General features: G+C 64.2%; 834 protein-coding genes, 9 tRNA genes, 1 other RNA gene and 11 pseudogenes (1 of these 855 running past the window's edge). 407 read left to right on the top strand and 448 right to left on the bottom strand.

Annotated features, from left to right (window positions below; genetic code table 11):
* Positions 1-393 precede the first annotated feature (393 nt).
* From LDB29_RS05065 to aguB, 3 genes are read left to right on the top strand one after another with little or no spacing between them, the layout of a single operon-like run.
* Positions 394-1377: an agmatine deiminase family protein gene (locus LDB29_RS05065; RefSeq protein WP_099185796.1), complete on the top strand. Its 984-nt coding sequence runs from the start codon at positions 394-396 to the stop codon at positions 1375-1377.
* Positions 1378-1731, top strand: coding sequence for a DUF3147 family protein (locus tag LDB29_RS05060; protein ID WP_037484474.1), 354 nt, complete (start codon positions 1378-1380; stop codon positions 1729-1731).
* Between the two features lie 10 nt (positions 1732-1741).
* Positions 1742-2590, top strand: a complete 849-nt coding sequence (aguB, locus tag LDB29_RS05055) for an N-carbamoylputrescine amidase (protein WP_044662074.1) — start codon at positions 1742-1744, stop codon at positions 2588-2590.
* Between the two features lie 84 nt (positions 2591-2674).
* On the opposite strand, the gene LDB29_RS05050 is transcribed toward aguB, so the two are convergent.
* On the bottom strand, positions 2675-3331 hold the full coding sequence (locus tag LDB29_RS05050) for a uracil-DNA glycosylase (RefSeq protein ID WP_257556352.1): 657 nt from the start codon (positions 3329-3331) through the stop codon (positions 2675-2677).
* Between the two features lie 23 nt (positions 3332-3354).
* Between LDB29_RS05050 and folK the strand changes: the two genes are divergently transcribed.
* Positions 3355-3855, top strand: a complete 501-nt coding sequence (folK, locus tag LDB29_RS05045) for a 2-amino-4-hydroxy-6-hydroxymethyldihydropteridine diphosphokinase (RefSeq protein ID WP_137709777.1) — start codon at positions 3355-3357, stop codon at positions 3853-3855.
* 45 nt (positions 3856-3900) lie between these two features.
* Positions 3901-3976 (top strand) — tRNA-Lys (locus LDB29_RS05040).
* A 319-nt stretch (positions 3977-4295) separates the two neighbouring features.
* On the opposite strand, the gene LDB29_RS05035 is transcribed toward LDB29_RS05040, so the two are convergent.
* From LDB29_RS05035 to LDB29_RS05020, 4 genes are read right to left on the bottom strand one after another with little or no spacing between them, the layout of a single operon-like run.
* The gene (locus LDB29_RS05035; protein WP_257556351.1) at positions 4296-5468 is read right to left on the bottom strand and encodes an acetyl-CoA C-acetyltransferase; all 1173 of its coding nucleotides are present in this window, start codon (positions 5466-5468) and stop codon (positions 4296-4298) included.
* Positions 5469-5481: 13 nt separating this feature from the next.
* Positions 5482-6147 carry an NADPH-dependent F420 reductase gene (npdG, locus tag LDB29_RS05030; RefSeq protein WP_025548126.1) on the bottom strand — a complete coding sequence of 222 codons (666 nt, stop codon included), beginning with the start codon at positions 6145-6147 and terminating at the stop codon, positions 5482-5484.
* Entirely contained in the window at positions 6137-8530 is a 2394-nt protein-coding gene (gene cofH, locus LDB29_RS05025) for a 5-amino-6-(D-ribitylamino)uracil--L-tyrosine 4-hydroxyphenyl transferase CofH (protein ID WP_244968681.1), read from the bottom strand. Before cofH ends, npdG begins: the two co-directional genes overlap by 11 nt.
* Before the next feature lie 33 nt (positions 8531-8563).
* Entirely contained in the window at positions 8564-9283 is a 720-nt protein-coding gene (locus LDB29_RS05020) for a TetR/AcrR family transcriptional regulator (protein WP_025548123.1), read from the bottom strand.
* A gap of 109 nt (positions 9284-9392) precedes the next feature.
* Here LDB29_RS05020 and LDB29_RS05015 point away from each other — a divergent pair, with 109 nt between their 5' ends.
* The 10 genes from LDB29_RS05015 to LDB29_RS04970 all read left to right on the top strand — a co-directional run bounded on the left by LDB29_RS05015 (position 9393) and on the right by LDB29_RS04970 (position 22249).
* Positions 9393-10427 carry a phosphotransferase family protein gene (locus LDB29_RS05015; RefSeq protein WP_025548121.1) on the top strand — a complete coding sequence of 345 codons (1035 nt, stop codon included), beginning with the start codon at positions 9393-9395 and terminating at the stop codon, positions 10425-10427.
* A 22-nt stretch (positions 10428-10449) separates the two neighbouring features.
* Positions 10450-11190, top strand: a complete 741-nt coding sequence (locus LDB29_RS05010; protein WP_025548120.1) for an SDR family NAD(P)-dependent oxidoreductase — start codon at positions 10450-10452, stop codon at positions 11188-11190.
* Positions 11191-11213: 23 nt separating this feature from the next.
* On the top strand, positions 11214-12440 hold the full coding sequence (locus LDB29_RS05005; protein ID WP_025548118.1) for an acyl-CoA dehydrogenase family protein: 1227 nt from the start codon (positions 11214-11216) through the stop codon (positions 12438-12440).
* 32 nt (positions 12441-12472) lie between these two features.
* A complete protein-coding gene (locus LDB29_RS05000) occupies positions 12473-13804 on the top strand; it encodes an MFS transporter (protein WP_099185986.1) in 1332 nt (443 codons plus the stop codon).
* Positions 13804-15339: an AMP-binding protein gene (locus tag LDB29_RS04995; RefSeq protein ID WP_099185798.1), complete on the top strand. Its 1536-nt coding sequence runs from the start codon at positions 13804-13806 to the stop codon at positions 15337-15339. Before LDB29_RS05000 ends, LDB29_RS04995 begins: the two co-directional genes overlap by 1 nt.
* Before the next feature lie 5 nt (positions 15340-15344).
* Positions 15345-17423, top strand: a complete 2079-nt coding sequence (locus tag LDB29_RS04990) for a PQQ-dependent dehydrogenase, methanol/ethanol family (protein WP_099185799.1) — start codon at positions 15345-15347, stop codon at positions 17421-17423.
* Positions 17410-19485 (top strand): 3-hydroxyacyl-CoA dehydrogenase NAD-binding domain-containing protein, encoded by a 2076-nt coding sequence (locus LDB29_RS04985; RefSeq protein ID WP_099185800.1) that lies wholly within the window; start codon positions 17410-17412, stop codon positions 19483-19485. The genes LDB29_RS04990 and LDB29_RS04985 overlap by 14 nt, the downstream gene beginning before the upstream one ends.
* Positions 19482-20648: a thiolase family protein gene (locus LDB29_RS04980; RefSeq protein WP_025548110.1), complete on the top strand. Its 1167-nt coding sequence runs from the start codon at positions 19482-19484 to the stop codon at positions 20646-20648. Before LDB29_RS04985 ends, LDB29_RS04980 begins: the two co-directional genes overlap by 4 nt.
* 3 nt (positions 20649-20651) lie before the next feature.
* Positions 20652-21080: a Zn-ribbon domain-containing OB-fold protein gene (locus tag LDB29_RS04975; protein WP_025548108.1), complete on the top strand. Its 429-nt coding sequence runs from the start codon at positions 20652-20654 to the stop codon at positions 21078-21080.
* Between the two features lie 155 nt (positions 21081-21235).
* Positions 21236-22249 carry an SMP-30/gluconolactonase/LRE family protein gene (locus LDB29_RS04970; RefSeq protein ID WP_257556349.1) on the top strand — a complete coding sequence of 338 codons (1014 nt, stop codon included), beginning with the start codon at positions 21236-21238 and terminating at the stop codon, positions 22247-22249.
* Positions 22250-22297: 48 nt separating this feature from the next.
* On the opposite strand, the gene LDB29_RS04965 is transcribed toward LDB29_RS04970, so the two are convergent.
* The 8 genes from LDB29_RS04965 to LDB29_RS04930 form a co-directional block, all read right to left on the bottom strand.
* Positions 22298-23278, bottom strand: coding sequence for an NADPH:quinone oxidoreductase family protein (locus LDB29_RS04965; RefSeq protein ID WP_025548105.1), 981 nt, complete (start codon positions 23276-23278; stop codon positions 22298-22300).
* A 3-nt stretch (positions 23279-23281) separates the two neighbouring features.
* Positions 23282-23923, bottom strand: coding sequence for a nuclear transport factor 2 family protein (locus LDB29_RS04960; protein ID WP_025548103.1), 642 nt, complete (start codon positions 23921-23923; stop codon positions 23282-23284).
* Between the two features lie 2 nt (positions 23924-23925).
* Entirely contained in the window at positions 23926-24933 is a 1008-nt protein-coding gene (locus LDB29_RS04955) for an LLM class flavin-dependent oxidoreductase (RefSeq protein WP_025548101.1), read from the bottom strand.
* 25 nt (positions 24934-24958) lie between these two features.
* Positions 24959-27355: a CoA transferase gene (locus tag LDB29_RS04950; RefSeq protein WP_257556348.1), complete on the bottom strand. Its 2397-nt coding sequence runs from the start codon at positions 27353-27355 to the stop codon at positions 24959-24961.
* Between the two features lie 152 nt (positions 27356-27507).
* On the bottom strand, positions 27508-28158 hold the full coding sequence (locus LDB29_RS04945) for a flavin reductase family protein (protein WP_257556347.1): 651 nt from the start codon (positions 28156-28158) through the stop codon (positions 27508-27510).
* A 15-nt stretch (positions 28159-28173) separates the two neighbouring features.
* Positions 28174-28983: an enoyl-CoA hydratase/isomerase family protein gene (locus LDB29_RS04940; protein WP_099185801.1), complete on the bottom strand. Its 810-nt coding sequence runs from the start codon at positions 28981-28983 to the stop codon at positions 28174-28176.
* 96 nt (positions 28984-29079) lie between these two features.
* Positions 29080-29811: a TetR/AcrR family transcriptional regulator gene (locus LDB29_RS04935; RefSeq protein WP_025548094.1), complete on the bottom strand. Its 732-nt coding sequence runs from the start codon at positions 29809-29811 to the stop codon at positions 29080-29082.
* A gap of 163 nt (positions 29812-29974) precedes the next feature.
* Positions 29975-32026 (bottom strand): PQQ-dependent dehydrogenase, methanol/ethanol family, encoded by a 2052-nt coding sequence (locus LDB29_RS04930; protein ID WP_373886313.1) that lies wholly within the window; start codon positions 32024-32026, stop codon positions 29975-29977.
* 169 nt (positions 32027-32195) lie between these two features.
* On the opposite strand from LDB29_RS04930, the gene LDB29_RS04925 reads away from it, so the two are divergent.
* From LDB29_RS04925 to LDB29_RS04915, 3 genes are read left to right on the top strand one after another with little or no spacing between them, the layout of a single operon-like run.
* Positions 32196-32966 (top strand): enoyl-CoA hydratase/isomerase family protein, encoded by a 771-nt coding sequence (locus tag LDB29_RS04925; RefSeq protein WP_025548093.1) that lies wholly within the window; start codon positions 32196-32198, stop codon positions 32964-32966.
* 5 nt (positions 32967-32971) lie between these two features.
* The gene (locus LDB29_RS04920; RefSeq protein ID WP_193666787.1) at positions 32972-33397 is read left to right on the top strand and encodes a Zn-ribbon domain-containing OB-fold protein; all 426 of its coding nucleotides are present in this window, start codon (positions 32972-32974) and stop codon (positions 33395-33397) included.
* Between the two features lie 2 nt (positions 33398-33399).
* On the top strand, positions 33400-34587 hold the full coding sequence (locus LDB29_RS04915; RefSeq protein WP_193666786.1) for a thiolase family protein: 1188 nt from the start codon (positions 33400-33402) through the stop codon (positions 34585-34587).
* On the opposite strand, the gene glgX is transcribed toward LDB29_RS04915, so the two are convergent.
* From glgX to LDB29_RS04885, 6 genes are all read right to left on the bottom strand, one after another.
* Positions 34567-36435, bottom strand: coding sequence for a glycogen debranching protein GlgX (glgX, locus tag LDB29_RS04910; RefSeq protein WP_025548090.1), 1869 nt, complete (start codon positions 36433-36435; stop codon positions 34567-34569). The two genes, LDB29_RS04915 and glgX, sit on opposite strands and share 21 nt — an antisense overlap.
* Positions 36432-37880 (bottom strand): glycogen synthase GlgA, encoded by a 1449-nt coding sequence (gene glgA, locus LDB29_RS04905; RefSeq protein WP_025548088.1) that lies wholly within the window; start codon positions 37878-37880, stop codon positions 36432-36434. The genes glgX and glgA overlap by 4 nt, the downstream gene beginning before the upstream one ends.
* A gap of 15 nt (positions 37881-37895) precedes the next feature.
* Positions 37896-39155, bottom strand: a complete 1260-nt coding sequence (gene glgC / locus LDB29_RS04900) for a glucose-1-phosphate adenylyltransferase (protein WP_025548086.1) — start codon at positions 39153-39155, stop codon at positions 37896-37898.
* A 50-nt stretch (positions 39156-39205) separates the two neighbouring features.
* Complete coding sequence (gene glgB, locus LDB29_RS04895; RefSeq protein WP_025548085.1) at positions 39206-41368, bottom strand: 1,4-alpha-glucan branching protein GlgB; 2163 nt, start codon at positions 41366-41368, stop codon at positions 39206-39208.
* A gap of 18 nt (positions 41369-41386) precedes the next feature.
* On the bottom strand, positions 41387-43855 hold the full coding sequence (locus LDB29_RS04890) for a glycogen/starch/alpha-glucan phosphorylase (RefSeq protein ID WP_025548083.1): 2469 nt from the start codon (positions 43853-43855) through the stop codon (positions 41387-41389).
* A gap of 88 nt (positions 43856-43943) precedes the next feature.
* Positions 43944-45149, bottom strand: a complete 1206-nt coding sequence (locus LDB29_RS04885) for a serine hydrolase (protein ID WP_025548081.1) — start codon at positions 45147-45149, stop codon at positions 43944-43946.
* Between the two features lie 236 nt (positions 45150-45385).
* Here LDB29_RS04885 and LDB29_RS04880 point away from each other — a divergent pair, with 236 nt between their 5' ends.
* The 4 genes from LDB29_RS04880 (at position 45386) to LDB29_RS04865 (ending at position 52629) form a co-directional block, all read left to right on the top strand.
* Positions 45386-45898, top strand: coding sequence for an RNA polymerase sigma factor (locus LDB29_RS04880; RefSeq protein WP_025548079.1), 513 nt, complete (start codon positions 45386-45388; stop codon positions 45896-45898).
* A gap of 55 nt (positions 45899-45953) precedes the next feature.
* Entirely contained in the window at positions 45954-46886 is a 933-nt protein-coding gene (locus LDB29_RS04875; RefSeq protein ID WP_025548077.1) for a FecR domain-containing protein, read from the top strand.
* Positions 46870-49317 (top strand): TonB-dependent receptor, encoded by a 2448-nt coding sequence (locus tag LDB29_RS04870; RefSeq protein WP_099185806.1) that lies wholly within the window; start codon positions 46870-46872, stop codon positions 49315-49317. Before LDB29_RS04875 ends, LDB29_RS04870 begins: the two co-directional genes overlap by 17 nt.
* 102 nt (positions 49318-49419) lie before the next feature.
* Positions 49420-52629 (top strand): autotransporter domain-containing protein, encoded by a 3210-nt coding sequence (locus LDB29_RS04865; protein ID WP_099185807.1) that lies wholly within the window; start codon positions 49420-49422, stop codon positions 52627-52629.
* Positions 52630-52778: 149 nt separating this feature from the next.
* Here the strand turns inward: LDB29_RS04865 and LDB29_RS04860 are convergent, their stop codons facing one another.
* The 6 genes from LDB29_RS04860 to gatC all read right to left on the bottom strand — a co-directional run bounded on the left by LDB29_RS04860 (position 52779) and on the right by gatC (position 58942).
* Entirely contained in the window at positions 52779-53399 is a 621-nt protein-coding gene (locus tag LDB29_RS04860; protein ID WP_025548074.1) for a hypothetical protein, read from the bottom strand.
* Positions 53400-53408: 9 nt separating this feature from the next.
* Entirely contained in the window at positions 53409-54578 is a 1170-nt protein-coding gene (locus LDB29_RS04855; protein ID WP_025548073.1) for a M48 family metallopeptidase, read from the bottom strand.
* Positions 54575-55318 (bottom strand): hypothetical protein, encoded by a 744-nt coding sequence (locus LDB29_RS04850; RefSeq protein ID WP_025548071.1) that lies wholly within the window; start codon positions 55316-55318, stop codon positions 54575-54577. The genes LDB29_RS04855 and LDB29_RS04850 overlap by 4 nt, the downstream gene beginning before the upstream one ends.
* Positions 55319-55449: 131 nt before the next feature.
* Positions 55450-56946, bottom strand: a complete 1497-nt coding sequence (gene gatB, locus LDB29_RS04845) for an Asp-tRNA(Asn)/Glu-tRNA(Gln) amidotransferase subunit GatB (RefSeq protein WP_099185808.1) — start codon at positions 56944-56946, stop codon at positions 55450-55452.
* Positions 56947-57066: 120 nt separating this feature from the next.
* Positions 57067-58551, bottom strand: a complete 1485-nt coding sequence (gene gatA / locus LDB29_RS04840; RefSeq protein WP_025548069.1) for an Asp-tRNA(Asn)/Glu-tRNA(Gln) amidotransferase subunit GatA — start codon at positions 58549-58551, stop codon at positions 57067-57069.
* Positions 58552-58654: 103 nt separating this feature from the next.
* Entirely contained in the window at positions 58655-58942 is a 288-nt protein-coding gene (gatC, locus tag LDB29_RS04835; RefSeq protein WP_025548067.1) for an Asp-tRNA(Asn)/Glu-tRNA(Gln) amidotransferase subunit GatC, read from the bottom strand.
* 114 nt (positions 58943-59056) lie between these two features.
* Between gatC and LDB29_RS04830 the strand changes: the two genes are divergently transcribed.
* Together LDB29_RS04830 and ruvX are read left to right on the top strand one after the other, a co-directional pair.
* A complete protein-coding gene (locus LDB29_RS04830; RefSeq protein WP_025548065.1) occupies positions 59057-60175 on the top strand; it encodes a DUF3089 domain-containing protein in 1119 nt (372 codons plus the stop codon).
* Positions 60176-60177: 2 nt separating this feature from the next.
* Positions 60178-60648 carry a Holliday junction resolvase RuvX gene (gene ruvX / locus LDB29_RS04825; protein WP_025548063.1) on the top strand — a complete coding sequence of 157 codons (471 nt, stop codon included), beginning with the start codon at positions 60178-60180 and terminating at the stop codon, positions 60646-60648.
* A gap of 8 nt (positions 60649-60656) precedes the next feature.
* Here ruvX and LDB29_RS04820 read toward each other — a convergent pair whose 3' ends face one another.
* Positions 60657-61058, bottom strand: a complete 402-nt coding sequence (locus LDB29_RS04820) for a MerR family DNA-binding protein (protein ID WP_025548061.1) — start codon at positions 61056-61058, stop codon at positions 60657-60659.
* 70 nt (positions 61059-61128) lie between these two features.
* Between LDB29_RS04820 and LDB29_RS04815 the strand changes: the two genes are divergently transcribed.
* Positions 61129-61890 carry a MauE/DoxX family redox-associated membrane protein gene (locus LDB29_RS04815; protein ID WP_037481868.1) on the top strand — a complete coding sequence of 254 codons (762 nt, stop codon included), beginning with the start codon at positions 61129-61131 and terminating at the stop codon, positions 61888-61890.
* Positions 61891-62098: 208 nt separating this feature from the next.
* A protein-coding gene (locus LDB29_RS04810; RefSeq protein ID WP_193666785.1) for an IS5 family transposase occupies positions 62099-62859 on the top strand; the annotation gives its coding sequence in 2 pieces (ribosomal slippage) (positions 62099-62423 and positions 62423-62859; 762 coding nt in all).
* 18 nt (positions 62860-62877) lie between these two features.
* Here the strand turns inward: LDB29_RS04810 and LDB29_RS04805 are convergent.
* The 3 genes from LDB29_RS04805 to serB form a co-directional block, all read right to left on the bottom strand.
* Positions 62878-64374 carry a murein L,D-transpeptidase gene (locus LDB29_RS04805; RefSeq protein WP_099185810.1) on the bottom strand — a complete coding sequence of 499 codons (1497 nt, stop codon included), beginning with the start codon at positions 64372-64374 and terminating at the stop codon, positions 62878-62880.
* A 56-nt stretch (positions 64375-64430) separates the two neighbouring features.
* Entirely contained in the window at positions 64431-64691 is a 261-nt protein-coding gene (locus tag LDB29_RS04800; protein WP_025552117.1) for a hypothetical protein, read from the bottom strand.
* A gap of 281 nt (positions 64692-64972) precedes the next feature.
* On the bottom strand, positions 64973-65851 hold the full coding sequence (gene serB / locus LDB29_RS04795) for a phosphoserine phosphatase SerB (RefSeq protein WP_099185811.1): 879 nt from the start codon (positions 65849-65851) through the stop codon (positions 64973-64975).
* On the opposite strand from serB, the gene miaA reads away from it, so the two are divergent.
* From miaA to leuA, 7 genes are all read left to right on the top strand, one after another.
* Positions 65850-66794: a tRNA (adenosine(37)-N6)-dimethylallyltransferase MiaA gene (gene miaA, locus LDB29_RS04790; protein ID WP_025552118.1), complete on the top strand. Its 945-nt coding sequence runs from the start codon at positions 65850-65852 to the stop codon at positions 66792-66794. The genes serB and miaA overlap by 2 nt on opposite strands.
* A 100-nt stretch (positions 66795-66894) precedes the next feature.
* Entirely contained in the window at positions 66895-68643 is a 1749-nt protein-coding gene (locus LDB29_RS04785) for an acetolactate synthase 3 large subunit (protein ID WP_025552120.1), read from the top strand.
* Between the two features lie 10 nt (positions 68644-68653).
* A complete protein-coding gene (locus LDB29_RS04780) occupies positions 68654-68998 on the top strand; it encodes a hypothetical protein (protein ID WP_025552122.1) in 345 nt (114 codons plus the stop codon).
* A complete protein-coding gene (gene ilvN / locus LDB29_RS04775; protein WP_025552124.1) occupies positions 68998-69513 on the top strand; it encodes an acetolactate synthase small subunit in 516 nt (171 codons plus the stop codon). Before LDB29_RS04780 ends, ilvN begins: the two co-directional genes overlap by 1 nt.
* A 107-nt stretch (positions 69514-69620) precedes the next feature.
* Positions 69621-70706, top strand: a complete 1086-nt coding sequence (ilvC, locus tag LDB29_RS04770; RefSeq protein WP_255308861.1) for a ketol-acid reductoisomerase — start codon at positions 69621-69623, stop codon at positions 70704-70706.
* A 138-nt stretch (positions 70707-70844) separates the two neighbouring features.
* Complete coding sequence (locus LDB29_RS04765) at positions 70845-71468, top strand: YceI family protein (protein ID WP_044662032.1); 624 nt, start codon at positions 70845-70847, stop codon at positions 71466-71468.
* Positions 71469-71850: 382 nt separating this feature from the next.
* On the top strand, positions 71851-73524 hold the full coding sequence (leuA, locus tag LDB29_RS04760; protein WP_025549081.1) for a 2-isopropylmalate synthase: 1674 nt from the start codon (positions 71851-71853) through the stop codon (positions 73522-73524).
* Between the two features lie 54 nt (positions 73525-73578).
* On the opposite strand, the gene LDB29_RS04755 is transcribed toward leuA, so the two are convergent.
* On the bottom strand, positions 73579-74904 hold the full coding sequence (locus LDB29_RS04755) for a M20/M25/M40 family metallo-hydrolase (protein ID WP_052816690.1): 1326 nt from the start codon (positions 74902-74904) through the stop codon (positions 73579-73581).
* A gap of 237 nt (positions 74905-75141) precedes the next feature.
* On the opposite strand from LDB29_RS04755, the gene LDB29_RS04750 reads away from it, so the two are divergent.
* Positions 75142-76461, top strand: a complete 1320-nt coding sequence (locus LDB29_RS04750; RefSeq protein WP_025549078.1) for a dicarboxylate/amino acid:cation symporter — start codon at positions 75142-75144, stop codon at positions 76459-76461.
* Here the strand turns inward: LDB29_RS04750 and LDB29_RS04745 are convergent.
* Positions 76413-76835 (bottom strand): VOC family protein, encoded by a 423-nt coding sequence (locus LDB29_RS04745; protein ID WP_044662029.1) that lies wholly within the window; start codon positions 76833-76835, stop codon positions 76413-76415. The two genes, LDB29_RS04750 and LDB29_RS04745, sit on opposite strands and share 49 nt — an antisense overlap.
* A gap of 62 nt (positions 76836-76897) precedes the next feature.
* Here LDB29_RS04745 and trmFO point away from each other — a divergent pair, with 62 nt between their 5' ends.
* Positions 76898-78250, top strand: coding sequence for a methylenetetrahydrofolate--tRNA-(uracil(54)-C(5))-methyltransferase (FADH(2)-oxidizing) TrmFO (trmFO, locus tag LDB29_RS04740; RefSeq protein ID WP_173676445.1), 1353 nt, complete (start codon positions 76898-76900; stop codon positions 78248-78250).
* A gap of 4 nt (positions 78251-78254) precedes the next feature.
* Here the strand turns inward: trmFO and LDB29_RS04735 are convergent, their stop codons facing one another.
* Complete coding sequence (locus LDB29_RS04735) at positions 78255-78719, bottom strand: EF-hand domain-containing protein (protein ID WP_025549075.1); 465 nt, start codon at positions 78717-78719, stop codon at positions 78255-78257.
* 10 nt (positions 78720-78729) lie between these two features.
* Positions 78730-79371 (bottom strand): hypothetical protein, encoded by a 642-nt coding sequence (locus LDB29_RS04730; protein ID WP_025549074.1) that lies wholly within the window; start codon positions 79369-79371, stop codon positions 78730-78732.
* A 147-nt stretch (positions 79372-79518) separates the two neighbouring features.
* Here LDB29_RS04730 and LDB29_RS04725 point away from each other — a divergent pair, with 147 nt between their 5' ends.
* Genes LDB29_RS04725 through LDB29_RS04715 form a run of 3 tightly spaced genes read left to right on the top strand, consistent with a single transcriptional unit; the run spans position 79519 to position 82861 of the window.
* On the top strand, positions 79519-81570 hold the full coding sequence (locus LDB29_RS04725) for a Tad domain-containing protein (RefSeq protein ID WP_025549073.1): 2052 nt from the start codon (positions 79519-79521) through the stop codon (positions 81568-81570).
* Positions 81465-82181, top strand: coding sequence for a TadE/TadG family type IV pilus assembly protein (locus LDB29_RS04720; protein ID WP_244968666.1), 717 nt, complete (start codon positions 81465-81467; stop codon positions 82179-82181). The genes LDB29_RS04725 and LDB29_RS04720 overlap by 106 nt, the downstream gene beginning before the upstream one ends.
* On the top strand, positions 82178-82861 hold the full coding sequence (locus LDB29_RS04715; protein WP_025549070.1) for a TadE/TadG family type IV pilus assembly protein: 684 nt from the start codon (positions 82178-82180) through the stop codon (positions 82859-82861). The genes LDB29_RS04720 and LDB29_RS04715 overlap by 4 nt, the downstream gene beginning before the upstream one ends.
* A gap of 34 nt (positions 82862-82895) precedes the next feature.
* Here the strand turns inward: LDB29_RS04715 and LDB29_RS04710 are convergent, their stop codons facing one another.
* The 4 genes from LDB29_RS04710 to eno form a co-directional block, all read right to left on the bottom strand.
* A complete protein-coding gene (locus LDB29_RS04710; RefSeq protein ID WP_025549069.1) occupies positions 82896-84287 on the bottom strand; it encodes a pyruvate dehydrogenase complex E1 component subunit beta in 1392 nt (463 codons plus the stop codon).
* The gene (pdhA, locus tag LDB29_RS04705) at positions 84287-85363 is read right to left on the bottom strand and encodes a pyruvate dehydrogenase (acetyl-transferring) E1 component subunit alpha (protein ID WP_025549067.1); all 1077 of its coding nucleotides are present in this window, start codon (positions 85361-85363) and stop codon (positions 84287-84289) included. Before pdhA ends, LDB29_RS04710 begins: the two co-directional genes overlap by 1 nt.
* Before the next feature lie 126 nt (positions 85364-85489).
* Positions 85490-85801 (bottom strand): septum formation initiator family protein, encoded by a 312-nt coding sequence (locus LDB29_RS04700; RefSeq protein WP_025549066.1) that lies wholly within the window; start codon positions 85799-85801, stop codon positions 85490-85492.
* A gap of 77 nt (positions 85802-85878) precedes the next feature.
* The gene (gene eno, locus LDB29_RS04695; protein WP_025549065.1) at positions 85879-87153 is read right to left on the bottom strand and encodes a phosphopyruvate hydratase; all 1275 of its coding nucleotides are present in this window, start codon (positions 87151-87153) and stop codon (positions 85879-85881) included.
* A gap of 223 nt (positions 87154-87376) precedes the next feature.
* On the opposite strand from eno, the gene LDB29_RS04690 reads away from it, so the two are divergent.
* The 5 genes from LDB29_RS04690 (at position 87377) to LDB29_RS04670 (ending at position 89636) form a co-directional block, all read left to right on the top strand.
* Complete coding sequence (locus LDB29_RS04690; RefSeq protein WP_025549063.1) at positions 87377-87997, top strand: hypothetical protein; 621 nt, start codon at positions 87377-87379, stop codon at positions 87995-87997.
* 97 nt (positions 87998-88094) lie between these two features.
* Positions 88095-88409, top strand: coding sequence for a phage holin family protein (locus tag LDB29_RS04685; RefSeq protein WP_099185812.1), 315 nt, complete (start codon positions 88095-88097; stop codon positions 88407-88409).
* Complete coding sequence (locus LDB29_RS04680; protein WP_025549060.1) at positions 88406-88729, top strand: hypothetical protein; 324 nt, start codon at positions 88406-88408, stop codon at positions 88727-88729. Before LDB29_RS04685 ends, LDB29_RS04680 begins: the two co-directional genes overlap by 4 nt.
* Positions 88722-89309: a DUF883 family protein gene (locus LDB29_RS04675; RefSeq protein WP_099185813.1), complete on the top strand. Its 588-nt coding sequence runs from the start codon at positions 88722-88724 to the stop codon at positions 89307-89309. The genes LDB29_RS04680 and LDB29_RS04675 overlap by 8 nt, the downstream gene beginning before the upstream one ends.
* Before the next feature lie 105 nt (positions 89310-89414).
* Positions 89415-89636 (top strand): DUF4170 domain-containing protein, encoded by a 222-nt coding sequence (locus tag LDB29_RS04670; RefSeq protein WP_025549059.1) that lies wholly within the window; start codon positions 89415-89417, stop codon positions 89634-89636.
* 19 nt (positions 89637-89655) lie between these two features.
* Here LDB29_RS04670 and LDB29_RS04665 read toward each other — a convergent pair whose 3' ends face one another.
* From LDB29_RS04665 to carA, 4 genes are all read right to left on the bottom strand, one after another.
* Positions 89656-90294, bottom strand: a complete 639-nt coding sequence (locus LDB29_RS04665; protein ID WP_037482410.1) for a rhomboid family intramembrane serine protease — start codon at positions 90292-90294, stop codon at positions 89656-89658.
* A gap of 28 nt (positions 90295-90322) precedes the next feature.
* Positions 90323-90799, bottom strand: coding sequence for a transcription elongation factor GreA (gene greA / locus LDB29_RS04660; protein ID WP_025549056.1), 477 nt, complete (start codon positions 90797-90799; stop codon positions 90323-90325).
* An 81-nt stretch (positions 90800-90880) separates the two neighbouring features.
* A complete protein-coding gene (gene carB / locus LDB29_RS04655) occupies positions 90881-94216 on the bottom strand; it encodes a carbamoyl-phosphate synthase large subunit (RefSeq protein WP_099185814.1) in 3336 nt (1111 codons plus the stop codon).
* Between the two features lie 255 nt (positions 94217-94471).
* Positions 94472-95644: a glutamine-hydrolyzing carbamoyl-phosphate synthase small subunit gene (gene carA / locus LDB29_RS04650; protein WP_099185815.1), complete on the bottom strand. Its 1173-nt coding sequence runs from the start codon at positions 95642-95644 to the stop codon at positions 94472-94474.
* Positions 95645-95797: 153 nt separating this feature from the next.
* Here carA and LDB29_RS04645 point away from each other — a divergent pair, with 153 nt between their 5' ends.
* The 8 genes from LDB29_RS04645 (at position 95798) to LDB29_RS04610 (ending at position 104021) form a co-directional block, all read left to right on the top strand.
* Positions 95798-96250: a GatB/YqeY domain-containing protein gene (locus LDB29_RS04645; RefSeq protein ID WP_025549052.1), complete on the top strand. Its 453-nt coding sequence runs from the start codon at positions 95798-95800 to the stop codon at positions 96248-96250.
* 69 nt (positions 96251-96319) lie between these two features.
* Positions 96320-96679 (top strand): GIY-YIG nuclease family protein, encoded by a 360-nt coding sequence (locus LDB29_RS04640; protein ID WP_306303084.1) that lies wholly within the window; start codon positions 96320-96322, stop codon positions 96677-96679.
* Positions 96676-98577 carry a DNA primase gene (dnaG, locus tag LDB29_RS04635; RefSeq protein ID WP_193666784.1) on the top strand — a complete coding sequence of 634 codons (1902 nt, stop codon included), beginning with the start codon at positions 96676-96678 and terminating at the stop codon, positions 98575-98577. Before LDB29_RS04640 ends, dnaG begins: the two co-directional genes overlap by 4 nt.
* 45 nt (positions 98578-98622) lie before the next feature.
* Positions 98623-100656 (top strand): RNA polymerase sigma factor RpoD, encoded by a 2034-nt coding sequence (gene rpoD / locus LDB29_RS04630; protein ID WP_257556334.1) that lies wholly within the window; start codon positions 98623-98625, stop codon positions 100654-100656.
* A 185-nt stretch (positions 100657-100841) separates the two neighbouring features.
* On the top strand, positions 100842-101540 hold the full coding sequence (locus tag LDB29_RS04625; protein ID WP_025549047.1) for a hypothetical protein: 699 nt from the start codon (positions 100842-100844) through the stop codon (positions 101538-101540).
* A gap of 66 nt (positions 101541-101606) precedes the next feature.
* On the top strand, positions 101607-102452 hold the full coding sequence (locus LDB29_RS04620) for a MoxR family ATPase (protein WP_099185817.1): 846 nt from the start codon (positions 101607-101609) through the stop codon (positions 102450-102452).
* 38 nt (positions 102453-102490) lie between these two features.
* Positions 102491-102904, top strand: a complete 414-nt coding sequence (locus LDB29_RS04615) for a GFA family protein (RefSeq protein ID WP_025549045.1) — start codon at positions 102491-102493, stop codon at positions 102902-102904.
* A 94-nt stretch (positions 102905-102998) separates the two neighbouring features.
* Positions 102999-104021 carry a hypothetical protein gene (locus tag LDB29_RS04610; protein WP_025549043.1) on the top strand — a complete coding sequence of 341 codons (1023 nt, stop codon included), beginning with the start codon at positions 102999-103001 and terminating at the stop codon, positions 104019-104021.
* A 9-nt stretch (positions 104022-104030) separates the two neighbouring features.
* On the opposite strand, the gene LDB29_RS04605 is transcribed toward LDB29_RS04610, so the two are convergent.
* Positions 104031-105395, bottom strand: a complete 1365-nt coding sequence (locus tag LDB29_RS04605; protein ID WP_025549042.1) for a methyl-accepting chemotaxis protein — start codon at positions 105393-105395, stop codon at positions 104031-104033.
* A 137-nt stretch (positions 105396-105532) separates the two neighbouring features.
* On the opposite strand from LDB29_RS04605, the gene LDB29_RS04600 reads away from it, so the two are divergent.
* Positions 105533-106708: a VWA domain-containing protein gene (locus tag LDB29_RS04600; protein ID WP_025549040.1), complete on the top strand. Its 1176-nt coding sequence runs from the start codon at positions 105533-105535 to the stop codon at positions 106706-106708.
* A 57-nt stretch (positions 106709-106765) separates the two neighbouring features.
* On the opposite strand, the gene LDB29_RS04595 is transcribed toward LDB29_RS04600, so the two are convergent.
* Positions 106766-107854: an anhydro-N-acetylmuramic acid kinase gene (locus tag LDB29_RS04595; protein ID WP_025549039.1), complete on the bottom strand. Its 1089-nt coding sequence runs from the start codon at positions 107852-107854 to the stop codon at positions 106766-106768.
* 53 nt (positions 107855-107907) lie between these two features.
* Here LDB29_RS04595 and tyrS point away from each other — a divergent pair, with 53 nt between their 5' ends.
* The gene (gene tyrS, locus LDB29_RS04590) at positions 107908-109125 is read left to right on the top strand and encodes a tyrosine--tRNA ligase (protein ID WP_099185818.1); all 1218 of its coding nucleotides are present in this window, start codon (positions 107908-107910) and stop codon (positions 109123-109125) included.
* 76 nt (positions 109126-109201) lie between these two features.
* The gene (locus tag LDB29_RS04585; protein WP_025549037.1) at positions 109202-109555 is read left to right on the top strand and encodes a PilZ domain-containing protein; all 354 of its coding nucleotides are present in this window, start codon (positions 109202-109204) and stop codon (positions 109553-109555) included.
* Here the strand turns inward: LDB29_RS04585 and LDB29_RS04580 are convergent.
* Together LDB29_RS04580 and recG are read right to left on the bottom strand one after the other, a co-directional pair.
* The gene (locus tag LDB29_RS04580) at positions 109527-110618 is read right to left on the bottom strand and encodes a mechanosensitive ion channel family protein (RefSeq protein ID WP_025549036.1); all 1092 of its coding nucleotides are present in this window, start codon (positions 110616-110618) and stop codon (positions 109527-109529) included. The two genes, LDB29_RS04585 and LDB29_RS04580, sit on opposite strands and share 29 nt — an antisense overlap.
* A gap of 148 nt (positions 110619-110766) precedes the next feature.
* Positions 110767-112830: an ATP-dependent DNA helicase RecG gene (gene recG / locus LDB29_RS04575; protein ID WP_099185990.1), complete on the bottom strand. Its 2064-nt coding sequence runs from the start codon at positions 112828-112830 to the stop codon at positions 110767-110769.
* Positions 112831-112915: 85 nt separating this feature from the next.
* Here recG and LDB29_RS04570 point away from each other — a divergent pair, with 85 nt between their 5' ends.
* The 4 genes from LDB29_RS04570 to LDB29_RS04555 all read left to right on the top strand — a co-directional run bounded on the left by LDB29_RS04570 (position 112916) and on the right by LDB29_RS04555 (position 118011).
* Positions 112916-113185 carry a succinate dehydrogenase assembly factor 2 gene (locus LDB29_RS04570; RefSeq protein ID WP_025549034.1) on the top strand — a complete coding sequence of 90 codons (270 nt, stop codon included), beginning with the start codon at positions 112916-112918 and terminating at the stop codon, positions 113183-113185.
* A gap of 109 nt (positions 113186-113294) precedes the next feature.
* Positions 113295-116759, top strand: coding sequence for a transcription-repair coupling factor (gene mfd, locus LDB29_RS04565; RefSeq protein ID WP_025549033.1), 3465 nt, complete (start codon positions 113295-113297; stop codon positions 116757-116759).
* A 108-nt stretch (positions 116760-116867) separates the two neighbouring features.
* Positions 116868-117278: a hypothetical protein gene (locus tag LDB29_RS04560; RefSeq protein WP_257556325.1), complete on the top strand. Its 411-nt coding sequence runs from the start codon at positions 116868-116870 to the stop codon at positions 117276-117278.
* Positions 117265-118011 carry a TorF family putative porin gene (locus LDB29_RS04555; protein WP_025549030.1) on the top strand — a complete coding sequence of 249 codons (747 nt, stop codon included), beginning with the start codon at positions 117265-117267 and terminating at the stop codon, positions 118009-118011. Before LDB29_RS04560 ends, LDB29_RS04555 begins: the two co-directional genes overlap by 14 nt.
* Here the strand turns inward: LDB29_RS04555 and LDB29_RS04550 are convergent.
* Positions 118000-120036: a putative bifunctional diguanylate cyclase/phosphodiesterase gene (locus LDB29_RS04550; protein ID WP_373886310.1), complete on the bottom strand. Its 2037-nt coding sequence runs from the start codon at positions 120034-120036 to the stop codon at positions 118000-118002. The genes LDB29_RS04555 and LDB29_RS04550 overlap by 12 nt on opposite strands.
* A 94-nt stretch (positions 120037-120130) precedes the next feature.
* Here LDB29_RS04550 and moaA point away from each other — a divergent pair, with 94 nt between their 5' ends.
* The 4 genes from moaA (at position 120131) to LDB29_RS04530 (ending at position 122324) form a co-directional block, all read left to right on the top strand.
* The gene (gene moaA, locus LDB29_RS04545; protein WP_025550950.1) at positions 120131-121141 is read left to right on the top strand and encodes a GTP 3',8-cyclase MoaA; all 1011 of its coding nucleotides are present in this window, start codon (positions 120131-120133) and stop codon (positions 121139-121141) included.
* Positions 121138-121914, top strand: a complete 777-nt coding sequence (locus LDB29_RS04540) for an NAD kinase (protein ID WP_025550952.1) — start codon at positions 121138-121140, stop codon at positions 121912-121914. Before moaA ends, LDB29_RS04540 begins: the two co-directional genes overlap by 4 nt.
* Positions 121915-121992: 78 nt before the next feature.
* Positions 121993-122067: transfer RNA gene (locus LDB29_RS04535), tRNA-Asn, on the top strand.
* Between the two features lie 182 nt (positions 122068-122249).
* Positions 122250-122324 (top strand) — tRNA-Asn (locus LDB29_RS04530).
* Between the two features lie 100 nt (positions 122325-122424).
* Here the strand turns inward: LDB29_RS04530 and LDB29_RS04525 are convergent.
* Complete coding sequence (locus LDB29_RS04525; RefSeq protein WP_257556320.1) at positions 122425-124629, bottom strand: PQQ-dependent dehydrogenase, methanol/ethanol family; 2205 nt, start codon at positions 124627-124629, stop codon at positions 122425-122427.
* Positions 124630-124779: 150 nt separating this feature from the next.
* Here LDB29_RS04525 and LDB29_RS04520 point away from each other — a divergent pair, with 150 nt between their 5' ends.
* Positions 124780-126585 carry an IlvD/Edd family dehydratase gene (locus LDB29_RS04520; protein WP_025550954.1) on the top strand — a complete coding sequence of 602 codons (1806 nt, stop codon included), beginning with the start codon at positions 124780-124782 and terminating at the stop codon, positions 126583-126585.
* A 17-nt stretch (positions 126586-126602) separates the two neighbouring features.
* Here LDB29_RS04520 and LDB29_RS04515 read toward each other — a convergent pair whose 3' ends face one another.
* The 7 genes from LDB29_RS04515 to LDB29_RS04485 all read right to left on the bottom strand — a co-directional run bounded on the left by LDB29_RS04515 (position 126603) and on the right by LDB29_RS04485 (position 134778).
* Positions 126603-126977, bottom strand: coding sequence for a hypothetical protein (locus LDB29_RS04515; RefSeq protein WP_025550956.1), 375 nt, complete (start codon positions 126975-126977; stop codon positions 126603-126605).
* A gap of 89 nt (positions 126978-127066) precedes the next feature.
* The gene (locus LDB29_RS04510; RefSeq protein ID WP_025550958.1) at positions 127067-128074 is read right to left on the bottom strand and encodes an ABC transporter substrate-binding protein; all 1008 of its coding nucleotides are present in this window, start codon (positions 128072-128074) and stop codon (positions 127067-127069) included.
* 2 nt (positions 128075-128076) lie between these two features.
* Positions 128077-129399: an LLM class flavin-dependent oxidoreductase gene (locus LDB29_RS04505; RefSeq protein ID WP_037483682.1), complete on the bottom strand. Its 1323-nt coding sequence runs from the start codon at positions 129397-129399 to the stop codon at positions 128077-128079.
* A gap of 85 nt (positions 129400-129484) precedes the next feature.
* Entirely contained in the window at positions 129485-131908 is a 2424-nt protein-coding gene (locus LDB29_RS04500; protein WP_257556316.1) for a TonB-dependent receptor, read from the bottom strand.
* Between the two features lie 276 nt (positions 131909-132184).
* On the bottom strand, positions 132185-133492 hold the full coding sequence (locus tag LDB29_RS04495; RefSeq protein ID WP_099185824.1) for an SPOR domain-containing protein: 1308 nt from the start codon (positions 133490-133492) through the stop codon (positions 132185-132187).
* A gap of 14 nt (positions 133493-133506) precedes the next feature.
* Positions 133507-134043, bottom strand: a complete 537-nt coding sequence (locus LDB29_RS04490; RefSeq protein ID WP_025550962.1) for a hypothetical protein — start codon at positions 134041-134043, stop codon at positions 133507-133509.
* 15 nt (positions 134044-134058) lie between these two features.
* Complete coding sequence (locus tag LDB29_RS04485; RefSeq protein WP_044661996.1) at positions 134059-134778, bottom strand: ParA family protein; 720 nt, start codon at positions 134776-134778, stop codon at positions 134059-134061.
* Positions 134779-134944: 166 nt separating this feature from the next.
* Here LDB29_RS04485 and LDB29_RS04480 point away from each other — a divergent pair, with 166 nt between their 5' ends.
* The 3 genes from LDB29_RS04480 (at position 134945) to purU (ending at position 137992) form a co-directional block, all read left to right on the top strand.
* A complete protein-coding gene (locus LDB29_RS04480) occupies positions 134945-135970 on the top strand; it encodes an SPOR domain-containing protein (protein ID WP_099185825.1) in 1026 nt (341 codons plus the stop codon).
* Positions 135971-136035: 65 nt separating this feature from the next.
* On the top strand, positions 136036-137064 hold the full coding sequence (locus LDB29_RS04475; protein ID WP_025552273.1) for a 2-oxoadipate dioxygenase/decarboxylase family protein: 1029 nt from the start codon (positions 136036-136038) through the stop codon (positions 137062-137064).
* An 88-nt stretch (positions 137065-137152) separates the two neighbouring features.
* Positions 137153-137992: a formyltetrahydrofolate deformylase gene (gene purU / locus LDB29_RS04470; protein WP_371873091.1), complete on the top strand. Its 840-nt coding sequence runs from the start codon at positions 137153-137155 to the stop codon at positions 137990-137992.
* Positions 137993-138030: 38 nt separating this feature from the next.
* On the opposite strand, the gene LDB29_RS04465 is transcribed toward purU, so the two are convergent.
* Positions 138031-138681, bottom strand: a complete 651-nt coding sequence (locus LDB29_RS04465) for an MOSC domain-containing protein (RefSeq protein ID WP_193666783.1) — start codon at positions 138679-138681, stop codon at positions 138031-138033.
* Between the two features lie 57 nt (positions 138682-138738).
* A complete protein-coding gene (locus LDB29_RS04460; protein ID WP_025551239.1) occupies positions 138739-138957 on the bottom strand; it encodes a DUF2945 domain-containing protein in 219 nt (72 codons plus the stop codon).
* A 123-nt stretch (positions 138958-139080) separates the two neighbouring features.
* On the opposite strand from LDB29_RS04460, the gene LDB29_RS04455 reads away from it, so the two are divergent.
* The 5 genes from LDB29_RS04455 to LDB29_RS04435 all read left to right on the top strand — a co-directional run bounded on the left by LDB29_RS04455 (position 139081) and on the right by LDB29_RS04435 (position 143081).
* Positions 139081-140259, top strand: a complete 1179-nt coding sequence (locus LDB29_RS04455; RefSeq protein WP_044661992.1) for a glycosyltransferase family 1 protein — start codon at positions 139081-139083, stop codon at positions 140257-140259.
* 28 nt (positions 140260-140287) lie between these two features.
* The gene (locus LDB29_RS04450; protein WP_257556308.1) at positions 140288-141598 is read left to right on the top strand and encodes a replication-associated recombination protein A; all 1311 of its coding nucleotides are present in this window, start codon (positions 140288-140290) and stop codon (positions 141596-141598) included.
* Complete coding sequence (locus tag LDB29_RS04445) at positions 141595-142455, top strand: hypothetical protein (protein WP_025551243.1); 861 nt, start codon at positions 141595-141597, stop codon at positions 142453-142455. Before LDB29_RS04450 ends, LDB29_RS04445 begins: the two co-directional genes overlap by 4 nt.
* 31 nt (positions 142456-142486) lie before the next feature.
* Positions 142487-142561 (top strand) — tRNA-Thr (locus tag LDB29_RS04440).
* A gap of 127 nt (positions 142562-142688) precedes the next feature.
* Positions 142689-143081 (top strand): YkvA family protein, encoded by a 393-nt coding sequence (locus tag LDB29_RS04435; protein WP_025551244.1) that lies wholly within the window; start codon positions 142689-142691, stop codon positions 143079-143081.
* Between the two features lie 515 nt (positions 143082-143596).
* On the opposite strand, the gene LDB29_RS04430 is transcribed toward LDB29_RS04435, so the two are convergent.
* Positions 143597-144037 carry a cupin domain-containing protein gene (locus tag LDB29_RS04430; RefSeq protein ID WP_025551245.1) on the bottom strand — a complete coding sequence of 147 codons (441 nt, stop codon included), beginning with the start codon at positions 144035-144037 and terminating at the stop codon, positions 143597-143599.
* Between the two features lie 121 nt (positions 144038-144158).
* On the opposite strand from LDB29_RS04430, the gene LDB29_RS04425 reads away from it, so the two are divergent.
* Positions 144159-144461 (top strand): glycine zipper 2TM domain-containing protein, encoded by a 303-nt coding sequence (locus LDB29_RS04425; protein WP_025551246.1) that lies wholly within the window; start codon positions 144159-144161, stop codon positions 144459-144461.
* 68 nt (positions 144462-144529) lie between these two features.
* Here LDB29_RS04425 and LDB29_RS04420 read toward each other — a convergent pair whose 3' ends face one another.
* Positions 144530-144808, bottom strand: a complete 279-nt coding sequence (locus tag LDB29_RS04420; protein ID WP_025551248.1) for a hypothetical protein — start codon at positions 144806-144808, stop codon at positions 144530-144532.
* A gap of 140 nt (positions 144809-144948) precedes the next feature.
* Positions 144949-145356: an EVE domain-containing protein gene (locus tag LDB29_RS04415; protein WP_099185827.1), complete on the bottom strand. Its 408-nt coding sequence runs from the start codon at positions 145354-145356 to the stop codon at positions 144949-144951.
* Positions 145357-145462: 106 nt separating this feature from the next.
* On the opposite strand from LDB29_RS04415, the gene LDB29_RS04410 reads away from it, so the two are divergent.
* A complete protein-coding gene (locus LDB29_RS04410) occupies positions 145463-146407 on the top strand; it encodes an isopenicillin N synthase family oxygenase (protein WP_257556304.1) in 945 nt (314 codons plus the stop codon).
* A 45-nt stretch (positions 146408-146452) separates the two neighbouring features.
* Here the strand turns inward: LDB29_RS04410 and LDB29_RS04405 are convergent, their stop codons facing one another.
* Positions 146453-146836: a dihydroneopterin aldolase gene (locus tag LDB29_RS04405; protein WP_025551250.1), complete on the bottom strand. Its 384-nt coding sequence runs from the start codon at positions 146834-146836 to the stop codon at positions 146453-146455.
* 127 nt (positions 146837-146963) lie between these two features.
* Between LDB29_RS04405 and LDB29_RS04400 the strand changes: the two genes are divergently transcribed.
* Genes LDB29_RS04400 through LDB29_RS04385 form a run of 4 tightly spaced genes read left to right on the top strand, consistent with a single transcriptional unit; the run spans position 146964 to position 149894 of the window.
* A complete protein-coding gene (locus LDB29_RS04400) occupies positions 146964-147482 on the top strand; it encodes a GNAT family N-acetyltransferase (protein ID WP_037483800.1) in 519 nt (172 codons plus the stop codon).
* A 45-nt stretch (positions 147483-147527) separates the two neighbouring features.
* Positions 147528-148094 (top strand): DUF1285 domain-containing protein, encoded by a 567-nt coding sequence (locus LDB29_RS04395; protein WP_025551253.1) that lies wholly within the window; start codon positions 147528-147530, stop codon positions 148092-148094.
* The gene (locus LDB29_RS04390; protein ID WP_099185828.1) at positions 148091-148702 is read left to right on the top strand and encodes a CoA pyrophosphatase; all 612 of its coding nucleotides are present in this window, start codon (positions 148091-148093) and stop codon (positions 148700-148702) included. Before LDB29_RS04395 ends, LDB29_RS04390 begins: the two co-directional genes overlap by 4 nt.
* Positions 148683-149894, top strand: a complete 1212-nt coding sequence (locus LDB29_RS04385; protein ID WP_099185829.1) for a CCA tRNA nucleotidyltransferase — start codon at positions 148683-148685, stop codon at positions 149892-149894. Before LDB29_RS04390 ends, LDB29_RS04385 begins: the two co-directional genes overlap by 20 nt.
* Here LDB29_RS04385 and LDB29_RS04380 read toward each other — a convergent pair.
* The 3 genes from LDB29_RS04380 to LDB29_RS04370 form a co-directional block, all read right to left on the bottom strand.
* Entirely contained in the window at positions 149858-151600 is a 1743-nt protein-coding gene (locus LDB29_RS04380; RefSeq protein ID WP_373278261.1) for a putative bifunctional diguanylate cyclase/phosphodiesterase, read from the bottom strand. The two genes, LDB29_RS04385 and LDB29_RS04380, sit on opposite strands and share 37 nt — an antisense overlap.
* Before the next feature lie 93 nt (positions 151601-151693).
* On the bottom strand, positions 151694-153982 hold the full coding sequence (gene parC, locus LDB29_RS04375; protein ID WP_025551256.1) for a DNA topoisomerase IV subunit A: 2289 nt from the start codon (positions 153980-153982) through the stop codon (positions 151694-151696).
* 416 nt (positions 153983-154398) lie between these two features.
* Positions 154399-155319 carry a LysR substrate-binding domain-containing protein gene (locus LDB29_RS04370; RefSeq protein ID WP_025551056.1) on the bottom strand — a complete coding sequence of 307 codons (921 nt, stop codon included), beginning with the start codon at positions 155317-155319 and terminating at the stop codon, positions 154399-154401.
* A 130-nt stretch (positions 155320-155449) separates the two neighbouring features.
* On the opposite strand from LDB29_RS04370, the gene LDB29_RS04365 reads away from it, so the two are divergent.
* The 6 genes from LDB29_RS04365 (at position 155450) to purC (ending at position 160824) form a co-directional block, all read left to right on the top strand.
* Positions 155450-155596, top strand: coding sequence for a hypothetical protein (locus tag LDB29_RS04365; protein WP_172451907.1), 147 nt, complete (start codon positions 155450-155452; stop codon positions 155594-155596).
* Between the two features lie 70 nt (positions 155597-155666).
* Positions 155667-156431 (top strand): trehalose-phosphatase, encoded by a 765-nt coding sequence (gene otsB, locus LDB29_RS04360; protein ID WP_025551060.1) that lies wholly within the window; start codon positions 155667-155669, stop codon positions 156429-156431.
* 99 nt (positions 156432-156530) lie between these two features.
* A complete protein-coding gene (locus tag LDB29_RS04355) occupies positions 156531-158309 on the top strand; it encodes a glycoside hydrolase family 15 protein (RefSeq protein ID WP_255308893.1) in 1779 nt (592 codons plus the stop codon).
* Between the two features lie 25 nt (positions 158310-158334).
* A complete protein-coding gene (gene otsA / locus LDB29_RS04350; RefSeq protein WP_082166324.1) occupies positions 158335-159738 on the top strand; it encodes an alpha,alpha-trehalose-phosphate synthase (UDP-forming) in 1404 nt (467 codons plus the stop codon).
* A gap of 31 nt (positions 159739-159769) precedes the next feature.
* Positions 159770-159898: a hypothetical protein gene (locus LDB29_RS04345; protein ID WP_255308864.1), complete on the top strand. Its 129-nt coding sequence runs from the start codon at positions 159770-159772 to the stop codon at positions 159896-159898.
* Between the two features lie 143 nt (positions 159899-160041).
* Positions 160042-160824: a phosphoribosylaminoimidazolesuccinocarboxamide synthase gene (gene purC, locus LDB29_RS04340; RefSeq protein ID WP_025551063.1), complete on the top strand. Its 783-nt coding sequence runs from the start codon at positions 160042-160044 to the stop codon at positions 160822-160824.
* 20 nt (positions 160825-160844) lie between these two features.
* Here purC and LDB29_RS04335 read toward each other — a convergent pair whose 3' ends face one another.
* Positions 160845-161597 carry a sulfite exporter TauE/SafE family protein gene (locus tag LDB29_RS04335; RefSeq protein ID WP_025551065.1) on the bottom strand — a complete coding sequence of 251 codons (753 nt, stop codon included), beginning with the start codon at positions 161595-161597 and terminating at the stop codon, positions 160845-160847.
* 68 nt (positions 161598-161665) lie between these two features.
* A complete protein-coding gene (locus tag LDB29_RS04330; protein ID WP_165363364.1) occupies positions 161666-161815 on the bottom strand; it encodes a hypothetical protein in 150 nt (49 codons plus the stop codon).
* A 199-nt stretch (positions 161816-162014) separates the two neighbouring features.
* On the opposite strand from LDB29_RS04330, the gene purS reads away from it, so the two are divergent.
* Both purS and purQ read left to right on the top strand, forming a co-directional pair.
* Positions 162015-162245, top strand: a complete 231-nt coding sequence (purS, locus tag LDB29_RS04325) for a phosphoribosylformylglycinamidine synthase subunit PurS (RefSeq protein ID WP_007682101.1) — start codon at positions 162015-162017, stop codon at positions 162243-162245.
* 3 nt (positions 162246-162248) lie between these two features.
* Positions 162249-162923 carry a phosphoribosylformylglycinamidine synthase subunit PurQ gene (gene purQ / locus LDB29_RS04320; protein WP_025551069.1) on the top strand — a complete coding sequence of 225 codons (675 nt, stop codon included), beginning with the start codon at positions 162249-162251 and terminating at the stop codon, positions 162921-162923.
* 158 nt (positions 162924-163081) lie between these two features.
* Here the strand turns inward: purQ and LDB29_RS04315 are convergent, their stop codons facing one another.
* The 4 genes from LDB29_RS04315 to wecB form a co-directional block, all read right to left on the bottom strand.
* Entirely contained in the window at positions 163082-165223 is a 2142-nt protein-coding gene (locus tag LDB29_RS04315) for a polysaccharide biosynthesis tyrosine autokinase (RefSeq protein WP_025551071.1), read from the bottom strand.
* Complete coding sequence (locus LDB29_RS04310) at positions 165223-165933, bottom strand: polysaccharide biosynthesis/export family protein (RefSeq protein ID WP_025551073.1); 711 nt, start codon at positions 165931-165933, stop codon at positions 165223-165225. The genes LDB29_RS04315 and LDB29_RS04310 overlap by 1 nt, the downstream gene beginning before the upstream one ends.
* 121 nt (positions 165934-166054) lie before the next feature.
* Positions 166055-167365: a UDP-N-acetyl-D-mannosamine dehydrogenase gene (gene wecC / locus LDB29_RS04305; protein ID WP_025551075.1), complete on the bottom strand. Its 1311-nt coding sequence runs from the start codon at positions 167363-167365 to the stop codon at positions 166055-166057.
* A gap of 89 nt (positions 167366-167454) precedes the next feature.
* On the bottom strand, positions 167455-168597 hold the full coding sequence (gene wecB / locus LDB29_RS04300) for a non-hydrolyzing UDP-N-acetylglucosamine 2-epimerase (RefSeq protein ID WP_099185831.1): 1143 nt from the start codon (positions 168595-168597) through the stop codon (positions 167455-167457).
* Positions 168598-168771: 174 nt separating this feature from the next.
* Here wecB and LDB29_RS04295 point away from each other — a divergent pair, with 174 nt between their 5' ends.
* Both LDB29_RS04295 and LDB29_RS04290 read left to right on the top strand, forming a co-directional pair.
* Entirely contained in the window at positions 168772-170091 is a 1320-nt protein-coding gene (locus tag LDB29_RS04295; RefSeq protein ID WP_025551077.1) for a UDP-glucose/GDP-mannose dehydrogenase family protein, read from the top strand.
* Positions 170091-170216, top strand: a complete 126-nt coding sequence (locus tag LDB29_RS04290; protein ID WP_255308867.1) for a hypothetical protein — start codon at positions 170091-170093, stop codon at positions 170214-170216. Before LDB29_RS04295 ends, LDB29_RS04290 begins: the two co-directional genes overlap by 1 nt.
* Before the next feature lie 45 nt (positions 170217-170261).
* Here the strand turns inward: LDB29_RS04290 and LDB29_RS04285 are convergent, their stop codons facing one another.
* A complete protein-coding gene (locus tag LDB29_RS04285; RefSeq protein ID WP_061940604.1) occupies positions 170262-171110 on the bottom strand; it encodes an ABC transporter permease in 849 nt (282 codons plus the stop codon).
* A 117-nt stretch (positions 171111-171227) separates the two neighbouring features.
* Between LDB29_RS04285 and LDB29_RS04280 the strand changes: the two genes are divergently transcribed.
* Entirely contained in the window at positions 171228-171908 is a 681-nt protein-coding gene (locus LDB29_RS04280; protein WP_044661971.1) for a GcrA family cell cycle regulator, read from the top strand.
* Positions 171909-171980: 72 nt separating this feature from the next.
* Here the strand turns inward: LDB29_RS04280 and LDB29_RS04275 are convergent, their stop codons facing one another.
* Positions 171981-172406: an organic hydroperoxide resistance protein gene (locus tag LDB29_RS04275; protein WP_025546570.1), complete on the bottom strand. Its 426-nt coding sequence runs from the start codon at positions 172404-172406 to the stop codon at positions 171981-171983.
* Positions 172407-172542: 136 nt separating this feature from the next.
* On the opposite strand from LDB29_RS04275, the gene LDB29_RS04270 reads away from it, so the two are divergent.
* The 3 genes from LDB29_RS04270 (at position 172543) to LDB29_RS04260 (ending at position 176216) form a co-directional block, all read left to right on the top strand.
* Positions 172543-172980 (top strand): MarR family winged helix-turn-helix transcriptional regulator, encoded by a 438-nt coding sequence (locus tag LDB29_RS04270; protein WP_025546568.1) that lies wholly within the window; start codon positions 172543-172545, stop codon positions 172978-172980.
* A gap of 47 nt (positions 172981-173027) precedes the next feature.
* Complete coding sequence (parE, locus tag LDB29_RS04265; RefSeq protein WP_025546567.1) at positions 173028-175004, top strand: DNA topoisomerase IV subunit B; 1977 nt, start codon at positions 173028-173030, stop codon at positions 175002-175004.
* 150 nt (positions 175005-175154) lie between these two features.
* Positions 175155-176216 (top strand): transglutaminase-like cysteine peptidase, encoded by a 1062-nt coding sequence (locus LDB29_RS04260; RefSeq protein WP_025546566.1) that lies wholly within the window; start codon positions 175155-175157, stop codon positions 176214-176216.
* A 45-nt stretch (positions 176217-176261) separates the two neighbouring features.
* On the opposite strand, the gene LDB29_RS04255 is transcribed toward LDB29_RS04260, so the two are convergent.
* The 12 genes from LDB29_RS04255 to recO form a co-directional block, all read right to left on the bottom strand.
* Complete coding sequence (locus tag LDB29_RS04255) at positions 176262-177536, bottom strand: HlyD family type I secretion periplasmic adaptor subunit (protein ID WP_025546564.1); 1275 nt, start codon at positions 177534-177536, stop codon at positions 176262-176264.
* Positions 177533-178459: a cell wall hydrolase gene (locus LDB29_RS04250; RefSeq protein ID WP_025546562.1), complete on the bottom strand. Its 927-nt coding sequence runs from the start codon at positions 178457-178459 to the stop codon at positions 177533-177535. Before LDB29_RS04250 ends, LDB29_RS04255 begins: the two co-directional genes overlap by 4 nt.
* A gap of 77 nt (positions 178460-178536) precedes the next feature.
* The gene (locus LDB29_RS04245) at positions 178537-180696 is read right to left on the bottom strand and encodes a type I secretion system permease/ATPase (protein WP_099185832.1); all 2160 of its coding nucleotides are present in this window, start codon (positions 180694-180696) and stop codon (positions 178537-178539) included.
* A gap of 53 nt (positions 180697-180749) precedes the next feature.
* Positions 180750-182144 carry a TolC family protein gene (locus LDB29_RS04240; protein ID WP_025546560.1) on the bottom strand — a complete coding sequence of 465 codons (1395 nt, stop codon included), beginning with the start codon at positions 182142-182144 and terminating at the stop codon, positions 180750-180752.
* Positions 182145-182156: 12 nt separating this feature from the next.
* Positions 182157-182864, bottom strand: a complete 708-nt coding sequence (locus LDB29_RS04235) for an OmpA family protein (protein ID WP_170825642.1) — start codon at positions 182862-182864, stop codon at positions 182157-182159.
* A gap of 40 nt (positions 182865-182904) precedes the next feature.
* Positions 182905-192618 carry an Ig-like domain-containing protein gene (locus LDB29_RS04230; RefSeq protein WP_257556271.1) on the bottom strand — a complete coding sequence of 3238 codons (9714 nt, stop codon included), beginning with the start codon at positions 192616-192618 and terminating at the stop codon, positions 182905-182907.
* A 757-nt stretch (positions 192619-193375) separates the two neighbouring features.
* Positions 193376-194083 carry a tetratricopeptide repeat protein gene (locus tag LDB29_RS04225; RefSeq protein WP_025546556.1) on the bottom strand — a complete coding sequence of 236 codons (708 nt, stop codon included), beginning with the start codon at positions 194081-194083 and terminating at the stop codon, positions 193376-193378.
* Between the two features lie 143 nt (positions 194084-194226).
* Complete coding sequence (locus LDB29_RS04220; RefSeq protein ID WP_025546554.1) at positions 194227-195018, bottom strand: LysR family transcriptional regulator; 792 nt, start codon at positions 195016-195018, stop codon at positions 194227-194229.
* Positions 195015-195413 (bottom strand): Co2+/Mg2+ efflux protein ApaG, encoded by a 399-nt coding sequence (gene apaG / locus LDB29_RS04215; protein ID WP_025546552.1) that lies wholly within the window; start codon positions 195411-195413, stop codon positions 195015-195017. The genes LDB29_RS04220 and apaG overlap by 4 nt, the downstream gene beginning before the upstream one ends.
* 33 nt (positions 195414-195446) lie before the next feature.
* Positions 195447-196655 (bottom strand): O-succinylhomoserine sulfhydrylase, encoded by a 1209-nt coding sequence (gene metZ / locus LDB29_RS04210; RefSeq protein ID WP_025546551.1) that lies wholly within the window; start codon positions 196653-196655, stop codon positions 195447-195449.
* Between the two features lie 10 nt (positions 196656-196665).
* Complete coding sequence (leuB, locus tag LDB29_RS04205) at positions 196666-197712, bottom strand: 3-isopropylmalate dehydrogenase (protein ID WP_025546550.1); 1047 nt, start codon at positions 197710-197712, stop codon at positions 196666-196668.
* Positions 197713-197822: 110 nt separating this feature from the next.
* Positions 197823-198557, bottom strand: coding sequence for a DNA repair protein RecO (recO, locus tag LDB29_RS04200; RefSeq protein WP_025546548.1), 735 nt, complete (start codon positions 198555-198557; stop codon positions 197823-197825).
* Positions 198558-198767: 210 nt separating this feature from the next.
* On the opposite strand from recO, the gene LDB29_RS04195 reads away from it, so the two are divergent.
* Both LDB29_RS04195 and LDB29_RS04190 read left to right on the top strand, forming a co-directional pair.
* A complete protein-coding gene (locus LDB29_RS04195; protein ID WP_226870019.1) occupies positions 198768-200453 on the top strand; it encodes a sensor histidine kinase in 1686 nt (561 codons plus the stop codon).
* Complete coding sequence (locus LDB29_RS04190; protein WP_099185835.1) at positions 200450-201109, top strand: response regulator transcription factor; 660 nt, start codon at positions 200450-200452, stop codon at positions 201107-201109. The genes LDB29_RS04195 and LDB29_RS04190 overlap by 4 nt, the downstream gene beginning before the upstream one ends.
* A 305-nt stretch (positions 201110-201414) precedes the next feature.
* On the opposite strand, the gene LDB29_RS04185 is transcribed toward LDB29_RS04190, so the two are convergent.
* From LDB29_RS04185 to uvrC, 18 genes are all read right to left on the bottom strand, one after another.
* Entirely contained in the window at positions 201415-201936 is a 522-nt protein-coding gene (locus LDB29_RS04185; RefSeq protein ID WP_229742625.1) for a prepilin peptidase, read from the bottom strand.
* Positions 201936-202748, bottom strand: a complete 813-nt coding sequence (locus LDB29_RS04180; RefSeq protein ID WP_257556263.1) for a tetratricopeptide repeat protein — start codon at positions 202746-202748, stop codon at positions 201936-201938. The genes LDB29_RS04185 and LDB29_RS04180 overlap by 1 nt, the downstream gene beginning before the upstream one ends.
* A complete protein-coding gene (locus LDB29_RS04175) occupies positions 202745-203506 on the bottom strand; it encodes a tetratricopeptide repeat protein (RefSeq protein WP_244968664.1) in 762 nt (253 codons plus the stop codon). The genes LDB29_RS04180 and LDB29_RS04175 overlap by 4 nt, the downstream gene beginning before the upstream one ends.
* A 36-nt stretch (positions 203507-203542) precedes the next feature.
* Complete coding sequence (locus LDB29_RS04170; protein WP_025546536.1) at positions 203543-204511, bottom strand: type II secretion system F family protein; 969 nt, start codon at positions 204509-204511, stop codon at positions 203543-203545.
* Between the two features lie 4 nt (positions 204512-204515).
* Entirely contained in the window at positions 204516-205517 is a 1002-nt protein-coding gene (locus tag LDB29_RS04165; RefSeq protein WP_025546534.1) for a type II secretion system F family protein, read from the bottom strand.
* Positions 205517-206872 carry a CpaF family protein gene (locus LDB29_RS04160; RefSeq protein WP_025546532.1) on the bottom strand — a complete coding sequence of 452 codons (1356 nt, stop codon included), beginning with the start codon at positions 206870-206872 and terminating at the stop codon, positions 205517-205519. Before LDB29_RS04160 ends, LDB29_RS04165 begins: the two co-directional genes overlap by 1 nt.
* Positions 206872-208107 carry a pilus assembly protein CpaE gene (locus LDB29_RS04155; RefSeq protein ID WP_025546530.1) on the bottom strand — a complete coding sequence of 412 codons (1236 nt, stop codon included), beginning with the start codon at positions 208105-208107 and terminating at the stop codon, positions 206872-206874. The genes LDB29_RS04160 and LDB29_RS04155 overlap by 1 nt, the downstream gene beginning before the upstream one ends.
* The gene (locus LDB29_RS04150) at positions 208104-208721 is read right to left on the bottom strand and encodes a TadE/TadG family type IV pilus assembly protein (RefSeq protein ID WP_025546528.1); all 618 of its coding nucleotides are present in this window, start codon (positions 208719-208721) and stop codon (positions 208104-208106) included. Before LDB29_RS04150 ends, LDB29_RS04155 begins: the two co-directional genes overlap by 4 nt.
* A complete protein-coding gene (locus tag LDB29_RS04145; protein WP_025546526.1) occupies positions 208718-209245 on the bottom strand; it encodes a TadE/TadG family type IV pilus assembly protein in 528 nt (175 codons plus the stop codon). The genes LDB29_RS04150 and LDB29_RS04145 overlap by 4 nt, the downstream gene beginning before the upstream one ends.
* A 9-nt stretch (positions 209246-209254) precedes the next feature.
* The gene (locus LDB29_RS04140; RefSeq protein ID WP_158230022.1) at positions 209255-210832 is read right to left on the bottom strand and encodes a pilus assembly protein TadG-related protein; all 1578 of its coding nucleotides are present in this window, start codon (positions 210830-210832) and stop codon (positions 209255-209257) included.
* A 21-nt stretch (positions 210833-210853) separates the two neighbouring features.
* A complete protein-coding gene (locus tag LDB29_RS04135; protein WP_025546523.1) occupies positions 210854-211135 on the bottom strand; it encodes a hypothetical protein in 282 nt (93 codons plus the stop codon).
* Positions 211136-211149: 14 nt separating this feature from the next.
* Positions 211150-212631 (bottom strand): type II and III secretion system protein family protein, encoded by a 1482-nt coding sequence (locus LDB29_RS04130; protein ID WP_373886333.1) that lies wholly within the window; start codon positions 212629-212631, stop codon positions 211150-211152.
* Positions 212632-212641: 10 nt separating this feature from the next.
* The gene (cpaB, locus tag LDB29_RS04125) at positions 212642-213568 is read right to left on the bottom strand and encodes a Flp pilus assembly protein CpaB (protein ID WP_173676446.1); all 927 of its coding nucleotides are present in this window, start codon (positions 213566-213568) and stop codon (positions 212642-212644) included.
* 66 nt (positions 213569-213634) lie between these two features.
* Positions 213635-213832: a Flp family type IVb pilin gene (locus tag LDB29_RS04120; protein WP_025546518.1), complete on the bottom strand. Its 198-nt coding sequence runs from the start codon at positions 213830-213832 to the stop codon at positions 213635-213637.
* A gap of 22 nt (positions 213833-213854) precedes the next feature.
* Positions 213855-214046 (bottom strand): Flp family type IVb pilin, encoded by a 192-nt coding sequence (locus LDB29_RS04115; protein WP_025546516.1) that lies wholly within the window; start codon positions 214044-214046, stop codon positions 213855-213857.
* A gap of 655 nt (positions 214047-214701) precedes the next feature.
* Entirely contained in the window at positions 214702-215487 is a 786-nt protein-coding gene (locus tag LDB29_RS04110) for a hypothetical protein (RefSeq protein ID WP_037481179.1), read from the bottom strand.
* A gap of 145 nt (positions 215488-215632) precedes the next feature.
* The gene (locus tag LDB29_RS04105) at positions 215633-217300 is read right to left on the bottom strand and encodes a histidine kinase (RefSeq protein WP_244968662.1); all 1668 of its coding nucleotides are present in this window, start codon (positions 217298-217300) and stop codon (positions 215633-215635) included.
* A 165-nt stretch (positions 217301-217465) separates the two neighbouring features.
* Positions 217466-219379: an excinuclease ABC subunit UvrC gene (gene uvrC / locus LDB29_RS04100; protein WP_257556248.1), complete on the bottom strand. Its 1914-nt coding sequence runs from the start codon at positions 219377-219379 to the stop codon at positions 217466-217468.
* A gap of 178 nt (positions 219380-219557) precedes the next feature.
* Here uvrC and LDB29_RS04095 point away from each other — a divergent pair, with 178 nt between their 5' ends.
* Positions 219558-220613 (top strand): NAD(P)-dependent alcohol dehydrogenase, encoded by a 1056-nt coding sequence (locus LDB29_RS04095; RefSeq protein ID WP_099185993.1) that lies wholly within the window; start codon positions 219558-219560, stop codon positions 220611-220613.
* Between the two features lie 446 nt (positions 220614-221059).
* On the opposite strand, the gene LDB29_RS04090 is transcribed toward LDB29_RS04095, so the two are convergent.
* From LDB29_RS04090 to LDB29_RS04055, 8 genes are all read right to left on the bottom strand, one after another.
* Positions 221060-221674, bottom strand: a complete 615-nt coding sequence (locus LDB29_RS04090) for a F0F1 ATP synthase subunit B (RefSeq protein WP_099185837.1) — start codon at positions 221672-221674, stop codon at positions 221060-221062.
* Positions 221667-222161, bottom strand: a complete 495-nt coding sequence (locus LDB29_RS04085; RefSeq protein ID WP_061938759.1) for an ATPase — start codon at positions 222159-222161, stop codon at positions 221667-221669. The genes LDB29_RS04090 and LDB29_RS04085 overlap by 8 nt, the downstream gene beginning before the upstream one ends.
* Positions 222162-222250: 89 nt before the next feature.
* A complete protein-coding gene (locus LDB29_RS04080; RefSeq protein WP_004207392.1) occupies positions 222251-222478 on the bottom strand; it encodes a F0F1 ATP synthase subunit C in 228 nt (75 codons plus the stop codon).
* Between the two features lie 53 nt (positions 222479-222531).
* Complete coding sequence (locus LDB29_RS04075; protein ID WP_025546508.1) at positions 222532-223317, bottom strand: F0F1 ATP synthase subunit A; 786 nt, start codon at positions 223315-223317, stop codon at positions 222532-222534.
* Between the two features lie 48 nt (positions 223318-223365).
* Positions 223366-223689 (bottom strand): AtpZ/AtpI family protein, encoded by a 324-nt coding sequence (locus tag LDB29_RS04070; RefSeq protein ID WP_025546506.1) that lies wholly within the window; start codon positions 223687-223689, stop codon positions 223366-223368.
* 192 nt (positions 223690-223881) lie between these two features.
* The gene (locus LDB29_RS04065; RefSeq protein ID WP_025546504.1) at positions 223882-224283 is read right to left on the bottom strand and encodes a YdbL family protein; all 402 of its coding nucleotides are present in this window, start codon (positions 224281-224283) and stop codon (positions 223882-223884) included.
* Positions 224280-224468, bottom strand: coding sequence for a YnbE family lipoprotein (locus LDB29_RS04060; protein ID WP_007685342.1), 189 nt, complete (start codon positions 224466-224468; stop codon positions 224280-224282). Before LDB29_RS04060 ends, LDB29_RS04065 begins: the two co-directional genes overlap by 4 nt.
* Positions 224465-227698 (bottom strand): YdbH domain-containing protein, encoded by a 3234-nt coding sequence (locus tag LDB29_RS04055; RefSeq protein WP_257556231.1) that lies wholly within the window; start codon positions 227696-227698, stop codon positions 224465-224467. The genes LDB29_RS04060 and LDB29_RS04055 overlap by 4 nt, the downstream gene beginning before the upstream one ends.
* A gap of 128 nt (positions 227699-227826) precedes the next feature.
* Here LDB29_RS04055 and radC point away from each other — a divergent pair, with 128 nt between their 5' ends.
* Positions 227827-228522: a DNA repair protein RadC gene (radC, locus tag LDB29_RS04050; RefSeq protein ID WP_025546499.1), complete on the top strand. Its 696-nt coding sequence runs from the start codon at positions 227827-227829 to the stop codon at positions 228520-228522.
* Positions 228523-228598: 76 nt separating this feature from the next.
* Here radC and LDB29_RS04045 read toward each other — a convergent pair whose 3' ends face one another.
* Both LDB29_RS04045 and LDB29_RS04040 read right to left on the bottom strand, forming a co-directional pair.
* Complete coding sequence (locus LDB29_RS04045) at positions 228599-229948, bottom strand: DEAD/DEAH box helicase (RefSeq protein ID WP_044661939.1); 1350 nt, start codon at positions 229946-229948, stop codon at positions 228599-228601.
* Between the two features lie 110 nt (positions 229949-230058).
* On the bottom strand, positions 230059-230493 hold the full coding sequence (locus LDB29_RS04040; protein ID WP_025546496.1) for a hypothetical protein: 435 nt from the start codon (positions 230491-230493) through the stop codon (positions 230059-230061).
* Between the two features lie 78 nt (positions 230494-230571).
* On the opposite strand from LDB29_RS04040, the gene LDB29_RS04035 reads away from it, so the two are divergent.
* The 3 genes from LDB29_RS04035 to LDB29_RS04025 all read left to right on the top strand — a co-directional run bounded on the left by LDB29_RS04035 (position 230572) and on the right by LDB29_RS04025 (position 233306).
* Positions 230572-232011 (top strand): FAD-binding oxidoreductase, encoded by a 1440-nt coding sequence (locus LDB29_RS04035; RefSeq protein WP_025546495.1) that lies wholly within the window; start codon positions 230572-230574, stop codon positions 232009-232011.
* 140 nt (positions 232012-232151) lie between these two features.
* On the top strand, positions 232152-232949 hold the full coding sequence (locus tag LDB29_RS04030; RefSeq protein ID WP_025546494.1) for a SapC family protein: 798 nt from the start codon (positions 232152-232154) through the stop codon (positions 232947-232949).
* Positions 232950-233231: 282 nt separating this feature from the next.
* Positions 233232-233306 (top strand) — tRNA-Glu (locus tag LDB29_RS04025).
* A gap of 208 nt (positions 233307-233514) precedes the next feature.
* Here LDB29_RS04025 and LDB29_RS04020 read toward each other — a convergent pair.
* From LDB29_RS04020 to LDB29_RS04005, 4 genes are all read right to left on the bottom strand, one after another.
* Positions 233515-234651: an Arm DNA-binding domain-containing protein gene (locus LDB29_RS04020; RefSeq protein WP_021246312.1), complete on the bottom strand. Its 1137-nt coding sequence runs from the start codon at positions 234649-234651 to the stop codon at positions 233515-233517.
* Positions 234612-234815, bottom strand: a complete 204-nt coding sequence (locus LDB29_RS04015; RefSeq protein ID WP_021246311.1) for an excisionase — start codon at positions 234813-234815, stop codon at positions 234612-234614. Before LDB29_RS04015 ends, LDB29_RS04020 begins: the two co-directional genes overlap by 40 nt.
* A 756-nt stretch (positions 234816-235571) precedes the next feature.
* Positions 235572-236240 carry a MobA/MobL family protein gene (locus LDB29_RS04010; protein WP_021690788.1) on the bottom strand — a complete coding sequence of 223 codons (669 nt, stop codon included), beginning with the start codon at positions 236238-236240 and terminating at the stop codon, positions 235572-235574.
* Between the two features lie 73 nt (positions 236241-236313).
* The gene (locus tag LDB29_RS04005; RefSeq protein WP_021246309.1) at positions 236314-236703 is read right to left on the bottom strand and encodes a helix-turn-helix domain-containing protein; all 390 of its coding nucleotides are present in this window, start codon (positions 236701-236703) and stop codon (positions 236314-236316) included.
* A 449-nt stretch (positions 236704-237152) separates the two neighbouring features.
* Here LDB29_RS04005 and LDB29_RS04000 point away from each other — a divergent pair, with 449 nt between their 5' ends.
* The 23 genes from LDB29_RS04000 to LDB29_RS03890 all read left to right on the top strand — a co-directional run bounded on the left by LDB29_RS04000 (position 237153) and on the right by LDB29_RS03890 (position 259632).
* A complete protein-coding gene (locus LDB29_RS04000; RefSeq protein ID WP_037484342.1) occupies positions 237153-237458 on the top strand; it encodes a hypothetical protein in 306 nt (101 codons plus the stop codon).
* Positions 237445-238227: a DsbC family protein gene (locus LDB29_RS03995; RefSeq protein ID WP_021246307.1), complete on the top strand. Its 783-nt coding sequence runs from the start codon at positions 237445-237447 to the stop codon at positions 238225-238227. The genes LDB29_RS04000 and LDB29_RS03995 overlap by 14 nt, the downstream gene beginning before the upstream one ends.
* Positions 238228-238408: 181 nt before the next feature.
* On the top strand, positions 238409-238726 hold the full coding sequence (locus tag LDB29_RS03990; protein WP_013846818.1) for a hypothetical protein: 318 nt from the start codon (positions 238409-238411) through the stop codon (positions 238724-238726).
* Positions 238727-238862: 136 nt separating this feature from the next.
* Positions 238863-239129, top strand: coding sequence for a type IV conjugative transfer system protein TraL (locus LDB29_RS03985; RefSeq protein WP_013846819.1), 267 nt, complete (start codon positions 238863-238865; stop codon positions 239127-239129).
* An 8-nt stretch (positions 239130-239137) separates the two neighbouring features.
* Positions 239138-239776 carry a TraE/TraK family type IV conjugative transfer system protein gene (locus LDB29_RS03980; RefSeq protein WP_021246306.1) on the top strand — a complete coding sequence of 213 codons (639 nt, stop codon included), beginning with the start codon at positions 239138-239140 and terminating at the stop codon, positions 239774-239776.
* Positions 239760-240527 carry a type-F conjugative transfer system secretin TraK gene (locus LDB29_RS03975; protein ID WP_021246305.1) on the top strand — a complete coding sequence of 256 codons (768 nt, stop codon included), beginning with the start codon at positions 239760-239762 and terminating at the stop codon, positions 240525-240527. The genes LDB29_RS03980 and LDB29_RS03975 overlap by 17 nt, the downstream gene beginning before the upstream one ends.
* Entirely contained in the window at positions 240524-241837 is a 1314-nt protein-coding gene (locus tag LDB29_RS03970; RefSeq protein WP_021246304.1) for a TraB/VirB10 family protein, read from the top strand. The genes LDB29_RS03975 and LDB29_RS03970 overlap by 4 nt, the downstream gene beginning before the upstream one ends.
* Positions 241838-241872: 35 nt before the next feature.
* Entirely contained in the window at positions 241873-242460 is a 588-nt protein-coding gene (locus LDB29_RS03965; RefSeq protein ID WP_031291881.1) for a TraV family lipoprotein, read from the top strand.
* Positions 242457-244973 carry a TraC family protein gene (locus LDB29_RS03960; protein ID WP_257556220.1) on the top strand — a complete coding sequence of 839 codons (2517 nt, stop codon included), beginning with the start codon at positions 242457-242459 and terminating at the stop codon, positions 244971-244973. Before LDB29_RS03965 ends, LDB29_RS03960 begins: the two co-directional genes overlap by 4 nt.
* A complete protein-coding gene (locus tag LDB29_RS03955) occupies positions 244970-245296 on the top strand; it encodes a hypothetical protein (RefSeq protein WP_013846825.1) in 327 nt (108 codons plus the stop codon). The genes LDB29_RS03960 and LDB29_RS03955 overlap by 4 nt, the downstream gene beginning before the upstream one ends.
* Positions 245293-245706 carry a hypothetical protein gene (locus LDB29_RS03950; RefSeq protein WP_021246300.1) on the top strand — a complete coding sequence of 138 codons (414 nt, stop codon included), beginning with the start codon at positions 245293-245295 and terminating at the stop codon, positions 245704-245706. The genes LDB29_RS03955 and LDB29_RS03950 overlap by 4 nt, the downstream gene beginning before the upstream one ends.
* On the top strand, positions 245703-246212 hold the full coding sequence (locus LDB29_RS03945) for a hypothetical protein (RefSeq protein ID WP_037484338.1): 510 nt from the start codon (positions 245703-245705) through the stop codon (positions 246210-246212). The genes LDB29_RS03950 and LDB29_RS03945 overlap by 4 nt, the downstream gene beginning before the upstream one ends.
* Positions 246209-246445, top strand: coding sequence for a hypothetical protein (locus tag LDB29_RS03940; RefSeq protein WP_021246298.1), 237 nt, complete (start codon positions 246209-246211; stop codon positions 246443-246445). The genes LDB29_RS03945 and LDB29_RS03940 overlap by 4 nt, the downstream gene beginning before the upstream one ends.
* Complete coding sequence (locus LDB29_RS03935) at positions 246435-247100, top strand: conjugal transfer protein TraW (protein WP_021246297.1); 666 nt, start codon at positions 246435-246437, stop codon at positions 247098-247100. The genes LDB29_RS03940 and LDB29_RS03935 overlap by 11 nt, the downstream gene beginning before the upstream one ends.
* Positions 247097-248113: a TraU family protein gene (locus LDB29_RS03930; protein ID WP_021246296.1), complete on the top strand. Its 1017-nt coding sequence runs from the start codon at positions 247097-247099 to the stop codon at positions 248111-248113. Before LDB29_RS03935 ends, LDB29_RS03930 begins: the two co-directional genes overlap by 4 nt.
* Before the next feature lie 319 nt (positions 248114-248432).
* The gene (locus LDB29_RS03925; protein WP_257556214.1) at positions 248433-250376 is read left to right on the top strand and encodes a hypothetical protein; all 1944 of its coding nucleotides are present in this window, start codon (positions 248433-248435) and stop codon (positions 250374-250376) included.
* Complete coding sequence (traN, locus tag LDB29_RS03920) at positions 250373-251491, top strand: conjugal transfer protein TraN (protein ID WP_021246295.1); 1119 nt, start codon at positions 250373-250375, stop codon at positions 251489-251491. The genes LDB29_RS03925 and traN (LDB29_RS03920) overlap by 4 nt, the downstream gene beginning before the upstream one ends.
* Positions 251463-252344, top strand: a complete 882-nt coding sequence (locus tag LDB29_RS03915; protein ID WP_021246294.1) for a type-F conjugative transfer system pilin assembly protein TrbC — start codon at positions 251463-251465, stop codon at positions 252342-252344. The genes traN (LDB29_RS03920) and LDB29_RS03915 overlap by 29 nt, the downstream gene beginning before the upstream one ends.
* A complete protein-coding gene (locus tag LDB29_RS03910; RefSeq protein WP_021246293.1) occupies positions 252316-252927 on the top strand; it encodes a S26 family signal peptidase in 612 nt (203 codons plus the stop codon). The genes LDB29_RS03915 and LDB29_RS03910 overlap by 29 nt, the downstream gene beginning before the upstream one ends.
* The gene (locus LDB29_RS03905) at positions 252924-253796 is read left to right on the top strand and encodes a conjugal transfer protein TraF (protein ID WP_021246292.1); all 873 of its coding nucleotides are present in this window, start codon (positions 252924-252926) and stop codon (positions 253794-253796) included. Before LDB29_RS03910 ends, LDB29_RS03905 begins: the two co-directional genes overlap by 4 nt.
* Complete coding sequence (locus tag LDB29_RS03900) at positions 253793-254377, top strand: hypothetical protein (protein WP_021246291.1); 585 nt, start codon at positions 253793-253795, stop codon at positions 254375-254377. Before LDB29_RS03905 ends, LDB29_RS03900 begins: the two co-directional genes overlap by 4 nt.
* 45 nt (positions 254378-254422) lie before the next feature.
* Positions 254423-255847 carry a conjugal transfer protein TraH gene (locus tag LDB29_RS03895; RefSeq protein ID WP_021246290.1) on the top strand — a complete coding sequence of 475 codons (1425 nt, stop codon included), beginning with the start codon at positions 254423-254425 and terminating at the stop codon, positions 255845-255847.
* Positions 255848-255861: 14 nt separating this feature from the next.
* A complete protein-coding gene (locus tag LDB29_RS03890; protein ID WP_021690792.1) occupies positions 255862-259632 on the top strand; it encodes a conjugal transfer protein TraG N-terminal domain-containing protein in 3771 nt (1256 codons plus the stop codon).
* On the opposite strand, the gene LDB29_RS03885 is transcribed toward LDB29_RS03890, so the two are convergent.
* Positions 259629-260087, bottom strand: a complete 459-nt coding sequence (locus LDB29_RS03885) for a hypothetical protein (protein WP_021246288.1) — start codon at positions 260085-260087, stop codon at positions 259629-259631. The genes LDB29_RS03890 and LDB29_RS03885 overlap by 4 nt on opposite strands.
* 597 nt (positions 260088-260684) lie before the next feature.
* On the opposite strand from LDB29_RS03885, the gene LDB29_RS03880 reads away from it, so the two are divergent.
* A complete protein-coding gene (locus LDB29_RS03880) occupies positions 260685-261038 on the top strand; it encodes a hypothetical protein (protein WP_013846840.1) in 354 nt (117 codons plus the stop codon).
* Between the two features lie 213 nt (positions 261039-261251).
* On the opposite strand, the gene LDB29_RS03875 is transcribed toward LDB29_RS03880, so the two are convergent.
* The 7 genes from LDB29_RS03875 to LDB29_RS03845 form a co-directional block, all read right to left on the bottom strand.
* The gene (locus LDB29_RS03875; protein ID WP_013846841.1) at positions 261252-262172 is read right to left on the bottom strand and encodes a nucleotidyl transferase AbiEii/AbiGii toxin family protein; all 921 of its coding nucleotides are present in this window, start codon (positions 262170-262172) and stop codon (positions 261252-261254) included.
* A gap of 4 nt (positions 262173-262176) precedes the next feature.
* Positions 262177-262962, bottom strand: coding sequence for a type IV toxin-antitoxin system AbiEi family antitoxin (locus LDB29_RS03870; protein WP_021690794.1), 786 nt, complete (start codon positions 262960-262962; stop codon positions 262177-262179).
* Between the two features lie 193 nt (positions 262963-263155).
* On the bottom strand, positions 263156-263947 hold the full coding sequence (locus LDB29_RS03865) for an autoinducer binding domain-containing protein (protein ID WP_021246285.1): 792 nt from the start codon (positions 263945-263947) through the stop codon (positions 263156-263158).
* 294 nt (positions 263948-264241) lie between these two features.
* The gene (locus tag LDB29_RS03860) at positions 264242-265366 is read right to left on the bottom strand and encodes an ABC transporter permease (RefSeq protein ID WP_021246284.1); all 1125 of its coding nucleotides are present in this window, start codon (positions 265364-265366) and stop codon (positions 264242-264244) included.
* 1 nt (position 265367) lies between these two features.
* A complete protein-coding gene (rbbA, locus tag LDB29_RS03855; RefSeq protein WP_021246283.1) occupies positions 265368-268118 on the bottom strand; it encodes a ribosome-associated ATPase/putative transporter RbbA in 2751 nt (916 codons plus the stop codon).
* Positions 268115-269188, bottom strand: coding sequence for an HlyD family secretion protein (locus LDB29_RS03850; RefSeq protein ID WP_021246282.1), 1074 nt, complete (start codon positions 269186-269188; stop codon positions 268115-268117). Before LDB29_RS03850 ends, rbbA begins: the two co-directional genes overlap by 4 nt.
* The gene (locus tag LDB29_RS03845; RefSeq protein WP_037484510.1) at positions 269185-270594 is read right to left on the bottom strand and encodes an efflux transporter outer membrane subunit; all 1410 of its coding nucleotides are present in this window, start codon (positions 270592-270594) and stop codon (positions 269185-269187) included. Before LDB29_RS03845 ends, LDB29_RS03850 begins: the two co-directional genes overlap by 4 nt.
* A 100-nt stretch (positions 270595-270694) precedes the next feature.
* Here LDB29_RS03845 and LDB29_RS03840 point away from each other — a divergent pair, with 100 nt between their 5' ends.
* Positions 270695-271519, top strand: a complete 825-nt coding sequence (locus LDB29_RS03840; RefSeq protein WP_021690795.1) for a TetR/AcrR family transcriptional regulator — start codon at positions 270695-270697, stop codon at positions 271517-271519.
* Here the strand turns inward: LDB29_RS03840 and lptB are convergent.
* Positions 271509-272432 carry an LPS export ABC transporter ATP-binding protein gene (gene lptB / locus LDB29_RS03835; RefSeq protein WP_062066091.1) on the bottom strand — a complete coding sequence of 308 codons (924 nt, stop codon included), beginning with the start codon at positions 272430-272432 and terminating at the stop codon, positions 271509-271511. The genes LDB29_RS03840 and lptB overlap by 11 nt on opposite strands.
* A gap of 341 nt (positions 272433-272773) precedes the next feature.
* Between lptB and LDB29_RS03830 the strand changes: the two genes are divergently transcribed.
* From LDB29_RS03830 to LDB29_RS03800, 7 genes are all read left to right on the top strand, one after another.
* Complete coding sequence (locus LDB29_RS03830; RefSeq protein WP_021246278.1) at positions 272774-274528, top strand: alpha/beta hydrolase; 1755 nt, start codon at positions 272774-272776, stop codon at positions 274526-274528.
* A 3-nt stretch (positions 274529-274531) separates the two neighbouring features.
* Positions 274532-275953 (top strand): bifunctional enoyl-CoA hydratase/phosphate acetyltransferase, encoded by a 1422-nt coding sequence (locus LDB29_RS03825; RefSeq protein WP_257556196.1) that lies wholly within the window; start codon positions 274532-274534, stop codon positions 275951-275953.
* Positions 275950-277143: an acetate/propionate family kinase gene (locus LDB29_RS03820; protein ID WP_030090400.1), complete on the top strand. Its 1194-nt coding sequence runs from the start codon at positions 275950-275952 to the stop codon at positions 277141-277143. Before LDB29_RS03825 ends, LDB29_RS03820 begins: the two co-directional genes overlap by 4 nt.
* Positions 277140-278363 (top strand): phospholipase A, encoded by a 1224-nt coding sequence (locus tag LDB29_RS03815; protein WP_257556192.1) that lies wholly within the window; start codon positions 277140-277142, stop codon positions 278361-278363. Before LDB29_RS03820 ends, LDB29_RS03815 begins: the two co-directional genes overlap by 4 nt.
* A gap of 140 nt (positions 278364-278503) precedes the next feature.
* Entirely contained in the window at positions 278504-279076 is a 573-nt protein-coding gene (locus LDB29_RS03810) for an HdeD family acid-resistance protein (RefSeq protein ID WP_021246274.1), read from the top strand.
* A 50-nt stretch (positions 279077-279126) separates the two neighbouring features.
* Positions 279127-279537 (top strand): DUF2147 domain-containing protein, encoded by a 411-nt coding sequence (locus LDB29_RS03805; protein WP_021246273.1) that lies wholly within the window; start codon positions 279127-279129, stop codon positions 279535-279537.
* Between the two features lie 81 nt (positions 279538-279618).
* Entirely contained in the window at positions 279619-280203 is a 585-nt protein-coding gene (locus tag LDB29_RS03800; protein WP_021246272.1) for a hypothetical protein, read from the top strand.
* 84 nt (positions 280204-280287) lie between these two features.
* Here the strand turns inward: LDB29_RS03800 and LDB29_RS03795 are convergent, their stop codons facing one another.
* Complete coding sequence (locus LDB29_RS03795) at positions 280288-281790, bottom strand: phospholipase D family protein (protein WP_257556188.1); 1503 nt, start codon at positions 281788-281790, stop codon at positions 280288-280290.
* A gap of 44 nt (positions 281791-281834) precedes the next feature.
* Entirely contained in the window at positions 281835-282692 is an 858-nt protein-coding gene (locus tag LDB29_RS03790) for a universal stress protein (protein WP_021690797.1), read from the bottom strand.
* A 49-nt stretch (positions 282693-282741) separates the two neighbouring features.
* Here LDB29_RS03790 and LDB29_RS03785 point away from each other — a divergent pair, with 49 nt between their 5' ends.
* The 14 genes from LDB29_RS03785 (at position 282742) to LDB29_RS03720 (ending at position 298123) form a co-directional block, all read left to right on the top strand.
* Positions 282742-283914, top strand: a complete 1173-nt coding sequence (locus tag LDB29_RS03785) for a L,D-transpeptidase (RefSeq protein WP_231923325.1) — start codon at positions 282742-282744, stop codon at positions 283912-283914.
* Between the two features lie 121 nt (positions 283915-284035).
* Complete coding sequence (locus tag LDB29_RS03780; protein WP_021246268.1) at positions 284036-284686, top strand: hypothetical protein; 651 nt, start codon at positions 284036-284038, stop codon at positions 284684-284686.
* Positions 284687-285180: 494 nt separating this feature from the next.
* Positions 285181-285432 carry a hypothetical protein gene (locus LDB29_RS03775; RefSeq protein WP_021246267.1) on the top strand — a complete coding sequence of 84 codons (252 nt, stop codon included), beginning with the start codon at positions 285181-285183 and terminating at the stop codon, positions 285430-285432.
* A gap of 193 nt (positions 285433-285625) precedes the next feature.
* On the top strand, positions 285626-286327 hold the full coding sequence (locus tag LDB29_RS03770; RefSeq protein ID WP_021246266.1) for a VIT family protein: 702 nt from the start codon (positions 285626-285628) through the stop codon (positions 286325-286327).
* 72 nt (positions 286328-286399) lie between these two features.
* Entirely contained in the window at positions 286400-287089 is a 690-nt protein-coding gene (locus LDB29_RS03765) for a cytochrome b/b6 domain-containing protein (RefSeq protein WP_021246265.1), read from the top strand.
* 78 nt (positions 287090-287167) lie between these two features.
* On the top strand, positions 287168-287845 hold the full coding sequence (locus tag LDB29_RS03760) for a response regulator transcription factor (protein WP_021246264.1): 678 nt from the start codon (positions 287168-287170) through the stop codon (positions 287843-287845).
* Positions 287842-288858: a HAMP domain-containing sensor histidine kinase gene (locus LDB29_RS03755; protein WP_021246263.1), complete on the top strand. Its 1017-nt coding sequence runs from the start codon at positions 287842-287844 to the stop codon at positions 288856-288858. The genes LDB29_RS03760 and LDB29_RS03755 overlap by 4 nt, the downstream gene beginning before the upstream one ends.
* A 57-nt stretch (positions 288859-288915) precedes the next feature.
* Entirely contained in the window at positions 288916-290028 is a 1113-nt protein-coding gene (locus LDB29_RS03750) for an efflux RND transporter periplasmic adaptor subunit (protein WP_021246262.1), read from the top strand.
* Between the two features lie 9 nt (positions 290029-290037).
* On the top strand, positions 290038-293109 hold the full coding sequence (locus LDB29_RS03745; protein ID WP_257556179.1) for an efflux RND transporter permease subunit: 3072 nt from the start codon (positions 290038-290040) through the stop codon (positions 293107-293109).
* Positions 293102-293401 (top strand): DUF3240 family protein, encoded by a 300-nt coding sequence (locus LDB29_RS03740; RefSeq protein WP_021246260.1) that lies wholly within the window; start codon positions 293102-293104, stop codon positions 293399-293401. Before LDB29_RS03745 ends, LDB29_RS03740 begins: the two co-directional genes overlap by 8 nt.
* The gene (locus LDB29_RS03735; RefSeq protein WP_021246259.1) at positions 293401-294639 is read left to right on the top strand and encodes a TolC family protein; all 1239 of its coding nucleotides are present in this window, start codon (positions 293401-293403) and stop codon (positions 294637-294639) included. Before LDB29_RS03740 ends, LDB29_RS03735 begins: the two co-directional genes overlap by 1 nt.
* Before the next feature lie 60 nt (positions 294640-294699).
* Entirely contained in the window at positions 294700-295098 is a 399-nt protein-coding gene (locus LDB29_RS03730; RefSeq protein WP_021246258.1) for a DUF2946 family protein, read from the top strand.
* A 109-nt stretch (positions 295099-295207) separates the two neighbouring features.
* On the top strand, positions 295208-297400 hold the full coding sequence (locus LDB29_RS03725; protein ID WP_096362195.1) for a TonB-dependent receptor: 2193 nt from the start codon (positions 295208-295210) through the stop codon (positions 297398-297400).
* 6 nt (positions 297401-297406) lie between these two features.
* Positions 297407-298123 carry an energy transducer TonB gene (locus LDB29_RS03720; RefSeq protein ID WP_021690801.1) on the top strand — a complete coding sequence of 239 codons (717 nt, stop codon included), beginning with the start codon at positions 297407-297409 and terminating at the stop codon, positions 298121-298123.
* Here LDB29_RS03720 and LDB29_RS03715 read toward each other — a convergent pair.
* The 6 genes from LDB29_RS03715 to trxC form a co-directional block, all read right to left on the bottom strand.
* Complete coding sequence (locus tag LDB29_RS03715) at positions 298117-298368, bottom strand: hypothetical protein (RefSeq protein WP_021246255.1); 252 nt, start codon at positions 298366-298368, stop codon at positions 298117-298119. The genes LDB29_RS03720 and LDB29_RS03715 overlap by 7 nt on opposite strands.
* A 25-nt stretch (positions 298369-298393) precedes the next feature.
* The gene (locus LDB29_RS03710; protein WP_021246254.1) at positions 298394-299254 is read right to left on the bottom strand and encodes a class I SAM-dependent methyltransferase; all 861 of its coding nucleotides are present in this window, start codon (positions 299252-299254) and stop codon (positions 298394-298396) included.
* 28 nt (positions 299255-299282) lie between these two features.
* A complete protein-coding gene (locus LDB29_RS03705) occupies positions 299283-300071 on the bottom strand; it encodes a sulfite exporter TauE/SafE family protein (RefSeq protein ID WP_021246253.1) in 789 nt (262 codons plus the stop codon).
* Positions 300072-300075: 4 nt separating this feature from the next.
* Positions 300076-300996: an MBL fold metallo-hydrolase gene (locus tag LDB29_RS03700; RefSeq protein WP_021246252.1), complete on the bottom strand. Its 921-nt coding sequence runs from the start codon at positions 300994-300996 to the stop codon at positions 300076-300078.
* A 71-nt stretch (positions 300997-301067) separates the two neighbouring features.
* Positions 301068-301712, bottom strand: coding sequence for a peroxiredoxin (locus LDB29_RS03695; RefSeq protein WP_021690804.1), 645 nt, complete (start codon positions 301710-301712; stop codon positions 301068-301070).
* Positions 301713-301921: 209 nt separating this feature from the next.
* Positions 301922-302365, bottom strand: a complete 444-nt coding sequence (gene trxC, locus LDB29_RS03690; protein WP_021246250.1) for a thioredoxin TrxC — start codon at positions 302363-302365, stop codon at positions 301922-301924.
* Between the two features lie 106 nt (positions 302366-302471).
* On the opposite strand from trxC, the gene LDB29_RS03685 reads away from it, so the two are divergent.
* Positions 302472-303137, top strand: coding sequence for a peroxiredoxin (locus LDB29_RS03685; RefSeq protein WP_030091404.1), 666 nt, complete (start codon positions 302472-302474; stop codon positions 303135-303137).
* Positions 303134-303508, top strand: a complete 375-nt coding sequence (locus LDB29_RS03680; protein WP_030091403.1) for a helix-turn-helix transcriptional regulator — start codon at positions 303134-303136, stop codon at positions 303506-303508. Before LDB29_RS03685 ends, LDB29_RS03680 begins: the two co-directional genes overlap by 4 nt.
* Here LDB29_RS03680 and LDB29_RS03675 read toward each other — a convergent pair.
* Positions 303486-303713, bottom strand: a complete 228-nt coding sequence (locus LDB29_RS03675) for a hypothetical protein (protein WP_030091402.1) — start codon at positions 303711-303713, stop codon at positions 303486-303488. The two genes, LDB29_RS03680 and LDB29_RS03675, sit on opposite strands and share 23 nt — an antisense overlap.
* 216 nt (positions 303714-303929) lie before the next feature.
* Between LDB29_RS03675 and LDB29_RS03670 the strand changes: the two genes are divergently transcribed.
* Both LDB29_RS03670 and LDB29_RS03665 read left to right on the top strand, forming a co-directional pair.
* Positions 303930-305531: an MBL fold metallo-hydrolase gene (locus LDB29_RS03670; RefSeq protein WP_030091401.1), complete on the top strand. Its 1602-nt coding sequence runs from the start codon at positions 303930-303932 to the stop codon at positions 305529-305531.
* 91 nt (positions 305532-305622) lie between these two features.
* Entirely contained in the window at positions 305623-305865 is a 243-nt protein-coding gene (locus tag LDB29_RS03665) for a YdcH family protein (RefSeq protein WP_030091400.1), read from the top strand.
* A 162-nt stretch (positions 305866-306027) separates the two neighbouring features.
* Here the strand turns inward: LDB29_RS03665 and LDB29_RS03660 are convergent, their stop codons facing one another.
* The 6 genes from LDB29_RS03660 to cydD all read right to left on the bottom strand — a co-directional run bounded on the left by LDB29_RS03660 (position 306028) and on the right by cydD (position 313142).
* A complete protein-coding gene (locus LDB29_RS03660; RefSeq protein ID WP_210766563.1) occupies positions 306028-307290 on the bottom strand; it encodes an MgtC/SapB family protein in 1263 nt (420 codons plus the stop codon).
* Positions 307291-307437: 147 nt separating this feature from the next.
* Positions 307438-308226, bottom strand: coding sequence for an ATP-binding cassette domain-containing protein (locus LDB29_RS03655; protein WP_257556993.1), 789 nt, complete (start codon positions 308224-308226; stop codon positions 307438-307440).
* Between the two features lie 126 nt (positions 308227-308352).
* Positions 308353-309120, bottom strand: coding sequence for an IS21-like element helper ATPase IstB (gene istB / locus LDB29_RS03650; protein WP_054944222.1), 768 nt, complete (start codon positions 309118-309120; stop codon positions 308353-308355).
* On the bottom strand, positions 309117-310613 hold the full coding sequence (gene istA, locus LDB29_RS03645; RefSeq protein ID WP_082430708.1) for an IS21 family transposase: 1497 nt from the start codon (positions 310611-310613) through the stop codon (positions 309117-309119). The genes istB (LDB29_RS03650) and istA (LDB29_RS03645) overlap by 4 nt, the downstream gene beginning before the upstream one ends.
* Before the next feature lie 55 nt (positions 310614-310668).
* Entirely contained in the window at positions 310669-311565 is an 897-nt protein-coding gene (locus LDB29_RS03640; protein ID WP_257556159.1) for a hypothetical protein, read from the bottom strand.
* Positions 311562-313142 (bottom strand): thiol reductant ABC exporter subunit CydD, encoded by a 1581-nt coding sequence (gene cydD / locus LDB29_RS03635; protein ID WP_021246242.1) that lies wholly within the window; start codon positions 313140-313142, stop codon positions 311562-311564. Before cydD ends, LDB29_RS03640 begins: the two co-directional genes overlap by 4 nt.
* Positions 313143-313232: 90 nt before the next feature.
* On the opposite strand from cydD, the gene LDB29_RS03630 reads away from it, so the two are divergent.
* The 10 genes and pseudogenes from LDB29_RS03630 to LDB29_RS03585 all read left to right on the top strand — a co-directional run bounded on the left by LDB29_RS03630 (position 313233) and on the right by LDB29_RS03585 (position 321028).
* A complete protein-coding gene (locus tag LDB29_RS03630; RefSeq protein ID WP_070157483.1) occupies positions 313233-314819 on the top strand; it encodes a cytochrome ubiquinol oxidase subunit I in 1587 nt (528 codons plus the stop codon).
* A gap of 12 nt (positions 314820-314831) precedes the next feature.
* The gene (cydB, locus tag LDB29_RS03625) at positions 314832-315980 is read left to right on the top strand and encodes a cytochrome d ubiquinol oxidase subunit II (RefSeq protein ID WP_021246240.1); all 1149 of its coding nucleotides are present in this window, start codon (positions 314832-314834) and stop codon (positions 315978-315980) included.
* A 12-nt stretch (positions 315981-315992) separates the two neighbouring features.
* Positions 315993-316103, top strand: a complete 111-nt coding sequence (gene cydX, locus LDB29_RS03620) for a cytochrome bd-I oxidase subunit CydX (RefSeq protein WP_021246239.1) — start codon at positions 315993-315995, stop codon at positions 316101-316103.
* A 42-nt stretch (positions 316104-316145) separates the two neighbouring features.
* Positions 316146-316904: a TlpA disulfide reductase family protein gene (locus LDB29_RS03615; RefSeq protein WP_257556154.1), complete on the top strand. Its 759-nt coding sequence runs from the start codon at positions 316146-316148 to the stop codon at positions 316902-316904.
* A 22-nt stretch (positions 316905-316926) separates the two neighbouring features.
* Complete coding sequence (locus LDB29_RS03610; RefSeq protein ID WP_021246237.1) at positions 316927-317406, top strand: Dps family protein; 480 nt, start codon at positions 316927-316929, stop codon at positions 317404-317406.
* Positions 317407-317491: 85 nt separating this feature from the next.
* Positions 317492-317908 (top strand): DUF2202 domain-containing protein, encoded by a 417-nt coding sequence (locus LDB29_RS03605; protein WP_021246236.1) that lies wholly within the window; start codon positions 317492-317494, stop codon positions 317906-317908.
* Between the two features lie 173 nt (positions 317909-318081).
* Positions 318082-318426, top strand: a pseudogene (locus LDB29_RS03600) (transposase); the annotation flags it as partial.
* A gap of 57 nt (positions 318427-318483) precedes the next feature.
* Positions 318484-319707: an IS256 family transposase gene (locus LDB29_RS03595; protein ID WP_070157484.1), complete on the top strand. Its 1224-nt coding sequence runs from the start codon at positions 318484-318486 to the stop codon at positions 319705-319707.
* A gap of 36 nt (positions 319708-319743) precedes the next feature.
* Positions 319744-320468 (top strand): annotated as a pseudogene (locus tag LDB29_RS03590) (IS630 family transposase); the annotation flags it as partial.
* Between the two features lie 158 nt (positions 320469-320626).
* Positions 320627-321028: a hypothetical protein gene (locus LDB29_RS03585; protein WP_021246231.1), complete on the top strand. Its 402-nt coding sequence runs from the start codon at positions 320627-320629 to the stop codon at positions 321026-321028.
* 14 nt (positions 321029-321042) lie between these two features.
* Here LDB29_RS03585 and LDB29_RS03580 read toward each other — a convergent pair whose 3' ends face one another.
* The 5 genes from LDB29_RS03580 to LDB29_RS03560 all read right to left on the bottom strand — a co-directional run bounded on the left by LDB29_RS03580 (position 321043) and on the right by LDB29_RS03560 (position 326570).
* Complete coding sequence (locus LDB29_RS03580) at positions 321043-321447, bottom strand: hypothetical protein (protein WP_021246230.1); 405 nt, start codon at positions 321445-321447, stop codon at positions 321043-321045.
* A gap of 172 nt (positions 321448-321619) precedes the next feature.
* Positions 321620-321943 carry a metalloregulator ArsR/SmtB family transcription factor gene (locus LDB29_RS03575; protein ID WP_021246229.1) on the bottom strand — a complete coding sequence of 108 codons (324 nt, stop codon included), beginning with the start codon at positions 321941-321943 and terminating at the stop codon, positions 321620-321622.
* Positions 321940-325146 carry an efflux RND transporter permease subunit gene (locus tag LDB29_RS03570; protein WP_070157485.1) on the bottom strand — a complete coding sequence of 1069 codons (3207 nt, stop codon included), beginning with the start codon at positions 325144-325146 and terminating at the stop codon, positions 321940-321942. Before LDB29_RS03570 ends, LDB29_RS03575 begins: the two co-directional genes overlap by 4 nt.
* Complete coding sequence (locus LDB29_RS03565; RefSeq protein WP_021246227.1) at positions 325143-326192, bottom strand: efflux RND transporter periplasmic adaptor subunit; 1050 nt, start codon at positions 326190-326192, stop codon at positions 325143-325145. Before LDB29_RS03565 ends, LDB29_RS03570 begins: the two co-directional genes overlap by 4 nt.
* A 39-nt stretch (positions 326193-326231) precedes the next feature.
* Positions 326232-326570 (bottom strand): rhodanese-like domain-containing protein, encoded by a 339-nt coding sequence (locus LDB29_RS03560; protein ID WP_021246226.1) that lies wholly within the window; start codon positions 326568-326570, stop codon positions 326232-326234.
* A gap of 83 nt (positions 326571-326653) precedes the next feature.
* On the opposite strand from LDB29_RS03560, the gene LDB29_RS03555 reads away from it, so the two are divergent.
* The 6 genes from LDB29_RS03555 (at position 326654) to LDB29_RS03530 (ending at position 331589) form a co-directional block, all read left to right on the top strand.
* Positions 326654-327934 carry an NAD(P)/FAD-dependent oxidoreductase gene (locus tag LDB29_RS03555; RefSeq protein ID WP_031291854.1) on the top strand — a complete coding sequence of 427 codons (1281 nt, stop codon included), beginning with the start codon at positions 326654-326656 and terminating at the stop codon, positions 327932-327934.
* Positions 327935-327974: 40 nt separating this feature from the next.
* On the top strand, positions 327975-328178 hold the full coding sequence (locus LDB29_RS03550; protein WP_021246224.1) for a DUF2892 domain-containing protein: 204 nt from the start codon (positions 327975-327977) through the stop codon (positions 328176-328178).
* Positions 328175-328390 carry a hypothetical protein gene (locus tag LDB29_RS03545; protein ID WP_257556145.1) on the top strand — a complete coding sequence of 72 codons (216 nt, stop codon included), beginning with the start codon at positions 328175-328177 and terminating at the stop codon, positions 328388-328390. The genes LDB29_RS03550 and LDB29_RS03545 overlap by 4 nt, the downstream gene beginning before the upstream one ends.
* Positions 328391-328486: 96 nt before the next feature.
* A complete protein-coding gene (istA, locus tag LDB29_RS03540; RefSeq protein WP_082430708.1) occupies positions 328487-329983 on the top strand; it encodes an IS21 family transposase in 1497 nt (498 codons plus the stop codon).
* Entirely contained in the window at positions 329980-330747 is a 768-nt protein-coding gene (gene istB / locus LDB29_RS03535) for an IS21-like element helper ATPase IstB (RefSeq protein WP_054944222.1), read from the top strand. The genes istA (LDB29_RS03540) and istB (LDB29_RS03535) overlap by 4 nt, the downstream gene beginning before the upstream one ends.
* 98 nt (positions 330748-330845) lie before the next feature.
* Positions 330846-331589, top strand: a complete 744-nt coding sequence (locus LDB29_RS03530) for a hypothetical protein (RefSeq protein ID WP_257556143.1) — start codon at positions 330846-330848, stop codon at positions 331587-331589.
* Positions 331590-331857: 268 nt separating this feature from the next.
* Here LDB29_RS03530 and LDB29_RS03525 read toward each other — a convergent pair whose 3' ends face one another.
* The 6 genes from LDB29_RS03525 to LDB29_RS03500 form a co-directional block, all read right to left on the bottom strand.
* Complete coding sequence (locus LDB29_RS03525; protein WP_025552332.1) at positions 331858-332682, bottom strand: IS5 family transposase; 825 nt, start codon at positions 332680-332682, stop codon at positions 331858-331860.
* 92 nt (positions 332683-332774) lie between these two features.
* Entirely contained in the window at positions 332775-334184 is a 1410-nt protein-coding gene (locus LDB29_RS03520) for a porin (protein WP_025549236.1), read from the bottom strand.
* Positions 334185-334417: 233 nt separating this feature from the next.
* Positions 334418-335620, bottom strand: coding sequence for an HlyD family type I secretion periplasmic adaptor subunit (locus LDB29_RS03515; protein WP_037482550.1), 1203 nt, complete (start codon positions 335618-335620; stop codon positions 334418-334420).
* Complete coding sequence (locus LDB29_RS03510) at positions 335617-337776, bottom strand: type I secretion system permease/ATPase (RefSeq protein WP_025549239.1); 2160 nt, start codon at positions 337774-337776, stop codon at positions 335617-335619. Before LDB29_RS03510 ends, LDB29_RS03515 begins: the two co-directional genes overlap by 4 nt.
* Complete coding sequence (locus LDB29_RS03505; RefSeq protein WP_257556139.1) at positions 337769-339091, bottom strand: TolC family protein; 1323 nt, start codon at positions 339089-339091, stop codon at positions 337769-337771. Before LDB29_RS03505 ends, LDB29_RS03510 begins: the two co-directional genes overlap by 8 nt.
* A gap of 91 nt (positions 339092-339182) precedes the next feature.
* Positions 339183-344741 carry an Ig-like domain-containing protein gene (locus LDB29_RS03500; protein WP_257556138.1) on the bottom strand — a complete coding sequence of 1853 codons (5559 nt, stop codon included), beginning with the start codon at positions 344739-344741 and terminating at the stop codon, positions 339183-339185.
* Between the two features lie 613 nt (positions 344742-345354).
* On the opposite strand from LDB29_RS03500, the gene LDB29_RS03495 reads away from it, so the two are divergent.
* On the top strand, positions 345355-346119 hold the full coding sequence (locus tag LDB29_RS03495) for a response regulator transcription factor (RefSeq protein WP_025549241.1): 765 nt from the start codon (positions 345355-345357) through the stop codon (positions 346117-346119).
* A 252-nt stretch (positions 346120-346371) separates the two neighbouring features.
* Here the strand turns inward: LDB29_RS03495 and LDB29_RS03490 are convergent, their stop codons facing one another.
* From LDB29_RS03490 to LDB29_RS03480, 3 genes are all read right to left on the bottom strand, one after another.
* Positions 346372-347595: a dipeptidase gene (locus LDB29_RS03490; protein ID WP_025549242.1), complete on the bottom strand. Its 1224-nt coding sequence runs from the start codon at positions 347593-347595 to the stop codon at positions 346372-346374.
* A complete protein-coding gene (locus tag LDB29_RS03485; RefSeq protein ID WP_025549243.1) occupies positions 347595-349964 on the bottom strand; it encodes a TonB-dependent receptor in 2370 nt (789 codons plus the stop codon). Before LDB29_RS03485 ends, LDB29_RS03490 begins: the two co-directional genes overlap by 1 nt.
* Before the next feature lie 264 nt (positions 349965-350228).
* Complete coding sequence (locus LDB29_RS03480) at positions 350229-352526, bottom strand: copper-translocating P-type ATPase (protein WP_373886301.1); 2298 nt, start codon at positions 352524-352526, stop codon at positions 350229-350231.
* 44 nt (positions 352527-352570) lie between these two features.
* Here LDB29_RS03480 and LDB29_RS03475 point away from each other — a divergent pair, with 44 nt between their 5' ends.
* Positions 352571-353572 (top strand): zinc-dependent alcohol dehydrogenase family protein, encoded by a 1002-nt coding sequence (locus LDB29_RS03475; RefSeq protein WP_373278228.1) that lies wholly within the window; start codon positions 352571-352573, stop codon positions 353570-353572.
* Between the two features lie 3 nt (positions 353573-353575).
* Positions 353576-354820: a DUF4010 domain-containing protein gene (locus LDB29_RS03470; protein WP_025549246.1), complete on the top strand. Its 1245-nt coding sequence runs from the start codon at positions 353576-353578 to the stop codon at positions 354818-354820.
* A gap of 67 nt (positions 354821-354887) precedes the next feature.
* Here LDB29_RS03470 and LDB29_RS03465 read toward each other — a convergent pair whose 3' ends face one another.
* On the bottom strand, positions 354888-356237 hold the full coding sequence (locus LDB29_RS03465) for an alginate export family protein (protein ID WP_025549247.1): 1350 nt from the start codon (positions 356235-356237) through the stop codon (positions 354888-354890).
* A 52-nt stretch (positions 356238-356289) separates the two neighbouring features.
* Here LDB29_RS03465 and LDB29_RS03460 point away from each other — a divergent pair, with 52 nt between their 5' ends.
* The 3 genes from LDB29_RS03460 to LDB29_RS03450 all read left to right on the top strand — a co-directional run bounded on the left by LDB29_RS03460 (position 356290) and on the right by LDB29_RS03450 (position 361156).
* A complete protein-coding gene (locus tag LDB29_RS03460) occupies positions 356290-357240 on the top strand; it encodes a chromate resistance protein (RefSeq protein WP_257556135.1) in 951 nt (316 codons plus the stop codon).
* Positions 357237-358625 carry a chromate efflux transporter gene (gene chrA / locus LDB29_RS03455; RefSeq protein WP_025549250.1) on the top strand — a complete coding sequence of 463 codons (1389 nt, stop codon included), beginning with the start codon at positions 357237-357239 and terminating at the stop codon, positions 358623-358625. The genes LDB29_RS03460 and chrA overlap by 4 nt, the downstream gene beginning before the upstream one ends.
* A 266-nt stretch (positions 358626-358891) precedes the next feature.
* Positions 358892-361156, top strand: coding sequence for a TonB-dependent receptor (locus LDB29_RS03450; protein WP_257556133.1), 2265 nt, complete (start codon positions 358892-358894; stop codon positions 361154-361156).
* 126 nt (positions 361157-361282) lie between these two features.
* Here the strand turns inward: LDB29_RS03450 and LDB29_RS03445 are convergent, their stop codons facing one another.
* The 7 genes from LDB29_RS03445 to LDB29_RS03415 are packed head-to-tail and all read right to left on the bottom strand — an operon-like array spanning position 361283 to position 367524.
* Complete coding sequence (locus tag LDB29_RS03445) at positions 361283-362440, bottom strand: LLM class flavin-dependent oxidoreductase (protein WP_025549252.1); 1158 nt, start codon at positions 362438-362440, stop codon at positions 361283-361285.
* Positions 362441-362453: 13 nt separating this feature from the next.
* A complete protein-coding gene (locus LDB29_RS03440) occupies positions 362454-363410 on the bottom strand; it encodes an LLM class flavin-dependent oxidoreductase (RefSeq protein WP_193666761.1) in 957 nt (318 codons plus the stop codon).
* Positions 363407-364015 (bottom strand): nitroreductase family protein, encoded by a 609-nt coding sequence (locus LDB29_RS03435; RefSeq protein WP_099185868.1) that lies wholly within the window; start codon positions 364013-364015, stop codon positions 363407-363409. Before LDB29_RS03435 ends, LDB29_RS03440 begins: the two co-directional genes overlap by 4 nt.
* Positions 364015-364869, bottom strand: coding sequence for an ABC transporter ATP-binding protein (locus LDB29_RS03430; protein WP_193666760.1), 855 nt, complete (start codon positions 364867-364869; stop codon positions 364015-364017). The genes LDB29_RS03435 and LDB29_RS03430 overlap by 1 nt, the downstream gene beginning before the upstream one ends.
* 14 nt (positions 364870-364883) lie before the next feature.
* The gene (locus LDB29_RS03425) at positions 364884-365654 is read right to left on the bottom strand and encodes an ABC transporter permease (RefSeq protein ID WP_025549254.1); all 771 of its coding nucleotides are present in this window, start codon (positions 365652-365654) and stop codon (positions 364884-364886) included.
* Entirely contained in the window at positions 365651-366412 is a 762-nt protein-coding gene (locus LDB29_RS03420) for an ABC transporter permease (RefSeq protein WP_044661920.1), read from the bottom strand. The genes LDB29_RS03425 and LDB29_RS03420 overlap by 4 nt, the downstream gene beginning before the upstream one ends.
* On the bottom strand, positions 366412-367524 hold the full coding sequence (locus tag LDB29_RS03415) for an ABC transporter substrate-binding protein (protein ID WP_025549255.1): 1113 nt from the start codon (positions 367522-367524) through the stop codon (positions 366412-366414). The genes LDB29_RS03420 and LDB29_RS03415 overlap by 1 nt, the downstream gene beginning before the upstream one ends.
* A gap of 270 nt (positions 367525-367794) precedes the next feature.
* On the opposite strand from LDB29_RS03415, the gene LDB29_RS03410 reads away from it, so the two are divergent.
* A complete protein-coding gene (locus tag LDB29_RS03410) occupies positions 367795-368841 on the top strand; it encodes an ABC transporter substrate-binding protein (RefSeq protein WP_044661918.1) in 1047 nt (348 codons plus the stop codon).
* Positions 368842-368928: 87 nt separating this feature from the next.
* Positions 368929-370035 carry a sigma-54-dependent Fis family transcriptional regulator gene (locus tag LDB29_RS03405; RefSeq protein ID WP_128830746.1) on the top strand — a complete coding sequence of 369 codons (1107 nt, stop codon included), beginning with the start codon at positions 368929-368931 and terminating at the stop codon, positions 370033-370035.
* 165 nt (positions 370036-370200) lie between these two features.
* On the opposite strand, the gene groL is transcribed toward LDB29_RS03405, so the two are convergent.
* A complete protein-coding gene (groL, locus tag LDB29_RS03400; protein WP_025549258.1) occupies positions 370201-371847 on the bottom strand; it encodes a chaperonin GroEL in 1647 nt (548 codons plus the stop codon).
* Positions 371848-371948: 101 nt separating this feature from the next.
* Positions 371949-372236, bottom strand: coding sequence for a co-chaperone GroES (groES, locus tag LDB29_RS03395; RefSeq protein WP_025549259.1), 288 nt, complete (start codon positions 372234-372236; stop codon positions 371949-371951).
* A 437-nt stretch (positions 372237-372673) separates the two neighbouring features.
* Between groES and yghU the strand changes: the two genes are divergently transcribed.
* Entirely contained in the window at positions 372674-373543 is an 870-nt protein-coding gene (yghU, locus tag LDB29_RS03390; RefSeq protein WP_025549260.1) for a glutathione-dependent disulfide-bond oxidoreductase, read from the top strand.
* A gap of 268 nt (positions 373544-373811) precedes the next feature.
* Here yghU and ligA read toward each other — a convergent pair whose 3' ends face one another.
* The 15 genes from ligA to rimP all read right to left on the bottom strand — a co-directional run bounded on the left by ligA (position 373812) and on the right by rimP (position 391914).
* Positions 373812-375947, bottom strand: coding sequence for an NAD-dependent DNA ligase LigA (gene ligA / locus LDB29_RS03385; RefSeq protein ID WP_025549262.1), 2136 nt, complete (start codon positions 375945-375947; stop codon positions 373812-373814).
* Between the two features lie 323 nt (positions 375948-376270).
* Complete coding sequence (gene recN / locus LDB29_RS03380) at positions 376271-377935, bottom strand: DNA repair protein RecN (RefSeq protein ID WP_025552297.1); 1665 nt, start codon at positions 377933-377935, stop codon at positions 376271-376273.
* A 146-nt stretch (positions 377936-378081) separates the two neighbouring features.
* Complete coding sequence (locus tag LDB29_RS03375) at positions 378082-378867, bottom strand: outer membrane protein assembly factor BamD (protein ID WP_044661915.1); 786 nt, start codon at positions 378865-378867, stop codon at positions 378082-378084.
* A gap of 59 nt (positions 378868-378926) precedes the next feature.
* A complete protein-coding gene (locus tag LDB29_RS03370; RefSeq protein ID WP_025550407.1) occupies positions 378927-379940 on the bottom strand; it encodes a sensor histidine kinase in 1014 nt (337 codons plus the stop codon).
* Positions 379941-380084: 144 nt separating this feature from the next.
* Complete coding sequence (gene pnp, locus LDB29_RS03365) at positions 380085-382412, bottom strand: polyribonucleotide nucleotidyltransferase (RefSeq protein ID WP_044661913.1); 2328 nt, start codon at positions 382410-382412, stop codon at positions 380085-380087.
* Between the two features lie 273 nt (positions 382413-382685).
* A complete protein-coding gene (gene rpsO, locus LDB29_RS03360; protein ID WP_007689051.1) occupies positions 382686-382955 on the bottom strand; it encodes a 30S ribosomal protein S15 in 270 nt (89 codons plus the stop codon).
* A gap of 17 nt (positions 382956-382972) precedes the next feature.
* Positions 382973-383890, bottom strand: coding sequence for a tRNA pseudouridine(55) synthase TruB (truB, locus tag LDB29_RS03355; RefSeq protein ID WP_025550405.1), 918 nt, complete (start codon positions 383888-383890; stop codon positions 382973-382975).
* Positions 383891-383959: 69 nt separating this feature from the next.
* Positions 383960-384556 carry a thymidine kinase gene (locus LDB29_RS03350; protein ID WP_025550403.1) on the bottom strand — a complete coding sequence of 199 codons (597 nt, stop codon included), beginning with the start codon at positions 384554-384556 and terminating at the stop codon, positions 383960-383962.
* A 3-nt stretch (positions 384557-384559) separates the two neighbouring features.
* The gene (locus tag LDB29_RS03345; RefSeq protein WP_025550401.1) at positions 384560-385456 is read right to left on the bottom strand and encodes a S9 family peptidase; all 897 of its coding nucleotides are present in this window, start codon (positions 385454-385456) and stop codon (positions 384560-384562) included.
* A 121-nt stretch (positions 385457-385577) separates the two neighbouring features.
* Entirely contained in the window at positions 385578-385973 is a 396-nt protein-coding gene (gene rbfA, locus LDB29_RS03340; protein ID WP_025550399.1) for a 30S ribosome-binding factor RbfA, read from the bottom strand.
* A gap of 123 nt (positions 385974-386096) precedes the next feature.
* Positions 386097-388694, bottom strand: a complete 2598-nt coding sequence (infB, locus tag LDB29_RS03335) for a translation initiation factor IF-2 (RefSeq protein ID WP_048577538.1) — start codon at positions 388692-388694, stop codon at positions 386097-386099.
* A 70-nt stretch (positions 388695-388764) separates the two neighbouring features.
* Positions 388765-389421: a DUF448 domain-containing protein gene (locus tag LDB29_RS03330; protein ID WP_025550397.1), complete on the bottom strand. Its 657-nt coding sequence runs from the start codon at positions 389419-389421 to the stop codon at positions 388765-388767.
* A gap of 141 nt (positions 389422-389562) precedes the next feature.
* Positions 389563-389799, bottom strand: a complete 237-nt coding sequence (locus LDB29_RS03325) for a 4-oxalocrotonate tautomerase family protein (protein WP_025550395.1) — start codon at positions 389797-389799, stop codon at positions 389563-389565.
* Positions 389800-389805: 6 nt separating this feature from the next.
* Positions 389806-391377 carry a transcription termination factor NusA gene (gene nusA / locus LDB29_RS03320; RefSeq protein ID WP_025550393.1) on the bottom strand — a complete coding sequence of 524 codons (1572 nt, stop codon included), beginning with the start codon at positions 391375-391377 and terminating at the stop codon, positions 389806-389808.
* 12 nt (positions 391378-391389) lie between these two features.
* Complete coding sequence (rimP, locus tag LDB29_RS03315) at positions 391390-391914, bottom strand: ribosome maturation protein RimP (RefSeq protein WP_025550391.1); 525 nt, start codon at positions 391912-391914, stop codon at positions 391390-391392.
* Between the two features lie 198 nt (positions 391915-392112).
* Here rimP and LDB29_RS03310 point away from each other — a divergent pair, with 198 nt between their 5' ends.
* Complete coding sequence (locus LDB29_RS03310; RefSeq protein WP_257556120.1) at positions 392113-393249, top strand: PQQ-dependent sugar dehydrogenase; 1137 nt, start codon at positions 392113-392115, stop codon at positions 393247-393249.
* 33 nt (positions 393250-393282) lie between these two features.
* Here the strand turns inward: LDB29_RS03310 and LDB29_RS03305 are convergent, their stop codons facing one another.
* The 3 genes from LDB29_RS03305 to tpiA all read right to left on the bottom strand — a co-directional run bounded on the left by LDB29_RS03305 (position 393283) and on the right by tpiA (position 396252).
* Positions 393283-394917: a CTP synthase gene (locus tag LDB29_RS03305; protein ID WP_257556119.1), complete on the bottom strand. Its 1635-nt coding sequence runs from the start codon at positions 394915-394917 to the stop codon at positions 393283-393285.
* A gap of 91 nt (positions 394918-395008) precedes the next feature.
* Positions 395009-395389, bottom strand: coding sequence for a preprotein translocase subunit SecG (secG, locus tag LDB29_RS03300; protein ID WP_025550385.1), 381 nt, complete (start codon positions 395387-395389; stop codon positions 395009-395011).
* Between the two features lie 122 nt (positions 395390-395511).
* Positions 395512-396252 carry a triose-phosphate isomerase gene (gene tpiA / locus LDB29_RS03295; protein WP_193666758.1) on the bottom strand — a complete coding sequence of 247 codons (741 nt, stop codon included), beginning with the start codon at positions 396250-396252 and terminating at the stop codon, positions 395512-395514.
* Between the two features lie 194 nt (positions 396253-396446).
* Here tpiA and LDB29_RS03290 point away from each other — a divergent pair, with 194 nt between their 5' ends.
* A complete protein-coding gene (locus tag LDB29_RS03290) occupies positions 396447-398396 on the top strand; it encodes a peptidylprolyl isomerase (protein WP_193666757.1) in 1950 nt (649 codons plus the stop codon).
* Positions 398397-398421: 25 nt separating this feature from the next.
* Positions 398422-399924, top strand: coding sequence for an anthranilate synthase component I (trpE, locus tag LDB29_RS03285; RefSeq protein ID WP_025550383.1), 1503 nt, complete (start codon positions 398422-398424; stop codon positions 399922-399924).
* Between the two features lie 215 nt (positions 399925-400139).
* On the opposite strand, the gene mltG is transcribed toward trpE, so the two are convergent.
* From mltG to fabD, 6 genes are all read right to left on the bottom strand, one after another.
* A complete protein-coding gene (mltG, locus tag LDB29_RS03280; RefSeq protein WP_025549368.1) occupies positions 400140-401111 on the bottom strand; it encodes an endolytic transglycosylase MltG in 972 nt (323 codons plus the stop codon).
* Between the two features lie 10 nt (positions 401112-401121).
* On the bottom strand, positions 401122-402381 hold the full coding sequence (gene fabF / locus LDB29_RS03275; RefSeq protein WP_025549369.1) for a beta-ketoacyl-ACP synthase II: 1260 nt from the start codon (positions 402379-402381) through the stop codon (positions 401122-401124).
* A gap of 179 nt (positions 402382-402560) precedes the next feature.
* Positions 402561-402794, bottom strand: a complete 234-nt coding sequence (locus tag LDB29_RS03270) for an acyl carrier protein (protein ID WP_007689016.1) — start codon at positions 402792-402794, stop codon at positions 402561-402563.
* A gap of 236 nt (positions 402795-403030) precedes the next feature.
* Positions 403031-403771, bottom strand: coding sequence for a 3-oxoacyl-[acyl-carrier-protein] reductase (gene fabG, locus LDB29_RS03265; RefSeq protein ID WP_025549370.1), 741 nt, complete (start codon positions 403769-403771; stop codon positions 403031-403033).
* 1 nt (position 403772) lies between these two features.
* Positions 403773-404579: a crotonase/enoyl-CoA hydratase family protein gene (locus LDB29_RS03260; protein WP_037482652.1), complete on the bottom strand. Its 807-nt coding sequence runs from the start codon at positions 404577-404579 to the stop codon at positions 403773-403775.
* Positions 404580-404587: 8 nt separating this feature from the next.
* Positions 404588-405523 (bottom strand): ACP S-malonyltransferase, encoded by a 936-nt coding sequence (gene fabD / locus LDB29_RS03255; protein ID WP_025549372.1) that lies wholly within the window; start codon positions 405521-405523, stop codon positions 404588-404590.
* Positions 405524-405651: 128 nt separating this feature from the next.
* Between fabD and LDB29_RS03250 the strand changes: the two genes are divergently transcribed.
* The 6 genes from LDB29_RS03250 to LDB29_RS03225 all read left to right on the top strand — a co-directional run bounded on the left by LDB29_RS03250 (position 405652) and on the right by LDB29_RS03225 (position 411776).
* Positions 405652-407121, top strand: a complete 1470-nt coding sequence (locus tag LDB29_RS03250) for an efflux transporter outer membrane subunit (RefSeq protein ID WP_052816701.1) — start codon at positions 405652-405654, stop codon at positions 407119-407121.
* Complete coding sequence (locus LDB29_RS03245; protein WP_025549374.1) at positions 407118-408686, top strand: efflux RND transporter periplasmic adaptor subunit; 1569 nt, start codon at positions 407118-407120, stop codon at positions 408684-408686. Before LDB29_RS03250 ends, LDB29_RS03245 begins: the two co-directional genes overlap by 4 nt.
* Positions 408687-408691: 5 nt before the next feature.
* A complete protein-coding gene (locus LDB29_RS03240; protein ID WP_025549375.1) occupies positions 408692-409393 on the top strand; it encodes an ABC transporter ATP-binding protein in 702 nt (233 codons plus the stop codon).
* 70 nt (positions 409394-409463) lie between these two features.
* The gene (locus LDB29_RS03235; protein WP_025549376.1) at positions 409464-410669 is read left to right on the top strand and encodes an ABC transporter permease; all 1206 of its coding nucleotides are present in this window, start codon (positions 409464-409466) and stop codon (positions 410667-410669) included.
* A 194-nt stretch (positions 410670-410863) separates the two neighbouring features.
* Positions 410864-411034, top strand: coding sequence for a hypothetical protein (locus tag LDB29_RS03230; RefSeq protein ID WP_193666756.1), 171 nt, complete (start codon positions 410864-410866; stop codon positions 411032-411034).
* A gap of 382 nt (positions 411035-411416) precedes the next feature.
* Positions 411417-411776 carry an RcnB family protein gene (locus LDB29_RS03225; protein ID WP_025549377.1) on the top strand — a complete coding sequence of 120 codons (360 nt, stop codon included), beginning with the start codon at positions 411417-411419 and terminating at the stop codon, positions 411774-411776.
* Between the two features lie 35 nt (positions 411777-411811).
* On the opposite strand, the gene LDB29_RS03220 is transcribed toward LDB29_RS03225, so the two are convergent.
* A complete protein-coding gene (locus tag LDB29_RS03220) occupies positions 411812-413215 on the bottom strand; it encodes a GntP family permease (RefSeq protein ID WP_025549378.1) in 1404 nt (467 codons plus the stop codon).
* Positions 413216-413503: 288 nt separating this feature from the next.
* Between LDB29_RS03220 and rpsF the strand changes: the two genes are divergently transcribed.
* From rpsF to rplI, 3 genes are read left to right on the top strand one after another with little or no spacing between them, the layout of a single operon-like run.
* Positions 413504-413926, top strand: a complete 423-nt coding sequence (rpsF, locus tag LDB29_RS03215) for a 30S ribosomal protein S6 (RefSeq protein WP_025549379.1) — start codon at positions 413504-413506, stop codon at positions 413924-413926.
* A 13-nt stretch (positions 413927-413939) separates the two neighbouring features.
* Complete coding sequence (gene rpsR, locus LDB29_RS03210; protein WP_004212076.1) at positions 413940-414164, top strand: 30S ribosomal protein S18; 225 nt, start codon at positions 413940-413942, stop codon at positions 414162-414164.
* A 13-nt stretch (positions 414165-414177) separates the two neighbouring features.
* Positions 414178-414774, top strand: coding sequence for a 50S ribosomal protein L9 (gene rplI / locus LDB29_RS03205; RefSeq protein WP_025549380.1), 597 nt, complete (start codon positions 414178-414180; stop codon positions 414772-414774).
* Positions 414775-414927: 153 nt separating this feature from the next.
* Here rplI and LDB29_RS03200 read toward each other — a convergent pair whose 3' ends face one another.
* Entirely contained in the window at positions 414928-415800 is an 873-nt protein-coding gene (locus LDB29_RS03200) for a DMT family transporter (RefSeq protein ID WP_025549381.1), read from the bottom strand.
* A gap of 135 nt (positions 415801-415935) precedes the next feature.
* Between LDB29_RS03200 and LDB29_RS03195 the strand changes: the two genes are divergently transcribed.
* The 5 genes from LDB29_RS03195 (at position 415936) to LDB29_RS03175 (ending at position 421041) form a co-directional block, all read left to right on the top strand.
* Entirely contained in the window at positions 415936-416310 is a 375-nt protein-coding gene (locus tag LDB29_RS03195; RefSeq protein WP_025549382.1) for a cytochrome c family protein, read from the top strand.
* A 141-nt stretch (positions 416311-416451) separates the two neighbouring features.
* Positions 416452-417705 carry a CaiB/BaiF CoA-transferase family protein gene (locus LDB29_RS03190; RefSeq protein ID WP_025549383.1) on the top strand — a complete coding sequence of 418 codons (1254 nt, stop codon included), beginning with the start codon at positions 416452-416454 and terminating at the stop codon, positions 417703-417705.
* On the top strand, positions 417702-418484 hold the full coding sequence (locus LDB29_RS03185; protein WP_025549384.1) for an SDR family NAD(P)-dependent oxidoreductase: 783 nt from the start codon (positions 417702-417704) through the stop codon (positions 418482-418484). The genes LDB29_RS03190 and LDB29_RS03185 overlap by 4 nt, the downstream gene beginning before the upstream one ends.
* Before the next feature lie 11 nt (positions 418485-418495).
* A complete protein-coding gene (locus LDB29_RS03180; protein ID WP_257556105.1) occupies positions 418496-419362 on the top strand; it encodes an enoyl-CoA hydratase in 867 nt (288 codons plus the stop codon).
* A complete protein-coding gene (locus tag LDB29_RS03175) occupies positions 419359-421041 on the top strand; it encodes an acyl-CoA dehydrogenase family protein (RefSeq protein WP_025549386.1) in 1683 nt (560 codons plus the stop codon). The genes LDB29_RS03180 and LDB29_RS03175 overlap by 4 nt, the downstream gene beginning before the upstream one ends.
* A gap of 92 nt (positions 421042-421133) precedes the next feature.
* Here the strand turns inward: LDB29_RS03175 and LDB29_RS03170 are convergent, their stop codons facing one another.
* The 5 genes from LDB29_RS03170 to LDB29_RS03150 all read right to left on the bottom strand — a co-directional run bounded on the left by LDB29_RS03170 (position 421134) and on the right by LDB29_RS03150 (position 425595).
* Positions 421134-421289, bottom strand: coding sequence for a hypothetical protein (locus LDB29_RS03170; protein ID WP_193666755.1), 156 nt, complete (start codon positions 421287-421289; stop codon positions 421134-421136).
* A gap of 559 nt (positions 421290-421848) precedes the next feature.
* Positions 421849-422061 carry a DUF2093 domain-containing protein gene (locus tag LDB29_RS03165; protein ID WP_025549387.1) on the bottom strand — a complete coding sequence of 71 codons (213 nt, stop codon included), beginning with the start codon at positions 422059-422061 and terminating at the stop codon, positions 421849-421851.
* Positions 422061-423464 carry a nitronate monooxygenase family protein gene (locus LDB29_RS03160; RefSeq protein WP_025549388.1) on the bottom strand — a complete coding sequence of 468 codons (1404 nt, stop codon included), beginning with the start codon at positions 423462-423464 and terminating at the stop codon, positions 422061-422063. Before LDB29_RS03160 ends, LDB29_RS03165 begins: the two co-directional genes overlap by 1 nt.
* A gap of 94 nt (positions 423465-423558) precedes the next feature.
* On the bottom strand, positions 423559-424710 hold the full coding sequence (locus LDB29_RS03155; protein WP_025549389.1) for a glycosyltransferase family 4 protein: 1152 nt from the start codon (positions 424708-424710) through the stop codon (positions 423559-423561).
* A gap of 15 nt (positions 424711-424725) precedes the next feature.
* Complete coding sequence (locus LDB29_RS03150) at positions 424726-425595, bottom strand: alpha/beta fold hydrolase (protein ID WP_257556100.1); 870 nt, start codon at positions 425593-425595, stop codon at positions 424726-424728.
* A gap of 40 nt (positions 425596-425635) precedes the next feature.
* Between LDB29_RS03150 and LDB29_RS03145 the strand changes: the two genes are divergently transcribed.
* The 8 genes from LDB29_RS03145 to LDB29_RS03110 all read left to right on the top strand — a co-directional run bounded on the left by LDB29_RS03145 (position 425636) and on the right by LDB29_RS03110 (position 433270).
* Positions 425636-427030, top strand: coding sequence for a protein adenylyltransferase SelO (locus tag LDB29_RS03145; RefSeq protein ID WP_025549391.1), 1395 nt, complete (start codon positions 425636-425638; stop codon positions 427028-427030).
* A 145-nt stretch (positions 427031-427175) separates the two neighbouring features.
* Positions 427176-428609, top strand: coding sequence for a succinylglutamate-semialdehyde dehydrogenase (astD, locus tag LDB29_RS03140; RefSeq protein ID WP_025549392.1), 1434 nt, complete (start codon positions 427176-427178; stop codon positions 428607-428609).
* 127 nt (positions 428610-428736) lie between these two features.
* Positions 428737-429525, top strand: a complete 789-nt coding sequence (cobA, locus tag LDB29_RS03135; protein WP_025549393.1) for a uroporphyrinogen-III C-methyltransferase — start codon at positions 428737-428739, stop codon at positions 429523-429525.
* Positions 429522-429818 carry a DUF2849 domain-containing protein gene (locus LDB29_RS03130; RefSeq protein ID WP_025549394.1) on the top strand — a complete coding sequence of 99 codons (297 nt, stop codon included), beginning with the start codon at positions 429522-429524 and terminating at the stop codon, positions 429816-429818. Before cobA ends, LDB29_RS03130 begins: the two co-directional genes overlap by 4 nt.
* A gap of 3 nt (positions 429819-429821) precedes the next feature.
* On the top strand, positions 429822-431453 hold the full coding sequence (locus LDB29_RS03125; protein ID WP_025549395.1) for a nitrite/sulfite reductase: 1632 nt from the start codon (positions 429822-429824) through the stop codon (positions 431451-431453).
* The gene (locus LDB29_RS03120; RefSeq protein ID WP_025549396.1) at positions 431446-431886 is read left to right on the top strand and encodes a DUF934 domain-containing protein; all 441 of its coding nucleotides are present in this window, start codon (positions 431446-431448) and stop codon (positions 431884-431886) included. The genes LDB29_RS03125 and LDB29_RS03120 overlap by 8 nt, the downstream gene beginning before the upstream one ends.
* On the top strand, positions 431879-432670 hold the full coding sequence (locus tag LDB29_RS03115; protein WP_025549397.1) for a phosphoadenylyl-sulfate reductase: 792 nt from the start codon (positions 431879-431881) through the stop codon (positions 432668-432670). The genes LDB29_RS03120 and LDB29_RS03115 overlap by 8 nt, the downstream gene beginning before the upstream one ends.
* Positions 432671-432874: 204 nt before the next feature.
* Positions 432875-433270 carry an MAPEG family protein gene (locus LDB29_RS03110; protein WP_025549398.1) on the top strand — a complete coding sequence of 132 codons (396 nt, stop codon included), beginning with the start codon at positions 432875-432877 and terminating at the stop codon, positions 433268-433270.
* A 104-nt stretch (positions 433271-433374) separates the two neighbouring features.
* Here LDB29_RS03110 and LDB29_RS03105 read toward each other — a convergent pair whose 3' ends face one another.
* On the bottom strand, positions 433375-434856 hold the full coding sequence (locus tag LDB29_RS03105) for a replicative DNA helicase (RefSeq protein WP_025549399.1): 1482 nt from the start codon (positions 434854-434856) through the stop codon (positions 433375-433377).
* 122 nt (positions 434857-434978) lie between these two features.
* Here LDB29_RS03105 and LDB29_RS03100 point away from each other — a divergent pair, with 122 nt between their 5' ends.
* The 6 genes from LDB29_RS03100 (at position 434979) to LDB29_RS03075 (ending at position 440955) form a co-directional block, all read left to right on the top strand.
* Entirely contained in the window at positions 434979-435461 is a 483-nt protein-coding gene (locus tag LDB29_RS03100; RefSeq protein ID WP_025549400.1) for a UPF0262 family protein, read from the top strand.
* Positions 435462-435493: 32 nt separating this feature from the next.
* Positions 435494-436159, top strand: coding sequence for a glycoside hydrolase family 25 protein (locus tag LDB29_RS03095; RefSeq protein WP_025549401.1), 666 nt, complete (start codon positions 435494-435496; stop codon positions 436157-436159).
* The gene (locus LDB29_RS03090; RefSeq protein ID WP_025549402.1) at positions 436156-436614 is read left to right on the top strand and encodes a cytidine deaminase; all 459 of its coding nucleotides are present in this window, start codon (positions 436156-436158) and stop codon (positions 436612-436614) included. Before LDB29_RS03095 ends, LDB29_RS03090 begins: the two co-directional genes overlap by 4 nt.
* A gap of 6 nt (positions 436615-436620) precedes the next feature.
* Entirely contained in the window at positions 436621-437175 is a 555-nt protein-coding gene (dcd, locus tag LDB29_RS03085) for a dCTP deaminase (protein ID WP_025549403.1), read from the top strand.
* Positions 437176-437218: 43 nt separating this feature from the next.
* Positions 437219-437983: a metallophosphoesterase family protein gene (locus LDB29_RS03080; protein ID WP_025549404.1), complete on the top strand. Its 765-nt coding sequence runs from the start codon at positions 437219-437221 to the stop codon at positions 437981-437983.
* Between the two features lie 185 nt (positions 437984-438168).
* Positions 438169-440955, top strand: a complete 2787-nt coding sequence (locus LDB29_RS03075) for a TonB-dependent siderophore receptor (protein WP_193666754.1) — start codon at positions 438169-438171, stop codon at positions 440953-440955.
* Positions 440956-441250: 295 nt separating this feature from the next.
* Here LDB29_RS03075 and LDB29_RS03070 read toward each other — a convergent pair whose 3' ends face one another.
* Both LDB29_RS03070 and LDB29_RS03065 read right to left on the bottom strand, forming a co-directional pair.
* Positions 441251-441946, bottom strand: coding sequence for an anti-sigma factor (locus LDB29_RS03070; protein WP_044661881.1), 696 nt, complete (start codon positions 441944-441946; stop codon positions 441251-441253).
* Positions 441943-442431: an RNA polymerase sigma factor gene (locus LDB29_RS03065; RefSeq protein ID WP_044663090.1), complete on the bottom strand. Its 489-nt coding sequence runs from the start codon at positions 442429-442431 to the stop codon at positions 441943-441945. The genes LDB29_RS03070 and LDB29_RS03065 overlap by 4 nt, the downstream gene beginning before the upstream one ends.
* Before the next feature lie 91 nt (positions 442432-442522).
* Here LDB29_RS03065 and LDB29_RS03060 point away from each other — a divergent pair, with 91 nt between their 5' ends.
* From LDB29_RS03060 to LDB29_RS03050, 3 genes are all read left to right on the top strand, one after another.
* Positions 442523-443845, top strand: coding sequence for a S8 family serine peptidase (locus tag LDB29_RS03060; protein WP_373886300.1), 1323 nt, complete (start codon positions 442523-442525; stop codon positions 443843-443845).
* A gap of 99 nt (positions 443846-443944) precedes the next feature.
* The gene (locus tag LDB29_RS03055; protein WP_099185902.1) at positions 443945-444628 is read left to right on the top strand and encodes a hypothetical protein; all 684 of its coding nucleotides are present in this window, start codon (positions 443945-443947) and stop codon (positions 444626-444628) included.
* A gap of 281 nt (positions 444629-444909) precedes the next feature.
* Positions 444910-445326, top strand: a complete 417-nt coding sequence (locus LDB29_RS03050) for a hypothetical protein (RefSeq protein WP_193666752.1) — start codon at positions 444910-444912, stop codon at positions 445324-445326.
* 108 nt (positions 445327-445434) lie between these two features.
* On the opposite strand, the gene LDB29_RS03045 is transcribed toward LDB29_RS03050, so the two are convergent.
* The 3 genes from LDB29_RS03045 to LDB29_RS03035 form a co-directional block, all read right to left on the bottom strand.
* Positions 445435-446195 (bottom strand): IS5 family transposase gene (locus tag LDB29_RS03045; RefSeq protein ID WP_099185988.1). Its coding sequence is split into 2 segments (ribosomal slippage): positions 445435-445871 and positions 445871-446195, totalling 762 coding nucleotides; the frame shifts between segments, so codons are not numbered across the junction.
* A 265-nt stretch (positions 446196-446460) separates the two neighbouring features.
* Positions 446461-447168: a response regulator transcription factor CtrA gene (gene ctrA, locus LDB29_RS03040; protein ID WP_025549663.1), complete on the bottom strand. Its 708-nt coding sequence runs from the start codon at positions 447166-447168 to the stop codon at positions 446461-446463.
* A 209-nt stretch (positions 447169-447377) separates the two neighbouring features.
* Entirely contained in the window at positions 447378-448271 is an 894-nt protein-coding gene (locus tag LDB29_RS03035; protein ID WP_044661877.1) for a LysR family transcriptional regulator, read from the bottom strand.
* 107 nt (positions 448272-448378) lie between these two features.
* On the opposite strand from LDB29_RS03035, the gene LDB29_RS03030 reads away from it, so the two are divergent.
* Together LDB29_RS03030 and wrbA are read left to right on the top strand one after the other, a co-directional pair.
* The gene (locus LDB29_RS03030; RefSeq protein WP_025549662.1) at positions 448379-449098 is read left to right on the top strand and encodes a pirin family protein; all 720 of its coding nucleotides are present in this window, start codon (positions 448379-448381) and stop codon (positions 449096-449098) included.
* A 124-nt stretch (positions 449099-449222) separates the two neighbouring features.
* Complete coding sequence (gene wrbA / locus LDB29_RS03025; RefSeq protein ID WP_025549661.1) at positions 449223-449822, top strand: NAD(P)H:quinone oxidoreductase; 600 nt, start codon at positions 449223-449225, stop codon at positions 449820-449822.
* A 372-nt stretch (positions 449823-450194) separates the two neighbouring features.
* Here the strand turns inward: wrbA and LDB29_RS03020 are convergent, their stop codons facing one another.
* Entirely contained in the window at positions 450195-451442 is a 1248-nt protein-coding gene (locus LDB29_RS03020) for a threonine ammonia-lyase (RefSeq protein ID WP_025549660.1), read from the bottom strand.
* Between the two features lie 97 nt (positions 451443-451539).
* Between LDB29_RS03020 and LDB29_RS03015 the strand changes: the two genes are divergently transcribed.
* Together LDB29_RS03015 and LDB29_RS03010 are read left to right on the top strand one after the other, a co-directional pair.
* Positions 451540-452409, top strand: a complete 870-nt coding sequence (locus LDB29_RS03015; protein WP_025549659.1) for an NAD(P)-dependent oxidoreductase — start codon at positions 451540-451542, stop codon at positions 452407-452409.
* Positions 452410-452462: 53 nt separating this feature from the next.
* Positions 452463-454190, top strand: coding sequence for an amidohydrolase (locus LDB29_RS03010; protein ID WP_052816714.1), 1728 nt, complete (start codon positions 452463-452465; stop codon positions 454188-454190).
* Between the two features lie 91 nt (positions 454191-454281).
* Here LDB29_RS03010 and LDB29_RS03005 read toward each other — a convergent pair whose 3' ends face one another.
* The 19 genes from LDB29_RS03005 to LDB29_RS02915 all read right to left on the bottom strand — a co-directional run bounded on the left by LDB29_RS03005 (position 454282) and on the right by LDB29_RS02915 (position 478163).
* On the bottom strand, positions 454282-456021 hold the full coding sequence (locus LDB29_RS03005) for an MFS transporter (protein WP_257556084.1): 1740 nt from the start codon (positions 456019-456021) through the stop codon (positions 454282-454284).
* Positions 456021-456773: an FkbM family methyltransferase gene (locus LDB29_RS03000; RefSeq protein ID WP_025549657.1), complete on the bottom strand. Its 753-nt coding sequence runs from the start codon at positions 456771-456773 to the stop codon at positions 456021-456023. Before LDB29_RS03000 ends, LDB29_RS03005 begins: the two co-directional genes overlap by 1 nt.
* On the bottom strand, positions 456770-457909 hold the full coding sequence (locus LDB29_RS02995) for a glycosyltransferase family 4 protein (protein WP_025549656.1): 1140 nt from the start codon (positions 457907-457909) through the stop codon (positions 456770-456772). Before LDB29_RS02995 ends, LDB29_RS03000 begins: the two co-directional genes overlap by 4 nt.
* Entirely contained in the window at positions 457906-459258 is a 1353-nt protein-coding gene (locus LDB29_RS02990) for a hypothetical protein (protein ID WP_244968678.1), read from the bottom strand. Before LDB29_RS02990 ends, LDB29_RS02995 begins: the two co-directional genes overlap by 4 nt.
* 2 nt (positions 459259-459260) lie before the next feature.
* Positions 459261-460013, bottom strand: coding sequence for a bifunctional 2-polyprenyl-6-hydroxyphenol methylase/3-demethylubiquinol 3-O-methyltransferase UbiG (locus tag LDB29_RS02985; RefSeq protein WP_025549655.1), 753 nt, complete (start codon positions 460011-460013; stop codon positions 459261-459263).
* A 110-nt stretch (positions 460014-460123) separates the two neighbouring features.
* Complete coding sequence (locus LDB29_RS02980; RefSeq protein WP_244968650.1) at positions 460124-461260, bottom strand: glycosyltransferase family 2 protein; 1137 nt, start codon at positions 461258-461260, stop codon at positions 460124-460126.
* Positions 461261-461272: 12 nt separating this feature from the next.
* Positions 461273-462562 carry a sugar transferase gene (locus LDB29_RS02975; RefSeq protein ID WP_373278240.1) on the bottom strand — a complete coding sequence of 430 codons (1290 nt, stop codon included), beginning with the start codon at positions 462560-462562 and terminating at the stop codon, positions 461273-461275.
* A 180-nt stretch (positions 462563-462742) separates the two neighbouring features.
* Positions 462743-464638 carry an XrtA/PEP-CTERM system amidotransferase gene (locus LDB29_RS02970; protein ID WP_193666751.1) on the bottom strand — a complete coding sequence of 632 codons (1896 nt, stop codon included), beginning with the start codon at positions 464636-464638 and terminating at the stop codon, positions 462743-462745.
* A gap of 10 nt (positions 464639-464648) precedes the next feature.
* Positions 464649-466169, bottom strand: coding sequence for an exosortase A (gene xrtA / locus LDB29_RS02965; RefSeq protein WP_193666750.1), 1521 nt, complete (start codon positions 466167-466169; stop codon positions 464649-464651).
* Entirely contained in the window at positions 466169-467398 is a 1230-nt protein-coding gene (locus tag LDB29_RS02960) for a TIGR03087 family PEP-CTERM/XrtA system glycosyltransferase (protein ID WP_025549652.1), read from the bottom strand. Before LDB29_RS02960 ends, xrtA begins: the two co-directional genes overlap by 1 nt.
* Complete coding sequence (locus tag LDB29_RS02955; RefSeq protein ID WP_193666749.1) at positions 467395-468456, bottom strand: FemAB family XrtA/PEP-CTERM system-associated protein; 1062 nt, start codon at positions 468454-468456, stop codon at positions 467395-467397. Before LDB29_RS02955 ends, LDB29_RS02960 begins: the two co-directional genes overlap by 4 nt.
* Positions 468453-469298 carry an XrtA system polysaccharide deacetylase gene (locus LDB29_RS02950; RefSeq protein WP_025549651.1) on the bottom strand — a complete coding sequence of 282 codons (846 nt, stop codon included), beginning with the start codon at positions 469296-469298 and terminating at the stop codon, positions 468453-468455. The genes LDB29_RS02955 and LDB29_RS02950 overlap by 4 nt, the downstream gene beginning before the upstream one ends.
* A gap of 7 nt (positions 469299-469305) precedes the next feature.
* Positions 469306-470541 carry an XrtA/PEP-CTERM system-associated ATPase gene (locus tag LDB29_RS02945; RefSeq protein WP_025549650.1) on the bottom strand — a complete coding sequence of 412 codons (1236 nt, stop codon included), beginning with the start codon at positions 470539-470541 and terminating at the stop codon, positions 469306-469308.
* Positions 470542-470571: 30 nt separating this feature from the next.
* Positions 470572-472158: a hypothetical protein gene (locus tag LDB29_RS02940; RefSeq protein ID WP_025549649.1), complete on the bottom strand. Its 1587-nt coding sequence runs from the start codon at positions 472156-472158 to the stop codon at positions 470572-470574.
* Positions 472158-473105: a P-loop NTPase gene (locus tag LDB29_RS02935; protein ID WP_025549648.1), complete on the bottom strand. Its 948-nt coding sequence runs from the start codon at positions 473103-473105 to the stop codon at positions 472158-472160. The genes LDB29_RS02940 and LDB29_RS02935 overlap by 1 nt, the downstream gene beginning before the upstream one ends.
* Positions 473106-473118: 13 nt before the next feature.
* Positions 473119-474630: an XrtA system polysaccharide chain length determinant gene (locus LDB29_RS02930; RefSeq protein ID WP_257556083.1), complete on the bottom strand. Its 1512-nt coding sequence runs from the start codon at positions 474628-474630 to the stop codon at positions 473119-473121.
* Between the two features lies 1 nt (position 474631).
* Entirely contained in the window at positions 474632-475276 is a 645-nt protein-coding gene (locus tag LDB29_RS02925; protein WP_025549646.1) for an XrtA/PEP-CTERM system exopolysaccharide export protein, read from the bottom strand.
* 146 nt (positions 475277-475422) lie between these two features.
* A complete protein-coding gene (locus LDB29_RS02920) occupies positions 475423-476655 on the bottom strand; it encodes a pyridoxal-dependent decarboxylase, exosortase A system-associated (protein WP_025549645.1) in 1233 nt (410 codons plus the stop codon).
* Positions 476652-478163, bottom strand: a complete 1512-nt coding sequence (locus LDB29_RS02915) for an acyl-CoA ligase (AMP-forming), exosortase A system-associated (protein ID WP_257556082.1) — start codon at positions 478161-478163, stop codon at positions 476652-476654. Before LDB29_RS02915 ends, LDB29_RS02920 begins: the two co-directional genes overlap by 4 nt.
* An 88-nt stretch (positions 478164-478251) precedes the next feature.
* On the opposite strand from LDB29_RS02915, the gene LDB29_RS02910 reads away from it, so the two are divergent.
* The 4 genes from LDB29_RS02910 to LDB29_RS02895 all read left to right on the top strand — a co-directional run bounded on the left by LDB29_RS02910 (position 478252) and on the right by LDB29_RS02895 (position 481813).
* The gene (locus tag LDB29_RS02910; protein ID WP_025549643.1) at positions 478252-479259 is read left to right on the top strand and encodes a GNAT family N-acetyltransferase; all 1008 of its coding nucleotides are present in this window, start codon (positions 478252-478254) and stop codon (positions 479257-479259) included.
* 28 nt (positions 479260-479287) lie between these two features.
* Complete coding sequence (locus tag LDB29_RS02905) at positions 479288-479578, top strand: acyl carrier protein (RefSeq protein WP_025549642.1); 291 nt, start codon at positions 479288-479290, stop codon at positions 479576-479578.
* Positions 479579-479853: 275 nt separating this feature from the next.
* Positions 479854-480756, top strand: a complete 903-nt coding sequence (gene lgt / locus LDB29_RS02900) for a prolipoprotein diacylglyceryl transferase (RefSeq protein WP_173664357.1) — start codon at positions 479854-479856, stop codon at positions 480754-480756.
* A complete protein-coding gene (locus tag LDB29_RS02895) occupies positions 480746-481813 on the top strand; it encodes a class I SAM-dependent methyltransferase (protein ID WP_025549640.1) in 1068 nt (355 codons plus the stop codon). Before lgt ends, LDB29_RS02895 begins: the two co-directional genes overlap by 11 nt.
* A gap of 14 nt (positions 481814-481827) precedes the next feature.
* Here the strand turns inward: LDB29_RS02895 and LDB29_RS02890 are convergent, their stop codons facing one another.
* Complete coding sequence (locus LDB29_RS02890) at positions 481828-482769, bottom strand: IS110 family transposase (protein ID WP_099186995.1); 942 nt, start codon at positions 482767-482769, stop codon at positions 481828-481830.
* A 363-nt stretch (positions 482770-483132) separates the two neighbouring features.
* On the opposite strand from LDB29_RS02890, the gene LDB29_RS02885 reads away from it, so the two are divergent.
* A protein-coding gene (locus tag LDB29_RS02885; RefSeq protein ID WP_148564693.1) for an IS5 family transposase occupies positions 483133-483884 on the top strand; the annotation gives its coding sequence in 2 pieces (ribosomal slippage) (positions 483133-483463 and positions 483463-483884; 753 coding nt in all).
* A gap of 201 nt (positions 483885-484085) precedes the next feature.
* On the opposite strand, the gene gmk is transcribed toward LDB29_RS02885, so the two are convergent.
* The 4 genes from gmk to LDB29_RS02865 all read right to left on the bottom strand — a co-directional run bounded on the left by gmk (position 484086) and on the right by LDB29_RS02865 (position 487123).
* Positions 484086-484751 carry a guanylate kinase gene (gene gmk / locus LDB29_RS02880; RefSeq protein WP_257556081.1) on the bottom strand — a complete coding sequence of 222 codons (666 nt, stop codon included), beginning with the start codon at positions 484749-484751 and terminating at the stop codon, positions 484086-484088.
* Positions 484752-484802: 51 nt separating this feature from the next.
* Entirely contained in the window at positions 484803-485144 is a 342-nt protein-coding gene (locus LDB29_RS02875; protein ID WP_257556080.1) for a hypothetical protein, read from the bottom strand.
* A gap of 49 nt (positions 485145-485193) precedes the next feature.
* On the bottom strand, positions 485194-486579 hold the full coding sequence (gene fumC, locus LDB29_RS02870) for a class II fumarate hydratase (protein ID WP_257556986.1): 1386 nt from the start codon (positions 486577-486579) through the stop codon (positions 485194-485196).
* Between the two features lie 67 nt (positions 486580-486646).
* Positions 486647-487123 (bottom strand): SspB family protein, encoded by a 477-nt coding sequence (locus LDB29_RS02865; RefSeq protein WP_044661853.1) that lies wholly within the window; start codon positions 487121-487123, stop codon positions 486647-486649.
* A 98-nt stretch (positions 487124-487221) separates the two neighbouring features.
* Between LDB29_RS02865 and hisB the strand changes: the two genes are divergently transcribed.
* From hisB to LDB29_RS02830, 7 genes are all read left to right on the top strand, one after another.
* The gene (hisB, locus tag LDB29_RS02860; protein WP_025551758.1) at positions 487222-487809 is read left to right on the top strand and encodes an imidazoleglycerol-phosphate dehydratase HisB; all 588 of its coding nucleotides are present in this window, start codon (positions 487222-487224) and stop codon (positions 487807-487809) included.
* The gene (gene hisH / locus LDB29_RS02855) at positions 487806-488423 is read left to right on the top strand and encodes an imidazole glycerol phosphate synthase subunit HisH (protein WP_025551759.1); all 618 of its coding nucleotides are present in this window, start codon (positions 487806-487808) and stop codon (positions 488421-488423) included. Before hisB ends, hisH begins: the two co-directional genes overlap by 4 nt.
* A complete protein-coding gene (gene hisA, locus LDB29_RS02850) occupies positions 488420-489157 on the top strand; it encodes a 1-(5-phosphoribosyl)-5-[(5-phosphoribosylamino)methylideneamino]imidazole-4-carboxamide isomerase (RefSeq protein ID WP_025551761.1) in 738 nt (245 codons plus the stop codon). The genes hisH and hisA overlap by 4 nt, the downstream gene beginning before the upstream one ends.
* Entirely contained in the window at positions 489154-489918 is a 765-nt protein-coding gene (hisF, locus tag LDB29_RS02845; protein WP_044661851.1) for an imidazole glycerol phosphate synthase subunit HisF, read from the top strand. The genes hisA and hisF overlap by 4 nt, the downstream gene beginning before the upstream one ends.
* Positions 489919-490079: 161 nt before the next feature.
* Positions 490080-490316, top strand: coding sequence for a PEP-CTERM sorting domain-containing protein (locus LDB29_RS02840; protein ID WP_025551763.1), 237 nt, complete (start codon positions 490080-490082; stop codon positions 490314-490316).
* 42 nt (positions 490317-490358) lie between these two features.
* Complete coding sequence (locus tag LDB29_RS02835) at positions 490359-490679, top strand: phosphoribosyl-ATP diphosphatase (RefSeq protein WP_025551765.1); 321 nt, start codon at positions 490359-490361, stop codon at positions 490677-490679.
* 77 nt (positions 490680-490756) lie between these two features.
* A complete protein-coding gene (locus tag LDB29_RS02830) occupies positions 490757-491338 on the top strand; it encodes a hypothetical protein (RefSeq protein ID WP_025551767.1) in 582 nt (193 codons plus the stop codon).
* Positions 491339-491461: 123 nt separating this feature from the next.
* Here the strand turns inward: LDB29_RS02830 and LDB29_RS02825 are convergent, their stop codons facing one another.
* On the bottom strand, positions 491462-492367 hold the full coding sequence (locus LDB29_RS02825) for a histone deacetylase (RefSeq protein ID WP_025551769.1): 906 nt from the start codon (positions 492365-492367) through the stop codon (positions 491462-491464).
* Positions 492368-492440: 73 nt separating this feature from the next.
* Here LDB29_RS02825 and LDB29_RS02820 point away from each other — a divergent pair, with 73 nt between their 5' ends.
* From LDB29_RS02820 to LDB29_RS02810, 3 genes are all read left to right on the top strand, one after another.
* Entirely contained in the window at positions 492441-493895 is a 1455-nt protein-coding gene (locus LDB29_RS02820; protein ID WP_025551770.1) for a L,D-transpeptidase family protein, read from the top strand.
* 5 nt (positions 493896-493900) lie between these two features.
* On the top strand, positions 493901-494197 hold the full coding sequence (locus LDB29_RS02815) for a hypothetical protein (protein ID WP_025551772.1): 297 nt from the start codon (positions 493901-493903) through the stop codon (positions 494195-494197).
* Between the two features lie 110 nt (positions 494198-494307).
* Positions 494308-494988 (top strand): murein L,D-transpeptidase catalytic domain family protein, encoded by a 681-nt coding sequence (locus LDB29_RS02810; RefSeq protein WP_025551774.1) that lies wholly within the window; start codon positions 494308-494310, stop codon positions 494986-494988.
* Positions 494989-495199: 211 nt separating this feature from the next.
* On the opposite strand, the gene LDB29_RS02805 is transcribed toward LDB29_RS02810, so the two are convergent.
* From LDB29_RS02805 to crcB, 7 genes are all read right to left on the bottom strand, one after another.
* Positions 495200-495928 carry a hypothetical protein gene (locus tag LDB29_RS02805; RefSeq protein ID WP_025550165.1) on the bottom strand — a complete coding sequence of 243 codons (729 nt, stop codon included), beginning with the start codon at positions 495926-495928 and terminating at the stop codon, positions 495200-495202.
* 92 nt (positions 495929-496020) lie between these two features.
* Entirely contained in the window at positions 496021-496716 is a 696-nt protein-coding gene (locus LDB29_RS02800; protein ID WP_025550166.1) for an ATP12 family chaperone protein, read from the bottom strand.
* Complete coding sequence (locus LDB29_RS02795; protein ID WP_025550167.1) at positions 496713-496970, bottom strand: hypothetical protein; 258 nt, start codon at positions 496968-496970, stop codon at positions 496713-496715. The genes LDB29_RS02800 and LDB29_RS02795 overlap by 4 nt, the downstream gene beginning before the upstream one ends.
* Positions 496967-497656: an HAD-IA family hydrolase gene (locus tag LDB29_RS02790; RefSeq protein ID WP_025550168.1), complete on the bottom strand. Its 690-nt coding sequence runs from the start codon at positions 497654-497656 to the stop codon at positions 496967-496969. The genes LDB29_RS02795 and LDB29_RS02790 overlap by 4 nt, the downstream gene beginning before the upstream one ends.
* Positions 497653-498255, bottom strand: coding sequence for an FMN-binding negative transcriptional regulator (locus LDB29_RS02785; RefSeq protein ID WP_025550169.1), 603 nt, complete (start codon positions 498253-498255; stop codon positions 497653-497655). Before LDB29_RS02785 ends, LDB29_RS02790 begins: the two co-directional genes overlap by 4 nt.
* Positions 498252-499571: an RluA family pseudouridine synthase gene (locus LDB29_RS02780; RefSeq protein WP_193666746.1), complete on the bottom strand. Its 1320-nt coding sequence runs from the start codon at positions 499569-499571 to the stop codon at positions 498252-498254. Before LDB29_RS02780 ends, LDB29_RS02785 begins: the two co-directional genes overlap by 4 nt.
* Positions 499568-499951, bottom strand: a complete 384-nt coding sequence (crcB, locus tag LDB29_RS02775) for a fluoride efflux transporter CrcB (RefSeq protein WP_025550170.1) — start codon at positions 499949-499951, stop codon at positions 499568-499570. Before crcB ends, LDB29_RS02780 begins: the two co-directional genes overlap by 4 nt.
* Before the next feature lie 174 nt (positions 499952-500125).
* Between crcB and LDB29_RS02770 the strand changes: the two genes are divergently transcribed.
* Together LDB29_RS02770 and LDB29_RS02765 are read left to right on the top strand one after the other, a co-directional pair.
* A complete protein-coding gene (locus tag LDB29_RS02770) occupies positions 500126-500581 on the top strand; it encodes a carboxymuconolactone decarboxylase family protein (protein ID WP_025550171.1) in 456 nt (151 codons plus the stop codon).
* On the top strand, positions 500581-501441 hold the full coding sequence (locus LDB29_RS02765; RefSeq protein ID WP_257556079.1) for a sigma-70 family RNA polymerase sigma factor: 861 nt from the start codon (positions 500581-500583) through the stop codon (positions 501439-501441). Before LDB29_RS02770 ends, LDB29_RS02765 begins: the two co-directional genes overlap by 1 nt.
* A 112-nt stretch (positions 501442-501553) precedes the next feature.
* Here LDB29_RS02765 and LDB29_RS02760 read toward each other — a convergent pair whose 3' ends face one another.
* The gene (locus LDB29_RS02760; protein ID WP_257556078.1) at positions 501554-502516 is read right to left on the bottom strand and encodes an acyltransferase family protein; all 963 of its coding nucleotides are present in this window, start codon (positions 502514-502516) and stop codon (positions 501554-501556) included.
* Between the two features lie 68 nt (positions 502517-502584).
* On the opposite strand from LDB29_RS02760, the gene LDB29_RS02755 reads away from it, so the two are divergent.
* The 4 genes from LDB29_RS02755 to LDB29_RS02740 all read left to right on the top strand — a co-directional run bounded on the left by LDB29_RS02755 (position 502585) and on the right by LDB29_RS02740 (position 505197).
* Entirely contained in the window at positions 502585-503262 is a 678-nt protein-coding gene (locus LDB29_RS02755) for an RluA family pseudouridine synthase (RefSeq protein WP_257556077.1), read from the top strand.
* A 5-nt stretch (positions 503263-503267) separates the two neighbouring features.
* Positions 503268-503693, top strand: coding sequence for an alternative ribosome rescue aminoacyl-tRNA hydrolase ArfB (arfB, locus tag LDB29_RS02750; RefSeq protein WP_257556076.1), 426 nt, complete (start codon positions 503268-503270; stop codon positions 503691-503693).
* 41 nt (positions 503694-503734) lie between these two features.
* A complete protein-coding gene (locus LDB29_RS02745) occupies positions 503735-504220 on the top strand; it encodes a GAF domain-containing protein (protein ID WP_257556075.1) in 486 nt (161 codons plus the stop codon).
* 173 nt (positions 504221-504393) lie between these two features.
* Positions 504394-505197 (top strand): RcnB family protein, encoded by an 804-nt coding sequence (locus LDB29_RS02740; protein WP_257556074.1) that lies wholly within the window; start codon positions 504394-504396, stop codon positions 505195-505197.
* Between the two features lie 247 nt (positions 505198-505444).
* On the opposite strand, the gene LDB29_RS02735 is transcribed toward LDB29_RS02740, so the two are convergent.
* From LDB29_RS02735 to LDB29_RS02635, 21 genes are all read right to left on the bottom strand, one after another.
* Positions 505445-507967 carry an EAL domain-containing protein gene (locus LDB29_RS02735; RefSeq protein WP_257556982.1) on the bottom strand — a complete coding sequence of 841 codons (2523 nt, stop codon included), beginning with the start codon at positions 507965-507967 and terminating at the stop codon, positions 505445-505447.
* Positions 507968-508147: 180 nt separating this feature from the next.
* On the bottom strand, positions 508148-508966 hold the full coding sequence (locus tag LDB29_RS02730; RefSeq protein WP_025550179.1) for an arginyltransferase: 819 nt from the start codon (positions 508964-508966) through the stop codon (positions 508148-508150).
* Between the two features lie 192 nt (positions 508967-509158).
* Positions 509159-510121: a thioredoxin-disulfide reductase gene (gene trxB / locus LDB29_RS02725; RefSeq protein ID WP_025550180.1), complete on the bottom strand. Its 963-nt coding sequence runs from the start codon at positions 510119-510121 to the stop codon at positions 509159-509161.
* Between the two features lie 120 nt (positions 510122-510241).
* The gene (locus tag LDB29_RS02720) at positions 510242-510979 is read right to left on the bottom strand and encodes a peptidase (RefSeq protein ID WP_025550181.1); all 738 of its coding nucleotides are present in this window, start codon (positions 510977-510979) and stop codon (positions 510242-510244) included.
* Positions 510980-511003: 24 nt separating this feature from the next.
* The gene (locus tag LDB29_RS02715; protein ID WP_048575373.1) at positions 511004-511873 is read right to left on the bottom strand and encodes a transglutaminase family protein; all 870 of its coding nucleotides are present in this window, start codon (positions 511871-511873) and stop codon (positions 511004-511006) included.
* Positions 511874-511886: 13 nt separating this feature from the next.
* Positions 511887-512819 (bottom strand): alpha-E domain-containing protein, encoded by a 933-nt coding sequence (locus tag LDB29_RS02710; RefSeq protein ID WP_025550183.1) that lies wholly within the window; start codon positions 512817-512819, stop codon positions 511887-511889.
* Between the two features lie 160 nt (positions 512820-512979).
* A complete protein-coding gene (locus LDB29_RS02705; RefSeq protein WP_025550184.1) occupies positions 512980-514389 on the bottom strand; it encodes a circularly permuted type 2 ATP-grasp protein in 1410 nt (469 codons plus the stop codon).
* Between the two features lie 113 nt (positions 514390-514502).
* Positions 514503-514579: transfer RNA gene (locus tag LDB29_RS02700), tRNA-Met, on the bottom strand.
* A gap of 107 nt (positions 514580-514686) precedes the next feature.
* Positions 514687-515448: an A24 family peptidase gene (locus tag LDB29_RS02695; RefSeq protein ID WP_257556073.1), complete on the bottom strand. Its 762-nt coding sequence runs from the start codon at positions 515446-515448 to the stop codon at positions 514687-514689.
* Positions 515445-516167 carry a type II secretion system protein N gene (gspN, locus tag LDB29_RS02690; protein ID WP_025550186.1) on the bottom strand — a complete coding sequence of 241 codons (723 nt, stop codon included), beginning with the start codon at positions 516165-516167 and terminating at the stop codon, positions 515445-515447. The genes LDB29_RS02695 and gspN overlap by 4 nt, the downstream gene beginning before the upstream one ends.
* Positions 516164-516649 (bottom strand): type II secretion system protein GspM, encoded by a 486-nt coding sequence (gspM, locus tag LDB29_RS02685; RefSeq protein WP_025550187.1) that lies wholly within the window; start codon positions 516647-516649, stop codon positions 516164-516166. Before gspM ends, gspN begins: the two co-directional genes overlap by 4 nt.
* Positions 516646-517758 (bottom strand): type II secretion system protein GspL, encoded by a 1113-nt coding sequence (gspL, locus tag LDB29_RS02680; protein WP_193666745.1) that lies wholly within the window; start codon positions 517756-517758, stop codon positions 516646-516648. Before gspL ends, gspM begins: the two co-directional genes overlap by 4 nt.
* The gene (gspK, locus tag LDB29_RS02675) at positions 517755-518744 is read right to left on the bottom strand and encodes a type II secretion system minor pseudopilin GspK (protein ID WP_025550188.1); all 990 of its coding nucleotides are present in this window, start codon (positions 518742-518744) and stop codon (positions 517755-517757) included. Before gspK ends, gspL begins: the two co-directional genes overlap by 4 nt.
* The gene (gene gspJ / locus LDB29_RS02670) at positions 518737-519402 is read right to left on the bottom strand and encodes a type II secretion system minor pseudopilin GspJ (RefSeq protein WP_193666805.1); all 666 of its coding nucleotides are present in this window, start codon (positions 519400-519402) and stop codon (positions 518737-518739) included. Before gspJ ends, gspK begins: the two co-directional genes overlap by 8 nt.
* A 68-nt stretch (positions 519403-519470) precedes the next feature.
* Positions 519471-519854: a type II secretion system minor pseudopilin GspI gene (gene gspI, locus LDB29_RS02665; RefSeq protein WP_083199098.1), complete on the bottom strand. Its 384-nt coding sequence runs from the start codon at positions 519852-519854 to the stop codon at positions 519471-519473.
* 10 nt (positions 519855-519864) lie between these two features.
* Positions 519865-520314, bottom strand: coding sequence for a GspH/FimT family pseudopilin (locus tag LDB29_RS02660; protein ID WP_037484497.1), 450 nt, complete (start codon positions 520312-520314; stop codon positions 519865-519867).
* Between the two features lie 91 nt (positions 520315-520405).
* Entirely contained in the window at positions 520406-520984 is a 579-nt protein-coding gene (gene gspG, locus LDB29_RS02655) for a type II secretion system major pseudopilin GspG (protein ID WP_373886298.1), read from the bottom strand.
* A gap of 93 nt (positions 520985-521077) precedes the next feature.
* The gene (gene gspF / locus LDB29_RS02650) at positions 521078-522295 is read right to left on the bottom strand and encodes a type II secretion system inner membrane protein GspF (protein WP_025551095.1); all 1218 of its coding nucleotides are present in this window, start codon (positions 522293-522295) and stop codon (positions 521078-521080) included.
* Positions 522288-523832 carry a type II secretion system ATPase GspE gene (gspE, locus tag LDB29_RS02645; protein ID WP_272481264.1) on the bottom strand — a complete coding sequence of 515 codons (1545 nt, stop codon included), beginning with the start codon at positions 523830-523832 and terminating at the stop codon, positions 522288-522290. Before gspE ends, gspF begins: the two co-directional genes overlap by 8 nt.
* Before the next feature lie 111 nt (positions 523833-523943).
* On the bottom strand, positions 523944-526130 hold the full coding sequence (gene gspD, locus LDB29_RS02640) for a type II secretion system secretin GspD (protein WP_025551091.1): 2187 nt from the start codon (positions 526128-526130) through the stop codon (positions 523944-523946).
* Positions 526127-526957: a type II secretion system protein N gene (locus LDB29_RS02635; protein ID WP_193666744.1), complete on the bottom strand. Its 831-nt coding sequence runs from the start codon at positions 526955-526957 to the stop codon at positions 526127-526129. The genes gspD and LDB29_RS02635 overlap by 4 nt, the downstream gene beginning before the upstream one ends.
* Before the next feature lie 171 nt (positions 526958-527128).
* On the opposite strand from LDB29_RS02635, the gene LDB29_RS02630 reads away from it, so the two are divergent.
* Positions 527129-527776: a 2OG-Fe(II) oxygenase gene (locus tag LDB29_RS02630; protein WP_171009974.1), complete on the top strand. Its 648-nt coding sequence runs from the start codon at positions 527129-527131 to the stop codon at positions 527774-527776.
* 107 nt (positions 527777-527883) lie between these two features.
* Here LDB29_RS02630 and LDB29_RS02625 read toward each other — a convergent pair whose 3' ends face one another.
* From LDB29_RS02625 to ssrA, 5 genes are all read right to left on the bottom strand, one after another.
* Positions 527884-529332 carry a CYTH and CHAD domain-containing protein gene (locus LDB29_RS02625; protein WP_025551088.1) on the bottom strand — a complete coding sequence of 483 codons (1449 nt, stop codon included), beginning with the start codon at positions 529330-529332 and terminating at the stop codon, positions 527884-527886.
* A gap of 169 nt (positions 529333-529501) precedes the next feature.
* Entirely contained in the window at positions 529502-532183 is a 2682-nt protein-coding gene (locus LDB29_RS02620; protein WP_025551086.1) for a TonB-dependent receptor domain-containing protein, read from the bottom strand.
* Between the two features lie 93 nt (positions 532184-532276).
* A complete protein-coding gene (locus LDB29_RS02615; RefSeq protein WP_193666743.1) occupies positions 532277-533860 on the bottom strand; it encodes a hypothetical protein in 1584 nt (527 codons plus the stop codon).
* A gap of 387 nt (positions 533861-534247) precedes the next feature.
* Positions 534248-534574 (bottom strand): tetratricopeptide repeat protein, encoded by a 327-nt coding sequence (locus tag LDB29_RS02610; RefSeq protein WP_306303107.1) that lies wholly within the window; start codon positions 534572-534574, stop codon positions 534248-534250.
* Between the two features lie 345 nt (positions 534575-534919).
* Positions 534920-535264: a transfer-messenger RNA gene (gene ssrA, locus LDB29_RS02605) on the bottom strand.
* Positions 535265-535288: 24 nt separating this feature from the next.
* Here ssrA and LDB29_RS02600 point away from each other — a divergent pair.
* The 6 genes from LDB29_RS02600 (at position 535289) to glp (ending at position 540603) form a co-directional block, all read left to right on the top strand.
* Positions 535289-536041: an NRDE family protein gene (locus tag LDB29_RS02600; protein ID WP_025551083.1), complete on the top strand. Its 753-nt coding sequence runs from the start codon at positions 535289-535291 to the stop codon at positions 536039-536041.
* A 160-nt stretch (positions 536042-536201) separates the two neighbouring features.
* Complete coding sequence (locus tag LDB29_RS02595; RefSeq protein WP_025551081.1) at positions 536202-536792, top strand: aminodeoxychorismate/anthranilate synthase component II; 591 nt, start codon at positions 536202-536204, stop codon at positions 536790-536792.
* A 370-nt stretch (positions 536793-537162) separates the two neighbouring features.
* Entirely contained in the window at positions 537163-538155 is a 993-nt protein-coding gene (gene trpD, locus LDB29_RS02590) for an anthranilate phosphoribosyltransferase (protein WP_025549264.1), read from the top strand.
* The gene (trpC, locus tag LDB29_RS02585) at positions 538152-538943 is read left to right on the top strand and encodes an indole-3-glycerol phosphate synthase TrpC (protein WP_025549265.1); all 792 of its coding nucleotides are present in this window, start codon (positions 538152-538154) and stop codon (positions 538941-538943) included. Before trpD ends, trpC begins: the two co-directional genes overlap by 4 nt.
* Entirely contained in the window at positions 538940-539425 is a 486-nt protein-coding gene (moaC, locus tag LDB29_RS02580; RefSeq protein WP_025549266.1) for a cyclic pyranopterin monophosphate synthase MoaC, read from the top strand. Before trpC ends, moaC begins: the two co-directional genes overlap by 4 nt.
* On the top strand, positions 539422-540603 hold the full coding sequence (glp, locus tag LDB29_RS02575; protein ID WP_193666742.1) for a gephyrin-like molybdotransferase Glp: 1182 nt from the start codon (positions 539422-539424) through the stop codon (positions 540601-540603). Before moaC ends, glp begins: the two co-directional genes overlap by 4 nt.
* 84 nt (positions 540604-540687) lie before the next feature.
* Here the strand turns inward: glp and LDB29_RS02570 are convergent, their stop codons facing one another.
* Positions 540688-540846, bottom strand: coding sequence for a hypothetical protein (locus tag LDB29_RS02570; protein ID WP_165363390.1), 159 nt, complete (start codon positions 540844-540846; stop codon positions 540688-540690).
* Between the two features lie 153 nt (positions 540847-540999).
* Between LDB29_RS02570 and lexA the strand changes: the two genes are divergently transcribed.
* Entirely contained in the window at positions 541000-541686 is a 687-nt protein-coding gene (gene lexA / locus LDB29_RS02565; RefSeq protein ID WP_025549267.1) for a transcriptional repressor LexA, read from the top strand.
* Here lexA and LDB29_RS02560 read toward each other — a convergent pair.
* Entirely contained in the window at positions 541677-543821 is a 2145-nt protein-coding gene (locus LDB29_RS02560; protein WP_257556056.1) for a ComEC/Rec2 family competence protein, read from the bottom strand. The genes lexA and LDB29_RS02560 overlap by 10 nt on opposite strands.
* Positions 543822-543868: 47 nt before the next feature.
* Here LDB29_RS02560 and gltX point away from each other — a divergent pair, with 47 nt between their 5' ends.
* Positions 543869-545323, top strand: a complete 1455-nt coding sequence (gene gltX / locus LDB29_RS02555) for a glutamate--tRNA ligase (RefSeq protein WP_025549268.1) — start codon at positions 543869-543871, stop codon at positions 545321-545323.
* A gap of 17 nt (positions 545324-545340) precedes the next feature.
* A complete protein-coding gene (locus tag LDB29_RS02550; protein ID WP_025549270.1) occupies positions 545341-546627 on the top strand; it encodes a citrate synthase in 1287 nt (428 codons plus the stop codon).
* Between the two features lie 205 nt (positions 546628-546832).
* Here LDB29_RS02550 and LDB29_RS02545 read toward each other — a convergent pair whose 3' ends face one another.
* The 4 genes from LDB29_RS02545 to LDB29_RS02530 form a co-directional block, all read right to left on the bottom strand.
* Positions 546833-548215 carry a sensor histidine kinase KdpD gene (locus tag LDB29_RS02545; protein WP_257556052.1) on the bottom strand — a complete coding sequence of 461 codons (1383 nt, stop codon included), beginning with the start codon at positions 548213-548215 and terminating at the stop codon, positions 546833-546835.
* The gene (locus tag LDB29_RS02540) at positions 548215-549312 is read right to left on the bottom strand and encodes a DUF2336 domain-containing protein (RefSeq protein ID WP_025549271.1); all 1098 of its coding nucleotides are present in this window, start codon (positions 549310-549312) and stop codon (positions 548215-548217) included. Before LDB29_RS02540 ends, LDB29_RS02545 begins: the two co-directional genes overlap by 1 nt.
* A gap of 46 nt (positions 549313-549358) precedes the next feature.
* Positions 549359-550525: a hypothetical protein gene (locus LDB29_RS02535; protein WP_025549272.1), complete on the bottom strand. Its 1167-nt coding sequence runs from the start codon at positions 550523-550525 to the stop codon at positions 549359-549361.
* 78 nt (positions 550526-550603) lie between these two features.
* Positions 550604-550906 (bottom strand): hypothetical protein, encoded by a 303-nt coding sequence (locus tag LDB29_RS02530; protein WP_025549274.1) that lies wholly within the window; start codon positions 550904-550906, stop codon positions 550604-550606.
* An 80-nt stretch (positions 550907-550986) separates the two neighbouring features.
* Between LDB29_RS02530 and LDB29_RS02525 the strand changes: the two genes are divergently transcribed.
* The gene (locus LDB29_RS02525; protein WP_025549275.1) at positions 550987-553659 is read left to right on the top strand and encodes a hypothetical protein; all 2673 of its coding nucleotides are present in this window, start codon (positions 550987-550989) and stop codon (positions 553657-553659) included.
* 90 nt (positions 553660-553749) lie between these two features.
* Here the strand turns inward: LDB29_RS02525 and LDB29_RS02520 are convergent, their stop codons facing one another.
* From LDB29_RS02520 to LDB29_RS02510, 3 genes are all read right to left on the bottom strand, one after another.
* A complete protein-coding gene (locus LDB29_RS02520) occupies positions 553750-554022 on the bottom strand; it encodes a DUF4242 domain-containing protein (protein ID WP_025549276.1) in 273 nt (90 codons plus the stop codon).
* A 183-nt stretch (positions 554023-554205) separates the two neighbouring features.
* A complete protein-coding gene (locus LDB29_RS02515) occupies positions 554206-554931 on the bottom strand; it encodes an extensin family protein (protein WP_025549277.1) in 726 nt (241 codons plus the stop codon).
* Positions 554932-554934: 3 nt separating this feature from the next.
* The gene (locus tag LDB29_RS02510) at positions 554935-555705 is read right to left on the bottom strand and encodes an NUDIX domain-containing protein (protein WP_025549278.1); all 771 of its coding nucleotides are present in this window, start codon (positions 555703-555705) and stop codon (positions 554935-554937) included.
* Between the two features lie 294 nt (positions 555706-555999).
* On the opposite strand from LDB29_RS02510, the gene LDB29_RS02505 reads away from it, so the two are divergent.
* The 5 genes and pseudogenes from LDB29_RS02505 (at position 556000) to LDB29_RS02490 (ending at position 559881) form a co-directional block, all read left to right on the top strand.
* Positions 556000-557274, top strand: coding sequence for a site-specific integrase (locus LDB29_RS02505; RefSeq protein ID WP_257556047.1), 1275 nt, complete (start codon positions 556000-556002; stop codon positions 557272-557274).
* 254 nt (positions 557275-557528) lie between these two features.
* Positions 557529-557636, top strand: a pseudogene (locus LDB29_RS29365) (NAD(P)-dependent oxidoreductase); the annotation flags it as partial.
* A gap of 64 nt (positions 557637-557700) precedes the next feature.
* Positions 557701-558351, top strand: a complete 651-nt coding sequence (locus LDB29_RS02500) for a DUF4433 domain-containing protein (protein WP_257556045.1) — start codon at positions 557701-557703, stop codon at positions 558349-558351.
* Positions 558352-558364: 13 nt separating this feature from the next.
* Entirely contained in the window at positions 558365-559408 is a 1044-nt protein-coding gene (locus tag LDB29_RS02495; RefSeq protein WP_257556043.1) for a macro domain-containing protein, read from the top strand.
* A 107-nt stretch (positions 559409-559515) separates the two neighbouring features.
* Positions 559516-559881 (top strand): hypothetical protein, encoded by a 366-nt coding sequence (locus LDB29_RS02490; protein WP_257556042.1) that lies wholly within the window; start codon positions 559516-559518, stop codon positions 559879-559881.
* A gap of 71 nt (positions 559882-559952) precedes the next feature.
* Here the strand turns inward: LDB29_RS02490 and istB (LDB29_RS02485) are convergent, their stop codons facing one another.
* Both istB (LDB29_RS02485) and istA (LDB29_RS02480) read right to left on the bottom strand, forming a co-directional pair.
* Positions 559953-560720 (bottom strand): IS21-like element helper ATPase IstB, encoded by a 768-nt coding sequence (istB, locus tag LDB29_RS02485; RefSeq protein WP_054944222.1) that lies wholly within the window; start codon positions 560718-560720, stop codon positions 559953-559955.
* Positions 560717-562213, bottom strand: a complete 1497-nt coding sequence (gene istA, locus LDB29_RS02480; RefSeq protein ID WP_257556041.1) for an IS21 family transposase — start codon at positions 562211-562213, stop codon at positions 560717-560719. The genes istB (LDB29_RS02485) and istA (LDB29_RS02480) overlap by 4 nt, the downstream gene beginning before the upstream one ends.
* 799 nt (positions 562214-563012) lie before the next feature.
* Here istA (LDB29_RS02480) and LDB29_RS02475 point away from each other — a divergent pair.
* On the top strand, positions 563013-563480 hold the full coding sequence (locus LDB29_RS02475) for an SRPBCC domain-containing protein (protein ID WP_257556039.1): 468 nt from the start codon (positions 563013-563015) through the stop codon (positions 563478-563480).
* Positions 563481-563608: 128 nt separating this feature from the next.
* Here LDB29_RS02475 and LDB29_RS02470 read toward each other — a convergent pair whose 3' ends face one another.
* From LDB29_RS02470 to LDB29_RS02460, 3 genes are all read right to left on the bottom strand, one after another.
* On the bottom strand, positions 563609-563977 hold the full coding sequence (locus LDB29_RS02470; RefSeq protein ID WP_257556037.1) for a hypothetical protein: 369 nt from the start codon (positions 563975-563977) through the stop codon (positions 563609-563611).
* A 165-nt stretch (positions 563978-564142) separates the two neighbouring features.
* On the bottom strand, positions 564143-565465 hold the full coding sequence (locus tag LDB29_RS02465) for an MFS transporter (protein ID WP_257556035.1): 1323 nt from the start codon (positions 565463-565465) through the stop codon (positions 564143-564145).
* A complete protein-coding gene (locus LDB29_RS02460) occupies positions 565458-565889 on the bottom strand; it encodes a MarR family winged helix-turn-helix transcriptional regulator (RefSeq protein ID WP_257556033.1) in 432 nt (143 codons plus the stop codon). Before LDB29_RS02460 ends, LDB29_RS02465 begins: the two co-directional genes overlap by 8 nt.
* A gap of 269 nt (positions 565890-566158) precedes the next feature.
* Here LDB29_RS02460 and LDB29_RS02455 point away from each other — a divergent pair, with 269 nt between their 5' ends.
* The 7 genes from LDB29_RS02455 (at position 566159) to LDB29_RS02425 (ending at position 573734) form a co-directional block, all read left to right on the top strand.
* Positions 566159-567451 carry an MFS transporter gene (locus LDB29_RS02455; protein WP_257556032.1) on the top strand — a complete coding sequence of 431 codons (1293 nt, stop codon included), beginning with the start codon at positions 566159-566161 and terminating at the stop codon, positions 567449-567451.
* A 207-nt stretch (positions 567452-567658) separates the two neighbouring features.
* Entirely contained in the window at positions 567659-568117 is a 459-nt protein-coding gene (locus LDB29_RS02450) for a hypothetical protein (RefSeq protein WP_257556030.1), read from the top strand.
* A gap of 51 nt (positions 568118-568168) precedes the next feature.
* Complete coding sequence (locus LDB29_RS02445) at positions 568169-568663, top strand: hypothetical protein (protein WP_257556028.1); 495 nt, start codon at positions 568169-568171, stop codon at positions 568661-568663.
* 59 nt (positions 568664-568722) lie between these two features.
* On the top strand, positions 568723-569865 hold the full coding sequence (locus tag LDB29_RS02440; RefSeq protein WP_257556026.1) for an acyl-CoA dehydrogenase family protein: 1143 nt from the start codon (positions 568723-568725) through the stop codon (positions 569863-569865).
* 253 nt (positions 569866-570118) lie between these two features.
* Positions 570119-571366: a cytochrome P450 gene (locus tag LDB29_RS02435; RefSeq protein WP_257556025.1), complete on the top strand. Its 1248-nt coding sequence runs from the start codon at positions 570119-570121 to the stop codon at positions 571364-571366.
* A gap of 373 nt (positions 571367-571739) precedes the next feature.
* Entirely contained in the window at positions 571740-572927 is a 1188-nt protein-coding gene (locus LDB29_RS02430) for an amidohydrolase family protein (protein ID WP_257556024.1), read from the top strand.
* 156 nt (positions 572928-573083) lie between these two features.
* Entirely contained in the window at positions 573084-573734 is a 651-nt protein-coding gene (locus LDB29_RS02425) for a TetR/AcrR family transcriptional regulator (RefSeq protein ID WP_257556022.1), read from the top strand.
* On the opposite strand, the gene LDB29_RS02420 is transcribed toward LDB29_RS02425, so the two are convergent.
* The 9 genes and pseudogenes from LDB29_RS02420 to LDB29_RS02380 all read right to left on the bottom strand — a co-directional run bounded on the left by LDB29_RS02420 (position 573704) and on the right by LDB29_RS02380 (position 583160).
* Positions 573704-574417, bottom strand: a complete 714-nt coding sequence (locus tag LDB29_RS02420) for a TetR/AcrR family transcriptional regulator (protein WP_257556020.1) — start codon at positions 574415-574417, stop codon at positions 573704-573706. The genes LDB29_RS02425 and LDB29_RS02420 overlap by 31 nt on opposite strands.
* 53 nt (positions 574418-574470) lie before the next feature.
* Positions 574471-576078: a fatty acyl-CoA synthetase gene (locus LDB29_RS02415; RefSeq protein WP_257556018.1), complete on the bottom strand. Its 1608-nt coding sequence runs from the start codon at positions 576076-576078 to the stop codon at positions 574471-574473.
* A gap of 77 nt (positions 576079-576155) precedes the next feature.
* The gene (locus tag LDB29_RS02410; protein WP_257556017.1) at positions 576156-576875 is read right to left on the bottom strand and encodes a dienelactone hydrolase family protein; all 720 of its coding nucleotides are present in this window, start codon (positions 576873-576875) and stop codon (positions 576156-576158) included.
* Positions 576876-576985: 110 nt separating this feature from the next.
* Positions 576986-577267: pseudogene (locus LDB29_RS02405) on the bottom strand (CoA transferase subunit A); the annotation flags it as partial.
* Positions 577264-578106, bottom strand: coding sequence for a CoA ester lyase (locus tag LDB29_RS02400; RefSeq protein ID WP_257556015.1), 843 nt, complete (start codon positions 578104-578106; stop codon positions 577264-577266). The gene LDB29_RS02400 and the pseudogene LDB29_RS02405, both read right to left, overlap by 4 nt.
* Positions 578103-578555, bottom strand: a complete 453-nt coding sequence (locus tag LDB29_RS02395; protein WP_257556013.1) for a MaoC family dehydratase — start codon at positions 578553-578555, stop codon at positions 578103-578105. The genes LDB29_RS02400 and LDB29_RS02395 overlap by 4 nt, the downstream gene beginning before the upstream one ends.
* Positions 578555-580408 (bottom strand): acetyl/propionyl/methylcrotonyl-CoA carboxylase subunit alpha, encoded by a 1854-nt coding sequence (locus LDB29_RS02390; protein WP_257556011.1) that lies wholly within the window; start codon positions 580406-580408, stop codon positions 578555-578557. Before LDB29_RS02390 ends, LDB29_RS02395 begins: the two co-directional genes overlap by 1 nt.
* Positions 580409-580413: 5 nt before the next feature.
* Positions 580414-582015, bottom strand: a complete 1602-nt coding sequence (locus tag LDB29_RS02385; protein WP_257556009.1) for a carboxyl transferase domain-containing protein — start codon at positions 582013-582015, stop codon at positions 580414-580416.
* Positions 582012-583160 carry an isovaleryl-CoA dehydrogenase gene (locus LDB29_RS02380; RefSeq protein WP_257556007.1) on the bottom strand — a complete coding sequence of 383 codons (1149 nt, stop codon included), beginning with the start codon at positions 583158-583160 and terminating at the stop codon, positions 582012-582014. Before LDB29_RS02380 ends, LDB29_RS02385 begins: the two co-directional genes overlap by 4 nt.
* 94 nt (positions 583161-583254) lie before the next feature.
* On the opposite strand from LDB29_RS02380, the gene LDB29_RS02375 reads away from it, so the two are divergent.
* Positions 583255-584130, top strand: coding sequence for a LysR family transcriptional regulator (locus LDB29_RS02375; protein ID WP_257556005.1), 876 nt, complete (start codon positions 583255-583257; stop codon positions 584128-584130).
* Positions 584131-584334: 204 nt separating this feature from the next.
* On the opposite strand, the gene LDB29_RS02370 is transcribed toward LDB29_RS02375, so the two are convergent.
* The 5 genes from LDB29_RS02370 to LDB29_RS02350 all read right to left on the bottom strand — a co-directional run bounded on the left by LDB29_RS02370 (position 584335) and on the right by LDB29_RS02350 (position 589656).
* Complete coding sequence (locus LDB29_RS02370; protein ID WP_257556003.1) at positions 584335-585417, bottom strand: IS5 family transposase; 1083 nt, start codon at positions 585415-585417, stop codon at positions 584335-584337.
* Between the two features lie 77 nt (positions 585418-585494).
* Positions 585495-585983, bottom strand: coding sequence for a flavin reductase family protein (locus LDB29_RS02365; RefSeq protein WP_257556001.1), 489 nt, complete (start codon positions 585981-585983; stop codon positions 585495-585497).
* A gap of 321 nt (positions 585984-586304) precedes the next feature.
* A complete protein-coding gene (gene istB, locus LDB29_RS02360; RefSeq protein WP_054944222.1) occupies positions 586305-587072 on the bottom strand; it encodes an IS21-like element helper ATPase IstB in 768 nt (255 codons plus the stop codon).
* Positions 587069-588565 (bottom strand): IS21 family transposase, encoded by a 1497-nt coding sequence (gene istA / locus LDB29_RS02355; RefSeq protein WP_082430708.1) that lies wholly within the window; start codon positions 588563-588565, stop codon positions 587069-587071. Before istA (LDB29_RS02355) ends, istB (LDB29_RS02360) begins: the two co-directional genes overlap by 4 nt.
* A gap of 182 nt (positions 588566-588747) precedes the next feature.
* Positions 588748-589656, bottom strand: a complete 909-nt coding sequence (locus tag LDB29_RS02350) for a LysR family transcriptional regulator (protein ID WP_257555999.1) — start codon at positions 589654-589656, stop codon at positions 588748-588750.
* Between the two features lie 314 nt (positions 589657-589970).
* Here LDB29_RS02350 and LDB29_RS02345 point away from each other — a divergent pair, with 314 nt between their 5' ends.
* The 3 genes and pseudogenes from LDB29_RS02345 to LDB29_RS02335 all read left to right on the top strand — a co-directional run bounded on the left by LDB29_RS02345 (position 589971) and on the right by LDB29_RS02335 (position 592778).
* A complete protein-coding gene (locus tag LDB29_RS02345; RefSeq protein ID WP_257555997.1) occupies positions 589971-591098 on the top strand; it encodes an acyl-CoA dehydrogenase family protein in 1128 nt (375 codons plus the stop codon).
* A gap of 10 nt (positions 591099-591108) precedes the next feature.
* Positions 591109-592293: an acetyl-CoA C-acyltransferase gene (locus LDB29_RS02340; RefSeq protein WP_257557084.1), complete on the top strand. Its 1185-nt coding sequence runs from the start codon at positions 591109-591111 to the stop codon at positions 592291-592293.
* A gap of 40 nt (positions 592294-592333) precedes the next feature.
* Positions 592334-592778: pseudogene (locus LDB29_RS02335) on the top strand (SDR family NAD(P)-dependent oxidoreductase).
* A 145-nt stretch (positions 592779-592923) separates the two neighbouring features.
* On the opposite strand, the gene LDB29_RS02330 reads toward LDB29_RS02335, so the two are convergent.
* A complete protein-coding gene (locus LDB29_RS02330; RefSeq protein WP_257555995.1) occupies positions 592924-594126 on the bottom strand; it encodes an amidohydrolase family protein in 1203 nt (400 codons plus the stop codon).
* A 141-nt stretch (positions 594127-594267) separates the two neighbouring features.
* The gene (locus LDB29_RS02325; protein WP_257555993.1) at positions 594268-596883 is read right to left on the bottom strand and encodes a TonB-dependent receptor; all 2616 of its coding nucleotides are present in this window, start codon (positions 596881-596883) and stop codon (positions 594268-594270) included.
* 335 nt (positions 596884-597218) lie between these two features.
* Here LDB29_RS02325 and LDB29_RS02320 point away from each other — a divergent pair, with 335 nt between their 5' ends.
* From LDB29_RS02320 to istB (LDB29_RS02310), 3 genes are all read left to right on the top strand, one after another.
* Positions 597219-598061 carry an amidase gene (locus LDB29_RS02320; protein WP_257555991.1) on the top strand — a complete coding sequence of 281 codons (843 nt, stop codon included), beginning with the start codon at positions 597219-597221 and terminating at the stop codon, positions 598059-598061.
* A 96-nt stretch (positions 598062-598157) separates the two neighbouring features.
* Positions 598158-599654 carry an IS21 family transposase gene (gene istA, locus LDB29_RS02315; protein WP_082430708.1) on the top strand — a complete coding sequence of 499 codons (1497 nt, stop codon included), beginning with the start codon at positions 598158-598160 and terminating at the stop codon, positions 599652-599654.
* Positions 599651-600418: an IS21-like element helper ATPase IstB gene (istB, locus tag LDB29_RS02310; RefSeq protein ID WP_257555989.1), complete on the top strand. Its 768-nt coding sequence runs from the start codon at positions 599651-599653 to the stop codon at positions 600416-600418. The genes istA (LDB29_RS02315) and istB (LDB29_RS02310) overlap by 4 nt, the downstream gene beginning before the upstream one ends.
* Positions 600419-600489: 71 nt before the next feature.
* Here istB (LDB29_RS02310) and LDB29_RS02305 read toward each other — a convergent pair whose 3' ends face one another.
* The 8 genes from LDB29_RS02305 to LDB29_RS02270 form a co-directional block, all read right to left on the bottom strand.
* Positions 600490-601362, bottom strand: a complete 873-nt coding sequence (locus LDB29_RS02305) for a MaoC family dehydratase (protein ID WP_257555987.1) — start codon at positions 601360-601362, stop codon at positions 600490-600492.
* Between the two features lie 105 nt (positions 601363-601467).
* Positions 601468-602496, bottom strand: a complete 1029-nt coding sequence (locus tag LDB29_RS02300) for an aldo/keto reductase (RefSeq protein ID WP_257555985.1) — start codon at positions 602494-602496, stop codon at positions 601468-601470.
* 71 nt (positions 602497-602567) lie between these two features.
* Positions 602568-603047: a hypothetical protein gene (locus LDB29_RS02295; RefSeq protein WP_257555983.1), complete on the bottom strand. Its 480-nt coding sequence runs from the start codon at positions 603045-603047 to the stop codon at positions 602568-602570.
* A 298-nt stretch (positions 603048-603345) separates the two neighbouring features.
* A complete protein-coding gene (locus tag LDB29_RS02290) occupies positions 603346-604398 on the bottom strand; it encodes a DUF2332 domain-containing protein (protein ID WP_257555981.1) in 1053 nt (350 codons plus the stop codon).
* A 78-nt stretch (positions 604399-604476) separates the two neighbouring features.
* Positions 604477-605646: an amidohydrolase family protein gene (locus LDB29_RS02285; protein ID WP_257555979.1), complete on the bottom strand. Its 1170-nt coding sequence runs from the start codon at positions 605644-605646 to the stop codon at positions 604477-604479.
* Positions 605647-605953: 307 nt separating this feature from the next.
* Positions 605954-606541: an RNA polymerase sigma factor gene (locus tag LDB29_RS02280; RefSeq protein WP_257555978.1), complete on the bottom strand. Its 588-nt coding sequence runs from the start codon at positions 606539-606541 to the stop codon at positions 605954-605956.
* Between the two features lie 27 nt (positions 606542-606568).
* The gene (locus tag LDB29_RS02275; RefSeq protein ID WP_257555976.1) at positions 606569-607453 is read right to left on the bottom strand and encodes an SMP-30/gluconolactonase/LRE family protein; all 885 of its coding nucleotides are present in this window, start codon (positions 607451-607453) and stop codon (positions 606569-606571) included.
* A 55-nt stretch (positions 607454-607508) separates the two neighbouring features.
* The gene (locus LDB29_RS02270) at positions 607509-607865 is read right to left on the bottom strand and encodes a hypothetical protein (RefSeq protein WP_257555974.1); all 357 of its coding nucleotides are present in this window, start codon (positions 607863-607865) and stop codon (positions 607509-607511) included.
* Positions 607866-608330: 465 nt separating this feature from the next.
* Between LDB29_RS02270 and LDB29_RS02265 the strand changes: the two genes are divergently transcribed.
* From LDB29_RS02265 to LDB29_RS02235, 7 genes are all read left to right on the top strand, one after another.
* Positions 608331-609641, top strand: a complete 1311-nt coding sequence (locus LDB29_RS02265; RefSeq protein ID WP_257555972.1) for an acyl-CoA dehydrogenase family protein — start codon at positions 608331-608333, stop codon at positions 609639-609641.
* Complete coding sequence (locus LDB29_RS02260; protein WP_257555970.1) at positions 609611-610417, top strand: SDR family oxidoreductase; 807 nt, start codon at positions 609611-609613, stop codon at positions 610415-610417. The genes LDB29_RS02265 and LDB29_RS02260 overlap by 31 nt, the downstream gene beginning before the upstream one ends.
* Positions 610418-610434: 17 nt before the next feature.
* Positions 610435-611205, top strand: a complete 771-nt coding sequence (locus tag LDB29_RS02255) for an SDR family NAD(P)-dependent oxidoreductase (RefSeq protein ID WP_257555969.1) — start codon at positions 610435-610437, stop codon at positions 611203-611205.
* A 31-nt stretch (positions 611206-611236) separates the two neighbouring features.
* Positions 611237-612085, top strand: a complete 849-nt coding sequence (locus tag LDB29_RS02250) for a 3-hydroxyacyl-CoA dehydrogenase family protein (protein WP_257555967.1) — start codon at positions 611237-611239, stop codon at positions 612083-612085.
* 66 nt (positions 612086-612151) lie between these two features.
* Positions 612152-613696: an acyl-CoA synthetase gene (locus LDB29_RS02245; RefSeq protein ID WP_257555965.1), complete on the top strand. Its 1545-nt coding sequence runs from the start codon at positions 612152-612154 to the stop codon at positions 613694-613696.
* Between the two features lie 107 nt (positions 613697-613803).
* On the top strand, positions 613804-614247 hold the full coding sequence (locus tag LDB29_RS02240) for a hypothetical protein (RefSeq protein WP_257555963.1): 444 nt from the start codon (positions 613804-613806) through the stop codon (positions 614245-614247).
* Positions 614248-614272: 25 nt separating this feature from the next.
* Positions 614273-615235 (top strand): patatin-like phospholipase family protein, encoded by a 963-nt coding sequence (locus tag LDB29_RS02235; protein ID WP_257555961.1) that lies wholly within the window; start codon positions 614273-614275, stop codon positions 615233-615235.
* An 86-nt stretch (positions 615236-615321) separates the two neighbouring features.
* Here LDB29_RS02235 and LDB29_RS02230 read toward each other — a convergent pair whose 3' ends face one another.
* From LDB29_RS02230 to LDB29_RS02220, 3 genes are read right to left on the bottom strand one after another with little or no spacing between them, the layout of a single operon-like run.
* Positions 615322-616881: an IS66 family transposase gene (locus LDB29_RS02230; protein ID WP_373886356.1), complete on the bottom strand. Its 1560-nt coding sequence runs from the start codon at positions 616879-616881 to the stop codon at positions 615322-615324.
* A 54-nt stretch (positions 616882-616935) separates the two neighbouring features.
* A complete protein-coding gene (gene tnpB / locus LDB29_RS02225) occupies positions 616936-617283 on the bottom strand; it encodes an IS66 family insertion sequence element accessory protein TnpB (protein ID WP_006957496.1) in 348 nt (115 codons plus the stop codon).
* Positions 617280-617663 carry a transposase gene (locus LDB29_RS02220; RefSeq protein ID WP_257555956.1) on the bottom strand — a complete coding sequence of 128 codons (384 nt, stop codon included), beginning with the start codon at positions 617661-617663 and terminating at the stop codon, positions 617280-617282. The genes tnpB (LDB29_RS02225) and LDB29_RS02220 overlap by 4 nt, the downstream gene beginning before the upstream one ends.
* Positions 617664-617907: 244 nt before the next feature.
* Between LDB29_RS02220 and LDB29_RS02215 the strand changes: the two genes are divergently transcribed.
* The 7 genes from LDB29_RS02215 (at position 617908) to LDB29_RS02185 (ending at position 625384) form a co-directional block, all read left to right on the top strand.
* Positions 617908-619137, top strand: coding sequence for an FAD-dependent monooxygenase (locus LDB29_RS02215; protein ID WP_257555954.1), 1230 nt, complete (start codon positions 617908-617910; stop codon positions 619135-619137).
* Between the two features lie 85 nt (positions 619138-619222).
* A complete protein-coding gene (locus tag LDB29_RS02210) occupies positions 619223-619963 on the top strand; it encodes a TetR/AcrR family transcriptional regulator (protein WP_257555952.1) in 741 nt (246 codons plus the stop codon).
* Between the two features lie 473 nt (positions 619964-620436).
* Positions 620437-621084 carry an AMP-binding protein gene (locus LDB29_RS02205; protein WP_257555950.1) on the top strand — a complete coding sequence of 216 codons (648 nt, stop codon included), beginning with the start codon at positions 620437-620439 and terminating at the stop codon, positions 621082-621084.
* A 118-nt stretch (positions 621085-621202) separates the two neighbouring features.
* Complete coding sequence (locus LDB29_RS02200; protein ID WP_011950834.1) at positions 621203-622414, top strand: IS256 family transposase; 1212 nt, start codon at positions 621203-621205, stop codon at positions 622412-622414.
* A 25-nt stretch (positions 622415-622439) separates the two neighbouring features.
* Positions 622440-623570, top strand: a complete 1131-nt coding sequence (locus tag LDB29_RS02195) for an AMP-binding protein (RefSeq protein WP_306812579.1) — start codon at positions 622440-622442, stop codon at positions 623568-623570.
* Positions 623571-623623: 53 nt separating this feature from the next.
* Positions 623624-624583 (top strand): alpha/beta fold hydrolase, encoded by a 960-nt coding sequence (locus LDB29_RS02190; protein ID WP_257555948.1) that lies wholly within the window; start codon positions 623624-623626, stop codon positions 624581-624583.
* A gap of 93 nt (positions 624584-624676) precedes the next feature.
* Positions 624677-625384 (top strand): GntR family transcriptional regulator, encoded by a 708-nt coding sequence (locus LDB29_RS02185; RefSeq protein WP_257555946.1) that lies wholly within the window; start codon positions 624677-624679, stop codon positions 625382-625384.
* Positions 625385-625653: 269 nt separating this feature from the next.
* Here LDB29_RS02185 and istB (LDB29_RS02180) read toward each other — a convergent pair whose 3' ends face one another.
* The 7 genes from istB (LDB29_RS02180) to LDB29_RS02145 all read right to left on the bottom strand — a co-directional run bounded on the left by istB (LDB29_RS02180) (position 625654) and on the right by LDB29_RS02145 (position 635249).
* Positions 625654-626421 carry an IS21-like element helper ATPase IstB gene (istB, locus tag LDB29_RS02180; RefSeq protein WP_054944222.1) on the bottom strand — a complete coding sequence of 256 codons (768 nt, stop codon included), beginning with the start codon at positions 626419-626421 and terminating at the stop codon, positions 625654-625656.
* The gene (istA, locus tag LDB29_RS02175) at positions 626418-627914 is read right to left on the bottom strand and encodes an IS21 family transposase (protein WP_082430708.1); all 1497 of its coding nucleotides are present in this window, start codon (positions 627912-627914) and stop codon (positions 626418-626420) included. Before istA (LDB29_RS02175) ends, istB (LDB29_RS02180) begins: the two co-directional genes overlap by 4 nt.
* A 96-nt stretch (positions 627915-628010) precedes the next feature.
* Positions 628011-628910: a hypothetical protein gene (locus LDB29_RS02170; protein ID WP_257555944.1), complete on the bottom strand. Its 900-nt coding sequence runs from the start codon at positions 628908-628910 to the stop codon at positions 628011-628013.
* Complete coding sequence (locus LDB29_RS29270; protein ID WP_306812487.1) at positions 628907-631192, bottom strand: sensor histidine kinase; 2286 nt, start codon at positions 631190-631192, stop codon at positions 628907-628909. Before LDB29_RS29270 ends, LDB29_RS02170 begins: the two co-directional genes overlap by 4 nt.
* A gap of 32 nt (positions 631193-631224) precedes the next feature.
* The gene (locus tag LDB29_RS02155; RefSeq protein WP_257555942.1) at positions 631225-632913 is read right to left on the bottom strand and encodes an SAM-dependent methyltransferase; all 1689 of its coding nucleotides are present in this window, start codon (positions 632911-632913) and stop codon (positions 631225-631227) included.
* Between the two features lie 530 nt (positions 632914-633443).
* Entirely contained in the window at positions 633444-634643 is a 1200-nt protein-coding gene (locus LDB29_RS02150; RefSeq protein WP_257555940.1) for an IS256 family transposase, read from the bottom strand.
* Positions 634644-634877: 234 nt separating this feature from the next.
* The gene (locus tag LDB29_RS02145) at positions 634878-635249 is read right to left on the bottom strand and encodes a sigma factor-like helix-turn-helix DNA-binding protein (RefSeq protein WP_257555938.1); all 372 of its coding nucleotides are present in this window, start codon (positions 635247-635249) and stop codon (positions 634878-634880) included.
* A gap of 567 nt (positions 635250-635816) precedes the next feature.
* Here LDB29_RS02145 and LDB29_RS02140 point away from each other — a divergent pair.
* The 4 genes from LDB29_RS02140 (at position 635817) to LDB29_RS02125 (ending at position 642194) form a co-directional block, all read left to right on the top strand.
* Positions 635817-636383, top strand: coding sequence for an RNA polymerase sigma factor (locus tag LDB29_RS02140; RefSeq protein ID WP_257555936.1), 567 nt, complete (start codon positions 635817-635819; stop codon positions 636381-636383).
* Positions 636373-637416, top strand: a complete 1044-nt coding sequence (locus tag LDB29_RS02135) for a FecR family protein (RefSeq protein WP_257555934.1) — start codon at positions 636373-636375, stop codon at positions 637414-637416. Before LDB29_RS02140 ends, LDB29_RS02135 begins: the two co-directional genes overlap by 11 nt.
* 213 nt (positions 637417-637629) lie before the next feature.
* The gene (locus tag LDB29_RS02130) at positions 637630-640074 is read left to right on the top strand and encodes a TonB-dependent receptor domain-containing protein (RefSeq protein WP_257555932.1); all 2445 of its coding nucleotides are present in this window, start codon (positions 637630-637632) and stop codon (positions 640072-640074) included.
* 92 nt (positions 640075-640166) lie between these two features.
* A complete protein-coding gene (locus LDB29_RS02125) occupies positions 640167-642194 on the top strand; it encodes an Atxe2 family lasso peptide isopeptidase (RefSeq protein ID WP_257555930.1) in 2028 nt (675 codons plus the stop codon).
* Here the strand turns inward: LDB29_RS02125 and LDB29_RS02120 are convergent.
* Positions 642170-643513: an asparagine synthase C-terminal domain-containing protein gene (locus LDB29_RS02120; RefSeq protein ID WP_257555929.1), complete on the bottom strand. Its 1344-nt coding sequence runs from the start codon at positions 643511-643513 to the stop codon at positions 642170-642172. The genes LDB29_RS02125 and LDB29_RS02120 overlap by 25 nt on opposite strands.
* 96 nt (positions 643514-643609) lie before the next feature.
* Here LDB29_RS02120 and LDB29_RS02115 point away from each other — a divergent pair, with 96 nt between their 5' ends.
* Positions 643610-643885, top strand: coding sequence for a hypothetical protein (locus tag LDB29_RS02115; RefSeq protein ID WP_257555927.1), 276 nt, complete (start codon positions 643610-643612; stop codon positions 643883-643885).
* A 41-nt stretch (positions 643886-643926) separates the two neighbouring features.
* Here the strand turns inward: LDB29_RS02115 and LDB29_RS02110 are convergent, their stop codons facing one another.
* The 5 genes from LDB29_RS02110 to LDB29_RS02090 all read right to left on the bottom strand — a co-directional run bounded on the left by LDB29_RS02110 (position 643927) and on the right by LDB29_RS02090 (position 646694).
* Positions 643927-644583, bottom strand: coding sequence for a lasso peptide biosynthesis B2 protein (locus LDB29_RS02110; protein ID WP_257555924.1), 657 nt, complete (start codon positions 644581-644583; stop codon positions 643927-643929).
* 74 nt (positions 644584-644657) lie between these two features.
* Positions 644658-644792, bottom strand: coding sequence for a benenodin family lasso peptide (locus tag LDB29_RS02105; protein WP_257555921.1), 135 nt, complete (start codon positions 644790-644792; stop codon positions 644658-644660).
* Positions 644793-644944: 152 nt separating this feature from the next.
* Positions 644945-645595: a GntR family transcriptional regulator gene (locus LDB29_RS02100; protein WP_257555919.1), complete on the bottom strand. Its 651-nt coding sequence runs from the start codon at positions 645593-645595 to the stop codon at positions 644945-644947.
* Between the two features lie 9 nt (positions 645596-645604).
* A complete protein-coding gene (locus LDB29_RS02095; RefSeq protein WP_257555917.1) occupies positions 645605-646024 on the bottom strand; it encodes a helix-turn-helix domain-containing protein in 420 nt (139 codons plus the stop codon).
* Between the two features lie 250 nt (positions 646025-646274).
* Positions 646275-646694, bottom strand: a complete 420-nt coding sequence (locus tag LDB29_RS02090) for a hypothetical protein (protein ID WP_257555915.1) — start codon at positions 646692-646694, stop codon at positions 646275-646277.
* A gap of 297 nt (positions 646695-646991) precedes the next feature.
* Here LDB29_RS02090 and LDB29_RS02085 point away from each other — a divergent pair, with 297 nt between their 5' ends.
* The 14 genes from LDB29_RS02085 to traN (LDB29_RS02020) all read left to right on the top strand — a co-directional run bounded on the left by LDB29_RS02085 (position 646992) and on the right by traN (LDB29_RS02020) (position 660488).
* Positions 646992-647267: a hypothetical protein gene (locus LDB29_RS02085; RefSeq protein WP_257555913.1), complete on the top strand. Its 276-nt coding sequence runs from the start codon at positions 646992-646994 to the stop codon at positions 647265-647267.
* Positions 647264-648043 carry a DsbC family protein gene (locus LDB29_RS02080; RefSeq protein WP_257555910.1) on the top strand — a complete coding sequence of 260 codons (780 nt, stop codon included), beginning with the start codon at positions 647264-647266 and terminating at the stop codon, positions 648041-648043. The genes LDB29_RS02085 and LDB29_RS02080 overlap by 4 nt, the downstream gene beginning before the upstream one ends.
* A gap of 187 nt (positions 648044-648230) precedes the next feature.
* On the top strand, positions 648231-648578 hold the full coding sequence (locus tag LDB29_RS02075) for a hypothetical protein (protein ID WP_257555908.1): 348 nt from the start codon (positions 648231-648233) through the stop codon (positions 648576-648578).
* A 116-nt stretch (positions 648579-648694) separates the two neighbouring features.
* Positions 648695-648961, top strand: coding sequence for a type IV conjugative transfer system protein TraL (locus tag LDB29_RS02070; protein ID WP_169576498.1), 267 nt, complete (start codon positions 648695-648697; stop codon positions 648959-648961).
* An 8-nt stretch (positions 648962-648969) separates the two neighbouring features.
* Positions 648970-649605 (top strand): type IV conjugative transfer system protein TraE, encoded by a 636-nt coding sequence (locus tag LDB29_RS02065; RefSeq protein ID WP_257555905.1) that lies wholly within the window; start codon positions 648970-648972, stop codon positions 649603-649605.
* On the top strand, positions 649589-650356 hold the full coding sequence (locus LDB29_RS02060) for a type-F conjugative transfer system secretin TraK (protein WP_257555902.1): 768 nt from the start codon (positions 649589-649591) through the stop codon (positions 650354-650356). The genes LDB29_RS02065 and LDB29_RS02060 overlap by 17 nt, the downstream gene beginning before the upstream one ends.
* Positions 650353-651729: a TraB/VirB10 family protein gene (locus tag LDB29_RS02055; protein WP_257555901.1), complete on the top strand. Its 1377-nt coding sequence runs from the start codon at positions 650353-650355 to the stop codon at positions 651727-651729. The genes LDB29_RS02060 and LDB29_RS02055 overlap by 4 nt, the downstream gene beginning before the upstream one ends.
* Before the next feature lie 128 nt (positions 651730-651857).
* Positions 651858-652367: a TraV family lipoprotein gene (locus LDB29_RS02050; RefSeq protein ID WP_306812486.1), complete on the top strand. Its 510-nt coding sequence runs from the start codon at positions 651858-651860 to the stop codon at positions 652365-652367.
* A complete protein-coding gene (locus tag LDB29_RS02045; RefSeq protein WP_257555897.1) occupies positions 652364-654895 on the top strand; it encodes a TraC family protein in 2532 nt (843 codons plus the stop codon). The genes LDB29_RS02050 and LDB29_RS02045 overlap by 4 nt, the downstream gene beginning before the upstream one ends.
* Positions 654895-655224 (top strand): hypothetical protein, encoded by a 330-nt coding sequence (locus LDB29_RS02040; protein WP_257555895.1) that lies wholly within the window; start codon positions 654895-654897, stop codon positions 655222-655224. The genes LDB29_RS02045 and LDB29_RS02040 overlap by 1 nt, the downstream gene beginning before the upstream one ends.
* Before the next feature lie 225 nt (positions 655225-655449).
* Positions 655450-656079 (top strand): conjugal transfer protein TraW, encoded by a 630-nt coding sequence (locus LDB29_RS02035; protein WP_373886297.1) that lies wholly within the window; start codon positions 655450-655452, stop codon positions 656077-656079.
* Positions 656076-657089 (top strand): TraU family protein, encoded by a 1014-nt coding sequence (locus tag LDB29_RS02030; protein ID WP_373886296.1) that lies wholly within the window; start codon positions 656076-656078, stop codon positions 657087-657089. Before LDB29_RS02035 ends, LDB29_RS02030 begins: the two co-directional genes overlap by 4 nt.
* A gap of 457 nt (positions 657090-657546) precedes the next feature.
* A complete protein-coding gene (locus LDB29_RS02025; RefSeq protein WP_257555893.1) occupies positions 657547-659406 on the top strand; it encodes a hypothetical protein in 1860 nt (619 codons plus the stop codon).
* Positions 659403-660488, top strand: a complete 1086-nt coding sequence (gene traN, locus LDB29_RS02020) for a conjugal transfer protein TraN (protein ID WP_257555891.1) — start codon at positions 659403-659405, stop codon at positions 660486-660488. The genes LDB29_RS02025 and traN (LDB29_RS02020) overlap by 4 nt, the downstream gene beginning before the upstream one ends.
* 495 nt (positions 660489-660983) lie before the next feature.
* Here traN (LDB29_RS02020) and LDB29_RS02015 read toward each other — a convergent pair whose 3' ends face one another.
* Positions 660984-662180: an IS256 family transposase gene (locus tag LDB29_RS02015; protein ID WP_037449607.1), complete on the bottom strand. Its 1197-nt coding sequence runs from the start codon at positions 662178-662180 to the stop codon at positions 660984-660986.
* Between the two features lie 98 nt (positions 662181-662278).
* On the opposite strand from LDB29_RS02015, the pseudogene LDB29_RS02010 reads away from it, so the two are divergent.
* From LDB29_RS02010 to LDB29_RS01960, 11 genes and pseudogenes are all read left to right on the top strand, one after another.
* Positions 662279-662653 (top strand): annotated as a pseudogene (locus LDB29_RS02010) (type-F conjugative transfer system pilin assembly protein TrbC); the annotation flags it as partial.
* Entirely contained in the window at positions 662625-663224 is a 600-nt protein-coding gene (locus LDB29_RS02005; RefSeq protein WP_257555889.1) for a S26 family signal peptidase, read from the top strand. The pseudogene LDB29_RS02010 and the gene LDB29_RS02005, both read left to right, overlap by 29 nt.
* Before the next feature lie 20 nt (positions 663225-663244).
* A pseudogene (gene traF, locus LDB29_RS02000) lies at positions 663245-663658 on the top strand (conjugal transfer protein TraF); the annotation flags it as partial.
* Positions 663659-663752: 94 nt separating this feature from the next.
* Positions 663753-664082 (top strand): transposase, encoded by a 330-nt coding sequence (locus tag LDB29_RS01995; RefSeq protein WP_257555887.1) that lies wholly within the window; start codon positions 663753-663755, stop codon positions 664080-664082.
* Positions 664079-664426 (top strand): IS66 family insertion sequence element accessory protein TnpB, encoded by a 348-nt coding sequence (gene tnpB, locus LDB29_RS01990; RefSeq protein ID WP_037487503.1) that lies wholly within the window; start codon positions 664079-664081, stop codon positions 664424-664426. The genes LDB29_RS01995 and tnpB (LDB29_RS01990) overlap by 4 nt, the downstream gene beginning before the upstream one ends.
* 60 nt (positions 664427-664486) lie before the next feature.
* Positions 664487-666115 (top strand): IS66 family transposase, encoded by a 1629-nt coding sequence (locus LDB29_RS01985; RefSeq protein ID WP_257555886.1) that lies wholly within the window; start codon positions 664487-664489, stop codon positions 666113-666115.
* A complete protein-coding gene (locus LDB29_RS01980) occupies positions 666115-666336 on the top strand; it encodes a hypothetical protein (protein WP_257555885.1) in 222 nt (73 codons plus the stop codon). The genes LDB29_RS01985 and LDB29_RS01980 overlap by 1 nt, the downstream gene beginning before the upstream one ends.
* 26 nt (positions 666337-666362) lie before the next feature.
* Positions 666363-666803, top strand: a pseudogene (gene traF, locus LDB29_RS01975) (conjugal transfer protein TraF); the annotation flags it as partial.
* A gap of 122 nt (positions 666804-666925) precedes the next feature.
* Positions 666926-667387, top strand: a complete 462-nt coding sequence (locus LDB29_RS01970) for a hypothetical protein (protein WP_373886295.1) — start codon at positions 666926-666928, stop codon at positions 667385-667387.
* Positions 667388-667498: 111 nt separating this feature from the next.
* Positions 667499-668902 carry a conjugal transfer protein TraH gene (locus LDB29_RS01965; protein WP_257557078.1) on the top strand — a complete coding sequence of 468 codons (1404 nt, stop codon included), beginning with the start codon at positions 667499-667501 and terminating at the stop codon, positions 668900-668902.
* 12 nt (positions 668903-668914) lie between these two features.
* The gene (locus LDB29_RS01960) at positions 668915-672649 is read left to right on the top strand and encodes a conjugal transfer protein TraG N-terminal domain-containing protein (RefSeq protein ID WP_257555883.1); all 3735 of its coding nucleotides are present in this window, start codon (positions 668915-668917) and stop codon (positions 672647-672649) included.
* Here LDB29_RS01960 and LDB29_RS01955 read toward each other — a convergent pair.
* From LDB29_RS01955 to LDB29_RS01940, 4 genes are all read right to left on the bottom strand, one after another.
* Positions 672633-673073: a hypothetical protein gene (locus tag LDB29_RS01955; protein WP_257555882.1), complete on the bottom strand. Its 441-nt coding sequence runs from the start codon at positions 673071-673073 to the stop codon at positions 672633-672635. The genes LDB29_RS01960 and LDB29_RS01955 overlap by 17 nt on opposite strands.
* 141 nt (positions 673074-673214) lie before the next feature.
* Positions 673215-673694 (bottom strand): RES family NAD+ phosphorylase, encoded by a 480-nt coding sequence (locus LDB29_RS01950; protein WP_257555880.1) that lies wholly within the window; start codon positions 673692-673694, stop codon positions 673215-673217.
* Complete coding sequence (locus tag LDB29_RS01945; RefSeq protein ID WP_257555878.1) at positions 673615-673803, bottom strand: hypothetical protein; 189 nt, start codon at positions 673801-673803, stop codon at positions 673615-673617. Before LDB29_RS01945 ends, LDB29_RS01950 begins: the two co-directional genes overlap by 80 nt.
* On the bottom strand, positions 673800-674618 hold the full coding sequence (locus LDB29_RS01940) for a hypothetical protein (protein ID WP_257555876.1): 819 nt from the start codon (positions 674616-674618) through the stop codon (positions 673800-673802). Before LDB29_RS01940 ends, LDB29_RS01945 begins: the two co-directional genes overlap by 4 nt.
* 171 nt (positions 674619-674789) lie before the next feature.
* On the opposite strand from LDB29_RS01940, the gene LDB29_RS01935 reads away from it, so the two are divergent.
* Both LDB29_RS01935 and LDB29_RS01930 read left to right on the top strand, forming a co-directional pair.
* Complete coding sequence (locus LDB29_RS01935; RefSeq protein ID WP_257555872.1) at positions 674790-675080, top strand: DUF1778 domain-containing protein; 291 nt, start codon at positions 674790-674792, stop codon at positions 675078-675080.
* Positions 675081-675084: 4 nt separating this feature from the next.
* Positions 675085-675588, top strand: a complete 504-nt coding sequence (locus LDB29_RS01930; protein ID WP_257555870.1) for a GNAT family N-acetyltransferase — start codon at positions 675085-675087, stop codon at positions 675586-675588.
* Between the two features lie 379 nt (positions 675589-675967).
* Here the strand turns inward: LDB29_RS01930 and LDB29_RS01925 are convergent.
* A tRNA-Ala gene (locus tag LDB29_RS01925) sits at positions 675968-676043 on the bottom strand.
* 230 nt (positions 676044-676273) lie between these two features.
* Between LDB29_RS01925 and LDB29_RS01920 the strand changes: the two genes are divergently transcribed.
* Complete coding sequence (locus LDB29_RS01920; protein WP_025549286.1) at positions 676274-677221, top strand: DUF2171 domain-containing protein; 948 nt, start codon at positions 676274-676276, stop codon at positions 677219-677221.
* A 37-nt stretch (positions 677222-677258) separates the two neighbouring features.
* Here LDB29_RS01920 and LDB29_RS01915 read toward each other — a convergent pair whose 3' ends face one another.
* The 5 genes from LDB29_RS01915 to LDB29_RS01895 form a co-directional block, all read right to left on the bottom strand.
* Positions 677259-678095, bottom strand: coding sequence for a CoA ester lyase (locus LDB29_RS01915; RefSeq protein WP_025549287.1), 837 nt, complete (start codon positions 678093-678095; stop codon positions 677259-677261).
* Entirely contained in the window at positions 678092-678544 is a 453-nt protein-coding gene (locus tag LDB29_RS01910) for a MaoC family dehydratase (protein WP_025549288.1), read from the bottom strand. Before LDB29_RS01910 ends, LDB29_RS01915 begins: the two co-directional genes overlap by 4 nt.
* On the bottom strand, positions 678544-680442 hold the full coding sequence (locus LDB29_RS01905; RefSeq protein WP_025549289.1) for an acetyl/propionyl/methylcrotonyl-CoA carboxylase subunit alpha: 1899 nt from the start codon (positions 680440-680442) through the stop codon (positions 678544-678546). Before LDB29_RS01905 ends, LDB29_RS01910 begins: the two co-directional genes overlap by 1 nt.
* Entirely contained in the window at positions 680439-680858 is a 420-nt protein-coding gene (locus LDB29_RS01900; RefSeq protein WP_193666737.1) for an endonuclease domain-containing protein, read from the bottom strand. The genes LDB29_RS01905 and LDB29_RS01900 overlap by 4 nt, the downstream gene beginning before the upstream one ends.
* Before the next feature lie 62 nt (positions 680859-680920).
* On the bottom strand, positions 680921-682522 hold the full coding sequence (locus LDB29_RS01895; RefSeq protein ID WP_025549292.1) for a carboxyl transferase domain-containing protein: 1602 nt from the start codon (positions 682520-682522) through the stop codon (positions 680921-680923).
* 45 nt (positions 682523-682567) lie between these two features.
* On the opposite strand from LDB29_RS01895, the gene LDB29_RS01890 reads away from it, so the two are divergent.
* Positions 682568-682906 carry a DMT family protein gene (locus LDB29_RS01890; protein WP_025549293.1) on the top strand — a complete coding sequence of 113 codons (339 nt, stop codon included), beginning with the start codon at positions 682568-682570 and terminating at the stop codon, positions 682904-682906.
* 55 nt (positions 682907-682961) lie between these two features.
* Here the strand turns inward: LDB29_RS01890 and LDB29_RS01885 are convergent, their stop codons facing one another.
* Positions 682962-684107, bottom strand: coding sequence for an isovaleryl-CoA dehydrogenase (locus LDB29_RS01885; RefSeq protein ID WP_025549294.1), 1146 nt, complete (start codon positions 684105-684107; stop codon positions 682962-682964).
* A gap of 86 nt (positions 684108-684193) precedes the next feature.
* On the opposite strand from LDB29_RS01885, the gene LDB29_RS01880 reads away from it, so the two are divergent.
* On the top strand, positions 684194-685069 hold the full coding sequence (locus LDB29_RS01880) for a LysR family transcriptional regulator (RefSeq protein WP_025549295.1): 876 nt from the start codon (positions 684194-684196) through the stop codon (positions 685067-685069).
* 241 nt (positions 685070-685310) lie between these two features.
* The gene (locus tag LDB29_RS01875; RefSeq protein ID WP_193666736.1) at positions 685311-686252 is read left to right on the top strand and encodes an IS110 family transposase; all 942 of its coding nucleotides are present in this window, start codon (positions 685311-685313) and stop codon (positions 686250-686252) included.
* 14 nt (positions 686253-686266) lie between these two features.
* Here the strand turns inward: LDB29_RS01875 and LDB29_RS01870 are convergent, their stop codons facing one another.
* Complete coding sequence (locus LDB29_RS01870) at positions 686267-687034, bottom strand: methyltransferase domain-containing protein (RefSeq protein WP_025547886.1); 768 nt, start codon at positions 687032-687034, stop codon at positions 686267-686269.
* A gap of 61 nt (positions 687035-687095) precedes the next feature.
* Between LDB29_RS01870 and LDB29_RS01865 the strand changes: the two genes are divergently transcribed.
* The 3 genes from LDB29_RS01865 (at position 687096) to bfr (ending at position 689194) form a co-directional block, all read left to right on the top strand.
* On the top strand, positions 687096-688340 hold the full coding sequence (locus LDB29_RS01865; RefSeq protein WP_025547884.1) for a DUF418 domain-containing protein: 1245 nt from the start codon (positions 687096-687098) through the stop codon (positions 688338-688340).
* Between the two features lie 53 nt (positions 688341-688393).
* On the top strand, positions 688394-688564 hold the full coding sequence (locus LDB29_RS01860) for a bacterioferritin-associated ferredoxin (RefSeq protein ID WP_257555864.1): 171 nt from the start codon (positions 688394-688396) through the stop codon (positions 688562-688564).
* 150 nt (positions 688565-688714) lie between these two features.
* On the top strand, positions 688715-689194 hold the full coding sequence (gene bfr, locus LDB29_RS01855) for a bacterioferritin (protein ID WP_025547881.1): 480 nt from the start codon (positions 688715-688717) through the stop codon (positions 689192-689194).
* 117 nt (positions 689195-689311) lie between these two features.
* On the opposite strand, the gene LDB29_RS01850 is transcribed toward bfr, so the two are convergent.
* Positions 689312-689719 (bottom strand): (deoxy)nucleoside triphosphate pyrophosphohydrolase, encoded by a 408-nt coding sequence (locus tag LDB29_RS01850; RefSeq protein WP_025547880.1) that lies wholly within the window; start codon positions 689717-689719, stop codon positions 689312-689314.
* A 78-nt stretch (positions 689720-689797) separates the two neighbouring features.
* Between LDB29_RS01850 and LDB29_RS01845 the strand changes: the two genes are divergently transcribed.
* A complete protein-coding gene (locus LDB29_RS01845; protein WP_007682781.1) occupies positions 689798-689983 on the top strand; it encodes a Flp family type IVb pilin in 186 nt (61 codons plus the stop codon).
* Between the two features lie 138 nt (positions 689984-690121).
* Positions 690122-690283: a Flp family type IVb pilin gene (locus LDB29_RS01840; protein WP_020821044.1), complete on the top strand. Its 162-nt coding sequence runs from the start codon at positions 690122-690124 to the stop codon at positions 690281-690283.
* Between the two features lie 68 nt (positions 690284-690351).
* Here the strand turns inward: LDB29_RS01840 and LDB29_RS01835 are convergent, their stop codons facing one another.
* The 5 genes from LDB29_RS01835 to LDB29_RS01815 form a co-directional block, all read right to left on the bottom strand.
* Entirely contained in the window at positions 690352-691830 is a 1479-nt protein-coding gene (locus tag LDB29_RS01835; RefSeq protein WP_257555857.1) for a M48 family metalloprotease, read from the bottom strand.
* 79 nt (positions 691831-691909) lie between these two features.
* A complete protein-coding gene (locus LDB29_RS01830; protein WP_025547878.1) occupies positions 691910-692854 on the bottom strand; it encodes an acetyl-CoA carboxylase carboxyltransferase subunit alpha in 945 nt (314 codons plus the stop codon).
* 11 nt (positions 692855-692865) lie between these two features.
* Complete coding sequence (locus tag LDB29_RS01825) at positions 692866-693783, bottom strand: tyrosine recombinase (RefSeq protein WP_025547876.1); 918 nt, start codon at positions 693781-693783, stop codon at positions 692866-692868.
* Positions 693783-695597: a hypothetical protein gene (locus LDB29_RS01820; protein ID WP_193666735.1), complete on the bottom strand. Its 1815-nt coding sequence runs from the start codon at positions 695595-695597 to the stop codon at positions 693783-693785. Before LDB29_RS01820 ends, LDB29_RS01825 begins: the two co-directional genes overlap by 1 nt.
* Positions 695598-695602: 5 nt before the next feature.
* A complete protein-coding gene (locus LDB29_RS01815) occupies positions 695603-695791 on the bottom strand; it encodes a hypothetical protein (protein ID WP_025547874.1) in 189 nt (62 codons plus the stop codon).
* 94 nt (positions 695792-695885) lie between these two features.
* Here LDB29_RS01815 and LDB29_RS01810 point away from each other — a divergent pair, with 94 nt between their 5' ends.
* Together LDB29_RS01810 and aroB are read left to right on the top strand one after the other, a co-directional pair.
* On the top strand, positions 695886-696434 hold the full coding sequence (locus LDB29_RS01810) for a shikimate kinase (protein ID WP_025547872.1): 549 nt from the start codon (positions 695886-695888) through the stop codon (positions 696432-696434).
* On the top strand, positions 696425-697537 hold the full coding sequence (gene aroB, locus LDB29_RS01805) for a 3-dehydroquinate synthase (RefSeq protein ID WP_193666734.1): 1113 nt from the start codon (positions 696425-696427) through the stop codon (positions 697535-697537). The genes LDB29_RS01810 and aroB overlap by 10 nt, the downstream gene beginning before the upstream one ends.
* A 253-nt stretch (positions 697538-697790) precedes the next feature.
* On the opposite strand, the gene rpmE is transcribed toward aroB, so the two are convergent.
* The 12 genes from rpmE to rpsB form a co-directional block, all read right to left on the bottom strand.
* The gene (gene rpmE / locus LDB29_RS01800) at positions 697791-698015 is read right to left on the bottom strand and encodes a 50S ribosomal protein L31 (RefSeq protein WP_007687040.1); all 225 of its coding nucleotides are present in this window, start codon (positions 698013-698015) and stop codon (positions 697791-697793) included.
* A 181-nt stretch (positions 698016-698196) separates the two neighbouring features.
* Positions 698197-698679 (bottom strand): 3-hydroxyacyl-ACP dehydratase FabZ, encoded by a 483-nt coding sequence (gene fabZ, locus LDB29_RS01795; protein ID WP_025547869.1) that lies wholly within the window; start codon positions 698677-698679, stop codon positions 698197-698199.
* 7 nt (positions 698680-698686) lie between these two features.
* Complete coding sequence (locus tag LDB29_RS01790; RefSeq protein WP_025547868.1) at positions 698687-699346, bottom strand: OmpH family outer membrane protein; 660 nt, start codon at positions 699344-699346, stop codon at positions 698687-698689.
* Entirely contained in the window at positions 699346-701985 is a 2640-nt protein-coding gene (bamA, locus tag LDB29_RS01785; RefSeq protein WP_025547866.1) for an outer membrane protein assembly factor BamA, read from the bottom strand. Before bamA ends, LDB29_RS01790 begins: the two co-directional genes overlap by 1 nt.
* A gap of 112 nt (positions 701986-702097) precedes the next feature.
* Complete coding sequence (gene rseP / locus LDB29_RS01780) at positions 702098-703231, bottom strand: RIP metalloprotease RseP (RefSeq protein WP_025547864.1); 1134 nt, start codon at positions 703229-703231, stop codon at positions 702098-702100.
* Entirely contained in the window at positions 703228-704385 is a 1158-nt protein-coding gene (locus LDB29_RS01775) for a 1-deoxy-D-xylulose-5-phosphate reductoisomerase (RefSeq protein ID WP_025547862.1), read from the bottom strand. The genes rseP and LDB29_RS01775 overlap by 4 nt, the downstream gene beginning before the upstream one ends.
* Positions 704382-705161, bottom strand: coding sequence for a phosphatidate cytidylyltransferase (locus LDB29_RS01770; protein ID WP_025547861.1), 780 nt, complete (start codon positions 705159-705161; stop codon positions 704382-704384). Before LDB29_RS01770 ends, LDB29_RS01775 begins: the two co-directional genes overlap by 4 nt.
* Positions 705162-705166: 5 nt before the next feature.
* Positions 705167-705943: an isoprenyl transferase gene (locus tag LDB29_RS01765; protein ID WP_025547860.1), complete on the bottom strand. Its 777-nt coding sequence runs from the start codon at positions 705941-705943 to the stop codon at positions 705167-705169.
* Positions 705944-705986: 43 nt separating this feature from the next.
* A complete protein-coding gene (gene frr, locus LDB29_RS01760) occupies positions 705987-706544 on the bottom strand; it encodes a ribosome recycling factor (RefSeq protein ID WP_025547858.1) in 558 nt (185 codons plus the stop codon).
* A gap of 6 nt (positions 706545-706550) precedes the next feature.
* Complete coding sequence (gene pyrH, locus LDB29_RS01755) at positions 706551-707276, bottom strand: UMP kinase (protein WP_020821031.1); 726 nt, start codon at positions 707274-707276, stop codon at positions 706551-706553.
* Positions 707277-707446: 170 nt separating this feature from the next.
* Positions 707447-708373 carry a translation elongation factor Ts gene (tsf, locus tag LDB29_RS01750; RefSeq protein ID WP_044661795.1) on the bottom strand — a complete coding sequence of 309 codons (927 nt, stop codon included), beginning with the start codon at positions 708371-708373 and terminating at the stop codon, positions 707447-707449.
* A 98-nt stretch (positions 708374-708471) separates the two neighbouring features.
* On the bottom strand, positions 708472-709230 hold the full coding sequence (rpsB, locus tag LDB29_RS01745) for a 30S ribosomal protein S2 (protein ID WP_025547855.1): 759 nt from the start codon (positions 709228-709230) through the stop codon (positions 708472-708474).
* A 172-nt stretch (positions 709231-709402) separates the two neighbouring features.
* On the opposite strand from rpsB, the gene LDB29_RS01740 reads away from it, so the two are divergent.
* Complete coding sequence (locus LDB29_RS01740) at positions 709403-709705, top strand: hypothetical protein (protein ID WP_244968647.1); 303 nt, start codon at positions 709403-709405, stop codon at positions 709703-709705.
* Positions 709706-709708: 3 nt separating this feature from the next.
* On the opposite strand, the gene LDB29_RS01735 is transcribed toward LDB29_RS01740, so the two are convergent.
* Positions 709709-710485 carry a phosphatidylcholine/phosphatidylserine synthase gene (locus LDB29_RS01735; protein ID WP_025547851.1) on the bottom strand — a complete coding sequence of 259 codons (777 nt, stop codon included), beginning with the start codon at positions 710483-710485 and terminating at the stop codon, positions 709709-709711.
* Positions 710485-711219 carry a phosphatidylserine decarboxylase gene (locus LDB29_RS01730; protein WP_025547850.1) on the bottom strand — a complete coding sequence of 245 codons (735 nt, stop codon included), beginning with the start codon at positions 711217-711219 and terminating at the stop codon, positions 710485-710487. Before LDB29_RS01730 ends, LDB29_RS01735 begins: the two co-directional genes overlap by 1 nt.
* Positions 711220-711384: 165 nt before the next feature.
* Between LDB29_RS01730 and LDB29_RS01725 the strand changes: the two genes are divergently transcribed.
* Both LDB29_RS01725 and LDB29_RS01720 read left to right on the top strand, forming a co-directional pair.
* A complete protein-coding gene (locus LDB29_RS01725) occupies positions 711385-712605 on the top strand; it encodes an NADP-dependent isocitrate dehydrogenase (protein WP_025547848.1) in 1221 nt (406 codons plus the stop codon).
* Between the two features lie 98 nt (positions 712606-712703).
* Complete coding sequence (locus LDB29_RS01720) at positions 712704-714317, top strand: bifunctional GNAT family N-acetyltransferase/carbon-nitrogen hydrolase family protein (protein WP_025547846.1); 1614 nt, start codon at positions 712704-712706, stop codon at positions 714315-714317.
* Between the two features lie 20 nt (positions 714318-714337).
* Here the strand turns inward: LDB29_RS01720 and LDB29_RS01715 are convergent, their stop codons facing one another.
* Complete coding sequence (locus LDB29_RS01715; RefSeq protein ID WP_257555835.1) at positions 714338-714886, bottom strand: GNAT family N-acetyltransferase; 549 nt, start codon at positions 714884-714886, stop codon at positions 714338-714340.
* Positions 714887-714940: 54 nt separating this feature from the next.
* On the opposite strand from LDB29_RS01715, the gene LDB29_RS01710 reads away from it, so the two are divergent.
* Positions 714941-715135, top strand: a complete 195-nt coding sequence (locus tag LDB29_RS01710; protein ID WP_044661791.1) for a KTSC domain-containing protein — start codon at positions 714941-714943, stop codon at positions 715133-715135.
* 19 nt (positions 715136-715154) lie between these two features.
* Here the strand turns inward: LDB29_RS01710 and glmS are convergent, their stop codons facing one another.
* The 3 genes from glmS to glmU all read right to left on the bottom strand — a co-directional run bounded on the left by glmS (position 715155) and on the right by glmU (position 719208).
* The gene (glmS, locus tag LDB29_RS01705; RefSeq protein ID WP_222885836.1) at positions 715155-716978 is read right to left on the bottom strand and encodes a glutamine--fructose-6-phosphate transaminase (isomerizing); all 1824 of its coding nucleotides are present in this window, start codon (positions 716976-716978) and stop codon (positions 715155-715157) included.
* An 83-nt stretch (positions 716979-717061) separates the two neighbouring features.
* A complete protein-coding gene (locus LDB29_RS01700; protein ID WP_257555830.1) occupies positions 717062-717919 on the bottom strand; it encodes a metallophosphoesterase in 858 nt (285 codons plus the stop codon).
* Positions 717916-719208, bottom strand: a complete 1293-nt coding sequence (glmU, locus tag LDB29_RS01695; RefSeq protein ID WP_257557077.1) for a bifunctional UDP-N-acetylglucosamine diphosphorylase/glucosamine-1-phosphate N-acetyltransferase GlmU — start codon at positions 719206-719208, stop codon at positions 717916-717918. Before glmU ends, LDB29_RS01700 begins: the two co-directional genes overlap by 4 nt.
* Positions 719209-719368: 160 nt before the next feature.
* Here glmU and LDB29_RS01690 point away from each other — a divergent pair, with 160 nt between their 5' ends.
* The 3 genes from LDB29_RS01690 (at position 719369) to LDB29_RS01680 (ending at position 722117) form a co-directional block, all read left to right on the top strand.
* On the top strand, positions 719369-720037 hold the full coding sequence (locus LDB29_RS01690) for an HAD family hydrolase (RefSeq protein WP_257555828.1): 669 nt from the start codon (positions 719369-719371) through the stop codon (positions 720035-720037).
* Entirely contained in the window at positions 720034-720795 is a 762-nt protein-coding gene (locus LDB29_RS01685; protein WP_257555826.1) for an enoyl-CoA hydratase/isomerase family protein, read from the top strand. The genes LDB29_RS01690 and LDB29_RS01685 overlap by 4 nt, the downstream gene beginning before the upstream one ends.
* A gap of 149 nt (positions 720796-720944) precedes the next feature.
* Positions 720945-722117, top strand: coding sequence for a diguanylate cyclase (locus LDB29_RS01680; protein ID WP_025547834.1), 1173 nt, complete (start codon positions 720945-720947; stop codon positions 722115-722117).
* A 171-nt stretch (positions 722118-722288) separates the two neighbouring features.
* Here the strand turns inward: LDB29_RS01680 and lpdA are convergent, their stop codons facing one another.
* From lpdA to LDB29_RS01635, 9 genes and pseudogenes are all read right to left on the bottom strand, one after another.
* The gene (gene lpdA, locus LDB29_RS01675; RefSeq protein WP_025547832.1) at positions 722289-723689 is read right to left on the bottom strand and encodes a dihydrolipoyl dehydrogenase; all 1401 of its coding nucleotides are present in this window, start codon (positions 723687-723689) and stop codon (positions 722289-722291) included.
* 49 nt (positions 723690-723738) lie between these two features.
* Positions 723739-724001: pseudogene (locus LDB29_RS01670) on the bottom strand (GIY-YIG nuclease family protein).
* 75 nt (positions 724002-724076) lie between these two features.
* Positions 724077-725318 (bottom strand): 2-oxoglutarate dehydrogenase complex dihydrolipoyllysine-residue succinyltransferase, encoded by a 1242-nt coding sequence (odhB, locus tag LDB29_RS01665; RefSeq protein ID WP_099186336.1) that lies wholly within the window; start codon positions 725316-725318, stop codon positions 724077-724079.
* 8 nt (positions 725319-725326) lie between these two features.
* Positions 725327-728122, bottom strand: a complete 2796-nt coding sequence (locus tag LDB29_RS01660; RefSeq protein ID WP_044661782.1) for a 2-oxoglutarate dehydrogenase E1 component — start codon at positions 728120-728122, stop codon at positions 725327-725329.
* Between the two features lie 86 nt (positions 728123-728208).
* Entirely contained in the window at positions 728209-729093 is an 885-nt protein-coding gene (gene sucD / locus LDB29_RS01655) for a succinate--CoA ligase subunit alpha (RefSeq protein ID WP_025547828.1), read from the bottom strand.
* Between the two features lie 104 nt (positions 729094-729197).
* Positions 729198-730160, bottom strand: coding sequence for a malate dehydrogenase (mdh, locus tag LDB29_RS01650; RefSeq protein ID WP_044661781.1), 963 nt, complete (start codon positions 730158-730160; stop codon positions 729198-729200).
* A gap of 288 nt (positions 730161-730448) precedes the next feature.
* Positions 730449-731561 (bottom strand): cell division protein ZapE, encoded by a 1113-nt coding sequence (zapE, locus tag LDB29_RS01645; RefSeq protein WP_044661780.1) that lies wholly within the window; start codon positions 731559-731561, stop codon positions 730449-730451.
* Positions 731558-732004: a PaaI family thioesterase gene (locus tag LDB29_RS01640; protein ID WP_044663071.1), complete on the bottom strand. Its 447-nt coding sequence runs from the start codon at positions 732002-732004 to the stop codon at positions 731558-731560. Before LDB29_RS01640 ends, zapE begins: the two co-directional genes overlap by 4 nt.
* 34 nt (positions 732005-732038) lie before the next feature.
* Entirely contained in the window at positions 732039-732827 is a 789-nt protein-coding gene (locus LDB29_RS01635) for a succinate dehydrogenase iron-sulfur subunit (protein ID WP_025547823.1), read from the bottom strand.
* 154 nt (positions 732828-732981) lie between these two features.
* Between LDB29_RS01635 and LDB29_RS01630 the strand changes: the two genes are divergently transcribed.
* From LDB29_RS01630 to LDB29_RS01620, 3 genes are read left to right on the top strand one after another with little or no spacing between them, the layout of a single operon-like run.
* The gene (locus LDB29_RS01630; protein WP_099186337.1) at positions 732982-734073 is read left to right on the top strand and encodes a glycosyl transferase; all 1092 of its coding nucleotides are present in this window, start codon (positions 732982-732984) and stop codon (positions 734071-734073) included.
* A complete protein-coding gene (locus tag LDB29_RS01625; RefSeq protein ID WP_099186338.1) occupies positions 734070-735164 on the top strand; it encodes a CDP-alcohol phosphatidyltransferase family protein in 1095 nt (364 codons plus the stop codon). The genes LDB29_RS01630 and LDB29_RS01625 overlap by 4 nt, the downstream gene beginning before the upstream one ends.
* A complete protein-coding gene (locus LDB29_RS01620; RefSeq protein WP_099186339.1) occupies positions 735161-735589 on the top strand; it encodes an HIT family protein in 429 nt (142 codons plus the stop codon). The genes LDB29_RS01625 and LDB29_RS01620 overlap by 4 nt, the downstream gene beginning before the upstream one ends.
* On the opposite strand, the gene LDB29_RS01615 is transcribed toward LDB29_RS01620, so the two are convergent.
* Positions 735577-736344 carry a sugar phosphate nucleotidyltransferase gene (locus tag LDB29_RS01615; RefSeq protein ID WP_099186340.1) on the bottom strand — a complete coding sequence of 256 codons (768 nt, stop codon included), beginning with the start codon at positions 736342-736344 and terminating at the stop codon, positions 735577-735579. The genes LDB29_RS01620 and LDB29_RS01615 overlap by 13 nt on opposite strands.
* Before the next feature lie 117 nt (positions 736345-736461).
* Here LDB29_RS01615 and LDB29_RS01610 point away from each other — a divergent pair, with 117 nt between their 5' ends.
* The gene (locus tag LDB29_RS01610) at positions 736462-737793 is read left to right on the top strand and encodes a lipopolysaccharide biosynthesis protein (RefSeq protein ID WP_099186341.1); all 1332 of its coding nucleotides are present in this window, start codon (positions 736462-736464) and stop codon (positions 737791-737793) included.
* Position 737794: 1 nt separating this feature from the next.
* Here LDB29_RS01610 and LDB29_RS01605 read toward each other — a convergent pair whose 3' ends face one another.
* Both LDB29_RS01605 and LDB29_RS01600 read right to left on the bottom strand, forming a co-directional pair.
* Positions 737795-738898: an FAD-binding oxidoreductase gene (locus LDB29_RS01605; RefSeq protein ID WP_025547816.1), complete on the bottom strand. Its 1104-nt coding sequence runs from the start codon at positions 738896-738898 to the stop codon at positions 737795-737797.
* Entirely contained in the window at positions 738895-739875 is a 981-nt protein-coding gene (locus tag LDB29_RS01600) for an alpha/beta hydrolase (RefSeq protein ID WP_099186342.1), read from the bottom strand. The genes LDB29_RS01605 and LDB29_RS01600 overlap by 4 nt, the downstream gene beginning before the upstream one ends.
* A 63-nt stretch (positions 739876-739938) precedes the next feature.
* Between LDB29_RS01600 and LDB29_RS01595 the strand changes: the two genes are divergently transcribed.
* The 8 genes from LDB29_RS01595 (at position 739939) to LDB29_RS01560 (ending at position 747612) form a co-directional block, all read left to right on the top strand.
* Positions 739939-740391 (top strand): prepilin peptidase, encoded by a 453-nt coding sequence (locus tag LDB29_RS01595; RefSeq protein WP_082166087.1) that lies wholly within the window; start codon positions 739939-739941, stop codon positions 740389-740391.
* A 52-nt stretch (positions 740392-740443) separates the two neighbouring features.
* Positions 740444-741463: a Flp pilus assembly protein CpaB gene (cpaB, locus tag LDB29_RS01590; protein ID WP_025547811.1), complete on the top strand. Its 1020-nt coding sequence runs from the start codon at positions 740444-740446 to the stop codon at positions 741461-741463.
* A 1-nt stretch (position 741464) separates the two neighbouring features.
* Complete coding sequence (locus LDB29_RS01585; protein ID WP_044661774.1) at positions 741465-742994, top strand: type II and III secretion system protein family protein; 1530 nt, start codon at positions 741465-741467, stop codon at positions 742992-742994.
* A 17-nt stretch (positions 742995-743011) separates the two neighbouring features.
* Positions 743012-743683: a CpaD family pilus assembly protein gene (locus tag LDB29_RS01580; protein WP_025547810.1), complete on the top strand. Its 672-nt coding sequence runs from the start codon at positions 743012-743014 to the stop codon at positions 743681-743683.
* Between the two features lies 1 nt (position 743684).
* A complete protein-coding gene (locus LDB29_RS01575; RefSeq protein ID WP_025547808.1) occupies positions 743685-744971 on the top strand; it encodes a pilus assembly protein CpaE in 1287 nt (428 codons plus the stop codon).
* 71 nt (positions 744972-745042) lie between these two features.
* Positions 745043-746041: a type II secretion system F family protein gene (locus LDB29_RS01570; RefSeq protein WP_099186343.1), complete on the top strand. Its 999-nt coding sequence runs from the start codon at positions 745043-745045 to the stop codon at positions 746039-746041.
* Positions 746042-746054: 13 nt separating this feature from the next.
* Positions 746055-747047 (top strand): type II secretion system F family protein, encoded by a 993-nt coding sequence (locus LDB29_RS01565; protein WP_025547806.1) that lies wholly within the window; start codon positions 746055-746057, stop codon positions 747045-747047.
* 133 nt (positions 747048-747180) lie between these two features.
* On the top strand, positions 747181-747612 hold the full coding sequence (locus LDB29_RS01560; RefSeq protein WP_025547804.1) for a DUF2147 domain-containing protein: 432 nt from the start codon (positions 747181-747183) through the stop codon (positions 747610-747612).
* A 293-nt stretch (positions 747613-747905) separates the two neighbouring features.
* On the opposite strand, the gene def is transcribed toward LDB29_RS01560, so the two are convergent.
* Complete coding sequence (gene def / locus LDB29_RS01555) at positions 747906-748436, bottom strand: peptide deformylase (RefSeq protein WP_025550411.1); 531 nt, start codon at positions 748434-748436, stop codon at positions 747906-747908.
* A 48-nt stretch (positions 748437-748484) separates the two neighbouring features.
* Positions 748485-749081: a recombination mediator RecR gene (gene recR, locus LDB29_RS01550; RefSeq protein ID WP_257555804.1), complete on the bottom strand. Its 597-nt coding sequence runs from the start codon at positions 749079-749081 to the stop codon at positions 748485-748487.
* Between the two features lie 125 nt (positions 749082-749206).
* Between recR and fmt the strand changes: the two genes are divergently transcribed.
* Together fmt and truA are read left to right on the top strand one after the other, a co-directional pair.
* A complete protein-coding gene (gene fmt, locus LDB29_RS01545; protein WP_025550415.1) occupies positions 749207-750115 on the top strand; it encodes a methionyl-tRNA formyltransferase in 909 nt (302 codons plus the stop codon).
* A 4-nt stretch (positions 750116-750119) separates the two neighbouring features.
* On the top strand, positions 750120-750866 hold the full coding sequence (gene truA / locus LDB29_RS01540) for a tRNA pseudouridine(38-40) synthase TruA (RefSeq protein ID WP_025550417.1): 747 nt from the start codon (positions 750120-750122) through the stop codon (positions 750864-750866).
* Between the two features lie 32 nt (positions 750867-750898).
* Here truA and LDB29_RS01535 read toward each other — a convergent pair whose 3' ends face one another.
* On the bottom strand, positions 750899-751618 hold the full coding sequence (locus LDB29_RS01535; protein ID WP_025550419.1) for a queuosine precursor transporter: 720 nt from the start codon (positions 751616-751618) through the stop codon (positions 750899-750901).
* Positions 751619-751704: 86 nt separating this feature from the next.
* On the opposite strand from LDB29_RS01535, the gene LDB29_RS01530 reads away from it, so the two are divergent.
* A tRNA-Arg gene (locus tag LDB29_RS01530) sits at positions 751705-751781 on the top strand.
* Between the two features lie 12 nt (positions 751782-751793).
* Here the strand turns inward: LDB29_RS01530 and LDB29_RS01525 are convergent.
* The 3 genes from LDB29_RS01525 to fsa form a co-directional block, all read right to left on the bottom strand.
* On the bottom strand, positions 751794-753815 hold the full coding sequence (locus LDB29_RS01525) for an acyltransferase family protein (RefSeq protein WP_257555800.1): 2022 nt from the start codon (positions 753813-753815) through the stop codon (positions 751794-751796).
* A 193-nt stretch (positions 753816-754008) separates the two neighbouring features.
* Positions 754009-754353 (bottom strand): antibiotic biosynthesis monooxygenase, encoded by a 345-nt coding sequence (locus LDB29_RS01520; protein ID WP_025550459.1) that lies wholly within the window; start codon positions 754351-754353, stop codon positions 754009-754011.
* A gap of 105 nt (positions 754354-754458) precedes the next feature.
* Complete coding sequence (gene fsa, locus LDB29_RS01515; RefSeq protein ID WP_025550461.1) at positions 754459-755112, bottom strand: fructose-6-phosphate aldolase; 654 nt, start codon at positions 755110-755112, stop codon at positions 754459-754461.
* A 143-nt stretch (positions 755113-755255) separates the two neighbouring features.
* Between fsa and LDB29_RS01510 the strand changes: the two genes are divergently transcribed.
* The 3 genes from LDB29_RS01510 to LDB29_RS29265 are packed head-to-tail and all read left to right on the top strand — an operon-like array spanning position 755256 to position 758311.
* On the top strand, positions 755256-755921 hold the full coding sequence (locus LDB29_RS01510; protein WP_025550463.1) for a DUF2490 domain-containing protein: 666 nt from the start codon (positions 755256-755258) through the stop codon (positions 755919-755921).
* A 48-nt stretch (positions 755922-755969) separates the two neighbouring features.
* The gene (locus LDB29_RS01505; protein WP_099186344.1) at positions 755970-758141 is read left to right on the top strand and encodes a primosomal protein N'; all 2172 of its coding nucleotides are present in this window, start codon (positions 755970-755972) and stop codon (positions 758139-758141) included.
* Entirely contained in the window at positions 758069-758311 is a 243-nt protein-coding gene (locus LDB29_RS29265) for a DUF1289 domain-containing protein (RefSeq protein ID WP_306812478.1), read from the top strand. The genes LDB29_RS01505 and LDB29_RS29265 overlap by 73 nt, the downstream gene beginning before the upstream one ends.
* On the opposite strand, the gene LDB29_RS01495 is transcribed toward LDB29_RS29265, so the two are convergent.
* Complete coding sequence (locus LDB29_RS01495; RefSeq protein ID WP_052816772.1) at positions 758280-759725, bottom strand: M48 family metallopeptidase; 1446 nt, start codon at positions 759723-759725, stop codon at positions 758280-758282. The two genes, LDB29_RS29265 and LDB29_RS01495, sit on opposite strands and share 32 nt — an antisense overlap.
* A 133-nt stretch (positions 759726-759858) precedes the next feature.
* Positions 759859-760920 (bottom strand): bifunctional DNA-binding transcriptional regulator/O6-methylguanine-DNA methyltransferase Ada, encoded by a 1062-nt coding sequence (ada, locus tag LDB29_RS01490; protein ID WP_048576179.1) that lies wholly within the window; start codon positions 760918-760920, stop codon positions 759859-759861.
* A 118-nt stretch (positions 760921-761038) separates the two neighbouring features.
* Here ada and LDB29_RS01485 point away from each other — a divergent pair, with 118 nt between their 5' ends.
* From LDB29_RS01485 to LDB29_RS01450, 8 genes are all read left to right on the top strand, one after another.
* Positions 761039-762589, top strand: a complete 1551-nt coding sequence (locus tag LDB29_RS01485) for a S1C family serine protease (protein ID WP_025551224.1) — start codon at positions 761039-761041, stop codon at positions 762587-762589.
* 215 nt (positions 762590-762804) lie between these two features.
* The gene (locus LDB29_RS01480) at positions 762805-763359 is read left to right on the top strand and encodes a F0F1 ATP synthase subunit delta (RefSeq protein WP_025551226.1); all 555 of its coding nucleotides are present in this window, start codon (positions 762805-762807) and stop codon (positions 763357-763359) included.
* 10 nt (positions 763360-763369) lie between these two features.
* The gene (atpA, locus tag LDB29_RS01475) at positions 763370-764899 is read left to right on the top strand and encodes a F0F1 ATP synthase subunit alpha (protein ID WP_044661763.1); all 1530 of its coding nucleotides are present in this window, start codon (positions 763370-763372) and stop codon (positions 764897-764899) included.
* A gap of 127 nt (positions 764900-765026) precedes the next feature.
* Positions 765027-765653: a LysE family translocator gene (locus LDB29_RS01470; RefSeq protein ID WP_025551227.1), complete on the top strand. Its 627-nt coding sequence runs from the start codon at positions 765027-765029 to the stop codon at positions 765651-765653.
* A 3-nt stretch (positions 765654-765656) separates the two neighbouring features.
* A complete protein-coding gene (locus LDB29_RS01465; protein WP_025551229.1) occupies positions 765657-766541 on the top strand; it encodes a F0F1 ATP synthase subunit gamma in 885 nt (294 codons plus the stop codon).
* A gap of 21 nt (positions 766542-766562) precedes the next feature.
* A complete protein-coding gene (atpD, locus tag LDB29_RS01460) occupies positions 766563-768008 on the top strand; it encodes a F0F1 ATP synthase subunit beta (RefSeq protein WP_025551231.1) in 1446 nt (481 codons plus the stop codon).
* A gap of 5 nt (positions 768009-768013) precedes the next feature.
* Positions 768014-768586 (top strand): hypothetical protein, encoded by a 573-nt coding sequence (locus LDB29_RS01455; RefSeq protein WP_128830856.1) that lies wholly within the window; start codon positions 768014-768016, stop codon positions 768584-768586.
* 4 nt (positions 768587-768590) lie between these two features.
* A complete protein-coding gene (locus LDB29_RS01450; protein ID WP_044661760.1) occupies positions 768591-768845 on the top strand; it encodes an ATP synthase F1 subunit epsilon in 255 nt (84 codons plus the stop codon).
* 439 nt (positions 768846-769284) lie between these two features.
* Here the strand turns inward: LDB29_RS01450 and istB (LDB29_RS01445) are convergent, their stop codons facing one another.
* Together istB (LDB29_RS01445) and istA (LDB29_RS01440) are read right to left on the bottom strand one after the other, a co-directional pair.
* Positions 769285-770052: an IS21-like element helper ATPase IstB gene (istB, locus tag LDB29_RS01445; RefSeq protein ID WP_054944222.1), complete on the bottom strand. Its 768-nt coding sequence runs from the start codon at positions 770050-770052 to the stop codon at positions 769285-769287.
* Entirely contained in the window at positions 770049-771545 is a 1497-nt protein-coding gene (gene istA, locus LDB29_RS01440) for an IS21 family transposase (RefSeq protein WP_082430708.1), read from the bottom strand. The genes istB (LDB29_RS01445) and istA (LDB29_RS01440) overlap by 4 nt, the downstream gene beginning before the upstream one ends.
* A gap of 151 nt (positions 771546-771696) precedes the next feature.
* Here istA (LDB29_RS01440) and LDB29_RS01435 point away from each other — a divergent pair, with 151 nt between their 5' ends.
* The 3 genes from LDB29_RS01435 (at position 771697) to LDB29_RS01425 (ending at position 775460) form a co-directional block, all read left to right on the top strand.
* Entirely contained in the window at positions 771697-773223 is a 1527-nt protein-coding gene (locus tag LDB29_RS01435) for a CpaF family protein (protein ID WP_025551234.1), read from the top strand.
* Between the two features lie 123 nt (positions 773224-773346).
* Complete coding sequence (locus LDB29_RS01430) at positions 773347-774153, top strand: class I SAM-dependent methyltransferase (RefSeq protein ID WP_025551236.1); 807 nt, start codon at positions 773347-773349, stop codon at positions 774151-774153.
* Between the two features lie 401 nt (positions 774154-774554).
* Positions 774555-775460 carry a DMT family transporter gene (locus tag LDB29_RS01425; RefSeq protein ID WP_025549914.1) on the top strand — a complete coding sequence of 302 codons (906 nt, stop codon included), beginning with the start codon at positions 774555-774557 and terminating at the stop codon, positions 775458-775460.
* Here LDB29_RS01425 and LDB29_RS01420 read toward each other — a convergent pair.
* Positions 775452-775883 (bottom strand): OsmC family protein, encoded by a 432-nt coding sequence (locus LDB29_RS01420; protein ID WP_044661757.1) that lies wholly within the window; start codon positions 775881-775883, stop codon positions 775452-775454. The two genes, LDB29_RS01425 and LDB29_RS01420, sit on opposite strands and share 9 nt — an antisense overlap.
* Positions 775884-775985: 102 nt before the next feature.
* Between LDB29_RS01420 and LDB29_RS01415 the strand changes: the two genes are divergently transcribed.
* The 11 genes from LDB29_RS01415 (at position 775986) to LDB29_RS01365 (ending at position 786876) form a co-directional block, all read left to right on the top strand.
* Positions 775986-776351: a PRC-barrel domain-containing protein gene (locus LDB29_RS01415; RefSeq protein WP_099186347.1), complete on the top strand. Its 366-nt coding sequence runs from the start codon at positions 775986-775988 to the stop codon at positions 776349-776351.
* Between the two features lie 172 nt (positions 776352-776523).
* On the top strand, positions 776524-777192 hold the full coding sequence (locus LDB29_RS01410; protein ID WP_025549911.1) for an alpha/beta hydrolase: 669 nt from the start codon (positions 776524-776526) through the stop codon (positions 777190-777192).
* A 156-nt stretch (positions 777193-777348) separates the two neighbouring features.
* Positions 777349-777540 (top strand): YezD family protein, encoded by a 192-nt coding sequence (locus LDB29_RS01405; protein ID WP_025549910.1) that lies wholly within the window; start codon positions 777349-777351, stop codon positions 777538-777540.
* A gap of 174 nt (positions 777541-777714) precedes the next feature.
* Complete coding sequence (locus LDB29_RS01400) at positions 777715-780207, top strand: TonB-dependent receptor (protein ID WP_044661755.1); 2493 nt, start codon at positions 777715-777717, stop codon at positions 780205-780207.
* A gap of 162 nt (positions 780208-780369) precedes the next feature.
* The gene (gene panB, locus LDB29_RS01395) at positions 780370-781242 is read left to right on the top strand and encodes a 3-methyl-2-oxobutanoate hydroxymethyltransferase (protein ID WP_025549909.1); all 873 of its coding nucleotides are present in this window, start codon (positions 780370-780372) and stop codon (positions 781240-781242) included.
* A gap of 74 nt (positions 781243-781316) precedes the next feature.
* Entirely contained in the window at positions 781317-782015 is a 699-nt protein-coding gene (locus LDB29_RS01390; protein WP_025549908.1) for a tetratricopeptide repeat protein, read from the top strand.
* A gap of 14 nt (positions 782016-782029) precedes the next feature.
* Positions 782030-783373, top strand: a complete 1344-nt coding sequence (locus LDB29_RS01385; RefSeq protein WP_371873079.1) for a PQQ-binding-like beta-propeller repeat protein — start codon at positions 782030-782032, stop codon at positions 783371-783373.
* Between the two features lie 117 nt (positions 783374-783490).
* Positions 783491-784858 carry a ribosome biogenesis GTPase Der gene (gene der / locus LDB29_RS01380; protein ID WP_099186348.1) on the top strand — a complete coding sequence of 456 codons (1368 nt, stop codon included), beginning with the start codon at positions 783491-783493 and terminating at the stop codon, positions 784856-784858.
* Entirely contained in the window at positions 784845-785060 is a 216-nt protein-coding gene (locus LDB29_RS01375; protein WP_025549906.1) for a sulfurtransferase TusA family protein, read from the top strand. The genes der and LDB29_RS01375 overlap by 14 nt, the downstream gene beginning before the upstream one ends.
* 199 nt (positions 785061-785259) lie before the next feature.
* Entirely contained in the window at positions 785260-785703 is a 444-nt protein-coding gene (locus LDB29_RS01370; RefSeq protein ID WP_025549905.1) for an Hpt domain-containing protein, read from the top strand.
* 141 nt (positions 785704-785844) lie between these two features.
* Entirely contained in the window at positions 785845-786876 is a 1032-nt protein-coding gene (locus LDB29_RS01365) for an LLM class flavin-dependent oxidoreductase (protein ID WP_025549904.1), read from the top strand.
* Here LDB29_RS01365 and LDB29_RS01360 read toward each other — a convergent pair.
* Complete coding sequence (locus LDB29_RS01360; RefSeq protein ID WP_257555767.1) at positions 786844-787965, bottom strand: acyltransferase; 1122 nt, start codon at positions 787963-787965, stop codon at positions 786844-786846. The genes LDB29_RS01365 and LDB29_RS01360 overlap by 33 nt on opposite strands.
* A 146-nt stretch (positions 787966-788111) precedes the next feature.
* On the opposite strand from LDB29_RS01360, the gene LDB29_RS01355 reads away from it, so the two are divergent.
* Entirely contained in the window at positions 788112-789770 is a 1659-nt protein-coding gene (locus LDB29_RS01355; protein ID WP_099186349.1) for an ATP-binding protein, read from the top strand.
* Positions 789771-789774: 4 nt separating this feature from the next.
* On the opposite strand, the gene LDB29_RS01350 is transcribed toward LDB29_RS01355, so the two are convergent.
* The 6 genes from LDB29_RS01350 to LDB29_RS01325 form a co-directional block, all read right to left on the bottom strand.
* On the bottom strand, positions 789775-791226 hold the full coding sequence (locus LDB29_RS01350; protein WP_099186350.1) for an MATE family efflux transporter: 1452 nt from the start codon (positions 791224-791226) through the stop codon (positions 789775-789777).
* Positions 791227-791332: 106 nt separating this feature from the next.
* Entirely contained in the window at positions 791333-794056 is a 2724-nt protein-coding gene (locus LDB29_RS01345) for a valine--tRNA ligase (protein ID WP_099186351.1), read from the bottom strand.
* 59 nt (positions 794057-794115) lie between these two features.
* Positions 794116-796158, bottom strand: a complete 2043-nt coding sequence (locus LDB29_RS01340) for a S9 family peptidase (protein WP_257555761.1) — start codon at positions 796156-796158, stop codon at positions 794116-794118.
* 217 nt (positions 796159-796375) lie between these two features.
* Positions 796376-796867, bottom strand: coding sequence for a DUF2497 domain-containing protein (locus LDB29_RS01335; RefSeq protein WP_025549900.1), 492 nt, complete (start codon positions 796865-796867; stop codon positions 796376-796378).
* 69 nt (positions 796868-796936) lie between these two features.
* A complete protein-coding gene (locus tag LDB29_RS01330) occupies positions 796937-798409 on the bottom strand; it encodes a TolC family outer membrane protein (protein ID WP_025549899.1) in 1473 nt (490 codons plus the stop codon).
* A gap of 20 nt (positions 798410-798429) precedes the next feature.
* Positions 798430-799062 carry a protein-L-isoaspartate O-methyltransferase gene (locus LDB29_RS01325; RefSeq protein ID WP_044661744.1) on the bottom strand — a complete coding sequence of 211 codons (633 nt, stop codon included), beginning with the start codon at positions 799060-799062 and terminating at the stop codon, positions 798430-798432.
* 200 nt (positions 799063-799262) lie between these two features.
* Here LDB29_RS01325 and LDB29_RS01320 point away from each other — a divergent pair.
* A tRNA-Cys gene (locus LDB29_RS01320) sits at positions 799263-799336 on the top strand.
* A 28-nt stretch (positions 799337-799364) separates the two neighbouring features.
* Here LDB29_RS01320 and LDB29_RS01315 read toward each other — a convergent pair.
* Positions 799365-800567 (bottom strand): site-specific integrase, encoded by a 1203-nt coding sequence (locus LDB29_RS01315; protein WP_257555760.1) that lies wholly within the window; start codon positions 800565-800567, stop codon positions 799365-799367.
* Between the two features lie 183 nt (positions 800568-800750).
* Here LDB29_RS01315 and LDB29_RS29360 point away from each other — a divergent pair, with 183 nt between their 5' ends.
* Both LDB29_RS29360 and LDB29_RS01310 read left to right on the top strand, forming a co-directional pair.
* Complete coding sequence (locus LDB29_RS29360; RefSeq protein WP_373886289.1) at positions 800751-800987, top strand: helix-turn-helix transcriptional regulator; 237 nt, start codon at positions 800751-800753, stop codon at positions 800985-800987.
* The gene (locus LDB29_RS01310) at positions 800984-801277 is read left to right on the top strand and encodes a hypothetical protein (RefSeq protein WP_257555759.1); all 294 of its coding nucleotides are present in this window, start codon (positions 800984-800986) and stop codon (positions 801275-801277) included. Before LDB29_RS29360 ends, LDB29_RS01310 begins: the two co-directional genes overlap by 4 nt.
* 380 nt (positions 801278-801657) lie before the next feature.
* Here LDB29_RS01310 and LDB29_RS01305 read toward each other — a convergent pair whose 3' ends face one another.
* From LDB29_RS01305 to LDB29_RS01295, 3 genes are read right to left on the bottom strand one after another with little or no spacing between them, the layout of a single operon-like run.
* On the bottom strand, positions 801658-803229 hold the full coding sequence (locus LDB29_RS01305; RefSeq protein ID WP_257555757.1) for an IS66 family transposase: 1572 nt from the start codon (positions 803227-803229) through the stop codon (positions 801658-801660).
* Between the two features lie 31 nt (positions 803230-803260).
* The gene (tnpB, locus tag LDB29_RS01300; protein ID WP_257554618.1) at positions 803261-803617 is read right to left on the bottom strand and encodes an IS66 family insertion sequence element accessory protein TnpB; all 357 of its coding nucleotides are present in this window, start codon (positions 803615-803617) and stop codon (positions 803261-803263) included.
* Positions 803614-804069 (bottom strand): transposase, encoded by a 456-nt coding sequence (locus LDB29_RS01295; protein ID WP_257554616.1) that lies wholly within the window; start codon positions 804067-804069, stop codon positions 803614-803616. Before LDB29_RS01295 ends, tnpB (LDB29_RS01300) begins: the two co-directional genes overlap by 4 nt.
* A gap of 124 nt (positions 804070-804193) precedes the next feature.
* On the opposite strand from LDB29_RS01295, the gene LDB29_RS01290 reads away from it, so the two are divergent.
* Entirely contained in the window at positions 804194-805552 is a 1359-nt protein-coding gene (locus LDB29_RS01290) for a hypothetical protein (protein WP_257555756.1), read from the top strand.
* A 457-nt stretch (positions 805553-806009) separates the two neighbouring features.
* Positions 806010-806591: pseudogene (istA, locus tag LDB29_RS01285) on the top strand (IS21 family transposase); the annotation flags it as partial.
* Between the two features lie 122 nt (positions 806592-806713).
* On the opposite strand, the gene istB (LDB29_RS01280) reads toward istA (LDB29_RS01285), so the two are convergent.
* The 3 genes from istB (LDB29_RS01280) to LDB29_RS01270 all read right to left on the bottom strand — a co-directional run bounded on the left by istB (LDB29_RS01280) (position 806714) and on the right by LDB29_RS01270 (position 809622).
* The gene (gene istB, locus LDB29_RS01280) at positions 806714-807481 is read right to left on the bottom strand and encodes an IS21-like element helper ATPase IstB (RefSeq protein ID WP_054944222.1); all 768 of its coding nucleotides are present in this window, start codon (positions 807479-807481) and stop codon (positions 806714-806716) included.
* Positions 807478-808974 carry an IS21 family transposase gene (istA, locus tag LDB29_RS01275; protein WP_082430708.1) on the bottom strand — a complete coding sequence of 499 codons (1497 nt, stop codon included), beginning with the start codon at positions 808972-808974 and terminating at the stop codon, positions 807478-807480. The genes istB (LDB29_RS01280) and istA (LDB29_RS01275) overlap by 4 nt, the downstream gene beginning before the upstream one ends.
* 255 nt (positions 808975-809229) lie before the next feature.
* Positions 809230-809622: a hypothetical protein gene (locus tag LDB29_RS01270; RefSeq protein ID WP_257555754.1), complete on the bottom strand. Its 393-nt coding sequence runs from the start codon at positions 809620-809622 to the stop codon at positions 809230-809232.
* 534 nt (positions 809623-810156) lie between these two features.
* Between LDB29_RS01270 and LDB29_RS29355 the strand changes: the two are divergent.
* Positions 810157-810947: pseudogene (locus LDB29_RS29355) on the top strand (IS5 family transposase).
* Here LDB29_RS29355 and LDB29_RS01255 read toward each other — a convergent pair.
* Positions 810909-811223 (bottom strand): hypothetical protein, encoded by a 315-nt coding sequence (locus LDB29_RS01255; RefSeq protein ID WP_257555751.1) that lies wholly within the window; start codon positions 811221-811223, stop codon positions 810909-810911. The pseudogene LDB29_RS29355 and the gene LDB29_RS01255 overlap by 39 nt on opposite strands.
* A gap of 391 nt (positions 811224-811614) precedes the next feature.
* Between LDB29_RS01255 and LDB29_RS01250 the strand changes: the two genes are divergently transcribed.
* Both LDB29_RS01250 and LDB29_RS01245 read left to right on the top strand, forming a co-directional pair.
* On the top strand, positions 811615-812772 hold the full coding sequence (locus LDB29_RS01250) for an IS4 family transposase (protein WP_087575690.1): 1158 nt from the start codon (positions 811615-811617) through the stop codon (positions 812770-812772).
* Positions 812769-813236, top strand: coding sequence for a hypothetical protein (locus LDB29_RS01245; protein WP_257555750.1), 468 nt, complete (start codon positions 812769-812771; stop codon positions 813234-813236). Before LDB29_RS01250 ends, LDB29_RS01245 begins: the two co-directional genes overlap by 4 nt.
* 335 nt (positions 813237-813571) lie before the next feature.
* Here the strand turns inward: LDB29_RS01245 and LDB29_RS01240 are convergent, their stop codons facing one another.
* From LDB29_RS01240 to LDB29_RS01230, 3 genes are all read right to left on the bottom strand, one after another.
* Positions 813572-814006 carry a hypothetical protein gene (locus LDB29_RS01240; RefSeq protein WP_257555748.1) on the bottom strand — a complete coding sequence of 145 codons (435 nt, stop codon included), beginning with the start codon at positions 814004-814006 and terminating at the stop codon, positions 813572-813574.
* Between the two features lie 893 nt (positions 814007-814899).
* On the bottom strand, positions 814900-815052 hold the full coding sequence (locus LDB29_RS01235; RefSeq protein ID WP_257555746.1) for a hypothetical protein: 153 nt from the start codon (positions 815050-815052) through the stop codon (positions 814900-814902).
* A gap of 119 nt (positions 815053-815171) precedes the next feature.
* The gene (locus LDB29_RS01230) at positions 815172-815624 is read right to left on the bottom strand and encodes an SMI1/KNR4 family protein (protein WP_257555744.1); all 453 of its coding nucleotides are present in this window, start codon (positions 815622-815624) and stop codon (positions 815172-815174) included.
* A 138-nt stretch (positions 815625-815762) separates the two neighbouring features.
* Between LDB29_RS01230 and istA (LDB29_RS01225) the strand changes: the two genes are divergently transcribed.
* Together istA (LDB29_RS01225) and istB (LDB29_RS01220) are read left to right on the top strand one after the other, a co-directional pair.
* Positions 815763-817259, top strand: coding sequence for an IS21 family transposase (istA, locus tag LDB29_RS01225; RefSeq protein ID WP_082430708.1), 1497 nt, complete (start codon positions 815763-815765; stop codon positions 817257-817259).
* A complete protein-coding gene (istB, locus tag LDB29_RS01220) occupies positions 817256-818023 on the top strand; it encodes an IS21-like element helper ATPase IstB (RefSeq protein WP_054944222.1) in 768 nt (255 codons plus the stop codon). The genes istA (LDB29_RS01225) and istB (LDB29_RS01220) overlap by 4 nt, the downstream gene beginning before the upstream one ends.
* Before the next feature lie 149 nt (positions 818024-818172).
* On the opposite strand, the gene LDB29_RS01215 is transcribed toward istB (LDB29_RS01220), so the two are convergent.
* The gene (locus LDB29_RS01215) at positions 818173-819384 is read right to left on the bottom strand and encodes an IS256 family transposase (protein WP_011950834.1); all 1212 of its coding nucleotides are present in this window, start codon (positions 819382-819384) and stop codon (positions 818173-818175) included.
* A 353-nt stretch (positions 819385-819737) separates the two neighbouring features.
* Here LDB29_RS01215 and LDB29_RS01210 point away from each other — a divergent pair, with 353 nt between their 5' ends.
* From LDB29_RS01210 to LDB29_RS01190, 5 genes are all read left to right on the top strand, one after another.
* Positions 819738-820316 carry a recombinase family protein gene (locus LDB29_RS01210; protein ID WP_257555742.1) on the top strand — a complete coding sequence of 193 codons (579 nt, stop codon included), beginning with the start codon at positions 819738-819740 and terminating at the stop codon, positions 820314-820316.
* 352 nt (positions 820317-820668) lie between these two features.
* On the top strand, positions 820669-821493 hold the full coding sequence (locus LDB29_RS01205) for a hypothetical protein (RefSeq protein ID WP_257555740.1): 825 nt from the start codon (positions 820669-820671) through the stop codon (positions 821491-821493).
* On the top strand, positions 821494-822072 hold the full coding sequence (locus LDB29_RS01200; RefSeq protein WP_257555738.1) for a hypothetical protein: 579 nt from the start codon (positions 821494-821496) through the stop codon (positions 822070-822072).
* Between the two features lie 5 nt (positions 822073-822077).
* Positions 822078-823202 (top strand): ImmA/IrrE family metallo-endopeptidase, encoded by a 1125-nt coding sequence (locus LDB29_RS01195; RefSeq protein ID WP_257555736.1) that lies wholly within the window; start codon positions 822078-822080, stop codon positions 823200-823202.
* The gene (locus LDB29_RS01190) at positions 823199-823690 is read left to right on the top strand and encodes a hypothetical protein (RefSeq protein WP_257555734.1); all 492 of its coding nucleotides are present in this window, start codon (positions 823199-823201) and stop codon (positions 823688-823690) included. The genes LDB29_RS01195 and LDB29_RS01190 overlap by 4 nt, the downstream gene beginning before the upstream one ends.
* A 3-nt stretch (positions 823691-823693) precedes the next feature.
* On the opposite strand, the gene LDB29_RS01185 is transcribed toward LDB29_RS01190, so the two are convergent.
* Both LDB29_RS01185 and LDB29_RS01180 read right to left on the bottom strand, forming a co-directional pair.
* Positions 823694-824143: a hypothetical protein gene (locus LDB29_RS01185; RefSeq protein ID WP_257555732.1), complete on the bottom strand. Its 450-nt coding sequence runs from the start codon at positions 824141-824143 to the stop codon at positions 823694-823696.
* A gap of 490 nt (positions 824144-824633) precedes the next feature.
* Positions 824634-825425 carry a sulfite exporter TauE/SafE family protein gene (locus LDB29_RS01180; protein WP_025549126.1) on the bottom strand — a complete coding sequence of 264 codons (792 nt, stop codon included), beginning with the start codon at positions 825423-825425 and terminating at the stop codon, positions 824634-824636.
* A gap of 331 nt (positions 825426-825756) precedes the next feature.
* On the opposite strand from LDB29_RS01180, the gene LDB29_RS01175 reads away from it, so the two are divergent.
* Complete coding sequence (locus LDB29_RS01175; protein WP_025549127.1) at positions 825757-826431, top strand: glutathione S-transferase family protein; 675 nt, start codon at positions 825757-825759, stop codon at positions 826429-826431.
* A 188-nt stretch (positions 826432-826619) separates the two neighbouring features.
* On the opposite strand, the gene rsmA is transcribed toward LDB29_RS01175, so the two are convergent.
* The 4 genes from rsmA to LDB29_RS01155 form a co-directional block, all read right to left on the bottom strand.
* Positions 826620-827477, bottom strand: a complete 858-nt coding sequence (gene rsmA, locus LDB29_RS01170) for a 16S rRNA (adenine(1518)-N(6)/adenine(1519)-N(6))-dimethyltransferase RsmA (protein ID WP_025549696.1) — start codon at positions 827475-827477, stop codon at positions 826620-826622.
* 5 nt (positions 827478-827482) lie between these two features.
* A complete protein-coding gene (gene pdxA / locus LDB29_RS01165; protein ID WP_025549697.1) occupies positions 827483-828508 on the bottom strand; it encodes a 4-hydroxythreonine-4-phosphate dehydrogenase PdxA in 1026 nt (341 codons plus the stop codon).
* Positions 828486-829871: a peptidylprolyl isomerase gene (locus LDB29_RS01160; RefSeq protein WP_048578597.1), complete on the bottom strand. Its 1386-nt coding sequence runs from the start codon at positions 829869-829871 to the stop codon at positions 828486-828488. Before LDB29_RS01160 ends, pdxA begins: the two co-directional genes overlap by 23 nt.
* A gap of 86 nt (positions 829872-829957) precedes the next feature.
* Positions 829958-832222: an LPS-assembly protein LptD gene (locus tag LDB29_RS01155; RefSeq protein ID WP_061936928.1), complete on the bottom strand. Its 2265-nt coding sequence runs from the start codon at positions 832220-832222 to the stop codon at positions 829958-829960.
* Positions 832223-832402: 180 nt separating this feature from the next.
* Here LDB29_RS01155 and LDB29_RS01150 point away from each other — a divergent pair, with 180 nt between their 5' ends.
* From LDB29_RS01150 to ndk, 3 genes are all read left to right on the top strand, one after another.
* Positions 832403-833848, top strand: a complete 1446-nt coding sequence (locus tag LDB29_RS01150; RefSeq protein ID WP_025549698.1) for a leucyl aminopeptidase — start codon at positions 832403-832405, stop codon at positions 833846-833848.
* Between the two features lie 151 nt (positions 833849-833999).
* Positions 834000-834449, top strand: a complete 450-nt coding sequence (locus LDB29_RS01145; RefSeq protein WP_025549699.1) for a DNA polymerase III subunit chi — start codon at positions 834000-834002, stop codon at positions 834447-834449.
* Positions 834450-834542: 93 nt separating this feature from the next.
* On the top strand, positions 834543-834965 hold the full coding sequence (gene ndk, locus LDB29_RS01140) for a nucleoside-diphosphate kinase (protein WP_007684133.1): 423 nt from the start codon (positions 834543-834545) through the stop codon (positions 834963-834965).
* A gap of 370 nt (positions 834966-835335) precedes the next feature.
* Here the strand turns inward: ndk and LDB29_RS01135 are convergent, their stop codons facing one another.
* The 7 genes from LDB29_RS01135 to LDB29_RS01105 form a co-directional block, all read right to left on the bottom strand.
* A complete protein-coding gene (locus tag LDB29_RS01135) occupies positions 835336-835854 on the bottom strand; it encodes a tetratricopeptide repeat protein (RefSeq protein ID WP_044663058.1) in 519 nt (172 codons plus the stop codon).
* Between the two features lie 77 nt (positions 835855-835931).
* Positions 835932-837107: an RsmB/NOP family class I SAM-dependent RNA methyltransferase gene (locus LDB29_RS01130; protein WP_025549700.1), complete on the bottom strand. Its 1176-nt coding sequence runs from the start codon at positions 837105-837107 to the stop codon at positions 835932-835934.
* A gap of 46 nt (positions 837108-837153) precedes the next feature.
* The gene (guaB, locus tag LDB29_RS01125) at positions 837154-838611 is read right to left on the bottom strand and encodes an IMP dehydrogenase (protein ID WP_025549701.1); all 1458 of its coding nucleotides are present in this window, start codon (positions 838609-838611) and stop codon (positions 837154-837156) included.
* Positions 838612-838916: 305 nt separating this feature from the next.
* The gene (locus tag LDB29_RS01120; protein WP_025549702.1) at positions 838917-839609 is read right to left on the bottom strand and encodes an aspartate/glutamate racemase family protein; all 693 of its coding nucleotides are present in this window, start codon (positions 839607-839609) and stop codon (positions 838917-838919) included.
* A gap of 59 nt (positions 839610-839668) precedes the next feature.
* Positions 839669-840478 carry an NAD(P)(+) transhydrogenase (Re/Si-specific) subunit beta gene (locus tag LDB29_RS01115; RefSeq protein ID WP_255309031.1) on the bottom strand — a complete coding sequence of 270 codons (810 nt, stop codon included), beginning with the start codon at positions 840476-840478 and terminating at the stop codon, positions 839669-839671.
* A complete protein-coding gene (locus tag LDB29_RS01110; RefSeq protein ID WP_099186164.1) occupies positions 840478-840747 on the bottom strand; it encodes a proton-translocating transhydrogenase family protein in 270 nt (89 codons plus the stop codon). The genes LDB29_RS01115 and LDB29_RS01110 overlap by 1 nt, the downstream gene beginning before the upstream one ends.
* A gap of 29 nt (positions 840748-840776) precedes the next feature.
* Positions 840777-840884 carry an aa3-type cytochrome c oxidase subunit IV gene (locus LDB29_RS01105; RefSeq protein WP_226869800.1) on the bottom strand — a complete coding sequence of 36 codons (108 nt, stop codon included), beginning with the start codon at positions 840882-840884 and terminating at the stop codon, positions 840777-840779.
* 169 nt (positions 840885-841053) lie between these two features.
* Between LDB29_RS01105 and LDB29_RS01100 the strand changes: the two genes are divergently transcribed.
* Together LDB29_RS01100 and LDB29_RS01095 are read left to right on the top strand one after the other, a co-directional pair.
* On the top strand, positions 841054-842499 hold the full coding sequence (locus LDB29_RS01100; protein WP_044661720.1) for a sigma-54 dependent transcriptional regulator: 1446 nt from the start codon (positions 841054-841056) through the stop codon (positions 842497-842499).
* A 104-nt stretch (positions 842500-842603) separates the two neighbouring features.
* Positions 842604-843230 (top strand): hypothetical protein, encoded by a 627-nt coding sequence (locus LDB29_RS01095; RefSeq protein ID WP_025549706.1) that lies wholly within the window; start codon positions 842604-842606, stop codon positions 843228-843230.
* A 76-nt stretch (positions 843231-843306) separates the two neighbouring features.
* Here the strand turns inward: LDB29_RS01095 and LDB29_RS01090 are convergent, their stop codons facing one another.
* The 9 genes from LDB29_RS01090 to LDB29_RS01050 all read right to left on the bottom strand — a co-directional run bounded on the left by LDB29_RS01090 (position 843307) and on the right by LDB29_RS01050 (position 853241).
* Positions 843307-843810 (bottom strand): asparaginase domain-containing protein, encoded by a 504-nt coding sequence (locus tag LDB29_RS01090; protein WP_025549707.1) that lies wholly within the window; start codon positions 843808-843810, stop codon positions 843307-843309.
* A gap of 70 nt (positions 843811-843880) precedes the next feature.
* The gene (locus LDB29_RS01085; protein ID WP_025549708.1) at positions 843881-844693 is read right to left on the bottom strand and encodes a pyrroline-5-carboxylate reductase; all 813 of its coding nucleotides are present in this window, start codon (positions 844691-844693) and stop codon (positions 843881-843883) included.
* 11 nt (positions 844694-844704) lie between these two features.
* Positions 844705-845211 (bottom strand): YbjN domain-containing protein, encoded by a 507-nt coding sequence (locus tag LDB29_RS01080; protein ID WP_025549709.1) that lies wholly within the window; start codon positions 845209-845211, stop codon positions 844705-844707.
* Between the two features lie 91 nt (positions 845212-845302).
* A complete protein-coding gene (locus LDB29_RS01075) occupies positions 845303-845593 on the bottom strand; it encodes an accessory factor UbiK family protein (RefSeq protein ID WP_007683948.1) in 291 nt (96 codons plus the stop codon).
* 45 nt (positions 845594-845638) lie between these two features.
* On the bottom strand, positions 845639-846187 hold the full coding sequence (locus tag LDB29_RS01070; RefSeq protein WP_025549710.1) for a TspO/MBR family protein: 549 nt from the start codon (positions 846185-846187) through the stop codon (positions 845639-845641).
* Between the two features lie 20 nt (positions 846188-846207).
* Positions 846208-849312: an efflux RND transporter permease subunit gene (locus LDB29_RS01065; RefSeq protein ID WP_025549711.1), complete on the bottom strand. Its 3105-nt coding sequence runs from the start codon at positions 849310-849312 to the stop codon at positions 846208-846210.
* 12 nt (positions 849313-849324) lie between these two features.
* Complete coding sequence (locus LDB29_RS01060) at positions 849325-850383, bottom strand: efflux RND transporter periplasmic adaptor subunit (RefSeq protein ID WP_025549712.1); 1059 nt, start codon at positions 850381-850383, stop codon at positions 849325-849327.
* A gap of 87 nt (positions 850384-850470) precedes the next feature.
* Positions 850471-851208, bottom strand: coding sequence for a TlyA family RNA methyltransferase (locus LDB29_RS01055; RefSeq protein ID WP_025549713.1), 738 nt, complete (start codon positions 851206-851208; stop codon positions 850471-850473).
* Positions 851208-853241, bottom strand: a complete 2034-nt coding sequence (locus tag LDB29_RS01050; protein ID WP_099186165.1) for a protein-disulfide reductase DsbD — start codon at positions 853239-853241, stop codon at positions 851208-851210. The genes LDB29_RS01055 and LDB29_RS01050 overlap by 1 nt, the downstream gene beginning before the upstream one ends.
* 79 nt (positions 853242-853320) lie before the next feature.
* Between LDB29_RS01050 and LDB29_RS01045 the strand changes: the two genes are divergently transcribed.
* The gene (locus LDB29_RS01045; protein WP_025549714.1) at positions 853321-854973 is read left to right on the top strand and encodes an alkaline phosphatase family protein; all 1653 of its coding nucleotides are present in this window, start codon (positions 853321-853323) and stop codon (positions 854971-854973) included.
* 64 nt (positions 854974-855037) lie between these two features.
* Here LDB29_RS01045 and epsC read toward each other — a convergent pair whose 3' ends face one another.
* The 9 genes from epsC to LDB29_RS01000 all read right to left on the bottom strand — a co-directional run bounded on the left by epsC (position 855038) and on the right by LDB29_RS01000 (position 863715).
* Positions 855038-856042, bottom strand: a complete 1005-nt coding sequence (gene epsC / locus LDB29_RS01040) for a serine O-acetyltransferase EpsC (RefSeq protein ID WP_025549715.1) — start codon at positions 856040-856042, stop codon at positions 855038-855040.
* 92 nt (positions 856043-856134) lie between these two features.
* A complete protein-coding gene (locus tag LDB29_RS01035; protein ID WP_025549716.1) occupies positions 856135-857454 on the bottom strand; it encodes an ATP-binding protein in 1320 nt (439 codons plus the stop codon).
* Positions 857451-858161 (bottom strand): response regulator, encoded by a 711-nt coding sequence (locus tag LDB29_RS01030; RefSeq protein ID WP_025549717.1) that lies wholly within the window; start codon positions 858159-858161, stop codon positions 857451-857453. Before LDB29_RS01030 ends, LDB29_RS01035 begins: the two co-directional genes overlap by 4 nt.
* Before the next feature lie 166 nt (positions 858162-858327).
* On the bottom strand, positions 858328-859173 hold the full coding sequence (locus LDB29_RS01025) for a TorF family putative porin (RefSeq protein WP_025549718.1): 846 nt from the start codon (positions 859171-859173) through the stop codon (positions 858328-858330).
* A 297-nt stretch (positions 859174-859470) separates the two neighbouring features.
* Entirely contained in the window at positions 859471-860967 is a 1497-nt protein-coding gene (locus LDB29_RS01020) for a SulP family inorganic anion transporter (protein ID WP_061936878.1), read from the bottom strand.
* Between the two features lie 4 nt (positions 860968-860971).
* Positions 860972-861670, bottom strand: coding sequence for a carbonic anhydrase (locus LDB29_RS01015; protein WP_025550378.1), 699 nt, complete (start codon positions 861668-861670; stop codon positions 860972-860974).
* 206 nt (positions 861671-861876) lie between these two features.
* A complete protein-coding gene (locus LDB29_RS01010) occupies positions 861877-862587 on the bottom strand; it encodes a response regulator transcription factor (protein ID WP_025550376.1) in 711 nt (236 codons plus the stop codon).
* Positions 862584-863036: a hypothetical protein gene (locus tag LDB29_RS01005; RefSeq protein WP_025550374.1), complete on the bottom strand. Its 453-nt coding sequence runs from the start codon at positions 863034-863036 to the stop codon at positions 862584-862586. Before LDB29_RS01005 ends, LDB29_RS01010 begins: the two co-directional genes overlap by 4 nt.
* A gap of 154 nt (positions 863037-863190) precedes the next feature.
* On the bottom strand, positions 863191-863715 hold the full coding sequence (locus LDB29_RS01000; protein ID WP_025550372.1) for a hypothetical protein: 525 nt from the start codon (positions 863713-863715) through the stop codon (positions 863191-863193).
* A gap of 288 nt (positions 863716-864003) precedes the next feature.
* Between LDB29_RS01000 and LDB29_RS00995 the strand changes: the two genes are divergently transcribed.
* The 6 genes from LDB29_RS00995 (at position 864004) to LDB29_RS00970 (ending at position 871155) form a co-directional block, all read left to right on the top strand.
* Positions 864004-865098: a glycosyltransferase family 4 protein gene (locus tag LDB29_RS00995; protein WP_025550370.1), complete on the top strand. Its 1095-nt coding sequence runs from the start codon at positions 864004-864006 to the stop codon at positions 865096-865098.
* Between the two features lie 107 nt (positions 865099-865205).
* On the top strand, positions 865206-867455 hold the full coding sequence (locus LDB29_RS00990; RefSeq protein ID WP_025550369.1) for an amylo-alpha-1,6-glucosidase: 2250 nt from the start codon (positions 865206-865208) through the stop codon (positions 867453-867455).
* Positions 867456-867619: 164 nt separating this feature from the next.
* Complete coding sequence (gene istA / locus LDB29_RS00985) at positions 867620-869116, top strand: IS21 family transposase (protein ID WP_082430708.1); 1497 nt, start codon at positions 867620-867622, stop codon at positions 869114-869116.
* Complete coding sequence (gene istB / locus LDB29_RS00980) at positions 869113-869880, top strand: IS21-like element helper ATPase IstB (RefSeq protein WP_054944222.1); 768 nt, start codon at positions 869113-869115, stop codon at positions 869878-869880. The genes istA (LDB29_RS00985) and istB (LDB29_RS00980) overlap by 4 nt, the downstream gene beginning before the upstream one ends.
* Before the next feature lie 175 nt (positions 869881-870055).
* Positions 870056-870739, top strand: coding sequence for a GntR family transcriptional regulator (locus LDB29_RS00975; protein WP_025550351.1), 684 nt, complete (start codon positions 870056-870058; stop codon positions 870737-870739).
* Positions 870740-870822: 83 nt separating this feature from the next.
* Positions 870823-871155 (top strand): hypothetical protein, encoded by a 333-nt coding sequence (locus LDB29_RS00970; protein WP_257555703.1) that lies wholly within the window; start codon positions 870823-870825, stop codon positions 871153-871155.
* Positions 871156-871388: 233 nt separating this feature from the next.
* On the opposite strand, the gene LDB29_RS00965 is transcribed toward LDB29_RS00970, so the two are convergent.
* Positions 871389-872192: an OmpA family protein gene (locus LDB29_RS00965; protein ID WP_025552263.1), complete on the bottom strand. Its 804-nt coding sequence runs from the start codon at positions 872190-872192 to the stop codon at positions 871389-871391.
* The gene (locus tag LDB29_RS00960; RefSeq protein ID WP_193666726.1) at positions 872167-874056 is read right to left on the bottom strand and encodes a YadA-like family protein; all 1890 of its coding nucleotides are present in this window, start codon (positions 874054-874056) and stop codon (positions 872167-872169) included. Before LDB29_RS00960 ends, LDB29_RS00965 begins: the two co-directional genes overlap by 26 nt.
* Before the next feature lie 194 nt (positions 874057-874250).
* Here LDB29_RS00960 and LDB29_RS00955 point away from each other — a divergent pair, with 194 nt between their 5' ends.
* Both LDB29_RS00955 and LDB29_RS00950 read left to right on the top strand, forming a co-directional pair.
* Entirely contained in the window at positions 874251-875447 is a 1197-nt protein-coding gene (locus LDB29_RS00955; protein ID WP_037449607.1) for an IS256 family transposase, read from the top strand.
* 361 nt (positions 875448-875808) lie between these two features.
* On the top strand, positions 875809-876714 hold the full coding sequence (locus tag LDB29_RS00950) for a PAS domain-containing protein (protein ID WP_025547245.1): 906 nt from the start codon (positions 875809-875811) through the stop codon (positions 876712-876714).
* Here LDB29_RS00950 and LDB29_RS00945 read toward each other — a convergent pair.
* The 9 genes from LDB29_RS00945 to LDB29_RS00905 all read right to left on the bottom strand — a co-directional run bounded on the left by LDB29_RS00945 (position 876704) and on the right by LDB29_RS00905 (position 885743).
* Positions 876704-877177: a spore coat U domain-containing protein gene (locus tag LDB29_RS00945; RefSeq protein WP_025547243.1), complete on the bottom strand. Its 474-nt coding sequence runs from the start codon at positions 877175-877177 to the stop codon at positions 876704-876706. The two genes, LDB29_RS00950 and LDB29_RS00945, sit on opposite strands and share 11 nt — an antisense overlap.
* Entirely contained in the window at positions 877174-879549 is a 2376-nt protein-coding gene (locus tag LDB29_RS00940; protein ID WP_257555701.1) for a fimbria/pilus outer membrane usher protein, read from the bottom strand. Before LDB29_RS00940 ends, LDB29_RS00945 begins: the two co-directional genes overlap by 4 nt.
* A gap of 13 nt (positions 879550-879562) precedes the next feature.
* The gene (locus LDB29_RS00935; RefSeq protein WP_099186179.1) at positions 879563-880300 is read right to left on the bottom strand and encodes a molecular chaperone; all 738 of its coding nucleotides are present in this window, start codon (positions 880298-880300) and stop codon (positions 879563-879565) included.
* A 14-nt stretch (positions 880301-880314) separates the two neighbouring features.
* Positions 880315-880746 (bottom strand): spore coat U domain-containing protein, encoded by a 432-nt coding sequence (locus LDB29_RS00930; RefSeq protein WP_226869815.1) that lies wholly within the window; start codon positions 880744-880746, stop codon positions 880315-880317.
* Between the two features lie 474 nt (positions 880747-881220).
* Positions 881221-882393, bottom strand: a complete 1173-nt coding sequence (locus LDB29_RS00925; protein ID WP_044661698.1) for a glycosyltransferase — start codon at positions 882391-882393, stop codon at positions 881221-881223.
* A 3-nt stretch (positions 882394-882396) separates the two neighbouring features.
* The gene (locus tag LDB29_RS00920) at positions 882397-882897 is read right to left on the bottom strand and encodes a DUF2141 domain-containing protein (RefSeq protein ID WP_099186180.1); all 501 of its coding nucleotides are present in this window, start codon (positions 882895-882897) and stop codon (positions 882397-882399) included.
* Positions 882894-883838, bottom strand: coding sequence for a hypothetical protein (locus tag LDB29_RS00915; protein WP_099186181.1), 945 nt, complete (start codon positions 883836-883838; stop codon positions 882894-882896). Before LDB29_RS00915 ends, LDB29_RS00920 begins: the two co-directional genes overlap by 4 nt.
* Entirely contained in the window at positions 883835-885004 is a 1170-nt protein-coding gene (locus tag LDB29_RS00910) for a glycosyltransferase (RefSeq protein WP_158230054.1), read from the bottom strand. The genes LDB29_RS00915 and LDB29_RS00910 overlap by 4 nt, the downstream gene beginning before the upstream one ends.
* Before the next feature lies 1 nt (position 885005).
* Positions 885006-885743 (bottom strand): DUF2334 domain-containing protein, encoded by a 738-nt coding sequence (locus tag LDB29_RS00905; protein ID WP_025547232.1) that lies wholly within the window; start codon positions 885741-885743, stop codon positions 885006-885008.
* Between the two features lie 248 nt (positions 885744-885991).
* Here LDB29_RS00905 and LDB29_RS00900 point away from each other — a divergent pair, with 248 nt between their 5' ends.
* A complete protein-coding gene (locus LDB29_RS00900; RefSeq protein WP_257555696.1) occupies positions 885992-887002 on the top strand; it encodes an endonuclease/exonuclease/phosphatase family protein in 1011 nt (336 codons plus the stop codon).
* Between the two features lie 131 nt (positions 887003-887133).
* On the opposite strand, the gene LDB29_RS00895 is transcribed toward LDB29_RS00900, so the two are convergent.
* The 3 genes from LDB29_RS00895 to LDB29_RS00885 form a co-directional block, all read right to left on the bottom strand.
* A complete protein-coding gene (locus LDB29_RS00895) occupies positions 887134-889479 on the bottom strand; it encodes a TonB-dependent receptor (RefSeq protein WP_025547229.1) in 2346 nt (781 codons plus the stop codon).
* Positions 889397-890344 carry a FecR domain-containing protein gene (locus LDB29_RS00890; RefSeq protein ID WP_158230055.1) on the bottom strand — a complete coding sequence of 316 codons (948 nt, stop codon included), beginning with the start codon at positions 890342-890344 and terminating at the stop codon, positions 889397-889399. Before LDB29_RS00890 ends, LDB29_RS00895 begins: the two co-directional genes overlap by 83 nt.
* A 106-nt stretch (positions 890345-890450) precedes the next feature.
* On the bottom strand, positions 890451-890969 hold the full coding sequence (locus tag LDB29_RS00885; protein WP_025547227.1) for an RNA polymerase sigma factor: 519 nt from the start codon (positions 890967-890969) through the stop codon (positions 890451-890453).
* A 382-nt stretch (positions 890970-891351) separates the two neighbouring features.
* On the opposite strand from LDB29_RS00885, the gene nhaA reads away from it, so the two are divergent.
* Positions 891352-892539: a Na+/H+ antiporter NhaA gene (gene nhaA, locus LDB29_RS00880; RefSeq protein WP_025547225.1), complete on the top strand. Its 1188-nt coding sequence runs from the start codon at positions 891352-891354 to the stop codon at positions 892537-892539.
* Positions 892540-892614: 75 nt separating this feature from the next.
* The gene (locus LDB29_RS00875) at positions 892615-892959 is read left to right on the top strand and encodes a DUF2332 family protein (RefSeq protein ID WP_099186184.1); all 345 of its coding nucleotides are present in this window, start codon (positions 892615-892617) and stop codon (positions 892957-892959) included.
* A gap of 129 nt (positions 892960-893088) precedes the next feature.
* Here LDB29_RS00875 and LDB29_RS00870 read toward each other — a convergent pair whose 3' ends face one another.
* On the bottom strand, positions 893089-895686 hold the full coding sequence (locus tag LDB29_RS00870) for a PAS domain S-box protein (RefSeq protein ID WP_025547223.1): 2598 nt from the start codon (positions 895684-895686) through the stop codon (positions 893089-893091).
* 167 nt (positions 895687-895853) lie between these two features.
* Here LDB29_RS00870 and LDB29_RS00865 point away from each other — a divergent pair, with 167 nt between their 5' ends.
* The 4 genes from LDB29_RS00865 to LDB29_RS00850 all read left to right on the top strand — a co-directional run bounded on the left by LDB29_RS00865 (position 895854) and on the right by LDB29_RS00850 (position 900937).
* Positions 895854-897572, top strand: a complete 1719-nt coding sequence (locus LDB29_RS00865) for a histidine kinase famiy protein (protein ID WP_037481508.1) — start codon at positions 895854-895856, stop codon at positions 897570-897572.
* Between the two features lie 88 nt (positions 897573-897660).
* Positions 897661-898893: an NAD(P)/FAD-dependent oxidoreductase gene (locus tag LDB29_RS00860; RefSeq protein ID WP_025547221.1), complete on the top strand. Its 1233-nt coding sequence runs from the start codon at positions 897661-897663 to the stop codon at positions 898891-898893.
* Positions 898890-899306, top strand: a complete 417-nt coding sequence (locus tag LDB29_RS00855; RefSeq protein WP_025547219.1) for a thiol-disulfide oxidoreductase DCC family protein — start codon at positions 898890-898892, stop codon at positions 899304-899306. Before LDB29_RS00860 ends, LDB29_RS00855 begins: the two co-directional genes overlap by 4 nt.
* The gene (locus tag LDB29_RS00850) at positions 899303-900937 is read left to right on the top strand and encodes an SDR family oxidoreductase (protein WP_025547217.1); all 1635 of its coding nucleotides are present in this window, start codon (positions 899303-899305) and stop codon (positions 900935-900937) included. Before LDB29_RS00855 ends, LDB29_RS00850 begins: the two co-directional genes overlap by 4 nt.
* A gap of 173 nt (positions 900938-901110) precedes the next feature.
* On the opposite strand, the gene LDB29_RS00845 is transcribed toward LDB29_RS00850, so the two are convergent.
* Positions 901111-901608, bottom strand: coding sequence for a surface lipoprotein assembly modifier (locus tag LDB29_RS00845; RefSeq protein WP_244968642.1), 498 nt, complete (start codon positions 901606-901608; stop codon positions 901111-901113).
* A 78-nt stretch (positions 901609-901686) separates the two neighbouring features.
* Here LDB29_RS00845 and LDB29_RS00840 point away from each other — a divergent pair, with 78 nt between their 5' ends.
* On the top strand, positions 901687-901872 hold the full coding sequence (locus LDB29_RS00840) for a hypothetical protein (RefSeq protein ID WP_244968641.1): 186 nt from the start codon (positions 901687-901689) through the stop codon (positions 901870-901872).
* Between the two features lie 311 nt (positions 901873-902183).
* On the opposite strand, the gene LDB29_RS00835 is transcribed toward LDB29_RS00840, so the two are convergent.
* The 3 genes from LDB29_RS00835 to LDB29_RS00825 are packed head-to-tail and all read right to left on the bottom strand — an operon-like array spanning position 902184 to position 904110.
* Entirely contained in the window at positions 902184-902420 is a 237-nt protein-coding gene (locus LDB29_RS00835) for a hypothetical protein (protein ID WP_025547213.1), read from the bottom strand.
* Entirely contained in the window at positions 902417-903247 is an 831-nt protein-coding gene (locus LDB29_RS00830) for a transferrin-binding protein-like solute binding protein (RefSeq protein ID WP_025547211.1), read from the bottom strand. The genes LDB29_RS00835 and LDB29_RS00830 overlap by 4 nt, the downstream gene beginning before the upstream one ends.
* Positions 903244-904110 carry a hypothetical protein gene (locus LDB29_RS00825; protein ID WP_128830685.1) on the bottom strand — a complete coding sequence of 289 codons (867 nt, stop codon included), beginning with the start codon at positions 904108-904110 and terminating at the stop codon, positions 903244-903246. The genes LDB29_RS00830 and LDB29_RS00825 overlap by 4 nt, the downstream gene beginning before the upstream one ends.
* A 381-nt stretch (positions 904111-904491) precedes the next feature.
* Between LDB29_RS00825 and LDB29_RS00820 the strand changes: the two genes are divergently transcribed.
* Entirely contained in the window at positions 904492-905688 is a 1197-nt protein-coding gene (locus LDB29_RS00820; RefSeq protein WP_037449607.1) for an IS256 family transposase, read from the top strand.
* 776 nt (positions 905689-906464) lie between these two features.
* Here LDB29_RS00820 and LDB29_RS00815 read toward each other — a convergent pair.
* The 5 genes from LDB29_RS00815 to LDB29_RS00795 form a co-directional block, all read right to left on the bottom strand.
* Positions 906465-908072: a long-chain fatty acid--CoA ligase gene (locus LDB29_RS00815; RefSeq protein WP_025547209.1), complete on the bottom strand. Its 1608-nt coding sequence runs from the start codon at positions 908070-908072 to the stop codon at positions 906465-906467.
* Positions 908073-908205: 133 nt separating this feature from the next.
* Positions 908206-909114: a TIGR03620 family F420-dependent LLM class oxidoreductase gene (locus LDB29_RS00810; RefSeq protein ID WP_025547208.1), complete on the bottom strand. Its 909-nt coding sequence runs from the start codon at positions 909112-909114 to the stop codon at positions 908206-908208.
* A gap of 156 nt (positions 909115-909270) precedes the next feature.
* A complete protein-coding gene (locus LDB29_RS00805; protein WP_025547207.1) occupies positions 909271-910059 on the bottom strand; it encodes an SDR family NAD(P)-dependent oxidoreductase in 789 nt (262 codons plus the stop codon).
* 30 nt (positions 910060-910089) lie between these two features.
* Positions 910090-911616, bottom strand: coding sequence for a class I adenylate-forming enzyme family protein (locus tag LDB29_RS00800; RefSeq protein WP_025547205.1), 1527 nt, complete (start codon positions 911614-911616; stop codon positions 910090-910092).
* Positions 911613-913036: the 3' portion of an MFS transporter gene (locus LDB29_RS00795; RefSeq protein ID WP_025547204.1), read on the bottom strand. The gene runs 238 nt beyond the window's last position; the window shows 1424 of its 1662 coding nt (coding positions 239-1662); its start codon lies off the right edge, out of view; its stop codon occupies positions 911613-911615. The genes LDB29_RS00800 and LDB29_RS00795 overlap by 4 nt, the downstream gene beginning before the upstream one ends.

Genomic DNA, 913036 nt, shown 5'->3' with positions numbered 1-913036 from the left:
AGTAGGGGTGAGCGATGGTCCCGGCCTGATCACTGCACGCTTGATGCTCGCGGGCTGCATGATTTTTTACCGGGTGTATTATTTCCAGTTTGGCGCTCGACTTTGACTTTGATCCACCGCCTATAGTGCTTCGGTTGAAATTGGCCAATACAAGACATTCCCCTCCCGTAAACGAGAGGGGTTAGGGGTGGGCGCGGGCGTAGCGAGCTTCTGACTTAGCCGTTGCAAAACAGCGCTGATGTCGCGCCAGCCCACCCCCTAACCCCCTCCCGCCTGCGGGAGGGGGAATGTCCGCCACCCACCCAAATCGGTCAACCGTCATAATGCCTCTGGAATGCGCAACCCGATCCTGTAGAGGGCGCTGAGGACACCCCTCGATCAGGAGCCAAGCCCATGACTTTCCGTATGCCCGCCGAATGGGCGCCGCACGAGTGGACATGGATCGGCTTTCCGACCGCTGCCGAGGAGTGGCCCGGCGCGTTCGAAGATGCGCGGCGGCAGATCGCGCAGTTCGCGAGCGCGCTGCATGCCGGCGGCAAGGGCGAGGAGGTGCGGCTGGTCTGCGCCAGCGAGGGCGATGCGGACGTCGCCCGGGCGCTGGTGGCGCCGGGAGTCACCATCCTCGTGCAGAAGCTGGGCGATGTCTGGCTGCGCGATACGGCGCCGATCGCGGTGATGCGGGGCAGGGAAAGGGCGCTGGTGGATTTCGGCTTCAACGGCTGGGGCGGCAAATATCGGATGCCGGGCGACGAGGACATAGGCGCGCGGCTGGCGGCGACGACGGGACTGCCGACATCGACCCAGAACTGGGTGTTCGAAGGGGGAGCGGTCGACACCGACGGCACCGGCCTGTTCGTGACGACGGAGCAATGCCTGCTCAATCCCAATCGCAACCCCGAACTGGACCGGGGGAAGATCGAAACATTGCTGGCGGGATCGCTGGGGCTTTCCGACATGTTGTGGCTGGGCGATGGCCTGCTCAACGATCATACGGACGGGCATGTCGACAATCTGGCCCGCTTCGTGGCGCCGGGCGTTCTGGCGCTGCCGGAGGCGAGCACGGACGATGATCCCAATGCGGCCGTCTATGCCGACGCGCGGGAGCGGGCCAGGGCGTTCGGGGTCGAGGTCGCGTCCGTCCCCTCCCCCGGCCGCGTGGTCGTGGATGGAGAGGTCATTCCGGCGAGCTACATGAATTTCGCCATCGGGAATGCCGCCGTCATCGTGCCCGTCTATGGCCAGCCCAATGATCAGGCGGCTCTGGATGCGCTCAAGCCCTTCTTCCCCGGCCGGGAGATCGTCGGGCTGCGCAGCGACGCGATCCTGTCTGGCGGCGGCAGCTTCCATTGTTGCAGCCAGCAGATGCCGTCCGCCTGAATGAGCGCGATGCTGGCGTTGCGGGCGCTGATCTCCGGGATCATCATCGCCATCGTGTCGGTGGTGTCGCGGCGGTATCCGGGGCTGGGCGCGCTGATCGCGTCATTGCCGCTGATTTCGGTGCTGGGAATGATCTGGCTGTGGAACGACAGGCCGGATGCGGAGAACATGGCGCGCCATGCGGAGGCGACATTCTATTATGTCATCCCCTCCCTGCCCATGTTCCTGCTGATCCCCATATTGTTGCGCCGTGGGGTTTCCTTCGCGCCGGCGCTGATCGCGGGTTGCGCGGTCACGATCCTGCTCTATCTCCTCACCGTCGCCATTGCCGCCCGCATGGGCATTCGTCTTTAGGGTGTTATCGATGACCAAAGTTACCGTCGCCGCGCTCCAGCTCGCCTTTTCCGACGATCGGGCGGACAATATCGAAATGGTCGCCGGCCATGTGGTGAAGGCGGCGGCGCGCGGCGCGAAGATCGTCCTGCCGCCCGAGCTGTTCGAGGGCCCCTATTTCTGCAAGGTCGAGGAGGAGGAGCTCTTCGCCAACGCCCTGCCCCTGGACGAGCATCCCGCCGTGCAGGAAATGCGCAAGGTGGCGAAGGCCGAGGGCGTCTATATCCCGACCAGCTTCTTCGAGCGCGACGGCCATCATCATTACAACTCGCTCGCCATGATCGACGATGAGGGCGAGATCATGGGCGTCTATCGCAAGAGTCACATTCCCGATGGGCCGGGATATGAGGAGAAATATTATTTCCGCCCCGGCAATAGCGGGTTCAAGGTGTGGAAGACGAAATATGGCACCATCGGCGTTGGCATATGCTGGGACCAATGGTATCCGGAAACGGCGCGGGTGATGGCGCTGATGGGCGCGGAGATGCTCTTCTATCCGACCGCCATCGGGTCCGAGCCCTATGACGCGGACCTCGACACCAGCCGCATGTGGCGCCGGGCGATGATCGGCCATGCCGTCAGCAACTGCATGCCCGTGATCGCCGCCAACCGCATCGGCGAGGAGGACGGCCAGAAATTCTACGGCCACAGCTTCATCACCGATGAGTGGGGCGATTTCGCCGCTGAGGCCGACGGCAAGGACAATGGCGCGCTGGTGGCGACGCTGGATTTGGATCAGGCGAGGATGCACCGGGCGGGCATGGGCTTCTTCCGCGACCGGCGGCCGGAGCTTTATGCACGGATCGCGCAGGACATCTAGAGCGCGCGACCTGCGATTTGGCGCAGCGCGCTTCAGGCTGGTGTTCAGTCCGAAAGCTGCAGGCGCGACCAGCCTGTGCGCCGGCTAAAGCGTCGCCAGTTCCACCGCCCTCTCGAAAACCGCTTCGAACATCCCGGCGGTGAGCCGGCCGGTGTTCTGATTGTAGCGCGAGCAGTGATAGCTATCGATGACGATCTGGCCGCTGGGCATGCGATGCTCCGCCAGATGGGCGAAGCGCGCCTTGGGAAGCTTGCCGCCCAGCACCTTCACCGCCGACTGATGCGCGATCTGGCCCAGCGCGACGAAGACCTGCGCATGGGGCAAGGCGGCGACCGCAGGTTTCAGGAAGGCGCGGCAATTGTGGATCTCCTCCGGCAGCGGCTTGTTCTGCGGCGGCAGGCATTTGACCGCGTTGAGGATGATGACGTTGCGTAGCATGAGCCCGTCGTCGGGCCGCGCCTCATAGACGCCCTGGGTCAGGCCGAATTTGGCGAGCGTGGCGAACAGCAGATCGCCCGCATAATCCCCGGTGAAGGGCCGGCCCGTGCGGTTCGCGCCCGTCTTGCCCGGCGCAAGGCCGACGATCGCGATTCGGCCCAGCTGATCACCGAAAACCGGAACCGGCGCATTCCACCAGCCGGGATGTTCCGTGCGATTCTGCTCACGAAAAGCGGCCAGACGCGGGCAGAGCGGACAATCATGCGGCGCTTCGCTGTGCGGGATAGGACTTTGCAGCGTCATGGCGACGGGATAGGCGCTGTCCGATGGTCAAGACAAGCACCCGTCATGTTTACGCCCTTGCCCTGGGATCGAACCGGCCGCTGTCGGCGCGGATGACCCCGGCATGCCTGTTGAGCGGCGCGGTTCGCATGATCGCGGAACTGGGCCCGGTTCTCAGCGTGGCTCCCGTCATGCAGACCCGGCCTATCGGGCCGTCGCGGCGCATCTTCGTCAATGGCGCGGTGCTGATGGAGAGTTCCCTGCCGCCCGAAGAGATGCTTTCCGGCTTGCAGGCGATAGAGCGCGCTCTGGGCCGCCAGCGGTTCAGGCGCTGGGGGCCGAGGCGGCTGGACATCGACATCATCCTGTGGTCCGGGGGTCGCTGGAACAGCCGCTCGCTGCGCATTCCGCACCCGGCTTTTCGCGAGCGGGACTTCGTACTGACGCCGCTGCTTGCCATTGCTCCGGGCTGGCGCGACCCCGTGTCCCGACTTTCGATCCGCCATTTGCGTTTCCGCCTGCGAAAAGCGGTTTCTGGAGGTTGACCAGCCGCATCGCCGCCTCTAGTGCGTGCGGACCTCAGGACATGAGGGCCCTTAGCTCAGTCGGTAGAGCAACTGACTTTTAATCAGTAGGTCGCTGGTTCGAATCCAGCAGGGCTCACCACCACCTTAGTGGGGATCGCCGCTTCAATCCGGCCTCACTCGACCGCCTTGATCACGAGCGCGGCGAAGCACCATATTTCGATTGAAACCAACAGGCCGAACAAAATGCCGAACATGGCATCAGGCTTCAGAGCGTCGTCCATCTGCCCTCTCCATTTCTTTCTGGAAGATGAACGGCTTAACCGTGCGTCTGGTTCCCGGAGCGTTTCGACGCACAGCCTCGGTTCACCGCATTGGCGATCATCGCCATGCGGGGCCTTTCTCTCGCGGTTCAGCATTTTGGGTGCGGGAGGGCGTCCGCACTCCGTCGTGCCCCCTCGTCAGAGCCTTTCCACTATGGTTACATTGGCCATGCCGCCTGCTTCGCACATGGTTTGCAGCCCATAGCGGGCGCGCCGGTCGTGGAGGGCGCTGACCAGCGTCGCCATCAGCTTGGCGCCCGATCCGCCCAGCGGATGGCCAAGCGCGATCGCGCCGCCATGGACATTGAGCCGGGCGGGATCGGCGTCCAGCACTTGCGTCCAGGCGAGCGGCACCGGGGCGAAGGCTTCGTTGACCTCATAGAGATCGATGTCGGAAAGCTTCATCCCCGCCCGGGCAAGCGCCTTTTCGGTCGCGGGAATGGGCGCTTCCAGCATGATGACGGGATCGTGGCCGAGCACCGTCATCTGGTGCACGCGGGCCAGCGGCGTCAGGCCGTGCGCCTTGAGGCCGCGTTCGTTCACCACCAGCAGCGCGGCGGCGCCGTCGCAGATCTGGCTGGCGCTGGCGGCGGAGATCACGCCGCCTTCGGCCAGCAGCTTGACGCTGGCGATCCTGTCCAGGCTGGCGTCGAAGCGTATGCCTTCATCGACCTTGTGGACGACCGTTTCGCCTTCCGGGGTGACGACTTCGAGGGGAATGATCTCTGCATCGAACTTGCCCGCCTGCGTCGCGGCGGCGGCGCGGCGATGGCTTTCGAACGAATAGGCGTCCAGCACATCGCGGGTCAGGCCATATTTCTTCGCCAGCATCTCCGCGCCGCCGAACTGGCTGAAGGGCTGGTTCGGGTAGCGCGCCTCGATGCCGGGGCTGCGATAGGAGCCGAAGCCATGCTTGGCGGGCAGCGTCCAGGGCAGGCCCATGGGCACGCGGGTCATGCTTTCGACGCCGGCGGCGATCACCACATCCTGCACGCCGGACATCACCGTCGCGGCGGCGAAGTGCAGCGCCTGTTGCGAGGAGCCGCATTGGCGGTCGACATGGGTGCCGGGGACGGATTCGGGCAGGCCTGACGCCAGCACGGCGTTGCGGGCGATGTTCGCGCCCTGCTCGCCGCCGGGGCAGGCGCAGCCCATGATGACATCCTCTACGGCGGAGGGATCGATGCCGGAGCGCTCGACCAGGCCTGCAAGGACTTTGCCCGCGAGATCGGCGGGGTGGACGGCGGCGAGGCGGCCGCCCCGCTTGCCGCCGGCGCTGCGGGCGACGGCGGCGATATAGGCTTCAGCCATATTCTTTCTCCTGTCAGACGCCGGTGATGCGGATGCCGGAGCCGGGGACTTTATATTTGCGGTTGAGGGCGATCAGGACGGAGGTGAGCCCCTCCGCCACGACCGAATTGCAGAGCGGCCCGGCATTCCAGGCGCGCAGGCCGATTTCCTGCGCCAGCGCGACCACCGTGTCGGCGGCTTCGCTGTCGTCGGCGCAGACCAGGACGTCGCATTCGATTTCCTCGTCCAGCCTGGTCAGGTGATGGGCGCTGATATTCTGGAAGGCGGAGACGACGCGGACTCCTTCGCCCAGCATTTTCTGGACGGCTTCGACGGCGGAGCCGCCCTCGGGCAGTTGCACGCGGCTGACTTTCGGCGGGACCAGAGGCACGGTCACGTCGATCAATATCTTGCCCGCCAGCGCCGGTTCGACGTCCTTCACCGTCGATTGCTGCGCAGCATAGGGAACCGCGAGGACGACGATGTCGGCCTGCGCGGCGGCGTCCGGGTTGGCGGCGCCGGTGACGGCGCCCTCGCCCAGAACTTCGTTCATCTGGGCAGCGGCTTCCTGCGCGCGCTCGGCGGTACGGCTGCCGATGATGACCTTGTGGCCCTTATGCGCCCAGCGGAGCGCGAGGCCGCCGCCTTCCTTGCCGGTGCCGCCGAGGACGGCGATGCTCGCCAGAGCTTCATTCTGCATAGGCTATACTCTCCTGTTCTTTTTGACGCCTGCGCGGAGGCGTGAGAATCATGGGCGTGAGTTCCGCGGCATCCATGCCGCGGTCGTGAATATGCTGCGCGACCGCGCCATAGGCGGTGCTGCGCTGGCGCGGGGTGCGGCCGAGCGAGCGGATCAGCGCCTCCATTGCGGCGGGCGGCATTTCCTGGCCATGCTGCGTTCCTGCTGCGCGGGAGATGCTCTCGTTCATCAGCGTGCCGCCCAGATCGTTTGCGCCGGAGGTGAGGCAGGCCTTCACCCCCTCCTCGCCCAGCTTGACCCAGCTTGTCTGGATCGAGCGGATATGCGGGTGCAGCGCGAGGCGGGCGACGGCGTGCATCAGCCGGACTTCGCGGAAGGTCGGGCCGTGGCGCGCCTCGCCGCGCAGGCCCATGGGCGCTTCCATGTGGACGAAGGGCAGCGGCACGAATTCGGTGAAGCCGCCGCTGCGGCGTTGCAGGTCGCGGATGCGGATCAGATGGCGCGCCCAGTGGCGGGGCGTGTCGACATGGCCGAACATGATGGTGGCTGTGGTGCGGAAACCGACTTTGTGCGCGGTTTCGATGACGTCCAGCCATTGATCGGTGTTGAGCTTGTCGGGGCAGATGATGGCGCGGACCTCATCGTCCAATATCTCCGCGGCCGTGCCGGGAAGCGTATCGAGACCCGCTTCCTTGAGGCGGATGAGGAATTGTTCGACCGTCAGGCCCAATGTCGCCGCGCCTTGCGATACCTCCAGAGGCGAGAAGGCGTGGATGTGCATTTCCGGCACGGCGGCGCGGACGGCTTTGGCGAGATTGATGTAGGTCTCGCCGGTATAATGGGGGTGGATGCCGCCTTGCAGGCAGACTTCCGTGCCCCCGCGATCCCATGCCTCCCGTGTGCGGCGGACGACTTCCTCAAGGTCCAGATCATAGGGCTTGCCGCGCAGTTGCTCCGCCTTGTCGCCCTTGGAGAAGGCGCAGAAGCTGCATTTATAAAGGCAGATATTGGTATAGTTGATGTTGCGGTTGACGACATAGGTGACGGCGTCGCCCATCACCTGTTCGCGCAAGGCGTCAGCGCTGTCGCAAATATGTTCGAGATCGGTTTCGCGGGCGGAGAAGAGAGTCGCGATCTCCTCCTCTTCCAGCAGCGCGCCAGTCATGGCGCGGTCGACGATGGCGGCGATCCTGGGATCGACCGGCAGGGTCGAGGGGCGCGTGATGCGGGGCTCCAGCGCTATGCCGGGCGACCATCTGTCCTCGCGAGCGAAGCCCTCCGCATCGGCATGGGCGAGAATATGGCGCACCATCGCCTTGTCCTGCCAGTGCGCATTGTCCTGCGCATAGGCGGGATAGACCGGCAGGCGGGCCACGAGCATCCGCCCCTCCCCTTCGGTCGCCATGCGCAGGCGTTCGACTTCGGGCCAGGGCGCTTCGGGGTTCACATGGTCGGGCGTGACCGGCGAGACCCCGCCCCAATCGTTGATCCCCGCCGACAGCAGGCGCGGGAAATCGGCGGCCGACAGGTTCGGCGGCGCCTGGATGTTCATATCCGGCCCCAGGATCAGGCGGGCGGCGGCGATGGTCCAGAGCAGTTCGTCCATGTCCGGTTCGGGCGCATGGGCCATCACCGTGCGTTCCTTGGCGCGGAAATTCTGGACGATGACTTCCTGGATATGGCCGTAGCGCTGGTGGAGGTCGCGGATCGCGTCCAGCGCTTCGATCCGCTCCGCGCGGGTTTCACCGATGCCGATCAATATGCCGGTGGTGAAGGGAATGTGCAGTTCGCCCGCCAGCCGGATCGTCTCCAGCCGCGCCGCCGGTTCCTTGTCGGGCGAGCGGTAATGCGCGCCGCCTTTCCGGCAGAGGCGGTCGGAAACGGACTCCAGCATCAGGCCTTGCGACACGGATACGCTGCGGAGCGCAGCCATTTCCTCGCGGGTCATCACCCCGGCATTGATATGCGGCAGCAGGCCGGTTTCATCCCGCACCAGCGCGGCCATTTCGATGAGATAGGAAATGGTGGTCGCATGGCCCAGCCGCGCCAGTTCTGCGCGGGCGGCGGCGAAGCGCAACTCCGGCTTGTCGCCCAGCGTGAACAGCGCCTCGGTGCAGCCCGCCGCCTTGCCCGCGCGGGCGACGGCCAGCACTTGATCGCGGGTCATATAGGCGTTCTCGCCGGGCCGGGGCGGCTGCGAGAAGGTGCAATAATGGCAGAGATTGCGGCAAAGCTGGGTCAGCGGAATGAAGACCTTGCGCGACCAGCTCTGCACCCGGCCATGGCCCCAATCGCGCATCGCCGAAGCGGCGGCGAGCAGGTCGGCCAAGGGCATGTCCAGCAATGCCGCCGCCTGTCCGCTCATTCCGTCCCTGCCTGTCATCATCCTCTCCATCATCTTGTCCTTGCGCCCTTCTCAGCCGACCGGCCCCGGCGGCTCCGGGATCGCGGCCCCTGCTCCACCGATCCGTGCCAGCATGTCCTTCGGAAGATCGGCCGGCGCGTCCAGCAGGGCGACCAGCGACTGCATGAAATGTTCGAGGCTGGATTCGCTGCCCCACATGGGATGCGCGCGGCTGCGGTCGGCCAGGGCGCGCTGCCGCGCGGAAAGCACGGCGCTGATATAGGCGCCCATGAAGACGAAGCGCTGATTCTGAAGCGCGGGCGGCAGATGGGGCATCAGTCGGCGCAGATGGTCGAGACAGCGGCCATAGGCGCGGTTCCATGCCGGATCGATCGCGTCCAGCATCATGTCCCTGTGCGTCATGGCGAAGATTACGATGAACTGGACATAATGATCGTCCGACAGGCCCAGCACTGGCTCTATCAGGATGTTCACCACCTGCCGGATGGTGCGGGGGCCGCCCTGCTCCTCCAGCAAGTCCAGCGCAGCATTGCGTTCGCGATCCAGCGCCACCGCGCCGTCCATGACGATGGCGCGGACCAAGGCTTCCTTCGAGCCGAAATAATAGCCGACCGCGCCGTGATTCTTCTGCCCCGCCGCCGCTGCGATCTCCCGCACGGTGACGCCGTCGACACCCCGTTCCGCGAACAGGCGCAACGCGACTTTCTTGATCTGCCCGGCAGCGGCGCTGCGAGCGGCATCATCGGCCCTGGCAAGTTGAAGTCTGACCATGTGTGCATTTTTCTCATTGCCAAGTGCGTTCGTCAAGTGCATTATCCAATTGATCTAATCGACGGTCGAACAGTCGAGAAAAGCGAGGGATGCCCTAGTGAAATCGTCCGTGGAATCAGCATCGGGACCGACGGTCGACATCGAGTCGCTGGCGGCGTGGATGACGGACCGGGGACTTGGCTCCGGCCCGCTGACCGACGTGACGCCGCTCGCGGGAGGGACACAGAATATCCTGCTTCGCTTCAGCCGCGACGGGCGCGACTATGTGTTCCGCCGCCCCCCTGCGCATCCCCGCCCGAACAGCAATGAGACGATGCGGCGGGAGGCGCGGCTGCTGCGCGCTTTGGCCGGGACGAACGTGCCGCATCCGGGGCTGATCGCGGATTGCGGCGATGAGAGCGTGATGGGCGTCGCCTTTTACCTGATGGAGCCGGTGGACGGTTTCAATCCGGTCGGGCAATTGCCGGAACCGCATGCCGGTTCCCCCGCGATGCGCCATGCCATGGGGCTGGCGCTGGTGGACGGCATCGCGGCGCTGGGCGCGCAGGATCATCAGGCGCTGGGATTGAGCGATTTCGGAAAGCCGGAGAATTTCCTCGGGCGGCAGGTGGATCGCTGGCGGTCGCAACTTGCGGGCTATGGCGAGTTTGACGGGTGGACGGGGCCGCAAGCGCTGCCTTCGGTCGGCGCGGTCGGGGACTGGCTGGAGCGGCATAGGCCGGACCGGTTCACGCCCGGCATCATGCATGGCGACTATCATCTGGCCAATGTGATGTATCGCAAGGATGGGCCGGAACTGGCGGCGATCATCGACTGGGAACTGGCGACCATTGGCGATCCGCTGCTGGACCTGGGTTGGGTGCTGGCCACTTGGCCGGACGGGAAGTCGGAAAGCACCGTATCGGTCAGGCCGTGGGACGGTTTTCCGAGCGCCGGGGAACTGGTGACGCGCTATGCCGAAGGGTCGGCGCGCGATCTGTCTGCGGTCGACTGGTATCATGTGCTGGCCTGCTACAAGCTCGGCATATTGCTGGAGGGCACCCATGCCCGCGCCTGCGCCGGGAAGGCGCCACGCGAGACCGGCGACAGGCTGCACGGCCGGGCCATTCATCTTTTCGAACGCGCTGAGGCGCTGATCCGCTGACATGCATGAAAGGGCAATTCCTTTGACCAACGAACTCGACTTCACCGGGAAGACGGTGCTGGTGGTCGGCGGATCGAGCGGCATCGGCAACGGCATGGCGCAGGCCTTCCGCCAGCGGGGCGCGCAGGTCCATGTCTGGGGCACGCGGGCGAGCGCGGCGGACTACGCGGGCGAGGAAGGGTCGGACCTTGAAGGCGTCGGCTATACGCAGGTCGACGTCAGCGATGCGGCGGCGATTGCGGCGACGCCGGTGCCTTTCGACAGGCTGGACGTGCTGATCCATTCGCAGGGCACGGTCCTCTACCGGCGGCAGGAATTTGAGGTCGAGGGCTGGAACAAGGTAATGGCGGTCAATCTCGACTCCATCCTGCATATTTCCAACCTCTGCCGGGAGGCGCTGGCCGCCGCCAAAGGGACGATCATCGTCGTCAGCTCCATCGGCGCGTTCAAGGCGACGTTCGGCAATCCGGCCTATGCGGCGTCGAAGGCGGGCGCGGTCAATCTGGTGCGGGCGCTGGCGATTGCCTGGGCGGGCGACGGCATCCGCGTCAACGGCATCGCGCCCAGCCTGGTCGACACCAAGATGACCAAGGTGACGATGGACAATGACGAGCGGCGGAAGCGCGCCCTGGCCCGGATACCCATGGGCCGCTTTGGATCGGTGGAGGAAATGGCGGGGGTGGCGCTTTTCCTCGCCTCCCCCCTTGCCGGTTATATTTGCGGGCAGACGCTGGTCGTGGACGGCGGCCTCACCCTCACCTGAATTTATCCGAGAAGGATCGAGCGATGGATTTCGAATATTCCGACAAGGTGAAGGCGCTGCGGGAGCGGCTCATCGATTTCATGGACGCCCATGTCTATCCGATCGAGAAGGAGCGCGACCATTTCCACCATGACCCCGCGAACCTCTGGAAGCGCTGGCCGGGGACGGAGGAGATCAAGGCGAAGGCGAAGGAAGCGGGCCTGTGGAACCTGTTCCTGCCGCATGAATATGGCGAATGGAGCCCCGGCCTCACCAATCTGGAATATGCGCCGCTGGCCGAGATCATGGGCCGGGTGATCGGGTCTTCGGAATATTTCAACTGCTCCGCGCCGGACACGGGCAATATGGAGGTGTTGGCGCGCTATGGCACGCCGGAGCAGCAGGAGAAGTGGCTGAAGCCGCTGCTGGATGGCACGATCCGCTCCTCCTATGTGATGACGGAGCCGGAGGTCGCTTCCTCGGATGCCACCAATGTCGCCACCACCATCATCGCGGACGGCGACGATTATGTCATCAATGGCCGCAAATGGTGGATTTCGGGGGCGCTCGATCCCCATACGAAGATATTCATCCTGCTGGGCAAGACGCCCAATGACGGGCCGCGCCACAGGCAGCATTCGCAGATACTGATCCCGGCCGGCACGCCCGGCATAGAGATCGTCCGTCCGCTCGACGTCATGAATGCCGTTCATTCACCGAGCGGCCATGCGGAGATGGTCTTCAAGGATGTGCGCGTGCCCAAGGCCAATCTGATCCTGGGCGAAGGGCGCGGGTTCGAGATCGCGCAGGGTCGCCTGGGGCCGGGGCGCATCCATCATTGCATGCGCCTGATCGGGCAGGCGCAGCGGGCGCTGGAATATATGGCGCGCCGGGTGGAAAACCGCGTCGCCTTCGGGCGGAAGCTGGCCGATCAGGGCAGCATCCGGCAGGACATCGCCCTCTCCTTCTGCGAGATCGAGCAGGCGCGGTTGCTGACGTTGAAGGCCGCCGATGCGATGGACCGCTATGGCAACAAGGTCGCCAAGGACCTGATCGCCGCGATCAAGATCGTCGCGCCGCGCATGACCCAGACGGTGGCGGATCGCGCGATGCAGGTGTTCGGCGGCATCGGCATTTCCAGCGATTTCCCGCCCGCCGCCGCCTTCATGAATGCACGCTACCTGCGCTTCGCGGACGGTCCGGACGAGGTGCATATGGCGCAGCTTGGCAAGCTCAAGATCGCTGAACTGAACGAACTGCCGGTGCGCTGAAGATTTTGAGCGGAAAGGCGAGGATCATGCTGATGAGCGCCCGGAACCAGAATGACAGCCGGACCAATCCGGGCCTTGGCAGCGCCTGGTGGATGGTGGCGGTTCTGTTCGGGCTCTATGTGCTGAGCTGGGTCGACCGGCTGATCGTGTCGATGCTGGTGACGCCGATCAAGGCGCATCTGCTGCTGTCCGATGTGCAGATCAGCATGATCACCTCGACCTCCTTCGCGATCTTCTATGCGATTTTCGGGCTGCCCTTGGGTTGGGCGGCGGATCGGTTTTCGCGGCGCTGGATCATCTTCGGCGGCGTGGCGATATGGGGGGTCGCGACCACGGCCTGCGGCTTTGCGCAAAGCTATGAGGCGCTGCTGATCGGGCGCATCTTCGTCGGGATCGGGGAGGCAGCATTGCTGCCCGCCGCCTATTCGCTGATTGCCGACGCCTTTCCTTCACACCTGTTGACGCGGGCGACGTCGACCTTCCAGACGGCGGGCAAGGTGGGATCGGCCACCGCCTTTGCCTTGGGCGGCGTCGCCATCGCCTTTGCGACGGCGCATAGCGGCATCCATATTCCCTTCCATGGCCCCGCCCAGCCCTGGCAGTTGGTCATGATGATGGTCGGCGTGCCGGGCATATTGCTCGCCCTGCTGCTGTTCACCTTCCCCGATCCGGGCCGCCGCCGAACGCCCGGTGCTGCCGCGAACGGGGAACAGAAGGGGCTGATCAAGGCCTTCGTCACGCAGAACTGGAAGCTGCTGGCGCTGATGCTGGTGGGCACGTCCGCCCTCGCCATGTGCGGCTATTCCATGACCAACTGGGTGCCCGCCTATATCGAGCGGCATTTCGGGTGGAAGCCGGTGCAATATGGCTTTGCGCTGAGCCTGATGAACATCGTGTCCGCCGTGTCGCTGGTGGTGAACGGCTGGATCGTCGACCGGCTGTTCGCGCGGGGGATGAAGGACGCGCATCTGCGCTTCTACGGCTGGCTGATCCTCGGTTTCCTGCCGGTGATCGCCTATATGTTCTTCGCGACGAACCCCTATGTGTTCCTCGCCTGCTATTGCGTGGCGCAGTTCATCACCGTGCCTTTCATGGTCTATGTTTCCTCGGTCATGGGGCTGATCGCGCCGGCGACGATCCGGTCGCGGATGCTGGCGTCCTTCCTGTTCGTCTTCACCATATTGGGCCAGGGCGCGGGCCCCGCCATCGTCGCGGCGCTGACCCAATATGTGTTCCATGACGAGGGCGCGCTGGGCCGGTCGCTGGCGGTCGTGGTCACGGTCAGTTCCATCCTTGCCCTCATCTCCTTCCGCATGGCGCTGAGATACCTCGCGCCGGCCATTGCTTCCCGAAAGGACGTCTGATGTCTTTGACCATCGGCGGGGTCGATCCCGCGCGCCGCGACCAGCTTGCCCTTGCCGACGAGCGGGTGACCTATGACTGGCACCAGTTGGACGGACTGCTCAACCGGGCGGCCAATGCGCTGAACGGGCTGGACCTCACCGAACGGCGGGTGGCGGTGTTCGCGCCCAACAGCGCGGAGACGGTGATCGCCTATGTCGCCTGTCTGGAGGCGGGCATTTCCAGCGTGCCGGTGAGCTTTCACCTGACGCCTTCGGAGGCGGCCTATATTTTGAAGGACAGCGGCGCGGTGGCGCTGCTCGTCGGGCCGGAGACGATGGAGGCGGGACTTGCCGCCGCGGAGGAAGCGGGCGTCGGGACCGTGATCGGCTGGCGCTGCCCGGATCGGGAAGGCGTCATCCATTGGGAGGAGTGGCTGGCGGCGGCTTCGGCGCAAGAGCCGGACCATGATGTGCCGCCGCTGCCGCACCTACACTATACCTCCGGTACGACCGGACGGCCCAAGGCGACCGAGACGCCGCCGCAATATTTCCCTCGGGTCGCGACCGTGAAGGCCCTGGCCGAAGCGATCCGGCCGAAGATCACGCCCTCGCCGGGCATTGCCGTGGGGCCGCTTTATCATACCGGGCCGCTGGGCATGGCGCGCAACGTCTTTGGCGGCATGAGCCTCATCACCGTCGAGCATTTCGATGCGGAAAGGACGCTGGCGCTGATCGAGAAATATAAGGTCAAAGGCTCCGTGATGGTGCCGACCCATTTCCAGCGGATGCTGGCATTGCCCGAAGAAGTGCGGGCGAAATATGACGTGTCGAGCGTCCAGCGGCTTGCCCATACAGGGGCGGCCTGTCCGCGTGCGGTGAAGCAGGCGATGATCGACTGGTTCGGGCCGGTGCTGGTGGAAGCCTATGGCGGGACCGAAGCAGGATCGACCACCTTCATCACCTCGCAGGAATGGCTGGAGCGGCCGGGCTCCGTCGGCAGGGCGCTCGCGCCGTTCGAGACGGTGATCTATGGCGAGGATGGGCGGATACTCGGTCCCAATGAGGTCGGGCAGGTCTATTTCCGCGACACCAGCGGTTACGGCATCGTCTATCGCGGCGACCCCGAGAAAACCGCCGCTGCCCATATCGCTCCGGGCGTCTTCACGCTGGGCGAGATGGGCTATGTCGATGAGGAGGGCTATCTCTTCATCACCGACCGGGTGTCCGACATGATCGTGAGCGGTGGGGTGAATATCTATCCCGCCGAGTCCGAGCATGTGCTGCTGCGCCATCCCAAGGTCGCGGACGTCGCCGTGGTGGCCGCGCCCAATGCCGAAATGGGCGAGGAAGCGCGGGCGCTGGTCATTCCGAAGGATGCGGGCGATCCGCCGACGGCTGAGGAACTCAACGCCTTCTGCCGCGCCAACCTCGCCAGTTACAAATGCCCGCGTGGTTACGAGATGGTCGATGACATCGGCCGCACCGTCATGGGCAAGGTCAACAAGAAGGCGCTGCGCCAGCGCTTCTGGCCTTCCGACCGCACCATCGGGGGTTGAGTTTCATGCGCTTCCTTCTGCCCCTGCTGCTGTTGCTCGCCGCCTGCGCGCCTTCGGGTGAGGCGAGGCGCGATGGGAGCGATTGGCCGGGCTATGGCGGGATCGATGAGAACCACTATAGTCCGCTTGCCGAGATCAACGACGGCAATGTCGGCAAGCTGAAGCTCGCCTGGCATCATGACATTAGCGGCGGCGGGTCGAGCCTTTCCGCGCCCATCGCGGTGGACGGCATTCTCTATTACGCCTCTGGCTATAGCGTCATCCATGCGCTGGATGCCTCGACCGGGCGGGAATTATGGACCTACGACCCGCAAAGCTGGAAGGTCGCCGGGCAGAAGATGCGCGCCGCATGGGGCATTCGCGGCATCGCCTATGATAATGGCATGGTCTTCACCGGGACCATCGACGGGCGGCTGATCGCGATCAACGCCCGCTCCGGCCATCCCGTCTGGACCGCGCAGACCATCGGCAAGGATGACGAGCGTTACGTCACCGGCGCGCCCTGGGTGTTCAAGGGCAAGGTCATCATCGGCCATGGCGGCGCGGATTTCGCGCCGATCCGGGGCTATGTGACCGCTTACGATCAGAAGACGGGGAAGCAGCTCTGGCGCTTCCATACCGTGCCGGGCGATCCGAAGCTGGGGTTCGAGAACAGGGCGATGGCGATGGCCGCCAGGACATGGACCGGCCAGTGGTGGAAATATGGCGGCGGCGGCACGGCATGGAACGCCATGGCCTATGACCCCAAATATAACCGCATCTATATCGGGGTCGGCAATGGTTCTCCGTGGAACCAGAAGATCCGGTCGCCGGGTGGCGGGGATAATCTCTTCCTCTGCTCCATCGTCGCGCTGGACGCGGATACCGGCGAAGATGTCTGGCACTATCAGACCAATCCCGGCGAGACATGGGACTTCAACAGCGCGATGGACATCGAGCTGGCCCGGCTCAGGATCGGCGGGAAAGAGCGCGACGTGCTGATGCACGCGCCGAAGAACGGCTTCTTCTATGTGATCGACCGGGAGACGGGGAAGCTGATCTCCGCCCGCAATATCGTGCCGGTCAATTGGGCGAGCGGCATCGACGTCAAGAGCGGGCGGCCGATCGAGAACCCGGCGGCGCGCTATCCGGGCGGCAAGGCGGCTGTCGTCTACCCCTCCCCCTTCGGCGCGCATAATATCGAGGCGATGTCGTTCAATCCGGGGACGGGGCTGGTCTACATCCCGACCATGGATCAGGGGCGGGTCTATATCGATCCGGCCGAGCCGTTGCAGGGCTGGAAGCATCTGGACGGCCAGCGGATCAGTGTCGGCACGGGCGCGCCGCCTGCAGGCGTGGCGCCGGACCGGCCCGCGACCAGCTTCCTGCTGGCCTGGAATCCGGGAACGCAGAGCGAGGCATGGCGCGTGCCCATGCCCGGCATCAGAGGCGGCGGCGGCACGGCGACCACGGCGGGCAATCTGCTGTTCCAGGGCAATGCGGCGGGCAGGTTCGTCGCCTATGCGGCGAACAGCGGCAGGCCGCTCTGGTCCTTCGACGCGCAGACGGCGGTGATGGCGCAGCCGATCACCTACAGGGCGCGTGGGCGGCAATATGTGACGGTGATCGCGGGTTCCCGCTTCCCCAGCGCCACCGGCATGGGGCGGGAATGGAATTATCGCACGCAGCAATGGCGCGTCCTCACCTTCTCGCTCGATGGCAAGGCCAGCCTGCCGCTCGTCCAGCCCGTGGAAACCCCGGTGATCGACATGCCCGATTTCGCCGTCGATCCCGCCAAGGCCGTCATCGGCGCGGGCGTGTTCGGTCAGCGTTGTTCCATCTGTCATGGCGCCAATGCCGTGTCGGGCGGCGCAGCGCCTGACCTGCTCCAGTCGGGCGTACCTATCGACAAGGCCAGTTTCGAGGAGGTGCTGCACAAGGGCATTTTGCGCGAGCGGGGCATGCCGCGCTTCGAAGAACTGACCGACGCAGAGATCGAAGGTCTTCAACATTATTTCCGCCAACGCGCTCGTGAAGTGCTGGCTGCGCAAGCCGCAGGCAAGCCGGGCGCCCAGACACATAGAGGCTTGAATGAAGGTCAATGACGTCGTCACCTATGAGGTGGACGGTCCCATCGCGGTCATCACGGTCAATTCGCCGCCGGTGAACGCGCTCTCCAACGCCGTGCGGCAGGGCGTCGCGGGCGCGGTGCAGACGGCCATCGGGGATAGCGGCGTGGGCGCCATGGTGCTGATCTGCGAGGGGCGCACCTTCTTCGCCGGGGCGGACATCACCGAATTCGGCAAGCCGCAGGTCGAACCCTCGCTGCGCAACCTGCAACTGATCGTGGAGAATGCGACCAAACCGGTGATCGCCGCGATCCATGGCACGGCGCTGGGCGGCGGGCTGGAACTGGCGCTGGTGGCGCATTATCGCATCGCCGTGCCTTCTGCCAAATGCGGGTTGCCGGAGGTCAATCTGGGCCTGCTGCCCGGTGCTGGCGGCACGCAGCGTCTGCCGCGCATTGTCGGGGTGGAAAAGGCGCTGGACCTCATCACGTCCGGCGCTCCCGTCGGTGCAAAGGCCGCGAAGGAGATGGGGCTGGTCGATGAACTGGCGGCGGAGGGCAGTCTGCGCGCCGACGCCATTAGTTTCGCCCAGCGCATTCTGGACGAGGGGCGCCCGCTGCTCAAGGTTCGGGACCGTAGCGAGAAACTGGACGAAGCGCGCGGCAAGCCGGAAATCTTCGCGGACTTCCGCAAGGCCAATGCGAAGAAATTCCGGGGCTTCAAGGCGCCGGAACATATCATCCGCTGCATCGAGGCCGCGCTGGAGAAGCCCTTTGATCAAGGCATGGCCTATGAGCGCGAACTGTTCAATGAGCTCCAGGCCGACAGCCAGTCCGCCGCCCAGCGCCATGTCTTCTTCGCGGAGCGGCAGGCAGCCAAGATCGTGGGGCTTGCCGCCGACACGCCGACCCTGCCCATCGCCAAGGTGGGGGTGATCGGCGCGGGCACCATGGGCGGCGGCATTGCGATGAACTTCGCCAATGTGGGCATCCCCGTGACCATCGTCGAGGCGAAGCAGGAGGCGCTCGACCGCGGCCTCAAAATCATTCGCGGCAATTATGAAAACACCGCGAAGAAGGGCAAGATGAAGCCCGAGGATGTCGACACCCGCATGGGCCTGCTGACCGGATCGGTGGCGATGGAGGATCTGGCCGACTGCGACCTCATCATCGAGGCGGTGTTCGAGAATCTGGAGGTCAAGCGCGAGGTGTTCGCCAAGCTCGACAGGATTGCCAGGCCCGGCGCGATTCTGGCCACCAACACCAGTTATCTCGACATTGACGACATCGCCGCCGCCACCTCCCGGCCGGAGAGCGTGGTCGGGCTGCACTTCTTCTCGCCCGCCAATGTGATGAAGCTGCTGGAAGTGGTGCGGACCAAGGACACCAGGCCCGAGATCATCGTGACCGCGATGAAGCTCGCCAAGACCATTGGCAAGATCGGCGTGCTGGTGGGCAATGGTTTCGGCTTTGTCGGGAACCGCATCCTTGCGGCGCGGAATGCACAGGCGGACCGACTGGTGCTGGAGGGCGCGACGCCCTGGGCGGTGGACAAGGTGCTGTATGACTTCGGCTTTGCCATGGGGCATTTCCAGATGCGCGATCTGGTGGGGCTGGATGTCGGCTGGAACCGGGAGGCGACCAGCTCCGCCAATGTGCGGGAAATCCTCAACGAGATGGGCCGTCATGGGCAGAAGACGAAGGGCGGCTATTATGACTATGACGAGAACCGCAAGCAGACGCCCTCCACCGTCGCCATGCAGGTCATCGAGGATTTCGCCGCGAAACAGGGCATTGCCCGGCGCGACGTGAGCGACGAGGAAATCCATGACCGCATCCTGTTCGCCATGGTGAATGAGGGGGCGCGGATTCTGGACGAAGGCATCGCATCGCGAGCGTCGGACATCGATATTGTCTGGATCACGGGTTATGGCTGGCCGAAATATCGTGGCGGGCCGATGTTCTGGGCTGATTTGCAGGGTCTGCCGGTCGTTCTCGAAAAGCTGAAGGCGCTGGAGGCCGCGCATGGCGAGGCGTTCAGCCCCTCCCCGCTGATCGAGCGGCTGGTGGCTGAGGGCAAGGGGTTCAAGGACGCATGACACTTCAGAAGGGCCTTGGAGGCAACCGCATCGCCATCACCGGGGTCGGTGAAACCCCCTTCCTGCGCAAGGGCGAGGAGGGCGTCATGAAGATGATGACCCGCGCCAGTCTGGCGGCGATTGCCGATGCGGGCCTGACGCCGAAGGACATAGACGGCTATATCTCCAACAAATATGCGGGGCATGGGTCGGACGAGATCGCCTTTGCCATCGGCGCGGGCGAGAAGCGTTTCTGCGCCACCACCGACAGCGTGGGCGGCACGGCGACGTCGGGGCAGGCGCTGCAACTGGCGCAGATGGCGATCGAGGCGGGTCTGGCCCGGCATGTGCTGGTGCCCTATGCGATCCAGTCGACCAAGCCGGGCGGCGTCTATGGCTTCCATGCGCGCGAACCGCAAAAGGCGGGGATCGAAATGCCGGTCGGCTTCTTCGGCCAGCCCACTTATTTCGCGACCATGGCTAACCGCTATGCCCATGACTATGGCATGACGGAGGAGGAGCAGGCATCCATCCCCATGACCTATCGCGCCTGGGCGGTGCTGACGCCGAGCGCGCAGCGGCGTGACCCGATGGATTTGGAAGCCTATCGCCAGTCGCCCATGATCTCCACGCCTTTGCGGGCGGCGGATTGCTGCCTCACCACCGATGGCGGCGGCGCCTATGTGGTGAGCGCCGTCGAGGAAGCGCGGGACATGCCGCATCCGGTTGTGAGCGTGCAGGGGCTTGGCCTGGGCTTCAACAACTGGCCGCAGGGGGTGCTGTTCACCCAGACGCCCTGCACCTATGACTTCCCCGGCGAGGTTTCCGCGAAGCTCGCTTATGCCATGGCGGGTTGTGATCCCAAGGACTTGGACCTCGCGCAGATTTATGACGGCTTCACCATCTCCGCGCTGGTGCAGACCGAGATGCTGGGCTTGTGCGAGCGGGGCGAAGGGCCACGCTTCTATGCGGCGGGGCATGGGATGCCGGGCGGGCGGATGCCGATCAACACCAGCGGCGGGCATATGTCGGGCGGCTATGTGCCGGGCATGAACCTGCTGATCGAGGCCGTTCGGCAGTTGCGCGGGCAAGAGGGCGAACGGCAGGTGCCGGACGCGAAGCTCTGTGCAGTTGCTGGGCTGGGCGGCAACAATCATTCCACCACCATATTGGCGCGGAGCTGATCCATGGGCATTCCGATACATCCTCCCAAGATCGAAGACCCGCTGTTCCAGGGCTATTATGACGGGCTGGAAGCGGGCGAACTGCGCATAACCACCGATGCCGAAACGGGGGAATGGATATGGTATCCGCCCGAGGTCATCCCCGGAAAGCCCGACGCCGTGCTGGAATGGCGTCCGGTTTCGCCGGAGGGCAGCGCCTATAGCTTCACCACCGTGATACGCAGCCTGCTGCCGGGCGATCATAAGGCGGAGGTGCCGTTCACCGTCGTTCTGTTCGAGCCGGACGATGCGCCGGGCGTGCGCGTGCCGGGGCTGCTGGTTGGCGCTGAGGGCGTGGAACCGCGCTGCGGGATGCGGTTGCGGTTCCAGCCCGTGCAGGCGGGGGATCACAAGATCGCCGGCTTTGCGCCTGTGGGGGTGATGAAGGAATGACGAAACGATTCTCCGACCTCTCCCCCGTTCGCCCTGAGTTTGTCGAAGGGCTTCACTTCTCTTCACGAAACAAAGGGGCTTCGACAGGCTCAGCCCGAACGGGGAGAGGTGGTGATAAATTATCCAAACTCTCTCTGACACGGCGGGAAATTCTATTGGGCGGAGCAAGCATCACTCTCGCCAGTTGCGCGCCATCGACTGGGATAGGACGCGCCACACCGCCAAAGCCCTTCACCCTCACCGATTTCACCCTCGTCCGAGATGGCCTCGATGCTCCCGAAGGCATAGCGAGCAGCCCCGATGGCCGCCTGTTCATCTCCAATGGCGGTGGCGCCATCGGCGTGCTGGAGCGGGATGGCGCATTGCGGCAGATCGGTCAGGCTCTCGCGCCCAATGGCGTGGCGGTCGACCGGGAGGGCTGCGTCATCGTCGCCAATATGGGCCTGCTCAACAAGGGGCCGGGGCCATTGCAGCGGATCGATGTCGCGACGGGAACGGTCGAGACGCTGGTGTCGGAACTGGAGGGGCGGCAGTTGGTCGCCTCCAACGGTCCGGCGACGGCGCGCAATGGCGACATTTACTGCACGCACAGCAGTTGGGGGCCTATCGGGAATATCGGCACGACCACGCCTGCCGGCTTCATCTACAGGGTCGCGCCGGATGGCAGGGCTTCCATCGTCGCGCGCGGTCTGCGCGGCGTGAACGGCCTCTGCCTGGATCGGGAGGAACGCCATGTCTATGCCTCGCTGACGGCCGAAGGGCGTATCCGGCGCTGGCGGAGGCGGGCGGATGGCTCGCTTGCCGATCCACAGGACTATGGGCCGCAACTGAGCGTGGTGATCCCCGATCATCAGGCGAAGGACATTCGCGCTATGGCGGCGGCTGAGCGCGCGGATCTGGGTTATTGCGACGGCATCGCTTTCGATGCGGCGGGCAATCTTTGGGTGACGCTGCCCTTCGCCAATCGGATCGTTGCGATCACGCCGGATGGACGGAAGGTGGATATTGTCCATGATCCCGAAGGCAGGATGCTCTCCAGCCCGACCAATCTTTGCTGGGGCGGGGCGGATTTGCGCGACCTTTACGTCGTCTCGCGGGCAAGCGGCGTGGTGGTGAAGGCGCGGACGGATATTGCGGGCCTGCCGTTGGCGAACTGGCCTGCGGGTTAAAGCGACATACTTCCGCAAAGGCAGGAGCACGTCGCTCTGTCGGGAAGCTCAGCTCGCCAGCTCGATCACGATCTTGCCCTGCACCTTCCGGTCCATCATCCAGCGGATCGCCTCGCGGCTTTCCTCGAAGGAGAAGCGCTTGCTGACTTCGGGGCGCAGGCCGCCCTCCTCATACCAGCGATAGAGCTGCGCCATATTTTCCGCATGGATGTCCGGTTCGACACGGCTGTGCACGCCCCAGGTCACGCCGATGATGGCCGCCGTCTTCACCAGCGGCAGGTTGAGCGGGATTGCCGGGATCGTCCCCGCCGCGAAGCCCACGACCAGATAGCGCCCGTCCCAGCCCATGGTGCGAAAGGCCGGTTCGGACAGCGCGCCGCCGACCGGATCGAAGATCACATCGACGCCGCGTTCGCCCGCCAGGGCCTTCACCGCCTGCTTGAGATCGTTCTGGGCATAGTTGACCGTCTCGTCAGCGCCATGGGCGCGGGCAAGGGCCAGTTTCTCCTCTGTCGAGGCAGCGGCGATCACATGCGCGCCCATCCGCTTGCCGACCTCGACCGCCGCGAGGCCGACGCCGCCCGCAGCGCCCAGCACCAGCAGCGTCTCGCCCCGCTGTAACCGGCCGCGCTGGCGCAAGCCATGGAGCGCCGTCGCATAGACCATGGTGAAGCCCGCCGCCACGTCGAACCCCATCCCCTCCGGGATCACGGCGGTACGGAACGCAGGCGCTATCGCAAATTCCGCGAAGGCGCCTTCGAAGGGGATGGTCGCCACCCTGTCACCGACGCGAACGCCCGTGACGCCTTCACCCAATGCATCGATGATGCCCGCCGCCTCGCTGCCCGGAATGAAGGGCAAGGGCGGCTGCCTCTGGTACAGGTTCTGGATCATCAGCGCGTCGGGGAAATTGACGCTGGCGGCCTTCACCCGGAAGCGGACTTCGCCCGCCTTCGGTTCCGGAACGGGTACATCGGCGAAATGCAGTTCTTCCGGCGGCCCATGATGTTCGCACAGCAGCGCCCGCATCGGTCAGCTCCCCAGGAACTGCTGGCGCATCTTGTAATAATCGTCGCTCGGATATTTCTCGCTATGCTGCCCCGCCGGCCATTGCGCATAGGGGATTTCCGACGGGAAAGCGGGTGACGTATAGTCCGACAGGCCGCGGCGGCGGATGATCTTCCACACGCCGTTGCGCCGTTCCAGATCGTCGAGATAGCGGCCCTGGAAGAAGACGTCCTCCTCCCCCGTGCCATCCTTCCGGTCGCGGCGATGCTGCGCGAAATAATAGCATTCGGAGAAGGCCTTATCCCCCTTCACCTCGACCGAGACGTTCGAGATATGGTGGCAGGCATATTTGAGTCCCGAGATGATCTTGAAGGCGAAGCCCACGAAATCGGAGGATTTGCCTTCGAACTTCCCATGTTTATGCGTCGATTCCGGCCAGAAGAGCGAACGCAGCAAAGCCTCGTCCGCCCGGTCGTTGGATCGGGCATAGGCATGGAGCAATTCGGTGATCGCCTGCCTGGATTCGATCACATCCAGACGCTCGGCCATGCTCATCGGCTTGCCTTTCCCTTTTACGGGCGCGGCCGAAGCCTGACCCACCGCAGCCAGTCCGAAAGGAACGGCCAGCATGGCGGCCAGCGTGCCGCGACGGTTCTGTCCTTCCATGCTCATTCTCCCGGAATTTCCAGCAGGCCCGGCTCGGCCTTGAGCCGGGGCAGCACTTCCTTCTCGAACAGGCGCAGGCTGCGCCAGGAGACTTCGGGGTCCAGGCCGCCCAGCAGCGCGTGGAACGTGACCGCCGTGCCGCGTCCCAGATCCTTGAGATAAGCGAAACATTCGTCCGGCGTCAGCAGCTTGATATTGGGCATGGCCTTCAGCCCTTCGATCGTCTCGGCCGCGCTGTAGCGGGTCTGGCCGGTGCCGCGTTCCTGCGCCCATTGCGCATAGGTGTTGGTCGCATAGGCGACATGTGGCGCCACCAGCGGCCAGTCGCGATCCGGATCGTCCGAGACGTAGAGGAAGCTGGCGGCGGGCTTGCGCAGCTCCTCCGGCGGTCCGAAGCCGGCCTTCGCCCGCTCCTCCTTGTAGAGCGTGAAGAGGTCCGGATGGCCGGGGAAATATTGATAGCCGCCCTTGGCTGCGCGGATCGCGGACTTGTCGGTCGAGCCGCCCATGTAGATTTTCGGGCCGCCCGGCGTGGCGGGCGCGGGCGTCACGCGGACGGTGCGGCCGCGAAATTCGAAGGGCTCACCGGTCCAAGCGTTCTTCAGCGTCGCCATCGCCTCATTCATGATGGCGAGCCGCTTGCCGATGTCGCGGTCGAACATCTCGAACTCATGCGGGCGATAGCCCATGCCTGCCGTCAGCCAGATGCGGCCCGGCGCGATATTGTCGAGCACAGCGAGGTCTTCGGCCAGGCGCAGCGGATCGTGCATCGTCACCACAAGAGCGGAAAGATGGGCGACGATATTCTGTGTAGCGCCAAGGATCGAAGCGGCCTGGATCATGGAGGACGGGCAATAGCCGCCCTCCGCGCCATGATGTTCGGCCAGGAAGACCTGGGTGAAGCCAAGCCCGTCGGCCCATTGCGCCTGCTCGATCGCGGTGCGGTAGAGCAGCGGATGCGGCGCGCCGAAATCCGGGCGGTTCATGTCGTAGCGAAGGTTGAGTTGCACCTTGGCGATTCCTCTCTTTATCGTGTCAGGCGGCGGAGACGCGGGATTGGATGCGGCCCTTCACATCCGCGGCCTGCATCGCCTTGCCGCTGTCGATCAGCGCGTCGATCTCGGCATCCGAATAGCCGATCTCGCCCAATATCTGCCGCGTATGTTCGCCAAGGCGCGGGGCGGAGCCTTTGGCGCTGCCGGGCGTGCGGCTGAAATGCATGAAACTGCCGAACTGGCGGACATGGCCATACATGGAGTCGAAATTCTCGATCACGCGGTTGCTGGCCGTCGCCCAGTCCTGCCAGAGCGCTTCGCGGACCCAGCTTGTTTCGCGGGCGATCTCGCTCGGCGCGCCGGCCGCTTCCAGCAGGGCGTGGGCGTCGGCGCTGCTCTTGTCCGCGAAGAACGGCTTCAGCGCGTCCAGCAGCGCAGCGTCGTTGGCGGAACGGACTCGCGCCGTGGCGAAGCGGGGATCGCTCAGCCAATCCTCATGCCCCACGGCCTTGGCGAGCGCGGCGAAACGTTCGTCCGAACGGCAGGAGATGCAGAGCCAGCCGTCAGCGGTCCGGTAAATCCGGTCGAGCGCGTTGAAGCCCGCTTGTTCCTTGTCCAGCCGGAAGCCGTAGACGACCTTCCTGTCGGCATCGAGGAAATGTTCGGACGTGGTCCACAGGCTGGAATGAAGCTGCGGGATTTCCATATAATCGCCCCGGCCGGTGACGGCGCGATGTTCAAGGCCCATCAAGATGCCCGCCGCGCCGAGGAAGCCGTTATTATAATCCTCATTGCCGAACACGGCGCGGGTCGGCGGATTGCCTTCGCCGCCGCCTTCATAGAGCAGGCCGGTCCAGCCCGACACCAAGGGCGCGAAGCTCTTGAGCAGCGACTTCGGCCCCCGGGAGCCGTAGCCGGGCAGATAGACGTAGAGCAGGCGCGGGTTGAGCTTCGACAGCGCCTCATAGCCGATGCCGAGCTTGTCCGCCTTGCCGGGGCGAAGGTTGTGCGTGACGACATCGGCCGTCGCCACCAGCTTGAGCGCCGCTTCGAGCGCTTCGGGATGCTTGAGGTTGAGCACGATGTCGCGCTTGCCGCGCTGGGCGGCGTCGAAACAGTCGGGCAGCGGGCGCATCTGGTCGCCGCCGGGGGTCTCCACCTTGATGACGTCGGCGCCAAGGTCGGACAACAGGCGGCCGCCATAGCCGACAGCGAAGAAGGAGGAGAAGTCAACCACCTTGATGCCTTCCAGCGGCCGGTCGAGCGGCTTGCCGTCGGCAGCGAGCGCGGTGCGGCGGCGGGCGATGAGGTCCGCCAGCGCTTCATTGTCCGCGCCCACTTCCGGCGCGGGACGGGGCGCGGCGGCGGGGGCATTGGCCATGCGCACGGCGGGCGCGGCCTGGTAGATGGTGCCGAAATCCTTGTCCGCCATCGATATGCGCTGGCCGACAAACTCCACCTGTTCGTCGAGCAGCACTTCGGCGGGCTCCAGCACCGGCAGCGCCGCCACGTCCGCCGCCTGGAACATGGCGATCCATTCGGCGCGCGGCCGGGTCTTGAAGGCGTCAAAAATCTCGACGCGGGCGATATGATATTCCTCATCGGTCAGCGGCACCGACATTTCCGGCGCGGTCACGGTCTGGATACGGTCGCCAAAGCCCAGCACGTCCATCGCCGCCTTGAAGCCGCCCTGCCCGCCGGTATGCATCTGGAGATAAAGGCCGTCCGCGCATTCGAACATGCCCGTCACCAGCCGGGTCTTGCCGAAACGGTCCACCGCGCCGGAATCGCCCGCCTTGATGTAGCTGATCCCCTCTTCCTGCCACCAGTTGTTCATCGGTGACTGGGCCAGCATGGCGTCGAGCAGCGACGCCTCCACCTGCTGCCCCTTGCCGATATGGCGGCGAGCGCGGATGGCCGACAGCGCGCCGATCACGCCGAGGAAGGCCTGCCCATAATGCAGCGCCGGATGGCCGAGATAGACCGGGCCGGGGCGGAAGCTGCTGGAGCGGTCGATCATCGTCCCGAGCAGCGCGGCAGCGAGGGATTCGCCATGGGGCCGATCGGCAAAGGGCGTGTCCGAACCATAAGCGGTGAGCGCGCAGACCACCAGTTCGGGGAAATCGCGTCCCAGGCTTTCACTGTCGAGGCCGAGGGCGGCCGCATCCTTCTCTTCCAGCGCGTGGATGAAGATGTCCGCGCCTTGCAGCAGGCCGCGCAGCGCCTGGAGGCCGCCGGCATCCCGCACGTCCAGTTCGACGCTGCGCTTCGACCGGTCCCAGGCCTTGCGGCTGAAGTCATGGGCAAAGAAGGCGCCGCCTTTCGGCTCCACCTTCAAAACGTCGGCGCCATGGTCCGCCAGCAGCATGGCGGCGATGGCGACAGGCATTTGGTCCGCCAGTTCAATGACGGTCAGATGATCCAGGGGACCGGGCATCTCATCACTCCTATGGCGGGCGCGGCCCGCTGCCTTTTTTGCGGAATTATCTTTATGGCTTCACATTGTCCGACGTATCGAAAAATGATCTTTGATGCAGAAAACACCAGTTCGGCCCCAAGCGCAAGTAATTTTGCACCATGGGTTCAAATTCATTCCGCCGCCCTGTCCTTCGCCATGCGCGACGGGTCGTAGCGGGGCCGGTCCATCTGGAAACTGTCGCCATTGCGGACATACCAGCCGCTGCCATGGGTCCGGCCGATCAGCTTCATCGCGGGCGTGTCGAAATAGACCCGTTCCCGGTCGGTGATGAACTCGTCGCGGATATGGGCCATCAGGATTTCGCCGATGACCACCGTCTGCATCGCGCCGATGTCCATCGCGGCGACCTTGCGGCATTCGAAGCTGACCGGGCTGGTGGCGATGCGCGGCGGCGCGACCAGATCCGACGGCGCGGTCTGGATGCCGGCATAGTCGATCTCGCTGACGTCGGCGGGCGCGTCGACGCTGCAGAGGTTCATCCTTTCGGCGTCCGCCTCGCAGACGAGGTTCACGACGAACTCGCCCGTCGCGATGATGTTCGACGCGGTGTTCTTCAGCCCCCGCGACACCGGTTCCTTCAGCAGCCCCAGCGCAACCAGCGGCGGCTCGGTGCCGACGCAGTTGAAGAAGCTGTAGGGCGCGGCGTTGACGATGCCTTCGGCGGATTGGCTGGTGATCCAGGCGATCGGGCGCGGCGTGATGGTCGAATTGACGATCTTGTACCGCGTGACCATCGGAAGGGCGCGCATGTCGAACTGCATGGGTCGGACCCTCCGTTATTCCGCGGCCCTGGCGGCGGCTTTCGCGGCGGCGCGCGCCTTGAAGCGTTCGCGGGCGCGGGGCACTTCCTCGCCCGCCTGGCAGATGTGGCAATAGGCCAGTTCCAGCGCGTGGGCCGTCGCCAGATCGCCGCTTTCCGCCTGCTGGAGCAGCCGCTTGGTCAGTTCGACGGCATGGCGATTGCCGTCACCGATGGTCCGGCCGAGCGCCAGAGCCTCCTCCACCGCGCTGCCCGGCTTCACCACGCGGCTGACGAGGCCGAGCGACAGCGCCTCCGCCGCATCCAACGTCCGCCCCGAAAAGACGATCTCCGCCGCCCGGGCCCGGCCCAGTTGCCTGGTCAGGAACCAGGCCGCGCCGCCGTCGGGAACGAGGCCGAATTCCAGAAAGGGCGCGCCGAAACGGGCATTGTCCGCCGCGAAGATCATGTCGCAGGCCATGGCGAGGCTCCACGACACGCCGAACGCGCCGCCCTCCACAGCCGCGACCGTTGGAATGGGCAGCGCCCGCACGCGGCCGATGATCCGCTGTCCCATTTCCAGCCGCGCCGCCAGCGCCAGCGCGCCTTCGCCCCTTGCGGGCGGCAGCTTCACGTCGCCGCCATTGCTGAAATAATCCTCCGCCCCGCTGATGATGAGCAAACGCGCGGGCGTCGCATTCTCAAGCGCGTCGAGCGCGGCGGAAAATTGCTCCCACATGGCGAAGGACACGGTGTTCTTCGCGCGGGGTCGGTTGAGGACGATATGCGCGATCCCCTGATCCTCAGACAAGAACAGCAATTCGGGGGTTTCGCTTACCGCGTTCATCTCTCTCGCTCTCCATTCCCGCCCTTTCGCCAGGGGCAGGAACTGACTAGCCGACAGTGCGCGACTCTTCAAGTAAATTTGCATCCATGTGCAAATTCATGCCGCCACCTTGGGACGCTGGGGCATCGGCAGGGCATCCATGCCGCGGTCGGATATGTCCTTGATCAGCGCCTCCACATCCTTCCGGGCCGCGCCCTTCAGCGCGCCCAGCAAGGATGTCAGATAGCTTCCGACCAGCCGCACGATGATCTGGTCGTCGGGAATCCGCCCCTGCGCCCAGTCGTTGATCGTCGCATATTCGAATCGCACCAGATCCTCGACCAGCTTGTCGACCTCCACCCAGGGCTGGAGTTGCTTCTTCGCCTCCAGCACCTCGATCCACTGGCGGTTATGGTGGACCGCGGGCGAATGCATCGCCGCCCAGATGTCATGGTCGACATCGGAACTGAAATAGAGCGCCATGATCGCCTTGATATAATTGCGGATCTTCCGGTTCCGCTGCACGACGGAGATCATGCGCTCCAGATTGTGCTGCATCGTGCCGGGTTCGCTGGAATAGGCGATGCGGCTCACATATTCGTCGAAATATTCCTGAATCGCCGACGCGATCATCCGTTCGCGAGTCTGGAAGGCGTTGTAGAGGGTTCGCTTGGCAACGCCGGCGCGCTGGCCGATCTCATTCATGCTGAGCGCGGCAATGCCCTGTTCAGCGATAACCTTCCGGGTTTCCTCCAAAATCCGGCGGCGGCGCTCGATAATCGCCGGACTGGAATAGGTCTGCGGCCGCTCTCCGCCTTCCTTCAATTCTTCGTTCGCTTTACTCGCCAAGATCGCTCGCCTTCATTGCCCGACACTCATCCCAAGTGCCGGGATCATAGCGGGATTGGATGATGGTGCAAATTCATCGTCTTCATGACGCATGAACCCCGCCCCGCCCGAAGGCGAAGCGGGGCTGCCATGCGCCCGTAAAGCGGGTGGACCTGCATCCGCGTCACTTGCCCTTGGGCGCGGTTTCGCGCGCGCGCTGACGGATATAGTGTCGTAGCCCCTCCAGTTCCGCGTCGCTCAACTGCGCGAAGGACCCCATGCCCCGCGACATCAGGGCGCCGTCATGCACCACCGACCTGAAGGTTTCAGCGTCCAGCGGCACGCCCGACTTGCGCAGGTCCGGCGCCGCGCCGCCCGCGACCATGCCCGAACCATGGCAGATGATGCAGCTGCTGTTGTAGATGCCCGCCCCCACTTTCGCCTTGTCGGCGTCCACCACGAAGGCCGGATCGTCCTGGATCGGTTCGTCCACGGGATCGACCCTGGGCAGCTTCCGGGCCCCGCCGATGGTGAAGGTCAGCAATCGCCGCTGCTGCTGGCGATAATCCCAATTGGGCGAATTGGCGAAGCTGCTGCGGAAGCCGGTGATGACGCTGACATATTGCCGGCCGCCGACCGAATAGCTGATCGGCGCGGAAAGTATGCCGTTCTGCGCCGGCCAGGACCAGAGCTTGCGCCCCGTCGTCGCGGAAAAGGCGTTGAACATGCCGTCATTGGTGCCCTGGAACACCAGATTGCCCGCCGTAGCCAGCGTACCGCCGTTGAACACGCCCGGCTGGGGCACGGACCAGGCGATCCTGTTGTTGGCGACGTCATAGGCGACCAGCTTGCTCGTCGCGGCGGGCGGGACGAGGTTGGCGGGCGGAGCCCCCAGGCCGGTATTCACCATCATGCCGGGCTTGTAGGTCCAGCCCTTCACATTGGCCGGATCGACGAAGACCCGGCCGCCCTCCATCACCGGGATATAGCTGTAGCCGGTCTTCGGGCTGAACGACATGGCCTGTATGCCGTGCGCGCCATTGGGGAAGGGGTACATCATGAACGGCTTACCGTCGGGATATTGCGCCTCCGGGTTGATCTCCGGCCGACCCGTCACGGGATCGATGCGCTTGGCCCAATTCTGCCTGGCGAACTCGCCCGCCTGGATGAACTTGCCGGTTTCGCGGTCGATGGCATAGAAGAAGCCGTTCTTCGGCGCGTGCAGCAGCACGGACCGCATCCGGCCGCCGATCATGACATCGGCCAGTTCGATGTCCATGGCGTCGTTCCAGTCATGGCTGTTTTCAGGATTGACCTGATAGTGCCAGACATATTCGCCGGTCTTCACGTCCAGCGCGACGATGGAGGAGAGGTAGAGATTGTCGCCGCCGCCGGGGCTGCGGATCTTGATGTTCCACGGAAAGCCGTTGCCGGTGCCGATATAGATGCGGTCATATTTCGCGTCATAGGCCATGGCGTGCCAGACGGAGCCGCCCCCGCCCCATTTCCACCATTGCCCGCTCCAGGTCTTGGCGGCTGCCTCCATCGCCTTGTTCTCGAAACCCTTGGCCGGATCGCCGGGCACGACATACCAGCGCCAGGCTTTCTTGCCGGTCTTGATGTCATAGGCGGTGACATAGCCACGCGTCGGACTGTAGTCCGCGCCCCCGAAGCCGATCACCACCTTGTCGCCGGCGACCCATGGCGGGCCGGTGATATAGCCGCCCTCCGCCTCGTCCAGCGTCTTGACCGACCAGCGCGGCTTGCCCGTCCCGGCGTCTATCGCGATCAGGCGGCCTTCGCGGGTGGCGGTGAAGATCGTGCCGTCCTTATAGGCGATGCCCCGCGTGCCCCATCCCGCGCGCATCCGCCATTTGGCTTCCGGCTGACTGGCGACGTCGGGATCATATTGCCATAGCAGCTTGCCGGTTCGCGCATCGACCGCGTGAACGACGCTGAGTCCTACCGCGAAATAGATGACGCCATTGACGGCCAGAGGCTGGGTATAGCTGTCGAAACTGTCGACATCATAGGACCAGGCAAGGCCGAGCTTTCCGACATTCTGCTCCCGGATCTGCGCGAGCGGGCTGTAATGCTGTTCCTTGTCGTCGCCGCCGAAGCTGGACCAGTTGGCCCCGGCCGGAGACGCGCTCTCCGCCGAGCGGGAAACCACCCCCGTGGAGAACGCGAGCAGCGCGGCGCCCGCCGCCATGACCGTAAAACCTGCCTTCCTCATCGATCTCCCATCCTCCGTCCGGGCGCCCAAATGCCGCCTTTTATTGCACCATCGTGCAATATTGTGCCGTTGTCAACGCGACTCAGCGATTGACAGGACGGAATTTCCCCATTTAATATTGCACCAAAGATCATATTTAGGAGAAGGACGTGCGCCGCAGCGCCCCGTCATGACCGTCCGGATCGCAAGCCAGGGCCGCGTCGGCATCGTGACGCTCGATCAGCCCGGACGGGCGAACGCCTTTACCATGGCCATGCGGGAGGAAATCTGGCGCGCCTTCGATGATCTGGCGGAGGATGAGGATGTTCGCGCCGTCATCCTGACGGGCGCGAACGGGCAATATTGCTCCGGCGCGGATACCGGGGACATGGGCCATCAGGGCACGGCCGCATTCCTGCGCCGGATGCGCTGGCTGCACCGGATGGTGAAGGCGGTCGCCGGCATCCGCAAACCGGTGATCGCGGCGGTGGACGGCGCCTGCGTAGGCGCCGGCTGGAGCTTGGCGCTGGCCTGCGACATCGTCATCGCCACGCCGCAAGCGCGCTTCTGCCAGAGCTTTGCGCGGATCGGATATGTGCCGGACGCAGGCGCCGTGTGGCAGCTCAGCCGGTTGGTCGGGCCGATGCGCGCCAAGGAAATCGTCTATTCCGCCCGCATGGTCGACGCGCAGGAGGCCTTGCGGCTGGGGCTGGTGCTGGAACTGGTGGAAAGCGAAGCGCTGATCGCGCGTGCGCTGGAACTGGCGGCATCCCTGGCCGAGGGCCCCACGCTGGCGATCGGCATGGCGAAGCGGCAGTTCGAGGCCGCGCCGGGCCTGTCGCTGGATCAGTATCTGGAACTGGAATTCGCCATGCAGCCGCTGATGGCGACGACGCAGGACCATCGGGAAGGCTTGGCGGCTGCGCGGGAGAAACGGTCGCCGCATTTCGGGGGCTCATGAAACCGATGCCGCAAACCGCCTCCCCGCAACGGCCGCTTCCCCTTCCCGATCCGCTTTCGGAACCCTTCTGGGCTGCGGCGCGGCGGCACGAGCTGCATATGCAGAAATGCGACGCCTGCGGCCGGATGGCCTATCCGCCGGAGGTCGCCTGCCGGAACTGCGGCGGCGCCGGTTTGGGCTTCACGCCGCTATCGGGACGCGCGACGCTGCATAGCTGGACCGTGCTGCACGACCCGCCCTCGCCCGGCTTTCGCGACCGGCTGCCCGTCATCCTGGCGGTGGTCGAACTGGAGGAGCAGGCGCGCCTGTTGATGAGCGGCAACCTTGTGGACATCGCCGCCGATGCGCTGCGCATCGGCCTCCCCCTCGAAGCGCGGTTCGAGGACGTGACCGAGGACTGCACGCTGGTGCAGTTCGGCCCGGCGCGCTGACCATGTGGGACCATCGGGACGAGGTGGCCGTCGCCGGGCTGGGCTATAGCAGGCTGGAACGCCGGTCGGACCGGAGCCTGGCCGCGCTGACGCTGGAGGCGTGCGACGCCGCGCTGGCCGATGCCGGATTGCGGCGCGGCGATCTGGACGGCATCGCCACATCCCCCGCCATGCCGCGCTATGGCGGGCGCAAGGGCGTGGACGAAGGGATCGACGTCGTGACGCCCTGGTATCTGGCGGGATTGCTGGGGGTCGCTCCGGCCATCCGGTGGATCGGCTCCACCAACGGCATGGTGACGCAGAGCGTCATCGACGGCGCGCTCGCCATATCAGGCGGGCTTTGCGACCATGTGCTGGTCTATCGCGCGCTGCATGTGCCCGACGGGCGCTATGTGAATTTCGAATCGGCCCATGCGGTGGGAGGCGACCAGTATCTGGCGCCCTATGGCTTCAGCATGCCGCCGGCCTGGGCCGCCGTGGCGCTGCGCCGCTATTTTGCGCTTCATGGTTATGACCGGGCGGATTTCGCGCCTTATATCGCCCGGAACCGCGCCAATGCGCAACGCAACCCCAATGCCTATTGGCGAGGCAAGACGATCACGGTGGAGGATTATCTCGCCGCCCGGATGATCGCCGATCCCATATCCATCCTCGATTGCGACATTCCGGTCGATGGCTGCTGCGCGATGATCCTGACCTCCACCCAACGGGCGCGGCATTTGCGCCGGCCGCCTGCCTTGCTCACCGGCTTCGCGGCCTCCGCCCATCAGGGCGCGGGAGGCATGCCGATGAACCTTGAGGATATGTGGGACGGCGCGAAGGATGTGGCGCGCCGGCTGTGGGAGGCGACCGGGCTGTCCCCGGCGGATGTGGACAATGCGCAGCTTTATGACGGTTTCAGCGTGCTGGTGCTGACCTGGCTGGAGGGCATGGGTTTCTGCCGCGACGGCGAAGGACTGGCCTTCCTGCGCGAGGGGCATGGCGATCCGGACGGACGCCTGCCGATCAATACCGGCGGCGGAGCCCTGGGCGAAGGGCGGCTGCACGGCATGACCCAGCTTGCCGAGGCGGTCGCGCAGGTCACGGACCGTGCGGGCGAGCGGCAGGTGCCGGGGGCCTCGCGGGCGTTGGCGACGATCTCCAACGGCCTCGCCAAATCGACCGCCTTCCTATTCAGCCGGGATGGGTAGGACCGTTCGGGCGGGAATGTGCACCGCGCCGAAGTCATGCGGCCGGTCGTCGCCATTGATGAAGACGGTGAAGCCCGATCGCCGGAAGCGCATGGCCAGGCAGCGGCGATCCGGGTCTTCCCATTGCACGACGGTCATCGGCTGGCCCCGCTCGTCGAGCCACTCGACATCCGTTTCCGAGAGCCAGCCCGCGTCGCTGAAGTCCGGCGTCGACGCCCGCATGTCGGCAAGCGCGAACGCATGCGCCTCTATGTCCCGGTCGCGGCCCTGCCAGTCGACCCAGCCGATTGCATTATCCTGCGCATAGGCGTTGTTGTTGCCCTGCTGCGTCCGGCCGAACTCGTCGCCTGCGGTAAGCATGATCCCGCCGCGCGAACAGAACAGCGTGCCGAGCAGCGCCTTGATGTCGCGCCGCCGCGCTGCCCGAATGGCCTGATCGGCGGTCGCGCCCTCGATGCCGTTGTTCCAGCTGAAATTTTCGCCATGGCCGTCGCGGTTCTGCTCGCCATTGGCTTCGTTGTGGCGATGGTCATAGGCGGTCACATCCGCCAGCGTGAAGCCGTCATGGGCGGCCAGAAAATTGACGGTGCGCGTTGCCGGATCGGCATGGAAAATGTCGGACGATCCCGCGATGCGGGTCGCAAGCGCGCCGGTCATGCCGCGATCCCCGCGCCAGAAGCGGCGCATGTCGTCGCGATAGCGGTCGTTCCATTCCAGCCAGCGCGCCCCGAAACGGCCGAGCTGATAACCGCCGGGGCCGATGTCCCACGGTTCCGCGATCAGGATGCGGTCGGACAGCAGCGGATCGTCGCGCATGGCCCTCAGCAATGGCGCCTCGCTGTCGAAACCCGTCGGCAGGCGCCCCAGCGCGGGAGCGAGGTCGAAGCGGAAGCCGTCGACTCCCGCTAAGCCGACGAAATGGCGCAGCGATGCCAGGATCAGCCGCTGCGCGACGGGATGGTTGCAGTCGATGCTGTTGCCCGTGCCCGTATCGTTGATCAGGCGGCCATCGGGTTCATGCCGGAAATAGCTGCGCGCATCCAGGCCGCGGAGCGACAGGGTCGGGCCCTCGCGGTCGCTTTCCCCGTCATGATTATAGACCATGTCGAGAATCACGCCGATTCCGGCCGCATGCAGCGCATCCACCGCGCCACGCAGTTCCGCCATGCCGCCCGGCGCCAGCCGGGGATCGAGCGCGAAATAGCTGACCGGATTATAACCCCAGGCATTGCGCAGTCCCAGCGGCGCCAGATGCCGTTCGTCGATCCAGGCGTTGATCGGCATCAGTTCGATGGCGGAGACGTGCAGGCGGCGCAGATGCTCGATCACGGCGGGGTGCCCAAGGGCCGCGATGGTGCCGCGCTGCGCCTCCGGAATGTCGGGATGCAGCATGGTGAAGCCGCGGACCTGAACCTCATAGATCAGCCCGCCGGACCGGAAGATCGGCGGTTCCGGGGGCGCCAAGGGAAACGGCGCGGACACCACCCCCTTGGGCATCAAGCCTGCCGTGTCGCTGCCTTTGCCGCGCGGTGCGGCCAGCATCGGATCATAGGCGAACGGCCGGTCGATGGCCGGCGCATAGGGATCGAGCAGCAGCTTGTCCGGATCGAACCACAGCCCCGCATCCGGATCATGGGGACCGTCGGCGCGCAGGCCATAGCGGGCACCCTCCCCCACGCCGGGCGCATCGACGGACCAGATGTCCTCGCCCTCCCTTGCCATGGGCAGGCGCGTTTCGCGATCCCGGGCATCGAACAGGCACAGCCAGAGCCGGTCCGCATCGGGCGCATGGACCCGGAAACGGGTTCCGCGGCCGTGCATGCCCGGACCCAGCGGCTGCGGGCTCATACGGTGGTCCGGACCAGTGCGCGGAACAGTTCCGCATAGCGCGCCGCGCTGTGGGTCCAGGAGAAATCGGCGCGCATGCCGGCGCGCTGCATCGCCTGCCATGTCGGCCGATGCGCGTGAAGCCGGATGGTGCGCGCAATCGCTCCATGCAGGGCAAGCGGATCGGACGGCGGGAAGACGATGCCGGTCGCCACGCCCGCGCCGATGGCGGCCTCATTGGCGTCGATCACCGTGTCCGCCAGCCCGCCGACCCGCGCCACCACCGGCACGCAGCCATAGCGAAGGCCGTAAAGCTGAGTCAGGCCGCAGGGTTCGAAGCGGGAAGGGATCAATATGGCGTCGGCGCCCGCCTGCATCAGGTGCGACAGCGGCTCGTCATAGCCGATCCGAGCGCCCACCCGCCCGCGATGCCGGTCCGCCGCCGCCAGGAACGCGCCCTCCAGCAGATGGTCGCCCGACCCCAGAAGGGCAAGCTTGCCGCCCAGCCCCACCAGATGGTCGATGGCGTCCATCACCATGTCCATGCCCTTCTGCCAGGTGAGGCGGCTGACGATGATGAAGATCGGCGCGTCGTCGCGGTCGAGGCCGAACTGCGTTTCGAGGACGCGGCGGCTGGCGCCGCGTCCGCCAAGCGCCCGCGCGCTGAAGGGTTTGGCGATCAGGGGATCGGCGGCGGGATCCCATATGGCGGTATCGACGCCGTTCAATATGCCGTGCAGCCTGTCGGACCGGCCGTTGATCAGGCCGTCCAGCCCCATGCCATGCATCGGGGAGCGGATTTCGTCGGCATAGGTGGGGCTGACCGTGGTGATGGCATCGGCCGAGACAAGCCCTGCCTTCAGATAACCCGTGCCGCCATAATATTCGACCCCGTCCACGCCCCAGGCTTCGGGCGGCAGGCCGAGCTGGGGAAAGACATCCGCGCCGAAACGTCCCTGGAAGGCAAGGTTGTGGATCGTCACCACCCTGGGCACGGCGTGAGCCGGCCCGAAGCGCATATAGGCGGCGGTCATTGCCGCCTGCCAGTCATGCGCATGGACCAGGTCGGGCCGCCAGCCCTTCACCCCTTCGGCCGCCATGTCCGCGCCGGCACGCGACAGGGCGGCGAAGCGTTTCCAGTTGTCGGGCCATTCGCCGCCGCCCGCATCGCCATAAGGGCCGCCTTCCCGCGCGAAGAAGTCCGGGGCATCCAGCACCAGCAGGTCGAGGTCGCCCAGCTTCGCCGCCAGCACCGCCGCCGGCGCGCCGAACAGCGCGTCATAACGGCGCAGCAGCTTCGCCTTGCCCAGGCGCGAAAGAACCGCCGGATAGCCCGGCACCAGCGTCCTGACCCCAATGCCATGCCCCGCCAGCGCGCCCGGCAAGGCGCCCGCCACATCGGCCAGCCCCCCGGTCTTCACTAGCGGATAGATTTCGGACGTGACCGAAAGCACCCGCATCGCCATTCCCCCGCCCAAGTTTCAGTCCGCCAGCCGTTCGATCATATATTGGGTGATCAGCGTCACGCCGCTTTCGGTCCGCCGGAAACGCTGCGCGTCATGCTCCGGATGTTCTCCGACGATCAGGCCGGGCGGGATGATCACGCCTGAATCCAGCACGCACTTGTGCAGCCGCGCACCGCGCCCGATCACGCAGTCGGGCATGATGACGCTTTCCGTCACGGACGAGAAGCTGTGCGTGCGCACCCCGGTGAACAACAGGCTGCGGTGGAGCGACGATCCCGACACGATGCACCCGCCCGCGATCAGGGAGGATGTGGCGGAACCGCGCCGTCCCTCCTCATTGTGCACGAATTTCGCCGGCGGGGTGACTTCGGAATAGGTCCAGAGCGGCCAGCTCCGGTCGTAGAGGTCGAGCGAGGGCACCACGTCGGTCAGGTCGATATTCGCCTGCCAATAGGCGTCGATGGTGCCGACGTCGCGCCAATAGGGCACCGGTTCGCTCTCTGCGCGGACGCAACTGCTGGAGAAGCGGTGGGCGACGGCTTTGCCATGCTTGACGATGTGCGGGATGATGTCGCCCCCGAAATCGCGCTTGCTGTCCGGATCGTCCGCATCGCGCCGCAGTTCCTCGATCAAAAGGGCGGTGCGGAAGACGTAGATGCCCATGGACGCCAGCGCCATGCCCGGGCTGCCGGGAATGTGCGGCGGGTTCTTCGGCTTCTCGACAAAGGCGGTGATCACGTCCTGCTCGTCCACATGCATGACGCCGAAGCCGCTGGCTTCCTTCACCGGCACCTCCATGCAGCCGACGGTGACGTCCGCGCCGCTGTCGACATGCTGCTGGAGCATCAGCTCATAGTCCATCTTGTACACATGGTCGCCCGCCAGGATGACCATATATTCCGGCGCATAGCTTTCGATGATGTCGATATTCTGGAACACCGCGTCGGCCGTGCCCTCATACCATTGGCTTTCCGACACGCGCTGGCTGGCGGGCAGGATGTCGAAGCTCTCGTTACGCTCCGTCCGGAAGAAGTTCCAGCCGCGCTGCAGATGCCGGATCAGCGAATGCGCCTTATACTGCGTCGCGACGCCGATGCGCCTGATGCCGCTGTTGAGCGCGTTGGAAAGGGCGAAGTCGATGATCCGCGCCTTGCCCCCGAAATGCACCGCGGGCTTGGCGCGCCGGTCGGTCAACTCGGCCAGGCGACTGCCCCTGCCGCCGGCCAGAACATAGGCCATGGCGTCACGGGCGATCGGCTGGTGTCTTGGCTGCATCGCCCTCTTCTCCTTCATGCTCGCGAGCGCTCGGTTTCCGCCCGTCGGTTTCAATAGTCCAGTTCCAGCATCAACGTTCCAAGCGGCGGAATGGTGACATTGGCCCATCCTTCCTCATCCGCGACGACAATTCCCATATTTCCCGCGCCGCTGCCGCCATAATCCGCCGCATCGCTGTTGATGATCTCGCGCCAGCGGCCGCCGGAGGGCAGGCGCATCCTGTAGCCGTGGCGCAAGGTCGGCGTGAAGTGGCTGATGACGACGATGGGCGATACGCCGGGCGCGCGCCGGACCCAGGCGAAGACCGAATCCGCCGCCGCGTCGACCAGCACCCATTCGAAACCCTCCGGCTCGCAATCGCGGGCATGCAGCGCCGGGCGGGAACGATAGAGGCGGTTGAGGTCGCTCACCAGCAACTGCACGCCCCGATGCGGCGCGTGATCGAGCAGGTGCCAGTCGAGCGCCCGCGCTTCGCTCCATTCGGCCCGCTGCGCGAATTCCTGCCCCATGAACAGCAGCTTCTTGCCCGGATAGCCCCACATCATGGCGTAATAGGCGCGCAGGGTCGCGAATTTCTGCCAGTCGTCGCCCGGCATCTTGTGCAGCAGGGACGCCTTGCCATGCACCACCTCGTCATGGCTGAGCGCCAGCACGAAATTCTCCGTAAAGGCGTAGAGCAGGCCGAAGGTGATGTCGTCATGATGATGGGCGCGGTGCACCGGATCGCGCGCCAGATAACGCAGCGTGTCGTGCATGAAGCCCATATTCCATTTGAAACCGAAGCCCAGGCCCCCTTCATGGACGGGGTGGGACACCTTCGGCCAGCTCGTCGACTCCTCGGCAATGGTCATGACGCCGGCATGGGTGCCGTAGAGCGCCTTGTTCATCTGCCGCAGGAAATCGACCGCCTCCACATTCTCCCGCCCACCCTGGCTGTTGGGAATCCACTCCCCTTCCTTGCGGCTGTAATCGAGGTAGAGCATCGAGGCGACGGCATCGACGCGAAGCCCGTCGACATGGTAGCGCTCCGCCCAGAAGAGGGCGTTGTTGACCAGATATTGCGCCACCTCCCGCCGGCCGAAATTGTAGATCGCCGTGTTCCAGTCGGGATGGAAGCCCTTGCGCGGATCGGCATGCTCATAAAGGGCGGTGCCGTCGAAATGGGCCAGCCCGTGGGCGTCGGTCGGGAAATGGGCGGGCACCCAGTCGAGGATCACGCCCACTCCCGCCCGGTGCGCGCCGTCGACGAAGCGGGCAAAGCCTTCCGGATCGCCAAAGCGCGCGGTCGGCGCGTAAAGGCCCGTGGTCTGATAGCCCCAGCTAGGATCATAGGGAAATTCGCTGATCGGCAGGAATTCGATATGGGTGAAGCCCATGCCGACCACATAGGGGATCAGCCGGTGGGCAAGGTCATCCCAACTCAGGAAATTTCCATCATCGTCGCGCTGCCATGAACCGGCGTGCACCTCATAGACGGAAATGGGTTCGCGGCGCGGATCGGCCCTTTGCCAATAGTCGCGGTGGCGCTCATCGCCCCAGTCATGGTCGGGCACCGCCGCCACGATGGAGGCCGTGGCGGGCCGCAGTTCGGAGCGGAAGGCGAAGGGATCGGCCTTCAGCGGCAGGACCGTCCCGTCAGGCCCGACAATCTCATATTTATAGGCGCTGCCCACCCCCACTTCGGGCAGGAAGATTTCCCATATTCCCGCATCCTGCCGCCGCCGCATCGGCGCCCGGCGCCCGTCCCAGCGGTTGAAGTCGCCCACCACCGACACCCGCTGCGCATTGGGCGCCCAGACCGCGAAATGCGTGCCCCCCACCCCTTCATGGGTGATGAGGTGCGCGCCCATCTTGTCGAACAGCCGGGCATGAGACCCTTCGGCAAAATAATAATCGTCCATCGGCCCCAGCACCGGGCCGAAGCTGTAGGGATCGATCAGCGTATATTCGCCGCCATCGGCATAGGTCGCCCGATAGCGCAGGGGCTGGCGCTTGCGCAGGGCAACCTTGCCGAAGAACAGCCCTGCCGGATGGACCCGGTCCAGCGCGCTTGCGGCCTTGCCGTCCAGCCTATAAGCATCGACCCTCACCGCATCGGGCAGGAAGACGCAGGCGGTGAAGCCCTTTTCCGCCGGATGGACGCCAAGCGTCGCGAACGGATCGTCCTCCCGCCCCTCCAGCAGGCGGGCGATCTGTTCCGGGGTCAAGCCCACGCTAGTTCCGGCCTCGCGTCAAACCGGCACCTTCCAGATGTCCGTCGCATATTCCCTGATCGTGCGGTCGGACGAGAACCAGCCCATGCGCGCGACATTGTGGATCGCCTTGCGCGCCCACAGCGTCTGGTCCTGCCATATCCCGTCAACCCTGCGCTGCGCGGCCGAATAGCTGTCGAAATCGGCCGCGACCATGAACCAGTCATGATCGTAGATGCCCTGCACCAGATCCCTGTACCGTCCCGGATCGTCGGGGGAAAAGACGCCGCTCGCGATCGCATCCAGCGCCTGGCCCAGCTCGCGGCTCTGGCCGATCACCTCGCGCGGGTCGTAGCCATGGGCGCGCCGTTCGTTCACCTGGGCGGCGGTGAGGCCGAAGATCACGATATTCTCCTCCCCCACATGGTCGCGCATCTCCACATTGGCGCCGTCGAGCGTGCCGATGGTGAGCGCGCCGTTGACCGCGAACTTCATGTTGCCGGTGCCCGACGCTTCCATGCCAGCGGTCGAAATCTGTTCGGACAGGTCGGCGGCCGGGATCATCATTTCCGCCAGCGACACATTGTAATTGGGCACGAACTGCACCTTCAACAGGCCCTGCACCGCCGGGTCGTGATTGACCGCCCGCGCCACGTCGCCCGCCAGCTTGATGATCAGCTTGGCATTGTGATAGCTGGGCGCCGCCTTGCCGCCGAACAGCTTGACGCGGGGCACCCAATCCTTTTCCGGATGCGACCTTATCTGGTCGTAGAGCGACACCGCCTCGATGATGTTGAGCAACTGCCGCTTATATTCGTGGATGCGCTTGATCTGGATGTCGAACAGGGCCGAAGGATCGATCCGGGCGTTGACCCGCTGGCGCAGCAGATCGGCCAGAGCGACCTTGTTGGCGCGTTTGACGGCCAGGAATTTTTGCTGGAACGCGCTGTCGTCGGCGAAGCGATCCAGTTCCCGCAAGGCTTCGGGATCGTCCATGAAGCGGTCCCCGATCGCTTCCCTGACCAGTTCGAACAGCCCGTGATTGCACTGCATCAGCCAGCGGCGGAAGGTGACGCCATTGGTCTTGTTGTTGATCCGCGCCGGGTAGAGCCGGTGGAAGTCGGCGAACACCGTTTCCTTCATCAATTCGGTGTGCAGCGCGGACACGCCGTTGACGCTGTGCGATCCGGCAAAGGCCAGATTGCCCATGCGCACCCGCCGCTCTCCCCCCTCGTCGATCAGGGAGATGGTGCCGATGGCCCGGTCGTCGAACTGGCCGGATCGCCGCGCCTCCCCCAGCAGGCGGCTGTTCACCGCATAGACGATCTGCATATGCCGGGGCAGCAGCCGTTCGAACAGCGGCACGGGCCAGCTTTCCAGCGCTTCGGGCAGCAGCGTGTGATTGGTGTAGCTGAACGTCCGGCGGGTGATGTCCCACGCCTCGTCGAAATCGACGCCGTGATTGTCGAGGAGTATCCGCATCAACTCCGCCACGGCGACGGCCGGATGAGTGTCGTTGAGCTGGATCGCCGCCTTTTCCGGCAGGGTGCGGATGTCGCCGAAATACTGGATATGCCGCCGGACGATGTCCTGCAGCGACGCGGAGGAGAAGAAATATTCCTGCCGCAGCCGCAATTCCTGCCCCGCGGGCGAACTGTCGGCGGGGTAAAGGACGCGCGTGAGCGCCTCCGCCCGATTGCTTTCCGTCAGCGCGCCCAGATGGTCGCCGGCATTGAAGCGGTCGAGCAGGATCGGGTCTATCGGCTGCGCTTCCCACAGGCGCAGCGTATTGACGCGCTTCCCGCGCCAACCCGCAATGGGGGTGTCATAAGGCGTGGCGATGACGCGCTCGGCCGGCCGCCAGCGCATCTGGTGCGGGCTGGCGTCCTCATTTTCCGACGGGTCGACCCGGCCGCCAAAGCCGATCTCGTAGCTCGCCTCGCGCCGTTCGAATTCCCAGGGATTGCCGTGAGTCAGCCAGGTTTCGGGCAATTCCACCTGCCAGCCGTCCGAAATCTCCTGCCGGAACATGCCGTTCACATAGCGTATGCCATAGCCATAGGCGGGCACGTCCACCGTCGCCATGCTTTCCATGAAGCAGGCCGCCAGCCGCCCCAGGCCGCCATTGCCCAGCGCGGCATCCGGCTCCAGCGCGGCGATGATGTCGATGTCGACGCCCAGCGAACTCAATGCCGCCTGCATGTCGTCCAGCATCTCCATGTTGGACGCCGCGTCGCGCATCAACCGCCCGATCAGGAACTCCAGGCTCAGATAATAGACCCGCCGTCCCTGCTCCTCATAGGTTTTCTCCGTGGAGGCGATCCATGCATCGATCACCCGGTCGCGAATGGCGAGGATCACCGCATGCAGCCAGTCGTGCGGCTTCGCGGCGGTGGCGTTCTTGCCGATCCGGTAGGTCAGCCGCTCTACGATCTCATGGGCAAGGACCTCCGGATCGACCTGCCGGGGAGCGGGCTTCGGGAGGGTGGGTTGGCCTTTCAGGTTCATAAACGTGCCCCTTTTCGCCTTCGAGTCCGGGCGCGATGATGGCACGCCGTCCCGAGGCTCGCCAACAGCAAATTTTGCAGCGCAGCAATTAATCGGCGCGGCTTTCGATGATGGCATGGCGAACACCCTGCCTCAACTCGCGACGGACCGGATGGATGCTTGAGGGAAAATGCTGGGTCATGAAAATGCCGATCAGCCGCTCCACCGGATCGATGAAGAAGAATGTCGAGAACACGCCGCCCCAATAATATTCCTGCGTCCTGAGATCGGTCGCGAAGCCGAGGCCGAAACCCACGCCCGCATAATCCGCCTCGCTGAACATGGAGGAGGACAGGCCGGCGAGATCGCCCCCGCCCGGCAGATGATTGGCATGCATCGCCGCGACCGTTTCCGGCTTCAGCAGCCGCACGCCGTCCAGTTCGCCGCCGCGCAGCAACATGCGGGCGAAGCGATGATAATCCGCCGTGCAGGAGATGAGGCCCCCGCCGCCCGAACGCAGCTTGAGCGGCCGGCGCCACCCGCTGCGTTCGCCCCGGTCGTAGAGCGACAGCGTGCCGTCCTGCGCCCATTGCCAGGCGTCCGTCATCCGCCCGGCGCGATCCTCCGGCAGTTCGAAGAATGTGTCCGGCATGCCCAGCGGATCGAAGATGCGCTCGCGGAAAAATCGCTCCAGGTCGAGGCCGCTCAGCCGCTCCACCACGACGCCCAGCACATCGGTGGACACCGAATAATTCCACCGCTCACCCGGCGAGAACTCCAGCGGCAGCGCGGCCAGCGCGGCGATGAATTCGTCGGAACTGCGTTTCTGCTGGAACTCGTCGAGGCCGAGTTCACGGTAGCGCGCGTCGATGGCCGTCTGCCGCTGCAAACCATAAGTGAGGCCGGATGTGTGCCGCAGCAGGTCGATCATCAGCATCGGGCGGCGCATCCGACCCGCCCCATCGGCCCCGACGGCCAGATCGGCGAATTCCGGCAATATCTTCGTCACCGGATCGTCCAGCGCCACCAGCCCCTGCTCCACCAGCATCATGAAGGCGACCGAGGTCACCGGCTTGGTCATGGAGGCGATGCGGTAAAGCGCGTCATCCCCAAGCGGCTCGCCGGTTGCGCGTGCGGCACCGCTGCGGACCGAGACGATGGGTCGTTCGTCACGCGAAAGGAGCCATTGCATATGGGGCAGCTTGCCCGGGACGACATAGCGTTCATGAACGAAGGCGGCCTGCGCCTGCAATTTCCCGGCATCCATGCCGGATGCCCGCGCCGCCTCCACATCCACCTGCCCGATAAGCTGCATCGATCCTCCTGCCGGCCTGCCCGCTGCCCCTAGAGCAATTTCACCATGAGGGAAAATGCTCTTGTCTTTCGATGCCGCATTTTCCGAGCCGCCGACCTCAAACGGTCAATCCGGAAATGCTCCCGATCAGGCATGGCCGGAGGTAAATGGCAATATCCCCCGGGCCGCTTGCCCGTTGCAACGCCTTCATCGGCCCATTATGGCAACCGCCTGATCCCACTGGACGCAAGCTCTTCATGGCTACCGGCCTATCCGCCATCTTCCTGAACAACCGGCCCGCCCTGCTGCGGTTCCTGCGCGCGCGCGGCGCGGGCGACGAGTCCGAGGATCTGTTGCAGGACATGTGGATGAAGCTGGAGGAGAAGGATCTGGGGCCGATCGCCGATCCCCTGCCCTATCTCTACCGCATGGCGAACAACCTGATGCTGGACCGCTATCGTTCCGCCACCCGCCGCGAACGGCGCGAGCAGGATTGGGCGGAGGGCGCGGGCGGCGTGATGGCCGACCCGTCGGAGGACATCGCCGTGGACGAACGGCTGATCCTGAACGAACGGCTGGAGGAGGCGCGCGCCGTGCTGCAATCCCTGGGGCCGCGTGTCGAGCTGGTGTTCCGCCGCTTCCGCCTGGAGGGCGTCGGGCAAAGGCTGATCGCGGAGGAACTGGGCGTCAGCCTCACCACCGTGGAGAAGGATCTGCAAAAGGCCTATCGCGCCATGATCGCCCTCAAGCAGAAAATGGGTACGGAATGAGGAAGGCGGCGGCGTCTGGCTCAGATGAGGGGCTGACATGAACAGGGCTGAAGCCATGATGAACGAGGAGGCGCTCGGATGGGTCATCCGCACGCGCGATCCCGAATTTGCCGATTGGGAGGCCTTCACCGCATGGCTGGAGGCCGATCCCGTGCATGCGCCCGCCTATGATGCATTGATGGCGGCAGATGCCGATTTGGCAGAGATCGTTCCGTCGGAGCCCGTGACCATGACGGCTCCAGCCAATGATGCGGGCGAGCGCGGCTGGCGCTGGTCCCGATCGCTGATCGGCGGCGGCGCGGTGGCGGCGGCGCTGGTGGCGGCCATATCGGTCGGCATGTGGAACCGCAGCGACATCTACACCGTCACGACCAGGCCCGGCGAAACCCGCACCGTCGCGCTGGACGAGGGCACACGCGTCGAACTGAACGGCGGCACGACCATGCGCTTCGACCGGCATGACGCGCGCTTCGCGGCGCTCGACAGCGGCGAGGCCGCCTTCACCGTCCGGCATGACGCCGCCAATCCCTTCCGCGTCACCGTGGGCGACGCGCTGTTCGAGGATGCGGGCACCGTCTTCAACATCGTCCGCGCCGGCAATGCGACCCGCATCGGCGTGTCGGAGGGCGAGGTCATCTACAATCCGAAGGCGGAAGCCATCGCCCTGCCCGCCGGCCGCGCTCTGATGGAGGATGAGAACGGCCTGCGCGTCATGGACGTCGCCACCGACGCCGTCGCAAGCTGGCGTCAGGGCCGCCTCACCTATGCGAACGCCCCGGTGACGCAGATCAGCGCCGACATCGCCCGCTCACTGGGCGTCCGGCTCACCGCCACCCCCGGCGCGGGGACGATGCGCTTCACCGGAACGATCCGCCTGCACCGCGACCCGGCGCGCTTCTTTGGCCAGGCAGCGCCGCTGATGGGCCTCAGCGCCGTCAGGCAGGGCGACGGCTGGCTGTTGAGGGAGGGGGATGGCCCGCCACGCTGACGTCCTGTTCGTCACCGCCCTCGCCATGATGGCCGCTTCGCCTGGGCAAGCGGCGGAAAGACAGCAGATCAGCATCGCCCCCGGACGGCTGGGCGAGGCGGTGATAGCGCTCGGCCGCCAGACCGGGGCCAGCATCGGCATGTCGGACCAGTCGCTGGCGGGCGTGGCCACTCCCGCCGTGGAGGGACGCCTGTCGGTGGAAGCGGCACTCAAGCGGCTGGTCAAGGGCAGCGGCGCCAGCATCCGGCGTATCGACGCGACCACCTGGCGGATCGTCCGGACGCCGGTGGTGGTGCGCGAGCAGCCCCGCGCCCGCATCGCCCAACCCGCTCCGCAAGCCGCGCCCGAACCGGCCGAGATCATCGTCACCGCATCCAAGCGCGACACCCCGCTTCCCCGCTATGCCGGGATGGTCGATGTGGTGGGCGACGACGCCTTCACCGCCGGGGAGGCGGCCGGCGGCACCGCCAGCCTGATCTTCCGCGTGGCGAGCCTCAGCTCCACCCATGCGGGCACGGGCCGCAACAAGCTGTTCATCCGCGCCATCGCGGACTCCGGCGTCGCCGGACCGACCCAGGCGACGACGGGACAATATCTGGGCGACATGCGCCTCAACTACGCCGCGCCGGACCCGGACCTCCGGCTCTACGACATGCAGGGCGTGGAGGTGCTGGAAGGGCCGCAAGGCACGCTATATGGCGCGGGATCGCTGGGCGGCATCGTGCGCATGATCCCCAATGCGCCCAACCTGGTGCGCGCCGGCGGGCAGGTCTCCGCCGGGCTCAGCGCGACGCAGCATGGCGATCCGGGCGGCGATCTGGCCGCGACGATCAACCTGCCGGTCGTGACGGAGAAGATCGCGCTGCGCATCGTCGGCTATGGCGTGCAGGACGGCGGCTATATCGACGATGTCCTGCGCGACAGGCATGACGTCAACCGCATCCGCACCTATGGCGGCCGCGCCGCGCTCCGTTTCGCGCCGGACGAGAACTGGACCGTCGACCTCACCGGCGTCTTCCAGCGGATCGAGGGCGACGATGCGCAATATGCCGCGAAGGCGATAGGCGACCTCAAGCGCGCCTCCGCCGTCGCCCAGCCCTATTCGTCCGACTATGCGCTCGCCAATCTGCGGGTGGAGCGGCAATGGGACGATCTGCGCTTCGTCTCCTCCACCGGCTTCGTGCGCAACATATTGACGGAAAGCTATGATGCGACGCCTTATGAGATGGCCGGGGCGGACGCGCCCGCCGCCCTGTTCCGGCAAAGGAACAAGGTCGACATCTTCTCGACCGAAAACCGCATCGTCCGCGACCTGGACAATGGCCTGGGCTGGATATTGGGCGCATCCTATCTGGAAAGCACGTCGGATATTCAGCGTTCGCTGACCTCCTATGGAACGGCCCTGATGCAGCCGCAGGTCATTCCCGGCGTGCCGATGTACGGGCGGGGCATGGCCGCGACCTCGACCGGCGTGCACAACCGCATCCGCGAGGCGACGCTCTTCGGCGAATCGTCGTTCGAACCCATGCGCGGCCTGATCGCCACGGTGGGCGGCCGACTGACCAACAGCCGCCTGACCGGCGAGGTGCTGGACCCCATCGCCCTGTTGTCCCTTGCCGCCATCGCACGCGCGGAGGCGCAGGCGAACCGGAGCGAGACGATCTTCCTCCCATCCTTCTCCCTGCTGACCGACGCCTTGCCCGGGACGACCGTCTATGCCCGGTTCCAGCAGGGTTTCCGTCCCGGGGGGCTGGCTGTCGACGACCAGCATATCCAGCGGTTCCGCAACGACCGCGCCTCCACGGTGGAACTGGGCTTCCGCAGGGGAATTCCGGGCATCGATCCGGTCGCGGTCACGGGCAATGTCGCCTATACCAGATGGCGGGACATCCAGGCCGACGTCACCGACCGGATCGGCATTCCCACCACCGCCAATATCGGGGACGGGCGCATCTATACGGTGGAGGGGCGTGTCGCCGTGCGCCCCGCGTCGCGGCTGACGCTGGACGGCAGCATCATCTACAATGACAGCCGCCTCAGCCGCCCGGCGCAATTCCTGCGCCTGCTCTCCTATGAGGGGCAGTCTTTGAGCCTGCCCAATGTCGCCAATTGGGGCGGCCGCATCGGCTTCGACTATCGGGCGCCGGTGGGAGGGGACATGCGGCTCCAACTCAGCGGATCGGCCCGCTATGTCGGCAAGTCGCGCCTGGGCGTGGGGCCGATATTGGGCCGGGAACAGGGCGACTATGTGGACACGGCGCTCAGCGCGGCGCTGACCCATGGGACGGTGCAATGGTCGCTCTCCCTCACCAACCTGCTCGACAGCAGCGGCAACCGCTTCTCGCTGGGCACGCCCTTCGACCTTAGCGGGGATTATGTGACGCCGCTGCGTCCGCGCACTGTCCGGCTTGGCCTGGATTTTGCCTTCTGATCCTGCATCGCATTATTTTTAACTGACGGGACAGGCGTTCCCGCGCCGTCTTCGCCGCATGCGCGCTCATCGGAAAGAGGCGCGGCACGCAGAGGAGACATCATGCGCAATCTACTGGCCTGCACGGCCATCGCTCCCGTTCTGGCCGCCCTGACGGTGGCCGATGCGGCGGCGGAAACCACCATCGGTTCTTCCACCACCACCGCCGTCCGCACCTCCACCGTCGCCAATGGCGCCGCGGATGACGTCACGGTCAGTTCCGCAGGATCGATCACGCTGACCGGCGGCACCGCCATCACCCAGGACAGCAACAACAAGGTCAGCAATGCCGGCACGCTCAAGATTTCCGGCGCGGACGGCGCGACCGGCATTCGCGCGGCGGCGGGCACCAGCGGCAACATCACCCATAGCGGCACGATCACGCTGGACGAGGACTATACCCCCACCGACGACGACAAGGACGGCGACCTGGACGGCCCCTTCGCCAAGGGTTCGAACCGCAACGGCATCTGGGTCCAGCCGGGCGCGGCGCATATGGGCAATATCGACAGCAGCGGCACCATCACCATCGAAGGCAATCAGTCCGCCGGCATCCGCATCGACGCGTCGCTGACCGGCAATCTGTCGACCAGCGGCTCCACCAGCGTGGTGGGCGACAATGGCTATGGCGTGCTGGCCAATGCGGTCACCGGCAATGTCACCATCCGCGGAACGACAGCCGTCACGGGCGCCAACAGCACCGGCCTTGCCCTGCAAGGGGACGTGACCGGAGCGGTCAAGATCCAGGGCACGATCACCAGCACCGGTTATCGTTATACTTCGCGTCCGAGCGACGCTTCCAAGCTGGATGCGGACGATCTGCTCCAGGGCGGATCGGCCGTGACGATCGCCGGCAATGTCACGGGCGGCGTCATCTTCGACATTCCACCGACGCTGGACAGCACCAAGCCGGATGTCGACAATGACGGGCTGACCGACGCCAGCGAAGGGTCCGCCGCGATCATCACCTATGGCTCCGCCGCTGCCGTGCGGATCGGTTCGGCCACGGCGGCCACGACCATCGGTCCGGTGGCTGCGGACAGTTCGGGCTATGGCCTGATCGTCAAGGGATCGATTGCCGGATATGGCGTCTATGACGGCGTCAGCGCCAGCGGCCTCGCCATTGGCGGGCTGGGCGGCAATGTCACCCTGACCAAGGGCCTGCTGGTGTCGGGATCGGTCGGCGCCACATCCTATGACAGTAATGCGACGGCCATTCGTTTGGGCAGCGGCGCCACGGCCGACACCCTCCAGATCGGCGGGGCGGTGAGCGCGACCGGCTCCAGCGCCGCCGGCACGTCGGCCCGCGCGCTGGTGATCGACGCAGGCGCGACGAGCCGCGCCATCGTGAACAGCGGCGCCATTTCCGCCACGGCGCTCAGCAGCAAGGATGGCGCGGCCATCGCCATCCTCGATTCTTCCGGCACGGTGTCGTCCCTGTCCAACACCGGCACCATCTCTGCGACTGGAGGCAAGAGCGGATCGAACGTCGCCATCGATATGACCGCCAATGGCAGCGGCGTCGCCCTGACCCAGTCGCTTGCCTCCGCCACGGCAAGCGCGCCGAAGATCACGGGCGACGTGCGGCTGGGATCGGGCAATGACGTCGTGACGGTCTCCGCCGGCAGCATTGCGGGCAATGTCGACCTGGGCGGCGGCAGCAATCGCCTGGCGCTGTCCGGCTCCTCCACCCTGACAGGTAATGTGGCGCTGGGCGGGAACGGTTCCAGCCTTGGCCTGGCGGAAAGCGCGCAGATCAATGGCGGCGTGGATTTCGGCGGCGGCGCCTCGACGCTGACCCTTTCCGGCACCGCCACGCTCAACGGCGCGATCAGCAATGCCGGCAATACCGCCGTCGTGATGAATGGCGGCACCCTCAACGCCGGCAACAAGGGCACGGTCGCGCTCGCCTCGCTGTCAGTGGGCGGGTCCTCCGTCATCGGCGTGACGGTCGACACGGCCAATGGCACCAACACGCTCTACAATGTCGCGGGGGCCGCCAGCTTCGCCAGCGGATCGCAGGTCAAGGCGACCCTGACCAGCGTGGCCGGTTCGGAGGGCGATTATGTCATCGTCCGCGCCGGATCGTTGAGCGGCACGCCCGCCCTCTCCAGCACGACGCTGATCCCCTATATGTTCAAGGGCGCCATCGCCAGCAACGCCGCGACGGGGGAAGTGACGCTGTCGATCGCGGCCAAGACCGTATCCGAACTCGGCCTGACCGGGTCGCAGGCGCGGGCCTATGACGCGATCTTCAACGCGCTGGACAAGGACAGCGCCGTTGCGGGCAGCTATCTTGCCATCACCGACGGCGACACGCTGAAGGCCAATCTGCAACAGATGCTGCCCGACCATGCCGGCGGCACGTTCGAGGCGGTGACCGCCGGTTCGCGCGCGACCGCCCGCATCCTTGGCGATCCGGGCGGCATCTACCGCACGGCTGACGGGCGTCTGGGCTTCTGGCTGCAACAGGTGGCGTTCGGCAGTTCCAAGAGCGTGGGCGACACCGCATCCTACGACATCAACGGCTGGGGGGCGAGCTTCGGCGCGGAATATCTGACGGGGATCGGCGCTCTGGGCGCATCCTTCGCCTATATCCATGGCAGCGACTCTTCGGGCAGCACCGACAATGCGGTGGATTCCGACCAGTTCGAACTGGCGGCGCACTGGCGGGGCGATTTCGGCCCGCTCCAGACCTATGCCCGCTTGTCGGCGGCCCATGTGGATTTCCGGGGCAGCCGCCATTTCGAATCCGGCGACGTCGTGCGCACGGCGGATGGCGACTGGTCGGGCAAGCTTTACTCCGCAACGGCGGGCGGCTCCTATGAGATGCGCTTCAACCGCTTCACCCTGCGTCCGGCGGCCAGCATCGATTATTACCGCCTGAAGGAGGACGGCTATGGCGAGACGGGCGGAGGCGCTGCCTTTGACCTGATCGTCGACGGCCGCACCAGCGACGAATTGACCGCCAGCGGCAATGTCACCGTCGGTTACGATTTCGGCAGCCTCAATCGGGAGGATGGCTGGATGCGGTTCGAGCTGGAGGGTGGACGGCGCCAGATCATCGGCGGATCACTGGGCGACACCACCGCCCATTTCGCCGGTGGCGAGGACTTCACCCTGATCTCGGACAAGCGCACCAGCGGGTGGACCGGCCGCGCCCGGCTGATCGGCGGCACCGAAACTTTCCGCGTCGGCGGCGAATTCGGGGCGGAGGAACAACAAAATCATGTCGCCCTCTCCCTCCGGGCGACGGTTAACTTCATCCTGTGACGTCCTAGCAGTGAATTGGCGGGCCACACCCCACAGACCCTCCCGGCCCGCCGATCCGCCATGACATGAGCCGGTTCCCAACGGTGTCATGGCTGTAAAGGAAGGGGCGCTGCCTTCCCCCGGCAGCGCCCCTTTTCGCTATCCCCCCGTCAGCGCCGCGCAAGAGCGGGAGGGGTTTCGAGGCGGGCCGAGGACCATATCTGTCGAAAGGCTGGAACGTCCCGATCGAAATAGAGAATGGCCGGCGCGTCGAACGTCACCAGGTACAGCCTGCCCTTGACGATGGCGCCCACCGCTTCGCCGCTGCGCGACACATCCTCCATCTGCTTTCGGAAACTGTAGGAAAAGCGCACGCCCTTTTCGCCCAGAAATGTCGCAGGCTCGATGGCGGTCATCGAAAAGAGCGTCGTCCCAAGCGCGATGCGATAACTATTTTCCAGCAGCGCAGGAATATCGGTCAGCAACATGGTCGAGGAAAAGCGCGGCAGCGGCCTGGTCTTCCTGCTCACCTCCCGAAACAAGGTCCGCCCGGTTTCGATACTGTAGAAATTGACGCCGTTCAGATCGTCACCGTCCAGCGTCCATGTCTCCGAATTGCGGCCCGGACGGGCGGACAGGCGGTTCCACTCCCGGTCCGGCGTGACGGTCAGGGTCGATTTGGCCACGGCAACGGACGTCCCCGCCGGCATCAGGGCATTGTCAGCCATCAGCGGCTGCGCCATCAGAACCGCGCAGATCACGGCCAGAAAAGATGAAATTCGTTTCGCCATGAGAAAATCCTATTCGCCGGTCATCGTCTGGAGCATGGGAATATCGGCCGCCTGGGGACGCAGCCGGATGTAATTCTTGAGCGCATCCGCGCCTTCGGTCCGCTGATGGTTGCGCATCAGGCACAGTCCCAATCCGCGCCAGCCCTCCGCCAGGCCGGGGTCGGCCGCGAGCGCCGATCGGTAGAAATCGGCCGCCGCCGCCAGATCGCGCGGATTGCCGCGCTGGCGGTACAGTTCGGCCCGCGCGAACAGCAGAGGCGCGGTCCAATGCTCCCCCGCCAGCGACGACAACAGATATTCCGTACCGCCGAAATCGTTGAGCTTCATCTGGTCGGACAGAAAATCCGGCAGCCATTTGGCAAGCGCCGCCGAATAGCTTTCCGCGCCCTCCGGCTTGGCCGCGACATCGGCGGACAGGGCCGCGAGATAGGTCGCGCGATCGAGATTGGTCGGATGGGTGGAGAAGAAGGCGACACGATCATAGCGTTGGCTGCGCTGTTTGCGCCCCAGCGCGGTCGCATCCGCCTCATCCATGAGCCGCTGCCAGACATGCGCCGCCGCCTGCGCCGAATAAGGGGACTGGATCGCATATTTGAGCGAGAGCAGGTCGGCCTGTTTTTCCTGATCGCGGCTGAACTGGAAGAATGAGCCGACCGCCGCCTGCTGCACGGTCGCGCCATATTGACCCAGAAAGGCCGCCCAGGCGGCGATGTCGGTCGCTGAACGTTGCCTCCGGAAGCCTGAAAGGCTGTGTCGCAGCTCGAAATGAGCGAACTCATGGCCGAGTATCGCCGCTAGTTCCGCCTCGCTTCGAACCCGCAGCAGGAGCCCGCTCCAGACCTGCATCGTGCCGTTGGGGGCCATATTGGCGTTGAAGGATGCGACCCGGACCAGATAGATGCGCACGCCCCGACATCGGTCCTGACCCACAGCCCGGCACAGGACGCCAGCCACATAGGCCTGCAGGGCCGGGTCGTCGATGAGGAATTTGGAGTCGCGCAGTTCCCGCTCATCCTCGTCGGCCAGCATCCACAGGCCACGCTCGTCCGTCCCTTGCGGCTGATAGGCCTGGCTGTAGGGCGGAAGATCGGCCGGCCCGGGGGCCGCCACCGCCGCCACCGCCGCTACCGGCAGAGTCAAGGCCAGCAGCGCCATTGCCCGCAACAACGCGCCCGTCATTGGGCGGCAGCGGCAAGGCTGGGGGTGCTGCCGGGGAAATCCTCCAACAACTGCGTTACGCGGCGGCGGGCACCCTCCATGGTCCGGACATCGCCGCCCATCTGCAGGTCCGCATTGAGCCAGAGCAGGTCCCCGCTGGCAAGGTCCACCAGACCTGCAAAGCCCTTATGCTGGCCGGAGGTGATGCCGACGCCGCCCATGGCCGCGAACAGCTGGAAAATCTTCCGCCCGGTCGATCCGAACTGGTCTTCCGTAAAGATGAACAGCCCATAGCGCGCGCCCGAGCGGGCAGCGAGCGCGGATACGCCGGGCCCCAGCGTCCAGTCGAACGCCGCGCCTTCGCGCTTCTTCGTTGGCAATCGATTGCCGGGGAAGAACTGGAATTCGATCACCGATTGCGCGACGATGCCGAAGAGCGACTGATATTCGGCGAGGCTTTCGGCCTGCTGTCCCACAGGATCGGCCGAACCGACAATCTCATTGCCCAGACGCTGCTGCGCTTCCGCCAGGGCCAGATCCAGATTGTCCCGCGCCTGTTGCGTCCAGTCGGCATTGGGTTCGAACATGCCCGCAGTCGACTGGCTCCCAACCGTCACCCTGGGCCTGAACAACAGGATTTTGGTCGAATTCGGATCGAGCAGGAAGCCCTGCCGCACGGCGGACTTTTCCTGCGCCATGACGGCCGGCGACAGGCAGCCGAGCAAAAGGCACAAAATGGCGTGGCCGAACGCAAATCGCATGAATGTTCCCCCTGCACACAGCCAAGTCCCCCGACTCATGGCGGCTGTTGCTCAAGGGCTTAGCAAAGAGAACATCTTAGGTACAGATCGAACGATGCCTGCCGGAACAGACATCGTTCATAATGGACCAATCAGGCCAGCGCCTTCCTGATCAACTCATTCACCACCTGCGGATTGGCCTTGCCCTGCATGGCCTTCATCGTCTGACCGACGAAGAAGCCGAACAGCGCCTCCTTGCCCGCCTTATACTGTTCGACCTTGTCCGCATTGTCGGCCAGCACCTTGGCGACCGCGGCCTCGATGGCGCCGGTGTCGCTGGTCTGCTTCAGCCCCTTTTCCTCAACGATCCTGGGCGCGCTGTCGCCGGTTTCGAGCATGATCTCGAACACCTGCTTGGCGATGGTGCCGCTGATCGTGCCGTCGGCAATGAGGGCCAGCAGTTCCGCGCCCTCTTCCGGGCTGACGGGGCTTTCCTCCAGCGTCTTGCCCAGGCGGTTGAGCGCGCCGTAAAGCTCCGACAGCAGCCAGTTGGCGGACGCCTTGGCGACCTCGCCCTCGCTCTTCTTCTGGATGCGCGCGCCTTTGGCCAGCAGCGCCTCGAACCAGCGCGCGGTGTCGGCGTCAGCGGTCAGCGTCGCGGCATTATAAGCGGAAAGGCCCAGCGCCTGTTCGTAGCGCTGGCGCTTGGCGTCAGGCAATTCAGGCAGCGACTGGCGGCATTCCTCCAGGAAGGCATCGTCCAGTTCCAGCGGCAGCAGGTCGGGATCAGGGAAATAGCGATAGTCATGCGCGTCTTCCTTCGACCGCATGGAGCGCGTTTCATTCTTGTCCGGGTCGTAGAGCCGGGTTTCCTGCACCACCTTGCCGCCGGCCTCCAGCACGTCCACCTGACGGCTGGCCTCATGTTCCACCACGGCCATGACGAAGCGGACGGAATTGACATTCTTCGTTTCGGTGCGAGTGCCGAAGGGTTCGCCCGGCTTGCGGACGGAGACGTTGACGTCCGCGCGCATCGAGCCCTGATCCATATTGCCGTCGCAGGACCCCACATAGCGCAGGATCGTGCGCAGCTTCGACAGATAGGCGCCAGCCTCCGCAGGCGAGCGCATGTCCGGCTTCGACACGATTTCCATCAGCGCCACGCCCGAACGGTTCAGGTCGACATAGGACCGCGTCGGATGCTGGTCGTGCATCAGCTTGCCTGCGTCCTGCTCGACATGGATGCGCTCGATGCCGATCGTCTTGACCTGCGCATCGGGGTTCTTCTCGTCCAGGCTGATCTCGATCGCGCCCTCGCCCACCAGCGGGTGGTAGAGCTGGCTGATCTGGTAGCCCTGCGGCAGGTCCGCGTAGAAATAGTTCTTCCGGTCGAAACGCGACCATTTGTTGATCTGCGCCTTGATCGCCATGCCGGTGCGCACCGCCTGGCGGATGCACTCGCGGTTGGGCACGGGCAGCATGCCGGGCATGGCCGCGTCGACCAGGCTCACCTGCGTGTTCGGCTCCGCGCCGAAAGCGGTGGCCGCGCCGGAAAAGAGCTTCGCCTGGCTCGTCACCTGCGCATGGACTTCCAGGCCGATCACGACCTCCCACTCGCCGGTTGCGCCCTGGATGCGATATTCACTCATGTTTCTTTTTCCGTTCGGGCTGAGCCTGTCGAAGCCCAGTCCTTTCTTGAAGAGAAGTTAGGCCCTTCGACATTGCAAGGAGACAAGCGGCTCCTTTCAACAGGGCGAACGGTGTTTTCTTTACCACCATTTCTCCGGCCGCGCCGCAAAGCCCGCGCGTTCCTCGATCGCGAGGCCCGCGTTCAGCACGGTCTGCTCGTCCAGCGCCTTGCCGATGATCTGAAGCCCCAGCGGCAGCCCTTGCGCGTCCAGCCCGCCCGGCACCGCCATCGCCGGCAGTCCCGCCAGCGAAGCCGGCACGGTGAAGACGTCGTTCAGATACATGGCCAGCGGATCGGCCTGCTTCTCGCCCAGCGCGAAGGAGGCGCTCGGCGCGGTCGGCGTCAGCAGCAGGTCGCATTTCTCGAAGGCCTGGTCGAAATCGCGGGCGATCAGCGCTCGGACCTTCTGCGCCTGCGTATAATAGGCGTCGTAGAAGCCCGCCGACAGCACATAGGTGCCGATCATGATGCGGCGCTTGACCTCCGGCCCGAAACCGGCGGCGCGGGTCGCGGCATACATGTCCTGCAGGCCCGCCCCATCGGGCAGGTCGCGCTGGCCGTAGCGCACGCCGTCATAGCGGGCGAGGTTCGAGGACGCCTCCGCCGGGGCGATGATATAATAGGTCGGCAGCGCGTACTTCGTATGCGGCAACGACACTTCGACAACCTCGGCGCCCGCATCCTTCAGCCATTCGATGCCGCGATCCCACAACGCCGCAATTTCGGCGTTCAGGCCATCGGGGCGATACTCCCTGGGAATGCCGACCTTCTTGCCCCGAAGGTCGCTCGAAAGGCTGGCTTCCCACTGCGGCACGGCCAGATCGAGCGACGTCGAATCCTTGGGATCGAAGCCCGCCATGCTTTCCAGCAGGATCGCATTGTCGCGCACCGTCCGCGCCATCGGCCCGGCCTGATCCAGCGAAGAAGCGAAGGCCACGATGCCCCAGCGGGAGCAGCGGCCATAGGTCGGCTTGATCCCCGAAATGCCGGTGAAGGCGGCGGGCTGGCGGATCGAGCCGCCCGTGTCGGTGCCGGTCGCCGCCGGGCAGAGCCGCGCCGAAATCGCCGCCGAAGAACCGCCCGAGGAACCGCCGGGCGCCAGCGCGGCATTGTCGCCGCCGCCCCGCCGCCAGGGCGAGATCACATTGCCGTAATAGCTGGTCTCGTTGGAAGAGCCCATGGCGAACTGGTCGAGGTTGAGCTTGCCCAGCATGCCCGCGCCCGCGTCCCACAGCTTCTTCGAAACCGTGGATTCATAGGTGGGCTTGAAGCCTTCGAGCATGTGGCTCGCGGCGGTCGTCTGCACGCCTTCGGTGCAGAACAGATCCTTCATGCCGATCGGCACGCCCGAAAGCGGCTTCAACGCCTCGCCCGCAGCCCTCGCCCTGTCGGCGGCGTCGGCGGCTTCCTGCGCCTTTTCCGGCGTTTCCACGATGAAGGCGTTCAGCGCCTTGGCGGCGGCGACATTGGCATTGAACGCCGCCGCCACTTCACGCGCCGAAAAGTCGCCCGCGCGGAAACCGTCGCGGATTTCCGCGACCGTCAGATCAGTAAGGTTGGTCATACCCAAATTTCCGTTCGCCCTGAGCCTGTCGAAGGGCCGCACTTCTCTTCAAGAAAGGACTGGGCTTCGACAAGCTCAGCCCGAACGGGTGAAAGATTCCCACTCATTCGATAACTTTGGGAACCGCGAAGAAGCCATGTTCGGCCTGCGGCGCATTGGCCAGCACCTTGTCGCGAACATTGCCGTCGGTGACGACATCGTCGCGCAGGCGCAGATGATTGGGGATGACAGCGGTCATCGGCTCCACGCCGGTCACGTCCACCTCGCCCAATTGCTCCACCCAGCCCAGGATGTTGTTGAGTTCGGGCACCATCGCCTCCGCTTCGGCGTCAGTCACCGAAATGCGCGAAAGGCTGGCGATCTTTTTCACGGTCTGAAGGTCTATCGACATGGCCCCGCCGCTACCACCCGGCCACGCCCGCTTCAAGTCCCGATCCTCCGAGACCTTGCGCACGCTCGCGGCTTACGCCAGACAGAAACAGTCCATCACTAGGGAGAGCAATCCTTGGCCCGCAAGTTCCTCTATGTCGTAACCGGCCTGATCGTGCTGGTGATCGCGGCATTGCTGGCCTATCGCATCTGGGGGATGCAGATGATCCGCGCGGTCATGGTCCCTCGGGAAGCCTTCGCGCAAATCGAACCGCTCCCCGCCAACGCCTATGACGATCCGAAGATGTGGATCGCCCGGCCCGACATCGTGAAGGACAACCCCGCCCTGTGGACTCCCGAAGGCGTGAAGGACGCACCGTCGGCGGAAAAGGCGACGGTCTTCTTCATTCACCCGACCTCCTACATCACCACGCTGGGCGACGCGCATTGGAACATGCGGCTGGATGACCAGGAATCCCTCGCCACCGCGCGGCGCTTCGTGCAGAACCAGGCGAGCGCCTTCAACGCGGCGGGTTCCGTCTGGGCGCCTCGCTACCGCCAGGCCAATTACGGGGCGTTCCTGACCGACAAGCCGGCTGGCGAGCAATCCCTCGCCGCAGCCTATCGCGATGTTGCGCAAGCCTTTGCCGCATTCCTGAAAGCCAATCCCGAAGGTCCGCTGATCCTCGCGGCCCATAGCCAGGGGTCGCTCCATCTGCTCAAACTGTTGCGGGAGCAGGTCGCCGGCAAGCCGGTCGCCGACCGCATCGCCGCCGTCTATGCCGTGGGCTGGCCGATTTCGGTAGAGGCCGACCTGCCCGCGCTTGGACTTCCCGCCTGCGCGCGGCGGCAGCAGTCGCATTGCATCGTGAGCTGGCAAAGCTATGCCGAACCAGCCGATCCGTCGGCGGTGATCGAAAATTTCGAACGCAAGCCGAGCTTCACCGGCAGGCCGCACAAGGGCACGCACATGCTCTGCACCAATCCCATCACCGGCGCCTTCAACGGGGCCGCGCCCGCCAGCGCCAATCGCGGCACGCTGGATGCGCGGGATGCCGACAAGCCGACCCGGCTGGTTCCCGGCATCGTCCCCGCCCGCTGCGACACTAGCGGCGTGCTGATGATCGGCGAGCCGGTGGACATGGGGCCCTTCACCTTGCCGGGCAATAATTATCACGTCTATGACTATGCGCTGTTCTGGGCCGATGTGCGCGAGGATGCGAAACAGCGGCTGGCCGCCTTTCTGAAGAAATAGACATGTCCATTCTTACCGCCGACCGCGCGGTTTTCCGCGAAGCCCTGCCCCATGGCGGCCGCCTGATCGGGCTGGATGTGGGCAGCAAGACGATCGGCCTTGCGCTGTGCGATGCGGGATGGTCGATCGCCAGCCCGGCCCATACCGTCAGCCGCGGCAAGTTCACCAAGGACAAGGTCGCGCTGGCGGCGTTCATGGAACAGCAATTGGTGAAGGGCGTGGTGATCGGCCTGCCGCTCAACCTGGACGGCAGCGAATCCCCGCGCAGCCAGGCAAGCCGCGCCTTCGCCCGGAACATCGCCGACCTCGGCCTGCCGATCCTGCTGTGGGACGAGCGCTGGTCGACGCAGGCGGTGACGCGGACGCTGCTGGAGGCGGATGCCAGCCGCGCGCGGCGGGGTGAACTGGTGGACAAGCTCGCCGCGAGTTACATCCTGCAGGGCGCTATCGACGGGCTGATGGCCGGCTTCTGAGCCCCCTCCTACTCCTCAAAGGCGGAGATGATCGGGCAAGGGCCCTCCTGCGAGGCATGGCATGCGCTGGCAAGTCGCCGCAGGCTGTCCCGTGCCGTCTCCAGTTCCGCGATCTTCTGGTCCAGCGCCGCCAGCCGCTCCGCCGCCAGTTCACGCGCCCGCGCGCGGTCCTGCCCCGCATCCAGCCGCAGCAACTCCCCGATCTGGTCCAGCGTGAATCCGGCCGCCTGCGCCGAACGGATGAACCTCAGACGCCGTACATCCTCCTCGCCATAGCGACGCACGCCGCCCGCAAGACCGGCGCCTTCCGGCCGGTCGGGTATATCCAGCAGGCCGCGCCGCTGATAGAAGCGTATGGTCTCGACGCCGACGCCGCCCGCGCGCGCCAGACCGGAAATCGTCATCGTCATGCTTGACTCCGGACCGTGGTACGGACCCCATATGGGGTGCGAAGCGAACCTCTCAAGAGAAAGCGATGCGATGACCACAGTGGCCGCCTCCACCCAAATTCCGGGCAAAGCCGTCCTTTACCGCATGGTGATGCCTGGCCACATCTGCCCCTTCGGACTCAAGGCCAGATGGCTGCTGAAGCGCAAGGGTTATGAGGTCGAGGATCACTGGCTTACCAGCCGCGAAGAAACCGACGCCTTCAAGGCCGCGCACAATGTCGGAACGACGCCGCAGATCTTCATCGACGGGCAAAGGATCGGCGGCCATGACGATCTTCGCCGCCTTTTCGGCCTGACGGTCGCCGATCCGCAGGCGAAAAGCTACAGGCCGGTCCTCGCCGTCTTCGCGGTCGCGGCCCTGCTTGCCCTGTCGACCAACTGGCTGACGGAGATGCCGCTCATCGGCATCATGACGGCGGAACGCTTCATCGCGATCTCCATGATGCTGCTCGCCATGCTGAAATTGCAGGATGTGGACCGCTTTGCGACCATGTTCCTGAATTACGACCTGCTCGCCCGCCGTCTTGTCCCTTATGGATATGTCTATCCCTTCCTTGAACTCGGTGCAGGCGTGCTGATGCTGGCGGGTGCGCTCGAATGGCTGTCGATCCCCGTGGCGCTCTTCATCGGCGGGATCGGTGCGGTTTCGGTTTTCAAGGCCGTCTATCTCGAAAAGCGCGAACTCAAATGCGCCTGCGTCGGCGGCAGCGGCAACGTGCCGCTGGGTTTCGTCTCCCTGACGGAGAATGTCATGATGGTCGCCATGGCGCTGTGGATGCTGGCCGCGCATTGACCGAAATCGGCTGGAGCGCGCTGCGTCAGGTCGGACGCCGGTCGCGCGCTCCAGATTTCTGATGCCGCAGCGTTTCAGGCAAAAACCGGTTCCCACCCTTCGACAGATTCAGGACAGGCTTTCCGCACGATGCTCTAGGCCGTAGTGACATTTTAGGGATTCACGACGGTTTGGATTTGTGCTTCAAGGCTGGCTTTTGGAGGCTGGCGTGGAAGGCGAAGTGCTGCGGGATGATCAGTGGGAGCGGCTGCGGGAGTTCGTTCCGGGCGGGCGCAAGGGCAAGCGCGGTCCTCGCAGTGACGGACGGTTGTTTCTTGACGCCTTGCTCTGGCTGGCGCGTTCAGGGGGACGCTGGCGCGATCTACCGGAGAAGTTCGGTCCCTATCAGACCGCCAAGCGGCGTTATTATCGCTGGGTTGAGCAAGGCGTGATCGACCGGATCTTCGAGGCTGTGTCGGATGATCCCGACATCGAATGGCTGGCGATCGATGCGACGGTGATCCGCGCCCAGGCCCAGGCGGCTGGGGCACGGGTAAAAAGGGGGGCGCTCAAGCCCAGGCTCTCGGGCGCTCGCGAGGCGGGTTCGGCACCAAGATCCATGCCGTAGTCGATGCCTTGGGCTTGCCGATCCGCTTCATCCTCGGCCCCGGACAGCAAAACGACATGGCGCCCGCCTGCGATCTGATCCGCGGCATCCCGGCTGGCAAGGTGCTGGCTGATCGTGCCTATGACGCCGACAGTTTGCACGATCTCATCTACGAGCAAGGCGGCGAGCCGGTCATCCCACCTCGCCGACATTGCAAATATCAGCACCACTATGATCGCATCGCCTACAAACAGCGTTGGGGCATCGAGGGCTTCTTCGCCAAGCTCAAGCAGTGGCGCCGTATCGCAACACGCTATGACAAACTCGCTGCAAACTTCCTCGGCTTCGTCAAACTCGCCAGCATCATGCTATGGCTCAAATGATTAAATCGTCACTACTGCCTAGATGCCGTCGCGCCCATAGACGTCGGGCATGAACTGCACCCCGCCCGCGGTGGGCACGGCGGTCAGATAGGTCAGATAGACCGGCACGGGCTGGGGCAGCGGCACATGCTGTTCCGGCTTGTCGCTGTCGGGTTTCAGCGGCTTGCCGAAGAACCAGCGGCCCAGCCTTTGCGCATCCTCCAGCCGCACGCAGCCATTGCTGAACTGCCGCGCCGGCTTCGCCAGAAGGTCGCGCGATGGCGTGTCGTGCAGGTATATGCCAAGATCGTTGGGGAACATGAACTTGACCTTCCCCATGGCGTTGTCGCCGCCGGGAAGCTGACGCACGCGCAATTCGGTGCGCCCGTCGGCCACCGCGCGCCAGTCGATCGCGGCCGGCTCCAGCTTTTGCGCATTGGCGCTCCAGTCGGAAAGCGCTTCATAGCGCAGCTTCGTCAGCGAGGCGCCGTTCAGCATTCGCGGCGCGAGTTTCCGCTCGACCAGGTCGGACGGCACGTTCCAATAGGGATTGAGCGTCGCATAGCGCACCATGCCCGCCATCATCGGCGTCTGGCTTTCCTTCGCGCCGACGACCACCTTCATCGTGCCGTCCTGCACGCCCTTGCTGAAATACCAGAGGCGGGCGGAGGCCGCATCGACCACCACATGCCGCACCTGCGGACCGGGCAGCAGCCGCGTGCGTTCCAGATTGAGCGCGATCAGCCGGTCATAATAGTCATCGCCCCGGTTCAGCGCGGCGATGGTCGCAGCGCCCGCGACACCGTCCGGCTTCAGGCCATGATCGCCCTGAAACGCCTTCACCCTTGCGACAAGCGCCTTGTCATAGGCGGTTCCACCCTCCAACCCCAGGCGGCGGCGCAGCGCCACGGCGCCAGCCTTCATGCCGGGGCGCAGCTTCCCATCGGTCGGCACCGGCACTTGCGGCAGTCCGCCCCAACGCCTTGCGAAAGTCGCCCGGGCGTCGCGCAGCTTCACGTAAAAGGGGCTCATCCAGCCGGACGAACGCACATAGTCGACAAAGGACGGCGCGACTGCGGCGGCGCGCAGAATCTCCTTCGGTTCCTCATCCTTCGGCTCCACCTCCGGATCGAGATAGCGCACCTTCACCTTGCGCGAGGGTTTGCGCATGTCGCTCACCAGCGCGGCGAAGGCCTTGGACAAGGCGATGTCCGCCCGCGCCAGCAGCCGGGGATCGCCGTTCGCATCGGCCTCCTTCATCAGGGCCTTGAGTTCGCGCGGTTCATAATCCCTGGGTTTCAACCCATCCGCATCGGCCCCCTCGATCAATGCGATCAGGGCATCGGCTTGCGGCCCGACCCTGCCCTTTTCGATCCAGAGCGGCCAATAACCGCGCGGGGCGTAGAAATCCCTCAGCTTGCCGCCCACAGACGAGCGGATTTCCGCCGCCACGCTGGTGCGCTGGGAGTCCGCAACCGCGCCGGGCTGCGCAATGGCCTGTCCGGGCCAGGCCGTCAGCAGAAGCGCGGGAAGCAGGGCGGCACGGAGGAAAGGGGCGCGGCAAAGGCGCCGCGCCCGGACAACTGCGTTTATCAGCCGCGTTCTCCGCGACGGGAGGGCGGCGGAGGCGGCGGCGGCGGCGGACAGGGCGGTCCCTGAATCTCATGATACATGCCGTCGGGCGAATAATAGCCATCGACGATGCCGTCGCCATTACGGTCTGCCGCGACAGTGCCGCTGATCGCGCCCGGGCCGACCGGCGGCGCGGGGGCGATGGGTTCGTCCCTCGTCGACGCGCATGCGCTCAATGCGAGCGCCGTGCCGCCGAGAAGTGCCAATAGCCTGATTTTCATACCCTCTCCCTTGGCGCTGCGAGGACCGTGCGCCGGTTAGAATGTGGACGCTGCGGGTTGCAGCGCGAGTGTAACGACCGGCGGTCAGATTCGATTCCATTACCGCTGCGCAATGACGACGAGCCGTGCCCAGGCAACGGTTAACCGAGCCGGGCTGCGATGCTCCCGCCGTCCCGAGCCCGCCATGCTCCTGCAAAGGCAGGAGCCCGGTTCAGGCGGCAGGACGGGCTCGAACCACTCGCCTTACCGGGCCCCTTCAACAAGAGCAGGTCGCGCCAGGATCAAATCCCGACCCACTCCGCCGAAGCAATACCCTGCGCATAGAGCAGCACGGACAAATCGCCATGCACGATCTCCGCCGCCGCCGCTTCGCGCGTCTTGGGCTTGGCGTGATAGGCGACCCCCAGCCCGGCCCCCTGGATCATCGGAATGTCGTTCGCCCCGTCGCCCACGGCCAGGGTCAACGCGCGGTCGATCCCGCCCTCTATCGCTGCCTCCAGTTCCGCCCGCTTGCGCGCCGCATCGACGATCGGCACCGTCACCGTGCCCAGCAAGGCCCCGTCCGCGATCTCCAGCACATTGGCGACGGCGGCATCGAAGCCGATCTCCTCCGCCACCGGTCCGGTGAAGCGCGTGAAGCCGCCCGATACCAGCAGCGTCCTCGCTCCCCTCGCCTTCATCGTGCGCACCAGGGCACGGGCGCCGGGCATGATCTTCACCCGCTCGGCCCTGCACTGGTCGATGGCCGCGTCCGCCAGCCCCTTGAGCAAGGCAACCCGTTCGTGCAGCGCGCCGGCGAAGTCGAGTTCGCCCCGCATCGCCCGCTCGGTGATTTCCGCGATCTGCGCCTTGATCCCGGCATAGTCGGCCAGTTCATCGATGCATTCGACCGTGATCATGGTGGAGTCCATGTCGGCGATCAGCAGCTTCTTCTCCCGCTCCCCCACCGGTTGGACGATCACATCCACGCGGTCGCCAATGCCGGTCAGCGCGGCGCGCGCGGCAATCGGATCAAGCCCAAAGAAAATATCCGCCGCCTTGCCCTCGTCCAGCCACTTGCTATCCACCGGCGTGCAACCCGCCGTGGCGAGCCGGCCGGCAGCCTCGGCAATATTGTCCTGACTCAAGGCGCCACTTGCCACTAAGGTCGCAACGAACATGGAAACTCCTGACACTTCACAGGGCGAATCCCGCCCGCGCGTGGCGCTTATTGCCGGGCCCACCGCCAGCGGCAAGAGCGCGCTTGCGGTTCGCTTGGCCCGCGCGGCGAACGGCATCGTCATCAACGCCGATGCGAGCCAGGTCTATGCCGACCTCCAGATCCTCTCGGCCCGCCCCAGCTTGGAGGAAATGGCCGGTATCCCGCACCGCCTGTTCGGCCATATCGACGGCGCGGAAGCCTGCACCGCCGCCCGCTGGGCCGCCGAAGCCCGCGATGAAATCGGCAAGGCGCATGAGGCCGGACGGCTCCCCATATTGGTCGGCGGCACCGGGCTCTACCTGCGCACCCTGCTGGACGGCATCGCCCCGGTCCCGGACATCGACCCCGCCGTCCGCGCAGCCACCCGCGCCTTGCCAGTGGCGGAGGCCCATGCCGCGCTGGCGAAGGAAGACCCCGCCGCCGCCGCCCGCCTCGCCCCCGCCGACACCAGCCGCGTCGCCCGCGCTCTGGAGGTGGTCCGCTCGACCGGCCAGCCCCTGTCCGAATGGCAGCGGCGCAAAAGCGGGGGCATAGGCCCGCACGTCGCTCTTTCGCCCATGATCCTGCTGCCTCCGCGCGACTGGCTGATCGCGCGCTGCGACCTGCGCTTCGGGCAGATGGTGGACGGCGGCGCCGTAGCGGAAGTCGAGGCGCTGCTCGCCCGCGACCTCTCTCCCGACCTGCCGGTGATGCGCGCCATCGGCGTACCGGAAATCGCCGCCTGGATGGCAGGGCAAATCGACCGGGAGACCATGATGGAACGCGGCCGGATCGCCACCCGCCAATATGCGAAACGGCAATATACCTGGTTTTCGCGCCAGCCTCCGCCCGAATGGCCTCGAGAGGCGCGACAGATTGATGTGGAAATTGTCGATGAATTGGCAATAAAATTACAACGATAACTATTGACTTGCCATTTTATGTCCAATAGACGCAGCCGCCTTGCCATCCTTCCGCTTCTGGAGCAGAGGGCGCAGCAATTATCGAATGGAAGGAGCCATCGTGGCCGAAAAGAGCGGCGCGGACATATTGGTTGAGTGCCTGATCGACCTGGGGGTCGAGGTCGTGTTCGGCTATCCGGGCGGCGCGGTGCTGCCCATTTATGACGCACTCTTCAATCATCCGAAGATCCGCCATGTGCTCGTTCGCCACGAACAGGGCGCGACCCATATGGCGGAAGGCTATGCCCGTTCCACCGGCAAGCCCGGCGTCGTGCTCGTCACGTCCGGCCCCGGCGCGACCAATGCCGTCACCGGCATCACCGACGCGCTGATGGATTCGATCCCGATGGTCGTCATCACCGGGCAGGTTCCGACGCAGCTCATCGGCACGGACGCTTTCCAGGAAGCGGACACGGTCGGCATCACGCGCCACTGCACCAAGCACAACTATCTGGTGAAGTCGCCCGGCAAGCTGGCGAGCGTCGTCCATGAGGCGTTCCACATCGCCACCACCGGCCGCCCCGGCCCGGTCGTCATCGACATTCCGAAGAATGTCCAGATCGCCACCGCGCCCTACAGGAAGCCGGAAAGCTTCGAACATGCCAGCTACCGCCCGCAGACCGAGGCGGACCCGGCCGCCATCGCCAGCGCGGTCGAGATGCTGGCGGCTGCGGAGCGTCCGATCTTCTACACCGGCGGCGGGGTCATCAACTCTGGTCCCGAAGCCTCGACCCTGCTGCGCGAGATCGCCGCGCTGACCGGCGCGCCCGTCACCTCGACGCTGATGGGCCTGGGCGCCTTTCCCGCTTCGTCCGGCCAATGGCTTGGAATGCTGGGCATGCACGGCACCTATGAAGCCAATTGGGCGATGAACAAGGCGGACCTGATCGTCTGCGTCGGCGCCCGTTTCGACGACCGCGTGACGGGCCGTCTGGACGCCTTCGCCCCGCATGCGAAGAAGATCCACATCGACATCGACCGCAGCTCGATCAACAAGACGGTCGAGGTCGACCTGCCGATCATCGCGGACGTCGGCAATGCCCTGGCGGACATGATCGCACTCTGGAAGGATCGCGGGCACAAGGCGGCGGACCTTGGCGAATGGTGGGCGCGGATAGACGGCTGGCGCGCGCGCAACAGCCTCGCCTATCCGGAAAGCCGCGAAGAGATCATGCCGCAGGAGGCGATCGCCCAGCTCTACAAGGCCTCGCGATCGGCCAGTGACGTCATCATCACCACCGAAGTCGGCCAGCACCAGATGTGGGCCGCCCAGCATTTCGGCTTCGACGCGCCCAATAAATGGCTGACCTCCGGCGGCCTCGGCACCATGGGCTACGGTTTCCCGGCCGCCATCGGCGCGCAACTGGGCAATCCGGACAGTCTGGTGGTCTGCGTCGCGGGCGACGCATCGATCCAGATGAACATCCAGGAAATGGGGACGGCCAGCCAGTATCGCCTGCCGGTCAAGATCTTCATCCTCAACAATGAATATATGGGCATGGTCCGCCAATGGCAGGAACTGACCTATGAAAGCCGCTATTCCAACAGCTATTCCGACAGCCTGCCCGATTTCGTGAAGCTGGCGGAGGCCTATGGCTGGACCGGCATCCGCATCGAGGGGCCGCAGGAACTGGAGGCGGGCATCCGCCAGATGATCGACACGCCCGGTCCGGTGATCGTGGACTGCCGCGTGGCGAAGCTTTCCAACTGCTTCCCGATGATCCCGTCGGGCGCGGCGCATACCGACATGCTGCTCGACCCCAGCCAGGTCGAAGGCGTCATGTCGGACGAGGCGAAAGCGCTGGTGTGAGGATGGCGGCGTGACGCAACATCTGAAGCTCCGCATCCATGTGAGCGAACCTTTCGATTTCGAACGGTTGGCCGGCAGGTCCGAACTGACCGGCTGGACGGTGGATCATGCCGATCCGGAGAATGGGGATTGGGAAGTCCATCTGGACGCGGGCTTCGATTTTCACGAACGCCACATCGGCCGCCTGCTGGTCAGCCCGCGCTATGTGGGCGAGCATCTGGCGCGGATGTTCGATGCGATCGCGGGCTTCCCGGTGCGGATCGCCCATCGCGACGACGGCGCATGGCACTACGCCTTCACGGGCATGATTTCAGAGCGCCATGAGCGCGAAGAACCGGACAACGGAAGCATCTGATGCATATTCAGGAAGAGATTAGCGAGCGGCATGTCCTGTCGCTGACGGTTTCGAACGAGGCGGGCATATTGGCGCGCATCGCGGGCCTGTTCACCGCGCGCGGCTATAATATCGACAGCCTGACCGTGGCCGACATCACCCCCGACCATGCGATCAGCCGCATCACCATCGTCACCAGCGGCCCGCCCAAGGTGATCGACCAGATCATCGCCCAGCTCGAACGGCTGGTGCCGGTGCACAAGGTGACCGACCTTACCGACAACGGCCCCTTCGTCGAACGCGAACTGGCTCTGGTCAAGGTCGCGGGTACGGGCGAGGACCGGATCGAGGCGCTTCGCCTGGCCGACGTCTTCCGCGCGAAGGTGGTCGACACGACGATCGAGAGCTTCATCTTCGAGATCACGGGCACCACCGACAAGATCGACAATTTCGTCGGCCTCATGCGGCAGATCGGCCTGGTGGAGGTCGGCCGCACCGGAGTCGTCGGCCTGATCCGCGGCAAGGAGCCGAACTGAAGAAATCACCCCTCTCCCGCCGGGAGAGGGAGGTCGAAAAGAGTCATCTGCCTCTTTTCGACGCCGCAAAGCGATGGGAGGGTGAGGGCGGTCCCCTCGCCGCGCAGGTGGTCCCCCTCACCGCAAATCTCGGCTCCGCAAGGCGCCACCCGAACGGAAAGAAGGAACGTCAAATGAAGGTTTATTACGATCGCGACGCCGACATCGGCCTGATCAAGGGCAAGAAGGTCGCCATTCTGGGCTATGGCAGCCAGGGCCACGCCCATGCGCAGAATCTGCGCGATTCCGGCGTTGCCGAAATCGCCATCGCGCTGCGCTCCGGTTCGCCCAGCGCCAAGAAGGCCGAAGGCGCGGGTTTCAAGGTGCTGCCCAACGCCGAAGCGGCCGCCTGGGCCGACGTGCTCATGATCCTGGCGCCCGACGAGCATCAGGCCGCCGTCTATGCCGCCGACATCCACGCCAATCTGCGCCCCGGCGCCGCACTGGCCTTCGCGCACGGCCTCAACGTGCATTTCGGGCTGATTGAGCCGCGCAAGGACGTCGACGTCATCATGATCGCGCCCAAGGGCCCGGGCCACACCGTCCGCGGCGAATATCTGCGCGGCGGCGGCGTGCCCTGCCTGATCGCCGTTCATCAGGACGCGACCGGCAATGCCCATGACATCGCCCTCTCCTACGCTTCGGGCGTCGGCGGCGGCCGCTCCGGCATCATCGAAACCAACTTCCGCGAGGAATGCGAAACCGATCTGTTCGGTGAGCAGGCCGTGCTGTGCGGCGGCACCACCGCACTGGTCCAGGCCGGTTTCGAAACGCTGGTCGAGGCCGGCTATTCCCCGGAAATGGCCTATTTCGAATGCCTCCACGAACTGAAGCTGATCGTCGACCTGATGTATGAAGGCGGCATCGCCACCATGCGCTATTCGATCTCGAACACCGCCGAATATGGCGACATCAAGACCGGCCCGCGCATCATCACCGAAGAGACGAAGAAGGAAATGAAGCGCGTCCTGGCCGACATCCAGTCGGGCCGCTTCGTCAAGGACTTCGTGCTCGACAACCGCGCCGGCCAGCCGGAACTCAAGGCAAGCCGCATCGCTTCGCAGCGTCACCCGATCGAGGAAACCGGCGCGAAGCTGCGCGCCATGATGCCCTGGATCGGCGCCAACAAGCTGGTCGACAAGGACAAGAACTGAAAGCCGCCCGCCATCCCGGCAACGGGGTGGTAGGTAGCCGATCCGGTAACCCTTTGTTTCCGGTTACGGCTCTGGAACAATCAAGGGACGTCGCTTATCGTAGCGGCGTCCCTTGATCGCTTTCGGAGATTATCCTTCATGCGCAAATATCTGATCCCCGCCGCCGCCCTTGTCGCCCTTGCCGGCGGCAGCGCCGTCATCGCCCAGCAGATGCCGCCCGCCCCCGGCGCGAAGGACGCCACGCGCGTGACCGGCGGCACCTATACGATCGATCCCGGCCACACCCAGATCCTCTTCGCCTATGACCATATGGGCTTCACCAACAATCTGGGCGTCATTTCCGAATCGACCGGCACGCTGACGCTCGATCCGAAAAACCCCTCGGCCGCCAAGGTTTCGGTCGAGGTTCCGGTGACGAACCTCAAGACCGGCATCGCCAAGCTCGACGAACATCTGATGAAGCCGGAATTCTTCGACTCCGCCAAATTCCCCAAGGCGACCTTCGTGTCGACGGGCGTGAAAGCGCAGGGCAACGAGGCGGAAATCACCGGCAACCTGACCATCAAGGGCATTACCAAGCCGGTGACGCTGGACACCGAATTCTACGGCGCGGGCAAGGCGCCGGCGATGATGGGCGGCAAGGAAAATGCCGGCTTCGTCGCCACGACCACGATCAAGCGCAGCGATTTCGGCATGGGCTATGGCGTGCCGATGGTCGGTGACGCCGTGGAACTGAAGATCGTCGTCGCTTTCCAGAAATAAGCCACGGGCACGAATGACAATCCCCCTCCCGCCCGCGGGAGGGGGTTGGGCAGGGCGCGAGCGAAGCGAGCTTCTTCGCTAACCGGTCGACGCGCCGGTGACGCCGCGCCCCTCCCCACTCCTTCCGCAATCGGGAGGAGCGAGGGCCTGTGTCCTCCCCCTTGCGCTTGCCGGTCGATTCGGGCTATGGCGCTCCCATCATGCAGCGCGCGCTTCTTCCCCTGCTACGACTTACACGCCCTTAGGCGTGGTTTTTGTGCTGCTCTTCGCTTGAATGACGCGGCAATCCGCCTAAGGGCATAATCAAGCAGATAGTCGTACCACCGGGCAGGCCGCAATCCTTTGGACAGGCTCGCCCGTATGCAGAGAAGCCATTTTCGTCATGATGCTGACCGATCCCTCGCTGAAATACCGCCCCTTCCCTCAGGTCGACCTGCCGAACCGCCAGTGGCCGTCGAACGTCATCACCGCCCCGCCGCGCTGGCTGTCGACCGACATGCGCGACGGCAACCAGTCGCTGATCGACCCGATGAATGCGGAAAAGAAGCGCCGCTTCTTCGACCTGCTGGTGAAGGTCGGCGTCAAGGAGATCGAGGTCGGGTTCCCAAGTGCTGGCGCGACCGAGTTCGACTTCATCTCCGGCCTGGTGCGCGACGGCGCGATCCCCGACGATGTGTTCCCTCAGGTGCTCACGCAAGCGCGCGAAGACCTGATCGCCACCACCTTCGAATCCCTGCGCGGCGCGAAGAAGGCCATCGTCCACGTCTATAACGCCGTATCCCCCGCCTGGCGCAACATCGTGTTCCAGATGGACCGGCCGCAGATCAGGGACATCGCGATCACCGCCGCGAAGCTGCTGCGCGACAATGCGGCGAAGCAGCCCGACACCGACTGGCATTTCGAATATTCGCCGGAAACCTTTTCCACCGCCGAGCTGGATTTCAGCCTGGAATGCTGCGAAGCGGTGATGGAAATCCTCCAGCCCACGCCGGAGCGTCCGCTGATCCTGAACCTGCCCGCCACGGTAGAGGCGGCGACGCCCAATATCTATGCCGACCAGATCGAATGGATCTGCCGCAACATCAGCAAGCGCGACAGCGTCGTCATCTCGCTGCACACCCATAATGATCGCGGCACCGGCGTGGCGGCGGCGGAACTGGGCCTGATGGCGGGCGCGGATCGCGTCGAAGGCTGCCTGTTCGGCAATGGCGAGCGCACCGGCAATTGCGACCTGGTGACCGTGGCGCTCAACATGTACACGCAGGGCATCAACCCCGGCCTGGATTTCAGCGACATCGATGAAGTCATCCAGACCGTCGAATATTGCAACCAGTTGCCCGTCCACCCGCGCCATCCCTATGCCGGCGAACTGGTGTTCACCGCCTTTTCCGGCAGCCATCAGGACGCCATCAAGAAGGGCTTCGCCGCGCAGGAAGCGCGCAACGACCAGATCTGGGACGTGCCCTATCTGCCGATCGACCCCAAGGATCTGGGCCGCGATTACGAAGCGGTGATCCGGGTGAACAGCCAGTCCGGCAAGGGCGGCGTCGCCTGGGTGCTGCAACAGGACAAGGGGCTGAAGCTGCCCAAGCGCATGCAGGCCGATTTTTCGAAGGTCGTGCAGGCGCTGGCCGACGAAAGCAGCCGCGAACTGAACGCCGCCGACATCTGGACCGCCTTCGAAACCCATTATCGCCTGACGGGCGAACAGCCCTACAGCCTGATCGACTATCATGAGAGCGGCGCGGCGGGCGACCGCATCTTCACCGGCAAGATCACGCACAAGGGTGGCGAACGGAGCATTTCCGGACGCGGCAACGGCCTGATCTCCTCGGTTCTCGCGGCGCTGCGCGATGAACTGGGGGTCGATCTGGAGGTCGCCGACTATAGCGAGCATGCGATCGGCGCGGGTACGGATGTCGCGGCGGCCGCCTATGTCGAATGCCGCACCCCCGATGGCCGGACCATCTTCGGGATCGGCACGGATACGGATGTCGCCACGGCTTCGGTTCAGGCGGTGCTGTCCGCGGCCAACAGCGTCGCCACGCAGCGCTGAACGACCGACCTGCAATGGGCTCCTGCAAAGGCGGGAGCCCATGGGGAAGACGATCTACCCCGCCAGGGCCTTCACCATCCGCTCCCACTGGTCGAGCGCTTGCCGTATCCCCGCCACCGGCACGCGTTCGTTCAGCCCATGGGCAAAGCCGTCCTCGCCGCGCTGGAACAGGCTGGAAACGCCATAGCTCGGCACCCCCAGCGCCCGGAAATAGAGGCTGTCCGTCGCCCCCGCCGACATGGATGGTATGACGGGAATATCCGGATAGCGGGCCGAAACCGCTTCCTTGACCGCTTTCACCACATCCTCACGGAGCGGTGAGGCATCGCTCGCCTGCGGGTCGTCCAGCGTGGTGATCCTTGCGTCAGGATCGTCAATGGCCTGCGCCAGTTCCGCCTTCACGGCATCCACCGCGATGCCGGGAAAGATGCGGCAGTTGACGTCGACCTTCGCGCTTTGCGGCAGCGCGTTGAGCGCGTGGCCCGCCTGCGCCATGGTGGCGACGCAGGTCGTCCGCACCTGCCCCACAAATTCGGGATAGTCCGACAGCAGGTCGGCCGCCTTCCGGTCCCCCGTCTCGGCATAGCGCCGCATCGCCTCACCCACGGCCCCGCCGATCCGCTCCGCCGAAAGGGCCAGCGATGCCCTGGTCAGTTCATTGCGCATCGGCGCGAAGCGATAGGCGGCGATGCGGTCGATCGCCCGCGCCAGCCGATAGATCGGGTTGCCCGGCGTCGGCGCGCTGCTGTGGCCGCCCGCATCGGTGAAGGCGATCTCGAAATCCGCATAGCTTTTCTCGCCAGCCTGCAATTGATAGAGCACCGCCCGTCCGCCCTCGTCCAGCAGCCCGCCACCGCCATCTCCGTTCAGCAGCAGTTCGGCGTCCTTATATTTCTCCGCCAGCGCCCTGCTCGTCCGCATATGGGTTTCCTCGTCGCCCGACAGCAGCAGGGTGACGGTCCGCCGCGGTCGCCAGCCTTCCTTCTTCAGGCCCATCAACGTCGCCACCATGATGGCGACATCATATTTATTGTCCTCCGCGCCGCGCCCGAAAATATAGCCATCCTCCTCGACCGGCAGGAATGGATCGCGCGTCCAGTCCGCCGGATTGGCGGCAACCACATCCATATGGCCGATCAGGAGCAGCGGCCTGAGCTGCGGATCGCTGCCGCGAATGGTCGCGGCCAGGCTCGCCGTCTCACCCATCGGCGTGATCTCCACATCCCCCGCCGCAAATCCCGCCTGCTGCAGCAGCGAGGCATAATAGGCGGCGAGGCGGGGCACCTGCCCCTCTCCCTCCACCGTGCGGAACGCAATGGATCTGACGAGAACGTCCTTGGCCAATGCCGGGTCGCCGGCGGCCTGCGCGGGGTGCGGCAGGAACAGCACCGGAGCGGTCAGGACCGCAAGAACCGCCCGCCATTTCCTCAAATCGCATCTCCTGCTGGACCAAGGACCATTCTGTGGCATAGTGGATTGCGACAGCCAATCCGTTTGCTGTCCCAGTTGCGGAAAGAGGGCGTCCTTATCCGCGTTCACCCCCATAAAGAATTGCTTGCGCGCATTTGACGGCATCGCTCACCATATCGCGCGCCGGTCGCCCGAAGGAATGCACCCATGGCCATCAACTATCGCAGTTTCGGATTTCAGGTTCTGGTCGGCATGGCGGTCGGCCTGTTGCTCGGTCTGGCGGCGCGAGCCATGGGAACCGCGCCGGACGGCGACCTCAACTGGCTGGCGACCGCGCTCAAGACGACGGGGTCAATCTTCGTTTCCCTGCTGAAGGCCGTGGTGCCGCCGCTGGTGTTCGCGGCCATCGTCGCCTCCATCGCCAATCTGCGCGCGCTCGACAATGCGGCGCGGCTGGCGGGGCAGACCCTGCTCTGGTTCGCAATCACGGCGCTGATCGCGGTCGTCATCGGCCTTGCCATCGGCCTGATCGTCCAGCCGGGCTCTGGCCTGCACGGGCAGGCGCTGGCGATCGGCAAGACGGACTCCGTCGGCGGCTGGCTCGATTTCCTGAAGGGGCTGGTTCCCGGCAACAGCTTCGCCCTGTCCGCCAGCACCAAGCTGAACGATGGCGGCGCGACCACCACGCTTTCCTTCAACATCCTGCAATTGCTGGTGATCTCCATCGCCGTCGGCCTCGCCACCTTGAAGGTCGGGGAGAAGGCAGAGCCTTTCCTGGCCTTCGTCCGCTCCCTGCTGGCGGTGGTCCGCGCCATCCTGGGCTGGATCATCCGGCTGACGCCCATCGGTTCCGCCGCCCTGATCGGCAGCGCCATCGCCACCTATGGCTGGAGCGCGCTCGCCCAGCTCGGCGGTTTTGCCGGAGCGGTCTATCTGGGCCTCGCGCTGGTGCTGCTGGTCGTCTATCCGCTGCTGCTGACGGCAAACGGGCTCAGGCCGATGCCCTTCTTCGCCAAGGCGTGGCCGGCGATCCAGCTCGGTTTCGTTTCGCGATCCTCGGTCGGCACCCTGCCCGTCACCGAAGCCGTGACGGAGCGCATGGGCGTGGAAAGGGGCTATGCCGCCTTCGCCATTCCGCTGGCGTCGACCACCAAGATGGACGGCTGCGCCTCCATCTATCCGGCGCTGGCGGCGATCTTCGTGGCGGGCTTCTACGGCATTCCCCTTCATGCGGCGGATTATGCGCTGATCGTCTTCGTTTCCGTCGTCGGATCGGCCGCGACGGCGGGCCTGACCGGCGCGATCGTGATGCTGACGCTGACGCTTTCCACGCTCGGCCTGCCGCTGGAGGGCGCCGGACTGCTGCTGGCCATCGATCCGATCCTCGACATGGGCCGCACCGCCGTCAATGTCGCCGGGCAGGTGCTGGTCGCCACCATCGTCGCCAAGCGGGAGGGGATTTTGGACGAGAGCGCCTATTATGGCGCATCCCCGTCCACCGAAGCGCTCGGCTCCTCCATCGCATAGCATACCGCCTCCACATTGATGCCGTCGGGGTCGAGGATGAAGGCGGCGTAATAGCTCGCGCCATAGCGGGGCCGCAGGCCGGGCGCGCCATTATCCTTGCCCCCGGCGCGCAGCCCCGCCGCGTGAAAGGCGTGGACCATCGCCCGGTTCTCGACCCGGAAGGCGACATGCGTCCCCTCACCCACCGCTTCATTGTCACCGAACCAGAAGAAGGCGTCCTCATCCCGGCCATAGCCATGGGCATCCCCGCCGCTGCCATTTTCCGCCGCAGCGACCGTCCGCAACCGCCTGAGGCCGATCGCGCCCAGCAGTTCATCGTAGAAATCGCGCGATCGTCCGGCATCACTGACCGCAAAGCCGATATGGTCGATCATTTTGCGCTCTCCTTTTTCTCGCTTTTGACCTAAACGCCCCACCACAACGCATGAATTGAAGAATGGGCAAAGTGGCGAAGCATCAGGTTCACATCATCGGCGGCGGCATGGCAGGCACGGAAGCGGCATGGCAATTGGCGCAGGCCGGCGTGAAGGTCCGCCTGTCGGAAATGCGCGGGAGCGGCGACATGACGCCCGCGCATCAGACCGAGGGGCTGGCTGAACTGGTCTGCTCCAACAGCTTCCGCTCCGACGATGCGGACAAGAATGCCGTGGGGCTGCTGCATCAGGAGATGCGGCGGCTGGGCTCCCTCATCATGGCGCAGGCGGAACCGGCCAAGGTTCCCGCCGGGTCGGCCCTGGCCGTCGACCGCCACATCTTTTCCGAAGGCGTCACCCGGGCACTGGCCGGGCATCCCAATGTGGAGATCGTGCGCGAACGCATCGACACGTTGCCGACAGAGGGCATGACCATCGTCGCCACCGGCCCGCTGACCGCCCCCGCTCTGGCCGCCAGCATCGGGCAGGCGGCGGGCATCGACCATCTCGCCTTTTTCGACGCCATCGCGCCGGTCGTGCATTTCGACAGCATCGACATGGACAAATGCTGGATGGCCAATCGCTGGGACAAGATCGGCCCCGGCGGCGGCGAGGGGAAGGACTATATCAACTGCCCCATGAACAGGGAGCAGTATCAGGCCTTCGTCCAGGGCCTGCTCGACGGCGAGAAGAGCGACTTCAAGGAATGGGAAAAGGACACCCCCTATTTCGAGGGCTGCATGCCCATCGAAGTCATGGCGTCGCGTGGCCCGGAAACATTGCGCCACGGACCGATGAAGCCGATGGGCCTGGACGATCCGCGCACCGGCCGCTGGCCCTATGCGGTGGTGCAGCTGCGGCAGGACAATGCGTCGGGCACGCTGTGGAACATGGTCGGTTTCCAGACCAAGCTGAAGCATGGCGCGCAGGTCGAACTGTTCCGCACCATCCCCGGTCTGGAAAAGGCGGAATTCGCCCGGCTGGGCGGGCTCCACCGCAACACCTTCATCCAGAGCCCCAAGCTGCTGGACGGCACCTTGCGCCTGAAAAGCGCCCCGCATATCCGCTTTGCCGGACAGGTCACGGGCTGCGAGGGCTATGTCGAGAGCGCGGCCATAGGCCTGCTCGCCGGGCGCTTTGCCGCGGCGGAGATATTGGGCCGGCCGCTCGCGCCGCTGCCGCCGGAAACCGCGCTCGGCGCGCTGCTGGGCCATGTGACCGGCAATGTCGAGACGGCGGATTACCAGCCGATGAACGTCAATTTCGGCCTCTTCCCCCCGCTCGACGACGTGAAGAAGAAGCAGCGCAAGGAAGCCATGACATCCCGCGCCCGCGCCGCGCTGGGCGCCTGGCTGGGCGAACTTCAGCCGGCCTGACGTTTCAGCATCTGCATTTGGCGGCGGCCGCGCGTTTCGGCGCGGTCGTCGCGAATTCCGCTGGGGTCAGCCTGCCGTCGCCATTGCCGTCCGCCTTGGCAAAGCGATCCGACGTCGTCACCGCCCACTCCTCGAAGGAGAGGAGATTGTCATTGTCGCGGTCCAGCGCTTTGAACGCCTTGACGCGGCTGCCCATCATCTCGACCCGCGTGATGAAGCCGTCGCGATTGCGGTCGTAGCGGCCAAAGCGCTTCTGCTCGCGGCTTTGCGGCGACGCTTCGCCGGGCATGGGCGGCGCATCGCCCGAAGCGTCCGGATCGCCTTCCGGCAGGGCGTCGACAGCGGGCGGCGGGGGCGATCCGATCAGGGGCTGGGGAACGGGTTCATTGTTCGCCCGCCCCTGCCACCAGAACAGCCCACCCGCCGCCAGCAGCAATGCGGCCATCGCGCCCCCCAGAACTCGTTCCACACTATCCCCCTTATCGCCCCAACAATGCGATGCGCACCAATCGCCAATATAGCGCAGCGGTCAATCCCGCCGGCGCACATCGGCCTTCCTCTATGTCGCGGCGCGCGAGCTGATAGGCGATCCGCAACGGGCGCCATTGCTTTGGCCAAGCCGGCCTGCCGCTGGTTATATATCCTCGCGCCAGTTCGATTGCCCTGCCCGCGACTTCCCGGTCCGCACCATGTCCGGACAAATCCCACAACGCCCAGGCCGCCCCCGCGCGGTCGAGCCAGGATGGAATATCCTCCCGCCCCGCCAACGCCCGAAACAGGCCACCGCCTCGTCCCTCCGCATAACCGGAAAGATCGACCTCCCCGATCAGCGCCTCCCAGCCGTCAAGCCATTGCGACAGGCCGCACGGCGGCAGGGCGTCCAGCTTCCGCATCGCATCGATCAACGGCTCGCCGCGCCCTTTGACGCCGCTTTCATCGGTCAGGGCATCGTTCCACCAGGCCAGTCGCATCTGCCCGATGATCGGCTCGCTCGTCGTCGCCACAAGCCGCGAGAATCGGGCATCGAGCGCCCAGATCAACCGATGACGCGGCGCATCAGGGCCGGCATAGGCGCTGAGCAGCGACGGCAATGGGGCGAGATCGTCGCTCACAATATCCATCCGCCTATATCGATGGAAATGGATTTGGCCGAAATTATCAGCTTTTTAACCCCAACCGGCATAGTGATCCTGGCAACTGCCCCTGGATGGGCATGGGGCTGCCCTGCCTGAATTGGGGGTGCGGGGCAAGTAAAGGCAGAGCGGATTATGAGCGACCGGATCAAGCGCGCGCTGTTCATTCTGATGCGGCTTTATCACAATCAGGCGGGGAATACCCTGGCCATGGTGGCGGCTGCTGTCCTTCCGCTTATGGGATTGATCGGCGGCGGTGTCGACATGAGCCGCATCTATCTGACGAAGTCGAGGCTGCAGCAAGCCTGCGACGCCGGCGCACTTGCCGGCCGCAAAACCATGGGCGGCGGCGCATGGGCCGCCAACAACAACCAGGCGCTGAATGCCGCAAACGGGATGTTCGACGCCAATTTCCGGCCAGGCTCCTATGGCAGCGGAACGGTGATGCGATCGTTCAGCGAGTCCGCGGGAAAGGTTACCGGCACGGCGTCTGTGCCGCTGCCGATGGCGATCATGCGGATTTTCGGCATTAATTCCAAAACAATCGAGGTCGCTTGCGACGCCGAAATGCGCCTGCCGAATACCGATGTGATGTTCGTGTTGGACGTGACCGGGTCGATGGGACAGGCGATCTCTGGCGACACCGAAACCAAAATAGTTGGCCTCCGTCGTGCGGTGCGCTGCTTTTACGAGATAGTGGCTCGCCTGGACACTGTTGCCCAATGCGACGGTGACGCGCCCTCTGGCGGTACAAGCGCGGAGACGCAAATACGGTTCGGGTTTGTCCCTTATGATACGAACGTCAACGTCGGCAAACTGCTGCCTTCGAACTGGTTCAAGGACTTCGCAACCTATCAGTCGCGCGAGCGAACAGTTGTGTACGGCAAGGTCGTGTCTACTGAAGACGTTGGCAAGACTGACTGGGCAAACATAAGCTGGACTGACAAGTCTGCCAGGACAGCTACGGAGGCGCTGTGTAAATCGACCTATGTGGAGCCCGGAGAACTGACCGCTTCCACCGCAGCTCTCACCAATGGCATGAATGAGACAAATGGAGGCGTTCAGGGTAACGGCAATTGGCAGGCATCGCAGAAATGGAAGGATGATCAGCGCGAATTCACAAGTTGGGTTTCCGGAAACAACGGATGCAAGTATAGAATTCGTTCTCGATCTTACACGCGCTGGTACACCTATGTCAGCACATTCCAGTTCGATCCCAATGCCGTCACCTTCAATGCGTGGCGATATCATCCGGTGCAAGTCGATCTGCGCGCCCTCAAGAATGGCACGGGCTGGAATTCACCCGCTTCGCTCGTGCTGCCTGTCGGAACAACGGGTCTAGATACGACAGACAAGGTGTCCAGCACCAACTATTCGGACCAGACAATCTCTTGGGATGGGTGCATAGAGGAACGCAGAACCGTAGCGGCGACAAGCTACATGCCTCGTCCTGACGATGCGCTCGACCTAGATCTCGATACTCCGCCGACCAACGACCCTGACACCCAGTGGGCGCCTGCGTTGGGCCAGATCATCTATAAAAGGGGGGCCTCCTTCAGTGATCCAACGACAAGAAACCGGTCTGAAGTAGTTACCTTCTACAACAAGTTCGGCAAAGGATCCTACACCTGCACAACGGCAGCGGCGCATTTGCTCGAGCCGTGGCCCAACGCATCGGCCTTCGACAGCTATGTGGACACCTTAACACCGGGAGGTGCCACCTATCACGATATAGGCCTCATTTGGGGCGGGAGATTGCTATCGCCGACCGGCCTGTTTGCAGCGAATAACGCGACGACTCCGCGCGGCGGTGAAATACAACGTCATTTAATCTTCATGACTGATGGCGAAGCCAATGCCGAAGTCGACACCTACCAAGCCTATGGCATTCCCTATTGGGACCGACGGCAAACCACAGATACCCAGACTGAGGATCTACCAAACCTGGACGCTACCCTGACCCAGCAGATCAATCTGCGTACCCAAGCAGCGTGCGCGGCAATCAAGAACATGCCCAATACCACTGTGTGGGTTGTCTGGTTCGGTACCAAGAACACTACCATCGAAAACATGCTGAAGTCATGCGCCAGCAAGGATCGCTTCTTCTCGGCCCAGAGTTCGGCAGCCCTGCAACAGACTTTCCGCAATATCGCCAATCAGATTTCCCAACTCAGGCTGACAAGCTGATGTCAGTGGCAGCGCTTTTCCGTCGATCCAGCGATCAGCGAGGCACCGCCATCACGGAATTCGGGCTGATCGCGCCCGTGTTCCTGCTGCTGATGCTTGGCGCGCTGGACTTGGCGCATACGCTGTACATGCAGGGCGTGCTTCAGGGCGTGGTGCAAAAGGCGGCGCGGGATTCAACGCTGGAAAGCGGTCAGGAAGAGGCGACGCAGTTGGCCATCAACCAGAAGATCGAAGATCAGGTGAAGCGGCTGGCGGCCAATGCCGAAGTGAGAATCAGCCGTCGCAACTTCTATTCCTACACGAAAGCAGCCCAGGCAGTCGCAGAACCTTATAATGACAATAACGGTAACGGCAAATGCGATGATGGCGAACCGTTTCAGGACAATAATGCCAATGGCGTTCGGGATGCGGACGGGGGCAGCGAAGGTCAGGGCGGCACCCAGGCAGCCGTGGTCATGATCGTGGACGTCCAATATCCCCGCTTCTTCCCTCTGGACAAGATGATCGGCCTACCCGGCAAGGTCCATCTCTCGGCAAAGACCGTGCTGACCAACCAGCCCTATGGCCAGAAACCCGGCGAACCTGTTTCCGTCGTGAGGAATTGCCCATGAGGAGGAACAGCAATATTTTTGCGCGCTGTTCGAACTGGATTTGTGGTCTAAGCCGCGCGCAGAACGGCATCGCGGTGGTCGAATTCGCCCTATGTCTGCCATTCGTCCTGGTGGCTACTCTTACGGCTGCCGAGCTGGCCAACTATACAGTCACCAAAATGCGCGTCAGCCAGTTGGCGTTACGGCTCGCGGATGATGGTTCCCGTATTGGGACAGGCGACCTGTTATCAACCAAACAGATAACGGAAGCACAAATAAATGATCTGATGACCGGTGCCGACCTTCAGGGTTCCGCCCTGGGCCTGTTTTCCAACGGCAAGGTCGTCCTCACCAGCCTTGAACCAGTGGCCAATCCCAACACAACCGATCGCTACCGCATCCGTTGGCAGCGATGCCGGGGCGGCCTGACCTACTCTTCCGGCTTCGGCAAGCAGGGTGACACCAACCTGACAGGCATTTCGGTCAATGGCCAAACCCTCAAGGCTCCAGAGGGGGGCGCTGTCATCCTTGCCGAGGTGGCGTATAGATATCAGCCGCTGATCGGATCGCGCTGGCTCAACTTGTCGAGCATGGTTGAGACCGCAGGGATGTATGTCCGGGACAATCGCGAATATGCAGGACCAACAGGCGGCGTAGGCATCTACAACCCGGAAAATGTGACGGCATCGACCTGTAGTTGATGGGGAGCCGCACGTGCCGCTCCCCATCCGCATTTCACCGATAACAAACCTTCTTCGCCGCAGCGACAACCCGCGCCGCATCGATAAGCGCCGCCTTTTCCAGATTCGCCGCATAGGGCAGCGGCACATCCTCATTGGTCACGCGCAGCACAGGGGCGTCCAGATCGTCGAAACCCTGTTCCATCACCACCGCCGCGATCTCAGACGCGATCGAGCAGACCGGCCAGCCCTCTTCCACCACCACCAGGCGATTGGTCTTCTTCAGACTCTCCAGCACAGTCGCGGTATCGAGCGGGCGTAGCGTGCGCAGGTCGATGACCTCCGCATCGATGCCTTCACCGGCCAAAGCCTCCGCCGCTTCCAGCGCCACGCCAACGCCGATGGAGTAGCTGACCAGCGTCACATCCTTGCCTTCGCGGACGATGCGCGCCTTGCCGATGGGGAGGACATAATCGTCCACCTTGGGCACGTCGAAGCTGCGGCCATAGACCAGTTCGTTCTCAAGGAACACGACCGGATCGTCCGAACGGATCGCCGCCTTGAGCAGGCCCTTGGCGTCGGCCGAGTCATAGGGCGCGATGACGATGAGCCCGGGAACCGACGCATACCAGGGACCGTAATTCTGGCTATGCTGCGCGGCGACGCGGCTGGCCGCGCCATTGGGACCGCGGAACACGATCGGACAGCGCATCTGGCCGCCGGACATGTAATTGGTCTTGGCGGCCGAATTGATGATATGGTCGATCGCCTGCATCGCGAAGTTGAAGGTCATGAACTCGACGATCGGCTTCAATCCGCCCATCGCCGCGCCCGCGCCTATGCCGGCAAAGCCATATTCGGTGATCGGCGTATCGATGACGCGCCTGTCGCCAAATTCCTCCAGCAGGCCCTGTGTGACCTTATAGGCGCCCTGATATTCGGCCACCTCTTCACCCATGACGAAGACGCGCTCGTCCCGCCGCATTTCCTCGGCCATGGCGTCGCGCAGCGCTTCGCGAACGGTGGTCTTGATATATTCGGTACCCTCGGGCAGCGCCGGGTCCTTGACGGTCGCCTTCGCCTCGGTCGCAAGCTTCGACGTGCCGCTTTCGGCCTTCCTGAGTGCCGGAGCGGCTTCAGGCGCGGCGGGAGGCGCACTTTCGGCGGCCTTCGGCGCCTGTGCGGCCTCGCCACCCTCGCCTGCCCCATCTGCCGCCATCGTTGCGATGACGGTGCCGACCTTCACGCCTTCAGTCCCCTCGGCCACCATGATCTGGCCGATCTTGCCTTCATCGACGGCTTCGAATTCCATCGTCGCCTTGTCGGTCTCGATCTCGGCCAATATGTCGCCCGAGCGGACCTCGTCCCCTTCCTTTACCAGCCACTTCGCCAACGTGCCTTCCTCCATCGTCGGGGAAAGCGCCGGCATCTTGATTTCGATACCCATTAATATTGCTCCACCAGCACGTCGGTATAAAGGTCGTGCAGTTCCGGTTCGGGAGAGGTTTCAGCGAAATCCGCCGCGTCACTGACGATCTTGCGGATGTCCTGGTCGATCTTCTTGAGTTCGTCCTCGACGACGCCCATGTCGGCCAGATATTTCTTGACGCCTTCGATCGGGTCGGACTTTTCGCGCATCGACTGCACTTCCTCGCGCGACCGGTATTTGGCCGGGTCGGACATGGAATGGCCGCGATAGCGATAGGTCTTCATTTCCAGCAGGATCGGACCGTTGCCCGCCTGCACCCATTTCAGCGCCTCTTCCGTCGCGCCGCGCACCGCCAGCACGTCCATGCCGTTCACCTGGATGCCGGGAATGCGGAAACTTTCGCCGCGCCGGTAAAGCTGGTCTTCCGCCGAGGAGCGGTTGACGCTGGTGCCCATGGCATATTGATTGTTCTCGATCACGAAGATGATCGGCAGCTTCCACAGCTCGGCCATGTTGAAGCTTTCGTAGACCTGGCCCTGATTGGCGGCGCCATCTCCGAAATAGGCGACGCAGACGCCGCCGTCATTATTATACTTGTGCGCGAAGCCGAGACCGGCGCCAAGCGACACCTGGGCGCCGACGATGCCGTGGCCGCCATAGAATTTATGCTCGACGCTGAACATGTGCATCGAACCGCCCTTGCCGCGCGAAATGCCCGCTTCGCGGCCGGTCAGTTCAGCCATGATGACGTTGGGATCGATGCCATAGGCCAGCATGTGGCCATGGTCGCGATAGCCGGTGATGACGCTGTCCTTGCCGGGCTGGAGCGCCGACTGGATGCCGACGGCAACCGCTTCCTGCCCGATATAGAGGTGGCAGAAGCCGCCGATCAGGCCCAGGCCGTAAAGCTGGCCGGCCTTTTCCTCGAAACGGCGGATCAGGACCATCTGCCGGTAGAATTCCAGCAGCTCTTCCTTGCTGGCCTTATAATCTTTGGGAGTGTCGGGGCGAGGCCGGTTATGGTCCGCGCCGGCGGCGGGTGCAGCCGCCTTTGCCTTTGCGCGTGAAGGACGCGGCGTCGTTGGTTTCGCCAAGGCTCTTATCCTTTTGCGTGGGTGAGGATGGAAGGAAGGCCGGTATAGCGGCAGTCCGCCCCCAAATGCAACGCGGCATGGGGCACAGGAACGCGGCAAAAGCGATCGGCCAGCCGTCGGGAAAGGTCAGTTCAGCGGGACGATCACTTCATCATGATGGACGACGCCCAGCTCCCGCCGGATCAGTTCATCGGAAAGATCGGGATCGACGCGCCGGGGATCGAGCAGGTCCACCCGGTTCTTCAACTCTTGCCGGCTGGCCTGAACCTGCTTCAGTTCAGACTGGGCGTGATGGAGCTGCCGCTTGTAATCGCCCCATGCCAGAACCCCGTTGGAACCCAGCACCACATAGCCTGCGAAGAAGAGAAGAAGAAGCACCGCAATCGCCGGACCGAAGGCCGAAAAAAGCAACATGCGGAGTTTCGCGATATGCGCCATGGACCAGTTGAATCACAGGGACGGGCCGGCCGCAAGCAAAATTTACTGCGCTTGCGACCGGATGTCGAAAATTTGATTTAGCGGAAAATCGAACGCCCGGCGTAAAGCGCGACGTCGCCCAGTTCTTCTTCGATCCGGATGAGCTGGTTATACTTGGCGAGCCGGTCCGAACGGGCGAGCGAACCGGTCTTGATCTGGCCGCAATTGGTGGCGACGGCCAGATCGGCAATCGTCGCGTCCTCGGTCTCGCCGGAACGGTGCGACATAACGGCGGTGTAGCGCGCCCGATGGGCCATGTCGACGGCCGCCAGCGTTTCGGTGAGCGAACCGATCTGGTTCACTTTGACCAGCAGCGAATTGGCGAGGCCCTTGCCGATGCCCATTTCCAGACGCCTGGGATTGGTCACGAAAAGGTCGTCGCCCACCAGCTGGACCTTGCCCCCGATCTTGTCGGTCAGCGCCTTCCAGCCCTCGAAATCATCCTCGCTCATACCGTCCTCGATCGACTTGATCGGATAGTCGGCGCACAGGGCCGCGAGATAATCGGCCATTTCGACCGGGCTGAGCGACAGGCCTTCGCCCGAAATCTCGTACTTGCCGTTCCTGAAGAATTCGGTCGCCGCGCAGTCCAGCGCCAGCACGACGTCATCGCCCGGCTTGTAGCCCGCCTTCTCCACCGACAGCATGATGAAGTCGAGCGCGTCGCGGGTCGAGGCAATGTTGGGCGCGAAACCGCCCTCGTCACCGACCGAGGTCGCCAGACCCTTGTCGTGCAGGCCCTTCTTCAGCGTATGGAAGATTTCCGAACCGATCCGCACGGCGTCGGCAATGCTCTCCGCGCCTACCGGCATGATCATGAATTCCTGGAAGTCGATCGGATTGTCGGCATGTTCGCCGCCGTTGATGATGTTCATCATCGGCACCGGCAGCACATGCGCATTGACGCCGCCGACATAGCGGTAGAGCGGCAGGCCGCGCGCATCGGCGGCCGCCTTCGCCACCGCCAGGCTGACGCCCAGGATCGCGTTGGCGCCCAGGTTCGACTTGTTCTCCGTCCCGTCGAGCGCGATCATCGCAGCATCGACCTCCGCCTGATCCTCGGCATCCAGGCCGATGATCTGCTCGGCAATCTGGTCATTGACGGCGGCGACGGCGGCGAGCACGCCCTTGCCCAGATATTTGGCGGCGTCCCCATCCCGCTTTTCCACCGCTTCATAGGCGCCGGTCGAAGCGCCCGAAGGCACGGCGGCGCGGCCGAAGCTGCCATCCTCCAGCATCACGTCGACTTCGACGGTCGGATTGCCGCGGCTGTCCAGAATCTGGCGGGCATGAATATCGAGAATGGCTGTCATGGTCGCTCCTTGGAGTGGCTCTGGGGACTGGCTCTGGTCGCTTTTCGCGCCCCGCTTAGCCACCGCCTCCCCGCTTGGCAATGCAGGGGCTTGCAAGGACTCGAAAAATGCCGATGCTCAAAATAGTAACGGCAACGGAACTGTGGGCGGTGGCGAAGCATTAGAGGCAGAGCCGCCCGCCCGCACAGCGATTCCACCGTATTTCAAAGGGAGACTTAGGACGATGGCCGACACCCCGGAAACCCCGCCCGCCAAGCGCGCCAGAAAGGCCAGCCCCGCCAAGGCGCCCAAGGCCAAGCCGGCCAAGGCCGCCCTGTCCGGCACGCTGGTGAAGGCCGCGCCCGTCAAGACCACCACCACGCGCAAGGCCGCCGCGCCCGAGACGCCGGGCAACGGCGCCGCCGCCCATGGCTGGACCGCGCAGATCGCGCCGATCAAGGCGCAAGCGGAAAAGGCTGCGAAGGCCGCCGCCGACAAGCTGAACGCCGTGGATTGGAAAGCGCATATCGACCCGCTCAAGGACCAGGCGTCCAAGACCGCAAAATCCGCCGCGGGCGTCGCCAAGGACAAGACCGGATCGGCCATGCAGAGCCTAGCGAAGCTGATTTCCGACACGGCGGGCACCGTCGATGCGAAGCTTGGCCCGCAATATGGCGACTATGCCCGCCAGGCGGCCGAATCGGTGGCCGGCGCCGCGAAGACGCTGGACAGCAAGGATGTCGACCAGTTGATGACCGAAGCGCGGGATTTCGTGCGCAAGAGCCCGGCCGTGGCCATCGGCGCTGCGGCGGTGGTCGGCTTCGTGCTGATGCGTCTTGCCAAGGGGTCGGACGAAGACGCCTGATCGCGTCCTTGCCCATTGACGGACGACAGGGCCCCGGCGCGGGGCGGAGGATATATTGACTCAAGAGCCCCTGCAGACCGAGGCACAGGAAGAGTCCGTGCGGGACGTCTTCACACGCCTGTACAGCGACGGGCGGGCCTATGCGGAAGCGGAAGTCGAACGGCAGAAGCTGCGCGCCGGCATCGTCGGCGCGGGGGTCCGCGATGCGCTGATCTTCGCGACGGCGGGCATCATGCTTGCCTTCGCGGCGATCGTCGCCGGGCTGGTGGGCATCATCTTGGCGTTGTCGCCGCTTGTCGGGCCCGGCTGGGCGACGGGCGCGGTATTCGGCGGCGCGCTGGTCATCGCGCTGCTGCTGCTGCTGGTCGCGAAGGGCCGCATCGACCGGATGAAGAAGGCGGTGAAGCCATGAAGCGCGAAGAAGCCTATCGCGATGCGGTGGCGCGGGCGGATGCGCGCAAGGCCGCGCTCATCTCCAGCGCCCTCGCCGCCAGGGCGCGCCTCACCCCCGCCCGGCTCAAGCAGGACGCGAAGGACAAGGCAACGGAAACGCTGATGGACGGCGCCGCCTATGCGGCTGCCAAGGTCCAGCAACGGCCGGCCGCCACGGCCGCGGCAACGGGCGCGCTCGCGCTCTATTTGCTGCGCCGTCCGCTCGGGGCACTTTTCCGGCAGATATACGTTCGGATAAGCAACCGCACAGAAGAGATTTCGGAGACTGACGATGGCTGACATCCGCACGCAAATCACCCGCGCCCGTGAAGCCGCGAACGACATTGCCGGGACCGCGTCCGGCAAGTTCCGCGATACGGCGGATCGCGCGAGGGAAAGCGCCGGCGACCTGATCCAGACGAGCCGTGAAAAGGCGGGCGATGCCTATGCGGACGCGCGCGACCGGTCGCAACGGATCGCGGCCCGCGCCAATGAAATCGTTCAGGAACACCCCATCGCCGCCGTCGCAGGCGCCGTCGCGGCCGGAGCCGTCATCGCATGGATGTTCCCCAAGAGCCGCGCGGCCATGAAGGCCCTGCCCGGCCTTGCCAGCAGTGCGGGCGCCAAGGTGCTGGAAGCGGCGCTCGCCGCCAGGGCCGTGGCGGCGGAAAATGCGGAAAGCCTGCGGTCGAACGCTGGCGAGGCGCTGCACAATGCGGCCGAGGGGACGAGGGAAGCGGCGGCATCGGCACGCGACAGCGTGGCGTCCGCCGACCTCGGTGCAAAGGCGTCCCGCCTTGCCGACGATGTGGCTGCGCTGGTCGCCGCGAAGGTCGACGCGCTGAGCGAAGCGGTGAAGGCCCGATTGCCAAAAACGTAATCGCGCTGCCGCCAAAAGCATGCTGATCCGGCCGCCTGCCCCCTTGGACGGGTGCGGGCGGCCTGCTACGCTATGGGTTCACCGAGCAGGAGAACATAAGATACCATGAGCAAGCTGCACCTTGTAATGGGCGGTCGCGTCAAAAATCCTCAAACGCTGGAATTCGAAGATCTGAGTTCGATCGAGCTGGTCGGCGTCTATCCCGATTACAGCAGTGCAGAAAATGCCTGGCGCGGCGCTGCTCAGCGGACGGTCGACGATGCGGAGATGCGCTATGTGATCGTGCACCTGCACCGGCTGCTGGAACCCGATCTGCCCAGCGGCTGAAGAGCAGGAAAGCCGGGCGTCAGGAAAGGGGCTGGGGACGTTTGCGGAAACGCCAGCGCAGCAAAGGGCGCGTCAGCACCAGCCCCACCAGAAAGCCGCCGATATGCGCGGCAACAGCAATCTGCCCCAGGTCGCCCAATCCCTGCGCCGTGGCGAAACCGATCATGAGCTGAAGCACGATCCAGCTTGCCGCCAGCCAGAGCAGACGAACCAGATTGGCCGACACCGGTCCAACCCGCCGGACCTTCTGCTGGCTGTAGAGCAGCGCATAGGTCGCGATGACCGCCGATATGGCCCCGCTGGCGCCGACCATGGGATTGGTGGAATGCGGATCGATCGCCCATTGCAGCGCCGTCGCGCCATAGGCTCCGGCAATGTAGAGCAGCAGCGTCGCGCCCTTGTCCAGCACATGCTCCACCTGTCGCCCGCAGAAGACGAACATGAACAGGTTGAAGCCGACATGCAGCCAGTTGGCATGGACCAGCGTGCAACTGATCGGCGTCAGCCACACCGGAACGGCCGCCATGCCGGCCAGCAGGGCGCCATCCTCCACCCGTGCGGGGATGAAGCCGGCCATGATCGCGGCATTATCGACCTGCCCCGTCAGGTAAAGCAGCAGGAAGGCGACGAAGGTGATCGCCGCAATCCCGTTCGTCATGCGACCGGCAGGCAGTTTCACGGATGGATCAGATGAAATCGATCTTGTCGACCAGGTAGAATTTGTCGCCCGATGGCACCGACACCTCGACCTCCTCGCCGATCTGGCGCCCGATCAGCGCGCGGCCCAGGGGGCTGTTATAGCTGATCATGCCAAGCTTGGCGTCAGCTTCGGCCTGCCCCACGATCTGGTACTTGACCGGCTTGTCGTCCTCATCGAGCAGGGTGACGGTCGCGCCGAACACGACCTTGTCGCCCGAAAGCGTCCTGGGATCGATGATCTGGGCACGCGACAGCTTGTCTTCCAGATCGGCAATGGTGGCTTCAACCTGGCCCTGACGCTCCTTGGCGGCGTGATATTCGGCATTTTCCGACAGATCGCCGTGCGCGCGGGCTTCTTCGATGGCGTCCACGATCAACGGCCGCTCGGCCTTCAACTCGCGGAGCTGCTCGTTGAGCTTGTCATAGCCCATCTGCAGCATCGGCATCTTCTCGACGGTCGCCATTCTTGCAAATCCTTCGTCAAAACTTCCCTTTGGCGGCCCCGACCTTGGGGCCACCCGCAGCGTGCTTCCTTGTGCAGGGGATCAGGCTTGCGACACAGGATAATAGGACTGGAGCGAACGCACTTCAAGGGCATGCCCCCGAAGAGCCTCGATCGCATTCGCCGCCGCGACGCTGGCCGCCGCCGTGGTGAAGCTGGCGACCTTGGCGCGCAGCGCGCTGGTGCGGATCGCCTTGCTGTCCTTGAGCGACTGCCAGCCCTCCGTCGTGTTGAAGATCAGGTCGACGTCCCCGTCGGTGATCCTGTCGACGATATGCGGGCGCCCTTCGGCCACCTTGTTGACCGGCTGGACGGCGATGCCCTGCTCCTCCAGATAGCGGGCCGTGCCGCCCGTGGCGATGATGGCGAAGCCCAGCGCCGCCATCTTCTGCACGGCGGGCAGGATCACCGGCTTGTCGCTGTCCTTGACCGACACGAACACCGTGCCGCCCTTGGGCAGGATGGTCCCCGCGCCCAGCTGCGCCTTGGCGAAGGCCGTGGCGAAATCGCTGTCGATGCCCATGACTTCGCCGGTGCTCTTCATTTCCGGCGAGAGCACCGGATCGACGCCGGGGAAGCGGGCGAAGGGGAAGACGGCTTCCTTGACCGCGATATGGTCGATGGCGTTCCGGTCGATCTTCGGCAGATCCTTGAGCTTCTCGCCCGCCATGACGCGGCTGGCGATCTTGGCGATCGGCGTGCCGATGGCCTTGGCGACGAAGGGCACCGTCCGGCTGGCGCGGGGATTGACCTCGATCAGATAGACGACGCCGTCCTTGACCGCGAACTGGATGTTCATGAGCCCGCAGACCGACAGCGCGCGGGCGAGGACATCGGCCTGACGCTCGATCTCCGCGATGATGTCGTCCGACAGGCTGTAGGGCGGCAGCGAGCAGGCGGAGTCGCCGGAATGGACGCCCGCCTCCTCGATATGCTGGAGCACGCCGGCGACCACCACATCGTCGCCGTCGCAGAGCGCGTCCACATCCACCTCGACCGCGTCGCGCAGATACTGGTCGATCAGCACCGGGGAGTCGCCCGACACCTGAACGGCGGTGGCGATATATTCCTCCAGCTGCGCCTGACCGTCGACGATCTCCATGGCGCGGCCGCCAAGGACATAAGACGGGCGCATCAGCACCGGATAGCCGATGCGGTTGGCGACGGCGATCGCCTCCTCGCGGCTGCGCGCGATGCCGTTGGCGGGCTGCTTCAGTTTCAGCCTGTCGATCAGCGCGGCGAACCGCTCGCGGTCCTCCGCCAGGTCGATGGCGTCGGGCGACGTGCCCAGGATCGGCACGCCCGCATTTTCCAGCGCCTGCGCCAGCTTGAGCGGCGTCTGCCCACCGAACTGGACGATCACGCCGGCCAGCGTTCCGTTCGACATCTCGACGCTCAGGATTTCCAGCACGTCCTCCGCCGTCAGCGGCTCGAAATAGAGACGGTCCGACGTGTCATAGTCGGTCGACACCGTTTCCGGGTTGCAGTTGACCATGATCGTCTCATAACCCGCCTCCGCCAGCGCGAAGCAGGCATGGACGCAGCAATAGTCGAACTCGATGCCCTGCCCGATGCGGTTGGGACCGCCGCCCAGGATCACGACCTTCTTCCTGTCGCTGGGCTGCGCCTCATTCTCCGCATCGCCGAAGATCGGCGCTTCGTAGGTCGAGTACATATAGGGCGTCTTCGCCTCGAACTCGGCGGCGCAGGTGTCGATGCGCTTGAACACGGGGCGCACGCCCAGCCTGTGGCGCAGCGCGCGGACCTCATCCTCCGTGACGCCGCCGGTCATGGCCTTGACCGCTTCGTGGATCAGGCCCGACCCGCGCGCGATGCCCCGTTCCATGCCGCGCAGATTGGCCGATTTGAGCGCAAGATAGGCAAGGCGCTTGTCGGAAAAGCCCATCGACTTCAGCCGGCGCATGCCGTCAGCATCCTGCGGCAGGCCGTTGTTCAGAATTTCCGCTTCGGCGTCGATGATCTCCTTGATCCGCTCCAGGAACCAGGGGTCGAACTTCGCGATATTGTGGATTTCAGCGACGGTGAGGCCCTCGCGCAGGGCCTGCGCGGCGACCAGCAGGCGGTCGGGCGTGGGCTGGGCGAGCGCGGCGATGATGTCGTCCTTGGGCGCGCCGACGAGATGGTCGACCTCATTGAAGCCGCAAAGTCCGGTTTCCAGGCCCCGCAGCGCCTTCTGCATCGATTCATGGATGTTGCGGCCGATCGCCATCACCTCGCCCACCGACTTCATCGCGGTACCGAGCAGCGGTTCGCTGCCCTTGAACTTCTCGAAGGCGAAGCGCGGGATCTTGGTCACGACATAGTCGATGGTCGGCTCGAACGACGCGGGGGTGGCGCCGGTGATGTCGTTCTCGATCTCATCCAGCGTGTAGCCGACGGCGAGCTTCGCCGCGACCTTCGCGATGGGGAAGCCCGTCGCCTTGGAAGCCAACGCGGACGAGCGGGAAACCCGCGGGTTCATTTCGATGACGATCAGACGGCCGTCCTTCGGATTGACTGCGAACTGTACGTTCGAACCGCCTGTTTCCACGCCGATTTCACGCAGCACCGCGATGCTCGCGTTGCGCATGATCTGATATTCCTTGTCGGTCAGCGTCAGCGCGGGCGCGACGGTGATGGAATCCCCGGTATGGACCCCCATCGGATCGACATTCTCGATCGAGCAGATGATGATGGCATTGTCGTTCCGGTCCCGGACGACCTCCATCTCATATTCCTTCCAGCCGAGCAGCGATTCCTCGATCAGCACCTCGGTGGTGGGCGACGCGTCAAGGCCCGCGGCCACGATCTGCTTGAACTCGTCCTTGTTATAGGCAACGCCGCCGCCAGTGCCGCCGAGCGTGAAACTGGGGCGGATGATCGAAGGAAGCCCAGTGAATTCAAGGGCTTCCAGCGCTTCTTCCATAGTATGTGCGATGCGTGAGCGGGCGGATTCCAGCCCGATCTTGTCCATCGCGTCGCGGAATTTCAGGCGGTCCTCCGCCTTGTCGATGGCGACCGCATCCGCGCCGATCATCTTGACGCCGAACTTCTCCAGCGTGCCGTCATTGAAGAGAGCGAGCGCCGTGTTGAGCGCCGTCTGCCCGCCCATGGTCGGCAACACCGCGTCGGGGCGTTCCTTCTCGATGATCTTCGCCACGATTTCGGGCGTGATCGGCTCGACATAGGTCGCGTCGGCGAATTCCGGATCGGTCATGATGGTGGCCGGGTTGGAATTCACCAGGATGATGCGATAGCCCTCTTCCTTGAGCGCCTTCACCGCCTGCGTGCCCGAATAGTCGAACTCGCAAGCCTGGCCGATGATGATCGGACCAGCGCCGATGATGAGGATGGAGGAGATGTCGGTGCGTTTGGGCATTATTGCTCACTCATTATGCAACCGCAGTTTGCGGCATGTTCGCCTTGAAAATGCCGCTCTGCATCAGCAACGGCCTCTTCCTCTGATGAGAACGGCCCATGAAACGGGGCCGGAGACTGATCGAAGTCGGCTTCACCCAACTCCTTCCACCACCAATCTCCGTCCTCGGGATCTGTATTGGTCGCAACGGCATGGGTGGTGTGAACGGTCAGATCCTCATGCTTCGTAGATGCTACGATAGTGTGAGATGACATATCAGGAACTCTGCCCCAGACCCTCAACGAACCGCTCGAACAGATAGAAGCTGTCCTGCGGGCCGGGCGAGGCTTCTGGGTGGTACTGGACCGAGAAAGCCTTCTTATCCGTCAGTTCGATGCCGCAATTGCTGCCGTCGAAGAGCGACACATGGGTCGGCTTCACATTGGCGGGCAGCGTATCGGCGTCGACCGCGAAGCCGTGGTTCATCGACGTGATCTCGACCAGACCGTCGGACAGGCGCTTGACCGGATGGTTGGCGCCGCGATGGCCCTGATGCATCTTGACGGTCTTAGCGCCCGCCGCCAGCGCCAGCATCTGGTGGCCAAGGCAGATGCCGAAGACCGGCTTGTCCGCGTCCAGCAGCTTCCGGATCACCGGCACGGCATATTCGCCGGTCGCGGCGGGGTCGCCGGGGCCGTTGGAAAGGAACACGCCGTCGGGATTATGCTCCATCACCTGCTCATAGCTGGCGGTGGCGGGCAGCACGGTGACGCGGGCGCCGGCCTTCACCAGATTGCGGAAGATATTGTTCTTCGCGCCATAATCGATCGCGACGACATGGGGCCGCTCTTCACCGGCTTCATCGAGGCCGTAGCCGAAACCCAGCTTCCACACGCCGTCCTTCCAGAGGCGGCTTTCCTTGGCGGAGACTTCGATGGCAAGGTCCATGCCCTCCAGACCCGGCCAGGCCGCAGCCCTGGCGGCCAGCGCCTCGATGTCAAACCGCCCCTCCGGATCGTGCGCGATCACGACATTGGGCGCGCCCTTGACCCGGATCAGCCTGGTCAGCGCGCGGGTGTCGACGCCGGCAAGGCCAATGCGGCCATTTTCCTTCATCCACTGATCGAAGGGCTCGACATTGCGGAAGTTGCTGGGTTCCGTCACGTCCTGCCGCACGACGCAGCCCAGCGCGTGGGGCAGCTCCGCCTCCACATCGTCCAGGTTCGTGCCGACATTGCCGATATGCGGGAAGGTGAAGGTGACGATCTGCCCCGCATAGCTGGGGTCGGTCATCACTTCCTGATAGCCGGTCATGGCCGTGTTGAAGCACAGTTCGCCCACCGCATCGCCGACAGCGCCGAAGCCGCGACCGAAGACGGCGGAGCCATCGGCGAAAACCAACACCCCTGTCGCTCCTTTGGGCACAATGAGGGTTTTGGCGTCAGCCATGGTCGTATCGTCCTTTATGCTTTTGCGGGAACCCGTCTGAAGCGGGTTAAACGGCCGGTCACCTATGCGCGAGAGGCCGCGGGGTCAACTCCTGTTAAAAATCTCTTTTGGCGTTATATCTGGACCTTTCCGGAAGAGACAGGATTCATTCGCATGATTCGCGACGAGATCAAAAGCGCCCAAATCGCCGCCATGAAGGCGGGAGAGAAGGATCGGCTGGCCGCCGTGCGCCTGATCCTGGCGAAGCTGAAGGATCGCGACATAGAACTGCGCACCGCGTCCAGCGTGCCGGATGACGACACGGTCGTGGTCGAGGTGCTCCAGAAGATGGCGAAGCAGCGCCGCGAATCCATCGACATGTTCAGGAGCGGCGGCCGCGACGAACTGGCCGCGAAGGAACAGGCCGAACTGGACGTGATCGACAGCTTCCTGCCGCAACAGCTCAGCGAGGACGAGACGAAGGCCGCCATAGAGGCGATCAAGGCGGAAGTGGGCGCGGCGAGCGTCAAGGACATGGGCAAGGTCATGGCCGTGCTGAAGGAACGGCACGGATCGGTGATCGACATGAGCAAGGCCAGCGGGCTGGTGAAGGCGGCGCTTTCCTGAGGCAACATCTTCGCAATCTTCCTGCATCCGGCGCGCCCTCGACATTGATGGACGTTCCGGCATAATCGCATGATGGCGTTCTGGACCTATATGCTGCGATGCTCGGATGGGCGCTATCATACGGGTCGCACCGATGACCTCCACCATAGGATTGGACGGCATCGGGCAGGACAGGGCAGCCAATTCACACGCAGGCGCTTGCCGCTCATGCTGGTCTGGAGCGAAGCCTTTTCTTCCCGAATTGAAGCCTTGGAAGCGGAACGGATCGTCGGCGGCTGGTCGCATGCCAAAAAGGAGGCAATGATCGCGGGCAATTGGTCCTTTGTTTCCCTGCTCGCCCGGCCGCCGCGCGAGCGTTTCTCGGCTTCGCTCGAAACGAACGGAGTTCTGGCCGATGCGTTCAGGCGTGCGGATTTGAGCTGGGCATGAGCCTATCCCCGGCCTTCCTCGACGAATTGCGCGCGCGCACCTCTCTTTCCACCCTGATCGGGCGGACGGTGAAGGTGCAGAAGGCAGGCCGCGAATATAAGGCCTGCTGCCCCTTCCATAATGAGAAGACGCCCAGCTTCACGATAAACGACGAAAAGGGCTTCTATCACTGCTTCGGCTGCGGCGCGCATGGCGACGCAATCCGGTGGATGACCGATCATCGCGGCCTTCCCTTCATGGAAGCGGTGAAGGAACTGGCGCAGGCGGCGGGCATGGACGTTCCCGCGCCCGATCCGCGCGCGGCGAAACGGGCGGAACAGGCCAGGGGCCTGCATGACGTCATGGCCGCCGCGCAGGGCTTTTTCGAGGAGCAGCTTGGCGGAATTGAAGGCGCGGAGGCGAGAGCCTATCTCCAGCAGCGCGGCATCGCCGCGGGAACGGCCAGGACCTTCGGCTTCGGCTTCTCGCCTGACGGGCGGGGGCGGCTCAAGACAGCCCTCAAGGAATTTGGCGAACCGCTGCTGATCGAGGCGGGATTGCTCATCGACCCGGATGGCGCCGAGCCGGATAGCGGAAATGCCAGAAAGCGCGACAGCTATGATCGCTTCCGGGGCCGGCTGATGTTGCCGATCCGGGACATCAGAGGCCGGGTGATCGCTTTTGGCGGGCGCATATTGGGCGCGGGCGAACCCAAATATCTGAACTCCCCCGACACGCCGCTCTTCGACAAGGGGCGGACGCTCTACAATATCGACCGGGCCTCCCCCGCCAGCCGGCAGACGGGCCGGATCATCGTCGTGGAGGGCTATATGGACGTGATCGCCCTCGCCCAGGCCGGCTTTGAAGAATCGGTGGCGCCCCTGGGCACGGCGCTTACGGAACATCAGATCGAGCGCCTGTGGAAGATGGCCGATGTGCCGATCCTCTGTTTCGACGGCGATTCGGCGGGGCAGAAGGCCGCGATCCGTGCAGCGACCCGGGCCCTGCCCCTGCTCCGACCGGGCATGAGCCTGGCCTTTGCGACTCTGCCGGCCGGGCAGGACCCGGACGACCTCATCCGCGCGGAGGGGCCTGCGGCGATGGAAGCGGTGCTGGGCGCCGCCGAACCGCTGGTCGAGCGCCTTTGGAAATATGAACAGGCTGCCGCGCCGCTGGATACGCCGGAGCAGCGCGCCGCGCTCAAGCAGCGCCTGTCCGCGATCACCGACGCCATCGCCCATCCCGACGTGCGGGCGCATTATGTCCACGCCTTTCGGGAACGCTATGACGCGCTGTTCTTCGCGCGGGCGGCCTTCCAGCCCCGTCATCAGCGCGGCGGGGGCAGCGCCCGCTCCGGCTGGCAGCGCGACCGGCGCGGCAATTGGAAGCCCCCCCTGCCCCCCGCAGGAAGCGAGGCAAGGGCGATCGGCGCAAGCGGCATGGAGCAGCGGCTTTTGCGCGCCGTCCTCGCCAGCCTGCTTCGGCATCCCGATCAGATTGCGCTGCATCGCGAGATGCTTATCGGGCTTCGCATCGCCGACACCGTGCTGGCGGAACTGCTGAACGCGATGATCGCGGCCTCGTTCAGCAAAGAAACAGTTGAAACCGGTGGCCTCCTTACCATATTGGGGCAAGGTGAAGTGTATAATATGGCGAAGGGAATGCTTCGGGCCGACACGTTCACATTCACCCCCCATGGAAGCAAGGCCGACTCGGATCGCGTGCGGCGCGATCTGAACGAGGCCATTCGGGTGATGGCGCAGGGACCGGAGCTGGAGGCGGCGTTGGCTGAAGCCACCCGGCGGGCGAGAGACGACCTCAACGAGGACAGCTTTGCTGAACAGCAAAGGGTCCGCAAGTTGAAGCTGGATCATGATCGCCGCCTGGCGGAACTGGCGCAGTCCGAAGATATTATATGATATGGATCGTCCCTTTCACGGGGGCGGCGGAATTAAGGCGAATAAATGGCGAGCAAGGCGAACAGCAAGGGTGCGGGCGAGGATACGGATACCGGCGATGCACCGCTGCTGGATCTGAACGAGGCGTCGGTCAAGAAGCTGATCGCCCGCGCCAAGAAGCGCGGCTACATCACCTATGACGAGCTGAACGACGCGCTGCCGCAGGACCAGATGTCCTCCGAGCAGATCGAGGACATCATGTCCGCGCTCAACGAAATGGGCGTGAACATCGTCGAGAATGAGGAAGCCAGCGAGGACGGCGAGGATCAGCGCGACGACGGCGACGACGACAGCGCCGACGACGATGGCTCGCCGCGTCCCGTTACCGAGAAGAAGAAGGAAACGGTCGACCGCACCGACGACCCCGTGCGCATGTACCTGCGCGAGATGGGGGCCGTGGAACTGCTCAGCCGCGAGGGCGAGATCGCCATCGCCAAGCGGATCGAGGCGGGCCGCGACACGATGATCCTGGGGCTGTGCGAAAGCCCGACCACCTTCAACGCGATCATCGAATGGTCGACCGCGCTCAACAATGGCGAGATGCAGCTGCGCGAGATCCTGGATCTCGACGCGATGCTGTCCAAGGATCCCGCTCCGGAAAATCTGGAGGAAGGCGCCGAGGACGACGATGGCGAGATCAGCGAGAAGACCGCCGGACCCAGCTTCAAGGAAGAGGAGGAACCGGAGGAGGAATCAGCCGATTCCGACGAGGATGAGGACGGCCTGACGGAGCGGCGCGCCCGCCGGATGGAGGAGGAGGAAGAGGAGGACAACACCCTCTCCCTCGCCCAGATGGAAGAGACGCTGAAGCCGATGGCGCTGGAGAAATTCGCGACCATCACGGAGATTTTCCGCACCTTCTCCAAGGCGCAGGAATCGCGCATGGCCGCCATGGCCAATGGCGAGACGCTGAGCCAGAAGGCGGAGGACGACTATCAGGAACTGCGCGAGCAGCTCACCGCCGAGGTCGAAAGCGTCCAGTTCCACCAGCAGAAGATCGAATATCTGGTCGACCAGCTTTACGCCTATAACCGGCGCCTGACCGCGCTGGGCGGGCAGATGCTGCGCCTGGCCGAACGGCACAAGGTGAGCCGCAAGGATTTCCTCGACCGCTATGTCAATCATGAGCTGGACGATGGCTGGCTCGACAAGGTGTCCGGTCTGGACAAGAAATGGGCCGCCTTCGCCGCAGCCGAGGGGCGCGCGGTCGAGCGCATCCGCCTTGAGGTGAGCGAGATCGCGCAGGCGACCGGCATGTCGCTGTCCGAATTCCGCCGCATCGTCAACATGGTGCAGAAGGGCGAGCGCGAGGCGCGCATCGCGAAGAAGGAAATGGTCGAGGCGAACCTGCGCCTCGTCATCTCCATCGCTAAAAAATATACGAACCGCGGCCTGCAATTCCTTGATCTTATTCAGGAAGGCAATATCGGCCTGATGAAGGCGGTCGACAAGTTCGAATATCGGCGCGGCTACAAGTTCAGCACCTACGCGACCTGGTGGATCAGGCAGGCGATCACTCGCTCCATCGCGGATCAGGCGCGGACCATCCGCATCCCGGTCCACATGATCGAGACGATCAACAAGCTGGTCCGTACCAGCCGCCAGTTCCTGCACGAGCAGGGCCGCGAACCGACTCCGGAGGAGATGGCCGAGCGGCTGTCCATGCCGCTGGAGAAGGTGCGCAAGGTGATGAAGATCGCCAAGGAGCCGATCTCCCTCGAAACGCCGATCGGCGACGAGGAGGATTCGCATCTGGGCGATTTCATCGAGGACAAGAATGCGATCATACCGGTGGACGCCGCGATCCAGGCGAACCTCAAGGAAACCGTCACCCGCGTGCTTGCCTCGCTGACCCCGCGTGAGGAGCGCGTGCTGCGCATGCGCTTCGGCATCGGCATGAACACCGACCATACGCTGGAGGAGGTCGGCCAGCAGTTCAGCGTGACCCGCGAACGAATCCGCCAGATCGAGGCGAAGGCGCTGCGCAAGCTCAAGCACCCCAGCCGCAGCCGCAAGATGCGCAGCTTCCTCGACCAATAGCGGCGCCTCGGCAGACCGAGGCGGCAACGCGGCGCCTCGGCAGACCGAGGCGGCAACGCGGCGGAATGATCCAAAAGGGCGGCTTCGGGCCGCCCTTTTTTACTGGCGTAAACTCCTCTTTTACCTCGACTCTCTAGGGTCGCCTGCACGAGGCCGCGCCAGCAGCGGGGCTTTAGGGGAAGACGATGAGCGAAGCAGCACCGCGCTATCAATTTGGCGATGTATCGCAGATCCTGGACGCCGTGGTCGCCGCCGACGGCACGGCCGGGCATGGCTATGCCAGTGGCGCGCGGGCCAGCTTCGGCCCCAATGCCACGCTGTCGCTGCCCGATCTGGCCGATGCCGCCTATTATCTTTGCCTTCTGCATGGCCGCCACCCCGGCGTGATCGACCATGCCGCCACGCGGTCGGCGGACAATGCGGCGCGCGCCTGGCTGATCCAGGCGGCCGACGCCTTCGCGCGGGAACGAGCCTATCTGACCCAGGTGACGGTCGCGGTCGGCCCCGCCCCCAGCACGGCGGGGCAGAGCGATTGCGAAACCGTCGTCAGCCAGCAGCGCCACGCCCTCGACATGCTGGCCCAGTCGGACCGGCGCGGCTGCGCGATGGGGGCGGCCATCGCGCTGGTGCTCGACTGGCGGGCCGTGCGGCATGTGCTGGACATCGCCGCGATTCGCGTCGGGCTGGAACCCCATGTCTGCGACCTTCCGGACCGCGCGGCGACGCTGGAGGTCGCCAGGGAAATCGGCGGCGACGATGCCATCGACCGCGCCATCCTGTTCGGAACGCGCCAGTTGCTGAACCAGCATCGCGGGCTGTGGGACGTCCTTCAGGCCCGCGCGAAGATCCGCGCCGGCAAGGACCAGGCCGCAAGCCGCGCATAAAGGCTTTGCGCTCCTCCCCTGCTTTGCCATAGTTGGCCCGACACAGGCAGGATGAGAAGCAGGAACATGCGGTTTGAAGGCACGCGGGATTATGTCGCCACCGATGATCTGAAGGTCGCCGTCGACGCCGCGGTGCTGCTTCGCCGTCCGCTGCTGGTGAAGGGGGAGCCGGGCACCGGCAAGACCGTGCTGGCGCAGGAAATCGCCAAGGCGCTGGACGCTCCGCTGATCGAATGGAACGTCAAGTCGACGACCAAGGCGCATCAGGGACTTTATGAATATGACGCCGTCGCCCGCCTGCGCGACGGCCAGCTGGGCGATCCGCGCGTTCACGACATCGGCAATTACATCCGCAAGGGCAAGCTGTGGGAGGCATTCACCTCCCCCACCCTGCCGGTCCTGCTGATCGATGAGATCGACAAGGCCGACATAGAATTCCCCAACGACCTGTTGCAGGAACTCGATCGCATGGCCTTCCATGTCTATGAAACGGGGGAGACCGTGGCGGCGAAGGAACGGCCCGTGGTCGTCATCACCTCCAATAACGAGAAGGAACTGCCCGACGCCTTCCTGCGCCGCTGCTTCTTCCACTATATCAAATTTCCCGACCGGGAGACGATGCAGGCCATCATCGACGTGCATTTCCCCGGCATCCAGAAGATATTGGTCAACCGCGCTCTCGAAATATTCTACGAAATCCGGGAGGTGCCCGGCCTCAAGAAGAAGCCGTCCACCAGCGAACTGCTCGACTGGCTGAAGCTGATCCTGGCGGAGGACATGCCGCTCGACATATTGCAGGACCGCGATCCCACCAAAGCGATCCCGCCGCTGCACGGCGCGCTGCTCAAGAATGAGCAGGACATCATGATGTTCGAACGGCTCGCCTTCATGGCCCGGCGGCAGGGGCGATAGGGACCACTCCACCCCCGCTCAACGAAAGGCCGCGAACCATGACTCATCAAGCCGGATGCCTGTGCGGACAGGTGCGGATCAGCATCGATGCGGAACCCCTGGCGGCGCGCATGTGCTGGTGCCGGCTCTGCCAATATCTGGGCGGCGGATCGGGCACGGTGAATGTCTGCTTCCCTTCCGACAAGCTGACCGTCACCGGCGACCTGCGCTGGCACCACAGCGTCGCGGACAGCGGCAATGCGATGCGGCGCGGCTTCTGCCCCGAATGCGGCACGCCGCTGTTCAGCCTGGCCGAATCGCGTCCGCACCTGACATTCGTCCGCGCCGGAGCGCTTGACGATCCCGACCTTCTGGCCCCCCAGGCCGTCATCTGGACCGACGCGGCGCCCGCCTGGGCGCATCTGGACCCTGATCTGCCCCATTATCCGGCACAAATGCCCCCCGTAAGCTAAAAGGCCGCTTGCGCTGCCGGTGCATTTCGGCTCAACTTTCCTCCTGACATTCAAAGCCGCGAAAAGACGGCCATGAATTTAGGGAAGGATGCCAATGCCCAAGCGTGCGTTGTCCCTTTTATCGGCGGTGCTGGCCTTGTCAGCGCCTGCGTTCGCGCACGCTGCCGAGGAACGGGAAGCCTGGACACCCACCGCCACCGCCCTGCGCGCCGACGCCGCGGGGATCGGCATGCCGCAAAGCGTGGCCGGCCTGTCGCTCGCCAAGAGCGGGGAGGTTTCCAACGGCGGCAAGGGCATCGACAATTACGCGCAATATCTGTCCGACGACGGCGCGGTCCAGGCGACGCTCTATGTCTATCTGCCCAGCTATGCCGACGCCTCGCTCGCCGCCTATATGACGGACAAGGCCGTGACGGAGCGTTTCGGAGCAAGGACGCGCCGCACCGCTTATTCCAGCGTCGCGGTGGCCGGACATGCCAATGGCGCCATCCGCGCCGTCTATGACGATGCCGCCGACGGCGCGCTCACCACGGCTGCGGCTTTCCTGCACGCCGGGCGATGGCTGGTGAAGCTCCGCGTCACCGGGCCGACGGAACGGCGGAAGGAAGTGCTGGCCGGGCTGGACGGCATGCTGGCGGGTCTTCAGTTCGATGATGCATCCTCGATCCATGCGACCAGGCCCGCTCGACTGGCCGCCTGCCCCGCCAATGAAGGCGGCGACGCCCGCCTCACCGCGCAAACCACGTCCGCGCCCGCCGATATTTCCCTGCCGCGCGAAGGGCAGGAACCGCTCTGCATAAGGGGCAAGGTCGACACCGCCGAGGGCAGCTACGACATTCTCCAGCAGGCCGGCGCCGCAGATGGCGCGATCATCGTGCCGGTGGACGACGCAGGCACCATGGTCGCGTTCGATCCCGCGAAGGACGGCTATCGGCTCTCCATCCATTCCGTGGGTCAGACCGACCTCTACGGCGTCTATGACAAGGTGCCGAGCGCCCGCCAGATCGCCCAGATCCTGGACGGAAAGGACCCTCAGACGGCCCAGGCCGGCGCGACCGCCGACTATGCCGCCAATGGCGAGGTGACGGTGCGGACGGCTGGCGTGAAGCTGCGCTGAGAGGGGCGATCAGATCAGATAGCCGACCTCATAAAGCCCCCAGCGCCGTCCGCTGAACATCAGCGGCACGAACACGCTGCGCAATGCCCGATAACGCCCCTCGCCCAAGTCCTGACGGTAGGTGAACAGGAAGAAATCCCCATCGCCGTCCAGCGCGCGGCGGGTCTGGCTGTCCATGAATATCTGCCGGTTGCGGGCATGTTCCATGTTCCAGCGCGTCTGCCCAGGCCGCTGCGGCTGGCTGCGCGCGCTGATATGCGTCGGCAGATAGCCGTTCATGTCGATCAGGCAGCAGCCGACGATGGCGCTGTCCTGCGCGGTCCGCCGGTCGAGCAAGGGCTGCACGCAGCGGTCGGCAAAGGCGGTGAAGCCATTTTCATATTGCATCGGGTCGGAACCGGGCAGCGGCCGGTAGGCGGTATCGAACAGGCCGCCCATGTCCAGTTCCCCCTCCGCCAGCGCCCGCTCGATCAGCGCCTGAATCTCCTCCGCGCCTTCTTCGGCCAGGGCGATATAGCGGCTGTTGCGCGTGACATGGCCGCTATGCGCCGCCCGGTTGAGCATCGCGTTCGCCATCCCCTCCAGCCCTTCCAGGTGGCCGCGCGCGGTTTCGACGCGGGTCGCACTTTCCGTCGCCGACTGGCTGAAACGGGCAAGTCCCTGACGCAGGGCCGCGACGTCGCCATCGGCCTCGTCCGTGCAGGTGACGATCGTTTCAGACCGATCCCCGAACTGCGTCACCAGCGAAGCGATCTCGGCCATGCTGACCCGCAGCGTATCGATATGCGAACCGACTTCGCGGCCGCGCAGGATATTGGCCTCCACCCCGCCGATCAGTTGCCGGGCATCGCGGTCCAGCTGGCCCAGCTTGTCGCCCACGGACGCGGCGGACTCGCCCGCCTGCCCGGCCAGCCGCCGGATCTCGTCCGCCACCACGGCAAAGCCCTGCGTCGCCTCGCCGCCGCGGGCCGCCTCGATCGCGGCGTTCACGCCCAGAAGGCGGGTCTGGCGGGCGATCGCGCCCAGTTGCCCCGAAATATCGCCGACCGTCTCGATGACGTCCAGGAACTGACGCAGATGCCCTTCCAGTCCGGTCACATTCTCGATCAGTTCCGTGATCTGGCCCAGGGAACGTCCGATCGCCTCATGCCCCTGCGCGATGATCTGCCCCGCCCGACGCGCCGTAAGGCTGAGTTCCTGCGCCGCGAGCACGCTTTCATTCTGGCTGACGGCCAGCGCCTCCATCGTCGACTGCAATTCCCCCAGATGCGCCGAATCCGCCTGGATGCGGCGGGTCAGTTCCCCCAGGAAACCCGCCGTTTCGCTGCATTGCAATGCGATGTCGCCCGATCTTTCCCCCAGGTCGGTCAACAAATCCCCGTTTTCCAATGATCGCCGCCCTATTCCGCCCGATATGGATACTGCCTTGTTAACGATGCATTGCAACACTTAACATTCCGACAACGCCCCGCGCTTGCATGATCGGGCAAGCTGGCGGACAAGGGGCCGTCATGATGCTCAACTTTCTCGACGCGCTGCGCGCTGCCGGCATTCCCGCCGGCATAAAGGAACATCTGCTGCTGCTGGAGGCGCTGGACCGGGACGTCATCGGGCAGCGGCCCGAGGATTTCTATTATCTCGCCCGCGCCACCTATGTGAAGGATGAGGGACTGATCGACCGTTTCGACCAGGTGTTCGCCCGCGTCTTCAAGGGCGTGCTGGGCAGCGAAGGGGTCGAGGCGGACATTCCCGAGGAATGGCTGCGGCTGGTGGCGGAGAAATTCCTCAGTCCGCAGGAGATGGAGAAGATCAGGTCGCTGGGAAGCTGGGACGAGATCATGGAGACGCTGAAGAAGCGGCTGGAGGAGCAGAAGGGGCGTCATCAGGGCGGCAATAAATGGATCGGCACCGGCGGCACCTCGCCCTTCGGCCATGGCGGCTATAATCCGGAGGGGGTGCGGATCGGCGGCGAGAGCCGGCACAAGCGCGCCATCAAGGTGTGGGAAAAGCGCGAATTCGCCAATCTGGACAATCAGAAGGAACTGGGCACCCGCAACATCAAGGTCGCGCTGCGGCGGCTGCGCCGCTTCGCGCGGGAGGGGGCGGCGGACGAGCTGGACCTGGACGAAACGATCCGGGGAACCGCGCGGCAGGGCTGGCTCGACATCCGCATGCGGCCGGAGCGGCACAATGCGGTGAAGCTGCTCCTGTTCCTGGACGTGGGCGGATCGATGGACCCGTTCATCACGCTTTGCGAGGAGCTGTTCTCGGCAGCGACGAGCGAATTCAAGAATATGGAATTCTTCTACTTCCACAACTGCCTTTACGAAGGCGTGTGGAAGGACAACCGCCGCCGCTTTTCGGAGCGAACGCCGACCTGGGACATCCTCCACAAATATGGGCATGACTATAAGGTGATCTTCGTCGGGGACGCGGCGATGAGCCCCTATGAGATCAGCCATCCCGGCGGCTCGGTCGAACATATGAACGAGGAACCGGGCGCAACCTGGCTGAGCCGCGTGCTGCACACCTATCCGGCCGCCGTGTGGCTGAACCCCGCGCAGGAAGCGCATTGGGGCTATAGCCAGTCGACCAGGATGATCCGCGAAATCATGAATGGCCGCATGTATCCCCTGACGATCGAGGGGATTGACGACGCCATGCGAGAACTGACGCGCAAGCGGTGAACCGGGCCGATTCAGCGATATTCCCCCCTCCGCAGGCGGGAGGGTGTCAGGGAAATGTCATGCCGGTTCGAAGAGCACGCCCCCCGTCATCGGCCGCGGCGCGCCGGTCGTGCCGGGGAAACTGATCGGCAGGCCCTTCATATGGCGGACAGCCATATAGGCGAAACCCTGCGCCTCCAGGGCGTCCCCGTCCCATCCGAGGTCGTCCACCGGTCGGACCTCCGCCCCGGTATAATCGCCCAGCATGCGCATCAGCGTCGCATTGTGGCGCCCGCCACCCGCGACATAGATGCGCTTGGGCCGCTCCGCGAGATGCCCGAGCCCGCGCGAGACCGCCGCGGCGGAAAAGGCCGTCAGCGTCGCGGCGCCATCCGCCAGCGGCAGCCCGCGCACGGCATCGATGGTGAAGGCCTCGCGGTCTATGCTCTTGGGCGGAGGGACGGCGAACCAGGGATCGGCCAGCATGTGCGCCAGCCGATCTTCATCCACCCGGCCGCCGGCCGCCGTCGCGCCGTTCTCATCGAAGCTCCGGTCGCCATGGCTCTGCATCCAATTGTCGATGAGGCCGCTCGCCATGCCGGTATCGAAGGCGACGATTTCCCCGTCGGCGGCGATGGCGGTGATGTTGGCGACCCCGCCCAGGTTCAGCACCGCAACGGGTTTCGCCAGATCATGGGCCAGGGCGCAGTGATAGACGGGGAGCAGCGGAGCGCCCTGTCCGCCCGCCGCGACATCGGCGCTGCGCAGGTCCGCGACGACGGGAATGCCGAAGGCCCCCGCCAGGGCGGCGCCGTCCCCGATCTGCCAGGTCCAGCGCCATTCGGGGCGGTGCGCCACGGTATGGCCGTGGAAGCCGATGACGGCGACGTCCTGCGTGACATGGCCGCTGCGGGCCAGCAGGTCCGACACCGCCTCGACATGAAGCTCGGTCAGTTCTTCCTCGACCGCGTGGATGAGCGGTTCGAACCCCGGCCTGTCCATCGCCATGGCGCGCCCGCAGGCTTCGGCCAGGCGAAGGCGGAACCCCTCGCCATAGGGCATGGCATGGAAAGCGATGCCCTTGCTGGCGCCCTCGCCATCGGTCTCGATCAGCGCGGCGTCTATGCCGTCGCGGGATGTGCCCGACATCAGGCCTATTGCGAGCATCGAATGATCCTGCCTCTTTTACGTTATTCCTCTCAATGCTACAGGGCCGCGCCATGAGCAACTACCAGTCCGATCTGCTCCGCCTGCTCGAAGCGCGCGGCTATATCCACCAGTTGACCGATGCGGAGGGTCTGGACGCCCTGGCCGCCAGGCAGGTCGTGCCGGGCTATATCGGCTTCGATCCCACGGCGCCCTCGCTGCATGTGGGCCATCTGGTGTCGATCATGATGCTGCGGCAGTTGCAGAAGGCCGGGCACAAGCCCATCGTCCTGATGGGCGGCGGCACCGGCAAGATCGGCGATCCCAGCTTCAAGGACGAAGCGCGCAAGCTGCTGACCACCGACGCCATCGCGCAGAATGTCGGCAGCATCAAACGCGTGTTCGAACGGTTCCTGACATTCGGCGACGGACCGACCGACGCGATCATGGTCGACAATGCGGATTGGCTGGACCGGCTGGAATATATCCCTTTCCTGCGCGACATCGGCCAGCATTTCTCGGTCAACCGGATGCTGAGCTTCGATTCGGTGAAGCTGCGGCTGGACCGGGAACAGTCGCTGAGCTTCCTGGAATTCAACTATATGATCCTCCAGGCCTATGACTTTCTGGAACTGTCGCGCCGTTCGGCCTGCCGGTTGCAGATGGGCGGATCGGACCAGTGGGGCAATATCGTCAACGGCGTCGAACTGGCGCGACGGGTGGACGGCACGCAGGTGTTCGGGCTGACGACCCCGCTGCTCACCAATGCCGACGGCACCAAGATGGGCAAGACCGTGGGCGGCGCGGTGTGGCTCAACGAGGATCAGCTTTCCAGCTATGATTACTGGCAGTTCTGGCGCAACACGGCCGATGCCGACGTCGCCAGCCGACTGCGGCTGTTCACCGACCTGCCGATGGACGAGGTGGAGCGGCTGGCCGCCCTGCAGGGCGCGGAGATCAACGAGGCGAAGAAGATCCTGGCGAACGAGGCGACGGCGCTCTGCCGCGGCGCCGATGCCGCCGCCGCCGCCGCGGAGACGGCCCGCCGGACTTTCGAGGAGGGCGCCTCCGATGCCAATCTGCCGACCGTCAGCCTTGGCGCGGACGGGCTGAACATCGTGCAGGGCACCGCCGCACTGGGCTTTGCCGCCTCCAACAAGGAAGTGCGGCGGAAGCTGGCGGAAGGCGCCATCCGCGTCAATGGAGAGGTGGTGAACGACCCCGCCCTGCCCCTGAAGGCGGGGGACAAGGTCAGCTTCGGCGCGAAGAAGCACGGGCTGGTAACCGCCTGAAATCGAAAGAGCGTGCAGCGCGCCTTAACCATGGAAGGTAAGGAATAGGCCACCTTCCTTATCTTATCCTGCGGGCATGCCTTCGGTGTTCGCAAGCCTGTCCCATCTGAACCAGTCGCGGGACCCCGCCGCCAACCAGCGACGCGTGCAGCGGGATCTGGTCGATATGGTCAGCCATATCACCGCGCAGGGGCGAACCCATGGCGCGCGGATCATCAACATCTCCGCCCTGGGATTGATGTGCCGGACGGATGCGCCGTTGGCCATGGGTGAACGGGTGACGATATGGCTGCCCGTGGTGAAGGACCATGCCGGGCACGTGCGCTGGTCGGAAGACGGGCGGATCGGCGTCGAGTTCCTGAGGCGGATCGAACCGCATGTCTATGACGCGATGCTGTCCCTCATTCCGCCACGGCAGACGGCCTGGTAAACGCCTTCCCAAGATCATCCCCCGCCTCCAGCCGCTGGCGCGAACGGACCAGCGCCTGCGGCATTTGCGTGCGCAGGAAATTCATCATCGCCTCCCGCACCTCGCAGCGCAGGTCGAAGGCTATGCCGGCGTTGCGGGCGCTCAGCAGGCCGCGCAGCTCCAGCGCATCGGCGCGCTGGTCGGTGACCTGCAATATCGCGACCCGCCCATCCCAGCGGCTGTTGGCCTTGACCGCCTCGATGAATTTCGCCCGGATCGCCTCTATGTCGGCGGCAGGATCGACGTAAAGGAATACGGTGCCGAGCAGGTCGGAGGTTTTCGTCGTCCAGTTCTGGAACGGCTTTTCCAGGAAATAGGAAACAGGCACGATCATCCGCCGGTCGTCCCAGATGCGGATGACGACATAGGTCAGCTTGATGTCCTCGATCCGGCCCCACTCGCCCTCGACGATCACGACATCGTCCAGCCGGATCGGTTCTGAAAAGGCCATCTGGATGCCGGCGATCAGGTTCTTGAGCGCGGGCTGCGCCGCCGCGCCGACGGCCAGCCCGGCCAGCCCCGCCGACGCCATCAGCGTAACCCCGACGCTCCGCACGCCGGGAATGGCGATCAGCATCAGCGAGACGATCAGGAAGCCGACGATGAACTGCGTCACGCGGTAGAGGATGCGGATGCGGGTATGCTGCCGCCGGGCCTTCAGATTATCCTCCACGCTGATGTCGCTGCGGCGCTCCAGGATGATGCGCCCCGCCCGCATCAGGGAAAAGATCAGCCAGCCCATCAGCAGGATGAACAGCATTTTCGACCCGATGGACCAGATCGCCTCCACATTCGGGCTGAAGGTCAGCGGCTGGATGCCCGCCGCCAGCGTCATGAGGACGATCAGCCAGCGGCTGGGGTGATAGAGGGCGGGAAGGATCACCGGCTCTATCCGCATCCGCCGCACGATGCGGGTCGCCAGCCAATAGACCAGCCAATGGAGCAGGAAGGCGACGGCGACCGACAGGCCGATCGAGATCGCCGCCATCGACGTGACATGGTGCAGGCTGATGTCGGATTGCATGGTCCTGCAACGACAGGGCCGCGGGATGGTTTCGCAGGTGCGGCAGGCCGTTGCTTCCAAGATGCGTGCCGACCCTGCGAGGGAAACGCCGCCCGGTCGCACAGCCGCCGGCACCGCGTTCCTGCCTTCGCCAGAACAGGCAGCGATCCTACCCGCTGCGCAGCAGACCCACCGCCGCGTCGCGCTCGAAAAGATAGAGGCAGGTTCTGGCCGCCTGCCCCCGCGCCTCGCTCAGTCCCCCATCGCGGTCGATCAGCAGATGCGCGTCGTCGCGCGCCGGATCGAGCAGGGCGGAGAGATGCTCCGGCGTCGCCAGCTTCAACTGCTGCTCGCCCGACTGGCGCGTGCCCAATATCTCCCCCGCGCCCCGCAGGCGCAGGTCTTCCTCGGCTATGCGGAAACCGTCATTGGTGTCCCGCATCAGGGCCAGCCGCGCCCGGGCGGTCTCGCTCAGCGCATTGCCGCGCAGCAGGATGCAGACCGACTGGTTCTGCCCCCGCCCCACGCGCCCGCGCAACTGGTGAAGCTGCGCCAGGCCGAAGCGGTCGGCCCCTTCGATGATGATGAGGTTGCTGTTGGGAACGTCGACGCCGACCTCGATCACGGTGGTCGCCACCAATATCTTCGCCCGGGCGGAGGCGAAGGCTTCCATCGCGGCGTCCTTCTCCGGCCCCTTCATCCGGCCGTGCACGATCGCGACCCGCTCGCCGAAGCGCATCCGCAGCGTCTCCGCCCGCGCCTCGGCGGCGGCAAGGTCGCTATTCTCGCTTTCCTCGACCAGCGGGCAGACCCAATAGGCCTGCCCCCCGCCCTCCACATGGCGGGCCAGCGCCTCCACCACTTCGTCCAGACGCCCGGAGGACATGACGACGGTCTGGATCGGCTGCCGGCCCGGCGGCATCTCGTCCAGGCGGGACACGTCCATCTCGCCATAATAAGTGAGCGTCAGCGTGCGCGGGATCGGCGTGGCGGTCATCACCAGCAGGTGCGGCGCACGCTCCGCCTTGGCCGCCAGCATCATGCGCTGCGCGACGCCGAAGCGATGCTGCTCGTCGATCACCGCCAGGGCGAGGTTCTTGTATCGCACCGCATCCTGGAAGATGGCGTGGGTGCCGACCAATATGTCGATGCTCCCGTCCGCCAGTCCCATGAGGGTGGATTCGCGCGCCTTACCCTTTTCGCGCCCGGTCAGGATGGCAATATTCACCGGCAGGCCCGACGCCATCCGGCGCAACGTTTCATAATGCTGGCGGGCAAGGATTTCGGTCGGCGCCAGCAGCGCGCCCTGCGCCCCCGCCTCGACCGTGTTGAGCAGCGCCATCAGCGCGACCAGCGTCTTGCCCGACCCCACATCGCCCTGCAACAGGCGCAGCATGGGCACGGGCTGGGCCATGTCGCCCTCTATTTCCATGAAGGCGCGGCTCTGCGCGCCGGTCGGCGCAAAGGGCAGCTTGAGCATGGCGCGCAACCGGCCGTCACCGGCAACGGGCACGCCCCGGCGCCTGCGGGACGACTGGCGCACCAGCATCAGCGCAAGCTGCCCGGCGAATATCTCGTCATAGGCGAGCCGCTCGCGGGCCAGCGCGTCGGTGGGATCGGCATGGATGCGATGCAGGGCCTCCCGCCATCCGGGCCAGCCCTTGCGGGCGAGCAGGCTGGGCTCGATCCATTCGGGCAGTTCGGGGGCGCGGGCCAGCGCCTGCGCCACCAGGTCGCGCAGGCGATTGTTGGTCAACCCTTCGGACAGGCCATAGACCGGCTCCCGCGCGGGAATGGTGGCGGCTTCCTCCGGCGGAAGGACATGGTCGGGATGCACGATCTGCAGATTGTCGCCATAGGCCTCCAGCTTGCCGGAGACGAACTTCGCTTCGCCCAGCGGCAGCAGCTTGCGCGGCCAGGCGCTGTTGCGGCCGAAATAGACCAGCGCGACGCTGTTCCCGTGCCGGTCCTGCGCAATCACGCGGAACGGCGCGCGGGCGCTGCCGGACGCGCGATAATCGGTGGGCGTCAGCGTGATGCCGATGATCCGGCCTGAATCGCCCAGGATCAGCTCGTCCACCATGCGGCGGTCGATGAAGCTGACCGGAAGATGGAAGGCGACGTCGACGGCGCGCGCCAGGCCCAGCCGCTCCAGCGGTTTTGCCAATGTTGGGCCGACGCCTTTCAGCGCTTCGATTTCGGTGAAGAGTGGGTTGAGGATATCGGGTCGCATGGCTATCTGCATGCGTCTAGCCCAGCCGGGACGATGCGCAAACATCCGATCGGCAATTTCGCCATGCTCGCGCAAGGAACAAATTGTGAACGAAGACCCCCGCATCCGCCGCCTGCAATTCCGGGCCTGGCATCGCGGCATCAAGGAAGCGGACCTGGCGGTGGGGGGATATTTCGATCGCTACCATGCCGAATGGGGCGAAGAGGAACTGGATTGGTTCGAACGCTTTATCGAGGAACAGGATGCCGACATCATGGCCTGGGCCCTCGGCACGCTGCCGCTGCCGGAACAATGGCGCGGGCCGATGTGGGACAGGTTCGTGAAGATGGATTTCGTGGAGATCGGGAAGAAATAGACGCCCTACGCCGTCATCCCCGCAAAGGCGGGGATTCATCTCCTGACGGAGCATCCACACGCCGGGCCGGGAAACGCATCCCGCCTTCGCGGGAATGACAAAGCAAGAAATGACCGATCTCCAGAAAATCCTCAAAGCCTCCGCCCCGATGACCCTTTCCGGCGTGCCGGCCGGTTTCCAGCCCTGGCTGCTGGCGGACATCGCGCGCGCCGCCCCGTCCCGCACCCTGTTCGTCGCCCCCGACGAGCAGCTGATGCGCGCCGTGGCGGATACGGCGCATTATTTCGCGCCGGAGATCGAGATCGTCGAAATCCCGGCCTGGGACTGCCTGCCCTATGACCGGGCCAGCCCTTCGCTGCGCACCGCCGCGGCCCGGCTGGCTGGCCTCTACGCCCTGCAAGGCAAGCCGCAGGGACCGCAACTCGTCCTCACCACGCTCAACGCCCTCACCCAGCGCACGCTGACGCCGTTCCGCGTGCGGCAACTGGTGGCGAAACTCGCGCCCAAGGAACGGATCGCCATCTCGCGGCTGGCCGACATGCTGCAGGCCAATGGCTATGTGCGCACCGACACCGTGCATGACCGGGGCGAGTTCGCCATACGCGGCGGCATTGTCGACCTGTTCCCCGGCGGCGAGGAACAGCCGCTCAGGCTCGATTTCTTCGGGGACGAGATAGAGACGGTGCGTCGCTTCGATCCCGCCGACCAGCGGACGAGCGGGAGCGTCGAGGGCTTCACCCTGCTCCCCGCGTCGGAGGCCTTGCTGGACGAGGAGACGATCAAGCGCTTCCGCGGCCGCTATCGCGAAATTTTCGGCGCCACGGCCACCGGCGACCCGCTCTATCAGGCGGTGAGCGACGGGCGCCGCCTGCAGGGCATGGAACATTGGCTGCCGCTGTTCGAGGAACGGCTGGTGCCCCTGACCGACCATCTGGGCGACGACAGCCTGATCCTGCTGGACCATGGCGTCGCGGGCGCGGCGGAGGCGCGGTTCGAGGCGATCAGGGACTATCATGCGAACCGCGCGGCGGCGAAATCCTCCGATCCCGGCGCCTATCGGCCGCTGGAGCCCAGGGCCCTCTATCTGGAGGCGGAGGAATGGGCCGCTTTGGCGCGCGACTGGCCGATGCACGCCACCACCCCCTTCCATGAACCGGAAAGCGCCTCCGTCCTCGACTTCGCGGTGGATGGCCCACGCGACTTCGCGCCGGAGCGGGCGCAGAACGCCAATGTCTATGAGGCGGTGAGCAAACATATCGCCGCGCTCCAGCGGGCGAAGAAGAAGGTGGTCATCGCCAGCTATTCAGGCGGCGCGCGGGAACGGCTGTCCGGATTGCTGGCCGACCATGGGCTGAAGCGGATCGCGGCGGCGGACAGCTGGCAGGAGGCGCTGGGCATCGCGGCCGGGGGCAGCACGGTGCTGACCGTCCTGCCGCTCGACCACGGCTTCACCGCGCCCGACGTGGCGGTGCTGACCGAACAGGACATGCTGGGCGACCGGCTCGTGCGGCGGGCCAAGCGCAAGAAGAGCGCCGACGCTTTCCTGGCCGAACTGGCGACGCTCTCGCCGGGCGATCTGGTCGTGCACATGGACCATGGCATCGGCCGCTATGAAGGGCTGACCCAGATTCCCGTCGCCAAGGCGGCGCATGATTGCGTCGCGCTGGAATATGCGGGCGGCGACAAGCTCTATGTGCCGGTCGAGAATCTGGAGGTTCTCTCCCGCTACGGCTCCGAAAGCGAGGGCGTCAGCCTGGACAGGCTGGGCGGGGAGGCCTGGCAGCGGCGCAAGGCGCGGATGAAGGAACGCATCCGGGAGATTGCGGGCGAACTGCTCAAGACCGCGGCGGAACGCGCCCTGCGGCCCGCGACCGTGGCGGAACCCGACAGCGCGGGCTATCCCGCCTTCGTCGACCGCTTCCCCTATCAGGAAACCGACGATCAGGACCGGGCGATCGGCGACGTGATCGAGGATCTGGGCGCTGGCAGGCCGATGGACCGGCTGGTCTGCGGCGATGTCGGCTTCGGCAAGACGGAGGTCGCGCTGCGCGCCGCCTTCGTCGCGGCGATGGCGGGGATGCAGGTGGTGGTGATCTGCCCGACCACCCTGCTCGCCCGGCAGCATCACATGAATTTCGAGGAGCGTTTCCGGGGTTTCCCGGTGAAGATCGGCCGCCTGTCCCGGCTGGTGCCGGACAAGGAGGCGAAGGCGGTGAAGGCCGGCCTTGCCGACGGAACCGTCGACATCGTGGTGGGCACCCATGCGCTGCTGGCCAAGGGGCTGGAGTTCAAGCGGCTGGGTCTCGTCATCGTGGACGAGGAACAGCGGTTCGGCGTGACCCACAAGGAACGGCTGAAGTCGCTCAAGACCGACGTCCACGTGCTGACGCTGACGGCGACGCCCATCCCGCGCACCTTGCAGATGGCGATGTCGGGCCTGCGCGAACTGTCGGTCATCCAGACGCCGCCGGTGGATCGCCTGGCGGTGCGGACCTACATCATGCCGTGGGACGGGGTCGTGATCCGCGAGGCGCTGCTGCGCGAACATTATCGGGGCGGCCAGAGCTTCTTCGTCGTGCCGCGCATTTCCGACCTGACGGAGATCGAGGAATTTCTCCGCACCGAAGTGCCCGAAGTGCGGCCGGTGGTCGCCCATGGCCAGATGAGCGCGACGGAGGTGGAGGAACGCATGTCGGCCTTCTACGACAAGCGCTACGACGTGCTGCTCTCGACCACCATCGTCGAAAGCGGGCTCGACATTCCGTCCGCCAACACGCTCATCATCCATCGGGCGGACCGCTTCGGCCTGGCGCAGCTCTACCAGCTTCGCGGGCGGGTCGGGCGGGCGAAGACGCGCGCCTATGCCTATTTCACCACGCCCGCCAACCGGGTGATCACCGAAACGGCGGAAAAGCGGCTGAAGGTGCTGTCCGACCTGGATACGCTGGGCGCGGGGTTCCAGCTTGCCAGCCACGACCTCGACATACGCGGCGCGGGCAATCTGGTGGGCGACGAGCAGTCCGGCCATATCAAGGAGGTCGGGTTCGAACTCTACCAGTCGATGCTGGAGGACGCGATACTGGAGGCGAAGGCCGGCGGCGCGGGGCTGGAGAAGGCGCGCGAGAGCTTCTCGCCGCAGATCACCGTGGACGCGCCGATCCTCATTCCGGAGGATTATGTGCCCGACCTCGACCTGCGCATGGGCCTTTACCGCCGCCTCAACGAAGTCGAGGACCGGCAGGGGCTGGAGGCGTTCGCCGCCGAACTCATCGACCGGTTCGGCAAGCTGCCCGCGCCGACGCAGAACCTGTTCAAGATCATCGAGATCAAGCAGAATTGCGTGGCCGCCAATATCGCGAAAATCGATGTCGGACCGAAGGGCGCGCTGGTCAGCTTCTTCGAGGACCGCTTCCCCCGGCCCGAGGGGCTGGTCGCCTATATCCAGCGGCTGAACGGCGTGGCGCGGCTGCGGCCCGACAGCAAGGTGGTGGTGAACCGGGCCTGGGCCGATCCGGCGGCGCGACTCAACGGCGCGCTGCAGCTTTCCAAGGGGCTGGCGAAGGCGGCGGCCTGAACGCCAGCACCCCTTTGTCATCCCTCGGACAACAGCCAGCAACAGTCGCAACCTAAATCCCGCTCTGGCGACCGGACAGCAAAGTCCGGCGCCAAGCAGGAGAATGACATGAGTTTGACCCTTATTGCCCTGGCCGCGGCAGCGGCCACGCACAGCGTGCAGATCGACCATGGCGGAAAGCCTGTCGAGGCGACCTACAGCGTCCGCGCCGAGTTCCGCACCAGAACCATCGGCGCCCGGACCCCGAACCGAACGGACATGCAACGGTGCCAGTGGACCGCCACCATATTGGTCGACCGGGCGCTCAGCCATGGACCGGCGCTCAGCCGCACGGTTTCCAGCGACAGACAGTTTTCCGGCAGCGAGCATGGCGCCTGCACGCCCGGCCGCCAGTCGGGCGAACGCAATCTGGCCCGTTATGAAGGCGCAATCCGCGAACATCTGATCGCGGTTGCACAGGCGGACCACGCGCCGCTACTGGCCGAGCTTGATGCCGTCCGCAATCTTGCCTCCAACTGAAGACAGGGCGGCGCTGGCCTGCGCCATTCTGGCCAGCGCCTTCCTGGCTGGCGTCGGCGCCGGCCCCGCCTTCGCGCAATATGCCGACGGCGTGTCGGCCACGGTCGAGGTCGCAAGCGACGAACGGCGCCGGGGCCTGAGCTGGAGCGAGGGCGACCCGGTGCTGCGGGGTACGCTGTCCGTGCCCGTGGCTGACGGGCTGAGCCTCGACGGCGCCGCCGCCTCGCTATGGGGCAGCGCCCGGCATGGCGGAGCCGATGCCGTCGTCGACCTGGGTGCGGTCTATGCCCGGCAGATCGGCGGATGGCGGCTTTCCGCCGAAGGCCGTTATCACCTTTTCCCCGGGAGTTCCGGACAGGGCTATGGCGAAATCGGCGCTGGCGCGGCTTTCCTGATCGGGCCGGCCAGCATCGACGTCAGCGGCAGCTATGCCCCCAGGCAGTCGTCCATCGGCGGGGACAATCTCTATCTGTCCGCGTCGGCGGCGATGGGGTTGCCGGGCACGCCCCTCACCGTCTCCGCGCGGATCGGCCGGTCTGCGGGCGATGCGCGCGACCCGGCCCGCGCCGCGCGACTGCGCCCGGACGGCGCCTATTGGGACTATGGGATCGGCGTCGATTATATGAAGGGCCGCTGGTTCGCCGGCCTGCGCTATGCCGACAGCGGCATCGCAGGCCCCGAAGGCCGCCATGCGGGGGCAAGCCTGATCGGACGGGTGGGGTTAGGCCTTTAGCGCCAGCGCCACCAGATCGGCGGAGGAAACGCCCGCCGAACGCAGGAAACCCTGATAATAGTCGCAACCTTCACGGGTGAGGAGATCGAGCTGCTGCTCGGTCTCCACCCCTTCGGCAATGACGCGCAGGCCCAGCGACTTCGCCATGTGGATGACGCCCCGCACGATGATCCTGTCGCGGGCGGTCCCCGCAATGTCCTGCGCCAGCCCGCTGTCGATCTTCAGATAATCGAGCGGCAGGCTCTTGAGATAGGCAAGGCTGGAATAGCCGGTGCCGAAATCGTCCACCGCCACCGCCAGCCCTTCGGCCCGCAGCGCCGTCAGCAAGGCGGTGGCATTGTCCACATCCTCGATCAGGCCGCTCTCGGTGATCTCCACCGTCAGGCGCGACCGGGGAAAGCCGCTCATGTCCACCAGGTTCAGGAACTGCGGCATGAAGCCGGGCTGGGCGATGTCCTCCGCCGTGACGTTGATCGACAGGCGCAGGTGCGACAGAGCGCGCGGCCAGGCGGCGGCCTGCCGCAGCGCTTCGGCCTGAATATGCGCCGAAAGCGGCAGCATATAGTCGGAACGCTCCGCCGTGGCGAACAGCATCCCCGCCCCCAGAGCGCCATATTGCGGGTGGTTCCAGCGCGCCAGCGCCTCGACCCCGATCATATGCTCGCCCCCGACCGGATATTGCGGCTGGAACAATATGCCGATCTCCCCGCGATGCAAGGCGAGGCGCAGGTCGGTTTCCAACTGGTCGGCATCCACCTGTCGGCTGCGCTTTTCCGAAGAAAAGATGCGGATGCCCTCCCCTCCCCCGACCCTGGCGTCGGCCAGAGCGGTACCGGCGCGGCGGATCAGCCGGGTTGCGTCGTCGTCCGGACGCGACTGGGCAATGCCGCAACGCGCCGTCAGACGGATCAGATGGTCGCCCGCGCTGAATGGACGGCCGATGGCGCCGATCAGTTGCCGGGCCAGGAAGGTCGCCTTCTCCGCCGTCGCCGCTTCGCCCGTCAGGCCGATCAGGAATTCGGTCCCGGCGATGCGCGCGACCATCGCGCCGACCGCCATGTCGACGGTCATGCGCTCTATGCGGCGGGCGATCCGGCCCAGCAGCGCGTCGCCCACCACCTGGCCATAGGCGGCGTTCATCCGGTCGAACTGGCTGATCGACAGCAGCAGCACCGTCGTCGCCAACCCCTGCCGCCGTTCCAGCCAGTCGAGCGCCGCCTGACGCGAACGCAGCCCGGTCAGGTCGTCGCGGCCGGTCGCATCATGGCCATGCGCGTCGGACAGCCATTCCACATCCGCCGCCACCACCCCGTCGATCAGCCGCAGATGATGGACCAGCCGGTCGCCCGGACGGCCCGGCGCGGCATGGGCGAAGGCCTCCGGACGCCCGGAACGCATCATGCCGCGCAGGGCGGCGATCACCGAACGGCGCTCCGATCGCGGCAGGCGGCGGATGAAGGCGGCCGGATCGACGCTCTGCCGCTCAAGGCCAAGATGGCGCGCAAGATTGTCGCTGAGGCGGATGCGGTCCCCGTCCCTTTCCCAGTACAGCGCATCCCCGCGCCGGATGCGCTGGGCGCGCCGGCTGTGCGTCGTCCCGCCAACGAGCCGGTCGACAAGCCGCTGCGCCGAAGCCAGCGTCGCGCGCAGCTCGACCGGCGTGAAGGGCACGGCAAGGAAATGCGTCGCCCCCGCCTCCAGCAATCCGGGCACGACGGCCATGTCGAGAGCGTCGACCAGCGCGATGAGCGCACCCCCACCCGCATCCACCGCGGGCACCAGCGACGTGATCAGGCCGGCCTCGCCATCGCGCGCGCCGCGCATGTCGACCAGGGCGATCTGGGCATCGCTGTGCAGGAAGCGCTGCGCCGCATCGGTCGCGCGACGGGCGGCGATGGCGCGCCAGCCGGCCGTCCGCACCTGCTGCGACAGTCCGTCGCGGTCCCCCGGCGACAGGATGAAGAGGCTGCGCTGTCCGTCCAGTGCGGTCTCGCCGCTCACATGATGCTCCTCGGGACGGTCCATCGCCCCTTCCTAGACCCCATCGGTTAGCGTCCTGTTTACGCTGCCGCAACCGGTGACGCTTGCACGGGGCAGGTCCATCGCCTAGCTAGCATATATGGAGATGGCCGATCTTGGGCGCACGGTCCTGACCGATGCACTCGGCCGCCGGATCAGCTATTTGCGGATTTCGGTGACGGACCGGTGCGACCTGCGCTGCCGCTATTGCATGGCGGAGCGGATGACCTTCCTTCCCAGGGACCAGGTCCTGACGCTGGAGGAGATCGCGCTGCTGGCCGATCTCTTCATCGCCCGGGGCGTGCGCAGGATCAGGCTGACCGGCGGCGAACCGCTGGTGCGGCGCGACATCGTCGACCTCGTCCGGCGCATCGGCCGACATGTGGGCGCGGGCCTCGACGAACTGACGCTCACCACCAACGGCACGCGGCTCGCGCATCATGCGCAGGCGCTTGCGGATGCGGGCGTCCGGCGCATCAATGTCAGCCTGGACAGCCTTGATCCTGAACGTTTCGCCCATGTCACGCGGAACGGCGACATCCGACCCGTGTTCGAAGGGCTGGAGGCAGCGCGGGCCGCCGGCCTGTCGGTCAAGATCAACATGGTCGCGCTCAGGGGCATCAATGAGGACGAGATCCTGCCGATGCTGCACTGGTGCGATGCGCGGGGGTTCGACCTGACGCTGATCGAGACCATGCCGCTGGGCGAAACCGGGGAAGACCGGACGGATCATTATCTGCCGCTGACGCAGGTGGCCGATTCGATCCGCCGGCATCACGCGCTGACGCCGGTCCCGCATCGCACCGGCGGCCCCGCGCGCTATCATGCGGTCGAGGGGTTGAAGGCGCGGCTGGGACTGATCACGCCGCTCACCCATAATTTCTGCGCCGACTGCAACCGCATGCGCATGACCTGCGAAGGCAAGATCTTCATGTGCCTGGGCCATGAGGATCATGTCGACCTGAAGGCGGCCTTCCGCCAGGGCGGCCTGCCCGCGGTGGAGCCGCTGATCGACCGCGCCCTGCGGCTGAAGCCGGCGGCGCATGATTTCCGCATCGGCGCCGATGCCGCGCCGGCTGTGCGGCGGCATATGAGCGTGACCGGCGGATGACCGACGACGTCCGGCGCGCTCTGGTCGCGTCCCCCAGTCCGGCGGCCAAGGCGGCGGAGGAAAGGCTGCGCGCCGCCTATGATTTCGTGCCCGTGGAGCAGGCGGACATGATCATCGCACTGGGCGGCGACGGCTTCATGCTCCAGACGCTGCACTCCATGCTGGAGGGGCGGCGAATCCTGCCGGTGTTCGGCATGAACCTGGGCACGGTCGGCTTCCTGATGAACGAATGGCGGCTCGAACGGCTGGAACAGCGGATAGAAGCGGCCAAGCCGTTCAAGGTCAATCCGCTGCGCATGGTCGTCGACACCGTGGATGGAGAGCGTTTCTCCATCCCCGCCATCAACGAAGTCTCGCTGCTGCGCGAAACGCGCCAGACCGCCAAGCTGGAGGTGAAGGTCAACGACCGCACCGTCCTGCCCGAACTGGTGTGCGACGGCGTGCTGGTGGCGACGCCGGCCGGATCGACGGCCTATAATCTCTCGGCGCATGGACCGATCCTGCCGCTCGGATCGGCGCTGGTGGCGCTGACGCCGATCAGCCCCTTCCGCCCCCGGCGCTGGCGCGGTGCGATCCTGCCGGAAAATACGGCGATCCAGTTCACGGTGCTCGATCCCGTGAAGCGCCCGGTCAGCGCCGTTGCCGACCAGCGCGAAGTGCGCGACGTCGCACAGGTCGAGGTGAAGATCGACCGCGCGACCCCGCTGACCTTGCTGTTCGACCCCGAACATACGCTGGACGACCGGATCGCGGCCGAACAGTTCATCGCGTGAAAATTCCGTCATTTGGCGCTTGCCATTGCCGGAAATCCGCTGCTATAGGCGCGGCCTGCCCAGCGGAAGCCGGGTCGCTCCCCGATAGCTCAGCGGTAGAGCATTCGACTGTTAATCGAATGGCCGTAGGTTCGAATCCTACTCGGGGAGCCACTTTCCATCCTGCGGCGGCACCGTAAAACCTCCCAAATTCAGGCAGATTGACGCGCCTTGGCTCATGCCCCGCGCGCATCGGGCCATTCAGGCATTTTTTTCGGACTGGCGGCGGTTCCGGCCCTTGCCATTTCGCCAAAGCCGCTGCATATGCGCGGCCTGCCCGGCGCAAGCCGGGCCGCTCCCCGATAGCTCAGCGGTAGAGCATTCGACTGTTAATCGAATGGCCGTAGGTTCGAATCCTACTCGGGGAGCCAGTCTTTCACACCGGATCGGCTTCGCGAAACCAGAGGAACATTCCGCGCCATTCGGGCGTGAAAGCATGTCCCCCGGCCGTTTCCGCCCATCATCATGCCATCAGAATGCGGTTGCCTTCACGGGCGCGTCGTTCGCCTTGCGCTTGCCGAGCGACACGCGCGCTCCTGCCCGGATATAGCTCCACAGCGCGCGCTTGTCCGCATCGGAGAGGGTTTCGAAGCGGGGCATGCCCCGTTCCATGAGCGGCCCTTCCGACAGAAGCTGCGAGAAGGCCTGGTAATCCAGCGCCACGCCCGATTCCCGAAGGTCCGGCCCGGGAACGCCGGTATTGTTGAGACCCGCGCCATGGCAGGCGTGACACATGTTCGCTCCATAGAGCCTGGCGCCGCGCTTGACCGCGGCTTCATCCAGAACCAGCTTCGGATCGTCCACCGCGCGAACCTGAAAATCCGCGGGCGCCGTCTTTGGAAGCCGCGCCTTGCCCCCCAGGGCGAAGGTCAGCAGACGCCGGGGCTGCGCATTATATTTCCAGCCGCGATCCGCATACCGGCCCAGCATCGCCACGCCGCCGCCATAGCCGACCAGCAGCGAGAGATATTGCCTGCCCCCCACTTCATAGGTGATCGGCGGCGCGATGATCCCCAGCCCCGCGTTGAAACGCCACAGTTCCTTGCCGGTGCGGGCATCATATCCGTGCAATATCCCATCGGCATCGCCCTGGAAGACGAGGTTGCCCCGCGTGGTCATCGTGCCGCCGTTCCACAGGCTGTCATACTGGACCTTCCACCGGGCCTTCTGCGCCACGGGGTCCCAGGCGATGAGTTCGCCCTTGCCGTCGCGCGGGTCGTTCGGATCGGCATGGATCGAAAAATGCGTGCCTGCGCCCGAAACGCCGAATATGGGCTCGCCGCCGTTCGCCTTCACCCTCTCCAGAAAGGCCTTGTCTTCCTCATAGACGGCGCCGAGCTGCATAAAGGGTATATAAACTAGCCCCGTATCCGGATTATAGGCCATGGACTGCCAATTATGCGCGCCCTGCGGGCCCGGCCAGATGGTTATCGGCCCTTTTTCATACCGGACATTGGGCACCTCCACAGGCCGGCCGGATTTCACGTCGATCCGCTCGGCCCAGTTGACCTTGCCGATCTTTTCGGCCGAAATCAGCTTCCCGCTGTCGCGGTCGATCACATAGAAGAAGCCGTTGGTCGGCGCCTGCATCAACACGCGCCGCGGCTTCCCGTCGATGGTGAGCCGCGCCAGCGTCATCTGGGCTGCCGCCTTGTAATCCCATGCTTCCTGCGGATTGACCTGATAATGCCAGATATAGCGGCCCGTATCGGCATCCAGCGCGACGATGGAGGCGAGGAAGAGATTGTCGCCGCCGCCGGGCGTGCGCAGGCGCGGATTATAGGGGCCCGAATTGCCTGCGCCGATATAGATGCGGTTCATCTCCGCATCATAGGTGATCCCGTCCCAGACGGTGCCGCCCCCGCCCCATTTCCACCATTGCCCGGTCCAGCTTTTCGCGGCCATCGCCAGCGCCGGCTGCTCGAACGGCTTCGCCGGATCGCCCGGCACGGTGTAGAAACGCCACAATTGCCTGCCGCTGTTCGCGTCATAGGCCGTGACATAGCCTCTGGCCGCCCAGTCCCCGCCGCCATTGCCGATGATCACCTTGCCATTGAACACGCGGGGAGCGCCCGTGATGAACTGAAAGGAATCCTCCGCCACCGTCTGCCGCGACCAGATGGGGCGGCCGGTTCGGCTGTCCAGAGCCACCAGCCGGCCGTCGCGTGTGCCGACATAGACCTTGCCCTGCCAATAGGCGGCGCCTCGGTTGACCGAGAAGATATAGTGCATGGTCTGCGGGCGCAGCGCCCATTCCCGTGAGTCCCAGCGCCAGAGCCGCTTTCCGGTCCGCGCATCGACCGCATAGACCGATGCGTCCTGACCGGTGAAATAGAGCGTGCCGCCGACCGCCAGCGGCGTCGCCTCCAGCTGATGCTCCCCCTCCAGATCGAGCGACCAGGCAAGGCCCAGCGACGCGACATTGCCGTCGTTGATCTCCTCCAGCCGGCTGAAGCGCATCTCGTCCTGCGTCCCGCCATAATGCGCCCAGTCCGCTGAACTGCCGCTGACGGAAGGCTCTGCCGGACCGCGGCAGGCGGCAAGGCCGATCGTCATCGCAGCCACGAGGGAAGGGGCGAGAAGACGCCTGAACAGCCCGGCGGCAATGCCGGTCATGGCAGGCCTGCCGCCTTCCGGGCTCCGCTGGCCTCGATCGACATGATTGGGTCCGCTCATGATCTTCCCCCTCCCACCGGCCGGGTTTTCCCGCCCCGCATCCGCCGGACTCGGCGGCAGTTGTCGCCGACGCGATCATATGCCACATTATCCACCATACAATATTAAATCGACTTTTTTACTGTAAGTCACTTTTTAGGGGGGCGGCAGATGAGCGGCGGCGGAAAGTCCGGGGAGGAACACAGGCTGCGGTCCCGGCAATGGTTCGACAATGCCGAGGATCCGGTGCTCGCCTCGCTGTACACGGAACGCTATCTGAACTTCGGACTGACGCCGGAAGAGCTCCAGAGCGGGCGGCCCATCATCGGCATCGCCCAGACCGGCAGCGACCTTTCGCCCTGCAACAGAAGCCATCTCGAACTCGCGCAGCGGGTGAAGGACGGCATTCGCGAATCAGGCGGCATTCCGCTGGAATTTCCGGTCCATCCCATCCAGGAGACCGGCCGCCGCCCGACCGCGGCGATCGACCGCAACCTCGCCTATGTGGGACTGGTCGAAACGCTGCACGGCTATCCGCTGGACGGCGTCGTGCTGACCACGGGCTGCGACAAGACGACCCCCGCCTGCATCATGGCGGCGGCGACCGCCAACATCCCCGCCATGGTGCTCACCAACGGGCCGATGCTCAATGGCTGGTACAGGGGCGAGCGGGCGGGCGCGGTCAGCATCGCCTGGAAATTGCGCGCCGAACATGCCGCCGGCCGGATCAGCGAGGGCGAGATGAGGAAGGCGATCATGGATGGCGCCACCTCCGCCGGCTATTGCAACACGATGGGCACCGCGTCGACGATGAATGCCCTGGCCGAAGTGCTCGGCCTCTCCCTGCCCGGCAGCGGCACCATTCCGGCCGCCTATCGGGAACGCGGCGCCGCCGCCTATCGCACCGGGCGCAGGATCGTGGAACTGGTGCGGCAGAATATCCGCCCTTCCGACATATTGACGCGCGAAGCTTTCGAAAATGCCGTGGTCGTGAACACCGCGCTCGGGGGATCGAGCAACGCGCCGGTCCACATCATAGCCATAGCCCGCCATGTCGGCGTCGATTTCGGCATCGCGGACTGGGAACGGGGCCATGACGTTCCCCTGCTCGTCAACATGCAGCCCGCCGGCGCCTATCTGGCGGAGGATTTCCACCGGGCGGGCGGCGTTCCGGCGGTCGTCGCGGAACTGATGCGGATGGGCCGCATCCATGAAGGCACGCTGACGGTCAACGGCAGCACGCTGGGCGAGAATTGCCGGAACGCCGTGGCGATCGAAAGCGATGTGATCCGCACCGCCGAAACGGCCCTGCGCCGGAATGCCGGCTTCATCGTGCTGCGCGGCAATCTCTTTGCATCGGCGATCATGAAATTGTCGGTCATCACATCCGAATTCCGGGACCGCTATCTGACCGATCCCGACGATCCGGACGCGTTCGAAGGCACGGCCGTCCTGTTCGAAGGCCCGGAGGATTTCCGGAAAAGGATCGACGATCCGGCAAGCGGGATCGACGAAAGCAGCATATTGGTGATGCGGGGCGCGGGACCGGTCGGCTATCCCGGCGCTCCGGAGGTCGTGAACATGCGCCCGCCGGCCGCCCTGGTGAAGCGGGGAATAAGCGTCCTGCCCTGCATCGGCGACGGCCGGCAATCTGGCACCTCCGCCTCCCCGTCGATCCTCAACGCCTCGCCGGAGGCGGCGAGCGGCGGCAATCTGGCTCTGGTCAGGTCCGGCGACCGGATTCGCATCGATCTGCGCCGCCGCAGGGCGGACCTGCTGGTCGAGCAGGCCGAACTGACGCGGCGGCGGGACGCGCTGGAGGCGGCAGGCGGCTTCCCCATGCCCAGGGCGCAGACGCCGTGGCAGGAAATCCAGCGGGAGCTGGTCGATCAGCTTTCCGACGGCATGGTGATCGGGCGCGCCACCCGCTACCGCAATGTCTCGGCGCTCAGCGATCTGCCACGACATCCGGTGTAGCGCATCGCCCGGCGGCGCTACTCCGGCCCTTCCTCCTCGGCAAACCAGTCCATTGCCTCCTTTTCGGTGGCGACCGGCCTGATCAGGCGGTTTTCTCCGATCCTCTTGACCTGCATCGCATGCAGCGCGCTGTGCGAAACCACCGCCGTCTTGCGGATGATCCTGAAGGCTTCGGATTCGACCAGATCGTTGATCGCCTCCACGGTGCCCTGGGGCATGATGTCCTGCTGTCCGACCGTGATGAGGAGGTTATAGTGCCCCCTCCCCTGCCTGGCGCGCAGCCCGTCAGACAATTCCGTGGTGTAGCGCTGGCCGGTTTCCGCATCCAGAAATTCGAAGAAGGAAACGGAAACCAGCTTGCGCTGATCGTCGAAACCGATCCTGTACTTCATCCTCCACCTCATGACCGATCGTGATTTCGAGGGGGGAACCTAAGCGCAAAGCGATGGCCGCACCACCAGGGATTTTTCAGGGAGGCGGATCACCCTCCGCTGCGCGGGCCTCCCGATCCGTCGACCGCATCGTCGAAGCTGGAATCCAGGCCCGCCGCGCCGTCGCGGTGCGGCGGCGGCAGCTCCGCGGCGAAGATCCGCGCCGTTTCGTGCAGGGCATCGGCCACCCGGCCGTCCACCGGGGCAGGCGTCCAGTGCCAGCGTTCGGCGCTGTAGGCGGCGATGTCGCGCGGAACGCCGGTTTCCCGCGAAGAGATTTCCGACCATTCGCGCGGATGCCCGTTCGCCCAGAGCTGCGCCCGCGCATAGCGGCGCAGGAAATCCTCCAGCAACGCATGTTTCGCCCGCACCGAAGCGTCGCTGCTCACCTGCACCAGATAGTTGGATGTGCCGTTCCAGGCATAGGTCAGCACCCGCGCATGGTGGCTGCGGACAGCGGTCGCCAGATAGGGAAGCCATATCGCAAGCGCGTCGACCTTGCCCGTGGCGAAGGCGGTCATGGCATCGTTCGGGCTCAGGAAGCTGATCGACACGTCGCTGGTCTTCAGATGGGCCTGTTCCAGCGCCTGGAGCAGCGTGATGTGCCCGACCGACCCCCTGGTCGTGGCGATCGACCTGCCGCGAAGGTCGCGCATGTCCCGCGCCGCCGATTTTTCCGGAACGATGACGGCGACCGCCTTCTGCTCCGGTCCTCCGTCCATGGCCTGGATCGCACGCAATTGCGGGTTGCCGTTATAGGCGAAGAGGAAGGAGGCCGCGCCGGCGATCCCCACATCCACCGCATTCGCTGAAATCGCCTCGATCTGCGTCTGGGCGCTCGGGAACTGCGCCCATTCTATCCGGTAGGGCACGTCCTTCAACTCTCCGGCCGCAAGCATCATGCCCCGCGTGCCGCCCCTGTGCGTGCCGACGCGCAGGACTTGACCGTCGCCGTCGGCCGGGCGATCGCACCCGCCAAGCGGAACGAGCAGGACAGCGACCGCCGCGCCGGCCAGCGTCCGCCACAGCGCCTTCATCCGGCGGATCGCCCCGCTCATTCTCATGCCGCCGCGCCCGAATAGCGGTTCTGCGGTATCGGCAGGTCCAGATTCTCGCGGAAGGTCGCGCCCTCATAGCTGGTCCGCAGCAATCCGCGCCGCTGCAGCACCGGCACGACCTGCTCGACAAAGGCCTTCAGCTGGCCCGGCAGCCCCTCCGTCAGCATGAAGCCGTCGATCGCGCCGTCGTCCAGCCAGCTCTGCATCTGGTCCGCAATCTCTTCGGGCGTGCCGTCCAGGCTGTCGATCGGCCTGCCGAAGCGCAGCGCGGTCTGCCGCAGCGTCAGCCCTTCCTCGACCGCCGCGCTGACGATGCGCGTGACCGCCCCCTGGCTGCTGTTGAGCCATTCCTCCGTCACCGCGGGAAAGGGCGCGTCCAGATCATGCCTGGAAAAATCATAGTCGTTGAACGACTGGCCGAGCGACGACAGGGCATTCTCGATCGAATTATAACGATTGCGCTCCTCCACCAGGCGGTCGAGTTCCTCCCGGGTGGAGGCGACCTGCGCGGAAATCGCCCCGAAGACATAGAGCTTGTCGGGATCGCGCCCGGCCTCCGCGGCGCGGCGGCGCAGATCGCTGCGGAAGGCGATCGACTGTTCCTTGCTGCGCGGCACGCTGAAGATCGCATCGGCATAGCTGGCGGCGAAGTTCCGGCCCTCCTCCGACGTGCCGGCCTGGAAGGTCACGGGATAGCCCTGCGGCGTCCTGTCGAGGTTGAGCGGGCCACGAACGCGGAAGAACTCCCCGGCATGATCCAGGGTGTGGAGCTTGCCGGGTTCGAGGAAGACGCCCGCCTCCTTGTCCCCCACCAGCGCGCCGGGTTCGAAACTGTCCCACAGTCCCCGCACCACGTCGACATATTCCGCGGCCAGGCGATAGCGCTCGTCATGGGCGAAATGCCTGTCCTTGCCGAAATTGGCGGCGGTCCCGGCAAGCCAGGACGTGACCACGTTCCAGCCCGCCCGGCCCCGGCTGATCTTGTCGAGCGATGCCAGTTGGCGGGCCAGGTTGAAGGGTTCGGAATAGGATACCGTGAAAGTGCCGACCAGGCCGATATGGCTGGTGACGGTCGCCAGCGCCGAAAGGATCGTCGCCGGTTCGAACCGGCTCAGATAATGGGGCATGGACCTTTCGTCGATCTGAAGGCTGTCGGCCACGAAGACGAAGTCGAACAGGCCCTTTTCGGCCAGTTGCGCCTGCTCGACATAAAGGTCGATATTGGTGCTGCCATCGATGATGGCTTCGGGATGGCGCCAGCTTTGCCATCCCCGGCCCACGCCATGGAGGACAAGGCCCAGCTTCAACCGGTTGGCAATCGTCATCTGCTGTCTCCTGTCTGGGCAAAGCCGCTTCTGGCGGGGATCGTTGGAAGGGTTCGGGCGGCCCGGCGGGCGGCGGCGGCGCGGTTCACAGCTTCATCCTGAGCGTGGCGCCGTAGAAGCGCGGATCGCCAAGCGTCCCGTTGTAGGAATAGGTCGTGACCTGATCGACCGACGCATTGACGAAATATTGTTTGTCGAAGAGGTTGCGGCCCCACAGCCGCAATTCCCAGCGATTGTCGGCGCTCCGGATTCCGGCATAGGCGCTCGCCAGCCCATAGCCCGGCACGCGGGCGAAGGGATCGGTATTGAGCGATCCGTAGAAACCGGTCCGGTGATTATAGTCGCCGCCCAGGAACAGCGTCGCCTCCGTGCCCAATATCGGCCGTGGGGCGAAGGCATATTCGGCGGCGATGGTATAGACGAATTTCGACACGCCCGCGATCTGGCGCCCGGAAATGTCGCAGATCCCGCCATTGGCCGCCGTGACCCAGAGATAGGGGCATTGGGCGTTGGTGTAGGACCGGTATTTGGCGTCGTTATAGGTGGCGGCGCCCGTCAGCGACAGGCCGTTCCATCTCGCCCGGACATCCATTTCGACGCCCTGGGTCCTGACCTTGCCGGCATTGGTGATGAAATAGCGGGCGATGGGCCCGCTGCCCGTCTGCACGATCACCCCCTGATTGGCCTGATAGCCCTTGTCGTCGGACCGGAAGGCGGCAAGGTTGAAGGCGACGGCGTTGTGGAACAGATCGGTCTTCAGGCCGATTTCGAAGGAATCCACGATCTCCGGATCGAAAGTCACCGGAGCCGGCCCGTTGGCGAGCTGCACCGGCGTCACCAGGTTGATCCCCGCCGATTTGAAGCCGCGCGAATAACCGGCATAAAGGTTGATGCCGGGGGCCAGCCGATAAAGCGCGTTGACCGTCCCGGACACGCGCCCGCCCTCGGTCGCCGCATCGTATCGCGCCGTGGGAGCGAAGCCGTTCCGGCGGGACGCGATGGCGGTCAGCTGCTCGGGGGACAGGGTGGAGAAGACCGGGTCGGTCAGCGGCACGCCGCCCACGGCCACGGATTCGAAACGGCCCGAGCGCTTCTCATAGGTGTAGCGGATGCCCCCGGTAAGGTCGAGGCGCTCATCCACATGCCATGTCGCATTGGCGAAGGCAGAATAGCTTTTGGTGTGGAAGAGCTGCAGGCCGGTCTGGCTGAAATTGTTCAGCGCTTCCGAAGGGAAGGCGGCGCCCAGCAGATATTTGGCGGCATCCCTGCCATAGGTGTTGAACGGCACCTCGCGGGTGCGCTGCCAGAAATAATAAAGCCCCGCCGTATAGTCGACCGCGCCCCCGCCGGGGGAGGCGATGCGCAGTTCCTGGCTCCATTGCCGCTGGGCGGTGGGCAGATTGGTCTGGATGTTGATCGCCGCGCCGGTGCCGTCGCTGTCGATTGAGGGATTCCAGTCCCAGAACCGCCATGCGGTGATCGAGGTGAGGCTGTGATCCCCCAGCAGCTTCTTCACCAGGGTAAGCGAAGCGCCGCCGGTCTGCATGTTGATCGTGAACGGCGTATCCACATCGATGCGCCGCGCAAAGGCGTCTATGGGCGGCGGGACATAACCGGCGTCGCGCGCCCGGTCGTAATAGCCCCTTGCGGTCGCGACGCTGCCATCCGCGCGCAGCTTCGGCAGGACGCCGCGCCGGGGCATGGCCGAATAGGAATTCTGGTCGTTATAATCGGCGTTCAGCCGGGCGGTGAAGCTCTCATCCTCATTGCGATAGGCCAGCTCCCCGCGAACGGCCTGGTTATGGTGATCCTGCCAGTCGTCCCTGTAGACGCTGTTATAGACGGTGCCGTTGCGGTCCGCCTTCATGCCCGCGACCCGGACCGCGAAGCCGCTGTCCCCCAATGGCCCCGACGCCGCCAGCTTGATCTGGCCATAGTCGTAATTGCCATAGGAAACCTCCCCCAGCAATTCGGGCTCATAGGATGCGCGCTGGCTGGTGATCTCGATCGCGCCGGCCACCGTGTTCTTGCCGAACAGCGTGCCCTGTGGACCGCGCAGGACATTGACATTGGCCACGTCGAAAGTGTCGAAGACGACCACCGACGGACGCGCATGATAGACGCCGTCCACATAGATGCCGACGCCGGGTTCGGTGCCGCTGTTGGCCGCGCCGCCCGTCGTTCCCAGCCCACGGATCTGGATCGTGATGTTGCGCGGATTGAACCCCAATATCTGAAGGCTCGGCACCTGCCTCTGCATCTGGCGGATGCTGGAATTGCCGGACGCGGCAAGGTCCCGCTCCGTCAGGGCGGTGACGGCGATCGGCACTTCCTGAAGCTTTTCGGCGCGATGGCGCGCGGTGACCGTGATCACCTCCACGCCGGTGTCTCCCGGCCCGGCCTGCGCCGGGGACGGCGCATCGGGCTCCGCGGCCCCGGCGACCCCGCCCGCGCAGAAGGCCATGGCGCTCGTGCCGGCCGCCAGGACCCGCCCGATTTTCGAACTCAACCGCATATATCCCCCAGGCGGCGCTGTCGCGCGCCGCTCCATTCGGCACGACGTCCGGTCGGCCTTCGGGGCGTTGCATTATGAATATAATCTAAGGGAGGCGATTTAGTTCTTCGAATACACCCATTCGAAATGCTGATAGGTGGAGGAGGAGGGCAGATGTCCCGCTCCCCCGCTTCTTCCCCATTTCACCGCCCCGCAGGCAGCAGCGAAAAAGGAAGCGGGCGGCTCCCATGGGGGAGCCGCCCGCAAGACGCCTGTAATGCAAGATTTTTTTCAGCGGCCGGCAAATTGGCGCCCGCGCGTCGCCAGCGCCCAGCGCTGCGGCATCGCGTCCGCCACATTCTCCCGCACGAAGCATTGACCGCGCCGCGCCTGTATGGCCCGGCACAGCGCGACCGCCTCCGCCCGCTCGTCGAAGCCGCCGACCGCCAGACGGGCCAGGGTGGCGCCGTTCACCGCGATCTGGCTGGTGACGACCGGCAAATTCGCCAGCATGCTGTTGCGGCGAGCCATGGAGAACCATTTTTCCTTGGCGATGGCCGCATTGTCATAGGCGCCGAGCTGGACCACCCAGTGGCCGCCGCCCTTCCCACTCGCGCGGAAAGCCGCCGGCTGAAGGCGCGGAGCCCGCTGCATGCGCGCAGCCGCCGCGACACGCGCCGGAGCGGCCTGGCGCGGGGCGGCGACGCGGACGGGGACCGCAATGGCCTGGATCATCGGCGCCGGCGCTTCCGCCATGGCTGGCGGCGGCGCGGGTGCGGGATCGGCGGCGGCAAGCGCGACAGGACCGGCCTCCACGGCCTGCTCGACCGGGGCGGCTTCCGCCATCCGGGCCGGCGACGCCGGCGGCGCCAGGGCAAGAGCCACAGGCTGACCGGCATCGGCGCCGTCGATCGTCACGCCCATCAGCGCAGCGACCCGCTGCTGCGAAAGGCCGGGCGCGGCGTTCTGCGCCCATTGGGTGATGCGCTGGTTGGCGGCAAGCGGATCGAGGTCGAATCCCGCCATCATCCGCGCATCCTTCCACCGGCCCGCCAGCGCATAGGCATAGGCCAGGTTCTGGCGGGTGCGCGCATTGGCCGACGGATCATGGATCATCTCGGACAGGATGCGCACGCCCTCCGGCGCGTCGCCCGCCATCGCCATCGCCAGACCATAGTCGGCCGCCGGAACGATGTCGGCATGGCTGGCGAGCAGGTCGCGCGCCGCGCGATCCTTGCCCAGTCCCACCTGCACCAGCGCAAGGGTGATGATCGTCCGGGCGTCGCGATTGCCCAGCGTCATCGCATCGGTCAGCGCCGTTTCCGCCGATGCGAAGCGACCGCCGGCGACATAGGCGCGGCCCAGCAACTGGCGATAGCCCGCATCCTGCGGCGCCGCCTGCACGGCCGCCTCCGCCAGTTCGACCGCGCGGGCCCCGTCGCGATCCGCCAGCGCCTTCTCGACGCCGGCCGCCAGACGGTCCGGCTTCTGCGGCGCGACGGCGGCGGTGGTGCGGAACGCCGCACCGGTGCATCCCACCATGGTCGTGCCGATCAGCATCGACGCGACCGCTGCTTTGGCGAAGGCCTTGCGCTTCATGGCTTTCCCAACCCTCAATTGTCGCCGCGGGCGCGCGGCAGTTGCTGGGCCAGCCGGTCGACTTCCGGCAGGCTGCCAAGATAGGCGTCCAGCGCCTCGGTCACCATCTGCTGCGCGGAGCGGCCGACGATGGCGCTGGCAAGGCGCAGCTTCAGATGGCGGTCGGCATCCAGCCGCAGGGTGAAGGCGGCCTTGCGCCCCTTCGCCACGGCGGAGGCGCGGGCCTTCTTCCCGGCCTTCCCGACCTTTGCCGGCACGGCCGTTTCGGCGATGCGCTCGGCCAGTTCCTCGCGTTCGGTGACGACGGCGGGCACCGGCGCCACGGCGGGAACCGCGGTCATGGGGGTCAGCCCGGCGACGGAGCGGGCCTCGGACGGCGCCGGTTCCGGCTGCGTCACGTCAAATCCCATGTCGTTCCAGCCCAGATCCTCCTGCAGCGCCGTGGCTCCGGCGGTCAGGCCGAAGACGGGACGGCGCATGGCGGGCGATGCGGCGCCCTTGCGCGCCAGCAGGCCGGACGTCAGCGAAGCGAGAGGTTTCGGTTCGGCCATGATGCTCCCCTTCCCTTATTGCGTGACCCGGCGGCCGAAGCCGCCGCTTGCCGGACGAACCGTGCCGGCCGTGCCGACGGCATTGTGCGGCACGGAAAAGACGGTGCGGCGGAAATTCTTCTCCAGCCGGTCGGACACATAGGTCCAGAGCTGCGTGACCTCCCCTGCGGATCGGCCATTGGGGTCGACTTCCATCACCGTGCGGCCGTCGATCATCGACGCCGCGAAATCCGTGCGGTGGTGCAGCGTGACCGGTGCGACCGTGCCGTGCTGCGACAGGGCGACCGCCGCTTCGGATGTGATGCGCGCCTTGGGCGTGGCGGCGTTGACGACGAAGATCAGCGGCTTGCCCGCGCGCTCGCACAGGTCCACCGTGGCGCCCACGGCGCGCAGGTCGTGCGGGCTGGGACGGGTCGGAACGACGATCAGCTCGGCCACGGAAATGACGCTCTGGATCGCCATGGTGATGGCGGGCGGCGTGTCGATGACGGCCAGCTTGAAGCCCTGCTGGCGAAGTATCTCAAGATCGGCGGCCAGACGGGCGACCGTGGTCTGGGCGAAGGCGGGATATTCGGCCTCGCGCTCGTTCCACCAGTCGGCCAGCGATCCCTGCGGGTCGATGTCGATCAGCACGACCGGACCGGCGCCCGCCATCTGCGCCTGGACGGCCAGATGCCCCGACAGGGTCGTCTTGCCAGATCCCCCCTTTTGCGATGCCAATGCCAATATGCGCACGCAATTTCCCCCAGAAAATCCAATGGAGGGAAGCAGTGCCACAGGCCCGCCTAAGAATTGGTTAATCCGCGCGGAAGCCTGACGCCCGTTAAAAAGGCGATGTTCTTAATGCTAAGTCGCTATTAACCTTGTGACGGCATAGGATCGGGCAGGAACCCTTGGGAGCATGAGCATGAAGCGTATCTGGGGCGTGCTGGCCGCTGGAGCAATGTTGAGCCTGACGCAGGCCGCATCGGCCGATGTGAAGGCCGGGGTCGATGCCTGGCAACAGGGCGATTATGCCAGGGCGGTGGCGGTGTGGCAGCCGCTGGCGCAGTCCGGCGATCCCGATGCGCAGTTCAACATGGGACAGGCCTATAAGCTGGGCCGCGGCGTGAAGGCCGATCCCGCCCTCGCCATCGACTGGTACCGCAAGGCCGCGAAGCAGGGCCATGCCCGGGCCGAGGACAATCTGGGCCTTCTGATGTTCCAGCAGGGCGACCGCGCCGGCGCCTTTCCCTATCTGCAACGCGCCGCCGAACGGGGTGAGCCGCGTGCGCAATATATCGTCGGTACGGCCCTGTTCAATGGAGACCTGACCGCCAAGAACTGGGTGCGCGCCTATGCGCTGATGACGCGGGCGTCGCAGTCCGGACTGGCGCAGGCGACGGCCAGCCTCCGCCAGATGGACAAATATATTCCGCAGGATCAGCGCAACGACGCCATCGCCATGGCCCGCTCGATCGGCCGGCAGGAGGAAGATCCTCGCCTGCCCGCCCCCGTGGTGCGGGAGGCTCCCGCCCCGGTGCGGACGGCGCAGTTGCCGCCCTCGACCCCCAGGCCCAAGGCGCCTGAACCCGCGGCCAAACCCGCGCCCGCAAGGACAGCCGCCGCTAAACCCCTGGAGGCCGGACCCGCCGCCCCGAAGCCCGCCCTCCCCAAGCCTGCCCTCCCCAAGCCTGCCCTCCCCAAGCCAGCCGCCGGCGGCTGGCGCGTGCAGATCGGCGCCTTCAGCGCGGAGGCGCGGGCCCGGACGCTCTGGACCCAGCTCAGCGCCAAGGTCGGCGGTCTGTCCGGCTACCAGCCCTATATATCGACCAGCGGCGGCGTGACCCGACTTCAGGCCGGTCCCCTGGCGAGCGGCGCGGATGCGACCCGGCTGTGCGGCGCGATCAGGGCGGCCGGCGCGGAGTGCATGCCGAAGAAGATGTAAATCTTGCCAAAGCTTGGAATTTTATTTCAACCATGCGATAATGGGACCTCAGCACGGAGCGTCCCATGTCGATCGAAAATCAATCGGTGATCCATGCGTTGGTGGAGGGGCTTCTTGGCCCGGAAGCAGCGGGTGCAGCGCTGGCGGCGCTCGATCTGGACCGCCGCCTGACGGAACAGGGCGGTCCCCATGTCTCCCGCGCCGCCTTCACCATGGCGATGAACGTGGCGCTGTTCCACGACCTGCTGCGGCGGGTGCCGAGCGGAGCGGCCTATGTCGCGGACCGGCTGGCGCATGGGGGCAAGGTGCTGTTCGACCATGGCGCGCTGCGCACCATGAGGCTGGCCGAAGGCGCGACCGGACGCTTGCCCCCGGGGGAGGAGGCCTTCACCCGCATATTGCTGCCGCTGGGCTATGAGATGGCGGCGGTCTATCCGCTCGACCGGCTGCGGATGACGGGCCGCGCCTATCGCCATGCCGACCTGCCCGAAGCGATTCCCCAATTCTTCCTGTCGGAACTGCATGCCGACCGCTTCGACCCGGAATTCGCCGAAACGGCGGCGCGGGTGTTCGGCACATCCCGCGATCCGCTGACGGGGGAGGCGCAGGCCGTGCTCGGGAAATTCGCGGACGGCCAGCCCGTCACGCTGGCGGAGGCGGCCGCCGCCCTGCCGGTGATCGTCGCCGCCTTCGACCGGCAGCATCAGCCGCCGAGCGTCGAGGATTATGAACTGCTGCTCTCCCGATCCCATGAGGCGGGCTGGATCGCGACGGAAGGAAACGCCTTCAACCACGCCACCGACCGGGTGGCGGACGTCGCCGCGCTGGCGGAACGGCTGAAGGCGGAGGACTGGCCGATCAAGGATCGGCTGGAAATCTCCCGCACCGGGCGGGTGCGGCAAACCGCCCTGCGCGCCGACACGGTGGAACGGCTCTTCGCCGGCAACGAACTGCGCCGGGTTCCGGGCTCCTTCTACGAATTCATCAGCCGGGACATCGATCCCGCAACCGGCAGGCTGGACCTGGCCTTCGACACCGGCAATGCGACCGGCATCTTCGCGATGACCAGCACCCAGGGCGAAGGACGCGCATAACGGGTTGATCGGCGCGCGGGCTTGAGGCAACGGGTTCCCGATTTTTGCGGGGAGATGCGCGTTGACTGATCCGGTTGTCCCATCCTGGGTGCTGACCCTGGCCTGCGCCGACCGCGTCGGCATCGTCGCCGCCGTCAGCCAGTTCCTGGCGGAACGCGGCGGCTTCATCACCGACAGCCAGCAATATGCCGACCGGGAAGCAGGCCGCTTCTTCATGCGCGTCGCGTTCGAGGCGACGGACGGCCGCATGGGCGACACCGGCAGGCTGCGCGGCGAATTCGGCGATGTCGGCGCCCGCTTCGCCATGGACTGGCGGTTGACCGCCGCCGATGAAAAGCCGCGCATGCTGATCGCGGTGTCCAAGGGGTCGCACTGCCTGGCGGACCTGCTGCACCGCTGGCAGACGGGCACGCTGGCGGTCGACATCATGGGCGTGGTGTCCAACCATCCCGACATGCGCCGGATCACCGAATGGCACGGCATTCCCTATCACGAGCTTCCGCCCAATGGCGACAAGGCCGCGCAGGAGGAAGCGCTGCTCGGCCTGTTCGAACGGACACGCTCGGAATATCTGATCCTCGCCCGCTATATGCAGGTGCTCTCAGAGGAACTGGTGGAGAAACTCGCCGGCCGCTGCGTCAACATCCACCACAGCTTCCTTCCCGGATTCAAGGGCGCGCGCCCCTATCACCGCGCGCATGAGCGGGGCGTGAAGCTGATCGGCGCCACGGCGCATTTCGTGACTGCCGATCTCGACGAAGGGCCGATCATCGAACAGGCGGTGGAGCGCGTGGACCATCGCGCCACGGCGGAGGACATGATCCGCATCGGACGCGACATCGAAGCGCAGGTGCTCGCCCGCGCCGTCACATGGCTGGCCGACCGCCGGGTCCTGCAAAATGGCGGCAAAACGGTGGTTTTCCGCTAATCGGGCGCTAATCGGGGCGACCGCGACCCCGCCGGCCTTCAGGCCAGCTTGCGCGCCCTGTCCCGCCACGCCTCGGCCAGCACCGGCATGTCCGCCAGCGCCCTCACGGCGTCCGGCTCGCCCTTGTGCCCTCCCCCGATCAGCAGCCGGAACAGCCGCGCGACCGGCCACTCGGGCCATGGCCGCTCCAGCAATTCCATCTGCGTGCCGGCCTCCGCCTCCCCCTCCCGCAAGACCCGAAAATAGATGCCGCATCGCGCGGTCTTCACGATGGCCGCCATCACGTCGCGCGCGCCGAAACGATGGTCGAGCTTCCAGCAGGGCTGCCGTCCATGGCTCACCTCGACCACCGCGCTGCCCAGCGCAAAGCGGTCGCCAAGGCAGATCTCCTCCTCGGTCATCCCGCGCGACGCGATATTCTCGCCAAAGGCGCCCGGCCCTTCCAGCAAGGGATGACCGGGCTTGCGCTCGCGCCACCAGCCATAATGGTCCTGCGGATAGAGGTGGATGGCCTTGTCCCACCCGCCATGATGCACCTTGTCGGCCACCCCGTCGCCTTCAAGGCCCAGCCAGCCGATCCGCACCGCGCCCGTCACCGGCTTCTTCGCGATCGCGCTATAGTCGCCGTCGCGAAAGGGCGCGGGCATCCCGGTCAGCAGCGCGTCGACGGTCATGGAACAAAGGGTCATGCCCTCCCTTGCCATGGAAGCCATGACCGGGAAAAGGCCGCTCGGCAGGAAAATTACTCAGGCGGGGGACAGCTCCGAACCCAGCTTCAGCACTTCGCACCCGCTGTCGGTGGTCACCAGATAGGCGGGATTGCGGCGGGAACCGTTCCGCCTGATGACGGCGCCCTCGATCCGGCGCTCGACCTGCTGCTCGAACCGCTCGGCCACTCTCCCGCGGCCGACGCCCTGCCCCCAATTCCACTTGACCCTCGCTCCTTTGCGAAAGCTTCCGGTCATCAAGCATTCTCTCCTTCGGGGAACAACCGCGCCGGCCGGCCATCATTGCTGCCGCAAGGCAAAAATCCCGAATGCCGTCCTGGTTCCCTTGGGTTTTGCGCCTGCCTGCGTTAAGGGCGGCGGATGGATGTCACGGGGCTTCGCGTCGCGCTCTTCAGCGGCAATTACAATTATGTGCGCGATGGCGCGAACCAGGCGCTCAACCGCTTCGTCGCCTATCTGCTGCGGCAGGGCGCGGCGGTGCGCGTCTATTCGCCCACCACGGACAGCCCGGCCTTCGATCCGGCGGGCGATCTGGTCAGCGCGCCGTCGGTGCCCGTGCCCGGCCGCCGCGAATATCGGATTCCCTACCGCATGTCGGGCGCCGTCCGCCGCGACCTGAAGGCCTTCCGCCCGAACCTCGTCCATGTGTCCAGCCCCGATCCGCTCGGCCATCGCGCCGTGGCCTGGGCGCGCCGCCACGGGCTGCCGGCGGTCGCCTCCGTCCACACGCGCTTCGAAACCTATCCGCGCTATTACGGCCTCGCCTTTCTGGAGCCGGTGATCGAATCGCTGCTCCGCCGCTTCTACCGCCGCTGCGACGCCATCGTCGCCCCGTCCGAATCGATGGCGCAGCTCCTGCGCGAACAGCGGATGAGCTATGATGTCGGCATCTGGACCCGCGGCATAGACCGGGACATCTTCCATCCCGGCCGCCGCGACATGGCGTGGCGCCGGTCGCTCGGCATCGCGGACGACGAACCGGTGATCGGCTTCATCGGCCGCCTGGTGATGGAAAAGGGCCTCGACGTCTTTTCCGACACGATCGATCATCTGGCGGCGAAGAATGTGCGGCACAAGGTGCTGATCGTCGGCGAAGGGCCGGCGCGGGAATGGTTCGCGAACCGCCTGCCCAACGCCGTCTTCACCGGATTCCAGAAGGGCGCGGACCTCGGCCGCGCCGTCGCGGGCATGGACATGCTGTTCAACCCCAGCGTCACGGAAACCTTCGGCAACGTCACGCTGGAGGCGATGGCCTGCGGCCTGCCCACCGTCGCCGCCCGCGCCACCGGCAGCGAGAGCCTTGTCACCGACGGCGTCACCGGCCGCCTGATCCGCCCCGGCGCGATCACCGCCTTTGCCGACGCGCTGACCGTCTATTGCACCGATCCCGCCACGCGCTCCGCCGCCGGCGCGGCCGCCATGGCGCAGGCGGAACATTATGGCTGGGATCAGGTGAACCAGGCGCTGGTCGACACCTATATCCGCATCATCCGCCAGCGCGAACATGGCGCGCTGGTCCGGTCGAGCCCTGTTCCCTGAACGCAAAAGCCTTCCTATATCACAGGCGATGGCCGATCTTTTCGCCCCCGACGATCTCCCCCCTGTCCCAGCCGAAGCGCCGCTGGCCGACAAGCTGCGCCCCCGCGCGCTGGCGGACGTCGTCGGGCAGGATCATCTGACCGGACCGGATGGCGCGATCGGCCGCATGGTCGCCGCCGGCCGGCTCTCCTCGATCATCCTCTGGGGCCCGCCGGGCACGGGCAAGACCACCATCTCCCGCCTGCTGGCGGACGCCGTCGGCATGCGTTTCGAACCGATCTCCGCCGTCTTCTCCGGCGTCGCCGACCTCAAGAAGGTCTTTGCCGCCGCAAGGGACCATGCCCGGCGGGGCGAAAAGACACTGCTCTTCGTGGACGAGATCCATCGCTTCAACCGCGCGCAGCAGGACAGCTTCCTCCCCTTCGTGGAGGATGGCACCGTCACCCTGGTCGGCGCGACCACCGAAAATCCCAGCTTCGAACTCAACGCCGCGCTCCTCTCCCGCGCGCAGGTGCTGATCCTGCGCCGCCTCGACGCAACCGCCCTCGAACAGTTGCTGGAACGCGCCGAATCGCTGATGGAACGCCCCCTGCCGCTCGACGCAGCCGCCCGCGAAGCCCTGCTCGCCAGCGCCGACGGCGACGGACGCTTCCTGCTGAACCAGGTGGAGACCCTCTATTCCATCGGCGTCCCGCAGCCGCTCGATCCGGCGGGCCTTTCCGCCCTGCTCCACCGCCGCGTCGCGGTTTATGACAAGGACCGGGAGGGTCATTACAACCTCATCTCCGCGCTCCACAAAAGCCTGCGCGGTTCCGACCCGCAAGCCGCGCTCTACTATCTCGCCCGCATGCTGACCGCGGGCGAGGAGCCGCTCTACGTGCTGCGCCGCCTCGTCCGCTTCGCCGTGGAGGACATCGGCCTTGCCGACCCGCAGGCGGTCGTCCAGTGCCTCGCCGCCAAGGACAGCTACGACTTTCTCGGCTCCCCCGAAGGCGAACTCGCCATCGTCCAGGCCTGCCTCTATTGCGCCACCGCGCCCAAGTCCAACGCCGCCTACAGCGCCATGAAATCCGCCTGGAGGTCCGCCCGCGAGACCGGCTCGCTCATGCCGCCGCAGAACATCCTGAACGCCTCGACCAAGCTCATGAAGACCATCGGCTATGGCAAGGGCTATCAGTACGACCACGACGCGCAGGACGGCTTTTCCGGCGACAATTACTGGCCCGAGGAAATGCAGCCCCAAAGCTTCTACGCCCCCACCGAGCGCGGCTTCGAAGCGCGCATTGCCGAACGCATGGCCTATTGGGACCGCCTGAGGGCCGAACGCCGCCCGAAATGACCCCCCGCTTTGCCCGCTATGCGGTCATCGACTGGTCCGGCGCAAAGGGATCGCGCCACAAGGGCATAGCCGTCGCCCTGTGCGAAGCCGGCGATGCGGCGCCCCGGCTCCAGCATCCGGACGGCGGCGGCCTCTGGTCGCGCCGCGCCGTCGCTGACTGGCTTGTCCGCACCGCGGCCGAAGCCCCGACCCTGTTCGGCTTCGATTTCAGCTTCGCCCCGCCCTATGTCGCGCGCCGAAGCTACCTCCCCGGCGACGACGTGCCCGCCACCGGCCCGGCCTTCTGGGCCTATGTCGACGGCATTTGCGCGGACGAGGATCTGGGCGCCGCCAGCCTGCTCGAACGCACCCACCGGCGGCATTTCTATTTCGGCAAGGCCGACGGCATCAAGGCGGACTATATGCACAACCGCGCCTGCGAGGCGCATTACAACGCGCAAGGCGGCGGCAAGCCCTCCACCGTCTATGACGCCATCGGCGCGGCGCAGGTCGCCAAGGCCAGTTTTTCAGGGATGCGCCTGCTCCACCATGTCCATCCGCACGTCCCCGTCTGGCCCTTCGACCCGCCGCCGCCGATCGGCTCGCTGATCGTGGAAATCTACACCAGCATCGCCGCGCGCGCCGCCGGACGCCCCAAGGGCCGGGCCAAGATGCGCGACCTCCCGGCGCTGAACGACGCGCTATTCGCCGTCGGGTCACAACCGCATATGGGCCTTCCCCCCGACGACCATGGCGCCGACGCGATCCTGACCGCCGCCTGGCTCCGCCGCGCGGCCCCCCGCCCCAGCCTGTGGAACCCGGCGCCGCTCAACGAAAAAATCGCCGCAACAGAGGGCTGGACGTTCGGCATCATCTGATAGTAAGGCGCTCCCCGTCCGAAACGGATGGGCCGGCTTAGCACAGCGGTAGTGCAGCGGTTTTGTAAACCGAAGGTCGGGGGTTCGATCCCCTCAGCCGGCACCATGACTTCCAGAACCGTCCATGCCGGGGTGAGGCCGGACGAAGCCGAAGTCCCCTGTCGAAACATTCCGCGCAGCCCGAACCGAACCGACAGGTTCTGATTCCACGCCACCTGCCCTATACTCGCCCGATGGCATATCGACGCCTGAAAAACTGGGCCCGCGCGCTGAAGGTCGACATCATGGCCCTGTGGCTCGCCGCCCGCGACAGCCGCACGCCCCCGGCCGCAAAGCTCGTCGCCGCCGCCGTCGCCGCCTTCGCGCTCAGCCCGGTCGACCTGATCCCGGACTTCATCCCGATCCTGGGCTATCTGGACGATCTCATCATCCTGCCGCTCGGCATCGCCCTGGCGATCCGCCTCATTCCCGCGCCGCTGATGGCGCAGTTCCGCACCGAAGCGCAACGCCTGTCGGACCGTCCCAAAAGCCGCACGGCAATGGCGGTCATCCTCCTGATCTGGCTTGCTTCGGGTCTGGCGCTGTCACTGTACGCCGCCCACTGGATCGCCCATCGCGCCCGCTGATCATGTTTCAGAGCGCGACCTGCGCAATCTGACGCAGCGCGCCCTGGCCCCAAAACAAAATGGGGGCCGGCATTTCTGCCGGTCCCCACTTCCGTCGCGTCTCTCGATCCGCTTCTCTTTCAAGATGCGATCATCGGACTCGGCGTGCGATAGGTCCGCCTCAAAGGCTTTGCTATCGTGTCGGCTCCGCTTGCCCGGCCGGTCGGCCGTTCTCCCGCAGCCTGTCCTCTTTATTCGATGCCCGACGTTCACTTTCGCGCGTGCACGGCACCGTCTATTGAGAACCATCGGATTTCCGCATTTTCCTTCCGGTCCATGCTTCTTTCCCGACGCTCGAAAATTCCTTCAAGTCGCTGATTTCTCATCGACTTTGGCATCCAGATCGCTCTGTCTCCCGGTCTTTCCGATAAGAGGATGCTCTCACCAAAAGCGAGTCGCTCAAAGCGGAATCTTGCACCCTGAAGACCGCCTCGCGCTAAAGCTGTGGATAAGTGTGGATAATTTTTCCGCATGGTTCAGCCGCCCGGCGACCAGCCTCGCGGCGCCAGCGTGAAGCCGGAAAATTCAAAGCCCGGCACGACCACGCAACTGACCAGCGTCCATCCGCCCATCGGCCGCGCCGCCTGCCAATGATGGGCCGGGACCAGCCCTTGCGGCTGCTGCCCCGCCAGCACGTCCCCGCCCAGCAGCATGTCCCGTGCAGCCCCTCCTTCATCCGCGATCGAGAGGGTGAGCGGCGCCCCGGCATGCCAGAACCAGTGCTCGACGGCGTCGACCCGGTGCCAGTGCGAAGCCTGGTGCGCCTCCAGCAGGAAATAGATCGCGGTCCCGCCTGCCCGTTCGCCCGCTCCGGCCGGCGCGCGCCAGCTTTCCCGAAACCATCCCCCCTCCGGATGCGGCGCAAGGTCGAGGAGCCGGATCAAAGCCCCCGCTGCCGCTTCATCGCAACCGTCCATCGCCCTGCCTCAAAATTTATGCCCGGAAAAACAACATGATGCGCCGTTGTCGCAGGTTCATGCAACCTCCATCAATATGCGCGGGTTGAACGATCAAAGCACGTCTTTTGGAGGAGAAAAAATGCGTAAAGCCCTTATGGCCATGGCCGCCGTCTCGCTGGCCATTCCCGCTTCGATGGCGATCCCGACGGACGGCGCCAACGCCCGCCGCCATTATCAATATCGCGAATGGCGCGGCCGCGACGGCCGCATGTACTGCCGCAAGTCCAACGGCACCACCGGCCTGATCGTCGGCGGCGTGGGCGGCGCTCTGGTCGGCCGCGCCATCGACACCCGCGGCGACCGCGCGACCGGCACGATCCTGGGCGCCGCCGGCGGCGCGCTGCTCGGCAAGGAAATCGACAGCAAGCGCCGCTGCCGCTGACAGGCGCGAAAAAGGGCGGCTTCCGATGGGAAGCCGCCCTTTTTTCATGTCTTCAAGACATTCAAGGCTTATTCGGCAGCCGCGCCGCGCGCCTCATCGACCTTGAAGGCCACCGACTGACCGCCGGAAACGCCCGACACGCGGCCATTCTTGACCGACAGGTTGAAGGCGACGGCGTCGGGATAGCGACGGCCCGAAATCACCTTGCCGGTCTTGGTGTCCTTGACGTCATACACATAGGTGTAGCCCTCGTGCGTGAACTTCTGCTTGGCAGCGTCTTCGGCATGGGCGGGAGCGTTGGCGGCGCCGGCGGCGAACAGGGCGGAAAGGACAAACTTGGACAGCATTCGCATGGGTAAACTCCTTGTGAATGCCGATCAAACACCTCTGGAATATTCTTTTCTGTTGATGCCGATTTATGGTGCGCCGCGCTAAAACGACAATCGCAAACAAAGGCGAAACAATTGCATTTCCCGCAACCGCCAACTCAACCCTTTGATAAATCAAGAATATGTTTGAATTCCGCCGCCGTCAGCGGGGACACGGAAAGGCGCGATTGGCGTATCATCACCATATTGGCCAGCTTCGGATCGGCCTTCATCGTCTTCAGCGTGACGGGCTTGGCGAACTTTTCCTTCGGCGCCACATGCACGGCCACCCACTTGCCCGTCCCGTCCGTGCTGTCGGGCGCGGCTTCCTCGACGATCTCCATGATGCCGACCGCCTCGACCCCGATATTGCTGTGGTAGAAGATCGAAAGATCGCCCTTGCGCATCGCCTTCATATGGCCTTGCGCGGCATGATTTCGCACCCCGTCCCACTCCGCCTTCCCCTTTGCGGCCAGATCGTCGTAGGAAAAGGCGTCGGGTTCCGATTTCATCAGCCAATAGTTCATGGCTTCTCCTTGCATCAGCCGCGAAGGACGATCAAGGATGCGCGCATGGCCCGGCGGCGCCAGGACGGCGCGCCTGGGCGGGTCCAGTTGAATTTCGGAGAATCACGTGTCGCAATCCCTGCTGGGACAAGTGCCTGTCCTGTCCTTGGGCAATATGGAAAGGGCCGACTTCGCCGCCGCCTTCGGCGGCTCCTTCCAGCGCTTCGGCTTCGCCATGGTGAAGGACCATGGCATGGACCCGGCGCTGATCGACCGGGGCTGGGCGCTCGCCCGCCGGTTCTTCGCCCTGCCGGAGGAGGCAAAGCGCCGCTACGACGCCCGATATAATGGCGGCCAGCGCGGCTACACCGCCTTCGGCGTGGAAATCGCCAAGGGCGCGAGCGAGAACGACCTCAAGGAATTCTGGCATGTCGGCCGCGACCTGCCCGAGGGCGATCCGCTGGCGCAAAGCATGCCGCCCAATGTCTGGCCGGACGAGCTGCCGGAATTTCATGAGACGTTCACGCGCCTCTATGCCGAATTCGACCGCGTCGGCGCCGAACTGCTGTCCGCCATCGCCCTTTATCTGGGGCTGGAGGAGCGCTGGTTCGACAAGCCCATCGAAAACGGCAATTCGATCCTGCGCCTGCTCCATTATCCGCCCGTCTCGCCGGAAGCGCCGGGCATCCGCGCCGGCGCGCATGAGGACATCAACCTCATCACCCTGCTGCTGGGCGCCGAGGAAGGCGGGCTGGAACTCAGGGACCGGGACGGCAACTGGCTGCCCGTGGTTCCGCCGCCGGGCGCGCTCGCCATCAATGTGGGCGACATGCTCCAGCGGCTGACCAACCATCGCCTGCCCTCGACCAGCCACCGCGTCGTCAACCCGCCGCCGGAACGGCGCGGCCATTCGCGCTATTCCATGCCCTTCTTCCTGCACCTGCGGCCGGACTTCCTGATCGACGCCCTGCCCCAATGCGTCGATGCGGCGCATCCCCGCCGCGACCCGCCCATAACCGCGCACGACTATCTGACCGAACGGCTGCGGGAAATCGGCCTGACCAAGGGGTAGCGACGGGAATGACGGGCGATCGGTTCCGATCGCCCGGAAACCGCCCTATCTCCGCCCGCGCCCCATGGTGATCCCGATCTCCTCGCCCTTCTCGCTGAGGGCGAGCTTCACGATCTTCACCTCGACATGGGTCACCTTGTCGTCCTGGAGGAAGATCGTCTCGATGATATGATCGGCCACCGCCTCGATCAGCGTGAAATGCTGTCCTTCCGGCAGGGCCGCGGTCGCGGCATGTTTCAGGTCCATGTAATTTTTGGACCGGGACAGCGGCGTGTCGGGATCGTAATGGTCCGCGATCTTCAGCCGCGCCCTGATCGATATGCGCAGCGGTTGCGGCAGGTGCGTTTCCTCCGAATAGATGCCGGTCAGGACATCCACGTCCAGATTATTCACCTCCAACGTCAGGAAATCGTCAAATCCGCTGTTCATAGCTCGCCACATTCAGGCCGTCCCTGCCGCGGGCCGGCCCCAGTTTAGACTTTTATTTTGCGAGCCACGCGCTAAAGCCCGCCGCTCTCGGCGCGTCCATGCGCCATTGAGGACGGATCGGCAAGACGTGTCTGTGATAGTGCCCCTCAACATGATGTCGCGGAACGCGGTCGAGCAACTGCTTGACGCGGCCTTCGGCCCTGACCGGCACGGTCGCACCGCCTATCTGATTCGCGACGGCATGCCCTGGCTGCCCGAACTCTCCTTCGGCATGCGGGATGGGGAGGGCAGGCTCATCGGCTCCCTGCAAAGCTGGCCCGTCGCGCTCGCCCATGAAGACGGCAGCCGGACGCCGCTCATCATGGTCGGCCCCGTCGCGGTGGACCCCGCGGTGCAGGGCGCCGGCCACGGCCGCGCGCTGATGGACGCCGTCGTCGCGGCCGCCCGCGCGCGGCGAAGCGATCCGCTGATGATGATCGGCGATCCGGAATATTATGGCCGCTTCTGGGGCTTTTCGGCCGAAGGCACCGGCGGCTGGGACTGCCCCGGCCCGTTCGAGCCGCGCCGCCTGCTGGCGCTGTCGGTCGACGGTAGGCCGATAGGCGGCACGGGCATGCTGGGTCCGCGCGCCACCGTCCGCGCCTGAAATTTCCCTTTTGCCTTCGCGCCCAAGCGCCCCTATCTCGGCCCCATGCCGATGGAGCCGCCCCCCGATCTTTCCAACCTGTCCCTCAGCGATGTCGCGCGCCTGCTGGCGGAAAAGCGCCTTCCGCCCGTGGAGAAGTGGAACCCCGACCATTGCGGCGACAGCGACATGCGCATCGCCCGCGACGGCACCTGGTTCCATCAGGGCTCGCCCATCGGCCGCGAAGCCATGGTCCGCCTCTTCTCCACCATCCTGCGCCGCGAACCCGACGGCAGCCACGTCCTGGTCACGCCCGTAGAGAAACTCTCGATCGAGGTGGAGGATGCCCCCTTCATCGCCGTCGAGCTCAAGAGCGAAGGCGAAGGCCGGGCGCGCAACCTCGCCTTCCGGCTCAACACGGGCGACCTGGTCGCCGCCGGCCCGGACAATGCCCTTGTCCTGCGCGAAACGCCGGACGGGCCGCATCCCTATCTCCATGTCCGCGGCGGGCTGGAGGCGCTGATCGCCCGCAGCGTCTATTATGAACTGATGAACCTGGCGCTGGACGAAGGCGCCCAACCCATCGGCCTCTGGAGCAACGGCGCCTTCTTCGCGCTGGACGGATCGGCATGACCCTGGCGGAACGGCTGCGGACCGCCCTCAGGCAGGGGCATGAGCGGGAGGTCGGCCTGATACCCTCCGACACCCGCGACCCCCGGATCGACGGCGACATCCTGCTCTCGCCCGCGGCCGTGCTGGTCGCGATCACCGACCGTCCCGAACCCGGGCTGATCCTGACCCAGCGCTCCGCCGGACTGCGCCAGCATGCCGGACAGGTCGCCTTCCCCGGCGGACGGGTCGACGACGACGACCCCGACGAAATCGCCGGCGCCCTGCGGGAAGCGCAGGAGGAGATCGGCCTCCCTCCCGGCCTTGTCGACATCATCGGCACGTCGGACCGCTATCACACCTTCACCGGCTTCGACATCGTCCCCGTGCTGGGCGTGATCCCGCCCGACCTTCCCCTCTCCCCCCGCGAAGCGGAGGTGGCGGAGCTGTTCGAACTTCCCCTCTCCTTCGCCCTCGATCCCGCCAACCGGATTAGAAAATCGATAGATTATCAGGGTGTTGAAAGGCATTATTACGAAATATTCTGGGAAGGACGCCGCATCTGGGGCATCACCGCCGCGATCCTCGCCAATCTGTCGCGCAGGCTAGGCCATGACCAGCCTGCTGCCTGACGCCGACTGGCGCCATCGCCCCGGCCTGGACGCGCTGCTGAGGGCGCTCGGCGCGGAACAGGGCCTCGCCCGCTTCGTCGGCGGCGCCGTTCGCGACGGCCTTCTGGGCCTGCCGGTCAACGACCTGGACATCGCCACCGTGCTGGAGCCGCAGTCCGTCATCGACCGCCTCAGGGCCGCGGGGATAAAGGCCGTGCCCACCGGCATCGACCATGGCACGATCACGGCGGTGATCAACGGCTGGCCGGTGGAGATCACAACCCTCCGCCGCGACGTCAGCACGGACGGCCGCCGCGCCACCATCGCCTATACCGACGACTGGCGCGAAGACGCCGCCCGGCGCGATTTTACGATCAACGCGCTCTATGCCGACCCCCTCACCCACACCATCACGGACTTCTTCGGCGGCGTCGCCGATCTCCGCGCGCATCGCGTCCGCTTCATCGGAGAGGCAAGCGCCCGCATCGCGGAGGATCATCTCCGCATCCTGCGCTATTTCCGTTTCCTCGCGCGCTTCGGCCATGACGAACCGGATGTGGAGGCCTATGCCGCCTGCCGCGACGCCGCCAACAGCCTGATGGCCCTTTCGCGCGAACGCATTGCGGACGAACTGCTCAAACTGCTCGCCCTGCCCGGGCCGCTCGCCTCGCTCCGGCTCATGGTCGACGGCGGCATATTGCTGCCCGTCCTGCCGGAGGTCGACCATGACGGACTGGCCCGCCTGTCCATGCTGATCGAGCGGGAGGCCGCCTCCGGCATCGCCCCTGCGGCCCTGCGCCGCCTGGCGGCCCTGCTTCCGCCGGACCCGCGCGCCGCCGATCAGGTGGGCGCCCGGCTCAAATTGTCCAACAAGGCCCGCAAGCGCCTGACCGCCGCGCTGGAAGGCGCCGCCACCGGCGCGACCCCCCGCGCCCTCGCCTTCCGGATCGGCGTGGAAGGGGCCATCGACCGTATCCTGATCGATCCCTCGGCTCCGCTCGACGGCCTGAAGATGCTCGCGGACTGGGCCCCGCCGCGCCTGCCGCTGGGCGGCGGCGCCCTGATCGCGCGGGGCCTTCAGCCCGGCCCGGACGTGGCGAAGGCGCTGGCCGAGGTTCAGGACATCTGGGTGGCGGAGGATTTTCCCGACGCAGCCCGCGTCTCGGAAATCGCGGATCAGACCGTTTCGAAATTCCAGCGCGCCCGCCAATAGTCATAGGCATCGCCCTCCGCCATCGGCCGCGCGAAATAATAGCCCTGCCCCTGCCAGCACCCCAGATTCTGCAACGCATGGGCCAGTTGCTGCGTCTCGATCCCTTCGGCCGTGACATGCAGCCCCAGCGATTCGGCCAGCGACAGGATGGTGCGCACCATGATCTCCTTGTCCCGGTCCTCCAGCATGGATGTCACGAAACTGCGGTCGATCTTCAATATGTCGATGGGCAGGCTGTGCAGGCTCGCCAGGTTGGAATAGCCGGTGCCGAAATCGTCCATGGCGATCGGCATGTGCAGGTCCTTGAGCGCGAACAACAGCTTCCGCGCCTTTTCGGGGTCCGCCACGATGGCGCTTTCGGTCAGTTCCGCCGTCAGCCGCTTGCCCGAAATGCCCGCATAGCGCAGCGCTTCCTCGAACATGGATGCGACATCGTCCCGCGCCATCTGGATCGGGGAAAGGTTCACATTGACGCCCACCGGCAGCGCCTGGCCGAATTTCGCGTCCCACCGGCTGAGCGCCTGCGCCGCCTCATAGGCCGCCCAGCGGCCCAGCGGCGTGATCAGCCCGCTTTCCTCCGCCACGGCGATGAACTCGGCGGGCGAAACATGACCCAGTTCTTCATCCTCCCACCGCGCCAGCGCCTCGAAGCCGGTGATTTCACCCGTCTGCAGGTGGATCAGCGGCTGGAAGGCCAGCGTCAGCCCCCCCTGGGCCAGCGCATCGCGCAGGCGGCTCTCGACGGAAAATCGCCGCTGCGCCTCCTTCAGCACGCCATTGCGGTAGATTTCCACCTTGCCGCTGCGCTTGGCGATCTTCACCGCGGCCTGCGCCTTGCGCACCACATCCTCGGGGTCTTCGGTCAGGCTGGTCGACAGGGCGCAGCCGATCGCGCAATCGACCCGGATTTGCAGATCGCTCAGCCTGATCGGATAGCTGAGCGAGTCCCGGATGCGCTGAACGATATGAAGGGCGTCCGACAAACCATTGTTAAGCCTGGCGAAAATCGCAAAGTCGTTGCCGCCGATGCGCGCCAGCACATCGCCCTGCCGCAGGCTGGATTTCAACCGCTTGGCCACCGTGATCAGCAACTCGTCGCCGGCCATCGGGCCCAGGGATTCATTGACCCGGCTGAACCGGCTCAGATCGATGGCGAGGATGCCGAACTGCGCATTGTCCGGCCAGGGCGTGTTGGTCAGCCGGTCCTCGATCTCCTCGCCAAATCCCGTGCGGTTGGGAAGCGCGGTCAGGCCGTCGGACAATAATTCCCGCCGCAGGTTCTTCTCGATGGTCCGGTCGCTCGTCCGGTCGAGGGCGGTGAACAGGAACAGATTGGGTTCGCCATCCGGTTCGGGCAGCCGCCCGACGGTGCAGTAGAAATATTCGGGCCCCAACATGCCGTCGCGGCGCAATTCGAAACCTTCCGAATCGCGCCCGGACAGGACGCTCTGCACGATCCGCCTGCGCCATTCGGCCGCATGGGGCCGTTCGGCTTCGCCCGGGTTGCTGCAGGTGAAGCAGCTTCCGAACGGCGCATTGGTCGCCACCATGGACAACCTATTGTCTTCGAAGGAGAATGCAGCCGCCGGATAAGGCAGCGCAGCCAGCCAGTCCGCTATCGCCACGCGATGGGAAAGATGCGCGTCATCCTGCCCCAGAAGGAGCTGGATGTCCGGCATTTCGGTCGGCCGATCACGCATCGACATGGCTTCCATAGGCCCGGCGATAGGCCCAAAGGGTAAATTTTCGGGAAACGACATTCCCGATTCCAGCGCGATAGTAACGAAAAAATCAGCTTCTCAGAACCGGTTATCGCGCGGGAAGCCCGTGGGCGGCATGCGCCCGGCCGCGCCCCTGGCGACGCGCCATGGCGTCATGTCGGCTTCCGTGCGCACCCGCCCCGTTCCTCCACCCATGGCCCAGCTCAGCCCGTCGGACAGGCGGAAGGCGATGGCATCGGACAGCCCGCCGTCGCGATAGCGCTGCATCTGCACGCCCTGACCGCGCGCCATGCGCGGCATTTCAGTGAGCGAGAAGACCAGCAGCTTGCGGTTTTCGCCCATCACGGCGACGCTGTCCGCCTCCGGCGCGATGGGATGCACGACGCTCAGCTTCGCGCCGGTCCGCACATTGACGACCTGCTTGCCCTTGCGCGTTTCGGCGATCACATCCGCCACCGCCGCCACGAAGCCGCGCCCGTCCGAGGATGCAAGCAGCAGTTCGCCACCCACCCGCGCAGGCAGCAGGGCGACGATATTGCCGGTGCCGTCCATGTCGACCAGCGACCGGACCGGATCGCCAAAGCCGCGCCCGCCCGGCAGCTTGTCCGCGCCCAGCGTGAAGACGCGCCCGGTCTCCGTCGCCAGCAGCAGCTTGTCGGTGGTCTGCGCGTGGAAGGCGATCATCGGACCGTCGCCTTCCTTGAATTTCAGCGTGTCCGCCGAAGCAAGGTCGCGATGCCCGCTCATCGCCCTGATCCAGCCGCGCTCGGACAGGATCACGGTGATCGGCTCCTTCTCGATCATCGCCTCCAGCGGGATTTCCCGCGCCGGCGCCGCCTCCTCGACCAGCGTGCGCCGCCGGCCGAAATCGCCCTCGGGCGAATAGCGCTTGCGAAGGTCCGCCAGGTCCTTCTTCAGCCGCGTCCGCTGCCGCGCCGGGCTTTCCACCAGCTTTGTCAGCTCGTCGCGTTCCTTCAGCAGTTCCGAATGCTCGCGCCGCAGCTCCATCTCCTCCAGCTTGCGCAGGGACCGCAGCCGCATGTTCAGGATCGCCTCGGCCTGCCGGTCGTTCAGGCCGAACTCGGCCATCATCACCTCTTTCGGCTCATCCTCGGTCCGGATAATCTCGATCACCCGGTCAAGGTTCAGATAGGCGATGATATAGCCGTCCAGCAGCTCCAGCCGCGCCGCGATCTTGTCCAGCCGGTGCTGGGCGCGCTTCACCAGCACGTCGATCTGGTGCTTCAGCCATTCGACGAGGACCGTCTTCAGCCCCAGCACCCTTGGCGTGCGCGTCGCGTCCAGCACGTTCAGGTTCAGCGGGAAGCGGTTTTCCAGATCGGTCAGCCGGAACAGGCTGTCCATCAGCACGTCCGGGTCGACGGTGCGGGCGCGGGGTTCGATGACGATGCGGATCTCGGTGTCGCTCTCGTCGCGCACATCGGCCAGGATCGGCAGCTTCCTGTCGTTGATCAACGCCGCGATCTGCTCGATCAGCTTGGACTTCTGCACCTGGAAGGGGATTTGCGTCACCACCGCGACCCATGTGCCCCGCCCGCCATCCTCCTTGTGCCAGCGGGCGCGGGTTCGAAACGATCCCCGCCCCGTCGCATAAGCCTCTGAAATGATGGAAGCGCTGTCCACCAGCACGCCGCCGGTCGGAAAGTCCGGACCGCGCACGATCCGCATCAGATCGGCATGCTCGGCGTCCGGATTGTCGATCAGCAGGCTGGCCGCATCGATCAGTTCGGCGACATTATGCGGCGGGATGCTGGTCGCCATGCCGACCGCGATGCCGGTGGCGCCATTGGCCAGCAGATTGGGGAACAGGCCGGGAAACACCTCCGGCTCCTGATCCTCGCCATTATAGGTGGGGCGGAATTCGACGGTGCCTTCGTCCAGCCCCGCCATCAGGTCGGCGGCGGCCTGCGTCAGCCGCGCCTCGGTATAGCGCATCGCCGCCGCATTATCGCCGTCGATATTGCCGAAATTGCCCTGCCCGTCGACCAGCGGCGTGCGCAGCGAGAAATCCTGCGCCAGACGCACCATGGCGTCATAGACCGACGCGTCGCCATGCGGGTGATATTTGCCGATGACGTCGCCGACGACGCGGGCGCATTTCTTGTACGGCGTGGTGTTGCGCGCCGGATTGGCGACCAGCACGTCGGGCGAAGCCCCGCCCGGCTCCATCCGCAGCAGCCGCATCGCCCAGAGCAGCCGCCGGTGCACCGGCTTCAGCCCGTCGCGCAAATCCGGCAACGACCGCGCCGTGATGGTGGAGAGCGCATAGACGAGGTAGCGCTGGGACAGCGCATCGTCGAACGGGTGATCCTTGATAGCGTCGAACGGGTCGCGAAATTCGGTCATCGCAACGGGGAATAGCAGCGCCGCGACAAAACGGAAACGGGGTTTAATCCCACCGTACTCCTGCGAAGGCACTCGAAGGAAACAAATGGCTCATGAGAACCCAGTTCAGCTGTCGCCCTTTCACGCCAGGCAGCATGGACAAATGCAAGACCCCCCGGATTGAGTGATCCGGGTGGATTGCGGACATTCCCCCTCCCGCAGGCGGGAGGGGGCTAGGGGGTGGGCTGGCGCGACATCAGCGTGAATTTTCAACGGCTAAGTCAGAAGCTCGCTCCGCTCGCGCCCACCCCTAACCCCTCCCGTTTACGGGAGGGGAATGTCCTGAATCGGCCTTTCCCGACATTCCGAACTCGCCCACGCGACCTAGCGCAGAACTGGTTTCCCGCCTCCACAGGAACACGCGACATCAACTCCTATCACCGCGGCAAAAACCGCGCCTCCGGGTCCGCCGCGATCTCCCGCGCGAACTCCGCGCCGATCCAGTCGCGAAAGGCCTTCACCTTAGCGGTGTTGCGGGCATGGGGCGGATAGACCACCCAATAGCTCGCCCGTTCCCGGACATAGGATGGCAGGGCCTCCACCAGCAACCCGGCCTCCACCTCGGTCTTCCACAGGAAGGGATTGACGATGGCCACGCCCTGCCCCGCCATGGCGGCGCGCCCCTCCATCACCTGGGAATCGAGCGCGATCGCGGGCGGCAGCCCCTTGCCGTCCGCTTCCACCCCCATGGCGGCGAACCATTCATGCCACCACATGTCGTCCGGCGACAGGCGCGGCATGGCGTGCAGCGCCCGCGCGTCGGCTATCGGCCCGTTCGCCGCCAGCCATGACGGGCTGCACAGCGGCGCCAGCCGGTTATGGGTCAGCAGCTTCGCCTCCAGCCCCGGCCAATCGCCCCGCCCGCCCCGCACCGCCACGTCCACGCCGTCGCGGGCGAAGTCCACCACCCGGTCGGTCGCGTCGATCCGCACGGCCAGCCCCGGCTGGCGCATCTGGAACGTGCCGATGCGCTGCGCCAGCCAGAGATGCGCGAAACTGTTGGTGCAACTGATCGTCAGGATCGTCGAATGGTCCTGCGTCAGCGCGGCGAACCCTTCCCGCATCTGGTCGAAGGCGCGGGACAGGATCGTGGCGATCTCCCGCCCCTTGTCGGTCAGCGCCACTTTCCGCCCCGCCCTCTGGAACAGGCTGATGCCCAGCCGCTCCTCAAGCAATTTCACCTGATAACTGACGGCCGCCTGGGTCATCCCCAGTTCCTGCGCCGCAACCGTGAAATTCTCCAGCCGCGCGGCGGCCTCGAACACGCGGACGGCGGATAGGGGCGGCAGCTGGCTCATCCGGCATGGATAAGCCAGCCTTATGATTCGCGTCCATCCTTTTGTTGGCCGCCCCACCGGAAAAGAGCGATAGGAATTCCCACGAAACGAAATCCATTCTCCGGATCATTCATGGAAAAGGAGCCTTGCCATGCACTTGTCCAAGGACGCCCGGCCGTCCCCCAACGGCCACGAAGCCGCCCGGAATCGCCCCGGCCTGATCGCCGCCATCATGCAGGCCTTCTGCGCTCTCCACCGCATCGCCTGGTCTGCCCCCTGGATCGAGGAACGGCGATGAAGCCCCTCGAAAATCGCGAACATGGTGCGACGGGGGTTGCACAATCCGCGCCACACGCCAACTTGCGCGCGTGTCCGATTCCCGCCTTTCCCCTGTTCCCGATCTTCCCCCTCCGCCGCCCCGGCTGCTGACAGGGGCCGCGCTGTTCCTCGACTTCGACGGAACGCTGGCCCCGATAGCCGATACGCCCGACGGCGTGGAGGTCGATGACGATCTGCTCGCCCTGCTCGGCCGTCTGCGCGACCGGCTGGATGGGCGGCTTGCCATCGTCAGCGGCCGATCCGTCGCGACGCTGCGCGATTTCGGCTTCGGGCAGTTCCTGCTCGCCGGCACCCATGGGCTGGAACTGGCGGAACCCGGCCGCCCCGTGGAAGCGCCTGCCCGTCTCCCCGCGATCGATGAGGCGGAAGCCGCCTTCCAGACCTTCGCGGCCGGAAAGGCCGGCGTCCTCGTCGAACGCAAGACGATCAGCGTCGGCCTTCATTTCCGCGGCGCCCCGCAATGGGGCCGGGAAGCAGGCGATCTGGCCGCCAGCCTGGCGGATCGGCTCGACCTCGCGCTCCAGCCGGGCAAGATGCTCTACGAACTGCGTCCCGGCGGCGCCGACAAGGGCAGCGCCGTCCGCACACTGATGCGCCGCGCACCTATGGCCGGCGGCACGCCGCTGTTCATCGGGGACGACGTCACCGATGAGGAGGGCTTTGCCGTCGCACGCGATCTGGGCGGCTCCGGCATTCTCGTCGGCGTGCCCAGGGCGACGCTCGCCGCATTCTCTTTGGAACAGGTTGCCGCCGTCAGGCATTATCTTGCCCAGGGGGTCGCTGGCACCGACTGATCCGATGGTCCGGCGCCCCTGTCGTGCACGAACAAGGGGGACGGACCGATAGAAACGCAGAAAAACGACCTTCCGGGCGGGGATGAGCGCACGCTCGACCTGTGGCCCATCGGCAATTGCCAGGCATCGGCGCTGATCGACCGGGCCGGGCGGATGATATGGGCCTGCGTCCCCCGCGTCGACGGTGATCCCGTATTCTCGGCACTGCTGGACGATGCCGCCTGGGACCAACCGGATTCGCGGGGCTTCTGGGCCATAGAGCTGGAGAACTGCGCCCGGATCGAGCAGCATTATATCCGCAACACGCCTGTGCTGGTGACGCGCCAGACCGACGCCCAGGGCAATGCGATAGAGCTTTACGATTTCTGCCCGCGCCACAAGCATCAGGGGCGGATGTACCGCCCCGTCGCGTTCGCCCGCGTCGTCCGGCCCGTATCGGGCAGTCCGCGCATCCGCGTCAGGCTGCGCCCCACCACCTCCTGGCATTCGGAAAAGGTGCCGATCAGCTATGGCTCCAACCATATCCGGCTGGTGCTGTCCTACATGGCGATGCGCATGTCCACCAATGCGCCCATCGGCCTGATTTCCCAGGAAAGCTGGTTCCGGCTGGAACATGACATGCATTTCTTCCTGGGGCCGGATGAGAGCTTTTCGGACGCCCTCCGCCCCGCGGTGGAGCGGATGCTGGACGACACGATCCACGAATGGCAGATCTGGGTGCGAAGCCTGGCCATTCCGGCCGAGTGGCAGGAGGCGGTGATCCGTTCCGCCATCACGCTCAAGCTCTGCCAGCATGAGGAGACCGGCGCCATCGTCGCCGCGCTGACTACCAGTATCCCCGAACATGCCGACAGCGGCCGCAACTGGGACTATCGCTACTGCTGGATCAGGGACGCTTATTATACGGTGGAGGCGCTGAACCGGCTGGGCGCGCTGGACGTTCTGGAAAGCTATCTCGTCTATCTCCGCAACATCGTCGACGGCGCGCGGGGCGGCCATATCCAGCCGCTCTACGACGTGCGCGGCAACGCCACGCTGGAGGAGCGGGAGGCGCAGAACCTGCCCGGCTATCGCGGCATGGGGCCGGTGCGCGTCGGCAATGCCGCCTATTCCCAGGTACAGCACGACGCCTATGGGCAGATCGTCCTCTCCTCCGTTCAGGGCTTCATCGACCAGCGCCTGCTGCGCATGGCGGGGCTGTCGGACTTCGAAGCGCTGGAAGCCGTGGGCGAGCGCGCCTGGCAGGTCTATGACAAGCCCGATGCCGGCCTGTGGGAACTGCGCACCCGCGCCCATGTCCACAGCTACAGCGCGGTGATGTGCTGGGCGGCGTGCGACCGCCTCGCCCATGCGGCAGCCGCCCTTGGGCTGCCGGACCGCGAAGTCCATTGGCGCGAGCGGGCGGAAATCATGAAGGCCCGCATCCTCCAGTCGGCCTGGCGGACGGACAGCAACGCCATCTCCGCCAATTTCGAGGACGATGCGAGGGACGCCTCCCTGCTCCAGCTGATCGACCTGCGCTTCCTGACGACGGACAATCCCATGTTCATCGGAACGCTGAAGGCGCTGGAAAAGGACCTGCGCCGGGGCAACGACATGCTGCGCTACAGCGCGCCGGACGATTTCGGGGAGCCGGTCACCGCCTTCAACGTCTGCACCTTCTGGCTGATAGAGGCCCTGCATCGGACCGGCCGCAGCGAGGAGGCGCGCGCCCTGTTCGAGGAGATGCTGTCCCGCCGCACCGCCGCCGGCCTGCTTTCCGAAGACATCGATCCCGTCACCGGGGAATTGTGGGGGAACTATCCCCAAACCTACTCATTGGTCGGCATCATCAATTGCGCCGTGCTCTTGAGCAAACCGTGGAGCGTGATGCGATGAAGCGCTTGGCATGGAGGCGCTTGGCATGAGCCGCCTGATAGTCATTTCGAACCGGGTCAGCCGCCCAACCAAGAACGGCAACCAGGGCGGCCTGGCCGTCGCGCTTTCCCAGGCGCTGCGCGAAAGCCGCGGCATCTGGGTCGGCTGGTCCGGCGAGATCACGGAGAATTTCACCGGGCAGATCGGCTTTTCGGAGGATGAAGGCGTCAAGACCGCGACCATCGACCTGGAGGAGCAGGATGTCGACGAATATTATAATGGCTATGCCAACAAGACCCTCTGGCCGCTGTTCCACTTCCGGATAGACCTGGCCGAATATGCGCGCGATTTCGAAGGCGGGTATAACCGCGTCAACCAACGCTTCGCGGACACGACCAGCCCGCTGATCGAACCGGAAGACATCATCTGGGTCCAGGATTACCACATGATCCCGCTCGGCCGGATGCTGCGCGACCGGGGCCATGACAATCGCATGGGCTTCTTCCTGCACATCCCATGGCCGCCGACCCGGCTGCTTGTGTCGCTGCCCCACCACAGCAAGCTGGTGCAGGCGCTTTTCGCCTATGATGTCGTGGGGTTCCATACCGAGGAATGGCTGGAATCCTTCCGCCATTATGTCGAACGCGAAATGGGCGGTTCGGTGGACGGCGATTTCGTGACGCTGGGCAAGCGGACGATTCAGGCGATCGCCTGCCCCATCGGCATCAACGCGCAGGAATATGCCAGCGCCGCCGTCAGCGATGCGGCCAAGGACATGTATGAAAAGGTCCGCCGGTCGCTGCAGGATCGCGCGATGATCGTGGGCGTCGACCGTCTGGACTATAGCAAGGGACTGGAGGAACGGTTCAACGGCTACGCCCGCTTCCTGAAGGATCATAGCGAACAGCATCGCAATGTCGTCCTGACGCAGATCGCCCCGCCTTCCCGCGGCGAGGTGGAGAGCTATCAGCAGATCCGCGCAACCCTGGATGCGCTCGCCGGCCGCATCAACGGGGAATATAGCGATGTGGACTGGACCCCGATCCGCTACGTCAATCAGGGCTATCCGCGCGACAAGCTGGCCGGCATCTACCGCGCTGCCAAGATCGGGCTCGTCACGCCGCTGCGCGACGGCATGAACCTGGTCGCCAAGGAATATGTCGCCGCGCAGAATCCGGACGATCCCGGCGTCCTCATCCTGTCGCGCTTCGCCGGCGCCGCCCAGCAGCTCAAGGACGCGCTGCTGATCAATCCCTATAGTCCGGAGGAGATGTCCGACGCCATCACCCGCGCGCTCTCCATGCCGCTGGACGAACGCAAGCGGCGATGGCGCGCCATGATGGACAGTGTCGAAAAGCAGGACATAAGCTGGTGGCGGCAGCGCTTCACGGAGCGGCTGATGGCGGTCCAACGCAATGGCGAGGTGAAACAGGAGGCGCAACCGGCTTAACTTTCCCGCCAGCGCCGCTACAGTCGGGCCGATGGATGATGAGGAAGAAGCGGGCGGCGCCCTGGCCGCCATTCGCGCCAGATCGGGCGTCATATTGGGCGTGATCGGCCTTCTGGCCTGGCTGGCGCTGATCTGGTTCATGTTCGGCGACGTGCTGTAGCAGGCTCCCTCGCCCGAACTCGCCCATTTGCACCCCCGCCCCTTTTGGTCTAAGGGCCAGCCCAAGCAGCCCCGGCACCCGCTGATCCTTCCCGATTCGCGTTTGCCGGGGCACATTCTTTATTGGGAAGACAGGAACCGCATATGGCCCGTCGCCGCCAGATCTACGAAGGCAAGGCAAAGATCCTTTATGAAGGCCCCGAGCCTGGTACGATCATCCAATATTTCAAGGATGACGCGACCGCCTTCAACGCCCAGAAGAAGGGCACGATTTCGGGCAAGGGCGTGCTCAACAACCGGATTTCCGAGCATATCTTCACCCTACTCGGCCAGATCGGCGTTCCTACCCACTTCATCCGCCGCCTTAACATGCGCGAACAACTCGTCCGTCAGGTGGAAATCGTGCCGATCGAGGTGGTCGTGCGCAACGTCGCCGCAGGTTCGCTCAGCAAGAAGCTGGGGATCGAGGAGGGAACGCAGCTTCCCCGCACGCTCATCGAATATTGCTACAAGGACGACGCGCTGGGCGACCCGCTGGTGTCCGAAGAGCATATCGCCTGCTTCGGATGGGCCAGCCAGGACGAAATGCACGACATTGCCGACATGGCGATCCGCATCAACGACTTCATGTGCGGCCTGTTCGCGGGCATCGGCATTCGCCTGATCGACTTCAAGCTGGAATTCGGTCGCCTGTGGGACGGCGACTATAGCCGCATCATCCTTGCGGACGAGATCAGCCCCGACGGTTGCCGACTCTGGGACATGGCGACCGGCGAGAAGCTGGACAAGGACCGTTTCCGCCGCGATCTGGGCGGCGAAGTCGAGGCCTATCAGGAAGTCGCCCGGCGCCTGGGCCTGATGCCGGAGGGCGTGGATACCACCGTCCTCGACCTCGACACCCATCGCAAGAAGCGCGGCAAGGACTGATGGGAATCCGGACGCGCGGCTCAGGCAAGCAGCGCGTCCGCCATCAGCTTGATCCCCAGCAACACCATCAGCACATAGATCAGCGTGTAGAAGCGGGCGGGATCGAAGCGCCGCACCAACGCCACGCCGGCCATGGTCGACACGACGGCAAGCGGGATCAGCATCGCCGTCGCCAGCAGGTTCGCCCTGGTGAACTGCCCCAGGGCGGCATAGGCCGGCACCTTCATCCAGTTCGTCACCGCAAAGGCGATCGCGGTCGTCCCCACCAGAACGTCGCGCGACAGGCGCTTGGGCAGAACCCACATCTGGAAGGGCGGCGCCCCGGCATGCGCGATCTGGCTGGTGAAGCCGCTCGCCACGCCGAGCAGCACGCCCACCCATGAGGGCGAGGTCGACGGCAACACGATCGCGCCGCCCCGCTCGATCCAGAGCCGATGCAGGCCGAACAATGTCGAAATCAGGCCCAGCACGCCCATCACCGCGATTTCGGACACGCGGGCGGCGAAGAAATAGCCCAGCCCTACGCCGGCCGCCATGCCGGGCAGCATGACCTTAAGGACATGCCGGTCCCAGCTATGCCGGAACGACCAGACGCCGACCACATCCTGCAGGATCAGAATGGGCAGCATGATCGCCGCTCCCCGCACGGGATCGACGCCCAGGGCGAGTATCGGCATGGCCAGCGCGCCAACCCCGGCAAATCCGCCCTTGGCAAGGCCCGACAGGATCACCGCGCTTATGGCGCAGGCATAATAGAGATAATCCGGATTCATGGCGCTCCGCCTAAAGCAAGGCGGGCCTTTGGGGGAGCATCTTTTTTGCGGCGTTTGGCGCCTGCGCGTCAGCTATGCGCGCGATAGCCAATCAGGACGCCGAAGGTGAAGGTCGCCAGAAGCGCCAGCTGAACCCGGCCATGGGGATCGTCATAGCCCATGACCTGCTGACCGAAGGCGAAAAGCCCCACGAACATCGCCAAAGCAAGACCGGCCATGCGAAAATCCTTCCCTCTGCGGGATGGATAACGCCATGGCCGCTAACAAAAGCATAATGCCTTGCTTGCCGGGCGCTCCGGGACTAGAGGGCTGGACGATTCAAACGATCGCCAGCCCTCCGGTTTTCACGGCTTGCGCATTCTGCAGGCAGAATGCCCTGGGGGTGCGCGAAAGCCTGTTTTACGGAGTTCCACACTCATGAAAGCCCGCATCTTCGTCACCCTCAAGGGCGGTGTCCTCGACCCGCAGGGCAAGGCGATCCATCACGCGCTGGAAGGCCTTGGCTTCGGCGGCGTCAATGATGTGCGCGCGGGCAAGCTGATCGAACTGGACCTGGCCGACGGCACCAGCGACGAGGACATCGACGCCATGTGCCGCAAGCTGCTGGCGAACACGGTGATCGAAAACTACCGCATCGAAAAGGCCTGAGCCATGAAGAGCGCCGTCATCGTCTTTCCCGGCAGCAATTGCGACCGCGACCTCGCCGTGGCGTTCGAGACGGCGACCGGGACAAAGCCTGCCATGATCTGGCACCGCGACACGGAACTGCCCGACGATCTCGACCTGATCGGCGTGCCGGGCGGCTTTTCCTATGGCGACTATCTGCGTTCCGGCGCGATGGCGGCCCGTTCGCCGGTGATGCAGGCAGTGGCGAAGGCGGCGGATCGCGGGGCCTATGTGCTGGGCATCTGCAACGGTTTCCAGGTGCTGACGGAGAGCGGGCTGTTGCCCGGTGCGCTGCTGCGCAATGCGGGCGGCCATTTCGTCTGCCGCGACGTGGCGCTGACAGTCGAGAATGCGCAGAGCGCCTTCACCAGCCGCTATGAGGCTGGCGAGGCGATCAGCTTTCCGGTGGCGCATCATGACGGCAATTATTTTGCCGATGCGCAAACGCTGGACCGGCTGGAAGGCGAAGGCCGCGTGGCGCTGCGCTATGCGGAGAGCGTCAACGGATCGGCGCGGAACATCGCGGCTATCCTGAACGAGGCCGGCAATGTGCTGGGCATGATGCCGCACCCGGAGCGGGTGATAGAGCCGGCCCATGGTGCGACCGATGGCCGACGGCTGTTCGAAGGACTGGTGGAAGGGCTGCTTGCCCGGGCCTGAAGCCAAGGGATATGGCCCGGCTTGCTGAACCGACTTTCGGCATGCAATTGACGGCGTTGCCAGCCAGAGCGTTCAGCTTTGTGCCGTAACACTCCACGCGCCGCCATTGCATAGCGGGCTAAGCAAATCTTCGCCGAAGTTGCGCCGCGCTACTTGGCTCACCCGCCGCGATGATAGTCATATTCGAAGGCGCGGCCTTCCTGCTTGGTGAGGATCGCGCCAATGATCGCGCCGCCCGCCCGGCGCAAGCGATCGACGGCGACGCGCAGGCCGCCATGATGATTGCGGCCCCATTCTACCACCAGCAACGTCACCTGCGCCTTGCTCGCCAGCAGGCAGGCATCCGACAGGCCGAGAATGGGCGGCGCATCGATCAGCACCGTGTCATAGCGTTCCCGAACGGTCGCCAGCAGGGAATCCATCGCAGGCGTGACCAGCAATTCCGCCGGATTGGGCGGGATCGCCCCGCAGGGCAACAAGGCCACGCCTGGTACGCCGCTATCCACGATGACGTCGTCCATCCTGGCCTGGCCCGTCATCAACTCGCTGATCCCACGAGCGGGCGATATGCCGAACAGGCTGTGCTGCTTGGGCCGCCGCATATCGGCGTCTATCACCAGCACCCGCTTGTCGAGTTTCGCCAGCGCCCTGGCCAGGGCATGGAGGGTGGAGGACTTCCCCTCTCCTTCCTGCGCGCTGGTGACGAGTATGGAACGCGGCAGACCGGCCGCAGAACCCAGAAGCAGCGAAGAAGCCATCGGCGCGAAAATCTCCGCCCCCGGCTTCTCCCCCGCCGGAACCGCGCCGAGCAGCGGCAGGTTCACCCGCTCCGCCAGCGTGTCGGCGGAAGTCACGGCGTCGTCGAAGATATGCCGCCCCGCCACCGCCATCAGCCCGAGGATCAGCCCACCCAGCGAAGCGAACAGCATGGTGACGCCGATATTGGGGGAAGAAGGCCGCGAAGGGACCGCCGCCCGGTCCAGCGGCTGGATGCGGCCTGCCTGGAAGCCTGCCTGCGATGCCATGTCTCGATAACGCTGGAGCAGGCTGTCGTGCAGCAGGCGATAGGTGTCGACCTGCCGCTCCAATATGCTCATCTGCACGCCGCGCCCGCGTTCGGCCCGGGCCTGCCGCTCGACCTTGGCGATTTCGGACTGGATCTGCTTCTCGCCATGCACGGCGACATCGAACTGTTCCTTGAGCGAGGCGCGGATCGTGTTGGCCATGCCCTCCGCCTGATCGTCCAGCGCGGCCAGCCGGGCGCGGGCCTCACGCATTTCGGGGTGAGCATCCTTGCGGAACTGGCGTTCCTGCACGACCTGCGCCCGCGCCTGCGCCCTTTCCGTCATGATCTGCTGCATCGCGCCGTTGTTCAGCACTTCCGGCAGCGTCTCGACACTCGACATGCGGGCGCTTTCCCAGCGCTTCTGCGCGGCGATGCGGTCGGCGGTCGCCTGCGCACGGAAGGCGTTGAGTTGCGCCAGCCGTGTCGCGATCGTGCCCTCGGGAGACGGATCGCCGTCATCCTCCTTCGATCCGGCCTCCTTCGATCCGGCCTCCCTCAATCCGGGCAGCGCCATGGCGCCCGCATTGGCGGCATAGACCGCCAGGTCGCGCTCCGCCCGTTCCAGATCCTTCCGCGCTCCGTCCAGTTCGCCGAGCAGGAATCGCCGCGCCTGAACACCGGATTCGAAGCCTCGCTTCAGATCGGCGCGGATCAGGCTGTCGGCATAGCTGTTGGCGACGCGCGCCGACAGCACCGGATCGGCGCTGGTGAAGCTGATGCGGATGACCCGCGACTTGCCGGGCAGTTCGACATGCAGATTGTCGCGCAGCAGGCCCACAACGGTCTCGGTCTCGACCTGACGCTGGCTGAGCGCGCCCGTCCCCTGCTCCGGCCGGCGCACGTTCATGCCGTCGAAGAAGGTGCGGCTGCCGATCAACGCCAGTTCGCGGGCCACATCTTCCGCCAGGGCGCGGCTGCGCAGCACTTCCAGTTCGGTCTGCATCAACGCTTCATTGTCGGACGGCGTCGCCTGTCGCTGCGCAGCGGCCGCCCCAGCGGCGCCGGCGGGGACATCCTCCACCTCGACGGAGGCGGTGGCGCGATAATCGGGCGTCGACAGCAGGATGAAGACCACGCCTGCCAGCACGCAAAGCGCCATGGTGACGAACAGGATGATGCGATGCCGCCGCACCGCCGTCCACGCCCCGCTCGCCGCCGCGGCGAAGCGCGCTGCACGTCCCTCCATGGAAGTGGACGCGCCGCTATCGTCGATCAGCAGACCTGGCCGCGCCATCAGAGTCCTCCATCCAGCACGACGAATCCGGCGCCGACCGCAGGCAGCGCCAGCAGCGTTCCGCCCAATATCGCCTTGGCGCGCGAGAGGCCGACGATGATGGTGTCGCCCGGCAGGATTTCAGGATCGGGCGCCTCGCCCCTGCGGATCGCCCCCAGGTTGAACATCGCCGCCTTGCGCTCGCCGTCCGATTGCCGGACCACGACGATCTGGCCCAGGCTGGCCAGGCGCGTCGGCCCCTTGGCCATCGCGACCGCCTGCAACAGCCCCAGTCGGCCCTCCACCGGGAAAAGGCCCGGTTCGCGAACCTCCCCATCCACGGTGATGCGGCGACCCACCGCCTTTTTGACGAATACAGTCACTTGCGGGGAAACCAGATAGCGCTCACCCAGCCGCCCGGCGATGACGTCCGATGCTTCGCTGGCGGACAGGCCGGCGACGGAAACATCGCCCACCAGCGGCATGCGAACCATGCCCGCAGCCGTCACCTGCGCGTCCTCCAGCGAAAGGCCCGGTTCATGATAGACCTGGATGCGCAGGACATCGTCGGGGGATATGCGATAGTCCATCCCCACGGCAGGAGCCGCCGGAATGGCGGCATAAGCCGCTTCCCCCTTCGGCGCGTCCTCCACGGTCGAGCAGGCACCGAGCCAGAGGCAGGCCATGATCATGACCAGCGCTTGGCTCCTGCTGTCGGTCGGCCGCTTCATGCCGCTTAAATCCCCCGCAATTCAGTGGGCACGCACAAGGCCTGCCATTGCGGGCGGGGTTAACGGCGCGACAGGAACATGGCAACCATCGGCTGGACGAAGGAGGGCGCGGAGCTCCCGATCAGATGGCGATCCGGGCCTGATCCGGGACAACCTGACCCGCGGTCGGCCGCCGTGGCTGATCCGGCCAGACGCCGCGCGTGTCGTAAACCGCCTTGTCGGCGCGTTCGTCCACCGGAACCGATTTGAACATGTCATGATCGACAAGAATGACGAAAACGCCGCATTGTTCCAGAGCCGTATCGAGATCGATAAGTTCAGCGCCCGTTCCGGCGAACTCCATCGGCAGATCATGGGCATAGGGTTCGACCAGCTTGATGCGGCGACCGTAGCGTTTTGCGAGACGCGCCGCGACCTTCACGGCCGGGCTTTCGCGGAAATCGTCGATATTGGGTTTGAAGGCGAGGCCAAGGCAGGCGACCGCCTCCCCCGGATATTCGTCGATCAGGTCGGAGGCCTTCGCGACCACATGGTCGGTCTTGCCGTCATTGACTTCGCGGGCCGTGCGGATGAGGCGGCTGTTTTGCGGGTCGCCATGGACGATGAACCAGGGGTCGACCGCGATGCAGTGGCCGCCAACGCCGGGGCCGGGCTGAAGTATGTTGACGCGCGGGTGACGGTTGGCGAGGCGGATGACTTCCCACACGTCGATGTCCATGCGTTCCGCGATGACGGACAGTTCGTTGGCGAAGGCGATGTTGACGTCGCGGAAGCTGTTTTCGACCAGCTTCACCATTTCGGCGGCGCGGGCGCTGGTGGTGATGCAGGCGCCGCGTACGAACTGGCGGTAGAAGCCCAGCGCCTTGCGGGCGCAGCGGGGCGTGATGCCGCCGATGCAGCGGTCATTGTCGATCAGTTCGACGAGGATGCGGCCGGGCAGGACGCGTTCGGGGCAATAGGCGATGGCGATGTCGCCCGCCACGCCGGGCTCGGGCATCTTCAGGTCGGGGCGGATCTGGGCGAAAAGATCGCGCATGGCTTCGGTGGTGCCGACCGGCGAGGTGGATTCGAGAATGACGGTATCGCCGGCCTTCAGGACCTCAGCGACGGTGCGGGCGGCCTTGAGGACGTGGCTGATGTCCGGCGCGCGGTCTTCGGCCACCGGAGTCGGCACCGCGATGATGAAGACATCGCTCGGCTCGACATCCAGACTGGCGCGGAGATTGCCGCGGGAGACCACGCCCTGGACGAGGCCGTCGAGATCGACTTCCTCGATATGCACGCGACCGGAGTTGACCGTCTCCACGACATGGGCGCTGACGTCCACGCCGACGACCTGCGCGCCGCCGCGCGCGATCAGGGCGGCGGTCGGCAGGCCGATATAGCCGAGGCCGATGACGGATACCTTCTGCTGGAGCTTGTCGAGGGGCATGGGGGTCCTGTGGAAGCTTTTGAGTTCCGTCGGTTTGTGGCGGGAAATGCTGAAGATTTCGGTAACGGACCGTCAGTTCCCAATCGAGTTTAGGCCGCCTCTTCCATATTCTCAGCCTGCGCGCTCGCGGCTATGATGTCTGCGATGCGCTCCGACGCGTGACCGTCTCCGAAGGGGTTGTGGGCGCGGGACATGGCGGCGTAGGCGGCTTCGTCATCCAGCAGAGCAAAGACCGAGCGGACGATCTTTATTCGATCGGTGCCGACCAGTTTCGCGGTGCCCGCCGTCACCCCTTCGGGGCGCTCCGTAGTCTCGCGCATCACCAGCACGGGCTTGCCGAGCGAAGGCGCCTCCTCCTGCACGCCGCCGCTGTCGGTCAGGACGAGATGGCACAGGTGCAGCAGGCGAACGAAATGCGGGTAATCCAGCGGCTCGATCATCGCGACATTGGGAAGGCTACCCAGCACGGTATCCATGACAGGGCGCACATGTGGATTGGGGTGGACGGGGAAGATCACGGCCACGTCGGGACGCGCGGCGATTTCGGCGATCGATCGGGCAATCGCCTCCATCCCGCCGCCGAAATTCTCACGCCGGTGGCTGGTGACGGCGACGATCCGCTTTCCGGCGAAGCGCTGGGCCAGGCTGTCCAGTCCCGACGCGAGATGGGGTTCGGCCAGCACGCGCTTGCGGGTGGCCAGCAGCGCGTCGATCACCGTGTTGCCGGTTACATATATGGTCGCGGCATCGCGATTTTCCGCCAGCAGCGCGTCGGCGGCTGCCTGGGTCGGCGCGAAATTCATGTCCGCGATGCAGGCGACGACGCGGCGGTTCACCTCCTCCGGCCAGGGGTGGTGGATGTCGCCGCTGCGCAGGCCCGCCTCGACATGGGCGACGGGAATCTTGCGGTAATAGGCGGCAAGGCTGGCGACCATGGTGGTAAGGGTATCGCCATGCACGACCACGCGATCGGGCTTCTCCGCGTCGAAGGCCTTGCCCAGTTCCACGATCAGCTTCGCCGTCAGGCCGTCCAGCGTCTGGTTCGGCGTCATCACGTCCAGGTCGATGTCGGGCGCTATTCCGGCGATCTCCAGCACTTGGTCCAGCAGGCCGCGATGCTGCGCGGTCACGATCACGCGGGTTTCGACATCCTCCCGCGCCCGGAGCGCGTGAATCACTGGAAACAGCTTGATCGCCTCGGGGCGCGTCCCGAACACCAGCGCAACCTTCATTTGCCGTCCTTTGCCATTTTCCCGCCTTTGCAAGCCGTCTTTCGGGTAAGTGTCTGGCAGAAAATGGTAACCATCCCCTGAACATGGGTACCCCCGACGCCCGCTTTCGCATGGGAGAGAAGCTGTGCTAGAGGCCAGCCGAACCATCTACCCAATCGGGGGCTCAGTTATTTTATGAAGATCACGATGATCGGCACGGGCTATGTCGGGCTGGTATCAGGCGCCTGCTTTGCCGATTTCGGCCATGACGTGGTGTGCGTGGACAAGGATGCGGGCAAGATCGCCGCAATCGAATCCGGGCGCATGCCGATTTTCGAGCCGGGGCTCGACCATCTGGTAGGCAGCAATGCAGCGGCCGGAAGGCTGAGCTTCACCACCGATCTGGCGAAGGGGGTGAAGGGCGCGGATGCGATCTTCATCGCCGTTGGCACGCCCTCGCGGCGCGGCGACGGGCATGCGGACCTGAGCTATGTCTATGCGGCGGCCAAGGAAATCGCGGATTCGCTGGATGGGCCGACCGTTATCGTCACCAAGTCCACCGTCCCGGTCGGTACCGGCGACGAGGTCGAGCGGATCGTCCGGGAAGCGCGCCCCGATCTGGACATCCAGGTCGTATCCAATCCCGAATTCCTGCGCGAAGGCGCGGCCATCGGGGATTTCAAGCGGCCGGACCGGGTCGTGGTCGGCACCACCGGCAGCCAGCGGGCCATCGATGTGATGGCGCAGGTCTATCGGCCGCTGAACCTCAACCAGGCGCCGGTGATGTTCACCGGGCGGCGGACGGCCGAGTTGATCAAATATGCAGCCAACGCCTTCCTGGCGACCAAGATCACCTTCATCAACGAAATGGCGGACCTGTGCGAAGCGGTCGGCGCGGAGGTGCAGGACGTGTCGCGGGGGATCGGCCTGGATAACCGCATCGGGTCGAAATTCCTGCATGCCGGCCCGGGCTATGGCGGCTCCTGCTTCCCCAAGGATACGCTGGCGCTGGTGAAGACCGGGCAGGATTACGACACGCCGATCCGCATTGTCGAGACCGTCGTGCAGGTGAACGACCTGCGCAAGCGGGCCATGGGGCGCAAGATCGTGAAGGCGCTGGGCGGCGAGGCGCGGGGCAAGACCGTGGCGCTGCTGGGCCTGACCTTCAAGCCCAATACCGACGACATGCGCGATGCGCCGAGCCTGGCCATCGTGCAGGCGCTGGAGGATGCGGGGGCGAAGATCGTCGCCTATGATCCCGAGGGCATGGAGGTCGCCGCGCCACTAATGCCCAGCGTGACCATGGCGAAGGACGCTTATGAAGCAGCGACCGGGGCGGACGCGCTGGTATTGGTGACGGAGTGGGATGCGTTTCGGGCGCTGGACCTCAAGCGGCTGGCGGCTTCGATGAACGGACCAGTGCTGGTCGACCTGCGCAACATCTACCCGCGCCGGGAAGCCGAGGCGGCTGGCTTTGCGCTGACGCGGGTTGGAGGCAAGGGCGTTTCTGCCTGATGCTGCTGAAGCCAGAGCGAGGGCGCGATGAACGCGGCCTTCCGCGGCTGCATCATTGGGTGGTGGCGGTTCTTGCCTTGCTTGTCCTGACGCTGGTGGTGCCGGTGATAGCCGGGTTGATGTGATAGAATATGCGCTCCTGCCTGCGCAGGAGCACCGTGCCGCTATTTTCAGGCCTTCAGCTTCCACCCGCGCTTGAGCAGCGCGTAGCACAGCATTCCAAGCGCGATATTCAGCCCCAGCAGCACCAGGCTGCCCACCACGACATCGCCGTCCGCCGCCGCGACGAAGCCGTAGCGGAAGCCGGAAATGGCGTAGAAGAAGGGGTTGGCGTGGCTGATCGCGCGGAAGACGGGCGCGAGGCGGTCGATGGAATAGAAAGTCCCCGACAGCAGCGTCATCGGCCCGATTACGAAATTGGTGATGGCTGCGGCATGGTCGAACTTTTCCGCCCAGATGGAGGTCAGCACGCCGATGAAGGCGGTCAACCCCGCACCCATCAGCCCGAACCAGAGGATCGCCCAGGGATGCGCCGGGGTCACATGCACCCCCGGCCACAGCGCCATGGCTCCCCATAGCGCCAGGCCGACGCAGAAGGCGCGCGTCACCGCCGCGCCCACCAGCGCCAGCAGCAATTCGCTGACCGACAGCGGAGGCATCAGATAATCGATCAGCGTCCCCTGCATCTTGCCCGCCAGCAGGGAGAAGCTGCTGTTCGCGAACGCATTGTTCATCATGCCCATGATCATCAGGCCCGGCGCGATGAAGTCCGCGAAGGGCACGCCCAGCACCTGGCGGTTGGCTCCGCCCAGCGCCAGGGTGAAGATGACCAGGAACATCAGCGTCGTAACGGCGGGTGCCCAGATCGTCTGGAGCTGCACCTTCATGAAGCGTCGCACTTCCTTGCGGTACAGCGCGCGGGCTCCGGCCCAGTTGACGTTGCGGATAACCAGCTCGCCCGGCTCATGGAAAGGCGGCTGATGCGACAGGGAAGCAGCAATTTTGGACTGGTCGTTCATGGTCGGATCGACTATCGGCTGAGGGGTTGTGCCGCAAGGGCGTTGTGCACGGGAAATTGAACCCGGGCCGGCGCGCCCCATATAGGGCGCGAATTTGAAATTTTGAGGAGTCATTCATTGTCCTGGACCGACGAGCGTATCGACCAGCTCAAGGCAATGTGGGAACGGGGCCTGACCGCCAGCCAGATCGCGGACGAACTGGGCGGGGTCAGCCGTAACGCCGTGATCGGCAAGGCGCACCGCCTGGGCCTGCAATCGCGCCCATCCCCGGTGAAAGCCAACGAAGTGCCGAAAAAGGCCGCCCCGCCGCTGCGCAAGTCCGCAACGGAGGCCGAAGCGCCAAAGCCGGCCGCGCCGGCGCAGCATGCCGCGCCACCGCCCGCCCGCCCTGCGGCACCGGCAGCGCCTACCCCGGCGCCCGCTGCCGCCGCGCCGGCGGCCGAAGCGCCTGCCGCGCCGCAGCCGCGCATCATCTCCGTGGGCCCCGGCGGCTTCCTGCGTCAGGGTCCGGGCGACCAGCAGGCGCCGATCCCCCCTGCCCCGCCGCGCCGCCTGGTCCCCGCAAAGCCCAGCCCGGAAATCGCCGGCAAGACCACGCTGCTCGACCTGACGGAGCGCATCTGCAAATGGCCGATGGGCCATCCGGGCGAGCCGGACTTCCATTTCTGTGGCGAAGCGGTGAACCCCGGCTTCCCCTATTGCGTCGAACATTGCGGCCGCGCCTATCAGGCGCAGTTGCCGCGTGGCACTCGCCGTCCGCCGCCGCCCCTGCCCTTCGGTGGTCCGCGAGTTCGCTGATCGCCGGAGCAGACCGGGATGAAAAAGGGCCGCTCCATTTGGAAGCGGCCCTTTTCATTGGGCTGTGGCGCGTCAGGCGATGGTCAGCCCGACATCGACATTGTTGCGCGTGGCGTTGGAATAGGGGCAAATCTGGTGCGCCGCGGCGACCAGCCTTTCCGCGTCGGCCCGCTCCACGCCAGGCAGGCTGATCTCCAGATCGGCGGTGATGCCGAACCCGCCCGCCGCGCGCGGACCTATGCCGACGGTCGCGGTGACGGCTACATCCTGCGGCACACGGATCTTCAACTGACCACCTGCAACCTTGAGAGCGCCGATGAAGCAGGCCGAATAGCCCGCGGCGAAAAGCTGCTCGGGATTGCTGCCATCGCCGCCGGGACCGCCCAGTTCCTTCGGGGTCGACAACTTTACGGCGAAGCGGCCGTCTTCCGAACGGGCTTCCCCATCGCGGCCTCCGGTGGCGGTGGCGCGGGTACGATATTTGACATCGACAGACATGGCCTTTTTCCCTTCATATTTCACGATAATCATTATCGCGATAATCTTTAGATAGATATGGCGCGGCCCCTTGTCCAGCATTTTATTTATCACGATATATATTTTCGTGCTATGGAACCTGCAAAGGAGACCGCCCATGCCCGCCGCCCTGCCGCTCGACGATCAACTCTGCTTCTCGCTCTATGCCGCCAGCATGGCGATCGGCCGCGCCTACAAGCCAATGCTCGACCGACTGGGCATCACCTACCCGCAATATCTGGTGCTGCATGCCCTATGGGAACAGGACGGCCGCACCATCGGCCAGATCGCGGAGCGTCTGTCTCTCGAATCCAGCACGGTGACGCCGCTGGTCAAGCGGCTGGAAGCGGCAGGCTTCCTCACGCGCGCCCGCAGCACGGCCGACGAACGGCGCGTCGACGTGCGCCTGACGAAGCGCGGCGCGGCGATGCGGGAGGAATGCGGCTGCCTGGGCGAAACCCTGCTCGAACGGTCCGGCATGGACGGGATGCAACTGGCCGACCTCAATGAGCGGGTGAAGCAGTTGTGGGCCGCGTTGCGCGATCCGCTGCCCTGAACAACGCGCGCTTGCGCCTGCCATCCGCCGGCTTATAGCTTGTGCCCATGTCCGAAGACCTGTTCGCCGCCAATCCCTCCGCCACCCCGCAATATGACGCCTCCGCCATCGAAGTGCTGGAGGGGCTGGAGCCGGTGCGCCGCCGCCCCGGCATGTATATCGGCGGCACGGACGAGCGCGCGCTGCACCATCTTGCCAGCGAAGTGCTGGACAACAGCATGGACGAGGCGGTCGCGGGCCATGCGACGCGGATCGAGGTGCTGCTGGAGCCAGGCAACAGGCTGACCATCACCGACAACGGCCGGGGCATCCCGGTCGACCCCCATCCCAAATTTCCCGGCAAGTCGGCGCTGGAGGTGATCCTGACCACGCTCCATTCGGGCGGCAAGTTCACCGACAAGGCTTATGCGACCTCCGGAGGTCTGCACGGTGTCGGCATCAGCGTGGTCAATGCGCTGTCGGTCGTCACCGTGATTGAAGTGGCGCGCAACAAGGAACTGTTCCGCCAGAGCTTTGCCCAGGGCCTGCCCACCAGTGGGCTGGAGAAGGTCGGCGCGGCGCCCAATCGGCGCGGCACATCGGTCAGCTTCATTCCCGACACGGAGATTTTCGGGGAGCAGAAGTTCAAGCCATCCCGTCTTTATCGCCTTGCACGGTCCAAGGCCTATCTTTTCGCGGGCGTGGAAATCCGCTGGAAATGCGCGCCGGAACTCATCACCGACGATACGCCGGCCGAGGCGGTGTTCCAGTTCCCCGGCGGACTGGCCGATCATCTGAAGGAACAGGTGGGCGACCGTGAATGCGCGACCAGCGCCTTCTTTTCGGGGAGTCAGGATTTTCCGGACTCGGCCGGGCGCGTGGAATGGGCGGTTGCTTGGCCGCTCTGGTCCGATGGTAGCTACTCCTGGTATTGCAACACCATTCCGACGCCCGATGGCGGCACGCATGAGACCGGCCTGCGCGCCGCGTTGGTGAAGGGCATCCGCGCCTTCGGCGAACTGGTGGGGCAGAAGAAGGCGAAGGACATCACTGCCGACGACATCGTGACTTCTTCGGAGATCATGCTGTCGGTCTTCATCCGCGATCCGCAGTTCCAGAGCCAGACCAAGGACAGGCTCACCAGCCCGGAGGCGGCGCGGCTGGTCGAAAATGCAGTGCGCGACCATTTCGACCATTATCTTTCCGACCATATGGAGCGCGGCAAGGCGCTGCTCGCCTATGTGCTCGACCGGATGGACGAGCGCCTGAAACGCAAGCAGGAGAAGGAGGTCAAGCGCAAGACCGCCACCAGCGCGCGCAAGTTGCGGCTGCCGGGCAAGCTGACCGACTGTTCGAACGATGATCCGGAGGGAGCGGAAATCTTCCTGGTCGAGGGCGATTCGGCCGGCGGCTCCGCCAAGCAGGCGCGTGACCGCAAGACGCAGGCGATCCTGCCCCTGCGCGGCAAGATATTGAACGTCGCCTCCGCCAATACCGCCAAGATCCTCGCCAATCAGGAGATTGCCGACATGATCCTGGCGCTGGGCTGCGGCACGCGCAAGGACTGCAATCCCGACAATCTGCGCTACGAACGCATCGTCATCATGACCGACGCCGACGTCGACGGCGCGCATATCGCGACGCTGCTGATGACATTCTTCTTTCAGGAGATGCCGGAACTGGTGCGGCGGGGCCATCTCTATCTGGCGCAGCCGCCGCTTTACCGCCTGACAGCAGGGGGCAAGAGCCTCTATGCCAAGGACGACACCCATCGGGAGCAAATCCTGGCCAAGGAGTTCAAGGGAAAGAAGGTCGACGTCAGCCGCTTCAAGGGCCTGGGCGAGATGAACCCGGCGCAGCTTCGCGAAACGACGATGGACCCCAAGACCCGCAGCCTGATCCGCGTCACTCTGCCCGACGACATAGAGGACCGGCAGCAGGTCCGTGAACTGGTCGACCGGCTGATGGGCACCAATCCGGCTCATCGCTTTGCCTTCATCCAGGAGAATGCGGCAACGGTCGATGAGGAGACAATCGACGCCTGAAAAGCGATTTTCTTTTTGATTGCGGCAAAGCGGATTTTCGCGATTGCCTGAAAATTGCCGGGCAAAAATCTGCCGGCAATTTTTTGCCTACCGCCGCGTTAACCAGCGCGGGGCACCGGATGTTCAATTTTCGGCGGGATACGGGCAAGCATGTCAGGCTTCGTCCCGCCCATTCCCTCATCGGCTCTGCGTCGCTTCGCGCTTCGCGCCAGCGCCACCCTGCTGCTGGCGGCGAGCGGCCATGCTCTGGCGCAGGCGCCGCTGGGGGCTATTCCCGACATCTTCACGCAGAGCCGGCCGGCCTATACGCCCGCCGAACGCGTCGCCGCCAATCTTCTTGCGGGCGGCATGAGCCGTCTGGCAGCGATCAGTGCGCAGCAAGGCGGCACGGCCAGTCCAGCGCCCTGGGTGGGTCAACCGCCTGTCCCGGAAGCGATGATCATCAACGATCGGCGCATCAACGACTTCAGCGGCAAATTGCCCGGTTGGCGGTTGCAGGGGGTCCAGCTTTCCATACTGAGCTATCGCCAGCCGGTGCTGGTGCCCGGCTTCATGCAGGGATTTTTGCCAGAACCAACGGCCGCCGCAATGCCACGGGCCAGCGCGTTCGTCATGCCGGCCCGCCCGGTTCCGGCGCTTTCGGGCCAGATCATGCCGCGCAATGGGCAACCCGATGTTTTCGGATCGGTCGCCATGCCGATTTCCCGGACGCTGCTCGACAGCAAATGGGCTTCCGTTTCGGCGGCGCTGCCCGGCAAGGGGGTCTGGAGCGGTGTCCTGAACGCGGCCCGCGGATCGACGGCGCAGCAGCAGGTCGAGATGATCAATGGCTGGGTCAATCGCCGGCTGCATTTCGTCGATGACCGGCAGGGCGGCGACAACTGGGCTTCGGCGGCGCGGACGCTACAGAGCGGCGCTGGCGATTGCGAGGATTATGCCATCGCCAAGATGAAGCTGCTGGAGGCGGCGGGTTTCGACCGCCGCGCCATGTTCCTGGTCATCGCCCGCGACCTGGTGCGGCAGGCGGACCATGCCGTGCTGGCGGTGCGGATCAGGGACGAGTTGATGATCCTGGACAACATGACCGACCGGGTGCTGCCTTCGTCCAGCGTCAGCGATTATCGGCCGATCATGAGCTTCAATGCCTTTGGGCGCTGGACTCATGGCTATCGGGTGACGCCGCCGCAGCCGGTGCAGTTTGCGGCGCGGTGAGCGCGCCCCCTTGGTGCATCGTTCTTCGCATTGTTGAGGATAGGCTTACCGCTCCCGCAGCGCTTCCGACCGCGCCTTCATGATCGGCTTCAACAGATAGGCCAGCACCGACTTGCGGCCGGTCAGGATTTCCACATCGCACACCATGCCCGGCGTGATCGGCAGCTTGTGCGCGCCTGAACCGAGCCAGGCGCGGTCCGTCTCCACGACCACGGTGAAATAGGCTTCTCGCGTCGCTTCGTCATAGACGCTGTCGGCGGAGACCTGCTGCACCGTGCCCGTCAGCCCGCCATAGATCGAGAAGTCATAGGCCGTCACCTTCACCACGGCCCGGTCGCCGGTCTTGATGAAGGCGATGTCGTTCGGCTTCACCCGCGCCTCGACCAGCAGCTTTTCGCCCACCGGAACGATCTGCATGATCTTCTGACCGGGACTGACGAAACCGCCGATGGTCGTCACCTGCACGTCATTGACCACGCCATCGACGGGCGAGCGGATCTCCGCCCGCTGCGCCCGTCCCCTTGCGCCCCGAAGGGATTCGCTGTTGACGGCGATCTTCGCCTCCAACTGGCTACGCTCATTGAGCGCGTCCTGACGGAACTGGTAATTGGCTTCCGAAAGCTGCGCCTGCGCCTGGCGGATCGCGGCGGACGCACGCGAAGCCTGCTGCTGCGCGGCGTTCAGCCGCCCCTGCGCGTCCACCAGTTCGCGGCGGGCGTCGAGCAATTCGGTCTGGGGAATGATCGATTTCGCCGCGAGCGGTTCCAGCATCGCCACCCGCTGGCGCGCAAGCTGGACGCTGCCGCCCAGGCTGTCGATGGTCGCCTGCGCTTCGCCCAGTTCGCGGCGGCGCTGGTCTACCTGGGCCGCAAGCGCGTCCTGCTTGCTGCGGAGCGCCGATTGGCGGACGGCGGCGAGCGCCTGTTCCTGCTGGCATTCCGGCCCGCCGGTCGTGCAGGCCGCGCCTTCGCCCGTGCCTTCCTTTTCCAGACGCCCGGCGCGCGCGGTCAGCGAGCGGGTCTCCGCCTGCAACTGCCCGAGTTCGGACGCCAGCATCGCGTCGTCGAGCCGCACCAGAAGCTGGCCCTTGCTCACCTTCTGGCCGGATCGGACCAGTATTTCCTCTATGGTGGTCGGTTCGGCGGACTGGATGACCTGCGCCTTGCTGGACGGGATCACCCTGCCCTGTCCATGCGTCACCTCGTCCACCGGCGCCAGGCTGGCCCACATCAGGAAGACCAGCATGCCGCCGCCGCTGTAGAGAATGACCTGCTTGTTGCCCGGTTGTCCCCGCAGCCAGCCTATCCAGCGCGAAATCATGGTTGCACCCCTTGGATATGATGGTCGTCCGCCGCCAGAGTGACCGGCGCGGCTTTCTGTTGGCGGGCGAGCATCTCGCTCAGCGCGCCGCCGCCTGTCGAAGGATCGGGAATGGAGAGTTTCCAGCCCTTGGTCGGGTCCATCCGGCCGCCGACATCATTGACCGCCCGCCGTTCCGGCAGGGCCGCGACGGGCGGATAATCGATGGCCGGTTCGGCCGCTGTGGCGAAGCGCGACGGGTCGAAGGCGGGAATATGCTCCCCGCCCGCATAACGGCCGGTGAACGCCCCCGGCAGGCCCCAGCCGCCCGGCCAGCGGTAGAAGATATGCGCGCCGATCTGCGCCAGCTTCGCCAGATGCGGCGCCCAGCGGGGGAAGACATAATCGGCGTGATAATGGGTCGCGGTGCCGACCTCCTTCTCGACCCGGCCGGTCAGCGCGTCGGCGGCGATCCGCCTGGCCCTGTTCCAGAGGTCAGGCAGCGGACGGCGCGCCAGCGAACCGTCGCAGACGAAGCTGAACTGGCATACCGAGGCGTCGAAACGCTGATAGACGACGCCGCACACCGTCTTGGCGAAGGCGGGGTGGCGGACGCGGTTCAGCACCACCTGCGCGACGGCGCGCTGGCCGCTTTCGGGCTCCCGGGCGGCTTCATAATAGACGGCCTGGGTCAGGCATTGGAGGGCGCGGTCATGGTCCTCGCCCGCCGTGGCGAGGGCGCGGAAGGGCTTGGCGGCGCTGATCGTGCCGGAGAAGCCGAGGCGCTGGTTTTCCTCGCGGGCCTTGTCGCCTTCCGCAGTCGGGTCGGTTTGCCCGGTCATCTGAACCAATGCCAGATATTGGCGGGGGATGGCGGGAGCGGCTTCCACGATCTTGGCTTGCATCGTGGGCTGGGGCTGGTCGTGGTGCCACAGCGGCGCCACGGCGAAGGCTGCCGTCGTAGCAAGTCCCGCACCAAGGATAAAAGCGCTCCGTGTTGAATGGGTAGGCTGTACCGCGCTCATTGCCCTGCCCCCCGCTGGAGCTGGCCGATGATCTCGTCACGCGGGCCGTCCGCCAGCACGACGCCCTGATCGATGACGATCAGCCGGTCTACGATCCGCAGCAGCGCATGGCGGTGGGTCGACACGATCAGCGTCTGGTCCGGCTCCAGCGCCCTTTCCAGATGGTCGATGAACAGATTCTCGGTCTGGTTGTCCATTGCGCCGGTCGGCTCGTCGAGGAAAAGGAGCTTGGCCGGTTCCACCAAGGCGCGCGCCATGACCAGAAAGCTGCGCTGTCCGCCGGAAAGGCGGCTTCCACGCTCCCCGATATGCAAGTCGAACCCCGCCGCATCGCGTCCGAAGAAACGCGCCGCGCCCGAACGTTCCAGCGCCTCCAGCAGCTTTTCGTCGCTGGCTTCCCGCGCCCCCAGCAGCAGATTTTCCCGCACCGAACCGCTGAACAGTTCGGCATCCTGCCCGACATAGCGGAAGGCGGAGCGCAGCTCATGCGGATGATATTGGCGGCTGTCCACCTCATCGATGGTCAGCAGGCCGCCGGTGGGCGGATAAAGGCCGCAGATCACCCGGCCCAGCGTCGACTTGCCCGACGCCACGCGGCCGATCAGGCCGATGCGCTCGCCCGGTTCGATGCGCAGGTCGATGCCTCGCAGGCTGGGCTGGCTGGCGCCGGGATAGGCGAACTCCAGACCCTGCGCGACGATGGCGCCCTTGCGGATCTTGGGGATGATGCCGCGCGCGCCGTCCAGCCGTTCGTCGGGCTGGTCGATCAGCGTTTGCAGGCTGTCCAGCGTCGTCATGGCCTGACGCCCGCGCACGATCACGAAGGCAAGCTGTCCCACCGGAGCGAGCGAGCGCCCGGCCAGCATGACGATGGCGATGATCGCGCCCATCGAGATGTCGCCCGCCGCGAACATGTAGAAGCCGCCGATGACCAGCGCGATGCTCGTCACCTGCTGGCAGAGGGCGGCCAGCGTGACGCTCTTCGAAGAAAGCCGCCGCAGCTTTTCCTGCGTGGCCGCACTCATCCGGGCGTAGCGACGCCAGCGCTCCAGCATCCGTCCTTCGGCGCGGCAGGCCTTCAGCGTCTCGATGCCGCCAATCGCTTCGACCAACGCCGCGCTTTGCAGGCTGGAGTCCGCCTGGGCATCGCGTGACAGGCGGGCCATCGACCGTTGCAGGACCCAGCCTGCGCTCGCCATGATCCCCATCATGACGACCGGTACGATGGCCAGCCAGCCCCCCAGAAGGGCGATGATGCCGACGAAGAAGAAGAGGAAGGCGATGTCCACCACCAGAACCACGGTGGTCGAGGTGAAGAATTCGCGCACGGATTCGAATTCCGTCACCCGCCGCGCCAGCGCCCCGGTGCTGCCCGAACGGCTTGCCAGCGGCGTGTTCAGCACCTTTTCGAACAGGCGTTGCGAAAGGCGCTCATCGATCTCCCGCCCCGCCTCGTCCACCAGTCTCGCGCGGGCGATGCGCAGCGCGAAGTCGAGGCTGAAGGCCAGCATCACGCCGACGCCCAGCACCCAGAGGCTGGAAGCCGCCTTGTTCGGGATGATCCGGTCATAGACGTTCATCGTAAACAGCGGCAGGGCGAAGGCGAGCAGGTTGATGATCGCCGCGGCCAGCATCACATAGCCGAAGCCGCCGCGCGCGCGCCACACTTCGCGCCAAAACCAGTGCTGGCGGGCGCGTTCGTCCCAGGGGCGTTCCTCGGCGCGTTCGCGGCCATGATCGGCCATGACCACCAGCGCCTCGCCGGTGAAATAGCCTTCGAGATCGCTGAGCGGCGCCCAGACGGCTTCGTCCGCATGCGGAAGCTGGACCAGCGCGTCACCGGCCTTGATGTCCAGCAGCAGCAGGAAACGCCCGCCACGCAGCGGCAGAATGGCGGGCAGGTTGCCCGGCCGCCATTTGTCCAGCCGGCCCCGGACATGATCGCTCAAAAGACCGATCTGATCGAGCGCGGATTCCGCCTGGTGAAAGGGCAGACGCCCGGATTCATCGACGGCCAACCCCGCGCGGAGGCTTACGATACCCGGCGACCGGTCGAAATGCCGCGCCGCATGGGCGATGCTCTCCACCAGCTCGTCGCTAGGCGTGCCTTGATGGTCCAGCCATTCGGCCAGACTGAGTGTGCTTCGTTCCAACATTGTTTACCCCGCGCCATCCCGGCTTGCGCCGGGATGACCCCCAATAATGAAACTCAGCCCGGATAGCGCCGCCGCTGCAACTCAGCGGGCGGCAGATCGGGGACATTATAGGTCTTCCGCGCATCGGCCTTGGCGTCCGAAGGCGCGGCGAGGCCCAGCGTATCCAGCAGCGTGTTGGTGGCCGCCAGAATCTGATATTGCGCGAAAATCTCCGAGAAGCGGGCCGTTTCCGTCCGCACCTGCGTATTGAAGCGGGTGTTCTGGCTGTCCAGAACGTCCAGCAGCGAACGCCGGCCGACATTGAACTGCTCGCGATAGGAGACGAGCAGCCCGTCGGAGACCGTGCCCTGACGCGACAGGTCAGTCACGCGCTTCTTTTCCGTGTCCCAACGGTTCCAGGCGGTGCGGACATCCTCCTCCGCCTCGCGCAGCCGCTGGCTCAGGCGGAAGCGCGCCTCGCTCGCCCGGCGGGTCATTTCCTGGACCTTCGCCCGGTTGATGCCGCCGTTGTAAAGCTGCCAGCGCACGACCACCCGGCCCTGAATGTCGTTGGTGCTGCCCCGGAAGCCGTCCACATCCTCACCGACGCGGCCCGTTCCTTCCAGCGAGACCGTCGGCCCAAGCTCCGACTTCGCCTCGTCCACGACGGCGTGCGCCGCCTGGATGTCGGCTTCCGCCTCGCGCACCAGCGGATTGTGGGTGCGGGCGGCGGCGATGGCTTCGTCCAGCGTCGGCGGCACGGCGCTCGTCACCGGATCGGGCATCACCACCTGATCGATGGACAGGCCGGTCAGCGTGCGGAAGGAAATGGCCGCATTGGTCATGTCCTGCTCCGCCTCGCTCTTGCGGACGAGGGCGGCTTGCAGCCTTTCCTCCGCCTGCTGCTGGTCGGCGATGCTGATCGAACCCTTGGAGACACCCTCGCCCAGATCGCCCAGCAGCTTGCGATGGAAGGCGATATTGTCCTCAGCCGCCGCCACGACCCGCTGCTGGAGCATATAGTCGAGATATTGGCGGGTGACGTTCAGCGCCACGAACTGCGAACGCTCCCCGACGCGCAGCGCCGCGCCGTCGGTGCGGGCGGCCTGCCGGCGCTTTTCCGCGCTGCGATAGCCGGAGTCCCAGATGGTCTCTTCGGCCCGCACGCTGGCTTCCAGCGGCCAGAGCGTCTGGTTATCGAGGTTGAGGGCGCGCCGGGTGGCGTTTTCCAGACGGCGGACGCCCGCCGATCCCTCAACGCTGACGCGGGGCAGATAAAGCCCCTGCGCCTGTTCGCGCTCGAATTCGATGGCTTCCTTGTTCTGGATCGCCTGGTTGATTTCCGGATGGCTGTCGATCGCCGCAGCGATGGCGCTCTTGAGATCGGTGGTCTGGGCCCAGCCCGTCGAAACCATGGCCGCCGCACAAAGGGCGATCAGGCTGCCGCATGTCTTGCGCATGATAGTCATGCCTTCCTCCCCTTAATTCGCGCTGGCGGTGATTTCGACCCGACGGTTCATCGGTTCGCGCACACCATCGGCGGTTTCGATCTTGAGCTGGGTCTCGCCCAGGCCATTGACGGTCATGGCGTCCGTCGCGATGCCTCCCTGGCTCAGCAGGCTGGCGACATTCTGCGCGCGGCGCAGCGACAGGCCGTCATTATAGCGGGTCGTGCCCGACGTGTCGGTGTAGCCGGTGACGCCGAAGCGCTTCCAGCCGCACTGCGCCGCCGTCTGCGTCAGCGTGGAGATGGTGCTCACGCCCTCAGGAAGCGGCGTGTCCATGTTCCAGTCGAAGAAGATGGACACCGCCGGTGCCGTACAGTCCAGCGCGGGTGGGGCTGAAGCTGCTGACACCGGCGGCGGTGGCGGCGCCGAGAGGCGTGCCACAAAGTCGTCGCACTTGTTGATGCTCTCCGCATCCTTCGTGCCGGATTTGATGAAACCGATGGCGATGCCACACTGGTTCTTCGCCTCGACCGCGTAGGTCCAGCGGCTGTCCTGGGCCGCGCGCACGCTGGCGTCGCCCACAGCCTTGACCGCCGTGTCGTAACGGCTGGTGAGCGCATCCCGCAATTCGGACTTGCCCAGTTGCAGCAAGGGCGAAGCAGGCGCCGCCCAGGCCGCAGTCGTCGTCAGCATGGCGGTTACCAGCCCGACAGCCGCCGCCCTTCCAACTGCATTTCGCATATTCACTCTCCCCAAAATTCCCCGCGAGAAAATCGAATTGTCAGCCATGGGCGACTGCCATCGCTTCATGCGCGGCCATCGCCGCTTCGAAGATGGCGGTGGCCGCGGCCATGTGCCGTGCGTCCGCCACTTCGACGGCAGCCGGGTTCAGCAAGGCCGGCGCCACCGGATGCTCGCCACCCGGCAGGGCAGCCAGCAGCGCGTCGATATGCGGCGCGTCATGGGTGCCCAGCGCTTCCTTCACGACTTCGGCCGCATTGGCTGCCGGAGTGGCCTGCTGCGCCGCCAGAACCGCCGCCGCGTTGCCGTCGAAGGCAGGCGGCAGATCGATCGACTGGGCCAGCAGGCCCTGATGGCCGCTGAGGTCGGGCTGCGGAGCCTGGGCCGTATCGGCTGTCGCCGCATGCGCTTCGCCGCCGCCGGACAGGGTGGCATGCTCCGGCGCAGCCTCCTCGCTGGCATGGCCGGTGGACGTAGTGGGCTGCTCATGCGTCGCCTGATCGTCCGTCGTGGCGAGCGAAGTCGGCTGGCTCTCCTGCGAAGGCGCCGGTTCGGTCGTGGTCATGGCAGCCGGTGCGGTCTCCGTAACGGGCGGAGCGGTTTCCGCCGGAGCGGGTGCAGGCTGCTGCTCGGTCACATGCTCGGCCGCACCCGCCGCCGCGACCAGGCTGGCGGCTACCAGCGCCTGGTTGAAGCCGCTGGCCGTGCTATCCGTCTTGCTCGTGTCGCTTGCCTTGGCGCCGGTCGCGAACATGACGTCCCCGACCGTCCCCTTGGTGCCGTCGGTGCGGACGAAGCTCGCCTCACCCAGCACGGTGACGTCGCCATTGGCGGCGGTATAGCCCTTGCCGTCCGCGGTCAGATTGATCGCGGCGATGCCCATAGCGGTGAGCGACTTGAACTCGCCCGCGTCGACCACGCCGTTGCCGTTCGCATCCTGCCAGACGCCGAAATCAGCGAAGGCCGCGTCCTTGGCATCGAATACGCCGTCGCCGTTGCTGTCATAGGCAAGGCGCAGGCCCTCCAGGTCGCTCGCGGCGCCGGGCGCATCGTCGGCAAAGACGATGTCGTAACCGCCGCCCGTCGCATGGGCGAGCAGCCCGTCGTCGGAGGAAACCCAGGCGGTCGCAACCGCGCCATGGCCATAGTCGTGGGTGACGCCCGCCGACAGACCGACAAATTCCAGCCCGTCGCCGTCCAGGTCGATGGCGACCGGGGGAACGGCAACCGGGTTCAGCGTGACGCTGACCGAACTGTTGACGCTGTCACCGTCTGCATCCGAGGCGACGATGGCATGGTTGATGTTGATTGGCGTGCCGCTATTCAGCGTCTCAACCGAGAAGACGCCGAGGTCGAACGGATTGTTGACGTGCGGCGATTCCACCAGCACCGCATCGAAGCCCTTGGTGCCGACAATCTCATATTTGTCGTTCACCTGCAGGCCGGTGATGGTGACGCTGCCGGAAGCGAAGGTCACACCGATGCTGCCCTGCGTCCCCGAGCCGGTGAAGCTGTAGATATTCCCGGTGCTCACATCCGTGACGATTACCTTGGCGATCGGGACGAAGCTTTCGCCCGCTTCCGGCGTCACGGAAGAGAAGCCCAGATCCTGGTCGTTGTCGGCATCGATGGCCGTGACCTTGATCGACACGGTGCTGTTGGGATTGCCGCCGACCTGAGCGATATTCTGCTCGAAGCTGATCACGCTCTGGTGATCGGCATAGGAGAAGCCGGTGGTGGTGGCGGGATTGCCGACCAGCGTCTTGATGAGATCGATGCGTACCGCCTCGTCGGGATTGACCGACTGGTTGTCGACGCCGATGGAGTCGCTGTCGGTGTTGACCGATCCCCGGGCGCCCGAAGCGCTGCGGCCGGAAAACAGCACGTCGATGGCATCGGTGGTATCGACGCCCAGGCCGCGATAGTCGGTGTTGCCCGCCTTCGCCGCGCTGAAGCTGCTGATCGAAATCTCGCTGCCGTTGGTGATCGTGCCGTGAAGGTCGAACACATATTTGTCCGTCCCCGGCTGGAGCGTGATGGTGTAGCCGATGTCTCCGTCCGCCGTCTTCGCCGTCAGCACATTCGTGCCGTTGCCGAAGATGAACAGGTCTTCGCCGGCCAGCCGCAGCGTGGCGCCGCTGGTATCCTTGGCGAGCGCGCCGTCGGTGATGGTGAACAGCGCATTACCGACGCCATCGGCGCCCGCCACGCTGGCGAAGTTGAAGTTGAAGGCCGTGGCGGGACTGTCATTGTTCGCCACCGATCCAGCCGCCGGCGTGAAGGCGCTGGGCATATCGTCGTTGAACGAGATGTTGAGCTGCCCGATGGCCGAGGAGGTCGGGTTGGTCGTCGCGTTATAGTCGCTGTCGGTGACGAGGAAATTGAGGCTGACCGAGGCGTCATTCTCATTCCCGCCGGCCGCGTGCAGCACATTGTCGAGCAACGTCACCGTATAGGCGCCGGTCGTCGGATTGACGACGACCTGGAACAGCGGCGTGCCACGGCCGCCGACCGTCGTGATGGTCGCGGTCAGCGTGTTGGTCGTGCCGTTCCAGCTATAGGATACGGTGTCCGTACCAACCGTGCCGGTCGTGCCGTTCAGATTGGCGAAGCTCACGCTGCCGCCGCCGTCGGCGCCGAAGGTGAAGGGCAAGGTGCCGCTGAAGCTGGCCTCGCTGGGCCCAGCCGCGCCGGTGTCGCCCACATTGGCGTCGACGTCGCCGGTCGTGCTGGCCGCGTTGCCGCCGGTCAGGCCGTCGTCATCCAGCTTGGCGGCGGTGTTGTCCGCCGTCGGCTTGTTCGCGTCGCCCTGGAAGGTGAACTTCAGCGTCGCGCTGGCCGTGTCATTGTCGGCGTCGCGCATGACATAAGTGAAGCTGTCGAACGATCCCGAAGGCACCGAAGCCTTGGGCGTGTAGGTATAGCTGCCGTCGGAGAATAGCTGCAACGTGCCATAGGCGCCGACGATCGTCTGGCTGCCGCCCAGGGCGATGGCGTTGCCGCCGACCGATACGACGGCGCCGGGCGTGTCCGCACCGACATGGTCGTTGGTGAGGACATTGCCGGTGGAGGCAGCTGCCTTTTCGATGGTCGTCACATTATCGTCGACGGCGATCGGGCTGTCATCCTCGATCGTGACGGCGATGCTGGTAGCGACCGTGGCGGTGCCGTCGCTGACGTTCACGGGGACCAGGAAGTTCTTCACATCCTCGACATTGATGCCGCTGTGATCGACCGATTGCAGCAGCGTCACCGTATAGGCGCCGCCGTTGGTGATAGTGATCGTGATCACCGGCACCGCGCCGACCGAACCGGTCAGCGTCTGCGTGCCGACGCCGCTCCAGGTGACGGGCAGGCCGTCGGCGGTCAGCACCGCGCCCGGATTGCCCAGCGTCATGCTGATGCTGTCGCCGTCCACGTCGCTCGCGGTGATCGTGCCGGTGGCGACCGTCGCGTTGGTGGTGTCGTTCGGCAGGCCGGGTGCGGTGTCGGCATTGGCGCCGGTCAACCCCTCTTCCGAGACGACCGCGATGCCGCTGCCGACCTGCGGCGCGTCATTGGTGCCCTGGATGGTGATGGTCAGGGTCGCGGTGGTGCTGTCGCCGTCGCCGTCCGTGATCGTATAGGTGAAGCTGTCCGTCAGCGTCTGGCCGTCGTCCAGATGCTGGACCGCCGCCAAGCCATTGGTCAGCGTATAGGTATAGCCGCCCGAAGCATTGAGGACGAGCGTGCCATAGTTGCCGGTCGCGTTGCCGCCGACCGTGCCGCCAGTGACCGCCGTCACCGCGCCGCCCGCCGCCGGACCGTCGGCGCCCAGCGAGTCCGCGCCTGCCGGATTGCCGTCGCTGCCCGCGCCGGTCAGCACATTGCCGCTGGCCGTCAGCGTGACGTCTTCCTTGACGACGTCGGTATCGTCGGCCGCGACCGGCGTGTCATCGTCGACATTGATGGTCAGCGTGCCGGTGGCCGTGTCATTGTCGGCGTCGGTGACGCGATAGCCTATGTCGAAGCTGACGTTATTCTCATCGCCGTCCGCCGGATGGACGATGGCGGCGTTCTGGACCACCGAATAGGTGCCCGCAACCGGATCGGTCAGCGTCACCGTTAGGACGGTCGTACCATTCTGCTTCACCAACAGCACGGTGCCGTTGCTTTCATAGGTGAAGCCAGCGGGGGCCCCGGTGCCGAGCAGGGTGATGCCGCCCGGACCGTCGGCGCGATAGTCATGGCCGAGCGTGCCTGTGGCATTGAGGCTGTTCGCGTCGTCGCCCGTGCCGTTCGGATTGCCGCCCGACAGCGCGTCGTCGTCCAGTTGCACCACCGGATTGGCGCTGACAACCGGCAGGTCGTCGGACACGCTGACCGAAACGGTGCCGGTGGCGGTGTCGCCGTCGGTGTCCTGCGCGATCACCTGCACTGAGCCGAGCGCGACCAGATCGTCCACATTGAGGCCCGGATGGGTGTCATAATTGTCGTTCAGCGTGGCGGTCACGGTCGCGACATTGCCGGTGACCGACAGGTCCAGCGTGACGACCACGCCGCGCTCGTCCGAACCGGTGATCTGCGTGTCGGATACCCGCAGCCAGGTCAGGTCGCCAGTCAGGCCGCCGGTGCCGCCGAACACGATCGAGGTGATGGCGTCCGAACCGGGCGTGAAGGTGATGGTGCCGCTGGCCGAGTCCGGATTGCCGGCGCTGGTGCCGCCCGCCAGATTCTGATCGTCCAGCGCCAGGGTGATCGGGCCGCTTGCGGTGGGGATTGCGCCGTCCGTGACCGTGATCGGCTGCACGGCGGTCGACTGGTCCCCGTCGCCATCGGTGATGACATAGGAGAAGCCCGCGCTGACCCCGTTCGCATTGTTGAGGTTGGTCGAAGGGTTGAAGGTCCACGCCCCCGCCGCCGTGAAGGTGTAGGCGCCGAAGGCCGTGCTGACATTGGTCGTGCCCACGGCGTTGATCGCCGTCGTGACGCCGCCGATCGTGACCGAGGTCAGGGTGGCGCCGTCAGCGCCCAGCGTATCGTTGGTCAGGACATTGCCGCCGATGTCGGCGCCGTCCTCCGCCACGGTGCGGGCGGCGTCATCGGCCGCCGTCGGAACATCGTCCACCACGTCGATGGTGATGGTGCCGTTGGCGATATTGCCGGAGCCGTCGACCGCCTGATAAGTGAAGACCTCTGCACCCCCAAAGGTCTGCGGGCCGTCATTGGCGGTCGGCCCGTCGACCGGCGAGGTCAGCGTGTAGGTGTAGCTGCCGTCGCTGTTGAGCAGGATCTGGCCATGGCTGCCGGTCGCGGAGCTGGTCAGCGTGTAGCTGACCGCGCCCACGACGTTGAGCTGGCCGGTCGCGGTTTCGGTGGGCTCGCCCGGCGTGCTGCCGGTGACGCTGCCCGCCGCGATGTCGTCGCCGGTGATGCCGGTGTCCAGCGCCGCCTCGAAGACCGTCTTCGTCTGATTGTCCGCCGCCAGCGCGACATTGGCGACGTTGATGGTCAGCGTCGTCGTCGCCAGGTCGCCGTCCCCGTCGCGGATCGTGTAGACGAACACATCCTGCTTGTCGGCGGAGATGGCGTTGGGAGTCGCGTCATAGCGGTAGCTGCCGTCGGCAAAGAGCGTCAGCGTGCCGTAATCGCCCGCGACCGCCGTGCCGACCTGGCCGCTGACGGGGCTGGACGGATCACCGCCCTTGGCGACACCGACCACGCCCGGCGCATAGCCGTCCGCGCCCGGCTGATCATTGTTGAGCACGCCGTCGGCCGCCGCCACGATCAGCGAGTCGCCCTCGCTCACCGAACCGCTGTCGGCCGTGGCGACCGGCGCGTCGTCCAGCACGGTCACGTTGATCGTGTCGGCCGGCGAGACATCGCCGTCGCTGTCGGTCACGCGCACCGCGAAGGCGTCGCCCGCCTTGGGGTCGGCCGCGCCGCTGATGCCGTCGCCGTCGCTGGTGACATTGTCCGGATGGGCCGGGTCGTTGACCGCCAGCGTATAGCTGTAGCTGTAATGCCCCGCTCCGTCGGAGGTCACGGTCAGCGCACCCGCCGCGCCCGCGACCACCACCGGCGTTCCCGCCGTCGCCGCGGTCACGTCGACCCAGGCGCCGTTCTTGTCCTGCACCTCGACCCTGGTCAGCGTGTCGCCGCCGGTCGCGATGGTCATGGCGCCGGTCGCCGTCTCGCTGTTCCCCGCCTCCTGCGTGCCGCCGGGCAGGCCGGCTTCGGACACGGTCATGTCGGTCACGCTGACGGTCGGCGTCGAATCCTGGAGCAGATTGATCGTCACCGTGGCGGTCGACTTGTCACCGTCGCCGTCGGTGATGGTGTAGGTGAAGCTGTCGCTACCCTCCGCGCCCGCATTGGGGGTGTAAAGGAAGACGCCATTGCCCTGATAGACCACCGTGCCCTTGGCCGCACCGGTCTCCAGCGCCACGCCGCTGGCGAGGTTGACGCCGTCGGCCCCCGCCACGTCATTGGCGAAGACGTCGATCGTGACCGCCGCATTTTCGGTGAGCTGGCCCGCGACGTCGTCCACCGCAGTCGGCACATCGTCGACCACGCGGATGTCCAGGCTGGCGCTGTCGGTCGACCCATCGGTGTCGGTGACGACGACCGAGAAGCTGTCCGTCAGGCTGCCGTCATTGACGCCGCTGTGCAGCAACGTATTGTCGCCCAGCACATAGCTGTAGCTGACGGTTCCGCCGATCACGTCGCCGTCCGCGCCCACGGTCGGCGTGAAGCCGTTGATGCTGAGCGTGCCATAGGCGTTGGACAGGGTAACGCCGCTGATGAAGCCGTTCGCGCCGAAGATCGCCTGGCCGCCGACCGTGATGGCCGCCACGCCGTCCAGCGCGGACAGGGTGAAGCTGCCCGTCTGGGTCAGCGCCGCCGCATCTTCCGAGCTGCCGCCCGGCAGGTCGTTTTCGAAGACGGTTTCTTCCGCGCCCTCGCCGTCCAGGCCGCTGATGGTCACGCCATCGTCGCTGCCCTGGATGGTGATGGTGATGGTCGCGCTGCTGTGATCGCCGTCGCCGTCGGTCAGCGTGTAGGTGAAGGTCTCCGTCAGGGTCTGGTTCTTGTCCAGGCCCTGGACCACGCCATTTTCATTGTTCAGCGTATAGGCATAGCTGCCGTCCGACTGGATCAGGAGCGATCCGTACAGCCCGGCCAGCGGCGCGCCGACGGTTCCGGCGGTCTCGCCAAAGACAATGGCGCTGACATGCGCGCCGTCGGCGCCCTGCACATCGGCATTGCCGTCGGTCGCGTTGGCGTCCGCGCCGCCCGAACCGGCAATGACGTTGCCGTCGGCCACCAGCGGGCCGTCTTCGCGCACCGAGTCCGCATCGTTCACGGCGGTCGGCACATCGTCGATGATGGTGATGGTCAGCGTGTCGGTCGCCTGGTCGCCGTCCACATCGGTGACGGTGACGACGAAGCTGTCGGTCACATTGTCGCCAGCCGTGTTGGTGGTCAGCGTATAGCTATAGTCGATGCTGCCTTCGCTGAGGCCGGTGATCGTCAAAATGCCCTTGTCGGTGACGATTTCCTGGCCGACGCCGGTGATCGGAATATTGTTGATGGTGACGCTCGCCGGACCGTCCGGCGCGGTATAGGTGATCGTGCCGTCCGTGGTGTCGACGCCGCTGCCCGCATTGGAACCCATCGGATTCGTCAGGCCGGATTCGTCGACGATCGTGCCGTCGCCCACCTTGGGGATCGAAATGATCATGACGTCGCTGTTGGCGATGTCGATCCGCAGCGTCGCGGTGGAGGTGTCGCCGTCGCCGTCGCGCAGCGTGTAGCTGAAGCTGTCGCTCACCCCGCCCGGCGTGCCTGCCGCGCGGACATAGCTGTAGCTGCCATCGGCGTTCAGCGTCAGCGTGCCATAGGCGCCCTCGAACGTGCCGGTGGTCGCCACCACCGCGCCGTCCGCACCCTTGACGTCCGCGCCCGCCGCGCCGGAGACGGTGCCCGCCCCGGTGATGACATTGCCGGTTTCCGGGCCATAGGTGCCGGCGGCGACGCCATCGACATCATTGTGGGCGGTCGGCACGTCGTCGACGATCTGCACGTCGACCGTCGCATTGGCGGTCGACCCGTTGCGGTCAGAGGCGACGACGGCGAAGCTCTGCAGGATGCTGTCCGCGCCCGCCGCGCCATGGCCCAGGCTGTTGTCGGTCAGCACGAAGCTGTAGGTGAAGGTTCCGGCCGTCGGCACGCCGCCCTGCGTGGCGGTCGCGGTGAAGCCGGTGATGGTCAGCGTGCCGACCGGCGTCGTTACCACCTGCCCGGCGACGAAGGCGCCGTTGGCCAGCACCGACACGCCGCCGACCGTGACGCCCGACAGGCCGTCAGCGCCGCTGACGCCGAAGGAGCCGGTCTTGGTGAGGCCCGCCGCGTCGGGCGAACTGCCGTCCGCCAGGTCGTTTTCCAGCAGGACGACTTCCGCGCCCTCGATCCCCGGCGCGCCATTGAGGCCGGTGATGGTGATGCCGTCGTCCGCGCCGTTGATGGTGATGGTCAGCGTCGCCGTGGAGGTGTCGCCATCGGCATCGGTGATCGTGTAGCTGAAGCTGTCGGTCAGCGTCTGGCCGGGGACCAGGAACTGCACCGCCGCATTGCCGTTGGCCAGCGTATAGCTATAAGCGCCCGACGCATTCAGCGTCAGCGTGCCATATGTGCCCTGGAAGGTGCCGACGGTCGACACGACCGCCCCATCCGCGCCCTGGATGTCGGCAACGCCATCGGTGGCGTTCGCGTCGCTGCCGCCGCTGCCGGTCAGGACATTGCCGTCCGCGACCAGCGGGCCGTCTTCGGTCACGCTGTCGGCATCGTTGACGGCGGTCGGCGCATCGTCCGCGATCGAGATGGTGAGCGTGGCGCTCGCCTGGTCGCCGTCGCTGTCGGTTACGACTACGGTGAAGACTTCGGCGGGCGGCGTGCCGACCACATTGTCGCCCAGCACATAGCTGTAGCCGATCGCACCGTCCGCGATGGAAGTGATCGTCAGCACGCCGAGCGGCGTCGTGACCGTCTGCCCGACCGCCGTGATCGCGACGCCGTTGATGGTGACGCCCGCCAGGCCGTCGCTGGCGGTGATCGCGATGGTGCCCGTGGTGCGCTCGCCATCCCCTGCCGCGGCCGAACCGGCCGGCTCGTTGCCGCGCGCGGGAAGCCCAGCCTCGCTCACACCCGCGGTCGCGGCAGTCGCGCCAGCGGGTTGATCGGGGGTGATGATGGTGACTTCCGGCTCCTCATTGGGCGCGATGGGCAGGATCTCGCGCTCCTCGGGCTGGGTAAACAGCAATTCCGTCGGCGGCAGCAGGTCGCCCAGGCCATGCGGATCGCCCACATCGCCGTCGGGGCCGGTGAAATTGCCGCCGGAGCTGCGCGGCGGACCGGCTGCGGGCTGCGGCTCCTCCCCGATCAGCAAGGCCGCCAGGTTGACCGAGGGAATTTCGACATCGCCCACGACCAGGCGCGGCATGACCACCGCGCCGTCCAGGATCACCAGATCGGTGCCGTCCGGCAGGTGGACGATCAGATTGCGTCCGGAAACCTCGATCCCATTGATGTCGGTGCCGGCCGGCAGGACCACGGTGCCGTCGGGATTGGGTTCGACCGTGCGGACAACCTCCGCCCGATGCATCTTGCCGGGATGGACCGCCTTGCCCTTTGCGGCCAGAGCAGCCGCTTCCGGATGAAGGGCCTGCTGATGGTCAGCGGCGTCTTTGCTATCCCAATCGCGCTCGAAATCCATTGTCCATCCCACCTGTCGCCATGGGGGCATGGAAGGAGCGCGCAAGAGGCCTGGCCCAGAATGCACAGTGCATACGGAGCTGACATCTTTTCCCGACATTGCGGCAATCAGCGGATCAGCTATTGCCCCTAGTCAACGTTCTCCCGCCGGCAGGACCCTTTTGCCAAGTCGACCGCCGCCCCGGATTAACCTTCTGCATCTGTATTTTTACTGACCCGATGGCCGATCTTATTCTCCGCCTGCAAAATGAGTCACGAAGATTCCAGTTTTGTTAACCATTTAAACGCGATACGGCGGAAAAAATAACTTATGCTCTATTACGAACGATATAGGCGGAATTTCATACTTATATCCTTCAGCCTATGCTGAACTTGGATTTGGTTAACAAACAAGGCTTACGACATATGCGACTCGGGCGAGTCGATCCTGCTCCATTCGTTCAATGGCTGCCGCGACAGGGCTTCCCGACCGCCCCAATCGGATTGGAAGTTGCAAGGAAGGAATGAAAACGGGCGACCGGCTTGTGCAGCCGGCCGCCCGTCCAAAATGCGACCCATAGACTTATCGTGCGGAGCCGTGCGTTCCTTTCCGCGGCTTCGTCCAGTCGGCCTGTGACTGGCGATAAGCTATGGAAAATCAACCCCCCTCCGACAGGAATCAGGAATAGCGGCTATGGCGGTTTTAACAATTAACCCGATGACTTATATCCAAGGATAATTTCTCAAGACACGATGAAGAAAGACAAGGACATCCGTCCTCAAGGACCGGATTCTCTTGTTGCCTCCAACCCCTCGGACGGAGCTTTTTCCACATCATTTTCATGCGTGGCCGCCGGAGACATTGAGGTTACTGGTCCGTCCGTGCCGTTCATCGCACCGTTTGCGACGATCCCGGACGGTTGCGTGGGCGCGGCGGCGGCGATGGGCGGCGCAGGTCTGGGCATGGCGGCCAGTATCTGTTCCATCCGCCGGCTGCGCGCGCTGCCCGATCCGGTCGTCCGCCGAAAGCTCGTCACCGCATAATCGGCCAATGGCTCCGCCGCATCATAGCGTTTGCGCGCGATGTAGAAATCGACGAGATTTTCCACGGCAAGCTGGGTATTGGGATCGTCCTCTCCCCGCGTTCGCAAATAGCTGTCGAACACGCGCCGGTAGAGGCCTTCCGCCTCGCGATAGCGACCGGTCGCCTCCAGTTGCAGCGCGAGATCGTTGGCGGAGATAAGCGTGCGCGGATCGTCCGCACCGAACAACTCATCGGCGAGCGCCAGCCCCCTGCGCGCGGGATCGACGCCGTCAGCCGGATTGCCGGACGCATAGGCCGCCTGGGATGCGGCCACCAGCTTGCGCCACTCCTTTTCCCGCGCCTCGGTAACATCGGGGACATAGGGGGCCTGCGCATGCAGCGGCGGCGCGAGGCAGAGCAGCAAGGCGCCCCGCAATATCCAGCCCCTGTTGCCGCCGGTCATGGCCATCCTCCCCGCGCTAAGCCTTCCCTATATCAGGCTATGCGCGACAGGATTAAGAAAGTGCAAGCGCGACGTGCAGCCCGCCCGCCTAAGGCGCGAGAAGAAATCTACGCCGAAGCCAGTTCGGCATGACGGATGAGCACTTACCCCGTCAGCGCCTCGACCAAAGCCTTGACCTTCTTCTGCCGCCATTGCGGCAAGGGCGCGATCAGCCAGTAGGCGAGCGGGGACGGCGCAGCGTCGCCCACCTGCCGGATGCGTCCTGCGTCAATATCCGCCTGCGCCAGCAGGAACGGCACGCAGGCATGGCCGAAGCCATGGGCCGCCGCTTCGATCGCCAGCCCCGCATCGGCCACGCGGATCGTCGCGGGCGCGTCCCCCTTCGGGCAGCCGGGCCATTCGATGCGATGGTCAGGGCCGCCTTCCGTCGCTTCCACTGTGACGAAGGCCGCTTCGCCCAGCTTGATGCCTTCATTCTCGCCCGGCCCCTCGGCCAGTCGCAAGGCGAGGTCGAGATTGGCTTCGGTGAAGTCCAGCGTCTCGTCCGCCGCGACCAATGCGAATTTGAGGTCCGGCTGGCTTGCGGCATAGCCCGCAAGGCGCGACTGGAGCCATTTGGCGGTGATGTCGCGCGGCGCGGCGATGGTGAGGGAACTGCTGGACTGGCCAGCCTGCATGGCGCGCACTGCTTCTTCGAACTCCAGGAAACCGGCGCGAAGGGCCGCAAGGCCTGCCTCGGTTTCGGGAGTGAGTTCCAGCCCCTTGGGCGTGCGGCGGAACAGGACGACGCCCAGCAGGTCCTCCAGCGCGCGGATCTGTTGGCCCACGGCCGCAGGCGTCACCGCCAGCTCGTCCGCCGCGCGGGTGAAGGACAGATGCCGCGCCGCCGCATCCAGCACGCGCAGGCCGTTGAGCGGCAAATGGGTACGCTTCATTCAGCCACCGCCGGCGCGATCAGCGCGAAATGCGGGATGGCGATGTCGAACGTCTCGCCGCTCGCGCCGATCATATGATAATGCCCCTTCATCGATCCCGTCGGCGTGTTGAGCGGGCAACCCGACACATAGTCGTAGCTCTTGCCCGGCTGCACCACTGGCTGTTCCCCCACGACGCCGTCTCCATCGACCCGATGCTGCGTGCCCCGTCCATCGGTTATGATCCAGTGACGGGTCAGCAGTTGCACAGGCTGGTCCCCGTCATTCTCTATGCGGATATGATAGGCCCAGAACCAGCGGCCCCGGTCCGGCTCCGACTGTTCGGGCAGGAAGGTGACGGCGACGTGCACGTTGATGTCGCGCGTCGTCGCATGGAAGGGGAAAAGTGCGTTCACGGCTTAAGAAATGCGCCTTTCACCCCTCTTCCGTCAACGCCCTATCGACTTCAGGGCGCGATCCAGATCCTCGATCACATCGTCCGGGTCTTCCAGCCCGACGTTGAGGCGCAGCATATCCTCGGTAATGCCGACCTCCAGCCGCGCCGCTTCCGCCATGCCATAATGGGTGGTGGAGGCCGGATGCGTCATCAGCGAGCGCGAGTCCCCGATATTGTTGCTGATGTCGACCAGTTCGAGGCCGTTGAGCAGGCCGTGCGCCTCCGCCCGGCCGCCGCCGACATAGAGCGAGAAGATGGGGCCGGCCATCGCCATCTGCTTCATGGCCAGGGCATGCTGCGGATGGCTTTCGAGGCCCGGATAGAGCACCTTCGCCACCCGGCCTTCGAGGAATTCAGCAACCTTCAGCGCATTCTCGCTCTGGCGGCGGATGCGCAGGTCCAGCGTCTCCAGACCTTTCAGCACGACCCAGGCGTTGAACGCGCTGAGCGTCGGCCCGGTGTTGCGGTGGAAGGGCAGCAGCGTGTTGAGGATGAAATCCTCCGTGCCGCAGATCGCGCCCGCGAGGACGCGGCCCTGCCCGTCCATCATCTTGGTCGCGCTATAGGCCACCACGTCGGCGCCGAACTCCATCGGCCGCTGGAGCGCGGGCGTGGCGAAGGCGTTGTCGACGACGCTGGTGATGCCGTGCGCCTTCGCGATGCCGCAGATCGCGGCAAGGTCCGCCACGTCCATGGTCGGATTGGCCGGGGTTTCGAAGAAGAAGACCTTGGTGTTGGGCCGCACCGCCGCTTCCCACGCCGCATTGTCGGTCGCGTCGACAGTGGTCGTCTCGATCCCGAATTTCGGCAGCAGCGTATCGGTCAGCCAGCGGCAGGAGCCGAACAGCGCCTTGCCCGCGACGACATGGTCGCCCGCCGACAACTGGCACAGCAGCGCCGCCGTCATCGCCGCCATGCCGGTCGCGGTGGCGCGGCAGGCTTCGGCGCCTTCCAGCAGGGCGATGCGCTGTTCCAGCATCTCCACCGTCGGGTTCTGGAGGCGCGAATAGGTCATGCCCTCCTGTTCCCCGGCGAAGCGCGCCGCGGCGTCCTCCGCCCGGTCGTAGCTGTAGCCGCTGGTCAGGAACAGCGCCTCGGACGTCTCGCCATATTCGGTACGGGCGCTGCCGCCACGCACCGCCAGAGTGGCCGGACGCCAGTTCCGGGTGATTTCGGGATTCTGCCCGCTCTTGCGCTTCATTTTCTTACCCTCAGACCAAAGCCGCGAGCACGGCATCGCCCATTTCGACCGTGCTCATCGTGCCGCCCAGATCGAAGCTGCGGGCGCCATCGGCCAGCGCCTTGGCCACGGCGGCCTCGATGCGGGCGGCCTGTTCCGGCAGGTTCAGCGAGTAGCGCAGCATCATGCCCGCCGACAGGACCGTTGCCAGCGGATTGGCCTTGCCCTGCCCGGCGATGTCGGGCGCGGAACCGTGGATCGGCTCGTACAGGCCCTGGTTGCTGTCGTTGAGCGTGGCCGACGCCAGCATGCCGATCGAACCCACGCACATGCTCGCCTGATCGGACAGGATATCCCCGAACATGTTGCCGGTGACGATGACGTCGAACTGGCCGGGATTGCGCACGAGCTGCATCGCGGCATTGTCCACATACATGTGGCTGAGCGCGACATCGGGATAGTCCGCCGACACCTCTATCACCACGTCGCGCCAGAGCTGGCTCGTCTCCAGCACATTGGCCTTGTCCACCGAGCAGAGCTTGCCCCGGCGGGCGCGCGCCGCCTCGAAGCCCTGATGCGCGATCTTGCGCACCTGTTCCTCATTATAGGACATGATGTCATAACCTTCGCGCAGGCCCTCGGGCGTCTTGCGCATGCCCTTTTCACCGAAATAGACGTCGCCATTGGTCTCGCGCACGATCAGCAGGTCGATGGCGCTCGCCACCTCCTGCTTGAGCGCGGAGGCGTCGGCCAGTTCGGGGAAGACCTTGGCCGGGCGCAGGTTGGAGAAGAGGCCCAGTTCCTTGCGCAGGCCGAGGATTGCCTGTTCCGGGCGCAGGTGACGCTCCAGCGAGTCGCAATCGGGATCGCCCACCGCGCCGAACAGGATCGCGTCGGCGCGCTTGGCCAGTTCCAGCGTCTCGGGCGGCAGCGGATGGCCCACCGCCTTGTAAGCCGCGCCGCCGACCAGCCCTTCCTCATAGGTGATGCCGGGGATCGCCAGCGCGTCCAGCACGCGCTTCGCCTGCGCGACGATCTCGGGACCGATACCGTCTCCGGGGAACAGGGCGATCAACATGGGCAACTCCTTCAAACGCGTGGCTGCCCCTTATGAAGCCGCCGCCGCCAGCGCAAGCATTTAGGCGAGGGGAGAAGGAGGCGCGGCGCAGGAACACCGACCGCCAAAATTCAGGCAACCGCTCTTTTAAGCCTGTCCACCAGGCGCTCCCGCGCCGCGAGGACGTCGACGCGCCAGTCGGTAAGGACGGACCGTTCGAGAAAGAAGCCCGTCAGCCGCAGCCCGTCCAATAAGGCGGGCCAGTCCCCTGCTCCGCCCTCCAGCAGGAAAGCGGGCAAGGGCAACAGCCGGTCCTCATAGCCGACGGCCCCCGCCCGGCTGACCGCGGCCGCGCTGCGAGGGCTGACATAGGCCAGATCCTCATTCCCGCCGGTCGCCGCGCAACGGCTAAGGTCCAGCCCAAAGCCCAATTCCGCCAGCAACAGCAACTCATAGCGGATGAGCGCCACCGCCCAGCCCCGCGCAGCCGGCGCCGCCTCCACGGCGCCCAGCACGCCGTCCAGCGCCTGATGGAGCGCGGGATAGGGCGTCCCTTCCGGCAGGGCCACGGCGGTGAGCGCGCAGACCCAATCGATCGCGGCCGCAGGCAACGGCTCCGCCAGAAGGGGAGCGCGGCTGTGCTCCAGTTCGACGGTCAGCCCGGCCAGTTGCTCCTCCGTCCGGGCGCGGAATTCGGCCTTGACGGCATTGCCCGGCAACAGGACGGGGCGCAACTGGCGCGAACGTCCCCCCCGCACATAGCCGGCCAGCAGGCCATGGCCGGGCGTCAGAAGACGCGCGATCGCCCCATGTTCGCCATGGGGCCGCAACGCGCAGACCAGGGCCGGGGTGATCAGCGTCGCCATGCCCCCTCCATATCGGCCAACGGCCCGGGGCGCCATCCATGACCTTTCGCAGCCCAACTGTCCCGAAATCGAGCAAAATCGTCGCACGGGGCCCTTCTGACTTTTGATATATGTTGCTTTTCGATCAGGTCATGCGCACAATTATCGGCGGGGACTTGTCGGGGGACAAATTTCGCCATGTATCATATGCCCTTGGCGTCATCTTCCGTGATGGACCGCCTGGTGCTTTGGCTGGGACGTTCACCGACGCTGGGTTTCGCCATATCCCGCGTCGCCTTTTCCGCTGCGGCGACGTGGCAGATCGAAGCGATGTTCAGCAACGAGCCGGATTTTGCCCGCACGGCCTTGCTGTTGAAGGCAGCCGTGTGGACGTGGACGGCGATCAGCATCGCGCAGAATTCGCTCACGCCGCCTTTGGGCCTGCTGCTGCGGCCCATCTTCCTGATATTCGACCTGATCGCCTTCCTGACGGTCATCGTGCTGTGCGAACCCTTGCAGATCGCGGCGCTGGGCTGCCTGTTCTTCGTCGCCTGGTCCGCATCCGACCGGTTCGGACGCGGCGCGGTCCTCATCCTGGGGATTTGCCTGATCTTCGCCTTCATCGCGCGGGGATATTATGAAAGCTGGGCCTCGGCCCGCCATGTGCCGGCGGTGGACCGGGCGATCGACAGCCTGACCATCGTCATCGGCTGCGTCATCGCCGCCTCCATGTTGAGCATGAACATATTGGAGCGGCGGCTGATAAGCTGGTCGGAACGGCTACAGGGCGTCGGCCTTTCCTTCCAGAAGTCGCTGGCGCAATTTCTGGTGGAGCAGGTCTCCCAATTGATGAACTCCCGCTATTGCGCGTTCGTGTGGGAGATGATGGACGATACCGCCGTCCATTGCGAACTGTACGATGCCGACGGCGTGCGCCACCTCGCCCTGCCGCAGAAGCAGATCGACGGCCTGTCCAACGTGACGCCGCGGGAGGCGCCCTTCCTCTATTCCACCCAGTCGCCGCGGATGCTGCTGCGCAGCCGCCTCGGCATATTGCGGAACGAGCGCGCGCCGGACCTGATCGACAGCATATCGGACGTGTTCGGCCCCGGCCAGGGCGCGAGCATCCATATCCAGGCGGGGGAACTGCGCGGCCGGCTGTTCATCGGGACCAGCCATGGCTGGTCGCCCGCCGTTCTGCTGCGCTGCCTGCGCATACAGGAGGGGATAGACCTTTTCCTCGAACGCCATTTCTTCTTCCTCGCCTGGCGCCAGCGCACCTTTGCAGAGGCGCGTCAGGCGCTGAGCCGCGATCTGCACGACAGCGTGCTGCAGACATTGGCGGCGCTGCGCGTCAGACTCGCGACGACGATCCACGGCCTGTCGGATGCCGCCGTTCCGGACCAGTTGGCGGAACTCAGGTCGATGGAGGAACTGGTGACGGCGGAACAGGCGCATCTGCGCCGGCTGCTCAGCCAGCAAAGTCCGGTGTCGGCCGAAACCGATGTGGACCTTGGCCGCGAAGTCGAACGCTGCTGCCGCTTCATCGCCCTGCAATGGGCGATCGATTGCCGCCTGAACCTGGCCGAACGCTCCATGACCGTGTCGGCCGAAACGGCGGCGGAGGTCGAATATCTGATACGCGAAGCCGCTGCCAATGCGGTCAAGCACGCCCATGCGCGCCACATCACCGTGTCGATCGCGCAGGTCGACGACGAGATATTGATCGCGCTGAAGGACAATCCCGGACCGCAGGCGGTCGCCCGCGAAAACTATACCGGCGACTTCGAACTCCAGTCGCAATCGATCATGAAGCGGCTGGGCAAGATCGGCGGAACGGCATATTTTCATAATCTGAGCATGAATTCACTGATCTCGATCAGATTACCCTCCTCCTTACCAAGGTCTCCGATATGATGACCCAGATTGCGATAGTCGACGATCACCCGATCTTCCTGGACGGCATGGCGCAGTTCCTGAACTCCCACGGCCATGACATATTGTTCTGCGCCCGCTCGGTCGAAGAAGCGCTGGAGCGGATGCAGGCCGGCGAACCGGACCTGCTGATCCTGGATGTCAGCATGAAGAGTGGCGGCGGCCTTGCGATCCTGTCCGCCATCCGCAACAGCGGCAGCACCGTGCCGGTCATCTTCATGACCGTGCATATCCGCCCTGAACAGACGCTGGAAGCGATCAAGCTGGGCGTCGACGGAGTGGTGCTGAAGGACAGCGATCCCAACGACCTGCTAAGCTGCATCCAGCAGGTCATGAACGGCAACAAGAGCATCGCCCCCTTCGTCATGGAACAGGCGCTGGTGCACAGCATTTCCGCGCCCGCCAGCGAAGCCAATGTGCTTGCGGTGCTGACGGAGCGGGAACTGGAGATCGCCGGCCTGATCCGCGCGGGCCTGCGCAACCGCGAAATAGCGAGCCGGTGCGGCCTCACCGAAGGCACGGTGAAGGTGCACCTGCACAGCATCTTCCAGAAGCTCAACATCAAGTCGCGCTCGGAACTGATCATCATGATGATGTCGATGGACAGTGAAATGCCCGCCGTAGGGATGGAGCATTGAGCGGCTGTTTGGCGGCGAAATAGCAGAAAGCGGATCGTCTGCTTTCCCTTGCGGCGTCGCGTGCTCCCGCACTGGCTGGAATTCAATCCCGCCGCCAGCATGTCATCGCACCGGTTGAACTGAGATTGCACGAGCCACTCGATCAATTCGGGTGCCTCCGCGGGCGCATAATGGCGCCAACCAGCCGAAAGACGAGCCGGAAACGCCATCATGCCTGTATCCGGATCACCCGACACCCCTCGGCCTGAGCTTGCCGAATGGCTCAACCCGTACCCGATACGCGATCCGATTCAACCCACGATGCGCTAACTCAGCCCGTGCACGAAATCCGGCAGACGCGCCACGCCGCTGGGATTGGGTCCGGCCATATACAGCGCCATGATCGTACCCAGCGCAATCGCCACCCCATAGGGAATGGGCCCTTTCTTGCCGAACAGCGCAATGGACGAACCTTCCCGCACGCTCTGCGGCACCAGTCGCCGGCCGGCCATCAGCACCAGCGCCAGCACACCGCCCCCGACGGTGACATAAACGATCCAGGGAATCACCCCCGCCCAGTCGAACCACAGCGCACAGGCCGTCATCAGCTTGACGTCTCCACCGCCCATCGCGCGTATGGCGAACAGGCCGCATCCCACCGCGAACATGCCCAGGAAAACGGTGCCGTTCCGCCAAATGTCATTTTCCCACCCCGCCACAGCGACCCAGACCGCATAAAGCCCGACAACCAGCAGGGGGAAGATATTGGATATGCGCAGCCGGGCCATATCCTCCACCGCCGCCGCGATGAGGACGAGCGAAACGGCAAGCAGCACCAGATCCTTCATCACTTCTCCGTGGTCTTCAAGGTGTCGAGCGCGGCCGCGGCTTCGGGCACGAAACTGTCGGCTTCGGTCACGGCACGGCTGAGATAGGCCTGCGCCTTCGGCAGATCGCCCATCCGCATCGCCACCTGCCCGGCATTATTGAGCCGGCGCGCCCACTCATCGGCGGTGTCGGCAGGCCGGCGGCTGATGTCCTGTCCCGCCATCACATAGGCCGTGTCGCCATTCGCGATCACCCGCGCATCGTCCGGTGCGCTTTCGCGCGCCTTGTCGAAGATCACCGCCGCCTTCTCGGCCTTGCCCTGCTTGAGCAGCGACAGTCCGTAATTGTTGAGGACCTGGGAAGGCTTGTCGGTGAGTTGGAACGCCCGCTCATAAGCCGCATTGCTCAACGCCCAGGACTGCGCCTGGTCATAGGCCACGCCCAGCGCATTCCATGAGCGCCAGCGACCGTCGCAATCGGCCACAGCCAGGCGCAACGGCTCGAGCGCCTCCTGCGACCGGCCTAGGCGCAGCAGGGCGATCCCCCTCCCCTCATCGACGCGGCAGTTGTTGAGGCCACTTCGCTCCAGCGCGGTGAAACGCGCCAGCGCCTCCTCATCCCGCCGCTTTTCGAGCGCCATGCGCGCATCCGCAATCTTTATCGCTTGCAAGTCGCCCGATTGCGCACCAGCCCGCCATTGGCTCAACATCGCATCCGCCTGGATGATCCGCCCGCCATCTATCGCCTCGTCCACCAGCCGGGCATAGTCCAGCGGCGGCGGCACCGCCCCGGCGGATGGCGCCGCAACCGCCAGCAGCAGCGCCCCGATCATCCCCGAGCGCCTTTCCGGTCGGGCCGCACCATGCTCTTCCACAAGCGCTCGAACAGACCGTCATAAGCGGGCTTTGCTTCTTCGCGCGCAGCCAGACTGGGCAAAGCCGCCGCATCCGGCCTGCCGACGGCGATGATGGGGGCCGTCAGTTCGGGCCGAGCCTGCGTTTCGGCCACGGTGACGATCCGGGTCGTCAGTTGCGGGTTGGTGCGTGCCGCCGGTGCCGCTGCCTCCATCGTCCGCAACCGCACCTCGCCCAAGGAAAGGCGTTCCAACTCGACGCCCGCGACCGGCGCCGGGCGCGCGGCCGGAGCAGCCGAAGCCAGTTGAGCCAGCGTCGGACGAGCAACGACGGCCGCACCCGCCTGCGCCGCGCCGGCCTGGGCAAGCAGCGCATCGGCCTCGCCTTTCAGGCCTTGCGCCGACAGGCTCCGCGCGAAGTTGCGCGCGATGCGGGCATCTTCCGGCGCCCGCGACAGGGCCAGTTCGAAAAATTCCCGCGCCAGATCATGCCGCCCCATGGCCGCATAGCTGATCGCCACCCCGTTCAGGCCATGCGCATCGGTCGGATCGTTGCGCACTGCGCGGCGGAAGGCATCCAGCGCCAGCGCATATTCCCCCCGCGAAAACAGCAGGTCTCCCCGCGCCAGCGCATCCTGCGCCGGTCCGGCAGGCTGCTGATTGACGGGCCTTATCGAAAGGACGCCTTTTTGGGTCCCGCTGCACGCCGTCGTCGCCATGATAAGAGCGACTGCCATTATCCCTTTGTTCATGGTCCCCCCTCCCCCCTTATCCTAACGAGTCATGACCGGCAGGATGTCGCGCACCACCCGCACCACCGCCGGCAGCATCAGCACGCCGATCATCACCGGCAGCATGCAGGCGACCAGCGGCACCGACAGCAGGACCGGCAGGCGATGCGCCTTCTCCTCGGCGCGCATACGCCGCTTCTCACGCATCTCCGCTGCATAGACGCGCAAGGTCTGACCCACGCTCGAACCCAGTTGATCGGACTGGATCAGCAGCGTCGCGAAGGAGCGAATTTCGTCCACGTCGACATCGTCCGCCATGCGCCGCAAAGCATCCTGCCGGCTACGCCCCGCGCGCAGTTCCAGAACCACCTTGCCCAGCGCCGCCGATACCAGCGGATGGGACAGGGCCAGTTCGCGGCCCACCCGATCCATCGCCGCCTCCAGGCCCAGGCCCGCCTCGACGCAGACCAGCATCAGGTCCAGCGCATCGGGAAAGCCGTGGACGATTTCTTCCTGCCTGCGCGCTGCCTTGGCCGAAATATAGAGGTTGGGCATGTAAAGCCCCGAGACCGCCAGCAGCGATGCGATCATATAGAGGGTGAGCGGAGCGGGCGGTTCCGGATTGCCGAGCGACGTGATCACGAATATCGCAGGCAGGGCAAAGGTCAGCACAAGACGAAAAAGGGTGAATAGCTTCGGCGCTTCGGGCGACATGTAACCCGCCGCGATCAGGCGCCGGCGCAGGTTCACATTGTTCGTATCGACCAGCGAGATCCCCATCTTCTCGATGCGGTCGACCAGCTTCTTCCACTCGCTGCTGTTGCGTTCACCGCGCAGCGTCTGACTGCCATTCTGGGACGCCCCGCCTTCCCCGACCAGGTCGAGCCGGCTGCGCACCCGCGCGTTGCGCATCACCACTTCCGACAGTCCGAAGACCAGCGCAACGATGGCGATGAACAGCAAGCCCAACAGGAAAGGCCGCAACTGGATGAACAGTGCCGAACTCAACATCGCATCACACCTTCAGGTCGACCATGCGGCGTATCGTGACGAAGCCGATCAGGTAGAGGACGATCAAGCCGACAAAGCCGATGATGAACATGCTGTCCTGCGCGACATCGAGATAGAAGGCAGGATTGACCAGGAACAGGCCGACAAAGGCCAGGATCGGCAAGGCGGTCAGCATCACCGCCGTCATGCGCCCTTCGGAACTGAGGGCCCGGACCTTCATGAACAGGCTCGCCCGCTCGCGGATCACGGTCGACAGATTTTCCAGGATCTCCGCAAGATTGCCCCCCGTCTCGCTCTGCACCGACAGGGAGATGACGAACATATGCATCTCGTTCATATCCCAACGCTCCGCCATGCGCTGCAACGCATCGCGCAGGTCGGCGCCATAGGTGACTTCATCGACGACGATGCCGAATTCGCTGCCGATCGGATCGCGCATCTCCTTGGTCAGCAGGTCCAGCGCAGCGGCAATCGGATGGCCGGCGCGCAGGCCACGGACGAAGGTGTCCAGCGCGACCGGAAACTGCTCCTCCATCTTCTTGCGCCGCCGTTGGGCAAGCCGCGTCAGCACCATCATCGGCAGCGCAATGCCCAGCGCGCCCGCAAAGGCCAGCGCCATCACGAACATGCCCGCCGTCAGGGCGTAACCCGCCGCCATGCCGCCCACCATCACCAGCAGGAACAGCACGCCCGCCGCGATCAGCATCAGCATCAGCACCGTGCGCGCCGGAAAGGTCAGTCCGGCGCCATGCAGCACCCGCATCACCCCCAGCCCCGCCCGTCCGAACAGGGAGGAGCGGTCGAAGCTCACCGCCTCGTCGCTTCGCCGCAGCTTGGAGAGTACCGTGCTGCGCTCGAAACCGGCCGCGATCATCTTCAACCGCCGGTTCACCACGCGATCGGTCGTCGCACGCGCGCGCAGCCAGCCTGCAATGCCCTCGATCGTCAGGATCACCGCCGCGAACAGCAGGACGAGGACGAAGACGCGGATGTAAAGCGGGTTCATCAGTGGATCACCGCATCGGGCCGGAACAATTCGGCCGGCAGGGCGATGCCCCGGTCGGCCAGTTCACCCATGAATTTGGGACGGATGCCGGTCGCCTCGAAATGGCCGCGCACCATGTTGTTCTCGTCGCGGCCCGTCATCTTGAAGCGGAAGATTTCCTGCATGGTGATGACTTCCCCTTCCATGCCTGTGATCTCCGACAGGCTGAGCAGACGGCGGCGGCCATCGGCCAGCCGTCCCACCTGCACGATCACATTCAGCGCCGAAGCGATCTGCGCGCGGGCGGAACGCGGCGAGATGTCGATGCCGCTCATGCCGATCATCTGCTCGACCCGGGACAGCGCATCGCGCGGCGTGTTGGCGTGCACGGTCGTCATCGATCCGTCATGGCCGGTGTTCATGGCCTGAAGCATGTCGAAGGCTTCACCGGCGCGGACCTCGCCCACGATGATGCGGTCGGGCCGCATGCGCAGCGCATTCTTCACCAGGTCGCGCTGCGTGACTTCTCCCTTGCCCTCGATATTGGCGGGACGGGTTTCCAGCCGCGCGACATGGCGCTGCTGCAATTGCAGTTCGGCCGAATCCTCGATGGTGACGATGCGTTCATGTTCATCGATGGCGGCTGACATCGCGTTGAGCAGGGTCGTCTTGCCCGAACCGGTGCCGCCGGAAATCAGCACGTTGCGCCGCGCCTCCACCACAGCGGAGAGGACCTGCGCCATCGGCGCGGGCACGCTGCCCAATTCAGTGAGGCGCGCCATGCTGATCGGCACCTTCGCGAACTTGCGGATGGAAAGCAGCGATCCATCGATGGCCAGCGGCGGAACCACGGCGTTGACGCGGGAGCCATCCGCAAGGCGCGCATCGACAAAGGGGGAGGATTCGTCGATCCGCCGTCCCACCGCCGCCACGATTTTCTGGATGATGCGCAGAAGATGCTTCTCATCCTTGAACCGGGTCGCGGTTTCGACCAGCCGGCCGTTGCGCTCCACGAAGACGATCTTGTGCCCGTTCACCAATATGTCGGTGATGCTATGGTCCTTGAGCAGCGGCTCAAGCGGCCCCAGTCCCAGCAGCTCATCCAATATGTCCGACACCAGCCGGCGGCGCTCTTCCAGATTGAGCGCATGCTTCTGCAGCGCGAGCTGCTCATGGACGATCTCGCCCACTTCGGCTTCCACCTGCGCCCGCGACATGGTTTCCAGCGCGGAAAGATTGATGATGTCGATCAGCTTCTGGTGCAGCGCCACCTTGAGTTCGGTATGCCGGTCCTCCTCCAGATGGGCGGCCTCGGTCTCGATCGGTCCCACCTCGTCCCTAGGGTCGCCGCGTTCGCCTTTTCGGATCTGCCACATCAGCCTTTCTCCGCCTGACCTTCGGCCTCAGCAGCCTGGATGCAGCAATCGACGATGTCCTGCATATCCTTGCAGATTCGGCTGCGCGCCTTCAGTTCCTGGATCAATACGCCCTGGTCCAGCGCCGAGCTGACCAGCGGGAAATCGTTGGCGATGCTGAGCTTCACCGGATGATCCAGCGCCGCCGCCGCATCCTCCAGACCGATGGCGCGGAAGAATTTCTTCTCCACGCGGTTGGCGACGACATGGATGCGCGCGGGATCGATGTCCTGATCGCGGAGCAGCGAAATCTGACGGCGCGCCTGCCGCAGGCTGGCGATGGTGAGTTCGCACACCAGAAACACGACCTGCGAACGCGCCACCAGCGACATCGACCAGTTGGTCCAGTTGCCCGGCAGGTCCAGATAGACCGTATCGAAACTGCGCTGCGCCAGTTCGACGATGCGGAAGACCTGATCGGCGTTTACCGCCTCGATCGGCATGATGTCCGCCGGCGCGGTCACGACCCTGAGGCCGGTCGAAGTTTCCACGGTGACGGTCCGCAACAGCTCATTGTCGACGCGGCTGCCCGCGTTGAGAAGGTCCGCCAGTGTCAGGGGCGAGGAAATCCCCAGGAAGGTGCCGGCATTGCCGAACTGTATGTCGAAGTCGAACAGGCAGACCTCACCGCTGCCCTGCTTTGTCGAGCGTGCGTGCAGACTGGCCGCCTGCGTCGCTATGGTCGTCGCGCCGACGCCGCCAACGCTCTTGATGATGGACACGAGCTGGCCGGTCTTCACATCGTCCTGACGGCTGGCTGCGATGCGGCTCCGCAGATCGTCCAGTATTGCCGCCAGATCATGGGCGCGCAGCGGCAGTTCGATGACGTCGTTGATCCCGCTGCGCAACAGGGCGCGCACGACGGCGATCTGCGCGCCACGCACGGCCGCCACCAGCATCAGCTTCGGATGAGCTGCGCGAAGGCCGGCAAGCCGCACCATGGAGGCTTCATTGTCTGGCTGAACCTCGATGATGATCGCCTTGGCATCGGCCACCAGTTGCGCCGGCACAGCCTCACCCGCGCCCAGCATGGACAGGGTGAGCGACTGGCCCGTCAGGCGATCGCTCAATATGTCGGATGCCTGCACCTCCTGCTCCGACAGGATGAGGTGAAGGCCTTCATCCCCGATATTGAGGGTCCAGCTCTCGACGGGTTCCGTTGCGTTCGTCACGATGCCCACGATCTTGTCCCTCAATTTGATGCCGAGCCCTGGCCGTCTTCCATAGTGAGAGCGGCGCTGAAACTGGGTAATGGAATCGATGCCCTGAAAAGGATGAGCGCTATAGGCCGAAAGGCCATGTTTTTTATTCGTACCGTGACCAGCGGCGCTATATCTGGGCCATTTGGATCACCGGAATAACCGATACCGGAATTATCATATTGAACCTCGACATTGGCCGCACCTAATTCCGGCAGGAATGCCTTCATCCGATTGACAATATTGGTGAAAGCCGCCGAGTTATAGGGTGTTATCAGGGAGTTGCATGCGCTGCCGCTGCATGAACCGCAGGCAGTGGAATTGCATGTCATCGATGAAAAATAAGATGTGCCTATCGATGATCCCTGTGCGATGCTGCTACTCCCGGTCGCGAAGCTGTATGTCGCGATGCCGGTTGCCACCGGATCGGTGGCGACGGCGTAACGGACGCCCATTTGGGTAGCCTTTTCCGCACGGTTCCAGGTCCACATCAACCGCCCGACATCAATGATGCCCAGCAGGAAGATAAGCAGCAGCGGCAAAACTAACGCAAACTCGGCTGCGGAGGAGGCCCGGTTGTCTCTGATCAGGGCGGTGAAGGATTTGCTCATAACCCCATCACCGGCGATTGAGAACTTGCGTTCAGATATAAGGTGCTACTGTCGAATCCCAGCTTATTGAATAACGATTGATATTGAAGCCGGTGAGCATTGTCGGTTGACGTCGCCACCTTCACGACGGGAATGAAATTCATCCCTTCGTAAATACCCGAAGCGCTGACACTTGCCGGATCGACGCAATCATAGGTGACTCTGATCGACTGCGGATCGGTCCATCCGGTGAGACGCGCATTGCCGCCGGTCAGTTGCCCGGTTCGAACCAGATTGCGCGTGTCCGCCTCGACGGTGCCGCCCGGAACATTATCGGTCGACGCCGTGGTGCAACTGAAATTCGAGAAACTCAGCCGGCCGGCATAGCGGGCGCCATCCCTCACCGCCTTGACCACGACATGCTCGCTCAGAAAATAATTGCCGAGTTCGAAAGCGCCGAACATCAGCGCGATGAGCAAGGGCGTCACGAGCGCCATTTCGGCGGCGGACGAACCCGACTGCTCCCTGAAAAGGCGCACAAACATCGCTCCGCCTCACTCTATCAGGCGCGGAGTATCGCGCCGCGTGATCTGCGGGGTGCCGCCACCTTCGCCGGTGCCCGATGAGCCGATGACTTCCACATAAACGTCATTTCTGCTCGTGTAGGAAGCGGAACAGCCAGTCTGGTTGCTCGGAGTGCCCCCACATTTGGTGCGATCCATGCTAGGTTCCACCATGAAGACGTCGATGTAACCCGCCACCGGAATCGTCTTCTTGCCATTCAGTTGCTTGTTCTTATCGGCAAGTTTGCAATTGACCACGGCAGCGGTCAGGCGTCGCCTGTCTATGTTGTTCGTATTGGGCGCCACGCCCGGATAATTGCACTGTCCCGCCTGAGGCGTGCTGTAAGTGGAAAGATTGGGATTACCTGTCGTCGCCCTTGGTGCCAGGCGGGCCGCTGGATCCTCCGCTTCCCAAAGATAGGTTTGATAGCGGGTGACATTGGGCCCCAGACCAGCGGTGTTTTGCCAGTCAACGCTCGGATGATTGGATCGGAAATAGGCGGCCCTGTCCCACACGCCGTTGCCGATGCGCGAGGTATAATTGCTCGCGCCGATGGAATGCATCAGGTCGCGCGGGAAACCCATGATTTCCGGCGTAATGGTAGGACTCAGCACAGCGGCGGTCGTTGGCCGGTAACGTTTGCTCTCATAGTTGGTATTGTCAGCCGGATTTTCCTGCCAGGAACAGGTTGCACCGCGAACCACGTCCTTGCGCACATTAGTTGAAGGTGAGCAGGGAGGATTGGAACATGCGGAACTATTGCCGGGCGGGAAGTCGAACCGCATATTGAGCGAATCCCGCACGGCGTTGAGCAGGTTGCCCGTTTCCATCGTCACATTTTCGGTCGGCGCACAATTGCTATACAAGGCATTAGAAGCAAGAGCCTCTGCTACGCTGCTTGCACCCCTGCCTGCCTGATCGACGAAGCCGAAATTACCGGGCCCCCATTGCGTGCCTCCTTCCGCCATCACGATGCCTGTGCCGGATGGAATTGAAACCGCGTAATGGGAATTGGTGTTGCCATCAGGCTCGTCAGGATTGCAGATGAAGAATGGAACGGCTCCACAGATGGCGGAACCCACACCCGCATAAGCTGTCCCCGAAACAGGGCCGGAAGAAATTGCGGATACTATCGGCGTCAAGGCATAAAAGGCGGATCGCGTGCCAACGGTGACTTCAACGAAATTGGCTGTTGCGTCGTTCGTTGCGGCCTTGGATTTGTCCTTGGTCTCGTAGAAACGGATTGCCCCTGTAGCATCGCAGGCGGGCTCATCCGCAATCGTGATGCGCGGCGTTGAGCCATCATTTGCGAAACGGCTGCTATTGGCAATCAGGTTCCTTGCTGCATTTGCAGCTCTGCTGCACGCGCCAGTCGCACCGTCAAGTTGACTTGCCGCTGCCAGAGCCGCCTGATCCGCCGCGCTCTGCAACTCGCTGTCCATTCCGGCGAGCCGTGCATAATCGAAAGCAATCCCGCCTGCCGCGATCAGCGCGAAAAGCGACAGCGCAACCGTCGGAGCGACCGCACCGCCTGTCGACTGCAGCAAGCTTTTCCGAGCGCGAGACATGGGATCTCTCATCCTCCTCGTTCAGTTGGCTCCACTGCCGGAACCGCCACCACCGCCTCCAGTACCGCTGGTGGTACGGATCGACTGGGGCTTCTTCACCTTGTCGGTGCGATAGCGTTCCACCGCCGCGGCCGAGCGCTGGCCATCACCGCCCTCGACCAACGTACCTTCATAATGCGGGTCGGGATCGATCACCTGCATCGCATAATTGCTGCGCACCGCGCCGCCGAAGGTCGGATCGTTCGCCGTGCAGCCTGCCAGCAGGGGCAGAAGCAGAGCCGGGGCAAGATAAAGTGCACGCATCGTCAACCTCCTGCTCACAGCTCATATCCGCTGGGCGCCTTGCCTGTCGCGGGCGCTTCCTTGGCAGGCGCAGGCGCTTTCTTGGGCGCTTCGGGCGGCATCGCATTGGGATCGAGCGGATTGATCCCCACCGCCTTGTCCGTCCGCCCCATCAGGAACAGGTCGAGTTCGTGCGGGGGCGCGACCCGGTCGGTCGGCAGGCGCACATCCTCTGCCCGCATCGGCTTCACAAGGCGCGGCGTCACGATGATGACAAGCTCGCTCTCGCTCTTCTGGAAACCGCTGGAACGAAACAGTGCGCCGATGATCGGGATGGAACCCAGAATCGGAAACTGCCGCACCGTGTCCTGGAAATCCTTGCGCAGCAGCCCTGCCAGGGCGAAGGACTGCCCATCGCGCAATTCCAGCGTGGTGCTGGCGCGCCGCGTCTGCAGGCCCGGGATGGTGAGACCGTTGATCGTCACCGAAGCGGACGGATCGATGGAACTGACCTCCGGCTCCACCACCAGATTGATGATGCCATCCTCCAGCACTGTCGGCGTGAAACCCAGGCTGACACCGAAGGGCTTGAATTCGATGGTGATGGAATTGCCGCCGTTATTGCCGCTGCCGCCGCTATTGCCGCCCTGCGATACCGGTATCGGGAACTCGCCGCCCGCCAGGAAAGACGCCGTTTCGCCGGACAGCGCGACCAGTGTCGGCTCGGCCAGCGTGGTCACGACGCCCTTGCGCTCCAGCGCGTCCAGTGCAGTGGTGAGGTTGAGGCTGCCCACCGAATAATTCGCCGCCCCGATGCCGAAGCTGTCCAGAATCTTGCTCAGATCCACAATCGGCCGACCATTGGTGTCGGACAGGATGGCGGAAGACTGCGCCGCATTGCCGATGCCGCCCACCACCTTGCCGCTATCGGACAGGAAAGCGGTGTTGATGCCGAACTGCTTCGCCGCGCTGCGGGTCATTTCGGAAAAGCGCACTTCCAGCATCACCTGCTGAGCGGCGCCTACCGACATCATGTTGACGACCTTGTCACCGGCATAGGTCTTGGCGATCTGCACTGCGCGATCGACCGCCGCCGCGCTCGACACGGTGCCGGTCAGCACCACAGCGTCATTGGAAATGCGGGCGCCGATAGGCTGACCGGGCAACAGTTCCGACAATTGCCGCTTCAACGTCCCGACATCGGGGCCTACGGCCACATCGACTACCGCGATCATCATGTTGCGGCTGTCGTAGAGCGTCAGGCTGGTGGTGCCCATCTTCTTGCCCAGCACATAGACCGAACGGTTGGTCATGGGCAGGACGTCAGCGATTTCCGCATTGCCGACCAACGCCTTGGAAAAAGGCCGGTCGACGGTCAGCACTTGGCTCTTGTTGAGGGGCACGTCGAGTTGGCCGGCATGGTTGGCGTTATTGACGTTGAGCGAGGCGACCTGCGCCTGCGCCTGCATGGGCAGCAGCGACGCACCGGCGCCCAGCGCCAGAGACAATGCCAGCATCGGCAAGGACTTAGCGGGAACCATAGCGCTTCACCTCATAGCTGGTGCCGGTCGTGCCGCGCACGATCTCGACCGATGCGGTCGACGGCAGAGCGTTCGTGTTCTTCGGAATCGCGCGGCGTGCGGGACGGAACGCGGAGGCCGGACGCGGCGGCAGATAGGCAAGGTCGGCAACGCGGGCGCGCGGGCCGGCAAAACCGCCCACATAGGCGCCGTCGCGCAAATCCTCTATGCCGACGGTCTGCACGGCGGGATTGGGCTTGTCGGTGATATTGCGCAGGACCAGCGTGAGTTGCCCGACCTGCTGCGCCAGAACCAGCTTCTGCGCGTCGACCTGGTTGACCTCCAGCGTCGCGGTCTTGCCGACGGCCGGGTCCTTGGACGTGTCATTGGCGTTCTGGTCAATGGCGATCACGCGCGTGCCTTGAAGCAGGACGTCGGTGATCTGCTGGCTGCCGCCTGCCGGGTCCTGAAGGGTGCGGGTGACGAAGACATCGACGGTGTCGCCGGGAAGCACGAAGCCGCCCGCGGCGGCTACATCGCTCACGCGTACGGCGACGGCCCTCATTTCTGGAGCCAGGACCGCCGACATCGTGGCCCGCCCGCCTTCACCGGAGAGTTTGGAGGCCAGTATCGGTTCGCCGGGCTCGATTTGCCGAAGGACGACGCGGCCTTTGCCGAGGGAGGTCAATTGGATGGGATCGCGGAAAGCGCCGGGAGGTACGGAATTGGCTGGCCAGTCGACCACGCGGATCTTTTCGGCGGTGACCGCCGATCCGAAAGGCAGCGAGACGGTCGCCACTACGACCTTGGTCATTCCGCCTTCCGGTGGCGGCGCCTTTTCGGCGCGGCTCAGATAGGCGTTGGCGACGAAAACGGCCGCAAGACCCAACAATATTGCGAGGCCTAAGACTATAAGTGATCTGCGCTGCCCCACGACAACTCCCCCCGGAATTGAAGGTATAGGAAGGCCAGTGATGTGACCGGCCTTCCTATTTCATCATTAGCAGTTCGCTGACGGAGAATTACCTGTGCCGACAGTCGAAATGCAATTGGTGGCATAGTTCATCGAGTTCTTGATCGCGCCACCAAGGTTCCAGGCAGCCAACGCAATGCCGGTACCGACAATAGCGAGGATCAAAGCATATTCAGCCGCCGATGCGCCGCTTTGATCAGCATAAAGATTTTTGAAAAAAGTCATGTCCCTCACCCCTATTTACAGTTTAGCAGCTGGGCTGCGTGTTCGTACCGACCGTCTTGACGCAGTTGGTCGCCGCATTCATCGAGTTCTTGATCGCGCCACCAAGATTCCAGGCGGCCAGCGCGATACCCGTCCCCACGATCGCCAGGATCAAAGCATATTCGGCCGCCGACGCACCACTTTGGTCGGCCCACAGGCTCTTCAAAAAGGTCATATCTTTTACCCCTACTCGCTGGGAGCAATTCCCAGTTGCTCTTGCTCAGCTCCACGGTAGGGGCCTGTCCACCTCGCGACCCCGGCGCCGGTATGCTCCGATCACCAGGTAGTTGGCAGTTCCCGTAGAACTTGCTTTCAAATTGGACCAAAGCTGATGCAAGTCAACATGGTAAAAAATATGTATATTTTTCAAAATCTTAAAGCAATTTTTTGTTAACCTTTTCCGTCAACCAGATTCATTACTTTAAGTAAACAATGGTATTTTTCTAATATATCTTTGGATATATGCTTTTAGAAAATTAGAGATTTTCTTTTATATTATTGGGATTTTTATTTTTATCTATTTTAAAATATCATAGTCAAACTGAAATTCAAGGAATATTATCCGAATTTCATTTTGAATAAAATAAAAGTTCTCAGGAACTCAAGCCTGTCTTATTTGAGAGGAATAGTTGGCCGTCCGCCGCTGAATTACCCGGGCGACTAATACCTTCGTTCTAGGCTATTCGGGGCAGACAGGATCGATAACTTGGCCATAGCAGCCGCCGCCACTCGCACCGATCATCGCGAATCAGCCGCGACTCGTCGCACAAAGGCCCGGAAATAAAGCGGTTTGCACCTGTCCCATTCAGGAGCAAATGTTGCCGCTTTCCTTACCTTGCGCTTACCCGATGACGGAAGGTGAGGTTCACCCGATCCGACAGCAGCAGATAGGGCAGCCAGATCGCGGCGCTGATCAGGACCTTCTTCACATTGCCTGTCAGCATGTCCAGCAAAGCGGCGTCGACGCCATGCGGCACATTGTCGATCCCCGCCACCAGATGGGCGATGCCCAACTGCGCCAGCAGGTCGACACCCCAGACCATTACGAGAAAGCGAGGGAAGAGCGGCACGAGGCGCAGGGCCATGGCAAAGGCGAACATGTAAAGGCTGGACAATATCACCACATCCGCCAGCATCACGCCGTAGAGACCGACGAACCAGGGCGGCGAATAGCTGCCCAGCGCGGGAATGGAGCTGAGAAATTCCAGCGTGCGCACCGGCACGTTCACCGCAATTCCCGCCAGCAGAGACGCCATCACGCCATAGAGGCCGAATTGCGACATCTCCCGCGCTCTCAGGCAGTCGACCTTGCGCCAGCGGCCCACCTGCGCCAGTCGAAAGGCGGGCTGGGCATGGATGCGTCCCGCCGGAAACAGCTTCAATCCCAGCAGCAGCGACCCAACAGGCGCGCCAACCACCAGCATATAGGGCAGCAGGCCCGCCCCGCTTCCCCAAGGCGTTCCGCTGTAGGGCGTCGCCGGAAATGCCAGCCGCAGGCCGCAGGCGAAGGCGGCAGCCATGATCCAGATGGCGACGATGCGCTCCAGATTGACCTGCATCGACAGCACGACGGCCACGCTCTTGCGGTAGAGACGGTCCCTGACCATTCGCACCATGGAACCGGACTCCTTTGCACGCCGAACCTTGCCGCGACTATCCGCGATGTTGGTAAACGTCCGGTAAATGCGCAATCGCGGGAAAGGTTCTGCGCGGCCGTCCAGATATGGTGAGCCATTGGAAAAGATAAAGCCCGGCGGCCCGTTACTTGCGCGGAACGGTGATGCGGATCGTCGTCCGCCCGCCGATATTCTGCAGGAACACCTCCCCGCCCAGCATCTGTATCCGCCGCATCAGCGACCGCGAAGGCACCGCCCCGCTCGATCCCAGCCGCGCCATATTGGGCACGCCATCGTCGCTCACCTGAAGGGCGATGCGGTTGCCGTCCGGTTCCAGCGCGAAGTTCACCATGGTCGCGCGCGCATGGCGTACCGCATTGGCGACGATCTCCCGCACGGCGAAGCTCAGTTCCCGGCCGATCATCGCGCTGGTCGCGCAATTGCCGTCCTCCACCTTCAACTCGCAGCCTATGCCCCACTGCTCGCCCAGGGAGCGCACCACCATCGCCAGCGTCTCCGGCAGATAGGCGAAATCCTCCTCATCCACGTCCGGATTGATGATCCAGCGGATCGTGGCGATCTGGTCCTTCGCGATGCGGTCGACATTCTCGATCACGGCGAGCGGCTCGACCTGCCGCCCGGCCAGCAGCGGCGCGATCTGGAAACGGATGCTGGCCAGCGCCTGCAGAACGCTGTCGTGCAATTCCCGCTGCAGCCGCTCCCGCTCCCGCGCACCGGCGATCACATGCGCGAGGTCCAGGCTGTTGCGGACAGTCAGTTCCTCACATGCGCTTTCGAAGACCCGCTGCGCGATGGCGGCCCGATCCTCATGGCAGGGATCGTCCAGACAGGCCGCGCCCACCGCCTCGAAGGTGCCGATGGTCACCCTTACCGTCAGGAGCGTTTCTGCGTCCAGCAGCGCCGTCCATGCCTGACCGCCCGGCGACAACGGTCCCAGCACGGCTATTCCATCCGCCGACAGCGAGATCGACGCATGTCTCGACCGGTCATGCCAACCGGTCTCTACCGTCAGCAAGTTGCCGAAACCCACCGCAGGCATTTCGCGCGCCGCGCTGCTGGCGAAGCGCAGGGGCTCATGGCTGGCAAGGCGGAACAGCACGGCAACCCCATGTCCGCGGGTCGCAAGCCGCAGGGCATGGAGCAGGAACGGGCCATGATCGCTCCCGGCGGGCGGCAGCTCCCCTTCCAGCAACCGCCTGTCCCGCTCGAATTGCAACAGCGTTTCCCGGCGCGGCCCGAGCAGCACGCCGGTAACCAGGATCGCCACCGCCAGATAGCAGGCACGCAGCACGACCCGCTCCGCTTCCGGCTCCGACGGCAGGGAAGCGATCTCGTCAAGCCATGTGACGCCGACCGCAGCCGTGCCCGCCGCCAGGGCAACGAGCAGATGGAACCGCCGCCGCACGATCAGCGCCACTTCCACCGCCACGAAGAAGCTGCCGGAAAAATAAGGGCTGTTGGACGGGTTGGTGACGACCAGCAGGGCCAGGAACAGCAATGTGTCCAGATAGATGACCGGTCGCCTGATCCGCATGTCCGTCACCCAGGAGCGGGACGAGAGCAACACCGCCGAAAACGCCAGCAGCAGCATGAGCAGGATCAGTACATGCTCCGCGCTTTCCGCCCAGTGGCGCGCGCTGGAGAAGCCGAAGCTGACGACGGCATAGATGACGGCCAGCAACAGTCGGGTGAAATCCAGCGTCTGCCACGGACGCAATGCCGACAGCGCCCGCATGTCCCACCAGCTCAAGCGCATAGCGATTTCGCCCGGCCCATTCATCGCGTGACGCATATCCCCCATCCGGCCCGATGCATCATGTCTGTCGAGCCGCTTCTTATGGAAAGGAAATCATGCCCCGGTCAAATGGCGATGGTCAAATGGCGATCCATTCGTCGCAGAGATAATCCGACGGTCCGGGCAATATGGCCGCGGCAATCCGGATCACCCCGCCATCGCTCAGCCGTGGAAATAATCATAGACCTGCTGCGCCACCGCCTTGGATACGCCCGGCGCCTTCAGCAGGTCCTCCAACGCCGCGCTCTTCACGGCCTTGGCGGTTCCGAAATGCATCAGCAGCGCCTTCTTGCGCGAAGGTCCGATGCCCGGCACTTCGTCGAGCGAACTGACGGTGATCGCCTTGCTGCGCTTCTGCCGGTGCGCGCCGATTGCGAAGCGGTGCGCCTCGTCCCGCAGCCGCTGAAGGTAAAAGAGCACGGGATGGTTGAGGGGAAAGGTGATCTCCCGCCCGTCCGGCATGTGGAAGACCTCCCGCCCCTCGCGGCCATGATGCGGCCCCTTGGCGATGCCGATCATGCAGACATCCTCTATGCCCATATCCTCCAATATCGTCCGGGCGGCGGACAATTGTCCCTTGCCGCCGTCGATCAGCACCAGGTCCGGCCATTCGCCGCTGTCGCGATCCGGGTCCTCGCGCGCCGCGCGGCCGAAGCGCCGCTCGAACATCTCCCGCATCATCGCGAAATCGTCGTTCGAGGTTTCCGGGTTCTTCATGTTGAACTTGCGGTAGGCGTTCTTGCGGAAGCCCTCCGGACCCGCGACGACCATCGCCCCCAGGGCATGAGCGCCCTGGATGTGACTGTTGTCGTAGATTTCGATGCGGTCGGGCACCCCGTCCAGCCCGAAAGTCTCGACCATCTCCTCCAGCACCTTCGCCTGCGTCGTGGTTTCCGCCAGCCGCCGGTCGAGCGCCTCCACCGCGTTGCGCTGCGCCTGTTTGATGAGGCGAGTGCGGTCGCCCCGCTGGGGTACCTCGATCCGCACCCTGGAGCCGATGCGCTCGGTCAGCGCCTGCGCCATCAGCTCGCATTCGGCGGGCGCCCGGTCGGCAAGGATCAGCTTGGGCGGCGGCACTTCCTCGTAAAATTGCGCCATGAAGCTGGCCAGCACCTCGTCCTCCGCCACTTCGGCGGTATGGACGGGGAAGAAGCTGCGATGGCCCCAATTCTGCCCGCCGCGGATGAAGAAGGCCTGGATGCACATCGCCCCGCCCTTGGTCGCCAGCGCGAAGATGTCGGCGTCGCCCAGCCCCTCGGCGTTGATCGCCTGGCTGCCCTGGATGAAGGTCAGCGCCTTCAGCCGGTCGCGCAGCACCGCCGCCTGCTCGAAGTCCATGGCGTCGGAAGCCGCCTGCATCGCCTCGCCCAGCTTCTTCTGCACGGCGGTCGATTTGCCGCCGAGGAAATCCTGCGCGTCCTTGACCAGTTCGCCATAGGCGGCATCGTCGATCCGGCCCACGCAAGGGGCGGAACAGCGGCGGATCTGATATAGGAGGCAGGGCCGCGAACGATTGGCAAAGAAGCTGTCGGTGCAGCTTCTCAGCAGGAACAGCTTCTGGAGCGCATTGATTGTTCGCGTCACCGATCCGGCGCTGGCAAAGGGGCCATAATAGCGCCCCTTATATTTGCGCGCGCCGCGATGCTTCTGGACACGGGGAAAGTCATGATCCTCGCGCAGCAGGATGAAGGGGAAGCTTTTATCGTCCCGCAGCAGGACATTATAGGGTGGCCGGAAACGCTTGATCAGCTGCGCCTCCAGCAGCAGGGCTTCCGCCTCGCTGTTGGTGGTGACGATCGTCATCGAGCGGGTCTGGGCGACCATGCGCTGGAGCCGCTTGGGCAGGCGGTCGACCTGGGTATAGTTGGTGACCCGGTTGCGCAGCGCGCGCGCCTTGCCGACATAAAGCACATCGCCCCGCGCATCCTGCATGCGATAGACGCCCGGACGGGTCGGCAGGGTTTTGAGCGTCGTGCGGATCGCCTCCACGCCGGCCTCTATGTCGGGCTGGCTGCCGATGACGGTGAAGGTGGCCTTGTCTTCATGAAAGCGATCGGGGGATTGGGGACGCGACATGAGGGAGAAATAGCGGGATCGTCCCGGATCGCAATGGCATGGGGCTAAATTTCGGCCCGTCCTCGTTGATCCTTGGCTGACCCTTCCTATCTTCCTGCTGCTGCCGGAACTGGTAGCGCTATCCTCCATAATGCGGTCCCTTCAGGGAGGCCGCTCCTCCTTGAAGGAAGAGCCGATCATGATCGTGAAAGCCTATGGCGCCCATGCCGCCGATAAGCCCTTGGAACCCATCGACATCGAACGCCGCCCGGCCGGCGAACATGACGTGCAGATCGCCATCGCCTATTGCGGCGTCTGCCATTCCGATCTTCACCAGGTCCGCTCCGAATGGAGCGGCACGCTTTACCCCTGCGTTCCCGGCCATGAGATCGTCGGCCACGTCACCGCCGTCGGCAACGGCGTCACCCGGTTCAAGGTCGGCGACACGGTCGGCGTCGGCTGCATGGTCGATAGCTGCCAACATTGTTCGGCCTGCGACGAAGGGCTGGAGCAATATTGCGAGAACGGCTTTGTCGGCACCTATAACGGTCCGACGCCGGATGCGCCCGGTCATACGTTCGGCGGCTATTCGCAAAGCATCACCGTCAGCGAGAAGTTCGTCCTGAAGATCAACCACCCGGCGGATCAACTGGCGGCTGTGGCGCCGCTGCTCTGTGCAGGCATCACCACCTATTCGCCGCTGCGCCACTGGAATGCCGGACCCGGCAAGAAGGTCGGTATCGTCGGGATCGGTGGGCTCGGCCATATGGGGGTGAAGCTCGCCCATGCCATGGGCGCCCATGTCGTCGCCTTCACGACTTCGGAAAGCAAGCGGCAGGATGCGCTGGACCTTGGCGCCGATGAAGTCATCATCTCGCGCGATCCGGACCAGATGGCCGCCCATGGTGGAAGTTTCGACTTCATCCTGAACACGGTGGCCGCCAGCCATGATCTCGACGCCTTCACCACCTTGCTGAAGCGCGACGGCACGATGTGCCTGGTGGGCGTACCGGAACATCCGCACCCTTCGCCCAGCGTCGGCGTGCTGATCTTCGGGCGCAAGTCGATTGCCGGTTCACTGATCGGCGGCATTGCCGAAACGCAGGAGATGCTCGATTTCTGCGCGGAAAAGGGCATCACGGCGGACATCGAAATGATCGCGATGCAGGACATCGAAACCGCCTATGACCGGATGCAGAAGAGCGACGTCAAATATCGCTTCGTCATCGATAGCGCGTCGCTGGCGGCAGCCTGATCGACAGATCGGTGGCCGGCCCCGTCGCCGGCCATTGATCGACCGCGCGCCTGCCCTCCCCGAATGCAGATATGCGTTCCTGCGAAGGCGGAAACCCCGTTCCGCCCTCGCCTGCTAAGGATGGTCTGCCCGAAAACTCCAACGCAGAGCGGATTCCGATCCTGTCGTATCCGCTCGGCTTCCCCACCCTTTATTCGCCGCCTTTGACGAGCCAGCAGGTGATCCCACAGGCTTGAACGGCGCTCCAGAGCGCGCTGCGATAAATCGGGCGTGGGTCGCGCGCTCCAGGTTTCTGTAGTCGCATCCTTTTAAGCAGGAACCGGTCCCCATCCTTCGACAGGCTAGGACCGGCTTTTCTGCACGATGATCCAAAACCGCTTCACCGCTCAAAGAAAAAGGCCAGCGCGAAACCGCACTGGCCTTTCAATTCAATCCTCGGCAGTCTGTCAGACGTTCGGGCCAAGCCCCCTGATCGCGTCATCGACCAGGAGCTTATCGGCCTGCGCATCATGGCCCTGAACGATCAGGGCCGCCGCGGCGCCGGTCGCGGCGTTCACCGCCTTGGACCGAATGCCTGCGACCGCCGCGCGCTCAGCCGCGCCGATCTTGTCCTCCGCCATCTTCTGACGACGCGCGACCAGCGCGACGGCATTGGCCCTGGCGTCTTCCAGCAGCGTTGCCGCTTCATGCTCGGCGGACTTGCGCATTGCCTCCGCCTCGGCGGCGGCAGCCGCCAGCCTGGCTTCATATTCGGCCTTGAGCGCTTCGGCTTCGGCGCGAAGCTTGGAGGCTTCCTCCAACTGCGTCTTGATCTGCGCGATCCGGCCATCCAGCGCGCCGCCGATCAGACCGGGCACCTTCTTGATCAACAGGATCAGGATGAACACCGCCATCGCCAGACTGACCCAGGCCGTGGCATCCATGCCGACGGCCTTCGGGTCGGTGTGCGGGGCCACGCCTTCGTGAGCGACGGTGCCGACCGGCTCCATCCCCTCCGAATGGATCGCCTCATTCAGGTGCGGGGCTTCCGTCTCGCTATGCTGTGCTGCTGCCTCAGCCATGGGCCAGTGCCGCCTTTACTGCGTTGCGGGCTGCATCTTCCGACGCGTTCACGCCGGAAATGCGAGCCACCATGTCGCGCGCTGCATCAGCGGCAACGGTTTCAATCTCTGCCATGGCTGCGTCGGTGGCAGCCTTGATACGGGCTTCGGCCGCATTGATCTGGCCTGCAATGTCCGCATCGGCGGCGGCCAGCTTGGCTTCCGAAGCCTTGGCTGCCTCCACCTTCGCCTTGGCCAGGCTGGCCTGGACGGCAGCACGGCTTTCGGCGTCGCGGGCGCGATAGTCGGCCTCCGCCTCATCCGCGCGGGCGAAAGCCGCCTTGGCGGCATCCAGATCGCCGGTGATCTTCGCGTCGCGCGCATCGGCCGTCGCCTGAACCTTTGGCACCATGCCGAGGCCGATGACGAAGAAAACGAAACCGAATGTCAGCAGCAGCCAGAAGATCTGCGATGAATAGGTTTCGGCAATTTGCGCGATTTGAGGCATTTTTTCGGGTCCGTCCGATCAGGGCGCGGTCAATCAGAGGACGGGCATGGCGGCCGACCGGCCATCCCTGCCCGCCCCAAAGCGGCTGTTCAGGCCACGAACACCAGGATCATGGCGATAACGAACGCCAGCAGACCCAGAAGTTCCGCGGCGGCGAAGCCGATGAACAGGCGGCCCTGCTGGCCGTCGGCAGCGCCGGGGTTGCGCAGCGCGCCTTCGAGGAACGAGCTGAAGACGTTGCCCACACCGAGGGCGGCGATGCCCGCACCGATGGCGGCCAGGCCAGCACCGAGCAGCTTTGCGGCTTCTGCGTCCATGTTATAAACTCCTTTTCTAAACTCTATTCGAACGTTGAGGTAATGGCGGAAAATCAGTGCAGGTTCTCGGCATCGTTGATGTAGACCGAGGTCAGCAGCGCGAACACATAGGCCTGGATCACCGCCACCAGCACTTCCAGGGCGCTGATGCCGATCATCAGGATGAAGCTGGCGGCGCCGACGGTCAGGCCAAGCGCAGGGCTGGCATTGGCGCTGTTGATGACGAAACCTGCGAGCACCTTCAAAAGCACGTGCCCGGCGGTCATCGCGACGAACAGTCGCAGGCCAAGGCTGAACGGACGCACCATGAAGGAAACGAGTTCGATGAAGAAGAGCGGCACCACCATCAGCGCCGGGGTGCCGTGCGGCACGAACAGCGAGAAGAAGTGCAGGCCATGCTTGTAGAAGCCCACCGCCAGCACGATCGAGAAGCTCATGATCGCGAGCACGCCGGTCGCGGTGAAATGGCTGGTGAAGGTGAAGGGATGCAGGCCGACCAGACCCAGCGGCAGCAGGCCCAGCAGGTTCGCCAGCAGGATGAACATGAACAGCGAGAAGACGTAAGGAATGTACTTTTTGCCGCCCTCGCCCACATTGGCGATCAGCAGGCTCTTGATGAAACCGGTCATATATTCGACCGCCATCTGCCAGCGGCCGGGAACCAGTTCGCGCTTCATGCCGCCGACGACGAATATCCACAGCACCACGGCGGCCGCCACCATATAGAGCGCGCTGTTGGTGAAAGCGATGTTGAAGCCGCCGATCGACAGATGATCCGTACCGAACAGCGGTTCGATCGCAAACTGGTGCATCGGATCGATTTTGCCGGATTCTGCCACGCTGGACCCCTGTAACGTCTTTGCCTTCGGACTAAGATAAAAGCGTCCCTATCGGTCGGGACGCTTCGTCGTCGTCAATCTGATGATGTTCCTGAACGCCGCCACGATCCCGAGACCGAGGAATGCCAACAGGAGCCATGGGGATGTCCGCAGAAAGTAGTCCAGAGTCCCACCAACCACGGCACCGCCAGCAAGACCGCCGATCAGCTCCGCGAGAACCCTGTTGCCGAGACGCGACCCATCGTCCGCCTGCTGCACCTGTGTCCCCTGTCTGACCTTTTCGGCATGTTCGGCCTGCGCGATCCGCTCCTCCAAAGAAGCGATGCGCGCATCTTCCCCCGCCGGGTCCTGCCCCGGTGCATCCGCCGCCATCCAGCCATCCTTTCCGTAAAGGCTTTAAAAGCCAACGTCAGGCGGCATGGCGCTTGCGGCTGCACCCGTCAAGGCGCGGCCCGTTTAGAAAGGGCTTTCAGGAGTGTCAACCGTCGTTGGGCCAGAGAATTTCCTGTCCGAACGAAGCTGGGTCCAAAGTCCACTAGCCCGGCAAGTCCGGCCTGAGGTAAATCACCCCGCCGTGGCGCAATAGCCCGGCAGCGCGATGGGGCCCGCGCCCTTGGTCTGCCACGCGCCCGCGCCGATCCGATAGACCTGCCCGGGCTTCACCCTGCTGCTGAGCGTCTGGCATCCCGTCGCCGCCGCCACATCCTGCACGGTCACGCCGCGCTTGCCGGCAAGGTCGGTATAGGCGGCCCTGCGCTTGATGTTGATCGATTCGACTTCCTGCCGCACCGCGTCGCTCACCGAACCGGCAATGCCGAGATAGCCGTCGGCCTGCTCGCCCACCGCCCCCGCGCTCATGGCGGCGGCGACCGCGCCCGACTGCGCCCGCGCCGGAGACGTCATGGCCAGGCCGGTCGCCAGCACGACCGCGGCAGAGGCGGCGATCATCAAAAATTTGCGTGTCATTGCGGAAACAACTCCGGGTTATTCTGGATCAAATCTTGCGCATCGCGCTGCAGGCGAACAACGACCTCCTGCTGCACCTTCACGTTGAGGTTGATCTCTATCGGCTTGTCGGGCGCCTTCACCTGGATGCAGCCCCCCAAGGCCAGACCGGCGAAGCCCGCCGCGATGATCGTTCGCTTCTTCATTTCTGCTCCCCATTTCGCATAGTTTCGCTTTCGGCAGGCTGAACTGCAACCCCCTCCTGGCCGATCGTGGCCCGCATCTTCTCCTGCATCTGGTCGCCTATGCTGTTTTGTATGAGCGTTGACGGATCGATGAAGGACTGCGCGGTTCCCAGAAGGCCCCGGAAGGGAGCGGCGATCCGCACGTTGAAGATGAAGGGCAGGCCCGTGAAATTCCGCGCCAGACCCGCCGGCGCCCCACCGATCTGCCCGCGATTGACGCCGTTGAAGACGACGTTCGTCACCATCTCTCCATCCAGCGCGCCGTCCATCAATATGGTGAGGCATTTATACTGGAGATTCTTGAGCGCATCGAAGGCCAGCCGCCCCATCGCGCCCAATTGTTCGTTCGATACCGGCCCCACATAGGAAAGGGTCCCCGACTGGCGCGTCGGATCGCAGGGGATGGTGGGCAGCACGCCTTCGGGCATCATCAGCGGCGGCATGCCTTGCTGCCGCGCGGTCAGCACGCCCCCCGCCACGCGCCCGCCCTGCGCGTTGAAGATCAGAGGCATGATGCCGTCGAACGTACCCGTGGCGGAAATATTCTTGAGGTCCATCGCCTGGATGAAGGCGCCCGCATCCAGACCGATGACGCGGAAGGTCAGATAACGGTCCACATCCGCGCTGAAATCCATCGTCGTCGGCAGCAGGACCAGCTCCCCGCCGGAAAAGGGCCAGCCGCCACCTTCGATCCGCACCTTCTGCCCCGCCTCCAGCCGATAGCGCACAAGGCCGTCGCGAACCTCTACACCCGGATTGACCGACCTGATTCGCACTTCCTGCCCCGGCGCGCTGACGAGACCGAGCAGATCGGTGAAACGCAGTTCGCCGGACAACCCCTCCACCGGGCCGAAAGCCGCCGCCAGGCTGGCATTGTCGGTCCGGAACAGGCCATCGCTGGTCACATGCGTCCCGTTCCAGCGGATATGCCCTTCCCCGCTGACCTGCGCCGTCACATTGGCCACCACGCCAAGGGCGAGGCGGGTCACATCCTCCGGCTGGAGACCAGGACCAAAGGACAGTGCCGGAACCGCCAGATCCGCCTTGCCTCGCCCACTGCTCAGGTCATGCGCGATGACTGCCCGGGCGACCAGCGCATCATTGCGCGGCGTCCGCAACGATCCCGTCGCTGCAATCTTCGAATCCTTCAACGTCAGCGCGAAGTCGGGAACATTCAGCGGTTCGAACCGGCCCGGCGCCTGCGCATCGCGCACCGTCATCCCGGCCGCCAGCTTCAGCGCCCCCCCGGCGAAGCTCCAGTCGCCCGCGCCATTTTCGACGATCAGCGGCACGGACCCGATCCGGCCGCCTGCCCCCGTCAACCTGCCGCCCAAGCCCTGGGCCGTGGCGTTGCCGGTCAGCGTCGCCGCGCTCAACCGAACAGGCGAATCCTGCGGACCGATCGCCAGATCGGGATTGGCAAGTGCAAAACCCTGCTGTCCCAGGGCGAAACGAGCGCTATCGGCGGAAAGGCGCATTGGGCTGTCGCCGCTTTTGCCCGCCAATGCGAGTTTGCGGATTTCAGCGCCGCCACTCACACCGCCCGGCCCGACGGCAAACAGCGCCTGCCCGACGGGGCACAGCGTCTGCCGGGTCCGCCCCAGCGAAAAATTGCCATAGCGCGCCTCGATCAGCGAGATGGACACGCAATGCGGGTTGATCGCCAATAGACCCTTGGCGTTCATTTGCCCTTCAACGGGCGCCACCAGCCCGCGCAGCCTTCCACCGGGAAGCGGCCCGTCGAGCCGCACCTGCGTCGAGAAGCGCGTATCGCCCTTCGGCCCCGCAACGAACCGCACCGGCTCCAGGCTTAACCTGGCATCGCCCGCCGCATAGGGCTCAAGGAACAATTGTCCGCCAAAGCCGCCACCCGGCCTCCGCCCCAGCCGCAGCGCCGCCCTCGGCAATCCGCCGCCCTCCGTCGTGATCGCTCCGTCGAGCGCCCAGTCGATCGCCTGCCCGGCCCTGCCAGGCCAGCCGATGGTCACGCGACCTTCCCCTGCTATGGCGATCCGCGCACCGCTGCGCGCCGAAAAGCGGGTGTCGGTCAAGGCCAGACTGCCCGCCTTCCCTTCCTGAGCGAAGGCCAGGGTGGTTTGCAGGACATTGTCCGCGCCTGCGCGGCGCGCGGCGTCAGCCAGCCGTGCGACCAGCGGCCCAACGGGCGTCCCGGCCGTAGCTTCGCGCGCAGCCGCCAGGGGATCGCGGCCGGCGAACCGCAACTGCCGAACGGACAGCCGCCCCTCAAGACCCATATCGCCCTTGCCGACATGCCAGGCGCCCTGAAAGTCTGCGAGTCCGGCCAATGTGGCGCCGGCCGACAGAGCCACCGCCCCGATTCGCGCTCGCCCGGCGGTCTTGGCAGCCGTTCCGTCGAAATCGATCCGGCCTGAGGGGCGCGCCAGAACCATGCCGCCGGACTTGAGCGCTTCCCCCGTCAGGTCGACGCGGCCGGTCCAGCGATCCAATGCCTTGCCGAGCCAGACATCCACATCCGCAGCCGGTTTTGCCACGGCGATGCCGGCATCGCGACAGGCCAGCGCTGCGCCGCGCAACGGGCCGGAGAGATGTGGGCGTCCGTCCTGCATGGCAACATCCAGCATCGCCCGCAGGTCGGCCAGCCCGCATCCCTCGACGCCTCCATTCGGCATCGCCGCCGCCAGCCTGCCCCGGAAGCCCGATCGCAGATTCCCCTTCCCCTCTATCTGCATGCCGATCGAACCGGCATCGGTGTCCAGCCGCAGTCGCGCATCGCTGAGCGCCAGCAGAATGTCCGGCAGGCTGAAGGGCGCCGTGGATTTCGGGTCGCGGAATTTGTCGACCTCTCCCAGCTTCAGCACGCCATTGTGCAACGACCCCCGCATCCTGACGCCACCGGCCCGCACCGCCGCCACTTGCGGGGTCAGCCCTGTGAAAGCGATGTCGACCTCCACCCAGCGCGCCGTCAAATCGGGACGAGCGGGATCGCCCAGCACGATATTCTCGATCCGCTGGGTGCGAAGGCCTATGTCCGTCAGATCATAGCTGCCCTGCACGCCACGCCGGTTGAGTTCGCGGCTGATGAAATTTTCTGCGATGGGCGCGCGCTGCGTCCATAGCGCGGCAAGGATCAGCGCCAGCGACCCCGTGCCCACTCCAAGCCAGCGGGGCCAGCCCCGGCGAATCTCCTTTTCGCCGTCTTCATCTTCCATGCTTCTGGTCAAACCCGCGTGCTCAAGTCCGTAACGCCTGCATAACGTCCGATCACTCCTAAATATCCTTGCCCGATAAATCCGCAATGAATAGCGTCCCCCTTCGCATGCGGGGGACAAGTAAGACTTTGCCGGATCAGGATTTGAAGGCTACGCACGATGGCGTCGGGCATCGCGCCCGGCTGCGCCGGAAACTGGCGGAGAGCGGCGGCGAAGCGTTGCATGATCATGAACTGATCGAATATCTGCTGGCGCTGGCCATACCCCGTCGCGACACGAAACCACTGGCAAAGGCGCTGCTGCGGGAATTCGATGGCATCGGTGGGCTGATGGCGGCTGACTGGCAGGCGATTGCCCGCGTTCCCGGCATGGGCGACACCAGCATCGCCGCGATCAAGATCGTCCAGGCGACGATGCTGCGGATGCTACGCAACGAGGTGGCGGAGAAGCCGGTGCTGGCCAGCTGGCAGGCACTGCTCGACTATCTGCGCGCCGACATGGCCTTTCTGACGGTGGAGCGGGTGCGGGTGCTGCACCTCAACAGCCGGAACATGCTGATCCGCGACGAGCATATGGGCGACGGTTCGATCGACCAGGCGGCGATTTATACCCGGGAGGTTATTCGACGGGCGATCGACCTTGGCTCGGCAGCGTTGATCCTTGTGCACAATCATCCCAGCGGATCGCCGGAACCCAGCCGTCAGGATATAGAAATCACCCGGCAGATCGCGGAAGCGGGCAAGCGGCTCAACATCGCCGTGCATGACCATATCATCATAGGGACACAGGGGCACAGCAGCCTGCGTGCGAAAGGGCTGATCTAGGGACCGTGCATCGAAGCGGCCGGGAGGGATGTCTCAGGAGGGCCGAAAACAGGCGACGCCTGGCCCGCAACGGCAACTAAGCGCCAAACCCCACCGAAAGAAACTCCGGAACCGGTCCGTTCCAGCCTTCGTCCGGACCATCGTCCACCGGTTCCGGCCGCCGCGGCCGGGCGCCATTGCCTTCCGGCCGCGCCGCACGCGGTTCTTCACGGCGGCGGTCGTCGCGGCGCTTGTCAGACTTGCGGTCGTCCTTCCGATCCCTGCCCGAGCGGCGCGGTTCCTCCTTCGCCTTTTCGGCGGGAGCAGCAGCGACCGGCGCGTCGATGGTCTCGATCTTCTGCTTGATCAGCTTCTGGATATTGTCGATCGCCTCGGCATCGTCCGACGTCACGAAGGTATAGGCTACGCCCTTCGCCCCTGCCCGGCCCGTGCGGCCGATGCGATGGACATAATCGTCGGGATGCCAGGGCGCGTCGAAATTGAACACATGGCTCACGCCCTTGATGTCCAGCCCGCGCGCCGCAACGTCGGACGCCACCAATATGTTCACCGTCCCCGCCCGGAACCGCTCCAGTTCCGCGATGCGCGCCGACTGGTCGATGTCGCCGTGAATCTCGCCCGATTTGAAGCCATGGCGCTGAAGGCTCTTGTTGAGTTCACGCACCGTGGTCTTGCGGTTGCAGAAGATCACCGCGCTCTGCACGTCCTCGGCATCCAGCATCGCGCGCAGGGCCTCCCGCTTCTTGCGCGAATCGACCTTCACCAGACGCTGGGTGATATTGGTCGAGGCCGTGGCGGGCCGCGCCACCTCGATCGACTTGGGATTGCTGAGGAACCGGTCCGCCAGCTTCTTGATCACCGGCGGCATGGTCGCGGAGAACAGCAGCGTCTGCCGCTGGGCGGGCAGCTTGGTGCAAATCTCCTCGATGTCCGGGATGAAGCCCATGTCGAGCATCCGGTCGGCTTCGTCGATCACCAGCATGCTGCAGCCGTTGAGCAATATCTTGCCCCGCTGGAACAGGTCCATCAGCCGCCCCGGCGTCGCGATCAGCACGTCGACGCCTTTTTCCAGGGCTTTGAGCTGGTCGCCCATCTGCACGCCGCCGATCAGCAGCGCCATGTTGAGCTTGTGATACTTCCCGTATTTCTCGAAATTCTCGGCCACCTGGGCAGCGAGTTCACGCGTCGGCTCCAGGATCAGCGATCGCGGCATCAGCGCGCGTGCGCGGCCATGGGCGAGGATGTCGATCATCGGCAGCACGAAGCTGGCGGTCTTGCCCGTTCCCGTCTGCGCGATGCCGATGATGTCCTTCATCATCAGCACGGGCGGGATCGCCTGCGCCTGAATCGGCGTGGGCGTGTCATATCCGGCCTCGGTAACGGCCTTCAATAATTCGTCGGAAAGGCCGAGATCGGCAAAAGTCATTCAGATGTCCGGGACAGGAGGCTCTCCACCGCACGAAAACGCGCGGGGAAATCGGGCGCGCCTTGCGGAAATATCGGCCTCTTGTCAAGAAAATCGCGAAGATGATGCGGTCAATCGTCCGGTTCGGCCTGCTCCAGCCGGCGGAAACCGTCGATCGCGCAACTGGCCCCGCTCCGCGCCTGCAATTCGTCGCGCCCGGAACAGAGCGAGCCGTCCTCATCGGGCTCGACATAGAATCCGGAATAGAAACCCATGCTGTTGCACCCGCGCTCCAGCCTTGCGCGATAGCGGTGATTATCAGCCAGCAGCAGATCTATGGCATTGTCCATCACTATGCTTGCCGACCGAATCGATCGCAGCGCGATGCAGCGCGGCCCCTTCTTCTCCTTCCAGTCATTCCGCGCCTCCGGCGTGGGACGCGCGGGCGCACGCCCCTTCCTTGCCATCGGCACGCGGACGATGACACGCTGCTCGATCGTCAGTTGCGCCCATTGCACGGGCTCGGCGGCTGACGCGGACAACAGCAGCAGGACGGAATGAAACAAGTCGAACCCCTTTTGGGACGCGGACGCTATGGGCCAAAGGTTGAACCGTCGATGAATTCCAAGGCATAGGACAGTCCCATGATAGGACAAGATGTTATCGCCCGATTCACGGCCCTGCTGGGGGAAAAGCGCGTCGTGACCGATGCGGACGACATCGCCCCGTGGGTCAGCGACTGGCGCGGACGCTATCACGGCGCTGCCGCCGCCATTCTTCAGCCGGAATCGACCGGCCAGGTCGCCGCTGCGGTCCGCCTTGCCGCCGATCTTGGCGTGCCGCTGGTGCCGCAGGGTGGCAACACTTCCATGGTGGGCGGCGCCACGCCCCCGGCGGACGGTTCTGCGCTGATCCTGTCGCTCCGCCGGATGAACCATATCCGCAGCCTGTCTCCGCACGACAATCTTGCCGTCTGCGAAGCGGGGGTGATCCTCTCCAACCTCCACGATGCCGCCGCCGCCGTTGGCCGCCGCTTTCCACTGAGCCTTGGGGCCAAGGGTTCGGCCACCATCGGCGGGCTCATCTCCACCAATGCCGGCGGAACCCAGGTGCTGCGCCACGGCACGATGCGCGCGCTGGTCGAGGGGATTGAGGCTGTCCTGCCGGACGGCGGCATCTTCCATGGCCTGGATGCCCTCAAGAAGGACAATCGCGGCTATGACGTCAAGCAATTGCTGATCGGCGCCGAAGGGACTTTGGGAATCGTCACCGCCGCCGCGCTGCGCCTGGTGCCCGCCATTGCGGCTCGCGCCGTCGGCTGGATCGGCGTCTCCTCCCCTGCCGATGCGCTGGCCCTGCTCCGGCTTTGCGAAGCCCATCTGGGCGACAGTGTCGAAGGGTTCGAAGTGATCGCGGACGACGGCCTGGGCCATGTCCTGTCGCATGTTCCCGGCACCCGCTGCCCGATTGCAACGCGCACGCCCTGGCATGTGCTGGTAGAGGTCGACCATGGCGACCCGCGCGATCCGACGCCCGCCGATCGGCTGGAGAGCGCGCTGGCCGATGCGTTGGAACAGGGCCTCGCCGTCGACGCCGCCATCGCCGCCAATGAAGCGCAGGCGGAAGCCTTCTGGCGCATCCGCGAATCGCTCTCCGAATCCGAACGGGCGCAGGGACCGGCGCTGCAATATGACATCAGCGTGCCGGTTGCGCGGATGCCCGCCTTCATGATCGAAGCCGCGGCAGCGGCGGAAAGGGCCTTTCCCGGCACCACCGCCTCCTCCTTCGGTCATCTGGGGGACGGCAACGTCCATTTCCATGTCCGCGCGCCCAGGGGCACGACCGACGGTCCGGCCTGGATCGCGACGGAGGGTCAGGCGATCAACGGCTTCGTCCATGATGCAGTGGTCGCGGCGGGCGGGTCCATCTCCGCCGAACATGGCATCGGCCAGATGAAGCGCGCCGAACTCGGCCGCCTCTCCAGCCCCGCGCGCCTCCACGCCCTGCGCGCGGTCAAGGCTGCATTCGATCCGCAGGGCATCATGAATCCGGACAAGCTGATCCCCCGTCCGGAGGAAGGCTGAAGCCAGCCTCGGCCGCAGCACCGGGCATCGACAAAGCGATTGCCTCCCGCGTCCAAGGGCTTTATCCCCCTCGGCCCAGTATCAGGCTAGCGGCGCAAGGGAAAATGCGCCGCTTTTTGTTGGAAATGGACTAGCACATCATGGCAAGCGCGCCCGCGAACGGCCTTCCCGTCTTCTACAACGATCTCATTCCGCTGAGCAGCGTCGATCACGCCGCCTGGCGGAGCCGCACCGTCGATTCGGCGCCGTTCCTGACGACGCAGCACGCCATTCCGCTGACCGTGGACGAATTCGTCGCCGCCCAGCGCTTCGTGCCGATCATCTTCTCCGCCGGGGACGAGCCCGTTCCCCTGGCGCTGATGGGCCTCAACGAGGGCGTCAACACCTTCCTCGACGATGATGGCAAGCTGCGTGGCCCGGCCTATGTCCCCGCCTATGTCCGCCGCTATCCCTGGATGCTGGCGAAGTTGCGCCCCGACAGCGACGAACTCTCGCTCTGCTTCGATCCGACCAGCGACGCGCTCGGTACGTTCGAAGAGGGCCAGCCGCTGTTCGAAGACGGCAAGCCCAGCGAACTGACGCAGGGCGTGCTCAAATTCTGCGAGGATTTCGAACAGGCAGCGGCGCGTACCGGCCAGTTCATGAAGGATCTGAAGGATCTCGACCTGCTGATGGACGGCGAAGTCGCCATCCAGGTGCCCGGCAATGACCAACCCTTCGTCTATCGCGGCTTCCGCATGGTGAACGAGGAAAAGCTGCGCGACATGCGCGGCGACCAGCTTCGCAAGATCAGCCAGAACGGCATGCTGCCGCTCATTTACGCGCATCTCTTCTCGCTGCAGCTCATGCGGGAACTGTTCGAGGCGCAGGTTTCGCAGGGCAAGGGCCCGATCGCCGTCCCGGCAGCGCCCCAGACAGCGGATGCCCAACCAAATTAAGCATTCATGACAGATATTTAAGGAAAAAGGTTGCGCGGTGCCACTTGAAACTCCGCGCGGCTTTCTCTATTTACTGAACATACGGCGCACCTGCCCCCCTTTCGGGTGTGTCGTATGGGCGCCTCCCCCTTTGGAGGCGTCTCCTCCCTGAACCTTGGCCACCCCATGCGAATCGCATGGGGTGGTTTTTTATTGACTGAAGGAAATGGCGCGGGTTTCCCTTGACGACGCCAACGCGCCCTCCTAAAGGCGGCTCCCTACTTGCCGCCCAGCGCGGCCTGTGGCCCCTTCGTCTAGCGGTCAGGACGCGGCCCTCTCACGGCTGAAACACGGGTTCGATTCCCGTAGGGGTCACCAGCTAAGTAGTTGATATTGTTAGGGGGAATCGCGAAAATGCGGTTTCCGTGGCACTTTCGTGGCACATTTGGCGTTTTTCGAGGCCACCCCAGCCCCCGTTCCAGGCTCTTTTAGATCACCTCAATAGCTGCCCAGTAGACGAGGGATTCGTTCGCGGCAGCCGCCACCGACAGGCAAGCCCTCCCCACAGACCAGCCAGACATCCGCGTCAGGAACCGTAGATCTGATTGAGCTTGGCTGCTTCGCGGCCATAGTCCGCGTGATCGATCCATTTCGAGTAGTGCCGGAACAGCATTGCCGCGCTCTTGTGGCCAAGCTGGCGGGCGATATAGGCCGGGTTCACCCCGCCCATCAGCGCCGTCGTCGCGTAAGTGTGGCGCGTTTGATAGGCATCACGGCTGCGGATGCCGAGCGCACGCAGTGCGGGATGGAAATAGAGCTTCCGCTGATCCTGCACGTCCGGCCACGGCGTGTTTGTGACCGGGTTGATGAAGATCGGCGAATCGAGCCCCCGCATGAAGCTGTGCGCCTTCTGGCGTCTAAGCACGGCCATCATTCGCGGAGTAAGATCGACGTCGCGCACGGTCCTGGTCTTGGTCGATTTCTCCACGGCCCGGACGCGGGCACGCTCGACCCGGATGGACTGGCGCTTCCAGTCGACGTCGCGCCACTGGACGACGATCTGTTCGCTGGGACGCATGCCGGTCCCGAAGGCGAACTCATACCAGTTCCAGACCTGCTCGTCGTAACGCTCGTGCATATAGGTGAGGATGCGTTCGGTCTCTTCCCGGTCGAACGGGTCCGGCTCGCGTTTCTGATGCTTCTGGCTCTTGATCCGTTCCAGCGGCGAGCGGTCGATCAGCTCGTCGTCGAGAGCCATCTCGAAGATGCCGCGCAGCGGAATGACGTTGTTGTTGATCGTCTTGCCGCTGACCTGCTTCGCCCGGTCGGCGATGACCTTCTTGATCTCGCTCGGCTTGATGCTCTTGAGTTGCCGCTCACCGAAAGCCGGCGACCAGACATTATTGATCGCCGACACATAGTCGGACATCGTCGATTTCTCGACTACGAGCGTTGCGAGCCACTCTTTCGCATAAGTCTTGAAGCCCGCGTATTTGTTCCGGTCGGGTTTGGCATCACCCTTGGGAAACGTGCTTTCATAATCGAAGACGCCGAGATCGATTTCCTGATGGACACGGGCCATCAAGCGCTCGGCCGCCTTGATGTTAGCGGATGTGGGTTGGAGCTGGAGCGTTTCGCGATAGAGCCGCCCGTTCCAGCGGAAGCGGACGCGAATGCAGCTTTTCAGCGGCTCGACGCCAGTCCCTGGCCGTTTTCTACCCATTTGTGGAAGCCTTCGAGGTCGATGCAGATGCTGCCATCGGGAGCGCGGCGATATTCGCGGCCCTGAATCCACACGCCGTCGGCGATCTTTCGATAGACCGCTTTCTCGGTGTAGCCGGTCAGCTCGGCGAAGCGCTTGATGCGCACGTAGCGCGCGCCCGTCATGACAGTGCTCCGGTTGAGGAAAGGAAACCACGGACAGCCAACCGTCCGCTGCTTCCTCTCTCCTCCCGCTCCCTTCCCTTCCGGCCGATCTGCGATGACCGCATGGCCGGCCGACCAGGACGGGCAGGCGCTCGCGAACGTGGGTCTGGATAATCCTCGCAGAAATGGCGCATGGATCGCTGGCCTGTTGGGCAGCGCAAGCAGGCCATGACGCGACGTCAGTCTAGCATTTCGATCCTGGTCCTAAAAAGAGGCCAAGATCGCATATTTGGGCAACCCACTGCCTAATCTCGTGCTTTCGCCTGTCAGCCTATTGGCGTTGTCGCGCCTTGGAAGAGACTCGCAGCGTTCCACTCGCCGTTGTTGATGGCCTCGAAGAATGGGACAAATGATCGGGACGCATGGCGGCCTGCCGCGCGCGATCGCGGGCGCGCTGATTGACAGGAGGGGGTGGAGCCTCGATCGTCTCGGCGTCATCGTCAACATGACCGGTCCGCTCGCCGGCATGGCCTCCGCAATGCTCACCGGGTGGCTGGCCAACAGGCTCGGTCGGCGGCGGATACTTCTTGTCGCAGCGGCCGTTCAGCTTCTAGCCGTTTTCGCCGTGGCGGCAGCGGTCATGGCGACGGCAATCCCTGCCGCTGCCGTCGCCGCATGTGCAGTCGGTTATTTTCTCCTCTACACGCCCGCCGCAACCGCCCTCGCCGTCGTCATGATGGACCGCACCGCCGGTGAGGCGCCGGCCACGGACTATTGTCAGGATGTTTGCCGGGCGCGCGCCGCGATACGCTTGCGGGCCATGCCGATATGCTTAACCGGCGGAGCGTCGATGCCGCGTTCTTCGTTGGACCGATGATCGACGCGGACATCATAGCCGAGCGCCGCGAACTTATCGTTCAGCATCATCGCCCAGGCCGCGCGGATTTCGAGCAGCTTCACGCGGCTGTTCCATTCGCGCGGTTTCCGGCCGAACATGCCGTCGACAATCGGACGGGTCGGTATCAGCACATAGCCATGGTGGCGCTTGCCTCTGGGCGTATCGCCCATTTCGATCAGTGTCAGGTCGGCGGCAAAACCCGCGATGCAAAATATCTCGCTGGCGAAACGCTGCAGAACCGCGATCGACGCCGGCAGGTCCAGTTCATCGGGCAGCGCCACGTCGAACTGACGGCCAAGCTGCGCATCCTTGCGGATTTCGGCGGCTTCGAGCGCGTTCCAGAAACACTCGCGATCCTCCCACTGCGCGGGGCCCCCGGACGGCAGTATCAGCGCAGACCAGGCAACCGCCCGCTTGTTCACGAAATTGGAAAACCGGCCGTAGCGCTCATCGTACAGGCGGCAGCTGTTTTGCCATGCCGCGGCCGCGACGATACTGCGTCCGGCGCCGCGGCTGATGATATTCACATGGAAATGAAAGATCGCCATCTTTTCCGCCTGTCCCAGCGTCACGCCCGAACCGGACCGTCAATTTTCATGACTGGTCCTTCCCGCCGTCCCGCTACCATTCGGGTGAGAGGTCCTGTTTCAGCCCGGCGATCACCGCATCCGAGATCGCCTCAATGCATGTGCGTTCGATGCTGGCCAGGTCACCGTGGATCAGTTGCCGCGGGAACCGCATGCGTTGGCCCGCATAGAGGACAGGCAGCGCGATATGCGCGGTCGATGCACCGAGCCGGAGCAGTGCGATCAGATGATCCTCCAGCCTAATCCCCGGATCGCCGGACTCGATCGCGCGATACCAGCGCAGGCTTCCGCCCATTTCGGTGGCGACCTCCAGCTGCGTCAAACCGAGCGCCTTTCGCGCCTGCCTGATCTTCTCGCCGGAGAGCTTCTTGAGTTCCTTGAAGATCGACAGGTCGACGTCGGCGAATTTTCCATCGGATGCCATATGTCCTTCCTCCCCGGTTCGGCCCGTCGGGCTCTGTGGGTAATCCGGCAAAGGTAGGATCGTGGAGTAACCAGCATCAAGAATAGATGCCGATGATTTTAGAGGAATATCTCTGCCCATTTATAGCGGATGCGCGACCATATTTATGTTTCGACGCACAATGAGCAGTTAATTTCCATTTTCCTCCAAATCGGATCATTCAGGAACTTTATTGCCGAACCGGCACCAGATCAGTCCATGTGATCCCGAAAGCGAATTTATAAGGCTAAGTTCGCATATTTACGGCTAATATCGCCATTTCAGGCACCCCACTGCCGGGGCCTGTTGCAATCCTCTTCGTTTCAAATCACTCAGATCGTGTTGCGAGGGTTCAAGTCGAATCGGACCTGATACTTCGGACCATTAAGTATTCATCAACCATGGCGCGGGGCGCCAACATGGAGTCGTGCATGATGCCGATTGCCAAAGCGATGACGGCTGCCCTGGGCACACTGATCGTCACGACGACAGCCTGTGCCGGACCCGGCGGACATGGCCGACAGACAGTTATCGCGCCGGTGGCCGAGCAGCCGCGCATCGTGGTGGCGACGGTCGATGGGTTCGTTCTGCGCGCCGCCGTGACGAACCGGATGGAGTCGATGCCCGCACCCGTCACTGCCGAGCACATCCCGGTGGGGTCGGGCACGCATGTCGATGCGCGCCTGCTCTCCCGCCCTGCCAGCACTCTTCAGGAGAGATCGCATGCACATCCATAAGCCCACCCGCCTGTTTGGTGCGGCAGCCCTCGTCCTCCCCTTGTTGCTCGCTGCTCAAGGCGCAGCGTTCGCGCAAGCCGCCGATCCGCTTACCGCCGCCGCGCGCGATGCCGAAAGCGAGTTGCGGCAGACCTTCGTCAATCTGCAATTCGAGGATTTCGGGCCGGCGCCCGTCAAGGGCCCGATCTATCAGGCGACGGCGGGCGGCCGCATCATCTACTATGCGCCTGACAGCGAACATCTGTTGTTCGCGGAAATCTACGACCGCAACGGCCAGAACCTCACCGCGCTGGCGCAGAACGCCGCTTCAGCGAAGAAACTCGCCGGGATCGACACCGGCATGGCCCTCGCCATCGGTCCGGCGGGCGCGCCCACGGTGATTGAGTTCACCGATCCCGACTGTCCCTACTGCCGGGCGCTCGACCGCTTCTGGGCGGCGAAAGCGGCCGAAGGCAAGCCGGTGCGGCGCCTGATCTTCTTCGTCTCCGGCATCCACGCCGAGGCCGCCGCCAAGGCCGAGCATGTCCTTTGCTCCCCGGACAAGGAAGCGGCGTTCAAGGCGATCTACGCCGGAACCGCGCCCACGCCTTTGCGCACATGCGCGGAAGGCAAGGCCAGGGTCGAGGCGCATGCCGGAATCGTCGGCAAGACCGGCATCACCGGCACGCCGACCCTGATCGCGGACGGACAGATGATTTCCGGTTTCCGGCAGGCCGAGATCGAGGCGTTCCTCGACGGTAAGAAGGCGCTCGCCAATGCCGGCCGCTGATCGCCTTCCGGCTCCTCACATCGCGAACGCGCGGTGCATCGGCTCTGCCGCTGCCGCGCAAATCCCAATGCCGGCGGCGGGACCCGAACCGGGCCGTCCAGCCTCGCCGTCGGCCGACAGCGATCCTCATCGATGCCGGCAAGCAGTCCCCGGAGCGGCCCATCTTCCCTGGAGCAAGTGCATGTTGAAAACACTCGGCAGACAATCCGCCTCAATCGCCAATGTCGGCATTCCCGTAACCCTGCTCGCGCTGCTCGGGGCCGGTGGGGCTCACGCCTTCTCGGCGCCGGCGGCCGGCGACCTCGGCTACGACATCTACGATATCGTGGTCAATCAAGGGGTCAAAGGCCCGCTCGGCTTCGTCGGCGGCGTCGCGGCCTTCCTGTTCGGCGTGAGCAGGCTCTTCTCGAACATCATGATCGGCATCCCGACCATCGTGGCGGCCGTCTGCCTGATCAAGGCGGACTCGATCCTCCAGACATTCGGAATGGTCATCTGACGGATTGGTCCGCCGCCGCGCCTGGGCGCGGTCGGCGGACCTCAACGGGCCAGGGCGCATGAGGCGCACTGGCGGGACAACCCCCGAAGTTCAACCAGCTTCGCAGGGAGGTCACGACGCAAGGAGGAGAAGGCTCGTGGACGAGCGGCTACCCCAATATCTGCACAAACCCGTCCAGATCCTGTGGTTCGGATCGGACGAGTTCGTGCTCGTGATCACGGTGATCTTCGTCGCCGTGATCGTGGGCGGGATGCTCGGTTGGGCGCTCGTCGCGGGTCTTCTCCTTTTCGTTCCCTGGCTCCGCACCAAGCCGCGCGGCTTCATCCCGCACATGGCCTGGCGCTGGGGCCTGGTCCGCTGGTCCAACTATCCGGGTCCGACCCAGACTCGGTTCTACGAATGAGGCGGGCCATGTTCGGACGCAAATCCCCCGGCACACCCCCACGCGATCCGCTGATCGGCAAGCCGGGCAGCTATGGCATCCACCGCTACCTGCAAGGGGCGAGCAACCTGTTCGAGGAGAACCGGCTGTTGAAGCTCGCCGTCATCGGCCTGTTCGGGATCACGGCGGTGCTGGGCACGGTGATCTACACCTCCAACCAGAACACCCGGACGATCATCGTCCCCTACGGCGCGGGCGGCGACCTCTATGTCACGGGCGGCGAGCCGTCCGAGGCCTATCTGCGCTCGATCACGCGCAATGTCGTGTCGCTCTCGGGCACCTACTCCGCCTACTCCGCGGATCGGCAGTTCCAGGAACTGCTGAGCATCACGCACCCCTCGACCTACAACAGCCTGCGCGACAGCCTCAACCGGCTGCTCGACGAACTGGCCAATAATCCGACGCTCTCGATCGCGACCTATATCCGCCCCGACCAGCCCGTCACCTGGACCCGGACCGAGATTCTCGTGCCGGTCGAGAAGGTCCGGGTGATCGGCGGGGTGATCCGCAAGTTCCGGGGCAATCTTCGGATCCGTTACGTGATCGACAATGGCCGCTTCTGGCTGACCGCCCTCAATGAGGAAAATTTCGATGTCCAGCCTCGCTAAGTCCGCGCGGCCGAGCCTGATGCTGCTCGCCCTGTCGCTTGCCGCTCCGGCCGCCGCGCAATCCATCATGGTTCTGCCCGACCAGACCAGCACGATCCGCCTGTCAAACCGCGACATCAACCATGTCATCTGTTCGGGCGGAGAAATCGAGGACGTCAGGTTCAGCGCCGAAAAGGCGATCGCCGTGGAGCGCGCCGGTTCCGACGCCTGGATCAAGTTCCTCGTTCGCGAGATCGACGACGCCGGGATGGTGACGCGCAGCTTCGTCACCGTGCCGTCTGAGTTCTTCATCACCTGCAACGGCGCGGTCTATGCGCTCTATGCCGAGCCGTCGGATATTCCGGCGCAGACGGTGATGCTCCAGCCCGGCGCTCCCCAGCGCGCCCGCGCCAATGAGGAACTGCTAGGACCCCTGGTCGAAGAAGAGCGTGCAGTCTCGATCACGCTCTCGATGCTCCAGGACCGGATCCCGGCGAGCTTCACCAGCGTTGCGCCCCGATCCGGGCCGATCCGGCTCGCGACGCTGCCGGGCGCCACGCTGGAGGAACGACGCCGCATCGAAATCGACGGGTCCGGCCTCTCGGCATCGGAATATCTGGTCTCTGCCGCCGGCGGCGCGCAGCTCGACGAACGCGGTTTTCTCGACGGCGCGCTCGGCGCCAACATCTTCGCGATCACCCTCGACCGGGGCAATATCGAGGCCGGGGAAGCCGCGCGGCTGATCGTCGTTCGCCGGGGAGCCGGGCAATGAGCGGCGGGGACTCTCGCGGCGGTCGCGGGCCCCGCGGGCGCGGTCCTGCCGATCGCGCGGAGGAACTCGACCTCGACGGCTATGAGGCGGACCGCCCTCGTCCTGGCGAGAATACGCGCGGCCCCGCGCTGCTCGATCTCAAGACGCGGTGGCAAACGCTGACCGCACGCCAGCAGCTGCGTTTGAGGCAGCTTGGCGTTGCCGGTGCGATCGGCGTGCTGGGGCTCGGCCTCTACACGGCCAGCGGCGACAAGACCGAGCAGGCCGCGCCATCGCCCAGTTCGAAGCTCGACATGGGCGCGGGGCTTCGCGGCGACAGCCTAGAGGTCAAGCTGCGCGGCGACCTGCAGAAGATTCTTGATGGACAGCAATTGCTCGGCGATCGCGTCTCCGCCATCGAGGAAGGCAAGGTCGCGCCCGGTTCCGGCACGCCGCCCCATGCGCTGGACGGCGATCTTCCTCCGGCGATCCCCGGCTCGGTTCCCGACTTTCCCGAACCGCCCGCGACCGGTGACATCGATCCTTCCGTCGCGAAGCCGCCCGCGCCGCCCGCCGCGCCGCCAGCGCCTCCGGCCCCGCCGGTCGAGAAGACCGTGGGCGCGATCGGCGCCGCGACCAGTCCGGTCGCGGCCGCCGATGGGGCACAGGCCGCTAAAAAAAAGACGCGGACCATCTATTTGCCACCTGGTTTCATGAAGGCGCGGCTGCTGACCGGGATCGATGCGCTGGCGAGCCGGGATGCGACCAACAATCCCGAACCGTTGATCGCGCGGGTGCAAGCCCCCGCCGTCCTGCCCAATGACGTCAAAGCCAACCTCGCCGGCTGCTTCGTCATCGGCAACGCCACCGGCAGCCTCGCGAAGGAACGGGTCGAAGTCCAGTTGGTCAGCCTCTCTTGCGTCGATTTCGACGAACGCTCGGTGGTCGACCAGCCCATCAAGGGCTTCTTCGTCGACGCCGACGGCAAGAAGGGCCTCTCCGGCAAGGTCGTCACCCGCGCCGGCGCGGCCCTTGCCCGCGCGTTCATCGCCGGGACCATCACCGGGGTCGCCGATACGGTCCAGAATACGGTCGGCGACGTCTCGACCTCGGCGCTGGGTTCGGTGCGCACGCTCGATGCGGGCGACGCCGCCAAGGCCGGCATCGCCGGCGGCCTGTCGCGATCGTCCGAGAAGCTCACCGATTTCTATCTCGATCTCGCGCGCCAGGCGGGGCCGATCGTTGAGGTCGGCGCGGCGAAGGACGTCGTGGTCGTGATCCAGGAGGGCGTCACCCTCGATATCAAGCCGACCGCCGGAAGCAAGTTCTGATGCGCCGGCTCCTCATCCAACAGGGAGTATCGCCCATGCGGCCTCTATCGCCCGCGCGCCGATCGCGCGCCCTCTCCCCGCTTCTTCCGGTCTGCGCCGCCTTCATGCTGAGCGGCTGCGCGACGATGGGCTCGATCATGTCGCCCTATAGCGAGAAGTTCAGTTGCAAGAACGACGATCACGGCCAGTGCATCCACCCTGAGAAGGCCTATGCCGATGCCGTTGCGGGCGTCGCGTCGAAGTCCGATCCGGCGGTCACCAGGGACAGGAAGTTGCTCAGGGACGGCAAGGCCGCGCGCGGTTCCACTGGAACAACGTCGGGCGCCTTCGCCGGTTATCGCGATAGCGTCTATCGCGAGCTCCAGGGGCTGATCGAGCAGCCGGTCACGCCGATGCTCAAGCCCCCGCGTTCGGTCCGGACGCTGATCCTGCCCTATGCCGACCGCCAGCGGCCCGACCGGCTCTACATGCCGCGCTATGTCTATTCGCTGGTCGAGCGCCCGCAATGGGTGGTCGGCGACTATCTTGTCGCCCCGGTTTCGCCCGCGTCCCGCGCGAACGTGCTCGAACAGGTCAGGGACCGCCCCGACGATGGCCAGAATGATGCGGGGGCCCGGCCATGACCAGCTATCAATCGGGCATGACGCTGGCGCGGCTGCGCCGCAGCGTCGAGCGCGACAGCTATTCCGATTTTCTTCCGCTCGCCGCCTGGGTCGAGGAAGAACAGGCCTTCCTCACCATCGACGATGGCTGGGGCTATAGCTGGGAGCTGATCCCCTCCCCCTACATGTTCGCCCATGTCCATGAGGCGCTGCTGGGGCTGCTCAACGTCAATTTTCCCGAAGGCACGATCCTCCAGCTCCAGAGTTTCGCCGACCCGCTGATCGACGATGCGCTCGACGCCTTTCTCGACCTCAAGACACGGCCCGATCCGCTCATCCAGGCCTCGGCCCGGCGCACCTTCGACTATCTGCGCGCCGGCACCATGGGCTTGAAGGCCCTGCATGGCATCCCGATCCGCGATTTCCGCGCATTCCTGTCGGTCAAGACGCGCGCGCCGATGGACAGCGACCTGCGCCGCCAGATCGAGGAGCAGCTCGCCAAGCTCGGCATCCGCCCGATGGCGCCGAGCGAGATCATCTCGCTCTACCGGCGCATTTTCCACGGCGATCATGCGCCCGCGCCCGGCGTCTTCACCCAGACCGCCGACGTGCCGCTGCGCCGCCAGATCATCGCTGCCGCGCCGGCGCTCCGCTTCGACGGGCCGGAAGTATATCTGGGCAACCAGGTGGCGCGCTGTCTGACGCCCAAGTCGCCGCCGCGGCGGATCACCGCCGAACGTGCCAATCGTCTCACCGGCGGCATGCGCGGGTCGTCCGAGGACAGCGACCAGATCGGCGGGCCGTTCCTCTATACGCTCAATGTCCTCTTCGATCACTCGGCCTTCGAGATCCACAAGCGCGCGCAGATTCTCTCGGCGCAGAAGGCGGCGGGGTCCTTCGCGGTCGAGGTCGGCAAGCAGATCGAAGAGATCGGGTGGATCCTGGACGAGGCCGGAAACACCCGGTTCGTCTCGGTAATCCCCACCATGTGGGTGTTCGGCCGCGACCGCCATCAGGCCCGCGAGATGGCGGCGCGCGCCAAGCGGCTGTGGGAGAGCGAACCGCTGCCGTGGATGGTCCAGGAGGAATCCTACCTCAACCCGATCCTGCTGGCGGCAAGCCTGCCCTTCGGCCTGTACCCCGAGCGACGCACGATCGGTATGCTGCAGCGCGATTTCCGCGTGCCGGTGCGCGCGGGCGTGCTGATGTCGCCGATCCAAACCGATTTCCGGGGCGGCGGGCGGCCGGCGCTGCTCTACACGGGCCGCAAGGGGCAGCTCATCACGCTCGACCTCTTCGATCCGCGTATCAACAACTACAACTTCATCGTCTCGGCGGAATCGGGCGCGGGCAAGAGCTTCCTGCTCAATAACCTGTGCCAGCAGTATTTCGCGCAGAACGCGCTCATCCGCATCATCGACATCGGCGGCAGCTACAAGAAGCTCTGCACGCTCTGCTCGGGCCGTTACATCGATCTGGGCGAAGAGCATCTCGTCCTCAATCCGTTCGACCTGGGGCTCGCTCTCGACGGCGACGATCGAGAGTCCGCGATCTCGATGGCGGTGTCGATCGTCGCGGAGATGGCCAACGCCGGGACGCGCAAGGGCGTCACCACGTCCGAATGGAACCTGCTCAAGTCCGCCGTGCAATGGGCGATCGAGAGCGGCCGCGCGGAAGCCGGGATCGATGCGGTGCGCGAATGGCTCGGCTCCTATCCGGCCAACACCGTCTCCGATCTCGACCGGGTCGACCACCTCGTGCCCACGGCGCGCGAATTGGCCTTCAACCTGCGTGATTTCGGGTCGGACGGAGCCTACGGCCATTATTTCAACGGTCCCAGCACGTTCGACATCTCGAACGATGAATTCGTGGTGCTCGAACTCGAGCGCCTGAAGGCCATGCCTGACCTGTTCAACGTGGTCGTCATGGTGGTGATCAACGCGGTAACGCAGGAACTCTACCTGTCCGCCCGTGATCGCCCCCGCTTCGTGCTGTGCGATGAAGCCGCGCAGTTCATGACCCGCGAAGAGGGCCAGGACCTGTCGCGCCTCGCCGAGGCGATCAGCCAGGGCTATCGCCGCGCCCGAAAATATCGCGGCAGCTTCGGCATCATTCTCCAGAGCATGAACGATCTGCTGCTGTTCGGCGGCACGGGACAGGTGATCCTGGAAAATGCCGCGACGCGCTTCCTCCTGCAGGGATCGACCTATGACAAGGCGGTCGAAAACAAGATCCTCGACTATTCGGGTTTCGTCCTCGACCTCCTGAAATCGGTCCGCAACAACAAACCGAACTATTCGGAAGTCTTCATCGACAGCCCGCTTGGCCTCGGCATCGCCCGGCTCGTCGTCGATCCGTTCAGCTACTGGATCAACACCTCCGCGCCCGAAGACGTGGCCGCGTTCGAGGCGCTGGTCCGCGCCGGACGCTCGCCGCTCGAAGCGGTGTGCGATCTCGCCGGCGTCGATCCCGCCGGGATAATCGGCACGTCCTTCGATGACGCAGCGCCGCTGAAGCGGAGCGCGCTGTCATGACGCGGCGCTCCCCCTCCCCCGACCAGTTGCCGCTCCGGCTCGTGGAGAGCCCGGATGAGGATATCGAGCGGATCATCGAGGCGCGCGTCGCCGCACGGGCGGAAGCCGACGCATTGCGCTGGCGCTTCCGCCTGGTGGTCATCGAATCCGTGATGATCGCATCGCTCGTGCTCGCGGCCGGGCTGGTGCTCGAACAGCCCGCTGGCATCGTTCTTCGCGGCGCGGCGATCGTTGGCGGCGGCTGTTTCCTGACCGGGCTCATCCTCATCGGCCTGACCGGGGCCGCGGGCCGCTTGCTCGCAAAACTCAGGAGGAAAAGATGATGCTGGACATACTCCCGCCCAGTGGCGGCAATGAGCGCCTGACCCTCGTCGTGCGCAGGCCGGACGAATCCCTTCACGACTACCTGGTCCGCTGCCAGTGGGAACTGGGCGACCGGGTCCGGTTCCTCGCGTCCGTTCGCGATGCGCAATGGACCATCCTAGAAAGCGAGCGCCAGCGCTGGCGGCGGCACGCTCTCCTGCTAACCTTCACCGGGCCGGTCATCACCGCCCTGGCCTATGCCGCTCTTGGCTTGTGCGGGGCCGCGGACAGCGTGCTGCCAGTGCCGCTCATGGCCGGGCTGATCGCCTGTGCCGGAATTGCCGGCGCCGCGCTGGCGATCGGCATCGCCCGCATCATCGACAGCATCCCGAATTGGCTGGTCACGCGGAGGGCACGGAGATGGGCATGAACGGCAGCTTCTCCGGCTCGCCCGACCCGTCGTCGATCCGGCCGCTGATCGGCGACATGATCCGTTGGCTTGCCCGACAGATCGACGGCGGGATCGACGAAATCCCTCCTCGTCCCGGAAAACGGCCGGAGAATCTTTTGATCCGTCCAGGGATGGCCCCGCGCCTGCCGGGCGAGACGCAGGAAGCCTACGTCGAACGCCTGCATCGCTCGAATGAAGCCGTGCTCCTGATCATGACCCGTTCCGCGCTTGCCATGGAATATACGTCCGGTCGGGACGAGAGGATCGCGGCTCTGCGCTTTCGGCAGATCGTGGGCCTCGAAGCGGCGGCGGCCTCGATCATCGTCGGCCTGTTCCTGCTCGTCCCGGAAATGCCCCTGTTCATGCGGGCGGCCATTCTTGTCCTGACGCCGATCGCGCTTGTGCGGGGAGGACTTTGGTTCCTGCACCGCGCGTCGAGGATGGCAAATGCCCTCGCCCGACATGCCGAAAGGTGGGGCCGATGAACGGCATCTTCTCCGGCGCGCCTTGTCCGTCATCCATTCGCCTGCTGGTCGGCACCCATCTGCTGTTGATCCTCCAGTCTTCGCTGGTGCTCTGGTCGGCCCCCGACCTCGGCGGCAGCCAGGCGCTGATCTGGCTCACGCTGTTCCTGGGCGTCACCGCGTTCATCTGCGCGGTCTGCGGCGAGAGTCGTACGCCTGCCGTTCCCTGGAGGGAGCGCCGCCGTGGTCGATAGACGTGTCCCCCAAGGCTGGCATGTCCTCGCCATCCAGTCCGCGCTCATCGCCGGGTGTCTGGCCGGCGCGCTGATCGTCGCGGGGGTGGCCCACGCCGAGACATCGACCATTGGTCGTACATGGCCGATCGCCGAGCCCGACGCGATGGCCGAGATCGAGGCGCGTGCCGCAAAGCAGCCGCCCAATATGGCCGAAAAGTTCGGGCCGCGTTCGGGCTGGAGCGCATTGAAAGGCGCGACGCTCGGTGTCGCGCGCCAGAACCAGGTTCGCAGCGTTGTGCCGTTCTACACGCTCGATCAGGAAATCCGGCTGCCGGACGGCAAGCTGCTCTATCCTGCGGGCTTCACCTTCAACCCGCTGACCTATGTGTCGCTGCCGCAGAAGCTGGTGGTCGTGCATCCCCGCGATCTGGGCTGGGCGCTGAAGACCGCCGCGCTCACCGACTGGATCATCCTCACCGGCGGTGGGGACGCAAAGGACGATGCGCTCTCGCTTGGCGAGAAGCACGGCCGTGCCCTCTTCATTCTCGAGGAGCGCGTGAAGGAGCGGTTGGGCCTCACCGTCGCGCCCGTGATCGTCCGGCAGGTCGGCCAGAAGCTGGAGCTGACAGAGGTGCGCGTCGATCGCGCTCCCGTACGAAAGGCCATCCCATGAGTCGGCTCATCTCGATGCTGCGCACCGGCGCGGCGGCCCTCGCTCTGGCGCTCGTCGCGCCCGCCACGCCTGCGCATGCCTCCAAATGCGAGGCGGGCACCGTGTTCAATCCGATCACCAAGGTGCGCTGGAACTGCATCTTCCCGATCACGATCGGGGGCGTGCGGGTGGGCTCCTACGATAAGCTCGACAAGGAACTGGACGCCCAGTCGGCCTCCAAACCGCTCTGCGCCTGCCGCAAGGGTGCGACCTTCTGGTTAGGGGTCAAGGTTTCGTTCTGGTCACCCAATCGCATGGTTGATGTCGTGACCGAGCCGGGCTGCATGATGGCGCTCGGTGTCGATCTCATGCCGACCGGTGGGAAATTGCAGGGCAGCCAGTCGTCGATCTCGGACGGCACCAACACCCGCAAGATGTTCGCGCAGGCGCATTATTACATCTCGCCGGTCTGGAAGATGCTCGACATGTTCACGGACCTGCCGTGCATCGAGGATGATGGCTTCGACGTCGCGATGATCACCGAGGTGCTGCCGACCTGGCAGTCGGGCACATTGGGCGCTATCATCCAGCCCGAAGGCATCCTGTTCGGCAATCCGGCGGCCGGCCTCGCCTGTATGGCCGACAGCGCCGCCGCAGCTGCTGGCAAGGTCATCGATCCCCTGTTCTGGTGCATGGGCTCCTGGGGCGCGACCTATCCGGTCGCCGGCGACATCCATTTCGGGGACAGCGTCGAGGCCTGGGCGGGTCTCGCCGCGCGCTCGACGTTCATGATGGGCAGGCTGGGCGCTCTCACGATCCACTCGGCGGACGGCTGCTCGTTCAAGCCGCAGCCGATCTGGACCAAGAGCCGCTACAAGATGCAGATCATGGAGCCGGTCAAGGGCGGCAAGTGCGTCAACATCGGCCGTCCCGGCGCGCTCTGGACATCGGGCAAGCACGCGCCGGGCAAGGACAATGCCCAATTCATGTTGTTCGAGAAGGCGATCTGCTGCGCGGGGATTTCCACGCCATGAGCAGATCGCTTCCCCCAAACCGTGCGTCTCGCGCGGGTAGCTGCCCCGCTCGTCACGGAACGCTCCCCACCGTGAGCGGGCGCGCGGAAGGAGCGGCGGTGTGCCTTTCAACCGCCGCTCCCCCCTCGGTCAGCGCGGCCGAAAGCCCCCCGCCGGGGCCGGCAATGCCCCCTCCCGCCGTATCTCCGGTGGCGGCCGCGCTGACCATTTTTGAGGGACAGGCCGTCTTCAGGATACTCTCGCCCGGATCCAGCGCGTTCCGGGCGGGAGACGTGCTGCGCTTCGCCCATGGCTCGCGAACCACCCGCGCGAGGACGCCATGGTGAAGCGCGGCATCCTCCTCCTCGCGGCCAGCGCTCTGGCGCCGGCGCCGCTCTCGGCCCAGACGGTCGAGGACCGCGCCCGCGCCGCCGCCGAAGCATCCCGCGCGAAGACCTCGGACAGCGATGCGATCCAGCAGAATTATCTGACGCCGGGGCTTGCCGGACAACCGATCTCGACAGTCGACAACAGCCGGACGTTCAACCCCAATATAGCGTGCCAGAAGACGGCGACGCTGCTCGAACGGTTCGCGCAGCCGGCGGCGACCGGCGATATCGGCAGGCTGCGGATATCGCGCGACAAGGATCTCGACGGCACGGTCGACCAGACATTGACCCTGCCGGTGCCGGTATCGGGCATTTGCGCCAATGGCGTCGTCTCCTGTCAGCCGGGCACCTGGAACCAGTGCAAGAGCTTCAAATGGGATGTTGCGTCAGGCGGCGATCTCAAGCTCGCGCAAGTCGACCTGACCGATCTCGCCGGTTGCTACTGCATCAACAACAGCTGCGGCAGCAACCTCGTCTGGGGCAATATGGCCTCGGTGCTGAAAGACCTGGGCGGCGGCGTCATCGGCGCGCTCACCACGGCCGATCCGCGCGTCGGCGTCGCGCAGGCGGTGATCGACGGCCCGGCCATCCGTTACACTGGCGCCCAAAGCACGGCCTGCTCGCCCAACCCCGCGCTCCCGCAGACGGCCTATCGCGCCAGTCCCGCCACGATCCAGGGCGATGCCGCGAGCGTCGCCGCATCGAACAGCATCTTCCAGGCGCTCAAGGGCTCGCCCGCCGGCGTCGGCAAGGCCGAGCAGATCCGGTCCTGCACGATCACGCGGGAGGTGTCGTTGAACGCCGTCAAGGCGGACGATGTGATCGCGCATCTCGGCGGCGCCTATGCGATCTATGCGCCCGCACCCGATCAGCTCACATTGCAGATGGGCTCGCCGCGCGACGACAGCCTGCGAGGCGGGAGCTGCCGCATCTTCGAGTTTTCCATGCGGCTGCGGATCGATGATCCCGATCGCCTCGCGCAGTTCCGGCTCTCGCACTATTTCTTCGACGACTGGCTCCAGCTTCGCATCGACGGCGAGCTCGTGCTGTCCAATCCGGCGAACTGGACCGGGACCGGCCTGCCGCCCGGCAAGTGCGAGCGGAAACGGACCTGGCATGCCTATCCCAATCTCGACCTCAAGCCGTGGCTGACCCGCGGCGAGCATGTCATTTCCATGCGCATCGCGGTCGGCGGTGAAGGAGAGGCCTTCGCGCAGTTCGATGCAATGCTCGACCTCAGTTGCAACCCGACCGAGCGGATCGTCGACCTGTGCGCGGGCTATGCCGGCGACGTCAATTGCGCGCTTCATGACGAAAGCGTCGATGGCGTCGAGACGTTCCGCAACGGCGTCGGCACCGGCCTTACACCCCTCCCCCAGGCACGCCTGTTCGAGAGCGGCGCCTGCTCGCTCCGTCTCGCGCGGCCATGGTTCGAGCGTCAGCGCCGTTATCGTTGTACCGTCGATACCGGATCGATGCCGGAACCTGATCTGAGCCGCGGCGCCTATATCATCGACCATTCGACCGAGACCATGCTGGCCGACCGGACGAGGACCTCGGACGGGGGTTATGCCACCGCGTCACGGCCCTTCGCGCTGCCCGATCGCGGCTCGGTTCCGGCCTGCGAGCCGGTCTGCAAGACCCGCGCGCCCGCGCGCAATACGGCGGCTACCCTCGACGGAGTGGTCGGCACGAAACAGAATGCGCCTGTCGGGTGGGACACCTTCTACCATGCCTGCACGGCGGCAGGCGGCGGCGATGTCTGCCCTGTGGGTCCGGGCGAGGAAATCGTCTCGGCCTGCGGCTGCCTCGACGATTTTCCCGAAGCCGTCGTCATGATGCAGACCGTCCGCCTCGGTGGGGCCGACATGGTCTGCACGGGGGAAGTCCGATGATCGGGCGCCTCCTTCCCTGGCGGAAGCGCGCACAGCTGCTTGCGCTCGGCCTGTACGGCTTGCTGCTCGCGGGGCATGTCACGCCAGCGCAAGCGCAAACGCTCCCGGTCTGCGCGGTCGATCTCGATGGCAACGGCGATGCCGGTGATCCTGGCGAGGTCGCGAACTGCACGATCATGGCGGATGAAGAATGGCTCTGCCCGATCCAGCAAGTGATGTGCGTGGCCGATGCCGAGGGCGCGTATAGCTGCCCGCTCGGCAGCCAGCACTCATGCCTGACGCCGGTCGGCGGCGGCACGCCGATGTGCTCGCCCAATGCCTGCACCGGCAGCGACGGCACCGGAATTGAGGACGATCCCATCGTCGACGATCCCGGCGCGCCTGCCGATGGCGAAGTCGATGCCGAAGGGCATTGCCTCGGCAATATCGAGATATTCGCGGGACGCGCGGTGCGCTGCCGCCCAGCGGGTCTCAAGACCACCTTCTCGAACTGCTGCAAGGACAAAGGCAAGATCGTCAAGGACGGGATGGGCTCGTCCATCTCGTCGATCGGCACTAAGATCGCGGTGGCGAAAGGCGTCTTCACCGGCATGAAGGCCGCCTATGGCGCGTTCAAGGCGGGCGCGACCGCCGGCCAGGCCGCGAGCTCCGGCGCGAACGCGATCATCGCCGGGATCGATCCGACCTCGATCGCCATCAGTCTCGCGATCAATTTCATGATGGATTTCCTCCTGTCCGGCTGTGACCAGCAGGACATGGAAGTGGGCATGCTGCGCGGGTCGGGCATGTGCCACGAGGTCGGGACGTATTGCTCCTCGAAGATCCTCGGCATCTGCGTGCAGAAATCCAAGGGCCACTGCTGCTTCAACACCAAGCTTGGCCGCATCATCCAGGAACAGGGTCGCCCGCAGCTCAAGAGCTTCAACGGCCTTGGCTGGGGCACGCCGAAGAACCCCTATTGCCGCGGATTCACCCCCGAGGAATTCCAGGCGCTGGATTTCAGCAAGATGGACCTCTCCGAATATTATTCCGAAATCGAGGCCCGCGCCCAGGCCGACATCCAGATCGACATGAAGGACAAGATCGATGCCTATATGCAGGTCATCGGCCAATAACGCGCGCGTCTCGCTCGCGCTGGCCGGTATCGCTTTCCTCTCCACCTCCGCGCCAGCGCAGGACACCGCTCCGCCGGTAAGCGCGAGGGAGCGCGCGCAAGAGCAAGGCGACACGGCGATGGACCGGCTCGAACGCGCCACCGCCGCGCGCAAGGCCGAAGCGGAAATGCGCGGTCCGACCGCGCTGCCGACGCCATCGGACGAGACCCGCCGCCGCGCTTTCGAGGGGCTGCGCAAGCGCGCTCCGTCGCCGGCGATGGATGCGCGGGCGCGAACCGCGCTCGACAACGGCAAGGAGGCCATGGCCGCCGAGCACGACGCCATGGCCAGACGGCTCGGCCAGGCGCTCGGTCTCGATGCGCCCGACATGCAGGCCGTAGCCGGCATCACCACGCCTCCCGAAACCAAAGGCTGGGTGCCGGTGCTGTTCGTCTCGTCCTCGATGCCGGTGACGACATTGCGCATCTATGCCGGGCAGCTCGAACGGGTCGGCGGCGTGCTGGCCTTTCGCGGGATGCCCGGCGGGCTCACGAAGGTCGCGCCGATGGCGAAACTCTCCGCGGAAATCCTGCGCCATGATCCGGGATGCGAAGGCCCGGCCTGCGCGATGCGCGACGTGCAGTTGATCGTCGATCCGCTCATTTTCCGCCAGCACGGCGTCACCCGCGTCCCCGCACTCGCCATGGTGCCCGGCGATCCGGCGCTGCCCTATTGCGAGCGCGAGGATGATGCCCCGCGCGCCGCGCATGTCATCTACGGCGACGCCGCACTTTCAGGATTGCTCGAAGAATATGCCCGCCTCGGCGGCAAGCAGGAGGTGCGCGATGCTCAGACTCGCCTTCAGGGCCGCTAGATCCGGCTGGGCCGAACTGAAGCTGCTGCCGCTCAAGGCCGCGGTCGCGCTCGGCAGTTCGGGGCTCGGCCAGCCACCCCGACCCGAACAGTTGTGGAAGGCGTTCGGCATCGTCCTGCCGGTGGGCCTGCTGACGTGGTGGGCCATTCCCCAGGCGACGATCGTGATGAGCCCGTCGATCGACGCCTGGCTCGTCCGCAAGGCGCCGGGGCCGATCCATCGCGGCGATTTCGTATCGTTTACCCTGTCGCATCCGCTCGCCGGTCCCAAGCCGGTCGATGTTACCAAGATGGCGCTGTGCCTGCCGGGCGACCGCATCGACTGGATCGAGAAGCCGTCGTCTGCATCTGGCCCCATACATCCCGGCGAATGGGATGGCTGGTACTATTGCAACGGCAAGCTGCTCGGGATCAGCAAGCCTTATGGGCACAATGGGCAGAAGCTCGACCATTGGCGTCCGATGATCGGAACGATCCCGCCGGGCATGATCTATGTCGGCTCGTCGCACGCCAGCGGGTTCGACAGCCGCTACTACGGCCCGGTCGAGATCGAGCGGCTGAAGCGCATGGAGAAGCTGCTGTGATCCGCCTCGCCCTCCTCATCGTGGCGGTGCTCCTGCCGATCCTGCCTGTCCATGCGCAGACCGGCGAGCAACGCACCGGCTACTGGTGGTATCAGGCGCCGCCCAAACCCACGGAAGAGGATGCCGATCCCGACGCTCTCAAAAAGCCGGTGATCCCGCCGATGGTCGAACTGGCCACCTGGACGCCGCCGAAGATCAGGAAGCTGATCGAGGAACAGCGCGACTACGCGGCGACCGTGCTCACCGTCGATGCGGTCGCGGATTTCTGGCGTCTGCAGGACTTCGCCCGGCGCAAGGCCCGAGCCTTCGCCGGTGTCACGCAGATCGCCATGCTGCAAAATCCCGAACTCAACGCCAAGTCCGCCAATCCGATGGTCGGCGAGGCGCGTGACCAACTCTCCGCTCAGAAGGATCAGGTCCGCCGCCAGTATCTGCGTAGCCGCGCCAATGAATTCGCGCTGGTCATGTTCTCGCGTTCGACCTGCGGCTACTGCCGCGTCCAGTGGCCGATCGTCCAGCGCTTCCAGGACGAGATGGGCTGGCAGGTCACACTTCAGGACATCGACCGCAAGCCGGAACTCGCGCAGCGCTTCGGGGTCGAGGTCACGCCCACGACGATGGTGATCCGGCGGGGCAGCCAGCAGCGCATGGTGATCGCCAGCGGGGTCGAGGCCTATCCCAACCTCATCCAGATGGCCTACCAGGCGGTCCGGCTGCTCGCGGGCGATATCCGGCCCGAACAGTTCCTGACCGGCGCGGGCGAGGAAGACGGGTTCTTCGACGCGCTCGCCAACGGCCCGGTCTCCGCCACCGATCCGCGCGTCCTGGGCGGCGATCTGGTGGACGTTCGGATGGGACCCCGGCCATGATCCGCTTTGCCCCCATCCTGCTTACGGCGATGCTCATGGCCAATGGATCCGCGCACGCGCAGGCGCCGACGCACGAACAGGCGATGCGCGCGGCGATCCACCCGGTCGCCACCGACGCGAAGATGCGCCAATGGCTCGCCCGCGTTCCGGTGACGCGCGACTGGCCGCCCGACTTCGCCGAAACCATGAAAGGCCAGGCCCCCGCGTTCATCGTCGAGATGAGCACGGCGCCCGGCTGCATCCCCTGCGCCGATCTCTGGGCGCGGCTCGGCACATTGGGGCAACGCTATGGCTGGAAGGTCCGCACGATCGGCAGCCAGGAAGCGATGCTGCGCTCCGGGCGCCTCGGTCTGCCATGGGTCGGGCATCCGGTCGCCTGGGTCCGCCCTGTCGCCGATTCCAATCGCATCATTCCCGTCGCGATCGGCACCGATCACGCGCCCAACCTCGCGCGCAATCTCTACCTCGCCGCCAAGATGCTGACCGGGGTGAAGCCCGCTGTCGGCGTGCGCGGCATGGCGAAGTTCACCGGAATCGTGGCCGCGCCCACGCCTCCATCCTCCAACCGAGCAAGGAACTGACATGGGGAGCCAGACCCTTGCCCGCGCAAACGAAAGCTGCCCGCCATGGCAAACCCGCGCCGCCGCCTGACCCTGCTCGCCTTGCCCCTGCTGGCTTGCGTTGCCTTCGCCACACCGGCTTGTGCGCAAAGCTGGGCCGAAAGCTGGTTCGACAATGTGACCTATACCAGCCCCGGCTCGTTCGAGGACCAGACCCGCGGCTATATCACCGCGGGCGGCATGTCGGGCCGGATCGATGTCCATAACGACTATCTCATGTCGGTCACGCTGCCCAAGGTCCGCGCGGGCTGCGGGGGAATCGACATGTTTTTGGGCGGCATGTCGTTCCTCGATCCCGACTATCTCGTCCAGAAGCTCGAAAGCATCCTTCAGGCCGCCCCGGCGGTCGCTTTCCAGTACCTGCTGGAAACCCTCGATGAAAAAATGGGCAACATCATCTCGAAGATGGAGGCGGCGACCAACTTCCTCAACTCGATCCAGGTCAACGATTGCCGGCTCGCCAACCGCATGGTCCAGATCGCCCGGGGCGACGACAATATGTCGGGCATCATCGAAGAGATGACCGGCTACAAGAGCGTCCGCGAGGGCTTCTCCAAGAGCTATCAGCAGAGCCGCGAAAAGATTCAGGCGAACCAGGGCAATCCGACCGAGGATCTGCGCGACGCGCTGGAAAACTGCCCGGCCGAGGTCACCGACATCTTCAAGACCGGCTCGCTCCTCGCCCATGCCGCCGCGCGTGTCGGCGCGTCCGACTGGGCCGGCGTCATGCGCGCCCGCGTCGGCGACGTCTATATGCGCTGGGACCCGGCGGACAAGGTACCGCTGTTCACGGCTATCCCCGCCTGCGCGCGGCAGGACACCGAGAGCGTCGATGATTTCCTGACCGGCAAGGTCCAGACCCGCGCGATCGCGGTGCCGCCGACCTCGGCCGACTGCTCGACCGACGGCAGCGGCAAGGGCGCGCTGGTGCTCGCGCGCGGCCGGATGGAGTCGATCGCGATCAAGATCCGCACGCGCGCCGCGCTGACGGCGGAGGAACGCCAGTTCGTCGCCAATGTGCGCACCCTCCCCGTCTATCGTCTTCTGGAATGGGGCGTGCGCCAGGGGCTGGTCGAGAGCGTGATCGGCGATACCGACGAACTGGTCGCGTTGACGCTCGCATACCAGATGCTCAACGACCTCACGCGTAGCATAGATTTTGCCGTGTCCAATGCCGAACGTGGCGTGACCGCCGCCGGCGCGGCCGATGCCGGCAGCGCCCGGATCTGCCAGACCCGCATCCTCGCCAAGGGCATTGAGCAATTGAGCGGGCTACGCGACGAGGTGCTGCGCCAGCGCGCGCAGATGCGCCAGTCCTACATGGCCGCCCTCAACCAGGCGAACCTCTCGGCCAACTATGCCGGGGTCGTGCGCCAGCGCGACCGTGATGCGCGCGACGCCGCCGGCGCCGCCGCCAACCGCAACCGCTGACGGAGGGCCGCGTCATGCACCGCTTAGTTCGCGCGATCTCGGTCCTGATCGCTCTCTTCTCGGCCAGTCCCGCGCTGGCGATCGATGCGAGTTTCCACACCTATGACGGCTTTGCGGAGACGGTGGACGCCTTCCGCCTCGTCTCGATGATCTTCGGGGATTCGCGTTACGAGACATTGGTGCTGATCGTCGCGGTGGTGGGCATCGCGCTCGGCGTCCTGCTCGCCAGCATCCGCGGGCAAGGCATGGGCATCGTCGCCTTCGGGTTCCAGATGCTGATCGGCGTCGGCCTGTTCGTCGGCCTGGTCGCGACGACGGGCACGGTCCATGTCTACGACCGCGTCCGCAACGCCTATCAGCCGGTCGGCGACGTGCCGAACCTCATCGTGCTGGTCGCGGGCATGACCAACATGATGGAGCGCGCGCTCGCGGAAGTGATCGACGACAACACCACCGATCCCCATGCCAAGCTTGAGTTCGGGGCGGGCGGGCACAGTTTCGACCTGTTCCTCAATGCAGCGAGCCCGCGCGGCCCGATGACCGACACGTTCCTTGACGCGACGATCAAGGACTATGTCCGGCAATGCTATCCGGTCGCGCGGGTCTCGCCCGCCTATGGCGTCGACGACGATCAGCTGTTCCGCACGGCGACCGATCTTCCTGCCGCCTTTGCCGCGATGGCGGGGCCGGCGACCTTCAGCACGGTGTTCACGTCCACCGACAAGGGCGGCACGACGGTGAGCTGCAACGAGGCGTGGGAACATATCTCGACACGCCTCTCCGAACCTGCGCTGTTCGACAATTATGTCGCGCAGGTCTGCACCCGCACCGGCTACGACATCGGCAATGCGACCCAGCTTCAGCGCTGCCGCTCCAACATCGGCGAACTTGGCCAGATGATGATGGATACGCCGCTCTCGCTCCAGCAGTTCCTGACCAATGTGATGCTCGGCAGCACGGTGGGCGATGTGCTGTTCGAGGACAGTCCTGCAACGGCGGCGCGTGTCATGGCCAATCGCGCTGTCGTCTCGTCAGGCCTGGCCACCATGTCGACGGCCAACGAGTGGATGCCCACGATCCGGGCGACGGTCTTCGGGATCATGCTCTTCATGATGCCCGTCGCGCTGCTGTTCATCCTCACCCCGATCAATCTGCGCGTGGCTTCCTTCGCCCTCGGCCTGTTCGTCTTCGTGGCGCTCTGGGGCGTGATCGACGCCGGGATCTATCAGCTGACGCTCGGCCGCGCGACCGATGTGCTGGCCGAGATGCGCGCCAACCATGTCGCGGCCAATGCCTGGATGCTGGCGCCGTCGTCCGCGATGAAGGCGCTCGCCATCTTCGGGAGTTTCCGCACCGCGTCCGCGGGTCTTGCGGGGGCGTTCGTCTTCACGGTTTTCCGGTTCTCCGGTAATGTGTTCACCTCGTTCACATCCGGCGCGCTCGGTGTGCAGGGTCAGGGCACGGCAGCCGCCGCACCGCTTGCCACCAGCGAAGGCTATGCCGGCGCGCTCGAGGCGCAGGCGGGAGCAGCGGGCACCATGGCGCGGCGGGGCGCGGCTTCGAACTTCGGGGATTTCGGGGAGCGCTCGGCCTTCGGCGCAACCCGTGCGTTCGGTGCCGCGAGCAGCGTGCTCGGCGAACATGGCGGCGGCGCCAGCGGGACGGCCGCATTCGGCATGGGCAAGCTCGATGCGGCACGCGAACTGGGCGGGCTCTCCCCTGCCCTCACCGGCCGCAGCCTCACCGATCCCGCGACCGTGCGCGCCGTGCGCGACAATGCCGCGACCAGTGCGATCCATAATTTTGCCGAGAAGGATGCGCTCCGCAGCCTTGGCACCGGCTATTTTGGCGAGGGGCAATCCGGGGAACGTTCGTTCGCGGCCTTCACGCAGAAGATGGTCCAGTGGAAGGCGTTCGGGGATACGCGCGCCTATGACATGATGCTGTCCGGAGCCCAGCGGCATTTTGAGAGGAACGGCTACGACCAAAAGGATGCCGCGCTCAAAGCCTCGACGGTGATCGCCCAAGCGTCGGCTGATCCGACCTTCGCCAAACTGATCGCCAATACCTTCGACCAGGAGCAGATGCTGCGCAACGATCTTACCGGCGCGCAGATTCAAGTCGGCGCGATGGAAGGCCGGCGCGATTTTGCTGGCGACAATGTAAGGCGGATCGAGCGCGGCAATGTCGCGACCGAGCAGGCGCATAGGACCGGCAGCAATGAGGGCCAGCGCAACGCCGCCTCCATGCTCGGCCTCTCAGTCCAGGAAACCTCCCGCCGCATCGCCTTTATCAATGCGCTATCCGGAGAGGCTCGGTCGACAGCCATTTCCCAACTCTCCCGCGCAACCGGCCGCAACGAGGCGCAGGTCATGCGGGCGCTCGAAACCTACAATGCCGCCGTGCAGGTCGGCACCGCCGACGGTGCGACCGTCGAGGCCGCGCGCGAGGGCGCCAGCGTCTATGGCCGCACCCGCGAGGCAGCGGGCTTCGATTTTGCGGAGCGGTCGGGCAAGCTCGACGCGCAGCGTGAGGTCGGTCACGACGGTACGCGCTCGGCCGCCCGGATCGGGGAGCAGCGGCGACAGGCCGACAATGCCGGGTTCGCGGAAGGCGCGGCCGCCGCGGGCATGTCGGTGCGCCAGGCCGCACATCTCGACAGCTTCATCCGCACGCTGTCGCAGGGCGCCGGCAATCAGGTCGACATGGCCGAAGGTGGTGCGGCCGGGATCGCTGACCGCGCTCGCAACGAACGGATGACGCGGATCATCGATAATGAGCGCCTGACGCGCATGCAGAAGCTGCTGGCCGATCATGGTGTCGACATGTCGAAGCGGCAGATCGCCATGGCGCAGAATGGCGATCTGAGCCTCAATCTCACCCCGGAGACGGCGGCGCAGATGTGGCGCGGCGGGCTCATCAACGAGAGCCAATTGGGCGCGGTCGCCAATGGCGGGCGGGCAAGGTTCTCGTTCGCCGACAACGATCTTCTCGTCTCCAGCTCGGTCGGGTTCCAGCAATCGGCCCGCAACGATACCTCTACGCGGTTCGAGGCAGGGAAACAGGCCGGGCCCGACACGATCGAGCATTTCCTCAGCAGCGGCGAACAGGGCCAGGCGATGATGCAGAACTGGCTCAAGGGCGGGTTCGAGATGGACCGTCATGGCAACTGGCGTCTGAACCCGCAGGTGGCCGATACGCTTACGCGCGACGTGCAGGCGATCATCGCGCAGACCGGGTGGCAGCGCGGGCTCTCGCGATCCGCGCAGGATAATGTCACGATCGGTACAAGCGTCGGCGCTCAACTCGGAGGCTCGGTTGGGGTCGATGAATCGGAGGCGATAGGCGGTCGCGGGCAGCCTGCAGAGAAAGGCAAGCAAGCGGGCCAAGCGCAGTCGCCACAGAAGACCACGTCGACCTCAGGTCGAGTGGGCGCCAGTCTTGGTTTTGAAAGTCGTGACGTCGGAATCAGCAACGAGACAGCACAGTCGTCGATTGACATCGTCAACTACGACGTGCGCGAAGCGATTGCCGCCGCCGAGCGCGAAGCCGCGCGCTCGAGCGACCCGGCGGCGACCTTCTCGCGTGAACTGTCGGACCGGATTCTTGGCCCGGATGGCATACGCAACCGATATCTCCATGATGCGGATTCCGGCCGGGCAACTTTCGACATTACCGGGCCCCTGACTTCGGTCGAACAGAACTCCGTCCTGAAGAGCGGTAGATTTTCTACGGACGTGGATGGCAGCCCCGGCGATGGCGACAGCAGCTTCAAGAATCGTTAGTGCTTGAAGAACCGACTAGGGTGCTGAAGGCTCAGCGGGTTGCCGATGTAGAGACCTCCCGACCGTGGATCGAATATATCGGTGCCAGCACGAAGGTCTTCCATTCCTCGCTCATGTTCCTCCCACATTCTTTTGGAGGTTCTGGCCACCGCTTCATCGGACACAGGCGTACCCTCGCCCGTCGATGAAAACCCGGCCACCCACTGCTGCACATAGCCGAGTCCAAGCACCATGAGTGCCGTCATCGGAAAGAACAGGAGGTTGAGAAAACCGGCCGCCGCACTGTCGTAGAACGCCTCAAGCGGCGCGATCCTGGTCGATGTAGCCATGCCAATCCACCAGACCGGAATTGCCGACCACCACAGCTTCGCGTACCACGGACGCCAGAGCCAATCGGACGGTTTCAGCCGAGGCGATGCCGGTTCGGGCGCTTGAATATGGGCGGCGTTGTTCATCGCTATATCCTCACTGGAGGACTATAGCAGAATTCTGTCGGTGTTCCATCATTTGTGAATCGGCTCGATCTGGAAACCGATTGGGAACAACGCTTCTAATCTATCGGCATTGACCCATCTTTGCGAACAGGGATCGATGTGGCGGCGTCAATTCCAGAGAGAGGGTATTGGCGCCGCCGCAATAACCGTCACCAATGTCAATGCATGACGGTCGTTCTTGCCAGTTCCGGTAAATGTCGCGGTTGGGACAGCTTTTGCGGTGTCCAACACGGACTGCGTCTCAGCCGCTTCTGCTGGGCATATGACTTACAAGGTCGGCACGAGACCGTGCATTTTCCATATCTCGAGCATCTCCATCCCCGGGCAACCCCATTCTCGGCACCTCCGCTGATGCGAGCGGCGGCGCGACCTGTAAGGCTGGCAGTCATGATGTTTTCAAAATCTGAAGTCCGGCTAACGGCTCGGAAATCATAAAATAGCGCATGGCACCTTCGCGCAAAAAGCCAGCGCACAACAATATCCAAGTTGGGGGTTGTTGTTGATGAAAATCCCGCGATTTCTGTCATGCTCCTCTGCAACTAAGAAGGAGGTGAGAGCATGGGGAGCGGTAACGAGCCGGGCAACGACGAATTGAAAGAACAAGCGCTGGAAATGATGGAGCAGTCCTTGGCGATCCTATACGCCTTGCAGGAACCCGCTGCTGCCGATCTCCACGATGTGATTGAGAGGGTCATGGGGTCGTCGGGCAAGATGGGGGAAGAAGGCGAGGTATGGGATTCTGTTTTTACCGATCTACCGCACCTGACCATGCGGGCCTTGTTCCTTCATCGCAATGACGGCTTTACCGTTGGCCAGATCGCACGCCGCCTCCGCATCAGCGAGGCCGACGCGGCGGAGCGCCTCGACCACGCTGTGCGCTATGTTCGCGCGCCTGCATCACCAAGAATATAGGCAGCGCTAGCGGAAAGACATTGCCCGGCCATTCCGCCAAAATCCATGTCGAACCGTAAGCCTTCAATGTACCTGCTGGTCCCAAACGCGAGCGGCTCCCTCTCCCATCACCTCCACCCTTTCCTCGCTGCTCCCGCACTTCACCTAACCACCACCCTTCCGCGCTGCTCGCCGCAAACAGGCTGACCTGCAGGCGTCGGAGGGGCGCCTGACCTATCCCGGCAGCAATTGCTTCTCCAACGCGGCAACAAGCTCCTGCCTCTTGCCAGGGTCCAACCGGTCCAGGTTACGTTGCTTCCACAAAACCGCGGGCAGTCGCCTCGCCTCATCAATGCCCGCAAGCGCCCAGTCCGGTTCACCACGCTTGAAGCCGACAAGGAATTGCCGATGAGTGTCAGGCATCCCGGCAACCATGCACGCGATGATGTCTTCACGCGCTGATTCCAGTTCCGCCAGAGTGATCGGCTGGTGAGTCATTCCGACGAAACCGCGCTCGAACTCCTCGGCGAGCGGTTTACGGGCGGGAGCGAGAACCTCGGCCATCGGGCGATTATGGCTGGCGAGGTAGACGAGAAATGCACGTCGCAAATCGTCTGTGACGCCTTCGTTCGCCAGCAAGTCGCGGACGTCGAAGAGGTCGCGAGGGTGCTGCCGGTCGAGCGCCGCCACGATTTTTCCCGCATAGAGATCGGCGAAGGACACCACCTGAATCTCAGCAAAACCAAAGGCGTCCTCGACTGCGGGAACGACACCCATAACGACGGGATCATAGACCGTCCCGCGCAACACTGGCGTGACCTCGATCTTGATCTGCACATCATCCGCACGAACGATGAGCTTGGTGACGATTTTTTCGTCAGCGGAACGCGACGCATGAATCCTGGCTCCGACCAGTCCTTCCTCGATGCGTTCCTTGATCCGCAGCATCGCCGCATCGATCGTGGCGAGCGAGGTCGCGCGGTCCTCGATCGGCAGATAGGTGAGGTCGATGTCCACCGAAAGTCGCGGCAGGTCACGCACGAACAGATTGATCGCTGTTCCGCCTTTCAGCGCGAAGATATCCTCCTTCGCGACGTGAGGCATAACACGCAGAAGAAGAGCGACCTGTCTCCGGTAGCCGTCGAGAAACGCCATACAGCTATTCTCCCGCCAGGTCGGAGGGCACGGTGATGTTGTAGCGCCGGTCGAGCTTCCCTCCTTTGACCAGGACGCGTTTGCCCGATCCGAGATCCAGGCGGGAAACATCGAGCTTCGAACGCCAGGCATGGCCATGGCGATCCGCGAAGAAGAGGAAGAGACGCTTCACTTTTACGCTCGCGCACGCCTCAAGAAGTGTCTGAAGGCGACGTGGGCTGAGGTCGCTCATTCCTTCCATCAGCATGTCGACCTGATGGAAGCTCTCATGGGGAAGCTCATCGAGCAGTTCGAGAACGGCGCGTTCCTTGCTCGAACAGCGGATCGGCAAGGTCGTGCCGGCGGTGCTGGACATCCGGGGCGCAGGCTCGGGAGGAATCTCGCCGTCGACTGGAAACAGCCGGAGGCTGTTATGCCAGCGGAACGAGACATCGAGTGGCAGGCTGTCGAGCCATGTCGGCGGCCGGCTTGGCCCATAGAGATGGACTTCGCGCACCGTTATGGAGAGATAATGAGCGTAGCCCTGCTGTTCGAGCGCTGTGCGCCCGCCAACTGTCAAAGGCAGGTCCAACAGGGATTGCAGTGAGATAACGGCCTGTTCCCAGGTGAGCGGTCCACGCGAGCGGCGATAGACGCGCCGGGTCGGGCTATCGAGCCATCCCGCGCGAACATATTGGCTCCGCAGCGATGATGAGTAACCATGGGCTTCCATCCATGCCGCGTCGACCAGCAGGCTCTCTGGGAGATCCCGTTGCAGCCGGTTTAATTTTCCTAATGTTTGCGAAGCCATGCTATGCATTTTGACAGATTGGGAAACTACTGTCGAGTTTATTAATTTCGAAATTGGCTAAGCCTTGCTTGGCATTATCAGAGCTCGGCAAACTGGATCGTGCGACCGTAGGTCAATACACTTATCCGCCCTAGGCATGGCGATTCGCGGGCCAATTGACGGGATGCGCAACACGGCGACACCGACAGGACTGTCAAGGACTGCGCCGTTTCGCCCTGTGGCGCGGGCGGCGGGGTCCAGCCTCAATGATCCCTTGGTCGTTTCGAAGGATCTGCGCGTCGATGAGCGCCCTGGCGACAAGCTCTGAGCGCTTGTAGACGCCGTAACGCTGCTTTGCGTGGGAGACGAAATAGCGCACCGAGGTCTCGCTCAGACCGAGTATCTGGCTGATCTCCCAATCGCTCTTGCCGACGGCGACCAATGCCGTGCATTGAGCTTCGCGGCGCGTGAGCCTGGGTACGTCATGTCCGCGCGAGGCATGATGTAGTCTGAGGCCCGCCTTGAACCCGAAGGCAGCGACGATGTGGAGCGTCGTCAGTAGCGATGGCGAAGCCATGATCGGCTCCGCGCGTGCGAAAGTGCAAGACGCATGGGATTCGCTCGGTATGTGGAGCGGCACGGTGACACCGTGGACGAGACCATGCAGCCGCGCTTCTTCGAACAGGGCTGATTGTGTGCCTGTGAGATCGACATAACCGGGAATCTCGTCCCAGCTGAACGGGCGGTCCAGCAACTGGCTCACCTCATAGACTGGATCGATGACGTACGCGTGGCTCTCGGTGTAGAAACGCACGAACTCCGCCGGATAGTTGGTAATAACCAGCGCCCGTTCGACCAAGCGTGGGAGGCCGCCATGTTGGATCATCGCGACATAGGGGAAGCCCATTTTCGTGGCGGCATCAGCTAAGGCGGCGAGCAGCGCTTCCATTGAAGAAGCGGCATTGAAGCGTGAGAGTGTCTCACGCATTCTGGCATTGACATACATGGCATCCTCCTTGGGTTGTGTTGGCCGTGCACCGGCAAACGTGCCAGAAGAAGCCGTTGTGATACCTATGGGAGATAGGGGGCATTCACAGCCGTCAGCCAGCGCTATGGCTGACGCGTGAGGCTGCTAGGGCAATCGTGGATTCGCTGTTTCGAAAACCTGGCTCAGGATCCGCGACACCGCCGCCGGTATTATTCTCCTGCGAAACCTGCGCGGAACCGTTCGGCAATCGTTAGTCTGAAGCATCGTTACGATGTCCCACGCAATTTGGTGTTCTGACATTCGACTGCCTCCTCACGCCATCGTGCCGATGGTTCGCCGGAACCGCGCCAACGCAATGGCGAAGAAGATCGCGCCGATAGCAATGATAGCCAGGAACTGGGGCCAGACCACGTCAAAGCCCGCGCCCCGGTAAAGGATGGCCTGCGCCATCTTCACGAAATGGGTGGTGGGCGCGGCCAACATGACCGTCTGGACGAACTCCGGCATGCTTTCGCGCGGCGTCGAACCGCCGGACAGCATCTGCAACGGCAGCAGCACCAGCATCAGCAACAAGCCGAACTGCGGCATGGAGCGCGCGATCGTCCCCATGAAGATGCCGATGGAGGTCGTGGCGAACAGGTGCAGCCCCGCTCCGGCGAGGAACAGCGCGATCGACCCTTCGACGGGAACGGACAGTACCCCTTCCACCATCACGAAAAGCGCGAAAGCGCAGGCGACCAGGACAACGAGCCCCATGGCCCAGACCTTGCTGGCCATGATCTCGAACGGCGTCACCGGCATCACTAGCAGGTGTTCGATCGTGCCGTGCTCGCGCTCGCGGATCAGGGCCGCGCCCGTCAGCACGATCGACAGCATGGTGACGCTGTTGATGATTTCCATGACCGCGCCGAACCAGCTTTGCGCCAGCGTAGGATTGAACCGCACGCGCAGCGCCAGCTCGACCGGGACCGGCGTGCTCGCACGCGTGCCTTTCATGAATTCGGCAACTTCGCCCTGCACGATCTGCTGGATGTAGCCGCCGCCCGTGAAAGCCTGGCTCATCCGCGTAGCGTCAACGTTGAGCTGCAAGCCGGGTTGGCGTCCCGCAAGTACGTCTCGCTGAAAATCGGGCGGGATGTCGAGAGCGAACGTATAGCGCCCGGCATCCAGCCCCTTGTCCACTTCGTTCAGTCCCACGATCGAAGGGGGCGTGAAGTGCGGCGGATAAAAGGCGCCGGTTATCCGGCTGGAAAGCTGCGACTGGTCTTCATCGACGATCGCGATAGGCGCCTTGTGCAGCGTTTCCGGCATGGCGGTTGCCGCGACGTAGATCCCCACCGAGAACGAATAGAGGATCAGGAACAGCATCATCGGATCGCGCCACAGGCTGCGCAGTTCCTTGATGCCGAGCCGGTAGATGTTGGCCGCGTGGCGCATATCAGCTCTCCTGCTTACGCAGCAACGCGACACACAGCGCCAGGATGACGGGAAACGTCGCGAACAGCACGAGAAGGTCAGGCCAGAGGTCGGCGAAGCCCAGCCCCTTGGAAAAGACGCCGCGGCAGATGGTGACGAACCAGGTCGCGGGATATATCGATCCGATCACCGCGCCCGCCCCCTCGAGCGAGGACACCGGGTTGATCAGGCCGGAAAACTGCACGGCGGGCAGGATCGTGCCGATGGCGGTGGCGAACATCGCGGCAATCTGGCTGCGCATGAAGATGGAGAACAGCAGGCCGATGGCCGTCGCCGACAGCGTATAGAAGAGAGCGCCCAGCGTCATCGCGAGGAAACTGCCCGTCAACGGCACACCGAACATCGTGACGGCGAGGAACACCAGCAAGACATAGTTCAGCATGGCGAGCGCGACATAGGGAAGCTGCTTGCCCAGCAGGAATTCCACCTTGCTGATCGGCGTCACGTAGAAATTGACGATGGAACCCAGCTCCTTTTCCCGCACCACGCTCAAAGCCGTCAGCATCGCCGGGAACAAGAGCAGCATCATCGGAATCACGGCCGGCGCGATGGCTACAAGGCTTTTCACGTCCGGATTGTAACGATAGCGCAGCTCGATATTGACGAGACCCATCGATGGCCGCGCACCTGTTTCCTGCACGGCCATTTCACTGAGCCAGTGGGCATGCAGGGCCTGGACATAGCCTTGCACGGTCTCGGCCCGCTGCGGCATGGCGCCATCGACCCATACACCGATCTGCACCGGCACGCCCCGGCGCAGGTCGCGCGCGAAATTGGGCGGAATCTCCAGGGCCACGCTCAGTTCGCCCGAGCGCATCCGCCGGTCCAACTGGCTATAGTCGGTGATCGGCGGCCGTTCGATGAAATAGCGCGATCCGGCCAGGTTGAGGACGTAGTTCTCGCTGGTGGTCGTGCCGTCGCGGTCCAGCACGGCGAACGGCAAGTCCTCCACGTCCATGCTGATGCCATAGCCCATGATGAACATCAGGATGACGCTGCCCAGCAGGGCCAGGGTGGCGCGGATGGGATCGCGGCGCAATTCCAGCCCTTCGCGCCGGGCATAGCTCATCATCCGGCGCCGCATGAACCATGGGGAGCGGGCCGGTGCAGCCGAAATGTCCTGATCGGCCGCGGCAGGCGCGCCCGCAGGAACCGGATCGTCCCTCTTTTCTGTCGGCGTCTCGCCGCTCGCATCCTGAAGATAGGCGATGAACGCTTCTTCCAGGTCCGCCGCGCCGCGGTTCTCGACAATGGCGGCGGGGGTGTCGCTGACCAGCACCTTGCCCGCATGCATCAGCGATATGCGGTCGCACCGCTCCGCTTCGTTCATGAAGTGCGTGGAAATGAAGATCGTCACCTTGTCGCGCCGGGACAGGTCGATCATCATCTGCCAGAACTGGTCCCGCGCGATCGGATCGACGCCGGACGTCGGTTCATCCAGGATCAGCATTTCCGGCTTGTGGATCATGGCGACGGCTAGGCTGAGCCGCTGGCGCTGGCCCAGCGGCAAGGCGCCGGGCAACGCATCCATGATGCCATCCAGGCCGAACCGCTGCGCCATTTCCCTCACGCGGGCCGGCACTTCCCCGGCGGGAACATGGAAGAGCTGGGCATGCAGCTCGAGGTTCTGCCGGACCGTCAGTTCCGAGTAGAGCGAGAAGGCCTGGCTCATATAGCCAACGCGCCGGCGCGTCGCCATGTCGTCATTCTCGACCTCGCGGCCGAACAGCCAGGCCTGGCCTTCGCTGGCTTTCAGCAGGCCGGTCAGCATCTTCATGGTGGTCGACTTGCCGCAGCCGTTGGAGCCGAGGAATCCAAAGATCTCGCCGCGCTCGATGCGAAAATCGACATGATCGACTGCCGTGAAATCACCGAAACGCATGGTGAGCCCCTGCGCCTCGATGGCGATCTCGGCCTCGCCGCCGTCGCTGCGCGGCGGAATCTCCACCGGCTTGTGCCCGCGGCGGCGCTCCTCGGGAAGCATCGAGATAAACGCCTGTTCCAGCGACTGTTCGCCGGTGCGTGCATAGAAGTCGGCTGCGGTGCCGGTGGCCAGCACCTTTCCCGCGTCCATCGCGATTAGCCAGTCGAAGCGTTCGGCCTCTTCCATATAGGCCGTGGCGACCAGCACGCTCATGTGCGGGCGGTTCGCGCGGATGCGGTCGATCAGATCCCAGAATTGCGCGCGCGACATGGGATCGACGCCGGTTGTCGGCTCATCCAGCAGCAGGAAATCGGGATCGTGGATGAGCGCGCAGCACAAGCCGAGCTTCTGCTTCATGCCGCCCGAAAGCTTGCCCGCCGGGCGCTTGCGGAACGGCGCGAGGCCCGTGCTTTCGGTGAGGTCGGCAATGCGGCGCTCGCGTTCGGCCGCGTCCTGCCCGAACAACCGCCCGAAGAATTCGAGATTTTCGTCGATGGAGAGCGTAGGATAGAGGTTCTTGCCCAGCCCCTGCGGCATATAGGCGATGCGCGGACACACGGCGTTGCGGTGGCGGGCCTCGGCCATGTCGCCGCCCAGCACCTCGACCCGGCCCTCCTGGATGGCTCGCGCGCCCGCGATCAGGGAAAACAGGCTGGACTTGCCGACGCCGTCCGGGCCGATCATCGCCACCATGCGCCCGGCGGGGATTTCAAGATTCACATCATCGAGCGCCAGCACCTTGCCGTAATGCAGGCTCACGCCCGAAACGCGGGCGACAGCTTCCGTCATTGCGGCACGTTGACGGTCAGTTTCGCGGGCCATTCGGATTTCGGATCGATCCGCACATAGGCCATGCCCGGAAGGCCGGTCTTGACCTGGGTGATATAGCGATCGAGCAACTTGCGATCGATCTGCGCCTTCACGCGGAACATCAGTTTCTGGCGCTCGCTTTGCGTCTCCACCGTCTTGGGCGTGAACTGGGCCACATCGGCAACGAAGCTGACTTTCGCAGGGATCGCACGATCCGGAAGCGCATCGAGCACGATGCGTACATCGCTGCCCAGCGCCACCTTGCCCGCGACCGTTTCCGGCAGGAAGAAGGTCATGTAGACGTCGCCCAGATTGACCAGGTTGAGCACGCGCCCGCCGCCACCCACGACTTCGCCCGGCTGGGCGACGCGATATTGCACGCGGCCGGCCGTCGGCGCCTTGAGGTCGCTGTCGCGGATATCGGCCTCGATCCGCTGGATGGTGGCGCGCACGGCATCGACCTGCGAACGCGCGCCGATCACCTGGTTGCGCGCCGTCGTGATCGCCGCGTCGACGGCCGCGAGTTGGGCGCGAGCGGCCTCCACTGCCGCCGCCGCGCCTTCGACGCGGGCCTGATCGTCATCCCGTTCCTGCACGGCGGTCGCACCTTCTCGCGCCAGCGTTTCCGATCGCGCCAGCCGCTTGCGCGCCGCGTTCAGCTCCGCCTCACGCTGGCGGACGCCGGCGAGAGCCGCCGCCCGGTTGCTCTGCTGCTGCGCGACCTGGCTGGTCGCGATCTGGATGCCGTTCAGCGCCTGCGCCAGTTGCGCTTCGGCTTCGGCCCTCTGGGCACTCAGCACGTCCGTATCCATATGGGCGACGACTTGCCCCGCCTGCACGAACGCGCCTTCGTCGACCAGGATTTCGCGGATGCGGCCGGGCGATTTGGCGGAAACGTCGATTTCAACCGCTTCGATCCGGCCGTTACCGCCGACGATGCCTTCGGGCAAATCGCCGGGCTTGAGCACCTGCCAAAGGAGCAGAGCTACAACGACGAGCGCCGCCGCGATGCCGCCCCTGATGAGCCATGTCTTCCGGGACGCCGTCATCGCCTGTGTTCTCCGCCTTGATCGTTGCTGTCGTGGACGACTTCGGCGGGAAAGCCCCCGCCAAGCGCCGCGTAGAGGGCTATGCCGCTCGCCAGATGAGCGCGGCGCAACTGGATCAGCGCCTGTTCGGTGTCGAAAAGGTCGCGTTGCGCGTCCAGCACTTCCAAATAGGCCGAACGCCCGTTGTCGAACCGCAACCCGGCCAGCCGAGCCCGTTCGCGCAAGGCGTCCAGCGAGCTGCGCGCGGTGTCGATCCGCAACGCCAGTTGCCGGCGCCGGACCAGCGCGTCGGAAACATCACGAAACGCGCCCTGCACGGTCTTTTCATAGCTGGCCACGGCTTCGACCTGCCGCGCTTTCGCCAGATCGAGGTTGCCGGAAAGGCGGCCCGCATTGAACAGCGGCAGGGCGATCGTCGGGGTGAAGCTCCACGCGCGGCTCCCGTCGCCGAACAGCCCGTCGAGATCGGAACTCGCCGTGCCGAAGGCACCCGTCAGGCTGATATTGGGAAAGAACGCCGCCCGCGCCGCGCCGATATCGGCGTTGGCCGCCCGCAATTGATATTCCGCCGCCACGATATCAGGCCGGTTGACCAGAAGGTCGGAGGGCAAGCCCGGCGGAAGGGCGATATCCGGTCCGGTTTCGGCAAGACCGAGGGGCCCAGGCACGATCTCCACGGGCCGCCCGACCAGCAGCGCCAGCGCGTTGCGGTTCACGTCGCGGTCCTGCTCAAGCGCTTGCAGCGCATCCTGCGCCTGCGCCAGCAGCAACTGCGCCTGGGTCATTTCGAGCTTCGAGCCGGACCCGACTTCATAGCGGCGGCGCATGATCCGCAGTGAGTCCTCGCGCGTGACGATCGTCCGCCGGGCAAGCGCGAGGCGTTCCTCATATTCGCGCTCCAGCAGATAGCCATTGGCGACCTGCGCGATCAGGCCGGTGGCAACGGCGCGCTTCGCCTCTTCCGTCGCCAGATAACGATTGCGCGCGGCGTCGTTCAGGTTGCGCAGACGGCCCCAGAAATCGATTTCCCAGCTCGCGCTCACCTGCGCGGTGACCTGCTTGATGTCATAGCTCTGCGTGCCTGCGCCCGGCAGGCTGATGATGGAACGACCCCGCGTGCCGGTGCCGACGGCGTTGAGTTCGGGATAGAGCGCCGATCCCTCGATACGCCAGGCCGCGCGCGCCTGATCGACGCGGGCCGCGGCGATACGGATATCGCGGTTGTTCTCCAGCGCGGCCGCGATCAGCACACGCAGATGCTCTTCCCGGAAGAAATCATGCCAACCGATCCGCGCGATGGACGCGCCCAGCGCGGCTGGCGCGGGATAGTCCTGCGGCACCGGCTGGGCCGGCCGGACATTGGGCGGCGCGAAGGAACAGCCGGACAGGAAAGATGGCACGATCATCGCCGCCATGACGGCCCGGAACCCGCATAAACGGCCAGTAATATGAGCGCTGCGAGCCATCTAGTCCGGTTCCATTCTGGTTCAAACAGGCGGTACGCCTATGGGCAAGCACCTCTCCGGACTATTAGTATCTACACTTAGTGGTTTTGATATTGCCCGGTATCACTTGCCGATCAAGCGCGAAAGCTGGAATGAAGCAGCGATGGGCCGCGAGCGATTCATGAAAGATGACGGCGCCGCATCGGGAACCGGCTCGCGTCTGCCTGCCCGCGATCCCAGGGGAGGAAGGCCGCCACAGGAGGTCGCAGCCCGGCTTGGACATCATATCCTCGAGACGGCGCTTGCCCAATTCATCGCCGGCGGCGTCGAGGGTACGAGTATGGAAGCTATCGCCGCCGCCGCACAGACATCGAAGCGAACGCTCTATTCCCGCTTCGGCTCAAAGCTCGCCCTGCTCGTCGCCGCCATGGAACACAGCCTTGCCCGCTATCTCGATCCGATCGCGGCATCGGTCCCTCGAGGAAGCACCCGCAAAAAAATCGCCTATATCGCTCGCAGGATGCTCGACCTGTCGCTTCAAGGCGATGTCGTGGGCATCGAAGCGCTCATCATCTGGCTGGCAAACCACAATCCGGGCATGATGCGGGCACAGCCCGCGATCGGCACCCAGTTCGGCATCGATCTGATGCAGACGATCCTTGCCGAGGCGAGCGAACCGAACAGCGAGGAAGCAGGCGATCTTCCGTTCCTCGCTGCTTTTCTCTTCGACGCGCTGGTCACCGTGCCGCGCCAGCGCATCCTGCAGCGCCATGATCTGCACAACACCACCCGGACAAAGGCTGCCTATATCGAGCGAGCGCTCGACCTCATGGCAAAGGCCATTCCGTTCCTGAACGAAGGGCGCGGTAACCGCCTCACATCCTGAAGCCCTCGCCAAGATAGCGATGCCGGACTTCGGGGTTGTCGAGTACCGCTTCTGGGCCGCCCTCGAACAGCATCCTGCCCTGATCGATGATATAGGCCCGCTCGACCAGTTCGAGCATCTCATGCACATTGTGGTCGGTCAGAAGGATCGCCACGCCTTCTCGCTTGAGCTTTCGCACCATCGCCTTGACGTCGGCGATCGACATGGGATCGATGCCCGCGAACGGTTCATCGAGCAGGATGACCGAGGGCGCTGCCGCCATGGCCCTGGCGATCTCGCAGCGCCTGCGTTCCCCGCCGGACAACCGCTGTGCGGGAACGTCGCGAATGTGGGCGATATTGAACTCGGCAAGAAGTTCATCGAGCCGCGCGGCAGCTACATCGCGATCGGCGATATGCAGTTCGAGCACGGCCGCGATATTCTCCGCAGCCGTCATGCCGCGGAAGATCGATCCTTCCTGGGGAAGATAGCCGAGGCCCAGCTTCGCTCTTCGATCCATGGGAAGCGCGGTGACATCCTGACCGCCAATCTCGATCCTGCCGGCATCCACGCTCATCAGGCCGGCAATCGCATAGAAGCAGAGCGTCTTGCCGGCCCCGTTTGGCCCCAGAAGCCCCACGATTTCGCCTGCCCGCACTTCGAGCGCGACATCGTCAAGCACCTTCCGCTTGCCAAAGGACTTCTCGATCCCGGCGATCGAAAGAACCGTCGGCGCGCGCTCGACTGCGACCGGTCCGATTGACGCGGGCGCAAGCGGCTCGCTCTCCGAACGCGCGGCCGGCGATACGAGTTGGGCATCATGCCCGAGATTTCCGCCAAGGTCCCTCAAAAGCCGGGTCAGTACGCGTCTCCATCCCGGCCGGCCAGCACCAGCGCAACCGCTGCCATCATGGCGATCTCGCGGATCATCCATTCTCCTTCAATTTCCCGCAAAATTGCCCGGGATGACGACCGCCGTACACTGTATCTCCAGGCAATGCATCGCCATCGTGAACTATACCTAGTGGCTTTACGCTCAATGATTGAGGCTCCTTTTTCTCCAGCAGGCCATGGCCGAATATCCCCGCGCCCGCGGTTGCGACTGGCCGTCAGACAGCCGTCCGGTCGCAACCAAGCTCCGTGCGGCTTGCATTCTATCTTACCTATGCAGTACCGTTCGGCATAAGAAGAACCGGGAGGGGCGGCCCAAACATCTGCTGTGGAATCCTGTCGGAGAGACGAGGCACCTTCCAGCGGAACTCGGAGTATATAGTCATGGCCACGTCCCCTCCGCCTTCCGACGATCCGCTGGACGGAATCAGCGAAACGCTCGACCGCACGGCATCGGCGGCCATCGCGCAGACGACTTTCGGCCTTTCGCCGGCCACGCTCCTGCTTGCCATGGCCGATTGGGGGATTCATCTCGCCACGTCGCCGGGCAAACAAATGCAGCTTGGCGCCAAGGCCATCCGCAAGCATGCCCGGCTTTTCGACTATCTGCAGCGCCGCATGGAAGACAGCGAGGCCGAACCGGCCATCGAACCATTGCCGCAGGACCGGCGCTTCGCCGATCCCGCCTGGAAAGAATTACCTTTCAATCTCGTCGCTCAGGCCTTCCTGCTCAACCAGCAATGGTGGCACGCCGCGACGACAGGCATTGGCGGTGTCTCGAAACATCATGAAGACATGGTGGAATTCGCCGCACGGCAGATGCTGGACATGCTCGCGCCGACCAACTTTCTCGCCACCAATCCCGTTCTCCAACACAAGATCGCGGAAACAGGTGGCCAATGCCTGGTCGACGGCTTCCGGCACCTGGTCGAGGACATGCAGCACATGGCGCGCGGCCTGCCGCCGGTCGGCGCCGAAGCCTTTCGCGTGGGCGAAAACGTCGCCACGGCCAAAGGCAAGGTCGTCTACCGCAACAAGCTGATCGAACTGATCCAGTATGAACCGACCACGGACACCGTGCGGCCCGAGCCAATCCTGATCGTGCCCGCGTGGATCATGAAATACTATATTCTCGACCTGTCGCCCGAGAACTCGCTGGTCCGCTGGCTGACGGCGCAAGGCTTCACCGTGTTCATGATTTCGTGGCACAATCCCGGCAGTGCCGACCGTGACCTCGACATGGACGCCTACCGGCACCTCGGACCGATGGCGGCGCTCGATGCGGTGACGGCGATCACCGGCGCGACGGGCATCCATGCCATGGGCTATTGCCTGGGCGGCACGCTGCTCTCGATCGCGGCCGCGGCCATGGCGCGCGACGGAGATGACAGGCTCGCCAGCGTCACACTGCTGGCCGCACAGACGGAATTCAGCGAGCCGGGGGAATTGGGCCTGTTTATCGACGAAGGCCAGCTCAACCTGCTGGAGAACATGATGTGGAGCCGGGGCTATCTGGACAGCAGCCAGATGGGCGGCGCCTTCCAGATCCTGCGTTCCAACGATCTGGTCTGGTCGCGTGTGCTCGCCACCTACCTGATGGGCGAGCGCGAACCGATGAACGACCTCATGGCCTGGAACGCCGACGGCACACGGATGCCCTATGCCATGCACAGCCAGTATCTGCGCCGCCTGTTCCTCGACGACGACCTGGCCGAAGGAAAATACCGGGTGGATGGGCGAACCATCAACCTTGCCTCCATCCGCAAACCGCTGTTCGTGGTCGGAACCGAGCGCGATCATGTCGCGCCATGGCATTCCGTCCACAAGATCCACCTGCTGACCGGGGCCGAGATCACTTTCGTCCTGACCAGCGGCGGGCACAATGCCGGCATCGTTTCGGAACCGGGCCACAAGGGCCGCCGCTACCGCGTGTTGACCCGCGAGGTCGACGGCACCTCCTACGATCCCGAAGAATGGGCAAGCCGCGCCGAGCAAAAGCAAGGCTCATGGTGGACGGCGTGGGGAGAATGGCTGGCCGCGCGTTCGGGAGAACCTGGTGCGCCGCCGCCCATGGGCGCAGCGGACAAGGGCTATGCGGCGATCGCCGATGCTCCCGGCCATTATGTGCTGGAGCATTGAGCAATGACTGACGGAACCATGATCGAGAACCGCACCTTCGACGAGATAAAAGTGGGCGATACCGCCAGTATCTCGCGCACGCTGACCGAAGAGGACATCCAGCTTTTCGCGCTCGTGTCCGGCGACGTGAACCCGGCGCATATGGACGCCGACTATGCCGCGACCGACATGTTCCGCCGCGTCATCGCGCACGGACTATGGGGCGGCGGTCTCATCTCCGCCGTGCTGGGCACCGAACTGCCCGGCCCTGGCGCGATCTATCTCAGCCAGTCGCTGCAGTTCACGCGGCCGGTAGGCCTTGGCGACACGATCACGGCGTCGGTGACGGTGGCGGAAAAACGCGCGCACCATGATATCCTGTTCGATTGCCGCTGCGTCAACCAGGACGGCGAGGAAGTCATCAGCGGCCAGGCCGAAGTCAAGGCGCCGGCCGAGAAGGTCCGCCGCCCCCGTGCGGCGCTGCCGGAGGTCAGCCTGCGCGACCATGACGGCTACCGCAAGCTGATCGAGATGACCGCCAATGGCGTGCCGGAACCGACGGCGGTGGCTCATCCCTGCAGCGCGGCCGCCATGCTGGCCGCGATTGAAGCCGCCGAAGCCAATCTCATCATGCCGATCCTGGTCGGGCCGGAAGCGAAGATCCGCAAGGCGGCCGAAGACGCCGGCAAGGACATTTCGCCTTTCCGCATCGTATCCGCCGCCCATAGCCACGAAGCGGCGGCAAAGGCCGTGGACCTGGTGCGCGGCGGCGAAGCGAAGCTGTTGATGAAAGGCTCGCTCCATACCGACGAATTGATGGGCGCCATCGTGCGCTCCGCCACGGGCCTGCGAACCGAGCGCCGGATCAGCCATGCCTATGTCATGGACGTCCAGAACCATCCGACACCGCTCATCATCACGGATGCCGCGATCAACATCGCGCCGACACTCGAGGAGAAGGCGGACATCATCCGCAACGCCATCGACCTTGCCCATGTCATCGGCATCGCGGAACCGAAAGTGGCGATCCTTTCCGCCGTGGAGACTGTCAATCCCGCGATGCAATCCACACTCGACGCCGCTGCCCTGTGCAAGATGGCCGATCGCGGTCAGATCACGGGCGGCGTGCTGGACGGACCCCTGGCTTTCGACAATGCGATCAGCGAAGCCGCCGCGAAGGAGAAAGGCATCGTCTCGCCGGTGGCGGGCAAAGCGGAAATTCTCGTCGTGCCAAACCTGGAGGCTGGCAACATGCTGGCCAAGCAACTCACCTTCCTGGGCGGTGCGGACGCGGCAGGCATCGTGCTGGGCGCGCGCGTGCCGATCATCCTCGCCAGCCGGGCCGACAGCCTGCGCACCCGCCTCGCCTCCTGCGCGGTCGCGGTGCTGATGGCGCGCGCCGCCACCAAGGCCGCGCCCGGCCTGCCGGGAGCGGCGAGCGCATGAAAGCCGTCGTCGCCATCAACTCCGGTTCGTCCAGCATCAAGTTCTCGCTGTTCACGCTCGATGGCCGGGACGGGCTGACGCTCTCGGCAGGCGGCAAGATCGAGAAGATCGGCATCGCGCCCAGCCTGCGGGCCCGCTCCGCGACGGGGGAAACGCTCATCGAGCGGGACTGGCCGGACGGCGCCGCGCTCAGCCATGCCGACCTGCTTATGGACCTCTTCGCCTGGGCAGGAGACCATCCGCTGGAAGGGCGGGACGTGATCGCCATCGGCCATCGCGTGGTGCATGGCGGCCTGGACTTCGTCACGCCCCGCCTGGTCGATGCCGACCTGCTGGACAGGCTGGAAACGCTGTGCCCCCTCGCCCCGCTGCATCAGCCGCACAACCTCGCGGCGATCCGCGCGATCGCGAAGCTGAAACCCGACCTGCCGCAGGTCGCCTGCTTCGATACGGCCTTCCACCACGACAAGCCGGACGTCGCCTCGCGCCTGGCCATCCCGCGCAAGTTCCACGATCAGGGCATCCGCCGCTACGGCTTTCACGGCCTGTCCTATGAATATGTCGCAATGCGTCTCGCGGAGATCGACCCGGCGCTGGCCGCGGGCCGCGTGGTCGCGGCGCACCTGGGCAACGGGGCCAGCCTCTGCGCCATGCGGGACTGCAGGAGCGTCGATACGACCATGGGCTTCACTGCGCTCGACGGCCTGGTGATGGGCACGCGCTGCGGCACTATCGATCCCGGCGTGATCCTGCACTTTCAGCTCCGCATGGGCATGAGCGCGGCCGATGTGGAGGACATGCTTTACCGGCAGTCCGGCCTGCTCGGCGTGTCCGGCCTGTCGAGCGACATGCGGGCGCTCGCGGCCAGCGATGCGCCGGAAGCGGAAGAGGCGATGGCGCTGTTCGCCTGGCGCGCCGCGCGCGAGACGGCCGCGCTCGCCTCGTCGATGGGCGGGCTGGACGGCATCGTCTTCACCGCCGGGATCGGAGAGAACGACGCCGCGATGCGCCAGCGTATCTGCGCACGCCTCGCATGGCTGGGCGTGGAACTCGACGAACAGGCGAACGCTGCCGGCGCCCCGCTTGTCAGCACGCCCGGCAGCCATGTCGCGGTGCGCGTCATTCCCACCGACGAGGAACGGATGATCGCGCTCCACACCTTGCACGTGCTGGGGGAGAATCCATCATGAGGCGCGCGATAAGCCTTGCCACCATCGCGCTTGCCGTCCCTGCCGCGGCTCATGCCGCATCGCCCGTCGAAATCCTGATCAGCGATGCCGGGCAGGAGGACGAAACCGGCGCTGTCCTAGTCGATCTGCGCCTGCTCAATGACAGCGGCGATCCGCAGGGCATGGCCCTTCCGGACCGCATCGAAGCGCAGGTGGAGCAGAGCGGCGTCTCTCGCACCGCCTGGCTGGAGCGCATGGCGACGACGCCTCCAAACCCGATCATTCCACCTGGCGGTTTCACGCGCGCGACCTACCGGCTTGCGCGGAGGACCAATCTGTCGCTGGAAGGCGCCGCGATCTCCGTTCCCGCATGGGGCACGCGGCAGATCACGCTGGCATTGCGGCCCGCGGACCGAGGGGCGCAAATAGCCACGAACACCTCCGCGCAATCCGGGCCTCCCAACGCGCCGGGGTTGGAAAACAAGGCTGTGCCGCCTCCCTCGGACCGGTCGGCGGGCAACGCCTTTTTCGCCAACCTGTCGGCCTATGAACCGATCTATGCTGTCTATGGTCCGGGCACCGACAGCGCCGCACGCATCCAGATCAGCTTCAAATATCAGATTTTCGGAACGAGACGCGCCCAGGGCTTGCCACTTTCCTGGCGCGACGGACTGCATTTTGCCTATACCCAGCGCATGTTCTGGGATCTTGGCGCGGATTCCTCGCCGTTTCGTAACATCGACTATCAGCCGGAACTCTTCTACCTGACCCCTTCAGCTACGTTGACACGCGGCATCTCGCTGAGCGCACAGGGCGGCTTTCGCCATGAATCCAACGGTCGCTCCGGTCTCGATTCCCGCAGCCTCAACACGCTCTATGTGGCGCCGATGGCCGCCTTCCCGCTCGGCGGCGGCTATCGCCTGTCGGTAGCTCCGCGCTTCTCCCTCCTTGTCGGCGACAAATCCGACAATCCCGATATCCGCCGCTACAGAGGCAATAGCTCGCTCTTCCTGGAAGTCGGGAAAGATGACGGCCTACGCCTTACGACATCCACGCGGTTCAGCGTCTCCAGCGGCAAAGGCGCACTCGCCGCCGATCTTTCCTATCCGCTCTCGCGGCTATTGGGTGGGGGACCCGACTTCTATCTCTTCGGCCAGAGCTTCATCGGCTATGGCGAGAATCTGCTCGACTATGATCGCCATACGACCCGTTTTCGTCTGGGCGTGGCACTGGTGCGTTGAAACCCGCCTTCATGCACATCACGCACTTGAGCGACGCCTCCTGCGACATCAGCGCTTCCTGCTCGACTTGAGGTTGCACTCTGGCAATAGTCGACACGCTCACAGCAAAAGTTCCGAGTCACCAAGAAGGAGCCCTTCACATGCCGTCACAATCGAGGCGCTATTCCAGCCCCTATGGTATGGCCGACCCGGCATTGGAGACCAGTTGGGGCTGGGTCCTGGCTTATGGGCTGCTCGTGATCCTGATCGGCGTTTTTGCGCTCCTCAACCCAATCGCGACGGGCTTCGCGACAGGTGTTTTCCTTGCCGTGGCGCTCCTCATATACGGAATACTGGCTATCGCGGCCGGGTTGTCCTCGCTCTCCCGGCGCGCACGCTGGATCGAGATCCTCCTCGGCGTGCTGAGCCTCGTCGCGGCCGCCATCACTTTCTTCAATCCCTTCGCCGGGGCCTTGACGCTCGTCGCGCTGATCGGCGCCTGGTTGCTCATCATCGGCGTTTTCGAAATCGTCGGCGCATTCCAGTCTGCGCATGACCGGGGCTGGCGCCTGCTACTCGGCGTTCTCGACACTGTTCTGGGCGGTCTCCTCCTGTTCAGCGATCCCGCGACCGGACTTGCCTTCCTGGCATTGGCGGTCGGCCTGAGCTTCCTGCTGCGAGGAACCTTCCTCATCATCCTCGCCATGGGTCTGCGCCGCATCGGTAAGCTATAGACTTAGTGCGGCAAGGGTGCCCTGCCCCGAACAACAAAGGAAACGCCAGGATGATCGGAGGATACAAACCGCTTTCGGTCTTGCTCATCCTGGCGGCAACGGTCGGAAATGCTCCGGCATCGAGCATTTCCGGGACTATCTGGCGCAACCCTGCAAACAGTGTGCATATCCGCGCGCAACCGTGCGACGACAGGATGTGCGGTGTCGTCGTCTGGGCTAACGACAAGGCGAAAGCCGATGCGCGCAAGGGCAGCCCGGATCCTCTGGTGGGCGCACAGCTGTTTCGTGATTTCGAGCAGGAGCAGCCCGGCGTGTGGCGCGGCCGCGTTTTCGTGCCCGATATCGGCCGGACCTTCACCGGGCGCGTCACGGTACTCGACAGCAACAGGCTCGAGGCGAACGGCTGCCTCGTCGGGCGCATCGGGTGCCGGTCGCAGATCTGGACGCGCGTCGAGAAGTAGACGCATGGATTGACAGGCTGAAAGACATCTCTCCCATCCGGCTCGCTGACCCTGCGCAAATGCGATAACGCCGAAGGCGAAATGACCGCGTGCCTGATTCTCTTCCTGATCGTCCTTGGTATCAACCTGTTGCCCGCGTTCGGTCCCCCGACATGGTCGATCATCGTTCTCTATGGCCTGACGACCGATCTGCCTGTCGCCTTGATCGTGTTCATTGGCGCGCTCGCGGCCGCTCTTGGACGTTTGCTGCTTGCCTGGGGCTTTCGATTTCTCAAGGACTATTTGCCCGCGAAACAAAAGCGCAACCTCGAAGCAGCGAAAAAAGTCGTCGAGGACCGACCGAAAAGCGCGATTTTCGGGCTCGCACTGTTCGCTCTCTCTCCGCTTCCCTCGGCGCAACTGTTCGAAGCGGCCGGCCTTGCGGGTATCAGGCTGGGGAAGTTCACAGCAGCGTTTTTCGTCGGGCGTCTCGTCTCCTATTCGATCTATGCCGCGACAGCAGGCGTGATCCGCAAATCGAGCCTGGGTGACGTCTTTACCGAGCGCCTCACCAGTCCGTGGGGCATCGCGATGCAGATCGGCATGATCATCCTGCTTGCTGCGCTCGCCCAGATCGACTGGAGCAGATTTCTGCGCTCCGACAACGATCCGCGCTCAAGCGCATGATCTCAAGGAAACAGGTCCCCGTCGCAGACGGTCCATTCGTCGGCAACACGCAAAATTGAAGACGGCGCCGAAAGCCTGCTTGGGTCAAAGCTGCGATTCCAGCGGCAGAAGGCCAATGGCCTGTGCGGTTAGTCTGCGCCAGAACGAGGCTTCCGGTTCCCGGTCGTATCGGACGGGCACGCCGTTCCGGCTCCCGGCCCATTCCACGTCGCCATCCGACGTCAGACAGACCTCATAGCTGCGGGAGGGCGCGGTATCGCGCTGCCAGATGGCAGCCATCTTCCGGGCCAGGGCCTCGGACTCGAAGAGGACGCCCATTTCCGTGTTGAGGGAAGCCGAACGAGGATCCAGGTTCATCGAGCCGATGAACCCCATATGCCCGTCGGCAGTGAAAGCCTTGGTGTGCAGGCTTGCCCGGCTCGATCCTCGCAGGGAAAAGTCCCGCTCCTGATGCTCGGGCCGCAATTCCCAGAGCTTGATCCCTGCCTCGAGCAGCGGAACACGGTAGCGCGCATAACCGCCATGGACCGCGGCGACATCGGTTGCCGCAAGAGAATTGGTCAGGACCGAGACCGAAACCCCCTTTGCCGCAATCGCGGCGAGCGCCGCCGTGCCTTCCTCGCCGGGGATGAAATAGGGCGAAGTGATTTCAAGCCTTTCCCGCGCCGCATCGAAGACCGGCAGCAGGTCGTGCATCAGCCAGTTCTTGCCCTCCTTGCCCAGCACTTTGCGCGGCGGATCGGCGATCACGCGGGCGGCGCGAGTCCAGTCGGGCCGCGTGGTCTCGGGATCGAGAAGCGAGAGCCGTTTGGCGATGCGCTCCAGATAGGGGCGCGCGGCAGCCTCATTGGCAGCGTTGCTCAATTCGGCGGCGATCCGCGTCAGCGCCACGCCAGGATCTTTCAAGGGCGAAAGCCTATCGACCGGCAACGCCAGGCCGCTGTTCCAGTAATCGTCGAAGATCTTCTCCGTCTGGGCGACGGCTGGCCCCATCACCAGCACGTCCATGCCGCGGAAATTGGTTTGCGTCGCGGCATCGAAATAGGCGTCGCCGATATTGCGCCCGCCAAGGATGGCGACGCGGCCATCAGCGATCCAGGCCTTGTTGTGCATGCGCCGGGTCACGCTGAAGGCGCGCAGCATCATTTCGATGCCGCGCCGCAAGCCGCCCTGCCGCGCCCGGGTCGGGTTGAAGATACGGATCTCGATATGCGGATGATGCGCCATGGCGATCATCGCATCAGATGTATGGCTGGTGCCGATGTCGTCGATCAGGATCCGCACCCTGACGCCGCGATCGGCCGCGGACAGGGCCTCGGCCAGAAGAAGGCGGCCGGTCAGATCGTCGTGCCAGATGTAATACATCAGATCGAGCGAGCGCTCGACCTTGCGCGCCGACAATCCACGTGCCGCGAAGGCGTCGAGATTCTCGTCCAGCAAAAGCAGGCCGCTCTCACCGGGGTGCGCATCCGTCGTGGCGCCAATACGCTGATCGAGCGGCGTCCGGCCGCGTTCGATCGACAGTGCGTAGGAAGGCTCCCCCTGCGCGCGACTGGCGAACAGGCCGTAGACCCAGGTCGCGAGCATCGACGCCGCGACGAAGCCCAGGCAGGCAAGGATGACGATCCGGATCAGACGGCAGCATCCGCCTGCGGCTGCTGGCGCACGAGCAGGACATCGCAATCGAGACGGCTGAGCAGCGCCCGCGCCGTGCTGCCGAGCACCGCCACCGTCAGGGCCGATCGACCGTGCGTTCCGATCACGGCCAGGTCGGTTTCGCTCAGCTTCACATGATTGCGGACAACCTCGCAAACCTCGCCATAGTCGACATTGATATCCAGCCTGTCGCGTGCGTCGGCGGGCAGATCGGTCCTGTCCAGAAAGGCATCCAGATCATAGGCTATCCTGGCCTGCAGCGCAGCTGCCGGCCCTTCCCGGCCCCGAAGTGCCTCCAGCGGCACGTGATAGGCGTGAACGAGAGTGATCTCGGCAGCGGGGAATGCGGCCATGGCCGTGCGAAGCGCCTGGGCCGAGCAGCCGGAGAAATCGGTTGCGACCAAGACCCGGCGATAGTGGTGCTGAGTCTTTTCCTTCACGATAAGCACCGGCGCATGAGCATGGCGTATCATGCGCTCCACGGTCGTGCCGATCAGGAAATCCCCGATATCGTCATGGCGCGAGATGCCGGTCACGATGAGATCCGCCCCGCATGCGGTTGACGCTTCCAGCACCGCCTGCGAGACGGCGCCGGTGGCGAGGCGTGTCTCGACCGGAATATCCGGGTCCGCCACCTCCGCCCGCAAGCGGGCATGAAGGCGACTCTCGGCAGCCTGCAGTCCGTCGAGCATGTCTGCGGGATCGGGATCCCTCTGAACATGGAGAAGAACCAGATGTGCGCGCCACTCGCTCGCCAGCTGTATCGCGCGGTCGCGGGCTCGGTCGCAGCGACCGCTAAAATCGGTTGGAAACAGAATCGTTCGCGGGGTCATATCGACGCAACATAGCAGCAGTGGTCCGCCAACCAAGGAACGTGTCGCCGTGTATTTGCAGGACGGACAGAAATGTTCTTCGGCAAGGATTCGCTGGCCGTCGCGAAGCAGACCGATATTATGGCCTGATCAGAAGAGGATGGATAAGATCACAACACCAGACATCATATTGCGAACCCCGACGCTCACTGCCGTGGCAACGGCCGGCGCATCCCACGCACCATCGACACGCTTCTCGCGCCGAACGCTTCTTGCCGGCACCATGACTGCCGCGCTCTGCCTGACCGCCGCTCCGATCCGCGCTATGGCGCTTGATCCAGGATCGATCGCGGCGAGCGTGGAAGCGTTACGGCCAGGAGAGTTCCTGTGGGCGCCCGAAACGGCTCCCGATGGTCCGGTGGTCATCATCGTCAGCCTCGCCAGGCAGCGGGCCTATGTCTATCGCAACGGCGTCCTGATCGGCATCTCGACCGTTTCCACCGGCGCAGCCGGCCACGAAACGCCCACCGGGGTTTTCACCATCCTCCAAAAGAAAGTCGCGCACAGATCGAACCTCTACAATGACGCGCCGATGCCCTACATGCAGCGCCTCACCTGGGACGGGATTGCCATGCACGCCGGCAATCTTCCGGGCTATCCCGCCTCGCACGGATGCATCCGGTTTCCCCTGACGTTCGCCGAGCACCTCTATGATGTCACGCAGCTTGGCCTGACGGTCATCATCACGCAGGCAAGCGAGATTCCGCGCTTTGCCCCAGCTCCCCGTATCCTGCAGGATACGGCCCGGCGCTCGTCGTTCGGGAATGCCTTTTTGACGGTCTGGCAGCCAGAGAAAGCACTCACAGGGCCGATCTCCATAATCGTCAGCGCGGCGGACCAGCGCGCCGTGGTGTTGCGAAACGGCATCGAAATCGGTTCGGCGCCTGTCGCCATCCGCGGCAAGATCTCCGGCCTTCAGGCCTTCAACCTCGCCTCCATCGACGAACACGGGACGCATTGGATGTTCCTCCCTGTATTTGGCGGTGCACAGACGGGGGAAGTCTCGCGGCAGGACCGGGAGCGGCTAATCCTTCCCGAGGACTTCAGACGGGGCCTGCTGTCGGTGCTCAAACCGGGAAGCACGCTGATCGTCACGGCCGATACCCTCGAAAGCGGGAGTACAGGCACATCCCTGACCGTGCTCACGGGCGAGGATGCCCAAGCGGATACAAACGAACGATGACGTTGCGCAATCCCGACTTCGCGTCCATCGCAGCGTCTTACCGCCTGATTCCAAACAGCCCCCTGCCATAATTGCGAAGACCGGCCTAATTACGACATACTCACCAGAGGATTTGACTTCGATGTCCCGATCATTGCGCGTTCCAGTTTCCCTTGCCGCCGCCATCCTGCTGGGGCTGTCCTCGGCGGCTCCGTCACTGGCTGAAACCGCGCCCGCTGCGCCACCTTCGGCCGACGCCACGGCAATCGCGGTACCCGACGGATTTGAGTTGGCGCCGGACGGCACAACTCTTGTCCACGTGGCCAGCGGCCTGCGCTTCCCGGAGGAATTCGAGGGCTTTACCCGCCTCAGGGAACGGGCATTCGATCCGGGCGGCGAGTATATCGCCATCGGCTACGACCGGCCACTCGGCACCGGCGACGATCGCATCGTGGTGCGGATGGCGGTGGTCCATATCGACCAGATGCCGCCACGCGACCACTATATGATCATGCGTCAGGCTACGATGTCCCATTTTGCCGCGCCGACCATCGTGTCGGAAGGACCGGCGACGATCCCAACCAATCGCCGCCTCAAGGCCTATCGCGGAACTTTCACCGGCTATCGCGACGGCAAACCATGGCGTTCCAGCCTGACGACAGTCGACTATGGCTATTGGAGCGGACGCATGACGGCCGCCTATCCCGAAAGCGAAGCTGCCGAAGCTGAGAAATATCTTGGCGTGCTGCTGGCGGAAATCCGCGCGCAGCGCCCAAAGGCGCCGAAACGGTAGACTGGGGACGATGCCCGCGCGAAACCGCTCACTTTGACGGAGCAAGCAGCGAGAGGAGGCGCCGCCAATCTTGTTCGATCATCCGCCAGCGAAAAACGGCAAGCATGTGGGTCAGCAATCGGGAAAGATAATTCCTTTCCCGTGATCGGGCTACGATTTCGTGGACCTCCCTTTCGGTCCACGGCTTCCATTGTCCAGCGACGGCGATCATGTTCGAGCGGAAGGCCGTATCACTTCATCTCGCAATATACGCTCGGTTTCCGTTATCCGAATGGGGATTGCCGCAGTTATTGAGCGACGCAGTGCAAGTTATCCTTGCCCAGTTCGGCTCCCGTTCCGCTATTTCCTGGGCTGGAAGCTGATGCGGCTTGTAAGCCCCTCTAACGCGCCTCTCACTCATACGCGACGTTCCGCAGCGATCAAAGCGGCCTGATAGGCCGCATCCTCACCCATAATCGCACGCGCTGTCGCGATTAGTTCAGGACTCGCATTACGTGGACGACCCGTATCGAACGGGGGGCTGGATCATATTCGATCGCGAGTTACGTAATTTTTGCAGTCTCTTCACCCCGAAGTTTCGCAAGAAGACGGATTCCGAAATCGATCCCCGCGGTCATGCGAAGGCCAAAGCTGTGAACATAGCCGTCATGCACGTCGAAACCATATTGGAGGCAGCCGTCGAACCGGATGATCTGGAATTGGCGCTGCCTCTCATGAGCCGCCTGCAGGAGGCCATGATCACATGAACTAGGCCGGGTCTCTCCAATCTCTATGGATTCAAGCGTGACGGCCCCTTCACCGAGTGCCGATTTCAGCGTGGTGCGACAAATGTAGACCGATTCAAGTAGGGATTGCTGAGCTATGCCGGCTACCAATCATCGTCAGGGTTTCGTCAGGAAAGACTGTTGAACTTTTTCACGGCATTTTACGAAGGACACCATGAGCCGACTAAGATCCCATCCCGAACGCCATGCGGTGTCACGCATCGGCTGGCTACGCGCGGCAGTGCTGGGAGCCAATGATGGGATCGTTTCGACCGCGAGCCTCATCGTCGGCGTCGCAGCCTCCGGCGCGGGCAAGGCCAATATCCTGGTCGCAGGGATGGCGGCGCTGGTGGCAGGCGCCATGTCGATGGCCGCCGGCGAATATGTCTCGGTCAGCTCTCAGGCGGACACGGAGAATGCCGACCTCGCCCGGGAAAGAGGTGAACTCGCCGTTCAACCGGTGCTCGAGCATCAGGAACTGGCGGACATCTATGTCAAACGCGGTCTGAATGAGGAACTGGCCCGGCAGGTAGCCGACGAACTAATGGCAAAGGATGCGCTGGCCGCGCATGCCCGCGACGAACTCGGCATTTCCGAAGTCGTGACCGCCCGCCCTATCCAGGCCGCGCTCACATCCGCCGCAACTTTCAGCACAGGCGCCCTCATGCCCCTGATGTTGGTCGCCGTCGTTCCGCATGATAGCCTCGTCGCAATCGAGGTCGCGGCAACCCTGTTGTTTCTCGCACTGCTGGGCGCGCTTGGCGCCTGGGCCGGGGGCGCCCGCCCCATGAAATCAATCCTACGGGTCACATTCTGGGGCGCGCTGGCCCTGGCTGCGACCGCGGGCATCGGGAGGCTGTTCGGAACAGTGGTTTGAACCACGCTGCTCACATCGTCAGGATTCGGTCAGTGAACACCCGTAGCCCTTCCAGCTGGAAAGGCGAACGTGATGACAAATTCTGAATATACAAGGACATTCAAGGTTTGGGACACGCCGCTACGGCTATTCCATTGGCTGCTGGTCCTAGCGATCTCGATCGCGTTTCTCTCTTCCGACGACGATAGTCCGATCGCATCGTGGCATATGGTCGCAGGATGGTCTGCTGCTGCCTTGCTTGCGTTCCGTCTGATCTGGGGCTTCGTCGGAGGCGAGCATGCCCGGTTCGTGAATTTCATTCGGCCAACAGCAATCGCCACCCATGCACGCGACCTTCTAGCTGGCCATCCTCGACGTTCCGTGGGTCATAATCCACTGGGCGCGATCGCAGTCGTGGCGCTGATCGGATTGACCGGAATCGTCATCTGGAGCGGCAGCAGCGTTGCGGCAGGCGGCATGGACAAAGACCTTCATGAAGCCCTCGCCTACAGCCTGCTTGCTTTGATCGGGCTTCATGTCGGCGCCGTGCTGTTGATGTCGCTGCTCACCGGCGAAAACCTTGTTCGCGCGATGATCAGCGGCCGCAAGAAGAACAGCCTCTATCCGAATGTGCGTGAGGCTCGGGGACCAGGCTTGTTTGCGGCTCTACTTGGTGCCGCAGCGATCGTTCTGGCAATCATCGCCATTGTCATGGTGGATCCGACCGCCTTCGCGCCGCAGCAACGCCATTCCCATCACGGTTCGCACGAGGAAAGGGATTGAAAACATCGGTTGATGGTCTGGTAGAAAGCTTCAATCCTTCTTGCCTTTCGTTCCTGGTGGAAAGTCTACATTAAACCCATGCGCCTTCTCATCGTCGAAGATAATGAGCGAATGGCGGCACTGATCGCCGACGGTCTTCAGCGCCGGGGCTTCGTGTGCGATGTTGCCCATGATCTCGCACAAGCCGACGCTGCGATGGGCAGCGCGAGCTATGATGCCATCATACTCGACCTCGGCCTGCCCGACGGCGACGGGATCGACTGGCTCGCGAGCCGCCGAAAATATCAGCAGATGCCGCCTGCCATCATCCAGACCGCGCGTGGGGCGCTGGAGGATCGCGTCACCGGTCTCGATTCCGGCGCAGACGATTATATCGTCAAACCCTTCGAGATCGACGAGCTCGCCGCGCGCATCCGCGCCCTGCTGCGCCGGCCTGGCGTTCGAACCCAGCCCGTCATCGAAGTCGGCATGCTGCGTTTCGACACGGCAAGCCGCTCTGCCAGCATTGGCGATCGCGAGATCGACCTTTCGCGCCGCGAGGCGGACCTTCTGGAACTGCTGATGCGGCGAGCCGGCACGGTGGTCCATCGCGAAGTGATCGAGAACGCGCTCTACAGCTTCAACGATCCGGTGACCCCCAATGCGGTCGAAGCCGCCATTTCGCGTCTGCGCCGCAAGCTCGAAGACACGGGCGTGGCCGGCGCGCTCCATACCGTTCGGGGTGTCGGCTATATGCTGAAGGACGGGAAGGCATGACCGTGCAGCGCTCCATCTCACGGCGCCTCAAACGCGGTTTGGGCCTGATTGGTGTGGCGGGCACCGTTCTGCTGCTGGCGGCGGTCGCCTTCTTCTACAGTGTCACCTTCACACATCTCGATGCACGCGCGGCGATGATCCGCGCGATCAAGGAAATGCTTGAGCATGTCGCTCTGCCGCTTGTCGTCCTGCTCGTTCCCGTCGCGATCATGGTGCTCCGAGTGATCCGCCAGGCCTTCGCACCGCTGGAAGATGCCGCCGCCCGGATCGAGGCTGCACAGGGCCACGAACGAGGGTTCCGCATCGATGCGTCGCAAATGCCCGCCGAGGCGCTACCCTTCGTCTATGCGGTCAACGATCTGTTGGCGCGGCTCGATCAGGCCGCGCGGCGGCAGGAAGCGTTCGCCGCCGACGTCGCGCACGAGTTGCGCACGCCGCTCGCCCTCCTGTCTCTCGAACTCGACCGGCTTGACTATGACGACGCCGCGCGCCTCAAGGAAGACGTGGCGGCCATGCGCCGGCTGATCGACCAACTCATGCTGCTCGCGCAGATCGACGCGGCGGAGGCCGCCCAGACCGCTCCCGAACAGGTGTCACTCGCGGATGTGGCGAGCGAGGTCGTCAGCGCCGTGGCGCCGGGGATCATCGCACAAGGCAAGCTGATCGCGTTCGATACCCGCGGTCAGGCTGCGGTCGTGAACGGCAGGCGCGAAGCGATTGCGGCAGCGCTGCGCAATCTGATCGAGAATGCCGCGCGCGTGACGCCGGCTGGTGGCACGATCCAGGTCTTCGCCGGCCCCCACGCGCTATTGGGCGTGCGGGACGAGGGCCCTGGGCTGGCGCTCGAAAGGTTGCGCGACCTTGTGCAACGCCACCGCCGCGCCGACCATGCGAGCAAGGATGGCGCCGGCCTCGGCCTCGCTATCGTCGACCGGATCATGGCGGCCCATGGCGGCACGCTTGAGACCGATCCGGCCGACCGTGAACTGGTGCTGCGTTTTCCCGCGACCTGATCTTCAATCCTCATATCCCGTCAGGGTTCGGTCAGGAACGCTCCCTAGCCCGAGCGCATGTCCAGACGATACACCCTCATTGCGGGCGCCGCGACGATCGCTTTGATTCTATCAGGCCTGTGGTGGTTCGCCAGTCGACCGGTCGAGACGGGCAACTCCGCGCCGGCAAGCAACGCCCAACCGACAGATGGGATCCTGGCGGTGGATGCGCGCCGCGCCGCGCAGATGGGTATCCGCCTTATGCCCGCGACGGCAGCCGCGGATGCGGCGCTCGCCACCATCCCCGCGATGATCGAGCCTCCCGCCAACGCCCGGGTGGCGGTGGCCGCGACCTTTCCCGGCACCGTGTTGCGGACTCTCGTGGTCGAGGGCGACAGCGTGCGGCGGGGCCAGCCGCTGGCGATCATCGCCAGCCGCGACGTGCTGACGATCGGCGCGGACCTCAGCCGCGCGAACGCGCGGCGTGGCGTAGCCGAGGCCAATGCCGCGCGGCTCTCCCTGCTCAGCCGCGAAGGCATCATCGCAGGCGCGCGCGCTGACGAAGCCAATGCCATCGCAGCCGAGGCTCGCGCCGACGTTTCGGAAAAGTCGCGCATCCTGGCGATGGTGGGCGGTCATGGCGCCAGCGGCTCCTATACGCTGACGGCTCCTATCGCGGGTCGCGTCACCAGCGCCTCCATCCAGACCGGCAATCCGGTGGACGGCACCACCGCGCCCTATGTGATCGACGCGACGGATCGCTATGAAGTGGTCGGCCAATTGCCCGAACGGCTGATCGGGCAAGTGCGCCCCGGCATGAGCGTGCGGCTACTTCCCAACCTCACCGGCCGGATCGTCGCGGTGGGAACGGCCATCGATCCCGCGACCCGTTCGGCCGGCCTCAAGGCGGAGATTCCGGCCGGACCCGGTGTTGTCGCGGGGCGCGCAACCAGCATCGTCATCGTCGGCCCGGCGCCGGCGGGCGCGGTCAGCGTGCCCGATACGGCGGTCACCATGATCGACGGCAAGCCGGTTGTGTTCGTGACCGCGCGCGGCGGCTTTGCCGTGCGCGCCGTGACCGGCGGCGGCGGCAGTGATGGCCGCACGGTGCTGCTCTCCGGGATCAGGCCCGGTGAACAGGTGGTGGTTTCCGGTACGAGCGCGCTCAAGGCGCTCGCCACCGCGCAATAGGCTCTCCCGATGCTGCGTTCGCTTGTCGCCACCGCGCTGTCCTATCGTCTGCTCGTCCTGATCCTTGCCGCCGCCACGGCCGGGCTCGGGGTCTGGGCTTTTGTCAACTTGCCGGTCGATGCCTATCCCAACATCGCGCAGACCCAGGTGAAGCTGATCCTCAAAGCCCCCGGCATGACGCCGGAGGAGGTCGAGAGCCGCGTCATCACGCCGATCGAGACGGAGATGCTCGGCATTCCCAACCAGGCGATCCTGCGCTCGAGCGCCAAATATGCCATCGCCGACATAACCATCGACTTTACCGACGGCACCGACATCTACTGGGCGCGCCAACAGGTCGCCGAACGGCTGGCGGGCGTGACGGGCGATCTGCCTGCTGCCGTGACCGGCGGTCTCGCGCCGATCTCGACGCCCCTGTCCGACGTCTACATGTTCACGATCGAAGGGCCGCTGTCTCTCCAGCAGAAACGCGAACTGCTCGACTGGACGATCCGCCCGGCGCTGCGCACAGTGCCCGGCGTCGCGGACGTGAACGCGCTGGGCGGCTATGTTCGTACCTTCGAGGTCCGGCCTGATCCGGTGGCGCTGGCGAGCGCGAAGCTCTCGATCTCCGATCTGCGCACCGCGATCGAAAGCGGCAATCGCAATGACGGCGCGGGGCGCCTGACCGATGGCGAGGAATCGCTGATCGTCCGAGCCGTGGGCGCGATCCGCAGCGTGGAGGATCTGCAAACGCTGGTCATCGCCAGCCGGGACGGCCGCATCGTCCGCCTGGGCGACGTCGCCACAGTCGGCACCGGCAGCCTCACCCGCTATGGGGCGGTGACGCGCGGCGGCAAGGCCGAGGCGGTGGAGGGCCTGGTGATCGCGCTGCGCGGCGCGGATGCGCGGGCGGTGGTCGATGGCGTGCGGACGCGGCTTGCCGGGCTTCAGCACAGCTTGCCCGCAGGCACGCAGATCCATGTCTTCTACGATCGCTCCGATCTGATCGGGCGCGCGGTCGGCACGGTCGAGGAGGCGCTGCTGGAAGCGACCGTGCTGGTCGTCGTGCTGCTGATCCTGTTCCTCGGCGACTGGCGTGCGGCCACGATCGTCGCGGCGACCCTGCCGATGGCCGCGCTCATCACCTTCCTGTTCATGCGCGGCATGGGGCTGTCCGCGAACCTCATGAGCCTCGGCGGGCTCGCCATCGCGATCGGGATGCTGGTCGACGGCGCGGTGGTGGTGGTCGAGAATGTCGTCGAGCGCCTGAGCCATGCCCAGGGCGAGGACACGCCCCGACTCAACCACGTATTCCGCGCAACCAGCGAGGTGATCGTGCCGGTGTCGGCGGGCATCGTCATCATCGCGCTCGTGTTCCTGCCCCTGCTTTCGCTGCAGGGGCTGGAGGGCAAGCTGTTCGCGCCCGTCGCGCTCACCATCGTCTTCGCGCTCGCGGGCTCCCTGCTGCTCGCCCTGACGCTGGTGCCGGTCCTTGCCTCCTTCAGCCTCAGGAGCGGCCATCATGGTGAGCCATGGATCATGCGGCAGATCGGCCCACGCTACCAGGCGCTGCTCGACGCGGCGTTCGCGCACAAGAAGCTGGTCTATGGTCTCTCCGCCACCGGGCTGGTGCTGGCGGGCCTCGCTTATGGCGCGGCCGGGAAGACCTTCATGCCGACGATGGACGAAGGCTCGGTGATCGTGCAGCTTACCAAGCTGCCCTCGATCAGCCTGGACCAATCGGTGGCCGGCGACATGGCGGTGCAGCGCGCGCTCCGCACCGTGCCGGAGGTGGAGGACGTGATCGCCCGCGTCGGCTCCGACGAGATCGGTCTCGATCCGATGGGACCGAACGAGACCGACAGCTTCGTCCAGTTGAAGCCGCGCTCGCAATGGCGCGGGGACAAGGATTTCGTCGTCGGGGAAATGCGCAAGGCGCTGGACGGCCTGCCCGGTATCCAATCGAGTTTCACCCAGCCGATCGAGATGCGCGTCTCGGAGATGCTCACCGGCGCGCGCGGCGATCTAGCGGTCAAGATTTTCGGGCCTGACACCGCAACGCTCGCCGAGCTCGCGGGTCGGATCCAGGATATCCTGTCCGGCATCCACGGCTCATCGGAGGTCCTGACGGTCGCCAACGACAATGTGGACTATCTCCAACTCGACATCGACCGCGCGGCGGCGGGGCGGTTCGGGATGCCGGTCGACCAGTTCCAGGACGCGCTGCGCGCACAGGTCGAGGGCGTGCGGTCCGGGGTCGTGGCCGAAGGTCAGAAACGCATTCCGATCGTCATTCGCGGTGACGACGGCATCCGGAGCGATCCGGCCCGTTTCGCCGACCTGCAATTGCGCACGCCCGATGGCACGCTGGCGCGTGTCAGCGACATGGCGCGGGTGGAGCGCACGCAGGGACCGGTGAAGCTCGATCACGAGAACGGCTCGCGCTTCGCGCTGGTGCAGGCCTTCGTCTCCGGCCGCGATCTGGTCGGCTATGTCGATGAGGCGAAGGCGCAGGTCACCGCCAAGGTACGGCTACCGGCAGGCTACAGCATCGTCTGGGGCGGTCAGTTCGAGAACCAGCAGCGCGCATCGGCCCGGCTGATGATGGTGGTGCCCGTAGCGCTGGTGTTGATCTTCCTCGTCCTGCTGGCGGCGCTGCGCTCATTGCGCGCCGCGCTGCTGATCCTCTCCAACATCCCCTTCGCGATGGTCGGCGGGCTGATCTCGCTGTGGCTGTCGGGCGAGTATCTCTCGGTCCCGGCGTCGGTGGGGTTCATCGCCCTGCTCGGCATCGCCGTGCTCAATGGGTTGGTGCTGGTGGCCTATTTCCGCCAGTTGCGCGCCGACGGGGTGGGTATGGCCGAGACCGTGCGCCTGGGCGCGCAGCGTCGGCTGCGACCGGTGCTGATGACTGCCGGCATCACGGCCTTCGGCCTCGTCCCCCTGCTGTTCGCCAGCGGGCCGGGGTCCGAGATCCAGCGGCCGCTCGCGATCGTGGTGATCGGCGGCCTCATTACCTCCACTTTGCTGACGCTGGTCCTACTGCCGATCCTGTTCGAGCGCTTCGGGGAAAGCGCCGGGGAGGCCGCTAATGCCTGACCTGCTGTTCACCCTCCATTGCGCCACCCGCGATACCGAGCTTCTCGTGGACGCGATCCGCGCCGTCTCCCCCACGCCAATCCATGTCCGCGGGGAAGCTGTGCGAGGTCGCGATTTTGGCGATGCGGGAACCGCCGAGCGCGTGTCGGGCGAATTGAAGCGTTCGACGCTCGAACTGATCGTGAGCGCAGACGCGGTGCCCGACCTGCTCCGCACCGTAAAAGACGCGCGGCGCGATCTGCCGGTCCGGTGGCGCACGACGCCCCTGCTCGATCATGGAAGGATCGCCTGATGCGGATCGTACTCGCCGCTCTCGGCCTTCTGACGGCCGCGCCTGCCCTGGCCCAGCATACCGATCTGCCGCCTGCCGACAAGGTCAACGAAGCGCTCGACAATCACCCCAGCGTCGCCGCCGCAATTGCGCGCGTCGAAGCCGCACGGGCACGCGGCGATATGCTGCGCAAAGGCCCCCACGAAGTGACGGTGAGCGGCAGCTACATTCGCCGAACCGTCGATCGCGAAGGCGGGTTCGACGAATTCGATACGACAATCAGCCGCCCATTCCGCCTGCCGGGCAAGGCCGCGCTCGACCGCGAAGCCGGTGCGCTCGGCATTGAGGTCGCGGAAAACCAGATGGAGGATGTCCGCCATCAAACCGCGCTGCTGCTGGCCGGCTATTGGCACGACTGGCTCACTGCGGGAAGCCATTATCGCAACGATCTCGACAGCGTCCGCGGGCTGGAGGAGGCAATCGCCGCCATAAAGCGGCGGGTCACGCTGCGAGACGCCGCCCAACTCGACCTCGACCAGGCGCAGGCGGCGCTGGCTCAGGCGCGCGCGCAGGCCGCATCGTCACTCTCGCTGCGCGAACAGGCGCGCGTGACCTTCGCAGCGTCCTTTCCGGAAATCCCGCTCCCCTCCGAACCACCAGAACTGGCCGACCCCATGCTGCCCGCCCAGGGGCTGGAAGCGATGCGCGACCTGGTAATCGAGCGCAGTCACGAGATCCGCGCCGCCGACAAGGAAGCGCAGCGTCTGAACGTGACTTCGCGTCGGGTGCGAGCGGATCGCATCGCAGACCCGAGCTTCGGCGTCCGCCTGTTCAGCGAGCGCGGCGGCGCGGAAGCCGGCGCGGGCGTGGTGGCTTTAATCCCGCTCGGCGGTGGCTATCGCAGAGCCGCAGCCGATCAGGCGTCAGCCGAGGCCAATGCCGCGCGCATGGAACTCGCGGCCGTGCAGCGCAGCATCGAGGCGACCGCCAATGCCGACCTTTCCAACGCGCACACCCGGCTCGATGCCTGGCGCAATGCCGACGCTTCGGCGCGCAGCGCCGGCGACGCCGCCGAAAGGACGGTGCGCGGTTACCAACTCGGGCAGATCGACCTCTCCGATATGCTCTATGCCCGCCGGCAGGCCAATGACGCGCGCCGAATGGAAATCGAGGCGCGCTCCGAAGCCGATCGTGCTCTGCTCAAGATCCAGATCGATTCCCACAGCATCTGGGCACCAGATGAAGCGGGGCACGACTAGCTAACATACGGCAAGCAAACATTCTCGACATGAAACGAGCCTGCACTTAGAGGATGCTGCGTGACCGAAGCTCGCAAATTCCTTGTCCGGCACCATTGGCTGTGCGCGCTCCTGCTAGGCGCTGCGCTGCTCGTGAAGGCGTTGGTGCCGGCGGGTTTCATGCCGGTCGTCTCGAATGGCGTGATCCTGGTCCAGCTGTGCTCGGGGCAAGGGCCTCAGAAGATCGCAATCAAGTTGCCGAGCAAAGGCGGCGAGCAGGACCATGACGAGCACAAGAAGGCGGAAGCGCCTTGCGCCTTTACCGGCCTGTCCTCGCCATCGCTCGCGGCCGTCGATGCGCTGCTCCTAGCCGTCGCCCTCGCCTTCATCCTCGCAACGGTTTTTCGGCGTCCAAACCGCATAGTCCTCCGGCGCGGCACCTATCTGCGCCCGCCGGCGATCGGTCCTCCCACCACCTGATTCCTTCGACATTCCCCGTTGATGGGCGCCCCTCGCCGGGGCGCCGCATGTGAATCAGGATTCCGACATGACGATTATGCTTGATTCCGCGCATTGCGCGGCAACCACCATGCCTGCCTTCGCTCGCTCCACCAGCAAGCAACCAACTTTCAAGGTTCGCCTCGCCGGGAGCTTCGCTTTTCCCGCACTCGTCGCTGTGCTGGCGGGCGCCCCCATCTCGCGAGCCTTCGCCCAGGACGGGACGCCGCTGCCAGAGGTCGACGTTAGCTCGGCGAGCGAGGCGGGGTCGACGGTTTCGGGTGAGCGGCTTTCCCCCTCGCGCCTGCGCGACCTTCAGGTCGGCTCGAGCGATACCGCAGCGATCCTGCAAAGCGTACCCGGCGTCAGCGGCTATGGGGCCGGGGGCTTCTCGACCTTGCCGGTGATCCGGGGCCTTGAAGCGCAGCGCTTGACCGTGCTGGTCGACGGCGTGGCGATTGCCTCGGCCTGTCCGAACGATATGAATCCGCCCCTGTCCTACACCGATCCGCAAACCGTGAGCGCGATCGACGTCATTACCGGCGTTTCGCCAGTCAGCTATGGCGGCGACAGCATCGGCGGGATCATTCGCGTCGAGAGCGCTCCGCCCCGCTTTGCGAAACAGGGCGAAACGCTGCTGACCGGCGAAGCATCGGCCTTCTATCGAAGCAATGGCGACGGGTTCGGCGGCGCGCTGTCCGTGACGGCCGCAAGCGACAGGCTCAGCCTGACCTATAGCGGCTCCTATACCCAGGCCGGCAATTTCAAGGGCGGCGGCTCGCTGGGGGGCGTGCGGTCCAGCGAATATGCCAAGACCGACCACAGCCTCAATCTCGCAGCGCAAGTCAGCAACGGCCTGATCGAGCTGAAAGGCGGCTATCATTTCACGCCCTATGAGGGTTTCCCGAACCAATATATGGACATGACGTCCAACAAATCATGGTTCCTGAACGGCCATTATGCCGGCGTCTTCGATTGGGGCAATCTCGATGTGCGGGCGAGCTGGCGCGACACCGACCACGTCATGAACTTCCTCGCCGACAAGGGCGGGACCGCGACCGGCGGGATGCCGATGAACACGGAGGTCCACAGCGCGAGCTATACCGTCCAGGCGGATATATTGCTCGGCGGCGGCACGCTGCGCCTGGGCAGCGAATTCCAGCATCAATGGCTCAACGACTATTGGCCGCCCGTTGTGGGCAATATGATGATGGGGCCGAATGCGTTCATCAACGTCAACGGGGCCAAGCGCGATCGGCTCGGCACCTTCCTCGAGTGGGAAACGCGCTGGGATAGCGGTTTCTCCCTCATCGCCGGCATCCGTAACGATCAGGTCTGGATGAACACCGGCAAGGTCGCGCCCTATGGCACCGGCATGATGCAGATGGCCGATGTCATGGCGGCAGCGGCGTTCAACAAGGCCGACCGCAAGCGCCACGACAGCAATTGGAGCGGCAGCCTGCTGGTCCGCTACGCGCTTTCGGACGGGGCGGATATCGAGATCGGCTATGCCCGCAAGGTTCGCTCGCCCAATATCTACGAGCGCTATAGCTGGGGCCGGGGCAGCATGGCGAGCCGCATGATCGGGTGGTTCGGCGACGGGAACGGCTATGTCGGCAACCTCGACCTTCGCCCCGAAAAGGCCGATACGCTGAGCGCCGCCCTGGCCATTTCCGGAGGCGGCAAGGATGGCTGGTCGTTCAAGATCGCGCCCTATTACACCCATGTCGACGAATATATCGACGCCGTTAAGCTGGCGGACTTCACCGACATGATGGGCAGTCCGACCGGGTTCGTTCAATTGCAGTTCGCCAACCAGAAGGCAGAGATCTACGGCATCGACATATCGGGCGCCGTGCCGCTATGGTCATCGTCGTCGGCCGGCACCGCGCGTCTGACCGCGCGCGCGAGCTGGCTGCACGGCCAGAATCTGACCGACCACGCACCGCTCTATCACCAGATGCCGTTCAATGCGGCGCTGAGCCTCGAGCATCGGATCGGCGGCCTCGAAACCCGGATTGACCTCGACATCGTGACGGAAAAGGATCGCGCCGATCCGACCCGCAACGAACCGCGGACGGGCAGCTACGCGCTGCTCAATGTCCAGCTCGCCTATCGCATCGACAAGGTTCGCCTGACGCTCGGCGCCGACAATCTGTTCGACAAGGCCTATTATGCTCCGCTTAGCGGCATGTCGCTCGGCGATCTGAAGGCGACCGGCGTGCGCCGCCCGGTTCCGGGCCGGGGGCGATCGGTCAACGCCGGGATCACGATTGCGTTTTGAGCGCCCATGCTCCCGAACTCGCACGACATGAACGAGGAGCCGAGGGCAGGCTATGGCCAGCCCTCGGCCTGGTCGCAGCGCCTGGGCGCGGGCCTTGCCGCCGCGTCATGCTGCCTGCTGGTGCTAGTGGCGCTCAATGCCAATCTATCGGGACGGCTGCGAATGACGCAGCCTGTGCAGGTGAGCCGCTTCCGGTTGTTTACCCCGTCGCCACCGTCACCACCGCCTTCAACGTTGTCGCGATCGCGGACAGACGAGGCCCGCCTATCGCCGGAGCGGCGCCCTGCGCACCCGCCTGAGCTGGCTACGACGGGAGAAAGAGGCGGACCAGCTTCGTCGCCTATACCCGCTGCTCCAGCAATCGCCTCTCCGTTCGCTGTCGCGCCGGTAAGCAGACCGCCCGCGCCGGAACCCGAGGTCGCGCCGCCGCAAGCCCAGGATGATAAGAAACAGTCCGCGCTTGCGGCCTATCAGCGCCAGCTCTGGGCGCGAATAGCCGCGCGCAAGCCCGCGGGGATCCACCTCGACGGGGTCGCAACGGTCCGCTTCATCGTCGGGGCTGACGGCGCGCTGATTGCCGTCGAGCTGGCCGGCAGCAGCGGGAATGCCGCGCTCGATCGCCTGGCGCTCCGCACGGTGCGCAATGCTGCTCCTTTTCCAACACCGCCTATGGGCGTGGAAAGCGAGCAGTTGGTCTTTACGATACCATTCAGCTTTCATTGAGGCCGCATGGCGGACGAGGATGGCTCGATCGTCAATAGGGCGACGCGCACACGTTCCAGAAACAAAACACGGTGATCGTCGCGAGCCTTGATGGGAGCCTGCGCCTCATCGACAAGAGCCTGTCCGGCACGTTGCCCATGCGTCTCGATCAGTGCGAGCGCCGCCGCTATTTCCTCGGAATTGGCAGCGTCACCATCGGATGAACCTTTCCCCGGAAGCCGAAGCGATAGCTTCTTGCGCGCCATATTATCACCCTTTTCTTGAATGCTCTCAGGCCCGTGCGCTCACCAGCCAGGCCTTCGCCCCCATATGAACGCCATTCTCATCGCAATGGCGCTCGAACAGCTCGACAAGATGCTGGTGAATGGCCTTGCGTACCTCTGCCCCGTTCTGTCGAACAAGATCGCCGATCTGCATCCCCTCAAGCACGAAGCGAGCGGCGCTCTCGGGATCACTGCCGGGGCCGCCCACGCGCTGCTCACCTGTCCAGGCATCGAATCTGACCTCGCAGAAACCCGCGCTTTGGAGAAGGTCGATCACATAGTCCTGCTCGCCGAGCGCGAATGGTCCCGGCGCGCGCGACTGCGGCGTCGGCAGGTCCATATGCTCCTTGATGATGCCCATGACACTAAGCTGCCACGGATTGTCAGCGATGGGCGCCCAGACAGCGATGTCGAGCCGCCCGCCATCGCGCAACATCCGGCGCAGATTGGCGAAAGCGGGATAAGGCTCAGCGAAGAACATCGAACCGAAGCGCGAGAACAGCCGATCGAACGGCGCTTCTTTCGGCATCGCAGTGGCGGCATCGCCCTGCTCAAAGCGGATATTGGCAAGGCCCGCGCGCTGTGCCCGTTCCCTGGCCATCCCCACCAGATCGGGTGAGATGTCGAGGCCGAGCACAAATCCGGTGTTGCCGACGGCCGTGGCGATCTGCCGCGTGGTCCAGCCACCGCCGCATCCGACATCGACCACCGTTTCGCCGAAGTTGTATGCGGCCTGGGCAAGCAACGCCCTGCCGATCGGCTCGATCATGCTTTCGAAGCGGTCGAGCTGGGCGAGCCAACGCATGCCCGCCTGGCCGGCCCAATCGTGCGCGGCCAAACCTTCCCTGTTCTCCCCAGCATCGTTCATCGATGTATTCCCATCGTCGTTACAAGAATCAGCCCAGGATCGCGGCGGTGCTTTGCCACAGCATGTAGGCGGCAACCGCAAAGATCAGCAGTGCGAATATCGTATTGAGCACCCCCTTGTGCGCCGACAGCCGCCGAGAGAGCGCCGCGCCCACAAGGCCGCCGATGACGCCGCCGGCGATGAACGCCGCAGCAAGCCCCCAATCAACCAGGCCGGAAAGGGCATAGTTGAGCGCGGCAGTCAGACCAAAAGCGGTGACGGCGACCAGCGACGATCCGACGGCGTTGCGCATCGGCATCCCGGTCGAAGCCATCAGTCCCGGCACGATCAGGAAGCCCCCGCCGATGCCGAAGAACCCGGAAAAGAGACCAGTGGCGGCCCCATAACCGATCACCTTGGGCGCATTCTCGCGCCGGCATTGGACATCGGGATTGCCGGGATCGCCCCGGCTTTTTAGCATCAGCCCGCCAACCAGGACCATCAGCAGAGCGAACAGGAACAGCAGCTTCTGTCCATCGAACGCTTTACCGAGCGTCGATCCGGCATAGGCGCCGGCGACACCAGCGGCGGCGAACATGCCGGCGCAACGCCATTTGATCGTCCGCTGGCGCGCGTGGGGAACGAGATTGGCCCCGGCATTGGCGGCGACCGCCAGCGCGCTGGTGCCGATCGCGACATGCGGCGAGGCGACGCCGACCAGATAGACCATGAGCGGGACGGCGAGGATTGAGCCCCCACCGCCCACCAGCCCCAGCGTGAATCCGACGAGCGAGCCCGATCCGGCACCAAGCAGATATTGGATGGGTTCGAGTGCCATGGCCTTACAGCGCGTTTATCGGCAGCTTGAGGTAGCGCATGCCATTGTCTTCCGGCTCGGGCAGGTGGCCGCCGCGCATGTTGACCTGGATGGACGGCAGAATGAGGCGCGGCATCCCGAGCGTCGCATCGCGCGCCTCGCGCATGGCGACGAACTGGTCCTCGCTCACCCCGTCGCGAACATGGACATTATGCTCTCGCTCCTCGCCGACCGACGTTTCCCAGGCATAGGTATCGCGCCCGGGGGCCTTGTAGTCGTGGCAAAGATGAAGGCCGGTCTGATCGGGGAGCGACAGCAGGCGGCGGATCGACCGATAAAGCGTGCGCGCATCGCCGCCCGGGAAGTCAGCGCGGGCCGTGCCGTAGTCGGGCATGAACAGCGTGTCGCCGATGAACGCCGCATCGCCGATCACATAGGTCATGTCGGCGGGCGTATGGCCCGGCACATGCAGCGCGATCGCCTCGATCGAGCCGACCCTGAAACGGTCGCCGTCATCGAACAGCCGGTCGAACTGCGAGCCGTCGCGAGCAAAGCGCGTTCCCTCGTTGAAGATCTTGCCGAAGACCTCCTGCACGGTGAGAATATGGCGACCGATCGCCAGCGTGCCGCCCAGCTTCTCCTGAAGATAGGGCGCGGCCGACAGATGGTCGGCATGGGCGTGCGTCTCCAGCAGCCATTCGACCTCGAGCCCTTCGCTCCGGATATAGTCGATCACCTTGTCGGCCGACGCGAAGGAGGTGCGCCCCGAAGCCGGATCGAAATCGAGCACGCTATCGATGATCGCGGCCTTGGCCGTGGCGGGATCTGAGATGACGTGGGTCACGGTAAACGTGTCCTCGTCGAAGAAGCTGCGGATGACCGCGGGCCGCGCATTACTCGCGGCCTCGACGATGCGGGTGGCTTCACGGATTTGCGGGTCGGCCATGGGCCTTGTCCTTTCCTGTCTGGCCCGGCGTACCGGCTTCGCACTTGGGACGCGAAGCCGGCCCAGCTGCCTCAGAGGGTCTTCTTGCTGAAATACCAATCGGTGTAGTCGTAACCTTCGTCCTTGCGGGCCCTGGCGGCTTCAGCCGTCGCGGGCGGCAGCACGATCACCGGCTCGCCGGGCTGCCAGTTTTCAGGCGTCGCCACCTTGTTGGCGTCGGACGTCTGGAGCGCGGTGAGCAGGCGGACGAATTCATCGACCGAGCGGCCGTTCGACATCGGATAATAGACCATCGCGCGGACAATGCCTTCGGGGTCGATGATGAAGGTGGCGCGAACGGCCGAGGTGTCCGAGGCACCGGGATGGATCATGCCGAAGGCCTTGGCGACGTTCATCGACAGATCGTCGATAATCGGGAACGGGATCTCGACGCCGAACTTCTCCTCGATGCTGCGCATCCAGGCGATGTGCGAATGCACCGAGTCGATGGAGAGGCCCAGCAGTTCGCAGTTGAGCGCCTTGAAGCGGTCGGCGGCCTTGGCGAAGCCCATGAATTCGGTCGTGCAGACCGGCGTGAAGTCGGCGGGGTGGGAAAAGAGAACGAGCCACTTGCCCTTGTAATCGTCGAGCGAGCGTTCGCCGTGGGTCGTCTTGGCCTTGAAGGCAGGCGCGGGTTCGTTGATCCGCGGCATGGAGGGAGTGACCTGGTCTGTCATTTTATCGTCTCCTATGACTGAGTGAGTGACAGATATTGAATACACATTTCTATTAATCGTGATAACACGATAAATCTAATTCCTTTGATCGGATTTTTCAATCACTTCTGCAATCGGCCGAATTAGGCCGGATTCGCAGCGCACGGGACCAGAGGCGCGAACACGTCAAAGCATCGTTTATGCTAAGTATGGGGTCATCACACCCCGAATCAGGCGGTGACGAGCGCCTGCCTTGTCCAGGCGACGAGTCGCGCACGGTCCATCGCCCCGGCCTGTCGGGCGACCTCGCGGCCACCCCTGAACAGGATCAGCGTCGGAATCGACTGAATGCGGTAGCGCCCGGCAATACCCTGCTCAGCTTCGGTATCGACCTTCAGGAGCCGGACATGCGGCTCCAGCTCCGCAGCGGCCGCCTTGAACGCCGGCGCCATGGCGCGGCAAGGTCCGCACCAGCTCGCCCAGAAATCGACGAGAACCGGCAGGCTTCCGCGACCTACATGCCGATCGAATGCCGCCTGGTCGACATCGACCGGCTGTCCCTGGAAAAGCGGCATTCCGCATTTCCCGCAAATTGGCGCCGCGCCGATCTTCGCTGCAGGAACGCGGTTGATGCTCGCGCAAACCGGGCAGGCTACCAGCGGGACATCGGACATGCGCTTCTCTCCTGTGGAACGCCAATACCGCTTAATCGTTTACCCGCATGATGTAACCGTGTAAGGGAGAGGGTTCAAGACTTGCCTCTCTGCAGGAGTGAGAAAGTTGAACTCGAACGCAGACGACAATGCCGTGTGCTCCCCTATCCAGATCGGCGATCCCGCGCCTGATTTCCGCGCCCGCACGACGATGGGCGACATGACCCTGTCCGGCCATCGCGGCCGCTGGGTACTGCTGTTCTCTCATCCCGCCGATTTTACGCCGGTTTGCACCAGTGAATTCGTCGCCCTCTCGCGCGCCAGCGATCGGTTCAAGGCGCTCGGCTGCGACCTGGTCGCGGTGTCGGTCGACAGCCTCTATTCCCATCTCGGATGGATCAGGGCGATCCGCGAGCATTTCGGCGTGACCATCGCTTTCCCGATCGTCGAAGATCCCTCGATGGTGATCGGCCGCGCCTATGGAATGCTCGCGGACAACGCCCCCGACGCGGCCACGCTGCGCTCGACCTTCTTCATCGACCCCGAAGGCATTGTCCGCGCCAAGCTCTGCTATCCAGCCACCATCGGGCGATCGGTGGAGGAGCTGCTTCGAGTCCTGACCGCGCTGCAACGGGTCGACAACGACAACATAGTGACCCCCGAAGGCTGGCATCCCGGCGATGACGTGCTTCTTCCGCCCTATCAGGACCAGCACGGTGCGCTCGATGCGGCGGGCGATGGCTGCTGGTTCCACCGCACGCAGCCCGACAAGCATGGGAAGACAGGCAAGTGATGACTTTCACCGATACGCAGCTTGAAGAGGCTGCCAGCGTCCTCAAGGCGATCGCCCATGACGTCCGCCTGAAGCTCCTGCGGACGCTCCTCGAACATGGCGAGAAGTCTGTAGGCGAACTCGAAGCCCTCACCGGCATCGGTCAACCGGGCCTGTCCCAACAACTCGCAATTTTGCGCAAGGCGGAACTGGTTCAGACGCGCCGCGATGCGAAACTCGTTTTCTATAGCATCGTATCGGCCAATATGGAGGGAACAGCGAAATTGCTATGCGCTCTAGCGGGAACTCCGATAAATAGAGGAGACACTGCCGCGAAAACAAAGCGACCTTTTCCCCAGGGATCGGTCGCTACCTTCGCCAAGATTTTGTGACGATATTGTCCTGGACGATGTCTTCCAAGAAAGTTCTGAACATCATCGCTGCAACGTTAGAGAGCATTTCGAGGCTTGTGGAATACCATAACTGCAAGCATTCGCCGTAAGCGCCTCGCCTGATCCGCTCCAGCGCCCGGCTCATGGGAGCAATTTCGCGGTCAAGAAGCGAGGTCTGGCCTTCGAGGGCGGCATCGTCCTCCATTTTCCCTGCTTGAGCTCAACCAGTTCGCGGACGTCGCCCACGTCCTTGCAAGAACTCCATGGAATCAATCTCAGCGCCACTATCGATCCGGGCTTCACCGATCAAATTCGGAACCATACGTAAGGACAGACGAAGATCGGCGAGTTTACAGATGATTGGCCTGCGACCCGCGCATAACCAGCCTATTGGACCGCCGGCGAGAGAATGAGAGGACCGATGAGTAGCGTACCCACCATAACCTTCCACGGCGCTGCCGGCACAGTCACTGGTTCCTGCATGGAACTACGCCATGGCGGAAAGACGATCCTCATAGATTGCGGCTTGTTCCAGGGATCCCGGACGCTGGAAACACTCAATCGCGACCCCTTCGCGTTCGACGTGCGCAAGATCGACGCCGTTGTCCTGACGCACGCGCATATCGACCATAGCGGCCTGCTGCCCAGGCTCACGGCGGAAGGGTATCGCGGGCCGATCTTCGCGACACCGCAAACCCGCGACCTTCTGTATTACATGCTGCCCGACGCCGGACGAATTCAGGAGGGCGATGCGGAGCGCCGCAATCGACGGCAGGATCGCCGGGACGAGGAGCCGATCGAACCGATCTATACCGAAGCGGATTCCAAAGCGGCCTATGAACAGGTCGAGACAGTAGCGCTGCACGACTGGTTCGCACCTGCCGCCGGTTTTCGGGCGCGCTTGTGGAATGCGGGCCATATCCTGGGTTCCACATCCGTGGAGATCGAGGTCGGTGGCGTGCACTTGCTCTTCTCCGGCGACCTGGGTCCAGACCACAAGGCCTTTCATGCCGATCCCGAGGGTCCGGCAGGACTCGATCATGTGTTCTGCGAGAGCACCTATGGCGACCGCGTCCGCGAGGACGTGACGATCGAGCAGCGCCGGACTTTGCTGGAAGCCGAGATCAATGCAGCGCTTACGCGCGGCGGCAACCTCGTCATTCCCGTTTTCGCGCTCGAACGCACCCAGGAATTGCTCCTCGATATCGCGACCCTGATCAACACCGGACGCCTGGCGCATCCGCAGGTGTTCATCGATTCGCCACTTGCGACCCGCGCGACAGAGGTGTTCGCCAAACATGCCGGGGAACTCGAAGACATGGGCTCGGGTGAAATCTTCCGTCACCCCTCGTTCCACTACACTGCCAGCACGATGGAATCGATGCGGCTCAACGACATGTCCGGAGCCATCATCATGGCGGCATCCGGCATGTGCGAAGCGGGACGCATCCGTCACCATCTGCGGTACAATCTCGGCCGCCGTGAATCGACGATCCTGTTCGTCGGTTTCCAGGCCGCAGGCACCCTTGGCCGGACAATCCTCGATGGCGCGAACCGCGTGCGCATCTGGGGGCAGGACGTCGCGGTGCGCGCGCAGATCCGGCGGATCGACACTTATTCGGCGCATGCCGACCAGAAGGATCTGCAGCGCTGGATAAGGGCGCGGAAGCCGATCGATGGCAGCCTGTTCCTGGGACACGGCGAAGAGGGCTCGATCGAGACGTTCCGCCGCCTGATGCAGGCGGACGATGCCGCGGCATCGATTGTCACGCCGAAGATCGGGGAAACCTATTCACTGCCGTCACGCGCCCCGTCCAAGCGCCTGAAGACCGGAAAGCCGGAACTACAGGAGGCTGTCGGCCGCGATTGGCAGAATGACTATGCGGATTTTTCGACCCATCTGAAAAAAGAACTGCAGAATATCGAGAGCGCGTCGGGCCGGCGCGAGGCACTCGCCCGCATGGCCGAGATTCTGCATTCCTATCAGGCCTATCGCGAGCATCGTAAGAGCCGATCGAGCTGATCGGCGAAAACAAAGTGACCAGCCCCAGACATAAACGGGTGCGGCCACCCGCGAATTCGCTATATATCATAGTTTCATCAAAGGAGTAATTATGTCGAATACCCCCCACACCCTGAGCGAGGAATTCCCCGGTCAGATGGACAAGATTCACGCCTTGAAGGCTTCGGACTCTCGCTTCGCGCAGCTTCTTCTCGATTATGATGTCGTGAATGACGAAATCCACGTGGCTGAAACCAATATCGAACCGACCTCGCAAGATCACGAGACCGAACTTCGCAAGCGCCGCCTCGCGATCAAGGATCAGATCGCCGAAGCCCTGTCGCAGGCCGCCTGATCTGCCCAAGGGCCGGATGCCGCGCGTTCGGCCCTTACGACAATAGCCGGCCATGGCTCTGCGTCGCCACAAATTCACGGCCAGCAACGAAAGCGCGCATCCCCGCTCAGGAATGGACCTGAACCAGCTTCGAACCAGTCACGAGCTGCCCGCTCATCGCTCCTAGCGAAACACCATGAGCGCGGCGATACCGGCAGCAGATGCCAGAACTGATGCGAAGAGTGGGCCGGACGCCTTCCAGCCTTGCTTTGATGGCCCTGCCAGTACCAGCGTGAGTACAGCCTTCCACATCGTGTTGGCGAGCACGGGCACCGCAAGCACCAGTCCGGCCGTGTCGGGTTTCAGCATATCCTCAGGCAGCCCCGCGAGCGTGAGTACGGCTGCGTCCACATCCCACATGCCCGTAAGGCCAAGCACAACGACAATGCCCTGATCGCCGAACCGCGCGAGCGCCCAACGTGCCGGGACAGCAATCAACGCAACCGCGCCCGCCAGCAGAAGCGCCGGCCCGAAATCCAGCGGATTGCCCAGCTTCACCTCGCTGGCGCCATCACCATCCACCTTGGAGCGTAGCGCCAGAAGGGTTGTCAGACCGCCGACGACGAAAGCCGGAACCATTGCAAGCGCGAGCGATGTGCTGGCGTAGGGGATGAGGGTAAAAGAGAGTATCTGGACGCGCGCGAACATCACGAGCGAGGCGAGCGCAATACCAGCAATCAAGGGGCCTTGCGGACCATCATTGGCGCGCAAACGCCGGGCATAGGCAACAGTGACCGCCGTGGACGATACCAATGCCCCGAACAAAGCGGTTATCATGACCCCCTTGTCCGCGCCGAGCCGACGACTGGCGACATAGCCGGCGAAGGAGAGTCCGAGCACGACGACGACGACCATCCAGATTTGCCGCGGGTTCCAGGCCTCAAAGGGGCCGTAGCTCGCATCCGGCAGCAGCGGCAGGATGACCAACGCGACGATCGCGAACGTGGCGATCGATTCGACCTCCTTGTGGCTCATCCCTTTGAGCATGGCGTGGGATTGCTGCCTGAGCGTCAGGATCAAGGTGGTTACCGCCGCGACGGCCAGCGTCTCGCTCACCAGGCCCTGCCCGGCCATATATCCCAAGGCGAAGGTGATAATGCCGACCAACGTATTGGTGATGGACAGGCTGGCCGTGCGGGCTTGTTCGCTGCGATATCCAAGAACCAGGCTGGCAGTGACCGCCAGCCCGATTACCGCCGCAAGGCTTTCGGGCATATGGCTGGCAAGGCCGCCGGCAAGACCGAGCAGGCCAAAGGTGCGCAAACCGCTGACCCGGCTGCCATCCGCTGCCTCGCGCTGCCGCCAGCCTCGCTCGATACCGATCAGCACGCCTACCGCGAGCGCCGCAGCAAGCGAACGAAGCAGTTCCATATCAAGCGATATCAAATGATCACTCCACGGCAAGGTAATCGATCGGGAACGGTAGTATGAACGCGGCAGATAGGCTCCTCCTTATGCGCGACGTGGATTGAATGGATTTGATTACGCGCGCCAAATCGATCCGCCCCCAGGCCAGCTACAGATATCCCTATATTAGCGGCGATCCTTCAAGTTGATTGTTCGACCCTTGCCGACGAGACTCAAGAAGGTCGGTCGATGACTCACCACCACGACTCCGGTCCCTGTCTCGCGAAGCCACGCGTCGAGGTGGCCCGCAAGCCGCGCCTCCGTCGCCATGTCCAACCCCTCGCTCGGCTCGTCGAGCAGCAGCCACGGCCTGCCGGCAAGCAAGGCGCGGGCGATCGACAACCGCTTGCGCTGGCCGCCCGACAACCGCGCTCCGCCGTCGCCGACCCATTGGTCAAGCCCATGCGGCATCGCGCGAATATCGACAGCGAGGCAGGCGACTTCCAGCGCCGCCCAAAGCCGTTCGTCGCTGAGGCCGGGGCGCGCCACACGCAAATTGTCGCGGATGGTTCCCGACAGGAGCTGGGCATCCTGGGGCGAGAGCGCGAATGCCGCTCGCACGTCCTCGGACGGCAGGGAAGCAAGAAGCTGGTCATCAAGAGCAATGCCACAATGCTCGCCAGCGGGCCGAATACCAGCGAGCGTTTCCAGAAGGCTGGTCTTGCCGCTGCCGGATTTGCCTGAAATCCCCAAGCGCTCGCCCGCCACGATCCGGACATGCAGGCCGTCCCGATCAAAGGCAATGCTCCGCGCGGGCGCCATGGATGCCGTCGCCTTGCGGACAAGCGCAGAGGGTTGACCCGCCATGCCCTCCAATCGCGAGAGGGCGGCCGCGACCAGCGCGCTTCGCGATACGCCGCGCACATAGCCGGAAAGGGCCTCGATCGCACCCGCCGCCGCCAGCACGGCAAGCACTGTCAACGGCGGAGTAAAAGTCGGCCATTGGGCGGCGCAAAATCAGGCCGGGTGATCCGTGTGCTGGCGAGCGCCGCGAGGGCGTAGCCCGAGTGGGGGTCGCCAACACACGGATGGTCTTTTCTGTCAGGGGTTGGAGCGTGCCTTGCGCGCCTGGCTTTGGGCCAGACGATAGCTCTCTCCGTTCATCTCGAGTATGGAGACGTGGTGGGTAAGCCGGTCGAGGAGCGCGCCTGTCAGGCGCTCGGAGCCGAACGTTTCGGTCCACTCGTCGAACGGCAAGTTGCTGGTGATCAGCGTCGAGCCGCGCTCGTAACGCTGCGAGATCAGCTCGAACAGCAGTTCCGCGCCGGTTTTCGAGAGCGGCACGAACCCCAGTTCATCGATGATGAGGAGCTTGTATCCGGCCATTTGCTTGTGGAGGCGCAGAAGGCGGCGTTCGTCGCGTGCCTCCATCATCGCGCTGACCAGCGCGGACGCGGTGGTGAAGCCGACCGTCAGGCCCTTCTGGCAGGCGGCAAGGCCGAGGCCGATCGCCACATGGGTCTTGCCGGTTCCCGAGGGACCAAGGGCTATGACGTTCTCGCGGCGGTTGATCCAGTCGCAGCGTGCCAGTTCCAGCACCTGCATCTTGTTGAGCTTGGGGATCGCGGCAAAGTCGAAGCTGTCGAGGCTCTTGGCGGCCGGGAACTTCGCAGCCTTGATCCGGCGCTCGACCATCCGGCGTTCCCGGTCGATCAGCTCCAGTTCGACAAGCCGGGCAAGGTAGCGGACGTGATCTGCGCCCTCGGCCGCGCATCGCCGGGCCAGCTTGTCATGCTCGCGCAGGAAGGTTGGTAGCTTGAGCGTCTTGAGGTGGCTGGCCAGTAACAGCTCGGGGGACGGACTGCTCATGCCGCATCCTTCGCATCGCCCGAGAGCAACTGCATGTAGGAGCGCGCCGATGTCGTCTCCACCCTGGCTCTGGGCAGATAGGGATAGATCGCCATGTCCAATCGGGGTGGTCGGCGCTCCACCCGGCACAGCAGGAGATGCTTCACGGCATCAAAGCCGATCGCCCCGATATCGAGAGCCTGCTTTACGGCCGCATGCAGATCGGCAAGCGTGAAGCTCTCCAGCAGACGCAGCACCTGCACATACTCGCGCCGACCATGCTTGCCCATACGAGCTTCCATGAGGCGGCGCAGCGTTGCAAACGCTTCGGGCAGGTGCCAGCCTTGCAGGGGCGCTGCCTGATCGAGCGCATTGATCTTCTGTTCGATCAGGGGAAGGTAATGGATGGGATCGAAGATCACGTCCTCGCGCTCGTAGCTGCGCACATGACGGGCAATGACCTCGCCCCGGCAGCCGATCACCACCTCGCCGACATAGCCCCGGATCCATACCTCCTGATGGCCGAAGCGCACCGGCACCGAGTAATCATTGGTCCGGTAACGCACCAGCGCCTGCGACGAGACCTGGCCGCTGGTCTGGTCACAAGCCTCGAACGGGGCAGCCGGCAGTTCCTGCATCGCCGCCAGATCGCGCTTCAGCCTCTCGCCGATCGTCTCGCTCTCGCCCCGCAGCCGGTCGTTCTGACGCTTGCGGCATTGCTCCTCGAGCCACAGGTTGAACGCCTCCCACGTCGCGAACCGGGGGATCGGCACCATGAAGTTGCGGCGAGCATAACCGACCAGCCCTTCAACACTGCCTTTGTCGTTCCCCCTGCCGGGACGGCCGTAACGATCGCGGATCAGGTAATGCGACAGGAAGCCGCTGAACAGCCGGGCGCGCTGCCTCGTGCCGTCGGGCAGGATCTTCGAGACCAGGCAGCGGTCGTTATCGTAGACGATCGACAGCGGCACCGCGCCGAAAAACGCGAAGGCGTGCACGTGGCCGTCCATCCATGCCTCGGCAACGGCAGCGGGATAGGCGCGCACGTAGCAGGCGTCGCTGTGCGGTAGATCGAGCACGAAGAAATGCGCCTTCTGCACAACACCGCCGATCTCGACCATGGCCTCACCAAAATCTGCCTGGGCATGGCCGGGCGCATGCGCCAGCGGCACGAACATCTCCCGGCTGCGCTGCTCGCGCTGTCGGATGTAATCCTTGATGATCGTGTAGCCGCCGGTGAAACCGTGCTCTTCGCGAAGGCGGTCAAATACCCGCTTCGCCGTATGACGCTGCTTGCGCGGAACCTGACGGTCACCATCAAGCCATGCATCGATGATCGGAACGAACGCTTCCAGCTTGGGCCGCCGCACCGCCGCCGTCCGGCGGTAACCGGGGGGCTCCGAATACGACAGCATCTTGCGGACCGTGTCGCGCGATACGTTGAAATGCTTCGCCGCCTCACGCTGGCTCATGCCGCCCGCGCAAGCAAGACGCACCTTCAGGTAAAGATCCACGGTATATATCTCCACGCCCTCCCTGCTCGCGCAAAGAAGGCAAAGTGGACGACTTTTACGCCGCCCGCAGCAGCACTTCGCCGCCGCCACCGTGGTCTAATTTTGCACCGCCGTTCTCAAGCACCGTCAACGGCAGGGAGGCATGGGAGAGGATCAGCATCGCGCCCATGGCGATGCCTCCACCCAACACGAGGCCCGCGTCGATGATTGCTTCGCCGCGCGCAAAACGACGCCGCGCGCTGTCCAGTTCGGCCGTCTCGACCGCGAGGCTTCGCCCGATCGCCGGAGCGAGATCGTAGGCAAGGATTTCGGGCGAGGCGGCGGCATAATCCACCATGCCCGCCTTGAGCCGCGCAAGCGCCGCTGCCATGTCGGTCGCGGCGCTCGCCAACAGGTGGGGGGTCGCCAAATGCGCCCAGAGGACAAGCCCGACAAGCAACGCCAGCAAGACAAGGCTCGCCCAAGGGCTGGCAAGCCATGCAAGGACAAGACCGATCGCAGCCCCGGCGAGCGCAGCAGGCAACGCGGGCCTACGGATCAGCCTGTCCTCCAATGCGCCGATGTCCTGCACGAGCCGCGTCACGGCATCGCCCGCCGAGACCGCCCGCACGTCGCGCTCGGACAGGATGCGATCGAACAGGCGCGCGCGAACCGCGGCGAGCGCCAACAGCGCGCCGCGATGGCCACATAACCGTTCGCCATAGCGTGCCGTGGTGCGAATGATCGCCAGCAGCCGGATCAACGCGCTCGGCACCAGGTAGTTGAAACCCTGCGCGGCCAGCACGCCGGCCAGTCCGGCAAGCGCAGCACCGGTGATGAACCATCCGGACAGGCCCAGCAGCAGGACCGCAGAGATCGTCGCGGCGGCGGCGAGCAGGCCCGCAATCCGGAAAGCCCGGCGCTCCGGGCCGATCGCCTCGGCCAGCAGCCGGTCCATATCCGCGCGGCTCATGAAAGCACCGCTTCGCTGTCGGCGATCGCGGCCAGTTCGGTGCTGTGCGTCACGATCAGGACCGTCCGTCCCTTTGCGGCGGACGCCAGTATCCTGGCGATATCGGCCGCCGATCCCGCGTCGAGATCCGCGGTCGGCTCATCCAGCAACCAGAGCGGCGCGTCCTTTAACAGCACCCGGGCGATGCCGACACGCCGGCGTTCCCCGCCGGATAGACCCGACCCGCGATGATCGAGCGGCAAGGCCAATCCCTGCCCCCGCGCTTCGATCATCGGCCCAAGGCCCGCCCGATGGGCCACGGCTTCGACCGCCGCGTCCTCGGCATCGGGACGCGCAAGACGGATATTGTCGGCCAGCGTGCCCGGGACGAACGCGACCGATTGCCCCGCCCAGCCAACATGACCGGAAAGCGCAACATCGGCCGCATCCCGGCCGTCGATCAAAACCCGCCCCTTGCCGATGGGAGCCAGCCCCAGCAGCGCGTGGAGCAGGCTCGACTTGCCGATCCCCGTGCTGCCGCGAAGGGCAAGGCTGGTGCCCGCGGCAACGTCGAGCGTAAACGGGCCGATAGCCGTCTCGCCATAGTCGATGACCACGCCGTCGAAGCGGAGCGCGGGCGGTCCTTCGATGGCGACTTTCGGCGCGGGCAGCACTGCAGGCGCAAGAGCTTCAAGGCGCTCGACCGCAGCCTCCCCGACCTGCTTGTCGTGATAGGCAGCGGCAAGGCGGCGCATGGGCAGGTAGAATTCAGGCGCGAGGACGAGGACGAACAGGGCCTGGCCCAGCGACAGCTTTTCAGGAGCCGGGAACGGCAGGATACCCAGCAGGTTGAAGCCGCAATAGAGCGCGACCAGCGCCACCGACAGCGCCGCGAAGAACTCGATCACCGCGCTCGACACGAACGCGACCTTCAGCACGTCGATCGTGCGCGCAGCGACCTCGCGCGTCGCGTCGGCAAGGTGGCGGCTGATGCGCTCCTGCGCGCCAAAGCCCACAATCACGGGAAGCGCGCGCACCCGGTCGACGAACAGGCCCGACAGGCGGCTGAGCGCGTCGAGCTGGCGCGCGGCGGCACGCGCAGCCGCCGTCCCGGCAAGCGCCATACCCAGGGCGAAGGGAACCAGCGTCGCGAGCATAATCGCGCTGGCAATCCAGCTTCCCAATGCGGCGGCAATCGCGATGATGAGCGGAGAGAGGACAGCGGCGCGGCGCAGAGGGAGGAAGCGGGAATGGAAGCCGCCCAGGTCCTCGATCCGGTCGACGGCATCGGCCACCGCCTCGCCCAACATCCGGCGATCGCCCGGCGGCGCAACAAGCACATGCGGGAAAACCCGCCGGCGCCAGTTCGTCCTGGTGCGCACTGCGGCGCCTTCACCGGCATGGACCGCACCGATCTGAAGACCGCCGCGAAGCAGGGCCGCGGCGATCAATCCGCCCACGGCAAGCAGAAGATGGCCATGGCCGCCCTGTTCCGCAGATGCCACGGCGCAGGCGAGCGCGGCCGCCATGAGGATCGCCGCGCCGCTGTCCCCGATCCAGAAAAGGACCGGCACCTGCCTATCTAATGCCTTGCTCATATACTCAATTACGAGTAACGGCTAATCATAATTTTTTCAACCGACTCAGGACACCCATGGAAGCCGGGCCGGAACGCAAGGAGTCTTGCCATGGACATGGCCGTGATCGAACTCTCCCGGCTGCAGTTCGCCCTGACCGCGCTATACCATTTCCTGTTCGTCCCCCTGACGCTCGGCCTCTCCTTCATCCTCGTCATCATGGAGAGCATCTATGTGATGACGGGCCGTGAGATCTGGCGCACCGTCACGCGCTTCTGGGGCAAGCTGTTCGGTATCAACTTCGTGCTGGGCGTTGCCACCGGCATCACCATGGAATTCCAGTTCGGCACCAACTGGTCCTACTATTCCCACTATGTCGGCGACATTTTCGGCGCGCCGCTCGCCATCGAAGGGCTGATGGCCTTTTTCCTCGAAGCGACGTTCGTCGGCCTCATGTTCTTCGGATGGGACAAGCTGTCCAGGGTCGGGCATCTGCTGACCACCTTCATGGTCGCGCTCGGGTCCAACCTCTCGGCGCTGTGGATCCTCGTCGCTAATGGCTGGATGCAGAATCCGGTGGGATCGCGCTTCAATCCCGAGACGATGCGCATGGAAGTCTCCGATTTCATGGCGGTGCTGTTCAATCCGGTGGCGCAGGCGAAGTTCGTCCATACGGTGAGCGCCGGCTATGTCTGCGCCTCGGCCTTCGTGCTCGGCGTCTCGGCCTGGTATCTCCTCAAGGGCAAATGGGTCGCGGTCGCGCGGCGCAGCTTCACCGTCGCCGCCGCCTTCGGCCTCGCATCCTCGCTGTCGGTTGTCGTGCTGGGCGACGAGAGCGGCTATGCGCTGACCGACAACCAGAAGATGAAGCTCGCCGCGCTGGAAGCCATGTGGCACACCGAACCGGCTCCGGCGGGTATCGCCGTTGTCGGCTTTCCCAGCGTCACCGACCGCGAAACCTATTTCGAGGTCAAGATTCCCTATGTGCTCGGCCTCATCTCCACGCGCAGCCTGACGGGCGAAGTCTCCGGCATCTTCGAGCTGGTCGCCAGGGCGCAGGACCGCATCGAGAACGGCATCAAAGCCTATGACGCAGTCGAAAAGCTGAAGGTCGACCAGAAGGACATGGTCGCACGCGAGGCATTCGAGCGGAGCAAGGCCGATCTTGGTTATGCCCTGCTGCTGAAACGCTTCGTCGCCGATCCGCGGCAAGCCACGCCCCAGGACATCGAGAAGGCCGCATGGTCGACCGTGCCCAATGTCCCTGTGATGTTCTGGGTGTTCCGCGCGATGGCGGGCCTCGGCTTCTTCTTCATCGCTTTCTTCGGCGCCGCCTTCTGGATGGCCTCGATCCGCAAGCTGAACTGCGACAGCCGCTTCTGCCGCACCTTCCTGCGCGCTGCGGTGTGGGTCATTCCGTTGCCGTGGATCGCCATCGAATTTGGCTGGATCCTGGCCGAGATCGGCCGCCAGCCCTGGGCGATCGACGGCGTTCTGCCGACCTTCCTTGCCGCATCGAGCCTGACCGTCGCGCAACTCTGGACGACGATCATCGGCTTCACGGTAATCTACGGCGCGCTGGCGGTCATCGAAGTACGGCTGATGCTGGCGGCGATCCGCAAGGGACCGGACCAACATCGACCCCCGGCGCCATCCTCCGAAACCCACAGCGGCTACGCGCCCATCCCTGCCGAATAAGGAGAACAGGTCATGGCACCTCCCATCGACTATGAAACGCTCCGGCTGATCTGGTGGCTGCTGATGGGCGTCCTCCTGATCGGCTTCACCCTGACCGACGGCTTCGACCTTGGCACCGCCGCGCTGCTGCCTTTTGTTGCCAGGACCGACGCCGAACGCCGCCTCGTCATCAACTCCATCGGTGCGACGTGGGAGGGGAACCAAGTCTGGTTCATCCTTGGCGGCGGCGCGATCTTCGCGGCATGGCCGTTCGTCTATGCGGTCAGCTTCTCCGGCTTCTATCTGGCCATGTTCCTCGTCCTCGCGGCGCTCATCCTGCGGCCCGTCGGCTTCAAATACCGCTCGAAGAAGCCGGACGCCGCATGGCGCGCGCGCTGGGACTGGGCGCTGTTCGTCGGCGGTTTCGTTCCGGCGCTGGTGTTCGGCGTCGCGGTCGGCAATGTGCTCACCGGTATCCCCTTCCGGCTCGATAGCGATCTGCGCTCCTTCTACGAGGGCAGCCTGCTCGGCCTGTTCCATCCCTTCTCGCTGGTCGCCGGCCTTCTCTCGGTCGCCATGATCGTGCTGCACGGCGCAAGCTGGCTCGCGATCAAGATCGAACGCGGCGCTGTGCATGACCGCGCCCGCGCCTTCGGCCAGGTCGCCGCCGTCGCCTCGATCCTGCTCTTTGCCATCGGCGGCGTGATGGTCGCGACCATGGGCTATGGTTTCCGCCTGACGCACGGCGCCGATCCGCTCGGCCCCTCTAATCCGCTGCTTTCAGGAACGGTCGCAGCGCCGGGGGCCTGGCTCGACAATTATGGCGCCCATCCCTGGATGCTGATCGCCCCCATTCTCGGTTTCGCGGGGCCGCTGCTGGCGTGGATCGGTATCCGCAAGGGCCGCGAGGTTCTGGCCTTTGGCGGCTCATCTCTCGGCGCGATCGGCATCATCGCGACCGTGGGCCTCTCGATGTTCCCGTTCATCCTGCCCAGCTCGATCGACCCGGCCTCGAGCCTGACGGTCTGGAACGCGTCGTCCAGCCATGTGACCCTGTTCATCATGCTCGCGGTGACGGTGATCTTCCTGCCAATCGTGCTGCTCTACACCGCCTGGGTCTACAAGGTCCTGTTCGGCCGCATCACGCTGCGCGACGTCGACACCAACCCCGACTTTTATTGAAGGAAGACCCGGATGTGGTATTTTAGCTGGATTCTGGGTGTCGGCCTGGCCGTCGGCTTCGGCATCCTCAACGGCATGTGGCATGAGTTTCATGCCGATCCCGATGAGGACATGGCGGCCTGATCGCGACGGATCATGATTGCTATCGGCCCTCTCGCGCTCGCGTTGGAACGGCTGTTCGCGATTCTCGGGATCATTGCCTTCATGGCGGCGGGGAACTGGATAGGCCGCCGTCGCGGCGTGGATTGCGATACGGCCGCGTGGCGGGCATTGCTCGCTGGCCTCGTTGCAGCTCGCGCGGGTTTTGTGGCGCAGAACTGGCATGCCTTCGCCATCGAACCCGCAACCATCCTCTATGTCTGGCAAGGAGGTTTCTCGCCGCTCCCCGGTCTGGTGACTGCCGCAATCGTGCTGGGCGTGTCACTACGGCGATCTCGCGCCCTAGCACCTTTGACGCTCGTCTTCGCGGGCTGCGTCGCGGTCACATCCGGCGCCACGGCAGCGGCCCTTGCCTCGGCGCAGCGACCTCTACCGCAAGGAATCGTTCTCCAGTCGCTGGACAGCGGAAAGAGCCTGCTCGACGATCGCCGGGGCAAGCCGTTCGTCGTCAATCTCTGGGCAACCTGGTGCCCGCCGTGCCAGCGTGAAATGCCGATGATGGTCGCAGAAGCGGCGCACTCGGCCGTACCGATCCTGCTTGTCAATCAGGGCGAGGATGCAGACAACGTACGTGCGTGGCTGGACAGCAAGCGCCTTGAAACGGCGCACGTCCATCTCGACCGCGACCTGCGTATAGCTGCCGCGACCGGCTCGGCCGGGCTTCCCGCGACGCTGTTCATCGACAGCAAAGGCGTGATCCGTGCGCTCCATGTCGGTGAAATCTCGCGGGCCGCCCTGCTCGCGGGACTACGCGATCTGAAGTAGAGTTTCGATCAAGGAGAAGACCATGACCAGACAAGTGAATATTGGAATCGGCGAGGAAGATCGGGTTGCGATTTGCGAAGGCCTGAGCCGCCTCCTGGCGGACACCTACACTCTCTATCTGACCTCGCACAACTTTCACTGGAACGTGACCGGGCCGATGTTCAACAGCCTCCATGCCATGTTCATGACGCAATATACCGAGTTGTGGAACGCGATCGACCCGATCGCCGAACGCATCCGCTCGCTCGGACAGCCCGCACCCGGTTCCTACGCGCAGTTCGCTAAATTGAGCTCGCTTCCCGACGCGCCGGAAGTGCCGCCGAAGGCGCTCGACATGGTCGACATCCTCGCCAAGGGGCATGAAGCGGCCGCCCGCACGGCGCGCACGCTGTTCCCTCTGGTCGAGAAGGCGAGCGACGAGCCGACCGCGGACCTGCTCACCCAACGGATCGGCGTGCATGAGCAGGCCGCATGGATGCTGCGCGCCCTGCTCGAAGAGTAAGACACGCTCAACGACTGGCCCCGGCCGCGCAATCTCTGCGAGGCCGGGGCCGTTAGCGAACTGCCGCCATTGAAAGGACGAGACCTTGGCTACGTCAAAGCTGGCAAACATCCTCCTCGATGCGCTCGAAGACGAGCGGAAGGCGGAGGCGACCTATGCCGCCGTGATCGAAAAGTTCGGCCCTGTCCGGCCCTTTTCCAACATCATCGAAGCCGAACAGCGCCACGCTGCCGCGCTTGAGCGCCAGCTTGCCCGACTGGGCATCGACGTGCCGCCCAACGCATGGACAGGAAAAGTCACAGCGCCAGCCTCACTCGCACAAGCGTGCGAAAGCGCGGTCCAGGGCGAGGTCGAAAACATCGCCCTCTATGACCGGCTGATCCCGATGATCGAAGATCCCGCAGCGCGCCAGGTGATGGAAAACCTGCAGGCCGCCTCGCGCGAGCGCCACCTCCCTGCTTTCAAGCGGTGCCTGGAGCGGGAACGCGATCGCCGTTCGTGACGACCTTCCCTTAATCCTCATCGCTCAGACGCCGGCTGCTTTCGGGATCCGCAATCTACGGTGGATCGGGCAAGGATCGTCTCATACCAACCTGCGCGGAGGCTGACTCACGGGGGATTCCCAAGGCGGTGAAAATCTGAATCTATGGGGCTGCGACTTTGGAGGGCGTGTCCATGGGATCAGCGATCGGCTTGCGGGAAGATTTTGACGGGGCAGCGCTGCGACGGTTGTCGCGCACGACGAAGAGCGCGAACCAGGCGCGGCGGCTGTTGGCTTTGGCCGAGATTTACGACGGCGGGAGCCGGAGTGTCGCGGCTCGGATCGGTGGAGTTGGGCTTCAGATCGTGCGGGACTGGGTGATCCGGTTCAATGCCCGGGGGCCCGATGGACTACTGGATGGCAAGGCGCCTGGCCCCCGTTCGCGGCTGAACGATGTGCAGCGCCAGGCACTGGTCGATGTTGTCGAGAGCGGCCCGATCCCGGCAATCCACGGGGTGGTGCGCTGGCGGCTGATCGATCGGGACTATCGAGAATTTTGTGCCTGAGGTGGTAACTTCTTGCAGAGGAGACCACGCATGAGCATCGACAAAGACCTTCTGGACCGGCTGATGGAAGGCCGTTCGCCTGGCGATCTGTTTGGCAAGAGCGGCATCCTTGCGGAGCTGACCAAAGCGCTGGCGGAACGTGCACTGAGCACGGAGATGGACGTCCATCTCAATGAAGAGCGCGCGGAGAGGGCTCCTGCGGGCGGCAACGAGCCGGCCAATCGGAGAAACGGAAGCAGCCAGAAGACGGTGACCACGGACAACGGCAAAGTTGTCCTGGACATTCCCCGGGACCGCAATGGCACATTCGACCCGATGCTGATCGCCAAGTATCAGCGCCGCTTCCCTGAGTTCGACCGTAAGATCATCAGCATGTATGCCCGGGGCATGACGACCCGGGAGATCCAGGGGCATCTTGAGGAAATCTATGGGGTCGAAGCGCCCCCAAGCCTCATTTCCGCGATCACCGAGGCGGTGATGGAAGAGGTCGCTTCCTGGCAGAACCGACCGCTGGAGCCCTGCTATCCGATCGTCTTCATGGACGCGATCCGGGTTAACATCCGCAGCGACGGGGCCGTTGCGAACAAGGCGGTCTTCGTGGCCCTTGCCGTACTGCCGGACGGCACGCGCGATGTTCTGGGGCTGTGGTTCCAGGCCAATGAAGGGGCCAAGTTCTGGGCCAAGGTGCTGAGCGATTTGCGCAACCGGGGTGTCCAGGACATCCTGATCGCGGTCGTGGACGGGCTGAAGGGCTTCCCGCAGGCCATCGAGGCAGCGTTCCCCCAGACCCGGATTCAGACCTGTATCGTCCATCTGCTGCGCCATTCCATGAACTTCGCGAGCTATAAGGACCGCAAGGCCGTCGCCGCGGCGCTCAAGGCGATCTACACGGCCGTAGACGCCGCACAGGCCGAGGCCGCCCTGACACAGTTCGAGGAAAGCAGCCTCGCCAGGCGATATCCGGCGATCACGCCAAGCTGGCGCCGGGCCTGGAACGAGGTCATCCCGTTCCTCGATTATCCGCCCGAGGTCCGCAGGCTGATCTACACCACGAATTCCATAGAGGCGCTGAACTCCAAGATCCGCCGCGCCGTCCGCACCCGCGGCCACTTCCCAAGCGATGAGGCAGCGGCGAAATTGATCTACCTGGCACTCAATGCTACATCCACCGAGTGGAAGCGCTCAGTGCGAGAGTGGCACGCTGTCAGTAGCCAATTCGCTATCATGTTCGAAGATCGCTTCCCCATAACCTGACGAAACACCTCAGGCACAAAATTCTGCACAGTCTCGATCGATCTGGCCCAGTGGCTCCATGACGAATTTGCGGTCTCGCTCGATGAGACCACCATCAGCCGCGAGTTGAAGAAGCTGGGCTACGTGAAGCTCACCGCGCGGCCTCGCCATCATGCCCAGAACGAGCATGCCATGGAGGCATTCAAAAGGGGGGCTTCGCTGCCAAGCTGGCAAAAGTCAGAGCAGCGCTCCCGAAGGGCACGCCCATAGAGATATGGTTCCAGGACGAAGCCCGCGTTGGTCAAAAGAACAAGATCACGCGGCGCTGGGCGAGACGCGGAACCCGGCCTTCGGCACCGAAAGACCAACGGACGAAATCGGCCTACATCTTCGGCGCGATCTGCCCGGAACACGGCAAGGGCGCAGGGCTCGTCCTGCCCTTCTGCAACACCGAAACCATGGGACTGCACCTTGCTGAAATATCGCTCGCCATCGCGCCGGGCGCTCACGCTCTCGTGCTGATGGATCAGGCCGGATGGCACACCACTGGCAAGCTCCAAGTCCCCGGCAACATCACAATTGTCCCGCTTCCGGCCAAATGTCCCGAACTCAACCCGGTCGAGAATATCTGGCAGTTCATGCGCGACAACTGGCTCTCAAACCGCGTCTTCACCTCCTACGACAACATCGTCGACCACTGCTGCGAGGCTTGGAACAAACTCGTCGATCAGCCTTGGCGCATCATGACCATCGGCCGCCGCAAATGGGCGCATGGGTCATGATCAATGCAGGTTGGTATCACCCATGACGTGAACGAATATATCGGGTGACTACTACGGCTGCGCAGCAGAAATCGCGAGTAGCGACGGCCGCGGGTAGGCCGCCGCGCTTGCGCGCGCACAACTATCAATAATGCAGCTCTCCGTGTTAGGTCACCACGATGAACCATAATGCCTGGCCCCAGCGTCTTCTCGCGCTTCCATTCCTGATCCTAGGCGGCTGGTGTCTGGCCACACCACAGATGGTCGAGCGGCTGACGATTAATCCCGCCTATCAGCATCTGAGCCCCACAAGTGCCCTCCTGATCGGCTGTTTCGGCGCGCAGGCCGTGCTTGGCGGGCTGTTCATTGCTTTCAGCCGATGGACGCGGCGGACCTTCGCAATCTATGGCGCAGCACTGCTGCCGTTTTTCTGGTTCAATTATTATTTTGTCTTTGTCGTCCCGGCGCTCACCCGCTGGATGGCGCTCGATTTTGGCGCCAATCTCTTCATGCTTGGAATATGCGCCTGGGGCTGGCGCACGGCACCGTCCGAGTGGGAACCGGTGCTACCGCGCCAGTGACAAGATAATGGCCCTTAATTGCTCCGCACGCGACCTTGATAAATGTAGGGTTGTCCGTGCCCCTGATCGTTGGGGTAGAACGTAAATGCGTAAAAGTCGGGCGTGCAGACAAAGCCGACATAGGAGAATCCTCCCTGTCTGTTCACATCTGCAACGATCTTAGCAACATCGTTCGCCGTAACCTTCTTGCCGTTAACGGCCAAGGCAAGGCTCCTGACACCATCGCGGGAAATCTCCGCATCAAATACCGCGCTGGCCGATCTGCACCGAAACTCTTGGGAGATTTTGACGCTATAGCTTTCCTCCCATGCCTCGCTTCCCGTCGACACGGAAATTGCGTCCTCATCCTGTGACCATGAAGGCCCAGAAGCCCCAAATGTCGCCGCCAGCGCGGCCCCGATTGCTGTCGCGATCTTCACAGCCTCTTCCCCTCAAAACTTCGCTGTCGAGACAAAGCGGCCACCAACGCCCGAAAACCACCTTCCCGCTCCCGGTGCCTGAACACTTCTCAAAATCTATGTCGAAGCGGTCTCGGCCAGTATCTCGGAACGGGCCTGCCTATCCTGCGTCATTCTCGTTGGACCGGATGTCTCAGGATTGTCCAGCGCCGGGTCCGAAGCGATCGCAGAGCATGTCGATCAACTGGCGAACGCCATCATCGGCCAGACTGTAATAGATCGTCGTCGCCTCGCGCCGAGTCTTGACCAGCCCGCCTTCACGCAGCTTGCCAAGATGTTGCGATACGCTGGACTGGGATTGCCCGCACAGTTCCACCATCGCGTTCACGGAGAACTCGCCCTGGGTCAGCCGGCACAAGATCAGCAGGCGCTGTTCATTGGCGAGCAGCTTCAGCACACTCGCCGCATGGGCGGCGTGCTGGGCGAGTTGCGCAAGGGGCGTATCAAGGGGCATCATCTGGTCGCGGGTTTCCCATCATCTCGAAGCACGATGTAAATGGCCGGAATAACCAGCACGGTCAGCAGCGTCGAGGACGCAAGGCCGAACAGCAGCGAGATCGCCAATCCCTGAAAGATCGGATCGGTCAGGATCACGGCCGCGCCAATCATCGCCGCGGCGGCCGTGAGGACGATCGGCTTGAACCGGATCGTGCCGGCTTCCAGCAGCACGTCGCGCAGCGATTTGTCCGGCGTGGCCGAATGGCGGATAAAGTCGACCAGCAGGATCGAGTTGCGCACGATGATGCCGGCAAGCGCGATGAACCCGATCATCGAGGTCGCCGTGAACGGCGCGCGGAACAGCATGTGGCCGATGACGATCCCGACCAGGGTGAGCGGCACGGGTGTCAGGATCACGAGCGGCAGACGGAAGCTTTTGAACTGCGCGACGACGATGATGTAGATGGCCAGCAGCGCGACCATGAAGGCGCCGCCCATGTCACGGAACGTAACCCAGGTGATTTCCCATTCGCCGTCCCAGAGCAGGGACGGCACGCTTTCGTCCCCGGGCTGACCATTGAGACGTATCTCCGGCTTCCGCAGGCCCTTCGCCGCCCAGTCATAGGCATCGACCGCGCGGTTCACTTCGATCATGCCGTAGATCGGCGCTTCATAGGCTCCGGCCAGTTCTGCCGTGACCATGTCGGCATAGCGGCCGTCGCGGCGGAAGATCGCGGGACTGCCCGCCGCGGTGCGGGCTTCGACCACGGCGCCGAGGTCGATAAGCTGACCGCCCGGCGTCTGTGCAACCGGCGTACTCGACAGGGCCTGCGTCCAGCTCCGGTCCTTCTGTTCCAGCGCGATGGTGATCGGGAGTGGGCTGCGGCCATCGCCGCGCGGCGCGTAGCCGACAGTCTGACTCCCCATGAGCATACCGATGCTGTCGGCGACCTGCCGCTGTGAAAGGCCGTAATAATCGAGCCGGTCGCGCTGCACGTCGAGGCGGAGCTTCGGGCGCGCCTCGCCGAAGCTGTTGTCCACGTCGACGATGAAGGGGATGGACCGGAAGATCTTTTCCAGCTCGGTCGCTGTCTTCTGGCGCGTGACTTCGTCGGGGCCATAAACCTCGGCCAGCAGGGTCGCGAGGACGGGCGGGCCTGGAGGCGTCTCGACCACCTTGATAGATGCGCCATTGGGCAAGCGCAGCGCCTTCAGCCGCTGGCGCAGGTCGAGCGCAATCTGATGGCTGGACCGGCTGCGATCCCCCTTGGGCAGCAGCGTCACCATCACATCGCCCTGCTCGGGCTGCGAGCGCAGGAAATAATGGCGGACAAGGCCGTTGAAGTTGAACGGCGCGGACGTGCCGACATAGGCCTCCATTGCCGTCGCTTCGGGCAAGCCCCGCACCACGCCGGCGATATCTTCCAGCACGCGGCCCGTACCTTCGAGCGCGGTGCCTTCGGGCATGTCGACCACGACCTGGACCTCCGACTTGTTGTCGAAGGGCAGCAGCTTCACGGTCACGGCCTTGAAGTAGAACATCGAGCAGGCAACCAGCGTCGCCACGCCCACCGCGATCAGAAAATTGCGGGCGGACTTCTTCGTATCGATCACGCGGTGCGCGACGCGGGCATAGAGCTGCCCCAGCCTGCCGCCGCTTTCATCATGGCCATGCCCCTTTTCGAGCGTCTGCCTAGCGAAACGGATCATCAGCCACGGGGCGATCACGACCGCTACGAAGAAGGAAAAGATCATCGCCGCCGAGGCGTTGACCGGAATCGGGGCCATATAGGGCCCCATCAGACCGGAAACGAACAGCATCGGCAGCAGCGCGGCGACCACGGTCAGCGTCGCCACCACAGTGGGGTTGCCGACCTCGGCCACCGCCTCGATCGCTGCCTGGGTGCGGCTGCGATCATCGTCCATCGCCCAATGCCGGGCGATATTCTCGATCATGACGATCGCGTCGTCGACGAGAATGCCTATCGAGAAGATCAGCGCGAACAGGCTGACGCGGTTGATCGTATAGCCCATGAGGTTCGAGGCGAACATGGTCAGCAGGATCGTCGTCGGAATGACCACGGCGGTCACGCCCGCCTCGCGCCAACCGATCGCGAACCCAATCAGCACGACGATGGAGACGGTCGCCAGCGCGAGGTGGAACAGCAGTTCGTTGGCCTTCTCGTTCGCCGTCTCGCCATAGTTGCGGGTGACGGCGACCGTGACGTCATCGGGGATCAGCTTGCCTTTCAGGCTCTCGACACGCTCGAGGATGGCATCGGAGACGACCACGGCATTGGCCCCGGCGCGCTTGGCGAAGGCGATGCTGACAGCGGGGGCGCTATTCCACTTGCCGTTTTCCTCCTTCGCCCAGCGCCACGCCCGCGCCTGATCCTCGCGCGGCCCCTGCGTTACGCTGGCAACGTCGCGCAGATAGACGGGAGAGCCGGAGGCAGAGCGCACGGTCAGAAGTCCGACCTCCTGCGCCGATGACAGGGTGCGGCCCGCCGTGACGCCGACCGCCTTGCCGTCCTCGCGGATATTACCCAGCGGAAAGGACCGATTGGCCTGGCTCGCGGCCTCGATCACGCTCCCCAGCGGCACGCCATACTGGCGCAGCCTGGCCGGATCGGGCGCAATGCGGATTTCCTCGGGGCGGCCACCGACGAGGAAGCTGATCCCGACATTGTCGACCTTGGCGATCTCGGTGCGCAGCTTCGCGGCGAGTTCGTAGAGGCTGGCATCGTTCCACTGCCCTGCCGCGCCGGGCTTGGGGGCAAGGGTCAGAACGACGGCCGGAACATCATTGATGCCGCGCACCGTCACCTTGGGATCGGGAATGCCGACCGGTTTCCTGTCCCAATTGGCGCGCAGCTTTTCCTCGATGCGGATCGCCGCGTCCTCGGGGTTCGATCCCACGAGGAAGCGCGCCGTCACCATCACGCCATCGTCCTGCGCCTGAGTATAGACATGCTCCACGCCATCGACGCTCTTGACGATGGTTTCGAGGGGAATGCCGACCAGCTCGGTCGCGTCGGCGGCGGAAAGGCCCGGCGCCATCACCTGGATGTCGACCATCGGCACGCTGATCTGCGGCTCTTCCTCCCGAGGGATGGAAAGAAGAGCCAGCAGACCAACGGCAATCGCCGCGAGCAGGAACAGCGGGGTCAGGGGTGAAGCGATAGTGGCCCTGGTGAGGCGACCGGAAACGCCGAGATTCATGGCCGCGGAGCCTTGGCGGGCTTACCGGGGGCGAACAGCGCGTCGCCGGCGGCCGCGCCGCTCAATATCTCGACCAGGGCGGGATCTGCCGTCGGCGCGATCTGGACCGGCACCATGCTGAGCCGCTTGCCCTTCGCGACGATCTGCACCTGATCCATACCATAGCGCGTGGTGACGAATGCGCGCGGCACGACCAGCGCCTTGCGCGTGCCGATCTCGACCGACGCGCTCACGCGGCGGCCGATAAATTGGGTGGAAAGGCCGGACAGAGTAGCATCAACGCGAACCTGGCCTCCGGTGATCGCGGGATAGACCTGCGTCACGCTGCCTTCGCGCTGCCCGGACGGCATATCCGCTTCATTGACGATCACGCGCGCACCGGGATGGACCTGTCCGGCAACCGACTCCGGCAGCATCAACCGCAGCACCGGCGGCCCCGCGGTAACCGTCGCGATCGACATGCCCGGCGCCACCGGCGATCCGGCAGGAATATCGGCGCGAAGCACCCGCCCGCTCGCCGGGGCGATCACCGCCCCCTGCCCCGCGACGCTGACGCTTGCGCCCTGCTGCGCCCGAGCGGCAGCAACCTGCGCATCGGCCGCGCGCGCGGCCGCAACGGCCTGATCCAGGCGCGCCTTGGCATAGACGCCTTGTCCATAGAGATCGCGAATGCGCGCGAGATCGGCATTGGCGCGCGCGGCTTCGGCCTGAGCGGCGGCAACCTGCGCACCATAGGCGCTTGTCTCATAACCGAGCCGCGAATCGACGATCATGCCGATCCGCTGCCCCTTGTGCACCGTGTCTCCGGCACGGACGGAAAGCGACGTGAGGATACCGGGGATGCGGGCGAGCACTTCGGCCTGGTCGCGCGTGGCGATCTCCGCGCCGACCATCTTCATGTCCGGGATTTCGGTTGCGGCGAGCCGCAGGGTTTCCCCGGCGGGTAGCGTCGCCGCCGCCTGTTCCTGCTCCGGCTTGCTCCCGCATGCCGACAGCGCCAGCGCGGCGCCCGCCAACCAGAGCCACTTGCCCCTGCCGCTCATCATGCCGCCGATACCCCTCTTTTTTGGTTCTCTTTCAGGCTCTCAATCACCAACGACCGGGAAGCCGGCGTCTTTCCACGCACCGATCCCGCCAGCAAGGTGGGTGTCGATCGCGCTCTGCGCCGCCGCGCATTGATCGAGCGCCTGGCCCGAGCGCTTTCCGCCCGCGCATTGCAGCACGACAGTCCGGCCCTTGGGATCAGGGATGTTACGAGGTGAAAAGCCCGACAGCGGCATGTTTATTGCGCCCAGTATGTGACCGGCGGCGAACTCGCCTGTCTCGCGCACGTCGATCAGGAGCGCCTTGCCGCCCTTCAGCATGGCGTCCAGCTCGGCGGGGCCGATCTCACGGTGGGCATCACGTTTCTTGAATCCGAACATGGCAGCTTCCTCAACTTTGTTATTTGCATATAACGTGTAATGATGATATTCGTCAATGCCATTGAGACATGGAAGGATCGCAGATGGGCAAGCCTTTGATCGTGGTGCTGGGCGCGGGTCTGGGAGGCACGATCGCCTCCTATGAGATCAAGGCCGCCCTCAAGGACCGCGCCGACGTGATGACGGTATCCGATAGCGACACCTACAGCTTCATCCCGTCCAATCCCTGGGTCGCCGTGCGCTGGCGCGAGCCCGAAGCCATTCAGGTCCACCTCCCTCCCGTGTTCGCCAAAAAGAAGATCGGCTTCACCTCGGTCGGCGCGAAACGGCTGCATGCCGGTGAAAAGCGGCTCGAACTCAATGACGGCTCATCCATCAATTACGATTATCTTGTAATTTCCACCGGCCCGGAACTCGCGTTCGACGAGATCGAGGGGCTGGGTCCGCATGGCGGCCATACCGTCTCCATCTGCCAGACGGCCCACGCCTCAGCCGCCGCCGATGCGTTCGATGCCTTTGCACAAAATCCCGGCCCGATCGTCGTCGGCGCGGTGCAGGGCGCGTCCTGCTACGGCCCGGCCTACGAATTCGCGATGATCCTCGACACCGAACTGCGCAAGCGCAAGATCCGCGACAAGGTGCCGATGATCTATGTGACGCCCGAACCCTATATCGGACACCTTGGGCTCGACGGCGTCGGCGATACCAAGTCGCTGCTCGAAAGCGAGCTGCGAGACCGGCATATCAAGTGGATCACCAATGCGCGCGTGACCAGTGTCGAACCCGGCGTCATGCACGTCGAGGAAGTCGGCGAGGACGGCGCGGTGAAGAAGACGCACGACCTGCCCTTCGGCTTCTCGATGATGCTCCCCGCGTTCCGGGGCGTGCCCGCGGTGAGCAATATCGAAGGGCTGACCAATCCGCGCGGCTTCATCATCGTCGACAAGCACCAGCGCAACCCGGCCTTCCCCGAGATCTTCGCGCTCGGTGTCTGTGTCGCCATCCCGCCGACCGGCCCGACGCCGGTTCCGGTGGGCGTGCCCAAGACCGGTTTCATGATCGAATCCATGGTCACGGCGATCGCCGCCAATCTCTCGCTGATTCTCGACGGCCAGGAGCCGACGGCGGAAGCGACGTGGAACGCGGTGTGTCTCGCCGATTTTGGCGACGGAGGCGTCGCCTTCGTCGCCCAGCCGCAGATCCCGCCGCGCAACGTCAACTGGTCGTCCAGCGGCAAATGGGTCCATCTGGCCAAGGTCGGCTTTGAGAAATATTTCCTGCGCAAGGTCCGCAAGGGCGAGAGCGAGCCCTTCTACGAAAAGCTCGCCATGCACGCGATGGGCATCCGCAAGCTGCGTTTCTGATGCCCCGGCTTCAGGTTTCCCAAGCGAAGGAGTGAGACTGATGACTCTCGATCGTGCCGTGATGGCGTTCGCCGGTTGTGTCGTACTGCTCGGCGTCGTCCTGTCGCTGACCGTGCATCCCTGGTGGATCGCGCTCACCGCCTTTGCCGGCCTCAATATGCTTCAGGCAAGCTTCACTGGTTTCTGCCCGGCTGCGATGGTGTTCAAGGCGTTCGGCGTCCGTCCGGGAACCGCCTTCAAATGACGCTCAGGCGGACGATCCCCCTCCCCCTGCTCGCCGGCCTGCTGGCGAGTGTCGCCATGCCCGCGCAGGCAACGACGCTTGAAGAAGCCATTGCGGCCGCCGTGAACCACGCGCCGGAAATCGAGGCGGCGGGGGCCGATGCCGATGCGGCCGACGCCCGGATCAGGGAAGCGCGCGGCCAGGGTCTGCTGAGAACGGCGGTGCAAAATTAGACCACGGTGGCGGCGGCGAAGTGCTGCTGCGGGCGGCGTAAAAGTCGTCCACTTTGCCTTCTTTGCGCGAGCAGGGAGGGCGTGGAGATATATACCGTGGATCTTTACCTGAAGGTGCGTCTTGCTTGCGCGGGCGGCATGAGCCAGCGTGAGGCGGCGAAGCATTTCAACGTATCGCGCGACACGGTCCGCAAGATGCTGTCGTATTCGGAGCCCCCCGGTTACCGCCGGACGGCGGCGGTGCGGCGGCCCAAGCTGGAAGCGTTCGTTCCGATCATCGATGCATGGCTTGATGGTGACCGTCAGGTTCCGCGCAAGCAGCGTCATACGGCGAAGCGGGTATTTGACCGCCTTCGCGAAGAGCACGGTTTCACCGGCGGCTACACGATCATCAAGGATTACATCCGACAGCGCGAGCAGCGCAGCCGGGAGATGTTCGTGCCGCTGGCGCATGCGCCCGGCCATGCCCAGGCAGATTTTGGTGAGGCCATGGTCGAGATCGGCGGTGTTGTGCAGAAGGCGCATTTCTTCGTGCTCGATCTACCGCACAGCGACGCCTGCTACGTGCGCGCCTATCCCGCTGCCGTTGCCGAGGCATGGATGGACGGCCACGTGCACGCCTTCGCGTTTTTCGGCGCGGTGCCGCTGTCGATCGTCTACGATAACGACCGCTGCCTGGTCTCGAAGATCCTGCCCGACGGCACGAGGCAGCGCGCCCGGCTGTTCAGCGGCTTCCTGTCGCATTACCTGATCCGCGATCGTTACGGCCGTCCCGGCAGGGGGAACGACAAAGGCAGTGTTGAAGGGCTGGTCGGTTATGCTCGCCGCAACTTCATGGTGCCGATCCCCCGGTTCGCGACGTGGGAGGCGTTCAACCTGTGGCTCGAGGAGCAATGCCGCAAGCGTCAGAACGACCGGCTGCGGGGCGAGAGCGAGACGATCGGCGAGAGGCTGAAGCGCGATCTGGCGGCGATGCAGGAACTGCCGGCTGCCCCGTTCGAGGCTTGTGACCAGACCAGCGGCCAGGTCTCGTCGCAGGCGCTGGTGCGTTACCGGACCAATGATTACTCGGTGCCGGTGCGCTTCGGCCATCAGGAGGTATGGATCCGGGGCTATGTCGGCGAGGTGGTGATCGGCTGCCGGGGCGAGGTCATTGCCCGTCATGTGCGCAGCTACGAGCGCGAGGACGTGATCTTCGATCCCATCCATTACCTTCCCCTGATCGAACAGAAGATCAATGCGCTCGATCAGGCAGCGCCCCTGCAAGGCTGGCACCTGCCCGAAGCGTTTGCAACGCTGCGCCGCCTCATGGAAGCTCGTATGGGCAAGCATGGTCGGCGCGAGTATGTGCAGGTGCTGCGTCTGCTGGAGAGCTTCACGCTTGCCGATCTGCATGCGGCCGTAAAGCAGGCTCTCGATATCGGGGCGATCGGCTTTGATGCCGTGAAGCATCTCCTGCTGTGCCGGGTGGAGCGCCGACCACCCCGATTGGACATGGCGATCTATCCCTATCTGCCCAGAGCCAGGGTGGAGACGACATCGGCGCGCTCCTACATGCAGTTGCTCTCGGGCGATGCGAAGGATGCGGCATGAGCAGTCCGTCCCCCGAGCTGTTACTGGCCAGCCACCTCAAGACGCTCAAGCTACCAACCTTCCTGCGCGAGCATGACAAGCTGGCCCGGCGATGCGCGGCCGAGGGCGCAGATCACGTCCGCTACCTTGCCCGGCTTGTCGAACTGGAGCTGATCGACCGGGAACGCCGGATGGTCGAGCGCCGGATCAAGGCTGCGAAGTTCCCGGCCGCCAAGAGCCTCGACAGCTTCGACTTTGCCGCGATCCCCAAGCTCAACAAGATGCAGGTGCTGGAACTGGCACGCTGCGACTGGATCAACCGCCGCGAGAACGTCATAGCCCTTGGTCCCTCGGGAACCGGCAAGACCCATGTGGCGATCGGCCTCGGCCTTGCCGCCTGCCAGAAGGGCCTGACGGTCGGCTTCACCACCGCGTCCGCGCTGGTCAGCGCGATGATGGAGGCACGCGACGAACGCCGCCTTCTGCGCCTCCACAAGCAAATGGCCGGATACAAGCTCCTCATCATCGATGAACTGGGGTTCGTGCCGCTCTCGAAAACCGGCGCGGAACTGCTGTTCGAGCTGATCTCGCAGCGTTACGAGCGCGGCTCGACGCTGATCACCAGCAACTTGCCGTTCGACGAGTGGACCGAAACGTTCGGCTCCGAGCGCCTGACAGGCGCGCTCCTCGACCGGCTTACCCACCACGTCTCCATACTCGAGATGAACGGAGAGAGCTATCGTCTGGCCCAAAGCCAGGCGCGCAAGGCACGCTCCAACCCCTGACAGAAAAGACCATCCGTGTGTTGGCGACCCCCACTCGGGCTACGCCCTCGCGGCGCTCGCCAGCACACGGATCACCCGGCCTGATTTTGCGCCGCCCAATGGCCGACTTTTACTCCGCCGTTGACAGCCGTTGCGTCACCATGAACCGGAGGGGAGAAATCAGCACGATTGAACTTTCCGTCGATTTTCTCCCCAGCTTAGGAAGTCCGAGTGATCAAGGGAGACTGGATAGGCCAGAGGTCATCAAAGCAGCTAAGCGGCAGGATGGCTTCGCTCCACACTCCGTTGCGAAAATTTGCGTGATCCCGGCTCCATCACCAAATGGAGACGAAAAATTCTTCTACTTGCCTGCCGTGGGGAGCTTAACGATCGGGCTAACCGATTTCTCTGAGCCAACCCCGAAGCGGCCAAGGCGAAGTCAAACAGCAGCGACTGCTGAACTCGGGCTCGGTCTTACATTTGATCGCGTCAGATATGATAATCCGACCGACGCGGAGGTTCAGGACGCCATCCGCACATTCATCAAAATGGACCGCACCCATGCATCGCGGCAAACAAGTTACTCAGAGTTGAAGTTGAAAAACACACGTTGGGAAACTCCCGATTTTTGCGAATTGGGGCTGCTTCAGTTATTATCGCAAATCCCCGTCGACAAAGGCTATTTTGGACATGGCGTAGGCATCGACTTGCTGGAGCACGCTTTGGTAGGACCTATGAACCGTGCGAAACAGGTGAAGAAGAGCAAGCAGGCGCTGTCCCGAGCTAAAGCACTGAATCTCTGGTGGTGCGATACGGTCGAAAATCCAGGAAAAAGAAACAAACCTCCGCTCGTAATTTTGTAAAGAAATAATGCCCCATGCTACAGTTTAGCGTGAGGCATCAACTTGTCGTAGCAATGCTTTATACAAAGTATGCCTGCTTTATACAAAGTATGCCTCATCAGCACTTATAGGGTAAATAGGTTCCTTTAGGAATCTACCCACGGAGCCCTATGATCTTCATAGCAAAATATTATGCCAATCGAGAAATCTGTACCGCTCGATCATCGTGCGGCCCCGCGCATCGACAGCCATACTGAGAGTCTGACTCGGAATCGGAATGCAAGTAAAATCAAAGCCTTGCGATTTTGCGAGTGATGAACTGAACGGAAGCAAGGAAGATCCACGCGATCGCGCTCTCAATCGTGCGCTCAAAGTCTTTCGCCAGCCTTCGATTACGATTGAGCCACGCCAATGTTCGTTCGACGACCCAACGGCGTGGCAACACGAGAAAGCCACGGGCGGTGTCTGACCGTTTGACGATCTCGATCGTCCAGTTGCCGGTCTTCATGGCTTTCTTGCTGAATTTCGGCCCGGCATAACCGCCATCGGCAAATATGTGGGACAGCCATGGGAAGCGCCGATGTATTCGCTTCAGGAGCAGCGGCCCGCCATCCCGATCCTGAATGTCAGCGGTGTGGACGATCACGTCGAGCAACAGACCGAGAGTGTCTGTGAGGATATGGCGCTTGCGTCCCTTGATGCGCTTGCCCGCGTCGTAGCCGCGAGGCCCTCCGCTTTCCGTCGTTTTGACCGACTGGCTGTCGATAATACATGCGCTCGGGCTCGCCTCGCGGGCCTCCAGTTCACGCGCTACCATCACCAGCCTGTGGTTGATTGCCCGCCACAATCCCATGTCGCGAAACCGATAAAACCACCGCTGAACGGTTGTGGCGGGCGGAAACAACCCAGGCGGCAACATCCGCCACGGAAGCCCGCCTCGCAGAAGATACAGCATAGCATCAACAAGCTGGCGCCAATCCCATTTGCGACGCCGACCAAGCGGCAGATCGCCAGGCATCATCGGCTCCAGCACACGCCATTCGGCATCGGTCGTGTCACTTGGCAAACGCAGCCCTTTGCGCGCATGCTGCGCGCGGGTGGTATCGGTCCACATGGGATACTCCGTCGGTGTCTCGCAACTCCGACTGAATCACATGTCGCTGATATCGCCCACCTTTCTTTCAGATCCTATTCCGGTTCAGGCTCTCAGTAATTCCATTGCACCTGTGTACGGATAAGATTGCCTTCCGCACGACCTGTACGGCGTTCGTCGGCTTCGGCACGTTTCATTCGGGCGAAGGCAAGGGTGAATTCCAGCGCTTTCCACGGCTGCCATTCGACGCCCAGTTCCAATTCATCGGTTTCCAGACGCGGCGCATTCGTGCCCGCCTTCCACCCGCCGCGATAATATTGCCAGCGGCCATAGGGCATCAGCGTACCGATCGAGTCCGTAGGCATGCGGTACATCATCTGGACATAACCGCCGTTCAGCTTCCTGGTCAGGATGGATTGGCTGGCGCGATCATATTCCGGCCCCTTGCCCCAATTCCATTCTGCCTGGATACCGAAGGGCTGCGGGTAGAGCATGGCGTGGATGCCGAGGCGATCGTCATCATAGGCCACGGAACTGACCGAGCCGCTGCGCAGTTCGGGCTGCACGTCATTCATCATTGCAGAGCCGCCGATTTCGAACACCTGCCCGGCCAAGGCTTCGCCCAGGCCATCCAGTTCGAAAGGCCAGGTGGCGAAGGCGACCTTCATCAGACCCCGATTCTGTTCCGTCCTGTTGGTGCCCTGCCCGTTAAAGGCGCCTATGCCGAATGCGCCGTAATTGCCGAACAGCTTCTGGCCGTCATGCGACAGCCGATCCCAGATCTTCTGCACCGAAGATGGAGTATAATAGCCGACAATGCCAAGGTCTCGCTCGCTGGGTACCGCGCTGTTAATTGCATCGCTGCGATCGAGCGTCAGTCGGTTGGACGAGGACTGCATATTCTCCCAGCCAAAAGGCACCTTCGACTGGCCGAAACGCAGCCGGAAACTCTTCCCCTTGTCAAGGAAGACGTCGGCATAGGCGTCCCGCAATTGAGCGAAGCCCTCCCGCCGCTCGCTCCCCGCCTGGTTGTTCACCGCGGTGGCGAAATCGGATTGAAGATAGAGCGACACGCGATCGGAAATGTCGCCCTGAAGCACCAGCCGCGCACGACGCAGCGAAAAGCTGCCCCGGTCCGAGATCGAACTGTCATGGACCGATCGAAGGCGGGAAACGCCGGCAGGCGCGCTATCGTCGCCCGACAGAAAGGCATTGTAGCGCATCTGGGTATAGCCCCGAAGCGAGAGCCGTTCGTACCACGCCTTCGACCTGGATTCCGGGGCCGATGCGGGCGCGGCGGCCGGCGGCTGGACGGGTGCACTGGCCAGCGCGGCCGATGGCGTAGCGGCAGAGACAGGAACGGCCGCAGCGGGCTCCGCGGCGGCGGGCGCGGACCTGCTGGCGGCGAGCGCGGATGTCAGCGCCTGCACCTGCGCCTTCAGTTCATCGATCTGGCGTTGCAGTTCCGCATTGCTCTGGGCGTGCGCCACCTCCGGCATCAGCGCCAGCAGGCTTACCATCATAACCCTGCTTTTGAACATCTTCACCGGCACCGACTGACTCCCCCTGTATCCACTGGGTGCGGCGGCTATGGCATTTCAGCGACAATGGGATGACAGTAATATTTCATTTTGATGACAGGTGGCCGCACCATTGCCGCGCAGGTCCGGGCAGGCTGCTCCCCGCTTCTCGATAGCAGGGCCAGATGACGGGAAAGTGCATGTGCCGCCGTTTTTTGGAGGACCTTTTTCCGACCCTATCTCTCGCGCATGGCTTCCTTGGCCTTGTTGATCGGCTTCATCAGATAATCGAGCACGGTCTTGCGGCCGGTGCGGATTTCGACCGTCGCGACCATGCCGGGCATGATGGCGTGGTCCTTGCCGTCTTTGGTCCGCAGGCTGGAATGCCGGGTGCGGACATAGACGCGGTAGAAGACCTGATCGCGATTGACCTCATCCTGCAAGGTGTCGGGGGAGATGCGGTCGACCGTGCCGTCCAGCGTACCGTAGATGGACGGATCATAGGCGGTGATCTTGACCGTCGCAGGCAACCCCGGACGAATGAAGGCGATGTCGCGCGGGCTGATGCGCGCTTCGATGAGCAGCTTGTCCTCCAGCGGCACGATCTCCATCAGCGAACCGCCGGGCTGGAGCACACCGCCAATGGTCGTCACCTCCAGATTCTTGACGATCCCCCGCACCGGAGAGGTCAAGATAGTGCGGTTCAACTGATCGCGCCGGCCGCTCATCACCTGATCGACCACTTCCAGTTCGGCCTTGGTCTTCGCATAATCGTCATTGGCCTCGATGATGAACTGGTTGCGCAGGGAATCGAGCTTGGCCTGCAGTTCATTTTCCTGCCGCTGGAGCTGGATGACCTCGACCTTGTTGGCCGCGCCCAATTCGACCAGTGGCGTGGTCATCTGAAGCTGACGGCGGACGAGCGCGAGCGATTCCCGCAGGCTGGCCGTGGCGACCTGAAGATTCTGGCGCCGGGAACGGAGCAGTTCCATCTCCCGCTCGACCAGTCCCGGAGTCTGGCGGACCTCCGCGCCGAACCGGGGCTCTCCGCCGGTGATCTCCGCCTCCAGCCGGGCTGCCGCGGCCTCCAGCGAGCGCGCCTTGGCGACGGACTCGCCCAAGGTGGAACTGAACCGCGCGCGGTCGAGCGTCGCCAGCTTCTGGCGCGGCTGGACGATGTCCCCTTCATGGACGAAGATGCCGTCGACGATGCCGCCTTCCAGGCTCTGGATGACCTGGGAACGCGACGGAGGCGTGACCTTGCCGGGACCGACCGCGACTTCGTCCAGCGTGCCGAACCACGCCCAGACCAGAAAGGCCGTCACGCCCAGGGAAATGATGGGAATGACCCTCAGCTTCTCCGCGAAGGCTAGCCAGTCGCTCTCCTTCCCTGCCGCATCGCGCAGCAGGGGGGACGCCGTCTTCGTTTGCGTCGTCATGCCTGTGCCCCTCCCGTGACGCGGGCGCCGGCCCTGGGCCCGGCCAGCGTGGCGATCACCTTGTCCCTGGGGCCGTCCATGACCACCGCACCGCGCTCTATCACGATGATGCGATCGACCAGCCCGAGCAGTCCCGACCGGTTGGTCGTGACGATCAGCGTGCGGTCCCCCAGCCATTGGCTGAGTTCGCGCACCAGATGCCGCTCGCTATTCTCGTCCAGCGGCGCGGATGGCTCGTCCAGCAGCAGGATATTGCCCTTGCGCAGCAAGGTGCGGGCAAGCAGCAGCGTCTGGCGCTGGCCGCCCGAAAGGCCTGCGCCGCCCTCCTGCAACAGGAGGTCGAGACCCTGAGACTGGTTCTGGACGAGCGGCAGGCCACCCGTGACGGCCAGCGCCGCCACTATATCCTCGTCGCTGGCATGGGGAGCGCCGACCAGCAGGTTCTCGCGTATGGTGCCCAGGAACAGTTGCGCGCCCTGCCCCAGATAGCCGGTTTCCCTGCGAATGTCGGCCGGGTTGATCAGCGCCATGCTCGTGCCGTCGAGCAACAGCTTGCCGGAGGTCGGCCGCGCCAGCCCCGAAAGCTGGCGAAGCAATGTCGACTTGCCCGCGCCGATCTTGCCCAGCAGGGCGATCCGTTCCCCCTGCCGGATCGAGAGCCGGTCGACCCTCAATACCGCCGGCGATTCCGCGTCATAGGCATAGAGGAGATTTTCGATCTCATAATTGCCGCGCAACAGGGTGCGGCGGAGGAGCCCCGCTTCGGGATCATGATCCACGGGCTTTTCCATGATGTCGTTGAGCGCGCCGATGGCGACCTTCGCGCTCTGCCAGCGGGTGAAGACCTGCCCCAGCGGCACGAACAGCACCAGCGCGCGGCTGGTGAGGATGGAACAGGCGATGAGCGCGCCCATGGTCATGTCGCCGTCCATCACCCGATAGGCCCCCGCGACGACCACCGCCGTATAGGCAAGCTGCTGCAGGGTCTGGGACCAGTTGGAAAACAGGGCGGCGAAGAAGCGCTGCTCCGCCCCGACGCGGGCGCCGGTCACGGTGAACCGTTCCCATAGGGACTGGAAGCGCGGCTCGGCCTGCGCGGTCTTGATCTCGTCGATGCGCTCTATGGATTCCACGAGCATGGCGTTGCGCAGCGCGGCTTCCCGCATGCCCTCCTTCGCCAGCCGCCCAAGGGGAATTTGCAGGAGAAGCCCCGGCACGACGATGAGGATGAGCGCCGCCACCAGCACGAAGGTCAGCGGCCCCGCCAGCATGGTGAACAGCGCCAGGAAGAGGATGATGAAGGGCAGGTCGACCAGCGCGGACACGGTGGTGGAGGTCAGCAGTTCCCGGATCTGCTCTATGTCGCGCAACTGGGCGATGAAGGCGCCGGTCGACTTGGGCCGCGCATCGTTGCGGATGTCGAGCGCGCGGGCGAATATCCTGGAGGAGATCGCAAGGTCGGCCCGCCGTCCGATCCGGTCCACCACCACCACCCGGGAGGTGCGCAGCAGCAGTTCGAGCAGCAGCGCCATCAGCGTCCCCAGCGCAAGCACCCAAAGCGTGGGGATCGACCGGGCGGGAATGACGCGGTCCCATACCTGCATGGCGAAGAGCGACGTGCCGAAGGTCAGCAGATTGCCGAAAAGCGAGGCAAGCACGATCTCCCCATAGCCGCGCCGGTCGCTGAGCACCGTGTCCCAGAACCAGGACCGCCTGCTTTTGCGCAGGAAGGCGTCGATACGCGCATCACGCGCCCTGGTCGAAAGCGCCTCCACCAAACCGGCGCGGCCCGTCGCCTTCTCCGCAAATTCGGCGCGCGGGATTTCGAGCATGGTCTGGCCCGACAATCCGGGTACCGAAAACAGGACGCTGTCGGCGCCGCGCCGGTGGAGGACGGCAACCACCCCTTCGCGCATTTCGAACAGGGCCGGCAGCATCATGTCCGGCACCTCGTCAGGCCGGACATCGATCAGGTCGAGCTGGATTCCGGACAGCCGGGCCGCCTGCCGCAATTCGTCGCGCGGGTCGCCCTCATGGCCGGACCATGCCAGCCGGCCGGTCAGCTCCGCCTCCGTCAACCCTATCCCTTTCAGGCCGGCAAGCGCGACGATGGCCGCGATCCAATTGCGTCCTGCGCCGATTTCCCGATCAGCCATCGCCATCGTCCTGTGTCATGCTGGAGGGCAGGCCAAGCGATTGCCGAAGCTGGCCGAAGACATTCTCATATTGGACCCGCGCACCCAATATGTCGTATTCCGCCGCGATCCTGGCGCTCGCCGCGCGGTAGATTTCCAGTTCGGCATTCAGCAGTTCAGTGAGGCTGCGCTTGCCGAGCTTATATTCCTCCAGGAAGATCGCGCTGGCATCGACGGCCTGCTGTTCCTGGCGGCGATAGGCCCGGATGCGCAGATAACCGCCCCTGATCTGCTCCCGCGCGGCGAGGGCCCGGCCGCGGATGTCGAGGATCGTCGACTCCTTCGTCGCCTGCGCTGCGCGACGGTCTTCCTCGGCCGCCTTCACGGCATAACGGTTGGACCGGCGAACCAGGTCGCCGGTCACCGTCACCATGGCGGAAAAGGCGTCGTCCCTGTTGTTGTAGGTATAATTGTTACGGCTGTAGCCAAGCTGGATGCCAAGGCGCGGGAAGCGCTCGGCCCGCGCCTGCCCTACCCGCGCCGATGCCGCCTGTTCGGCCTGTTCGGCGGCGGCCACGGCAGGCAATGTGGCGAAATCAGGCTCCCCGTCATGGGACGCGAACCGTTCGATCGCCTGCGCCGGATCGTCATAGGCCTCCGGCATGACGCCGATCAGATTGGCCAGCGTCACCTTGGCCGCCGTCAGCGACGATCCGGCCTGGATCTGGTCGCCGCGGGCGCTTTCCACCCGCACATCGGCCAGCAACAGGTCGGAACGATCGGAAAGCCCGGCATCCACCCGCAACTGGATCAGCATCTGGAGATGCTCCAGCGACTGGACATGCTTTGCGGTTTCGAGTTCCAGCAGCTCGAACCGCTTCACGTCGAGATAGGCGAGCGCGCCTGTCTCCGCCAACTGGTCGGCCGCCGATTCCAGTTCGAACCGGCGCTGCTTCTCGGTCGAACGGGCATAGCCGATCTCTCCCTTCGTCCGGCCGAAGTCCCAGGCAAGCTGGTTGAGCGTCAGGCTGGGCCCCGCCATATTGTCGTTGAGGCCGGAGCCGCTTTTGCCCGACAGCATATTGGGCCCTAGGTTCGCCTGATAGGAAAGCTGCGGCGTCCACAGGCTGCGCGCCGCCCCCAGATCGGCCCGCCCCCGGGCCAATGTGGCGCGGGCGCGGGCGAGATCGGGATGGCGGGCAAGCGTCAGCCCTACCGCATCGGCAAGGCCGATCCTGCTGCCATGGGCTGGAGGGGGATCGGCGACGGGATCGGCGGGCGCGGCGGAAGCGGCACCGGCATGGAGCGCTTCCGCCAGGGCAAAGCCAAGGAGCATGAGAATCTTCCCGGCCGAGGGCGGGAAAATCCCTTTCCGCTTCCGCATCAGTGGCCCCTCTCCCGCCCCTGCCCTCTGGCAGGTGACGGCATCAAACCACCACCAGCACGGGATCTTCGATGAGCACGGTCGTGGTTCCCAGACTATATTGCTCATAGGCGTGATTATCGACCAGCGCCTGGCCGACATGGACCGCACCGGTCATGGTCACGCTGTCGTTATTCTCGCCCGTGATGATGAGTTGCCGGTTCGCATCCGTCGCCTGGATGATGCCGGCCTCCGTCAAGGTGAGGCTGTGTCCGGTGTCGCCCACGCCCAGGTCGATCCGTTCCATATTGCGGATATTGGTCGCCGCATCGAGGTTCAGCGACACGCTGCTGTCGCCGCGGACGAGCAGCGCATCAGCGCCCGCCCCGCCGTCGATCAGCGTATCGGCCGCGTCGAACAGCAATATGTCGTTCCCGGTGCCGCCGTCCAATGTGTCGGCGCCGGCGCCGCCACGCAATATGTCGTTGCCGCCGCCGCCCTGGAGAATATCGGCGCCGCCATAGCCGTAGAGATGCTCATTGGCGGCGGTGCCGGTCAATATGTTGACGCCGGCCGTGCCCTCCAAAATGGTCGGATCGCTGCTGCCGCCAAGCAGGGTGTTGAGCAGATTGGCGTCGAGCAGACTGGCCGCATTGTCCGTCCGCGACGCGCCGGCCGTATCGGTCGCCGTGATGCTGATGCCTGACAGCAGGTTCACGTTGAGACCAAGCGGTGAATTGAAATGCACCGCCCTCAGCAATTCGTTGATGGCCATATTGTCGATCGGCCCGCCATCCAGCGCCGTTATAGTCATGGTCGAGGAGATGGTGGAGACGGGCGTCCCCAGCACGGTCACGAACTGGTTGTTGACGTTGACCGCAAGGCCGAGTTCGGTCGCCAGATCCTGCGACACGGTGAAGACCTGCGTGCCGACGGTCAGCAGGGGCGTAAAGTCCAGCACGACGCTTTGCAGGCTGTTCTCCGGATCGATCGCCACGAAGGCCTGGCTGCCGATGTCGAGCAGGCCCAGGGCTTCCGCACTGACAAGCCCCAGCAGGCTGCTGTCCGATGCCAGGACGATGGGCGCGTCGTTGACGTTCGTGATGGTGATCGGCTGGGCGGCCGTGGAGCCCACATTACCGACCGCATCCACGACGCGCACGTTCACCACATGGCCGCCGGCGCCGAGCGTGCCGGGACCGTAGGACCAGCTGGTGCCGCTGGTCGCCGCCTGCGTCCAGGTGGCGCCGCCATCCAGGCTGACCTCGACCCGCTCCCCGCCGGCCAGCGGTGCGCTCAGCGTGCCTGTGATGGTCGGGGACGTATCGTCGGTGGCCCAGTCGCCCACCACCTGCGTGTCGTCGCGCAGGGCCGTGATCGCGACCGTGGCGGTCGGGGCGACGGTATCGATGGCTATGGCATAGGGCGCCGACGCCAGGCCCGCATTGCCCACGGCATCCGTCACGACGGCGGTGAAGCTGTGCGGTCCATTGCCCAAGGGCGTTGTCGGCGTAAAATTCCAGTTGCCCGATCCATCCGCCGTTGCGGTGCCCAGCAGCGTGCCGCCATCATAGACGGAAACGTTGGCGTTCGCCTCCGCGCCTGTTCCCGAAATGGTCGGCGTCGTGTCGTCCGTCGCCCCTCCCAGAGCCACCGCGCCCAGCACCGAGCCCACATTGTCGCTGACGCCGGTAATCGTCGGCGCGGCCGGGACGGTGAGGTCTATCGTCAGCGCATAAGGCGTCGAGGCAATGCTGGCATTGCCTGCTGCGTCGACGCCAACGGCGGTGAAGCTGTGCGGCCCCTCGCCCAGCGGAGCGGTGGGCGTGAAATTCCAGTTGCCCGAAACGTCCGCCGTCGCCGTGCCCAGCAGGGTGCTGCCGTCATAGACCGAAACGGTCCCGTTCGCTTCCGCACCGGTTCCGGAAAGGGTCGGCGTCGTGTCGTCGGTCGACCCTCCCGAAATCACGCCGCCTAGGATCGAACCGGCATTGTCGCTGGCCCCGGTGATCGTCGGCACGGGCGGCACGGTCAGGTCTATCGTGACCGCATAGGCCGCCGAAGCGAGGCTGACATTGCCCGCCGCATCGGTCGCCGTGGCGGTGAAGCTGTGCAAGCCCTCGCCCAGCGGCGTGGTCGGCGTGAAGCTCCAATTGCCCGAAGCATCCGCCGTCGCCGTACCCAGCAGGATATTGCCGTCGTAGATCGAGATGCTTGCGTTCGCCTCTGCGCCGGTTCCGGAGAGAGTGGGCGTGGTGTCGTCAGTCGTTCCGCCCGAGATCACGCCGCCAAGGACCGAACCCGCATTGTCGGTCATGCCGGTGATCGTCGGAATGGAGGCGACGGTATCGACGGTCAAGGCATAGGCCGCTGAAGCCGCGCTCTCATTCCCCGCCGCATCCGTGGCCGTGACGGTGAAGCTGTGCGAACCCGCACCCAGCGGCGTGGTCGGCGTGAAGCTCCAATTGCCCAAAGCGTCCGACGTCGCCGTGCCCAGCAGGGTGCTGCCGTCATAGACCGAAATAATGGCATTCGCCTCGACCCCGAGTCCCGACAGGGTAGGCGTCGCATCGTCCGTGATCCCGCCATTGGCGACAGGGCCGAGGATCGACCCGGCATCGTCGGCCACCGCCGCTATCGACGGCACCGCAGGCGGCGTGGTGTCGAGGCCGGTATTGACGGTCACTGCACCGGCAAGCGAGCTATTGCCCGCAGCATCGGTCGCAATCGCGTTGACGACCGTTCCATTCGCCAGCGGGGAAGCCAGGGTGATGCTCCAATCGCCCGAGGCGTCCGCGGTCGTGGTCTCATCGAACACGCCATCGCCATCGGTGTCGAGGTCGATGATCGCGCCGGCTTCCGCGATACCCGATAGCGTGGTTCCGTCGGACGGAGCCAGAATCGGCGCGGCCGGAGCGCTGGTGTCGACGGTCAGCACATAGGCGGCAGACGCCGCGCTGACATTGCCTGCCGCGTCGGTCGCCGTGACGGTGAAGCTGTGCGTCCCCTCGCCCAGCGGCGCGGTGGGCGCGAAGCTCCAGTTGCCCGAACCGTCCGCGCTCGTCGTGCCCAGCAAGGTGCTGCCGTCGTAGACGGAGACAATGGCATTCGCCTCTACGCCCGTTCCCGAGAGGGTCGGAACCGTGTCATCCGTGCTGCCGCCATTGGCGATGGGGCCCAGGATCGCGCCGACATCATCGGCTACGCCGCCAATTCCGGGAATGGCTGGAGGAGTCGTATCCAGACCTGTATCGGCGGTCACCGTATCGGGGGTGGAGCTGTTGCCTGCCGCATCGATAGCGATGGCGGTCACCACCGTTCCATTTGCGAACGGCGATGCCGGCGTAATGCTCCAATCGCCCGATGCGTCCACCGTCGTCGTCTCGTCGGATATGCCGTCACCGTCGGTATCCAGAGCGATGGTCGCTCCAGCCTCCGCAGTGCCCGATATTGTCGTGCCGTCGGTCGGGGCAAGCACAGGCGTTGCCGGAGCACTGGTATCGACGGTCAGGACATAGGCGGCCGATGCCGCGCTGACATTGCCCGCCGCGTCGGTTGCTGTGACGGTCAGGCTATGCGTTCCCTCACCCAGCGGCGCGGTGGGGGTGAAGTTCCAGTTGCCCGAACCGTCCACCGCGGCCGTGCCCAGCAGCGTGCCGCCGTCGTAAACGGAGACGATGGCATTCGCTTCGACGCCGGTTCCCGACAACGTTGGCGTCATGTCATCCGTGCTGCCGCCATTGGCGACAGCGCCAAGGATCGCGCCGACATCGTCGGCTACGGCGCCGATGGTCGGAATGGCGGGGGGCGTAGTGTCGAGTCCGGTATCGACGGTCACCGTATCGGGCGTGGAGCTGTTGCCAGCCGCATCCGTGGCGATGGCGCTGATCACCGTACCGTTCGCCAGCGGCGAAGCCAAGGTGATGCTCCAGTCACCCGATGCGTCCGCGACCGTCGTCGCATCGGACAGGCCGTCGCCATCCGTGTCGAGATCGATGGTCGCCCCGCCCTCCGCCGAGCCCGAAACCGTCGTCCCGTCGGTAGGCGCGAGCAGCGGCGCAGCCGGGGCGCTGGTGTCGACGGTCAGGACATAGGCGGCGGACGCCGCGCTGACATTGCCCGTCCCATCCGTCGCCGTGACGGTGAAGCTGTGCGTCCCTTCCAACAGTGGCGTGGTGGGCGTGAAGTTCCAGTTGCCGGAGGTGTCTGCAACGACTGTCCCAAGCAAGGCGCCGCCGTCATAGACAGAGACGATGGCGTTCGCCTCTACTCCGCTTCCCGACAGCGTCGGCGTCGTATCATCCGTGCTGCCCCCATTGGCGACAGGGCCGGTCGTCGTGCCGACATCGTCGACTACATTGCCCACCACGGGGATCGCAGGCGCAGTGGCGTCGACCACGACCGTCGCAGGGGACGATGTGTTGCCGGACGGATCGGTCGCAACGACCTCCACCGTCGTGCCGTCGGCAATGGGTGTCGCCGGCACATGGCTCCAATTGCCTTGGTCATCGACAGGAACCGTCGTGTCGATAGTGCCGTCGCCATCGCTATCGATGCCGACAGTCGCGCCGGGCTCCGCCGTTCCGGTCAATTCGGTCCCGTTGCTCGGATCGACGAGCGGAGCGGCGGGGGGCACGGCGTCAATGTCGATGCTGGCGGGCGCGGAGCTGTTTCCCACCGCATCGGTCGCAACGGCCGTCACCGTCGTCCCATCTGGAATCGGCGTCGAAGGCGTATAGTTCCAGTTACCGGACGCATCGGCCGTGGTCGTCGCATCGACGTCGCCGTCGCCATCCAGATCCAGCCCGATCGTGGCCCCTGCCTCAGCCGTACCGCCGAGCGCCGTGCCGTTGCTGGGATTGATCACCGGCGCCGGCGGAGCGGCCGCGTCCACCGTCACGCTGGTCGATGGCGACGCATTGCCCGCCGCATCCACTGCCGTAACCCGCACCGTCACACCATCGCCGATGGGCGTGGCCGGCGTATAGCTCCACCGGCCGGCATTGTCAGCGGTAGCCGTCGCATCGACCGAGCCGTCGCCATTGACGTCGATGCGCACCGTCGAACCCGCTTCCGCAGAGCCCGACAAGCTACGGCCATTTGTCGGCGCCACGGTCGGCGCTGCCGGGGGCGTGCTATCCACAGCCGTCCCGCCATCCGACCCACCCCCACCACCACCGCCGCCGCCAGCAGCAGCCGCGACGCCGATGCCGGCGGCCACCGCCCCCAATCCCGCCAGCAGGCCGCCGCTCAGGCCCCCCGCAGCGCCTGCGGGGGCGAAGGAATAGCTCAGGGCTTCGGTGGTCGTGTCGGTGGGCAGATAGCAGGCTTCGCTGCCCAGATCGGTCAGCCACTGCTGCCCATTGCCTGGTTCGAGGAAAATAAGGTCGGCAATGTCTCCCGGCGGACAATTGAAATAACCCTCCAGCCGGACCGCCGTACCGTCGGCAAAATGCAGGATCAGATCATCCCCTTCACGCCGCATCGCCGTCACCTCGCTGCGCGCAGCCGTCACCTTGATCGCTGAGCCGCCCTGGGCCTGGATCACGGCATTTTGTTGCTGAACGACGTGGGTTTGGGTCGCACCCGTCTGACGAACGGTGATGTCGATGCGCTTGTCCATGGACTACCTCCCTTGCAGAGAAGGTCGAATTCCAAAGATAATAGAAAGTTCCACCACAGTTGAGTAAAAACTTTTATGTTACTTAATATTACTTACTGTTATTTTTTATTTACAAAATTGACCATATGTTTATTTTTCAGCATTATATTCAAGATATTGCCTTATACATATTCATTTTTATTTATATAAATTCGATATTGAAATATTATAACAATTTTTCCAATTTATTTACTATAGTTTTAGTGAGATGGTCAGGTAATCAAGATTTTCTCTTACATTTACGGCAAGTTCGGAATGTAGCCGTCGGCAATGTTGCGCTTGAAAACCCGCACACCCGCCATCGCGAGTACCAAACAAAAATGTGGCGGAGCCAGGATCGCACATCTCGCAACAGCTCTGCCAAGGCGGAATGAGGGGCGGTTTTTCCCGTAGGCGAAAGACAAAACTTGCTGTAAAACAATGCAAAATCACAAATCGGACAGACATGCCGGTTTTCCCGTCATGATGCCCAAAAGGAGTTTGGAGGGAGTTTCGCGTGAACAAGCGCTTCGACCATCGCGCGTTCACTCTAGCCAGGGATGAGGCATGCAGCACTCCATCCAGAGAAACGCTCATGAGCGTGGCCAGCTTCACCCAGGACGCGACTTTGGCCGAACTGCTCGGCGAGGAATTGGAGGCGCATTCGATCGCGCTGTCGCATCACATGACCCGCGACCGCATCTTGCCGCAGATGGCGGCGGCCTCCGTAGACGTGGCGATCGTCGACGATCATGACGGCTGGAGCCGGACGCTCTCGCTCATACAATCTCTCCGCGCCGCGACTCCGGTGGGCATCATCCTTCTTTCCGAGCGGACGGCCAGGGACGATCGTCTTCTCGCCCTGTCACTGGGAGCCGATCACGTCCTGGCCAAACCGCTCGACATGGCCGAACTGCTGGCCATCCTCCGCAACATGTCGCGTTTTGCGGCAGCCGGACGGCATCCGCCCCGTGTGGATGAGGAAAATGACAGTTGGACGCTCGACCATGTGCACTGGCGCCTCATCGCGCCCAGTGACGAAGGCATAAACCTGTCGACGTCCGAATTCGCCGTGCTCAGCCGGCTGATGCACAATCCCGGCATCGAGCAGCCCCGCGAACAGCTCGCGCAACATCTTCATGCCCGCAGAAGCGCCGGAAACATGCGGGCGCTGGACGTCCTGATCTCCAAGCTGCGCGCCAAGGTCGAGCGCGAAACCGGACGGTCCCTGCCGCTGCGTTCGGCCCGCGGCATCGGATATGTCTTCGTCGGCGCCGTGACGGCATCCAGGGCAGCCCAGCTTCAGGCCCCTGCCGACAGGACAGCAAACGGCTATGTTCTCCGGACCGACGACAGGTGATCGCAATCTTGCGATCCATCGCTCTGCGCCGGCATGATCGATGCACGACAGGGACGGCCGTCAGAGCCGCCCCTGTTGCGGCAATGCCTTAGAGCCAATCGACATTCAGCCCTGACGGCCTGCAAATGACGCTTTTCCCTGCTTCCGGTGCTCACCTACTTTGAGTAGGCGGCGCTCCGGGTCACGGAAAACCACCATTTTACCTTCGGTGGCCTTCGGCTCGGCTCGTCATCTTCTGAATGTCCATTGGCTCTAGGGCGCCTTGACTGCTTCGGCCGCGGCGAGCACCCTCAGGACATTGCCGGACCAGATCTTCTGGACGTCCGCCTCGCTATAGCCCGCCTTGAGCAGGGCGGCGGTGATCCGGGGCAGGTCGACCACATCCTCCAGCCCGACGACGCCGCCGCCGCCATCCCAGTCCAACCCGATGCCGACATGGTCCGGCCCCACCACCTTCAACGCATGGAGCATGTGCGCCATGAAATCGTCGAAGGTCGCCCGGTCCGTCTCCGGATAGAGCCGGTCGATCTCCTGCCGCTTCGCCAGCAGTTCGGCGCGCTTTTCGGGCGACAGCTTGGCATCCTCGCGCAACTGGCCGAACAGCGCCTTCAGCGCTTCCTGCCGCTGCGGGTTGGGCTTGGATGCGCGCAGATAGGCGCCATAGGCGTTCATCTGGATCACCCCGCCCTTTGCGGCCAGCGCCTTCAGATGTTCATCGTCGATGTTGCGCGGATGGTCGTAAATCGCCTTGCACCCGGAATGGGTCAGCAGCACCGGCGAGGTGGAAAGCGCCAGCAGATCGTCCAGCACCTGATCGCTGCTGTGCGACGCATCCGGGACGATGCCGAGGCGGTTCATCTCCTTCAGCAGTTCCTTGCCCAGCGGGCTGAGGCCGCCATAGCGCGGCTTCTTCGACGGATCGGTCGAACTGTCCGCGAACTGGTTATGCGCGAAATGAGCGAAGCCCGACACGCGAACGCCCATGTCGTAGAAGGTCTTGAGCAGCGACACGTCCTCGCCCAGCGGATAGGCGTTTTCGATGGACATGAAGACGACCCGCTTGCCGGACGCCGCAATAGGCGCGGCATCCTTGGCCTCCAGCGCCAGCGTGAAATTCGCTGGGTCCGCCGCGACCATCTCGCGGATCGAGACCCCGCGCAGCAGCGCGAAGTCGCGCGATTTGCGGAACCCTTCCTCCGTCAACGGCCCCTGCGGCGTGTAGATCGCCCAGAAACCGCCGTCGAGGCCGCCCTTCTTCATGCGCGGCAGGTCGACCTGGGTATAGTCGCTATGAACCCCATGCTCCTCCTCGATCGACCAGCCCGGCAGGTCGAGCGAGGCAGGCGTATCGAGATGACTGTCGAGCGTCAGCATTTTCTGGTGAAGCTGATAGACCTTCTTCGGCACCTCCTGCGCCTGCACCGCAATGGGGAGCAGCGCCACCAGCGCCGCCCCCGCCATCATCCTTTTCCGCATCAAATCTCGCCCGAAATGGTGAACTGGAAGGTGCGTGGGGACAATGGCCGGAAGAAACCGTCGCCCGTCACGGAAGAGGAGATAAAGGACAATCTGTCTTTATCGAAGATATTATCGACGTTGAGCCGTGCCTTGATGCTCTTGAGCGGGCCGAAGCTCCAGCCGTCGCCGATGTCGACATAGGCGTTGAATACGGTGAAGCCCGGTATGCTAGATCCGGCCGCATTGGTAAATGTCGACCAGCGACGAGAGGTATATTTGCCGGATATGTTGGCGACCAACCAGCTTGCCGGCTCAACCGTCACGCCGCCGCTGACGATCCATTTTGCGCTGTCGGGGATATATTTATCAGCGATCAGGATTGGCGTGGCAGCCGGAATGTCATCCTTGAACTTGGCATTGTTGTAGGTGACGTTGAGATTCCCATAGGCAAGACCATCAAGGAAAGCGGGCTTGTAGGTGCCACTGAACTCCAGGCCATATGCACGAACGCGGCCAACATTCTGGAAGAAGGTTTCTGTGGCCGCACCGCCGCTGCCCGGCAGGATCGTGGTGATCGATTGAATGCGGTTCTTGAACTTCGTGTAGAAGCCCGCAAGCGAGGCGTAAAGCTGGCCCTGATTAGTGCGGATGCCGAATTCCATGTTGGTCGAACGTTCCGGAGCGGGCTGCGGGATCAGGGCCCCAAGCGGGCGGATGACGGAATAAATATCGTCCATTCCCTTGGGCAGGGCCATGTTTTCCGCGTAGGATGCGAAGAGCTGCGTGCGCCCATCCAGCTTATAGAGCACACCGGCCATCGGCAGGAACATATCCTTGTAATGGGCATTGTTGTAGCTGACGCCATAGCCTGGGACGAAACGCCCACTGACGGTGCGATAATAATCGTCGAAATCGCGATAGCCACGGTAGCTATAGTCAAGCATCAGCCCCTTGAAGCCCAAGTCGAGCACCAGCGCCTCATCTGCCAGCTTGAGCGTATCCTTCAGGAAGACCTGTAGCGTATCGCGCTGCGACCGATAGTCACGGCGCAGATAGACCAGTTCGTTCAGCAGAGGCGCACCGTCGGGAGCACCGTTGACCGTATTATAACGGGCTTGGGTGCGATGATATTTATCGGTCTCTGCCCAGACGCCAGCCTCGATCGTGTTGACCCCCATTTCCCAATGCAGCTTGGACGTGATGCCGTAGCGGTCGCCGCCTACGCCTGAACGGCCGAACTCGACGCCCCGCGGAGCTACCACAGGCAGGCCGACGGCGGCCTGACCATTATAGCGGCTAAGCGAATTGGCATAGGTATCGGGCGACACGCCATAGCCGCCCTTGTCTTCCCAATAGAGCGTCGATTCCGCCCAGACGCCTTCTGCAATACCGGCATGGAAAGTAGCGCCATAAAGCTTGTCCTTACGCACATTGATGGCAAGGTTGTAAACTTGGGCATAGTTGGAGTTGGAGTAATAGACACCCGGCACTGTCGGCGCAAAGCCGGGGGTCGTATTGGGCACATTTTCGATATAGGCGAAGTCACGACCGCAGGCGCCGACCACGCTCTTCACAGTGCAATTATATTGGCCCCGCGAAATGGTAGGCGAGTCATAGTCGAAGAAGTCGTTCGACACGAATTTGAACCGCGCCCAGCTATCGCCGCCGAGGTCGGCATGGACCTGCGCCTCCCAATGTTCGCGGTCGACCGATCCGGGGCCGCGCCACAGGTCGCTGTCCAGCTTCGTGCGGCTGACATAGGCCTTGAACGGTCCCACCCGTCCAGTGCTCGCGCGGATGAAGGTGCGCTTCATGTCGAAGTCACCGAAGCTTTGGGAAACGAACAGGCCCATCTCGTCCTGCGGCGCGATGCTGTTATATTGGACGACAGGGCCCAATGTCGAATAGCTGGGCAAGCCGACGTCGCCTGCGCCGATGGCGGCTTCCACAACGCCCAGATTCTCATTGTCGACATAGCGGAAAACCGGGCTGCCGCCGAAGGCGTCGCTGCGTCCCGTGGGAATGCCGTCCACCACGAAACCGATCTGATCGAGGTTGAAGGCACGGGTCTGGACGCTGTTGCCGAACTCGTAGAGGCCGAGAGCGCCGTCGGTCTGCACGTTGAAGCCGGGCAGTTGCTCAAGCATCTTCAGGCCCGAAATACCGGAGGGCGCCGACAGCAAGGCCTCACGTGTGACCGCCACCACATTGCTCACCTTATCCTCACCGATCGCTTCCGATGACTGGGAAATGCGGCGGCCGGTGACGGTGATTGTGCCGGCATCGTCTTCCGCATCGGGCTCCTGCGCCCAGGCATGGGGTGAGACAAGACCGACACAACAGGAAAGCAGCAATGCGGCACGACGGACGGACAAGAACTTTTGCATAAATGGCTCCCTTTCGGCCCTTTTCGGGCAGTTATGGGCCGATCAGGCATGCACCGCGCCACAGGGCGCAGTGCGACATCTCTCCACATGACGGACAGGCCGGACGCATCGCTGCGCCCAGCCGATTTCTCAGTTTTCTTGTGAAACGAAATGATGGTGAAAATCCGCCAGGGACAAATGAGTAATTCTCATTCCGCAACGAATTTTCATGCGCCGCTGTCCGTCGCATCCCGCCTTACGCGGGAAGAATGCGTCCAGCCCCTTCTAGAGCCTCACCCCGTTCAGGCGCAGCGCATTGCCGACGACGCTGACCGACGACAGAGCCATAGCCGCAGCCGCGATCACGGGGGACAGCAGGATGCCGAACAGAGGATAGAGCAGACCTGCGGCAATCGGCACGCCAGCGGCGTTGTAGATGAAAGCGAAGAACAGGTTCTGGCGGATGTTCGACATGGTCGCCTGACTGAGCGCCCGTGCGCGGACTATGCCGGTAAGGTCGCCCCGAAGCAGCGTCACTCCGGCGCTTTCGATCGCCACATCGGTGCCCGACCCCATGGCGATCCCGACATCGGCGGCCGCCAGTGCCGGAGCATCGTTCACGCCGTCCCCCGCCATCGCGACGACATGGCCCTCGCTCCTGAGCCGGGCGACCACGGCGCTTTTCTGGTCCGGCAGAACCTCTGCCTCCACCTGGTCGATCCCCAGCCGCCGGGCGACCGCCTGCGCCGTGGTGCGATTATCGCCGGTCAGCATCACGACGGCGACGCCCTTCCCCCGCAGCGCAGCCAGCGCCTCCTCCGTCGTCCGCTTCACCGCATCGGCAATCGCGAAGATGCCCGCGACGGTCCCGTCGACGCCGATGAAAATGGCGGTCGCGCCGTCATGGCGCAGGGCATCGGCCTGCCCGGCCAATGCTTCCGCCGGAACGCCATATTCTTCGAGGAAGCGGGCATTGCCGAGCAATATCCGCTTGCCCTCGACCATGCCGACCGCCCCCTTGCCCGTGGGGGAATCGAACTGTTCCACCTGCGGCGGCGCCAATCCCCGCGCCTCCGCGGCAATGACGATCGCCTGCGCCAGGGGGTGCTCGGACGCCCGCTCCACCCCGGCGGCGAGCCGAAGCAACGCATCCTCTTCAAAGCCCGGAGCTGCGACGACGCCGGTGAGCGACGGCTTTCCCTCCGTAAGTGTGCCGGTCTTGTCGACGACCAGCATGTCGACCTTTTCCATCCGTTCCAACGCTTCGGCATTCTTGATCAGCACGCCAAGCCCCGCGCCGCGACCGATGCCCACCATGATCGACATGGGCGTGGCCAGTCCAAGGGCGCAGGGGCAGGCGATGATCAGCACGGCCACCGCGACGATCAGGCCATGGGCGAAGCGCGGCTCCGGCCCCCATATCGCCCAGGCGACAAAGGCGACCGCAGCGATCAACAGCACGGCAGGGACGAACCATCCTGCCACCTGGTCCGCCAGGCGCTGGATCGGCGCGCGGGATCGCTGTGCATCCGCGACCATCCGCACGATGCGGGCGAGCATGGTGTCCCGACCGACCTTCTCCGCCCGGACGACAAGCTGGCCGCTGCGGTTGAGCGTGCCGCCGATCACATGATCACCGGCAGTCTTGGTGACGGGCATGGATTCGCCGGTCACCATGGATTCATCGATGGCGGAACTGCCTTCCTCGACCAGGGCGTCGACCGGCACCTTCTCACCAGGGCGGATGCGCAGCCGGTCGCCGGGCGTGACCCGATCCACCGCCATCTCCTCGTCGCTGCCGTCCTTGCGCAGACGCCTGGCTGTCTTCGGCGCCAGGTCGAGCAGCGCCCTGATCGCACCGGAAGTACGCTCCCGCGCCCGCAATTCCAGGCATTGGCCAAGCAGCACCAGCACGGTGATCACCGCTGCCGCTTCGAAATAGACCGGAACGGTCCCCTTTTCCCGGAAGGCTTCGGGAAACAGGCCCGGCGCCAGCGCCCCCACCATGCTATAGACCCATGCCACGCCAGTGCCCATCGCGATCAGCGTGAACATGTTGAGCTTGCGCGTCCGCAGCGACCGCCATCCCTTTTCGAAAAAGGGCCGGCCGCCCCACAGCACCACCGGCGTGGCAAGCAGGAGCTGCAACCAGATGGAAAGGCGGTCGGAAACCAGGTGATGGAGCGGCGGAAAGAGGTGCCCGCCCATTTCAAGCACGAACACCGGAATGGCCAGCAGCAGGCTGATGCGGAAACGGCGGGTCATGTCGGTCAGTTCGGCGCCGTCGCCTGCCTGGGCAACGGGAACCTCAGGCTCCAGCGCCATGCCGCAGAGCGGGCAGGCTCCGGGATGGTCCCGCCGCACTTCCGGATGCATGGGACAGGTCCAGACGATGGCCTGCGCGTCCGTTTGCGGCACGATGTTCTTCCGATCCGGTTCGACAGCAGACATCAGATCCCGTTCCCTCGACCTTGCGCGACGATGCCGCGGCCCACGACTGTAGACGCCATGGCTGGATCGGCAGAAATCTCGACGGGCGGCGTCTGCGCGTCCATCAGGATAACTACGGACTCCTTCGGTCATGATATGATCTATGGGTGACGAAGAAGGCGCAAGGGAGGCTTTCCATGCAACAGATGGTCGCGATGCAGATCGATGCCCCAGGCCGACCGCTGCGTAAAATCACCCGCGCCGTGCCCGAACCGGATATTGGGGAACTGCTGGTCGAAGTCACCGCCTGCGGCGTGTGCCGGACCGACCTGCATGTGCTGGACGGCGAGATCCCGGCCCATTATCCGATCATAGCGGGACATGAGATCGTCGGCCGCGTCGCCGTCGTCGGGCCGCAGGTGGACGGCTTCGCCCCTGGCCAGCGGGTGGGCATTCCCTGGCTGGGGCATACATGCGGCCAATGCGCCTATTGTCGGACGGACCGGGAAAATCTCTGCGACGCGCCCCTGTTCACCGGGGCGACCCGGGATGGCGGCTATGCCACCCATGCGATCGCGGATGCCCGCTACTGCTTCGTCCTGCCGGACCGCTTTTCCGATGTGGAGGCTGCCCCACTGCTCTGCGCCGGCTTGATCGGCTGGCGCGCGTTGCGGCTTGCGGGCGATGCGCCGACCATCGGGCTCTATGGCTTCGGCGCGGCGGCGCATATCCTGGCGCAGGTCGCGCAGGCGCAAGGACGCACCGTCCACGCCTTCACCCGGGATGGCGATGAGGAAGGACAGGCTTTCGCGCGATCGCTTGGCTGCGCCTGGGCAGGCGGCTCGTCGCAGGTTCCGCCGGCGCCCCTTGACGCCGCCCTGATCTTCGCACCCGTGGGCGATCTGGTGCCTCTCGCACTGCGGGCCGTTCGCAAGGGCGGCAGGGTGGTGTGCGCGGGCATCCATATGAGCGACATCCCCGCCTTCCCCTATGCGGATCTGTGGGAAGAGAGGATGCTGCTCTCCGTCGCCAATCTGACGCGGGAGGACGGCATCTCCTTCTTCGAAATGGCAGGCCGGACCGACCTGCGCATCGTGACGGAAAGCTTTCCGCTGGACGATGCGGGCGAAGCGCTCCACCGCCTGCGGACCGGCAGGGTGAAAGGCGCGGCGGTGATCGTTCCACCCCGGATCGCCTGACGCATGCCCGACATCGGCCAGCCCTATCTGGCGATGATCGCCTCCATCGCCATCGGATTGCTGGTGGGGCTTGAGCGCGGCTGGACCCAGCGGGAACTCGGCAAGGGCCGCCGGGTAGCGGGATTTCGGACCTTCGGCCTGATCGGCCTGCTGGGCGGAATGGGAGGATTGGCGCCCGACATCGTCGCGGCCACGCTGGGCATGGGAGTCGCGGCCATATTGACCATCGGCTATTCGCGCAGCGCCGATCAGGAGCATCTGTCTGCCACCACAACGCTCGCCGGGCTGCTGACCTTCGGCGCAAGTTTCTGCGCCACGCGGATCGCGCCTGCGCTGGGTTTGGCCATTGGCGCGGCGACCTTCGCGATATTGAGCGCTAGGCAATCGATGCACGCCATGCTGCGCGGCATGGACGAGAGCGAGATAGAAAGCGTCTCGCGCTTCCTGCTGGTCGCGCTCATCATCCTGCCGCTGCTGCCCGATGCCGCCTATGGCCCCTATGACGCCTGGAACCCCCGGAACATCTGGATGGTCGTCGTGTTCGTGATGGGCCTGTCCTTCGCGGGCTATGCGGTGTCGCGCCGCTTCGGCCAAGACCGGGGCATATTGCTGGTGGCGCTGACGGGGGCCATCATCTCCTCCACGGCGGTGACCGCCGACTATGCTCGCCGGCTGCGCGATGAGCCGGGCGCGCGGTCCCTGTTGTCGGCCGGCATAGCGGTGGCGTCCATCGTCATGTTCGTGCGCGTCCAACTGGTGGCACTCGTCCTCATTCCGCGCGCGCTGCCCACGCTGGCCCTGACCATGGCGCCCGCAACGCTTGTCGCCGTGGCTTTCGCGCTGGTGGCCTGGCGTCGGCATGGCGGGACGGGAAACGGCATGGGGCTTTCCAACCCGCTCGGCTTCGGGCCGGCGCTGATGCTGGCGGCGCTGGTGGCGGGATTGTCGCTCGCAGCCCGGTGGGCGCTGGTGCGTTTCGGACAGCAGGGCATGGCGGTCGTGCTGACGCTGACCGGCATATCGGACGTCGACGCGGCGGTCATGACCATGGCCGGGCTGCCACCCGACCTGCTCGACGATCATGTCGCAGGGCTGATCCTGGGCAGTGCCGTCCTTGCCAACACCCTTGCCAAGGCAATGATGACCATGGTCATCGGCTGGGGCCATGGCGGCGTCAGGGCGGCCCTGCCACTCTTCGCCGCGCTGGTGGCGGCCGCGGTCAGCCTGACCGGGCGGGTAATCCTTTAAAAGATGCAACCAGTCCGCGGGAATGGAGGCAAAGCATGCTTCAGCACATGCCGCCAAAGGCCGGAGCCTAAAAACTTGCGGTCAGGTTGAAGGAGGTATAGCGCGTCCACTTCCCTGCCGTCGCATTGGGCGCGTCCCGCAGGAACCGCCCCTTGGCCAGCAGCAGCCCGTCGAATTCGAACCGCAGCCGCGACGGAACGATCCAGTAGCGGACCCGCCCTTCCACCTGATGGCCCGCGAAGCTGCCCGACCGACCGCTGGCGTCCCGCACCCCCGTGGAGGAAAAGGCATCCGTCCGCGACGCCAGCCACAAGGCGCGATAGGTCGCGAACCAGTCCCACCGCTTGTCGGGTGTCGCCTCCAGCCTGATGCCGGGCGTCACGATATTGGTCCGCGCCAGGGCATTGTACAGTCCCGCCGGGGCAAGGTCCGCCCGGCGCATGCCGAACAGCGTGTCGAAGCGGCCCTGGCGCTCTCCCCGCCCGTCTCCGCTCGCCCGGTCGAATTCCAGCGACAGGCGGGGCTTCCAGGGTCCGCTGAAGCTGTAACCGGCATCGACGTGCAGGAAGCTGGCGGCGACGGACTGGCGGGCCGCGCCGGGCGCGAGAGACGCGCTGACGCTGCCCGTCTGGTAAAAGGCCTCGACCTCATAGTCGAACCGTCCCGTTTCCGGTTCGCTGATGATGCGTCCACCGAATGTGTCGAGCGACCTGTCCCGCGTCGGCCGCCCCGGTTCGTCCCGTTCGCCCAGGTGGAAATAGGTGAGTTCCGCCATGGCCGGGCCGATCGCCTTGGCCTTGCTGACGATGCCGCCCCACAGCACCAGATCGAAGCCCTCATGATCGAACCTCACCCGCTTGTTGCGGACACCCTCCGCATCGTCCGGCCGCCGCTGCTGCGGCAGGGTATAGATGAAGACCGCCTTCACCCCGCGCGGCGCGGTCAGGTCGGCCCGCAGGCCGGTATAGCCATTGGTGGTGTTGCGATAATCGTCCGCAGCGACGAGCCGGCGGGAACCCAGGTTCAACATGAATCGCCCGGCCATCAGGCCAAGCTTGCTGCCCTTGCCCAGCGGTTCATCGATGTCCCCCGCGACATAGGCCTGAACGAGCTCCATCGCATTGATTTCATTGGTGGAGATTGGCGTGCCCGCGTCGGCGCCATAGGCCCTGCTGTCAAACAGCTCCGCCCCGGCCCTGAACGCGCCCGAACGGTATTCGGCCATGAGCTGCGTGCGGATGTTGAACAGGCTGTCCTTGCGGTCGAACCCTGCGCGGGCCTGCCCCTCAATCTCCTCGACCCGCAGGCGCACGCTGCCGCTTAAGGCAAGACCGTCATCCTGCGCATGAGCAGGCCGCGCTCCGACGAAGGCGATTGCCGCCGCGCTTGCCATCGCCAAGGGAGAAATCCGGATCATTGATATTCCTGTTTCTTCGAATCATCTTCATTGATACATATGCATCATGACCATGACCGACGCCACCCCATGGCTCGCATTGCTGCATCAACTTCCCGCCAAGCCGCCTTATCTGCGGGTGAAGATCTGGCGCCGCCTGCAAGCCATGGGCGCGGTGCCGCTCAAAAAAGCAGTCCATGTGCTTCCTTGTTCGGGGGAAAGCGCCGCCGCCTTCAACAGCCTTATGGCGGAGATCGTCGACAATGGCGGCGAAGCGACGCTGATCGAAGCGCGATTACTGGCCGGCCTGTCAGACGGCGACGTCCGAGCCCTGTTCGATGCAGCGCGGCGCACGGATTATGAGGAGATCGCCCAGGCCGCCCGCCGCCTGCTGGAAACAGGGCCCGCCAGCGGAACGGACATCGCCCGGCTGCAGAAGCGGCTGGAGGATGTCGGGCGGCTCGACTTCTTCGGCGCGCCGGGGCGGCAGCAGGCCGAAGCTGCGCTCGCGGAACTGGATCGGCAACGCTACCAGCATCCGGACGTCAGCCGCACCGATCCGGCCGCCGCAACCGAAGCGACCGATCTTACCAACCGGATCTGGGTGACGCGCAGCGGCGTCCATGTCGATCGCATCGCCTGCGCATGGCTGATCCGCCGCTTCATCGACCCGGAGGCTCGCTTCAAATTCGTCGACAGCCGCCGTTACGATCCGGCGGAGGGTGAATTGCGCTTCGACATGGCCGACGCCGAATTCACCCATGAAGGCGACCGGTGCAGCTTCGAAACCTTGCTGCTGCGCGCAGGCCTTCTGGACGACCCGGCCCTGGTCGCAATCGGTGAGATCATCCATGACCTCGACATCGCGGACGGCAGGTTCGCACGCCCCGAAACCCCGGGCCTGGGCGCCATATTGTCCGGCGTCTGCGCCTCCACCGACGACGACCTCCAGCGCATCGCCATGGCGAGCGATGCGCTCAACCAGTTCCATGCCTTTTTCAGCAACAGAAGGACGGATCGATGACGGCAAGCGCATCCTCCACCCCTGCGGTCCCGTCTTACGACGGGCATCACGGCATTTCCTTGGGCGAAGCGACGCGCCTGTGGGCGCGGATCGCGGCGCTCAGCTTTGGCGGACCGGCGGGACAGATCGCCGTGATGCACCGGCTATTGGTCGAGGAAAAGCGCTGGATCGGGGAAGAGCGGTTCCTCCATGCGCTCAACTATTGCATGTTGCTTCCGGGGCCGGAGGCGCAGCAGCTCGCCATCTATATCGGCTGGCTCCTGCATAAGACGAAGGGCGGGATGATCGCGGGCATATTGTTCGTGCTGCCGGGTTTTCTCGCCATATTGGGCCTTAGTTACATCTATGTGTTGCTGGGCCATGTGCCGATCATCGAAGGGCTGTTCTTCGGCCTGAAGGCGGCGGTGCTGGCCATCGTGATGCAGGCGGTGGTCCGGGTCGGATCGCGGGCATTGAAGAATGATGCGATGCGCGGGATCGCCGCCGCGGCGTTCGTGGCGATCTTCTTTCTGGGCGCGCCGTTCCCGCTGATCGTGCTGGCGGCGGGCCTCATCGGCTTCATCGGAGGACGCAGCGGTCTGGCGGTGTTTCAGGGCGGGGGCGGTCATGGGCCGGCGGGCGGCCATGTCATCCATGATCGCGACACGGCGCTGGGCGAGCAATTGCCCGACCACGCCCGCCCCCATCTCGGCTGGTCGCTGCGTATCTCGGCGCTGTTTCTGCTGCTGTGGCTGGGGCCGGTGCTGGCCCTGTTCCTGACGCTGGGGCCGGATAATATATTCACCCATATCGCCAGTTTCTTCAGCCAGATGGCGGTCGTCACCTTCGGCGGCGCCTATGCCGTGCTCGCCTATGTCGCGCAGGAGGCGGTGGGCACCTTCGGCTGGCTCCAACCCGGCGAAATGCTGGACGGGCTGGGCATGGCGGAAACGACGCCGGGGCCGCTGATCATGGTGACGCAGTTCGTGGGTTTCCTGGCAGCGTTTCGGGACTCCGGCATGCTGCACCCGCTGGTTGCCGCGACGCTGGGCGCGATCCTCACCACCTGGGTGACGTTCGTTCCCTGCTTCCTGTGGATCTTCGCCGGCGCGCCCTTCATCGAACGTCTGCGCGGCAACCCGGCGCTGTCGGCGGCGCTGACGGCGATCACGGCGGCCGTAGTGGGCGTAATCCTGAACCTCGCCATCTGGTTCGCCATTCATACGCTCTTCCGGCAGGTCCAGCGGATTGGCGGGATCGACCTGCCCGTGCTGTCCAGCTTCAATATTCCCGCCGTGCTGCTGTCGGCGGGCGCGGTGATTGCGGTGTTCCGGTTCAAGATCGGCGTGCTGCCCGTCCTGGGCGCCTGCGCGGGCATAGGGGCCGCCTATATCCTTCTCGTCTGAGCACCGGCCATGCTGTTGCGGAGATAGCAGCATGGCCTGTTCCGCTGCGCGATTTCAACCATCCATTGAACGAGTAAGAAATAATCTCATTTAAATTCATTGCCTTATGAAAGTGGCATAGGCTTTGCTTCGGTCCCCCCGTCCGATCCGCGCAATGCGGACATGTTTCAACCAATGGGGGAATCTCCTTGTCCACAATCAGTCTTTCACCACGGTTCCGCCATGCCCTTGGCGCAAGTGCCCTGGCCTTGCTTGCAGCGGCATATGTGACCGGCGCCCATGCCGAAGAAACGCCCGCCGTCCCGGCCGAAGTGGCGGATGCGGAGGCCGGAGCAGGCATCGTCGTCACCGCCCAGCGCCGCGAGGAACGGTTGCAGGACGTCCCGGTGGCCGTCACCGCCTTCGACAAGGATCTGTTCAGCGTCGGCGGCCTCGGCCGGTCGGCCAATGAGGTGCTGAACTATGTTCCCAACGCCTCCGCCGGCACGCAGCAGCATGGCCGCCCGCGCTGGTGGATTCGCGGCGTCGGCGCGGGCCAGCAGCAGCTCGATCTCGCCAATCCGGTCGGCTTCTATCTGGACGATGTCTATATCAGCAACAGCAGCGCCACCGGCCTGCCGCTGTTCGACCTGGAGCGGGTGGAAGTGCTGCGCGGCCCGCAGGGCACGCTCTGGGGCAAGAACACCACCGGGGGCGCGGTCAACATCATCTCCAAGCGTCCCTCGCTGAACGGCCAGGACGACAATTATGTGAAGCTGGAATATGGCAGCTTCGACAACAAGATCGCGGAAGGCGGCATCGGCACGACTTTGGTCGACGACAAGCTGGCGGCGCGCGTGTCCTTCCGCTTCGACGATCGCGGCGGGCGGTTCGACAATCTCTATACCGGCAACAAGTCGAACGAGATCAAGGACAATGTGATCCGCGGCCAGTTGTTGGCCAAGCCGACCGACAATCTGCAGGCGCTGCTCAGCGTCCATTATCGCGATTACGACACCAACGGCACCTATTGGACGACGGCCAGCTACCTTCCCAGCGGCGTGGTCCGCAACGGCTATGCGCCGTCGACCGACATCAACGACATCAGCACCAACGCGCCCGAATATAGCCGCAACAAGCAGTTCGGCGGGTCGCTGCATGTCGACTGGGACCTGGGCAACGCGGCGCTGACCTGGATCGCGGGCTATGAGCGGTTCACCACGCGCGGCGCGGGCGACACCGACTATACGCCGCTGGAAATCTCGCGCAGCTATACCCAGGCGCGCTCCAGCCAGTGGACGCAGGAATTGCGGCTGGCTTCCTCCGGCGAGGACCGGCTAAGCTGGATCGTCGGCGCCTTCTATTTCAACGAGAAGATCCGGTCGAACGCCTTCTCCGCCACGCTGCCGCAGGGCGCGGTGCCCGCTCAGGCGATCACGCCCACGGGCCCTGCCCTCGCCTTCAGCAACACGGCCTATCGGCACAAGGCCGAAAGCGGCGCGGTGTTCGGCAGCACGACCTTCCGCTTCACCGACGCGCTCAAGCTGACGCTGGGCGGGCGCTGGACGCGGGAGACGAAGACGCTGGACTTCGACCGCCGGGCATCCCCAGCCGCGACGACGCCGGGCGCGGTCTTCACCTGGAGCAACTATGCCCAATGGTGGAACAGCTATACCGGCAGCATCGGCGGCGCGGGCACCTTCAGCAATGATCTCAAGCGCACATGGGACGCCTTCACCTATGATGTGACACCCTCCTGGAACATCGACCGCGACAATCTGGTCTACGCGAAATTCTCGCATGGGGTGAAGTCGGGCGGCTTCAATACCGCCGCGACCCTGCCCGTGGCATTGACGGCGGTGCGGCCGGAGAAACTGGACGCCTATGAGATCGGTTACAAGTCGAGCTGGTTCGACGGGCTGCTGACCTTCAACGCCACCGCCTTCCATTATGACTATAAGGATGTGCAGGTGAATGTCGTCGGCCCCAATCCGGGCGCGGTCGGCGGCGCGACGGTCTCCTACCTCCAGAATGCGGCGAAGGCGAAGGTCGACGGCGCGGAGTTCGAACTGGCGCTGGCGCCGGTCGAGGGGCTGAAGTTCAACGCGGCGCTGGGCCTGCTCGACACCGAATATACGCGCTTCATCGTTCAGAATAGCACGACCAGCCTGGCGGGTGCGCGCTTCGTCCGTTCGCCCAAGGTGACGCTGAATGTCGGCGGCTCCTATCGCTTCCCGCTGGCGGAGCTGGGCACGCTGGAACTGGCGGCGGATGCCCGTTACCAGTCGCGGCAATATTATTATGTGACGCCGCAGGACACGGTGAACCGCTATTATCTGGCGCAGAAGCCCTACACGCTGACCAATATCCGCGCCACCTACACGACGCCGGACGAGAAGCTGAGCGTGACGGGCTTCGTCAACAATCTGTTCGACGTCCGCTATCTGAACCACTCGCTGCCCGCCGCCAATGCGGCGCAGGGCGTGACCGGCGATACGGTTGCCTGGGCCGATCCGCGCACGGCGGGCGTGGCGGCGCTGTTCCGCTTCTGATGGGAGAGAGGCCGGGTGGTCCCCGGCCTTTCGTCAAAAGAAAAGGGCGCCGGGAGGATTTCCCGGCGCCCTTTTTGCTTCCCGAACTCTTGCGAAGGCAGGAGCACGGTGTCTCTATTCCATCGGCTATTCCGCAGCGGCCAGCAAGGCCGGAACCTGGCGGCCAAGCAGCGGCAGCACTTCCTCGCCCACGCGATAGGCTTCCTCCAGATGCGGCGTGCCCGCCAGGATGAAGGCGTCGGTTCCCCGCGCGATCAGCTCGTCCAGACGGGCCGCGCATTGCTCATAGCTGCCGACGATCCCCAATGCGGGGCCGCCGCGCAGCAGATTGAAGCCGCCCCAGAGATTGGGCGCGACGATCAGCTCGTCATAGCGCCGCGCATCAGTCGGGCGGAGCGCGGCCTGACGGGCGGCGCCCACGGAGTCCGTCGCCTGCCCGCGCCAGCGCTGGCGAGTTTCCTCGCTCACATTGTCGAAGCCCTTGGCGATGTCGGCCCAGGCTTCCTCCTCTGTCGCGCGGGCGACCAGATCGACGCGCACCGCGCATTTCTGCTCTCCGCCCAATGCCGCCGTGCGTTCCTTGACGCGGGCGAACTTGTCGCCAAGCTGGTCGAACGGCTCCAGCCAGGACAGATAATAGTCCGCATGGCGCGCCGCGGTCTGGAGCGCCGCGTCGGACGATCCGGAGAACCAGATCTCCGGAAATTCCTCGCCCTGAAGGACCGGCGCGAGCCCGCCGTCGCGCAACTGGTAGAAACGCCCGTCATAGGAGAAGTGGGAGGACTCCCAGACGCCCTTGAAGATGTCGAGAAATTCGCTGGTGCGGCCATAACGGTCGTCATGGGCGAAGCTGTCGCCCCACCAGAGCTGGGCCGGGCCGCCGCCGCCGGTAATGATGTTGAACAGCAGCCGCCCGCCAGTCGCGCGTTGCAGGCTGGCGGCCATGCGCGCCGTGTGGACCGGATTGCCGAAGCCGGGCTGGAAGGCGATCATGAAGCGGAAGCTTTTCGTCTCCCGCGCCAGCAGCGAGGAGATGACCCACGGGTCGTCGGTATTGGGGAAGGACGGGATCAGCCCGCCCTGAAAGCCGACACTCTCCGCCGCCTGCGCGATGGCGGCCAAATGGTCGATATAGGTGAAATCGTCGGCGCTTCCGTTGCGGTCCAGGCCGGGGGCGATATTGCCAGGCCTGAGGGGCGACCAGTCGCCGCGCTCATAACCGCTGGTATGGATGCTGTTGTGGCAGCCATGGGTCGGCAGGCGCCAGTAAAAGTCGATGGACATGGGGACGGTCTCCTCAGGCGGCCTGTTGCGCGACGCCGGTGAGGGCGCGCAGGCCAGGCAGAAGATGCTGGCCAATGCGATAGGCTTCCTCCAGCGAGGGAACTGCCTCCAGCACCAGTTGCGTGATCCCGGCTGCGGCGAAGCCCGCGAGCCGTTCGGCAGCTTCCTCATAGCTGGCGACCAGCGTGCCGGGAGCGAGCGGCAGGCGTTGCGCGTCGCGCTCTGCACTTTCCCTGTCCTCGCGCACCAGCAGCGGCTGGATCAGCCCGGCCTCGACAGGGCGTCCCTTCGCCAGCGCGTTCAGCCGGGCAATATCATTGGCCAGCGTCTCGGCAAAGGCAGGCTGGAACAGATGGACGTCGGCATGGCGAGCGGAAAGCGCCAGCGCCGCCTCCCCCTCGCCTTGCAAGTAGATGCGCGGAAAGGGCACCCGGTTGAGCGGCGCGTCGAAGCCGCCATTCTCGACCTCGAAATGCGCGCCCTTGTAGCTGAACGGGCGCTGCTCGTGCACGCCGCGCGCCACGGTCAGAAATTCCTCCAGCCTTTGCGAAAGGTCGCCATCGTTAACGGAATCCGCTTCGGCCAGACGATCGGTCGCTTCGGCATCGGGCGCGATCGCCCACGCGAGGCGGCCATGCGTTGCACGCTGGAAGGTCGTCGCCTGCTTGGCGGCATAGACCGCCGATCCGACCGAAGCGGGAAATTCTGGCACGACATTCAGGCGCGGCGCGGCACGGGCGACGATGGCGGCGATGATGCGGCTTTCGTCGGCGGCAATGCGGTGACGCACGAACAGCCCGTCAAAGGCCGTCTGCGCGGCGGCCTGCGCAATCTGGACATAATAGTCGAAGCGGTTCTGCGTGCTCGTCCGGCGGTCCCGCGCCAGCGCAGGCAGGGGTCGCCATGCGCCCGGCTCGGAACGTTGCGGATCGGCGGCGGGATCGAGCCGCCAGTGGATGTTGAGCGTCATGCGACGTCCCTTTCCTTGACAAAGGCCGGCTGTTCGAGCGTTCCGGCAAAGACGGTTTCATCGAGCGGGCGGCGGCCATTGGGGGCTTCGGCGCCATGGAATTCGGCGTCCAGCCCTGCCAGATCGCCCTTGCGGCCGAGCGCGATGACGGCTTCGATGGCGAAATCCTGCGGGATGTTCAGCCCTTGCCGCGCCGCTTCCCGGTCGAAGCCGCCAATGCCATGGGTATGCCATCCCAGCAGCAGCGCCTGATGCGCGAAATTGGCCCAGGCCGCGCCCGCGTCGAAACTGTGCGAGCCATTGGCGACCCATTCGCCGCGTCGTTCCAGTTCCCGCGCCGACAGGATCAGCACCAGCGCCGACGCCTTCGCCGCCCAGAGGCGGTTGCGCGGCATCAGGAAGGCGAGATAGGCCTCCCACCATTGGTCGCCCGGTCGCGCGACGAGGAACCGCCAGGGCTGCGCGTTCATCGCGGAGGGCGCCCAGCGAGCCGCTTCGAAGGCGCTGCGCAGCACGGCATCCGGCACCGCTTCTCCGGTGAAGCTGCGCGGTGACCAGCGATCGGTGAAGAGCGGATCGATGGGATGATCGGCGGCGCGGCTCATCAGCGCGCCTCCCGGCTGGGCAAATGGACGAGATTGTCGGCGCTTTCGGCGGCGTCCGCGCCTGAAGTGAGTTCGGCCAATATCTCGTCCTTCAGCCGATGCAGCAGCGGAGCGCGGCGGTCGCGGGGATGGGGCAGGTCGACCTCCACGATGCGGCGGATGCGGCCGGGATTGGGCGACATCACGATCACCCGGTCGCCCAGATAGAGCGCCTCTTCCACATCATGCGTCACCATCACCATGGTCGAGCGCTGCGCCATCCAGATGCGCTGCAATTCATTCTGCACATGGACGCGGGTCAGCGCATCGAGTGCACCCAGAGGCTCGTCGAGCAGCAGCAGCTTGGGCTCCGTCACCAGGGCGCGGGCGATGGCGGCGCGCTGCGCCATGCCGCCGGAAAGCTGGTGGGGATAGGCTTTTTCGAAACCCTTCAGGTTCACCAGCGCGATATGATCCGTCACGATCTGCGCCCGGCGCGATTTCGGCGTATCGGTGTTGAGCAGCGCCAGTTCGACATTCTGCTCCAGCGTCATCCAGGGGAACAGCCGGTGGTCCTGGAACACGATGCCGCGATCCAGGCTGGTCGTGGCGATGCGGTCGCCGTCCAGCCGCAGTTCGCCGCTATAATCGGTGTCGAGGCCCGCAATCAGGCGCAGCAGCGTCGACTTGCCGCAGCCCGACGCGCCGACGATGCTGACGAACTCGCCGGGGCGGACATTCAGGTTGATGCCGTCCAATATCTTGCGGGGCTTGCCGCCGATGTCGAAGCTCTTGTCGAGACCGCTGACGGTCAGCGCGCCCCGGCTGGCGGCCGCTTGGGCAAGGTCTTCGCGGGCATGGGGATGGGGGTTCATGCCGTTTCTCCGGATCATGATTGAGCGGGTTGCCAGCGCAGCAGGGACTGGCGCAGGCGGCGGAACAACTGGTTGATGAGGAAGCCGAGCGCGGCGGTGACGCCGATCACCACGAGCATGATGTCCAGCCGCTGCTGGACCTGGGCGGTCTGCATCGCGACGCCCAGCCCCGACCCCGCGCCCGTCAGCAATTCGGTGCCGATGGTGGAAATCCAGGCAAAGGCCAGCGCCTGGGTGATGCCGGTCAGCACCAGCGGCATGGCGGCAGGCAGCAGGATGAAGCGGATGCGCTGAAGCGTGGTGAAGCGGTAGATGCCGCCGACCTCCAGATAGCGGCGCTCGACCTGCGCGACCCCGGCATGGCTGTTGAGCATGGAGGGGAAGAAGGCCGACATGCTGACGACGATCAGCTCCGTCCCCTCACCCACCCCGAACCAGAGGCCGATCAGGGGCAGCCAACCGATCATCGGCACCTGCCGCAGCGCGTGAAGCAGCGGCCCCAGCAGTCGGTCGACCGGCTTCCATATGCCCATGGCGATGCCCGCCGCCACGCCCAGCGGCGCGCCGATGGCAAGGCCGGTGAAGGCGCGTTGCAGCGTGGCCAGCGTGTCGCGCAGCAGGTCGCCATTGCGCAGCAGTTCAGCCAGCGCGGAGGCGACGGCAACGGGCGGCGCGAAGGTCACCGAATGGGCGCTCGTCTGCCACTGCCACAGGAAGATGAGGAGCAGCGGCGCGACAAGGCCGATGACGAGCCGGACAGGCCAGCGGGCGAGTTGATCCTTCATGCCGTCCTCCAGCGGGTGGCGCGGCTTTCGACCCAACGGGCGCCACGATCGAGCAGGAAACCGATGAGGCCGCTGACGACCACGCCCGCCAGCACGACGTCGATCTGGAAGAGTTGCCGCCCCATCTCCATCATCTGACCGATGCCGCTGTCCGCCGCGAGCAGCTCTGCCGCCACCAGCACGACCCAGGCGCGGGTCAGGGAAATCCGCAGGCCGGTGAGCACGGCGGGCACGGTGGCGGGCAGCAGGATGCGGCGGATCAACTGGAGCAGGCTCAGGCGATAGACTTTCGCGACGTCGAACCAGTTGCGCGGCACGCCTCTGATGCCGTCGAAGGTCGCGAGCGCCATCGGGAAGAAGGCGGCGATGGCGACGACCGCGATCTTGAAGGGCTCATCGATCCCCAGGAACATGACCATCAGCGGCACGAAGGCGATGACAGGCACCTGCCAGAGCGTCAGGAAAAGCGGCGACAGCACGGCTTCGACCAGCCGCGACAGCGCCAGCGCCGCGCCGAAGACCATGCCCGCGCCCGCGCCGATGGCGAAGCCGACCAGCAGCCGATAGAGGCTGTCCCCGACATGCCGCTGCAACTCGCCGGATGCAGCCATGTCGGCCAGCGCCTGGGCGACGACGCTGGGCGGCACCAGCACTTGCGGCGGGAACAGGCCGCTGAGGCAGGCGACCTGCCAGAGCGCCAGCAGCGCGACCGGCGCGGCCCAGGCCGCGGCGACGGCCTTGCCTTGCGGGAAAGCCATCAGCCCTGCCCCCCGCCATCATGCGCCCAGAACTGCTCCAGCTTCAAATCCTTGAGCGCCTTGTCGACGAAACGTTCATCGATCAGCGCATCGGCATCCACTTTCTTGCGGATCAGGCCGCGTTCCAGCGCATAATCCGCGACCGAACGGTAATGCGCCAGCACCGCCGGATTGAAGACCGGCGAGAAGCGCTCCCGCCAGGGGATGCCGCTATTGGCATAATCCTTCGCCACAATATCTTCCGGCAGGGCGCCGCGCGCGGCCTTGCGGATGACTTCGGCCTTGTTCGCTTCGTCGGAGGACCATGCGGCGGCGCGGACGAAGGCGTCCACCACCAATTGGGTCAGCTCCGGATGCGCGTCGACAAAGTCCGCCCGGCCGAACAGTTCGGCGCGCATCTTCCAGTCGGCGGGCGCATCCCTGGTCGACCAGATCACATGACCAATGCCCTTCTGCTCGACCAGCAACCCGTCGGACAGCAGCACGGCGGCGTCGACGCTGCCGGATTCCAGCGCGGCGGGCGTGGCCGAGGGGTTGATGTTGACGATCTTGAAGTCATCCAGCTTCAGGCCGCTGCTGTCGACCAGCTTGGAAAAGGGCAGTTCCCAGGGCCGTCCGCGATGGAGCGCGATCCGCTTGCCCTTGAGGTCGGCCAGGCTTTTCGCCGCCAGCCCCTTGCGCGCGACGATATAGACGTCCTGCCCCTGCCCCACCGGCGCCACGATCTTCAGCGGCACGCCGCCAGCGACGGCGATCGCGGCGGGGAAATCGCCATAGGAGGCGAAGTCGATCCGCTTGCCGGAAAAGCCTTCATTGATGAGCGGCCCGCCCACGGCGGTAGAGACCGGGGTGAAGACCAGCTCGATCCCCTTCTTCGCCAGTTCCTCCTTCAGCCAGCCCTGCTGGATGACGACGCCGTTCAGGCCGTTGAACACCTGCTTGCCCTGATAGGGATAGGCGATGGACGCGATGGTCAGGGTCTTGACCACCTCGCCGTCTCCGCCGCCGGACCCGCCGCAGCCTGCAAGCAGGGCAGAGCCCAGCAGCGCCATGGCGGCGGTCAGCCATTGACGAAGGCGGGAAAGAAAAGACGCGCTATTCTGATTGGCCACTATGCAGGCTCCGTTGAAGGCTCTGCCCCCATCCGATGCACGTCATGTGCCAACCGGATAATCCGGCGGTCCCGTGCGGGCCGGCCAAGGCAGCAGCGATTGCGTGCTGGTGATTTTGCCGCAGCGGCGACCGCGCGATTGCGCGAAATGAAGCGGCGATGAGCCCCGGAACCGTTCCGCATCCGCATCGCGGCTTTTGGCACGAGCCTTGCGACGGATATATTCCTATGTCGGTGTCGGGAAGGCCGGCCTACAGGTGGAGAAACAGGAATGGCAAATAAGGTCGCGCCTCTGGACAGCGTCTGGGTGACGCGCTGCCCGGTACCGGCAGCGTCCGGCGTGGCCTGCGCCAAAGGCTGGATGGCCGAGGCGTTCGCACAGGACGGCATCAGCGTCAGACGGGTTCAGGAACTCGGCCTCAATCTGGTCGCGAGCGATCCGGAAAACCAGGCGCGCCATCTGTTTCGCGAGGGGGGCAATATCCAGGCGCTGGCGGCGCGGGCGTTGGGTGCGCCGACGCGAGTGATCGGGCTGACCTGGATCGACGAACGGCAGGCGATCATGGTCAGGCCCGATGTCGGCGTCATGGACCCTGCCGATCTTGAAGGGCTTCGCTTCGCCCTGCCCGGCTATGGCCGTACCCATGGCGAGAGCATCGCCCGCGGCATGGCGCTGCACGGCATCAAGAGCGCTCTCGCTTTGGGCGGCCTTGCGCTGGAAGACGTGCAGTTGATCGAAATCCCCGCCCCGCCCGTCGAACAGGCCAGCGTCGAAGGGATGCGCCGCCTCTGGCTGGGCCTGGAGTGGCTGGCGGCGGGCCGGGTCGACGCCGTCTATGTGAAGGGCGCGGCCGGCGCCGAAGCCGCGCAGCGCCTGGGGCTCGAGATAGGCATCGATCTCGACGCCTATCCCAGCCGCCTCGCCCGGGTGAACAACGGGACGCCGCGCCCCATCGTCGTCCACCAACATATGATCGATCATCATCCGGCGCTGGTCGAGCGCTTCCTGGAACAGAGCTTGCGTGCCGCCGATTGGGCGGCTGCCCATCCATCCGACCTCAACGCCATCCTTGCCCAGGAAACCTTATCCGGCATGGAGGGCGTAGAGGCGGCCTATCGCAACAATTTCCATCGCGCCCTGCATCCCGACCTGTCGGATGAACGCGTGGAGATGTTGAAGATTCAGGCGCATTTCCTGTGGCTGCATGGATTTCTGGAAGCGCCTGTGGATGTCGATGGCTGGATCTGCGCGGAACCCTTGCGCAGCGTCATGAAGCGGCGCGCGGAACTGGCCACCCCTCTCCGGCCGTCTCACTGAAAGCTCAGCTAGGCTCCAAACTTTATTTTCTACTAATTCAGAAGACAATTACCTGCTATCCTGATGTCTGCCAGGGATGGAGACGCTATGAGGAACAGTTCGCACAGCCGCGCCGCAGACCGGGCCGAAGTCGGTCTGGTATCGGCCAAGAACGACGATGGCCGTCCGCTGCTGGCCTATGATTGCGCTCGGCATCATGCCGTGGGACCTCGCGCCCGGGCGCTGATCTTCAACGATCCACGATCCCGCACCCTGCTGCCGCTGATCGAGCGGGTCGCCCCGAGTGACGCCAATGTTCTCATCATGGGGGAGACCGGCACCGGCAAGGAGCTGGTCGCGCGCTATGTGCACAGCCTCAGCGACCGGGCGCATACGCCTTTCGTTGCGGTCAATTGCGGCGCCTTTTCCGAATCGCTGATCGAAGGCGAATTGTTCGGTTATGAAAAGGGCGCGTTCACCGGCGCCAATGTCGCGCGGGCGGGATGGTTCGAGGCGGCCAATGGCGGGACGTTGTTCCTGGACGAACTGGGTGACCTTTCCCTGCCCTTGCAGGTGAAGCTCTTGCGGGTATTGCAGGAACGGGAAGTCGTTCGGCTGGGCTCGCGCAAGGCCGTGCCGCTCAATGTCCGCGTCATCGCAGCGACCAATGTCGAATTGCAGCAGGCGGTCAGCGAGGGTCGTTTCCGTTCAGATCTTTTCTATCGCCTGCAGGTCGTATCCATCCCCCTTCTGCCACTGCGGGAGCGCAGAGCCGATATTCTTCCCCTGGCGCGCCATTTCCTTGAAATCTATGGCACAAAGGCAGGCGTGAACCGGCTGGAACTGAGCGCGGCGGCCGAGGAGGCGTTGTTCCGCCATGGTTGGCCCGGCAATATTCGCGAGTTGGAAAATGCGATCCATCGTGCCGCTCTGATCTGCGAGGGCGGGCGCATCCAGCCCGCCGACCTCGGTCTTGGCAACCTCAGCGAATTGACCGATCCGACCGCCGACCCCGCGGCGCTGGAAGAGGCGGCAAGGCCCTTCGTCGCTCGGCTGCTGAATGGCGGGCACGATCATCTGCTCGACCGGCTGGTGGCCTTCACGATAACGGAGGCCTTTCATCAATGCCATGGAAATCAGATCAAGACCGCCGAAGCATTGGGCATCACTCGCAATGTGGTGCGCACATATCTGAAGAATCTGAATTTGATCTAAGGCAAGCGCCAGGCAAATGGGGCCGGACGCCCCCGCTTAAGTGAGGAACCTGACGATCGAAGACAGGAAAAGGCCGGTGGATCGCTCCATCGGCCTTTTCCGTTTTTTTTCGGATTTGGACTCCCAACATCGCGGGCGAGCCAAGGACCCGCCCGCAACGCGGTCTTAGAAGTCCATGCCGCCCATGCCGCCCATGCCGCCGCCGGGCATGCCCATCGGCGCCTTGTCGTCGGAAGGCAGTTCAGCAATGGTCGCCTCGGTCGTGATCAGCAGGCCGGCCACCGAAGCGGCGTCCTGCAGCGCGGCGCGAACGACCTTGGTCGGGTCGATCACGCCAGCGGCGACGAGGTTCTCATAGGTGTCGGTCGCGGCGTTGAAGCCCTTGGTCTCGTCATTTTCGCGCAGCAGGTTGCCGGCGACGACAGCGCCGTCGACGCCCGCATTGCTGGCGATCTGGCGCAGCGGCGCTTCGATGGCCTTGCGGATGATGTCGATGCCGCGGGTCTGGTCGTCATTGGCGCCCTTGAGGTCCTTGAGGGCCTTGGTCGCGTACAGCAGGGCCGTGCCGCCGCCGGGGACGATGCCTTCTTCAACGGCTGCGCGGGTCGCGTGCAGCGCGTCGTCGACGCGGTCCTTGCGCTCCTTCACCTCGACTTCGGTCGCGCCGCCGACCTTGATGACGGCCACGCCGCCAGCCAGCTTCGCCAGACGCTCCTGCAGCTTTTCGCGGTCATAGTCGGACGTGGTGGTCTCGATCTGAGCGCGGATCTGCTCGGTGCGGCCCTTGATCGCTTCGCCGTCGCCGGCGCCATCGACGATGGTGGTGTTGTCCTTGTCGATGGTGACGCGCTTGGCGGTGCCGAGCATGCCGAGGGTCACGTTCTCAAGCTTGATGCCGAGGTCTTCGGAGATGACTTCGCCCTTGGTCAGGACGGCGATGTCCTCCAGCATGGCCTTGCGGCGGTCGCCGAAGCCAGGCGCCTTGACCGCAGCGACCTTCAGGCCGCCGCGCAGCTTGTTGACGACCAGGGTCGCCAGCGCTTCGCCTTCGATGTCTTCCGCGATGATGAGGAGCGGACGGCCCGACTGCACCACGGCTTCGAGGATCGGCAGGATCGACTGCAGGTTCGACAGCTTCTTTTCGTGGATCAGGATGTAGGGGTCGGCGAGTTCGACCTGCATCTTTTCCGGATTGGTGATGAAGTAGGGCGACAGGTAGCCGCGGTCGAACTGCATGCCTTCGACGACGTCCAGTTCGAAATCGAGGCCCTTGGCTTCCTCGACGGTGATCACGCCTTCCTTGCCGACGCGGTCCATGGCTTCGGCGATCTTCTCGCCGACTTCACGGTCGCCATTGGCCGAGATGATGCCGACCTGGGCGACTTCGTTCGAACCAGCAACCGGCTTCGAGCGGGCCTTGATGTCCTCGACGACCTTGGCGACCGCGAGGTCGATGCCGCGCTTCAGGTCCATCGGGTTCATGCCGGCGGCCACCGACTTCATGCCTTCGCGAACGATGGCCTGGGCCAGGACGGTCGCGGTGGTGGTGCCGTCACCGGCGATGTCGTTGGTCTTCGAAGCGACTTCGCGGACCATCTGGGCGCCCATATTCTCGAACTTGTCCTTCAGTTCGATTTCCTTGGCGACCGAAACACCGTCCTTGGTGATGCGGGGCGCGCCGAAGCTCTTGTCGATGACGACGTTGCGGCCCTTGGGGCCCAGGGTCACCTTGACCGCGTCGGCCAGGATGTCGACGCCGCGCAGGATGCGCTCACGAGCGTCACGCGAAAACTTTACGTCCTTCGCTGCCATGATCTTCTACCTCTCTTTGAGAATTGCAAATCTTGCGAAGTTCACACCGTTACAGGCACGAAAATCCGCCAAAAATAGGAATGACCGTCAGCTTCGCCGCTTTACGCGACGACGCCGAGAATGTCCGATTCCTTCATGATCAGCAGGTCTTCACCGTCGACCTTGACCTCGGTGCCCGACCACTTGCCGAACAGGATGCGGTCGCCGGCCTTGACGTCCAGCGGAGTGACCTTGCCGTCTTCCGACTTGCTGCCGGTGCCGACGGCGACGATTTCGCCTTCCTGCGGCTTTTCCTTGGCGGTGTCGGGGATGATGATGCCGCCGGCAGTCTTCTCTTCCGCCTCTACGCGGCGAACGAGAACGCGGTCATGCAACGGACGAAATGCCATGTTGATTGCCTTTCCCTCTTTACGACGTTGAATGGGAGGGGGGTGGAATCGCCACGCGACTCCGGCTCCTTCTCCCCGATGAACCCGTATCTGTTAGCACTCCCTGTCGGGGAGTGCCAGCGCCGTTTCATATGGACGGGAAGGCCGGACGATCAAGAGCCCCGTGCAAATTTTTTTTGTCCCGCCGCCCGCGACCGCAGCGCGAAAGACATGATGACGCGGGCGGCTATAGGCCTTTCCTGCCGGCAGAGACAGCCGGGGCAGCGACGAAATGCCTTCCACGTGCAAAAAATGCGACCAATGCAGCCGGGGCCGCCGCACCGCCTTTTTTTGATCATGCGGGGTTTGCACCGGACAGGGTCGATCCTTACCTAGCCCGGAGCGGCGGGTCCCTGCCCGCCCCATCCCCCGTTCCCGCCTTCGAAGGAGACGCCTGCATGACCGACACAGCCTATATTCCGCCGCGCGTCTGGACCTGGGACAAGGAAAGCGGCGGCGCCTTCGCCAATATCAACCGGCCGGTCGCCGGGCCGACCCATGAGAAGGAATTGCCGGTCGGCAAGCACCCGCTCCAGCTCTATTCGCTCGCCACGCCCAATGGGCAGAAGGTGACGATCATGCTGGAGGAGCTGTTGGCGGCGGGCAAGGACGCCGAATATGACGCCTGGCTGATCCGGATCAACGAGGGCGACCAGTTCGGCAGCGGCTTCGTATCGGTCAATCCCAACAGCAAGATCCCGGCGCTGATGGACCATGGCGTCTCTCCGCCCCGGCGGGTGTTCGAATCCGGATCGATCCTGATCTATCTGGCCGAGAAATTCGGCGCTTTCCTGCCGACCGATCCGGCCAGGCGGACCGAGACGCTCAACTGGCTGTTCTGGCAGATGGGCAGCGCGCCGCTGCTGGGCGGAGGTTTCGGCCATTTCTTCGCCTATGCGCCGGAGAAGTTCGAATATGCGATCAACCGCTATACGATGGAGGCGAAGCGGCAGTTGGACGTGCTGGACCGGCAACTGGCGGAGCATGAATATATTGCCGGGGATGAGTATACGATCGCGGACATGGCGATCTGGCCCTGGTATGGCGGGGTCGCGCTGGGCCGGGCCTATGATGCGGCGGAGTTCCTCGATGTGCAGAGCTATGGGAATGTGCTGCGCTGGGCGAAGCAGATCGACGCGCGGCCTGCGGTGAAGCGCGGGCGGATGGTCAACAAGGCGAACGGGCCGCTGGAGGAGCAGCTTCGGGAGCGGCATGAGGCCAGCGACTTCGATACGCGGACGCAGGACAAGCTGGAGGGGGCGGGTTGAGGATGGGAACCGGTCTTCCGATTGAGACGATGCGGTGACAGAAGCCCGGAGCGCGCGACGTGCTCCCGATCAACGCAGCGCGCTCTGAAGGTTTACGGTCATTGGGCCCCTCCCCTTTCAGGTTCGAACCGCGCCTCGTTTGAAGGATCGGGGTGCGGGAGCGTCCAGCAGGCGAAGTTGCGCGTGGGGCAGCCCTCCACCCCTCGGTCCCCTCCCCTGAAGGGGAGGGAAGCGGTCAATGTCCCTGTTGGCCGGTCATCCGCCTGACCTATCCGGCGGCCTTGACGATTTCGGCCCATGCGGCTTCGTCGATCACATCGATACCCAGCGCCGCGGCCTGTTTGAGCTTCGAGCCCGCGCCGGGACCGGCTACCACCAGGTCGGTCCTGGCGCTGACCGAACCGGCAGCCTTGGCGCCCAGTCGTTCGGCCTGCGCCTTGGCCTCGTCGCGGCTCATGGTTTCGAGCTTGCCGGTGAACACCACCGTCTTGCCCGTGACCGCGCTGGCGGTGGTTTCGACCAGATAGTCGGGCGGGGAGACCTCCCGCAGCAGGTCGTTCCAGACGTCCACATTATGCGGCTCGTGGAAGAAATCGGCCAGGGCGTGGCCGACCGCCGATCCCACATTCTCGACCCCGATATATTCGGCTATCGCCTTGTCGAGGCGGTTGCGGAAGCGGGATTCCTCCTCCCCCTCCGCAGGGGCGGCGGCGTCGCGCAGCGCGATGATGCCGGCAGCGAGCGCACTGATCCCCTCCAGCGTCGTATAGCGCCTGAGCAGGTCGCGGGCGGTCACCGCGCCGATATGACGGATGCCCAGGCCGAAAAGCAGGCGGGCGGCATCCGGCTGGCGCTTGGCCTCTATGGCGGCGAGGAGATTGTCGACGGACTTTTCCTTCCACCCCTCCCGGCCGAGCAGGTCGGCGCGATGCGTTTTCAGGCGGAATATGTCGGCCGGCTCCGCGATCCAGCCCAGGTCGAGAAATTCCTGGATGCTCTTTTCGCCCAGCCCTTCGATGTCGAGCGCGGCGCGGCTGACGAAATGACGCAGCCGTTCGAAACGCTGGGCGGGGCAGATGAGGCCGCCGGTGCAGCGAATGTCGACCTCCCCCTCCTCGCGCACGGCTTCCGAATGGCAGACGGGGCAATGATCGGGGAAAGCGAAGGGGGTGCGCGGTTCGTCGCGGGTGAGGTTGTCGACCACCTGCGGGATGACGTCGCCGGCGCGCTGCACGACGATGCGGTCGCCGGGGCGGACGCCCAGCCGCTCGATCTCATCGGCATTGTGGAGGGTGACGTTGGAGACGACGACGCCGCCGACGGTGACGGGCGTCAGGCGGCCGACCGGGGTCAGCTTGCCGGTGCGGCCGACCTGGATGTCGATGGACTCCAGCGTGGTCTGGGCGCGTTCGGCGGGGAATTTATGGGCGATGGCCCAGCGCGGAGCCTTGGCGACGAAGCCGAGGCGTTGCTGCCAGTCGAGCCGGTCGACCTTGTAGACGACGCCATCGATGTCGAAGGGCAGGTCGGCGCGGGCGGCTTCGATGGCGCGGTAGTGGGCGATGAGGGCTTCGAGCGTGTCGACGCAGGTGAGGCGGTCGGAGACGGGCAGCCCCCAGCCTGCTATCGCCTGCATGACGCCGAGCTGGGTTTCGGCGGGGACGGCGCTGACCTCCCCCCAGCCATGGGCGAGGAAGCGCAGGGGGCGGCTGGCGGTGACGGCGGCGTCCTTCTGGCGCAGCGAACCGGCGGCGGCGTTGCGGGGGTTGGCGAACTGGCGGGCCTTTTCCGGGTCGTCGGCTTCGGCGGCGAGGCGCGCGTTGAGGGCGACGAAATCGGCCTTGGCCATATAGACTTCGCCCCGCACCTCGAACAGGTCGGGGACGGCTTGCCCGGTCAGGCGCTGCGGGATGTCGGGGATGGTGCGGACATTGGCGGTGACGTCTTCCCCGGTCGTGCCGTCGCCGCGCGTGGCGGCGAGGACCAGTTCGCCCTTTTCATAGTGGAGCGAGCAGGACAGGCCGTCGATCTTGGGTTCGGCGGTGAGGGCGACGGGGGCGTCTTCGGGGAGCGCGAGGAAACGGCGGACGCGGGCGATGAATTCGGCGATGTCCTCGTCCGCAAAGCCGTTGTCGAGGCTCATCATGCGGACGGCGTGCTGGACCTTCCTGAGCGCGGAGGTGGGCGCGGCGCCGACCTGGGCGTTGGGGGAATCGCTGCGGATGAGGTGCGGGAAGGCGGCCTCCAGCGCGTTATTCTCGCGGACCAGCGCGTCATAGTCCGCGTCCGCGATCTCCGGCTCGTCCTGATCGTGATAGAGCCGGTTATGGCGCGCAATTTCGCGTGCGAGGCGCATCAGGCGGTTGGCGGCTTCGGCTTCGGTCATTTGCGTGGGGTCGGTCATGCGCCTCTCTTTAGCGCCAGCATCGCGATGCGGGTAGCGGTTATGGGCGGCTCGACAGCCGTCAACTCTCTATCGTCATCCCCGCGCCGGCGGCGATCCATCTCCCCACCGCTGTAGTTGAGGCGAGGTCAGGAGATGGGTTCCCGCCTTCGCGGGAATGACGGAGTTGGGTGGGTAGTGGACATTCCCCCTCCCGCAGGCGGGAGGGGGTTAGGGGGGCGGGCTGGCGCGGCATCTGCGCTGTTAAGCTCGCTACGCTCGCGCCCACCCCTAACCCCTCCCGTTTACGGGAGGGGAATGTCTTGGATTGGTCAAAAGCCAGCTTATAGCTTTTCCAACAATCGTTCGGCCTGGGCCCTTGCCTCCGCCGTGATTTCGGCGCCGGAGAGCATGCGGGCGATTTCTTCGCGGCGTTCGCCGTCGCTCAGCGCATGGACGCCGGTGCGGGTGACGGTGCCGTCGCTGGATTTGGCGATCAGCATATGGCCTGCACCGCGCGCCGCGACCTGCGGGCTATGGGTGACGACCAATATCTGGTTGGTTTGCGACAGGCGGGACAGGCGTTCCCCGATGGCCGAGGCGACGGCGCCCCCTACCCCGCGGTCGATCTCGTCGAAGATCAGCGTGTCCGCGCCGCCCTGCTCCGCCAGCGCGACCTTGAGCGCGAGGATGAAGCGGGAGAGTTCGCCGCCCGATGCGATCTTGACCAGCGGGGCGAAGGGCGCGCCGGGGTTGGTGGAGATTTCGAATTCCACCCGGTCCATGCCGTGCGGTCCCCATTGCCCCTCCTCCTGCGGCGCGACGACGGTGCGGAAGCGGGCGGCGTCCAGCTTGAGCGGGGCGAGTTCGGCGGCGACGGCGGCGTCGAGCTTTCCGGCGGCCATTTGGCGTTCGGCGGAGAGGGCCTGGGCGGCGGTGCGATAGGCGGCGGCCCTGCCCTTCACCTCGGCTTCGAGGGCGGCGAGATGGTCTTCCCCGCCCTCGATCGCGGCCAGTTTCGCGGCCATCTCGTCGCGCAGGGCGGCGAGATCGTCGGGCTGGACCTGATGTTTGCGGGCGAGGCCGCGCAGGTCGAACAGGCGGGTCTCTATGGCGTCGAGACGGGCGGGGTCGAAGCTGAGCGCTTCGGCGGCTTCGTTGAGGCGGTCTTCAGCTTCGCTGGCCTCGATGACGGCGCGGTCGAGGGCGGCGAGGACTTCGGCCAGCGGTTCATATTCGCTGACGATGCGGTCGAGGCGGCGGGCGGCCTGCCGCAACTGGGCGAGGCCGCCGTCGGAGCCGGTGAAGCATTCGGTGACGGCGGAAAGGTCGTCGGAGAGGCGCGCGCCCTTCTGCATGGTGGCGCGCTCTTCGGCCAGCGTGGCTTCCTCGCCAGGTTCGGGGGCGAAGCGGGTGAGTTCGTCGACCGCATGGGTCAGGTAATCGCGGTCGCGGGCGGCGCTTTCGACGCTGGCGCGGCTTTCCGCGAGGCGGTCGGCGGCGGCGCGCCAGGCGTGATAGGCGTGGGCGACCGCGCCCGTGTCGCAGCGGCCATAGGCGTCGAGCAGGGCGCGGTGGCCGCGTGGATTGAGCAGGCCGCGATCGTCATGCTGGCCGTGGATTTCGACCAGAGCGCTGCCAAGATCGCGCAGCAGCGCCGCCGAGCAGGCCTGGTCGTTGACGAAGGCGCGGCTGCCGCCGTCGGCCTTGACCGTGCGGCGGACGATGAGCGGTTCGCCCGGTTCGATGTCGATGCCGTTTTCGGCCAGCAGGTTCGTCGCGCGGTGATCGGTGCGGGGCGCATCGAACGTGGCGGTGACGCTGGCCTGCGCCTCTCCCGTCCGGACGAGGCCGCTGTCGGCGCGGGCGCCCAGCGCGAGGCCCAGCGAATCGAGCAGGATCGACTTGCCCGCGCCGGTCTCGCCGGTCAGCACGCCCAAGCCCGACCCGAAATCCAGGTCCAGCGCCTCTATCAGCACGACGTTGCGGATGGACAGGGCAGTCAGCAAAGGCGAGCGACTCCCCCCTCCCGCAGGCGGGAGGGGCCGGGGGTGGGTGCACCGCGCCAGCGGCGCTTCTTTCAACGCTGGGGCGGAACGCTCGCTTCGCTCGCGGCCCACCCCTAACCCCTCCCGTTTGCGGGAGGGGGACCAGATCATGCTTTATTGGGGTGTTCGCGCATCAGCTTGTAGCTGCGCTCATACCATTTCGAACCCGGATAATTCTTGCCCAGCACGGCGGCGGCCTTCTGCGCTTCGGCGGGGATGCCGAGCGAGAGATAGCTTTCCACCAGACGCTCCAGCGCCTCCGGAGTGTGGGTGGTCGTCTGATATTTGTCGATCACCGTGCGGAAGCGCAGCGTGGCGGCGAGCCATTGGCCACGGCGCTGGTAGAAGCGGCCGATCTCCATCTCCTTGCCGGCGAGGTGGTCGTTGACGAGGTCGATCTTCAGCCGGGCGTCGGCGGCATAGCGGGTGTCGGGATAGCGGCGGATCAGCTCGCCCAGCGCATCCAGCGCCTGTTGCGTGATCTTCTGGTCGCGGGTGACGTCGGCAATCTGTTCATAATAGCAGAGCGCGATCAGATAATAAGCGTAGGGCGCGTCCTTGTTGCCGGTGTGGATCGACAGGAAGCGTTGGGCCGCGCCGATCGATTCCGGATAGTCCTGATTCATGTAATAGCTGAACGCGGACATGAGCTGCGCCCGGCGCGCCCAGGGCGAATAGGGATGCTGGCGCTCCACCTCGTCGAACAGGGCGGCGGCGAGCTTGTACTGGCCGCGGTCCAGGCGGTATTTGCCCGCATTGTAGAGCGTCGACACGTCGCGGGCGACATATTGGGTGTCGGCCTTGTTCTTCGACGTCGCGCAGCCCGAGAGCAGGGCGGCAAGCAGAAGCGGTGCGGTAGCCGCGCCGATGCGCGTCATGGTTTTCGTCAGCATGGCCGGGTCATAGCGGAGCGAATGCGCCTCGCCAAGCGGCAGAATGTGCGTGCCGGTCGCTATGCGCGAACAGGCAGGTCGAGCCGTGCGGTCGCGCCGCCCGTCGCCGAGGGCATGAGCGAGAAGCGGCCGTTCAACTGGCCGGCAAGGGCATTGGAAATCCGGAGGCCTAGGCTCTGGCTGAAACCGGGATCGAAATCGGGCGACAATCCCTTTCCGTCATCCGTGACGTTGAGGCTGATCGTGCCGTCGCTGACGTCCAGGCCGACATGGATGCTGCCGCCGCGATGCGGCAGGCCATGTTCGATGGCGTTGTTGATCGCTTCGGTCACGATCAGCGCGATCGACACGGCGATGTCGGGCTCCAGCGTCAGGGCGTCGGGCGCGTCGACGGTCAGGGCGATGTCGTCGCGGCCGCTGGCCTCCAGCACGTCGGCGGTCAATGTCGTCAGGAAGGCGCGGATATTCTGCCCCTCCCCCGACGGATTGTAGAGGGCGCGGCTGATGCGGCCGACCAGCGCCAGCCGGGCGGAGGCATCGTCCAGCGCGCGGCGGGCCAGGTCATGATCGACATGGCGCCGGTGGAGCGAAAGCATGGCGGCGACGACCTGAAGATTGTTGGAGACGCGGTGCTGGAGTTCGTGGAACAGCAATTCGCGGTTTTCCGCCAGCACGCGGCTGCGTTCGCGCTCTATCGCCAGGTTGAAATTCGCCTTCTGCATCAGATGGATCAGCGCGATGTCCACGATCACCACCGCGCTGTAGAAGCCGAGCGCCAGCAGCACGCCCGGATGCAGTGCGAAGCCCATGCGCGGCGGGATGAAGAAATACCAGGACAGCAGCCCGCAAAGCACGCCCGCATAGATGCCCGGCCGCACCCCGAAGAGGAAGGAGGACAGGATGACGGCGGGGAAGAAGGATACGAAGGGGTAGCCGATGGGCATGGCGCTTTCCGCCATGGTGCGAATGGCCAAGGCGGTGAGGCAGAAGATGGTGGCCAGCAAATAGGCATGCCAGGGCCGTCGCAGGACAAGCGGCAGACGCTCCACGAATCTTTCGTTCCTGCGCTGCATAGATCCCCCTGCGCCCTGGTCGTTACCGTAACATAACTTCCACGCCCGCCAATTGATGGAGATCAGGAAACATTCAAATCCTGTCAAAAAAGGGCGCCCGGCAAGCCGGACGCCCCTTCTTTTTCCCGAGTCCGACGAACCGGATCAGTCCTGGGTCAGGAAGTCGGGCAGACCGGCGTTGGAGCCGTCGTCATCGCCGCCCCTGCCTTCGCCGCGCGGACCGCGGTCGCGGCGCGGACCGCGATCGCCGCCGCGGCCGCCACGGTCGCCCCGGTCACCGCCACGATCACGGCGATTGCGGTCGCCACGGCCGCCTTCACGGTCGCCGCCCCGATCCCCCCTGGGTTCGCGGGGCGGACGGGTGTCTTCCAGTTCCTCTCCGGTTTCCTGATCGACGACGCGCATGGACAGGCGAACCTTGCCGCGCGGGTCGATTTCGAGAACCTTAACCTTCACTTCCTGCCCTTCCGACACGACGTCGGTCGGCTTTTCGACGCGCTCATTCTTCATTTCGGAGACGTGGACGAGACCGTCCTTGCCGCCCATGAAGTTCACGAAGGCGCCGAAGTCGACGATGTTGACGACCTTGCCGGTGTAGATCTTGCCGACTTCCGCTTCCTCGACAATGCCGAGAATCCACTTCTTGGCGGCTTCGATCTGGGCGATGTCGGACGAGCTGATCTTGATGATGCCCTCGTCGTCGATGTCGACCTTGGCGCCGGTTTCCGCGACGATCTCACGGATGACCTTGCCGCCGGTGCCGATGACGTCGCGGATCTTCGCCTTGTCGATCTGGATCGTTTCGATGCGCGGAGCATGAGCCGACAGTTCGGTGCGGGTCGAGGACAGGGCCTTGCTCATTTCACCCAGGATATGGGCGCGGCCTTCCTTCGCCTGACGCAGCGCGACTTCGAAGATTTCCTGCGTGATGCCGGCGACCTTGATGTCCATCTGCATGGTGGTGATGCCCGCTTCCGTGCCCGCCACCTTGAAGTCCATGTCGCCAAGGTGATCCTCGTCGCCCAGAATGTCGCTGAGGACAGCGAATTTGGAGCCTTCCAGGATCAGGCCCATGGCGATGCCCGACACCGGACGCTTCAGCGGAACGCCCGCGTCCATCATGGACAGCGAACCACCGCAGACCGTCGCCATCGAGGACGAGCCGTTGGACTCGGTGATGTCGCTCAGCACGCGGATGGTGTAGGGAAACTCTTCCTTGCTGGGCAGGACCGGGTGCAGGGCGCGCCATGCCAGCTTGCCATGGCCGACTTCGCGGCGGCCCGGCGCGCCGAAGCGGCCGACTTCACCGACCGAATAGGGCGGGAAGTTATAGTGCAGCATGAAGCTTTCATAATGAACGCCGGTCAGGCCGTCGATCATCTGCTCCGCATCCTTGGTGCCCAGCGTGGTGGTGCAGATGGACTGCGTTTCCCCACGGGTGAACAGCGCCGAACCATGGGTGCGCGGCAGGAAGCCCACCATCGCCTCGATGGGGCGAATCTGCGTCGTGGTGCGGCCGTCGATACGCTTGCCGTCCTTCAGGATGGCGCCGCGGACGATTTCGGCTTCCAGCTTCTTGGTCAGCTTGATGCCGGCCATGACGGTCTGGGCGTCGAGGCCTTCCTCCGTGAAATAAGCCTTAGCCTTGGCGCGGGCTTCATTGAGCGCGTTGGAGCGGGCCGACTTGTCGGTCAGCTTGTAGGCGGCCGTGATGTCCTTGCCGATCAGCTTCTTGAGCTTCTTCTTGAGGTCATCCAGATCTTCGCCCTTGGCGACGTCCCACGGGTCCTTCGCGGCCTTTTCGGCGAGGTCGATGATCGCGTTGACGACCTTCTTCGACGCTTCATGCGCGAAGAGGACGGCGCCGAGCATGACGTCTTCCGACAGTTCCTTGGCTTCCGATTCGACCATCATCACCGCGTTGCCGGTGGCGGCGACGACCAGGTCGAGTTCGCCGGTCTTCACTTCGTCCAGCGACGGGTTCAGCTGATACTCGCCATCCTTGTAGCCGACGCGGGCGGCGCCGATCGGACCCAGGAAAGGCACGCCCGACAGGGTCAGCGCAGCCGAAGCGGCGATCATCGCCACAATGTCGGGCTCGCTTTCGCCGTCGAAGCTCAGAACCTGAGCGATGACGTTGATTTCATTGTAGAAACCTTCGGGGAAGAGCGGGCGGACCGGGCGGTCGATCAGGCGGGAAACCAGCGTTTCCTTTTCCGTGGCGCCGCGTTCACGCTTGAAGAAGCCGCCCGGGATGCGACCGGCGGCCGAATATTTTTCCTGATAATGGACGGTCAGCGGGAAGAAGTCCTGTCCTTCCTTCACCGACTTGGCGGCGGTCACGGCGCACAGCACCACGGTTTCGCCATAGGTCGCCAGCACGGCGGCGTCGGCCTGACGCGCAATGCGGCCGGTTTCGAGCGTGAGGGTCTTGCCGCCCAGCTCGATTGATACCTTCTTTACATCGAACATTGGTTTTTTCCTTCGCCCGCGCGGCCCTATTGCCGGGCGGGGCCTGTTTCGGACCGGATGGTCCATGGATGGAGAGCCTATCTCTCCTCCGTTCGGGCTGAGCTTGTCGAAGCCCAATCCTTCCCTTCAAAAGAAGGAGTGCCCTTCGACAAGCTCAGGGCGAACGGTGTGGGGGATGTCCCCCGGATCATGACGCCATGCCGGATTGCCCAGCGCCATGTTGTCAGAATCGGAAACGGCCCCGACATGGGGGCCGTTCCTTCTTTAGCAGACTTACTTGCGCAGGCCCAGCTTGGCGATGAGGTCGGTGTACCGGGCCCCATCCTTCTTCTTGAGGTAATCCAGCAGCGAACGGCGCTTGTTGACCAGCATCAGCAGGCCGCGACGGCTGTGGTTATCCTTGTGATGACCCTTGAAATGCTCGGTCAGGTTGGCGATACGCTCCGAGAGGATCGCAACCTGGACTTCCGGCGAACCGGTGTCGCCCTCGGCGCGGGCATGTTCCTTGATCAGCGCTTCCTTGCGCTCTGCAGTGATCGACATCGGCTTCCTTTCTGAGATTAGAGATTAAAGCCGCGCACCACCCGGACCTCCGGGCCACTGGCTTCGACCAGCGCGACGGGCGTTTCGCCCTCCATCGCCAGCATCAGGCCGGTATGCGGTTTCCCCACGAGCACCTTCCCCTGTCGGAGAGCGAGCGCATCGTCGGGAGAGACTGCGAGAGCCGGGATGTCGTCCAGCCCCGCCGTCAACGGCAGCATGAGCTGCGCGATGTCGCCGCCCCTAGCAGCTTCGTCCAATTTGTCCAGCGAAATCGCGGATTGCAGGGTGAAGGGGCCGGCCTTGATGCGGCGCAGCATGGTAACATGACCGACAGTGCCGAGCGCGCGCGCGATGTCGCGGGCGAGGGAACGGATATAGGTGCCCTTCGAAACATGGGCGCGCAGGGTCATTTCGTCGATCTCCGCGCCGCCCTCCCCTTCTCCAGGCTTCGCTGGCCCCTGGGGCGGGGATATGGCGAGGTTGTGGATGGTGATGGCGCGGGTCTTCATCACGACCTCCTCCCCTTTGCGGGCAAGGTCGTAGGCGCGCCGGCCGTCGATCAGGATCGCGCTGTAGGCGGGCGGCGCCTGCTCGATCGGGCCGGTGAAGCGGGGCAGGACCGCCTGCACCTCCGTCAGCGTGGGGCGATGCAGGCTGGTGGCGATTTCCCGGCCCTCAAGGTCCAGCGTGTCGGTCTGGAGGCCGAAACCTATGGTGAAATCGTAGATCTTGTCGCTGTCCAGCATCCGTCCGGCGAGCTTGGTCGCTTCCCCCACCGCTATCGGCAGCACGCCCGTCGCCAGCGGGTCGAGCGTACCGCCATGGCCCACCTTCCACTTGCCCGCGCCACTCTGGCGCAGGGCGCGCTTCACCGCGCTCACCGCCTGGGTGGAGCCTAGCCCCAAGGGCTTGTCGAGGATGATCCAGCCATGCATGGCGGCGCGCTCTAGCCCTCCTCTCGCCTGTTGTCAGCCCTTTCCGGGCCGTTGCGGCATGTGCGGCGGTCAGCAGCCGGAGCGGCGTTCCACGAAATGGCGGCGGCAAAGCGCGACATAGCGGTCATTGCCGCCGATTTCCGTCTGCTCGCCCTCGCGGATGGGGCGCCCCTCAGCATCGACGCGCAGGTTCATGGTCGCCTTCCGCCCGCATTCGCAGATCGTCTTGATCTCCGTCAGCGTGTCGGCCAGGCCGAGCAGCGCGGCGCTGCCCTCGAACAACTTGCCCTGGAAGTCGGTGCGGATGCCGTAGCACAGCACCGGAATGTTCAGCCGGTCGCAGACGGCGGCGACCTGCCAGACCTGTTCCTCGTTCAGAAATTGCGCCTCGTCGATCAGCACGCAGGAGAGCGGCGTCCGTGCCTGTCGGGCGGCGATGGCGGCGAAGAGATCGGTGGCGGGGTCGAACAGATGAGCCTGCGCGTCCAGCCCGATGCGGGAGACGATGCGTCCCTTTCCGTGGCGCCCCTTCCCGTAGCGGTCATCCACCGCGGCAGTCCACAACATGGTTTCCATGCCGCGTTCGCGATAGTTGAAGCTGGATTGGAGCAGGGTCGTCGATTTGCCTGCGTTCATCGAGCTATAGTAGAAATAGAGCTTGGCCATCGGTCAGCGCGCCATGGGGGCGATCTGCTTGAGGAAGCGGACGAGCGCGTCGGCCAGGGCGATGCGCCTGTCGGAAAAGCTGTGGTCGGTCGGCCAGACCGCCAGGCGCGTGTCGGGATTGGCCGATTGCGCGTCTGCCGTCACCTTGCGCGCCATGGCGCCGATGCCGCGTTCCGCGCCGATGATGGTGAGCGGGCGGCGGCCATAGCCCACCAGCTTGCGGCCAAGGTCGAATTTCTCGCTGTTGGTGCGGATTTCGGCGGTGAGGCTGTCATAGGTGGCGCCTTGCAGGGGTGGCAGGTCGCTGGCGACTTCGGCCCTCCAGGCGGCCTCGCCCTGGGGGGTGGAGAGGGTCGGGACGGTTTCGGCCGGGTCCCAGGGGTCGATCAGGAACAGGCCGGCGACATGGGGTTCGGCGGCGGCGACATCGGCAGCCATGAAACCGCCCATGCTGTGGCCCGCGACGACGATGGCGCTGGTGTCGATGCGATATTTGGCGACGGTCGCGGATTGCTGGAGATATTGCAGGGCGTTCCAGGCGTCTTCCGAGGCGTGGGTGAAGGAGAAGCTGCCGGGGCTGCCCCAGGAGCCGCGATAGTGGAGCGTGAGGACATGCCACCCGGCGCGGCGGGCGGCCTGGGCCAGGTCGAGATTTTGCTCATTGCCGGGGAAGCCGTGGAGGAGGAGCAGCGTCGGGTGAAGCCCCGGACCGGCGGCGGTGTAAAGGACGGCGTTGAGCAGGCCGTCCTCCGAGGGGATGGTGAAGGCGCTCATGCCGGCGGGGTAGGCCGCGTCGGGCGCGGGGTCGCTGACGACGGCGGGGTGGACCGGCGCTTCCCTGGCTGCGGCGGGTATGGCCAGGGCCAAAAGCGCGATCGCGACTATGCCGGTTCTTTTCATCTGCCCTGCCCCTTGCCTTGCCTGCGGGAAAGACGCTGTTAGCCGGGCTGCGCCGTCGCGTCGATGGGGGACGATGCCTGGCCGAGTACAGCGTGCTCCTGCGAAGGCCGAAGCATATTGCCTATTCGCCTTCGGGCTGCTCCAGATCGCGGGCGACCTTGGGATCGCGGAGCAGCCTGTCGATATGGGTGCCCTCATCGAAGCTCTCGTCCGCGAGGAATTTGAGCTTCGCCGCATATTTGAGGCGGATACGGGTCGCGACCTCCCGCTGGAGATAGGCGGTGTTGGTGCGCAGCGCCTTCAGCACCGCTTCCTCATCCTGGCCGAGCAGCGACTTGATGAAGACAGTCGCATGGCGCAGGTCAGGGGACATGCGGACTTCGGTGACGCTCACCACATGGCTGGCGAGGACGTCGTCATGCACGTCGCCGCGCTGGAGAATGTCGGACAGGACATGGCGCACCTGTTCGCCCACGCGGAGGAGGCGGACAGAGGAGCCTTCATTGGGAGCGGGCATTATATCCTCCCCTCCCGCAAGCGGGAGGGGCCGGGGGTGGGCTCTCCCCATCGGCCATTGCAGTTCAGGAGAGGGCGAGCCCACCCCCTAGCCCCCTCCCGCCTGCGGGAGGGGGGACATGGATCACAGCGTGCGGGCGCGTTCCTCGACCTCGAACAGTTCCAGCGTGTCGCCGGGCTTGATGTCGTTGGTGTCCTGGAGCACCGCGCCGCATTCCATGCCTGCGCGGACTTCGGAGACGTCGTCCTTGAAGCGGCGGAGCGAGGCGATGTGGGTGCGCGACACGATGACATCGTCGCGGGTGAGGCGCGCGGCCAGACCCTTGCGGATGATGCCGTCGAGGACGAGCAGACCGGCCGCCTTGTCCTTCTTGCCCGCCGGGAAGACCTGAAGCACCTCGGCCCGGCCGACGATGGTTTCGATGCGTTCCGGCGCGAGCTGGCCGGCCATTTCGCCGCGAACTTCCTCCAGCAGGTCGTAGATCACGTCATAATAGCGCAGCGAGATCTTCTCGCGCTCCGCCAACTGGCGCGCCTTGGCATTGGGGCGGACATTGAAGCCGATCAGCGGCGCGCGGCTGGCGGCGGCCAGCGTGACGTCGCTTTCGGTGATCGCGCCGACGCCCGAATGCAGGATGCGGACCTTGATCTCGTCGGTCGAAATGCGGTTCAGCGACGAGACGATCGCTTCCACCGAACCCTGCACGTCGCCCTTCACCACCACCGGATATTCGATGACCTTGGTGTTGAGCGCCGAGAACATATGTTCGAAGCTGGTGGGCGCGGCGGTGGTGCGCTTCTTGGTCGCCTGTTCCTGACGATAGGCGGCGACTTCGCGGGCGCGGGCCTCATTCTCGACGACGGTGAGCTGGTCGCCCGCCATCGGCACGCCGGACAAGCCCAGCACCTCGACCGGGGTCGAGGGGCCGGCGGTCTTCACCTGCTGGCCCTTGTCGTTGATCATCGCGCGGACCTTGCCGCTTTCCGAACCGATGACGAAGGTGTCGCCGATCTTCAGCGTGCCCTTGCGCACCAGCACGGTGGCGACCGCGCCACGGCCCTTGTCGAGCTGCGCCTCGATCACATTGCCTTCGGCGGCGCGATCGGGATTGGCGGTGAGTTCGAGCAGTTCGGCCTGAAGCATGATCTTGTCGAGCAGTTCGTCGAGGCCCGTCTTCTTGAGCGCGGAGACTTCGACATCCTGGGTTTCGCCGCCCATGTCCTCGACGATCACCTCATGCTCCAGCAGGCGCTCTCGCACGCGCTGGGGATTGGCTTCGGGCTTGTCGACCTTGTTGATCGCGACGATCATCGGCACACCAGCGGCCTTGGTGTGGTTGATGGCCTCGATGGTCTGCGGCATCAGGCCGTCGTCCGCCGCCACCACCAGGATGACGATGTCGGTGACATTGGCGCCGCGCGCGCGCATTTCCGAGAAGGCCTCGTGACCCGGCGTGTCAAGGAAGGTGACGAGGTCGCCGCCCTTGGTCCTGATCTGATAGGCGCCGATATGCTGGGTGATGCCGCCGCTTTCGCCCGATACGACATTGGTGCCGCGCAGCGCGTCGAGCAGCGAGGTCTTGCCGTGATCGACATGGCCCATGATGGTCACGACCGGCGGACGGGCCTTGAGCGTTTCGGGCGCGTCGACCTCGCCTTCCATGCCGATCTCGACGTCGGCGTCGGACACGCGCTGGATGCGGTGGCCGAATTCCTCGACCAGCAGTTCGGCCGTATCCTGGTCGATCGCCTGGTTGAGCGTGACGGCGGTGCCCATCTTGAACAGGGCCTTCACCAGGTCCGCGCCCTTTTCGGCCATGCGGTTGGCAAGTTCCTGAACGGTGATGCTTTCGGGCACCACCACGTCGCGCGACTGCTTTTCCCGCTGCTGGGCGCCGCCCGAATAATGGGCGCGCCGTTCCTTCTCGCGGGCGCGCTTGAGCGCGGCGAGGCTGCGGGCGCGGGCGCTGTCGTCATCCGACAAGGCGCGGGTGACGGTAAGCTTGCCGGCCTGGCGGCGATTGTCGTCGCCGCGCTTGGCGCGGTCGGGCTTGGCCGGCTCCGGACGCTTGACGGGCGCGACCGGCGTGAAGCGGCGCGGCGGCGGCACGGTGGCGGAGGTGGCGGGCTTCGGCTCGGCGGCTGCGGGCGCAGCTTCGGCCGGGGCATCGGCGGCGGCCGGCGCAGGCTCCTCGACGGGCGCCCTGGCGGTTTCCTCCGCCGGCCCGGTCTCGACTTCGGTCCGGCGCGCGGCTTCAGCCTCGGCAGCCTCGGCAGCCAGGCGGTTTTCCTCGGCGCGGCGCTTTTCCTCCTCGCTCGCGGCGAGGCGCTGGGCGTCTTCGCGGCGGCGCGCTTCCTCCAGCGCGGTCATGCGGGCTTCCTCCGCCTCGCGCAGCAGCTTCGCCTGCAATTCCTGACGCGACATCAGGCTCTGCGGCGGGGCCGGACGCGCGGGGGCCGGCTGCGGCGCGCGGGCCTGCGGCTGCTGGGGCGCGGGGGCCTGCGGAGCGGCGGCCACGGGCGTGGGATCGGCCTGCGGTTCAGGCGCAGCGTGTCCGGCTTCACCCGGCTTGCCCAGGATGCGGCGCCGCTTCACCTCGACCACGACCGTATTCTTGCGGCCATGGCTGAACTGCTGCTGCACCTGACCGGACTCGACCGTGCGCTTGATCCCCAGCGGCTTGCGGCCCAGAACCGGCTTGTCTTCCTTGCTGTCACTCATACGACTGAACTATACCCTTCACATCAACCCGACCGGCAAGGCCCGTCGGCGCCTTCATTCCAATGCTACCTCAGGCGCCCAGTGCCCCTGCGGAGTCCTGCTCCCCATGCACCGGCGCTCCGTTAGCGCAACCCAGATAGCTTTCCAAGCGGCCTATGGCGCCGCGCAGACGTGACGCCGCACGCGAGTCGGTCACCGCGATATGGACGACATTGTCCCGCCCCATTGCCATAGATAGGGCGTGTCGGTCCACAGGCAAGACGATGCCCGCCAAATCCGTGCCTTCGGCGTCCTGCCCGACGCGGAAGGCCTGGTCGAGCTTGCGGTTGCCGTCGGCCGCCGCGTCGGCGGCGTGGAGCAGCAGCTTCACCTGACCCTTGCGGCAGGCGACATCGATCTTTTCCGAGCCGGTGAGGACCATCGACGCCCTCGCCTCCAGCCCCAGACGGTCGAGCAGGGCCTTGCGCAAGCCCTCCTCGATCAGGGCGGGCAGCGCGTCGGGGATTTGCAGGTCGCCGATCTTGAAGGCGCGGGCAAGCGCGCCCTTGAGCTTGCCCTTTGCCAGCGCCTGTTCGAGTTCGGCGCGTGGCACACCGATCCACGCGCCCCGGCCGGGCGCCTTGGCGCGGATGTCGGGCAGGATTTCGCCATTCGGGCCGCAGGCGAGCCGGACCAGCATGTCCGGGTCGGCGCGGTCGCCCGACAATATGCATTTGCGTTCGGTCATGGGCGCGCCTCCCAATAATGGGCCGCATTCCTGCGCAGGCAGGAATCCAGTTCCACGCTGTCGGGAGCATGCCAGGGCAGAACTGGGCTCCTGCTTTCGCAGGAGCACATCCCTGACGCGGCGATGTTGGGACTCAGCCTCTCATTGGGAAGTGACCGCGGCATGGGCGTCCTCCCCTATGGGCTTGGGCGCGTCGCGGTCGGCGATGAGCTGCCCGCCTGCGCCGTAATTTTCCGTCGGGATTTCGGAAATCACCACCTGCACGGCAGCGGGCGACTTCCCCAGCCGCTCGACGAGCGACCGGGTGACGTCGGCGACGATGGCCGCCTTCTGCTCGCGGGTGGCGTTTCCGGCCAGACGGATGTCGACGAAGGGCATCTGTTCTTACGCTTCCTCGCCTTCGAACCAGTGGGCGCGGGCGGCCATGATGATCTCATTGCCCTGCTCTTCGCTGAGGCCGTATTCGGCGAGAATCCCGCCCTTGTCCTCTTCCTTGTTCTCGCGGCGGCGGCGCTGGTCGACGCGCTTCCGGGCGACCAGTTCGTCGGTGGCGAGGTCGGCCAGATCGTCGAGTGTCTTGATGCCCGCCTTGCCCAAAGTCACCAGCATGGCTTCGGTGAGGTGCGGCATATCGGCCAGCGCATCCTCGACGCCCAGCGCCTGGCGCTCTTCACGCGCGGCGGCTTCGCGGCGATCCAGCGCTTCCTGGGCGCGGCTTTGCAGTTCCTGCGCCAGTTCCTCGTCGAAGCCCTCGATCGCGGCCAGTTCGTCGATGCCGACATAGGCCACTTCCTCCAGTTCGCCGAAGCCTTCGGCCACCAGAAGCTGCGAGAGGGTTTCGTCCACGTCCAGTTCGTTCTGGAACATTTCGGAGCGGGCGACGAATTCCTTCTGGCGCTTCTCCGACGCGTCCGCTTCGGTCATGATGTCGATGGCCTTGCCGGTCAACTGGCTGGCGAGGCGGACATTCTGGCCGCGACGGCCGATGGCGAGCGAAAGCTGATCGTCGGGAACGACGACCTCGATGCGCTCTTCCTCCTCATCGATGACGACGCGGGCGACCTGCGCGGGCTGCAGCGCGTTGACGACGAAGGTCGCGGTATCTTCCGACCAGGGGATGATGTCGATCTTCTCGCCCTGCATTTCCTGCACGACGGCCTGCACGCGGCTGCCCTTCATGCCGACGCAGGCGCCGACCGGGTCGATGCTCGAATCGCGGCTGATGACGCCGATCTTGGCGCGGGAACCCGGATCGCGGGCGGCGGCCTTGATCTCGATCACGCCATCGTAGATTTCGGGCACTTCCTGCGCGAACAGCTTCTTCATGAATTCGGGGTGCGCGCGGCTGAGGAAAATCTGCGGCCCGCGATTTTCGCGGCGCACGTTCAGGATCACCGAGCGGATGCGGTCGCCGACGCGGACGACTTCGCGGGGAATCTGCTGGTCGCGGCGGATGACGCCCTCGGCGCGGCCCAGGTTCACCACGACATGGCCGAATTCGACCGACTTCACCACGCCGGTGATGATTTCGCCCACGCGGTCCTTGAATTCCTCATGCTGGCGCTCCCGCTCGGCATCGCGGACCTTCTGGAAGATCACCTGCTTGGCCGACTGGGCGTCGATGCGGCCGAGGTCGATGGGCGGCAGCGGATCGACGATGAAGTCGCCGATCACAGCGTCCTTCTTGAGCTTGGCCGCCTGCTTCAGGTCCACCTGTTTGAAATAGTCGTCGACCTGCTCGACCACCTCAACGACTCTCCAGAGGCGAAGGTCGCCGGTGTCCGGGTCCAGCTTGGCGCGGATGTCGTTTTCGGCGCCGTAGCGGGCGCGGGCGGCGCGCTGGATCGCGTCTTCCATCGCCTCGATGACGATCGCCTTGTCGATCATCTTTTCGCTGGCGACGCTGTTCGCGATGGCGAGCAGTTCGGCCTTGTTGGCGGAAATGGCGTTGGCCATGGACGTAAACCCTTATTCCTCGGTTTCGAACTCGTCCGCCCCATCGGAGGAGAGCGGCATACTAGCAGCAATCAGCGCGTCGGTCAGTATCAGCTTGGCATCCCCGACCAGCGCGAAAGGGATGACGACATCGCCGGCCTTGGCATCCTGGAACAGGATGTCGTCGTCCTCAATGCCCTTGAGCACGCCCCGGAAGCTCTTGCGCCCGGCCACGGCCTCCGTAGCCTGGATCTTCGCCTCATGCCCGGCCCATTCCAGGAAATCGGCGAGGCGGGTCAGCGGACGGTCGATGCCCGGAGAGCTGACCTCGAGGCGATAGGCCTCCTCTATCGGGTCAGCTTCATCCAGCACGTCCGAGAGGCGGCGCGAGATGGTGGCGCAATCCTCTATGACAAGCTGCTTCGTTTCAGGACGCTCGGCCATGATCTGAAGCGTATGCTCGTCACCCGAGCCGAACAGCCTGATGCGCACGAGGTCGAAGCCCAGGGCCTTCACCTCCGGTTCGATCAGGGCCGTCAGTTCGGCGATGTCCGCCATGGGATCTCCCAAAAAAACAAAATTGCGGCTTCCCGTCGCCGCAGGCGATCCGCCCGCGACCCCGACATGTTTGACGATGTAAGGAAGCAGGGGCGATATAGGCGGGATGCCGCAAAGCTGCAACTCATTTGTCGCGAGGCATTTGATGCGCATTCTGGTAGCGTCATCAATTCCCCGATTCAGCCGAGAGGAGACGATATGCGCCATCTTGCCCTCACCGCCCTGCCGCTGGCCCTGATCGCCTGTTCGGCGGACGATGCCGTGGGGCAGAACAGCGCCGCGTCGGCGGCGAAACCGTTCAGGACTTCCGTGATCGCTGATTTCGATGCGCCCTGGGCCATGACCTTCCTGCCCGATGGCCGGATGCTGGTGACGGAGAAGGCGGGCGAGATGATCCTGTTCGATCCGAAGAACGGGACGAAAATCCCGGTCGCGGGCATTCCGCCGGTCGACAGCGCGGGTCAGGGCGCGCTGATGGACGTGGTGCCGGCACCGGACTTTGCACGGAGCGGGACGGTCTATTTCAGTTTCTCAGAGGCGGGTCAGGGCGGCAAGGGCGTGGCGCTGGCCACGGGGGTTTTCAACCAGGCGAGCGACGGGACGACGAAGCTGGACGGCGTGAAGGTGATCTTCCGCCCCAGCCAATATGTGGATGGCAATGGCCATTATTCGGGACGAATCGCCTTCTCGCCGGACGGGAAATATCTGTTCTTCACCAATGGCGAGCGGCAGAAATTCGATCCGGCGCAGGACCCGAAGTCGACTTTGGGGAAAGTGTTGCGGCTTAATCTGGACGGCACGCCGGCCGCGGGCAATCCGCTGGCGGCGAAGGGGTTCCATCCGGCAGTCTGGTCCTATGGGCATCGCAATCTGCTGGGGATCGCCTTCGACAAGGACGGGCGGCTGTGGGAGCAGGAAATGGGGCCGAAGGGCGGGGACGAGGTGAACCTGATCAAGCCGGGATTGAATTATGGCTATCCCCTCGCCTCCAACGGCAGCCATTATGACGGGCGGGACATTCCCGATCACAGGGCGGGCGACGGGTTTGAGGCGCCTAAAGTCTGGTGGAATCCGGTGATCTCCCCGGCCGGGCTTGTCTATTATTCGGGCGACCTGTTTCCGCAATGGAAGGATTCGCTGTTCATCGGCGGGCTGTCGAGCGAGGCGCTGGCGCGGGTGAAGCTGGAGGGGGAGAAAGCCTCCAAGGCCGACCAGTGGGACATGGGCGCGCGAATCCGGGAGGTGGAGCAAGGGCCGGACGGGGCGCTCTGGCTGCTGGAGGACGGCAAGGACGGGTCGCAGGGGCGGTTGCTGAAGCTGACGCCTGCCGCCTGAACGAAAAACGGGGCCTTTGCGGCCCCGTTCCTCTTACACCAGCCGGCTCTGCTTCACCGCCGCTTCGATGAAGCTGGCGAAGAGCGGGTGCGGGTCGAAGGGTTTGGACTTGAGTTCCGGATGGAACTGCACGCCGACGAACCAGGGGTGGTCGGGACGTTCGACGATTTCCGGCAGCGTGCCGTCCGGCGACATGCCCGAGAAGATCAGGCCGCCCTTTTCCAGCGGCTCGCGATAGCCGGCATTGACCTCATAGCGGTGGCGGTGGCGTTCGCTGATGTCGGTGGCGTTGTAGATGCCCGCGACAACGCTGTTGCCGGTGAGCTTCGCCGGATAGGCGCCCAGCCGCATAGTGCCGCCAAGGTCGGTTTCGGCGGTGCGCTTCTGCAGGCCTTCCTTGCTCATCCATTCGGTTATGAGGCCGACCACCGGCTCGCTGGTTTCGCCGAATTCGGTGGTGGAGGCGTTGGCGATGCCCGCCGTGTTCCGCGCGCCCTCTATGCAGGCCATCTGCATGCCGAGGCAGATGCCGAAAAAGGGCACATTGCGTTCGCGGGCGAATTTGACCGAGGCGATCTTGCCTTCCGACCCGCGCACGCCGAAGCCGCCCGGAACGAGGATGCCGTGCATCGGTTCAAGGCGGGCGGCGATGTCCGCGCCCTCTTCCTCGAACATTTCCGCGTCCAGCCATTTGATGTTGACCTTCACCCGGTTGGCGAAGCCGCCATGGGTCAGCGCTTCATAGAGCGACTTATAGGCATCGGGCAGGCCGACATATTTGCCGACCACGCCGATGGTGACTTCGCCTTCCGGATTCTGCTGCCGGTCCATGATGTCGTGCCAGCGGTCTAGCGTGGGCGCGGGCGCGTTTTCGATGCCGAAGGCGCGCAGCACTTCGTCGTCCAGCCCCTCCGCATGATATTGGGTCGGGACGGCATAGATGCTGCTGGCGTCGAGGGCCGGGATGACCGCTTCGGGGCGGACGTTGCAGAACAGGGCGATCTTGCGCCGCTCGCTTTCCGGCAGCGGATGTTCGCAGCGGCAGAGCAATATGTCGGGCTGGATGCCCAGCGACGTCAGTTCGCGCACGCTGTGCTGGGTCGGCTTGGTCTTCAGCTCGCCCGCCGCCGCGATATAGGGGACCAGCGTCACATGGACGAAGATGGAGCGGTTGCGCCCCAGATCGTTATGGAGCTGGCGGATCGCCTCCATGAAGGGGAGCGATTCGATGTCGCCCACCGTGCCGCCGATCTCGCACAGCACGAAATCGAGGTCGTCGGATTCGGCGAGGGCGAAGGCCTTGATCTCGTCGGTGACGTGCGGGATCACCTGCACCGTCGCGCCCAGATAGTCGCCGCGCCGTTCCCGCTGGATGATGGTCTGATAGACCCGGCCCTGCGTCACATTATCCGACTGCCGCGCCGAAACGCCGGTGAAGCGCTCATAATGACCGAGGTCGAGGTCGGTTTCCGCCCCGTCGTCGGTCACATAGACCTCGCCATGCTGATACGGGCTCATCGTGCCCGGATCGACGTTGAGATAGGGATCGAATTTCCGGATACGCACACAGAAACCTCGCGCCTGCAGCAGTGCTGCGAGCGAAGCGGCCATCAGGCCCTTGCCAAGCGAGGAGACCACGCCGCCGGTGATGAAAATATACCGCGCCATGGGAGGAGAGGCTTAGCCTTTTACAAACGAGTTGGGCAAGCGCGCGAATCATCGCGCGTGCGAAAAAAGCGAAATGGGGAGGTCAGGCCGCCTAGTTGGCGAGCGGGACCGCGCCGTTGGCGGCGTTGCCGCCCGCCGCGCCCGCAGCGCCGGCCAGCGGATCGTTGCCGGTCGCCGGGGCCGGAGCGGATGGGGGAGCCTGGGGGGGCGCCTGCTTCACCAGCGAGGTGTCGATGTCGCTCGGCCGGTGCTGGACCGAGGCGATCACCGCAAGCACGACCGACAGCGTCACGAAGATGCCGGCGAGGACCGTGGTCGACCGGGTCAGGAAATCCGCCGCGCCGCGCGCCGACATGAACCCCGCCGGGCTGCCGCCGACGCCCAGGCCGCCGCCTTCCGACTTCTGCATCAGGATGACGGTGACCAGCAGGGCAGCGACGATGGCCTGCACGACGAGGATGAAGGTGAACATGAGACGAATATCTGTCCGGTAAAGGGTGGGTTGCCGCGCACATAGCGATGATGGGGCGCGGGGGCAACCGCCCCTGTCCTCTCTCCCCCTCCCGCAAGCGGGAGGGGCTTGTTTATTGGCGATCAGGCCGCTGCCGCGATCACCGGGGCGAATTTCGCCGCCGCGAGGCTCGCGCCGCCGATCAGGCCGCCGTCGACATCGGCCAGCGCCAGTAGCTCCGCCGCATTGTCGCCGTTCATCGATCCGCCGTAGAGGATTCGCATCCCCTCCGCCTCGACCCCGATCCGGCTCGCCAGCGCGGCGCGCAGGGCGGCGTGCATCGCGGCGACCGCTTCCATGGTGGGGATCCGGCCCGTGCCGATGGCCCAGATCGGTTCATAGGCGATGGCCAGCCAGTCCGCCGCCGCCCCGTCCGGCAGGGACGCCAGCAACTGGGCCGCCACCACCGCTTCCGCATTGCCGGCATCGCGCACGTCGAGGCTTTCGCCCACGCAGAGGATGACCTTCAGCCCCGCCGCCCGCGCCGCCAGCGCCTTCGCCGCGATGTCCGCGTCGGTTTCGCCCTGGTCCTGCCGCCGCTCGCTATGGCCGACGATGGTCCAGCTCGCCCCGGCTTCCGCCAGCATGGCCGCGGACAGACAGCCGGTATGCGCGCCGCTTTCCTTCATATGGCAGTCCTGCGCGCCGATGAAGGCCGCACCCTTCACGCCGTCCGCCGGCGAAATCAGCGTCGCGGGCAGGCACAGCCCGACTTCCACCGCCGGATAGTCGCGCGCGAGGCCGCCGATCGCCTCCACCTCGCCCAGCTGGGCGCGCAGGCCGTTCATCTTCCAGTTGCCGACAACCAGCTTTCGCCTGCTCATCGATCTTTCCCCTTATGGTTATTGCTGCACGGTCCCCTGCGGCACGGCTCTCCAATCCGCGCCGCCGGGTTGGCCGAGCCGATGAACGGCGTGCGGCCATTTGTCCAGCCTTGGCACCCCAGCGCCCCTTGCCCGCGCGACGATCCGCCCTTAAAGCGGGCCGCCATCAAAGCCGCTTTTACGGACTTTCCTCCATGCTTTCAGTCTTTCGCCGTTTCATCCGCTCCAAATTCGGCGCCTTTGCGGCCCTGATCTTCCTGGGGATCATCGCGGCCGCCTTCATCATGGGGGACATTACGAGCGGCAAGTTCGGATCGTCCCTTGGCGGCGGCGAGACCGCCGCCAAGGCGGGCGGATCGCGCCTCACCATGACCGAATTGCAGGACCGGGTGCAGCGCGTGTTCGAAAATGCGCGCAGGTCCAATCCGGGATTGCAGATCGGCGACTTCCTGGCGCAGGGCGGCGCGGCGCAGGTCTATGACCAGCTTGTCGCGTCGATGACGCTGAAGGAATATGCGAGCGACCAGAAGGTCCACATCTCCAAGCGGCTGGTCGATGCCCAGATCGCGCAGATCCCCGCCTTCCAGGATGCGGCCGGCAATTTCAGCCAGGAGAATTTCCGGCAGTTGCTGCTGCGCGAGCGGATCACCGAACAGGCGCTGCGCGACGACATCAGCCGCGAGATACTGGAGCGGCAGATGCTGGCCCCGCTGGGGCTGGGCGTGAAGCTGACCGACTCCATGGTGCTGCCCTATGCCTCGCTGCTGCTGGAGGCGCGCCAGGGCACCATCGCCCTCGTTCCCGCGACCGCGTTCAAGGACATTGCCGACCCGACCGACGCGCAACTCGGCGATTTCTACAGGAAGAATGCCGCGCGCTATACGATTCCGGAACAGCGCCGCATCCGCTACGCCGTGATCGACGCTGAACGCTTCGCGCAGGCCGCGCAGCCCACCGATGCGGAGATCGCCGGCTATTATAACCAGAACAAGGCCGCCTACGCCGCGAAGGAGAGCCGCAGCTTCGAGCAATTGATCCTGCCGACCGAGGCGGGCGCCAAGGCGATCGCGGATCAGGTGAAGGGCGGCAAGTCGCTCGCCGGCGCAGCGCAATCGGCCGGCCTCTCCGTCTCCGAACTGAAGGACCAGAGCCGGGAGGCGCTGGCCTCCGCCGCGTCCGCCGCCGTCGCCAATGCCGGTTTTGCCGCGAAACAGGGCGAGCTGGTGGGGCCGCTGCGTGGATCGCTGGGCTGGGTGCTGCTGCGGGTCACGGCGGTCAGCACGACCCCGGCCCGCGCGCTGGCGGCGGTGCGGGACGAGATCGTCACCACGCTGCGCGCGCAGAAGGAGAAGCGGCTGCTCAATGACTTCACCGGCAAGATCGAGGATCAGATCGCCAATGGCGGCAGCTTCGAGGAAGTGGTGAAGGACAATGGCCTGAAGCTGGAAACGACGCCGTTCCTCGTCTCCTCCGGCAAGCAGGTGGAGGATGTGGCCTATCAGGTGCCGGCGGATGTGAAGCCGCTGCTCGCCCCTGTCTTCGGCATGAGCCAGGACGACGATGCGCAACTGGTCCCGATCGTTGCCGACAAGCGCTACGCCCTGACCGCGCCCGGCGACATACAGGCCGCCGCGCCGCCGCCGCTCGCCAAGGTGAAGGCGCTGGTCGCGATGCAGTACAAGCTGGCCCAGGGCAATGAGAAGGCCAAGGCATTGGCCGAGCAGATCCGCGCCAAGGTCGCCAAGGGCATGAAGCTGGACGAGGCGGTCGCCGCCGCCGGCGTCGCCCTGCCCAAGCCGCAGGTGGTGGGCGGCCGCCGCGCCGACATCATGCGCGACGGCCAGCGTCCGCCCGCCGAGGTGGCGATGCTGTTCACCATGGCGACCAACAGCGTGAAGACGCTGCCCGCCGGGCAGGATCGCGGCTATTTCGTGGTGCAGTTGAACGGCATCAAGCGCGGCGATGCAGGCAGCGACAAGGCGCTGGTGAATCAGGTCCGCGACCAGCTCAGCGAAGTCGTCGGCCAGGAATATGGCCAGCAGTTCGAGCGCGCCGTCGAGAAGGAGCTGGGCGTCAGGCGGAACGCCAATGCGGTGGCCGGCGTGCAGCGCGCGCTCGCCAACGCCAATAGTGGCGGTCAGTAAGGTGGTTGCGGGGAGACCGGCGGGGATGGACGGCATCGAGAGCGCGCGCAAGGCATTGGCGGCGGGGCAATCCGCGCTGGTGTGGCGGCGCCAGATCGCCGACACGGACACGCCGATTTCCGCCGCGCTGAAATTGTTCGAGCCCGATCGCGGCGATTTCCTGCTGGAATCGGTCGAGGGCGGCGCGGTGCGAGGCCGCCACAGCCTGATCGGGCTCGCCCCCGACCTCGTCTTCCGGGCGCAGGGCCATGCGGCGGAGATCAACCGGCAATGGGCGACCGACCGGGAGGCCTTCGTGCCGGAAGGCGCCGACGCGCTGGACGCGTTGCGGGCGCTGGTGGCGGAGTGCCGGGCTGAGCTCGATCCGGCGCTGCCCGCTGCGCTGGCCTGCCTGGTCGGCTATTTCGGTTATGAGACGGTCGGGCTGGTCGAGAAGCTGCCGCGTCCGCCTGAAAATGCGATTGCGCTGCCCGACATGCTGTTCGTGCGGCCGACGGTGATATTGGTGTTCGACCGGCTGGCCGATGCACTGTTCCTGGTCGCGCCGGTGTGGAAGGGAAGCTTTGCCGATGCCGACCGCGCCGTCGAGCAGGCGCTGGAACGGATCGACGCCGTTGCCGCCCGGCTGGCGGCTCCCCTCCCCGCGCAGGCCGCTCCCGCCGGGATTGCCGAAGTCGCCGTGACGCCGGTGCTGGAGCCGGGCCGCTATGCCGCGATGGTCGAAAAGGCGAAGGACTATATCGTTGCGGGCGACATTTTTCAGGTGGTGCTGGCGCAGCGCTTCACCAGCCCGTTCACGCTGCCGCCGATTGCGCTTTACCGGGCATTGCGGCGGATCAACCCTTCGCCCTTCCTTTATTATCTCGACCTGCCCGGCTTTGCGCTGATCGGGTCGAGTCCGGAAATCCTGGTCCGGGCGCGGGACGGCGAGGTCACGATCAGGCCCATCGCCGGCACCCGGCCGCGCGGCAGGAATGCCGTCGAGGACGCCGCCAACCGCGAAAGCCTGCTGGCCGACCCCAAGGAGCGGGCGGAGCATCTGATGCTTCTGGACCTGGGGCGCAACGATGTGGGGCGGGTCGCGGCGGCCGGCACCGTCACCGTGACGGACAGCTACAGCGTCGAATTCTACAGCCATGTGATGCATATCGTGTCGAACGTGGTGGGACGGCTGGCGCCGGACCGGGACGCGCTGGACGCCTTGTTCGCGGGCTTTCCCGCGGGGACCGTGTCGGGAGCGCCCAAGGTGCGCGCCTGCGAGATCATCGCGGAACTGGAGCCGGAAACGCGCGGGGCCTATGCCGGGGGCGTCGGCTATTTCGGGCCGGACGGCAATATGGATAGCTGCATCGTGCTACGCACCGCCGTGCTCAAGGACGGCGTGATGCATGTGCAGGCGGGCGCGGGCATCGTCGCGGATTCGACGGCGGAATATGAGCAGCGGGAGTGCGAGGCGAAGAGCGGCGCGTTGCTCGCCGCTGCGCGGGAAGCGGTGGCGCTGGCGCGCGAGTCGGGATTTGGGCAGTAGGGTTGTTGCGGTGAGTGGCGGCGGGCTATGGCCATCCCAGGACATTCCCCTCTCGTAAACGGGAGGGGTTAGGGGTGGGCGCGAGCGGAGCGAGCTTCTGACTTGGCCGTTGCAAAACAACGCGGATGTTGCGCCAGCCCACCCCCTAACCCCCTCCGGCTTGCGGGAGGGGGAACATCCGCTCCCCACCCAAGCGCGCCATCGGTCAGCTCACTTCAAAGCTCCCCCCTGGCGCGCCGGATTTCGAACCATTTGCGCACATTGTCATTATGCTCTTGCAGCGTGTCCGCGAAGATATGGCCGCCCTTCCCGTCCGCGACGAAGTAGAGCGCCTTCGTCTCCGCCGGGTGCAGCACCGCGAGGATCGACAGGCGTCCCGGATTGGCGATCGGCCCCTTGGGCAGACCGGTCATCGCATAGGTGTTATAGTCGTTGACCGCGGCGATTTCGGACTTCCTGATCCGCCGGCCCAAGGGCTTGCCCCGGGTGATCGGATAGATGATCGTCGGATCGGCCTGGAGCATCATGCGCGCCTTCAGGCGATTGCCGTAAACCCCGGCGACGGTCGGCCGCTCGGCAGGCACGGCCGTTTCCTTTTCGACGATGCTGGCGAGGATGACGGCTTCCCCGGGCGTTTTTGCGACTGTGTTGGGCGCCCGTTCCGCCCACATCTTCGCCAGCGCCTTGCTCATCGCACCCTGCATGCGCTTCAGCACCGCCGCCCGGCTCTCGCCCTTGTCGAAGGCATAGCTGTCGGGCAGAACGCTGCCTTCCTCCGGCACCGGAATCTCGCCCGTCAGTTCCTCATTCGCCATCAGCCGTTCATGGACCAGGATGGAGGGCATGCCCTCCGGTATGGTGATCAGCCGGGTCAGCGTCCTGCCGCCCTGGAGGATACGGAAAATATCGGAATTGCTGGCGCCCTTGGGAATCAGGAATTCGCCCGCCTTGATCGACTTGCCGCGGCCGAAGACCTTGGCCCGCGTCAGGAAGGCATCGGCGGAGCGCACCGCCCCCTTCTGCTTCAGGAGAATGGCGGTGTCCGCGATGGTCGAGCCTTCGGGCACGACGATGGCGATGTCCTTCGTCGCCGGGCCTGCCTCGGTCCAGCCATAGACGAAGCGGAAAGCGACGAACGCCGCGACGGCCAGGCCGATCAGCACTATGCCCAAGCCAAGCCGTCGCATCGCCGATGTCTCAGACCGCCTTCATGATGAGCGAGGCGTTGGTGCCGCCGAAGCCGAACGAATTGTTCAGCACCGCGCGCACCTTGCGTTCTTTGGCGACATGCGGGACGAGGTCGACGCCCTTGCAGCTTTCGCTCGGCTCGTCGAGGTTCAGCGTCGGCGGCACGATCTGGTCGCGCAGCGCCAGGATGCAGAAGATGCTCTCCACCGCGCCCGCGCCGCCCAGCAGATGGCCGATGGCCGACTTGGTCGAGCTCATCGACATGGTGCCCAGATGTTCCCCGAACAGCCGCTTCACCGCGCCCAGTTCCAGCTCGTCGCCCAAAGGCGTCGAGGTGCCGTGCGCGTTCACATAGTCGATGTCGCCAAGGCCGAGGCCGGATTTCCTGAGCGCCATTTCCATGGAACGATAGGCGCCATTGCCCTCCGGATGGGGGGCGGTGACGTGATAGGCGTCGCCCGACAGGCCATAGCCGACGACTTCGGCGTAGATTTTCGCGCCGCGCGCCTTGGCCCGCTCATATTCCTCCAGCACGACCACGCCCGCGCCTTCGCCCATGACGAAGCCGTCGCGGTTGACGTCATAGGGCCGCGAAGCCTTTTCCGGCGTGTCGTTGAAGGCGGTGGAAAGCGCGCGGGCCTGGGCGAAGCCGGCGATGCCGATCGGGCAGATCGCGCTTTCCGCGCCGCCCGCAAGCATCACGTCGGCATCGTCCAGCGCGATCATGCGGGCAGCGTCGCCGATCGAATGCGCACCGGTCGAGCAGGCTGTCACGACGGCGTGATTGGGGCCCATGAGACCGTATTTGATCGACACCTGGCCGGAGATCAGGTTGATGAGGCGGCCATGGACGAAGTGCGGGCTGACCCGGCCCGGCCCCCGGTTCGCCAGCACCAGCGATTCGCTTTCGATGCCCGGCAGGCCGCCGATGCCCGAACCGATCGAGCAGCCGGCGCGCAGACGATCCTCCTCGCTCATATTGTCGAGACCGGCGTCGCGCAGCGCCTGGCTGGCGGCGGAAATGCCATAGACGATGAACGGGTCGACCTGCCGCTGGATCTTGTGATCCACGTCCAGCCCGGCATCATAGCCATATTCATGATCCGCCGGCTTCACTTCGCAGGCGATGCGGCACTTATATTCGCTGGCGTCGAAGCGCGTGATCGTCGCCGCGCCGGACTTCGACGCGATGATGTTCTTCCAGGTCGTTTCCACATCCCCGCCAAGCGGGCTGACCATGCCAAGGCCGGTGACGACAACACGACGCATATGCTTGCTCCGAAAAATAGTCTTTGGCTCAACGCCGCCCATCTAGCCATTGGAAAGGCGATTGTGAACGGGACCAGATACGAAAAGGCTCCCCAAGACCCGGTTTTGCCGGACAGGAGGAGCCATTCCCTTTTGTAAACGCAGCGGCCACCCGATGCCGGGCAGGCCGCCGAACGCTCTTACTGCTTGCTGTCGATATAATCGATGGCATCCTTGACGGTGGCGATCTTCTCGGCCGCATCGTCGGGGATTTCGACGCCGAATTCTTCCTCGAACGCCATCACCAACTCAACGATGTCCAGGCTGTCAGCGCCCAGATCGTCGATGAAGCTCGCATCCTCGGTCACCTTTTCGGCTTCGACGCCCAGATGCTCGACGACGATTTTCTTTACGCGATCCGCGGTCTCACTCATGAGTGGTCCTTCTTACTGGGTATCGTTGATGGTTCTGAATATTTGTTAAGGCATGCCCTAGAGGCAAGCCCAACGAGAGGCAAGAGGCAAGAAACAATCGGATGGCATCGCCCCACCTGCATTCGACTCCTCAGCCCCGATGGCACAAGGTTGCCCTTTTGCAAATGCCCAAAATTTTCGGCCGCGATGGAATAAAGCCGCAGCGTGGGACTTTGGGACCGACCGATCCTTCCCCCTCAGATCATCGCCATGCCGCCATTGACGTGCAGCGTCTGGCCGGTGACGTAACCCGCTTCCTTGCTGGCGAGATAGACCACGGCCGCGCCGATGTCCTCCCCCGCGCCCAGATCGCCCGCCGGAATCCTGGCGAGGATCGCGCCTTTCTGCGCATCGTTCAGCGCGTCGGTCATGGCGGAGCGGATGAAGCCGGGCGCGACGCAGTTCACGGTGATGCCCCGGCTCGCCAGTTCCTGTCCCAGCGACTTGGACATGCCGATGATGCCGGCCTTGGACGCGGCATAATTGGCCTGTCCCGGATTGCCGGTGACGCCCACGACCGAGGTGATGGACACGATGCGGCCGAAACGCGCCTTCATCATCGGCTTGGCGGCGGCGCGGGCCAGGCGGAAGGCGGCCTCCAGATTGACGGCGATCACGTCCGACCATTCCTCGTCCTTCATGCGCAGGATCAGGTTGTCGCGGGTGATGCCGGCATTGTTGACGAGGATGTCGAGCTTGCCGCCCAGCGCTTCCACCGCTTGGCCCACCAGCGCGTCGACCGCCGCCGGGTCGCCGAGGTTGCAGACGAGCGTCTTGTGATCACCGCCCAGTTCCGCGGCGAAGGCCTTCAGCTTCTCCTCATTGCTGCCCGAAAGGGCGAGCGTGGCGCCCTGCGCGGCGAGGGCCTTCGCAATGGCCGAGCCGATGCCCCCCGAAGCGCCCGTCACCAGCGCGGTCATGCCTGTCAGATCGAACATTCTAATCTCCCTTGAAGTTCGGCGTCCGGCGCTCGAAAAAGGCGTCGATCGCCTCATCATGATCCGCCGTCGCATGGGCCAGCGCCTGCATCGCGCCCGCCATTTCCATGATCTGGTTCAATTCCGCCGTCTGCGCCGCGCGCAGCAGCCGCTTGGTCATCCGCGTGGCATGGGGCGGATTGGCGGCGATCCTGTCGGCCACCCTGCGCGCCGCCGCCAGCAGGTCGGCGTCCGGCACCACCTCGCTCACCAGCCCGATCCGCAGCGCCTCTTCCGCGTCGATGGTCTCACCGGTCAGCGCCAGTTCGGTCGCCTTGGAGAAGCCGACGATGCGCGGCAGCAGCCACGCGCCGCCATCGCCGGAAACGATGCCCAGCTTGACGAAGGATTCCGCGAATTTTGCCGATTGCGCCGCGATCCTGACATCGCACATCAGCGTCAGGTCGCAGCCCGCGCCGATGGCCGGGCCGTTGACTGCCGCGATCACCGGCAGTTCGAGCGCCTGGAACAGCAGCGGCAGCCGCTGGATTCCCGCCCGGTAGTTGCGCCGCGTCTGCGCCGGCAGTCCCGCGCGCAGGCCGCCCGCATCAGGGCGCATCGCATTGAGGTCGCCCCCCGATGAAAAGGCGCTGCCCGCCCCGGTCAGGATCGCCACCCGCACCGACAGGTCGCGATCCGCCTGCTCGAACACCGCGCACAGGGCGTCGACCATCGCCGGATCGGAGATCGGGTTGCGCCGGTCCGGCATGTCGAGCGTGACCGTCAGGACGGCTCCGTCACGGCTGGTCAGGACGGGAGCGCTGCTCATGCCGCCGCTCACAGCGCGCCCAGCGCGGCCTCGATATCGTCCATCGTCACGACGCTGCGCACGGTGGCGTCGGGAGCGATGCGCTTCACCATCGGACCCAGCACCTTGCCGCCCAGTTCGACGAATTCGGTGACGCCCGCGTCCCACATGGCGGCGACGGATTCGCGCCAGCGCACGCGGCCCGTCACCTGCTCGACCAGCCGCAGCCTGATCTCGTCCGGATCGGCGATCGCGCTTGCCAGCACATTGGCATAGACCGGCAGCAGCGGCGTGTTGATCGCCGCCTTGCCCAGGGCATCCTCCATCGCCTCCGCCGCGGGCTGCATCAGCGGGCAGTGGAAGGGCGCGGAAACCGGCAGCAGGACGCCGCGCTTGATGCCATGGTCCTTCACCAGCGCGACGGCGCGCTCGATCGCGCCGCGATGGCCGGAAATCACCACCTGCGTCGGATCATTGTCATTGGCGACGGTGCAGACCTCACCCTCGGCAGCCGCCTCCGCCAATGCCTGCGCCTTTTCGATGTCGGCCCCGAGCAGGGCAGCCATCGCGCCCTCGCCCACCGGCACCGCCGCCTGCATCGCCTGGCCGCGCAGCTTCAGCAGCTTCGCCGTCGTGCCGATGTCGAATGCCTCCGCCGCGCACAGCGCGCTATATTCGCCCAGCGAGTGACCGGCGACATAATCGCCCTTCTCCGCCAGCGAAAAGCCGCCTTCCTTCTGCATCACGCGCAGGGTCGCCAGCGCATTGGCCATGATCGCGGGCTGGGCGTTTTCCGTCAGCGTCAGGTCGCTTTCCGGCCCCTCCACCATGATGCGGAACAAATGCTGCGACAGGGCGTCATCGACCTCCTGAAACAGTTCCCTCGCGGCCGGGCTCGCATCGGCCAGCGCCTTGCCCATGCCGACCGACTGGCTGCCCTGCCCTGGAAAAAGAAATGCCCTCATCATCCACCTTCTGACATGCGCGCCCCTGCAAAAGCGCAATTTTTCAAAGTCGTTACACTTTGAGACACAAATGCCGTTGAGGCGCCCGGCCCATTTCGGCAGTTCTCGTTGGAGGACCGCCTTTAACGATGACGGAGTATAAGGAAAAGGTGCGATATCGCTTTGGATGGATCACGGGAACCGCGCTGGTCCTGTCGGGCTGCGCAGCCGGTCCCGATTATCGCGCCCCTGCCCCCGCAGCGCTCGGCGTGCCGGCGGCCTATAGCCAGGGCGGCGGCGCTCCGCTCGACGAAGCGGAGCTTGGCACCTGGTGGACGCGGCTCGACGATCCGGCGCTGAGCGGCCTGATCGACCGGGCGATCGCCAATAATCTGGACATTGTTCAGGCGCAGGCGCGTCTGCGCCAGGCGCGGGAGTCGCTGCGGCAGGCAAGGGCCGCCTTCCTGCCGCAGGTGAACGGATCGGCCAGCGGCGGGCGCAACTACAGCAGCCGGGATGCGGGCGGCCGGCTGGACCCCAGCGGCAATCCGATCGGCGGCGGCGGCTCCAAGTGGTCGAGCAGCTATTCCGTCGGCGCCAATGCAAGCTGGCAGGTCGACCTGTTCGGTGAACTGTCCCGTTCGGCGGAGGCCGCGCGGGCCGATCTTGCCGCATCCGGCTATGACCTGGCCAATGTGCGGGCGACGATCGTCTCCGAACTCGTCACCAACTATGTGCAGGCGCGTCTGGCGCAGGAGCAGTTGCGCGTCGCGCGGGAGACGCAGGCGATCCAGCAGGACAATTACAACATCGCCAACTGGCGGCTTCAGGCGGGCCTCGTCTCCTCGATCGACGCGGAGCAGGCGCGGGCGCAACTGGCGCAGACCAACGCCACCGTCCCGCAGCTTGAGGCGAGCCTTCGGGGCAGCCTCAACCGTATCGCCGTGCTGACGGGGCAGGCGCCCGGCGAAGCGACCCGGAGCCTTGAAACGCCGGCGCCGATTCCCGCCGCGCCCGCGCAGATCGCCACCGGCATTCCCGCCGACACGCTGCGCCAGCGGCCGGACGTGCGCTCGGCCGAACGGGCGCTGGCCGCCGCGACGGCGCGCATCGGCGTGGCGCAGGCGCAGCTTTATCCTTCCCTTGGCATCAGCGGCAATATCGGCACCACGTCCAACAGTTTCAAAGACCTGTTCAGCCTGGTCACCGGCGGCGTATTCGCCAATGTGGCGCAGGTCATCTTCGACGGCGGACGCCTCGCCTCGCAGGTCCGTTCGCAACGGGCGGCCACCGACGCCGCCTTCGCCGCCTACAAGCAGGCGGTGCTGTCCGCGCTGGAGGATGTGGAGAATGCCATGGCGTCGCTGTCGAGCGCCCGCGCCCGCAAGGCGGAGTTCGCGACCGCCTATGAAGCGTCGAACAATGCCGCGATACTGGCGCGCAGCCAGTACCAGGCGGGCCTGATCGATTTCCAGACGCTTTCCCAGAGCGAGAATTCGCTTTTGAACGCGCGCAACAGCCTTGCCGGCGCGCAATCCGACGAGGTCCTTGGCCTGGCCCAGCTTTACAATGCGCTGGGCGGCGGCTGGCAGAATATGGAAGGCCGTCCCCCCTCATGAGCAAAAAGACGAGCAATGATGTGACCAGCGATCAGGACATCAACGACTTTCTTGGCGCGCGGCCGGAAAAACCGTGGCGCAAATGGGTGGTCCGTGGCGCGGTGGGCGTCGCCCTGCTGATCCTCATCCTGCTGCTTGCGCGCTGCTTTTCGGGCGACGACAAGCCCAATTATGCGACGCGGGAAGTGCGCAAGGGCGACCTTACCGTCTCCGTATCGGCCACCGGCAATCTGAAGCCCATCAATCAGGTCGATGTCGGTTCCGAACAGTCGGGCAAGATCACGGCGGTCTATGTCGATGTGAACGACCGCGTGACCAGGGGGCAGAAGCTGGCCGAACTCGACACCCGGCGGCTGGTGGATACGATCAACCAGAACCGCGCGCAGCTTTCCTCCTCGCAGGCCAGCGTGGCGCAGGCGGAAGCGCAGGCGGCGCTGGCCAGGGCGACGCTCGACCGCCAGCTCAACGTGTTCAAGCTTTCCGGCGGGCGCGTTCCCGCCAGGACGGAACTGGACGCCGCCCGGGCCGACTATAGTTCCGCCCTCGCCAACCTCCGCTCCGCACAGGCGCAGGTTCGCGTTTCCCAGGCGCAGCTTTCCACGGCGCAGACCAATCTTTCCATCGCCCAGATCGTCTCGCCCGTGACCGGCGTCGTCCTGTCCCGCGACATAGAGCCGGGCCAGACCGTCGCCGCCTCGCTCAACGCGCCGGTGCTCTTCACCATTGCGGAAGACCTGACCCAGATGGAGGTGGAGGTTTCCGTCGACGAGGCGGATGTGGGACAGGTGAAGGAGGGCCAGAGCGCCAATTTCTCCGTCGACGCCTTCCCCGGCCGCACCTTTCCGGCGCGGGTGACGCGGGTCAATGTGGGCTCCAACAGCGCCAGCAGCAGCAGCTCCTCCTCCTCGTCGGGCGGCAGCGCGGCCAGCAGCACGACGGGCACCGTCGTCGCCTATACGGCGGTGCTGTCGGTGGACAACAAGGACGAGATATTGCGCCCCGGCATGACCGCGACCGCCGACATCGTGACGCAGGAACTGCATGACGTGCTGCTGGTCCCCAACAGCGCGCTTCGCTTCAAGCCCAGCGCGGGCAACCAGGGCGGCGGCATCACCAGCCAGATCGTCCCCGGCCCCCGCAGGTTCCGGCGCGGCGGCGCGAGCCGGCAGGTCAGTTTCGGCATCGGCAGCAGCCAGACCGTCTATGTCGTGGGCGAGGACGGCAATCCCAAGGCCGTGCAGGTGACCGTCGGCGCCAGCGACGGCGCGCGCACGGTCATCACGGGCGGCGACCTGAAACCGGGCATGCGCGTCATCACCGGGCAGCTTGCGGCCGGCCAGCAGGCGCCGGCGGAGGATCAGGCCGATGGCGGTTCGCAGGGCGGCGGGCCGCGCGACCGCAACCGCCGGACGGAAGGCGGCCGGTCCACCGACGGCAGCCCGGCCACTGTCGGGAAGCTCGGCAATTCGGGCGACGGGAAGGCCGAAACCGCGCCGGTCGCGCCATCGGCGCCGAAGGGCCAGGGCGGCGAGCCGCGCGGCACCGGCCGGCAGAGCGGAACCTGACGCGCATGGCCGCCGATCCGATCATCTCCCTTCGCGGCGTCACCAAGGTCTATGGCTCCGGCCCGACCGCCTTTCAGGCGCTGAAGGGCATCGACCTCGACATTGCGCAAGGCGATTTCGTGGCGGTCATGGGGCCTTCGGGCTCCGGCAAGTCGACGACGATGAACATATTGGGCTGCCTCGACGTGCCCTCCGGCGGGGAGTTCCTGTTCAAGGGCCGTCATGTCGAAACGCTCGACCGCGACCAGCGCGCCCTGCTGCGCCGCCGCTATCTGGGCTTCGTGTTCCAGGGGTTCAACCTGCTGTCCCGCACCACGGCGCTGGAAAATGTCGAACTGCCCCTGCTCTATCGCGGCGAGGACAAGAAGACCCGATATGAGGCGGGCATGGCGGCGCTCGACAAGGTGGGCCTGAAGGACTGGTGGGACCATACGCCCGCCGAACTGTCCGGCGGGCAGCAGCAGCGCGTCGCCATCGCCCGCGCCATCGTGACCCAGCCCGACGTGCTGCTGGCGGACGAGCCGACCGGCAACCTCGATTCCGAAAGATCGGTGGAGATCATGGAACTGCTGACCGACCTCAACCGCAATGGCGGCATCACCGTGCTGATGGTGACGCATGAGCCGGACATGGCGGCCTTCGCGCGGACCATCGTGCATTTCAAGGATGGGTTGGTGGAGCGGGTCGAACAGGGAGTGACGGCGTGATGGCGATATTTTCCCCCGTCATTCCCTCCTTCGCGGGGATGACGGAAATGAACGAAGGCGCGCGCTGAAGATGCTGGGCACCACCGTCATCCTCGCCTTTCGCGCGATCAACCGGCACAAGCTGCGCAGCTTCCTCACCACGCTGGGCATCATCATCGGCGTGGCGGCGGTCGTCACCATGGTCACGCTGGGCAATGGCGCGACCGCCGCCGTGCGCGAACAGATCAGCTCGCTTGGCGCCAATGTGCTGCAACTTCGTCCCGGCCAGGGGTTCGGCCGGGGCGGCGGCGGACCGCGCCCGCCCGACTTCAAGCCCGCCGACCTGACCGCCATCGAGAACCAGCTTACCGGCGTCCGCGCGGTCGCACCGATGGTGCAGTCGAGCGGCACGGCCATCTATGAAGGCAGCAACTGGTCCACCACCGTCTATGGCACCACCGCCGCCTATTTCGAGGTGCAAAGCTGGAAGGCCGACACCGGCCGCCTTTTCATGCCGGAGGAGGAGGAAGCGGGAAAACCCGTCTGCATCATCGGCAATACGGTGCGCACCAACCTGTTCCAGAGCAATGACCCCATCGGCAAGCGCATACGCATCAAGGGCGTATCCTGCCAGGTGATCGGCGCGCTCGCGACACGGGGCCAGGGCGGCTTCGGGGATCAGGACGATGTGGTGGTCATGCCGATCAAGTTCGTCCAGCGCCGCTTCACCGGCGACCGCGACATCAGCCAGATCATGGTCGCGGTGGACGACGCCTATGACACCAGCACGGTCCAGACCAGCCTGGAGGAGCTGATGCGCGAACGCCGCAAGGTGAAGCCGGGCGCGGAAGATAATTTCAACGTCTTCGACACCAAGCAGATCAGCGACACGCTGACCGGCACCACCACTATATTGACGCAGATCGTGGCGGCGGTGGCGGCGATTTCCCTGCTGGTGGGGGGCATCGGCATCATGAACATCATGCTGGTGTCGGTGACGGAGCGCACCCGCGAGATCGGCATCCGCCTCGCCATCGGCGCGGTCGCTCGCGAAGTGCTGATGCAGTTTCTGGTCGAGGCCATCGTGCTGTCCTGCCTGGGCGGGCTGATCGGCCTGTTCCTGGCGCTGATCGCCTCGGTCGCGATCGCTCCGCTGATGCAGGTGCCCTTCATCTTCGATGTGAAGGTGAATCTGATCGCCTTCCTCTTCTCGGCCGCGATCGGTGTCGTCTTCGGCTATTTTCCGGCCCGCCGCGCCGCCGCGCTCAACCCGATAGACGCCCTGCGCCACGAATAGGCGATGGCTTGTTCATGGCGCAGGCAGGGCGCCGGTTCCGGGTCTGGGACCGGGCTCCCGCCTTCGCGGGAAACATTCAATTCCCCCTGCCCGTTACATTTTCTCACAATTTTTTTGGCTGCCGGCACAGTCCTGCGACAAGCGCCGCCTATCGCTCCCCCATGACGCCCGCAGGGCATTGCGAAAGGGAGATCATGATCAAGACCGCCATTCTGGGCCTGTCGGCCTGCGCCCTGCTGTTCGGCCTGGGCGTCGGCCCCTGGGGCGGCGTCCCCGGTCCCCGGCCCGCACCCGTGCTGGAGGGCAAGGACCGTCCGATCCTGCTCCAGCGCATGGTCGTGACGGCAACGCCGCTTTCCGACTGACCTCATCCGCGCCTTCTACCCACCATCGTGCGCCAAAGGGGGCGCCGGCTGGCGATAAAGCAGAGGTGGCGACAGAAACCTGAAGCGTCCGGCCTGCGTCCGATCCACCTGACGCAGCGCGCTCCGGAACGAAGCCCTGAAGCCTTCCATGCCATGGCTCAGGCGGAAAATGGAAATACGCCTTCTTCGAAAAGCTGAACGGACATTCATGCAAATCACTGGAAAAACAGGAATTATGAACCGATATTCAGACTAATTCCGCATCTGTTACAATTTCCGACATTCTTTGCTGACCGATGGCACAAGCCTGCGACAAATGCGTCCTATTTCTGCTTCAACGCCGGACAGCCGGCGGCAAGATCGAAGAAGAAGGAGCAAGTCCATGTTCAGGAAGTTTCTCGCGGCGCTGACCGCCACCACCATGATCGCAAGCCCCATGGTCGTCAGCCAGGCCCAGGCCGCGCCGCAGCGGGAAGTGCATCAGGTGGTGAAGCATGGTCCCCATGGCCGCACCGTCACCAAGACCACGGTGATCCGCAAGGACAATCATCGCCGCTGGGCCAAGGGTCAGCGTTTCGACCGCCGCCATGCGAGCAACTATCGCGTGATCGACAATTATCGCGGCTATCGCCTGCGCACCCCGCCGCGCGGCTATCATTGGGTTCGTTCGGGCAATGACGCGCTGTTGGTCGCCATCGCCAGCGGCATCATCGCATCGGTCGTCACCGGCGCGATCCGTTAAGGCCGAGACGCCCCGGAGCCGCGCTCCGGGGCGTCCTATACCAGCCCCGTCAGATAATAGACCGCGATCACCACGAAGACGGTGAAGGTCTTGATCAACGTCAGAGCGAAAATATCCTTATAGGCCTGCCGGTGCGTCAGGCCCGTCACCGCCAGCAAGGTGATGATCGCGCCATTGTGCGGCAGGCTGTCCATCCCTCCGCTCGCCATGGAGGCCACCCGGTGCAGCACCTCGCGCGGGATGCCCGCCGCATCGCCCGCCGCCGCGAACTGTTCCGCCATGGCGGCAAGCGCGATCGACAGCCCACCCGAAGCCGAGCCGGTGATCCCGGCAAGCGACGTCACGGTAATCGCCTCGTTGACCAGTGGATCGGGCACGGCCTTCAGCGCTTCCTTCACCGCCAGAAAACCCGGCAGCGCGGCGATCACCGCGCCGAAGCCATATTCGACCGCCGTATTCATCCCCGCCAGCAGCGCGCCGCCCACGGCCGCCTTCGACCCATCGGCAAAGCGCCGCGCCACTTGCGGGAAAGCGAAGAGCAGGATCGTCCCTATGCCCAGCAGCAGGGCGCCCTCCACCGCCCAGAGCGCGGCGACCTGAGCCACCTTCACCACGACGGGATCAGTCAGGCCGGCCAGCGACACGGCCACCTCCTCCCCCGCCACAAGGCGCGGGATCAGCATGGTCAGCGCCAGATTGCCCAATCCCACCACCAGCAGCGGCAGCAGGGCGATCAGCGGATGCACGGTCCGATCGCCCCGGTCCGCGGCTTCCGGCTCGTTCACCAGGGTCTCCGGCGCGCCATAGCCCTCCCCCGCCGCCTGCATCGCGCGCCTGCGCCAGCCCAGATAGGTGAGGCCCAGACCCATGATGCAGACCGATCCTGCCAGACCCAGCACCGGCGCCGCCCAGGCGGTCGTGCCGAAGAAGCTGGTCGGGATGATGTTCTGGATCTGCGGCGTTCCCGGCATCGCATCCATGGTGAAGGTGATGGCGCCAAGACCGATGGTCGCGGGTATCAGCCGCTTGGGAATGTCGCCCTGCCGGAACATCTCCGCGGCGAAGGGATAGACGGCGAACACCGCCACGAACACCGAAACGCCGCCATAGGTCAGCAGCGCCGACACCAGCATGATCGCGGGGATCGCCTGGCCTGCCCCCACCAGCCCGATCACGGCGGTCACGATCGCGCGCGAGAAGCCGGAAACCTCTATCAGCTTGCCGAACAGCGCGCCGAGCAGGAATACCGGGAAATAAAGCTTCAGGAAGCTTCCCACCCTTTCCATGAAAACGCCGGAAAAGACCGCTGGCACGGCGGCGGGATCGGTCAGGAACACGGCCAGCATCGCCAGCAGCGGCGCCATCACGATGACGCTCATCCCCCGATAGGCCGCGACCATCAGCAATATCAGCGACAGGGCCGCTATTCCGACCGCCATAAGATACCCCCCTCCGTTCGGGCTGAACCTGTCGAAGCCCGCCCGTCAATCCTTGCAACCGAGATTAAAGAAGAAAAGGGCTTCGACAAGCTCATCCCGAACGGTAAAATTGCGTGCCCCTGCTGCGCCGATCCGCCCTTGCCTTTCCCGCGCATTTCCGTCATAGGCGCCGCTTCGCACGACCCGGGGTGACTCGCGGTCGCGCGAATCAATGCTTGAGACGACAGCCGGAGGGGCGTTCCACATGGGGTGGGCGTCAGCGATCGGCCAACAGATGAGGCAATACCCATGGCTCTTTACGAGCATGTGTTCCTTGCGCGCCAGGATCTGGCACAGGCGCAGGTGGACGCTCTGGCGGAAACCGCCACCAAGATCGTCGAGGATATGCAGGGCAAGGTGACGAAGGTCGAGACCTGGGGCCTGCGCTCGCTGGCCTACAAGATCGCCAAGAACCGCAAGGCGCATTATGTGATGCTGAACATCGACGCCCCGGCCGGCGTCGTCGCGGAACTGGAGCGCCAGACGCAGATCAACGAAGACATCATCCGCTACATGACCATCAAGGTCGATGAGCTGGAGACCGGTCCGTCGGTCATGATGCGCAAGCAGGAACGCGCCGAACGCGGTCCGCGCGGCGATCGTGGCGACCGCAATGATCGTGGGGGCGATCGCGGCCCGCGCCGCGAGCGCGAAGAAGCCGCCGGCGAATAAGGAGATCTGAACCATGGCACGCCCGTTTTTCCGCCGCCGCAAGAGCTGCCCCTTCGCCGCCAAGGATGCGCCGAAGATCGATTACAAGGACGTCCGTCTGCTGCAGGGCTTCGTGTCCGAACGCGGCAAGATCGTCCCCAGCCGCATCACCGCGGTGTCCGCCAAGAAGCAGCGCGAGCTGGCCCAGGCCATCAAGCGCGCCCGTCACCTGGGCCTGCTGCCCTATATCGTGAAGTAAGGGAGAAAGACCCATGGAAATCATTCTCCTTGAACGCATCGAGAAGCTGGGCGCCATCGGCGACGTCGTCACCGTGAAGGACGGTTACGCGCGTAACTACCTGCTGCCCAACAAGAAGGCGCTGCGTTCGAACGCCGCCAACAAGAAGGTCTTCGAAGCGAACCGCGCGAAGATCGAGGCCGACAACGCCGCTCGCCGCTCGGACGCCGAAAAGGCTGCCGAAGGCGTGAACGGCAAGCAGATCGTCCTGATCCGCCAGTCGTCGAACGCCGGCCACCTCTATGGTTCGGTCGCCGTCCGTGACGTCGTCGAAGCGCTGCACGCCGATGGCGTCACCAACGTCACCAAGGCGATGGTGGTTCTGGAGCGCCCGATCAAGACGCTCGGCGTGTTCGACGTCAAGGTCGCGCTGCACCCCGAAGTGGCCGTCACCGTCACGGTGAACGTCGCCCGCTCGCCGGAAGAAGCCGAACTTCAGTCGCAGGGCGTCGATGTGATGGCCGATCTGTTCGAAAAGGACGAAAGCGGCTTCACCGAAGATTACGATCCGAATGCGGAACCCGGCGAAATCGCCGTGGAAGCCGAAGAAGCTCCGGCCGAAGAAGCCTGAGTTTTCCTTTCCGGACGATAACAGGAAAGCCGCCCCTCACCGGGCGGCTTTTTTGTTGTTGCCGGGCATATGCCTCGAATGGGTGAGAGACTTTCCGGTGGGTTGGAAGGTCCGTGGAAACATCGCTTTCCAACCCTATCCGCGACGTGAAGCTCAGCCCCTCGCCTTGCGGTCCGGCGACAGGGCGATGATCGTCACGCCGGCCAGCGCCAGCGTCCCGCCACCGATCATCACGGCGGTGATGGGGGTTCCGAAATAAAGCGAGGCGAACACCGTCGACATCACCGGCGCCGCCAGCATCAATGGCATGATCGTCGAGATCGGATAGCGCTGGAGCAGCCAGGCCAGCGTTCCCTGCCCGATGATCGTCGACCCAAGGCAGCTGAAGGCGAACCAGGCCGCCGGCACCCATCCGACATGCGCCAGGCCCGCGATGGCCGGCCGTTCGAACATCAGCGCGAAGGGAGCGAGGGTCAGGGCGCCCATCAGGCCATTCCAGGCCTGGCCGTTCATCACGCTGACGCCCGCCAGCCTGCGCTGCACCAGCGTGGCGCCGCCCCAGGTCATCGCCGCGCTCGCCATCACCAGCACGGCAGGCACTTCGGTCAGGATGTGCGGATCGAAAACCAGCGCCGCGACTCCGGCAAAGGCCAGCATGACCCCCGCGACCTTGCGCGCGTTGAGCTTTTCCCCCAGCAGCAGCGCGCCCAGCAGCAGGGAGAAAGGCACGCTGAGCTGCCCCGCAATGGCCAGGGCGCCGACATTGGTGGCCATGAACAGCGCGATGTTCAGCAGCAGCAGGAACAAGCCGCCGTTCAGGAACCCGTAGAGCGCCAGCCAGCCCGTCCGCCCGGGCAGCGACCGGATCGCGGGCGCGCACAGCAGGAACACCACCCCCATGCGCAGCGCCACCGACAGCAGCGGCGCGGTGGCGTCCACCACCACCTTCATCGCGATCACGTTGAGCGCGAACATCAGGTTCACCAGCAGGGCCAGGACCATTCCCAGCGGCCCGAAGCGCCGCATGGCCTCTCCACCACCCTCCATCGCATGTCCTTCTTCCGGTCCGATCTTCAATTCCTGTTCAGACTCAGGCTGCTATTTGTTATTTATGCACACTGGTATAGATTCCAGCCGGTCATGAAGGGAAGAGGATAACTGATGATTTCGAAATTCGTCGCGCTTGCCGCTGCCACGCTGATTGCGAGCCCCGCACTCGCCCAGGCGGGCGACGCCGCCAAGGGCAAGGCGGTTTTCGCCCGCTGCATGGCGTGCCACACGGTCGATCCGGGGGTCAACCGGCTGGGCCCTTCGCTGGCCGGCGTGGTGGGCCGGACGTCCGGCACGGTTCCGGGTTTCGCCTATTCGGCGGCGATGAAGAACGCCAAGATCCGTTGGGACGCAAAGTCGCTCGACGCCTTCCTGGCCAAGCCGACGGCGAAGGTGCCGGGCAGCAAGATGATCTTCGCGGGCCTGCCCAACCCCGCGGATCGCGCCAATCTGATCGCCTATCTCGCCACGGCGGGCAAGAAATGATCTGAAAACTATCCTATAGTGCAAAAATCATTGCGCTAGCCGCCCTGTCCCGCTATCTGTTGAGTCAAGCGATGCAGCAGAACTTCAGGGACAGGAGCGGATGCGATTTTCCGACGACAGGATGATGACGGGAGCGCAGGCATGAACGCCCGCGCTCTCGAAGGGGTGAAGGTGCTGGACCTTTCGCGGGTCCTCGCCGGCCCCTGGTCGACGCAGATCCTGGCCGATTTCGGCGCGGATGTGATCAAGATCGAGCTGCCCGGCCATGGCGACGACACCCGCGCCTGGGGGCCGCCCTATCTGACCGGCGCGGATGGCGAGCCGGAGATCGGCACCAGCGCCTATTATCTGTCCTGCAACCGCAACAAGCGTTCCGCCGCGATCAACCTTGCGACGCCGCAGGGCGCGGACCTCATCCGCAAGCTCGCCGCGCAGGCCGACATAGTGGTCGAGAATTTCAAGGTCGGCGGCCTGAAGAAATACGGCCTCGATTATGAGAGCCTTCGTGGCGTGAACCCGCGCCTCGTCTATTGCTCCATCACCGGCTTCGGCCAGACCGGCCCCTATGCCGATCGTGGCGGCTACGACTTCGTGGCGCAGGGCATGGGCGGCTTCATGAGCATCACGGGGGAAGAGGATGGCGGCCCGCTACGCGCCGGCGTCGCCATGGCGGACCTGTCGACCGGCATGTTCGCCACCGTCTCCATCCTGATGGCGCTGCGTCATGCCGAACGAACCGGCGAGGGGCAGCAGATCGACGTGTCGCTGCTCGACACCCAGATCGCGATGCTCGCCAATCAGGGCATGAACTGGCTCGTCGGCAATGTGGTGCCGGGGCGCCTGGGCAACCGCCATCCGACCGTCGTGCCCTACAAGACGTTCGAGGTGGCGGACGGCGTGATGATCATCGCCATTGGCAACGACCGGCAGTTCCGCGCCTTCTGCACGGAAATGGGCCATTCGGAACTCGGCACCGATCCGCGCTTCGCCACCAGCGCCCAGCGGCTGATCAACCGCGAGGAAATCGAGGCGAAGGTGCAGGAGATCGTCCGCCCCTTCCCCCGCGACGCGCTGATGGCGCGCTTCGTCGCGGCGGGCGTGCCCGCCGGGCCGGTCAATACGATCAGGGACGTGTTCGAAGACCCTTTCATCGCGGCGCGGCAGACCGTCCACCGCTTCCGCCGGGAAGAGGATGGGGTGGAGATTCCGACCGTCGCCTATCCGGGCAAGCTGTCCGCCACGCCCGCCGACTACCGATATTGCCCGCCCCGCGTGGGCGAACATAGCCGCGAGATATTGGGCCAGTGGCTCGGCCTCGACGATGCGGCGCTCGATGCGCTGGCCGCCGAAGGTGCGATCGCCCAGCGCCCTGCCCAGGAGGGAACAGAAGCATGAAACTCGACAACAGCGTTGCCGCCATCGTGACGGGCGGCGCATCCGGGCTGGGCGAAGCGACCGCCCGCGCGCTCGCCGCCAGGGGGGTGAAGGTCGCCCTGTTCGACTTCAACGAGGAGACGGGGAACAGGGTCGCAGCCGAAATCGGCGGCACCTTCTGCAAGGTCGACGTCACCGACGAAGCATCGGTCGATGCGGGATTCGAACAGGCCCGCGCCGCCCATGGGCAGGAACGGATCATCGTCAATTGCGCGGGCACCGGCAATGTCGTCAAGACCGCCTCGCGCGACCGCGAAACCGGCGCGATCAGGGCCTTCCCCACCGACCAGTTCGAACGGATCGTCCAGATCAACCTGATCGGCACCTTCCGCTGCTGCGCCAAGTCGGCGGCGGGGATGCTGACGCTGGAGCCGCTGGAGGACAATGCGCGGGGCGTGATCATCAACACATCCAGCGCGGCGGCGGTGGACGGCCAGATCGGCCAGGCGGCCTATAGCGCGTCGAAGGGCGGCATCGTCAGCCTGACGCTCCCCATGGCCCGCGACCTGATGGGCGAGGGCATCCGCGTCAACGCGATCCTGCCCGGCATTTTCGACACGCCGCTGATGGCGCGGGCGAGCGACAAGGTGCGCGACGCGCTGTCGGCCACGGTCCCCTTCCCCAAGCGCTTCGGCAAGCCGGAAGAGTTCGCCGCCATGGCGCTGGCGATGATCGAGAATGACTATTGGAACGGCGAATATGTGCGGCTGGACGGCGGCCTGCGCATGCCGCCGCGCTGAGGAGAGCGACCATGTCCGAGGAAGTGCAGCCTGAATATGTGACCTACAGGGTCGAGGACGGCGTCGCATGGGTGATGCTGAACCGCCCGCAATATAGCAATGCGCAGAATTACCGGCTGCTTGGGCAGCTCGACAATGCGTTCAAGCGCGCGGTCGAGGATGACGAAGTGAAGGTCATCGTGCTGGGCGGCGAAGGCAAGCATTTTTCCGCCGGCCACGACATCGGCACGCCGGAGAAGGACAGCAACATGCCCCGGTTCCGCACGACCCTTTGGTGGGATCACCTCAACAAGGGCGGCGCGGAGCGGCAATATGTGCTGGAGCAAGACGGCTATCTCGGCCTCTGCCGCCGCTGGCAGGAAATTCCCAAGCCGATGATCGCCATGGTGCAGGGCGCCTGCATCGCGGGCGGGCTGATGCTGGCCTGGGTCTGCGACCTGATCGTCGCGTCGGAGGACGCCTTCTTCCAGGACCCGGTGCAGCGCATGGCCCAGCCGGGGGTCGAATATTTCGCCCATGCCTTCGAACTGCCGCCGCGCGTCGCCCGCGAACTGCTGCTACTCGGCCGCCGCATGCCGGCCCAGCGCGCCTATCAGTTCGGCATGGTGAACGAGATTTTCCCGCGCGAGACGCTGCGTGAGGAAGTCGCGAAGATCGCCGCCGAAATCGCCCAGCATGACCGCTTCGGAATGGCGCTTACCAAGCAGGCGTTCAACTTCGTGGAAGACCTGCGCGGCAAGCGGCAGGCGATGGACGGCGTGTTCCACATGCACCACCTGGCCCATGCGCATAACCAGCTGATGACCGGCAATCTCGTCGGCGGGCTGGACGCCACGGCGATGGCGACGGCCAACAAGAAGCAGGCCGGCGAAGGATGAGCGCGGCAGTGGAACTGGAAAAGACGGTGCTGGTCCTTCCCGGCCTTCCCGCGCTGCTTTCGGGCGCGGCGGATGCCGCACAGGCCTTCGTCGCCGCCGTCCAACCGCAGGTGAAGGCGCGCATCGCCAACGACAAGGGACAGGTCGACCGCGTGCTGGCCGATGTGGAGCAGCATGTCGTCCACGGCTTCGGCTGGTTCGCCTCCTATGCGGAGATGATGCGGGAGGTCGCCAACTGGGCCGCCCATCTCGACGCGCAGGGCGCGTTCGGGGAGGTCGAGGCGCTGCTCGCCCAACTCCTGTTCGCGGAATATGGCGCGCAGATGCTGGGCGGCATTTCCATGAACCAGGGCGAGGTGATCCGCGCCACCGACCTGACCGACGACCTGTCGACGCTCGACGCGCCTGCTTTCCGCACCCTTGTCCGTGAGGGCGGCGGGCAGGCGGTGAAATCGGCCATCGCCCGCCACCTCATTGCCCGGCGGGGTCATGCCACGCTGGAAAATTGCGGGCTGGACGAAATGTTCGACATGGTGCGCGAGCAGTTCTTCGCCTTTTCGAACGAGAAGGTCGCGCCCTTCGCCCATGACTGGCATCTGAAGGATGAATTGATCCCCCTGCCCCTGGTCGAGGAACTGGGCGCAATGGGCGTGTTCGGCATGACCATTCCGGAAGCGTTCGGCGGGCTGGGCATGGGCAAGACCGCCATGTGCGTCGTGTCGGAGGAACTGTCGCGCGGATGGATCGGCGTGGGGTCGCTCGCCACCCGATCCGAAATCGCGGCGGAACTGATCCTGACCGGCGGCACCGACGGGCAGAAGGCCCATTGGCTGCCGCAGATCGCCAATGCATCGATCCTGCCGACCGCCGTCTTCACGGAGCCCGACACCGGTTCGGACCTGGGTTCGCTGCGCACTCGCGCGGCGCTGGCCGATGGCGAATATCGGGTGAACGGCAACAAGACGTGGATCACCCACGCCGCCCGCGCGGACGTGATGACGCTGCTGGTCCGCACCGATCCCGGCACGAAGAATTACAGCGGCCTTTCCATGCTGATCGCGCCCAAGCAGCGCGGCACGGTGGCCGATCCCTTCCCCACGCCGGGCATGAGCGGCGGCGAGATCGAGGTGATCGGCTATCGCGGCATGAAGGAATATGAGATCGGCTTCGACGATTTCCGCGTGCCCGCCCAGAACCTGCTGGGGGGCGTTGAGGGGCAGGGCTTCAAGCAGCTCATGGCGACATTCGAATCCGCGCGAATCCAGACGGCCGCCCGCGCCATCGGCGTGGCGCAGGCCGCGCTCGACATCGGCCTTTCCTATGCGCTCGACCGCAAGCAGTTCGGCCGCCCGATCTTCGACTTCCCCCGTGTCGCCAACAAGCTGGCGATGATGGCGGCGGAGATCATGGGCGCGCGCCAGCTCACCTATTTCGCCGCGCGCCGCAAGGATGAGGGGAAGCGCTGCGACCTGGAGGCCGGCATGGCCAAGCTGATCGGCGCCCGCGTCGCCTGGGCGGCGGCCGACAATGCGTTGCAGATTCATGGCGGCAACGGCTTTGCGACCGAATATCAGGTGAGCCGCCTGCTCGCGGATGCGCGCATCCTGAACATCTTCGAGGGCGCGGGGGAAATCCAGGCGCAGGTGATCGCACGGCGGCTGCTGGACGGCGGGAATTGAGAAGGCGGCTCATGGCGAAAGGCGGCGGGGCGCGTAGACTCCCCTGAACCACGGTTCCGGCGGCCCACCCCCCTTTTCGCGAGCGCCTGGGTTTAAAGCCCCAGGCGGCTCCAGAACTCGTCGGGTTTGACCGGCGTCGCGGTTTCGGACCCGCGTTCGGGACGTGTCCAGGAGGAATGGGGGATGTGGATTTGCGGGCTGGAGCCGAAACGGCGTTGCCGGCGGGCACGAGTGGCATTCTGGGTCATCGTCTTCTCCTGTCGAGGAGGAACACGAAACCTTGCGTCGTCGCTTCAGTACCGTGCGCTTTAGCCGTTGGTGACGCGGAGCAAGCTGACATCCTTCAAAAGCCGCGGAGCGTTGCGCTCGGCAATATATCTACTCAATTTGTAGAGAGATGGAAGAAAGCTTTGCTTAAGACGGCGAGACCACAGGTTTCACGATATGGGGGACGCGGAACCGTCCTGCGGGTGGAAGCGAGCCGTCCGGAACGAGGTGGGACGCCCGTCAGAACGCCACATTATAAAGGAACCAGCCCACGATCAGCAGGCTCGTCACAACACAGAGGCGATCACCAAAAATGTCGATCCGCGACATCGCTTACATCCTTCCTCGGTCGAGCGATCTCCGTCGCTTCGTTCATGAAGGATAAACCATCAGCGGGGACAAAGGAATAGGATAAGTGCGGCAGGCGGAGACATAAAAGCGCCGGATGGAAAAAGCAGAGGCTTGAACCGCCGCCGTGCAAAAAGGCCCGGGCGTGGCCGGTCCCGATAAAATTCCAGCAATTCGCCTGAATTCAGACCTTTACCGAAAATCCGCGCCGCGATGGTTCAGGAAGGAACGGGTCGCCTCCTCCGGTCCCTTATAGGCCTCCTGAAACTCAGCGCTCCAATATTTGAGGTCTTCCAGATCGATGCGCGCGCCGGAAACCGCGCAAAGGACGAACTGTCCCGGACGCATGACCTCAAAATGCGGCGTGTCGTAGTGCAGCACCGCCAATCCCTGAATGTCCGCCATCAGTCGCCGGTCAGGATGCGGTCGACAAGTTGCTTCACGGTCGGCACGAACCCGTTCGAATAGAAGGGGTCCTGCTTGAACTTGTAGGCGCCATGGCCCGCGAAGAGCAGATTCTTGTCGAGGTCGCCGCCATGAACGGCCTCCTGCAGCGATTTCTGGATGCAGAAGCTGCGCGGATCGGCCAGGCGGCCGGTCGAATTGGTCTCGCTGTCCATCCAGCTTGAAAAGGCGCACTGGCTGAGGCAGCCCATGCAATCGGTCTGGTCCTTGCGGATTTCGGCCTTTTCCTCCTCCGTCACGAAGACGAGCGTATTGTCCGGCGTCTTGAGCGCGGAGGTGAAGCCCTGCCCCACCCATTCGCGGGCGCGCAGAAGGTCGCCGCGCGTCACCCAGAAATTCTTGCCCTTCACGCCGGCGTCGAGCTGATGCGTATGGTCGCCGGCCTGTTCGGTGCTGAACGGAATCTGCCGTTCCGATCGGGCTTCCAGGGAGCGCAGGAAGGGATTGCGGACGGCCGAACTGTAGAAGCCGGTCGGCGAGAAGCGGTGGAGCAGCACGTCGCCCGGCTCCAGCTGCATCAGCCGTTCCTTCCACGCCTGCGGGATCGGGCTTTCCTGCGTCAGCAGCGGACGGGTGCCGAACTGGAACATGATCGCGCCCAGTTCCGGATTGTCGATCCAGTCGTTCCAGTCCTTGAGCGCCCAGACGCCGCCTGCCATGACGATGGGCACATCGTCGGAAATGCCCCCCTCCCGCATGGTGGCGCGCAGGTCGCGGACGCGGGGATAGGGGTCCTGCGGCACCTTGGGATCTTCGGCGTTGGACAGGCCGTTATGGCCGCCCGCCAGCCACGGGTCCTCATAGACCACCGCCGCCAGCCATTCCGATGCCTTGGAATAGGCGCGCTTCCACAGGGCGCGGAAGGCGCGGCCGGAACTGACGATGGGCAGATAGTTGACGCCGTAGGAGGCGGCGATCTCCGACAGCTTGTAGGGCATGCCCGCGCCGCAGGTCACGCCCGCGACCATTCCCTTCGTCTTTTCCAGGACACCGTGGAGGACGCGCTGCGCACCGCCCATTTCCCAGAGCACGTTGATGTTGATCGCCCCCTTGCCACCGGCGATTTCGAAGGCCCGCTTCACCTGTTCGACCGCGCCGTCTATCGCATAGGCGATCAGTTCCTCATGGCGGTCGCGGCGGGTGCGGCCATGATAGATCTGGGGAATGACGTTGCCGAAGCTGTCATAGCTGTCCGCATTGACCGCCGACACCGTGCCGATGCCGCCGGCCGCCGCCCAGGCGCCGGAACTGGCATGGTTGGAAACGGCTACCCCCTTGCCGCCTTCGACCAATGGCCAGACTTCCCGGCCGCCGTAAACGATGGGCTTCAACCCCTTGAACAACGCAATCTCCCGCGCAAAAATCCCGTGGCCCCCGACCACCTGAACGCCGCCCTATAGCAGCTTTACGGTCGGATGACGAATATTTGGGCGCGCCCTACCGCAAAATATGGGGGCTGGATAGTGCCTGACCGTAAAGGCCGGCATAGGCGTCCACCATGGCGGCTTCGGTGAAATCGCGGCAGGCGCGTTGGCGGTTCGCCTCGCCAAGCCTTTGCCGCAGACCGGGATCGCCGGCGAGCGCGCCCAGCGCCGAGGACAGGGCTGCTTCGTCCGGGACGACGAACGGCCGGTTTTCGGGCGCGACCATGGCAGCGACGTCCCCCACATCGGTCGATGCGACGGGCAGGCCCGCCGCCATCGCTTCCACCAGCGAGATCGGGAACTGCTCGCTGTCGGAAGACAAAGCGAAGATGTCGAACAGGCCCATGAAGCGCCACGGTTCCGGCAGGAATCCGGCCATGCAGATGTCGGCCAGTCCGTGGTCCCTGGCTTCCGCCGCTATGGCGTCGCGTTCCGGCCCCTCCCCCACCACCACCAGTTGCAGCCGGTCGCGATGCGGCGCGACGGCGCGGACGAGGCGGCGGATGTTCTTGACCGGGCGCAGGCCCGCCACCGTCCCCACCAGCAGCTTGCCGGCCGTGCGGTCGAGGGCTGGAATGGCATCCGGCACAGGCGGCAGGGCATAGCGCGCCGTGTCTATGCCGTTGCGGATCAGGTGGACCTTTCGCGGCGGCTGACGCCACACCTCGCGGGCGATGCCGTCGAGCCGGACGGACGGGACGACCAGCGCATGGGCGCGCTGAAGCGCCAGGCGGCGATAGAGGTTGCGCTGCGGCTTGAGGCCGCCCGCCTCATCCGCGTTGAAGCCGTCCTCATGATGGATCAGCGGCGGACCGCCATGGATGCGCCGCGCCATCACCGCATCCATCGCGCCCCAATTATAGCTGAGGATGAGGTCGTAGTCCGACAGGAAGGCCGCAATCGCCCGGAAACGCCCGAGGCCCGGCCTGCCGGCGAGTGGAGGAGGCTGGGGGAAATCGACCGGCGTGGCGGGGTCGATGGCGTCCCGCGCGCTCATCAATTGGGGCGCGGCGCTGACGATGCTGTGACGGGCGCGGTCGCCCCAAAGGTTCATCAGGCGCACGGCCCGCGCCTCCTTCCCGCCAAGCGAGAAGCTGCCGTGGACATGCAGCAGCCGGGGCGGCCCGTCGATCTGCCGAGGCCGGCCCGCGGCGAAACGCTCCATGCCGCTCAAGCCGCTTCAGCCATTCAGGACCCGCGCCAGCAGCCGGTCGATGGCGGCGACGGATTCAGGCTCGTCGAGAACGGGGGCGTGACCGACATTGGAGATGACCGCGCACTCCGCGCCGGGACCGATGTCCTCCACCATGCGGGCGGCGGTGGCCGCGGAGAGCAGGTCGGAGCGCTCGCCGCGCAGCACCAGCGTCGGAATTCCGCGAAAGGCCTGCATGACCGGCCACATGTCGACGCTCGCCTCGCTGCCCGCGACCCGCAGCGGCTCCGCTATGCGCATGTCATAGTCGAGCACGACGCGCCCCGCGCTGTTGAGGCGGTAGAGGCGCTTGGCCATGGCCAGCCATTGGTCGAGGCCATAGCCGGGATAGACGTCGCCGTTGGATTCCTCCAGCGCGCGGGCGGCGTGCACCCAGCTTGGATGCGACTGGCCGATGCCGACATAGGTGCGGATGCGCGCCAGCCCCGCCTCCTCCAGCGTCGGTCCGACATCGTTGAGCAGCGCTCCGGCCAGCCATTCGCGATGGGTCGCCGCGATCAGCATGGTGATGATGCCGCCCAGCGACGTGCCGATGGCGACGAAGCGGGTGATGGCCAGATCCGCCAGCAGGCGGCTGATGTCCTGCAGATAGGTGAGCGGGACATAGGTCATCGGGTCCTTCGCCTGCGCGCTTTCGGCGCGGCCGCGCAAGTCGGGACAGATGAGGCGCCATGGCCCGGCGAGGCGCGCCGCCAGCGGTTCGAAATCGCGGGCGTTGCGGGTCAGGCCCGGCAGGCAGAGCAAGGGAGGGCGGCCATCTTCGCCGCCAGCATAATCGCGACAATGGAGCCTCAGCCCATCGGGGGACCACCAGTATCCGTCGCTATAGCTGCTCAAGCTGCTTGATCCTTCCACCCTGCATCCCCCATATCGCCGCATGCGCCCTGCCCTGCAACCCGCCAAATTCAGCCCCGCGAACGAAATCGCCGTGCTGCAGCCCGATTTTGCCGATCCCGTCGCGGCGGCCGACTTTCCCCGGACCATCCTGCGTTTCCGCAATGACCGCTGGGCGAAAGCCGTGGGCCTGAGCGACCTGAGCGATGAGGAATGGCTGGCGCATTTCGGCCGGTTCCAGCCGCTGGAGGGATCGCTGCCCCAGCCACTGGCGCTGCGCTATCATGGGCATCAGTTCCGCGTGTACAATCCCGACATCGGGGACGGCCGCGGTTTCCTGTTCGCGCAGCTTCGGGACGGGGCCGGCCGGTTGCTCGACCTGGGCACCAAGGGTTCCGGCCGGACGCCCTACAGCCGCTTCGGGGACGGCAGGCTGACGCTGAAGGGCGGCGTGCGGGAGATATTGGCGACGGAGATGCTCGAGGCGCTGGGCGTCAACACCTCCAGGACCTTTTCCATCATCGAGACGGGCGAGGCGCTGGAGCGCAACGACGAACCTTCCCCCACCCGCGCGGCGGTGATGGTGCGGCTCAGCCACTCGCATATCCGCATCGGGTCTTTCCAGCGGGCGGCCTATTTCGACGACAAGGCGCTGCTGGAGCGGCTCGTCGACTATGCGCTGACGAAGCTCTACGGCGAGGCGCCGGGCGACAATCCTCCCGCGCAACTGCTGGGCCGGGTCGTGGAGCGCACGGCCGATCTGGCCGCGAGCTACATGGTGGCGGGCTTCGTCCATGGCGTGCTCAACAGCGACAACATCAATGTGACGGGCGAGAGCTTCGACTATGGGCCCTGGCGGTTCACGCCGCTTTGGGAAGCGGGGTTCACCGCCGCCTATTTCGACCATGCCGGGCTCTATGCCTTCGGACGGCAGGCGGAAGCGATCCACTGGGACGTGGCGCAGCTCGCCGTGTCGCTGCGTCCCCTGGTGGAGGCCGAACCGCTGATCGAGCAGCTGGAGCGCTTTCCGGCGCTCTATGCCGAGGCGATGGCGCGGCGCTTCTGCTGGCGGTTGGGGGTGGCGCCGACGGACGACGCCTCCACCATGATCGAAGCGGCGGTGCGCGGCATGATCGCGACGCAAAGGCCGATCGATCGCTTCTTCCAGGACTGGCGCGGCGGCGATCCTCGCGACGGCGCGCCTTATGCCGGGGAGGAATGGGCGGGATTTCGCGAGGCCATTGCCGGGTTCGAGGCGAGCGGGCCCCAGGATCATGCCTATTGGGCCGATACGGCGCCCTGCTCCATGCATATCGATGAGGTGGAGGCGATCTGGAGCGGGATTGCCGAGCGGGACGACTGGACGCCGCTGCATGCGAAGGTGGCGGCGATCCGGCGCATGGGCGACGCATTGGGCGGTGCCCCTGATGTGCCCTGAATTCTCCTCCGCTGGCGGGGCGGACGGGCTTTCCGTTACGTCGGCTTGCCCTTCCGCTCGCCACGCCCGCTTCCCCCTCCCCGAGGGAGGAGGGAGCGGTTTGCCGCCCCTTCCCTAACGCCCCATTATCCTCCATATCGGTGCCATGTCCGCCACGCTGACTTCGTTCGAACCCGCCACTGGTGCTCTTTTGTGGCAGGGGACTGCCAGCGACGTGGAGGCGGAGGTCGCCCGCGCCTGTGCCGCCTGGCCGAAATGGGCCGCCCAGCCCATCGCCTATCGCATCGAAACGCTGCGCCGCTTCGTCAATGTCGTGCGCGCCAATGAGGAGGCGCTGGCCGACCTGATCGCCCGCGAAACCGGCAAGCCCCTGTGGGATGCGCGGACCGAAGTGACGGCGGTGATGAACAAGGTCGACATTTCCGTCGCCGCCTTTTCCGAACGCACCGGGCAGAGACGGCTTGAAGCGGCGATGGGCGCGCGTCAGTCCGTGCGGCACAAGCCGCATGGCGTCATGGCGGTGCTGGGGCCGTATAATTTCCCGGCGCATCTGCCCAATGGGCATATCGTTCCCGCGCTGCTGGCCGGCAATGCCGTCGTCTTCAAGCCGTCGGAAAAGACGCCGGCCGTGGGCGAGATGCTGGTGCGTTTCTACCATGAGGCGGGCGTGCCGGAGGATGCCGTCCGGCTGGTGCTGGGCGGACCCGACGAGGGCAAGGCGCTGGCCGCCCATCCCGATGTGGGGGGCATTCTCTTCACCGGGTCGGCGCAGACGGGCATCGCGATCAACCGGCAGTTCGCGGCCAATCCCGGCAAGATACTGGCGCTGGAAATGGGCGGGAACAACCCGATCGTCGCCTGGGATACGGCCGACATCGCCAGCGCCGCGACGCTGATCGTCCAGTCGGCCTTCCTGTCGAGCGGGCAGCGCTGCACGGCCGCGAGCCGGCTGATCGTCAGGGAGGAGCTGGCCGACACGCTGGTCGGAGAGGTCAAGAGGCTGGCGGACCGGCTGATCGTCGACCATCCCCATGCGGACCCCGCGCCTTTCATGGGGCCGGTGATCGACAATCAGGCGGCGGATCATCTGACGGAAAGCTTCCTCTATCTGATGAGCAACGGCGGCAAGCCCATCAAGCACATGGTCCGCACGACCAAGGGGCTGCCCTTCGTGACGCCGGCGATCATCGACGTGACCGCCATGGCGGAGCGGCCCGACGTCGAGCTGTTCGGCCCCCTGTTGCAGGTTGTCCGGGTGCCGGATTTCGAATCCGCGATCCGGGAAGCGAACAATACGCGCTATGGCCTTTCCGCCGCGCTGATCGGGGGATCGCCGGAACAATATAACCAGTTCTGGGCCAATATCCGGGCGGGCATCGTCAACTGGAACCGGCCGACCAATGGGGCATCCTCCTCCGCGCCCTTTGGCGGGGTGGGCATTTCCGGCAATCATAGGCCCAGCGCCTATTATGCGGCCGATTATTGCGCCTATCCGGTCGTGTCGGTGGAGATCGAGCAGCCGCGCGCATCCATCGGCATTGGTCTGAAGGACGTCGATACCAGCCTGATGGGCGATTGAGCGGCCGGGTGGTCTGGCAGCAGAGCGACGGGGCGACAGGATCAAATCGATCCTCCCCAAATTTTCCTTCGCCCTGGCCAACGCATTCTGAATTGAAACCGCGGGCTGTTTTCGCCATCTGCCCAACATGGCTGAAACTCCCATTGCCACTGTCACCCTTGTCGGCGCCGGTCCGGGCGACCCGGAACTCCTGACGCTGCGCGCCGCGCGGCTGATCGGCGAGGCCGAGGTGATCGTGCATGATGGGCTGGTTTCCGGCGAGATCCTGGCGCTCGCCTCCCCACGGGCCGAACTGATCTCTGTCGCCAAGCAGCGCAGCCGTCATTCGGTGCCGCAGGACGGGATCAATGCCCTGCTGGTCGAACTGGCGCTCGCCGGGCGCAGGGTCGTGCGGCTGAAGGGCGGCGATCCCTTCATCTTCGGCCGTGGCGGCGAAGAAATGGAAGCCTGCCGCGCCGCCGGGGTGCCGGTGGAGGTCGTGCCGGGGATCAGCGCCGCCATCGGCTGCGCCGCGCAGGCGCAACTTCCCCTCACCCATCGCGATGCGGCAAGCGCGGTCAGCTTCGTGGCCGGGCAATGCAAGGGGCTGACCGATCAGGACTGGTCCGGGCTGGCGGGCGCGGGACGCACGCTCGTCATCTATATGGGCGTGGCGACGGCGACGGACATTGCCGACAAGCTGATGGCCGACGGCGTGTCGCCGGCCATTCCCGTGGCCGTGCTGGAAAACGGCACGCGCGCCGACATGCGGACGCTGCGCACCCTGCTTGCCGATCTGGGCGAGATGGTCGCGCGGGAGAAGGTGAAAAGCCCTGCCCTGATTGTGGTCGGGGAGGTTGCGGCCTATGCGCTGGCGCAGGATGTGCTGGCCGGCTGGGCCGCGCAGGAGACATTTGGGGCGGAGACTGACAAGTGAAGATTTTGACCGGCAATGACCTCGGCACCGGGGACGTGATCTGGTGGGCGGGCGACGGCTGGTCGCGGCAGGTCGGCGATTCCGTCGACGTGGGCGACAAGGGCGAGGATCTGGCCCGGGCGGAGGAAGCCGCGTTGCGGGTCGTGGGCGCCTATGTGATCGATGCGACCGTGACCGAAGAAGGCGTGCGCCCCGCGCATATCAAGGACCGCATCCGCGCCCTGGGGCCGACGGTGCGCCCCGACCTGACGCTGAAACCGAATGACGCCGATGCCGGCAACTGGGTGATCTGAACCATGTATCGTTACGACAGCTACGACCAGTCCATCGTCGACGCCCGCGTCGAGGAGTTTCGCGACCAGACCCAGCGCCGTCTGGCCGGGCAACTGACGGAGGACCAGTTCAAGCCGCTGCGGCTGATGAACGGCCTCTATCTCCAGTTGCACGCCTATATGCTGCGCGTCGCCATTCCCTATGGCACGCTGAGCGGCCGGCAGATGCGCAAGCTGGGCGAGATCGCGGCGAAATACGACAGGGGCTATGGCCACTTCACGACGCGCCAGAACCTGCAATATAACTGGATCAAGCTGGCCGATGCGCCGGACATCCTTGCCGAACTGGCGACGGTCGAGATGCATGCCATCCAGACCAGCGGCAATTGCATCCGCAATATCTCGTCCGACCAATATGCCGGGGTTTCGGCGGACGAAGTGGCCGACCCGCGTCCCTGGGCGGAACTGTTGCGCCAATGGTCGACCTTCCATCCCGAATTCACCTATCTGCCGCGCAAGTTCAAGATCGCGGTGATCGCGAGCGAGGATGACCGTTCCGCCATGCGCCTGCACGACATCGGCCTGAAGCTGGTGTCGCGCGACGGCCGGACAGGCGCGGAAGTCTATGCCGGCGGCGGCATGGGTCGCACGCCCATGGTTGCGCCGCTTATCAGGGACTTCGTGCCCGAAGATGAGATCGTCTCTTATCTGGAGGCGTGCCTGCGCGTCTATAATCGCTATGGCCGGCGCGACAATAAGTACAAGGCGCGGATCAAGATCCTGGTCCATGAACTGGGCGTCGAGGAATATAAGCGGCAGGTCGAGGAGGAGTTCGCCCATATGCGGACGCTGGGCCTCAACCCGCCGACCGAGGAACTGGACCGCATCCGCGCCTATTTCGCCGGCCCCGCCTATGAAACGGGCCTGGAGGACAGCATCGACCGCAGCGATCCGGCCTTCGCCCTTTGGGTGGACCGTCAGGTCGCGGCGCACAAGCAGCCGGGCTATGCCATCGTCAACATCAGCCTGAAGCCGCGCGGCGGCATTCCGGGCGATGCCTCGGCGGAGCAGATCGCGCTGGTTGCGGACCTGGCCGAACAATATTCGCTCGACGAGTTGCGCGTCACCCATGCGCAGAACCTGGTCCTGCCGCATGTGAAGAAGGCGGACCTCCACGCCATCTGGCAGAAGCTGGACGAGGCTGGCCTTGCCGAGGCCAATCTGGACCTGATCACCGACATCATCGCCTGTCCGGGCCTGGATTATTGCAGCCTCGCCAATGCCCGCTCCATCCCGCTGGCGCAGAAGCTGTCGGAACGGTTCGCCGCGGCGGACCGGCAGAAGGAACTGGGCGAGCTGAAGGTCAAGATTTCCGGCTGCATCAATGCCTGCGGCCATCATCATGCCGGCCATATCGGCGTGCTGGGCGTGGACCGGAAGGGCGTGGAGAATTTCCAGCTTTCGCTCGGCGGGTCGGGCGCGGAGGATGCGAGCGTCGGACAGATCACCGGCCCCGGCTTTTCGGAGGACGGCGTGGTCGACGCGATCGAGAAGGTCACCAACCTCTATCTCGAACAGCGGGAGGAGGGCGAACGCTTCCTCGACACCTATCGCCGTCTTGGCATGAAGCCCTTCAAGGAGGCGATCTATGGTTGAGTTCCTGTCCTTCCGCGAAGGCGAAACCGGCCAGGAACCGGCGGTCACGGTCGAATCCTTCACCGGCCAGTCCAATTCGACCGCCGTCCGGATCGAAGCGGGCGAGGATGCTCGCGAGTTGCTGCCCCATCTGGACAGGCTGTCGCTGGTGGAGGTGAACTTCCCGGCTTTCGGCGACGGACGCGGCTATTCGGCGGCGCGGATATTGCGCGAGGCCGGCTATCAGGGCGAACTGCGCGCCGTGGGCGATGTGCTGGTGGACCAGATCGTCGCGATGCGCCGCTGCGGCTTCGACAGCTTCCGGCCCGACAAGGCGCTGGACGATGCCGCCGTGGAGCGCGCGCTCCATCGTTGTGACGACGTCTATCAGAAGACGATCGATGGCCGCCGCCCCATCTGGGCGAAACGGCACCCGGAGACTGTAAATGGCTGAACCTGCCCGCCAGCTCGACGTAATCGACGCCCGCCCCGCCTTTACCCAGGCGGATGCGGATGCGCTCAACGCGCGCTTCGAGGGCGTCGACACGCTGTCGATGCTCAAGACCGTCTTTGCCGAGGGGCTGGCGGGCAATGTCGCCGTCGTCTCCTCCTTCGGTACGGAAAGCGCGGTGCTGCTGTCGCTGGTGGCCAAGGCGGACAGGACCGTGCCGGTGATCTTCGTCGACACGCTCAAGATGTTCCGCGAGACGCTGGATTATCGCGAAACGCTGATCAGCACGCTGGGCTTTACCGACAGCCGGGCGGTCGTGCCCGATGCGGAGGTGCTGGCGAAGAAGGACGAGACTGGGCTGCGCTGGTCCTACGATCCCGACGGCTGCTGCGAAATCCGCAAGGTCGAGCCGATGAACCGCGCCAAGGATGGACTGGATGCGTGGATTTCCGGACGCAAGGCGTTCCAGTCGGTGACGCGCCAGAACCTGCCCCGTTTCGAGGTCGAGGACGGCCGGCTGAAGATCAACCCGCTGGGCGACTGGACGAAGGACGATCTGGAGGCCTGGTTCGAGGCGGAGAAGCTGCCGCGCCATCCGCTGGAGGCGCAGGGCTATCTGTCCATCGGTTGCGAACCGTGCACGTCCAAGGTGCTGCCGGGCGAAGATCCCCGCGCCGGGCGCTGGCGCGGGTGGGACAAGGTCGAGTGCGGCATTCACTCGCCGGTGACGCCGATCCCCTCCCCCGCGGCCGATCCGGACGATCCGGCCAACCAGCCGGTGTTCTGACCGAAAAGGCGGTTGCGTCGAGAATATCCCGACTCGTGGGAATATTGCGCTCTTCCGAATCCTCCCGTTGCGAAAAGAGGGCCTATGGCCCCGATGATGGGCGCCAGCAGCCAATCCGCCGCCTGCGGCAATCGAGACTTATGGCGCGGACCATGCGGGCGCGATATGGTCGGCGGTCATGACAGACTGAGCGGAGGACGAGATATGGCCGTCGAGCTGAAGATATTGGCGTGGAGTTGCGTGCTGCTGCTGGTCCACATCTTCGCGGCGGCGCATATCAAGACGCGGCAATATGGCACCAAATGGAACATGGGCGCGCGGGATGAGGAATTGCCGCCGCTCGATCCCGTCGGCGGGCGGCTGGTGCGGGCGCAGGCGAATTTCCTCGAAACCTATCCGATCGCGATCATCGTGCTTCTGGGCGTGGTGATCGCGGGGAAAACCAGCGGAACGACAGCCCTTGGCGGGTGGCTCTGGCTGGGGGCGCGGGCGGTTTACCTGCCGCTGTACGGCATGGGCATTCCCATGGTGCGGACCATTGCCTATCTCGTCAGCCTGGTGGGGCTGGCGCTGGTGTTCCAGGCTTTTGTTTCGGGCTAGGATGTGTGGGGATGCAGCCAATGGCAGGCTGCAAATGGCGGTTTTCCGAACTTCCGGCGCTCACATATTTTTAGCACGCTGCGGCTTGTGAAAGGCCCCTGGTTCTATTCGTAATCCTCCAGATAGCTGCCCTCCGCCAGGTCGGAGAAGCGGGTGATCTTCGCGTCGAACTTCATGCGGATGCGCCCGGTCGAACCATGGCGCTGCTTGGCCACGATCACCTCGGCCAGGCCGTAGATGCGCTCCATTTCCTGCGCCCATTCCAGATGTTCGGGGCTTTCCTTGTTCCCCGGCTCCTTCGCGGCGACATAATAATCCTCGCGGAAGACGAACCAGACCATGTCCGCGTCCTGTTCGATGGAGCCCGATTCACGAAGGTCCGATAGCTGGGGCCGCTTGTCCTCGCGCTGTTCGACGGCGCGGCTGAGCTGGGACAAGGCCAGAACCGGGCAGTTAAGTTCCTTCGCCAGGGTCTTCAGACCACGGGAAATTTCCGAAATCTCGTTGACGCGATTGTCGCCCTTTCCGGTGCCCTGGAGCAGTTGGAGATAGTCGACCACGACGAAACCAATGTCATGCCGCCGCTTCAACCGGCGGGCGCGGGTGCGCAGCGCGGCGATGGTCAGGCCCGGCGTGTCGTCGATGAACAGCGGCAGTTCCTGCAATTCCCGCGCCGCACGGGAGAGGTTCTGGAAATCGGCGCGGCTGATCTTGCCCATGCGCAGCGCTTCGCCGCTGATGCCCGACTGTTCGGCCAGAACGCGGGTGGCGAGCTGGTCGGCGGACATTTCCAGGCTGAAGAAAGCGGTCTTCGCGCCCATATTCTTTTCCGGCGGAATGCCGTCGGCATTGTCGCGCAGCCAGCGCGAGGCGGCATTATAGGCGATGTTGGTCGCCAGCGACGTCTTGCCCATGCCCGGACGACCCGCGAGGATCATGAGGTCCGAATTGTGCATGCCGCCGATCTTTTCGTTCAGGCTGTTGATGCCCGTGGTGATGCCCGAAACATGCCCGCCGCTGTTGAGCGCGCGCTCCGCGATCTGGACCGCCATGGTGGTGGCCGTGGCGAAGCTCTTGACCGACCCGGTCTCCCCCTCCCCCTCCGACACCTTGTAAAGCGCGACCTCGGCCTGCTCGATCTGTTCGCGGGGGTTTACGTCCTCGCTGGTATCCAGAGCGTTTTCAACGAGTTCGCGGCCGACATGGACAAGCTGTCGCAGCAAGGCAAGGTCGTAGATCTGCGTGGCGAAGTCGCGGGCGCCCAGCAGCGCCGCGCCATTGCCTGTCAGTTGCGCCAGATAGCCGACGCCGCCCAGTTCCTTGAGCGCCGGGTCCTGCTCCAGCATCGGCTTCAGCGTCACCGGGTTGGCGACCATGTCGCGCTCGACCAGCTTCATCACGGATTCGTAGATGCGGCCGTGCAGGGGCTCGAAGAAATGCTCCGGCTTGAGCTTGAGCTGCACATCCTCGGCAATGCGGTTGTCGATCATCAGCGCGCCCAGCAGGGCGGCCTCCGCCTCCACATTGCGGGGGAGTTCGGTGATGCCGGCTTCTGCGGCGGGGGTGATTTGCACGAGTTCGACCATTGTCCCCTCATCGCGCCGAGCAACCGCCCTTGCAAGGCGGAACGTTGAAAGCATTCGGAAAAGCTGTGGACAAGAGTCCCCCTTGCTTTTCGGCGCGTGTCGCCGCACTGACCATAGCGTCCATGGCCGATCCGCGCATCATCGATATCACGCTCGACGAGCGGACGATCCTCTGGCGCAATGCCGATGTGGAGCAGGAACGGCGCATCGCCATCTTCGACCTGCTGGAGGACAATTATTTCGAGCCGCAGCGCAGCCATGAGGACGGCTATGCCGGCCCCTACAAGGTGCACCTGCGTGTCGAGGAAGGTCGGCTGGTCATAGAAATACGTCGGGAAAATGGCGATCCGCTGGAGGCGATCATCCTGAGCCTGGGCCGGTTCCGCCGCCCGATCCGGGACTATTTCGCGATCTGCGACAGCTATTACCAGGCGATCAGCAACGCATCGCCACAGCAGATCGAAACGGTGGACATGGCACGCCGGGGCATCCACAATGCCGCCGCCGAGACGCTGATCGAGCGGCTGGACGGCAAGATCAAGGTCGATTTCGATACGGCCCGTCGCCTGTTCACGCTGATCTGCGTCCTGCACATCAAGGGGTAAGGGGCATCCGTATCATCAGTGCCGGCCATTTCATGGCCCGTTTTTGCTTGTTTCTTGCCGTCTTGGGTCTGATGGCCCTGGGCGGATGGCTCTATGCGCGCGAATGGGCGCCGGATCGGGAGGCGTTTCCGACCCAGGGCGTGTCGGTATCGTCGGACAATGGCTCCATCGACTGGGGCACGCTGGCGGCGCAGGGGGCGGATTTCGCCTATATCCGCGCCTCGCGCGGCGGGCGCTTGCGCGATCCGGCCTTCGAGGCGAATTGGGCAGGCGCGCGGGCGGCGGGGCTGCGCTATGGCGCGGCGCTGGATTTCAGCCTGTGCGCCAGGGCTTCGGAACAGGCGACAGGCTTCATGACCATGGTTCCGCGGGACAATGCCGCGCTGCCGCCGGTGATCAGGCTGGCGTTCGAGCCGGGCTGCCGGGCGCGGCCGGGGCAGGACGCGGTGCTGTCGGAACTGAATACGCTGATCAACCTGATCGAGAGTCATGCGGGCACGCCGGTCCTGCTCAACGTCAGCGACGATTTCGATGCGCAATATGCCATTGCATCGGGGATCAACCGGACCTTATGGCTGGACCGCAATTTCTTCGCGCCCGATCGCGAGAAGCGCAAATGGGTGATGTGGACAGCCAATGATATGCGGCATATCGACGGCATCGACGGACCGGTGCGATGGGATGTGATGGCGCGATGAATGCGACGGAAAAGCTGATCGGGGCGGCGCGGACGGCGATGCGCCATGCGCACGCGCCCTATAGCCGCTTCGCCGTGGGCGCGGCGGTGCGGCTGACCGACGGGCAGATCGTGACCGGCTGCAATTTCGAGAATGCGAGCTACGGCCTGTCGCTCTGCGCCGAAACGGTGGCGCTGGCGGCGGCCAACGCGCAGGGCCGCCTTGCCGATGTGGAAGCGATCGCGGTCGTGGGCGGCGCCATCGGGCCGGACGGCTCCGTATCGGGAGACGCCATCGTCACCCCCTGCGGCCGGTGCCGCCAGATCATGAACGAAGCCGAGCAGATGGCCGGGCGCACGCTTGCCATTTACTGCGCGGCGCCGGAAGGAGACGCGCTGGCCGAACATCGCGTCGCTGAACTCCTGCCCCATGCCTTCGGCCCTGCCGATTTGGGCATCACCCCCAGAAAGAGCTGAACAGCCATGTCGATATTGTCGGATAAGTGGATTCGCGAACAGGCCCAGACCAGCGGCATGATCGAGCCGTTCGTGGAAAGCCAGCGGCGCGACGGCTGCATCAGCTATGGCCTCTCCTCCTACGGCTATGACGCGCGGGTGGCGGACGAGTTCAAGATCTTCACCAATGTCGACAGCGCCGTGGTCGACCCCAAGGATTTCGCCGCCAACAGCTTCGTCGACCGCAAGACCGACGTCTGCATCATCCCGCCCAACAGCTTCGCGCTGGCGCGGACGGTCGAATATTTCCGGGTGCCCCGCGACGTGCTGGTGATCTGCCTTGGCAAGTCCACCTATGCGCGTTGCGGCATCATCGTGAACGTGACGCCGCTGGAGCCGGGCTGGGAAGGGCATGTGACGCTGGAATTTTCCAACACCACGCCGCTGCCCGCCAAGATCTACGCCAATGAGGGCGCGTGCCAGTTCCTGTTCCTTAAAGGCAACGAGCCGTGCGAGACCAGCTATGCCGACCGCGCGGGCAAATATATGGGGCAGCAGGGCGTCACATTGCCGCGCCTGTAACGCTGTGCGACAGTGGCGGCATGATGTGTGAGGCAAGCCCGCCATGCTGATGCCGTTCCGCAGGCGGAAGGCGCGGGACGATGCGCCTTCCCCCAGCGTGGGGGGTGACAGGCGCGTCTATGCCATAGGCGACATTCACGGCCGCGACGACCTTTTCGCCCAATTGCTGGACCGGATCGCTCTGGACGAGGCGGAGCGCGATCCCCTGCCCCGGCTGCTGATCCTGCTGGGCGATCTGGTCGACCGGGGCCCGCAGTCGCGGCAGGTGGTGGAACGGGCGATGGGCCTGGCGCGCTCGACCGGCGACATCCGCTTCCTCAAGGGCAATCATGAGGAGATGTTCATTGCAGCCGCCCGCGGAAAGGCGCAGGCGGCGCGCCTCTTCCGCCGATATGGGGGGGTGGAGACGCTGGCCAGCTACGGCCTGGGGGCGGAGGACAGCGCGCTCATGAGCGACGAGGCGATGGCGCAGTGGATGCTGGCCCATGTCCCCCGCGATCATGTCGATTTCCTGGACGACTTTGCCGATATGCTGCCGCTTGGCGACTATCTCTTCGTCCATGCGGGGGTGCGGCCTCGCGTCGCGCTTGATGCCCAGATTCCTGCCGATCTGCGGTGGATCAGGGGCGATTTCCTGAACCATGGGCGACATTTCGGCAAGATGATCGTCCACGGGCACAGCATCAGCGAGGATGTGGATGTGCAGCCCAACAGGATCGGCATCGACACCGGCGCTTTCCGCAGCGGCCGATTGACCGCGATCGGGTTGGAAAAGGACCGGCGCTGGTTTCTGCAGACCAGCGCCTGATCCGGGCTGAGCGCCATTTGTAATATTATGATAAGATAATCTCATTTCCCGCTGATTTCCCGATCCTTTATCGGTCGCATCCGATCGTTCCTGTCCGCCGCTCCGGAATGGATGGCGGGTCGGGACCTTTTCTTCGTTGGAAGATGTCGGAACGGCAAAAGCCGTCTGCAACAGGGGAACAATCGATGCGCATTCGCCATGCACTGGCGGGGTTCGCCCTCGCCACATGCCTTGTTTTGCCCACGGAGCTGATGGCATCCTCGAAAATGGACGCCACCCTGTCGCAGCGGCACAAGTTCGACATCGCCCCGCAGCCGCTGAGCAGCGCCCTGCGCCAGCTTTCGACCCAGTCGGGCGTGCGCATCCTCTTCCCCTATGACGAGGTCGCATCGATCCGCAGCCGGCGCGTGCAGGGCTGGCTGTCGACCGAAGACGCGCTGGAACGGCTGCTGGCCGGAACCGCGCTCAAGCATAGCGAAGCGGGCGTCGGCGTCATCGCCCTCGCCGTGCCGGCCAACCGCACCGTCGCCCATCGCAGTCCGCTGGCGGTCCAGCTTGCGCAGGTCGGCGTGGCGGGGGCGTCGGCGGCCCCGGTCGCCATGGCGCCCGCCGATGGGGACGATGCCTCGGCCCCGATCATCGTCACGGGAACCCGCCAGACCACGCGCACCGTCGCGGAAAGCCTGGCGCCCATCGACGTGCTGAGCGCCAGGGACCTGGAGGCGAGCGGCAAGCAATCGGTGCGCGACCTGCTGGGCACGCTGGTGCCGTCGATCAACGTGTCGAACAGCGGCGCGGGCGCCAGCTTCGCCGTCAAGACGCTGTCGCTGCGCGGCCTTGCGGGCGACCAGTTGCTGGTGCTGGTGAACGGCAAGCGGCGCCACAATACGGCGACCCTGTTCATCAACGGCACGACCCAGAACGGCCAGTCGCCGCCCGACCTGGACCTTATCCCCTCCTCCGCCATCGAGCGGATCGAGGTGCTGCGCGACGGGGCGTCGGCGCAATATGGGTCCGACGCGATCGCAGGCGTGGTCAACATCCTGCTGAAGAACGATGCCAGCGGCAGCGCGTCCTTCCTGGGCGGGGCCACGGCGGACGGCAGCGGCGAACAGGGCCGGTTCCAGATCAGCAAGGGCTTCGGCATCGGGGACGGTGGCCATGTCCATTTCACGCTGGACGTCTTCCTTCAGGGCCGCACCTATCGCAGCGCGCCCAATCCGGGCCAGTTCTATGCGCGGGTGGGCCAGCTCTATTCATCGGCCACGGGTGCGCTCGACCCGCGTGAGGCGACCGTCGATCGCGACGTAAACCGGGGCGGGCAGCCGCAGGTGTCGGGCATCAACTTCGCCTATGACCTGTCGCTGCCGGTGAGCGATCAGGTCGAACTTTACCTGTTCGGCACGGCGTCGCGCCGGCATAGCGACGCCTGGCTGACCTATCGCTTCCCCGACGCGCCGAACAACATCCCCGAACTGTTCCCCAATGGCTACAGCCCGCATCTCCACATCTATGACGAGGACTTCCAGACCGCGGCGGGGCTGCGCGGCGACCTGTCCGACACATTCCATTACGATCTGTCCAGCAGCTTTTCCCGCAACTGGGTGAAATATCGGGAAAGCTCGGTCATCAACGCCTCGCTCGGTCCGGCCAGCCCGACCGACATGTATATCGGCGCCGTCACGTCGAAGGAGTGGACCACCAATCTCGACCTTCAGAAGACGGTCGATGTAGGGCTGGCCGAACCGTTGCTGGTGGCGCTGGGCGCGGAATATCGCTGGAACGGCTATGCCATCGGTGCGGGCGACCCCGTTTCCTATATCGACGGCGGATACCGGTCGACCACCGGCCCCAATGCCGGTGTGCTGCGGACATCCGGGTCGCAGGGGGTGACGGGTTTTCCCCTCTCCTCCGCCGGGAAATGGAGCCGCGACAATTGGAGCGCCTATCTGAACCTGGAACAGCAGGTCGTGGAGGGGTTCGAGGTCGCGCTGGCCGGGCGGCATGAGGATTATTCCGACTTCGGCACCACCGACACCGGCAAGGCGTCGGTGCGGATCGAGCCGGTGCGCGGCCTGGCGCTGCGCGGCACGGCCAGCACCGGCTTCCGCGCGCCGACCCTGCAACAGCAGCATTATTCCTCCGCCAGCACGATCAATGTCGGCGGCGTGTTGCTGCCCGTATCCGCACTGCCGGTCGATTCCGCCGCGGCCGTCGCGCTTGGCGCTACGGCGCTGAAGCCGGAAAAGTCCAGAAACCTTTCGGCCGGCATCGTCCTCACGCCGACACCGCGCCTCAACATCACGGTCGACGCCTATCAGATCAAGATCAGGGACCGCATCCTGCTGTCCGAAACCCTGCAAGGCCCGCTCGTGCGCAGCGTGCTGGCGGCGGCGGGCATCACATCCTCGGCGGGCGGCTTCTACTTCTCCAACGCCGCCGACACCCGGACGCGGGGGCTGGACGTGGTCAGCACCTGGCGGGCGGGCCTGGGCGACTGGGGCAATGCGCTGTTCAGCCTGTCGGCCAATTTCAACAAGACCGTCTTCACCCATGTCGATGCCGTACCGCCGGTACTGGCCGATTCCCAGCTGGTGCTGATCGGCCGGTCGAAACAGGGCGACTTCACCAAGGGCACGCCGCGCGACAAGTTCATCGCCAACATCCTCTGGACCAAGGGGCCTGCCAGCCTGAACCTGCGCGCAACGCGCTACGGCAAGGTGACGATGGTCCATCCGACCACGCCTTCCCTGGATGCGGAAATCGATCCCAAGGTCATCTTCGACCTGGAACTGGGGATGGAACTGCGCAAGGGCATCAAACTGACGGCCGGGGCGAACAATCTGTTCAACAGCTATCCCGACAAGCTGCCCACTTTGCTACAGGGCAACGGCTTTTCCCTTTACAACCAATATTCGCCCTATGGGACCAGCGGCGGATTTTATTATGGGCGGTTGAATTTCGAGTTTTGAGCGAAGCGGCCATGGGGATGCGTTAGCCTGTTCTTGCGGTGCTATTGGGGCCGGCTTTGGCCCTTTTAAGACCTTCCTCCTCCCTTGAGGAAGAAGGACAGGAAACCTTGGCGAAGAAGGGGGCTGGGTTGATTGGTAAGGGGGAAAGCGGGCCTGCTGCCCGCGCGATCCCCTGGATCGCGACCCCCTCACCCAGCTACGACTAGGCAGCAAGCTGCCAAGTCTGCGCAGCCCTCTCCCTTAAGGGAGAGGGATAAAGCGGGTGTCCGATACCGCCCTTCCTTCAGCCGCTATCCTATTGCCACCGCCTGTCCTTCGCCGCCTTCTCCTGCGCGGCATCGAGGGGGGAGCCGTCCATCAAGGCATCGACAGTCGCCATAAGACGCGCATCGCCCGAGGATGCCTGCCGATAGGCCCCTTCCCGTCCCGCGCCCGGCACGAGCTGCTGCACCTGCCAGCCTTGCCCCTCGCGGCAGGCGACGCCCGACAGGGCCTGCCCTTCGAAGCTGCGGCACCATCCGCCGCCCTTGCGCCGGAAGCTGAGGCCGATGCGGATCGGCGCTTCCTCCTGCGCGGAAGCGAGCTGGGTTTCGAGCGCCGACGCCAACTCGCCCTGTGCGACCATCGTGCCCCGCTCTATTGAAATCGGACCGTCGCTCCCGCCGGAAAAATGCCCGACGCCAAGCCCCAGCAGCAGGCTCGCGGCGATGGCGCCGCCCATGGCCCAGACGCGCCGACGCGCCTGGACCGGACGGGCGAACGGGACGACCTTCGCATCCTCCTGCAACAAGGTCCGCATCGCGGCCGGCACAGGCTCGGCTTCGATGGGCGCATAATGGCCGGCCAACCGCTCCCGCAGGCGAACATGCATGTCGAGCCGCGCGGCCAGCGCCGGGTCTTCCGCCACGGCACGTTCGACGCGCCGCCGGTTCACCTCGTCCAATTCGCCGTCGACAAAGGCGATCAGCATGGCTTCGTCCATGTCCGTCATGCCGCTTCCCCCAGCAGTTCGATCAAAGCGCCGCGCCCGCGCACCAGCCGCGAGGTCAGCGTGCCCATTGGAATGTCCAGCACCTCCGCCGCCTCCCGGTAGGACAGCCCCTCCACCAGCACGAGCGCGATAGCCTCCCGCTGCTCGTCGGGCAGGCTTTGCATCGCGCGGTCGACATCGGACAGCATGACATGCGCCTCCACATCGCGGTCGCCCGCATGGCCGACATGCTCGCCCGCCTCCTCCGGCGCGAAGGTGCGGGCGGCGCGCTGCCGGGAGCGGCCCTCGTCGATCCACAGATTGCGCATGATCCGATACATCCAGCTATCCAGTCTCGTCCCCGGCTGCCATTGATCGCGTGCCCGGAGCGCCTTTTCCAACGCCGCCTGGCAGAGATCGTCCGCATCGGCGCGATCCCGCGACAGGCTGGCGGCGAAGCGCCGCAGCCGGGGCAGGATCGCCAACAGATCGCTTTCGAACGACATCCGGTCTCCATTCAGCTTCCTGAAGGATGAAACGGCTGCCGCCGCACGTTTCATCCCTGAGCATGAATCTTGTATCGGAAATTTTTTCGCAATGAATCATTTTGAGAGCGAAAGGACCGGAAGGCAGTCTGATGGTGGAAGTGCCGGCGGTGGAGAGGTCGAGATGAAATTCGCGCGTCGATGGATCGTTGCCGGCCTGCTTCTGACCGCACCGGGCGCGCAGGCGCAGTTGCTGCCTTCGCCGGGCAGCGCCCTGGGTCAGGTGAGCGGCCAGGCAGGCGGCATCGTGCCGCATGTGATGGATCGGGTGGAAGGAACGCTGGATCAGGCCGGGCTTGACCGGCTGTCGCCTGCCCGGCTGGCCGACCGGCTGTTGGCGGCGCGGGCAGCGCGGATCGACGATCTGGTGTGGCGGCATGCCGATTCGGTGGAACTGGACGACCGGCGCGAACCGGCGCGGCGCGGCGTCATATTGCTGGCCGGGGCGCGGCCGGAAAGCGTCGCCGCGCTGCGTTCCGCCGGCTATGGCGTGGAAGATGCCGCCATAGAGGGGCTGGACCTTGCCGTGACCCGCCTGACCGTGCCGCAGGGCCGCAGCCTGTCGCGTGCGTTGAAGCAGGTGCGATCCCTCGCCCCGGAAGCGCAGGCCAGTGCCGACAATCTCTATTTCCCCAGCGGCGCTTCCATGGGTCTTGCCGCCGCCGCGCTTGCGGAAAACGCGTCGGTGCGGGGCAAGGCGGCGGGGCTGATCGACGGCGGGGTGGCCCGGCACCCCAGCCTGACCGGCCCGGTCGAACAGCGGGGTTTCGCCCGAGGGGCTCCCCGCGCCAGCGCGCACGGGACGGCGGTCGCCTCCCTCATCAGCGGGACGGGCAGCATAAGGGGCGCAGCGCCCGGCGCGCCCTTGCTGGTGGCCGATGTCTATGGCGACGACCCGGCGGGCGGCAGCGCCTTCGCAATGGCGCGGGCGCTTGGCTGGATGGCGGCGCGCGGGGCCGATGTCGTGACGGTGAGCCTGGTGGGCCCGGACAATCCCCTGCTGGCCGGCGCCATCCGTCTGGCGCGGGAACGTGGCGTGTCCGTGGTCGCGGCGGTCGGCAATGACGGGCCGGCCGCGCCGCCCGCCTATCCGGCCTCCTATGCCGGGGTGATCGCCGTCACCGGCATTGACGGGCGGGGCCGCGTCCTGCCCGAGGCGGGGCGAGCCCGTCATGTGGATTTCGCCGCACCGGGGGCGGACATGAATGCGGCCCGGGCCGACGGCGGCAAGGGTAAGGTCCGCGGTACATCCTTCGCTGCGCCGCTGGTGGCGGGACGGCTGTTCGCCAAGGGCAGCGTGGCGGCCCTGCGGGCGGAGGCGAAGCGAGGCTCCGGCCTCAGCATCATTTGCGGCAATTGCAGAAATAATGATTGATTTTCAATGGCTTGAAATTTTTTCCGGCACTTTGGGATTAAACCGGATCGCCGTCCCGTTGTCCTGTCATCGGATCGACAACGAACAAGGAGACGATCGATGAAAGTCAAGTTCCTGATTGCAACCGCCGCTCTTGCCGCCCTGACGGCCGCGCCCGCCTCTGCCCAGTTGCTGGGCGGCGGTGGCGGCGGCATGCTGGGCGGTGGCCTGGGCGGCGCGCTGGGTGGCGCGGGCGGATCGTTGGGCGGCACGCTCGGCGGATCGGGCGGCGTCGGCCTCGACCGCAGCATCGACCTGGAGAATGGCCGTGTCGGCGCCAGCGGTTCGGGCCATGGCAGCGGCAGCGGTTCCGCCTCCGGATCGGTCAGCCGCCATGGCAAGAGCCGCAGCGGCAGCGCTTCGGGCTCCGCCAGCGGATCGGCAGGCGGCAGCCTGACGGCCGACACGCTGGGGACGGGCGATGTGCGCAATGCCGTGGGCGGCCTGCGCGACCAGGCCGGCAACACGGCCGGCGCGGCGCGGGACCGGGCCGCTGGAACCGTCGCCGAAACCAAGGACCGCGCCAGCGCCACCGCAGGAGCAGCGCGGGACCGCGCCGCCAACGCCGTGAACCGGACTCGTTCGGCAGCAGGCAATGCCGCCGGCAGCGCCGCGGGCGCGGCCAACGGTGCGGCGAACGGCGCGAGCGGCCTGGGGTCCGTGGATGCTTCCGGACAGCTTTCGGGCAGCGGACAGGCTTCGGGTTCGGCCAGCTCGGCCGCTTCGGATCAGGCGGCCAACTGACCTCGCCCGGAGGCGACATATCCCCGACCGGCTTTCAGCCGCATTGCCGCCTCACCGCCTGATCGAAGGCCGGCGACCCTCATCGGGCCGCCGGCCTTCCCTCTTTCTGAAGGAAACGCTAAAAGCCTTTGATATAAATGGTTTAAGATGATGGCGCTTTTCATGGCGCGCCTGAATGTCTACACCGTCATTTCATATGGGTCCGGCCGGCAGTGCCGAATGGAGCCAAGGGTCGCCATAGGTGCGTCGCGGCACCAGATATTGAAGAGATACGGGACTGAATGTCCGTTTCGGATTCCGATTTCGCCTCCAAGCGGCTGCATGACCGCCAGCGTCGGCTGCTGAAGGCGCGCATGCGTCATCCGGATTATGGCGAGATCGACATCCTCGTTCGCGACGTGTCGGAAATGGGTCTTGGCGGGCGGTGCGAGTTCGACCTTGCCGTGGGGGAAAGCGTCGTCATCCTCCTGCCCGACTGCCGACCGGCGCAGGGAAAGATCGCATGGCGGAAGGGACAGAGCTTCGGCGTGCATCTGGAGGCGCAGATCAATCCGGAGGTGGTGAAAAGTCGCGCCCCCGCCGATCGCCCGGCTGAGGGGTATCAGGTGCCCGAGGCGTTCCGGCCATCGGCGGAGACGAAGCGGCCCGGATTCCGGACGCGGTTACAGGGGCCGGACACCAACAATAAATGGCGGTGATTTCGCTTCTGCCCTGAGCAGACGATCGGCATTCGGCCGTTTGGATTGCGCGACGTTCATTTGCCCGAAAGCATTGAGCGGCGTTTCTAGGCAGTAGTGACGATTTAATCATTTGAGCCATAGCATGATGCTGGCGAGTTTGACGAAGCCGAGGAAGTTTGCGGCGAGTTTGTCATAGCGTGTTGCGATACGGCGCCACTGCTTGAGCTTGGCGAAGAAGCCCTCGATGCCCCAACGCTGTTTGTAGGCGATGCGATCATAGTGGTGCTGATATTTGCGATGGCGGCGAGGTGGGATGACCGGCTCGCCGCCTTGCTCGTAGATGAGATCGTGCAAACTGTCGGCGTCATAGGCCCGATCAGCCAGAACCTTGCCAGCCGGGATGCCGCGGATCAGATCGCAGGCGGGCGCCATGTCGTTTTGCTGTCCGGGGCCGAGGATGAAGCGGATCGGCAAGCCCAAGGCATCGACTACGGCATGGATCTTGGTGCCGAACCCGCCTCGCGAGCGCCCGAGAGCCTGGGCTTGAGCGCCCCCCTTTTTACCCGAGCCCCAGCCGCCTGGGCCTGGGCGCGGATCACGGTCGCATCGATCGCCAGCCATTCGATGTCGGGATCATCCGACACAGCCTCGAAGATCCGGTCGATCACGCCTTGCTCAACCCAGCGATAATAACGCCGTTTAGCGGTCTGATAGGGACCGAACTTCTCGGGTAGATCGCGCCAGCGTCCTCCTGAACGCGCCAGCCAGAGCAAGGCGTCAAGAAACAACCGTCCGTCACTGCGAGGACCACGCTTGCCCTTGCGCCCGCCCGGAACGAACTCCCGCAGCCGCTCCCACTGATCATCCCGCAGCACTTCGCCTTCCACGCCAGCCTCCAAAAGCCAGCCTTGAATCACAAATCCAAACCGTCGTGAATCCCTAAAATGTCACTACGGCCTAGAGCGGATTCCGATCCGATTGCATCGGCTCGACTGCTCTAAGTTTTTGTTTTGTCGCGTTTTCCGAGTCAGCAGATGATTCCATCTGCCTGGGAAACGCTCCAGGAGCCCGTCCCGTAGAGGCGCAACAATGAAAAAGGCCGCCGATCCTGTCGGGATCGCCAGCCTTTTCTTCCTGTCGCAATGGCTCGGATCAGGCGACTTTGGTCGCGAATTCCTCCGCCTCGTCCGGATCGCGCAGCACATAGCCGCGGCCCCAGACGGTTTCGATGTAATTCTCCCCGCCGCAGGCCAGCGCCAGCTTCTTGCGCAGCTTGCAGATGAAGACATCGATGATCTTGAGTTCGGGCTCGTCCATGCCGCCATAAAGGTGGTTCAGGAACATTTCCTTGGTCAGCGTCGTGCCCTTGCGGAGCGAAAGCAGCTCCAGCATCGCATATTCCTTGCCGGTCAGGTGGACGCGGTTGCCGTCCACCTCCACGGTCTTGGCGTCCAGGTTGACCGCCAGCTTTCCAGTGCGGATGACCGACTGCGAATGGCCCTTGGACCGGCGCACGACCGCATGGATGCGGGCGATCAGTTCCTCTCGGTGGAACGGCTTGGTCACATAATCGTCGGCGCCGAAGCCGAAGGAGCGGACCTTGCTGTCCATTTCCGCCACGCCGGACAGGATCAGCACCGGCGTCTGCACCTTCGCCGCGCGGAGCTTCTTGAGCACGTCATAGCCATGCATGTCCGGCAGGTTCAGGTCCAGGCAGATGATGTCGTAGTCGTAGAGCTTGCCGAGGTCGAGACCCTCTTCGCCAAGGTCGGTCGTATAGACGTTGAACCCCTCCGTCGTGAGCATCAGCTCGATAGCCTTCGCGGTTGTCGGTTCGTCTTCGATTAGCAGCACGCGCATGTGAAGCCCCTTTGCGTAGCAGTCCCGTTCACCCCCAGAGAACGACGGCCGCTCCAATTCATTAACCAAAAAACTTCTGAAGGACAAAGGTTAATTTTTCGCTAACCGGCAGGAATCCGCGAGTCGTGGGATTTTGAATCTGTTTTCGACATTTTGCAGGCGAAATGATTCAGATGGAGTCAAGATGGATTCACCTGTGGAACGAGTCCTCAACAGCCATGATGGCGGGTAAGGAAATCGAGCACGGCGTCCACCCGGGCCGGCCGCAGACGCGATGGCGGCGTGACCAGGTGGATGCCGAATGGCGGCGGCCGCCAGTCGACCAGAATCTCCTCCAGTTCGCCCGATGCAAGCGCGTCCCCGACAATGAAATCGGGCAGCCGGGCAATGCCGACGCCGGTACGCAGCGCGGGCAGCATCGCCTCTCCGCTGTTGACCGTCAGCCGGGCGCGCACCTGCACCACGACATTCTGCTGGCCGGGGCCGGAAAAGCGCCAGACGTCGGGCGTCGGCGTATTGGAATAGCAGAGGCAATCATGGCTGCCGAGGTCGGACGGATGGGTGGGGCGTCCCCTTTCCGCCAGATAGGCGGGCGACGCCACGACATGCAGCTTGACGTCGGCCAGGCGACGGGCGCGGAGCGAGCTGTCCGGCATGTCGGCAATGCGGATGGTCGCATCCAGGCCCATTTCCACCAGATCGATGCGCGCATCGGACAGGTGGAGGTCGATGTCCACCTGCGGGTTCTGCTTCGTGAATTCGGCGACCAGCGGCGCGACGCGAAGCAGGCCGAAGGTCATCGGCGCGCCCAGCCGGACCGTGCCGGAAAGTTCGGCCGTTTCGTCCCTCGCCGCTTCCTCCGCCGCCTGCCCTTCCGACAGGATGCGCGCCGCATGCTCGGCCAGCCGCTTGCCGCTTTCGGTAAGGGCCAGACGGCGGCTGGTGCGGCTGAACAGGCTGGTATCCAGATGCTGCTCCAGCCGCGTCACCGCCTTGGACACGGTGGCCTTGGAAACGCTCAGCGCCTTGGCCGCGTCGGTGAAGCTGCGATGCTCGACCACGGCGGCGAACATCGCCCATGCCTCGAAATCGGGAAGACGCATAAGGAAACAATCCGTTTCAATGCTGCTTATTCAAGAAACGATCCTGATCGCTAGATTGACGGAAAGCAAGCCGGAACCTTCCGGCATCGCAATCGAAAGGCCTGAATATGAGCACGACAGTCGGGAGCCGCATCGAACGCCGCCCCTTCGCGTCCCTCGGTCATGCCGACCATGGCTGGCTGAACGCGCGGCACCATTTTTCCTTTGCGGACTATCATGATCCCGCCCGCATGAACTGGGGCGCGATCCGGGTCTGGAACGATGATGAAATCGGCCCCCGCTCCGGCTTTCCGCCGCATCCGCATGCGGACATGGAGATCATCACCTATGTCCGCAAGGGCGCGATCACCCATCAGGACAGCCTGGGGAACAGGGGCCGGACCGAGGCCGGCGACGTTCAGGTGATGAGCGCGGGCACCGGCATCCGCCATGCCGAATATAATCTGGAAGAAGAGACGACGACGCTCTTTCAGATCTGGGTCACGCCCCGCTGTCGCGGCGGCCAGCCGAGCTGGGGCGCCAAGCCCTTTCCGAAGGGCGACCGGTCCGGCAAGCTGGTGGTCCTGGCAAGCGGCCATGCCGAGGATGTGGAAGCGCTGCGCATCCGCGCCGACGCCCGTCTGCTGGGCGGCACCGTCAGGGCGGGCGAAAGCGTGACCTACGACAGTGCCGAAGGACGTCATCTCTATCTGGTTCCGGCGACCGGGCGGATCGAGATCGACGGCCAGATCTTCGAGGCGCGTGACGGCGCTGCGATCATCGGCGGCGCGCCCATCACCATCAAGGCGATCGAGGACGCCGAAATCGTCCTGGTGGACAGCGAATAAGGTCCGTCCCCTTCCCCCGGACGGGCCGAAAGGCCGCCCGCGCTTCTCCCCCTCCCTCTGCGCGGGCGGCCGATTTTTTCGAAACCTTTTTACGATCAATGCATTAGACGAAATGGAGATACTCATGGCAAAGGTTCTGGTTCTCTACTACTCCTCCTACGGCCACATCGAGACGATGGCGAAGGCCGTGGCGGAAGGCGCGGCAGCTGCCGGCGCGCAGGTCGACATCAAGCGCGTGCCGGAGACGGCGCCGCTGGAAGTGGCGCAAGCCGCTCATTTCAAGCTCGATCAGGAAGCGCCGGTCGCCACTGTCGCGGAGTTGGCGGATTATGATGCGATCATCATCGGCACCGGCACCCGTTTCGGCCGCATGTCGAGCCAGATGGCGGCCTTCCTCGACCAGGCAGGCGGCCTCTGGGCGCGCGGCGCGCTGAACGGCAAGGTGGGCGGTGCTTTCACCTCGACGGCCAGCCAGCATGGCGGGCAGGAGACCACCCTGTTCTCGATCATCACCAACCTGTTGCATTTCGGTCTGGTGATCGTCGGCCTGGACTATGGCTTTGCCGGGCAGATGGGCGTCGACAAGGTCCGCGGCGGATCACCCTATGGCGCCACCACGCTGGCGGATAGCGACGGCAGCCGCCAGCCCGGCGAGGAAGAACTGGCGGGCGCACGCTATCAGGGCCGGCGCGTTGCGGAAACGGCACTGAAACTGCACGGATAACGCATCGCTGCGCCGTCTGTACGGTGCAGTCGTTGAGAGCCTTGGGTCGCAAGGCATCAACGCAAATGGGGGGCCGGCGCATGGGACTGCGCGCCGGCTCCCTTTATTGTCGGGTTTTGCGGGAAGTGGCCAGTGCAAGACCTTCCTTCTCCCTTGAGAAGGACGGGAAGCCCTGGCGGCGAAGGAGTTCAGGCTGATCTGGACGAGGGGGAGCGGGCCTGCGGGCCGTGCGATCCGTTGGATCGCACCTCCCTCACCCAACTACGACTAAGGCAGCAGGCTGCCAAGTCTGCGCAGCCCTCTCCCTCAAGGGAGAGGGATAAAACGGGTGTCCGCTTTCCACCCTTCTGCTCGTTCAGTCTTCTAATCAGGCTAGGCGACCTCGATCGGCGCGACCTCATAGCCCACTGCCCGCAGGGCGGCGATCAGGCGTTCCAGATGGGCGCCGTCCCGCGTCTCGCATTCCACGTCGAGGCTGAGGCCCTTGGCAGGCAGATTGGTGAAGATCCGCTGGTGCGACAGTTCGAGGATGTTGACCGCTTCCTGGTCGAAGATCCGCGCCACATGGAACAGCGCGCCCGGCCGGTCCTGCAGGATGATGCGCAGCCGCGCCAGCCGGCCCGAGCGCGCCAGGTCGCGCAGCAGCACATTGGCCAGCAGCCGCGTATCGATATTGCCGCCGGTCAGGATCAGCCCGACGCTGCGCCCGGCGAACAGTTCCTTGTGCGTCAGCAGCGCCGCGAGGCCGGCGGCGCCCGCACCCTCCACCACCGTCTTCTCGATCTGGAGCAGCAGGCTCACCGCTTCCTCCAGATGGCGCTCGCTGACCAGCAGCACATCGTCCGCCAGCCGCTCGACGAAGCGGCGGGTGAGTTCGCCCGGTTCCCTGACGGCAATGCCCTCCGCCAGCGTATCGCCGTCACAGGGCAGGTTGGCGCCCTTGATATAGTCGTACATCGACGGATAAAGCTCCGCCTGCACACCATAGACCTGGATGTCGGGCTTCATCGCCTTGGCTGCCGTCGCCACCCCCGAAAACAGGCCGCCGCCGCCGATGGGCACGATCAGCGTGTCGATCTCCGGCGCGTCCTCCAGCATTTCCAGCGCCACCGTGCCCTGCCCCGCCATGATGTCGGGTTCGTCGAAGGGATGGACGAAGGTCAGGCCCTGCTCGACCTCCAGCAGCCGCGCATGGGCGTAGGCATCGTCGAACTTCTCGCCGAACTGGACGACCGTGGCGCCATGACCCTGTGTCTGCGTGACCTTTACCGTGGGCGTGGTGTTGGGCATGACGATGGTGACCGGCACGCCCAGCCGCTTGCCGTGATAGGCCAGGCCCTGCGCGTGATTGCCCGCGGAAGCCCCGATCACGCCCTTCCGCTTCGCCTCCTCATCCAGCTGGAGCAGGCGATTGAGCGCGCCGCGTTCCTTATAGGCGGCGGTGAACTGGAGATTTTCGAACTTCAGATACACTTTGCAGCCGAACATGGCCGACAGCGTCTGGCTGACCAGCGTCGGCGTATGCACGACGGAGCCGGAAATTCGCACCCGCGCCGCGAGGATGTCGTCGACGGAAATGGGCAGCGGCACGGCGCTCTCTATCTTGCTCAGCGTGTTCATGGCGCGCCACCTAGCTTAAAATTGCTTCGGAAGGAACTGGCACTGACCGAAAACTCTGCCTATGGCTTGCGGGCGCGCATCCAACTGATCGAGGCATATGGCTAAAATCGCGTTTATCGGCCTGGGCGTCATGGGCGGCCCGATTGCGGGGCATCTGGCGAAGGCGGGGCATGAGCTGACCGTCTACAACCGTTCCATCGGCAAGGCGAAGCGTTGGGCGGAGGCCTATGGCGGCGCGGTCGCGATCAACCCGGCCAAGGCCGCGGAGGATGCGGAGATCGTCATCAGTTGCGTCGGCACCGACGACGATCTGAGCCAGATCACCCTGGGCCGCGACGGCGCCTTTCGCTCGATGAAGCCGGGCGGCCTGTTCATCGACCATACGACGGTGTCGGCGCGGATCGCGCGGCAATTGTTCGTGGAGGGCGAGAGCCGGGGGCTGCATTGCGTCGACGCGCCGGTGACCGGCGGTCAGGCCGGGGCGGAAAAGGGCAGCCTTGCAGTCATGTGCGGGGGCAGCGAGCCCGCGGTGGCAGCCGCCCGGATCGTGATGCAGGCCTATGCGCCGCGCATCGTCCATGTCGGGAAGGCAGGCGCGGGGCAGACCGCCAAGATGGTGAACCAGATCTGCATCGCGGGCGTTGTGCAGGGCCTGGCCGAAGCGCTGCGTTTCGCGCAGGCGGCTGAACTGGACCTCGACACATTGTTCGAGGCGATTTCCGGCGGCGCGGCGCAAAGCTGGCAGATGGACAAGCATTGGAAGACGATGGCGGCGGACAGTTTCGATTTCGGCTTTGCGGTGGATTGGATGCGCAAGGATCTGGGGCTGGCGCTGGAGGAAGCGCGGGCCAATGGCGCCACGCTGCCGGTGACGGCGTTGATCGATCAATTCTATGCCGATGTGCAGGCCATGGGGGGCCACCGGCAGGACACCAGCGCGCTCGTTCGGCGGATCACGCGGGCATGAACAAGGCCGGCATGACCAGCAGCGCCGTCCGCCCCGGGCTTGACCCAAGGACAATGCGCCGCGGCGGCAAGCTCCGCGCGAACGGACGCAGGATTGCCGTCGCCCTTGCCCTGACGCTGCCCGTCCCTGCGCTGGCTTCGGGCATCATCGACAATGTGAACGGCATCGCGCTGGATGCCAATGGCCGCGTGGTGCGTTTCCGGGCGCTCACCATCGACGATGAGGGCAAGGTGGATAAGCTGCTGCCCGACCGCTATCGGGAGCCGGAGCAGCCGCGCCCCCGGAAGCGGAAGAAGAACGAGCCGGAGCAGGCACAGCCCAGCCGCCCCGACTTCAAGCTGGACGCCGGCGGCAAGACGCTGATCCCCGGGCTGATCGACGCCCATGGGCATGTGATGGGCTATGGCCTGTCGCTGATCACGCTGGACCTTTCGGAAACCAAATCGCTGGCGGAGGCGCAGGCGAAGATCAGGGCCTATGCCGCCGCCAATACGGGCCGGAAATGGATCATCGGCAAGGGCTGGAATCAGGAGCTTTGGGGCCTGGGCCGTTTTCCGACGGCGGCTGAGCTGGATGCTGCGGTCAGCGACGTTCCGGTCTGGCTGGAACGGGTCGACGGCCATGCGGGCTGGGCCAATTCGCTGGCGATCAAGGCGGCGGCCGTCACCGCGGCGACCAAGGCGCCACCCGGCGGCCGGATCGAAATGGCGGCGGGAAAGCCTGCGGGCGTGTTCGTCGACAAGGCGATGGATCTGATCACGCGCGTCGTGCCCCCGCCGGCGCCCAAGGATCGCGACATCGCGCTGGAGAAGGCGCAGCAGGCGCTGCTGCGGCAAGGCATTACCGGCATTGCCGACATGGGCACCAGCATCGACGACTGGCAGGCCTTTCGCCGTTCGGCGGACCGCGGCGCGCTGCGGGTGCGGATCATGTCCTATGCCTATGGCCTTGAGAATATGGTGGTGATCGCCGGGCCTGAGCCGACGCCCTGGCTCTATGACGATCATCTGCGCATGGGCGGGGTCAAGCTGATCCTGGATGGCGCGCTTGGATCGCGGGGGGCCTGGCTGAAGGCGGACTATGCCGACGCGCCGGGGCAGCGCGGTCTGGCGATGATCCCGTCCACCCAGCTTCGCAACATCATGAGCCGGGCGGCGATGGACAATTTCCAGATCGCGGTCCACGCCATCGGCGACGCGGCGAACAGCGAAGTGCTGGATGCGGTGCAGGAACTCAGCGAAACCTACAAGGGCGACCGGCGCTGGCGCATCGAGCATGCGCAGATCGTCGATCCGGCGGAACTGCCGCGCTTCGGGCAATATGGCATCGTCGCGTCGATGCAACCGGTGCATCAGACCTCCGACTGGCGCATGGCCACGGCGCGGCTGGGCGAGGCGCGGCTGAAGGGCGCCTATGCGTGGAAGGCGATGCTGGACAATCGCGTGCCGCTGGCCTTCGGGTCGGACGTGCCGGTGGAAAGCCCCAATCCCTTCCCCGGCATCGCCGCCGCCATGACGCGGGAAGATGCATCGGGGCAGCCGGCGGGCGGATGGATGCCAGAACAGCGGGTAAGCTTCGAGGCGGCGCTGGACGGTTTCACCAGGACGGCAGCCTATGCGGGCTTCGCGGAAAAGCGCTTCGGCAGTCTGGCGCCGGGGCAGCGGGCGGATTTCCTGCTGATCGACCGGGATATTTCCACGTCAAGCCCGGTCGAGATTCGCGGGACGCAAGTGCTGGAGACATGGATCGGCGGCAAGCGGGTCTATGTGAAGGGGCAATAGCGGCGACCAACATGGCGTCATCCCGTTCAATGCCGGCCGTTCAATGCCGGCCGCTCGATGCTGGCCGTTCAATGCTGGGACGACGACAGGATCAAAGCACAGCCCCCGCCGCGTTGAACGCTTCTTCCTCCGTCTCCGGCAGCGGCGGCTGGACCGGCTTGTCGCAGCCCTCTTCCTTCATATGCGCCCGCAGCGCGTCCATGCGCCCCAGATTCCATCGCGCCAGCGGTACGCCAAGGGGCCGGAACTCCGCGCGGTCGAACAGCTCCACCACATAATTCCTGCAGAGATTGTCCACCTGCTCGAGCGTCAGCATGCCGAGGTTCATCACCATCGGCTTGCCCGGCACGCCGTTGCGTCCCCGCACCAGGTCCGTCACGTAAAGCCCGCCGCGCGGGTCGACCAGCACGACATCGGCCCTGGAAGCGTCGATCATCCTGTGGCTTGCGGCATAAGGCGCGACGAAGCCATGCGTCCGCCACACGAGAAAGGCGCTGCTGAGCAATGTTATGGCCGCGCCCAGGAACATGGGGCGCATGGCGCCGGTCCGGAAGCGCGCCCAGCCAAGGCCCGCCAGCAGGCAGAAAGGCCCGATGAAGCCATGGGCGTAGCGATAGCCCCAGCCATAGCCCTGCGCCAGGGCGAGGGCGCATCCGGCGAAGCAGCCCAGCGCCAGCGGCAGCGCGATCTCCTGCCCCCGGATCGCCTTGCGCCAGCGCATCGCGAAGACGCCCAGCGTCGCCAGCGGCACCATCAATATATTGTTCCAGGCGGCAAAGCGGCTGAGATTCACCAGCGGCTGCCAGCGGTCACCCAACCGCTCGAACAGGCTGCCCACCTTGTCCGCCACGCCTGCGGAAGGACGCACGTCGGTCGGCTGCCCCAGCACATGCGTCAGGAAGGCCGGCCATAGCTTCGCCCAGACTATGACGATGGCAGCCAGCACGAGGATGTGGAAGATCGCGACCTTCCACCGTTTCCCAAGCAGCATCCAGAGAATGAAGGGCGCGATGAAGATCGGCGGGAAATGCCACTGGTGCAGCCCCGCCGCCGCCAGCGCGACCACCCCGGCGCTCAGATGCCCGATCAGCCCGCCGCGCAGCACCAGCGCCAGCCAGATCATGTTGAGCGCGAAATGCCCGGTCATGGCGTAGGGCGTCATCGCCGTGACCCAGAGCTGTGCCGAAGACAGGCCAAGCAGCATCGTCACCCAGACCGCGTCGGGCCTGTCGGGGAAAAGGTGCAGCGCCACCCGCCACAGCGCGAACAGCCCCGCCATCAGCAGCACCGGCCCGGCCAGATTCGGGTCGCCCAATTGCCAGAACAGCGCCTGGATCGCGCTGTTCACCGGCAGATAGGCCGCGGTCCAATAATCCGCCGCGCCGAAGGGGGAGAAAAATTCGGGCAAGATCGCCCGGCGATAGGCCTCCCACTCCATCGGGATCGGGCGGGCCAGGAAACCCTCCCGCATATAGGCGGCGGCGAAGCGGGCGACCTCCTCGTCGCGGGAGATGGAATAGTCCTGGAACAGCCAGTAATGGCCCGCCCAGGCGATCAGGCCGAACAGCAGCACCAGCGGCACCATTATGCGCGCGCGCGGCGTAGGCAGGCGCCAGCCCAGACCCTCCGCAAAGGGGGCGGCCAGCGTCAGCAGCAGCAATGCGCCCAGAAGCGCCGGAAAATCCTGATCGAGGAACAGGATGACCGCCAGGCTGATGCCCTGCCTGTAGGTCACATGCCAGAGGAAGGTCGCGCCCAGCCAGAGCGTCAGCCCGATCGCGCCCGCAAGGAGCAGACGGGTGGCACTGATGGGGCGCAACCGATTGAACATCAGCCTTCCTGCGGCAGCAGAGCCCGATTGACGAAAATGCCGTCCATCTCGACCAGCAGGGGGAAATGCCCCTTGTTGTTGGCGAAGAAGGCGGAGGGGACGAAGCCATGCTCCGCCAGCCAGTCGATCATCGCGCGATAGCCGGTCCCGCCTTCATAGATCGGCCGGACACCGAGTTCGGTCTGCACCCCCGCCATGTCGTGGAGCGCATCGCCTGCGCCTTCGCAGACGGACAGGTCATGCCCCTGCGTATCCATCTTGAGAAAGGGTCGGGTGAAGCCATGGGCGCGCTTCAGTTCGGGCAGCAGGCTTTCCAACCGGCGGCATTGCATGTCGACCGAGCGCGTCACCCTGTTGCGTTCGGCGAAGATCGCGTCCTGTTCTCCGGACGGCGTCTTCAGCGAACTGAACTGGTCGGCCGCCATGATGTTGAAGCTCGCCATGCCGTCGAAATCCGACAGGGCCATGTTGAACACATGCCATTGACGGTCGGACAAGGCATTCCGTTCCAGTTCGGAGAAGATGTCCGGATTGGGCTCGAAGGACAATATCGTGCCGTCGAAGCCCGCATCCTTGCGCAGCATCGTCGCATATTGGCCCCGGTTGGCGCCGACATCGAACACGCAATCGACCGCGAAGGCGCTCAGGAAACGGCGCAGCGCCTGGATTTCCGGATATTGATGCACCCGCCCCGCCAGCGCCAGCCGCACCGCCAGCGCCCGGTCGCGCAGTTCCCGGACATGGCGGCTCATTTCCCGGTCACGCTGCGGTAGATGGCGATGGTGGCCAGCGCCATGTCCTTCCAATTGCCCATTGAATCTCCATAGGTGCGCGCGCGCGCTCCCAAAGCCTGCCTGATGGCCGCGCTTTCTACGAGGGGCAAGAGGGCTTGCGCAAGCGCGGGTGCATTTCCCGCCGGGGTCCTGACGGCGACTTCCTCCGGCAGGCCGGCGAACATGCCCGCGTCCGACGTGACCATCGCCTTGCCATGGTGCAGGGCCGACAGGAAAGCGCCGCTGCTGTCGATATGCCGATAGGGGAAGACCAATATGTCCGCCTTCGCCATATGGGCGTCGAGCCGTTGTTCGGTCAGGAAAGCGAGATCGGCGATCAGCCGCTCGCCAAAGCCGGCGGCATGGACGCTGTCGAGCAGCGGGGCGATGTCCATGAACGGCTTGCCCGCCAGCACCAGTTCGAAACGATGCCCGGCGCGCCAGAGCGACAGGCAGGCCTGCAGCAGCAGGTCGACGCCCTTATAGGGGCGGATCGTGCCGAAGAAGAGCAGGCGCGGCAGGACAGCGTCGGGCACCTGCGCCAGATCCTCCGTCCCGGCCGTCGCAAGTCGCATCGGCGGATGCGGCGTCACATGGATGCGTTTCGGATCGATGCCCTGCCGCTCCAGCGCGGTCCGCGTCGTCCCGCCATGGACGATCAGCGCGTCGAACATGTCGAGCAGGCCGCGATAGCCCCTGCCCTGCACCCCGGCGTCGGCATGATAGGCATCGGCATTGTGCACGGTATGGACCAGCGCGGTACTGCCCTTCAACCGCCGCAACATGATCCGGTCGGCGGGCGCAAGCGGCAGCCATTGCATGTGCGCCACATCGGCCCTGGCCAGTGGGGCGAGGTCGCCCAGCGCGCAGCTGAAACCATATTCCGCGGCCTTGAGCAGGCGGAAGGCCCGACCTTCGCCGATGCGCTGGCGCAGGGTCTCGCTCCGGCGGAAGAAGCGCGGCTCATAGCGATAGCCCTGCGGCACGATGGCATCCGTCTCCCGCATCGGTCGACCGAGCAGGGTGACGTCCACGCCCTCTGCCGCCATCGCCGCGCAGAGGCTGTCGTCATAGCGGCCGGTGAAGAGCGACGGATCGCACATCGCGACCTTCATGCGCGCTTCCCCATCAACTGGCGCAGGGAAAGGCCGTGGATGAATGCGGCGGCGAACAGGGTCAGCGTGTAGAGGATCAGGAACAGCAGGTCGAACCGCTCCGGCGCGAATATCCGGGCCAGCGGCACGCTGAGCAGCGAACCGGCGAGGAAGGGCAAGGACCGGCCGAGCAGCAGCGTGAACCGTCCCAGCGCGCCCTGCACATAGACGGACACGCAGATCAGGGCGAGCGCCAACAGCGCCCCGCCGATCAGCAGCAGGTCGATCCGGTCGATCGCCGCGCGGCCGTCGAACAGCTTTGCGAACAGCCATTCGCCCAGCAGCAGCAAGGCCGCCGAAGCGGCGAGCGCGAAGAAAAGCGCCGCGCCAAGCGCCCGCACCATCAACTGACGCAGCCTTGCCCCGTCGCCCGCATGAAAAGCGCGGGTGATCCGGGGCAAGGCCGCCTCCACAGTCGCCCTGACGAGCATGGAAAGCGAGCGGGACATCTTGAAGAAAAAGTCGAAGATCAACATCGGCCGCGCGTCATGGGTCGCGGCGGCGATGGTGAAATAGGGCACGTTATAGGCGAGGATTTCGGAAATGGTGAAGGCAGCCGATGCGCCGATGTCCCGCAGATAATGGCGCCTGACATGGCCGCCACCGACCCTGAAGGACAGCCAGTGCCGCGCCTCCATGCCGAGGCGCCGATGCACCAGGGCGATAGCATAGCCGATCACCGCCGCACTCACGCAAAGTTGCAGGGCGACGGAGACGCGCGGGTCCAGCCCTTGCAGGATGAACAGCAGCAGCGCGATGGTCATCACCCGGCGCAGGCAATCCAGCGCTTCCCAGAGGAAATTGCCGTCCACCGCCGCAAGCGCCCTTTTGGCGAGCAGCGCGGGCAGGTTGAGACAGGCGGAGAGGAAGAAGAGCAGGAACAGCAGCGGCATGCCCGTGCGCAATCCGCCCGCCGCCAGTGAAACCGACAGGATCGCCAGGCCGCCGACGATCAGCAGGCCAAGGAACAGGAACAGGACGCCCATTTCCTCCAGCCGGAATCCGCCCGCCCCGTCCTGGCCCGGTCTTGAATTCCCCGGCCCCAAATTCCCCGACCCCACATTCCCCAACCAATGCCGCCGCAGCCGCGCATAGACGATACTCGTCAGGCCGAACTCGGCGGAGATAGTGAAATTGCCGAACGCCACCAGCAGCAGGAAGGACTGGAACTCGCGCAGCGGCAGGGCGCGCACGAACACATAGGTGACGGCAAAGCCCCAGATCAGGGTCAGCCCGACATTGGCGAGCTTGATCAGGGCAAGGATGCGCGCCGACCCCTCCATCCGGGCAAGCGCGCTGCCGGGCGGCATGCTCACCGGGCGCCGGTCGCGAGCGGCTTGCGCGCGCGGAACAGCCTGTCGTCCAGTGCAAAATAATGCCGGGTATCGGCATCGATGGCGCTGGCGTCGATCTCCTCCAGATCGAAGCCGGCGGCCCGGATGCGGTCGGCAAAGTCCGGGCCATATTGGCGCACATGGTCCCATTGGCCGAAACGCCGTTCGCGTTCGCGCGGAGGCATGTCGAAGCTGCCATCCTCGGTCGGCCTGTCCCATAATGGGACGATCAGCCAGGCTTCGCCGCCGGGCTTCAGCGCGCGATGGATGTTGCGCAGCACGGCATGATCGTCCGGCACATGCTCCATCACATGGCTGGCATAGAAAAGGTCGTAGCGGTCGCTGGCATCGAGCGCCATCAGGTCGACGCGCCGCATGTTCGGCACATGGTAGCGGCCGGGATCGAGATCGGCGGGGGTATAGTCGGCGACAGTGGAGAAGCGGCGCACCAGGCTGCCTTCATTGGGCGCCATGTGCAGCACCGCGCCCTGTTCCGGCACGGTCAGCACATGGCCAGCGATCAGATGGTTCATCAACCGTTCGCGCGGGGAAGCGCCGCAGTTCGGACAGCCCCATTCGGCATTGTCGCCATAGCGGAAAAACCCCACCACCGCCTGCCCACAGGCCGGGCAGGCCCGGTTCGCCCGCGCGCCCATGGCCTTGCGCACGGCCAGCATTGTCCGGGTCAGATGCTTGCCGGCGGCTTTCGCCACCCGCTGAAAAGTGATCACGCCTTGGCTCCAAAAAGCAGTTGGCACCGGCCTATACAATATGCCGCCGCTTTGGCGAGCGATTCCGTTGTGCGTGGCCCATCAGGCCCGACATCCCGCAAAGGCGGGAATCAGCGCGACTTGGCGGGGTTCCAGATAGTCACGGTTCGCCCCGTCATCGCCTTGGCCACGCCCTGCAAGGTCGCGAAATAGGCGAGCACGATGTCCACCGCCGCCGCGAAGGGTCCGCCCCTGGACCGCAGCCCGCGCCACAGGATGAATACTCCGGTCAGCCCGCCAACCATGTAGAGCATCGGGGAAATCCGCATCGCCAGCGTCCCCGCCGCGACGATCCCCGTCAGTATGAAGAGACCGCCGAACCATCGCACGATCTTGCGCGAGGCATATTTGAACCTGTCGACCCCGCGCATCCGTCGCAATTGCGGCCGCAAATGGCTGTGCGTATGCCAGGCGCGGGCGGCGATGCGGACCTTGCGCCGATATTCGTCGCCACGCGCCGTCACCAGCCGCTCCCGGGCGATCACGTCCTTCGCCTTCACCAGCCGCTTGCCGGCGAAGACCACCGCCATCGACACCGTCAGATCGTCCAGCACGCTGTCGGGAAAGTCGGGATAGAGCGCCCGCCGGATGGAGAAGATCGACCCGTCGGCCCCCAGCACATTGCCGGTGCGCGATTCCTCGTCCTTCAACCGTTCCTCGATCCGCCAGTAGAGCGACCCGACCGAGGCTGTGGCGCTTTCCCCGTCGCCCATATAATGCAAGGACCCCAGCACGCCCCCGATGTCCGGATCGGCATAGCGCGCCAGCAGATTGTCGATGGCGTCGGGGTCCAGCATCACATTGGCGTCGGTGAAGATCAGCACATCGCCCTGCGCCCGCGCCGCCAGCAGCTTCATGCCATGCGCCTTGCCGCTGCGCCCCGGCCCGCGCAGCAGCGTCACCAGATCGCCCCGCGCTTCGATCAGCGCCGCCGTCTCGTCCGACGAGCCGTCGTCGAAGGCCAGTATTTCCAGCGCCGGATGGCGCGCCTTCAACATCGCCAGATTGGCCAGTTTTTCCGGCATCGCCGCTGCCTCATTATAAGCGCAGAAGAGCAGCGATGCGGATGGCGGCGGCCCAGCGGCCGGCTGCTCCGCCTTTGTCGGCAGCAGGCGCAGGATCAGGGGGTAGAAGAGAAACGGCCAAGCCACCGCCACCAGCGAGAGCAGCAGCGCCAGGGCCGCGATCAGGTCGATGCTGTCCGTCAACAGGCCCATCCCTCAATAGGCCTTGTGGTGCACCAGCACGCCGATGGTCGCGACGATGATGCGCAGGTCGCGCCAGATCGACCATTTGGTGACATATTCCAGGTCCGACTGGAGCCGGTCGATCAGGTCCTGATGATGGTCGGTCGATCCGCGATGGCCGCGCACCTGCGCCAGTCCGGTCATGCCCGGCTTGATGCAATGCCGCTCCCAATAGCGCTCGTCCACTTCCCAATAGAGGCGGTCGCCGGCCTTTGCGGCGGCCGCATGGGGGCGCGGGCCGACGATGCTCATGTCGCCGCGCAGCACGTTGAACAGTTGCGGCAGCTCGTCGATGCTGGTCTTGCGCAGGAAACGGCCCACAGCCGTCACCCGATCGTCATCGCGCGCCGTCAGCTTGTCGGCCTTCCGGTCGCTCGCCTCCGTCCGCATGGAACGGAATTTATAGATGTTGAACGGCCGGGCGTCGCGGCCGATGCGCGGCTGGCGGAAGATGATCGGGCCGGGACTGGTCAGCTTCACCGCCAGCGCCGCCGCGATCAGCGCCGGGGAAAGCGCGATGGTGGCCGCCGTCGCGACGACGATGTCGAAGAATCGCTTGATCAGGCGGTCGCGGAACTGGAACGGCCCGCCCGCGACGATGATCGTCGGCTGACCGTCGAACTCGTCCACCCGCGCCGGGGCGAAGCGCAGCAGTTCCGGCACGACGATCTCGCCCCGCGCCGACAGGGACTTGAGCGCCACCGACCAGTCGTCCATCCGCTCCATCGGGCAGGCGACGATCACCCGTTCCGCCATGCCCACGGCGGCGGCGAGCCGCGCCGCCATGTCCGCGTCATGCCCCTTGGGCTGCAGGCCGGCTGCCCCAGCCTCGATCACATGCATGTGCGGGCCGGTGTCGATGGTCACGCCGTCCATGATGACCACGGTCAGATGCGGCACCTCGCCCAGCAGATGCGCGCCGAGCCGCCCGATGGCGAGTCGGACGGCAGCCACGCCAACTGCCGAAATGCCCAGGCCGACGATGAAGGTCAGACGCGAAAGCTGTTCCGCGATCTTCCCCAGATAGACGATCAGCAGCATCAGCATCGCCGCCTGCGCCAGCGCCATCAACCCCCGGAAAATGCCGCGCCGCAGATCCTCCAGCATATGGATGCCATAGGCGCCCCCCTGCACGCCGAGCAGCACGTAAAGCGGCGCGATCATCGCGAACATGACGATGCCGTGCGGCTTGCCCGGTTCGCCCAGCCATGCGCCCAGCACCAGATAATTGGCGAGCAGAAAGGACAGGAAAAGCCCCGCCATGTCCCCCAGCAGACACAGCAGGTACAGGCGCACCCGCAATATTTCCTTGGAGACTGTCACTTATGGACCCTGATCAGCTTGGCGTGTCCGCTCCGTTGGCACTGGTCGGAGCAGCTTTCAAGAGTTTGAATGGAGGTCAGAGCCGGGTTCCTGCCTTCGCAGGAGCGTGCATCGTCCGGATCAAAGCGCAAACAACCTTCCCAAAGCCTTGTCGAGCATCAGCAACTGCCACAGCAGCCGCCCATGATCGGCCAGCCCGGCCTTGTGGTCCGCCGCGATCTTGCCCAGCATCTTCGCGTCGAACCAGCCGGTCTTCGCCAATGCAGATCCTCCGGCGATCGCCGTAGCCTCGCCCGCCAGCGGTCCACGGAACCAGGCGCTGATCGGGGTCACGAAGCCCATTTTCGGGCGGTAGAGTATGTCCTGCGGCAGGAAAGGCTCCATCGCCTTCTTCATCAGATATTTGCCGCTGTTCCCGCGAATCCGTTGCGCCACGGGGAGCCGCGCGGCGAACTCGACCAGCCGGTGGTCGAGCAGGGGCTCCCGCGCCTCCAGGCTGACCGCCATGCTCATCCGGTCGGTCTTGGTCAGGATGTCGCCCGGCAGCCATATGCGAATGTCGGCATATTGCGCCCGGTCCAGCGGATCGCGCGCGGGCGCCTCCGCCATGGTCCTGATATAGCGATCTTCCGCCCGATAGGCGCCGAGCCGGGTCTTCATGTCCTGGCTGAACATCCGCTGCCGCAGCGCATGGGGCGTCACGCCGACCGATGCGGCATAGGCTTCCCCGCCCTCCCCCGCCAGTTCGAGCAGGGTCGATTTCGCGCGCAGGGGCCGGGGCGCCCAGTCGGCCTTGGGATACCAGCGGCCCAAAGTCCCGAACAGCGGTTGCCGCACCGAAGCCGGGATCAGCGAGCGCAGCCTTTCGCCCTGCATCTGGAACCGATGCCGCCGATAGCCGGCAAAGGCCTCGTCCGCGCCGTCTCCGGAGAGCGCGACCGTCACCTGCTCCCGCGCCAGTTCGCACACCCGATAGGTCGGCAGCGCGGAAGCATCGGCAAAGGGTTCGTCGAAATGGAGCGCCAGCGTATCGATCAGCCCATAATCATCGGGCGATACGATGCGGGTGCGATGGTCGGTGGCGAAGCGCCGCGCCACCCTGTCGGCATAGGCGGTCTCGTCCAGTTCCCTGACGTCGAAGCCGATGGTGCAGGTCTTGACCGCCTGTTTCGACGCCTCCGCCATCAGCGCGACGACGCTGCTGCTGTCCACTCCACCCGACAGGAAGGCGCCCAGCGGCACGTCCGCCACCATCCGGGATCGGACCGCCTGTCGCATCAGCGCGACCAGTTCCTCCTCCAGCGCCTCCGGCCTCGCCCTGCTGCGGTCGGCGAAGCTGACGTCCCAATAGCGCTGCGGCTGCGGCAGGGGCCGCCCGCGCACGATGCGCAGCGTCTCGCCCGCGCCGAGCTTGCGCACGCCCGCGACCAGGCAGGCGTCGTCGGGCACATAGCCGTAAGCGAGATAATCCTCGACCGCCGACAGGTCCGGCGCACGCCGCAAAAGGGGATGGGCGAGCAGGCTCTTCAGTTCCGAGCCGAAGATCAGGCTGCCGTCGGACAGCAGCGCATAATGGAGCGGCTTCACCCCCAGCCGGTCGCGCACCAGCCAGAGCGCCTGCGCCCGCGCGTCGAACAGGGCAAAGGCGAACATGCCGTTGAACTTGTCTACGCAGGCCTCGCCCCATTGGCGATAGCCGTGCAGGATGACCTCCGTATCGCTATGCGTGCGGAAGACGTGGCCCTTGGCCTCCAGTTCCGTGCGGACTTCCCGGAAATTATAGATTTCGCCGTTGAAGACGACGGCCAGGCTGTCATCCTCCGTCAGCATGGGCTGCGCGCCGCTGCCCAGATCGATGATCGAGAGGCGCAGATGGCCCAGCCCGACGCCGGGCGCGGTCCAGATGCCGCTGTCGTCCGGCCCGCGCCACGGCATGGCGTCCAGCATCAGCCCGACCCGCGCCGGATCGACCGGCTTGGCCGTTTCAAGGTGGAAAATGCCCGCAATTCCGCACATTCGAAGGGTCTTAGCGGGTTCGGAGGCTGCGGTCAGCCAAATCCTTCACATCGCCCAGATCATGGAGGAAGGCGGCGATGGCGGCGTCCGAAGGGCGGCCTGCCCGTTCCTCTGCCGAAACCATGATGGCGGCGGCGCGCTGGTCAGTGCCCAACAGGCGCGCCTTCATCGTCTCCAGCTTGACGAGATGGGCGCTGCCGGTGGGCTGGCCCTTGCCGACGGCATAGAAGCTGACGACATGGCGCACCAGCCGGCCGGGGCCGGTGATCTGCTCGCCGCGCGCATTTTCGGGCGCGGCGGCGGGCTGCGACCAGGTCCATCCGCTGTCGGTGCCCGCCGCGCCCTGACCGAAGCCGACCAGTTCGCGCCCCTCATCCTGCCGGTCGAAGGTCGCAATGGCGAGATCGACCACCTGTCCCTCCGCATTGCGGTATCTCGCCATGGCCAGATAATCGGCGCCGTCGAAGCGCGGCCGCCAGAGCGGGAGCGGCGGTTCGTCGCTTCGGACCCAGCCCTTCACCTCCGGCATGGCGGGTGCGCCGGGCAGAGGCTGGCCCACCTCGGCGCTCGCCGCCAGCCAGAGGGGCGCGGCCACGATCATCGCCAGCGCGCCGCCCGCGACGGCGCCCGGCGAAGAATGGCCTTCATGGCGCAGATGTTCGGGATCGAACCAGGGATCGCCGGGCTGCCGGTCGAAAAAGGGCCAGGCCATCGCCATCACCACGATCATGATGACGGCGAAGAACAGCCAGCCATAGACCACATGATCGAAGCCCGCCGCCGCATCGATGGTGGTCACTTCCGCGACGAAGATGGTGGCGAAGGCGCGCACGCCGTTCGCCAATATCGACAGGGAAAGCGCGCCGATCATGAAGGCGACCCGCCGTTTCCAGCTGGTGAAGCAGACATTGCAGACGAGCAGGCCATAGGCCGTCATGGCGATCACGAACTTCGCGCCGGAACAGGCCTCCGCCACCTCGAAATAGCCATTGGGCGTGGTGATGAAGATGCCCTGCATCTGCGCGGGAATGCCGGTCAGGCCGAGCAGGATCATGCTGATATGCGCCGTCACCAACTGGAGGGGGGCGACGATCTCCTCGCCGAAGGGCACCATGAAGAAGGCGTAGAACAGCGGAAAGAGCAGCGCCCGCGCCACGGCCGGTCCCAGCAGCGCGATGACAGAACCCTGCAACATCAGGATCAGCGCGCCATGCCGCAGCACGGCCACGCCCGCCGCCGCGCCCAGCATCCAGGCGAAAGCGCCCAGCCCCAGCCAGACAAGCCCCGGCGCCCAGGCGGATGGCTCCAGCCGGCGCAGGCCGGGCAAACGCTGCTGCACCAGCCAGGCGACAAGAAACGGCACGAACAGACAATGGCCATAGGTCGAGGCGTTCCACCAGATCGCTATCATGCCCAGCAGGTCGCGGTGGAACAGCGCCAGGATCGTGCCGGCGATGATGGCGAACGCCGTCAGATGGCCGCGCCAGCCGGACAGCTTCACCTCCGGCCGCATGGGGAGCGCGCCTTCCATCACGCGGCCCTCATGTCGGCGGCGCCCGGCGATCCGAACAGCATGTCCGGCAGCTTCGCCAGCGTCGCGGACCAGCGGTAGCGCTCCTCCATCCGGGATCGCGCCGCATGGCCAAGGCGCGCGGCGCGGGTTGGATCGGCGAGCAGCGCAAGAAGCGTCTCCGCCTCCTGCCCCGGGTCGGCGGCGATCAGCAGGTGCTCGCCATCGCGGGCGTCGATCCCTTCGGCGGCCTGGGGGGAGGCGACGACGGGCCGCGCCATGGCCATCGCCTCCAGCACCTTGTTCTGGATACCCCGCGCGATCCGCAGCGGCGCCACCACCACGTCCGCCGCCGCCAGCCAGCCGCGGACATCGGGCACGCCGCCGGTCACGATCACGCCGGGCAAAGCCGCCAGCGCCTGCACCGATTTCGTGGGATTGCGGCCGACAATGGCGAAAAGCGCCTGCGGACAGCGGGCACGGATCGCGGGCAGGGTTTCGCGGGCAAAGCTCTCCACCGCCTCGACATTGGGCCGATAGTCCATCTGGCCGGTGAAGACGAGCAGTCGCCCGTCCGGCCGATCCACGGCGGGGAAATCCGCCGAGGGATCGAAAAAGTCCAGCGCGACGCCATTGTCGATGCCAACGATTCTATCGGGGCCCAGCCCGCTTTCGCGCCGGAACAGCGCGGCCTCCGCCTCGCTCACAAAGGCGCAGAGGTCGGCCCGTTCAGCCACCTTCCGCTCGAAGTCCAGCAGCATGCGCCCTTCGCGCCGGTTGATCCAGGCCATGGGGCCGGAGCCCTGCGCGCCATAAGCGGCATATTTGGCCGAATCGAAATCCACGAAATCCATGACGAAGCGCACCCCGTCCGGCAGCATGGGCACGAAATGCGCCATCTGCGCCGAATAGGTGACGACCGCCGCGATGGGCCGTTCCGCCAGCGTCTTCGCGACCCAGCGATGCAGATCGGGATGATCGAACAGCGACACCAGCAGGGGCTGCCCCTTCGCCAGCCCTTTGAGGCCCGCCATGATGCGCGAGCGGTCGCGCATCAGCACGCACTGGCTGACGGTCAGCTTCGCCATGTCTGGGGCAAAGCCCATGTCCCGCGCGTCGTCGGCAAAGCAGCCGACATGGACGGGCGCGACCTCCGCGATCCGCTCCAGCAGATGATAGGACCGGATCTTGTCGCCCCGATCCGGCGGAAAGGGGATGCGATGGCAGAGGAAGAGGATGTCCCCCCTCACCCCAGCCCCCGCGCGATGAGCGGTCCGATGAGGTTCGCAACCGGCAGGGGCAGCTTCTTCCAGAGGTCGATCCGCCGTTGATAGTGCGGGCTGTTGGGATCGATGTCCCGCCGCTCGCCCGTGGCCGACCAGCTATGATAGGAAAGGGGCACGGGGTCGAAGCCGAAGCTCTTCTTCCACGCCGCCTGTCCGCTGCCTGTCTTGGAACGGCCGAAGTCGAAGACGCGCATGCCCCGCGCCCGGCCATGACCCATCAGCCGGAAATACATGAGTTCGTTCGACCGCAGCCGCCGCGCATCCGCAATGCCGCCGCCCCAGAAGGGCATGACCCGCCCCTGATGATAGAGGGTCAGCACCGCCGAAACCGGCCGTTCCCCCTCATAGACCGCCAATATGTCCGCTTCCTCGGCAAAGGCCGCCAGCACTTCGCGGAACAGCCGTGCCGGGAAGACCGGCGTGCCGAGATTGCGCACGCTTTCCGAATAGACGCGGTAATGCGCCTGTCGATGCCGCGCCTCCCGCCCGATCTCGACGCGCAGCGCATCATTGGCCAGCGCCTTGCGCAACTCCGCCCGGTGCTTGCGCGGCACGGCGAGCAGTTCCGCCTCATCATCCGCCGCGATAGGGCGCGCGAAGCCCAGATGGCTGCCCTCATGCAGCGCCCAGCCCCTGCCCGGCGCCGGACCGCCACGGATTTCGACCGAGGCGATGCCGCCGTCCCGCGCCATGCCCTCGCAGGCTGCGGCCAGAGCAGGCACCGCCGCCGGATCGCTGGCGAGAATGCCGCCGTCGACGCCGAAGCCCGACGACACCAGAGCCTGCCCGAACAAGGCGCTTTTCACATGATGCAGCGGCAGCAGCCCGGCCATCTCCCCCGAAGGCGCCACGGCGGCCAGCATGTGCGCCCGATTGCCGGTCCCACGCTCCACGCCCGTCAACCAGGCCGGCCGGTGGAAGGGCGTCCCCGCCGGATGCGCCATCACGAATTTATCCGCCGCGCTCCGCTGCGCCGGATCGTCGAGGTTCAGCGTGGTGACGAGCATTTCCCCCGCCATCATGCCGCCCGCTCCGCTTCCTGCGCCGCCAGCGCATCCACGCGGGTCCATGAAAAGTCCCGCGTCAGACGGCGCAGCTTGGCCGCCATGACCGACAGATTGCTGTAATGCCGCACCCGTGAGCGCAACGGCGCGCCCTCGACGCGCGGCTGGCCGGGGTCGATCTCCCACGGATGGAAATAGATGATCGCCGGCCGCCCATCCCGCTGGTTCACCTGCCGGATCGCCCAGCGCGAAAAACCATAGGGCAGCAGCCGGAAGAAGCCGCCGCCGCCTGCCGCCAGCGTCCGCCCCGCGAACCTCGCGGTGGTCACGGGCAGTTCGACCAGCGGCGATCCCTTGACCGGCCGCCAGGCGAAGCGCGGCGTTTCAGGCCATCCGTAATGATCGTGCCGGATCGGCGCGACGCTGCTGGAATAGGCATAGCCTTCCTCCGCCAGCACCTCATGCGCCCAGGGGTTGCGCCGGTCGATGGAAAAGCTGGGCGCGCGATAGCCCGTCACCGCCTGGCCGGTCGCATCCTCCAGGATCGCCCGCGACCGGCGCAGGTCGGCGCGGAACTGCGCCCCGTCGAAGGTGAAGACCCGCTTATGGTCATAGCCATGGCTGGCGACCTCATGCCCCGCCGCGCTGATGCGCCGCATCAGCGCCGGATAGCGCTCCGCCACCCAGCCAAGCGTGAAGAAGGTCGCGCTGACCCCCGCCTCCTCGAACAGCGCCAGCACCGCATCGGTGTTGCGCTCGACGCGATGGGTCAGGCCCGCCCAATCCTCGCGCCGGATCGTGCGCTCGAAAGCGCCGACCTGGAACCAGTCCTCGACATCGACGGATAGGGCGTTCAGCATGGGTCCGTCAGGCGGCGGCGCTTTGCTGCGTTTCGCCCAGCCTTTCCTCGCGCTCGACCCATTCGACCAGCAGCGTCAGCACCCGGCGCAGCGCCGTGTCCTGCTCCGTCACGCGGAACTCCAGCGTGGAAAGCCGTTCCTCGACAAGGGCGAAGCAGTCCTTCAGCGCTTCGGGATCGACGCTCGGCGCGCTGCGGGCAAAGTCGTTCTCGGCCCGAAGCGTGTCGATCTCCGCCCGCAGGGAAGCGATCTCGTCGAGCAGGTCCGTGGCCGGCCCGGGGCTGGCGGCCCGCAGCGCCTCCACCTCGGCGCGCAAGGACGCAACCTCGTCGGAAACCGCGGGGTCGGCCGCGAACGGCACGGCAGCAGGCATGTCCGCCAGTTCCCCGGCATCGTCCAGCACGCTGCGCGCCATCGGTTCCGGCGTTACGTCCGCGTCCGCGCCCATGTCGTTCACCACCGCATAGACCACTTCGGCATCGATCACCGAAAGCTGGTCGAGCGCGCCCAGCAGCAGCACGCGGCTGACCAGCACGTTGATCCGGCGCGGCACGCCGCCGGTCGCGGCATAGATGGCGGCGAAAGCCTCCGGCGTGAATTGCGGATCGCCCTGCCATCCGGCCAGCGACAGGCGGTGCAGTATATAGGGCTCGACCTCCCGCCGCATCATCGGTTCCAGATGATGGGTGGCGATCACCCGCTGGCGAAGCTGCTCCAGTTCCGGCGATTTCAGCAGGTCGCGAAATTCCGGCTGGCCCAGCAGGAATATCTGCAACAGCGACTGCCCGCCCAACTGGAAGTTGGACAGCATCCGCAATTCCTCGATCGCGGAAATGGGCAGGTTCTGCGCCTCGTCCACGATCAGCAGCGACCGCTTGCCCGCTCGCGCCTGCGCATGGAGCCAGCCCTCGATCTGCTTCAGTATCTGCGCCTTGGGCATGCCGTCGACGCCCAGGCTGAAGCTCTGCGCGGCAAGGCGCAGCATGTCGTCGCCCTCCACCTGCGTCGAGACGATCTTCACGGCCGTCAGGCGCGACGGGTCGATGGTGTTCATGAGGTGCCCGACCAGCGTCGTCTTGCCCGCGCCGATGTCGCCGGTGATGACGATGAAGCCTTCTCCCTGCGCAAGGCCATAGCCCAGATAGGACAGCGCCTTGCGATGGGTCGCGCTCTCGAAATAGAAATGCGGGTCCGGCGTCAGCTGGAACGGGCGTCCCTGCAATCCGTAGAACTGGTCGTACATGACTATCTCTCCACCCGACGGGGCATTGGCTTAAAATGTGTAGCGAAGGCCAAGCTGGCCCATGGCGTTGATGACGGCGTCCAGATTGTCCGCCTTGGCACTGTCGACGCCGACCGAGGCGGACGCCTGCAGATTGCGCGTGACGAGCCGGTAATAGCTGGCGAAGGCGCCCAGGTTCAGCACGTCCAGCCGGTTGCCGCTGGCGTCGAAATAATTGGCATAGACGGCCGTATCGATGCTCGACTGGCTGTCGACGCGATAGGTGAGCGAGGCGTTGCCGTACCAGTTCTGGTCCCGCGTGCCGCGCACCAGCACCGTCTCACCCGAAGGCGTCACGAATTTGCGCTGCGAATAGCCAAGGCCGACACCCATGCCCCAGGGCCCGCGCTCCGCCGCGAACTGGGCCGCCACGCCGCGATAGCGGAAATTGGCCCCTGTGACCCCGGCCAGCGCATCGTTGAAGCACTGCCCGCCCCCGCTGGTGGAAAAGGCGCAGCCGGTGAAATCGCCGGTGAAGGGATTGCGCACGATATTGAGGTCGCTGCCCGAAAGCGCCGCCACATCGGAAGTGATGACGCGCCCGAAGCTGTCGATGCCGTCGAACACGACCAGGGCGAACGACTTGTCCCGGCCCTGCCAGATGAAGCTGCCCGAATAGGTCATGCCGCCATAGCGCTCGCCCACCCGCGCGGTCAGCGAGGTGCGGTGGCTCGGCCGCCAGAGCACGCCGACATCCCAGATGATGTCGTCGAAATCATAGATGAGCTGGCGAGGCGAACTGTCGTCGGTGACGTAGCGGCCGCTGGAGGAGATTACCGGCACGCCATTGCCGTCGAGCAAGGGCGAACGCTGGCTGATCTCGATCTTCTCATAACCGATGCCGCCGATCAGGGCGAGCGTGGGGGATACCGGCAGGGTGGCGTCGAGCCGCGCCCATTTGTCCTCGAACCGCTGGTCGAGCTGGCTTGCATCCTCCCGGCTGTAGCCTGCGCTGGCGACGAGGCCCAGCGGCATCCACACCCCCGGCCCGACGCCGACGGAACCCATCAGGTCATGGGTGGTCGATTCCGCGAAGCCATTGCCCAGAGGCGCACCGGGGAAATCGACATTCACGTCATCCTCGACCCGCGCATAGCCGAGCCGGTAGGAGGCGCTGATGTCCAGATCGCCCAGCCGCGTGACATAGGACGGGCCGACATAGCCTGCATAGACCTGGCTGCTATAGCCGTCATTGCGCACCGACGCGCCCGAGAACCCGTCCGTGCGGACCCGCGTCGCCAGGCCGCCTGCATTCAGCGACAGCCCGCGCGCGAGGCCATATTGGCCACTGACGATCCCGCTGATGATGTCCTGATCGCTGAGGTCATCGCCCCAGCCGAAGCTATGTGCATATTGCAGGTCCGCAGCGGCTTCCAGCCGCCGCGTCTGCACGCTGGCGGTCACGCCCGCGGTGACGTTGGTATAGGTCAGAACGTCGCCGCCGCCCTGGATCGGCGCGACGACGACCTGGTCGATGCCGAGATAGGGCGTGACGTCGACCTTGCGCTGCTCGTCCCGCGCAAGGGCGGGCGAGGCCAGGGCGATCCCCGCGAGAAGAAGGGCTAGGCGAGAGATCATCAGCCCGCATGCTCCCCTTCATGGCCATGCGCATAATAGCTGCCGAAACGCCGTCCGCCGCTGGCGAAGTTCACACCGTTCAGGAGCAGCTTCACCTTGGACGCGCCCTTGAGCAGTCCGGCCGCATCGCGCAGCGCGCCTTCCGTCGTCCTGTCCGCCCGCACCACCAGCAGCGCGACGGCGGCGTGGCCGGCCAGCACAGCCGCAGGAGAAGCGGCCAGCAGGGGCGGCGAATCGAACAGGACGATGCGGTCGGGCCGTCCCTCGGTCAGGCGGCCCAGCAGCATTTCCGTCCGCGCGGAGGCCAGATATTCGGTGTCGTTGTTGCTCCGCTGTCCGGCCGGGAGCACGGAGAGAGAGGGAATGTCGGTGCGCAGCACGCAATCCTCGATGGCAATCGCCGGATCGGCCAGCGCGTCCATCAGGCCCGGCCCTGCGGTCAGCCCCAGCGCCTGCGGGATGCCGGGCTTGCCGAAATCGGCGTCGACCAGCAGGATTTCGCGATCCTTCTCCGCCGCCAGGCTGAGCGCCAGGTTGATCGCGCAGAAGCTCTTGCCCTCCCCGCTATGGGCGGAGCAGACCAGCACCCGGTTGCCCCGCGCATTGCCCGCCAGTTCGGCCAGCAGGTCGCGCTTGAGCAGCCGGAACTCCTCGCTCATCGCGGTGACGGGACCGTCGGGCAGCAGATAGCCCGCCTCGACCAGCGCGATGCGGTCGATCGGCTGTACCGGCCCGGTCCAGTCCGGCGCGCGATAGCCGGGGACCGGCGTTTCGGGGACCGGCGTTTCGACGGCGGCGGGCGCGGGTTGCGCGGTCTCCACCACGGGTTCGCCCACCGGAACTTCGACCGCGGGCGCGGCGCGCCCGCGCAGGGCCGCGCTGAAATCGTAGATTTCGGTCGCCCGCTCGATCAGCGATCCGCCGGAAAGGGACTTGTGCCTGTTCATATCCGGTCCCTCCTCAAGCCAGCCCGCGCTGGACGAATTCGATGACGATCAGCAGCAGGCACAGCGCCGCAAGGCCGCCGCTGGCGCCTGCAAACCACTTCATCCGCTGCCTCTCCATCGCCTGCTGCGCCGCGCTGACGGTCTGGCTGATCGATCCGATCACGGAGACGCCCAGCGCCTTTTCCAGCCGCGCCGCATTGGGAAAGCCGCCCTTGAGCTGCGCCACGGCAAAGGCCGTGCCGATGCCCGCGCCCAGCCCCAGGATCAGCACGCCCAGCAGCAGCAGCGGCCGGTTCGGCGCGGCCGGAGCGGTCGGCAGGCTGGGCGGATTGATGACGCGGAACTGGACCGATCCGGTTTCCGACTTCACATCGCCGCGCAGACGGATTTCCTCGCGGTCCGCCAGCATCTTGTCATATTGGGTCTTGAGTACCTGATAGTCGCGGTCGAGCCGTTCCTGCTCGGCGGCGAGGCCGGGTTCATCCGTCTGGCGCGATGCCATGGCGTTCAGGTCCGCCTGCAACTGCGCCTTGCGGGCGGAAAGCCCCTGCACCGTGGCGGCGCGTTCCGCCTGCATCGACCTGATCGAAAGATAGGCGGGATTGGGCGTGCTGCCGGCGCTGCCGCCGCCCTGCCCGCGCAGCAGGTCCACCTGCCGCTGCGCCGCGATCACGTCGGGATGGCTGCTGGTGAAGCCCCGCGCCCGCATCGACGCAAGGTCCGCCTGCGCCTGGGTCAGCGCCGAAGGCCCGCCCGAAGCGCCGACGCCCGGCAAGGTCTGCGGCGTGCCCGCCAACTGGCCGTTCATCGCCGCCAGCGCGCTTTGCGCCTGCACGAGTTGCGAATCGATGCTGTTGATCTCCGACCGGGCGGCGTCCATGCGCTGGCCGATCGATCCGGCGCCCGGCAGCATGCCCGCATAGCGCTGCTCGAACTCGACGCGGCGCTGTTCGGCGGCGGCAAGCTGCTTGCCCCGCGCCGCCAGTTGCTGGTCGAGGAAGGCAAGGCTCTGCCGCGTCTCCACCTTGTCGGAGGACAGGTTGGTTTCCTGGAAGATGTCGACCAGCTTCTGCACGATCTGTTGCGAAATGCGCGCATTGGCGCCGTCCGACAGGCCGGAATCGGCCCATGTGGCGCTGATGTCGATCATGCTGGGGTCAAGCTGCGCCATCACGGTGATGGTCTCGCGCAATCCGGTGATCTTCGCCGCCAGGTCGCGCGGCCCGTCGACCGTCCGGTTGAGATCGGTCTCCTTCACCACCCGTTCCAGATTGGCCGTGCTGGCCAGGGTCTGGCGCACCCTGTCGAGGTCCTGCTGCGCCTGGACCTGGGTGATGCCCACCTTGTCCTCCAGCAGCGACTGGGTGTTCACATAGACCCGCGCCTTGGATTCATAGCTGTTGGGGATGAGCGCCACGCCCAGCCAGCCAGCCAGGCACACGCCCCAGGCCACGCCCAGCGCCAGCCAGCGGCGGAGCCAGAGGCCATGCAGGATGACCAGCAGTTCGTCGACGAGAGCCGCCATGTCAGAACATGCTTTCGGGAATGATGATGACGTCGCCGGGCGCCAGCATGACGTTCGCCTTGCTGTCGCCGCGCTTCAGCAGGTCGCCGATGCGGACCTGATATTCCTGCTGCTTGCCGGTTTCCTTGTTGAAGCGGACCAGCTTCGCCCTATTGCCCGCCGCATATTCGGAAAGGCCGCCGACCGAGATCATCGCGTCGAGCAGCGTCATATTGGCGCGATAGGGGATGGAGGCGGGCTTTTCGGTCGCGCCGACGATCCGCACCTGCTGGCTGAAGGTGCCGGAGAAATTGTTGACGATCACCGACACCAGCGGATTTTCGATATATTTGCCCAGCGCCACCTTCAGGTCGTCGGCCAGTTGCCGGGGCGTCTTGCCGACCGCCGGCATGTCGGAAATGAGCGGCGTGGTGATGCGCCCATCGGGCCGCACCTGCACCTTCGCGCCGAGATCGGGATTGCGCCAGACGAAGATGGTGAGATCGTCGAGCGGCCCGATCACATATTCCTCGCCCGGCCCCTCCTGCGTCGAAACGAAGGACGCCGGTGGCAGATTGGGCGCGCCCCCGCCCGAAGCGCAGCCCGAAAGAGCCAGAGCCGGCAGGGACATGCCGATCAACGCACGGGAAAGTGACAGGAAACGCATAGATTCACCCCTTTTCGCGGCCGCGCCGACAGCCGCCAAAGGGAGGCGCCGGCAACCGTCAAGCACTCAGCTTCGACGGCCTTCTTGCCCCGAAAGGGTAAAAATAGCGTTAGGAGTTAAGTTATTGGCAAATCAGTTGATTAAAATCAGCCGATCAGCAGTTCCCGAGGCGCCGGATGACCGAGAAAAGCCGCCGGGCTGGCCGAGGCGCCATAGGCCCCCGCCAGGAAGATCGCGATCAGGTCGCCCTCCTCCACCGGCGGCAGCGCGACCTTGTCCCCAAGCCTGTCGATGGGCGTGCAGAGGCAACCCGCGACCGTTACGGCCTCCGCCGCGGGCGCTTCCCCGAAGCGATTGGCGACGGCGATGGGATAGTTGCGGCGCACCACCGTGCCGAAATTGCCGCTCGCCGCGAGCTGGTGATGCAGCCCGCCATCGACGATGACGAAGGTTTCGCCCTGGCTCTTCTTCACATCGACGATGCGGGTGAGGTAAACGCCCGCCTCCCCCACCAGCCAGCGGCCCAGTTCCATGGCGAAGGCGCTGTCCTGCAATATGTCCGCCCGCCCGTCGAGCAGCCGGCCCAGCGCGTCCCCGATGGGCCGGATGTCCAGCCGTTCGTCGCCGGGAAAATAGGGAATGCCAAAGCCGCCGCCCAGATTGACCAGCGGGGGCACCGCGCCGATGCTGTCGGACAGGCGGGTGGCGAGATCGATGGTTGCCGCCTGCGTCTCGATCAGCGCCTGCGTCCCCAGCGCCTGGCTGCCGGCGAAGATATGCCAGCCGCGCCATTGGGCCCCCGCATCGATTACCCAGCGCGCCAGCGCCGCCGCGCGCTCCGCGTCCACGCCGAAGGGCTTGGCGCCGCCGCCCATGCGCATGCCGGACCCCTTCAGGTCGAAATCCGGGTTCACCCGCACCGCCAGCTTCGGCGTCCTGCCCCGCCGCTCCGCAAGGGCGATGGCCCGTCGCGCCTCCCCCTCCGACTCAAGGTTGATCGTCGCGCCGCTGTCTATGGCGACGATCAATTCATCGTCGCGCTTTCCCGGCCCGGCGAAGCTGATATGGGCAGCGTCCATCCCCGCCTCCAGCGCCCGGGCCAGTTCCCCGCCCGACGCCACGTCGAAGCCGTCCACCAGCTTCGCCATGCGCTCCAGCAGGGGCGCATGGGGATTGGCCTTCACCGCATAATGGAGCGACAGCGTCGCTGGCATGGCGTCGCGAAAGGCCCGCGCCTGCTCCTCTACGATGCCCATGTCATAGACGAACAGCGGCGTGTCCCCGGCCTCCTCCACCAGGCTCGCCGCGCCGCAGCCGCCGATCAGCAACATGCCCTCCTCCCCGATGAAGACGGGCGGGATCGGTCCCATCGGCTTCATGCCGCAAATTCCTTCGCCAGCGCCACGCGGTCGATCTTGCCATTGGGATTGCGGGGAAATTCGGAAAGCATGACGATCTCGCGCGGTTGCATGAAATTGGGAAGCTCCTGCCGAAGCCGTGCCTCCACCTGCGCCTTTAGCTCCGGCGAAGCGCCGCGCAACAGCAACAGCACCGCCTGCCCCAGACGATCGTCCCGGACGCCCAGCGCAACCGCTTCGGCAATGCCCTCCACCGCGACGGCCGCTTCCTCGACCTCCGTGGGGCTGATGCGGTTGCCGGCGGACTTGATCATGGCGTCATCGCGTCCGACAAAATAAAGCAGTCCCCGCGCATCCCGGCGCACGGTATCGCCCGACCACACCGCCATGCCGCCATAGCGGGAGGCGACGGGCGCCGGTTTGAACCGTTCCGCCGTGCGCGCCGGATCGCGCCAATAGCCCTGCGCCACCAGCGGCCCGCAATGCACCAGTTCACCCGGCTCATCGTCGCCCGCAATCGAACCGTCCGGGCGAACGACCAGTATCTCCGCATGGGGAATGGCCGATCCCATGCTGTCGGGGCGGCTTTCCACCAGCGCGGGCGGCAAATAGGTCGAGCGGAACGCCTCGGTCAGTCCATACATGGGGTAGAGGTCCGCGCGCGGAAACAGCGCCCGCAACTTCGCCACCAGGGGCCGCGTCAGCGCGCCGCCGCTATTGGTGAGCCGCCTGAGCTTCGCCGCCACATCGGCGGGCCAGTCCAGTTCGGTCAACTGCACCCAGAGCGGGGGCACCCCCGCCAAGGTGGTGATGTCCCACCGATCCACCGCCTTCACCACGTCGCGCGGCGTCAGATAATCGAGCGGACAGGCGCATCCGCCGGCGAACCATGTGGAAAACAACTGATTCTGCCCATAATCGAAGCTGAAGGGGAGCACGCAAAGCGTCCGGTCCTCCGCCGTCAGCTTCAGATATTCCGCCACCGATACAGCGCCCAGCCAGAGATTGGCGTGGCTCAGCATCACGCCCTTGGGCCGCCCGGTCGATCCGCTGGTGTAGAGGATTGCGGCCAGTTCGTCGGGCGCGGCATGGGACGGGGCCAGCGCCTCCCCGCCGCTCATCGCGCAGGCCGCATCATCCTCCCGGTGGAGGTCGCATCGCCCCGGCACGTCGCCCGGCGACAGGGTCGCCAGACGGCTGGCCGTCCCGATCAGCAGCGACGCGCCGCTGTCCGCCAATATGTGCGCGACCTGGGCATGTTTGAGCAGCGGATTGACCGGCACATGAACCAGCCCGGCGCGGGGCGCGGCGAGCGGCATCAGGGCCGCGACCGGGCCCTTTGCGACCCAGCTTGCGACTCGCGCGCCCTTGTCCAGCCCGAATCGGGCAAGCCATGCCGCCAGCCGCCCCAATGTCGCTTCCAGATCCGCATAGCTTTGCGTGCCCGACCGCCCGTCCAGCGCGGGCCGTTCCGCGTCGCCGCGCAGCAGCAGATGGTCGATCGGCCGCACCTGCGCGCCGTCGATCATGGGGTCCGCCATGGGCGCGGGGGAATCGCTTAACTCCATCTCCAGACTTTTTTCCTAAAGGCGATGCTGTCGACGGGGAGATAATGGTTTGCTGGTCGCAAGGGAATATCGCAGCGTCGCCCAAGCGCGTCAGGTGCTGGGTTCAGCGCTCGACCGCGCCGGCACGCCGTCGCTGTTCGACCGCATCGACTGGTTCGAATCGCTCCATGCGCATTGCTTTTCCACGACGGACGTCCGCATCTTCCAGGCGTTGGAGGGGGAGTGTCAGGCATGGCTTTTCCTGCTTTCGTCCGGAGCGGGACGGCTGGGCGCGCTCGCCAACTGGTACAGCTTCGATTGGGGGCCGGTCTTCCTTGGCCCTTTGGACGAGACCGTCCGTCGTCGCCTGATCGAAGTCATCGCCCAGTCTCTGTTGGCGGACAGCGCCCAGATCGACCTCTATCCGGTCACGGCCGCGTCGGACATGCTGCTCGACGCCTTTCGCCGTGCAGGCTGGTTCAGCGTCCGGCGGCCGATGGGGGGGCGGCATATGCTGCACCTGAATGGGCGGACTTTCGAGCAATATTGGGCGCAACGGCCCGGCCGCCTGCGTACGCTGATCGCGCGCAAGAACCGTGCGAGCCGCTTCACCCTCAGCATCGCGGACCAGCTGACCGAGGCGCTGTGGCGCGACTATGCCGCCGTGCAGGAACGAAGCTGGAAGAAGCCGGAGGCCGATCTTGGCTTTCTCCATGCGCTGGCCCAGCGGGAAAGCGCCGCCGGGACGCTCCGGCTGGGCTTTGCGCGGCTGGAGGAGCAGCCGGTGGCGACCCAGCTATGGACGGTGGAGAACGGCACCGCCCTCATTCACAAGCTGGCCCATGATCAGGCGTTCGACGGCGCCTCCCCCGGCAGCCTGCTCAGCCATGCGATGTTCGCGCACGCCATCGATCGCGATCATGTCGCGACGATCGATTATGGAACGGGCGACAATGGCTACAAGACCGACTGGATGGAGGAACGGGAAACGCTCTACCGGCTGGATTTCTTCAACCCCCGACGCGCTTCGGTCTGGCTGCCCGCCGCGCGTGCGGCCATTTCGGCGCTTGTAGGTTAGCGGCGGAACGACTAGGTAGGCGCCCATCATGCGGGCGGACAATGCACAACCGGTCGACCGGGCAATGGATATTGAAACGATGATGCGCGCCTTGCTGCGCGATGTGCTGGCCCTGTCGCAGGACCGGGTCGACGCCTTCGATGCGGATACGCCGCTGTTCGGCGCGCTGCCGGAACTGGACTCCATGGCCGTTGCGGGCCTGCTCACTGAGATGGAGGACCGCTTCGGCATCCTGATCGAGGACGAGGATATAGACGGCGATACGTTCGAGACGTTCGGCTCGCTCGTCGCCTTTGCGCGGGCGAAGATCGGGGGCTGAATTTCGGTTTGCGGCGTGTGGAAACAGGTTTCTCCGCGCTGGCGGATTTTGAAGGGGTGAGGACGGTCGGATGGCGGGGATGCCCGATCCGTCGTTGGGGAAGGCAGGATTGCAAGGTCGGTCCTGACGCATGCCAAGCCCCTGTCTGGTCGAGTGACGCCCTTTCCGTCTCAAGGCCGCCGCAACTCGCCACCACCATGGCCGGGAACGTCGTTCGGACTCCATGAACCGGTCCGGTCAACTTCCTCCCTTTCCTCCGTCCCCCACCTTGCTCTATGGCGGGGGCCGAATTTCCCAAGGGGAACGCCAACTTGATCCTTGACCTTGCCGCCGCCGCTTCGGGGGCCATCCGCTTCGACCAGCTCGGCCTCAGCCCTGTCGCGCTCGACCTCGGCTTCTTCACGCTGAAATGGTACAGCCTCGCCTATCTGGCGGGCATATTGATCGGCTACTGGTATCTGCTGAAGCTGATCGCCCAGCCCGGTTCGCCCATGGCGCGCCGCCATGCCGACGACATGATCTTCTACGCGACGCTGGGCATCATCATCGGCGGGCGGCTGGCCTATGTCTTCTTCTACCAGCCCGAAATCCTCCGCCATCCGCTGGACATCTTCAAGCTGTGGAACGGCGGCATGTCCTTCCATGGCGGGGCCATCGGCGTGTCGCTCGGCATCCTCTACATGGCGCGCAAGGAGAAGCTCTCCTGGCTGCGCATCCATGATTTCGTGGCCTGCTGCGTGCCCTTCGGCCTGTTTTTCGGCCGCCTCGCCAATTTCGTGAACGGGGAGCTGTGGGGCAAGGAAACCGATGTGCCGTGGGCGATTATCTTCCCGACCGGCGGCGCCTTCCCCCGCCATCCGAGCCAGCTTTACGAGGCTTTCCTGGAAGGCATAGTGCTGTTCCTGATCCTCGCCTTCGCCTTCTGGAAGACCCGCGCCCGCTACAAGCCCGGCATGCTGGTGGGCATCTTCCTGCTTGGCTATGGCATCTTCCGCTTCGGCGTCGAATATTTCCGCGAGGCCGACGCGCAGCTCATGGAATTCGCCGCGCGCACCGGCCTGCACATGGGCCAGTGGCTGTGCGTGCCGATGATCCTGGGCGGCCTGTACCTGATCTTCACCGCCAGGAGCCGCCGCGTGCGCGTGGAACCGGTCGCGGGCAGCGCGAGTGTCAGCTGAACCCAGCCTGTCGGAACGCCTGGCGCGCCAGATCGCGTCGGGCGGGCCGATCTCCATCGCCCATTATATGGCGGAGGCGAACCAGCATTATTACGGCACTCGCGACCCGCTGGGCGCCGCCGGCGACTTCACCACCGCGCCGGAGATCAGCCAGATGTTCGGGGAACTGGTCGGACTATGCCTGGCGGACGTCTGGATGCGGTCGGGCAGCCGGCCGGAGATCGGCTATGTCGAACTAGGCCCCGGCCGCGGCACGCTCGCTTCCGATGCCCTCCGGGCCATGGCCGGCCTGTCGCTCGTCCCACGGGTGCATTTCGTGGAGACCAGCCCCAGCCTGCGGGAGCGGCAAAGGACGATCATCCCCAACATCTTCCATCACGACACTGTCTCCAGCCTGCCCGAACAGGGGCCGCTGCTGGTCGTCGCCAACGAATTTTTCGACGCGCTGCCCGTGCGCCAGATCGTGCGCAGCGGAAAGGAATGGCGCGAACGGGTGGTGATCTGCCCCGATCCGGGCGAACCCGATCGTTTCGCGCCCATGGCTGGCTATCGCCGCGTCGAGTCGGGCATCCCCGCCCTCGCCGCCGAAGCGCCGGAAGGCGCGATATTGGAAACGCCGCTGGCCGGGGCCGCGGTCGCGCTGGAACTCGCGCACAGGATCGCCCGGCAGGGCGGCGCCGCGATCATCGTCGACTACGGCTATGAGGGGCCGGCCTTGGGGGACACGTTGCAGGCGGTGCGAGCGCACCGCTTCGCCGACCCCTTTCTGGAGCCGGGCGAAAGCGACCTCACCACCCATGTCGACTTCACCATGATCGGCAATATGGCGCGGCAGGCGGGGCTTCGGGTGATGGGGCCGGTCGGTCAGGGCGCCTTCCTGCGCCGGCTGGGCATCGACGCCCGCGCCGATCAGCTCGCCCGCACGACGCCGGCCCGCGCCGAGGAGGTGGAGGCAGCCCGCCTGCGGCTGACCGCCGGGGATGCCATGGGGACGCTGTTCAAGGCGATGGCCTGGGTGCACCCGGATTGGGCGGAACCGGCGGGGTTTGAGGGTTAGAGTATCCGTGATGATCAAGCTGGAGATTGCGTCCAGCATCGATCGGCTTTGAGCATGGCGTTCGCGGTGACGACGAGCTTTCGCATGACGGCGGTGATGGCGATCTTGGCGGGCTTCCCGGCAGTAACGAGCTGCTGATATTTTGCCTTGAGATCGGGATTGTACCGGGCGGCGACGAGGGCCGGCATATAGAGAGCCTGCCGCACGTTGGCGCGTCCGCCGCGGATGAAGGTCTTGCCTTTCCATTGTCCGGACTGTCGAGCGACGGGGGCGAGACCGGCGAGGGATGCGGCCTGCTTGTTCTCGAGGCTGCCGAGTTCGGGCATGGTGGCGATGAGCTGGTTGGCGGTCAGCGTTCCGACGCCGGCGATGCTGGTGAGGATCTCATGCCGGCGGGCGAGCGCGGCATCGGCGGCGATCAGGTTGGCGATCTCGGTATCGAGCGCCTCGATATGCCGTTCGATCTGCTCGAGCCGCTGCCGGCACTGGCGCTTGAGGAAGGCGATGGTGAGGTTCTTCTCGCGATTCTTGAGCGCGGTGCGATCGCGCACGAGGCCGTCTCGGGCATTGATGAGCTCCGCTATCTGCGCCTGCTGTGCGCTTCGAGCGGGTCTGACCGGCGGCTGCAAGGTGGCCGCCATACGGGCCAGCAACATGGCATCGATGCGATCGGTCTTGGCCAGAATGCCAGTCGCCTGGGCGAAGCGCCGGGCGCGCTCCGGGTTGAGCTTCACGCAGGGCCAGTCGGCCAGAGCCGCCTCCAGCGCCCGATGATAGGTGCCCGTTGCCTCATAGGCGATCCGCTCGACCGGCCATTGTCGCAGCCAGGCGATCAGTGCCTTGTGGCCCTTGGCCGTGTTGGTGAACTGGCGCTCGACGCCGATGGGGTGAGCATAGCAATCGAGGCTCGCTTTGGAGATGTCGATGCCGATCGTCTGTGGTAGATTGTCGCTCATCTTTTCCGCTGTCCCATGCTTGTCATCCGGGTCCAAAACCCCGGTATCCGTTCGGGCCGACACGAAAAGAAAGGGGCGATCCTACTCTAACCCGGTCCCACAACGACCGGCGCTTTCACGATCCGTCCCCTTCCGCCCGGGCCGGGGTGGCCACCCCGGCCCGGGCAATCCAGCATGACCCAAACGGACCGCAATGTCATAAGACAAGCGTTTTCCAAGCAGATGGAATCATCTGCTGACTCGGAAAACGCGACAAAACAAAAACTTAGAGCAGTCGAGCCGATGCAATCGGATCGGAATCTGCTCTAGGGGTTGTGGGGATTTAGGATTCCCATTTGTTGGGAGATGTGATTGACGCTCTGGATGGACCGTTTCGTACTGACCGACGCCCAATGGGCAAAGATGGAGCCACATTGTCTGGGTAAGCCGACTGACCCTGGGCGGAGCGGAAGGGACAACCGGCTATTCATGGAGGCGGTGCTGTGGATTGTTCGCACGGGCAGTCCATGGCGTGATCTGCCCGCCATGTTCGGCAACTGGAGTACGGCGTTCAGGCGGTTTCGCGATTGGCGGGAAGCCGATATTTTCAAGCGTATTTTCGATGTGCTGTCGGAGGAACCCGACATGGAATACGCCATGGTCGATGCGACCATCGTCAAGGTTCACCGGCATGGCCAGGGCGCAAAAGGGGGACTCAGGGCCAGGCCATTGGTCGCTCAAAAGGCGGCATGACGACCAAGATTCTGGCGCTGACCGATGCCTTGGGCAATCTGGTGCGCTTCGAGTTGCTGCCGGGCAACCGCTACGACACCATAGGCGTCGCACCGTTGATCGACGGTATTGAGTTCGGTGCCCTGCTGGGCGACAAGGCCTTCGATTCCAACTGGATTGTACAGGATCTTGATCAGCGTGGGGCGAAGGTTGTCATTTCACAACATCCCGGCCGCGCCCAAAAGCTCAAGATCGACGTCGAGATGTACAAATGGCGTCACCTGATCGAAAACTTCTTCTCCAAACTTAAGGAATTCAAACGCATCGCTATGCGTGCCTGCAAAACCGACCAGAGCTTCTCTGCAATGATCTATCTCGCCGCAGCCATCATCAACTCACGATGAATCCCCACAAACCCTAGAGCGCGTTGCGTTAAATCGGACGCAGGCCGCGCGCTCCAAGCTTTTGTCGTCGCATCCTTTTAAACGCAAAACCGGTTCCCACTTTTGCGCACGATGCTCTGGCGATCATCCCTGGGCATGACCCCGCTGGATTGAAACCTGCCATGTTCCTGCCTTCGCAGGCGCATGGTACGCCCAAATCCCTCAATCTTCCTGATGATAGCGGCTGAGCCTGCGGATGAAGCCGATCAGACCCGTCTGGCGGCTGCGCTTCATGCGTTCGGCGTGCAGGATCGTCTGGACGCGCTGGAAGCAATCCTCCGCATCGACATTGCACAGGACATAATCATAGCCGTCCCAGTGCGCGATCTCTCCCGCCGCGCGGGCCATGCGGCCTTCGATCACCTCATTGCTGTCCGTCGCCCGACCGCGCAGGCGACGCTCCAGTTCCTCCATCGACGGCGGCAGGATGAACACCCGCACCACGTCACCGCCCGCAATCTGGTGGAGTTGCTGCGCGCCCTGCCAATCGATGTCGAACAGAACGTCGCGGCCGGACTTCAGCATCGCCTCCACCGGAGCGCGGGGCGTGCCGTAGCGCTGCCCGAAGACATGCGCCCATTCCAGGAATTCGTGATCGGCGGTCATCCGCCGGAATTCCTCCAGATCGACGAAATGATAATCCTTGCCGTCGACCTCCCCCGGCCGCATCGGCCGCGTGGTCGCGGAAACCGACATGGCAAGATCCGGCTCCGCAGCCAGCAGCTTGCGCGCGATGGTGGATTTACCGGCGCCAGAGGGCGAGGAAAGAACGAACAGGACGCCGCGGCGCTTGAAATCGGGCGTCTCTATGGAGATGCTGTCGGCCATGGCCGCTCTTGGCGTCATGGACGGGATTTGGCAAGGGGGACTGTCGCTCCGTCAGCCCTTGCGGGCCTTGCGCGCTTCCTCGATCAGGATCGGCGGCGGACTGCCGTCCGGCAGGGCCTTGACCTTGCGCTTGCGATCCGCCTCACGCTTCGCCTCATAGACCTTTCCGGCCATATAGGCGCCCGTCACGAACAGCGTGCCCATGGGATGACGCATGATGAGCCGCTTGGCCCCCATGCCGGCCAGCAGGCCGATCACGCCCTTCTTGCCGGTATCGGCGGCCACCCGCGCCGCGACGACGGTCGCACCGACGCGGGCCGCCTTTCTGAGCAGCCCGTCCTTGCGGGGCGGGCGGACGGTGATCAGCGGCTGGTCGGGCGATTTTTTCCTCATGGGACATCAATGTACCGCAGCGCGACCGGTTCCACCATGCCGATGTCGATCAGACCATATTTTCGGGCCGGACAAGCCGGTCGAAGCTTTCCCCATCGACCAACCCCAATTGCAGGCCCGCCTCCTTCAGCGTCAGCCCTTCGGCATGGGCGTGTTTCGCGATCCTGGCGGCATTGTCATAGCCGATTTCGGGCGCGAGCGCGGTGACCAGCATCAGCGACCGGTCGACCAGCTCGGCAATCCGCCTCTCATTCGCCTCCAGCCCGTCGACGCAGCGTTCTGCGAAACTGTCCATGCCGACGCTGAGCAGATGGATAGACCGCAGCACCGCCGCGCCGATCATCGGCTTGAAGACATTGAGTTCCAGATGCCCCTGCAGGCCGCCGACCGTCGCCGCCTGATGATTGCCGATGACCTGCGCGGCGACCATGGTCAGCATCTCGCACTGGGTGGGATTGACCTTGCCGGGCATGATCGAACTGCCCGGTTCATTGGCCGGCAGGTCGAGTTCGCCAAGGCCCGAGCGCGGGCCGCTGCCCAGCAGGCGGATGTCGTTGGCGATCTTGGTCAGCGCCACTGCCAGCGTCGCCAGGGTGGAGGACAGGTGCACCAGCGGATCGTTGGAGGCGAGCGCCTCGAACTTGTTGTCGGCGGTCCGGAACGGCAGGCCGGTCAGCGCCGCGATTTCCTTCGCCACCGCCACGTCGAAGCCCGCCGGCGCGTTGAGGCCGGTGCCGACCGCCGTGCCGCCCTGCGCCAGCGCCATCATGCCGTGCATGACCGCCGGCTCGATCCGCTTGCGGCTGCGGTAGAGTTGATGGGCGTAGCCGGAAAATTCCTGGCCCAGCGTCAGCGGCGTCGCGTCCTGCAGATGGGTGCGGCCGATCTTCACGATGCCCTCCCACGCCTTCGCCCTGGCGTCTAGGGCGGCGTGGAGCCGGTCGAGCGCCGGGAACAGAGCCGCGGTGGCGGCCCGCGCCGCCGCAATGTGCAGGGCGGTCGGGAAGCTGTCATTGGACGACTGGCCCATATTCACATGGTCGTTGGGGTGGACCGGGCTCTTGCCGCCGCGCTTGCCGGTCAGGGCCTCATTGGCGATGCCCGCGATCACCTCATTGACGTTCATGTTGGATTGGGTGCCGCTGCCGGTCTGCCAGATGACGAGCGGGAACTGGTCGTCATGGTTGCCCGCGACGACCTGCGCCGCCGCCGCCTCGATTGCATCCGCCAGGCCCGAATCGAGTCCGTGTGCTCGATTGACCCGCGCCGCCGCCTGTTTCACGATGGCTAGCGCGTGGACGATGCCGATCGGCATGCGTTCTCCGGGGCCGAAGGGGAAATTCTCGATGCTCCGCTGGGTCTGCGCGCCCCAATAGGCGCTGGCGGGCACTTCGATGGCGCCGATGCTGTCGGTTTCGGTGCGGCTGTCGTTCAAGTCGGGCACTCCCATGATGTCGCCGGAGTGCCGTCAATCTGGGGAGCGCCCGCTCCTGTTTCCAGCCTTATTTCTTCTTGCCGAAGTCCACGGTCACGACATTGGAGCCGTCCTCCGTCGTCACCTGCGGCGCGTCATTTTCCGCCTCTTCATGCGGTTCGGGCGCAATGTCGGCCTGCGCCTGGAACTGGAGCGCGAAATTCACCGCCGGATCGACGAAGGCCGTGATCGCCGCGAAGGGAATATGCAGATGCGCCGCCACCTGGTTGAAGGTCAGGCTGACCCCGAAGGCGTCGTCGCTGACCTTCAGGTCCCAGAATTTGTTCTGGAGGACGATGGTCATCTCGTCAGGGAAGCGTTCGACCAGATGGCGCGGAATATCGACTCCAGCCGCCTGCGTCTTGAACGTGATGTAGAAATGATGCGCGCCGGGAAGGCCGCCCGTCCGTTCGATTTCCCCCAGCACGCGGCCGACGACGGCGCGCAGGGCCTCCTGCACGATTTCGTCATAGGGAATCAGGCTGTCGGGCAGGTCGTCGCTCATGCGCCAATGTCCTAACGGCGCGGCGGCGCGGGTCAAGTGCGCGCTATAGGTGCAACGCCACATTGCAACGGCCGTCCACTTCGTTATAGGGCGCTGCCATGCGCACGGCCGACATTCACCGCAACACTGCGGAAACGCAGATCGACGTGACCGTCAACCTGGACGGCACCGGCATCTACACCGTTTCGACGGGCATCGGTTTCCTGGATCACATGATCGAGCAACTGTCGCGTCACTCGCTGATCGACATGGACGTGAAGACCGTCGGCGACCTGCATGTGGACCAGCATCACACGACCGAGGACACGGCCATCGCCATTGGCGAGGCGGTGGCGAAGGCGCTGGGCGACAAGCGCGGCATTTCCCGCTACGGCAGCGTCTATTCCCCGATGGACGAGACGCTGACCCGCGTGTCGCTGGACATTTCGGGACGCCCCTGGCTGGTGTTCAAGGTGGACTTCACCGTGCAGCGCATCGGGGAATGGGACAGCGAGATGGTGGAGCATTTCTTCCACAGCTTCGCCCAGGCCGCCGGGATCACGCTGCACATCGAAAATCTCTACGGCAGCAACAACCATCATATCGTCGAAAGCTGCTTCAAGGGCCTTGCCCGCGCGTTGCGGCAGGCGGTGGAGATCGACCCGCGCAAGGCCGACGCCATTCCTTCGACCAAGGGAATGCTGTGACCGCGCTTGCCCTGATCGACTATGGCGCGGGCAACCTTCATTCGGTGCACAACGCCCTGCGCAAGGCGGGGGCGGACGACGCCGTCATCACCGCCGATCCGGATGTCGTGGCAGGGGCGGACCGCATCGTCCTGCCGGGCGTCGGCGCCTTCCGCGCCTGCCGCGATGCGCTGGTCGCGATTCCCGGCATGGTGGAGGCGATGAACGAGGCCGTCCGCCAGCGCGGCGTCCCCTTTCTGGGCGTGTGCGTGGGCATGCAGTTGCTGGCCGATGCTGGGGAAGAGTTCGGCCGGCACGAGGGGCTGGGCTGGATAGGCGGCACCGTCCGGCTGATCGAGCCGCGCGATCCGGCGATCAAGGTGCCGCACATGGGCTGGAACGACGTGGCCCTGCGCGGCACGCCTCCGCTGCTGGAAGCGGGCGAGGCCTATTTCCTGCACAGCTATCATTTCGAAGCCGCCGACCCGGCGCATGTCGCCGCCGTCACCGATCATGGCGGGCCGCTGGTCGCGGCGGTGGCGCGCGACACCATCATCGGCTGTCAGTTTCACCCGGAAAAGAGCCAGAGCTACGGCCTTTCCTTCCTCTCCCGTTTTCTGGATTGGCGTCCATGAGCCTGATCGTTTTCCCCGCCATCGACCTCAAGGGCGGCCAGGTCGTGCGCCTGGCCGAAGGCGACATGAACCGCGCCACCGTCTATGGCGACAATCCCGCCGCCCAGGCGATATTGTTCGCGGAAGCGGGCGCGCAGCATCTGCATGTGGTCGATCTGGACGGCAGCTTCGCGGGCCATGCGGTCAATGCCGAAGCGGTCGAGGCCATCGTGGCGGCCTTTCCCGGCCATGTGCAGCTGGGCGGGGGCATCCGCAACCGGGAGGCGGTGGAGCGCTGGTTCGACCTGGGCGTGTCGCGCATCGTCATCGGCACGGCGGCCCTGAAGGACCCGGGCTTCGTCAAGGCGGCGGCACAGGACTTCCCCGGCGGGATCGTGGTGGCGGTGGATGCGCGGGACGGCTTCGTCGCGACGGACGGCTGGGCGGAGAAGTCCGACATGCCGGTGGTCGACCTTGCCCGCCGGTTCGAGGATGCGGGCGTCGCCAGCCTGCTGTTCACCGATGTCGGCCGCGACGGCCTGCTCAAGGGCTGCAACATCGATGCGACCGTCGATCTGGCCCGCGCCACGGACATTCCGGTGATCGCCAGCGGCGGCGTCGCGGGGATCGCGGACATCCGGGTGCTGAGCCTGCATGCCGACGAGGGCATTGAAGGCGTGATCACGGGCCGCGCGCTCTATGACGGGCGGCTGGACCTGAAGGCGGCGCTGGCGGTGGCGCAGGCGGCCGCATGACCGTCCGCACCCGCGTCATCCCCTGCCTGGACGTCGCCAATGGCCGCGTGGTCAAGGGCGTGAACTTCATCGATCTGCGCGACGCGGGCGATCCGGTCGAGCAGGCGAAGATTTACGACGCAGCGGGCGCGGATGAACTCTGCTTCCTGGACATCACCGCCACGCATGAGGCGCGCGGCACGATCATCGACGTGGTCCGGCGCACGGCGGAGGTCTGCTTCATGCCGGTGACGGTGGGCGGGGGCGTGCGCAGTCCGGAGGATGCCCGCGCCCTGCTGCTCGCGGGCGCGGACAAGGTCGCGGTGAACAGTGCGGCCGTCACCCGGCCCGAGGTGGTGGCGGACATCGCCGACCGCTTCGGCAGCCAGTGCGTCGTCGGCTCGGTCGATGCGCGGCGGGTGGGCGATGGCCGCTGGGAAATCTTCACCCATGGCGGCCGCAAGCCGACCGGCATCGATGCGCTGGAGCATGCGGTGCGGCTTGCCCAACTGGGCGCGGGCGAACTGCTGGTCACGTCCATGGACGGGGACGGGACCAAGGCGGGCTATGACCTTGCCCTTACCCGCGCCATTGCCGATGCGGTTTCGGTTCCGGTCATCGCCAGCGGCGGCGTCGGGACGCTCGATCATCTGGTCGAAGGCGTGGTGGAGGGGCATGCCAGCGCGGTGCTCGCGGCGTCCATATTTCATTTCGGTCAACATAGCATTGCTGAAGCGCATCAGGCGCTGGCGGCCGCCGGCATTGCGGTCCGGACCGCCTGACCGACCCGATTTCGCCGAAAAGCGTCGGTTGCCTTTACATTAACCGATATCGGCAGACCCATGTTAACCATGATGGCGCCGTTCCGCCTCCATTTAGTGGAACTGGCACGGTGCCTGCACCTCTTCCCGCACCTGACTCAATCAACAGCGGGGTGAAGATGATGAATGTGAACAAGCTGTTTCTGGCCGCTGGCGTGGCCGCTCTGATGGGCGCGGCGGCTCCGGCGGAAGCGACCTGGTGCTGGGGCAAGAAGTGCGGCGGCTCCAGCAGCTCGGGCGGTTCCTCGTCCGGCGGCACGCCGACGCCGGTGCCCGAACCGGAACAGATGGCGCTGTTCGGCCTTGGCGCCGCGGTGCTGGGCGCGCGGGTTTTCGTCGCCCGCCGCAAGCGCAAGTAAGTTTTCGTTTGACGGTTTGCGTGCGTGGCGCTTGATGGCGCCATGCGCGCGACCCTATTTAATCTTGAACGGACCATCCGCCAGCGGCGGCAGGCCGATCCCGATCAGTCCTATGTGGCCAAGCTGACCGCCAGGGGGCGCGGCAAGATCGCCCAGAAGCTGGGCGAAGAAGCCGTGGAGACGGTGATCGCCGCCATGGCGGCGGACCGCGAGGGCGCGATCGGCGAAAGCGCAGACCTGCTGTTCCATCTGCTGGTGCTGCTGGCCGACCTCGACATCGCGCTGGACGATGTGCTGGACGAACTCGACCGGCGCGAGGGCGTGTCGGGGATCGCGGAAAAGGCGTCGCGCAAGGGCGATTGAGCGCCCTTCCCGGAAAGATATTGCCGTTCCGGCGTTTGTCCGTCAGCCTCTCGATCGTTGAGAGGACAGGAGGGCATATGTTCAAGACCCTGTTGGGCGGCCTGATCGGCGGCGTCGCCATGTATCTGATCGGCTTCCTCTTCTGGGGGACGCCGCTGAGCGCGCTCGCCTTTCATCGCGCGGAGTCCGCCGCCGGCAGCAATTTGCAGGCGGCCCTGGCGCAGGCGCTGACGCCGTCGGGCACGGGCGTCTATGTGATTCCCGACCCGGCGACCGCGCAGGGCACCATCCTCTATGGCAAGGGGCCGGTCGCCACGGTCTTCTACAACAATAGCGGATTTCCGGTCACCGATGCCGGGGCGCTGATCGGCGGCCTGATCCTGGCGCTGGTCGTCGGCATCGTCATTGCGCTGATGCTGCGGATCGTGAGCGGCGATCTGGCTGGACGGGCGAGAGCGACGGTCCTGTTCGCGCTGGCGGCCGTGCTGTGGCTGCATATCGGGCAAGCGGTGTTCAACCATGCGCCCTGGGGCTATATCCTTTATCTGGCCTTCAGCGATTTCGCGGCGCTGGTCGCGGCAGGACTGGTCGCGGCTAAAATCATGGAGAGCAGGCAGGCCGCCGGTTCCGACGCCACGGGGAAGGCAACCCTGCATTAAGCGCGGAAGGGGGCTTGCCGACTTTCCGCTTTCCTTGCTGAACAGAGTGCTCCTGCGAAGGCACTCGAATGAGACAAATGGCTCGTGAGAGCCTTCGCAGGAACGCGGCGCGCTCAGCGGCAGCTATCGGCCATCACCCACCTCTTCCGCCAGGCGGATCATGCAATCGGCGTGGCGCCGGGCGATGGCCATTCGGTCTTCGCCATAGCCGCCGCCCATGGTGCTGGCGAGCGGAATGCCCCGGCGGCGCGCGGCGCGCATCACGGCGCGGTCGCGGCGGTCCAGCCCGGCATCGCTCAGCGCCAGACGGCCGAGGCGATCGTCTTCATGCGGGTCGACCCCGGCCTGGTAGAGGATCAGATCAGGCCGGAAATCGTCGAGCACGGGCGGGAGGGCCCTCATCAGCGCCTCCATATAAGCCTCGTCGCCCGTGCCGTCCGGCAGGCCGATGTCGAGCGTCGAGCGGGCCTTGCGCACGGGGAAGTTGCGGTCCGCATGGATGGACAGGGTGAATATGTCCCCTCGCCCGCCGGTCAGCACGGCCGTGCCGTCGCCCTGATGCACGTCGAGGTCGAGGATCAATATCCGGTGCGCATCCCCCTCCGCGATCAGCCGGTTGGCAGCGATGGCAAGGTCGTTGAACACGCAATATCCCGCGCCGCTGCCGGGCAGTGCATGATGGCTGCCGCCCGCCGCATTCGCCGCATAGCCATGGCGCATGGCGAGCCGCGCCGCCAGCCATGTGCCGCCGGGCGACAGCATGGAACGGCGCGCCACCCGCTCCGTCACCGGAAATCCGATCCGTCTTTCCTTTTCCCGCGGCACGGTCTGCGTCGCGACCTGCTCGACATAATCGGGGTCGTGGACCGCCTCTATCCAGACGCGCGGCATGGGGGCGGGTTCATGCACGGTAAAGGGTGCGGCCGCCATGGTCAGCGCCTCCATCACCAGCCCATATTTGTCGAAGCGAAAGGAACTGCCCGCTGTTGCCGGAGAGACATAGGCCGGATGGTGAACGACGTGCAGCATCATCTTTTCCGCTATCTTCGAGTTTGAACGATGCGGGCTTTGCGCTATCTGGTCCAGCATGAACCGTCCTGAAATGATCCGTTTTTCCGTAATTTCCCTGCTGGGCGCCGTCGCGGTGCCGGCGGTGGCGCAACCGCCGGCCGTCGCACCGACCATGCCCGCCCCGTCGGCGCAGCCCCCCGCCCCGCAGGTCATCCTGCCTCCGGCCATGGTGACGCCGCCGCCCGTGCCGCTGCCGCAACCCTCGGCAGCGCAGGAAAAATGGCTGAACGAGTGGCTGAAGGGCGGCGCGGTCCAAGGGTTGATGGCGCGCGCCAGAGCGACCGGAGAACTGAAGGGAGAGGCGCTTCTGTCCGCCGTGCTGGACCGGGCGAAGGCGCTCAGCACCGGGCGCGTGGATACCGCCGACTTCCTGGAGATCTGGGCGTTGCGCCCGGCGCGGTTCGATCCCCGGCCCGGCCTTGCCAAGGCGATCAGCGAGGACAGGCTGCCCCAATGGGCGCTCAGCCTGACGCCGCCCTATGCCGGCTATGACGGGCTGCGCAAGGGGCTCGCCAATTACGAACGCATTCGCGATGCGGGCGGCTGGCCCACCCTCACCGCGCAATCCTCCCCCGATGCCGTGCGGGCGCGCATCGCCATAGAGGACAAGAGCGTCACGCCCGGCGAAAAGCTGGTCGATGTGCTGCAACGGGCGCAGCGGCGCTATGGCCTCAACCCCACCGGCCTGCTGGACGCCCGGACGCTCAGGGAGCTGAACGTGCCGGTGGACGATCGCATCGCCGCGATCATGGCGAATATGGAGCGCTGGCGCTGGATGCCGCGCGAATTGCCTGTCAACCGGGTGCAGGTGAATATCGCCGCCGCCGTGCTGACGGTGTTCGAGGGCGACCAGCCGGTGACGTCGATGCGCGCGGTGACGGGCTCGCCCGACAATGCGACACCGATGCTGTCGTCCAGCATCCATTCGATCGTGGTCAACCCGCCATGGAATGTCCCCTCCTCCATCGCGAAGCGCGAATTGTGGCCAAAGGGGCGCGCGACACTGATCCGGCAAGGGTACAAGATCGTCGGCACGCCGGAAACCGGAGAGCGGATCGTGCAGCCCGCCGGCCCGAACAGCGCGCTTGGCCGGTTGAAGTTCGACTTCAACAATCCCTTCGCCGTCTACCTGCACGACACGCCGTCCCGGGCAAAGTTTTCAAGCTATGACCGGCTGGCTAGCCATGGCTGCATCCGTCTGGAAAAGCCCGTCCCGCTGGCGGAGCTGATGGTGGCGGGCAATCCCGACCTTGCCGGCAAGATCCAGTCGCTGATCGACGCGGGCAAGACCCAGCGGGTGTCGCTGCCCAAGGAAGTGGCGGTGTACCTGCTTTACTGGACCGCCTTCGCCAGCAATAACGGGACGATGAGCTTCCGTTCCGACCCCTATGGCTGGGACAAGCTGCTGGCGGCGAAGATCGAGGCGTCCAGCCGCCGCGTCGATCCGACCGCCGCGCCCGCCACCTCCATCGCATCCAAGGACTGATCTTCATGCGCAAATTCGCCCTTATCGCCCTTGCCGGGACGCTTGCCCTCGCCGCCTGCGGCAAGAAGGAGGAAGAGGCGCCCGCGACCAACAATCTGGTCGAGCCGCCGGTCGAAAATGTGATCGAGGAGGAACCGGTGGCCCCCGCTCCCGAGCCGGGCAACAATGCGGCCGCGCCGGAACCTGCGCCGCCGCCGAGCATTTCCGAACAGCAGCAGATCGAGGACGACGCCGCCGCGACAGGCATGACGGCGCGCCTTGGCCAGGACGGCGCAGACGAAGGCGCGAACGCCACCGAATAGGGGCCCGCGCCATCGGCCGGAGTCTTCCCGCCCCGGAAAGGAGGCGGGACGGCGGCGGCGATCCTGCGCCGCCCTTGGACTGGCGCTGCTCCTTTGCTATATTGCGATTCATGGATCGTCGTAGTTTTACCAAGCTCGCTTTGAGCGGGCTGGCATTTTCGTTTCTTGCCGACAGTGCCGGGCGGGCCGCTCCGCTGGGCGAAACGCAGCCACAGCCGGCAGTTCCTCCCGCACCGCGTCCGGCTTCGCCGGGGCCGCTCGCGACCCAGCCCTATGCGAAACTGCTGGAGCGGGCAAAGGCCGCGCTGGACCAGCATGGGCATATGTTCACCCTGCGGGACCGGGTGGCGCTGGCCGATTTCAATGCGCCGTCGCGCGAATTGCGCTTCCATGTGGTCGACCTGATCGGCGGGCAGGCAAGTTCCTATCTGGTTGCCCATGGCCGCGGTTCCGACCCCGAGCATTCGGGATGGCTCCACAGCTTTTCCAATGAGCCCAATTCACTGGCGAGCAGTTCGGGCGCCTTCAAGACCGGCGAAATCTATGAGGGCCAGCATGGCCGGGCGATGCGCCTGGCCGGGCTCGATCCGCAGAACAACAATGCGGAGATGCGCGCCATCGTCGTGCATGGCGCGGACTATGTCAGCGAGAACCATATCGCGACCTGGGGCAAGATCGGCCGCAGCGAGGGCTGTTTCGCGCTTGCCCGCCATATGCTGCCGCAATTCATCGGCCTGATGGGGCCGGGGCGGCTGCTCTATGCCGACAAGATCATGGGCCAGACGGCTTAGGCACAGAGCGTTACCCTGTCCCGTTCGCACAGGGTCGGGCAGGTTGAAACATGGCGTGCTCCCGCCTTCGCGGGGGCAGGTTCACCGTTGGACAAATAGGGCGTCGTGCGCAAAAGTGGGAACGGGTTTTGCGTTTTAAACGATGCGACAACAAAAGCTTGGAGCGCGCGGCCTGCGTTCGATTTAACGCAGCGCGCTCTAAATAGCGGCGTCAGCCGGCCTTGGCGCCCGTCATCGCCTCGATAGAGGGTTTGTTCATCGCATCGATGGTGCCGTCGCTCAGCATCGCCTTGCCCATTTTCAACGCTTCGGCGGACAGGGCCGGGTCGTTGCCGGTCTGGCTGACCCCGATCAGTGCGGATAGCAGGGTGTTCCGGGAGACCGCATCCCCGGCCTTTTCCGCGACGGACCTGCGCGCGAGGGTCAGCGCCTCCTGATAGAGGGGATCGGCCCCGGTCCTGTCATTGCCGGCGAGCTTCTGATTGCCCATCTGGATCAAGATGCCGGCGAAGATATTGCGGCTGGCGGCATCGGCGGGCTTTGCCTCCACCAGCTTGCGCCAATGGGGCGCGGATTCGGTATAGAGCGCGATCACCCTGTCCATCCTGCCCAGCGCGCCCTGCGCCGCCGCATCGGCGTAAAGCGCGTTGGCGAGGAAATTCACATTTTCGATCCTGGCGGGGTCGAGCTCCACGGCCGTGCGGATAGCGGGCAGTGCGGCTTCATATTTCGCGGCGGCGGCGGCATTGTCGCCGGCCTGCTGCGCGGTCTGTCCCGCGGTGAAATCAGTGACCGCCCGGTTGAAGGCCGCGATCTGTTCCGAACTCATCCGACCGGCGGCGGGAGCCGCCTGCCCCGCCTGCTGGGCAAGCACCGGGGCCGCCAGCGCCAGCGGCGCGGACAGGGCGATCAGGACGAAAAGAGAAAAACGGGGCGGCAAAATGGAGCACTCCTCGGTCTTGCGAAAAAAGCAGGCTTCAGGGCAGCCCGCCTGTCGATATTGAACGAAGACGCTGCGTCATTCCCACCCGGTCAGGCGCGGGCCATCTCGCAAAAGGCTCGGGCCATGGCAAATTCGTTCCTGCGCTGCGCCGACCGGGCGGCGGCTTCCTTGTCCTCGCCCCATTGTTCGACTTCCCAGGCTTCGTCGATTTCGGACGCCGTCCAGATCAGGTCGGCGTCATGGCCCCCCTCCACCACCGCCAGACCGCAGACGAGCGAGCCGGACAGCGTCACCAGCGTGGATAGCCCCGCCAGGGTGAAAGGGTCGAGAACCGCCACGGCAGCCGCCAGCCGCTCCAGCGTTTCGGTCGGCTGGGCCACCGGAACGATGCCCTGCGTCACCCGGAACGCGACGTCGTAGCGGGTCGTCGCCCATTCCAGCAGCGGGTCCCAGGCCGCGGCCTCTCGAGCAATCAGTTCGGCCGGCCCCTCCGCACGATAGCAGAGCAGATCGCTTTCGGCATAGCGGGCGATGCCTGCGGCAAAACTCCCGCTATTGGGTGCGATCTGGTCTATGGCGCCGTTGGCGAGCCCGGTGAACGGCATGGATCGGGGGTCGACCGTGTCGCCCTGCGCGCGCCATTCTTCGGCGATCGCCTCTGCAAGCCCCTGGGTGGGCAGCGCCAGCGGCGCGCGGGCGGGGGTGCGGACCGGGCGGCCGTCGAGGCGGATTTCGAAACCGGATTCAACCGCGACGACGGCGGCATCCTGGTAGAAGCGTTTCATGATTGCGGCGGTTTCCTGAACAGCGCGAGCAGCAGGCGCGGGACGATGACGAACTGGAACAGGCCGACGATGACGAAGATCGCGCCCATCGCCTTCGCCTTGTTCCCCTGCACCCAATGGAAGCGCTGCATCAGCACCAGGAAGCCGAACATCACCAGCAGCGCGCCCGACAGGCGGAACAGGCCGAGCGCGAAGAAACGCTGGCGGGCGACCTTTTCCGGGTCGGTGGGAGGAACGGGCGGCATGTCGGTCATCGGGAGCGGCTGTCGGACGAAGGGACATGGGGGGCGTGGATATGGCCGCGCAGCTCCGCGCTGTCCATGGCGACGCTGTGTGCGCCGGCGTCCATCAGATCCTGCGGCGTGTGATAGCCCCAGCCCACGCCCAGCGCCCGCGTGCCGGCAGACAGCGCCATGTCGATGTCGAAGCTGGTGTCGCCGATCATCACCGTGCTTTCCGGTGTCGCTCCTGCTTCGGCCATGGCCGTCAGCAGCATGGAGGGATGCGGCTTCGACGGATGGCGGTCGGCGGTCTGCAACGTCACGAAATGGGCGTGGATGCCATGATGGGTGAGGCAAAGTTGCAGGCCGCGGTCCGATTTGCCGGTGGCGACGCCCAGCAGCCAGCCATCGGCATCCAGTTCGCGGATCAGTTCGGCAATGCCGGGATAGAGCGGTTCCGACACCGCATTTTCGCGGCGAAGCTGCTGGAAGGCCAGCTTGTAGCTTTCCGACAGATGATCGTGATAATCGGCCTCCGCATCCGGCAGGAGCCGCGCCATGGCGAGCGGGAGCGACAGGCCGACGACCGACAGGATCGTCGCGCGGTCCGGCGCCACCAGCTTCTCGCCCTCGAACGCGCGGACCATGGCCGTGCAGATGCTGTGCTGGCTGTCGACCAGCGTGCCGTCGCAATCGAATACGGCAAGGCGATTGCTCATGGCCGCGTCGCCCGCATGAGGGCGGACATGGCGGCATCGCCTCTGGCCGCGAGAGCGTCCGCCACGGCGATGCGCGCGGATTCCGGCTTGTCCTGTCCCAGCTTCATCGTGCCTTCCATCGCATGCACGGCCATCTCAAAGCCTATCAGGCCCGTCATCACACGCTCGAACAGCCCCTCGCTCATCTTCTCGCGGGTCCAGACCGGTTTGGGCAGGAGGCGGCTTTCCTGATCGTTCGACAGCGCGTCGAGATGGGCGACGGTCTGCTCATGGTCCAGCCTACGCATGACGCCGCGCAATTCCGCCGACTGGTAGTTCCAGGTCGGCACCTTGTCGGGCATGCCGTACCAGTCGGGGCTGATATAATGATGGGCGCCGGTCACGACGATCAGCGCTTCCTGACCGTCCAGGTGGCGGACGATGGGATTGGCGCGGTGGAGGTGAAGGCCGACATGCCGCTCGTCCCTCCAGACGAGCGGCAGATGGACGACATGCTGGCGGTCCGGTGCGGTCACGCAGAGCAGGCCGAAGCCCACCTCCGCCACGAATGCGCGGATCGCGGCTTCGTCCCGCCAGCGATAAGGCGCGCCGGGCGTCATTTCCTGCGCGGCCCTCCACCCGAACCGCGGGCGCGCCGTTCGCCCTTGCGGCCCTTGCGGATCTGCTTGGCATGAGCGCGGGCGGCCTTCTTCTCATCCTCCCGCGTGGGCGCGCGGGCGACCTCCTCGTCGAGCGGCAGGTCGCCGGCGGAGAGGTCGAAGCCCAGCGAGGCAAGGCTGGCGGCGAAATGCTCGGGCAGTTCGGCCCGCACGTCGACCCGGCCGCCATCGGGATGATCGACCCGGATGCGGCGGGCGTGAAGATGCATCTTGCGGCTGATCGTGCCGCTCAGAAAGGCGTCCTTGCCGCCATATTTGCCGTCCCCGACGATGGGATGGCCGATTGCCGCCATATGGACGCGCAACTGGTGGGTCCGGCCGGTATAGGGTTGCAGTTCGACCCAGGCGGCGCGATTGCCCGCGCGTTCGATTACGCGATAGCGCGAGCGGGAAGGAAGCCCTTCCTCCTCATCGACATGCATTTTCTCGCCGCCGGTGCCGGGCTGCTTGGCGATGGGCAGTTCGATCATGCCATCCTCGATGGAGGGCACGCCCATCACGATGGCCCAATAGACCTTGCGCGCCGTGCGGCTGGAGAAGGCCTTGGCGAAGAAGGCGGCCGACCGCGCGGTGCGCGCGACGAGCAGCGCGCCGGACGTGTCCTTGTCCAGCCGGTGGACGAGCTTGGGCCGCTGGTCGAGGTCGAACTCCAGCGCATCGAGCAGGCCGTCGACATGATCGTCCGTCTTGGTGCCGCCCTGCGTGGCGAGGCCGGGCGGTTTGTTGATGACGATGGCTTGCGCGTCGCGATGGATGACGAGCCCCTGGGCGAAGGCCGCCTGATCGTCCGTCAGTTGCGGACGGATGCGTTTGGGCTTCGCGGTTTCAGGGGCCTTGGGCTCGGCGGGGGGCACGCGGATGGTCTGGCCCTCCGCGATGCGGTCGCCCGGCGCGGCGCGGGCGCCATCCACGCGCAACTGGCCGGTGCGCGCCCAGCGCGAGACGGTGTTGAAGCCGATGTCGGGCAGATGCCGCTGGAACCAGCGGTCGAGCCGGATGCCGTCGTCATCCACCGCCACGCGGAATTGCCGCACGTCGAGCGACACGCCCTTCGCCGGAGAGGAGGAGGCGGACCGGGCAGCAGTCTTTGCCGCAGGCGTTTTGGCGGCGGGCGTTTTGACAGGAGGCCGGGCAGCGGGCTTAGGCGCATCCGGCTTGCGGGCGCGAGCCGCCTTGGCCGCGCCGCGCGCCCGCCCCTGGGGCGCTGCGCCGGGCTTGCGGGGGCCGGTGGGTTTGCCGGGAGGACGGCCCTTCATGCGACGCTCCTCATGACGGCCAGACCGCCGGCCAGCGCGCCTACGGCGCCGATGACGGAAAGGACCGCATAGCCCAGCGCCATGCCCGGCTGCCCCCGCTCCATCATCAGCACGGTTTCCAGGCTGAAGGAGGAGAAGGTCGTGAAGCCGCCCAGCAGACCGACGGCAAGCAGCAGCCGGATCGGTTCGCCCCCCGCCATATTGAAGCGGGCCAGCCATCCGGCGAACAGGCCCATGGCGAAACCGCCGATGATATTCGCGCCGAATGTTCCCCAGGGCCACAGGGCGCCAGGGAATATCTGGGCAGCGAGACGCCCGAGCAGGTAGCGCAAGGCCGATCCGACGGCGCCTCCTGCCATGACGAGAAGAATATTGGTCATGCCGCCCGCCCTAGAGCATTTTTGCAAGGCTTGGGAAGCGGTCATTGGCCGGGGGGATGAAGGTGGCGCTGTTCCCCCTTCCAATCGCCGATATGGCATTTTTTTCACGACCCATGTCACGCCAGCCGATCCTGTCTCGTCATGTCGGCATAACTCAGGAAGAAAGGTGCTGACATGACTGCCAAGCTCGACCCCTTTGCCGCCGCGCCCCAGCTTATGAAAAGCTGGTTCGCCACCTCCGCCGCCATCAATGCCAGCCTTGAGCCGAGCCTTATCGAGCTGGTGAAGATCCGCGCGTCGCAGATCAACCAGTGCGCCAACTGCATCAACATGCACACGGTCGAGGCCCGCGCGCAGGGCGAAAGCGAACAGCGCATCTACCTGCTTTCCGCCTGGCGGGAGGCGCCCTGCTATACGGCCCGCGAGCGGGCCGCGCTGGAATGGACGGAGGCCTTGACGCGCCTTTCCGAAGGGCACAGCCATGAAGCGGCCCACAAGGCGCTGGCAGCCGAGTTTTCGGAGGAAGAGCAGGTGAAGCTGACCCTGATGATCAACGTCATCAACGGCTGGAACCGCATCGCGGTGGGCTTCGGCCTCTGGTACGACACGCCGGCCAGGGCGGCTGCGTGATGGCGCAGGGGGCGCATGGGGGCGCGGCGGAGAGCTTCGATCCGCTGCGTCCCAGGCTCATCCGCGTCGCCTATCGCATGCTGGGTTCGGTCGCGGACGCCGAGGATGTGGTGCAGGAAGCCTTTATCCGATGGATGGGCGCCGACCGCGGCGCGGTGCGCGAGCCGGAAGCGTTCCTGCGCCGCACCGTGACGCGGCTGTGCCTCGACCAGCTCAAGTCGGCGCGGCGCAACCGCGAAACCTATATCGGCCCCTGGCTGCCCGATCCGGTGGTGGACGACGCCGGGGAAGAAGAGGATGTGACGCTGCCGCTGATGCTGGCGCTGGAACGGCTGTCGCCGCTGGAGCGGGCGGCTTTCCTGCTGCATGACGTCTTCGGCGTCGGCTTCGAGGAAATCGCCGCCACGGTCGAACGCGATCCGGCGGCCTGCCGTCAACTGGCGGCGCGGGCGCGGGCCCATGTGCGGGAGGCGAGACCCCGCTACCGGGTGGAAAGACAGCACGGGCTGGAGATTGCCGGCGCCTTCTTCGCCGCCTCGCGGAGCGGCGACATGGCGGCGCTGGGCGCGATGCTGGCACGGGATGTCAGCCTGCACAGCGATGGCGGCGGCAAGCGCCCTGCCGCGATCGTTCCGGTGCTGGGCTTCGGCCCGGTCATGCAGATGCACAAGGCGCTGGCCGTGCTGTTCGGCAAATATGGGTCGACGCTGGTGCGCGTGGGATTGATCAACGGCCTTCCCGGCTTCGTCACCCGCGAGGCGGACGGCGAACTCCAGACCACGGCGCTCGACATCGAGGATGGGCGCGTCACCGGCATCTATGTGATGCGCAACCCGGACAAGCTGCGGCATCTGCATTGACGGGGCCGGAAAGCCTGCGCTGGGCCTGTCGAAGGTCGGGAACCGGTCTTCCGATCAAACGACGCCCCAACAAAAGCCTGGAGCGCGCGTCCCGTGTAACGCAGCGCGCCTTTTAGAGGAAAATCCTTTGCGCGCCGGGGACGGCCCGGATCAGATAATAAGCGGCGAGCGGTATCAGAAGCGCCTGCACCAGCAGCCACGGCTTGGCCATATAGGGCGAAAGATAGTGAATGACCGCGACATGGAGATACATGACGACCAGCGATGCGCGCCCGATGGCGGCGATCCATCCGCCAAAGGGCGCGATCCGCACCGAAAGGCGGAACAGCAGGAAGCTGGTGGCCATGGCCGAGGCGATGGACAATAAGGGCCAGCCATAGTCGGCCGCCTTCATGTTGAGCGTCGGCAGCAGCGCCGTCAGCCCCGCCAGCGACAGCGGGACCAGCGGCGCCAGCATCCAGCTTCGCCAGTCCACGCGCTGCCATGCCGCCCCCACCCAGAGCAGGACCAGGGCCATGGGTAGGGTGAGCAGCCCCAGCGGCGACAGGCTGGTGCATTGTGCCGCGCCATAGGCGATCAGCAGCACCGGCAGCATCAGCAACGCCCAGCGCCGGTCGAGCGGGTCGGGCCAGCGGGCCAGCGCCATGTTGAACAGGATGCGCGCCATCATCAGGCAGGGCACGAACCAGAATATGGTGAACGGCCCGCGCAACCAGGAGCCGCCGAGCGCTATCGGCGCCAGATCCCCCGGCCAGTCATGGAAGATCGGCCTGCCGCCCTTCATCGTCTCGACGACCTGATCCGTCAGGATCAGCAGGATCAGGAAAGCCGCATAGGGCCGCATCTGGGACGCGAGCTGGCGGCGGGTGAAGCGTCCCGCCGGCTGCGGACGGGACAGGAGGCCCGACAGCAGGAAGAACAGCGGCATGTGGAAACTGTACATCGCGTCGCGCAGTCCCCCGCGCGTCCACACATGGCCGGCGACCACGGCGACGATCCCGATGCCGCGCGCGACATCGATCCATTCCAGCCGCCCTCCGCCCGGCGGATGCGCCTCATGCCCCCTGTTCTCCATGCCCTCCACGCCCTATAGGAAGCGGCACGCGCGTCAATCGCTGCCCTGCATTTACGGAAGAACGCCTCTTGTCCCTGCTTCATGACCGAGTTCTGTTCATCGATGGCGAGGCCATCATCCTCGACAAGCCGGCGGGCCTGCCCGTCGACGCGCCGCGTGACGGGTCGCTTTCGCTGGAAAACCACCTGTCCTCGCTGACCTTCGGCTTCCAGCGCTGGCCGCTGCCGGTGCACCGGCTGGACCGCGACACCAGCGGCTGCCTGCTGCTCGCCCGCAATCCCAAGGCGCACAAGCGCTTCGCCGCGGCCTTTGAGGCCGGAACGGTCGCGAAGCGCTATGTCGCGGTGGTGGACGGCGTTCCGGCGGAGGACAGCGGCACCATCGGCCTGTCGCTCAAGAAGATCAGCACGCCCACCCAAGGGTGGCGGATGATCCCGGCGAAGGCGGGGAAGGCCGCGTTCACCGACTGGCGCAAGATCGCGGAGAAGGACGGACGCTCGCTGATCGTCTTCACCCCCCGCACCGGACGCACCCACCAGATCCGGACCCATGCGCTGCATGGCCTGGGCTTCGGCATTGCGGGCGATCCGGTCTATGGATCAGGCGAAGGGCCGATGCTGCTGCACAGCCGCTTCCTCAGCATCCCGCGCGGGGAGAAGTCGCCGGCGGAAGCGACCGCCCCCCTGCCCGCGACCTTCGCGGCAGCGGGCTTCGGGCAGGAACTGCTCGAACAGGCCGGGCTTTAGCGCCCTTGCCACGCATCCCCGTCACCCGGTCGATCTCCATCGACAGCGACGAGCTGTCGGAAAGCTTCGTCCGCTCGACCGGGGCTGGCGGCCAGCATGTGAACACCACGGACAGCGCGGTGCAGTTGCGCTTCGACGTGGCGAACAGCCCGTCGCTGCCCGAGGCGGTCAAGCACCGGCTGGTGGCGATCGCCGGACGGCGGATGACGGCGGAGGGCGTGCTGATCCTCCGTTCCGAAGGATCGCGATCGCAGCTCTTGAACCGGCAGGAGGTGCTGGCCCGGCTTGTGGAATTGATCCGGGACGCCACGGTCGTGCCGAAGGCGCGCAAGGCGACCAAGCCGGGCAAGGCCGCCAAGGCGCGGCGCGTCGACGCGAAGAAGGCGCGCAGTTCGGTCAAGGCGGGACGTGGCAAGGTAAGGCTGGATTAACCGGTCTGGCCTGCACCCGCGCCACATCCTATATGCCGGCTATGTTCGATTTCTCTCCCCCGGCCGGTGCCGACAAAGCCACGCTCCATGACGACCTGCTCTCCGCCGCCGATGCGCTGACGGCGGGCGAGCCCGATGCCATCGCCAACATGGCCAATGTCTCCGCGCTGATCTGGCAGTTCCTGCCCGACCTCAATTGGGCGGGCTTTTACCGGATGGTCGGCGGCGAACTGGTCCTTGGCCCCTTTCAGGGCAAGGCCGCCTGCATCCGCATCCCGCTGGGCAAGGGCGTCTCCGGCGCCGCGGCGGCCAGCGGCCACACGCAACTGGTGGAGGACGTCCACGCCTTTCCCGGCCATATCGCCTGCGACGCCGCCAGCGCTTCGGAGATCGTCGTGCCGGTGATCGTCGAAGGCCGGGTCGTCGCCGTGCTGGACCTCGACAGCCCGATCCCGGCGCGCTTCGACAGCGTGGACCGGACCGGACTGGAGGCGCTGGTCGGGCGGATCGCGTCGCGCCTGGCTTAGGTCGTAAACCCATGAATGGCACCTTCAGGGAACCAAAATAGCGAACATATCGGGCCGCAATGCGCGCCGCTGCCTCTTTTCGGGACAGGCATGGAAATGCCGGCGCTTGGATGGCGGCGGCCGATCATGCTAAACAAGCCGTTAACATATCAGCCGAAAACGGGGATTTGAGCATGCATATCCGGAGCTTCATCCTGGCCGGCGTAGGTCTGGCGATCGGGTTGACGGCACCGGTTTCCGCAAATGGGCCGGTCGGGGGTGGAGGAATGGCCGCCCGGCCGGCGATCCATGCGGGAACCACGGTGCACCGCTGGGGTCCGCGCCATCAGGGCCGTTGGCATGCGGGCTGGTACGCGCCGGGCGGCTGGGCGGCTTATCGCAGGCCCGTGGTCGGCTATGTCCTGCCACGCTATTGGGTCAACCCCGCCTATCATATCCGCAACTATGGCGCTTACGGGCTGCCGGCGCCCGTCAGCGGCTATGGCTGGTCGCGCTATTATGACGATGCGATGATGACCGACCGGGATGGCCGCGTGCGCGATTATCGCAGCGGCGTCGCATGGGAGGAAGCAGGCGACACGCCACCGCCGCCGGGCATAGGCTATGATGACGAAGTCACCGCGCGGGATGGCCCGCCGCCGCCGCCGCTGGGCTATGAAGGGCGCTGGAGCGGTACATGGCGCGACAAGGACGGCAAGACCTTCAGCGGCGATTATGAAGGTCGTTTCGAGGGGCAGGTCCGGGGTGGACCGGGCGTCGATTTCGACCCGCCGCCCTATGCCGCCGGGCCGAACCGGACGGAGCGGCGCGCCGGTCCGGGAGAACCCGTCGTCACGACGACGCAAGCGCCGGGCTTCATATCGGACGGCTATTATTATCCCGGCGCCACCACCACGACGGTCGTGGTCCAGCCCGCCGTCACCACCACCCGGACCTATGTGACGGAAGTTCCGGTCCGCAGGCGCAGGGTGCGGTAGCATCGACAGAGTTGTTCCGGTGCGCGCGGGAAGGATTGGAGCGGGAAAACCGGCGTTCGCTCCGATGAATCAGATCGCCGCTCCAGCTTCCTTGTCTTCCGCGATTTCTTGACCAGCGACGGTTACGATCGCTTGGAAATCGCTCTGGAGCAGATTCCGATCCGATTGCATCGACTGGACTGCTCTAAGTTTTTGTTTTATCGCGTTTTCCGAGTCAGCAGACTATTCCATCTGCCTGGAAATCGCTCTAGGCGGCGCGGGATCGTACCGCCGCCCAAGGCCGGGGGCGCCCCATCAGATAACCCTGGCCGATGGTGCAGCCGCGAGCGATCAGCATCTCGACCTGTCCCACCGTTTCGACGCCTTCGGCCACCACCTCCATGCCAAGGCTGCTGCCCAGCTTGACGATGGCGTCGACAATGACGGCGTCGCCCGCATCCTGTTCGATATTGCTGATGAAACTGCGGTCGATCTTCAGCACGTCGACCGGATATTGCTTCAAATGGCTGAGCGATGCGTAGCCGGTGCCGAAATCGTCCAGCGCGATCCGTACGCCCGCCGACGACAGGCGGTGCAACGCCCGCTCCACCTGTTCGGCGCCCCGGCCCAGGAAAACGGTCTCCGTCACCTCGATCTCGAACTGCTGCGGCGGGATGGTGCAGCGCGCGAGATGGGCGAGGACATAGTCGGCAAAATCATGCTGCATGAAATCGGCGGCGGAGGCGTTGATGGCGACCCGGCCCGGATCATGGCCGGCGCGCAGCCATCGGTCGACGTCGCGGACGACCTTCGCCAGCATCTTTTCGGTAAGTTCGACAGCCAGTTCCGCATTGTCGAAAGCCGCCGCGATCGTGTCGGGCGCGTGGACGCCGGTGCGGGGATGCTGCCAGCGCAGCAGCGCCTCATAGCCCAATATCCGTCCGGTCCTCATGTCCGCCTTGGGCTGGTAATAGGGGACGACCAGATCGTCCACGATCGCCTGCCGCGCCATGTGGATCATCGAACTGCGCTGTTGCGCGTCGGCGCGCAATTGCGACTGGAACAGCGTCAGCCGGCCCCGTCCGGTGGACTTGGACGCATAAAGCGCCAGGTCCGCCGCCTTCAGCAATTCCGCCGCATCCTCGCCATGTTCGCCAAAGACCGCGCCGCCCATGCTGATCCCATAATCGAGCGACCGGCCATTATGGACATAGGGCGCGCGCACACCGCCCAGCAATTCGGCGCTCCAGGCCGAAAGCGCCGCGCTGCTGGCGAGCGAGGGCGCGATCATGCCGAACTCGTCGCCGCCCAATCGCCCGATCATGGCATCGGCCGGCGCGCAGGAGGCGAAACGCTGCGCAAAACCGCAGAGCAGCGCATCGCCCGCATCATGGCCCAGCGTGTCGTTGGTCCGCTTCAGGTCGTCGATGTCGACCAGGATCAGGCCGAAACTTTCCCCCGTCCGGCGCGCCTGCTCGGTCATTTCCTCCAATGTCGTCTGCCACAGCGCGCGATTGGGCATATGCGTCATGGGATCGTGCGTGGCGGCCCAGCGTATCCGTTCCTCGCTGTTCCTTTCTTCCGTCACATCCTGGAAGGTCACGATGACGCGCAATGGCTTGCCGGAATCGGAGAAGCTGCTCCAGCCGACGCTCTTGATCCAGCGCAGGGCGCCGGTGTCGGCCCTGTGCACCCTCAGCGTGGCTTCGAAATGCGGCGGCATGCGCCCGTTCGCGACGGCGTCCAACATTCCGGCGAGACGCGACCGATCATCCGGGTGCACCAGCCGCAATGCCAGTTCGCTCGTCGCCGGTTCGGTATCAGACAGGCCCAGCATCGTCCGGAATTCCCGCGACCATGTCCGTGTGCCGGCGACCGCGTCGAAATCCCATATGCCCAGCCGCGCCGACTGCACCGCCAGGCGGAAGCGTTCCTCGCTGTCGGCCAGTTCGCGCTGCGCCAGTTTCTGCGCGTGAACATCCTCCAGCGTTCCGTACCAGCGCACGATCCGGCCCTTCGCGTCGCGGCGCGCCGAGGCGCGCGACCGCATCCAGCGATAGCCGCCGTCGGAGAGGCGCAGCCGGTAGTCGACGTCGACAGGATCGCCTGAATGGAGCTTTTCCGTCCAGATGGCCAGCGTGCGATCGACATCGTCGGGATGCAGCGAATCGATCCACCCCCTGCCCCGCGCACGCGCCGGGGCCATGCCGGTCAGTTCCTGCCAGCGGGGTCCCACCTCCTCGATTTCGCCGCTGACCGATGCCGTCCAGGGGACCTGCGGACTGAGTTCGACCGACCAGCGATAATGCTGCCGGCTTTCCGCCAGGGCATCGGCCAGTGCGCGGCGGTCGCAGTCGTACCGCTCATCGATGTCCTCGATCGTTCCGTACCAGAGCGGCGCCTCATCGGGCTCCACGACCAGCGACATGCGCACGATCCCCGACCTCGTTTCACCGGCAAGGGTGCGCATGCGGACGGGAACGGGATCGGGCCGGGGGGAACGTTTGGCGGCGTCGGCCAGCGCTTTCCAGTCATGCCTGTCCAGCATCGACCGCCAGCCATTTCCGATGATGTCGCAGGAAAAATGACGGGCAAAAAGGTCCGACATGATCTCCCGCGACAATATGCGGCCGCGATAATCAGCGATCCAGCGAATCAGCGGCGGCGAAACGCGCTGGAAGACGGGAGAGAATAATAGTTCGTTGCGATAGTGAAACGCATCCCATTCCAGCCCGTCCCGAGCCAGTTCGGAGGCAAATTCCCCAAATCTGCGATCAGCAAAACGGTCCATCTGCCGGTCCTGATCCAACGCCATTTCTGCAATCCATGGGAAAGCAGTAACGGAAAAAGTTAAATAAGATTTCCAATGCCGTAGTACGTAATCAATCCATAACGGCGTTAAGCCGTTCCATGCCGATCGCTCGAAAGCGCCATCGGCCGTCCTTTGTACGGGCTGGATTTTTCGCCGGCTTTATTTGCGGAAGATCGCCGCCAGTTCGCGCGGCAGCGCCGGCTCGTCACGGCTTTCCGCCTGCTGCACGGCCTGCGCCTGCTCCTGCGGGTCGAAGCGGGTCCAGCCGTTGCGGCTCAGTCGTTCAAGCGGCCGGTAGCGTATCTTGTACTGCATCCGCTGCGATCCCTCGACCCAATAGCCGAGATAGACATAGGGCAACCCCGCCTTCGCCGCGCGCAGGATATGGTCCATGATGATGAAATTGCCCAACCCCTTGCGATGCTCCAGCTCCGTATCGAAGAAGCTGTAGATCATCGACAGGCCATCGCCCTGCCGGTCGGTAAGGCAGGCGCCGATCAGCCTGCCGGGACGGCCATCTTCGCCTGGTTCGCGATATTCGACGACATGGCTTTCCACCGGGGTCTGTTCGACCATGTCGGCAAAGTCCATCTCATCCATTTCGGTCATGCCGCCGCCGGGATGCCGGGCGCGCAGATAGCGCTGGAGCAGTTCGAACTGTTCCTCCGTCGACCAGGGCTTGCAGGCGGTGATGACCAGGTCTTCGTTCCGGCGCAGCAATTTGCGCTGGGTGGCGTTCGGCTCGAACTCCCCCGCGACGACGCGCACGGACACGCAGGCGGAGCAATCCGCGCAACTGGGGCGATAGGCGACATTCTGGCTGCGGCGGAAGCCGATGCGACCGAGCGCGTCGTTCAGTTCCGACGCATTGTCCCCGCTCAGTTCGGTGAACACCTTCCGCTCGCTTTTGCCGGGCAGATAGGGACAGGGACTGGGGTTGGTGACGAAAAAGCGCGGAAAGCGGAACGGTGCACTCACAACCGCATCTCCCCCACAGCGCTGCCCGACCCCTGATTCATGAGTCGACTATGCCGTTCGCGGGCCGCTGTGAAAAGTTTATTTACCACGAAAATTGGTTAAGCGGCAGAGAAGAGGCAGGGACGTTATGAGATAGGCCGGGGATGGCCAGTTGCGGACATTGACGCTACGCAATCCGACCGCTTGACCATTTCATTCGGCGGCGACAGCCTCGAAATCGGCTTCGGCCAGGAACTTCTCCACATCCAGAGCGGCCATGCAGCCCATGCCGGCGGCGGTAACGGCCTGACGATAGACCTTGTCGCTGACGTCGCCCGCCGCGAAAACGCCAGGGATGGCGGTCCGGGTCGTGCCCTTTTCCACCAGCAGATAGCCCTCGTCCATCGGCAGCTTGTCGACGAACAGCTCCGTAGCGGGCTGGTGGCCGATGGCGACGAACGCGCCGTCCGTCTCTATATGCGATTTGTGGCCGGTCACCGTGTCGATCAGGTCGACGCCGACCAGCCCCTCGGGATCGCCGCCGCCCACGAAGCGATCGACCGCCTGGTTCCACAGCACCTTGATGTGCGGATGCGCGAACAGGCGCTGCTGGAGGATCTTCTCCGCCCGGAGCGAGTCGCGGCGGTGGATCAGGGTGACGTCATGGCTGTGGTTGGTGAGGTACAGCGCCTCCTCCACCGCGGTATTGCCGCCGCCGATCACCACCACCTTCTTGCCGCGATAGAAGAAGCCGTCGCAGGTCGCGCAGGCGGAGACGCCCTTGCCCTGCAAAAGCTGTTCGCCCTCCGCGCCCAGCCATTTGGCCTGGGCGCCGGTCGCAATCACCAGGCTGTCGGCATAATAGAGCGTGCCGCTGTCGCCCTTCAGGCGGAAGGGCCGTTCCGACAGGTCGACGTCGATGATCTGGTCGTACATCATCTGCGCGCCGACATGCTCCGCCTGCGCCTGCATCTGTTCCATCAGCCAGGGCCCCTGGATCACGTCGCGGAAACCCGGATAATTTTCGACGTCGGTCGTGATCGTCAACTGGCCGCCCGGCTGCATGCCCTGCACCACGATCGGCGCCAGGCCCGCGCGCGCGCCATAAATGGCGGCGGACAGGCCGGCCGGGCCGGAACCGAGGATCAGCATGCGGGTCGAATGGGTGGCGGTCATGAAAGTCTTTCCGGCTGCGATTCGTCTGTCGGGATGAGATAGGCGAAGCAGGCGGACGCGCAAGCGATGGATTTGCTTGAAGGGTGAGAAGCTGAGCCTTGGGCGGCCGCCTTCGTCCCGTCAATCGAGGACGTTGGGCAAATCCTCGAAGCCCTTGCGCAGCGCGGCGGACCAGCTGTGCGAGAGAAGCTGGAACTCCTCATTGTCCGCCTCGATCCGGGTGCGCACGCGGAAGTCGAAGGCATCCCGTTCTATCACGGTCAGGTCCAGCGGCATCCCCACCGACAGGTTGGACCGCAGCGTCGAATCCATCGACACCAACACTGCCTTGGTCGCATCTTCCAGACTGGTTTCGCGCTTGATGATGCGATCCAGGATCGGCTTGCCATATTTATGCTCGCCGATCTGGAAGAAGGGCGTGTCCTCCGTCGCCTCGATGAAATTGCCGGCCGAATAGATGAGGTAGAGCCGCGGCTTGCCGCCCCTGCGCTGCCCGGCGATCAGGATGGAGGCGTCCGCCGCCGCGCCCTGCATCTCGATCGTGCTGCGATAGCGGCCCTGCATGGTGCACATCGCCTCCCCCACGATCTGTGCGACGCGGTGCATGGTGGGGCAGTTGAGGATCGTCTCCACATCCGGATCGAGCGCCGAATCCTTGATCGCGCGGCCCAGCATCGCCTTCACCCCCTGGGTGATAGACAGATTGCCGGAGCACATCAGGGTGATCGCGCGTTCGCCCGGCACGCTGTAGGTGAAGCTTTTCCGGAAGCGCGCGATATTGTCCATTCCCGCATTGGTGCGGGTGTCGGACAGCATGACCAGCCCCTGGTCGACGCGCACCGCCACACAATAAGTCATGGCCCCAAGGGCTCCTATCGTCGTTCAACCCTGCGTGGTGGTCTGCGCGCCCTGTTGTTGCTGCCGCTGGAGCTGCCGCTCCTCCACCCCATCCTCCGCCTGCGCGATCCGGACGTCCGCGTCAATCCAGATATCGCCCGCCACGGTCACGGAGCCGCGTATCGGCGCCGCCTCATCCGCATCCAGCCCGCAGGCGAGGCGCAGATAGCGCTCCGTCACGCAGACCCGGTTGGAGGGGTCGAATCCCACCCAGCCCAGTTCGGGCACCAGCGCCTCCGCCCAGCCATGAGTCTCATGCAGCACGTCGCCCTCATCGGCCAGCAGATAGCCGGACACATAGCGCGCGGGGATGCCCATGGACCGCGCGCCGGCGATGAACACCTGCGCATGATCCTGACAGACCCCGGCGCCCAGCGCGAAAGCCTCCGCCGCCGTGGTGTTCGTGGTCGTCACGCCTGCGCGATAGGCCACGGCATCGCTGACGGCGGCCGACAGCGCATGCAGCCGGGCCAGCGGCCCGTCTTCGTCGGGGAGGGACAGCGCCATCGCCCGGATTTCCGGCGATGCCCCGGTCAGCCGCGTTTCCCGCAGAAAATAGCGCGGATTCACCGGGCAGCCGAGCCAGCCCACCACGCCATGGCCTTCGCATGTTTCGACCAGTCCTTCCGCGACGATGACGGCATTGTCCAACCGGTCGTGCCGGACCCAGATCGCCTCCATCTCGCCATAGCTGTTGCGGCGAAAGCCGGTCAGCGGATCGCCATTGACGCTGACCTGCCAGTCCAGCACCTTCTGCGTCGGCGTGTCGACGGGCATCAGCTTCAGCCGCATCGCCACCCGCCCGGCCGCAGCCTCATAGCGATAGATGGTCTGGTGGCGAACGAGCAGTTTCATGCGCGTCCTCCCATCAGCCGAAATGATAGGCCTGGGCGATCTCGACGCCCAGGCGGTTGGTGCTCATCAGGCCGTTCTGCACCGTTTCATGCAGGCCGGCCCGGAAGATTTCGCCGCTGTCCAGCTTCTCCAGATCGGTCACCATCTGCCGCACGGTGTCATGGCAGGCCGAACGCGCATCATGCCATCCGGCTAGACGGTTCAGCCGATAGGCAAGCTGGTCGTAGCAATAGGCGACGCTGCGCGGGAACAGGCGGTTCAGCATCAGGAAATCGGTGATCTGCCAGGGCGTGTAGGTGCCGCCATAGACATGGTGGAACGCCCGTGCGCCAGACAGCGCATACAGCACCGACGTCCATTGATAATGGTCGCGATTGCCGCCGACCACTTCCGTTTCCGGCAGCAGCACATAATATTTGACGTCCAGCAGGCGCAGCGTCATCTGCGCCCGCTCCAGCGCGGAGCCGGTGCGCAGGAAATCATGCCCCTCATTGCGGAGCTGCCCCGAATGGGCCGCGCCGCGGAAGGTCATCACCCGCGTCTTCACCCAGTCGATCAGCGCGGGAAGCTGCTGCCGCGCCTCCGCCACGTCATAGCTGTCGAGCTTGCGCCAGCCTTCGTTCAGCGCCTCCCACATGTCCTGCGTCAACATGGTGCGGGCCGATTTGGCGTTTGCGCGGGCTTTCAGCAGGCAGGAACGGATGGAGGAGGGATTGTCGAGGTCCAGCATCAGGAAGGCGATGGCGTCGCTTTCCGTCACCTGCGCGCCTTCGGGGAAATGGTTGAGCGCGCCTGTGGCCCGCACCACCGATCGCCACTCGTCGCGATGATGCGCGCCGGGCAGGATCGCCATGCGCTGGCCCATGGTCAGCAGGCGGGCGGTGGCCTCGGCGCGCTCCATGTAGCGGGCCATCCAGAAGAGATTTTCGGCCGTCCGGCTCAGCATGGGGCCCGCTCCCACTCTTCCGTCATTCCCGCGAAGACGGGAAACGCCAGTACGGCGAAACCAATCCATCTCCCAAGCGTGCCGCCAGGGGTGAGATCAGGAGATGTATTCCCGCCTTCGCGGGAATGACGAAGAAGGGTGATGAAGGTTCTAAACATCATCAATCCTGCAATACCCAGGTGTCCTTCACCCCGCCCCCCTGGCTGGAGTTCACCACCAGCGATCCTTCGGTCAGCGCCACACGCGTCAGCCCGCCGGGCACCAGCCTGATCTGCTTGCCTACCAGACAATAGGGCCGGAAATCCGCATGGCGCCCCACCACCGCCGCCGGTCCCAGCGTGGGCACGGTCGACAGATCCAGCGTCGGCTGGGCGATGAACTCGCCCGGATTGGCGCGGATGCGGTCGGCATAAGCCGCGATCTCGTCCTTGGTCGATTTCGGCCCGATCAGCATGCCGTAGCCGCCCGATCCATGGACTTCCTTCGCGACCAGTTCGTGCAGATTTTCCAGCACATAGGCGCATTCGTCCGGCTTCCCGCATTGCCAGGTCTGGATATTGTCCAGGATCGGCTGCTCGCCCAGATAGAAGCGGATCATTTCCGGCACATAGATGTACACGGCCTTGTCGTCCGCGATCCCCGATCCCGGTGCGGACGCCAGCGTCACACCGCCATTGCGATAGACGTTGAAGATGCCGGGCACGCCCAGCAGGCTGTCCGGCCGAAAGACCAGCGGGTCGATATATTCATCGTCGATGCGCCGGTAGATGACGTCGACCGCCTTCGGCCCCAGCGTGGTCTTCATCCACACCCGGTCATCGTCGACGAACAGGTCCGCCGGCTCCACCAGTTCCACGCCCATCAGGTCGGCAAGGAAGCTGTGCTCATAATAGGCGCTGTTGAGCGAACCGGGCGTCAGCACCACCACCACCGGATCGCCCTTGCAGGCGGGCGGCGCCACTTCCTTCAGGCTTTTCAGCAATTCCGCGGGATAATCGTCGACCGGCGCGACCACGCCCTGCGCGAACAGTTCCGGGAACATGCGGGTCATGATCTCACGATTTTCCAGCATGTAGGACACGCCGGAAGGGGTGCGGCAATTATCCTCCAGCACCTCGAACCGGGTTGGCCCGGTGCGGACGATGTCGATGCCGACGATATGGCTGTACACTTTCCCCGGCGGGGTGAAGTCGGCCATTTCCGCCAGATAGGCGCTGTTCTGATAGATGATGTCCGCGGGCATGACCCCCGCCTTCACAATTTCTCCGCGATGATAGACGTCGTGGAGGAAGGCGTTGAGCGCCCGCGCCCGTTGCCGGATGCCCTTGTCCAGCACGCGCCATTCCTGGGCCATGAAGATGCGGGGCAGCAGGTCGAAGGGGATCAGTCGTTCCGGATCGCCACCCTCCCCATAGACGGCGAAGGTGATGCCGATGCGCCGGAAGATCGCCTCCGCCTCATCCATTCGACGATTGAGCCCGGCAATGCCGGTCCGATCCACCCAATTCTGCACTTCCGCGTAGCAGGGGCGTATCGAACCATCCGGCTCAAACATTTCGTGGAAGGGCAAAGTATCGATCCTCCCTCAGCCGGCCATCGGCTGGTTGTGCATTGCAACATTAGTGCAACAGGAAAGGACGAATGCAAGCGGAAAATCCGCCTGGGCCTGACTGTCTGTAAAGGTGGTAGCGGAGGAGGGACTTGAACCCCCGACACGCGGATTATGATTCCGCTGCTCTAACCAGCTGAGCTACTCCGCCCCATGGGCCGTCCGCCGGGCCATGCCCTGCGGTGAGGCGGCGCTATAAGCAGAGCGGGCTGATGGGTCAACGGGGTTTCACAGCATCGTGAAATTTCTCTGGCCGGGTCATCCACCTGCACTGGCAAGGACGGTTGCAAGCCACCATCCCGGCACCGCGGCCAGGGCGAGGAAAGTCCCCAGCGGCACGCGCGTCGTGCCGTCCACCCTCCCGCCTGTCGCCATGGCCGCGAGGACCGCCAGCAGCCCCACGCTCGCCGCCAGCAGCAGGATGAAGGGCAAGGCCTGCCAGCCGAACCAGGCGCCGAGCGCACCCAGCAGCTTGGCATCGCCCAGCCCCAGCCCGTCGCGCCTCCGGAAGCGCCGATAGCCGAGCGCGACCAGCAGCAGCGTCAGATAGCCGGCCAGCGCGCCGATCGCCCGATCCGCCAGCGTCGCGTCGGTCGTCCAGGGACCAAGGGTGAAGCCCAGGAACGCCAATGGCAGGGTCAACGCGTCGGGCAGCCAGAAATGCCGCCGGTCGAGCACCGCCAGCGTCAGGAGCAGCCAGCCCAGCAGAGCCCATCCCGCCCCGCCCGGATCGGGCGAAAAGCCCAGGGCGAGCGCGCCGATGATCGCGCATCCCGCCTCCACCCGCCCATGCAGCGGATCGATGGGCGCGCCGCAGGTCCGGCACCGCCCTCGGTGCGCCAGCGCGCTTGCCATCGGCACGAGATCGAAGACGCTGAGAATCCGCCCGCAGCCGTCACAGGCCGACCGGCCGCGCAGCACGCTGCGCCCCTGCGGCCAGCGCAGGACGATCGTGGCAAGGAAACTCCCGGCTATGGCTCCGGCTGTCGCGCCCAGCAGGGCGGGGAAGACCTCAATCACAGCGTCCCTTCGATCTTCAGCACCCGCGCGCCCCCGGCATCGGCAAAGCCCGCCTTGGCCAACGCCTCGCCCAGCGTCGCGTCGGCGGTTTCCACCCGCATTTCCGCCTGATAGCGGCCCGATCGCCAGATGCGCAGATTGACCTTTTCCAGCCCCGACTGGCTGACCAGCGGCAACAGCAGCGCTTCGCCGTCGCAACTGGCCACGCCCGAAAGGCCCTGCGACAGGTTCAGTCCCGGAAACTGCCCCGCCATCTGCGCACGGACCCGTCCCTCGGCATGGCCGCAGCGGTCGCCGGAGAACCAGGCCGACACATCGTCCATGACGAAGCTGCTTACCGGCAGCGGCGCGAAGGTCCGGCCCAGCGGCACCGCGCCCGTCACATCGTCGATCCCCATGCGTCCAAAGCCGACCGTCAGCGCGCCGCTCAGATCGTCCGCTGCGCCATTGCGCCGCCAGACGTCGAACCGCGCCCGTCCGACCAGCAGCGACACGGGCGACAGGCCCGCATGGACCGACCCCAGCGACACCGTGCCCAGCATCAGCCGGTCGATCCCGCCGCTCCACACCGTGCCGCGCACCTCCCGCGCCGCCACGCCCAGCCGCTCCAGACCCGCCATGCCGAGCGCGACGCGCATCGGCAGGAAGATGAGGAATCCCAATGCGAACACAGCGATGAGCGCGATGCGCACCCGCCGCGAAAGGCTGAGCCCCATCATTGCCCGCCCCGCACCAGCACCGCCTGCACCGCGACGCTGCCCGCCGTCGCCGCCGGCCGCGCGCTCATCGTTTCGATCCGGATGCCCTCTGCCTCCAGGACGGAGAGCCATGATAACAGCGCAACCGGCCGCACCGAGGCAATGGCCATGTCGACCCGGTCGGCGCCCTGCGCCTGCGCGCGTTCCAGCGTCAGCCCCGCCTCGCCGGCGCTCTGGCCGATGAACTGGTCCAACGGCACGCCCGAGTCGACTGTCGCCGCCGTGCGCGGCAGCGACTTCAGCAGCTTCACCTTGGCGCGGATGGCGGCATTGCGATCGGTCGCCTCCCGCAACCCGTCGCGGGCCGAACGCTGTGCAGCGTCGAGCGGCCGCACCACGCCCAGCCACAGGATCACCACCGCCAGCAGCGCGAACATCACGCCCAGCATCCACTGTTCGCGGGGACTCCGTTCGCCCCATAATGCCTGCAACCGTTCCATCATGACCGCACCGTTATGTCCGCGAGCATCCGCCCGCCGGGGTCCTGCGAAGGCGTCGCCGTGATGGCGAAGCCCGCCGCCTGCAAGGCCAGCAGCACGCTGTTGATGTCATCCCCCTTCGCCGCCGCCAGCGTGGCGCGGATCATCCCGTCCGGATCGCGCGACAAAGCCGTCAGCGACACGCCGGGCACATCCTGCATCGCGCTCAACAGGCCCGAAACCGGCGCGGTGAAGGCATAGCCGCCCGCCCCGCGCGCAGCGAGTTGACGGTCCATCTCCGCCTCCGCCTGGAGGACGTCGGTCGCCCCCGGCACCACCTGCCGCGCCAGGGCCAGGCTTTCCGCGTCCAGCGCGCTCGCCGCGAAATGCTGCTTGGCAAGGCCGACCAGCGCGATGGACAGGCTGACCAGCAGGATCAGCCCGCTCCAGACCGCGATGCGCGCCATCGTCGGTTTATCGAAGGACCGCCGCACCCGCTTGGCGAAGTCGCCCTGCCGCAAGTCGAGCGGCGGCCGGTCCAGCGCGGCAATCGCCCGCGCTTCGATCTGGTCCGCGGGAACGTCGCGCACGGCGGCATCGCCGATCAGTTCCGGCAGGGCCAGGTCGCCCGCCAGCGCCAGGTCGCTCCCGCGCAGCACCGCTTCGCCGCCGACCACAGCGCGCTCGAACCCCTCCTGCGGTTCGGGCAGCAGCAGCGGGGCAGGCACGATGATGTCCGGATCAAGCCCATGATGCTGCGCCCAGAGCAGCCAGTGCTGCATGTCGGCCCTCGCAGCCACGGCGACGCAATGCGGCCGCGCCGGATCGTCATTGTCGTCGGCTGCGGCGAAAAGCTGGTCCGCGGGCACGATCCCGCCCGCCATGGCCGCCAGCCGTGCCGCCGCCCTCCCCTGCCGGGCAGGCAGATCGGGATAGGCGCCCCGGTGCAGCGTCACCAGCGCCGCCGGCGGCACCAGCATCACCGTCATATCCCCGGGCAGCGCCGTGAGGCCGCAAGCCACGAGCCAGTTCGTCCCCGCCCCTTTCTGCACCACGGCACCGTTCGCCACCCGCATCCACAGCGGCTCCGCGCCCGGCCGTTCCGGCAGGGCGACGATCAATCCCTCGCTCACGCGCCGGTCCCCCAATTGCGGCGTATCAGCTTGGCCGGGCTTTGCCGCGCATCGATCAGCGCCCGTTCGACCACCTGCGTTCCCCCGACATCCACCGACACTTCCACTCCGAAAAATCCCGTCGTCAACCTGACCTGCTGTGCCGCCTCTTCCAGCGGGCTGAGCCCCGCCAGCGACGGGGCGCGCCAGAATTCCACCGTACTGCCGTAGCCATCCACCGGCCGCTGCGCCAGCAATTGCCGCGCCTGCGCGACACTCAGCTGCCCCTGCATCAGCATGGCGAAAAGCGGCGCCTGATCGGGCAGCAGCGTATTGATGTTGATGGGCGACAGATCGGCGGTCGGCAGGGCGCAGACCCATGGCCGCACCAGCCCGTAAATGGCCGGCGTTACCCCGTTGACCGCCCGCAATTCGCTGGGATCGACCATGAAACGGTTGGCCGTGCGATAAGGCCGCGGCGCCCGCGCATAGGTCTCGTCCTCCGCGCCGCCGGGCTGCGGCACGCCGTCCGTGTCGATCCAGTCCGCCAGCGACGCCGCCGCCACCTGCGCCTGCCGCGCATCGACGCCCAGCGCCTGCAACAGCGCCTGGAACTGCGATACGCCCACCGGGCGCACCTTCAGATCAGCCTCGGTCTCGCCCGCGACCACGCTGTTGAGGTTGAAGCAATTGCCCCCGTCCGTCACCCGCGCCGTGGCGACCCCGCCCGGCACGGATATGGCCTGCGGCGTTCCCATCCAGTTGCCGGCCAGCGTCGTCTTGCCCGGATTGGCCGCAACCAGATCGCCTATGCGCATCCGGGCGATCTCCGTGCCGGCATCGGCAAAGGCGCGCGCCTGATCGACCGCGCCGCCATTGCCGGTCATCCGCGTGGCCAGCGCCAGCCGCTCCAACGCGGTGGAGGCGACCACCGCCATCACCGCCACCAGCAGCAGCACGGTCAACAGCGCCGCGCCGCGCTCTCCCGGCTTGCGGGGGTCAACCATTGGCTGGCACCCCTTCCTGCTTTTCCGCCGGACCCGGCCCCACCAGGAAACGCAGCGTCACCGGCGGCTCGCCGGTTCGCGTCACCGTCATCTCCACGGCACGGGGCATCAGGTCGGGCTGGGTGGGCACCCATTCGTCGCGCCAGTCGCCGCTGGAGTCGCGGAAGCGCAACGCGACGTCGCCGACCCTGGTGAGCAACGCGGCCGGCTCGTCGCCCGCCGCGCCGTCGACCTGCGCATAGGTGCGCCGTTCCAGCCGCCCCTGCCGCACCCAATATTCGACCTTCTGCAGCGACGGCCGCGGCAGATCGCCCAGATTGTCCCAGCCGCCGCGCACGAACTGGAGGATGGGCTGGCTCTCCCCCTCGCGATGCGACCAGAAGGCGGGCGCCAGCGTGCCTGCCTCCGTGCGGCTGATGCGCGGCACCGCCTGCCCCAGATCGGCCGCCAGCGCCCCGCTCGCCCGCTGCACCGCCGCCATGTCGTCCAGCCGCAGCTTGATCTGCGCCTCTGCCGATACGCTATTGCCCAGCAGCAGCACCCCCGCCGCCGCCAGCATGGCGAAGATCATCAGGGCGACGAGCAGTTCGATCAGCGTGAAGCCGTGTTCGGCGGAACGTCTAGAAGACCTGAAGCCGTGTTCGGCGGAACGTCTCAGAGACCCGAAGCCGTGTTCGGCGGAACGTCTCAGAGACCCGAAGCCGTGTCCGGTGGAACCTGCCTGCCTCATTGCACCACCCGCACGAAGCTCAGCACCACGGGGGAGGAGCCCGCCTGACCGTCGACGGCAAGATCGACTTGCAGCAGACGCTTGTCATCGGTCGCCTTGACCTGCCGTGTCCAGTGCCAGCGCCGCCCGCCATTGTCGACATCGCCTTCTTCACTGCCGAGCGAAGGCGGCGCGGGATCGGTCTGCACCTCCACCATCAGGTTGCGCGCGACGATCTGACCCATCGCCTTGCTGTCGAGGTCGGCGGCGGTGTGCAGAGTCACCCCTTGCAGGCGGACGAGCGCCAGGGCGGCCAGGCTGAAGACCGCGAGCGCGACGAGCATTTCGAGCAGGGTGAAGCCTTGCTCCTCCCCACGCGCCTTGCGGCAGCGTGACCGCATGCGGCGCGTCCTACCCACCGACAACGACCTTTCCGGCCATATCGACCGAAATCGAGACCCGCTCTCCCTCGCGGGCAAGGATTACCGTCATGGGATCGGTCGGAAGTCCCGTGCCGTCGAAGCCGATCTGCTGCCGTCCGTCCTTCCCGACCAGCGCCCGCGTCCCGGCCTTCCAGTTGGCGGTGGCGAAGGGCTTGTCCTCCAGCCCCACCCATTGCCCGCCATCGCGGCGTTGGAAGCCATAGCCCGAGGCCGATACCCATACCCCCATGGGCCGCGCGGTAACGACCGCTTCGTCGCGCGCCGCGGCAAGGCGAGCGGCGAAGCGGTCGGCATCCTCGATCACCCGGCCGCGAGGGTCGGGGATCGCCAACACCACTGCGGCCGAAATGAAGCCGATGATCGTCAGCACGACCATCAGCTCGATCAACGTGAAGCCGTGTTCGGCGGAACGTATCATAGACTCGAAGCCGTGTTCGGCGGAACGTCTAAAAGACCTGAAGCCGTGTTCGGCAGAACGCCTCAAAGATCCGGAGCCTTGCCGCCGGCGATCAAAGCTCGCTGGAATAGATGTCGGCATTTTCATTGTCGCCACCCGGCTGCCCGTCCGCTCCCAGCGAACTGATGTCGAACGCGCCCTTCCGCCCCGGCACCGCATAGTGGTACGGCCGGCCCCAGGGATCGTTCGGCAGCTTCTTGATATACCCCCCGCGCCGGTAACGCTGCGGCTGGGCGAGCGCGGCCGGCGGGTTGATCAGCGCCTGCAACCCATCGGTCGCGGACGGATAGGCCAGATTGTCGAGCCGATATTGTTCCAGCGCCTGTTCGATGGTGGCGATGTCGGCCTTCGCCTTCTCCACCCGCGCGGTATCCGTCGCCGGGATGACGTTGATCGCCACGATGGTGGCAAGCAGGCCGATGATGACGATCACGACCATCAGTTCGACCAGCGTGAAGCCGTGTTCGGCGGAACGCCTCACGGGCGTGAAGCCGTGTTCGGCGGAACGTCTCAAAGACCTGAAGCCGTGTTCGGCGGAGCGGCTCGGAGACCCGAAGCCGTTCTCTCCTTCCCCTCTCCTGACGTCATTCCCGCAAAGGCGGGAAACGCCAGTTCGGCGCAGCCAATCCATCTCCCACAAGAAACGCCAGGGGGAACGTTCAGGCGATGGATTCCCGCCTTCACGGGAATGACGGAAAGAAAGGATCTTGCGCATAAACACTCCTCAGGCCCCGGTAAGGCTCTGCAATTGCAGGATGGGCAGCAGGATGGACAGGATGATGACGGCGACGATGCCGCCCATGGCGATGATGATGACCGGCTCCAGCATGGCGAGCGCGGCAGAGGTGAAGCTGTCGAATTCCCGCTCCAGATAGTCCGCCGCCCTCTCCAGCATGGTGTCCAGCCGCCCCGCGCTCTCCCCGCTGGCCGCCAGATAGACGAGCAAAGGCGGAAACACGCCCGCCCGCCGCAGCGCTGCCGACAGGCTGCCGCCGCCGCGAATGGCCTCCACGATCTCCTCCGAAGCCTGCCGCAGCACCCGGTTGTGCACCGTCTGGGCGGTAAGCGACAAGCCCTCCATCAGCGGCAGGCGGCTCGCCACCATGGTCGACAGGGTGCGCGCCATCCGCGCCGCATGCAGGTCGCGGATCAGCCGCCCCAGCAATGGCAGGCGCAGCAGCATCGCATCGAAGCGATAGCGGAAGCTTTCGACCTTCAGCGCCCGCCAGAAGCCGAAGCCAGCCACCCCCAGCAGGATCGCCAGAAGCCACCAATAGCCCGCCAGAAAGGCGGAAATACCCATCACCATGCGGGTGAGCAGCGGCAGTTGCTGGCCCACCGTATCGAACTGCTCCACCACCTTGGGCACGACGAAGATCATCAGCGCCGCGACCACGCACACCGCAAAGGCGGCAAGCACGGAAGGATAGGCGATGGCGGTCAGCACTTTCGACCGGATCACCGCCTGCCGCTCCATGAGGTCGGACAGGCGCTCCATGATCGTGGGCAGGCTGCCGGAACTCTCGCCCGCTGAAATCATCGCGCGGTAGAGCGGCGGAAAGCTCCTCGGCTCGGCGCCCAGGGCGTCGGCCAGCCGCCGCCCCTCCAGCACGCCCGAATGCACCTTGCCGACAATCGCCTGCACATGCGCCTGCTCGCTCTGCCGCCCGATGGTGCGGAGCGATTCCTCCAGCGGACTGACCTGGATCAGCGTCGACAACTGCCGGGTGAACAGCGTCAGTTCCTTGGCCGAAAGGCGCGGCGCGCCGAACGACAACCCTGCCCGCCTGCGCGCCTTTTCCACCGCGCCCGGCTCGATCCGCACGATGAACAGCTTGCGCGAGTCCAGCTTCGCCCGCGCATCCTCGACCGTTTCAGCCTTGATCGCGCCCTTGCGCTCACGCCCGGCGGGGTCGATGGCGATATAGTCGAACTCAGCCATCGGTGATGGTTTCCACCTCGCCCGCGTCGCGCCGCGACACGCGGATCGCTTCTTCCGCCGTCGTCTGGCCGTCGCGCACCAGCGCACGCGCCGCCGAACCCAGATTGGGCGCGTTCAGGAAAGCATGGCGCGCGATCAGCGATTCATCGCCGCCGTCATTGATCAGCCGCCGGATCGTATCGTCCACCCGGATCGCCTCGAACACGCCGATGCGGCCCTTGTAGCCGGTGCCGTTGCATGACTCGCATCCCCGCGCCCGATAGATGATCGTGCCCGGATCGAAGCCCAGCAGGGCGCTGGCCGACTTGTCCGCCTGCACCGGCTCCCGGCAATGCTGGCAGAGCCGCCGCACCAGCCGCTGCGCGATCACGGCGCGCAGGGTGGAGGCGAGCAGGAACGGTTCCACCCGCATGTCGCGCATCCGCGTGATCGCACCCACCGCGTCATTGGTGTGGACGGTGGACAGCACCAGATGCCCCGTCAGGGACGCCTGCACGGCGATTTCGGCAGTCTCCCGGTCACGGATTTCGCCCACCATCACCACATCGGGGTCCTGACGCAGGATGGCGCGCAGGCCGGCCGCGAAGGTCAGGCCCACCTTCGCATTCACCTGCGTCTGGCCGACGCCCTCGATCGCATATTCGACCGGGTCCTCGACCGTCAGGATGTTGCGCGTGCCGTCGTTGAGCTGCCTGAGGCCCGCATAGAGCGTCGTCGTCTTGCCCGACCCCGTCGGCCCGGTGACGAGGATGATGCCATTGGGTTCCTGCAACCCCTCCCGGAAAATCCGGTCCGCCGCCCCGGCCATGCCCAGCAGGTCGAGGTTCATGCCCGCATTCTCCTTGTCGAGAATGCGCAGCACCACCCGCTCTCCCGCCCGGCTCGGCAGGGTGGAAACGCGCACGTCGAGCAGTTTCCCGCCCAGCGTCAGCCCGATCCGCCCGTCCTGCGGCACGCGCCGCTCGGCTATGTCGAGGCGGGCCATCACCTTGATGCGGCTGACGACGACCGGCGCGACATGGGGCGGCATGCGCAGCGTCTCCCGCAGCACGCCGTCGACGCGCATCCGCACGATCAGCCCGGTCTCATAGGGTTCGATATGGATGTCCGACACGCCCTGCCGCGCCGCTTCGGCAATGATGCCGTTGATGAGGCGGATGGCGGGTGCGTCATCGGCGCTGTCGAGCAGATCGTCGGCGGTCGGAATGTCGGCGGCGAGGATGTCCAGCTCGTCCGCCCCGACATCGAGCGATCCCGCCATGGCGGCGGCGCTGCCCTCCATCGCATAATGATCCGACAGATGCCGGTCGAACTGCGCGGCATCGACGAAACGCACGTCGAAGCTGCGCGCCAGATGCCGCCGCACCTCCAGCAGGACGCGCGGATCGCTGCCTTCGCGAACGGCGATGGTCAGCCGCTCTCCATCCGGCGGCAGCATGACCACGCCGTGCTTTCGCGCGAAGACATAGGGTATGTCGACGGCGCGCGGCGCGATATGCGGGGGGATATCGCCAGAAGCAGAAGCGGCTTCCTGCACCCTAACCTCCGTTCGGACTGAGCTTGTCGAAGCCCAGTCCTTTCCTGAAAGGAAGAAAAGCGAAGGGTTTCAACAAGCTCAGCCCGAACGGAGAGGAAGCCCGCTTCCCGATCATTTCGGTTGCTCGCTTTCCGGGATGTCCACGGGCCGCACCACCCCGCTCGACTGGCGGGCGGTCGGTTCGATGATCTCGGCGGGCGGCTGCACCACGGCGTCGCCCGGCTGCGGCGCGGCGGAGGGCGGGGTCGCGCCCATATAGTCGCGCACCAGCTCGTCAATGCCCGGTTCCTGTTCCGGGTTGCGCTGCAACTGCATGCCGCGGATATAGCCGTAGCGCTGCTGCGTCAGCTTCTGCGCATCTTCCTTCGAACGCAATATGGTGGGGCGGATGAAGACCATGAGGTTGGTCTTGGTCCGGCTCTTGCTGCGCGACTTGAACAATTCGCCAATGCCGGGAATGTCGGACAGCAGCGGAATGCGCTCGATCGTCTTGCGCTCATTGTCGTCCAGCAGGCCGCCCAGCGCCAATATCTCGCCATCGTCGACCGTCACGGTCGTCTCGATCTCGCGCTTGTTGATGATGAGGTCGCTGTTGTTGTTCGACACCGGCCCGGCGACGCTGGACACCTCCTGCTTCAGGAACAGCTTGATCGCGCCGCCAGTGTTGATCTGGGGCTTCACCTCCAGCTTGATGCCGACATCCTGCCGCTGGACGGTGCGGAACTGGTTGTCGAAATTCTGGCTCAGCGCCTCGCCCGTGGTCACCGGCACCTGCTGGCCGACCAGTATCGACGCCTTCTGATTGTCCAGCGTCATCACAGAAGGCGTGGACAGGATGTTGCTGTCGGTATCGGATTTGACAGCATTGATGATCGCGCCGAAAATCCCGTTCCGCCCGAGCGACGTCGCCACCCCGCCGAAGCCGCCGGTCGCGTTCATCAGGCTGTCGACCGCCGCCTGTTGCAGCGTATTGGCAAGGTCGCCATTTTCCCGCGTCCTCGTCTCCGTTCGGGTGCCGTCCGGCGCCACGACGGTCGTCGTCGTCTCGCCCAGCCGATCGGCGGCGATCGCGCCTGCCAACGTCAAGATATTGGGTGAAGCATTGGAATAATTGGTCGCGGCAAAACCCGTCTTGGTGCTGCCGATCAGGAATTGCACGCCCAGCTTCTTGGCGGCGGCGTCGCTGATCTCGACGATGATCGCCTCCACCAGCACCTGTTCGCGCCTTGTGTCGATCTGGCGGATCGTCTCGCCCAGCATCCGCTGCACGTCGCTGTTGGCCGCGACGATGATCGCATTGGCGCCCTCATAGCGGGTCACGATGGCGGGCCCGCGCGACGAAATCCCGTTGCCGCCCGAACCGCCCGGCCCCGCCACCGCGGTTGAAGCGGCGGCTGGCGCCGCGGAGGGCGCGGTTCCCGCCGCAGGGGTGGAGGCGGTCACGGACGAAGCGGTCGCCTGCCCCACCAGTTGCTGCAACACCGGCAGCAGCTTTTCGGCATCGGCATGTTCCAGCCAGTAGACGCGGATCTCGGTCCCGCTCGCGGCCTGCCGGTCGAGGTCGCGCGCCATCTGCGCCAGCCGCGCCACCGTCCCGGCATCGCCCCGGATCGCGACGGCATTGCTGCTGTCGATGGGCACGATGGTTGCGGGCTTCGCCGCCCCTTCCCCGCCCGTCGTCACCAGCGCCTGCAGGGACGTCGCGATCTCCCGCGCCCCGGCATTTTTCAGCACGACCGTGGTGGTCGAGGCCGTATCCCGGTCGATCCGCGCGATCACCTGCCGGATGCGCCCGATATTGTCGGCATAGTCCGCCACGACCACGCTGTTCCCGGCCCGGTTCGCCGTCACGGAGCCATCCTTGCTGACCAGCGGCCGCAGCGTTTCCAGCGCGCTCGCCGCGTCGATGGAGCGCAGGCGGAACACCTCCGTCACGAACTGGTTGCGATTGGCCGCGCGGCCCACGGCGCTGGGCTGGCCCGCCGCACCGTCCGCCGGCTGGATGCGATAGGCGCCGCCCGGCGCCGGCACCGCCACCAGCCCGTTCGCCCGCAGCGTCGACAGGAAAATCTCGAAATATTCGGATCGCGACAGCGGCCGGTCGGTCACGACCGACACTTTCCCCGCCACGCGGTTGTCGATGATGAAGGTCCGCCCGGTCACCCGCGCCGCATCCTGGATGAAGGCGCGGATGTCGGCGTCGCGCACGTTCAGCGTCTGCTGCGCCATGACCGGCGATGCGATGGGAGCCGCCAGCGCGAGGGCCATGGCGGCGGAAAGAAGCAGTTTTCTGGTCATTGGCCTTGCAGTGTCAGGTTGACGGAGGACATGGCCGCGCCGCGCTCCACCGACAGGGAAATGCGCGCGCCGGGCATGATCCTGCCCTGCAGCGCCTGAAGATCGCTCACCGATCCGATGGGCTGGCCGTCGACCTGGGTGACGATGTCGCCGGGCTGGAAGCCGGCCTGTTGGAAGCCGGGGCCCTTGGCCGTCAGGATGAGGCCGGTCACGCGCCCATTCTGCATCCGGGGGGTGTAGCCGACGTCGCGTTTCAGCATGTCGGCGGTCGGATTGTCCGTTCCCGCCACCGGCGAAGGCGGCGAACCGGCGGGCGTTCCGCCATCCGGCATGGCCGTCGGCGCGGGCTGCGACTGGTCGAGAAACACCTGCTCCTCCGCCCCGCCGCGGTCGATGGTGATATGGTCGAAGGCGACCGCCTTCAACACCACGCCGGGCATGATCTCCTCACCCACGGCAAAGCTGTTCTGCACCCCATCCGGCCCCGCCACGATCGCGGAGCCCAGTCCGGACCCTTCGTTCAGGCGGATGCCGTAAACGGTCAGCGCCAGGGAGGTCACGACGCCGCCGCCCGCCTGTTGCGGACCGCCGCGATAAAAGGGATCGAAGCTGGAAAACAGCGCCTGCCGTTCCGCGACGGAAAGGAAGCGGGCCTGCCTCCCTTCCCAGGGGCCGAAACTGCCGACGGGCGTCAGCACCGTCCAGACGAGCGCCGCGCATTGCAGCGCCAGCAGGCCCAGCAACAGCTTCTCGACCGCCGACAACCAGTCGATCGGCCGCAACCGTCCGCCCATGTTCCGGATATTCTCGCTGAAAGCCACACGCATGCGCGTCGTTCATCCCCCTTGATATCGGCGCCTGCTAGAAAATTGGTTTTACTACCGGATGACACTATTGTGACGCTTTGATGACAATCGCAACGGCCGAAGCGACAGCGCTTGCATTTCGCGCGGCCAGCGATAGCAAAAGGCCGGATTTCCGCTTCCTGGACCCTGCCGATGGCCGATAGCCTCCCTCCCGCCGCGCCCGACGCCGATCCTGCCTGGATCGCATCCCACCCCCGCATCCAGCGCGTGCCCAGCCGCGACCTGGTTCTGTTCATCCAGCGCCATTTCCTGTCGGCGGAGGAATGTGCCGGCCTGATCGAACGGATCGACGCCCACCGCCGCCCCTCCACCATCGCGGACGCGAATGGCGACGGATATTTCCGCACCAGCGAGACATGCGACCTGGACGCTTCCGACCCGCTTGTGGCGAGGATCGACGCGAAGCTTGCCGCCTTCGCCGGCATCGATCCCGCCCATGGCGAACCCATTCAGGGACAGCGCTATTCCGTCGGTCAGGAATTCAAGGCGCATACCGACTATTTCGAACCCAAGGGCCCCGATTTCGAACGCTTCTGTGCGGTTTCCGGGAACCGCACATGGACGCTGATGGTCTATCTGAACGAACCGGCGGCGGGCGGAGCGACCCGCTTCGTCAAGATCGGCAAGACGGTACAGCCCGAAACCGGCAAGCTGCTGGCGTGGAACAACCGGCTGGGTCCGGGGGCCTATAATCCCGCCAGCATCCACCACGGCATGAAAGTACGCAGCGGCGTCAAGCATGTGATCACCAAATGGTATCGCGAACGGCCCTGGGGGTGATCGGGGGTGGGTCGCGAATGACCATTGGCAGCCCATCAAGCGCGACATGCTTCATGGAGAGGGCGGCGCTCAGACCATCCGCTCTCCATCCATCGCCGCAAATACCCTCACCGCCAGAAGCGAGGGGCCTCCAGCAAATCCTCATGGGCGCGGGCCGCGGCGCCCAATAATTTCCGTTTCCGCTTCGGGCGCAGCCTGGCTTCCTCTCCCCCCAGCCCATAATGCGCCAGCAACCCCGGCGCGGCGACCAGATCATTCAATGCGCCCAGTTCCGACTGCACCTGTTCCAGCGCGGCGATGAATTTGCCCCGCCGCCGCCGCGCCTTCCCGCCCTCGAACAGCCCGGCGAAGAATTCGGAGGCGTAGCGCAGTTTCTTGGCATCCTTGCGCACCTCGTGGCGCGCTTCGTCGCTCAATCCGGCAAGCCCCCTGCCCTCCTTCGCGATCCGCCTGCGCAGCCGCCGCAAGCGCCGCGCGGCAAAGTCCGCCGCCGGCTCGTCCCGCATCGCCTGCACCTTGCCCCCGCCATGCCCCGCGCCCAGGGTCAGCCATTCGACAAGATCGATCAGCAGCATGCGAACCCGGGCCGAGCGCAGCCATTCCTGCACGCGGCCATGCACCTCGCCCCGAACCGCATCCCATCGCTCGCGCAGTTCCTCCGTCTCGACCCGTTCGGCCAGCACATCCAGATTGCGCGCCTCGCCCAGCATAGCCGCCAGCCATTTGAGCTCGCCCTGGAAGCGCTCCACATCCGCAGGAGCCAGCATGGGCCTGAACAGCGAAAGGGCCGAGCGTAACCGGCGGATCGCCACCCGTGCCTGGTGCAGCGCCCTTGAATCATAATGATCCAGCAGCAGCGCCTCGTTCAGCCGATAGTGCCGCAGGCAGCTTCCCGCGATCCGCGACAATGCCTCCTCCGCCCGCATCGACGGGTCGAGCGCCACCGGTTCCGCCTTGACGAAGGCGGCAAGCCGGTCGCGCAGCCGGTATCCTCGCTCCGCCTTCGTCAGCACGCCGGGACGGACCGGCATTTCGGCGTCGATCCGCCGCGCGAGGAGGAACAGGGCGCCCGGTGAGCCGGATTTCAGTTCCAGTTCGACTTCGCAGATCGCGGCCTGCCGGTCCCCGGCGCTCACATGCCCCCGGTCCAGCACCAGTTCGATCAGGGCATTATCCTGCCGCACGATCCATCTGCGCCGCTCGACTTCGGCATGGAAGACAGGCTGGATGCCATGCACCCCCTGCCCCAGCAGCTCGGCTATCGGCGTCCGGGCATCCAGCACCGGCGCATCGTCCGCAACCGGCATTTCCCATTCCGCCCGCGCGAACAGGCCCGCGCCGCCCTCTCCATCGGCCTTGACCGTCTGCACCCGCTGGCCGTTCGACCGGCGAATACGCAGGCTGATCCCCCGGCCCGCCAGATCCCGCTGCGCCGTGTCGAAATAGATGGACCGCAATGTCGCCACATCGCTGTCCGCCGGGAGCCAGTCCAGTCGCCCGAAAGCATCCGCCGCATCGGGCGCCAGTTCCAGCTTCAGTTCGACTTCCCGCTTCATGCGCCGCCTCCGCGCATCTGCCTGGAGTTCGAACTATCACGAACAGCCCCGTCGCGCCAATCAGCCCGTTAGCAAACGCAATCCTCCCCATGCGGAGACATGAGGAGGATCAGGCAAAGACCGGCGGAGGGTCGAGAGGCGGCATCCCCATCCCCTCGACAACGGGCTTTCAGAAGGTCGTCGAGAGCGAAAAATTGAACGTCCGCCCGATGCGATACGCGTTATAGACGACCATATTGGTCCCGTTCGATTGCGTTTCCCTATAATCCTTATCCAGGATGTTACGGGCCTCGAACTTCACGTCAAACTGGCGACCCGCCACATGCACGCCCTGCCGTGCGACGAAGTCCAGATTGATCGGTGGCCGTTCATAGACATCCGGCTGGTTCTGGTTAGCCAGACCACGGCTGGTCACGCGCTTGCTGGCATAGGACAGGATCAGCGTCTGCTGCGACAGGCTTTCCTGATCTTCGATCCCAAGCTGCAGGTTTACCAGATGATCTGACTGGCCCGTCAGCGGCGCTCCATCGCGGAAGAAGTCGGTCGCGTTGCCCGACGAGGAACCGAACACCGCAACCGGATCATCGGCGCCGACCTTCAGCTTTGACTTGGTATAGGTATAATTGGCGATCGCCACCAAACGCCGCGTTGCGAAAAACGCATCGCTGCCGACGCCCGACAGATCGACATATTTCTGCAATTCGACTTCGCCGCCATACAGGTTCGCCTTGGGCGCATTGGCAAAGCTGGTGATGAACTCGCCTCCCGAGATGAAGGTTTCGATCGGATTCTTGATCCGCTTGTAAAAACCCGACAGCGAGAAGCGCTGGTCTCGGGCAAAATACCATTCGAAACGCGCCTCTCCATTATAAAGCTGGCTGTCCTGAAGGTAGGGATTGCCCTGATAACGGCGGTTCGTATCCGGATCGAAGTAGAATTGATAGATCAACTCGCGGAACTGCGGCCGGGCGATGGTCTTCGACGCATTGACGCGGAACTGCATATCAGGGCGGACCTGCCAGGTCACTGTAGCCGACGGCAGCCAATAATCGTTCTTCAGACTGGTCGCGGCTAGGCTGGCACCGGGCGTGCTGAAAACCTGGATCGGCGACACCGTCTCCTTCGCTTTTTCATAGCGGACGCCGGCATCGATCGACAGTTGCGGAGTGATCTGCCAATTGAACTTGCCATAGCCCGCATGATTGCGCAGCCGCGCTCGGAAAGCCGGATTGCCCTCATTGGTTTCGATGAGGACGATGTCGAAGGTGTCGATTACGCTCGGCCGAAGCAACAGGTCCGGTCGCAGCAGCGCCACCCCTTCAGGGAAAGTGCTGGGCGCCGTGAACTGGAAGTCGCGGCGGGAGCTTGTGCGGCTGGTGTTCAGGAAGGCATAGCCCGCGGTCAGCGACAGTTCGGGTGTCGGCCGATAGCTGAGGTCGATGCCGCTCGACCACAGATCCTCGTTAAGGTCGGAATAGCTGATCGTCGCGTCGCCACCATTGCCATTGTTCAGGCGGTTCACGAAATATTGACCCAAGGGATCGGACGCCGAATTGGTGCGGACATATTCCAGGGTCAGTTCGGCCGGAGCCTCGCGTTGTGAGTTGGCGAAGCCGCCCCGCACGTCCAGGCTCAGTTCCGGCGTCAACTTGAACTCACCGACGACCTGCGTGTCGATCAACTGCCTTTCATACCAGGCGGTATCCTGCTGCATGAAGTCGACGGCCGTTTCCTGCCGATGGCCGACGCCCAGCCGCGTATGCTTCAGCGTGTCGCGTATATAGAGGTTGGTCCAGCGGATCTTGTTGTCCCCGAATTCCAGACCGACACCCAGCAGCCCGTTGACGATGATGCGATTGTCGGTCGTCACCCGCCGGAAATCATTTTCCAGCGTTCCAAGATCAGGCGTCAGCGAGTTTTGTTGCGTCTGGTCACGCGTCACCCAACGGTTGCTGTAGCCCGCCGTCGCGATCAGGCCCAACACCGCCCCGCCCAGATCGAAGGAGGTCCCGCCGGAGATGGTCGCGCTATAGTTGGGCGCCACGTCCTGCACCCGCTGGACCAGTGCATTGTCGAAACTGACGAGCTGGCCGGCGATCGCGCCGGTGTCGACATTGCCCGAGCTGATCCGCTCGCCGCTCCGGAAGAAGGCCTTGAGCGCCGGCGGAATGTCGCGCGAACCGTTGTCGAAGCCGGTCCAGTCGCTGCCGCTGCCATAATAGGTGTAACCCATTTGCGCGGTCGTCTCATCATTGGCGCCGATGCCACCGCTCACCGTGACGAAGCTTTCTGCCGGGATGACGCTGGTCGTGAGATTGATGACCCCGCCGCCGAACTCGCCTGGGTAATTGGCCGAATAGCTCTTCTGCACCAGTGAGGACGAGACGATATTGGTCGGGAACAGGTCGAGCGGCACGACCCGCTTCAGCGGTTCGGGGCTCGGCAGGGGGGAGCCGTTCAGGAGCGCCAGCGAATAGCGGTCGCCAAGGCCGCGCACATAGACATAGCCGCTACCCACCACGCTAAGGCCGGTGACGCGGCCCAGGGCGCCGGCGATGTTGCCGTCGCCTGTCCGGGCAATATCGGCGGACGACAGGATCGACACGACGGCGGGCGCGCTCTTCTGGATATTCGCGCCGCGGCGGCCCGTGACGATGATGTCGCTGCCGGGAATGGAAATGTCGGGCACGGAACCCTGATCCGCTTCCTTTGCGGGCTGGCCCGGCACCGGGGCGGGATCGGTCGGCTGAGAACCGGCGGCCGGTGCGCTGGCGGTTTGCGCGATTGCAGCCGGTGCGACCAGCGCGGATGAAATGAGCAGCAGGCCCGCAAGCTTGAGCGGCGTCGCCATCGAATGTCCCCTAAATATTGGAATTGCGAGATCGGGGCGGGAAACGGCTCGTTTGAAAGCCGCGCCCGCCCCGTTCATGGCTGCGTCGGGCGCTTAGGTGACCGGCAGCGAAGTGCAGGCGCGGTTGGCGTTGCTGGTGGTGTCGAACGCCGCCGTGGCGGAGTTGCAGGTCCAACCCTTGTACCAATTGTCATTCGCGTCCTTGACCGCCCCGACATAGCTGGTCGTGTCGAAATAGGCGTCCAGCGTCTTGGCATCGAACGGAGTCACAGCCGTTTCGCCGGCACCATTGATGAACAGGCTGCTCAGCGAGATGGTGAAAGCGTCGTTATTGCCGTTCGAACCCGAACCGAAGGCTGTCGCGACCTGCGCCGCGGTGATGCTGCCCGTGCCGAGATATTTGGTGGCGTTGCACGCCATCACGACCGAACGGGCTGTCAGCGTCGCCGGAGTGGTGCCGCTGCCGTTCATGCGAAGGCACTCGTTGTTCGGGGAGTTGACGATGCCGTTAACGAGAGTCAGGTCCGCATTGCCGCGCAACAGGATCGAGGCCTGGTCATTGGCGTCGTTATTGGCGCTCGACTGCGCCTGGATCGCGGTGAAGTTGGCAACGATGGTCTTCTGGCGCGGCGTATCGCCTTCAAAGCCGTTGCTGTCGACCTCCATCAGCGCGTCGCCCTGACCAGGGCGCTGCACGATCAGCACATATTGGAAGAAGCCCTGCAAGCCGGTGTCGATGTCGAGGCTGTCGTCATCCGCGCCGGTGGCGATGTAGTGCTTCATCTTGACGGTGCCGCCAAAGAATTCGGCGCCGTCGTCCGAACTGTTGTGGCTCTGGATATATTCCAGCGTGGTGCCGCTGCCGATGCCTTCTGTGGTCAGCGCCTGCAATTCGGTGTTGGCGCCCAGCACATAGCCCGAATAGCGGATCTGCACATATTTCATCGTGCCGCTATTGTCGGTGTCGAGGGTACCGCCATAGATCGCCGGGTCCGCCGCGCCTTCGGTCTGGCGCTCGCAGGTGCCCGCGCCGACCGAGCCGGTGGTGCAGTCGGTGATGCGGGCACGGCCCATCAGCACGACGCCGCCCCACTGACCGATGGAATTGTCGTTCACTGCGCCGTCGATATTGCTCTTGCTGGTGAAGATGATCGGCTTGTCGGCCGTGCCGACGGCATTGATCTTGTTGCCGCGATTGACCGCGAGCCAGGACGTGCCGGTGGCACCATAGACGATAACGCCGGGTTCGATGGTGAGCGTGACGGACGGCAGCGTGCAGCTGGCGGGAATCTGGCTGTCGCTGGGTCCGCGGTCGCAACCGACATCGACGCGGCCGGGGAGCGAATAGAGCAGGCCGGCGAGCTTCGGCAGGGTGATCGACTGGTTGATGCGCGACGGCAGTTCGCAGATGCGCCATACACCGGTCGGTGTCGTGGCGGTGGTGCCCCTATCGACCAGCGGATTGGCGCCAGCCGGAAGGGTCGGACAACCGCCTGCCGGGGTTACCGTCGCCGACGGGGTCGGCGTGGGTGTCGGAGTCGGCGTGGGGGTGGGATAGTTGATGGTGATGTCACCGCCGCTGCCGGGCGAGGCGACGTCATTGGCACCGCATGCGCTGAGCGCGGCACAGGCACAGCCCGCCATCAGGATGGTGTTGAAACGGTTATTCTTGACCATGGAGTCTCCGCCCCGGCGCTCGCCGGCTTCATAAAGGTTGCGGAGCGCAGGGGAGAAACTCGAATCGGACAACGCCCCCTGTCGCCCTGCTGGCGGCAGTTAGGCGCGACAGATGACAGGGTTGTGCCGCTTCTATGACATATCGAGGTCTTTCAAATGACAGTTTGAAGACGCATGTTTCACTTTTGCGACATCGCCCCGATCTTTGCTTTGCTTGCCATGGGATCGGGCCATCCGCAGCGCGCGGCCTGCGTAAGATTGAACGCAGCGCGATCTAGACACCTGATGAAGGCGGAACAGCTTCCAAGCCGCAAGGACAAAGGGGCGCCGTCCCAAAAGGACGACGCCCCCGCTCCCTGCACCCAGGGTGTCCGCCTTTGCGCCTGTTCAGCGCATGGCGTAACTTGTCTGCAGACGGCCGATCGCCTTGCGAGCGATCTCCCGCGATGATCCTTCCTGCCCATCAGCCGTCACCAGCACGGCGTCAGGAGCGAAGCGCGCCGCCTGATATGCATTGCGTGCCGCCTTTGCCTTCCCCATTCCGGCATAGGCATTTCCCAAATTAATGAGTCGAGCCGGATCGTCGGGGAAATCGGACCGTAGCGCCTCCAGCCGGCGAGCAGCGACCTGATAGTCCCCCGCTGCCAGCGCCTTGGAGGCCAGCCCCTTGTCGGACACGCCCACTATGATGGTATCATCGGCAGCGGATGCCACAGCCGGGGCCATCGCCGCCAGAACCAACCCACAAATTGCTGCGGCCTTCCTCATCCAAAACCTCCAAAAAAACCTTCTATAATAGCTGTAAGTATTTCACTTTGATGACATGGGAGCAAGGGCAGGAGCATCCGCTGAAAAGGATTTTTATCGACTTATATTCAACATCTTATATCTTTTTCTTTTAACTGTCATAAAAGTGTAATCGAATGAAGTCGTTCCGGACTTCATCGATTCGCGAGCAGCCGCGCGGGAGCCAGCGATCCCGCGACCAGCCGACTGGAAAAAGTGGAATTGTGAGGGAAGGTCCGGAGGGTTCTGTTGCCCGGCCCCTCCGGCGGCCGCTGAATTCCCTTCTGTTGCCCGGTGGGTTCAACCGCGTTCTTTTTGAGTAATGTCCGGCCGTGAGGCCATCAATTACGCAGCAAGAGCAAGAGCCTCGTTATCGTTGGCACTTGTGAGTTTTGAACCTTTTTACGGCGTACTCAGGCCGGGTGAAGGCATCGCTTTTCAACACACGTCGATCCTAGTTCGGCCCCGTCACGCGCCCCGGAACGACGGGGAATGTGGTGGAGCCGCCGGGTACCGCCCCCGGGTCCGCTGCGCCTATTGCACGATACGATTTATCACCATAGCCGGGCGAACCCGGCACCGGCCTATATGGAGAGGCGCGGACCGTTTATCAAGCCGCTCCCGATCTGGAGGAAAACACGCATGTGCATCATGGCAATGGCTTGGGACGCGCACCCCCGCTGGCGGCTGATCCTCATCGGCAATCGTGACGAACTGCACGCGCGCCCCGCAGCGCCGCTCGCCCGCTGGGAACAGCCGGACCATCTGATCGCAGGCCGGGACCTGCTTTCCGGCGGAACCTGGCTGGGCGTTTCCGAACAGGGGCGCGCCGCAATCGTCACCAACCTGCGCGGCTATGGCGGGCCCGATCCCGATCGCGCGTCCCGCGGCGCGTTGGTGACAGACCTTCTGAGCGGCGACGAGACGGCTCCGCTGGGGGATTTCAATCCGTTCAATCTCATCCTGATCGACCGGGACCGAGCGCTGTTCCTGACCAACCGCCCTCACCTCCTGCGCACGGAACTCACGCCTGGCCTCTATGGCCTTTCCAACGGCACGCTCGATGCGCCTTGGCCGAAGACGCTCGCCCTCAAATCCGCCTTGCTCGACTGGCTGGTCGCCGGAGCCGACGATCCTCTGACGCTGTTCGGTGCCCTCCGCGCGGAAAGCCTGCCCCACGCCGGCATTGCCCCCGATGCGCCCTCCGACATTCCGGCGGAGGCGATGATCTCGCCCATCTTCATCCGCAATCCCGTCTATGGCACGCGATGCAGCACGATCGTCGCAGTCGACGCGCGGGGACAAGGCGTCATTTCGGAGCGCCGCTTCGACCCGGACGGCGTGCAGACCGGTGAAACCCGCTTGGCTTTCAAATGGGACGAGAGGGGCGAATGAAGGGAAATCCATTCGCTACCGCCAGTCGATGCGTGCCACTCCCTTCGCGGAAGCACATACGCTTGGGGTCGACACTCCCTGTCCGGCTTCCCACCCAAATCGCCGCCGCTGCGGAAATGCGGCCCTTCCCCAAGCTTCGATCCCGCGCTAAAGCCGCTGCATGATCCTCGTCATCGACAATTATGACAGCTTCACCTGGAACCTCGTCCATTATCTCATGGAATTGGGAGCGCAGGTGGAGGTTGTCCGCAACGACGCCATTTCCGCCGGCCAGGCCCTTTCCACCGGCGCGCAGGCATTTCTGCTGTCGCCCGGTCCGTGCACGCCCAATGAAGCGGGCGTCAGCCTCGATCTCGTGGCCGCCTGCGCCGATGCGGGTGCGCCGCTGCTGGGTGTGTGCCTGGGCCATCAGTCGATCGGCCAGCATTTCGGCGGCAAGGTGGTGCGCGGCGGCCTGATGCACGGCAAGACCTCTCCCGTCACCCATGACGGCACGGGCCTGTTTCAGGGGCTGCCTTCGCCCTTCACGGCCACCCGCTACCATTCGCTGATCGTCGAGGAGATTCCCGAAACGCTGATCGTCAACGCCACCAGCGAGGACGGCTCGGTCATGGGTTTCCGGCATCGCGACCTGCCGATCCATTCGGTCCAGTTCCACCCGGAAAGCATCGCCACCGAACATGGTCATGACATGCTGGCGAACTTCATGCGGATCGCCGGCATTCCGGTTCGCGAACGCGCGGCGGCCTGAAGCGGCCTCACCTTAGACCAAATTCGGAATTTGGGGGGGAATGGCCAATCCAAGACATTCCCCTCCCGCAGGCGGGAGGGGTTAGGGGTGGGTGCGAGCGCAGCGAGCTTCCAGCTTAGCCGTTGCAAATTCCCGCTGATGTCGCGCTAACCCACCCCCTAGCCCCCTCCCGCCTGCGGGAGGGGGAATGTCCGCAATCCACCCAAATCAGCCAGTCCGGCAAATCACGCGAAGGCGGGACCGCGGCGGCAAACCCGCAAATCTCGCCGCCTGCGACCGCATCGCCTAGCGCACCATATTGCGCTGCCATAACGACTTTCGCGCTTCCCCATCTCGACTCCGGCGCCTTCCCATGATTAAGGCAGCGTCGATGACCCGCCTGCCCGATCCTGCCACCCCACTCGACGCGCAACAGGCCGCAAAGGCTTTCGACCTGCTGTTCGACGGCAACCTGCCGGAAGAGGAGATCGCGGGCTTTCTCATCGCCATGGCCCGGCGTGGCGAGACGGCAACGGAAATTGCCGCCGCCGCCCGCGCCATGCGTAACCGGATGATCCCAGTCACGGCGCCGGCGGGCACGATCGATGTCTGCGGCACGGGCGGCGATGGCCATCATACCCTCAACGTTTCGACCGCCGTGTCGCTGGTGGTCGCGGCGGCGGGCGTGCCCGTGGCCAAGCATGGCAACCGCGCCGCTTCCTCCAAGGCGGGCGCAGCCGATACGCTGGAAGCGCTCGGCCTGGACCTGGACCGCGCCGCCACGACAGCCGAAGCGACGCTGGCCGATCTTGGCATCTGTTTCCTTTTTGCGCAGAATTATCATCCCGCGCTCAAACGGCTTGGCCCCATCCGCAGGGCGATCGGGGAACGCACCATCTTCAACCTGATGGGGCCGCTCGCCAATCCGGCCGGGGTGCGCCGTCAACTGGTCGGCATAGCGCGTCCGGACTATGTCCCCGTCTATGCGGAGGCGCTTGCGGAACTGGGCGTCGATCATGCGATGATCGTTTCCGGCGACGAAGGACTGGACGAACTGTCGCTGGCCGGCGGCAATGCTCTGGCGGAGGTGAAAGGCAGCAGGCTGGTTGCGACGCGCCGCCTGACCGCTGCCGAACTCGGCCTGTCCACCCATCCGGTCGAGGCGATCAGGGGGGGCGACCCCGCCTATAACGCCGCCGCCCTGCGCGCCCTGTTGCAAGGCGAAGCGGGGCCTTATCGTGACGCGGTGTTGCTGAACGCCGCCGCCGCCCTTGTCGTAGCCGACGCCGTGTCCGATTTCCGCGAAGGCGTGGAGGAAGCCGCCGAAACCATCGACCGCGGCCTTGCCAACGCGCTGCTCAATTGCTGGATAGCCTATAAATGACGAACAAGCTGATCGAAATCTGCGATGTAAAGCGGGAGGAAGTCGCCCGGCGCAAGGCCGCCACGCCCATCTCCTCGCTTCACGCCCGCGCCGCCGAACAGACGCCTCCGCGCGGCTTCCGCAAGGCGCTGGACGGTGCCGCCGGCTCCGGATTCGGCCTGATCGCGGAGATCAAGAAGGCCAGCCCGTCCAAGGGCCTGATCCGCCCCGATTTCGATCCGCCCGCCCATGCCCGCGCCTATGCGGCGGGTGGCGCGGCCTGCCTGTCGGTGCTGACCGACGAACCTTATTTCCAGGGGCATGACGATTATCTGGTCGCGGCCCGATCGGCCTGCGCCCTGCCGGTGCTGCGCAAGGATTTCATGGTCGATCCCTGGCAGGTGCTGGAAAGCCGGTCGCTCGGCGCCGACGCGATCCTGATCATCGTCGCCGCGCTGGACGACAATCAGATGGCGGAAATAGAGGACGCCGCCCTTGGCCTGGGCATGGATGCGCTGGTTGAAGTGCATGATGCGCAGGAACTGGAGCGCGCGATGAAGCTCCGCTCGCGCCTGATCGGCGTCAATAATCGCGACCTGCGCGACTTCACGGTCGATTTCGCCCGCACCTACGAACTGGTCGGACAGGCTCCGGAAGGATGCACCTTCGTTGCGGAAAGCGGCATCGGCAGCCATGACGACCTGCTCGCCATGTCGGACCATGGCGTGCGCTGCTTTCTGGTGGGGGAAACCCTGATGAGGCAGGAGGATGTCGAAACCGCCACGCGCAGGCTGCTGACGGGGCGATGAGCAAGCTCACCCATCTGGACGAGGAGGGGTCGGCCCATATGGTCGATGTTTCCGCCAAGGCGACGACCGCGCGCAAGGCTGTCGCGAGCGGCCGCATCAGCATGAGTCCCGATGCAGCAGCAGCGATCGAGCAGGGATTGGTGAAGAAGGGCGATGTGCTGGCCGTGGCCCGCGTGGCGGGCATCATGGCGGCCAAGCGGACCGCCGACCTCATCCCGCTCTGCCACCCGATTCCGCTCAGTTCGGTCAGCATCGACCTCGATCTCGACGGCAGCGGCGTGACCGTGACGGCGACCGCGAAGACCGCCGGTCAGACCGGCGTGGAAATGGAGGCGCTGACCGCCGCGTCGGTCGCGTTGCTGACGGTCTATGACATGGCCAAGGCGCTGGACAAGGGCATGATCATCAGCGACGTGCGCCTGCTGGCCAAGAGCGGCGGCAAGTCCGGCGACTGGACGGCTGGGGACGGGCCGGCGTCATGAGCCTGCTTCCGGTCGCGGAGGCGCAGAGCCGCCTGATGGCGCTGGCAAGGCCGCTGCCGACGGAGCATATGCCCATTCCCGCCTGCGCCGGACGCTGGCTGAAGGAAGATGTCGTTGCGCTGCGTGATCAGCCCTGGGCCGATCTTTCCGCCATGGACGGCTATGCCCTGCGCGCCGCTGAATGGCCCGGGCCATGGCAGGTCGCCGCCGAAAGCGCGGCGGGGGGCCCGCCGCCTCCGCCCCTCGAACCCCGCCAGGCCTGCCGCATCTTCACCGGCGCGCCCTTGCCGCAGGGCGCCGACAGCATCCTGATTCAGGAAAACGCCGCGCGCGAGGGGGACATGCTGCGCGGACTGGAGGAGGCGCTGACGAAGGGCCGCCATGTGCGTCCGGCCGGTTCCGACTTCCGCAAGGACGGCCTTTTGCTGAAGGCCGGCAGCGCATTGGGGGCGGCGCAGATCGCGCTCGCCGTGTTGGGCGGGCATGGGACGCTGCCCGTATCGCGGCGGGCCCGGGTCGCCCTGCTCTCGACAGGCAACGAACTCGTGCCCCCCGGTGCGCCGACGCAGCCCGGCCAGCTTCCCTCCTCCAACGCGCCCATGCTGGCCGCCCTGCTCGCCGGCCTTTCCTGCGATGTCATCGATATGGGGATCGTGCCGGACGATCTCCCCGGCATGATCCAGGCCTTTGCCCACGCCAGCCAGGCGGACATCATCGTTTCGACCGGCGGCGCATCGGTGGGCGATCACGACATCGTCCGCCCGGCTTTCGTCCAGGCCGGGGGCTCGCTCGATTTCTGGAAAATCCGCATGCGTCCGGGCAAGCCGTTGATGGCGGGGACATTGGGTTCCGTCGTCTTCCTGGGCCTGCCGGGCAATCCGGTATCAGCCTTCGTGACGGCGACGCTGTTCCTGTTGCCGCTGGTCCGCAACATGATGGGCGCGGCATCGCCCCTGCCCCGCACCGCGCCGGCGACGCTCGCCGCGCCGCTGCCCGCCACGGGGGAACGCGACGATTACCTTCGCGCCTTCCGCACGGAAGCGGGCATCGTTTCCGTGACATCGCAGGACAGCGCCGCCACCGCGGCCATGGCGATGGCCGACTGCCTCATCCTGCGACCTGCCGGCTCTGCTCCGGCCGCCGCCGGCGATCCCGTCACGGTTCTTCCCCTCGCATAAGGAAAGGGGCCGCCGCGCGACCCCTTCCAATGCAGTCCTGACGGATGGCGGCGATGTCAGCCATGCTGGACCGCCGCCGTTCCTTCAGCGCTGCTGCTTGCCGGGCGACTTGTCCTGACGGCGTTCATCGCCCATCTGGCCCTGCCGGTCTTCCTGCTGCTGCTGGCGTCCACCCTGGCTGGAGCGGTCGCCGCCCTGCTGGTCGCGACGTTGACCGCCGCCCTGGTTGTTCTGGTTGGCCATCTTTCTCTCCTATTCACCTTCTTCGTGGAAGGCAGGCGTTAAACGGCCTGCGGCCTTCCGCGTTCCAGCAAAAGCGCCCAACGGTTAGGCGCTTGACTTGCCCCGTTCCGTTTCCTATGCGTTCTCCATCCGTTCCAAGGAGGGCAAGGCGAGATGTTGACACCCAAGCAACAGGAATTGCTGAGCTTCATTCAGACCCGGCTGGAGGAGGGAGGCGTATCCCCCTCTTTCGAGGAGATGAAGGAAGCGCTGGACCTGCGGTCCAAATCCGGCATCCACCGCCTGATCAATGCGTTGGAGGAACGCGGCTTCATCCGCCGCCTGCCCAATCGCGCCCGCGCACTGGAAGTGCTCAAACTGCCCGATGCCATGCATCGCGCTCCCAAGGTCGTCGTGCCTGCCAAGCCGCCGCTGACGCCCGGTCCAGCGGCCAGCAGGCCCCCGGTCGCCGCCAACGACATATTGGAGATTCCGCTGCACGGCCGGATCGCGGCGGGCGTGCCGATCGAGGCGCTGGAGGGGCAGAACATGCTTTCCGTTCCCGCCGCGCTGCTGGGCACCGGGGATCATTATGCGCTGGAAGTGGCGGGGGATTCAATGGTCGAAGCGGGCATTCTGGACGGCGATTTCGCGCTTATCCAGCGCACCGACGTCGCGCGCGAGGGGCAGATCGTGGTCGCCCTGATCGACGAAAATGAAGCGACGCTGAAATATTTCCGGCGTGAGGGTCCGAAGGTCCGGCTCGATCCCGCCAACAGCGCCTATGAACCGCAGATCTACGACCCTCGGCAGGTCCGCATCCAGGGCAAGCTGGCAGGGTTGCTGCGCCGCTATAACTGATGCTTCCTGTATTCGCGCGGCCGGCTGGAAGGCCGCGCGACCCAGGGGTGCTCATCATGCCACGCCTTCGCGCTGCGCATGGTGCCATGGTCCAGATCGATGGTCAGGCCACCCGTCCTGGCGAGGAAGCGTCGATCCACCTTCAGCCAGCGTGGGCGACAGGCGCCCTGCAGGCGGCGGTCGCTGACGACGATGTCTGAATAGGCGCAATCCCGCGCCAGTATCGCATTATCGATCCTCACGCTGCTTCGCGTCAGCAACAGGTTCCAGTTCCGGCCCCCTCCCTTCAGGCGAACGGCGCATAGATCGGGAGAACAGCGAGCCTGGGGCAGCGCCGTCAATGCCTGCAAGGTACCGTCATAACCCGCGCTTTCCGCCATGACGTCGCGCGCATAGCCGCCGGCGCGAGCCCGCAGCATCGCCATGCCGCCATCGGCAGTGCGCACCGCGACATGCCGGCCGTCCCCGCTTATCAATATGGCGGGCATCGGGCTGGTCAGCACCATCATGACGCCGGTGGTCACGGGCATCAGACCCGCCCAGCGCCACCGGCTTCGCCATAGCAGGCACCACAGCATGCCCAGCAGCATCAGGCCGAACACTACGCCCGACTGGGCGGGCGCCAGAACCACCGCCCAAGGGCTGGATGCCACGCCATGGGCAATCAGCAACAGCAGGTCGATCGATCGCGCGGCAAGCCACCAGAAGGGCGCACCCCACCCGCCTAGGTCCAACAGCAAGGCCGTCGCCTCCAGCGGCATGACCACCAGCGTCGTAAGCGGTATGGCCACCAGATTGGCGATCGATCCCAACATGCCCGCCTTGTGGAAATGGAACAGCGCGATCGGCGCCAGCACCAGCTCCACGACCAGGCCGGTCGCCAGCATGCCCGCAAGATTGCGCCCGATCCGGCGCCATACCCCTTCGTCACGCGGCGCGAGAAAGGCGCGGAAGGCCGGATGCTCGCCTAGCGACACCAGGGCTATCACAGCCGCGAAGCTCATCTGGAAGCTCGGCCCCACCAGTGCTTCTGGCCAGAGGATCAGCACCACCAGCGCCCCCGCCGCCACGAGCCTGAGCGTGATCGCGTCCCGCCCCATCGCCAGTCCGCCCAGCACAAGCAGGGCAGCGACGCAGGATCGCACGGTCGGCACCTCTGCGCCGGTCAGAAGCGTATAGCCGATGCCCGCCAGAGCGCCGCCGCCCGCGGCCAGCAGCATCAGCGGCCAGTCGAGAGCCGCCCGGCGGCTGAGCGCCATCAGCCGCATCAACAGGAAGATCACCGCAGCGATCAGGGCCGTGACATGCAGACCGCTGATCGACAGCAGATGCGCAAGGCCGCTCCGCCGCATCGCCTCCGCATCTGCCTGCGCGATCGCGCCCTGATCGCCGGTGGCCAGGGCAGCGGCGATGCCGGCGCCCTGTCCCGGAACGCGCTCCAGGATATGCTCGAACAGACGCGCCCTCAACCGGGGGCCGGCCGTGGCCGGCCGCAGGACCGTGACCGGCGGCAGCACACGCCCGGTCGCGCCGACGCCCTCGAAATAGGCGCGCCGCGCAAAATCATAGCCGCCCGGCAGGCTGGGCGGCGCAGGCGGCATCAGCCTTGTGCGGAAGGCTATGATGGCTCCCTCCCCGACGCCCGGCGGCATCGACGCATCGTCAAGATTGACGCGCACCAGGGGCGGCAGGGCAGGCACGCCGACAGGCCGGACCAGCACGCGACTCATGTGCTGCGCGGGCAGCCTTTCGACCGACCGGACCTCCCCCTTCAGCGAGATGAAGGCCGGGCGGTCGAGGGGCGGCGATCCGACGATCGTCGCTTTCCCCCAGACCAGCAGGCACCCGGCACAGGCAAGAATGCCACCGACGACGATCGCCTGACGCACCCGGCCACCGGGCGGCAAAAGCAGCGCGGCGCAGGCAACCGCAAGCGTCACGCAGCAAAAGGCCAGCCATTCCAGCCGATTAGGCAGAAGGAACCAGGCCGCGATTCCCGCAGCCAGGGCGACCGGAACCCATAGCGGCAACCGTTCGCGCTCCTCCTCCAGCCACAGCTCCACGCCGCGCCAAATCCGCGCTGCTTTCCCCCGGGCCGAACTGACAACGGAGGTTTGTCGTGGCTCGAAAGCCATGCTAGGGGGCGTCGCGATCATGGATGGGTCGGGTGGTATCCGGGCGAATGGCAGGGAATGAAACGGTGAGTGCTACAGGTTCGAACAAGCAGGTAGTAACCCGTTTTGCGCCGTCGCCTACCGGTTTTCTTCACATCGGCGGCGCGCGCACCGCGCTATTCAACTGGCTGTTCGCGCGTCATCACGGCGGCAAGTTCCTGCTGCGGATCGAGGACACCGACCGGGCCCGCTCCACCGAGGAAGCGGTCGCCGCGATCTTCGACGGGCTGGAATGGCTGGGGCTGGGCGGCGACGAACCGGCGGTTTTCCAGTTCGAGCGCACGCCGCGCCATGCCGAAGTGGCGAACCAGATGCTCGCCTCCGGCCATGCCTATCGCTGCTATGCGACACCCGAGGAACTGGCGGAACTGCGCGAGCGGCAGCGCGCCGCCAAGCAGCCGATGCGCTATGACGGGCGGTGGCGGGACCGCGATCCCTCCGAAGCCCCGGAAGGCGCGCCCTTCGTCATCCGCCTGAAAGCGCCGCGCGAAGGCGAGACGGTGATCGAGGACGCCGTGCAGGGCCGCGTCGTCGTCCAGAATGCGGAGCTGGACGACATGATCCTGCTGCGTTCGGACGGCACGCCCACCTATATGCTGGCGGTGGTGGTCGACGACCATGACATGGGCGTCACCCATGTCATTCGCGGCGACGACCATCTCAACAATGCGTTCCGCCAGCTAGGCATCATAAAGGCGATGAATTGGGAAGAGCCCATCTACGCCCATATCCCGCTGATCCATGGGGCCGACGGCGCGAAGCTGTCCAAGCGGCACGGCGCGCTTGGCGTCGATGCCTATCGCGACGAGTTGGGCATGCTGCCCGAAGCGGTGTTCAACTATCTGCTGCGACTCGGCTGGGGCCATGGCGACGAGGAGATCATCTCCCGCGAGCGTGCGGTGGAACTCTTTGATATTTCAGGTGTCGGCCGCTCACCCTCTCGCTTCGACATCAAGAAGCTGGAGAATCTGAACGGCCATTATCTGCGCGAGGCGGATGACGCACGCCTTGCCGCGCTGGTCGCGCCAAGGGTTGCGGCGAGGTTGAACATCGACCTGCCGGAGGATGGCGAGAAACGGCTTGCAGAGGCCATGCCGTCGCTCAAGCCGCGCGCCAGGACACTTAACGAAATTGCGGAGGGCGCCGAATTCTTGTTCAAAAATTGCCCGCTCGATTTTGACGAGAAGGCGCTTGCTCTGCTAGACGATTCCGCACGCGCGCTGCTGGGACAGACAGCCGACGCTCTTGCACCCGTCCAGTCCTGGACGGTCGAAGCGATCGAAGAAGCCATTCGCCGCGTGGCAGAGGATGCCGGCCTCGGGCTTGGAAAGGTCGCGCAGCCTTTGCGCGCGGCGCTGACCGGTCGCACGGTTTCGCCGGGAATTTTCGACGTCCTTTTCCTTCTGGGGAAGACGGAGAGCTTGGAACGATTGGCCGCTGTGAGGCACGCATCGGCCAATTGAAGTATCAGGAGAATACCATGTCGGATAACAATGCCACTTTGAGCGTCGACGGCAACGCGAAAGACTATGCCATTCTGAACGGCACGGTCGGACCGCAGGTCATCGACGTTCGCAAGCTCTACGCCAACACCGGCATGTTTACCTACGACCCCGGCTTCACTTCGACCGCGAGCTGCGATTCGGGCCTGACCTATATCGACGGCGACGCCGGTGTGCTGCTGCATCGCGGCTATCCGATCGACCAGCTTGCCGAACAGTCGAGCTTCATGGAAGTGTCCTACCTCCTCCTCAACGGCGAACTGCCCTCGAAGAAGGAACTGGAGGATTTCACGCGCACCATCACGCGCCACACCATGGTGCATGAGCAGCTCACCACCTTCTACCGCGGTTTCCGCCGCGATGCCCACCCGATGGCGATCATGTGCGGCGTGGTCGGCGCGCTCTCGGCCTTCTATCACGACTCCACCGACATCAACGATCCGGAACAGCGCAAGATCGCCAGCCACCGCCTGATCGCCAAGATGCCGACGATCGCGGCGATGGCGTATAAATATTCGGTGGGCCAGCCCTTCGTCTATCCGCGCAACGACCTCAGCTACACCGCCAACTTCTTGAACATGACCTTCTCGGTCCCGGCGGAGGAATATGTCATCGATCCGGTCGTCGTCGACGCGATGGACAAGATCTTCACGCTGCACGCCGACCATGAACAGAACGCGTCGACATCGACCGTGCGTCTGGCCGGCTCGTCCGGCGCCAACCCCTTCGCGTGCATCGCGGCGGGCATCGCCTGCCTCTGGGGTCCGGCGCATGGCGGCGCCAACGAAGCCGCGCTCAACATGCTGCGCGAAATCGGCACCGTCGACCGCATTCCGGAATATATCGCCCGCGCCAAGAACAAGGACGATCCGTTCCGCCTGATGGGCTTCGGCCATCGCGTCTACAAGAATTACGATCCGCGCGCGACCGTGATGCAGAAGACCGCGAAGGATGTCCTGGCGAAGCTGGGCGTCGACGATCCGATCTTCGACGTGGCGAAGGAACTGGAGCAGATCGCGCTTCACGATCCTTATTTCATCGAAAAGAAGCTCTATCCGAATGTCGACTTCTATTCGGGCGTGATCCTCTCGGCCATCGGTTTCCCGACCGAGATGTTCACCGTGCTCTTCGCCCTTGCCCGCACCGTCGGCTGGGTCGCGCAGTGGAACGAAATGATCTCCGACCCTGCGCAGAAGATCGGCCGTCCGCGCCAGCTCTACACCGGCCCGGCCCAGCGCGATTATGTCCCCGTCGACAAGCGCTAGTCTGCACTGGCAATAAGGCAGGGAAGCGGCGTCCGTTTGGGCGCCGCTTTTATTTGGCGGGGAGTTGGCCGGTTGCTGACAGGGAGTACCCCATGCTCCCGCACAGGCGGGAACCCGGTCCTCGCTTCAAGGGATCATTGCCCCGTCTGATCCGTGCTCCTCCTTGGCAGGAGCACGGTTTACCCAGACCGAATATCGATGTCCGCTATACGCCCAAAGCCGGAAGCAGCAGCGTGAACCGCGCCCCGCCTTCGGGCGCGTCGTCGATACGGATGTCGCCGCCCATGGCGTGCGCCAGACGCCGCGAAATGTAGAGGCCAAGGCCGCTGCCGCCCGCGTCGCTGCGGCCCAGTCGCTCGAACTTGTCGAAGATGCGCTCCCTGCTGTCGGCGGCTATGCCATCGCCCTGGTCCAGCACCGCGATCCAGGCCTCGCCGTCGGACCGCCCTGTCTCTATCCGAACGGCAGACCCTTCGGGCGCATAGCGCACGGCGTTGCCTACAAGGTTCATCAGGATCTGCAAGGCGCGGCGAAATTCACCGATGGCCGGCTCCGCGACCGTAAGCGCAGGGGCGAGGATGCTGATCCCCCGATCCTGCGCCTTTACGAGGAACAGCCCGGCGGCCCGCCGCCCGACATCGGCCAGATCGATCTCTTCCGCGGTCACGCTGAAATCCGGCCGGTCGATCGCCTGCAGGTCCGCCAGATCGTCGATCAGCGCCATCAGATGACGCCCCGCCGCCGAAATGTCGCTGGCATAGCCCAGATAGTCCGGCCGCAACGGCCCCTCCAGTTGCGCGCCGATCGAATCCGCATTGGCGATGATCCGTCCCAAAGGCCGTCGCAAAGATCGGTCCAGCCTCTTCCCGAACTCGGCGGGATAGAATGGCAGCGGTTCCGGCGTGGCGAGCGGCGCCGTCACCGCGCGGTCGACGGGCAAAGCCTTGCCGCGATAACCCACCAACTGACCCGCGAGATCGAACATCGGAAAGCCCGACAGCATGAAGCGCTGCGCCGGATCGCTCGTCAATCCCGCCACCTGATCGCGAAAGGCGCGCCGCTGCGCGAAGCCGCGCAGGATCGCCAGGTCGCCTTCGGCATCCGGGCGCAATTCGAAATAGCTCGTGAAGCGGCTGCCCGGCAAAGGCGGGGCGGATGGCAATGCGCCCTCGCCGCCCAACCCCTCATGCACCATCTGGAAGCGCAACTGGGTGTCGATCTGCCACGTCCAGCCGTCGGACAGGGCAGCGATGTCGGTCTCTCGCCGCGCCAGATCCAGCGGCGCCGCAACCGCCTGCCGCTCATGCCAGTCGATGATGGAAAGCTGCACCCGTTCGGCCTCGGGCTTGGCACGCACCCACATGTCGATGTCACCACGCTCCGCCGCGGCCACGACCGGGCGGGACAGGGCAATGCCCAGATGCGCCGCCAGCCGCGCCATCGCCGCCAATTGCGGGACCGCCAGCGCGCTGCCGAGATCGCCGCCCGCCTCCTGCTGAAGGGCCAGCACGGGTGCATCCGCACTCAGCAGCCGGCCATCCGCAGCAACCGTCGCCCGGATGATGGCGGGATGCGCGGGCATGTTCATCAACCGGCGATCCGCCGCAGATGATCCAGCTTGACCCGCAGCGCGGCAGGCGCGCGCAGGGCGCCCACCGTCGCGTCAGCCTGCGTTACGCTCAATTCCTGATAGCGCATGGCTTCCCTGACGATGGTCGCATCGGACAAGGAAGGCCGCACCGGCCGCAATGCCAGCAACAATTGCCGGTAGTCGCTGTCCGATCCCCCGAGCGCCCGGCATAGAGCGGCAACCTGCCCCACCGGACCTATGACCAGGATGTCCGCGACCTGCGCGCTCTCCATCCGCAACCGGCGCCCGGCAAGCGCGGCGAACAGCAGGAAATGCCTGTGCTGCAACGCGGCGGCCATCAGTTCGGGCGCATCGGCGCGCTCGCCCAATTGATGGACCAGCCTGTCCGCCGCCGCGATAGGCCCTTGCGCCTCGTCATGCCGGATCAGTTGGCGTTGCGCCGCGGCTTCGACCAGCGGCACCACCGCTTCCGCTTCGATCAGGCCGCTCCGCTGGACGATCGCGGCCAGGCAGGCGGCCGCCGTCCACAGCAGTTCCGCAAAGAAGCCGGCTGGCAGATCGGGCTGCATCGGCTGATCCTCCGCCGCGGTCATCAGCCAGCGCCCTTCCGCCAGCATCAGCGCGGCAAGCGCTTCGCCCAAGGCGGGATCGTCGGCGGGAAAGAGCGACTCCGCCTCCGATTCGCTGCCCGAACCGCCATCGGGCCCGCCGAACTGGCGCAGCATCAGGCTGATCCCGCCCCGCATCTGCATATGGGCGAGCAGCGCCGGCCCCAACAGGGTCGGCTGCGCGCGCAGCGTCGGCCAGCAAACGGGTTGCGGCCATTGCGCCAACGCCGCCGCGATTTCCGGCCTATCCTCCAGCGCCAGACGCAATCCGATCTCCATTGCGGTCAGGCATCCGCCAAGATGCCGCCGGGTCTCCGCCACCAGAGCGTCGTGCCGCTCCCGCCCGTCGTCAGGAAAGAAAAACGCCAGATCAATGGCATGGCCGACAGGCACGGCGGACATGCCCGCCATGACTTGCGCCATCGGCCAGCAGTCCGCCCGGGTCGGTCCGATCAGGGACGAAAAGGCGCTCATGCCGGCCAGCATAATGGCACGTCGTTAAAATGCACTAAACCGTAACGAGCAAAATCGCTCAATTCCGGCGGAGCAGGATCATCGTTCCAAGCGACCCGATGGCGCACAGCGTCGTCAGGTCGAACATCGGCCCCAGCGCCCCGGCCAGCGACGCCAGCAGCAGGGGAATGAGCGCGCCGGCGGGCGTAAAGATCATCCACGGCCGCAACGGCCCGGTTTTCTGCCAGCGATCCGCCATCTGGATGATCGCCAGCATCAGCGCCAGATAGGCCGCCGTCGTTCCTCCGCCCGCGAGCGCGATCCCGCCAAGCGCGAAGGCCGGCGCGATAAAGGCCATCCAGCCCATGGGCAATGGCCGCAGCGCCATCTCGTCCAGCCGATCCGCGGTTTCCGCCAGCAACAGCGACAGCAGCAACAGGCAGAAGCCCGTCCCTGTCCACAGCAGTTCGATCGGCACCAGCGCAATCGCACCCAGCGCCATGGCGGCGATCCGCACCTGCAGCGCCGGAACCTGCATGCGCATCAGCGCCGGGCTGATCAACCGGGCGGCCGGGCCCAGCAGATATTGTTCGGCCGCACCCCTGACGCGCCGAAGCCGCGGCCCGCCGGAAAGCACCGCCTGAGCGGCCAGGTCCGCCTGCTCCTGCGTCTCCACCAGCGCGACGCGCCCTTCCATCAGGTCGTCCTGCGGCACGGTGATCCGGCGTGCGCCGGCCTGCACCGCGCCCCGCACCAGGGTCAGCGCCAGATCCCAGTCCCCGATCATGTCGAGCGTGTTGAACAGCAGGTCCGGACTGACCCGGACCAGGCCGGCCCAGCGCTGTCCGGCATCGATCCGTTCAAACGGCGCGCTAGCCCTGCTGTCGTCCGCCACCAGCAGCGCATCGCCCTGCTGAGCGGCCATCGCCTCGAAATAACCCTGTCCGATGATCGCCCCATCCGCGACGAGCAGCGTGTCCGCGTCGCGGGGCGCATCGCGCACCATCGACACCATGTCGCGGACCAGCGCGACGGCGATGCCGTCCGCCGACAGCCGGTCGACGGCCTGCGACAAGGCGGGCGTGATGACGCTGACCAGGATCATCACCCGGTCGGCGCCCGCGCGCACCGCCTGCCGCGCCTGATATTCGACCAGCGTCTGCCCGGCGAAATGCAGGCTGGCGCGCAGCGACCCGGCCGAATCGCCGCCGGCCCGGCTCGCGCTGAGAATAGCCGCAAAAGTCATGCGTGTTGAAACCGACCCGATCGTTGTTCAGCCCACCTTGTTACAAGGCGGAGGCAATCACGCAAGCAGCCTCACGCCTCAACGCTGCGCAAGATCGTCAAGCGCGGCACGCAAGCGCCGCAATATGCGTGGGTCGCCCGGCGCCGCGTCGGCCGCTTCATCGGCCATCGCCATCAGGCCGGTGAGGCCGAAACTGGCCGCCAGCCCCTTCAGCCGCCAGGCGGCAAGCTGCCAGTTCGCATCGCATCGCGACCGCCCCAGCAGATCGACCTGCCGCTCCGCGCTTTCCATGAAGGCGACGCGCAGATCCTCGATCAACGGTCTGTCGTCACCGACAGCGGCGGCAAGAGCGGCATTCAGGGCGCCTGGATCATAGGACATGGGGTCAACGCTATCTGGCTTGCGTTAAGTTTTGGTAACAGGGCATTTTCGTGCGCGCAAAAGCTGCTAGGATAGGACGCATGAATGGGGGCAGCACAATCGTCGAATTCTGGCGGGACAAGGACGCAGCGACCGATGATACGGCGCAGGCAGACGACGCCTTGCTTTTGAAACAGGCCGTTCTTGACCTGGAGGATGAGGGCGTGCCTGCGGAAAGCGGCGAGCATGGGATGCGCGCCGCGACATGGGCATTTCCCGCCGCCGGCTTTGGCTGGATCGGCTTTGCCGGTTGGGCGACGCTGTCCTCCGGACAATGGCGCGCCGGGCCCGCGGCGTGGCCGGGGCTGGTCGCGACCATCCTGGTCCCGCTCATCCTGCTCGGCGTCTGTTATCTGCTGCTGCTGCGGAACAGCCGCAGCGAAGCCCGCCGCTATCTCGACACCGCCCGCGCGCTCAGGACCGAGGCGGAACTGCTGGAGCTGCGCGTCGCCCGAATCGCCGGCCAGTTGGAAACCGCACGCCAGAGCATGCAGGATCAGGCGGAACTGCTCGACAGCTATGGCGCCGCCGCCAGCAGCAATATGGAGGCGTCGGCCGAACTGATCGCAAGCCGCGCCAACAGCACCGCCGAACGCGCCGAGTCCGCCGAGCGCGCCGGGCTGGCGCTCGTCCAGCGGATGGAAGCGCTGGTCGCCTCCATCCCGGAGCTGGAGGATCGCGCGACGCGCATGTCCGCGCAGATCATCGACAATGGCCACGCCCTGTCGGAACGCATCGACATGTTGGAGGCTCGGCTGCATGCATTGGGCGAATTGTCGGACGATGCCCGCAGCCGCACGCTTTCGGCAACCAAGAGCCTTTCGAGCCAGCTTATCGAGCTTCAGGAAACCACGCGTTCGGCCACGCAGGAAGTGACCGGCATGGCCGATGTCGCTTCGGGCCGGATCGAGGCGACGACCCTGAGCGCGCGCAAGGCGATGGAGGAGAGCTGGCTCGACATCGAGCAGAAGTCGATCGTGCTGACCGGCCTTACCGATCGCACCAAGTCGGAAATAGCGGAGACCACCCAGTCGGTCATCGCCCTGCTGACGCAGGAATTGAACCGCGTCGAGATCGACGTGCTGCACCGTCTGGAAACCACCCATGGGCGCGCGCAGGAAACCATGGCGGCGGTCGACGCCAATCTGACCGCGCAGGCCGCGTCGCTGAAGGCGCTGATCGAGGGTGCGCAGGCCGGCATTGCTGCCACCAGCCAATCCGCCCTCTCCACCCTGGCGCGCGACACCGAAACCGTGGAGGCCGAACTGCGCCGGCGGGTGGAAGCGGCTATTGCGCAGACCCATGAAGGCATCAGGCTGACCGACGACGGCATCGCCCGCCATGGCGCGGCGCTGGAGGCGCTCATCGCCCGGTCGCGCGACAGCATCGCCGCCATCGGGGATGAGACCGTCACCAGTATAGCGGATCATGTGGGCGAGATCGAAAACCGCCTGCACCAGATCAACGATCTGGTCGAAGGCCAGCGCACGCTTGTATCGGGCCTGCAAAGCAGCCTGGACGATGCGGTCGATTCCGCGCAGTCGCGCTTTGCGGCGATGGAACAGTCCGCGCTCGCCCGCAATGAGCGGTTGACCGAAGCGTTGTCGCGCCTGACCGCCGAAACGCAGCGCATCGATGCCGCCCTGGGGGCTGGCGGCCTGACCGCCGAAAAGCTGATCGGCAGTGCGGAGACGCTGATGGTCGCGCTTGATTCCAGCGTGCGCGAACTCGACGAAACCTTTCCTGCCGCGCTCCAGCGCTTCAACGGCCGGATCGAGACCAGCCGCACCCTGCTCGACAGCGCCGCGCCGGAGATCGAACGGCTGGAGGCCATTTCGGAGGCGTTGCTCGGGCGCACGCAGGAGGCCGAGGAATTGCTGCGCGGCCAGGGACGCCGCCTGACCGAATGGCTGGAAAGCACGCAAAGCGGCGTGGATGCCAATCGCGAACTGGTGGAGAAGCTGCGCAGCGCGCTCGACAACGCGCATCAGGACGCGACGCGCATCACCGAAGGCGCGGGACCGCTGCTCGTCACCGCCCTGCTCCGCGTCAAGGATACCGCCGATCAGGCGGCCGAACGCGCCCGCCAGGCGCTCAGCCGCGCCATCCCCGAAGCGGCGGAGGCGCTTGCCGACGCCAGCGAGCAGGCGATGCAGCGCGCCATCGACGAAAAGGTCACGGCCCAGATCGAAATGGTCGCCAGGGTGGCGGAGGAAGCGGTGAAGGCCGCGCATCAGGCATCCGACCGCCTGACCCGCCAGCTCCTGACCATCGCGGACACCAGCGCCAGCGTGGAAGCGCGGATTGAGGAAGCGGAGCGCGCCGCCGAGGACCGCGACCGCGACCATTTCGCCCGACGGTCGGCGCTGATCATCGAATCGCTCAACAGCACGGCGATCGACGTATCGAAGATACTCTCCAACGATGTCACGGATTCTGCCTGGTCAGCCTATCTGAAGGGCGATCGCGGCGTCTTCACCCGCCGCGCGGTCAAGCTGCTGGACGCGGGCGAATCCCGCGAAATCGCCCTGCATTACGACAATGATCCTGAATTTCAGGAGCATGTGAACCGCTACATCCACGATTTCGAATCGATGCTGCGGATCATCCTGTCGGCCCGCGACGGCAATGCGCTGGGCGTTGCGATCCTTTCATCGGACATGGGCAAGCTCTATGTCGCGCTGGCGCAGGCGATCGAAAGACTGCGGCAATAGGTCGTCGAAGCCTGGCGATAATTCTGCCATCGCCCGCTGCCGTCAAAAAGCATGCGCGCCTCGCAGCGGACCCCGTCGCCCCGGACAAATTCAGTCCGCTGTCGTCGGATCGATCGTCGCGCGTATCTGGGCGATGCTGTTGGCCGGGAATCCCGCCATGTCCGCATGCCGGCGGATCAATTCCTCGCTGGGCGCACGATAGACGCAATAGATCTTGTCATCGGTGACATAGCTGTGAACCCATTGAATATCCGGGCCCAGCTGGCGCAGCACATTGCAGGAGCCCTGCGACGCGCCCTTGAGCTGCTCGCCCGATAATTGGCCGACGCCGGGCATGTCCCGTTCGATCACGAATTGCGGCATGATGTCCTCCCCTGTCTGACAGGCGCGTGGATCATAGACCCTTCATGCTCCCTGTTCGAGGGCGATATTGGGCTAGAGCGCGCTGCGTTAAGTCGTGCGCAGGCCACGCGCTCTAAGCTTTTGTTGTCGCATCGTTTTAAACGCAAAACCGGTTCCCACTTTTGCGCACGATGCTCTAGGCCCTCATCGGCAAGCCCGCCCGCCCCAGGCGCCGCGTTCCACCTGATCGAGATGCAGATGATCGCGATGTGCGGCATTATAGTCGGGCGAAAGGACGGTCGAAAACAACCCGCAGGCGCCGTCACGAACCTCATGCAGAAAATCCGCGTCCTTTCCCCCTCCCTTCCAGTCTGCCGCAATGCCGATCCGGTGTCCGTCCGTCAGGATGAAACCGGCCACATCAATGGCGTCGGCCGTGGCATGCTCGCTGAAATCCCCTGCGCTGCGTCCATAGAGGCGGCGGCAGCTATAAGCGCCGAAATGCGTGACCTTCCGAACCGCGCGGCCGAAATGGCGCCGTGCGGCGGGCTGGACCACCTGCCATTCCCAGAGCTTGAGCGCCGCCGCAACCGGACAGGATGGCGCGACCGCCGCCGGTTCCCATGCGATGGCGTCCTTGACCGGAGTCAGCCGCACGGCGTCGGCATGGGCGCACTGGCCCTCGCCCCCCGGCTTCATGCGGGAATAGGCAATGCCCGCCCGATCCAGCAGGGCGCGGCATTGGGCAGGACGGCCGGTCAGCGAGGCAAGCTTGCGGCCGGTGAAGAGGCCGACCGGCTGGGATAGATCAAGCCGAGTCCAGGGGATATTCTGGGGCCGGCGGCTGACATGGGCATAGCCGATCAGGCAAAGGCTCAGAACCGCCGCGACATGGACAAGGCGGCGCAGGAAGAGGTGGATTCGGCGCATGCCTCAAGCACGCCGGACCGTCCCCATTGGTTCCGACGTCACCGGATAACCGAGATGATCGGGAATGCAGAGATGCGGTTCCCCATTTCTCTCCTCGAACCAGGGCGTCACCTTCTCGACCGGGGTCGACAGGGCATGCGCCGCCAGATCATCGAAGCGACCGAATTGGGCGAGCCGCTCCAGATTGCGCCGCGTCGGAAAGATGATCTGCCCCTCGCCCCGGTCGCATCGGGCCAGCGTTTCCGCTGCGCTGCTCCAGAACAGTTGCACATTTTCGGTGGCATCGACGCTCGCGGCCTGTCCTTCCGGCGCCTCAGCGATGTAGAAGCGGGTATCGAACACCCGCTGCGCCTGCTCCAGGCGCGCGGGGTGCCAGCGGGCAAAGGGCAGCAGCCGATCCAGCGCGATTTCCAGCCCATGATCGCTGAGGATGTCGCCAAGCCCGGCCCCTGCCCCCAGCGCCTGCCGCATGGCCGCGATCCGATCGGCCGCCAGCGGCGATGTGAAGGCAATGGCGAGACCGCTTTCCTCCAGCGTCTCCCGAATGGCGGCGATCCGCGCCGCCGCCTCGTCCAGAGGCAGGCCACCAGCGATCTTCGCTGCAAGAGCATGATCGCCCGCATCCACCGCGCCACCGGGAAAGACCAGCGCGCCCGCGGCGAAGACCATGCTGGACGCCCGTTCCATCATCAGGATTTCCGCGGCGGCATCCGGGCGGTCGCGCAGGATGACCACCGTCGCAGCGGCGCGGCCTTCGGAAAGCATATCTGTCATGAAACCGCCATAGGCATCGAAATCGCCGGCGGTAAAGTCCCTTCCGGTCAATCCCGGAAGGGATTGGTGGAGCCGAGGGGGATCGTACCCTGACTTTTCCAGATCAAGGAAATCCGGTTTTCACTTCCAATAAATCCATGTTTTTGCTATGTTTTTCTCATATCCGTTGTTCAGGATTGTTCACTGCCGTCCACATTCATTCACCGATGTTCATGCAGAAATTAGGTGGAAAATTAGGTGGAAATTAGGTGGGTCAGAATGCTCCTCCGACAACGCACCTGACATGAGGAAACGATGGGAAGAGCAATTCATAAACTGAGCCCGAGGCGCCTTGGGGGCCTGAAGAAGCCAGGCTGGTATGGCGACGGAGGAGGCCTCTGGCTGCGGATCGAAGCGGATCTCGCAAAGCGATGGATATTCGTCTGGGTTCGCAACAAGAAGCGCCGCGAGATTGGCCTGGGACCTTTTCGTGATTTCACGCTGGATGATGCCCGAGAAATGGCGTCCGCCGCCAGAAAGATCATCAAAGAGGGTGGCGACCCTCTTAAAATGAGGATGGAAGTCGCCGAGGAGGCGAGAAGGGAAGCCGCGGTCGATCAAGCATCCGAAGCCACTGCCCTAGCCCCTACATTTCTCGCCTGCGCCAAGGACTATATTGCCGCGCATGAGGATGGCTGGAGCAACGCAAAACACCGCTGGCAATGGCTCAATTCGCTCACCAAGCATGTCAAACCCATCCTGGAGAAACCTGTCGACGCGATCACCGAAGACGACCTCGTGGAGGTACTCAAGCCGATATGGAATGTGATTCCTGATACGGCGGGACGTGTGCGCGGCCGGATCGAGACCATCCTTGATGCCGCCAAGGCGAGCAAGCATATCGCCAGCCCATGGGAAAATCCCGCTCGCTGGAAGGGCAATCTGATCCATCGCCTTCCCAAGCGGAGGCGCATGTCGAAGGGACACTACGCCGCCATACCTTATGAAGACATGCCGGCTTTTTTCGCCGCGTTGAATCAGAGACCGGCGCCGGCGGCTCGCGCACTGGAGCTCACCATCCTTTGCGCCACCCGCACGAATGAGACGCTCGGCATGCAATGGAAAGAGGTTGATCTGAAGAACGGAATCTGGACAGTACCGGCGGACCGCATGAAGATGCGCGTTGTGCATCGCATTCCACTCAGCCACGCGGCTTTCGACATCCTCAAGGCAATGGCCCTTGGGAAAACCATCAATCCGGACGATTTCGTCTTCCCGGGCCAAAAGGCGGAAAAGCCGCTATCGCAAATGGCGATGACAATGGTCATGCGACGGATGGATCTGGGTCATTTCACGGTCCACGGCATGCGCAGTTCGTTCCGCGACTATATGGGAGACATGACCGAACACGCCGAAACCGTCATCGAGCATGCCCTTGCCCATCAGGTAGGCGACTCGACGGTTCGGGCCTATCGTCGAAAGGACGCCTTCGACAAACGTAAGGCAGTAATGGCGGATTGGGCCAATTACCTGCTCTCCGCTCAGGTCAAATCCGAAGTACGGGACGAGGATGTGCGGGCAGCCGCGTGAGACACCAAGCATGAACGTTCTCGTCGAATCGGCGATTTTTGGCCGATTGCGGAACGACAGCTTCAAGAGCTGTGACGCAAATTGCTGCCGCTAGGTAACGCGGTTGAGGGGCATGTCGCTGTTCGAACGCTATCTCTCGCTATGGGTGGCGCTATGCATCGTGATCGGGATCGGTCTCGGCCATCTTCCCCGGTGCTTTGGAGCCCATCGCAGTGCTGGAGGTCTCCAACTTCGATCTCGTAGTCGCGGCGATGATAGACGCGGTCGCGTCGGGACAAATCTGGACACCGCTTAACCCATGCGACTGCGCCAGCCCCGAGAAACTCGAGCATTTCGGAGAGAGCACACCGATGGGTCACCCTGCGCATGGGCCCGCGCCAAGCTAGCATCGAACCCCTCTTGCGATTGTACGGATGCAAGCTATCCATGCAGGTGATGGTCACGCCGGCGAACCCGAAAATCTACCATATTGCTCATGTCGATCGACTGGCATCGATCGCGCAACACGGCCTGTTTAGCGACGCGGCATTGCGCGAGGCGCAAGGGCTAGGCACCGTTATTGGCATGGGAACAATCAAGGACCGCCGGCTCCAACTCCCGGTCGCCTGTCATCCCGGGACAGCAGTCGGCGACTATGTGCCGTTCTATTTTTGTTCTAGATCGATCATGCTCTACGTGATACACTGCGCCAGTCATCCTGAGCTGTCCTACCGGGGTGGACAGGGTCCGATCGTCCATCTTGAATCGGACATGCATGAGGTGATCGCATGGGCGAACGGGGCCGGCATCCGGTGGGCGTTCACGTCCGCGAATGCGGGCGCATACTACACGCCCTTTTTCAGTCAGGTCGGCGATCTCGACCGGCTCAATTGGGAGGGGATCGCAGACTCGGACTTTCGGTCGCCGGACGTCAAGGAAGCCAAGCAATCGGAGTTTCTCGTGCACCATAGCTTCCCATGGCAGCTTGTTCGCCGGATCGGGGTGCGGGATCTCGCTGTCGCCAATCAGGTGCATGGCGTGACGGCGGCGCTTCAGCACCGCCCCCCTATCGAAATCCAGCCCGGCTGGTATTACTGACATGGGGGGCAACATGATCCATTTTTGCCAGGGCGACATTCTGAACGCAGACGCAGACGCGCTCGTGAACACGGTCAACTGCGTCGGCGTGATGGGGCGTGGCATAGCGCTGCAATTCAAGAACATGTTCCCTGGGAACTACAAGGACTATGCCAAGGCCTGCGACCGGGGAGAGGTACAGCCTGGTCGCATGTTCATCCATGAGACCGGCGAACTCACAAGCCCGCGCTTCATCGTCAATTTCCCGACCAAGCGCCACTGGCGGGGCAAAAGCAGGATCGAGGATATCGAGAGCGGCCTTGTGGCCCTTCGCGCCGACATCGTCCGGCTTGGTATCCGCTCGATCGCGATCCCCCCGCTCGGATCGGGGCTCGGCGGTTTGAACTGGTCAGACGTTCGTCCCCGCATCTTGGAGGCGCTCGAAGGGTTGAACGACGTTCGGATCGATATCTATGAACCCGCCGGCGCGCCGGCGGCTAATGTGATGGCGCGCTCGCGCGAGGTACCGAAGATGACCCCGGGCCGTGCGGCCCTGATCGTACTGATGCAGCGCTATATCGGCGGCCTGATGGATCCATTCGTGAGCTTGTTGGAGGTCCACAAGCTCCTCTATTTCTTGCAGGAGGCCGGCGAAGGCCTGCGGCTGCGCTATGCAAGGGCGCATTACGGTCCCTATGCCGAGAACCTGACCCACCTACTGCGCGTGGTCGAAGGGCATTTCGTCTCGGGCTATGCCGACGGCGGAGACGCGCCGGACAAACAGCTCGAGATCGTACCGGGTGCACTCGCCGATGCCAGAGCCGCACTCGCTTCGGCCGAGGATACGCGCCGTCGTTTCGATGCGGTGGCAGATCTCGTCGAGGGCTTCGAGACACCCTTCGGGCTCGAACTGCTTTCGACGGTCCATTGGATCGCACGTCATGAGGCGGTCAGCTCGATCGAGGATATCATCGATGCGACCTATGCGTGGAACGAGCGGAAAAAGCGCTTCTCGCACGAGCAACTGCGGCTTGCCCATGATGTTCTGCAACGCAAGGGATGGCTTGCCGCAGCATGACCGAAAGCAGGATCTGACCTGTGGGGTGGCGCGCAAGTCTTTCGGGCCAGGTTCGGCAGACGCATCTGCCGAAATGGAAATCCCTGTTACCCCTCTTCGAGGCAATCATGAACGCCTATCAGGCGATCCAAGAGGCATCGCCCGCGGATCCCAAGATCATCGTCAACATCCACCGCGATGCTGGCCTCGATCTGGGCCTCGCGGACAAGCCGAAGATCGGCGGCTTCACGATCACCGACAATGGCGTTGGATTCCACGATCTCAACATGGATTCGTTCAACACCGCCTATTCTGAATATAAGCTTCACCGCGGCGGCAAGGGCCTCGGACGCCTGACCTGGCTGAAGGCTTTTGCCGAGGCCAATATCGAGAGCACCTTCGAGGATGACCTGTCGGGCAGGTATGTCCACCGCTCGATTGTCAACGGCGGAGTAAAAGTCGGCCATTGGGCGGCGCAAAATCAGGCCGGGTGATCCGTGTGCTGGCGAGCGCCGCGAGGGCGTAGCCCGAGTGGGGGTCGCCAACACACGGATGGTCTTTTCTGTCAGGGGTTGGAGCGTGCCTTGCGCGCCTGGCTTTGGGCCAGACGATAGCTCTCTCCGTTCATCTCGAGTATGGAGACGTGGTGGGTAAGCCGGTCGAGGAGCGCGCCTGTCAGGCGCTCGGAGCCGAACGTTTCGGTCCACTCGTCGAACGGCAAGTTGCTGGTGATCAGCGTCGAGCCGCGCTCGTAACGCTGCGAGATCAGCTCGAACAGCAGTTCCGCGCCGGTTTTCGAGAGCGGCACGAACCCCAGTTCATCGATGATGAGGAGCTTGTATCCGGCCATTTGCTTGTGGAGGCGCAGAAGGCGGCGTTCGTCGCGTGCCTCCATCATCGCGCTGACCAGCGCGGACGCGGTGGTGAAGCCGACCGTCAGGCCCTTCTGGCAGGCGGCAAGGCCGAGGCCGATCGCCACATGGGTCTTGCCGGTTCCCGAGGGACCAAGGGCTATGACGTTCTCGCGGCGGTTGATCCAGTCGCAGCGTGCCAGTTCCAGCACCTGCATCTTGTTGAGCTTGGGGATCGCGGCAAAGTCGAAGCTGTCGAGGCTCTTGGCGGCCGGGAACTTCGCAGCCTTGATCCGGCGCTCGACCATCCGGCGTTCCCGGTCGATCAGCTCCAGTTCGACAAGCCGGGCAAGGTAGCGGACGTGATCTGCGCCCTCGGCCGCGCATCGCCGGGCCAGCTTGTCATGCTCGCGCAGGAAGGTTGGTAGCTTGAGCGTCTTGAGGTGGCTGGCCAGTAACAGCTCGGGGGACGGACTGCTCATGCCGCATCCTTCGCATCGCCCGAGAGCAACTGCATGTAGGAGCGCGCCGATGTCGTCTCCACCCTGGCTCTGGGCAGATAGGGATAGATCGCCATGTCCAATCGGGGTGGTCGGCGCTCCACCCGGCACAGCAGGAGATGCTTCACGGCATCAAAGCCGATCGCCCCGATATCGAGAGCCTGCTTTACGGCCGCATGCAGATCGGCAAGCGTGAAGCTCTCCAGCAGACGCAGCACCTGCACATACTCGCGCCGACCATGCTTGCCCATACGAGCTTCCATGAGGCGGCGCAGCGTTGCAAACGCTTCGGGCAGGTGCCAGCCTTGCAGGGGCGCTGCCTGATCGAGCGCATTGATCTTCTGTTCGATCAGGGGAAGGTAATGGATGGGATCGAAGATCACGTCCTCGCGCTCGTAGCTGCGCACATGACGGGCAATGACCTCGCCCCGGCAGCCGATCACCACCTCGCCGACATAGCCCCGGATCCATACCTCCTGATGGCCGAAGCGCACCGGCACCGAGTAATCATTGGTCCGGTAACGCACCAGCGCCTGCGACGAGACCTGGCCGCTGGTCTGGTCACAAGCCTCGAACGGGGCAGCCGGCAGTTCCTGCATCGCCGCCAGATCGCGCTTCAGCCTCTCGCCGATCGTCTCGCTCTCGCCCCGCAGCCGGTCGTTCTGACGCTTGCGGCATTGCTCCTCGAGCCACAGGTTGAACGCCTCCCACGTCGCGAACCGGGGGATCGGCACCATGAAGTTGCGGCGAGCATAACCGACCAGCCCTTCAACACTGCCTTTGTCGTTCCCCCTGCCGGGACGGCCGGATCGATCGCGGATCAGGTATGGCGACAGGTAGCCGCTGAACAGCCGGGCGCGCTGCCTCGTGCCGTCGGGCAGGATCTTCGAGACCAGGCAGCGGTCGTTATCGTAGACGATCGACAGCGGCACCGCGCCGAAAAACGCGAAGGCGTGCACGTGGCCGTCCATCCATGCCTCGGCAACGGCAGCGGGATAGGCGCGCACGTAGCAGGCGTCGCTGTGCGGTAGATCGAGCACGAAGAAATGCGCCTTCTGCACAACACCGCCGATCTCGACCATGGCCTCACCAAAATCTGCCTGGGCATGGCCGGGCGCATGCGCCAGCGGCACGAACATCTCCCGGCTGCGCTGCTCGCGCTGTCGGATGTAATCCTTGATGATCGTGTAGCCGCCGGTGAAACCGTGCTCTTCGCGAAGGCGGTCAAATACCCGCTTCGCCGTATGACGCTGCTTGCGCGGAACCTGACGGTCACCATCAAGCCATGCATCGATGATCGGAACGAACGCTTCCAGCTTGGGCCGCCGCACCGCCGCCGTCCGGCGGTAACCGGGGGGCTCCGAATACGACAGCATCTTGCGGACCGTGTCGCGCGATACGTTGAAATGCTTCGCCGCCTCACGCTGGCTCATGCCGCCCGCGCAAGCAAGACGCACCTTCAGGTAAAGATCCACGGTATATATCTCCACGCCCTCCCTGCTCGCGCAAAGAAGGCAAAGTGGACGACTTTTACGCCGCCCGCAGCAGCACTTCGCCGCCGCCACCGTGGTCTAATTTTGCACCGCCGTTCTCAGGCCGAATTATATCGGTGGAATCTCGGCCAATGGGAGCCAATAAGATCAACGGTTTCGGCTTGTCCGTGGGTGCGTTCCATATCCGGGTCAGTTGCGCCCTGAGATCATTTTTCAAGGCAACGTCAGACATCTCAAACCTGGTTATGGAAAGCCCGAGCGCCTTGCCCGCCGCTGGCCATGTCGTCAAGCGCGCGGAAAGATCCAACTCGGCTTAACTCGCCGCTCAACCCAACGGGTGTCCGTGGAGGAACCGGTCCAACTGGCATTGGCGCTGGAGTGGATGGAAGGCGGCATGGATTTCGCCGATGCCCTTCATCTGGCGCGATCGGGCCATTACGCCGATTTTTTCTCACCTTCGATCGCGAATTAGCGAAGCACGCCAAGGCTTTAAGCGCAATGCCGGTCGTCATTCCCTATTTCTACATGTGGCGATCGGCATTTTCCCAAGGTTCCGAATGGGACAGGTCCTGCGGGGCAAACCCCATTCTTTAGTCAGCACAGACACCGCATCCTATTGCTCGCCATCCGGAAGTGATCAACGTCCATTTCGACGCCAAGGAAGGAACGCCCGCAGAACTGTACCGCTTCCAGCGTCGATCCCGATCCGCAAAGCAACGTATCACATATCTGCCGTTCCCGCATTGCAGATTGCGGCCCTCGCCCCCTACAGGTCGGCATCATGTCCGACTCGCAGGCCCATAGAGCTTCACGCACCATTCTCGCGCCGCCGCGTGCCATCTACCGCGCATTCCTTGACGCGGAAGCTGTTGTATCCTGGCGCCCGCCCAACGGCATGACGGCTCGCATCGAGCGCTTCGTCCCGAAAATTGGCGGAGGCTATCGCATGGCCTTCATCTATCCACAGGGGAGTGGTGAGCCGGGAAAGAGCGGAGGTGGAGAGGACATTTTCGAGGGCCGCTTCGTCGACCTCATCCCTGACCAGAGGATCGTCGAGGCGGTGACGTTTCAAAGCGATGACCCAGCCTTTGCAGGAACCATGACGATCACCACCACGATCGAGCGGGAAAAAGGAAACAGCAGCAAGGTCACCTTCCTTGCTGAGAATGTGCCTCCGGGCATAACCGAAGCCGATCACCGGGAGGGGATGACGTCCACCTTGCGCAATCTCGCCAACCTCGTCGAGTGATGTCGCAAGGCGAATTCGCCGGGTCGGAACAGACATGGTCTTCCGGCCCCGTGTAGATAAGAGCAATTGGCAAGGAACTCTGGCGCGGCGAAGTGAAATTTACCGCCCGGATCGCTTCCAAATTCGTTTCAATCTCGCTTGCGCCGAGAAGCGCTGCGGTCAGCCTTAGCCAATAAGGCGAGATCATACTCCGGCCTATTCCACCGCGCAGCAGGCCCCAGCGTCAACAAGTCATCAGCACGCATGAGGAAGGTGAAGACCTTGTTCGTCACCTCGATCATCAAGACCTTCATTTCCTCATCGGAAATCCGCGAGAGGTTTGCCCAGGGAATTTCCCCATAGGGCGTTACCACCTTCACATCGCTGTAATCGCCGGTCCCGCTATCGGGCGTGATCCCTGAATGGAGGTCCTCCAACCCAGTATTGCGCGCGCACTGTTCCACCAGGGCGAGCGTGAAGAAGGCCATTGCATCATCAGTCCAAATGTCGTCAGCCATGATCACCTCCGCCCAGCAACTGGTCAGCGTTGCTGCGTGGCCCTTATTCTCTATGCCTCATCCGCGCGCCACCGATCCAGCGCATCGTCATATTTCGCTCGTGCCTTGTCGATCGCCTGAGAGCCAGCTCGCGCGAACCCTATATGACGCGCGGCGCAGCCGCCTTCAGAAATCATCTGCCAATGCACTCTTCGATAGATGCGTTGGGGCGCTTCCCCGGACAAATCGAAATCCGATGGCCGCAACCAAAATGCCAGTCAGGGCCCCTACCAGCAGTGCAAGTCGGGGGCCGGCCGCATTGGCGATCCATCCGACTAGCGGCGCCCCCACCGGCTGCCCACCAAGCGCAACGGTGACAACGATTGCCATCACCCTGCCGCGCATGGGGCGGTCGGTCGACAACTGGATCAACCCCATGATCGATGTGGTCACCGTCTGCGACGCCGCGCCGACGACCATCAACGCGATCCCGAATAGGATGGCATTGGGCATGGCAGCAGACAGGGCATAGCCTGCTCCAAATATGGCCGCGCCGACCGCAATGACGAAGATCGTCGGCTTCTCCCGCCGCGCGGTCAGGAACGCTCCGATCAATGAGCCGACCGCCATGACCGAACTCAGCAGCCCATACCCGCCCGCATCAAGCCGGAATACGCTGGCCGCCATAGTGGAAATGAAAATCGGAAAATTCATTCCGAAGGTACCGAAGACCATCAGCATGAGCAACAGCACCTTCAAGTCGGGTCTCTGCGCTACATAACGGATCCCTTCAGCAAGGCCATTGCCAGTCTTGGCCGGCGGATCGTGACGGTGCAGTTCATTCTTCCGCATGCAGATGAGCGACAGCATAACAGCAATGAACGAGGTCGCATTGATGAGGAAAGCCCAACCGGGTCCCACGGCAGCGATCACCAGCCCAGCGACAGCCGGACCGATCAACCGGGACACATTGACCAGCGTTGCATTGAGCCCGACTGCATTCGACAGGTCCGCATCATCGACGATATCGGAAACGAAAATCTGCCGGACAGGCGCGTCAAATGCCATTACGCATCCCAGCAGGAGTGCGAAAATATAGACGTGCCATGGCCGAGCCACGCCGCCGATGGTCAAAAGTCCAAGGCCGAGCGCCAACAGGCAAGTCGCCACCTGCGTGAGCAATAGCACCTTTCGTCGATCAAAATGGTCGGCGACATGCCCTGTCCAAGGCACAAGCACCAGCTGCGGCCCGAACTGAAGCGCCGTAACGATGCCAACAGCCGCCGCATTATGGTTGGTCAACACTGTAAGGATCAACCAATCCTGCGCGATACGCTGCATCCACGCGCCAACATTGGAAATCGTCGTGCCGGCAGCCCAGATGCGAAAGTTTCGGTTGTGAAGCGAACGGAAGGCTCCGGTCGAGGGCATCACAGACGCGGCCATTTCTTCCGCCGAAGCCTGAGCAAACCCACTCAACGGCTGATCGTCATCGCTATCATCAGGCATTCGCAACGCGTCCCAGCAGCACAAGCGCTTGCGCCAGTAATTTACGATCCGATGCATCCAGTTCGCATTCGATGACGCCAGCGAGCCAATCGAGACGTGCCACCCGGCTCTTCAGAAGCCAATTCCGGCACTCAATATGCAGAGAGAGCAGAAATTGGCGCCGGTCATTCGGGTCGGGCAGCGAAACAACATGTCCCATCGCCTGCAATGCGGCTACCGTCGCCGCCATAGATTGCGGTCGCACCCCTTCCGCGCGACTCAGCGCCGAGAGCGTTGTCGGCCCCTCCCGCTCCAGCCGCGCCAGCGCGCAGACCTGTGCGTAAGTCAAGTCGGCGACATCAGCCTGCTCTCGCATCCTGCGCTTGAGGTGGCCAATGAGCGCTCGAACGTCCGCCGCCAGCTCCACTGCGGATATTTCACTCATGATTGTCATACGACCACGACTACATTATGCACAGGCAAACTGAAAGAAATTTTGATCGCCGTTCCTAATTTTGCCTCGTCAAACTCGTCGAGACCAGGGGCATAAGGCACGATATATTCAGCATAAATCATGAATAATCCGAAGAAATCTCAACACACCCCTATCACGAAATGCATTCCAAGCTTGCGCAAACCCGTATGAAAATGCCATGATCTATCTCTGAATTATCGTCAGACAATGATCTGGGATAAAATTGAGGAGGATGCTCCATGCTGGAGGCAGCAATTCGCAGTTCACCGGCCGAAGAAGTCTTCATTTCTCAAGTCAGCCGGGCGCGCTTTTCCGCCATTGTCGCGGTGACCATGCTGGTCCTGATTCTTGCGGCCGCGGATCGGCATATCTTCGCGGTCGTATTACCTCATATCAAGACGGATCTTGGCCTGTCAGACAGCGCGCTGGGCCTTTTGAGCAGCCTCCCCTTCGCTCTGTGCTTCGGGCTTTTCAGCATCCCGACGGCGTGGCTCGGCGATGCCCGGTTCGGTCGCACCAGGGTCGTCGCCGCATCGCTCGCCATCTGGAGCCTCATGACGGCCTTGTGCGGCGCTGCAGTTGGGCTGTGGAGCCTGTTTGCCCTCCGCATGGGCGTCGGTGCCGGCGAGGCAGGTGGACAACCTAGCTCGCTTTCCATCGTAACCGAGCTAGCGCCCGCCAGTTGGCGCCGGCGCATCATGGCCATCTGCACGCTTGGAATTGCCGCCGGTGGCGCCTTCGGCATCGCGTTCAGCGGTTGGGCGGCGCAAAATTTCGGCTGGCGCATGACCTTTGCGATAATGGGTGCGCCAGGCATCGCTGTAGCCATGCTATATCTCTTCATCGTCCAGGAGCCACGTAAGACGGGTTCGGCACATCCGCCCGCCGGAAATTTCCTCTCCGAGATCAAGGCACTGTTCGCATCCAGGTCTTTTGTGATGTTGTTCATCGGATCGGGTTTCGTCACATGGCTATCAGGCAGTGTTCACGCTTGGCTGCCGACCTATCTGGTGCGCGGCTATGGAGTCAGCCTGACGGAAATTGGCGGAGTTCTCGCGACAATCACCTTGATTTCCGGGCTAGCCGGGCTTCTGACATTCAGTTGGATCGCCGATCGACTTGCGTTACGCGACTCCCGATGGCCCTTCTGGATCTGCGCCATATTATCGACTGGGGCAGTGGCTCTTTTCGTCGGGGTCCTGTTCGCGAGCGACAAATTAACCGTTTACATCCTGACAACCGCAATGCTGTTTCTGAGCAGTGGCAACGCTCCATTGATGGGCGTGGCCGCGCAGGATGCCCTGCCTAGACTTAAGGCAACCGGCCTCGCCGCCATGGCGGTAGGAGCGTCGTTGATCGGCGCGCTTGCCCCATGGGCCATCGGCGCCATCAGCGATCTGTTCAAGGGCTTGGGCGATTACCAGTCCCTGCGCATGGGCCTTCTGACAATCGGACCGATCGCCATTCTGGCGACATTCGCCTTTCTTGATGCCGCTAGGAGTCTCGACCAGCCTGCGGCGACGGCACATTGAACAGAGGCTGGAAAGCAGCCCCGTCGTAGCTGATGCGGTCAACTTTAGGCTTCTACCACTAGGCGTTATCAATGAAGGTTTTACAGGCGATTTCGCTACCAGTTCTTGGCCCCAACGAAACTCAGCGTCCCAGGACACTGGGACGCTGTTGCACAAATACCAAGGCGAGCGGCACGCACAAAATACTGTAAATTGGAGAAATACAGGATGAGTAACAATATGTCCGCACTGGGCGACAATGAAAAATATGAGGCGCTGAGCATCGAATGGGTGGACGCAATGCGCCGCCACGTTACTGAAAAGGCGATCGGCAAACCGCTCGACTTCGAGGTTGTTTTCTCCATCGAATATACTGATCCGCCTCAGCATCTTTTACGCGGGAAGGGAGACGCTTCTGTTGGCTACACGATTCGGGTCAAGAATGGCGTGCTGGAAGTGCTGGACGGCGCCCATCCAGAGGAAGCGGATGTCGGCACCTGTGCCGCCTATGACCCGTTTGCCCTCAGCTATCGTCTACCACTAGATCAATATATGCGTTTTCTCCAGGATGAGCGCCCCAAGTTGGAGGCCGAGGGCAAAGTCAAGCGCTACGGTAACCCCGAACTGATCAAGCCGCTGGTGCCGGTGATCGAGATGCTCGGCTTCTACTCGAAATATACGGCCTGATTCTGCCTGGCGGTTGCGCCACCAGAATTGTCAGCGCGTGGAGTTCGGAGTTTGGATTTCACGCCGTCCAACGCCGATCTGCGCGGCACATCATGGGAGGATATTATTTTGGCCGGAAATCAGAAGTTTGAGCCAGCAAGCACCCCTTGGGTGGACATGTTGCGGCAGTTCCTCACACGCGAATTCACGGCAGAAGATCTGGACGGCGTCTCCGATTCCCTATCGTGGGAAGTCACAAGCCCCCCTCCTCATCTGCTACGGGACGAAGAAGAAACGATCGGCTTTTCCATCCGCCTTATTGATGGACAGGTAGAGGTAAGGGACGCGCTTCTACCTGGAGCGAATATATCGATTGTGATCCCCTATGACGTGCTGATCGAGTCCTTCCACAACAGCAACGAAGAGGAAGTTATTTTCATGAAGCAAGCGGCACCGAAACTGGTGGAGGAAGGCAAGCTCGTGATTGCCGGTTCACCCGGACCGCTTCAGAAGCTCTTCATCAAGCATAATGTGCGCGAGCGTTTCTACAACATTTACACGATTTGAACAGCACTGGGCATGGGCCCGCAGCCCATGCCCAGCCAATTGCAATGGGGAGAGCGAGAATGGATTTCGCCCTGAATCGGACATCAGCCGACGAAAATCTTGTGATGTTTCGCGACACCGTACGGCGCATCGTTGATGAGCAGTTGGTCGCACGCCGCGCAGAAATCGAGCGCAACAATATCGTCCATCGCGAATTCTGGACCGTGGCTGGCGCGGCCGGAATGCTGTGCCCTGGCGTACCCGAAGCCTATGGTGGCTTGGGCCTCGATTTCCGTTTCAACGCGGTCGTCCTGGAGGAACGCGGCTATGTCGGATCCTGGGTCGGCACCGCGATCCATTCGGACATCGTAGCGGACTACATCATTCACTATGGCTCCGAAGTACAAAAGCAGCGCTTCCTGCCTAAAATGATCTCGGGCGAATGGGTCGGAGCCATCGCGATGACCGAGCCGGACACCGGCTCCGACCTCAAGGCTGTACGCACGACTGCTGAGCGTGTAGACAATGGCTATCGCCTTAACGGCGCCAAGACCTTCATAACCAACGGCATCCATGCCGACTTCGTCCTCGTCGTGGCGAAGACCGATCCGGCGATGGGCGCCAAGGGGATTTCCCTGCTGATCGTCGAGCGCGATTTCGCAGGCTTCGAACGTGGGCGCCATCTCGACAAGGTCGGCCTGCACTCCAGCGATACGGCGGAGCTTTTCTTCCGCGATGTTTTTGTGCCGGCCGAAAATCTGATCGGCGAAGAGGGTCAGGGCTTCGCCTACCTGATGAAGCAGTTGCCGCAGGAGCGCCTCTCAATAGCGGTCGAGGGTCAAGCCGCAGCACAGCGCGCCTTTGACGAGGCTGTAGCCTACAGCAAGGAACGCAAGGCTTTCGGCAAGACAGTGTTCGACTTCCAAAATACACGCTTCCAACTCGCGCGCATGGCTACCAAGTTGCAAGTCGGATGGGCCCATCTTGACTGGACAGTCAATCGTCACGTCGCTGGCAAACTGACCGCCGAAGAGGCATCCGCCGCCAAATTGTGGCACAGCGAATTGCAAGGCGAGATCACCGACCAGGCTCTCCAATTCTTCGGTGGAGCGGGTTTCATGAACGAGTATCTCATCGCCCAACTTTACCGAGACGCGCGCGTGACGCGCATCTATGGCGGCACATCGGAAATCATGTGCGAGGTCATAGGTCGATCACTCTGATGTGAAGCTATCGGATAGCAGCGGGCAGGAGCTTCGTGGTCCAGATCCTCATAGCCTGTGCGCCACACAGCGGGGCAGATCATTCCCCAATAGTTTCGAAACTCATTTTCATGAGCATGTCTCAAGATGGCAATGTCGAAGCCTGTCGGTGGCCGAATGGCTCTCTCAACGGCTTGCGGGAGTTCGGAAGTTTAAAATCACTTTAAATTTCCCTCGCCCGGTATAAAAAGGCGATATTCGCAAGGAGCCACTAATGATCGTTCCACAGGAAATCGCTGAAACCGTCGTCGACCCCAAGGCTTATGCCGACGGGCGAATTCATGAGGCATATCGCTGGCTTCGGCGCAATGCCCCCTTCGCCAAGATCGCGCCGGCTGGCTACGATCCGTTCTGGATCGTGACACGCCAGGCGGACATCATGGCAGTCGAGGTTCAGAGCGATCTTTTCTGTAATAGCCAGGGCCTTCCGGCGATCACCTCGAATGAAATGCGCGCGCAGCTTGGCGATCGGCCCGGCGGGTTCCGCACCATCGTATCGATGGACGGCGTTGAACATCAGGCTTATCGGCGCCTGACCCAAGGCGCCCTCATGCCCAAGACCCTACGTATATTGGAAGGTCGAATTCGCGAGATTGCCCGGGTGTTCATAGAAAAGATGGCGCAAACCGGAGGGCGCTGCGACTTCGCCCAGGACGTCGCCTTCCTTTATCCGCTGCGCGTGGTCATGGAAGTGCTTGGCGTGTCGGAAAAGGACGAAGCCTTCTGGCTGACACTTACTCAGGCTGGCAACACGCAAAATTCCAAGGGCACCCATGCGCAAATGGACGACACCGCCCGGGCCGAGGCCATGAAGCAATATCTGACCGGGTTGAACAATTATTTTGTAGACATCATTACAGATCGTCGCGCTAACCCACGCGAAGACATGGCAACCCGGATCGCGAATGGCGAAATCAAGGGTGAATTGATCGGAAACATGGAAGCGATGGGTTATTATATCATTTTCGCCAGCGCCGGTCACGACACGACATCGGCCAGCACGGCGGGAGGGATGGCGGCACTCGCCGGAGACCCCGAACAGTTCAGGAAGCTGAAGGACAACCCTGTCTTGATTCCTGGTTACGTCGAAGAGTCCATCCGCTGGGTGGCGCCCGTGAAACATTTTGCGCGCACAGTAACGGCCGATACCGAATTCAACGGTCAGCAGCTTGCCAAGGGCGAGAGGCTTATGCTCTGCTTTGCGTCCGGCACGCGCGACGAGGATGCGTTCACGGATCCAGATCGCTTCGACATTGAACGCAGCCCCAACCGCCATGTCGGTTTCGGCTATGGACCGCATCTCTGCCTCGGACAGCATCTCGCCAAATTGGAGATGCGGATTTTCTGGGAAGAATTGCTGCCGCGGCTTCAAAATGTCGAACTTGACGGCCCGGTGATCCATCCAGAGACCACCAGCATAGCCGGCCCGCAGTCAGTGCCAATCAAATTCGTGATGAGCTGAAACATTCACGCCTACCACAAGGCCAGGGCACGGCGCGCTCGATTCAAGGCAACATGTGGTTTCGCAGCCCCTGCCCACGGCCGACCACAGCACGCCTAGATCGGCCACAGGTCTGCTCAGCACTCCGCTGATGATATTATATATCAATATATGAACGCTGGAATTCTACACCGATTATGCACTCTCGCAGTTCACCACAGCAAACGTCGAGGCCCATCGTGGAAACATGAACCTATATTGACATTTATGTTTGATTCGGTGATTATCGTCTGGCAGCCGACAGTCAGGAAAGCCCCTGCTGCCGGACCGACCCATCCCCCTCAAGGGGTGAGACGGTCACGCTTTGAAACGCAGTTTCTGAGAGGATTAGATCATGGCACTCACTCTCGAGAGTCTCCATGGCCGCATCGGCGACACCGATGCCCATGAACAGATTCCCGTCCTGCAATATGGCAGAGTTTTTGGCGAACGCGGCCAACGCTTCTACGAAGCCAATCCGGATCTGTGGAAGCGCCTCGCGCGCGCCTTCCCGCTGGAAGAAGAAAGCATGATGGTCGATCGGGAGGATGACCTTGAAATCACGCCCGAGACCGTCTGGACGAAGAAGGGCAGCCTCGCTCCGTCCGCGGCCGACCTTGATCGGCGTCCTGCCACGATGGAAATGATGGGCATCGATCGCCAGCTCATCTTTCCGACAATGGGTCTGATGGCCCTGACATCCGCCCATGGCGGCGGCTATAACGGCGTGCCGAAGGCCACCGAAGAACAGATGGCGATCGGGCAAGATGCGCTCAACGCCTATAATGAATGGGCCGGTCATTATACGAGCAAATATCCCGACAAGCTGCGTGTTGTGGGCGTTCTCGAAACCACCGACGCCGGTCTGACCGTTGAAGCACTGATCAAACGCACCGAAGCCCTGATCGACAGCGGCGTCAAGGCACTCATGCTCCCCACGGGCGAGCCGCCGGCCGGCCTTTCGCCCGCTCATCCTGCGCTGGATGACTTCTATTCACTGCTTGTCGAGCGGGACGTGGCGCTGGTCTTCCATCCGCCTTCGGGCACCGGCTATCGCAAGACGGACGTATGGGGCATCTATCCGGGCTGCCGTGGCGACGTGTCATTCGCCGTGGCGCTGCACCAGGCCGAAGAGAATTTCCTCTGTGTGATGCTGCTGGGCGGGGTTTTCGAGCGCCATCCGCTGCTGCGTGTCGGCGTTATCGAAAATGGCGCATCCTGGCTCGGCCCGCTTGCCGAGAAGCTGGACTTCACCGTCATTGAACGACCGGGCTTGCGCAACCCTGCCGATGCCAAGCTTTCGATGAAGCCATCAGAATATATGGCTCGCCAGTTGCGCGTGTCGGTTCTGGAGCCGGAGCCGGTCGAAGACTGGATCACGCGCTACCCGCACCTGCAGGATTGCTACTGCTATTCGAGCGACTTCCCGCACCTCGAAGGGCAACATTATTCGGCCAAATCCTTCTTCGATCGCCTGAAGCCTCTGGGTGACGACATCGTCGAAAAGTTCTTCGTCAGCAATCCACGCCTGCTGCTGGCCTGATCAGGGGATGGGGCTGCTCCAAGCCTGAGCGGCCCCATTTGCTCCCGCCTCAAAAGCCGCAGAATGAGGTTGCGGGCGCGGTAGAGGGCGAGAGTTGCCTGGCAACCGCCAAGGCTGTAGCGTGAATTCTCAACTGGAAGGGAGCACCGGAACAACATGAACTATGCCATCCGTGAACCCGTACAGCAACGCAGCCGCGAGGTCGTCGCACGCATCCTGCAGGTAACGCGAGATCTGCTGCGACAAATGCCGATCAGCCAGTTGACGATGAATCGCGTCGCGGACGGCGCCGAGATATCCGTTGCTTCCATCTACCGCTATTATGCTAACAAGAGCGATCTGATCCGCGCGGTACAAAATCAATTCCTGACCGATATTGCAGATACGGTCATTGCCGCGATCGACCAGTCCGAGCCCAAGGTGGAGGCGTTGGTCAGCGCTGTGGTTGGTGCCTATGATGAAGCGATTGCCGGGCGAGCCATGGAGTTCGTGGATTTCTTGCTCGATTCAGGTCCTGACCCGGAATTGTGGCGTCGTGGCGGAGAGGTCATGCGCGAGCAATTTGAAGCGTTCGTATCCGGACTGGAAAAGGACCGCGACAGAATAGCGCATCAGGACATTCGCCTGGCGACCGGCATAGCTTTGGAAATCATTCTCGGCCTGTTCCGGAATTATGCGCGACACCATAGTCATCTGTCAGCCGAAGTAGGCTTGCCCCAACGGAGCCGGGCAGATGTCGTGAAGCACGCTCGCTGCGCTGCCTTGAGCTATCTTCTCTATCCGTGTGACGTCTCTTCGACCTCGTGAGCGACGCCTTTATTGGACGCGCCTTCTTCGAAACAGACTTGAATCGAAGAAATTGCGTCCAATCCGCCACAGGCAAAACGGAACAAATGATCGACAATCGCTGCCGGAGCGATCCGACGCAGTTCCCTCCCCAATGTCGGCGAGCCCCTACCCGCGATCAGAAGTGTCGCGCAAGGCGCAGCCACACTCACCAGACAGCATAACAGTCTCGGGTCCTCAACCGGAATGCGGGTGATATCTGCGAGAATCTGAAGCACTATCCCTAGCTTGGGGGGCAACTCCTGCTCGTCGAGTACCGCAAGATGGGGAGACGGTGAAAGCAGCTCTCGCGCGAGCACCTCCGAACTCCAATGCGCTGCACCCGAAAAGCGCCGCGCAATCATTCCGATGAGCATATGCAGCTTTTCACGTGCCGGGATGTTGGATCGATAGATATCGACCAGATCCTCCAAGCCGATGAAGCGTCGGTGCGCTTCCACCACGACGGCCCGGTAGAGGCCATCGCGGCTTCCAAAATAATAGTTGATCGACGCCAGATCCACGCCGGCATGTTCGGCAATCGCCTTATTTTTGGTTTCGGCATAACCCTGCGCACCGTAGAGTTGTCCAGCGCTTTCGAGAATGCGCGCCCGTGTGGCATTGCCGTCCGCCCGAGGGCTGCGGCCGGTCTGACCAGTCTGCATGCTCCCTCCCCTAGATTAAATGGCGCCGAGTTGAAATATAAATTGAAATCAGCCTAGCCAAGGTCGAGAGTCCCCCCTCCCCTTGAGAGCTGTTCGCGCAATTCGCGCTTCAATACCTTTCCACTCGCATTTTTCGGCAATGCATCCAGGAAAAAGAAGCGCTTCGGCCGCTTATACGCCGCTAACCGCTCTCGGCAATAAGCGTCAAGCATCGCATCGTCCACTTCCGCACCACGCTTTCGCACGACGACCGCTACGACCGCCTCGACCCAATAGGGGTCAGGCAATCCGAGAACAGCAACCTCGGCGACCGCCGGATGATGGAAAAGCTCCTCTTCGACCTCGCGACTCGCGACATTCTCACCGCCCGATTTGATCATGTCCTTCTTACGATCGACGATATAGAGGAAACCATCCCCATCCAGCCGGCCAAGGTCGCCGCTATGGAACCAGCCATCACGGAACACCTCCGCAGTCTTTTCCTCGTCATTGAGATAGCCGAGCATCGCATGGGGGCTGCGATGGACAATTTCCCCCACCTCACCGGGCGCCACGTCGGATCCATCATCGTCGACCACACGCGTCTCGACATTGAGACACGGCTTGCCTGCCGAACCGACGCGCGTCATCTGATGTTCGGGTTTCAGCACTGTGGCGAGCGGTGACATTTCGGTCTGTCCGTAAAAGTTCCAGAGCCTCAGGCTGGGGAGCCGCTCCGTCAGTTCCTCAATTATCGCTGTCGGCATGATCGACGCGCCATAATAGCCCTTGGCCAACGTGCTCAGGTCACGCCGGTCGAAATCGGGATGCCGCAACAGCGAAATCCAGACCGTCGGCGGCGCGAAAAATTTGTTGATCCGTTCCGCCTCGATCGTGGCGAGGATGATGGCCGGTTCGGGCGCGCGGAGCAACACACTGGTCGCTCCAAGATAGAGGTCCACGCTCAAAAAACAGTCAAGCTGCGCGCAATGATATAATGGCAAGCAGTGCAGTTCGACATCGCCGGCGCTCATCTCCCCGTCAATGATGCAACTCGCATAATGGGACATCAGCGCACGCGAATTGAGCAGTGCGCCTTTGGGTCGGGACTCAGTCCCGCTGGTATACATAATCTGGACAGGATCACCCTCATCGCGGTCTGGCCGCGGCTCCTCCGCATCAGGGAAGTCGAACAGCTTGTCACCATCGATCCAGCCGGGGGGAGGCGCAACACCGAGATGCCGGAGACATGCCCGTGCGATCCCTTGTCCGCCAATCTGCACCAGCGCTTCCTCCGCGGTCGCGCACAGCGCGTCTTCGGCTAGGATGAAGCGGCTGTCCGAATGGCGGAGTATGTAGCCGACCTCCGATGGGCCGAGCATGAAGTTGACCGGTACGAACACCGCCCCGGCCCGGATGATCGCGAACCGCAGCAGCACATAGGCGCGATTGTTGTGCGAGAAGATCGCTACCTTGTCGCCCGGCCGAATTCCGGCTGCGCGCAAACCGTTCGCCGCTCGGTTGACGAGCACGTTCAGTTCCGCAAATGTGTCGCGTCGGCCTTCGTAGACTAGGGCTAGGCGGTCGGGGTTACGCAGCGCTTGAAGGCGTAGGATGTCGCTCAAAATCCTGCGCCGCGCCGCATCTCCGTGCGAGGATGATCGAACCGCAGGATCGGGCATGAAGGAACCTCCTTGATCTGACCAATCGCGCACGGCTTGTTTTATTCATCCTGCCGATTGGGAACGCCCCTTCGCCTTCAAATCGGCGCAAAGACTTCCGCCAGCAACATCGCCATTTCCTGCCACGACCGGCGATCCGCCTTGGCATCATAGCGCGCAAGTTCCGGCTTGCCGAGTTTAGCGGCATCTTTCTGCGTATAGCTATGTACCACGCCGCCATAGAGCATCATTTGCCAGTCGATCCCCGCCTGAGTTAGCTGTCGTTCGAGCGCAAGCCGTTGTTCAGGTGGCGCTGCGGGGTCGTCCGCGCCGATCAGCGCCATCAACTGAGCATCGTTGGGAAGAGTCTCGGGCGCAATCGTGAATTGCAAGCCGCAATGGAACCCGACCGCCGCCTTCAGCCCCACTCCGTCGAGTGCGAGTTGCAGCGCCATCGTGCCGCCTATGCAAAAGCCTACTGCCGCGACGCGGGCCGGGTCCACATCGGCTTCGTTGACCAGAGCGCGCAGCGGCTCATGAGTCCGTGCGCGAAATCCCCCGGGCGCGCGCAGTGGGGCGAGCACATCGCGACTTTCATCAGACGACAGAATCTTCCGATTGCCATGTAGATCACAAGCAAGAGCCACATAGCCCAGTTCGGACGCAATCCGTTCTGCAAAGTCCATCGCGTGGTCGCCAAGGCCAAAAGCTTCTGGAAATACAAGTACAGCAGGACATTTTTCTTCAGCGGGAGGCCGATAGATACTCCCTCGCATCTCCAACCCGTCTGCTGTGTATCGAAGCTCTTCTGTCCGCATCGAGATCATCCCTGTCAACCTGCCGGTAAGTTCACCGGCAATCTTAACGCCTAACTGCACTTTTCCACGAAATATTACAAGGGATTGGCGAAGATGGATTCCCGCTTGGGGAGCTCGCCCGCCAGATATTGCCGCTCGAACTCCTTGTTCTCGCCGACATAGCTGGAGATCATCTTCTTCACCTGCCGCGTCCGCAGCAATTTCCCCAGCCCCTCGCCGTCGATCCCAGCATTCTTGGAAGCGATCGTCAGATCCTTGACGCCGCTGTCGCGGATCGCGTCGATCAGCCGCTCGGGAATGCCGCATAGGCCGAAGCCGCCCGCGCACAAATGCATCCCGTCAAAAAGCAGCCCTTCGAGCGCGGACGATGCGTCGGAATATAGCTTCTTCATGCGAGAGGTTCCGCCCGTTCCAAAATCTTGCGTGCCTGAAGCAGATGCGGCGCGTCGATCATCCTGCCCTCCAGCGTCAGCACTCCGGCATCCGGTGCTGCCGCGAAAGCTGTGACTATTGCCGTCGCTTCGGCGATTTGCGCGGCGCTGGGAGTGAAAGCCGCGTTGATGATTGGCACCTGCGCCGGATGCAGTGCCATCATTCCTGTAAAGCCATCGCGCGCGCCGCGCTCCGCATAGGCCGAAAGGCCAGCTTCGTCTTTTATCGCAGGATAGACCGTCTCGATAGCTGAAACACGCGCCGCATGAGCTGCAAAAAGAGTCAGCGCCCGCGCGATCTCGTAAGGTTGCGTATACGCGCCATCGGCGAGACGACTAGAAGCCGCTCCAATGGCGGCGGGCAAATCCTCGGCACCCCAGGTTACGCCCGCCAGCCGATCAGCGACCGTACGATAGCTGCCTAACTCGAATAGCGCAGCCGGCGTTTCGGTTGCGATGGGCAGTATAGGCACGACAGGGTCAGCCAGCAGATCAACCAGCGCCGCTATGCTCGCTGCGCCTTCCGCCTTAGGCAGCACAATTCCTTCCGGCATTTCACCGGCGATTGCCGCGAGGTCAGCGACGACATGTTTGCTATCGAGCGGATTGATCCGCACAAAGGTCGTAACCGGCCGCTCGCTCGCAAGCCAATCGGCGACAGCGGTACGCGCGGCATCCTTGCGGTCAAGCGCCACCGAATCTTCCAGATCGAGAATGATTGCGTCCGCGCCGCTGCCTGCAGCTTTGGCGAAACGTTCCGGCCGGTCGCCCGGCACGAACAGCAAGGACCGCAGCCTCACGCGCCGCTGCCCTTAATCAGCGCCATGCGTAGACACTGGCAGACGATCTCGCCTCGTTGATTGAGCAAACGGTGTGCGAAGGTGACGATGCCGGCTCCAGGACGCGATTTGCTAGGTTTAAGCTCTATAATCTCGCTTTCGGCGCGCAGAGTGTCGCCTAGAAAGACGGGTTTGGGCATGACCAGCTTGTCGTAGCCAAGGTTGGCGACCAGCGTGCCAAGCGTTGTATCGCCGACGCTGAGACCGATCATCAGCGCAAAGGTGAAGGTGCCATTGACGAGGATCTGCCCGAACTCGCTGGCTTTGGCCGCCTCGGCGTCGATGTGCAGCGGTTGCGGATTATGGGTCATGGTCGAAAAGAGGAGATTGTCGGTCTCCGTCACGGTACGGCGAATCTCGTGGACCAGAGTCTCGCCGATCTGCCACTGATCAAAGAACTTGCCAGCCATCAACCTCCCTCCACCAGATTTATCTTCGCCAGTAATGCGCCTTCGCTGACCTGCCCGCCCTCGCTGGCATTGAGTTCAGCGATCACACCATCGAATGGCGCGACCAGGCTGTGCTCCATTTTCATCGCTTCAAGCGTCAGCAGCTTCTGGCCTTTGGTCACGCTCTCGCCTGCGCTGACCGATACCGCGATGATGCGACCCGGCATGGGAGAAAGGATGGCGCCGTCCGACGCAGCGCCACCGGTGCCGCCCACCGCGCGAAAGGGCGCGAGCCGCCAAACCTGTCCGCTTTCGGCGACAAGTATGTCGGCCTGGGGGGCATCGCCGCTCTCGCGAGGATCATAGACAATCGAGACCGCTTCGCTGTCCAGCAAGAAGGCGGCCGAAGACTTGACCGGGGCATTGAGGCGGAAGCCGGCCAGACCGCCGCCTCGACTTAGCGCTATGGCCGCGTCCGCCAACGCCGCGTCGCTTGGACGCGTTGGCGGCATCAGCGCATCGCCCTCGCGCGCGATCAGACCGGTGTCGAGCCGGGCGGCGGCGAAGTCGGGATGGGTCAGCGCCTTGACCAGAAAGCCCGCATTGGTCTTCAGTGGCCACACCGCGCTGTCGTTCAGCGCCTCGGCCAGACGTCCGCGTGCAGCATCACGAGTCGGGCCGTGGGCGATGACCTTCGCGATCATCGGGTCGTAGAACGGCGAGATTTCCGCACCTTGCTCGACGCCGGTGTCGATGCGCAGACCCGGCAGGTCGCCGCCCAGTTCAAAGGTGTCAAGCATTCCGATCGAGGGCAGGAAACCTTTGGCGGGATCCTCGGCATAGAGGCGCGTTTCCATCGCCCAGCCGTTGATGCTGAGATCTTCCTGCTTCAATGGGATGGGCTCTCCGCTCGCCACGCGAAGCTGCCATTCGACCAAATCCTGCCCGGTGATCTCTTCCGTCACCGGATGCTCGACCTGGAGGCGCGTGTTCATTTCCATAAACCAGATACGGTCGGCGCGCAGGCCCTCCGATCCGTCGGCGATGAACTCGATCGTGCCGGCGCCGACATAGTCGACCGCTTTCGCCGCGTTGACCGCCGCCTGACAGACGGCGGCGCGGGTCGCTTCGTCCATGCCGGGCGCGGGCGCTTCCTCGATCACCTTCTGGTGGCGGCGCTGGAGCGAGCAGTCGCGTTCGAACAGATGGACGACATTGCCGTGGCTGTCGCCGAACACCTGCACTTCGATATGGCGCGGGTTGGTTACCCATTTTTCTAGCAGCACGACATCGTTGCCGAAGCTTGAGATCGCCTCGCGCTGGCAGGAGAGGAGCGCGTCAGCGAAGTCCGCCGCATCGTCCACCTTGCGCATGCCCTTGCCGCCGCCGCCCGCGACCGCCTTGATGAGAACGGGATAGCCGATCCGGTCGGCCTCAGCCTTGAGGCGCTCAGGCGACTGGTCGTCGCCCAGATAGCCGGGTGTGGTGGGGACGCCGGCGTCGTTCATCAGCTTCTTGGCCGCGTCCTTCAGGCCCATGGCGGTGATGCTGGCGGGGTTGGGGCCGACCCAGATGAGGCCCGCATCCTGCACCGCCTGCGCGAACTCGGCATTTTCAGAGAGGAAGCCATAGCCGGGGTGGATCGCCTCTGCGTCCGTCGTTTTCGCGGCGGCGATGATTTTTTCGCCGACGAGATAGGATTCGCGCACCGGAGACGGCCCGATATGGACGGCTTCGTCGGCGGAGCGGACATGGAGGGCATTCGCGTCTGCATCCGAATAGACGGCGACTGTGCGGATGCCGAGCCGGCGTGCGGTGCGGATGACTCGGCAGGCGATCTCGCCGCGGTTGGCAATGAGGAGAGACTGGATCATCGTCATCACATCCTGAAAATGCCGAACTGCGCCCGATCGGCGATTGGCGCGTTCAACGTCGCGGCGAAGGCGAGACCCAGCACATCCCGCGTCTGCGCCGGATCGATGATGCCGTCGTCCCACAACCGGGCGGTGGCGTAATAGGGATTGCCTTCGTCTTCATATTTCTGGCGGATCGGGGCCTTGAAGCCTTCAGCTTCCTCCGGAGTCCACTTCGCCGCATCGCGGTGCACAGTCGCCAGCACGCTGGCCGCCTGTTCTCCGCCCATCACGGAAATCCGGGCGTTGGGCCATGTGAAGAGGAAACGAGGCTGATAGGCACGGCCGCACATGCCATAATTGCCTGCGCCGAAACTGCCGCCGATCAGGACCGTGATCTTGGGCACCTGTGCCGTGGCGACCGCCGTCACGAGCTTGGCGCCATGCTTGGCGATCCCTTCCGCCTCATATTTCCCGCCGACCATAAAGCCGGAGATATTCTGCAGAAAGAGCAAGGGCACGCGGCGCTGACAGGCGAGTTCGATAAAGTGGGCACCCTTCTGCGCGCTTTCACTGAACAGCACGCCGTTATTCGCCAGGATCGCGACTGGCATGCCCCAGATATGCGCGAAGCCGCAAACGAGCGTGGTGCCATACAGAGCTTTGAACTCATGAAATTCGCTGCCGTCAACGATGCGGGCGATGACCTCGCGCACATCGTAGGGTGCGCGGACATCTTGGGGAATGATGCCGTAGAGGTCTTCTGGGTCGAACTTCGGCGGAAGCGGATCGCGCAAGTTGACGTCAGGTTCAAGGTCAGGCTGCAGAGTCGAAACGATGTCGCGCACGATGGTCAGCGCATGACCGTCACTCTCCGCGACATGATCGACGACGCCCGACTTGCGGCCATGCAGATCGCCACCGCCCAGATCTTCAGCACTGATGACCTCGCCAGTCGCCGCCTGTACCAGCGGCGGGCCGGCGAGGAAAATGGTCCCTTGGTTGCGCACGATGATCGTCTCGTCCGACATTGCTGGAACATAGGCTCCACCCGCTGTGCAGCTGCCCATCACGCAAGCAATTTGCGGGATGCCGCGAGCACTCATGTTTGCCTGGTTATAGAAAATCCGGCCGAAATGTTCGCGGTCCGGGAAGACCTCTGCCTGGTTAGGCAGGTTCGCGCCACCGCTGTCGACAAGATAGATGCAAGGCAGACGGTTCTCCATCGCGATCTCCTGCGCGCGCAGATGCTTCTTGACCGTCATCGGGAAGTAGGTGCCGCCCTTCACCGTGGCGTCGTTGCAGGCGATCATCACCTGCCGGCCCGACACGCGGCCGATACCGGCGATGATACCGGCGCCAGGCACTTCGTCGCCGTAGAGGCTGTTTGCGACAAGCTGGCCGACTTCGAGGAAAGGGGAACCTGGATCGAGCAACCGCTCCACACGGTCACGAGGTAGCAGCTTGCCGCGAGCGACATGCTTGTCGCGCGCACTGGCGGAACCGCCTTGCCCGGCGGCTGCAACTTTCTCCCTCAGTTCTTCAGCGAGAGCACGGTTATGCGCCGTGTTGGCGCGGAAGGTCTCACTGTCCTGCGAGAGTTTCGTGTCGAGAATGGGCGCGCTCATGCTCCAATCAACTCCCGACCAATCAGCATCCTGCGGATCTCATTAGTGCCTGCCCCAATATCGAGCAGCTTTGCGTCTCGCATATAGCGCTCGACTGGCCAGTCTTTGGTATAGCCCGCACCACCCAGCGCCTGCACCGCCTCCAAGGCGACTTTCATCGCATTCTCGCTCGCCAGCAAGATCGCGCCCGCCGCGTCAAAGCGCGTCGTCTTGCCCGCGTCGCACGCACGCGCGACGGCATAAACGTAAGCGCGTGCCGAATTCAGCGCGACGTACATGTCTGCGATTTTCGCCTGCATCAATTGAAATGCGCCAATCGGCTTACCGAACTGCTTTCTCTCGCGGACATAAGGTAGAACCGTGTCGAGACAGGCCTGCATGATGCCAAGCTGGATGCCGGAGAGCACCGTGCGCTCATAATCGAGGCCCGACATCAGTACGGCAACGCCGCCGTTGAGCGGGCCCATGACATTCTCCTCGGGAACCTCGCAATCATCGAAGACCAGCTCGGCCGTAGGGCTGCCACGCATTCCTACCTTGTCGATTTTCTGACCGATGGAAAAACCCTTGAAATCCTTCTCGATCAGGAATGTCGTTATGCCCTTAGACCCCTCGCCGGTCTTGGCGTAGACAACCAGAGTATCCGCATAAGGCGCGTTGGTGATCCAGAATTTCGTGCCGTTGAGGATGTAGCGGTCGCCCTTTTTTTCCGCCTTCAGTTTCATCGAAACGACGTCTGATCCAGCCCCTGCCTCAGACATGGCGAGCGAGCCGACATGCTCGCCTGAAACCAACTTGGGAAGATACTTCGACTTCTGTTCCGGCGTGGCCCATCGGTGGATCTGGTTGACGCAGAGGTTCGAATGCGCACCGTAGGAAAGGCCGATCGAAGCCGATGCCCGCGCAACTTCTTCCTGAGCAACGACATGTTCCAGATAGCCGAGACCCAAGCCGCCAAACTCATCATCGACGGTAATGCCATGCAATCCCAGAGCCCCCATCTCCGGCCACAATTCGCGAGGAAACCAGTCCTTTTCGTCGATCTCAGCAGCCAGCGGGGCGATCCGGTCAGAAGCAAAGCGTGCTGTGCTCTCGCGGATCATGTCGGAGTTTTCGCCGAGCGCGAAATCGAAATCGGGCGTCATTCGCCTCTCCTTGATGCTTTACTGCCGCCGCTCTATCACGCTCATTGCCGTTTGAAAAATTGACTACACCGCAATCATATAATAGATCCTATCTATGATAGAGCGCTATCTGATCCACTATTTTCTCGCCGTCATGGACCAAGGCAATTTCTCGCGCGCGGCCCAACAATGTCGCGTGTCCCAACCTACCCTCTCGGTAGGGATCGCTAAGCTCGAGGGGCTTGTAGGCCACAGCTTGTTTCATCGAACCAACAGGAGAGTTGAGCTCACGAGATTCGGCGTGACGTTCGCCACCCATGCCCGGCGCATCGAAGCAGAATTCGCCATGGCGGCGCAAGCGATGGCGGCTGACAAGAGAAATAGGCTCATCCGAATAGGAGTCATCTCCTCGCTTCCGTCAACCTGGCTGGAGGCTGCCACTCGCGAGGCGTCGCTCGTCGAGGGCGAACGGGTTGAGATCCTGGAAGGTCGCATGCGCGAGTTGGTGCCTCGGCTCGAACGAGGTCGCATCGACGTGATAGTCGGACTGTTGGGAAATGAGGTTCAGGCGCGCGATATTCTGTTCGAAGAAGGTTATGCTCTGGCACTACCGGCTTTCCATCCGCTCGCACATCGCAAGATGCTCGAGCCTGAAGAGGTCGCCGACGCAGAGATGATCGTCCGCAGAAATTGCGAATCCTTGTCCGATGTCAGCCGCTTTTTCACGCAACGGGGTGTGCGCCCCTTTTTTTCCGCTCGCACAACCAATGACGATCGCGCAATCAGCTTCGTGAGGGCCGGGCTTGGCATCACAGTAATGCCACGCTGCTTCGCGCAACCAGGCATCGTCATGCCTGCTCTATCCGGCTTCGATCAAAGGCGTCGGGTCGGTATTGTTATCGACCCCCGAGCGAAGGGCCGCATTGACAGTAGTCAAAGCTTTCAGCGCCTCACCACCACCATACGTAGCACAGCCCTTGCTATAAGTTAAAGCCGGAGCGTTGTAACGCTGAAGAAGCGCAGATTTCCACTCGCGCGGAGAGGCGTTTGTCCAGAACAATTGGACACCTCGAAGAACCGTCTGATTTCGGGATGATGGGGTCGTGAAGGCTCACGAGCGGAGTATGAGCCTTGGCTTCGGTGCTTGATCCGCTGATTTTTGTAGGGGGGGCGCCTGCGCAGGCCGTCTTTGGCGTCACGCGGGCGCAATTCGCCCCTCGAGCCAGGCCAGGCGCTGGAAATTATAGACGAGGTTGGCCATGCCGATCTTGATCCTGGCGCGAGCAATGCCGATGGTGCGGACGACGAGGCCCATGCGGTGCTTTTGCCCGGCAAAGACATGCTCGACCGCAGCACGGACCTTTGACCGCTTGGCATTGGCCCTGGCTATCCGTTCGGGCAGGGGCCGCCTCGGCAGGCGCTTCTGGTGGATATTGCTGGTGAACATGCCCCTGGCGAGGAATGCCTCATTCTTCTTCGATCGATAGGCGGTATCGGCCCAAACGCCCGAGGCGGTGTTCTCCTTGCTGATCAGATCGGGCAGTCGCGCGCCATCATGGGCATTGGCGGCGCTCGCATCCCAGGTGCGGATCAACCCATGGGCCCGATCGATGCCAATATGGTTTTTATACCCAAACATCGGAATGGCCAGATCGACCGGCTTTGCCGCCTTGGGATCGGCGCCTTCCTCGACCTTGGCCTTGGTATATTTGATCGACCAGCGTGCATCGCGGTCTTTCTGCCGGGCCTTGGCTGGCTTCCAGCCCTTGGGGATACGGCCTTCCTTGATCGCCGTCTTCTCCTCCTGGGTGTTGCGCTGCTTGGGGGCGGGCACGACCGTGGCGTCGATGATCTGCCCGCCCATGGCCAGATATCCCCGATCCTTGAGCGCGGCATCGAAGTGGGCAAAGAGCCTGTCGATCGCCCCGGCCTTCACCAGACGCTCCCGGAACAGCCATACGGTCGTCGCATCGGGCACGGTGCCATCCAGGCCAAGCCCCAGAAAGCGCTGGAACGAGAGGCGATCTTTGATCTGGAACTCGGTCGCTTCGTCCGAAAGCGAGTAGAGCGCCTGCAGCACGAGGATCTTGAACATGAGGACCGGGTCAAACGGCGGGCGGCCACCCTTGCCGCGAGGACTACGGCGCAGCGCCGCTACCAGCCGTCCCCGGAAAACCTCGAAGTCCACGACTGCCGCCAGACGCTCCAGCGGGTCACCCGCCGCGCTCAACGCCTCATATCGGTCCGAAAGATCCAAGAAACCCGGCTGCCCTGCCATCATCGCCTCCGCTATCGCGCAAAGGCAGGGAATCACTTCACCCCGTCAAACGCCACGAGTTTTTCGAGGTGTCCAATTTAGAGAGGCATCACCCTTCCATAAGATCCACGATGGAAAAGCAATGGCGTTCCTGGATGATGAACGCCCAGTGCATGCACGTCACCCAACACAATATGATGATCTCCAGCATCATGGACGGCATGAATGCTGCAGTCGATCCAAACTAGAGCCCCATCCACTATTGGAGAACCCAGCGCTGAAAGATGATGCGGAACGCCGTCGAATTTATTCGGGTCCTTAGATGCTAGTATTCTGCATAGCCCCTCTTGTGCGTCGCCCAAAACATTCACGCAAAAGCGACCAACTGCTTTGATCTTAGGCCAGCTTGAGGAGCCTTTATCAGGGAAGAAAGCAACCAGTGGAGGATCGAGCGATACAGAGGTGAAGGATCCCACAATCATCGCTGCAGGCATTCCATTCGACTGCATGGCGGTTATAGCACAGACGCCAGTCGGATAATGACCGAGAATTTTTCGAAAATGTGAAGCATCGATGTCGATTGTCATTTTTGATTATTCTTTCACAATAAGATTTTTATAGTTTCCACAAGCCAAATATCCCAGCCTTCTTGCGAAAATTCTCGCCAGATTTCAGATGATGAAAGCCCCCGCGTTTCAGGGATGAGGGTTCCGGCGCAACTATCCTGACCGCGCGCAACGATAGCGTCCATACCCAACCTTCGTAAGCAATCCCTCATCGCATGTCAACGGCGGAGTAAAAGTCGGCCATTGGGCGGCGCAAAATCAGGCCGGGTGATCCGTGTGCTGGCGAGCGCCGCGAGGGCGTAGCCCGAGTGGGGGTCGCCAACACACGGATGGTCTTTTCTGTCAGGGGTTGGAGCGTGCCTTGCGCGCCTGGCTTTGGGCCAGACGATAGCTCTCTCCGTTCATCTCGAGTATGGAGACGTGGTGGGTAAGCCGGTCGAGGAGCGCGCCTGTCAGGCGCTCGGAGCCGAACGTTTCGGTCCACTCGTCGAACGGCAAGTTGCTGGTGATCAGCGTCGAGCCGCGCTCGTAACGCTGCGAGATCAGCTCGAACAGCAGTTCCGCGCCGGTTTTCGAGAGCGGCACGAACCCCAGTTCATCGATGATGAGGAGCTTGTATCCGGCCATTTGCTTGTGGAGGCGCAGAAGGCGGCGTTCGTCGCGTGCCTCCATCATCGCGCTGACCAGCGCGGACGCGGTGGTGAAGCCGACCGTCAGGCCCTTCTGGCAGGCGGCAAGGCCGAGGCCGATCGCCACATGGGTCTTGCCGGTTCCCGAGGGACCAAGGGCTATGACGTTCTCGCGGCGGTTGATCCAGTCGCAGCGTGCCAGTTCCAGCACCTGCATCTTGTTGAGCTTGGGGATCGCGGCAAAGTCGAAGCTGTCGAGGCTCTTGGCGGCCGGGAACTTCGCAGCCTTGATCCGGCGCTCGACCATCCGGCGTTCCCGGTCGATCAGCTCCAGTTCGACAAGCCGGGCAAGGTAGCGGACGTGATCTGCGCCCTCGGCCGCGCATCGCCGGGCCAGCTTGTCATGCTCGCGCAGGAAGGTTGGTAGCTTGAGCGTCTTGAGGTGGCTGGCCAGTAACAGCTCGGGGGACGGACTGCTCATGCCGCATCCTTCGCATCGCCCGAGAGCAACTGCATGTAGGAGCGCGCCGATGTCGTCTCCACCCTGGCTCTGGGCAGATAGGGATAGATCGCCATGTCCAATCGGGGTGGTCGGCGCTCCACCCGGCACAGCAGGAGATGCTTCACGGCATCAAAGCCGATCGCCCCGATATCGAGAGCCTGCTTTACGGCCGCATGCAGATCGGCAAGCGTGAAGCTCTCCAGCAGACGCAGCACCTGCACATACTCGCGCCGACCATGCTTGCCCATACGAGCTTCCATGAGGCGGCGCAGCGTTGCAAACGCTTCGGGCAGGTGCCAGCCTTGCAGGGGCGCTGCCTGATCGAGCGCATTGATCTTCTGTTCGATCAGGGGAAGGTAATGGATGGGATCGAAGATCACGTCCTCGCGCTCGTAGCTGCGCACATGACGGGCAATGACCTCGCCCCGGCAGCCGATCACCACCTCGCCGACATAGCCCCGGATCCATACCTCCTGATGGCCGAAGCGCACCGGCACCGAGTAATCATTGGTCCGGTAACGCACCAGCGCCTGCGACGAGACCTGGCCGCTGGTCTGGTCACAAGCCTCGAACGGGGCAGCCGGCAGTTCCTGCATCGCCGCCAGATCGCGCTTCAGCCTCTCGCCGATCGTCTCGCTCTCGCCCCGCAGCCGGTCGTTCTGACGCTTGCGGCATTGCTCCTCGAGCCACAGGTTGAACGCCTCCCACGTCGCGAACCGGGGGATCGGCACCATGAAGTTGCGGCGAGCATAACCGACCAGCCCTTCAACACTGCCTTTGTCGTTCCCCCTGCCGGGACGGCCGTAACGATCGCGGATCAGGTAATGCGACAGGAAGCCGCTGAACAGCCGGGCGCGCTGCCTCGTGCCGTCGGGCAGGATCTTCGAGACCAGGCAGCGGTCGTTATCGTAGACGATCGACAGCGGCACCGCGCCGAAAAACGCGAAGGCGTGCACGTGGCCGTCCATCCATGCCTCGGCAACGGCAGCGGGATAGGCGCGCACGTAGCAGGCGTCGCTGTGCGGTAGATCGAGCACGAAGAAATGCGCCTTCTGCACAACACCGCCGATCTCGACCATGGCCTCACCAAAATCTGCCTGGGCATGGCCGGGCGCATGCGCCAGCGGCACGAACATCTCCCGGCTGCGCTGCTCGCGCTGTCGGATGTAATCCTTGATGATCGTGTAGCCGCCGGTGAAACCGTGCTCTTCGCGAAGGCGGTCAAATACCCGCTTCGCCGTATGACGCTGCTTGCGCGGAACCTGACGGTCACCATCAAGCCATGCATCGATGATCGGAACGAACGCTTCCAGCTTGGGCCGCCGCACCGCCGCCGTCCGGCGGTAACCGGGGGGCTCCGAATACGACAGCATCTTGCGGACCGTGTCGCGCGATACGTTGAAATGCTTCGCCGCCTCACGCTGGCTCATGCCGCCCGCGCAAGCAAGACGCACCTTCAGGTAAAGATCCACGGTATATATCTCCACGCCCTCCCTGCTCGCGCAAAGAAGGCAAAGTGGACGACTTTTACGCCGCCCGCAGCAGCACTTCGCCGCCGCCACCGTGGTCTAATTTTGCACCGCCGTTCTCACATTAACCTGTCGGAAGGTCATATCCGACATGGGATCGCGCCCAATATTGCTGTATCGGCACCCTAACCTATTTCGCTATTCTGAGACCACCCTGTGCTGCTCAATGCAGCGGCCCAAAAGGCTTCCCCAATGGGATTGTGCGCACCTCGGCGGCGCAAGAGGGAGAATGGCACATCTCTCGACGCCTTTATTGGAATCCGCATCGCTGAAGGAAGCTCGACGGGACCGCAATCAAAATCGAAGAAGGCAGCAAGTGCATCATCATCATTCATCTCGTTTGGCGGGCCTTCCGCCATCTCCGGCACTTCGACAAGTATAATGCCCTCACATTTCAGCGGCTTGTAGAGGGCATCCCAAAGAGCGGGATTCAGGCTTCTCGTGAACACCTGGATTCGTTTTCCTACCAGATCGGCCGGAACGATAAGATCATGCTTTGCCAGAGCATGTGACCGAGCCACCGTAATGGCGATGCCAAATCGCCTCAACTCGAGCCCTTCAAATTCGCTTTTGTCGAAGTCTCCCATCATGAAGCTCAGGTCGATGATGCCTTGACGCAATTTCTCCAGTAGCACGAGGCTCCAACCGGTTTCCAATTCAATCCGGGCATTCGGCGTTGTTGCAGCAAACTGCTCCAGCGTCGCCCGCCTCTCATCGATCATCTTCGTGTAAGGAGCGGCCCCAACCCGCAGGAGACGCGCCGTTTCCCCCTTCAGACGCAACGCGAGCGCATTGGCCGCCTCCATCGCCGCACCCACCAATTTGGCCGTCCCGAAAAATTCGGAGCCTTTATCCGTCAAGTCGATCCGGCGCGTGGTTCTCACGAAGAGCGGGAAGCCCAGATGCGCCTCGAGCTTGCGAATTCGGGTAGAGAGCCAGGGTTGAGCCATCCGCAGTCGGTTCGCCGCCTTCGCAAAGGATCGTTCTTCGGCGACCGTCGCGAACTCAATGATCAATCGCGGGTCGATCCGCATCAGGCTCCTCCAGACATCACCATGTGGGTTTCACCGGATGTATATATGATTTTCGTCATAATGGCAGTGTGATTTCGGCTTGGATTTTGGCTCGGACAACTGCGATTGTCACCGAGAAGATTTGAGATGACCGCATGCGCTGCGAGAGATACGAATAGAAAATATAAAAACTAATGATTATAAGTAATTTACTCCAATGATCTGAAATGTACAAATTATACTATAATAATTATAAAAATTATCGATGATTATTTTAGATGTCTAGCAAGGACATTTACTACATCCGCGAACTCTGAGTTTATGAAGGTAACTCAATGCCCCTTAATGAAACCCAGTCCTCAATAAGGGACGCCGTAAGACTGTTCGCGCAGGAGATGATCCGCCCCCATAGCGCGCGATTCGAATCGGATCACGGCTTTCCGCCCGCTCTGTTCGAACAGATGGGCGGTCTCGGCCTGTGGGGCATGACCGCGCCGGAGGTCTTTGGCGGTGCAGAGGCGGACTCGCTATCCTATGCTCTGGCCCTCATAGAACTGGCGGCGGCGGACGGCGCTCTCTCGACCATCGTGTCGATCCAGAACAGCATCATCGTTGGCGGCCTGCTGAAAGACGGCAATGATGCGCAGAAGCAACGTTTCCTGCCCGATCTGATCGCCGGCCGCACCATCGGCGCCTTCGCGTTGACAGAAGCCGATGCCGGGTCGGACGCGTCTGCGGTGCGGACGCGGGCGGTGAAGGTCAATTGCGGCTGGCGGTTGAATGGCGCGAAGCAGTTCATCACCTCGGGCAAGATCGCCGGCCTTGCGATGGTGATCGCCGTGACCGATCCCGAAGCCGGGAAGAAGGGGCTGTCGGCCTTCCTCGTTCCCACGGACCGGCCCGGCTATATCGTCGACAAGGTCGAACATAAAATGGGGCAGGGGGCGTCGGATACCTGCGCACTGCGCTTCGACGATCTGTTCGTGGAAGATGATCTGCTGCTCGGCCAGCCGGGTCAGGGCTACCGCATTGCGCTCGCCAATCTGGAAACGGGACGGATCGGCATCGCCGCGCAATGTGTCGGCATGGCGCAGGCGGCGCTGGAGATTGCGGTCGGCTATGCCAAGGATCGCCGCTCCATGGGCAAGGCGATCATCGATCATCAGGCGGTGGGGTTCCGGCTCGCCGATCTTGCCACCCGGCTGGAGGCCGCGCGCCAACTGGTCCTTTCCGCCGCCGCGCTGCGTGATGCGGGTCAGCCCGCGCTGACGCAGGCGTCCATGGCCAAACTCTTCGCCTCCGAAACCGCCGAGGCGGTGGTATCCGGCGCCATGCAGACGCTGGGCGGCTATGGCTATCTGGAAGAATTCGGTATCGCCAAAATCTACCGCGATGTGCGCGTCTGCCAGATTTACGAAGGCACATCAGACATCCAGCGCATGGTCATCGCGCGCAGTCTTTGAAGGAAACAGCATCATGCAGGACCCGATCGTCATTGCGGGCTATGCCCGGACCCCCATGGGTGGTTTTCAGGGCGCCTTGTCGGCGCTGAAGGCGACAGACCTCGGCGCGGCGGCCGTGAAAGCTGCGGTCGAGCGCGCGAAACTTTCTCCCGACGTCATCGACCGCATCTATATGGGGTGCGTCCTGCCGGCCGGGCTGGGGCAGGCGCCCGCGCGGCAGGCGGCGCTTGGCGCGGGCCTTGGCCGCAATACGGAGGCAACGACCGTCAACAAGATGTGCGGGTCGGGCATGCAGGCCGCCATCATGGCCTATGAGGCGCTGGCCGCCGGCACCGCTGATGTGATCGTGGCGGGCGGCATGGAAAGCATGACCAACGCGCCCTATGTCTTGCCCAAGCATCGGTCAGGTGCGCGCATCGGCCATGACCGGATCATCGACACGATGATGATGGACGGGCTGGAGGATGCCTATGAACCCGGCAAGGCGATGGGCGTCTTTGCCGAGGAGGCGGTGCGCGACTATCAATTCTCCCGCGCCGATCAGGACGATTACGCCATCCGGTCCCTGACCCGCGCCAATGAAGCGATCGCGAGCGGCGCCTTCGCCCGCGAGATCGCGCCCGTCACCGTATCGGGCCGGGGCGGCGATACGATCATCGACACCGACGAACAGCCCGGCAAGGCACGCCCGGACAAGATTCCGTCGCTGAAACCCGCCTTCGTCAAGGACGGCACGATCACAGCTGCGAATGCCTCCTCCATTTCGGATGGCGCGGCCGCTTTGGTGATGACCCGTCAGAGCGTTGCGGAAAAGCTGGGTCTGCCGGTCGTGGCCAAGGTGGTCGCCACCGCTGGCCATGCCCATGAGCCGGCCAAATTCGCCACCGCGCCCGTCCCCGCCATGCGCAAGGCGCTAGAGAGGGCCGGCTGGTCCGTGGACGATGTCGACCTGTTCGAAGTCAATGAAGCCTTTGCCGTGGTGGCAATGATCGCGGCGAAGGAACTGGGCATCCCCGCAGAAAAGCTGAACGTCAATGGCGGGGCGACCGCGCTGGGCCACCCCATCGGCGCGTCGGGCGCGCGAATATTGGCCACGCTGATTGCGGCGCTGGAAAATCGCAGCCTCAGCCGCGGCGTCGCGAGCCTTTGCATCGGCGGCGGCGAAGCAACGGCCATGGCGGTCGAACTGGTCTGACAGGGAGAGGGAAGACACCGGTAACAAAGGGGTAGCCGCCATTGTTACGGGCGGTGCATCGGGTCTGGGCAAGGCCACGACGAAGATGCTGGCGGCGGCGGGCGCGAAGATCACGATCTTCGACCTGAACGAAGAAACGGGCAAGGCAGCGGCGGTCGAAATCGGTGGCGCCTTCGTCAGCGTCAATGTGTCGGACGATGCCAGCGTCACCGCCGGTCTGGACGCGGCGGGAAAGGCGCATGGCGTTGCCCGTCGCATGCGATCTTGACCAATGCAGGATGCGCGTGATGATGATCGCGCCGGGCATCCTCCTGCCCCCCATGCTGGAGCCTTTTCCGCAAAGTGTTAAGGATGCACTGGCCACGAAGGTCCCGCCCCCCAGCCGCCTCGGCAAGCCCGCCGAATCTGCGCAGCCGGTCGAGACCATCGTTCGCACCCCGTTGCTGAACGGAGAGCTCATCCGTCAGGGCGCTGCCATTGCATAACGCACAGATGATCTGGGTTGTTTTGTAGCAGCTCTGACCTGGTGAGCCTAGACTATGACGGATTCTACAGCAGCATTACCATCTTCGCTCGAAAACCCAATAGCAAGGCGCGCAAAAGCCCTTCCCGCCTCCGCGCGCGCCTATGTCATGCTGCAGGCAGCAAGAGCTCACCATTCTTCATGAAGAATTTCTTCAGGACCTCGTCGCCCAACGGCGCGACGCGATCATAGAATTTCTGCATCGAGTGGGCCTGCCCCTCGCCGTGCGGATAATCACTGGAATAGCAATACACATCCTGCAGGTGGGGATAACGGACGATCCATTCCTCCACCGGTTCATTCAGCAGCACGCCAACCCGCACGTTACGTGCGATATATTCGGAGGGCTTGAGCGAAAGATCCGTCTTGAAATCGGGGATCGGACGAGGATTGAGCGCCTGCATGCTGTCGAGTGCGGCATCAAGCCGGTCGGCTAGCGGTCCGATCCAGAAGCCACCGGATTCAATCGCTCCAAAGCGCAGGTTGGGATGACGTTCGAACACGCCACCCATGATCATCACGCCGAGCAGATTTTCTTCAGCCCGCTGCAAACCTAGATGAACCGGGAAGTTGCCCGGCAGCCGCGCGCGACCCCACACTTCGCCGGGGCGGAATCCCGCCGCCGATGGCGGATGAACAACAAGCGAAACATTGGAGTCAGCCAAAAGCTGATAAAATGGGTCGAGCAGCGGGTCTGCCGGCGATAGGCCGGCGGGAGGCAGACCGCTCGACATCAGCACCGAGCGAACACCCTTCCGGATAAGCTTTTCGGTGCGCGCTACCAGCCCCTCAGGCGTCAGCCCCGGAACGCCGCTTGCCAGGATGCCCACGATCCGAAGTCGATCAGGATAGCGCGACGTATGATGGCCGGCCCATTCATTGTAGTCGTCGACGGCATCCTGCGCCATTTGCATCTGCTCAGGCGTCGCCTTGGGCATTGCGGCATAGCCACCACCATGTGCCTCGCAAAAGGCGAAGAGGCCGAAACCAGGGAAGATGAGCTGCCGCCTGATGCCCATGACGTCCATCACGTCAGGCCGGCGATCCATGTCGATCGCGCCAGGTGCCGATGGTCCCTTGGTCTCCCACACGACGCCTTGCGTGACCGCCATCACATCCTCGACCTCGACCGCAAGATTGTTGGGGTCATCCTTGTAGCGTTCGGCCGCATCATCCCAAAATGCCTTGAATTCCTTCAGAAGTTTCCCGGCACGTGCTCCAAAAACCTGTTCATAGCGGGTAGTGGGCACCATTTCATGGGAATCAAGATCGAGCACATTACCGCGAATTTCATCCAATGTGATCGTCATGCTCTGCTCCTCCTCTTCTGCATCGGTTCGAGTTTCAGAATTACCAAGGCCGCACGGGCGGCTAGATGAACCAAGAGCTTGTTCCAGCGGCAATCGCCGGCCCGCCACGACCCGAACGGGCCGCGACGGGCCGACTTCCCCCTAAAATTTGAAATCCACGGACAAGCCATACTGACGGAAGGAGTCCGGACTGAACTGCTGAACATAGGACGTGCCGCGACCGAAGGCCGCATCGCCGAGGAGCACAGAGGTGCCGACGAAATAGCGGTAGAGTGGCACATGTTTGTTCGCGAGGTTCCTCACGAACACCGTGACTCCCCAGCGACCACCTTCCGAGCGCGCGCCGGCGCTGAGATTGATGAGCCAGAAGCCGTGCACTGCCGTGTTGGGATCGGCTGCCGTTACGAAATTATACTCGCTGCGATAGGAGGCGTCGGCCTGCCCGAACAGGTTCAAGCGATCCGACACCGGAAATTCATAGCGAGAATTTAGGTTGAACGACCATTTCGGCGAAAAGGCGAGCGGTGCGCCATCCACGTTGGTCACGCCACCGTTGAAGAAGGCTCCCCCTGGCGGGTTGGTCGCGCTGACAGGCAGACCCGGCTTGAAATTGGGATTGAAGCAGATGCCCGGGCCAGGCGTGGTTGAAAAGGCTGTAATCTGCATCGGTTCGCCGGGGTAGCAGCCAACCAGAAGATTCTTATATTTGCTGTCGACATAACTGACCGCGCCGTTGAAGGTCAGCCCCTTAGCCGGCGCCAGCGTCAAGTCGATGTCAAAGCCCTGCGTGGTCAGCTTACCCGCATTTGTCTGCTTGATGGTCTGGTTACCGCTTTTCGGGTCAAGCGCCGGCGCCTGGGTTTGGAAATCGCTATAGTTCGAATGGAAGATCGCCGCGTTCAGGCGCAGGACACGGTCGAAAAGGACGGATTTCAGACCAAGCTCAAAGGTCTTGGATATCTCGGGTTTGATTTCGGCGGCTGTCTGTGTGTCAAACGCCGGTCCCTTATAGCCACGACCGTAACTGCCGTAGATCAATATGTCGTGCGACGCTTGGAAATTCAGACTGCCGCGGTACGAAAAGTCGTTGGCACTGGCCTTGTTGCGAACCTGAAATCCACCTGGGTAAAAGCCGGCGATGGCGTCGGGATAGTTGGTGACGCTGTAGGCGTAACCCATCCGGTCGCGCGTATAGCGCCCGCCCGCCGAAATACTGAACTTTTCCGAGAACCTGTATTGTCCCTCGAAAAAGGCCGCGTAGCTTTTCGAATCGTTAGAAATGTCTGTCTGGGTGTGGGACGGCGCGCCTCCGGGAAAGCCGCCCAGCAAAGCGACTGAGCAAGGCGTACTGGCGCCCGGCACGTTGAACGCACCGAGCAAACAGCCCGCTTGGGTCAAAGTCAGAACTGGCGGCGGTCCCGAAGTCGGCCCTGTCCCGGGCACCTGCATGCCGATATATGAGTGCGCCTCAGCCGCGCTCCTATATTCGAACGACTGGAAGAAAAGACCACCCTGGAAAGTCAGCGCTCGTTGCGCCGGCGAGCTGATCCGCAATTCTTCCGAAAATTGTTCCTGCGTCGAAATCGTACCCTTGCTGTTGGCATTATCGAGAACCGAGATCGGCAGGCCATCTGCGTCACCATAGGTCGTGATTTCAGCCCGGCGATAGCCGAGCACATTAGTCAACGTATAACCGCTCCCAAAGTCCAGTTCTGTCTTTACGGAAACTCCGCCAATATTCGATGTAATACCCATGCGATTGTTGGGTGCAGTGTAAAGATTTCCTTCTCCGGGTGTGATGCCTAGCGCCGTAAGTTGCGCCCGCACAAGACTGCCCACCGGCGCAATGAGGTAGGAAAACACCGCTTCCCCGGTGCCACGGCCGTGCGTGTAGTCGCCCGCAATGGTCACGCGGAAGCCGTCTGTCGGCTCGACCAGTAGTTTAGCGCGGATACCCGCCTGATCTTTGCCCAGATCCTGCTTTGGATTGAACGCGTTCTTCATCAAGGCGTCGTCGTGCGAGAAATAACCCGACACGCGGAGAGCCGCCTCGTTTGACAGCGGAATATTGGCGGCCAGATTGATCTTCTCACGGAAGCCGTTCCCCAGAACGTCCATCTGGCGCAGGTCGATGCGGCCGATGACCTCGCTTTCGCCAAGCCTTGGCGTTCCGGTCACGATATTGATGAGGCCCGCAGTCGCATTCTTGCCGAACAGCATGCCTTGCGGACCACGCAGGGTCTCCACCCGATCCAGATCGAACAATTCGAGAGGATAGAAAGCGGAGCGTGCCATGGGTATGTCATCAACGACCAGACCGACGCTCGATTCGACCTGCGGCCCGGTGATCGCCGTCCCGACGCCACGGATCGCGAAGTTGCTGGCGGCGTATCCCGGGCCGGTCGATGCGACAACCAGACTCGGCGTAGCGGCCTGCAGCGAAATGATATCGGTGACTTGCCGCTGCTGTAAATTTTCACCCGACTGCACGGCCACGGACACAGGCACGCGCTGGATGCTCTCCTCGCGCTTACGGGCTGTGACGATGATATCCTGAATACCAGAGCTGATCGAAGGCTGCTCCTCCCCGGCGACGGCTGCGGAAGCCGCCCGGCCGTGGAGTCCGGTCGACGCGAGAATCGCAGCGATAAAGACTTTCCGACCAAAAGGCTGTACATATCTTGTCATACATTCATCCCCGCCTTGTTCGCCCGATTTCGCGAAAACGACTCGCACCGGGTCTGAAAAACTGATCACAATAATCTCGCATTTTTCACATCACGCAAGCCATTCGGTGGGTTTCTATTGAATAGAATTGTAATACAATGCATATCAGTCAACGGAGCGAAGCCGACAACGGCTCAAAACCGCGGAGAGGATATGGACCTGGTTGGAATCACAAAGGTCGCGCTCGCCATTCCTATAGCCCTGGCCTTGACATGAGCGCTGCCGGCCAAGCCAGTCGCGCCTTCAGAGGCCTATGTGGCCAGGCTGCCATAATTGCGCGGAAACATGCGCGCAGGGCATATTTGCATGGTTCCGACTGAGCCCATCTTCAAACAAACACGACAACCGGAGAGGAGCAGAGCGGCATGAACGCCAAGATCGAAAAGGACGACGAGCTAAGCTGGGCACCCGCCTGGCAGATCGCCGAACTGGTGCAATCCCGGCAGATATCCCCTGTGGAGGTCATCGACCGGACATTGACGAAAATCGAGGCGCTCAATCCCACGTTAAAGGCCTTCGTTCATATCGATGCCGATCATGCGCGCGCCGCGGCGAAGGCCGCGGAAGCAGCCGTCCTGTCAGGCAACCCACTGGGGCCGCTGCATGGCGTGCCGATGGCGGTGAAGAGCCATCTCGATGTCGCAGGGTGGCCCCGGCCGATACGACCGATCGGTATCGGCGGGACGGCACGCCACGACGAAATCTGTGTCGAACGCCTGAGACGGGCGGGCGCGATCATCGTCGGCCTCAATTCCATGCCTACTTTCACGTTGGAAGGCGCACCCGAATTCGACAAGCTGTCGCGCAACCCGTGGGATCTCAGTCGCATCGCTGGCGCGTCGAGTTCGGGCGCGGGCGCTTCGGTCGCCGCAGGGATGATTCCAGCTGCAATCGGCACCGATGGTGGCGGCTCGACCCGGCTTCCATCGGCATTTTGCGGCCTCGTGGGCATGCATCCCACCGAACGATCCGTGCCCAAACGCGTCGATCCTGAGCATTTCGAACTGCATATTGGCTGGACGGCAGGTCCGATAACGCGTGACTCGCGCGACGCGGCGACGATCCTGTCGGTGATCGCTGGTCCGGACGGACGCGATCCGCTGGGTCCCGGCGTGCCCCTCGACAGTCCGCTCGACGGCCTGGATCGTGGAGTCTCGGATATGCGCTTTGCCTGGACTGACGATCTGAGAACGGCGGTGCAAAATTAGACCACGGTGGCGGCGGCGAAGTGCTGCTGCGGGCGGCGTAAAAGTCGTCCACTTTGCCTTCTTTGCGCGAGCAGGGAGGGCGTGGAGATATATACCGTGGATCTTTACCTGAAGGTGCGTCTTGCTTGCGCGGGCGGCATGAGCCAGCGTGAGGCGGCGAAGCATTTCAACGTATCGCGCGACACGGTCCGCAAGATGCTGTCGTATTCGGAGCCCCCCGGTTACCGCCGGACGGCGGCGGTGCGGCGGCCCAAGCTGGAAGCGTTCGTTCCGATCATCGATGCATGGCTTGATGGTGACCGTCAGGTTCCGCGCAAGCAGCGTCATACGGCGAAGCGGGTATTTGACCGCCTTCGCGAAGAGCACGGTTTCACCGGCGGCTACACGATCATCAAGGATTACATCCGACAGCGCGAGCAGCGCAGCCGGGAGATGTTCGTGCCGCTGGCGCATGCGCCCGGCCATGCCCAGGCAGATTTTGGTGAGGCCATGGTCGAGATCGGCGGTGTTGTGCAGAAGGCGCATTTCTTCGTGCTCGATCTACCGCACAGCGACGCCTGCTACGTGCGCGCCTATCCCGCTGCCGTTGCCGAGGCATGGATGGACGGCCACGTGCACGCCTTCGCGTTTTTCGGCGCGGTGCCGCTGTCGATCGTCTACGATAACGACCGCTGCCTGGTCTCGAAGATCCTGCCCGACGGCACGAGGCAGCGCGCCCGGCTGTTCAGCGGCTTCCTGTCGCATTACCTGATCCGCGATCGTTACGGCCGTCCCGGCAGGGGGAACGACAAAGGCAGTGTTGAAGGGCTGGTCGGTTATGCTCGCCGCAACTTCATGGTGCCGATCCCCCGGTTCGCGACGTGGGAGGCGTTCAACCTGTGGCTCGAGGAGCAATGCCGCAAGCGTCAGAACGACCGGCTGCGGGGCGAGAGCGAGACGATCGGCGAGAGGCTGAAGCGCGATCTGGCGGCGATGCAGGAACTGCCGGCTGCCCCGTTCGAGGCTTGTGACCAGACCAGCGGCCAGGTCTCGTCGCAGGCGCTGGTGCGTTACCGGACCAATGATTACTCGGTGCCGGTGCGCTTCGGCCATCAGGAGGTATGGATCCGGGGCTATGTCGGCGAGGTGGTGATCGGCTGCCGGGGCGAGGTCATTGCCCGTCATGTGCGCAGCTACGAGCGCGAGGACGTGATCTTCGATCCCATCCATTACCTTCCCCTGATCGAACAGAAGATCAATGCGCTCGATCAGGCAGCGCCCCTGCAAGGCTGGCACCTGCCCGAAGCGTTTGCAACGCTGCGCCGCCTCATGGAAGCTCGTATGGGCAAGCATGGTCGGCGCGAGTATGTGCAGGTGCTGCGTCTGCTGGAGAGCTTCACGCTTGCCGATCTGCATGCGGCCGTAAAGCAGGCTCTCGATATCGGGGCGATCGGCTTTGATGCCGTGAAGCATCTCCTGCTGTGCCGGGTGGAGCGCCGACCACCCCGATTGGACATGGCGATCTATCCCTATCTGCCCAGAGCCAGGGTGGAGACGACATCGGCGCGCTCCTACATGCAGTTGCTCTCGGGCGATGCGAAGGATGCGGCATGAGCAGTCCGTCCCCCGAGCTGTTACTGGCCAGCCACCTCAAGACGCTCAAGCTACCAACCTTCCTGCGCGAGCATGAAAAGCTGGCCCGGCGATGCGCGGCCGAGGGCGCAGATCACGTCCGCTACCTTGCCCGGCTTGTCGAACTGGAGCTGATCGACCGCGAACGCCGGATGGTCGAGCGCCGGATCAAGGCTGCGAAGTTCCCGGCCGCCAAGAGCCTCGACAGCTTCGACTTTGCCGCGATCCCCAAGCTCAACAAGATGCAGGTGCTGGAACTGGCACGCTGCGACTGGATCAACCGCCGCGAGAACGTCATAGCCCTTGGTCCCTCGGGAACCGGCAAGACCCATGTGGCGATCGGCCTCGGCCTTGCCGCCTGCCAGAAGGGCCTGACGGTCGGCTTCACCACCGCGTCCGCGCTGGTCAGCGCGATGATGGAGGCACGCGACGAACGCCGCCTTCTGCGCCTCCACAAGCAAATGGCCGGATACAAGCTCCTCATCATCGATGAACTGGGGTTCGTGCCGCTCTCGAAAACCGGCGCGGAACTGCTGTTCGAGCTGATCTCGCAGCGTTACGAGCGCGGCTCGACGCTGATCACCAGCAACTTGCCGTTCGACGAGTGGACCGAAACGTTCGGCTCCGAGCGCCTGACAGGCGCGCTCCTCGACCGGCTTACCCACCACGTCTCCATACTCGAGATGAACGGAGAGAGCTATCGTCTGGCCCAAAGCCAGGCGCGCAAGGCACGCTCCAACCCCTGACAGAAAAGACCATCCGTGTGTTGGCGACCCCCACTCGGGCTACGCCCTCGCGGCGCTCGCCAGCACACGGATCACCCGGCCTGATTTTGCGCCGCCCAATGGCCGACTTTTACTCCGCCGTTGACACCAATCTCGTCCTTGATGAGCATCCACTTGTCCGCATAGCCCAGCCCTGCCCCGGCCGAGACGAGGAAGCTAGCAGCATCGAGAACATCGAGCGGCCCCTTGATAACCTTCCCGATAGGATCGCCCGCCTTTACGTCCTCCCAATAGCGCGGCTCGGCGCCACGCCGCAGCTTGCCAGCGATCTCATCGTCATAATGAGCGTAGATCTCTGCCAGCTCGGTTTCGCTGTAACGGTGCCGTTCACGAGCCGGCGCTTCCTGTGGTGCAGGAGCACCGATCCCTTTTCTAGGGGTGGTAGCGAAGACGTTGAGCTTTACCCGACCGACATGCTTGCCATCCTGATCGCGGAAGCGCCGTTCGCCATGGAGCAGGAATGTGCGGTGGGGACGATCAGCCTTGCTATGCTCGGTGATTCCGAGCCACACATCTTCAGCGTCCAGTTCGTCGCCATGCACGAGCGGGCGTTCCATCTCGTAGATTGCGCCTGCTTGCATCAGATACCATTCTGGAACGTCTGGTGGCTGGGGAAGCGATGTGGCAGAGGAGACCGAAACGACCTGCATCGGCGGTGCGATGATGCGACCCCATGGCGACGTCTCGGCATAGGCAGGGTCGCGCCAAAGCGGATTGGTGTCGCCGTTGGAAATCGCAAACTGCCGTATCATGTCGTCGGTGACATGGCGGCTCGATATCGCATAGTCACGATGCGACTTGCGCAGCAGCGGGACCGCCTTCGTTTCACCAATACGCCCGTTCCAATGCGCCACATAATCGTCGATCACCTTGTCCGTATCGATCCCGCAGGTCTCCGCCGTCATTTCCACCGTCTCCAATGCGTTCGCCGTCGGCCTTCCCGGCCGGCCCTGTTTACTTCACCGCCGTCGTGTCCAGTCACACACGGCTCAGCGTTTTTTTTGCGCTACCTATTTTGGTTGCGGACGCCGCACCTTTTCCTGTGGACCCAAGGCCCAGCCCGGATATTCGAAGGGCAGTTCGCTCACCGCGTCGAGCTTTGCCAGATCCTCGGCCGAAAGCTGAACGTCGATCGCAGCGAGATTGTCCTCAAGCTGGTCGATCCGCTTCGCCCCGATGATGATCGAAGTGACAAAGGGTTTGGCCAGGACATAGGCTAGCGCAACGCGCGCCACGCTCACGTCATGGGATTGGGCAACCTCCCGCATCGCATCGATACAGTCCCAGGCGCGATCCTTATGCACCAGGGGGAAGTCCATCGCCGACCGACGCGCGCCCTCCGGTCCGTGCTTGTCTCGCTCGAACTTGCCCGAAAGGAGGCCGCCAGCGAGAGGGCTATACACCATCAGGCCCATTTTTTGGTCGACGAGAGCCGGTACGATTTCCCGCTCGATGTCGCGACTGGCGATGGAATAATAAGCCTGAAGGGTCTGGAATCGGACGAAATTCTTGCGCTCAGCAATGCCTTGCGCCTTCATGAGTTGCCACGCCTGATAATTGGAGGCGCCCACATAGCGCACCAGTCCCCGTGAGACGAGATCGTCGAGCGCGCGCAGCGTTTCCTCGATCGGTGTCATCGAGTCCTGCGCATGCATTTGGTAGAGATCGATATGATCAAGGCCGAGCCGTTCAAGGCTTCGCTCCACACAGTCCATGATATGACCGCGCGACGACCCCATATCGTTCGGACCCTGGCCAATCCGGGCAAAGCATTTGGTCGCTATGAGTACGTCCGAGCGCTTGATACCAATATCCTTGAGGGCCTGACCAACCATCTTCTCCGACAGGCCACCCGAATAGTTGTTCGCCGTGTCGATGATGTTGACCCCGGCTTCCAGCGCACGCGAAACGATCGCAGTCGCTTCACTCTGATCCGAATTACCAAGCGAGTTCCATGTGGACTGACCGCCAAACGTCATCGTGCCAAGACAAAGCTCCGATACGAACAGTCCCGTGGACCCGAGCGGATTGTAACGCATGAATTCACCTCAATAGTCAGGCTACTTTCAAGCGACCGGTTGCCTTTGCGCATCCGACCGCCTCATTCCGCTCAAAGGCTGTTTGCTGTCACTTTTGGCGGGAACCGCGTGAAGGCGCTGAGCGCGTTGTGGGTATTGGGATTTTCCATCGCCGCCGGCAGCTTTGGCGGATCGCCGAAGAATTTGAGCTTGCCCGCCTCAACGATCGTCGAGCGAAAGGCCGGATAGGCTGGATCGCTGCCATCCCACTGACGCAATTGCAGGCTCGCGTCATAATCAGTCAATACGACAGATTGGGCTTCACCGAGAGGAAGCGGCTCGCCGATCACTTCCATTCGCCCATCTTTCAGGCTCAGAGCGTAACCAATTGTTTCACGTCCAGGTTTACGCAAATGCTGAGGAGGATTAGTAAATTCGTAGGTGCGGATAAACTCAAAGCCAAGGAGATCCTTGCTTTCAAAAGCGGTCCGATAATATTCGCGCATCGCGTCCAGCCATTGCGGACTACACAGTTCGTAGCGCTCACCGCCATCCTCATTGCTATGTGCCAAATCAGCCTCCTCTATCCTTCTTTGTTACCGATATGATGATCACCGCATTCCAGCGATAATCGCTTCATCAACGAGGCTCTGCCCATTTCGTGACGCGTACTGCTGATGATCTCCATAAACCAATCCTTTCACCAGCCCAAGGCGCGACCAATGCGACCCCGAAAGTCCCATTCAGGCCAGCATCATCGACTGCCGATCATGAGGCATTCCGAGCGACCGATAGACAGACACTTGTTGCCCTACTCACTTGTGGAAACGACACCTCGCGCCAACCCCTCAACCGACTTTATCGGAAGTTTCAATTCTGCCAGACAAGAGTAGCCTCATCGACAAACCAATGAGCACGGAAATTCCGGTCGCCCCTTTGCCCATCGAAATAATGGCTGATGCTGATCTCTCCATAGGTCGGCCGTTCAACGCCTTCGGGGCGCTCATTCCCGACCCGGAAAATTTCACGCCCGCAGCTCGCCTCCAAGAGCAGATCGTCGAGACAAGCCTTGGCCTCTTCGCTCCAGTAGATCAGGCAGGCGGAGTGGAAAATGCAGAGTGGACCACGACTCTCGGTTAGCAGGCCAGGTAGCAGCTCCAGCGCATCGCCCCGGAAGAAATCAATCGGGATGTTCTGAACGATGTCCATGGCTGCCGTGACTTCGGCCTGCCACTCACGCAGCTCTGGATAGCATTGTGCCTGGATCCACCGCCGCTCGTCGGCCGACTTGAGATCAACCGGCTGCAGGTCAAGGCCGATACGCCGTCCGACCTGCGGAATGTGCGGTTCAGGGCCGCCTTGCAGGTTGAGCGTGACCGTCATCGACGCGTCTGACGCACCCAGGTGACCACGATCCTTGAAATCATAGGCATAGTGATCGAAGGATAACAGCACCCCGGCGCTACAACCGATTTCAATGAGGTCGATCGGCTCGCCCACCAGCTTTGCGACGCGGGAAATGCCAGCCAATATCGGCCCGCAGCGATCAATGGCAGTCATTTGGACGGTTCGGTTGCGCATGAGGTGCAACAGCTCGGCACGGTGCTTTTTGCAGAAGCGCGCAAAATCTGGAAAGGCCTCCTCTGGCGGGGCAGGATCGGCGGTGAGACTCGCGTAGAATCGAGCGAGCGGATCACCTGATTCACGCATCAGCACATAATGGACACAGGTGAAGAACTGGATGGCGGTCGCCCCTGCAAGGCCTTGCGCAACGATCTGGACAAGTTCCGGATCTTCAGGAATATGCTTGCAAAGCTCGCCGTATAACAGTGCCTTGCGCGCCGTCATCGAAGCGGAGGCATTCACCATCGCTGCGGCGACGTGATCGGCCTTTATGCGCGGCAGGCGTTCAATGGCATTCACCTCTGATCCTCCCAAGCCTGAATATCTTATCAACGCCACCGCGTGCGAGGTCGCAACCGGTGGCGTTGATTTGGCTTATCAGGGCAGGACCAGTGCCCCGTTAGTGCAAAAAAATTTCTCGACGATCTTATCGCCTAAAGGCGAGATGTTTTCATAGAATTTTTGGAGTGAATATTGCTGTCCTTCGACATGGGGAAAGTCGCTGGAGTAACAATAACAATCCTGGAGATGGGGGTAGCGATCGAAATAAATCTCCACCGGTTCGAAATTCCAGGGGGTTACCCGAACATTGCGAGCGATATATTCCGATGGCTTTAGCGAATAGGCATAATTGAACTGGGACCCCGCCGTCCGCGGTGCACGGGATTCGTCCGCCCAGAAATCCAGGAATTCGGCGAGTGGACCCAACCAGGACGAACCGCATTCGATTGCCGCGAAGCGGAGCGTCGGATGCCGTTCGAACACGCCGCCCGATACCAGCGAAGCAACGAAATTCTCTTCCGCCATATGCTTGCGCAGACCACTGATCATCCGGGGCTTTTCCCAGGGCTTCGAATAGAAGCCGACACCGCCGGGCGGATGCGTGACGAGCGAGACATTTGCTTCCGCCATCAGCGCATAGAAGGGGTCGAGCGCCGGGTCGCTAGGCGAAAGGCCAGCAGGCGGCAAACCGCTGGGGATGAACATCGCCTTAGCCCCCAGCTTGATGAGGCGGCCGGTTTCTGCGATCAAATCCTCGACAGTGATACCCGGCTTGGCGCTCTTGAGCAGTGTCGCGATCCACAGACGGTCGGGATATTTCGCGGTCAGGCCTGCGGCCCATTCATTGTAGGCGTCAACAGCCTCCCAGGCGACAACCCTCTCTTCTTCCGACGAAATATTGTGCAGTCCGCCAAGCGCCTGCGAGAGAGCAAACAAACCCATGGTCGGAAACACGAGTTGGCGCTGAATGCCCATCATGTCCATTACCGCAGGGCGCCGATCCATGTCGGCATGTGAAGGGGCCGTAACGCCCTTATTCTCCCACACCGTCTTCTCGGTGATCTCGACCGTATCCGGCACGAAATTGTCGTTGCCTTCGTCGGTTCCCTTGCGCTTTTCGGTGGCAAGGCGGAACAGATCGGCACTGGCCTTCAGAAACCGTTCGCCACGGTCACCGAAAACCTCGCCATATTTGACGTGCGAAATCTGCTCATGAGAATCAAGGTCCGAAACCCGTCCCTTGATCGCCTCTAATGTCAGAGCCATGCTGATGCTTCCTCCTCTCACGCGCCTTCCGGTACACTGTCCGCTTCTGGAGCAGGCGATCGACACGCCCTTATTCCCCACGGATCGTTTCCGGCCTCAGCGCCAGCGAGACACACTCAACGGATGAGTCATGTCCCCTTCTTTTGAAAGAACGAGACCTCCGAAGAAGCCCTCAGCAAGTTCCTTCGAAAAATCGGTCGATGGCGGGATCAGCTGACCAATGCTCGCCCCTTCCCGAAGCCGGACTGTGCGGCGCCGATCCAATATGGCCCCAACTTTCACATCCATTCCGGCACGAGGTGTGCCGCTAGGCGGATTTTCGGGTATCTCGTGGATAATCGTCCTGATGGCTTGAAGCGTGGCGGGCACCCAAATGCGCATTGGCCTTGATGATGTGCTTTTCTACCGCGCTGACGGAAATACCGTAGAGTGCCGCAATATCCTGATAGCGCATCTTATCCAGACGTGAGAGGGCAAAGATATATCGCGTTTTCTCGCTCAGTTCGAACATCGCCGACCGGACCTGAGCCAACGTTTCCTTGCCTACCAAAAGGCGTTCGGGTGTAAGCCCGTCAACCAGCTCCCGAGGCCGTGCAAAGCCTGCGTCCACCTTGTCCAAACTGTCTATTTGCCTCGCCCAGGCAGAACTGGCAGATTTTGCCTTATCCCTGAGCAGGTTAGCAGCAATCGTAAAAACATAGGATCGCAACTTGGTCCCATCATGGCGATCGGGATGGGTAGCAAGCCGAATGAATACTTCTTGCGTCAAATCCTCGGCTTCGGCCTGATCGCCTAACCGACGCCTGAAATAGGTAAGCAGTGGAGATCGAAAACGCCGATCCAGAGCCGCAGCCGCGTCTTTCCTCGCGGCGGTTCTGCAACGCCTCTCAGTCATGACAAAGGAGCCATGCGATCGGTGCAATCATGATCCACATTCGCTTCCTGCCTCCCATAATGCACGCAGCGGCACCACGATTAACTGCCCTGTTCGCAAATGGGCAAATTCCGGCGCCGGTGGATGGTCCGTGGCGGTGATCGCAATCCACTCCTGTTCCTCGGCATTGAAGATCACGCAGCTTGTCGCATGAGCCTTGCCCGTCCGCAGGAGAAGGTCCGCCTTTCCATCCTCACCTCGGTGGACGACTGCACCAAGGTGCATGTCTGCATACCAAATTCCACCATCAGCCGCCAGCCCGAAGCCATCGGGTTCGGGCGAAGGGTCATTGACCAAGGGAAGCACGGTGTCGCTTAGAACCTCCCCGTAAGGAGACAGACTGAGCCGGCGAATCTGCTGGGCAAAGGTCTCCATCACCAGCAGAATCGCCCCACCATCGACAAGCATCATGCCGTTGGCGAACATCAGTTCAGGGCCAGTCTCGCGGACATCTCCGTCCGGCGTCACCAAAAGTAGGCGCGCCGCGCGAGGGGCCTCGCCCAGGATGGGATTGAAACCCATGCGTCCCACCAGCATCGAACCACCGGGGAGGCGGACGAACTCGTTTGTGGGCGAGGCGGAGTGCGACGATAAATCCTGTTCGAGCGACACAGTATCACCGGCAATTCGATAAATTCGCCGTTCAAGGGCTCCGCCGACAAGGATGTCATCGCCGGTGATCTGCAAGCCCAGACAGAGTTGCGCCGGGAGGGCTGCAACGATACGCGTCACGCCTGCAAGGCTCGTCGCACGGACCAGCGGACCATCGACATAGATTATTTCCGTCCCCTTGAAGCGCGGACATTCGGGGAAAAATAGCCCCTCTGCAAGAATGCGTGCGCCGCGTGTCGCCGCGAGTTCTAACAGACGCATATCATCTCCCACATTGTCACCGGAATTCTCATCGCAGGCGCCGAGACCATTGCCCTCAGATCGCAAATTCATTGATGGCATTGTGCACATCAGGCAGATTTAACACCGCTGGCATCACAGTCTCCGGACATGATCTTGGCCCAGACTCCGACAAATTGGAGATTGGGCGCATCATATTTGCGCAGCCAGTGTCCGGCTCACAGTCGCCGATAATCTGTACATCGCATGCGGCCTGGAGCAAGGCGCGTCCAGCCACCTCTACGCGTCCGTCAGCGATCCGGTTTAAATCTCCGATGGAGTTCTGCCCCTCATCCAAAAAATATGCCGGTGGATCGGTAAATTCATAGGAAATGACGAAGGTGGCGTCGGCAAGATCATCGCCGGCCAAGGCCTCCTCATAATAGTCCCGCATATATGCGGCCCATTGGGCACCGACTTGTTCGCAATGTGCCGTCGACCGCCTCCGCATCCAATCCTCCTCGGATTATGCTGGACCGCACATCTGACCAAACCAGCGCCGGCCTAGCACGTCCGCGATACCGAGTACGAATAAGCTTGGTAGATACCTTGCCCCCCGCCTCAGTGGTTATGCGCGAACACACCTGCATTGCTTTTGCCAGGTTTTACAGAAATTGCAATCCATTCTTTATCCTCGATTCTATAATTACGTCCTACGAAAATGCGCAAAATTTTTCGTCTTTGCCGCACGACGAAAATTATAAATTTCGAGGCAATTCTTAATTTATATGTTTGTATTATCATAATTTTCTTGAATTTTAGCGCCGTCGATCACCGCCGCATAGCTTAAAGCCATATTGCAAATCATGATAACGGATTGTAGGACCATATAGACAAGTAGGGCATTGCAGGAGATGAGATGCTGAACCCAACGGAGCGGACCGAGCAACTTGCCGAGCGTCTGCGGGCATTCATGTCCGATCATATTTATCCCAGCGAACGCCAATATCTGCTCGAGGCGGAGCGGTTGGGGCCGTGGACGGTGTATCCCACGGTAGAAAGGCTCAAGGTGCTGGCGCGGGACGCCGGCCTTTGGAATCTGTTCCTCCCCGAACACCATTGGGTCGGAGGCCTCACCAACCTCGAATACGCGCCGCTTTGCGAAATCATGGGACGCAGCTTCCTCGCGCCAGAGGTTTTCAACTGCTCGGCGCCCGACACGGGGAATATGGAAACCATCCTGCGCTATGGCTCCGAGGAACAGAAGGAGCGCTGGCTGAAGCCCTTGATGGCGGGCGATATCAGGTCTGCCTTCGGCATGACCGAGCCGGCGCGCGCGTCGTCCGACGCTACGCAAATCGCCAGCGAGATCGTCGCGGACGGGGACGACTATGTCATCAACGGCCGTAAATGGTACACGACCAATGCCACGCACCCAAAATGCGAGGTCATCATCTTCATGGGCCGCGTCTCACCCGAGGTCGAGGACCCCTATCTCCGCCAGTCGATGATCCTTGTGCCCCGCAACACGCCGGGCGTGCGGGTTGTGCGTGCATTGCCTGTTTTCGGCTTCTACGGCGTACCAGACCGGGCGGCCGAGGTCATGTTCGACAATGTCCGCGTCCCCAAATCCAACATCCTGCTCGGTGAAGGGCGTGGTTTCGAAATTGCGCAAGGCCGACTTGGTCCCGGCCGCATCCACCACTGCATGCGGTTGATCGGCCTTTGCGAACGGGTGCTTGAGCGCATGTGCCGGCGCGCGCAGATCCGTGAACCGTTCGGCGCGGCCCTCGCTCAGCAGAGCGTGACCATGGAACGCATCGCCCAGTCGCGCATCATGATCGAGCAGGCCCGGCTGCTGACGCTGAAGGCAGCACATATGATGGACACGGTGGGGAACAAGGCCGCGCGCCAGGAAATTGCAATGATCAAGGTCGTGGCGCCGACCATGGCGCAGCAGATTATCGACTGGGCAATCCAGATGTTCGGCGGCGGCGGCACCAATAACGATCATCTTCTGACACTCGCAGCGGCAAATGCCCGCCTGTTGCGCCTGGCCGACGGGCCGGACGAGGTCCATCGCAACCAGATCGCAAAGCTCGAGATGAAACGCCACAAGGATATCTCGCCGGACAGCACTGGCGGCTGGGCACATGTGCTCACCCCTCAGGAAGCGGACCGAATGGCGAGCGAAGGCCTATGGCCCAAGCCCGCCGATTTCCCGGCATGAAGGGAAGGGTTCAGGGGAAGAAGGCGCTCATCACCGGCGCCGCGCAGGGCATTGGCGCAGCTACCGCACGCCTGCTGGCGATGGAGGGCGCACAAGTCCTCCTCACCGACATCGACGCAGACGCGGTACGTGCCCAGGCCGATGCCATCAATGCCGAAACTGGCGCAACCTGCGCTTTCGCCGCCCGCCTCGACGTCACCAGCGAGGCGGACTGGCTACCCGCGATGACTGCCGCCAACGAGACGATGGGCGGGCTTTCCATCCTTGTGAACAATGCGGGGATCGTGCTGCCAGGCTCGATCGAGGACTTTGATCTCGACCGCTGGCGCCGCGGTATGACGGTCAATGTCGACAGCGTATTCCTGGGATGCAAATATGCCCTCCCATTGCTGCGGGAAAAGCAGCCCGCGTCGATCGTCAACCTCTCTTCCATTGCCGGGCTGATCGCCTCGGGCAACTTTGCCAATTATAATGCTTCAAAGGCTGCGGTTTGGTTGCTCAGCAAATCCATCGCGCTGGATTGCGCGCGCAAAGGGTGGGACATTCGCTGCAATTCGGTGCATCCAACATTCATCAACACGCCGATCCTGAACGACCTGGTAGGTGAAGGCAGAGACCCGGACAGCGTCAAGGTCAAGCTCCTAAGCCAAATTCCCGTCGGCCGTTTCGGCGAGCCGGAAGAGGTTGCGCAGGCGATCCTCTATCTCGCCTCCGACGAAAGTCGTTTCGTGACCGGATCGGAGCTGAAGATCGACGGCGGCATATCTGCGATGTGAGAAGGGCCAAGGAAGCCATGTTCAGCCTGGAAGGCAAAACAGCCCTCATCACTGGCGCTTCACGCGGCATCGGCCGTTGCATTGCGGAAAGCTTCGCTCACTTGGGGGCCACCGTCATCATCTCCTCGCGCAAGCAAATGGCCTGCGACGAAGTTGCCGACACCATCAACGCACGCGGCAGCGGGCGTGCGCTGGCGCTTGCTGCCAATGTGGGCAAAAAGGATGAAGTCAAGGCGCTGCTGCTCACAGCCAAGGAACGGCTTGGGCCGATCGATATTCTCGTCTGTAACGCGGCCGCCAATCCTTTCTATGGCCCGATGTCGGAAATCAACGACGAACAGTTTGAGAAGATTCTGCGAACCAATGTGCTTTCCAGTCACTGGATGGCGCACCTTGTGGCGCCGGGCATGGCGGCACGCGGGGGTGGCAGCATAATCCTAATTTCGTCCATGGGCGGACTGCGTGGATCGGCGACGATCGGCGCGTATAATATTTCGAAGGCGGCCGACTTCCAGCTCGCTCGCAATCTTGCGGTCGAGTATGGACCTCAGAATATCCGCGTGAATTGCATCGCGCCCGGCCTTATCCGGACCGATTTCTCCCGTGCATTGTGGGAGGATCCGGTAACTCTGAGCGAAGCACTGAAATCGACGCCATTGGGCCGCATCGGCGAGCCGGATGATATTGCCGGCGCGACCAGCTTTCTGGCGTCCGACGCAGCGCGTTACGTCACTGGCCAGACGATCGTTGTGGATGGCGGCCTGACCGTGACGATCCCGGGAATTTGACAGTATATATATTTCGGAAAGGATATGAAGGATGGCGAGAAAGGTTGGCGTGATTGGAGCCGGTCTGATGGGAGGCGAAATTGCCCTCGTCTTCGCACTAGCCGGGCATGAAGTGCTTCTGAACGACCGTGACAAGGAGTCGCTGGACCGCGCCCTTGCACGGCTGCGCGCACTGATGGAAAAAGGCGTTTCGCGCGGCTTCTTCAAGGTAGAAGAGATCGATCCGACCCTGTCACGCATCAAGCCCGCACTCGACCTCGCCGCCTTCGCCGACAGGGAATTCGTCACGGAGGCGGTGTTCGAGCAGGAGCAGATCAAGACCGACCTGCTCGGTCGCCTGGCCGCTGTGGTTAGCCAGGATTGCATCATCGCGTCCAACACCTCGACCATCCCGATTTCCACGTTGGCCGGTGCATTGCCCGCCGAACGCCGCAGCCGTTTCATCGGCACCCATTATTTCTCGCCAGTGTCGCGCATGAAGCTGGTTGAGGTCATTCCCGGCTTCGACACTTCCGAGGAAACGATGGATGCCGCGATGGCGATCATGACCGAGATCGGCAAGACGCCGATAAGGGTGAAGGACGTCGCGGGCTTCGCGGTCAACCGGATGCTGCACGCCTTCATGATCGAGGCGGTGAAGCTGGTCGAGGAAGGCGTCGCCTCCCCCGAAGATCTCGACACCGCTTGCCGTCTTGGCCTTGGTCATCCCATCGGCCCGTTCGCGCTCATGGATGCGGTGACGTCCAGCCTGTGCGTGCAGGCGCAGGAGATTATGCAGGAAGCCTATGGCGAGCGTTTCCGCCCGCCGGCTCTGCTTAAACAGCGCGTTCGCGCCGGCTATGGTGGCGGCAAGGGCAAGCCGGGGTGGTTCGCCGCGTGAGGAAGCGAGGCGGCCAGGATGGTCGCCTGCTCCCATGGGTCACAGTCCAAGAGGTCGAACGAAGGCATGCAGACATTCCACCCTCACTGGCACGCTAAAGCCCATCCGGCGAAGCTGGCCTACAAGTTCATTCCCAGCGGCAAATGCGCCACCTATGCAGAGCTTGAGGCGCGGTCCAATCAGGCATCGCAACTCATGCGCGCCTATGGGCTCCAGCGTGGCGACGTCATCGGCATATTCATGGAGAATCTCCCGGAATATTTCGAACTCACCTGGGCGGCGGATCGGGCGGGTATCTATTTCACCGGAATTTCCACGCGCCTGACGGCGGACGAACTGGCTTATATTGTCAAGGATTCCGGGGCTAAGATGCTGTTCAGCTGCGACGCCTTGGCCGATGTGGCGATCGAAGCACTGCGCGGCTGCCAGGACTGTGTCGGCTTCACCGTTGACACCCCTGTTCCCGGACTGCGCAGCTATGTGGCCGAACGGGATACGCGCCGTGCAGTGCCGGTGGATGACCCGAGCCGCGGCATGCCGATGCTCTATTCTTCCGGGACGACCGGCCGTCCCAAGGGCGTCCAATTCCCCTTGCCCGACCTTGCTATGGGCGATCTCGATCCACTCGGCTTGCTGCTGCAGAATGCCTTCGGCTTCGGTGCGGACAGTATCTACCTTTCGCCAGCACCGCTCTACCATGCCGCTCCGCTGCGGTTTAATCTGGGCGTCCATAGGCTAGGCGGAACCTCCATCATCATGGAGAAATATGACGCTGAACTGGCACTTCAGGTGATCGAGGAAGAGGCAGTGACCCATTCCCAATGGGTGCCGACGCATTTCGTGCGGATGCTGAAGTTGCCCGAGGAAGTGCGGACCCGTTATGACCTCACTTCCCATAAGTTTGCGGTCCATGCCGCCGCGCCCTGCCCGGTCGATGTCAAGCGGGACATGCTCGACTGGTGGGGTCCGATAATCTTTGAATATTATTCAGCGACCGAATTCAATGGCATGACGCTCGTCGCCCCCGCCGACTGGAGAAACCATCCCGGCACGGTCGGGCGCGCTGTGCTTGGCAAGCCGCATATCCTGTCCGACGATGGCACCGAGCTGCCGCCGCGCAGCGAGGGACTGGTCTATTTCGAGGATGGCACGTTGTTTGAATATCATAATGATCCAGTCAAGACCGCCGAGGCCTATAATGACAAGGGATGGAGTACGCTGGGTGACATTGGCTGGCTTGATGAGGATGGCTATCTCTACCTCACCGACCGCAAGAGTTACATGATCATTTCCGGCGGCGTGAACATCTATCCGCAGGAAATTGAGGATCGGATCATAACTCATCCCAAGGTCGTGGATGCCGCCGTTATCGGAGCGCCTGACGAGGATTTCGGCGAACGGGTAATTGCGGTGGTGCAGCCGCTTGACTGGAGCGATGCTGGTCCCGCCCTTGTCGAGGATCTCCAACAGCATCTTGCCGCCACACTTAGCAAAATCAAGATCCCGCGTCAGATCGACTTCATGCAGGAATTGCCGCGCCAGCCCAACGGCAAGCTCTACAAGCGCCTCCTCAAGGATAGTTATATTGAAAAGGCAAGAGCCGTGAACTGAGTGGCGCTTACCGTCAGCTAATTCGTATTATCGGAAATAATCGAATTTATCGTATAAATTTGAAATATTGCATAACGACACTGGCGAGATATTATGGGAATTTGCACATGGAAGATGTCAAAACAAAGTATCGAGCGGGAAGCGTTGAATGGGTTGACGCTTTACGGAAATATTTTGTTTCCGTCGTGGAGAAGCAGAAGCCCGATTTCGACCTTGTATTCTCGATTGAGGTGACCAACCCTCCCGAGGAACTGCTGCGCGGCGACGGACGTGACACGATCGGCTATGTCGTGTCCGTTCAGAACGGCTCGATCCATGTGCTCGACGGTCCGCATCACGTCAGTGACGCTGTGATGACCACGATCGACTACGATATCTGGGAACCCTCGTTGCGACAGAAGTCCACCGAGTATCGACGCTGGCTGGCCGAGGCCAAGCCTGGTCATGTGAAGGAAGGGAAATGGAAGTCGGTCGGTGATATCGCCCGCGTCTTGCCGCTCGCACACATGTGTAACATCATCGACGACTTCTATTCCGAGGTCACGCTTTAGCATCTGGCGGGAACTTCCACGGCGATTGGAGCCGGATACGCATCAGAAAGATCCATCGGATGAGAAAGGCGAAGATGTGAAAGGAGCGGTGGTCCTGAGCGGAGGCGCCATGGTGGGGATGGCGTGGCAAACCGGGGTCGTGGCAGGACTTGCGCAGAGCGGCGTCAACCTGCACGATGCGGACATGATCCTGGGGACCGCCGCCGGCGCGTCGCTCGCCTGGCGGCTGGCGGCTGGACAGTCAGCTGCTGATCTGGCCGCGGCGATCGATCATGAGGCGTATCTGCCGCCCGCATCCAATCCCACGTCGCGCACCACGCCGCCGTCTGGAATACCCGATCTGCTGTGGCGACAATTCAAAGCTGAAATGGCGGGGGAAGACACCATTGCGCTGCGACGGCAGATCGGCGCGCTTGCCATGCCCGGGACCGCCGAAGACGAAGCCTCCTTCCTTGAGAAAACCGATCAGTTCATACCGATCGGTCGGGACCAGCCATGGCCCGCCGCGTTCAGTTGCAGCGCCATCGATGCAGAAACTGGCGAGTTGGTCGTCTGGCAAGCGGCTTCTACGATCGCTCTTTCCCAAGGTGTTGCGTCAAGTTGCAGTGTGCCGATATCCAACCCGCCGGTGACGATCGGCGGGCGGAGATTTATTTCGGGAGCCATGCGATCAGTCAGCAATGTCGATCTGGCGACCGGCTACGACAATGTATTGGTGATCGCCATGCGTTCACCCCCTGGCGACGCCCGCATGGCCGAGCGAATGCAGCAGTCGCTCGATTTCGAAGTGAGCCGATTGCGCAAGGACGGAACCACGGTCGATGTCATCCAGCCGGACGAGGCGAGCATGGCGGCCATCGGTCATGAACTCGCTGACGTTCTAGACCTACGCCGACGTCCGGCAGCATGCAAAGCAGGCATAGATCAGGGTAAGTCGCTCGCTGGCTCGATCAAGCCCGGCTGGGGCCAAAGCGACTTTCTGCGTTAGCGCCACGATTCACTGAGGCGGTCGGAGCGCATGAATCTGACCTTTCGCCCCAATGCTCAGTGTAAGCGTGGCCTGAAGGCCGCAGATCAGGCGGCTTCAGCGATCGGTTGCTGATCTGGCCGCCAGTTCCACGGCATGAGTTCATCCCAGCGGGCAGCAGGCCAGTCGCCAGCGATCTTGGCGATGACATCGGCGATATAGGCCTGCGGTTCGAGGCCATTGAGCTTTGCGGTTTCGATGACGGAGTAGATGGCGGCGGCGCGATCGCCGCCCGCCTTTGAGCCGGCGAACAGCCAGTTTTTACGGCCTAGGGCCACGCAGCGCATGGCGCGCTCCGCAATGTTGTTATCGATCTCCAGACGGCCATCGTCGAGGAAGCGCGTCAGCGCGACCCAGCGCTTGCGGCCATAGGCGATCGCCTTGGCCATCTCGGACTTGGGCGAGAGCCGGCGCAGGGCATCGTCGAGTGCCTGGCGCAACTCGTCGATCAATGGCTGGGTGCGGTCCTGCCGACTTCGTCGCCGGATCTCGGGTTGCTGGCCTCGAACCTCTGCTTCAATCTCATAGAGCTCGCCGATGCGTTGCAGCAGGTCGGTGGTGAGCGCCGTCGGCTTGGTGGCGTGGATGTCGAATATCTTCCGCCGGAAATGCGCCCAGCAAGCAACCTCGGTGACCCGGTTCGTGTCGTAGAGCTTGTCATAACCAGCGTAACCATCAGCCTGGAGATAGCCGGCGAAATTGGCCAGCTGCCGCTGGGGATGCGCGCCGGTCCGATCGGTGGTGAACTCATACCAGACCAGCGAGGGGGTCGTAGCGCCGGAGCCGCGATCGTCGACGGCGTAGGCCCAGAGCCTGCCGGTTGCCGTCTTGCCCCGGCCCGGATCAAGCATGGGAACCGGCGTATCGTCGGTATGGATCTTCGAGGCGGCCAGTCCGGCCTCGCGGATACGACTGATGATCGGGTCGAGCAGCACGGATGCCTGGCCGACCCAGCCTGCCAGCGTCGAGCGGTCGATCTCGATCCCCTGCGCCGCCATGATCTCAGCTTGGCGGTACAGCGGCAGATGATGATCGAACTTGGAGACGACGACGTGGGCCAGCGTGCCAAAGGTCGCCTTGCCCCGGGCAATGGCTTTAACCGGCGCGGGCGCCTGCACGATCTTCTCGCAGGACCGGCAGCTATACTTGGGCCGGATGGTCCGCATGACACGCCACTGCACCGGCACGGCATCGAGCATCTCGTCGCTATCCTGTCCCAGCGGCCGCAGCGCTCCGCCGCAGTCGGGACAGGCGCAGCTGCCCTGCTCAGGCTCGATCCGCTGCTCCTCGCGCGGCAGATGGGCGGGCAGCGCCCGAACCGGCGATGGCCGATCGACGGCTACTGGATCGTCCCGCCGCGCGGCAGCGACGATGGCCTCGCCTTCGAGTTCTTCGAGGGCCAGCTCAAGCTGTGCGATCTGGGTATCGAGCTTCTCGGACGACTTGCCGAACTGCATCTGCTTGAGGCGCGCGATCTGCACGCGCAGCGTGTCGATCAGGATGTCGCGGGCAGAAATATCGGCGCGGGCGGCCGCCAATGCTGCTTCGAGCTCGGCGATCCGAGCGTCTTTATCAGCGGTGGAAAGGCCTGCGTCCGACACCGCGATCCTATAGCGAAACAGCCGCCACAATGCCAGCAAAAGCACCGGAAAATGGGAGTTTTAGCCCGCTAATGACGGGGTGAACGTGCGTTCGGGCCGCCGCCAATCTATGCCTTCCAACAGCATGGAAAGCTGAGCCGCCGTCATCACCACCGATCCAGTCTTCGTCGATGGCCACACGAACCGGCCCCGGTCCATCCGCTTGGAGAAAAGGCACATGCCCTGACCGTCATACCAGAGCAGCTTCACTAGATCGCCGCGCTTGCCGCGAAAGGCAAACAGCGCGCCGGAATGGGGACTTTGCTCCAGAACCTGCTGCGTCATCACGGCAAGGCCGTCGAAACCCTTGCGCATGTCCGTCGCCCCGCAGGCCAGGAATATCCGCGTGGAGGGCGGCAGCGGGATCATCGCGTCAGGATACCGATAACACGCGACAGAGCATCGGCGTCGACCGTGGCGTCCACGCTCACCCTGATGCCCGACGGCAGCTCGATGCCGATCACGCCATCGCTGCGCGCCGCGGCCGCCGGCGCGGGCAAGGCTAGCTGCTCGCTGATCTGCACCTCCGCAAATGCAGGCTCTGCCAGCTTGCGCAACCCGGCAAGCTCACCGGACATCGCCTGCCGCCGCCATGTGTAGATCGAACCGCTGCCAACCTCATGGCGCTCACAGGCCGAGCGCACGCACCCCTCAGGGCCGAATGCATCCCGCAGGACGGCCAGCTTCTGCTCCACCGTCCAACGCCGCCGGCCCGATACCCGGCTAACGACCTCTATCCGACTACTCATACGACCGCTCGTATGAGTAGTCGCTGCACAGCTAGCTGAAACCTCGATCTCGTCCGACACCCGCCACTCCGCTCAAAGAGCGACAATCATCCCGGCGACCGGGAGCGGCGCAAGGCGGCCGTCAGACCCCGCTTACTGCTCAGTATGTACGTGCTTCCTGGGCCGTCAGGACGCACGGACGCAAATTTCGGGGTCGCGCAACTGACCATTTGACGATTTTGGTCATATCGTTTATCGAAGGCACATGAGCAAGAATATCGCATCGGCACCTCGTGCCCTCGTCGTCGGTGGCGGTATCGCCGGACCGACCGTAGCCAACGCGCTCTCGAAAGCCGGATGGGCGCCAACCATTGTCGAAAAAGCGCCCGAACGTCGCAAGGGCGGCTATTTCGTCGGAGTGTTCGCATCCGGCCGTCGGACAGCCGAGCGACTGGGCATCCTCAAATATATGACAAATCGGACGCCTACCCCTTCGATCAACTACGAAGGTGACAGGCTAGGCAACCGGAAGCTGGGCATCAGCTTCTCTTCGGTGCCGGGCGGACCCTGGATGACCGTGCGCGGCGATGTCGAGGAAGCGGCCTTCGCTGCGCTCGATCCTGCCATTCCCGTCCACTTTTCTACCACTCCGACAAAGATCGAGCAGATCGGTAAAAAGGTGAGGGTCGAACTACACAACACGGCAACCAACAGCAGGACCGAGGAAGAATATGATCTGGTGATCGGCGCCGACGGCCTGCGTTCGACGGTACGTCAGATGGTCTTCGGGCCGCATTCGAAATACCTGCGTCGCCTCAACGCGATGCTGGTGGCCTACGAACTTCGCAGCGAGATTCCCGGCATTCCGCAGGGAGAAGGTTATATCATCGGCGAGGTTGGGCACACTTTCGCGGTTTACCCCTTCAAGGATCGGCCGCCCACGGTGTTGTGGTCCTACAAGACCAACGATGTCGATGCTGAGTTCACGCAGCCCCTCCCCGACCGGTTGCGTCAAGTCTATGGTCCTGAGCCGCTCGGTCCCATCATGGAGCGCGCACTTGAGGAGCTTCAGAACGCACCGCAATTCGTGTTCGACTCGGTTGAACAGCCCGTCCTCGACACATGGTACAAAGGACGGGTGGTGCTGGTGGGCGACTCCGCCTGGTGCCCTACACTCTATTCCGGTTTGGGCATTTCAGCTGCCTTTGCCGGCGGAGAACTGCTCGCACATGAATTAAAGCGCAGTCCCGGCAACGTCGAACAGGCGCTGCAGACCTGGGAGGCAAAGTTCCGACCCTATGCCGAGTTTTATCAGGAAATGGGGCGCAAGAACCAGTTCGTCCACGCGCCCGCGTCGGAGAAGGAGCTAAAGAAGCGGAACTTCCTCACAAAACTGCGGGCGTCTCCGCTGACCGGCCGCGTGCTGGGCTTCTTGCTCTCTCGCAGCAAGCAGCTCAAAAGGCGTAACCACGACTTCATTACTGGCGATACCTGAAAAGACGACGTCAGTCGGCGAGACTTGTCATCAGGGGGAAAATCCTCTGTAGCCACTCGTGACGATGAGGGCAGGAGGAGCGTCAGTGGGAATTGTCGATCAACGCAAAGGGCAAGGCGCCAAGGTGGAGAGCGAGAGGTCACAACCCGCAACCGCCGCGCGTATCCTGGCCGCTGCCCAGGAATTGGCACTCAAGCGCGGTTTTCGCGGTGTGACCATTTCGGCGATCGCTGAAAAGGCAATGGTAGGCAAGGGAACGGTCTATCTTTACTGGGACACCAAGGAGGATCTCTTCATCAGCCTCCTTGGGCGCAGTTTTCTCGTGATCGTCGACCAACTCATCGAGGGAATCGCTTCGGACAGTGCCTTGGTTCTGCCGCCTCAGCTCTGCCTGTGGCTATTGAAAACGTCCGCCCAGCATCCGTTGGTGCATGCCTTGCAAATGCGGGACGTCGACATATTGGGCGCGCTCGCCGGCGATGAGCGAACCCATTCCCTCGTGCGCAAACATGGAGCAGCGGCGCTTCTCGAGGTGCTGCTGCCGATTTGGCGGAGCCATGGACTTGTTACAACCGCTGAAGATCCGTCTAGGCAAGCCTATGCCCTCCAATTGCTCACTGTGGGATTCGTTGAGACGACGGTGCGTCACTCAGGGCCTGCGGCAACAGACGAGGAATGGCGCGAAGGAGTGATGGCGGATTCGATCACGATTTTGCTGGGCATGGGAAATATATCCTGCTCCGTAGCGCAGGCTACAGCCAAAGTCGTGCTTGAGGCTTTGCTCGCCTTTCGAGCGTCCCTGTCCGCGCGCATCAAGAATTCTTAGCTGCGGGCGCTCCTTCAGATTTCGGCTAGATACAGCCTACCTCACTGAGTAGTGCGGAGCAAATGCCGCAGCGGTCACGACATTTAGCTGCAGCGTCATTCGCATCATCCCAACTGCACCTCACGGAGGACGCCATTCTGCCCTAGCTTGGCAAGCAGTGCCGCAAGATCGTTTTTAACACCGACTCCAGCTCTTCCCGGCGCTGGCCGACCATAAAGCCAGCCACAAGGCACCAAAAATCGTCGGACAATATCATTTACTATACCAGCCATTTCTTCGATCAAGCATCCCAGGTTGATCAACATTTATGCTTATTATATTGGGAAATTCCACATAACGCTGTTAATTCGATCAAATTAATGTAGGACGAAATATTGAAATTATGCCATAAAATCCGTTGAAATTTTCGCCCTGAAGGTTATCAATGTGAGCCGTCGCACTGTGGTCGACAAGGAGCAGGATGGACTATCGGTATGCCGAAACTCATTGACAATGGATCGCCATCAACGGGTTTTCTCGAAGCGCGGAACCAACTTCTGAACCTGCGATTGGACTATCCGAGTGCAGCCGCTCACTTCCGCTGGCCCGAGGTCACGAAGTTCAACTGGGCGCTGGATTGGTTTGACGGGCGATTGGCCGCCGGAGGCTCCGCGAACGAGGTCGCGCTGAGGATCGTGGGCGACAATGCAGCGACGTGCACTTTCGGCGCGTTGTCGCGTCGATCAAACCAAGTGGCGAACGGCTTGCGCGCACTGGGAATCGGGCGCGGTGACCGAATCCTTCTGATGCTAGGCAATTGCGTCCCGCTATGGGAGACGATGCTGGCCGCGATGAAATTGGGCGCCGTCACCATCCCGGCCACAACCCTCCTGACAAGCGAAGACCTGCGCCAGCGCATTGAGCAGGCGGATGTGACAACCGTTGTGACGGATGCGGAATTCGCAAGCCGTTTTGCCGGATGCTCGACAGGCGTGCGACTGATCGCGGTTGGCGAGGCCCCAGACGACTGGATTCCTTTTGCCTCTCTTGACGGCGCCATCGACTTCGAACCGGATGGCGAAACCAATGCCGACGATCCGGTTAGCGTCCGCGCTCGTGGTGTAATTTCTGGTGTAGATTGAGATGATCGCATGGGGTGGGGCATGCCCCACCCCATGCGATTTCGATCTCGGTGGCCACCGGGCTCATCGGTAAGGTGGAGTTACCACACTTCACACGCCCACCGAGGAGTTGATCCCGATGACCGACGACAGACTACCGCTTGCCGAGCTGATGGCGAAGACTGGAGATGGAGATTTCCTGCGCACGATCGCCGAGAGCGTATTACAGATCATCATGGAGGCCGACGTCGATGGCCTGGTCGGCGCTAGCCGACACGAGCGCTCCGGCGACCGGACGACCTGGCGGAACGGCTACCGCGACCGCAGCCTCGATACCCGGCTCGGCACGCTCAACCTGAGGATTCCCAAGCTACGGACCGGCGCCTACTTCCCTGGCTTCCTGGAACCCAGGAAGACCGTCGAGAAGGCGCTGGTCGCGGTGATCCAGGAGGCGTGGATCGCCGGCGTCAGCACCCGGCGTGTCGACGAGCTGGTGCAGGCCATGGGCATGACCGGCATCTCCAAATCCTCGGTGTCCAAGCTGTGCAAGGATATCGACGAACGTGTCCATGCCTTCCTTAAGCGGCCGCTCACCGGCGACTGGCCCTACCTCTGGCTCGATGCTACCTACCTCAAGGTGCGCGAGGGCGGGCGGATCGTCAGTGTCGCCGCGATAATAGCCGTTGCCGTCAACACCGAGGGCAAGCGCGAAATCGTTGGCCTTCACATTGGACCCTCCGAAGCCGAGCCATTCTGGTCGAGCTTCCTCAAGGACCTCGCACGCCGCGGACTGACCGGCGTGAAGCTGGTCATCTCCGATGCCCACGAGGGCCTCAAGGCAGCGATCACTCGCGTGCTCAGCGCCACCTGGCAGCGGTGCCGCGTCCACTTCATGCGCAATGCCCTGGCCTACGTGCCCAAGGGCCAGAACACCGTCGTCGCCGCTGCCATCCGCCAGGTCTTCCTCCAGCCCGACCATGCCGCCGCGACACAGGTCTGGCGCCAGGTCGCCGACCAGTTGCGTACCCGCTGGCCAAAGCTCGGCGCCTGCATGGACGATGCCGAGCACGACGTGCTGGCCTACATGACCTTCCCCGAGCAGCACCGCGTCAAATTACATTCCACCAATCCACTGGAACGCCTGAACAAGGAAGTGAAGCGCCGCGCCGATGTCGTCGGCATCTTCCCGAACGAGGATAGCATCATCCGCCTCGTCGGCGCCGTCCTGCTGGAGCAGAATGACGAATACCAGCTCCAGCACCGCTACATGCAGATCGAGGGCATGGCCGCCCTTGCTACACCAATGATCGAGGAGGCACAGCCGCTACAGATTACACCCAAGGCCGCCTGAAAATGCAGCCCGCTGGCCACACCCAATTCTACACCACATTGACGGACGCGACCACGATCCGATCCTAATCTATTTCACGTCCGGAACGACCGCGCGACCAAAACTCGTCGTCCACAGCCATCGCAGCTACGGCATCGGTGCGCTGTCAACGATGTACTGGCTGGGGCTTCAGCCAGGCGATCTGCATCTCAACATATCTTCGCCCGGCTGGGCAAAGCACGCCTGGAGCTGCTTCTTTACACCGTGGAACGCGGGTGCAGGAGTGTTTATCCTCAACCAAGGACGCTTCAATGCCGCCGGTCTTCTTGCCGCCCTGGTAGAGAATAAGGTTACATCGATCTGCGCGCCGCCGACCGTTTGGCGGATGCTGATCCAAGAGGATCTGAGCCGTTTCCCCGTTTCACTGACATCGGCCTGCAGCGCCGGCGAACCCCTCAACCCTGAAGTGATCGATGAGGTCCAACAGGGCTGGGGCCTTACAATCCGCGACGGCTTTGGTCAGACTGAGACCACAGCGCAGTTGGCAAACAGCCCGGGGCAGCCGATCAAGCCCGGCTCTGTGGGCCGCCCCCTACCCGGCTATGATCTGGTGCTGATTGATCCAGACGGAAACGAGACGAATGAGGGCGAAATCGCTTTGCGACTTTCACCGCGGCCAGCCGGACTCATGGCGGGCTATCTTCAGGAAGATGGAACGCTGAATGCGCCGTCGGGGGATTTCTATCGAACCGGCGACCTTGCAAGTCGCGACGAAAATGGGTTGTTCACCTATGTCGGGCGGGCCGATGATGTGTTCAAGGCTTCCGATTATCGGATCAGCCCTTTCGAACTGGAGAGTGCGCTCATAGAGCATGAGGCCGTGCTGGAAGCAGCTGTGGTGCCTTGCCCCGATCCCATCCGCCTCGCCATTCCAAAGGCTTTTATTACGCTTTCACCCAACTTCGCGCCCACACCGGAGACTGCGCGCGCTATCTTCGTCCATATCCGCACGGCACTGGCACCCTACAAGAGAGTTCGGCGGCTGGAATTTGGCGAGCTCCCGAAAACCATATCAGGCAAGATCCGACGTGTAGAACTGCGACGCCTCGAAATAGAGCGCGCACGCACAGGCGCAGTCGTGGAAAATGAATTCCGTGAAGAACAGTTCAACGACTAGAGAATGGCCAGTAAATCTCCGAGGAGCCGACCCGCTGGCGAGGGGGAAATCCATTGAAGAAGAATGCCAGCTTACGCGCGGAGACCCAATTGACTCCCCCCTCCTCCAAGGAACGGCCGCTCGCGGCGCTGAATGGAGCTCTCCCAACAGCTCCGCCATGGCATGTCAAGGCGATGGGTGTGCCTCGCGTGGAAAGCCGTGTGGAGGTGGAGGGCGCCTCAATTGAAGTGCTGCGCTGGGGCGATTCCTCTCGGCCAGGCGTGCTGCTAATTCATGGCATGAATGCACATGCGCAATGGTGGGGACCAGTAGCTCCCCTCCTTTCTGACAATTATCATATTGTCTCTTTTTCCTATTCCGGCATGGGGCAATCGGACTGGCGGGCATCCTACACCATGGATCAGCTTGCGCGCGAAGCGATCTCGGTCGCAGAGGCAACAGGCATCCTCACGATCGACCACAAGCCATTCGTGATCGCCCACAGCTTTGGAGGCCGCATCGCATCACTGATAGCCCGGGATCATGGTCATCGGCTCGCTGGCATGGTGATCGTAGATTCACTGCTCAGCGCCTATTCCGAACCGCTCGATGCCAATGCCGCCCGCGCGCGCCACTATCCCACGGATACCGAAGCGCTTGCCCGCTTCCGCTTTCTCCCACCGCAAACATCAAAATATTTATCGGTCATCGATGAAATTGCACGCGCGAGCATATGCAGGGAGGGATCAGGCTGGCGCTGGTGTTTCGATCCCAATTTCCGCAACAGGCTCACTCAATCCGACCCGTGGCACAGCATCGCGCTGGCGACCTGCCCTCTTGCATTCCTTCGTGGCGAACTATCCGACCATATCACGGCGGAAGACTTTGCTGCGCACTGCACACAGGCCCCCGTGGGCTCGCTCTTTATGGAAATTCCTGCGGCAGCCCACCATATTATGGCCGATCAGCCGCTTGCATTGGTGACGGCATTGCGTGCCATCATCGGCCACTGGCTATCGGGAAAAGCGGTGTAAGCCCGCTTAACCGGAAAAAATGAACGACAAACCTTGTTCATTTGCGCGCTAACTGGCAACAATCCTTGCGATGATCAGATAGGCGAACAATAAGTGACGATCCGCAACAAGGCCGCCAAAGCGATGGAGGTCCCCTCCCCGCCGCTCCCGACGAATCTGAACCCTAGGGACCGCGTGGTAAATCATGTCATCCGGGGCCTTTACGACGGCCGCTTTGAACCCGGGCAGAGACTGGTAGAATCGCAGTTGGCCGAAGATTGCGGCGTGAGCAGAGGGCCCATTCGCGAGGCATTGAACCGCCTGGCGGTCATGGGGATCATCGATCTGATCCCGCAACGCGGCGCCCAGATTCACATTCTTACCATACAACAAGCGATCGACAATCTGACCGTAGCCCAAACTCTCGTGGGCATCGCGGCGCGGCTGGCGGCCGAGCGGTGCCATGCTTCAAAGCAAGGGGCACAGCGCTTGAAAGATGCTTTGGCCGGGATTGTGCGATTCGACGAAACGTCAAAGACCGCCGGCTATGCTGTTGCTCGCGACAGCTTCTATGCCGCGTTGGTCAGTCTCGCTCATAATGCACCGCTTAGCCGCGTCTTGACGCAGGTCGACATTCATCTGGTGCGGGTTCAGTTCCGGTCGATCCTGCGGAGCTTCGATCGCCGGCGGCATCGCGACTATATCGACATCGCAGAATCCGTGCTCGCCGGAAACGCGAGCCACGCGGAAAAAGCCGCCCGAGCGCATCTCGGCCGGTCCATCACAGCCTTGCAGACCATGCTGGACAAGGAAGCTCAATAATCCGGCGCCAGACAGACCCGCACGCTGCCTGGCAACGGCACTGAGCGAAATTTCGTACATCTCGTTTCTCTTATCAGAGGCTGCTGAACAGCGGACCAGATAGGAGAGATGCATTGAATGCAATTGATCGGCTGCCAAAGATCTGTCAACGGCGGAGTAAAAGTCGGCCATTGGGCGGCGCAAAATCAGGCCGGGTGATCCGTGTGCTGGCGAGCGCCGCGAGGGCGTAGCCCGAGTGGGGGTCGCCAACACACGGATGGTCTTTTCTGTCAGGGGTTGGAGCGTGCCTTGCGCGCCTGGCTTTGGGCCAGACGATAGCTCTCTCCGTTCATCTCGAGTATGGAGACGTGGTGGGTAAGCCGGTCGAGGAGCGCGCCTGTCAGGCGCTCGGAGCCGAACGTTTCGGTCCACTCGTCGAACGGCAAGTTGCTGGTGATCAGCGTCGAGCCGCGCTCGTAACGCTGCGAGATCAGCTCGAACAGCAGTTCCGCGCCGGTTTTCGAGAGCGGCACGAACCCCAGTTCATCGATGATGAGGAGCTTGTATCCGGCCATTTGCTTGTGGAGGCGCAGAAGGCGGCGTTCGTCGCGTGCCTCCATCATCGCGCTGACCAGCGCGGACGCGGTGGTGAAGCCGACCGTCAGGCCCTTCTGGCAGGCGGCAAGGCCGAGGCCGATCGCCACATGGGTCTTGCCGGTTCCCGAGGGACCAAGGGCTATGACGTTCTCGCGGCGGTTGATCCAGTCGCAGCGTGCCAGTTCCAGCACCTGCATCTTGTTGAGCTTGGGGATCGCGGCAAAGTCGAAGCTGTCGAGGCTCTTGGCGGCCGGGAACTTCGCAGCCTTGATCCGGCGCTCGACCATCCGGCGTTCCCGGTCGATCAGCTCCAGTTCGACAAGCCGGGCAAGGTAGCGGACGTGATCTGCGCCCTCGGCCGCGCATCGCCGGGCCAGCTTGTCATGCTCGCGCAGGAAGGTTGGTAGCTTGAGCGTCTTGAGGTGGCTGGCCAGTAACAGCTCGGGGGACGGACTGCTCATGCCGCATCCTTCGCATCGCCCGAGAGCAACTGCATGTAGGAGCGCGCCGATGTCGTCTCCACCCTGGCTCTGGGCAGATAGGGATAGATCGCCATGTCCAATCGGGGTGGTCGGCGCTCCACCCGGCACAGCAGGAGATGCTTCACGGCATCAAAGCCGATCGCCCCGATATCGAGAGCCTGCTTTACGGCCGCATGCAGATCGGCAAGCGTGAAGCTCTCCAGCAGACGCAGCACCTGCACATACTCGCGCCGACCATGCTTGCCCATACGAGCTTCCATGAGGCGGCGCAGCGTTGCAAACGCTTCGGGCAGGTGCCAGCCTTGCAGGGGCGCTGCCTGATCGAGCGCATTGATCTTCTGTTCGATCAGGGGAAGGTAATGGATGGGATCGAAGATCACGTCCTCGCGCTCGTAGCTGCGCACATGACGGGCAATGACCTCGCCCCGGCAGCCGATCACCACCTCGCCGACATAGCCCCGGATCCATACCTCCTGATGGCCGAAGCGCACCGGCACCGAGTAATCATTGGTCCGGTAACGCACCAGCGCCTGCGACGAGACCTGGCCGCTGGTCTGGTCACAAGCCTCGAACGGGGCAGCCGGCAGTTCCTGCATCGCCGCCAGATCGCGCTTCAGCCTCTCGCCGATCGTCTCGCTCTCGCCCCGCAGCCGGTCGTTCTGACGCTTGCGGCATTGCTCCTCGAGCCACAGGTTGAACGCCTCCCACGTCGCGAACCGGGGGATCGGCACCATGAAGTTGCGGCGAGCATAACCGACCAGCCCTTCAACACTGCCTTTGTCGTTCCCCCTGCCGGGACGGCCGTAACGATCGCGGATCAGGTAATGCGACAGGAAGCCGCTGAACAGCCGGGCGCGCTGCCTCGTGCCGTCGGGCAGGATCTTCGAGACCAGGCAGCGGTCGTTATCGTAGACGATCGACAGCGGCACCGCGCCGAAAAACGCGAAGGCGTGCACGTGGCCGTCCATCCATGCCTCGGCAACGGCAGCGGGATAGGCGCGCACGTAGCAGGCGTCGCTGTGCGGTAGATCGAGCACGAAGAAATGCGCCTTCTGCACAACACCGCCGATCTCGACCATGGCCTCACCAAAATCTGCCTGGGCATGGCCGGGCGCATGCGCCAGCGGCACGAACATCTCCCGGCTGCGCTGCTCGCGCTGTCGGATGTAATCCTTGATGATCGTGTAGCCGCCGGTGAAACCGTGCTCTTCGCGAAGGCGGTCAAATACCCGCTTCGCCGTATGACGCTGCTTGCGCGGAACCTGACGGTCACCATCAAGCCATGCATCGATGATCGGAACGAACGCTTCCAGCTTGGGCCGCCGCACCGCCGCCGTCCGGCGGTAACCGGGGGGCTCCGAATACGACAGCATCTTGCGGACCGTGTCGCGCGATACGTTGAAATGCTTCGCCGCCTCACGCTGGCTCATGCCGCCCGCGCAAGCAAGACGCACCTTCAGGTAAAGATCCACGGTATATATCTCCACGCCCTCCCTGCTCGCGCAAAGAAGGCAAAGTGGACGACTTTTACGCCGCCCGCAGCAGCACTTCGCCGCCGCCACCGTGGTCTAATTTTGCACCGCCGTTCTCAACTCATTCGGTGAGTCATTCCAGGGCGACCGCGCCGGTTCAAATTCTTTGCCCGTGCTTTCAGCCAGCATGCGCGCGCGGTCAGCCGCCGGGAGGCCGGTGGCGCGGCGGTTGAATATGCCCTGCGCCCAACTCTCAAGGCGATGAGCCCACCAGCGCGGCCACGCATCACCAAAAACGCCCTCATAAGCGATCCCTGCATCGCGCATGACCTGCGTAACGGTTTGTCCGTCACCAGGCTCTATGCCCAGATAGGCACACGCATATTCCGTGGTTAGCAGTGGACCAGGACGATCGATGAGGCTGAAGAGGATGCGGGCCGCGACATGAGGTGCGGCCGCCTCCGCCAATTTAGTCCGAATTTCCTGGGCATCGACGTGTGGTCGATCATCATCATTTCCGGCCATCAGATCGATGATATCGTACTTGTTGCCGACGGCACGAAGCTTCTCATAGCCTTTGCACAGGCTGACGAGTTCCTGACGGATAGCCGCACGCTGATTATTGATCTCTTCCTTGATATAAACCCGGTCGAAAAGGTCATGCGCGGTCTTATCCGGCCGATAAAGCGTCTTGATCTTGCTCTCAGCGGACACCAGCACCAGCGCAAAATCCTGATCCGGATGTTCTATCGAAGCATCGCGCAGATGCTGCGCCAGGGCACTACCCTTATACGTCTGGTCCGCTTGGAGACCGGCTGGCGCTTCATCAAGGCGATAATCGATGGCAATGATGATCGGGTTTTCGCCTACGATCTTACGCGCCAGTAAGGCGACCTCCTCGACATCCTGCGGCTGAAACTGAAGATGCTCAGGTGTAGATAGCGTCTCCGCGTAAACGAGTTCCTGATCGTCTACGAACATCCCTTTGTACGTCACGCTTCCTCCCCTAAGGACAAAATCCGAAACTCGAAGCGACAACCATATCCCGGCGAAGCTTCTACGACCGACACGCTGCCGCCATAGCTTGAGGCAATATCGCTCACGATCTTAAGTCCAAGACCCGTGCCCGGTCCCGCAACACCATCATCGTCCGCCGCCATGGTGGTGGTGAAAAACGCGTCGAACACCCGATTTCGGTCACTCGCTGCTATACCGGGACCACTATCCTCGAACCCGATAACGACGAAGCGCCCGTCCAGCCTCGCGTCCATTCGAACCTTGCGGTCTTTCACGCGCGCGTTACGCATGGACTTGATCGAATTGGTAAGGAAGTTGAGGAGAACAGAATCCAGTTCACTGCCATGCATCGGCGTGGTTCGCAGCGTCGGCGGGTCAACGTCCACCTCGAATTTGATGTTCTGGCGACCCATATATTCAGTGAACTGCTTTGCAAAGCGCTGCAACGCCCCGCTCACCGATAGGGTACGGAGCTGCCGGCTCTCCGTTGTCGACATCAGGCCTGCAATGTATCCGCCGATATCGAACATGCGGTCGGAGCCAAGTCTCAGTCCGGTAAATTGGCGTTCCAAAGCCGCCTTTTGCCGGTCATCGGGAACAGTTGCGATTGCATCCCCAAGCAGATCGAGCCGCGCGCGCAATGCGTCGCGGGCACCCTTCACTTCATGCCCGAAAACACTGATCGAGAGACCAAGAGACGCAAGCAGCCGGAGCATCTCTTCATATTCGAGTGAGGCCGCGCGCTGTTCTTCGACCCGCTGCTCAAACTCGGAGGCGATGGCTTCTGCCTTCGCTAGGACTCGATCGGTTTGTACGGCATCCGGGCTCGAAGATGGAGAAATCCCCATATTCTCCCGAACTGTTCGAATATATTCAGAAGGGCGGCGGGGCTCAGGTATGAAGTCGCGCTGTCCCGCATCCTGTTTACGGTTACGCGCGGCGGCAACCCGCTTGGCGGCCCATTCGACGGCATCGCGAACAAATTTTTTCAGCTCGGCGTAGGCTTGATTTTCAAGCAGGCCTTCCCGGCTGCTGGTTTCTTCGAAAAGCGGATTGACGTCTGTGGTTAGTTCAACATGTCCGAAAAAGTTTCGATTGTTGAATGGCACGATAACATCACGACGTGACACGTCGATATCGAGTTCGAGCCAGTCATCCGCCGCTTCGCCATAGGGCAGAACGCGAAAGCCATTGCGATAGATTCGGATGCCGCCGAACAACCGGCCCAGTTCCGCTGCCGCAGTCATGTTCATGCCAGACAGTGTCGACGGGCTATAAATGAAGTATGATGCATTCAGCGATACCGGGCCAGTCACGAGGAATTTTTCTTGGAATTCTTGACTGTCATCCAGATTGCTCTTTGGTGAGACGACACGAACCGTGGCGTGGCCATCCTCGTCGATCGACGCCGAAATCGTCGCGAAAGCCTGCGACAGAAAGCTGGTCTCGATGGAATATTCTGAGCGTTTCGCGTCACGACTTACGCCATTGATGTTCACGGCAAAGCCCGGGTCAGCCGACGAAGGCTGCCCCTCAGCCGGTTCAGTGCGAGCGATGGGAAAAGGAGGTTGAAGCAGCAACACCGATCGCCAGACCTTGGCGAGAGCCGTTTCGCTCCACCCATCCCGCAAATCGACGATCCTGAGTGTCGTCCCGCATTCATCGGCCGGCTTCTCGAAACGCTCGATCTGGCTGAAGACCTCATTGAGATCCCGGCCGGGTCGAAATTCTTCATCCCAGCTAAATCTGACGCGGAAACCAGTGGTAGACGCCCTCGGGCGCGTTTCCAGATAGAGCCATTTCCCAAGCCTCTGCACCGAGAAGCGGCCGATGCCTTTCCTTCCGGCTCTGACACGGCGATAAATCGGGGACAGAGGCTGATCGACCTTTGAAGCCGTCGAGATGCGCATCCAGGACGAACGAATAATGTCGTCCTGCATACCCGACCCATCGTCCTCGATCACCAATGTGCCTCCTGGCTGCTGGTAATCGGTAAAGGTCAGCGTCACTTTCGTGGCGTCGGCATCGTACGCATTTTTGATAAGTTCGGACAAAGCAGTGTCCTGCTTGCCCACCAGTTCCGCACCCAGGCGCTGAATATGGCCGGCATCGACAGTGAAGCGAACATTGTCCGGATCGGACTCCACGCGAGCCCGGCTCCATTGTTCTATGCGATGCCAGTCCGGTAAGGCCTTCTTGAGTTCCTCTTCGATCGCAGTCTTGATCTGCTCTGGGTCCAATGTCTCGCCCACCCCGCTCATATGCTCGTCATTCTCTTCGCCTGACGCAAGGCTCAGGCCCCGCGCCGGGGGCGACGGTTCTGCCGAATATGTTCGAGCGCCCCGCTCAATGCCATCGAAACTGCCTCTCGATCGTCAAGCTTGATCGCAGCAAAAACCAGCTTGTCAGCGCGTTTCATCGCGCTCTCTCGATTGCCCGCCCTGAGGTCCCGATCAACGGCGTTGAATGCCTTCTTGATCGCCGCCGGGCCGAGCTTTGGCAACAGGATACGGATTTTTTCGGCTTCGCGTGGCTCATGTTTGAGGACCCCAGAGCCATATCGCCGCCCAACCAGTTCGGCGGACAATTGCGAGAAGCTGGTCAGCAGGGAAATGGCGATCAGTTTGCGCGAAACTTCGTCCAACGCCTCTGGGAAATAGACCCGATGGATCGTGTTCGTGTTCGTGAACCCATAGGGGTTCAGAACAAGCCTCGGCCCCCAGTGGTGCATGACAGGGAAAAAGGCATCTGGCACTCGTCCGTCGTCCGGCTTCGACCAGATTTTTCTTTTCTTGAAGGTGCTGGTCTCCGTGCGCCGTTCGAGCGGGAAAGTTTCAAGATACGCCTGAACGCGGGCATTACCGCATTGCCCGTCACTATCGACAAGATAGCCCCGGCCGCCGCCTGCAAGGAACGACAGGTGGTCGGTCAGCGAAAATGACACACCCGGCGCAGCAATGAATTTCGCGAGGACCGGCGTGCAATCCTCTTCCAGAAGACCAGCCTCCGCCAGCCCTTCGTTACCGAGAACGAAAAACTCATTGGCCCCTGTGACCAGCCCAATCTGAACAGAGGCGACATCGCCGAGCGACTTACAATCGGGCAGGCACTCCATCCGGGCCAGGATATCGCTCTCGCCTTCCGACAGATTCAGCGCAGCGGGGCGCAGGTTGGACTTCTTTCCAGCCCATTTCCCATCGTCCCAGTCCGCCATGAGCTGCCGCAGAGCGTCCAGCGTTTCGACCTGACCCAGTTCGATGTGCCCTGATGGCGAGGCTTGATAGCCATCGGCGAGTAAGATGACCGTTTCTTCATCCGCGCCAACATCGAGGAAAATGCGCTCGCGAATGACGATAGCGGCCACACGGCTGAAGGCGCCGGCCAAGAATGTGCGGATCGGTTTACCATAGTCGGCTTGGAGAAATGCGCCCGGCAATACCCAGGCCATACGCCCGTCCTTCGCAAGGAAGGACAAGGAGTGGGTCAGGAAATAAGCCCAGAGGCTCGCGCGCCCGGCCACGCCATCGATTGGCCATTTGGTTGAACTAAGGGTCTGCCTCCGCTCAGTGCCAAGTTCCTGATACGGGATGTAGGGGGGATTCGCGAGGACCACTGAGAATGACTCCGGCCATTGTCCACCCGGAGAAATTTCGAGAAAGTCGGTTTGCGAGAAGCGACTCAGATCAACCGGGGCCTGGAAGACGTCCGCGAGATAATCGAAGGCGACAGGATCGATATCGCAACCATAGATTTGTTTTCGCGGCTGTCCGCACCCAAGCGCAACAAGGCGAGCCTGTGCGCATTGTAAAAAGCCACATCCGCCGAAACTCGGTTCGAGAACAAAATCGAGAGACGAACGAATAGCCCAGTCAGAGAGTATCTGACTTAATGGCTCAGGAGTATAAAACGCACCGATTTTACGGCGCTCTTCGAGCAGCCGGTCTCGGACCGCATCACCGCCAGTTGCAAGAACCCCGCTCAAGCCATGCCTTTCAAACCCATCCGGAACACCCTTTGCCCTCCAAATCACTTTTCATGCCTTAACCGCAAAACACACTCTTGGGGAGCCTTGAGGTTGAGGGGGGACGTCGTATCAACTCAAAACCGCCGCATTTCCAACCTTCCAGCATGCATCAACCTGCCACCGATAAAAACCGTCAGGTGTGGGCACAGCGGGCGAGGGGCAGATATTGGGACAAGGGGATAGTGGTGACCAACTGGCGCAGATAAGCGGTCTAGGCATCAAGCGCCCTCCGGTTCTGAGGGCATACCGGAAACGATCATAGACCCTTGCGAGCTCCGCCCAAGCGTCTGCCATGGTCTGTTCCGAGAAGTGAACGCGGCATCATGGGCGACCGGATTGGGGCGCTTCGCAGCTCTCTGTTTGTAGACTGTCTATGAGCTTTGAATGGCGGCTTCTCTGGATCGATCTCTCTGAAGCGGATCGTGTCCCAACGCATGGTGTAGGTTCGCCGGCGTAGCCATGGCGATCTCCGGCTAGAGCCGGGTTGATCACGCGGCCATGGGCGGCAGCGTGAAGTACGGATCATCGCCGATTTGGGCGACGCTTTCCAGTGTCATGTAGCGGGCGCGCTGGACCGCCCATTCGTCATTCTGTTCCAGCAGGATAGCCCCCACGAGGCGGGTGATGGCGTCCTCGTTGGGGAAGATGCCGACCACCTCTGTGCGCCGCTTGATTTCGCCATTAAGGCGCTCGAGCGGGTTGGTCGAATGCAACTTCGTGCGATGCTGCGGCGGGAAGGACATGTAAGCCAGCACGTCCTGTTCAGCGTCGTCCATCAGTTTGGCCAGCTTGGGCACCGCCGGTCGAAGCTGATCGGCCACCTTGCGCCACTGGATAGTGGCGGCCTCGGCGGTTTCCTGAGCGTACGCGGTGGCGATCAGCGCGGAGACGACACGGTTCCGGCTCCGCCCGGCATGAGCGATGGCATTGCGGGCAAAATGCACGCGGCAGCGCTGCCAGGTGGCATTGAAGACGCGGGACACCGCCGCCTTGATACCCTCATGGGCGTCGGAGATGACGAGCTTCACACCGCGCAGGCCCCGTCGCGCCAGATTGCGCAGGAAGTCGGTCCAGAAAGTCTCGGCTTCCGATGCACCGATCGCCATGCCCAGCACCTCACGGCGGCCATCGCTGTTGACGCCGACCGCGATGGTGACCGCCACCGAGACGATCCGCCCCGCCTGCCGGACCTTAAGGTAGGTGGCGTCGACCCAGAGATAGGGCCAGTCGCCTTCAATGGGCCGATCGAGGAACGCCTTCACACGCTGGTCGATCTCTTGGCACAGCCGGCTCACTTGGCTCTTGGAGATGCCGCTCATGCCGAGGGCCTTGACCAGATCATCCACCGATCGGGTCGAGATGCCCTGAATATACGCCTCCTGGATCACCGCCGTCAGCGCCTTTTCCGCCAGCCGACGAGGTTCTAGGAAACCGGGGAAATAGCTGCCAGTGCGCAGCTTGGGGATGCGCAGCTCGACCGTACCTGCGCGCGTCTCCCAATCCCGATCGCGGTAGCCGTTGCGCTGGGCCTGCCGCTCCGCGCTCTTCTCGCCATAAGCGGCACCCGTCAGCCCACCGACCTCGAGTTCCATCAGGCGCTGCGCGGCAAAGCCGATCATCTCACGCAGAAAATCGCTGTCGGCGCTCTTCCCCAGCAGCGCCTGAACGTCCATCATCTCCTTGGTCATCGGGATCTCCATGGCTTGAGTCTCGCAACCCAAATCTATCCGAGACCTCCGATGGCCACCCGCGAAACTGACCGGCCGCTACTGCGCTTATTCGATGAGCGCGCGTCCGGTCAGCTTCGCTAACCGCCGAGCTACACCATCACCGGGGGCACGACCCTGAAGCGGACTGACGGGAAGGTCCCAACCCTAGCCGGAAAATGAATCACACCTGCCACGCGGCGCAGTTTTTCAGTATCAGCGATCGGAAGACCCGCAGGGCGACAGGCCCAACCGCCCCTGCTCGGCTACCATCTCTATAGCCAACCTGAAATGTCGACAGACACGCTCTTCGCTCATACCGAAGCGCCGAGAGACCTGCGCCACGCTCATCTTCCGCGCTACGACAAGGATGAGAATGGCTCGTGTCAGCGGCTCCATACCGGCGACGGCTCTGCCAATCAGCAGGTTTTCTTCACAGCACGCCACGGCAGGTCGCCCGTCATCGTCTTGCGCGCTTCGCTCAAGATAACGCTCAATGCGCGCGACACAAATATCGTCCGCCACTTTGTCACGCATCCGCGTAACAAACCTTGCCAAGCGCCTGCTCACATCATGATGATACGCCATTTACGGAAACTCCCGTTTGAGATGCAACAAGCCCATTCGGGGCCCCGCTCTCCATCCCCCTCCCCTCTTTCCGCCTGAATGCCGGTGATCTCGGCAGCGAACCGGATGGGCCGTTTAAGAACCTCCTCAGCGCCCGCGCCGCCGTCAGGGATTTTGTTTAGAAAGCCACGATCACCGCAGCGATCGCCGCCCGACGGGGCCGGGACAGGCGTAGCCGAACCCCGCCCTGTCGGCGGCACGCCGTGCCGGCAAGGGCGCGATGCTCCCGCAGCGGCAGCCGCCCATCGCCTTCTTGGCCTCTCGCCCACTTACCAAAAAACGTCACAAATCCATTCTTTAGGGTTGCGCTCCCCCGTCATTCCGGCAATCTGGTCCAGCTTCCGTTGAAAGCGCGGAAGAGGGGCTTAGTAACCCCGACTAACGGTAGCTCGGTCACGGTTTCACTGGGGCCGGGTGGCATGCGCGCATGTCCAGCCGGCAACGGTAAAGGCGCATGCGCCTGTTCCGTTGGTCAGGTTACTAACATCCGGCTTTGGCCGTCGCCCCGAGAGGACATAGGTGCGACATATGGGCCAGGGCAGACAGGAGGATCGCTTCAGGGATCCTCGTGCAATCAGAGATTCCGGCGACGACGGATTCGCGTTTCCGGAATTTTATCGGGAGGAAAAGCCCCGACTTATGCGGTTTTTCGCGCGAAAACTCGGCAACCAGGCCGATGCGGACGAACTGAGCCAGGAGACGTTCAGCCGCTTCGCGCGTGGTGCCTCAACCCTAACCCTCGCCAGCCCGCGCGCCTATCTCACCCGAATTGCCACAAACCTGTTGCGGGATTTTGTCGAGCGTGGATCAACACTCTTGTCCCAAAGATCCGCAAGCCTGGACGACGGCATGGTCGCTGTCGCACCTGACGATATTCACCGCGACGTTCAATCCCGGCAGGAACTCGCCCGCTGGATGCTGATCCTGCAGCGGTTACAGCCCGACACGCTCGACATCTTCCTCCGCAACCGGGTCGAGGGCCAAAGCTATCGCGAAATCGCCGACGAGCTCGAACTTCCGCTCTGGGTTGTACAGAAGCAGATGCTCAAGGGCATCCGACACGTCGCGGCCCATCGCGAGGCGAATGATGACTGAAGAGCGCGCGGATATCGTGAACCAAGACGAGCAGGAGGCCATGGATTGGGCCGGCCTGATCATGTCCGATCCAAAGGCGATCCCCGATCCCAAGGCACTGGACAGGCTGGGAGAACACCAGGAGGCGTTCTCCGCTTGGGCGGCGGGAAAGCCGGAGCGGAAGATCTACTATCTCCGCATCGTGGAGAGTATGGAGAACGCGAGCAATGCCGCAATGCGAGCCGGGATGCGGGCGCGCAAGCGACAGTCCGCCTCGAAGAGCAGGAAATCTCGCGTCCCAATGCCGCTTGCCGCATCGCTTGCTATCGGCGTCATTGCCGGAACTGGTCTTCTCTGGCGAGCGACAAGCAACCCGCCTGCCCTCATTGCGCAAAGCGAGGCACGCACGCCGCTGGAAACGAAAGTCGGAGAAGTTCGCACCGAACATCTGGCGGATGGTTCCTCCATCCTTCTTGACACCGATACCCTGCTCCTTGTCCATCTCACTACCGATCGTCGCAGCGTCGAACTGAAACGAGGCCGGGCACGGTTCCTCGTCGCCCCTGACAAGAAGCGTCCTTTTGACGTACGGGCGGCGGGCATCACAGTCACCACTCATGGCGGGAGCTTCGACATAGCCAATCGCACTGGCGTGCGCATCAACCCGGTCGAAGGCGAGGCCCAGGTCACAGTCACCCATGCGCCGGCAAACGATAGCGACCAGTTGCTCCGGCTTCGGCCGGGGCAGCTTTTGTCATGGAAACCTAGACAAGACACGGAAATTGCTATCATTCCTGCAAAAAGGTCCGATCAGCAATGGGTGGATGGCGTGAAGAGTTTTGACAATGTGCCGATCAGGGAGGTTATCGCCGAGGCGAACACCTACAGCGCGACCAAGATCGAACTCGCCTCGCCTGCCCTGGGCAACCGTGAGATTTTCGCGGACATAGATATTCGGGACATAGAACGGGTCGCAGAAGCCCTGAGCGGCTTCCTCGACCTGACGATCGATCGTTCGCAGAAGAACAGGCTTCTCCTGACCACGAAAAAATAATTACGAAATCCTGGCTTCAAAATAGTCGAGACCCGTCATTCGGATTGAACCTCGAAAAGAGGCAATGCGGATTAAGGGGCCAGACCTATGGGTTTCGGGAAGATTGCACTATTGAGTGGCGCTGCATTTTGCATGGGCGCCCTCTCCTCTCACGCAGCCGCCCAGGAAGCGCGCAAGTCGTATAACTTACCTTCACAGGATCTTGGTGCGGGATTGCGCGCTGTTGCGCGCGGCAGCGACTATCAGCTTGTTGCAGACCCCAAGACCCTCAAGGGCCGCCGTTCACCATCGCTGTCGGGCGACTACACGGTCGAGGAGGCTGTTGCAGCCCTCCTCGACCAATCTGGACTCACCGCTGAAATCAGGGGGCGAACGATCTACCTGCGGGGGCGAGAGGCGCCGTCGCGCGATGAGGTAGCCGGCGCGGCGGACAATCAGCTTTTCGTCACGGGATCGAGAATTCGCGGTGCACGCCCGACTTCGCCCGTCATTTCCGCTTCCCGAGAAATGATCACCGAACAAGGCTATACCGACCTTGGCACATTCGTTCGCAGCATCCCGCAGAATTTCGCGGGCGGCCAAAACCCTGGCGTCATTTCCAGCGTGCAGACCGGGTCGGAGAACACCACCTCTTCCTCCACCCTCAACCTGCGGGGCCTTGGCCCTGACGCCACGCTCACGCTCCTGAACGGGCATCGCGTGGCCTATGATGCCGTGAGCCAGGGGGTGGATATATCGGCGATTCCGCTGGCCGCCGTCGAACGAATCGAGGTCGTCGCTGACGGGTCATCGGCACTATACGGTTCCGATGCCGTTGGCGGCGTCGCCAATATCCTGCTCCGGCGTGACTATGATGGGCTGCTGACCAGCGCACGCTTTGGCGTCGCGACCGATGGGGGCGATGTCCAGCAGCAATATAGTGCGGTTACCGGCCATCGCTGGGGCAGCGGCGGTTTCATGATCGCAGGCGATTTCAACAAATCGACCGACATCACGGCCTCGCAGCGCTCCTATATGCGATCGCGCCAGCCCAGCATGACCATCCTTCCTTCTCAAAGGCAGGTCAGCGCGGTCATGGCCGGCCATCAGGCGCTCGCGGATGCCGTCGAACTCGAGATTGATGCCCATTATAACAGGCACAAGTCAGTTGCCGCGCTCCCCTTCACCGCCACGGCCGATGTCAGGCAAAGTGGGACTATCAGCCGCCCGGATATCGAGGGCTATTCCATCAGCCCTTCGGTCAAATTTAGGCTTCCTGGCGGTTGGGAAATGGTTGCGCGGGCGACGCGCGCCATCAGTGACAGCAAGATCATTGCGGAGATCTACTCAGGTGGCAGAGCTTCAGCGGAAAACCACATCCGCTACAAAAATGATCTCTGGTCGGCCGAGTTCAGCGGCGAGGGTCCGCTGTTCGCCCTGCCCGGCGGCGATGCGCGACTTGCGGTCGGCGCTGGTCTGCGGTCGAATGGACTGGAGGCATCGATCAAGCGCGTGACCGCCACGGCGACGACCTCGCTCCTCAATTATACCGATGCCCAGACAGCGACCTTCGCCTATGGAGAAATCTTCCTGCCGCTCGTCGCCGATCGCAATGGTGTGCCGTTCATCAAGGCGCTCCAGCTTTCCGGCGCCCTGCGTTATGAGCGCTATGACCGGATCGGCGGGTTGGCCACGCCAAAGGTCGGAATCACCTATCAACCAACCCGCGATCTGACCCTGAAGGGCGCATGGGGCAAATCATTCAAGGCACCGACGCTGAGCCAGCAAAATACCGTCCGACAGGGCGTGCTCCTCTTCCCAGCCTTCTATCTGCCCACACCGCCGACCAATCGAAACGTCCTCCAGATCAGCGGTGGCAGCAAGGAACTTGAACCAGAAAAGGCAACCACTCTTACGCTGACAGCGGAACTCAAGCCCCAGAGCGTTCCGGGCCTTCGGCTCGAAGCGAGCTATTTCAACGTCCGCTACAAGAACCGGGTGGTCAGGCCGATCGCCGACAGCTCGCAGGCATTCAAGACCGAATATGCCGATCTGATCCTCCTTAACCCGACCCTCGAGCAGGTGCTGGCAGCAACCGCCGCTCTCCCTTTAGGCATCCAGAACCAAACTACCGGCGCCTACGATCCTGCCAATCTGGCGGCTATCATCTTCAACCAGCTTCAAAACGCGGCACGCCAGCATATCGAAGGGGTCGATGTTTCCGCCTCCTATGAATTCTCAGGCGGCGGCAACCAGTTCAATCTCGAAGCGAGCGCCAGTTACCTCAAGAGCGATCAGCGCCTGAGCGATGGCCAACCCGCCATCGTCCGGGCGGGCACCATCTTCAACCCGCCCCACTGGCGGGGCCGCGCCAGCGCCGGATGGCGACGCGGAAGCATCGGCGCGACCCTGGCCTATAACTATATCGGTGGGACCGACGACAACCGCTCGACAATGACCTACAAGGTCGCGGGCTTCCACTCCGCCGAAGCCACTGTCAGTTGGCAGCCCGAGGGCAGTGGCCTCTGGGCAGGCTGGTCGTTCCTGCTCTCGGGGCAGAATATTTTGAACGAGAAGCCCTCCACCATCCGCTCCAGCGCGACCAATCCAACCTATGACGCCACCAACTATTCCAGTGTCGGGCGGCTCGTCAGCTTTACCGTCTCCAAGGCCTGGTGATGCTCATTTCCCTTGTCCTGGGCATTGCCGGGGCAGGTGCGGCCGCAGTCCCGGCCGCACCTGCATCGCAAGATTGCGCAAGCACGCTCGAGGTGCATCCTCCTCTCGCGAAACCGCGCGCCATCGTCGACCGAGACCTCATTGAAACGCTCGACCTTGGCCCCAATGCGCCGCTCGAAAATGGCCCCTACTTTACGGTTTCACCGGACAACTCTCGTGTTGCGGTAGGGGTCAGGCGGGCGAGCATCGCGGGCGACAGCTATTGCACCGGCATCTATGTCATTGACCGTGATCGAAACGCCAGGCTCATCGATTCTGGGCCAGGCGTCTCCTTCTTTCGCTTTGACAATTTCTACGGCACCAACGGGTTTCCGAGCGGCGTCACGAAGCTGATCACACCCAGATGGTCCGCAGACGGGACCTTGCTTGCCTTCCTGAAGCTCGTCGACGGCAAGCTCGAACTCCGATTGTGGGATGGGACCAAGACGGTCAAGCCTGTCACCGTGGGCGCCCACGACATCGTTGATTTCCGCTTTGGGGATCATGACCGCAGCATCATCTACAAGGTTCGCGATGAAAGCAGCGGGCGCATGGCCCTGCGAGCAGAATCCCGTTCGGGATACCGATTTGACGATCGATATTTCCCCTTCGCCTCCAACCTTCCCTGGCCGAGCGGCATCCCGACCTACAGATATGAAGCCGTCAGTCTTGGCGATGGCAGCGTCCGGGCGGCAAGCGAAGCCGAAGAGCAGCTGATGACCGCAAAGGAGGTGGAGGCCCATGGCGCGCGCGACGTCCATGCCAGGACGGTCCCGGACGCCAATGGCGTGGGCCACCTTGTCGCAGGGTCAATCGGAAATGAGCGCCCTTGCCCGAGCACCGCTTGCGCCGACGTCGAGGGCGAGCCGTGGATCGCCGCGCCCAATGTGGTGGGTTACGTCCGCCGGGAAGGTTGGGCCCGGAGCGTAATGGCCATTTACGCATGGACGATCGGCAGCGCTGAACCTCGACGGCTCTATTCGACCTCCGACCTTCTGAGCAACTGCACCCCGTTCGGGATTGACCTTCTGTGCGGTCGCGAGGGGTCAACGCGCCCACGCTATCTCGACCGCATCAGTCTGCAGACCGGGAAATCAAAACCTCTCTTCGAACCGAACCCGGACTTTGGAAAGCTGGCGCTCGGCCGGGTCGATCGCCTGCACTGGACAAATAACCGCGGCATCGAATGTTTTGGCGACCTCACCTATCCTCCCGATTATCAGCCCGGGGGCCGCTATCCGCTGATCGTCGTCCAATATGAAAGTCGCGGCTTCCTGCGGGGCGGCACCGGCGATGAATTTCCGGTTCAGCTCTTCGCCCGCGACGGTTATCTCGTCCTGACGGTTCAACGTCCGCGTTCGCCTTTCTTTGGTCAGGGCCTGTCCGCTATCGAGAGGCAGCGGCGCCAGAATGAGGGTTTCACAGAGCGGCGCAGCATCCTGTCCGCGATCGAGACGAAGGTGACGCAGCTCGTAGAGGCTGGCCTGGCCGACCCAGAGCGAATCGGCATCACGGGGCTCAGTGACGGGTCCACAACGGTCCAGTTCGCCGCGCTGCACAGCAAGCTCTTCAAGGCTGCGTCGGTGAGTGGCTGCTGCTGGGAGCCATCCCAGACCTGGCTATCGGGGCCATCCCTCCAGAACTATTATCATGAACTGGGATGGCCCGCCTCACCCGAGGACGATCCGCGCATGTGGTCGGACATCTCGCTGGCTCGCAACGCCTCGCGGGTCGCGTTCCCGATCCTGATCCAGGCGGCCGACGGCGAATATCTCGTTGCACTCGAAGCGATCAGAGCCTTGCGCGCAGCGAACAGCCCGGTCGACCTTTTCGTCTTTCCAGATGAGGTCCACATCAAGCGGCATCCCGCCGCCCGCACCAGCATCTATCGGCGGAACCTTCGATGGTTCGACTTCTGGCTATCGGGCAAGCGCCCAACCAGCGACAGCGGCGATGCGGAGGAAGCGGCAAGATGGGCCGACATGCAGCAGAAATGGCGGGCTGATCACATAGCCTCCGTGTCGCAGAGGCCATTGGAGGCTGGGCGCGCAATCCCTCAGCCTCCCAATGCCCGCCAGTGAGAGATCCATGCTTCCATATCGAGCAGGATCAAAAACCTGACATACATATGTCCGCTGCTTGGTGCTTGCGGAATGACGGCCGCAACCTTTTCGGCATCGACCAGGTGCCGCCGGGCCAGCTCGCCGTCCATGAGGCGCTCGCGGACCTCGGGCGCGTTGCGAAGAAGGACATCCATTGCAAATCCACTGGGGCTTCCCTTACGTCGGCGATCGCGCACGATGGGCGGGATGGCTTGTGCATAGGCCTTGCGAACCACCGCACGGTCCCTTCCCCCTTCGATCATTCGCCATGTCGGGATGCCCAGAGCCAGCTCGACTACGGGCTGCGACATCAACGGATTGATCATGGGCATATCATAGGGGCGCAGATAGCCTTCGAGATGGTTCTGGACCTTGAGCAAATGCGACACATGCCCAACCTTCCCCGGGCGCCCGAGCGGCTGGACGTCGAGCCAGGGATGGCTGGGGGGACGCGACGACATCTGCGTCACCAGATCATCGGTGAGCAACCCGAAATTCTGGCGCCAGACATAGGGGCGTCGCATGGCAGGGATCGACCGGACCACCTCGCGCAGCGCCGCCGTTCGTCCGCTGCGCGTAACCTCGCATATATTGTGGAAGACCGTGATCGCTTGAAAAGCCGGCCCCCTGGATCGCAGATAATCAAATAGCGGGCGGACGGAACTGCTATTGTAGAAGATGCTATCGCCACCATTGCCGGTGAATACCGCCGCTGCCCCCAATGCGCGTGTTCGTCTCATGATCGCGGCATGGAAGGCTGTCTCGTGCAGCGTGCCGATCGGTTTGGGGAAATGCCGCGCGACGGATAGGGCCAGATCGACGTCATCATGATCATAATGGGCTTCGTGAAGTTCTGCGCCCGCATGAGCCGCCATGGCTCGAGCATATTCTCTCTCGTCGCCGAGGCGGTCACCGGCAACCAGCGTCGCGCATTGAAAATCGTGTTTGGCCCGGGCGAGGCCCGCAACCACGACCGAGGAATCGAGGCCCCCGGAGAGGGTTGCCAGGGTCCGATCGCCAGTCGATGCCCATGATGCGACGCAATGATCAACCGTCCGGCGCAATCGCTCGGCCATCGCATCGCCGTCCCACCCATCACATTCGGCCACATGATCCCATGGCGACCAATATTGTCTTGGGGCACTCATCGTCGAACCAAGGGTGACGCAGCTGCCAGCGAGCAGCTCCATCAACCCTTCAATCCCTGTCCGACCGGAAGGCAGATCCTTGGAGGTCAGATAGCGCGGCATCTCCGCCCAATCGATCCTCGGCGAAAGCAGACCCGCCTCGACCAGCATTTCCGCGTCGGAAGAAATGGCCCAGCCGGTCGGAAGCGCCATATAATAGCAGGGCATGGCGCCGCCAGGATCCCGAAACAGGCGCAGTGCGCCAGCATGCCAGTCCAACCCTATATAGCCGCCCCAGAAGCGATCGCGCAGGAGGGTGAGCGGATCGGACGCGTCGAGCTCCTCAAGCCACAGCCTGTCACTGCCCTCGATAGCCTTTGCCGGTCCATGCCTGGGAAAGACGGTGCCTATGATCATTCCGCGCTCGCCCGGCATGGCGAGCAGCTGGCCGGGGTCGTTCGCCAATATGATGCAATCATGATTCGCGAGCCTGGCCTGGCATTGCAGACGGTCCTGCATCCTGGCGGCCACGCGCTCGATTGAAGCCTTGCTCCAATCGATCAGGAGGAGATAGCGGCCCAGCGTCATATCGTCAGAATCGGTTCGAAGTTTCTGATATTTTCCAGCCGGTCATTAAGAACATGACCGTCTGCCTGAACCCAGCAATGCGCCGAGAAGGGAGCAGCACAGACACCCAGCACAAGCTCCGCCTTGAAGCCCAGGGATTGGGCCACGCGCATGAAAGCGATGGAGTTTGTGAGGCAATGACCGCTTCTGGGTCGCAGGGCAGATGAGGAAAAGAAGGCGGATACGAAGGGCTTCCATTCAGGGTCGAGCCCTGCTGTGCGGCCCGGTCCCACGATGCTGGCATGATCTGCGATCGGACGCAGGACATTGGAGAAAGTCCTGGTCCGCAAGGCGATCACGACCTCGATCTGAGCGATGATGAACCTCAGACCCAGGCCAGAAATGGGCCAGACCCGTTCGACGGACATTTCTTTTGTCGCCGGCAAAATCGCGGGGGGACGCGTGATCCCGCCTACCGCGTCATCTTCAACGAGGATGCCCGCATCGATCAGGGACGACAATTCAGGTCCAGCGATGTCATCGGCAACGAGCGCCTGAAAGGCTTGATCCCATCCCGGCTTGATCCCGAAATAGCGATCGGCTTCGACATCGAGGAAGATCGATCTGCCTCCTGTCACGCAGAAGAATAACCCTCTCCTCATCCGGTAGCCCATGATCAAAGCCTTCGATCGGAATGCGCAGCAATTGTAGCGAAGGCGCGCGTCGCATGGACGCGCGCCCCGGAGGATCAGTCGTCGGCAATGCCGTTGTTGCCCAGCTGAAGGCCGATGCTGTCGATGTCGCCCATCACGGTTCCCTGTGTATCGACCGAAGCAACGCCCAGGTCGATCACGCCATCATCATGTTCGTGGATGTTCTGCATGTTCATCTCCATCGAAAATCCGCAACCATTTGCGGTATCTCCGATGCTAAATAACCAAGGCCATATATCCGAACTTATAAGTGGCCATATTGGCACCTTATAAGCTTGGAGAGACAATTGACTCGTCTATTGGGGATACCACCGATCAAAAACTAAAGGCCCTCCGGCATTTCATTGTCGGGCATCCAACGCGCAGCGGCCGCAGAAATCTTGTCCGCCCGCAACAAACGCCGCCGATGATATTGCCCCATGGCGGTGCGCGTTGCATTTTTATTGCCCGAATGGGTGACGTTCCAGAGCGCCAATAGTTCTTCGCTCCGCCTCGTGACCTCGCCTTCATGCAGGCGAAGCACGGCGAGTCGCTCACCGGTGCCGACGATGGTGTCGAGATGTTCGGGGTTTGGCGAACAGCTTGCCAGCGACGAGAAAAGCTCAGCCGTTGCCGCCACAATCGAATGGGGATCAGGGCTGTTGTCCAGCAGGCTTGCGGGAGGCAGGCCAATATTGGCCGGCTCCTCCACGGCCTTTATGACCATGCGCACCTGGTCCGCGTGCAAGGCGTACAGATAATAGGCCCGCCTGTATGTGATCGCGGGCATCACAAAGCCGCCGCCGCCCTGCGTCTCGATCATGCGCTCGCCAACAAGGCGATTGAGCGCGTCCCTTACGGGCGAAATGCTGGTGCCGAACGCATCGGCCATAGCCTGGAGGGCAACCGGCATGCCGGGCGCGAACCGCCCCCGCATGATCAGTGTCTTGATCTCGCGATGCAGGCGGTCAGCGGTCAATGCTTCTGGCGCCATGACACTTCCTTAACCAGAAGCCCCGGAACCGGAAGGTCCAGATCCTCCCCCGGAGGGTTTGAGAAAAGCTCTCAAATTGAGGTTCGAAATGAACTCGATGAAGAGCCGCTCGATTTCGTGCAAGTCTTCGAGAAGGAATTGGCGAGGAAAGTGCATTTTGTGCTCCAGAAACATCATGGGAATACGGAAATGCGCCGAGGAGAGCCCCAGGGCATCAGCGCAAGCGAGATGGTGATCGAAACGAGAACTCGGGTTCCCCGCCTCGATTTCCCTGAGCCACCGCACACTGATCCCGACATCAGCGGCAAGTTGCTCTTGCGTAATGCGATGGCGCCTGCGCCGTTCTTCAATGCGGCGACCTGAGATCGACTTGATCTCGGCCAGTATCGACGCCTTATCGTCGAAGGCGCCGCCTTGAGATGAGATCATCAGATCCTCGCTGATCGCGTCTCAAAGCACCAATGCACATTCCGTCACGCCCAAGGTCATGTGAATCATGCATCAGGTCAAATATTATCGGTACCATTTTGACAGTGGACGCCTCAGCGATCGCCGCAAGGCTTCCCTATTTTTCAATCTGTTGAAGCGCAATGCTTGAGCCCAGACGCCCCCAACCCGCCCCGTTGCAAGCAGCACTGACGCTATTTTCGAGGGAGCGCGGGCGCTGTGCGGCGCGGTGTCAGTTCCGCTGGAAAGCCGTGGGAAGCTGACGGTAGGCCCTGGCCAGGGCGCGGTCCTCGCTGGCCGACATCACAGCGATGGCTGCGACATGGAGTCTCCCGATTGTCGGTCGCGCATCGATTTGGCCAGAATGCTCGATCCGTCCGAGAAGTGCGACAGCAAGGGGGGTGAGCTGCGTCGAGGCGCCCACATAATGCTCATCATTGCCCGCGAGCTGCTTGAGCCATGGCATGGAAAGCTCCGCAACCAGTTCATCGGTATCCATGGTCGAGATGAGCAGCAAGGCGACCGACAGCGTCGCCCCATAGGGGATAAACCTCTTTGCAATGCGCGCCAACCGGTAATGGCACGTCAGGAACAGGTCCGTTCCCTCGCTCGAAAGGTTCAATCTGTAGGTTCTCGATCGATTACCGGCCATGCCTCAACTTCCTTGTGATTCGCGCGACCACCCCAAGCTTCTGACGGAAGAAACTGAATTTGAAGGCGTTTATTGATCAAAACCGGCACTGAAATGCCGATATCGGCACTGTAGTGCCGGTTTCGGCACTACAGTGCCCTCCCACTTGCGCCGCATCGCCGGCTGGGCGCACTCCTTGCCTCGTCCCGACAAGGGGTGACATGGTCCTCTCTCCTGTCCACGAGGCAGGGCGAAAAAGACCGGCACCTTCCGTCGAACCGCCGAGGCAAACGCCCCGCGCACATCAGGGAGAATTTCATGATGTCGGCCATTCGACCGGCGATCGTGGCAGGCTTTGTCACGTCCGCCCTCTTTTTACCCCATGAGGCGTTCGCCCGCCAAAGTGCGGCGCCTGCCTCACCGCCCGACACAGGCCAGTTCACCATCGATGAGGTGAATGGCGAATTTCTCATCCACCCTGCCCGTCCCCCGGCAGCCTCCCCTGCCCCCGCGCTTCGTCTTGGAGCCACGATCCGGATGGACGCGGCGCTGCTGAAAGCCCCCCATTACTACCCTGCGGAGAATGGCCAATGACAAATCGCCCCTGGATGACGGTGCCGCTTTTGAGCTGGGCAGCATTTCTGGCAGCAAGCGGCGCCGCCGCGGCCCAGAATGATCCGTCAGACCCGGAGCTTGCCGCAACGGCCCGCGTAGCCGAGGCGCGGTTGCGGCAGAGTTTCACCAATCTCCAGTTCGAGGATTTCGGTCCCGCGCCAGTGAAGGGCCCCTTGTTCCAGGCGAGCGCCGGCGGCCATATCCTCTATTATGCGCCGGAGAGCGATCATCTCCTCTTCGCCACCATTTACGACAGGAATGGCGTCAATCTGACCGCGCTTGCCCAGGATTCAGGCGCCCGCAAGAAGGTGAAGAATCTCGATCCGGATCAGGCTCTTATCATTGGTCCGCCGGGCGCTCCCACCGTCATCGAGTTCACCGATCCCGACTGCCCCTATTGCCGTGCGCTCGACCGGTTCTGGGCTGCCAAGGCTGCGGAAGGAAAGCCCGTGCGGCGGCAGATCTATTTCGTGAGCGGCATTCATCCCGAGGCCGCATCGAAGGCCGAGCATATCCTTTGCTCGAAAGACCAGGCCCGGGCCTTTCGACAGGCCTATGCAGGGGAGGCGCTGAGGCCCCTTGCCCAGTGCAAGGAAGGTGCAGCACGCGTCACCCACAATGCGATCGCCGTCAAGGCCATGGGCATTTCAGGAACGCCCACGCTGGTCCTTGACGGCAAGATCATATCCGGTTTCCAGCAGGCCGAGATCGAGGAATGGCTGAACGCAAAAGAACGCCCCAAGCCTCCCTCCTGATCCATTCTGCTAAGGCTTGCAAACGACCGTAGGGCCGAAGCCTCCGGTCCGCGCCCAGGCCAAATGAAATGCCCGCGGTGGCGCTCCTCAAGGGGCCGTCCAGTCCCATCGCTGGCCGTCAACGAACGTGCAAGTCGGTGCCGGCAGGCAGACTCGCGGGACGGCTCCCCTTTGCCTGGAGACTATCATGATGAGACCTATCACGCTCAGACCTCTGCCCTCTCTCAACCGGGTCGCCCGCGCCTCTTTTCGATCGGCCGATGCCGTGGGCACCCTCCTTCTTGCCTTCACCCTGGCATCGGCCGCCCATGCCTTCCAGGCGCCGGCCGCCGGCGACCTTGGCTACGACATTTACGACATCGTGGTGAACCAGGGCGTGAAGGGCCCGCTTGGGTTTGTCGGCGGCGTCGCCGCCTTCCTCTTCGGCGTCTCGCGGCTTTTCTCGAACATCATGATCGGCATCCCGACGATCGTGGCCGCGGTCTGCCTTATCCGGGCGGACTCCATCCTCCAGACCTTCGGCCTCATCGTCTGAGGTTCGAGGCAAGAGACTGACGAGGGGTTTTGTACCTTTCCCCCGCGTCGGTTCTGGGAGCGATGGTCGCTCCTAGAAGTCACGTTTGATCGCGTGATGAAGCAAGGGAGAAGGACGTGGACGAAAGACTTCCCCAATTCCTGCACAAGCCGGTCCAGATCCTCTGGTTCGACGCCCAGGAATTCATTGTCGTGGTATCGACCATCTTCGTCGCAGTCATCGTCGGCGGCCTGGTCGGCTGGTCCCTGGTCGGCGTTCTTCTCCTCTTCATTCCCTGGAAGCGCACCAAGCCACGCGGTTTCATCCCGCATCTGGCCTGGCGCTGGGGCCTGCTTCGCCTGCCCCATTATCCAGGGCCCACCCAGACCCGCTTTTGCGAGTGAGATTCCCCATGTTCCGCAGATCATCCGACGGGCAAACGAGCGATCCGCTCCTTGGCAAACCGGCGAGCTTTGGCATCCATCGCTACCTCCAGGGCTCATCCAACCTCTTCGAGGAGAACAGGCTGCTCAAATTCTCGGTTCTCGGACTCTTCGGGATCACGTCCGTCCTGGCGATCGCCCTTTACACGACGAGCCAGAACCAGCGTACGGTGGTTGTCCCCTTCGGCGCCGGCGGCGATCTCTATGTGACCGGCGGCAAGCCATCAGGCGCCTATCTGCGCACCATGACCCGCAACATCGTGGCGCTCTCGGGCACTTATTCCGCCTATTCGGCAGATCGCCAGTTCCAGGAGCTTTTGAGCATCGTCCATCCCACGGCCTATAATGGCCTGCGCGACAGCCTGAACGCCATCCTCGACGAACTCGCCAATAATCCGACGCTCTCGATCGCGACCTATATCCGGCCCGATCAGCCGGTCACATGGACTGATCGCCAGATCCTCGTACCGGTCGAGAAAGTGCGCGTGATCGGCGGGGTCATCCGCAAATTCAGGGGCAATCTGCGCATCCGCTACACGATCGATGCCGGCCGCTTCTGGCTCCTGTCCCTAGCCGAGGAAAATTTCGATGCCGAGCTCCGCTAAGCCTTTCTGCGCAGCCGTCGCCCTGTTGGTGGCCGCGCCCTCCGTCGCGGCGCAAGCCCAGAGCATATCAGCCCTGCCTGACCAGACGAGCACGATCCGCCTCTCCAACCGGGACGTCAATCATCTGGTCTGCCAGGGCGGCGAGATCGAGGATGTCAAATTCTCGGCCGAGAAGGGTCTCGCCGTCGAGAAAGGTGGCGCCGACGCCTGGATCAAATTCCTGGTCAGGGAAAGCGACGACAATGGCCAGGTCACCCGTAGCTATGTGACTACGCCATCGGAATTTTTCGTCACCTGCAATGGCGCGATCTATCCTCTCTACGCCGAGCCCTCGGACATCCCGGCGCAGACCATCACATTGGCGCCGGGCTCCAGGCAGCGCGCACAGGCCAATGACGAACTGCTCGCTCCCCTGGTGGAAGAAGAACGTGCCGTCTCGATCACATTGTCGCTTTTCCAGGACCGAGTGCCGGCGAGCTTCTCGGAGGTCGCCGCCGATGCCCGACCCATCTCGCTCGGAGCCGCCCCAACGCTGCGCATAACCGAGCGCAGGCGCGTGCTCATCGAGGGCGCGGATCTCAATGCGTCTGAATATTGGGTCGAGGCCACCGCCGACGGCGACGTCGATGAGCGGCTGTTCCTCGACGCCAAATTGGGCTCGCGGATTTTCGGCGTCACGCTCGACCGCCTCACGCTCAAGGCGGGTGAGACAGCGCGCCTCATCATCCTGCGCCGGGGAGACACGCTATGACCGGCGCCGACGAGAAGGAAAGCTTCGGGCAAGGCGGCGAGTCCGATCGCGGACAAAGTGGCCGTGGCCGCGCCGGTGCGGCGGGACGCCACTCGCCGCGAACACTGACCCAGAGGGATGACGAGACCCACATCGACGCTGGCAGACCGGATCTTAGCCAACGCGGACCGGCGTTGCTCGACCTCAAGGCGAGATGGGCGATGCTGAGCCCTCGGCAGCAGCTGCGCGCCCGGCAGGCCGGGATCGGACTTGTGATCGCCATGTTCGGCTATGGCCTCTATACCGCGTCCAGCGGCTCGAAGGAGGAAACGCAAACCGCTCCTGCCGCATCACGCCTCGACATGGGAGCGGGCCTTCGCGGTGACAGCCTCGAAACCAAGGTTCGCGGCGACCTCAAGAAGATCCTTGATGGCCAGGCGCTGCTCGGCGATCGCGTCACGGCGATCGAGGAAGGGAAGGTCTTGCCCGGCACGGGTACGCCCGCCGCCGCAGATGGCGATCTTCCAAGCGCCCTTCCCGGCGACATTCCGGCCTTTCCGCCAAGCCCCGCGCGAGGCGAGTTGGAGAGCGCCGACGGCAGCCTCCCCGCGCCACCCCCAATGCCCGCTGCCCCGGCCGCCCCGCCCGCTCCGCCGGTCGAGCGGCAGGTGGGATCGATCGGCGCAGCCACGACCGCGCTTGTTGCAGAAGGCGCAAGCGCGTCACCAAATGGCTCTAAAAAAAAGACCCGGACGATCTATTTGCCGCCTGGTTTCATGAAGGCGCGGCTCCTGACCGGGATCGACGCGCTGGCGAGCCGGGACGCGACCAGCAATCCCGAACCGCTGATCGCCCGCGTCCAGGCGCCGGCCGTGCTTCCCAATGACGTCAAAGCCAATCTCGCCGGCTGCTTCGTCATCGGCAATGCGACAGGCAGCCTCGCCAAGGAAAGGGTCGAGGTCCAGCTCGTCTCGCTCTCCTGTGTCGATTTTGACGAACGGTCAGTGGTCGATCAGCCCATCAAAGGCTTCTTCGTCGATACCGACGGCAAGAAGGGACTCTCAGGCAAGGTCGTCACCCGAGCGGGGGCGGCGCTGGCCCGCAGCTTTATCGCCGGGACCATCAGCGGGGTCAGCCAGACGGTAGAGAATACCTTCGGCGATACCTCGACTTCCGCGCTCGGCACGGTGCGCACCCTCGATGCCGGCGACGCCGCCAAATCCGGCATAGCCGGCGGCCTTTCCAAATCCTCCGACAAGCTCACGGATTTCTATCTCGATCTGGCCCGGCAGGCCGGCCCCATCGTCGAGGTCGGCGCCGCCAAGGATGTGGTGGTCGTGATCCAGGAAGGTGTCGCGCTCGAGATCAAGCCGACCGCTGGAGCCAAATTCTGATGCCCGGTCAAAAGGGAGACAATGTCATGCTCAGCCTCCATGCTTCTGCCACAGGAAGGCCCCCTCGAACGGCCATACTCCTCCTTTCTCTCACGCTCCTCCCAGCCTGCACGGCGATCGGCTCGGCCATGTCGCCCTATTCGGAAAAGTTCAGTTGCAAGAATAGCGACCATGGCCAATGCATTCATCCCGAACGCGCCTATGCCGATGCCGTTTCCGGCCGAACCTCGAAGTCTGATCCCAAGGTCACAAATGGCCGCAAGATAGCGGCGTCGAACACGGCAATCGCTTCCCCCAGGGCCAAGGGCACGAACGCCACGCCTTATCTCGGCTACCGCGCCAGCATCTATCAGGAACTCAAGGGGCTGGTCGAAGCCCCCGTTACCCCGATGCTGAGGCCCGGCCGCACGATCCGCACCCTGATCCTTCCCTATGCGGACCGCGAGCGGCCCGACCGGCTCTATATGCCGCGCTACATCTACTCGATCCTCGACAAGCCCCAATGGGTCGTCGGCGATTATCTCATCACCGCGCAGCCGCCGGCCCAGCGAGTCCCCGTGCTTGAACAGAGCCGGGAAAAACCCAGCCTCGTGCCGGAGAGCGACATCCCTGCTCCGCCGCAGGAGCAGGGACAATGAGGGCGCCGGGCACCCGCCATGGCGGCGGCATGACCTTCGCGCGCCTCCGGCAAAGCGTCGCGCGCGACGCCTATTCCGATTTCCTGCCGATGGTCACCTGGGTCGAGGAGGAGGAAGCATTTCTCTGCATCGACGACGGCTGGGGGCAAGCCTGGGAGCTGATGCCGTCCGCCTATCTCTTTGCCCATGTCCACCAGGCCTTATTGGGACTCCTCAATATCCATTTCGCGACCGGTACCGTGGTCCAGATCCATTGCTTTGCCGATCCGCTGATCCACGAGGCGCTCGATGCCTTTCTCGATCTTAAATCCCGGCCCGATCCTCTGATCCAGGCTTCCGCACGGCGAACCAGCGATTATCTGCGCGCCGGAACCCAGGGACTGGCGGCGCTCCACGGCATCCCGATCCGCAACTTCCGCGTTCTCCTCTCGATCAAGACCAGGCAACCGCTGGGCCCGGACCTGCGCCGCCAGATAGAGGAGCAACTCTCCAAGCTTGGGATCATGCGTCTCGCGCCCGAGGAGCTTGTCAGCTTCTACCGCCGGATCTTCAACGGCGTCTTCGCGCCCGCCCCTGGCGTCTTTGCGCGCGGTGACCAAACCCATCCCGCCCGGCCGGTCCGCAAGCAGATCATCGACGCGGGGCCGGACCTGCTCTTTTCAGGCCCGGAACTGCATATGGGCAACCAGGTCGCCCGCTGCCTGACACCCAAGTCGCCGCCGCGGCGCGTGACCGCGGAGCGGTGCAACCGGCTCTTGGGAGGCATGCGGGGCGCTGCCGAAGACAGCGATCAGATTGGCGGCCCCTTCCTCTTCACGCTCAACATCCTCTTCGACCACTCGACCTTCGAGATCCACAAGCGCGCGCAGATCCTGTCAGCGCAGAAGGCCGCGGGTAGTTTTGCCGTCGAGGTCGGCAAGCAGATCGAGGAAATCGGCTGGGTGCTGGACGAGGCGGGAAACAGCCGCTTCGTCTCGGTGATCCCGACTGTCTGGGTCTTTGGCCGCGACAGCGCCGAGGCACGCGAGATGGCCGCCCGTGCCAAGCGCCTCTGGGAGAGCGAACCCCTTCCCTGGATGATGCAGGAGGAAAGTTATCTCAATCCGATCCTGCTGCCGATGAGCCTTCCCTTCGGCCTCTATCCCGACCGCCGCACCACGCGGATGCTGGAGCGTGACCTTCCGATGCCAGCCAAGGCAGCGGCGCTGCTCGCCCCGGTCCAGACCGATTTTCGTGGCGGTGGGCGCCCTGCCCTTCTTTATGCCGGGCGCAAGGGACAGCTCATCACGCTCGACCTCTTCGATCCGCGCATCAACAATTATAATTTCATCGTCTCGGCCGAGAGCGGCGCGGGAAAAAGCTTCCTCCTCAACAATCTTTGCCAACAATATTATGCGCAAGGCGCGCTCATCCGCATCATCGATATCGGCGGGAGCTACCGAAAGCTCTGCACGCTATGCTCGGGCCGCTATATCGATATCGGGGAGGAGGCACTTGTCCTCAATCCCTTCGACATGGGCTTCGCTCTCGACGGCGACGATCGGCAGTCGGCGATCAGCATGGCGGTCGCCATCGTCGCCGAGATGGCCAATGCCGCAACCCGCAAGGGCGTCTCGACCTCGGAATGGAACCTCATCAAGTCCGCCGTCCAATGGGCCATCGACAGCGGCCGCGCCGAAGCCGGGATCGACGCGGTCCGCGACTGGCTCGGCGCCTATCCCGCGCATGTGGGCGATGATCTCGACAGGGTCGAGCATCTCGTACCCATGGCGCGCGAACTCGCCTTCAACCTGCGCGATTTTGGCAGTTCTGGCGCCTATGGCCATTATTTCAACGGCCCTTCCACCTTCGACATTTCGACCGACGAGTTCGTGGTGTTGGAGCTTGAGCGCCTCAAAGCCATGCCTGACCTCTTCAACGTCATCGTCATGGTGGTGGTGAACGCGGTCAGCCAGGAACTCTACCTTTCCGCCCGCGACCGCCCGCGCTTTGTCCTGTGTGACGAGGCCGCCCAGTTCATGACCCGGACGGATGGCCAGGATCTCTCCCGGCTCGCTGAAGTCTTTGGACAAGGCTATCGCCGTGCCCGCAAATATCAGGGGAGTTTCGGTGTCGTTCTCCAGTCGTTGAACGACCTTCTTCTCTTTGGCGGCACTGGCCAGGTGATCCTTGAAAATGCAGCGACCCGCTTCCTGCTCCAGGGTTCGACCTACTCCCAAGCCGTCGAGAACAAGATCCTAGACTATTCGGGTTTCGTCCTCGATCTCCTGAAGTCGGTACGAAACAACAAGCCGCACTATAGCGAAGTCTTCATCGACTCGCCCCTGGGTCTCGGCATCGCCCGGCTTGTCGTCGACCCCTTCTCCTACTGGATCAACACCAGCGCGCCGCAGGAGGTCGCCGCCTTTGAAGCGCGCCTGCGGGCCGGGCGCTCGCCCCTCGAAGCCGTCTGCGACCTTGCCGGCATTGATGCCGCCGAAATCCTGGGCACCTCGCTGCCCACCCTTTGCCCAGAGGAGATCCGGTGATGGCTCGGCAATCCGCTTCCGGCAGCCAACCGCAGTTCGAATTCGAACCTGATCCTGCGCTGGAAGCCTTTATCGAGGCGCGGGCAGCGCGCATCGCAAAGGCCCAGGCCTTCGCGTGGCGTTTCCGTCTCGTCACGATCGAAACGCTGATGATGGCGACACTGGTCCTCGCAGCCGGACTTGCCCTGCGCCAGCCGACCCTTCTCGTCCTGCGCGCTTCCATCATGGTGGGAGGCGGCTGCTTTGCGAGCGGCATCCTCCTCATCGGCCTGACAGGCGCTGTCGATCGGGCGGTCGCGCACATGCGTGGCTGGTGGCGCGGCAAATGAACGGAATATTGTCCTCCCGTCCCGCGGCAGGGCCGGTGCGCCTCCTGGTCGGAACGCAGTTGATGCTGCTCGTCCAGACGGTTTTGATATTCGAAGCCTCTGCGTCCTTGCCCACGCCGCTCCAAGCCCTGTTGGTCATGAACTGGGTGGTCGGCGTTTCCGCGCTCATCGCTGCTGTGCGTGGCCCCCGGGCCGAGCAATCACCTCCATGGTGGAAGCGCCGTGATGACCATTGACCTGCCGAACCCCCATTTTACCCGGCATGCCCTCATCGGCGCACTGATGCTCGGCCTGTCGACTGCCCAGGCTGATGCAGCCACATCGACGATCGGCAGGACATGGCCTATCGCAGAGCCCGATGCCATGGCCGAGATCGAGGCCCGTGTCGCCAGGGCGCCCGATATGGCAGCGCAGTTCGGACCGCGCTCGACCTGGTCCGCGATGCGCGCCGCCACCCTGGCGCCGGCAAGGGCCACTCGGGTCCGGACCCTCGTGCCTTTCTACACGGTGGAGGAGGAAATCCGCCTTCCCGATGGACGGCTGCTCTACCCCAAGGGCTTCACCTTCAATCCGCTGGACTATGTGTCGCTCCCCCAGCGCCTCGTCATCGTCCATCCGCGCGACCTTGGCTGGGCTCTTGCCAAGGCCCGTTTCACCGACTTCATCCTGCTGACCGCGGGCGACGCAATCGCGCTTTCCGAGAAGACGGGGCGGCCGCTTTTCATTCTCGAGGAGCGCGTGAAGGAACGCCTCGGGCTTACCCTCGCGCCGGTGATCGTTGCCCAGGAGGGAATGAAACTCGTCCTCACCGAATATGCCCCGCCCCTCTCGATGGGCAGGAGCGCCAGGCCGTGAAGCGGCGCCTTCTTCTTCGGGCTGCTGCCCTTTCGCTGGCGCTGGGCATAGGCGGCGCAGCAGCGCCGGCAAAGGCTTCGAAATGCGAGGCCGGGACCATCTTCAATCCCATCACCAAGGTCCGCTGGAATTGTATCTTCCCGATCACCATCGGGGGCGTCCGGGTGGGTTCCTTTGACAAGCTCGACAAGGAACTCGACGCGCAATCCGCATCAAAGCCGCTTTGCGCCTGCCGCAAGGGCGCGACATTCTGGTTCGGCGTCAAGGTCAGTTTCTGGTCGCCCAATCGCATGGTCGATGTCGTGACCGAGCCGGGATGCATGATGGCGCTGGGCGCCGACCTCATGGCGACCGGCGGCAGACTGCAAGGCAGCCAGTCCTCCATCGCTGACGGGACAAACAGTCAGAAAATGTTCGCGCAGATGCACTATTATATCGCGCCGGTCTGGAAGATGCTCGACATGTTCACCGACCTCCCGTGCATCGAGGACAATGGCTTCGACGTCGCGATGATCACGGAAGTCCTGCCGACATGGCAGTCCGGGACGCTGGGCGCGATCATCCAGCCTGAAGCCATTCTCTTCGGCAACCCCGCAGCCGGCCTTGCCTGCATGGCCGACAGTGCCGCCGCCGCTGCGGGCAAGGTCATAGACCCGCTTTTCTGGTGTATGGGAAGCTGGGGCGCCACCTATCCCGTGGCGGGCGACATCCATTTTAGCGACAGCGTCGAAGCCTGGGCAGGCTTGGCAGCCCGCGGGACTTATCTGATGGGGCGCCTTGGCGCACTCACCATCTCCTCAGCCGATGGCTGTTCTTTCAAGGCCCAGCCGATCTGGACCAAGAGCCGCTACAAGCTCCAGATCATGGAGCCGGTCAAGGGCGGCAAATGCGTCAATATCGGCCGCCCGGGCGCCCTCTGGTCAAGCGGCAAACATGCACCAGGCAAGGACAATGCCCAGTTCATGGCTTTTGAGAAGGTGATCTGCTGCGCAGGGGTTTCGACCCCATGAGCCGGTCCCTCCTCTTGTCTCCCGTAGCGGTCGGCGGCTTTACCTCACGGTCTGCCCGCATAGGCCATGAAGGCCCCGCCGATCGCTGCGAGACCGGAGCGGCGCTGTTACCTCCCGGCGCCGCTCCATTCCCCGTTTCCTCCGACGCGGCGCATCTGTGGCACGCAGCGCGCGGGGGGAAGGTCAGCACGGTCGAGCCAACCCCCGGCCGGGACAGGCGGCCCCCACTCCCATCGCCTGTTCCGACATCGGCCGTGCTGACCATAATCAATGGCCGGGCGGCCTTCCAATATCTGGGGCAAAGGGAAACCTCCACTGGCACAGCTTCCTGTTTCCGCCTGCGCAGGCTCCCAGCAGCAGACAAAGGGGAACCTCGATCATGAGGGCTCACCCCCGGCCTCTTCTTTGCGCGTTGGCGGTCACCCTGGCTCTGACCTCGCCCGTAGGCGCACAGGACATGGACGCCCGCGCGCGCGCGGCGGCCGCAGCCTCACGCGCCAAATCCAGCGACAGCGAAGCGATTTCCAAAAATTATCTGACGCCCGGCCTCTCCAACCAGCCGATCAGCACCGTCGATGGAAGTCAGAGCTTTGCGACCAGCCTTGCCTGCCAGCAAAGTGCGACGATGCTGGAGCTTCTCGCCCAGCCAGGCACCAGCGGCGACATCACCCATCTCACCATCACGCGCGACAAGGACCTTGATGGCAGCTTCGACAGCAGCCTTAACCTGCCGGTGATCGTGTCGGGCATTTGTGCCAACGGGATCATCTCCTGCGACGCCGGCACCTGGAACCAGTGCAAATCCTTCAAATGGGATGTCAGCGCATCAGGCGATCTGAAGCTTTCGCAAGTCGACCTGCCCGAGCTCTCCGGCTGCTATTGCGTCAATGCCAGCTGCGGCGCCAATCTGGTCTCGAGCAATCTCTCCTCGCTGCTGACGGACCTGGGCGGCGGGGTCATCGGCGCACTGACCACGGCCGATTCCAGGATCGGCGTCGTGCAGGCGAGCGTCGATGGCCCGGTCATCCGCTATGTCGGCGCGCAGACGACGGCCTGTACCAGCAATCCCAGCGTCTCGGCGACCGCCTATCGCGCGAACCCCACCGCGATCAGCAGCGACGCCTATGCCGCCTCGCAATCCAGTTCGGTGTTCACGGCCCTTGTCGGCTCGTCTGCTGCAAGCGGCAAGGCGGAGGTGACGAGCAGTTGCACGATCGAGCGGGAGATCAACGTCAGGAGCTGGGACTATGACGACATTCTCGCCGTCGGCGGTTCGATCGCATCGGTCACGAGTTGCGGCACCAATTGCCGGCGCTATCAAATCCGGGGGGCCGGGAGTTGCGGCAGCACGCCCCCCATCTACACCGCGACCTTCGATCCCATAGCACCCGATCGGATCGTCTCGGCGCGCATCGTCGAGATGGGCGCGGACGACTGGGTCCAGGCCCGGGTCAATGGCGAGATTGTCGGTTATGCCGGAAAGCGGCAATGGCTGGGTGAAGGCTTGCCGACGGGCGATTGCCGGATCAGCGATGATCCTTGGTACAACCGCAATGCGATCGACATCACGTCCCGGCTCAAGGCTGGCGCTACGATCGTGGGCGCGCGGGTTCGGGGCGGCGGCGGCGGCAATTGGGGCTATGTCACGGTCGAGGTCATCGTCGACACCGCCTGCGAGGTCAGCGAACGGCTGGTCGATCTTTGCGCGGGCTATGCAGGAAACGGCGCCTGCCGCCTCATCGCTGAAGATGTGGACGGGGTTGAAACCGTCCGGAACGGCGTCAATACGGGCTTGAGGCCTCTCGCCCAGACCCGTCTCTTGGGCTCGGGAAGCTGCACCTATCAATATAGCCGCGACTTCTTCCTGCGGACACGGCGCTACAGCTGCGTCACCGACAGCTCTGCCACAAGCGAACCGGATCTCTCGCGCGCCGCCTATATCATCGACCATTCGACCGAGACGATGCTCGCTGACCGCACCAAGGCTGCGGATGGCAGCGTGAGCGAAACGACAAAGTCCTTCTCCATGCCCGATCGCCCGACCGTCTCCTCCTGCGAGTCGATCTGCAAGACCCGGGCGCCCAAGGCGAACAGCGGAGTGGCGCCTTCGGGCACAGTCGCGGAAAAGCAGAATGACCCGACCGGCTGGGACAGCTTCTATCATGTCTGCTCGGCGGATTCGGTCTGTCCGCTCGGCGCGGGCGAAGAAATCGTCACGGACTGCGGCTGCATCGACGATTTCCCCGAGGCGGTCGTCATGATGCAAACCGTCCGGCTGGCCGGCTCCGACCTCGCCTGCACGGCTGCTTCCCAATGAGCCGGCGCATCCGCTTGCTGCTTGGCCTCGCGGCCTTCCTCCTCGCGCCTGAAGGGATTGCCCAGGCAGCAGAGATCTGTGCCGTCGACTTGAACGGCAATGGCGATGCCGCCGATGAGGGCGAAATGGCAGGCTGCGTCGCCATGGCGGCGGGCGCCGTCCAATGCCCGATCCAGCAGACCGCCTGCGTCGCAGATTCCGCTGGCCAATATAGCTGTCCCCTGGGCACGGCTTATCAATGCCTGACGCCCGCCGCCGGAGGTACGCCTAGCTGCTCCCCCAATAGCTGTACCGACACGGACGCCAACCCGATCGAGGAAGAGGCGCCCATCGACGATCCGGGGCCTGCGAACGACGGGGCGGTCGATGCCGACGGCAATTGTCTTGGCACGATCGAAATCTTCGGTGGCCGGGCGCTGCGCTGCCGGCCGCCCGGCGCCAGCGTCACCTTTCAGAATTGCTGCAAGGACAAGGGCAAGATCGTGAAGGACGGGATGGGTGGGTCCTTGTCCTCGATCACCACCAAGATCGCCGTCGCCAAGGGCGTCTTCACGGGCATGAAAGCCGCCTATACCGCCTTCAAGGCGGGAGCGACGGCTTCACAGGCCGCCAGTGCCGGCGCCAACGCCATCATCGTCGGCCTTGATCCCACCTCGATCGCGATCAGCCTTGCCATCAATTTCATGATGGAGGTTCTGCTCCAGGGCTGCGACCAGCAGGATATGGAGACCGGCATGCTGCGCGGCTCTGGCATGTGCCATGAGATCGGCACCTACTGCTCCTCATCGATACTTGGCGTCTGCATCCAGAAGGCCAAGGGCCATTGCTGCTTCAACACCAAGCTCGGGCGGATCATCCAGGAACAAGGTCGGCCGCAGCTCAAATCATTCAACGACTTGGGCTGGGGAACGGCGAAACATCCTTATTGCCGAGGATTTACGGCTGAAGAGTTCCAGTCCCTCGATTTCAGCCGAATGGATCTCTCCGAATATTATGCGGACATTGAAGCCCGCGCCCAATCCGACATCGAGATCGATATGGAGGATAAGGTCGATGCCTATCTCAGCGTCATCAAACCCTGATCATCTGGCTGTCCTAGCCGGGGCCCTGCTGCTGATATCCCATGGCCAGGCAGTGTCAGCCCAGCGCTCCGGTGAACCCGCTGCGCTTGAACGCCTGCGCGCCGCAACCGCGAAAGCCAAAAACAATGACAGCGTCAGTCCGACGTCGCTTCCATCGCCTTCGCCAGAGATGAAGAAGCGCGCCTTCGAAGCCATGCGTCACCGCGATCAAGGGCGAGATATGGAGGAGCGCACAAGGTCAGCTCAGGCCGCCGCCACCCAGGATATAGCCGCCCAGCATGAGGCAATGACTGCCCGGATCTACCAGGCGATCGGTCTTGCTCCGCCTGGCGAACCACAAGCACCACCCGCCCCTGTGTCTCACCCGGCCAGGGCATTTGTCCCCTTGCTGTTTGCCTCCTCTTCCATGCCGGTGGAAACGCTGCGCACCTATGCCTCGAGCCTCGAGAAGAGGTTGTGTGCGTCAAGTTCTGCAAATAGCGGCGGGCATGCTGGCTAGGCGGCTTGACGTAGATCGGCTTTCTTCATCTCCTTAAGGTCGTTCATGTTGAGATAGCGGTTGGCTTCGAGCCAGTTTTCGTGGGTCTCGACAGCAAGCGAGCGTATGAGGCGCAAACAGCTGTCTTCATTGGGGAAGATACGCAGGACGATCGTCCTGCGTTTGATTTCTTCGTTAAAGCGCTCGAGCATATTGGTGCTCTTCATATGTTTATGATGCTGCCGCGGAAGCCGGTAGAAGGTGAACGTCTCCTCGATGGTTTCTTCCGCCCAGCTGGTGAGCTTGGGGTATCGTGGCGACCATTTTCTCAGCCAGGCAGCCAGATCGCTTTTGGCCTCTGATAGTTCGCGACGATCGTAGATCCAACGCAGCTCCTGCAGGCAGTCGTCATCAGCTTTACGCGGCAGATGGTCGAGAGCATTTCTTAAAAAGTGCACGTAACAGCGCTGGAACCAGGCATCTGGCAACACTTCACGAACAGCGGCTCGTAAACCCGCATGGTCATCGGCAACGATATATTCGACACCGTGGAGGCCGCGCTCCTTGAGGCCGACGAGAAAGTCCTTCCACGAAGAGCGGCTCTCGCGGTTGGCGAGCTCTACAGCCAGAATCTGGCGCCGGCCTTCCCAGTCCACACCCAGTGCGACGAGTACGGCGCAGGAGCGCACCACGCCTGCCTGGCGGACTTTCTCATATTTGGCATCGATGATGAGGTAGGCGAACGGCTCGTCCAGCCGACGTCGGGCAAAGGCTGTCAGGCTCTCGTCCAGTCGCTTGTTGATCGCTGAGATGGTCGAGGCGGAGAAGCTGTGGCCGCAAAGCTCTTCGGTGATAGCCTTCACCTTCCGGGTCGACACACCCTGGACGTACATCTCGGCTAACGATGCCACGAGCGCCTGCTCCGAGCGCTGATAGCGCTCAAACAGCTCGGTCGAGAAACGGCCGTCGCGATCCTGCGGCACCCGCAGCTCCAGCTTGCCCACCCGCGTGATCAGCGTCCGATTGTAATGTCCGGATCGATAGCCAACACGGCCGTCAATGCGTTCGCTCTTCGAGGCGCCAAGGACATCGGTCATCTCACCTTCCAGCATCTCCTGCAGCAAATCCTGCACGATCTCCCGCAAGGCGTCGCGGTTCGCGCCCATCAAATCTTTGACGGCCGCTATCGATGGTCTATTCTCATTCCTGGTCATGGTGGGGCTCCATTGGGGTTGGCGACTTTGAACATCACCAGCCTGCCATGGCCGCTCAAATCCTCAATGGATTTTGCAGAACATCCCGCACACTACCCGAGAAGATCGGCGGCGTGATTGCATTTCGCGGAATGCCCGGTGGTCTCACCAAAATAGGGCCGATGGCGGAGCTGACGGCACGGATGCTGCGGATTGATCCGGGCTGCGAAGGACCAGCCTGCGCCATGCGCGCTGTCCAGGTCGTGGTCGATCCGATCCTGTTTCGACAGCATGGCGTTTCCCGGGTTCCCGCCTTCGCCATGGTGCCAGGCGACCCCACCCAGCCCTATTGCGAGCGACAGGATGAGACAGGGCCACGCGCTTCCCACCTCGTCTATGGCGACGCGGCGCTTTCCGGCCTCATCGAGGAATATGGGCGCCTTGGCGGCAAAGAGGAGGTCAGCGATGCTGCGGCTCATCTATCTCGGCGCTAGGAGCCTCTGGCCTCGCCTCAAGGCCTTGCCTCGCGACGCCGCGCTGGCGCTCGGTGGCGCAGTGGGCGAACAGCCGGCCAACCCCCGGCGCCTTGCCCTCAGCATCGCGATCATCGTGCCGATCGCCTGCCTCACCTGGGCGGCCATTCCGGCCGTCACGATCGTCATGAGCCCGTCGATCAATGCCTGGGCGGTCCGCAAGGCCCCCGGCCCAATCCACAAGGGAGATCTTGTGATGTTCAAGCTCTCGCACCCAATCGCTGGCCCTCGCCCTGTCAGCGTGACAAAGCGCGCGCTCTGCATGCCGGGCGAGCGCCTGTACGAGGTCGAGCGTCGATCGGTGCATGACGGGACGGTAACGGGGAGCCTCTATTATTGCGGCGCGCATTATCTGGGTGCGAGCCGTCCCTTCGGGCGGAATGGACAGCGTCTCGATCATTTGCGCTGGGGCGATCATCCTCTTCCCCCAGGCTTTATCTACCTTGGCTCTGATCATCCGGACGGGTTCGACAGCCGCTATTTCGGCCCCGTGCAGGTCAGCCGGCTGACGCGCATGGAGCGCGTGCTGTGAGCGGATCGATCGCATCATATATGCCCTTGGCCATGCCTCTGGCAGCGTTCCTTCTGGCGGGTCCGGCGATGGCGCAGGCCGACTCGGTGAAGCGCGGATTCTGGTGGTATGCCGCGCCGCCTGCACCTCAAGGTGACGTGGAGGATATGGTCCCCAAGGCGCCGGTCATCCCGCCCATGACAGAGCTTGCACGCTGGAGTCCCCCGCGCATCGCCAAGCTCATCACCGAGCAGCGCGACTATGCGGCGACAGTGCTGACGGTGGACGCGGTCGCCGATTTCTGGCGTCTCCAGGACTTTGCCCGGCGCAAGGCGCGCGCCTTCGCCGGCGTGACCCAGCTGGCGCTCCTCACCCATCCCGAACTTAGTGCCCGAAGCGCCTATCCAGTGGTGGGCGATGCGCGCGACGCACAGGGTGCCGAGAAAGATGGTATCGCTCCGGTGAGGGCCACCTTGCGATGATGGGCTGATATTTTGACATGGCACCGGTGCAAGCGCCGGTGTTTGCACCGATACTAAGGACGGTGCGATGAGCCAGATCACAGTAATTTCGGGGCCGGAGCGGCGCCGGGTGTGGAGCGACGAACAGAAGCGGCAGCTGGTTGCGGCAGTTTCGGCGCCCGGCGCGAACGTGGCGGAGATTGCCCGCCGAGCGGACCTTCGGCCGAACCAGATCTACAGGTGGCGGCGGCAGATGGAGCAGACGGCGCAGGGCTTTGCCGAGGTCCAGATGCAGCCAGATCCGGCACCGGCCATGGGTTCGGCGATCACCGTCGAGTTTGAGCGCGCGATCGTGCGCATTCCCGCTGGAACTGCGCCAAGTCTCGTCTCTGCGGTATTGCGGTCGGTCAAGCCGTGATCCCCGTTCCCTCGGGCGTTCGGATATGGATCGCAACGGGGCACACGGACATGCGGCGCGGCATGCGCAGCCTGGCCTTGCAGGTGCAGCAGAGTTTCGGGCGTGACCCCTTCGCCGGCGATCTCTACATTTTCAGGGGTCGCCGTGGCGACCTCTGCAAGGTGATCTGGCACGACGGCGTCGGCATGTCGCTTTATGCCAAGCGACTGGAGCGTGGGAAGTACATCTGGCCCTCAGCCGTGGACGGCGTGATTGCCATTTCCCCCTCGCAGATGGCCTGCATGCTGGAGGCGATCGACTGGCGTAATCCGCAGGCGACATGGCGTCCCACATTGGCCGGATAAAAGGTCAGAGACAGCCTAAAAAGCTAGGGATTCCGGCGCTTTTCTGCTATGCGTTTGGGCATGGGGGACGAGGTGCAAGCAGAGATCGACAGCCTTCGCGAGCGGCTTGCCGCTGCCGAGGCTGTCGCCGCTGAAGTCGCCCGCATCAAGGCGATCAACGCCGACCTGGAAGCCCGCAACGCCCTTCTCCAACTGCAGAACGAGAAGATGCGCCGCACCCTTTTCGGCCAGCGCTCCGAGCGCACGCGCCATCTGCTCGATCAGATGGAACTGACCTTCGAAGAGTGCGAGACCGCTGCCACTGAAGACGAGCTCCTGGCTGTCCTGGCAGCGGCAAAGACCAATGTCGCGCCGTTCGAGCGCAAGCGCCCTGCGCGCAAGCCCTTGCCCGAGCATCTGCCGCGCGAGCGCGTCGTCATCGCCGCGCCCGATGCCTGCCCCTGTTGCGGCTCGGACCGGCTGTGCAAGCTGGGCGAGGATATCACCGAGACGCTTGAGGTCGTGCCGCGCCAGTGGAAGGTGGTCCAGACCGTGCGGGAGAAGTTCTCCTGCCGGGACTGCGAGAAGATCACTCAACCGCCGGCGCCTTTCCATGTCACGCCCCGCGGGCTCTTTGGCCCCAGCTTCCTCGCCATGCTGCTGTTCGAGAAGTTCGGCGCGCATCAACCGCTCAACCGCCAGCGTGACCGTTATGCCCGGGAAGGCGTGGACCTGAGCCTTTCCACCCTGGCCGATCAGGTCGGCGCCTGCACCGCCGCGCTGATGCCGCTTTACCTGCTGATCGAGGCACATGTCCTGGCCGCGGAGCGGCTGCACGGCGACGATACGACGGTGCCGGTGCTGGCCAAGACCAAGACCGACACGGGCCGGATCTGGACCTATGTCCGGGACGACCGACCTTTTGGTGGGCCGGCGCCGCCAGCAGCGATCTTCCATTATTCCCGCGACCGGCGGGGCGAACATCCCGTGGACCATTTACGCAACTGGAGGGGTATCCTCCAGGCCGATGCTTATGCCGGCTACAATGCGTTGTTCCATGCTGACCGCCTGCCGGCGCCGCTGACCCGTGCTCTATGCTGGAGCCACGCGCGCCGTTACTTCTTCGAACTGGCCGATGTCGCCGCGCAGCTCAAGAAGCGCCGCAAAAAGGCGGTCGTCATCTCACCGCTGGCGGTGGAGGCGGTCCGTCGTATCGACGCGATCTTCGACATCGAGCGCGCCATCAACGGCAGACCGGCACAGGAGCGTCTCGCCCTTCGGCAGGAACTCAGCGCAACGCTGGTGACCGATCTGGAAGAATGGATGCGGGACAACCGGTCGAAGCTCTCGAAGAACAGCGATGTGGCCGAGGTCATGGATTATATGCTCAAGGCATGGCCAGCCTTCACCGCCTTCCTCGACGACGGGCGCATCTGCCTCTCGAACAACGCAGCGGAACGGGCGCTCAGGGGCATAGCTTTGGGCAGAAAATCCTGGCTCTTCGCTGGTTCAGACCGCGGCGGTCGGCGCACCGCCTTCATGCTGAGCCTCATCACCACGGCAAAGCTAAACGACATTGATCCGCAGGCCTGGCTCGCTGACGTCCTCACCCGCATCGCCGACTTGCCCCAGAACCAGCTATACAGCCTGCTTCCCTGGAATTGGAAAACCGATCATCGGATTGCTCCGGTAGAGGAACTGGCGGCCTGATGCAGCGGAACAAGGTCTACGCAGTGACAACCCTCGCGAAAGTCGCCCAAGAATGGGAGGAAAGCGAGGACCTGCTCCACGAGCTCACCGAGCAGATGGACACCGAAGACGGCGTTATCTGGGTTTATGGCACCGAAGAGGATGCGGTGCTGGCTCTATCGGGAGATGGCATTGAATGCCTTCGTGACCTTCTCGCAGAGCATCGCCGAAATCATCAGTAAGCCGCGGCCTTCACCGAATGCCTACGAAAGATGCCACGCGGCGCTCCTATCTTCGTTCGAAGGGCAATGAATTCGCACTTGTCATGTTCTCACGGGCCAGCTGCGGCTACTGCCGCGTCCAGTGGCCGCTCATCCAGCGCTTCCAGGACGAGATGGGCTGGCAGGTGAGCCAGATGGATCTCGACCGCCGCCCTGATCTCAAGAACCGGTTCGGTGTTGAGGTAACGCCGACCACCATGATCATCCGCCGGGGGTCGAGCCAGCGCATGGTGATCGCCAATGGCGTCGAGGCTTATCCCAACCTCATCCAGACTGCCTATCAGGCCGTCAAGCTGCTCTCGGGCGATATCCGACCCGAGCAATTCCTGACCGGCGCCGGTGAGGAAGACGGCTTTTTCGATGCACTCGCCAACGGCCCGGTCGCGGCAAGCGATCCAGCGACGCAGCCCAGCGGTCGGCAACCGTGAGAGGCTGGACACTCCTGAGCAGCGTCGCCCTGGCGGTCGGGTCCTCCCCAATTGCCGCAGCCGCCCCTGATCGCATGGATGCAGCGCGCGCGGCGATCCACCCTGTCGGAAATGAGGCCGCGATGCGCCAATGGCTCGGCCGGGTTCCAAAGACGGCGGACTATCCGCCCGATTTCGATGCGACGCTGCGCGGTCAGGGATCGGCCTTTATCATCGAAATGAGCAGCGTGCCCGGCTGCCTCCCTTGCGGCGACCTGTGGGGCAAGCTCGGGAGGATGAGGACCCGCTTCGGATTTTCGGTCCGCACCATCGGCGAGGAAGAAGCGATGGTTCGGTCCGGACGACTCGGCCTCCCCTGGATTGGTCACCCGGTCGCCTGGCTCCGGCCCGCCGGCGATCCCGATCGGCTCATTCCCATCGCGATCGGCACGGACCTTGAAGCCAATCTCGCGCGCAATCTCTATCTTGGCGTCAAGATGCAGACCGGCGTCAGGCCAGCCGTCGGCGTGCGCGCCATGGCGAAATTCACAGGCATCGTCAGCGCGGCCGCATCCCGACCCTCCCATGATCGACGGGGAGGCTGAGCGATGGCGGGCCGTTCCGCGAAATCGCATCCACGACGTCCAAGCCCTCCCCTGGAGTCCTCCATGGTCCCGAACTTCATCATCACCCGCCTGAAGGCTGATGGCCTCAGCATGCGACTGATCGCCGCCCTCATCGCCACGAGTTGCGCCATGATGCCGTTCTCGGCCTGTGCGCAAAGCTGGGCCGAGCATTGGTTCGACAATGTCACCTATACGAGTCCCGGCAGCTTCGAGGACCAGACGCGCGGCTATGTGACGGCGGGCGGCATGTCGGGGCGAGTTGACGTCCATAATGACTATCTGATGAGCCTCACCCTCCCCAAGGTGAAGGCGGGCTGTGGCGGCATCGACATGTTCCTTGGCGGCATGTCCTTCCTCGATCCCGATTATCTCGTCGAAAAGCTCGAAAGCATTCTTCAGGCCGCGCCGGCGGTCGCTTTCCAATATCTCCTCGAGACGCTGGACGAGAAGATGGGAAATATCATTTCAAAGATGGAGGCGGCCACCAATTATCTCAACAGCATCCAGGTGAACGACTGTCGGCTCGCCAATCGCATGGTGCAGATCGCCAAGGGCGATGACAATATGTCGGGCATCATCGAGGAGATGACCGGCTACAAGTCGGTGAAAGCGGGCCTCTCCAAAAGCTATCAGCAGAGCCGTGAGAAGATCCAGTCGAACGGCAATAATCCGACCGAGGATCTGAAGGACGCGCTCGCCAATTGCCCGGCCGACGTCACCGACATCTTCAAGACAGGTTCCCTCCTCGCTCATGCCGCGGCCCGAGTCGGCGCGTCGGACTGGGCGGGCGTGATGCGCGCGCGCGTAGGCGACGTCTACATGCGCTGGGACAACAACGACAAGGTGCCGCTCTTTTCGGCGATCCCCGCCTGCGCCGCTCAGGACAGCGAGTCCTCCGACGATTTCCTGAGCGGCCGGGTGATGCGCCGCGCGCTCAATGTGCCCGCAACCAGCGCCGATTGCACCCAGGATGGCGGAAAGGGTGCGCTCACCCTGACACGCGAGCGGATGACCGGGATCGCGGAGAAGATCAGAACCCGGGCCGCGCTGACGGCCGAGGAACGGCAGTTCGTCGCCAATGTCCGAACCTTGCCCGTCTATCGCATGCTCGAATGGGGCGTGCGACAGGATGTCGTGGACTCGGTGATCGGCGACACCGACGAGCTGGTGGCCCTCACCCTTGCCTATCAGATGCTGAATGATTTGACGCGCAGCATCGATTTCGCGCTCTCCAATGCCGAGCGCGGCACAACAGCTGCCGGCGCGGCCGATAGCAGCAACAACAATATCTGTCAGACGCGGATTCTCACCAAGGGGATGGAGCAACTCCGCGACCTGCGCGAAGAGGTGCTGCGCCAGCGTGCCCAGATGCGTCAGTCCTATCTGGCGGCCCTGTCCCAGACGAACCTCTCGACCAGCTATGCCGGTCTCATCCGCCAGCGCGACAAGGATGCGCGCGATGCCGCGGGCGCTGCCGCCAACCGCAACCGCTGACGCAAGGTCCCCATGCGCAAAGCCCTCCGCCCAGCCTCCCTCCTCGCCGCCATCCTCCCGGCGCTGCTCTCCACCTCACCCGCGCTGGCGATGGAGGCGAGCTTTCACACCTATGACGGCTTTGCAGAGACGGTGGACGCTTTCCGTCTTGTCTCGATGATCTTCGCCGATCCGCGCTACGAGACGTTGGTGGTGATTATAGCCGTCGTCGGCCTCGCGCTGGGGTCAGTGCTCGCCATGATCCGTGGCACTGGGATGGGTCTTGTCGCCTTCGGCCTTCAGATGCTGGTGGCGATCGGCCTCTTTGTCGGCCTCGTAGCGACGACCGGGACGGTCCATGTCTATGACCGTGTCCGCAACGCCTATCAGCCGGTCGGCGACGTTCCCAATCTCATCGTGCTTGTGGCCGGCGTCACCAATATGATGGAGCGTGCGCTTGCCGAGACGATCGACGACAATACGCTCGATCCCCATGCCAAGCTTGAGTTCGGAGCCGGGGGGCATGCCTTCGACCTCTTCCTCAATGCCGTCTCCCCGCGTGGTCCGATGACGGACGCCTTTCTCGATGCGACGATCAAGGATTACGTCCGCCAATGCTATCCGGTTGCCCGCGTATCGCCCGCTTATGGGATCGATGACGATCAGCTCTTCCGGACCAGCACTGATCTTCCCGCCGCTTTCGCCGCGATGGCCGGTCCTGCGACCTTCAGCACCGTCTTCACCGCATCCGACAAGGGCGGCACCACGGTCAGCTGCGACGAAGCCTGGCAGCATATCTCCGAACGCCTGTCCGATGCCTCCCTGTTCGAAAGCTATTCCACCCAGGTCTGCCAGCGGACGGGCTACGACATCGACAAGACGGACCAGCTTGCCCGCTGCCGGTCGAACCTTGCCGAGATGGGCGACATGATGCTGGGAACGCCGCTCACCGCCCAGGCATTCCTCACCAATGTCCTCCTCGGCAACAGCGTGGGCGACGTGCTGTTCGAGGACAGCCCGGCAACCGCCTCCAGGGTCATGGCCAATCGGGCGATGATCTCGAGCGGCCTCGCCACCATGTCCACGGCGAATGAATGGTTCCCCACCATAAGAGCGACCGTCTTCGGGATCATGCTCTTCATGATGCCGATCGCGCTTCTGTTCATCCTGACGCCCATCAACCTCAGGGTCGCGAGCTTTGCGCTGGGCTTGTTCGTGTTCGTGGCGCTTTGGGGCGTGATCGACGCGGGCATCTATCAGCTGACCCTTGGCCGGGCGATGGCGGCGCTTGCGGAGATGCGGTCAAACCATCTGGCGGCGAACGCATGGATGCTTGCCCCTTCCTCGGCGATGAAGGCCCTCGCCATTTTCGGCAGCTTCCGCACCGCCGCCGCCGGGCTCGCGGGCGCCTTCGTCTTCACCGTATTCCGCTTCTCGGGTAATGTCTTCTCGGCCTTCACCAGCGGTTCGCTGGGCGCGCAGGCGCAAGGATCGGCGGCGGCAGCCAATGTATCAACCTCCGAAGGCTATGCCTCAGCCCTGGAAGCGCAGGCCTCCGCCATGGGCACTGGAGCTCGTCGCGCAGCAGCCTCTGGGTTCGGCGACTTTGGTGAACGCTCGACCTTCGGCGCCAATCGCGCCTTTGGCGCGGCTGGCGCCATCGGAGCCGCGCATGGCGACGGCAGCCCGGGCGGTGCCGCCATGGCCCTTGGCGGCATTGACGCGGCACGCGAACTGGGCGGCCTCGCACCCGCGCTTACAGGCCGGGATCTCAGCGATCCTGCCACGGCGAGCGCCGTGCGAGCCGCAGCGGCGACCGGCGCAATCCACAATTTCGCCGAGAAGGATGCCTTGAGAAAGCTTGGCACCGGCTATTTCGGTGCCGGGGAAGCGGGCGAAAAGGCATTTGCCGGCTTCACCCAAAATCTCGTCCAGTGGCGGGCCTTCGGCGACACCCGCGCCTACGGCATGATGATGCAGGGGGCGACTCGCCATTTCGAACGGGCCGGCTATTCGGCTCAGGACGCTGAACTCAAGGCCAGCGGCGTAATCGCAGAGGCCAGCGCCGATCCGACCTTCGCGAAGCTCATCGCCAACAGCTTTGAGCAGGAACAAATGCTGCGCAATGACCTGACGTCGGCGCAGGTCCAGGTCGGCGCGATGGAGGGCCGCCGCGACTATGCGGGCAACCGGGTGGCATCGATTGAGCGAGGCAATGTCGCGACCGAGCAGGCCCATCGTACCGGCGGGAATGAGGGGCAGCGCCAGGCGGCTGCCATGCTCGGACTTCCTGTCGATGAAATGAGCCGCCGCATCTCCTTCATCAACGCCCTCTCCGGCGAAGCGCGGTCCTCCGCCATCACTCAACTCTCCCGCGCAACGGGTCGCAATGAGGCCCAGGTTGCTCGGGCGCTGGAAACGTACAGGGCGTCCACTGATGTTGGAACTGCCGACGGCGCCACCGCCGAGGCGGCACGCGAAGGCACCAGCGTTTATGGCCGCACAAGAGAGGCGGCCGGCTATGATTTTGCGGAACGGTCCGGCAGGCTCGATGCCCAGCGTGAGGTCGGTCATGACGGAACGCGCAGCGCTGCTCGGATCGGTGAGCAACGGCGCCAGTCGGAGAATTTCGGATTCGCGGAGGGCGCAACGGCTGCCGGCGTGTCGACGCGCGAGGCCGCGCGCCTCGACAGTTTCATTCGGACACTGAGCGACACGTCGGGGAATCAGGTCGATATGGCCGAGGGAGGTGCAGAAGGGATCGCCGATCGCGCGCGCAACGCCCGCCTGACTAGCATCGTGGACAAGGAGCGCCTCACCCGGATGCAGTCCCTCCTCCGTGCGAACGGAATCGAAATGAGCAAGCGCCAGATCGCCATGGACCAGAATGGTGACTTCAGCCTCAATCTGACCCCGGCGACCGCCGCCCAGATGTGGCAGGTGGGCCTCCTGAACGAGAGCCAGCTTGGCGCCGTTGCCAATGGCGGGCATGCCCGCTTCAGCCTTGCCCAAAACGATCTCCTCGTCTCCAGCAGCGCGGGCTTCGAGAAATCCGCACGGAACGACACCAGCACGCGGTTTGAGGCCGGCAAACAAGCAGGCCCCGACACGATCGAGCATTTCATGGGCGGCGGAGCGGAAGGCCGTGCGGCCATGGCGAACTGGCTGCGGGGCGGGTTCGAAATGGATCGCAAGGGCAACTGGCGATTGAAACCGCAGGTCGCAGATACCCTGCAACGGGACGTCCAGGCGGTCATGGCCCAGACTGGCTGGGAGCGAAACATCTCGCGATCCGCCCAGGACCAAACGGCCTTCGGTATTGCGGTAAAAGGCGAGATCGGTGGCGGAGCTATGAGCGGCTCAAGCGATGGGACAACTGCTAAACTGGGGCGCGCAATCTCTGGCCGAAGTGGAGGCTCGATAGGTGCTTCATCGCAGGAGAGCAGTATCACGAGCGAGACGGCGAACTCTCAACTTAACGTGGTGAACTACGATGTGCGCCAAGCAATAGCGAATGCCGAGAGGGCAGCGTCGAGATCAATGAATCCAGCAGAGGGGTTTGCTGATCATCTTTCGACCGAGATTCTCGGCGAACAAGGTCTCCGCAATCGCTATCTCGGAGACGCAGATAGCAGGCGTGGAACTGCCGACGTAACTGCTCCCCTGAATTCAATCGAGCAGGCTTCGATCCTCAAAAGCGGCGGCTTTACCAACGACCTCGACAAAGGTCCGACGGATGGCGATCCTTCGTTCAAGACGCGCGATTGATATAACCTGCGTTCAACGGATTGAGGGTATTACCGACCCATAGCGCACCAGAACGCGCATCGAGCGGATCGAATTCGCATGGCATGCCCGAAGGACCAAAACGGTCTGACATGAAACATGAGTCGTCGAAGGCCTGCGATTGCTCACCGCTCTGAGGAATGGCCTCAAGCCATTTCCGTAAAAAGCCGAAGCCAAGGATCAGCGACACGAGCGGCGGGAAGAAAAAGACCGTCAGGAATCCGGCAAGCGCTGAATCGTAGAATTGGGCCAAAAATGAAAAGCGCAAGCTCCCCGCCATTCCCAACCAATAGATCGGGACGGCCGCCCACCAGAGCTTGGCATAGCGCGGGCGCCAGACGAAGTCGCCGATGTTGGGAGCATCGCCGCCGCCCTGCGCCTCATACATATGATCCACATCAGGCATGATCTTCTTTCCTGATCAACAGCTTATCAACTCAGCTGCATCAAGGAAATGCGATTCTCCACCAAATCCACTTCTCAATCAGCCGCGCCGATGACAAACCCCTTCCCTTCTCACGCCAGGTTTCGGGATCGGGATAAGACATCAAATGGCCCTCGTGGCCACGGCCGACACGTTCAGGGAGTTGAGCGCCGGGACAAGCCCTGCAATCCGTACCAGATCCAAAACTGAACAAGCCGGCTCGAGTTTGGCAACCGCACGATCATAGATGGCGACGCATTCGGCGTTGGTGATGCGGGACATATAGACGATTCCGTCAAAATCGGTCGTGTCGTAGAGTTGCTGGCTGAACTTGCGCCCGGCCTGCTGCGCCCGTCCGCGTACTGCGTCGGTTGGCACACCGAGGCGGCTCGCGCCGGCGGTGCGAAAATCGAGCAGCTTGAGCGGTTTGATCGCGACCAAGCTGGCTATCACCAACGCATCAATATCCGCCTCGAGTAACACGCGCTTCGTCTTCCCTTGAAATCGATCGCGGATGACCTTTTCAGCAAGCGCGGTGGGGAGGTCCTGCGCGGTAGAGGACGGTGAAGCTGTCGGTCGGGCTGGAGAAGCGGGACTTCCCATGGCCCATGCCGATCGGCGTGGCGCGATGACGCGCCTCGATGATGCGCAGATAGCCGGTTACGTCGATGCCGACGGCCAGCTCCCGCAATATTGCGGCATCGAAGCTCACGGATATTCGAAGACCGTCCGCGCCGCTTCCACGACCTCATCGCGGCGATCCTGCTTAAGCAGGTCGACCGGCCGCTTGTTACCGAGCAGAGGGCTTTGCTGGACCAGCCACAGCCAGGCGCGGCGCGGATTGCCAACCACCTTGAGTATATCGGCAATGCCCTCGGCGGGTCGGCCATCAACGAACTGCTCAAGCGGGAAGGCGTGCTTGCGCGCGCCTGTGAGGAGCGCCACGACCTGTCCGCGCTTCCGCCATTCATGGAGCGTCGAGCGGGCAATGCCACGATCCTGGAGCGCGCTCGATCCGGCAACTGGCCCGGCCCATTCCTCAAGGGGAATTTGCGTCGCATAGGCGGACAGCCGGCGGCGTCCTTCCTCGATATCGATCAATTCACCAAAGCCGGCACCCTTGCGTGGTTCGATCTCAGCGGGCTCGGCAATCTCGATTTTCGCTGCGGGGGCAGCGTCGCGCGCGAAAGCCGCGATCATGTCGGCGACATCGTTGCTCTTAGCTTTCAACCGCTTCTGCTGTGCGGGCGGCAATGCGACGATCGCGGCCGCCACGGCGGCAACGATCTGCGCGGTATTGGCGGCAGCAGTCTTGGCAAGGCCGGGCTGGCGGGAAAGCACTTCGCTGACCTCGCTCGCCACCAGCCGGCGAACACCGGCGCGGGCATCGGCACTGTGCAGCTGGATCGCCATGTTCATCGCTCCTTCCAAACCGGATATAGCGACGATCATCCGATTTGTCCAGAATGTCCGATTTGTCCAACCGGCGCTCCGTGGGTTACATATCGGATGTCGGTGTTCCATCATTCGTGAACTGGTTCCATCAATACATACTGGCGTTGGCAGATCTCAGGTATCGGATTGGGCATCGTGGTTATGGTCGGTTGCCCCCTGCCCATGACGCACCGTCAATGCCAGACAATGTCGTGACAACGCATCGGCGCTATGCTATGGCGGTTACCATTGGAGGTATGAATCATGGCAGCGACAACCATTCGATCTGAAAAGCTGGACCTGCGCCTGACCGCAGAAGCCAAGCGCACGCTCCATGCCGCCGCCAAGGCCACGCATCGCTCGGTGAGCGAGTTCGTCCTTGAGAGCGCACTGTCCCGTGCGCAGGAAGCCTTGCCTGACAGGCAGCATTTCGGACTAGGCGCGGAGCGCTGGCAAGCCTTTCTTGATGCGCTCGACACTCCATCCCGTCCGTTGCCGCGACTGAAGCGCCTGTTCGAAACACAAAGCGTGTTCGAGCAAGGGCCGTCTTCATAACATCATGACGCTTCACATTGACAAGTTGGGCCGCGATCATCGGGTCGATTCCTTTGATTGCGGCAAGGAACCCCTCAATCGATTTCTCGTGCGTTTCGCCTGGCAGGCGCAGCTCTCGGGCAGTTCACAAACCTATCTCGCCCTCGCGAATGAGGTGGTCGTTGGATACTACACGTTGGTGTTTGGCGACGTCACCTTTGACGACGCACCGGAACGGCTTCGCAAGGGAATGGCGCGCCACCCGGTCCCCTTGATGATCCTGGCAAGGTTGGCGGTATCGTCGGATTGGATCGGAAAAGGCATCGGCTCTGGCCTTCTCAAGGATGCCATGATCCGCACGCTTGCGGCCGCTGATATTGCTGGCCTTCGCGCCTTCGCTGTCCACGCCAAGGATGATGACGCACGTTCCTTCTACCAGCATTTCGATTTCATCGAATCGCCGAGCGATCCGATGCACCTCTTCCTACTCTTGAAGGATGTGCGTCTGCTGTTGAACGCCGGACCATGATCGCATTCGATCCCGAAGCATATATCAACTCCGTTCATGTTGATGGCACATTCGCGGAGCAATCCACAGAGATGGAACAAACACGACGGATTTAATCTATTGTTCTGAAATGATCCCCTCGTCGCACCAATTCACGAAAGAGGGAACACTGACATCGGAAGGAATACCTGAAGCCGGCTGGTTCATTACCACACTGAGCAAGAATCACCGACGGGTGACCCACGGTCTTCACCACGAAAGCACATGGATATGAGTTTCGCGTGTTACAGGAATGTCACAGAAATCCCTGAACGTCAGAAATTTCAACTGACGGAAATTAGGTGGAAAATTAGGTGGAAGCTGAATTCCACCAAAATTTCCCAATGAAATCAAAGGGAAATGGTGGAGCCGAGGGGGATCGAACCCCTGACCTCGTCATTGCGAACGACGCGCTCTCCCAGCTGAGCTACGGCCCCGTAAAGGAGCGCTGCCTATAAGCGAGCGATTGCGCCCATGCAACGGTCTTTTTGCGCAAAATGCGACGGCCGCGAACAGGCCCGGAACCGCGCAGCGCAGCCGCTCTGTCGGGGCCAAGGCGGAACATTACTCCTGCGTAACGCCCGGAACGATGCGGCCGCATGCTCATTGGTGCGGTGACGACGCTTCCGAAAGGACGTCGTGCAAAAAGCAGACAAGGAGACGGACAATGGGTTACCAAGGCGGACGTCGCTATGGTGACGGCGATCGTAACTGGACGGACTGGGACCGCGATTCCGACCGTTACCGTGCGCGGCGCGACTGGCGGGACGACCGCAGCTATCGATATGGCACGCGCGGCCAGTTCGGCGGATCGGGATCGGGATATGGCGGATCGGGCAACCGGCGCCCGCCCGAAGATTATGATCCGGAAGAACGGGGCTTCTTCGACCGCGCGGGCGACGAAATCCGGAGCTGGTTCGGTGACGAAGAGGCGGAGCGTCGCCGCGAATATGACGATTATTACAACCGGCCCTATGGCGATCCGCGGGACCAGAGCAGCCGGATCGGCTATGCCTCTGCCTCCAATTCGGCGCGTTACCTGCCCAATCGCGGCTATGCGCCCTTTGCCGGCGAACGCAGCGGCTTCGGCAGCGAGGATCATGGCTATCGGGTGCGCGCCTATGGCCCCAACCATGATTATGGCGAGCATCACGACGCCAATTACTATGCCTGGCGTCAGCAACGGATCGACGAGCTGGACCGCGACTATGCCGAATATCAGCGGGAGAATCGCGAACGCTTCAACAATGAGTTCGGCAGTTGGCGGAACCGCCGCGGCGAGCAGCGCCAGGCGGTCCAGCAGGTCCGCGAGCATATGGAAGTCGTCGGCAGCGACGGCGAGCATGTCGGCACGGTCGACAAGCTGCGCGGCGACCGCATCATCCTGACCAAGAGCGATCAGGAATCCGGCGGCGTGCATCATTCGATCCCGTCATCCTGGATCAGGTCGGTGGACGCGCAGAAGGTGACGCTGGAAAAGACGGCGGAACAGGCGCAGACCGCATGGCGCACCGAGCGGGAGCAGCAGGCCCTGTTCGGATCGCAGGACGACGATGCGAGCGACAGGTTCAGCGGCGCAAGCGGCTCGACCTCCGAAAAGGGCCGTTACCGGTAAAAAATGGGAGGGCCCGGCCGCGGGCCGGGCCCCTTCTTCATTCGGCGGCGGCCAGCACCCGCTGCGCCTGGACCAGATGCGGACGGTCGATCATCTTGCCGTCCAGTTTCAGCACCCCTGCACCCGGATTAGCGGCGAAGGCCTCGATCACCGCCCTCGCCCGGGCGATTTCGGTCTCGCTGGGGGTAAAGCCATCATTGATGGCGGCGACCTGTACCGGATGGATCGCCATCATGCCGGTGAAGCCATCGCGACGCGCCCTTCCTACATAGGCCTTGAGATCGTCCATCGCCTCAATCCGGGGGAAGACCGTGTCGATGGCTGGCACGCCTGCTGCATGGGCGGCGAACAGCGTGAGGCTGCGCGCCAGTTCGAAGGGCGCGGTGTAGCGGCCGTCCTCCTCGCGGGAGGTCGACGCGCCCACCGAGGCGGGCAGATCCTCCGCCCCCCAGGTCAGGCCAGCGAGCTTTTCGCGAACCTGCCGGAACGTGCCCAGTTCGAAGATGGCAGTGGGCGTTTCGGTCGCGATGGGCAGGATCGGCGGCACATTCGCGCCGTCCGCCAGGGCGATCAGCGCCTGAATGCTGGGGGCGCCTTCCGCCTTGGGCAGCATGATCCCGTCCGGCGCAGCGGGCAGCACGGCGGCCAGATCGGCGCGGGTGTGATCGCCGTCCAGCGGGTTCACCCGGACGAAGGCCACGCAGTCGCGGGGCGAGGCCAGCCATTCCGCAATCGCTTCCCGCCCAAGGGCCTTGCGTTCCGGGGCGACCGAATCCTCCAGGTCCAGGATGATGGCGTCGGCGCCGCTGGCCGCCGCCTTGGCGAAGCGTTCGGGGCGGTCGGCGGGTACGAAAAGCAGCGAACGGAGCTTCATGCGGGCCTCTTCTTCAGCAGCGCCATGCGCAGGCATTGGCAGACGATTTCGTCCCGCTGGTTATAGAGCCGATGGGTGAATGTCACGATCCCCGCTTCGGGGCGGGAACGGCTTTCCTTGAGGTCCGTCACTTCGCTGTCCGCCCGCATCGTGTCACCGATGAAGACGGGCTTGGGCATGACGAGCTTGTCATAGCCCAGATTGGCGACCAGCGTGCCCAGCGTCGTGTCGCCCACCGACAGCCCCACCATCAGCGCGAAGGTGAAGGTGCCGTTGACGAGGATATGGCCGAACTCCGAGGCTTTCGCGGCCTCAGCGTCCAGATGCAGCGGCTGGGGGTTGTGGGTCATGGTCGAGAAGAGGAGATTGTCGGTTTCCGTCACCGTGCGGCGGATGTCATGGGTCATCCGGTCGCCAATCCGCCATTCGTCATAATAGCGGCCCGCCATCAGCCCTCCTCCCGCTCAACCAGCACCAGCAGCGCGCCTTCGCTGACCTGGCCGCCTTCGGACGCGTCCAGTTCCGCCACTACGCCGTCGAAGGGCGCCGTCAGGCTATGCTCCATCTTCATCGCCTCCAGCGTGACCAGCTTCTGGCCCTTGGCGACCTTGTCGCCCTGCGCCACGGCGACGGCGATGATGCGGCCCGGCATGGGGGAGAGGATCGCGCCGTCGGATGCGGCGGCGCCGCCTGCCTTGACGGGCGGGGTCTGGCTGAAGAACCAGCTTTGCCCGGCTTCGGTGACGATGATCGTGCCGTCGCGCTCCATGTCGGAGCAGAGACCGGTGCGCAGGTCGTCCGATTGCGCTTCCACTACGACATGGCGGCTGTCCACGAACAGGTCGACCTTCGTCTTCGACTGTCCGTTGAGGCGGAAACCGAACAAGCCGTCGCGAAAGGACCGATCGTCCCAATCGCTCCGGGCGAGCCAGTCGCTGCGGAATCGCTCACCCGCCGCCGCAAGGACTCGGTCCGAGGGGCCATCGATCCTTGTCAGCGCCTCTCCCTGCCGCTCGATCAGGCCGGTGTCGAGGCGACCCTCGGCAAAATCGGCCATGGAAAGGCAAGCGTGCAAAAACGGCTTGTTGGTGTGCAGCGGCCCGACAAAACTGCTGTCGAGCCAGCGGATCAGGCCGCCCCGCGCTTCCTCCCGATCCTCGCCATGGCAGATGACCTTGGCGATCATCGGGTCGTAGAAGGAACTGACGGTATCGCCTTCCTCCACGCCCGTTTCCACGCGGGCGCGGTTGTCGAACAGCAGCCGGTCGATCTTGCCGGGGCTGGGCAGGAAGCCTTTGGCAGGATCTTCGGCATAGAGCCGCGCCTCGATGGCGTGGCCGTTGATCGACAGCTCCTCCTGCTTTTTCGGCAGCGGTTCGCCGCTCGCCACGCGGAGTTGCCATTCGACCAGATCGACGCCGGTGATCTCTTCCGTCACGGGATGCTCGACCTGGAGGCGCGTGTTCATCTCCATGAACCAGATGCGGTCGGCGCGCAGGCCTTCGCTGGCGTCGGCGATGAACTCGATCGTGCCCGCGCCGACATAGTCCACCGCCTGCGCTGCCCGCACCGCCGCGCCGCAAATGGCTTCGCGGGTGGCCGCGTCCATGCCGGGTGCGGGGGCTTCCTCGATCACCTTCTGGTGGCGGCGCTGGAGCGAGCAGTCGCGTTCGAACAGGTGCACGACCTGGCCGTGGCTGTCCCCGAACACCTGCACTTCGATATGGCGGGGCGAGAGGATATATTTCTCGATCAGCACCTGGTCGTTGCCGAAGGAGGACGCCGCCTCCCGCTGGCAGGAAAGCAGCGCGTCGGCAAAATCCGCCGCGGCTTCGACGCGCCGCATGCCCTTGCCGCCGCCGCCCGCGACCGCCTTGATAAGCACGGGATAGCCGATGGCGTCGGCTTCGGCTTGCAGGCGCTCTGCGCTCTGGTCCTCGCCCAGATGGCCGGGGGTGACGGGCACGCCCGCGTCGGCCATCAGCGTCTTGGCGGCGTCCTTCAGGCCCATGGCGGTGATGCTGGAGGGATTGGGACCGACCCAGATGAGGCCTGCGTCGATGACGGCCTGCGCGAAGGCGGCGTTTTCCGAGAGGAAGCCGTAGCCGGGGTGGATCGCTTCGGCCCCAGTCGCCTGGGCGGCGGCAATGATGCGGTCACCGATCAGATAGGATTCGCGCGCCGGGGATGGACCGATATGCACGGCTTCATCGGCTTCGCGGACGTGGAGCGCTTTCGCATCGGCGTCGGAATAAACCGCAACGGTGCGGATGCCGAGACGCCGGGCGGTGCGGATGATGCGGCAGGCGATCTCGCCGCGATTGGCTATGAGCAGGGATTGGATCATGAGAGACTCCCAAATACCTCCCCAATATGGGGAGGGGGACCGGCCGCAGGCTGGTGGAGGGGCTGGCGCGCAACACAGGCGGCTGTGATCGCCTTGACGACATTGTCCGGATTCTGGAGGACATCGCGGGCGGGAATGCGGAGGGTGTGAAAGCCCAGCCGTTCCAGATGAGCGTCTCTATTCTGATCCAGCCCCGGCTGATCTCCGCGTGAATGGATTTCCCCATCCACCTCGATGACTAATCGCGCCGACAGACAGGCGAAATCCAAGCTGTAACGATTGATAGGATACTGGCGGCGGAATTTGAAACCGCCCGGCCGCATCTTCAATGCACGCCATAAAATGACTTCCGGCAGATTGCCGCTGCGGCGTTCCTTGCGTGCCGTGCGGATGGCTTCAGTCGTTGCCGAGAACACCCCTCCACCAGCCTTTGGCTGGTCCCCCTCCCCGTTCCGGGGAGGTACTTCGTCCCCTCCCCTCACATGCGGAACACCCCGAAGCGGGGCGCCTCCTCGACCGGGGCGTTGAGCGTGGCGGCGAAGGCCAGGCCCAGCACGTCGCGGGTCTGGGCGGGGTCGATCACGCCATCGTCCCACAGACGCGCCGTGGCGTGATAGGGGTTGCCCTCATCCTCATATTTCTGGCGGATCGGGGCCTTGAAGGCTTCGGCTTCTTCCGGCGTCCATCTGGCGGCGTCGCGGTGGACGGTCGCCAGCACGCTCGCCGCCTGCTCGCCGCCCATCACGGAGATGCGGCTGTTGGGCCAGGTGAAGAGGAAGCGAGGACTGTAGGCCCGGCCGCACATGCCGTAATTGCCCGCGCCGAAGCTGCCGCCGATCAGCACGGTGATCTTGGGCACGCTGGCGGTCGCGACCGCGGTCACCAGCTTCGCGCCATGCTTGGCGATCCCCTCCGCCTCATATTTGCCGCCGACCATGAAGCCGGAGATATTCTGAAGGAACAGCAGCGGAATGCGCCGCTGACAGGCCAGTTCGATGAAATGCGCGCCCTTCTGCGCGCTCTCGCTGAACAGCACGCCATTGTTCGCGAGGATCGCGACCGGCATGCCCCAGATATGGGCGAAACCGCAGACGAGCGTGGTGCCGTAGAGCGATTTGAACTCGTGAAATTCGCTGCCGTCGACGATGCGGGCGATCACTTCGCGCACGTCATAGGGGGCGCGGACGTCCTGGGGGATGATGCCGTACAGTTCCGCCGGGTCATATTTCGGCGCTTTCGGCTCGCGCAGGTTGAGGTCGATTTCCGGCGCCGGTTGCAGCGTCGAAACGATGTCCCGCACGATGGTCAGCGCATGCTCGTCATTCTCCGCGACATGATCGACCACGCCGGAGCGGCGGCCATGCACTTCCGCGCCGCCCAGGTCTTCGGCGGAAATGACCTCGCCCGTCGCGGCCTGCACCAGCGGCGGCCCGGCGAGGAAGATCGTGCCCTGGTTGCGCACGATCACCGTCTCGTCCGACATGGCGGGCACATAGGCGCCGCCCGCCGTGCAGCTTCCCATGACGCAGGCGATCTGCGGGATGCCCCGCGCCGACATCTGCGCCTGATTGTAGAAGATGCGCCCGAAATGCTCGCGGTCGGGAAAGACCTCAGCCTGATTGGGCAGGTTCGCGCCGCCGCTGTCGACCAGATAGACGCAGGGGAGCCGATTCTCCATTGCGATCTCCTGCGCGCGGAGATGCTTCTTCACGGTCAGCGGATAATAGGTGCCGCCCTTAACCGTGGCGTCGTTGCAGGCGATCATCACCTGCCGTCCCGACACCCGGCCGATCCCTGCGATAATGCCCGCACCGGGCACCTCGCCATGATACATGTCATTGGCGGTGAGCTGGCCGATCTCCAGAAACGGACTGCCCGGATCGAGCAGCCGCTCCACTCGGTCGCGGGGCAGCAGCTTGCCGCGCGCCACATGCTTGGCCCGCGCCGCTTCGCTGCCGCCGAGCGCGGCCTGCGCGACCTTCGCGTGCAATTCGTCGCGCAGCGCCCGGTTATGCGCCGCGTTGGCGCGGAAAGCATCACTCTCCGCCGAGAGCTTCGTGTCGAGAACAGGCGCACTCATGCTCTTGCGCTCCGCTGCCCTGCGGTTGCATATCCGGGGTCATCCATGCCTACCATCCTGCTCCTCACCATATCCAACCTGTTCATGACCACCGCCTGGTATTGGCACCTGAAAGGCGGGATGAATAAGCCCCTTTTCGCGGTCATCCTGATCAGTTGGGGCATCGCCTTCGTCGAATATTGCTTCGCCGTGCCCGCCAACCGCATCGGCTTTGCCCATGGGTGGAGCGCGGGCCAGCTCAAGATCGCGCAGGAGGCCATTGCGCTGCTGATCTTCGGCGGATTCATGGTGACGGTGCTGGGCGAGCCGCTGCACTGGCGCCATCTGGCCGCTTTCCTCTGCATCATGGCGGCGGTGGGCTTCCTGTTCGTGGGGCGGTCATGAGAGAGTTGCCCGCTCTTGCGGAGGCAGGAGCCCAGTTCGGACGGCAGGGGCACATTCACACGCCGATCAGTTCGCGGCCGATCAGCATGCGGCGGATTTCGTTCGTTCCCGCGCCGATGTCCAGCAGCTTGGCGTCGCGCATGTAGCGCTCGACCGGCCAATCCTTCGTATAGCCCGCGCCGCCCAGCGCCTGCACCGCCTCCAGCGACACCTTCATCGCATTCTCGCTGGCCAGCAGGATCGCGCCCGCCGCGTCGAAGCGGGTTGTCCTGCCCCGGTCGCAGGCCTGCGCCACGGCATAGACATAGGCCCGCGCCGAATTGAGCGCGACATACATGTCCGCGACCTTGGCCTGCATGAGCTGGAACGCGCCGATGGGCTGGCCGAACTGCTTGCGCTCCCGCACATAGGGCAGCACCACGTCGAGACAGGCCTGCATGATGCCGAGCTGGATGCCCGACAGCACCGCCCGCTCATAGTCGAGGCCCGACATCAGCACGCCGACGCCGCCGTTGAGCGGGCCCATGATGTTTTCCTCCGGCACTTCGCAATCGTCGAAGACCAGTTCAGCGGTGGGCGATCCGCGCATGCCCACCTTGTCGATCTTCTGCCCGATGGAGAAGCCCTTGAAATCCTTCTCGATCAGGAAGGCGGTGATGCCGCGCGACCCTTCGCCGGTCTTGGCATAGACGACAAGCGTGTCGGCATAAGTGGCGTTGGTGATCCAGAATTTGGTGCCGTTGAGGACATAGCGGTCGCCGCGCTTCTCCGCGCGCAGCTTCATCGAGACGACGTCCGACCCTGCTCCCGCCTCCGACATGGCGAGCGATCCGACATGCTCGCCGGAGATCAGCTTGGGCAGATAGCGCGCCTTCTGCTCCGGCGTGGCCCAGCGGCGGATCTGGTTGACGCAGAGATTGGAGTGCGCGCCATAGCTGAGGCCTATGGAGGCGGAAGCCCGCGCCACTTCCTCCTGTGCAACCACATGCTCCAGATAGCCGAGGCCAAGGCCGCCATCGGCTTCCTCCACGGTGACGCCGTGCAGGCCCAGCGCGCCCATTTCCGGCCACAGGTCGCGCGGGAACCAATCCCTGGCGTCGATTTCCGCGGCCAGAGGCGCGATGCGGTCGGCGGCGAAACGGGCGGTCGTCTCGCGGATCATCTCCGCATTTTCACCCAGCGCGAAGTCGAAATCAGTCATGGCAAGCTCTCCTTGCCGCGCATCCTATCGTTCAACAACCGCCAAGAAAAATTGAAACGGCGCAGGATAGTGTATAGTTTCTGTCTATGATCGAACGCTATTTGCTCCGCTATTTCCTGGCTGTTGTGGACCATGGCAATTTCTCCCGCGCGGCCGCGCACTGCCTGGTGTCGCAGCCGACTTTGTCCGTGGGCATCTCCAAGCTGGAACAGACGGTGGGCGCTCCGCTTTTCCTGCGCAGCAACCAGCGGGTCGAACTGACCGAAGCCGGAGCCCGCCTGCTGACCCATGCCCGGCGGATCGAGCGCGAATTCAACCTGGCGGAACTGGCGGGGGCAAAGGCGGAGCAGGCCCCGGTGCTGCGCATCGGCGTGCTGCTGAGCATAGCAGGCGAGCTGGTCGCCCGCGCCGTTGCGGACCGCGCCATGGCCAAGGAAGGCAGGATCGAGATCATCCCCGGCAGCGAGCGGGAATTGCTGGGGCGCCTGGACGCGGAGCGGATCGACGTGGCGCTCACCCTGATCAGGCCGGGCGCGGACCGCTTCCTGACGCAATCGGTTATAGAGGAAGGCTATGGCATCGCCATGGCCGCCGGCCATCCGCTGGCCGGGAGAGCCGTGGTGGCTGCCGAAGAACTCGCCTCCGAAACGATGATCGTGCGCCGCCATTGCGAGGCGCTCTCCGCCACCAGCCGCTATTTCGTCGATCGCGGCGTCCGCCCGCATTTCGCCTTGCGCTCGACCAATGACGAGCGCGTGATGCAGATGGTCGCGGCGGGGCTGGGCATAACGGTCATGCCCGAAAGCTACCGCTGGCCGGGCATGGCGCGGGTCGCGCTCAAGGATTTCGGTGAGCGGAGGAATGTCGGACTTCTCTATGGCGCGCGAGCGGCGGGGCTGCGGGAAGCGCCGATGCTCAGGGCGCTGGAGGCGTCCTTGGGGGCGGAAGGCCTCCGTATCTAGGGCAGCAGATGATTCCATCTGCTTGGAAAAACGCTTGTCTTATGACATTGCGGTCCGTTTGGGTCATGCTGGATTGCCCGGGCCGGGGTGGCCACCCCGGCCCGGGCGGAAGGGGACGGATCGTGAAAGCGCCGGTCGTTGTGGGACCGGGTTAGAGTAGGATCGCCCCTTTCTTTTCGTGTCGGCCCGAACGGATACCGGGGTTTTGGACCCGGATGACAAGCATGGGACAGCGGAAAAGATGAGCGACAATCTACCACAGACGATCGGCATCGACATCTCCAAAGCGAGCCTCGATTGCTATGCTCACCCCATCGGCGTCGAGCGCCAGTTCACCAACACGGCCAAGGGCCACAAGGCACTGATCGCCTGGCTGCGACAATGGCCGGTCGAGCGGATCGCCTATGAGGCAACGGGCACCTATCATCGGGCGCTGGAGGCGGCTCTGGCCGACTGGCCCTGCGTGAAGCTCAACCCGGAGCGCGCCCGGCGCTTCGCCCAGGCGACTGGCATTCTGGCCAAGACCGATCGCATCGATGCCATGTTGCTGGCCCGTATGGCGGCCACCTTGCAGCCGCCGGTCAGACCCGCTCGAAGCGCACAGCAGGCGCAGATAGCGGAGCTCATCAATGCCCGAGACGGCCTCGTGCGCGATCGCACCGCGCTCAAGAATCGCGAGAAGAACCTCACCATCGCCTTCCTCAAGCGCCAGTGCCGGCAGCGGCTCGAGCAGATCGAACGGCATATCGAGGCGCTCGATACCGAGATCACCAACCTGATCGCCGCCGATGCCGCGCTCGCCCGCCGGCATGAGATCCTCACCAGCATCGCCGGCGTCGGAACGCTGACCGCCAACCAGCTCATCGCCACCATGCCCGAACTCGGCAGCCTCGAGAACAAGCAGGCCGCATCCCTCGCCGGTCTCGCCCCCGTCGCTCGACAGTCCGGACAATGGAAAGGCAAGAGCTTCATCCGCGGCGGACGCGCCAACGTGCGGCAGGCTCTCTATATGCCGGCCCTCGTCGCCGCCCGGTACAATCCCGATCTCAAGGCAAAATATCAGCAGCTCGTTACTGCCGGCAAGCCCGCCAAGATCGCCATCACCGCCGTCATGCGAAAGCTCGTCGTCACCGCGAACGCCATGCTCAAAGCCGATCGATGCTGGACGCAATCTCCAGCTTGATCATCACGGATACTCTAACCGGCGCGCGTCACCCGGCCGAACAATATCTGATAGACGTCATCGCCGCCGTCCTCTTCGAAGGCCGCCATGACGCGGCGCAGGTCGCGGGGAGGAAGCGGCTTTCTCCCCTCGCTCGGCACCACGGCGCCGATGCCCTTGAGATGGGCGATCAAACCCTTTGCGCCGCCGCATGGCAGGGCATATTCCTCATCGAAGGCGAAGGCGTCCTCATAGGGCGCCAGCATGGACCGCAATGCGGGCAGCGAAGGATAGTCGGGAATGCCCGGCCTCAATCCGGCGGCCTGATGCGCCGAACGCCAGCGGGCGAAGCTGCCCTGCCCCATGGTCGAGAAAAGCAGGCTGCCCCCCGGGCGCAGCAATCCCGCCAACCGTGCGATCGCGCTTTCCAGATCGTCGAACCATTGAAAGGCCAGGCTGGAAAGAATGAGGTCGAACCATTCGCCCTCGAAGATCGGCGCTTCCCCATCCATCGCCAGGAAAGTGCCCGCAACCAGTCCGCCCGTGGCGGCGCGGGCCAGCATGTCCGGCGACAGATCCGTCACCACCAGTTCGGCGCCCGGCCAGCGCGCCTGGATGTCGCGTGTCAGAAAGCCCGTGCCGCAGCCGATCTCCAATATCCGGCCGACCCCGCCGGGCCTCTGCCGCTGCGCAAGATCGGCCACCAGCGCGGCGGCCAGCCGCTGCGGCCCGGCATGATCGTCATAATGCCCCGCAGCCGCGCCGAAAGCGTCGCTTATTCGTTGCTTGCGGTGGCCGTTCATGGCTAGTCGCATTGACAGAGCCGCACTCTCTTTTCCAGTCTTTCAAGGACCGCGCCGACCGATGACCGCCCTTTCCGCCCGGATTCCCGCCATGGACGTTCTGCGCGGCTGCGCGGTCATGGGAATCCTCTGGATGAACATCGCGGCCTTCGCCCTGCCCGAACAGGCCTATTTCAACCCCGCGGCGGCGGGGCCGCTGTCGACAGGAGACATCGCCTTCTGGACCGTCAGCTTCCTGTTGGTGGACGGCAAGATGCGGGCGCTGTTCTCCATGCTGTTCGGCGCGTCGATGCTGCTGCTGATCGACCGGGAGGAAATGGCCGGACGCGACGGACGGCGGGCGCAGATGATCCGGGCCGGCTGGCTGTTCGTCTTCGGCCTTGCCCATTACCTGCTGCTGTGGTGGGGCGACATATTGATGATCTATGCGCTGGTCGGGCTGGCGGCGCTGCCATTCGCGCGCAGGGAGCCGCTGGCGCTCGTCAAATGGGCCTTTTTCTTCTTCCTGGCGCATTTCCTGATCTGTGCAGGCTTCATCGGCACGCTCTATGCCTGGGGCCATGCCGCCGCCGCACCCGATGCTCCCGGCCATGTCAGTGCGGGTTTCGCCGATTTCGTCGCTTCGCTTTCCGATCCGGACCACGCGGCCATCAGCAGCGAATATAGGGTCTATCGCGGCGGCTATGGCGGCGTCCTCCTCCATCATGTCGCCCTGTTCGGCGGACAGTGGCTCACGACCCTGCCATTCGTCGCATTCGATACGCTGGGGTTCATGCTGCTGGGCATGGCGATGTTGAAGGGCGGTTTCCTCACCGGCCGTTGGGAGGCGGAGCAATATTGGCGGACGGCGCGGCACTGCTTCCTGATCGGGCTGATTCCGATGGCGGCGCTGGCGGCGTGGATCGTTTCCAGCCGGTTCGCTCCGCTCACGGCATTGGGATCGGTATTGGCCTGGTCCTTCCCCTTCCGCATCCCGCTTGCTGTCGGGTGGGCGGCCCTGGTCCTGTGGCTGTTCACACGCCACCCTGCCGCATCGTTGACCGGGCGCATCGCGGCCGTCGGCCGACTGGCGCTCAGCAACTATCTGGGCAGCAGCCTCATCATGTGCGGGATCTTCTATGGCTGGGGACTGGGACTGTTCGGCCAGGTTCCGCACCATAGGCTGCCGCTGTTCGTGATCGCGGCATGGGCGACGATGCTGATCTGGTCACCCCTCTGGCAACGCCGATTCGCCCTTGGCCCGGCGGAGTGGCTGTGGCGCAGCCTTGCCCGCGGCCAAACGCAAAAGATTCGCAACAGCGCCTGAATTCCTATTGCGACCTATTATCATCTGCGCTATCTCCCCCTCAGGAGATTTGCATGGTTGTCTGTGTCTGCAATGCCATCCGTGAAAAGGACCTGAAAGAGGTCGCCCGTGAAGGTTGCGCAACCACTTGCAGCGCCTATGCGCGCCTTGGCCGGCGGCCGAAATGCGGCCAGTGCGTGCCCTTCGCCCGCACGATCATCGCGGCGGAGCGCGCCTCCATTTGAAGCCATTGCGAAGCAAGCGCATCGGATTGACGCGAACCTGACGCAATAGCGTAGCAGAAAATGGCGGATTTCCGCGGCTTTGCGGATTAACAAACGCAAGCCGAACGCTTATGATCCCGGCACTTTCCCCTACAGCCGGAGAAGAACGCCATGAAGGGCGACGCCAAGGTTATCGAATATCTGAACGAGGTGCTCAAGAACGAGTTGACCGCGATCAATCAATATTTCCTCCACTATCGCATGCTGAATCATTGGGGCATCGAGAAGCTGGCCAAGTTCGAATATGAAGAATCCATCGATGAGATGAAGCATGCGGACAAGCTGGCGGAGCGCATTCTGTTCCTTGACGGCCTGCCCAACTTCCAGTTGCTCGGCCGGCTGAAGATTGGGGAAACGGTGGAAGAAATCCTGAAAGCCGACCTCGAGTTGGAATATGAAGCCCTGCCGGTGCTGAAGGACGCCATCGCCTATTGCGAATCGATCCGTGACTATGTGAGCCGGGACCTGTTCCAGCATATCCTCGAAAGCGAGGAAGAGCATGTCGACACGCTGGAAACCCAGTTCGAGATGATCGAGCGCATGGGCATCCAGAACTATATCCAGCTGCAGAGCAAGGCTGCGGAAGAATAAGGGATCACGGGCGGGCGGGCCTATCCGGCATGCCTGCCCCGCCACTGACGCTTCGGATCAGCGGTGGGAATGACATTGTGCTCATGCGAAGACGGGAGCAGGCGTCATTCAGCCCATTTAAATCAGCGAATCGAGCAAACCGATCAGCGGCAGGTCGGCCGGCGGCATCTCCAGCGCATACATTTGCGCCGGCCTGACCCATTGCAGCGCGGTCGCATGACGCGCTTCCGCTATTCCTTGCCACTTGCGGCAGACATAGAGCAGCAGCAGCAGATGGCGGTCGCCCAGCGGCTCGCTCGCGAAGGTCGCGGGCGCCAGGCAGCTCGCATGGGTGCGAATGCCCAATTCCTCCTCCAGTTCCCGGATCAGCGCGGTTTCAGGCGCTTCCCCCGGCTCGACCTTGCCACCGGGAAACTCCCAGAGATGCGCCATCGGCTTGCCTGGCGGCCGCTGCTGCAACAGCACGCGGCCATCCGCGTCGACCAGGGCGGCGGCGACCACCAGCAGAGGAGAAATTATCGTCATAATGGTTCCGCTTGAGGGGTTTGTTAACTCTGCCCCTTTTACAAGGGCATCCGGGGCTGTGTGTAAATGGGGTGCGGCATGCGGGCATTATTCAAAAATTTCAGCTTCTGGAAGCTGATCTACTGCCAGCGCGGAGCGACGGCGGTGGAATATGGGTTGATCCTCGCCCTCATCTGCCTGGCCATAGTCAGTGCCCTGTCCAACGTCGCCAACAAGACCATCGGCATGTGGAACAATGTCGCGACGGAAGTCCTAGCGCATTAACCATTTATGTCTGACACCTGCTGCGCTCCATTAAATCTTTATCAACCCGCACTCTCTACACCGTCCCAAGCTGACCTTCATTCCAAGCGGGGGGCGGCCGGGTAGTTAAACGTGAAATTTGACGCAAGGAGACTTCCAATGCAGTTCATCCGCAAGATGATGAAGAATGAAAAGGGTGCGACCGCCATTGAATATGGCCTGATCGCCGCGCTCATCGCCGTCGCCGCCATCGGCGCCATGACCAGCCTGGGCGGCAAGCTCGGCAACACCTTCAACAATGTTTCGGGCAACCTGAAGTAAGCTCGAACCACATTGACGAAAAAAGGGCGACGGAAGCAATTCCGTCGCCCTTTTCATTGCACCCAGCTTCACCAGGTCACGATCTTGACCCGCTGCCCGGGACGCAGCACGCTATTCGCCGTCAGGGCGTTGATCGTCAGGAACCGGTCCAGCGGATAATCCGTATAGGCCATGCGCCTGGCCAGGGACTGGACGGTGTCGCCAGCCTTTACAGTCACGACATCGACCCGGCGAGGCTTGATCGCCGCCGCGTCCTGGGCCGAAAGACGTTGTACCGACTGCACCATGGTGGAAAAGGGACCGATCCCCTGCCCCGCCGCCGTCAGCAGCAGGAAATGATAGGCTTTCCCGCCGCCGAAATCATAAGCGAAAACCGTCGCATCCACCTGGCTGGACTGGGTGCTGGCGCGAACGGTGCGCCAGGCTGCGGGCAGGCCGTTGACGGTGGTGCGCCGCACCTCTCCGGCCCGAACGCCGCCATTGCCGCCGCCCAGCTTCGCGAACACTGAGTCGATATAGGCGGACAGATCGCCCGAATAGGGAGCGGCGCTGAACTGCGCCTGGCCGCCCGACCCCACGACGCTGACGGCGCTCGCGCCATTTTCCATGCCGAAGCCCGATGGCGCGGTGAAGCTGACCCGCAAATCGGGATGGCGGAAGCGGCTGCCCTCGATCACGCCCTGTTTCGGATCGTCGCCATAGAGAACGCCGTTGAGGGCGTTCAGGAACGCGTCCCGGTTGCGGACCGTGCTGGTCGAGCCGCTGCCGGCTGCATTGCGTGACGCGCGGCCAACGCGCGAGGCGGGGTCGGGATGGGTGCTTGCCCATTCCGGCACCGAACGGGAGCTGCCGGCGACCCGGGCATCCAGGCTGCTCTGCGCCGCGAGCGAGGCCAGCATGGATGACAGGGCCTTGGGATCGTAACCGCCCGACGCAAGATAGCGGATACCCAGATCGTCCGCCTCATATTCCTGGCTGCGCGAGAATTTGAGCGTCAGCAACTGGCTGCCTTGTCCGATCCCCTTCTGCAACATGCCGGTGAGCGCCGAATCGCCCAGCAGAGCGCCCGTCAGCACCTGCAACAGGGTGCCGCCAATGGCGTTGCGCTGCGCCGCCTGCTGCCGCCTCTGGCCATGCTGCGCCGCGACATGGCCGATCTCATGACCGAGTACGCCGGCCAGCTCCGCCTCGTCGTTCATCAGCGCCATGAGCTGGCGCGTCACATAGACATAGCCGCCGGGAATGGCGAAGGCGTTGTTTACCGGCGAATTGAGCAGGGTGACGGTGAAATCCCCCTGGGCATTGGACAGGCCGGACTGGACCGCGATGCGTCGACCCACGCCCTCCACATATTTCGCCTGCGGCCCGGCATAGGCGCCGCCAAATTCGTTGAGAAGCTGGGGATGCTGCTTGGCGCCCGCTTCCTTTTCCTGCGGACTGATCGACGAAACCGTACGAATCGCCCGCTGCTGGCCGTCTGCGGACGGCGCGGCTGCCAGGACGATCAGGCCCAGCCCGGCGAGAGCCAGAGATGATGTTCGTTTCACGGCGCCTCCTGCTACCCCTGTTACCTTCGCGTAACGAGCAATAGCAGGCGGATGTTCCCCGAAACAGAGGATCGCGCGGTCAGACGCCTATCGCCAGAAACTTGTCGGCGCGATCGGTACGCAGCGCATCGCCGCCAAGACCCGAGAGCGAATCCAGTTCCTCCCCGATCGCCGCGCCCAGATTGGCGATGGCCTGCACCGGCTCGCGATGGGCGCCGCCGACCGGCTCCGGCACGATCCGGTCGATGACGCCAAGCGCCTTCAGATGCTGCGCCGTCACTTGCATGGCGGTCGCGGCGTCGCTCGCCTTTTCCGCCGTGCGCCAGAGGATGGAGGCGCAACCTTCGGGAGAGATCACCGAATAGACGGCATGTTCGAACATCAGCACGCGATTGGCCGCCGCCAGCGCCACCGCACCGCCGGAGCCGCCCTCACCCACCACGGCGGCCACCATCGGCACGCCCAGCGCCAGGCATTGTTCCGTCGAACGGGCGATCGCCTCCGCCTGACCGCGCTCCTCCGCCTGCACGCCGGGGAAAGCGCCCGACGTATCGACCAGCGTCACCACCGGCAGGCCGAAACGGTCGGCCAGCTGCATCAGGCGGATCGCCTTGCGGTAGCCCTCCGGCTTGGCCATGCCGAAATTATGGCGGACGCGGCTTGCGGTATCGTCCCCCTTCTCATGGCCGATCACCACCACGCGCCGCTCGCCCAGCGTGGCGAAACCGCCGATGATCGCCTGATCGTCGGCAAAGGCGCGGTCGCCGGCCAGGGGCATGAAATTGTCGAACATGCCCGCGACATAATCCTTGAAATGCGGACGGTCGGGATGGCGGGCGACCTGCGTCTTCTGCCAGGGCGACAGCTTCGCATAGGTGTCGACCAGCATTTTGGAGGCGCGCTGCTCCAGCTTGTCGATCTCGCCGCTGATGTCGATGTCGCCCGCATTGGCGGTCGCGCGCAATTCGATGATGCGCGCTTCCAGTTCGGCAATCGGCTTTTCGAATTCGAGAAAACTAACCATGGCGCATGGCGTTAGGGCGCAGACGCTTCGCCGTCAACGCGCCGATGCGTCATGGAAGCCAGCGGATGGCGGCTGTTGACCAGTTCGACCAGCCTGCGGCTGTCGACATGGGTATAGATTTGCGTGGTGCCGATGTCGGCATGACCCAGCATGGATTGCAGCGCGCGCAGGTCCGCCCCGCCTTCCAGCAAATGCGTGGCGAAGGCATGGCGCAGCACATGGGGGCTGACCCGATCTGGCGCGATGCCGGCAGCGGCGGCCAGCGCCTTCACCATCTGATAGAGGCGAATCCGGCTGACATGGCTCTTGCCCGACGGAAAGAGCCAGGGGCTGTCGGCCGGAACATGCGGCAGCCAGGCCGCCACGGCGGCGCGGGCGCGGTCTGAAATCGGCACCAGCCGCTCGCGCCCGCCCTTCCCCCTCAGGATCAGGAAGGGCCGATCGGATGCCAGGGCGCGGCGCGGCAGCGACACCAGTTCCGTCGCCCGCAGCCCCGATCCGTAAAGCAGCTCGATCAGCGCGGACAGCCGCAGGTCCAGCGGCGCGGGATGCTCGACAGCCAGCTTCGCCGCGATCAGGGCGAACAGGGATTCGACCTCGCCCGTCGAAAGGATCTTTGGCAGCGGCCGGCGGGTGACGGGACGCGGCAGGGCAGCGGAAGGATTATCGGCGCGCAGCCCCTCCTCCTCCAGAAAGGCGTAGAAGGCGCGCAGGGCGGAAGACTTGCGGGCGACGGAAGAGGCCGCCAGTTCCGCCCAGGCCGTCGCCAGTTCCGCCAGGCCATCCTTGGTGGCGACCGCCAGGCCGCCGACAAGGTCCGCCGCCCCCTGCAGGTCCGCGCGATAGGCCAGCAGCGTGTTGCGCGAGGCACCCCGTTCGGCCGCCATCATTTCCAGAAAGCGGTCGATAAGCGCGGCATCCTCTCCCATCAGAGCCGCGTCATCGCCTCCGCGGCGATCATCCGGGCTTCGGGGTCCAGCCCGACCCGATGCAGTGCCGCGACGATGTGGTAGAGGTGGAAGGCCGGGAGCCGGTTCCAGTCGGCGGTCTGCATGCCGACCGCCGCCAGCAGCGCGACGCTGCCCTTCTCGCCCCGGCCGGCCGCCGCATCGATGGCGCGCGACCAGCGGCTGGCGGCAGCCAGATCGAAACCATGATCCTGCGCCAGGGCCGCACCGTCCTGCGCATTGAGCCGCGACAGTCCCGCCAGCGCGGCGATCAGCATCTGCGCCTTGTGGGGATCGGCATCCTTGGCGAAGGAGGAAACCCGTCCCGACCCGATCTCCACCACCGCGCTCGGCGCACCGACCGCCAGCAAGGCCCAAAGGTCGGCCGCGCCGTCACCGTCCGCCTGCGCCGCAAGCCGCGACCACTGCGCCGCGCTGCGGTCATAGCCGGCGGTGAACATGGCCGCGACCAGATTGGCGGCATCGCGCGCGCTCATCTCCGAAACCGGCAGCGCCGCGGCTGCCCGCGCCGTCGCGATCAAGCCGACGAAATCCGGCCGCGCCTCATTCTGCCAAACTGTCCGCATCGCCTGGAGCCGCTCGTCCGTCCCCGATCCGGCATAGGCGGTGCGCAGCGCGTCCACCCGGTCGGCCGCATTGGCGGGCACCTCGCCGTCGGATTGCAACTGGCTGTAGAAGCCAACCAGCGCCTGCGAGGAAAAGACGCCGAGCCGAGCCGCCACCTCTGCGCCCGGCAGGCGACGAACGGCGGACAAGGCAGGGGCACGCGCTTCCCAGGCGCGGACATGGGGCCCGGCCGTGGCATAGAGATCATCGGGTATCTCGACATTGAGCGCCGTCGCGAGGCCGAAACGCCAGGCCGTCAGCCGGTCCACCGCGTCCCATTCGATCTTCACCGACCTGCGGGCGTTGAATCCGGTGCCCACGACCTTTTCCGCCAGCCGATAGTCGATGCCGCGCACCACGCCCCGCCGTTGCGCCTGGTTGAGCGCCCCGCTGGCCGAACCCTGATCCCCTGAAAGCGCCGGGCATATGGCGCGCGTCATGTCCCAGCCCGGCTCCTTGCTGAACCGCAGCGCGCCCGCCGACAGCGGACACAGTCCCGCCGGATCGGCCGTCGCCAGATAGGTCTGCATGGCGATGGCATAGAGGCGGGGGGTGAACCGGTCGGAATCGACGCTCTGCACCAGCAGGCGGGCGCTGTCCGCCTCCCCCATGCGCAGCAGCAGCCAGGCGCGTTCGGCGACCCAATCGGCGCCGTCGATGTCGCGGGGCGTATCGGTCGCGGACAAGAGCGCCCGGCGCAGCAGGATCGACGCCCAGCGGGAGGTGATCGGCGCCCGCGTTTCCTTCATCAATGCAGCAAGGAACTGGCCCGACTGCGCGCCAAAGGCATTGGGAGCCAGCCCCCGCTGCTCCGGCGTCAGCGGCCCAACGCGATCGAGTGAGCGATGGGCGTTTTCCGGCAGGTCGTATTTCTGCTTTTCGGCGGCCAGCTCCTCCTCGCTCATCGGTTCCGCCGCATTGTCCCCGGCCTCGTCCGTGATGGCGAAGCTGGGCGGCACGATGGGCGTGGCGGGCGTGGAGCCGACAGGCGGCGCGGGCGTGCCCGGGGCGGGGCGCGGCGGCTGCGTGCCGGGTTGCGGCGTTTCGGGCGCATCGCCGAAGCCGGGCGGCAGGAGCGATTCGGGCGTCTCCTGCGCCACCACCGGCAGCGCCAGAGCGAGCGCAAGCGTGCCCAGCGCCCATTTCGCATTCACCCGCCGTTGCGCCATGCCGTTTACTGGCCCAGCTTTTCGGCGGGAATGACCTTTTCCACGCGGGCCTGCGGCTTTTCGCCGCCGCGCGACCAGAGCAGGGCGATAATCCCCGCCAGCACAAGGACCGCAATGATGGGGATGATCGGCAGGGACGCCTTGCGGCGCCGGGAGCTGCCCTCAAAACTGCTGTAGGAACGGTTGCGCTTCATGAGTCCTGTTCTGGCTGGCTATTCTGGCTGGGTCAAAGCTGAAGGAAAGTTGCGATTTGCCTTGTCGACGCGGGGATGTATAGCCCCGCTCGCCATGCAGCGAAACAGCAAATCCGCCAATGCGCAAGCGAAGCGCGGCCCCATCGTCCTGGTGGGCATGATGGGCGTGGGCAAATCGACCGTCGGGCGTCGGCTGGCGGCGCGGCTCGGCGTGGGCTTCGTCGATGCGGACGAGGAGATCGAAAAGGCCGCGGGCATGACGATCACCGAAATGTTCGAACGCTATGGCGAAGCCTATTTCCGCGATGGCGAACGGCGGGTGATCGCCCGGCTGATGGATGGGGAGCCCAAGGTCATCGCGACCGGCGGGGGCGCCTTCATGCAGGAAGAGACGCGGGCGCTTATCCTGGAGCATGCGCTGGCGATCTGGCTGAACGCCGACATCGACACGCTGGTCGACCGGGTGTCGCGGCGCGAGGGACGGCCGCTGCTGAAGGGCAAGGACCCGCGCGTCGTGCTGACCGAGCTGGCCGCGATCCGCAATCCGGTTTACGCACTCTGCCCCATTCATGTGAAAAGCGCCGCCGCGCCGCATGACGTGGCGGTCGACAGCATCATGGAGCAGCTTTCCCAATGGCCATAGTCCGCGTCGCGCTGGATTCGCGCAGCTACGACATTCTGATCGAACAGGGCGTGCTGGACCGGGCGGCAACGCATCTGGCAGGCTATGCGCGCAAGGGACGGCTGGTGGTCGTGACCGATCGGCATGTCGCCGCCGCGCAACTGCCCCGCCTGGAGACCAGCCTGCGGGCCGCCAATGTGGCGGTCGAAGCGGTGGTACTGCCACCGGGAGAGCAGACCAAGAGCTGGCGCCACCTTGAAGAGCTGCTCGATGCGCTGCTGGCGCTGGAGATAGAGCGCGGCGACCATGTGGTGGCGCTCGGCGGCGGGGTGATCGGCGATCTGGTGGGCTTTGCCGCCTCGATCCTGAAACGCGGCTGCCATTTCATCCAGGTGCCCACGACATTGCTGGCGCAGGTGGACAGTTCCGTCGGCGGAAAGACCGCGATCAATGCGAAGGCCGGCAAGAATCTGGTCGGCAGCTTCTACCAGCCCTCGCTGGTGCTGATCGATCCCTCGACGCTCGACACGCTGCCGGCGCGGGAGACGCGGGCCGGTTATGCCGAAGTGGTGAAATATGGCCTGATCGACGATCCCGCCTTTTTCGCCTGGTGCGAGGCGGAAGGGCACAGGCTGCTGTCCGGCGACGTCCAGGCCCGCGAATATGCCATCGAACGCAGCGTGGCGGCCAAGGCGGCCATTGTTGCCGATGACGAGCGGGAGACATCCGGACGGCGGGCCTTGCTGAACCTTGGCCATACCTTCGGCCATGCGCTGGAGGCGGATACCGGCTTTTCGGATCTTCTGCTCCATGGCGAGGGCGTCGCGGCGGGGATGGCTCTTGCCTTCCGCTATTCGGCGCGGCGCGGCCTGTGCCCGGCGGAGGATGCGGAGCGGGTGACGGCGCATCTGAAGGCCGTCGGCCTGCCGCACGATCTCGCCAGCGCGCATGTGAAGGCGGACGGCGCGGCGCTGGTCGCGCATATGCTGCACGACAAGAAGATGGCGGCAGGCACCCTGCCCTTCCTGCTGGCGCGGGGAATCGGGCAGACCTTCCTGTCGAAGGATGTCGTGCTGGATGATGTCGCCGCGTTCCTGGACGAGGATCGCATGGCGGCGGGATGATGCCCGGATGGCTGATAGGGATGGTCAGCCACCATTAAGCCCCTTCCCTTCAGGTTCAAACGAGGCATGTAACTCGTTTGAAGGATGGGATGGGGGGAGTGCCCATAGGCTGAGACTGCGCGTGAGGCACGCCCCTCTCCCCTGAAGAGGAGGGCAAGCGTCAATGTCCGCTTCTGGCGAAAACCCGCCTCTACCAGCCAAATAAAAGGGCGCCCCAGGAGGCGCCCTTCCCTATCCTTCGCTTGAAGGCCGATTACTTCTTCAGCGTCAGGCCGCCGAAACGCTTGTTGAAGCGTGCCACCTGGCCGCCCTGCTCAAGCTGGCGGGTGCCGCCGGTCCAGGCCGGGTGCGACTTGGGATCGATGTCGAGCGCCAGCGTGTCGCCTTCCTTGCCCCAGGTCGAGCGGGTGCGGAACGTCGTGCCGTCGGTCATCTGGACGGTGATGAAGTGGTAATCGGGATGCGTATCGGCCTTCATGGGTCTGCTCCGTTCAGGGGCCGGTTTCCGACCGGCCATGGATGCGAAAATCTGCGAAGGCGCGCGGTTACATGGGAATGCGCGCAAAAGCAAGGGGAAGAACGGGCGGTTCCCTGTATCAGTCGACCCGTCATTCCGGCTTGGGAGGAAGTGGCGGGAAAGTCGGGATCACCGCCGCGTTTCAGTCCACCGGCGGGTCGGCAATCATCGCGACGAAACTGGCCTCGGCGCAGAGCTTGCCCTCGACCATCGCCTTGCCCGTGAACTTGCAGACGCGGCCGCGAATCTGGACCAGATCGACATGCAGGTCTAGCAGGCAGCCCGGTTCTACCGGATTGCGGAACTTCGCCCCGTCGATGCTCATGAAATAGACGAGCTTGCCCGAACCGCGAAGGTCCATGGTTTCGACCGTCAGCACGCCAGCGGCCTGCGCCATGGCTTCGACGATCAATACGCCGGGCATGATCGGCCGGCCGGGGAAATGCCCCTGGAAGAAATCCTCGTTGATCGACACCGCCTTGACCGCGTGGATCGTGCTGTTCGGCACGAGCGAAATCACGCGGTCGACGAGCAGCATCGGATAACGGTGCGGCAACGCCGCCATCACCCCACGAATATCGATGGGGCCGATGGCGGCGGCAGCATTGTCAGACTGAACCGTCATCAAGCGATCAGCGCGAGGTCGGCTGCTGCGACGGATTGGCGGGAGCAGCGGCCGGAGCGGCAGCGGCCTGGCCCTGACGGCCCGGCTGCCAGCCGGCCGGCGGGGTGATGCCGACGCTGGGCACCAGCGCGTTGAGTTCGGTCACCACCGACTGGGTGATGTCGACGGTCGGCTGATAGGACACGGTCGCGTCGGGCGACAGGATCAGGTCGACCTTCGCCTTGGTCATGGCGGACTTCAGCGCATCCGACAGCTTGGCCGAAATCTGCTCCTCGACATAGGCGTTGGCGAGAGCGATCGGCTGACCCAGGCGCTGCAGTTCGGCCTGGCCGTCCTGACCGGCCTTCTGATAGGCCTCATATTGGGTCTGGATCGCCGGGGTCGGCTTGCCACCGGCTGCCTTCATCGCGGCTTCCAGGGCCGTGCCCTTGGCCTTGAGATCGGCGTCGATCGCATTCTTGCGTGCGGTAAAGCCGTCGATCTGCGCCTTGTAGGTGGTCTGGATCTGCGTGCGCGCGGTCGAATAGGCCGAGCTGGTGGCGACGGCGCGTTGCAGGTCGACGACGGCGATGCCGGTCTTCGACTGGGCAGCGGCCGGGACGCTGGTCAGCGCCATGGCGGTCATCGGCGCGAGAACCAGCGCCGCAGCCTTGAAAATCGTCTTCATCAGAATTGAGTCCCTACGTTGAAGCTAATGAGCTGAGTGTCGTCCCCTGGTTCCTTGAGCAGGGCCTTGGCGATGTCGATGCGGAACGGCCCGAAGGGCGAGTTCCAGTTGACGCCGAAGCCCACGGCGACACGCGGTTTCAGCGTATCGCCCAGATATTCCTCCTCGAACGGTCCGATGATGAGGGTCTGGTTGGTCCCGCACGTGCCGGGAGTCCCCGCCTCGCTGCGCGAACCGGTCGTGTTGTCGGCGCAGATGCCGTTCGAATTCGTCGTGCGGGGATTGCGCAATCCGGCGACCGCGCCGACGTCCGCGAAAATCGAGGGACGCAGGCCCATTTCACGCGCACCCGAGCCCAGCGGAATTTCCATCTCCGCCCGCGCCAGATAATAGACCTTGCCGCCCAGGGCGTCGTCGGAAACATTATTGTTCCCTTCCCCCCGCACATAGGTGGTATTGCCGCTCGAATCGGTCTGCGACTGCAGGTAATAGCGCTTCACGCGCGGGCCGATGCCGCGAATATCGAAGCCGCGAATCTGCGGATTGCCCAGGAAGAAGCGATCCGTCAGGCGAACCTTGTCGACCAGCTCGTTCGAAGCGTCCCGGCGGTCGCCTTCAAGGCTGTGGATATAGCCGCCCTCCGCAGAGACGGAGAAGATGAACCCACCGCCGACAGGCCAATATTTGGAGCCGTTCAACCGCGTGCGCACATATTTGACGCTGCCGCCCAGACCCGCGAAATCCTGGCTGAGAACGACATTATGGCCCCGTGTCGGACGAATGCGGTTGTCGCGGGTATCGTAGATCAGAGAATAGCCCAGCGACGACGTCGTCCGCTTGCCGATGGCGTCGCAAAGATAGCGTCCGGCCAGCAGCGGATCGCACTGAAGTCCCAGCGGACCTGCGCCATCGGGATCGGAGTAGTAGGTATCCTTGTCGAGCGTCACGTCGTCCAGATTCAACGTGTAACGCAGCGCCAGCGACATATATTCCGTGATCGGCACGCCCGCGCGAAGCTGGAAGCCGGTCGTCGTCTGTTCATAGGTCGTGTCGCGGTCGTTATTGTTCAGATAACGGAAGCTGTTGAGGTCGCGGCGATAGATGTCGCCGCCCAGTGCGATATTCTTGTCCATGAAATAGGGCTCGGTGAAGCCCACTTCCACCGACTTGGAATAAGCCGAATAGTTGACGCTGGTGCGCAGTTCCTGGCCCTTGCCGCGGAAGTTGCGCTGGGTGATCGACGCCGCGACGATGAAACGCTCCAGCGAGGAGAAGCCGGCCGAAAGCGACAATTCGCCGGTCGATTTTTCCTGCACATTGGTTTCCAGGACGATGCGGTCCGGCGCGGAACCCGGCTTCTGCTCAATGTCCAGCTTTTCCTGAAAGAAGCCCAGCGAATTGATGCGGTCCTTCGACCGCTTGACCAGGAAGCTGTTGAACGCATCGCCCTCCGCCAGGCGGAATTCGCGGCGCACGACCTTGTCCTGGGTCAGCGTGTTGCCGTTGATGTCGACCCGCTCGACATAGACGCGCGGCGCATTGGCGATGCGGAAGTCGATCCCCATCGTCAGCGTATCCTTGTCGCGCTGGAAGTCCGGCTGGACGTCCGCGAAGGCATAGCCGAACAGGCCCGCCGTTTCGCTCAGCGTGTCGACGGTGTCCTCGACCTGCTTGGCGTTGTACCAGTCGCCCTTCTTCATCGGCAGCATCTTGGTCAGCGAATCGCCGGACAGGTCGCGAATGTCGCTGTTGACCTTCACATCGCCGAATTTGTAGCGCTGCCCTTCCTCGACCACATAGGTGATGATGAAGTCCTGCTTGTCCGGCGTCAGTTCCGCCACGGCGGAGATCACGCGGAAATCGGCATAGCCTTCGGTCAGGTAGAACTGGCGCAGCTTCTGCTGATCATAGGCCAGACGATCCGGATCGTAGCTGGTGCCCGACGAGAAGATGCGGAACCAGCGCGATTGCTTGGTCACCATCTGGCTGCGCAGTTCGCCGTCCTTGAACTTCTCATTGCCGATGATGTTGATCTGGCGGACCTTGGATTTCGGCCCCTCGGAAATTTCGAAGACGATGTCGACGCGGTTCTGGTCAAGCTGCACCATCTTCGGTTCGACCGTGGCGGCGAAGCGGCCCTGCCGGCGATACAGCTCGATGATGCGGGCGACGTCGGCGCGCACTTTCGAGCGGGTGTAGATCTGGCGCGGAGCCAGTTTTATTTCGGGACGTATCTTGTCTTCCTTGAGGCGCTTATTACCTTCAAGGACGATGCGGTTGATGACCGGGTTTTCCTTAACCTCTACGGTCAGCGCGCCATTGTCGTTGCGGATCTGGACGTCGGCGAACAGCTCCGTCTCGTAAAGGTCGCGCAGCGCCTGGTCGAGCGATTCCTGGGTGAAGGGCTGGCCGATCCGCAGCTTGGTGTAGGACAGCACCGTATCCGGCTCCAGGCGCTGCTGGCCAGTGACGGAGATGGTGCGGATGGTTCCGGCCGCTGGCGCGGCTGCCGGAACGGGCGCAGGCGCGGCAGCCGGCGGGGCATTTTGAGCCATCGCCGGGATCGCAGACATGCCCGCGATCATCGTCGTCGCCAACAGGGCCACGACGACCGGGCGCTGCCTGTTGCTGCTCATCATCGCTGTCACCCGCTCCACCTTCTACAAAAAAGCAACATGTCGTTCACGCCGGACCCATTCCGTTCACATCCGGAAAGACGGCGCCAAATCGCGTCCTCCTGCCCGATACGGCTCAGCCGATCAAGCCGGACAGACGATCCCAGAGGCCGAAAGAGGATAAATCGTTGAATGTTACCAGCACCATCATCGCCAGCAGAACCGCCAGGCCCGAGCGATAGGCCCATTCCTGCACCTGCGGACTGACCGGTCGCCGCTGTATCGCCTCCACCCCATAGAACAGCAGATGCCCGCCATCCAGCATCGGGATTGGCAAGAGGTTGATGAACCCCAAGTTAATCGAGATGAGCGCCATGAAGAAGACGAAGCTCTCCACCCCCAGCGTCGCCGCCTGACCGGAAACCTCAGCGATCTTGAGCGGGCCGCCCAGTTCCTTGACCGATCGGCCGCCCCCCACGATCTGGCCCAGCGTCTCCACCATGGTGCGGATGATCTGACCCGTCCGCTCCACGGCGACGACCGGGGCTCGGGCCAGGCTGACGGGCTCGATCACCGGCTCACCCGGCGCGATGCCCAGCCGTCCGATGCGGAACTTGTTGCCGAAGCCGTCATCTTCCTCGACCGCGCCGACCTTGCCCTGCTTCTCGAACAGCTTGCCCCGGCGGTCGATCACGATGGTGACGGGTTCGCCGGGGCGGATCTGCGCGAACAGGCGAATATCGTCGAAGGTCGTCATTTCCCGCCCGTTGAGCGAGACGATGCGGTCGCCCGCGACGATGCCAGCCGCCGCTGCCGCGCTGCCGGGCTGCACCTGCCCGGCGACCGCAGGGGTACGGCTCTCGCCATGGACGAAGGCGAAGGTTGCAAGGATCGCCATGGCGAAGAGGAAGTTGATCGCCGGCCCGGCCGCGACGATGGCCGCCCGCTGCCATAGCGGCTTGGCAGGGAAGCTCTCGGCCCGTTCGGCGGCGGGCATTTCCAGCCAGCGGGGATCGGTCTGGCTCGCCGCGTTCATGTCGCCCTTGAAACGCACATAGCCGCCCAGCGGCAGCGCCCCCAGGCGCCAGCGGGTGCCGCGCCTGTCCACCCAGGCCGCGATTTCCGGGCCGAATCCGATGGAAAAGGCCTCCGCCTTCACCCCGCACCAGCGGCCCACCAGATAATGGCCCAGCTCATGCACGAAGACGAGCGGTCCGATGACCGCCACAAATGCGACTACGGTCAACAGGAAACCGGGATTCTGGATCAAGCGGTCAATCTTTCCATCACTTGTGCAGCCATATTACGCGCCTGCGCATCCGCTTCCAGCACATCGTCGATCTGGCGGGGCACAGGCGCGCTATAGCGGTTCAGGACATCCTCCACAATCATGGCGATATCAAGGAAGCCTATGGCGCCTTTGAGGAAGGCGGCGACGGCGACCTCATTGGCGGCGTTCAATATGGCGGGCGCGGCGCCGCCCGCCTCCGCCGCCTGCCGGGTCAGCCGCAGCGCGGGGAAGCGATGCTCATCCGGCGCCTCGAAATCCAGGCGGCCGATCCGGGCGAGGTCCAGCGGCTGGCAAGGGGTAGCGATCCGATCGGGCCAGGCCAGCGCATGGGCGATGGGGATGCGCATGTCGGGCGAGCCAAGCTGCGCCAGGGTTGAGCGGTCGCGATATTCGACCATGGAGTGGATGACCGATTGCGGATGGACGAGGATCTCGATCCGGTCGAGCCCGACTGGGAAGAGATGCGCCGCCTCTATCAGTTCCAGCCCCTTGTTCATCATCGTCGCGCTGTCGACGCTGATCTTCGCGCCCATGGACCAGTTGGGATGGGCGACGGCCTGCGCGGGGGTGATGCCGCGCATCTCCTCCCGGCTGCGGGTGCGGAAGGGGCCGCCGCTCGCGGTCAGGGTGATCCTTGCGACATCTTCCATGCGACTGCCCGCAAGGCACTGGAATATGGCATTATGTTCGCTGTCGACCGGCAGCAGCGTCGCGCCCGACGCACCGACCGCGTCCATCATCAGCGCACCCGCCGACACCAGCGATTCCTTGTTGGCGAGCGCGACCGTGCCACCCGCCTTCAACGCCGCCATGGTCGGGCGCAGCCCCGCACAACCGACGATGGCGGCCATGCTCCAGTCCGCGCCTGCACCGGCCACATCGACCAACGCGCCTTGGCCGGCCGCCGCCTCCGTCCCGGAACCGCGCAGCGCATCCTTCAGCGCGTCATAGCGGGTCTCGTCCCCGATCACCGCGATCGCGGCATTGCTCTGCCGCGCGGCGGCGGCCAGACCCGCCACATCGCCATGCGCGGTCAGCGCAACGACGCTATAGCTGTCCGGATCGCGCTGGATCAGGTCCAGCGTGGACATGCCGACCGATCCGGTCGCGCCGAAGATCGACACCTTCTTCATGGCAATTGCACCAGGATCATATAGCAGATCGCGGCCAGCGGCGCGGCGGCGACCACCCCGTCCAACCGATCCATCACCCCACCATGGCCGGGCAGCAGCGTACCGCTATCCTTCACCCCTGCACGGCGCTTCATCCAGCTTTCCAACAGGTCGCCCAGCTGCGCGGCGACCGCCAGCAGGCCGCTTGCCGCGGCAAGCTGAACCGGCAGGTCCGCGAACCGGTAGAGCAGGAAACCCACGGTCAGCGCAGCCAGCACCCCACCGCCAAGGCCGGCCCAGGTCTTAGACGGGCTGACGCGCGGAGCCAGCTTCGGCCCGCCAATGGACCGGCCGGCGAAATAAGCGCCGATGTCGGTCGCCCAAACGAGGCCCAGCGCCCAGAGGGTCAGCAGCAACCCCTGAAGATTGGGCGCCTGTTCGCGCAGGAAAAGCAGCGCCATCACCGGCACGACGATATAGGGCACGCCCAGCGCCAGCTTGACCGACCGGCCCACCAGCGCGACGAAGAAGAAGGCGGCCGCCATCAATGTGAAGGCGAGCCAGGACACGCCGGCCGCCGCCGGGCAAAGGATCGCCAGCGGCACCGAGACGGCGAACATCGCCAGCTTGCGGTTCTCCGGCGTGGCTCCGGTCAGGTCGCCCCACTCCCCCTGCATCAGCACGCCCGCCACGGACAGCAGCATCCAGAAAAGGAAGCCGCCCGAAAACAGGGCCGCCAACGCTACGAGGATGAGCACGACGCCGACGATGGCGCGGGTGCGAAGCTCGCTCGACATGCCTGTCACAGCCCGCCGAAACGGCGGTCCCTCAGGCGGAAGGCGTCCAGTGCGGCAGCCAGCGCCCGCCCGTCGAAATCCGGCCACAGCATGTCCGTGAAGTAAAGCTCCGCATAGGCGGCCTGCCACAGCATGAAGTTGCTGAGCCGCTGTTCCCCCGACGTCCGGATCATCAGGTCCAGCGGCGGCAGGTCTGCGGTGTAGAGCGCCGCATCGACATCGGCGAGGCCGATCTCCTCCGCCGCGATCTCGCCGGCGGCCACGCGGCGCGCCAGCGTCTGGGCCATGCGCACCAGTTCGTCCTGCGCGCCATAGTTGAGCGCTATGGCAATGATCGGCCCGCTGTTCCCCGCGGTCCGCGCCACCGCATTGTCGATCAGCGCCACCAGCGCGGGATCGAGCGCCCGATAATTGCCGATGATGCGCAGCCGCACGCCATTGGCATGGAATTCGTCAAGGTCGGACTGGATGAAATGACGCAGCAGGCCCATCAGGTCCGCCACCTCGCCGGCCGGACGCTTCCAGTTTTCCGAGGAAAAGGCGTAGAGCGTCAGGCATTCCAGACCCAGTTCCCGCGCGGCGCGGGCGACGCGGCGCACCGCCTCCACCCCCGCCCGATGGCCAGCGATGCGGGGCAGGAAGCGCTTCTTCGCCCAGCGTCCATTGCCGTCCATGATGATGGCGACGTGACGAGGCATGGCCGTTCCTGGCGGAACATCCTTGGGGCGCGCGCCATGGGCTGGCGCGCCGCTGGTCAGATCGGTTTTGGCTTGGGTGGCCATCAGACAGGAATGCGTGCTTTGGCCGCGAAAGGAAAGCCCCGGATCACTGACCGAGAATTTCCTTTTCCTTCGCCGCAGCCGCCGCGTCGATGTCCGCGATGGTGCTGTCGGTCAGCTTCTGGACTTCGGTTTCCTTGCGCTTGCGCTCGTCCTCGCTGATCTCGCCCTTCTTCTCGTCGGTCTTCAGGCTGTCCATGCCGTCGCGGCGGACATTGCGGACGGCGATCCGGGCGCCCTCGGCATATTTGCTGGCGAGCTTGGCGAGTTCCTTGCGGCGCTCCTCGGTCAGGTCGGGGATCGGCAGGCGCAGCGTCTGGCCGTCGACGATGGGGTTAAGGCCCAGCCCCGCCGAACGGATAGCCTTGTCGACCGGGCCGACATTGCTCTTGTCCCACACCTGCACGGAAAGCATGCGCGGTTCGGGCGCGGAAACGGTCGCGACCTGATTAAGCGGCATATGCGCGCCATAGACCTCGACCGTCACCGGATCGAGAAGCTGGATATTGGCGCGGCCCGTGCGCAGGCCCGACAGATCGCCTTTCAGCGATTCCAGGGCACCCGCCATGCGGCGTTCGAGGTCGGCCTTGTCATATTGAGCCATTTTGTTTCAGCGCTCCTGATTTTGCACGATCGTCGCCACACCGTCACCGGCCAGCACCTTGGCCAGATTGCCGGTTTCGCGGATGTTGAACACGACGATGGGGATATTGTTTTCGCGGCAAAGGGCAATGGCGCTCGCGTCCATGACCTTCAGATTGTCGTTCAGCACCTGGTCGAAGCTGATCGCTTCATAGCGGGCCGCATCCGGCACCTTCTTGGGATCGGCATTGTAGATGCCGTCGACGCTGGTCCCCTTGAACAGGGCGTCGCAATCCATTTCGGCCGCCCGCAGCGCCGCCGTGGTGTCCGTGGTGAAGAAGGGGCTGCCGGTGCCCGCCGCGAAGATGACGATCCGTCCCTTCTCCATATGCCGCACCGCCTTGCGCCGGATATAGGGTTCGCAGACCGACGCCATCGGAATGGCGGACTGGACGCGCGTGTCGTAGCCCAGCTTCTCCAGCGCATTCTGCACGGCGAGCGCGTTCATGACGGTGGCCAGCATGCCCATATAGTCGGCGCTCGCCCGGTCGAAACCCTTGGCGGCGCCCGCCAGGCCTCGGAAGATATTGCCGCCGCCAACGACGACGCACAGTTCGAACCCCGCATCCTTCGCCGCCGCGATCTCGCCCGCGACGCGGTTCACCGTCTCCGGCTCGATGCCGAACTGCCCCTGCCCCATCAGCACTTCGCCCGAAAGTTTCAGCAGGATGCGCTTGAAGGCTGGGCGAGACATGCGGGGCAATATTCCTTTTATGATCGGGCAAGGAAATGGCGCGCACCTTAAGCAGCGCGCGCCATGTTGTGAAGCAGGGTTTTGGAAACCCCGAACTTCCTTAGCGCCCGCTTCCGGCTTGTCGAGAAGCCTGAGCCTCCCGACACCGCCGAAGCGAACGAACTATCGGATCAGACGCCTGCGGCCGCGGCCACTTCGGCGGCGAAGTCGCTCGTTTCCTTCTCGATGCCTTCACCGAGCTGGAAGCGGACATAGTTCTTCAGCGTGATCGACGCGCCGGCATCCTTCGCCGCCTTCGCGACGACATCGGCAACCGGGGTCTTGTTGTCCATCACGAAGAGCTGGCTGAGCAGGGCCTGCTCCTTGGCGAACTTGGCGACGGCGCCGTCGACCATCTTGGCGACGATCTCGGCAGGCTTGCCCGATTCGGCGGCCTTTTCAGCGGCGATGGCGCGCTCGCGCTCCAGCAGGGCCGGATCGATGTCGGCGGCCGACAGCGCCAGCGGGAAGGCAGCGGCGATGTGCATCGCGATCTGCTTGCCCAGCGGCTCCAGGACGTCGGCGGGCGCATCGCCTTCCAGCGCGACCAGCACGCCGATCTTGCCCAGGCCCGGAGCGGCGGCGTTGTGGACATAGGGAACGACCACGCCCTGGTTCACCTCGACCTGGCCGACGCGGCGCAGGGTCTGGTTCTCGCCGATGGTGGCGATGTTGGCGACCAGCTTCTCGGCGACCGTGCCGCCCGAGGGATAGGCCGCGTTCGACAGCGCCTCGGCATCGGCCACGCCGTTCTCCAGCGCGATGACCGACACGGTGCGGACGAAATCCTGGAACTGGTCGTTCTTGGCGACGAAGTCGGTTTCGCTGTTCACTTCGACGGCCACGCCCTTGGTGCCGGCGACGGCGACGCCGACCAGACCTTCGGCGGCGGTGCGGCTCGACTTCTTCTGCGCGGCGGCCAGACCCTTGGCGCGCAGCCAGTCGGTCGCCGCTTCGATGTCGCCATTGGCTTCGGTGAGCGCCTTCTTGCAATCCATCATGCCCGCGCCCGAACGGTCGCGCAGTTCCTTGACGGCAGCAGCGGTAATCTCGGCCATGTTTCGGCTCCTAAAGTTCAATGTTTCAGAAAAACGGCAGGGCGCGTTCCAGTGGAGCGCGCCCTAGCCTGTCAATTTTGCAGTTCGAAGACCGCGTCTCAGGCCTGAGCGACGACCTCTTCGGCCTCGGGCTCGTCCAGAGCGCCCAGGTCGACGCCCGAAGCCTGCTGCGCACCGCGGTTGCCCTTGGTGGCGGCGGCGGCGACGGCGTCGCAGTAAAGGCGGATCGCGCGGCTGGCGTCATCGTTCGCCGGAACCGGGAACGCGATGCCGTCGGGCGAGACGTTCGAATCGAGGATCGCAACGACCGGGATGCCCAGCGTGTTGGCTTCCTTGATCGCCAGTTCTTCCTTGTTGGCGTCGATCACGAACATGACGTCGGGGATGCCGTTCATGTCGCGGATGCCGCCCAGCGACAGTTCCAGCTTCTCGCGCTCGCGGGTCATCTGGAGGACTTCCTTCTTGGTGAAGCCGTGGGTGTCGCCCGACAGCTTCTCTTCCAGGGTCTTCAGACGCTTGATCGAACCCGAAATGGTCTTCCAGTTGGTGAGCATGCCGCCCAGCCAGCGATGGTTGACGAAATGCTGGCCCGACTTGCGGGCGGCTTCGGCGATCGGGTCCTGCGCCTGGCGCTTGGTGCCGACGAACAGCACCTTGCCGCCGGCGGCGACGGTCGCCGACACGAAGTCCAGCGCGCGGCCGAACAGCGGCACGGTCTGCGACAGGTCGAGAATGTGGATGCCGTTGCGCTCACCGAAGATGTACGGCTTCATGCGCGGGTTCCAGCGGTGGGTCTGGTGGCCGAAATGCGCGCCGGCCTCGATCAATTGATGCATGGTGACGACAGGAGCCGCCATAATATTTCTCCTTCCGGTTACACCTCTGGGAATCAGGAACTGGGCGTCACGCACAGCACCGGATATGTCGATTCCCATGTGGAATGGGCGCGCCTTTAACGGCGTCGGAATATCAATGCAAGGGGCTTGACTCTCCATTCCGGATGGAACATAAGGAGAACATCGGGAACAAATGGCGGATTCACGCCGTTTGCCTGCCTATAGTGAACCAAGCCGTGCAAATGGCAAGACAGAAAGTGAGCTGCATATGTTCGCACTGGTCGCAGCACTTGTTTTCATCGGATCCTTCCTGCTGGCCGCAGGCACCATTATCGGCATGTTCCTGGCCTATCATGACAAGATGGTCGCGGCGCTGACGTTCGAACCCATTCCGCAGGAAACGCCGGTCTATCGCCTGCGCATCAGCCGGCGGCGCGCGTCACCCTCTGCACGGCAGACCACGCCTGCTTTTGCGGCGGCGGTCCTGGCCGCCTGAGGATTACGCTTCCTCGCCCGCCCGCTGGCGGCGCACCTTGGCATAGGACATCATGCCGAAGGGGATGAGCGCAAGGTAGAAGGCGCACAACACCAGCAGCGTCAGCCAAGGATCGGTGATCAGCAGCGCCGCCAGCAGGCCCGCCAGCGCGATCGCCTCCAGCCGGATGCGTTTGCGCAGGCGCAGCGCCGACCAGCTATAAGTCGCGATGTTGGAGATCATCAGGAAAGCCGTGAAGGCGGTCCAGGGCGCCACGACATACCATTCCCGAAAAAGCGGCTCGCCCGTCACCAGCCAGAGATAGAGCGGCACGAAGGCCAGCCCCGCACCTGCCGGAGCCGGCACGCCGGTCAGGAAACCGGCGGATTTGTGCGGCTGAACATCGGCGTCGATATTCGCATTGAACCGCGCCAGCCGCAGTGCGCAGGACAGCGCGTGGGCGAGCGCGAAGATCCAGCCGAATTTCGGCATGGCGTTCAGCGACCAGAGATAGAGCACCAGCGCCGGCGCCACGCCAAAGGCGATGGAGTCCGACAAGGAGTCGAGTTCGGCCCCGAAGCGGCTCTCCCCCCGCAACAACCGCGCAATGCGCCCGTCCAGCCCATCCAGCACCCCGGCAATGAGGATGGAGAGCACCGCCCTCTCCCACTCGCCCGATATGCCGTAGCGAACGCCGGTCAGGCCGAAGCACAGGGCCATTGCGGTCACGGCGTTGGGCGCCACCATCCGCAGGGTGATCCCCCGGCGCAATCCGCGCGGGATGGCGCGCCGCTGCCGCATTATTGCTGAATCCCCGAAATCACGCGCATGTCACCGATCTGGCCCAGGATCGTCTCACCCGCGACGGTGCGCTGCCCCAGCACCACGCGCGGCGCGGTGCCGGCGGGCAGATAGACGTCGACCCGGCTGCCGAAACGGATGAGGCCGATGCGCTGTCCAGCCGCGACCATGTCGCCCGGCTTCACGAACGGCACGATCCGCCGCGCCACCAATCCGGCGATCTGGGTGAAGCCGATGCGCACGCCGTCATGCCGCTCCACCAATATATGCTGGCGCTCATTATCCTCGCTCGCCTTGTCGAGATCGGCGTTCAGGAACTTGCCCGAAATATAGACCACCGACTTCACCGTCCCGCCGATCGGCGTGCGGTTGATGTGGACGTCGAACACGCTCATGAAGATCGACACGCGGATCATAGGCTGGTCGCCCAGCCCATCCGCCCCCGCCATCTCGCGGGGGGGCGGCACCCGCTGGATCAGCGTCACCAGCCCATCGGCGGGGGCGACGATGGCCCGCTCATCCTGCGGCACCGCGCGCACCGGATCGCGGAAGAACGCCAGCACCCAGATGGTCACCATCACCATCAGCCAGCCGAGGATTTCCCAGCCGACCAGGAACAGCAGCGCGGTGATGGCCGCCGCGATCAGGCCGAATTTCACGCCCTCCGGATGCACGGAGGGGAAGCGCCATTTCACATTGCCGCCCAGTGCGACCGTCAGTTCGTCATTTTCCATGGGCACCGTCTTTAAGGACAGACACTTGCAGTGACAACGTCCGATACCGTCGCAGGAGCCATGAAATGTTCCAATCCTGCAAAGGGCATTGGACGGTTGAACATTGCCGTCGCTTTGCCTAGGGCGGTCGCAAATTCCACCCGAACGAGAAGGCGAACAGGCGCTATGGCTAAGATCAAGGTGAAAAACCCCGTCGTGGAGATCGATGGCGATGAAATGACGCGGATCATATGGCAGTGGATCCGTGAGCGCCTGATTCTCCCCTATCTCGACATCGATCTTAAATATTATGATCTGGGCGTCGAGAAGCGCGACGAGACCAACGACCAGATCACCATCGATTCCGCCAACGCGATCAAGGAACATGGCGTCGGCGTGAAGTGCGCCACCATCACCCCGGACGAAGCCCGCGTCGAGGAATTCGGCCTGAAGGAAATGTGGAAGTCGCCCAACGGCACCATCCGCAACATCCTGGGCGGCGTGGTGTTCCGTGAACCCATCGTCATCCGCAACGTGCCGCGCCTGGTCCCCGGCTGGACCGACCCCATCGTCATCGGCCGCCACGCCTTCGGCGACCAGTATCGCGCCACCGACTTCCTCGTCCCCGGCCCCGGCAAGCTGCGCATGGTGTGGGACGGCGCCAATGGCGAGAAGATCGAGAAGGACGTCTTCAACTTCCCCAGCTCCGGCGTCGCCATGGGCATGTACAATCTGGACGACTCGATCCGCGATTTCGCCCGCGCCAGCATGAACTACGCGCTGGGCCGCGGCTGGCCGCTGTACCTCTCGACCAAGAACACCATTCTCAAGGCCTATGACGGCCGCTTCAAGGACCTGTTCCAGGAAGTGTTCGACAATGAATTCGCCGACGAGTTCAAGAAGGTGGGCGCCGTCTACGAACATCGCCTGATCGACGACATGGTCGCCTCCGCCCTCAAGTGGAGCGGCAAGTTCGTCTGGGCCTGCAAGAATTACGATGGCGACGTCCAGTCGGACACCGTGGCGCAGGGGTTCGGCTCGCTGGGTCTCATGACCTCCGTGCTGCTGTCGCCCGACGGCAAGACCGTCGAGGCCGAAGCCGCGCACGGCACCGTCACCCGCCACTATCGCCAGCATCAACAGGGCAAGGCGACCTCGACCAATCCGATCGCCTCGATCTTCGCCTGGACCCAGGGCCTTTCCTATCGCGGCAAGTTCGACGAAACGCCGGAAGTCACCAAGTTCGCGGAAACGCTGGAAAAGGTCTGCATCGAAACGGTCGAGGGCGGCGCGATGACCAAGGATCTCGCCCTGCTGATCGGTCCGGAACAGGCGTGGATGACCACCGAGCAGTTCTTCGAGGCGATCCGCGTGAACCTGGAAGAAGCCATGGGCAAGTGGCAATAATCGGACGGAACTGATCCGCCCTTCCGCGGTTCAATACGGAAACGGAACGAGGCGGCGCCGTGTATCGGCGCCGCCTTTTCCATGGCAGGAGATCAGCGATGACGACGACAGCCAAGAAACGCCTGGAGGTCCGGGCCGCCGTTCCTTCCGATGTACGCGGCATCCAGCGACTGATCGCCCGGGTCTATCCCGGCATGCCCAATTATTCGCTCGCCACCCTGCGCGGGCAGATCAACAATTTCCCCAATGGCTGCTTCGTCGCGCTCTACGACAATAAGGTCGTCGGCTATTGCGCGACCATGCGGGTCAGCAAGGCGATGGCCTTTTCCCATCATGACTGGGAGGAGATCACCGCAAACGGCTTCGGCACGCGGCACAGCGCGGCGGGCGAGTGGCTGTACGGCTATGAAATGGCCGTCGACCCGAAGCTGCGCGGCCTGCGCATCGGCCAGCGCCTCTATGACGAGCGCAAGGAACTAGCCGAGGAACTGGACCTGCACGGCATCGTCATCGCCGGACGCATGCCGGGCTATGCGCGTGCGAAGCGGCGCGTCGATGGCCCGGCGGATTATCTGGACAAGGTCGTGCACGGCAAGCTGCGCGATCAGGTGATCAGCTTCCAGCTCAAGAACCAGTTCGAGCCGCTCGGCGTGCTGGAAAATTACCTGCCCGAAGACAGGCAGTCCGACGGACACGCCGCCCATCTGGTATGGCGCAACCCCTATGTCGACCCCGACGAAGCGCCCGAAATGCGGGTGCCGCGCGGCGTGGAAAGCGTCCGCCTAGCCACCTGTCAGTTGCAGGCCCGCGCCGTACAGGATTTTGACGAGTTCATTCGCAATATCGAATATTTCGTCGACGTGGCGGCAGATTATCGCTCCGATTTCATCGTCTTCCCCGAACTGTTCACCCTGCCGCTGCTCTCCTACGAAACCAAGAAGCTCTCCCCCATCGAGGCCATCGACAGGCTGACCGGCTACACCCCGCGCCTGACCCGCGAACTGGAGCGGATGGCGCTGGAATATAATATCAACATCATCGGCGGGTCCCACCCGACGCGGGCAGAGGATGGCGACATTCAGAACATCGCCTATGTCGCCCTGCGCGACGGTTCGCTGCACACGCAGGAGAAGATTCACCCCACGCCCAACGAAGCCTTCTGGTGGAACATCAAGGGCGGGGACTCGCTGGACGTGATCCAGACCGACTGCGGGCCGATCGGCGTGCTGATCTGCTATGACAGCGAATTTCCGGAACTGGCGCGGCGGCTGGTGGACCAGGGCGCGCGGATCATCTTCGTCCCCTTCTGCACCGACTCGCGGCTGGGTTACATGCGCGTGCGCTATTGCGCGCAGGCCCGCGCCATCGAGAACCAATGCTATGTCGTCATGTCGGGCAATGTCGGCAACCTGCCGAACGTCGACAATATGGACATTCAATATGCGCAGAGCGCGATCCTGACGCCCTGCGACCTGCCCTTTGCGCGCGACGGCATCGCAGCGGAATCGACGGAGAATGTCGAGACGCTGACCATGGCCGACGTGAACCTGGCGGACCTGAGCTGGGCGCGCGCGGAGGGTACGGTCCGCAACCTGCGCGACCGGCGGTTCGACCTCTATCATATCGACTGGGACAGCAATCCCGACCACAGCCATGCGCCGAGCGGCGGACCGGTGCCGGCGGGCGGGCACAATGCGCCGGGTGGCGGCTGAGCTTCTCCGCCGGGTCGCCTCTATGCGGACGATTTTTCGAGCATGACCGCCGTCCGCCCCTTGTAGACCGCCTCCCTGAACGGCGCATAGCCAAGCCTGGCCGCAAGCCTGAGCGATGGTTCGTTGGCGGGATCGATGAGGCAGACGGTTCGGCCGGCGTCCTTACGCCGCGCATACCAGTCGTGCGCGGCGCGGGCGGCCTCGAACGCGTAGCCGCGGCCATGTACCTCGGATGAGAAAATCCAGGCCGCTTCCCCCGCCTTGTCGAAATCATCGCCAAGGCCCCGATGGAAATCCGCCAGCCCGGTCTCTCCGACATAGCGGCCGCTGGCCTTTTCGATCACCGCGAAAATGCCGTAGCCCAGAAGGGACCAGTGCCCCTCATAACGCAGGATGCGGTTCCAGGCGTCTTCCGGCGAAGGAGCTACGCCGCCGATATGCCGCATCAGGTCCATGTCCGACCACATGGCGCAATAAGGCGCGAAGTCAGCGAGCGTGTAGGGGCGAAGGCGCAGTCTTTCCGTCTCGATCATTCCCCAGAGGATAGAGCGGCCCGGTTCGGCGGGCAACGGCTGGCGCCCTCCGACACGCAACCTCCCCCGTCGCGGATCATTGTCATCCGCATGCCGTCGACCGCCATCGCCCGTTTCGACTATGACGCCACCCAGCGCCGGCTGGACGTGCAGTTCGTCAGCGGGCGGCGCTACAGCTATCATGATGTCCCGGTGGACGTCGCGGAAGGCATGCGCGCCGCCACGTCCAAGGGCGGCTATTTCAACCGCCGCATCCGGGACCGCTACCGCTTCACTCGCCAGTGAATCACTCGCCAGCCATCTATCACTCGACAGTGACGGACTTGGCGAGGTTCCTTGGCTGGTCGACGTCCGTGCCCTTGGCGACGGCGACATGATAGGCCAGTAACTGCACCGGCACGGCATAGACCATCGGCGCGATCAGCGGATGCACCTTGGGCATGGTGATGGTCGCTATGCAGCCTTCGCCCGCCGCCTGCACCCCGTCATAGTCGGAGATCAGCACCACCTTGCCGCCGCGCGCCTGCACCTCCTGCATGTTGCTGACGGTCTTTTCGAACAGCGGCCCGCTGGGCGCGAGGACGATCACCGGCACCTTGTCGTCGATCAAGGCGATGGGACCATGCTTCATCTCGCCCGCGGCATAGCCCTCGGCATGGATATAGCTGATTTCCTTGAGCTTCAGCGCCCCTTCCAGCGCCAGCGGATAATCCGGCCCGCGCCCCAGATAGAGCACGTCGCGCGCGCCCGCGATCAGATGGGCCATCGCCTCGATCGATTCATCATAGGCCAGCGCCCCGTTCAGCGCGGCGGGCGCTTCGGACAGGTGACGGACCAGTTCCTTCTCCGCCTTCGCGTCCAGCCGCCCCTTGGCGCGGGCGAGATTGGCCGCGAACGCCGCCAGCACCGCCAACTGGCAGGTAAAGGCCTTGGTCGAGGCGACGCCGATCTCCGGCCCGGCATTGGTGGGCAGCAGCAGGTCCGCCTCCCGCGCCATGGTGCTGGTCGGCACGTTGACGACGGCGGCGATCTTCTGCCCTTCGGCCCGCGCATGGCGGAGCGCGGCGAGCGTATCGGCGGTCTCGCCCGACTGGCTGATGACGATCATCAGGCCGCCCTCCTCCATCACCGGGGCGCGGTAGCGGAACTCGCTCGCCACATCGATGTCGACAGGCACGCGGGCGAATTGCTCGAACCAATATTTGGCGACCATGCCCGCATAATAGCTGGTGCCGCAGGCGACGATGGTGACGCGGCGGATGGTCCCCAGGTCGAAATCGGGGATCGGCAGCGATACCTGATCCTCCATCCGGCGCAGATAGGAACGCAGGGTCTGGGCCACGACCACCGGCTGCTCGTAAATCTCCTTGAGCATATAGTGGCGGTGATTGCCCTTGGAGATCAGCTCCCCGGTCACGCCGGAAATGGTGACGGGACGTTCGACCGGATTGTTGTCCTTGTCGAAAATCTCCGCACCGTCGCGAGTGATGACGACCCAGTCGCCCTCCTCCAGATAGGCGATGCGCTGGGTCAGCGGCGCCAGCGCCAGCGCGTCGGAACCGAGATAGGTCTCACCCTCGCCATAGCCCACCACCAGCGGCGAACCCAGGCGCGCGCCGATGAGAATCTCGGGATGGCTGCGGAACAGGATCGCCAGCGCGAAGGCGCCGTGCAGGCGAGGCAGCACCTGCGCCACCGCGTCCTTCGGGGATGCGCCCTGCTCCACCAGCTCGCTCACCAGATGGGCGACGACTTCCGTGTCGGTCTGGCTGTCGAAGGTCCGGCCCCGCGCCATCAGTTCCTCGCGCAGCGGCTTGAAATTCTCGATGATGCCGTTGTGGACGAGCGCCACTTCCTTCGTGGCGTGGGGATGGGCGTTGCTGGTCGTCGGCGCGCCATGGGTGGCCCAGCGGGTGTGGGCGATGCCGGTGGTGCCCGGCAGGGGCGCGGCGTCCAGTTCCTTCACCAGATTGGCGAGCTTGCCCTCGGCCCGGCGGCGGTCGATCCGCCCGTCATGGACGGTGGCGACGCCCGCGCTGTCATAGCCGCGATATTCCAGGCGCCTGAGGCCCTCCACCAGCCGTCCCGCCACGTCGTCCTTGCCGATGATTCCGATGATACCGCACATGGATAGTCAGTCCCAAAGCCGTGAAAACTCTATGCTTACGCCGCCTATGCCACGATCATGCGGCGGGCGACAGGGGTACCGCATCATCGTGGATGAATTGTAATCAGCCAGACATCGGGGGGCGCCAGCATCCGGATCGGCAGGCCGCTGGTGCCGAGCCCCGCGGACACCACCATGGTCCGCCGCCCTTCCCGATACACCCCGCAGGCATAGCGGGTGCCATAGCGCGAGGGCACATAGACGATGCCCGCAAAGGGCAAGGCCACCTGCCCGCAATGGGTATGCCCGACCAGCGTCAGCATCGCCCGGTCGGGCAGCAGCGGAAAGGCGTCCGGCCCGTGCGACAGCATCAGCGGCGCGCCGCCCAGCGCCTGCATGGCCGCCAGCGTCCCGGGAATATCGGGCCGCCCGGTATAGATGTCGCGCAGTCCGCCAATGGCCAGCGGTCCCCGCCGCACCGCCTGATTGTCGAGCAGGCGGATGCCGATCCGGCCGAACAGATCGCCCCATTGCCGGCGGCTGATCCCCGTATGCTTGCGCGCATCGTGATTGCCCAGCACCGCCACCACCCCCAGCGGGGCGCGCAAGGCGGCGAAGGGGGCGATGCTCTGCGCCGGATCATAGGTCGCACCGCCCTTGTCGTCCCCGATATAGTCGCCGCCCAGCACGATCAGCTCGGGCCTGAGGCCGTTCACCAGAGCGACGATCCGCGCCATCCGCTCCGGACTGTTATCGGGACCGGACAAATGGCTGTCGGTCAGCAGCGCCACCGTCACCGGGCGGCGCGGCGCATCCGCCGGAAAGGGCAGCGCGACGTCCAGCCGCCGCACGACCGGCATGGCGCGCGCATTGGCGTAGAGCCAGACCGCCCCGCCCGGCACGGCCAGAAGGATGAGCAGCAGCGCCGCAAGCCAGCGCCGCCTTCGCAGGCGACCCGTCACTTGGCGGCTTTGCGCGCCTGCATCCGCGCCCGGAAGCGGGCCGCCCAGCCGGGCTTCGCCTCCTGCTTCGGCCGGACGAGGCATAGCGCGTCGGCCTCTACCGGCTGGGTCACGACGCTGCCGGCCGCCACGATCGCGCCGTCGCCTATCTTCACCGGCGCGACCAACGCGCTGTTGGAGCCAATGAAGGCGCCCGCACCGATTTCCGTCCGATATTTGAAGAAGCCGTCATAATTGCAGGTGATGGTGCCCGCGCCGATATTCGCGCCCGCGCCCACGCTGGCGTCCCCGATATAGGACAGGTGATTGGCCTTGGCGCCCTCGCCCAGTTCGGCCTTCTTCACCTCGACGAAATTGCCGACCTTGGCCTTGACGCCGATCTTCGCGCCGGGACGCAGCCGGGCATAGGGGCCGATTTCCGCGCCCTTGCCGACGGCCGCGCCCTCCAGATGGGAAAAGGCGTGGATCGTCGCATCGTCCGCCACGCTGACGCCCGGACCGAAGACGACATGCGGCTCGATCACCACATCGCGGCCCAGCAGCGTGTCATGCGCGAAGAACACCGTTTCCGGCGCGATCAGCGTCGCGCCCTCCCGCATCGCCTCTGCCCGGCGGCGGTCCTGCCAGACGGCCTCCACCCCCGCCAGTTCGGCGCGGCTGTTGACGCCCGCCACTTCCCAGGCCTCCGCCTCGATCACCGCGCTCTGGGCTCCGGGCAGCATGACGATGTCGGGCAGATAATATTCGCCCGCCGCATTGTCGTTGCCGATCTTGTCGAGCAGCACGAAAAGATCGGTCGAGCGCACCGCCATCAGTCCGGAATTGCAGAGCGTCACCGCCCGCTCCTCCGCATCGGCGTCCTTATATTCGACCATCTTCTCGATCACGCCCTGGTCCCGGGCGATGATCCGGCCATAGGCGGCGGCATCTTCCGGCCGGAAGCCCAGGACCACGGCGCGCGGCTCGTCGCCCCAGTTCAGGCGATCCAGCATGCTCCGCAGCGTTTCGGCGCGCACCAGCGGCACGTCGCCATAGAGGATCAATATGTCGCCCGCGAAACCGGCCAGCGCGTCATGCGCCTGCGCCACGGCATGGCCGGTGCCCAGCTGCTGTTCCTGCACGGCGATGACGGCGCCGCTGCCCTCCACCGCCTTCTCCACCTGGTCCCGCCCAGCGCCGACCACCACGACCTGCCGCTCGGGCTGCAACTCCGCCACGCTGGCGAGCAGATGGAGCAGCATCGGCCGCCCCGCAATCGGGTGCAGAACCTTGTGTCTGGCCGACTTCATGCGCGTGCCCTGCCCGGCGGCAAGGATGATCACGGCCAAGGGGCGAGCGGGGGAGCGGCTGGAGGTCACGGGGGCATCCTTCACGAAAGGGCCAAGAATCTGAGCGCTCTCTGCCATGTTTGACTTGCCTTTGCCACCACCCAGGCGGCATGAGCCGGGCATGGTTTCCATTCCCTTCGACATTGTCGGCTTCGACCTTGACGGCACCCTGCTGGATACCAGCGGCGACCTGGCGGCTGCGGTCAACTACGCCATCGCCACCGACGGGCGGCCGCCCTTTCCGGTCGAGGCGATCCATCCCTTTGTCGGCAAGGGGGCGAAGGTGATGCTTCAGCGCGCGCTCGACGCCTCGGGCGGCTATGACGACGCCATCCTGGAAAGGATGCTGCCGATCCTGCTGGACTATTATGAGCAGAATCTGGCGATCCATTCGCTGCCCTATCCCGGCCTGATCGCGGCGATGGATGCGCTGGAGGAGGCGGGCGTGAAGCTCGCCATCTGCACCAACAAGGCGGAGCGCTTCACCATTCCCCTGCTGCACCAGATCGGCCTGTCGGACCGTTTCGCCAGCGTCGTCGGCGGCGACACGGTCGGCATCGCAAAGCCCGACCCGGCGCCGATCCACGCCATGATCGAGCGCGCGGGCGGCGGGCGGACGATCTTCCTGGGCGACACGATCAACGACATCGCCGGGGCGCGCAATGCGGGCATCCCCAGCATCGCCGTCAGCTTCGGCTTTCTCGACGGGCCGGTCGAGGCGCTGGAGGCCGACGCCGTCATCCACCATTTCGACGAGCTGGTGCCGCTGCTCGAAGGCTGGCCGGCATGACCCTCCGCCTGGAACGCGACGGCGCGGTCGCCACGCTGCTGATCGACCGCCCCCGGCAGCACAACGCCATGAACCAGGAGATGTGGGAGCGATTGCCCCAACTGGTGCAGGAAGCGATGGCGGACGAGGCGATCCGCGTGCTGATCCTGACATCGGCTGCATCGGGCCTGTTCTGCGCGGGTGCGGACATCCACGAATTCGCGCGTCATTCGGGCGAGGAGGATTGGCGCGTCGCCAATCAGGCGGCGATCCGCGCCACCCAATATGCCCTGGCCCATGCCGAAAAACCAGTCATCGCGGCCATAGACGGGGACGCGATCGGCGGCGGATGCGGCATGGCCATCGCCTGCGACCTGCGGATCGCCTCCCCCTCCGCCCGGCTGGGCATCACGCCGGCCAAGCTCGGGATCGTCTATTCGCTGTTCGACACCAGGCTGCTGGTGGATCTGGTGGGGCCGGCGCGGGCGAAGCGCATCCTGTTCACCGCCGCCCTCCATGATGCGGAGGATGCGCTCGCCATCGGCCTGATCGACCAGATCGCCCCCGCTCCGCTGGAGGCAGCAGTGGAACTGGCTCGGCGCATGGCCGCCAATGCCCAGCATTCGATCCGTTCTTCCAAGGCGATCGTCCGCCGCATCCTGGATGGACAGGCGGACGACGACGCGGAAACGCTGGCCATGTTCCGGGACGCCTTCACCCTGCCCGACTTTCAGGAGGGCGTGCAGGCCTTCCGCGACAAGCGTCGTCCCCGCTTCTGACCCACTCATCGCATGTTCATCCAAATTGGATGAACATCTCATCCGATCCGGAAGTATTTGTTAAGGATCGGCTTTTACCGGTCTCCCGACACGGACGACGCGCCGGCTCGCGCATGACTTTCGACCGATAGAAGGAACAGGCACGCAGCGTGGGAGAGAATTTCGCCTTCTTCCTGCCCGTCATGATGGCGAGCTTCGGCGTGGTTTTCGCCTTTGTCTGGACCCTGCGGGTGCGCGCCGCAGGATATTGGAGCGCCGCCTTCTTCTGCGTCGCGGGCGGCTTTGCCGTGCCGGCGGGATTCGCTCTTGTGCCGACGCCCCTCTGGGGTTTCCTGGCGGACCTGCTGTTCGCCAGCGGCTTCCTGCTGTTCAGCCAGGCTTTGCTGGAACGGTGGCGGCCCAACTGGCTGCTGCGGGTGCGGATCGCGATCTGGGCGCTGTCCGTGATGCTGTGCGCCGTTTCCCTCATGCTGGACAATCTGCCCTTCGAACTGGCTGCGTCCGATTTCGGCTGCTTCCTGCTGATCGGCCTGCCGCTGATCGCCGGCAGGGATCGCCTCGACAACTGGTCGGACCGCACATTGTTCGGCGCGGCGACGCTGGTCGCGCTGGACAATCTGATACGCGGCAGCACCGTGCCCCTTACCCTGTCGGGCGGCAGTTTCCTGAGCAGCGACTATGCCTTCCTGATGCAGGCGCTTGCCTGCGTCCTTGGCCTGTTCCTGGCTCTGGCCGCGCTTGCGGCGAATATGCTCGACCTTCTCGCCCGCTATCAGCGCGACGCGCTGCATGACCCCCTCTCCGGCCTGCTCAACCGACGGGGATTCGACGATGCCATCGGCCAGAGGGCACGGAAACTGCCGACGCAGGGCAGCCTGATCGTCTGCGACATCGACCATTTCAAGTCGATCAACGATGCCCATGGCCATGCGCTGGGCGATCGCGTGATCGTCACACTGGCGCGGATATTGGTGCAATTCGCGCCTGCCGAGGCCATCACGGCGCGCTTCGGCGGGGAGGAATTCATATTGTTCCTCCCCGATGCCGACGCGGCCCGGGCAGCCACGGTCGCCAATGACATTCGGGAGAGCATCGCGCAGGAGGTCGCTCGCCAGCTTGGCCTTTCGCGCCCCCTTACCGCCAGTTTCGGATTGTCGGCCGTCCAACCCGGAGATGCCGCGATCCACGATGCCATCGCGCGGGCGGATGCGGCGCTCTATGAAGCGAAGACCCATGGCCGCAACCGGGTTTGCGTGCGGCGGGCGCTTGCCGTGTCTGACAAGCGCGCCGACGGTCCAAGGCCCCGGGCCCAGAGCAGATAGAATTTGCTCCGCTCCATGCACGACCTGGGAACGGCATTCCAGCCTTCGCGAGAATGGGCGTGCCTCAACGCAATCGGGCAAGCTTCACGCAATGCTCCAATCGTCAATAGGTCATGAAAAAGGCCGCCCCGAAGGACGGCCTTCTCATTCTTTCCCAAGGGCGGGACGCGATCAGATGTGGATCGGCTTGCCCGTCACGGCCATGGCCGCTTCCTTGATCGCCTCGCTATGCGTCGGATGCGCGTGGCAGGTATAGGCGATGTCCTCGCTCGAAGCGCCGAACTCCATCGCCTGCGCCGCCTGCGCGATCATCGTGCCCGCAACCGTCGCGATGATCCAGACGCCCAGCACCTTGTCGGTTTCTGCATCGGCAATGATCTTCACGAAGCCATCGGGCTCATGGTTGGTCTTGGCGCGGCTGTTCGCCAGCATCGGGAATTTGCCGACCTTGATCGCGCCCTTTTCCTTGGCGGCCTCTTCCGTCAGGCCCACGCCAGCGATCTCCGGCTTGGTATAGACCACCGACGGGATCACGTCATGGTTCACGATCCCGGTCAGGCCCGCGATATTCTCGGCCACGGCAATGCCTTCATCCTCGGCCTTGTGCGCGAGCATCGGGCCGGGGATGACGTCGCCAATGGCCCAGACGCCGGGAACCTTGGTCGCGAAGTCATGATCGGTCTCGATCTGGCCACGGGCATTGAGTTCCAGACCGATCTTGTCGAGACCCAGCCCCTCCGTGTTCGGACGACGGCCGATCGACACCAGCACCACATCGGCCTCGATCTTCTCCGCCTCGCCGCCGGCGGCCGGCTCGACGGTCAGGGTCACGCCCTTCTTGCCGACTTCCGCGCCCGTGACCTTGGTGCCGAGCTTATATTCGAAGCCCTGCTTCTTGAAGATCTTGTTCGCTTCCTTGCGGACTTCGCCGTCCATGCCGGGCAGGATCTGGTCGAGGAACTCGACCACCGTGACCTTCGCACCAACGCGGCGCCACACCGAACCCAGTTCAAGCCCGATGACGCCGCCGCCGACGACGACCAGATGGCCGGGAACCTTGTCCAGTTCCAGCGCGCCGGTCGAATCGACGATTCTGCCCCCCGCATTGTCTACCGCAACGCCCGGAAGCGGCGTGACCGACGAGCCGGTGGCGATGACGATGTTCTTCGCCGTCACCGTCTTGCCCGCGACTTCAACTGTGTTGGCGCCGGTGAAGCTCGCCAGGCCCTTCAGCCAATCGACCTTGTTCTTCTTGAACAGATATTCGATGCCGCCGGTCAGGCCCTTGACCGCTTCCTTGCGCTGGCCCTGCATGGTGTCGAGGTCCAGGCTCATCTTGTCGATCTTCACGCCCAGCTTGGCGAGCGCGCCATTGGCGGCTTCCTCATACAGTTCCGAAGCGTGCAGCAGCGCCTTGGACGGAATGCAACCGACATTGAGGCAGGTGCCGCCCAGCGTCTCCCGGCTTTCGGCGCAGGCGGTCTTGAGGCCGAGCTGAGCCGCGCGGATCGCCGCGACATAACCACCGGGACCGGCGCCAATCACCAGAACATCATAATCGAAGTCTGCCATTTCTCACTCCATTGCCGTGCTCCCGCGAAAGCGGGAGCCCAGGGCGTCGTCAGAACAGCGTTTCGAACAAATCCGCCATTGTGGATTATCGCGTTCGATCAGCTCGATCTTCCAGGCGCGTTTCCATTTCTTCATCCGCAGTTCGCAATGTCGCGCTTCCTGCAGATCGTCATATGCCTCAAACCAGACCAAAAGCTTACAATCGTGGTCCTTGGTGAAACCGTCAATCAAGCCTTTGCGATGTTGATATGCCCTGGCCGCCAGATCGCTGGTGACACCCAGATATAGGGTGCCGTTGCGCCTGTTGGCCAGAAGATAGACATAGCCGGCTCGCGTAGCGCGTCTCCACCCTGGACTCCTGCTTCCGCAGGAGCACGGGTCGCATCTTTACAGGTCGATCAGCAGGCGGGTCGGGTCCTCGATCGCGTTCTTCACCGCGACGAGGAAGGTCACTGCCTCGCGACCGTCGATCAGGCGATGGTCATAGCTGAGCGCCAGATACATCATCGGGCGGATGACGATCTGGCCGTCGCGGACGACCGGACGATCCTCGATGCGGTGGAGGCCCAGCACCGCTGACTGCGGCGGGTTGATGATCGGGCTCGACAGCAGCGAACCGAACACGCCGCCATTGGAGATGGTGAAGGTGCCGCCCTTCATGTCCTCCATGGTCAGCGTGCCTTCCTTGGCCTTCTTGCCGAAGCTGCCGATCGTCTTCTCGATCTCGGCCACGCTCAGGCTCTCGGCATTGCGGATCACCGGCACGACCAGACCGTTCGGGGCCGACACGGCGACCGAGATGTCGGCGAAGTCGTTATAGACGATCTCGTCGCCTTCGATCTGCGCATTGACGCCCGGAATATCGCGCAGCGCCATGCAGACAGCCTTGGTGAAGAAGCCCATGAAGCCCAGGCGGACGCCATGCTTCTTCTCGAACAGGTCCTTGTATTTGGCGCGCGCCTCGATGACGTTGGTCATGTCGACGTCGTTATAGGTGGTCAGCAGCGCGGCGTTGTTCTGCGCTTCCTTGAGCCGCTTGGCGACGGTCTGGCGCAGGCGGGTCATCTTGACGCGTTCCTGCGCGCGGCTGGGGCCAGCGGCGGGCGCAGCAGTGGCGGGTGCGGCGGCAGGCGCAGCAGCGGCGGCCTTGGCGGTACCGGCGGCGGCGGCGGCCACGACGTCGTCCTTGGTCAGGCGACCGTCCTTGCCCGTGCCCTTGATCTTGCTCGGATCAAGGCCATGTTCCAGCACCAGACGGCGCACGGCGGGCGACAGGGTCAGGTTGCCGCCCTCATCCTCATCGGCGGGGGCCGAAGCGGCCGGGGCCGGCGTGGCGGCTTCCGCCTTGGCGGCGGGGGCCGGAGCAGCGGCAGGCGCTGCCGCAGCGGCCGCGCCCTCGTTGACATAGGCCAGCAGCGCGCCGACCTCGACCGTATCGCCTTCCTTGGCGACGATGTCGCCCAGCGTGCCGGCGGCCGGCGCGGGCACGTCGACCGCGACCTTGTCGGTTTCAAGACTGACGATAGGCTCGTCGGCCTTCACGGCGTCGCCGGGCTTCTTGAGCCACTGGCCGACGGTTGCTTCGGTAACGGATTCACCCAAGGTGGGGACTTTGACTTCGGTAGCCATGAGCTTGTTCAGCCTTTCTTCTGGCGACGGATTTCTTCACGGACGCTGTGACCCAGCGCATCGGCGACGAGGGCGCCCTGCTCAGCGACATGGCGCTTGGCGAGGCCCGTGGCGGGCGACGCCGACGCCTTGCGGCCGGCATAGCGGGCGCGCATCGGCGCCTTGCCGGCGGCTGCCAGCGCTTCCTCGACATAGGGCTCCACGAAGAACCATGCGCCGTTGTTGCGCGGTTCTTCCTGACACCAGACGACTTCTTCCAGGTTCGTCATGCGCTCGATGCGCTTGGCGAGGGCTTCGGCCGCGAACGGGTAGATCTGCTCGATGCGAACGATCTGCACGTCCGTGTCGCCCGCGGCGTCGCGGGCTTCCATCAGGTCGTAGAAGACCTTGCCGGAGCAGAGCACCAGGCGGCGGGTGTCCTTGTCGGCGGCCCCATTGGGGTCCGACAGGATGCGCTTGAAGTGCGTTTCGCCCAGGAAGTCCTCCGCCTTGCTGACCGCCAGCTTGTGGCGCAGCAGCGACTTGGGCGCCATGATGATCAGCGGCTTGCGGAACGGCCGCAGCATCTGACGACGCAGGACATGGAAGTAATTGGCCGGGGTCGTGATGTTCGCGACCTGGATATTCCCTTCCGCGCAAAGCTGGAGATAGCGCTCCAGCCGGGCCGAGCTATGCTCGGGACCCTGACCTTCATAGCCGTGCGGCAGCAGGCAGACGAGGCCGTTGGACCGCAGCCACTTGGTCTCCGATGAAGCGATATACTGGTCGAAGATGATCTGCGCGCCATTGGCGAAGTCGCCGAACTGCGCTTCCCACAGCACCAGGCTCTTCGGATCGGCCAGCGCGAAGCCATATTCGAAGCCCAGCACGCCATATTCGGAGAGCGGCGAATCCAGCACCTCGAACCGGCCGTGCGGCACGGTCGAGAGCGGGATATATTTGTTCTCCCTATCCTGGTCGGTCCAGACCGCGTGCCGCTGGCTGAAGGTGCCGCGCCCGGAATCCTGGCCCGACAAGCGGACGCCATAGCCTTCCGACAGCAGCGATCCGAAGGCCAGCGCCTCGCCGGTAGCCCAGTCGAAATTCTCGCCGGACTTGAACATCTCGGCCTTGGCGTCGATCACGCGCTTCAGCGTCTTGTGGACGTTGAGGCCCTCCGGAATCGCCGTCAGCGTCTTGCCCAGGCTGTCGAACAGCTTCTGGCTGATGGCGGACTCGACGCTCTGGCGGCTGGTTTCGGCATCGGCCGGCTTGTGCAGGCCGGACCACCGACCGGCGAACCAGTCGGCCTTGTTGGGCTTGTAGCTCTTGCCGGCCTCGAACTCTTCCTCCAGATGGTTGACGAAGTCGCCCGTCACCTGGGCGACGAAATCATCGTCGACCACGCCCTCCGCCTTCAGCCGCGCCGAATAGACGTCGCTGACCGGCGGATGCTGACGGATCTTCGCATACATTTGCGGCTGGGTGAAGGACGGCTCGTCGCCTTCATTGTGACCGAAGCGGCGATAGCACCACATGTCGATCACGATGTCGCGGTGGAAGGTCTGGCGATATTCCATCGCCAGCTTGCACGCGAAGGTCACGGCCTCCGGATCATCGCCATTGACGTGCAGGATCGGGGCCTGGACACCCTTCGCCACATCACTGGGATAAGGCGAACCGCGCGAAAATTGCGGGCTGGTCGTGAAGCCGATCTGGTTGTTGACGATGAAGTGGATGCAGCCGCCGGTATTATAGCCCGACACGCCGGAGAAGCCGAAGCATTCCCAGACGATGCCCTGTCCCGCAAAGGCCGCGTCGCCGTGGATCAGCACGGGCAGCACCTGCTCATGCTTGGCGAGGTCGTCGCGGAAGGTCTGCTGCGCGCGCACCTTGCCCAGCACCACCGGATCGACGGTTTCGAGGTGCGACGGATTGGGGACCAGCGACATATGGACCTTGACGCCGTCGAACTCACGGTCGGTCGAGGTGCCGAGGTGATATTTGACGTCGCCCGATCCGCCGACATCCTCGGGATTGGCGGTGCCGCCCGAAAATTCGTGGAAGATGACGCGGAAGCCCTTGGCCATCACATTGGCGAGCACGTTCAGCCGGCCGCGATGCGCCATGCCATAGACGATCTCGCGCACGCCCTGCGCGCCGCCATATTTGATGATGGCTTCCAGCGCCGGGATCATCGATTCGCCGCCGTCCAGGCCGAAGCGCTTGGTGCCGACATATTTGCGGCCCAGGAACTTCTCATATTGCTCGGCGTGGATCACCTTGGCCAGGATCGCCTTCTTGCCTTCCGGCGTGAAATGGATTTCCTTGTCCTTGCCCTCCAGACGCTCCTGCAGGAAACGGCGTTCCTCCACGTCCGCGATGTGCATATATTCCAGGCCGACATTGCCGCAATAATTGGCGCGCAGGATCGCCACGATCTCACGCACGGTCGCATATTGCAGGCCCAGCGTGCCGCCCAGATAGACCTTCTTGTCCGGATCGTTCAGGCCGTGATATTCCGGCGTCAGGTCGGCCGGCAGATCGCGTTGGGTCAACCCCAGCGGGTCGAGATTGGCAGCCAGATGACCACGTACGCGATATGTGCGGATCAACATCTGCGCGCGTATTGCATCGTCGGCCGCACTTACGGCATCAGCATCCGAAACCGCCTTGCCACTGGCCTTGGCGGCGGCCTTCACGGCCACTTGCATCTGCGTGGGGTCAAGCGCCCCGGTCAGGTCGTCGGTGTCGATCGGCGGCCAGTTGGTGCGCGCCCAGCTCGGTCCGCGCTCAATCTCGAAGTCCTGGTTTTCGTAACCCATTTCTCTCGTCCCATGCCAACCGCGTGCAGTCGCGGGTGCGGGGTAACAGATGGCCGGGGTGCAGCCCGGCCATCTCCATGGCTGGATCAGCCCTTCAGCACTTCCAGCAGGGTCGTGCCGAGTTCGGAGGGGCTCGCCGCAACCTTGATGCCGGCTGCTTCCATCGCCGCGATCTTGCTCTCAGCGTCGCCCTTGCCGCCAGACACGATCGCGCCGGCATGACCCATGCGGCGTCCCGGAGGCGCGGTGCGGCCTGCGATGAAGCCGGCCATCGGCTTCTTGCGGCCCTTCTTCGCTTCGTCGATCAGGAACTGGGCGGCCTGTTCCTCCGCGTCGCCACCGATTTCACCGATCATGATGATCGATTCGGTGGCGTCGTCGGCCAGGAACAGTTCCAGCACGTCGATGAAGTTGGTGCCGTTCACCGGATCGCCGCCGATGCCGACGGCCGTGGTCTGGCCCAGGCCCGCATTGGTGGTCTGGAACACGGCTTCATAGGTCAGCGTGCCGGAGCGCGAGACGACGCCGACGCTGCCCTTGGAGAAGATGTTGCCCGGCATGATGCCGATCTTGCATTCGCCCGGCGTCAGCAGGCCGGGGCAGTTCGGGCCGATCAGGCGCGACTTCGAACCCGAAAGGGCGCGCTTCACCTTCACCATGTCCAGCACCGGAATGCCTTCGGTGATGCAGACGATCAGCGGGATTTCGGCGTCGATCGCTTCCAGGATCGAGTCGGCCGCGAACGGCGGCGGAACATAGATGACCGACGCATCGGCGCCGGTCTTAGACTTGGCTTCGGCCACGGTGTCGAACATGGGCAGGCCGATATGGGTCGTGCCGCCCTTGCCCGGCGTGACGCCGCCGACCATCTGCGTGCCATAGGCCAGGGCGGTTTCGGTGTGGAAGGTACCGGTGGCACCGGTCATACCCTGGGTGATCACCTTGGTGTTCTTGTTCACCAGAATGGACATGGGCGTCCCTTCATTTTCTGTGGACGTGGCACTTTGGGTCTAAAGGCGGACCGCCCCAGGCTGCGCACTTACCTGGGACGGTCCGGTGCAAGCTCGTTTGCGGATCAGGCCAGCGAAGGATCGATGCCCTTGCAGGCTTCCAGCAGTTCCTTGACGGCGTCGATCGACACCTGAAGGTTCGCCTTGGCTTCGTCGTCCAGCTCGATCTCGACGACCTGCTCGACACCGCCGGCGCCGATGATCACGGGCACGCCGACATAGAGATTGTCGACGCCATACTGGCCGGTCAGGTTGGCGGCGCAGGGCAGCAGGCGCTTCTTGTCGCCCAGATAGGCTTCAGCCATGGCGATGGCGCTGGTGGCCGGCGCATAGAAGGCCGAGCCGGTCTTCAGCAGCGCGACGATCTCGCCGCCGCCCGAACGGGTGCGCTGCACGATGGCGTCGATGCGCTCCTTGGTCGAGCGGCCCTGCTTGATCAGGTCGGGAACCGGGATGCCCGCGACGGTCGAATATTCGATCACCGGGACCATCGTGTCGCCATGGCCGCCGAGCACGAAGCTGGTGACGTCCTTGGCCGACACGTTGAATTCTTCCGCGAGGAAATGGTTGAAGCGCGACGAGTCGAGCACGCCCGCCATGCCGACCACCTTGTTGTGCGGCAAGCCGGAAAATTCGCGCAGCGCCCACACCATCGCGTCGAGCGGGTTGGTGATGCAGATGACGAAGGCGTCGGGCGCGTTGGCGGCGATGCCCTCGCCCACGGCCTTCATGACCTTGAGGTTGATGCCCAGCAGGTCGTCGCGGCTCATGCCCGGCTTGCGGGCGACGCCGGCGGTGACGATGATGACGTCCGCGCCCGCAATGTCGGCATAATCGTTGGAGCCGGTGATCTTCGCATCGAAGCCTTCGACCGAAGCGCATTGCGACAGGTCGAGCGCCTTGCCCTGCGGCACGCCTTCGACGACGTCGAAGAGGACGATGTCGCCAAGCCCCTTGAGAGCCGCCAGATGCGCGAGCGTGCCACCGATATTACCAGCGCCGATAAGCGCGATCTTCTTACGGGCCATATGCAATCATCCTCCAAGCCGTAAACTGGAATTGCCAAGAAACCGGAACTGAAAGTGCGCTTAGGCCTATCCGCCCTAGGTTTCAACCGCGCAAAGGCCCGCATGCCAATTTATCTTTGCAATTCATTCGCAATTTCATTAATAGCCGTTTCGCCTCTGTCGCCCACGCGCTCCTACCCTGGCGCATGGCCCTTCCCCACAGCGGCCACCTGCCGCACGCCTCCCTTCAATGGGAGCGTGCGGACCCTTTTTTCCAGAGCGGACAATGGCGAATTCGACGGAGCGAGATTATTTCTCGCCGTGGCCCAGCGCCAGATAGTCGTCGGACTGCATTTCCATCAGGCGGGATACGGTGCGCTCGAACTCGAACGCGCCGTCGCCCTCCGGGTAGAGACGCGCCGGTTCCGCATCGGCGGAGGCGAGCAATTTCACCTTATATTCGTAGAGCGCGTCGATCAGCGTCACGAAACGCGCGGCCTCATTGCGTTTCTCCGGCCCCAACACCGGGATTCCGACGATGATGACGGTGTGATATTTGCGGGCGATCGCCAGATAGTCCGGCGCGCCCCGCGCCTCGACGCAGAGGCGCTTGAAGGAAAAGACGGCGACGCCCTTCAGGCTCTTGGGCACATGCAGCGTCCGGCCGCCCTGCACCTTGATGTCCTCGGCCGGAACCTTCGCCCGGTCTTCGACCGGATAGTCGGTCAGGCGGAAAAAGGCTTCCGACAGCGCCCTCGTCGCTTCCGGACCGTTGGGCGCGTGCCACAGGGTCGCATCGCCCAGGCGATCGCGGCGATAGTCCGTCGGACCGTTCAGGGTCATGACGTCCAGCTTCGCCTTGATGAGGTCGATGAAGGGCAGGAAAAGCTGGCGGTTGAGACCGTTCTTGTAGAGTTCGTCCGGCTCGCGGTTGGAGGTGGTGACGATCGTGACCCGCTTTTCCAGCAAGCCGGTAAAGAGCCGCGACATGATCGCGGCATCGGCCATATTGTTGACGACCATCTCGTCGAAACAGAGCAGCCGCGCCTCCTCCGCCAGCGACTCGACCACCGGGGGGATCGGGTCGCCCGTCTCCGACTTGCGCGCCTCGGCCAGCCGGGCATGGACATCGAGCATGAATTCGTGGAAATGGGCGCGCTTCTTGCGCTGGACATGCACCGTGTCGAAGAACAGGTCCATCAGCATCGACTTGCCGCGCCCGACGCCGCCCCACATGTAGAGGCCGCGCGGCGGTTCCGGCGCCTTTCGCAGCAGCCTCCACAAGGTCGAACCGCGCGGCGGCGACGCCTCCAGTTCCTGCTGGAGCAGGTCCAGGCGCATCGCCGCCGCCCGCTGGTCGGGGTCGGGCCGCAATTCGCCCGCGGTCACGAGCGCGTCGTAACGGGCGATGACGCTGCTCACCCTGGCAGCGGCTTCTTGGGTTCGGGCGCCTTGCGCACCGTCGCGGTCGATGCCGCGATCAGGTCGTCATCCTGGGAAATGGTCAGGCGCAGGAACATCAGCCGCCCCGTCTCCCGCAGCAATTCGACCTCCGCGCGCAGGACGGGACCGATCTTTCCGGAGCCACAATATTGCATGCTGAGGTCAACGGTCACCGCCGCCGCCTGTTCCGGACGCCCCATCGCCGCCAGGGCCGCGAAATAGGCGTGATCGGCAAATCCGGCGAGAAAGCCGCCATGCAGCGCCCCCAGCCGGTTGGCGTGCGACGGCAGGCTTTCCAGCATGACCGTCGCCCTGCCCGCCGCATCGCTGCGCGAATAGCTGGTGCCGATGGCCGAGTCGAGGAACGTGCCCGGCGCCGTGTCGGTCCAGCACGACCAGCCCGCCCAGGGCCCTTCGGCCACCGGGCTCAGATGACCCGCTCCGTCGCTCACCGTGTCAGAGTTGCCGCTCGACCATCATCTTCTTGGTTTCCGCGATCGCCTTGGCCGGGCTCAGGCCCTTGGGGCAGACATTCGCGCAGTTCATGATGGTGTGGCAGCGATAGAGGCGGAAGGGATCCTCCAGCTCGTCCAGACGCTCGCCGGTATATTCGTCGCGGCTGTCGGCCAGCCAGCGATAGGCCTGGAGCAGGATCGCCGGGCCCAGGAACTTGTCGCTGTTCCACCAGTAGCTGGGGCAGGAGGTCGAGCAGCAGGCGCACAGGATGCACTCATAGAGACCGTCCAGCTTCTCGCGGTCGGCGGGCGACTGGAGCCGTTCCTTGCCGCTGGGCGCCGGGCTGACGGTTTGCAGCCAGGGCTTGATGCTGTTGTACTGGGCGTAGAAATGGGTGAAATCGGGGACCAGATCCTTGATGACGTCCATGTGCGGCAGCGGCGTGACGCGCACTTCCTTGCCCGCGCATTCCTCGATCGAGGTGGTGCAGGCCAGGCCGTTGCGGCCGTTCATGTTCATCGAGCAGGAACCGCAAATGCCCTCGCGGCAGGAACGGCGGAAGGTCAGCGTCGGATCATATTCATTCTTGATCTTCAGCAGGGCGTCCAGAACCATCGGCCCGCAATTGTCGAGATCGATCTCGAACGTGTCGTAGCGCGGATTCTGCCCGGAGTCGGGATCGTAGCGATAGACCTTGAAGCTCTTGACGTTCGTCGCGCCGTCCGGCGCCTTGTGGGTTACGCCCTTGGCGCTGATCTTGCTGTTCTTGGGCAGCGAAAATTCGGCCATTGCTCGTCAAGCCTCTTCGGATAATCCTTCAGTCGGCGTTGCGCATAACAAAAAATCTGCAAAGGTCCAGCACTGACGCAATGCAAAAAACGGGTTGCTTGATTTGTGGCGGTCCTGATCGCTACGGCGCGGCACACCCTGGAGAGCCAGCCCGTTGCCGACCGACATCGCCTTCCTCGCCATTGCCGAAGCCCATCAGGTCTATCACTGGCTGCCGGCCGCGCTTGCCCTGTCGCGCCGGACGGGGGTGAAGGTGCATGTGCTTTCCCCCTCCCGCCTGATCCTGGATCTGGTCGCCAGCTATGATCCGGAAGGCGCGCTGGACCTCATCCGCCTGCGCAGGCCGCCCGCCCAACCCGACTCGCTGTTCCGCCAGCCGTCGCGTTTCCTGACGCTGATGCTGAACTATGCGACGGTCCGCCGCTTTCCCCTGTTGGTGACGACCGAGATTTCCAGCGGCTGGCTGCGCACCATGCCCGGCTTTTCCGCCCGCATGATCCAGATCAAGCATGGCGCGGGCGACCGGGAGGGCGGGTACAAGGCGCGCCATTCCGCCTTCGACCTGACGCTGGTCGCGGGCGAGAAGGACCGGCGGCGGCTGATCGACCGCGGGCTCTGCACGGCACAGGATTGCGCGGTCGGCGGCTATGCGAAGTTCGAGCTGAAGGCCGCGCGGCAACGCTTTTTCGGCAATGACCGGCCGGTGCTGCTCTACAATCCGCATTTCGATGCCGAATTGTCGTCCTGGCCCCGCCATGGGCCGGAGGTGCTGGCGGCGCTGGAAGCGCTGGAGGGGTGGAACGTCATCATCGCCCCCCATACCAAGCTTGCCTGCCGCACCGCGCCGATCCGCACGACGGCTCCCCATATCCGCGTCGACATGGGCAGCCGTCATTCCATCGACATGAGCTATACGATGAGCGCGGACGTCTATCTGGGCGACGTGTCGAGTCAGGTCTATGAATATCTGCTCCATCCCCGCCCCTGCATCTTCCTCAATCTCGACCGGCGCGACTGGCGCGGCGATGAGGCCTTTGCCCATTGGCGGCTGGGTCAGGTGATCGAGGATATGGGAGTCCTGCCACAGGCGCTTGATCGCGCGGCGGACTTGCAAGCCGGGTTCGTTGATGCTCAGGAAGCGGCCATGTCCGATTCCATCGACCGATCGCCCACGCCCGCTTCCGAAAGGCAGGCCGACCTCATCCTCGATTTCGCCCGGAAATCCGAAAGGACCGCCGCCGCATGACGCAGACGATCATGACCGCGCTGGGGCCGGTGCGGCTGCTGGGCGACAATGCGACCCGCATATGGGGCATGTCCAATGCCGAGCGCTGCCGCCGCATGGCCGAAAGCGCCGCGAAGAACGGCAGCGCATTGGCGGTGGGGCATGAACTGCTGTTCAACCTGAGCTACGCCTTCGATCCGATGCTGCTGCGGCTGGTGCTGGAGGAGCCGGGGACGGTCTTCGCCTGGGGCGCGGTACCGATCGTCGGGCAGGTGCCGGCAGGCAGCGATCCGCTGAGCGCGCCGCATGTCGTCGATCTGTCGGATGGGCGGAAGCTCTATAACCGGCAACTCCGCAAGCTGGAGCAGCCCTTCGTCCGGGAACTGACGCCCGCGACCCGGCGCGGCATCGAACGGCAAAGCTATTTCGGCGCCTATAAGGGCGTCACCGACCTGCTCACCAAATATCTCTGGCCCGAATTGGCGCTGTGGCTGACGCGGCTGGCCGCCTCCATCGGCATGACGCCCAATTTGGTGACGGCCATCGGCGCGACGCTCTGCATATTGGCGACCTGGTTCTTCGCGCAGGGGCTGTATTGGACCGGCATGCTTGCCGGCTTCGTCTTCATGGTGCTGGACACGGTGGACGGGAAGCTGGCCCGCTGCACCATCACCTCGTCCAAATGGGGCAATGTGGCGGACCATGGCGTCGACCTGATCCATCCGCCCTTCTGGTGGTATTTCTGGGGCGTGGGGCTGTCGGCCTGGGGGCTGGCGCTGTCGACGCAGAGCTTCGCGCTGGTGATGGCGGCGGTGATCGCGGGCTATGTGCTCCAGCGGCTGATCGAGGGGATGTTCATCAAGGATTTCGGCATGGACATCCATGTCTGGGGCCGGTTCGACAGCTGGTTCCGGCTGATCACCGCGCGGCGCAACCCGAATATGGTGATCCTGTTCGTCGCGCTGCTGGCCGGGCGGCCGGACATCGGGCTGATCGCGCTCGCCTGGTGGACGATCATCTCGCTGGGCGTCCATGCGGTGCGGCTGATGCAGGCCTATGCCGTGAAGCGCTCCGGGCGGCCCATCGTCAGTTGGATGGAGGCAAGGGCATGAACGCGACCATCGAGAAATTCGGCTATCCCGCGACCCTGATCGCGGAGTTCGCGCATTGGCTGGTGTTGCTGCGCCCCGCCCAGCCGACGCTGGGGTCGCTGGTGCTGGCGGCGAAGTCCGACGCCACGGCCTTTGGCGACCTGCCGGCGGAAGCCCATGCCGAACTGGCCCTCGCGACCAAGGCGATCGAAAGCGCGCTGACTGAGGCAGTCGGCTATGAGAAGATCAATTATCTGATGCTGATGATGGTGGACCCGCATGTCCATTTCCATGTGCTGCCCCGCCATGGGGGCAGCCGCGAGCATGAGGGCCTGCGGATAACGGACGCCGGATGGCCGGGACAGCCCGACCTCGGCAGCGCGGTGAAGCTCGACCCCGATCAGATCGCCGCGCTGACGGGCTGGCTCAGGCCCTATTTCGCGTAACGCCCCTCGGCCAGCCAGCGGGCGGTGAGCGTCTTCGCCGCCTCCACATCCTGCGGGAAGTCGACTTCCTGCCAGTCCAGCCCCTCGATGGAGACGGTGCCGACGCGGTTGCCCTTGGCGATGATGTCGATGGCGCGCAGATACCAGCGCTCCACCCCTTCGGGGGTGCGCATCATCTGGTCGATCTGGTTGCGGAAGATCGCCGGCCCCTCGCCCTTGAAGGCCAGCATGCCGATGGATTCGGCATTGGTGTCATGGGGCAGCAGCCGCTTGCCGATGGCAAGCAGGCGGCCGGTCTCGTCCCGGTTCACCTTCATGTCGTCATCGTCATAATCGCCGGGCTTGACGTCCACGGTGACGGTGACGGCATCCTCCGCCCCCGCGATCAGCTTCGCCACGATCTCATCCGAAACGATGGTGTCGCCGTTCAGGATGATGAAGTCCCGATCCATCTCCTCCCGCACGATCCAGCAGGTGCCGAGATTGTCCGCCACCTGAAAGAAGGGGTTGAAGACCGTGCGGATGCGCGCGCCGGTGTCGCGGTAGAGTTGCAGCGCATGATCCTCCACCCGTTCCGTGCGGAAGCCGGTGACGACGACGATGTCGGTCACGCCATTGGCCACCAGCGCGGCGACCTGCCAGCTGATGAGGGTGCGGCCGTTGAAGTCGATCATGCATTTGGGCACGTCGCGGGTCAGCGGAAGCAGGCGCGATCCCTGGCCTGCGGAAAGGATGATGGCTTTCGAGATAGTCATGCGTCGGGCCATTAAAGCAAAGACAGGCCGATGGACAGGCCATGTTGCATCACAGCCGGCCCAATCCTAGATAGACCCGCGCCGGTCGGTCGGCGATCAGGAAAGGCCGGAACCCAAGTGACGAGCAAGCGCGGATCGGGTGGCGCTCAGGAAGGCTTCGCCCGCATCCTGGCGAATACCGGCTGGCTGCTGGGCGGCAAGGGCGTGGGCGCGGTGCTGAGCCTTGCCTATCTGGCCATCGTCACGCGAACGCTGGGCGTCGCGGATTTCGGCCGGTTCGCGCTGGTGCTGAGCGCCGCCAACGTCATCAAGACGCTGGTCAGCTTCGACAGCTGGCAGATCGTCGTGCGCTACGGCCAGCCCCATCTGGCCGCGGGCGACGGCGATGCGCTGAACCGGGTGCTGCGCTTCTGCATCCTGATCGACCTTGGCTCCGCCGTGGCGGGCGGGCTGATCGCGGCCTTCATCATCCTCGCCTTCGGACCGCTGATGGAATTGTCGGCGGGCATGGGGTGGCAGGCCTGGATCTTCTGCATGGTGATGATGATCACCATCCGCTCCAGCCCGACCGGCGTGCTGCGGCTGTTCGACCGGTTCGATTCGGGCGCGTTTGCCGAAACCATGATCCCGGTGGGGCGGATGATCGGCGCCGGGCTGGCCTGGGTGCTGATGCCCGATGTCACCGGCTTCCTGATCGCCTGGGGCGCGGCGGAATTGTTGTGCGCGATCAGCTATTGGTGGCTGGCGCTGCGCGTCGGGGGCGAAAGGCTGGGGCGCTGGCGGTCCGGCCGGGCGCTGGACGCGCGCAGGGAAAATCCCGGCATCGTCGGCTTTCTCACCGCCACCAATTTGCAGACGACCCTGTCCTCCGTGGGCCAGCAGGTGGCCGTGCTGGTGGTCGGCCTGTTCGTGGGACCGGCGGGGGCTGGCCTCTACCGGCTTGCCAACCAGCTCGCCAATTCCCTGACCAAGATTTCCAGCCTGCTCTCCCGCAGCATCTTCGTGGAACTGAGCCGCACCCATTCCAGCCATGGCCATGAGGCGCTGGGTACGCTGTTCCGGCGGACCAACCGGCTGGCGCTGATCGCAGGGGCCGTGATCATCGCCCTCATCCTGACCATCGGCCATCCGCTGCTGGGGCTGATCGCCGGCAAGGCATTTCTGCCGGCCTATCCGCTGCTGCTGCTGCTGGGGATCGCGGCCTGCATCGACCTGGTCGGGGTGAGCTATCGTCCGCTGCTGATGGCGACCGACCGGGCCAGCCTGTCGCTGCGCATCACGCTGGTTTCGACCGCCTTGCTGCTGGGGATGCAGGCGGCCTTGTTGCCGATCTATGGCACGGTCGGGGCGGCAAGCGCGAATATCGTCGCCGCGATCGCGGGCTTTGCCATGATGGGGCTGGCGAGCCGACGGGTTTTGACACGGCCCGGCATGAAGGAAGCAGGCTGAACTAACGGAACCGCGCCGGAGAATAAGGCGCCGGATCGATCCCCATGATCTGCGGCGGCAAAGCCTCTCCCCTGAGAAGGGCAGCGCCCAGCAAGGCCGCAGCGGGCGAGGTCTGGATGCCGAACCCGCCCTGCCCCGCAAACCAGAAAAAGCCCCGCGCCGCCGGATCGAAGCCATAGACCGGCGCCCGGTCGCGGGAGAAGCTGCGCAGCCCGGCCCATTTGCGTTCCACCGCCTCGACCGGCCAGTCGACCACCGCCTCGAAGCGGGCAATCGCTTCCGCCACCGCCATTTCCTCCGGCGCGGCGTCGCAGGGCGGCGAAGGCTCCTCGTCATGGGGCGTGAGCCAGACCCGGCCCTCCCCCTCCGGCTTGAAATAGAATTGCGAGGCAAGGTCCATGACCAGCGGCAGATCGGCCGCAGGCATGGCAGGCACGCGCAACTGCACCACTGTCCGCCGCAGCGGCGCAATGCCAATCGGCACGACCCCGCAGGCCCGGGCCACATCGTCCGCCCAAGCCCCCGCCGCGTTGACGATCATGGTGCAATCGATCGCGCCCCTGTCCGTTTCGACCCGCCAGCCGCCGTCCCGCGCCTCGGCACGCCGCAACGCCGTCGCCAGCCGCACCTCGCCGCCCAGGCGACGGAACAGCCGCAACCAGGCCTGATGCAACGCCGCCACGTCGATGTCGCGCACACCCGGCTCCAGCACGCCCAGCGTCCATTCCGGCCGCAGTCCGGGGACAAGCCCGGCAGGCTCGACCGGAACCAGGTCCACCTTGCCGCCGAACTGCTCCAGCAGGCGGTCCCGCGCCGCCGCATCGCCTGCCCGCCCGATATGCAACGTCCGGCGCGGCGTCAGGAAAGGGGTGTCGGAAAAGTCCGGATCGGGCGCGGCCAGCATCGGTCCCGACGCCGTGGTCAGGGGCTGAACCGCCAGCCCGCCATAGGTCTCCTCCCAGAAGGAAACCGCCCGCCCCGTCGCGTGATAGCCGGCGCTCGGCTCCATCTCCAGCATCAGCACGCTGGCACGGTCCGCCAGCACCGCGCCAAGGCTCGCTCCGGCGATCCCGCCGCCGACAATCACGATGTCGGGCCGGTTCATTCCAGTCCGGCCCGGTCGGGGGCGACTTCATCCAGAAAGCAATCGATCCGCGCCAGGGCATCCAGCCGCACCGGGTCCAGCTCCCGCAATATCTCGTGCGCGGCCTCCCGCCCATAGACATGCAGCCGCGCGCCGGCAATCCGCGCCGCGATCCGCGCGATGGCAGGCGTGGAGACGAGCCGGTCGGTCCGCGCCGCCAGGATGAGCAAGGGCATGGCAATCCGCTCGATTGCGCCCCCCTGCTCCAGCGCGCGGGTCGAATGCAGCGCCTGCGCCACCCACTTCCAGCTCGGCGGGCCCAGCGCCACCTCCCTGCTATGGTCGCGCCACCACAGCTCATCGGCATAGCGTTCGGGATCGTGGGTCAGCCGCTTCTGCCGCATGCGCCGCTGGCGTTCCGACTCCTCCTTCTGCGTCCACGCCTGCTTTTCGGCAAAGCCCAGGGCGCACATCGCTTCGGCAATGGCCACCGCCAGCCAGCGCGGCAGGGGCGCGGTGTGCAGTCCCATCATCGGCGCGACCGTCACGGCGGCATCGGGCGGAGCCATCCCCTCCGCCAGCGCGCGCAGCAACAGATGGCCGCCCATGCTGTGACCGACGATCACGCTCGGCCCCACCCCCTGCCCGCGCCAATCGGTGGCGAAGGCTTCAAGGTCGGCGATCCACTGTCCGAAATCGTCGATATGGCCGCATAGCGGATCGCCGGTCGTGCGGCCCGATCCGCCCTGACCGCGCCAGTCGAAGCCGGTGACCGCCCAGCCCCGGTCGGCCCAGTGGCGGATGACCTCAAGATATTTCTCGATCATGTCGCCGCGTCCGCCCAGCACCAGCATCCGGCCGCGACGACCTTCGCCCAGCCGGTAGCGGCGAAGGCGCCAGCCATCGGGCGCGGTCCAGTAATCGAGCCGCCCGTCCATCGGCCAGGCGCGCCGGTCGAAGGCAACGGGAACGAAACGGGGCGAATCCATGCGCCGCATGGTTACGCTTTGGTAAGCCATGCGGTCTATAGTTTCGAACCCATGACGGGGGATATTTTCCAAATGGCGCTGATCGGCGCCCTGACAGTGCTGCTGATCGTGGCGTCCGTCACCGATCTGCGGTCGCGCATCATCTCCAACCGGCTCAACCTGACGGTGGCCGCGCTGGCGCCGCTCTGGTGGCTGGCCTGCGGCCTGCCCTTCTGGCCGGGCATGGCGGTGCAGCTGCTGGTGGCGCTGATCGTGTTCATGGCGTTCGCCGCCCTGTTCGCGCTCGGCTGCATGGGCGGCGGCGACGTGAAGCTGCTGGGCGCGCTGGCGCTTTGGTTTCCCTGGCAGGCGACCCTGTCGATGCTGATGCTGATGGCGGTGCTGGGGGGCATCGTCACCATCGTGACCGTCGTGCACCATCGCATGACCCGGCGGCTGGGCCAGCCGCAAATCCCCTATGGCATCGCCATCTCGTTCGCGGCGCTTTGGCTGCTTGGCGAACGATATATTAACCAATTTGCGTGAATAAACGGGGGCTCGGGCGCAACTCGTCCGATTGAGGGAGGCGAATTTCATCATGGATGCCAAGAAGATCGTGCTGCTGGTGGGGGCGCTGATCATAGCGGTCACTACAGCCCTGCTTGCACGCAACATGCTGAGTTCGTCGAGCGCACCGCAAGCGGGCGCATCGTCCATGCCGGTCGAGGCTGACCAGCCCCATGTGCTGGTCGCGACCAAGGCCCTGCCGGTGGGCACCATCCTGGATGCGGAGAGCTTCCGCTTCCAGCCCTGGCCCAAGGATCTGGTCGAGCAGGCCTATTATATCAAAGGCCAGGCCGATCCGCAGAAGCTGGTGGGCAGCGTCATCCGCACCGCCATTTCCGCCGGTCAGCCGATGACCCTGGGGTCGGTGATCAAGCCGGGCGATCGCGGTTTCCTGGCCGCGGCCCTCGGGCCGGGCATGCGCGCCGTGACCGTGCCAGTGTCGGCGCAGAATTCAGTGGCAGGCTTCGTCTTTCCAGGCGACCGCGTCGACCTGATGCTGACGCAGAGCGTCAGCGGCGGCGGCGAAGGCGAACCGCTCAAGGTCTCTGAAACCATTCTGCGCAATCTGCGCGTGCTCGCCACCGACCAGCGCATGGACGCGCTGGGCGCCGACGGCAAGCCGGTGGTTCAGACCTATTCCAACGTCACCATCGAAGTGACGCCGAAGATTGCGGAGAAGATCGCGGTGGCCCAGACCATCGGCTCGCTCTCGCTCTCGCTGCGCTCGCTCGCGGACAACAGTTCCGAACTGGACGCGGCCATTGCCGGCAGCGACGTCGACCTGCCGGACGGCAGCAATCCCAATGCGGAAAAGAAGCTGCTGGCCAGCATCGCCGCTCGCCCCGTCGACAAGGGCAGCACCTATTCCACGGGCGCCGACGTCTCGCGCTATCAGCGCAGCAGCGTCCCCGCCAAGCCTTTGCAGGCCATGGCTGCTGGCGGCGCTCCCGTCATCGGCGCGCCGGTCGGCGGAGGCATTGTCGGCCAGGGGCCGGTGATCCGCGTCGCCCGCGGAACCAGCGTGACCGTCGTTCCGGTCGGGGGGAAGTAAGATGAAGGGGTTCACTGTTCACACCCGTGCGGCCAGGCCGCACACCCTCTCGGCTCTTGCGGCCAAGCCGCTGCTCGGCCCCGCCATCGCGCTCGGCCTGGCGGTTGCAGCCGCTGCCGCGCCGACCACCGCGCTCAACGCCGCGCCCGCCTCCATGCAGGACAATGCGATCCTGCTCTCCGTGGGCGGCAGCAAGGTCATCAACCTGCCGGCCAAGATGTCGGACGTGGTGATCGGCGATCCGGATGTGGTCGACGTTCATGTCCGTTCGCAGAACCAGCTTTACCTGATCGCGAAGAAGGCGGGCGAAACCACCGTCTTCGCGACGGCGACGAACGGCAAGGTGCTGTTTTCCGGGACGGTGCGGGTCGGCAACAACCTGACCAGCATCGACGACATGCTGAAGCTGGCGATGCCGAACGCGGACATCGCCGTCAACAAGATGAACGGCATGGTCCTGCTGACCGGCACCATCGCCGCGCCGGAAGACGCGGCGGAGGCCGAAAGGCTGACCCAGGCCTTCGTCGGCAAGGAAGTGACCGTGGTCAGCCGCCTGCGCACCGCGACGCCGCTTCAAGTCAACCTGCAGGTCAAGATTGCCGAAGTCAGCAAGGATGTTGGCCATAAGATCGGCATCAGCCTTGCCTCCCGCGATCCTGGACTGGGCAAGGTCGTCGGCAATATTGGCGGCGGCATCCGTAATCCGCTGACCTTCAATGCCGATGGCGGCGGGACGTTCAACAACCTCTACGATGGCAGCTACACGCTCGGCGGCGTCGCCCGTATCCTGGGCATGGACATCGGTGCCGCTCTGGACCTTGCGGAATCGAGTGGTCTTGCCACCACCTTGGCCCAACCCAACCTGACCTCGCTCTCGGGTGAAACCGCCAGCTTCCTGGCAGGCGGCGAATATCCCTACACAATCAGCAATGGCACGCAGGGTAACAGCATCGAGTTCAAGCAATATGGCGTGCAGTTGGCCTTTACACCAACCGTACTTGCTGATGGCCGCATTTCGCTGCGTGTCCGCCCAACCGTGTCGAGCTTGGACTTCTCCGTTGATTCCAGCGTTCCGGCCCTCAAGAGCCGCACCGCCGAAACGACGGTGGAACTGGGTTCAGGTCAGGCCTTCATGATCGCGGGGCTTTTGAGCAGCGAAACGGCGAACAATATCAACAAGGTTCCCGGCCTGGGCAATCTGCCGATCTTGGGGAGCCTCTTCAAGTCGCGCAGCTTCCAGCGCAACGAGACGGAACTCGTTATTCTCGTCACCCCCTATCTGGTGAAGCCGATGAATGCTTCGGACGTGCGCCTGCCGACGGACGGGTTCCGCAACGCCAATGAAGGTCAGGGACTCTTCCTGCAGCAGATGCACGACGGCGTCAGCGGGGCCCGCTCCCCCATGCCGAGCCGCGCGCCGGGCGCTCCGGCACCTGCGCCGGGTCCGCAAAGCTCGGCCGCTCTGCCGCCGGTCGCCTCTCGTGACACCGGCAAGCGTTCGAAGGACGCCGCGCCCGGCTTCAGCTTCTGATCCGAAGGACGAAAGACATGACTTTCCAGTCTCGCAAGACCCCCGTCCTCCGCGGCCTTATCCGCCTTGGCGCGCTCGCGCTGATGGCCCTGCCGCTCGCGGCCTGCCAGACCGACCAGGCCGCCAATCGCGGCGTGCAGTCGGTCCATCAGCCGGTCGTCAGCCACACCGCCTTCACCTATGATGTGCAGGCGGGCCCCGATGGCGGCCTCACTGCATCGGAGGCGCGCCGGCTGGACGACTGGTTCGTTTCCATCGGCCTTGGCTATGGCGATCAGGTCGCCGTGGCGACGGATGCGGGCTATTACAGCCCTGCCCTGCGCGAAGGCATAGCCGATGTGGTGGCGCGCCACGGCATGCTGGTGGGCGAAGACGGCACCGCCGTCGCCGGCACCGCGCCACAGGGCGCCGTGCGCCTGATCGTGCGCCGCGCCACCGCCAGCGTGCCCGGCTGCCCCGACTGGTCGGACAAGCCGGAAACCGACCAGCAACTGGGCGCATCGACCAATTTCGGCTGCGGCGTGAACGGCAATCTGGCCGCGATGATCGCCAATCCGGAGGATCTGGTGCGCGGCCAGACCACCGACAGCGACCTGCGCACCGCCACGTCCAACCGCGCGATTTCGACCTATCGCGAAAAGGCGCCGACCGGTTCCGGCGACCTCAAGACCCTGTCGGGAGGCAATTGACATGAACGCACCCTGGAAACCCGGCGCATCCGGCCAGCGTGACCCCTTCCATGCCTTCGTCTGCGACGATCACAGTTTCGACCTGCTGCGCGTCGTCGCGGCGGAAATGGGCTGGGCGCCGGAAAAGGTGAACAAGGGCGGCATGCGGAACGCCGTGCAGTCCCTGTCGATCACCGCTTCGCCGCAGATCCTGTTCATCGACATGTCGGAAAGCGGCGATCCGCTGAATGACATCAACAGCCTGGCCGAAGTGTGCGAGCCCGGCACGGTCGTCATCGCGGCAGGCCAGGTCAATGACGTGCGCCTCTATCGCGACCTGCTGGCCAGCGGCATCCAGGACTATCTGCTGAAGCCCTTCGGCGCGGACCAGTTGCGCGACGCGCTGGCGCAGGCGCAGGCCGTATTCTTCGCGCCACGCGATGCGGGGCCGGAACGGCCGCACATGACCATGGCGGTCATCGGCACGCGCGGCGGCGTGGGCGCGTCCAGCTTGGCAACCTCGCTCGCCTGGCTGCTCAGCGACAAGAAGCAGCGCCCGACCGCCCTTCTCGACCTGGACGTCCATTTCGGCACCAACGCGCTGGCGATGGACCTGGAGCCAGGGCGCGGCCTGACCGACGCCATCGAAAATCCCAGCCGCATCGACGGTCTGTTCATCGAACGCGCCATGGTGCGCGCGAGCGACACGCTGGCGATCCTGTCGGCCGAAGCGCCGATCAGCCAGCCCCTGCTGACCGATGGCGGCGCCTTCTACCAGTTGCTGGAGGAGTTCCGCGCGGCTTTCGAATGCAGCGTCATCGACCTGCCGCGCGCCATGCTGATCCAGCATCCGCATCTGATGAGCGACGTGAACGTCACCGTCGTGGTCACGGAACTGACGCTGGCGGCGGCGCGGGATTCGATCCGCATCCTGTCCTGGCTCAAGACCAACGCCCCGCAGTCGCGCGTGCTGGTGGTCGCCAACCGCGTCCACCCCGGCGCGCCGGAAATCAGCCGCAAGGATTTCGAACAGTCGATCGAGCGCAAGGTGGACGTGCTGATCCCCTTCGACCTCAAGGTCGCCTCGCAGGCCGCCAAGCTGGGCAAGACGCTGGCGGAGACGGCCAAGGGCAGCAAGGTCGGGGCCGCCTGCAACACCCTGCTGGATGCGGTATTGGGCGCGGCGGAGGAGGCGGAAGCCGATGAAGGCCGCGCGACCTCGTCGAAGAAGGGCGATTCCCTGCTGGGCAAGATCAGCGATCTCAAGAGCATGATCCCTTCGCGCCGCAAGGGCAAGGCTTCGGCCTGAACAGGATGGGCCGTGCCGCCTGGGGGCGGCATGGCCGCTTTGATGGAACCGGATAAGAAACGGGCAGGCACATGAACGGCAATATCATCCTGATGGCGGTGCTGCTCGCAACCATGCTGGGCCTGATCGTCATGGCCTTTGGCGGCCCATCGCCCGAAAAGGCGCAGAAGCGCCGCATGGAACTGATCCGCGGCCGGCACAGCGATTCCACCGACGTCATATTGGAAGCGCGCATGCGCAAGGCGATCTCGAACCGCCCGGCCGGCAATGAATCGTCGATGCTGGTGTCCCTGGTGCCCAATCCGGAAAACCTCGCCAAGCGTATCCGCATGACCGGCAAGAAATGGACTGTCAGCCAGTATATGACCGCCTGCGCCGTCATCTTCCTGCTGCTGTCCGCCGTGCTGATGCTGCGCGGATTCCCGCCGCTGTTCGCCGTGATGCTGGGCCTCGCGGCGGGGCTTGGCCTGCCGCATATGTGGATCAGCCGGCTCATCAAGGGCCGCGTGCTGAAATTCAACGCCAAGTTTCCAGACGCATTGGAACTGCTGACCCGGGGCCTGCGCTCGGGCCTCCCCATTGCCGAGACGCTGAACGTCGTGTCGAGCGAAGTGCCGGGACCGGTGGGCGAGGAATTCAAGCTGATCACCGAACGCATCAAGATCGGCAAGACCATGGATCAGGCGTTGCAGGAGACCGCCGACCGGCTGGGCACGCCCGAGTTCCAATTCTTCGTCATCAGCCTGGCGATCCAGCGCGAAACCGGCGGCAATCTGGCGGAAACCCTGTCCAACCTCGCCAACGTGCTGCGCCAGCGCGCGCAGATGAAGCTCAAGATCCGGGCGATGTCCTCGGAATCCAAGGCGTCGGCCTATATTATCGGCGTGCTGCCGTTCCTGGTCTTCGGCCTGATCTGCTACATCAACTACAACTATATGTCGCCCTTCTTCACGCCCGACCCAGCCGGGATATTCGGCCTTTCGACCATGCAGGTGGTCGGCATCGGCGGCATGTGCTGGATGGCGATCGGCGCCTTCATCATGGCGCAGATGATCAACTTCGAAATCTGAGGAAGCCGACAAGATGGAAAGCACACCCGTCCCCGCCGGCACCCTCTTCGGCCTGACCGCCACCGATTTCGGCACGCTGCTCGCCGCCCTGGCGACACTGGCGACGCTGTTCGCGCTTTATGCGGTCATGACCGTGCGCGATCCGATGGCAAAGCGCGTCAAGGCGCTCAACGAACGGCGCGAACAGCTGAAGGCCGGCATCACCGCCTCCACCGCGCGCCGCCGCGCCAAGCTGGTGAAGAAGAACCAGACGACCGACCAGATGCGGTCGCTCCTCTCCAGCCTGAAGGTGCTGCAGGACGATCAGCTCAAGGAAGCGCAGATCAAGCTGGCCCAGGCCGGCATCCGGTCGAAGGACTGGGCGGTCGCGGTGATCTTCGGCCGCATGATCCTGCCGATCGTCATCGGCGGCATGGCGGCGCTGCTGCTCTATGCGGTGGGCATCTTCCCCGAATGGGGCGGCGCGAAGCGCTTCATGGCGTTCGCCGGCGCGTTGCTGCTGTCCTACAAGGCGCCCGACATCTTCATCGACAACAAGATCCAGAAGCGTTCCGCCGCGATCCGCAAGGGGCTGCCCGACGCGCTGGACCTGCTGGTGATCTGCGCCGAGGCTGGATTGACCGTCGACGCCGCCTTCAGCCGCGTCGCCCGTGAACTGGGCAAGGCCTATCCGGAACTGGGCGATGAATTCCACCTGACCGCCATCGAACTCAGCTTCCTTACGGAGCGGCGCATGGCCTTCGAGAACCTGGCCACCCGCGTCAAGCTGGACGCGATCAAGGGCGTGGTCACGACCATGATCCAGACGGAAAAATACGGCACGCCGCTGGCTTCGGCTCTGCGCGTGCTGTCCGCCGAATTCCGCCACGAACGCATGATGCGTGCCGAGGAAAAGGCCGCGCGCCTGCCCGCGATCATGACCGTGCCGCTGATTCTCTTCATCCTGCCGACCCTGTTCGTCGTCATCCTGGGTCCGGCCGCCTGCTCGATCAGCCAGGCCTTCTAAAATTTTGAAGGGGCGCAGGCGCGTTGCCGTAGCGTCCCTTCGAACGCCCGCGAAAGCCGCTGATTTTCCGCCTTGGCGAAGCGGCCGATCCTGCCCTATCCCCTTTTGCAAAGACGCAAATCCGGAGAGGTCCATGGTCGCCATCACCCGCATCGCCGCCCGCGCCGCGCTGCCCATCCTGCCCCTGTTCGCCGCCCTGCCCGCGCAGGCCGCCCAGCCCATCACCGGCCGCTGGGCCACGGTCGACGGCAAGGCCATCGTCCAGATCGCCCCCTGCGGCAAGACGCTCTGCGGGCGGATAGAAAAGATCGTGAAACCCACCCCCGGCCGCCCCCAGACCGACATCAAGAACCCCGATCCGGCCCAGCGCGGCAAGCCGCTGACCGGCCTGGCGCTGCTCACCGGCTTTGCCGACGCGGGCGATCTGTGGAAAGGGTCGATCTACGATCCGGAAAGCGGCAAGACCTATAACAGCAAGGTCAGCCGAAACGGCGACGGCACGTTGAAGGTGCAGGGTTGCATCATGATGTTCTGCAAGACCCAGACATGGACGCCCGTGCGCTGATCGGCTGACCTCTTTTTGGATGAATCCAGCCCTTCCACCCCGCAGGCGGGAGGGGGTGAGCCAGCGCGACATCTGCGGAGATTCCCAACCGCCAGGCCGGAAACTCGCTACGCTCACCCTCCGCCTCCCGCCCAAAAACGAAATGCCCCGGCCAAGGCCGGGGCATTTCGTTTTAGAGCAGATTCCGATCCGATTGCATCGGCTCGACTGCTCTCAGTTTTTGTTTTGTCGCGTTTTCCGAGTCAGCAGATGATTCCATCTGCTTGGAAAACGCTCTAGCTCTGCCGCTGGGATCAGGCCGCCTTGCGCGCCTTGGTCAGCTTCTTCATCAGCATGTCCCGCTTCAACCGCGACAGATGGTCGATGAACAGCACGCCCTGCAGATGATCCATCTCATGCTGGAGGCAGGTGGCCAGCAACCCTTCCAGCCGCTCCTCATGGATGCGTCCGTCCCTGTCCATCCAGCTCGCGCGGATGCTCGCCGGCCGCTCCACTTCCGCAAACTGGTCGGGGACGGACAGGCAGCCCTCATTATAGACCGACAGGTCCTCCGATCCTTCCAGGATTTCCGGATTGATGAACACCATCGGCTTCCTGACCGGCGGCGCGCCCTCCTCATCGGATTCGGGTTCCTGCAGGTCGATCACCAGCACCCGCTTGGGCACGCCCACCTGGATCGCGGCCAGGCCGATGCCCGGCGCGTCGTACATGGTTTCGAACATGTCGTCGATCAGACGCTGCAAATCTTCATCGATCGCCTCCACCGGAGACGAGATGGTACGCAGGCGCGGATCGGGCGCCTCCAGGATGGGAAGAATGGCCATGGAACCAAAATAATCGGACGGCCGGAAAATTTCAAGCGACCGCCACATTCACCCGACGGGGCGTCGCGCCCTCAGCGCCTGGGCCAATGTCCCCTCGTCCAGATAGTCCAGTTCCCCGCCCACCGGCACGCCATGCGCCAGTTGCGTCAGGCGCACGGGAAAACGCTCCAGCCGTACGGCCAGATAATGGGCGGTGGTCTGTCCCTCCAGCGTCGCGTTCATCGCCAACACCACCTCGTCTATGCCGCCGGCCTCCACCCGCGCGACCAGCGCATCGATGGACAGGTCCTCCGGACGCACGCCTTCCAGCGCAGACAGCCGACCGCCCAGCACATGGAATCGCCCCGGGAACAGTCGCGACTTGTCGAGCGCCCACAGGTCCGCAACATCCTCCACGACGCAAAGCGCCCGCGCATCCCGGCGCGGATCGGCGCAGATGCCGCAGGGATCGAGGGTATCGACATTGCCGCACAGGCTGCATGTCTCCAGCCGTTCGTTCACCGCATCCAGGGCGCGCAGCAGCGGCTCCAGCGCGGATTCCCGCTTCTTGAGCAGGTGCAGCACGGCACGCCGCGCCGAACGCGGGCCAAGGCCGGGCAGGCGGGACAGCGCCTGCGTCAGCGCTTCGATCTCGGGAGAAGCCATGGAACCGGAATAAGGGCTTGCAAGTCGCGGACACAAGGGGTTTGAGAGGCGTCTTCGGAAATACGCCTCCCAGCGCATTTCAGAGGCGGCGCCGGCCGGCGCCGAAACCCAACAAAAGGCCCGCCATGCGCATCGTTTATATGGGAACCCCGGATTTCGCCGTGCCGGCCCTGGCGGCATTGGCAAAGGCCGGGCATGACATCGTCGCCGCCTACAGCCAGCCGCCCCGCCCGGCCGGACGCGGCAAGGCGCTCCGTCCGTCCCCCGTCCATGCGAGGGCGCTGGAAATGGGCTTAGAGGCGCGCACGCCGGTTTCGCTGAAGGATGCCGGGGTGCAGGCCGCCTTCGCCGCGCTGAACGCCGATGTGGCGGTGGTCGCCGCCTATGGCCTGATCCTGCCGCGCCCGATCCTGGAGGCGCCGCGCCTGGGCTGCATGAACATCCACGCTTCCCTCCTGCCTCGCTGGCGCGGCGCTGCGCCGATCCAGCGCGCCATCCTCGCTGGCGACAATGTCACGGGTGTCACCATCATGGACATGGAGGCAGGGCTGGACACCGGCCCGATGCGCGCCAAGCATGTGACGCCCATAGAGGACAAGACCGCCGGCGCGCTGACGCAGGAACTGGCCGAAGCCGGCGCGGAACTGATGGTGGAGGTGCTGGACGACCTCTCTCTCCACCCGCCTGTCGCCCAGCCGGAGGAAGGCGTCACCTACGCCTCCAAGATCGAAAAGGCGGAATCGCGGATCGATTTCAGCCGCGACGCGCATCAGGTCGAACGGCAGGTGCGCGCCTTCAACCCCATGCCGGGCGCCTTCTTCGAATATCGCGGCGAACGGTTCCGCATCCTCGCCGCCCATGTCGAGGAGAATGACGGCCCGGCGGGCGAGTTGCTCGACAACAGCCTGCTGATCGGCTGCGGCCATGGCAGCATCCGCCCGACGCTGATCCAGCGCGCTGGCAAGGGCGCGATGTCGGCGGGCGAATTGCTGCGCGGCTATGACATGCCTGCCGGCAGCCGGATCGACGCCTGACCCCATGACCCGTTTCGCCTTCACCGTCGAATTCGATGGCCGACCCTTCATGGGCTGGCAGCGGCAGGCCCATGGGCCGAGCGTGCAGCAGGCGATGGAGGACGCCATCTTCGCCGTCACGGGCGAACAGGTCGCCGTCCATGCGGCGGGGCGGACCGATGCCGGCGTCCACGGCCTTGGCATGCGCGCCCATGCCGACATTGCGAAGGACATCGCGTCCTTCCGCCTGATGGAGGCGCTGAACGCGCTTCTCCGGCCGGCGCCGGTCGCGATCCTTGCCTGCGAGGCCGTGGCGGACGACTGGCATGCGCGCTTCTCCTGCACCGGCCGCTCCTATGTCTATCGCATCGCCAACCGCCGCGCGCCGCTGACCTGGGAAAATGGGCTGGTCTGGCGGGTGATCCAGCCGCTGGATGCGGACGCGATGCAGCAGGCCGCGCAACTGCTGGTCGGTCGGCACGACTTCACGACCTTCCGCTCGGTCCACTGCCAGGCGGAAAGTCCGGTGAAGACGCTGGACCGGCTGGATGTGGAGCGTGCGGGCGACCGCCTCGCCATCCATGCGGAGGCGCGGTCCTTCCTGCACCATCAGGTGCGGTCGATGGTGGGATGCCTTGCCATGGTGGGCATGGGGCGCTGGTCGATAGGCGATCTGGAGGCGGCGCGGGACGCGAAGGACCGGGCGGCCCTGGGATTGAACGCGCCGCCCGACGGACTCTACTTCGTGAGGGCGCGTTACCCGGGCGAGTAATCATGCTCCTGCGCAGGCAGGAACACTACATCCTAGAGGCTTGCCCGGAACGGCGTGAAATTCGTGCCCTCGTCGAAAACGTCCAACCCCTCCGCGCGCTTGAGGCGATTGACCACCACATAGGTCACGGGCGTCAGCACCGCTTCCCACGTCACCTTCATCAGCCAGTTGGTGACCATCACCGTCGCCACCTGCGCGTTGGTCCAGTCTCCATAAAAGGCGAGCGGATAGAAAAGCAGGCTGTCCACCCCCTGCCCCACTACCGTCGATCCGATGGTCCGCATCCACAAGTGCCTGCCCTGCGTCAGCAGCTTCATCTTGGCGAGGACGAAGCTGTTGGCGAACTCACCCGCCCAGAAGGCGGTGACGGAGGCAAAGACGATGCGCCACGTGCTGCCGAACACGGCCTCATAGGCCTTCTGGTCCGGCCATCCCTCCGCCGGAGGCAGCTTCACCACTACCCAGCTCATCAGCGCCATGAACAGCATCGCGCCAAAGCCCGCCCAGACGCATCGCCGCGCCCGCGCATAGCCATAGACTTCCGTCAGCACGTCGCCCAGCACATAGCCCAAAGGAAAGAAGAGGATGCCCGCGCCAAAGGTGAAGCCGCCCAGCGTCGACAGCTTCGCCGCGCCGATCAGGTTGGACAGCAGCAGGATCGCGACGAAACCGGCCATGCAGAAATCGAAATAGCGCAATGGGCGCGCACCCAGCGCATAGGCGTCGATTTTCCTTACCCCCGCATCGCTCATGCGCCCTTGCATATCGGGCCGGCGCGCAAATGCAATGCCGCCCATGATTGCAAGCCGGTCAAAGCCCCGCTATCGAACGCGCCGACGGCCCCGTAGCTCAGCTGGATAGAGCATTCGCCTTCTAAGCGAATGGTCACAGGTTCGAATCCTGTCGGGGTCGCCATTTTCCGCCAGTTCAGCGCTTTTCGGGGCGGCCGGCCCGTTCCCGGATCGGCCGCATCGCTTCATGGACCATGCCGCTCAGCAGCAGGCTGCCCTGCCGCGACAGATGGTCGTCGTCGGAATAAAGCGGCACGCCATGCATCATCGTCGCGCAATGGCCGGTGCCGCAGAGCAGGCGGTGCGGATAGACGACGCCGGCCGCGAAGCGCCGCCGCATCTCGTCAAAGGCGCCGAACACGTCGCGCTGCCGCCGCAGATAATCCGCCAGCGGCAGGTCCAGTTGCGCCGGTTCGCTGTAGAGTTCCGCCCGCGCAAGGCTTTCCGGCACGTTGCGGCGGAATTCCGGAATGGGCGCGACCAATATGACCCGCTTGCCCATGCCGGTCAGTGTCCGCACCGTTTCCTTCAGCCCCGCGCGAAACAGCAAAGCGTCGCGCTTGAGGCTCCGGTCGTCATTCCCGTCCCGGCCGAGATAGCAGGGCGTGCCGCCTTCGGGGCGGCGTCCGTTGGCGCACAGACCCCAGCGGGACACCAGGAAGACCGTGTGGATCGTCGGACTGTCGCGCAGCATCGCCAGCACCTGCGCGTTGAAGGCGCTGCAATCATGGCTGGCGGGCTGGTCCAGCCGATCCAGCCCCAGCAGGGTGGGGCAGGCAGGATAGGATGCGATCCGTCCGGACAGACCCAGCGCATCGCCTGCCTGATCGAATGCGGGTTTCAGCGCATGGGCGTGGGAATCGCCCCAGAGCAGGAAACTGGGCGCCGTGCCGTTATGCGCGCCCACCGCGCACAGCGCCCGGTGCCGCACCGCCGCCATGCCCGAACAGCGCTCCGGCAGATAGGCCATGCTCCGGCTCGCCGCATCGAGCGCGGCGACGGAGGGCGCCACTCGCGCAGGCAGGCCGCCGGACAGGTAGAGCAGCGCGCCCGCTCCGCACCCCGCCGCCATCATCGCGCCGGCGAGCGCGAAGGCGCGGCCTGCCGTGAAGCGACGGGCCCGGCGGAACGGCTCCTCGATGAAGCGCCAGGAGAAAGCGGCGAGGAGGAGTGAGAGCAGGATGATGAGCAACTGCTCCCGCAACCGCCAGTCGCCGTCCGTGCGATAGGTCCAGAAGACGACAAGCGGCCAGTGCCACAGATAGAGCGAATAGGAGATGCGGCCGACCGCCACGGGCATCGCGCCGCCCAGCAGATGGCTGACCGCCGACCCGCTCTGCCCCGCATGCAGGATCAGTAGCGCCCCCAGCACCGGGTAAAGCGCGTTCAGCCCCGGAAAGGCCGTCGCGCTGGAAAAGCCGAACAGCGCCCAGCCGATCGACGCCACCCCCGCCAGCGCGCAGAGCTGCGCCGCCCAACGGTTCCGCAGCGGCGGCAGCATATCCGTCGCCAGCAACGCGCCCGCCAGCAACTCCCAGGCGCGGGGAAAGGGAAGGTAGAAGGCCAGCACCGGCGCACGGTCGATCAGCAGCAGCGCCGTGGCGAAGGACAGAAGCGCCGCCACCCCCAGCAGGAGCCGCGTCCGCCCGCCCGCCCGAAAGGCACACAGCATCAGCAGCGGGAAGAGGATGTAGAATTGCTCCTCCACCGCCAGCGACCATGTGTGCAGCAGCGGCGCTTCTTCCGCGGCGCTGCCGAAATAGCCGCTATGCCGCGCGAAATGGAGGTTGCTGGCGAACAGCACCGTCGCCGCGGCGCTCAGGCCAAGCGCGCGATAGTCCAGCGGCAGCAGGATCTGGCTGCCGGCGATGATGGTGACGGCGATGGTCGCGAACAGGGCGGGGAATATCCGGCGGATGCGCCGCACATAGAAATCGGTGAGGCTGAACCGGCCTTCCGCCAGCTCCCGCGCAATGATCGAGGCGATCAGATAGCCGGAGATGACGAAGAAGATGTCGACGCCAATGAAACCTCCGGAAAAGGGCCAGAGGCGGACATGATAGAACAGCACCGGCAGCACCGCCAATGCGCGCAGCCCATCGATGTCGCGCCGATAGGCAACGGACGGGCTGGCCTCCAGCGCGGTCGGCGCGGGCAAGGCCGGACAGGATGCGCTGGCGGCGATGCTTTCCCTCCTCTTTTCCGGGATCTGGCAGGCGCTGATGGTGATAGAGCCTGTCTCGACCGGCGCATCGGCGCATCGGGACAGCCGCCAGGGTCAAAGGTGTTAGGGGGCTGGCTGGAAGACGCAAGGAAGGGACGCGCAAGGGAGGCGCGCCTAGTCCGATCGGTCAGTCGCCGCCGCCACGCCCCTCCGCTGAACGCAACAGCAGGTCGTCGGTCACCGTCATGGTGAAGATGGGATCGGCGTCCGGCGGCACCTCCGCTATGGCGTCGACGAAGGCGGCGCGCGTCTCGGGATCGTCATAGACCATCTTCTGATCGAAAGCCGCGCGCCAGCTCGCTTCGTCCGGCCATTCGGCATAGCCGACGAAGCGCCCGTCGGCATCGCGATGCAGGCGTGAACCGTAGCTGCCATATTTTTCGCGGATCAGGTCGGTTCCCCGGCGCCAGGCCTTGCGGAACTGATCCTCCTTGCCGGGGTGAACGCGCCACCAATAGACCGCGACGAACATCGTGCCTCTCCTTTGCGCAGGAGAATGACGCTCCCCGGCGAAGGTTGCGACAAAAAAGGCGCGCAGGACCGGCCTGCGCGCCCTTCCTCAAACCCCCAACTCGGATCAGAGGACCGACTGGCCGGTCTTTTCCCAGTCCGCCAGGAAGCCGGCAATGCCCTTCTCGGTCAGCACATGGTTGAACAGCGCCTTGATGACGGACGGCGGCGCGGTCATCACGTCGGCGCCGATCTTCGCGCTTTCCAGCACATGGATCGGGTGACGCACGCTTGCGACCAGGATTTCCGTGGCGAAGGAATAATTGTCGTAGATCAGGCGAATGTCCTCGATCAGCTTCATGCCGTCGAAGCCATTGTCGTCATGTCGCCCGACGAAGGGCGAGATGAAGGTCGCGCCCGCCTTGGCCGCCAGCAGCGCCTGATTGGCCGAGAAGCAGAGGGTGACGTTCACCATCACGCCATCCCCAGTCAGCGCCTTGCAGGTCTTGAGGCCATCGATCGTCAGCGGCACCTTGATGCAGACATTGCCGGCGATCTTCCGCAAGACCGCGGCTTCCTTCATCATCGTCTCATGGTCGAGCGCGACGACCTCCGCCGACACGGGGCCTTCCACGATGCCGCAGATTTCCTCCACCACCTCCAGGAACTTGCGGCCCGACTTGTGGATCAGCGAGGGGTTGGTGGTGACGCCGTCCAGCAGGCCGGTGGCGGCGAGTTCGCGGATTTCATTGGTGTCGGCGGTGTCGACGAAGAACTTCATGGATCTGCTCCGGCAGAGGAAGGGACGAATCGCGTTTCCTTTAGCGGCTCCATGACGGATTAGCCATTATTGCCGGAGGCTGCCCCTTTACCTTCCGCCCGGCGCAACATTATGACGGCGGCACCTTTCCAAAGGACCGATCCATGCCCCGCCGCCAGCGTCCCCGCCACATATCGGACGCGCTGATCTCCGTCGGCCTCCTGGCCGCCTCGCCCGCCTTCGCCGCCAGCCAGGAAAATCAACTGTGGACGACCGAATCGCTGGTCGTGCAGGCAAGCGATTCGGACCTTGTGTCGCTCGACCTCAGCCAGCGCTTCCGCCAGGCATCCTCCAATGGCGGGCAGCAGACGGTGCGCGTCCTGATCGACCATCGCGTCGCCGGGGCGGTGCAGATCGGCGGCGGCGTCGCCTTTTTCCGCTCCGAACCGGAACAGGAAATGCGGCTGTTCCAGCAGGTGACGCTGACGAAAGGCATCTGGATGAGCCGCACCCGCATCGAACAGCGCTTTTTCGATACCACCGACAGGGCAAGCTGGCGGCTGCGACAACGGATGCAGGCTTCGGTGCCGCTGGATGCGGCGAAACGGTGGACGCTGATCGCGGCGGCCGAGCTGATGTTCCACCTGAACCGCGCCCGCCCCGGCGACAGGCCGGGCCTTGCCGTGATGCGCAACCAGATCGGCCTGCGCCATCCGATCGCCAGGGCGCTGGACGCGCAATTGCTCTATATGCGGCAGCAGACGTTCCGCGACGGCCGCCCGGATGCGGTGGCGCACATCCCCTGGCTGACATTGAGCTGGAAAATCTGACGCGCTCCAGGGCTTGCCTCAACCGCCCCTGCCATTAGGGAGAGGGCAATGAGTTCGCGCGCCCGTGTCATCCTGCTGAACGCCGCCCTGGGGCCGCTGGACTATCGCGTGCCGCATGGGATGAACGTCAAGCCCGGCAGCATCGTCGTCGCGCCGCTGGGTCCGCGCCAGATCGTCGGCGTGGTGTGGGACGAGGACAGCTTTCCCGAAATCGAGACGGTGGGCGACAACCGCCTGCGCAACATCGTCGGCCCGGTCGACGCGCCCCCGGTGCCGGAGACGCTGCGCCGCCTGATCGAGTGGACGGCGGATTATTATCTCGCCCCCATCGCCGCCGTGCTGCGCATGACGCTGGCATCCATGGCGGCGCTGGAGGGCGCGCGCACCGTCATCGAATATCGCGCCACGGGCGACCTTCCTGACCGCATGACCGAACAGCGCACCCAGGCGATGGAGCGCATCGGCGAGCGGCAGGGGCTGATCCGCGAGCTGGCGATGATCGGGGGAGTCAGCGACGCGGTGATCCGCGGCCTCATCAAGGCGGGCGCCTTCGAAGCGGTGGAGGTCAGCGTCGACACCCCCTTCCCCATGCCGAATCCCGATCATGCCCCGCCGCTGCTGTCCGATGGGCAAGGCGCGGCCGCCGACCAGTTCATCGAAGCGGTCAGGGAACGGGCCTTCGCCCCCTTCCTGCTCGACGGCGTGACCGGATCGGGCAAGACGGAAGTCTATTTCGAAGCTATCGCCGCCGCTATCCGCGAGGGACGGCAGGTGCTGGTGCTGCTCCCCGAAATCGCGCTGACCGAGCCCTTTCTGGAACGTTTCGAAAAGCGCTTCGGCACGGTCCCCGTCAACTGGCACAGCGGCCTGCGCCAGAGCGAGCGGCGGCGCGCCTGGCGGGCGATCGCGGCGGGCGAGGCGTCGGTGGTGGTCGGCGCCCGCTCCGCCCTGTTCCTGCCCTATCCCAATCTGGGCCTGATCGTGGTGGACGAAGCGCATGAGGCGAGCTTCAAGCAGGAGGATGGCGTCCACTATCATGCCCGCGACGTGGCGGTGATGCGCGGCCTCATCGAGAAATTCCCGGTCATCCTCGCCTCCGCCACCCCCGCCATAGAGACGCGGCATCAGGTCGAGCTTGGCCGCTACAGGGAAATCAAGCTGCCTTCCCGCTTCGGCGGCGCGGCCATGCCGGACATAGAGGGCATCAACCTGCTCACCGACCCGCCGGAGCGTGGCCGCTGGATCGCGCCGCCGCTGGTCCGCGCCATCGACGAGACGATGGAAAAGGGCGAGCAGAGCCTGCTTTTCCTCAACCGCCGGGGCTATGCGCCGCTGACGCTCTGCCGTCATTGCGGCTATCGCTTCCAATGCCCCAATTGCACCGCCTGGATGGTCGAGCACCGGCTGACCCACCGCCTTGCCTGCCACCATTGCGGCCATGTCATCCCCGCCCCGCGCTTCTGCCCGGAATGCAAGGAGGAGGATTCGCTGGTCGCCTGCGGTCCCGGCGTGGAGCGCATCGCCGACGAGGTGAAGGCGCTCTGGCCCAATGCGCGCACCGCCATCGTCACCTCCGACACGCTCTGGTCGCCCGCCAAGGTCGCGGAATTCGTGAAGTCGGTGGAGGCGGGCGCCGTCGACATCATCATCGGCACGCAACTCGTCACCAAGGGCTATCACTTCCCCAACCTGACGCTGGTGGGCGTGATCGATGCCGATCTGGGCCTCGAAGGCGGCGACCTGCGCGCGTCGGAACGCACCTTCCAGCAGATCGTGCAGGTCGCCGGACGCGCCGGGCGCGGGCAGAAACCGGGCCGCGTCTTCATCCAGACCCGCATGCCGGAGGCAGAGGTCATCAAGGCCCTGATCGCAGGCGATGCAGAGCGCTTCTACGAGGTGGAGACGGAGAATCGCCGCCACGCCAACGCCCCGCCCTTCGGCCGCTTCGCCGCGATCATCGTGTCCAGCGAGGATGCGGACGAAGCCGCCGAGGTCGCGCGGCTGATCGGCAAGTCCGCGCCCTCGATCGAGGGGATGCGCGTCTACGGACCCGCCCCGGCCCCGCTTTCCGTGCTGCGCGGGCGGCACCGCCACCGCCTGCTGATCCACGCGACGCGGCAGGTCGACGTGCAGGACGCGATCCGGGAATGGCTGGGCAACCTCAGCTGGAAATCAGGCACAAGGGTGGCGGTCGACGTCGACCCGTACAGCTTCATGTGATGGCCCGAACACCCATGGAAAGCCCCTGCGTCAACATCTGCAAGCTCGACAAGCCCGGGCGGATCTGCACCGGTTGCGGACGGACGACGGACGAAATCCGACGCTGGGCAGGGATGAGCAAGGCCCAGCGCCGCGCGATCATGGAGCGGTTGAAGGGCTTTTCTTCCTAGCGGCCTCGGCATCGAAGCGCTTCTTGAGGGCCAGCGCGGCGTCGCGCGTGCCGGAGGGGTGCGGCGAATAGGCCAGCGGGTCGAGCAGTTGGGATGCCTTGGCATAGTCCCCCCGGAATGCGAGGGCCTGCACATAGGTCATCCGATATTCCGGGCTTTGCGGCAGCAGCAGAAAGGCCTTGGCCAGGCCGTCATAGCCGATGTCCGGCATCAGCCCGCCCTTCATCGCATGATAGCGGTAGAACAGCGCCAGCGGCACCGGGTCTTCCGTATCCGCGCGATTCGCCTTGACGATGGCCTTCAGCGCAGCCTTCCAATCCTCCTCCTTGTCATCGTCCTGCGCCCGCTCCAGCAATGCCCGCGCCCGCGCGCTATAGGCCCGCGACAGTCCGGGATCGAGCGCGATCGCGCGATCGGCGTCGGCCAGCGCCGCGGCCTTCTCCTCCGCCTCCCACTCCGCCTCCGCCAGCAGCGCCAGCGCATAGGCGCTGGACGGGAATTTGGCGGCGGTGGCGCGGATCGCACGGACGATGTCGGGCAAATCTTCGGTGCGGGGATGGTTCATCAGCCGCAATTCATCCTCGATCAGCGCACCCTGCGCCGGATCGACCGGGCCGATCGCGATGGCTCCCACCGTCACTGCGCTGGGATCGAGCCGCGATGCCGACAAGGGACGGCGCATATAGGCCTTCAGGTCCTTTTCCAGCCCCTCGACGCCCCCGGCAAAATAGCCATCCAGCTTCATATCCGGCACGCCGGCCGCCAGATCCTTCAGATAATGGCTGATTTCCGCCCGCCGGTCGGCCTTATACTGGAAATAATGGGTGAGCAGCCAGGCCGTGCCATAATAGCGATCTCCGTCCCGCAGCCCCAGCCCGTCCGTATCGCGGGCGAACAGGTCCTTCAGCGGATAGGGCGAATCCTGCACCAGCGTGGGCGCCCGCGCCATCGGGATGCGGCCGAACTGGATCGACCCGTCCTTGGGGAATTTCACGGCGGAGAAAAATTCCGCGAAACCCTCCACATACCACGCCGGATAAGCCGCCGGGAAATGATGCAGCATGAAATGATGGGTATATTCGTGGAACAATATGTCCTCGGCACCCACATCATAATCGCTCGTCTTCGCGCCCCGCGCCAGGACGGCATAAGCGAAGCGATCCGACGTCGTGTAGAAACCGCCGATATTGGGATTGCGCGCCAGCGCCTTCACCTTGGCGTCGTTGGACAGAAGATAGACATGGACCGGGCTGCCCGCCTCCGGATCGTCGACGCCGGTCACGCGGCGCAACAGGCCGTCGAATTTTTCCAGCTTCTCGGCAAATTCATGCAGCCTGGCTTCGCTGCCGTCGCTCATGATGGTGAAATGCCGGCTGTTCGCCTGCAACCACGCCGCCTGCGCCGTACCCGGCATGATCGCCAACGCGCCCGCCAGGAGCAGCAGCCCCTTCAACACCCGAATCGTCACGCCACCCCCTGCAACGGCGTTGAACCCCGGCGGCACTCATGGCCGACAGTCTGCTGAAAGAAAAGCGAAAAGCGTGGTTTCAGCCCCGGCTTTCGCGCTCCAGCAGGGCCTGCTTGCGCGGCGTGCCATAGGCGTATCCGCCCAGGCTCCCATCGCTCCGCAACACTCGATGGCAAGGGATCAGCACGGCCAGATTGTTGTCGCCGCAAGCCGTCCCGGCGGCCCGCACGGCGCCTGGCCTGCCGATGGCCGCCGCAATTTCGCCATAGGTGCGCGTCTCCCCCGGCGGGATCGCGCGCAAGGCCGCCCATATCGCCTGCTGAAACGCCGTCCCACACACATCCATCGGCAAGTCCGGCGGCTCCGACGGATCGTCGATCAACCGCACGACCTGCGCCGCCAGGGCCGAAAGCCCCTCGTCGGCGGGCAGGATCTCCGCCTTGGGGAAGCGCCGGCGCAAATCCGCCTCATCCTCGTCGAAGCTGATCCGGCAAAGCCCCCGCTCGGTCCCCGCGACCAGCGCTGGCCCCAGGCCGGTCTGCACCACCGCATGGCGAATCGCCACGCCCCGCCCGCCATCCTTCCAGGCGCTGGGCGTCATGCCCAGATGCCGTTCCGCATCGGCATAGGCGCGGCTGGGCGCATTATAGCCCGCCTCATAGATCGCGCCGGTGACGCTGCTCCCCTCCTCCAGCGCGCTTTTCAGCCGTTCGGTGCGCAGCGATCGGGCATAGGCGGCCGGCGTCATCCCCGTTTCGCGCTTGAACAGCCGGTGGAAATGATGCGGCGCATAGCCCGCATGCGCCGCCACCTCCTCCAGCGAGGGCGGGGTCTCGGCGGCAGCGATGAAGGCGATGGCCGCCTCCACCGCCAGCCGGTCGCGCCCGACCTCGTCGGGGCGGCAGCGCAGGCAGGCGCGGAAACCCGCCGCCCGCGCTGCCTCCGGGTCGGCAAGGAAGATCATATTCTCCCGCCGGGGATGCCGCGCCGCGCAGCTCGGCTTGCAATAGATGCCGGTGGTCAGCACAGCGCCCACGAACCGCCCGTCGAAGCTCCGGTCGCGCCCCAGAAAGGCGTCCCAGCAGGCATCTGCGTCCGGCATGGCGTGGATCGGGGCTTCGGGCTGTCTCATCTCGGTCATGAATAAGGGATAGCCGCGCCCGACGCATCAGCCTTCCCGCCGCTTGCGCTCAAAAAGCGGCTCCACGCTTTTTTGCGCATTGCCTCAATCCCACCATCGCATATGAATGCCGCCAACCATGGTCGCACTATTCCGTCGCCTCGCCCCTGTTCTGGCCGCGCTCCTGGCTCTTGCCGGGCCCTCCGGCGCGCATGCCGAACAGCAGGACATCGCAGCCGCCGCCCGCGGCGTTGTCCGCGTCGTGCTGGTCGCGACCAACGGCTCCGACGCCTATTTCGTGGGCCATGGCAGCGGCTTCGCGGTCGCGCCGGACAAGATCATCACCAACGCCCATGTGGTCGAACTGACGCGGGAGGAGAAGGACCTTGTCATCGGCGTCATCCCTTCGGAGGGGACAAAGACCTATGGCGGCCGGATCATCGCCTTCTCGCCCGGCAACGACCTGGCGCTGATCCAGTTGGAGGAAGGCAGCCTGCCGGTCAGCACCTTCTACGCCGGGGCGGTGAGCGACGGGCAGCATGTCACCGCCATCGGCTATCCCGGCACGGTGGACCGCGCGCAGGGCCTTGGCCTCAAGCAACTGGTGGAACCGCTCGGCACGGTGAAGACCAGCGGCACTGTGTCCTCAGGCAGGGCCAGCCAGAATTTCGATACGGTGCTGCACACCGCGCCGCTGGCCGCAGGCAATAGCGGCGGGCCGTTGGTCGACGATTGCGGCCGGGTGCTGGGGGTCAACAGTTTCGGATCGGTCTCCGACGGCAATGATGCGGAGTTCGGCTTCGCCGTGTCCTGGCGGGAAGTCGCCTCCTTCCTGCGGCAGGCCGGCATATCGTCGCTGCACACCGTCGTTCCCTGCCGCTCGATGGCGGAGGCGGACGCCGCCGAAGCCGCCCTCGCCCAGCGGGAGGAAGCGCGGAGCGAGCAATCCGAACGCGCCCGCGCGGACGCTCGCGAAGCCGCGCTGGACAAGGCCCGCGACACGGCCGAACGCGACGTCATTTCCGCCCGGGAAAATGCGATGGCGGGCGCCGCCGTGCTGCTGGCGCTGGCGGTGCTCGGCCTCGGCGCAGGCGGCCTGTTCTACAGCCAGGGCCGGGAACGGCGCGCCACCTGGTGGCTGGCGGGCGGCGGCGTCCTGCTGTTCGCGGCGATCGGACTGTTCTTCCTGAAGCCCAGCTTCTCCAGTATCGAAGAACGCATCGAACTGCCGCAGGACGCGAACGTCATGGGCAACAACGCCTATGCCTGGGCCGGCGACAATGTCTGCCGGGTGGACGTGAATCGCAGCCGGCTCACCATATCCCAACCCAATGACATCGGATTCCACTGGGCGGAGGGAGGCTGCGTCGACGGCGACACCCAATATGTCTCCTCCGGCACCGGCTGGCAGCGCGCGGCCGTTCCCGACGACCATAATTTCGTGACCGTCAGCCGCTTCGATCCGGCAACGGGCACGCTTCGGGTCCAGCGCTGGCTGCCCGACATCGACACCATGGCAAAGGCCCGCGCGCTGGGCGGCGGCGCGATCAAGGGCTGCGGGAGCGATTCTGCCCTGCTGGGGAAAATCGCCACGCTGCAGAACGATCTCGCCGCTCTGCTTCCGGCCCAACCCAATGAACGGATCGTCTACCATTGCCAAAAGGGTCGGCTCACCCCCGAGGGGAAATAAAAGCGGGGCGGCGACCAACGATTCGTCCCATATAAAAACTCAGTCAAATCGCGATGATTTCATACTGACGGTCGAATCGCGTTCCATGGCTTGCATAGTCACAATCCCACTGCTAACCGGCCCCCCAACAGGGGACCGGGACGGACAGAACCGCGCCCCCTTTTTGCATGACCGGCAATTCAAAATGCCAGAATCAAGTGGAGGACGGTAAGCGCGTGGAGACGACCGGCGGTATTCAGGCCAGCCTCAGCGGCCGCTATGCGGTGGCGCTGTTCGATCTGGCCCGCGACGGCAAGACGCTCGACACCGTCGCGGCGAGCTTGGCTGCGCTCAAGGCGGCACTAGCCGAATCGGCCGATTTCAAGGGCCTGGTGAACAGCCCCGTCCTCAGCCGCGACGCAGCGGGTAAGACGATCGCCGCCGTCGCATCCTCCATGGGCCTCGACCCGCTGACGACGAATTTCCTGGGCGTGCTGGCGCAGAACCGCCGCCTTTCCCAGCTGCCCGCGATCATCCGCGCCTATGAGACGCTGCTGTCGAATCACAAGGGCGAGGTTCGCGCCGAAGTGACGAGCGCCCATCCGCTCGACGCCGGACAGGTCAACGCCCTGCAACAGGGCCTGCGCGCCCGCGTCGGCCGCGACGTCGCGCTCGATGCCAAGGTCGATCCCGCGATCCTGGGCGGGCTGGTCGTCAAGATCGGCAGCCAGATGATCGATTCCTCCATCCGCACCCGTTTGAATAGTCTCGCCCACGCGATGAAAGGCTGAAAGGCTGAACATGGATATCAACGCCGCAGAAATTTCGAAGGTCATCAAGGACCAGATAGCCAATTTCGGCACCGAAGCGCAGGTGAGCGAAGTCGGTTCCGTGCTGACCGTGGGTGACGGCATCGCCCGTGTCCATGGCCTCGACAACGTCCAGGCGGGCGAAATGGTCGAGTTCGCCAATGGCGTGCAGGGCATGGCGCTCAACCTGGAAGCCGACAATGTCGGCGTCGTGATCTTCGGCTCGGATGCCGAGATCAAGGAAGGCGACACCGTCAAGCGCACCGGCACCATCGTGGACGTGCCCGTCGGCAAGGGCCTGCTTGGCCGCGTGGTCGACGGCCTCGGCAACCCGATCGACGGCAAGGGCCCGATCCAGTACACCGAACGCAAGCGCGTCGAAGTCAAGGCGCCGGGCATCATTCCCCGCAAGTCGGTGCACGAACCCGTGCAGACCGGCCTCAAGGCGATCGACGCCCTCGTCCCCGTCGGCCGTGGCCAGCGCGAGCTGATCATCGGCGACCGCCAGACCGGCAAGACCGCCGTCGCGATCGACACCTTCATCAACCAGAAGGGCATCAACGCGGGCGACGATGAGAGCAAGAAGCTCTACTGCATCTACGTCGCCGTCGGCCAGAAGCGCTCGACCGTCGCGCAGATCGTCAAGCAGCTCGAAGAAAATGGCGCGATGGAATATTCGATCGTCGTCGCCGCGACCGCCTCGGAACCCGCTCCGCTCCAGTATCTCGCCCCTTACACCGGCGTCACCATGGGCGAATTCTTCCGCGACAACGGCATGCATGCCGTGATCGTCTATGACGACCTTTCCAAGCAGGCCGTCGCCTATCGCCAGATGTCGCTGCTGCTGCGCCGTCCTCCGGGCCGCGAAGCCTATCCGGGCGACGTCTTCTACCTGCACAGCCGCCTGCTGGAGCGCGCCGCGAAGATGAACGACGCCAACGGCGCCGGCTCGCTGACCGCGCTGCCCATCATCGAAACGCAGGCGGGCGACGTGTCGGCCTATATTCCGACCAACGTGATCTCGATCACCGACGGCCAGATCTTCCTCGAAACAAACCTCTTCTATCAGGGCATCCGTCCGGCCATCAACGTCGGCCTGTCGGTGTCGCGCGTCGGCTCCGCCGCGCAGACCAAGGCGATGAAGAAGGTTTCCGGCTCGATCAAGCTGGAGCTGGCCCAGTATCGCGAAATGGCGGCCTTCGCCCAGTTCGGCTCGGACCTCGACGCTTCGACCCAGAAGCTGCTGAACCGCGGTGCGCGCCTGACCGAACTGCTCAAGCAGGCCCAGTTCTCGCCCCTGCCCTTCGAAGAGCAGACGGCGTCGATCTTCGCGGGCACCAATGGCTATCTGGACAGCATCCCGGTCAAGGACGTGACGCGCTATGAAGAGCTGATGCTCGCCTATCTGCGCCACGACCATCCCGAGGTGCTGGCCGCCATCCGCGACAGCAAGGATCTGGGCGACGAGCCCAAGGCGAAGCTGAAGGCCGCGCTGGACTCGTTCGGCAAGACCTTCGCATAACGCACCACCCCGTCATTCCCGCGAAAGCGGGAACCCATCTCCCGACCGAGCGCCCAGACGCAACGCAAGGGAGATGGCCCCCCCACGGGGATGACGGGTGAAAAAGGAAGAGAACCGCTAGTTCGCAATGCTCACCGCCCATTCCCTCCTCGCCTGGACCGTGATGTCAATCGGTCTGGTGCTGCTGCCGGGACCGGACACCATGCTGGTGGCTGGTCACGCGGCGCGGCGCGGGCTGAGGGCGGGAATGGCGGCGATCGGCGGCATCCAGCTTGGCGGGCTGTTCTACATGGCGCTCTGCGGCTTCGGCTTCCTCAGCGTGTTGAACGCCGTGCCGGGCCTCTTCATGGCGGTGAAGATCGCGGGCGCGATCTATCTCGCATGGCTCGGCCTTTCGATGCTGCGCGGCGCGGTGAAGCCGTCGCCCGCATCGGAAGCGCCCAGGCTGCGGATCGGCGGATCGCCCTTCGCGCAGGGATTCATCAGCACCGTGCTGAACCCGAAGGTCGCGATCTTCTTCCTGGCCGCGCTGCCGCAGTTCGTCGGCACCGGTCCGGACGCACCATGGCAGGGCATGCTGCTGATCGCGATCGTCTATGGACTGGGTTTCTTCTGGTGCGCCCTTCTCGCGATCCTCGCCACCAAGGCGGGGCGCAAGGTCGGGCAGAGCAGCGCGATGCGCTGGTTCGAAGGCGCCATGGGCGTCGGTTTCTTTGGTCTCGCGGGCCGTCTGGCCCTTGCTCGGAATGTTTGAACTATGGCTAGCCTCAAGGAACTGAAGCTGCGCATCGGGTCGGTCAAATCGACCCAGAAGATCACCAAGGCCAAGCAGATGGTCGCCGCCGCGAAGCTGCGCAAGGCGCAGGCCGCCGCCGAAGCCGCCCGCCCCTATTCCAGCCGCCTGGAAGCGGTCGTCGCCAGCCTCGCCTCGAAGATCGCAGGGGGTTCGGGCGAAGGCGCCTCCCCGCTGCTGGCCGGCACCGGTAAGGACGATGTCCATCTGCTGGTCGTCGCCAATTCGGACCGTGGCCTTGCCGGCGCGTTCAACGCCAACATCGTCAAGGCCGCCCGCTCCAAGGCGGACGAACTGATCCAGCAAGGCAAGACCGTCCGCTTTTACCTGATCGGCCGCAAGGGCCGTCCGGTCATCAACCGCACCTTCCCCGGCATGATCGTCGCCCAGTTCGACACCACCGGCGTCAAGGAACCGGGCTATGCGCAGGCAGAGGAGATCGCCCGCGAACTGACCGACATGTATCTGAACGGCAAGTTCGACGTCGCGCATCTCTTTTTCTCGCGCTTCAAGTCGGCGCTCGCCCAGATCCCGACCGAGCAGCAGATCATTCCGGTGAAGATCCCGGCCGACGCCGACCGCAACGCCATCGGCGCGACGGTGGAATATGAACCGAGCGAGGAAGCGATCCTCGACGACCTGCTGCCGCGCAACGTCACGGTGCAGATATTCAAGGCGCTGCTGGAAAACAATGCGTCCGAACAGGGCGCGTCGATGACCGCCATGGACAATGCGACCCGCAACGCCGGCGACCTCATCAACAAGCTGACCATTCAGTACAACCGCAGCCGTCAGGCCGCGATCACCACCGAACTCGTCGAAATCATCTCGGGCGCCGAAGCCCTTTAAGTGCAGGCAAGGACAGTAGTCATGGCAACCACCAACAATGTAGGCCGCATCAGCCAGGTCATCGGCGCCGTCGTCGACGTCACCTTCCCCGATGCACTTCCGGCCATTCTCTCGGCGCTGGAAACCAGCAACAACGGCCAGCGCCTCGTGCTGGAAGTCGCCCAGCATCTGGGCGAGAACACCGTCCGCACCATCGCGATGGACTCGACCGACGGCCTGACCCGCGGTCAGGAAGTGACCGACACCGGCGCGCAGATCAGCGTTCCCGTCGGCCCGGCCACGCTCGGCCGCATCCTGAACGTCGTCGGTGAACCGATCGACGAGCGCGGCCCGGTCGGCACCACCCTCTCCGCCCCGATCCATGCCAAGGCGCCGGAATTCGTCGACCAGTCGACCGACGCCTCGATCCTCGTCACCGGCATCAAGGTCATCGACCTTCTCGCTCCCTATGCGAAGGGCGGCAAGATCGGCCTGTTCGGCGGCGCGGGCGTCGGCAAGACCGTGCTCATTCAGGAACTGATCAACAACATCGCGAAGGGCCATGGCGGCACTTCCGTCTTCGCGGGCGTCGGTGAGCGTACCCGCGAGGGCAACGACCTTTATCACGAATTCCTCGACGCAGGCGTCATCGCCAAGGACGCCGACGGCAACGCAATCAGCGAAGGTTCGAAGGTGGCGCTGGTCTACGGCCAGATGAACGAACCGCCGGGCGCCCGCGCGCGCGTCGCCCTGTCGGGCCTCACCATCGCGGAATATTTCCGCGACCAGGAAGGTCAGGACGTGCTGTTCTTCGTCGACAACATCTTCCGCTTCACCCAGGCGGGCGCGGAAGTGTCGGCTCTGCTCGGCCGCATTCCTTCGGCCGTGGGCTATCAGCCGACCCTCGCCACCGACATGGGCGCCCTTCAGGAGCGCATCACCTCGACCAACAAGGGTTCGATCACCTCGGTGCAGGCCGTGTACGTCCCCGCGGACGACTTGACCGACCCGGCGCCGGCCACCAGCTTCGCGCACCTCGACGCCACCACCGTTCTCAACCGCGCCATTTCGGAACTGGGCATCTATCCGGCGGTCGACCCGCTGGACTCGACCAGCCGCGTTCTGGAACCCCGCGTCGTCGGTCAGGAACATTATGAAACCGCCCGCGCGGTTCAGGCGATCCTCCAGAAGTACAAGTCGCTTCAGGACATCATCGCGATCCTGGGCATGGACGAGCTGTCGGAAGAGGACAAGCTGACCGTCGCCCGCGCCCGCAAGATCCAGAAGTTCCTGTCGCAACCCTTCCACGTCGCGGAGGTCTTCACCGGCATTTCGGGCAAGTTCGTCCAGATCGAGGATACGGTGAAGTCGTTCAAGGCCGTGGTCGAAGGCGAATATGACCATCTGCCCGAAAACGCCTTCTACATGGTCGGCGGCATCGACGAAGCCATCGAAAAGGCGAAGAAGCTGGCTGCGGAAGCGGCGTAAGGCAAATGATGGGAGGCGTCGTCCTTGCACTAGCTTTGCTGCAATCGGCAACACCGGCCAAGACGACGGCCTCCCAGTTGACCAGCGCGCTGGAAACAGCATTTCGAGCCTGCGCGCAACAGCTTACCGAGCGGGACCATTTGACCGCGAAGAACGAAAAGCTGTTGAAGAACGTCGGTATCACCTTGGCCATTCCTCCGGCCGATGTGGAGACCATGGCTAGCCGCTTATTTGGCAAGGAAGGCATCTACGCTTCCGTCGCCGTGCCCGAAGGCAAGATGTGGCTGGCTACTTCCGCCTCGGTGCCGGCTTGTAAGGTGACGCTGGCCGACACCATGCTCTCGCTGACGGCAAGATATGATTGGACGACCAAATTGCGGTCGACCATAGGCTGGACGATCGATAAAAGCCGATCTGGGATGCAAGGCAATTTCATGCGGGATTTGCTGGTCCTCAATGCGGAACGTCCCGGCGGGCATATGATCGTCATTCTTGATGGTCCCAACATCGTTTACAATGAAGGCAAGGGCATTCAGATGATCATGACCGTCGCCCTTGATGCAGCAAAGGCTCAGTAAGACAATGGCACTGCATTTCGAACTCGTGACCCCGGAAAAGCTCGTCCGCTCGGAAGAGGTCTATCAGGTGGTCGTCCCCGGCACCGATGGCGACTTCGGCGTGCTGGAGGGCCATGCGCCCTTCATGTCGACCGTCCGTGACGGCACGATCCAGATCTTCGCCAACGCCGGCGCCGCCCCGGAAATCATCCCGGTTCGCGGCGGCTTTGCCGAGGTGAACGAAAAGGGCCTCACCGTCCTTGCGGAGCATGCCGGCTGATAAGCCAAACTGACCGCTGCTAAAAGTCAAAGGGCCCCGTTCCAAGTCGGAACGGGGCCCTTTGGCATTCCAGACTGGCCGAACATGGCTCTCATCAGGATCATCAACGACCGAAATGCCCTATCGTTGAAGACTGGATGTCAGCCACCACGCCAACAGTTCGCATCTTGTGGGCAAGCATCATCCTCCCGCCAGCCGAATGCAGACGCCATTCGAATGTCCAAGCAGGCCCCGCCCCGCTGCGGCGCCCGGCCACCCGACGCATTAGCCATTTATCAAAGTTTCCACGCTATTCACCTTTAACAACCATGGCTGTCAACGGCGGAGTAAAAGTCGGCCATTGGGCGGCGCAAAATCAGGCCGGGTGATCCGTGTGCTGGCGAGCGCCGCGAGGGCGTAGCCCGAGTGGGGGTCGCCAACACACGGATGGTCTTTTCTGTCAGGGGTTGGAGCGTGCCTTGCGCGCCTGGCTTTGGGCCAGACGATAGCTCTCTCCGTTCATCTCGAGTATGGAGACGTGGTGGGTAAGCCGGTCGAGGAGCGCGCCTGTCAGGCGCTCGGAGCCGAACGTTTCGGTCCACTCGTCGAACGGCAAGTTGCTGGTGATCAGCGTCGAGCCGCGCTCGTAACGCTGCGAGATCAGCTCGAACAGCAGTTCCGCGCCGGTTTTCGAGAGCGGCACGAACCCCAGTTCATCGATGATGAGGAGCTTGTATCCGGCCATTTGCTTGTGGAGGCGCAGAAGGCGGCGTTCGTCGCGTGCCTCCATCATCGCGCTGACCAGCGCGGACGCGGTGGTGAAGCCGACCGTCAGGCCCTTCTGGCAGGCGGCAAGGCCGAGGCCGATCGCCACATGGGTCTTGCCGGTTCCCGAGGGACCAAGGGCTATGACGTTCTCGCGGCGGTTGATCCAGTCGCAGCGTGCCAGTTCCAGCACCTGCATCTTGTTGAGCTTGGGGATCGCGGCAAAGTCGAAGCTGTCGAGGCTCTTGGCGGCCGGGAACTTCGCAGCCTTGATCCGGCGCTCGACCATCCGGCGTTCCCGGTCGATCAGCTCCAGTTCGACAAGCCGGGCAAGGTAGCGGACGTGATCTGCGCCCTCGGCCGCGCATCGCCGGGCCAGCTTGTCATGCTCGCGCAGGAAGGTTGGTAGCTTGAGCGTCTTGAGGTGGCTGGCCAGTAACAGCTCGGGGGACGGACTGCTCATGCCGCATCCTTCGCATCGCCCGAGAGCAACTGCATGTAGGAGCGCGCCGATGTCGTCTCCACCCTGGCTCTGGGCAGATAGGGATAGATCGCCATGTCCAATCGGGGTGGTCGGCGCTCCACCCGGCACAGCAGGAGATGCTTCACGGCATCAAAGCCGATCGCCCCGATATCGAGAGCCTGCTTTACGGCCGCATGCAGATCGGCAAGCGTGAAGCTCTCCAGCAGACGCAGCACCTGCACATACTCGCGCCGACCATGCTTGCCCATACGAGCTTCCATGAGGCGGCGCAGCGTTGCAAACGCTTCGGGCAGGTGCCAGCCTTGCAGGGGCGCTGCCTGATCGAGCGCATTGATCTTCTGTTCGATCAGGGGAAGGTAATGGATGGGATCGAAGATCACGTCCTCGCGCTCGTAGCTGCGCACATGACGGGCAATGACCTCGCCCCGGCAGCCGATCACCACCTCGCCGACATAGCCCCGGATCCATACCTCCTGATGGCCGAAGCGCACCGGCACCGAGTAATCATTGGTCCGGTAACGCACCAGCGCCTGCGACGAGACCTGGCCGCTGGTCTGGTCACAAGCCTCGAACGGGGCAGCCGGCAGTTCCTGCATCGCCGCCAGATCGCGCTTCAGCCTCTCGCCGATCGTCTCGCTCTCGCCCCGCAGCCGGTCGTTCTGACGCTTGCGGCATTGCTCCTCGAGCCACAGGTTGAACGCCTCCCACGTCGCGAACCGGGGGATCGGCACCATGAAGTTGCGGCGAGCATAACCGACCAGCCCTTCAACACTGCCTTTGTCGTTCCCCCTGCCGGGACGGCCGTAACGATCGCGGATCAGGTAATGCGACAGGAAGCCGCTGAACAGCCGGGCGCGCTGCCTCGTGCCGTCGGGCAGGATCTTCGAGACCAGGCAGCGGTCGTTATCGTAGACGATCGACAGCGGCACCGCGCCGAAAAACGCGAAGGCGTGCACGTGGCCGTCCATCCATGCCTCGGCAACGGCAGCGGGATAGGCGCGCACGTAGCAGGCGTCGCTGTGCGGTAGATCGAGCACGAAGAAATGCGCCTTCTGCACAACACCGCCGATCTCGACCATGGCCTCACCAAAATCTGCCTGGGCATGGCCGGGCGCATGCGCCAGCGGCACGAACATCTCCCGGCTGCGCTGCTCGCGCTGTCGGATGTAATCCTTGATGATCGTGTAGCCGCCGGTGAAACCGTGCTCTTCGCGAAGGCGGTCAAATACCCGCTTCGCCGTATGACGCTGCTTGCGCGGAACCTGACGGTCACCATCAAGCCATGCATCGATGATCGGAACGAACGCTTCCAGCTTGGGCCGCCGCACCGCCGCCGTCCGGCGGTAACCGGGGGGCTCCGAATACGACAGCATCTTGCGGACCGTGTCGCGCGATACGTTGAAATGCTTCGCCGCCTCACGCTGGCTCATGCCGCCCGCGCAAGCAAGACGCACCTTCAGGTAAAGATCCACGGTATATATCTCCACGCCCTCCCTGCTCGCGCAAAGAAGGCAAAGTGGACGACTTTTACGCCGCCCGCAGCAGCACTTCGCCGCCGCCACCGTGGTCTAATTTTGCACCGCCGTTCTCAATGGCTGATGCACATCATTTCGGCGGAGAATTATGAGCGCGTTTGGACGGAAAAATGGACCTGCGGGCATCAAGCCGGGTTTCGGCCTTGCCCGACCGATGCAGGGAGGCGCGCCCAAGGAAGAGATCAAGGGCGGCGAGCAGTTCCCGCCCCTGGACATGACGGCCCTGCCCCCGGAAGCCCCGCTCGATCCGCTCTCCGCGCCCACAAGCCAGATGCAGCGCAATGCCGACGCGATGCAGCGCCTGTCGGATCGCGCCAATGCCGAACATGCCGCCGATGCCGGACCGCAGGGGTTCGAAGCCTCGGTCCACAAGATCAAGGAGCAGGTGCTCCCCCGCCTGCTGGAGCGCGTCGATCCCGAAGCCGCCGCCACGCTGACCAAGGATGAGCTGGCCGAGGAATTCCGCCCGATCATCATGGAGGTGCTGGCGGAACTGAAGCTGACCCTCAACCGCCGCGAGCAGTTCGCGCTGGAAAAGGTGCTGGTGGACGAACTGCTCGGCCTGGGCCCGCTGGAGGAATTGCTGGCCGATCCGGACGTCAGCGACATCATGGTCAACGGCCCGGAGCAGACCTATATCGAAAAGAAGGGCAAGCTCCAGATCGCGCCCATCAAGTTCCGCGACGAAGAGCATCTGTTCCAGATCGCCCAGCGCATCGTCAACAAGGTAGGCCGCCGCGTCGACCAGACCACGCCGCTGGCCGACGCCCGCCTGCCCGACGGCAGCCGCGTCAACGTGATCGTGCCGCCGCTATCCCTGCGCGGCACCGCCATCTCCATCCGTAAATTCTCCGCCAAGCCGATCACGCTCGACATGCTCGCCCAATGGGGCGCGATGAGCCAGAAGATGTGCACCGCGCTGAAGATCGCCGGCGCCTGCCGCTTCAACATCGTGATTTCGGGGGGTACGGGTTCGGGCAAGACGACCATGCTCAATGCCCTCTCCAAGATGATCGACCCCGGCGAGCGCGTGCTGACCATCGAGGACGCGGCCGAACTTCGCCTGCAACAGCCGCACTGGCTGCCGCTTGAAACCCGCCCGCCGAACCTGGAGGGCCAGGGCGCGATCACCATCGGCGACCTCGTCAAGAACGCCCTGCGCATGCGCCCCGACCGCATCATCCTGGGCGAAATCCGCGGCGCGGAGTGCTTCGACCTGCTCGCCGCGATGAACACCGGCCATGATGGCTCCATGTGCACGCTCCACTCCAACTCCCCGCGCGAATGCCTCGGCCGTATGGAGAACATGATCCTGATGGGCGACATCAAGATCCCCAAGGAAGCGATTTCCAAGCAGATTGCCGACTCCGTCGACCTGATCGTGCAGGTGAAGCGACTGCGCGACGGCTCCCGCCGCGTCACCAACGTGACCGAGGTGATCGGCATGGAAGGCGACGTCATCGTCACCCAGGAACTGTTCAAGTTCGAATATCATGACGAGGACGACAGCGGGAAGATCATCGGGGAATATCGTTCCATGGGCCTGCGTCCCTACACGCTGGACAAGGCGCGGCAGTTCGGCTTCGACCAGCCTTTCCTGGAAGCCTGCCTGTAACGACCTGCCCATAAGCGCATATTACGACAATCTGCTGCCGGCGGGCATATTTCCCGCCGGCCTGCTTGCGCGGAGCCTGCATCACCGGCACATCGGACATTCCCCAGAAAGAGAGGAATGCCGATGAACCGTCTAGCCCGCGCCGCCCTGCTGCTGACCGGCCTGTCCCTGCCGCTGCTTCCCCTCGCCGCGCAGCATGCGCACCATCATCAGGCGGCCGATCCGATCGCGGCTGCGGTCGCCGCCCCCAGCCGCACCCCGGCCAATGCCGCTCGCGACGCCTACCGCCATCCGGCCCAAACCCTTGCCTTCTTCGGGGTGAAGCCGGACCAGACAGTGGTCGAATATGCGCCCAGCGGCGGCTGGTACACGGAAATCCTGGCGCCGCTGCTGCGCGAAAAGGGCACCTTCTACGCGCTGCAGCCGACCGGCCGCTCTCTGGACGGCTACAAGGCGTTCCTCGCGGCGAAGCCGGACGTCTATGACAAGGTGAAGGTCGTGCCCTTCCCCGACCAGACCGGTCTCATTCCGGCGGGCAGCGTCGACACGCTGCTGACCTTCCGCAACGTGCACAATATGGTGATGGGCGGGACCGAAACGGCCACGTTCAAGACCTTTTACGACCTGCTGAAGCCGGGCGGGACGCTGGGCATCGTCGACCATCGCCTGCCCGAAGGGCGCGATACGGCGCTGGAGAAGACCAGCGGCTACCTCAAGGTATCGACCATCCGCCGCCTCGCTGAAGCGGCCGGCTTCGAATATGCCGGATCGTCGGAGGTCAACGCCAATCCCAAGGACACGGCCGACTGGGAAAAGGGCGTCTGGACGCTCCCGCCGACCCTGCGCAATGGAGAGGTCGACAAGGCGAAATATCTCGCCATCGGGGAAAGCGACCGGATGACGCTGCGTTTTCGCAAACCGGTGAAGTGAAACGGCGCAGACAAAATGGGGGGCATCGTGCAGAAAAACCTGTCCTGAGCCCGTCGAAGGACGGGAACCGGTTCTGCTTGAAAGGATGCGACACGGAAAGCTGAAGCGCGGCCTGCGTCCGATTTAACGCCGCACGCTCCTTAACGCGCCGAGCGGCTGATTGGGGTGGATTGCGGACATTCCCCCTCCCGCAGGCGGGAGGGGGCTAAGGGATGGGCTGGCGCGACATCAGCGTGAATTTTCAACGGCTAAGTCAGAAGCTCGCTGCGCTCGCACCCACCCCTAACCTCTCCCGCCTGCGGGAGGGGAATGTCTTGGATTTGGCCAATTTCCCGCATTCCGGACCCGTCCATCCCTCCTTGGGCGGTTGCGTCCTCCCGCAGCGGGGCTAAGGCGTTCGCATGCCGCCCCCACCCCCATCCAATCGCCCACATCGTCCGTTCACCGCCATTGGCCTGCGCCTGGTCGCGGTGATCTGCCTTTCGATCATGTTCGTGACGGTCAGGCTGGCCGACGCGCGCGGCGTCCATGTGGTGGAATCGCTGTTCTACCGCCAGGCCCTGGCGCTGCCGGTGGTATTCGCCTGGATCGCCATGACAAGCGGCATGGGATCGATCCGCACGCGACGCATCGGCGTCCATGCCACCCGCATGATCATCGGCCTGACCGGCATGGTGCTCAACTTCCTGTCCTATATCCTGCTGCTGCCGGCAGAAGCGGTGACCATCGGCTTCACCATGCCGATCTTCGGCACGATCCTGTCCGCCCTCATCCTGCGCGAGGCTACCGGCATCCACCGGTGGAGCGCGGTGCTCATCGGCTTTCTCGGCGTGATCGTGATGGTCCGGCCGGATGCCGGGCACTTCCCCGCTATCGGCGTCGCGGTCGCGCTCGCCGCCGCTTTCGTCACCGCCTGCGTCAGCCTGGTCCTGCGCGAACTGGGCCGCACGGAAAGCGCCGGGGTGATCGTCTTCTGGTTCACCCTCCTCTCCCTGCCGCCGCTGGGCGTGGCGATGCTGTTCCACGGGCAGGCCCATGACGCCATGACATGGGGCCTGCTGCTGCTGATCGGCGTGACCGGCGGCATCGCGCAGATCTGCATGACCGCGGCGCTGCGCTGGGCCCCCGTTTCCGTGGTGCTGCCGATGGACTACAGTTCCATCGTCTGGACGACGCTGCTCGGCTGGGCGATCTGGGGCAACTGGCCGATCGCGACGACGTGGATCGGCGCGGCGCTGATCGTGGGGAGCGGCCTGTACATCGCCTGGCGCGAACATGTCCGCGCCAGGCGCACGCCTTTAGCCTAGCAGTTCCGCGTCCAGGCTGATCTCCGCATTCAAGAGCTTGGACACGGGGCAATTGGCCTTCGCCTTGGCGGCCAGTTCCTGGAACCGCGCATCGTCCGCGCCGGGGATGGTCGCCTTCAGGCTCAGCTTGCTCGCCGTGATGGCAAAGCCGCCTTCCTGCTGTTCCAGCGTCACGACGGCGTTGGTCTCCATCTTCTCGGCCGTCAGCCCCGCTTCGCCCAATATCAGCGACAGCGCCATGGTGAAGCAGGAGGCGTGGGCCGCCGCGACCAACTCCTCGGGATTGGTGCCCGGCACCCCTTCGAAGCGCATCGCAAAGCCATAGGGATGCGCATCCAGCGCGCCGCTCTGGGTCGAAATCGCGCCCTTGCCGTCCTTCAGGCCGCCGCTCCATACCGCCGATCCGCTGCGATTGATCTTCATGACCGTCCTCCTGTTCGCATATCATCTCGTCTGCCCCGGGGAACCCGCCCGGTCCCCCTTGGTTCGGTCAGCATAACGCGATTTCTTCGCAGGAGAGTGACGATGTCTGACATGGCGAGGGAAAATCATGGCGACCTGATCGCATCCGACCGGATCGAAGGCACCACTGTCTACAACCGCCAGGGGGAGCGGCTGGGCCACATTTCCAACTTCATGGTCGACAAGCGCAGCGGGCAGGTCCGCTATGCCGTGCTGTCCTTCGGCGGCTTCCTGGGCATCGGCAACGATCATTATCCGCTGCCCTGGTCGATGCTGAGCTACGACACGGACAAGGGCGGCTATGTGGTGGACCTGGCCAGGGACATATTGGACCAAGCGCCCCGCCATCTGCCGGACGAACGACCCGATTATGACGACGCTTACGGCCGCAGCGTCTTTCACTATTATGGGCTGATCTACCCCTGGTAAGGGGCGTTCCGGCGGTTTCGGGCGGCGCAAAGGTGGTAGTCCCCGACCCTTTCCACTATATGAACCTCAGATGAATCGGGTTGCCCAAATTCCGACACATTTTGCCGCTTGACCATTGTCTACCGGATAAATAGAATTATCTCTCCCTCGACAATAGGACGAGGATTTGACCATGGAGCGATTCGGACATTCGGGAGACGCGCGCCAGCCGGTCGTGCTGACCATACCGGGTCTCAACAATAGCGGGCCGGGTCATTGGCAGACGCTGTGGGAAAAGACGCGCGGTGATTGCGAGCGGGTCGACCTGGGAAGCTGGGCCAGCCCCAGCCGCAATAGCTGGGTCACGCGGCTGGACGCTGCGATCCGGGCGGCGGAGGGGCCGATCATCCTGGCCGCGCACAGCCTGGGTTGCCTTGCGGTCGCCTGGTGGGGCGCCTTGCAGAGCCAGGCCTATGGCTGGCCCGTGACCGGCGCGCTGCTGGTGGCGCCGCCCGATTGCGACCGGATGGAAACGCCCGAGACGATCGGCGGCTTCGGCCCCACGCCCCGCGCGCAACTGCCCTTTCCCTCGATCGTCGTGGCGAGCCGCAACGATCCCTATATCTTCTTCGAACGCGCCCACAGCATCGGCAAGAATTGGGGCAGCAGCTTTGTCGATGCGGGCTTTTGCGGCCATATCAATGCGGATTCGGGCCTGGGCGAATGGCGCTTCGGCCAGGCTTTGCTCGAAAAACTGATCGACAATGCGCATGAGCAGGCTTCTGCAATGCGCCAGTTACGGCCCGCCATCCCGCTGGCGCATCAGGAGCGGCGATTGGCGGCGCTGCGGGTCAACGGTTAAATCTATAGTTTTTTGTTATCGCATCGTTTCCACGGAAAACCGGACCCATTTTCCAAACGATGCTTTTGGGGCGCGACAAGAGAAACTTGAGCGCCCCTTATATTTGCTTTTTTGTCTATCAATACAGTTGAGATAAAGAGCGGCTAAGAGGTGTTTATGAGTGAAAACCGATCGATTGAATTCGCCCGCAACGGCCGCAGTGACGGGCAGCGCCACGACATTGCGGTCAGCATCGAAAAGGTGCGCAGCGTGCTGGAGGCGCTTCGTTTCGGATCTGTCACGCTGACCGTGCATGACGCACGCGTCGTGCAGATCGACGTGACGGAAAAGACGCGCCTCACCGCCTGAAACAACAGCGGGGGGAGCAAGAAGATTCAGGGTTGCTGAACAAGGCCCGCAAAGGGCCGGATAACAGGTGGCAAGGGGTGGGCCACATTTTCCATTCCCAGACCAACGGCTTTGAGCGGATCACCGCAGGGGCCGCGATCAACATTCACCGGACATCCGGAAGGGGAATATACAATGATTGCGCGTTTTCTGTTGCTCGCCGGCGTGGCGAGCGCATCCTTTATTGCGTCCACCGCATCTGCGCAGGACGCGGCTCAACCCGTTGCGGACAGCGCCGAACAAGCCACTGCCCGCGGGGAAGTGATCATCGTCACCGCCCGCCGCCGTGCGGAAACCGCGCAGGAGGTGCCGCTGGCGATCTCCGTGATCCGCGGCGACAGCATAGAGGCGACCGGCAATTTCAACGTCGTGAAGCTCCAGCAACTGGCGCCGACGCTTCAGGTCTACACCACCAACCCGCGCAACACCTCGGTCAACATCCGCGGCCTCGGCGTGCCGTTCGGCCTGACCAGCGACGGTTTCGAGCAGGGCGTCGGCATCTATGTCGATGACGTTTACAACAGCCGCGTCGCCGCCGCGACCTTCGACTTTCTGGACGTCGCCCAGGTCGAAGTGCTGCGCGGTCCGCAGGGCACGCTCTACGGCAAGAACACCACGGCCGGCGCGATCAACATCACGACCAACCAGCCGACCTTCGATTTTGAGGGCCGCGCCGAACTGACCGTCGGCAATCTCAATTACAAGCAGGCGAAGGCCGCCATTTCCGGCCCGCTGTCCGACACGATCGCCGCCCGCATCGCCGTCGCCGCGACCAGCCGCCGGGGGACGATCTACAACGTCACGTCCCAGCGCTGGATCAACGAGCAGGACAATCTGGGCATTCGCGGACAACTGCTGTTCAAGCCGACCGACAATTTCAGCCTGACCCTGTCGGGCGACTACAGCAAACAGGACCCGGAATGCTGCGGCACCGTGTTCGTGCGGGTGGGCACGACGCAGCGCCCGATCACGCGCCAATATGATGAGCTGGTCAAGGCGATCAACGCCAACCCGAACCCCGCCTATCCCGGCCGCAACTATGCCGTGCCCAGCCGCAATCCTTATGACCGGTTGACCGATCTCGACAGCAACCTGAACGCTGGCAACAAGATCGGCGGCGTCTCCGCCAGGATAAAGTGGGATGTCGGCCCCGGCACGCTGACCTCCGTCACCGCGTGGCGCTTCTGGGACTGGAAGCCGGAGAATGACCGCGACTTCACCGGCCTGTCGGTCGTTTCGAAATCGCAGAACCCCTCGCAGCAGGACCAGTACAGCCAGGAATTCCGCTATAATTACGAAAGCCAGAAGATCGACTTCGTGGTCGGCCTGTTCGGCTTCAAGCAGCGGATCGACACGCAGGGCACGGAGCAGCAGGGCGCGGACGCCAGCCGCTGGAGCCTGACCGGCGCGAATGCAGGGAATCCAAGCATCCTTCAGGGGCTGACCGCCACCAACACGCAGTGGCTCAAGAGCACCAGCGCGGCGCTGTTCGGCCAGCTGAGCTGGAAGGTGACCGACGCCCTGACCATCCAGCCGGGCGCGCGTCTGAACTACGACAAGAAGTCGGGCTTCTACCAGCGCGTGGTCACCACTGGCTCCGGAGCGGTCATCAACAGTTGCGCACCCACCGCCACGCAGGGCAATGCCGTGCTGACGGCGCAGTGCGGCGTCTACCAACCGCAACTCAGCGCGCCGTCCGACAGCGCCTGGAACTTCACCTACGACTTCAACGTCAACTACAAGATCGCGCAGGACATCCTTGCCTATGCGACCTATGCCAAGAGCTTCAAGACGCTGGGCATCAACCAGAATGGCTTGCCGCTCAATTCGGACAATACGGTGAACTATGCCGTGGGCACGGTGAAGCCGGAACGGGTCAACCATTTCGAAGTCGGCCTCAAGACCCAGTTCTGGGACCGTCGGGCGACCTTCAACCTCACCGCCTTCCGCACGGAGATCGAGAATTTCCAGGCGACGGTGAACGGCGGCCAGTTCGGCACGACGCGCGGCTATCTCGCCAACGCCGACAAGGTACGGTCCCAGGGTATCGAGGCAGATTTCAAGGTCGTCGCCAGCGACCGCTTCACCGCCTATGCCAACGGCGCCTACACCGATGCCAAATATGTGAAGTTCTGCAACGCGCCGCCGCCGCCGGAACTGAGCGGCGGGTCGAGCACCGGGATTGCGGTGACCGGCAGGTGCACCTACACCGGCACACCCGGATCGGCAGCAACGGCCAATCAGGTCAGCCCCCCATTTGTCGACATTTCCGGCGAGCGTCTCCCCGGCGTGTCGAAATGGGCCTTCTCCTACGGCGCGGAATATAACATTCCGGTCACGCTGCTGGACAAGGACGGCCAGCTCTATCTGGGCGTCGACGGCAATTACCGGTCGCACTGGAATTCCAACGCCTCGCCGTCCATCTATACGGAGGTGAAGGGCTATGCCCTGACCAACTTCCGCGCCGGCTTCCGGGGTGAAGGGTTCGACATCTTCGGCTGGGTCCGCAACGCCTTCGACGTGAACTATATCGAAAATCTCCAGGTCGCGCCGGGCAATACCGGCCTGATCGCCGGTCAGCCCGGCGACCCGCAGACCTGGGGCGGTACGATCAAATTCTCGTTCTGACGATGCCCAAGGCCTCTCGATAGGGGCTGGCATCCAACGATGTTCACCCCCTGCGGGGAGCGACACGGCCCTGTCGCTCCCCGCATTTTTCAATGCCGCCCTGGACGGATTGGATACGGCCCCGATTTGCGCCCCGCGCCCCGCTGCGGTAGAGCGCATCCCATGTCCACGACCTTCACGCTCGACACGTCGACCAGCCGCGCCAACCCCACCCCCGCGCCGATGAAGCGCCTGACGGTGCCCGCCATCCAGCGCCGCAAGTTCGAGGGGAAGACGGAACAGCCGCTGGTGATGCTGACCGCCTATACCGCGCGGCAGGCGCAACTGCTCGATCCGCATTGCGACATGCTGCTGGTCGGCGATTCGCTGGGCCAGGTGATCTACGGCCTCCCCTCCACCCTGCCGGTCACGCTCGACATGATGATCGCCCATGGCGCCGCCGTGGTGCGCGGCAGCTATCACAGCGTCGTCCTCGTCGACATGCCCTTCGGCAGTTACGAAGCCTCTCCCCAACAGGCCTTCGCCAGCGCCAGCCGCGTCATGGCCGAAACCGGCTGCGCGGGCGTGAAGCTGGAGGGCGGCGTCGCCATGGCCGAAACCATCGGCTTCTTGAGCCAGCGCGGCATTCCGGTGATGGCCCATATCGGCCTGACGCCGCAGGCGGTGAACGCGCTGGGCGGCTATGGCGCGCGCGGCAAGAGCCAGGAGGAACATGCGAAGATCATCTCCGACGCCCGCGCCGTCGCGCAGGCGGGCGCCTTCGGCATGGTGTTGGAGGGGGTGATGGAGGACATCGCCGTCACCGTCACCGACAGCGTCGACGTGCCGGTGATCGGCATCGGCGCTTCGGCCCATTGCGACGGGCAGGTGCTGGTGGCGGAGGACATGCTGGGCATGTTCGAGCGCGTGCCCCGTTTCGTGAAGCGTTATGAAAATATCGCGGAAACCATCGGCAATGCCGCCGCCCGCTATGCGCAAGATGTCCGGAACCGGCACTTTCCGACCGAAGATCAGGTCTATCGGCCCAAAAAGTGATTTGCGTGAGCCAAGAGCCCCGCTAATGATCGCGCCTTCCGCGTGCCGTAACTGACGAATTTCTGGAGACCCAAGTGGCCCTGACGCCGCAAAACAGCGAAGCCTTCATGCGTGAGGTCGACGAAGCCGTCCGGCAGGACCAGTTGCTGACCTTCTGGCAGCGCTTCGGCCGCTGGATCGTGGCGGCGGTGGTCATCGGCCTCGCGGCCTTCGCCGGCTGGCTCTATTGGCAGCATTATACGAAGACGCAGTCGCAGGCCGTGTCGGAAGAAATGGACAAGGTGATCGCCACGGCGGTCGGCGGCGGCACCCCCGATGCGAAGGAACTGGACAAGCTGACCCAGGCGAGCCAGCCCGGCTTCCGCGCCTCCGCCCTGCTGGTGAAGGCCGGCACCGCCGCGCGCAAGGGCGACAGCAAGGCCGCCATCGCCGCCTATAAGGCGATGGCGGATGACGGTTCGCTCGACCGCCCCTATCGCGACCTGGCGCTGATCCGCCAGACCACGCTGGAATATGAAAGCCTCGCTCCGCAGCAGGTGGTCGACCGGCTGAAACCCCTGGCCGTCGAGGGCGCGCCCTGGTTCGGCAGCGCCGGGGAACTGGTCGCCATCGCCTATATGAAGATGCGCAAGCCCGATCTTGCGGGGCCGCTGTTCGCCGCCATGGCGAAGGACAGGAACGTGCCCCAGTCGATCCGTTCACGCGCGCGACAGATGGCAGGCTTATTGGGTGTGGATGCAGTCGAAACGCCGGTCGCGGCGGGACAGGAATGATTGGGCGCATGGGAATGCACAGCATGACGAAATTTTCGGGCGCCGGCCGCGCCCTGACCGTGGCCATGATGATCGCCCTGCTGGCGGGTTGCGGCATCGTGGGCGGCAAGAAGGGCGGCCCCAAGACCCCGGTGGTCGGCAAGCGCACCTCGATCCTCAGCAATGAACAGGGGGTGGAGGTCGACCCGACGCTCGCCGACGTGCCCGTGACCCTGCCCGAACCCTATGTGAACGACCAATGGTCGCAGCCGGGCGGCAGCCCCGCCAAGACGATGGGCAATCTGGCGCTGGGCGCGTCCCCCTCTCAGGCGTGGACCGCCTCCATTTCGGGCAGCACGCCGCAGGCCCGCCTCGCCTCCGCTCCGGTGGTGGTCGGCGGCAAGCTTTATGTCATCGACGCCGATGCGCGGGTCATCGCCTTCGACGCCAACAGCGGTGCGAAGCTGTGGCAGACGCCCCTGCCCGCCGAAGGCAGCGGCCGGGCCCTGTTCGGCGGCGGCGTGAGCGTGATCGACGGCAAGCTCTATGCCAGCACCGGCGTGGGCGATGTCGCCGCGATGGATGCGAACAGCGGCGCGATCCTGTGGAAGAAGCGCCCCGGCGGCCCGCTGCGCGGCGCGCCGACGCTCGCCAATGGCCATGTCTATGTGATGGGGCAGGACAATCAGATTTTCGCCCTCAACCAGAGCGACGGCGAAGTGCAGTGGACCGACAGCGGCACGCTGCAAGTCACCGGCATTTTCGGCGTGGCCGCCCCCGCCGCCGCGCAGGGCACGGTGATCGCGGGCTACAGTTCGGGCGAGCTGACCGCCTATCGCTATGAAAATGGCCGGACGCTGTGGGGCGACGCGCTCTCGCGCACCAGCATCTCGACCGCCGTGGCGTCGCTGACCGACATCGACGCCGATCCGGTCATCGATCGCGGCCGGGTGTTCGCGATTGGCCAGGGCGGCCGCATGGCGAGCTATGAACTGGTGAGCGGCCAGCGTCTGTGGGAAATCAACATCGCCGGCATTTCCACCCCTTCGGTCGTGGGCGAATGGGTGTTCGCCGTCACCAGCGACGCCAAGCTGCTGTGCGTCGCCCGCGCCACGGGCAAGATCCGCTGGATCAGCCAGCTCCGCCGCTGGCAGAAGGAAAAGAAGAAGGACAAGGCGATCCGCTGGACCGGCCCGGTGCTGGCTGGCGGGCGGCTGGTGCTGGTGTCGACCCATGGCGACCTCAACTATGTCGATCCGACGACCGGCAAGATCCAGGCGGAAATCGATCTCGACCGGTCGATGTCGCTGTCGCCGATCGTCGCGAACAACACGCTTTATATCCTGGCCGATGACGGAAAGCTGACGGCATTCCGCTGACGCCACCGGCGATTTCAGGTAAACGTGCTCCTGCGAAGGCAGGAGCCCAGTCCAAGCGGTGGAACTGGGCTCCTGCCTTCGCAGGAGCACCCATTTTTTAAAGGATACGGGCCTCTCATGCTGCCCACCGTTGCGATTGTCGGACGCCCCAATGTGGGCAAGTCCACCCTTTTCAACCGGCTCGTCGGCAAGAAGCTGGCGCTGGTCGACGACCAGCCCGGCGTGACCCGCGACCGGCGGGAGGGGCAGGCGAACCTGCTGGGCGTCGATTTCACCATCATCGACACCGCCGGTTATGAGGATGAAGACCCGCAGACCCTGCCCGGCCGCATGCGCATGCAGACGCAGGCGGCGGTGGAAAATGCCGATGTCGCGCTGTTCGTCGTGGACGCTCGCGCGGGCATCACCCCGCTGGACGAGGAAATCGCCCGCTGGCTGCGCGAAGGCGACGCCCCCGTCGTGCTGATGGCCAACAAGGCCGAGGGCAGGGCAGGCGACGACGGCGTGATGGAGGCGTTCAGCCTGGGCCTGGGCGACCCGGTTCCCTTCTCCGCCGAACATGGCCAGGGGCTGGCCGACCTATTCCAGGCGCTGCTCCCCTATATCGACCGTGAGGAGGAGGAAGAGGAGGCCGAACCCGAAGAGGCCGACCTCGAATCCGCGCCGCTGAAGCTCGCCATCGTCGGCCGCCCCAATGCGGGCAAGTCGACCCTCATCAACCGGCTGCTGGGCGAAAACCGCCTGCTGACCGGCCCCGAAGCGGGCATCACCCGCGACTCCATCGCCGTCGACTGGAGCTGGACCAGCCCTGACGGCGAAGAACGCCCCGTCCGCCTGATCGACACGGCAGGCATGCGCAAGCGCGCGAAGGTGCAGGACAAGCTGGAAAAGCTGGCGGTTTCGGACGGCCTGAACGCTGTGAACTTTGCCGAAGTCGTCGTGCTGCTGCTAGATTCCACCCGCGGGCTGGAGGCGCAGGACCTGCGCATCGCGGACAAGGTGATCGAGGAAGGCCGCGCCCTCGTCGTCGCGCTCAACAAATGGGACACGGTGGAAAACGGCTCGGCGCTCTATCAGGGCATCAAGCAGGCGCTGTCCGACGGTCTCGCGCAGATACGCGGCGTGCCGATCATGACCGTCTCGGCCGCCACCGGCAAGGGGCTGGACGACCTGATCCGCGTCGCCTTCGAAACCCGCACCGCCTGGTCGCAGCGCGTGTCGACCGGCATCCTCAACCGCTGGTTCGAACGCGCGCTGGAGGCCAATCCGCCTCCCGCCCCCGGCGGCAAGCGGATCAAGCTGCGCTACATCACCCAGAACAAGACCCGCCCGCCGACCTTCGTGCTGTTCGGCACGCGGCTGGACGAGCTGCCGGAAAGCTATCGCCGCTATCTGGTGAACGGCATCCGCAAGGAATTGGGCTTCGGCGCGGTGCCGGTGCGGTTGACGCTGCGCAGCGCCAAAAACCCCTATGCCAGCAAGTGAAGCGGTTCACATCGACGCCAGGGGCATGAAATGCCCCTGGCCCGCGCTGCGCGTGGCGCGGGCGATGCGGTCCGCCGATGCAGTGACGATCGAGGCGGATGATCCGATTGCGCCAGTGGAACTGGAAGCCTTGGCCCGGCAGCAGGGTTGGACCTTCATTGCCGAGAGGCCGCATCTCTTTGCTCTCGCTCGATCGCTCTAACGATCCTCCTCCCACCGTCATGCTGAACTTGGTTCAGCATCCATCGTGCCTCTTGAACTGGACCTGGAGGAGAAATGGATGCTGAACCAAGTTCAGCATGACGATGGGGTGACATGGCGCCTTCTCCCCTCGCGCCGCAACTTAACCCCCTATTTACGCTCCTCTTCTATATTCCCCCGGCAGAACAGGGAGTGTCAGGGTGTCATATCAAGAGGCCGAACTGGTCAACTGGACCGATTTTGCCAAGTCCCGTTCGGAGCTGGGCACTGCCTTCCTCCGGATTCTGGGCTATTTCCGCGAGGACGGCGCAAAGGCGATCAGCGCGATCGAGGAAGCCTTCCGCGCCCGCAACGCCGCTGCGCTGGTCACCCCGGCCCACACGCTGAAGGGCGAGTCGGCCCAGTTCGGCGCCTATCGGCTGAGCGGCATGGCCGAGAAGATCGAGATGGTCGCCCGCCGCTGCGTCGAAAGCCGCGAAGGCCCGGACGAACTGATCGAGGACGTGGTCGCGCTGCGCCCCTGCTTCACCGAGACGATGGCCCTGCTCGACCGCGACGCCAATCCGCTGGTCGCCCGCAGGCCGCAGGGCTTCGGCCGCCGCGTCGACAATCCGGTCCAGGGATTCGGCCGCGCCGCCAGTTAAATGCGCGCCAGGGATTTGTGGGCATAAAGCGTGCCGCGCTCCCGCGCAGGCAGGAGCACGCAAATCTCTCCGAAGACGTCCGCTTCCCATCCCTCCGAATTAGTATTGAAATAAAACCGGTCATCCCCCCATATGCGGGTCATGACCCGTTTCTCCGTTCTGGACCTTGTCCCCGTCAACGAAGGCAGTAGCGCCAGTGAGGCGCTTGGCCGCGCCGCCGCCTTTGCCGCCCATGCCGAAAGCCTTGGCTTCCACCGCTATTGGGTGGCGGAACATCATGGCATGCCGGGGATCGCCTCGGCGGCGACCGCCGTGGTCCTGGCGCATATCGGGCAGGCCACCAGCCGCATCCGCATCGGCGCGGGCGGCATCATGTTGCCCAATCATGCGCCGCTGCTGATCGCGGAGCAGTTCGGCACGCTCGCGGCGCTCTTTCCCGGCCGCGTCGACCTGGGTCTCGGCCGCGCTCCCGGCTCCGACCAGCGCGTGGCGCAGGCGATGCGGCGGACACTGACGGGCGGCCCGGACGAATTCCCTCGCGACGTGATGGAGTTGCAGGCCTATTTCGCGGGCGACAGCCGCCTCGGCTTTCAGGCGACCCCCGGCGCGGGCGAGGACGTGCCGCTCTGGATTCTCGGCTCCAGCCTCTATGGCGCGCAACTGGCCGCCGCACTGGGCCTTCCCTATGCCTTCGCCTCCCATTTCGCGCCGGGCGCGCTGGATGAGGCCATCGCCATCTACCGCCGTGATTTCCGTCCGTCGGCGCAGCTCGAATATCCCTATGTGATGGCGGGCTACAATGTCTTCGCCGCCGACACGGCGGAGGAGGCGCGGCTCATCGCCACCTCCATGCAGCAGGCCTTCGTCCGGCTGCGCACCGGGCAACCGGGCAAGCTGCAACCGCCTGTGCCGGGCTATTATGAAAGCCTGCCGCCGCAGGCGCAGGCGATGCTGGCCGATGTGCTGAGCGCGTCGAGCATCGGCACCCGGGCCGATGTCGAGCGCGACCTGGCCGCCTTCATCCGCCGCACGCAGGTGGACGAGATCATCATCGGCGGCCAGATCCACGATTTCGAGGCGCGCAAGCGCAGTCTGGAAATCGCCATGGCGGCAGGCCAGGCGGTGGCCGGCCGAATATCGTCAGACAGCCATCAGGCGGCCCCCGCTCAATAGCTTCGCAAGCCCCGGCGCGGCGCGGCTGAGCAGCGATCCCAGCAGCACCACGGCGACCAGCACCAGCAGCGGCTGCACCAGCAGATAGGCGGGATAGAAGGGTGAGCCCAGCTTGCCGAACACGACCCCCAGCACCGGGCCGCCCAGCCAGATCAGGATGAGGTGGGAGCAGAAGAGGAAGAAGGCGAAAGGCTCGATCCGCAACAACATGCCCCGCGCCGCGCTGGCCGCCAACGACCAGGCCAGCCGCCAGAAGAACAACGCCGCCGCGACCCGCACCGCCATGTCAAGCACCGCCGTGCCGATGCCCGGCGGCAAGGCGCCCGGATGCAGGGAAATATAGAGCTGCGCGGTCATCAACAGCGCAAAGGGCGGCGCCGCGACCATCCAGGGCAGCGCCGCCACCCGATCGGCCAACCCCTCGCGCCGGGCGACGATGCCCATGATGAAGAAGAACAGGATCGACGCGCGCATCAGCACCGGCGGCCCCCAGCCCATGATCTGGCACAGAGCCGCCATCGCGGCGACCGCCCCCAGCGCCCAGCCCGGCAGGCGGACGAACAGGGGCGCGGCGAGCATGCACAGGAATAGGTCGCGCAGGAACGGCATCTGCACGTTGATGTCCGGATTGCGGCTGACGATGAATAGCTCCTCGAACATCCAGCCGGTGGACGAGGGCACGGGCGCGGACAGGCCCAGCATCCAGGCCGCACCCGAAACGAACAGGATCGCCAGCGCATTCCACAGGATCATCGGCAACAGGATCGTCCGCGCCTTCCGCCCGACATGGTGCAACCAGTCGTGGGTCCGCGACGACCCCTCGACCAGCCAGCCGGAAATCAGGCCCAGCAACGGCACGGCGCTGCGCCCGAAAACCTCCATCAGGCCCCAGCGCAAACTGTCCTGCGACGTGCCCCTCAGGCTTTCCAGATCATGGCCGTTCAGGCCCGTCCACGCATGGACATAGACCACGCCCAGAATGCAGATCACCCGCGCGATGGAGATCGCGTCGGAGCGCCGCGCCGCATCCGTCGTCAGCACCCGCGACACAGGATTTTCCCGATTTTCGGCCAATGTTTCAACAGCCAAGCCTGACACGCATTTCCTCTGACCATCGCGGCGCCGGGCGTGGCCGCACCATTAACATGGGTGAGCGATAAGCAGATTCTTTACCAGTCGCCGGTTAAATCGATCCGACGTGCCGGAATCCCGTCCGGTCGAAGGAAAACAGGTTCATGACCCAGATGCACGGTGCAGACCATTTCGCCGGCGCGCAGCCGCATGTCTTTCAGGCTCCGGTCGATGCCATGGGAATGGTTTTCCAGATTTCCGGGTCCAGTTCGCAATTGATCATCGACGCCTCGCGCATTGCCGCGCTGTCGCATGATCCCGATCCTTCGCTTGCCATGGCGGGGCAGGTCGGCAGCCAGGTGAAGATGCGCGTCGGCCAAGTCTGGCTGATCGCCAGCGTCCGCGCCATGACCATGGACCGGCAGGACAGCAACAGCATCGTCGTCGACATCGACTTTCTGGGCGAAGGCGATGAGGAAAAGCTGACGGGGCGCATCTACCGCTTCCGCCGGGGCGTGACCCGTTACCCGACACCGGGGACGGAGGTCTATCCGGTATCGAGCGCGGACATGCAGCAGATCTATTCGGCCGACGACCGCCCCCATGTGCAGATCGGCACCGTCTATCCCACGTCCGACACCCGCGCCGCGCTTTATGTCGATTCGATGCTGGGCAAGCATTTCGCGCTGCTGGGTTCGACCGGCACCGGCAAGTCGACCAGCGCCGCTCTCATCCTGCACCGCATCTGCGACCTGTCGCCGCAGGGGCATATCGTGATGATCGATCCCCATGGCGAATATGGCGCCGCCTTCCAGCAGAATGGCGCCGTCTATGACGTCAACAACCTCGCCCTCCCCTATTGGCTGATGAATTTCGAGGAGCATTGCGAGGTGTTCGTCACCTCCGAAGGGTCGGAGCGGACGGTGGACTGCGACATCCTCGCCAAATGCCTGCTGGCCGCGCGGTCCAAGAACCGGTTGGCGGAGAGCATCGGCCGGCTGACCGTCGATTCGCCCGTCCCCTATCTGCTGTCCGACCTCACCAACATCCTCCAGAACGAGATGGGGAAGCTGGACAAGGGCACCGGATCGCTGCCCTATATGCGGCTCAAGACCAAGATCGACGAGATCAAGAGCGATCCCCGCTACAGCTTCATGTTCTCCGGCATGCTGGTCGCGGATTCGATGCAGGAATTCCTCGCCAAGATTTTCCGCCTGCCTTCCGGCGGCAAGCCGATCTCGATCATCGACGTGTCGTCCATGCCGTCCGACATCACGTCCGTCGTGGTGTCGGTGCTGTCGCGGCTGGTGTTCGACTATGCCCTCTGGGCGCGGGACGAGCCGCAGCGCCCGATCCTGCTCGTCTGCGAGGAAGCGCATCGCTACATCCCCAGCAGCACGACCGGCGGCGGTCAGGCCGTCCGCCGCATCCTGGAACGGATCGCCAAGGAAGGCCGCAAATATGGCGTGTCGTTGGGCCTCATCACCCAACGCCCGTCCGATCTGGCCGAAGGCGTGCTGTCGCAATGCGGCACGATCATCTCGATGCGCCTCAACAACGACCGCGACCAGGCCTTCGTGAAGGCCGCCATGCCCGAAGGCGCACGCGGCTTCCTCGATTCCATCCCCGCCCTGCGCAACCGGGAGGCGATCATCTGCGGCGAAGGCGTGGCCGTGCCGATCCGCGTCGCGCTCGACAATCTGGAGGAGGAGCGGCGTCCCGCCTCGGGCGATCCGAGCTTCACGGAACTCTGGCGCCAGTCCGGCGGCGAAGCGGACATCCTCGACCGCACCATCACGCGCTGGCGCAGCCAGGGCCGGTAAGCGATTATCCCGCCGGGACGATCCGTCCGGCGGGCTCGCTCTCCGCATTGATGCTTTCGCGGCACTCCTCCTCGTCCACGGGGACGAGCAGCTTCGCCTTGCGCCAGCCGCCCTGCAGGTAAACCAGCCCCGCCAGCAGGAAGGACGACGCCGAACCGACGGGAAAGCTCAGCCACAGCGCGTCCGCCCCCAGATGCGGATAGCCCAGATGGTAGAAGCCCAGCCGCACCGCGAAGAGGGTGAAGATCAGGATCAGCAGCGGCCGCACCACCACGCCATTGGCCCGCATCACGCCGAACAGGATCATCGTGCCGCCGAACAGCACGAAGCTCCAGCTCGCCAGAAGCTGCATGTGCCAGGCGGCGGCGATGGCGGCCTCGTTCCGTCCCAGGAACAAGGCCAGCAGCGGCGCGTGGAACAGCAGGATCACCGCCACCATCGTGCCGGTGATCAGCAGCAGATAACCCATGCCATAGCCGGTGATCCGGCTGATCCGGTCCCATCGCCCGGCGCCGATATTCTGCGCCGCCATGGCGCTGACCGCCGCGCCCATCGCCATGGCCGGCATCTGGAGATAGGTCCAGATCTGCTGCGCCGCGCCATAAGCCGCGGTGACCAGAAAACCCTCCCGGTTGACGAGGCCGATCATCACCAGCCCGGACGCGGACATGACGATCATCTGCAATCCCATCGGCAGCCCCTTGCCGAACAGGACGCGCATCTGGTCCGGCGCGGGGCGGAGATAAGCCAGTTCCCGCCCGCGCAGGCGCAACGGCAGATCCTTCGCATAGGTGTAGAGGACAAGGCCGATCAGGCTGACCACGCCCGCCGCCGCCGTTGCCGCGGCCGACCCGCCTATGCCCATGGCCGGGATCGGCCCCAGTCCCAGGATCAGCACCGGATTGAGCACCAGGTCGACGCCCACGCTCACGAACATGAAGATCAGCGGCGTTCGCGCATCCCCCGTGCCGCGCAGGCCCATCATCATCATGACGCTCAGCAGGGAGGCGGGCATGGCAACGAAGATCACCCGCAAATAGACGAGCGCCAGGTCGAACGCCTCCGCCGGGGTCGCCAGCAGCCGCAGCAAAGCGGGCGCGCCGATCCATCCGGCGGTCGCGACGACCAGGCCCAGCAGGGTGCAGAAGCCGACGGCAGAACCGAAGGCGCGGCGCGCCGCGTCCAGATCGCCCCGTCCCACCGCCTGCGCGATCATCACCGTCGACGCCATGCCGAAGCCGAAGACGATGGAGAACATCAGGAACATGGTGATGTTGGCGTTGGCGGTCGCCGCCAGCGCCTGCGCGCCCAGGAAACGGCCGACCCAGATGGCGTTGATCGATCCATTCAGCGACTGGAGGATGTTGGACGCCAATGTCGGGACGGCGAACAGCAGCAGCGCCGATGCGATAGGTCCCTGCGTCAGGTCCATGGCCCGATGTTCCCCTGCAACCATGATCCCTCCTGCCCCCTTGCGGATGGGGACCGTAGGGACGCCGTATCCTTTCGGCGCGCCCCTTCCGGTCCTTTTGCCGGCGCACCCTGCCCGATGCGCCGGCCGGTCAGGCGAGCCGTTCCAGCGCCGCCTTCAATCTTTCCGCTTCGGCCGCCTTTTCGCCATGGTCCTCCCGCGCCTTGGCGACGGCCTCGGGCTTGGCCTTCTCGACGAAGCTGGGATTGGAAAGACGCCCGGACAGCGAATCCCGTTCCTTCTCCGCCGCCGCCAGCGCCTTGGCGAGCCGCGCCTTTTCGGCGGCGATGTCGATCACGCCCTCCAGCGGCAGGATGAATGTCGCCTCGTCCACCACGATCTGCGCCGCGCCGCCCGTAACGCTGTCGCCGAAGGACAGGCTTTCCACCCGGCCCAGGCGCGCCAATGCGGCCCCCTGGCGGTCGATGCGGCGGCGGTTTTCCTCCGACGCATCATGCACGACGACGCCCAGCTTCGCGCCCGGCGGCACGTTGAGTTCGGTGCGCGCCGTCCGCATCGCGCCGATCAGGCGGATCAGCCAGTCGATCTCCGCCTGCGCCTCGCCGTCGACGGCATAGAGCGCCTGCGGCCAGCGCGCGACGATCAGTTCGCCTTCCCGCGTTCCGGTCAGATTCCATAACTCTTCGGTAATGAAGGGCATGAAGGGATGCAGCATCACCAATATCTGGTCGAACGCCCAGCCGGCCACCGCCCTTGTTTCTTCATCCATGGAGCCTTTGGTCAGCTCGATATACCAGTCGCAAAACTGGTCCCATATGAAGTGGTAGATGGCGTTGGCCGCAGCATCGAAGCGCAGTTCGGCCATGGCGGTGTCGATCGCCTGCACGGTCGCCACCGTTTCCGCGACGATCCAGCGATTGACCGGCGCCTCCGCATGGGGCGCCTCATGGCTGGTCGAGGCCGTGACGCCGTTCGATTGCAGGAAACGGGCCGCGTTCCACAGCTTGGTCGCGAAGTTGCGATAGCCCTCGACGCGCTTCTCATCCATCTTCACGTCGCGGCCCTGGCTTTCCATCGCCGCCATGAAGAAGCGCAGCGCATCCGCGCCGAACCGGTCGATCAAACCCAGCGGGTCGACCACATTGCCCTTGGACTTGGACATTTTCTGCCCGTCCGCGGCGCGCACCAGTCCGTGGAGGTAGAGCTTGCGCCACGGCACCTTCTCTCGCGGATCGCTCCGCTCCGGACCCATGAACTCCATCCCCATCATCGCCATGCGCGCATCCCAGAAGAACAGGATGTCGAAGCCGGAGATCAGCAGGTCGTTGGGATAGTGGCGCTTGAGCGTCTCTGTCTCTTCCGGCCAGCCCAGCGTGCCGAAGGGCCAAAGCGCGGAGGAGAACCAGGTGTCCAGCACATCGGGGTCGCGGGTCAGCCTTTTATTGCCGGCAAGAGCCTGCGCTTCCTCTTCGCTTTCCGCGACATAGGGATTGCCGTCCTCGTCATACCAGGCGGGAATCCGATGCCCCCACCAGAGCTGGCGCGACACGCACCAGGGCTGGATATTCTCCATCCAGTTGAAGAAGGTCTTTTCCCAGGTCTTCGGCACGATCTCGATCCGCCCGTCGCGCACCGCCTGCATCGGCGCGACGGCGAGCTTCTGCGCATCGACATACCATTGGTCGGTCAGCCAGGGCTCGATCACGACGCCGGACCGGTCGCCAAAGGGCGTCTGGATGGTGCGTGGCTCGGCGTCGGTGACGACCTCCTCACCCTCCTTGTTCCTGGTGACATGCGGAACCAGCAGGCCAAGCGCCTTCATCTCCGCCACCACCAGTTCCCGCGCCCCGTCCACGCCGTCGTTGCGGAAGCGGTGCAGGCCCAGGAACCGTTCCGGGATCAGCCCGTCGGCGGTCTGGACGACATTGGCGTCGGCATCGAACATGTTGAGCATTTCGGCCGGCCTGAAACCCGCCCGCTTGCCCACTTCGAAATCGTTGAAATCATGTCCGGGCGTGATCTTGACCGCACCCGATCCCAGTTCCGGATCGGCATGCTCGTCAGCGACGATCTTGAAGCGGCGGCCAGTGATCGGCTGGAGGATGTCCTTGCCGATCACATCCCTGTAGCGCGGGTCTTCGGGATGAACGGCGACCGCCATGTCGGCCAGCATCGTTTCCGGCCGCGTGGTCGCCACGACGATATGGTCCGCGCCATTGGCAAGGCGAACGCCATCGGCCAGCGGATAGCGGAAATGCCAGAAGCCGCCCTTCACCTCCTGCGTCTCGACCTCCAGATCGGAAATGGCCGAGCGGAAGCGCGGGTCCCAGTTCACCAGCCTCTTGTCGCGATAGAGCAGCCCACGGCGGTGCAGTTCCACGAACACCTTGATGACGGCCTTGGAAAAACCCTCATCCATGGTGAAGCGCTCATTCGCCCAGTCCATGGAGCATCCCAGGCGGCGAAGCTGGCGCGTGATCGCGCCGCCGCTCTCCGCCTTCCACTCCCACACCTTCTCGATGAACTGCTCGCGCGTGTAGTTGGTGCGCTTGTCCTGCCGCGCCTCCATCTGCCGCTCGACCACCATCTGCGTCGCGATGCCGGCATGGTCGGTGCCCACCACCCACAGCGCATCCTTGCCGCGCAACCGTTCGTAGCGGATCGCGATGTCCTGCAACGTGTTGTCGAGCGCATGGCCGATATGCAGGCTGCCCGTCACGTTCGGCGGCGGGTTGACGATGGTGAAAGGCTCTGCGTCGGGCCGTTCCGGGCGGAAAAGCCCCTTCTCCTCCCAATGGGCGTACCAGCGGGATTCGATTTCGGCGGGGTCGAAGGTCTTGGGCAGTTCGGTCATAGGCTGGCCTTTACGCAAGGCGGCGGCGGCGTCAACTTTCCGCCGCCTCGGGGGGGACCTTATTTCTTCGTCCACCGGTCCAGCCAGCCCAGCGCCTCATCATACCATTGCAGCGAGTTGCGCGGCTTCAGCACCCAGTGATTCTCGTCCGGAAACACCAGCAGCTTCGATGGCACGCCGCGCCGCTGCAACGCGGTGAAGGCCGCCAGTCCCTGCGTATAGGGAATGCGGAAGTCCTTCTCCCCCGTCACCACCAGCATCGGCGTCTTCCACCGGGTCACATGGTTGACGGGGTTCCATTTCTCGAACTCCTGCGGATTTTCATAATAGGGTCCGCCATGTTCCCATTCGTCGAACCACAGCTCCTCCGTCTCATAGGCCATGGCGCGGGCGTCGAACACGCCGTCATGCTGAACCAGGCATTTGAACCCGTCGGGCCAGTTGCCTGCGATCCAGTTCATCATATAGCCGCCATAGCTGGCGCCGAGCGCGCAGCCATTGCCCGCATCGACCTGCGCATCCTTGGCCGCGGCGGCGGCCAGACCCAGCTTCAGGTCCTCCAGCGGCTTCCCGCCCCAATCCCTGTTGATGCTGTCGGTAAAGGCCTGCCCATAGCCGGTCGAGCCGTGGAAATCGACGATCACCGCCGCATAGCCATGGGCGGCGAACGCCTTGGGATTCCAGCGATAGGACCAGCTATCGTTGAAACTGCCCTGCGGCCCGCCATGGACCAGCAGAGCCACCGGCAGCTTGCCCGCCCCCTCCTTCGGCTTCACGATCTGGCCCCAGACGGTGTCGCCATCGGCGCCCCTGAAGCTGAAGCGCTGCACCGACACGTCGTCGATCCCGGCCAGATTGTCCGCATTCACGCTGGTCAGCCGCACGGCCCTGCCCTTGCCGGGCATCTTCCAGAAATCGGCGGGCGCCTGGATGCTGTCGAGCGAATAGACGAAGCCGCCTTTGGGCAAGGGCAGGACGCTGCCCACATGCCCGGTCCGGGTCAGCCGCGCGACCCTGCCCGACGCAGCGTCCACCCGGAACACCGGATGATCCAGCACATCGTCCGCCGTGACCAGAAGGCCCTTCCCGTCCGCCGTCCAGACGATCGACGCGACCGACCGGTCCCACGCCTCGGTCAGCGCCCTCGTCTCCCCGGTCGCGATGTTGCGCAGCATCAGCACCTGCCGGTCGCTCTCATAACCGGGCCGCTTCATCGCTGCATAGGCCAGCCATTTCCCGTCCGGAGAGACGGCGGGCATGCTGTCCATCGCATCATTGCCATCCGTCAGGTTGACCGGCGCCGCGCTGCCGTCGGCGGGAACCGCGAAAATGTCGAGATTGGTCGAAAGGGATTCGATCCGCCCGGCCTCACGCAGCGCGAAGAACAGGGTCTTGCCGTCCGCGCTCCACGCAATCTCCTCTGCGCCGCCAAAGGGCTTGGACGGGCTGTCCCCGACCAGCGCCCCCATGACCGACACCGCCCTGCCGCCGCCAAGCGGCATCACGAATATCCGGGAACGCTGGCCGTCCGCCCATATGTCCCAATGGCGTACGAACAGTTGGTCATAGACCCGGCCCGTGCCCGCGCCGGGCGGCGGGGCCGCCTTCACATCGTCCAATGTCTTCGCGCCTACGGGCCGGTCCGCCCACAGCGCGACCCGATCGCCCGCCGGACTCAGCAGGAAACCGGAAATCCCGCCGGGCGCCTGCGTCACCTGCTCGCTTTTGCCGCCGGTCAGGGCAACTCGCCAAAGCTGGTCGTCGCCGCTCTGGTTGGAGAGATAATAGAGCGATTTCCCGTCCGCCGAAAAGGCAGGCGCGCTTTCATTCTTATCCGCGACGGAGGCGATCATGCGGGGCGCCGCGCCCGCCTGACTCAGGTCCAGCAGGTACAGGTCGGTCCGCCCCCTGTTCCCCGCAAGATCGGTCACGCGCAACTGATAGGCCAGCCATTGCCCGTCCGGCGAAACCGCCGGCGCCGACACGCGGCGGAGGCCGACCATGTCGCTGGGCGTGAATGGCCGGGCAGAGGCCGGCGCGACGGCCAACGCCGATTGGGCCAGGGCCAGAGCGCCAAGTCCCGCCTGCAGAAGATATTTCATGGATGAACACCCTTGGATCGGATCGCGCCGCTCTCGTGCGGGCGGCGTCGACAGCTATGGACAAGGGTGTAGGCAGCGTCCCGCCATGGCGCAAGGATCAACCACCGGAGCGTAACAAAAGAACAAAGATCGCCGGATCATGATGCGTAAGGCACGCAACGCGCCCAGGACCGGCAACCGTTCGCCGCAAATAGGCGAATCAGCGCACGCTGCCAGCTCAACGGCCGGTGATGCGGGCGATTTCCTTGGCCACCATATCCTCGACCATCTGCGGCAACCGCGCGTCCAGCCATTCCTTCAGCATCGGCTTCAGCATCGAACGCACCAGCCCGTCCAGCGTATTGTCCTCGCCTTCCCTGGGCGTCACGAGCATGGAGGACAAGGCGGACAGCGAATGCCGCGCCGCCACTTCGCTCTCGACGGACAGGATGGACGCATCCTCCTGTTCGGCAACGGGCCGGGGCGTGCGGGACGTTCGGTGGGCGGGCATGGGTTCCTCCACAGCAACCTCGTCGGTCAGTTCCAGCACTTCGTCGCTGGCAGGGTCGGACATCGCCTCCACGACCGGCACGGGCCTGACCTTCTGCGCGGCCTCGCCGCGCACGCGGCGCGGCAGGGTCTGCACCGCTTCCTCGCCCTCTTCAGCGATGATCCGCTTGATGGACGACAGGATGTCCTCCATCGAGGGTTCCTTGCTCATGTCGCCCATGGTCAATCCCTGTTCCAGTCCCCGTTAACGCCATAGCACCAAAGGAACGCCTTCGGGGTTAAAATTGCGTTAAGGCTGCGCCAAACCGGGGTCCACATTGGCGTTTTGCGCCGGGGAGTCAACGGTCCGCGTCGATTGGACCTTCGGTGCGGGGTCGAAATCCCAATCGAACCACTTGCCCTTCACCCGCTCATAATTGACCATCGGATCATAGAGGGCGCCGGTTTCAAGGTTCAGGTCGTCGGCCTCTGCATGGCCCATGGCCGCCAGCAGGCTGAAGCCGGCGACATAGGCATTGCGCCGCGCCGTCACCAGTTGGACCTTGGCGTTCACCGCCTCCTGCTCGGCATTCAAGATGTCCAGGATGGTGCGGCTGCCCACGGAATTCTCCGCCCTCACCCCTTCCAGCGACAGGTTCGCCGCGTCCACCGCCTTCTGGTTCGACTGGATGCTCTCCAGCGAGGCCTGCCAGCTCGCATAGGCGGATCGCGTCTGCGCGATGACGCCGCGCTCGACCTCGATCTCCTGCTCCATGGCCTGCGATTCGAGCGCCTGCCGCTGCCGCACCTGCGCGGCCGGACGCCCGCCCTGGTAGAGCGGAACGCTGATCTGCACGCCCGCGGACGCCTGCTTGTTGATCTGCGATCCGTTGGCGCTGTTCACGGCGTTGAGCGAGTCGAGATAATTGGTGTAGCCCGCCTGGGTGAAGGCGGAGAGCGTGGGCGACACCGCCGCCTTCGCCGCCCTCACATCATAGGCCGTCGCTTCCCGGCTCTTGGCCGCGGCCAGGATGTCCGGATTGTCCTTCAGCGCGACCTGCACCGCGGCGTCGGGCGTCGCGGGCAGTCCGGGCAGTTCGGGCGGCGGCTGAAGATCGCCCGGCGCCTCACCCACCAGCGCGATGTAATTTTCCCGGCTGGCGATCAGATTCGCTTCCGCCGTCTGGAGATTGGAGCGGGCGAGCGCCAGCCGCGACTCGGACTGCGCGACATCCGTCCGGGTCACGTCACCCACTTCGAAGCGGTCGCTGGTCGCCTGGAGATTGACCTCCAGCGCCTTCACATTGGCCTGGTTGAGCGCGACCACCGCACTGTCGCGGATCACGTCCATATAGGCGGCCACCACCTGCGAGAAGACGCTCGCCTCGGTCCCGCGCAGATCGGCCTGGCCCGCGGCAACGCGGGTCTTCGCCGCCTTCACGCCGTTGCGCACGGCGCCGCCGGAATAGACCGGCACGGTCAATTGCGCGTTCGCATCCACCGTCCGCTGCGGCGAGGTGAAGCTGATCGTCGGCTTGAGAATGCTCTCCGTATAGGTTCCGGTCGCTCCCAAAGAGGGCCGACCCGCCGCCTTCTGCAGCGGCACATTCTCGTCGGTCGCCCGCTGCCCGGCACGCGCGCCCGTCAACGTCGGGTTGGACCGGTAGGCCTTGGCCAACGCCCCCTGCAACGTCTCCGCATGGGCCGCGCCCGCCAGCGTGGAGGACATCGACAGCAACAGGATGAGGGCGGCGCGCCCCGGAAGCTGAACTTTTGCCGTCATGTCCCCCCCAACAGGCCCTTTCAGAACACAAATCTTTCCGGCGCGGCGAAGCCCGGAAGCACAACCATTTCGATGTCGGCGAGGCGGGAAAGACCCAGCACGCCCGACACCACCCGGCCGCTGCACAGACGGGTGACGCCGCGCTCGACGATACCCGTCACCACCCGCGCGCCATCGGCAAGCTGCTGAACGAGCGCGGCGGGCACTTCCTCCACCGCGCCGTCGACAAACAGCACGTCATAAGGCGCGCCGGCCGCGGAACCGGCATTCAGGGGGCCGCGGACAAGGGTGATGCCGTCGACCGCGATCTGCGGCCCGCCCTCTTCCTCGACGGCGGTGACCTGCGCGCCCAGCGCCGCGAGCAGCGCCGCGCTGTACCCGGTCGCCGCGCCGATCAGCAGCACCTTGTCGCCCTTGAGGATCTGCGCTTCCTTGAGCAGGCGGCCCGTCACCAGCGGCGGATTGAGCGCACGCCCGTTCGCCAGCGGGACCGGCCGGTCGACATAGGCCATCGCCCGCCGCTCGGCCGGCACGAATTCCTCGCGCGCCACATGCGCCATCGCCGCGATCACGCGCTGATCATCCACATCGCTGGTGCGAAGCTGGCTTTCGACCATGGCGGTCCGCATCGATGAAAAATTCTGCTCGGTCACGACAATTCCTCGACTGGGATAGCTTTTAGAAAAGCTGTATTAGGAAAGCAATACAGCAAAGATATAATCGGACCTCTAAATCAGCGGACAAGCCACGCCAAGCGGCTTTGCGCGCCCTGGCGCCAGAATCTTGCGCCCCAATATAACAGCGCTGCTTGACTTTGCATCAAAAGCCGCACATTTGCGGCCACCCATGCCGAGGCCCGATGGCGGAGTGGTGACGCAGCGGACTGCAAATCCGTATACGCCGGTTCGATTCCGGCTCGGGCCTCCATCAAGCTATTGATTTAAAATGGTTTTTTCTAAGCCGCATTAGCTTGCCCGTGACCCCTGATATTTGTGTGTAATTTTGGTGTAACGCCGACAGGAACTGGGCGGTCGATGGCGGTAATAGCCTCATCGATATGTTGGCTGTAGATATGGGTATAGCGCAGCACCATTGCTAAGGTCTTGTGTCCGCTGATCCTTTGTATCGTCGGTAGATCGACGCCAGCCTGAACCAACCGCGTTATTGCCGTATGCCTCATTGTATGCGGCGTGATTTTCGAGGTATCCAGCTTAGCCCTTGCCACAGCGCGAGCAAACTGACGCCCCATATTGGTCCGATAGCCTACCTTTGATGCGTCACCGTTAGCGGCAGGAAAAATCCAACCAGACGAATCACCATCGGCCTTGCGCTGACGACGAAGTGCCGCTGCCAGACTTGGCGTAACGGGTTGCTCCCTCTGCCCCGCTTTAGCTTGAGGAATGAATATGCGGCGATGTTCAAAATCTATCTGGTCATAACGAACTTTCAGAATCTCACGATGACGCATGGCTGCGCCTAGCCCAAAAGCCACAAACAACCAGAGCCGGTCATCTTCATCCATCATAGCCGCCGCCATCAATGCATCTGATTCCGCCTCTGAAAGAATCGTGATCGGCTTTAGGTCTTCGGTGGCCTTCTTCATTTCAGGTACACGGTCCGCGCTGATCCACTTCCAAGAAACAGCCGATTTGAGCATATGAGAAAGGGTAGCGAATTCGCGGTTGATCGTGGCCTCCGAAGCCCCCGCCTCTCCGCGCTCCTTCCTGTATCGATCAACGTCAAATGTTGTGATTTTATCCAGCCGGTCCCGACCGAAATAGGGCTTGAGGTGCATTGCCAGATGTTGCCGCTTCGCCCGGATGTTTTTGCCACCCGATTCTTCCAGTCGAACAAGATAGTCGTCTGCCGCTGCGGCGAAGGACATTGCAATCTTCCTACCCTTGGGAAGGTCCAGCCTTTCCTCTCTCGCCTTGGTCCTCAGCGTCTCGATGGCACGTTCGGCTTGTTCGCGCGTGACGCCATCACTCTCTCGCCCGATGACCCGGTGAATTCGCTGGCCGTCTACCATTATGTTGATTTTGTAACGTGCATCGCCGTTAGCCAGCCGTTCCACATGAATCCCATGCTCATGGAGTTTGCCTCCTGGCTGCAACGAGCGAATTGCAGGTCGAGTAAGTTTAGAGAATTTGAGCGACATTAACACCTCCAGATTGCAACATTGCATTATCTTTTTTAAGTCTCTGGAGTCAAATTCGCTATTTGAAACGAAATCTAATTTGGAACTACTAAATTATACGAATAAAAAAGACAGTAATTCGTATTAACCTCGTTTGACGCCCTCGGTCGTTTCAATTTAAGCGACATCCCTCTTTTTAACTTTATGGGATTGTACGCCGTGAATCAAAGTAACATGAGAATATCTCTGTCCCAAGCACTTGCAGGCATACAGGGAAGGCTTACCCGCGAAGACGCTGCTGCGTTTTTGGGTTTTAGCTCGAAAACCTTGGCTGATTGGAAGAGCAAGGGGCTTGGCCCCAAAAGCCATAAGCTAGGCGGACGACGCTTCTACTATGTATCCGATTTGGAAAGCTTCCTGCATCAGGAGGCCAGCCGATGAGCCGCCGTACAAAAATGATCGATAGCCCCTACACCGCCTGCTTCATTCCTCTTTCCGAACATGAATATCTGCGGAAGCTGGTTGAAGCCAAAGCGTTGAAAGCCGAGGGTGGCATCGCCAAACGTAAAGCTATTACCATTGAAACCAAGACGTCAGAGACGGCTCTAATCAAGGCTGCCAAGGCATGTGGGTTTGGTGTCGTGCGCGCTGGCACGCATTATCTAATCTATAATGGCAAGATAGCCTTTGAGACGCTTCAAGCTAGCCTAGCAATGTCACCAAAGGACTAAATGCTTACAGGATCACATTATGATGTGTATTTTGAAAAATTCCCATTGATTCTTGATCAGCCTGTCCTTCTCCTCACCAATATCTTTCATTTTCGATTATTTTACCCGGTTTTTAATCCAAAAATCATTGCCGAAGCTTAGAAGAGTTTAAAAACTGAATCTCTATTTGTTTTCCTGATTCAACAAAGATAAATATACATAAATCTATATATATAGATTCTAAATTGGAATCAATTCTCATGTTTCCTTCCATTCTTTACCATTACTAATAACATTTAATGAATTATAGAATATAAAGACATGCGTACTGCAAAATCATACTAAGAAGCGTTGCTGCTAATTCTGTTCAATTTTATCCCGGAAAAACGTAAGCGATGTTCTCAGAGCACGGCTGTCCAGGGCATGAGCTCGGATAGGCGGTTAGCCGGGTGACCCTTAGCTAGAGCGACGAGAGTTCGGGTCAGCCATTCGTGCGGGTTGATGCCGGACAGCTTGCAGTTTTCGATGAGCGTGGCGATTACCGCCCAGTTGTCGCCGCCTTCGTCTGAACCGGCGAAGAGGGCGTTCTTGCGATTTAGGGCAAGAGGCCTAATCGACCGCTCGACGATGTTCGTGTCGAGATCGACGCGGCCGTCGTCGAGGAAGCGAGAGAGCCCGTCCCAGCGGCTTAGTGCATAGCGGATCGCATCGGCCAGTTTGCTCTTGGCGCTCACCTGCCGGAGCCGCGCTTCCAGATAGAGCTTCAGATCATCCACCGCCACACGGCTATGTTCAGCACGCATGGCGCGGCGCTGCTCGGCCGACGTGCCCCGGACCTCATCCTCGACGGCATAGAGCATGGCGATGCGACGCAGAACTTCGGTCGCAACCGGCGATTTAGCCGCGAGCTCAAAGAATTTACGCCGGACGTGCGACCAACAGAAAGCGAGGCGGACCTGCTGGCGGCGCTTGGCAAGCGCCGTATACCCGCCATAGCCATCCACCTGCAGGATGCCTGCGAAGTCTCCGAGATGGGCGTCGGGCCGTTCGGCCTTGCGGTCAGGGGCGTAGACGTAGGCGACCATCGGCGGATCGCTGCCACCCCATGGTCGATCATCGCGGGCATAGGCCCAGATCTGGCCGGTCTTGGTGCGCCCACGTCCGGGTTCTAGCACCGGCGCCGTCGTCTCGTCGGCAAAGAGGCGCTGCGATCTTCGTAGTTCTTCGAGCGTGCAATCCCGCAGGGGTCTCAGGTACCAGGCTGCTCGGCCGACCCAGTCCGCCAAGGTGGAACGGTCGAGCTTGATGTCTTGGCGGGCGTAGATCTGCGCCTGCCGGTACAGAGGAACATGGTCGGCGTACTTCGATACCAGAACCTGAGCTATCAGCGCCTCAGTCGGAATGCCGCCCTCGACTATCCTGGCCGGTGCCGGCGCCTGGACGACCGCCCCTTCGCAAGAACGGCAGCCGTAGCGTGGACGACGCGTCACAAGGACGCGGAATGTGGTTGGCACGACGTCGAGGCGTTCGGAGACGTCCTCGCCGATCACATGCAGCGCGCCGCCACAGCAGGGGCAGGCCTTGTCCTCTACATCGACCACCTGCTCGATCCGCTCGAGGTGGACGGGAAGCGAGCCGCGGTTGGTCTTGCGCGACTCATGGCTTTGAGCGAGCTGCGAGACCGCATCGCGGATCGCGCGTGCTTGACCTAGCGCCGTCTCGACATCCTCCAGGCCAAGCTGGAGCTGGTCAGGATCGAGCTGCTCGGAACGGGGGCCGAACCGGTGGCGCATGAAGGCGTCGATAATCGCCTGTAGCCGCTCGATCTCGGCATCGGCCTCACCTTTGGCAAGGGTCAGCTCAGCGACCTGGGCCTCCTTGGCGACCTGCACCTCGGCAAGCATCCGGGACTGCTCGAGGACCAACGCACGTAGCGTGGCAACGTCCTCGGGTAGGTCCGCTTCGGTGAGCATGAAGGCAGTGAATCAGTACGCGAGAGCCCCGTCAACCGGCAATCTGCGGCGCCTGTGGCCGGCGCCCACCATGTACGCGGCGCCAGTCCAAACCTTCCAGCAAAGCGCCGAGTTGGGCCGCCGTCACACGCATCGCGCCGTCCTGTATCCCAGGCCAACGAAAGCCGCCCTGCTCGAGCTTCTTCGCCATCAGGCACAGACCAGTGCCGTCCCACCAGATCAGCTTGATCCGGTCGCTTCGCTTCGCCCGGAAGACGTAGATGACCCCGGAAAAGGGATCGCCGCCGTACTCGGCTCCGACGAGTGCAGCCAGAGCATCCGGCCCTTTGCGAAAATCCACTGGCCGCGTTGCGATCATGACGCGCGCGCCAACACCAGGTCCGATCATCGCGTAGCCTTGAGCGCTTCGATCACTGCGGCGATCAGCCCTTTATCGGTACCGCGGGCAATCCTCACCGCTACACCATCTATCTCCAGCTCCACCGCGCTCGAAGGCGATCGGCGCTGACGCCGCGGACGCTTGGCAACGGCAGGCACCTCGCTTGGCGGCGACGGTTCTATCACAGCGGGAACGAAGAGAGATGCGGGCGCCGGGGCAACAGGAAGCGCGAAACCTTGGGCTTCCATCTGCTTGCGCAGTTCGCGGCGCCAGGTGAAAAGCTGCGAGGGGATCATGCCGTGCCGCCGAGCAACGGCGCTGACGGACTCTTGGCCGGAATAGCTCTCCGCGACGATCGAGACCTTGACCTCGGGTGGCCAGTCCCGACGCTTCCCCGCGCCGGTGAAGACCTCGAACCGCTGAACCTCGCTAGTGCCAGCATCGTCACATGACATCGTCATAGCACTAACGACCTCCGCCTGATCAAAGGCGGTGAAACTCGGCCATGCGCCTCACGCCCGCAAGGTGGGGCTCAGGCTTCGCTTACGGAAAAACCAAAGTGGCTTTTTCACAACGGAGATTAAATTGAACACCGAACATACCGACACTTTTCGCCTTCCGCCTATAGCGGGCCGACCGATTGCGGAAGTCGAAGCCATGGCAGCAGCCCACTATCTCACCCTCACCAGCGCACCTCAATCGCCTGCAACTGCACGGCTTGTCGATGATCTGACTGACAAGATTCAGCGGACGGCTGGCAGGAGGAAATCGAATGAATTGACCGCCGCTGTTGGAGCGTTGGTAGCCGATTTGCTGCGGCATCCGGAGGATTTTCATTATCGCTCGCTAAGTTCGAATGCCTTCACCGGCGCTTCCATAGGATATCGCCCTTGCAAATCGGCTATTGAGGGGATGAAGACCCTCGGCTTTCTCGACATATTCCCCGGTTTCATACGTCGCTACAGCGTCTCCCAGAAAGCGATGGCGACACGTATGCGTTTGAGGCCTGCTTTCTTGGAATATGCGGCTTCTTTTAAGATCAGCCCTTCCCAATGGCGGGATCATTTTGCTTCCTGTACCGGGCCGTTGCGCAACGAGAACCCCGTGCAGTTGCGGGCAAAAACTGAAAAAGACTGGAACAGGCGCGTTAGGGGCAAGCTTCTACCGATATGCCCTAGTGACGCCATTGCCGTCATGCTTGGCGAGCGCGTAAATGAAATTAACAGGCTTCGCCGTTCCTTCACCCTCAGCGCGGAAGATGTTGAGCAGGGCAGGATCTATGCGGACGATGAAGTTCACACCCTATTTTTCCGAGGCTTCAATCGCGGCAATGATGATGGAAACGAATATGGCTGGGATAGGGGCGGCAGACTTTATCCGTTGGGCGGTGCCTATCAGCTATTTTCCAAAATCCTTCGCTCCACCATCACATTTAACGGGGAGCCGTCCGTTGAGATCGACCTGAGGGCAAGCCATTTCACCATCTATCACGGACTAAATGGGATAACCTTGAATTTGACCGATGATCCTTACAGCGTGGAAGGGTTTCCCCGCCCCGTGGTGAAGGCATGGGTGACTATGACTTTAGGGCACCATCGGTTTCATACCCGCTGGCATAAGGATGCCGTGAAAAACACATTGAAGAAGGCGCAAATCGATTTGAGGGCTTATTCCATCAAAGCCGTTCAAGCGGCAGTTTTGGAAAAACATCCGCTGTTGAAAGAGTGGGAAGCCTGTCCGCTGGATTGGGGGGGCCTGCAATATGAGGAAAGCAATGTTATCGTGGATACTGTTCATGCTTTGACCGTTGGGCAAGGCATCCCAACCCTACCGGTTCATGATTCCATCATCGTTCCGATTTCGAAGGTGGAGATCGCAAAGAAAGTGCTGACCGAAATGTTCGAAAAGCATATCGGGTCAACACCAGCGCTTAAAATAGGATAGGTCATATGTCAAATATACCATCAGAGCCGTTTTAAGGCACTGTAGAGCAACGAAACATAAATTCCGCTACTCAAGTAGCCAAAATAAATAGAATGTCCTTAGAAAGCCGGTGAGGGATTTTATTTTACATTTAATTTATTGAGATAGCTTTGATCTTAGCTTTTCCATTCTAATGTAGCTGGCTGCCTCATGATCTGTTGGGAATGATTTACCCATCGCAAGATATGATCTTCCGTCTGTTGTGATGCCCAATTCAGCCAATTCTGCCGCCGTATAGGTCTTTTGAGGAATGGGGGCATCAGATGATGGAGCAACCTCATTTGTTGCTTCGGGCTTATTGAGAACGGCGGTGCAAAATTAGACCACGGTGGCGGCGGCGAAGTGCTGCTGCGGGCGGCGTAAAAGTCGTCCACTTTGCCTTCTTTGCGCGAGCAGGGAGGGCGTGGAGATATATACCGTGGATCTTTACCTGAAGGTGCGTCTTGCTTGCGCGGGCGGCATGAGCCAGCGTGAGGCGGCGAAGCATTTCAACGTATCGCGCGACACGGTCCGCAAGATGCTGTCGTATTCGGAGCCCCCCGGTTACCGCCGGACGGCGGCGGTGCGGCGGCCCAAGCTGGAAGCGTTCGTTCCGATCATCGATGCATGGCTTGATGGTGACCGTCAGGTTCCGCGCAAGCAGCGTCATACGGCGAAGCGGGTATTTGACCGCCTTCGCGAAGAGCACGGTTTCACCGGCGGCTACACGATCATCAAGGATTACATCCGACAGCGCGAGCAGCGCAGCCGGGAGATGTTCGTGCCGCTGGCGCATGCGCCCGGCCATGCCCAGGCAGATTTTGGTGAGGCCATGGTCGAGATCGGCGGTGTTGTGCAGAAGGCGCATTTCTTCGTGCTCGATCTACCGCACAGCGACGCCTGCTACGTGCGCGCCTATCCCGCTGCCGTTGCCGAGGCATGGATGGACGGCCACGTGCACGCCTTCGCGTTTTTCGGCGCGGTGCCGCTGTCGATCGTCTACGATAACGACCGCTGTGTCAACGGCGGAGTAAAAGTCGGCCATTGGGCGGCGCAAAATCAGGCCGGGTGATCCGTGTGCTGGCGAGCGCCGCGAGGGCGTAGCCCGAGTGGGGGTCGCCAACACACGGATGGTCTTTTCTGTCAGGGGTTGGAGCGTGCCTTGCGCGCCTGGCTTTGGGCCAGACGATAGCTCTCTCCGTTCATCTCGAGTATGGAGACGTGGTGGGTAAGCCGGTCGAGGAGCGCGCCTGTCAGGCGCTCGGAGCCGAACGTTTCGGTCCACTCGTCGAACGGCAAGTTGCTGGTGATCAGCGTCGAGCCGCGCTCGTAACGCTGCGAGATCAGCTCGAACAGCAGTTCCGCGCCGGTTTTCGAGAGCGGCACGAACCCCAGTTCATCGATGATGAGGAGCTTGTATCCGGCCATTTGCTTGTGGAGGCGCAGAAGGCGGCGTTCGTCGCGTGCCTCCATCATCGCGCTGACCAGCGCGGACGCGGTGGTGAAGCCGACCGTCAGGCCCTTCTGGCAGGCGGCAAGGCCGAGGCCGATCGCCACATGGGTCTTGCCGGTTCCCGAGGGACCAAGGGCTATGACGTTCTCGCGGCGGTTGATCCAGTCGCAGCGTGCCAGTTCCAGCACCTGCATCTTGTTGAGCTTGGGGATCGCGGCAAAGTCGAAGCTGTCGAGGCTCTTGGCGGCCGGGAACTTCGCAGCCTTGATCCGGCGCTCGACCATCCGGCGTTCCCGGTCGATCAGCTCCAGTTCGACAAGCCGGGCAAGGTAGCGGACGTGATCTGCGCCCTCGGCCGCGCATCGCCGGGCCAGCTTGTCATGCTCGCGCAGGAAGGTTGGTAGCTTGAGCGTCTTGAGGTGGCTGGCCAGTAACAGCTCGGGGGACGGACTGCTCATGCCGCATCCTTCGCATCGCCCGAGAGCAACTGCATGTAGGAGCGCGCCGATGTCGTCTCCACCCTGGCTCTGGGCAGATAGGGATAGATCGCCATGTCCAATCGGGGTGGTCGGCGCTCCACCCGGCACAGCAGGAGATGCTTCACGGCATCAAAGCCGATCGCCCCGATATCGAGAGCCTGCTTTACGGCCGCATGCAGATCGGCAAGCGTGAAGCTCTCCAGCAGACGCAGCACCTGCACATACTCGCGCCGACCATGCTTGCCCATACGAGCTTCCATGAGGCGGCGCAGCGTTGCAAACGCTTCGGGCAGGTGCCAGCCTTGCAGGGGCGCTGCCTGATCGAGCGCATTGATCTTCTGTTCGATCAGGGGAAGGTAATGGATGGGATCGAAGATCACGTCCTCGCGCTCGTAGCTGCGCACATGACGGGCAATGACCTCGCCCCGGCAGCCGATCACCACCTCGCCGACATAGCCCCGGATCCATACCTCCTGATGGCCGAAGCGCACCGGCACCGAGTAATCATTGGTCCGGTAACGCACCAGCGCCTGCGACGAGACCTGGCCGCTGGTCTGGTCACAAGCCTCGAACGGGGCAGCCGGCAGTTCCTGCATCGCCGCCAGATCGCGCTTCAGCCTCTCGCCGATCGTCTCGCTCTCGCCCCGCAGCCGGTCGTTCTGACGCTTGCGGCATTGCTCCTCGAGCCACAGGTTGAACGCCTCCCACGTCGCGAACCGGGGGATCGGCACCATGAAGTTGCGGCGAGCATAACCGACCAGCCCTTCAACACTGCCTTTGTCGTTCCCCCTGCCGGGACGGCCGTAACGATCGCGGATCAGGTAATGCGACAGGAAGCCGCTGAACAGCCGGGCGCGCTGCCTCGTGCCGTCGGGCAGGATCTTCGAGACCAGGCAGCGGTCGTTATCGTAGACGATCGACAGCGGCACCGCGCCGAAAAACGCGAAGGCGTGCACGTGGCCGTCCATCCATGCCTCGGCAACGGCAGCGGGATAGGCGCGCACGTAGCAGGCGTCGCTGTGCGGTAGATCGAGCACGAAGAAATGCGCCTTCTGCACAACACCGCCGATCTCGACCATGGCCTCACCAAAATCTGCCTGGGCATGGCCGGGCGCATGCGCCAGCGGCACGAACATCTCCCGGCTGCGCTGCTCGCGCTGTCGGATGTAATCCTTGATGATCGTGTAGCCGCCGGTGAAACCGTGCTCTTCGCGAAGGCGGTCAAATACCCGCTTCGCCGTATGACGCTGCTTGCGCGGAACCTGACGGTCACCATCAAGCCATGCATCGATGATCGGAACGAACGCTTCCAGCTTGGGCCGCCGCACCGCCGCCGTCCGGCGGTAACCGGGGGGCTCCGAATACGACAGCATCTTGCGGACCGTGTCGCGCGATACGTTGAAATGCTTCGCCGCCTCACGCTGGCTCATGCCGCCCGCGCAAGCAAGACGCACCTTCAGGTAAAGATCCACGGTATATATCTCCACGCCCTCCCTGCTCGCGCAAAGAAGGCAAAGTGGACGACTTTTACGCCGCCCGCAGCAGCACTTCGCCGCCGCCACCGTGGTCTAATTTTGCACCGCCGTTCTCACCGGCATCTGATTCCCAAAGCCCCGCCGGGGTCAATCCTTCCCTAGTTCATCGCCATCCATGCCGTGTCTTATGGCTAAGATGGGTGGGATTGCGGAAAGGCAGCTTTCAGATCTTGGACCCGCCTAACCAGACGCTCAATCGAGCAGCGCTAAAGCTGCGAGAGTTTCTTCGCGTGTCGGCCGCCAGTCATCATCTGTCGTGACAAAGCGCCCGCTATCATCTTCCAAGAAAAATATGGCATCTCGCGTAGCCTCGTCGGCAAACTCGAAATCATCGTTCATGACTATGCAATCAGCGATGTAGTTCGCCGTGTCGAACGGAAGCCGTTCGTTAGCTACCGCCTGCAACAACCTCCGCGCGCCATCCTTGGTCACCAAAAATAATGGTCCGCCAGAAACGACAATATCGCCGTTCCCGGTAGCCTTGAGCGATGCTCTGAAGGCGGTCACCTCAGCAGCTATCTCGGCGGCTAACGCCTCAGGTGAAATGTTGCCCGATAAAAATTCGACGAGTGAGGAATGTTGCATCCGACCAAACTGCATCGTTGATGGAGCGTCAGCAATGCGGAATTGTGTAGATCGCTGCGAATGACAAAAAATGGTCGCCCGCAGCCGGGCGGCTATCCAATCCTGAACCAGACCAGCAGGTTATCGGCCGCTTGGAGTGATTCTCGGGTCGGGAGCGACAATCGGGGGTGGTTTGCAGACAGTCCGATTTCGGGGGCCAAAGACCTTAGTCTATATGGTCCACGATAGAATGAACGGCATCCTCGCAGGTTTTCCACTGTCCTGCCCGGTCCCGATAGCGCCGGATTCTCAGGATGACTGCAATGCTATCGAGCCGTCTTTGCATATCGAAGATCGCAATTTGACATACGCCGGATTTCGCAAGTTGGCTAACTGCGAGGTGGAGCGTCTCTAATCCCCCGTCATCGGGAAGGCGCATGGGGAAGAAAGAGCCCATGCTGTCCAGCAGAAGGCTCTGTCGATCTGGATATATTAGGTTTCGTGGACAAAGGTTGACAGCAGGATCGGGCGTTGATTCAAGGCTGCCTTTTGGAGGTGGCGTTGGGCGAGCGTATTGGGCTGACGGAGGACGAGTGGGGGATCATCGGCACATTACTGCCATCTGAGCGTGGTCGTGGCTGTCGTCCAGCACAGGACAACCGGCTGTATTTCGAAGGCATGATGTGGATCGCCCGCACAGGTTCGCAATGGCGCCACTTGCCGGATGAATATGGCAAGTGGAACAGCGTTTTCCGCCGCTACCGGCGCTGGGTTACGACCGGGGTGTTCGAGGCGATGCTCGAGACACTGGGCGAAATGGTGGCTCGTGATGCCACTGCGGACATGATCGACAGCACCGTGGTCCGAGCACATCATTGTGCCGTCGGCATAAAAAAGGGACTCAGGAAACCGAGGCGCTTGGCCGATCGCGAGGCGGATTCAGCACAAAGCTCCACGCCCGCTGCGATGCCAAAGGCCGACCGCTCGGCTTTGTCCTGACGCCGGGCCAGAGCCACGATATCCAAGGCTTTGGCCCGCTGTTCCGTTTGATTGCTCATAAGATCGAGGCATTGTTGGCGGACAAGGGCTACGATGCAGATGCCATCCGCGAGGAATTGGCCAATGCTGACGTTGAGGCTGTCATTCCCGCCAAAAGCAATCGGCGCGATCCAATCCCACACGATCGCGAAAAATACCGTTGGCGCAATCTTGTCGAACGCCTCTTCAACAAACTCAAGAACTGGCGGCGTATCGCAACTCGATACGACAAAACCAAAGAGTCCTACCTCGGCTTCGTCAATCTCGTCTCAGCCCTGCAATGGATACCCTTTGTCCACGAAACCTAGGTGTTGGCGAAAGTCTTTGATTTCTTGATCGCCGATCATCCAGCGTCTTTGCGCTCTATCAAATACAGGCAACTGTTGCGTTGCAATGGTCGATGATGCTTGCCGGACTCCTATGATGATCTCGGCTTCCACAGTCACTAAAGGAGGCCGCACCCAATATGCCACTAACAGGGCATCGACCAGCACTGCCAATCCGAGAATCCCGACTAACACCCACCTCCTCGGCATCCATTTCAACAATGGCATAAATGAGGGAGCCTTACCGTGGATCTTCATATCTCTTGTTCGGGTAGGATCGTGTCCGCTATCAGAGGGTAACGCAAGACCAAAAAGCGGCCTTAATGGTCGCCTTCCACTGGGCTGCCTTTCCAATCCCGAAACCGGCCAGCAGGTTAAGGGCAGCATGGAATGATATGCTGTTCGCCTGCGACCGTGGCTGGATTGGGGATTGTCGGCTTTCGAAGATTTAGCGACGCATTGCAGACTTTTGCGATCGGTGCGATCAACCCCATATGATGGCTCTTGATAGCTTTACCTTGCCAATGATCGGCCAACCAGCGTGGGGAGCCAAACAAGGCTATGGCCTCAGCCATCCCCTCATTTTTGAGATGACGTGGGTTGGGAAAGATGATTCTGCATTTCCGTGTCGAAGGGAGATCAGAATATCATGAACGGGAAGGCGGCGTTTTCTTCTGAAGCGGTCCATTCGTTTGTCGACGAACTGTTTGGCGAAGGCCTGCACGCGAAGCGGGTAAGATCGCTGGCGAATGCGACGGTGGGCGCGTTGCGGGCGTCATCGCTGGCGGTGAGCGCGATTGGCCACGGTCTCGCACTGGCTCAGGAAGGGCGCCTCTCGCGTCACGCGATCAAGCAGGTCGACCGGCTGCTGTCGAACGACGGGATTGATGTCGACGCGCTGATGGCCGACTGGGCCGGCTATTGCCTCGGTAGCCGCACCGAGATCGTCGTCGCCATGGACTGGACCGATTTCGATGCCGACGGGCACTCGACCCTGATGCTGTCGCTGCTTACCGAGCATGGCCGGGCGACGCCGCTACTGTGGTTGACGGTACGCAAGACGGAGCTGAAAGAGCGGCGCAATCATTATGAATATTGGATCATTACCCGGCTTGCCGAGCTATTGCCGACAGAAGTGAAGGTGCTGCTCGTCGCCGATCGCGGCTTTGGCGACACCAAGCTCTACGGCGTCCTCAAGGACGAGCTGCACTTCGACTATGTCATCCGCTTTCGCGGCAACATCAAGGTGACGGCCGCCGGGGAGAGCCGCCCGGCGAAGGAGTGGATCGGCCCATCGGGACGGGCCAGGCTGCTGCGCGAGGCGACAGTCACGGCGCAGGGTTGCCCGGTCGGCGCGGTCATGTGCGTCCACGCCAGGGACATGAAAGAGCCGTGGTGTCTCGCGACCAGCCTGACCACAGTGACGGCCAAGACCCTGATTGACCTCTACTCGCGGCGCTGGGGCATCGAATGCTCGTTCCGCGATGCCAAGGACTGGCGGTTCGGGATGGGCATGTCGGCAACCCGCGTCTCCACGCCCGCCCGGCGCGACAGGTTGTGGCTGATCGCCGCTCTCGCCATTGTGCTTCTGACCGTGCTCGGCGCCGCCGGGGAGGCCATCGGCTACGACCGGCATCTGCGCACCAGCACGACCAAAAGACGCGTGCATTCGCTGTTCCGCCAAGGGGTAATGTACTATCAACTGATCCCCAACATGACCGAAGATAGACTACGGCCTCTCATCCTGCAGTTCGAAAAGCTTATCCGCGAGCACCAGCTCCTCAAACGCACTTTCGGGATCATTTGAATGAGGGGATTCGTGAGGGCTATGGCAGCTTTTTGACATTCGAGTTCGGTGACCCGGAATTAAAGATACATGAATGGCGCTCGGAGCAGGGAGGATTTCGACGGCAGGCCTACGTTCAAGGTCGGTGGCACATATGGATTTATTGCTGTGAGTGGCGTGTGTCGGTTGACAGTCAGCCAATCGCTTGGAGCGAGGATAGCAGAGATGACATTCTCCGCGCCACCGCCAATCTCGATGGGCAGAAACTGACCAAGATTTCGGTATCCCCTTCCGCTGGCCGATCCGAATTTGAATTTGACCTTGGCGGTCTTCTCGAAACTTGGCCCGTCGGCGATGATCCAACTACCAAACAATGGCTTATCTATGGACCAGACGCCGTCTTTGCCTATCGCGCAGATGGTCAATACAGCCTTCAGCCAGCGGATACCCCGCCTGAGATGACGCGCTGGCAGCCGCTCACTTAACCGTCTGCTCTCAGGCTCTAATCCGTTTGTTGCCTATAACCGCCATTGGTCGCTAACGGCGATGAGCCGATGGCGCGAACCTAAGCAGGATCAATCCAATTAATATCAACAGGCTCACGACCTGCTTTTCGTAGCCTGCGAACAGGCCCCATCCGGCGTACCAACTGCCAAGGGTGACAAGAAGCGTCGCTAGGAAGACGCCAGCGATGATCCGCTCACGCAAATTTGGGGGACGGGGTTTCCATTCATATTCGGCGTCACTCATGATTATGAATTTGAAGCGATGTGCTGGCCGACGCAACGTGGAATCCTATTGTCCGCTCTCAAAGCTGCCGTCACTGACCGCTAAACCAAAACTCCTCGATCAAGTAACTTGACTCATCGAAATCAATAATTAGGATCCGCGTAAGATGTTGGTTGCACACAAAAAATCCGTCAGGATAAGTTTTGCGCCAGAAAGTCTCGGACTGATTGAGCGCACGACGGGTGAGTAACACGCCCGAATCTACCTCTATGCTCCAACCCATCACGGCTACCACATCGCTGCCAGCCGCTACTTCAGCGAGAGCCTGCGAGAGCGGGACGCTTTTACGTTCCCTATGGGTAGCTACAGTCTGTAGCTTTTCAATCAATTCTTCGTGACGATCATGAGCCAGTGGAGAAGCTACAAATCCTGCGAGCTTCCAAGCTTTGACCTTCTCCCGCGCATCAACGGAGCGTCCATGGCGCTTCAAAAGCTTCGAAAGCCGCTCCTTGTTTGGTGTCGTCATACGGGATCAATAGCAGGCACATCTAATGGCAACAAATGGTCGCCTGCCGCTGGGCGGCTTCCGAACCGCGAACCAGACCAGCGGGTTATCGGTGGCGCGGGGTGATTCGCAGGCCGGGAGCGACGATGCTGGGTGGTTTGCGGAAAGTCGGCTTCTCTCAGGAAGGCAGATTGCCGGCTTTCGAATGTGCGTGGTTCTGCGGAGTTGACCAATTTAACGCCAAGTACCATTTCTTTGGCGTGCCCGCACGGGCCACGCTCACCCGCGAGCGTGCCCATCGGCCCGGCAGTCCCTTCCCCCCGACGGTCCCCTGCCGGGCCGAACCACCATAATTTTTTCGGAACCAAATCTCCGCTCAAGAGTTTGTGCCGCCTGAATCATAAGAATGGTCGCGTCTCTTCAGAAAGTGCTTTTCTCGGGTGGGGCGTAATCTATGTCGAAGAATGCTTTATTGCGGTCGGTACTGAAACGTGCCGCTGCTCAAAATCTGGAGATCTCTTTCACATCGCCGCCTTTTTGGTCGCCTGTGTCTTACCGGAATGCTGAGGCGATCCTCCATTCCATCGATCAGCATGACCCCACCCATTGTATAATGCGTCATAGAAATGGCGACAAAATAGGCGTGGTTCTCCTTAAGTAATCGCATATGGCCCGACCGCCTGCGGTTAGCTGGGATAAAGCAAAAAAGCCCCGCTCGATTGCGAAGGCGAGCGGGGTTAAGTGGTCGCAACACAGGCGAAGCCTGCCGATCCTTAACTCGCAACTTCACTGATCGTTCCCAACCCGTAATAATAATTTGTTGGCTGCTCCCAAGTGAGCGTTAGATCATGAATGTCTGCAACTGGTCGGTTCTCACAAACCGTTTTTTCTACCCCCTCGCAGCAACGATGCGATTAGCGAGGCGCAAAACGACGAACAATCGCGCGCAATATGACGCCAAATACCATCATCGCTACCATAGCTGGAAATGCGCCGATCACGTCCGCCAGCACCATCTGGATCGCCCAAAATACCGCCAAGAGTGCTGCTGCCGCGATGATTGTCAAGATGGTCCACTGTCGCAAATTCTACATATCCATCTACGGTTGGTTCATACGGCACGCTAAGATTATGTCCGCTTGGAGGAGGGCCGATAAGAGGGGCGACAGGCCAAAAATGGTCGCTTTCAAGCTGTCCGGCTTCTGCTCGGCCCACCGTGAATTTCGAGAGCATCGCACATTTCGAGCCTCAGGAAATCCCGAAAGCTATCGGCAACGAACGTATCTGGTGCGCCGCCAATGAGGGCGATCTTTCCCCGATTAGGCCCTTCGGAGCAACAGATGGCCCACGCATAACACCACATGAGATAATCTGCGAAGGCAAGGTATTGGGCGCTCTCCCGCTCAATATCGGCGTTCAGTTTTCCGGGGGAACCGTCCGGGCATTCATCGGGAATAGATTTGATTTCCTTTACTGCCCACCACTGGGTTCCTATGTCGTCCATCCATATCGTGGCGGGCGCAGCGTAGAGGAGATAGGATCGAAAATCTTCCGGCAACCGGAGCGAGTAACGGTCTTCTAGCGCCTGCACGTCAGGCATCACATTTTGAGGAGTGATGAAGGCCGGATCAGACGCCAATCGATATGCCGCGACCGCATGAGAACGGCGGTGCAAAATTAGACCACGGTGGCGGCGGCGAAGTGCTGCTGCGGGCGGCGTAAAAGTCGTCCACTTTGCCTTCTTTGCGCGAGCAGGGAGGGCGTGGAGATATATACCGTGGATCTTTACCTGAAGGTGCGTCTTGCTTGCGCGGGCGGCATGAGCCAGCGTGAGGCGGCGAAGCATTTCAACGTATCGCGCGACACGGTCCGCAAGATGCTGTCGTATTCGGAGCCCCCCGGTTACCGCCGGACGGCGGCGGTGCGGCGGCCCAAGCTGGAAGCGTTCGTTCCGATCATCGATGCATGGCTTGATGGTGACCGTCAGGTTCCGCGCAAGCAGCGTCATACGGCGAAGCGGGTATTTGACCGCCTTCGCGAAGAGCACGGTTTCACCGGCGGCTACACGATCATCAAGGATTACATCCGACAGCGCGAGCAGCGCAGCCGGGAGATGTTCGTGCCGCTGGCGCATGCGCCCGGCCATGCCCAGGCAGATTTTGGTGAGGCCATGGTCGAGATCGGCGGTGTTGTGCAGAAGGCGCATTTCTTCGTGCTCGATCTACCGCACAGCGACGCCTGCTACGTGCGCGCCTATCCCGCTGCCGTTGCCGAGGCATGGATGGACGGCCACGTGCACGCCTTCGCGTTTTTCGGCGCGGTGCCGCTGTCGATCGTCTACGATAACGACCGCTGCCTGGTCTCGAAGATCCTGCCCGACGGCACGAGGCAGCGCGCCCGGCTGTTCAGCGGCTTCCTGTCGCATTACCTGATCCGCGATCGTTACGGCCGTCCCGGCAGGGGGAACGACAAAGGCAGTGTTGAAGGGCTGGTCGGTTATGCTCGCCGCAACTTCATGGTGCCGATCCCCCGGTTCGCGACGTGGGAGGCGTTCAACCTGTGGCTCGAGGAGCAATGCCGCAAGCGTCAGAACGACCGGCTGCGGGGCGAGAGCGAGACGATCGGCGAGAGGCTGAAGCGCGATCTGGCGGCGATGCAGGAACTGCCGGCTGCCCCGTTCGAGGCTTGTGACCAGACCAGCGGCCAGGTCTCGTCGCAGGCGCTGGTGCGTTACCGGACCAATGATTACTCGGTGCCGGTGCGCTTCGGCCATCAGGAGGTATGGATCCGGGGCTATGTCGGCGAGGTGGTGATCGGCTGCCGGGGCGAGGTCATTGCCCGTCATGTGCGCAGCTACGAGCGCGAGGACGTGATCTTCGATCCCATCCATTACCTTCCCCTGATCGAACAGAAGATCAATGCGCTCGATCAGGCAGCGCCCCTGCAAGGCTGGCACCTGCCCGAAGCGTTTGCAACGCTGCGCCGCCTCATGGAAGCTCGTATGGGCAAGCATGGTCGGCGCGAGTATGTGCAGGTGCTGCGTCTGCTGGAGAGCTTCACGCTTGCCGATCTGCATGCGGCCGTAAAGCAGGCTCTCGATATCGGGGCGATCGGCTTTGATGCCGTGAAGCATCTCCTGCTGTGCCGGGTGGAGCGCCGACCACCCCGATTGGACATGGCGATCTATCCCTATCTGCCCAGAGCCAGGGTGGAGACGACATCGGCGCGCTCCTACATGCAGTTGCTCTCGGGCGATGCGAAGGATGCGGCATGAGCAGTCCGTCCCCCGAGCTGTTACTGGCCAGCCACCTCAAGACGCTCAAGCTACCAACCTTCCTGCGCGAGCATGACAAGCTGGCCCGGCGATGCGCGGCCGAGGGCGCAGATCACGTCCGCTACCTTGCCCGGCTTGTCGAACTGGAGCTGATCGACCGGGAACGCCGGATGGTCGAGCGCCGGATCAAGGCTGCGAAGTTCCCGGCCGCCAAGAGCCTCGACAGCTTCGACTTTGCCGCGATCCCCAAGCTCAACAAGATGCAGGTGCTGGAACTGGCACGCTGCGACTGGATCAACCGCCGCGAGAACGTCATAGCCCTTGGTCCCTCGGGAACCGGCAAGACCCATGTGGCGATCGGCCTCGGCCTTGCCGCCTGCCAGAAGGGCCTGACGGTCGGCTTCACCACCGCGTCCGCGCTGGTCAGCGCGATGATGGAGGCACGCGACGAACGCCGCCTTCTGCGCCTCCACAAGCAAATGGCCGGATACAAGCTCCTCATCATCGATGAACTGGGGTTCGTGCCGCTCTCGAAAACCGGCGCGGAACTGCTGTTCGAGCTGATCTCGCAGCGTTACGAGCGCGGCTCGACGCTGATCACCAGCAACTTGCCGTTCGACGAGTGGACCGAAACGTTCGGCTCCGAGCGCCTGACAGGCGCGCTCCTCGACCGGCTTACCCACCACGTCTCCATACTCGAGATGAACGGAGAGAGCTATCGTCTGGCCCAAAGCCAGGCGCGCAAGGCACGCTCCAACCCCTGACAGAAAAGACCATCCGTGTGTTGGCGACCCCCACTCGGGCTACGCCCTCGCGGCGCTCGCCAGCACACGGATCACCCGGCCTGATTTTGCGCCGCCGGTCGCGTCCGTCAATGTGGTGTAGAATTGGGTGTGGCCAGCGGGCTGCATTTTCAGGCGGCCTTGGGTGTAATCTGTAGCGGCTGTGCCTCCTCGATCATTGGTGTAGCAAGGGCGGCCATGCCCTCGATCTGCATGTAGCGGTGCTGGAGCTGGTATTCGTCATTCTGCTCCAGCAGGACGGCGCCGACGAGGCGGATGATGCTATCCTCGTTCGGGAAGATGCCGACGACATCGGCGCGGCGCTTCACTTCCTTGTTCAGGCGTTCCAGTGGATTGGTGGAATGTAATTTGACGCGGTGCTGCTCGGGGAAGGTCATGTAGGCCAGCACGTCGTGCTCGGCATCGTCCATGCAGGCGCCGAGCTTTGGCCAGCGGGTACGCAACTGGTCGGCGACCTGGCGCCAGACCTGTGTCGCGGCGGCATGGTCGGGCTGGAGGAAGACCTGGCGGATGGCAGCGGCGACGACGGTGTTCTGGCCCTTGGGCACGTAGGCCAGGGCATTGCGCATGAAGTGGACGCGGCACCGCTGCCAGGTGGCGCTGAGCACGCGAGTGATCGCTGCCTTGAGGCCCTCGTGGGCATCGGAGATGACCAGCTTCACGCCGGTCAGTCCGCGGCGTGCGAGGTCCTTGAGGAAGCTCGACCAGAATGGCTCGGCTTCGGAGGGTCCAATGTGAAGGCCAACGATTTCGCGCTTGCCCTCGGTGTTGACGGCAACGGCTATTATCGCGGCGACACTGACGATCCGCCCGCCCTCGCGCACCTTGAGGTAGGTAGCATCGAGCCAGAGGTAGGGCCAGTCGCCGGTGAGCGGCCGCTTAAGGAAGGCATGGACACGTTCGTCGATATCCTTGCACAGCTTGGACACCGAGGATTTGGAGATGCCGGTCATGCCCATGGCCTGCACCAGCTCGTCGACACGCCGGGTGCTGACGCCGGCGATCCACGCCTCCTGGATCACCGCGACCAGCGCCTTCTCGACGGTCTTCCTGGGTTCCAGGAAGCCAGGGAAGTAGGCGCCGGTCCGTAGCTTGGGAATCCTCAGGTTGAGCGTGCCGAGCCGGGTATCGAGGCTGCGGTCGCGGTAGCCGTTCCGCCAGGTCGTCCGGTCGCCGGAGCGCTCGTGTCGGCTAGCGCCGACCAGGCCATCGACGTCGGCCTCCATGATGATCTGTAATACGCTCTCGGCGATCGTGCGCAGGAAATCTCCATCTCCAGTCTTCGCCATCAGCTCGGCAAGCGGTAGTCTGTCGTCGGTCATCGGGATCAACTCCTCGGTGGGCGTGTGAAGTGTGGTAACTCCACCTTACCGATGAGCCCGGTGGCCACCGAGATCGAAATCGCATGGGGTGGGGCATGCCCCACCCCATGCGATCATCTCAATCTACACCAGAAATTACACCACGAGCGCGGACGCTAACGCGCCGCCCAATGGCCGACTTTTACTCCGCCGTTGACACCGGTATCTACCTGTGATCTCTCACAGGTCAAAAGTTCTAACCTGTTGGCCGTACCCACAAGCCTGCTCTTCCCAAGCTTTTAAGATACCGTATTGCTATACGCGCTATAGCTCATATTATGAATGTATCTTATGAGCGAGTCGAAAGGGGGCTTATGAGCAAGCTCGCATATTATCGGGTATCCACCGGCGATCAGTCGATTGAAGGCCAGCGTGCTTCCCTTGCCGGTCCCTTCGATAAAGAGTTTATGGACGAAGGTGTATCGGGCGCGGTCCTTGCTGCTGATCGCCCCGGCTTTGCTGCCCTGCTCAATTATATCCGGGAAGGCGATGTGCTGCATGTGGCGGCTATAGATCGTCTGGGCCGTGACGCGCTTGATGTGCAGGCCACGGTTAGGAAACTGATCGATAAGGGCGTGACAGTTGAAGTGCTTGGCCTTGGCCCCATCGCAAAAGGTGTAGGCGAGCTAATTGTCGCGGTTTTAGCACAGATCGCAGACATGGAACGTAATCGTATCAAGGAACGCTGCGATGCCGGAAGGGAGGCGGCAAGGACTGCTCTGGCTGCTACAGGGCGCACCCATAGGGGGAAGGTTAGCCTAGGCCGTCCGTTCGCTGCTGATGCCGCCCATGTGGTTCAATGGCGCAAGGAGAATGGAGCCAGTATCAAAGGCACAGCGCGCCAGTTCGGTTTGTCGGAGGCCACGGTTAAGCGGTATTGCGCTGCGTCTTGACCCATCCAAAATGGATCATTTAGGAAACTTAAAGTCCCGCTTTAAATTCAAGATGTAATAATTATGTTGGTCATTGCAGCTGAGGGGGCTTGCTTTGACTTCTTTAAGCAATGACGATTGCCACATCTGTCATTTGCCTTTGCCGCGAGCGGGGAGGCCAAAATACTGGTGTTTGGCGCACGGCGCATCAGCGACGGCTCGATATGGCGGAAAGCTTGAAAGGTGCGAAGGCGCTTATAACTCAATCGTAGATTTACGCCGGTTTCTGCTACGACCGGCTGAATATGCTGGGGGTGTGGCGTTGTGGGGTGCTGTCGAGCCCGTTTACAATTCTACGCCCAAGCGTCCCGAAATGGGCATCCATGTCCATGCCAGAAAAATAGCTGGCGGATCAAAGAGTATCGATAGAAATTTCGATGCGGTTCAGGTCACTGTTGATAAGGATCTGTTAGAACAAGAATCGGTTATAATAACTAAAGAAACGGCTGTAGCCTATTACATAAGCAGATTTCTCGAAAGAAAGATTGAATCTTTATTCTGTCCAAAATGCGGAACTCCGCATCTTGATTCAGATTGGTTTGCCGTTAAGCCTCATAGAACGCATCTTTGTCATGGGTGTAATGAGCTTTTCAGGCTTCCCGACAAGAGTATTTCTAATCCGCTTTCTGTGGTTCAGTTGAAGCTTGGGTATAAGAAATCAAGCAAGCCTCCTAGGAGAGCCACAAAACGGCTTAATATCGCACAGGCGGAATATCCTGGAGGATTGCAAATTTGGGCATCGAACCCAGCCCTGCTTTGGACCTCTCGTTTGTCAGAGGAAGAGGGCATACATATTCACGGCTGGACCGGTGCCGAACGAAAACCGACATTGGATGACACCTTCGACACCGTAGTGATCGATGGAGTGGAATTGAATGAAGAGCAGTTGCGCTATTACATGGCGCAGAGTGCGTTGGCGTATTTGCGCGGCAAGGTGCATTCAATCAAATGTCCAAATTGTCAGGCGGCCCAGTTTGATGCGGGTGAAGCTGCCTTTCGTCCAAAAAAAGAACGCATTTGCCACTGCTGTCGCTTTGAATTTGAGCCGATGGGAAGGCGAAAGCTGCTGGTCAGCAATCCGTTTGTTGACACTATTGCGGCATTGAAACAAGCTAGGCGGCATGGAGGTCATGCATAAATGAAGGGCTATATCTATATTACAAGCACTGGCGCAGACCCAGCGTTCAAGAATAATCTGAACGATCCGATCTTTGGTGACGATCCTAGCCTAGGCGCGTGCATGCCTAACATTCGTCGCTTCGTTGAAAAGGGTGACTATATCTTTGTCGTTTCAGGAAGCACGGTTGGGGTTCAGCAGTATATAATCGGCGGGATGCAAGTGGCTGAAAAAATCCCAATGATAGAAGCGTATAAGCGTTTCCCAAAAAACCGTCTTAGGTTAGGCAATGATGGCCTCGTTAAAGGCAATATAATAATAGACGAGTTTGGAAAACAGCATAATTTGGATACCCATGCGCCCGAAACTTTTGAGAATAGAGTGAAAAACTTTATTGTTGGAAGTAATGCTGTATCTCTTGAAAGTAAGCGGGAGGTCGAGATTGGGCGTAGTCAATCATTGAACAAACTTGGTGATGTCTTTGGAAAACGTGGAAATCGGCCTATTGATATATTTGGGAGATGGTCAAAGTTGAATGATGGACAGGTAAAGGATGTGGTCGGTTGGCTTGAAGGCGTCAAGCGGGCGGCGGCTGCATAAAGAATGTGACTGATATATCGACGCTACTTGTCTCCCTAGGGTTGACGGCAGAGCAGATCGCTAGCCGTTCTAAGCTGGCGATTGAGCGCGTTGTTAGCTTGTTGGCGGGCGATGAGGCAAAGTTAACTGAAATTCGGGCGCTGAGCCGTGGGCTCCGGTTGCCTATGCGCTTGTTTTCATCTGGCAAGAGTCCGCGTGCTGTCAATCCGTTGCAGATGCAGTTTCGCTCGATGCAGGGAGCAACCGCTGATTACAGCCCAACCGTCGAAAAAGTTGCTACTTTCGTAGAGGCGGCTTCGAAAGTTCTCCCTGCGCGTGATGTGAAGCCGTGGTTGATACGGCCAGCACCGTTGGAGCCTAGCCTTAGTAATGTGAAAACCATCGCGGCTAATTTCCGCGAAATTATTGGTCTGGACGATAATTCTCCGGCTACTGATTTATCGCACAGGCTAGAATATCAAGAGGGATTAATAGTTTCTGTCCTGAGAGATTCCAGATTTGAAGGTGTTTCTCTATCTTCTGGAAACTATCTATATATTTTTGTTTCTCCGCGTTTCAAGGCTAGAATGCTTTTTACTTTAGCTCATGAAATTGGTCATGTTCTAGCCGGTCACGTTCAGGATGACGCTCCTTTGTTCGAAGGAGCTTCGGATATTGGAAACTTTCGAAAATCTACTAAAAATGAGAGATTTGTAGATGCGATAGCTGGTAGTATTTTATTGCCGGATAATGGAATTTTTGATTTTATATCATCTATAAGAGTTCATCTTAATATTTCTTCGTCATCTCCTTTGGGTGACGTAGAGATATTACTGCTTGCACGGTTCTTTGGCGTCAGTTTCGAGGTTGCTGGCAAACGTTGCGAAGATGTGGGTTTGCTGCCCTCAGGTGGTGCTTTCGCTATGGCTGCTGAGCTACGAAAAAACCACGGTTCGCCAGAGCGTCGCGCGGATGAACTGGGGTTGCCTGCTCGCTCCGATATTTTCTTTCCTTCAACTAGTAAAGTCCTAAGGGATGCGGTTAATAGCGCAATAGAGGTCGGTGCTGAATCGGTAGGATGGGCGGCAGATAGTTTTGGTTTTTCGATATCCGAAATCCTGTCTGGTCATCGTTCAGGTCGTTCCTTATGATGGTGTTGATGGATGCATGCTCCATCATCAATTTATCTAACGCTCATTCCTTGGAACGAGTGGTGCTTCTACCCGATTACCGGCTGGCGGTGTCCCCTACTGTGGTAGGTGAGTGCAACACAGGAGCCGCGACCGAAATTGTCGATCTACATGCAGCCGGATTGCTGGATTTTGTGGATATCGATGCTGTCCCAACAGACAGATATTTTGATCTTCTATCCGAATTGGCATTAGGCGAAGGGGAAACCGAATGTATAGCAATCGCAGAAATGCGAGATTGCTTGCTTTGTTGTGATGATCGCAAAGCAAGGCGCTGCGCATCCGACATTATTGGTGAAGAAAGGCTGATGGGTAGTCTAAGGCTTCTCCGATTCTCAGTGCATCAGCATTTAATGAGCGGAGATGAAGCTATGGAATTTTACCACACGATGATTGATTGCGGTGGTTTCTTACCTAATGTAAACTTAGAATATTTTACGGATCACTAATTATTATAATCCGTGCATTCGTTTAAAACTCTGCTTTTTATAAATCTTCACCCGCGTGTCATCCGTATCAATACGATGGAACTCTGTGATCGCAGCAGCTTCAAGGTTAATTTGCGTTTTTTCGCAAAGGGCGGCGAGCGTAATCATTACGCCTCCAACTTCTTGAGCCGGTTGTCCAACGGGGCGATTATAAACATAGTCTGTAACAACGCCCACGTCGCTTTCGGTTAAGCCGACCGCCTGTGCAAGTTCAATGGCTTCCTCCAGAAAGCGCAGCGTTCTTTCTCGCTGATCGTCGTGGCTGGCATCTCCGAAAACTCCACGCATCCAGCTTTCAATACGGGTCTGAAAATGCCCCATGGTCCAGCCATCTTCGTCGCGAACGGTTACAGGGGCGGGGTCAAAGACTCGCATTTCACACTCAATTTGAAAAGCGGGGCGCGCAGCGGCCATGCCATCGCGGGCCTATAATCGGGCCCTGTTGAGGCTGCAACCGGTTCTTACTCCTAATTGATTCGGCCTTCTAACGCGAATTCGTTCGGACGGCCCAAGCGATAAACTCCGGTATTTAGGTTTAATATGATGTGATACAATGTGTGAGACAATCGCCCCTAGAAATCACCTAAACCATTGAATTTATTGGTTTGGTGAGCCCTGCTGGATTCGAATCAGCTGAATCCCGCGTATGAAGCGGGCGGGCTCCAGATCACGCAAGTCGATAATGCATCAGCAGTAGAACGGCGTGTGTAATTCCAGTGTAATTGCGCTGGGAAACAGCCGGAAAAAGCAGGCATCTTACGGCAACTCGGAATGATCGAATTTGCCGTAAGATACTGATAGAGCGAAGGAAAGAGCATCATCCGGCATCAGCCGGAATTTGCCAATCGAGGACTGCAAATCCGTATACGCCGGTTCGATTCCGGCTCGGCAGACAATTTCCCCGTCAGGCGATCAAACGCCATCCCACCACCACCAGCACCGCCGCCAGCAAGGGCTGAAGCACGCGGTCCGACGTGCGCGTCGCCAGCAGAGACCCGATCACGATGCCCGGCAGCGATCCTGCCAGCAGGTTGACCAGCAGCACCGGGTTGACGTTGCCGATCCACAAATGGCCAAGCCCGGCCACCAGGGTCAGCGGCACGGCATGGACGATGTCGGTCGCCACCAGCCGCTGCATCCGCATGCGCAGCGGGTAGAGCGCCAGCAGCAGCGTCGCCCCGATCGCTCCTGCCCCGACCGAAGTCAGCGTCACCATCGCGCCCAGCAACGCCCCCGCCAGCACGGTCAATGCCGGCTGCCAGCGGGTAAAGCGGTCGGCCGTGCCGACCCGGCGGGCCAGCGCCCATTGATGGAACCGCCCGCGCAGCAGGGTCGCGACCGCCGTGCCGATCAGCACCACGCCCAGCGCACCCGTGATCACGCCGGTCTTGATCTGCCCGAGATGCATCTGCGACAGGATCGCCAGGACGATCAGCGATGCGGGAATGCTGCCGATCATCAGGCGCTTTACCACATCATAGTCCGGGCCGCCGTCCGCGCCGCCCTGATGGTGGTGCACCGCGCCCCCGACTGCCTTGGTGATCGATGCGAACCACAGGTCGGTGCCGACCGCCGTGGTGGGCGCGACGCCGAACAGCAGGATCAGGATCGGCGCCATCAGCGATCCGCCCCCCACGCCGGTCATGCCAACCATCAGGCCGACAAAAAGGCCCGCGATCGCGTGCAACCAATCCATATTCCGCCCCAAACTCATTACGTCGTGAAATCGACCGACGTGTAAGGCCGAAAAACCATGCCAGCCAGCCCCCTTTTGGATTGGAAATTTATCGTCGCCAAAACAAATGCTGTTGAATGCATGAATGGCGCGATCCCCTCGACTTTCCGCGCCCGCCTCGTCTAAAGACCATTGGACAATGCGCCTTCATGGTGCATGGCGTCGTCGGCCCTTTTCGCCTCCCGGCCACCCAGCGGCATCCTGATATGAGCGGGTGGGAGGGGCAGAGAGCCGGCGCCGCATCGAAATTGGCTCTTTCGCGCATTTCCAAACAGGCTCTAAAGACAGGGGCATGATGAAGCTGTTCATTGGCAACAAGGCCTATTCGAGCTGGTCGCTGCGCGGCTGGCTGGCGTGCAAGCTGTCCGGCCTTCCCTTCGAGGAAGTGGTCGTGCCGCTTTATGACGAGGCATGGGAGAAGCGGCGCGAAGGCGACGAATTCGCGCCCTCTTCCGGCAAGGTGCCCATATTGTGGGACGGCGATGACATCGTCGTGTGGGACAGCCTGGCGATCGTCGAATATCTGAATGAAAAGTCGGGCGGCGACAGATTCTGGCCGGCCGATACCGCCGCGCGGGCCATGGCCCGTTCGATGGCGGCGGAAATGCATTCAAGCTTCGCCGCGTTGCGCCGCGAGCACAGCATGAACATCCGCCAGATCTATGCCCCCGTCCCGCCGTCCGAAGCGGTGACTCAGGACATAGCGCGCATCATGCAGCTCTGGGCGCAGGCCCGCGCCCGCCATGGCGGCGAGGGGGAATTCCTGTTCGGAGACTTCAGTGCGGTCGATGTGATGTTCGCGCCGGTCGTGACGCGCTTCATCACCTATCAACTGCCCGTGCCGCGCTTTGCGGAGGCTTATATGCGCGCGGTCATCAACCATCCCTGGATGCAGGAATGGATCGGCGGCGCCCAGGCGGAAGAATGGGTGATCGACAAGTTCGAAACACCGCCGCAATTGGGGTGAGGCCGGTTTTGGCCAATCCAAGACATTCCCCTCCCGCAGGCGGGAGGGGTTAGGGGTGGGTGCGAGCGCAGCGAGCTTCCAGCTTAGCCGTTGAAAACTCACGCTGATGTCGCGCCAGCCCACCCCCTAGCCCCCTCCCGCCTGCGGGAGGGGAATGTCCTGATTCCACCTAAGCCGGGCTTTTAGGGCTAAAGGCGTCCCAGAACGCGCGCTGTTTCCACGAATTCCTCGACGCTGACGGTTTCCGCGCGGCGTTGCGGGTCTATGCCGACCGCCTCCAGCGCTTCGAGGGCGCCGGGCAGGCCCTTGAGGCTCTGGCGCAGCATCTTGCGGCGCTGGCCGAAGGCGGCGGCGGTGAGGCGTTCGAGATGCTTCAACTGCACGCCTTCGGGGGCGGGTCTGGGCGTGATGTGGACGACCGCCGACATGACCTTGGGCGGGGGCGTGAAGGCGCTGCGGTGGACCTTCATCGCGATGCGGGCGTCGCTGCGCCATTGGGACAGCACGGCGAGGCGGCCATAATGATCGCCATTGGGTTTCGCCACGATCCGCTCGGCAACCTCCATCTGGAACATGAGCGTCAGGCTCGACCACCAGGGGAGTGGAGACCAGTCCGCGGAAAGCCAGCCGATGAGGAGGGCGGTGCCCACATTATAGGGCAGGTTGGCGATGATATGCGCGCCTTCGCCTGCCTCGGCGCGGGCGTCGACCGCCATCGCGTCGCCGGAAATCACCCGGAACTGGCCGGGAAAGGCCTCTGACAGTTCGGAAAGCGCGGGCAGGCAGCGCCGGTCGCGCTCGACCGCCACCAGCCTTGCCCCGGCGCGCAGGATCGCGCGGGTCAGGCCGCCGGGACCGGGGCCGACCTCGAAGGCGGGCTGATCCTCCAGCGGGCCGGGGATGGCCGCGATCCGGTCCAGCAACTGTTCGTCCAGCAGGAAATTCTGGCCGAGCGCCTTGCTGGCCTGCAATCCGTGGGCGGCGATGACGTCGCGCAGCGGCGGGAGCTTGGGCGGCGGGAGCTTGGGGCGGGTATCGGCGGCCATGAGCCTCAGCAGCCGGGGGTCAGCCGGGCGCGTGTCGCTTCGGCGGCCATCCTGATCGCGGCCATCATCGCGCTGGGATTGGCGCTGTCCTTGCCCGCAATGCCGAAGGCGGTGCCATGGTCGGGCGAGGTGCGCACGATGGGAAGGCCCAGGGTGATGTTCACCCCCTCGTCGAAATTCAGCGTCTTGATCGGGATCAGCGCCTGATCGTGATACATGCAGAGCGCCGCGTCATAGGTTTCGCGGGCGCGGCTGTGGAACAGGGCGTCGGCGGCGAGCGGCCCCTGAATGTCGTAGCCTTCCGCCTGGAGCGACTCCACGGCGGGACGGATGACGTCGATCTCCTCCCGCCCCAGCGCCCCGCCTTCGCCCGCATGGGGATTGAGGCCCGCGACGACCAGACGGGGACGGCCGATGCCGAAATTGCGCTGGAGCCCCTTTGCCGTGGTGATGGCGCGGGCGCGGATCAGGTCGACCGTGAGCACGGACGACACCTCTGCCAGGGGGATGTGGATGGTGATCGGCACGACCTTCAGCGACGGCCCCGCCAGCATCATCACGGCATTGTGGGGCGCGACGCCGCAGCGTTCCGCGATGAATTCGGTCTGTCCCGGATGGGTGAAGCCGACGCCGTAGAGCTGTTCCTTGCCCACCGGGGCGGTGACGATCCCGGCCGCCGAACCGCTGCGGGCGAGGCCGACCGCGACCTCCAGCGCCTGAAAGGCCGTGCGCGCGCCATCCATGCTGGGCGTGCCGGGCGTGATCTCGCCCGCCTCCGCCACCTGCAGGCATGGCAGGGCCTTGTCGAAGACCTCCACCGCTTCCTCCGGCGTGCTGACCGGCTCGACCGGGCCGAGCCAGACGGCGCGCAGGGACGCGGCGTCGCCCACGGCGAAAAAGGGCGACAGGCCCCGCGCCTCCCGCATGACCCAGCTTTTGGCGACGATTTCCGGCCCGATTCCCGCCGGATCACCGAGCGACACGGCGAATGGCGGCATATCCGCCGGATCAGTTATAGTCGATAACGGCATCGCGGCGGAGATCGCGCAGATAGATGCGGGCGCGCTTGTTGACCCGTTCTTCTTCCAACTGCGCCATGATCTGTTCGGCATTGGGCGCGGCGGCGGAGGAGGCTTCGTCACGGCCGCAGACGACCAGCACGCGCACGCCGTCGTTGATCGAGCCGAAGGGCGGCGTCGCCTCACCGACCTGGAGGTTCAGGAGGATGTCCTGCAATTGCGGGGGCAGGTCGCGCAGCTTCACATTGTCGTTGTCGACCACGTCGGCGCCGATCTTGCCGCCCAGTTCATTGGCCTGGCCGCAGCCCTTGATCGTCTTGACCTGCGCGGCGAAGGCGGCCGCCCTGGTGCTCGCCTGTTCCTTGGTCGTGCCGGCGGGGAAGCTGACGGAGAGCTGCTTGAGGCTGAGCAGCGCATCGCGCGGATCGGCGGTCAGCACCTTGCGCTTGTCCATGACATAGATGATCGAGACGCCGCCCGGCACGCCGATGGGGCCGGCGATCTGGCCGACCTGCATTTCGGCCGCCGCCTGCGCCAGTTCGTCGGGCAGCTGGACAGGGCGGACCCAGCCCAGATCGCCGCCGACCGCCGCCGTGGAGGCTTCGGAAAATTGCCGCGCATAAGCGGCGAAGCTGCCGCCCTGCTTGATCTGTTCGATGATGTTGCGGGCGTTCGCGATGATCTGCTGCTGGTTTTCCGGCGTGGCCGACAGGTAGATCTCGCCGATGCGGAACTCGTCGCTGCCCTTGGCCGCGTTCATGCGGTCGACCACCGATTTCACCTCATCCTCCGACACGTTGACGAAGGGCTGGATGTTGCGGCGGAGCAGGCGGCTCCAGGCCAGCTCGCCCTCGATCTGGCGCCTGATGCTGGCGGCGGAGCTGCCCTGCTGGCGCAGATATTGATCGAACTGGGCGGGAGACTGGCGGAAATTGGCCGCGACCCGCTCATAGCTCTGGTCGATCTCGGCCTTGTCCACCTTGATGTCGTTGGCGGCGGCTTCCTGGATCTGGAGCGTCTCGTCGATCAGGTTGCGCAGCACCTGGACGCGCAGCCTTTCCTTTTCCTCGTCCGACACCTTGCCGCCATTGGCCGTGATGATGAGGGCCAGGCGCTGGTCGACGTCCGTGCCGGTGATGATCCGGCCGTTGACGATGGCCGTCGCCTTGCGGACATTGGGGTCGCTCTTGCCGAAGACGGTCACATCCCTGGGCAGGTTGAGCTGTTGCGTGGCGACATTGTCATCGTCGGCGACCGTCTGGGCCAGGCTTCCGCTGACGCCGGTAGCCAGCAGCGCCGAGGACAGAAGCACGGTCCGCAGGCCCCTGTAGGCCGTGCTGCCAATGCGGGAAAACGGGGAAACGACAGGCTGCATCGTCGACAAAACTCTCCAATCGGTTCGGCACGAGATGCGCCGATCCGCCTTAACCGACCCTGAGCAGGAAGCGGGAAGGCTGATCCTTATATGCCAATATTGCGAAAAGCCAGCCGAAGCTGGAAGCTGTTGCCCTTTCGTGCGTCGCCCAGCACCTGATAGTCGCGCCGCCAGGTGAGGCCGAGCGTCAGGCAATCGTCTTCATAGGCTATCCCCAGACGATGGCGCACGGGTTCATAGCCATCCGCGACGGACAGCGGATCTTCCTTCGTGTCGGTCAGGTCGATGACGGTCGAGCCGAAGACCGACCAGAAGCGCGCGAACTGGACGCGGCCGCCCAGGCGCAGTTCCTCGCGGTCCTGCAAATCCTCCAGATTGAGGTTCGCATCGCGGTTGAGGCGCAGATAGCCGACCGTCGCATAGGTCTTGCGGCTGCCGATGGTGGCGTCGATCTCGTTGCGGCGGACCGACAGATTGTCCTTGTCCAGCCGGAAGCGGTGGGTGAAGCTGATGAAATCCTTGTAGCGGACGGTGGTGCGCCCGACGACGTCGGACAGGCGGTCCGACAGGCCGGTTCCTTCCGGCAGGATGCTCTCTCGCTTGTCGAGGCGGTAGCTTTGCCCCACCACGCTTTCCAGCGAGAAGTCCGGAAGCGACAGGCTATATTCCATGCCATAGGTGACGCGGGTCGAATCCTCGAACCGGTCATATCCGGAAAAGCGGTTGAGCGCGAAGAGGTTGCTGTCCTCCAGGTCGATGGCGCGCGCATCCTCATTGGGGACGGAGAGATTGGCGATCTTGGGCGCGGCGACGATCTGGACGCGGGGGGCGATGCGCTGCACGCCGCCGAACGCCTCGCCCATGAAGGGCCAGCGCATGTCGATGGCCGCCGCCGCGATGCCGCGCGCCTTCCAGCCCGGATCGCCGGCATAGCTGACGATGCTGTTCATCAGATTGTCGCTGCTGTGATAGACGTCGCCGCGCAAATAGGTGGTGAAGGTCAGTTCCTGACCCATCGGCGTCAGCTTGCGCAGGTTCCATTCGAAGGCGGCAAAGGCGCGCTGCGTGTCCTGGCCATGGGTGCGGGTGATGGCCAGGCTGTTCGCCTGGAACTGCGCCACGCCGCCCAGCAGCGGGTCCTTCATCCGCAGGCGATAGTCGATGACGGGCAGCGCAATCGGCATCTGCCCCTGCGAATCGCCGGTGCGCAGCGTCTGCACCGCCCAGCCGGCGATGGAGAAATAGCTGTTCTCCCCGATTCGCTGGGCGTTGAGCGTAGAACGCAGCCGGTCGTCCCGGCTGATGTCGTAGCGGCGCAGGAAGGTGCGGTCGGTCGCGGCGCGGATCGACCCGCCGATGCTCCATTCCGGCGTCAGTTGCAGCGCGCCGCTGGCGTCGAGATAGCCGCGGAAATCCCTTTCCGATCCCGCCGGGGTGGTGGAAGAGGCATTGCCGGTGGCGACGCGGCTGCCATAGGTCGCATAGCCGGTGATCTGGTAGGCGCCCCGGTCCCATAAGTGGCGGTAGTTGGTCTCCAGCATCGGCAGCGTGTCGGTATAGACATGCGGCGTGACGGTGAGATCGCGATTGGGCGCCAGCTTCAGATAATAAGGCAGCGCGACCTCGAACCCGTTGGTGCGGTCGTAGCGAAGATTGGGCACCAGCAGGCCGCTGCCGCCATTGTCGCCCACCGGATGGGAGAAGCCGGGCAGCGGGATCAGCGGCAGGCCGAACAGTTCCACGCTGGCATTGGTATATTTGACGCGGGCCTTGACCGGGTCATAGACGACCCTGACCGCCTTGATCTGCCAGGTGGGCTCCTTGGGGCAGCCCTCATGATCCTCCACCACGCAGCCGGTATAGGCGGCCTTGCGCAGCGTATAGACCCCGTTCACCCGCTGGCCGCTGGCGGCGGCCAGCCGCCCGCCCGATTGCAGCACCAGCAGCATGTTCTGGACCATGCCGTCCTGCAGGGAATCGGTGACGTCGAACCGGTCGCCATAGGCGATATTGCCTTCCGGATCGGTGACGGAGACATTGCCGTTCGCCTCCACCTTCCCCGTGGTGCGGTTCCAGACGACCTTGTCGGCGCGCAGCCGGTTGCCCTCCCGCAGCAACTGCACATTGCCGCTGGCGGTCACGACCTCGCTGTTGCTGTCATATTCCAGCGCGTCGGCGGCGAAGCCGATCTGTTCGTCGCTTTCGGGCACGGGGGCGTCGGGCGCGCTGATCGTCGCCTGCGGTTCCTGGAGTTGCTGGGCCGTGGCATGCGGGACGGCGACCAGGCACGGAAAGGCGGCGCCGGCGGCCAGGAGAGGTTTCAAACGCAAGGGGAAAGGGCTGTTCTGCAAAAGGATGGGGCCTCTTTGACGGGGCGCTTTGTTTCCCGCCTATCGCACTGCTTTGTCTGCGCTGCAATCGTCTCCGCCAAGAGTTTTGCGGGAAAATCAGTCGAACGGCTTTGCCAGACAGGGTAAGCCGCACTATCTGGCCATAGAGATACAAGCCTTGCAGGAAATAAAGGACCCTAGATGGAAATCGCGTTCAGCCCCGTCCGTCCCGAAGCCGATACGCTGGTCTTCGCCGTGCCGAAGGGCGGTTTCGACGCCTTGCCCCTGAGCGCCGCGCCCGTGCTGGCGGCGGGCGCCGCCGCGGCGCGCTTCACGGGCGAAGCGGGGTCGAGCTTCGAGAGCTTCGTGGAAGAGGGCGGCAGGGTGCTGCGCGTGGTGCTGGTCGGCACCGGCGCGGGCAGCGATGCGGATTATGAGCGCGCGGGCAGTGCGCTGACGGCGCGCCTGTCGACCAGCGGCGCGACCCATGCGGCGGTCGAATTCTTCGGCGGCGCGAGTGGGGACAAGGCGGCGGCGCTGGCCTTCGGCGCGTCGCTGCGCGGCTGGCGGATCGACACCTATCGCACGCGGCAGGCGGAAAAGGCCAAGCCGACGCTCAAGCAGATCACGCTGGTTTCGAGCGACGCCGGGGCGGCCTGGGAAAGCCGGTCGGCGGTCGCGGCGGGCGTGGCCTTCACCCGCGAGCTGGTGTCGGAACCGGCGAACATCCTCTACCCCGAAAGCTTCGTCGAGCGCTGCAAGCCTCTGGAGGAGCTGGGCGTCAAGATCACCGTGCTGGACAAGGCGGCGATGGCGGATCTGGGCATGGGCGCGCTGCTGGGCGTGGCGCAGGGTTCGGTGCGCGAGCCGCGCCTGCTGGCCATGGAATGGGACGGAACGGGTGGCGCGACCGAAAAGCCGCTGGTCTTCGTCGGCAAGGGCGTGACCTTCGACACGGGCGGCATTTCCTTGAAGCCCGGGCCGGGCATGGAAGACATGAAATGGGACATGGGCGGCGCGGGCGCTGTCGCGGGCGCTATCAAGGCGCTGGCCGGGCGCAAGGCGAAGGTGCGCGTCGTCGGCATTTGCGGGCTGGTCGAGAATATGCCGGACGGCAATGCGCAGCGGCCGGGCGACATCGTGACCTCCATGTCCGGGCAGACGATCGAGGTGCTGAACACCGATGCCGAAGGGCGTCTGGTGCTGTGCGACGTCATCACCTGGGCGCAGAAGACCTATGCGCCGGAGGTGATCATCGACCTTGCTACGCTGACCGGGGCGATGATCATCTCGCTCGGCAATGAATATGCGGGCATCTTCTCCAATGACGACGGGCTGGCCGACGATCTGATCGCGGCGGGCAAGGCGGCGGGCGACCAGTTGTGGCGCTTCCCGCTGGGCGACGCCTACAACAAGCTGATCGACAGCCCGATTGCCGACATGAAGAATATCGGGCCGCGCTATGGCGGGTCGATCACGGCGGCGCAGTTCATCAAGCGCTTCGTCGATGAGGGCGTGAAATGGGCGCATCTCGACATTGCGGGCATGGTCTGGGCCGACAAGCCCGGCGCGACATGGGACAAGGGCGCGACCGGCTATGGCGTGCGGCTGCTCGACCGCTATGTCGCGGACAAGTTCGAGAGCTGATCTTTCTTCCCGTTCGGTTTGATTTGGTCCGGACCGAGGGCAAGCATTGTCTGGCTAAAACCCCGCCCCGTTCGGGCTGAGCCTGTCGAAGCCGTTGGCCTCGCCGACCTTCGGTTCGACAAGCCCGGGGCGAACGGTTAGAGCGTGAAGAATGCAAGTCGATTTCTACCAGCTCAGCCGCGATCCGGTGGAACAGGTGCTGCCCGCCATAGCGGGCCGTATCCTGGGCATGGGCGAGCGGCTGCTGGTGGTGGCGCGCGAGCCTGAACGGCTGGAGCGAATCTCCGCCGGGCTGTGGGCGGGGCCGCCGGAAAGCTTCCTGGCGCATGGCCGGGCGGGCGAGGGCGGCGAATCGGTGCAGCCGGTGCTGCTGGCGCAGGATTGCCCAAGCGTCGATCTGACCGCCAATGGGGCACGGCATGTCGCATTGGCCGATGGCCTCTGGCGCGAAGAGGCGCTGGGTTTCGAGCGGGCCTTTTACTTCTTCGACGCGGAAACCGTCGAAGGCGCGCGGGCAAGCTGGCGCGATCTCGCCAAACGCGATGGCGTCACGCCACGATTCTGGCGGCAGGAAGGCCGCAAATGGGTGCAAGGTCCATAAGCATGGGCCAAAAATCAGCCCTCTTGCGATAGGCTGCGGCCCGGTCTAAAGGGCGCGCCAACTTATCCCAACAATTCGGAGCTTTTGAGCCTTATGGCCGTGACCCGCACCTTTTCGATCATCAAGCCCGACGCGACCCGTCGCAACCTGACGGGCGCCGTGACCAAGAAGCTGGAGGAAGCGGGCCTGCGCGTCGTCGCTTCCAAACGCATCCGCATGAGCCGCGAGCAGGCCGAGGGCTTCTACGCCGTGCACAAGGAACGCCCCTTCTTCGCCGATCTGGTCGCGTTCATGATCTCCGGCCCGGTGGTCGTGCAGGTCCTTGAAGGCGAGGACGCCGTGAAGCGCAACCGCGACATCATGGGCGCCACCAACCCCGCCAATGCCGATGAGGGCACCATCCGCAAGGAATATGCCGAATCGATCGAAGCCAATTCGGTCCATGGTTCCGACAGCGAGGAAAATGCCGCGATCGAGATCGCCTATTTCTTCAAGCCGGACGAAATCGTCGGCTGATCCGGCATAGTCGGATTGGAAACGGGCCGGGGGCGACAAGCCTGCCGGCCCTTTTCTTTTGGAATCTTGGGTGGGAACCGGATTTTAAGCCAGACCCCCTTCAAATGATCCAACCCGCCAAACCCGGAACCGGAATGACTTCACCCAGGATCACCCGTAACCCGATCGCCACAGGCCGACCAAAAAGCATCCTATTTTCGACCGAAACATGATTTCGGCCTGTCCTATTCCGCATCCACGGGCCTATCCCGCTTCCTTCCGTGAAACATCCGGTAAACCACACGCACCCGCCCACGCGCGCGTAGGCACGCGCGCGCATATGGTGTGAACTTCGGTGTAAAAGATTTGGGAGCAGTCCCGCGGAAACGGGTCAGGGCGTCTCGGTTTCCGCCGCCTTGGGCGCGGGCACCTTGTCCTTCGCGCTCAGCACCGTCGCGGGCGGCCCCTTCTCTATCGCCGCCGCCAGTTGTCCGACCGCCGCGCAGTTCACCTTGCACAGCCCCTGCGCCTGGGCGAGATTTTCCTTCGCCTTGGCAATGGCGCCCTTCTCGACCATCGCCTCGCCCTGACCGACCAGGGCCGCGACGTCATTGGGCTCCAGCAACAGCGCCTCGCGATACAGCCGGATCGCCTTGCCCTGCAATCCCTGGGCCCGCGCGACTTCGGCCAGCTCGATATAGGCCATGCGGTTGCGGGGATCGACCGCCAGCGCGCTCTCCAGCGCATCGGTGGCGCCCTGATAATTGCCCGCCTTGCGCGCTGCTTCGCCCGCCTTCTGCCACTCGATGGACAGCGGCGAAATCTGCGAATCCGGGCGCTGCGTCAGCCCGACGCTGGAAACGGTGGTCAACAGGACGGCCAGGGCGATCGAAGCGGGGGTAAAACGCATGCACAACTCCAGCCATGTTTCAGGCGCTGATTCCGTCCAAGTCTCGCGATTTTGCGGGCGCTTGTCCATCGACTCTTTCACGCCGTCCGTCGCAGCCGCGCGAAATAGAAACCGTCCGTCCCGTCATGCGCCGGCGTCAGCAGCAGCCCGTCGCCATGGGCACGGCCCGTCGGCACATCGACCGGTTCGGCCATCCATCCCTCATGCCGTGCCAGAAATGCCCGCACCTGATCCCGCCCCTCCCGGTCCGTCAGCGCGCAGGTAGCATAGACCAGCAGGCCGCCCGGCGCCAGCAAAGGCGCGGCGAAATCCAGGATTCGCGCCTGCTCCGCCACCAACCGGTCGAGCCGCGCGGGGGTCAGCCGCCAGCGCGCCTCCGGATTGCGGCGCCAGGTGCCGGTGCCCGAACAGGGCGCGTCGACCAGCACCACATCGGCGCGGCCATGCAGGCTTTGCAGCGCGCCCGCCTCATGCCCCTGATCCAGCAGCAGCGTCTCGATGAAGGTCGCCCCGGCCCGCTCCGCCCGCGGGTCGAGCCGCGACAGCCGCGACCGGATGGTGTCGGCGGCGATCAGCGTGCCCTTGCCCGCCATGGCGCTCGCCAGCGCCAGCGTCTTGCCCCCCGCCCCGGCGCAGAGATCGATCACGGTCATGCCCGGCTGCGCCCCGCAGGCGGCGGAGATCCATTGGCTGCCGGCATCCTGCACCTCGACCTGCCCCCATTTCCAGGGATCGCTCTGCTCGACCGGCGCGCCTTCGGGCAGGCGCAAGGCCTCGGGCAGGCCGGACAGACGCACCGCATCGGGATAGAAGGACGCCACCCTGTCCGGGTCGGCCTTCAGCCGGTTGATGCGCAGGTCGACCGGCGCCCGGCCCAACAGGGCCTCGCGCTCCACGGGCGCGGCCAGCAGAGGGTCGATCCAGCCGGGCACGACGCCTGCCGCCGTTCCCGCCTCGTCCGCGGAAATCGGCGCCGGCCCATGGGCCGATCCATTGAACAGTTCCGCCAGTTCCGGCCGCTCGCGGGCCAGCCCCACCATCGCGGCGCGCCCGCTTTCGGGCCGCTCGGCCGCGCGGCGCACGGCGTCATAGACATGATCGCGCACCGCCCGCCGGTCCCGCGATCCGGCATAGCGCCGATCCTTGAAATAGCGGGCAATCAGCGTATCCGCCGCCGGCCCGCCGTCACGCGCCGACGATATGATGGCGTCGAGCAACTCAATCGCGGCCTGGACGCGTGCGGACGGGGTCATGCGCTACTCCCCCATCACGGGAAAGGAAGAGAATGGAAAAAGGGCCTTACCGCGTCGGATAATTGGGTGCTTCCCGCGTGATCGTCACGTCGTGGACATGGCTTTCCGACAGGCCGGCATTGGTGATCTGGACGAAGCGCGCCCGTTCCTGAAGGTCCTTGATCGTGGCGCTGCCGGTATAGCCCATGGCCGCCTTCACGCCACCGACAAGCTGGTGGATGACGTCCTTCGCCGGCCCCTTGAACGGCACCTGGCCTTCGATCCCCTCGGGCACCAGCTTCATCTGGTCCTTGATGTCCGCCTGGAAATAGCGGTCGGCGGAACCCCGCGCCATGGCGCCGACGCTGCCCATGCCGCGATAGCTCTTATAGGCGCGGCCCTGATAGAGGAAGGTCTCGCCCGGAGCTTCCGTCGTACCGGCGAGCAGGGAGCCCACCATGACGCAGCCCGCGCCCGCCGCCAGCGCCTTCGCCACGTCGCCGGAGGTGCGCAGGCCGCCATCCGCGATCACCGGCACGCCCTGCTTCGCGGCTTCCTCGGCCGAATCCATGACGGCGGTCAGCTGCGGCACGCCCACGCCCGCGACGACGCGGGTGGTGCAGATGGAACCCGGCCCGATCCCGACCTTCACGCAGTCCGCGCCCGCGCCGATCAGCGCCTTGGTCGCTTCGGCGGTGGCGACATTGCCGGCGACCACCTGGACATGGTTGGACAGCTTCTTCACCGCCTCGACCGCGACGGCGACCTGGCGGCTGTGGCCATGGGCCGTGTCGATGACGATCAGGTCGCATTCCGCGTCGATCAGCGCCTTGCTGCGTTCCAGCCCCTTGTCGCCGACGGTCGACGCCGCCGCCACGCGCAGGCGGCCCGAAGCGTCCTTGGTCGCCTGCGGATAGGTGACGGCCTTTTCGATGTCCTTGACGGTGATCAGGCCGACGCAATGATAATTGTCGTCCACCACCAGCAGCTTTTCGATGCGGCGCTGATGCAGCAGGCGCATCGCTTCGTCCTGGCCCACCCCGGTCTTCACCGTGGCCAGATTGTCGCGGGTCATGAGTTCGCTGACCGGCTGGGCGGGGTTCTCCGCAAAGCGCACGTCGCGATTGGTGAGGATGCCGACCAGCTTGCCCGACGCCTCGACCACCGGAATGCCGCTGATCTTGTGGCGGGTCATCAGCATCTGCGCATCGGCCAGCGTCGCATTGGGCGTGATGGTGATCGGATTGACCACCATGCCGCTTTCGAAGCGCTTGACCGCGCGTACCGCGTCGGCCTGTTCCTCGACCGACAGGTTGCGGTGCAACACGCCAAGGCCGCCCAGCTGGGCCATGACGATCGCCATGTCCGCCTCCGTCACCGTGTCCATGGCGGAGGAAAGGATCGGGATGTTGAGCTTGATTGCGCGGGTCACATGGGTGCTGGTGTCCGCCTGGCTGGGCAGCACATCGGATTCGGCGGGCTGCAAAAGCACGTCGTCAAAGGTGAGGCCAAGGCGGATGTCCATGTGAAGCCACTTTCTGCTGCGCGTTTCATGCGGGGGCCTGGCATGATCGCTGGGGGATTCGTGGCGGCCCATGTAACCATTAACCGGCAAAACAGCCAGACCCCCGAAAGCATTTTATTGCGGAGGCGAGAAAATCCCTGCGCGGCGCGCAACGGGGTTGAAGGTGAAGGTTCGAGAGAAGCAGGCGATTCCCGTCGCTGCCCCGGATTGGCGGGCGTCCGGCGTCTCGACGCCGGCGCGTTTCGCTCCCTCGTCCGCTGCGCGGAGGGAGGATTGGGGTCTGGCCCGCTAAAGGTCCAGAAGCTTCAATCCCCCAGGATCACGTCCACGCCCGCACGTGCATGGATGCTGGTGCCGTCATAGATCGGCAGGACGTTCGCCTTCACATCGACGATCATCTCCAATTCGGTGCACGCAAGGATCGCCGCCTGCACATTCTCCTTGGCGATGTCGGTGAGTTCGGACTTCATATAGCGTTCCGACTCGCGGCTGACCTTGCCGATGGTCAGTTCGTCATAGACGATCCGGTCGATCCGCTCGGCCAGTTCCATGTCCGGGGGCAGCAGCGATATGCCGTGCGCCACCAGCCGCTGGCGATAGAATTTCTCCGTCATCACATTGCGGGTGCCGATCAGCGCGGCCTTTTCGATGCCGTCGGCCTGCATCTTGCGCCCTACGGCTTCGGCGATGTTGACGATCGGAATGTCGACGCCCGCCTGCACATCGTCATAGACGCGGTGCATGGAATTGGCGCAGATCAGCAAGGCCGCCGCCCCGCCCTGCTCCAGCCGCCTGGCGGACGCGGTCAGCACATCGGCCGCATGGGCCCATTCCTCTTCGGTGATGGAACGGCCTATGTCCGCGAAATCGAGGCTTTCGATCAGCAGCGGAGCGCTATGCTGGCCGCCCCGGGCGCGATACACCGCCTGGTTGATGATCTGATAATAGCGCGCCGTCGACGTCCAGCTGAGACCGCCTATCAGGCCGAGCTTCTTCATGAATCCGCTTATCCCCATGCGCCGACAAAGCCGGACAGGCTTGTCCCTCGCCCAAATCGTTAGGGACGGCGTCCCGCATCGGCAAGCCCCTTCCTGCCCGCACCGCCGCAAAGGCGCGCGCCGAACAGGCTGCCCGCCGCGCCCGCCAGCCCTCCCGCGACGGCCATCGGCATATTTTCCATCAGGAAAGCGGACGCCGCCAGCGACCAGCCGGCAAAGCCGCCCACCAGCGCCAGCGCAGGTCCGGTTCCCCACGACAAGGCCCATTTCACAACCGTCCAGCCCGCAAGCCATGCGGCTCCGACGCAGGCAAGAAGCCTGCCCAGGTCCGGAGTCGCGATGAAGACCGCGACCAGTCCGCCGGTCGCCGGCAGCATGGCAGCCGCCGCAAGCGGATGCCACCGCCTCGCCGCCCCGCGCCACAGGACCGCCGCCGCCCCCGCGCAGGCCATGGCCCCGCAGGCGACGGCGGCGCCGGTCGCAGCGGCGCCCTCGATGCGCAGCCGGTCCGTCGCATCGTCCAGCAGGCCGAAGGCATGCGGATCGCGCAAGGCCGCTCCGCCGATGAAGACGGCCGCCAGACCGGCCTGTCCGATGAGACCGCACATCAGCGATGGAAGCGCGGATCGCGGCATGCCGCGCCCCAATGCCAGCCCGATCGCGCTTCCGGCGATCAGCGCCGCGCAGATTTGCGGCAGGGCCATGACATCATGGCTGTAGAGGGTCACGGCGCCCGCAACCATCATCGCGGCGCCCGCCAGATGCGCGCCCCGCCGCAACCCGCCGCCAAGCGGGGCCAGCAGAGCCGCCGCGAACAATAAGGCGGCCAGCGACCAGCCGGCGAGGATCGTCGCGTTCACGCCTTCCATCATGGCCGCGGCGGCATGCCGATCCGCCGCGCCGCCACCAAACCGCCGCAAAACCCGGCGCTGCCCGCCACTATCGCCAGCAGGCCCAATGTCCGGGCGATACTGCTGCCCGCCTCCGCCGCCACGATCAGCGCGCCGACCAGAATGGCGGATGACAGCATCTGAAGAACGGAAACGAGCGCCCAGCCCTCGTCCGGCCGCGCCCGCCATGCAACGAGCGCCCCGACGATGCAGGCCGTCAAAAAGCAGGGGAGAAGGAACGGCGTCATCTGCTCCCCCTTCAGCGATCAAGCCTGGCTCAGCTGGCGATCAGCAGCACGACCAGAGCGGCGACGACGGCGCTGGCGATGGTTCCCCATTTGATGAGGGCCACGAACCCTTCATAGGTCTGGGTTGCGCTGTTCATATTCCCGTCCGAAGCCATGCACTGTCCCTTTCTGTCCGTTTCGCGCCATCCTCTTATCGCCAAGCCCTCTCCCCCTCAAGCCGTCAGCGGACAAGAAAATTTTTCCGGTTAAGCCGGTCTTTACCCCTCTTCCCTACCTTCGGCACCAGTTCGCTTATGAGGGGTAAGGATGGCGCGCGACGGCGTTCCGATGCTGATGTTGATCGACGACGAGCCGGCGCAGCGCAGGCTGGTGTCGGCTCTCGCCGCCCGTGCGGGATGGCGCACCATCTTCGCCAATGACGGCGACACCGCGATTGCGATGCTGGGCACGCAGGACGGCATGCGGCTCGACGCCGTGCTGCTCGACCAGTGGAGCCCGAGCTATGAGCCGACCGGCCTGATCCGCGAACTGCGTGCCCGCCGGCCGGCCCTGCCCATATTGATCCTCACCGCGCATAACAATGTCGCCGTCGCGGTGGAGGCGATGCGGGCCGGCGCCACCGACTATCTCGCCAAGCCGATCGCGCCTGAGCGGCTGCTCGCCGCGCTCAACGCCACGCTGAACGGCGAACATGGCAAGGGCGAGTTGCGCCCGCTGACCGAAAAGATCCCTGCCGCCCTGTCCTTCGAGGATGTGGTCGGCGCCGCGCCGCAGTTCCGCGCCGCGCTCGCCATCGCGGCCAAGGCGGCCCGCGCCCGCGTCCCCGTGCTGATCGAGGGCGAAAGCGGCGTCGGCAAGGATGTGATCGCCCGCGCGATCCACGCCGCTTCCCCCCGCCACAAGCAGGCGATGATCACCGTCAATTGCGGCGCGATCCCGGCCAATCTGGTGGAATCCGACCTGTTCGGCCATGAACGCGGCGCCTTCACCGGCGCCTTCGACCGGCAGGTCGGCAAATTCGTCGCCGCCGACATGGGCACGATCTTCCTCGACGAAGTGAGCGAAATGCCGCTGGACGCGCAGGTGAAGCTGCTGCGCGTGCTTCAGGACGGCGAAGTCCAGCCCATAGGCGCGCGCCGCCCGATCCATGTCGATGTCCGCGTCATCGCCGCCACCAACAAGCGGCTGCATGACGAAATCGAGGCGGGGCGCTTCCGCGAAGACCTATATTACCGCCTCAACGTCGTGCAGCTCACCATTCCGCCGCTGCGCGAACGTCTGGGCGATGTGCCGGCGCTGTGCCGCCATCTGCTCGCCCGCATCGCGACCCAGCCGGGATTGCGCGGCCTTGGCCTTACCGACGACGCGCTGGCGCTGCTGATGCAGCATGACTGGCCGGGCAATGTGCGTCAGCTTCAGAACGCCCTGTTCCGCGCCGCGGTGCTGTGCGAGGGCGATGCTCTTACGCCCCAGGATTTTCCACAGATCGCCGCCCATATTCGCGGGCGCGGTCATGGCGAGTCCCGTGGCCGGCTTCATGCCGTGCCGCAGCCGCATCGGGAGGCCGCCGGCATCACCCTGTTCGAAGGCGACGGCCATGTCCGCCAACTGGCGGAGATCGAAGCGGACGTCATCCGCCTGGCCATCGGCCATTATCGCGGGCGCATGACCGAAGTGGCCCGGCGGCTGGGCATCGGCCGCTCGACCCTCTACCGCAAGCTCGCCGAACTGGGCATCGACAGCGCTGCCTGATCGGACCGGCTGACGGGGGCGGACGCCCCGCACTGCCGTCGTCCCATCGCGCCACACGCGGTTGCGGCGTTGAAATGTCGCGGCGGCTATGCTTTGGGGGAGCGATGAAAAGCGCCATCCTCGCCGCCGCCATGCCCCTCCTCCTGCTGGTCGCCTGCGGCCGCGCGGAACCGGTGGAGGACCTCCCAAGCCAGGACGAACTCGCCGCCGCCGCCAATGCCGCCGCGGCCAGGGCGATGGCCGAAGCAAAGGCCGACACGCCCGCATCCCGCAACTATGTCAATGTCGAGCGCGGCTTTTCCATCACCTTCCCCGAAGGCTGGCAGAAGGACGCGGCCTCCAGCAATGCGGACGGCGTGGTCTATCAGGACCCCGGCGCGGGCGCGGACGTCCGCATCTTCTGGCAGAAGAAGGAGGGCGACCAGACGCTGCAACAGATCGTCGAGACGGTGAGCGAAGGCTCCGAAGGGGTGAGCGGCGACTATATCGGCGATAACGAATATCGCGGCACCGCCAATGACGGCGAGGGCAACAATGTCGCGCTGCGGCTGATGAAACAGCCGGACGGCTCCATCGTAACGGCCAGCTTCGTCTATCCTGAAATGCTGAGCGAGCAATATCAGGCGATGGCGGAAAAGACGCTCGACAGCCTCCGCATCTTCGCGCCCAAGGCGCAGACGCCGGAGGGCGGCGCGGTTCCCGTGGCGGCGGAGAATGCCGGCACGCGCTGAAGCGGCCGGTCATGAAGGGATCATGGGCGAGAGGGGAAACGTCCTCTGATCGACCAGGAACACCCCCAGCGCAAACTCACTCGCCAATCGGGACGAAGGCGCCCTTTTCCCGATCCTTCACCACCCTGTCGGCCCGGAAGACCGACCCGCTCATCGTGATGTAAACGCCCGGCGCGGCAAGCTGCACCGTCGCAAAGGCCATGCCGAGGTTGAAGCTGGCGTCGCTTTCCCCGAAACGTGCCGGTGCGAGCGCGCCCACCAGCACGACCGTCTTGCCGGCGATGGCGGAAAGCAGCTTCGCCGTCTCCGTCATCGTGTCGGTGCCGTGGGTGATGACGATATGGCTTTCAGACGCGGCGGCCACACGGTCGCGGATCAGGGCGCGGTCGGCATCGTCCAGTTCCAGGCTGTCCTTGCGCACCACTTCCTCGATGCGGAAGGGCCGCTTGACGCGGGCGATGTCCAGCAGCTTCGCCACCACCGTTTCGCCCACCTGATAGTCCGACAGCGCATCGAAATAGATCTTGTCGATCGTCCCCCCGGTGGTGAGGACAAGGATGGACGTTTCGGGGGACAGCATCGCAGGACTCCAAGGGAGGGAAATGTCGTTTCTCTAAGGGATTTGCAGGAAGAGGTGAACCGCCCCGGCCCTATTCGCCCCGGGCCATCGCCTCGCCCCGGTCGCGCGCGGCGACCAGCGTATCGGTGAGCAGCTTCAGCAACCGGTCGTCGGCATCGAGCACGTTCAGACCCTGCCGGGTCATGCCGCCGGGGCTGGCCACGCGATCCGCCAGCACGGCCGGGCTTTCGCTCGCCATGGCAGCCATGCTGGCAGAGCCGCGCACGGTGGCGAGCGCCATGCGCCCGGCCTGCTCGGCGGAGAGGCCGATCGCCTCGCCCGCCCGCGCAAGGGCATCGACGAAGCGGAACAGAAAGGCGGGTCCGCAGCCGGACAGCGCGGTGACTTCGTTGAACTGGCCTTCATCCGCAATCCATTCGGCAAGGCCTAGCGGGGCGATGAACGCATCCACCGCCTTGCGCGACGCCGCCGGGAATGCGGCATCCGCATGGAGCGCGGTGACACCCTCCCCTATGCCCACCGGCAGGTTGGGCATGGCGCGGACGATTTCCGCCGCCGCGGGGAAAGCGGCGCGCAGATCCGCCAGCCGCGTTCCCGCAAGGATCGAAACGATCCGCATATCGGCGCTGCAAAGCGGCGCAAGCTGGCCCGCGACATCGCCAAGCTGATAGGGCTTCATGCCCAGCAGGATGGTGGTGCCGGCGGGCAGGGAGGCGGGATAGTCGGTGACGACCCTCACCCCTTCCGCCACCGCCTTGCCGCTGGGACGCAACACGACCACCCGCGCCGGATCGAGGCCGCAGGCGAGCCAGCGCCGCAGCATCTGCCCCGCCATATTGCCGCAGCCGACAAGGAAAAGATGGTCGGGCCAGATGTCGGTCATGGGAAAGGGTCTCAGGCTTCGCCGCGCGTTTCGATGAGGCTGGCGGAAATCGCCTCCGTCGGGGTCTTGCCGCCCCAGAGGACGAACTGGAACACCGGATAGAAGCGCTCGCATTCGTCTATGGCGGTTTCCACCAATATCTGCGCCTGGTCGAGCGTCAGCGTGCCGCCCGCCCCCAGCAGCGCGCCGTGGCGGAACAGCACGATGCCGCTGGAAGACCAGAGTTCGAAATGGCCGAGCCAAAGCTGTTCGTTGATCAGGCCCAGCGTTTCGTAGATGGCGCTGCGCTTGTCCTCATTCACCCTGATGTCGGGCAGGGCGAGCATCTGCAGCACCTGGTCCTCGTCGCGCCAGATGCCGCGCAGCTCATATTGCGCCCAGGACCCCTGGGTGCTGGCGACGATCTCATCCTCACCGACCTGATCGTAGCTCCAGCCATGCGCCTCGAAATAGGCGGCCAGCATGTCGATCGGCGCGGCCTCCTGACCGCCATTTTCATATTCGTCGCTGTCCATCATCTGCGCGCCTTAAAGCATTTTTTGCGCCGGTGGAAACCGGGGCGGCATGGAAAATGCGTGGACAACTCCGCTTCCGCCGGAAATCAGCCGGTTATTCACCGTCCCTGGGCTTGGCCCGGACCGTCTGCTTGACCGGTTCGGACGCCTTGCCCTCCAGCGCGTCGAGCCGGGCCTTCAGCAATTCCACCTCCTCCCGGGCGGCGGCGGCCAACGCCTTGACCGCGTCGAATTCGTCGCGGCTGACGAAATCCATGCCGCCGATCCACTGCTTGGCTTTTTCGCGGGCATTGGTCTCGAATTCCCGGCTCATGCCCGCGACGGTTCCGGCCGCGCCGTTCACCAGCTTGGCAAGGTCGTCGAAAAAGCGGTTTTCGCTCTGCATGATGCTTATCCTTCCGTGCGGCGCCGCGATGGGCGGCGCCAAAAATCATATCTGAGTCTGGAGCGCGGGTTTGCCAAGGCTTTCCGCGTCCGGATTGAGGCGGCCGATCTCATAGTTGAGGTAGGAGGCGAAGGCCAGCCAGCACAGATAGGGCAGCAGCAGCAGGCCCGCGACGCGGCGGACGCGCCAGAACAGCGCGGTCGTGACGGCGACGAGCAGGAACAGCAGGACGATCAGCAGCAGCGCCTGGTCCACCAGATGCGCGCGGAAGAAAAGCGGGGACCAGAGGAGGTTGAGGCCCAGTTGCACGATGAAGGCCGCAATCGCGATGCCCCGCCCTCGTGCGCCCCGCGCGTGCAGGACGATGGCGAACGCGAGCGCCATCAATATGTAGAGCACGGTCCAGGCAAGGCCGAAGACCCAGCCGGGCGGGATCAGCTCCGGCTTGGCGAGGGCGGCGAACCAGCGATTGCCATAGCCACTATTGGCGAGCTTGCCCGAAAGAAAGCCAAGGAAAACAATCGCAGGCACAGTAACCAGCGCCCAGCGCGCATAGGCAAGACGTAATTGACCCGGAGACGCAATCTCGTTCATCGGCAACGAAGCTCCACCTTTTATTCGGCGGCTTCCGGCGAATCCTTCAAGGCCGAGTCAAGCCGCCGACTGACGGTTTGCGGTGAAACGGTTCGTCCTGCAACCCGCGAATAGAGGATCGGGATCAGGAACAGCGTGATCAGCGTCGCCAGGCTGACGCCCGAAACCACCACCACGCCGATGGAATGGCGCGCCGCCGCGCCCGCGCCGCCGCGAATGACCAGCGGCATTGCGCCGATGACCGTCGCGATGGAGGTCATCAGGATCGGGCGCAGGCGCCGGGCGGCGGCCTGACGGATGGCCGCGCCGATCTCCAGCCCCTCGTCGCGCAGCTGGTTGGCGAATTCGACGATCAATATGCCGTTCTTCGCCGCCAGCCCCACCAGCATGACGATGCCGATCTGGCTGTAGAGATTGACCGATCCGCCCGTCAGCGCCAGCCCCAGCACGCCGCCCGCCACCGCCAGCGGCACGGTGGCGATGATGACGCCGGGATGGACGAAGCTTTCGAACTGCGCGGCTAGCAGCAGATAGACGATCAATATGGTGAGCCCGAAGACGAGCCAGATCGACCCGCCGGTCTCGCGCAGCGACTGGCTCTCGCCCCGATAGCCGAGCGCCAGCACCTCAGGCGACTGGCGCGCCTGTTCCTCCAGGAAACCCAGCGCCTCGCCCAGCGAATAGCCCGGCGCGAGCGCGGCCGTCAGCGTGATGGCACGCAGCTTGTTGTAGCGGTTGAGCTGGCGCGGACCGGCGACCTCGCGGACGGTGACTACGGCGGACAGCGGCACGAGGACGCCGGTGCGGCTGCGCACATTGATGCGTTCGAGGTCCGCCTGGGTCTGCCGCCCCTCCCGCTCTGCCTGCACCAGCACGCGATATTCCTCGCCCCGGTCGACATAGGTGGTGACGCGGCGGGAACCGAGCAGCGTCTGCAAGGCCTGGCTGATGTCGTTGGCAGACACGCCCAGGTCGCCCGCCCGCTGCTGATCCACCTCGATCCGCATCTGCGGCTTGGTCTCCTTATAGTCGGAATCGAGGTTGATGAGGCCCGGATTGGTCGCGGCGGCGGCCATGATGCGGTCGCGCGCGGCCACCAGCCCCTCATAGGTCGCACCGGCCAGCACCAGATTGACCGGCAGGCCACGGCCACGGCCAAGCCCGGAACGCGGCGCGACATTGCCGCGCACCCCCGGCTGGTTGGCGATCACCTTGTTGATGGTGTCGGCCACCTGCGCCGTGGTGATCGTGCGGTCCTCCCAGGGCCGCAGGAAGGCGATGATGTTGCCGCCGTTGAAATCGTCGCTGGTGCCGAAGCCGGCGGGTGCACGGATGTTCAGCACCTGCAGCGTGCCTTCATCGCGCAACGGCTGAAGATCGGTCTCGATCCTCTGCATATAGGCGTTCATGCGGTCGAACCCGGTGCCTTCGGGCGCAGTCACCTGCCCATCGACGACGCCGGTATCCTCCGCCGGGGCCAGTTCGGTCGGCAGCGTGGTGAACAGCACGCCCGTCCCCGCCAGGAACAGCAGCACGGGCACGAGAGCGAGGACGGGCCGTTTCAGCACACGGTCCAGCAGCCGCGCATAGCCCGCCTCCAGCCGCTGGAACCGGTCGTCGACCCAGCGCGACAGGCGTGACCGTTCGGAATGGCGCAACAGCTTCGAACAGAGCATCGGCGCGAGGCTCAGGGAAATGAAGCCCGAAAAGGCGATGGCGGCGATCATCGCGATGGCGAGTTCGCGGAAGAGCAGGCCCGTCTGCCCGGCGAGGAACATCACCGGCACGAACACCGCGCAGACCACCAGCGTGGTCGAAATGATGGCGAAGCCCACCTGCCGCGTGCCGAGATAGGAGGCGACCAGCGGGTCCTCCCCCTGTTCGATGCGGTGATAGACATTCTCCAGCACGACGATGGCGTCGTCCACCACCAGGCCGATGGCCAGCACGAAGGCGAGCAAGGTCAGCAGATTGATCGACAGCCCCAGCAGCCACATGACCGCGCAGGTCGCCAGCAGGCAGATCGGCACTGTGACCGACGGAATGATCGTCGCGCGCAGGGAGCCGAGGAAGAGGAAGATGACCAGCACGACCAGCAGCGCCGCTTCGGCCAGCGTGTCGTAGACATTGTCGATGGCGCGGCTGATGAACAGCGATTCGTCCGATCCGATGGTGACTTTCATGCCCGCGGGAAGCGTGGGCCGCAGTTCAGCGATCAGCGCCTTCGCCTTTTCCGCGACCTCCAGCGTGTTCGCGCCCGACTGGCGGATGATGCCCACGCCGACGCCTGTCGCGGCGTTGGAGCGGAAGGAGGTATAGGGGTTTTCCGCGCCCTGCTCGATCCGCGCGACATCGCCCAGCTTCACCTGATAACCGTCCGCACCGCGCCCGACGACAAGCTGGGCGAATTGTTCGGGCGTGGAAAAGGCGCGCTCGACGCGCAGCGTCTGGTTCTGGTCCTTCGATTCGAAGCGCCCGGCGGGCAGTTCGACATTCTGCGCGCGCAGGGCGGCCTCTATGTCGCCCGGCGTGATGCCGAAGGCGGTCAGCTTCTCCGCATTCAGCCAGATGCGGGTGGAGGGCCGTTCGTCGCCGCCGCCGGTGACGCGGGCGACGCCGTCAATGGCCGAGAAACGGTCCAGCACATTGCGGTCGAGATAGTCGGCAATCTGCGTCGGGGTCCAGCCGTCCCTGGTGAACACGATGAACAATATCGACCGAGCATCCGCATCGACCTTGCGGATTTCGGGCGCGAGCGCATCCTCCGGCAAATCCTCCACCACGCCGCCCACGCGGTCGCGCACGTCGTTCGCGGCGGAATCGATGTCGCGCGACGGATCGAATTCGATGCTGATCGAGGAGACGCCGTCGCGCGAGGTCGAGGTGATGTTCTGTATGCCCTGTACGCCCGCGACGCCATCCTCGATGATCTGGGTGATGCGGGTTTCCACCACCGACGCCGCCGCACCGGTATAGGTCGTCTCCACCGACACGATGGGCGGATCGGTATCGGGATATTCGCGAATGGAAAGGCTGAGATAGCCGACCATCCCGACGATGCAAAGCAGCACCGCGACGACCGCCGCGAAGACCGGGCGACGGACGGACAGGTCCGAAAGCTGCATGGCCGCGCCTCCCTAACCGGCCGCCCGGCCGGCGCTGGCGCTTTTCGCTTCCGGCTTGTCGCCGGGCAGGCGGACGGGCACGCCGTCGGTCAGCTTGACGACGCCGTCGGTGACGACCGTCTGGCCCGGCTTCACCCCGCCCAATATCTCGACCAGCCCGTTCTGGCGGATGCCGGTATCGACCCTGGTCCGCCTGGCCTTGCCATCCTCCACCAGGAAGACGAAGCGATCCTCACCATCGCCCACGACCGCCAGCTCGGGCACGGCCAGCGACTGGCGCTGCTTCGCAAGCACATTCACCGTCAGCAGCATGCCGGGCTTCAGCGCGCGGTCGGGATTGGGCAGGATGGCGCGTATCCGGACGGCGCGGGTGGCGGGGTCGATCACCGGATCGATGGTGGCGATGGTGCCGGTGAAGGGCCGGTCGGGCCAGGCGGCGGAGACCGCCCTGATCGGCTGCCCCTCCCGCACCAGCGCCAGGCGGGTTTCGGGGATGGTGAAGTCCAGCTTGATCCGCGAAATGTCGCTGACCGTGGCGATCGGCGTGCCGGCGGTGACGATGGCGCCGGGCGACACCATGCGCAGGCTGACCCAGCCGGAGAAGGGTGCGCGCACCACGCGGTCCCCGATGGAGGCGCGGGCCTGCTGCGCGCTGGCGCGGGCGGCATTGGCCAGCGCGACCTGGCTGTCGAGGCTGGCGGCGGTTGCGAAGCCCCGCTCCTTCAACGCCTTGATGCGCTCCAGTTGCTGCTGCGCCTGAAGCGCCTGCGCCTGGGCGGCGGCGAGTTCCGCCTTCTCCTGACCCACGGCCAGGGACGCGATCACCTGCCCCTTGCCGACATAGCCGCCGTCGCTGAAATTGAGAGAGATGATCCGCTCCGTCACCGGGGCAGACAACACCACCTGCTCATTGGCGAAGGCGGTGCCGACCGCGTCCAGATTGTCGGTGAAGGTTTCGCGCAATATGGGCGCGGCTTCGACCAGTGCGGAAGGACGCGGCTTCTTTTCCTTTTGACCGCCACAGGCGGAAAGGGTCAGCGCGATCAGGAAGACAGGCAGGATGGTGCGCATGGGATCGGGCTAATCGGCCTTTGCAAGCGACTCAAATGGGCATTTGTCGCAGATGATGACTATAGCGGCGAAACGAACAGGATGGGATTATCCGCCAAATATTGCGAAGAGGAGAAATTCGACATTGCCCTGTGGGCCGGTAATCGGGCTGGCGGTTATGCCTTCGACCTGCCACCCGCGTGACAACACCCATTCCCGGACGTCGTTGCACACCCGTTCATGGATCGCGGGATCGCGCACGACACCGCCCTTGCCGACTTCCTCCCGCCCCGCCTCGAACTGCGGCTTGATGAGGGCGACCAGGCGCGCGCCGGGACGGGCGAAGCTCAAGGGCCGGTCCAACACCTTGGCGAGCGCTATGAAGCTGGCGTCGCAGACGATGATGTCCACCGGCTCCGGGATGTGATCGGCGGTCAGGATGCGGGCGCTGGTCTGTTCATGGACGATGACGCGGGGGTCGGAACGCAGCTTCCAGGCAAGCTGGTTGGTGCCGCTGTCCACCGCATAGACCCGCGCCGCGCCATGGGTCAGCAGGACGTCGGTGAAGCCTCCGGTCGAACTGCCGACGTCGATGGCGACGGCGCCGGTCACGTCGATATGGAAATGCTCCAGCGCATGGGCCAGCTTGATGCCGCCCCGCGACACCCAGGGATGGTCGCGGCCCTTCACCTCCAGCCCGGCGTCGGCGGCGACCTGCTGCCCGGCCTTGTCGATCTTCCGGTCGCCCAGGAAGACGAGGCCGGCCAGGATCAGCGCCTGCGCGCGCGCCCGGCTTTCGGCAAGGCCGCTGTCGACGAGCAGCTGATCGGCGCGGACCTTGGCCATCAGGGCACCAGCGCCGTCAGCGTGGCGGGCGTCAGAAGCTGCGGCAATGTCTGCGCCTCCCGGCCAGGCGCATACCAGAGGTAGAGCGGGACGCCGGAACGCCCCTGCCCTTCCAGGAAGCGGGTGATGGCGGGGTCGGCATTGGTCCAGTCGCCCACCATCACCGTGACGCCCGCCCTTTTGAAGGCCGCGCGGGTCTCTTCGCGATCGATGGCGGCGGCTTCATTGGCCTTGCAGGTCAGGCACCAGTCGGCGGTAAAATAAAGGAAAACCGGCTTTTTCGCGGCGCGAAGGCTGGCGAGGCGGGCTTCGTCGAAGGGGACGCCATGGGCCGATGCTGCGGCGGCCGGCGCATGCGCCGGCAACAAAATGGCGGCTCCTGCGAAGAGGATGAGCGCAGCGCAGATCATGGCAAGCCCGCCGCGCCGGCCGTGACGCTGCCTGCGCCCAAGCCACCACAGGCCGGCGCCGAGGATCAGCGCCGCGCCAACGCCCAGCACGATGGCCGTAACGCCGCGCTGCTGGCCGAGCAGCCACAGCAGGCCCAGCGCGGTCAACGCCATCGGGATGGCGAGGATCTTCTGAAGCCGCCCCATCCACGCGCCTGGCCTGGGCAAACGCGTGCGGAGCGGCGGGATATAGGCCAGCGCCAGAAAGGGCAGCGCCAGGCCAAGGCCAAGCCCCGCGAAGATCGCCAGCGCCGCGCCGAGCGGCAGGACCAGCGCCGCGCCCATGGCGGCGCCCATGAACGGCCCGGTGCAGGGCGTGGCGACGAAGGCGACCAGCGCGCCGGTCCAGAAGGCGCCGGATGCGCCCCCCTTGTCCGCCAGCCTGTCGCCGCCGCCGAAGGCGCTGAGTTCGAACAGCCCGGCGAGGTTGAGCGTGATCGCCGTCACCAGCAGCAACAGCAGCAGGATGATGCGCGGGTCCTGCAACTGGAACGCCCAGCCCACGGCCGCGCCCGCCGCGCGCAGGCCCAGCAGCACGCCGCCCAGCGCGAGGCAGGTGAGGATGATGCCAAGGCTGTAGGCCAGCGCCTCCCGCCGGACGACATGCTCATCGCCCCCCGCGCGGGCGAGCTTCATCGCCTTCAGCCCCAGGATCGGAAAGACGCAGGGCATGATGTTGAGCAGCAGGCCGCCGACCAGCGCGCCGCCCAGCGCGAGGAGGACCGTCTGGAAGGTGGCGGGCCGCGCGGCGGCAACCGCGCCGGGCCGGGCCGTCAGCAGGAAACCGACATGGTCGCCGGTGCGCAGGACGGCCTGGACCGGCCCGGATCTCATGCCTTGTCCGGCTTCGGTTTCGATCAGCAGCCGATCGCCCTGCCGCATGACGCTTTGCGGGGCGGCATAGCGGATGAGGCCGTCGGCCAGCGCGAAAAGATGGACGTCGCGGACGCTCGCCGCCGCGGGGAAAGGAATGGACAGGCGCAGGCGACCGTCAGCCATGGCATAGGCCGCCTCGCTGCCCAGCGGACGCGGGAGGTGGCTGCGCCAGCCGTCGAACTGCGCCCTGCTGCCCGGCAGGATGGAGCCGTCACCCGCCATCAGGTCCAGCGCCAGTTCCGCCCCCTCGGGCACGCAGACCTTGTCTGTGCAGGCCAGCCAGTCGGCGCGGACGCGGATCGGCAGCTTCGTGCCCTTGGGCACGTCCGGCGCGACGGTCAGCTTCGCCAGCACGCCATAGGGGCCCTCATAGACATGGTTCATGAGGCCGGAGATCAACAATGTCTCCGGCACCGGATAGCGCAGCGGGCCGATGGCGACCCCCTTGGGCAGCGTCCATTTGACGGTCATGCCCAGCCCCGCATCGCCCGGATTTTCCCAATAGCCGTGCCAGCCCGGCTCCGGCGTCATGGAAAAGGCGATCGTCGTGCCCGACGCCTGCCCCTCGCCCGGCCTCGGCACGGCGCTTTCGGCGGCCAGTTCCGCCGCGATATGCGGCGCGCCCCCGCCGAACGCGCCCTGCGCCCGCGCCATGGCTGGCGCGAACAGCAAAAGCACTGTCATCAGAAGGACATGAAAAATCCGCATCGGGCCTCTGTTCCGGTGGACGCAAGGGGGCTAGGTCCGCTTGCATGCGCCGTCAAGGCATCAGAAGGTCTCCTCCCCCATGTTCAAAAAAGTCGCCGCCGCCCTGCTCATCGCCAGTTCGCTGCCCGCGCTGGCCCAACCAGCGGCCACCCCCACGCCTTCCGCCCCGCCCAGGCTGATCGTCGCCATCGCCATCGACCAGTTTTCCGCCGATCTGTTCAGCGAATATCGCCAATATTATAGCGGCGGCCTCAAGCGGCTGACGGAACAGGGCATCGTCTTCCCGCGCGGTTATCAAAGCCATGCCGCGACCGAAACCTGCCCCGGCCACAGCACCATCCTGACCGGCAGCCGCCCGTCGCGCACCGGCATCATCGCCAATAGCTGGTTCGACCTGCGCACCGCCCGCGCCGACAAGCTGGTCTATTGCGCGGAGGATGAGACGCAGCCGGGCACCGACAGCGAAAATTACCAGGCTTCGCCCACGCATCTCAGGGTGCCGACGCTGGGCGGGCGGATGAAGGCGGCCAATCCGGCGACGCGCGTCGTATCGGTCGCGGGCAAGGACCGCGCGGCGATCATGATGGGCGGACCGACGGCCGATCAGGTCTGGTGGCTGGGCGGGCCGAAGGGCTATGTCAGCTACAAGGGCGTGGCGACGCCGCCGCTGGTCGCCAGGGTCAATGAGGTGATGGCCCAGCGTCTGGCAGAGGGCAATCCCGGCTTCGAACTGCCGCCGCAATGCGCGGCCAAGGATTTTCCGGTGAAGGCGGGCGACCGGATCGTCGGCACCGGCCGTTTCGCGCGGGAGGCGGGCGATTACAAGGCCTTCCGCATCTCGCCGGAGCAGGATGCAATGACCCTCGCCTTCGCCGCCGCCGCCATCGAGAACATGGCCCTGGGCCGGCAGGCGCAGACCGACATCATCTCCATCGGCCTGTCCGCGACGGACTATATCGGCCACACCTACGGCACGGAGGGTACGGAAAGCTGCATCCAGGTCGACCGGCTGGACCGCGAACTGGGCGCCTTCTTCGACCGGCTGGACAAGGATGGCATCGACTATGCCGTGGTGCTGACCGCCGACCATGGCGGCCATGACCTGCCCGAGCGGCACCGGATGAACGCCATGCCGATGGAGCAGCGCGTAGACAGGGCGCTCACGCCCAAGGCATTGTCGGCGGCGGTCGCGGAAAGGACCGGCATCATGGGCAAGACGCTGATCTGGGGCGATGGCCCAGCGGGCGACCTCTATTTCGACCGCAGCCTGACCGCCGCCCAGCGCGACAGGGTGGAAGCGGCCGCCCTGGCCCTTCTCCGCGCTCACCCCCAGGTGCAGACCGTCTTCACCAGGGCGGAAATCGCCGCCACCCCCTCCCCCTCCGGGCCCCCGGAAAGCTGGTCGCTGATCCAGGAAGCCCGCGCCAGCTTCGACCCGCAGCGTTCGGGCGACCTGCTGCTGCTGCTGAAACCGCGCGTCATGTCGATCCCCGAAGCGGCGGTGATGGGATCGGTCGCGACCCATGGCTCACCCTGGGATACCGACCGCCGCGTGCCGATCCTGTTCTGGCGCAAGGGGCTGGCCCATTTCGAACAGCCGCTCGGCGTGGAAACGGTGGACATCATGCCGACGCTGGCCGCGCTGATCGAATTGCCGGTGCCGAAGGACCAGATCGACGGACGCTGCCTCGACCTGATCGCCGGGGACGGGGATAGCTGCGCGGCGGAGTAAATGAATAAACCTGTCATTCCCGCGAAGGCAGGAATGACGAAGTTTTTGAAGGCTCGCTGCCGCCTCAGATATTCTCCGCTATCCCGTCGCGCCCTTCCTCCAGCAGCGCGTGGACGCGATGGGGCGCGGACACTTCCACGCGGCTGGTGACTTCATAATGCGCCTTGGCCTGGCGGACGTTGCTGTCCGCGGGCACGCTGTCGGTCAGCCAGACATTGCCGCCGATCACCGACCGGCTGCCGATGATGATGCGCCCCAATATCGTCGCGCCGGCATAGATCACCACATCGTCCTCGATGATCGGATGGCGCGGCAGGGCCTTTTCCAGTGCGCCCTTCTCATCGGCCGGAAAGCTGCGCGCGCCCAGCGTCACGCCCTGATAGACGCGCACCCGGTCCCCGACGATCGCCGTTTCCCCGATGACCACGCCGGTGCCATGATCGATGAAGAAGCTGTGCCCGATCCTCGCACCTGGATGAATGTCTATCCCGGTGCTGCCATGCGCGATTTCGGAGATGATCCGCGCCACCAGCGGCGCGCCCAGCTGATAAAGCCGGTGCGCCAGACGATGGTGCGTGATCGCCATCATCGAGGGATAGCAGATCAGCACCTCATCCACGCTGCGCGCGGCGGGATCGCCCAGAAAGGCCGCCTCCACATCGCTGTCGAGCAGTTCGCGCAGGGCCGGCAGGCTTTCCGCGAAAGCGCCGATGATGCGCGACGCTTCCCGGTCCACATGCGCGATCGGCTCGTCCTTCATCGCATAGATCAGTTCCAGCCTGATCTGTCCGTAAAGCCGGCTGAGCACCGTCTGCAGCGTCTGGGCGACATAGGCGTCCTCATTATGCAGGCGCACGAAGCTGGGGCCAAGGCGCAGCGGAAACAGCGCACCGCACAGCGCCTCCATGATCTTGGTCAGCGTGGCGCGCGACGGAAATCCCTCCGCGCCATATTCGGCGTGGTGGTCCTGCCCCTGCCGCCAGCGCCGCCGCACCGCGCCCAGCTCGGTCGCCAGCCTGTCTATATCCCAATAACCCTGGGCGATTTCCTTTTCGCCTTCTGCCGTCATAAGCGCCTCTTTTCATACAGACGCCCGGCATAGCGCGGCATCCCGCCCGCCAGTAAATGAGTTTTGCTTGAGGGCAGGCAGATTCTCTTTTGTCAGCGCTTCTGGGCATCGGCCGGAAGATGCAGGCAGATTTCCGCCCGCAATCCCCCTTCGGGCCGGTTGGCGAGGGTCAGTTCGCCCCCCTCCAGTTCCACGGCCCGCGCGACGATGGCCAGACCCAGGCCAAGCCCGCGCGTGTTGCGCTGCCGCGCCTCGTCCAGACGCGCAAAGGGCTTCAACACCTCGTCCAGCTTGTCGCGCGGGATGCCGGGTCCGTCATCGTCGACCCGGATCAGCACTTCCCGGTCCCGGCGCTCCAGCGTGACGCGGGCGCGGCTGCCATAGTGCAGCGCATTTTCGATCAGGTTGACGATCGCCCGGCGCAGGGTGAGCGACCGCACGGCCATTTCCAGATGGTCGGGCCCCGCATAATCGACCTGCCTGCCCTGATCCTGGAAGGCGTCGACCACCGTCGCCACCAGCACGGCCAGGTCGGTGCGCACCGGCGGTTCGCCATTCTTCTCGCCGCCCAGGAAGGCAAGCAGCGAATCGATCATCTCGCCCATTTCCGCGAGGTCGCCCTCGATCGCCTCCCGCGCTTCGTTGTCGGGCAGGTTCTCCAGCCGCAGCCGCAACCGGGCGAGCGGGGTCCGCATGTCGTGGCCGACCGCCGCCAAAGTCTCCGTCCGTTCGGTGATCAGGCGATGGATGCGCTTCTGCATGGCGTTGAAGGCGCGGATGAGGTTGCGGACGTCATTGGACCCGCCCTCCTCCACGATCACTTCGTCGCTCAGGCCAATGCGCTCGGTCGCGCGGGTCAGGTCGCGCAGCGGCGCCAGCGTCCGCCGGATCATGATGCCGCCGACGATCAGCAGCGCCAGCACCGGGATCAGCGCCAGCCCCATGCGGCCGATGGCGAAGGTCCATTTGCCGCCGCTATGGCGCATGCCGAAATAAAGCCAGCTTCCGTCTGCCAGGCGCAGGCCGCCATTGATCTCCGAAACCCGGCCGGGCGAGGCGAGGCGCAGCCACAGGCCCGACTGTTCCAGCGTCGGTTCCCAGTTTACGATCTGCCGGCGCATCCGCTCCAGCCCCGGCGCCAGGGCCGGCGGCGGCGGCGAGGACGGGGTCCAGTGCACGTCGTAGCGATCGGTGGTGAGTTGCAGCGACAGCGCATGCCGCTCGTCCGGCGGATGTTCGGTCAGCAGCTTGCGCGCGATGACCAGATGTTCGGCCAGGCGCCGGGCCTCGTCATCCTGTAGCGAGAGGTGGTTGGACCGTTCGTTCAGGAAGATGCCGACGGCGAATTCCAGCGTCAGGGTCAGCAGCAGGATCGCGAAAATCTGGCCGACCAGGCTGACATGCCGTCTCAAGCGCGGCTGACCTCCGCGTTGAACATATAGCCGACGCCGCGAACGGTGGTGATCGGCGCCGTGCGATCCTGCGTCGACAGCTTGCGGCGCAGGCGGCTGACCAGCACGTCGATGCTGCGGTCGCTGCTGTCGCCCATGCGGGTGCGCGAAAGCTCGATCAGCCGCTCACGGGCGATGACGCGCTGCGGATGGCTGAGGAAGCTGCCCAGCAGGTCGAACTCCGCGCCGGTCAGGTCGACGATGGCGCCGGTCGGCGAACGCAGTTCCCGCCGGGGGAAGTTGACGATCCAGCCGTCGAAGCGCGCCTCATTCTCGCGATGCTCGTCCGGCCCGCGCTCCACGCCGACGCGGCGCAATATGGCGCGGATGCGGGCGATCAGCTCGCGCGTGCCGAAGGGCTTGGGCAGATAGTCGTCCGCGCCCAGCTCCAGCCCGACGATGCGGTCGGTCTCGCTGCCCTTGGCGCTGATGAAGATGATGGGTACGTCGCTCTTGCGGCGGATCTGGCGGCAGAGATCGATGCCGTTGGTGCCCGGCAGCATGACGTCCAGCACGACAAGGTCGACCGGCCCGGCGTCGAACGCCACCCACATCTCCGGCCCGGAGGACGCCGGGCGGACCTGATAGCCATGCTCCTGCAACGCCCGCGCCGTCAGGGTGCGCAGCGGCGGGTCGTCTTCGACAAGGATGATGGTCGGCGCGGTCATGAAAATGTCGGCACGGCTATGGGCATGACAGCGGGATAAGGACGGCCGGACCCCGGGTCAACCGCAGGGCCGGCGGGAAGCGCCCGGATGCGACAGCAGAAACAATTTGTCACGACCGGGAAAGAAGCATGCGCCGGGCCCGGCGAACCGGGCCCGGCGCATGGGATCAGAAAGCGGCGCTCAGCGAGAAGAGGATCGTGCTGCGCGCGATCGACTTGCCGAAGTCCTTGCTGTCATTGACCATGAAGTTCGGGCGCAGATATTCTTCCTCGACCCTGGCGATATCGGTGTCGACATAGGCGACGCCCACGGTCAGCGGCGTGCCGGGAATGGCCAGGTCGGCGCCGACCAGCCAGTCGAGATATTTGCCGGTCGGCGCGATCGAGGTGCCGTTGGGCCCCAGGCCCGAATTGCCGTTCGACCAGCCCATATGGGCCTTCAGCGTGACGGGGGTGTTGGGAACCGCGGCGCTCAGATCCCCCCAGACGTAGAAATTGTCTTCCTTGTCGCCCGGATCGTCGATGCCGCTGGTGGCGCTGCTCTGCCACTTGCCAAGCGCTTCCTGCTTGGGAGCATAGGCGACGCCGACCAGGCCCTTGACCGGGCCGAACTGGTGGGACAGCTTCACATAGGGTTCGGCGAAGTCCGTCTTGTCGGCGCCCGACGGATACATGTACCAGGTCAGGCCGACGTCGACCGTGGTGCCCTCGCCCAGCGCGGCGGAATAGCCGGCGACCAGGTCGAGTTCCATGTTCGCCCCGCCGAAACGGCCCCAGCCGCCAAGGCTCGAACCCCAGGTGCCGACATAGAAGCCGCTTTCATGCGTGGCAGTGATGCCGCCCTGAATGGCCATGCCACGGTCGCTCTGCGACACGCCGCGGAAACGATAGTCGGAAACCAGGCCGACGCTGCCAGTGACGGTGACGGGGCCTGCGGGCTCTTCCTGAGCGAAAGCCGGAGCGCTGGAAAGCAGCGCAAGCGCGGCACAGGCAATCTGATACTTCATGAACATTCCCCTTTTACGTAAGAATGTTCCGTCCTGCGTCCGCTCCGTCCGAAGATCTCTTGTCTTATCGTCTTCGATACCGGCGGATCGAGAGCAGGTTATGGGGATAAGGCGAATTGGGGAAATGGCTTTTTCGCAAATGCGAAAGGACATGAAGGCACTGTGATGTCCGCAACACGATTATTGTCTTGCAGTCTTCTGAATATTTCTATTGTGTTTCCAGTTTGCATCTTAACGAAAAATCGCCGCATCGCCCAAGGGTGATGCGGCGGTTCGTTCAACGCCTGACGAGGGGGTGAAGGATCAGGCGGCGAGGTGGCGCATGCGGCCGGTGGCGCCGAACAGTTCGACCTGCGCACCGGTCCCGCGGCGGCGGTCGACCCATTCGCGGACCATTTCCGCGCAAGTATGGTCGATATGGCTGAGCCGCTCGACATTCAGGATGACGAGCCGCCCGGCGGGAAGCGCCTCCAGCCTGGCCGACAGCTTCGGCAGGTTGAGGAAGGTGGCGGTGCCGTGCAGCGCGACTTCATGCGCGTCGTCGCGTGCTTCCTCGTCCACGCCCAGGCGGAGACGTCGGGCATGGGGCAGAAGCTCGATCAGCGAGAGGCCGATGCCGACCAGAACGCCGGTCAGCAGGTCGGTCGCCACGACGCAGATCAGCGTCGCTGCCCAGACCACGGCCGGCAGCGGCCCATAGCGGTGGAGGAGATGCTTCACATGGTCCACGCTGACCAGACGCACGCCGGTCACCACCAGGATGCCCGCCAGCGCCGCCATCGGGATTTCCCGCAACAGCCACGGAAGCAGGGCGACGAAACCCAGAATCCAGATGCCGTGCAGGATCGTCGACAGCCGCGTCCTGGCGCCGGCCTGGACGTTGGCCGAACTGCGGACGATGACGCCCGTCATGGGCAGCGCGCCGGCCACGCCGCAAAGCAGGTTGCCCACGCCCTGCGCGCTGAGTTCGCGGTTGTAATTGGTGCGCACGCCGTCATGCATGCGGTCGACCGCCGCCGCCGACAGCAACGTTTCCGCGCTGGCGATGAAGGCGATGGCGATGGCCGTGGTGATGATCGTCGGGTTCAGGAGCTGCTGGACCAGATTGTCGCCCGGCAGCGAAATGGCCGAGACGATCGATTCCGGCACCACGACGCGCGCGACGGGAAGGCCGAGGAAGAAGGCGACCAGCGTCGCCAGCACCACGCCCACCAGAGCGCCGGGAAGCAGCTTCATGGAGGCCGGACGCAGCTTTTCCCACCCCAGCATGCCGCCGATGGTGACAAGGCCGACCGCGAAGGCGGTGGCCGCGTCCTGGTTGCTGAGGCCGAAAATCTGCCCCGGCATGGCGATCAGATTGGCAAGGCCGCTGGAAAGCGGCTTGTCGTCGAACAGCACGTGGAACTGACCGACGACGATCAGCACGCCGATGCCCGCCAGCATGCCGTGCACCACCGCGGGCGAGATCGCGCGGAACCAGCCCCCGACCCGCAGCAGCCCGGCGATCACCTGAATGGCGCCGGCCAGGATCAGGATCGGCCCAAGGGCGGACAGTCCCTGTTTCTGCACGATTTCGAAGACGATGACCGCCAACCCCGCCGCCGGGCCGCTGACCTGAAGGGGCGAACCCGCCAGCAGGCCGACGATCAGGCCGCCGATCATGCCGGTGATCAGGCCCTTTTCCGGCGGCACCCCGGAAGCAATGGCAATACCCATGCAGAGCGGCATCGCCACCAGGAAGACGACGATGGACGCCGTGAAGTCGCGGCTGAAGGTGCCGCCGGAAAATGCCTTGAGCATGAGCTTACTCCGCGGCCTCGGCATAGGCGATGTCGACCGCCAGACGCCTGGCATGGGGCAGCGCCACGGGCAGCGGCTGGCCTTCGCGGAGCGGCAGGAAACGGCCGGTCTCGCCGTCAAGACCCAGAACCTGGCCGGCATGGATGTCGACATACCAGCCGTGCAGCGCGATCTCGCCGCGGGCGATGCCCGACGCCACCGAGGGATGGGTGCGCAGATGGGCGAGCTGCGCCACCACATTCTCCAGCGCCATGTTGCGCAGCTTTTCCGCATCGCTGAGGTCGGCGGGGTAGCTTTCGCGACACACCTTCTGCGCGGCATGGCTGTGGCGCAGCCAGGCGGCGACATTGGGCATGGCGCTCAGGTCGGCATTGGTGGACAGCGCCTTCATCGCGCCGCAATCGCTGTGGCCGCATACTATGATGTCGCGCACGCCCAGCACCATGACGGCATATTCGACCGTGGAGGTCACGCCGCCATTCTGCGTCGCATGGGGCGGCACGATGTTGCCGGCATTGCGGCAGACGAACAGGTCGCCCGGATCGGCCTGCATGATATGTTCCGGCACGATGCGCGAATCCGCGCAGGAGATCATCAGCGCCTTGGGGCTCTGCCCGTCGCTGGCGAGGCGGTTGTAAAGCGCGCTCTGGTTCGGAAAGACATGGCTTTCGAAGCTGAAGACGCGACCGATCAGATCGTTCATGTCGTTGCATCCTTCTTATCTGATGGCCGGTCAGGGGGCAGACCGGCCTTGAGGATGCACAATAGGGAAGCGTTTTTGCTGCGTCGCAGCGGCTTTGTTAAATAATATGTCTGAGCGATGGAAAGCGCGATCGACAGGACGGCTCGTCCGATTTTCCAACGGAATCAATGCAATGGATGGGAAACATTCGACCGCGCCGAATCGGCTCAGCGCCGGTCGACCACGGCGCTGAACATATATCCGCCGCCCCGCACCGTAACGATGGGCGCGGGCCGGCCGCCATGGCTGAGCTTGCGCCGCAACCGGCTGACCAGCACGTCGACGCTGCGGTCTGACGAGGGCGCGTCCCGCACGCCGGCCAGTTCCATCAGGCGCGGACGGGCGATCACCACCTGCGGATGGTCGAGCAACACGAGCAGCAACGAAAATTCGGCGGCGGTCAGATCGACCTGCGCGCCGTCGGGATCGAGAACTTCGCGCCGGGAGGAATCCACCACCCATCCTTCGAACCGCGCCTCGGCCGGGCGGCGCACGCCAAGGGCGCGCTCGTTGCGCCCACGGCGCAGCACCGCGCGCAGCCGGGCGGCCAGTTCGCGGGTCGAATAGGGCTTCGCCATATAATCGTCGGCGCCCAGTTCCAGCCCGACCACCCGGTCGACCTCGCTGCTGTTGGCGCCCACCAGGATGATCGGCACGTCGCTGCGGTCCCGGACGTCGCGGCACAGGTCCATGCCGTCCGGGCCACGCAGCGCGGCGTCCAGCACGACCGCTCCCACGGGCATGCTGTCCATGGCATTCCAGATTTCGTTCGCAGAGGCGGCGGCCAGGGCCCGAAACCCGCTTTCCTCCAGCGACTGGCGCACTTCATGGCGCACATCCTGCTGGGCCTCCGCGATCAATATCAGCGGTGGACTCATCCGCCGGTTACGGCGTCCTTCGCGGACAGCGCATGAATGCCGTCAAGCTCGCCCAGCAATACCGAACGGTCCCGCTGCGCCACGGCGACCGCTTCGGCGGCGCGAGCGCTGGCGTGGCGGGCGACTTCCGCCTCGATCTCATCGCGCGCGGCAGTGCAGCCGCCGGCATGGCTGCCCGACAGCGGGGCGAAGCGATGGATCGGCTTGGCGACGGCGGCCAGCGTGCGGCCCTGCGTCGCAACGTCCCGGTTCACGACCAGTTCGGCCTGCCAGCGGCACACCGGCATAGACGGCCGGTTGGCGAAGCGGGATTCGACCTCGCGGAAGCGGACCGTCGATTCGGTCTCGTAACTCGCCCGATAGGCGTTCGAAGCATGGGTGATTTCAGCGCTGTGGATGGGCGTGGCGACGGCAAGGGCCGCCGCGCCGGATGCGAGAATGAGCAACATGGGGCCTTCTCCCTGACGACCGGACATGGTCGGTCAGGGTTTAGGCGCACTGAATGTCTCCGAAATTTGCCGAGCGTTACAAATTGTTGCTCAAGCATTTTCCGGTTGCGGCAGGCGCATGGAACTCCTCCCGGTCTTCCGATGGGAGGACGGGTCAGGCCATGCGCATCAGGGCGGGGGCATGGATCGTCCGGCCGGCGATATGATCCAGCAGCGACGCCAGCCACAGCGCATCGCTCGCCGCGCGGTGGCGATGCGGCTGGACCGAGTCGGCAAGGGCGACCGCTTCCATGATCTGCCGCTCGCCCGCGCGATGCTCGTCGAGCAGCAGCGAGACATGATCGATGAGGAAGGGCGTCGCCTGCCCCGCCGCGTCGGCCAGCGTGTCCAGCCAATATTGGTCGATCATGCTGTCGGCCACCATCCGCTGCCCCGCGCAGGCGTCGGCCAGTTCGGCCAGCACGGTTTCGACGGGCAGGCCTTCGCGCTCCACCCGGTCGCGGCTCAGGCCGTGCAGCGCCTCCGCCTCGGCCGACCAATGCCATCCGGCCCAATCGTCATGCGGCCGGATCAGCCAGCTTCGCGCCTGGCCCTTGCGGGCGATACCGACTTCGATGGGATAGGACAGGCCGTGCCGGGGCAGGCACGACGCCTCGAAATCGATCGTGATGACCGTCAAATTGCTCTCCATATTTCAAGGCCATGTCCGCCCCACTTCAGACCGGCCGGCCAGATTTTCGCTGTCGCTCACCTAAGCGGCGACTATGTCAGTCCGAAGTCAGCGGCGCGAAAAATGATGCGGACGGGCGCTTTCCGTCGACCGGCCGAAAAACGCCCGCCCACCGGAAAATCCCGACATGGAAGCGCAATCGCCATGCAACCTGCGGGCCTTTCACGCTTTTAACGGGGGCGCCCACCGCAGGTCGGGGGATCGGTGGCGGCGCGATCTTCGAAGGGATGCCCGACCATGAAAATTGCACAGATTGCTCCGCTTGCCGAAAGCGTGCCGCCGCGCCTCTATGGCGGTACCGAACGCATCGTGTCCTACCTGACGGAGGAACTGGTGCGTCAGGGTCATGAGGTGACGCTGTTCGCCAGTGGCGACTCCGTGACCGCGGCGGAACTGGTGCCGGTGACAGACATGGCGCTGCGGCTCAATCCCGACGTGCGCGACCCCATTCCCTATCACATGATCCTGCTGGACGCCGTGCGCCGCCGGGCCGACGAATTCGACGCGCTGCATTTCCATATCGACCTGCTGCACATGCCGCTGGTCCAGGATTTCATCGGCCGCACGGTGACGACGCTGCACGGCCGGCTGGACCTGCCCGATCTTCCCGCCTTCTACCGCGCCTTTCCCGATCACAGCCTGGTGTCGATTTCCGACCATCAGCGGCTGCCGATGCCGCCGGTGAACTGGGCAAGGACGATCCACCACGGGCTGCCGGCCGACCTGCTGCCGCCCCGCACCGGCCCCAGCGACGGCTACCTTGCCTTTCTGGGACGGATTTCGCCCGAAAAACGCCCCGACCGGGCGATCCGCATTGCCGCCCGCGCCGGACTGCCGCTGCGGATCGCGGCGAAGATCGATGCGGTGGACCGCGCCTATTGGGAGGAGGAGATCGCGCCGCTGGTCGAACGCTATCCCAATATCCACTATATCGGGGAGATCAACGAGGCGCAGAAGGCCGAATTCCTGGGCCGGGCAAGCGCCCTGCTGTTCCCCATCGACTGGCCCGAACCCTTCGGCCTGGTGATGATAGAGGCCATGGCCTGCGCCACGCCGGTCGTCGCCTTCCGCTGCGGCTCCGTCCCCGAGGTGATCGACCATGGCCAGTCGGGCTATATCGTCGAGAGCGAGGATGAAGCGGTCGCGGCGGTCCGCCGACTCCACGAACTCGACCGCGCACAGGTGCGCGCCGCCTTTGACGCACGCTTCACGGCAGAGCGGATGGCGGCCGATTATGTTCAGCTTTATCATGATCTTCCCGGCGCGCGGACGCAGGCCGCGATGCTGCGCCGGCTACGCGGAGAAGGTTCGGAACTTCAGGTCGTGGGATAGGGCATTTTCAACTGGACCGTTTACGGTCGACAGCCCGGAAAATGCGGCATCAAAGGACAAGAGCGTTTTCACCCGTCGTGAAAACGCTCCGGCATCAGGAGAGAGGCATGACGGCAAGCCAGTTGCAGCCGGAAAACCCCAGCCCTTCGGTCCCGAACGCCGGTCACGGCGTCGATCCGGGACAGGCGCTGTCGCAGGCGCAGACGCAATTCTTCATCCCGGCGACGGCGTCGCTGCATGAGCGGCGGCCGCGAACGCTGAAACATGGGGACAGCTTCGCCGTCTTCGACCATAGCGGCGACGCGATTGCCGGTCCGGGTAGTCCGGAAGGACTCTATCATCGCGACACCCGGCATCTGTCGCATCTCTACCTCACCATCAACGACACCCGGCCGATCCTGCTGAGTTCTGGCCTTCGCGACGACAATGCGATGCTGACCTGCGACCTCACCAATCCCGATTTTCCGGGCGGGGACGGCCGGGTGGCGGTCGAACACGATCTCATCCACCTGCGCCGCACCCGTTTCCTGTGGGAAGGCGCGGTGCATGAACGGATCACGATCCGCAATTTCGACACGGAGGTCCGCACCGTGGCGGTGAATATCGGTTTCGCCGCCGATTTCGCGGACCTGTTCGAGATACGCGGCATGACCCGTCTGCGGCGCGGCGCCGTGCGGGAACCTGTGATCGGCCCAAAGTCCGTGCTGCTGGGCTATGACGGGCGCGACGACAAGCGGCGCGAAACGCTGCTGCGCTTCGATCCCGCTCCCCAGATCCTGACGGAAAGCCGCGCACGCTTCGAGGTGGCCGTGCCGCCCGGCGAGCGCCGCACGCTATATCTGCAAATCTGCTGCCAGCCGCAGGATGACGAGCCGGTGGGCGACCTGTCCAAGCATTTCCTGAAGACGCTGCGCGAATCCATGCAGGCGCTGAAGCAGGCGCGCACGCGCGGGGCGACCGTGCGCTCCTCCAACCAGCTTTTCAACGAGGTGGCCCGACGATCCGTGGCCGACATCACGATGTTGTCGACCGACACCGAATATGGGCCCTATCCCTATGCCGGCATTCCCTGGTTCAGCACCGTCTTCGGTCGCGACGCGATCATCACCGCGCTGGAGACGCTGTGGCTGGACCCGGCGATCAGCCGCGGCGTGCTCGGCTATCTGGCCGCGCATCAGGCAACCGAATATGACGCCGCCGCCGATGCCGAACCGGGCAAGATCCTGCATGAAGTGCGCCATGGCGAAATGGCGGAACTGGGCGAAGTCCCCTTCCGCCATTATTATGGCAGCATCGATTCGACGCCTCTGTTCGTGATGCTGGCCGGGGCCTATCTGGAAAGAACGGGCGACAGCGGCTTCATCGCCTCCATCCTGCCCCATGTCGAGGCTGCGCTGAGGTGGATAGACGAGCATGGCGACCGCGACGGCGACGGGTTCGTCGAATATGGGCGGCTGACCGACCAGGGGCTTGTCAATCAGGGATGGAAGGACAGCCATGATTCGGTCTTCCATGCCGATGGCAGCATTGCGCGCGGCCCGATCGCGCTGGCGGAGGTGCAGGCCTATGTCTATGGCGCGTGGCGAGCGGCGGAGGCGATCTTCACCGCCCTGGGCGATCCGGACAGGGCGGTGAACCACCGCGCGCGGGCGGACGATCTGCGCGATCGTTTCGACGCCGCCTTCTTCGACGCCGGGATCGGCACCTATGTGCTGGCGCTGGATGGGGATAAGAGGCCGTGCCGCGTCCGCTCCTCCAATGCCGGGCACGTGCTGTTCACCGGCCTCGCGAAGGAGGCGCGCGCCGACATGGTGGTGCACACGCTGATGGCGCCGGCCTCCTTTTCCGGCTGGGGCGTGCGGACCATCGCCTCGACCGAGGCGCGCTACAATCCGATGAGCTATCATAACGGATCGATCTGGCCGCATGACAATGCGCTGATCGCGGCGGGCTTTTCCCGCTATGGCTACCGGACGCAGGCGGCCCAGATCTTCGAGGGGCTGTTCGCGGCCGCGACCTATGTCGACCTGATGCGGCTGCCCGAACTGTTCTGCGGCTTTCCCCGGCGGCGGGCGCAGGGGCCGACATTCTATCCCGTGGCGTGCAGCCCGCAAGCCTGGTCCGCGGCGGCGCCCCTGTCGCTGATCCAGTCGAGCCTGGGCCTGACCTTCGATGTCGCGGGGGCGGAGATTGCCCTGCGCGATCCCACCCTGCCCCGCTTCATCGACGAGCTGACGCTCTACGGCCTGCGCCTCGGGGACGCGGCGGTGGACATCGCCTTCGACCGGATGGGCGACAAGGTGGTGGTGAAGCCGCTCGACCGGAAGGGGCATGCGCGCGTCGTGACCATTGCCTGACAAATGGCGCTTGGCATTGCCGCAAATGGGCTTACATCCCCGGCCTGAGAACGGCGGTGCAAAATTAGACCACGGTGGCGGCGGCGAAGTGCTGCTGCGGGCGGCGTAAAAGTCGTCCACTTTGCCTTCTTTGCGCGAGCAGGGAGGGCGTGGAGATATATACCGTGGATCTTTACCTGAAGGTGCGTCTTGCTTGCGCGGGCGGCATGAGCCAGCGTGAGGCGGCGAAGCATTTCAACGTATCGCGCGACACGGTCCGCAAGATGCTGTCGTATTCGGAGCCCCCCGGTTACCGCCGGACGGCGGCGGTGCGGCGGCCCAAGCTGGAAGCGTTCGTTCCGATCATCGATGCATGGCTTGATGGTGACCGTCAGGTTCCGCGCAAGCAGCGTCATACGGCGAAGCGGGTATTTGACCGCCTTCGCGAAGAGCACGGTTTCACCGGCGGCTACACGATCATCAAGGATTACATCCGACAGCGCGAGCAGCGCAGCCGGGAGATGTTCGTGCCGCTGGCGCATGCGCCCGGCCATGCCCAGGCAGATTTTGGTGAGGCCATGGTCGAGATCGGCGGTGTTGTGCAGAAGGCGCATTTCTTCGTGCTCGATCTACCGCACAGCGACGCCTGCTACGTGCGCGCCTATCCCGCTGCCGTTGCCGAGGCATGGATGGACGGCCACGTGCACGCCTTCGCGTTTTTCGGCGCGGTGCCGCTGTCGATCGTCTACGATAACGACCGCTGCCTGGTCTCGAAGATCCTGCCCGACGGCACGAGGCAGCGCGCCCGGCTGTTCAGCGGCTTCCTGTCGCATTACCTGATCCGCGATCGTTACGGCCGTCCCGGCAGGGGGAACGACAAAGGCAGTGTTGAAGGGCTGGTCGGTTATGCTCGCCGCAACTTCATGGTGCCGATCCCCCGGTTCGCGACGTGGGAGGCGTTCAACCTGTGGCTCGAGGAGCAATGCCGCAAGCGTCAGAACGACCGGCTGCGGGGCGAGAGCGAGACGATCGGCGAGAGGCTGAAGCGCGATCTGGCGGCGATGCAGGAACTGCCGGCTGCCCCGTTCGAGGCTTGTGACCAGACCAGCGGCCAGGTCTCGTCGCAGGCGCTGGTGCGTTACCGGACCAATGATTACTCGGTGCCGGTGCGCTTCGGCCATCAGGAGGTATGGATCCGGGGCTATGTCGGCGAGGTGGTGATCGGCTGCCGGGGCGAGGTCATTGCCCGTCATGTGCGCAGCTACGAGCGCGAGGACGTGATCTTCGATCCCATCCATTACCTTCCCCTGATCGAACAGAAGATCAATGCGCTCGATCAGGCAGCGCCCCTGCAAGGCTGGCACCTGCCCGAAGCGTTTGCAACGCTGCGCCGCCTCATGGAAGCTCGTATGGGCAAGCATGGTCGGCGCGAGTATGTGCAGGTGCTGCGTCTGCTGGAGAGCTTCACGCTTGCCGATCTGCATGCGGCCGTAAAGCAGGCTCTCGATATCGGGGCGATCGGCTTTGATGCCGTGAAGCATCTCCTGCTGTGCCGGGTGGAGCGCCGACCACCCCGATTGGACATGGCGATCTATCCCTATCTGCCCAGAGCCAGGGTGGAGACGACATCGGCGCGCTCCTACATGCAGTTGCTCTCGGGCGATGCGAAGGATGCGGCATGAGCAGTCCGTCCCCCGAGCTGTTACTGGCCAGCCACCTCAAGACGCTCAAGCTACCAACCTTCCTGCGCGAGCATGACAAGCTGGCCCGGCGATGCGCGGCCGAGGGCGCAGATCACGTCCGCTACCTTGCCCGGCTTGTCGAACTGGAGCTGATCGACCGGGAACGCCGGATGGTCGAGCGCCGGATCAAGGCTGCGAAGTTCCCGGCCGCCAAGAGCCTCGACAGCTTCGACTTTGCCGCGATCCCCAAGCTCAACAAGATGCAGGTGCTGGAACTGGCACGCTGCGACTGGATCAACCGCCGCGAGAACGTCATAGCCCTTGGTCCCTCGGGAACCGGCAAGACCCATGTGGCGATCGGCCTCGGCCTTGCCGCCTGCCAGAAGGGCCTGACGGTCGGCTTCACCACCGCGTCCGCGCTGGTCAGCGCGATGATGGAGGCACGCGACGAACGCCGCCTTCTGCGCCTCCACAAGCAAATGGCCGGATACAAGCTCCTCATCATCGATGAACTGGGGTTCGTGCCGCTCTCGAAAACCGGCGCGGAACTGCTGTTCGAGCTGATCTCGCAGCGTTACGAGCGCGGCTCGACGCTGATCACCAGCAACTTGCCGTTCGACGAGTGGACCGAAACGTTCGGCTCCGAGCGCCTGACAGGCGCGCTCCTCGACCGGCTTACCCACCACGTCTCCATACTCGAGATGAACGGAGAGAGCTATCGTCTGGCCCAAAGCCAGGCGCGCAAGGCACGCTCCAACCCCTGACAGAAAAGACCATCCGTGTGTTGGCGACCCCCACTCGGGCTACGCCCTCGCGGCGCTCGCCAGCACACGGATCACCCGGCCTGATTTTGCGCCGCCCAATGGCCGACTTTTACTCCGCCGTTGACATCGTCATAAAGGCGGTGGAACGGCAATGGCACGCGCGAGCACTGATGACATGAATTTCACCGCAGTTCGAACCAGCTCGATCGTCAGCGAGGTATATGCCCAGATCAGGGAAAAGCTGCTGTCGGGGGAATTCCTCGCCGGGCAACCGTTGCGGGAGTCCGTGCTCGCGACGGGGATGGCCGTCAGCCGCGCCCCCGTGCGCGAAGCGCTTCGGTTGCTCGAACAATCCGGACTGATCGTGAAGGCGCATAATCGATCCTATGTCGTTGCTCCGTCCGCGCCGGGCGACATGCCCGAACTGGCCGCGCTTCGGGCGGCTGACGAGATATTGGCCATTCGCATCCTCGTGCAGCGCAAGACCGATCTCGGTCCGCTAGCCGCCGTGGTGGATGGAATGCGGGCGGCGCAGGCCAATTCCGATGTGGAAACCATCTCGGCGCTGGACATCGAATTCCATATGACGCTGGTCCGGCTCACCGGACTTCCGCGATTGATCTCACGCTACGACCAACTGAGAGATCAAATTCGGTTCGCCATGCTCTCGGTCGAGGATTTGCACGGCCGTGTCTTGCAGGACCAGGCGGTCATGCATGAGGAATTGCTGACGGAATTGCTGAACGCCCAGCAAAGCGGCCGCGCCGCCGACCTTCTGCGCCTGTGGGAAGAGCATGTCTTCTTTTCCATGAACCCGGCAGATCACATCATTCCCTTGCACGATGACGACCCGGCCTGAGCGCCGGATCGAACAAAGGGCATCGAACGCCATGGGAAACCTATCTCCTCCGCCGCGTTCCTTCATCACGAAGGAGACCTGTCATGTTGAGGACTTTGGCATTGCTCGGCGTCGCGGCCTTGGCCGGGCGGCAACTCTTGAAAGGCGGACGCCCAACCTGGTCCACGCCCATTACAGGAAACCGGGATTCAGCAGCGGAGCACGATGAACAGACCGCAGCGCATCGGCAACGGGCCGACGCTCCCGGCGAAGTGGGACATCGTCCGGTCGATCTGGAAGGTCCCGAACATCCCGATGGATCGCAACGCGCGGACGAACATTACCGCCCCGACATTCATGCAACGGTCGCTCCGGAGGACAAGGAAAGCCTGCGTCCCGTCACCCTGAAATCGGCGCGAGGCCCAACTGACGCCTAGAGCCAATCGACATTCAGATGATGATGAGCCGAAAATGGCGGTTTTCCGTGACCCGGAGCGCAGCCTACTCAAAGTAGGTGAGCACCGGAAGCACGGAAAAGCGTCATTTGCAGGCCGTCAGGGCTGAATGTCGATGGCTCTAGCCTTTCGGCGGGACGCAGCGACCATCGCTCCCGCGCGCCGGCTTTGCCGGACATGCCAGCGATCCGGCTGCGAAGCGCAGGGATATATCATCATTCGTCATTCGACATCATGCGGACCAGCACCCGCCGGTTGAGAGGATCGGCAGCGCCTCCCTCGGACCGGTGCGCGGGCGTGCGCTCCCCCGCTCCGGAGACCTGGAGGTTCGACAGGGGCACCCCCATCGCCACCAGATCCCTGGCCACGGCATCCGCCCGCATCAGGCTCAGCCGGTCATTATAGGCATCCGGTCCCGCGCTGTCGGTAAAACCCGTCACCGACAGCTTTTGGATGCTTCGCTCATTCCCCTGTAGGAATGCGGTCAGTTCGCGATGCGCGTCTTCGCGCACATCGGCCTTGTCGAAATCGAAATAGACCGTGAGCGTCGGCAGCTTCCGCACCGTAACCGGGCGTTGCGGATCGCCGGCCAGCGGTTGCGGCGGCGCGTAGACCATGTCCCGGCACACCTTGTCGCTCCAGGCCATTTTTTCGAGGCGCATCCTGCGGTCCCAATGCAATTGCAGGCGGCAAATCCGATATTCCGTTCCAGAACCGGTATAGAAATCAAGGATATAGTTCCAGCGCCGCTCACCGATCAAACCCTCATGGAAATGGGGCACGCCCAGCAAGGCATAGACCTGCCGCTTGGTCATGCCGGGCGTTAACAGGCGCGGCGTCTGGGGCAACAGAAACACACCCTCGCGGCGGGTGGCGCGACCGGGATCGGGGAAATCCGACAGGGGCGCGATGTCCGGCAGAAAGTCCGGCTCGGCCGCCGCCGCGGGCGACGGACAAAGGACCAGTGCCAGCAGGGCCAGATACCGGCGTCTTTCAGAACGCGATGCCCATGCCGGCATTGGCGCCTCCCTGATTGCGGCTGTTATAGGTTGCGGACGCCCGCATGATGAAACGGCCATTATCCGACACCTTCGATATTCCCATGGCGACCGCATGTTCCCCCTGCCACGTGCTGACGCCCAGGCCCAGGGTGCCGCCGCCGGCTTCGGAAAATTGCGGTATGCCAGCCATCGCCATGGACGCGGCGATGCCGCCCTCCGCATCGCGGCGCAAATTGCGCAGGCCGCTGTCGAACAGATTGAAGCGCACATCCGTATAGGCGTTGGCGGCATCGACCGCTTGCCCCATTCCGCCTTGCAGCTGGCGCAGATTGACCGCGTCGGTCGGCGCCATGCCGTCGGCGACATGGGTGATCTGCCGCTCCGCCCCAGCGCTGCCGACCGACACCGTATTGGCCCGGTCGGCGACAGAAGCATAGCCAAGCGCGACGCTGCCCGGCGCAATCGCCTGCGCCTGCGTGCCCAGGGCCAGGCTGCCGCTGCCGGACGCCACGGCGCCTGCCCCCGCGGCCAGCGTGTCCGCGCCGCTCGCGACGGGCTTGGCATGGCCGGAGCTGTTGTTGACCTGGAGATACCCTGCCCTTGCTTCCTGAAGGTCGGCGATGGCGGTCACATTATAGGCCAGTTGCACATTGGTCGCGTAGAGTTGCGCGCCATTGACCGCCTCAGCCGATGCCGCGCTCAGTTCGCCCGCGGCAACGCCGCCGATCTTCTGGTCGACGCCGCCGCGCGCGGCATTATAGGCCTGGATCGCCGGATCATAGGGCAGCGCGTCCTGCGCCGCACCGCCACCGCCGCCGCCTCCGCCGCTCCCCGAACTGCTCAACTGCGACAGGTTGACCGCGTCGCTGCTCGTGGTGCCGGCGGCCAGATTGGTGATGGCCGTGCCGCCTGCGCCGCCGAGGATGATGGAGGATTTCGTCCCATCCTGATATTTGACGGCCAGATCGTTCAATATCGCAAGATCATAGCCTAGCTGGACGATGGCCGCGCTGTTCTGGGCGACAAGGTCGTTCGTCGCCTGCAATTGCGAGCCGTTGACCGCATCGGTGCTGGTGGCGTTCACCGCTCCCGCGCTAAGGTTGGTGATGCCGGTGCCGGTCGCGCCCTGCAGCGTGACCATCGACCGCGCGCTGCCGTCATATTGCACCGCGTTGCCGGCCAGGGTGCCCAGCGCGTCGTTGACGGCCTGCAATTGCGCGACATTGACCCCATCGGTCGGATTCGCCCCGGCCGCGAGCCCGGTCAGGCGGCGGCCGCCGATATTCACCTCCGCGCTGGCAGTGCCGCCGACCAGATAGGCGGGCAGGTTCAGGCTGAGGCCGTTGGCGACCGATCCCGCACCCAATGCCACGCTGCGCATGTGGGTGGCAGATGCCCCCGCGCCGATCGCCACCGCCTCATAGGCGCCCGTGGCCGTGCTGGCGAGGTTGCCGATGGCGATGGCGTCCAGCTCGCCCGCGCTGGCTTCAAGACCCGGCGTACCCAGACCGGTGATCTTATTGCCGCCAAAGGAAATGCCCCTGGGCGTAAGAAGGCTGAAACTGTCGGAGGTCGTTTCGCAACTCGGGTCGGAGAGCAGGTCGACGGCATTGCCGTTGATGTCGAGCACATTGAGATTGATCGGCGCGCCCGACGCCGCATTGGACAATGCGGCGTTGATGCCGAGGTCGACCGATCCGAAGGTCAGGATGCTCAGCGTCGATTCCACCGGCGCCAGAACGGGCGTGATGACATCGCCGATGGTCTGCGTCAGCACCGATTTGGGCAGGCTGACGCCGGAGCAGGCGCTGACCACATTGGCTCGGGCGGTCACGCCCGACCCCGCGCCCGCCAGCAGCAAAGCGCCCGTCAGCCATCGCATGGCCTTCCTGCCTCGCCCCTCCGCCGGGTTCGCTATTCCGGCAATCCCGGATGAATATCGCGATGCGTCGCGCCTCATGGATCCGTCCCCTGAACGGGGTAGTGTGCGGGATGTTCTGCAAAATCCATTGAGGATTTGAGCGGCCATGGCAGGCTGGTGATGTTCAAAGTCGCCAACCCCAATGGAGCCCCACCATGACCAGGAATGAGAATAGACCATCGATAGCGGCCGTCAAAGATTTGATGGGCGCGAACCGCGACGCCTTGCGGGAGATCGTGCAGGATTTGCTGCAGGAGATGCTGGAAGGTGAGATGACCGATGTCCTTGGCGCCTCGAAGAGCGAACGCATTGACGGCCGTGTTGGCTATCGATCCGGACATTACAATCGGACGCTGATCACGCGGGTGGGCAAGCTGGAGCTGCGGGTGCCGCAGGATCGCGACGGCCGTTTCTCGACCGAGCTGTTTGAGCGCTATCAGCGCTCGGAGCAGGCGCTCGTGGCATCGTTAGCCGAGATGTACGTCCAGGGTGTGTCGACCCGGAAGGTGAAGGCTATCACCGAAGAGCTTTGCGGCCACAGCTTCTCCGCCTCGACCATCTCAGCGATCAACAAGCGACTGGACGAGAGCCTGACAGCCTTTGCCCGACGTCGGCTGGACGAGCCGTTCGCCTACCTCATCATCGATGCCAAATATGAGAAAGTCCGCCAGGCAGGCGTGGTGCGCTCCTGCGCCGTACTCGTCGCACTGGGTGTGGACTGGGAAGGCCGGCGCCAGATTCTGGCTGTAGAGCTCGCCAACCGCGAGAGCCGCTCTTCGTGGAAGGACTTTCTCGTCGGCCTCAAGGAGCGCGGCCTCCACGGTGTCGAATATATCGTTGCCGATGACCATGCGGGTTTACGAGCCGCTGTTCGTGAAGTGTTGCCAGATGCCTGGTTCCAGCGCTGTTACGTGCACTTTTTAAGAAATGCTCTCGACCATCTGCCGCGTAAAGCTGATGACGACTGCCTGCAGGAGCTGCGTTGGATCTACGATCGTCGCGAACTATCAGAGGCCAAAAGCGATCTGGCTGCCTGGCTGAGAAAATGGTCGCCACGATACCCCAAGCTCACCAGCTGGGCGGAAGAAACCATCGAGGAGACGTTCACCTTCTACCGGCTTCCGCGGCAGCATCATAAACATATGAAGAGCACCAATATGCTCGAGCGCTTTAACGAAGAAATCAAACGCAGGACGATCGTCCTGCGTATCTTCCCCAATGAAGACAGCTGTTTGCGCCTCATACGCTCGCTTGCTGTCGAGACCCACGAAAACTGGCTCGAAGCCAACCGCTATCTCAACATGAACGACCTTAAGGAGATGAAGAAAGCCGATCTACGTCAAGCCGCCTAGCCAGCATGCCCGCCGCTATTTGCAGAACTTGACGCACACAACCCTGAACGGGTGCCCCCCACGCGCCCGTCCAGCGGTAGCGCAAGCCCGGCATCCCACGTCCCCGGACGGAAGATGGAAGCGCCACGGCTAAGGGCGCGCGAAGGCGAAGACAGGGAATTTTACGCAATATATGTATCGGCACGGCCCGCAGGATTTTTCCCTTCCCCGACCCCGCCCATATTCGTCCGGCAACACAATGGGTTGAGGAAGCATTTGATCGGCGGCAGCGCACTCGTTACGATTCCGTTTTAATGACAGGCCCGATATTGTACGCATTATGCGGACACCGACGGGATGATGGGAAAAGGGGAGCAAGCCGGTGGATGATTTACCGCCCGGTCAGGTCGTCACGGCCACGGCGCTGATTCGGCATTTCGCCGTGCATTCGCGACAGGCAATGGGCGAACCCATCCATATCATGAACCATGGCCATGTCGGCCTGACGCTCCTTGCGACGGACCTGTTCCAGCGTCTGGCCAGTGGCCGGAAATGCTCCAGCGGACCGGATCATCCGGAAACGCAACTGGACATCCTGCTGGACATGATCCCCACGCAGGTGATCCTGACGGATCGGGATCTGAAACTCTCCCGGATCAATCTGGCCGCACGCCGCCGCTTTGGCGTCAGCGAGAAGCAGGTGCTGGGAGTCCCCCTGGCGCAGATGCTGGCGGGCTCCGACTCCCATTCCCTGTTGCGGGCGCTTGAACGCGTACGCGACACGGGCATTCCGGAAGCGTTCGAGCAGAACGCCGCCGGGCCGCCGCCGCTCGTCCATCGCGTCCAGGCTGCGGCCTTTCCGGGCGGTTTTGCCGTGCTTGCCGATGAAATCGCGGATCGCGTGACCCTGCGCGCCCAGGATGCGCGGATCGCCGCCTATGAGGATCTGATCGACCGGCTGCCCGGACTGGCCCGCGGAACCTTCAATGTCCGGGCCATCGTCACCGATATTTCGCCCGCGCTCGCGGAGCTGGTCGGGACGGAGAAGAGCCGGATCGTCGGCACCCGATTTGCGACCCTGTTCGGGGCTTCCAACCGCGGCACGATCAGCGATGCCGTGGAAGAGTTGCTGACCGTGGGGAAACCGTTCGGCATGGCGGCGGCATTGGTGGGCGGCCGTCCCGACGGCCAGACCGTCTGGGTCAATGCCGCGCCGCTCTTGTCCGCCGACGGGCAGGCGGGCGGCGTCTTCATGATGGGAACGAAGCCGGTCGGCATCAGTAGCTGATGGTGACGATCAGGCTGTCGGCATAGGCCCCCGCCTGCGGCCATTGTCCCGCCGCGATGCGGCCATAGACGGACACGGTCTGGCTGAAGGACAGCAGCCCGTTCAACGAGGCGGTGACCGTGCCGGTCCCCGACGATCCGGTTCCCCAGACGGTCGTGCGGCTGGCATTTGTATAGAGGTTGTAGTTGAGCCGTGCGCCACCCTGCGTCATCTGGCGCGCCAGCGCATCGCCCGACGAGCCCGGGCTGATCGCGATGTCGATGGTCCCCGCCAGCGAGACCAGGCCCGTGCAACTGAGCGTCACGCTGCCCGCGGCGTCCTTGGGCGCGGGCGAAGTGGGATCGTAGCCGCCAAAGCCGATCCCCGTTGTCGACGCCGAACAACTGCACAGGGTGCAGCCCCATGCCGGCGTCGCCAGCCCCATGCCGGCCAGCGCGGCCAGAACGAATCCCGCAGCTTTCATCGCTTCCCCTCCCGATCCGGCACACAGCGTACCGGCCCCATCCGTGCCGCACCGGCGTTGCCCGGCAGGGCCGGGACGATCGCGCGGCAGGCGACCGCCGGGCCGGACAGCAGGATTTCCTGCCCTTCATGCGCATCGGCCAGATACACTTCGCCGCCATGTCCGGAAATGCCGGGTGCCGCTCCCTCCATGGTGACGGTCAGTCCTTCCGCAATGGCCGCGCCGCCGCCGTCGACCAGCCGCAAGGTGACGGGGTGAGCGGCCGCACCCCCAAAACCGATCCTCACCGCCTGCCGGTATCCCGGAACCGCGACCTGCTCCGCCGATGTCACGACAGTGTCGATCGGCAGGGCATCCAGGTCGATCGCGATCCGGTTGGCCGCATAGGGCTGCAACCCCGTGACGATCGCGGGCCTGCCCGGTTCCGCCTTGCGCGCGACCGGCCGGTTTTCGAAGAAGACCGTCACGTCCTGATCGGCGGCCACATCCACCACGGCAAAGGCGTAATCGAGCTGCGGTGTCGCGATGATCCGTCCCCCTACCCGCAGCAACGCCCCGCGGGCCTGGAACCGCATCCCTTCCATTTCCCCCATGCGCGACGCCGACAGATCGACATCGCCGGCCGCCGTGCGCCATGTCACGCCGCCTTCCATCTGTACCGGCGCATCCGCCTGACGCGACGCCAGGAAGCGATAGCCCCACCCCGCGTCCGGCGGCGGGTTCTGGCTGAAGCTGGCGGCGGTGCGGCCACCCTCCACGAACAGGCCCGCGCTCGACCGCACGCCGAGGGGAAGGGTCAGCGATCCGAAAAGGCCGTTGGTCCGGCTGTCCGAAAGGCGCGTCCGCCGCGCGCCCAGCGTGACCCAGGCCGCCCCCAGGCTGGCCGCATAGGAAAGGGAGCCGGTGGAGAAGCGGTCGCCTTGGCCGCCCTCACTGTCGAGATAATGGGCATTGACGGTGCCGCGCCCGCCAAGGGCCAGGCTTCCCGCCACGACCCATTCCCGGCGACCGGCGGGCACGGGATCATCCTCCCCGACCTGCGCGAAATGCGCATCTTCCTGCATGTAGCTGGCGGTCACGGAATAGCGGGCCGTGATCCGCTGCACCTGCGCGCGCCACAGGAAACCATCACCCGAACGGCCATGCGACCCCGCCGCCGCCAACGATATTTCGCCCCAGGAAGACAGAAGCGCGCCAAATCCCAGCCCGGCCATCTGCCCATCCTCGCTTGCCTCCATGCGGCCGGAAAGCGTCAGGCCGTCGCCCAGCCCATGCCGCCAGAAACCGGCGGCGAAGGGAGCCCCATAGGAAAAGCTGCGCGCACCGAAGTCCCTGCGCAAAAACCCTGCCTCCAGCGAAAAATCGTCCAGCCCTTCCCGCAACAGCCGCGGACTGGTGTAGAAGCTTTGTGTGACGGTGCGGGCGGCGCCATTGGCGTCCCTGATCGTCATCGTCACTTCGCCCGCGCCGGTAAAGACGGGCTGATAATCGATTTTGAAATCGCCGGGCTGAACCGCCATGCTCTGGCGGCTGCTGGCCGCCGCAAGGTCCACGACCGAGGGCAAGGCGGCGGAGCCGGAAAGCCGGGGCACCGGATAGGTGACGGCTTCCGGCGTCAACGAGAAATCGGTCCCCAGCCTCACCCCGGCGAACCGGACCGGCCGGTTCCAGTCGGCGCCGCGCGTCAATGTGTCGCCCAGGACCAGCCGCAAACGCCGATCCTGAAAATCGCGGATGACATTGCTGTCGAGACGAACCGCCCCCGGCCCGCCGCCGCCCTGCTGCATCAGGGCGGTGATGCCGGCGACGCCCCAGCCGCCCGACATCCCGGCATCCAGCAGGGCGGAAGCGGCCCAGCCGCCGCCCCAGCGCGCGACCGACAGATCATAGCCGGCAAATTGCACCGGCACCGCTTCCATCACCGGCCGTCCGCGCTGTTCCGGGCCGATATGGGCGGTCGGGAAGAAGGACGGCCCGGCGTCGATCAGCAGCGTCCCGCCCGAACCGTCGAGTTTCACCGAAAGGCCGGGCAGCCCGTCCAGCAAGGCATAGTTGCAGCCGCCCACCTCCATTTGCCGAAGCGGCGCGGGCAACCGCAAACCCCATTGGCTCAGCATGTCCTGCCGGACGAACAGGCGGCCCGCGCTCAGCACGACAAGGCCCGTCTCTTCAAGCGGCTGGCCATTGATGACGACTCCCACGGGCATGGGGCGCGGACTGCCGTCCGGCTCGACCGCCACCGGAACGGCGAGGGCCAACGGAAGATCGGACGCCGCCGCCGGTTGCGCCAGCGACAGCCATAGCAGGACCGATGCCCTGCCCGGCCGCCAGCCGGCCCGCCCTGCGCCGGACAATGCAGCAGCGAGCGGCATCGATCATCCACCCTCACCGCTCGGCGACGGCGGTTGACGCGGCGAGTGGGCCAGTGGCCGTCTCCACCTGCACTCCGCTGATCGCATCGCCATCCGGGGATTCAAGCGGCAGGTCGATGCGCCCGCCCGCCAGCAGGTAGAAACCACGGTCGAGCCGCGTGACTTTCCCGCCAGCCCCGGCAGGCGTCATGTCGATCGCCGTGACCTGGACATGCCGGTCGCCCTGGTTGAACAGAATGAGCGTCCGCCGTCCATCCGCACCCTTTCCGACCGACCAGCGAAGCAGGGGCGCCGCGCCCGACGGCGCGCGGAATATCGGCATGCTGATGCGAAGCAACGTCCGCACGGTACCGGGAGCAACCGTCGCCATCGGCAATTCATCGATGATCAGGCGGTAGCTCTCTTCACGCGACCCGCTGCGCGTCGGCAGGCTGCACCGGACCAGCCGGCTCGACCCGCCGGGAATGCTGAGAATGGAGGGATTGACGACGGGCCCCCCGTCCGGGTCCAGCAGGTCGATGCCGTTCGCATCCTTGCGCCAGCCAAAACCCCTGACCTGGACAGTCGCGGGCGCCTTGTCATCATTGGCGATGGTCAGGCTGCAAAACTGTTTCTCGGCCGCCATTTCGATCCGCACCGGCAGGATGCGCAGCGCGCCCGCATTCGCAGACGGTGCGATCCCCCAGAACAGGACGCCGACCATCACCGCCAGAACCCGTCCGGGTCCTGCGCCATGCCGCCTGATTGTCATGACCGGACCTGCCTTCAGTAGCTGACGGTGATCGTCACCGTGTCGGTGTAGCTGCCGGCGGCCACGCTCTGCTGGGCGGGGATGCGGCCATAAACGGTGAACGCCGCCGGCAGGATCGTCGACGCGGTCTGGGCGACCGTGTCCGACCCCACCGAGTTGCCCCAGTTCGTGCTGCGTCCCGAATTGCTGTAGAGCGCGTAGCCGAGCGGATTGGCGCCGCTCAGCATCTTCCGGGTCGATACCGTCGCTCCGACGGCGCTTCCCGCGTTCAATCCTATGTTGAACAATGTGCCCGGCGTGCAGGTGACATTGATCGTGCTGGTCGCATCGGTCGGAGACGCCGATGTCGGATCATAGCTGCCAAACGCCATGTTCGTCGCCGACACCAGGCAGACGTTCAATACCGTGGCCGACACGCCCATCGTCGTTGTGGCATCCGTTGCCATCGCCGCATTCGGCAAGAGACCCAAAAGGAACAACGCACAATATTTGCGCATGACGTTTCCCCCTCCGGTGATTTCGACACCTATTGATCTGAACCAATATTGGAGCAGGAAAGGTTAGAGAAACGTTAGCAGTGTTTACTGTTTCCCATGCAAAGAGGATTATATTCACTTCCGATCACAATTTGCGGGATCGATATATAACTTTCGAAATATCGAAGAAGACCGATTATCTTTATTTGAATGCCAGGAATTGGCTTCCGCGCGACCTGACGCCGCGGTCAGGGTTGTCCCGGCCCCTTCCCATGTTGCCGATCGGCACGCAACAACCACCAAAGAATGGCGGCCACGAACGACCAGCACTCGCAAGTCGACCGATGGCGCAGGCCGCAGGGATGGACTTCCACCGCATCCTGCGGCGATTTCCGAAAGGCCGGAAAGGGAATGTGCGGGCGCAGGGGGCGGGTAATGCGTCGGTCAAGCAACATGGCGTCGTGCCCCTGCAATATCGTCATAGGCCGCAAACAGCCGGTCGAAATGGTCGTCCATAGTCATGACGGCCGGCGCAGACTCCAGCGCCGCCCGGCGCCGCGCCACCGCATCGGCGCGCGCGAATTTCGCGATCACACCGGCCAGACTGTCCGCCTGTCCCGCGCGATAGAGCAGTCCGCCGCCGCTGCGCGCCTGATCGGACGCGCCGCCTTCGTCGGGCACGATGACCGGCAGGCCGCTGGCGCGCGCTTCGGCCGCGACCATGCAGAAGGTCTCCGCCTCGCAGCCATGGACGAGCGCGTCGGCGCTGGCGAGCAGTTCGGCCAGCGCCGGGCGGGAATGCATCGGCGCCAGCAGCTGGATGTGCGGATTATGGGCCGACGCCCGGCGCACCCGCCCTCTCTCCCGCCCGTCACCGACCAGCACCAGACCGACCGGCGTCGAAAAGCCCGCCGACGTCACCGCATCGATCACCATCGGCCAGCGCTTTTCCGGGGCGTGACGGCCAACACCCAGCAGCAGCGTCGCCTCCGGCCCCAGCCCGCAGCGCTCCAGCAGGCGGGCGCGCAGCCCCTCATGCCGATGCGCGGGGCTGAAATGCCCCGGCTCGACGCCCATGGGCAGCGTCATCACCCGCCGGAGCCGTCCCGCCTCCAGCCGGCGCGACAGGCTGTCGCTGGCGCTGACCACCAGATCGAACCGCTCGTCCAGCCGGCGCAGGTGGCGCCAGAACCAGTCGAACCCCCGGTCGATCGCCTCGCGGCTCAGCACCGATCCGAACCAGCGATAGGCATAGGCCGACAGCGGATCGGCGTGCATGATGAGCGCGCGCGGCGCGCCGCCCCGCCACCGCGCCACCATCGCCGCGCTGGCCCAGGGCGAGGATGCCTCGACCAGATCGGGCTGCAACCGGTCGAGCATGGCATGGAGCGACGCTTCGTCGTCGAAATAGGAATAGCGCCGGTCCAGCGGAAAGCGGCGCGCGGGCAGCATGACGATCCTGCCGCCGCCCGCCTCCACCACCCGGTCGCTGTCGGACGGCGCGAGGATGATGACCTCATGCCCGGCCAGCGCCCCGGCGCGCAGCTTGCGCTCGACATAGGTTTTCACCCCGCCGCCGCTGGGCGCGTAGAAGGCGCAGACGTCGACGATGCGCATGGCCTATTTCTCCACCGGGCCGAAGGACAGCAGCCCCCGGCGATAATTGACGATGATGCCGATATGGGTGGGACCGCTGCCGACGACCGCCCTGGCGGCGACGGCGGACGGTCTGGACCAGCCCAGCTTCGGATTGCCGGGAAAGCCGATCCCGTCGACCGAAAGCGAGAAGCGGCGGTTGGCGTCGCGGTCGTGCAGCAGGCTGAGCGCATAGGTGCCGGGACCGGGCGCGCGGATGCAGAGCTGCACGGGCCCGGTGGCCGGGACCGCCACCTCCACCCGGCGGAAGGGCTTGCCGGCCGCGACCAGCAGATTGTCGTCGGCCAGGAAGTCCGCGTCGTCCGCGGGGTACAGTTCCAGCTTCAGCCGTCCCTTGCGGTCCTTGAGGCCGTTGACGTCGACCAGAAAGGACGGGCCCTTTTCATCCACCCGGCACTGGCCCTCCGCCTTGCCAAGGTCGGGGGTGGAGGGGATGGCGGCGGCGAGCAGCAGCGTCGCGATCATTGCACCTCGCTCTCCTTCATGAGGCCCGTCGCGCCCAGCGCCATGCCGACCAGCAGATGCGCCACCAGGATGAGCGAGGCCATCAACGCCATCGCCGACACGATCTCGCTGTCGCGCCCGATCAGGAAGGCGGCCATGCCTGCGAACACCACATCCTTGTTCGGCAGGAAGGGCAGGCGGGATACCAGTTGGCGCAGCGTGCCGAGCAGGATCCACCAGCTGAGTTCGATGTCGGGCAGCAGCATGTGCCACATCATCGCCGCCAGCACCGTGGTCGCGACGATGCGGGCCAGATGGATGCCCGCAACGACCCGCAATTCCGCGCGCGGCAGGGTGAACAGCCGCCTGCGCAGCAGCATCGCCACCAGCGATGTCGCCAGCACGAACAGGATCGACCCGCCCACTTCCCAACTGTTGAGCCGCGCGTCCACCGCCCCCAGCAGCGGCACGGCGAAGGCGACCATGACCAATGTGACGCCGTTGCCGACCAGCGCGGAAAGGATCGTCACATCCTTGATCGCGCCGAACGGCGCGGTCGTGATCTTCCCGCTGCGCCGCGCCCAGGCGTAGAAATAGACTTCGCCGAGATAGCCGAGCAGTATCTCGTTGCTGACCAGCTTGCGCAGCAGCGCTGCGAAGCCGTCTGCCGGGATCGCCCAGAGACGACGGAAGATCACCCATTCGGAAAGCGGCCCGGCCAGATAGTAAAGCGCGAACGCCGCCCAGAAGGCGATGCTGCCGGGCAGCATCGCCCACAGGCTGGACGGGTCGATTCCATGGAACTGGTGCAGCGCGACGACCAGGATCAGCACCGACACCAGCGGCCCGGCCCAGCGGGTCCAGTTGCGGCCCGACTGGATCAGCGGCTTGGGGTCGAGCACCGGCGGGTCGAGCGGCACGACGGGAGGAGGAAGCAGGCCGGTGGAGCTGTTGCCGGTCATAAGGAACTCGTCATTGTGGACGGGATGGGTTGACGACACGCAATGAGGAACGCCTCAGTCGGTCGCGCGGCAATTCGGGCGAAGCTGTCCAGATAGGCGGGGGCGGCCGCCTCCAGCGTGAAGTGCCGCGCCTGGGCCAGACTGGCGGCGGCATGCTGGGGCCCCGGCGCGTCGGCCAGAACCCTTGCGAAGGCGGCAAGATCACCTGCCGGCACCAGCCTCCCCAACGCGCCGTCGCCCAACAAGGACCGCATCGCGGCGCTGCACTCCGTCGCGATGACCGGCAGGCCGACCGCCAGCGCTTCCAGCACCACGGCGGGAACTCCTTCATAATCGGACGAGAGGAGGAAGGCGTCGGCCTGCCCGATCCTGAGGGCGGGATCGGGAACATGGCCCATGAAGCAAAGGCGTCCGGCAATGCCAAGCCGGCGGGACCGCGCGGCGAGCCTGCCGCGTTCCGGGCCCTCGCCGAAGATCAGCAGACGATCGTCGGGGCCCGCGGCCCGCGCGAAGGCGTCCAGCATCAACCCGAAATTCTTCTGTCGCGCCAGCCGGCCGATGGCGACGAACCAGCGCCCCTTGCCCGCCCTCTTCCGCCGGACGGCGCGCAGCCGGTCGATCTGGTCCAGCGACAGCGCCGGATCGGGGATGATGCTGATCGCCCCGGCTCCCGGCCGGACGAGCGCGGCAATCTCGCGCTCCAGCCCCGGCGCCATGGCGACGAAATGATCGATGAACCGCCCCTGGATGCGCAGCCACAACCGGTAGGCGGTACGCACCGGCCAGACCATGTCCCGCCGCTCCAGGTCATTGCTGATCTTCGCCAGGACGGGCGGGCAATGGCGTCCCAGCAGCAGCTTCATCGCCACGGCGACCACCGCATAGCTGTTGCCCGCGCAGAACATCGCGTCCGGCCGCGTCCGGCGGATGAAGCCCGGCAATGTCATGATCATCCACAGGGTCTCGAACCCGGCAACGGAAAAGCCCGGCCCGCGCGGCACATGAGGGTCAAGGTCATGGCCCAGTTCAGCGCCCATCGCGCCATCGCCGCGCCCCAGGAACAGTGGCGCGTCGATGCCCTGGTCCCGCCAGCGGCGCACCAGCCGCAGCGCGACCCGCTCGACGCCGCCCGGCTCGAAACTGTGGAGGAAGGTCAGGATACGCATTTCAGCCAGCCAGCAGATCGCCATAGCGCGCCGGGCGGTGGGTCCGCCCCAGACGCCGCACCACCCGGTCGATGCTGTCGAGCAGGGCGGGCACATGCGCGTCGCCCGGATGCACCGCGACCCGCGCGACCGGCGCATGGCGCAGGACAGGCGGCAACAGCCGCGCCGCCAGCAGGGAGGAGGCGATGCGCGCCCGGCTGCGGCTGGCCCAGGTGATGACCGGTCCACGGGCCAATATCCTGCCCGATGGCGGATGCCACACCTTCATATGATCCTCCGCCAAGGCGAATCCGCACCGGCCAAGCGCGGCGCGCGCAGGGCTGCCGTAAAGCCAGGCGGGCGCGACGAAGCCCGCCACCGGCAGGCCCGTAACCTGTTCGATCAGATCGCGGCCGTCGGTCATCCGCCGTGCAGCGGTCGCCCCGTCCAGACCCAGAAACTCGCCCTCCCCGGCGGTCATGCGCCGCGCCTTGAACCGATCCAGGGCATTGTCATGGGTCGCCATGTCCCTGTGGAACCATCCATGGGCGAACATGCTGACGCCGGCCTCCGCCCAGCCACGCAGCCGCGTCGCGAAGGGCGATCCGGGCAGCAGCGGGTGCACGCCCCAATGATTGGGCACCACCAGCATCGCAAGCGTGCCGGGCGCGGCGTGCATCGAAAGCCGATCCAGCAGGCGATCGACTTCACCCTCGAAACATGGACCAACATCATGAAGGGAAAGAAGAAGTCGTTTCATGACAGGTCCACACCCCCAGCACGCCTGCGCCTATCGAGCGCCGCTATGATGCCGGGTGATGACCTGCCTGTGACAATTTGCGCCATATCCGCCTTTCGCCCTCATCGGGAAGACGCCATCGCCGCAAAGGACCGCAGTTGCTGCATGAATATTTTTATCGCCCGGCGACAACTGCGGTGTTGCTCTGCCGGCATCGTCGTTGCGCCACAGGAGAAGAAGCTGTGCGCATTCCGACATGGACTTTCCGCATGATCGCCGTCGCCGCACTGATCGCGGCGGCGCCTCCGGCTGACACGCGCGCCCTCCCGCCGCCGCCCGTCCCCATCGGCTTCGATGGCGCCCTGTCGGTCATGACCTATAATGTCCATGGCCTGCCCTGGCCGCTGGCCTGGGGGCGCGAAGCCGATTTCGACCGCATCGCAACGACGCTGCGCGACATGCGCGCGGAGGGGCGCAATCCCCATGTCGTGCTGTTGCAGGAAGCCTTTACCGACGATGCGAGGGCGATCGGACGGGCGGCCGGCTATGCCTATGTCGCGGACGGCCCGGACGACCGGACGACGAACGATGCGCGACCGGCGGTCACGGAGCAGCGCTTCGTCGCCGGCGAGAGCCCGCTCCACGGCGAGGGCATCGGCAAATATGTCGGCAGCGGCCTGCAGATCCTGTCCGACTTTCCCATCGTCGCGGTCCACCGCATGGCCTTTCCGCGCTTCGCCTGTGCCGGGTTCGATTGCCTGGCGAACAAGGGCGCCATGCTGGTGCGGATCAGCCTTCCCGGCCAGCCCGGGCCGATCGATATAGTCACTACGCATCTCAACAGCCGTCGCGCCTCCGACGTGTCGGATGCCCGCTCCAACCATGCCCACAGCCTTCAGATCGCCAGCCTCACCGCCTTCATCCGCCAATGGCACGACCCTCACGACCCGCTGATCGTCGGCGGCGATTTCAATGCAGGCCAGGCGGTCGAGCGGCGCGTCGACCTTATGGACCATGCGGCGCGGGACTGGAGTTTCGGCACGCCCATGGACAATGCCTATGCCGCTGCCGAGGGGCTGCACCTGCCCTTCTCCGCCGATGCCCGCCTGTCGGAACGGCGCGCCCGCGACTGGGAGTTTTTCGCGTCGGGCCGGCAGATGACTCTGACGCTGCGCCGGATCGACATTCCCTTCGGCCATGGGGCGGACGGCACCATGCTTTCAGACCATGTCGGCTACACCGCCACCTATGCGCTAGAGCCAATCGACATTCAGCCCTGACGGCCTGCAAATGACGCTTCCGTGCTTCCGGTGCTCACCTACCTTGAGCAGGCTGCGCTCCGGGTCACGGAAAACCCCTATTTTCGGCTCGTCATCTTCTGAATGCCGATTGGCTCCAGGGCGAAGGCCGGTCACCAGTTTTTCGTGAACCCGATCGCCCATTGCCGCGGCCGCAGCGGCGTATATTGCGTGCCCCTGGCGAGCGCGAAGGGATTGCCGAAGGCGAAGCTGTCCGCCTTGCAGTCCAGCAGATTGCTGCCCGACAGCCGGATGCTCCAATCCTTCCGGCGCAGCGCCAGATCGGCATTCGCCAGTGCATAGTCGCCCATCCGCCGGTCGATGCCCGGATCGAAACTGAGACGGGAAGGACCGAGATAGGCAAGGTTCACGCCCATGCTGCCGCTCCAGCCGGACAGATCGAAATGGCGGTTCACCCCCAGCCGCGCCTTCCAGTCGGGAACGACAGGCAAATGCCGGTCCTCCAGCCGCAAGCCCTCGTTCGTGCGGGTCAACAGCGCGCTCTGCCCGACCAGCCCGGCGCTGATCGCCCATCCGGCGGCCGGTTTCCAGTCCACCGACGCCTCGACCCCCCGGATGCGGGCATCGCCTACATTGCGCGTACCGATCAACCCGTCGGCCAGCAGATAATCCGACTGCATATGCGACCATGTCGTCAGGAAGGCGTCGAGATTGACCGTCAGCCAGGCGGAGGCCGAATGCCGCCAGCCCATCTCGACCGTCTGCAGCTCGTCGGATTCGAACCGCTCGGCCGAAGCGGCGCCGGTCCGGCTAAGGCCTCCGGGCCGCAGCGCCCCGGCATAACGCGCATAGAGGAAATCATGCGCGCCCGCCTGCCAGGACAGGGCCAGCGAAGGCGTAAAGCCGCTGCGCGCAACCGACGCCTCGATCCGTGCGTGGCGCGCGCCCTGCTCCTCCTCTATGCGGGAATGGAACAGGCGGCCGCCGACGCTGAGCGACAGCGCCCCGGTCAGCGGCATGCGCATGTCGCCGAAAGCCGAAAATTCGACCACGCCCTGTATGCCGGTCCCGACCGTCTCATCCCGCACGCCCCGGACCGCGCCGGAGAGATGGTTGCGCACATCCACGAAGGAGAGACCCGCCAGCCAGGACAGACCGTCATCCCGCGTCTGCGACAGACGCACTTCCTGGTCGAACAGGCGATTGCGACGCTGCTCCAGATAAAGCGCCGGGGGAGCAATGCCGAAGGCGGAGGCGGAAAGATCGCTCGCGTCCAGCGTGCTCGATACGTCATGATCGACCCAGTTGCCGGCATAGACCAGGTCCGCAGCGCCCAGCTTTCCCGCGACGCGCAGCGCCATCAGGGCAAAATCATTGTCGTGCGGCTCGGCAGGCTGGGCGGGCCGCTCCAACGCATGGCGGGCATAGACATATTGGCTGTCGGCCACGTCCCGCATCTGGGCCATGCCGTTGAGATCGACGGCCCAGTCCCCCGCCAGCGCGCGCAACGCCACGCGCCCGCCGCGCAACTCGCCCCGGTTCGCATCCCCCCGGCCCGCCGTGTCGATCCATCCCGGCTCGCGGACCGCATAGGCCACGGCGCGCAACGCCAGCCGGTCCGCCACGACCGGCAGGTTGACCATCGCCTCCGCGCTGCCGCCCATTTCGCCGTGGGTGGCCAGTGATGCGCCCATGCCCGCCATTGCCGCGAACGACCCCGCATCGGGCGGGCGCGTGACGATATGATAGACGCCCCCCAGCGTGCCGGTGCCGTAAAGCGACCCCTGCGGTCCCTTCAAAAGTTCCACGCGCTCGACATCGACCAGCTTCAGGTCGGGATCGGGCGCATTATAGGTGGCGCGCGCATCGTTGATCAGGATGGCGACGGTCGACTGGCTGTTTCCGTTGAAGGGACTGTCCGCCACGCCGCGGATGAACTGGCGATTGCGCCCTGGTCCCAGATTGGTGAGCGTCAGGCCGTCCAGCCGCTGCGCAACCTCCTCTGTGCCCGGAAGCAGCGCGCCGCCCTGTTCGCCGGGCGCCTGCACGATCGCAACCGAAATCGGCAGCCGGGCAAGAGGCTCCTCCCGCTTGGTGCCGGTGACGATGATATCCACCGACCCCTCCGGCGGAAGCGGAGGCGCTGGCCGGACGGGGTCGCGGCGCGATGCCGGCGGCGCGGCTTGCACCAGGCGATAGGCGGTGGGGGAGAGACGCCGCGCCTCCAGCCCCGTTCCCTCCAGCATCCGCGCCAGCGCCTGCTCCACCGTCATCCGCCCGTCGACGTGGCGCGACCGAAGGCCGGGCAGGCGGCCTTCGAAGCCGATCGCTATCCCGGTCTGCCGCGACAGCGCCGTCAGCGCCTCGGCCAGCGGCGCGGGTTCGACATGGATCGGCCGCTCCTGCGCTCCGACGCTAGCGGGCGCCAGCGCGCAGCAGCACAGCGCCGCCCTGATGTACGGTGCGAAGGTCCATGAACTGCGCGACTTCCCCGACAAGGCCCGATCCGTCCCCCACGATCAACACACCGGAAAATGGCCGGTCGGCGACATCGGCCCCGACCCTGACAGGCACCCCTGCATAGCGGCTGAGATCGGACGCCACCAGAGAGAGCGGCACGGCCTCATAGACCAGCCGTCCCTGCCGCCAGCTGCCGACGGTGCCGGGCGATACCGCGCTGGTCGCGCCGCGATGCGTCACCCGATCGACCAGCAGTTGCCGCCCGGCCGGCAATGGGATCGCATCCCCGCCATCGCGCGGCGCGATGCTGATCCTGCCCTCCGCCACGGCCACCCGCATCGTCCGGGCGTCGGCCAATATGTCGAAACGCGTGCCGATGTCGCTGATCCGCTGCCCGCCCGCCTCGATCGTCATCGTCCGCCCGGGCCGATGAGGAATGTCGAACAGGGCGCTGCCCTCCAGCGCCAGCCGGTCCTGCGCCGCGCCCTCCACGCGCAAATGGCTGGAGGCGGCAAGCGCGATCCGGGAGCCGTCCTTGAGCAGGATGGTGCGCCCCTGCCCCGGCCCGGTGCGATAGTCCGCCGGTTGCGGCGCGGGCGATCGCAAGGCGGGAATGGCGACGGCAAGCGCGAGCGCCGCCGCGACTCCACCGCCCACCCACCGCCGTCGCCGGCGCGGCGCCTCCGCCGCGATGGCCGGACCCGGCATATCCACCGGCGGCACCAGCGCCGCCAGCGTCGCACGATGCTCGACGATCCGGGCATCGACCAGCGCAATGGAATCGAACGCGGTTCGATGCGCGGGATCGGCCTCCAGCCACAGCGTAAAGCCGTCCCAGTCGAAATCCGCATCATCCTGCGCGCGGTGCCAGGCGATCGCCTGGTCGAGGATCGTCTCCGTCATGGCCCTATCCCACCAAAGCCGGTCCCATCGAAGCCCGCCCATTCGGGGCACCGCCTCCCGCTCATGCTCCTGTGTCCCGCTGTGACGCCATCATGCCCGCTCCGCCTCAGTCCTCGCACAGGGCCCGGCGCAGATATTTCATCGCAACCGCCATATGTTTCTCGACCCCGCTCCTGCTGATCCCCAGCCGCTGCGCCACCTCGTCATGCGACAGCCCCTCCAGCTTGTGCAACTGGAAGGCGCGTCGCGCCCCGGCAGGCAGGTTGGCGATCGCGGAAGCAAGCCGCGCCACCTCCTCCCGCTCGGTCATCTGCGCCAGCGCATCGGCGTTCGGATCGGCGGGATCGGCATGCCGCAGGTCCACGCCGGCGGCCATCTCCATCCAACCCTGCTCCCGCACCGCGCGCCGCCGCGCCTCCCGCAGGCGGTCCAGCACCAGATTCTGCGCGACCCGATAGAGATAGGCGCGCCCATTGGCGACAGGACCGCTTCGGCCCTGACCGACCCGCAGCCATATGTCCTGCAGAATATCCTCGGCCTCCGCCGCACTGCCGGTGCGCGCCAGCAGAAAGCGCAGCAGTTCGGCGCGGCAGCTATGATAGACAGTCTCCAGCCCGCCTTCCATCCTTGGGCGCCTTTCCGATCCGATGCCCCTCCTTCGCCCCTCCAGCGGGATTGCGCAATTTAATTGGCTGTAATCTTCTGCCCCACCTGCCCGGCAAGGGTAGCAGACCGTTGGGCCGATCATCATTGATCGAGCACAATCCATTGCATGCGGAAGAGGCGACAGCGTCGATTCGGTTGCCGCGCCCGGTTCAGGGATCAGGAAAGCGCCCCATGCTCCCTCCTCATCCTCCGCGACCCGCTGCCTGACTTCGGATACGGTTGTGCGCCGCGAGCGCATTTGCCATAGCGGCGACGGGTGTTCGCTTCGGCTGTCGGGCGGGCAGGTTGATAGCCGTTGGTCGGGCCGCCAGCGGGCTGATGACTTGCCGGGAGTTTTCTCGATGGCCCTCTTGCGTGTGAAGCCGCTCAGCGCCCTGCGCCAGTTTCTCAAAGGACAGGCCTCCGGCGGAATCATTCTCATGGTCGCGGCCGCGCTGGCGATGCTGATCGCCAATTCACCCCTCGGTCGGGCTTATGAACATCTGCTGCACAGCCGGATTGGCCCATTGTCCCTGCATCACTGGGTCAATGACGGGCTGATGGCGGTCTTCTTCCTGCTCGTCGGGCTGGAGATCAAGCGGGAGGTGATGGACGGGCAACTCTCCACCTGGCCCCGTCGAATATTGCCCGGCATTGCGGCGGCGGGCGGCATGGCGGTGCCCGCGCTCGTCTATCTGGCGTTCAACGGCGGTGCGACCGCGCGGGGATGGGCGATCCCGGCGGCGACGGACATCGCCTTCGCACTGGGCGTGATCGCGCTGTTGGGCAACCGCGTTCCCATTTCCTTGCGCGTCTTCCTGACGGCGCTCGCCATCATCGACGATCTCGGCGCGGTCGTCATCATCGCCTTCTTCTACACGGCAAAGCTCTCGCTGATCGACCTCGGCGGCGCGGCGGCTGTCACCATCCTGTTGTTCGCGCTCAATCGTTCCGGCGTGCGCCGGCTCATTCCCTATCTGCTCATCGGCACGCTATTGTGGCTCTTCGTCCTGCGCTCGGGCATCCATGCGACATTGGCGGGCGTGATCCTCGCCTTCGCCATTCCGCTGCAAGGGACGCCCGGCAAACCGGATCTGGAGGAACATAGCCCGCTCCACCGACTCGAACATCTGCTGCACTGGCCGGTGGGGTTCCTGATCGTGCCGCTCTTCGGGCTGGTGAATGCGGGCGTTCCCCTTCTCGGCCTTCGGGCGGAGGCCCTTGTCGCGCCGGTCACGCTGGGCGTCGGGCTAGGCCTGCTGGTCGGCAAGGTGGTGGGTGTGTTCGGCGCATCGATGCTCGCCGTCCGGCTCGGCATGGCCGACATGCCTGCTCATGCGGGCCGCCTCCAGATGCTGGGCACGGCGCTGCTGTGCGGGATCGGGTTCACGATGAGCCTGTTCATCACGCTTCTCGCCTTTTCGAACGACGCGATGCTCCAGGCCGAAGCCAAGATCGGCATCCTCGCCGGCTCCCTGCTTTCCGGCTTGCTGGGCTATCTGCTGCTGCGGGTCACCAAGGGAGACACGCCGGACCGCATGGAGGCTTGAAGCGTTGCCGGGGACGCGGTCCAGAGCGAACCCGTCTCCGGTTAGTTTTCCCTGCCGGAGGGCGTTTAGCAGGGAATTTCGCGCCATCGATGGGAACGCCTGCAGGCGGCGGTCGCGCTGGATCAAAGCGGTTCGCTGGTGGTCGAGGCGGAGAATGCAGCGCGTTTCGTGCAGCGCGCGGCACCTAAGACGGGCTTCTCGGTGGTCCGGCAATATATCCTGCCGGTCGAGCAGGCGCAAATCCTTGCGACGTTGGAGAGCCATGCCGCTGCCGCGACGGCCGATGCGCCGTTCTTCTGGCTCCGGATGGAACTGAACGAGACCGCGCGGCAGTTCGAACTGCGGCTATGGTCGGGGCCGGGGCACGACCGGCTGCTGGCTGTCGTCCATCCCCATGGTGAATATGCCGTCTGGCAGTAATCAGCCATCGAAACAGACGAAAACAACGCGCTATCGCCAATTTTCGGTCCTCAGGTCCGGACGGTCAGCTATCTCATGCCACGCCCCTCAAGATGACCTTTGACCGATGCGGCCGGAGATCGGCGTCGATCAGGCGCCGAGGTGCCGATGTTCGATCATGTCGGTGATCTTGTTCGCGAGTTCGGTCATCACAAATGGTTTGGTGATAACCTCCATGCCCCTCTCAAGATGACCATTGCCGACAGCGGCATTCTCCGCGAACCCGGTTACGAAAAGGACCTTCAGGTCCGGGCGACCGACGCGGGCCGCGTCGGCGATCTGTCGGCCATTCATGCCTCCGGGTAATCCGACATCGGTGATGAGCAGGTCGACCCGGACGTCGGACTGCAGGATTTTCAACCCTGAGGGGCCATCTTCGGCTTCGAGTGCGACATATCCAGCCTCTTCGAGCACCTCTACTATGAGCATGCGAACGGTCGGTTCGTCGTCGATCACGAGCACGGTTTCCCCGGCGCCCGTTTCCGGGATCGGCGACTCCGCCGCCGCGGCATCGTCCGCGACATCGCCGGAGTAGCGGGGCAGATAGAGGCACATCGTCGTTCCCTGCCCCGCTTCGCTGTAGACGCGAACCTGGCCGCCCGACTGCCGCACGAAACCATGGATCATCGAAAGACCCAGACCCGTGCCCTGACCGATCGGCTTGGTCGTGAAGAACGGATCGAAGATCCGGTCGGCGATGTCTTTCGGTATGCCCGTCCCCGTGTCGGTGACGCACACCGAGATATACTGTCCCGGCGGCAGGTCGCGTTCCCGCCCGGCGCGATTGTCCAGCCACTTGTTCGCGGTCTCGATCGTCAGTTTGCCGCCGTCGGGCATGGCGTCGCGAGCGTTGATGGCGAGATTGAGGAGCGCGCTTTCAAGCTGGACGGTGTCGATCCTGGTTGGCCAGAGGCCCGCGGCGCCGACGACCTCGACCTTGATGGCCGGGCCGACGGTGCGGGCGATGAGGTCCTCCATGCCGAAGACCAGCCGGTTCACGTCGGTCGGTTTGGGATCGAGGGTCTGGCGACGAGAGAAGGCGAGGAGCCGCTGGGTCAGCGCCGCGGCGCGTCGGGCGGAGGTCTGCGCACCGTTGATGAAGCGCTCTATACCCTCGGTCCGGCCTTCGGAAATGCGCCTTTCGATGATTTCCAGGCTGCCGATGATGCCTGCCAACAGGTTATTGAAGTCGTGGGCGATCCCGCCGGTGAGTTGTCCTATCGCCTCCATCTTCTGCGACTGGCGCAGCGCCTCTTCCGCTTCCGCGCGTTTGCGGATTTCGGCCTCGACCTGTTCTTCCAGCCGCTCGTTAAGCTGGTGCAACCTGTCCTCGGTCGCCTTCCGCTCGGTAATGTCGATCACGGTCCCGACAAACCGCGTTCCCTGGTCGGTATCGAAGAGCGCGCGGCCGTTCGCGGAAATCCACCGCTGCCGTCCATCCTCGATACCGATGGTGCGATATTCTATGTCGTAGCGGCCCATGCCCTCGGGATCGATCGCTCTTCGGACGGCCTCATCCGCGCGCTCCCGGTCGTCCGGATGAATTCCCGCGATGAAGGAGCCCGCATAGGTGACTGCCGCCTCCGGGGATAAACCGAAGAGTTGCTTGCACCGAACGTCCCACCGAAGTTCGTTCGAGGCGGGGTGGTAGTCCCAGGTGCCGATTTCAGCCGCTTCAGTGGCCAGCCGCAAGCGCGCTTCGCTGTCGGCCAGCTCGCTCTCCGCCTTCCGCCGTTGTGCAAGTTCGCGTTCGAGCGCCTGAAACAGCCTGGCATTATCGATTGCGACGGCCGCCTCGGCCGCCAGGCCTTCCAGGCCCCGTTCCGACCGATCGTCGAAGACGCCGATATCGGCATGGCCGAAGAACAGGCCCCCGATCACCTCTCCGCTACGCGAAATGACCGGCACGGCCAGATAGCTGCGCACGGGCAGATGTCCCTCAGGCATGCCCTTGCGTGGCGCATTCCGCCCGTAACGCGGGTCCCTGGTGATATCGTCGGAGCGAACGATCCCTTCGCCTGAGAAGGTCGGCGCGAACACCGATGTGTTGCGCGGCATCGGAAATTTGGAGAAGGCCTCGGCCGGCGCCCCGGACAGGGTGTAGAGCATGTAGCTCTCCCCGGCCTCATTCTCGACATTGTAGAAGAAGGCGCCGAATTCGGCGCCGGTCAGTTCGACCCCCGCATCGGTGACGATCTGGACGAGTTCCTGAAGATCGGTCTTGGCCGCCAGCGCGGAGCCGGCCCGATTGAGTATCTCCAGCGCGCGCCGCTCTTCGGAGATCGCCTCCTGCGCTTCCCTGCTTTTCGTGCGATCGTGCAAAATCTTCGTGAATCCGACCACGGAACCGGCCTGATCGCGGATCGGGGACATTTCGCCTACGGCCCATATCTGCGATCCGTCGCGGCAAATGCGCCAACCTTCCGTTCCGCCGCCACGGCCGACGGTCAGCGCGTCGGTCATCTCTTGTCGGAGCGCCGAGGCGCCCTCTCCGGGGGGGAACAGGCGCTCCAGCGTCTCGCCCAGAACCTCAGAGGCGGTCCAGCCCAGCATCCGGGACGCGCCCTCGTTCCAACTCGTCACCCGGCCTTCGAGATCGGTGGTGACGATCGCCGTGCCAACCGCGCCATCGACGATCTGGCGCCATTCGTCAGCGCTGATCGCGCGCGACGGTTCTGGCTTTTTCATCGATCCCCCGGGAAAAAATTCTTCTGATGCTGGACGCAAACGCAAAACGCCTGAACTGGTTGCAGACGGGACGGTGGGACCGGGCCGATAATCTCGATCGAAGACTCATGGCAACCAGATCGCCGGTGAAGATTTATTGCGATGTTGAAACTGATTTGAGGTAGCCCGTGGCCGACAAGGATGGCGCAGAAGCGCCCGTCAATCCCAACGAAGCGACCGGCGAGCCAGCCGGCGATCTGGAAGACACCAGCTCCTATAGTCCGACAGGCGCCCGACCGACGCATCACTGGAAGCGATCGACCGTGGCGGAACCTGGGCTCGACCAGCGCGGTACGGTGTTCTTCGCTGCCTTGCAGATGACGCGGATGCCGATGATCCTTACCGATCCGCGCCAGGACGACAATCCCATCGTCTTCGCCAACAAAGCGTTTCTCGATCTGACAGGCTATGAGGAAAGCGAAGTCTTCGGCCGCAATTGCCGTTTCCTGCAGGGGGCCGACACCGACAGGGAAACCGTCCGCGCCCTTCGCGAAGCCGTAAGGGCGCAGGAAGCGATTTCCACCGAAATCCTGAACTATCGCCGCGACGGCAGTCCCTTCTGGAACGCGGTGTTCGTGGCGCCCGTCTATGATGACGACGGCACGCTCCTCTATTTCTTCGCCAGCCAGCTTGACGTCACGCGTCGGCGCTCCTCTGAACAGGCTTTTCGTCAGGCGCAAAAGATGGAGGCGATCGGACAACTGACTGCCGGCCTGGCGCATGATTTCAACAACCTGCTGCAGGTGGTGACAGGCAATCTCGACATCGTGCTCGGAGACGATCTGAACGATGCCCAGCGACGGATGCTGGGCAATGCTGCCCGCGCTGCCGAGCGCGGCGCGAGGCTGACGCGCCAGTTGCTTGCCTTCGCGCGCAAGACCCGGCTCGAGCCGCGCCGGATCAACATGAACGAGCTGATCCACGAATTCGGCGATCTGATCGACAATACCGTGGGGCCGCAGATCAGGCTGGTCACCGCGCTGGAGCGTCGGCTCCCGGCGGTGCAGATCGACCCCACGCATCTTGAGATGGCGGTGCTCAACATCCTGATCAACGCTCGCGACGCGATGCCGGGCGGCGGCACCGTGACGATCGCGACCGAGCTTTGGAAGCTGAACGGCAACGCGGCGGCGCATGGCCTTCCCGAAGGGGATTATGTCGTATTGAGCATCCGCGACGAAGGCCATGGCATGAGCGCCGAGGTTCGCCAGCGCGCCACCGAGCCGTTCTTCAGCACCAAGGGCAAGGAGCGCGGCACCGGCCTTGGCCTGGCAATGGTCCACGGCTTTGTGCAGCAGTCGCTCGGCCGTCTGGAAATCGACTCCGAGCCGGGGCAGGGAACGACGATGCGGCTGCTCTTTCCCGTCGCGCCGCCCGAAGAGGCCGTGTCCGGCCCCGTGCGGCCCATGCCAGCGCCGGCGATTTCAGGCGATGCCGGAGGACAGACGATCCTGCTGGTCGAAGACAGTGACGATGTCCGCGCGCTGGCGAGCGAGCAACTGGCTGCGATCGGGTACCGGGTCATTCCTGTCGCAAGCGGCGAGGAAGCGCTCCTGAAGCTTGAGAATATCAAGGTCGACCTGCTCTTCACCGATATGGTCATGCCGGGTGGCATGAGCGGCCTGGAACTGGTCGAGAAGTTCAACGAACTATATCCGGAAACGCCAGTGCTTATGACCACGGGCTATAATGAGGATCTGGTCGCCGACATCCCGCGCGGCACGCGGCTCGACGTGATCGGCAAGCCCTATCGCCGCGAGGAGCTGGCGGATCGCGTAAGGACGGCTCTGTCACGCCGCACCGTCGTCAGGCGGGAGGAAAGTCCGTTTGGCGCCAAGGAGGGGTGATGGGCTGAATCCCCACACGCCCTAGAATGCTGATTAAGCTTGTGGCAATCCTATTGGATAGGACGGTATCCTCAGCTAGACAGCGACCATGCGGGGGCTGGACATTGCGATCGCGGGCTGCGGGCCGTGCGGACTGGCGGCGGCGCTGCTGCTTCATCGTGCCGGACATCATGTAACGCTGTTCGAACGCTTCGATACGCCTCGACCCATCGGGTCCGGCTTGATGCTCCAGCCCACGGGCATGGCGGTCTTGTTTCAATTGGGATTGCTGGAGGAGGCTCTGGCGCGGGGCGCGCGGGTCGATCGCCTTTTCGGCAAGGCGGGCAGGCGGATCGTCCTCGACGTCCATTATGCAGCCCTTCGCCACCGGGAAATGTTCGGCATTGGCATCCATCGTGCCAGCCTGTTCGCGATCCTGCACGAAGCCGTCCTGCAGGCGGGAATAGCCGTCCATACCGGCCGCACGCTGACGGGGAGCGCCCCGGTCGGGCTGAAGCGCGCGCTACATTTTGCCGATGGAGAGACGAGTGGCCCCTATGATCTCGTCGTCGATGCGCTGGGCACGCGCACAGCGCTGGCGCCGCCCACGGGCCGGGAACTGGCCTATGGCGCGCTGTGGGCAAGCCTCGACTGGCCGCAGACCGCCGCATTCGATCCCCACGCACTCGCGCAGCGTTACGAGCGCGCCAGCATCATGGCGGGAGTCCTGCCCATCGGAACGCCGCCCGGCGCGACGATGCCCAAGGCTGCTTTCTTCTGGTCGCTCCGCGCGGACCGGCTGGACGACTGGCGCGAGGCCGGGCTGGCGCCATGGAAGGCGCAGGTTGCCAAGCTATGGCCCGACTGCATGCCGCTGCTCGATCAGATTCATGATGCTGACCAACTGACCTTCGCCCGCTACGCCCATCGGACCCTTGCGGCTCCAGTGGGACCGGCGCTGGTCCATATCGGCGATGCCTGGCACTCCGCCAGCCCTCAGCTGGGACAGGGCGCCAACATGGCGTTGCTCGACGCCTGGGCGCTGGCCCAGGGTTTAGCAAAGAAGAATGGTGTCGATGAAGGGATTCGGCACGCCATTGAACTGCGCCGTCGCCATGTGCTGACCTATCAATGGCTCACCGCACTGTTCACCCCGGTCTATCAATCGGACAGCCGTCTGCTGCCGTTGATCCGCGACCGCGTGGTCGGCCCCTTGTCCAAGCTCTGGCCGGCCACCGCCATACAGGCGGCGATGGTCAGCGGGCTGGTCGGCAATCCCCTGCCGCCACTGGGGCTGGATGGCGATTGGACGGTTGGGATGCCCATGGCGGAGGCTGCATGAACGATGCGTCGAGCGATAGCGACGGCCCCATCATCGTCTTCGACGCCATGTGCGTGCTCTGCTCGGCCAATGCCGCTTTCGTGCTGCGCCATGACCGCGCCGGTCGCTTTCGGCTCGCGTCCATGCAAGGTGACATTGGGGCCGCGCTCAACCGCCGGTTCGGGATCGACCCGGCCAATCCGGAAAGCTTGATCGTGGTGGAAGATGGCCGCGCCTTGCGGGACAGCGATGCGGTGCTGGCCATTTGGGCGGGTCTGGACCGCCCCTGGGATGGGCTGGCGGCATTCCGTATCGTTCCGCGCTGGCTGCGCGATCCCGTCTATCGCTGGATTGCGCGCCATCGTTATCGGCTGTTCGGGAAGCGATCGACCTGCTGGGTCCCGACGACGGAACAGGCACGCCGCATTCTGTGAGCCGGATCTTGCTCCTTGGCGGCTATGGCGGCTTTGGCGGGCGCATCGCGCGGCGTCTCGCCGCCGCAGGGCATGAGGTGCTGGTCGCTGGACGGTCCATCGACAAGGCCCGCGCCTTTTGCGGGGATGCGCCCAGCCTGATGCCGCTGGGACTGGATCGCAGTCGGATCGCCACCGCATTGGAGGAGCATAGGCCGGACATGGTGGTGGATGCCTCAGGCCCCTTTCAGGCGATGGATCATGCCATCGCCAAAGCCTGCATTGCTGCCGGGGTTCACTATGTCGACATCGCCGACAGCCGCGATTTCGTGTGCGGCATCGGGGCGTTGGACGATGCCGCCAGAGCCGCAGGCGTCATCCTCCTCTCCGGCGCTTCGAGCGTGCCGGCGCTGTCGGGCGCGGCGGTGCGTCATCTGGCGCAAGGCATGGACAGGGTGCGCGCGGTCGAGATGGCGATCAGCGCATCCAACAAGGCGACGGCAGGTCCGGCGGTTTCCGCCGCCATAGCAGGACAGGTCGGCCAGCCCCTGCGCATCTGGCGCGGTCAGCACTGGGCGAAAGCCTTCGGATGGCAGGAGATGCGTTCCGTCCAGTTCCGATGCGCGGGAACGGAGGCGATCACAGGTCGCAAGGTCGCGCTTGTCGATGTGCCCGACCTCGCCCTTCTGCCCGAAAGGTTGGCGGGACGCCCAGCCGTCACCTTCCGGGCGGGTACGGAACTCCGGTTCCAGAATTGGGCGCTCTGGCTAGCCAGCTGGCTGGTGCGTTGGCGGCTCGTCGCGACTCTCGCGCCGCTCGCGCGCTTCCTTCACCCTCTCCAATCCCTGACCCGGTCGCTGGGGAGCGATCGCTCCGCCATGATCGTGCACCTGTTCGGTGACGTGGCTGGCCAAAAGGTCGAGCGCCGATGGACGCTGATCGCCGACCGGGGCGATGGCCCGGAAATACCGACATTGTCCGTGGTGCCCATCGTAGCGCGCATCCTGTCGGGACAGGAAGCCGCAGGCGCCCGCGATGCCGCAGAGGCGCTGACGCTGAGCGATTATGCCGATGCCTTCGGAAATCTGGCCATCCATCATGATAGGGCGGAACTGCCTGCTCCGCCGCCCCTATATGACCGCATCATGGGTGATCGCTTCGGACAGCTCCCACCGGAGGTGCGCGCCATTCATGATGTGTTTCGCGATGGCGGCGCAGCGGGCGAAGCCACGGTGACCGGCGCGTCGAACCCGGCCGCGGCATTGATCGCGCGGATCGTGGGCTTTCCCAAAGCCGGTACTCATCGCCTACATGTTCATTTCCATGAAGCCGACGCCCGCGAAAGCTGGACCCGCAATTTTGGAGGGCGACGCTTTCAGAGCCACCTCAGCCAACGGGGCCGCTGGCTTGTCGAACGCTTCGGCCCGTTCCGCTTCGCCTTCGATCTTCCCGGCGACGCTCAGGGATTGACCATGGTCATGCGGCGTTGGTGGATCGGTCCCCTGCCCCTGCCAACATGGCTTGCCCCGCGTTCGCCCGCCCGCGAATGGGCCGAAGGCGGGCGCTTCCATTTCGATGTGCCCATCGCATTGCCCCTGATCGGGCGGCTGGTCCATTATCGCGGATGGCTGGAACCGGCGACAATCCGATAGCAGACCACGCTTTCGACCACTGGCTGCAATTTGGAACATCGATCCTTATCGGACGCTCAGTCTTCGATTTTCATTCCCCAGGTGCCGACCCTTTGCTTTCGCAAAAGTCTACCTCCTTAACTGGTTAAATGCGGACCTTTTGTCGATCAGTTACGGTGCAAGCTACCGAACCTCTAGAACGCTCGGGTGATCCCGATTTCAGTGGCGGCGCGGCGATATTCATAGAGGGCTGTCGTGGAGATATTGCGTTCATAGGCGAGCCGGACGTACGGCGCGAAACCACGATAGGCCAGGCCACGGAACGTCGCGCCGGTACGGGCGCTCATCAGCCATTCTTGCCGACGTGCCCCAAACAGGAATAGCGCGGCATCGGCCTCAGTTCGCCTGATGCCAGTCGAAACAAACAGAGTAGTATGTCCAGCCTCCCGCCAGCCGGTCAACGTCAACCCGCCCGCCGCAGTGGCATAGCCCGGATCACGCGCAGTTTGGCGCGTTCCAGAGAATGTTACGCTGGCTCCCGCACGTGCCGACAGGGCTCGCTCGAACGACAGGCCCAGATCGTAGATGGTTCCGTCCTGCAAATTATTGCGTGCATAGGTGACGTCACTCACGCTCGCCGTGGCGACAAGCTGCGAGGTCCGGCCCAGTCCATGCAGCCAGTCGATGGTCACGGCGTCAGTATCTGCATAGCGCTGTCCCCCATACCAGCGCCGGGTCGGACCTGCCTAAACACTCAACCGATCGCGCCCATGCAACCATTCGATCCCGATCAGAGCCGACCCGGACACATCGTTGAATTCATGATTGCGGTACAAATTCACAAGTCCGGCGAGCCTTGGCACGAGCGCGAGATCCTTGGCGAGGCCGATACGTGGCTTGGCCAGCAAGACGCACGCCATGCCCGGATTGCGCGCGCGCATCCTCGGAAAGTGTGAGGGGCGCGATGATCGTATCGAGTACACGCGCCTGAGTTGCTCGATTGATATTGGAATCGGGAGCCAACGCGAGTTCAAATGTGCCGCCCCATGGCTTGCGCGAACGCAGCGCGCGATCGAATCGGCCGACAGTTACGGCCACTTCAGGCGGCAGCCCCGCGGCCTGGGCCTGGCGTATCTGTCTCCGGGCGCCCCCATCATCGCCGATTGCCGCCAGAGCGCGTGCAAGCTCCAACCGGACGCGGGGCGCGTTGGGTTGCTCGTCGAGCAGAGCGCGGAATGCAATGGCCGCGTCCTGCCAACGCTCGGCGTCAGCGAACATCATCCCCTTGCGAAACCGCGCCTCCCGCGCGAACCTGCATATCCGGGTCTCTGGCGAGCGCGTCGTAAAAGGTTGCCGCGTCGTCGATCTGGCCTGCGGCTCGCGCACGATCAGCCAAGCCGAATAGATCGACGGCGGAAAGATGGTCGATATGCGTCTGCGCCCGCGCGGACACCGCCGGAGCAGCGACCGCCAGCGCGAGCGCCAGCCCAAAATGTCGGATCACTGCCGCTTCGCAGCCGCAACACCCTGGATCGTGATCCCGGCGCCTGCCGCGCCGGTGGGCGCCGTCACCGAGAAGGGCGCAACGATTTCCTCGCCATCGGGGCCATAAAAGCGAGGGGCGAACTGGCCCGTCTCGACACCCGCGCGTGTCAACACGCCCGTGACGCCTGTGTTGGTCAGCCGTCCTGCCACGTCATAGCTGCCGAAGTCGATCACCCCGCTCCCGTCCGAGGGGGTGCCCTTCATCGCGAGCGCGCCGGTGTAGCTCTGTGCGCCAAAGTCGACGGCAAATTGGGAAGTCCCCTTCACGTCGTAGAAGATGTTGGACGGATATTGTCGACCGGTCCCATAGAGGATGCCGCGATAGCTGCCCGTGCCGGTCTTGCCCGCGAGCAATCCCGACGGCGTCCCCAGCCCATAGGCGCCATATTGATCAACGCGCTGCCGTCCTGTGCCAAACGGCACAGTGGTCGAATAATGAACGAAGCTCGCATAGGTGAGTGCCAGTTCGCTGTTGCCGCCGCCTGGCTTGTAGAGCTTCAGGGTCACGTCCTGCGTATCATAGCTGCTGCTGAACGTCTTGCGATATTCCATGAAATTGAGATCGCTGCCCGCCACCTTGTCATTGATGGTGAACTGCCCGCCATACAGATCGGAGGTGGGCGGTCCAAAGCTGAGAGTCTCGGCATTCTGCTGGTTTAGCCCGCCAACAAGGTTGTTGAGATACTGGACATAGAAATGTTGCGAACTGGTAAGATTGATCAGCGTCAAATTCTGAGCCTGGACGGTTGCGTCGCGCTGGCCGGTGAAGCCCCCCGCGACGGTCATACCGTTCCCGTTCGCCCCCGAAAAGGCGCCACCCAGTTCCTCTCCATTGGGGCCATAGAAGCGCCCGGCGAGAGGACCGGCGGCCGATCCAAACCAGCCCTCATTAGCGCATTGCCCGAAAAGGTTCCGCTGCTCGACGAGAGATGTCCCGCCCCGGTGAACTCGATTCCACCGCCGGACACACCCTGGTCCGTTACGAGAGTCGTCTCGTTGAGATAGCTGTGGGTTGCGAACACGCCCGCAGCAAAATCGACGCTGAAGTCGCCTTGGCCCTGAAAAGAGCGTGGCTCCTGTCCGGGCGTCGAAACCGCGCCGAATGTATCGGTCCTGAAACCCGCCACGCCGCTTCGCGGCACGGTCGCGGCAGAAGTGGGCAAACCATAGGTGAAGATATAGAAATCCATGTCCTGGCGCGTCCCGGACACGGCATTTTCCTGCCAGAATGCCAAGCCGACATATTGGTTCGACTTGCTGTTGGTATAAGGCGTCGTGGCTATCGTCAGATAGCTGCGATCCGTACCGCCGGTCTTCTGATAGATAGTCTCACCGTTGGCATTGGACTGGATGTTTTCGGGTGCGAAGCGTTGGCTCCACCCATCAGCACTCACGCTATAGCTTTTGGTACCAGCGTCATAATTCACTGTGAGACTGTTTGGACGGATTTGCCGGCTGATTTCCGTACTGGTGGCGAGGTCGAGTCCAAGCTTCATACCCGCAGCATCATTCTGGAAAGCTTGGCTGACTTTCAGGTCCGTGATCATATTGTTGGTAGACGGAGGGGGCGCAGGCATATTGCCAACCCCGCCGCCTCCACACCCGCCGAGCAGCAAAAATAGCGTTACGGCCGTGATTTTGTTTCGCATGATACCCCCTATTCCGGGCATGCGTTAAACAATCATATAACAACGTCAATAGTTTAACGCCTACTCGCGGAGGAAAAGGCCCCAAATGGCGATTACTGGATTTCTGCGCATAGTCGGGTGATGCTTGAGGGACGCGGAGCTCACAGTTGTGCATCTCGGGACTAGCCAAATCATGCTCCAGCTATCCGACCGGTCAATAGTTTACAGACAACCCCGGTGCAAACAGCAGTTTATGGGATAAGAATGGACGATGCCGTAGGGCCGTCGAAAAGATGGCCGTTCATGGTAGTGTGCGGGATGTTCTGCAAAATCCATTGAGGATTTGAGCGGCCATGGCAGGCTGGTGATGTTCAAAGTCGCCAACCCCAATGGAGCCCCACCATGACCAGGAATGAGAATAGACCATCGATAGCGGCCGTCAAAGATTTGATGGGCGCGAACCGCGACGCCTTGCGGGAGATCGTGCAGGATTTGCTGCAGGAGATGCTGGAAGGTGAGATGACCGATGTCCTTGGCGCCTCGAAGAGCGAACGCATTGACGGCCGTGTTGGCTATCGATCCGGACATTACAATCGGACGCTGATCACGCGGGTGGGCAAGCTGGAGCTGCGGGTGCCGCAGGATCGCGACGGCCGTTTCTCGACCGAGCTGTTTGAGCGCTATCAGCGCTCGGAGCAGGCGCTCGTGGCATCGTTAGCCGAGATGTACGTCCAGGGTGTGTCGACCCGGAAGGTGAAGGCTATCACCGAAGAGCTTTGCGGCCACAGCTTCTCCGCCTCGACCATCTCAGCGATCAACAAGCGACTGGACGAGAGCCTGACAGCCTTTGCCCGACGTCGGCTGGACGAGCCGTTCGCCTACCTCATCATCGATGCCAAATATGAGAAAGTCCGCCAGGCAGGCGTGGTGCGCTCCTGCGCCGTACTCGTCGCACTGGGTGTGGACTGGGAAGGCCGGCGCCAGATTCTGGCTGTAGAGCTCGCCAACCGCGAGAGCCGCTCTTCGTGGAAGGACTTTCTCGTCGGCCTCAAGGAGCGCGGCCTCCACGGTGTCGAATATATCGTTGCCGATGACCATGCGGGTTTACGAGCCGCTGTTCGTGAAGTGTTGCCAGATGCCTGGTTCCAGCGCTGTTACGTGCACTTTTTAAGAAATGCTCTCGACCATCTGCCGCGTAAAGCTGATGACGACTGCCTGCAGGAGCTGCGTTGGATCTACGATCGTCGCGAACTATCAGAGGCCAAAAGCGATCTGGCTGCCTGGCTGAGAAAATGGTCGCCACGATACCCCAAGCTCACCAGCTGGGCGGAAGAAACCATCGAGGAGACGTTCACCTTCTACCGGCTTCCGCGGCAGCATCATAAACATATGAAGAGCACCAATATGCTCGAGCGCTTTAACGAAGAAATCAAACGCAGGACGATCGTCCTGCGTATCTTCCCCAATGAAGACAGCTGTTTGCGCCTCATACGCTCGCTTGCTGTCGAGACCCACGAAAACTGGCTCGAAGCCAACCGCTATCTCAACATGAACGACCTTAAGGAGATGAAGAAAGCCGATCTACGTCAAGCCGCCTAGCCAGCATGCCCGCCGCTATTTGCAGAACTTGACGCACACAACCCCGTTCATGTTCGTTTTCGCGGATTCGCAAAGCAGGAACATTATGTCGAACATTATCTGAGACCAATGCGTCTTTCCCCGGTTTTACGCCAGAAAACGACAAACCCCTCTGGCGCCCACCAGATGACTGGACAATCATCCAGAAGATGAGCGAGGAAGGCGGGGGCACCGAAATAACGATGGATGATTTTGCGCGGCGCTTTTCCATGCGGCCGGCAAGTTATGTGGTTTCTCGGCGCCGGCATTCAGCTGCCGCTGATAGCCCTTTGTCCGGGGACCGCTCTACCATGTCCTCTCCAACCCCATCTATATCGGCAGATCTATGAGATGCGGTGCAGGCGAAGCGGCAGGCTGGCATCGGAACGAAGCGTGATCTTGGCAATAGTCCGCATAGCAGCCTCCTAACCAGCATGATTCAGGATCATGCTGACCGGCCGATATCGCCCAGCCACGCGGTCAAGCAGCAGCGGCGCTGCCGCTATCATGTGTCTAGCATGACACTGCCCGCAGAGGATGCAGTGGCCAAAATTCCTGCGCTTCGGCTCCCGGCGCCAGAGCTCGAACAAGCCGTCCTAGATGCAAGCTCCGGCCTTCTTACTGATCAGCGCACCATCTTGGCGCTACCGCAATCCGAGATCCGGGCGCTGATCCATCGTAGCAGGCGGGGGTTGCCACCTTCACCTGCCGGGCGCGCACGGCCCCTACTGACCCATCCTTATCACGCGAAACATCGCTCATATCCGCGACAGCTCGTCGGCAAATCTTTCCCTCAGCCGTTTCTTGTCGATCTTTCCCGTTGCCGTCAGGGGGACGGGAGCGAATATGACCTTGTCGGGCATCCACCATTTGGCGATTTGCGACGCCAGATGATCCAGGATGACCTGCTGCTGAAGTTGCGCGCCGTCATGTCCCTCTATGATGAGGATCGGACGCTCCTCCCATTGGGGATGACGGACGCCGATGACCGCGGCGACCTTCACCCCGGCACAGGCGGCCGCGACATTCTCTATGTCGATCGAACTGATCCACTCGCCGCCCGATTTGATCACATCCTTGCTGCGGTCGGTGATCCGCAGGAAGCCATGCTCATCGATCGTGGCGATGTCCCCGGTGTCGAACCAGCGGTCGTCGGATGTGGCGTCCTTCTCGCTTCGGAAATAGCGCTGCACGGTCCACGGCCCTCTCGCCTGCAACCCACCAGGCGTGGCGCCGTCATGCGGCAGCGCCGCCCCATCCTCTCCGACGATGCGCAGTTCGACGCCGAACTGCACGCGGCCCTGGCGGGTCCAGAGTATCTCTTCTTCCGCTTCCTGACCCAGATGCGTGATCTGCGGAGTCGGAGTCGATATGACGCCCAGCGGGCTCAGTTCGGTCATGCCCCATACCTGGCGGACCTTGACGCCATGGCGACGCTCGAACGTCTCCGCCATGGCGCGCGGAACCGCGGAGCCGCCGATCATGATGCGGTCCAGGGTGCCGCTATCCTCGCCGGTGCGCGCCAGATGGTCCAGATACATGGTCCAGACCGTCGGCACCCCGCCGGAGAAGGTCACGCCTTCGTCCCTGATGAGGGAATGGAGGCTCTCCCCATCCATGCGGTCGCAGGGCAAGGCAAGCTTGCAGCCGTTGATCGCCGCCATATAGGGCATGCCCCATGCCGTCGCATGGTACATCGGCACGCATGGCATGATGCAGTCGAAGGCCGAAAGGCCAAGCGCGCCCGGAAGGCCGTTGGCGAGCGCATGGAGCACGATTGACCGATGGCTGTAGAGAACGCCCTTCGGATCCCCGGTGGTCCCTGACGTATAGCATAGGACGGCGGCGCTGTTCTCGTCGAAGCTCGGCCAATCATAGCCGTCCGCTTCGCCCGCGATCAGTTCCTCATAGCTCTCAAACCCCTCATCCGGGGCGCTGGCGAGCAATATGACCGCCTCCACCGCCGGAATCCGGTCGCGCAGCCTGTGGATCAGCGGCAGGAAGCTCCTGTCGACGAAAAGAAGGCGGCTGCCCGCATGGTTGATCGTGTAGACGATCTGATCGTCGGAGAAGCGCGGGTTTACCGTGTGCAGAACGGCGCCCATGCCGGGAACCGCGTAGAACAGCTCAAGATGCCGATGGGTGTTCCAAGCCAGCGAGGCGACCCGGTCGCCGGGCTGGATGCCGCGCCGCGCCAGCGCCAGCACAGCCTGGCCCGCGCGGCGGCGCAGTCCGCGATTGTCATAGCGCCAGGCCGGTTCCCCGACGAGACGCGAGACGATCTCCCGGTCGCCGTGCGCGGTGGCGCAATGGCGTAATATGTCCCCGATCATCAGGGGAGTCCGCTGCATGAGGCCTTCGATCATGCCTTCCCCTCCCCTGGCTTGTTTTTGGACCGGCGATGCTGCTCCTGCCGGCGTTCACGCAATGGCGGCACGTTATTCTCCATGGTTGGCGCGCGCTTTTGCCGCGGGCGTAAGGTCGCCTGCGGTCCTCCGCCTATCTTGCCGGCGCGAGCAGCGCCAAAGGCGCCTCTTCCGGATTTTCATAGGCGCCCGCCGGGTTCAGGCCGAAGATGCAGACATGGTCCGCGCCAGCGTCCCAATGTTCCTGAATCCGGGCGCGGATGGTCCGTTCATCGCCCCAGGCGACGATCGCGTCGATCAGCCGGTCCGATCCGCCGTCCGTGAAATCATCATCGTCAAAGCCCAGCCGCTTCCAATTGTTGCGATAATTGGGAAAGGTTAGGTTCCAGGCCAAAGCCCGGCGCCCGGTGGCGCGCGCTTCATCGGGATCGCTTTCCAGCGAAACCAGAAGGTTGACGCACAGCAGCTTGTCCGGTCCCAATATGGCGCGGGCCATGGCGGTATGGGCGGGCGGCGAATTATTGGTGTAGGCGCCGTCGGCATGGGACGCCGAAAGCTCGATCATCTTGGGGCCAAGCGCCGCCAGGACGGTCAGCGGCCGTTCGCTGGGCAAGACGGTCGAATCCATTCTGAAGCGTTCCATGGCTTCCAGATAGGCCTTCATCGTGGCGACCGGCTTCCTGCTGTAGGTCTCGCCGCGCAATTCCTCCACCAGTTCGGGATGCGAGACGCCAAGGCCAAGGAGGAAGCGGTTGCCGGATTGTTCGGCCAGGGCGATCTGGGCGCCCCTCATCGAGACATGATCGCGGCCGTAGATGTTGACGATGCCGGTCACCATGTTCAGTTCCCGCGTGTTCGCCAGCATCCAGGAGGAATGGACCAGGCTGTCGCGCCCGGCGGACACGTCCGGCACCCAGAGTGTTCGATAGCCCCAATTTTCAACGCGCTGCGCGAATTTCGCCGCTTCGGCGGCGGGCATCAAATCCGTGAAGGCAAAGACACCGAGCGGCCCCATGCGGGAGGCAAAGGTGGATTCCGCCATAATCAGTTCTCCTTGCTAAAGCTGTATCTCATCGCGCCGGGAAAGCGCTTCCCCCCCAGCCGTCGGCCCGGCAAAGCCCCGCGCGACAGGGCGCGGGCCGCCTCCCGAAATCCGGCTTGTTCGTCCCTGTGCGGCCCCGCAACGGGCCAGCCTGCCTCACAGAAAGACGAAACCGCCGTCGACCATCAGGCATTGCCCGGTCATATAGTCGGAGCCGGAAGAGGCGAGGAACCGCGCCACTCCGGCCAGATCTTCGGGAACCGACGCGCGGCCCAGCGTGATCTGGGGAATGAGATTGTCCATCGCCTCGTCACGCTCCCGGGTTAGCCCCTCGGCGCGGAAATCCCCCTCTATGCTATCCCAAAGGTCCGTCTTCACGACACCGGGGCCGATGGCGTTGACGGTGATCCCATGCTGTCCGAACGCGCGCGCCCCGCCCTGGGTCAAGGCGGCCACGGCGAATTTGCTGGCGCCATAATGGACCAGAGGTTCGTGACATTGTTTCGAGGCGATCGACCCCGTGTTGACGATCTTTCCGCCCTGTCCCTGCTCGATCATCCGGGCCGCGACCTCCTGCATGCATATCAGCACGCTCAGGCCGTTCACCGTCATCATCCTGTGCCAATCCTCCTCGGTGATCGAGAGGAAGGGCTTTCCCTGAGCGGTGCCGGCATTGTTGAACATGACGTCGAGCCTGCCGAATTGGGCAATGGCCTGCGCAATCATGGCGCGCACGCTCGCCCGGTCGGTCACGTCCACCTTCACGGCGATCGCCCGGCCGCCAGCTTCCTCAATCTCGGCGGCGACGGCGGACGCGGCGGCATGATCGATGTCCGCAATCGTCAATTGCGCGCCGTCGGCGGCCAGCGCCCGCGCCATCGCCCGGCCGATGCCGCGCCCGGAACCGGTGACGATGATGGATTTGGTCGAAAGATCAGAGCTCATATTTCCATCCCATTTGGACGTTGATCGTCTTCATGCGTCCTCGGCTTCGCGCATGCGCAACAGCATCGGAATCACCTCCCGCCGCAAAACCTTGCCCGACATGTTATGCGGCAGCGCCTCGACTATCCGGATCATGCCGGGCACCTTGACCGCCGCCAGCCGGGCCGCGCAATGCTCCTGGATCGCCGCTTCGCTGGGCGCGGCGCCCGGCATCGGCACGATGGCCGCCGCCACCATCTGGCCGTGATCCGCGTCGGGAAGGCCGACCACGGCCGCCTGCGCCACATAATCCAGTTCACTCAAGACCTGCTCGACCTCGGCCGCGTAGATCGGCCTTCCGTCCCGATTGATGAGGTCGCTGGCGCGGCCCAGGACATAGACATAGCCATGCTCGTCGATGCGGGCATAATCGCCCGTGCGATACCAGCCGTCCGGCGTGATCGCCTTTCCGGTGAGGTCGGGCTCCTTCCAATAGCCCATCATCATCGCCGGCCCGCGCCCCTGCGCCTCGCCCACTTCGCCCGGCGCGACTTCCCGCCCGTCCGGCCCGAGGAAGCGCATCCGCGCGCCCGGCGCGATCTTCCCGGCCGATCCGGTCGGCGGGGGAACGCCCGCCGGGTCGTTCATGACAAGGGGCCAGCATTCGAACGCCGCATAGGCATCCAGCACGGGCGTTCCGGTGATGCGGCGCCAATCCTCGAAAACGGCTTCGTTGCGCGCCTCTCCGCCGGAAATGCAGCAGCGCAGATGGAAGTCCGGCACCGCGTCGCGCCGATGCCAGGCATTGGCGATCTTCACATACATGCTGGTCGACCCCGCGAAGAAGGTGATGCCATGTCCCAGCATCGCGTCCAGCACGCCATCCGGGGAAAATTCGCGCATCAGATGGATTCTGGCGGCGCGGGTGGTGGCGGTCAGCGAGAGGATGACAAGCCCCATCATCCAGGAAAGCGGCACGGCGACCAGGATCGTGTCGGCAGCGTCGATCCGCCAGATGTCCGCCACACCATCCGTTCCCTCCGCGATCGAGCGGTGCGAATGCGCAACCGGCTTGGGCACGCCCGTCGTCCCGGAGGTATAGCCGATGACGCCGACCGCGTCGCAATCGACCTGCGGCAAATCCCCGGCGAACGGCGCGATGTGGGGGATGAGTTCCGCGTTGCAGACAAGATCGAAGATTTCCGTGCGCGAGCCTGTCCTGCTGACGGCGGCCGCCGCAGCGGTCTGGCTCTCCCCTTCCGCAAACAGGAAATGCGGCTCGGCATTGGTCAGCGCATAGTCGAGCTCATTGGGCCCCGTAGAAGCGTGGACGACCGCCATCACGCCGCCCGCGCGCCACACGGCGAAGCTGAGTATCAGGAACTCCGCGCAATTGCCGCTCATGATGAGCACGCTCTGCCCCGGCGCGAGTCCGGCGGTGGTGAGCCGCCGCGCCAGACGCTCCACGGCCCGATCGAAATCCGACCAGAGGATTTCGCGATCGCCGTCGACGATCGCCACCCCCTGCGGAAAGGATTGGGCCGCCCTGCGAAGATGGTCGCTTGCCAGATTGATCACGATAGCTGCCTTTCGAATTGCCGATGCTCTGCATGGGCGGGGACGCCGACGGGCTCCTGCTCGACCGCTTCGCCCGCTGCCCGCGCCCGCTCGACCTTCGTCGCCTCCGCCGACTGGACGTGCCGGGCCGCCATCCACAGGGCGGCCACCGCGATCGGCACCGCCAGCAGGCCCGCCATCAGCCCGGTGGCCAGACTGCCCTGCGCGGCGGAAACCTTGCCGACCAGATAGGGGCCCAAGGCCGAACCCACGAGCGTGCTGACAAGGATATAGGTGACCGACGCCGTTCCGCGCATGCGCGGCATGACGATTTCCTGAATGGTGGCGGCGCCGGCCGCCATCCACATGATGCCGACGAATATGACGGGAAGGTTCAGAAGGAAGAAGATCCAGGGATTGTGCGTCAGGCACATGCCGATCACGAAGGGAACCGGGATCACCGTGGACGCGATGCCGACATGGATTCGCCCCGCCGCGTGCCGACGCAACATGATGTCCGACAGGCGGCCGCCGACGAAGACGCCCGCCATGCCGCAAATGGCCGCCGAAGCGCCCAGAACCATGCCCACCGTCGCCTTGTCGACCGGCAGCGAACGCAAAGCCAGAGGAGCCGTCCAGAAGCCCATGTTCAGCACCAGCATGGAGGAGAAGCCGAAGCCGATCGTCGTGTAGAGAAAGGCCGGCGCCTTCCACGTCAGCGCAAAGGTCGCGGGATCGCGCGCCCGCAGCATCTGGGCGGCGGTGAAGGCGGCATACCATCCGATGGCGATCGCGATCCATTGCATCCTGTCGCCCGAAGCGGCGATCAGCCCCCATGCCGCCGACGCCACGATCAGGGCCGCCGCGATGTTGACCGCAAGGACTTTCGGACCGGTGCGGGCAGCCTGGTAAAAGGTGAAAGGAGGAATGACGCTGGCAATATCGTCGAACAGGCGCAGCCAGATGTCCTTTTCCGCCGGAGGATAAGTGCCGTCGGACAACCCCCTCCTCGGTTCGCGCAGGGTCGAGACGAGGATCGCGATCAGCAGGCCCGGGAGACCGACGACCATGAAGGCCGCCTGCCATCCCCGCAGGCCGAAGGGTCCGGCCTCCCCGAAGGACGAGAGCCACGAAGCCACGACCAGCCCCCCGATCGCGAACGCCAGGCCCTGACCGAGATAGAAGCCGGTGCTGAAGATGCCCAGCGCCGTCCCGCGCCGCCCGCGAGAGAACCAGTCGGATAAAAGCGAATAGGCGGAAGGAACGGCGGACGCCTCTCCAATGCCGACGCCGATGCGGGCGGCGACCAACTGGCCGACGCTGCCGGCCAATCCGCAAAACACCGTCATCATCGACCAGATCGAGATGCAGATGGACAATAAGCGCACCCGCTTCCACCGGTCCGCCAGACGGCCGAACGGAAAACCGAACAGGGCATAGA

It is taken from the genome of Sphingobium sp. CFD-2, from assembly GCF_024611135.1.
Taxonomy (GTDB): domain Bacteria; phylum Pseudomonadota; class Alphaproteobacteria; order Sphingomonadales; family Sphingomonadaceae; genus Sphingobium; species Sphingobium fuliginis.
The sequence above is the reverse complement of the archived record's forward strand: the minus strand, read 5'-3'. Positions and strand labels throughout refer to the sequence as shown.

What these genes read in the sequence shown, in the direction of transcription:
- LDB29_RS05065 (WP_099185796.1), top strand. Translation starts at nt 394, where the DNA reads ATGACTTTCCGTATGCCCGCCGAATGGGCGCCGCACGAGTGGACATGG.
- LDB29_RS05060 (WP_037484474.1), top strand. Translation starts at nt 1,378, where the DNA reads ATGAGCGCGATGCTGGCGTTGCGGGCGCTGATCTCCGGGATCATCATC.
- aguB (WP_044662074.1), top strand. Translation starts at nt 1,742, where the DNA reads ATGACCAAAGTTACCGTCGCCGCGCTCCAGCTCGCCTTTTCCGACGAT.
- LDB29_RS05050 (WP_257556352.1), bottom strand. Translation starts at nt 3,331, where the DNA reads ATGACGCTGCAAAGTCCTATCCCGCACAGCGAAGCGCCGCATGATTGT.
- folK (WP_137709777.1), top strand. Translation starts at nt 3,355, where the DNA reads ATGGTCAAGACAAGCACCCGTCATGTTTACGCCCTTGCCCTGGGATCG.
- LDB29_RS05035 (WP_257556351.1), bottom strand. Translation starts at nt 5,468, where the DNA reads ATGGCTGAAGCCTATATCGCCGCCGTCGCCCGCAGCGCCGGCGGCAAG.
- npdG (WP_025548126.1), bottom strand. Translation starts at nt 6,147, where the DNA reads ATGCAGAATGAAGCTCTGGCGAGCATCGCCGTCCTCGGCGGCACCGGC.
- cofH (WP_244968681.1), bottom strand. Translation starts at nt 8,530, where the DNA reads ATGACAGGCAGGGACGGAATGAGCGGACAGGCGGCGGCATTGCTGGAC.
- LDB29_RS05020 (WP_025548123.1), bottom strand. Translation starts at nt 9,283, where the DNA reads ATGGTCAGACTTCAACTTGCCAGGGCCGATGATGCCGCTCGCAGCGCC.
- LDB29_RS05005 (WP_025548118.1), top strand. Translation starts at nt 11,214, where the DNA reads ATGGATTTCGAATATTCCGACAAGGTGAAGGCGCTGCGGGAGCGGCTC.
- LDB29_RS05000 (WP_099185986.1), top strand. Translation starts at nt 12,473, where the DNA reads ATGAGCGCCCGGAACCAGAATGACAGCCGGACCAATCCGGGCCTTGGC.
- LDB29_RS04995 (WP_099185798.1), top strand. Translation starts at nt 13,804, where the DNA reads ATGTCTTTGACCATCGGCGGGGTCGATCCCGCGCGCCGCGACCAGCTT.
- LDB29_RS04990 (WP_099185799.1), top strand. Translation starts at nt 15,345, where the DNA reads ATGCGCTTCCTTCTGCCCCTGCTGCTGTTGCTCGCCGCCTGCGCGCCT.
- LDB29_RS04985 (WP_099185800.1), top strand. Translation starts at nt 17,410, where the DNA reads ATGAAGGTCAATGACGTCGTCACCTATGAGGTGGACGGTCCCATCGCG.
- LDB29_RS04980 (WP_025548110.1), top strand. Translation starts at nt 19,482, where the DNA reads ATGACACTTCAGAAGGGCCTTGGAGGCAACCGCATCGCCATCACCGGG.
- LDB29_RS04975 (WP_025548108.1), top strand. Translation starts at nt 20,652, where the DNA reads ATGGGCATTCCGATACATCCTCCCAAGATCGAAGACCCGCTGTTCCAG.
- LDB29_RS04965 (WP_025548105.1), bottom strand. Translation starts at nt 23,278, where the DNA reads ATGCGGGCGCTGCTGTGCGAACATCATGGGCCGCCGGAAGAACTGCAT.
- LDB29_RS04960 (WP_025548103.1), bottom strand. Translation starts at nt 23,923, where the DNA reads ATGGAAGGACAGAACCGTCGCGGCACGCTGGCCGCCATGCTGGCCGTT.
- LDB29_RS04950 (WP_257556348.1), bottom strand. Translation starts at nt 27,355, where the DNA reads ATGCCCGGTCCCCTGGATCATCTGACCGTCATTGAACTGGCGGACCAA.
- LDB29_RS04945 (WP_257556347.1), bottom strand. Translation starts at nt 28,158, where the DNA reads ATGCAGTTCGACATGCGCGCCCTTCCGATGGTCACGCGGTACAAGATC.
- LDB29_RS04940 (WP_099185801.1), bottom strand. Translation starts at nt 28,983, where the DNA reads ATGAACGCGGTAAGCGAAACCCCCGAATTGCTGTTCTTGTCTGAGGAT.
- LDB29_RS04930 (WP_373886313.1), bottom strand. Translation starts at nt 32,026, where the DNA reads ATGAGGAAGGCAGGTTTTACGGTCATGGCGGCGGGCGCCGCGCTGCTC.
- LDB29_RS04925 (WP_025548093.1), top strand. Translation starts at nt 32,196, where the DNA reads ATGACCGTCCGGATCGCAAGCCAGGGCCGCGTCGGCATCGTGACGCTC.
- LDB29_RS04920 (WP_193666787.1), top strand. Translation starts at nt 32,972, where the DNA reads ATGCCGCAAACCGCCTCCCCGCAACGGCCGCTTCCCCTTCCCGATCCG.
- LDB29_RS04915 (WP_193666786.1), top strand. Translation starts at nt 33,400, where the DNA reads ATGTGGGACCATCGGGACGAGGTGGCCGTCGCCGGGCTGGGCTATAGC.
- glgX (WP_025548090.1), bottom strand. Translation starts at nt 36,435, where the DNA reads ATGAGCCCGCAGCCGCTGGGTCCGGGCATGCACGGCCGCGGAACCCGT.
- glgA (WP_025548088.1), bottom strand. Translation starts at nt 37,880, where the DNA reads ATGGCGATGCGGGTGCTTTCGGTCACGTCCGAAATCTATCCGCTAGTG.
- glgC (WP_025548086.1), bottom strand. Translation starts at nt 39,155, where the DNA reads ATGCAGCCAAGACACCAGCCGATCGCCCGTGACGCCATGGCCTATGTT.
- LDB29_RS04890 (WP_025548083.1), bottom strand. Translation starts at nt 43,855, where the DNA reads ATGAACCTGAAAGGCCAACCCACCCTCCCGAAGCCCGCTCCCCGGCAG.
- LDB29_RS04885 (WP_025548081.1), bottom strand. Translation starts at nt 45,149, where the DNA reads ATGCAGCTTATCGGGCAGGTGGATGTGGAGGCGGCGCGGGCATCCGGC.
- LDB29_RS04880 (WP_025548079.1), top strand. Translation starts at nt 45,386, where the DNA reads ATGGCTACCGGCCTATCCGCCATCTTCCTGAACAACCGGCCCGCCCTG.
- LDB29_RS04875 (WP_025548077.1), top strand. Translation starts at nt 45,954, where the DNA reads ATGATGAACGAGGAGGCGCTCGGATGGGTCATCCGCACGCGCGATCCC.
- LDB29_RS04870 (WP_099185806.1), top strand. Translation starts at nt 46,870, where the DNA reads ATGGCCCGCCACGCTGACGTCCTGTTCGTCACCGCCCTCGCCATGATG.
- LDB29_RS04865 (WP_099185807.1), top strand. Translation starts at nt 49,420, where the DNA reads ATGCGCAATCTACTGGCCTGCACGGCCATCGCTCCCGTTCTGGCCGCC.
- LDB29_RS04860 (WP_025548074.1), bottom strand. Translation starts at nt 53,399, where the DNA reads ATGGCGAAACGAATTTCATCTTTTCTGGCCGTGATCTGCGCGGTTCTG.
- LDB29_RS04855 (WP_025548073.1), bottom strand. Translation starts at nt 54,578, where the DNA reads ATGACGGGCGCGTTGTTGCGGGCAATGGCGCTGCTGGCCTTGACTCTG.
- LDB29_RS04850 (WP_025548071.1), bottom strand. Translation starts at nt 55,318, where the DNA reads ATGCGATTTGCGTTCGGCCACGCCATTTTGTGCCTTTTGCTCGGCTGC.
- gatB (WP_099185808.1), bottom strand. Translation starts at nt 56,946, where the DNA reads ATGAGTGAATATCGCATCCAGGGCGCAACCGGCGAGTGGGAGGTCGTG.
- gatA (WP_025548069.1), bottom strand. Translation starts at nt 58,551, where the DNA reads ATGACCAACCTTACTGATCTGACGGTCGCGGAAATCCGCGACGGTTTC.
- gatC (WP_025548067.1), bottom strand. Translation starts at nt 58,942, where the DNA reads ATGTCGATAGACCTTCAGACCGTGAAAAAGATCGCCAGCCTTTCGCGC.
- ruvX (WP_025548063.1), top strand. Translation starts at nt 60,178, where the DNA reads ATGTCCATTCTTACCGCCGACCGCGCGGTTTTCCGCGAAGCCCTGCCC.
- LDB29_RS04820 (WP_025548061.1), bottom strand. Translation starts at nt 61,058, where the DNA reads ATGACGATGACGATTTCCGGTCTGGCGCGCGCGGGCGGCGTCGGCGTC.
- LDB29_RS04815 (WP_037481868.1), top strand. Translation starts at nt 61,129, where the DNA reads ATGACCACAGTGGCCGCCTCCACCCAAATTCCGGGCAAAGCCGTCCTT.
- LDB29_RS04800 (WP_025552117.1), bottom strand. Translation starts at nt 64,691, where the DNA reads ATGAAAATCAGGCTATTGGCACTTCTCGGCGGCACGGCGCTCGCATTG.
- miaA (WP_025552118.1), top strand. Translation starts at nt 65,850, where the DNA reads ATGGAAACTCCTGACACTTCACAGGGCGAATCCCGCCCGCGCGTGGCG.
- serB (WP_099185811.1), bottom strand. Translation starts at nt 65,851, where the DNA reads ATGTTCGTTGCGACCTTAGTGGCAAGTGGCGCCTTGAGTCAGGACAAT.
- ilvN (WP_025552124.1), top strand. Translation starts at nt 68,998, where the DNA reads ATGCATATTCAGGAAGAGATTAGCGAGCGGCATGTCCTGTCGCTGACG.
- LDB29_RS04765 (WP_044662032.1), top strand. Translation starts at nt 70,845, where the DNA reads ATGCGCAAATATCTGATCCCCGCCGCCGCCCTTGTCGCCCTTGCCGGC.
- leuA (WP_025549081.1), top strand. Translation starts at nt 71,851, where the DNA reads ATGATGCTGACCGATCCCTCGCTGAAATACCGCCCCTTCCCTCAGGTC.
- LDB29_RS04750 (WP_025549078.1), top strand. Translation starts at nt 75,142, where the DNA reads ATGGCCATCAACTATCGCAGTTTCGGATTTCAGGTTCTGGTCGGCATG.
- LDB29_RS04745 (WP_044662029.1), bottom strand. Translation starts at nt 76,835, where the DNA reads ATGATCGACCATATCGGCTTTGCGGTCAGTGATGCCGGACGATCGCGC.
- trmFO (WP_173676445.1), top strand. Translation starts at nt 76,898, where the DNA reads ATGGGCAAAGTGGCGAAGCATCAGGTTCACATCATCGGCGGCGGCATG.
- LDB29_RS04730 (WP_025549074.1), bottom strand. Translation starts at nt 79,371, where the DNA reads ATGGATATTGTGAGCGACGATCTCGCCCCATTGCCGTCGCTGCTCAGC.
- LDB29_RS04725 (WP_025549073.1), top strand. Translation starts at nt 79,519, where the DNA reads ATGAGCGACCGGATCAAGCGCGCGCTGTTCATTCTGATGCGGCTTTAT.
- LDB29_RS04720 (WP_244968666.1), top strand. Translation starts at nt 81,465, where the DNA reads ATGCGCCAGCAAGGATCGCTTCTTCTCGGCCCAGAGTTCGGCAGCCCT.
- LDB29_RS04715 (WP_025549070.1), top strand. Translation starts at nt 82,178, where the DNA reads ATGAGGAGGAACAGCAATATTTTTGCGCGCTGTTCGAACTGGATTTGT.
- LDB29_RS04710 (WP_025549069.1), bottom strand. Translation starts at nt 84,287, where the DNA reads ATGGGTATCGAAATCAAGATGCCGGCGCTTTCCCCGACGATGGAGGAA.
- LDB29_RS04700 (WP_025549066.1), bottom strand. Translation starts at nt 85,801, where the DNA reads ATGGCGCATATCGCGAAACTCCGCATGTTGCTTTTTTCGGCCTTCGGT.
- eno (WP_025549065.1), bottom strand. Translation starts at nt 87,153, where the DNA reads ATGACAGCCATTCTCGATATTCATGCCCGCCAGATTCTGGACAGCCGC.
- LDB29_RS04690 (WP_025549063.1), top strand. Translation starts at nt 87,377, where the DNA reads ATGGCCGACACCCCGGAAACCCCGCCCGCCAAGCGCGCCAGAAAGGCC.
- LDB29_RS04680 (WP_025549060.1), top strand. Translation starts at nt 88,406, where the DNA reads ATGAAGCGCGAAGAAGCCTATCGCGATGCGGTGGCGCGGGCGGATGCG.
- LDB29_RS04675 (WP_099185813.1), top strand. Translation starts at nt 88,722, where the DNA reads ATGGCTGACATCCGCACGCAAATCACCCGCGCCCGTGAAGCCGCGAAC.
- LDB29_RS04670 (WP_025549059.1), top strand. Translation starts at nt 89,415, where the DNA reads ATGAGCAAGCTGCACCTTGTAATGGGCGGTCGCGTCAAAAATCCTCAA.
- LDB29_RS04665 (WP_037482410.1), bottom strand. Translation starts at nt 90,294, where the DNA reads ATGACGAACGGGATTGCGGCGATCACCTTCGTCGCCTTCCTGCTGCTT.
- greA (WP_025549056.1), bottom strand. Translation starts at nt 90,799, where the DNA reads ATGGCGACCGTCGAGAAGATGCCGATGCTGCAGATGGGCTATGACAAG.
- carB (WP_099185814.1), bottom strand. Translation starts at nt 94,216, where the DNA reads ATGCCCAAACGCACCGACATCTCCTCCATCCTCATCATCGGCGCTGGT.
- carA (WP_099185815.1), bottom strand. Translation starts at nt 95,644, where the DNA reads ATGGCTGACGCCAAAACCCTCATTGTGCCCAAAGGAGCGACAGGGGTG.
- LDB29_RS04645 (WP_025549052.1), top strand. Translation starts at nt 95,798, where the DNA reads ATGATTCGCGACGAGATCAAAAGCGCCCAAATCGCCGCCATGAAGGCG.
- LDB29_RS04640 (WP_306303084.1), top strand. Translation starts at nt 96,320, where the DNA reads ATGATGGCGTTCTGGACCTATATGCTGCGATGCTCGGATGGGCGCTAT.
- dnaG (WP_193666784.1), top strand. Translation starts at nt 96,676, where the DNA reads ATGAGCCTATCCCCGGCCTTCCTCGACGAATTGCGCGCGCGCACCTCT.
- rpoD (WP_257556334.1), top strand. Translation starts at nt 98,623, where the DNA reads ATGGCGAGCAAGGCGAACAGCAAGGGTGCGGGCGAGGATACGGATACC.
- LDB29_RS04625 (WP_025549047.1), top strand. Translation starts at nt 100,842, where the DNA reads ATGAGCGAAGCAGCACCGCGCTATCAATTTGGCGATGTATCGCAGATC.
- LDB29_RS04620 (WP_099185817.1), top strand. Translation starts at nt 101,607, where the DNA reads ATGCGGTTTGAAGGCACGCGGGATTATGTCGCCACCGATGATCTGAAG.
- LDB29_RS04615 (WP_025549045.1), top strand. Translation starts at nt 102,491, where the DNA reads ATGACTCATCAAGCCGGATGCCTGTGCGGACAGGTGCGGATCAGCATC.
- LDB29_RS04610 (WP_025549043.1), top strand. Translation starts at nt 102,999, where the DNA reads ATGCCCAAGCGTGCGTTGTCCCTTTTATCGGCGGTGCTGGCCTTGTCA.
- LDB29_RS04600 (WP_025549040.1), top strand. Translation starts at nt 105,533, where the DNA reads ATGATGCTCAACTTTCTCGACGCGCTGCGCGCTGCCGGCATTCCCGCC.
- LDB29_RS04595 (WP_025549039.1), bottom strand. Translation starts at nt 107,854, where the DNA reads ATGCTCGCAATAGGCCTGATGTCGGGCACATCCCGCGACGGCATAGAC.
- tyrS (WP_099185818.1), top strand. Translation starts at nt 107,908, where the DNA reads ATGAGCAACTACCAGTCCGATCTGCTCCGCCTGCTCGAAGCGCGCGGC.
- LDB29_RS04585 (WP_025549037.1), top strand. Translation starts at nt 109,202, where the DNA reads ATGCCTTCGGTGTTCGCAAGCCTGTCCCATCTGAACCAGTCGCGGGAC.
- LDB29_RS04580 (WP_025549036.1), bottom strand. Translation starts at nt 110,618, where the DNA reads ATGCAATCCGACATCAGCCTGCACCATGTCACGTCGATGGCGGCGATC.
- recG (WP_099185990.1), bottom strand. Translation starts at nt 112,830, where the DNA reads ATGCGACCCGATATCCTCAACCCACTCTTCACCGAAATCGAAGCGCTG.
- mfd (WP_025549033.1), top strand. Translation starts at nt 113,295, where the DNA reads ATGACCGATCTCCAGAAAATCCTCAAAGCCTCCGCCCCGATGACCCTT.
- LDB29_RS04560 (WP_257556325.1), top strand. Translation starts at nt 116,868, where the DNA reads ATGAGTTTGACCCTTATTGCCCTGGCCGCGGCAGCGGCCACGCACAGC.
- LDB29_RS04550 (WP_373886310.1), bottom strand. Translation starts at nt 120,036, where the DNA reads ATGGACCGTCCCGAGGAGCATCATGTGAGCGGCGAGACCGCACTGGAC.
- moaA (WP_025550950.1), top strand. Translation starts at nt 120,131, where the DNA reads ATGGAGATGGCCGATCTTGGGCGCACGGTCCTGACCGATGCACTCGGC.
- LDB29_RS04540 (WP_025550952.1), top strand. Translation starts at nt 121,138, where the DNA reads ATGACCGACGACGTCCGGCGCGCTCTGGTCGCGTCCCCCAGTCCGGCG.
- LDB29_RS04525 (WP_257556320.1), bottom strand. Translation starts at nt 124,629, where the DNA reads ATGAGCGGACCCAATCATGTCGATCGAGGCCAGCGGAGCCCGGAAGGC.
- LDB29_RS04520 (WP_025550954.1), top strand. Translation starts at nt 124,780, where the DNA reads ATGAGCGGCGGCGGAAAGTCCGGGGAGGAACACAGGCTGCGGTCCCGG.
- LDB29_RS04515 (WP_025550956.1), bottom strand. Translation starts at nt 126,977, where the DNA reads ATGAAGTACAGGATCGGTTTCGACGATCAGCGCAAGCTGGTTTCCGTT.
- LDB29_RS04510 (WP_025550958.1), bottom strand. Translation starts at nt 128,074, where the DNA reads ATGAGCGGGGCGATCCGCCGGATGAAGGCGCTGTGGCGGACGCTGGCC.
- LDB29_RS04505 (WP_037483682.1), bottom strand. Translation starts at nt 129,399, where the DNA reads ATGACGATTGCCAACCGGTTGAAGCTGGGCCTTGTCCTCCATGGCGTG.
- LDB29_RS04495 (WP_099185824.1), bottom strand. Translation starts at nt 133,492, where the DNA reads ATGAAGCGCAAGGCCTTCGCCAAAGCAGCGGTCGCGTCGATGCTGATC.
- LDB29_RS04490 (WP_025550962.1), bottom strand. Translation starts at nt 134,043, where the DNA reads ATGGCCGAACCGAAACCTCTCGCTTCGCTGACGTCCGGCCTGCTGGCG.
- LDB29_RS04480 (WP_099185825.1), top strand. Translation starts at nt 134,945, where the DNA reads ATGAGCATGAAGCGTATCTGGGGCGTGCTGGCCGCTGGAGCAATGTTG.
- LDB29_RS04475 (WP_025552273.1), top strand. Translation starts at nt 136,036, where the DNA reads ATGTCGATCGAAAATCAATCGGTGATCCATGCGTTGGTGGAGGGGCTT.
- LDB29_RS04465 (WP_193666783.1), bottom strand. Translation starts at nt 138,681, where the DNA reads ATGACCCTTTGTTCCATGACCGTCGACGCGCTGCTGACCGGGATGCCC.
- LDB29_RS04460 (WP_025551239.1), bottom strand. Translation starts at nt 138,957, where the DNA reads ATGACCGGAAGCTTTCGCAAAGGAGCGAGGGTCAAGTGGAATTGGGGG.
- LDB29_RS04455 (WP_044661992.1), top strand. Translation starts at nt 139,081, where the DNA reads ATGGATGTCACGGGGCTTCGCGTCGCGCTCTTCAGCGGCAATTACAAT.
- LDB29_RS04450 (WP_257556308.1), top strand. Translation starts at nt 140,288, where the DNA reads ATGGCCGATCTTTTCGCCCCCGACGATCTCCCCCCTGTCCCAGCCGAA.
- LDB29_RS04445 (WP_025551243.1), top strand. Translation starts at nt 141,595, where the DNA reads ATGACCCCCCGCTTTGCCCGCTATGCGGTCATCGACTGGTCCGGCGCA.
- LDB29_RS04435 (WP_025551244.1), top strand. Translation starts at nt 142,689, where the DNA reads ATGGCATATCGACGCCTGAAAAACTGGGCCCGCGCGCTGAAGGTCGAC.
- LDB29_RS04430 (WP_025551245.1), bottom strand. Translation starts at nt 144,037, where the DNA reads ATGGACGGTTGCGATGAAGCGGCAGCGGGGGCTTTGATCCGGCTCCTC.
- LDB29_RS04425 (WP_025551246.1), top strand. Translation starts at nt 144,159, where the DNA reads ATGCGTAAAGCCCTTATGGCCATGGCCGCCGTCTCGCTGGCCATTCCC.
- LDB29_RS04420 (WP_025551248.1), bottom strand. Translation starts at nt 144,808, where the DNA reads ATGCTGTCCAAGTTTGTCCTTTCCGCCCTGTTCGCCGCCGGCGCCGCC.
- LDB29_RS04415 (WP_099185827.1), bottom strand. Translation starts at nt 145,356, where the DNA reads ATGAACTATTGGCTGATGAAATCGGAACCCGACGCCTTTTCCTACGAC.
- LDB29_RS04405 (WP_025551250.1), bottom strand. Translation starts at nt 146,836, where the DNA reads ATGAACAGCGGATTTGACGATTTCCTGACGTTGGAGGTGAATAATCTG.
- LDB29_RS04395 (WP_025551253.1), top strand. Translation starts at nt 147,528, where the DNA reads ATGCCGATGGAGCCGCCCCCCGATCTTTCCAACCTGTCCCTCAGCGAT.
- LDB29_RS04390 (WP_099185828.1), top strand. Translation starts at nt 148,091, where the DNA reads ATGACCCTGGCGGAACGGCTGCGGACCGCCCTCAGGCAGGGGCATGAG.
- LDB29_RS04385 (WP_099185829.1), top strand. Translation starts at nt 148,683, where the DNA reads ATGACCAGCCTGCTGCCTGACGCCGACTGGCGCCATCGCCCCGGCCTG.
- LDB29_RS04380 (WP_373278261.1), bottom strand. Translation starts at nt 151,600, where the DNA reads ATGTCGATGCGTGATCGGCCGACCGAAATGCCGGACATCCAGCTCCTT.
- parC (WP_025551256.1), bottom strand. Translation starts at nt 153,982, where the DNA reads ATGACCGAATTTCGCGACCCGTTCGACGCTATCAAGGATCACCCGTTC.
- LDB29_RS04370 (WP_025551056.1), bottom strand. Translation starts at nt 155,319, where the DNA reads ATGAGCCAGCTGCCGCCCCTATCCGCCGTCCGCGTGTTCGAGGCCGCC.
- LDB29_RS04365 (WP_172451907.1), top strand. Translation starts at nt 155,450, where the DNA reads ATGCACTTGTCCAAGGACGCCCGGCCGTCCCCCAACGGCCACGAAGCC.
- otsA (WP_082166324.1), top strand. Translation starts at nt 158,335, where the DNA reads ATGAGCCGCCTGATAGTCATTTCGAACCGGGTCAGCCGCCCAACCAAG.
- LDB29_RS04345 (WP_255308864.1), top strand. Translation starts at nt 159,770, where the DNA reads ATGGATGATGAGGAAGAAGCGGGCGGCGCCCTGGCCGCCATTCGCGCC.
- purC (WP_025551063.1), top strand. Translation starts at nt 160,042, where the DNA reads ATGGCCCGTCGCCGCCAGATCTACGAAGGCAAGGCAAAGATCCTTTAT.
- LDB29_RS04335 (WP_025551065.1), bottom strand. Translation starts at nt 161,597, where the DNA reads ATGAATCCGGATTATCTCTATTATGCCTGCGCCATAAGCGCGGTGATC.
- LDB29_RS04330 (WP_165363364.1), bottom strand. Translation starts at nt 161,815, where the DNA reads ATGGCCGGTCTTGCTTTGGCGATGTTCGTGGGGCTTTTCGCCTTCGGT.
- purS (WP_007682101.1), top strand. Translation starts at nt 162,015, where the DNA reads ATGAAAGCCCGCATCTTCGTCACCCTCAAGGGCGGTGTCCTCGACCCG.
- purQ (WP_025551069.1), top strand. Translation starts at nt 162,249, where the DNA reads ATGAAGAGCGCCGTCATCGTCTTTCCCGGCAGCAATTGCGACCGCGAC.
- LDB29_RS04315 (WP_025551071.1), bottom strand. Translation starts at nt 165,223, where the DNA reads ATGGCGCGGCCAGGTCTGCTGATCGACGATAGCGGCGCGTCCACTTCC.
- LDB29_RS04310 (WP_025551073.1), bottom strand. Translation starts at nt 165,933, where the DNA reads ATGAAGCGGCCGACCGACAGCAGGAGCCAAGCGCTGGTCATGATCATG.
- wecC (WP_025551075.1), bottom strand. Translation starts at nt 167,365, where the DNA reads ATGCCCCTCGACAAGCTCCAGCAGAAGGTATCCGTCATCGGCCTCGGC.
- wecB (WP_099185831.1), bottom strand. Translation starts at nt 168,597, where the DNA reads ATGAAGGTTGCGCTGGTGTTCGGGACGCGCCCCGAGGCGATCAAGCTG.
- LDB29_RS04295 (WP_025551077.1), top strand. Translation starts at nt 168,772, where the DNA reads ATGAAGATCACGATGATCGGCACGGGCTATGTCGGGCTGGTATCAGGC.
- LDB29_RS04290 (WP_255308867.1), top strand. Translation starts at nt 170,091, where the DNA reads ATGCTGCTGAAGCCAGAGCGAGGGCGCGATGAACGCGGCCTTCCGCGG.
- LDB29_RS04285 (WP_061940604.1), bottom strand. Translation starts at nt 171,110, where the DNA reads ATGAACGACCAGTCCAAAATTGCTGCTTCCCTGTCGCATCAGCCGCCT.
- LDB29_RS04275 (WP_025546570.1), bottom strand. Translation starts at nt 172,406, where the DNA reads ATGTCTGTCGATGTCAAATATCGTACCCGCGCCACCGCCACCGGAGGC.
- LDB29_RS04270 (WP_025546568.1), top strand. Translation starts at nt 172,543, where the DNA reads ATGCCCGCCGCCCTGCCGCTCGACGATCAACTCTGCTTCTCGCTCTAT.
- parE (WP_025546567.1), top strand. Translation starts at nt 173,028, where the DNA reads ATGTCCGAAGACCTGTTCGCCGCCAATCCCTCCGCCACCCCGCAATAT.
- LDB29_RS04260 (WP_025546566.1), top strand. Translation starts at nt 175,155, where the DNA reads ATGTCAGGCTTCGTCCCGCCCATTCCCTCATCGGCTCTGCGTCGCTTC.
- LDB29_RS04255 (WP_025546564.1), bottom strand. Translation starts at nt 177,536, where the DNA reads ATGATTTCGCGCTGGATAGGCTGGCTGCGGGGACAACCGGGCAACAAG.
- LDB29_RS04245 (WP_099185832.1), bottom strand. Translation starts at nt 180,696, where the DNA reads ATGTTGGAACGAAGCACACTCAGTCTGGCCGAATGGCTGGACCATCAA.
- LDB29_RS04240 (WP_025546560.1), bottom strand. Translation starts at nt 182,144, where the DNA reads ATGACTATCATGCGCAAGACATGCGGCAGCCTGATCGCCCTTTGTGCG.
- LDB29_RS04235 (WP_170825642.1), bottom strand. Translation starts at nt 182,864, where the DNA reads ATGCGAAATGCAGTTGGAAGGGCGGCGGCTGTCGGGCTGGTAACCGCC.
- LDB29_RS04230 (WP_257556271.1), bottom strand. Translation starts at nt 192,618, where the DNA reads ATGGATTTCGAGCGCGATTGGGATAGCAAAGACGCCGCTGACCATCAG.
- LDB29_RS04225 (WP_025546556.1), bottom strand. Translation starts at nt 194,083, where the DNA reads ATGACCGGCGGCAACAGGGGCTGGATATTGCGGGGCGCCTTGCTGCTC.
- LDB29_RS04220 (WP_025546554.1), bottom strand. Translation starts at nt 195,018, where the DNA reads ATGAAGCGTACCCATTTGCCGCTCAACGGCCTGCGCGTGCTGGATGCG.
- metZ (WP_025546551.1), bottom strand. Translation starts at nt 196,655, where the DNA reads ATGAAGCGCAAGAGCGGGCAGAATCCCGAAATCACCCGGAACTGGCGT.
- leuB (WP_025546550.1), bottom strand. Translation starts at nt 197,712, where the DNA reads ATGTTGATCGCCCTGTTCCCCGGAGACGGTATCGGTCCCGAGATCGTC.
- recO (WP_025546548.1), bottom strand. Translation starts at nt 198,557, where the DNA reads ATGGCGACGCTGATCACCCCGGCCCTGGTCTGCGCGTTGCGGCCCCAT.
- LDB29_RS04195 (WP_226870019.1), top strand. Translation starts at nt 198,768, where the DNA reads ATGGACCGCCTGGTGCTTTGGCTGGGACGTTCACCGACGCTGGGTTTC.
- LDB29_RS04190 (WP_099185835.1), top strand. Translation starts at nt 200,450, where the DNA reads ATGATGACCCAGATTGCGATAGTCGACGATCACCCGATCTTCCTGGAC.
- LDB29_RS04185 (WP_229742625.1), bottom strand. Translation starts at nt 201,936, where the DNA reads ATGAAGGATCTGGTGCTGCTTGCCGTTTCGCTCGTCCTCATCGCGGCG.
- LDB29_RS04180 (WP_257556263.1), bottom strand. Translation starts at nt 202,748, where the DNA reads ATGATCGGGGCGCTGCTGCTGGCGGTTGCGGCGCCATCCGCCGGGGCG.
- LDB29_RS04175 (WP_244968664.1), bottom strand. Translation starts at nt 203,506, where the DNA reads ATGGCAGTCGCTCTTATCATGGCGACGACGGCGTGCAGCGGGACCCAA.
- LDB29_RS04170 (WP_025546536.1), bottom strand. Translation starts at nt 204,511, where the DNA reads ATGTTGAGTTCGGCACTGTTCATCCAGTTGCGGCCTTTCCTGTTGGGC.
- LDB29_RS04165 (WP_025546534.1), bottom strand. Translation starts at nt 205,517, where the DNA reads ATGAACCCGCTTTACATCCGCGTCTTCGTCCTCGTCCTGCTGTTCGCG.
- LDB29_RS04160 (WP_025546532.1), bottom strand. Translation starts at nt 206,872, where the DNA reads ATGTGGCAGATCCGAAAAGGCGAACGCGGCGACCCTAGGGACGAGGTG.
- LDB29_RS04150 (WP_025546528.1), bottom strand. Translation starts at nt 208,721, where the DNA reads ATGAGCAAATCCTTCACCGCCCTGATCAGAGACAACCGGGCCTCCTCC.
- LDB29_RS04145 (WP_025546526.1), bottom strand. Translation starts at nt 209,245, where the DNA reads ATGTTTGTGCGCCTTTTCAGGGAGCAGTCGGGTTCGTCCGCCGCCGAA.
- LDB29_RS04140 (WP_158230022.1), bottom strand. Translation starts at nt 210,832, where the DNA reads ATGTCTCGCGCTCGGAAAAGCTTGCTGCAGTCGACAGGCGGTGCGGTC.
- LDB29_RS04135 (WP_025546523.1), bottom strand. Translation starts at nt 211,135, where the DNA reads ATGCGTGCACTTTATCTTGCCCCGGCTCTGCTTCTGCCCCTGCTGGCA.
- LDB29_RS04130 (WP_373886333.1), bottom strand. Translation starts at nt 212,631, where the DNA reads ATGCTGGCATTGTCTCTGGCGCTGGGCGCCGGTGCGTCGCTGCTGCCC.
- LDB29_RS04120 (WP_025546518.1), bottom strand. Translation starts at nt 213,832, where the DNA reads ATGACTTTTTTCAAAAATCTTTATGCTGATCAAAGCGGCGCATCGGCG.
- LDB29_RS04115 (WP_025546516.1), bottom strand. Translation starts at nt 214,046, where the DNA reads ATGACCTTTTTGAAGAGCCTGTGGGCCGACCAAAGTGGTGCGTCGGCG.
- LDB29_RS04110 (WP_037481179.1), bottom strand. Translation starts at nt 215,487, where the DNA reads ATGGTGCGAATGGTCAGGGACCGTCTCTACCGCAAGAGCGTGGCCGTC.
- LDB29_RS04105 (WP_244968662.1), bottom strand. Translation starts at nt 217,300, where the DNA reads ATGCGTCACGCGATGAATGGGCCGGGCGAAATCGCTATGCGCTTGAGC.
- uvrC (WP_257556248.1), bottom strand. Translation starts at nt 219,379, where the DNA reads ATGTCGCGTCCCCAATCCCCCGATCGCTTTCATGAAGACAAGGCCACC.
- LDB29_RS04095 (WP_099185993.1), top strand. Translation starts at nt 219,558, where the DNA reads ATGATCGTGAAAGCCTATGGCGCCCATGCCGCCGATAAGCCCTTGGAA.
- LDB29_RS04090 (WP_099185837.1), bottom strand. Translation starts at nt 221,674, where the DNA reads ATGGCTGAGGCAGCAGCACAGCATAGCGAGACGGAAGCCCCGCACCTG.
- LDB29_RS04085 (WP_061938759.1), bottom strand. Translation starts at nt 222,161, where the DNA reads ATGCCTCAAATCGCGCAAATTGCCGAAACCTATTCATCGCAGATCTTC.
- LDB29_RS04080 (WP_004207392.1), bottom strand. Translation starts at nt 222,478, where the DNA reads ATGGACGCAGAAGCCGCAAAGCTGCTCGGTGCTGGCCTGGCCGCCATC.
- LDB29_RS04070 (WP_025546506.1), bottom strand. Translation starts at nt 223,689, where the DNA reads ATGGCGGCGGATGCACCGGGGCAGGACCCGGCGGGGGAAGATGCGCGC.
- LDB29_RS04065 (WP_025546504.1), bottom strand. Translation starts at nt 224,283, where the DNA reads ATGACACGCAAATTTTTGATGATCGCCGCCTCTGCCGCGGTCGTGCTG.
- LDB29_RS04060 (WP_007685342.1), bottom strand. Translation starts at nt 224,468, where the DNA reads ATGAAGAAGCGAACGATCATCGCGGCGGGCTTCGCCGGTCTGGCCTTG.
- LDB29_RS04055 (WP_257556231.1), bottom strand. Translation starts at nt 227,698, where the DNA reads ATGGAAGATGAAGACGGCGAAAAGGAGATTCGCCGGGGCTGGCCCCGC.
- LDB29_RS04045 (WP_044661939.1), bottom strand. Translation starts at nt 229,948, where the DNA reads ATGACTTTTGCCGATCTCGGCCTTTCCGACGAATTATTGAAGGCCGTT.
- LDB29_RS04035 (WP_025546495.1), top strand. Translation starts at nt 230,572, where the DNA reads ATGATAGGACAAGATGTTATCGCCCGATTCACGGCCCTGCTGGGGGAA.
- LDB29_RS04030 (WP_025546494.1), top strand. Translation starts at nt 232,152, where the DNA reads ATGGCAAGCGCGCCCGCGAACGGCCTTCCCGTCTTCTACAACGATCTC.
- LDB29_RS04020 (WP_021246312.1), bottom strand. Translation starts at nt 234,651, where the DNA reads ATGGGTAGAAAACGGCCAGGGACTGGCGTCGAGCCGCTGAAAAGCTGC.
- LDB29_RS04015 (WP_021246311.1), bottom strand. Translation starts at nt 234,815, where the DNA reads ATGACGGGCGCGCGCTACGTGCGCATCAAGCGCTTCGCCGAGCTGACC.
- LDB29_RS04010 (WP_021690788.1), bottom strand. Translation starts at nt 236,240, where the DNA reads ATGGCGATCTTTCATTTCCATGTGAATATCATCAGCCGCGGCGCCGGA.
- LDB29_RS04005 (WP_021246309.1), bottom strand. Translation starts at nt 236,703, where the DNA reads ATGGCATCCGATGGAAAATTCGCCGACGTCGACCTGTCGATCTTCAAG.
- LDB29_RS04000 (WP_037484342.1), top strand. Translation starts at nt 237,153, where the DNA reads ATGATGCCGATTGCCAAAGCGATGACGGCTGCCCTGGGCACACTGATC.
- LDB29_RS03995 (WP_021246307.1), top strand. Translation starts at nt 237,445, where the DNA reads ATGCACATCCATAAGCCCACCCGCCTGTTTGGTGCGGCAGCCCTCGTC.
- LDB29_RS03990 (WP_013846818.1), top strand. Translation starts at nt 238,409, where the DNA reads ATGTTGAAAACACTCGGCAGACAATCCGCCTCAATCGCCAATGTCGGC.
- LDB29_RS03980 (WP_021246306.1), top strand. Translation starts at nt 239,138, where the DNA reads ATGTTCGGACGCAAATCCCCCGGCACACCCCCACGCGATCCGCTGATC.
- LDB29_RS03975 (WP_021246305.1), top strand. Translation starts at nt 239,760, where the DNA reads ATGTCCAGCCTCGCTAAGTCCGCGCGGCCGAGCCTGATGCTGCTCGCC.
- LDB29_RS03970 (WP_021246304.1), top strand. Translation starts at nt 240,524, where the DNA reads ATGAGCGGCGGGGACTCTCGCGGCGGTCGCGGGCCCCGCGGGCGCGGT.
- LDB29_RS03965 (WP_031291881.1), top strand. Translation starts at nt 241,873, where the DNA reads ATGCGGCCTCTATCGCCCGCGCGCCGATCGCGCGCCCTCTCCCCGCTT.
- LDB29_RS03960 (WP_257556220.1), top strand. Translation starts at nt 242,457, where the DNA reads ATGACCAGCTATCAATCGGGCATGACGCTGGCGCGGCTGCGCCGCAGC.
- LDB29_RS03955 (WP_013846825.1), top strand. Translation starts at nt 244,970, where the DNA reads ATGACGCGGCGCTCCCCCTCCCCCGACCAGTTGCCGCTCCGGCTCGTG.
- LDB29_RS03950 (WP_021246300.1), top strand. Translation starts at nt 245,293, where the DNA reads ATGATGCTGGACATACTCCCGCCCAGTGGCGGCAATGAGCGCCTGACC.
- LDB29_RS03945 (WP_037484338.1), top strand. Translation starts at nt 245,703, where the DNA reads ATGAACGGCAGCTTCTCCGGCTCGCCCGACCCGTCGTCGATCCGGCCG.
- LDB29_RS03940 (WP_021246298.1), top strand. Translation starts at nt 246,209, where the DNA reads ATGAACGGCATCTTCTCCGGCGCGCCTTGTCCGTCATCCATTCGCCTG.
- LDB29_RS03930 (WP_021246296.1), top strand. Translation starts at nt 247,097, where the DNA reads ATGAGTCGGCTCATCTCGATGCTGCGCACCGGCGCGGCGGCCCTCGCT.
- LDB29_RS03925 (WP_257556214.1), top strand. Translation starts at nt 248,433, where the DNA reads ATGGTGAAGCGCGGCATCCTCCTCCTCGCGGCCAGCGCTCTGGCGCCG.
- traN (WP_021246295.1), top strand. Translation starts at nt 250,373, where the DNA reads ATGATCGGGCGCCTCCTTCCCTGGCGGAAGCGCGCACAGCTGCTTGCG.
- LDB29_RS03915 (WP_021246294.1), top strand. Translation starts at nt 251,463, where the DNA reads ATGCCTATATGCAGGTCATCGGCCAATAACGCGCGCGTCTCGCTCGCG.
- LDB29_RS03910 (WP_021246293.1), top strand. Translation starts at nt 252,316, where the DNA reads ATGCTCAGACTCGCCTTCAGGGCCGCTAGATCCGGCTGGGCCGAACTG.
- LDB29_RS03900 (WP_021246291.1), top strand. Translation starts at nt 253,793, where the DNA reads ATGATCCGCTTTGCCCCCATCCTGCTTACGGCGATGCTCATGGCCAAT.
- LDB29_RS03895 (WP_021246290.1), top strand. Translation starts at nt 254,423, where the DNA reads ATGGCAAACCCGCGCCGCCGCCTGACCCTGCTCGCCTTGCCCCTGCTG.
- LDB29_RS03890 (WP_021690792.1), top strand. Translation starts at nt 255,862, where the DNA reads ATGCACCGCTTAGTTCGCGCGATCTCGGTCCTGATCGCTCTCTTCTCG.
- LDB29_RS03885 (WP_021246288.1), bottom strand. Translation starts at nt 260,087, where the DNA reads ATGAACAACGCCGCCCATATTCAAGCGCCCGAACCGGCATCGCCTCGG.
- LDB29_RS03880 (WP_013846840.1), top strand. Translation starts at nt 260,685, where the DNA reads ATGGGGAGCGGTAACGAGCCGGGCAACGACGAATTGAAAGAACAAGCG.
- LDB29_RS03875 (WP_013846841.1), bottom strand. Translation starts at nt 262,172, where the DNA reads ATGGCGTTTCTCGACGGCTACCGGAGACAGGTCGCTCTTCTTCTGCGT.
- LDB29_RS03870 (WP_021690794.1), bottom strand. Translation starts at nt 262,962, where the DNA reads ATGGCTTCGCAAACATTAGGAAAATTAAACCGGCTGCAACGGGATCTC.
- LDB29_RS03865 (WP_021246285.1), bottom strand. Translation starts at nt 263,947, where the DNA reads ATGTATGTCAATGCCAGAATGCGTGAGACACTCTCACGCTTCAATGCC.
- LDB29_RS03860 (WP_021246284.1), bottom strand. Translation starts at nt 265,366, where the DNA reads ATGCGCCACGCGGCCAACATCTACCGGCTCGGCATCAAGGAACTGCGC.
- rbbA (WP_021246283.1), bottom strand. Translation starts at nt 268,118, where the DNA reads ATGACGGAAGCTGTCGCCCGCGTTTCGGGCGTGAGCCTGCATTACGGC.
- LDB29_RS03850 (WP_021246282.1), bottom strand. Translation starts at nt 269,188, where the DNA reads ATGACGGCGTCCCGGAAGACATGGCTCATCAGGGGCGGCATCGCGGCG.
- LDB29_RS03845 (WP_037484510.1), bottom strand. Translation starts at nt 270,594, where the DNA reads ATGATCGTGCCATCTTTCCTGTCCGGCTGTTCCTTCGCGCCGCCCAAT.
- LDB29_RS03840 (WP_021690795.1), top strand. Translation starts at nt 270,695, where the DNA reads ATGGGCAAGCACCTCTCCGGACTATTAGTATCTACACTTAGTGGTTTT.
- lptB (WP_062066091.1), bottom strand. Translation starts at nt 272,432, where the DNA reads ATGGATGATCCGCGAGATCGCCATGATGGCAGCGGTTGCGCTGGTGCT.
- LDB29_RS03830 (WP_021246278.1), top strand. Translation starts at nt 272,774, where the DNA reads ATGGCCACGTCCCCTCCGCCTTCCGACGATCCGCTGGACGGAATCAGC.
- LDB29_RS03825 (WP_257556196.1), top strand. Translation starts at nt 274,532, where the DNA reads ATGACTGACGGAACCATGATCGAGAACCGCACCTTCGACGAGATAAAA.
- LDB29_RS03820 (WP_030090400.1), top strand. Translation starts at nt 275,950, where the DNA reads ATGAAAGCCGTCGTCGCCATCAACTCCGGTTCGTCCAGCATCAAGTTC.
- LDB29_RS03815 (WP_257556192.1), top strand. Translation starts at nt 277,140, where the DNA reads ATGAGGCGCGCGATAAGCCTTGCCACCATCGCGCTTGCCGTCCCTGCC.
- LDB29_RS03810 (WP_021246274.1), top strand. Translation starts at nt 278,504, where the DNA reads ATGCCGTCACAATCGAGGCGCTATTCCAGCCCCTATGGTATGGCCGAC.
- LDB29_RS03805 (WP_021246273.1), top strand. Translation starts at nt 279,127, where the DNA reads ATGATCGGAGGATACAAACCGCTTTCGGTCTTGCTCATCCTGGCGGCA.
- LDB29_RS03800 (WP_021246272.1), top strand. Translation starts at nt 279,619, where the DNA reads ATGACCGCGTGCCTGATTCTCTTCCTGATCGTCCTTGGTATCAACCTG.
- LDB29_RS03795 (WP_257556188.1), bottom strand. Translation starts at nt 281,790, where the DNA reads ATGCTCGCGACCTGGGTCTACGGCCTGTTCGCCAGTCGCGCGCAGGGG.
- LDB29_RS03790 (WP_021690797.1), bottom strand. Translation starts at nt 282,692, where the DNA reads ATGACCCCGCGAACGATTCTGTTTCCAACCGATTTTAGCGGTCGCTGC.
- LDB29_RS03780 (WP_021246268.1), top strand. Translation starts at nt 284,036, where the DNA reads ATGTCCCGATCATTGCGCGTTCCAGTTTCCCTTGCCGCCGCCATCCTG.
- LDB29_RS03770 (WP_021246266.1), top strand. Translation starts at nt 285,626, where the DNA reads ATGAGCCGACTAAGATCCCATCCCGAACGCCATGCGGTGTCACGCATC.
- LDB29_RS03765 (WP_021246265.1), top strand. Translation starts at nt 286,400, where the DNA reads ATGACAAATTCTGAATATACAAGGACATTCAAGGTTTGGGACACGCCG.
- LDB29_RS03760 (WP_021246264.1), top strand. Translation starts at nt 287,168, where the DNA reads ATGCGCCTTCTCATCGTCGAAGATAATGAGCGAATGGCGGCACTGATC.
- LDB29_RS03755 (WP_021246263.1), top strand. Translation starts at nt 287,842, where the DNA reads ATGACCGTGCAGCGCTCCATCTCACGGCGCCTCAAACGCGGTTTGGGC.
- LDB29_RS03750 (WP_021246262.1), top strand. Translation starts at nt 288,916, where the DNA reads ATGTCCAGACGATACACCCTCATTGCGGGCGCCGCGACGATCGCTTTG.
- LDB29_RS03745 (WP_257556179.1), top strand. Translation starts at nt 290,038, where the DNA reads ATGCTGCGTTCGCTTGTCGCCACCGCGCTGTCCTATCGTCTGCTCGTC.
- LDB29_RS03740 (WP_021246260.1), top strand. Translation starts at nt 293,102, where the DNA reads ATGCCTGACCTGCTGTTCACCCTCCATTGCGCCACCCGCGATACCGAG.
- LDB29_RS03735 (WP_021246259.1), top strand. Translation starts at nt 293,401, where the DNA reads ATGCGGATCGTACTCGCCGCTCTCGGCCTTCTGACGGCCGCGCCTGCC.
- LDB29_RS03725 (WP_096362195.1), top strand. Translation starts at nt 295,208, where the DNA reads ATGCCTGCCTTCGCTCGCTCCACCAGCAAGCAACCAACTTTCAAGGTT.
- LDB29_RS03720 (WP_021690801.1), top strand. Translation starts at nt 297,407, where the DNA reads ATGCTCCCGAACTCGCACGACATGAACGAGGAGCCGAGGGCAGGCTAT.
- LDB29_RS03715 (WP_021246255.1), bottom strand. Translation starts at nt 298,368, where the DNA reads ATGGCGCGCAAGAAGCTATCGCTTCGGCTTCCGGGGAAAGGTTCATCC.
- LDB29_RS03710 (WP_021246254.1), bottom strand. Translation starts at nt 299,254, where the DNA reads ATGAACGATGCTGGGGAGAACAGGGAAGGTTTGGCCGCGCACGATTGG.
- LDB29_RS03705 (WP_021246253.1), bottom strand. Translation starts at nt 300,071, where the DNA reads ATGGCACTCGAACCCATCCAATATCTGCTTGGTGCCGGATCGGGCTCG.
- LDB29_RS03700 (WP_021246252.1), bottom strand. Translation starts at nt 300,996, where the DNA reads ATGGCCGACCCGCAAATCCGTGAAGCCACCCGCATCGTCGAGGCCGCG.
- LDB29_RS03695 (WP_021690804.1), bottom strand. Translation starts at nt 301,712, where the DNA reads ATGACAGACCAGGTCACTCCCTCCATGCCGCGGATCAACGAACCCGCG.
- trxC (WP_021246250.1), bottom strand. Translation starts at nt 302,365, where the DNA reads ATGTCCGATGTCCCGCTGGTAGCCTGCCCGGTTTGCGCGAGCATCAAC.
- LDB29_RS03675 (WP_030091402.1), bottom strand. Translation starts at nt 303,713, where the DNA reads ATGGAGGACGATGCCGCCCTCGAAGGCCAGACCTCGCTTCTTGACCGC.
- LDB29_RS03670 (WP_030091401.1), top strand. Translation starts at nt 303,930, where the DNA reads ATGAGTAGCGTACCCACCATAACCTTCCACGGCGCTGCCGGCACAGTC.
- LDB29_RS03665 (WP_030091400.1), top strand. Translation starts at nt 305,623, where the DNA reads ATGTCGAATACCCCCCACACCCTGAGCGAGGAATTCCCCGGTCAGATG.
- istB (WP_054944222.1), bottom strand. Translation starts at nt 309,120, where the DNA reads ATGAGCAGTCCGTCCCCCGAGCTGTTACTGGCCAGCCACCTCAAGACG.
- LDB29_RS03640 (WP_257556159.1), bottom strand. Translation starts at nt 311,565, where the DNA reads ATGAGCCGCGCGGATATGGACCGGCTGCTGGCCGAGGCGATCGGCCCG.
- cydD (WP_021246242.1), bottom strand. Translation starts at nt 313,142, where the DNA reads ATGAGCAAGGCATTAGATAGGCAGGTGCCGGTCCTTTTCTGGATCGGG.
- LDB29_RS03630 (WP_070157483.1), top strand. Translation starts at nt 313,233, where the DNA reads ATGGACATGGCCGTGATCGAACTCTCCCGGCTGCAGTTCGCCCTGACC.
- cydB (WP_021246240.1), top strand. Translation starts at nt 314,832, where the DNA reads ATGGCACCTCCCATCGACTATGAAACGCTCCGGCTGATCTGGTGGCTG.
- cydX (WP_021246239.1), top strand. Translation starts at nt 315,993, where the DNA reads ATGTGGTATTTTAGCTGGATTCTGGGTGTCGGCCTGGCCGTCGGCTTC.
- LDB29_RS03610 (WP_021246237.1), top strand. Translation starts at nt 316,927, where the DNA reads ATGACCAGACAAGTGAATATTGGAATCGGCGAGGAAGATCGGGTTGCG.
- LDB29_RS03595 (WP_070157484.1), top strand. Translation starts at nt 318,484, where the DNA reads ATGAGCATCGACAAAGACCTTCTGGACCGGCTGATGGAAGGCCGTTCG.
- LDB29_RS03585 (WP_021246231.1), top strand. Translation starts at nt 320,627, where the DNA reads ATGAACCATAATGCCTGGCCCCAGCGTCTTCTCGCGCTTCCATTCCTG.
- LDB29_RS03575 (WP_021246229.1), bottom strand. Translation starts at nt 321,943, where the DNA reads ATGATGCCCCTTGATACGCCCCTTGCGCAACTCGCCCAGCACGCCGCC.
- LDB29_RS03570 (WP_070157485.1), bottom strand. Translation starts at nt 325,146, where the DNA reads ATGAATCTCGGCGTTTCCGGTCGCCTCACCAGGGCCACTATCGCTTCA.
- LDB29_RS03565 (WP_021246227.1), bottom strand. Translation starts at nt 326,192, where the DNA reads ATGATGAGCGGCAGGGGCAAGTGGCTCTGGTTGGCGGGCGCCGCGCTG.
- LDB29_RS03560 (WP_021246226.1), bottom strand. Translation starts at nt 326,570, where the DNA reads ATGTTCGGATTCAAGAAACGTGATGCCCACCGTGAGATCGGCCCCGCC.
- LDB29_RS03555 (WP_031291854.1), top strand. Translation starts at nt 326,654, where the DNA reads ATGGGCAAGCCTTTGATCGTGGTGCTGGGCGCGGGTCTGGGAGGCACG.
- LDB29_RS03550 (WP_021246224.1), top strand. Translation starts at nt 327,975, where the DNA reads ATGACTCTCGATCGTGCCGTGATGGCGTTCGCCGGTTGTGTCGTACTG.
- LDB29_RS03545 (WP_257556145.1), top strand. Translation starts at nt 328,175, where the DNA reads ATGACGCTCAGGCGGACGATCCCCCTCCCCCTGCTCGCCGGCCTGCTG.
- istB (WP_054944222.1), top strand. Translation starts at nt 329,980, where the DNA reads ATGAGCAGTCCGTCCCCCGAGCTGTTACTGGCCAGCCACCTCAAGACG.
- LDB29_RS03530 (WP_257556143.1), top strand. Translation starts at nt 330,846, where the DNA reads ATGGCCGACTTTTACTCCGCCGTTGACAGCCGTTGCGTCACCATGAAC.
- LDB29_RS03525 (WP_025552332.1), bottom strand. Translation starts at nt 332,682, where the DNA reads ATGTGGACCGATACCACCCGCGCGCAGCATGCGCGCAAAGGGCTGCGT.
- LDB29_RS03520 (WP_025549236.1), bottom strand. Translation starts at nt 334,184, where the DNA reads ATGATGGTAAGCCTGCTGGCGCTGATGCCGGAGGTGGCGCACGCCCAG.
- LDB29_RS03515 (WP_037482550.1), bottom strand. Translation starts at nt 335,620, where the DNA reads ATGACGACGCAAACGAAGACGGCGTCCCCCCTGCTGCGCGATGCGGCA.
- LDB29_RS03510 (WP_025549239.1), bottom strand. Translation starts at nt 337,776, where the DNA reads ATGGCTGATCGGGAAATCGGCGCAGGACGCAATTGGATCGCGGCCATC.
- LDB29_RS03505 (WP_257556139.1), bottom strand. Translation starts at nt 339,091, where the DNA reads ATGCTCCTTGGCTTTGCCCTGGCGGAAGCGCTCCATGCCGGTGCCGCT.
- LDB29_RS03500 (WP_257556138.1), bottom strand. Translation starts at nt 344,741, where the DNA reads ATGGACAAGCGCATCGACATCACCGTTCGTCAGACGGGTGCGACCCAA.
- LDB29_RS03495 (WP_025549241.1), top strand. Translation starts at nt 345,355, where the DNA reads ATGAGCGTGGCCAGCTTCACCCAGGACGCGACTTTGGCCGAACTGCTC.
- LDB29_RS03490 (WP_025549242.1), bottom strand. Translation starts at nt 347,595, where the DNA reads ATGCGGAAAAGGATGATGGCGGGGGCGGCGCTGGTGGCGCTGCTCCCC.
- LDB29_RS03485 (WP_025549243.1), bottom strand. Translation starts at nt 349,964, where the DNA reads ATGCAAAAGTTCTTGTCCGTCCGTCGTGCCGCATTGCTGCTTTCCTGT.
- LDB29_RS03480 (WP_373886301.1), bottom strand. Translation starts at nt 352,526, where the DNA reads ATGACCGAAGGAGTCCGTAGTTATCCTGATGGACGCGCAGACGCCGCC.
- LDB29_RS03475 (WP_373278228.1), top strand. Translation starts at nt 352,571, where the DNA reads ATGCAACAGATGGTCGCGATGCAGATCGATGCCCCAGGCCGACCGCTG.
- LDB29_RS03470 (WP_025549246.1), top strand. Translation starts at nt 353,576, where the DNA reads ATGCCCGACATCGGCCAGCCCTATCTGGCGATGATCGCCTCCATCGCC.
- LDB29_RS03465 (WP_025549247.1), bottom strand. Translation starts at nt 356,237, where the DNA reads ATGATCCGGATTTCTCCCTTGGCGATGGCAAGCGCGGCGGCAATCGCC.
- LDB29_RS03460 (WP_257556135.1), top strand. Translation starts at nt 356,290, where the DNA reads ATGACCGACGCCACCCCATGGCTCGCATTGCTGCATCAACTTCCCGCC.
- chrA (WP_025549250.1), top strand. Translation starts at nt 357,237, where the DNA reads ATGACGGCAAGCGCATCCTCCACCCCTGCGGTCCCGTCTTACGACGGG.
- LDB29_RS03445 (WP_025549252.1), bottom strand. Translation starts at nt 362,440, where the DNA reads ATGTCCATCGACTTTTACTGGCGCCTGCCGACCCATGGCTGCCACAAC.
- LDB29_RS03440 (WP_193666761.1), bottom strand. Translation starts at nt 363,410, where the DNA reads ATGACGCTCAACATCCACTGGCGGCTCGATCCCGCCGCCGATCCGCAA.
- LDB29_RS03435 (WP_099185868.1), bottom strand. Translation starts at nt 364,015, where the DNA reads ATGAGCCGCGCCGCCGATCATCCCATCGATCCGCTCTTCACCGATCGC.
- LDB29_RS03430 (WP_193666760.1), bottom strand. Translation starts at nt 364,869, where the DNA reads ATGAACCCCCATCCCCATGCCCGCGAAGACCTTGCCCAAGCGGCCGCC.
- LDB29_RS03425 (WP_025549254.1), bottom strand. Translation starts at nt 365,654, where the DNA reads ATGAAGGATCAACTCGCCCGCTGGCCTGTCCGGCTCGTCATCGGCCTT.
- LDB29_RS03420 (WP_044661920.1), bottom strand. Translation starts at nt 366,412, where the DNA reads ATGGCTTTCCCGCAAGGCAAGGCCGTCGCCGCGGCCTGGGCCGCGCCG.
- LDB29_RS03410 (WP_044661918.1), top strand. Translation starts at nt 367,795, where the DNA reads ATGGCAAATAAGGTCGCGCCTCTGGACAGCGTCTGGGTGACGCGCTGC.
- LDB29_RS03405 (WP_128830746.1), top strand. Translation starts at nt 368,929, where the DNA reads ATGAGGAACAGTTCGCACAGCCGCGCCGCAGACCGGGCCGAAGTCGGT.
- groL (WP_025549258.1), bottom strand. Translation starts at nt 371,847, where the DNA reads ATGGCAGCGAAGGACGTAAAGTTTTCGCGTGACGCTCGTGAGCGCATC.
- groES (WP_025549259.1), bottom strand. Translation starts at nt 372,236, where the DNA reads ATGGCATTTCGTCCGTTGCATGACCGCGTTCTCGTTCGCCGCGTAGAG.
- yghU (WP_025549260.1), top strand. Translation starts at nt 372,674, where the DNA reads ATGACCGACACAGCCTATATTCCGCCGCGCGTCTGGACCTGGGACAAG.
- ligA (WP_025549262.1), bottom strand. Translation starts at nt 375,947, where the DNA reads ATGACCGACCCCACGCAAATGACCGAAGCCGAAGCCGCCAACCGCCTG.
- LDB29_RS03375 (WP_044661915.1), bottom strand. Translation starts at nt 378,867, where the DNA reads ATGCTGACGAAAACCATGACGCGCATCGGCGCGGCTACCGCACCGCTT.
- LDB29_RS03370 (WP_025550407.1), bottom strand. Translation starts at nt 379,940, where the DNA reads ATGCAGCGCAGGAACGAAAGATTCGTGGAGCGTCTGCCGCTTGTCCTG.
- pnp (WP_044661913.1), bottom strand. Translation starts at nt 382,412, where the DNA reads ATGTTCGATGTAAAGAAGGTATCAATCGAGCTGGGCGGCAAGACCCTC.
- rpsO (WP_007689051.1), bottom strand. Translation starts at nt 382,955, where the DNA reads ATGTCGATCACTGCAGAGCGCAAGGAAGCGCTGATCAAGGAACATGCC.
- truB (WP_025550405.1), bottom strand. Translation starts at nt 383,890, where the DNA reads ATGCATGGCTGGATCATCCTCGACAAGCCCTTGGGGCTAGGCTCCACC.
- LDB29_RS03350 (WP_025550403.1), bottom strand. Translation starts at nt 384,556, where the DNA reads ATGGCCAAGCTCTATTTCTACTATAGCTCGATGAACGCAGGCAAATCG.
- LDB29_RS03345 (WP_025550401.1), bottom strand. Translation starts at nt 385,456, where the DNA reads ATGAAAAGAACCGGCATAGTCGCGATCGCGCTTTTGGCCCTGGCCATA.
- rbfA (WP_025550399.1), bottom strand. Translation starts at nt 385,973, where the DNA reads ATGCCCGCTCCCAATGAAGGCTCCTCTGTCCGCCTCCTCCGCGTGGGC.
- infB (WP_048577538.1), bottom strand. Translation starts at nt 388,694, where the DNA reads ATGAGTGACAGCAAGGAAGACAAGCCGGTTCTGGGCCGCAAGCCGCTG.
- LDB29_RS03330 (WP_025550397.1), bottom strand. Translation starts at nt 389,421, where the DNA reads ATGACCGAACGCAAATGCATATTGTCGGGCGACCGCGCCGACCCGGAC.
- LDB29_RS03325 (WP_025550395.1), bottom strand. Translation starts at nt 389,799, where the DNA reads ATGCCCTTCGTCGACATCCGTCTGGCCGGAAACGCCACCCGCGAGCAG.
- nusA (WP_025550393.1), bottom strand. Translation starts at nt 391,377, where the DNA reads ATGGCCAACGCCATTTCCGCCAACAAGGCCGAACTGCTCGCCATCGCG.
- rimP (WP_025550391.1), bottom strand. Translation starts at nt 391,914, where the DNA reads ATGGCGGACATCGCCGAACTGACGGCCCTGATCGAACCGGAGGTGAAG.
- LDB29_RS03310 (WP_257556120.1), top strand. Translation starts at nt 392,113, where the DNA reads ATGCGCCATCTTGCCCTCACCGCCCTGCCGCTGGCCCTGATCGCCTGT.
- LDB29_RS03305 (WP_257556119.1), bottom strand. Translation starts at nt 394,917, where the DNA reads ATGGCGCGGTATATTTTCATCACCGGCGGCGTGGTCTCCTCGCTTGGC.
- secG (WP_025550385.1), bottom strand. Translation starts at nt 395,389, where the DNA reads ATGTTCACCTTCATCCTCGTCGTGCAGGCCATCGTCGCTGCCCTGCTG.
- tpiA (WP_193666758.1), bottom strand. Translation starts at nt 396,252, where the DNA reads ATGAGCAGGCGAAAGCTGGTTGTCGGCAACTGGAAGATGAACGGCCTG.
- LDB29_RS03290 (WP_193666757.1), top strand. Translation starts at nt 396,447, where the DNA reads ATGCTTTCAGTCTTTCGCCGTTTCATCCGCTCCAAATTCGGCGCCTTT.
- trpE (WP_025550383.1), top strand. Translation starts at nt 398,422, where the DNA reads ATGGACGGCATCGAGAGCGCGCGCAAGGCATTGGCGGCGGGGCAATCC.
- mltG (WP_025549368.1), bottom strand. Translation starts at nt 401,111, where the DNA reads ATGCGACGGCTTGGCTTGGGCATAGTGCTGATCGGCCTGGCCGTCGCG.
- fabF (WP_025549369.1), bottom strand. Translation starts at nt 402,381, where the DNA reads ATGCGTCGTGTTGTCGTCACCGGCCTTGGCATGGTCAGCCCGCTTGGC.
- LDB29_RS03270 (WP_007689016.1), bottom strand. Translation starts at nt 402,794, where the DNA reads ATGAGTGAGACCGCGGATCGCGTAAAGAAAATCGTCGTCGAGCATCTG.
- fabG (WP_025549370.1), bottom strand. Translation starts at nt 403,771, where the DNA reads ATGTTCGATCTGACAGGCATGACCGCGCTGGTGACGGGCGCTTCGGGG.
- LDB29_RS03260 (WP_037482652.1), bottom strand. Translation starts at nt 404,579, where the DNA reads ATGAGCAGCGCTCCCGTCCTGACCAGCCGTGACGGAGCCGTCCTGACG.
- fabD (WP_025549372.1), bottom strand. Translation starts at nt 405,523, where the DNA reads ATGAGGGCATTTCTTTTTCCAGGGCAGGGCAGCCAGTCGGTCGGCATG.
- LDB29_RS03250 (WP_052816701.1), top strand. Translation starts at nt 405,652, where the DNA reads ATGACGGAGTATAAGGAAAAGGTGCGATATCGCTTTGGATGGATCACG.
- LDB29_RS03245 (WP_025549374.1), top strand. Translation starts at nt 407,118, where the DNA reads ATGAGCAAAAAGACGAGCAATGATGTGACCAGCGATCAGGACATCAAC.
- LDB29_RS03240 (WP_025549375.1), top strand. Translation starts at nt 408,692, where the DNA reads ATGGCCGCCGATCCGATCATCTCCCTTCGCGGCGTCACCAAGGTCTAT.
- LDB29_RS03235 (WP_025549376.1), top strand. Translation starts at nt 409,464, where the DNA reads ATGCTGGGCACCACCGTCATCCTCGCCTTTCGCGCGATCAACCGGCAC.
- LDB29_RS03230 (WP_193666756.1), top strand. Translation starts at nt 410,864, where the DNA reads ATGATCAAGACCGCCATTCTGGGCCTGTCGGCCTGCGCCCTGCTGTTC.
- LDB29_RS03225 (WP_025549377.1), top strand. Translation starts at nt 411,417, where the DNA reads ATGTTCAGGAAGTTTCTCGCGGCGCTGACCGCCACCACCATGATCGCA.
- LDB29_RS03220 (WP_025549378.1), bottom strand. Translation starts at nt 413,215, where the DNA reads ATGGCGGTCGGAATAGCGGCCCTGTCGCTGATATTGCTGATGGTCGCG.
- rpsF (WP_025549379.1), top strand. Translation starts at nt 413,504, where the DNA reads ATGGCTCTTTACGAGCATGTGTTCCTTGCGCGCCAGGATCTGGCACAG.
- rpsR (WP_004212076.1), top strand. Translation starts at nt 413,940, where the DNA reads ATGGCACGCCCGTTTTTCCGCCGCCGCAAGAGCTGCCCCTTCGCCGCC.
- rplI (WP_025549380.1), top strand. Translation starts at nt 414,178, where the DNA reads ATGGAAATCATTCTCCTTGAACGCATCGAGAAGCTGGGCGCCATCGGC.
- LDB29_RS03200 (WP_025549381.1), bottom strand. Translation starts at nt 415,800, where the DNA reads ATGCGGCGCTTCGGGCCGCTGGGAATGGTCCTGGCCCTGCTGGTGAAC.
- LDB29_RS03195 (WP_025549382.1), top strand. Translation starts at nt 415,936, where the DNA reads ATGATTTCGAAATTCGTCGCGCTTGCCGCTGCCACGCTGATTGCGAGC.
- LDB29_RS03190 (WP_025549383.1), top strand. Translation starts at nt 416,452, where the DNA reads ATGAACGCCCGCGCTCTCGAAGGGGTGAAGGTGCTGGACCTTTCGCGG.
- LDB29_RS03185 (WP_025549384.1), top strand. Translation starts at nt 417,702, where the DNA reads ATGAAACTCGACAACAGCGTTGCCGCCATCGTGACGGGCGGCGCATCC.
- LDB29_RS03180 (WP_257556105.1), top strand. Translation starts at nt 418,496, where the DNA reads ATGTCCGAGGAAGTGCAGCCTGAATATGTGACCTACAGGGTCGAGGAC.
- LDB29_RS03175 (WP_025549386.1), top strand. Translation starts at nt 419,359, where the DNA reads ATGAGCGCGGCAGTGGAACTGGAAAAGACGGTGCTGGTCCTTCCCGGC.
- LDB29_RS03170 (WP_193666755.1), bottom strand. Translation starts at nt 421,289, where the DNA reads ATGACCCAGAATGCCACTCGTGCCCGCCGGCAACGCCGTTTCGGCTCC.
- LDB29_RS03165 (WP_025549387.1), bottom strand. Translation starts at nt 422,061, where the DNA reads ATGGCGGACATTCAGGGATTGGCGGTGCTGCACTACGACACGCCGCAT.
- LDB29_RS03155 (WP_025549389.1), bottom strand. Translation starts at nt 424,710, where the DNA reads ATGGAGCGTTTCGCCGCGGGCCGGCCTCGGCAGATCGACGGGCCGCCC.
- LDB29_RS03145 (WP_025549391.1), top strand. Translation starts at nt 425,636, where the DNA reads ATGCGCCCTGCCCTGCAACCCGCCAAATTCAGCCCCGCGAACGAAATC.
- astD (WP_025549392.1), top strand. Translation starts at nt 427,176, where the DNA reads ATGTCCGCCACGCTGACTTCGTTCGAACCCGCCACTGGTGCTCTTTTG.
- cobA (WP_025549393.1), top strand. Translation starts at nt 428,737, where the DNA reads ATGGCTGAAACTCCCATTGCCACTGTCACCCTTGTCGGCGCCGGTCCG.
- LDB29_RS03125 (WP_025549395.1), top strand. Translation starts at nt 429,822, where the DNA reads ATGTATCGTTACGACAGCTACGACCAGTCCATCGTCGACGCCCGCGTC.
- LDB29_RS03120 (WP_025549396.1), top strand. Translation starts at nt 431,446, where the DNA reads ATGGTTGAGTTCCTGTCCTTCCGCGAAGGCGAAACCGGCCAGGAACCG.
- LDB29_RS03115 (WP_025549397.1), top strand. Translation starts at nt 431,879, where the DNA reads ATGGCTGAACCTGCCCGCCAGCTCGACGTAATCGACGCCCGCCCCGCC.
- LDB29_RS03110 (WP_025549398.1), top strand. Translation starts at nt 432,875, where the DNA reads ATGGCCGTCGAGCTGAAGATATTGGCGTGGAGTTGCGTGCTGCTGCTG.
- LDB29_RS03105 (WP_025549399.1), bottom strand. Translation starts at nt 434,856, where the DNA reads ATGGTCGAACTCGTGCAAATCACCCCCGCCGCAGAAGCCGGCATCACC.
- LDB29_RS03100 (WP_025549400.1), top strand. Translation starts at nt 434,979, where the DNA reads ATGGCCGATCCGCGCATCATCGATATCACGCTCGACGAGCGGACGATC.
- LDB29_RS03095 (WP_025549401.1), top strand. Translation starts at nt 435,494, where the DNA reads ATGGCCCGTTTTTGCTTGTTTCTTGCCGTCTTGGGTCTGATGGCCCTG.
- LDB29_RS03090 (WP_025549402.1), top strand. Translation starts at nt 436,156, where the DNA reads ATGAATGCGACGGAAAAGCTGATCGGGGCGGCGCGGACGGCGATGCGC.
- dcd (WP_025549403.1), top strand. Translation starts at nt 436,621, where the DNA reads ATGTCGATATTGTCGGATAAGTGGATTCGCGAACAGGCCCAGACCAGC.
- LDB29_RS03080 (WP_025549404.1), top strand. Translation starts at nt 437,219, where the DNA reads ATGCTGATGCCGTTCCGCAGGCGGAAGGCGCGGGACGATGCGCCTTCC.
- LDB29_RS03075 (WP_193666754.1), top strand. Translation starts at nt 438,169, where the DNA reads ATGCGCATTCGCCATGCACTGGCGGGGTTCGCCCTCGCCACATGCCTT.
- LDB29_RS03070 (WP_044661881.1), bottom strand. Translation starts at nt 441,946, where the DNA reads ATGACGGACATGGACGAAGCCATGCTGATCGCCTTTGTCGACGGCGAA.
- LDB29_RS03065 (WP_044663090.1), bottom strand. Translation starts at nt 442,431, where the DNA reads ATGTCGTTCGAAAGCGATCTGTTGGCGATCCTGCCCCGGCTGCGGCGC.
- LDB29_RS03060 (WP_373886300.1), top strand. Translation starts at nt 442,523, where the DNA reads ATGAATCATTTTGAGAGCGAAAGGACCGGAAGGCAGTCTGATGGTGGA.
- LDB29_RS03055 (WP_099185902.1), top strand. Translation starts at nt 443,945, where the DNA reads ATGAAAGTCAAGTTCCTGATTGCAACCGCCGCTCTTGCCGCCCTGACG.
- LDB29_RS03050 (WP_193666752.1), top strand. Translation starts at nt 444,910, where the DNA reads ATGTCCGTTTCGGATTCCGATTTCGCCTCCAAGCGGCTGCATGACCGC.
- ctrA (WP_025549663.1), bottom strand. Translation starts at nt 447,168, where the DNA reads ATGCGCGTGCTGCTAATCGAAGACGAACCGACAACCGCGAAGGCTATC.
- LDB29_RS03035 (WP_044661877.1), bottom strand. Translation starts at nt 448,271, where the DNA reads ATGCGTCTTCCCGATTTCGAGGCATGGGCGATGTTCGCCGCCGTGGTC.
- LDB29_RS03030 (WP_025549662.1), top strand. Translation starts at nt 448,379, where the DNA reads ATGAGCACGACAGTCGGGAGCCGCATCGAACGCCGCCCCTTCGCGTCC.
- wrbA (WP_025549661.1), top strand. Translation starts at nt 449,223, where the DNA reads ATGGCAAAGGTTCTGGTTCTCTACTACTCCTCCTACGGCCACATCGAG.
- LDB29_RS03020 (WP_025549660.1), bottom strand. Translation starts at nt 451,442, where the DNA reads ATGAACACGCTGAGCAAGATAGAGAGCGCCGTGCCGCTGCCCATTTCC.
- LDB29_RS03015 (WP_025549659.1), top strand. Translation starts at nt 451,540, where the DNA reads ATGGCTAAAATCGCGTTTATCGGCCTGGGCGTCATGGGCGGCCCGATT.
- LDB29_RS03010 (WP_052816714.1), top strand. Translation starts at nt 452,463, where the DNA reads ATGCGCCGCGGCGGCAAGCTCCGCGCGAACGGACGCAGGATTGCCGTC.
- LDB29_RS03005 (WP_257556084.1), bottom strand. Translation starts at nt 456,021, where the DNA reads ATGTTCAATCGGTTGCGCCCCATCAGTGCCACCCGTCTGCTCCTTGCG.
- LDB29_RS03000 (WP_025549657.1), bottom strand. Translation starts at nt 456,773, where the DNA reads ATGAGCCGCCATGTCCGGGAACTGCGCGACCGGGCGCTGGCGGTGCGG.
- LDB29_RS02995 (WP_025549656.1), bottom strand. Translation starts at nt 457,909, where the DNA reads ATGAAGGTCGCGATGTGCGATCCGTCGCTCTTCACCGGCCGCTATGAC.
- LDB29_RS02990 (WP_244968678.1), bottom strand. Translation starts at nt 459,258, where the DNA reads ATGCCGCCCGGCAGCGCGCTTGCCCGGATGGAGGGGTCGGCGCGCATC.
- LDB29_RS02975 (WP_373278240.1), bottom strand. Translation starts at nt 462,562, where the DNA reads ATGGCGGGGCTTTTCCTGTCCTTTCTGCTCGCCAATTATCTGGTGCTG.
- LDB29_RS02970 (WP_193666751.1), bottom strand. Translation starts at nt 464,638, where the DNA reads ATGTGCGGAATTGCGGGCATTTTCCACCTTGAAACGGCCAAGCCGGTC.
- xrtA (WP_193666750.1), bottom strand. Translation starts at nt 466,169, where the DNA reads ATGGAAGGCGCGCTCCCCATGCGGCCGGAGGTGAAGCTGTCCGGCTGG.
- LDB29_RS02955 (WP_193666749.1), bottom strand. Translation starts at nt 468,456, where the DNA reads ATGATGGCGGGGGAAATGCTCGTCACCACGCTGAACCTCGACGATCCG.
- LDB29_RS02950 (WP_025549651.1), bottom strand. Translation starts at nt 469,298, where the DNA reads ATGCTGAACGCCCTATCCGTCGATGTCGAGGACTGGTTCCAGGTCGGC.
- LDB29_RS02945 (WP_025549650.1), bottom strand. Translation starts at nt 470,541, where the DNA reads ATGTACGACCAGTTCTACGGATTGCAGGGACGCCCGTTCCAGCTGACG.
- LDB29_RS02940 (WP_025549649.1), bottom strand. Translation starts at nt 472,158, where the DNA reads ATGATCTCTCGCCTAGCCCTTCTTCTCGCGGGGATCGCCCTGGCCTCG.
- LDB29_RS02935 (WP_025549648.1), bottom strand. Translation starts at nt 473,105, where the DNA reads ATGAACAGGCACAAGTCCCTTTCCGGCGGATCGCTGATCGAGCGGGCG.
- LDB29_RS02930 (WP_257556083.1), bottom strand. Translation starts at nt 474,630, where the DNA reads ATGGCGGCTCTCGTCGACGAACTGCTGGTCATCCTGCATGGCCTCTGG.
- LDB29_RS02925 (WP_025549646.1), bottom strand. Translation starts at nt 475,276, where the DNA reads ATGCGTTTCCTGTCACTTTCCCGTGCGTTGATCGGCATGTCCCTGCCG.
- LDB29_RS02920 (WP_025549645.1), bottom strand. Translation starts at nt 476,655, where the DNA reads ATGAAGCCGATGGGACCGATCCCGCCCGTCTTCATCGGGGAGGAGGGC.
- LDB29_RS02915 (WP_257556082.1), bottom strand. Translation starts at nt 478,163, where the DNA reads ATGATCGACGGCGCGCAGGTGCGGCCGATCGACCATCTGCTGCTGCGC.
- LDB29_RS02905 (WP_025549642.1), top strand. Translation starts at nt 479,288, where the DNA reads ATGCGGGCGGACAATGCACAACCGGTCGACCGGGCAATGGATATTGAA.
- lgt (WP_173664357.1), top strand. Translation starts at nt 479,854, where the DNA reads ATGGCGGGGGCCGAATTTCCCAAGGGGAACGCCAACTTGATCCTTGAC.
- LDB29_RS02890 (WP_099186995.1), bottom strand. Translation starts at nt 482,769, where the DNA reads ATGAGCGACAATCTACCACAGACGATCGGCATCGACATCTCCAAAGCG.
- gmk (WP_257556081.1), bottom strand. Translation starts at nt 484,751, where the DNA reads ATGGCCGACAGCATCTCCATAGAGACGCCCGATTTCAAGCGCCGCGGC.
- LDB29_RS02875 (WP_257556080.1), bottom strand. Translation starts at nt 485,144, where the DNA reads ATGAGGAAAAAATCGCCCGACCAGCCGCTGATCACCGTCCGCCCGCCC.
- LDB29_RS02865 (WP_044661853.1), bottom strand. Translation starts at nt 487,123, where the DNA reads ATGAGCGACGACCTGCCCGACAGCCTGATTCCCTATGACGAAATCGTG.
- hisB (WP_025551758.1), top strand. Translation starts at nt 487,222, where the DNA reads ATGCGCACGGCCGACATTCACCGCAACACTGCGGAAACGCAGATCGAC.
- hisA (WP_025551761.1), top strand. Translation starts at nt 488,420, where the DNA reads ATGAGCCTGATCGTTTTCCCCGCCATCGACCTCAAGGGCGGCCAGGTC.
- hisF (WP_044661851.1), top strand. Translation starts at nt 489,154, where the DNA reads ATGACCGTCCGCACCCGCGTCATCCCCTGCCTGGACGTCGCCAATGGC.
- LDB29_RS02840 (WP_025551763.1), top strand. Translation starts at nt 490,080, where the DNA reads ATGAATGTGAACAAGCTGTTTCTGGCCGCTGGCGTGGCCGCTCTGATG.
- LDB29_RS02835 (WP_025551765.1), top strand. Translation starts at nt 490,359, where the DNA reads ATGCGCGCGACCCTATTTAATCTTGAACGGACCATCCGCCAGCGGCGG.
- LDB29_RS02830 (WP_025551767.1), top strand. Translation starts at nt 490,757, where the DNA reads ATGTTCAAGACCCTGTTGGGCGGCCTGATCGGCGGCGTCGCCATGTAT.
- LDB29_RS02825 (WP_025551769.1), bottom strand. Translation starts at nt 492,367, where the DNA reads ATGCTGCACGTCGTTCACCATCCGGCCTATGTCTCTCCGGCAACAGCG.
- LDB29_RS02820 (WP_025551770.1), top strand. Translation starts at nt 492,441, where the DNA reads ATGATCCGTTTTTCCGTAATTTCCCTGCTGGGCGCCGTCGCGGTGCCG.
- LDB29_RS02815 (WP_025551772.1), top strand. Translation starts at nt 493,901, where the DNA reads ATGCGCAAATTCGCCCTTATCGCCCTTGCCGGGACGCTTGCCCTCGCC.
- LDB29_RS02810 (WP_025551774.1), top strand. Translation starts at nt 494,308, where the DNA reads ATGGATCGTCGTAGTTTTACCAAGCTCGCTTTGAGCGGGCTGGCATTT.
- LDB29_RS02800 (WP_025550166.1), bottom strand. Translation starts at nt 496,716, where the DNA reads ATGAAACGCTTCTACCAGGATGCCGCCGTCGTCGCGGTTGAATCCGGT.
- LDB29_RS02795 (WP_025550167.1), bottom strand. Translation starts at nt 496,970, where the DNA reads ATGACCGACATGCCGCCCGTTCCTCCCACCGACCCGGAAAAGGTCGCC.
- LDB29_RS02790 (WP_025550168.1), bottom strand. Translation starts at nt 497,656, where the DNA reads ATGAGCAATCGCCTTGCCGTATTCGATTGCGACGGCACGCTGGTCGAC.
- LDB29_RS02785 (WP_025550169.1), bottom strand. Translation starts at nt 498,255, where the DNA reads ATGACGCCCGGCGCGCCTTATCGCTGGCGGGACGAAGCCGCGATCCGC.
- LDB29_RS02780 (WP_193666746.1), bottom strand. Translation starts at nt 499,571, where the DNA reads ATGAAGGGCCGTCCTCCCGGCAAACCCACCGGCCCCCGCAAGCCCGGC.
- crcB (WP_025550170.1), bottom strand. Translation starts at nt 499,951, where the DNA reads ATGACCAATATTCTTCTCGTCATGGCAGGAGGCGCCGTCGGATCGGCC.
- LDB29_RS02770 (WP_025550171.1), top strand. Translation starts at nt 500,126, where the DNA reads ATGACTGCCAAGCTCGACCCCTTTGCCGCCGCGCCCCAGCTTATGAAA.
- LDB29_RS02765 (WP_257556079.1), top strand. Translation starts at nt 500,581, where the DNA reads ATGGCGCAGGGGGCGCATGGGGGCGCGGCGGAGAGCTTCGATCCGCTG.
- LDB29_RS02760 (WP_257556078.1), bottom strand. Translation starts at nt 502,516, where the DNA reads ATGGAGAACAGGGGGCATGAGGCGCATCCGCCGGGCGGAGGGCGGCTG.
- LDB29_RS02745 (WP_257556075.1), top strand. Translation starts at nt 503,735, where the DNA reads ATGTTCGATTTCTCTCCCCCGGCCGGTGCCGACAAAGCCACGCTCCAT.
- LDB29_RS02740 (WP_257556074.1), top strand. Translation starts at nt 504,394, where the DNA reads ATGCATATCCGGAGCTTCATCCTGGCCGGCGTAGGTCTGGCGATCGGG.
- LDB29_RS02735 (WP_257556982.1), bottom strand. Translation starts at nt 507,967, where the DNA reads ATGGACCGTTTTGCTGATCGCAGATTTGGGGAATTTGCCTCCGAACTG.
- trxB (WP_025550180.1), bottom strand. Translation starts at nt 510,121, where the DNA reads ATGACCGCCACCCATTCGACCCGCATGCTGATCCTCGGTTCCGGCCCG.
- LDB29_RS02720 (WP_025550181.1), bottom strand. Translation starts at nt 510,979, where the DNA reads ATGACTTATTGTGTGGCGGTGCGCGTCGACCAGGGGCTGGTCATGCTG.
- LDB29_RS02715 (WP_048575373.1), bottom strand. Translation starts at nt 511,873, where the DNA reads ATGAAACTGCTCGTTCGCCACCAGACCATCTATCGCTATGAGGCTGCG.
- LDB29_RS02710 (WP_025550183.1), bottom strand. Translation starts at nt 512,819, where the DNA reads ATGCTGAGCCGGACGGCCGAAAATCTCTTCTGGATGGCCCGCTACATG.
- gspN (WP_025550186.1), bottom strand. Translation starts at nt 516,167, where the DNA reads ATGATGGGGCTCAGCCTTTCGCGGCGGGTGCGCATCGCGCTCATCGCT.
- gspM (WP_025550187.1), bottom strand. Translation starts at nt 516,649, where the DNA reads ATGATGGAACGGTTGCAGGCATTATGGGGCGAACGGAGTCCCCGCGAA.
- gspK (WP_025550188.1), bottom strand. Translation starts at nt 518,744, where the DNA reads ATGGTTGACCCCCGCAAGCCGGGAGAGCGCGGCGCGGCGCTGTTGACC.
- gspI (WP_083199098.1), bottom strand. Translation starts at nt 519,854, where the DNA reads ATGCGGTCACGCTGCCGCAAGGCGCGTGGGGAGGAGCAAGGCTTCACC.
- LDB29_RS02660 (WP_037484497.1), bottom strand. Translation starts at nt 520,314, where the DNA reads ATGATACGTTCCGCCGAACACGGCTTCACGTTGATCGAGCTGATGGTC.
- gspG (WP_373886298.1), bottom strand. Translation starts at nt 520,984, where the DNA reads ATGGATTGGCTGCGCCGAACTGGCGTTTCCCGCCTTTGCGGGAATGAC.
- gspF (WP_025551095.1), bottom strand. Translation starts at nt 522,295, where the DNA reads ATGGCTGAGTTCGACTATATCGCCATCGACCCCGCCGGGCGTGAGCGC.
- gspD (WP_025551091.1), bottom strand. Translation starts at nt 526,130, where the DNA reads ATGACCAGAAAACTGCTTCTTTCCGCCGCCATGGCCCTCGCGCTGGCG.
- LDB29_RS02635 (WP_193666744.1), bottom strand. Translation starts at nt 526,957, where the DNA reads ATGCGTGTGGCTTTCAGCGAGAATATCCGGAACATGGGCGGACGGTTG.
- LDB29_RS02630 (WP_171009974.1), top strand. Translation starts at nt 527,129, where the DNA reads ATGGCCGATAGCCTCCCTCCCGCCGCGCCCGACGCCGATCCTGCCTGG.
- LDB29_RS02625 (WP_025551088.1), bottom strand. Translation starts at nt 529,332, where the DNA reads ATGAAGCGGGAAGTCGAACTGAAGCTGGAACTGGCGCCCGATGCGGCG.
- LDB29_RS02620 (WP_025551086.1), bottom strand. Translation starts at nt 532,183, where the DNA reads ATGGCGACGCCGCTCAAGCTTGCGGGCCTGCTGCTCATTTCATCCGCG.
- LDB29_RS02615 (WP_193666743.1), bottom strand. Translation starts at nt 533,860, where the DNA reads ATGGTCAAGAATAACCGTTTCAACACCATCCTGATGGCGGGCTGTGCC.
- LDB29_RS02600 (WP_025551083.1), top strand. Translation starts at nt 535,289, where the DNA reads ATGTGCATCATGGCAATGGCTTGGGACGCGCACCCCCGCTGGCGGCTG.
- LDB29_RS02595 (WP_025551081.1), top strand. Translation starts at nt 536,202, where the DNA reads ATGATCCTCGTCATCGACAATTATGACAGCTTCACCTGGAACCTCGTC.
- trpD (WP_025549264.1), top strand. Translation starts at nt 537,163, where the DNA reads ATGACCCGCCTGCCCGATCCTGCCACCCCACTCGACGCGCAACAGGCC.
- trpC (WP_025549265.1), top strand. Translation starts at nt 538,152, where the DNA reads ATGACGAACAAGCTGATCGAAATCTGCGATGTAAAGCGGGAGGAAGTC.
- moaC (WP_025549266.1), top strand. Translation starts at nt 538,940, where the DNA reads ATGAGCAAGCTCACCCATCTGGACGAGGAGGGGTCGGCCCATATGGTC.
- glp (WP_193666742.1), top strand. Translation starts at nt 539,422, where the DNA reads ATGAGCCTGCTTCCGGTCGCGGAGGCGCAGAGCCGCCTGATGGCGCTG.
- LDB29_RS02570 (WP_165363390.1), bottom strand. Translation starts at nt 540,846, where the DNA reads ATGGCCAACCAGAACAACCAGGGCGGCGGTCAACGTCGCGACCAGCAG.
- lexA (WP_025549267.1), top strand. Translation starts at nt 541,000, where the DNA reads ATGTTGACACCCAAGCAACAGGAATTGCTGAGCTTCATTCAGACCCGG.
- LDB29_RS02560 (WP_257556056.1), bottom strand. Translation starts at nt 543,821, where the DNA reads ATGGCTTTCGAGCCACGACAAACCTCCGTTGTCAGTTCGGCCCGGGGG.
- gltX (WP_025549268.1), top strand. Translation starts at nt 543,869, where the DNA reads ATGGCAGGGAATGAAACGGTGAGTGCTACAGGTTCGAACAAGCAGGTA.
- LDB29_RS02550 (WP_025549270.1), top strand. Translation starts at nt 545,341, where the DNA reads ATGTCGGATAACAATGCCACTTTGAGCGTCGACGGCAACGCGAAAGAC.
- LDB29_RS02545 (WP_257556052.1), bottom strand. Translation starts at nt 548,215, where the DNA reads ATGAACATGCCCGCGCATCCCGCCATCATCCGGGCGACGGTTGCTGCG.
- LDB29_RS02540 (WP_025549271.1), bottom strand. Translation starts at nt 549,312, where the DNA reads ATGCTGGCCGGCATGAGCGCCTTTTCGTCCCTGATCGGACCGACCCGG.
- LDB29_RS02535 (WP_025549272.1), bottom strand. Translation starts at nt 550,525, where the DNA reads ATGACTTTTGCGGCTATTCTCAGCGCGAGCCGGGCCGGCGGCGATTCG.
- LDB29_RS02530 (WP_025549274.1), bottom strand. Translation starts at nt 550,906, where the DNA reads ATGTCCTATGATCCAGGCGCCCTGAATGCCGCTCTTGCCGCCGCTGTC.
- LDB29_RS02525 (WP_025549275.1), top strand. Translation starts at nt 550,987, where the DNA reads ATGAATGGGGGCAGCACAATCGTCGAATTCTGGCGGGACAAGGACGCA.
- LDB29_RS02520 (WP_025549276.1), bottom strand. Translation starts at nt 554,022, where the DNA reads ATGCCGCAATTCGTGATCGAACGGGACATGCCCGGCGTCGGCCAATTA.
- LDB29_RS02515 (WP_025549277.1), bottom strand. Translation starts at nt 554,931, where the DNA reads ATGCGCCGAATCCACCTCTTCCTGCGCCGCCTTGTCCATGTCGCGGCG.
- LDB29_RS02510 (WP_025549278.1), bottom strand. Translation starts at nt 555,705, where the DNA reads ATGACAGATATGCTTTCCGAAGGCCGCGCCGCTGCGACGGTGGTCATC.
- LDB29_RS02505 (WP_257556047.1), top strand. Translation starts at nt 556,000, where the DNA reads ATGGGAAGAGCAATTCATAAACTGAGCCCGAGGCGCCTTGGGGGCCTG.
- LDB29_RS02500 (WP_257556045.1), top strand. Translation starts at nt 557,701, where the DNA reads ATGCAGGTGATGGTCACGCCGGCGAACCCGAAAATCTACCATATTGCT.
- LDB29_RS02495 (WP_257556043.1), top strand. Translation starts at nt 558,365, where the DNA reads ATGATCCATTTTTGCCAGGGCGACATTCTGAACGCAGACGCAGACGCG.
- LDB29_RS02490 (WP_257556042.1), top strand. Translation starts at nt 559,516, where the DNA reads ATGAACGCCTATCAGGCGATCCAAGAGGCATCGCCCGCGGATCCCAAG.
- istB (WP_054944222.1), bottom strand. Translation starts at nt 560,720, where the DNA reads ATGAGCAGTCCGTCCCCCGAGCTGTTACTGGCCAGCCACCTCAAGACG.
- LDB29_RS02475 (WP_257556039.1), top strand. Translation starts at nt 563,013, where the DNA reads ATGTCCGACTCGCAGGCCCATAGAGCTTCACGCACCATTCTCGCGCCG.
- LDB29_RS02470 (WP_257556037.1), bottom strand. Translation starts at nt 563,977, where the DNA reads ATGGCTGACGACATTTGGACTGATGATGCAATGGCCTTCTTCACGCTC.
- LDB29_RS02465 (WP_257556035.1), bottom strand. Translation starts at nt 565,465, where the DNA reads ATGCCTGATGATAGCGATGACGATCAGCCGTTGAGTGGGTTTGCTCAG.
- LDB29_RS02460 (WP_257556033.1), bottom strand. Translation starts at nt 565,889, where the DNA reads ATGAGTGAAATATCCGCAGTGGAGCTGGCGGCGGACGTTCGAGCGCTC.
- LDB29_RS02455 (WP_257556032.1), top strand. Translation starts at nt 566,159, where the DNA reads ATGCTGGAGGCAGCAATTCGCAGTTCACCGGCCGAAGAAGTCTTCATT.
- LDB29_RS02450 (WP_257556030.1), top strand. Translation starts at nt 567,659, where the DNA reads ATGAGTAACAATATGTCCGCACTGGGCGACAATGAAAAATATGAGGCG.
- LDB29_RS02440 (WP_257556026.1), top strand. Translation starts at nt 568,723, where the DNA reads ATGGATTTCGCCCTGAATCGGACATCAGCCGACGAAAATCTTGTGATG.
- LDB29_RS02435 (WP_257556025.1), top strand. Translation starts at nt 570,119, where the DNA reads ATGATCGTTCCACAGGAAATCGCTGAAACCGTCGTCGACCCCAAGGCT.
- LDB29_RS02430 (WP_257556024.1), top strand. Translation starts at nt 571,740, where the DNA reads ATGGCACTCACTCTCGAGAGTCTCCATGGCCGCATCGGCGACACCGAT.
- LDB29_RS02425 (WP_257556022.1), top strand. Translation starts at nt 573,084, where the DNA reads ATGAACTATGCCATCCGTGAACCCGTACAGCAACGCAGCCGCGAGGTC.
- LDB29_RS02420 (WP_257556020.1), bottom strand. Translation starts at nt 574,417, where the DNA reads ATGCAGACTGGTCAGACCGGCCGCAGCCCTCGGGCGGACGGCAATGCC.
- LDB29_RS02415 (WP_257556018.1), bottom strand. Translation starts at nt 576,078, where the DNA reads ATGCCCGATCCTGCGGTTCGATCATCCTCGCACGGAGATGCGGCGCGG.
- LDB29_RS02410 (WP_257556017.1), bottom strand. Translation starts at nt 576,875, where the DNA reads ATGCGGACAGAAGAGCTTCGATACACAGCAGACGGGTTGGAGATGCGA.
- LDB29_RS02395 (WP_257556013.1), bottom strand. Translation starts at nt 578,555, where the DNA reads ATGGCTGGCAAGTTCTTTGATCAGTGGCAGATCGGCGAGACTCTGGTC.
- LDB29_RS02390 (WP_257556011.1), bottom strand. Translation starts at nt 580,408, where the DNA reads ATGATCCAGTCTCTCCTCATTGCCAACCGCGGCGAGATCGCCTGCCGA.
- LDB29_RS02385 (WP_257556009.1), bottom strand. Translation starts at nt 582,015, where the DNA reads ATGAGCGCGCCCATTCTCGACACGAAACTCTCGCAGGACAGTGAGACC.
- LDB29_RS02380 (WP_257556007.1), bottom strand. Translation starts at nt 583,160, where the DNA reads ATGACGCCCGATTTCGATTTCGCGCTCGGCGAAAACTCCGACATGATC.
- LDB29_RS02375 (WP_257556005.1), top strand. Translation starts at nt 583,255, where the DNA reads ATGATAGAGCGCTATCTGATCCACTATTTTCTCGCCGTCATGGACCAA.
- LDB29_RS02370 (WP_257556003.1), bottom strand. Translation starts at nt 585,417, where the DNA reads ATGGCAGGGCAGCCGGGTTTCTTGGATCTTTCGGACCGATATGAGGCG.
- LDB29_RS02365 (WP_257556001.1), bottom strand. Translation starts at nt 585,983, where the DNA reads ATGACAATCGACATCGATGCTTCACATTTTCGAAAAATTCTCGGTCAT.
- istB (WP_054944222.1), bottom strand. Translation starts at nt 587,072, where the DNA reads ATGAGCAGTCCGTCCCCCGAGCTGTTACTGGCCAGCCACCTCAAGACG.
- LDB29_RS02350 (WP_257555999.1), bottom strand. Translation starts at nt 589,656, where the DNA reads ATGCGGATCGACCCGCGATTGATCATTGAGTTCGCGACGGTCGCCGAA.
- LDB29_RS02345 (WP_257555997.1), top strand. Translation starts at nt 589,971, where the DNA reads ATGCCCCTTAATGAAACCCAGTCCTCAATAAGGGACGCCGTAAGACTG.
- LDB29_RS02330 (WP_257555995.1), bottom strand. Translation starts at nt 594,126, where the DNA reads ATGACGATCACATTGGATGAAATTCGCGGTAATGTGCTCGATCTTGAT.
- LDB29_RS02320 (WP_257555991.1), top strand. Translation starts at nt 597,219, where the DNA reads ATGAACGCCAAGATCGAAAAGGACGACGAGCTAAGCTGGGCACCCGCC.
- istB (WP_257555989.1), top strand. Translation starts at nt 599,651, where the DNA reads ATGAGCAGTCCGTCCCCCGAGCTGTTACTGGCCAGCCACCTCAAGACG.
- LDB29_RS02305 (WP_257555987.1), bottom strand. Translation starts at nt 601,362, where the DNA reads ATGACGGCGGAGACCTGCGGGATCGATACGGACAAGGTGATCGACGAT.
- LDB29_RS02300 (WP_257555985.1), bottom strand. Translation starts at nt 602,496, where the DNA reads ATGCGTTACAATCCGCTCGGGTCCACGGGACTGTTCGTATCGGAGCTT.
- LDB29_RS02285 (WP_257555979.1), bottom strand. Translation starts at nt 605,646, where the DNA reads ATGGCTCTGACATTAGAGGCGATCAAGGGACGGGTTTCGGACCTTGAT.
- LDB29_RS02280 (WP_257555978.1), bottom strand. Translation starts at nt 606,541, where the DNA reads ATGACTGAGAGGCGTTGCAGAACCGCCGCGAGGAAAGACGCGGCTGCG.
- LDB29_RS02275 (WP_257555976.1), bottom strand. Translation starts at nt 607,453, where the DNA reads ATGCGTCTGTTAGAACTCGCGGCGACACGCGGCGCACGCATTCTTGCA.
- LDB29_RS02270 (WP_257555974.1), bottom strand. Translation starts at nt 607,865, where the DNA reads ATGCGGGACTATTATGAGGAGGCCTTGGCCGGCGATGATCTTGCCGAC.
- LDB29_RS02265 (WP_257555972.1), top strand. Translation starts at nt 608,331, where the DNA reads ATGCTGAACCCAACGGAGCGGACCGAGCAACTTGCCGAGCGTCTGCGG.
- LDB29_RS02260 (WP_257555970.1), top strand. Translation starts at nt 609,611, where the DNA reads ATGGCCCAAGCCCGCCGATTTCCCGGCATGAAGGGAAGGGTTCAGGGG.
- LDB29_RS02255 (WP_257555969.1), top strand. Translation starts at nt 610,435, where the DNA reads ATGTTCAGCCTGGAAGGCAAAACAGCCCTCATCACTGGCGCTTCACGC.
- LDB29_RS02250 (WP_257555967.1), top strand. Translation starts at nt 611,237, where the DNA reads ATGGCGAGAAAGGTTGGCGTGATTGGAGCCGGTCTGATGGGAGGCGAA.
- LDB29_RS02245 (WP_257555965.1), top strand. Translation starts at nt 612,152, where the DNA reads ATGCAGACATTCCACCCTCACTGGCACGCTAAAGCCCATCCGGCGAAG.
- LDB29_RS02240 (WP_257555963.1), top strand. Translation starts at nt 613,804, where the DNA reads ATGGAAGATGTCAAAACAAAGTATCGAGCGGGAAGCGTTGAATGGGTT.
- tnpB (WP_006957496.1), bottom strand. Translation starts at nt 617,283, where the DNA reads ATGATCCCGCTGCCGCCCTCCACGCGGATATTCCTGGCCTGCGGGGCG.
- LDB29_RS02220 (WP_257555956.1), bottom strand. Translation starts at nt 617,663, where the DNA reads ATGAGTAGTCGGATAGAGGTCGTTAGCCGGGTATCGGGCCGGCGGCGT.
- LDB29_RS02215 (WP_257555954.1), top strand. Translation starts at nt 617,908, where the DNA reads ATGAGCAAGAATATCGCATCGGCACCTCGTGCCCTCGTCGTCGGTGGC.
- LDB29_RS02205 (WP_257555950.1), top strand. Translation starts at nt 620,437, where the DNA reads ATGCCGAAACTCATTGACAATGGATCGCCATCAACGGGTTTTCTCGAA.
- LDB29_RS02200 (WP_011950834.1), top strand. Translation starts at nt 621,203, where the DNA reads ATGACCGACGACAGACTACCGCTTGCCGAGCTGATGGCGAAGACTGGA.
- istB (WP_054944222.1), bottom strand. Translation starts at nt 626,421, where the DNA reads ATGAGCAGTCCGTCCCCCGAGCTGTTACTGGCCAGCCACCTCAAGACG.
- LDB29_RS29270 (WP_306812487.1), bottom strand. Translation starts at nt 631,192, where the DNA reads ATGAGCGGGGTGGGCGAGACATTGGACCCAGAGCAGATCAAGACTGCG.
- LDB29_RS02150 (WP_257555940.1), bottom strand. Translation starts at nt 634,643, where the DNA reads ATGACCAAGGAGATGATGGACGTTCAGGCGCTGCTGGGGAAGAGCGCC.
- LDB29_RS02145 (WP_257555938.1), bottom strand. Translation starts at nt 635,249, where the DNA reads ATGGCGTATCATCATGATGTGAGCAGGCGCTTGGCAAGGTTTGTTACG.
- LDB29_RS02140 (WP_257555936.1), top strand. Translation starts at nt 635,817, where the DNA reads ATGGGCCAGGGCAGACAGGAGGATCGCTTCAGGGATCCTCGTGCAATC.
- LDB29_RS02135 (WP_257555934.1), top strand. Translation starts at nt 636,373, where the DNA reads ATGATGACTGAAGAGCGCGCGGATATCGTGAACCAAGACGAGCAGGAG.
- LDB29_RS02120 (WP_257555929.1), bottom strand. Translation starts at nt 643,513, where the DNA reads ATGCTGGTCGAGGCGGGTCTGCTTTCGCCGAGGATCGATTGGGCGGAG.
- LDB29_RS02115 (WP_257555927.1), top strand. Translation starts at nt 643,610, where the DNA reads ATGCCAGTCCAACCCTATATAGCCGCCCCAGAAGCGATCGCGCAGGAG.
- LDB29_RS02110 (WP_257555924.1), bottom strand. Translation starts at nt 644,583, where the DNA reads ATGGGCTACCGGATGAGGAGAGGGTTATTCTTCTGCGTGACAGGAGGC.
- LDB29_RS02105 (WP_257555921.1), bottom strand. Translation starts at nt 644,792, where the DNA reads ATGCAGAACATCCACGAACATGATGATGGCGTGATCGACCTGGGCGTT.
- LDB29_RS02100 (WP_257555919.1), bottom strand. Translation starts at nt 645,595, where the DNA reads ATGGCGCCAGAAGCATTGACCGCTGACCGCCTGCATCGCGAGATCAAG.
- LDB29_RS02095 (WP_257555917.1), bottom strand. Translation starts at nt 646,024, where the DNA reads ATGATCTCATCTCAAGGCGGCGCCTTCGACGATAAGGCGTCGATACTG.
- LDB29_RS02090 (WP_257555915.1), bottom strand. Translation starts at nt 646,694, where the DNA reads ATGGCCGGTAATCGATCGAGAACCTACAGATTGAACCTTTCGAGCGAG.
- LDB29_RS02085 (WP_257555913.1), top strand. Translation starts at nt 646,992, where the DNA reads ATGATGTCGGCCATTCGACCGGCGATCGTGGCAGGCTTTGTCACGTCC.
- LDB29_RS02080 (WP_257555910.1), top strand. Translation starts at nt 647,264, where the DNA reads ATGACAAATCGCCCCTGGATGACGGTGCCGCTTTTGAGCTGGGCAGCA.
- LDB29_RS02075 (WP_257555908.1), top strand. Translation starts at nt 648,231, where the DNA reads ATGATGAGACCTATCACGCTCAGACCTCTGCCCTCTCTCAACCGGGTC.
- LDB29_RS02065 (WP_257555905.1), top strand. Translation starts at nt 648,970, where the DNA reads ATGTTCCGCAGATCATCCGACGGGCAAACGAGCGATCCGCTCCTTGGC.
- LDB29_RS02060 (WP_257555902.1), top strand. Translation starts at nt 649,589, where the DNA reads ATGCCGAGCTCCGCTAAGCCTTTCTGCGCAGCCGTCGCCCTGTTGGTG.
- LDB29_RS02055 (WP_257555901.1), top strand. Translation starts at nt 650,353, where the DNA reads ATGACCGGCGCCGACGAGAAGGAAAGCTTCGGGCAAGGCGGCGAGTCC.
- LDB29_RS02050 (WP_306812486.1), top strand. Translation starts at nt 651,858, where the DNA reads ATGTCGCCCTATTCGGAAAAGTTCAGTTGCAAGAATAGCGACCATGGC.
- LDB29_RS02045 (WP_257555897.1), top strand. Translation starts at nt 652,364, where the DNA reads ATGAGGGCGCCGGGCACCCGCCATGGCGGCGGCATGACCTTCGCGCGC.
- LDB29_RS02040 (WP_257555895.1), top strand. Translation starts at nt 654,895, where the DNA reads ATGGCTCGGCAATCCGCTTCCGGCAGCCAACCGCAGTTCGAATTCGAA.
- LDB29_RS02035 (WP_373886297.1), top strand. Translation starts at nt 655,450, where the DNA reads ATGACCATTGACCTGCCGAACCCCCATTTTACCCGGCATGCCCTCATC.
- LDB29_RS02025 (WP_257555893.1), top strand. Translation starts at nt 657,547, where the DNA reads ATGGACGCCCGCGCGCGCGCGGCGGCCGCAGCCTCACGCGCCAAATCC.
- traN (WP_257555891.1), top strand. Translation starts at nt 659,403, where the DNA reads ATGAGCCGGCGCATCCGCTTGCTGCTTGGCCTCGCGGCCTTCCTCCTC.
- LDB29_RS02015 (WP_037449607.1), bottom strand. Translation starts at nt 662,180, where the DNA reads ATGACCAGGAATGAGAATAGACCATCGATAGCGGCCGTCAAAGATTTG.
- LDB29_RS02005 (WP_257555889.1), top strand. Translation starts at nt 662,625, where the DNA reads ATGCTGCGGCTCATCTATCTCGGCGCTAGGAGCCTCTGGCCTCGCCTC.
- LDB29_RS01995 (WP_257555887.1), top strand. Translation starts at nt 663,753, where the DNA reads ATGAGCCAGATCACAGTAATTTCGGGGCCGGAGCGGCGCCGGGTGTGG.
- LDB29_RS01985 (WP_257555886.1), top strand. Translation starts at nt 664,487, where the DNA reads ATGGGGGACGAGGTGCAAGCAGAGATCGACAGCCTTCGCGAGCGGCTT.
- LDB29_RS01980 (WP_257555885.1), top strand. Translation starts at nt 666,115, where the DNA reads ATGCAGCGGAACAAGGTCTACGCAGTGACAACCCTCGCGAAAGTCGCC.
- LDB29_RS01970 (WP_373886295.1), top strand. Translation starts at nt 666,926, where the DNA reads ATGCGCCAATGGCTCGGCCGGGTTCCAAAGACGGCGGACTATCCGCCC.
- LDB29_RS01965 (WP_257557078.1), top strand. Translation starts at nt 667,499, where the DNA reads ATGCGACTGATCGCCGCCCTCATCGCCACGAGTTGCGCCATGATGCCG.
- LDB29_RS01960 (WP_257555883.1), top strand. Translation starts at nt 668,915, where the DNA reads ATGCGCAAAGCCCTCCGCCCAGCCTCCCTCCTCGCCGCCATCCTCCCG.
- LDB29_RS01955 (WP_257555882.1), bottom strand. Translation starts at nt 673,073, where the DNA reads ATGCCTGATGTGGATCATATGTATGAGGCGCAGGGCGGCGGCGATGCT.
- LDB29_RS01950 (WP_257555880.1), bottom strand. Translation starts at nt 673,694, where the DNA reads ATGGGAAGTCCCGCTTCTCCAGCCCGACCGACAGCTTCACCGTCCTCT.
- LDB29_RS01940 (WP_257555876.1), bottom strand. Translation starts at nt 674,618, where the DNA reads ATGATGGAACACCGACATCCGATATGTAACCCACGGAGCGCCGGTTGG.
- LDB29_RS01935 (WP_257555872.1), top strand. Translation starts at nt 674,790, where the DNA reads ATGGCAGCGACAACCATTCGATCTGAAAAGCTGGACCTGCGCCTGACC.
- LDB29_RS01930 (WP_257555870.1), top strand. Translation starts at nt 675,085, where the DNA reads ATGACGCTTCACATTGACAAGTTGGGCCGCGATCATCGGGTCGATTCC.
- LDB29_RS01920 (WP_025549286.1), top strand. Translation starts at nt 676,274, where the DNA reads ATGGGTTACCAAGGCGGACGTCGCTATGGTGACGGCGATCGTAACTGG.
- LDB29_RS01915 (WP_025549287.1), bottom strand. Translation starts at nt 678,095, where the DNA reads ATGAAGCTCCGTTCGCTGCTTTTCGTACCCGCCGACCGCCCCGAACGC.
- LDB29_RS01910 (WP_025549288.1), bottom strand. Translation starts at nt 678,544, where the DNA reads ATGGCGGGCCGCTATTATGACGAATGGCGGATTGGCGACCGGATGACC.
- LDB29_RS01905 (WP_025549289.1), bottom strand. Translation starts at nt 680,442, where the DNA reads ATGATCCAATCCCTGCTCATAGCCAATCGCGGCGAGATCGCCTGCCGC.
- LDB29_RS01895 (WP_025549292.1), bottom strand. Translation starts at nt 682,522, where the DNA reads ATGAGTGCGCCTGTTCTCGACACGAAGCTCTCGGCGGAGAGTGATGCT.
- LDB29_RS01890 (WP_025549293.1), top strand. Translation starts at nt 682,568, where the DNA reads ATGCCTACCATCCTGCTCCTCACCATATCCAACCTGTTCATGACCACC.
- LDB29_RS01885 (WP_025549294.1), bottom strand. Translation starts at nt 684,107, where the DNA reads ATGACTGATTTCGACTTCGCGCTGGGTGAAAATGCGGAGATGATCCGC.
- LDB29_RS01880 (WP_025549295.1), top strand. Translation starts at nt 684,194, where the DNA reads ATGATCGAACGCTATTTGCTCCGCTATTTCCTGGCTGTTGTGGACCAT.
- LDB29_RS01875 (WP_193666736.1), top strand. Translation starts at nt 685,311, where the DNA reads ATGAGCGACAATCTACCACAGACGATCGGCATCGACATCTCCAAAGCG.
- LDB29_RS01870 (WP_025547886.1), bottom strand. Translation starts at nt 687,034, where the DNA reads ATGAACGGCCACCGCAAGCAACGAATAAGCGACGCTTTCGGCGCGGCT.
- LDB29_RS01865 (WP_025547884.1), top strand. Translation starts at nt 687,096, where the DNA reads ATGACCGCCCTTTCCGCCCGGATTCCCGCCATGGACGTTCTGCGCGGC.
- LDB29_RS01860 (WP_257555864.1), top strand. Translation starts at nt 688,394, where the DNA reads ATGGTTGTCTGTGTCTGCAATGCCATCCGTGAAAAGGACCTGAAAGAG.
- bfr (WP_025547881.1), top strand. Translation starts at nt 688,715, where the DNA reads ATGAAGGGCGACGCCAAGGTTATCGAATATCTGAACGAGGTGCTCAAG.
- LDB29_RS01850 (WP_025547880.1), bottom strand. Translation starts at nt 689,719, where the DNA reads ATGACGATAATTTCTCCTCTGCTGGTGGTCGCCGCCGCCCTGGTCGAC.
- LDB29_RS01845 (WP_007682781.1), top strand. Translation starts at nt 689,798, where the DNA reads ATGCGGGCATTATTCAAAAATTTCAGCTTCTGGAAGCTGATCTACTGC.
- LDB29_RS01840 (WP_020821044.1), top strand. Translation starts at nt 690,122, where the DNA reads ATGCAGTTCATCCGCAAGATGATGAAGAATGAAAAGGGTGCGACCGCC.
- LDB29_RS01830 (WP_025547878.1), bottom strand. Translation starts at nt 692,854, where the DNA reads ATGGTTAGTTTTCTCGAATTCGAAAAGCCGATTGCCGAACTGGAAGCG.
- LDB29_RS01825 (WP_025547876.1), bottom strand. Translation starts at nt 693,783, where the DNA reads ATGGGAGAGGATGCCGCGCTTATCGACCGCTTTCTGGAAATGATGGCG.
- LDB29_RS01820 (WP_193666735.1), bottom strand. Translation starts at nt 695,597, where the DNA reads ATGGCGCAACGGCGGGTGAATGCGAAATGGGCGCTGGGCACGCTTGCG.
- LDB29_RS01815 (WP_025547874.1), bottom strand. Translation starts at nt 695,791, where the DNA reads ATGAAGCGCAACCGTTCCTACAGCAGTTTTGAGGGCAGCTCCCGGCGC.
- LDB29_RS01810 (WP_025547872.1), top strand. Translation starts at nt 695,886, where the DNA reads ATGCAGCGAAACAGCAAATCCGCCAATGCGCAAGCGAAGCGCGGCCCC.
- aroB (WP_193666734.1), top strand. Translation starts at nt 696,425, where the DNA reads ATGGCCATAGTCCGCGTCGCGCTGGATTCGCGCAGCTACGACATTCTG.
- rpmE (WP_007687040.1), bottom strand. Translation starts at nt 698,015, where the DNA reads ATGAAGGCCGATACGCATCCCGATTACCACTTCATCACCGTCCAGATG.
- fabZ (WP_025547869.1), bottom strand. Translation starts at nt 698,679, where the DNA reads ATGACGGTTCAGTCTGACAATGCTGCCGCCGCCATCGGCCCCATCGAT.
- LDB29_RS01790 (WP_025547868.1), bottom strand. Translation starts at nt 699,346, where the DNA reads ATGAAGACGATTTTCAAGGCTGCGGCGCTGGTTCTCGCGCCGATGACC.
- bamA (WP_025547866.1), bottom strand. Translation starts at nt 701,985, where the DNA reads ATGATGAGCAGCAACAGGCAGCGCCCGGTCGTCGTGGCCCTGTTGGCG.
- LDB29_RS01775 (WP_025547862.1), bottom strand. Translation starts at nt 704,385, where the DNA reads ATGAAGAAGGTGTCGATCTTCGGCGCGACCGGATCGGTCGGCATGTCC.
- LDB29_RS01770 (WP_025547861.1), bottom strand. Translation starts at nt 705,161, where the DNA reads ATGTCGAGCGAGCTTCGCACCCGCGCCATCGTCGGCGTCGTGCTCATC.
- LDB29_RS01765 (WP_025547860.1), bottom strand. Translation starts at nt 705,943, where the DNA reads ATGGCCACCCAAGCCAAAACCGATCTGACCAGCGGCGCGCCAGCCCAT.
- frr (WP_025547858.1), bottom strand. Translation starts at nt 706,544, where the DNA reads ATGGCTCAATATGACAAGGCCGACCTCGAACGCCGCATGGCGGGTGCC.
- pyrH (WP_020821031.1), bottom strand. Translation starts at nt 707,276, where the DNA reads ATGTCTCGCCCAGCCTTCAAGCGCATCCTGCTGAAACTTTCGGGCGAA.
- tsf (WP_044661795.1), bottom strand. Translation starts at nt 708,373, where the DNA reads ATGGCCGAGATTACCGCTGCTGCCGTCAAGGAACTGCGCGACCGTTCG.
- rpsB (WP_025547855.1), bottom strand. Translation starts at nt 709,230, where the DNA reads ATGGCGGCTCCTGTCGTCACCATGCATCAATTGATCGAGGCCGGCGCG.
- LDB29_RS01740 (WP_244968647.1), top strand. Translation starts at nt 709,403, where the DNA reads ATGGCGGATTCACGCCGTTTGCCTGCCTATAGTGAACCAAGCCGTGCA.
- LDB29_RS01735 (WP_025547851.1), bottom strand. Translation starts at nt 710,485, where the DNA reads ATGCGGCAGCGGCGCGCCATCCCGCGCGGATTGCGCCGGGGGATCACC.
- LDB29_RS01730 (WP_025547850.1), bottom strand. Translation starts at nt 711,219, where the DNA reads ATGGAAAATGACGAACTGACGGTCGCACTGGGCGGCAATGTGAAATGG.
- LDB29_RS01725 (WP_025547848.1), top strand. Translation starts at nt 711,385, where the DNA reads ATGGCTAAGATCAAGGTGAAAAACCCCGTCGTGGAGATCGATGGCGAT.
- LDB29_RS01720 (WP_025547846.1), top strand. Translation starts at nt 712,704, where the DNA reads ATGACGACGACAGCCAAGAAACGCCTGGAGGTCCGGGCCGCCGTTCCT.
- LDB29_RS01710 (WP_044661791.1), top strand. Translation starts at nt 714,941, where the DNA reads ATGCCGTCGACCGCCATCGCCCGTTTCGACTATGACGCCACCCAGCGC.
- glmS (WP_222885836.1), bottom strand. Translation starts at nt 716,978, where the DNA reads ATGTGCGGTATCATCGGAATCATCGGCAAGGACGACGTGGCGGGACGG.
- glmU (WP_257557077.1), bottom strand. Translation starts at nt 719,208, where the DNA reads ATGAAGTCGGCCAGACACAAGGTTCTGCACCCGATTGCGGGGCGGCCG.
- LDB29_RS01690 (WP_257555828.1), top strand. Translation starts at nt 719,369, where the DNA reads ATGGTTTCCATTCCCTTCGACATTGTCGGCTTCGACCTTGACGGCACC.
- LDB29_RS01685 (WP_257555826.1), top strand. Translation starts at nt 720,034, where the DNA reads ATGACCCTCCGCCTGGAACGCGACGGCGCGGTCGCCACGCTGCTGATC.
- lpdA (WP_025547832.1), bottom strand. Translation starts at nt 723,689, where the DNA reads ATGGCAGACTTCGATTATGATGTTCTGGTGATTGGCGCCGGTCCCGGT.
- odhB (WP_099186336.1), bottom strand. Translation starts at nt 725,318, where the DNA reads ATGGCTACCGAAGTCAAAGTCCCCACCTTGGGTGAATCCGTTACCGAA.
- LDB29_RS01660 (WP_044661782.1), bottom strand. Translation starts at nt 728,122, where the DNA reads ATGGGTTACGAAAACCAGGACTTCGAGATTGAGCGCGGACCGAGCTGG.
- sucD (WP_025547828.1), bottom strand. Translation starts at nt 729,093, where the DNA reads ATGTCCATTCTGGTGAACAAGAACACCAAGGTGATCACCCAGGGTATG.
- mdh (WP_044661781.1), bottom strand. Translation starts at nt 730,160, where the DNA reads ATGGCCCGTAAGAAGATCGCGCTTATCGGCGCTGGTAATATCGGTGGC.
- LDB29_RS01635 (WP_025547823.1), bottom strand. Translation starts at nt 732,827, where the DNA reads ATGGCCGAATTTTCGCTGCCCAAGAACAGCAAGATCAGCGCCAAGGGC.
- LDB29_RS01625 (WP_099186338.1), top strand. Translation starts at nt 734,070, where the DNA reads ATGACGCAGACGATCATGACCGCGCTGGGGCCGGTGCGGCTGCTGGGC.
- LDB29_RS01620 (WP_099186339.1), top strand. Translation starts at nt 735,161, where the DNA reads ATGAACGCGACCATCGAGAAATTCGGCTATCCCGCGACCCTGATCGCG.
- LDB29_RS01615 (WP_099186340.1), bottom strand. Translation starts at nt 736,344, where the DNA reads ATGACTATCTCGAAAGCCATCATCCTTTCCGCAGGCCAGGGATCGCGC.
- LDB29_RS01605 (WP_025547816.1), bottom strand. Translation starts at nt 738,898, where the DNA reads ATGAACCGGCCCGACATCGTGATTGTCGGCGGCGGGATCGCCGGAGCG.
- LDB29_RS01600 (WP_099186342.1), bottom strand. Translation starts at nt 739,875, where the DNA reads ATGCGGCGCATGGATTCGCCCCGTTTCGTTCCCGTTGCCTTCGACCGG.
- LDB29_RS01595 (WP_082166087.1), top strand. Translation starts at nt 739,939, where the DNA reads ATGGCGCTGATCGGCGCCCTGACAGTGCTGCTGATCGTGGCGTCCGTC.
- cpaB (WP_025547811.1), top strand. Translation starts at nt 740,444, where the DNA reads ATGGATGCCAAGAAGATCGTGCTGCTGGTGGGGGCGCTGATCATAGCG.
- LDB29_RS01585 (WP_044661774.1), top strand. Translation starts at nt 741,465, where the DNA reads ATGAAGGGGTTCACTGTTCACACCCGTGCGGCCAGGCCGCACACCCTC.
- LDB29_RS01580 (WP_025547810.1), top strand. Translation starts at nt 743,012, where the DNA reads ATGACTTTCCAGTCTCGCAAGACCCCCGTCCTCCGCGGCCTTATCCGC.
- LDB29_RS01575 (WP_025547808.1), top strand. Translation starts at nt 743,685, where the DNA reads ATGAACGCACCCTGGAAACCCGGCGCATCCGGCCAGCGTGACCCCTTC.
- LDB29_RS01570 (WP_099186343.1), top strand. Translation starts at nt 745,043, where the DNA reads ATGAACGGCAATATCATCCTGATGGCGGTGCTGCTCGCAACCATGCTG.
- LDB29_RS01565 (WP_025547806.1), top strand. Translation starts at nt 746,055, where the DNA reads ATGGAAAGCACACCCGTCCCCGCCGGCACCCTCTTCGGCCTGACCGCC.
- LDB29_RS01560 (WP_025547804.1), top strand. Translation starts at nt 747,181, where the DNA reads ATGGTCGCCATCACCCGCATCGCCGCCCGCGCCGCGCTGCCCATCCTG.
- def (WP_025550411.1), bottom strand. Translation starts at nt 748,436, where the DNA reads ATGGCCATTCTTCCCATCCTGGAGGCGCCCGATCCGCGCCTGCGTACC.
- recR (WP_257555804.1), bottom strand. Translation starts at nt 749,081, where the DNA reads ATGGCTTCTCCCGAGATCGAAGCGCTGACGCAGGCGCTGTCCCGCCTG.
- fmt (WP_025550415.1), top strand. Translation starts at nt 749,207, where the DNA reads ATGCGCATCGTTTATATGGGAACCCCGGATTTCGCCGTGCCGGCCCTG.
- truA (WP_025550417.1), top strand. Translation starts at nt 750,120, where the DNA reads ATGACCCGTTTCGCCTTCACCGTCGAATTCGATGGCCGACCCTTCATG.
- LDB29_RS01535 (WP_025550419.1), bottom strand. Translation starts at nt 751,618, where the DNA reads ATGAGCGATGCGGGGGTAAGGAAAATCGACGCCTATGCGCTGGGTGCG.
- LDB29_RS01520 (WP_025550459.1), bottom strand. Translation starts at nt 754,353, where the DNA reads ATGTTCGTCGCGGTCTATTGGTGGCGCGTTCACCCCGGCAAGGAGGAT.
- fsa (WP_025550461.1), bottom strand. Translation starts at nt 755,112, where the DNA reads ATGAAGTTCTTCGTCGACACCGCCGACACCAATGAAATCCGCGAACTC.
- LDB29_RS01510 (WP_025550463.1), top strand. Translation starts at nt 755,256, where the DNA reads ATGCCCCGCCGCCAGCGTCCCCGCCACATATCGGACGCGCTGATCTCC.
- LDB29_RS01505 (WP_099186344.1), top strand. Translation starts at nt 755,970, where the DNA reads ATGAGTTCGCGCGCCCGTGTCATCCTGCTGAACGCCGCCCTGGGGCCG.
- LDB29_RS29265 (WP_306812478.1), top strand. Translation starts at nt 758,069, where the DNA reads ATGGCTGGGCAACCTCAGCTGGAAATCAGGCACAAGGGTGGCGGTCGA.
- LDB29_RS01495 (WP_052816772.1), bottom strand. Translation starts at nt 759,725, where the DNA reads ATGCCGGGTACGGCGCAGGCGGCGTGGTTGCAGGCGAACAGCCGGCAT.
- ada (WP_048576179.1), bottom strand. Translation starts at nt 760,920, where the DNA reads ATGACCGAGATGAGACAGCCCGAAGCCCCGATCCACGCCATGCCGGAC.
- LDB29_RS01485 (WP_025551224.1), top strand. Translation starts at nt 761,039, where the DNA reads ATGGTCGCACTATTCCGTCGCCTCGCCCCTGTTCTGGCCGCGCTCCTG.
- atpA (WP_044661763.1), top strand. Translation starts at nt 763,370, where the DNA reads ATGGATATCAACGCCGCAGAAATTTCGAAGGTCATCAAGGACCAGATA.
- LDB29_RS01470 (WP_025551227.1), top strand. Translation starts at nt 765,027, where the DNA reads ATGCTCACCGCCCATTCCCTCCTCGCCTGGACCGTGATGTCAATCGGT.
- LDB29_RS01465 (WP_025551229.1), top strand. Translation starts at nt 765,657, where the DNA reads ATGGCTAGCCTCAAGGAACTGAAGCTGCGCATCGGGTCGGTCAAATCG.
- atpD (WP_025551231.1), top strand. Translation starts at nt 766,563, where the DNA reads ATGGCAACCACCAACAATGTAGGCCGCATCAGCCAGGTCATCGGCGCC.
- LDB29_RS01455 (WP_128830856.1), top strand. Translation starts at nt 768,014, where the DNA reads ATGATGGGAGGCGTCGTCCTTGCACTAGCTTTGCTGCAATCGGCAACA.
- LDB29_RS01450 (WP_044661760.1), top strand. Translation starts at nt 768,591, where the DNA reads ATGGCACTGCATTTCGAACTCGTGACCCCGGAAAAGCTCGTCCGCTCG.
- istB (WP_054944222.1), bottom strand. Translation starts at nt 770,052, where the DNA reads ATGAGCAGTCCGTCCCCCGAGCTGTTACTGGCCAGCCACCTCAAGACG.
- LDB29_RS01435 (WP_025551234.1), top strand. Translation starts at nt 771,697, where the DNA reads ATGAGCGCGTTTGGACGGAAAAATGGACCTGCGGGCATCAAGCCGGGT.
- LDB29_RS01430 (WP_025551236.1), top strand. Translation starts at nt 773,347, where the DNA reads ATGAACCGTCTAGCCCGCGCCGCCCTGCTGCTGACCGGCCTGTCCCTG.
- LDB29_RS01425 (WP_025549914.1), top strand. Translation starts at nt 774,555, where the DNA reads ATGCCGCCCCCACCCCCATCCAATCGCCCACATCGTCCGTTCACCGCC.
- LDB29_RS01420 (WP_044661757.1), bottom strand. Translation starts at nt 775,883, where the DNA reads ATGAAGATCAATCGCAGCGGATCGGCGGTATGGAGCGGCGGCCTGAAG.
- LDB29_RS01415 (WP_099186347.1), top strand. Translation starts at nt 775,986, where the DNA reads ATGTCTGACATGGCGAGGGAAAATCATGGCGACCTGATCGCATCCGAC.
- LDB29_RS01410 (WP_025549911.1), top strand. Translation starts at nt 776,524, where the DNA reads ATGGAGCGATTCGGACATTCGGGAGACGCGCGCCAGCCGGTCGTGCTG.
- LDB29_RS01405 (WP_025549910.1), top strand. Translation starts at nt 777,349, where the DNA reads ATGAGTGAAAACCGATCGATTGAATTCGCCCGCAACGGCCGCAGTGAC.
- LDB29_RS01400 (WP_044661755.1), top strand. Translation starts at nt 777,715, where the DNA reads ATGATTGCGCGTTTTCTGTTGCTCGCCGGCGTGGCGAGCGCATCCTTT.
- panB (WP_025549909.1), top strand. Translation starts at nt 780,370, where the DNA reads ATGTCCACGACCTTCACGCTCGACACGTCGACCAGCCGCGCCAACCCC.
- LDB29_RS01385 (WP_371873079.1), top strand. Translation starts at nt 782,030, where the DNA reads ATGCACAGCATGACGAAATTTTCGGGCGCCGGCCGCGCCCTGACCGTG.
- der (WP_099186348.1), top strand. Translation starts at nt 783,491, where the DNA reads ATGCTGCCCACCGTTGCGATTGTCGGACGCCCCAATGTGGGCAAGTCC.
- LDB29_RS01375 (WP_025549906.1), top strand. Translation starts at nt 784,845, where the DNA reads ATGCCAGCAAGTGAAGCGGTTCACATCGACGCCAGGGGCATGAAATGC.
- LDB29_RS01365 (WP_025549904.1), top strand. Translation starts at nt 785,845, where the DNA reads ATGACCCGTTTCTCCGTTCTGGACCTTGTCCCCGTCAACGAAGGCAGT.
- LDB29_RS01355 (WP_099186349.1), top strand. Translation starts at nt 788,112, where the DNA reads ATGACCCAGATGCACGGTGCAGACCATTTCGCCGGCGCGCAGCCGCAT.
- LDB29_RS01350 (WP_099186350.1), bottom strand. Translation starts at nt 791,226, where the DNA reads ATGGTTGCAGGGGAACATCGGGCCATGGACCTGACGCAGGGACCTATC.
- LDB29_RS01345 (WP_099186351.1), bottom strand. Translation starts at nt 794,056, where the DNA reads ATGACCGAACTGCCCAAGACCTTCGACCCCGCCGAAATCGAATCCCGC.
- LDB29_RS01340 (WP_257555761.1), bottom strand. Translation starts at nt 796,158, where the DNA reads ATGAAATATCTTCTGCAGGCGGGACTTGGCGCTCTGGCCCTGGCCCAA.
- LDB29_RS01335 (WP_025549900.1), bottom strand. Translation starts at nt 796,867, where the DNA reads ATGGGCGACATGAGCAAGGAACCCTCGATGGAGGACATCCTGTCGTCC.
- LDB29_RS01330 (WP_025549899.1), bottom strand. Translation starts at nt 798,409, where the DNA reads ATGACGGCAAAAGTTCAGCTTCCGGGGCGCGCCGCCCTCATCCTGTTG.
- LDB29_RS01315 (WP_257555760.1), bottom strand. Translation starts at nt 800,567, where the DNA reads ATGTCGCTCAAATTCTCTAAACTTACTCGACCTGCAATTCGCTCGTTG.
- LDB29_RS29360 (WP_373886289.1), top strand. Translation starts at nt 800,751, where the DNA reads ATGGGATTGTACGCCGTGAATCAAAGTAACATGAGAATATCTCTGTCC.
- LDB29_RS01310 (WP_257555759.1), top strand. Translation starts at nt 800,984, where the DNA reads ATGAGCCGCCGTACAAAAATGATCGATAGCCCCTACACCGCCTGCTTC.
- LDB29_RS01305 (WP_257555757.1), bottom strand. Translation starts at nt 803,229, where the DNA reads ATGCTCACCGAAGCGGACCTACCCGAGGACGTTGCCACGCTACGTGCG.
- tnpB (WP_257554618.1), bottom strand. Translation starts at nt 803,617, where the DNA reads ATGATCGGACCTGGTGTTGGCGCGCGCGTCATGATCGCAACGCGGCCA.
- LDB29_RS01295 (WP_257554616.1), bottom strand. Translation starts at nt 804,069, where the DNA reads ATGACGATGTCATGTGACGATGCTGGCACTAGCGAGGTTCAGCGGTTC.
- istB (WP_054944222.1), bottom strand. Translation starts at nt 807,481, where the DNA reads ATGAGCAGTCCGTCCCCCGAGCTGTTACTGGCCAGCCACCTCAAGACG.
- LDB29_RS01270 (WP_257555754.1), bottom strand. Translation starts at nt 809,622, where the DNA reads ATGCAACATTCCTCACTCGTCGAATTTTTATCGGGCAACATTTCACCT.
- LDB29_RS01255 (WP_257555751.1), bottom strand. Translation starts at nt 811,223, where the DNA reads ATGAAGATCCACGGTAAGGCTCCCTCATTTATGCCATTGTTGAAATGG.
- LDB29_RS01250 (WP_087575690.1), top strand. Translation starts at nt 811,615, where the DNA reads ATGAACGGGAAGGCGGCGTTTTCTTCTGAAGCGGTCCATTCGTTTGTC.
- LDB29_RS01240 (WP_257555748.1), bottom strand. Translation starts at nt 814,006, where the DNA reads ATGACGACACCAAACAAGGAGCGGCTTTCGAAGCTTTTGAAGCGCCAT.
- istB (WP_054944222.1), top strand. Translation starts at nt 817,256, where the DNA reads ATGAGCAGTCCGTCCCCCGAGCTGTTACTGGCCAGCCACCTCAAGACG.
- LDB29_RS01215 (WP_011950834.1), bottom strand. Translation starts at nt 819,384, where the DNA reads ATGACCGACGACAGACTACCGCTTGCCGAGCTGATGGCGAAGACTGGA.
- LDB29_RS01210 (WP_257555742.1), top strand. Translation starts at nt 819,738, where the DNA reads ATGAGCAAGCTCGCATATTATCGGGTATCCACCGGCGATCAGTCGATT.
- LDB29_RS01205 (WP_257555740.1), top strand. Translation starts at nt 820,669, where the DNA reads ATGGGCATCCATGTCCATGCCAGAAAAATAGCTGGCGGATCAAAGAGT.
- LDB29_RS01200 (WP_257555738.1), top strand. Translation starts at nt 821,494, where the DNA reads ATGAAGGGCTATATCTATATTACAAGCACTGGCGCAGACCCAGCGTTC.
- LDB29_RS01190 (WP_257555734.1), top strand. Translation starts at nt 823,199, where the DNA reads ATGATGGTGTTGATGGATGCATGCTCCATCATCAATTTATCTAACGCT.
- LDB29_RS01185 (WP_257555732.1), bottom strand. Translation starts at nt 824,143, where the DNA reads ATGGCCGCTGCGCGCCCCGCTTTTCAAATTGAGTGTGAAATGCGAGTC.
- LDB29_RS01180 (WP_025549126.1), bottom strand. Translation starts at nt 825,425, where the DNA reads ATGGATTGGTTGCACGCGATCGCGGGCCTTTTTGTCGGCCTGATGGTT.
- LDB29_RS01175 (WP_025549127.1), top strand. Translation starts at nt 825,757, where the DNA reads ATGATGAAGCTGTTCATTGGCAACAAGGCCTATTCGAGCTGGTCGCTG.
- rsmA (WP_025549696.1), bottom strand. Translation starts at nt 827,477, where the DNA reads ATGGCCGCCGATACCCGCCCCAAGCTCCCGCCGCCCAAGCTCCCGCCG.
- pdxA (WP_025549697.1), bottom strand. Translation starts at nt 828,508, where the DNA reads ATGCCGTTATCGACTATAACTGATCCGGCGGATATGCCGCCATTCGCC.
- LDB29_RS01160 (WP_048578597.1), bottom strand. Translation starts at nt 829,871, where the DNA reads ATGCAGCCTGTCGTTTCCCCGTTTTCCCGCATTGGCAGCACGGCCTAC.
- LDB29_RS01150 (WP_025549698.1), top strand. Translation starts at nt 832,403, where the DNA reads ATGGAAATCGCGTTCAGCCCCGTCCGTCCCGAAGCCGATACGCTGGTC.
- LDB29_RS01145 (WP_025549699.1), top strand. Translation starts at nt 834,000, where the DNA reads ATGCAAGTCGATTTCTACCAGCTCAGCCGCGATCCGGTGGAACAGGTG.
- ndk (WP_007684133.1), top strand. Translation starts at nt 834,543, where the DNA reads ATGGCCGTGACCCGCACCTTTTCGATCATCAAGCCCGACGCGACCCGT.
- LDB29_RS01135 (WP_044663058.1), bottom strand. Translation starts at nt 835,854, where the DNA reads ATGCGTTTTACCCCCGCTTCGATCGCCCTGGCCGTCCTGTTGACCACC.
- LDB29_RS01130 (WP_025549700.1), bottom strand. Translation starts at nt 837,107, where the DNA reads ATGACCCCGTCCGCACGCGTCCAGGCCGCGATTGAGTTGCTCGACGCC.
- guaB (WP_025549701.1), bottom strand. Translation starts at nt 838,611, where the DNA reads ATGGACATCCGCCTTGGCCTCACCTTTGACGACGTGCTTTTGCAGCCC.
- LDB29_RS01120 (WP_025549702.1), bottom strand. Translation starts at nt 839,609, where the DNA reads ATGAAGAAGCTCGGCCTGATAGGCGGTCTCAGCTGGACGTCGACGGCG.
- LDB29_RS01115 (WP_255309031.1), bottom strand. Translation starts at nt 840,478, where the DNA reads ATGGAAGGCGTGAACGCGACGATCCTCGCCGGCTGGTCGCTGGCCGCC.
- LDB29_RS01110 (WP_099186164.1), bottom strand. Translation starts at nt 840,747, where the DNA reads ATGACGCCGTTCCTTCTCCCCTGCTTTTTGACGGCCTGCATCGTCGGG.
- LDB29_RS01105 (WP_226869800.1), bottom strand. Translation starts at nt 840,884, where the DNA reads ATGAACAGCGCAACCCAGACCTATGAAGGGTTCGTGGCCCTCATCAAA.
- LDB29_RS01100 (WP_044661720.1), top strand. Translation starts at nt 841,054, where the DNA reads ATGGCGCGCGACGGCGTTCCGATGCTGATGTTGATCGACGACGAGCCG.
- LDB29_RS01095 (WP_025549706.1), top strand. Translation starts at nt 842,604, where the DNA reads ATGAAAAGCGCCATCCTCGCCGCCGCCATGCCCCTCCTCCTGCTGGTC.
- LDB29_RS01090 (WP_025549707.1), bottom strand. Translation starts at nt 843,810, where the DNA reads ATGCTGTCCCCCGAAACGTCCATCCTTGTCCTCACCACCGGGGGGACG.
- LDB29_RS01085 (WP_025549708.1), bottom strand. Translation starts at nt 844,693, where the DNA reads ATGACCGACATCTGGCCCGACCATCTTTTCCTTGTCGGCTGCGGCAAT.
- LDB29_RS01080 (WP_025549709.1), bottom strand. Translation starts at nt 845,211, where the DNA reads ATGATGGACAGCGACGAATATGAAAATGGCGGTCAGGAGGCCGCGCCG.
- LDB29_RS01075 (WP_007683948.1), bottom strand. Translation starts at nt 845,593, where the DNA reads ATGCAGAGCGAAAACCGCTTTTTCGACGACCTTGCCAAGCTGGTGAAC.
- LDB29_RS01070 (WP_025549710.1), bottom strand. Translation starts at nt 846,187, where the DNA reads ATGAACGAGATTGCGTCTCCGGGTCAATTACGTCTTGCCTATGCGCGC.
- LDB29_RS01065 (WP_025549711.1), bottom strand. Translation starts at nt 849,312, where the DNA reads ATGCAGCTTTCGGACCTGTCCGTCCGTCGCCCGGTCTTCGCGGCGGTC.
- LDB29_RS01060 (WP_025549712.1), bottom strand. Translation starts at nt 850,383, where the DNA reads ATGCGCACCATCCTGCCTGTCTTCCTGATCGCGCTGACCCTTTCCGCC.
- LDB29_RS01055 (WP_025549713.1), bottom strand. Translation starts at nt 851,208, where the DNA reads ATGGCCAAGGTCCGCGCCGATCAGCTGCTCGTCGACAGCGGCCTTGCC.
- LDB29_RS01050 (WP_099186165.1), bottom strand. Translation starts at nt 853,241, where the DNA reads ATGCGGATTTTTCATGTCCTTCTGATGACAGTGCTTTTGCTGTTCGCG.
- LDB29_RS01045 (WP_025549714.1), top strand. Translation starts at nt 853,321, where the DNA reads ATGTTCAAAAAAGTCGCCGCCGCCCTGCTCATCGCCAGTTCGCTGCCC.
- epsC (WP_025549715.1), bottom strand. Translation starts at nt 856,042, where the DNA reads ATGACGGCAGAAGGCGAAAAGGAAATCGCCCAGGGTTATTGGGATATA.
- LDB29_RS01030 (WP_025549717.1), bottom strand. Translation starts at nt 858,161, where the DNA reads ATGACCGCGCCGACCATCATCCTTGTCGAAGACGACCCGCCGCTGCGC.
- LDB29_RS01025 (WP_025549718.1), bottom strand. Translation starts at nt 859,173, where the DNA reads ATGTTCATGAAGTATCAGATTGCCTGTGCCGCGCTTGCGCTGCTTTCC.
- LDB29_RS01020 (WP_061936878.1), bottom strand. Translation starts at nt 860,967, where the DNA reads ATGCTCAAGGCATTTTCCGGCGGCACCTTCAGCCGCGACTTCACGGCG.
- LDB29_RS01015 (WP_025550378.1), bottom strand. Translation starts at nt 861,670, where the DNA reads ATGAACGATCTGATCGGTCGCGTCTTCAGCTTCGAAAGCCATGTCTTT.
- LDB29_RS01010 (WP_025550376.1), bottom strand. Translation starts at nt 862,587, where the DNA reads ATGAGTCCACCGCTGATATTGATCGCGGAGGCCCAGCAGGATGTGCGC.
- LDB29_RS01005 (WP_025550374.1), bottom strand. Translation starts at nt 863,036, where the DNA reads ATGTTGCTCATTCTCGCATCCGGCGCGGCGGCCCTTGCCGTCGCCACG.
- LDB29_RS00995 (WP_025550370.1), top strand. Translation starts at nt 864,004, where the DNA reads ATGAAAATTGCACAGATTGCTCCGCTTGCCGAAAGCGTGCCGCCGCGC.
- LDB29_RS00990 (WP_025550369.1), top strand. Translation starts at nt 865,206, where the DNA reads ATGACGGCAAGCCAGTTGCAGCCGGAAAACCCCAGCCCTTCGGTCCCG.
- istB (WP_054944222.1), top strand. Translation starts at nt 869,113, where the DNA reads ATGAGCAGTCCGTCCCCCGAGCTGTTACTGGCCAGCCACCTCAAGACG.
- LDB29_RS00975 (WP_025550351.1), top strand. Translation starts at nt 870,056, where the DNA reads ATGAATTTCACCGCAGTTCGAACCAGCTCGATCGTCAGCGAGGTATAT.
- LDB29_RS00970 (WP_257555703.1), top strand. Translation starts at nt 870,823, where the DNA reads ATGTTGAGGACTTTGGCATTGCTCGGCGTCGCGGCCTTGGCCGGGCGG.
- LDB29_RS00965 (WP_025552263.1), bottom strand. Translation starts at nt 872,192, where the DNA reads ATGCCGGCATGGGCATCGCGTTCTGAAAGACGCCGGTATCTGGCCCTG.
- LDB29_RS00960 (WP_193666726.1), bottom strand. Translation starts at nt 874,056, where the DNA reads ATGCGATGGCTGACGGGCGCTTTGCTGCTGGCGGGCGCGGGGTCGGGC.
- LDB29_RS00955 (WP_037449607.1), top strand. Translation starts at nt 874,251, where the DNA reads ATGACCAGGAATGAGAATAGACCATCGATAGCGGCCGTCAAAGATTTG.
- LDB29_RS00945 (WP_025547243.1), bottom strand. Translation starts at nt 877,177, where the DNA reads ATGAAAGCTGCGGGATTCGTTCTGGCCGCGCTGGCCGGCATGGGGCTG.
- LDB29_RS00940 (WP_257555701.1), bottom strand. Translation starts at nt 879,549, where the DNA reads ATGCCGCTCGCTGCTGCATTGTCCGGCGCAGGGCGGGCCGGCTGGCGG.
- LDB29_RS00935 (WP_099186179.1), bottom strand. Translation starts at nt 880,300, where the DNA reads ATGACAATCAGGCGGCATGGCGCAGGACCCGGACGGGTTCTGGCGGTG.
- LDB29_RS00930 (WP_226869815.1), bottom strand. Translation starts at nt 880,746, where the DNA reads ATGGCAACGGATGCCACAACGACGATGGGCGTGTCGGCCACGGTATTG.
- LDB29_RS00925 (WP_044661698.1), bottom strand. Translation starts at nt 882,393, where the DNA reads ATGCGCATCGTCGACGTCTGCGCCTTCTACGCGCCCAGCGGCGGCGGG.
- LDB29_RS00920 (WP_099186180.1), bottom strand. Translation starts at nt 882,897, where the DNA reads ATGATCGCGACGCTGCTGCTCGCCGCCGCCATCCCCTCCACCCCCGAC.
- LDB29_RS00915 (WP_099186181.1), bottom strand. Translation starts at nt 883,838, where the DNA reads ATGACCGGCAACAGCTCCACCGGCCTGCTTCCTCCTCCCGTCGTGCCG.
- LDB29_RS00910 (WP_158230054.1), bottom strand. Translation starts at nt 885,004, where the DNA reads ATGCGTATCCTGACCTTCCTCCACAGTTTCGAGCCGGGCGGCGTCGAG.
- LDB29_RS00905 (WP_025547232.1), bottom strand. Translation starts at nt 885,743, where the DNA reads ATGAAACGACTTCTTCTTTCCCTTCATGATGTTGGTCCATGTTTCGAG.
- LDB29_RS00900 (WP_257555696.1), top strand. Translation starts at nt 885,992, where the DNA reads ATGATCGCCGTCGCCGCACTGATCGCGGCGGCGCCTCCGGCTGACACG.
- LDB29_RS00890 (WP_158230055.1), bottom strand. Translation starts at nt 890,344, where the DNA reads ATGACGGAGACGATCCTCGACCAGGCGATCGCCTGGCACCGCGCGCAG.
- LDB29_RS00885 (WP_025547227.1), bottom strand. Translation starts at nt 890,969, where the DNA reads ATGGAAGGCGGGCTGGAGACTGTCTATCATAGCTGCCGCGCCGAACTG.
- nhaA (WP_025547225.1), top strand. Translation starts at nt 891,352, where the DNA reads ATGGCCCTCTTGCGTGTGAAGCCGCTCAGCGCCCTGCGCCAGTTTCTC.
- LDB29_RS00870 (WP_025547223.1), bottom strand. Translation starts at nt 895,686, where the DNA reads ATGAAAAAGCCAGAACCGTCGCGCGCGATCAGCGCTGACGAATGGCGC.
- LDB29_RS00860 (WP_025547221.1), top strand. Translation starts at nt 897,661, where the DNA reads ATGCGGGGGCTGGACATTGCGATCGCGGGCTGCGGGCCGTGCGGACTG.
- LDB29_RS00855 (WP_025547219.1), top strand. Translation starts at nt 898,890, where the DNA reads ATGAACGATGCGTCGAGCGATAGCGACGGCCCCATCATCGTCTTCGAC.
- LDB29_RS00840 (WP_244968641.1), top strand. Translation starts at nt 901,687, where the DNA reads ATGCAACCATTCGATCCCGATCAGAGCCGACCCGGACACATCGTTGAA.
- LDB29_RS00830 (WP_025547211.1), bottom strand. Translation starts at nt 903,247, where the DNA reads ATGACCGTCGCGGGGGGCTTCACCGGCCAGCGCGACGCAACCGTCCAG.
- LDB29_RS00825 (WP_128830685.1), bottom strand. Translation starts at nt 904,110, where the DNA reads ATGCGAAACAAAATCACGGCCGTAACGCTATTTTTGCTGCTCGGCGGG.
- LDB29_RS00820 (WP_037449607.1), top strand. Translation starts at nt 904,492, where the DNA reads ATGACCAGGAATGAGAATAGACCATCGATAGCGGCCGTCAAAGATTTG.
- LDB29_RS00815 (WP_025547209.1), bottom strand. Translation starts at nt 908,072, where the DNA reads ATGATCGAAGGCCTCATGCAGCGGACTCCCCTGATGATCGGGGACATA.
- LDB29_RS00810 (WP_025547208.1), bottom strand. Translation starts at nt 909,114, where the DNA reads ATGGCGGAATCCACCTTTGCCTCCCGCATGGGGCCGCTCGGTGTCTTT.
- LDB29_RS00805 (WP_025547207.1), bottom strand. Translation starts at nt 910,059, where the DNA reads ATGAGCTCTGATCTTTCGACCAAATCCATCATCGTCACCGGTTCCGGG.